741 protein-coding genes, 7 tRNA genes, 141 pseudogenes and 2 riboswitches (1 of these 891 only partly in view) are annotated in these 922,746 nt (G+C 72.0%); of the genes and pseudogenes, 438 read left to right on the top strand and 451 right to left on the bottom strand.

Features of this window, described 5'->3' with window-relative positions; translation table 11 throughout:
- The 7 genes and pseudogenes from leuC to DA06_RS04415 form a co-directional block, all read left to right on the top strand.
- Positions 1 to 923: pseudogene (leuC, locus tag DA06_RS04445) on the top strand (3-isopropylmalate dehydratase large subunit) (it extends 506 nt beyond the left edge of the window).
- A 13-nt stretch (positions 924 to 936) separates the two neighbouring features.
- Positions 937 to 1,531: pseudogene (gene leuD, locus DA06_RS04440) on the top strand (3-isopropylmalate dehydratase small subunit); the annotation flags it as partial.
- 316 nt (positions 1,532 to 1,847) lie between these two features.
- Positions 1,848 to 3,189 (top strand): annotated as a pseudogene (gene murA, locus DA06_RS04435) (UDP-N-acetylglucosamine 1-carboxyvinyltransferase).
- A 110-nt stretch (positions 3,190 to 3,299) separates the two neighbouring features.
- Entirely contained in the window at positions 3,300 to 3,806 is a 507-nt protein-coding gene (locus tag DA06_RS04430; RefSeq protein ID WP_043497662.1) for a mycothiol transferase, read from the top strand.
- A gap of 110 nt (positions 3,807 to 3,916) precedes the next feature.
- Positions 3,917 to 4,132: a hypothetical protein gene (locus tag DA06_RS04425; protein ID WP_418606946.1), complete on the top strand. Its 216-nt coding sequence runs from the start codon at positions 3,917 to 3,919 to the stop codon at positions 4,130 to 4,132.
- A gap of 89 nt (positions 4,133 to 4,221) precedes the next feature.
- Positions 4,222 to 5,190: an ABC transporter ATP-binding protein gene (locus tag DA06_RS04420; protein ID WP_418606944.1), complete on the top strand. Its 969-nt coding sequence runs from the start codon at positions 4,222 to 4,224 to the stop codon at positions 5,188 to 5,190.
- 41 nt (positions 5,191 to 5,231) lie between these two features.
- A pseudogene (locus DA06_RS04415) lies at positions 5,232 to 5,828 on the top strand (ABC transporter permease); the annotation flags it as partial.
- Here the strand turns inward: DA06_RS04415 and DA06_RS04410 are convergent.
- The gene (locus DA06_RS04410) at positions 5,794 to 6,846 is read right to left on the bottom strand and encodes a glycosyltransferase family 2 protein (RefSeq protein WP_418606942.1); all 1,053 of its coding nucleotides are present in this window, start codon (positions 6,844 to 6,846) and stop codon (positions 5,794 to 5,796) included. The pseudogene DA06_RS04415 and the gene DA06_RS04410 sit on opposite strands and share 35 nt — an antisense overlap.
- Positions 6,847 to 7,076: 230 nt before the next feature.
- Entirely contained in the window at positions 7,077 to 7,535 is a 459-nt protein-coding gene (locus tag DA06_RS04405; RefSeq protein ID WP_052436363.1) for a DUF1440 domain-containing protein, read from the bottom strand.
- Between the two features lie 141 nt (positions 7,536 to 7,676).
- Between DA06_RS04405 and DA06_RS04400 the strand changes: the two genes are divergently transcribed.
- The 4 genes from DA06_RS04400 to DA06_RS04385 all read left to right on the top strand — a co-directional run bounded on the left by DA06_RS04400 (position 7,677) and on the right by DA06_RS04385 (position 11,460).
- On the top strand, positions 7,677 to 8,147 hold the full coding sequence (locus tag DA06_RS04400; protein WP_418606940.1) for an SDR family oxidoreductase: 471 nt from the start codon (positions 7,677 to 7,679) through the stop codon (positions 8,145 to 8,147).
- 109 nt (positions 8,148 to 8,256) lie between these two features.
- A complete protein-coding gene (locus tag DA06_RS04395) occupies positions 8,257 to 8,406 on the top strand; it encodes a hypothetical protein (RefSeq protein ID WP_418606939.1) in 150 nt (49 codons plus the stop codon).
- An 87-nt stretch (positions 8,407 to 8,493) separates the two neighbouring features.
- Positions 8,494 to 9,726, top strand: coding sequence for a zinc-dependent alcohol dehydrogenase (locus DA06_RS04390; protein ID WP_043497651.1), 1,233 nt, complete (start codon positions 8,494 to 8,496; stop codon positions 9,724 to 9,726).
- A gap of 54 nt (positions 9,727 to 9,780) precedes the next feature.
- Complete coding sequence (locus DA06_RS04385) at positions 9,781 to 11,460, top strand: NAD-dependent epimerase/dehydratase family protein (protein ID WP_043497647.1); 1,680 nt, start codon at positions 9,781 to 9,783, stop codon at positions 11,458 to 11,460.
- Positions 11,461 to 11,513: 53 nt separating this feature from the next.
- On the opposite strand, the gene DA06_RS04380 is transcribed toward DA06_RS04385, so the two are convergent.
- Both DA06_RS04380 and aztD read right to left on the bottom strand, forming a co-directional pair.
- The gene (locus tag DA06_RS04380) at positions 11,514 to 12,389 is read right to left on the bottom strand and encodes a metal ABC transporter substrate-binding protein (RefSeq protein WP_043497645.1); all 876 of its coding nucleotides are present in this window, start codon (positions 12,387 to 12,389) and stop codon (positions 11,514 to 11,516) included.
- A complete protein-coding gene (aztD, locus tag DA06_RS04375) occupies positions 12,386 to 13,783 on the bottom strand; it encodes a zinc metallochaperone AztD (protein WP_043497642.1) in 1,398 nt (465 codons plus the stop codon). Before aztD ends, DA06_RS04380 begins: the two co-directional genes overlap by 4 nt.
- A gap of 94 nt (positions 13,784 to 13,877) precedes the next feature.
- On the opposite strand from aztD, the gene DA06_RS04370 reads away from it, so the two are divergent.
- From DA06_RS04370 to DA06_RS04355, 4 genes and pseudogenes are all read left to right on the top strand, one after another.
- Complete coding sequence (locus DA06_RS04370; protein ID WP_043497640.1) at positions 13,878 to 14,060, top strand: hypothetical protein; 183 nt, start codon at positions 13,878 to 13,880, stop codon at positions 14,058 to 14,060.
- A 10-nt stretch (positions 14,061 to 14,070) separates the two neighbouring features.
- Positions 14,071 to 15,121: pseudogene (locus DA06_RS04365) on the top strand (zinc-dependent alcohol dehydrogenase family protein).
- A 130-nt stretch (positions 15,122 to 15,251) separates the two neighbouring features.
- Entirely contained in the window at positions 15,252 to 15,548 is a 297-nt protein-coding gene (locus DA06_RS04360) for a DUF5655 domain-containing protein (RefSeq protein WP_043497657.1), read from the top strand.
- Between the two features lie 143 nt (positions 15,549 to 15,691).
- Positions 15,692 to 16,987: a carboxylate-amine ligase gene (locus tag DA06_RS04355; protein WP_418606936.1), complete on the top strand. Its 1,296-nt coding sequence runs from the start codon at positions 15,692 to 15,694 to the stop codon at positions 16,985 to 16,987.
- A gap of 574 nt (positions 16,988 to 17,561) precedes the next feature.
- Here the strand turns inward: DA06_RS04355 and DA06_RS04350 are convergent.
- From DA06_RS04350 to DA06_RS04335, 4 genes are all read right to left on the bottom strand, one after another.
- The gene (locus DA06_RS04350; protein ID WP_043497625.1) at positions 17,562 to 18,209 is read right to left on the bottom strand and encodes a LutC/YkgG family protein; all 648 of its coding nucleotides are present in this window, start codon (positions 18,207 to 18,209) and stop codon (positions 17,562 to 17,564) included.
- A complete protein-coding gene (locus tag DA06_RS04345; RefSeq protein ID WP_418606933.1) occupies positions 18,209 to 19,831 on the bottom strand; it encodes a LutB/LldF family L-lactate oxidation iron-sulfur protein in 1,623 nt (540 codons plus the stop codon). Before DA06_RS04345 ends, DA06_RS04350 begins: the two co-directional genes overlap by 1 nt.
- Positions 19,828 to 21,612 carry a metallophosphoesterase gene (locus DA06_RS04340; RefSeq protein WP_418606931.1) on the bottom strand — a complete coding sequence of 595 codons (1,785 nt, stop codon included), beginning with the start codon at positions 21,610 to 21,612 and terminating at the stop codon, positions 19,828 to 19,830. The genes DA06_RS04345 and DA06_RS04340 overlap by 4 nt, the downstream gene beginning before the upstream one ends.
- A gap of 252 nt (positions 21,613 to 21,864) precedes the next feature.
- Positions 21,865 to 22,050, bottom strand: coding sequence for a hypothetical protein (locus tag DA06_RS04335; protein WP_418606930.1), 186 nt, complete (start codon positions 22,048 to 22,050; stop codon positions 21,865 to 21,867).
- A 239-nt stretch (positions 22,051 to 22,289) separates the two neighbouring features.
- On the opposite strand from DA06_RS04335, the gene DA06_RS04330 reads away from it, so the two are divergent.
- From DA06_RS04330 to larC, 6 genes and pseudogenes are all read left to right on the top strand, one after another.
- The gene (locus DA06_RS04330; protein WP_418606929.1) at positions 22,290 to 23,315 is read left to right on the top strand and encodes a hypothetical protein; all 1,026 of its coding nucleotides are present in this window, start codon (positions 22,290 to 22,292) and stop codon (positions 23,313 to 23,315) included.
- Positions 23,316 to 23,399: 84 nt separating this feature from the next.
- The gene (locus tag DA06_RS04325) at positions 23,400 to 23,819 is read left to right on the top strand and encodes a hypothetical protein (protein WP_043497615.1); all 420 of its coding nucleotides are present in this window, start codon (positions 23,400 to 23,402) and stop codon (positions 23,817 to 23,819) included.
- A 113-nt stretch (positions 23,820 to 23,932) separates the two neighbouring features.
- On the top strand, positions 23,933 to 25,165 hold the full coding sequence (locus DA06_RS04320) for an amidohydrolase family protein (protein WP_052436360.1): 1,233 nt from the start codon (positions 23,933 to 23,935) through the stop codon (positions 25,163 to 25,165).
- A 78-nt stretch (positions 25,166 to 25,243) separates the two neighbouring features.
- Positions 25,244 to 26,548 carry a lactate racemase domain-containing protein gene (locus DA06_RS04315; RefSeq protein ID WP_043497613.1) on the top strand — a complete coding sequence of 435 codons (1,305 nt, stop codon included), beginning with the start codon at positions 25,244 to 25,246 and terminating at the stop codon, positions 26,546 to 26,548.
- A gap of 50 nt (positions 26,549 to 26,598) precedes the next feature.
- Positions 26,599 to 27,615: pseudogene (locus DA06_RS04310) on the top strand (LarC family nickel insertion protein); the annotation flags it as partial.
- Between the two features lie 88 nt (positions 27,616 to 27,703).
- Positions 27,704 to 27,952, top strand: a complete 249-nt coding sequence (gene larC / locus DA06_RS04305; RefSeq protein WP_418607869.1) for a nickel insertion protein — start codon at positions 27,704 to 27,706, stop codon at positions 27,950 to 27,952.
- Positions 27,953 to 28,140: 188 nt separating this feature from the next.
- Here the strand turns inward: larC and DA06_RS04300 are convergent.
- A pseudogene (locus DA06_RS04300) lies at positions 28,141 to 28,320 on the bottom strand (general stress protein); the annotation flags it as partial.
- Between the two features lie 168 nt (positions 28,321 to 28,488).
- Between DA06_RS04300 and DA06_RS04295 the strand changes: the two are divergent.
- The 5 genes and pseudogenes from DA06_RS04295 (at position 28,489) to DA06_RS04275 (ending at position 32,962) form a co-directional block, all read left to right on the top strand.
- The gene (locus tag DA06_RS04295) at positions 28,489 to 29,742 is read left to right on the top strand and encodes a magnesium transporter (RefSeq protein WP_052436358.1); all 1,254 of its coding nucleotides are present in this window, start codon (positions 28,489 to 28,491) and stop codon (positions 29,740 to 29,742) included.
- Positions 29,735 to 30,313 carry a DUF1003 domain-containing protein gene (locus DA06_RS04290; RefSeq protein WP_052436357.1) on the top strand — a complete coding sequence of 193 codons (579 nt, stop codon included), beginning with the start codon at positions 29,735 to 29,737 and terminating at the stop codon, positions 30,311 to 30,313. Before DA06_RS04295 ends, DA06_RS04290 begins: the two co-directional genes overlap by 8 nt.
- Positions 30,314 to 30,360: 47 nt before the next feature.
- Positions 30,361 to 31,413, top strand: a pseudogene (locus DA06_RS04285) (P-loop NTPase); the annotation flags it as partial.
- Positions 31,414 to 31,949: 536 nt separating this feature from the next.
- Entirely contained in the window at positions 31,950 to 32,348 is a 399-nt protein-coding gene (gene rsfS, locus DA06_RS04280; protein WP_043497589.1) for a ribosome silencing factor, read from the top strand.
- Complete coding sequence (locus DA06_RS04275) at positions 32,345 to 32,962, top strand: histidine phosphatase family protein (protein WP_043497586.1); 618 nt, start codon at positions 32,345 to 32,347, stop codon at positions 32,960 to 32,962. Before rsfS ends, DA06_RS04275 begins: the two co-directional genes overlap by 4 nt.
- Positions 32,963 to 32,989: 27 nt before the next feature.
- On the opposite strand, the gene DA06_RS04270 is transcribed toward DA06_RS04275, so the two are convergent.
- A complete protein-coding gene (locus DA06_RS04270) occupies positions 32,990 to 33,379 on the bottom strand; it encodes an ankyrin repeat domain-containing protein (protein ID WP_043497583.1) in 390 nt (129 codons plus the stop codon).
- A gap of 123 nt (positions 33,380 to 33,502) precedes the next feature.
- Between DA06_RS04270 and DA06_RS04265 the strand changes: the two genes are divergently transcribed.
- The 9 genes from DA06_RS04265 (at position 33,503) to DA06_RS04225 (ending at position 42,714) form a co-directional block, all read left to right on the top strand.
- A complete protein-coding gene (locus tag DA06_RS04265) occupies positions 33,503 to 34,222 on the top strand; it encodes a GAF and ANTAR domain-containing protein (protein WP_043497581.1) in 720 nt (239 codons plus the stop codon).
- A complete protein-coding gene (locus DA06_RS04260) occupies positions 34,219 to 35,676 on the top strand; it encodes a PP2C family protein-serine/threonine phosphatase (protein ID WP_043497578.1) in 1,458 nt (485 codons plus the stop codon). Before DA06_RS04265 ends, DA06_RS04260 begins: the two co-directional genes overlap by 4 nt.
- Positions 35,677 to 35,754: 78 nt before the next feature.
- Complete coding sequence (locus DA06_RS04255) at positions 35,755 to 36,234, top strand: transporter substrate-binding domain-containing protein (RefSeq protein WP_043497576.1); 480 nt, start codon at positions 35,755 to 35,757, stop codon at positions 36,232 to 36,234.
- Positions 36,231 to 37,235, top strand: a complete 1,005-nt coding sequence (locus DA06_RS04250; protein ID WP_043497572.1) for a cation diffusion facilitator family transporter — start codon at positions 36,231 to 36,233, stop codon at positions 37,233 to 37,235. The genes DA06_RS04255 and DA06_RS04250 overlap by 4 nt, the downstream gene beginning before the upstream one ends.
- A 308-nt stretch (positions 37,236 to 37,543) precedes the next feature.
- Positions 37,544 to 38,425 (top strand): manganese catalase family protein, encoded by an 882-nt coding sequence (locus DA06_RS04245; protein WP_043497570.1) that lies wholly within the window; start codon positions 37,544 to 37,546, stop codon positions 38,423 to 38,425.
- Between the two features lie 25 nt (positions 38,426 to 38,450).
- Complete coding sequence (locus tag DA06_RS04240) at positions 38,451 to 39,197, top strand: MBL fold metallo-hydrolase (RefSeq protein WP_043497568.1); 747 nt, start codon at positions 38,451 to 38,453, stop codon at positions 39,195 to 39,197.
- A gap of 82 nt (positions 39,198 to 39,279) precedes the next feature.
- Positions 39,280 to 39,528 (top strand): hypothetical protein, encoded by a 249-nt coding sequence (locus tag DA06_RS04235; RefSeq protein WP_043497566.1) that lies wholly within the window; start codon positions 39,280 to 39,282, stop codon positions 39,526 to 39,528.
- A gap of 247 nt (positions 39,529 to 39,775) precedes the next feature.
- Complete coding sequence (locus DA06_RS04230) at positions 39,776 to 42,235, top strand: molybdopterin oxidoreductase family protein (protein ID WP_043497564.1); 2,460 nt, start codon at positions 39,776 to 39,778, stop codon at positions 42,233 to 42,235.
- Positions 42,232 to 42,714, top strand: coding sequence for a hypothetical protein (locus DA06_RS04225; RefSeq protein WP_043497562.1), 483 nt, complete (start codon positions 42,232 to 42,234; stop codon positions 42,712 to 42,714). The genes DA06_RS04230 and DA06_RS04225 overlap by 4 nt, the downstream gene beginning before the upstream one ends.
- A 62-nt stretch (positions 42,715 to 42,776) precedes the next feature.
- Here the strand turns inward: DA06_RS04225 and DA06_RS04220 are convergent, their stop codons facing one another.
- Positions 42,777 to 43,490 carry an SOS response-associated peptidase gene (locus tag DA06_RS04220; protein WP_043497560.1) on the bottom strand — a complete coding sequence of 238 codons (714 nt, stop codon included), beginning with the start codon at positions 43,488 to 43,490 and terminating at the stop codon, positions 42,777 to 42,779.
- A gap of 186 nt (positions 43,491 to 43,676) precedes the next feature.
- Here DA06_RS04220 and DA06_RS04215 point away from each other — a divergent pair.
- Positions 43,677 to 43,752, top strand: a tRNA-Ala gene (locus tag DA06_RS04215).
- A 55-nt stretch (positions 43,753 to 43,807) separates the two neighbouring features.
- Here DA06_RS04215 and DA06_RS04210 read toward each other — a convergent pair.
- Positions 43,808 to 44,014 carry a DUF3072 domain-containing protein gene (locus DA06_RS04210; RefSeq protein ID WP_043497559.1) on the bottom strand — a complete coding sequence of 69 codons (207 nt, stop codon included), beginning with the start codon at positions 44,012 to 44,014 and terminating at the stop codon, positions 43,808 to 43,810.
- 239 nt (positions 44,015 to 44,253) lie between these two features.
- Between DA06_RS04210 and DA06_RS04205 the strand changes: the two genes are divergently transcribed.
- Positions 44,254 to 45,222 (top strand): SDR family oxidoreductase, encoded by a 969-nt coding sequence (locus tag DA06_RS04205; protein ID WP_043497557.1) that lies wholly within the window; start codon positions 44,254 to 44,256, stop codon positions 45,220 to 45,222.
- A 331-nt stretch (positions 45,223 to 45,553) separates the two neighbouring features.
- Complete coding sequence (gene thiD / locus DA06_RS04200; protein WP_043497555.1) at positions 45,554 to 46,354, top strand: bifunctional hydroxymethylpyrimidine kinase/phosphomethylpyrimidine kinase; 801 nt, start codon at positions 45,554 to 45,556, stop codon at positions 46,352 to 46,354.
- 172 nt (positions 46,355 to 46,526) lie between these two features.
- Here the strand turns inward: thiD and DA06_RS04195 are convergent, their stop codons facing one another.
- On the bottom strand, positions 46,527 to 46,898 hold the full coding sequence (locus DA06_RS04195; protein WP_043497553.1) for a cupin domain-containing protein: 372 nt from the start codon (positions 46,896 to 46,898) through the stop codon (positions 46,527 to 46,529).
- Positions 46,899 to 47,086: 188 nt separating this feature from the next.
- Positions 47,087 to 47,452: a nucleotide pyrophosphohydrolase gene (locus tag DA06_RS04190; RefSeq protein ID WP_043497597.1), complete on the bottom strand. Its 366-nt coding sequence runs from the start codon at positions 47,450 to 47,452 to the stop codon at positions 47,087 to 47,089.
- 199 nt (positions 47,453 to 47,651) lie between these two features.
- Here DA06_RS04190 and DA06_RS04185 point away from each other — a divergent pair, with 199 nt between their 5' ends.
- The 4 genes and pseudogenes from DA06_RS04185 to DA06_RS04170 form a co-directional block, all read left to right on the top strand.
- Positions 47,652 to 48,776: an alpha/beta hydrolase gene (locus DA06_RS04185; protein ID WP_418607867.1), complete on the top strand. Its 1,125-nt coding sequence runs from the start codon at positions 47,652 to 47,654 to the stop codon at positions 48,774 to 48,776.
- A 125-nt stretch (positions 48,777 to 48,901) separates the two neighbouring features.
- On the top strand, positions 48,902 to 49,408 hold the full coding sequence (locus tag DA06_RS04180; RefSeq protein WP_418606924.1) for a hypothetical protein: 507 nt from the start codon (positions 48,902 to 48,904) through the stop codon (positions 49,406 to 49,408).
- A pseudogene (locus DA06_RS04175) lies at positions 49,302 to 49,682 on the top strand (thiamine pyrophosphate-binding protein); the annotation flags it as partial. The gene DA06_RS04180 and the pseudogene DA06_RS04175, both read left to right, overlap by 107 nt.
- Positions 49,683 to 49,783: 101 nt before the next feature.
- Positions 49,784 to 50,332 (top strand): annotated as a pseudogene (locus DA06_RS04170) (thiamine pyrophosphate-dependent enzyme); the annotation flags it as partial.
- On the opposite strand, the gene DA06_RS04165 reads toward DA06_RS04170, so the two are convergent.
- Positions 50,248 to 50,490, bottom strand: a complete 243-nt coding sequence (locus DA06_RS04165) for a hypothetical protein (RefSeq protein ID WP_043497545.1) — start codon at positions 50,488 to 50,490, stop codon at positions 50,248 to 50,250. The pseudogene DA06_RS04170 and the gene DA06_RS04165 overlap by 85 nt on opposite strands.
- A 17-nt stretch (positions 50,491 to 50,507) precedes the next feature.
- Between DA06_RS04165 and DA06_RS04160 the strand changes: the two genes are divergently transcribed.
- Positions 50,508 to 50,933: a DUF1810 domain-containing protein gene (locus tag DA06_RS04160; protein ID WP_043497544.1), complete on the top strand. Its 426-nt coding sequence runs from the start codon at positions 50,508 to 50,510 to the stop codon at positions 50,931 to 50,933.
- 103 nt (positions 50,934 to 51,036) lie between these two features.
- On the opposite strand, the gene DA06_RS04155 is transcribed toward DA06_RS04160, so the two are convergent.
- Entirely contained in the window at positions 51,037 to 52,194 is a 1,158-nt protein-coding gene (locus DA06_RS04155; RefSeq protein WP_418606923.1) for an AI-2E family transporter, read from the bottom strand.
- 149 nt (positions 52,195 to 52,343) lie between these two features.
- Here DA06_RS04155 and rlmC point away from each other — a divergent pair, with 149 nt between their 5' ends.
- From rlmC to DA06_RS04130, 5 genes are all read left to right on the top strand, one after another.
- Positions 52,344 to 53,483 carry a 23S rRNA (uracil(747)-C(5))-methyltransferase RlmC gene (rlmC, locus tag DA06_RS04150; protein ID WP_043497541.1) on the top strand — a complete coding sequence of 380 codons (1,140 nt, stop codon included), beginning with the start codon at positions 52,344 to 52,346 and terminating at the stop codon, positions 53,481 to 53,483.
- A gap of 617 nt (positions 53,484 to 54,100) precedes the next feature.
- Positions 54,101 to 54,532, top strand: a complete 432-nt coding sequence (mraZ, locus tag DA06_RS04145; RefSeq protein WP_043497531.1) for a division/cell wall cluster transcriptional repressor MraZ — start codon at positions 54,101 to 54,103, stop codon at positions 54,530 to 54,532.
- A gap of 183 nt (positions 54,533 to 54,715) precedes the next feature.
- Positions 54,716 to 56,116 carry a 16S rRNA (cytosine(1402)-N(4))-methyltransferase RsmH gene (gene rsmH, locus DA06_RS04140; protein ID WP_418606920.1) on the top strand — a complete coding sequence of 467 codons (1,401 nt, stop codon included), beginning with the start codon at positions 54,716 to 54,718 and terminating at the stop codon, positions 56,114 to 56,116.
- A complete protein-coding gene (locus tag DA06_RS04135) occupies positions 56,113 to 57,891 on the top strand; it encodes a peptidoglycan D,D-transpeptidase FtsI family protein (protein ID WP_043497528.1) in 1,779 nt (592 codons plus the stop codon). The genes rsmH and DA06_RS04135 overlap by 4 nt, the downstream gene beginning before the upstream one ends.
- Before the next feature lie 44 nt (positions 57,892 to 57,935).
- Positions 57,936 to 59,834, top strand: a complete 1,899-nt coding sequence (locus DA06_RS04130) for a PASTA domain-containing protein (protein WP_418606917.1) — start codon at positions 57,936 to 57,938, stop codon at positions 59,832 to 59,834.
- A 119-nt stretch (positions 59,835 to 59,953) separates the two neighbouring features.
- Here DA06_RS04130 and DA06_RS04125 read toward each other — a convergent pair whose 3' ends face one another.
- From DA06_RS04125 to DA06_RS04105, 5 genes are all read right to left on the bottom strand, one after another.
- Positions 59,954 to 60,262, bottom strand: coding sequence for a DUF6510 family protein (locus DA06_RS04125; RefSeq protein WP_043497519.1), 309 nt, complete (start codon positions 60,260 to 60,262; stop codon positions 59,954 to 59,956).
- On the bottom strand, positions 60,262 to 61,008 hold the full coding sequence (locus tag DA06_RS04120; RefSeq protein ID WP_043497518.1) for a ferredoxin reductase: 747 nt from the start codon (positions 61,006 to 61,008) through the stop codon (positions 60,262 to 60,264). The genes DA06_RS04125 and DA06_RS04120 overlap by 1 nt, the downstream gene beginning before the upstream one ends.
- Complete coding sequence (locus DA06_RS04115; protein WP_043497516.1) at positions 60,978 to 61,583, bottom strand: sulfite oxidase-like oxidoreductase; 606 nt, start codon at positions 61,581 to 61,583, stop codon at positions 60,978 to 60,980. Before DA06_RS04115 ends, DA06_RS04120 begins: the two co-directional genes overlap by 31 nt.
- A gap of 189 nt (positions 61,584 to 61,772) precedes the next feature.
- Complete coding sequence (locus tag DA06_RS04110; RefSeq protein ID WP_043497514.1) at positions 61,773 to 62,393, bottom strand: aminodeoxychorismate/anthranilate synthase component II; 621 nt, start codon at positions 62,391 to 62,393, stop codon at positions 61,773 to 61,775.
- A 100-nt stretch (positions 62,394 to 62,493) separates the two neighbouring features.
- Positions 62,494 to 63,264, bottom strand: coding sequence for a DUF881 domain-containing protein (locus DA06_RS04105; protein ID WP_418606914.1), 771 nt, complete (start codon positions 63,262 to 63,264; stop codon positions 62,494 to 62,496).
- A 173-nt stretch (positions 63,265 to 63,437) separates the two neighbouring features.
- On the opposite strand from DA06_RS04105, the gene DA06_RS04100 reads away from it, so the two are divergent.
- Positions 63,438 to 63,689 carry a cell division protein CrgA gene (locus DA06_RS04100; protein WP_043497511.1) on the top strand — a complete coding sequence of 84 codons (252 nt, stop codon included), beginning with the start codon at positions 63,438 to 63,440 and terminating at the stop codon, positions 63,687 to 63,689.
- A 1,394-nt stretch (positions 63,690 to 65,083) separates the two neighbouring features.
- On the opposite strand, the gene DA06_RS04095 is transcribed toward DA06_RS04100, so the two are convergent.
- Entirely contained in the window at positions 65,084 to 65,935 is an 852-nt protein-coding gene (locus tag DA06_RS04095) for a rhomboid family intramembrane serine protease (RefSeq protein WP_043497509.1), read from the bottom strand.
- 4 nt (positions 65,936 to 65,939) lie between these two features.
- Entirely contained in the window at positions 65,940 to 66,461 is a 522-nt protein-coding gene (locus DA06_RS04090; RefSeq protein ID WP_043497508.1) for a peptidylprolyl isomerase, read from the bottom strand.
- A gap of 241 nt (positions 66,462 to 66,702) precedes the next feature.
- Here DA06_RS04090 and DA06_RS04085 point away from each other — a divergent pair, with 241 nt between their 5' ends.
- Both DA06_RS04085 and DA06_RS04080 read left to right on the top strand, forming a co-directional pair.
- A complete protein-coding gene (locus DA06_RS04085; protein WP_052436355.1) occupies positions 66,703 to 67,605 on the top strand; it encodes a hypothetical protein in 903 nt (300 codons plus the stop codon).
- A gap of 196 nt (positions 67,606 to 67,801) precedes the next feature.
- On the top strand, positions 67,802 to 68,251 hold the full coding sequence (locus DA06_RS04080; protein ID WP_043497505.1) for an iron chaperone: 450 nt from the start codon (positions 67,802 to 67,804) through the stop codon (positions 68,249 to 68,251).
- A 176-nt stretch (positions 68,252 to 68,427) separates the two neighbouring features.
- On the opposite strand, the gene DA06_RS04075 is transcribed toward DA06_RS04080, so the two are convergent.
- The 4 genes from DA06_RS04075 to DA06_RS04060 all read right to left on the bottom strand — a co-directional run bounded on the left by DA06_RS04075 (position 68,428) and on the right by DA06_RS04060 (position 69,318).
- Positions 68,428 to 68,500: transfer RNA gene (locus tag DA06_RS04075), tRNA-Ala, on the bottom strand.
- Between the two features lie 35 nt (positions 68,501 to 68,535).
- Positions 68,536 to 68,670 carry a DLW-39 family protein gene (locus DA06_RS04070; RefSeq protein ID WP_418606600.1) on the bottom strand — a complete coding sequence of 45 codons (135 nt, stop codon included), beginning with the start codon at positions 68,668 to 68,670 and terminating at the stop codon, positions 68,536 to 68,538.
- A 49-nt stretch (positions 68,671 to 68,719) separates the two neighbouring features.
- Positions 68,720 to 68,793 (bottom strand) — tRNA-Ile (locus DA06_RS04065).
- Between the two features lie 129 nt (positions 68,794 to 68,922).
- A complete protein-coding gene (locus tag DA06_RS04060; protein ID WP_043497521.1) occupies positions 68,923 to 69,318 on the bottom strand; it encodes a DUF3566 domain-containing protein in 396 nt (131 codons plus the stop codon).
- Between the two features lie 109 nt (positions 69,319 to 69,427).
- Between DA06_RS04060 and DA06_RS04055 the strand changes: the two are divergent.
- From DA06_RS04055 to DA06_RS04035, 5 genes and pseudogenes are all read left to right on the top strand, one after another.
- Positions 69,428 to 69,877: pseudogene (locus DA06_RS04055) on the top strand (ABC transporter ATP-binding protein); the annotation flags it as partial.
- A gap of 628 nt (positions 69,878 to 70,505) precedes the next feature.
- A complete protein-coding gene (locus DA06_RS04050) occupies positions 70,506 to 70,754 on the top strand; it encodes an ABC transporter ATP-binding protein (protein ID WP_418607866.1) in 249 nt (82 codons plus the stop codon).
- Positions 70,693 to 72,249: an AAA family ATPase gene (locus tag DA06_RS04045; protein WP_418606911.1), complete on the top strand. Its 1,557-nt coding sequence runs from the start codon at positions 70,693 to 70,695 to the stop codon at positions 72,247 to 72,249. The genes DA06_RS04050 and DA06_RS04045 overlap by 62 nt, the downstream gene beginning before the upstream one ends.
- 83 nt (positions 72,250 to 72,332) lie before the next feature.
- Positions 72,333 to 75,272 (top strand): vitamin B12-dependent ribonucleotide reductase, encoded by a 2,940-nt coding sequence (locus tag DA06_RS04040; protein ID WP_043497477.1) that lies wholly within the window; start codon positions 72,333 to 72,335, stop codon positions 75,270 to 75,272.
- A gap of 106 nt (positions 75,273 to 75,378) precedes the next feature.
- A complete protein-coding gene (locus DA06_RS04035; RefSeq protein ID WP_052436353.1) occupies positions 75,379 to 75,789 on the top strand; it encodes a pyridoxamine 5'-phosphate oxidase family protein in 411 nt (136 codons plus the stop codon).
- Between the two features lie 216 nt (positions 75,790 to 76,005).
- On the opposite strand, the gene DA06_RS04030 is transcribed toward DA06_RS04035, so the two are convergent.
- Together DA06_RS04030 and DA06_RS04025 are read right to left on the bottom strand one after the other, a co-directional pair.
- Positions 76,006 to 76,368, bottom strand: a complete 363-nt coding sequence (locus DA06_RS04030) for an FGGY-family carbohydrate kinase (protein WP_418606910.1) — start codon at positions 76,366 to 76,368, stop codon at positions 76,006 to 76,008.
- Complete coding sequence (locus tag DA06_RS04025; RefSeq protein ID WP_418606908.1) at positions 76,257 to 77,477, bottom strand: FGGY family carbohydrate kinase; 1,221 nt, start codon at positions 77,475 to 77,477, stop codon at positions 76,257 to 76,259. Before DA06_RS04025 ends, DA06_RS04030 begins: the two co-directional genes overlap by 112 nt.
- A 370-nt stretch (positions 77,478 to 77,847) precedes the next feature.
- Between DA06_RS04025 and DA06_RS04020 the strand changes: the two are divergent.
- The 3 genes and pseudogenes from DA06_RS04020 to DA06_RS04010 all read left to right on the top strand — a co-directional run.
- Positions 77,848 to 78,150, top strand: a pseudogene (locus DA06_RS04020) (TerC family protein); the annotation flags it as partial.
- 85 nt (positions 78,151 to 78,235) lie between these two features.
- The gene (locus DA06_RS04015; RefSeq protein WP_418606906.1) at positions 78,236 to 78,754 is read left to right on the top strand and encodes a TerC family protein; all 519 of its coding nucleotides are present in this window, start codon (positions 78,236 to 78,238) and stop codon (positions 78,752 to 78,754) included.
- Between the two features lie 207 nt (positions 78,755 to 78,961).
- On the top strand, positions 78,962 to 79,165 hold the full coding sequence (locus DA06_RS04010; protein WP_043497473.1) for a cold-shock protein: 204 nt from the start codon (positions 78,962 to 78,964) through the stop codon (positions 79,163 to 79,165).
- Between the two features lie 241 nt (positions 79,166 to 79,406).
- Here the strand turns inward: DA06_RS04010 and DA06_RS04005 are convergent, their stop codons facing one another.
- Entirely contained in the window at positions 79,407 to 80,000 is a 594-nt protein-coding gene (locus DA06_RS04005; RefSeq protein ID WP_418606905.1) for a 1-acyl-sn-glycerol-3-phosphate acyltransferase, read from the bottom strand.
- A 309-nt stretch (positions 80,001 to 80,309) separates the two neighbouring features.
- On the opposite strand from DA06_RS04005, the gene DA06_RS04000 reads away from it, so the two are divergent.
- Complete coding sequence (locus DA06_RS04000) at positions 80,310 to 80,945, top strand: hypothetical protein (protein ID WP_043497470.1); 636 nt, start codon at positions 80,310 to 80,312, stop codon at positions 80,943 to 80,945.
- Between the two features lie 190 nt (positions 80,946 to 81,135).
- Here DA06_RS04000 and DA06_RS03995 read toward each other — a convergent pair whose 3' ends face one another.
- Positions 81,136 to 81,627 (bottom strand): antibiotic biosynthesis monooxygenase family protein, encoded by a 492-nt coding sequence (locus tag DA06_RS03995; protein WP_418606903.1) that lies wholly within the window; start codon positions 81,625 to 81,627, stop codon positions 81,136 to 81,138.
- Here DA06_RS03995 and DA06_RS03990 point away from each other — a divergent pair.
- Both DA06_RS03990 and DA06_RS03985 read left to right on the top strand, forming a co-directional pair.
- The gene (locus DA06_RS03990; RefSeq protein WP_418606902.1) at positions 81,602 to 82,072 is read left to right on the top strand and encodes a nuclear transport factor 2 family protein; all 471 of its coding nucleotides are present in this window, start codon (positions 81,602 to 81,604) and stop codon (positions 82,070 to 82,072) included. The two genes, DA06_RS03995 and DA06_RS03990, sit on opposite strands and share 26 nt — an antisense overlap.
- Before the next feature lie 15 nt (positions 82,073 to 82,087).
- Complete coding sequence (locus tag DA06_RS03985) at positions 82,088 to 82,588, top strand: GNAT family N-acetyltransferase (RefSeq protein WP_418606900.1); 501 nt, start codon at positions 82,088 to 82,090, stop codon at positions 82,586 to 82,588.
- A 94-nt stretch (positions 82,589 to 82,682) separates the two neighbouring features.
- On the opposite strand, the gene DA06_RS03980 is transcribed toward DA06_RS03985, so the two are convergent.
- The 6 genes from DA06_RS03980 to DA06_RS03955 form a co-directional block, all read right to left on the bottom strand.
- Positions 82,683 to 83,525, bottom strand: coding sequence for a DUF4097 family beta strand repeat-containing protein (locus DA06_RS03980; RefSeq protein ID WP_043497465.1), 843 nt, complete (start codon positions 83,523 to 83,525; stop codon positions 82,683 to 82,685).
- Positions 83,526 to 83,581: 56 nt separating this feature from the next.
- The gene (locus DA06_RS03975; protein ID WP_418606898.1) at positions 83,582 to 83,728 is read right to left on the bottom strand and encodes a hypothetical protein; all 147 of its coding nucleotides are present in this window, start codon (positions 83,726 to 83,728) and stop codon (positions 83,582 to 83,584) included.
- Positions 83,728 to 83,856: a hypothetical protein gene (locus DA06_RS03970; RefSeq protein WP_418606897.1), complete on the bottom strand. Its 129-nt coding sequence runs from the start codon at positions 83,854 to 83,856 to the stop codon at positions 83,728 to 83,730. The genes DA06_RS03975 and DA06_RS03970 overlap by 1 nt, the downstream gene beginning before the upstream one ends.
- A gap of 14 nt (positions 83,857 to 83,870) precedes the next feature.
- Positions 83,871 to 84,368, bottom strand: a complete 498-nt coding sequence (locus DA06_RS03965; RefSeq protein WP_043497463.1) for a hypothetical protein — start codon at positions 84,366 to 84,368, stop codon at positions 83,871 to 83,873.
- Between the two features lie 65 nt (positions 84,369 to 84,433).
- Positions 84,434 to 84,589 carry a hypothetical protein gene (locus DA06_RS03960; protein ID WP_418606896.1) on the bottom strand — a complete coding sequence of 52 codons (156 nt, stop codon included), beginning with the start codon at positions 84,587 to 84,589 and terminating at the stop codon, positions 84,434 to 84,436.
- A 207-nt stretch (positions 84,590 to 84,796) separates the two neighbouring features.
- A complete protein-coding gene (locus DA06_RS03955; protein ID WP_418606895.1) occupies positions 84,797 to 84,919 on the bottom strand; it encodes a hypothetical protein in 123 nt (40 codons plus the stop codon).
- A 136-nt stretch (positions 84,920 to 85,055) separates the two neighbouring features.
- Between DA06_RS03955 and DA06_RS03950 the strand changes: the two genes are divergently transcribed.
- A complete protein-coding gene (locus tag DA06_RS03950; RefSeq protein WP_052436354.1) occupies positions 85,056 to 85,304 on the top strand; it encodes a hypothetical protein in 249 nt (82 codons plus the stop codon).
- A 103-nt stretch (positions 85,305 to 85,407) separates the two neighbouring features.
- On the opposite strand, the gene DA06_RS03945 is transcribed toward DA06_RS03950, so the two are convergent.
- From DA06_RS03945 to DA06_RS03930, 4 genes and pseudogenes are all read right to left on the bottom strand, one after another.
- The gene (locus tag DA06_RS03945) at positions 85,408 to 85,713 is read right to left on the bottom strand and encodes a hypothetical protein (RefSeq protein ID WP_052436352.1); all 306 of its coding nucleotides are present in this window, start codon (positions 85,711 to 85,713) and stop codon (positions 85,408 to 85,410) included.
- Entirely contained in the window at positions 85,710 to 86,084 is a 375-nt protein-coding gene (locus DA06_RS03940; protein WP_418606894.1) for a DUF1622 domain-containing protein, read from the bottom strand. Before DA06_RS03940 ends, DA06_RS03945 begins: the two co-directional genes overlap by 4 nt.
- Before the next feature lie 87 nt (positions 86,085 to 86,171).
- Positions 86,172 to 88,520, bottom strand: coding sequence for a sodium/proton-translocating pyrophosphatase (locus tag DA06_RS03935; RefSeq protein ID WP_418606893.1), 2,349 nt, complete (start codon positions 88,518 to 88,520; stop codon positions 86,172 to 86,174).
- Between the two features lie 88 nt (positions 88,521 to 88,608).
- Positions 88,609 to 89,739: pseudogene (locus DA06_RS03930) on the bottom strand (sodium/proton-translocating pyrophosphatase); the annotation flags it as partial.
- Between DA06_RS03930 and DA06_RS03925 the strand changes: the two are divergent.
- Both DA06_RS03925 and DA06_RS03920 read left to right on the top strand, forming a co-directional pair.
- On the top strand, positions 89,717 to 90,175 hold the full coding sequence (locus DA06_RS03925) for a hypothetical protein (RefSeq protein WP_418606892.1): 459 nt from the start codon (positions 89,717 to 89,719) through the stop codon (positions 90,173 to 90,175). The pseudogene DA06_RS03930 and the gene DA06_RS03925 sit on opposite strands and share 23 nt — an antisense overlap.
- A 61-nt stretch (positions 90,176 to 90,236) precedes the next feature.
- Positions 90,237 to 91,658: an HAD-IC family P-type ATPase gene (locus DA06_RS03920; RefSeq protein WP_418606891.1), complete on the top strand. Its 1,422-nt coding sequence runs from the start codon at positions 90,237 to 90,239 to the stop codon at positions 91,656 to 91,658.
- Here DA06_RS03920 and DA06_RS03915 read toward each other — a convergent pair.
- The 3 genes from DA06_RS03915 to DA06_RS03905 are packed head-to-tail and all read right to left on the bottom strand — an operon-like array spanning position 91,555 to position 93,571.
- Positions 91,555 to 91,863 (bottom strand): hypothetical protein, encoded by a 309-nt coding sequence (locus DA06_RS03915; RefSeq protein ID WP_418606890.1) that lies wholly within the window; start codon positions 91,861 to 91,863, stop codon positions 91,555 to 91,557. The two genes, DA06_RS03920 and DA06_RS03915, sit on opposite strands and share 104 nt — an antisense overlap.
- Positions 91,824 to 92,774, bottom strand: coding sequence for a hypothetical protein (locus DA06_RS03910; protein WP_418606889.1), 951 nt, complete (start codon positions 92,772 to 92,774; stop codon positions 91,824 to 91,826). The genes DA06_RS03915 and DA06_RS03910 overlap by 40 nt, the downstream gene beginning before the upstream one ends.
- A gap of 2 nt (positions 92,775 to 92,776) precedes the next feature.
- Positions 92,777 to 93,571: a helix-turn-helix transcriptional regulator gene (locus tag DA06_RS03905; RefSeq protein WP_418606888.1), complete on the bottom strand. Its 795-nt coding sequence runs from the start codon at positions 93,569 to 93,571 to the stop codon at positions 92,777 to 92,779.
- A gap of 156 nt (positions 93,572 to 93,727) precedes the next feature.
- Between DA06_RS03905 and DA06_RS03900 the strand changes: the two genes are divergently transcribed.
- From DA06_RS03900 to DA06_RS03845, 12 genes are all read left to right on the top strand, one after another.
- Positions 93,728 to 95,053, top strand: coding sequence for an extracellular solute-binding protein (locus DA06_RS03900; protein WP_043497453.1), 1,326 nt, complete (start codon positions 93,728 to 93,730; stop codon positions 95,051 to 95,053).
- On the top strand, positions 95,050 to 96,048 hold the full coding sequence (locus tag DA06_RS03895) for a carbohydrate ABC transporter permease (protein WP_043497449.1): 999 nt from the start codon (positions 95,050 to 95,052) through the stop codon (positions 96,046 to 96,048). The genes DA06_RS03900 and DA06_RS03895 overlap by 4 nt, the downstream gene beginning before the upstream one ends.
- Complete coding sequence (locus DA06_RS03890; protein WP_043497447.1) at positions 96,045 to 96,935, top strand: carbohydrate ABC transporter permease; 891 nt, start codon at positions 96,045 to 96,047, stop codon at positions 96,933 to 96,935. Before DA06_RS03895 ends, DA06_RS03890 begins: the two co-directional genes overlap by 4 nt.
- Positions 96,932 to 97,882, top strand: a complete 951-nt coding sequence (locus DA06_RS03885) for a glycoside hydrolase family 43 protein (protein ID WP_043497446.1) — start codon at positions 96,932 to 96,934, stop codon at positions 97,880 to 97,882. The genes DA06_RS03890 and DA06_RS03885 overlap by 4 nt, the downstream gene beginning before the upstream one ends.
- Before the next feature lie 324 nt (positions 97,883 to 98,206).
- Positions 98,207 to 99,481, top strand: a complete 1,275-nt coding sequence (locus DA06_RS03880) for a quaternary amine ABC transporter ATP-binding protein (RefSeq protein ID WP_418606887.1) — start codon at positions 98,207 to 98,209, stop codon at positions 99,479 to 99,481.
- Positions 99,463 to 99,672 carry a hypothetical protein gene (locus tag DA06_RS03875; RefSeq protein ID WP_418606886.1) on the top strand — a complete coding sequence of 70 codons (210 nt, stop codon included), beginning with the start codon at positions 99,463 to 99,465 and terminating at the stop codon, positions 99,670 to 99,672. The genes DA06_RS03880 and DA06_RS03875 overlap by 19 nt, the downstream gene beginning before the upstream one ends.
- 161 nt (positions 99,673 to 99,833) lie before the next feature.
- Positions 99,834 to 100,415, top strand: a complete 582-nt coding sequence (locus tag DA06_RS03870; RefSeq protein ID WP_043497431.1) for a DUF6318 family protein — start codon at positions 99,834 to 99,836, stop codon at positions 100,413 to 100,415.
- A gap of 95 nt (positions 100,416 to 100,510) precedes the next feature.
- Positions 100,511 to 101,263 carry a hypothetical protein gene (locus DA06_RS03865; RefSeq protein WP_418606885.1) on the top strand — a complete coding sequence of 251 codons (753 nt, stop codon included), beginning with the start codon at positions 100,511 to 100,513 and terminating at the stop codon, positions 101,261 to 101,263.
- Between the two features lie 108 nt (positions 101,264 to 101,371).
- Complete coding sequence (locus DA06_RS03860) at positions 101,372 to 102,760, top strand: extracellular solute-binding protein (RefSeq protein WP_043497430.1); 1,389 nt, start codon at positions 101,372 to 101,374, stop codon at positions 102,758 to 102,760.
- A 7-nt stretch (positions 102,761 to 102,767) separates the two neighbouring features.
- Positions 102,768 to 103,730, top strand: a complete 963-nt coding sequence (locus DA06_RS03855) for a carbohydrate ABC transporter permease (protein WP_418606884.1) — start codon at positions 102,768 to 102,770, stop codon at positions 103,728 to 103,730.
- Positions 103,727 to 104,545 carry a carbohydrate ABC transporter permease gene (locus DA06_RS03850; protein WP_043497427.1) on the top strand — a complete coding sequence of 273 codons (819 nt, stop codon included), beginning with the start codon at positions 103,727 to 103,729 and terminating at the stop codon, positions 104,543 to 104,545. Before DA06_RS03855 ends, DA06_RS03850 begins: the two co-directional genes overlap by 4 nt.
- A 111-nt stretch (positions 104,546 to 104,656) precedes the next feature.
- Positions 104,657 to 105,313: an SDR family oxidoreductase gene (locus DA06_RS03845; RefSeq protein ID WP_043497424.1), complete on the top strand. Its 657-nt coding sequence runs from the start codon at positions 104,657 to 104,659 to the stop codon at positions 105,311 to 105,313.
- Between the two features lie 526 nt (positions 105,314 to 105,839).
- Here DA06_RS03845 and DA06_RS03840 read toward each other — a convergent pair.
- Positions 105,840 to 106,418 (bottom strand): annotated as a pseudogene (locus DA06_RS03840) (Type 1 glutamine amidotransferase-like domain-containing protein); the annotation flags it as partial.
- 256 nt (positions 106,419 to 106,674) lie between these two features.
- Here DA06_RS03840 and rplU point away from each other — a divergent pair.
- The 3 genes and pseudogenes from rplU to obgE all read left to right on the top strand — a co-directional run bounded on the left by rplU (position 106,675) and on the right by obgE (position 108,943).
- Positions 106,675 to 106,986, top strand: coding sequence for a 50S ribosomal protein L21 (rplU, locus tag DA06_RS03835; RefSeq protein WP_043497421.1), 312 nt, complete (start codon positions 106,675 to 106,677; stop codon positions 106,984 to 106,986).
- Between the two features lie 57 nt (positions 106,987 to 107,043).
- Positions 107,044 to 107,301, top strand: a complete 258-nt coding sequence (gene rpmA / locus DA06_RS03830) for a 50S ribosomal protein L27 (RefSeq protein ID WP_043497418.1) — start codon at positions 107,044 to 107,046, stop codon at positions 107,299 to 107,301.
- A gap of 90 nt (positions 107,302 to 107,391) precedes the next feature.
- A pseudogene (gene obgE, locus DA06_RS03825) lies at positions 107,392 to 108,943 on the top strand (GTPase ObgE).
- 10 nt (positions 108,944 to 108,953) lie between these two features.
- On the opposite strand, the gene DA06_RS03820 reads toward obgE, so the two are convergent.
- Positions 108,954 to 110,135 carry a transglutaminase-like domain-containing protein gene (locus DA06_RS03820; protein WP_418606883.1) on the bottom strand — a complete coding sequence of 394 codons (1,182 nt, stop codon included), beginning with the start codon at positions 110,133 to 110,135 and terminating at the stop codon, positions 108,954 to 108,956.
- Positions 110,136 to 110,254: 119 nt separating this feature from the next.
- Between DA06_RS03820 and DA06_RS03815 the strand changes: the two genes are divergently transcribed.
- Positions 110,255 to 110,806 carry a hypothetical protein gene (locus DA06_RS03815; protein ID WP_418606882.1) on the top strand — a complete coding sequence of 184 codons (552 nt, stop codon included), beginning with the start codon at positions 110,255 to 110,257 and terminating at the stop codon, positions 110,804 to 110,806.
- Between the two features lie 3 nt (positions 110,807 to 110,809).
- On the opposite strand, the gene DA06_RS03810 is transcribed toward DA06_RS03815, so the two are convergent.
- From DA06_RS03810 to DA06_RS03750, 13 genes and pseudogenes are all read right to left on the bottom strand, one after another.
- Positions 110,810 to 111,292 (bottom strand): DUF58 domain-containing protein, encoded by a 483-nt coding sequence (locus DA06_RS03810; RefSeq protein WP_052436344.1) that lies wholly within the window; start codon positions 111,290 to 111,292, stop codon positions 110,810 to 110,812.
- A gap of 13 nt (positions 111,293 to 111,305) precedes the next feature.
- Positions 111,306 to 111,956 (bottom strand): hypothetical protein, encoded by a 651-nt coding sequence (locus DA06_RS03805; protein WP_052436343.1) that lies wholly within the window; start codon positions 111,954 to 111,956, stop codon positions 111,306 to 111,308.
- Between the two features lie 105 nt (positions 111,957 to 112,061).
- A pseudogene (locus tag DA06_RS03800) lies at positions 112,062 to 113,052 on the bottom strand (AAA family ATPase).
- A 103-nt stretch (positions 113,053 to 113,155) separates the two neighbouring features.
- Positions 113,156 to 119,347 (bottom strand): Ig-like domain-containing protein, encoded by a 6,192-nt coding sequence (locus DA06_RS03795; protein WP_418606881.1) that lies wholly within the window; start codon positions 119,345 to 119,347, stop codon positions 113,156 to 113,158.
- A gap of 141 nt (positions 119,348 to 119,488) precedes the next feature.
- Complete coding sequence (locus tag DA06_RS03790; RefSeq protein ID WP_418607864.1) at positions 119,489 to 120,187, bottom strand: hypothetical protein; 699 nt, start codon at positions 120,185 to 120,187, stop codon at positions 119,489 to 119,491.
- Positions 120,188 to 120,235: 48 nt separating this feature from the next.
- The gene (locus DA06_RS03785) at positions 120,236 to 121,948 is read right to left on the bottom strand and encodes a DUF2397 domain-containing protein (protein WP_418606880.1); all 1,713 of its coding nucleotides are present in this window, start codon (positions 121,946 to 121,948) and stop codon (positions 120,236 to 120,238) included.
- A 116-nt stretch (positions 121,949 to 122,064) separates the two neighbouring features.
- A complete protein-coding gene (locus DA06_RS03780) occupies positions 122,065 to 122,823 on the bottom strand; it encodes an ABC transporter ATP-binding protein (RefSeq protein ID WP_043497398.1) in 759 nt (252 codons plus the stop codon).
- A complete protein-coding gene (locus DA06_RS03775) occupies positions 122,820 to 123,818 on the bottom strand; it encodes an iron chelate uptake ABC transporter family permease subunit (protein WP_418606879.1) in 999 nt (332 codons plus the stop codon). Before DA06_RS03775 ends, DA06_RS03780 begins: the two co-directional genes overlap by 4 nt.
- Positions 123,808 to 124,953 (bottom strand): ABC transporter permease, encoded by a 1,146-nt coding sequence (locus DA06_RS03770; protein WP_418606878.1) that lies wholly within the window; start codon positions 124,951 to 124,953, stop codon positions 123,808 to 123,810. The genes DA06_RS03775 and DA06_RS03770 overlap by 11 nt, the downstream gene beginning before the upstream one ends.
- 113 nt (positions 124,954 to 125,066) lie before the next feature.
- Positions 125,067 to 125,234, bottom strand: a complete 168-nt coding sequence (locus tag DA06_RS03765) for a DUF3117 domain-containing protein (protein WP_098484468.1) — start codon at positions 125,232 to 125,234, stop codon at positions 125,067 to 125,069.
- Positions 125,235 to 125,326: 92 nt separating this feature from the next.
- Positions 125,327 to 126,148: a TIGR00730 family Rossman fold protein gene (locus DA06_RS03760; RefSeq protein WP_052436341.1), complete on the bottom strand. Its 822-nt coding sequence runs from the start codon at positions 126,146 to 126,148 to the stop codon at positions 125,327 to 125,329.
- Positions 126,149 to 126,163: 15 nt separating this feature from the next.
- The gene (gene dapE / locus DA06_RS03755) at positions 126,164 to 127,270 is read right to left on the bottom strand and encodes a succinyl-diaminopimelate desuccinylase (RefSeq protein WP_052436340.1); all 1,107 of its coding nucleotides are present in this window, start codon (positions 127,268 to 127,270) and stop codon (positions 126,164 to 126,166) included.
- 9 nt (positions 127,271 to 127,279) lie between these two features.
- Positions 127,280 to 128,672, bottom strand: a pseudogene (locus tag DA06_RS03750) (NAD(P)H-quinone dehydrogenase).
- Positions 128,673 to 128,911: 239 nt separating this feature from the next.
- Between DA06_RS03750 and DA06_RS03745 the strand changes: the two are divergent.
- Positions 128,912 to 129,763 (top strand): purine-nucleoside phosphorylase, encoded by an 852-nt coding sequence (locus DA06_RS03745; protein WP_043497387.1) that lies wholly within the window; start codon positions 128,912 to 128,914, stop codon positions 129,761 to 129,763.
- Between the two features lie 28 nt (positions 129,764 to 129,791).
- Positions 129,792 to 131,486 carry a phospho-sugar mutase gene (locus DA06_RS03740; protein WP_043497385.1) on the top strand — a complete coding sequence of 565 codons (1,695 nt, stop codon included), beginning with the start codon at positions 129,792 to 129,794 and terminating at the stop codon, positions 131,484 to 131,486.
- Between the two features lie 473 nt (positions 131,487 to 131,959).
- On the opposite strand, the gene DA06_RS03735 is transcribed toward DA06_RS03740, so the two are convergent.
- Positions 131,960 to 132,298 carry an STAS domain-containing protein gene (locus DA06_RS03735; protein WP_043497380.1) on the bottom strand — a complete coding sequence of 113 codons (339 nt, stop codon included), beginning with the start codon at positions 132,296 to 132,298 and terminating at the stop codon, positions 131,960 to 131,962.
- 180 nt (positions 132,299 to 132,478) lie between these two features.
- Between DA06_RS03735 and DA06_RS03730 the strand changes: the two are divergent.
- A pseudogene (locus DA06_RS03730) lies at positions 132,479 to 133,766 on the top strand (adenylosuccinate synthase).
- A 296-nt stretch (positions 133,767 to 134,062) separates the two neighbouring features.
- On the opposite strand, the gene DA06_RS03725 reads toward DA06_RS03730, so the two are convergent.
- Positions 134,063 to 134,434: an STAS domain-containing protein gene (locus tag DA06_RS03725; protein ID WP_043497378.1), complete on the bottom strand. Its 372-nt coding sequence runs from the start codon at positions 134,432 to 134,434 to the stop codon at positions 134,063 to 134,065.
- 228 nt (positions 134,435 to 134,662) lie between these two features.
- Between DA06_RS03725 and DA06_RS03720 the strand changes: the two genes are divergently transcribed.
- Positions 134,663 to 135,364 (top strand): TetR/AcrR family transcriptional regulator, encoded by a 702-nt coding sequence (locus DA06_RS03720; RefSeq protein WP_043497375.1) that lies wholly within the window; start codon positions 134,663 to 134,665, stop codon positions 135,362 to 135,364.
- A 7-nt stretch (positions 135,365 to 135,371) separates the two neighbouring features.
- Here the strand turns inward: DA06_RS03720 and DA06_RS03715 are convergent.
- Positions 135,372 to 136,851 (bottom strand): annotated as a pseudogene (locus DA06_RS03715) (helix-turn-helix domain-containing protein).
- 126 nt (positions 136,852 to 136,977) lie between these two features.
- Between DA06_RS03715 and DA06_RS03710 the strand changes: the two are divergent.
- A complete protein-coding gene (locus DA06_RS03710; RefSeq protein WP_043497372.1) occupies positions 136,978 to 138,822 on the top strand; it encodes a phosphoenolpyruvate carboxykinase (GTP) in 1,845 nt (614 codons plus the stop codon).
- A gap of 144 nt (positions 138,823 to 138,966) precedes the next feature.
- On the opposite strand, the gene DA06_RS03705 is transcribed toward DA06_RS03710, so the two are convergent.
- Positions 138,967 to 139,089, bottom strand: coding sequence for a DUF2249 domain-containing protein (locus DA06_RS03705; RefSeq protein ID WP_418606877.1), 123 nt, complete (start codon positions 139,087 to 139,089; stop codon positions 138,967 to 138,969).
- A gap of 287 nt (positions 139,090 to 139,376) precedes the next feature.
- On the opposite strand from DA06_RS03705, the gene DA06_RS03700 reads away from it, so the two are divergent.
- A complete protein-coding gene (locus DA06_RS03700) occupies positions 139,377 to 139,619 on the top strand; it encodes a hypothetical protein (protein ID WP_418607863.1) in 243 nt (80 codons plus the stop codon).
- Here the strand turns inward: DA06_RS03700 and DA06_RS03695 are convergent.
- The 4 genes and pseudogenes from DA06_RS03695 to DA06_RS03680 all read right to left on the bottom strand — a co-directional run.
- Positions 139,564 to 139,905: pseudogene (locus DA06_RS03695) on the bottom strand (molybdopterin molybdenumtransferase MoeA); the annotation flags it as partial. The gene DA06_RS03700 and the pseudogene DA06_RS03695 overlap by 56 nt on opposite strands.
- A 76-nt stretch (positions 139,906 to 139,981) precedes the next feature.
- Positions 139,982 to 140,260, bottom strand: coding sequence for a rhodanese-like domain-containing protein (locus DA06_RS03690; protein ID WP_418607861.1), 279 nt, complete (start codon positions 140,258 to 140,260; stop codon positions 139,982 to 139,984).
- A pseudogene (locus DA06_RS03685) lies at positions 140,236 to 140,559 on the bottom strand (adenylyltransferase/sulfurtransferase MoeZ); the annotation flags it as partial. The gene DA06_RS03690 and the pseudogene DA06_RS03685, both read right to left, overlap by 25 nt.
- Positions 140,560 to 140,722: 163 nt before the next feature.
- Positions 140,723 to 141,186, bottom strand: a pseudogene (locus DA06_RS03680) (HesA/MoeB/ThiF family protein); the annotation flags it as partial.
- Positions 141,187 to 141,261: 75 nt separating this feature from the next.
- On the opposite strand from DA06_RS03680, the pseudogene DA06_RS03675 reads away from it, so the two are divergent.
- From DA06_RS03675 to DA06_RS03660, 4 genes and pseudogenes are all read left to right on the top strand, one after another.
- A pseudogene (locus tag DA06_RS03675) lies at positions 141,262 to 141,782 on the top strand (DinB family protein).
- 95 nt (positions 141,783 to 141,877) lie between these two features.
- Positions 141,878 to 142,402: a MarR family winged helix-turn-helix transcriptional regulator gene (locus tag DA06_RS03670; RefSeq protein WP_418606876.1), complete on the top strand. Its 525-nt coding sequence runs from the start codon at positions 141,878 to 141,880 to the stop codon at positions 142,400 to 142,402.
- Complete coding sequence (locus DA06_RS03665; protein ID WP_418606875.1) at positions 142,399 to 143,994, top strand: MDR family MFS transporter; 1,596 nt, start codon at positions 142,399 to 142,401, stop codon at positions 143,992 to 143,994. The genes DA06_RS03670 and DA06_RS03665 overlap by 4 nt, the downstream gene beginning before the upstream one ends.
- Entirely contained in the window at positions 143,987 to 144,109 is a 123-nt protein-coding gene (locus DA06_RS03660) for a hypothetical protein (RefSeq protein ID WP_418606874.1), read from the top strand. Before DA06_RS03665 ends, DA06_RS03660 begins: the two co-directional genes overlap by 8 nt.
- A gap of 15 nt (positions 144,110 to 144,124) precedes the next feature.
- Here DA06_RS03660 and DA06_RS03655 read toward each other — a convergent pair whose 3' ends face one another.
- Complete coding sequence (locus tag DA06_RS03655) at positions 144,125 to 145,120, bottom strand: alpha/beta hydrolase (RefSeq protein ID WP_043497364.1); 996 nt, start codon at positions 145,118 to 145,120, stop codon at positions 144,125 to 144,127.
- Between the two features lie 268 nt (positions 145,121 to 145,388).
- Between DA06_RS03655 and DA06_RS03650 the strand changes: the two genes are divergently transcribed.
- Complete coding sequence (locus DA06_RS03650) at positions 145,389 to 146,753, top strand: O-succinylhomoserine sulfhydrylase (protein WP_418606873.1); 1,365 nt, start codon at positions 145,389 to 145,391, stop codon at positions 146,751 to 146,753.
- A 58-nt stretch (positions 146,754 to 146,811) separates the two neighbouring features.
- On the opposite strand, the gene upp is transcribed toward DA06_RS03650, so the two are convergent.
- Positions 146,812 to 147,450, bottom strand: a complete 639-nt coding sequence (upp, locus tag DA06_RS03645) for a uracil phosphoribosyltransferase (protein ID WP_043497357.1) — start codon at positions 147,448 to 147,450, stop codon at positions 146,812 to 146,814.
- Between the two features lie 69 nt (positions 147,451 to 147,519).
- Between upp and tadA the strand changes: the two are divergent.
- Together tadA and DA06_RS03635 are read left to right on the top strand one after the other, a co-directional pair.
- Positions 147,520 to 147,970 (top strand): annotated as a pseudogene (gene tadA, locus DA06_RS03640) (tRNA adenosine(34) deaminase TadA).
- A 349-nt stretch (positions 147,971 to 148,319) separates the two neighbouring features.
- The gene (locus DA06_RS03635; RefSeq protein ID WP_418606872.1) at positions 148,320 to 148,604 is read left to right on the top strand and encodes a hypothetical protein; all 285 of its coding nucleotides are present in this window, start codon (positions 148,320 to 148,322) and stop codon (positions 148,602 to 148,604) included.
- 77 nt (positions 148,605 to 148,681) lie between these two features.
- Here the strand turns inward: DA06_RS03635 and DA06_RS03630 are convergent, their stop codons facing one another.
- From DA06_RS03630 to DA06_RS03615, 4 genes are all read right to left on the bottom strand, one after another.
- Positions 148,682 to 149,359 (bottom strand): TetR/AcrR family transcriptional regulator, encoded by a 678-nt coding sequence (locus DA06_RS03630; RefSeq protein WP_052436336.1) that lies wholly within the window; start codon positions 149,357 to 149,359, stop codon positions 148,682 to 148,684.
- 133 nt (positions 149,360 to 149,492) lie between these two features.
- A complete protein-coding gene (locus DA06_RS03625; RefSeq protein WP_052436335.1) occupies positions 149,493 to 150,197 on the bottom strand; it encodes a hypothetical protein in 705 nt (234 codons plus the stop codon).
- A gap of 299 nt (positions 150,198 to 150,496) precedes the next feature.
- A complete protein-coding gene (deoD, locus tag DA06_RS03620) occupies positions 150,497 to 151,204 on the bottom strand; it encodes a purine-nucleoside phosphorylase (protein ID WP_043497339.1) in 708 nt (235 codons plus the stop codon).
- 189 nt (positions 151,205 to 151,393) lie between these two features.
- Complete coding sequence (locus DA06_RS03615) at positions 151,394 to 152,368, bottom strand: AraC family transcriptional regulator (protein ID WP_052436337.1); 975 nt, start codon at positions 152,366 to 152,368, stop codon at positions 151,394 to 151,396.
- A 167-nt stretch (positions 152,369 to 152,535) separates the two neighbouring features.
- Here DA06_RS03615 and DA06_RS03610 point away from each other — a divergent pair, with 167 nt between their 5' ends.
- Positions 152,536 to 153,177 carry an NAD(P)-dependent oxidoreductase gene (locus DA06_RS03610; RefSeq protein WP_043497336.1) on the top strand — a complete coding sequence of 214 codons (642 nt, stop codon included), beginning with the start codon at positions 152,536 to 152,538 and terminating at the stop codon, positions 153,175 to 153,177.
- Between the two features lie 103 nt (positions 153,178 to 153,280).
- Here DA06_RS03610 and DA06_RS03605 read toward each other — a convergent pair whose 3' ends face one another.
- On the bottom strand, positions 153,281 to 154,486 hold the full coding sequence (locus DA06_RS03605; RefSeq protein WP_043497334.1) for a cobalamin-independent methionine synthase II family protein: 1,206 nt from the start codon (positions 154,484 to 154,486) through the stop codon (positions 153,281 to 153,283).
- Between DA06_RS03605 and DA06_RS03600 the strand changes: the two genes are divergently transcribed.
- The 5 genes and pseudogenes from DA06_RS03600 to DA06_RS03580 all read left to right on the top strand — a co-directional run bounded on the left by DA06_RS03600 (position 154,473) and on the right by DA06_RS03580 (position 157,700).
- Positions 154,473 to 154,655 (top strand): hypothetical protein, encoded by a 183-nt coding sequence (locus DA06_RS03600; protein ID WP_418606871.1) that lies wholly within the window; start codon positions 154,473 to 154,475, stop codon positions 154,653 to 154,655. The genes DA06_RS03605 and DA06_RS03600 overlap by 14 nt on opposite strands.
- Before the next feature lie 85 nt (positions 154,656 to 154,740).
- A pseudogene (locus DA06_RS03595) lies at positions 154,741 to 155,646 on the top strand (sodium-dependent transporter); the annotation flags it as partial.
- A gap of 70 nt (positions 155,647 to 155,716) precedes the next feature.
- The gene (locus tag DA06_RS03590; RefSeq protein WP_418607860.1) at positions 155,717 to 156,325 is read left to right on the top strand and encodes a hypothetical protein; all 609 of its coding nucleotides are present in this window, start codon (positions 155,717 to 155,719) and stop codon (positions 156,323 to 156,325) included.
- Positions 156,322 to 156,471: a methionine/alanine import family NSS transporter small subunit gene (locus tag DA06_RS03585; RefSeq protein WP_418606870.1), complete on the top strand. Its 150-nt coding sequence runs from the start codon at positions 156,322 to 156,324 to the stop codon at positions 156,469 to 156,471. The genes DA06_RS03590 and DA06_RS03585 overlap by 4 nt, the downstream gene beginning before the upstream one ends.
- A gap of 167 nt (positions 156,472 to 156,638) precedes the next feature.
- On the top strand, positions 156,639 to 157,700 hold the full coding sequence (locus DA06_RS03580) for an ATP-dependent DNA ligase (protein WP_418606869.1): 1,062 nt from the start codon (positions 156,639 to 156,641) through the stop codon (positions 157,698 to 157,700).
- Between the two features lie 7 nt (positions 157,701 to 157,707).
- Here the strand turns inward: DA06_RS03580 and ligD are convergent, their stop codons facing one another.
- Positions 157,708 to 158,730 carry a non-homologous end-joining DNA ligase gene (ligD, locus tag DA06_RS03575; RefSeq protein WP_043497331.1) on the bottom strand — a complete coding sequence of 341 codons (1,023 nt, stop codon included), beginning with the start codon at positions 158,728 to 158,730 and terminating at the stop codon, positions 157,708 to 157,710.
- 282 nt (positions 158,731 to 159,012) lie between these two features.
- Between ligD and DA06_RS03570 the strand changes: the two are divergent.
- The 3 genes and pseudogenes from DA06_RS03570 (at position 159,013) to DA06_RS03560 (ending at position 162,445) form a co-directional block, all read left to right on the top strand.
- Positions 159,013 to 160,045: pseudogene (locus DA06_RS03570) on the top strand (3-oxoacyl-ACP synthase III).
- Complete coding sequence (locus DA06_RS03565) at positions 160,042 to 161,070, top strand: alpha/beta fold hydrolase (RefSeq protein ID WP_418606868.1); 1,029 nt, start codon at positions 160,042 to 160,044, stop codon at positions 161,068 to 161,070. The pseudogene DA06_RS03570 and the gene DA06_RS03565 overlap by 4 nt, the downstream one beginning before the upstream one ends.
- The gene (locus DA06_RS03560; RefSeq protein WP_052436334.1) at positions 161,054 to 162,445 is read left to right on the top strand and encodes an alpha/beta hydrolase family protein; all 1,392 of its coding nucleotides are present in this window, start codon (positions 161,054 to 161,056) and stop codon (positions 162,443 to 162,445) included. Before DA06_RS03565 ends, DA06_RS03560 begins: the two co-directional genes overlap by 17 nt.
- Positions 162,446 to 162,503: 58 nt before the next feature.
- Here DA06_RS03560 and DA06_RS03555 read toward each other — a convergent pair whose 3' ends face one another.
- The 5 genes and pseudogenes from DA06_RS03555 to DA06_RS03535 all read right to left on the bottom strand — a co-directional run bounded on the left by DA06_RS03555 (position 162,504) and on the right by DA06_RS03535 (position 167,691).
- Positions 162,504 to 162,683: a serpin family protein gene (locus DA06_RS03555; RefSeq protein WP_052436333.1), complete on the bottom strand. Its 180-nt coding sequence runs from the start codon at positions 162,681 to 162,683 to the stop codon at positions 162,504 to 162,506.
- Between the two features lie 2 nt (positions 162,684 to 162,685).
- Positions 162,686 to 163,795, bottom strand: coding sequence for a serpin family protein (locus tag DA06_RS03550; protein ID WP_418606867.1), 1,110 nt, complete (start codon positions 163,793 to 163,795; stop codon positions 162,686 to 162,688).
- A gap of 204 nt (positions 163,796 to 163,999) precedes the next feature.
- Complete coding sequence (locus DA06_RS03545; protein WP_418606866.1) at positions 164,000 to 166,114, bottom strand: aconitate hydratase; 2,115 nt, start codon at positions 166,112 to 166,114, stop codon at positions 164,000 to 164,002.
- Between the two features lie 103 nt (positions 166,115 to 166,217).
- Positions 166,218 to 166,445: pseudogene (locus DA06_RS03540) on the bottom strand (aconitase family protein); the annotation flags it as partial.
- A 655-nt stretch (positions 166,446 to 167,100) separates the two neighbouring features.
- Positions 167,101 to 167,691: a methyltransferase gene (locus tag DA06_RS03535; protein ID WP_418606865.1), complete on the bottom strand. Its 591-nt coding sequence runs from the start codon at positions 167,689 to 167,691 to the stop codon at positions 167,101 to 167,103.
- Between the two features lie 106 nt (positions 167,692 to 167,797).
- On the opposite strand from DA06_RS03535, the gene DA06_RS03530 reads away from it, so the two are divergent.
- A complete protein-coding gene (locus tag DA06_RS03530) occupies positions 167,798 to 168,109 on the top strand; it encodes a hypothetical protein (protein ID WP_052437061.1) in 312 nt (103 codons plus the stop codon).
- The gene (locus DA06_RS03525; RefSeq protein WP_418606864.1) at positions 168,106 to 168,645 is read left to right on the top strand and encodes a hypothetical protein; all 540 of its coding nucleotides are present in this window, start codon (positions 168,106 to 168,108) and stop codon (positions 168,643 to 168,645) included. The genes DA06_RS03530 and DA06_RS03525 overlap by 4 nt, the downstream gene beginning before the upstream one ends.
- Before the next feature lie 1,296 nt (positions 168,646 to 169,941).
- On the opposite strand, the gene DA06_RS03520 is transcribed toward DA06_RS03525, so the two are convergent.
- Both DA06_RS03520 and DA06_RS03515 read right to left on the bottom strand, forming a co-directional pair.
- On the bottom strand, positions 169,942 to 170,610 hold the full coding sequence (locus tag DA06_RS03520; protein ID WP_043497299.1) for a flavodoxin: 669 nt from the start codon (positions 170,608 to 170,610) through the stop codon (positions 169,942 to 169,944).
- A 196-nt stretch (positions 170,611 to 170,806) separates the two neighbouring features.
- Complete coding sequence (locus DA06_RS03515; protein WP_043497296.1) at positions 170,807 to 171,229, bottom strand: cupin domain-containing protein; 423 nt, start codon at positions 171,227 to 171,229, stop codon at positions 170,807 to 170,809.
- Positions 171,230 to 171,401: 172 nt separating this feature from the next.
- Here DA06_RS03515 and DA06_RS03510 point away from each other — a divergent pair.
- From DA06_RS03510 to DA06_RS03500, 3 genes and pseudogenes are all read left to right on the top strand, one after another.
- Positions 171,402 to 172,248 (top strand): annotated as a pseudogene (locus DA06_RS03510) (aldo/keto reductase).
- A gap of 66 nt (positions 172,249 to 172,314) precedes the next feature.
- Positions 172,315 to 173,352, top strand: coding sequence for an alcohol dehydrogenase catalytic domain-containing protein (locus tag DA06_RS03505; RefSeq protein ID WP_418606863.1), 1,038 nt, complete (start codon positions 172,315 to 172,317; stop codon positions 173,350 to 173,352).
- Positions 173,353 to 173,478: 126 nt separating this feature from the next.
- Positions 173,479 to 173,856, top strand: coding sequence for a DUF2255 family protein (locus DA06_RS03500; RefSeq protein WP_043497316.1), 378 nt, complete (start codon positions 173,479 to 173,481; stop codon positions 173,854 to 173,856).
- A 65-nt stretch (positions 173,857 to 173,921) separates the two neighbouring features.
- Here the strand turns inward: DA06_RS03500 and DA06_RS03495 are convergent, their stop codons facing one another.
- The 6 genes from DA06_RS03495 to DA06_RS03470 all read right to left on the bottom strand — a co-directional run bounded on the left by DA06_RS03495 (position 173,922) and on the right by DA06_RS03470 (position 180,425).
- The gene (locus tag DA06_RS03495) at positions 173,922 to 174,920 is read right to left on the bottom strand and encodes a TIGR03557 family F420-dependent LLM class oxidoreductase (RefSeq protein WP_043497292.1); all 999 of its coding nucleotides are present in this window, start codon (positions 174,918 to 174,920) and stop codon (positions 173,922 to 173,924) included.
- Between the two features lie 394 nt (positions 174,921 to 175,314).
- Positions 175,315 to 176,754 (bottom strand): Na+/H+ antiporter, encoded by a 1,440-nt coding sequence (locus DA06_RS03490; protein ID WP_418606862.1) that lies wholly within the window; start codon positions 176,752 to 176,754, stop codon positions 175,315 to 175,317.
- Between the two features lie 27 nt (positions 176,755 to 176,781).
- Entirely contained in the window at positions 176,782 to 177,159 is a 378-nt protein-coding gene (locus tag DA06_RS03485; protein WP_043497290.1) for a DUF2255 family protein, read from the bottom strand.
- A gap of 33 nt (positions 177,160 to 177,192) precedes the next feature.
- Positions 177,193 to 177,609, bottom strand: coding sequence for a nuclear transport factor 2 family protein (locus tag DA06_RS03480; RefSeq protein WP_418606861.1), 417 nt, complete (start codon positions 177,607 to 177,609; stop codon positions 177,193 to 177,195).
- 2 nt (positions 177,610 to 177,611) lie between these two features.
- Positions 177,612 to 178,661, bottom strand: coding sequence for an NAD(P)-dependent alcohol dehydrogenase (locus DA06_RS03475; protein ID WP_043497288.1), 1,050 nt, complete (start codon positions 178,659 to 178,661; stop codon positions 177,612 to 177,614).
- A 300-nt stretch (positions 178,662 to 178,961) separates the two neighbouring features.
- On the bottom strand, positions 178,962 to 180,425 hold the full coding sequence (locus DA06_RS03470; protein ID WP_052436326.1) for an MFS transporter: 1,464 nt from the start codon (positions 180,423 to 180,425) through the stop codon (positions 178,962 to 178,964).
- 158 nt (positions 180,426 to 180,583) lie between these two features.
- On the opposite strand from DA06_RS03470, the gene DA06_RS03465 reads away from it, so the two are divergent.
- The 4 genes from DA06_RS03465 (at position 180,584) to DA06_RS03450 (ending at position 185,483) form a co-directional block, all read left to right on the top strand.
- Positions 180,584 to 181,486, top strand: coding sequence for a helix-turn-helix transcriptional regulator (locus DA06_RS03465; protein WP_043497286.1), 903 nt, complete (start codon positions 180,584 to 180,586; stop codon positions 181,484 to 181,486).
- A 218-nt stretch (positions 181,487 to 181,704) separates the two neighbouring features.
- Complete coding sequence (locus DA06_RS03460; RefSeq protein ID WP_418606860.1) at positions 181,705 to 183,150, top strand: MFS transporter; 1,446 nt, start codon at positions 181,705 to 181,707, stop codon at positions 183,148 to 183,150.
- Positions 183,151 to 183,445: 295 nt separating this feature from the next.
- Positions 183,446 to 184,486, top strand: coding sequence for a zinc-dependent alcohol dehydrogenase family protein (locus DA06_RS03455; RefSeq protein WP_043497282.1), 1,041 nt, complete (start codon positions 183,446 to 183,448; stop codon positions 184,484 to 184,486).
- Between the two features lie 160 nt (positions 184,487 to 184,646).
- On the top strand, positions 184,647 to 185,483 hold the full coding sequence (locus tag DA06_RS03450) for an SDR family oxidoreductase (protein WP_043497278.1): 837 nt from the start codon (positions 184,647 to 184,649) through the stop codon (positions 185,481 to 185,483).
- 425 nt (positions 185,484 to 185,908) lie between these two features.
- On the opposite strand, the gene DA06_RS03445 is transcribed toward DA06_RS03450, so the two are convergent.
- Positions 185,909 to 186,691, bottom strand: coding sequence for a metallophosphoesterase family protein (locus DA06_RS03445; RefSeq protein WP_043497276.1), 783 nt, complete (start codon positions 186,689 to 186,691; stop codon positions 185,909 to 185,911).
- 137 nt (positions 186,692 to 186,828) lie between these two features.
- Here DA06_RS03445 and DA06_RS03440 point away from each other — a divergent pair, with 137 nt between their 5' ends.
- The 4 genes from DA06_RS03440 (at position 186,829) to DA06_RS03425 (ending at position 189,141) form a co-directional block, all read left to right on the top strand.
- Positions 186,829 to 187,041: a hypothetical protein gene (locus tag DA06_RS03440; RefSeq protein WP_418606859.1), complete on the top strand. Its 213-nt coding sequence runs from the start codon at positions 186,829 to 186,831 to the stop codon at positions 187,039 to 187,041.
- A 297-nt stretch (positions 187,042 to 187,338) separates the two neighbouring features.
- Positions 187,339 to 188,169, top strand: coding sequence for an HAD domain-containing protein (locus tag DA06_RS03435; RefSeq protein ID WP_052436325.1), 831 nt, complete (start codon positions 187,339 to 187,341; stop codon positions 188,167 to 188,169).
- A gap of 220 nt (positions 188,170 to 188,389) precedes the next feature.
- A complete protein-coding gene (locus DA06_RS03430) occupies positions 188,390 to 188,665 on the top strand; it encodes a helix-turn-helix domain-containing protein (protein WP_043497274.1) in 276 nt (91 codons plus the stop codon).
- A gap of 254 nt (positions 188,666 to 188,919) precedes the next feature.
- Positions 188,920 to 189,141: a hypothetical protein gene (locus DA06_RS03425; RefSeq protein WP_043497270.1), complete on the top strand. Its 222-nt coding sequence runs from the start codon at positions 188,920 to 188,922 to the stop codon at positions 189,139 to 189,141.
- A 165-nt stretch (positions 189,142 to 189,306) separates the two neighbouring features.
- On the opposite strand, the gene DA06_RS03420 is transcribed toward DA06_RS03425, so the two are convergent.
- Positions 189,307 to 189,600, bottom strand: a complete 294-nt coding sequence (locus DA06_RS03420) for a hypothetical protein (RefSeq protein WP_418606163.1) — start codon at positions 189,598 to 189,600, stop codon at positions 189,307 to 189,309.
- Between the two features lie 235 nt (positions 189,601 to 189,835).
- Here DA06_RS03420 and DA06_RS03415 point away from each other — a divergent pair, with 235 nt between their 5' ends.
- The 4 genes and pseudogenes from DA06_RS03415 to DA06_RS03400 form a co-directional block, all read left to right on the top strand.
- On the top strand, positions 189,836 to 190,579 hold the full coding sequence (locus DA06_RS03415; protein ID WP_418606858.1) for a TnsA-like heteromeric transposase endonuclease subunit: 744 nt from the start codon (positions 189,836 to 189,838) through the stop codon (positions 190,577 to 190,579).
- On the top strand, positions 190,572 to 192,575 hold the full coding sequence (locus tag DA06_RS03410) for a Mu transposase C-terminal domain-containing protein (RefSeq protein WP_043497267.1): 2,004 nt from the start codon (positions 190,572 to 190,574) through the stop codon (positions 192,573 to 192,575). The genes DA06_RS03415 and DA06_RS03410 overlap by 8 nt, the downstream gene beginning before the upstream one ends.
- The gene (locus DA06_RS03405; protein WP_043497265.1) at positions 192,576 to 193,130 is read left to right on the top strand and encodes an ATP-binding protein; all 555 of its coding nucleotides are present in this window, start codon (positions 192,576 to 192,578) and stop codon (positions 193,128 to 193,130) included.
- Positions 193,093 to 193,251: pseudogene (locus DA06_RS03400) on the top strand (hypothetical protein); the annotation flags it as partial. The gene DA06_RS03405 and the pseudogene DA06_RS03400, both read left to right, overlap by 38 nt.
- Positions 193,252 to 194,274: 1,023 nt before the next feature.
- On the opposite strand, the gene DA06_RS03395 reads toward DA06_RS03400, so the two are convergent.
- Complete coding sequence (locus DA06_RS03395) at positions 194,275 to 194,673, bottom strand: hypothetical protein (protein ID WP_043497264.1); 399 nt, start codon at positions 194,671 to 194,673, stop codon at positions 194,275 to 194,277.
- 68 nt (positions 194,674 to 194,741) lie between these two features.
- Here DA06_RS03395 and DA06_RS03390 point away from each other — a divergent pair.
- The 3 genes and pseudogenes from DA06_RS03390 to DA06_RS03380 all read left to right on the top strand — a co-directional run.
- Positions 194,742 to 195,164 (top strand): annotated as a pseudogene (locus DA06_RS03390) (zinc-ribbon domain-containing protein); the annotation flags it as partial.
- Between the two features lie 18 nt (positions 195,165 to 195,182).
- Positions 195,183 to 195,830 carry a zinc-ribbon domain-containing protein gene (locus DA06_RS03385; protein WP_418607858.1) on the top strand — a complete coding sequence of 216 codons (648 nt, stop codon included), beginning with the start codon at positions 195,183 to 195,185 and terminating at the stop codon, positions 195,828 to 195,830.
- A gap of 114 nt (positions 195,831 to 195,944) precedes the next feature.
- Positions 195,945 to 196,397 carry a DUF488 family protein gene (locus DA06_RS03380; RefSeq protein ID WP_043497262.1) on the top strand — a complete coding sequence of 151 codons (453 nt, stop codon included), beginning with the start codon at positions 195,945 to 195,947 and terminating at the stop codon, positions 196,395 to 196,397.
- Here the strand turns inward: DA06_RS03380 and DA06_RS03375 are convergent.
- The 3 genes from DA06_RS03375 to DA06_RS03365 all read right to left on the bottom strand — a co-directional run bounded on the left by DA06_RS03375 (position 196,394) and on the right by DA06_RS03365 (position 198,570).
- Positions 196,394 to 197,311 (bottom strand): hypothetical protein, encoded by a 918-nt coding sequence (locus DA06_RS03375; protein WP_418606857.1) that lies wholly within the window; start codon positions 197,309 to 197,311, stop codon positions 196,394 to 196,396. The two genes, DA06_RS03380 and DA06_RS03375, sit on opposite strands and share 4 nt — an antisense overlap.
- Before the next feature lie 307 nt (positions 197,312 to 197,618).
- The gene (locus DA06_RS03370; RefSeq protein ID WP_052436323.1) at positions 197,619 to 198,050 is read right to left on the bottom strand and encodes a hypothetical protein; all 432 of its coding nucleotides are present in this window, start codon (positions 198,048 to 198,050) and stop codon (positions 197,619 to 197,621) included.
- 52 nt (positions 198,051 to 198,102) lie between these two features.
- Positions 198,103 to 198,570, bottom strand: a complete 468-nt coding sequence (locus DA06_RS03365; protein WP_418606160.1) for a hypothetical protein — start codon at positions 198,568 to 198,570, stop codon at positions 198,103 to 198,105.
- A gap of 368 nt (positions 198,571 to 198,938) precedes the next feature.
- On the opposite strand from DA06_RS03365, the gene DA06_RS03360 reads away from it, so the two are divergent.
- Positions 198,939 to 200,039 (top strand): hypothetical protein, encoded by a 1,101-nt coding sequence (locus tag DA06_RS03360; protein ID WP_418606856.1) that lies wholly within the window; start codon positions 198,939 to 198,941, stop codon positions 200,037 to 200,039.
- Positions 200,040 to 200,226: 187 nt separating this feature from the next.
- On the opposite strand, the gene DA06_RS03355 is transcribed toward DA06_RS03360, so the two are convergent.
- On the bottom strand, positions 200,227 to 200,442 hold the full coding sequence (locus tag DA06_RS03355; RefSeq protein ID WP_043497259.1) for a hypothetical protein: 216 nt from the start codon (positions 200,440 to 200,442) through the stop codon (positions 200,227 to 200,229).
- A 292-nt stretch (positions 200,443 to 200,734) separates the two neighbouring features.
- Here DA06_RS03355 and DA06_RS03350 point away from each other — a divergent pair, with 292 nt between their 5' ends.
- The 3 genes from DA06_RS03350 to DA06_RS03340 all read left to right on the top strand — a co-directional run bounded on the left by DA06_RS03350 (position 200,735) and on the right by DA06_RS03340 (position 202,783).
- Positions 200,735 to 200,965, top strand: a complete 231-nt coding sequence (locus DA06_RS03350; RefSeq protein ID WP_043497257.1) for a hypothetical protein — start codon at positions 200,735 to 200,737, stop codon at positions 200,963 to 200,965.
- Positions 200,966 to 201,019: 54 nt separating this feature from the next.
- Positions 201,020 to 201,772 (top strand): hypothetical protein, encoded by a 753-nt coding sequence (locus DA06_RS03345; RefSeq protein WP_418606855.1) that lies wholly within the window; start codon positions 201,020 to 201,022, stop codon positions 201,770 to 201,772.
- Between the two features lie 120 nt (positions 201,773 to 201,892).
- Positions 201,893 to 202,783, top strand: coding sequence for a Gmad2 immunoglobulin-like domain-containing protein (locus DA06_RS03340; protein ID WP_043497255.1), 891 nt, complete (start codon positions 201,893 to 201,895; stop codon positions 202,781 to 202,783).
- Positions 202,784 to 202,786: 3 nt separating this feature from the next.
- Here the strand turns inward: DA06_RS03340 and DA06_RS03335 are convergent, their stop codons facing one another.
- The gene (locus DA06_RS03335) at positions 202,787 to 204,202 is read right to left on the bottom strand and encodes a sugar porter family MFS transporter (protein WP_043497252.1); all 1,416 of its coding nucleotides are present in this window, start codon (positions 204,200 to 204,202) and stop codon (positions 202,787 to 202,789) included.
- Positions 204,203 to 204,357: 155 nt separating this feature from the next.
- On the opposite strand from DA06_RS03335, the gene DA06_RS03330 reads away from it, so the two are divergent.
- The 5 genes and pseudogenes from DA06_RS03330 (at position 204,358) to purM (ending at position 208,885) form a co-directional block, all read left to right on the top strand.
- Complete coding sequence (locus tag DA06_RS03330; RefSeq protein ID WP_418606854.1) at positions 204,358 to 204,912, top strand: hypothetical protein; 555 nt, start codon at positions 204,358 to 204,360, stop codon at positions 204,910 to 204,912.
- Positions 204,807 to 205,259 (top strand): annotated as a pseudogene (locus tag DA06_RS03325) (DUF222 domain-containing protein); the annotation flags it as partial. The gene DA06_RS03330 and the pseudogene DA06_RS03325, both read left to right, overlap by 106 nt.
- Positions 205,260 to 205,341: 82 nt before the next feature.
- A complete protein-coding gene (locus tag DA06_RS03320; RefSeq protein ID WP_052436320.1) occupies positions 205,342 to 205,941 on the top strand; it encodes an HNH endonuclease signature motif containing protein in 600 nt (199 codons plus the stop codon).
- A 188-nt stretch (positions 205,942 to 206,129) separates the two neighbouring features.
- Positions 206,130 to 207,763: pseudogene (gene purF, locus DA06_RS03315) on the top strand (amidophosphoribosyltransferase).
- Positions 207,760 to 208,885: pseudogene (gene purM / locus DA06_RS03310) on the top strand (phosphoribosylformylglycinamidine cyclo-ligase). Before purF ends, purM begins: the two co-directional pseudogenes overlap by 4 nt.
- 262 nt (positions 208,886 to 209,147) lie before the next feature.
- Here purM and DA06_RS03305 read toward each other — a convergent pair.
- Positions 209,148 to 209,405 (bottom strand): DUF3073 domain-containing protein, encoded by a 258-nt coding sequence (locus DA06_RS03305; protein WP_418606272.1) that lies wholly within the window; start codon positions 209,403 to 209,405, stop codon positions 209,148 to 209,150.
- A 226-nt stretch (positions 209,406 to 209,631) separates the two neighbouring features.
- Here DA06_RS03305 and DA06_RS03300 point away from each other — a divergent pair, with 226 nt between their 5' ends.
- Positions 209,632 to 209,856, top strand: coding sequence for a MerR family transcriptional regulator (locus tag DA06_RS03300; protein WP_052436322.1), 225 nt, complete (start codon positions 209,632 to 209,634; stop codon positions 209,854 to 209,856).
- Between the two features lie 151 nt (positions 209,857 to 210,007).
- Here DA06_RS03300 and DA06_RS03295 read toward each other — a convergent pair whose 3' ends face one another.
- Together DA06_RS03295 and DA06_RS03290 are read right to left on the bottom strand one after the other, a co-directional pair.
- Positions 210,008 to 210,316 (bottom strand): DUF3618 domain-containing protein, encoded by a 309-nt coding sequence (locus tag DA06_RS03295; RefSeq protein ID WP_043497232.1) that lies wholly within the window; start codon positions 210,314 to 210,316, stop codon positions 210,008 to 210,010.
- Entirely contained in the window at positions 210,313 to 210,777 is a 465-nt protein-coding gene (locus DA06_RS03290; RefSeq protein ID WP_418606853.1) for a phage holin family protein, read from the bottom strand. Before DA06_RS03290 ends, DA06_RS03295 begins: the two co-directional genes overlap by 4 nt.
- A gap of 356 nt (positions 210,778 to 211,133) precedes the next feature.
- On the opposite strand from DA06_RS03290, the gene DA06_RS03285 reads away from it, so the two are divergent.
- Complete coding sequence (locus DA06_RS03285; protein WP_052436319.1) at positions 211,134 to 213,509, top strand: ExeM/NucH family extracellular endonuclease; 2,376 nt, start codon at positions 211,134 to 211,136, stop codon at positions 213,507 to 213,509.
- Positions 213,510 to 213,619: 110 nt separating this feature from the next.
- Here DA06_RS03285 and DA06_RS03280 read toward each other — a convergent pair whose 3' ends face one another.
- Positions 213,620 to 215,965, bottom strand: coding sequence for an ABC transporter permease (locus DA06_RS03280; RefSeq protein WP_418606852.1), 2,346 nt, complete (start codon positions 215,963 to 215,965; stop codon positions 213,620 to 213,622).
- 86 nt (positions 215,966 to 216,051) lie between these two features.
- Between DA06_RS03280 and DA06_RS03275 the strand changes: the two genes are divergently transcribed.
- The gene (locus DA06_RS03275; protein WP_418606851.1) at positions 216,052 to 216,228 is read left to right on the top strand and encodes a hypothetical protein; all 177 of its coding nucleotides are present in this window, start codon (positions 216,052 to 216,054) and stop codon (positions 216,226 to 216,228) included.
- A gap of 38 nt (positions 216,229 to 216,266) precedes the next feature.
- Here the strand turns inward: DA06_RS03275 and DA06_RS03270 are convergent, their stop codons facing one another.
- From DA06_RS03270 to DA06_RS03220, 11 genes and pseudogenes are all read right to left on the bottom strand, one after another.
- Positions 216,267 to 216,527, bottom strand: a complete 261-nt coding sequence (locus DA06_RS03270; RefSeq protein WP_043497209.1) for a hypothetical protein — start codon at positions 216,525 to 216,527, stop codon at positions 216,267 to 216,269.
- Positions 216,528 to 216,581: 54 nt separating this feature from the next.
- Positions 216,582 to 217,593 (bottom strand): annotated as a pseudogene (locus DA06_RS03265) (cation diffusion facilitator family transporter).
- Between the two features lie 56 nt (positions 217,594 to 217,649).
- Positions 217,650 to 219,122 carry an aldehyde dehydrogenase family protein gene (locus DA06_RS03260; protein ID WP_043497207.1) on the bottom strand — a complete coding sequence of 491 codons (1,473 nt, stop codon included), beginning with the start codon at positions 219,120 to 219,122 and terminating at the stop codon, positions 217,650 to 217,652.
- Positions 219,119 to 220,168: an ABC transporter ATP-binding protein gene (locus DA06_RS03255; RefSeq protein ID WP_052436317.1), complete on the bottom strand. Its 1,050-nt coding sequence runs from the start codon at positions 220,166 to 220,168 to the stop codon at positions 219,119 to 219,121. The genes DA06_RS03260 and DA06_RS03255 overlap by 4 nt, the downstream gene beginning before the upstream one ends.
- Positions 220,165 to 221,157 carry an ABC transporter ATP-binding protein gene (locus tag DA06_RS03250; protein WP_052436316.1) on the bottom strand — a complete coding sequence of 331 codons (993 nt, stop codon included), beginning with the start codon at positions 221,155 to 221,157 and terminating at the stop codon, positions 220,165 to 220,167. Before DA06_RS03250 ends, DA06_RS03255 begins: the two co-directional genes overlap by 4 nt.
- A gap of 19 nt (positions 221,158 to 221,176) precedes the next feature.
- Positions 221,177 to 221,947 carry a GntR family transcriptional regulator gene (locus DA06_RS03245; RefSeq protein WP_418606850.1) on the bottom strand — a complete coding sequence of 257 codons (771 nt, stop codon included), beginning with the start codon at positions 221,945 to 221,947 and terminating at the stop codon, positions 221,177 to 221,179.
- The gene (locus DA06_RS03240) at positions 221,944 to 222,828 is read right to left on the bottom strand and encodes an ABC transporter permease (RefSeq protein WP_418606848.1); all 885 of its coding nucleotides are present in this window, start codon (positions 222,826 to 222,828) and stop codon (positions 221,944 to 221,946) included. The genes DA06_RS03245 and DA06_RS03240 overlap by 4 nt, the downstream gene beginning before the upstream one ends.
- A gap of 7 nt (positions 222,829 to 222,835) precedes the next feature.
- The gene (locus DA06_RS03235) at positions 222,836 to 223,669 is read right to left on the bottom strand and encodes an ABC transporter permease (protein ID WP_418606847.1); all 834 of its coding nucleotides are present in this window, start codon (positions 223,667 to 223,669) and stop codon (positions 222,836 to 222,838) included.
- 144 nt (positions 223,670 to 223,813) lie between these two features.
- Entirely contained in the window at positions 223,814 to 225,088 is a 1,275-nt protein-coding gene (locus DA06_RS03230) for an NAD(P)/FAD-dependent oxidoreductase (protein ID WP_043497205.1), read from the bottom strand.
- 8 nt (positions 225,089 to 225,096) lie between these two features.
- A complete protein-coding gene (locus DA06_RS03225; protein WP_043497203.1) occupies positions 225,097 to 225,771 on the bottom strand; it encodes a haloacid dehalogenase type II in 675 nt (224 codons plus the stop codon).
- Between the two features lie 18 nt (positions 225,772 to 225,789).
- Positions 225,790 to 227,340, bottom strand: a complete 1,551-nt coding sequence (locus tag DA06_RS03220) for an ABC transporter substrate-binding protein (protein WP_418606846.1) — start codon at positions 227,338 to 227,340, stop codon at positions 225,790 to 225,792.
- A gap of 418 nt (positions 227,341 to 227,758) precedes the next feature.
- On the opposite strand from DA06_RS03220, the gene DA06_RS03215 reads away from it, so the two are divergent.
- The 7 genes and pseudogenes from DA06_RS03215 to solA all read left to right on the top strand — a co-directional run bounded on the left by DA06_RS03215 (position 227,759) and on the right by solA (position 235,331).
- Entirely contained in the window at positions 227,759 to 229,084 is a 1,326-nt protein-coding gene (locus DA06_RS03215) for a cation diffusion facilitator family transporter (protein WP_418606845.1), read from the top strand.
- A 58-nt stretch (positions 229,085 to 229,142) separates the two neighbouring features.
- Positions 229,143 to 229,724: a GNAT family N-acetyltransferase gene (locus DA06_RS03210; protein ID WP_043497200.1), complete on the top strand. Its 582-nt coding sequence runs from the start codon at positions 229,143 to 229,145 to the stop codon at positions 229,722 to 229,724.
- 23 nt (positions 229,725 to 229,747) lie between these two features.
- Positions 229,748 to 230,170 carry a hypothetical protein gene (locus DA06_RS03205; protein WP_043497198.1) on the top strand — a complete coding sequence of 141 codons (423 nt, stop codon included), beginning with the start codon at positions 229,748 to 229,750 and terminating at the stop codon, positions 230,168 to 230,170.
- Entirely contained in the window at positions 230,148 to 231,455 is a 1,308-nt protein-coding gene (locus DA06_RS03200) for an aspartate aminotransferase family protein (RefSeq protein WP_418606844.1), read from the top strand. The genes DA06_RS03205 and DA06_RS03200 overlap by 23 nt, the downstream gene beginning before the upstream one ends.
- A 32-nt stretch (positions 231,456 to 231,487) precedes the next feature.
- A pseudogene (locus DA06_RS03195) lies at positions 231,488 to 232,995 on the top strand (NAD-dependent succinate-semialdehyde dehydrogenase).
- 94 nt (positions 232,996 to 233,089) lie between these two features.
- The gene (locus DA06_RS03190; protein WP_043497196.1) at positions 233,090 to 234,157 is read left to right on the top strand and encodes an isocitrate/isopropylmalate dehydrogenase family protein; all 1,068 of its coding nucleotides are present in this window, start codon (positions 233,090 to 233,092) and stop codon (positions 234,155 to 234,157) included.
- Between the two features lie 25 nt (positions 234,158 to 234,182).
- Positions 234,183 to 235,331 carry an N-methyl-L-tryptophan oxidase gene (gene solA, locus DA06_RS03185; RefSeq protein WP_043497194.1) on the top strand — a complete coding sequence of 383 codons (1,149 nt, stop codon included), beginning with the start codon at positions 234,183 to 234,185 and terminating at the stop codon, positions 235,329 to 235,331.
- A gap of 59 nt (positions 235,332 to 235,390) precedes the next feature.
- Here the strand turns inward: solA and DA06_RS03180 are convergent, their stop codons facing one another.
- The 3 genes and pseudogenes from DA06_RS03180 to DA06_RS03170 form a co-directional block, all read right to left on the bottom strand.
- Positions 235,391 to 236,119, bottom strand: coding sequence for a GntR family transcriptional regulator (locus DA06_RS03180; RefSeq protein ID WP_052436315.1), 729 nt, complete (start codon positions 236,117 to 236,119; stop codon positions 235,391 to 235,393).
- Positions 236,120 to 236,144: 25 nt separating this feature from the next.
- Complete coding sequence (locus DA06_RS03175; protein ID WP_418608486.1) at positions 236,145 to 236,330, bottom strand: hypothetical protein; 186 nt, start codon at positions 236,328 to 236,330, stop codon at positions 236,145 to 236,147.
- 118 nt (positions 236,331 to 236,448) lie between these two features.
- Positions 236,449 to 237,396: pseudogene (locus tag DA06_RS03170) on the bottom strand (amidohydrolase); the annotation flags it as partial.
- Positions 237,397 to 237,498: 102 nt separating this feature from the next.
- On the opposite strand from DA06_RS03170, the gene DA06_RS03165 reads away from it, so the two are divergent.
- The 3 genes from DA06_RS03165 to DA06_RS03155 all read left to right on the top strand — a co-directional run bounded on the left by DA06_RS03165 (position 237,499) and on the right by DA06_RS03155 (position 241,522).
- Positions 237,499 to 238,704, top strand: coding sequence for a helix-turn-helix domain-containing protein (locus tag DA06_RS03165; protein ID WP_052436314.1), 1,206 nt, complete (start codon positions 237,499 to 237,501; stop codon positions 238,702 to 238,704).
- Between the two features lie 84 nt (positions 238,705 to 238,788).
- Positions 238,789 to 240,105, top strand: coding sequence for an NAD(P)/FAD-dependent oxidoreductase (locus DA06_RS03160; RefSeq protein ID WP_418606843.1), 1,317 nt, complete (start codon positions 238,789 to 238,791; stop codon positions 240,103 to 240,105).
- Positions 240,098 to 241,522 (top strand): aspartate ammonia-lyase, encoded by a 1,425-nt coding sequence (locus DA06_RS03155; RefSeq protein ID WP_043497192.1) that lies wholly within the window; start codon positions 240,098 to 240,100, stop codon positions 241,520 to 241,522. The genes DA06_RS03160 and DA06_RS03155 overlap by 8 nt, the downstream gene beginning before the upstream one ends.
- A gap of 67 nt (positions 241,523 to 241,589) precedes the next feature.
- Here DA06_RS03155 and DA06_RS03150 read toward each other — a convergent pair.
- The 3 genes and pseudogenes from DA06_RS03150 to DA06_RS03140 form a co-directional block, all read right to left on the bottom strand.
- Positions 241,590 to 243,888 (bottom strand): annotated as a pseudogene (locus DA06_RS03150) (heavy metal translocating P-type ATPase).
- Positions 243,889 to 244,110: 222 nt separating this feature from the next.
- Positions 244,111 to 244,512: a four-helix bundle copper-binding protein gene (locus DA06_RS03145; protein WP_043497190.1), complete on the bottom strand. Its 402-nt coding sequence runs from the start codon at positions 244,510 to 244,512 to the stop codon at positions 244,111 to 244,113.
- A 291-nt stretch (positions 244,513 to 244,803) separates the two neighbouring features.
- Positions 244,804 to 245,223, bottom strand: a complete 420-nt coding sequence (locus DA06_RS03140; protein ID WP_418606842.1) for a hypothetical protein — start codon at positions 245,221 to 245,223, stop codon at positions 244,804 to 244,806.
- A gap of 130 nt (positions 245,224 to 245,353) precedes the next feature.
- Between DA06_RS03140 and DA06_RS03135 the strand changes: the two genes are divergently transcribed.
- From DA06_RS03135 to DA06_RS03125, 3 genes are all read left to right on the top strand, one after another.
- The gene (locus DA06_RS03135; RefSeq protein WP_043497181.1) at positions 245,354 to 246,103 is read left to right on the top strand and encodes a DsbA family protein; all 750 of its coding nucleotides are present in this window, start codon (positions 245,354 to 245,356) and stop codon (positions 246,101 to 246,103) included.
- A 297-nt stretch (positions 246,104 to 246,400) separates the two neighbouring features.
- The gene (locus tag DA06_RS03130; protein ID WP_418606841.1) at positions 246,401 to 247,000 is read left to right on the top strand and encodes a cytochrome c biogenesis CcdA family protein; all 600 of its coding nucleotides are present in this window, start codon (positions 246,401 to 246,403) and stop codon (positions 246,998 to 247,000) included.
- Positions 246,997 to 248,172 carry a PQQ-binding-like beta-propeller repeat protein gene (locus DA06_RS03125; protein WP_052436312.1) on the top strand — a complete coding sequence of 392 codons (1,176 nt, stop codon included), beginning with the start codon at positions 246,997 to 246,999 and terminating at the stop codon, positions 248,170 to 248,172. The genes DA06_RS03130 and DA06_RS03125 overlap by 4 nt, the downstream gene beginning before the upstream one ends.
- Positions 248,173 to 248,426: 254 nt before the next feature.
- Here DA06_RS03125 and DA06_RS03120 read toward each other — a convergent pair whose 3' ends face one another.
- Positions 248,427 to 248,903, bottom strand: a complete 477-nt coding sequence (locus DA06_RS03120) for a hemerythrin domain-containing protein (RefSeq protein WP_052436311.1) — start codon at positions 248,901 to 248,903, stop codon at positions 248,427 to 248,429.
- A gap of 240 nt (positions 248,904 to 249,143) precedes the next feature.
- Here DA06_RS03120 and DA06_RS03115 point away from each other — a divergent pair, with 240 nt between their 5' ends.
- Positions 249,144 to 250,079: a cation diffusion facilitator family transporter gene (locus DA06_RS03115; protein ID WP_043497180.1), complete on the top strand. Its 936-nt coding sequence runs from the start codon at positions 249,144 to 249,146 to the stop codon at positions 250,077 to 250,079.
- 88 nt (positions 250,080 to 250,167) lie between these two features.
- Here DA06_RS03115 and DA06_RS03110 read toward each other — a convergent pair whose 3' ends face one another.
- Both DA06_RS03110 and DA06_RS03105 read right to left on the bottom strand, forming a co-directional pair.
- A complete protein-coding gene (locus DA06_RS03110) occupies positions 250,168 to 250,794 on the bottom strand; it encodes an MBL fold metallo-hydrolase (RefSeq protein WP_043497179.1) in 627 nt (208 codons plus the stop codon).
- 29 nt (positions 250,795 to 250,823) lie between these two features.
- A pseudogene (locus DA06_RS03105) lies at positions 250,824 to 251,919 on the bottom strand (S-(hydroxymethyl)mycothiol dehydrogenase).
- 204 nt (positions 251,920 to 252,123) lie between these two features.
- Between DA06_RS03105 and DA06_RS03100 the strand changes: the two are divergent.
- Positions 252,124 to 253,350, top strand: a complete 1,227-nt coding sequence (locus tag DA06_RS03100) for an Nramp family divalent metal transporter (RefSeq protein ID WP_043497178.1) — start codon at positions 252,124 to 252,126, stop codon at positions 253,348 to 253,350.
- Between the two features lie 181 nt (positions 253,351 to 253,531).
- A pseudogene (locus DA06_RS03095) lies at positions 253,532 to 254,236 on the top strand (SDR family NAD(P)-dependent oxidoreductase); the annotation flags it as partial.
- Between the two features lie 112 nt (positions 254,237 to 254,348).
- On the opposite strand, the gene DA06_RS03090 reads toward DA06_RS03095, so the two are convergent.
- The 9 genes and pseudogenes from DA06_RS03090 to ileS form a co-directional block, all read right to left on the bottom strand.
- The gene (locus DA06_RS03090; protein WP_418606840.1) at positions 254,349 to 255,743 is read right to left on the bottom strand and encodes an ABC transporter permease; all 1,395 of its coding nucleotides are present in this window, start codon (positions 255,741 to 255,743) and stop codon (positions 254,349 to 254,351) included.
- On the bottom strand, positions 255,715 to 256,035 hold the full coding sequence (locus tag DA06_RS03085; protein WP_052436307.1) for a hypothetical protein: 321 nt from the start codon (positions 256,033 to 256,035) through the stop codon (positions 255,715 to 255,717). The genes DA06_RS03090 and DA06_RS03085 overlap by 29 nt, the downstream gene beginning before the upstream one ends.
- Positions 256,035 to 256,964, bottom strand: coding sequence for an ABC transporter ATP-binding protein (locus DA06_RS03080; RefSeq protein WP_418606839.1), 930 nt, complete (start codon positions 256,962 to 256,964; stop codon positions 256,035 to 256,037). The genes DA06_RS03085 and DA06_RS03080 overlap by 1 nt, the downstream gene beginning before the upstream one ends.
- A gap of 361 nt (positions 256,965 to 257,325) precedes the next feature.
- Positions 257,326 to 257,886: a DUF3418 domain-containing protein gene (locus tag DA06_RS03075; protein ID WP_418606838.1), complete on the bottom strand. Its 561-nt coding sequence runs from the start codon at positions 257,884 to 257,886 to the stop codon at positions 257,326 to 257,328.
- A 70-nt stretch (positions 257,887 to 257,956) separates the two neighbouring features.
- Positions 257,957 to 261,796, bottom strand: a pseudogene (locus DA06_RS03070) (DUF3418 domain-containing protein); the annotation flags it as partial.
- Positions 261,797 to 261,866: 70 nt separating this feature from the next.
- Positions 261,867 to 261,962 (bottom strand): annotated as a pseudogene (locus DA06_RS03065) (dihydroxyacetone kinase subunit L); the annotation flags it as partial.
- Between the two features lie 222 nt (positions 261,963 to 262,184).
- Positions 262,185 to 263,207, bottom strand: a complete 1,023-nt coding sequence (gene dhaK, locus DA06_RS03060; protein WP_043497169.1) for a dihydroxyacetone kinase subunit DhaK — start codon at positions 263,205 to 263,207, stop codon at positions 262,185 to 262,187.
- 100 nt (positions 263,208 to 263,307) lie between these two features.
- Positions 263,308 to 264,972 carry a bifunctional folylpolyglutamate synthase/dihydrofolate synthase gene (locus DA06_RS03055; RefSeq protein WP_418606837.1) on the bottom strand — a complete coding sequence of 555 codons (1,665 nt, stop codon included), beginning with the start codon at positions 264,970 to 264,972 and terminating at the stop codon, positions 263,308 to 263,310.
- A pseudogene (gene ileS / locus DA06_RS03050) lies at positions 264,972 to 268,247 on the bottom strand (isoleucine--tRNA ligase). The gene DA06_RS03055 and the pseudogene ileS overlap by 1 nt, the downstream one beginning before the upstream one ends.
- Before the next feature lie 454 nt (positions 268,248 to 268,701).
- Here ileS and proC point away from each other — a divergent pair.
- Complete coding sequence (gene proC / locus DA06_RS03045; protein ID WP_043497168.1) at positions 268,702 to 269,517, top strand: pyrroline-5-carboxylate reductase; 816 nt, start codon at positions 268,702 to 268,704, stop codon at positions 269,515 to 269,517.
- A gap of 107 nt (positions 269,518 to 269,624) precedes the next feature.
- Complete coding sequence (locus DA06_RS03040; RefSeq protein ID WP_043497167.1) at positions 269,625 to 270,884, top strand: endonuclease/exonuclease/phosphatase family protein; 1,260 nt, start codon at positions 269,625 to 269,627, stop codon at positions 270,882 to 270,884.
- A 90-nt stretch (positions 270,885 to 270,974) separates the two neighbouring features.
- Here DA06_RS03040 and DA06_RS03035 read toward each other — a convergent pair.
- The 10 genes and pseudogenes from DA06_RS03035 to DA06_RS02990 all read right to left on the bottom strand — a co-directional run.
- Positions 270,975 to 272,282 (bottom strand): annotated as a pseudogene (locus DA06_RS03035) (aspartate aminotransferase family protein); the annotation flags it as partial.
- Positions 272,283 to 272,321: 39 nt separating this feature from the next.
- The gene (locus DA06_RS03030) at positions 272,322 to 273,743 is read right to left on the bottom strand and encodes a CoA-acylating methylmalonate-semialdehyde dehydrogenase (RefSeq protein WP_418606836.1); all 1,422 of its coding nucleotides are present in this window, start codon (positions 273,741 to 273,743) and stop codon (positions 272,322 to 272,324) included.
- Complete coding sequence (locus DA06_RS03025; protein ID WP_043497156.1) at positions 273,721 to 274,185, bottom strand: PH domain-containing protein; 465 nt, start codon at positions 274,183 to 274,185, stop codon at positions 273,721 to 273,723. Before DA06_RS03025 ends, DA06_RS03030 begins: the two co-directional genes overlap by 23 nt.
- A 4-nt stretch (positions 274,186 to 274,189) precedes the next feature.
- A pseudogene (hisG, locus tag DA06_RS03020) lies at positions 274,190 to 275,033 on the bottom strand (ATP phosphoribosyltransferase).
- A gap of 55 nt (positions 275,034 to 275,088) precedes the next feature.
- A complete protein-coding gene (locus tag DA06_RS03015; protein WP_043497158.1) occupies positions 275,089 to 275,352 on the bottom strand; it encodes a phosphoribosyl-ATP diphosphatase in 264 nt (87 codons plus the stop codon).
- Positions 275,353 to 275,362: 10 nt separating this feature from the next.
- Positions 275,363 to 276,415: an ABC transporter substrate-binding protein gene (locus tag DA06_RS03010; protein ID WP_043497155.1), complete on the bottom strand. Its 1,053-nt coding sequence runs from the start codon at positions 276,413 to 276,415 to the stop codon at positions 275,363 to 275,365.
- 47 nt (positions 276,416 to 276,462) lie between these two features.
- Positions 276,463 to 277,350, bottom strand: a complete 888-nt coding sequence (locus DA06_RS03005) for an ABC transporter permease (protein WP_418606835.1) — start codon at positions 277,348 to 277,350, stop codon at positions 276,463 to 276,465.
- Between the two features lie 95 nt (positions 277,351 to 277,445).
- A riboswitch (FMN riboswitch) is annotated at positions 277,446 to 277,569 on the bottom strand.
- A gap of 417 nt (positions 277,570 to 277,986) precedes the next feature.
- Positions 277,987 to 279,642: pseudogene (gene narH / locus DA06_RS03000) on the bottom strand (nitrate reductase subunit beta); the annotation flags it as partial.
- Positions 279,643 to 279,698: 56 nt separating this feature from the next.
- Positions 279,699 to 283,476: pseudogene (locus DA06_RS02995) on the bottom strand (nitrate reductase subunit alpha).
- A gap of 89 nt (positions 283,477 to 283,565) precedes the next feature.
- On the bottom strand, positions 283,566 to 284,783 hold the full coding sequence (locus DA06_RS02990; RefSeq protein ID WP_043497153.1) for an MFS transporter: 1,218 nt from the start codon (positions 284,781 to 284,783) through the stop codon (positions 283,566 to 283,568).
- A gap of 503 nt (positions 284,784 to 285,286) precedes the next feature.
- Between DA06_RS02990 and DA06_RS02985 the strand changes: the two genes are divergently transcribed.
- From DA06_RS02985 to DA06_RS02970, 4 genes are all read left to right on the top strand, one after another.
- Entirely contained in the window at positions 285,287 to 287,059 is a 1,773-nt protein-coding gene (locus DA06_RS02985; protein WP_418606834.1) for an aldehyde dehydrogenase family protein, read from the top strand.
- 3 nt (positions 287,060 to 287,062) lie between these two features.
- Positions 287,063 to 288,097: a proline racemase family protein gene (locus DA06_RS02980; RefSeq protein ID WP_043497141.1), complete on the top strand. Its 1,035-nt coding sequence runs from the start codon at positions 287,063 to 287,065 to the stop codon at positions 288,095 to 288,097.
- A 217-nt stretch (positions 288,098 to 288,314) separates the two neighbouring features.
- The gene (locus tag DA06_RS02975; RefSeq protein ID WP_043497152.1) at positions 288,315 to 289,382 is read left to right on the top strand and encodes an LLM class flavin-dependent oxidoreductase; all 1,068 of its coding nucleotides are present in this window, start codon (positions 288,315 to 288,317) and stop codon (positions 289,380 to 289,382) included.
- 350 nt (positions 289,383 to 289,732) lie between these two features.
- Positions 289,733 to 290,341 carry an ABATE domain-containing protein gene (locus DA06_RS02970; RefSeq protein ID WP_043497151.1) on the top strand — a complete coding sequence of 203 codons (609 nt, stop codon included), beginning with the start codon at positions 289,733 to 289,735 and terminating at the stop codon, positions 290,339 to 290,341.
- A gap of 279 nt (positions 290,342 to 290,620) precedes the next feature.
- Here DA06_RS02970 and DA06_RS02965 read toward each other — a convergent pair whose 3' ends face one another.
- Complete coding sequence (locus tag DA06_RS02965; protein WP_043497140.1) at positions 290,621 to 291,262, bottom strand: isochorismatase family protein; 642 nt, start codon at positions 291,260 to 291,262, stop codon at positions 290,621 to 290,623.
- Between DA06_RS02965 and DA06_RS02960 the strand changes: the two are divergent.
- Positions 291,231 to 291,839 (top strand): annotated as a pseudogene (locus DA06_RS02960) (hypothetical protein); the annotation flags it as partial. The gene DA06_RS02965 and the pseudogene DA06_RS02960 sit on opposite strands and share 32 nt — an antisense overlap.
- 193 nt (positions 291,840 to 292,032) lie before the next feature.
- Positions 292,033 to 292,350, top strand: a complete 318-nt coding sequence (locus DA06_RS02955; protein ID WP_418606833.1) for a helix-turn-helix domain-containing protein — start codon at positions 292,033 to 292,035, stop codon at positions 292,348 to 292,350.
- A gap of 29 nt (positions 292,351 to 292,379) precedes the next feature.
- Here DA06_RS02955 and DA06_RS02950 read toward each other — a convergent pair whose 3' ends face one another.
- Positions 292,380 to 293,852 carry an MFS transporter gene (locus tag DA06_RS02950; protein ID WP_418606832.1) on the bottom strand — a complete coding sequence of 491 codons (1,473 nt, stop codon included), beginning with the start codon at positions 293,850 to 293,852 and terminating at the stop codon, positions 292,380 to 292,382.
- A gap of 318 nt (positions 293,853 to 294,170) precedes the next feature.
- Between DA06_RS02950 and DA06_RS02945 the strand changes: the two genes are divergently transcribed.
- The 5 genes and pseudogenes from DA06_RS02945 to DA06_RS02925 all read left to right on the top strand — a co-directional run bounded on the left by DA06_RS02945 (position 294,171) and on the right by DA06_RS02925 (position 298,388).
- Positions 294,171 to 294,350: a heavy-metal-associated domain-containing protein gene (locus DA06_RS02945; protein WP_043497149.1), complete on the top strand. Its 180-nt coding sequence runs from the start codon at positions 294,171 to 294,173 to the stop codon at positions 294,348 to 294,350.
- Complete coding sequence (locus DA06_RS02940; protein WP_043497139.1) at positions 294,350 to 295,309, top strand: hypothetical protein; 960 nt, start codon at positions 294,350 to 294,352, stop codon at positions 295,307 to 295,309. Before DA06_RS02945 ends, DA06_RS02940 begins: the two co-directional genes overlap by 1 nt.
- A gap of 50 nt (positions 295,310 to 295,359) precedes the next feature.
- A complete protein-coding gene (locus DA06_RS02935; protein ID WP_052436301.1) occupies positions 295,360 to 297,684 on the top strand; it encodes a heavy metal translocating P-type ATPase in 2,325 nt (774 codons plus the stop codon).
- A 105-nt stretch (positions 297,685 to 297,789) separates the two neighbouring features.
- A pseudogene (locus DA06_RS02930) lies at positions 297,790 to 297,957 on the top strand (YHS domain-containing protein); the annotation flags it as partial.
- Between the two features lie 161 nt (positions 297,958 to 298,118).
- Positions 298,119 to 298,388 (top strand): metal-sensitive transcriptional regulator, encoded by a 270-nt coding sequence (locus DA06_RS02925; RefSeq protein WP_052436300.1) that lies wholly within the window; start codon positions 298,119 to 298,121, stop codon positions 298,386 to 298,388.
- A gap of 27 nt (positions 298,389 to 298,415) precedes the next feature.
- Here DA06_RS02925 and DA06_RS02920 read toward each other — a convergent pair whose 3' ends face one another.
- The 7 genes and pseudogenes from DA06_RS02920 to DA06_RS02890 form a co-directional block, all read right to left on the bottom strand.
- Positions 298,416 to 299,468, bottom strand: a complete 1,053-nt coding sequence (locus DA06_RS02920) for a zinc-binding dehydrogenase (RefSeq protein WP_043497146.1) — start codon at positions 299,466 to 299,468, stop codon at positions 298,416 to 298,418.
- Positions 299,469 to 299,491: 23 nt separating this feature from the next.
- On the bottom strand, positions 299,492 to 299,950 hold the full coding sequence (locus tag DA06_RS02915) for a toxin-antitoxin system YwqK family antitoxin (protein ID WP_418606831.1): 459 nt from the start codon (positions 299,948 to 299,950) through the stop codon (positions 299,492 to 299,494).
- Entirely contained in the window at positions 299,947 to 300,321 is a 375-nt protein-coding gene (locus tag DA06_RS02910) for a VOC family protein (protein WP_043497144.1), read from the bottom strand. Before DA06_RS02910 ends, DA06_RS02915 begins: the two co-directional genes overlap by 4 nt.
- Positions 300,322 to 300,340: 19 nt before the next feature.
- Positions 300,341 to 300,622 carry an ArsR/SmtB family transcription factor gene (locus DA06_RS02905; RefSeq protein ID WP_043497138.1) on the bottom strand — a complete coding sequence of 94 codons (282 nt, stop codon included), beginning with the start codon at positions 300,620 to 300,622 and terminating at the stop codon, positions 300,341 to 300,343.
- 102 nt (positions 300,623 to 300,724) lie between these two features.
- Positions 300,725 to 301,408: a LysE family translocator gene (locus DA06_RS02900; protein WP_043497137.1), complete on the bottom strand. Its 684-nt coding sequence runs from the start codon at positions 301,406 to 301,408 to the stop codon at positions 300,725 to 300,727.
- 87 nt (positions 301,409 to 301,495) lie between these two features.
- Entirely contained in the window at positions 301,496 to 302,947 is a 1,452-nt protein-coding gene (locus DA06_RS02895; RefSeq protein WP_418607855.1) for a serine hydrolase, read from the bottom strand.
- Between the two features lie 72 nt (positions 302,948 to 303,019).
- A pseudogene (locus tag DA06_RS02890) lies at positions 303,020 to 303,524 on the bottom strand (aldo/keto reductase); the annotation flags it as partial.
- A 242-nt stretch (positions 303,525 to 303,766) separates the two neighbouring features.
- Here DA06_RS02890 and DA06_RS02885 point away from each other — a divergent pair.
- The 7 genes and pseudogenes from DA06_RS02885 to gdhA all read left to right on the top strand — a co-directional run bounded on the left by DA06_RS02885 (position 303,767) and on the right by gdhA (position 309,432).
- Complete coding sequence (locus tag DA06_RS02885; protein WP_043497136.1) at positions 303,767 to 304,051, top strand: HU family DNA-binding protein; 285 nt, start codon at positions 303,767 to 303,769, stop codon at positions 304,049 to 304,051.
- Positions 304,052 to 304,209: 158 nt separating this feature from the next.
- The gene (nagB, locus tag DA06_RS02880) at positions 304,210 to 304,995 is read left to right on the top strand and encodes a glucosamine-6-phosphate deaminase (protein WP_043497135.1); all 786 of its coding nucleotides are present in this window, start codon (positions 304,210 to 304,212) and stop codon (positions 304,993 to 304,995) included.
- Between the two features lie 46 nt (positions 304,996 to 305,041).
- Entirely contained in the window at positions 305,042 to 305,407 is a 366-nt protein-coding gene (locus tag DA06_RS02875) for a DUF3039 domain-containing protein (protein WP_043497134.1), read from the top strand.
- Entirely contained in the window at positions 305,404 to 307,236 is a 1,833-nt protein-coding gene (locus DA06_RS02870) for a DEAD/DEAH box helicase (RefSeq protein ID WP_043497132.1), read from the top strand. The genes DA06_RS02875 and DA06_RS02870 overlap by 4 nt, the downstream gene beginning before the upstream one ends.
- A 109-nt stretch (positions 307,237 to 307,345) precedes the next feature.
- Entirely contained in the window at positions 307,346 to 307,501 is a 156-nt protein-coding gene (locus DA06_RS02865; protein WP_170037128.1) for a hypothetical protein, read from the top strand.
- Positions 307,502 to 307,709: 208 nt separating this feature from the next.
- Positions 307,710 to 308,066: pseudogene (locus tag DA06_RS02860) on the top strand (AIR synthase-related protein); the annotation flags it as partial.
- Positions 308,067 to 308,094: 28 nt separating this feature from the next.
- On the top strand, positions 308,095 to 309,432 hold the full coding sequence (gene gdhA / locus DA06_RS02855) for an NADP-specific glutamate dehydrogenase (protein ID WP_043497126.1): 1,338 nt from the start codon (positions 308,095 to 308,097) through the stop codon (positions 309,430 to 309,432).
- A 4-nt stretch (positions 309,433 to 309,436) separates the two neighbouring features.
- Here gdhA and DA06_RS02850 read toward each other — a convergent pair whose 3' ends face one another.
- On the bottom strand, positions 309,437 to 309,607 hold the full coding sequence (locus tag DA06_RS02850; RefSeq protein WP_418606830.1) for a hypothetical protein: 171 nt from the start codon (positions 309,605 to 309,607) through the stop codon (positions 309,437 to 309,439).
- 184 nt (positions 309,608 to 309,791) lie between these two features.
- Between DA06_RS02850 and DA06_RS02845 the strand changes: the two genes are divergently transcribed.
- The 5 genes and pseudogenes from DA06_RS02845 to DA06_RS02825 all read left to right on the top strand — a co-directional run bounded on the left by DA06_RS02845 (position 309,792) and on the right by DA06_RS02825 (position 312,451).
- On the top strand, positions 309,792 to 311,291 hold the full coding sequence (locus DA06_RS02845) for a S8 family peptidase (RefSeq protein WP_043497124.1): 1,500 nt from the start codon (positions 309,792 to 309,794) through the stop codon (positions 311,289 to 311,291).
- Positions 311,292 to 311,386: 95 nt separating this feature from the next.
- Positions 311,387 to 311,458: pseudogene (locus tag DA06_RS02840) on the top strand (hypothetical protein); the annotation flags it as partial.
- 58 nt (positions 311,459 to 311,516) lie between these two features.
- On the top strand, positions 311,517 to 311,684 hold the full coding sequence (locus tag DA06_RS02835) for a copper homeostasis protein CutC (RefSeq protein WP_418606829.1): 168 nt from the start codon (positions 311,517 to 311,519) through the stop codon (positions 311,682 to 311,684).
- A gap of 25 nt (positions 311,685 to 311,709) precedes the next feature.
- Complete coding sequence (locus tag DA06_RS02830; protein ID WP_418606828.1) at positions 311,710 to 312,129, top strand: copper homeostasis protein CutC; 420 nt, start codon at positions 311,710 to 311,712, stop codon at positions 312,127 to 312,129.
- Between the two features lie 22 nt (positions 312,130 to 312,151).
- A complete protein-coding gene (locus tag DA06_RS02825; protein WP_043497122.1) occupies positions 312,152 to 312,451 on the top strand; it encodes a thiamine-binding protein in 300 nt (99 codons plus the stop codon).
- Here DA06_RS02825 and DA06_RS02820 read toward each other — a convergent pair.
- Complete coding sequence (locus tag DA06_RS02820; protein WP_418606827.1) at positions 312,399 to 313,895, bottom strand: MFS transporter; 1,497 nt, start codon at positions 313,893 to 313,895, stop codon at positions 312,399 to 312,401. The two genes, DA06_RS02825 and DA06_RS02820, sit on opposite strands and share 53 nt — an antisense overlap.
- 175 nt (positions 313,896 to 314,070) lie before the next feature.
- On the opposite strand from DA06_RS02820, the gene DA06_RS02815 reads away from it, so the two are divergent.
- The 6 genes and pseudogenes from DA06_RS02815 (at position 314,071) to DA06_RS02790 (ending at position 321,090) form a co-directional block, all read left to right on the top strand.
- The gene (locus DA06_RS02815; RefSeq protein WP_052436298.1) at positions 314,071 to 315,792 is read left to right on the top strand and encodes a bifunctional metallophosphatase/5'-nucleotidase; all 1,722 of its coding nucleotides are present in this window, start codon (positions 314,071 to 314,073) and stop codon (positions 315,790 to 315,792) included.
- A gap of 263 nt (positions 315,793 to 316,055) precedes the next feature.
- Positions 316,056 to 317,858: pseudogene (locus tag DA06_RS02810) on the top strand (5'-nucleotidase C-terminal domain-containing protein); the annotation flags it as partial.
- 575 nt (positions 317,859 to 318,433) lie between these two features.
- Complete coding sequence (locus DA06_RS02805) at positions 318,434 to 318,514, top strand: hypothetical protein (RefSeq protein WP_418607853.1); 81 nt, start codon at positions 318,434 to 318,436, stop codon at positions 318,512 to 318,514.
- A gap of 191 nt (positions 318,515 to 318,705) precedes the next feature.
- Positions 318,706 to 319,068 (top strand): sterol carrier family protein, encoded by a 363-nt coding sequence (locus tag DA06_RS02800; protein WP_052436296.1) that lies wholly within the window; start codon positions 318,706 to 318,708, stop codon positions 319,066 to 319,068.
- A 94-nt stretch (positions 319,069 to 319,162) separates the two neighbouring features.
- The gene (locus DA06_RS02795) at positions 319,163 to 319,546 is read left to right on the top strand and encodes a hypothetical protein (RefSeq protein ID WP_052436295.1); all 384 of its coding nucleotides are present in this window, start codon (positions 319,163 to 319,165) and stop codon (positions 319,544 to 319,546) included.
- Positions 319,547 to 319,617: 71 nt separating this feature from the next.
- A complete protein-coding gene (locus DA06_RS02790; RefSeq protein WP_043497118.1) occupies positions 319,618 to 321,090 on the top strand; it encodes an RNB domain-containing ribonuclease in 1,473 nt (490 codons plus the stop codon).
- Positions 321,091 to 321,229: 139 nt separating this feature from the next.
- Here DA06_RS02790 and DA06_RS02785 read toward each other — a convergent pair whose 3' ends face one another.
- Positions 321,230 to 322,732, bottom strand: a complete 1,503-nt coding sequence (locus DA06_RS02785) for a serine/threonine-protein kinase (protein ID WP_418606826.1) — start codon at positions 322,730 to 322,732, stop codon at positions 321,230 to 321,232.
- Positions 322,733 to 322,863: 131 nt separating this feature from the next.
- On the opposite strand from DA06_RS02785, the gene DA06_RS02780 reads away from it, so the two are divergent.
- From DA06_RS02780 to DA06_RS02755, 6 genes and pseudogenes are all read left to right on the top strand, one after another.
- Positions 322,864 to 324,333 (top strand): alpha,alpha-trehalose-phosphate synthase (UDP-forming), encoded by a 1,470-nt coding sequence (locus DA06_RS02780; RefSeq protein WP_043497110.1) that lies wholly within the window; start codon positions 322,864 to 322,866, stop codon positions 324,331 to 324,333.
- Positions 324,330 to 325,265 carry a trehalose-phosphatase gene (gene otsB / locus DA06_RS02775; RefSeq protein ID WP_052436294.1) on the top strand — a complete coding sequence of 312 codons (936 nt, stop codon included), beginning with the start codon at positions 324,330 to 324,332 and terminating at the stop codon, positions 325,263 to 325,265. Before DA06_RS02780 ends, otsB begins: the two co-directional genes overlap by 4 nt.
- A 142-nt stretch (positions 325,266 to 325,407) precedes the next feature.
- A complete protein-coding gene (locus tag DA06_RS02770; RefSeq protein ID WP_043497111.1) occupies positions 325,408 to 326,532 on the top strand; it encodes an ABC transporter ATP-binding protein in 1,125 nt (374 codons plus the stop codon).
- A gap of 188 nt (positions 326,533 to 326,720) precedes the next feature.
- A pseudogene (locus DA06_RS02765) lies at positions 326,721 to 327,966 on the top strand (DUF4032 domain-containing protein).
- 336 nt (positions 327,967 to 328,302) lie between these two features.
- Positions 328,303 to 328,755 carry a lycopene cyclase domain-containing protein gene (locus tag DA06_RS02760; protein ID WP_418606825.1) on the top strand — a complete coding sequence of 151 codons (453 nt, stop codon included), beginning with the start codon at positions 328,303 to 328,305 and terminating at the stop codon, positions 328,753 to 328,755.
- The gene (locus DA06_RS02755; RefSeq protein WP_043497096.1) at positions 328,752 to 330,026 is read left to right on the top strand and encodes a prenyltransferase; all 1,275 of its coding nucleotides are present in this window, start codon (positions 328,752 to 328,754) and stop codon (positions 330,024 to 330,026) included. The genes DA06_RS02760 and DA06_RS02755 overlap by 4 nt, the downstream gene beginning before the upstream one ends.
- Positions 330,027 to 330,188: 162 nt before the next feature.
- On the opposite strand, the gene DA06_RS02750 is transcribed toward DA06_RS02755, so the two are convergent.
- A complete protein-coding gene (locus DA06_RS02750) occupies positions 330,189 to 330,536 on the bottom strand; it encodes a Rieske (2Fe-2S) protein (RefSeq protein WP_418606824.1) in 348 nt (115 codons plus the stop codon).
- 48 nt (positions 330,537 to 330,584) lie between these two features.
- Positions 330,585 to 330,752, bottom strand: a pseudogene (locus tag DA06_RS02745) ((2Fe-2S)-binding protein); the annotation flags it as partial.
- A 633-nt stretch (positions 330,753 to 331,385) separates the two neighbouring features.
- On the opposite strand from DA06_RS02745, the pseudogene DA06_RS02740 reads away from it, so the two are divergent.
- Both DA06_RS02740 and DA06_RS02735 read left to right on the top strand, forming a co-directional pair.
- A pseudogene (locus DA06_RS02740) lies at positions 331,386 to 332,402 on the top strand (TerC family protein); the annotation flags it as partial.
- A 617-nt stretch (positions 332,403 to 333,019) separates the two neighbouring features.
- Positions 333,020 to 334,229: pseudogene (locus DA06_RS02735) on the top strand (aminotransferase class I/II-fold pyridoxal phosphate-dependent enzyme).
- A gap of 118 nt (positions 334,230 to 334,347) precedes the next feature.
- Here the strand turns inward: DA06_RS02735 and DA06_RS02730 are convergent.
- A complete protein-coding gene (locus tag DA06_RS02730; protein ID WP_418606823.1) occupies positions 334,348 to 335,061 on the bottom strand; it encodes a DUF4386 family protein in 714 nt (237 codons plus the stop codon).
- A gap of 314 nt (positions 335,062 to 335,375) precedes the next feature.
- Between DA06_RS02730 and DA06_RS02725 the strand changes: the two genes are divergently transcribed.
- Genes DA06_RS02725 through DA06_RS02715 form a run of 3 tightly spaced genes read left to right on the top strand, consistent with a single transcriptional unit; the run spans position 335,376 to position 337,236 of the window.
- Positions 335,376 to 335,669: a glutaredoxin gene (locus DA06_RS02725; protein ID WP_043497094.1), complete on the top strand. Its 294-nt coding sequence runs from the start codon at positions 335,376 to 335,378 to the stop codon at positions 335,667 to 335,669.
- The gene (locus DA06_RS02720; protein ID WP_052436290.1) at positions 335,669 to 336,619 is read left to right on the top strand and encodes a cytochrome c biogenesis CcdA family protein; all 951 of its coding nucleotides are present in this window, start codon (positions 335,669 to 335,671) and stop codon (positions 336,617 to 336,619) included. The genes DA06_RS02725 and DA06_RS02720 overlap by 1 nt, the downstream gene beginning before the upstream one ends.
- Positions 336,616 to 337,236: a peroxiredoxin family protein gene (locus DA06_RS02715; protein WP_043497092.1), complete on the top strand. Its 621-nt coding sequence runs from the start codon at positions 336,616 to 336,618 to the stop codon at positions 337,234 to 337,236. The genes DA06_RS02720 and DA06_RS02715 overlap by 4 nt, the downstream gene beginning before the upstream one ends.
- Before the next feature lie 183 nt (positions 337,237 to 337,419).
- Here the strand turns inward: DA06_RS02715 and DA06_RS02710 are convergent, their stop codons facing one another.
- The 3 genes from DA06_RS02710 to DA06_RS02700 form a co-directional block, all read right to left on the bottom strand.
- Positions 337,420 to 338,064 (bottom strand): DUF305 domain-containing protein, encoded by a 645-nt coding sequence (locus tag DA06_RS02710; protein ID WP_418606822.1) that lies wholly within the window; start codon positions 338,062 to 338,064, stop codon positions 337,420 to 337,422.
- Positions 338,065 to 338,372: 308 nt separating this feature from the next.
- On the bottom strand, positions 338,373 to 339,488 hold the full coding sequence (locus DA06_RS02705) for a sensor histidine kinase (RefSeq protein ID WP_043497090.1): 1,116 nt from the start codon (positions 339,486 to 339,488) through the stop codon (positions 338,373 to 338,375).
- Positions 339,485 to 340,195: a response regulator transcription factor gene (locus DA06_RS02700; RefSeq protein WP_043497088.1), complete on the bottom strand. Its 711-nt coding sequence runs from the start codon at positions 340,193 to 340,195 to the stop codon at positions 339,485 to 339,487. Before DA06_RS02700 ends, DA06_RS02705 begins: the two co-directional genes overlap by 4 nt.
- 213 nt (positions 340,196 to 340,408) lie before the next feature.
- On the opposite strand from DA06_RS02700, the gene DA06_RS02695 reads away from it, so the two are divergent.
- Positions 340,409 to 340,810, top strand: coding sequence for a four-helix bundle copper-binding protein (locus tag DA06_RS02695; RefSeq protein ID WP_043497087.1), 402 nt, complete (start codon positions 340,409 to 340,411; stop codon positions 340,808 to 340,810).
- Between the two features lie 66 nt (positions 340,811 to 340,876).
- Here the strand turns inward: DA06_RS02695 and DA06_RS02690 are convergent, their stop codons facing one another.
- The 4 genes and pseudogenes from DA06_RS02690 to DA06_RS02675 all read right to left on the bottom strand — a co-directional run bounded on the left by DA06_RS02690 (position 340,877) and on the right by DA06_RS02675 (position 342,113).
- Positions 340,877 to 341,032 (bottom strand): HIT family protein, encoded by a 156-nt coding sequence (locus DA06_RS02690; RefSeq protein WP_418608484.1) that lies wholly within the window; start codon positions 341,030 to 341,032, stop codon positions 340,877 to 340,879.
- A gap of 103 nt (positions 341,033 to 341,135) precedes the next feature.
- Positions 341,136 to 341,243 (bottom strand): annotated as a pseudogene (locus DA06_RS02685) (HIT family protein); the annotation flags it as partial.
- A gap of 74 nt (positions 341,244 to 341,317) precedes the next feature.
- Positions 341,318 to 341,707 carry a DUF2237 family protein gene (locus tag DA06_RS02680; RefSeq protein WP_043497085.1) on the bottom strand — a complete coding sequence of 130 codons (390 nt, stop codon included), beginning with the start codon at positions 341,705 to 341,707 and terminating at the stop codon, positions 341,318 to 341,320.
- 58 nt (positions 341,708 to 341,765) lie between these two features.
- Positions 341,766 to 342,113 carry a hypothetical protein gene (locus DA06_RS02675; protein WP_418606819.1) on the bottom strand — a complete coding sequence of 116 codons (348 nt, stop codon included), beginning with the start codon at positions 342,111 to 342,113 and terminating at the stop codon, positions 341,766 to 341,768.
- Positions 342,114 to 342,139: 26 nt separating this feature from the next.
- On the opposite strand from DA06_RS02675, the gene DA06_RS02670 reads away from it, so the two are divergent.
- The gene (locus tag DA06_RS02670) at positions 342,140 to 342,895 is read left to right on the top strand and encodes an alpha/beta fold hydrolase (protein ID WP_418606818.1); all 756 of its coding nucleotides are present in this window, start codon (positions 342,140 to 342,142) and stop codon (positions 342,893 to 342,895) included.
- Here DA06_RS02670 and DA06_RS02665 read toward each other — a convergent pair.
- Genes DA06_RS02665 through topA form a run of 3 tightly spaced genes read right to left on the bottom strand, consistent with a single transcriptional unit; the run spans position 342,823 to position 347,019 of the window.
- Positions 342,823 to 343,920, bottom strand: a complete 1,098-nt coding sequence (locus DA06_RS02665) for a Gfo/Idh/MocA family protein (RefSeq protein WP_052436286.1) — start codon at positions 343,918 to 343,920, stop codon at positions 342,823 to 342,825. The two genes, DA06_RS02670 and DA06_RS02665, sit on opposite strands and share 73 nt — an antisense overlap.
- A 21-nt stretch (positions 343,921 to 343,941) precedes the next feature.
- Positions 343,942 to 344,265 (bottom strand): hypothetical protein, encoded by a 324-nt coding sequence (locus tag DA06_RS02660; protein WP_043497077.1) that lies wholly within the window; start codon positions 344,263 to 344,265, stop codon positions 343,942 to 343,944.
- Between the two features lie 6 nt (positions 344,266 to 344,271).
- Positions 344,272 to 347,019 (bottom strand): type I DNA topoisomerase, encoded by a 2,748-nt coding sequence (topA, locus tag DA06_RS02655; RefSeq protein ID WP_043497076.1) that lies wholly within the window; start codon positions 347,017 to 347,019, stop codon positions 344,272 to 344,274.
- Between the two features lie 461 nt (positions 347,020 to 347,480).
- Between topA and DA06_RS02650 the strand changes: the two genes are divergently transcribed.
- The 7 genes and pseudogenes from DA06_RS02650 (at position 347,481) to DA06_RS02620 (ending at position 354,900) form a co-directional block, all read left to right on the top strand.
- On the top strand, positions 347,481 to 350,006 hold the full coding sequence (locus DA06_RS02650) for a TIM-barrel domain-containing protein (protein ID WP_043497069.1): 2,526 nt from the start codon (positions 347,481 to 347,483) through the stop codon (positions 350,004 to 350,006).
- Positions 350,007 to 350,019: 13 nt separating this feature from the next.
- A complete protein-coding gene (locus DA06_RS02645) occupies positions 350,020 to 351,045 on the top strand; it encodes a TRAP transporter substrate-binding protein (protein ID WP_043497068.1) in 1,026 nt (341 codons plus the stop codon).
- A gap of 8 nt (positions 351,046 to 351,053) precedes the next feature.
- A complete protein-coding gene (locus tag DA06_RS02640; protein WP_043497075.1) occupies positions 351,054 to 351,566 on the top strand; it encodes a TRAP transporter small permease in 513 nt (170 codons plus the stop codon).
- Positions 351,566 to 352,870: a TRAP transporter large permease gene (locus tag DA06_RS02635; protein ID WP_043497067.1), complete on the top strand. Its 1,305-nt coding sequence runs from the start codon at positions 351,566 to 351,568 to the stop codon at positions 352,868 to 352,870. Before DA06_RS02640 ends, DA06_RS02635 begins: the two co-directional genes overlap by 1 nt.
- 109 nt (positions 352,871 to 352,979) lie before the next feature.
- Positions 352,980 to 353,213: pseudogene (locus DA06_RS02630) on the top strand (AraC family ligand binding domain-containing protein); the annotation flags it as partial.
- Positions 353,214 to 353,281: 68 nt separating this feature from the next.
- On the top strand, positions 353,282 to 353,773 hold the full coding sequence (locus tag DA06_RS02625; protein WP_418606816.1) for a helix-turn-helix domain-containing protein: 492 nt from the start codon (positions 353,282 to 353,284) through the stop codon (positions 353,771 to 353,773).
- A gap of 20 nt (positions 353,774 to 353,793) precedes the next feature.
- Entirely contained in the window at positions 353,794 to 354,900 is a 1,107-nt protein-coding gene (locus DA06_RS02620) for an ABC transporter ATP-binding protein (protein WP_418606815.1), read from the top strand.
- A 34-nt stretch (positions 354,901 to 354,934) separates the two neighbouring features.
- On the opposite strand, the gene DA06_RS02615 is transcribed toward DA06_RS02620, so the two are convergent.
- The 9 genes and pseudogenes from DA06_RS02615 to DA06_RS02575 form a co-directional block, all read right to left on the bottom strand.
- A complete protein-coding gene (locus tag DA06_RS02615) occupies positions 354,935 to 355,339 on the bottom strand; it encodes a hypothetical protein (RefSeq protein WP_052436284.1) in 405 nt (134 codons plus the stop codon).
- Positions 355,340 to 355,412: 73 nt separating this feature from the next.
- Positions 355,413 to 356,683 (bottom strand): annotated as a pseudogene (locus tag DA06_RS02610) (pyridoxal phosphate-dependent aminotransferase).
- Positions 356,684 to 356,794: 111 nt separating this feature from the next.
- Positions 356,795 to 357,523, bottom strand: a complete 729-nt coding sequence (locus tag DA06_RS02605) for a DUF2071 domain-containing protein (protein WP_052436283.1) — start codon at positions 357,521 to 357,523, stop codon at positions 356,795 to 356,797.
- Positions 357,524 to 357,538: 15 nt separating this feature from the next.
- Positions 357,539 to 358,255 carry a DUF3618 domain-containing protein gene (locus DA06_RS02600; RefSeq protein WP_043497066.1) on the bottom strand — a complete coding sequence of 239 codons (717 nt, stop codon included), beginning with the start codon at positions 358,253 to 358,255 and terminating at the stop codon, positions 357,539 to 357,541.
- On the bottom strand, positions 358,252 to 358,686 hold the full coding sequence (locus tag DA06_RS02595; RefSeq protein ID WP_043497065.1) for a phage holin family protein: 435 nt from the start codon (positions 358,684 to 358,686) through the stop codon (positions 358,252 to 358,254). The genes DA06_RS02600 and DA06_RS02595 overlap by 4 nt, the downstream gene beginning before the upstream one ends.
- Positions 358,683 to 359,576: a hypothetical protein gene (locus DA06_RS02590; RefSeq protein ID WP_418606814.1), complete on the bottom strand. Its 894-nt coding sequence runs from the start codon at positions 359,574 to 359,576 to the stop codon at positions 358,683 to 358,685. Before DA06_RS02590 ends, DA06_RS02595 begins: the two co-directional genes overlap by 4 nt.
- A gap of 232 nt (positions 359,577 to 359,808) precedes the next feature.
- Positions 359,809 to 360,609 carry a carbohydrate ABC transporter permease gene (locus DA06_RS02585; RefSeq protein WP_418606813.1) on the bottom strand — a complete coding sequence of 267 codons (801 nt, stop codon included), beginning with the start codon at positions 360,607 to 360,609 and terminating at the stop codon, positions 359,809 to 359,811.
- A 247-nt stretch (positions 360,610 to 360,856) separates the two neighbouring features.
- Positions 360,857 to 361,297: pseudogene (locus DA06_RS02580) on the bottom strand (carbohydrate ABC transporter permease); the annotation flags it as partial.
- A gap of 433 nt (positions 361,298 to 361,730) precedes the next feature.
- Complete coding sequence (locus tag DA06_RS02575; protein ID WP_043497063.1) at positions 361,731 to 363,128, bottom strand: ABC transporter substrate-binding protein; 1,398 nt, start codon at positions 363,126 to 363,128, stop codon at positions 361,731 to 361,733.
- A 157-nt stretch (positions 363,129 to 363,285) separates the two neighbouring features.
- Between DA06_RS02575 and DA06_RS02570 the strand changes: the two genes are divergently transcribed.
- Positions 363,286 to 365,508 carry a copper-translocating P-type ATPase gene (locus tag DA06_RS02570; RefSeq protein ID WP_418606812.1) on the top strand — a complete coding sequence of 741 codons (2,223 nt, stop codon included), beginning with the start codon at positions 363,286 to 363,288 and terminating at the stop codon, positions 365,506 to 365,508.
- A gap of 118 nt (positions 365,509 to 365,626) precedes the next feature.
- On the opposite strand, the gene DA06_RS02565 is transcribed toward DA06_RS02570, so the two are convergent.
- Positions 365,627 to 366,301 (bottom strand): HAD family hydrolase, encoded by a 675-nt coding sequence (locus tag DA06_RS02565; RefSeq protein ID WP_043497052.1) that lies wholly within the window; start codon positions 366,299 to 366,301, stop codon positions 365,627 to 365,629.
- Between the two features lie 83 nt (positions 366,302 to 366,384).
- Between DA06_RS02565 and DA06_RS02560 the strand changes: the two genes are divergently transcribed.
- Entirely contained in the window at positions 366,385 to 367,239 is an 855-nt protein-coding gene (locus tag DA06_RS02560; protein ID WP_418606811.1) for a CPBP family intramembrane glutamic endopeptidase, read from the top strand.
- A 333-nt stretch (positions 367,240 to 367,572) separates the two neighbouring features.
- Here DA06_RS02560 and DA06_RS02555 read toward each other — a convergent pair whose 3' ends face one another.
- From DA06_RS02555 to DA06_RS02545, 3 genes are read right to left on the bottom strand one after another with little or no spacing between them, the layout of a single operon-like run.
- Positions 367,573 to 368,334: a hypothetical protein gene (locus DA06_RS02555; protein WP_418606810.1), complete on the bottom strand. Its 762-nt coding sequence runs from the start codon at positions 368,332 to 368,334 to the stop codon at positions 367,573 to 367,575.
- Complete coding sequence (locus DA06_RS02550) at positions 368,312 to 369,061, bottom strand: hypothetical protein (protein ID WP_418606809.1); 750 nt, start codon at positions 369,059 to 369,061, stop codon at positions 368,312 to 368,314. The genes DA06_RS02555 and DA06_RS02550 overlap by 23 nt, the downstream gene beginning before the upstream one ends.
- Positions 369,062 to 369,102: 41 nt before the next feature.
- A complete protein-coding gene (locus DA06_RS02545) occupies positions 369,103 to 369,777 on the bottom strand; it encodes a nucleoside/nucleotide kinase family protein (RefSeq protein WP_418606808.1) in 675 nt (224 codons plus the stop codon).
- 188 nt (positions 369,778 to 369,965) lie between these two features.
- Here DA06_RS02545 and DA06_RS02540 point away from each other — a divergent pair, with 188 nt between their 5' ends.
- Positions 369,966 to 370,694: an SDR family oxidoreductase gene (locus DA06_RS02540; RefSeq protein ID WP_043497050.1), complete on the top strand. Its 729-nt coding sequence runs from the start codon at positions 369,966 to 369,968 to the stop codon at positions 370,692 to 370,694.
- A gap of 24 nt (positions 370,695 to 370,718) precedes the next feature.
- A complete protein-coding gene (locus tag DA06_RS02535) occupies positions 370,719 to 371,795 on the top strand; it encodes a LacI family DNA-binding transcriptional regulator (RefSeq protein ID WP_052436280.1) in 1,077 nt (358 codons plus the stop codon).
- Between the two features lie 103 nt (positions 371,796 to 371,898).
- Here DA06_RS02535 and DA06_RS02530 read toward each other — a convergent pair whose 3' ends face one another.
- The 8 genes and pseudogenes from DA06_RS02530 to DA06_RS02495 all read right to left on the bottom strand — a co-directional run bounded on the left by DA06_RS02530 (position 371,899) and on the right by DA06_RS02495 (position 380,477).
- Positions 371,899 to 373,125 carry an AGE family epimerase/isomerase gene (locus DA06_RS02530; protein WP_043497059.1) on the bottom strand — a complete coding sequence of 409 codons (1,227 nt, stop codon included), beginning with the start codon at positions 373,123 to 373,125 and terminating at the stop codon, positions 371,899 to 371,901.
- 119 nt (positions 373,126 to 373,244) lie between these two features.
- On the bottom strand, positions 373,245 to 374,138 hold the full coding sequence (locus DA06_RS02525) for a tagatose-bisphosphate aldolase (RefSeq protein ID WP_043497049.1): 894 nt from the start codon (positions 374,136 to 374,138) through the stop codon (positions 373,245 to 373,247).
- Between the two features lie 96 nt (positions 374,139 to 374,234).
- Positions 374,235 to 375,599 (bottom strand): FGGY family carbohydrate kinase, encoded by a 1,365-nt coding sequence (locus tag DA06_RS02520; RefSeq protein WP_043497046.1) that lies wholly within the window; start codon positions 375,597 to 375,599, stop codon positions 374,235 to 374,237.
- Positions 375,600 to 375,711: 112 nt separating this feature from the next.
- Entirely contained in the window at positions 375,712 to 376,530 is an 819-nt protein-coding gene (locus DA06_RS02515) for an ABC transporter substrate-binding protein (RefSeq protein WP_418606807.1), read from the bottom strand.
- A complete protein-coding gene (locus tag DA06_RS02510) occupies positions 376,488 to 377,801 on the bottom strand; it encodes an ABC transporter permease (protein WP_418606806.1) in 1,314 nt (437 codons plus the stop codon). The genes DA06_RS02515 and DA06_RS02510 overlap by 43 nt, the downstream gene beginning before the upstream one ends.
- A pseudogene (locus tag DA06_RS02505) lies at positions 377,798 to 378,566 on the bottom strand (ATP-binding cassette domain-containing protein). The gene DA06_RS02510 and the pseudogene DA06_RS02505 overlap by 4 nt, the downstream one beginning before the upstream one ends.
- Before the next feature lie 161 nt (positions 378,567 to 378,727).
- Entirely contained in the window at positions 378,728 to 379,711 is a 984-nt protein-coding gene (locus tag DA06_RS02500) for a LacI family DNA-binding transcriptional regulator (protein ID WP_052436278.1), read from the bottom strand.
- Between the two features lie 208 nt (positions 379,712 to 379,919).
- Positions 379,920 to 380,477, bottom strand: coding sequence for an AAA family ATPase (locus DA06_RS02495; protein ID WP_418606805.1), 558 nt, complete (start codon positions 380,475 to 380,477; stop codon positions 379,920 to 379,922).
- A 175-nt stretch (positions 380,478 to 380,652) separates the two neighbouring features.
- Between DA06_RS02495 and DA06_RS02490 the strand changes: the two are divergent.
- From DA06_RS02490 to DA06_RS02465, 6 genes and pseudogenes are all read left to right on the top strand, one after another.
- A pseudogene (locus DA06_RS02490) lies at positions 380,653 to 380,889 on the top strand (enolase C-terminal domain-like protein); the annotation flags it as partial.
- 255 nt (positions 380,890 to 381,144) lie between these two features.
- Positions 381,145 to 382,080, top strand: coding sequence for a 5,10-methylenetetrahydrofolate reductase (locus DA06_RS02485; protein WP_052436276.1), 936 nt, complete (start codon positions 381,145 to 381,147; stop codon positions 382,078 to 382,080).
- A pseudogene (locus tag DA06_RS02480) lies at positions 382,081 to 382,389 on the top strand (homocysteine S-methyltransferase family protein); the annotation flags it as partial.
- Between the two features lie 92 nt (positions 382,390 to 382,481).
- Positions 382,482 to 385,478: pseudogene (gene metH, locus DA06_RS02475) on the top strand (methionine synthase); the annotation flags it as partial.
- A 97-nt stretch (positions 385,479 to 385,575) separates the two neighbouring features.
- Entirely contained in the window at positions 385,576 to 385,752 is a 177-nt protein-coding gene (locus DA06_RS02470) for a vitamin B12 dependent-methionine synthase activation domain-containing protein (RefSeq protein WP_418607851.1), read from the top strand.
- A 126-nt stretch (positions 385,753 to 385,878) separates the two neighbouring features.
- Positions 385,879 to 388,590 carry a lysylphosphatidylglycerol synthase domain-containing protein gene (locus DA06_RS02465; protein ID WP_043497039.1) on the top strand — a complete coding sequence of 904 codons (2,712 nt, stop codon included), beginning with the start codon at positions 385,879 to 385,881 and terminating at the stop codon, positions 388,588 to 388,590.
- Here the strand turns inward: DA06_RS02465 and DA06_RS02460 are convergent.
- Entirely contained in the window at positions 388,563 to 389,393 is an 831-nt protein-coding gene (locus DA06_RS02460) for a hypothetical protein (protein WP_418606804.1), read from the bottom strand. The genes DA06_RS02465 and DA06_RS02460 overlap by 28 nt on opposite strands.
- 253 nt (positions 389,394 to 389,646) lie before the next feature.
- On the opposite strand from DA06_RS02460, the gene DA06_RS02455 reads away from it, so the two are divergent.
- Positions 389,647 to 390,645: an adenosine deaminase gene (locus DA06_RS02455; RefSeq protein ID WP_043497032.1), complete on the top strand. Its 999-nt coding sequence runs from the start codon at positions 389,647 to 389,649 to the stop codon at positions 390,643 to 390,645.
- A 201-nt stretch (positions 390,646 to 390,846) separates the two neighbouring features.
- Here DA06_RS02455 and DA06_RS02450 read toward each other — a convergent pair whose 3' ends face one another.
- Complete coding sequence (locus DA06_RS02450) at positions 390,847 to 391,245, bottom strand: hypothetical protein (protein ID WP_418606803.1); 399 nt, start codon at positions 391,243 to 391,245, stop codon at positions 390,847 to 390,849.
- A gap of 209 nt (positions 391,246 to 391,454) precedes the next feature.
- Between DA06_RS02450 and DA06_RS02445 the strand changes: the two genes are divergently transcribed.
- From DA06_RS02445 to DA06_RS02415, 7 genes and pseudogenes are all read left to right on the top strand, one after another.
- Positions 391,455 to 391,763: a cyclic nucleotide-binding domain-containing protein gene (locus DA06_RS02445; RefSeq protein ID WP_052436275.1), complete on the top strand. Its 309-nt coding sequence runs from the start codon at positions 391,455 to 391,457 to the stop codon at positions 391,761 to 391,763.
- A gap of 146 nt (positions 391,764 to 391,909) precedes the next feature.
- Positions 391,910 to 392,554, top strand: a complete 645-nt coding sequence (locus tag DA06_RS02440; protein ID WP_043497028.1) for a vitamin K epoxide reductase family protein — start codon at positions 391,910 to 391,912, stop codon at positions 392,552 to 392,554.
- Between the two features lie 134 nt (positions 392,555 to 392,688).
- Positions 392,689 to 393,270 (top strand): MarR family winged helix-turn-helix transcriptional regulator, encoded by a 582-nt coding sequence (locus DA06_RS02435; RefSeq protein WP_418606802.1) that lies wholly within the window; start codon positions 392,689 to 392,691, stop codon positions 393,268 to 393,270.
- A 252-nt stretch (positions 393,271 to 393,522) separates the two neighbouring features.
- Positions 393,523 to 393,984 (top strand): RNA polymerase sigma factor, encoded by a 462-nt coding sequence (locus tag DA06_RS02430; RefSeq protein WP_043497026.1) that lies wholly within the window; start codon positions 393,523 to 393,525, stop codon positions 393,982 to 393,984.
- Positions 393,981 to 394,589 (top strand): annotated as a pseudogene (locus tag DA06_RS02425) (methylated-DNA--[protein]-cysteine S-methyltransferase); the annotation flags it as partial. The gene DA06_RS02430 and the pseudogene DA06_RS02425, both read left to right, overlap by 4 nt.
- 157 nt (positions 394,590 to 394,746) lie before the next feature.
- The gene (locus tag DA06_RS02420) at positions 394,747 to 395,403 is read left to right on the top strand and encodes a DNA-3-methyladenine glycosylase I (protein WP_418606801.1); all 657 of its coding nucleotides are present in this window, start codon (positions 394,747 to 394,749) and stop codon (positions 395,401 to 395,403) included.
- Positions 395,400 to 395,753 (top strand): annotated as a pseudogene (locus tag DA06_RS02415) (AlkA N-terminal domain-containing protein); the annotation flags it as partial. The gene DA06_RS02420 and the pseudogene DA06_RS02415, both read left to right, overlap by 4 nt.
- Positions 395,754 to 396,011: 258 nt before the next feature.
- Here the strand turns inward: DA06_RS02415 and argH are convergent.
- Positions 396,012 to 397,439, bottom strand: a pseudogene (gene argH, locus DA06_RS02410) (argininosuccinate lyase); the annotation flags it as partial.
- Positions 397,440 to 397,870: 431 nt separating this feature from the next.
- Positions 397,871 to 398,818 (bottom strand): hypothetical protein, encoded by a 948-nt coding sequence (locus DA06_RS02405; RefSeq protein ID WP_418606800.1) that lies wholly within the window; start codon positions 398,816 to 398,818, stop codon positions 397,871 to 397,873.
- 112 nt (positions 398,819 to 398,930) lie between these two features.
- On the opposite strand from DA06_RS02405, the gene DA06_RS02400 reads away from it, so the two are divergent.
- The 3 genes from DA06_RS02400 (at position 398,931) to argF (ending at position 404,613) form a co-directional block, all read left to right on the top strand.
- The gene (locus tag DA06_RS02400) at positions 398,931 to 402,104 is read left to right on the top strand and encodes a multicopper oxidase domain-containing protein (RefSeq protein WP_052436272.1); all 3,174 of its coding nucleotides are present in this window, start codon (positions 398,931 to 398,933) and stop codon (positions 402,102 to 402,104) included.
- 167 nt (positions 402,105 to 402,271) lie between these two features.
- A complete protein-coding gene (locus tag DA06_RS02395; protein WP_052436271.1) occupies positions 402,272 to 403,537 on the top strand; it encodes an arginine deiminase in 1,266 nt (421 codons plus the stop codon).
- Positions 403,538 to 403,596: 59 nt separating this feature from the next.
- Positions 403,597 to 404,613, top strand: a complete 1,017-nt coding sequence (gene argF, locus DA06_RS02390; RefSeq protein WP_043497017.1) for an ornithine carbamoyltransferase — start codon at positions 403,597 to 403,599, stop codon at positions 404,611 to 404,613.
- 85 nt (positions 404,614 to 404,698) lie between these two features.
- On the opposite strand, the gene DA06_RS02385 is transcribed toward argF, so the two are convergent.
- The 7 genes from DA06_RS02385 to DA06_RS02355 all read right to left on the bottom strand — a co-directional run bounded on the left by DA06_RS02385 (position 404,699) and on the right by DA06_RS02355 (position 409,084).
- On the bottom strand, positions 404,699 to 405,964 hold the full coding sequence (locus tag DA06_RS02385; RefSeq protein WP_043497016.1) for an argininosuccinate synthase: 1,266 nt from the start codon (positions 405,962 to 405,964) through the stop codon (positions 404,699 to 404,701).
- Between the two features lie 91 nt (positions 405,965 to 406,055).
- Positions 406,056 to 406,655 carry an arginine repressor gene (locus DA06_RS02380; protein ID WP_418606799.1) on the bottom strand — a complete coding sequence of 200 codons (600 nt, stop codon included), beginning with the start codon at positions 406,653 to 406,655 and terminating at the stop codon, positions 406,056 to 406,058.
- Complete coding sequence (locus tag DA06_RS02375) at positions 406,652 to 406,774, bottom strand: hypothetical protein (protein ID WP_418606798.1); 123 nt, start codon at positions 406,772 to 406,774, stop codon at positions 406,652 to 406,654. Before DA06_RS02375 ends, DA06_RS02380 begins: the two co-directional genes overlap by 4 nt.
- A gap of 99 nt (positions 406,775 to 406,873) precedes the next feature.
- Positions 406,874 to 407,122 carry a heavy-metal-associated domain-containing protein gene (locus DA06_RS02370; protein WP_043497007.1) on the bottom strand — a complete coding sequence of 83 codons (249 nt, stop codon included), beginning with the start codon at positions 407,120 to 407,122 and terminating at the stop codon, positions 406,874 to 406,876.
- 32 nt (positions 407,123 to 407,154) lie between these two features.
- A complete protein-coding gene (locus tag DA06_RS02365) occupies positions 407,155 to 407,436 on the bottom strand; it encodes a metal-sensitive transcriptional regulator (RefSeq protein WP_043497005.1) in 282 nt (93 codons plus the stop codon).
- Between the two features lie 129 nt (positions 407,437 to 407,565).
- A complete protein-coding gene (locus DA06_RS02360) occupies positions 407,566 to 408,219 on the bottom strand; it encodes a hypothetical protein (RefSeq protein WP_418606797.1) in 654 nt (217 codons plus the stop codon).
- Positions 408,155 to 409,084, bottom strand: a complete 930-nt coding sequence (locus DA06_RS02355) for a hypothetical protein (RefSeq protein ID WP_043497002.1) — start codon at positions 409,082 to 409,084, stop codon at positions 408,155 to 408,157. Before DA06_RS02355 ends, DA06_RS02360 begins: the two co-directional genes overlap by 65 nt.
- Positions 409,085 to 409,229: 145 nt before the next feature.
- Between DA06_RS02355 and DA06_RS02350 the strand changes: the two genes are divergently transcribed.
- Positions 409,230 to 410,165 (top strand): Ppx/GppA phosphatase family protein, encoded by a 936-nt coding sequence (locus DA06_RS02350; RefSeq protein WP_043497001.1) that lies wholly within the window; start codon positions 409,230 to 409,232, stop codon positions 410,163 to 410,165.
- 4 nt (positions 410,166 to 410,169) lie between these two features.
- On the opposite strand, the gene DA06_RS02345 is transcribed toward DA06_RS02350, so the two are convergent.
- The 6 genes from DA06_RS02345 to DA06_RS02320 all read right to left on the bottom strand — a co-directional run bounded on the left by DA06_RS02345 (position 410,170) and on the right by DA06_RS02320 (position 414,557).
- Positions 410,170 to 411,774 carry a Na+/H+ antiporter NhaC family protein gene (locus DA06_RS02345; protein ID WP_043496999.1) on the bottom strand — a complete coding sequence of 535 codons (1,605 nt, stop codon included), beginning with the start codon at positions 411,772 to 411,774 and terminating at the stop codon, positions 410,170 to 410,172.
- A 161-nt stretch (positions 411,775 to 411,935) separates the two neighbouring features.
- Positions 411,936 to 412,208: a hypothetical protein gene (locus DA06_RS02340; protein WP_418606796.1), complete on the bottom strand. Its 273-nt coding sequence runs from the start codon at positions 412,206 to 412,208 to the stop codon at positions 411,936 to 411,938.
- Complete coding sequence (locus DA06_RS02335; RefSeq protein ID WP_418606795.1) at positions 412,205 to 413,206, bottom strand: RNA polymerase sigma factor; 1,002 nt, start codon at positions 413,204 to 413,206, stop codon at positions 412,205 to 412,207. The genes DA06_RS02340 and DA06_RS02335 overlap by 4 nt, the downstream gene beginning before the upstream one ends.
- A gap of 37 nt (positions 413,207 to 413,243) precedes the next feature.
- Positions 413,244 to 413,672: a YciI family protein gene (locus tag DA06_RS02330; protein ID WP_418606794.1), complete on the bottom strand. Its 429-nt coding sequence runs from the start codon at positions 413,670 to 413,672 to the stop codon at positions 413,244 to 413,246.
- A 184-nt stretch (positions 413,673 to 413,856) separates the two neighbouring features.
- Positions 413,857 to 414,336 (bottom strand): DedA family protein, encoded by a 480-nt coding sequence (locus tag DA06_RS02325; RefSeq protein WP_418606793.1) that lies wholly within the window; start codon positions 414,334 to 414,336, stop codon positions 413,857 to 413,859.
- Positions 414,252 to 414,557: a DedA family protein gene (locus tag DA06_RS02320; protein WP_418606792.1), complete on the bottom strand. Its 306-nt coding sequence runs from the start codon at positions 414,555 to 414,557 to the stop codon at positions 414,252 to 414,254. The genes DA06_RS02325 and DA06_RS02320 overlap by 85 nt, the downstream gene beginning before the upstream one ends.
- Before the next feature lie 142 nt (positions 414,558 to 414,699).
- On the opposite strand from DA06_RS02320, the gene DA06_RS02315 reads away from it, so the two are divergent.
- Positions 414,700 to 415,500, top strand: a complete 801-nt coding sequence (locus tag DA06_RS02315) for an alpha/beta fold hydrolase (protein WP_043496997.1) — start codon at positions 414,700 to 414,702, stop codon at positions 415,498 to 415,500.
- A 321-nt stretch (positions 415,501 to 415,821) separates the two neighbouring features.
- On the opposite strand, the gene DA06_RS02310 is transcribed toward DA06_RS02315, so the two are convergent.
- Together DA06_RS02310 and DA06_RS02305 are read right to left on the bottom strand one after the other, a co-directional pair.
- On the bottom strand, positions 415,822 to 417,558 hold the full coding sequence (locus tag DA06_RS02310) for a DHA2 family efflux MFS transporter permease subunit (protein ID WP_052436267.1): 1,737 nt from the start codon (positions 417,556 to 417,558) through the stop codon (positions 415,822 to 415,824).
- Positions 417,559 to 417,779: 221 nt separating this feature from the next.
- Complete coding sequence (locus tag DA06_RS02305) at positions 417,780 to 418,280, bottom strand: hypothetical protein (protein WP_043496986.1); 501 nt, start codon at positions 418,278 to 418,280, stop codon at positions 417,780 to 417,782.
- A gap of 182 nt (positions 418,281 to 418,462) precedes the next feature.
- On the opposite strand from DA06_RS02305, the gene DA06_RS02300 reads away from it, so the two are divergent.
- Complete coding sequence (locus DA06_RS02300) at positions 418,463 to 418,951, top strand: SRPBCC domain-containing protein (protein WP_418606791.1); 489 nt, start codon at positions 418,463 to 418,465, stop codon at positions 418,949 to 418,951.
- Positions 418,952 to 418,981: 30 nt separating this feature from the next.
- Here DA06_RS02300 and DA06_RS02295 read toward each other — a convergent pair whose 3' ends face one another.
- The 5 genes and pseudogenes from DA06_RS02295 to DA06_RS02275 form a co-directional block, all read right to left on the bottom strand.
- A complete protein-coding gene (locus tag DA06_RS02295) occupies positions 418,982 to 419,818 on the bottom strand; it encodes a siderophore-interacting protein (RefSeq protein ID WP_043496980.1) in 837 nt (278 codons plus the stop codon).
- A gap of 76 nt (positions 419,819 to 419,894) precedes the next feature.
- On the bottom strand, positions 419,895 to 420,689 hold the full coding sequence (locus DA06_RS02290) for a hypothetical protein (RefSeq protein ID WP_418608483.1): 795 nt from the start codon (positions 420,687 to 420,689) through the stop codon (positions 419,895 to 419,897).
- 188 nt (positions 420,690 to 420,877) lie between these two features.
- On the bottom strand, positions 420,878 to 421,225 hold the full coding sequence (locus tag DA06_RS02285; protein WP_418607849.1) for a TetR-like C-terminal domain-containing protein: 348 nt from the start codon (positions 421,223 to 421,225) through the stop codon (positions 420,878 to 420,880).
- Positions 421,226 to 421,331: 106 nt separating this feature from the next.
- Positions 421,332 to 421,808: pseudogene (locus DA06_RS02280) on the bottom strand (SRPBCC family protein); the annotation flags it as partial.
- A gap of 141 nt (positions 421,809 to 421,949) precedes the next feature.
- Positions 421,950 to 423,143, bottom strand: coding sequence for an NAD(P)/FAD-dependent oxidoreductase (locus DA06_RS02275; RefSeq protein WP_043496976.1), 1,194 nt, complete (start codon positions 423,141 to 423,143; stop codon positions 421,950 to 421,952).
- Between the two features lie 278 nt (positions 423,144 to 423,421).
- Between DA06_RS02275 and DA06_RS02270 the strand changes: the two are divergent.
- From DA06_RS02270 to DA06_RS02260, 3 genes and pseudogenes are all read left to right on the top strand, one after another.
- A pseudogene (locus DA06_RS02270) lies at positions 423,422 to 423,682 on the top strand (DNA-formamidopyrimidine glycosylase family protein); the annotation flags it as partial.
- Positions 423,570 to 424,193, top strand: coding sequence for a zinc finger domain-containing protein (locus DA06_RS02265; RefSeq protein WP_418607847.1), 624 nt, complete (start codon positions 423,570 to 423,572; stop codon positions 424,191 to 424,193). The pseudogene DA06_RS02270 and the gene DA06_RS02265, both read left to right, overlap by 113 nt.
- A complete protein-coding gene (locus DA06_RS02260) occupies positions 424,193 to 424,717 on the top strand; it encodes an MSMEG_6728 family protein (RefSeq protein ID WP_052436268.1) in 525 nt (174 codons plus the stop codon). Before DA06_RS02265 ends, DA06_RS02260 begins: the two co-directional genes overlap by 1 nt.
- On the opposite strand, the gene DA06_RS02255 is transcribed toward DA06_RS02260, so the two are convergent.
- The gene (locus tag DA06_RS02255) at positions 424,624 to 426,171 is read right to left on the bottom strand and encodes an ABC transporter transmembrane domain-containing protein (protein WP_418606790.1); all 1,548 of its coding nucleotides are present in this window, start codon (positions 426,169 to 426,171) and stop codon (positions 424,624 to 424,626) included. The genes DA06_RS02260 and DA06_RS02255 overlap by 94 nt on opposite strands.
- A 242-nt stretch (positions 426,172 to 426,413) precedes the next feature.
- Here DA06_RS02255 and DA06_RS02250 point away from each other — a divergent pair, with 242 nt between their 5' ends.
- From DA06_RS02250 to DA06_RS02240, 3 genes are all read left to right on the top strand, one after another.
- Entirely contained in the window at positions 426,414 to 426,725 is a 312-nt protein-coding gene (locus tag DA06_RS02250) for a DUF3817 domain-containing protein (protein ID WP_418606789.1), read from the top strand.
- Between the two features lie 122 nt (positions 426,726 to 426,847).
- Positions 426,848 to 428,389 carry a glutamine-hydrolyzing GMP synthase gene (gene guaA, locus DA06_RS02245; protein ID WP_418607845.1) on the top strand — a complete coding sequence of 514 codons (1,542 nt, stop codon included), beginning with the start codon at positions 426,848 to 426,850 and terminating at the stop codon, positions 428,387 to 428,389.
- Entirely contained in the window at positions 428,386 to 428,925 is a 540-nt protein-coding gene (locus DA06_RS02240) for a glycosyltransferase (protein ID WP_418606788.1), read from the top strand. Before guaA ends, DA06_RS02240 begins: the two co-directional genes overlap by 4 nt.
- Here the strand turns inward: DA06_RS02240 and DA06_RS02235 are convergent.
- Genes DA06_RS02235 through DA06_RS02225 form a run of 3 tightly spaced genes read right to left on the bottom strand, consistent with a single transcriptional unit; the run spans position 428,840 to position 430,811 of the window.
- Entirely contained in the window at positions 428,840 to 429,775 is a 936-nt protein-coding gene (locus DA06_RS02235) for a DUF1648 domain-containing protein (protein ID WP_043496953.1), read from the bottom strand. The two genes, DA06_RS02240 and DA06_RS02235, sit on opposite strands and share 86 nt — an antisense overlap.
- Positions 429,772 to 430,131, bottom strand: coding sequence for a GntR family transcriptional regulator (locus tag DA06_RS02230; RefSeq protein WP_043496951.1), 360 nt, complete (start codon positions 430,129 to 430,131; stop codon positions 429,772 to 429,774). The genes DA06_RS02235 and DA06_RS02230 overlap by 4 nt, the downstream gene beginning before the upstream one ends.
- A gap of 32 nt (positions 430,132 to 430,163) precedes the next feature.
- The gene (locus DA06_RS02225) at positions 430,164 to 430,811 is read right to left on the bottom strand and encodes a YigZ family protein (protein WP_043496949.1); all 648 of its coding nucleotides are present in this window, start codon (positions 430,809 to 430,811) and stop codon (positions 430,164 to 430,166) included.
- 180 nt (positions 430,812 to 430,991) lie between these two features.
- Here DA06_RS02225 and rpmF point away from each other — a divergent pair, with 180 nt between their 5' ends.
- A complete protein-coding gene (rpmF, locus tag DA06_RS02220) occupies positions 430,992 to 431,159 on the top strand; it encodes a 50S ribosomal protein L32 (protein ID WP_043496948.1) in 168 nt (55 codons plus the stop codon).
- Positions 431,160 to 431,313: 154 nt separating this feature from the next.
- On the opposite strand, the gene DA06_RS02215 is transcribed toward rpmF, so the two are convergent.
- A tRNA-Gly gene (locus tag DA06_RS02215) sits at positions 431,314 to 431,387 on the bottom strand.
- 139 nt (positions 431,388 to 431,526) lie between these two features.
- Between DA06_RS02215 and DA06_RS02210 the strand changes: the two genes are divergently transcribed.
- From DA06_RS02210 to DA06_RS02175, 8 genes are all read left to right on the top strand, one after another.
- Positions 431,527 to 431,600 (top strand) — tRNA-Pro (locus DA06_RS02210).
- A 284-nt stretch (positions 431,601 to 431,884) separates the two neighbouring features.
- On the top strand, positions 431,885 to 432,214 hold the full coding sequence (locus tag DA06_RS02205) for a WhiB family transcriptional regulator (protein WP_043496945.1): 330 nt from the start codon (positions 431,885 to 431,887) through the stop codon (positions 432,212 to 432,214).
- 155 nt (positions 432,215 to 432,369) lie between these two features.
- Positions 432,370 to 434,022 carry a trigger factor gene (tig, locus tag DA06_RS02200; RefSeq protein WP_418607843.1) on the top strand — a complete coding sequence of 551 codons (1,653 nt, stop codon included), beginning with the start codon at positions 432,370 to 432,372 and terminating at the stop codon, positions 434,020 to 434,022.
- Positions 434,023 to 434,240: 218 nt separating this feature from the next.
- Positions 434,241 to 434,867, top strand: a complete 627-nt coding sequence (locus DA06_RS02195) for an ATP-dependent Clp protease proteolytic subunit (protein ID WP_418607841.1) — start codon at positions 434,241 to 434,243, stop codon at positions 434,865 to 434,867.
- Between the two features lie 71 nt (positions 434,868 to 434,938).
- Entirely contained in the window at positions 434,939 to 435,586 is a 648-nt protein-coding gene (locus DA06_RS02190; RefSeq protein ID WP_052436265.1) for an ATP-dependent Clp protease proteolytic subunit, read from the top strand.
- Between the two features lie 188 nt (positions 435,587 to 435,774).
- The gene (gene clpX, locus DA06_RS02185) at positions 435,775 to 437,052 is read left to right on the top strand and encodes an ATP-dependent Clp protease ATP-binding subunit ClpX (RefSeq protein ID WP_043496941.1); all 1,278 of its coding nucleotides are present in this window, start codon (positions 435,775 to 435,777) and stop codon (positions 437,050 to 437,052) included.
- A 193-nt stretch (positions 437,053 to 437,245) separates the two neighbouring features.
- Positions 437,246 to 438,475 (top strand): Vms1/Ankzf1 family peptidyl-tRNA hydrolase, encoded by a 1,230-nt coding sequence (locus DA06_RS02180; RefSeq protein WP_043496939.1) that lies wholly within the window; start codon positions 437,246 to 437,248, stop codon positions 438,473 to 438,475.
- Between the two features lie 91 nt (positions 438,476 to 438,566).
- A complete protein-coding gene (locus tag DA06_RS02175) occupies positions 438,567 to 438,920 on the top strand; it encodes a chorismate mutase (RefSeq protein WP_052436262.1) in 354 nt (117 codons plus the stop codon).
- A gap of 18 nt (positions 438,921 to 438,938) precedes the next feature.
- Here DA06_RS02175 and DA06_RS02170 read toward each other — a convergent pair whose 3' ends face one another.
- The 3 genes from DA06_RS02170 to DA06_RS02160 all read right to left on the bottom strand — a co-directional run bounded on the left by DA06_RS02170 (position 438,939) and on the right by DA06_RS02160 (position 444,607).
- Positions 438,939 to 440,759, bottom strand: coding sequence for an AMP-dependent synthetase/ligase (locus DA06_RS02170; protein ID WP_418606787.1), 1,821 nt, complete (start codon positions 440,757 to 440,759; stop codon positions 438,939 to 438,941).
- A 37-nt stretch (positions 440,760 to 440,796) separates the two neighbouring features.
- The gene (valS, locus tag DA06_RS02165) at positions 440,797 to 443,466 is read right to left on the bottom strand and encodes a valine--tRNA ligase (protein WP_043496938.1); all 2,670 of its coding nucleotides are present in this window, start codon (positions 443,464 to 443,466) and stop codon (positions 440,797 to 440,799) included.
- Between the two features lie 70 nt (positions 443,467 to 443,536).
- Entirely contained in the window at positions 443,537 to 444,607 is a 1,071-nt protein-coding gene (locus DA06_RS02160) for a PfkB family carbohydrate kinase (protein WP_418606786.1), read from the bottom strand.
- Positions 444,608 to 444,694: 87 nt separating this feature from the next.
- Between DA06_RS02160 and DA06_RS02155 the strand changes: the two genes are divergently transcribed.
- From DA06_RS02155 to DA06_RS02125, 7 genes and pseudogenes are all read left to right on the top strand, one after another.
- Complete coding sequence (locus DA06_RS02155; RefSeq protein ID WP_418606785.1) at positions 444,695 to 445,483, top strand: hypothetical protein; 789 nt, start codon at positions 444,695 to 444,697, stop codon at positions 445,481 to 445,483.
- Positions 445,443 to 446,051 (top strand): hypothetical protein, encoded by a 609-nt coding sequence (locus tag DA06_RS02150; RefSeq protein WP_418606784.1) that lies wholly within the window; start codon positions 445,443 to 445,445, stop codon positions 446,049 to 446,051. Before DA06_RS02155 ends, DA06_RS02150 begins: the two co-directional genes overlap by 41 nt.
- Before the next feature lie 197 nt (positions 446,052 to 446,248).
- Positions 446,249 to 446,737, top strand: coding sequence for a flavodoxin family protein (locus DA06_RS02145; RefSeq protein ID WP_043496936.1), 489 nt, complete (start codon positions 446,249 to 446,251; stop codon positions 446,735 to 446,737).
- Positions 446,738 to 447,143: 406 nt separating this feature from the next.
- On the top strand, positions 447,144 to 447,377 hold the full coding sequence (locus tag DA06_RS02140; RefSeq protein WP_418606783.1) for a cupin domain-containing protein: 234 nt from the start codon (positions 447,144 to 447,146) through the stop codon (positions 447,375 to 447,377).
- A gap of 42 nt (positions 447,378 to 447,419) precedes the next feature.
- Positions 447,420 to 448,419, top strand: a pseudogene (locus DA06_RS02135) (TIGR03557 family F420-dependent LLM class oxidoreductase).
- Positions 448,416 to 448,835 (top strand): annotated as a pseudogene (locus DA06_RS02130) (coenzyme F420-0:L-glutamate ligase); the annotation flags it as partial. The pseudogenes DA06_RS02135 and DA06_RS02130, both read left to right, overlap by 4 nt.
- Before the next feature lie 79 nt (positions 448,836 to 448,914).
- On the top strand, positions 448,915 to 449,184 hold the full coding sequence (locus DA06_RS02125) for a coenzyme F420-0:L-glutamate ligase (protein ID WP_418607840.1): 270 nt from the start codon (positions 448,915 to 448,917) through the stop codon (positions 449,182 to 449,184).
- Positions 449,185 to 449,515: 331 nt separating this feature from the next.
- Here DA06_RS02125 and DA06_RS02120 read toward each other — a convergent pair whose 3' ends face one another.
- On the bottom strand, positions 449,516 to 450,067 hold the full coding sequence (locus tag DA06_RS02120; protein WP_418606782.1) for an HNH endonuclease signature motif containing protein: 552 nt from the start codon (positions 450,065 to 450,067) through the stop codon (positions 449,516 to 449,518).
- Positions 450,068 to 450,096: 29 nt separating this feature from the next.
- Here DA06_RS02120 and DA06_RS02115 point away from each other — a divergent pair, with 29 nt between their 5' ends.
- Both DA06_RS02115 and DA06_RS02110 read left to right on the top strand, forming a co-directional pair.
- A complete protein-coding gene (locus DA06_RS02115; protein ID WP_043496920.1) occupies positions 450,097 to 450,783 on the top strand; it encodes a galactokinase in 687 nt (228 codons plus the stop codon).
- A 41-nt stretch (positions 450,784 to 450,824) separates the two neighbouring features.
- Positions 450,825 to 451,193 (top strand): TraR/DksA family transcriptional regulator, encoded by a 369-nt coding sequence (locus DA06_RS02110; RefSeq protein ID WP_043496918.1) that lies wholly within the window; start codon positions 450,825 to 450,827, stop codon positions 451,191 to 451,193.
- 5 nt (positions 451,194 to 451,198) lie between these two features.
- On the opposite strand, the gene DA06_RS02105 is transcribed toward DA06_RS02110, so the two are convergent.
- The 5 genes and pseudogenes from DA06_RS02105 to DA06_RS02085 all read right to left on the bottom strand — a co-directional run bounded on the left by DA06_RS02105 (position 451,199) and on the right by DA06_RS02085 (position 455,660).
- Entirely contained in the window at positions 451,199 to 451,606 is a 408-nt protein-coding gene (locus DA06_RS02105; RefSeq protein ID WP_043496915.1) for a ClpX C4-type zinc finger protein, read from the bottom strand.
- A gap of 152 nt (positions 451,607 to 451,758) precedes the next feature.
- On the bottom strand, positions 451,759 to 452,574 hold the full coding sequence (locus tag DA06_RS02100; RefSeq protein WP_043496929.1) for an exodeoxyribonuclease III: 816 nt from the start codon (positions 452,572 to 452,574) through the stop codon (positions 451,759 to 451,761).
- A 177-nt stretch (positions 452,575 to 452,751) separates the two neighbouring features.
- Positions 452,752 to 453,639 carry a bifunctional methylenetetrahydrofolate dehydrogenase/methenyltetrahydrofolate cyclohydrolase gene (locus tag DA06_RS02095; RefSeq protein WP_043496927.1) on the bottom strand — a complete coding sequence of 296 codons (888 nt, stop codon included), beginning with the start codon at positions 453,637 to 453,639 and terminating at the stop codon, positions 452,752 to 452,754.
- Positions 453,640 to 453,651: 12 nt separating this feature from the next.
- Positions 453,652 to 454,934, bottom strand: a pseudogene (glyA, locus tag DA06_RS02090) (serine hydroxymethyltransferase); the annotation flags it as partial.
- Between the two features lie 56 nt (positions 454,935 to 454,990).
- Positions 454,991 to 455,081: riboswitch (ZMP/ZTP riboswitch) on the bottom strand.
- 42 nt (positions 455,082 to 455,123) lie between these two features.
- Entirely contained in the window at positions 455,124 to 455,660 is a 537-nt protein-coding gene (locus DA06_RS02085; protein WP_052436260.1) for a GNAT family N-acetyltransferase, read from the bottom strand.
- Positions 455,661 to 455,747: 87 nt separating this feature from the next.
- On the opposite strand from DA06_RS02085, the gene purU reads away from it, so the two are divergent.
- Together purU and DA06_RS02075 are read left to right on the top strand one after the other, a co-directional pair.
- Positions 455,748 to 456,611, top strand: coding sequence for a formyltetrahydrofolate deformylase (purU, locus tag DA06_RS02080; protein ID WP_043496923.1), 864 nt, complete (start codon positions 455,748 to 455,750; stop codon positions 456,609 to 456,611).
- Positions 456,612 to 456,976: 365 nt separating this feature from the next.
- Positions 456,977 to 457,510: pseudogene (locus DA06_RS02075) on the top strand (ROK family protein); the annotation flags it as partial.
- A gap of 213 nt (positions 457,511 to 457,723) precedes the next feature.
- On the opposite strand, the pseudogene DA06_RS02070 reads toward DA06_RS02075, so the two are convergent.
- The 5 genes and pseudogenes from DA06_RS02070 to DA06_RS02050 form a co-directional block, all read right to left on the bottom strand.
- Positions 457,724 to 459,014: pseudogene (locus tag DA06_RS02070) on the bottom strand (thymidine phosphorylase).
- Positions 459,007 to 459,423, bottom strand: a complete 417-nt coding sequence (locus DA06_RS02065) for a cytidine deaminase (RefSeq protein ID WP_043496910.1) — start codon at positions 459,421 to 459,423, stop codon at positions 459,007 to 459,009. Before DA06_RS02065 ends, DA06_RS02070 begins: the two are co-directional and overlap by 8 nt.
- Before the next feature lie 12 nt (positions 459,424 to 459,435).
- A complete protein-coding gene (locus DA06_RS02060; protein WP_043496909.1) occupies positions 459,436 to 460,728 on the bottom strand; it encodes an ABC transporter permease in 1,293 nt (430 codons plus the stop codon).
- The gene (locus DA06_RS02055) at positions 460,725 to 462,071 is read right to left on the bottom strand and encodes an ABC transporter permease (protein WP_418606781.1); all 1,347 of its coding nucleotides are present in this window, start codon (positions 462,069 to 462,071) and stop codon (positions 460,725 to 460,727) included. Before DA06_RS02055 ends, DA06_RS02060 begins: the two co-directional genes overlap by 4 nt.
- A 23-nt stretch (positions 462,072 to 462,094) precedes the next feature.
- Positions 462,095 to 462,722, bottom strand: a pseudogene (locus DA06_RS02050) (ATP-binding cassette domain-containing protein); the annotation flags it as partial.
- Between the two features lie 167 nt (positions 462,723 to 462,889).
- Between DA06_RS02050 and DA06_RS02045 the strand changes: the two are divergent.
- The 5 genes from DA06_RS02045 to DA06_RS02025 all read left to right on the top strand — a co-directional run bounded on the left by DA06_RS02045 (position 462,890) and on the right by DA06_RS02025 (position 469,562).
- Positions 462,890 to 464,539: a TIGR04028 family ABC transporter substrate-binding protein gene (locus DA06_RS02045; protein ID WP_043496900.1), complete on the top strand. Its 1,650-nt coding sequence runs from the start codon at positions 462,890 to 462,892 to the stop codon at positions 464,537 to 464,539.
- Positions 464,540 to 464,635: 96 nt separating this feature from the next.
- Positions 464,636 to 465,577 (top strand): ABC transporter permease, encoded by a 942-nt coding sequence (locus DA06_RS02040; RefSeq protein WP_043496899.1) that lies wholly within the window; start codon positions 464,636 to 464,638, stop codon positions 465,575 to 465,577.
- Entirely contained in the window at positions 465,574 to 466,515 is a 942-nt protein-coding gene (locus tag DA06_RS02035) for an ABC transporter permease (protein WP_418606780.1), read from the top strand. Before DA06_RS02040 ends, DA06_RS02035 begins: the two co-directional genes overlap by 4 nt.
- A 3-nt stretch (positions 466,516 to 466,518) precedes the next feature.
- A complete protein-coding gene (locus tag DA06_RS02030; protein ID WP_418606779.1) occupies positions 466,519 to 468,414 on the top strand; it encodes a dipeptide ABC transporter ATP-binding protein in 1,896 nt (631 codons plus the stop codon).
- Positions 468,411 to 469,562, top strand: coding sequence for a putative FMN-dependent luciferase-like monooxygenase (locus DA06_RS02025; protein ID WP_418606778.1), 1,152 nt, complete (start codon positions 468,411 to 468,413; stop codon positions 469,560 to 469,562). The genes DA06_RS02030 and DA06_RS02025 overlap by 4 nt, the downstream gene beginning before the upstream one ends.
- A gap of 94 nt (positions 469,563 to 469,656) precedes the next feature.
- Here DA06_RS02025 and DA06_RS02020 read toward each other — a convergent pair.
- Positions 469,657 to 470,371 (bottom strand): annotated as a pseudogene (locus tag DA06_RS02020) (DnaJ domain-containing protein); the annotation flags it as partial.
- Positions 470,372 to 470,426: 55 nt separating this feature from the next.
- On the bottom strand, positions 470,427 to 471,446 hold the full coding sequence (gene hrcA, locus DA06_RS02015) for a heat-inducible transcriptional repressor HrcA (protein WP_043496898.1): 1,020 nt from the start codon (positions 471,444 to 471,446) through the stop codon (positions 470,427 to 470,429).
- Here hrcA and DA06_RS02010 point away from each other — a divergent pair.
- Positions 471,348 to 471,761: pseudogene (locus DA06_RS02010) on the top strand (DUF3097 family protein); the annotation flags it as partial. The gene hrcA and the pseudogene DA06_RS02010 overlap by 99 nt on opposite strands.
- Here DA06_RS02010 and DA06_RS02005 read toward each other — a convergent pair.
- Positions 471,746 to 472,204 carry a DNA glycosylase AlkZ-like family protein gene (locus DA06_RS02005; protein ID WP_418608323.1) on the bottom strand — a complete coding sequence of 153 codons (459 nt, stop codon included), beginning with the start codon at positions 472,202 to 472,204 and terminating at the stop codon, positions 471,746 to 471,748. The pseudogene DA06_RS02010 and the gene DA06_RS02005 sit on opposite strands and share 16 nt — an antisense overlap.
- Before the next feature lie 234 nt (positions 472,205 to 472,438).
- On the opposite strand from DA06_RS02005, the gene DA06_RS02000 reads away from it, so the two are divergent.
- Complete coding sequence (locus DA06_RS02000; RefSeq protein WP_043496886.1) at positions 472,439 to 472,957, top strand: pyridoxamine 5'-phosphate oxidase family protein; 519 nt, start codon at positions 472,439 to 472,441, stop codon at positions 472,955 to 472,957.
- On the opposite strand, the gene DA06_RS01995 is transcribed toward DA06_RS02000, so the two are convergent.
- The gene (locus tag DA06_RS01995; RefSeq protein ID WP_052436258.1) at positions 472,937 to 473,317 is read right to left on the bottom strand and encodes a DUF1801 domain-containing protein; all 381 of its coding nucleotides are present in this window, start codon (positions 473,315 to 473,317) and stop codon (positions 472,937 to 472,939) included. The two genes, DA06_RS02000 and DA06_RS01995, sit on opposite strands and share 21 nt — an antisense overlap.
- A gap of 83 nt (positions 473,318 to 473,400) precedes the next feature.
- On the opposite strand from DA06_RS01995, the gene DA06_RS01990 reads away from it, so the two are divergent.
- The gene (locus DA06_RS01990) at positions 473,401 to 474,000 is read left to right on the top strand and encodes a DUF6058 family natural product biosynthesis protein (protein ID WP_043496884.1); all 600 of its coding nucleotides are present in this window, start codon (positions 473,401 to 473,403) and stop codon (positions 473,998 to 474,000) included.
- A gap of 117 nt (positions 474,001 to 474,117) precedes the next feature.
- Here the strand turns inward: DA06_RS01990 and DA06_RS01985 are convergent, their stop codons facing one another.
- The 3 genes from DA06_RS01985 to DA06_RS01975 form a co-directional block, all read right to left on the bottom strand.
- A complete protein-coding gene (locus tag DA06_RS01985; RefSeq protein WP_043496883.1) occupies positions 474,118 to 474,702 on the bottom strand; it encodes a hypothetical protein in 585 nt (194 codons plus the stop codon).
- 98 nt (positions 474,703 to 474,800) lie between these two features.
- Positions 474,801 to 475,337, bottom strand: a complete 537-nt coding sequence (locus DA06_RS01980) for a pyridoxamine 5'-phosphate oxidase family protein (protein ID WP_052436257.1) — start codon at positions 475,335 to 475,337, stop codon at positions 474,801 to 474,803.
- A complete protein-coding gene (locus DA06_RS01975; RefSeq protein WP_043496882.1) occupies positions 475,334 to 475,531 on the bottom strand; it encodes a hypothetical protein in 198 nt (65 codons plus the stop codon). The genes DA06_RS01980 and DA06_RS01975 overlap by 4 nt, the downstream gene beginning before the upstream one ends.
- Before the next feature lie 185 nt (positions 475,532 to 475,716).
- On the opposite strand from DA06_RS01975, the gene DA06_RS01970 reads away from it, so the two are divergent.
- The gene (locus DA06_RS01970; protein ID WP_418606777.1) at positions 475,717 to 476,808 is read left to right on the top strand and encodes a GlxA family transcriptional regulator; all 1,092 of its coding nucleotides are present in this window, start codon (positions 475,717 to 475,719) and stop codon (positions 476,806 to 476,808) included.
- Here the strand turns inward: DA06_RS01970 and DA06_RS01965 are convergent.
- The 10 genes and pseudogenes from DA06_RS01965 to DA06_RS01920 all read right to left on the bottom strand — a co-directional run.
- Positions 476,754 to 479,669, bottom strand: a complete 2,916-nt coding sequence (locus tag DA06_RS01965; RefSeq protein ID WP_043496881.1) for a glycoside hydrolase family 3 protein — start codon at positions 479,667 to 479,669, stop codon at positions 476,754 to 476,756. The two genes, DA06_RS01970 and DA06_RS01965, sit on opposite strands and share 55 nt — an antisense overlap.
- A 327-nt stretch (positions 479,670 to 479,996) precedes the next feature.
- A pseudogene (locus DA06_RS01960) lies at positions 479,997 to 481,470 on the bottom strand (GH1 family beta-glucosidase).
- Between the two features lie 234 nt (positions 481,471 to 481,704).
- A pseudogene (yicI, locus tag DA06_RS01955) lies at positions 481,705 to 483,819 on the bottom strand (alpha-xylosidase); the annotation flags it as partial.
- Positions 483,820 to 484,602 (bottom strand): carbohydrate ABC transporter permease, encoded by a 783-nt coding sequence (locus DA06_RS01950; protein WP_418606776.1) that lies wholly within the window; start codon positions 484,600 to 484,602, stop codon positions 483,820 to 483,822.
- 120 nt (positions 484,603 to 484,722) lie between these two features.
- Entirely contained in the window at positions 484,723 to 485,682 is a 960-nt protein-coding gene (locus DA06_RS01945) for a carbohydrate ABC transporter permease (RefSeq protein ID WP_418606775.1), read from the bottom strand.
- A gap of 78 nt (positions 485,683 to 485,760) precedes the next feature.
- On the bottom strand, positions 485,761 to 486,102 hold the full coding sequence (locus tag DA06_RS01940) for a hypothetical protein (protein WP_418606774.1): 342 nt from the start codon (positions 486,100 to 486,102) through the stop codon (positions 485,761 to 485,763).
- 112 nt (positions 486,103 to 486,214) lie between these two features.
- Positions 486,215 to 486,916, bottom strand: a pseudogene (locus DA06_RS01935) (ABC transporter substrate-binding protein); the annotation flags it as partial.
- Positions 486,917 to 487,208: 292 nt separating this feature from the next.
- The gene (locus DA06_RS01930) at positions 487,209 to 488,213 is read right to left on the bottom strand and encodes a LacI family DNA-binding transcriptional regulator (RefSeq protein ID WP_043496880.1); all 1,005 of its coding nucleotides are present in this window, start codon (positions 488,211 to 488,213) and stop codon (positions 487,209 to 487,211) included.
- A 287-nt stretch (positions 488,214 to 488,500) separates the two neighbouring features.
- The gene (locus DA06_RS01925; RefSeq protein ID WP_052436255.1) at positions 488,501 to 489,625 is read right to left on the bottom strand and encodes an amidase family protein; all 1,125 of its coding nucleotides are present in this window, start codon (positions 489,623 to 489,625) and stop codon (positions 488,501 to 488,503) included.
- 55 nt (positions 489,626 to 489,680) lie between these two features.
- Positions 489,681 to 490,046 (bottom strand): annotated as a pseudogene (locus DA06_RS01920) (amidase family protein); the annotation flags it as partial.
- Positions 490,047 to 490,362: 316 nt separating this feature from the next.
- Between DA06_RS01920 and DA06_RS01915 the strand changes: the two are divergent.
- A pseudogene (locus DA06_RS01915) lies at positions 490,363 to 490,431 on the top strand (hypothetical protein); the annotation flags it as partial.
- On the opposite strand, the gene DA06_RS01910 reads toward DA06_RS01915, so the two are convergent.
- The 4 genes and pseudogenes from DA06_RS01910 to DA06_RS01895 form a co-directional block, all read right to left on the bottom strand.
- Positions 490,424 to 491,590: an FAD/NAD(P)-binding protein gene (locus DA06_RS01910; protein WP_418608321.1), complete on the bottom strand. Its 1,167-nt coding sequence runs from the start codon at positions 491,588 to 491,590 to the stop codon at positions 490,424 to 490,426. The pseudogene DA06_RS01915 and the gene DA06_RS01910 sit on opposite strands and share 8 nt — an antisense overlap.
- A gap of 46 nt (positions 491,591 to 491,636) precedes the next feature.
- Positions 491,637 to 491,906, bottom strand: a pseudogene (locus DA06_RS01905) (FAD/NAD(P)-binding protein); the annotation flags it as partial.
- Positions 491,907 to 492,215: 309 nt separating this feature from the next.
- Complete coding sequence (locus tag DA06_RS01900; RefSeq protein WP_418606773.1) at positions 492,216 to 493,412, bottom strand: MMPL family transporter; 1,197 nt, start codon at positions 493,410 to 493,412, stop codon at positions 492,216 to 492,218.
- A gap of 280 nt (positions 493,413 to 493,692) precedes the next feature.
- A pseudogene (locus DA06_RS01895) lies at positions 493,693 to 494,730 on the bottom strand (MMPL family transporter); the annotation flags it as partial.
- Here DA06_RS01895 and DA06_RS01890 point away from each other — a divergent pair.
- From DA06_RS01890 to DA06_RS01875, 4 genes are all read left to right on the top strand, one after another.
- On the top strand, positions 494,611 to 495,966 hold the full coding sequence (locus DA06_RS01890; RefSeq protein WP_043496878.1) for a replication-associated recombination protein A: 1,356 nt from the start codon (positions 494,611 to 494,613) through the stop codon (positions 495,964 to 495,966). The pseudogene DA06_RS01895 and the gene DA06_RS01890 sit on opposite strands and share 120 nt — an antisense overlap.
- A 134-nt stretch (positions 495,967 to 496,100) precedes the next feature.
- Positions 496,101 to 496,724, top strand: a complete 624-nt coding sequence (gene rpsD / locus DA06_RS01885; protein WP_043496877.1) for a 30S ribosomal protein S4 — start codon at positions 496,101 to 496,103, stop codon at positions 496,722 to 496,724.
- Between the two features lie 143 nt (positions 496,725 to 496,867).
- On the top strand, positions 496,868 to 497,224 hold the full coding sequence (locus DA06_RS01880) for a DUF948 domain-containing protein (RefSeq protein ID WP_043496876.1): 357 nt from the start codon (positions 496,868 to 496,870) through the stop codon (positions 497,222 to 497,224).
- Positions 497,225 to 497,233: 9 nt separating this feature from the next.
- Positions 497,234 to 497,614 carry a hypothetical protein gene (locus tag DA06_RS01875; RefSeq protein WP_418606772.1) on the top strand — a complete coding sequence of 127 codons (381 nt, stop codon included), beginning with the start codon at positions 497,234 to 497,236 and terminating at the stop codon, positions 497,612 to 497,614.
- Here the strand turns inward: DA06_RS01875 and DA06_RS01870 are convergent.
- The 4 genes from DA06_RS01870 to DA06_RS01855 all read right to left on the bottom strand — a co-directional run bounded on the left by DA06_RS01870 (position 497,556) and on the right by DA06_RS01855 (position 499,565).
- Positions 497,556 to 498,389 (bottom strand): SDR family oxidoreductase, encoded by an 834-nt coding sequence (locus tag DA06_RS01870; protein WP_052436252.1) that lies wholly within the window; start codon positions 498,387 to 498,389, stop codon positions 497,556 to 497,558. The genes DA06_RS01875 and DA06_RS01870 overlap by 59 nt on opposite strands.
- The gene (locus DA06_RS01865) at positions 498,386 to 498,664 is read right to left on the bottom strand and encodes a hypothetical protein (protein WP_043496872.1); all 279 of its coding nucleotides are present in this window, start codon (positions 498,662 to 498,664) and stop codon (positions 498,386 to 498,388) included. The genes DA06_RS01870 and DA06_RS01865 overlap by 4 nt, the downstream gene beginning before the upstream one ends.
- A gap of 29 nt (positions 498,665 to 498,693) precedes the next feature.
- Positions 498,694 to 499,029, bottom strand: a complete 336-nt coding sequence (locus DA06_RS01860; RefSeq protein WP_043496871.1) for a DUF3140 domain-containing protein — start codon at positions 499,027 to 499,029, stop codon at positions 498,694 to 498,696.
- A gap of 101 nt (positions 499,030 to 499,130) precedes the next feature.
- Positions 499,131 to 499,565, bottom strand: coding sequence for a VOC family protein (locus DA06_RS01855; RefSeq protein WP_043496870.1), 435 nt, complete (start codon positions 499,563 to 499,565; stop codon positions 499,131 to 499,133).
- 154 nt (positions 499,566 to 499,719) lie between these two features.
- On the opposite strand from DA06_RS01855, the gene DA06_RS01850 reads away from it, so the two are divergent.
- On the top strand, positions 499,720 to 500,121 hold the full coding sequence (locus DA06_RS01850; protein ID WP_043496869.1) for a VOC family protein: 402 nt from the start codon (positions 499,720 to 499,722) through the stop codon (positions 500,119 to 500,121).
- 9 nt (positions 500,122 to 500,130) lie between these two features.
- Here the strand turns inward: DA06_RS01850 and DA06_RS01845 are convergent, their stop codons facing one another.
- Positions 500,131 to 501,117 carry an LCP family protein gene (locus DA06_RS01845; protein ID WP_418606770.1) on the bottom strand — a complete coding sequence of 329 codons (987 nt, stop codon included), beginning with the start codon at positions 501,115 to 501,117 and terminating at the stop codon, positions 500,131 to 500,133.
- 53 nt (positions 501,118 to 501,170) lie between these two features.
- Here DA06_RS01845 and DA06_RS01840 point away from each other — a divergent pair, with 53 nt between their 5' ends.
- Complete coding sequence (locus DA06_RS01840) at positions 501,171 to 502,052, top strand: alpha/beta hydrolase family protein (protein WP_052436251.1); 882 nt, start codon at positions 501,171 to 501,173, stop codon at positions 502,050 to 502,052.
- Here DA06_RS01840 and DA06_RS01835 read toward each other — a convergent pair.
- The 11 genes and pseudogenes from DA06_RS01835 to DA06_RS01785 form a co-directional block, all read right to left on the bottom strand.
- Positions 502,013 to 502,351 carry a hypothetical protein gene (locus DA06_RS01835; RefSeq protein ID WP_418606769.1) on the bottom strand — a complete coding sequence of 113 codons (339 nt, stop codon included), beginning with the start codon at positions 502,349 to 502,351 and terminating at the stop codon, positions 502,013 to 502,015. The two genes, DA06_RS01840 and DA06_RS01835, sit on opposite strands and share 40 nt — an antisense overlap.
- A complete protein-coding gene (locus DA06_RS01830; RefSeq protein ID WP_418606768.1) occupies positions 502,339 to 503,760 on the bottom strand; it encodes an alkaline phosphatase family protein in 1,422 nt (473 codons plus the stop codon). The genes DA06_RS01835 and DA06_RS01830 overlap by 13 nt, the downstream gene beginning before the upstream one ends.
- 159 nt (positions 503,761 to 503,919) lie before the next feature.
- Positions 503,920 to 504,981 carry an aspartate-semialdehyde dehydrogenase gene (locus DA06_RS01825; RefSeq protein WP_043496862.1) on the bottom strand — a complete coding sequence of 354 codons (1,062 nt, stop codon included), beginning with the start codon at positions 504,979 to 504,981 and terminating at the stop codon, positions 503,920 to 503,922.
- Complete coding sequence (locus tag DA06_RS01820) at positions 504,978 to 506,258, bottom strand: aspartate kinase (RefSeq protein ID WP_043496861.1); 1,281 nt, start codon at positions 506,256 to 506,258, stop codon at positions 504,978 to 504,980. Before DA06_RS01820 ends, DA06_RS01825 begins: the two co-directional genes overlap by 4 nt.
- Positions 506,259 to 506,499: 241 nt before the next feature.
- Positions 506,500 to 507,291 (bottom strand): sulfite exporter TauE/SafE family protein, encoded by a 792-nt coding sequence (locus tag DA06_RS01815; protein WP_043496860.1) that lies wholly within the window; start codon positions 507,289 to 507,291, stop codon positions 506,500 to 506,502.
- A gap of 66 nt (positions 507,292 to 507,357) precedes the next feature.
- The gene (gene recR / locus DA06_RS01810; protein WP_043496859.1) at positions 507,358 to 507,957 is read right to left on the bottom strand and encodes a recombination mediator RecR; all 600 of its coding nucleotides are present in this window, start codon (positions 507,955 to 507,957) and stop codon (positions 507,358 to 507,360) included.
- Positions 507,958 to 507,967: 10 nt separating this feature from the next.
- Positions 507,968 to 508,231 (bottom strand): hypothetical protein, encoded by a 264-nt coding sequence (locus DA06_RS01805; RefSeq protein ID WP_418606767.1) that lies wholly within the window; start codon positions 508,229 to 508,231, stop codon positions 507,968 to 507,970.
- Between the two features lie 176 nt (positions 508,232 to 508,407).
- Positions 508,408 to 509,590 (bottom strand): annotated as a pseudogene (locus DA06_RS01800) (IS30 family transposase).
- Positions 509,591 to 509,952: 362 nt separating this feature from the next.
- Positions 509,953 to 511,140 (bottom strand): annotated as a pseudogene (locus tag DA06_RS01795) (acetate kinase).
- Entirely contained in the window at positions 511,137 to 513,239 is a 2,103-nt protein-coding gene (gene pta, locus DA06_RS01790; protein WP_043496855.1) for a phosphate acetyltransferase, read from the bottom strand. The pseudogene DA06_RS01795 and the gene pta overlap by 4 nt, the downstream one beginning before the upstream one ends.
- A gap of 130 nt (positions 513,240 to 513,369) precedes the next feature.
- Complete coding sequence (locus DA06_RS01785; RefSeq protein ID WP_043496854.1) at positions 513,370 to 515,868, bottom strand: phosphoketolase; 2,499 nt, start codon at positions 515,866 to 515,868, stop codon at positions 513,370 to 513,372.
- A gap of 471 nt (positions 515,869 to 516,339) precedes the next feature.
- Between DA06_RS01785 and DA06_RS01780 the strand changes: the two are divergent.
- Positions 516,340 to 517,416 (top strand): annotated as a pseudogene (locus DA06_RS01780) (SURF1 family cytochrome oxidase biogenesis protein); the annotation flags it as partial.
- An 83-nt stretch (positions 517,417 to 517,499) separates the two neighbouring features.
- Here DA06_RS01780 and DA06_RS01775 read toward each other — a convergent pair.
- From DA06_RS01775 to DA06_RS01765, 3 genes and pseudogenes are all read right to left on the bottom strand, one after another.
- Positions 517,500 to 517,721 (bottom strand): annotated as a pseudogene (locus tag DA06_RS01775) (DUF1697 domain-containing protein); the annotation flags it as partial.
- A gap of 56 nt (positions 517,722 to 517,777) precedes the next feature.
- Positions 517,778 to 519,265 (bottom strand): alanine/glycine:cation symporter family protein, encoded by a 1,488-nt coding sequence (locus tag DA06_RS01770; RefSeq protein WP_418606766.1) that lies wholly within the window; start codon positions 519,263 to 519,265, stop codon positions 517,778 to 517,780.
- Positions 519,266 to 519,397: 132 nt separating this feature from the next.
- A complete protein-coding gene (locus tag DA06_RS01765; protein ID WP_052436247.1) occupies positions 519,398 to 520,852 on the bottom strand; it encodes an alanine/glycine:cation symporter family protein in 1,455 nt (484 codons plus the stop codon).
- 151 nt (positions 520,853 to 521,003) lie between these two features.
- On the opposite strand from DA06_RS01765, the pseudogene DA06_RS01760 reads away from it, so the two are divergent.
- The 9 genes and pseudogenes from DA06_RS01760 to DA06_RS01720 form a co-directional block, all read left to right on the top strand.
- Positions 521,004 to 523,636 (top strand): annotated as a pseudogene (locus DA06_RS01760) (DEAD/DEAH box helicase).
- Positions 523,637 to 523,703: 67 nt separating this feature from the next.
- A pseudogene (locus DA06_RS01755) lies at positions 523,704 to 524,130 on the top strand (aminoacyl-tRNA deacylase); the annotation flags it as partial.
- Between the two features lie 551 nt (positions 524,131 to 524,681).
- Positions 524,682 to 524,867 (top strand): hypothetical protein, encoded by a 186-nt coding sequence (locus DA06_RS01750; protein ID WP_418606765.1) that lies wholly within the window; start codon positions 524,682 to 524,684, stop codon positions 524,865 to 524,867.
- Positions 524,867 to 525,094, top strand: coding sequence for a hypothetical protein (locus tag DA06_RS01745; RefSeq protein ID WP_418606764.1), 228 nt, complete (start codon positions 524,867 to 524,869; stop codon positions 525,092 to 525,094). Before DA06_RS01750 ends, DA06_RS01745 begins: the two co-directional genes overlap by 1 nt.
- 144 nt (positions 525,095 to 525,238) lie before the next feature.
- Positions 525,239 to 527,503, top strand: a complete 2,265-nt coding sequence (locus DA06_RS01740) for an HAD-IB family hydrolase (RefSeq protein ID WP_418606763.1) — start codon at positions 525,239 to 525,241, stop codon at positions 527,501 to 527,503.
- Entirely contained in the window at positions 527,500 to 528,309 is an 810-nt protein-coding gene (locus DA06_RS01735) for an SDR family NAD(P)-dependent oxidoreductase (protein ID WP_052436245.1), read from the top strand. Before DA06_RS01740 ends, DA06_RS01735 begins: the two co-directional genes overlap by 4 nt.
- Entirely contained in the window at positions 528,306 to 529,097 is a 792-nt protein-coding gene (locus tag DA06_RS01730) for a lysophospholipid acyltransferase family protein (RefSeq protein WP_418606761.1), read from the top strand. The genes DA06_RS01735 and DA06_RS01730 overlap by 4 nt, the downstream gene beginning before the upstream one ends.
- Positions 529,094 to 529,762 (top strand): annotated as a pseudogene (locus DA06_RS01725) (FAD-binding oxidoreductase); the annotation flags it as partial. The gene DA06_RS01730 and the pseudogene DA06_RS01725, both read left to right, overlap by 4 nt.
- A 334-nt stretch (positions 529,763 to 530,096) precedes the next feature.
- Positions 530,097 to 530,783, top strand: a pseudogene (locus tag DA06_RS01720) (FAD-linked oxidase C-terminal domain-containing protein); the annotation flags it as partial.
- A gap of 570 nt (positions 530,784 to 531,353) precedes the next feature.
- Here the strand turns inward: DA06_RS01720 and DA06_RS01715 are convergent.
- From DA06_RS01715 to DA06_RS01700, 4 genes and pseudogenes are all read right to left on the bottom strand, one after another.
- Positions 531,354 to 532,280 (bottom strand): CPBP family intramembrane glutamic endopeptidase, encoded by a 927-nt coding sequence (locus DA06_RS01715; protein WP_418606760.1) that lies wholly within the window; start codon positions 532,278 to 532,280, stop codon positions 531,354 to 531,356.
- Positions 532,281 to 532,325: 45 nt separating this feature from the next.
- Positions 532,326 to 533,018, bottom strand: coding sequence for a hypothetical protein (locus DA06_RS01710; protein ID WP_052436241.1), 693 nt, complete (start codon positions 533,016 to 533,018; stop codon positions 532,326 to 532,328).
- A gap of 53 nt (positions 533,019 to 533,071) precedes the next feature.
- Entirely contained in the window at positions 533,072 to 534,649 is a 1,578-nt protein-coding gene (locus DA06_RS01705) for a sensor histidine kinase (RefSeq protein ID WP_043496838.1), read from the bottom strand.
- Positions 534,649 to 535,406: pseudogene (locus tag DA06_RS01700) on the bottom strand (response regulator transcription factor). The gene DA06_RS01705 and the pseudogene DA06_RS01700 overlap by 1 nt, the downstream one beginning before the upstream one ends.
- A gap of 207 nt (positions 535,407 to 535,613) precedes the next feature.
- On the opposite strand from DA06_RS01700, the gene DA06_RS01695 reads away from it, so the two are divergent.
- A complete protein-coding gene (locus tag DA06_RS01695; RefSeq protein ID WP_043496839.1) occupies positions 535,614 to 535,916 on the top strand; it encodes an urease subunit gamma in 303 nt (100 codons plus the stop codon).
- 9 nt (positions 535,917 to 535,925) lie between these two features.
- Positions 535,926 to 536,261: an urease subunit beta gene (locus DA06_RS01690; protein ID WP_418606759.1), complete on the top strand. Its 336-nt coding sequence runs from the start codon at positions 535,926 to 535,928 to the stop codon at positions 536,259 to 536,261.
- Between the two features lie 26 nt (positions 536,262 to 536,287).
- Here DA06_RS01690 and DA06_RS01685 read toward each other — a convergent pair whose 3' ends face one another.
- The 3 genes from DA06_RS01685 to DA06_RS01675 all read right to left on the bottom strand — a co-directional run bounded on the left by DA06_RS01685 (position 536,288) and on the right by DA06_RS01675 (position 538,859).
- Positions 536,288 to 536,707: a DUF2695 domain-containing protein gene (locus tag DA06_RS01685; protein WP_418606758.1), complete on the bottom strand. Its 420-nt coding sequence runs from the start codon at positions 536,705 to 536,707 to the stop codon at positions 536,288 to 536,290.
- Between the two features lie 84 nt (positions 536,708 to 536,791).
- Complete coding sequence (locus tag DA06_RS01680; RefSeq protein ID WP_052436239.1) at positions 536,792 to 537,694, bottom strand: hypothetical protein; 903 nt, start codon at positions 537,692 to 537,694, stop codon at positions 536,792 to 536,794.
- A gap of 241 nt (positions 537,695 to 537,935) precedes the next feature.
- Positions 537,936 to 538,859, bottom strand: a complete 924-nt coding sequence (locus DA06_RS01675) for a S1C family serine protease (RefSeq protein ID WP_043496831.1) — start codon at positions 538,857 to 538,859, stop codon at positions 537,936 to 537,938.
- Between the two features lie 203 nt (positions 538,860 to 539,062).
- Here DA06_RS01675 and DA06_RS01670 point away from each other — a divergent pair, with 203 nt between their 5' ends.
- On the top strand, positions 539,063 to 540,172 hold the full coding sequence (locus tag DA06_RS01670) for a hypothetical protein (protein ID WP_418606757.1): 1,110 nt from the start codon (positions 539,063 to 539,065) through the stop codon (positions 540,170 to 540,172).
- A gap of 104 nt (positions 540,173 to 540,276) precedes the next feature.
- On the opposite strand, the gene DA06_RS01665 is transcribed toward DA06_RS01670, so the two are convergent.
- The 7 genes and pseudogenes from DA06_RS01665 to DA06_RS01635 all read right to left on the bottom strand — a co-directional run bounded on the left by DA06_RS01665 (position 540,277) and on the right by DA06_RS01635 (position 546,611).
- The gene (locus DA06_RS01665) at positions 540,277 to 540,798 is read right to left on the bottom strand and encodes a MerR family transcriptional regulator (protein WP_043496827.1); all 522 of its coding nucleotides are present in this window, start codon (positions 540,796 to 540,798) and stop codon (positions 540,277 to 540,279) included.
- Between the two features lie 356 nt (positions 540,799 to 541,154).
- Positions 541,155 to 541,718, bottom strand: coding sequence for a bifunctional nuclease family protein (locus DA06_RS01660; RefSeq protein WP_418606756.1), 564 nt, complete (start codon positions 541,716 to 541,718; stop codon positions 541,155 to 541,157).
- A 73-nt stretch (positions 541,719 to 541,791) separates the two neighbouring features.
- Positions 541,792 to 542,574, bottom strand: a complete 783-nt coding sequence (locus DA06_RS01655) for a MerR family transcriptional regulator (protein ID WP_052436238.1) — start codon at positions 542,572 to 542,574, stop codon at positions 541,792 to 541,794.
- Positions 542,571 to 543,062, bottom strand: a complete 492-nt coding sequence (locus tag DA06_RS01650) for an FHA domain-containing protein (RefSeq protein ID WP_052436237.1) — start codon at positions 543,060 to 543,062, stop codon at positions 542,571 to 542,573. The genes DA06_RS01655 and DA06_RS01650 overlap by 4 nt, the downstream gene beginning before the upstream one ends.
- 200 nt (positions 543,063 to 543,262) lie before the next feature.
- Positions 543,263 to 543,847: a DUF881 domain-containing protein gene (locus DA06_RS01645; protein WP_418608318.1), complete on the bottom strand. Its 585-nt coding sequence runs from the start codon at positions 543,845 to 543,847 to the stop codon at positions 543,263 to 543,265.
- Between the two features lie 414 nt (positions 543,848 to 544,261).
- Positions 544,262 to 545,411: pseudogene (locus DA06_RS01640) on the bottom strand (Gfo/Idh/MocA family protein); the annotation flags it as partial.
- A 138-nt stretch (positions 545,412 to 545,549) separates the two neighbouring features.
- Entirely contained in the window at positions 545,550 to 546,611 is a 1,062-nt protein-coding gene (locus tag DA06_RS01635) for a LacI family DNA-binding transcriptional regulator (protein WP_052436233.1), read from the bottom strand.
- A gap of 233 nt (positions 546,612 to 546,844) precedes the next feature.
- Between DA06_RS01635 and DA06_RS01630 the strand changes: the two genes are divergently transcribed.
- From DA06_RS01630 to DA06_RS01610, 5 genes are all read left to right on the top strand, one after another.
- Positions 546,845 to 548,080, top strand: a complete 1,236-nt coding sequence (locus DA06_RS01630; RefSeq protein WP_043496814.1) for an amino acid ABC transporter substrate-binding protein — start codon at positions 546,845 to 546,847, stop codon at positions 548,078 to 548,080.
- Positions 548,081 to 548,087: 7 nt separating this feature from the next.
- Positions 548,088 to 548,972, top strand: a complete 885-nt coding sequence (locus DA06_RS01625; protein ID WP_043496812.1) for a branched-chain amino acid ABC transporter permease — start codon at positions 548,088 to 548,090, stop codon at positions 548,970 to 548,972.
- Positions 548,956 to 550,065, top strand: a complete 1,110-nt coding sequence (locus DA06_RS01620; protein ID WP_418606755.1) for a branched-chain amino acid ABC transporter permease — start codon at positions 548,956 to 548,958, stop codon at positions 550,063 to 550,065. Before DA06_RS01625 ends, DA06_RS01620 begins: the two co-directional genes overlap by 17 nt.
- Positions 550,066 to 550,136: 71 nt before the next feature.
- The gene (locus DA06_RS01615; protein WP_418606754.1) at positions 550,137 to 550,823 is read left to right on the top strand and encodes an ABC transporter ATP-binding protein; all 687 of its coding nucleotides are present in this window, start codon (positions 550,137 to 550,139) and stop codon (positions 550,821 to 550,823) included.
- Complete coding sequence (locus tag DA06_RS01610) at positions 550,813 to 551,550, top strand: ABC transporter ATP-binding protein (RefSeq protein ID WP_052436232.1); 738 nt, start codon at positions 550,813 to 550,815, stop codon at positions 551,548 to 551,550. Before DA06_RS01615 ends, DA06_RS01610 begins: the two co-directional genes overlap by 11 nt.
- A gap of 52 nt (positions 551,551 to 551,602) precedes the next feature.
- Here the strand turns inward: DA06_RS01610 and DA06_RS01605 are convergent, their stop codons facing one another.
- Complete coding sequence (locus tag DA06_RS01605; RefSeq protein ID WP_043496809.1) at positions 551,603 to 552,175, bottom strand: hypothetical protein; 573 nt, start codon at positions 552,173 to 552,175, stop codon at positions 551,603 to 551,605.
- A 180-nt stretch (positions 552,176 to 552,355) separates the two neighbouring features.
- Between DA06_RS01605 and DA06_RS01600 the strand changes: the two genes are divergently transcribed.
- Both DA06_RS01600 and DA06_RS01595 read left to right on the top strand, forming a co-directional pair.
- Positions 552,356 to 552,835, top strand: a complete 480-nt coding sequence (locus DA06_RS01600) for an Hsp20/alpha crystallin family protein (RefSeq protein WP_052436231.1) — start codon at positions 552,356 to 552,358, stop codon at positions 552,833 to 552,835.
- Positions 552,836 to 553,102: 267 nt separating this feature from the next.
- Positions 553,103 to 553,786 (top strand): class E sortase, encoded by a 684-nt coding sequence (locus DA06_RS01595; protein WP_052436230.1) that lies wholly within the window; start codon positions 553,103 to 553,105, stop codon positions 553,784 to 553,786.
- Positions 553,787 to 553,849: 63 nt separating this feature from the next.
- Here DA06_RS01595 and DA06_RS01590 read toward each other — a convergent pair whose 3' ends face one another.
- The 3 genes from DA06_RS01590 to DA06_RS01580 form a co-directional block, all read right to left on the bottom strand.
- On the bottom strand, positions 553,850 to 554,269 hold the full coding sequence (locus DA06_RS01590) for a pyridoxamine 5'-phosphate oxidase family protein (RefSeq protein WP_043496808.1): 420 nt from the start codon (positions 554,267 to 554,269) through the stop codon (positions 553,850 to 553,852).
- A 200-nt stretch (positions 554,270 to 554,469) separates the two neighbouring features.
- Positions 554,470 to 554,709 (bottom strand): hypothetical protein, encoded by a 240-nt coding sequence (locus DA06_RS01585; RefSeq protein ID WP_418606753.1) that lies wholly within the window; start codon positions 554,707 to 554,709, stop codon positions 554,470 to 554,472.
- Positions 554,706 to 555,980: an ATP-dependent DNA ligase gene (locus tag DA06_RS01580; RefSeq protein ID WP_418606752.1), complete on the bottom strand. Its 1,275-nt coding sequence runs from the start codon at positions 555,978 to 555,980 to the stop codon at positions 554,706 to 554,708. The genes DA06_RS01585 and DA06_RS01580 overlap by 4 nt, the downstream gene beginning before the upstream one ends.
- Before the next feature lie 616 nt (positions 555,981 to 556,596).
- On the opposite strand from DA06_RS01580, the gene DA06_RS01575 reads away from it, so the two are divergent.
- The 6 genes and pseudogenes from DA06_RS01575 to xdhC all read left to right on the top strand — a co-directional run bounded on the left by DA06_RS01575 (position 556,597) and on the right by xdhC (position 564,829).
- Positions 556,597 to 558,138, top strand: coding sequence for a DUF222 domain-containing protein (locus tag DA06_RS01575; RefSeq protein WP_418606751.1), 1,542 nt, complete (start codon positions 556,597 to 556,599; stop codon positions 558,136 to 558,138).
- 292 nt (positions 558,139 to 558,430) lie between these two features.
- Positions 558,431 to 559,024 carry a hypothetical protein gene (locus DA06_RS01570; protein ID WP_418606750.1) on the top strand — a complete coding sequence of 198 codons (594 nt, stop codon included), beginning with the start codon at positions 558,431 to 558,433 and terminating at the stop codon, positions 559,022 to 559,024.
- Positions 559,021 to 559,341 (top strand): hypothetical protein, encoded by a 321-nt coding sequence (locus DA06_RS01565; protein WP_418606749.1) that lies wholly within the window; start codon positions 559,021 to 559,023, stop codon positions 559,339 to 559,341. Before DA06_RS01570 ends, DA06_RS01565 begins: the two co-directional genes overlap by 4 nt.
- Before the next feature lie 232 nt (positions 559,342 to 559,573).
- The gene (locus DA06_RS01560) at positions 559,574 to 561,085 is read left to right on the top strand and encodes a xanthine dehydrogenase small subunit (protein WP_043496806.1); all 1,512 of its coding nucleotides are present in this window, start codon (positions 559,574 to 559,576) and stop codon (positions 561,083 to 561,085) included.
- Positions 561,082 to 563,412: pseudogene (gene xdhB / locus DA06_RS01555) on the top strand (xanthine dehydrogenase molybdopterin binding subunit); the annotation flags it as partial. The gene DA06_RS01560 and the pseudogene xdhB, both read left to right, overlap by 4 nt.
- A 418-nt stretch (positions 563,413 to 563,830) precedes the next feature.
- Positions 563,831 to 564,829 (top strand): xanthine dehydrogenase accessory protein XdhC, encoded by a 999-nt coding sequence (xdhC, locus tag DA06_RS01550; RefSeq protein ID WP_418606748.1) that lies wholly within the window; start codon positions 563,831 to 563,833, stop codon positions 564,827 to 564,829.
- An 8-nt stretch (positions 564,830 to 564,837) separates the two neighbouring features.
- Here xdhC and DA06_RS01545 read toward each other — a convergent pair whose 3' ends face one another.
- Positions 564,838 to 565,827: an MsnO8 family LLM class oxidoreductase gene (locus DA06_RS01545; protein WP_043496815.1), complete on the bottom strand. Its 990-nt coding sequence runs from the start codon at positions 565,825 to 565,827 to the stop codon at positions 564,838 to 564,840.
- Positions 565,828 to 565,998: 171 nt separating this feature from the next.
- Here DA06_RS01545 and DA06_RS01540 point away from each other — a divergent pair, with 171 nt between their 5' ends.
- A complete protein-coding gene (locus DA06_RS01540) occupies positions 565,999 to 566,436 on the top strand; it encodes a hypothetical protein (RefSeq protein ID WP_043496805.1) in 438 nt (145 codons plus the stop codon).
- Between the two features lie 66 nt (positions 566,437 to 566,502).
- On the opposite strand, the gene DA06_RS01535 is transcribed toward DA06_RS01540, so the two are convergent.
- Positions 566,503 to 566,790, bottom strand: a complete 288-nt coding sequence (locus DA06_RS01535) for a hypothetical protein (RefSeq protein ID WP_418606747.1) — start codon at positions 566,788 to 566,790, stop codon at positions 566,503 to 566,505.
- Between the two features lie 621 nt (positions 566,791 to 567,411).
- On the opposite strand from DA06_RS01535, the gene DA06_RS01530 reads away from it, so the two are divergent.
- A complete protein-coding gene (locus tag DA06_RS01530; protein ID WP_043496803.1) occupies positions 567,412 to 568,041 on the top strand; it encodes a dihydrofolate reductase family protein in 630 nt (209 codons plus the stop codon).
- On the opposite strand, the gene DA06_RS01525 is transcribed toward DA06_RS01530, so the two are convergent.
- From DA06_RS01525 to DA06_RS01505, 5 genes are all read right to left on the bottom strand, one after another.
- Positions 567,981 to 568,940 carry a branched-chain amino acid ABC transporter permease gene (locus DA06_RS01525; RefSeq protein ID WP_418606746.1) on the bottom strand — a complete coding sequence of 320 codons (960 nt, stop codon included), beginning with the start codon at positions 568,938 to 568,940 and terminating at the stop codon, positions 567,981 to 567,983. The genes DA06_RS01530 and DA06_RS01525 overlap by 61 nt on opposite strands.
- Positions 568,937 to 569,662 (bottom strand): ABC transporter ATP-binding protein, encoded by a 726-nt coding sequence (locus DA06_RS01520; RefSeq protein WP_043496795.1) that lies wholly within the window; start codon positions 569,660 to 569,662, stop codon positions 568,937 to 568,939. The genes DA06_RS01525 and DA06_RS01520 overlap by 4 nt, the downstream gene beginning before the upstream one ends.
- Positions 569,659 to 570,420: an ABC transporter ATP-binding protein gene (locus DA06_RS01515; protein ID WP_043496794.1), complete on the bottom strand. Its 762-nt coding sequence runs from the start codon at positions 570,418 to 570,420 to the stop codon at positions 569,659 to 569,661. Before DA06_RS01515 ends, DA06_RS01520 begins: the two co-directional genes overlap by 4 nt.
- A gap of 109 nt (positions 570,421 to 570,529) precedes the next feature.
- Positions 570,530 to 571,762, bottom strand: coding sequence for a substrate-binding domain-containing protein (locus DA06_RS01510; RefSeq protein ID WP_418606745.1), 1,233 nt, complete (start codon positions 571,760 to 571,762; stop codon positions 570,530 to 570,532).
- 194 nt (positions 571,763 to 571,956) lie between these two features.
- Positions 571,957 to 572,139 carry an antitoxin gene (locus tag DA06_RS01505; RefSeq protein WP_043496793.1) on the bottom strand — a complete coding sequence of 61 codons (183 nt, stop codon included), beginning with the start codon at positions 572,137 to 572,139 and terminating at the stop codon, positions 571,957 to 571,959.
- Between the two features lie 161 nt (positions 572,140 to 572,300).
- Here DA06_RS01505 and DA06_RS01500 point away from each other — a divergent pair, with 161 nt between their 5' ends.
- The 4 genes from DA06_RS01500 (at position 572,301) to DA06_RS01485 (ending at position 576,238) form a co-directional block, all read left to right on the top strand.
- Positions 572,301 to 573,710 (top strand): TrkH family potassium uptake protein, encoded by a 1,410-nt coding sequence (locus tag DA06_RS01500; protein ID WP_418606744.1) that lies wholly within the window; start codon positions 572,301 to 572,303, stop codon positions 573,708 to 573,710.
- On the top strand, positions 573,703 to 574,398 hold the full coding sequence (locus tag DA06_RS01495; RefSeq protein ID WP_418606743.1) for a potassium channel family protein: 696 nt from the start codon (positions 573,703 to 573,705) through the stop codon (positions 574,396 to 574,398). The genes DA06_RS01500 and DA06_RS01495 overlap by 8 nt, the downstream gene beginning before the upstream one ends.
- A 194-nt stretch (positions 574,399 to 574,592) precedes the next feature.
- Positions 574,593 to 575,555, top strand: coding sequence for an alpha/beta fold hydrolase (locus tag DA06_RS01490; protein WP_043496792.1), 963 nt, complete (start codon positions 574,593 to 574,595; stop codon positions 575,553 to 575,555).
- Positions 575,552 to 576,238, top strand: a complete 687-nt coding sequence (locus DA06_RS01485; RefSeq protein ID WP_418606742.1) for an alpha/beta hydrolase — start codon at positions 575,552 to 575,554, stop codon at positions 576,236 to 576,238. The genes DA06_RS01490 and DA06_RS01485 overlap by 4 nt, the downstream gene beginning before the upstream one ends.
- A 122-nt stretch (positions 576,239 to 576,360) precedes the next feature.
- On the opposite strand, the pseudogene DA06_RS01480 reads toward DA06_RS01485, so the two are convergent.
- Together DA06_RS01480 and DA06_RS01475 are read right to left on the bottom strand one after the other, a co-directional pair.
- Positions 576,361 to 577,037: pseudogene (locus tag DA06_RS01480) on the bottom strand (thiamine pyrophosphate-binding protein); the annotation flags it as partial.
- A gap of 153 nt (positions 577,038 to 577,190) precedes the next feature.
- Positions 577,191 to 578,177: an o-succinylbenzoate synthase gene (locus DA06_RS01475; protein WP_052436227.1), complete on the bottom strand. Its 987-nt coding sequence runs from the start codon at positions 578,175 to 578,177 to the stop codon at positions 577,191 to 577,193.
- A gap of 459 nt (positions 578,178 to 578,636) precedes the next feature.
- Here DA06_RS01475 and DA06_RS01470 point away from each other — a divergent pair, with 459 nt between their 5' ends.
- Together DA06_RS01470 and DA06_RS01465 are read left to right on the top strand one after the other, a co-directional pair.
- Complete coding sequence (locus tag DA06_RS01470; RefSeq protein WP_052436226.1) at positions 578,637 to 580,415, top strand: HNH endonuclease signature motif containing protein; 1,779 nt, start codon at positions 578,637 to 578,639, stop codon at positions 580,413 to 580,415.
- Positions 580,416 to 580,684: 269 nt separating this feature from the next.
- A pseudogene (locus DA06_RS01465) lies at positions 580,685 to 581,658 on the top strand (1,4-dihydroxy-2-naphthoyl-CoA synthase).
- A 95-nt stretch (positions 581,659 to 581,753) separates the two neighbouring features.
- On the opposite strand, the gene DA06_RS01460 reads toward DA06_RS01465, so the two are convergent.
- Positions 581,754 to 582,746, bottom strand: coding sequence for a DUF3048 domain-containing protein (locus tag DA06_RS01460; protein WP_418606740.1), 993 nt, complete (start codon positions 582,744 to 582,746; stop codon positions 581,754 to 581,756).
- A 172-nt stretch (positions 582,747 to 582,918) separates the two neighbouring features.
- Between DA06_RS01460 and DA06_RS01455 the strand changes: the two genes are divergently transcribed.
- Together DA06_RS01455 and DA06_RS01450 are read left to right on the top strand one after the other, a co-directional pair.
- A complete protein-coding gene (locus tag DA06_RS01455) occupies positions 582,919 to 584,571 on the top strand; it encodes an AMP-binding protein (RefSeq protein ID WP_052436225.1) in 1,653 nt (550 codons plus the stop codon).
- 111 nt (positions 584,572 to 584,682) lie between these two features.
- The gene (locus tag DA06_RS01450) at positions 584,683 to 585,552 is read left to right on the top strand and encodes a 1,4-dihydroxy-2-naphthoate polyprenyltransferase (protein ID WP_043496779.1); all 870 of its coding nucleotides are present in this window, start codon (positions 584,683 to 584,685) and stop codon (positions 585,550 to 585,552) included.
- Between the two features lie 3 nt (positions 585,553 to 585,555).
- Here the strand turns inward: DA06_RS01450 and DA06_RS01445 are convergent, their stop codons facing one another.
- On the bottom strand, positions 585,556 to 586,128 hold the full coding sequence (locus tag DA06_RS01445; RefSeq protein WP_418606739.1) for a DUF4229 domain-containing protein: 573 nt from the start codon (positions 586,126 to 586,128) through the stop codon (positions 585,556 to 585,558).
- Between the two features lie 99 nt (positions 586,129 to 586,227).
- On the opposite strand from DA06_RS01445, the gene DA06_RS01440 reads away from it, so the two are divergent.
- Positions 586,228 to 586,830, top strand: coding sequence for a PLDc N-terminal domain-containing protein (locus DA06_RS01440; protein WP_052436224.1), 603 nt, complete (start codon positions 586,228 to 586,230; stop codon positions 586,828 to 586,830).
- A 168-nt stretch (positions 586,831 to 586,998) separates the two neighbouring features.
- Here the strand turns inward: DA06_RS01440 and ccsB are convergent, their stop codons facing one another.
- The 21 genes and pseudogenes from ccsB to DA06_RS01335 form a co-directional block, all read right to left on the bottom strand.
- On the bottom strand, positions 586,999 to 587,964 hold the full coding sequence (ccsB, locus tag DA06_RS01435) for a c-type cytochrome biogenesis protein CcsB (RefSeq protein ID WP_043496778.1): 966 nt from the start codon (positions 587,962 to 587,964) through the stop codon (positions 586,999 to 587,001).
- Between the two features lie 24 nt (positions 587,965 to 587,988).
- The gene (gene resB / locus DA06_RS01430) at positions 587,989 to 589,761 is read right to left on the bottom strand and encodes a cytochrome c biogenesis protein ResB (RefSeq protein ID WP_052436223.1); all 1,773 of its coding nucleotides are present in this window, start codon (positions 589,759 to 589,761) and stop codon (positions 587,989 to 587,991) included.
- A gap of 2 nt (positions 589,762 to 589,763) precedes the next feature.
- Positions 589,764 to 590,099 carry a cytochrome c biogenesis protein CcdA gene (locus tag DA06_RS01425; protein WP_052436222.1) on the bottom strand — a complete coding sequence of 112 codons (336 nt, stop codon included), beginning with the start codon at positions 590,097 to 590,099 and terminating at the stop codon, positions 589,764 to 589,766.
- A gap of 91 nt (positions 590,100 to 590,190) precedes the next feature.
- Positions 590,191 to 590,283 (bottom strand): annotated as a pseudogene (locus DA06_RS01420) (cytochrome c biogenesis protein CcdA); the annotation flags it as partial.
- A gap of 127 nt (positions 590,284 to 590,410) precedes the next feature.
- Positions 590,411 to 593,746: a carbamoyl-phosphate synthase large subunit gene (carB, locus tag DA06_RS01415; RefSeq protein ID WP_043496768.1), complete on the bottom strand. Its 3,336-nt coding sequence runs from the start codon at positions 593,744 to 593,746 to the stop codon at positions 590,411 to 590,413.
- A complete protein-coding gene (gene carA / locus DA06_RS01410; protein WP_043496773.1) occupies positions 593,746 to 594,942 on the bottom strand; it encodes a glutamine-hydrolyzing carbamoyl-phosphate synthase small subunit in 1,197 nt (398 codons plus the stop codon). The genes carB and carA overlap by 1 nt, the downstream gene beginning before the upstream one ends.
- 137 nt (positions 594,943 to 595,079) lie before the next feature.
- Positions 595,080 to 596,394 (bottom strand): annotated as a pseudogene (locus tag DA06_RS01405) (dihydroorotase).
- Positions 596,391 to 597,377, bottom strand: a complete 987-nt coding sequence (locus DA06_RS01400; protein WP_043496767.1) for an aspartate carbamoyltransferase catalytic subunit — start codon at positions 597,375 to 597,377, stop codon at positions 596,391 to 596,393. Before DA06_RS01400 ends, DA06_RS01405 begins: the two are co-directional and overlap by 4 nt.
- Entirely contained in the window at positions 597,374 to 597,958 is a 585-nt protein-coding gene (gene pyrR, locus DA06_RS01395) for a bifunctional pyr operon transcriptional regulator/uracil phosphoribosyltransferase PyrR (protein ID WP_043496765.1), read from the bottom strand. The genes DA06_RS01400 and pyrR overlap by 4 nt, the downstream gene beginning before the upstream one ends.
- A 147-nt stretch (positions 597,959 to 598,105) precedes the next feature.
- Positions 598,106 to 598,756, bottom strand: coding sequence for a CinA family protein (locus DA06_RS01390; RefSeq protein ID WP_418606738.1), 651 nt, complete (start codon positions 598,754 to 598,756; stop codon positions 598,106 to 598,108).
- A 182-nt stretch (positions 598,757 to 598,938) separates the two neighbouring features.
- Positions 598,939 to 599,361, bottom strand: coding sequence for a transcription antitermination factor NusB (gene nusB / locus DA06_RS01385; RefSeq protein ID WP_043496764.1), 423 nt, complete (start codon positions 599,359 to 599,361; stop codon positions 598,939 to 598,941).
- 218 nt (positions 599,362 to 599,579) lie between these two features.
- Positions 599,580 to 600,140 (bottom strand): elongation factor P, encoded by a 561-nt coding sequence (gene efp / locus DA06_RS01380; RefSeq protein WP_043496763.1) that lies wholly within the window; start codon positions 600,138 to 600,140, stop codon positions 599,580 to 599,582.
- An 80-nt stretch (positions 600,141 to 600,220) separates the two neighbouring features.
- On the bottom strand, positions 600,221 to 600,598 hold the full coding sequence (locus tag DA06_RS01375; RefSeq protein WP_043496762.1) for a hypothetical protein: 378 nt from the start codon (positions 600,596 to 600,598) through the stop codon (positions 600,221 to 600,223).
- Positions 600,595 to 601,215 (bottom strand): hypothetical protein, encoded by a 621-nt coding sequence (locus DA06_RS01370; protein WP_043496761.1) that lies wholly within the window; start codon positions 601,213 to 601,215, stop codon positions 600,595 to 600,597. Before DA06_RS01370 ends, DA06_RS01375 begins: the two co-directional genes overlap by 4 nt.
- A gap of 197 nt (positions 601,216 to 601,412) precedes the next feature.
- Entirely contained in the window at positions 601,413 to 601,787 is a 375-nt protein-coding gene (locus DA06_RS01365; protein ID WP_418606737.1) for a shikimate kinase, read from the bottom strand.
- Positions 601,747 to 601,977, bottom strand: a complete 231-nt coding sequence (locus DA06_RS01360) for a shikimate kinase (protein ID WP_418606736.1) — start codon at positions 601,975 to 601,977, stop codon at positions 601,747 to 601,749. Before DA06_RS01360 ends, DA06_RS01365 begins: the two co-directional genes overlap by 41 nt.
- A 128-nt stretch (positions 601,978 to 602,105) precedes the next feature.
- Positions 602,106 to 603,098: a 3-dehydroquinate synthase gene (gene aroB, locus DA06_RS01355; protein ID WP_418608315.1), complete on the bottom strand. Its 993-nt coding sequence runs from the start codon at positions 603,096 to 603,098 to the stop codon at positions 602,106 to 602,108.
- On the bottom strand, positions 603,002 to 603,769 hold the full coding sequence (locus DA06_RS01350; RefSeq protein ID WP_418606735.1) for a shikimate kinase: 768 nt from the start codon (positions 603,767 to 603,769) through the stop codon (positions 603,002 to 603,004). Before DA06_RS01350 ends, aroB begins: the two co-directional genes overlap by 97 nt.
- On the bottom strand, positions 603,766 to 604,983 hold the full coding sequence (gene aroC, locus DA06_RS01345) for a chorismate synthase (protein WP_043496760.1): 1,218 nt from the start codon (positions 604,981 to 604,983) through the stop codon (positions 603,766 to 603,768). The genes DA06_RS01350 and aroC overlap by 4 nt, the downstream gene beginning before the upstream one ends.
- A 148-nt stretch (positions 604,984 to 605,131) precedes the next feature.
- The gene (locus DA06_RS01340; protein ID WP_418606734.1) at positions 605,132 to 605,776 is read right to left on the bottom strand and encodes a hypothetical protein; all 645 of its coding nucleotides are present in this window, start codon (positions 605,774 to 605,776) and stop codon (positions 605,132 to 605,134) included.
- Positions 605,769 to 606,161: a hypothetical protein gene (locus DA06_RS01335; RefSeq protein ID WP_418608313.1), complete on the bottom strand. Its 393-nt coding sequence runs from the start codon at positions 606,159 to 606,161 to the stop codon at positions 605,769 to 605,771. The genes DA06_RS01340 and DA06_RS01335 overlap by 8 nt, the downstream gene beginning before the upstream one ends.
- A 324-nt stretch (positions 606,162 to 606,485) precedes the next feature.
- Between DA06_RS01335 and DA06_RS01330 the strand changes: the two are divergent.
- Positions 606,486 to 607,664, top strand: a pseudogene (locus tag DA06_RS01330) (GTP-binding protein); the annotation flags it as partial.
- A 285-nt stretch (positions 607,665 to 607,949) separates the two neighbouring features.
- Here DA06_RS01330 and DA06_RS01325 read toward each other — a convergent pair.
- From DA06_RS01325 to mfd, 4 genes and pseudogenes are all read right to left on the bottom strand, one after another.
- Positions 607,950 to 608,291, bottom strand: a pseudogene (locus DA06_RS01325) (ATP-binding cassette domain-containing protein); the annotation flags it as partial.
- A 119-nt stretch (positions 608,292 to 608,410) separates the two neighbouring features.
- On the bottom strand, positions 608,411 to 608,866 hold the full coding sequence (locus tag DA06_RS01320) for an energy-coupling factor transporter transmembrane component T (RefSeq protein ID WP_052436218.1): 456 nt from the start codon (positions 608,864 to 608,866) through the stop codon (positions 608,411 to 608,413).
- Positions 608,867 to 609,214: 348 nt separating this feature from the next.
- Positions 609,215 to 609,340 carry a hypothetical protein gene (locus tag DA06_RS01315; protein ID WP_418606733.1) on the bottom strand — a complete coding sequence of 42 codons (126 nt, stop codon included), beginning with the start codon at positions 609,338 to 609,340 and terminating at the stop codon, positions 609,215 to 609,217.
- 660 nt (positions 609,341 to 610,000) lie between these two features.
- Positions 610,001 to 612,441, bottom strand: a pseudogene (gene mfd, locus DA06_RS01310) (transcription-repair coupling factor); the annotation flags it as partial.
- Positions 612,442 to 612,679: 238 nt separating this feature from the next.
- Here mfd and DA06_RS01305 point away from each other — a divergent pair.
- From DA06_RS01305 to DA06_RS01285, 5 genes and pseudogenes are all read left to right on the top strand, one after another.
- On the top strand, positions 612,680 to 613,210 hold the full coding sequence (locus tag DA06_RS01305) for an OB-fold nucleic acid binding domain-containing protein (protein ID WP_418606732.1): 531 nt from the start codon (positions 612,680 to 612,682) through the stop codon (positions 613,208 to 613,210).
- 290 nt (positions 613,211 to 613,500) lie between these two features.
- Positions 613,501 to 613,815, top strand: a complete 315-nt coding sequence (locus DA06_RS01300; protein ID WP_043496754.1) for a WhiB family transcriptional regulator — start codon at positions 613,501 to 613,503, stop codon at positions 613,813 to 613,815.
- A gap of 60 nt (positions 613,816 to 613,875) precedes the next feature.
- Positions 613,876 to 614,589: pseudogene (locus DA06_RS01295) on the top strand (amidase); the annotation flags it as partial.
- The gene (locus DA06_RS01290; RefSeq protein ID WP_418606731.1) at positions 614,564 to 615,292 is read left to right on the top strand and encodes an amidase family protein; all 729 of its coding nucleotides are present in this window, start codon (positions 614,564 to 614,566) and stop codon (positions 615,290 to 615,292) included. The pseudogene DA06_RS01295 and the gene DA06_RS01290, both read left to right, overlap by 26 nt.
- 12 nt (positions 615,293 to 615,304) lie before the next feature.
- Positions 615,305 to 616,711, top strand: coding sequence for a wax ester/triacylglycerol synthase domain-containing protein (locus DA06_RS01285; protein WP_052436217.1), 1,407 nt, complete (start codon positions 615,305 to 615,307; stop codon positions 616,709 to 616,711).
- A 199-nt stretch (positions 616,712 to 616,910) separates the two neighbouring features.
- Here DA06_RS01285 and DA06_RS01280 read toward each other — a convergent pair whose 3' ends face one another.
- A complete protein-coding gene (locus tag DA06_RS01280) occupies positions 616,911 to 618,650 on the bottom strand; it encodes an HNH endonuclease signature motif containing protein (protein WP_052436216.1) in 1,740 nt (579 codons plus the stop codon).
- Between the two features lie 416 nt (positions 618,651 to 619,066).
- Here DA06_RS01280 and DA06_RS01275 point away from each other — a divergent pair, with 416 nt between their 5' ends.
- On the top strand, positions 619,067 to 619,192 hold the full coding sequence (locus DA06_RS01275) for a hypothetical protein (RefSeq protein WP_418606730.1): 126 nt from the start codon (positions 619,067 to 619,069) through the stop codon (positions 619,190 to 619,192).
- A gap of 27 nt (positions 619,193 to 619,219) precedes the next feature.
- Here the strand turns inward: DA06_RS01275 and DA06_RS01270 are convergent, their stop codons facing one another.
- The 10 genes and pseudogenes from DA06_RS01270 to DA06_RS01225 all read right to left on the bottom strand — a co-directional run bounded on the left by DA06_RS01270 (position 619,220) and on the right by DA06_RS01225 (position 629,029).
- The gene (locus DA06_RS01270) at positions 619,220 to 620,689 is read right to left on the bottom strand and encodes an AI-2E family transporter (RefSeq protein ID WP_418606729.1); all 1,470 of its coding nucleotides are present in this window, start codon (positions 620,687 to 620,689) and stop codon (positions 619,220 to 619,222) included.
- 255 nt (positions 620,690 to 620,944) lie between these two features.
- On the bottom strand, positions 620,945 to 621,844 hold the full coding sequence (locus tag DA06_RS01265) for a phosphotransferase (RefSeq protein WP_418608311.1): 900 nt from the start codon (positions 621,842 to 621,844) through the stop codon (positions 620,945 to 620,947).
- A pseudogene (locus tag DA06_RS01260) lies at positions 621,793 to 622,104 on the bottom strand (NAD(P)-binding domain-containing protein); the annotation flags it as partial. The gene DA06_RS01265 and the pseudogene DA06_RS01260, both read right to left, overlap by 52 nt.
- A complete protein-coding gene (locus DA06_RS01255; RefSeq protein ID WP_418606728.1) occupies positions 622,101 to 623,117 on the bottom strand; it encodes a DctP family TRAP transporter solute-binding subunit in 1,017 nt (338 codons plus the stop codon). The gene DA06_RS01255 and the pseudogene DA06_RS01260, both read right to left, overlap by 4 nt.
- 97 nt (positions 623,118 to 623,214) lie before the next feature.
- Positions 623,215 to 624,528: a TRAP transporter large permease gene (locus tag DA06_RS01250; protein ID WP_043496740.1), complete on the bottom strand. Its 1,314-nt coding sequence runs from the start codon at positions 624,526 to 624,528 to the stop codon at positions 623,215 to 623,217.
- 18 nt (positions 624,529 to 624,546) lie between these two features.
- Positions 624,547 to 625,137 (bottom strand): TRAP transporter small permease, encoded by a 591-nt coding sequence (locus DA06_RS01245; protein WP_043496739.1) that lies wholly within the window; start codon positions 625,135 to 625,137, stop codon positions 624,547 to 624,549.
- Positions 625,138 to 625,180: 43 nt separating this feature from the next.
- Positions 625,181 to 625,645, bottom strand: coding sequence for a ribose-5-phosphate isomerase (locus DA06_RS01240; RefSeq protein WP_043496738.1), 465 nt, complete (start codon positions 625,643 to 625,645; stop codon positions 625,181 to 625,183).
- Between the two features lie 6 nt (positions 625,646 to 625,651).
- Positions 625,652 to 627,365, bottom strand: a pseudogene (locus tag DA06_RS01235) (dihydroxyacetone kinase family protein).
- A gap of 29 nt (positions 627,366 to 627,394) precedes the next feature.
- On the bottom strand, positions 627,395 to 628,168 hold the full coding sequence (locus DA06_RS01230) for an SDR family NAD(P)-dependent oxidoreductase (protein WP_043496737.1): 774 nt from the start codon (positions 628,166 to 628,168) through the stop codon (positions 627,395 to 627,397).
- A gap of 33 nt (positions 628,169 to 628,201) precedes the next feature.
- A complete protein-coding gene (locus DA06_RS01225; protein WP_043496736.1) occupies positions 628,202 to 629,029 on the bottom strand; it encodes a sugar phosphate isomerase/epimerase family protein in 828 nt (275 codons plus the stop codon).
- Between the two features lie 123 nt (positions 629,030 to 629,152).
- Here DA06_RS01225 and DA06_RS01220 point away from each other — a divergent pair, with 123 nt between their 5' ends.
- The 5 genes from DA06_RS01220 (at position 629,153) to DA06_RS01200 (ending at position 634,990) form a co-directional block, all read left to right on the top strand.
- Positions 629,153 to 629,827, top strand: a complete 675-nt coding sequence (locus DA06_RS01220; RefSeq protein WP_418606727.1) for a GntR family transcriptional regulator — start codon at positions 629,153 to 629,155, stop codon at positions 629,825 to 629,827.
- A gap of 443 nt (positions 629,828 to 630,270) precedes the next feature.
- Complete coding sequence (locus tag DA06_RS01215; protein WP_043496735.1) at positions 630,271 to 631,512, top strand: glycosyltransferase family 4 protein; 1,242 nt, start codon at positions 630,271 to 630,273, stop codon at positions 631,510 to 631,512.
- Positions 631,505 to 633,280 carry a glycosyltransferase family 4 protein gene (locus DA06_RS01210; RefSeq protein ID WP_043496734.1) on the top strand — a complete coding sequence of 592 codons (1,776 nt, stop codon included), beginning with the start codon at positions 631,505 to 631,507 and terminating at the stop codon, positions 633,278 to 633,280. The genes DA06_RS01215 and DA06_RS01210 overlap by 8 nt, the downstream gene beginning before the upstream one ends.
- Positions 633,273 to 634,148 carry an ABC transporter permease gene (locus DA06_RS01205; protein WP_043496733.1) on the top strand — a complete coding sequence of 292 codons (876 nt, stop codon included), beginning with the start codon at positions 633,273 to 633,275 and terminating at the stop codon, positions 634,146 to 634,148. Before DA06_RS01210 ends, DA06_RS01205 begins: the two co-directional genes overlap by 8 nt.
- Positions 634,149 to 634,168: 20 nt before the next feature.
- Positions 634,169 to 634,990: an ABC transporter ATP-binding protein gene (locus DA06_RS01200; protein WP_418606726.1), complete on the top strand. Its 822-nt coding sequence runs from the start codon at positions 634,169 to 634,171 to the stop codon at positions 634,988 to 634,990.
- 3 nt (positions 634,991 to 634,993) lie between these two features.
- Here DA06_RS01200 and wecC read toward each other — a convergent pair whose 3' ends face one another.
- From wecC to wecB, 3 genes are all read right to left on the bottom strand, one after another.
- Complete coding sequence (gene wecC, locus DA06_RS01195; RefSeq protein WP_043496731.1) at positions 634,994 to 636,271, bottom strand: UDP-N-acetyl-D-mannosamine dehydrogenase; 1,278 nt, start codon at positions 636,269 to 636,271, stop codon at positions 634,994 to 634,996.
- Complete coding sequence (locus DA06_RS01190; protein WP_418606725.1) at positions 636,261 to 638,009, bottom strand: glycosyltransferase family protein; 1,749 nt, start codon at positions 638,007 to 638,009, stop codon at positions 636,261 to 636,263. Before DA06_RS01190 ends, wecC begins: the two co-directional genes overlap by 11 nt.
- 175 nt (positions 638,010 to 638,184) lie before the next feature.
- Positions 638,185 to 639,399, bottom strand: a complete 1,215-nt coding sequence (gene wecB / locus DA06_RS01185; protein WP_052436211.1) for a non-hydrolyzing UDP-N-acetylglucosamine 2-epimerase — start codon at positions 639,397 to 639,399, stop codon at positions 638,185 to 638,187.
- Positions 639,400 to 639,620: 221 nt separating this feature from the next.
- Here wecB and DA06_RS01180 point away from each other — a divergent pair, with 221 nt between their 5' ends.
- A complete protein-coding gene (locus DA06_RS01180) occupies positions 639,621 to 642,302 on the top strand; it encodes a DUF6270 domain-containing protein (protein ID WP_418606724.1) in 2,682 nt (893 codons plus the stop codon).
- Positions 642,303 to 642,392: 90 nt separating this feature from the next.
- On the opposite strand, the gene DA06_RS01175 is transcribed toward DA06_RS01180, so the two are convergent.
- The 4 genes from DA06_RS01175 to DA06_RS01160 all read right to left on the bottom strand — a co-directional run bounded on the left by DA06_RS01175 (position 642,393) and on the right by DA06_RS01160 (position 657,333).
- Positions 642,393 to 643,358 (bottom strand): glycosyltransferase family 4 protein, encoded by a 966-nt coding sequence (locus DA06_RS01175; protein WP_043496727.1) that lies wholly within the window; start codon positions 643,356 to 643,358, stop codon positions 642,393 to 642,395.
- A 46-nt stretch (positions 643,359 to 643,404) separates the two neighbouring features.
- A complete protein-coding gene (locus DA06_RS01170; RefSeq protein WP_052436209.1) occupies positions 643,405 to 644,859 on the bottom strand; it encodes a hypothetical protein in 1,455 nt (484 codons plus the stop codon).
- 548 nt (positions 644,860 to 645,407) lie between these two features.
- Positions 645,408 to 654,782, bottom strand: coding sequence for a PA14 domain-containing protein (locus DA06_RS01165; protein WP_418608309.1), 9,375 nt, complete (start codon positions 654,780 to 654,782; stop codon positions 645,408 to 645,410).
- A gap of 178 nt (positions 654,783 to 654,960) precedes the next feature.
- A complete protein-coding gene (locus DA06_RS01160) occupies positions 654,961 to 657,333 on the bottom strand; it encodes a hypothetical protein (RefSeq protein ID WP_418606723.1) in 2,373 nt (790 codons plus the stop codon).
- A 314-nt stretch (positions 657,334 to 657,647) separates the two neighbouring features.
- On the opposite strand from DA06_RS01160, the gene DA06_RS01155 reads away from it, so the two are divergent.
- Positions 657,648 to 659,819: a S8 family serine peptidase gene (locus tag DA06_RS01155; protein ID WP_052436208.1), complete on the top strand. Its 2,172-nt coding sequence runs from the start codon at positions 657,648 to 657,650 to the stop codon at positions 659,817 to 659,819.
- Positions 659,820 to 660,260: 441 nt separating this feature from the next.
- On the opposite strand, the gene DA06_RS01150 is transcribed toward DA06_RS01155, so the two are convergent.
- Entirely contained in the window at positions 660,261 to 660,725 is a 465-nt protein-coding gene (locus DA06_RS01150; protein ID WP_418606722.1) for a hypothetical protein, read from the bottom strand.
- Positions 660,726 to 660,916: 191 nt separating this feature from the next.
- On the opposite strand from DA06_RS01150, the gene DA06_RS01145 reads away from it, so the two are divergent.
- Both DA06_RS01145 and rfbA read left to right on the top strand, forming a co-directional pair.
- Positions 660,917 to 663,739, top strand: coding sequence for a BNR-4 repeat-containing protein (locus tag DA06_RS01145; protein ID WP_418606721.1), 2,823 nt, complete (start codon positions 660,917 to 660,919; stop codon positions 663,737 to 663,739).
- A 93-nt stretch (positions 663,740 to 663,832) separates the two neighbouring features.
- Positions 663,833 to 664,702, top strand: a complete 870-nt coding sequence (gene rfbA / locus DA06_RS01140) for a glucose-1-phosphate thymidylyltransferase RfbA (RefSeq protein ID WP_043496718.1) — start codon at positions 663,833 to 663,835, stop codon at positions 664,700 to 664,702.
- Between the two features lie 61 nt (positions 664,703 to 664,763).
- Here rfbA and rfbD read toward each other — a convergent pair whose 3' ends face one another.
- Positions 664,764 to 665,612 carry a dTDP-4-dehydrorhamnose reductase gene (gene rfbD / locus DA06_RS01135; protein WP_043496717.1) on the bottom strand — a complete coding sequence of 283 codons (849 nt, stop codon included), beginning with the start codon at positions 665,610 to 665,612 and terminating at the stop codon, positions 664,764 to 664,766.
- 393 nt (positions 665,613 to 666,005) lie between these two features.
- Here rfbD and DA06_RS01130 point away from each other — a divergent pair, with 393 nt between their 5' ends.
- The 4 genes from DA06_RS01130 to DA06_RS01115 all read left to right on the top strand — a co-directional run bounded on the left by DA06_RS01130 (position 666,006) and on the right by DA06_RS01115 (position 669,490).
- Positions 666,006 to 666,713, top strand: a complete 708-nt coding sequence (locus DA06_RS01130) for a SpoIID/LytB domain-containing protein (RefSeq protein ID WP_043496716.1) — start codon at positions 666,006 to 666,008, stop codon at positions 666,711 to 666,713.
- Positions 666,714 to 666,848: 135 nt separating this feature from the next.
- The gene (locus tag DA06_RS01125; protein WP_418606720.1) at positions 666,849 to 667,811 is read left to right on the top strand and encodes a hypothetical protein; all 963 of its coding nucleotides are present in this window, start codon (positions 666,849 to 666,851) and stop codon (positions 667,809 to 667,811) included.
- A gap of 78 nt (positions 667,812 to 667,889) precedes the next feature.
- Entirely contained in the window at positions 667,890 to 668,507 is a 618-nt protein-coding gene (locus DA06_RS01120) for a dTDP-4-dehydrorhamnose 3,5-epimerase family protein (RefSeq protein WP_043496713.1), read from the top strand.
- Positions 668,508 to 668,599: 92 nt separating this feature from the next.
- The gene (locus tag DA06_RS01115; protein WP_418606719.1) at positions 668,600 to 669,490 is read left to right on the top strand and encodes a glycosyltransferase family 2 protein; all 891 of its coding nucleotides are present in this window, start codon (positions 668,600 to 668,602) and stop codon (positions 669,488 to 669,490) included.
- 8 nt (positions 669,491 to 669,498) lie between these two features.
- Here DA06_RS01115 and DA06_RS01110 read toward each other — a convergent pair whose 3' ends face one another.
- The 8 genes from DA06_RS01110 to DA06_RS01075 form a co-directional block, all read right to left on the bottom strand.
- Positions 669,499 to 670,440 (bottom strand): lysylphosphatidylglycerol synthase domain-containing protein, encoded by a 942-nt coding sequence (locus tag DA06_RS01110; protein WP_043496710.1) that lies wholly within the window; start codon positions 670,438 to 670,440, stop codon positions 669,499 to 669,501.
- A complete protein-coding gene (locus tag DA06_RS01105; RefSeq protein ID WP_052436206.1) occupies positions 670,437 to 670,664 on the bottom strand; it encodes a glycosyltransferase in 228 nt (75 codons plus the stop codon). Before DA06_RS01105 ends, DA06_RS01110 begins: the two co-directional genes overlap by 4 nt.
- A gap of 28 nt (positions 670,665 to 670,692) precedes the next feature.
- Entirely contained in the window at positions 670,693 to 671,109 is a 417-nt protein-coding gene (locus DA06_RS01100; protein ID WP_052436205.1) for a hypothetical protein, read from the bottom strand.
- 79 nt (positions 671,110 to 671,188) lie between these two features.
- Entirely contained in the window at positions 671,189 to 671,578 is a 390-nt protein-coding gene (locus DA06_RS01095; protein WP_052436204.1) for a hypothetical protein, read from the bottom strand.
- The gene (locus tag DA06_RS01090; RefSeq protein WP_418606718.1) at positions 671,575 to 672,708 is read right to left on the bottom strand and encodes a glycosyltransferase family 2 protein; all 1,134 of its coding nucleotides are present in this window, start codon (positions 672,706 to 672,708) and stop codon (positions 671,575 to 671,577) included. The genes DA06_RS01095 and DA06_RS01090 overlap by 4 nt, the downstream gene beginning before the upstream one ends.
- A 197-nt stretch (positions 672,709 to 672,905) precedes the next feature.
- On the bottom strand, positions 672,906 to 675,572 hold the full coding sequence (locus tag DA06_RS01085; RefSeq protein WP_043496709.1) for a glycosyltransferase: 2,667 nt from the start codon (positions 675,570 to 675,572) through the stop codon (positions 672,906 to 672,908).
- A gap of 70 nt (positions 675,573 to 675,642) precedes the next feature.
- A complete protein-coding gene (locus tag DA06_RS01080; RefSeq protein WP_043496707.1) occupies positions 675,643 to 676,077 on the bottom strand; it encodes a hypothetical protein in 435 nt (144 codons plus the stop codon).
- Complete coding sequence (locus DA06_RS01075; RefSeq protein WP_418606717.1) at positions 675,999 to 677,831, bottom strand: N-acetylmuramoyl-L-alanine amidase; 1,833 nt, start codon at positions 677,829 to 677,831, stop codon at positions 675,999 to 676,001. The genes DA06_RS01080 and DA06_RS01075 overlap by 79 nt, the downstream gene beginning before the upstream one ends.
- 90 nt (positions 677,832 to 677,921) lie before the next feature.
- Between DA06_RS01075 and DA06_RS01070 the strand changes: the two are divergent.
- Together DA06_RS01070 and rfbB are read left to right on the top strand one after the other, a co-directional pair.
- A pseudogene (locus DA06_RS01070) lies at positions 677,922 to 679,248 on the top strand (UDP-glucose dehydrogenase family protein).
- Positions 679,249 to 679,316: 68 nt separating this feature from the next.
- Positions 679,317 to 680,313 (top strand): annotated as a pseudogene (gene rfbB, locus DA06_RS01065) (dTDP-glucose 4,6-dehydratase).
- Positions 680,314 to 680,425: 112 nt separating this feature from the next.
- Here the strand turns inward: rfbB and DA06_RS01060 are convergent.
- The 3 genes from DA06_RS01060 to DA06_RS01050 all read right to left on the bottom strand — a co-directional run bounded on the left by DA06_RS01060 (position 680,426) and on the right by DA06_RS01050 (position 687,135).
- Positions 680,426 to 680,695, bottom strand: coding sequence for a YfhO family protein (locus DA06_RS01060; protein WP_418608307.1), 270 nt, complete (start codon positions 680,693 to 680,695; stop codon positions 680,426 to 680,428).
- A gap of 2,538 nt (positions 680,696 to 683,233) precedes the next feature.
- Entirely contained in the window at positions 683,234 to 686,188 is a 2,955-nt protein-coding gene (locus DA06_RS01055) for a glycosyltransferase (protein WP_418606716.1), read from the bottom strand.
- Positions 686,185 to 687,135 carry a class I SAM-dependent methyltransferase gene (locus tag DA06_RS01050; protein WP_043496705.1) on the bottom strand — a complete coding sequence of 317 codons (951 nt, stop codon included), beginning with the start codon at positions 687,133 to 687,135 and terminating at the stop codon, positions 686,185 to 686,187. Before DA06_RS01050 ends, DA06_RS01055 begins: the two co-directional genes overlap by 4 nt.
- 175 nt (positions 687,136 to 687,310) lie before the next feature.
- Between DA06_RS01050 and DA06_RS01045 the strand changes: the two genes are divergently transcribed.
- The 4 genes and pseudogenes from DA06_RS01045 to DA06_RS01030 all read left to right on the top strand — a co-directional run bounded on the left by DA06_RS01045 (position 687,311) and on the right by DA06_RS01030 (position 690,770).
- On the top strand, positions 687,311 to 688,609 hold the full coding sequence (locus tag DA06_RS01045; protein WP_043496704.1) for a polysaccharide pyruvyl transferase family protein: 1,299 nt from the start codon (positions 687,311 to 687,313) through the stop codon (positions 688,607 to 688,609).
- Between the two features lie 65 nt (positions 688,610 to 688,674).
- Positions 688,675 to 689,553 carry an ABC transporter permease gene (locus DA06_RS01040; RefSeq protein ID WP_418606715.1) on the top strand — a complete coding sequence of 293 codons (879 nt, stop codon included), beginning with the start codon at positions 688,675 to 688,677 and terminating at the stop codon, positions 689,551 to 689,553.
- Position 689,554: 1 nt separating this feature from the next.
- Positions 689,555 to 689,992: pseudogene (locus tag DA06_RS01035) on the top strand (ABC transporter ATP-binding protein); the annotation flags it as partial.
- A gap of 64 nt (positions 689,993 to 690,056) precedes the next feature.
- A complete protein-coding gene (locus DA06_RS01030; protein WP_418606714.1) occupies positions 690,057 to 690,770 on the top strand; it encodes a Wzt carbohydrate-binding domain-containing protein in 714 nt (237 codons plus the stop codon).
- Positions 690,771 to 690,882: 112 nt separating this feature from the next.
- Here DA06_RS01030 and DA06_RS01025 read toward each other — a convergent pair whose 3' ends face one another.
- The 9 genes and pseudogenes from DA06_RS01025 to DA06_RS00985 form a co-directional block, all read right to left on the bottom strand.
- The gene (locus tag DA06_RS01025) at positions 690,883 to 692,889 is read right to left on the bottom strand and encodes a DUF6541 family protein (RefSeq protein WP_418606713.1); all 2,007 of its coding nucleotides are present in this window, start codon (positions 692,887 to 692,889) and stop codon (positions 690,883 to 690,885) included.
- The gene (locus DA06_RS01020) at positions 692,886 to 693,770 is read right to left on the bottom strand and encodes a glycosyltransferase family 2 protein (RefSeq protein WP_052436201.1); all 885 of its coding nucleotides are present in this window, start codon (positions 693,768 to 693,770) and stop codon (positions 692,886 to 692,888) included. Before DA06_RS01020 ends, DA06_RS01025 begins: the two co-directional genes overlap by 4 nt.
- Positions 693,771 to 693,813: 43 nt before the next feature.
- Entirely contained in the window at positions 693,814 to 695,211 is a 1,398-nt protein-coding gene (locus DA06_RS01015) for a DUF6541 family protein (RefSeq protein WP_418606712.1), read from the bottom strand.
- Positions 695,198 to 695,590: pseudogene (locus DA06_RS01010) on the bottom strand (DUF6541 family protein); the annotation flags it as partial. The pseudogene DA06_RS01010 and the gene DA06_RS01015, both read right to left, overlap by 14 nt.
- A 13-nt stretch (positions 695,591 to 695,603) precedes the next feature.
- A pseudogene (locus tag DA06_RS01005) lies at positions 695,604 to 695,828 on the bottom strand (DUF6541 family protein); the annotation flags it as partial.
- Between the two features lie 28 nt (positions 695,829 to 695,856).
- On the bottom strand, positions 695,857 to 697,152 hold the full coding sequence (locus tag DA06_RS01000) for a nucleotide sugar dehydrogenase (protein ID WP_043496700.1): 1,296 nt from the start codon (positions 697,150 to 697,152) through the stop codon (positions 695,857 to 695,859).
- A gap of 84 nt (positions 697,153 to 697,236) precedes the next feature.
- On the bottom strand, positions 697,237 to 697,593 hold the full coding sequence (locus tag DA06_RS00995) for a DUF6541 family protein (protein WP_418608305.1): 357 nt from the start codon (positions 697,591 to 697,593) through the stop codon (positions 697,237 to 697,239).
- Positions 697,590 to 698,126, bottom strand: a complete 537-nt coding sequence (locus DA06_RS00990; RefSeq protein WP_043496697.1) for a DUF6541 family protein — start codon at positions 698,124 to 698,126, stop codon at positions 697,590 to 697,592. The genes DA06_RS00995 and DA06_RS00990 overlap by 4 nt, the downstream gene beginning before the upstream one ends.
- Positions 698,127 to 698,166: 40 nt before the next feature.
- Positions 698,167 to 699,174, bottom strand: a pseudogene (locus tag DA06_RS00985) (DUF6541 family protein); the annotation flags it as partial.
- Between the two features lie 269 nt (positions 699,175 to 699,443).
- On the opposite strand from DA06_RS00985, the gene DA06_RS00980 reads away from it, so the two are divergent.
- Positions 699,444 to 700,874, top strand: coding sequence for a lipopolysaccharide biosynthesis protein (locus DA06_RS00980; RefSeq protein ID WP_043496696.1), 1,431 nt, complete (start codon positions 699,444 to 699,446; stop codon positions 700,872 to 700,874).
- A 97-nt stretch (positions 700,875 to 700,971) separates the two neighbouring features.
- Here DA06_RS00980 and DA06_RS00975 read toward each other — a convergent pair whose 3' ends face one another.
- Positions 700,972 to 701,193, bottom strand: coding sequence for a hypothetical protein (locus DA06_RS00975; RefSeq protein WP_418608481.1), 222 nt, complete (start codon positions 701,191 to 701,193; stop codon positions 700,972 to 700,974).
- Between DA06_RS00975 and DA06_RS00970 the strand changes: the two are divergent.
- The 4 genes and pseudogenes from DA06_RS00970 to DA06_RS00955 form a co-directional block, all read left to right on the top strand.
- A pseudogene (locus DA06_RS00970) lies at positions 701,092 to 701,394 on the top strand (hypothetical protein); the annotation flags it as partial. The gene DA06_RS00975 and the pseudogene DA06_RS00970 overlap by 102 nt on opposite strands.
- Positions 701,395 to 701,704: 310 nt before the next feature.
- Positions 701,705 to 702,064 carry a hypothetical protein gene (locus DA06_RS00965; protein ID WP_418608479.1) on the top strand — a complete coding sequence of 120 codons (360 nt, stop codon included), beginning with the start codon at positions 701,705 to 701,707 and terminating at the stop codon, positions 702,062 to 702,064.
- A 232-nt stretch (positions 702,065 to 702,296) separates the two neighbouring features.
- Complete coding sequence (locus DA06_RS00960; RefSeq protein WP_418606711.1) at positions 702,297 to 703,031, top strand: UDP-N-acetyl glucosamine 2-epimerase; 735 nt, start codon at positions 702,297 to 702,299, stop codon at positions 703,029 to 703,031.
- On the top strand, positions 702,940 to 703,146 hold the full coding sequence (locus tag DA06_RS00955; protein ID WP_418608303.1) for a UDP-N-acetylglucosamine 2-epimerase: 207 nt from the start codon (positions 702,940 to 702,942) through the stop codon (positions 703,144 to 703,146). The genes DA06_RS00960 and DA06_RS00955 overlap by 92 nt, the downstream gene beginning before the upstream one ends.
- Here DA06_RS00955 and DA06_RS00950 read toward each other — a convergent pair.
- The 5 genes and pseudogenes from DA06_RS00950 to DA06_RS00930 form a co-directional block, all read right to left on the bottom strand.
- The gene (locus DA06_RS00950) at positions 703,130 to 703,654 is read right to left on the bottom strand and encodes a glycosyltransferase (protein ID WP_418606710.1); all 525 of its coding nucleotides are present in this window, start codon (positions 703,652 to 703,654) and stop codon (positions 703,130 to 703,132) included. The two genes, DA06_RS00955 and DA06_RS00950, sit on opposite strands and share 17 nt — an antisense overlap.
- 131 nt (positions 703,655 to 703,785) lie before the next feature.
- Positions 703,786 to 704,277 (bottom strand): annotated as a pseudogene (locus DA06_RS00945) (glycosyltransferase); the annotation flags it as partial.
- A 116-nt stretch (positions 704,278 to 704,393) separates the two neighbouring features.
- The gene (locus DA06_RS00940) at positions 704,394 to 705,386 is read right to left on the bottom strand and encodes a Gfo/Idh/MocA family protein (RefSeq protein WP_418608302.1); all 993 of its coding nucleotides are present in this window, start codon (positions 705,384 to 705,386) and stop codon (positions 704,394 to 704,396) included.
- 75 nt (positions 705,387 to 705,461) lie between these two features.
- The gene (locus DA06_RS00935) at positions 705,462 to 706,577 is read right to left on the bottom strand and encodes a DegT/DnrJ/EryC1/StrS family aminotransferase (RefSeq protein WP_043496694.1); all 1,116 of its coding nucleotides are present in this window, start codon (positions 706,575 to 706,577) and stop codon (positions 705,462 to 705,464) included.
- Positions 706,577 to 707,173: an acyltransferase gene (locus DA06_RS00930; RefSeq protein WP_043496692.1), complete on the bottom strand. Its 597-nt coding sequence runs from the start codon at positions 707,171 to 707,173 to the stop codon at positions 706,577 to 706,579. The genes DA06_RS00935 and DA06_RS00930 overlap by 1 nt, the downstream gene beginning before the upstream one ends.
- Positions 707,174 to 707,345: 172 nt before the next feature.
- Here DA06_RS00930 and DA06_RS00925 point away from each other — a divergent pair, with 172 nt between their 5' ends.
- From DA06_RS00925 to DA06_RS00915, 3 genes are read left to right on the top strand one after another with little or no spacing between them, the layout of a single operon-like run.
- Positions 707,346 to 708,029, top strand: a complete 684-nt coding sequence (locus tag DA06_RS00925) for a glycosyltransferase family 2 protein (RefSeq protein ID WP_418606709.1) — start codon at positions 707,346 to 707,348, stop codon at positions 708,027 to 708,029.
- A gap of 12 nt (positions 708,030 to 708,041) precedes the next feature.
- The gene (locus DA06_RS00920; RefSeq protein ID WP_418606708.1) at positions 708,042 to 708,536 is read left to right on the top strand and encodes a DUF2304 domain-containing protein; all 495 of its coding nucleotides are present in this window, start codon (positions 708,042 to 708,044) and stop codon (positions 708,534 to 708,536) included.
- 34 nt (positions 708,537 to 708,570) lie between these two features.
- On the top strand, positions 708,571 to 709,845 hold the full coding sequence (locus DA06_RS00915; protein WP_418606707.1) for an LCP family protein: 1,275 nt from the start codon (positions 708,571 to 708,573) through the stop codon (positions 709,843 to 709,845).
- Here the strand turns inward: DA06_RS00915 and DA06_RS00910 are convergent.
- The 9 genes and pseudogenes from DA06_RS00910 to DA06_RS00870 all read right to left on the bottom strand — a co-directional run bounded on the left by DA06_RS00910 (position 709,796) and on the right by DA06_RS00870 (position 719,265).
- A complete protein-coding gene (locus tag DA06_RS00910) occupies positions 709,796 to 711,115 on the bottom strand; it encodes a branched-chain amino acid ABC transporter permease (RefSeq protein ID WP_418606706.1) in 1,320 nt (439 codons plus the stop codon). The two genes, DA06_RS00915 and DA06_RS00910, sit on opposite strands and share 50 nt — an antisense overlap.
- A pseudogene (locus DA06_RS00905) lies at positions 711,112 to 711,453 on the bottom strand (ABC transporter permease subunit); the annotation flags it as partial. The pseudogene DA06_RS00905 and the gene DA06_RS00910, both read right to left, overlap by 4 nt.
- Before the next feature lie 1,086 nt (positions 711,454 to 712,539).
- Positions 712,540 to 713,449 (bottom strand): annotated as a pseudogene (gene era, locus DA06_RS00900) (GTPase Era).
- Between the two features lie 144 nt (positions 713,450 to 713,593).
- Positions 713,594 to 714,805, bottom strand: a pseudogene (locus tag DA06_RS00895) (hemolysin family protein); the annotation flags it as partial.
- Between the two features lie 17 nt (positions 714,806 to 714,822).
- Positions 714,823 to 715,275 carry an rRNA maturation RNase YbeY gene (gene ybeY / locus DA06_RS00890; protein WP_043496679.1) on the bottom strand — a complete coding sequence of 151 codons (453 nt, stop codon included), beginning with the start codon at positions 715,273 to 715,275 and terminating at the stop codon, positions 714,823 to 714,825.
- On the bottom strand, positions 715,272 to 716,336 hold the full coding sequence (locus DA06_RS00885; RefSeq protein ID WP_043496680.1) for a PhoH family protein: 1,065 nt from the start codon (positions 716,334 to 716,336) through the stop codon (positions 715,272 to 715,274). The genes ybeY and DA06_RS00885 overlap by 4 nt, the downstream gene beginning before the upstream one ends.
- A gap of 113 nt (positions 716,337 to 716,449) precedes the next feature.
- A pseudogene (locus DA06_RS00880) lies at positions 716,450 to 716,623 on the bottom strand (RsmE family RNA methyltransferase); the annotation flags it as partial.
- 114 nt (positions 716,624 to 716,737) lie between these two features.
- Positions 716,738 to 717,958 (bottom strand): annotated as a pseudogene (locus tag DA06_RS00875) (glycosyltransferase family 4 protein); the annotation flags it as partial.
- Positions 717,952 to 719,265 (bottom strand): nucleotide sugar dehydrogenase, encoded by a 1,314-nt coding sequence (locus DA06_RS00870; RefSeq protein WP_043496657.1) that lies wholly within the window; start codon positions 719,263 to 719,265, stop codon positions 717,952 to 717,954. The gene DA06_RS00870 and the pseudogene DA06_RS00875, both read right to left, overlap by 7 nt.
- A 444-nt stretch (positions 719,266 to 719,709) precedes the next feature.
- Here DA06_RS00870 and DA06_RS00865 point away from each other — a divergent pair, with 444 nt between their 5' ends.
- From DA06_RS00865 to DA06_RS00830, 8 genes and pseudogenes are all read left to right on the top strand, one after another.
- Positions 719,710 to 720,330 carry a 50S ribosomal protein L25/general stress protein Ctc gene (locus DA06_RS00865; protein ID WP_043496651.1) on the top strand — a complete coding sequence of 207 codons (621 nt, stop codon included), beginning with the start codon at positions 719,710 to 719,712 and terminating at the stop codon, positions 720,328 to 720,330.
- A gap of 96 nt (positions 720,331 to 720,426) precedes the next feature.
- Positions 720,427 to 721,017: an aminoacyl-tRNA hydrolase gene (pth, locus tag DA06_RS00860; RefSeq protein WP_043496650.1), complete on the top strand. Its 591-nt coding sequence runs from the start codon at positions 720,427 to 720,429 to the stop codon at positions 721,015 to 721,017.
- Between the two features lie 155 nt (positions 721,018 to 721,172).
- Entirely contained in the window at positions 721,173 to 723,638 is a 2,466-nt protein-coding gene (locus DA06_RS00855) for a LamG domain-containing protein (RefSeq protein ID WP_052436196.1), read from the top strand.
- A gap of 225 nt (positions 723,639 to 723,863) precedes the next feature.
- Positions 723,864 to 725,840 (top strand): ABC transporter ATP-binding protein, encoded by a 1,977-nt coding sequence (locus DA06_RS00850; RefSeq protein WP_418608300.1) that lies wholly within the window; start codon positions 723,864 to 723,866, stop codon positions 725,838 to 725,840.
- A gap of 179 nt (positions 725,841 to 726,019) precedes the next feature.
- Positions 726,020 to 726,469 carry a glycosyltransferase gene (locus DA06_RS00845; RefSeq protein ID WP_043496649.1) on the top strand — a complete coding sequence of 150 codons (450 nt, stop codon included), beginning with the start codon at positions 726,020 to 726,022 and terminating at the stop codon, positions 726,467 to 726,469.
- Positions 726,470 to 726,515: 46 nt separating this feature from the next.
- Entirely contained in the window at positions 726,516 to 727,199 is a 684-nt protein-coding gene (locus tag DA06_RS00840; RefSeq protein WP_052436195.1) for a glycosyltransferase, read from the top strand.
- Positions 727,190 to 728,443 (top strand): AAA family ATPase, encoded by a 1,254-nt coding sequence (locus DA06_RS00835; RefSeq protein WP_418606705.1) that lies wholly within the window; start codon positions 727,190 to 727,192, stop codon positions 728,441 to 728,443. The genes DA06_RS00840 and DA06_RS00835 overlap by 10 nt, the downstream gene beginning before the upstream one ends.
- A gap of 370 nt (positions 728,444 to 728,813) precedes the next feature.
- A pseudogene (locus tag DA06_RS00830) lies at positions 728,814 to 728,924 on the top strand (IS481 family transposase); the annotation flags it as partial.
- A gap of 4 nt (positions 728,925 to 728,928) precedes the next feature.
- Here DA06_RS00830 and DA06_RS00825 read toward each other — a convergent pair.
- Entirely contained in the window at positions 728,929 to 729,228 is a 300-nt protein-coding gene (locus DA06_RS00825) for a glycosyltransferase family 4 protein (RefSeq protein ID WP_418606704.1), read from the bottom strand.
- Positions 729,228 to 731,192 carry a glycosyltransferase gene (locus DA06_RS00820; RefSeq protein ID WP_052436192.1) on the bottom strand — a complete coding sequence of 655 codons (1,965 nt, stop codon included), beginning with the start codon at positions 731,190 to 731,192 and terminating at the stop codon, positions 729,228 to 729,230. The genes DA06_RS00825 and DA06_RS00820 overlap by 1 nt, the downstream gene beginning before the upstream one ends.
- Positions 731,193 to 731,476: 284 nt before the next feature.
- Here DA06_RS00820 and DA06_RS00815 point away from each other — a divergent pair.
- The 8 genes and pseudogenes from DA06_RS00815 to DA06_RS00780 all read left to right on the top strand — a co-directional run bounded on the left by DA06_RS00815 (position 731,477) and on the right by DA06_RS00780 (position 739,781).
- Positions 731,477 to 732,531: pseudogene (locus tag DA06_RS00815) on the top strand (Gfo/Idh/MocA family protein).
- Positions 732,528 to 733,526, top strand: coding sequence for an NAD-dependent epimerase/dehydratase family protein (locus DA06_RS00810; protein WP_043496645.1), 999 nt, complete (start codon positions 732,528 to 732,530; stop codon positions 733,524 to 733,526). Before DA06_RS00815 ends, DA06_RS00810 begins: the two are co-directional and overlap by 4 nt.
- Before the next feature lie 14 nt (positions 733,527 to 733,540).
- On the top strand, positions 733,541 to 734,659 hold the full coding sequence (locus tag DA06_RS00805; protein WP_052436198.1) for a DegT/DnrJ/EryC1/StrS family aminotransferase: 1,119 nt from the start codon (positions 733,541 to 733,543) through the stop codon (positions 734,657 to 734,659).
- 26 nt (positions 734,660 to 734,685) lie between these two features.
- Positions 734,686 to 735,378 (top strand): NeuD/PglB/VioB family sugar acetyltransferase, encoded by a 693-nt coding sequence (locus tag DA06_RS00800; RefSeq protein ID WP_418606703.1) that lies wholly within the window; start codon positions 734,686 to 734,688, stop codon positions 735,376 to 735,378.
- A complete protein-coding gene (locus DA06_RS00795) occupies positions 735,375 to 736,760 on the top strand; it encodes a DegT/DnrJ/EryC1/StrS family aminotransferase (protein WP_418606702.1) in 1,386 nt (461 codons plus the stop codon). Before DA06_RS00800 ends, DA06_RS00795 begins: the two co-directional genes overlap by 4 nt.
- On the top strand, positions 736,742 to 738,094 hold the full coding sequence (locus DA06_RS00790) for an oligosaccharide flippase family protein (RefSeq protein WP_052436190.1): 1,353 nt from the start codon (positions 736,742 to 736,744) through the stop codon (positions 738,092 to 738,094). Before DA06_RS00795 ends, DA06_RS00790 begins: the two co-directional genes overlap by 19 nt.
- On the top strand, positions 738,091 to 739,203 hold the full coding sequence (locus DA06_RS00785) for a glycosyltransferase (RefSeq protein ID WP_052436189.1): 1,113 nt from the start codon (positions 738,091 to 738,093) through the stop codon (positions 739,201 to 739,203). The genes DA06_RS00790 and DA06_RS00785 overlap by 4 nt, the downstream gene beginning before the upstream one ends.
- 170 nt (positions 739,204 to 739,373) lie before the next feature.
- Positions 739,374 to 739,781 carry a DUF2231 domain-containing protein gene (locus tag DA06_RS00780; RefSeq protein WP_418606701.1) on the top strand — a complete coding sequence of 136 codons (408 nt, stop codon included), beginning with the start codon at positions 739,374 to 739,376 and terminating at the stop codon, positions 739,779 to 739,781.
- Between the two features lie 71 nt (positions 739,782 to 739,852).
- On the opposite strand, the gene DA06_RS00775 is transcribed toward DA06_RS00780, so the two are convergent.
- The 3 genes from DA06_RS00775 to DA06_RS00765 all read right to left on the bottom strand — a co-directional run bounded on the left by DA06_RS00775 (position 739,853) and on the right by DA06_RS00765 (position 746,673).
- Positions 739,853 to 743,824, bottom strand: coding sequence for a ThuA domain-containing protein (locus DA06_RS00775; RefSeq protein ID WP_052436188.1), 3,972 nt, complete (start codon positions 743,822 to 743,824; stop codon positions 739,853 to 739,855).
- Between the two features lie 29 nt (positions 743,825 to 743,853).
- The gene (locus tag DA06_RS00770) at positions 743,854 to 744,909 is read right to left on the bottom strand and encodes a multicopper oxidase domain-containing protein (RefSeq protein ID WP_418606700.1); all 1,056 of its coding nucleotides are present in this window, start codon (positions 744,907 to 744,909) and stop codon (positions 743,854 to 743,856) included.
- 543 nt (positions 744,910 to 745,452) lie between these two features.
- Complete coding sequence (locus DA06_RS00765) at positions 745,453 to 746,673, bottom strand: ROK family protein (RefSeq protein ID WP_418606699.1); 1,221 nt, start codon at positions 746,671 to 746,673, stop codon at positions 745,453 to 745,455.
- Positions 746,674 to 746,767: 94 nt separating this feature from the next.
- Between DA06_RS00765 and DA06_RS00760 the strand changes: the two genes are divergently transcribed.
- The 10 genes and pseudogenes from DA06_RS00760 to DA06_RS00715 all read left to right on the top strand — a co-directional run bounded on the left by DA06_RS00760 (position 746,768) and on the right by DA06_RS00715 (position 760,488).
- Positions 746,768 to 748,288, top strand: a complete 1,521-nt coding sequence (locus DA06_RS00760) for a sugar ABC transporter ATP-binding protein (protein ID WP_043496629.1) — start codon at positions 746,768 to 746,770, stop codon at positions 748,286 to 748,288.
- On the top strand, positions 748,285 to 749,358 hold the full coding sequence (locus tag DA06_RS00755) for an ABC transporter permease (protein WP_043496627.1): 1,074 nt from the start codon (positions 748,285 to 748,287) through the stop codon (positions 749,356 to 749,358). Before DA06_RS00760 ends, DA06_RS00755 begins: the two co-directional genes overlap by 4 nt.
- Positions 749,359 to 749,477: 119 nt before the next feature.
- Positions 749,478 to 750,524, top strand: coding sequence for a substrate-binding domain-containing protein (locus tag DA06_RS00750; protein ID WP_043496625.1), 1,047 nt, complete (start codon positions 749,478 to 749,480; stop codon positions 750,522 to 750,524).
- A 79-nt stretch (positions 750,525 to 750,603) separates the two neighbouring features.
- Positions 750,604 to 751,857: a Gfo/Idh/MocA family protein gene (locus tag DA06_RS00745; protein WP_052436187.1), complete on the top strand. Its 1,254-nt coding sequence runs from the start codon at positions 750,604 to 750,606 to the stop codon at positions 751,855 to 751,857.
- A gap of 10 nt (positions 751,858 to 751,867) precedes the next feature.
- On the top strand, positions 751,868 to 752,872 hold the full coding sequence (locus DA06_RS00740) for a sugar phosphate isomerase/epimerase family protein (protein WP_043496622.1): 1,005 nt from the start codon (positions 751,868 to 751,870) through the stop codon (positions 752,870 to 752,872).
- Between the two features lie 469 nt (positions 752,873 to 753,341).
- Positions 753,342 to 756,422, top strand: a complete 3,081-nt coding sequence (locus tag DA06_RS00735; RefSeq protein ID WP_418608298.1) for a PQQ-dependent sugar dehydrogenase — start codon at positions 753,342 to 753,344, stop codon at positions 756,420 to 756,422.
- Between the two features lie 156 nt (positions 756,423 to 756,578).
- Positions 756,579 to 757,802: a branched-chain amino acid ABC transporter permease gene (locus DA06_RS00730; protein ID WP_418606698.1), complete on the top strand. Its 1,224-nt coding sequence runs from the start codon at positions 756,579 to 756,581 to the stop codon at positions 757,800 to 757,802.
- 14 nt (positions 757,803 to 757,816) lie between these two features.
- Positions 757,817 to 758,803: a branched-chain amino acid ABC transporter permease gene (locus tag DA06_RS00725; protein WP_043496605.1), complete on the top strand. Its 987-nt coding sequence runs from the start codon at positions 757,817 to 757,819 to the stop codon at positions 758,801 to 758,803.
- A pseudogene (locus DA06_RS00720) lies at positions 758,793 to 759,667 on the top strand (ABC transporter ATP-binding protein). The gene DA06_RS00725 and the pseudogene DA06_RS00720 overlap by 11 nt, the downstream one beginning before the upstream one ends.
- A 5-nt stretch (positions 759,668 to 759,672) precedes the next feature.
- Positions 759,673 to 760,488 (top strand): ABC transporter ATP-binding protein, encoded by an 816-nt coding sequence (locus DA06_RS00715; protein ID WP_052436185.1) that lies wholly within the window; start codon positions 759,673 to 759,675, stop codon positions 760,486 to 760,488.
- A 66-nt stretch (positions 760,489 to 760,554) separates the two neighbouring features.
- Here DA06_RS00715 and DA06_RS00710 read toward each other — a convergent pair whose 3' ends face one another.
- The 6 genes and pseudogenes from DA06_RS00710 to gltB form a co-directional block, all read right to left on the bottom strand.
- On the bottom strand, positions 760,555 to 761,826 hold the full coding sequence (locus DA06_RS00710; RefSeq protein WP_043496601.1) for an ABC transporter substrate-binding protein: 1,272 nt from the start codon (positions 761,824 to 761,826) through the stop codon (positions 760,555 to 760,557).
- A 225-nt stretch (positions 761,827 to 762,051) separates the two neighbouring features.
- Positions 762,052 to 762,744: a response regulator gene (locus tag DA06_RS00705; RefSeq protein WP_043496598.1), complete on the bottom strand. Its 693-nt coding sequence runs from the start codon at positions 762,742 to 762,744 to the stop codon at positions 762,052 to 762,054.
- Between the two features lie 72 nt (positions 762,745 to 762,816).
- Positions 762,817 to 762,898, bottom strand: a tRNA-Leu gene (locus DA06_RS00700).
- A gap of 92 nt (positions 762,899 to 762,990) precedes the next feature.
- On the bottom strand, positions 762,991 to 764,424 hold the full coding sequence (gene pyk, locus DA06_RS00695; protein WP_043496595.1) for a pyruvate kinase: 1,434 nt from the start codon (positions 764,422 to 764,424) through the stop codon (positions 762,991 to 762,993).
- A gap of 222 nt (positions 764,425 to 764,646) precedes the next feature.
- Entirely contained in the window at positions 764,647 to 766,158 is a 1,512-nt protein-coding gene (locus DA06_RS00690; RefSeq protein ID WP_418606697.1) for a glutamate synthase subunit beta, read from the bottom strand.
- Positions 766,125 to 770,703: pseudogene (gltB, locus tag DA06_RS00685) on the bottom strand (glutamate synthase large subunit). Before gltB ends, DA06_RS00690 begins: the two are co-directional and overlap by 34 nt.
- Positions 770,704 to 771,140: 437 nt before the next feature.
- Between gltB and DA06_RS00680 the strand changes: the two are divergent.
- Positions 771,141 to 772,078, top strand: a pseudogene (locus DA06_RS00680) (A/G-specific adenine glycosylase).
- Positions 772,079 to 772,082: 4 nt separating this feature from the next.
- Here DA06_RS00680 and DA06_RS00675 read toward each other — a convergent pair.
- From DA06_RS00675 to DA06_RS00665, 3 genes are all read right to left on the bottom strand, one after another.
- Positions 772,083 to 772,442, bottom strand: a complete 360-nt coding sequence (locus DA06_RS00675) for a hypothetical protein (RefSeq protein WP_418606696.1) — start codon at positions 772,440 to 772,442, stop codon at positions 772,083 to 772,085.
- A gap of 100 nt (positions 772,443 to 772,542) precedes the next feature.
- Positions 772,543 to 773,181 carry an amino-acid N-acetyltransferase gene (locus tag DA06_RS00670; RefSeq protein WP_043496587.1) on the bottom strand — a complete coding sequence of 213 codons (639 nt, stop codon included), beginning with the start codon at positions 773,179 to 773,181 and terminating at the stop codon, positions 772,543 to 772,545.
- Positions 773,178 to 774,158 (bottom strand): sugar-binding transcriptional regulator, encoded by a 981-nt coding sequence (locus DA06_RS00665; protein ID WP_043496582.1) that lies wholly within the window; start codon positions 774,156 to 774,158, stop codon positions 773,178 to 773,180. Before DA06_RS00665 ends, DA06_RS00670 begins: the two co-directional genes overlap by 4 nt.
- Before the next feature lie 96 nt (positions 774,159 to 774,254).
- Between DA06_RS00665 and DA06_RS00660 the strand changes: the two genes are divergently transcribed.
- The 10 genes and pseudogenes from DA06_RS00660 (at position 774,255) to DA06_RS00615 (ending at position 783,942) form a co-directional block, all read left to right on the top strand.
- Complete coding sequence (locus tag DA06_RS00660; RefSeq protein WP_418606694.1) at positions 774,255 to 776,006, top strand: FAD-dependent oxidoreductase; 1,752 nt, start codon at positions 774,255 to 774,257, stop codon at positions 776,004 to 776,006.
- A gap of 246 nt (positions 776,007 to 776,252) precedes the next feature.
- Positions 776,253 to 777,152: an MIP/aquaporin family protein gene (locus DA06_RS00655; RefSeq protein WP_418608296.1), complete on the top strand. Its 900-nt coding sequence runs from the start codon at positions 776,253 to 776,255 to the stop codon at positions 777,150 to 777,152.
- 10 nt (positions 777,153 to 777,162) lie between these two features.
- Positions 777,163 to 778,683, top strand: coding sequence for a glycerol kinase GlpK (glpK, locus tag DA06_RS00650; protein WP_043496580.1), 1,521 nt, complete (start codon positions 777,163 to 777,165; stop codon positions 778,681 to 778,683).
- A 150-nt stretch (positions 778,684 to 778,833) separates the two neighbouring features.
- Positions 778,834 to 779,286, top strand: a pseudogene (locus DA06_RS00645) (SMP-30/gluconolactonase/LRE family protein); the annotation flags it as partial.
- 106 nt (positions 779,287 to 779,392) lie between these two features.
- The gene (locus DA06_RS00640) at positions 779,393 to 779,734 is read left to right on the top strand and encodes an SMP-30/gluconolactonase/LRE family protein (RefSeq protein WP_418606693.1); all 342 of its coding nucleotides are present in this window, start codon (positions 779,393 to 779,395) and stop codon (positions 779,732 to 779,734) included.
- Positions 779,735 to 779,886: 152 nt separating this feature from the next.
- Positions 779,887 to 780,721: pseudogene (locus tag DA06_RS00635) on the top strand ((Fe-S)-binding protein).
- Positions 780,718 to 780,861 (top strand): hypothetical protein, encoded by a 144-nt coding sequence (locus DA06_RS00630; RefSeq protein ID WP_418606692.1) that lies wholly within the window; start codon positions 780,718 to 780,720, stop codon positions 780,859 to 780,861. The pseudogene DA06_RS00635 and the gene DA06_RS00630 overlap by 4 nt, the downstream one beginning before the upstream one ends.
- A 145-nt stretch (positions 780,862 to 781,006) precedes the next feature.
- A complete protein-coding gene (locus tag DA06_RS00625) occupies positions 781,007 to 782,530 on the top strand; it encodes a serine hydrolase domain-containing protein (RefSeq protein WP_418606691.1) in 1,524 nt (507 codons plus the stop codon).
- Positions 782,508 to 783,368: pseudogene (locus DA06_RS00620) on the top strand (serine hydrolase domain-containing protein); the annotation flags it as partial. The gene DA06_RS00625 and the pseudogene DA06_RS00620, both read left to right, overlap by 23 nt.
- A 115-nt stretch (positions 783,369 to 783,483) precedes the next feature.
- Complete coding sequence (locus tag DA06_RS00615) at positions 783,484 to 783,942, top strand: hypothetical protein (protein ID WP_418608477.1); 459 nt, start codon at positions 783,484 to 783,486, stop codon at positions 783,940 to 783,942.
- A gap of 3 nt (positions 783,943 to 783,945) precedes the next feature.
- On the opposite strand, the gene DA06_RS00610 is transcribed toward DA06_RS00615, so the two are convergent.
- A complete protein-coding gene (locus tag DA06_RS00610) occupies positions 783,946 to 784,215 on the bottom strand; it encodes a hypothetical protein (protein WP_043496556.1) in 270 nt (89 codons plus the stop codon).
- Positions 784,216 to 784,319: 104 nt separating this feature from the next.
- Between DA06_RS00610 and DA06_RS00605 the strand changes: the two genes are divergently transcribed.
- Positions 784,320 to 784,559, top strand: coding sequence for a DUF5703 family protein (locus tag DA06_RS00605; protein ID WP_418606690.1), 240 nt, complete (start codon positions 784,320 to 784,322; stop codon positions 784,557 to 784,559).
- A gap of 48 nt (positions 784,560 to 784,607) precedes the next feature.
- On the opposite strand, the gene DA06_RS00600 is transcribed toward DA06_RS00605, so the two are convergent.
- Positions 784,608 to 785,951, bottom strand: a complete 1,344-nt coding sequence (locus DA06_RS00600) for a M20/M25/M40 family metallo-hydrolase (protein WP_043496554.1) — start codon at positions 785,949 to 785,951, stop codon at positions 784,608 to 784,610.
- Between the two features lie 195 nt (positions 785,952 to 786,146).
- Here DA06_RS00600 and DA06_RS00595 point away from each other — a divergent pair, with 195 nt between their 5' ends.
- On the top strand, positions 786,147 to 787,667 hold the full coding sequence (locus DA06_RS00595; protein WP_043496552.1) for an MFS transporter: 1,521 nt from the start codon (positions 786,147 to 786,149) through the stop codon (positions 787,665 to 787,667).
- A gap of 72 nt (positions 787,668 to 787,739) precedes the next feature.
- On the opposite strand, the gene DA06_RS00590 is transcribed toward DA06_RS00595, so the two are convergent.
- Together DA06_RS00590 and DA06_RS00585 are read right to left on the bottom strand one after the other, a co-directional pair.
- Positions 787,740 to 788,066 carry a substrate-binding domain-containing protein gene (locus DA06_RS00590; RefSeq protein ID WP_418606689.1) on the bottom strand — a complete coding sequence of 109 codons (327 nt, stop codon included), beginning with the start codon at positions 788,064 to 788,066 and terminating at the stop codon, positions 787,740 to 787,742.
- Between the two features lie 103 nt (positions 788,067 to 788,169).
- Positions 788,170 to 788,700: pseudogene (locus DA06_RS00585) on the bottom strand (LacI family DNA-binding transcriptional regulator); the annotation flags it as partial.
- Here DA06_RS00585 and DA06_RS00580 point away from each other — a divergent pair.
- The 5 genes and pseudogenes from DA06_RS00580 to DA06_RS00560 form a co-directional block, all read left to right on the top strand.
- A pseudogene (locus DA06_RS00580) lies at positions 788,609 to 789,427 on the top strand (ABC transporter substrate-binding protein); the annotation flags it as partial. The pseudogenes DA06_RS00585 and DA06_RS00580 sit on opposite strands and share 92 nt — an antisense overlap.
- A 74-nt stretch (positions 789,428 to 789,501) precedes the next feature.
- Positions 789,502 to 790,296: pseudogene (locus DA06_RS00575) on the top strand (sugar ABC transporter substrate-binding protein); the annotation flags it as partial.
- Positions 790,297 to 790,338: 42 nt separating this feature from the next.
- Entirely contained in the window at positions 790,339 to 791,295 is a 957-nt protein-coding gene (locus DA06_RS00570; protein WP_043496545.1) for a carbohydrate ABC transporter permease, read from the top strand.
- Positions 791,292 to 792,107 (top strand): carbohydrate ABC transporter permease, encoded by an 816-nt coding sequence (locus DA06_RS00565; protein ID WP_043496542.1) that lies wholly within the window; start codon positions 791,292 to 791,294, stop codon positions 792,105 to 792,107. Before DA06_RS00570 ends, DA06_RS00565 begins: the two co-directional genes overlap by 4 nt.
- A gap of 13 nt (positions 792,108 to 792,120) precedes the next feature.
- Complete coding sequence (locus DA06_RS00560; RefSeq protein WP_052436180.1) at positions 792,121 to 794,067, top strand: beta-L-arabinofuranosidase domain-containing protein; 1,947 nt, start codon at positions 792,121 to 792,123, stop codon at positions 794,065 to 794,067.
- A gap of 133 nt (positions 794,068 to 794,200) precedes the next feature.
- On the opposite strand, the gene DA06_RS00555 is transcribed toward DA06_RS00560, so the two are convergent.
- The 4 genes and pseudogenes from DA06_RS00555 to DA06_RS00540 form a co-directional block, all read right to left on the bottom strand.
- Entirely contained in the window at positions 794,201 to 795,223 is a 1,023-nt protein-coding gene (locus DA06_RS00555; RefSeq protein WP_418608294.1) for a M3 family metallopeptidase, read from the bottom strand.
- A 142-nt stretch (positions 795,224 to 795,365) separates the two neighbouring features.
- A pseudogene (locus DA06_RS00550) lies at positions 795,366 to 795,749 on the bottom strand (M3 family metallopeptidase); the annotation flags it as partial.
- Between the two features lie 611 nt (positions 795,750 to 796,360).
- Complete coding sequence (locus DA06_RS00545; protein ID WP_418606688.1) at positions 796,361 to 796,720, bottom strand: hypothetical protein; 360 nt, start codon at positions 796,718 to 796,720, stop codon at positions 796,361 to 796,363.
- On the bottom strand, positions 796,602 to 797,519 hold the full coding sequence (locus DA06_RS00540; protein WP_418606687.1) for a GNAT family N-acetyltransferase: 918 nt from the start codon (positions 797,517 to 797,519) through the stop codon (positions 796,602 to 796,604). Before DA06_RS00540 ends, DA06_RS00545 begins: the two co-directional genes overlap by 119 nt.
- 76 nt (positions 797,520 to 797,595) lie before the next feature.
- Between DA06_RS00540 and DA06_RS00535 the strand changes: the two genes are divergently transcribed.
- Together DA06_RS00535 and DA06_RS00530 are read left to right on the top strand one after the other, a co-directional pair.
- Complete coding sequence (locus DA06_RS00535) at positions 797,596 to 798,456, top strand: SDR family oxidoreductase (protein WP_043496538.1); 861 nt, start codon at positions 797,596 to 797,598, stop codon at positions 798,454 to 798,456.
- Positions 798,457 to 798,595: 139 nt separating this feature from the next.
- Positions 798,596 to 798,681 (top strand) — tRNA-Leu (locus DA06_RS00530).
- A gap of 81 nt (positions 798,682 to 798,762) precedes the next feature.
- On the opposite strand, the gene DA06_RS00525 is transcribed toward DA06_RS00530, so the two are convergent.
- On the bottom strand, positions 798,763 to 799,401 hold the full coding sequence (locus DA06_RS00525; protein WP_043496536.1) for a TetR family transcriptional regulator: 639 nt from the start codon (positions 799,399 to 799,401) through the stop codon (positions 798,763 to 798,765).
- A gap of 415 nt (positions 799,402 to 799,816) precedes the next feature.
- On the opposite strand from DA06_RS00525, the gene DA06_RS00520 reads away from it, so the two are divergent.
- From DA06_RS00520 to DA06_RS00475, 10 genes and pseudogenes are all read left to right on the top strand, one after another.
- Positions 799,817 to 800,044: a Flp family type IVb pilin gene (locus tag DA06_RS00520; RefSeq protein WP_418606585.1), complete on the top strand. Its 228-nt coding sequence runs from the start codon at positions 799,817 to 799,819 to the stop codon at positions 800,042 to 800,044.
- A 78-nt stretch (positions 800,045 to 800,122) separates the two neighbouring features.
- A complete protein-coding gene (locus tag DA06_RS00515; protein WP_043496534.1) occupies positions 800,123 to 800,500 on the top strand; it encodes a TadE/TadG family type IV pilus assembly protein in 378 nt (125 codons plus the stop codon).
- A pseudogene (locus DA06_RS00510) lies at positions 800,493 to 800,639 on the top strand (pilus assembly protein TadG-related protein); the annotation flags it as partial. The gene DA06_RS00515 and the pseudogene DA06_RS00510, both read left to right, overlap by 8 nt.
- A 138-nt stretch (positions 800,640 to 800,777) precedes the next feature.
- Positions 800,778 to 801,521, top strand: coding sequence for a hypothetical protein (locus DA06_RS00505; RefSeq protein WP_418608475.1), 744 nt, complete (start codon positions 800,778 to 800,780; stop codon positions 801,519 to 801,521).
- A gap of 4 nt (positions 801,522 to 801,525) precedes the next feature.
- Complete coding sequence (gene cpaB, locus DA06_RS00500; RefSeq protein ID WP_043496530.1) at positions 801,526 to 802,317, top strand: Flp pilus assembly protein CpaB; 792 nt, start codon at positions 801,526 to 801,528, stop codon at positions 802,315 to 802,317.
- Between the two features lie 151 nt (positions 802,318 to 802,468).
- A complete protein-coding gene (locus DA06_RS00495; RefSeq protein WP_418606686.1) occupies positions 802,469 to 803,527 on the top strand; it encodes an AAA family ATPase in 1,059 nt (352 codons plus the stop codon).
- Positions 803,524 to 805,011, top strand: a complete 1,488-nt coding sequence (locus tag DA06_RS00490) for a CpaF family protein (RefSeq protein ID WP_043496527.1) — start codon at positions 803,524 to 803,526, stop codon at positions 805,009 to 805,011. The genes DA06_RS00495 and DA06_RS00490 overlap by 4 nt, the downstream gene beginning before the upstream one ends.
- A complete protein-coding gene (locus DA06_RS00485; RefSeq protein WP_043496525.1) occupies positions 805,008 to 805,955 on the top strand; it encodes a type II secretion system F family protein in 948 nt (315 codons plus the stop codon). The genes DA06_RS00490 and DA06_RS00485 overlap by 4 nt, the downstream gene beginning before the upstream one ends.
- 10 nt (positions 805,956 to 805,965) lie before the next feature.
- Positions 805,966 to 806,853: a type II secretion system F family protein gene (locus DA06_RS00480; protein ID WP_043496524.1), complete on the top strand. Its 888-nt coding sequence runs from the start codon at positions 805,966 to 805,968 to the stop codon at positions 806,851 to 806,853.
- A gap of 402 nt (positions 806,854 to 807,255) precedes the next feature.
- The gene (locus DA06_RS00475; RefSeq protein ID WP_418606684.1) at positions 807,256 to 807,495 is read left to right on the top strand and encodes a hypothetical protein; all 240 of its coding nucleotides are present in this window, start codon (positions 807,256 to 807,258) and stop codon (positions 807,493 to 807,495) included.
- Here DA06_RS00475 and DA06_RS00470 read toward each other — a convergent pair.
- The 4 genes from DA06_RS00470 to DA06_RS00455 are packed head-to-tail and all read right to left on the bottom strand — an operon-like array spanning position 807,488 to position 813,276.
- Positions 807,488 to 808,651 (bottom strand): NAD(P)H-dependent flavin oxidoreductase, encoded by a 1,164-nt coding sequence (locus DA06_RS00470; RefSeq protein WP_043496518.1) that lies wholly within the window; start codon positions 808,649 to 808,651, stop codon positions 807,488 to 807,490. The two genes, DA06_RS00475 and DA06_RS00470, sit on opposite strands and share 8 nt — an antisense overlap.
- 9 nt (positions 808,652 to 808,660) lie before the next feature.
- Complete coding sequence (locus DA06_RS00465; protein ID WP_418608292.1) at positions 808,661 to 809,617, bottom strand: hydroxymethylglutaryl-CoA lyase; 957 nt, start codon at positions 809,615 to 809,617, stop codon at positions 808,661 to 808,663.
- Between the two features lie 50 nt (positions 809,618 to 809,667).
- Positions 809,668 to 811,695: a biotin carboxylase N-terminal domain-containing protein gene (locus DA06_RS00460; protein ID WP_043496515.1), complete on the bottom strand. Its 2,028-nt coding sequence runs from the start codon at positions 811,693 to 811,695 to the stop codon at positions 809,668 to 809,670.
- A 3-nt stretch (positions 811,696 to 811,698) separates the two neighbouring features.
- Complete coding sequence (locus DA06_RS00455; protein WP_043496513.1) at positions 811,699 to 813,276, bottom strand: carboxyl transferase domain-containing protein; 1,578 nt, start codon at positions 813,274 to 813,276, stop codon at positions 811,699 to 811,701.
- A 66-nt stretch (positions 813,277 to 813,342) separates the two neighbouring features.
- Between DA06_RS00455 and DA06_RS00450 the strand changes: the two genes are divergently transcribed.
- Entirely contained in the window at positions 813,343 to 813,945 is a 603-nt protein-coding gene (locus DA06_RS00450; protein WP_043496562.1) for a TetR/AcrR family transcriptional regulator, read from the top strand.
- On the opposite strand, the gene DA06_RS00445 is transcribed toward DA06_RS00450, so the two are convergent.
- The 8 genes and pseudogenes from DA06_RS00445 to DA06_RS00410 all read right to left on the bottom strand — a co-directional run bounded on the left by DA06_RS00445 (position 813,930) and on the right by DA06_RS00410 (position 821,891).
- Positions 813,930 to 814,259, bottom strand: a complete 330-nt coding sequence (locus tag DA06_RS00445) for a hypothetical protein (RefSeq protein ID WP_043496511.1) — start codon at positions 814,257 to 814,259, stop codon at positions 813,930 to 813,932. The genes DA06_RS00450 and DA06_RS00445 overlap by 16 nt on opposite strands.
- A complete protein-coding gene (locus DA06_RS00440; protein ID WP_052436177.1) occupies positions 814,246 to 816,327 on the bottom strand; it encodes a SpoIIE family protein phosphatase in 2,082 nt (693 codons plus the stop codon). The genes DA06_RS00445 and DA06_RS00440 overlap by 14 nt, the downstream gene beginning before the upstream one ends.
- A 139-nt stretch (positions 816,328 to 816,466) precedes the next feature.
- A complete protein-coding gene (locus DA06_RS00435) occupies positions 816,467 to 817,234 on the bottom strand; it encodes an enoyl-CoA hydratase-related protein (RefSeq protein WP_043496509.1) in 768 nt (255 codons plus the stop codon).
- Between the two features lie 71 nt (positions 817,235 to 817,305).
- Entirely contained in the window at positions 817,306 to 818,454 is a 1,149-nt protein-coding gene (locus DA06_RS00430; protein WP_043496506.1) for a cation:proton antiporter, read from the bottom strand.
- A 10-nt stretch (positions 818,455 to 818,464) separates the two neighbouring features.
- The gene (locus DA06_RS00425; protein WP_043496505.1) at positions 818,465 to 818,950 is read right to left on the bottom strand and encodes a cation:proton antiporter regulatory subunit; all 486 of its coding nucleotides are present in this window, start codon (positions 818,948 to 818,950) and stop codon (positions 818,465 to 818,467) included.
- 187 nt (positions 818,951 to 819,137) lie between these two features.
- A pseudogene (locus tag DA06_RS00420) lies at positions 819,138 to 820,628 on the bottom strand (catalase); the annotation flags it as partial.
- A 27-nt stretch (positions 820,629 to 820,655) separates the two neighbouring features.
- The gene (locus tag DA06_RS00415) at positions 820,656 to 821,096 is read right to left on the bottom strand and encodes a Fur family transcriptional regulator (protein WP_043496502.1); all 441 of its coding nucleotides are present in this window, start codon (positions 821,094 to 821,096) and stop codon (positions 820,656 to 820,658) included.
- 120 nt (positions 821,097 to 821,216) lie between these two features.
- Positions 821,217 to 821,891 (bottom strand): SWIM zinc finger family protein, encoded by a 675-nt coding sequence (locus DA06_RS00410; protein ID WP_052436176.1) that lies wholly within the window; start codon positions 821,889 to 821,891, stop codon positions 821,217 to 821,219.
- A 112-nt stretch (positions 821,892 to 822,003) separates the two neighbouring features.
- On the opposite strand from DA06_RS00410, the gene DA06_RS00405 reads away from it, so the two are divergent.
- Positions 822,004 to 822,435, top strand: coding sequence for a hypothetical protein (locus DA06_RS00405; protein ID WP_043496497.1), 432 nt, complete (start codon positions 822,004 to 822,006; stop codon positions 822,433 to 822,435).
- 470 nt (positions 822,436 to 822,905) lie between these two features.
- Here DA06_RS00405 and treS read toward each other — a convergent pair.
- Both treS and DA06_RS00395 read right to left on the bottom strand, forming a co-directional pair.
- Positions 822,906 to 824,579: pseudogene (gene treS, locus DA06_RS00400) on the bottom strand (maltose alpha-D-glucosyltransferase); the annotation flags it as partial.
- Between the two features lie 110 nt (positions 824,580 to 824,689).
- Positions 824,690 to 826,704 (bottom strand): annotated as a pseudogene (locus DA06_RS00395) (maltotransferase domain-containing protein).
- Positions 826,705 to 826,884: 180 nt separating this feature from the next.
- On the opposite strand from DA06_RS00395, the pseudogene glgP reads away from it, so the two are divergent.
- Positions 826,885 to 829,474: pseudogene (gene glgP, locus DA06_RS00390) on the top strand (alpha-glucan family phosphorylase).
- Positions 829,475 to 829,600: 126 nt separating this feature from the next.
- On the opposite strand, the gene trpS reads toward glgP, so the two are convergent.
- The 3 genes from trpS to DA06_RS00375 all read right to left on the bottom strand — a co-directional run bounded on the left by trpS (position 829,601) and on the right by DA06_RS00375 (position 833,170).
- The gene (gene trpS, locus DA06_RS00385; RefSeq protein WP_043496485.1) at positions 829,601 to 830,710 is read right to left on the bottom strand and encodes a tryptophan--tRNA ligase; all 1,110 of its coding nucleotides are present in this window, start codon (positions 830,708 to 830,710) and stop codon (positions 829,601 to 829,603) included.
- Positions 830,711 to 830,907: 197 nt separating this feature from the next.
- The gene (locus DA06_RS00380) at positions 830,908 to 831,498 is read right to left on the bottom strand and encodes a hypothetical protein (RefSeq protein ID WP_052436175.1); all 591 of its coding nucleotides are present in this window, start codon (positions 831,496 to 831,498) and stop codon (positions 830,908 to 830,910) included.
- Positions 831,437 to 833,170, bottom strand: coding sequence for a glycogen debranching protein (locus tag DA06_RS00375; protein ID WP_418606683.1), 1,734 nt, complete (start codon positions 833,168 to 833,170; stop codon positions 831,437 to 831,439). The genes DA06_RS00380 and DA06_RS00375 overlap by 62 nt, the downstream gene beginning before the upstream one ends.
- Positions 833,171 to 833,351: 181 nt before the next feature.
- On the opposite strand from DA06_RS00375, the pseudogene DA06_RS00370 reads away from it, so the two are divergent.
- The 7 genes and pseudogenes from DA06_RS00370 (at position 833,352) to DA06_RS00340 (ending at position 840,819) form a co-directional block, all read left to right on the top strand.
- A pseudogene (locus DA06_RS00370) lies at positions 833,352 to 834,157 on the top strand (electron transfer flavoprotein subunit beta/FixA family protein).
- 13 nt (positions 834,158 to 834,170) lie between these two features.
- Positions 834,171 to 834,830 (top strand): hypothetical protein, encoded by a 660-nt coding sequence (locus DA06_RS00365; RefSeq protein ID WP_418606682.1) that lies wholly within the window; start codon positions 834,171 to 834,173, stop codon positions 834,828 to 834,830.
- Positions 834,827 to 835,135: an electron transfer flavoprotein subunit alpha/FixB family protein gene (locus tag DA06_RS00360; protein ID WP_418606681.1), complete on the top strand. Its 309-nt coding sequence runs from the start codon at positions 834,827 to 834,829 to the stop codon at positions 835,133 to 835,135. Before DA06_RS00365 ends, DA06_RS00360 begins: the two co-directional genes overlap by 4 nt.
- Positions 835,136 to 835,476: 341 nt before the next feature.
- Positions 835,477 to 837,543, top strand: coding sequence for a transketolase (gene tkt, locus DA06_RS00355; protein WP_052436173.1), 2,067 nt, complete (start codon positions 835,477 to 835,479; stop codon positions 837,541 to 837,543).
- Positions 837,544 to 837,743: 200 nt separating this feature from the next.
- Positions 837,744 to 838,787 carry a hypothetical protein gene (locus tag DA06_RS00350; protein WP_052436172.1) on the top strand — a complete coding sequence of 348 codons (1,044 nt, stop codon included), beginning with the start codon at positions 837,744 to 837,746 and terminating at the stop codon, positions 838,785 to 838,787.
- A gap of 142 nt (positions 838,788 to 838,929) precedes the next feature.
- Positions 838,930 to 840,087 (top strand): sensor histidine kinase, encoded by a 1,158-nt coding sequence (locus DA06_RS00345; RefSeq protein ID WP_043496472.1) that lies wholly within the window; start codon positions 838,930 to 838,932, stop codon positions 840,085 to 840,087.
- Positions 840,088 to 840,150: 63 nt separating this feature from the next.
- Positions 840,151 to 840,819 carry a response regulator transcription factor gene (locus DA06_RS00340; RefSeq protein WP_043496471.1) on the top strand — a complete coding sequence of 223 codons (669 nt, stop codon included), beginning with the start codon at positions 840,151 to 840,153 and terminating at the stop codon, positions 840,817 to 840,819.
- A 62-nt stretch (positions 840,820 to 840,881) separates the two neighbouring features.
- On the opposite strand, the gene DA06_RS00335 is transcribed toward DA06_RS00340, so the two are convergent.
- Together DA06_RS00335 and DA06_RS00330 are read right to left on the bottom strand one after the other, a co-directional pair.
- Positions 840,882 to 841,508 (bottom strand): hypothetical protein, encoded by a 627-nt coding sequence (locus tag DA06_RS00335; RefSeq protein ID WP_418606680.1) that lies wholly within the window; start codon positions 841,506 to 841,508, stop codon positions 840,882 to 840,884.
- 227 nt (positions 841,509 to 841,735) lie between these two features.
- Positions 841,736 to 844,090, bottom strand: coding sequence for a sigma-70 family RNA polymerase sigma factor (locus tag DA06_RS00330; protein ID WP_418606679.1), 2,355 nt, complete (start codon positions 844,088 to 844,090; stop codon positions 841,736 to 841,738).
- A gap of 149 nt (positions 844,091 to 844,239) precedes the next feature.
- Between DA06_RS00330 and DA06_RS00325 the strand changes: the two genes are divergently transcribed.
- Entirely contained in the window at positions 844,240 to 848,868 is a 4,629-nt protein-coding gene (locus DA06_RS00325) for a DEAD/DEAH box helicase family protein (RefSeq protein ID WP_418606678.1), read from the top strand.
- 54 nt (positions 848,869 to 848,922) lie between these two features.
- On the opposite strand, the gene DA06_RS00320 is transcribed toward DA06_RS00325, so the two are convergent.
- From DA06_RS00320 to DA06_RS00310, 3 genes are read right to left on the bottom strand one after another with little or no spacing between them, the layout of a single operon-like run.
- Entirely contained in the window at positions 848,923 to 849,264 is a 342-nt protein-coding gene (locus DA06_RS00320; RefSeq protein ID WP_418606677.1) for a hypothetical protein, read from the bottom strand.
- 46 nt (positions 849,265 to 849,310) lie between these two features.
- Entirely contained in the window at positions 849,311 to 850,540 is a 1,230-nt protein-coding gene (locus DA06_RS00315) for a GTPase domain-containing protein (protein ID WP_418606676.1), read from the bottom strand.
- Positions 850,533 to 852,197 (bottom strand): GTPase domain-containing protein, encoded by a 1,665-nt coding sequence (locus DA06_RS00310; protein WP_418606675.1) that lies wholly within the window; start codon positions 852,195 to 852,197, stop codon positions 850,533 to 850,535. Before DA06_RS00310 ends, DA06_RS00315 begins: the two co-directional genes overlap by 8 nt.
- Positions 852,198 to 852,427: 230 nt before the next feature.
- On the opposite strand from DA06_RS00310, the gene DA06_RS00305 reads away from it, so the two are divergent.
- The 13 genes from DA06_RS00305 (at position 852,428) to DA06_RS00245 (ending at position 872,519) form a co-directional block, all read left to right on the top strand.
- Entirely contained in the window at positions 852,428 to 855,298 is a 2,871-nt protein-coding gene (locus DA06_RS00305; protein ID WP_043496466.1) for a helicase-related protein, read from the top strand.
- A gap of 603 nt (positions 855,299 to 855,901) precedes the next feature.
- Positions 855,902 to 857,341 carry a hypothetical protein gene (locus DA06_RS00300; RefSeq protein WP_043496462.1) on the top strand — a complete coding sequence of 480 codons (1,440 nt, stop codon included), beginning with the start codon at positions 855,902 to 855,904 and terminating at the stop codon, positions 857,339 to 857,341.
- A gap of 7 nt (positions 857,342 to 857,348) precedes the next feature.
- Positions 857,349 to 858,299, top strand: coding sequence for a hypothetical protein (locus tag DA06_RS00295; RefSeq protein WP_418606674.1), 951 nt, complete (start codon positions 857,349 to 857,351; stop codon positions 858,297 to 858,299).
- Positions 858,293 to 860,002, top strand: a complete 1,710-nt coding sequence (locus DA06_RS00290) for a hypothetical protein (protein WP_418606673.1) — start codon at positions 858,293 to 858,295, stop codon at positions 860,000 to 860,002. The genes DA06_RS00295 and DA06_RS00290 overlap by 7 nt, the downstream gene beginning before the upstream one ends.
- Positions 859,999 to 864,363 (top strand): DEAD/DEAH box helicase, encoded by a 4,365-nt coding sequence (locus tag DA06_RS00285; protein WP_418606672.1) that lies wholly within the window; start codon positions 859,999 to 860,001, stop codon positions 864,361 to 864,363. The genes DA06_RS00290 and DA06_RS00285 overlap by 4 nt, the downstream gene beginning before the upstream one ends.
- The gene (locus DA06_RS00280) at positions 864,296 to 866,383 is read left to right on the top strand and encodes a DUF1998 domain-containing protein (RefSeq protein ID WP_418606671.1); all 2,088 of its coding nucleotides are present in this window, start codon (positions 864,296 to 864,298) and stop codon (positions 866,381 to 866,383) included. Before DA06_RS00285 ends, DA06_RS00280 begins: the two co-directional genes overlap by 68 nt.
- Complete coding sequence (locus DA06_RS00275) at positions 866,383 to 867,522, top strand: UvrD-helicase domain-containing protein (RefSeq protein WP_052436171.1); 1,140 nt, start codon at positions 866,383 to 866,385, stop codon at positions 867,520 to 867,522. The genes DA06_RS00280 and DA06_RS00275 overlap by 1 nt, the downstream gene beginning before the upstream one ends.
- A gap of 118 nt (positions 867,523 to 867,640) precedes the next feature.
- Positions 867,641 to 868,669, top strand: a complete 1,029-nt coding sequence (locus tag DA06_RS00270; RefSeq protein ID WP_418606670.1) for a 3'-5' exonuclease — start codon at positions 867,641 to 867,643, stop codon at positions 868,667 to 868,669.
- 81 nt (positions 868,670 to 868,750) lie between these two features.
- Positions 868,751 to 870,343 (top strand): hypothetical protein, encoded by a 1,593-nt coding sequence (locus tag DA06_RS00265; protein ID WP_418606669.1) that lies wholly within the window; start codon positions 868,751 to 868,753, stop codon positions 870,341 to 870,343.
- 2 nt (positions 870,344 to 870,345) lie between these two features.
- Complete coding sequence (locus DA06_RS00260) at positions 870,346 to 870,684, top strand: hypothetical protein (protein ID WP_418606668.1); 339 nt, start codon at positions 870,346 to 870,348, stop codon at positions 870,682 to 870,684.
- On the top strand, positions 870,681 to 871,634 hold the full coding sequence (locus DA06_RS00255; protein ID WP_043496454.1) for a hypothetical protein: 954 nt from the start codon (positions 870,681 to 870,683) through the stop codon (positions 871,632 to 871,634). The genes DA06_RS00260 and DA06_RS00255 overlap by 4 nt, the downstream gene beginning before the upstream one ends.
- Positions 871,627 to 871,944, top strand: coding sequence for a hypothetical protein (locus DA06_RS00250; RefSeq protein WP_052436169.1), 318 nt, complete (start codon positions 871,627 to 871,629; stop codon positions 871,942 to 871,944). The genes DA06_RS00255 and DA06_RS00250 overlap by 8 nt, the downstream gene beginning before the upstream one ends.
- Positions 871,908 to 872,519, top strand: a complete 612-nt coding sequence (locus DA06_RS00245; RefSeq protein WP_418606666.1) for a DUF6339 family protein — start codon at positions 871,908 to 871,910, stop codon at positions 872,517 to 872,519. The genes DA06_RS00250 and DA06_RS00245 overlap by 37 nt, the downstream gene beginning before the upstream one ends.
- Before the next feature lie 78 nt (positions 872,520 to 872,597).
- On the opposite strand, the gene DA06_RS00240 is transcribed toward DA06_RS00245, so the two are convergent.
- Entirely contained in the window at positions 872,598 to 873,707 is a 1,110-nt protein-coding gene (locus DA06_RS00240) for a DNA cytosine methyltransferase (RefSeq protein ID WP_052436168.1), read from the bottom strand.
- Positions 873,708 to 874,121: 414 nt separating this feature from the next.
- Between DA06_RS00240 and DA06_RS00235 the strand changes: the two genes are divergently transcribed.
- From DA06_RS00235 to DA06_RS00225, 3 genes are all read left to right on the top strand, one after another.
- Positions 874,122 to 876,401 (top strand): hypothetical protein, encoded by a 2,280-nt coding sequence (locus DA06_RS00235; protein ID WP_043496452.1) that lies wholly within the window; start codon positions 874,122 to 874,124, stop codon positions 876,399 to 876,401.
- Positions 876,402 to 876,481: 80 nt separating this feature from the next.
- Entirely contained in the window at positions 876,482 to 878,536 is a 2,055-nt protein-coding gene (locus DA06_RS00230; RefSeq protein WP_043496451.1) for a DEAD/DEAH box helicase, read from the top strand.
- Positions 878,533 to 878,868 (top strand): UvrD-helicase domain-containing protein, encoded by a 336-nt coding sequence (locus tag DA06_RS00225; protein ID WP_418608290.1) that lies wholly within the window; start codon positions 878,533 to 878,535, stop codon positions 878,866 to 878,868. Before DA06_RS00230 ends, DA06_RS00225 begins: the two co-directional genes overlap by 4 nt.
- 39 nt (positions 878,869 to 878,907) lie before the next feature.
- On the opposite strand, the pseudogene DA06_RS00220 reads toward DA06_RS00225, so the two are convergent.
- Positions 878,908 to 879,381, bottom strand: a pseudogene (locus DA06_RS00220) (histidine kinase); the annotation flags it as partial.
- Positions 879,382 to 879,832: 451 nt separating this feature from the next.
- Between DA06_RS00220 and DA06_RS00215 the strand changes: the two are divergent.
- Both DA06_RS00215 and DA06_RS00210 read left to right on the top strand, forming a co-directional pair.
- Positions 879,833 to 880,729, top strand: a complete 897-nt coding sequence (locus DA06_RS00215) for an ABC transporter ATP-binding protein (RefSeq protein WP_043496433.1) — start codon at positions 879,833 to 879,835, stop codon at positions 880,727 to 880,729.
- Positions 880,726 to 881,535, top strand: a complete 810-nt coding sequence (locus DA06_RS00210) for an ABC transporter permease (RefSeq protein ID WP_043496431.1) — start codon at positions 880,726 to 880,728, stop codon at positions 881,533 to 881,535. The genes DA06_RS00215 and DA06_RS00210 overlap by 4 nt, the downstream gene beginning before the upstream one ends.
- A gap of 36 nt (positions 881,536 to 881,571) precedes the next feature.
- Here the strand turns inward: DA06_RS00210 and DA06_RS00205 are convergent, their stop codons facing one another.
- From DA06_RS00205 to DA06_RS00165, 9 genes are all read right to left on the bottom strand, one after another.
- Positions 881,572 to 882,504: a sugar-binding domain-containing protein gene (locus DA06_RS00205; protein ID WP_052436165.1), complete on the bottom strand. Its 933-nt coding sequence runs from the start codon at positions 882,502 to 882,504 to the stop codon at positions 881,572 to 881,574.
- Positions 882,505 to 882,649: 145 nt separating this feature from the next.
- Positions 882,650 to 883,609, bottom strand: coding sequence for a transketolase family protein (locus DA06_RS00200; RefSeq protein WP_043496429.1), 960 nt, complete (start codon positions 883,607 to 883,609; stop codon positions 882,650 to 882,652).
- Positions 883,606 to 884,415 (bottom strand): transketolase, encoded by an 810-nt coding sequence (locus tag DA06_RS00195; protein ID WP_418606665.1) that lies wholly within the window; start codon positions 884,413 to 884,415, stop codon positions 883,606 to 883,608. The genes DA06_RS00200 and DA06_RS00195 overlap by 4 nt, the downstream gene beginning before the upstream one ends.
- A gap of 77 nt (positions 884,416 to 884,492) precedes the next feature.
- Entirely contained in the window at positions 884,493 to 885,491 is a 999-nt protein-coding gene (locus DA06_RS00190) for a sugar phosphate isomerase/epimerase family protein (RefSeq protein ID WP_043496425.1), read from the bottom strand.
- 81 nt (positions 885,492 to 885,572) lie between these two features.
- Positions 885,573 to 886,577: a D-ribose ABC transporter substrate-binding protein gene (locus tag DA06_RS00185; protein ID WP_043496423.1), complete on the bottom strand. Its 1,005-nt coding sequence runs from the start codon at positions 886,575 to 886,577 to the stop codon at positions 885,573 to 885,575.
- A gap of 40 nt (positions 886,578 to 886,617) precedes the next feature.
- Positions 886,618 to 887,730, bottom strand: a complete 1,113-nt coding sequence (locus DA06_RS00180; RefSeq protein ID WP_043496421.1) for an ABC transporter permease subunit — start codon at positions 887,728 to 887,730, stop codon at positions 886,618 to 886,620.
- A gap of 2 nt (positions 887,731 to 887,732) precedes the next feature.
- On the bottom strand, positions 887,733 to 889,301 hold the full coding sequence (locus DA06_RS00175; RefSeq protein WP_043496417.1) for a sugar ABC transporter ATP-binding protein: 1,569 nt from the start codon (positions 889,299 to 889,301) through the stop codon (positions 887,733 to 887,735).
- Positions 889,294 to 889,965, bottom strand: coding sequence for a DUF2291 domain-containing protein (locus DA06_RS00170; protein WP_052436164.1), 672 nt, complete (start codon positions 889,963 to 889,965; stop codon positions 889,294 to 889,296). The genes DA06_RS00175 and DA06_RS00170 overlap by 8 nt, the downstream gene beginning before the upstream one ends.
- A complete protein-coding gene (locus DA06_RS00165) occupies positions 889,962 to 891,464 on the bottom strand; it encodes an FGGY family carbohydrate kinase (protein WP_052436163.1) in 1,503 nt (500 codons plus the stop codon). The genes DA06_RS00170 and DA06_RS00165 overlap by 4 nt, the downstream gene beginning before the upstream one ends.
- Before the next feature lie 141 nt (positions 891,465 to 891,605).
- Between DA06_RS00165 and rbsD the strand changes: the two genes are divergently transcribed.
- On the top strand, positions 891,606 to 891,995 hold the full coding sequence (gene rbsD, locus DA06_RS00160; RefSeq protein ID WP_043496416.1) for a D-ribose pyranase: 390 nt from the start codon (positions 891,606 to 891,608) through the stop codon (positions 891,993 to 891,995).
- Position 891,996: 1 nt separating this feature from the next.
- Here rbsD and DA06_RS00155 read toward each other — a convergent pair whose 3' ends face one another.
- Positions 891,997 to 892,605: a DNA glycosylase AlkZ-like family protein gene (locus tag DA06_RS00155; RefSeq protein ID WP_418606664.1), complete on the bottom strand. Its 609-nt coding sequence runs from the start codon at positions 892,603 to 892,605 to the stop codon at positions 891,997 to 891,999.
- A 22-nt stretch (positions 892,606 to 892,627) separates the two neighbouring features.
- Positions 892,628 to 893,059 (bottom strand): annotated as a pseudogene (locus DA06_RS00150) (DNA glycosylase AlkZ-like family protein); the annotation flags it as partial.
- A 66-nt stretch (positions 893,060 to 893,125) separates the two neighbouring features.
- On the opposite strand from DA06_RS00150, the gene DA06_RS00145 reads away from it, so the two are divergent.
- The 3 genes and pseudogenes from DA06_RS00145 (at position 893,126) to DA06_RS00135 (ending at position 896,706) form a co-directional block, all read left to right on the top strand.
- Positions 893,126 to 894,049: an LLM class F420-dependent oxidoreductase gene (locus DA06_RS00145; RefSeq protein WP_043496413.1), complete on the top strand. Its 924-nt coding sequence runs from the start codon at positions 893,126 to 893,128 to the stop codon at positions 894,047 to 894,049.
- A gap of 134 nt (positions 894,050 to 894,183) precedes the next feature.
- Positions 894,184 to 895,091 (top strand): annotated as a pseudogene (locus DA06_RS00140) (ATP-binding cassette domain-containing protein).
- Between the two features lie 16 nt (positions 895,092 to 895,107).
- A complete protein-coding gene (locus DA06_RS00135; RefSeq protein WP_043496411.1) occupies positions 895,108 to 896,706 on the top strand; it encodes an ABC transporter permease in 1,599 nt (532 codons plus the stop codon).
- Positions 896,707 to 896,767: 61 nt separating this feature from the next.
- Here DA06_RS00135 and DA06_RS00130 read toward each other — a convergent pair whose 3' ends face one another.
- The 3 genes from DA06_RS00130 to DA06_RS00120 all read right to left on the bottom strand — a co-directional run bounded on the left by DA06_RS00130 (position 896,768) and on the right by DA06_RS00120 (position 899,928).
- Positions 896,768 to 898,228, bottom strand: coding sequence for a PP2C family protein-serine/threonine phosphatase (locus tag DA06_RS00130; RefSeq protein ID WP_052436162.1), 1,461 nt, complete (start codon positions 898,226 to 898,228; stop codon positions 896,768 to 896,770).
- 13 nt (positions 898,229 to 898,241) lie between these two features.
- A complete protein-coding gene (locus tag DA06_RS00125) occupies positions 898,242 to 898,976 on the bottom strand; it encodes a GAF and ANTAR domain-containing protein (protein WP_052436161.1) in 735 nt (244 codons plus the stop codon).
- A 364-nt stretch (positions 898,977 to 899,340) separates the two neighbouring features.
- A complete protein-coding gene (locus tag DA06_RS00120; protein ID WP_043496408.1) occupies positions 899,341 to 899,928 on the bottom strand; it encodes a YdeI/OmpD-associated family protein in 588 nt (195 codons plus the stop codon).
- 43 nt (positions 899,929 to 899,971) lie between these two features.
- On the opposite strand from DA06_RS00120, the pseudogene DA06_RS00115 reads away from it, so the two are divergent.
- A pseudogene (locus DA06_RS00115) lies at positions 899,972 to 901,090 on the top strand (LLM class F420-dependent oxidoreductase).
- Positions 901,091 to 901,251: 161 nt separating this feature from the next.
- Positions 901,252 to 901,728 carry a GyrI-like domain-containing protein gene (locus tag DA06_RS00110; protein ID WP_043496435.1) on the top strand — a complete coding sequence of 159 codons (477 nt, stop codon included), beginning with the start codon at positions 901,252 to 901,254 and terminating at the stop codon, positions 901,726 to 901,728.
- A 24-nt stretch (positions 901,729 to 901,752) separates the two neighbouring features.
- Here DA06_RS00110 and DA06_RS00105 read toward each other — a convergent pair whose 3' ends face one another.
- From DA06_RS00105 to kdgD, 4 genes are all read right to left on the bottom strand, one after another.
- Positions 901,753 to 902,343, bottom strand: coding sequence for a dienelactone hydrolase family protein (locus DA06_RS00105; protein WP_418606663.1), 591 nt, complete (start codon positions 902,341 to 902,343; stop codon positions 901,753 to 901,755).
- A gap of 194 nt (positions 902,344 to 902,537) precedes the next feature.
- A complete protein-coding gene (locus DA06_RS00100) occupies positions 902,538 to 903,710 on the bottom strand; it encodes an L-talarate/galactarate dehydratase (RefSeq protein ID WP_043496390.1) in 1,173 nt (390 codons plus the stop codon).
- 23 nt (positions 903,711 to 903,733) lie between these two features.
- The gene (locus tag DA06_RS00095; RefSeq protein WP_043496387.1) at positions 903,734 to 905,065 is read right to left on the bottom strand and encodes an enolase C-terminal domain-like protein; all 1,332 of its coding nucleotides are present in this window, start codon (positions 905,063 to 905,065) and stop codon (positions 903,734 to 903,736) included.
- Positions 905,062 to 906,003: a 5-dehydro-4-deoxyglucarate dehydratase gene (gene kdgD, locus DA06_RS00090; protein WP_418606662.1), complete on the bottom strand. Its 942-nt coding sequence runs from the start codon at positions 906,001 to 906,003 to the stop codon at positions 905,062 to 905,064. Before kdgD ends, DA06_RS00095 begins: the two co-directional genes overlap by 4 nt.
- A 373-nt stretch (positions 906,004 to 906,376) precedes the next feature.
- Here kdgD and DA06_RS00085 point away from each other — a divergent pair, with 373 nt between their 5' ends.
- The 3 genes from DA06_RS00085 to DA06_RS00075 are packed head-to-tail and all read left to right on the top strand — an operon-like array spanning position 906,377 to position 909,510.
- Positions 906,377 to 907,399 (top strand): Bug family tripartite tricarboxylate transporter substrate binding protein, encoded by a 1,023-nt coding sequence (locus DA06_RS00085; RefSeq protein ID WP_043496383.1) that lies wholly within the window; start codon positions 906,377 to 906,379, stop codon positions 907,397 to 907,399.
- Positions 907,396 to 907,989: a tripartite tricarboxylate transporter TctB family protein gene (locus DA06_RS00080; protein ID WP_052436159.1), complete on the top strand. Its 594-nt coding sequence runs from the start codon at positions 907,396 to 907,398 to the stop codon at positions 907,987 to 907,989. Before DA06_RS00085 ends, DA06_RS00080 begins: the two co-directional genes overlap by 4 nt.
- 9 nt (positions 907,990 to 907,998) lie before the next feature.
- Complete coding sequence (locus tag DA06_RS00075; protein ID WP_043496381.1) at positions 907,999 to 909,510, top strand: tripartite tricarboxylate transporter permease; 1,512 nt, start codon at positions 907,999 to 908,001, stop codon at positions 909,508 to 909,510.
- A 101-nt stretch (positions 909,511 to 909,611) separates the two neighbouring features.
- On the opposite strand, the gene DA06_RS00070 is transcribed toward DA06_RS00075, so the two are convergent.
- The 4 genes from DA06_RS00070 to DA06_RS00055 all read right to left on the bottom strand — a co-directional run bounded on the left by DA06_RS00070 (position 909,612) and on the right by DA06_RS00055 (position 913,658).
- Entirely contained in the window at positions 909,612 to 910,508 is an 897-nt protein-coding gene (locus DA06_RS00070; protein ID WP_418606661.1) for a LysR family transcriptional regulator, read from the bottom strand.
- Between the two features lie 171 nt (positions 910,509 to 910,679).
- Positions 910,680 to 911,684 (bottom strand): sugar phosphate isomerase/epimerase family protein, encoded by a 1,005-nt coding sequence (locus DA06_RS00065; RefSeq protein WP_418606660.1) that lies wholly within the window; start codon positions 911,682 to 911,684, stop codon positions 910,680 to 910,682.
- A 356-nt stretch (positions 911,685 to 912,040) separates the two neighbouring features.
- Positions 912,041 to 913,288 (bottom strand): RNA polymerase sigma factor, encoded by a 1,248-nt coding sequence (locus DA06_RS00060; RefSeq protein ID WP_418608289.1) that lies wholly within the window; start codon positions 913,286 to 913,288, stop codon positions 912,041 to 912,043.
- A gap of 13 nt (positions 913,289 to 913,301) precedes the next feature.
- Positions 913,302 to 913,658 (bottom strand): YciI family protein, encoded by a 357-nt coding sequence (locus DA06_RS00055; RefSeq protein WP_043496375.1) that lies wholly within the window; start codon positions 913,656 to 913,658, stop codon positions 913,302 to 913,304.
- A gap of 440 nt (positions 913,659 to 914,098) precedes the next feature.
- Here DA06_RS00055 and DA06_RS00050 point away from each other — a divergent pair, with 440 nt between their 5' ends.
- Both DA06_RS00050 and DA06_RS00045 read left to right on the top strand, forming a co-directional pair.
- The gene (locus DA06_RS00050; RefSeq protein ID WP_052436158.1) at positions 914,099 to 914,614 is read left to right on the top strand and encodes an ATP-binding protein; all 516 of its coding nucleotides are present in this window, start codon (positions 914,099 to 914,101) and stop codon (positions 914,612 to 914,614) included.
- A 113-nt stretch (positions 914,615 to 914,727) separates the two neighbouring features.
- Positions 914,728 to 916,137 carry an MFS transporter gene (locus DA06_RS00045; protein WP_043496373.1) on the top strand — a complete coding sequence of 470 codons (1,410 nt, stop codon included), beginning with the start codon at positions 914,728 to 914,730 and terminating at the stop codon, positions 916,135 to 916,137.
- A gap of 195 nt (positions 916,138 to 916,332) precedes the next feature.
- Here DA06_RS00045 and DA06_RS00040 read toward each other — a convergent pair whose 3' ends face one another.
- Both DA06_RS00040 and DA06_RS00035 read right to left on the bottom strand, forming a co-directional pair.
- Complete coding sequence (locus DA06_RS00040) at positions 916,333 to 916,830, bottom strand: metallophosphoesterase family protein (protein WP_043496369.1); 498 nt, start codon at positions 916,828 to 916,830, stop codon at positions 916,333 to 916,335.
- Positions 916,827 to 917,669 (bottom strand): TetR/AcrR family transcriptional regulator, encoded by an 843-nt coding sequence (locus DA06_RS00035; RefSeq protein ID WP_052436157.1) that lies wholly within the window; start codon positions 917,667 to 917,669, stop codon positions 916,827 to 916,829. Before DA06_RS00035 ends, DA06_RS00040 begins: the two co-directional genes overlap by 4 nt.
- A 107-nt stretch (positions 917,670 to 917,776) precedes the next feature.
- On the opposite strand from DA06_RS00035, the gene DA06_RS00030 reads away from it, so the two are divergent.
- Positions 917,777 to 918,574, top strand: coding sequence for an ABC transporter ATP-binding protein (locus DA06_RS00030; protein WP_418606659.1), 798 nt, complete (start codon positions 917,777 to 917,779; stop codon positions 918,572 to 918,574).
- A gap of 257 nt (positions 918,575 to 918,831) precedes the next feature.
- Positions 918,832 to 919,554, top strand: coding sequence for an ABC transporter permease (locus DA06_RS00025; protein WP_418606658.1), 723 nt, complete (start codon positions 918,832 to 918,834; stop codon positions 919,552 to 919,554).
- Between the two features lie 37 nt (positions 919,555 to 919,591).
- Here DA06_RS00025 and DA06_RS00020 read toward each other — a convergent pair whose 3' ends face one another.
- Positions 919,592 to 920,059 carry a hypothetical protein gene (locus DA06_RS00020; protein ID WP_418606657.1) on the bottom strand — a complete coding sequence of 156 codons (468 nt, stop codon included), beginning with the start codon at positions 920,057 to 920,059 and terminating at the stop codon, positions 919,592 to 919,594.
- Positions 920,060 to 920,250: 191 nt separating this feature from the next.
- On the opposite strand from DA06_RS00020, the gene DA06_RS00015 reads away from it, so the two are divergent.
- Positions 920,251 to 920,646, top strand: a complete 396-nt coding sequence (locus DA06_RS00015) for a MerR family transcriptional regulator (protein ID WP_043496366.1) — start codon at positions 920,251 to 920,253, stop codon at positions 920,644 to 920,646.
- A gap of 43 nt (positions 920,647 to 920,689) precedes the next feature.
- Here DA06_RS00015 and DA06_RS00010 read toward each other — a convergent pair.
- Together DA06_RS00010 and DA06_RS00005 are read right to left on the bottom strand one after the other, a co-directional pair.
- Positions 920,690 to 922,212: pseudogene (locus tag DA06_RS00010) on the bottom strand (SulP family inorganic anion transporter).
- Between the two features lie 253 nt (positions 922,213 to 922,465).
- On the bottom strand, positions 922,466 to 922,732 hold the full coding sequence (locus tag DA06_RS00005) for a Mut7-C RNAse domain-containing protein (protein WP_418608287.1): 267 nt from the start codon (positions 922,730 to 922,732) through the stop codon (positions 922,466 to 922,468).
- Positions 922,733 to 922,746 lie beyond the last annotated feature (14 nt).

Here is a 922,746-nt window from a genome sequence, read left to right as displayed (position 1 = left end):
TCAACGTCGAGGGTGAGTTGCGCGAGGGCACCACGGCCAAGGACATCATTCTCGCGATCATCGCGAAGATCGGTACCGGCGGCGGCCAGGGCTACGTGCTGGAGTACCGCGGCGAGGCCATCCGCAACCTCTCCATGGAGGCGCGGATGACGATCTGCAACATGTCGATCGAGGCGGGTGCGCGCGCCGGCATGATCGCGCCGGACGAGACCACGTTCGAGTACATCAAGGGCCGCCCGCACGCCCCGCAGGGCGCGGACTGGGACGCCGCGGTGGAGTACTGGAGGACCCTGCGCAGCGACGACGACGCGGTCTTCGACGCCGAGATCACCCTGCGTGCCGACGAGCTCGAGCCGTTCGTCACCTGGGGCACCAACCCGGGCCAGGGGCTGCCGCTCTCCGCTCGCGTGCCGGACCCGGTCGACATCGCGGACGAGTCAGCCCGCAAGGCGGCCGAGCGCGCCCTCGAGTACATGGCGCTCACGCCCGGCACGCCGCTGCGCGACATCGCCGTGGACACCGTCTTCATCGGCTCGTGCACGAACGGGCGTATCGAGGACCTCCGCGCCGTCGCCGAGATCGTCAAGGGCCGGAGGAAGCACGACGACGTCCGCGTGCTCGTCGTGCCCGGCTCCGCCCGCGTCCGGCTGCAGGCCGAGGCCGAGGGGCTGGACAAGGTGTTCCTCGACTTCGGCGCCGAGTGGCGCAACGCCGGGTGCTCGATGTGCCTCGGCATGAACCCCGACCAGCTCGCGCCGGGGGAGCGGGCCGCCTCGACGTCGAACCGCAACTTCGAGGGCCGGCAGGGCAAGGGCGGGCGCACCCACCTCGTCTCCCCGCTGGTCGCGGCCGCCACCGCCGTCCGGGGCACGCTGTCCGCCCCGGCCGACCTCGTCCCCGCCGCCGAGCCCGTCCACGCCTGAGGAGCGAAGAACCATGGAGAAGTTCACCCAGCACACCGGCGTCGGCGTCCCCCCTGCGGCGCAGCAACGTCGACACCGACCAGATCATCCCCGCCGTCTACCTCAAGCGCGTCACCCGCACCGGCTTCGAGGACGCCTTGTTCGCCGCGTGGCGCGGCGATGCGGACTTCGTCCTCAACCAGCCCGCGTACGCCGCCGGCTCCGTGCTCGTCGCCGGGCCGGACTTCGGCACCGGCTCCTCCCGCGAGCACGCGGTGTGGGCGCTGAAGGACTACGGCTTCCGCGTGGTCCTCTCCCCGAAGTTCGCGGACATCTTCCGTGGCAACGCCGGCAAGCAGGGCCTCGTGGCCGGTGTCATCAGCCAGGAGGACGCCGAGATGATCTGGAAGGTGCTCGAGAACGAGCCGGGCACCGAGGTGACCGTCGACCTGGTGGAGCGGACCGTCGCCGTCGGCGACGTGCACACCACCTTCCAGATCGACGACTACACGCGCTGGCGTCTGCTCGAGGGGCTCGACGACATCGGCCTGACCCTGCAGAACGAGGGCGACATCACCGCCTACGAGGAGACCCGCGCGGCCTGGCGGCCGAAGACCCTGCCCGCGAGGACGCTTCCCCCCCGTGCACGTCATGGCCGCCCGCCCCGTGGGCGGCGACGGCGCCGGACTGCCCGCCCACGCGGACGCCCCGCTGGCCTGAGCCCGGGCCGCCGTCCGGGACACGCCCGGACGCGTTCCCACGTGGGGCGACGAGCCCGACGACGCGCCCCGCGGACCCGTGCGGTCCGCGGGGCGCGTGTGTCCGAGTCGACACGCACCGCCCCTCCACGCGCCCGTGGTGCCGCACGTATCCTGATCCGACCGCGGACCACACGGGTCCGCTAGAACTGGTGCCCCAGCAGATCCGGGGGCGGGTGAGGTGTTTATGAGCGGGCTCCTGACTGTCGAGGGTGGCACGCCGCTGACCGGTGAGATCACCGTGCGCGGCGCGAAGAACTTCGTCTCCAAGGCGATGGTTGCCTCCCTCCTGGGCGAGGGGCCGTCGGAGCTGGCGAACGTGCCCGTGATCCGCGACGTCGACGTGGTCGCCGACCTGCTGCGCCTGCACGGGGTGACGGTGGACCACGACCGTGACGCGGGCGTGCTCTACCTCGACCCCACCGACGTCGAGTCGGCGCACGTGGCGGACATCGACGCCTACGCCGGCTCCTCCCGCATCCCGATCCTCTTCTGCGGCCCGCTGCTGCACCGGCTCGGCGAGGCGTTCATCCCCGACCTGGGCGGCTGCCGGATCGGCGACCGGCCGATCGACTACCACCTGGACATCCTGCGCAGCTTCGGCGCCGTCGTCGACAAGCGGGTCCAGGGCATCCACATCTCCGCCCCCCCGGGGTCTGCAGGGGACCAAGATCCACCTGCCCTACCCCTCCGTCGGGGCGACCGAGCAGACCCTGCTGACCGCGGTGCGCGCCCAGGGCCTGACCGAGCTGCGCAACGCCGCGATCGAGCCGGAGATCACCGACCTGATCGCCGTGCTGCAGAAGATGGGCGCGATCATCTCGGTCGACACCGACCGCACCATCCGGATCGAGGGCGTCGAGCGCCTGAGCGGCTACCGCCACACCGCGCTCGCCGACCGCATCGAGGCCGGCTCCTGGGCCTCGGCCGCGCTGGCCACGCACGGCGACGTCTTCGTCCGCGGCGCCACCCAGCCCGACATGATGACCTTCCTCAACACCTTCCGGAAGGTCGGCGGCGCATTCGACGTGCGCGACGACGGCATCCGCTTCTGGCACCCCGGCGGCGACCTGCACTCGATCGTGCTGGAGACCGACGTCCACCCCGGCTTCATGACCGACTGGCAGCAGCCGCTCGTCGTCGCGCTCACGCAGGCCAAGGGCCTGTCGATCGTGCACGAGACCGTGTACGAGAACCGGTTCGGCTTCACCGACGCCCTGCGCGGCATGGGCGCCACCATCCAGATCTACCGCGAGTGCCTCGGCGGGCTGCAGTGCCGCTTCGGCCAGCGGAACTTCTACCACTCCGCCGTCGTCTCGGGCCCGACGCCCCTGAAGGCGGCGGACATCGAGGTCCCGGACCTGCGCGGCGGGTTCTCCCACCTCATCGCCGCCCTCGCCGCGAACGGCACCTCCCGGGTGCGCGGCATCAGCATCATCAACCGCGGCTACGAGAACTTCATGGGCAAGCTCGAGGCGCTCGACGCCAAGGTGACGCTGGCGGAGTCCGAGGTGGCCCCCGCCCTCTGACGGGGAACGCTCCGAGGGGCGGGGACGACGGCGCGACGCCGGGTCCCCGCCCCTCGCCGTCGGCGGGCCGTCCGCCTGTGAGCCGGCCGGCTCTTCGGCACACTGGCCGCATGAACGTCGCCGAGCTGCTCATCGAGGCCTACTCCCGCATCCCCGACGAGGCCGACCGGATCCTGCGCGGCCTGGACGAGGCGGCCCTGACCTATCGGCCCGACCCGGACGCGAACTCGATCGCCTGGCTGGTCTGGCACCTCGCCCGCGGCCAGGACGCCCAGGTGGCCGCGTGCTCCGGCGACGAGCAGGCCTGGACCGCCGACGGGTGGGCCGCCCGCATGGGGCTGCCGTTCGACCCGGCGGCCACCGGCTACGGCCAGTCCAGCGCCGAGGTCGCGCAGGTGCGCGTCGGCGCAGAGGACCTGCTCGGCTACCTCGCCGACGTGCACCGGCGCACGGTCGCGTTCCTCGCGACGCTGGCGGAGGAGGACCTCGAACGGGTCGTGGACGAGTCCTGGGACCCGCCCGTCACCCTGGGCGTGCGCCTCGTCAGCATCGTGGGCGACGACCTCCAGCACCTCGGGCAGGCGGCCTACGTGCGTGGCCTGCTCCAGCGCGCCTGACGTCCCCGGGCCGCCGTCCTCCCCGCCGCGAGACGTCCCGGCTCCCACGGACGTCATCTTCTCCGCGGGGCGCCGTGCCACCATCTGGCATGGACGCCGGCGAGGGACGCATGCCCTCCCTCGTCGCCGTGCCGGTGATCGTCCTCGCCGTGCTGCTGGGCGTCGCCCTCTCCGTCCTCGGGCTCTTCGGCTGGCTGCTGGGGCCGTCGCTGCTCGTGCTCGGCGTGGTCGGCCGGCGGACAGCCGCCCGCTGGGCCGGCTGGGCGCTCCTGGTCGGTGCCGGCCTGCTCCTCGGCACGGTGGGGTACCTGCTGCTCGTCCGATGACGGATGTCATGGCCCGTCCGTGAGCCGGTCACCGGGACCGGTGACGGGGCGCACGGCCGGCGGCCTCCGTCCGGGCAGAGGCTGTAGCCATGAACAGCAATCCCATCATCACCGTCGAGGGTCTGCGCCGTACCTACGGCTCCGGACGCCACTCCTACGAGGCCGTGCGCGGCGTCGATCTGCACGTGCGCCGGGGCGAGATCTTCGCCCTGCTCGGCACCAACGGTGCCGGCAAGACGTCGCTGCTCGAGGTCGTCGAGGGCCTCGCGCCGGCGACGGGCGGCCGGGTGCGTGTGTTCGGGAAGGACCCCCACCGGGAGCGTCACGCGGTGCGTCCGCGCACCGGCATCATGCTGCAGGAGGCCGGTTTCCCCTCCGACCTGACCACCGCGGAGACCGCGCGCATGTGGCACGGCACGCTCGCCCGCCCGCGCCCGGTGCGCGAGGCGCTGGAGATGGTCGGCCTCGCCGGCCGCGCCGACGTGCGGGTCGCCTCGCTCTCCGGCGGGGAGCGCCGCCGCCTCGACCTCGCGCTCGCAGTCATGGGACGGCCCGAGATCCTCTTCCTCGACGAGCCGACCACGGGGCTGGACCCGCAGTCGCGACGCGACGCCTGGCAGCTGGTGCGAACGCTCCTCGACCAGGGCGCCACCGTGGTCCTCACCACCCACTACCTGCAGGAGGCCGAGGAGCTGGCCGACCGGCTCGCGATCATGCACGGCGGCCGCATCGCCCGCGAGGGCACCGTCGCCGAGATCGTGGGTGCCGAACCGGCCCGGATCCGGTACCGCACCGACGACGCCGCGCTCGCCGACATCGACCTCCTCTCGGCGCTGCCGGCCCTGGCGGGGTGGCCACGGGCGGACGCCACGGGTGTCGAGCTCCAGACCACCGACCTGCAGGCGACCCTCACCGCGCTGCTCACGAGGGCCCGGCAGTCCGGTGCCGCGCTCACCCAGCTCGACGCCAGCCCGGCCTCGCTGGAGCGCGCCTTCCTCGCCGTCGCCGAGCAGGACGCCGGTGCGAGCCGGCCGACCGCCGAGGCGGTCGCCGCGTGACCACGTCGACGACCCGGGGCACCACCACGAAAGGCAGCCCGATGACCACCACCTCCGTGCCCGCAGCGGTCCGCGCCCCGCAGAGCCGCCGGATCCTCTCGCTCGTCCGCGCCGAGCTCCTGCTGCTGTTCCGTAACCGGACGACCCTCTTCAACGCCGTGGCCCTGGCACCGCTCACCGTGGCGTTCGTGGCCTGGACCGGCGGCGAGGCCCTGGCGGGCGGCGCCGCGGCGACCACCGTGGCCGGCATGCTGCTGGCGGCGCTCCTCGCCATGGCCCTCGTGGTGGTCGTGTACTACAACCTCACGACCACCTTCGTGGCCCGCCGCGAGGAGCTCGTCCTCAAGCGGCTGCTGACGGGCGACGTCTCGCAGGGTGAGGTCGTTCTCGCCTACGCCGTGCCGGCCGTGGTCATCACCGTGGCCCAGCTGGTCCTCGGCGTGGCCGCGATGGTCGTCCTCCTCGAGGCTCCCCGGGTGCAGAACCCGCTGTGGCTCCTGGCCGCCGTCGTGGGCGGCACGGTCGTGTTCGTCCTGCTCGCCGTGGCCAGCTCCGGCCTGACCCGGACGGTGGAGACCGCGCAGCTCACCACCCTCCCGGTCCTCATCGTGGCGACGGCGCTCTCCGGTGCCGTCGTCCCGCTCCACAACATGCCCGACGTCGTCGGGACCGTGGCGTCCTGGACACCGATGTATCCCCGTGGTGACGCTCGTCCAGCACGGGCTCGGCGCGGTGGCGCTCGACGGGACGGTCGCCTCGGGCGCGTGGGCCGACGTGGTCCAGCCGCTCGCGTGCGTGGCCGTGTGGGGCGCGCTGGGGGGCGGCGGCCGCCAGGCGCTGGGGGGGCGCGGGCCGACGCGTTCGCACGGCGGCGGGAAGGTCGCCCAGCGCGTCCCGCACGCCGGCCCGGTGGGGCCTGCCTGCCTGCCACGCCTCTCGCGCCCGGCCGACGACGTCGCGCCAGGGCAGCCGCATCGCGGCGGTCAGCACGGCCGAGCGGGTGATGGCTCGCGTGCGGTCGTCCGGCGAGTGCCGCACCGGCGAGGGGTGATGGTGGACGACGACGTCGTCGAGGTAGCTCAGCGCCCAGCCTGCGGCGGTGAGGTCGAGCGCGACGCGCTCCTCCTCACCGGGGAACCGGACGACAGGGTCGAAGCCGCCGACAGCGAGGAACGCTTCCCGGCGCACCATCGCCGCGCACGCGACGAACCCGAGGATCGGCACACCCGGCAGGCCCGGCGCGGCGGGCAGCGGCGAGCGCGCCATCAGCTCGCACACGGGATCCGTCCGCTCCTGCGGTCCAACGAGGATGCGGGCGTTGACCAGGCCGAGGTGCGGGTACCCGGCGAGCGCGTCGGCGCCGGCGGCGAGCGACCCGGGCGCCCACCAGGAGTCGTCGTCGGCGAACGCCACGAACGGGGTGCGTGCGCGGCGCACACCGATGGTGCGGGCGAACGCGCCGGCGTTGCGGCGCAGCCGGACGATCTCCACGCGCGGGTGCGCCTCGCGCACTGCGTCGGCACTGCCGTCGGTGGAGGCGTTGTCGACGTAGATCACCGGGGCGCGGTGGCGGGCCAGGGAGGCGAGCAGCTCCTCGCGGCGGTCCCGGCTGGCGACCACCACCGTCACGCGCGGATCCTCCACGGCCGTGCTCATGCGTCAGCTCCCGCCACATCGCCTCCTCGACCCGTGCCGGGCACGCCGCCCGGCCCGCGGGACTGTGTGCGCCAGCTCCCCGGCCGGCGGGCCCGCTGCCAGTCACCGTGGCACGCACCACCGGGGCACGCATCCGGAGTGACGGACCGCACGCCGTCGTCGGAAATGCCCCGTCCCACCGGTCGGTTGTACCGGTCGACCGGCCCGGTCCTTGCCCCCGGGCCTCACCATCAGCCGCTACGAGCGGCCTTCCGCCGAGAGGCGGCAGCCGGGCCGGTCATCAGCTCGAAGAGCCCCGCCGTCGTCAGCCCGAAGACCACGTGCCCGACGACCCCACGCAGATGGGTCACGAGCGGGTAGGCCCGGGGCGGCGCCGTGAAGCCCAGCAGCGGGTTGGCCACCTCGTCGACGACGACGGAGACGGACAGCCCGAACGCCAGGCCCGCCGTCACGGGCCGCAGCCCGAACCCGCGCCGGAGCACGACGTAGCCCGGCGCGAGCACCGCTCCCATCGCGTAGTGGAAGGCCTCGCCGAGACGCTCGGCACGGTCGGGCTCGACCTCCCGTCCGACGAGCGACGCCGCTCTCCGGACGACGACGGCGTAGGCCACGCCCTCGCCGGCCTCCTCCTCGCGCCGGCGTGACGCCTCCGACTGCCGCTCGTAGAAGGCCGTGGTCGCCCGGTTCATCACCCAGGCCGCCCCCGACCCCGGCGACGACCGTCGCCACCGAGTCCCACGTCGGCCGCTTTCTCGTCCGGCTGTCACCGGCCACGGTTCCGCCCTCCGTCCCGACCGCTCCCCGCTGCTCCCTGCCGCTCCCTGGCCAGGATGCGGGCACCACCCGGCGGCCGCATCGTGGGAGGAAGTCCCCCGGCCACCGAGGAGCGAAAATGTCCGCCCCACGGTCCGCCCGGCACCGACCAGCTCACCTTCCAGGACCCGGTCAGGCGCTACCCGGCGATCGAGCCCCCCGAGCAGCACCAGCCCGAGCCCGGCCTCGACGCCGAGCTCGAGCCGAAGGCCGACCTGGGCGAGTTCTCCTACCGCGGCGCCGGCCGCCTCGAGGGCCGCAAGGCCCTGGTCACCGGCGGCGACTCGGGGATCGGCGCCGCCGTCGCCGTCGCGCTCGGGAGCGGGCAGCCGACCGAGAAGCTGCCGGAGTTCGGCCGGTCCACCGCGCTCGGGCGCGCGGGTCAGCCCACCGAGATGGCACCGGCGTTCGTGTTCCTGGCGTCCCCGGAGTCGAGCTACGTCGTGGGCGAGACGCTCAACGCCGACGGCGGGATGCCGACGCCGTGACCACCGTCCGCCGTCGCCGCCCCGGGCGGGACGCCCCGCCGGGGTGCGCGGGACCCGCTGGTTCGCCGCCCGGATGCGTGGCGCCGGTCACGGTGCCACGGTTGGACGCATGAGCGAGACAACGACACCTTCCGAGCAGCCGTACGACGCGTCGCAGGACCCGGACGCCGATCCCGAAGAGCTCGAGTCGCGGGAGCCGGCCGACCAGCCCGACCAAGCCGAGGGCGAGAACGACTCGGCCGAGGACGGCGGCGCCTGAGACCAGGGTCCTCGGCCGCCCCGGCCGGGCACCGCCCGCCCGGGGCGACCGCACCTGACCGCACCACCGAAGAGAGAAGGAGACCGCGTGCGCGCACTGACGTGGCAGGGCAAGGAAGACGTCCGGGTCGAGACCGTCCCCGATCCCACGCTGAAGGACCCGACCGACGCCATCGTGCGCATCACCTCCACCGCCATCTGCGGCTCGGACCTGCACCTGTACTCCGTGCTCGGTCCGTTCCTCGAGCCGGGTGACGTGCTCGGGCACGAGCCGATGGGCATCGTCGAGGAGGTCGGCTCCGAGGTCACCCACATCAGGCCGGGCGACCGCGTGGTCATCCCCTTCGTCATCGCGTGCGGCTCGTGCTGGATGTGCACCCAGGGCCTCCAGACACAGTGCGAGACCACCCAGAACCGCGAGCACGAGAAGGGCGCCTCGCTCTTCGGATACACCAAGCTCTACGGCCAGGTCCCGGGTGGCCAGGCCGAGTACCTGCGCGTCCCGATGGCGCACTACGGCCCCGTTCCGGTCCCCGACGACGGCGAGCCCGACGAGCGCTACCTCTACCTCTCCGACGTCGTCCCCACGGCCTGGCAGGCCGTGAGGTACGCGGACATCCCGCCCGGCGGCACGGTCACCGTGCTCGGGCTCGGACCGGTCGGGCAGATGTCGGCACGCATCGCACGCCACCTCGGCGCCTCCCAGGTCATCGGCGTGGACATGGTCCCCGAGCGGCTGGCGATGGCCCGCCGGCACGGCATCTCGACGCTGGACCTGAACGACGCCGGGGAGGACTTCGCCGAGTCCGTCCGCGACCTCACCGGCGGGCGCGGCACCGACTCCGTCATCGACGCGGTCGGCATGGAGGCGCACGGCTCCCCCGTGGCGAAGGGCGTCCAGGCGGGCGCCGGGATGCTGCCGGACTTCCTCGCCCGTCCGCTCTTCACCAAGGCGGGCGTGGACCGCCTCGCCGCCCTGCACGCGGCGATCGGCGTGGTGCGCCGCGGCGGCACGGTGTCCCTCTCCGGCGTCTACGGCGGCATGGTCGACCCGATGCCGCTGATGGAGATGTTCGACAAGCAGCTCAACCTGCGGATGGGCCAGGCGAACGTGCGCCGCTGGATCGACGACGTGCTGCCGCTCGTCAGCGACCCCGCCGACCCGCTCGGCGTCCTCGACCTGCGCACGCACCGCATGTCGCTGGAGGACGCCCCGCACGGGTACGAGATCTTCCAGAAGAAGGACGACGGCGCCATCAAGGTGGTCCTCGACCCCTCCCTCCCCGCCACGACGGCGGCCGGCGAGGCGCAGCAGCAGTAGCGGCGCTGGCCGCGCCGCCCGGAGCTCGGGCGACGACGACGGAAGGACTTCACGATGAGGGTCGCAGTGGTGGGGGCGTCGGGGAACGTCGGCTCCGCCGTGCTCGACGCGCTCGTCGCCGCCCCCGAGGTGGACTCCGTCGTCGGCCTGGCCCGGCGGCTGCCGGACCGGACCGTCGAGCCGTACCGGTCCGCGGAGTGGCTCACTCTCGACGTCGCGGCGGAGGCGGCCGACGACGCCGAGGAGGAGGCGATCGTCTCCCGTCTCGCGCGCGCGTTCGAGGGCGCGACCGCCGTCGTCCATCTGGTCTGGCTGATCCAGCCCAACCACGACCGTGAGCTGCTGCGGCGCGCGAACGTCGAGGGCACGCGCCGCGTGGCCGAGGCGTGCGCGCGGGCCGGGGTGGGGCAGCTGGTCTGCGCGTCGTCCTGGGCGGCCTACTCGCCGGTGGACGACGACGTCCCGCGCGACGAGTCCTGGCCGACCGGTGGCATCCCGTCCTCGCACTACGGCGTCGACAAGGCCGCCCAGGAACGGGTGCTCGACGAGTTCGAGGTCGCGCACCCGGAGGTGGTGGTGACCCGGATGCGCATGGCGCTCGTCTTCACCGCCGACGCCGGGGCGGAGATCGGCCGGTACTTCCTCGGCCCGCTGGTCCCCCGCACGCTTCTGCGCCCGGGGACGCTGCCGTTCCTGCCGCTCCCGAAGGGGTTGCGCGTGCAGGTCGTGCACGCCGAGGACGTCGGGCGGGCGTACCTGCTGGCGATCCTCCAGCGCGCCGGCGGGGCGTTCAACGTCGCCGCCGACGAGGTGCTGCTGCCCGAGCACCTCGCCCGCGTCCTCGACCACGGCCGCTTCTTCGAGGTGCCCCCGAGCCTCATCCGCCCGTTCCTCCACTATGCGTGGAAGTTCCGCCTCTTCGCGTCGGACGCCGGGTGGCTCGACATGGCGATGGGCGTGCCGGTGATGGACGGGGCCCGGGTCCGCCGGGTCCTCGGCTGGCGGCCGCGGCACGACGCGGAGTCGACCCTGCGCGAGCTGCTGGAGGGGATGGTCGAGCTGCGCGGCCGGCCGAGCGTGCCGATGGCCCCGGACGCCAGGCAGTACAAGAGCCCGCCGGCGGACAACGCCAGCGGCAGACGGAAGAGCGACGGCAGGCGTCCGGCCAGGAGGAAGGGGACAGCGATGGCAGACCAGCTGACGGGCGGGTCCGGCGCCGGCTCCCGCACGCAGGACGGGATCGACCGCGAGCTGCTCGGGATCTATCTCGCCGACCACCTCACCGGCGCCACCGGAGGGGCGAGCCGCATCGAGCGGATGGCCCGGGCCTACGCGGACACCGAGCTCGGGCCGGAGCTCTCGGCCCTCGCCACCGAGATCGCGGGTGCCCGTCAGGAGCTCGCGGCGCTCATCGAGCGGCTGGGTCTGCCCAGCAAGCCGCACCGGCAGGCGGCCGCGTGGGTCGCGGAGCACGTCGGACGGCTGAAGCTGAACGGCCGGCTGCTCAGCCGCTCCCCGATGAGCGTGGTGCTCGAGCTGGAGATCATGCGCTCCGCCGTCGCCGGGCAGCTCGGGCTGTGGCAGCTCATGGCGGACCTCGCCCCGGACCTCGGCCTCGACCGCTCGCCCTTCCAGGAGCTCGCCGAGCGCAGCCGCGGCTTCCAGACCAGGCTCGAGCGGCTGCACGAGCAGGCCCGCGTCAGCGCGTTCCGCGCCGACGAGAAGATCGGCTGACCTCCGTCATCCGCTTCCGGACCTCTCTGGTGCAGCCGCTCGAGCGGCGGGCCTCATGAACAGCTCAGGCCGGCCTCCAGGGCGTCGAGGTTGGCGCGCATGACCGTGAGGTAGTCGGCATCCGGGTCGGTGAGGGCCTCGAGCGGGTCGAGCACGGCGGTGCCGACGCCGAGATCCTCGGCCAGGGTCTGAGTGACCTTCGGGCTTGTGGAGGTCTCGAAGAACAGGGTCCGCACCCCCTCGGCGGTCACCGTCTCCCCGACGTCGCGAAGTCGCGCCGGGGAGGGCTCGACCTCCGGGTCGATGCCGGCGATCCCCACCTGGTGGAGCCCGTACCGGTCGGCGAGGTAGCCGAAGGCCTGGTGCGCGGTGACGAGCGTCGCACCCGTGCAGCCGGAGAGGCCCTCGCGGTACCGGGCGTCGAGCTCCTGCAGCGCCGCGGTGAGATCCTCGGCGCGGTCGGCGTACCCGGCCGCGTTGTCCGGGTCCACGCGCGACAACGCGTCGACCACCTCCCCCGCGGCCTTGCCCAGGAGCGTCGGGTCCAGCCAGAAGTGGGGGTCCCCGGGAGTGGTCGCGAGGTCGGCGAGATCGACCACGTGCTCCGGCGCGGTGACGGAGACGGCCTCGTCGACCGTCGGCTGGAAGCCGGACTGGTAGACGACCAGGTCCGCGCGGCCGATCGCCCGGACCTCCGCCGGCGCGAGCTCGAGGGTGTGGGCGTCGCCTCCGGGTGGGGTCATGCTCGACACGCTCACGTCCTCGCCGCCCACCTCCTCGGCGACGAACTGGAGCGGGTAGAACGACGCCAGCACCGCGACGCGCCCGTCCTCGCCGTCGTCCGAGGCGCTGGCAGCGCAGCCGGCGAGGACGAGGGCGCCGGCGAGAGCGACGGCGACGGCGACCGTTCGTGGCGGCCTCGCGCTCATCGCCCGTCCGTGTGGTCGGCGTGCCCGTGGTCGTCGTGCGCGTGGTCCTCGTGCGCGTGGTCCTCGTGCGCGTGGTCCTCGTGCGCGTGCTCGTCGTCAGGGTCGCCGGCGAGGGCGGGCACGTCGCCGGAGACACCGGTGAGCTCGTTCGGCGTCACCGTCAGCTCGGTGGTGTTCCAGATCTCGCCCGTGTGCACGTCGACCGCGTGGAGCGTGTCCGTGGCGGGGTCGGTGACGTAGGCGGTGCCGTCGAGGACGTGGAGCGTCGGGCGCGGCTCCTGCCACTCCACCGGCTCCTCCCAGGGCTCGATCACCGGGACGGAGCGCACCAGGTCGCCCGTCTCGGCGTCGATGACGTGCAGCGCACCGTCGGTGCCGAGCACCAGGGCCTCGCCGTCCTCACCGCGGCCGAGGGAGCGGAAGGTGTACGAGGCCGGCAGCTGGACGAGGCGGAGGTCGTCCGTCCGGGTGTCGATGAGCGAGACGCGGGTGGGCCGCTCCAGCTCGGCGTCGGGGTCGCTCTTGTAGTCGCCCAGCACGATCGGCGAGCTCTCGCTGCCCGCCTGGTTGCCGATCCGCCCGTACGGGTCCGGGCTGTCGACCTTGGTGACGGCGCCGTCGCGGTAGACGAGCACGCCGTCCTCGCAGCCGACCACGACGGCCTCGCCGGCCGCCACTGCCTCGCCGTGGACCCCCGGGCACTCGTCGGAGGCGGCGATCTCCTGCCCCTCCCCGTCGAGGACGCGGATCCCCGTGCGTCGCTCCTCGTCGCCCTCCGTCAGGACCAGCGAGCCGTCGCCGAGCTCGAGCGCGACGCCGTGGTGCACCTCCGGCGTCGAGAGCCGGCGCTCCTCCCGCTCGCCGTCCACGACCGCGTCGGAGTCGAACACCGTCACCTCGCCCGTGCCGTCGTCGAACAGTGCGGTCCGCCCTCCGTGCGTCACGACGTGGCCCGGCATCTCGGCGTCGAAGGCGACGCTCGTCAGCACCGGCTCGGCGGTGTAGTAGTGCGCGTGGTCGCCGTGGGCCCGCGCCCACGTCCCGGTGTCCAGGGCGCGGAACTCTCCGGCGGTGGAGATCAGCACGTGCCGCCCGTCGCCGGCACCGTTGAGGCGGTTGAACCCCGCGAGCTCGACCTCCCCGACGACCTCCAGCGTGGTGGCGTCCAGAACCTGGATACCGCCGTCGTGGGTCAGCACCAGGCGAGGGCTGGCGGCGGCCACCTCCTGCGGCTCGGGCGGCGCGGAGGGCTGCGCGTCCGGCGCCGAGCTCGCGGTACCGGCCGGCGCGGCGTCCGTCGTCGGCGCCGCGCAGCCGACGAGTGCCAGCAGCGGCAGGGCGATCCCGAGACAGAGCGCTCCGAACGGGCGGCGGGTTGTGGTGGCTCTCGACATTTCGATGACGGGCGCGCCGGGACGGCGCGCCCACTCCTTTCCGGTTCCTGACATGACCCGTCGGACACTACTGCATATGAGTATCGTTCTCGATATGCCGTCCGGGATCGTGGAGCCGGAGCTGCCGCCGGGGGCCACCCGGCTCGCCCGGCCCAGCCTGCGAGGCCTCGGTCCAGTGACGGCCGAGGCCGGCTCGTGGAGCGACAGCCCGCCGGGAGGCACCGGCGTCCCGGCGGGCACGCACGGCGCGGGGGCGGGCACCGCGTTCCGCCCGTAGCATCACGACCGTGCTCGCGACGACGATCCATGCCCCCGGCGACATCCGCCTCGAGGAGGTCCCCGACCCCCACGTCCTGCGCCCGACCGACGCCGTGGTGCGCGTCAGCGCCGCCTGCGTGTGCGGCTCGGACCTGTGGCGCTACCGCGGCGTCGTCCCGGTGAACCGGCCCGGCCGGATCGGGCACGAGTTCGTCGGCGTGGTCACCGACGTCGGCGACGAGGTCCGCACCGTCGCGCCCGGCGACTTCGTCATCGCCCCGTTCTCCTACAGCTGCGGCACCTGCGTGAACTGCCGCAACGGGGTCCAGACGTCGTGCCTGCGCGGCGGCTTCTGGGCGGGGCGGGACCGGGAGGACCTTCCCGTCGACGGCGGTCAGGGCGAGCAGGTCCGCGTCCCGCTGGCGGACGGGACGCTGGTGCGCACGCCCGAGGTGCCGGACGATGCCCGCCTGCCGGGCCTGCTGGCGCTCACCGACGTCATGGGCACCGGCCACCACGCCGCGGTGCGGGGCGGGGTCGGGCCGGGAAGCGTCGTCGCGGTCGTCGGCGACGGCGCGGTGGGTCTCTGCGCCGTCCTCGCCGCCCGCCGTCTGGGCGCCGAGCGCGTCGTGATCTTCTCGCGGCACCCGGACCGGCAGGACATCGCCCGCGGCTTCGGGGTCGACGACGTCGTCACCACCCGTGGTGAGGAGGGCGTCGAGGAGCTGCAGACCCTGCTGGACGGCCCGGGCGCCGACGTCGTCCTCGAGGCCGTGGGCAACCAGGACTCCCTGGAGCAAGCCGTCGCCGCCGCCCGCCCGGGCGGCAGGGTCGGCTACGTCGGTGTGCCCAACGGCGTCAGCGAGCTGCCGATGCGGTCGCTGTTCAACCGCAACGTCGGCCTGGCCGGCGGGGTCGCCCCGGTGCGGGCGTACCTCGAGGAGCTGCTCCCCGAGGTGCTCGACGGCAGCCTCTCCCCCCGGCGCCGTCTTCGACCGGACGCTCCCGCTCGCCGACGTCGCCGAGGCCTACGCGGCGATGGACCGGCGCGACGCCGTCAAGGTGATGCTCCGGCCCTGACGGGCCCGGGATCCGGGAGGCGGTCATGCGCGGGACGACGGCGGACGACGACGTCCCGCGCGACGCGGTCCCGCGGCGGCCGGAGGAGTTCTTCGCCGGCTCCGCGGCCGGCCTGCGTCTCTACGAGGCCGTGGCCTCCGCCGTCGCCGGTCTCGGTCCGCACGAGGTCCGGGTGAGCCGGAGCCAGATCGCCTTCCGCCGTCGTCGTGGCTTCGCGTTCCTCTGGCGGCCGGCGCAGTACGTGCGCAGCGACTTTCCCGCCGTGCTCTCGATCGCACTTCCCCAGGCGGAGACGTCCCACCGCTTCAAGGAGGTCGTCCATCCGTCCGGCCGGGTGTGGATGCACCACCTGGAGCTCGACGACGTCGCCCAGGTGGACGACGAGGTCGCCGGCTGGCTGGCGCGCGCGTACGACGCGGCAGGCTGAGGTCTCGCGCCGTGAACGACGGCTGCTGCACGGCACCGGCTGCGGGACCGGCGCGCCCGCGGGAACGTTCCGGACACAGACCGTCGCAACGTCACCCGCCGTTGACCCCACCGCGCACGGGCAGCGACTGCCACACTGACCAGGTGCGCACCGTCGGCGTCGAGGAGGAGCTGCTCCTCGTCAAGAGTGCGACCGGACGGGCGATGTCCGTGGCCGGCCGGGTGCTGGCGCGCGCGGCGGCGAGCGCGGCGGCACGTGCCGCCACGACGGACGACGGCGGGGCGGACCCGCCGCCGAACGGCCCCGGCGGGCTGCTCGAGCGCGAGCTCCAGAAGCAGCAGATCGAGACCGACACACGCCCCCACACCGACCTCGACGACCTCGAGAAGGAGCTGCGCTCGTGGCGGCGCACGGCGATCGAGGCGGCGCTGCAGGTGGGTGCCGACGTGGCGGCGGTGGGCCTGTGCCCCACGCCGGTGGTCCCGCGCACCGCGGACAGCCAGCGCTACCGCACCATGGTGGACCGGTTCGGCGTCCTGGCCACCGACCACCTGACCTGCGGCTGCCACGTGCACGTCGCCGTCGGGTCCCGGGAGGAGGCCGTCGGGGTGCTGGACCGCATGCGGGTGTGGCTGCCCCTCCTCCTCGCGCTGAGCGCCAACTCCCCGTACTGGCAGGGCAAGGACACCTCGTACGCGAGCTACCGCTACATGGTGCAGACGCGCTGGCCCTCGGCGGGTCCGACGGAGGTGCTCGGCTCGGCCCGGGCCTACGACGAGCTGGTCGCCCGGATGATCCGCACCGGCGCGATCATGGACACCGGGATGGTGTACTTCGACGCCCGCGCCTCCGTCCGCTATCCCACGGTCGAGGTCCGGATCGCCGACGTCTGCCTGGACCCGGCCGACGCCGTCCTCGTCGCCGCGCTCGTCCGGGCGCTCGTGGACACCACGGCCGCCGAGTGGGCCGCGGGCGAACCCCCGCCCGAGGTGCCCGGGCTCCCCGCCGGGCTCGGCGCTGTCGGCGCCGCCCACCGAGCCGGAGGTGCACCCGGCGAGCAGCAGCGCGGCGAGGAGCAGGGCCAGGAACCAGCGCAGTCGTCTCATGGCCAGACCGTACGAGCGGCCGGTGCCCCGCCGGGTGACGGTGGCCGATCCGTGACCGGACCGTGGCCGGACCGTGACCCGGGCGGACCCTGCGGACCGGCGGTGCAGCTGCGCGGCCAGCGCCGTCAGCGAGCGGTCAGCAGGGTGCGGATGTCGCGCTCGGCGTCGTCGACCCGGACCTTCCGGCAGCCCCTGCTCTCCAGGTCGGCGATCATGGCCGGCTCGTTCCGGGCGAGGTTCAGCCCGCGGCGCAGCAGCGTCATCGGTGGCTTGCGCGCCTCCCCGAGGTCGCGCATGAGCCGGAACCAGAAGGTCTGGGCACGGGGCCGGTAGATGCACAGCGCGTCGGCGAGGATGTCCTCCTCACGGCACGCCTCGACGATCTCGGCGGCGAAGATGCCCTCGGCGATGAAGACCGGGAAGCCGTCGAGCGAGAGCTTGGTGGTGCCGGTCCGGGCGTTCGTCGGGATGTCGTAGACGGGCAGCTCGGCCTCGCCGGTGGTGGCCAGCTCGACGAGCGCGGCGACGGCGGCGGCCCTGTCCCAGGTGCGCGGGGAGTCCCAGTCCACGACGCCGTAACGGCGAGGGAGCCCGGGGTGGTCACGTCGAGGTAGAAGTCGTCGAGGGAGACCACCGGCAGCCCGACGCGGCGCGTCAGCGACGTCTTCCCCGAGCCCGAGGGCCCGGTCAGCAGCACGACGCGCGCCGCCGCGTGCCGGGAGCCGGGCGGAAGGTCGAACAGACCCTCCTGGGGGTCGTCGACCAGCTGGGGGTCGTCGGCGAGCTCGTCCGCCCGAAGATCGCCCAGGGGCATGCCACGTCCTCCGTACGCTCCGCGGCCCCGGACGGGGCCCCGGCCAAGTCTAGGCGGCGGGCCACTCCCGGGCCCGGGTGCCGCCGCGCGTGCTCAGGTGATGATGACGACGTCCAGCGTCCGCGGACCGTGGACGCCCTCAACGCGGATGAGCTCGATGTCGCTCGTGGCGCTCGGCCCGGCGATCCACGTCGTGGGCCGCTGCGGGTGCTGGCCGAGGACGGCCACCGCCTCGGGCACGGTCGCGACCACCTGCCGGGCGTGGAGCACGCAGACGTGACGGTCGGGGACGAGAGTGATCGCGCGACGCCCCTGGTCCGCCTCGGCGTCGAGGACGATCGTGCCCGTCTCGGCGATCGCGACCCGCGCACCCGTGAGCACCGCGCCGGCCGTGTCCAGGGCGGCGCTGGGGAGCGGGTCGTCGACGGTGTCGAGGAGTGCCCGCGCACCCCCGGAGGTCGCGGCCTCCACCCACTCCGGCGGGAGCCCCGGCGGGACGACGACGGAGCCGGCGTCGGCGAGCAGCTCACCGAGGGCGGCGGGAAGTTCCGCGGGTGCGCAGCGGCGGACGTTCGCGCGGTAGTCGACCAGCCGGTCGACGAGGAGGTCGACCGCCTCGACGGACCCGGGGACGACGTCGGAGTGGGCGCGGTACCCGCGCGGCACCGGCGGCGCCGGTTCGGTCTGGGAGCGGCCGACGGCGTCGCGCACGCGGGCCAGGATCGCCTCGCGGGCCTCCATCACGCCTCACCCCCACCCGGGCGGTCGGCGCCGGACGGCCTCGCCTGCCGGCCGCCGGGCGGGACGACGCCCCCCGGCATGCTTCCGCCGTCGGGCCGGGCTCCGCCGTCGGGCCGGGCTCCGTCCTTCTCGTGCTCCTTCCACCAGGACCGGAACGACTGGGCCGGTGGTGCGGGAAGGTCACGCACCACCGTCCACAACGACCCCGGGAACGGCAGCTTCGCGATGCGGCCCTCGCGCGAGACGATCCGCCCGAGCCCGGCGGCCCTGGCCGCTACGGCGAACCGCGAGCCCGACGACATGACCGCCGACGCGGCGCGCATGCCCGCCTCCCAGCCGGTGGGCAGGAGACGACGCTGCTGGGACTCCACCGCCCGGTTGCGCAGGTGCACCAGGGCGCTCGGGATGTCGATCTTGACCGGGCACGCCTCGAAGCACGCCCCGCACAGCGACGAGGCGAAGGGCAGGGACGCCGTCGGGTCGTGCGGGTCGGTGGCCCCGCGGGTGCCCATGCCGGTCAGCTGCGGGGTGAGGATGGCCCCGATGGGGCCGGGGTAGACCGACCCGTAGGCGTGCCCGCCGGTCTGCTCGTAGACCGGGCAGACGTTCATGCACGCCGAGCAGCGGATGCAGTGCAGCGCCTGGCGTCCCACCTCGTCCGCCAGCGCCTTGGTGCGCCCGTTGTCCAGCAGCACCAGGTGGAACGCCTGCGGGCCGTCGCCCGGGGTGACCCCGGTCCACATGGTGGTGTACGGGTTCATCCGCTCGCCGGTGGAGGAGCGAGGCAGGAGCTGGGTGAACACCTCCAGGTCACGGAACGCCGGCACGACCTTCTCGATGCCCATCACGGTGACGAGCGTCTCGGGCAGCGTCAGGCACATGCGCCCGTTGCCCTCGGACTCGAACACGGAGACCGTCCCCGTCTCCGCGACGGCGAGGTTGGCCCCGGAGACCGCCACCTTGGCGGTGAGGAACTTCGCGCGCAGGTGCGCCCGGGCGGCCATCGCCAGGGCTCGCGGCTCGGACGTGAGGTCGTCCGGGACGTCCCCCATGCGTTCGGTGAAGATGGCGCGGATCTCGTCGCGGTTGCGGTGGATCGCGGGCACGAGCACGTGGGACGGCATGTCGCCGGCGAGCTGGACGATCAGCTCGGCCAGGTCGGTCTCGGTGACGCCGATGCCCTCGGCCTCGAGGTGCTCGTTCAGGCCGATCTCCTGCGTGGCCATCGACTTGACCTTGACCACCTCGGACTCGCCGGTGGCCCGCACCAGCTCGGTGACGATCCGGTTCGCCTCGGCGGCGTCGCGTGCCCAGTGCACCACGCCTCCCCGGGCGGTGACCTGTTGCTCGAGCTGGACGAGCAGCTCCGGCAGGTGCGACATGGTCCAGTGCTTGATCGCGGCCCCCGCGTCGCGCAGCTCCTCCCAGTCCGGCAGCTCGGAGACCATCCGCAGCCGCTTGTCGCGGATGGTGCGGGTGGCGTGGCGCAGGTTGGTGCGCAGCTGGGTGTTGCGGAGGGTGTCGTGCGCCGCCGACGGGAAGTCCGGCCCCCACCGCAACGGGTCCTGGGGTGCCGCGGCGGGCTGGGGCGCGACGCGGGGCATGCCGAGGAACGTCGTCATCGCCAGGCCTCCGCCCCCGTGCCCGCCCGGGGCGACGGCGGAGCTGCGTCGGCGTCCGGCAGCGTCCCGGCGGCGGGACGCGGAAACTCCTGCCAGGGCTGCAGCCGGACCGAGGCGTCCGTGCCGATCTGGATGCGCCGGTAGTCCATCGGCTCGCCCGTCGCGCGGTCGAGCCGGAGCACGGTCAGCTCGGCCTCACCGGTCAGCGGGCCCACCGTGGCGCCACCGCCGGCGCCGCCGCCGCTGGAGGTGCTCACGTAGCGCACGCCCTTCCCGGTCACCTCCGGGCCCACCGTGCGGTGCCAGTGCCCGGAGAGCTGCAGGGCGACGCAGCCCGCGTCGAGCGTCGGGGTGCCCGCACGCGGGTTGTGGATCAGGAGGATGTCGACCGGATCGCCGTCGTCCGCGGCGGCGCACGCAGTCTCCGAGAGGCGCTCGGCCATCTCCGGCACCGTCTCCGCCCGCTCGGGCCGCGTGCCGGCCCCGACGGCCGTCAGCGTGGGGTCGGTGTCGCCGAGGATCCGCACGCCCGCGACCTCCACGACCTCTCCGCCGAGCACCGTCCAGCCAGCCTGCCGCTCCTGCTCGGCCGTCGTGACGGAGTCGTGGTTGCCGGTGGAGACCACCACGGGCACGCCGGCGGGCACGGCACGGGCGAACGCGTTGACGCAGTACGACTCGACGGACGTGCCGCTCATGACCGTGTCGCCCGCGTCGAGGAGGACCTCGGCCCCGGTCTGCTCGACGGCGGTGGCGACCACGGCCGCCATCCCTACGTTGCAGTGCAGGTCAGAGACGAGCAGGAACGTGACGGGGTCGGGCTCCGGGCCCTCCTCGGAGGGCGGGGCGCTGCCGGTCTCCGGGGCCGAGGCGGCGCCCGTCGTCGGGTCCGGGTCCGCCGTCGGGCCTGCGTCCGCCGCCGGGTCCGGGTCCGCCGTCGGGCCTGCGTCCGCCGCCGGGTCCGGGGCCGCCGCCGGGTCCGAGCTGGCGGTCTCCGCCTCCGACTCGTGGGCGGCGACGAGATTGTCCGAGGCGAGGGCGTAGAACGCCTCGTTCTCCTCGAACGCGTCACGCGCCCTCTGGCCGTACACGGCGACGACGTCGGCCAGGCGTCCCGTGATCCGTGCCCCCTCCAGCGGCGTGCCGTCCAGCACCGCCGGGCTGTAGCCGACGGGCGCCGTCTGCCGCGTCTCCGGAACCACGACGGCGGTCAGGCCGCAGAGGACGAAAGCACCCGTCAGCACGGCGACCGCTGGCCGCGACAGGGCCGCCTTCAGCTCGTCGCGCAGGCGCCCGTGCGAGGCAAGGCGCCCGGCGGCGAGCAGGACGAGGATGAGCGACCAGGCGACGGCGGTGCGCCCCAGCGCGTCCGTGACCAGGCCGCGCACGGCGTCGGCGACCGCCGCCTCCGGCTGGCCGAAGAGCTGGCCGTAGGCCTCGAGGTCGGCCAGCAGGCCGGGCAGCGGCGACCCCGTCGTCTCCAGGTCGGTCGGTATCTCGCGGACCACGATCTCGGCGCCGAGCGGCCACGGCAGCGGGGAGTCGATGATGACGTCGCCCAGCGGTCCCATCCGCAGGGACACCTGACGGTCGAGCGTCACGCGGTAGTCGGCCTCGTGCGGGCCGAGCGAGGAGTGGGTGCCCGCGGTGGTCACCCCGAGCGCCGCCGCGAGCAGACCGGTGAGCAGGAAGGCGAGGAGGCCCCGGACGGTCTGCCGGGTCGCGGGCGCCTGCCGGTGCCACCACTCCCACCTGTGCCGGGTCCCGTCCGCGCTGCTCATCGCGGTCATTCTCTCCTGACACCCCCCGCCGGCGCCCGGGAGTCGCGCGCCGGGACCGGCGTCGCCACTCCGTCGTCGTGACCGCGCGCGTCGGCACCCCGCCCCACCACGCCGGCCGTCGTCGGCCCGACGGCGACCGATCCCCGGCGTGCGTGGCCAGGTCACCCCCACCATGCTGGAAGTGCCCGCGGCACGCCGGGAGGGACGAGCACGAACAGGAGGCCCGATGGGCAAGGACGTCAGCGCCAAGGCCTACACCCGTGCGGACCACACGCGGTACCGGCAGGCGGTCCGGCGCTGCCTCGACGCCCTCGAGGAGATGCTCGACCGCGGGTCCTTCGAGGAGGACGAGTGGCGCACCGGCCTGGAGATCGAGCTGAACCTCGTCGACTCGGACTTCATGCCGTCCATGAAGAACGCGGAGGTCCTGGAGCACATCGACGACTGGCGCTACCAGACCGAGCTCGGCCGCTTCAACATCGAGCTCAACGTCGAACCGCGCCGCATCGACGGCCAGTCGCTGCTCCAGCTCGAGTCGGCCATGCGGAAGAACCTCAACCGCGCCCGCGACCGCGCCGGCGACCTGGGCGCCGGCATCGTCATGGTCGGGATCCTGCCCACCCTCCCCCCGTCCCGAGCCGGGCCGGTCCTGGTTCTCGACCAACGACCGCTACCGCATGCTCGACGAGGCGGTCCTGACGTCCCGGCGCGAGGACGTCATCATCGACATACGTGGCGCGGAACGGCTGCAGATGACCGCCGACACCATCGCGGTGGAGGCCGCCTGCACCTCCACGCAGTTCCATCTCCAGGTGCGCCCGAACTCCTTCGCCCGCTACTGGAACGCCGCGCAGGTGCTGGCCGGTCCCCAGCTCGCCCTCGGCGCCAACTCGCCCTACGTCTTCGGCCACCAGCTCCACGCGGAGTCGCGGATCGAGCTGTTCCTGCAGTCCACGGACACGCGGCCGCCCGAGCTGCGCAACCAGGGCGTGCGCCCGCTCGTGCCGTTCGGGGACCGGTGGATCAACTCCATCTTCGACCTCTTCGAGGAGAACGTGCGGTACTACCCGGCGCTGCTGCCGGAGACCTCCGACGAGGACCCGTTCGAGGTCCTGGCCGCGGGAGGCACGCCGCAGCTGGCCGAGCTGCGGCTGCACAACGGCACGATCTACCGCTGGAACCGCCCCATCTACGACGTCAGCGACGGGCGCCCGCACCTCCGCGTGGAGAACCGTGTCCTGCCCTCCGGCCCGACGGTCCTGGACGTGCTGGCGAACGCGGCATTCTTCTACGGCGCCTCGGTCGACATGGTCCTCGACGAGCGGCCCATCTGGTCCCGCATGAGCTTCGAGGCGGCCCGGGAGAACTTCCACACGGCCGCCCGGCACGGTGCCGAGTCCCGGCTCTACTGGCCGGGCGTCGGCTCCGTCGACTGGGACGAGCTCGTGCTCCGGGCCCTGCTGCCGGCGGCGCAGCGGGGGCTCGAGCGCCTGGGGGTCGCGTCCGAGGCGTCGGACCGATACCTCCAGGTCATCGAGGGACGGGCGAAGCAGCGGGCCAACGGCGCGTCGTGGCAGGTGGCCGCCACCCAGGCCTTCGAGGCCCGCGGGATGGACCGCCCGTCCGCGCTGCAGGCGATGCTCAAGGAGTACGTCCTGCTCATGCACAGCAACGAGCCGGTGCACACCTGGCCGGTGCCCTGAGCCGGAGTCCACAGGCCGTCGGCCCGTCCCCAGCGTTCCCGTCCGGGCCCGCGCCGCGGCGCTGGCCGAGGGAACGCTCGGGCCATGAGCCGTCACACACATGCACGCCCGGACACGCCGCTCGGGACCGACGACGAGCTGGCGGAGGGGGTGCACGAGCTTCTCGGTCCCGCGCTTCGCCGGCAGGTCTGGCTGCTGTTCCTCGACGAGGAGTCGTACCTGAGGCCGCTGGTCATGCCCTGCGACGACCTGCCGGAGCCGATGACTCCGGCGGACTCGCACGCCCTGGGCAGGTTCGCCGGCCTCGCCCTGGAGCACGCCGCCGCGAGCACCGCGGTGCTCGTCGTGGAACGCCCGTCGGGCCCGTGGCTGACCGAGTCCGACCGCGCCCTCATGCGGGCGCTGCACGACGGCTGCATCGCCGCCGGGACGCCGGTCCGCGCGGTGCTGCTCAGCCACCGGGTCGGCACGCGCTGGGTCGCACGCGACGACTACGGATTCTGAGGCAACATGTCCTCCCGCGCCGCGCGTAGGCGCGGCGTCGCCTTCTCGTGCCGCGCCACCCCGTCGCGCGCGGCACGTCCCTGGCGCACCTCCCCATCGGGAAGGATGGCGCCATGAGCCGTCCCGCCGCTGCCCACGTCCGCAACCCCGGAAGCGTCGCCGTCGTGGGAGGGCGCGTCGTCCCGGTCGACGGCGACCCCGTCGAGAGCGGCACCGTGCTCGTCCTCGACGGCGTGATCGCCGCCGTCGGCCGGGACGTTGAGGTGCCGGCCGGGGTTCCGGTGGTCGATGCGACGGGCCGCTGGGTGCTGCCTGGCTTCGTGGAGGCGCACGCGCACCTCGGCGTCGTCGAGGAGGGGGTCGGCTGGGCCGGCGACGACGTCAACGAGCTGACCGGCCCGAACATGGCGGCCGTGCGCGCCCTCGACGCGATCGACATCGAGGACGCAGGCTTCCGCGACGCCCTGGTGGGCGGCGTGACCTCCGCCGTCGTCAAGCCCGGCTCGGGCAACCCGATCGGCGGGCAGAGCGTCGCGATCAAGACGTGGGGCGGCCGCACCGTCGACGAGCAGGTCGTCCGCGCGGCCGTGTCCGTCAAGTCCGCCCTGGGCGAGAACCCGAAGCGCGTCTACTCGGAGCGCAAGCAGACCCCGTCCACGCGGCTCGGGGTGGCGAAGGTGATCCGTGAGGCCTTCATGGCAGCGCAGGACTATGCCGCCGCACGGGCGCACGCCGTGGCCGAGCGCAAGCCGCACCAGCGCGACCTCGCGCTCGAGACGCTGGTGCGGGTGCTCGACCGAGAGCTCGTGTGGGACCAGCACACCCACCGGCACGACGACATCGCCACCGCGATCCGGCTGGCGGAGGAGTTCGGCTACCGGCTCGTCGTCAACCACGGCACCGAGGGCGCCAAGATCGCCGACGTCCTCGCCGAGAAGGACGTCCCCGTCATCTTCGGCCCGATGCTCACCAACCGGTCCAAGGTCGAGCTGCGGGACCGGGCGATCGCCAACCTCGCCCGGCTCGCCGAGGCCGGCGTGCGGGTCGCGATCACCACGGACCACCCCGTGGTGCCGATCAACTTTCTCGTCCACCAGGCCTCCCTGGCGGTCAAGGAGGGCCTCGACCGCGACGTGGCCCTGCGCGCCCTCACGCTCAACCCCGCCGCCATGCTCGGGCTCGACGACCGGGTCGGCGCGCTGCGCCCGGGCCTCGACGGCGACGTCGTCGTCTGGTCGGGCGACCCGCTGGACGTCTTCGCCCGCGCCGAGCGTGTGTTCATCGGCGGCACGGAGGTGTACTCGTACGAGGGCGGCGTCGTCGAGCGCGACCAACGCTTCGCCTGACCCCTCCGGTTGCCACCGGTTGCCTCGAGGCGGCGTCGCGATTGCCGAGCGGGCGCCGCGTGGAGGAAGGTCTACCCCATGACCTCGACGACGGCGGTACCCCCGGAGCTGGTGGAGAAGGCAAGCACGGTCGGCGACGCCGAGAGCGTGCTCGCCGACGAGCAGGTGCGCGAGCACATCGTCGGCACCCTGGCCCGCATGGACCTCGACGGCCGCAGCGTCGCGCTCGTCGTCCCCGACGGCACCCGCTCCGTGTCCATGCCTCTGCTCCTTCGGTCCGTCCACGAGGCGCTCCGGGGCCGCGCCCGTGAGGTCACCGTGCTCGTGGCGCTGGGCACCCACGCCGCCATGAGCGAGGAGGCGCTCGCGGCGCACCTCGGCTACCGGCCCGGCCTGCTGGAGGACACCTACCCGGGGTGGCGGGTGCTGAACCACGAGTGGTGGAAGCCGGAGACCTTCGCCGACCTCGGCACGATCCCCGCCGAGGAGGTCGCCCGGTACTCCGGCGGGCGGTTGACCGACCGGCCGATGCACGTCATCGTCAACCGCGCCGTCGTGGAGCACGACGTCTCCCTTGTCGTCGGCCCGGTCCTGCCGCACGAGGTCGTCGGCATGTCCGGCGGGAACAAGTACTTCTTCCCCGGGCTGTCGGGTCACGACGTCATCGACATGTCGCACTGGGTCGGGGCGCTCATCTCGTCGTTCGACATCATCGGCACCCGTGGCATCACGCCGGTGCGGGCCCTGATCAACGCGGCCGTCGACCGCATCCCCGGCGAGAAGCTGTGCGTCGCCGTCGTGACCGAGGCCGGCACGGACCGCCTGCACTCGGTCAGCGTGGGGACCACGGAGTCGGCGTGGGAGGCGGCGTCCGAGATCGCGGCCGCCAGCCACATCACCTACCTCGACGAGCCGGCGAGGACCGTGGTCTCCGTCCTGCCCACCATGTACGACGACATCTGGACCGGGGCCAAGGGGTTCTACAAGCTCGAGCCCGTGGTCGCCGACGGCGGCGAGGTGATCATCTACGCCCCGCACATCACCCAGGTCTCGGCCATGCACCCCGGCCTGATGAAGATCGGGTACCACAACCGCGACTACTTCGTGAAGCAGTGGGACAGGTTCAAGGACCACCCCTGGGGCGAGCTCGCCCACTCCACGCACCTGCGCGGTCAGGGCACCTACGACGCCGAGACCGGCGAGGAGCGGAACCGGGTCACAGTCACCCTCGCCACCTCGATCCCGCGCGATCAGGTCGAGGCCGTGAACCTGCGGTGGATGGACCCCGCCGACGTCGACCTCGACGCGCTCGAGGCCGACCCGGAGGTCATGGTCGTGCACAACGCTGGCGAGGTGCTCTTCCGGCTGCGGGAGGGGTCCTGAACGCCGGGCGACCGGTCTGGCTGGACGTGAGCGCGGGCGTGGCCGGGGACATGCTCCTCGGCGCGCTCGTCGACGCCGGCGCGGACCTGGGCGCGCTCCAGGCAGCCGTCGACGCCGTGGTGCCGGGCTCGGTCCGGCTCGCCCGCACGCAGGTGGTCCGGGCCGGGCAGCGGGCCACCAAGGTCGACGTCGAGCCCCTCGTCGACGACCCGCCGCACCGCCGGTGGACGGTCATCCGGGGCATGCTCGAGCAGGCCGAGATCGCCGAGCAGACCAGGCGCCTTGCGCTGGCCACCTTCGCGCGGCTCGCCGAGGCCGAGGGGCACGTCCACGGCACCAGCCCGGAGGACGTGCACTTCCACGAGGTCGGTGCGCTCGACTCGATCGCCGACGTCGTCGGCGTGTGCGAAGGCCTGCGGCTGCTCGGGGCAGGCACCGTCACCGCCACCGCGATCGCGCTCGGCGAGGGCCGGATCCGCGCCGCGCACGGCGACATCCCGGTCCCGGTGCCCGCCGTGGCGCAGCTCGCCGTCGGCTGGCCCGTCGTCTCGGGGGCGGCCTCCGCGCCCGCGCACGAGAACGACCACCCGCGCGACCACGAGCATCCGCACGACCACGACCACGACCACGACCACGACCACGACCGCGACGGTGGTTACGCGCACCACCACGACGACGGCGGTGCGCACCACCACGAGCACGGCCCCGCCGACCACCATCCGCACGCGCCGGGCGGACCCGTCGGCTCGGTGGGCGAGCTCGCCACCCCCACCGGCGTCGCCCTGGTACGGGCCCTGGCCTCCGCCGCCGGCCCGATGCCAGCGATGACCCTCGCAGCGGTCGGTGTCGGGGCGGGCAGCAAGGACCTGCCGGGGCGGCCCAACGTCGTGCGGGTGCTGGTCGGCGAGGCGTCGCCCGTGTCCGAGCCCGGGACGCCGGAGGGGGACGTCGGCACGCCCAGCCAGGTGGTGCAGCTCGAGGCGAACGTCGACGACCTCGACCCGCGCCTGTGGCCCGGCGTCCTCACCCGTGTGCTCGAGGCCGGGGCGCTCGATGCGTGGCTCTCCCCCATCCTCATGAAGAAGGGCCGGCCCGCGCACACCCTCCACGCGCTGTGCCCCCCCGGGCCCCGCCGCCGACGCGGTCGCCGCGGCCGTGCTCGCGCACACCACCACGCTCGGGGTGCGCCAGCACGCCCCTCTGCACCGCCGGGTCCTCGAACGCACCTGGCTGGACGTGGACGTGGACGGGCAGCCGGTGCGCATCAAGGTCGCCCACGACGGCGCGGCCGTCCGCCAGGCCACCCCAGAGTCCGGCGCAGGGCGCGTCCGGCCGGCGAACCCGCCCTCCGCGAGCAGCTGCCGGGCCTGGCCGGCCTGCTCCGCCTCGCAGAGCACCGCGTAGCGCGAGGCGACCACCTGGCTGGCGGAGGTGAAGTCGCGCTTCCCGCCGGTGAAGGCGTAGGAGACGATCGCGAACAGGATGCCGAACGCCGCACCGATGAGGACGCCCGCCAGGAGCGGGAACTCCCCGGACGGCGTGAAGACCCAGTACAGCAGCGAGATCATGAGGCCGAACCACGCGCCGCTCATCGCCCCGGCACCGGCCACGCGGGCGTAGGTCAGCCGGCCGGTGATGCGCTCGACCAGGCGCAGGTCGGTCCCGACGATGGTGACGTGCTGGACGGGGAAGGCCTTGTCCGAGAGGTGGTCGACCGCCTTCTGGGCCTCGAGGTACGTCGCGTAGGACGCGACCTCCACGCCGGTGGGCATGGTGGGCACGGACGCGCCGGGGGGCTTTCCGGTCAGTGACATACCTTGATCTTCCTCTCTGGCGGTCGGTGGCGCCAGGCGCGCTCACGTGCGGCGGGCCGCCGCTGTCCTAGGCTGACAGGCGTGAACCAGCCCACCGCCCGCCCCAGCACGAGCAGCCGTGTGTACATGGCACGGCTCAAGGGCACGGCCGTCTTCGACCCCCTGGGCGACCAGGTCGGGCGGGTCCACGACGTCGTCGTCGTCATGCGCCTGAAGGGGGCGCCCCGCGCGGTCGGGCTCGTGGTCGAGGTGAGCTCGAAACGGCGGGTCTTCGTGCCGCTGACGCGCGTGACGAGCATCGACGCCGGCGCCGTGATCACCACGGGCCTGCTCAACATCCGCCGCTTCTCCCAGCGGGCCACCGAGACGCTCGTGGTGGGCGAGCTGCTCGACCGGCAGGTGACGTTCCGCGACGGCTCCGGCACGGGCACGGTCGAGGACGTCGCCATGGAGCAGCAGCGGAACCGCGACTGGTACGTGACGAAGCTCTTCGTGCGCCGCAACGCGGGCCGCGGCCTGGTGGGCCGGCGGGGCGAGGCGCTGGTGGTCGACGTCGACGACGTCACCGGCCTGGCCGGCAACCGCGCCCAGCAGGGGGCGACGGCGCTGCTCGCCACGCTCGAGGACCTCAAGCCCGCCGACCTCGCCGACGTCCTCCACGACCTGCCGGACAACCGCCGGCTCGAGGTGGCCGCGGAGCTCGACGACGAGCGTCTCGCCGACGTGCTCGAGGAACTCGGCGAGGAGGACCGGGTCGCGATCGTCTCCGGTCTCGACCTCGACCGCGCCGCCGACGTCCTGGACGTGATGCAGCCCGACGACGCCGCCGACCTGGTCTCCGAGCTGCCCGTCGAGCGGGCCAGCGAGCTGCTCGAGCGCATGGAGCCCGAGGAGGCGGAGGACGTTCGCCGCCTCCTGGCGTACGAGGAGCACACCGCCGGTGGTCTGATGACGACCGAACCCCTGATCCTGGCCCCGGAGGCCACGGTGGCTACCGCGCTGGCGCACGCCCGCCGCCAGGACGTCACCCCGGCGCTGGCCGCGATGATCTTCGTGGTGCGCCCTCCGCTGGAGACGCCTACGGGGCGGCTGCTCGGCGTCGTCCATCTCCAGCGGGCGCTGCGCGAGCCGCCCCACCAGCTCATCGGCTCGCTGCTGGACAAGGACGTCGACGCCCTCCGGCCCACCGACGACATCGGCAAGGTCACGCGCCTGCTGGCGACCTACAACCTCACCGCCCTGCCCGTCGTGGACGAGAGCCGCCGCCTGCTCGGCGCCGTCTCCGTCGACGACGTCCTCGACCACCTCCTGCCCGACGACTGGCGCGAGGCCGACGAGGAGGTCACCGACCGGGCGATGACGAGGACGGCCCATGGCTGAGCGCCTCGACACCCCGCTGGAGGCGAGGCGGCGCTGGCGCCCCCAGCTGGACCCGGAGTTCTTCGGCCGCTTCTCCGAGGGCATCGCCCGCTTCATGGGCACCCCGCGCTTCCTGCTGTACCTGACGATCTTCTGCACCGCGTGGCTGCTGTGGAACACGTTCGGGCCGAAGCACCTGCAGTTCGACTCCGCCGCCCTCGGCTTCACGGCGCTGACGCTCATGCTGTCCCTGCAGGCCTCCTACTCCTCGCCCCTGATCCTGCTCGCGCAGAACCGGCAGACGGACCGCGACCGCGTCAGCGCGGAGCAGGACCGTCAGCGCGCCGAGCGGAACCTCGCCGACACGGAGTACCTGGCCCGCGAGATGGCCGCCGTGCGCCTCGCCCTGGGCGAGGTCGCGACGCGCGACTTCGTGCGCTCGGAGCTGCGCGGGCTGCTGGAGGACATCGTCGAGGAGCGCGAGGCCCGCATCCGCGAGCTCGAGGCCGAGCTCGCCCAGATGGAGCGCGACCTCCAGCGGGCGGGCGTGGAACCGCACGACCGGCGTGAGGACGACGGCGCGGGCGGCTGAGCGCCAGGGACCGACGGCGGTCCGGGCGCTCCGGAGCGCCGCCTACGATGGGATGCATGAGTGCACCTACCGTCGAGGCCGTCCGGGCCGAGCTGGTCAACGTCATCGACCCGGAGATCCGCCGCCCCATCACCGAGCTGAACATGGTCCGGTCCGTCGAGGTCGAACCGGGCGGGCTCGTGGTGGTCGGCGTCGACCTGACGACCGCGGGCTGCCCCCTCAAGGACACCATCACCCGGGACGTGACGAACGTCGTCGGCGCCCTCGACGGGGTCTCGGGCGTCCGCGTCGACATGGGGGTCATGACCGAGGAGCAGCGCAAGGAGCTGCGCACCATGCTCCGCGGCGGCGTCGCGGAGCCGGAGATCCCCTTCGCCAAGCCCGGCTCCCTCACGCGGGTCTACGCGGTGACCTCCGGCAAGGGCGGCGTCGGGAAGTCGTCGGTGACGGCGAACCTCGCCGCCGCGATGGCCGCCGACGGCCTCAAGGTCGGCGTGGTCGACGCCGACATCTACGGCTTCTCCATCCCCCGCATGCTCGGGGTGGAGCACCCGCCGACCAAGGTCGACGACATGATCCTGCCGCCGGTGGCCCACGACGTGAAGGTCATCTCGATCGGCATGTTCACGCAGAACGGCCGGCCGGTGGTCTGGCGCGGGCCGATGCTCCACCGGGCCCTGCAGCAGTTCCTCTCCGACGTCTTCTGGGGCGACCTCGACGTCCTCCTCCTCGACCTGCCGCCCGGCACCGGCGACATCGCCATCTCCGTGGCGCAGATGCTGCCGAACTCGGAGATCCTCGTCGTCACGACGCCGCAGGTGGCCGCCGCCGAGGTGGCCCAGCGCGCCGGCATCATCGCCGAGCAGACGCGGCAGCACGTGGTCGGCGTCGTGGAGAACATGTCGTGGCTCGAGCAGCCGGACGGCACCCGCGTGGACCTCTTCGGCTCCGGCGGCGGCGACCGCGTCGCCAGCGAGCTCGGCGACGCCCTCGGCTACGAGGTGCCGCTGCTGGCCCAGGTCCCGATCGAGCTGGCGCTGCGCGAGGGCGGCGACTCCGGCGTTCCGCTCGTGCTGCGCGAGAGCTCCAGCCCGGCGGCGGCAGGCCCTGCTTCGGCCGCGTCTCCCGCCCGCTTCCCGTCCGCCGGGAGCGGGCCCGAGGCGGTCGCGGCCGCGGCGCTGGAGGACGACGAGGAGAGGGACGAGGACGAGTACCCGGAGGCGCGGCCGCAGTGGGCGTCCTCGCCGAGTTCTCCGCCGCCACCACCGACTCGCCGGAGGAGACGGACGATGGGGCGCCCGGCCGCGCGGACCGGCGCGAGCCGGAACGCCGGTCGCTGCGCGACCGCCTGGGGGAGGGCGGCGTCGCCGCCGGTGCACGAAGCGGCGAGGAGTACCCGGAGGAGCCCGGGTACGTCGACGAGATCGAGACCCGCAACCCCGCGGCGTCGCTCGTCAAGATCGTCGCTCTCGTGCTGGCCGCGGTGGTCATCGGGCTCCTCATCGGGCTGCTGGCCTTCAACCAGGGGGACGACGGCGCGTCCATGCGGATCCAGTCCATGGCCGCGGCCGCCTCGGCCCCGGGCGGCCACAACCCGTAGGATCACCCGAGACCCTTTCCCGTCCCGAGGAGACCTGTGGCTGCTGACGACCGATCCCGCCATCTCGCCGTCGTCGCCGCGCGCGCCGCGGCCGACAAGAAGGCGCAGGAGATCATCGCGCTCGACGTCTCGGAACGGCTCGTGCTGACCGACGTCTTCCTCGTCGTCTCCGGGGCGAACGAGCGCCAGGTGAAGGCGATCGTGGACGCCGTGGACGAGGCGCTGCACAAGGAGGGCGCCAAGGCCGTGCGCAAGGAGGGCGTCGGAGAGGCCCGCTGGGTCCTCATGGACTACGGCGACGTCGTCGTCCACGTCCAGCACGAGGAGGACCGCGAGTACTACGCGCTCGAGCGCCTCTGGAAAGACTGCCCGGTCGTCGACCTCCCGGCGGACCTGCACGCCCCGGTCGACGGCGACGGTGACAGCCACGCATGACCGCCGGAACCGTCATCCTGTGGCGTCACGGTCAGACCGACTACAACGCCGCGCGCCGCCTCCAGGGACAGTCGGACATCCCGCTCAACCACGCGGGCGTGCGGCAGGCCGACCTGGCCGCCACCGCGCTCGCGGCGCTGGAGCCCACCCGCATCATCACCTCGGACCTGGACCGCGCCGTGTCGACCGCGCAGGCTCTCGCCAACCGCACGGGACTGCAGCCCTCGGCCGACGCCCGGCTGCGGGAGCGCAGCTTCGGTGAGTGGGAGGGCCTGACGCAGGAGCAGATCAAGGCCTCGTGGCCCGAGGCCTTCGCCGCCTGGCGCCAGGGACGCGAGCCCGAGGGGGTCGGGGCCGAGACCCGGCGCGACTGCGCGACCCGTGTGGCCGCGGCCGTCCAGGAGGCCGCTGCCGAGCTCGACGACGGCGACGTCCTCGTCGTCGTCGGCCACGGCGCCGCGATCACGCTCGGCCAGACCGCCATGCTGGGGCTCGACCCGGGCAGCTGGTTCGGGCTGACCGGCCTGGAGAACAGCGGCTGGACGCTCATGCACCCCAACCCCGGCCGCGAGCCGGGGTGGCGGCTGAGCGCCTACAACCTCGGCCTCGACTGACCCGGGCCGAGACGTCCGGGCGGTCCGTCAGCCGCGCCGCTCGAGCAGCGCGGTCATGTCGGGGAGACCGAAGTACTGCGCCGTCGCCCGGGCGCTGGGCCGACCGTCGTCCGGGGGGGCGCCCGCGTCCAGCAGCATCCGAACGATCGACGCCTCCTGCCGGAAGACGGCGCACGTCAGCGCGTTCTGCGAGCGGTCGTTGAGCCGCCCGACGTCGGCGCCACGGTCCAGCAGCGCCCGCACGGTCCCCTCGTTCTGGTGGTACGCGGCGAGGATGAGCAGGGTGTCGCCCCCGGCGTTCGTGAGGTCCACCGGGGCGCCCGCGTCCAGCAGGGCGCTCAGCTCCTCCGTCCGCCCCTCCCGGGCCATGTCGAACATCTGGTGGGCGAGCGCGATCGCTGCGTCGTCGTCGGTCATCGTGGTCCACGATAGGCCTGGTTCGCCGAGCCCGGCCGCCTCGCCGCCGCTATCGTGACGGGATCCTAGCCTCGAGGGAGCGGCACGGCCGGGACCTCCCGGCCGCGGGAGGACGGAGGCGCCATGGCGGACGCTCTTCCGCTGGGTGAGGAGCTCGCCCGTGCCTACGCCCACGCCTCGGGCCTGCTCCTGACCCCGCAGACCGTGCACAACGGCCTCCGGCTCGTCACGTCCGTGGCCGCGGAGGCCCTCCGCGGGACGGCGGGTGCGGGCGTGACGGTCCGGGACGGCGACGCCGTCGTCACCGTCGCGGCCACGGACCCGGTGGTCGAGCTGGCCGACGCTGCCCAGTACGAGGCCGGCGACGGCCCCTGCTTCACGGCGTGGGAGACTCGCGGGACCGTCCGCGTCGAGGACGTCGAGCGGGAGCGGCGCTGGCCGAGCTGGTGCCGGGCGGTCCGCGGGAGCGACGTCCGTTCCGTCCTCACCACGGCGCTCGTGGCCGGGGACGCGGCGGTCGGCACCATCAAGGTCTACTCGACGCGACGCGGCGCCTACGACGGCGACAGCGAGCACCTCCTGCGGATGTTCGCGGCCCAGGCGGCCACGCTGGTGGTGCACGGCCGGACCGGAGAGGACGCCCAGCGCCTGAGCGAGGAGCTGCGGGCGGCCGTCCGGGCGCGCGACCTGGTCGCCACCGCCCGCGGCATCCTCATGGAGCGTGAGCACCTGGGCGAGGCCGACGCGCTCGCCCTGCTGATCGCCATCGCCCGGCGCGAGCGGCGCGAGCTCGAGGACGTCGCCGTCGGCCTGGTCCGATCGACGTCGCGCCGGCACCGATGAGCGAGCCGGCCGACGGGCGCGAGGACCGGCAACGGGCCGCGCTGCGGGTGGTCGCCGAGCGTGCGGGGATCGGCGCGGGAGCGTGGTGGCGCAGGTACTTCGCCATCGGCGGCACCGCCGGCCTCGCCGACCTCGAGGACTTCGTCGCGGGACGGGCGTCCCTGGCGCCGACGGACCGCGACCTGCTGGCCCAGGCGGTCAACGAGCTGCTGGAGGCGCGTGCCTCCGTCAGACGGGTGCCCTACAGCGGCCGGGTGAGGGACCCTCGCCCCTCGGAGGGGCCGCTGGCGGCGATGCTCGCCATGCTGCAGGGCATGCACGTGGCACCGCCGGACCGCATCGCCGCCGTCGCGGCGGAGGCCGGCGAGCTGCTCGGGGTCGGCGTCAGCGTGTACCTGGTGGACTACGACCACGTCGAGCTGCGTCCGCTGCGCGCGGGACGACGGCTCGGCGTGGACGGGTCGATGGCGGGCCGCGCCTTCCGCGACATCGAGATCAAGGCGGCGCGGTCGGACGGAGGGCACCGGCTCTGGGTGCCCGTGATCGACGGCGCCGAGCGCCTCGGGGTGCTGGAGGTCGTCCCGGGAGAGGTGGCGGACCTGGACGACGGGCTGCTGCACACCCAGCTGACGTGGCTCGCGACGTTGCTCGGCCACCTGGTGACCACCACGACGAAGTACGGTGACGCGCTCGACGTGGTCCGCCGCCGGCGCCCCCGCAGCGCCTCCGCGGAGCTCGTCTGGCAGCTCCTGCCCCCCGTGACGGCCGGTACGGAGAAGGTGGTCGTCACAGGCATCGTCTCCCCGAGCGAGGACGTCGGCGGTGACGCCTTCGACTACGCGCTGTCCGAGACGATGGCGCACCTCGCCGTCTTCGACGCGAACGGGGACTCCCTCAGCGCCGGCGCGGTCACCGCGATGGGGCTGTCGGCCTACCGCAGCACCCGCCGCAACGGCGGCTCCCTGTTCGACCAGGTGATGGCGGTCGACACGGTGATCGGCGAGGAGCTCGCCCGGCTGGGGCGCACGATCACCGCCGTGCTGGCCGAGCTGGACCTCGACCAGGGACGGCTCCGCTGGGTGAGTGCGGGCCACCCGGCGCCGCTGCTGATGCGGCACGGGAAGGTGGTCAAGGAGCTCCGCGGCGGCCGGCGCCCGGCGTTCGGTCTGCCGGCCCGCGAGGTCAGCGTGGCGGAGGAGATGCTCGAGCCGGGGGACTGGCTGGTTCTGCACACGGACGGCATCACCGAGGCCCGGGACGAGGCCGGCGCCACCTTCGGCCTCGACAGGCTGGAGGACTTCCTCGCCCGCGAGGCGGCGACCGAGCACCCGCCGCCCGAGCTGGTGCGCCGTCTGGTGCGCGACGTGCTCGAGCACCAGCGTGGTGTGCTCCAGGACGACGCGACGGTGCTGGTGGCCCGGTGGGGTGACTACCGGCGCTGGCTCACCCCCTGAACCCCTCGTTGCCGGACCCTTCCCGCAGCCGGCGCCCCTCCGAGTGGCGCCCTGCCGGAATCGCGGTTCACTAGGCCTGTGACCAGGAAGTTTGCACTTGCGGCCGCCGTGCTCACGGCACTGGGAGGGTGCACGGCAACCATCCCCACCGACCCCGACGGGATGCTCGACCGGGTGACCGGCGGTGCTCTGCGGGTCGGCGTGTCGCCCAACCCGCCGTGGACGGATCTGCCGGACGGGCCCGACGGCGATCCGGCCGGCACCGAGGTCGAGCTCGTCGAGGAGTTCGCGCGCGAGGTCGACGCGGAGGTCGTGTGGGTGCCGGGCGGCGAGGAGGACCTGGTCGGGCAGCTCGAGCACGACGAGCTGGACCTCGTGATCGGAGGGCTCACGGCACGGTCACCGTGGTCGAGCAAGGTGGCCCTGACCTACCGGTACACCGCCACCACGGACGCCCACGGGGAGAAGGAGCTGCACGTCATGGCCGTGCCCATGGGTGAGAACGCCTTCCTCGTCGAGCTCGAGCGGTTCCTCCTCGACCAGGACCTGCCGGTATGAGCGCGCGGTTCGGTCACACGGAGCTCCCCGAGGAGCAGGAGCAGGCGCTGCGCCGTGCCGTCCGGCTGGCGTGGCTGACGATCGCCTTCCTGGTCACCGCCGTCACCGGCGTCTACCTGGCGATGGGCAGCTCCCAGGCGATGAAGGCTGCATGGATGGAGGACATGCTGTCCTTCGTCCCACCGGTCGCCTTCCTGCTCGCGGTGCGCCGGACGCGGCGGACACCCAGTCCCGAGCACCCGTACGGGTACCACCGCGCCGTCGGCGTCGGGCACCTCGTCGCGGCCACCGCGCTGCTCGCCATGGGGGCGTTCCTGGTGTTCGACTCGGCGTCCGGCCTGCTGAAGGCGGAGCACCCGCCCGTCGGGCTGATGGAGGTCGGGGACCTCTCATTCTGGTCCGGGTGGCTGATGATCGCCGTCATGGCGTACACGGCCGTGCCGCCCGTGCTGCTCGGCCGCGCGAAGATGCCGCTCGCGGAGGCGCTGCACGACAGGGTGCTCTACGCCGACGCGGACATGAACAAGGCCGACTGGATGACGGCGGTCGGGGCGATCGTCGGCATCCTCGGCATCGGCCTCGGGCTGTGGTGGGCGGACGCCGTGGCAGCGCTGTTCATCTCCGGCAGCATCCTCAAGGACGGGGTCACCAACCTCAGGGTCGCCGTGCGCGCCCTGATGGACGCGCGCGCCGAGACCTATGACGGCCGTGACCCGCACCCGCTCGTGATCGCGATCGACGAGCAGCTCGCCGCCCTCGACTGGGTCGAGGAGGCCCGCTCCCGGGTGCGCGACCAGGGCCACGTCTTCCACGTCGAGTCGTTCGTCGTGCCACGGCACGGGTACAGCCCCACCCTGGAGGACCTCCGACTCGCGCGGGAGTATGTCGTCGACCTGGACTGGAAGGTCGACGACATGGTCGTCGTCCCTGTCGAGGTACTGCCCGAGAAGATGCTTCCCGGTGTCGCGGGGGAGTCCCGGCACCACGACGCCGGCGGGTGAGCCGGCACCACGACGCCGGCGGGTGAGCCGGCACGACGACGCCGGCGGGTGAGCCGGCCGCCACGGCGGAGTCCGCGGACCTGCCCGCAGCGCCACGAGACAGCCGCCGCCGAGCGCGGCCGCCGCGGCGAGCGGGAGCAGCGAGGCATCCGTCGCCCTCGTCTCTGCGGATGCGACGCGCGTCACTCCCGCTGATAGTGGAGAAGTGCCCCGGTCCTCGGGACACGGAAGCCGGCCGGCGCCCAGCCCGACGGAACCGGCCGGGAGAACCCGACGTAGACCGCCGTCCGGCGGAGAGGGAGCCACCCATGTTCTTCCACCGGCAGGAGCTGCAGTTCAAGGCAACACCCGAGAAGCCCGACGCGGTCTACGCCCGCAAGCTCCAGGAGGTGCTCGGCGGGCAGTACGGGGAGATCACCGTGGCGATGCAGTACATGTTCCAGGGCTGGAACATGCACATCCCGGGCAAGTACCGCGACCTGGTCTACGGCATCGGGGCCGAGGAGTTCGGCCACGTCGAGATGCTCGCGATCATGATCGCCCAGCTGCTGGAGAAGGCTCCCGTCGGCATCACCGAGGACGCGGTGCAGGACGACCCGACCGTCGCGGCCGTCGTCGGTGGCATGGACGTCCAGCACGCCATCGTCGCGGGTGCGGGTGCCCGCCCGGTGGACTCCAACGGCAACCCCTGGCAGGGCACCTACATCACCGGCAGCGGGAACCTGCTGGCCGACTTCACCGCCAACGCGAACGCCGAGATGCAGGGCCGCGTGCAGGTGGCCCGGCTCTACCACATGACCGACGATCCCGGTGTGCGGGACATGCTCTCCTTCCTGCTGGCCCGGGACACCATGCACCAGAACCAGTGGCTGCGGGCCATCGAGGAGCTGAAGGAGGACGGCCTGGAGCAGCTTCCCGCCCCGAGCAACTTCCCCCAGCGCAAGGAGCACACCGAGGTCTCCTACCAGTACCTCAACTTCTCCGACGGCGAGCACGCCGGGGACGGCGGGTGGGCCAAGGGCCCCTCCGTCGACGGCAACGGGGAGTTCTCGTACCACGACGGCCCGACCACGAGCGCCCCGATGCCCCCGCCCACGCACCCCGACGCCCGGATGTACGGCACCACCGAGGTGCCCAACGTCGTGGAGAAGGCGGCCGGCACGATCCAGGACAGGCTCCACCGCGAGTAGCGGCACCACGGCAGAAGGAGGACGGATGCTCGAGCGGGACGTGGGCAAGGGTGTGCACCGGCTGGAGCACGCGTACGTCAACTGCTACCTCATCGAGGACGACGACGGCCGGCTCACGGTCGTGGACGCCGGCCTGCCGGCGTTCTGGCCGCTTCTCGGCGCGGCGCTGCGAGAGCTGGGCCGCCGACCGAGGGACATCGCGGCGCTGGTGCTCACCCACGCGCACTTCGACCATGTCGGGGTGGCACGCCGGCTCCAGGAGCGCCTCGGCGTGCCGGTGTGGGCGCACGAGAAGGAGAAGTACCTGGCGGCGCACCCGTACCGCTACGCGCACGAGAACATGCGCGGGATCTACCCGCTGCGCCATCCGCGCGCGGCCATGATCCTGGGGGCGATGGCCAGGGCGGGCGCACTGACGGTCAAGGGTGTGAGCACGACGTCGTCGCTGGAGGACGGCGTGCGGCTCGACGTGCCCGGCCGCCCCCAGGTGGTGCTCAGCCCGGGGCACACCTACGGGCACTGCGCCCTGCACCTGCCCGACCGCGACGTCCTCCTCACCGGGGACGCGCTCGTCACGCTCGACCCCTACACCGCCCGCACCGGGCCGCGGATCATCGCCGGGGCGGCCACCGCCGACTCGGCGACGGCCCTGGAGTCCCTCGACCTGCTCGCCGCCACCGGCGCCGGGACCGTCCTGCCCGGGCACGGCGAACCGTGGAACGAGGGCATCGGCGCGGCCGTCGCCGCTGCGAGGGCCGCGGGAGCGTCCTGACCGCGCCGCGGTCGGGAGGGCGGGCGCCGCCCGGCGCCCGTCACGGAAGAACACGAGGATCACACCTGAAGGAGTGAGCAGCATGGCCACCGGAGAGACCGGCTTCGACGACGTCACCTACGACCTCATCTCGGTGCAGTACCACTCGCTCAAGGCCGGGCACGACTACGGGCAGTACGTCCGAGACGCCCGCAACGCCGGCAAGGACGACATCGCGGCGTTCTTCGAGAAGGTCATGGCGGAGGACTCCGAACGGGCCCAGCAGTGCCACGAGTTCCTGCGGCAGCTGGGACCGGGCACCGACAACACCGCGCCGCAGCAGGGCGGCTGACGGAGGGGTGCACCTTCCCCGACCCGCAGACCGAGAGGTCGTGCCGCCCACGGGCAGCACGAGCCGACGAGACCGGCCCCCGCCCCCTTCCCGGGTCGGGGGCCGTCCCGTCCCTGCCGGCCGATCGGGGGCCTCGCGGGGACCGCACCGGTTGCGGTCGGCCAGGCCCGACGGTTCCCTGACCTCGTAGGGCGGAGCGCTGCGAGACGGTGCCGACCGCTCGGCCGGGTGACGACAGGAGGTAGCCATGGGACGGGTCGACCGGATCGCAGACGTATGGGGCACGCGGACGCCCTACGGGCCGGGCGAGACGTGGCCCACGCGCGTGGACACCCACCTGGAGGAGGGACTGACCCCCGACGACGTCGACCGGTGGGTGCAGACGGCCTCGATCCTGCACTCCAACGGTGACGCCCTGGACATCGCGGTCAAGGACGACCGCATCGTCGGCGTCCGGGGGCGCGCCGGCGACAGGGTCAACCACGGCCGGCTCGGGCCGAAGGACCTCTTCGGGTGGCAGGCGAACGCCTCGCCCGACCGGCTCACCCGGCCGCTGGTCCGCAAGGGCGGCGAGCTCGTGGAGTCGTCGTGGGACGAGGCGATGGACCTGGTCGTCGGTCGTACCAAGGAGCTGCTCGAGGAGCAGGGCCCGAGCGCCGTCGCGTTCTACACCACGGGCCAGCTCTTCCTCGAGGAGTACTACACGCTCGGCCTCATCGCCCACGGGGGCATCGGCACCAACCACGTCGACGGCAACACCCGGCTGTGCACGGCGACGGCCGCGGCGGCGCTGAAGGAGTCCTTCGCCTCCGACGGCCAGCCCGGCTCGTACGCGGACATCGACCACGCGGACGTCATCGCCCTGTACGGCCACAACATGGCCGAGACGCAGGTGGTGCTGTGGACCCGGATCCTCGACCGCCTCGCCGGTCCGAACCCGCCCGCGATCGTCTGCGTGGACCCACGTCCCACCCCCGTCGCACAGGCCGCGACCGTGCACCTGGCGCCCCGGCCCGGCACGAACGTCGCACTCATGAACGGGCTCCTGCACGAGATACTCGCGAACGACTGGGTGGACCACGACTACGTCGAGGCCCACGCCGTCGGCTTCGAGGAGCTGGCCGGGCGCGTGAAGGACTACCCGCCCGAGCGGGTCGCCCAGGTCTGCGACGTCCCGGTTTCGGACCTGCGTGAGGCCGCCCGGCTCATCGGGACCGCCGACCGGCTGATGTCCACGGTGCTCCAGGGGTTCTACCAGTCGCACCAGGCCACGGCGGCCGCGGTGCAGGTGAACAACATCCACATCGTCCGCGGCATGCTCGGCAGGCCCGGCTGCGGCCTGCTGCAGATGAACGGCCAGCCGACCGCCGAGAACACCCGTGAGGCCGGCGCCGACGGCGACCTGGCGGGCTTCCGGAACTGGTCCAACGACGCCCATGTCAAGGATCTGGCGCGGGTCTGGAACGTCGACCCGATGGAGATCCCGCACTACTCGCCGCCGACGCACGCCATGCAGATGATGCGCTACGTCGAGGAGGGGTCGATCCGCATGATGTGGGTCCAGGCCACCAACCCCGTGGTCTCGATGCCGGAGCTGGACCGGATGCGCTCGATCCTCAGCCAGGACCGCCTGTTCCTCGTGGTCCAGGACATCTTCCTCTCCGAGACGGCGCAGCTCGCCGACGTCGTCCTGCCCGCCGCGACCTGGGGCGAGAAGGCGGGCACGTTCACGAACGCCGACCGCACGGTGCACCTGTCGGAGAAGGCCGTCGACCCGCCCGGAGAGGCGCGGCCGGACCTCGACATCTTCATCGACTTCGCCCACCGCCTGGGGCTGGAGGACAAGGACGGCGCCCCGCTGGTGAAGTGGTCCACCCCGGAGGAGGCCTTCGAGGCGTGGAAGGAGTGCAGCCGCGGGCGGCCGTGCGACTACTCGGGCATGACGTACCAGAAGCTGCGCGGCGCCAGCGGGATCCAGTGGCCGTGCACCGACGACGCGCCCGACGGCACCGAGCGCCTGTACGCCGACGGGAAGTTCTTCGCCGACCCGCAGTACTGCGAGAGCTACGGCCGCGACCTCATCACCGGTGCTCCGCTGGAGCCGGACGAGTACAAGGCGATGAACCCGTCGGGCAAGGCCGTGATCAAGTTCGCCGAGTACCTTCCGCCCCACGAGCTGCCGAGCGAGGACTTCCCCCTCCAGCTGATCACCGGGCGCACCGTCTACCACTTCCACACCCGCACCAAGACCGGGCGCGCGCCGCAGCTGCAGGCGGCGGCGCCGGAGGTCTGGGTCGAGGTCTCGCCCACCGACGCCGAGCTGCTCGGACTGGCCGAGGGCGACCTCACCGAGATCAGCACGCCGCGCGGCAGCGTCCGCGCGAGGGCGCGGATCAGTGGCATCCGTGAGGGTGTCGTCTTCCTCCCCTTCCACTACGGCTACTGGGACGTGGGTGGCCACGGGCCTGACGGCGAGGGACGGGCCGCCAACGAGCTCACCCTCACCGACTGGGACCCGGCGTCCAAGCAACCCATCTTCAAGACGGCTGCCTGCCGGGTGAGGAAGGTGGAGGCAGGGGGCGGGGCCCCGTCGCCCGCGCCGACGACGACGGCGTCCGCACCCGTCTCCGCGGACGTCCCGCCCACACGCGGCGAGGCGGGCTCCGACGTCGACGAGGACCTCGCCGCGACGGGAGGTGCACGATGAAGATCGGGCTCGTGCTCAGGGAGCTGCACCGCTCCGAGAACGACCTGGCCCACGAGCTGCTGCAGGTCTCGGACCGGCACAAGGTGGACCACGAGATCTACCACGTGGCAAGAGACCTCGCGCAGTGGTCGCAGCGGCACGTGCGGGAAATCGCCGAGATCGCGCAGCGGTACGGCGAGAAGCTCGACCCGGAGCCCGAGGGCGAGTCGAACGTCGCCGAGCGGCTCATCGACAAGGGGTCGGAGCTGATGGGCCGCGCGAAAACGCCAGGGCTCCTCATGCTCCGCGACCTGCGCGAGCTCTACATGAAGGCGTCCGGGGTCTCCGTCGACTGGGAGATGCTCGCCCAGGCGGCGCAGGGCATCAAGCACACCGACCTGCTCGAGGTGTGCCAGCGCTGCCACCCGGACACGCTGCGTCAGATGCGGTGGGCGAACGGCAAGCTCAAGGAGGCCTCGACGCAGGCCATCGTCAGCTGAGCGCCGCCGCGGCGGCCGCCCCGGACGCTCGGCGGGCACCGCCCCGTCGGCCCCGGCGGGAGTCAGAGCTCGACGGCCTCGACGAGCTCCGGCCCGTCGTTGTTGACGTTGCCCACCGCCCTGCCCACCGGGCGCGGCACGAGCGACGCCTCCGGAATGGCGTCGATCATCGCCCGCACCTCCGCGGGGTCCTGGGTGCGCGGGTCGAGCCAGTGGTCCACCATGTCCGGCGGCAGGACCACGGGCGTGCGGTCGTGGATGTGCCCGAGGCTGTCGGCGGCCGTCCTCGTCATGATGGTGACGGTCCAGAGCCACTTGCCCGGGTGGTCCTCCGGCAGGCGGGGGTCCTTCCAGAACTCGTACAGGCCCGCGAAGGCGAGCAGGCCGTCACCGTGGAGGAAGTACGGCTGCTTGCCGCCGTCGGGCATCTTCTGCCACTCGTAGTAGCCGTCCGCCGCGAGGATGCAGCGGCGGAGCGAGGCAGCCCGCTTGAACGACGGCTTCTCCGTCACCGACTCCGAACGTGCGTTGATCAGCCTCGCGCCGGACCGCGGGTCCTTCGCCCAGGACGGGACGAGGCCCCAGCGCACCGTGCGCAGCTGGCGCACCGGCGGGGTCTCCGGCTCGTGCCGCGGGGCGCGCTCGAGCACCGCCCGCACGTCCTGCATCGGGGCGACGTTCCACGACGGCGGCAGCTCCTCGCCGACCACCTGCTCGATGTCGAAGGCGTTGACGAGGTCAGAGTCGCGCCGGGCGTTTGCGTAGCGTCCGCACATGGCGCCAGTCTCGCACCGTAGACCGACATGCCGGCGACGGGGGCGGGCGGACCGCGGCGGCCGTCCGACCCGGGTCCGCACTTGGGCCCGGGGAGCGTGTCGAGGGTCACTCGCCGGCGAGGGTCCACGGATTGGCCCCGGCGGCGACCGATGCCCTAAAGTAGTCCACGCCCCGCACGGGGCAGCGGGGCTATGGCGCAGTTGGTAGCGCGCTTCCATGGCATGGAAGAGGTCGAGGGTTCGAATCCCTCTAGCTCCACCAGAGAATGCACGAAGCCCCGGGCGTCAGCCCGGGGTTCTTTCGCGTGCGGAGGCGGTCAGCTGTCGCCCACCCGCCCGCTCTGCCCCTGAAGCTCGTCGATCAGCTTCGACGCGTCCGCCTTGCTGAGCCTCTCGGGCAGCTCCCTGCCCGCCTCGCGCGCGAGCGTGCTCAGGTAGCTCATCTGCGCCCCTGTCGCCGGCTCGTCGCCGGTGGTCCAGTCCTCGGGGTCCTTGACGGTGTCGTCGCCGGTGCTCTCGCTCATGGGAACACGTTAGGTCGACACCTACGGTGGCCGCGCGCCGGCACGGTCCTCGTCGCCGACGCCCCCGAGCTCCGCGACTGGACGGCGCCTCGTCGTGGCCACCGCTCGGCGCCGGGCGGCGGCTCGGTGCTGCGGCCCGGTCGCGTCGCGGTCGCCGCGCGTCCGCTACGGGACGGCTCTAGGGTCGGTCGTGCGCGGCATAGGGGAGGGGTCCGTCCTGTACGCCGAGGGAGGTCAGCGTGCGTATCGATGGAGCGGTTGTCGTCGTCACCGGTGCGTCCGGCGGGATCGGCCGGGCCACCGCACGGCGGTTCGCCAGGGAAGGGGCCGCCGTCGTCCTGGCGGCCCGGCGCCGCGACGCGCTCGAGGAAGCCCTGGAGGAGTGCCGGCGTGAGGGCGCGGAGGCGCTCGCGGTGCCCACCGACGTCGCCGACCCCGCCGCCGTCGCGGAACTGGCGGGGCGCGCGGTCGCCGAGTTCGGCCGGATCGACGTCTGGGTGAACAACGCCGCGGTCGGGATCGTCGCGCCGTTCATGGAGATCCCGGAGGAGGACTTCCGGCGGCTGCTCGACGTCAACGTCATGGGTGTCGTGCAGGGCACCCGGGCGGCGCTCGAGCAGATGCTGCACCAGGGGTCGGGGGTGGTCGTCAACGTCTCGTCGCTGCTCGGTGAGATCCCGGTCCCGTACGCGTCGGCGTACTCGATGTCGAAGTCCGCGCTCCGCGCCCTCGGCGTGAGCCTGCGCGCGGAGCTGCGGCTGGCGGGGGAGTTGGACGTCCACGTGTGCTCGGTGCTGCCGCCCAGCATCGACACCCCGTACTACCGGCAGGTGGCCAACTACACAGGACGGCAGGCGAAGCCCATCCCGCCGCTCTACACGGCGGAGCGGACGGCCCGCACGATCGCCTCGGTCGTCCGCCGGCCCCGCGCCGAGGCGGTGGTCGGGCCAGCCGGCCGGGCGATGCTCGTGCAGCACCGGCTGCTCCCGGGCGTGACGGAGCGGATGATGGGCGCCTACGTCGCTCGCACGCACCTGTCGCGGCGCCGGATCCCGCCGACGACGGGGAACCTGCACGGTGATCCGGGGGTTCCCGCGACGGTCGGCGGAGGCTTCCACGGCCGGCGCCGGACTATCCAGCGCCAGGCGGCGGCCGCGCTCGTCGCCGCGGCCGGCATCGCCGGGCTGCTTCGTCGTCCCCGTTCCTGAACGCGCGTCGGCGCCCACTCGCGACGACACCATCTCCGACAAGGGCCTGAGCGCCGCCGGACGCGCTCGTCTGTCAATGGTGAGGATCCGACGCGCCTGAGGCATCGAATCCTCACCCTTCGTGCGGGCGGTGCGGGCGGCCGACGTCGGTACGCCCGCTCGTCGGCCGACGTCAGCAGGACGGGTTCGCCGGCCGGCGTCGGACGCCGCGCGCGGGCCGGCGTCGGCCGCCGCCTACCGGGTGCCGGCGGCAAGGGAGGCCCGCGGGGGGCGCTAGGGGTAGTTTGAGTGGTCGTTCTGCCTTCTCTCCTCGTCGAACGGAGCCACGCGCGTGGTCAAGCTCGCCTATGTCATCGCCGGATCAGAGGCCACCGGGGGCGCCGGCATCCAGGTGGACCTCAAGACGTTCCAGCAGCTGGGCGTGTACGGCGTGGGCACCACCACGTGCATCGTCTCGTTCGACCCGAGGAACGACTGGGCGCACCGGTTCGTGCCGGTCCCGCCGGACGTCATCTCCGAGCAGATCGAGGCCGCGACCGCCGCGCACGACCTCGACGTCGTCAAGATCGGCATGCTCGGCACGACGGAGACCATCGAGGTCGTCGCAGGGACGCTCCGCAACCAGGCGTGGCGCCACGTGGTGCTCGACCCGGTGCTGATCTGCAAGGGCCAGGAGCCCGGCGCCGCACTGGACACGGACAACGCCCTGCGCGAGGCGGTGCTGCCGCACGCCACGGTCGTCACCCCGAACATGTTCGAGGCGAAGACCCTCTCAGGCATGGACGAGATCACGTCCGTCGAGGACCTGACCGAGGCAGCCCGCCGCATCCATGACCTCGGCCCGCGGTACGTGCTTGCCAAGGGCGGCGTCGAGCTTCCGGGCGAGAACGCGGTGGACGTGCTCTTCGACGGTGAGGAGGTGCACGTCTTCTCCGCGCCGAAGGTCGGCGAGGAGCGCGTCTCGGGGGCCGGCTGCACCCTCGCCGCGGCTGTGACCGCCGAGCTCGCCAAGGGCGCCGACGTTCGCGACGCCGTCGCCGTCGCGAAGGACATGGTGACGGCGGGGATCCGGGCCCGGGTCTCGGCGAGAACCCCGTTCGACACCGTGTGGCAGGGCGCCTACCACAGCTGAGCCTGCCGCCAGCTCCGAGAACGCCGGGTAAGGGTCGACGGGCCCGGGTCCGCCAGGAACGACCGTTCGCCCGGCTGTCCGGACACGTGCCGCGGTACCAAGCCGTGGGACAGCGCGCCACGGGTGCCGCACGCGCCGACGGGGACGTGCCGCCCCGGCGCCGCCCCTCACATCACTCGCTCTGCTCCTTCGCCCACACGGACGCGCCCTGCCAGTCGACCGCGACGACCTCCTCGTCGCCGACCACCCAGGCGTCGTGGCCGGGCGGGATCGAGGTGATCTCCCCGGGCCCGCTCTCGAACTCGCTGCCGTCCTGCATCCTCACGCGGATGCGGCCGGAGATCTGGTACTGCTGGTGCGGAGCCATGCACAGATCCGTGCCGGCCACCGGTCTGACGTTCTCGGACCACCTCCAGCCCGGCTGCAGCGTGATCCTGCCGACCTCCGCGCCGCCGGCCAGCCTCACCAGCTCCATCCGCCAGTTGTCACCCTTCCGAACCTCGTCCGGCTTCTCGAACGACGCCTGCTCCAGCGGCTGCTCCACCGCAGCGCCTCCTTAGGTGCTGGCCCGCCACCCCGGTGGGCCGACATCAGGACACCTCCGCCGCACCGAGATGTCAACGGCGCGAGCCACGTCGCCGGTCGACGGTTCTCGTGCCGGGCCGGCCGCGGCCGACGGTTCTCGTGCCGGGCCTGCCGCGGCCGACGGTTCTCGTGCCGGGCCTGCCGCGGTCAACGGTTCTCGGCACCGAGCTCGGTGTACTTCGCGTTCGACCCGCGTGAGAGCTCCGGCGGGTACTTGGCCGCGTTCTTGGTGATCTTGGCGTGCACGGCCGCGTCGAGGTCGATACCGACCGCCTCCGCGACGCTGACGAGGTACGTGAAGACGTCGGCGAGCTCGTCCGACATCGCCGCCCGGCCCTCGTCGGTGCGGGCGAACGCGAGGACCTCGTCGTCGGTGCGCCACTGGACGAGCTCGGCCAGCTCGCCGACCTCCCCGACGAGGGCGAGGACGAGGTTGCGAGGCGTGTGGAACTGCGCCCAGTCGCGCTCGTCCGTGAAGTCGCGGAGCCTGGCGAGCACGTCGGAGATGTCCATGTCACTGGTGTACCGCACCGAGCGCCGACGCCGGCGCGGCGTGCGACGGCGGGAGGGGCGGACCGCACCCGACAGGTCCCGTCCGCACGTGACCGCGCGGACCACCGGGGCGTGATGCCGGCGCCGATCAGGTTGTGCCGACCGCGCGGAGCGCGCATGCTGGCAGAGGGCCGGGGGAACGCTCGAGAGGGTGACCGGCATGGTGGCCGCGCAGGCAGACGAGGCGGGCAGGTCTGCGCGCGTGCGGGGGCTGCGCAAGCACGACCTGGGCCGCCCACCGGGTCGGCGGGCCGAGCTGGCGGTCGTCATGCTCGCCGTCGGCGTGCTGCTGGTCTCGTTCGGGCTGGGCATCGGCATCCCGCGCCTGGGCTCCTTCACCCTCACCGCTTTCCTGGCGCTGGCCCTGGCCGGGATCGGTCTCGTGACCCTGGTAGCCGCCGCGGTCCGCCTGTTCCGGCTGACCCCGACCTGGTGGCGGCTTGTGGTTGTGCCCGCGACGGTGCTCGCAGTGGTGCTCGGCCTCTACGTCACGGTCGTCCCGGTGGTCGCGGCCCTGCCCCCGCACAACGCCCTGAGCGCGGAATCCCCGCCCGCGGGGGCTGAGCACGTCAGCTTCCCGACGACGGACGGCGAGCTCCTCGCCGGCTGGTACGTCCCCTCCAGGAACGGTGCCGCCGTCGTCCTCCTGCACGGTTCGGGTGCGACCCGCGCCTCCGTCGTCGACCACGCCGACGTGCTCGCGGCCGCGGGCTACGGCGTGCTGGCGTTCGACGCCCGCGGGCACGGCGACAGCACCGGGCGCGGGATGCGCTGGGGCTGGTACGGCGACACCGACGTGGACGCCGCCGTCGCGTACCTCGCCGAACGCGCCGACGTGGACGCCGGACACATCGCCGCCGTCGGTCTCTCGATGGGCGGGGAGGAGGCACTCGGCGCGGCGGGGGCCGGGCTCAGCGCCGTCGTCGCCGAGGGCGTGACCGGCCGCAGCGTCGACGACCTCGGCTGGCTCGCCAGGTACGGGTGGCGCGGCCGGGGGCAGCTCGTGCTCGAGCAGGCCAGGACGACGGTCGCCGACGTCCTCAGCGCCGCCTCCCGGCCCACGCCGCTGCGTCGGGCCGTGGCGGGGACGCCCTCCCGGCCCGTCCTGCTGATCGTCGCCGGGAACGTGCCGGACGAGGCGTTCGCTGCGCGCGCCCTCGGTGCGGGCCTGGACAACGTGACGGTCTGGACGGTCGGCGAGGCCGACCACACGGGCGGTCTGCGCGCGGACCCGGACGGGTGGACGCGCGAGGTCGTCGGGTTCCTCGACGACACCACCCGGTAGCACCGGCGGTCACGTGCGTCGGCACAGCCGTCCCGTGAAGTCGCGGGGGCTGTGCGCCCCGTCGCGGGGAGCGGGATGGTGACCCGTGCAGCGAGGACAATGGGGCTCATGACTGACGGCGGCACGTGGATCGGCATGCCCGGCCGGGCGGCGAGGGAGCCCGGCGGTGCTCCCGCGACGCGCGCGAGCGCCTGCGCGCGGACTGCGCAAGCTGCTTCGCCCTGTGCTGCGTCGCGCTGCCGTTCACCGCGTCGGCCGACTTCGCGACCGACAAGCCCGCCGGTACACCCTGCGCGAACCTGCGCGACGACCTCCGGTGCGGCATCCACCCCCGTCTGCGCCAGGAGGGCTTTCCCGGCTGCACCGTCTACGACTGCTTCGGCGCCGGCCAGCGCGTGTCCCAGGAGACCTTCGGCGGCCGCGGCTGGCGGAGCGAGCCGGCCACCGCGCGGCAGATGTTCGCCGTGTTCCCGGTGGTGCGGCACCTCCACGAGATGCTGCGCCACCTCGCCGAGGCCGCCCACCGTGCCCCGACGGATCAGCTCCGCGCCGAGGCCTCGGCACTCTTCGACCGCGTCGACGCGCTGGCGCGGACGCGGAGACCCTGGCCGGGCTCGACGTCGACGCGCTGAGGCCGGCGGTCGGTGCGGGGCGCGGGACGCCGTCGCGGCCCTGGCCGGGCGGTGCGGGGCACTCCTGGCGACGTCCGCCGTCGCCAAGGGGCTCTTCCGCGACGAGGCGTGGTCGCTCGACGTCTCCGGCGGGTTCTCCACGCCCGTGGCGGCCGAGCTGATCCGTGGCGCCGACCTCGTCGTCGGGTGGGGGTGCGCCCTGAACATGTGGACCCTGCGGCACGGGCGGCTCGTCGGCGAGGGTGCCGTCGTGGTGCAGGTCGACGACACCCCGGAAGCGCTGGGCCGGCACCGCGCCGTCGACCTCGGGGTGCTCGGCGACGTCGCCCTGACGGCCGGGTCGGTGCTGGCCGCGCTCGGGGAGCGCCGCCACCCATGCCGGACGGGGGCGCCGCCGGCTACCGCACGGAGGAGGTCCGGGCGCGCCTGGCCGCGGAGGGCAGGTGGCGCGACGTCCCGGTCGACCGGACCGAGGGCACGGGAAGCACCGGTGCGGCGGACCCAGTACCGGGGGAGGCGCGCATCGACCCGCGCGTGCTCACGGCCGCGCTCGACGACCTGCTGCCCGCCGAACGGGTCGTGGCCGTCGACTCGGGAAACTTCATGGGCTACCCCAGCATGTACCTGTCCGTCCCGGACGAGCAGGGCTTCTGCTTCACCCAGGCGTTCCAGTCGATCGGCCTGGGTCTGGCCACCGCGGTCGGGGCGGCGCTCGCACGCCCGGACCGACTCCCCGTCGCCGCGCTCGGCGACGGCGGGGCGCTCATGGGCGCCGCCGAGCTGGACACCGTCCGGCGTCTGGGGCTGCCCATGGTGGTGCTGGTCTACAACGACGACGCCTACGGCGCGGAGGTCCACCACTTCGCCGGCTCCGGCGAGCCGATGGACACGGTGACGTTCCCGCCCACCGACATCGCCGCCGTCGGCCGCGGGTACGGGTTCACGGCCCTGACCGTGCGCCGCCTCGCCGACCTCGACGGCGTGCGAGCCTGGCTCGACGGGCCGCGCAGCCGGCCGCTGCTGATCGACGCCAAGGTCCGCGGCGACCAGCCGTCCTGGTGGCTGGCGGAGGCCTCGGGCACTGAGGAGGGAGGGGCCGGTGACAGACCGGTTCGACCTGGGACGGTTCGTCTCCGCGCAGGACGGCGGCGGTGCCTACGAGGCCGCGCTGGCCGAGCTGCGCCGGGGCCGGAAGTCGAGCCACTGGATGTGGTTCGTCTTCCCGCAGATCGCGGGCCTCGGGCGCAGCCCGATGTCGCGGCGGTACGCCATCTCGTCCCTGGAGGAGGCGCGCGCCTACCTCGCGCACCCGGTTCTCGGCCCACGGCTGCGCGAGTGCGCGGAGGTCGTCGCCGCGTCCGGCACGGGCGGTGCGGTGGAGCTGCTCGGCGGGACCGACGCGACGAAGCTCCGGTCCTCGATGACCTTGTTCGGGCGCGCCGCACCCGAGGAGCCGGTCTTCCGCCGGGTGCTCGACCGGTACTTCGGCGGCGGCGAGGATCCCGAGACCCTCGCGCGGATCTGACCGCCTGCCTGTTGCCCCGCGGACCTCGCACGCGGCGCGTGCCGGTCCGCGGGTGCGCGCCGGCTGGAGGAGCCGTTCCCGCCCGGCAGCCGACAGGGTGGGGTCACGGCGGGTCGGTCGCCGGCGTCTCGGCGCGGCCGGGGCTCGTCGCCCACCACTCCTTCGCCGCCGCCCAGACGACGGCTGTGATGGGCACGGCCAGCAGGGCGCCGACGATGCCCGAGAGGATCGTGCCGGCGGTGAGCGCGAAGAGGATGACCAGCGGGTGCAGGGAGAGCGTGCGCCCGATGACGACCGGTGCCAGCAGGTCGCCCTCCAGCTGGTTCACCCCCACCACCACCGCCACCACGATCAGCGCCGCCACGGGCCCGTTGGCCACCAGCGCGATCAGCGCCGCGAGCGCCCCGGCGATCGTCGCGCCGACGAGCGGGATGAAGGCGCCGAGAAAGACGATGGTCGCGAGCGGGAGGGCCAGCGGAACCCCGAGGATCACCAGCGCGATACCGATGACGACCGCGTCCACGAAGGCCACGACGGCCGTCCCGCGCACGTACCCCCCGAGGACGTCGACCGACTTCCGACCCATCCGCCACGCCCTGCGCTGCGTCGGGGCGTCGAGCGGCCGGACGAGGAACTCGAAGATCGGCCGTCCGTCCTTGAGCAGGAAGAAGAGCACCACGACACCGAGGAGCAGCCCGGCGATCACCTCGATCGCGGCCGTGGCGCCGGCGACCGCCCCGCCCTGGACCTGCTCGCTGGTGAGGAACTCCGTGACCGACTCCCGCGCGGACGTCAGCTGCTCGTCGGTGATGCCCAGCGGCCCCTCGGTCAGGTAGCGCTGCAGCTCGTCGAGCCCGCTCGTGGCGCCCTCGACCAGCTGGTCCGACTCGTCACGGATCTCACGGCCCACGAGCCACAGCACCACGCCGAGGCCGCCGAGGCCTGCGACGAGCGTGGTCCAGGTGGCCAGCATCTTGGGCCACCCCTTGCGGCGGAGGAAACGGACGACCGGGCTCAGCGCGGCGGCCAGGACGATCGCGATCAGCACCGGGATCACGAGGAGCTTCAGAGCCCTCAGCCCGACCACCGCGCACGTGAGGAGGGCGAGGATCAGCAGCACCTGAGCGCTGCGCACCGCCGTGCGTCCGAGGCTGTCGGCCCACGGGCTCTGGCGGTGCTGCCGGGCACCGGTCGGGGGAAGCGAGGACGACGGCGGAAGCACGGCTCCGGCCTCGGCGGGCCGGGCCGCACCGGCGGGCATCCGTCGCTCCTGCTGCCGCAGACGGTCATTTCCAGTGCGCCACTTCACGCCGCAAACACTCGCACGGGCGCCGGCATTCGGCACGGCGGGCGTGCACCGGGCCGCCGCGCCGGAAGTGGGCGCGGATCCCCGCCTAGACTCGACGCGTTATGCAGTGCTCCTACTTCGACGCGGCCGCCTGCCGCTCCTGCACCCTGATGGGGCAGGCGTACACCGACCAGCTCGCCGCCAAGCAGCAGCACTGCGCCCACCTGCTCGCCGGGCACCCGGAGCTGCGCTGGCTGCCGGCCGTGCCCAGCCGCGAGTCGGGGTACCGGAACAAGGCGAAGATGGTGGTCTCCGGCACCGTGGCGCAACCGACGCTGGGCATCCTCGACGCCGAGGGACGCGGCGTGGACCTCAGCGGCTGCGGCATCACCGCACAGGAGCTGCGTGACGCCTTCCCGGTGCTCGCGGCGTTCGTGACCCGCGCGATGCTCACCCCCTACGACGTGCCGAGCCGCCGCGGCGAGCTGAAGTACCTCCTGCTCACCGCCTCGCCGGACGGCGAGCTCATGCTGCGTCTCGTGCTGCGCTCCACCGAGCCGGTGGTCCGCATCCGCAAGCACCTCGCCTGGCTCCTCCAGGCGCTGCCCCGCGTCGCGGTCGTGTCGGTCAACCTGCAGCCCCAGCACAAGGCCGTGCTCGAGGGCGAGGAGGAGATCGTGCTCACCGAGCGTGCCACCCTGCGCATGCCGGTCGGCGACGCGGTGCTGCACCTGCGCCCGCAGAGCTTCTTCCAGACGAACACCGACATCGCCTCCGCCCTCTACCGGCAGGGCCGGGAATGGGTGGACGAGGTGGCCCCGGCCTCCGTGTGGGACCTCTACTGCGGCGTCGGCGGCTTCGCCCTGCACACCGCCGGACCGGACCGGGAGGTCACCGGCATCGAGATCAGCCGCGAGGCGATCGCGAGCGCGGAGGCCAGCCGCGACGAGGCCGGCCTGGAGGGGCTGACGTTCCGGGCCGGAGACGCCACCGCCTTCGCCCTCGCAGCGTCGGAGCCGCCCGAGCTGGTCATCGTCAACCCGCCCCGTCGCGGGATCGGGCCCGAGCTCGCGGCCTGGCTCGAGACCTCCGGCGTGCGACGGGTGATCTACTCCAGCTGCAACGCCCGGTCGCTGGCCAAGGACCTCGCGTGGATGCCGTCGCTGCGCCCGACCCGCGCCCGGGTGCTCGACATGTTCCCGCAGACCACCCACTACGAGGTGATCGCGTTGCTCGAGCGTCCCGGCAGGCCGACGGCGTAGCGGCGCCCGCGGGTGCGCCGTCGTCGCTGCCCGGACGATGGTGCGGGCCACCAGAGCCGGGTCCGCCGCTCGCCCCGGCCGCGCTCCACCTTGCTCCCCGGGGCCGCCTCCACCTCGCTCCCCGGGGCTCGCTCCACCTTGCTCCCCGGGGCCGCTTCCACCTCGCTCCCCGGGGCTGGCTCCACCCCGCTCCCGCCTTGCGAGGTGCATTCGGGTGCCGCCGGACGAGGTCGAGGTTCTGGTTCGTCCGGCACCCGATATGCGCCAGAAACTCAATCTCGTCGCGGGGCACCGCGGCCCCCGGTCCAGTCCACTCCGGTACGCCGGGCCACATGCACGACGGACGTCGTACGGCGACCGCACGGTTTCTCCGTAGCCGTAGCCGTAGCCGTAGCCGTAGCCGCAGCCGTAGCTGAGGACCGCAGGCACCGCTCGCCCCGACTCGGCGGGGCGGGGCAGACGCGCGACGTTTCCCTCCACCCGGCTCTGCCCTGCAATCACCTGGAAATTGGTCTGCCGAGTCGGCAAGAAACACCGCCGAACCACTGCGCGGGGGAGGGAAGTGGAGTAATGTGGGGTGCACTGGTGGCGAGCGGAGAAGGAGGGGAGGTGCCGATGTGTTCCTGGGGACCCACGCGCCTCGCCTCGACGACAAGGGCCGGCTCATCCTTCCCGCCAAGTTCCGGGAGCAGCTCGCGCCCGGCATCGTCCTCACCCGCGGCCAGGAACGGTGCCTCTATGCCTTCCCCATGCGGGAGTTCGAGGAGATGCACGCCCGGCTGCGCCAGGCGCCAGTCACCAGCAAGCAGGCCCGCGACTACCTGCGCGTCTTCCTCTCCGGCGCCGCCGACGAGGTCCCGGACAAGCAGGGTCGCGTCACGATCCCCCCGGCGCTGCGCAAGTACGCCGGCCTCACCAGGGACCTGGCCGTGATCGGCGCCGGGACCCGGATCGAGATCTGGGACGCCGCGGCCTGGGAGACGTACCTGACCGAGCAGGAGCAGGCCTTCGCCGAGACCGCGGAGGAGGTGGTTCCCGGACTCTTCTGAGGTTCCACCCGCTCCCGTCCGGACCGACCCGGCACCACCCCCGCACGACGAGGTCTCTCACCGCGACTCTGACGCACTTCCCCGGCGTCAGAGCAGGCGGAGGGAGTCCTGGTCGGGCGGTGGAGGGCCCCCGACCAGCGACAACCAGCACCACACCCCACCCGAACGGACCAGGAGCACCGCATGAGCCAGGCGGACGCCGACGCGCTGCACGTCCCCGTGCTGCTCGAGCGCTGCCTCGACCTCCTGGCTCCCGCCGTCGGCGGCGCCGGAGCGGTCCTGATCGACGCGACGCTCGGCATGGGCGGGCACACCGAGGCCGCGCTCCGTCGCTTCCCCGACCTGCGCGTCGTCGGCATCGACCGCGACCCCCAGGCCCTGGAGCTCGCCACCGCGCGCCTCGCCCCGTTCGCCGGCCGCTTCGTCCCCGTGCGCGCCACCTACGACCACATCGACGACGTCGCGGCCGAGCACGGGCGCGACGGCCGCGTCCAGGGCGTGCTCATGGACCTCGGCGTCTCCTCGCTCCAGCTGGACGAGCCCACCCGCGGGTTCTCCTACGCCCATGACGCCCCGCTCGACATGCGCATGGACCAGTCCGCCGGGATCTCGGCCGCGGAGCTGCTCGCCACCGCCGACGAGGCGGAGCTGCGCCGCATCCTGCGCGTCTACGGCGAGGAGAAGTTCGCCGGCCGTATCGCCGCCGCCATCGTCCGCCGTCGGCAGACCGCCCCGCTCGAGCGGACCGGCGAGCTGGTCGAGATCGTCAGGGAGAACATCCCCCAGGCCGCCCGCCGCAGGGGCGGCAACCCCGCCAAGCGCACCTTCCAGGCCCTCCGCATCGCCGTCAACGGTGAGCTCGAGGTCCTGGAACGGGCTCTTCCCCGGGCGGTGGAGGCCCTCGCCGTCGGAGGGCGCATCGTCGTCGAGTCGTACCACTCCCTCGAGGACCGCGCCGTCAAGACGGTGCTCGCCGCCGGCGCCCGCAGCTCGGCGCCGGCGGACCTGCCCGTCGAGCCCGAGACGCACCGCCCCTACCTCGAGCTGCTCACGCGCGGCGCCGAGGAGGCCGACGACGAGGAGCGGGCCCGCAACCCCCGCGCGGCCTCCGTCCGCCTGCGCGCCGCACAACGCGTCCCGTCCCACCCCCCGACCACCTGCTCCCACCCCCTGACCGGAGCCACAGGAGGAATGCCGCATGAGCGCTGCAACCGCAGGCGCGACCAGAGCGACCGCGCCACGCCCGTCGTGGCGGCCACGCCTGGAGGTGGTGCCGAGTCCCGCCCCGGCGCGCAGCGTCGTCCCGTTCCTCCTGCTGTGCGCCGCCATCCTCGGCGGCGCCTGCTCGGGGTCCTCCTGCTCAACACCCAGATGGCGGCCACCTCCTACGAGATCCACGACAAGCAGGTGGCCCTGAACCAGCTCGACGAGACCGAGGCGTCCCTGCGGGCCCAGGTCGAGCAGGCCGGGTCGCCGACCGCGCTCGAGGGCCGGGCCAAGGAGCTGGGCATGGTCCCGGCCGAGGGCACCCGCTTCGTGCTCCTGGCCGACGGCAGCATCCTGGGGGCGGAGGAGCAGGGATGATCGCGCGCACCCTCGCGCAGGCGGGCCCGAGGCTGCGCCGGCAGGCCGTCCTCGTCCTCGTCCTCACCGTCCTACTCGTCTTCGGCGGCCGGCTGGTCTACGTCCAGGCCTTCCAGGGCCAGGACCTGGCCGACCAGGCGCGTGAGGACCGCACCCGCACGTCGCCGATCCGCGCGCCCCGCGGCGACATCGTCGACAGCGACGGCGAGATCCTCGCCACCTCGGTCGAGCGGTACAACGTCGGCGTCAACCAGCTCCGGGTGCGCAACTACGAGCTCACCGACGAGGAGACGGGCGAGGTCGTCTCGACCGGCGCCGCGGCCGCCGCCGAGGTGCTCGCGCCCCTGCTGGACCGCGACAAGGCCGAGCTCGGCGCCCAGATGGTGGGGGAGTCGACCTTCGTCTACCTCGCCAAGGGCCTGACTCCCGAGCAGTGGCGCGAGATCGACGCCCTGAACATCCCCGGCATCGAGCCGGAGGAGACGACGGAGCGGATCTACCCCAACGGCAGCACGGCCGGCAACGTCATCGGCTACGTCGGGCGAGACCGGCACGGCCTCGCCGGTCTCGAGCTGACCATGGACGACGTGCTCACCGGCAAGGACGGCTCGCTCACCGTCGAGATCGGCGGCACCGGCCAGGTCATCCCCACCGGCCACCGCGAGGAGGTGCCCGCCGTCCAGGGCCACACCGTCCACACCACGATCGACCGTGACCTCCAGCACGTCGCCCAGCGCAGCATCGACGAGGCCGTCGAGAAGCACGGTGGCGCCTGGGGCGCCGTCGTCGTCGAGGAGATCGGGACCGGCCGCATCCTCGCGCTGGCCGACTCGGGCACCGTCGACCCCGGCAGCTACCAGGACTGGGCACCCGAGGACCGCGGCTCGCGAGCCGTCTCGAGCCCCTACGAGCCCGGCTCCACCGGCAAGCTGCCCACCTTCGCGCTCGCGCTGGAGCAGGGCAGGATCGACCCCCGCACCGCGTTCACCGTGCCCGACACGCTGACCATGCCCAACGGGCAGACGTTCCACGACAACAGCCCGCACGAGATCCTGCACCTCACCACCACCGGCGCCCTGCAGATGTCGTCGAACACGGCGACCGTGCAGATCGGCGACATGGTCGACGACAGGGAGCGGTTCAACCTGCTGCGCGGACTCGGCTTCGGCCGGACCACCGGCATCGAGCTGCCCGGGGAGGCGGCCGGCGTCGTCCGGGACCCGGACGACTGGGACGGCCGCACCCGGTACACCACGATGTTCGGGCAGGGCATGTCCGTGACGCTCCTGCAGAACACCTCGATGGTGGCGACCCTCGGCAACGGCGGCGTCCGCGTCGACCCGCACATCGTCGACGGCACCACCGACGGCGACGACCAGTTCACCCCCACCGAGGTGGGTCCCGGCGAGCAGGTGCTCAGCGAGGAGACGGCGGACGCCATGCTGGCCATGATGGAGTCGGTCGTGCAGAAGGGCGGCACCGGCCCCCAGGGGGCGGTCGACGGCTACCGCGTCGCCGCGAAGACCGGTACCGCCGAGATCCTCGACGACGCGGGCGGGCTGTCCAACCGGCTCGGCTCCTACGTCGGCGTGGCGCCGGCCGAGAACCCGCGGGTGGCGGTCGGCGTCGTCGTCTACCGCGGTGCCGGCACCTCCTACGGCGGTACTGTCGCCGGCCCGACCTTCAGCGAGGTGATGGGCTTCGCCCTGCGCGACATGGGCGTCCCGCCGTCCACCGAGCCCACGCCGGACCTGCCGCTCGAGACGGGGCAGTGACCGCCCCGGATGGACGCGGCGCCCGGAGCGACAACAATGGGGCGGTGACCTCCTCCCGACCGACGCTGCGCACAGCCGTGCCTCCGCCCCGCCGCCTCGCCGAGCTCGTGGGCGCCTACCCGCTCACCGTCGTGGGGGAGGGCGGAGGGGGCTGGGAGAACGTGACCGTCCGGGGGGTCCGCGCGGACAACCGTGAGATCACCGGCGGGGAGCTCTTCGCGGCCCACACCGGCGGCCACGTCCACGGTGCCCGGTTCGCCCGCGCGGCCGTCGACGCCGGCGCCGCCGCCGTCCTGACCGACCCCGAGGGCCGTGAGCTGCTCTCCGCCGGCGACCCGCTGGGTGTCCCCGTGCTCGTGGCCGACGACGTTCCCGCCCTGCTCGGCGAGCTCGCCGCCGCCCTGTACGGCCGCCCCGCGGACCGGCTGGGCACCTTCGCGGTGACGGGCACGAACGGCAAGACCACCACCGTCTTCATGGTCGAGCACGCCCTGCGCGCCCTGGGGCGACGCACCGGCCTCATCGGCACCGTGGAGCTGCGGGTCGGTGACCGTGCGGTGCCGGCCACCCTGACGACGCCGCAGCCGGCCGACCTGCAGGCCCTCCTGGCCACGATGGTCGCCGAGGACGTCGACGACCTCGTCATGGAGGTCTCCTCCCACGCCCTCGCCCTGCACCGGGTGGACCCGGTGGTGTTCGACGTCGCGGGCTTCACCAACCTCACGCAGGACCACCTCGACTTCCACGAGACCCTCGAGGACTACTTCGACGCGAAGGCGGACCTGTTCACCCCTGCCCGGTCGCGCCGCGGCGTGGTGCTCGTGGACGACGAGTGGGGCCGGCGCCTCGCGGAGCGCTCCGCGACCGTCCACCCCGGGCGCCGTCGTCACCCTTGCCGTCCACGCCGGCACGGGCACCGGCCCGGACCCCGACTGGCGGGTGCGCGACGCGGCCGCGGACGGCACCGGCACCACCTTCACCCTCGCCCACCGCGACGGGCGCACGCTGCGCGCGCCGCCACCGCGGTCACGACGCCGCTGGCGGCCGCCGAGGCCACCCGGATGATGAGCCCGACGGCGACCGCGACCCGGGCGGGCACGCAACGGCCCGTCCCGGCCGAGGAGGACGAGGGCCGGAAGAAGTCCCGCTGGTGGGTCTGGCTGCTCGCGCTGCTCGGGTTGGCCGCCGCCGCCGGCATCGTCGCTCTCATCGTGACGAACGAGGAGGAGCCGCCGCCGCCCGAGATGGTCGCGGTCCCCGACATGACGGGGATGGACCAGGTAGAGGCGCGCCAGGAGCTCGAGGAGGCCGGGCTCGAACCCAGCATCGTCGACGACGTCCCCTCCGACACCGTCGAGGAGGGTCTGTTCGTGGAGTCGAGGCCGGCCGTGGGGACCGAGATCGAGGTCGGCGAGACCGTCGAGATCGCCTTCTCCTCCGGACCCGAGGCCGTGGAGGTGCCGAACGTCGTCGGCATGAGCCAGGACCAGGCGGCGAGCGCGCTCGAGTCCGCGGGCCTGGCGTCGGGGTCCGTGCAGGAGGTCAACGACCCCTCGGCCGCGCCGGGCGACGTCGTCGCCACGGACCCGGCCGCCGGCGAGTCCGCCGCCCCCGGTTCGCGGGTGAACCTGACGGTGGCCAGCAACTTCGCCGACCTGCCCGACCTGACCGGCCAGACCGAGGAGGAGGCCTCCGCGACGCTGGCGGGCCTGGACCTCAACGTGCGCATCACCCAGCAGGAGACCGCCGACGCCGAGCCGGGCACGGTCATCCAGCAGTCCCACCCGGCGGGCGCGGTCGAGCGAGGCACCACCGTCGCGCTCACCGTCGCGGTGGCGCCGCCGGAGCCGAGCCCCGAGCCGTCGGAGACCAGCGAGCCGCCGCCCGACGAGCCGTCGGACACCGCGCCGCCCGACGGCGACAACGGCAGCGGGAACGACTGACCGCGCCGGCGGTGCGACCCCGCCCGTGTCGTGCGCGTCTGCCGCGCGCGCGGGTGGCCGTCACGCCGCCGGGGTCCGGGCGCTGCCCCGTCAGGTCCTCGAAGCCCGGAACCTGACCGTCACGTCCTCGAGCCCGGAACCTGACCGTCGGGCGGGCGGGCGACCAGAAGCCGGGTGCCGGTGAGGTCCAGCCGGACCGTCCCGTCGGCGGACGAGAAGCGCAGGACCACGCCGGAACAGTCCGGGCAGCGGAGCACGAGCGCCGGTGCGTCGGCGTAGGCGGTGTACGTGGCGAGGGCGGCGGTGCGCGCGCAGCCCGCGCAGACGACCGTGGCGGCGGCCAGGTCGACCGTGAAGAGGTCCCGGAGCGGTCCGGCGGCGGCGTTCCCGTCCAGGCGGCGGGACGTGGTCTCGTCGTCGGCAGTCATCACTGACCTCCTGTCGCCCCGAACCGTTCGGTCCTGATCCGGTCGCTGTGGTGCCCGAGGGCCACCAGGCTGCGGGTGACGGCCTCCACGAAGCCGGTCGGCCCGCACACCAGGACGCGGGGGCGCTGCGCCGGCGGGACGGTGTGCGCGGCCAGGACCTCGGCACCCACCCGCCCGGTCAGGCCGGTCCACCCGGCCGGAGCGCCGCGGGTCAGGGTGACCAGGACGCTCACGCCCGGCGGCGGGTTCGCGAGGTCGCCACGTCCGATGACGTCGTCGTCGGTGCGGGCCGAGTAGAGCAGGCGCACCGGCACCGGGCTGGCGACCGCACGATGGTGGCCGATCATGGCGAGGAAGGGCACGACGCCGGAGCCGCCGGCGACGAGCTGGACCGCGCCGTCGGCCCCGTCCGGCCAGAGGAAGTAGCCCCCGATCGGCCCCCGCAGCTCGAGCAGGTCCCCGGCCCGCAGCACGTCCGTGAGGTACGGGGAGACCTCGCCGTCCGCGAGGCGCTCGACCACGAGCTCCAGCCGCGGATCCGTCGGGGCGGAGGCGATGGAGTAGCTGCGTTGCGCGGTGTAGCCGTCCTCCGCGGTCAGGCGCACGTCGAGGTGCTGGCCGGCCGCGTGCCCGGGCCAGTCCGGCGGGTCGAGGACGAGCCGCCAGGCCCGTGGTGTCTCCCGCCGGACGGCGAGCACCTCGGCGCGCTGCCAGCTCAGTCGCCGGCGTAGCGCTGCTCCTGCCACGGGTCACCTCGCTGGTGGTAGCCGAAGGTCTCCCAGAACCCGGGCTCGTCCTGCAGGACGAGCCTCAGGCCGCGGACCCATTTCGCGGACTTCCAGAGGTAGAGGTGCGGGACGAGAAGACGGGCGGGCCCGCCGTGCTCCGCGGGGAGCGGCTCGCCGTCGTACGTGTCGACGACCCACGCCATGCCGTCCCCGACGTCGTCGAGCGGCAGGTTGGTGGTGTACCCGCCGTCGCAGAACGCGACGACGTACCCGGCCTCGGTCTCCACGTCCTCGAGCAGGGTGCGCACCGCGACGCCCTCCCAGCTCGTCCCGAGCTTCGACCAGCTGGTCACGCAGTGGATGTCGGCCGTCACCGGCTCGCGCGGCAGCCGCCGGAACTCGTCCCAGGTCCAGCGGCGGACCCGGTCGACACTGCCCCCGACGGTGAAGTCCCACTGCTCCAGGGGCACGTGCGGCGTGGGCCCGGCGGAGAGCACCGGGAAGTCCTCGCCCACGTCGTGCTGTCCCGGCGGCAGCCTGCCGGGCTCGGCCGTGCGACGGCGGCCGGTGAACCCACGAGACACGAAGGACATGTGGTCCACCCCCTTGGGGACCGTTCCAGTGTGGCTCCGTGGCGGCGGTCTGCCTAGACCTCGCGCTCCGATGCGTGCGCCCGCCGCCGCGGAGACCCGCCGCACCGCGGACCTGCCGCACCGCGGACCTGCCGCTCCGGGGAATCGCACACCGGGGGACCGCCGGAGCGGTTCAGCCGCAGCGGCCGTTCAGCGACGCACGAGCGGGGCGAGGCCCTCGGAGCGGTCGACCGCGCCGTCGTCCCCGGTGACCGCGAGCCAGTTGGCCAGCAGCCGGTGTCCGCCCTGCGTGAGGACGGCCTCGGGGTGGAACTGCACGCCGTGCAGCGGCAGGGAACGGTGCTGCAGGCCCATGACGATCCCGTTCGCCGTCTCCGCGGTGACCTCGAGCTCGTCCGGCACGGTGTCGCGGACGACGGCGAGGGAGTGGTAGCGGGTCGCCGTGAACGGGCTCGCGAGCCCGGTGAAGACGCCGGACCCGTGGTGCGTGACGTCGGAGGTCTTGCCGTGCATGAGCTCGGGGGCATGGGTCACGACTCCGCCGAAGACCTCGCCGAGGGCCTGGTGCCCGAGACAGACCCCCAGCATCGGGAGGCCGCGCGCGGCGCACGTCTCGATGATCTCCATGGAGGCGCCCGCCTCCTTGGGGGTGCCGGGGCCGGGGGAGACCAGCACGCCGTCGTAGTCCTCGACGGATGCGGGCACGGCGTCGTTGCGCACGACGTCCGTCTCAGCCCCCAGCTGCTGGAGGTAGCCGACGATCGTGTAGACGAAGCTGTCGTAGTTGTCGACGACGAGGATCCGGGACATCAGTGCGCTCCCACGGTTCTGGCTGCTGGTTCACGGCCCTCGGAGGGGCGAAGAAGATACGTACCACGACCGTACGGCCGGCTCCTGCTGCGTCCGGCTCTCACGCGTCCTCCAGCACCTCGGCGTGCTGGAGCTGCATCGTCCCGGAGTACGCGGGCAGGTCCAGCTCCGACTGCGTGGTCATCGACCAGCCGAGACCGACGGCGTCGACGTACTGGAGGTAGACGGCCACGCCCGGCGAGGACCGGAGCGCGGCCTCGAGGCCGTCCGGGTCCCCGACGGCCTCGATGACGTAGGGCGGGGAGTAGGTCCGCCCGGCGATGTGCAGCACGTTGCCCACGCAGCGGACGCCCGTCGTGGAGACCACGCGGTGGCCCTGCACGGCCATGGCCTCGGCGCCGCCGGACCACAGGGCATTCATGACGGCCTCGAGATCCTGCTGGTGCACCACGAGGTCGTCGGGGGCGAATCCCGCTGGATCGCTCGCGCCTCCGTGCGGGGCGTCCCACAGCTGCACCTCGACGCCGGGGCCGCGAACGTCCTCCAGCCCGACGGCGGCAGAACCTTGCCCTTCGGTCCCCGGATCCGTGTCCGTCGGGTCCGTCTCCCCCTCGACGTACGGGGCGATGTCCGCCCGCAGCCGGGCGTTCTCCTGCTCGAGCCGCTCCAGGCGTTCGGCCTCGGCCCGTGCCAGCCCCTGGAGGTCCTGCGGCTGGCGTGTCCCGTCATCGGCGAAGACAGAGGCGTTCGCCGCGAAGAGCAGGCCGGCGACGAGGCCGACGACGCCCGTTCCTATGGAGATGCGGGGCCACGGGCGGCGCGGACGGCCTCCGACCTCACGGCCGGGCACCGGTGCGGCGGAAGCCCCCACAGTTCTCCTCCCGGGCGACGCGGCGCCGTGGATGAGCCGCGTGACGTGCATGCGACACTACGGTAGGTGATCGGCACGGCCCTCAGGGTCGCGCCTGGTGAAGTGTGCCCGGGAGCCCCCCCGGGCACAGACACGTGGGCCCCCTTCGGGGAGCGTCCGTGAGGAGAAGCAGGATGCCGGAGTCCAAGAAGCGCAAGAAGGCCACCCCGAACGGCGACCAGCCGCGTCCGGCGGCGACACCCGCCGCCAGCCCGCGGTGGTGGGCGCCCACCATGGTGACCCTCATGGTGCTCGGACTCGTCTCCGTCGTGCTCACCTATCTGACCAAGGGCAGCCTGCCCGTCCCCAGCCTCGGCAACTGGAACCTCGCGATCGGTTTCGGTGTGATGGTCGTGGGCTTCTTCATGACGCTGCGCTGGCGCTGAGGCCCCCAACCCGCTGTCCTAGCTCTAATGCCCAGGCACGTTGACGGCCGTCGATGACGGACCGTGCACCCCTCGGACGTCCCTGACCCGTCTCCCGGGACAGCTCGCGGTCGGCGCCGGAACGCTGTCGATCCCGCCGACCGCCCCGCTGCGGTCAGCGGACATCGTGATGCTCTCCAGGCGGACTATCGCCGCTCCGACGACCTGCCGAGGCCCCCATGCCGCACGGCGGCCGGGCCCGGCCAGGCCCGCGCCGTGCCAGCTCCCTGCTGGAGAGCTCGGATCGCCGCCCGCGCCGTCGCCCGGCGGTCCAGGGTGATCTTCCGTTGCGCACCTGAGGGACGCCGCCTGCTCGGTGAGGACGCCGGTCGCCTCGCGCCTCCTAGTGATCTCGCGGCGTCGCCCTGCTGCTGACGTCACGACTCGTCCGGGGCCCCTGGTGGTCACCGCACTTCCCGTTCCTGCCGTGGTCGCCACCCGCTCCCGGCCTCCACCCGCTCCCGGTGGGCGCCCGGTTAGCCCGCCGCATCCATCGCGGGCTTCGCCCCCGTCCGAGTCCCATCGGCGTCGCTCTCCGGCCGTCCACACCCTGTGACCCAGGCATCCACATCGGGTAACCGCGGAGTGTCCCCAACGCCACCCTGCCGTCCACACAGCCTCCTGTGGACATGTGGGTACCGGTGCCCGGCACCTGCCGCTCCACCTGTTGACGACCGCACGGCGCCGGCGGCGACGACAGCCTGTCAGGACTGGTATTCCGCCGGTCGGATCCTTTGAGCCAGTCAAACCACATGGGTGTAGTTCTCCACAGGGATCTGCACAGCTGTGGACCGACGCCGAGGGCGTTATCCACAGTTGTTCACACAGCGGTGGAAACTTACATCCGTGTAGTTGTCCCCAGCTGGGGACATACCTGTGGGTAACCAGCAAGAGCGCGTGGATGGTGGCCCTGCGGGCGCGGTGTGAGGGACCTACATCCGGGCCAGTGGCGGGGCCGTCGTCCGCAGCCCCCATGGTGGTCGTCCGCCGCCCCGCAGGGCGGATGTCTCCCACCCACGGTCCGGCGAACCCGCTGGCTTGGCGGCCGTCTCAGGCGGCACCGCCTCAGTGGCAGAGCGGGTCCAGGCCGCAATGCGTCGCAGAGCGGGCCCAGGCGAAGCCGCACGCGGGCACACCGCGGGCGACGACTCGGGTGAACATCCAGTCGCCAGCCCAGAGGGCCAGGCGGTCACGTCGGCGCTGCGGCGGAGCCCCGGGCAGGCGAGGCGGTCCGTGGCATCACGGGGCACAGGCACCCGCACCGGCACCCCGCCGCCCTCGGGGCCGACGGATATTGCGCGCCGTCGGTTGCCGCGCGTCGTCGGTTGCCGCGCTCGTACCGTGCCGTACTGCGCTCAGGCGCTGGCGTACCGCATGACGGTGAGAAGGATCAGAAGCAGCGCCAAGCCGGCCGTGGCGCTGACGCCGACGAGCGTGCGCTGCCGGCGCGGGGCGTAGACGTACGCCGCGGCGAGCACGGCACCGGTGATCGCGCCGCCCAGGTGGGACTGCCAGGAGATGCCGGCGAAGACGAAGCCGATCACGAAGTTCAGGACGATGAGCACGAGGATCTGGGTCGCGTCCCGGCCGAACCGGCGCAGCACGATAAATATCGCGGAGAAGAGCCCGAACACCGCTCCGGAGGCGCCGACGACTGGCGTGCTCCAGGAGACCCCGGCCGGGTCGGCCAGCAGCAGCACCGCCACCGAGCCGCCGATCGCGGAGAGGAGGTACAGCGAGATGAACCGCCATCGTCCGAGCGCCGGCTCGAGGACTGATCCGACCACCCACAGGGCGTACATGTTCAGCGCGAGGTGCAGCGTGCCGCCGTGGAGGAAGGCGGAGGTGAGGAACCGGTAGGGCTGCTGGTCGCCCAGCGCCGGCATGAAGATAAAGCTGTGGGCGACCATGAGGCCGGGCACCCGCTGGGCGAGGTAGATCACCACGCACATCGCGATGATCGTGATCGTGACGACGGGCCGACCCGCCCGCGCACGCCCGCCCAGGACCGTGCGTGGTGCAGGCACCCTAGCCCGCGCCTCGTTCACGCAGTCGACACACTGGATCCCGACGGCGGCCGGACGCTGGCACTCCGGGCAGGCGGGCCGTCCGCAGCGCTGGCACCGCACGTAGGAGACGCGGTCGGGGTGACGCGGGCAGACCGGCACCTGCGGGGTGCCGGTCAGCCCGGGTGCCTGCTCGGTCATCCGGCTACTCGGAGACGGTCACCGAGTTGATGGTGATGTCCTCGACGGGTCGGTCCATGGCACCGGTCGCGGTGCTGCCGATCTTGTCGACGACGGCGCGGGAGGCGGGGTCGACGACCTTGCCGAAGATCGTGTGCTTGCCCTGCAGCCAGGTGGTGGCCGCGGTCGTGATGAAGAACTGTGAGCCGTTGGTGCCGCGGCCCATGCGCTTGCCGGCGTTGGCCATGGCCAGGACGTAGGGCTCGGTGAAGTTGAGCTCGGGGTGGATCTCGTCGTCGAACTGGTAGCCGGGGCCACCGGTGCCGTTACCGAGGGGGTCCCCGCCCTGGATCATGAAGTTGGGGATGACGCGGTGGAAGATCACCCCGTCGTAGAGCGGACGGTTGGTCTGCTCGCCGGTCGCGGGGTCCGTCCAGGCCCGCTTCCCGGTGGCGAGCTCGGTGAAGTTCGCGACCGTCTTCGGTGCGTGGTTGGGGTAGAGCTCGACGGTGATGTCGCCTGCGGAGGTGTGCAGAGTGGCTTCCATGCCCCGATCCTCGCACGCCCGGACACGCTGCGGCACGGCGGGGTCACGGTCTCCGCCGTCGCCGGGGACCTCCGTCCCGGCACCGCGCCGCCGGCGGCCGCGAGGGCGGGCACCGGACGCGGGAACGATCCAAGAGCGGGCACGTTGGTCTCAGAGAGTGCAAGATGGGTCACAGGAGCGGGGGCCGCCGGGTGGCCCGCGCCGCCGCAGAACCTGTTTTCGAGACGATCAGGGAGAGCACATGTCGCGCAAGCGCAAGACCATCGAGGCGGAGCACGTCCGCAAGATCGACGTGGAGCGGATGCGCAAGCAGGCCGCCGAGCTCGGTGCGATCGCACAGGAGCAGGCCGCGCTGGCCGCCAAGCAGGCGACGCTCGCCGGACACCAGGCCGCCCACCTCGCCGAGCAGGGCAAGGAGTGGGCGACCCCGCGTGTCGAGGCCGCCGCGGCGTGGGCCGCGCCGAAGGTCGACAAGGCGTGGCGCGAGACGGTGAAGGCGACGGCCCCGAAGGTGGAGCACGCCACGGAGGCGGTCCGGCCCGTCGTCGACAACGCGTACGGACGGATCGTGGACGACTACCTGCCCCGGGTGCAGAAGGCGATGCACGACGCCGCCGACGCCGCCGCCTCGGCGAACGGCAAGGCGGGCAAGGCCGTCAAGGGCGCCAAGGCTGCAGCGGTGGCGAAGGGCGGCGCCAAGGCGGCCAAGGGCGGCGCCAAGGCCGCCGCCGCGGCGAAGGCCGGCAAGGCAGCCCGCAAGGCGCTGGCCGAGCAGCCTCCGAAGAGCCACGGGTTCGGCCGGACGCTCGGGTGGGTGCTCGTCGGTACGGCGGCCGCCGGCACCGGCTACCTGCTGTGGCGCCGGAGCCAGCCGGTCGACGACCCGTGGGCGGAGGAGTACTGGGAGGACACCACGGTGACCTCTCCGGCCGCCTCCACCGAGCCCGGCACCGCCGACAAGGCGAAGTCCGCGGCCGGCGGCGTGGCCTCGACGGCCAAGCAGAAGGCCAGCGAGATCAAGGACAAGCTGACCGAGGCGAAGGACACCGCCAAGCCCGGCCAGACCTGGGAGTCGGACCAGTCCAAGCCCGGCCAGGAGCATCGGGCCGAGGGTGAGGGCACGAGCGGCACGCCCGCCCCCTGATCCTCAGCGCACCGGACGCGGCTCCCCAGCGGGGGCCGCGTTCGTCGTTCCCGGGGCGTGCGGTTCCGTCGGACGCGCGGGCGGAGCAGAGTGCAGTGCGGTCAGGAATCGAGAAGCACGCTCGTGCGGCCGGGCCCTACCTTCGTGGACAGGCCCGGCACGACGCCGCGCCCCTGAGTCCCACGAGGAGCCGAAGATGCCCACGAACAACGCACCTGCCACGTCCGGAGGTTTTAGCGCCGAGGAACGCGCGGCGATGAAGGAACGCGCCGCCGAGCTGCGCGCCGAGGGCAGGGCGGGCGCGAAGAAGGCCGACGGCCTGCAGGCGGTGCTCGACGCCATCGCGAAGATGGCGCCGGAGGACCGCGCTCTCGCCGAGCGGGTGCACGTGACCGTGACCGGGAACGCTCCCGGCCTCTCGCCGAAGACCTGGTACGGGATGCCGGCCTACGCGAACGGAGACGGCAAGGTCGTCGTCTTCTTCCAGGAGTCGGGGAAGTTCAGCTACCGGTACTCGACCCTCGGCTTCCAGGACGTGGCGAACATCGACGACGGCGACATGTGGCCCGTCTCGTTCGCAGTCCTGCGCTGGAGCCCCGCCGTGGAGAAGCGGGTCGCCGAGCTGGTGAGGGCCGCGGTCTCGTAACAGTGCCGCCACGTCGGCACGCGGCAAGGACTGGCTGGCGATGGGCTCGGTCCACCTCGCCTCCCCGGGCGTGAGACGGCGGCGGTGCCGAGCCTGCGCCTGGCCCGGAAGGGCGTCGGGCGTCGACGCGTCCCGGGTTCTGCCGTCTCCTATGTCCTGCGGTGGATGTCCTGCGGTGGAGCCAACGGGACTCGAACCCGTAACCCCCTGCTTGCAAAGCAGGTGCGCTACCAATTGCGCCATGGCCCCTTGCGGCCCCGAGGGGCGCAGGTGGAACTACGCGGTCAGCGAGCGGGCTGCTCGCCGAAGCTGTCGGTGACCTCCGCCCACAGGTCCCGCTCCTCGCGGTCCTGCCGAACCTTGACCCAGGCGACGTAGCCCGCGATCGCGGCCGCGGTCAGCATCAGTGCCTTCTTCACGTCGGTACCTCCTGTGATGCCCCTCGGGGCCCGCAGGGGCGGTACGGGGTGGGCCTAGCTGGACTCGAACCAGCGACCTCTTCCTTATCAGGGAAGCGCTCTAACCGACTGAGCTATAGGCCCCCGCCGACCCGTCGGGACCGGAGGATCTCCTCGGGGGGGCGTGCGCTGTGCGCGCCAGCAAGACTATCCCAGAGGCCGCGCTCGTCCCAAACCGGTACGGCGCAGGGTGACGAGGTTCACGGCTCCGGGTCAGTCGTCCGTCAGGGTCATGTGCAGCCCGCCGACGAGGGCCGCCACGATGTTGTACAGGAACGCTCCGATGGTGCCGAGCGCGGTCAGCAGCAGGATGTCCACGACGCCGACGATCGTCGCGAAGGACATCACGCGGTCGAACGCGAGGTAGTCCATGAGCTGCAGGAAGCTCTCCGAGCCGATGGAGACCAGCAGGTCCTCGATGTCGGCGAAGACCTGCATGGAGTCCAGCACGAACCACACCAGCGCCGCCGCGACGACGATCATGATGCCGAGCGCCACGGAGAGCAGGAAGGACAGCTTCATCGCCGACCACGGGTCGATCCTCGAGACCGACAGCCGGACCCGGCGGGGCCCTCCGGCGACGGCGGTCGGCCGGGCGGCGCCGGTCACGGGCGCCTCGCCGGCGAGCCCGCCCGCCTGGCCCGACCTTCCCCCGCTGGGAGCCCGTGGCCGCGCTCGCGGCCGCCGCGCCCGCCGTCGTGCGACCGAGGAGCGTGCGGTGATCCGGTTCGAGAACCTCTCCGTCACCTACGCCGGCGCGGCGGCCCCGGTGCTGCGCGACGTCGACGCCCACGTCGAGGAGGGCGAGCTGTGCCTCGTCGTGGGCGCGACGGGGTCCGGGAAGTCGACCCTGCTGGGCGCCGCGGCCGGGCGGGTCCCCCACTTCTCGGGCGGCGAGCTCGCCGGCCGGGTGCTGGTCGAGGGTCGCGACACCCGGGACCACCTGCCGCGGGACCTCGCCGACGTCGTCGGGATCGTCGCGCAGGACCCGCTGGCCGGGTTCGTCACCGACACCGTCGAGGAGGAGCTCGCCTTCGGCATGGAGCAGATCGGGGTGGCCCCGGCGCTCATGCGCAAGCGGGTGGAGGAGGTCCTGGACCTTCTCGGCCTCGCCGGTCTTCGCGACCGTGCCCTTGCGGACCTGTCCGGGGGCGAGCAGCAGCGCGTGGCCATCGGGGCGGTCCTCACCGCGCAGCCGCGCGTGCTCGTGCTCGACGAGCCCACCTCCGCGCTCGACCCCGCCGCCGCGGAGGACGTGCTCGCCGCGCTCGCCCGCCTGGTCCACGACGTCGGCATCACCGTGCTGCTGGCCGAGCACCGCCTGGAGCGGGTGGTCCAGTTCGCCGACCGGGTGGTCTCGCTGACCCCCGGCGGGACGGCGGTGTCCGGGCCGCCGGAGCAGGTGCTGGCCGGCTCCGCCGTCGTGCCGCCCGTGGTGGAGCTGGGCCGGCTGGCCGGCTGGGACCCGCTGCCGCTGTCGGTGCGCGACGCCCGGCGGCGCGCCGCACCCCTGCGGGAGCAGCTGCTGGCGACGGCGCAGATCGCCCCGTCCGGGGATCTCCCGGCGACGGCGCAGCGGCCCCTGCCGGAGCGCGGGAAAGCCTGGGTCGCGATCGGGGCGGCAGACGAGTACCTGGGGCATCCTCGGCGAGCGACTGGTGGGCGTTCCCGGACGGGCTCGGCGGGGGAGGGCCGGGCCACGCTCACCGCGGCGCGGGGTGGCGGTGCGGCACGGCGGGGTCGAGGCCGTGCGCGGCGTCGACGTGACGCTCCGTGCGGGCGAGATCGTCGCGCTCATGGGCCGCAACGGCTCGGGCAAGTCCTCCCTGCTGTGGGCGCTGCAGGGGCAGGGCCCGCGCAGCGCGGGGGCCGTCCACCTGACCGGCGCGGACGCCGACCCCGGCCACGCTCGTGCCGGCCGTCGCGCGGCGGCACGTCGCCCTGGTTCCCCAGTCGCCCTCGGACCTGCTCTACCTGTCCGCGGTGCAGGAGGAGTGCGCCGCCGCGGACGAGCAGGCCGCCGCACCGGCTGGCACGGCCCGTGAGGTCCTCCGCGCCCTCGCCCCCGACGTCCGTGACGACGCGCACCCGCGGGACCTGTCCGAGGGGCAGCGCCTGGCGCTCGCCCTGGCGGTGCAGCTCGCCGGCCGCCCCGGGGTGCTCCTGCTCGACGAGCCCACCCGCGGGCTCGACTACACGGGCAAGACGCGCCTCAGCGATCTCCTGCGGACGCTGCGCGCGGGTGGGCGAACGGTCCTGCTGGCCACCCACGACGTCGAGTTCGTCGCGGGTTGCGCCGATCGCGTGATCCTCCTTGCCGGGGGCGAGGTCGTGGCCGACGCCCCGGCCCGTGCGCTCCTCCATGACTCCGCCACCTTCTCCCCGCAGGTCGCCAAGATCCTGCGCCCGGTCGACGTGCTCACGGTCGACGACGTGCGCGACCTTCTCCACGGGAGTGCGCTCGACCACGGGCGCGTCCCGCGGTACCGGCGCGAGCAGCTCGGCGGGGGGCGCGCAGTGAAGGACCCGGAGCTGCAGGCGGTCCCGGCGGGGCCCGGCCGCGGAGCCGGCCCGGCGTCCGCCGTGCCCCTGAGCCGGCGCATGGTCCTGGCGCTGGCCCTCGCGTCGGTGCTCGGCCTGCTGGCGTTCGGCTGGCCGCTCGTCGTCGAGCCGGGCGCCGCGCTCGCCGACGGCACCAGCGCGCCGCTGGTCCTCGCGGTCGTTCTCGCGGCCGCGCTCGGCGTGCTGTTCGTCGGTCTCGGCGACGGGGGGGATCGACGTCAAGGCGGTCGCGGTCCTGGGGCTCCTCTCCGCCGTCGGCGCGGTGCTCCGGCCCGTGGCCGGAGGGACCGGCGGCATCGAGACCGTCTTCCTCGTCATCGTCCTCGGTGCGCGGGTGTTCGGGCCGGGCTTCGGGTTCGTCCTCGGCTCGACCACCATGCTCGCGTCGGCCCTGCTGACGGGCGGCGTCGGGCCCTGGCTACCGTTCCAGATGGTCGGGGCCGCGTGGGTCGGCCTCGGCGCGGGCGCGCTGCCCGGACGGCTGCGCGGGTGGGGAGAGGTCGCGGCGCTCGCGGGGTACGGCGCCCTCGCGTCGCTGGCCTACGGCTGGGCGATGAACCTCTCCTTCTGGCCCTTCCAGCTCGGTGCGGGCACCGCGATCTCGTTCGTGCCGGGCGACCCGGTGGGGGAGAACCTGCGCCGGTTCGTCCTCTACTCGCTCACCACGTCGCTCGCTTGGGACCTGGGCCGTGCGCTGACGACGGTGGTCGGCGTGGTCGTCCTCGGCCGCCCGGTGCTCGCCGCGCTGCGAGCGGGCGGCCGTCCGGGCCTCGTTCCGCTGACAGTGCCGGGGCTGGGCGGCTCGGCCGGTCTGCGGCCCGGACCCCGCCCGGTGGGTCCCCGGCCCGGGCCTCCCCGAACGTGTCGGGCCGGGTTGCACAGGCGCTGCCGCCACGCCCGGGCCGTAGGTCCCGACAGAGGCTCGAACCACTACATATGGTGGCGTCTGGAAATTACAAGCACCACATCTTGTGGTGACAGATCGTCATTACAGGTCCACAATGGGTGTGGGCACATCGCCTCGCACCCGGACAGCGCCCGCAGTGTCCGAAGGAGCAACCATGACCGTCACCCCGGCCGGCAGGAAGGGTGGACCCGCCCGCAGCAAGCGGCGCGGACTGTCGATCCCTCGCGTGTTCTCCACCGACGGCGTCCATCCCTACGACGAGGTGGAGTGGGAGCGCCGCGACGTCGTGCAGACGAACTGGCGCACCGGGGAGACCGTCTTCGAGCAGAGGGGCGTGGAGTTCCCCTCCGCCTGGTCGGTCAACGCGGCCACCATCGTCACCACCAAGTACTTCCGGGGCGCGCTCGGCACCGAGGCCCGGGAGCGGAGCCTCAAGCAGGTCATCGACCGCGTCGTGCGCACCTACACCGCGTCCGGGACGGCGAACGGGTACTTCGCCACCGACGCCGATGCCGGGGTCTTCTCCGACGAGCTCACCTGGCTCCTGCTCCACCAGGTCTTCGCGTTCAACTCGCCGGTGTGGTTCAACGTCGGAACCGAGTCGCCGCAGCAGGTCTCCGCCTGCTTCATCCTCTCGGTCGACGACACGATGGACTCGATCCTGAACTGGTACCGCGAGGAGGGCCTCATCTTCAAGGGCGGGTCCGGCGCAGGCCTGAACCTCTCCCGCATCCGCTCCTCCAAGGAGCTGCTCTCCTCCGGCGGCAACGCCTCCGGGCCCGTGTCGTTCATGCGCGGCGCCGACGCGTCCGCCGGGACCATCAAGTCCGGCGGGGCGACACGGCGTGCCGCCAAAATGGTCGTCCTCGACGTCGACCACCCCGACATCGAGGAGTTCGTCGAGACGAAGGCACGGGAGGAGGACAAGATCCGGGCCCTCCGCGCGGCCGGGTTCGACATGGACCTGGGCGGCAGGGACATCACCTCGGTCCAGTACCAGAACGCCAACAACTCGGTGCGCGTGAGCGACAGGTTCATGCGGGCCGTCGAGTCCGGCGGCTCGTTCGACCTCACGGCCCGCCAGGACGGGCACGTCGTCGAGACGGTCGACGCCAGGGCCCTCTTCCGGAAGATCTCCCGGGCCGCCTGGGAGTGCGCCGACCCCGGCCTGCAGTACGACGACACCATCAACGACTGGCACACATCCCCGGAGTCCGGGCGCATCACCGCCTCCAACCCGTGCAGCGAGTACCTCCACCTGGACAACTCCTCGTGCAACCTCGCGTCGCTGAACCTCATGAAGTTCCTCCGCGACGACGACACCTTCGACGTCGAGCGGTTCGTCGCCGCCGTCGAGCTCGTCATCACGGCGATGGACATCTCCATCTGCTTCGCCGACTTCCCGACCGAGGCGATCACCGAGACCACCCGGGCCTACCGTCAGCTGGGCATCGGCTACGCCAACCTCGGCGCTCTCCTCATGGCCACGGGCCACGGCTACGACTCCGACGGCGGACGCGCCCTCGCCGCGGCCGTCACGTCGCTCATGACGGCCACGGCGTACCGCCGCTCCGCCGAGCTGGCGGGGGCGCTCGGCGCCTACGACGGGTACGCCCGCAACGCCAGCGCGCACCAGCGGGTCATGCGCAAGCACGCCGCCGCCAACGACGACCTGCGCACGGTCAACGCCATGGACGCCGCCGTCCACGCCGCCGCGACGAGGGAGTGGCAGGCGGGCAACGCGCTCGGCGCCGAGCACGGGTGGCGCAACGCCCAGGCGTCGCTGCTGGCCCCCACCGGGACCATCGGCTTCATGATGGACTGCGACACCACCGGCATCGAGCCCGACTTCTCGCTCGTGAAGTTCAAGAAACTCGTGGGCGGCGGGTCGATGCAGATCGTCAACAACACCGTCCCGCGGGCGCTGCGCCGCTTGGGCTACGCCGAGGAGACGATCGAGGCGATCGTCGAGCACATCGCCGAGCACGGGCACGTCGTCGACGCCCCCGGTCTGCGGCCCGAGCACTACGAGGTCTTCGACACCGCCATGGGGCTCCGCTCGATCGCCCCCATGGGGCACGTGAACATGATGGCGGCCGTCCAGCCCTTCCTCTCGGGCGCGATCTCGAAGACGGTGAACCTGCCCGAGTCCGCGACCGTGGAGGACATCGAGCAGGTCTACCTCGAGGGGTGGAAGCTCGGCCTGAAGGCGCTCGCCGTCTACCGCGACAACTGCAAGGTCGGACAGCCGCTGTCGACCGGGAAGTCCGCCCCGAGCGCGGCCGACGCCGGAGCCGCATCCGCGTCGTCGGCGCAGGCGGCGTCGGGCACGGCAGCCCCGGCCCAGCCCGCAGCCCCGGTCCGGCACGCCAGCGACGGGCCGCCGCGCGCGGCGCGCAAGCGGCTGCCGAAGCAGCGGCCGTCCGTCACCACGTCCTTCACGGTAGGTGGCGCGGAGGGCTACCTCACGGCCGGGTCCTACCCCGACGACGGCCTCGGGGAGATCTTCCTGCGCCTGGGCAAGCAGGGCTCCACCCTCGCCGGGGTCATGGACGCGTTCTCGATCGCGATCTCGATCGGCCTCCAGCACGGGGTGCCGCTGGAGATCTTCGTCCAGAAGTTCACCAACCTCCGCTTCGAGCCGGCCGGCATGACGGACGACCCGGAGATCCGGATGGCGCAGTCGATCATGGACTACGTCTTCCGGCGCCTGGCGCTGGACCACCTGGCGTTCGAGACGCGCTCGGAGATGGGCATCTTCACCACGGCCGAGCGGGCGCGGTACGCCGAGACCGGCTCCTACACGCCCGCCGAGCCGGACCTGGCGGACCTCAACGAGCCCGTGGACGACGACGCCGCCTCCCCGGCCGACAGCTCCGCGGGCGGCGCGTCCGCGCAGGCGTCCACGGCGGCCCTGCCCCTCGGGCCGGCCCCGTCGGCGCCGGCACGGCCGCACTCCTCGGCCGAGCTGCTCGAGCTGCAGCAGGGCCAGCGCGCGGACGCCCCGCTGTGCATGTCCTGCGGCATCAAGATGCGTCCGTCGGGCTCGTGCTACGTGTGCGAGGGCTGCGGGTCGACCAGCGGCTGCAGCTGAGCAGGGTGGGCCCGGGCCGCTGCGGTCGCAGCGACCCGGGCCGATCGGCCCCTGTTCCCGGACGCCGGGGGTGCCACACTCGGACGTGGGCGGCAGGAGGTGCCACGTGAACGCGTACCAGTTCGAGCAGCTCTCCCGGGACGAGTGCCTGAGCCTGCTTCGCGCCGGCGTCGTCGGCTGGGTCGCCTTCCCGGACGACGACGGAGCCTCCCTCGTCCCGGTCAACTACGTGCTGCACCGCGACGAGATGGTCGTCGTGACGTCCTACGGCACCAAGCTCGCGGCCGCCGCCCACGACCGCGTCATGTCCTTCGGCCTCGGGGAGTTCGACGTGCCGTCCCGCTCCGGCTGGTCCGTCGTCGTCCGCGGCCGCTCGCACCTGGTGGGTGACGACCTGGTCAACCCGGACCTGCCCCCGGGCAACTCCTGGGCACTGACCGGGACGGGCATCCGCATCGCGATCGAGCTCGACCAGGTCTCCGGCCGGCGCGTTCCCGACGCTCCCGTACCGGAGTGACCACCGACGTCTGAGGGCGCCCTCGCCCGGGGGCGGCCGCCGAGGTCTGAGGTGGCCCTCGCCCGCGGGCTGACCGACGAGGTCTGACGAGAGCCGGGAGGTCTGACACCGGAACGTCGGGCGGGAGCCGATCGGCAGACCTTGGGTGGCGGACGTCAGACTTCGACGCGTCCGAACGGAACGGGACCGCGGGCCCTGCGGACGGTTGGCGGGCCGTCAGCTCCCTGCGATGACCGACCGGTAGAGCTCCTCGTACCGGGCCGCCCGGTCCGCGTAGTACTGCGCGCGGGCGGGGACCGGCTCGTACGTGGGGCCGACGTCGACGGGCCGGCGCTCGACGCCGGGCGCGAGCGTGTCGAGCGCGAGCAGGGCGGTGCCGTGCAGCGTCGACCGCTTGATCGTCACCGGGACGACGGGAGCGCCGAGGGAGTCGGCGAGCACCTGCAGCCAGGCCGGCAGGTCCTGCGTCACGCGGCCGCTCGCCAGGATCCGCCGGGTCTGGCCGGCGACCTGCTGCAGCTGGGCGGCCACACGCGCGTACGACAGCGCGACGCCCTCCATCGTGCCGCGGTACAGCATGGAGCCGGTGGTGGCGGCGGAGACGTCGGCGAGCAGGGCCCGCGCGTCGCCGCCCAGCCGGTGGCCCGCTCGCCCGAGAAGTAGGGCAGGACGGTCGGGGTGGCGGGGTCCGGCTCGGCGGCCAGGGCGGCGTGGACGTCGGCGTCGCCGAGACGGACGTTCGCCTCCAGCCACGAGGCGGCCCGTCCGACGTCGTTCAGCGCACCGCCGAGCAGCGAGCGGGTCGCGTCCACCCGGTAGCACCACAGGCCCGGGGGCAGCTCGTCGGGAAGATCGGAGACGAGGACGCGTATGGCGCCGCTGGTGGCTGCGGCCGCGGCGATGGTCGACGGGTTGTCGGCGCCCGTGCCGAGGTTCGAGGCGAGGCCGTCCGTGATGACCGGGAACCAGCGGGCGCCCTGGAGGGCGGGCCACCGCGAGTCGGCCTCGAGCGGCCGGTCGGGGTCGCGGATCTCGGACAGCTGCTCGACGGCGACGCCGCTGACCTCCAGCATGCGGGGGTCCCACTTGCCGGTGTGCCGGTCGAGAAGCCCGGTCCACGCAGCGGTCGACGTGCCGGCGGCGGTCGTGCCCAGCATCCGCAGGTACACGTACTCGCCGAGGGACATCCATCGCTCGACGGACGCGAACGTCGACGGTGCCGTCTCACGCAGCCAGCGGAACCGCGCGGGCAGGTAGCTCGAGTGCAGACGCGTCCCGGTCCGCCACCGGACCTCCTGCTCGTCCAGCTCGGCGCGCAGGGCCGTCACCTGGGCGGCGCAGCGGGAGTCGGCGTAGGTGACGCAGGGAGTGGCGGCGCGCCCGTCCGCCCGCACGCCGACGAGCGAGGAGGCGAAGGTGTCGAGCGAGACCCCGGCGATCCGTCCCCCGAGCTCCGGCCGGGCCAGCGCGGTGACGATCTCCTCCACCTCGGCGAGGACCTGGTCGGCGTCGATCGTGGAGGTGCCGTCCGTGCCGGTGGTGAACTGGTGCGGGACCTTGTGGCGCTCGTGCAGCACGGGCCGGCCGGCGGCGTCGTAGAGGCCGCCACGGCTGGCGGTGGAGCCGACGTCGAGGGCGAGGACGAGCGGGTCGAGGGCGTCGGCGAGGGGAACGCGGAAGTCGGACATCGCACCCCTTTCTCTGCGCGGGTGGTCCGATGCTACTGGCGCGCCGCGCCGGCGCAGCCGGGGGCGACCCGCCGCCCCCGGCGCGGCGTCCGCGGCGGTGGTGCTGTCCCCGCGGTGGTGCAGTCGCCGGCATACGGCGCGAGCGCGCCCGCGGCCGAGTTCCGGGATATTGTCCGATACTGCTCCGCAATTCCTCGCTGGACCCAGAGAGCCCCCGGAGGCCAATTTGCTGCCCCTCGAGAGCACTGCGCCCGCTGACCCCGCGCTGACGACGATCGGAACGCCCACGCTGTGGGCGGTGACCATCGGCTTCGTCCTCGCCCTGCTCGTCCTCGACTTCCTCGTGACGCGCAGGCCCCACGAGGTCTCCATGAAGGAGGCCGTGGGCTGGAGCGTCTTCTACATCGCACTGCCGCTGGCCTTCGGTGGGTGGATCTGGGCCCGCTACGGATCCACCACGGGTGTGGAGTACCTGACCGGGTACCTCGTGGAGAAGTCCCTCTCGGTCGACAACCTGTTCGTGTTCATGCTGCTTCTCTCCGCGTTCGCGGTCCCGGCCGTCCTGCAGCAGCGCGTGCTGCTGTTCGGAATCGTGGGCGCGCTGGTGCTGCGCGGGATCTTCATCGCGCTGGGGGCGGCGGTCCTGGCCAACTTCAGCTGGGCCTTCCTGCTCTTCGGGGCGATCCTCCTGGTGACCGCCGCCAAGATCCTTCGTGACCAGCTCACGGGGGAGCGGGCACGACGTCGACGTGTCGTCGATGCGTTCGGTTCGCGTGCTGCGGCGGTTCATGCCGGTGACCGAGGACTACCGGGGGCCCCGGATGAGTGTCGTCGAGGGCGGGCGCCGCATGCTCACGCCCCTCGCCGTCGTCGTCGCGGCGGTCTTCGCCACGGACGTCGTGTTCGCCGTCGACTCGGTGCCCGCCGTGTACGGCATCACCGGCGATCCCTACCTCGTCTTCGCGACCAACGCGTTCGCGCTGCTCGGCCTCCGCGCGCTGTACTTCGTGCTCCAGGGGGCCCTGAGCAAGCTCGTGCACCTCGGCTACGGGCTGGCGGCCATCCTCGGCTTCATCGGCGTCAAGCTGGTCCTGCACTGGGCGCACGGCGAGTGGGCGGGCGTCCCGGAGATTCCCACGATCCTGTCGCTGGTGGTGATCCTGGTGATCCTGGCCGTGGTCACCGCCACCAGCCTCGTGGCAACACGCCGCGGCGGTGATCGCGAAGGCTCGGCGCACGTCGCCCAGCCCGGCGGCCACCACGGTCCTCAGCACTGAGGTCCCGCCCCAGACATTCCGATGTGCCGGGAAACACTTGCCTTCGACCAGCCGATATGCCGTAGGCTCGTGCCCAAGTTGCAGTGCATCAAGTTTGTTAGGCCCCGGCCGCCTGTCGGGTTGCTTGTCCTTCATGGAGCAGACGACGAACACCGTGACACACGGCCCCCAACCGGGGGGCCGTCTCACTGCTCGGAAGGAGCAACCATGGCTACCGGAACCGTTAAGTGGTTCAACGCTGAGAAGGGCTACGGCTTCATTGCGCCGGACGACGGCTCGGCCGACGTCTTCGCCCACTACTCGGCGATCCAGTCCTCGGGCTACCGCTCGCTGGAGGAGAACCAGAAGGTCGAGTTCGACGTGACCCAGGGCCCCAAGGGCCCGCAGGCGGAGAACATCCGCCCGCTCTGATCTCAGGTCGAGACGGCCGGGTCCGCCCGGCCAGCTCTTCGGGGTGCCTCCGGGCGTCCTGACGTAAGGCCCCGGCACCTTCACGGTGCCGGGGCCTTCGTGCGTGGTGCGTGCCGGGGCCTTGGTGCGTGCCGGTGCCTTGGTGCGTGCCGGGCCTTGGTGCGTGGGTCCAGTGCCGGAGCATCCGTGCGGGGCGCCCGGACTCCCTGCCGCCCGGGCACGGCGGGGTTGCGGCGTGGGTTCAGCGGCCGTCTGCCGGACCGTCCGACGACTCCTCGTGCAGGCGCGGAGTGGTGGTCCGACCCGTGACACCGGTCTTGTCCCGGTAGAACGCTCGGATCCGGTCCATGTCCGCCGTCACGTCGCCCGTGAGCGCCAGAGTGGGTCCGAGGCCGGCCGTCATCGTGGTGCGGTCGACGTATCCCAGCGTGACGGGCAGCCCGGTGGCCCGTGCGATGCGGTAGAAGCCCGACTTCCAGTACGGCGACGCGCTGCGCGTCCCCTCCGGGGTGACCACGAGGTAGAACCGTTCGCCCGCCTTCACCCGGGAGACGAGCTCGTCGACGAGCCCTGCAGGGTTGGCGCGGTCCACCGGGATGCCGCCCAGCGCCCGCATCAACGGTCCGAACGGCTTCCTGAACAACGTGTGCTTGCCGAGGTACCTCACCGGCGCGCCCGCCCGCCAGCTGATCGCCAGCATGAGCGCGAAGTCCCAGTTCGAGGTGTGCGGCGCGCCCACGAGGATGCCGGCTCCGCCCTTCACGAGCGGCTCGGAGCGGAAGTTCCAGCGGCTCAGGGCCCAGTAGGCGCCCGCGGCGGCGCGGCGGATGATCACGAGCGAAGGCTACGGCAGCGTAGGTGCGCCTGCGCGCAACGGCGGGCGGAACTCGTCCGCAAGCCGTCGCCGTCCCACGTCCGTCCGCCCGCCCGCTGCCACCCGCTCTCAGCGCGTCAGCAGGCCGCCGCCCGGCCCGCCTGCCGGCCGGAGAAGGACATCTCGGAGCAGAAAGCCGGACGGGACCTTCTGTCACCGCGACGGCGACCTGCGCCGGGTCGACCGCTCCGTGGGGAGTTGACGCCTCGCGGCCATCAGGCCCCGGCGGGTGGCCGCCTCCCCGCGGGCCGGCGGCGATAGGTTCTGGTCATGAGTGACACCGGCTACGGCGACTTCGAGTTCGAGCGCAAGTTCCTCGTCCGCGCGCTGCCGGACTCCGTCCTGCGGGAGCCCGATCCCGTCCTCATCGTCCAGAGCTACTACCTCGCCGCCGAGGGGTACGCCCTGCGCATCCGGCTGCAGGCGCCGGCGCCCCGGGTGCCGGTGCACGCCGTCGTCGACGAGGCGGCGCTCCTGGACGAGCTGGCGGGCACGTTCAACTTCTGCGCGCTCACCGCCAAGGGGCCCTACGTCGGCGGGACCCGTTACGAGGCGGAGCGGGAGCTCGACGTCTCCGTGGGGCTGGGCATGGTGCGCCTCGGGGGCGCCAAGGTCATCAAGTACCGCCACTCGGTGTGGCTCGGCACCGACGGGTGGGTGCTCGACTCCTTCCTCGGGCGCAACGCTCCGCTCATCGTCGCGGAGTGCGAGCGCGGCGGGCCGGTCACGGACCTGGTGATCCCCGCGTTCTGCGTCACCGAGCTGACCGGCGACCCCCGCTTCACCAACGACAGCCTCGCCCAGGACCCGTACAGCACCTGGGCGGACACGTTCCAGCGCGAGCTCGCCGAGCACGGGCCCCGGTTCCTCCAGGAGTTCGGCCGGAACGAGCTCGGGACCCCCTGACCGGTCGGCGGAAGACTGGAACGGTTACCGTCGCGACCCCAGCTTCTGGCGCGGAGTCGGGTACGGAGGACCGGAACGAGCCAGGCCGCGAGGCTCGGGAGGAGGATCCCCGCGAACACGGCGGCGCCGGTCGCGGGGTCGGTCGCCGTGACGCCCACGATCGTCCGAGCGCGGAGCGAGGCCGCCGCGGTCAGTCGACCCCGCTGCCGCCGCGGTCAGTCGACCCCGCTGCCGCCCGCGATCTCGAAGCTCCACAGCTCCGACGACGTGCCGACCGGCCGGCGGCCCCCGTGGCCGTGGGTGCCGGGTGCACCACCCTCACCGCCGTTCCCCGCATGCCCCTCGCCCGCGCTGCCGCGACGGCCGCCGTGCGCGCCCCCCCGTCATCGCCGTGGTGGCCCTCGGCCTCTCCGCCGCGGTGGCCGCCGTGCGCGCCCGCGTCGCCGCCGTGGCCGTGGCCGACGGCGAACGCGTCGGATCCGCGCCACGCCTCGTAGGAGAACTCGTCTCGCCAGTGCGTGACCACGAGCCAGGTGGTGCGCTCGTCCGTCGGCCTGAGCAGCTCGAAACCGAGGAACCCGTCGACGCCCTCCATCGCGCCGGCGCGGGCGGCGAAGCGGCGGGCGAGCTCGTCCCCGCTGTCGGCGGGAACGGTGATGGCGTTGATCTTGACGATGCTCATGGCTCCATCCTGCCCGCGCCGGGTCACCGCCGCCGGGCGTGCGGCGGCGCGTCCGGCGCCGCGCCGCTACCGTCGGTGCATGCTGAGCCTCGCGACTCTTCTGGCCAGCGAGCGAGAGCTCGCCACCGGCGACGGCGAGACCTACCGCCGGACGATGCGTGCGGACGCGCTCTTCGTGCTGCCCGGCATGGTCCTCGACGCGGAGGGATGCGCCAGGGCGATGGACGTCAGCCCCGGCTGGGACGGCGTGGCCCTGACCGACGCGCAGCTGCTGCCGGTGGGCGAGGACGCCGCTTCGGTCGTGTACACCTTCGAGGGCCGTCGTGGCCAGGAGGTCTACCGCGCCACCATGGCGAGCACGTACGTGGAGGAGGACGGCCGGGCCGTGCTCGTGCTCCACCAGCAGACGCCGCTCGGGGCGGCGGGGCGAAGGTCGCAGGAGTGAGAACGGGGAAGACCGGTGGAACTGACCGACCAGGAGATCACCGTCGGGCGGGTGACGCTGCAGGAGTGGCGCACGCTCCGCGACGTCCGGCTGCGGGCCCTCACGGAGGCGCCGCACGCCTTCGGCTCGACCCTTGAGCGTGAGCTCGCGTTCGACGAGAGCACCTGGCGGGAGAGGGCCGCGGCCGGGCGCACGTTCCTGGCCCGGCGGGCGGGCCAGGTCGTCGGCCTCGTGGGCTACTACCCCGAGCCGGGGCGCGAGGGCGAGCGGCAGCTGGTCTCCATGTGGGTGGACCCGTACGCGCGCGGCTGCGGTGCGGCTGAGCTCCTCGTCGCGGCGGTGCGCGAGGCGGCGGCGGCGGAAGGGGCCCGGACGCTGACGCTGTTCGTGGCCGACGGCAACGACCAGGCCCGGCGCGTCTACGAGCGCCTCGGGTTCCGGTCCACCGGGGAGCGGCAGGCGTTGCCCTCGGACCCTGCGCGCGGCGAGGAGCGCTACGCCCTGCCGTTGCGCTGATCCACGGGCGGCCTCGCGAGGGCGGTGCCCTGAACCGTTGGCGTCCGCGTGGGCTCGACGCCCGGCCTCGTGCCGACGCCCGACCCGGGGGCCCTCAGGTGGTGCGCTGAACCGTCACGTCGCCGCTGACGGTGCGCGCGCGCAGCACGAGCGCCGGCTCGTCCGGGCCGGGCTCGGCGCCCGGCTCGAGGCTCGAGCGCAGACCCCCGGAGACGGTCGAGCAGTCCAGCAGGACCGCCGTGCCCTCGGCCACCCGCACGTGCACGTCGCCCGACGCGGTCTTCGCCTCGAGCTGGCCGCGAACGGCGCGTCTGACGGTCAGGTCTCCGGAGGCGGTGCGTACGACGGCGCGACCGGTGAGCTCCTTGACGAGGAGGTCGCCCGAGCCGGTGGCCCCCTCGAGCTCCGTGACGGACCCGACGACGAGGTCCCCCGACCCGGACCGGGCGCGGAGGAACCGGCGGACCGTCCCGACCGACGCGTCGCCCGAGCCGGTGAGCACCTGCCCGGTACCGAGTGATGCCACGGTGACGTCACCGGACCCGGTGGTGATGTCGACGTCGTCCGTGTCGCCGAGGGCGACGTCGCCGGACCCGACCCGGACGACGACCGCGGAGAGGCGGCCGACGGTCGTCACGTCGCCGGAGCCCGAGGTGGCGTCGACGGAGGACCCGGTGGGCACCGTCACCGTGATCCGCAGGCGCGCGCTCGGCCCGAACAGCCGTGTGCGCCACTGCGGCACCTCGACGCGCAGCGTGTCCCCGGTGAGCTCCACGAGGGTGGACTCGGCCAGTGCCTGGCCGTCGCCGTCGGGCCTGGTCGGGTCCAGCCTGACGGTGGCCCGCGCGACGTCGTCCGCCACGACGGTGAGGTCGCTCGCCCGGGTGGCGGCCTGGACGCGGACCGGTCCCGGGACGGGGAAGTCGTGCTGCGGCATCGGGTCTCCTCGGAGAAGGGTTGGCCGCCCCGCCGCGCGCGCGGCGGGGCACGGGACTAGAACGCGCCGTCGGCGAGGCGCCGGCGCGCGGGAGCGAAGGTCGTGGTGCGCCGCGGCGCCAGGGTGCGACGGCGGTGCACGGCCTCGGCCTCGCGGACGAGGTCGCGGGCGCGCGCCTCGTGCACGTCGAGCCACTGGTCCATCAGTGCTCCCTCCTCTCGGGGTTTCGGCGGGCGCGCCGCAGACGGTGCGAACGGCGCTCGGTCAGGAGTTCCTCCATCGGCACGCGCAGGGAGCGCGCGGCGAACGCGTCGAGGACGCTGGGATCCATGGCGGGTGGCCTTTCTACCGGACCCAGCCGCTCATCCGGCGGCCGGTCCTGCTGCTGTTCTCGGAAGGTGCGGCCGGGCCGGCCAGCGCCTGCTGGGCGGCCCGGACGAGCCAGGTGTTGACGGAGACGCCCTCGCGGACGGCGGCCTGGTCGACCAGGCCCTTGAGGGTCTCCGGGAGGCGGAGCGAGATGCGGGCGGTGCCGCCGTCGTCCTCCGGCGCGGGCGGTGCCGGGGGCGCGGGCGGTGCGGGCACCTCCTCTGCCGGGCGGGGACGCTGCTGGACGACGACCTCGGGGTTGCCGCCGCGCAGCCGTAGCTCGACGACGTCGCCGTCCAGCTGGACGGTGACCTCCGCGGCGACGTCGGACGCCAGCTCCATGAGGGTCAGGCGCAGGGCGGGCTCGAGGCTCTGGGCGAGTCGCTCCGCCGCGTCCTGCACCCGCTCGTCGGAGCCGCGTGCGGCCGTGGCCAACGACTGCTGGAGCGACGCGAGGTACGGGCTGAGATCCATGACATCAGAATGGCGTCACGATGACGTCAAGTCAAGAGGTCAAGGAGTCAGCGGCGTTCCGGTCCTCAGCGATGCGACGCAGCCGGGCGGTGGCCGGTGCTCGGCCGGCGCCCGGAGTGCCTGTCGAGACCGGTGCGGCCAGGCCGTCCGGCGGCTTGCAGGTACTCGTCCGCGGGCGCGCCCAGGTAGCGGGCCGTGAAGGTGTCGATGATCGGATCCATGGTGGCCTCCTTGCGGGACGGCTCCTTCGGGCGCGCGGACGCGCGCCTGGAGCATGGTGTTCGTCGGTTCGTGCGGTGCGGGCCCGGGCGGGCCGGGCCGTGGAGTGCGCCGGGAGCCGGGCTGTGAGGCACCGGCGAACCGGGCGGTGCGGGCAGGCGATGCGCGGGCCGGGCGCCGTCGTCGGTGGGACGGCCCGGCCTGCCGCGTCAGCTCTGCCGCACGCCGCGTCGGGCGGCCGGGGCAGGCACGAGGGGCAGGGAGGTCCCACTGACCACAGGCGCCCGGCCGTCGGCGATCACCGGCGTGGCCATGTCCTTCGTCGTGGTCATGGCCACATCACAGCAGGGCCGCCGTGAGCCGCGCAACGGAATTAACCGGCAGGGGTGCGGCCGCCGCGGGCGGATCGAGCCGGCGTCACCACGCAGCGCGGGATCGTCCGCACAGTGGTAGGCAAGAGGCATGTCCATGTCAGAGCCTTTCGAGCCGAACCTTCGTCCCGACGCCGAGGACGGCATCCCGGCTGCCGACCCCGGACCCGGTGCGCCGCCCACGGCCCCCGGTTTCGGGATCGAGGGCGAGGAGCCCGACACCACCCAGGACGGCGCGGCAGGCGGGGACGACGACGGACCCGCCGACAGCGCCGCCAGGGACGAGCGGGCCGGCACGGACGAGGACACCCCGAGCGACTCGTTCTTCCGGGGGCTGACGGAGTGAGCTCCCCGGCCCTCGCGGTCACGGGATCGACCGGCCGGCTCGGTGGCCGGGTGGCTCGGCGCCTGGCCGCGGCGGGTGTGCCGCAGCAGCTGGCGGTGCGCGGTCAGCCCGAAGGGCGCGTGCTGTGCTTCCACGCCCGCGGCGTCATCGCGGCGAGCCAGGCCCTCGCCGGCGGTGTACCGACGGAGAGGCCGGCGGTGATGACATGCCGTATCGCCACGATGAGGGCGGTGCCGGCAATGCGGTCCCACTCGAGTCCCGAGGTGAGACGGAGCAGGCCCGCGGCCAGGAGGAAGTCCAGCAGAACGGGCACGGCCGCACGTAGCCCCGCACGGGCGGCCACCCCGACCGAACAGATGACACCGGCAGCCGTGACGGCCAGAGCGAGGCCCGCGACGACCTGGCTCATGGCGGCGGCCGGTGCTCGGTCCTGGTGCCGGCGCGCTCGAGCTCTTCGCGTTCCTCCTTGATCTCGCGGGCGAGGAAGTAGTTCAGCGCGGTGCGAATGGCGGCGATCGCGGCGAGCTTGCCGATCTCCTGGAACGTCGGCGCAACGGCGGTGGTCAGGACGTCGGAGGCCAGCTGGAACTCCAGTCCCAGGGCCAGGAAGCGGCCCAGGAGGAGACGGACCCTCACGAACCCGGACGTGTCACGTCGGACGATGGCGACGAGGAAGAGGACGAAAGCCGTCATAGCGCCGATACCGATGACGACGGCACCGGCGGCCTCGACGAGTCTGACGAGCCAGTCAACGCCCTGCCGCAGCAGCTCTTCCGACACGATGCCTCCTCCGGGCGGACGGTGGCGTCCACGGTTCTCCGGCTGGCGAGACGCCGCAACCGCAGCGGGCTCTGGGCGTCGGGCCGGTCAGCGGCCCGTCCGGGCACGGGCAACGTCGTGGGCGGGAGCCGCCCAGTCCGGCACCACGTCGACCGCGAAGGCGTGCTCCTCGAAGCCGCGCCACCAGCTGCGGGCACCGGGAGGCAGATAGTCGAGCGGCATCCGGTCGACCAGGGCGCGCAGACTCCGCTTGAGGTCGACGAGCTCGGTGAGGTCCGGCGTCGCCCGCCCGGTGTCCCCGTCCGCGGAGGTGCCTGCTCCCCGGGAGCTGGTGCCACGGCCGGCCTCGCCGTCGGGCCGGCCGTCCGGCGCCTCGAGCCCGTCGGGCCCGGCGGGGCCGAGCAGATCGACCTCGAGCTGCCAGATCTCCTTGCGCAGGGCGGTGATGTCGCGGACCAGCCGGGACTCCGCCGGGCCGGCGCCCCGCACCGCCTCGGCGGCGCGCATGTACCCGTAGTCCATCGAGATGGCCGTGAGGCCCGGGTCCACGGTCAGCACGTCGTGCACGTCGAGCTCGGGACCGATGACGACTGCGCCGGCGCGCCGTGCCCACGCCACCTCGTCGTGCAGGCCCTCGTCCGACATGATCCCCGCGGTCGAGCGCAGGACGATCGAGAGCATGTCCCTGCCCGCGTAGCTCTCCTCGGGCGGCACCCCGGGCGGCGAGGCGACGACGGCGAAGCAGCGGGTGACCCCGAGCTGCTCGACGGCCACCTCCACCGGGAGCGCCTCGCGGACGCCGCCGTCGACGTAGTGGTCCTCGCCGAGGCGCACCGGCGGCAGCACCGCGGGGATGGCGCACGAGGCGCGGACGGCGTCGACCAGGTCGACCGGTCGCCCGCCGAGCGGTCGCCCCTCCCGGTCGAGGAGGTCTCCGGTCTCGGTGACGTACCGCAGCTCGCCGGACTCCAGGCTGACGACCGCGACGCGCAGGGTGATCCCGGAGCTCGCCACCCGCGCCGGGACGAAGACCTCGGGGTCGAGCAGCCGTTCCGCGATCGGTCCCAACCGGTACATCGACTGCTCGCGCTCGGCGCCACGCAGGATGACCTCGAGGTCCGGGCGGGCACGGCCCACCTCGCGCAGGGCGGTGAGGAGCTCGACCACGCCGAGCGAGCCCCACGCGCCCGGGTCCTCGCTCGTCGACCTCATCTCCGGCCGCACGGGACGGCTGCGGTTCCCGAGGGTACGCAGCCGCGTCCGCACGGCGTGCGACCCGGGCTGCCCGTCACGCTCAGGTGGCGTCGCGCCGTCCTCCTGCGGGTCGTCGACGGCGGGCACGCGCGGTGCGCCGGGTCCCGCCTCGCGGGGCCCCCGCCGGGGCTGCCACGCCGAGCCGTCCGGTGCCGGTGGCCGCGGGTCCGGCGGCGAGGGTGACGTCGTCGTGGAGTGCGCCCTCGCGGCGAGGTCGGCTCCGTCGCCGGCGAGGGAGGTGCGGATGCGCATGCCGTAGAAGGAGCGCAGGACGAAGACGACCATGACCGCGAAGAAGGTCGCCGCGAGCGCCAGCACGAGGGTGTGCCGGCCCTGCGCGGTGAGCGAGACGGCCAGCTCGACGGCGAGCAGCCCGAACAGCGTCGTGAACTTGATGACGGGGTTCAGCGCCACCGAGGAGGTGTCCTTGTACGGGTCGCCCACCGTGTCGCCGACGATGGTCGCGTCGTGCAGCGCGGTGCCCTTGGCGTGCAGGTCCACCTCGACGATCTTCTTGGCGTTGTCCCAGGCGCCGCCCGCGTTGGCCATGAAGATCGACTGGTACAGGCCGAAGACCGCGATGGAGACGAGGTAGCCGATGAAGAAGTAGGGCTCGACGAACGCGAAGGCCAGCGTGCCGAAGAAGACCCCGAGGAACATGTTGAGCATGCCCTTCTGGGCGTACTGGGTGCAGATCTCCACCACGCGGCGCGAGTCCTCCGTCGAGGCCCGGGCGGCGTCGTCGTCGATCCGGATCGTGCGGCGGATGAACTCCAGGGCGCGGTACGCGCCCGTCGTCACCGCCTGGATCGAGGCGCCGGTGAACCAGTAGATCACCGCGCCGCCGGTGACGATCCCCAGCAGGAACGGCGGGTGCATGATCGACAGGTTCTCCAGGTCCGTCGTCAGGCCGTCCGTGAGCGCCATGACGATGGAGAAGATCATCGTCGTGGCGCCGACGACGGCGGTGCCGATCAGGACGGGCTTGGCGGTGGCCTTGAAGGTGTTGCCCGCGCCGTCGTTCTCCTCGAGCATCTGCTTGCCGCGGTCCCAGCGGACCTCGAAGCCGTGCTCGCGGCGGATCTCGTCCTCGACGCCGGCGATCTCCTCGATCATGGACAGCTCGTAGACGCTCTGGGCGTTGTCGGTGACGGGGCCGTAGGAGTCGACGGCGATGGTCACCGGCCCCAGGCTCAGGAAGCCGAAGAGCGACCAGCCCGAACGCGAAGACGGTGGGCGCGAGCATGAGGGCGCCGAGCCCCTGCAGGCTCACCAGGTACGCGCCTCCGGTGAGGGCGACGACGACGATCCCCAGCCAGAAGGCGGAGAAGTTGCCGGCGACGAGACCGGAGAGGATGTTCAGCGACGCCCCGCCCTGGCGCGAGCTCTTGACGATCTCGCGCACGTGCCGGCTGCCCGTGGAGGTGAACGCCCGCACGAGGTCCGGGATCACCGCGCCGGCCACGGTGCCGAACGAGACGATCGTGGCCAGCTTCCACCACAGCCCGTCGGGGGTGCTCGGGGACAGCACCGCCCAGGCCACCGCGTAGGTCGCGAGGATCGACAGGACCGAGGTCAGCCGCACGAGCGCGGTGAGGGGCGTCTCGAAGTTGAGCCGGTCGGCGCGGAAGAACTTCGCCCGGGTGACCGCGTCGTTGACGAGGTAGGCGACGCCGGAGGTGACCACCATGGCGATCCGCACGGTGAAGATCCACACCAGAAGGACCGCCTGGACCGCCGGGTCCTCGACGGCCAGCAGCACGAACGTCACCAGGGCGACGCCCGTGACGCCGTAGGTCTCGAAGCCGTCGGCGCTCGGGCCCACGGAGTCGCCGGCGTTGTCCCCGGTGCAGTCGGCGATGACGCCCGGGTTGCGGGCGTCGTCCTCCTTGATCTTGAAGGCGATCTTCATGAGGTCCGAGCCGATGTCGGCGATCTTGGTGAAGATGCCGCCCGCGATGCGCAGCGCCGCCGCGCCCAGGGACTCCCCGATCGCGAACCCGATGAAGCAGGCCCCGGCGATGTCCGCCGGCAGGGCCAGCAGGATCACCAGCATCGTGCCGAGCTCGAGGCTGATGAGGACCATCCCGATCGACATGCCCGAGCGCATCGGGATGCGGTGCACCGGCAGCGGGCGGCCGGCGAGGGAGGCGAAGGCTGTGCGCGAGTTCGCCAGCGTGTTGACCCGGATGCCGAACCAGGCCACCGAGTAGGAGCCCGCCATCCCGACCAGGCTGAACGCGACGACGACCGCGACCCTGCCCCACGGCAGGGCGACCAGGACCCCGAAGTAGGTGACGATGACCGCGGCGATGAACGTCCACAGCAGGAGGAGGAAGCGGCCCTGCTGGACCAGGTAGGCCTTGCAGGTGGTGTAGATGAGCTCGGCGATCTCCCGCATCGAGGGGTGGTCCGGCAGGCGGCGCAGCTGGACGGAGGCGGCCAGGCCGGACGCCAGGCCGAGCGCGCACACCACGAGGCCCAGCCAGAGCACCGTGGTGCCGGCGACCCCGCCGACCACCGTCGTGGCGCCGAGGTCGGGCAGCACCAGGTCGATCTCGCCCCGGTGCTCCGTGGTGCCGTCCGCGGCCGCCCCGCCGGCGCAGCCGCCGAGGAGGAGGGCCGTCGCGGCGAGTGCGGCCACCGCTCCGGCGCGCCGTGGCCCGCCCGGCGCGGGGCCGCCGGGACGACCGCCGGTGGTCGGGACGGCCCGCACCGTCCCGCTGGCTCGTGGCTCTGCGCTCACGACAACCTCGCTGTCGGATCCTCGGCGTCGTCGCCGCTCGACGACGTCGTCCACGTCCGACGCTACGACCACCCGTGCGCCCCCCGACTGAGACCTTGGGCCCGAGGCCCGTACGGCTCCGCCGAGGAGATCACCGTCCCTACCATCGGCTCATGGGCACGCCCGACGACGTGCAGGGGCTCACCTCGCGGGAGGCCGCCGAGCGCCTCGCGGCGGACGGGCCCAACACGCTGCCGCGGCCCCGTCGTCGGTCCCTGGCACGCCGGGTCGTCGCCCAGCTGACCCACTTCTTCGCGCTCCTGCTGTGGTTCGCCGCCACGCTGTCCTGGCTCGCCGGGATGCCGCAGCTGACGGTCGCGATCGTCGCCGTCGTCGTCCTCAACGCCGTCTTCTCCGTGGTCCAGGAGAGCCGCGCAGGACGAGCGGCGGAACGGCTGAGGGCGCTGCTGCCCGCGAGGGTCGACGTCCGCCGGGACGGGCGCGCCGTCACCGTCGACGCCGCCGAGATCGTCCGCGGCGACGTGCTGCTCCTCGCCGCGGGCGCCCGCATCCCCGCGGACGCGCGCGTGGTGGTCGCCAGCGGCCTTCTCCTCGACACCTCCATGCTCAGCGGCGAGAGCGAGCCCGCCGCCGCCGACGACGGCGCGAGCCTGTTCGCCGGGACGTTCGTCGTCGAGGGGGAGGGCGACGCCGTCGTGACGGCCACCGGCGAGGGCACGAGGCTGGCCGCCATCGCCCGGCTCACCGCCGTCGGCGAGGAACCGGTCACCCCGCTCACCCGCGAGCTGCGCCGGGTGGTCCGCACGGTCAGCCTCGTGGCGCTCGGGGTGGGCGGCTCCTTCTACGTGGTCGCGCTGCTCCTCGGCATGCCGACCGGCGACAGCTTCGTCCTGGGCATCGGGGTCACCGTGGCCCTCGTGCCCGAGGGCCTCCTGCCCACGGTCACCCTCGCGCTGGCGCTGGGCGCCGAGCGGATGGCCCGTCGCAACGTCCTCGTCCGCAACCTCGAGGCCGTCGAGACGCTGGGGTCCGTCACGCACATCTGCACGGACAAGACGGGCACGCTCACGCAGAACCAGATGACGGTCGTCGAGGTGTGGACGCCGGGCGGCTCGGCGACCGTCGACCGGCCCGGCTACGACCCCGCCGGCCCGCTCCGGACCTCGTCCGCCACGGCGTGGGCGCCGGTGCTGCGTGCCGCCCGCGTCGAGCAGCCGCTGGTCGACGTCGAGGAAGTAGGACGGGCCCGGCGCGGTCGCGGTGACCCGCAGCCGGACGACGACGTACTCGCCCTCGGCCGTGGCCGTCGCCGTGGTGCCGGCGAGCTCGGTGAGTCCCGACGAGACGCCGAGGACCTCGACGTCGAACGGGCCGTCCGTGACCGTCGCACCGACGGCGACCTCGCCGTCCGGCGGGGCCACCGGGCGCCCCCGCCGTCAGGACGGGTGGTCGGGGGGCCGACGGGGACTGTCACGACTGCTCTCCTGCGGGACGTGCGGTCCGGGCCGCGCGCGGCGCGGCGAGGACCGACCACGCGGCGACGCCCACGAAGGCCAGCACCGCGACGATGTTGAGCACGCCGCCGACCTGGACGACCGCCTCGAGGTCGCGGACGTCGCCCACGGCCACCCGCACGAGCAACGAGACGTGCAGCAGCGCGACCGGGGCGTACATGACCGGGTGGTAGGGCAGCGGGCGGCGCAGCACGGCGGGGAAGATCACCGGGGCGTGCGCCATGATCATGGAGACGACGAACCCGAGCATGACGGCGTGGAGCACGGCGTCGTAGCCACGGCCCGAGGTGATCTCTCCGCCGAGCGCCCAGACCGCCCCGCCGACGGCGAGCCAGGCGTACCCGGCGAGCAGGCAGGCGGCGATGAACCGGGGCAGCCCGGTGGCACGCACGGTCCGGCGGGCGACGTCCTTCGCGGCGAGCCAGCCGGCGACGGCGAGCAGGCCGAGCCCCGTGAGCGTGAACCCCGCGTCGGGCGCAGGAGGGAGACGACGGCGGAGCCGAGGAGCGCGACCGCGATGCCGAGGGCCGCCCGGGAGGCGGCCGGGGAAAGGACCTCGGTGCGGGCCAGCTCGAGCCGCTCGCCGAAGATGGTCAGCACGAGGAAGGCCACGAGCCACGGCGTGAGCGCCGGCACGGGCACGCCACCGAGCCAGAGGACGGACGCCCCGAGGGCGGCGGTGGCGCCGAGAACCTGGACGGTCACCGCCACGGCCGGCTGCCGGGCGAGCAGCTGGCGGTAGACGAGCAGCGCGGTCACCTGCGCGAGCACCAGCAGGCCCTGCCCCACCGGGAGCGGCAGCGGCGAGACGATGGCCAGTGCGGCCAGACCCGAGACGGCCGGGGCGGTGTATCCCGGCGGCAGTCCCAGTGCCACGGCTCGCTCGAGGGAGATGACCGTGCCGACGAAGCCGAGCACCATGAGGGGCCCGTGCACGTCCGGCAGCCGCGCGAGGCCGAGGGCCGGGCCGAGCAGCTGCGGCAGGCCGAGCAGCCCGAGCGCGGCGTCGAGGCCGAGCACCAGGGCGAGCGCGCCCGGCACGAGGAAGGTCAGCCGAAAGCCGGTGCGCGCACGCAGCGGCCTGGCGCCGGGCGTGCGGGCTCCCGCGCGGGCGGCAGCCACGCGGGCCGGCGAGGCGGGTGCGGCGGGGCGCGGGTGCGCCGTCGGCGTGCTCACGATCACGCCCGGGCATGGCCGGACAGGTCACCGGGCCGGGCGGGTGCCGGCGCGTTCTCCACCGGGCCGACGACGAGCCCCTCCTCCCCGCCGCGCTCGGCGGACCACACGTGGAGCAGGCACGCGCCGGGCTCGGTGAAGGCCTCGAGGGTGACGCGGCCGGGCTCGACGCCGCCCGTGGTCGCGAGGATCTCGCGCGCCATCCCCAGGTGCGCGTTGCACACCAGCTCGGGCCGATCCTTGGCGAGCTCGAGCACCGGGCAGCGCGGCAGGCGGAGCGTCTGCCCCGCCCCCTCGCGCCGCATCTCGGGCGCGAACCCGGTGCGGTCGAGCATCCGGAGCAGGTAGGCCACCGCGGAACCGGTCGTCCGGGAGGCCGGAGCCGGCTCGGCCCCCGCGCGCTCGAGGATGGTGCGCCCCCAGTGGCGGCCCAGCTCCCGGGCGTGCCGGCGCAGTGCCGGCCCCTCCGGCAGGACCTCGGTGAGGTAGCCGACGATGACCTGTGCGAGGGCCGCGTACTCGGGGCTGGTGAAGGAGGCCTCCGGCGCGTAGGTGTACACCGAGGCGGGTCGTCCGCGGCCGGCCGGGGCGAGCTGCTCCCGCACCGCGAGGCCCGCACGCGCGAGGGCCTCGAGGTGCTCGCGCACGGTGTTCGGGTGCTGGTCCAGGGCCTGCGCCACCTGAGCCACCGTCATCGGCCCCTGCTCCTCGACGAGCAGGTCCAGGACGGCGCGGCGCGGCGCGGACAGCTGCGCACGGGCGTCGGCGCGGGAGGGGCGCGGACCAAGTTTTAACACATGACACACCGTAGTTATTGCGGTCCGGGCGCACCAGGCCCTTGGTCCCTTGCCCGACGGTCGGCTCCGGCGTCGGCGGCTCCGCGTGCGGTCGTCCACCCCTCGGCATAGCCTGCGCCTGTCAGGCTCGGCGACGACGGCGAGGCGGTGACGAACGTGGCACGGACGATCTCGCGGCGGGACTTCCTTGCCCTGGGCGCACTCGCCGGCGCGGGCACGGTGCTGTCAGCCTGCGGCAGCCCGACACCGCAGGTGGCTCTCGGCCCCGCGCTCGGCGACGGCTACGACGGCCCGCCCGTGACGATCGAGTACTGGAACGGCTTTACCGGCGGTGACGGGCCGGCGATGCGCCAGCTGGTCGAGGACTTCAACAACAGCCAGGAACTCATCACCGTCCGGATGAACGTGGTCCAGTGGGCGCAGTACTACCAGCGCGTCATCGCGGCGGTCCACGCCGGCCAGGGCCCGGACGTCGGCGCCATGCACGTCGAGCAGCTCGCGACACAGGCCGCGCGCCAGGCCATCAGCCCGCTCGACGACGTCGTCGCGGAGTTCGGGCTCTCCCAGGACGAGTACCCCGCGCAGGTGTGGGAGGCCGGGATCTACAACGGCCACCGCTACGGCATCCCCTTCGACGTCCACTCCCTCGGCTCCTACACGAACCTGGACCTCGTCGAGCAGGCCGGCCTCACCGCCACCGCCGCCACGGGTGAGGAGTTCGAGTCCAACCTCCAGGCGATGCTCGACGCCGGTGTCGCCACGCCGTTCTGGATGCCCAACCGGTGGCCCGCCCACCTCATCTTCCTCTCGCTGCTGTGGCAGTTCGGCGGCGAGCCCTACGCGGCGGACGGCTCCGCGGCCACGTTCGACTCCGACGCCGGCGTCCAGGCGCTGACCTGGATGGCCGAGCAGGTCGGCAAGGGCTTCAGCCCCGGCAACGTCGCCCAGGACTCGCAGTACACCGCGTTCAAGAACGGCGAGGGAGCGGTCACCTGGGACGGGATCTGGCAGATCAACGACCTCGCCTCCACCGCCCCGGACCTGCGGTGGAGCCTCGCCCCGCTCCCCACGATCGGCACGGAGCCCGCGGTGTGGGCGAACTCGCACCACCTCGTCATGTTCCGCACCAGGCGCCCGGACGACGACCGGCTCGCCGCGACGAAGACGTTCGTGAAGTACCTCGTCGACAACTCCGACTCCTGGTCGGCGGCCGGCATGATCCCGGCGCGGTCCGCCGCACGTCAGTCGCCCGAGTTCACCGGGAGCCCGCAGGCGGCCCTCTCCGACGCCATCGGGACCATGCGGTTCCTGCCGCCGATCGCCGCCGTCGGCGAGGTGCAGGTGCAGACTCTCGAGACCGCCGTCTCCAACGCCGTGCTCGGCCGCGACGACCCCCGGTCCGCCCTCCGCGCAGCCGCCGACCAGGCCACCGCGATCATGGAGGGCAACCTCCGCAAGTTCGAACGGGGTGAGGCAGCATGAGCGGGGTGGTCCAGCGCACGGACGCCGCCGCCGTCGGCACTGCGGGCGCCGCGGCGCGCCCGGGCGAGGCGCGGGGACGCACCCGCACCGCCCAGGCCGCGAGGGACAACCGTGACGGCTGGCTGTTCATGGCGCCGTACCTGGTGCTCTTCTCCGTCTTCGTGATCCTGCCGACCGCGCTCGGCGTCTGGATCAGCCTGCACGACTACGACTACACCCTCCCCGAGAAGCCGTGGGTCGGCCTCGACAACTACACCGGCCTCCTGGGCGGAGACTCACCCTTCGCCGCACCTTTCTGGAACGGCATGCAGGCGACGGCGATCTTCACCGTCGCCACGGTGCCGCTCCTCCTCGTGCTGCCGCTCGTCGTGGCACTGGCGATGAACGTCAGGTTCCGGGGCCGCAACTTCTTCCGCGCGATGTACTTCGCGCCCTACGTCCTCGGCGTCGCCGTCGTCGCGGTGCTGTGGCGGTACCTGCTCGACACCAACATCGGGCTCGTCAACCACTACCTCGAGGCCGTCGGGCTGACGTCGGCGATCCCCTGGCTCACGCAGCTGCCGTGGGCGTGGGTCGCCCTCGTCGGGGTGACGGTGTGGTGGACGCTCGGGTTCAACACCGTCATCTACCTCGCGGCGCTGCAGGACATCTCCCCGGAGCTGTACGAGGCGGCGAAGATGGACGGCGCCAACGCCTGGCAGCGCTTCCTCCACATCACGCTCCCGGGGCTCCGGCCCGTGCTGCTCTTCGTCACGTCGGTGACGATCATCGCCTCGGTCAACATGTTCGGGCAGTCCTACCTCATGACCATCGGCGGGCCCGGGCAGGAGACCCGCACCGCGATCTACCAGATCGCCGAGACCGGGCTGACCAGCTTCAACTCCGGCGTCGCCTCCGCGATGTCGATGATCTTCACCGTGTTCCTGGCGGTGGTCTCCGTCGCCGTGTTCCTCGTCTTCCGGGAACGTGACTCGAAGGGGGCGGGGCGCCGATGAGCACCACCCGGGAACCCCGCACGCCCGAGCTGGCCGGGCGGGCGCCGGCGGACGACCGCGGGGGCGCCAGCCCTCGGCGGTGGCTGCTCTACGCCCTGCTCGTCGTCCTCACCCTCATCTTCGTCTCGCCCCTGCTCTACATGGTGTCCACGTCGTTCAAGACGACGGCGGGCGCCGCCGCGCCCGCGCCGCAGTGGATCCCGCAGGAGCCGACCACGCAGGCCTACCGGTCGATCTTCGCGACGGAAGGCACACCGGTCGTGCGGTGGCTGCTCAACAGCGTCGTCGCCGCGACGGCGCAGACCCTCGTCATCCTCGTCACCGCCTCCATGGCGGCGTACGCGCTGGCCCGGGTGGATTTCCGCGGCAAGAAGATCGCCTTCGCCGTCATCATCGCCACGCTGTTCGTCCCCCCGGTCATCCTGCTCATCCCCAACTACCTCGTCGTAGGGCGGCTCGGCTGGCTGGACACCCTGCTCGCGGTCATCCTGCCGGGGGCGGCCGGTGCGTTCGGGGTGTTCTTCCTCCGGCAGTTCTTCATCTCCCTGCCCGTCGAGCTGGAGGAGGCCGCACTGATCGACGGCGCCTCCCGGTGGCGCACCTTCCGGCAGATCATCCTTCCCCTCTCGCGACCGGCGCTGGTCACACTCGCCCTGCTGTCCTTCCTCACGAACTGGAACGACTTCCTCTGGCCCGTGTACGTGCTGTTCTCGCCGGAGAACCAGACGCTGCCCGCGGGTCTGTCCACCCTCCAGAACGCCAACGCCGTCCGCTACGACCTGCTCATGGCGGGCGCCGTGATCGCCAGCGTGCCGGTCCTCGTCATGTTCTTCGCCGCGCAGCGCTACATCGTCGAGGGCGTCGGCCGCGCAGGGCTCAAGGGATGACCGGCGCGACCTACACCAACCCCGTCTGGCCCGGGTACTTCGCGGACCCGTTCGTCCTCGCCGCCGAGGGCCGCTACTGGGCCTTCGGCACCGGGCAGGGCGAGCGCGCGCAGTCGCTCGTCGGGCTGGTGTCCGACGACCTCGTCACCTGGCGGGACGTCGGCACGGTCCTCCGGGCCGAGGCCGTCGACGGGGCGACGAACCTCTGGGCGCCCGAGGTCGCGCCGACCGAGGGCGAGTACGTCCTCTACTACTCCGCCGGCGTGGGCGACAAGAACCACCGGCTGCGCGCGGCCTCCGCCTCCCGGCCGGAAGGTCCGTACCGCGACCTCGCCACCGATCTCGCCCCGGGTGAGCCGTTCGCGATCGACCCACATCCGTTCCGCGACGTCGACGGCAGCTGGTACCTCTTCTACGCCGTGGACCGGCTGGAGTCCGACAGGCCCGGCACCGCGATCGTCGCCGACCGGATGCTGGCCCCGGACCGCCTCGCCGGCGACCCCCGTCCGGTGATCGTCCCCTCGGCGGACTGGCAGCTGTTCCTCGCGCGGCGGCCGATGTACGACGCGGTGTACGACTGGCACACCTGCGAGGGGCCGTTCGTCGTCCACCGGCAGGGCCGGTACTGGTGCCTGTACTCCGGGGGGAACTGGCAGGAGCCGTCCTACGGCGTGTCGGCGGCCTCGGCCCCCACGCCGCTCGGTCCGTGGACCGAGGCGCCCGCCGACGGCCCGCAGGTCGTGCGGACCGTCCCGGGCAGCGTCCACGGCCCGGGCCACGCGAGCGTCGTGACGGACGCGGCCGGTGACGACTGGCTCGTCTACCACGCCTGGGACCCCGCCCGCACGGCCCGGCGCATGTGCATCGACAGGCTCGTGTGGAGTCCCGACGGCCCCGTCTGCGACGGTCCGACCACCGCGCCGCGGCCGGTGCCGACCACGCGATAGCCGCGGGATGCAACGCTTCTGGTCACAAGCGGGTAACGATTCAGTCAAGCCGGCGACCCGCACTTTTCCGCGCCGTGGCGCCCGAAACCCCGGTTCCGGGACGCCGGTCGCGGCCGGGTGCGGGCTGTCGCCTCCGGGACATCGGTGCCATGGTGACGTGTCCGAACCCACCCCCAGGGGCTGAGCGCGCGGGGCGACCCGCCCCATGCAGCGCACGGCTCCGCCGACGGCCACCGTCCCCCAGGCGCGGCCGGACGCGGCACGAGGACGGCCGCTCTCACCGAGCGCGCCGACCTTCGTGCCCCCGAGTACCCCGAGGTGATCGTGAGCGCCATCAGCGCACAGCATGTCTACAAAGTGTTCGGCCGCCGGTCGCAGGAGGCGGTCAGGCGGCTGGAGAGCGGCAGGAGCCGCGACGACGTCAGGCCCCTCGGCACCGCCGCCGTCATCGACGCCTCGTTCGAGGTGGAGAAGGGCGAGACGTTCGTCGTCATGGGCCTGTCCGGCTCCGGCAAGTCGACCCTCATCCGCATGCTCAACGGCCTCCTCCCGCCCACCGCAGGCCGGGTGCTGATCGACGGCGCGGACGTCTCCGACGTCTCCCCCGCCCAGCTGCGCGAGATCCGTCGGTCGAAGGTCTCGATGGTCTTCCAGCACTTCGCGCTGCTCCCCCACCGCACCGTGCTCGACAACGCCGCCTACCCGCTGGAGATCCAGGGTGTGGCGCGCGAGGAGCGGCGGGCGCGCGCGGCCGAGGCGCTGGGCATGACCGGGCTGGCCGGCTGGGAGGACCACCTGCCGTCCCAGCTCTCCGGCGGCATGCGTCAGCGCGTCGGCCTCGCCCGGGCGCTCGCCGCGGACACCGACATCCTGCTGATGGACGAGGCGTTCTCCGCGCTGGACCCGCTGATCCGCCGGGAGATGCAGGACCAGCTCGTCGAGCTGCAGGCCACCCTCGGCAAGACCATCGTCTTCATCACCCACGACCTCAACGAGGCGATGTACCTGGGCGACCGCATCGCCGTCATGCGCGACGGGCGGATCGTCCAGATCGGCACCGCGGAGAAGATCCTCTCCGAGCCCGCCGACGACTACGTGGCCCGCTTCGTCGCCGACGTCGACCGCTCGCGGGTGCTGACCGCCGGCTCCTTCATGAGCCGCCCCGTCGTCACCGTGCCGCGCGGCGCCGGCCCGGCGGTGGCACTCCGCGAGCTGCGGCAGGCCCAGGTCTCGGCCGCGTACGTCGTGGACAGGCGCCGCGTCCTGCAGGGCTCCGTGTACGACGACGAGCTCCTCGTGGCCCAGCGCCAGGGCGCCGACACCCTCGACGGACTCGTCCATCCCGACAGCACCGCCGTCGGCCCGGACACGCCGCTCTCCGAGATGTTCGCCCCCGCGGCCGAGGCACGCCTCCCGCTGGCGGTGGTCGACGACGGCGGCAGGCTGCTCGGCGTCGTCCCCCGGGTCGCGCTGCTCGAGGCCATGGTCCCGGCGAACGCGGAACCCACCCCGGCGGAGGCGGGCACCGCCGGAACCCTGCCCGGCGCGCGGACGGGCAGACGAGCCGCAAGCCCACCACCGTGGCCGCGTCCGCGGTGACGGGTGTCATCGGCGCCTCGCAGCCGGCACCGGCGGCTGAGGAGCCGGCGCCCGCCGCGCATGCCGACGAGCCCGTTGCGGCGCAGCCGGCGCGTCGACCGCGCCGCAGCCGGCGCGCCGTCTCCAGCGGGGTCGTCACTCCGGGCGAGACGAAGATCATCACTGTCGACCCGGGCTCCGGGACCGAGTGATCTCGGGCGGCCGCGTGCCGCCGACGACCGGGGGGCCGGCTCCGCGCGGGAGCCGGCCCCCGGCTGTTTCCACAGGGTGCGGACGCCTCTGGCCGAAACGGACGTCCCGCCAGTACGGTCGGCGCATGCCTCTGGGGGAGAGACGTCGTCGATCGTTGCCGGTGCTCGTCGCGGGAATGGTGCTCGCGGGTGGCCTGGCCGCCTGCACCAACGGTGAGGGGGCCGAGCCGGACCCGACGGAGGCTCCGAGCAGCGCGACCTCCACAGGAGACCCCGGCGGGGCGCCGACCGAGGACCGGCCGGAGGTCGAGAAGCCCGTACCGCCGGACGCGATGGCGCGTGACGACGTGGCCGGCGCTGAAGCTGCGGCGCAGTACTTCCTTGAGCTCTATCCGTACGTGTACGCCACTGGCGACCTGGCTGAGTGGAAGGCCATGTCGGATCCCGAGTGCGTGTTCTGTCAGAGCGTCGTTGACAACGTCGAAGAATTGTACTCGGGCGGCGGCTTTGGTGTAGGCCCGGAAATTGAGATACGCACTGTCGACGGGAGTCCCCCGCGCGAGGGTAATGAGTATTTTGCCGTGTGGATCGACGTCGGCGAGGGGAAGTCGTCGATATTCGATGCGCAGGGTGTACAGACGGCCAGTTCTGACGGCGGTCCGGCTGCATTCGATTTCGCCATCAAGCGATCCGAGGGGCGTTGGGTGATCGGTGAGGCCTCCTTTGAAAGGGAGGCCGGTTGATCCGGATGCGAATCCCAGTCAGGTGTGCATTGCCGCTGTCTCTGTTAGGAATGTTTGCGCTCCTGCCCGTCGCCGTCGCATCCGCAGGATCGGGCTTGTCCGGGGAAGCCGGTGGAGACACCGTCACCCTTCACGGGCAAAGAAGGCATCTGCCTGAAGGAGGTGGGTCAGGCGATATCGACACGAGCGAATCGTATGGCCAGCGACCCGGCCCAAGTGCGGGAGCGCCGAGCATCCGGCCGCCGCGATGTGATGACATCACGTACACGCCGGCAGGCGAGAACTCGTACTACATCGATCTGAACGGTTGCCTTCACCAGGGAGCAGTGCCGATCGGTCAAGAATTTCTCGTCACCACGCCGGCAGAACCCGGCGAACCCGCCGAGGAGGCGCCGCCGGCCGTCCCGATCGTCGTGACGGCCGAAGATCTGCAGCGACTGCCCATCTCGCCAGGCGGTCTGGTGGTCCAGCCGGACCGCGGCTGGGTACTCGTCAACCTGGACACGATCGTGTGGACCGATGCCGGCGAGCAGACGTTCTCGACCGCGGTGCTCGGGACTCCCGTCCAGGTCCGCGTCGAACCCATCGACTTCACGTGGGACTTCGGTGACGGTTCCGACCCGCTCGTGACCACCGACCCTGGTGCGCCCTTCCCGCACCACTCGGTCAGCCACGTCTACGGCGCGGCTGCGGACCAGCGGCAGGTCACGCTCACGACGCGCTGGGCGGGGGAGTTCCAGGTCGCCGGTTCAGGCGTGTGGCAACCCGTCGTCGGCGTCGCAACGACGTCGGAGACCTCCGAGCCGTTCGAGGTTCGCACTGCGGAAACGAGCCTTGTCAACGGGTGAGAACGGCAACAGGAGCGCGACGCACCCGTGTCGAGGAGTGTCACCTGGCCTCATCCGGTCGGACGCTCCTCCACAATGAGGGTCTCGGAACGAACAGGAGACCCAACGATGAGCACTTCCCCTCGCAGGAGGAACGTCGCCGCCGGCATCGGCGTCCTCGCGGCCACGGCGCTCGCGCTCGCCGCGTGCACGCCAGGCTCGAACACCGCCCAGGACGCCACCGAGGAGCCCACCGGCGCCGCACCCGCCGAGGTGCAGACCGACATCTCCGACGCGGAGGAGCAGACGCTCGTCGTCTGGGACCAGGAGGTGCGCGGCGGCCAGAACGAGCAGATGGAACGCCTGAACGACGCCTTCATGGAGCAGTACCCGAACATCACGATCGACCGCGTCACCCAGTCCAACGACGACCTGCAGGCCACCCTGCGCCTCGCGCTGACGGGCGAGGACGCCCCTGACGTCGCGCAGACCAACAACGCTCGCTCCCAGATGGGGCAGTTCGTCCAGGCCGGGCAGATCCGTCCGCTGGACGACTACGCCGAGGCGTACGGCTGGTCGGACCGGTTCCCCGACAGCGTCCTCCAGAACACCCGGTACAGCACGGACGGGAAGACCTTCGGCGAGGGCACGCTCTACGGCCTGCCGCAGGTCGGTGAGGTCGTCGGGGTGTACTACTCCAAGGCGAAGCTCGACGAGCTCGGCCTCGAGGTCCCCGAGACCTGGGCCGACTTCGAGAGCCAGCTCGGCACGATCGCCGAGGCGGGGGAGACGCCGATCATGCTCGGCAACCTCGACCAGTGGCCCGCGCTCCACGTCTTCGGCCCGGTGCAGGGCGCGTACGCCGAGCCCGGCACCATCCGCGACCTCGGCTTCGGCAACGAGGGCGCCACCTGGACCGACGACGCGAACCTCGAGGCCGCCGGCGCACTGCAGGACTGGGCGCAGTCCGGCTACTTCAACGACGGCTTCAACGGTGCGGACTACGACGCCACGTGGCAGGCCTTCACCGAGGGGGAGGGCGTCTACCTCATCGGCGGCTCCTGGCTCACCGCTGACATCGGCGCCGCGATGGGCGAGGACGTCGGCTTCTTCGCCCCGCCGCCCACCGACGCCGGCGCCGGCCCCGTCACCACAGGCGCCACCGGCATCCCGTTCTCGATCACCTCGCAGGCCGAGAACCCCGACGTCGCCGCCGCCTACATCGACTTCGTCACCAGCGAGGACGCCATGGCGATCCTCGCGGAGACCGGCAACATGCCGGTGGTGGAGACCGCCGAGCACATGCCCGACTCCGGCCTCCAGCGTGACGTCTTCGCCGCCTACGACGACGTCGTCACCAACGGCAGCCTCCTGCCCTACCTCGACTGGGCGACGCCCACCATGGGCACCACCCTCGGGCAGGCTCTCCAGGGTCTGATGGCGGGCGAGCTCACGCCGGAAGAGTTCGCCGACACCGTCGAGCAGGACTATGCCGAGTTCGTCGCGTCCAACCAGTGACGACCCGGTGCGGGGCGGCGAGGCTCGTCCCGCACCGGTGAGCCCGGCCGGCGCCGTCGTCACCCGCCCGGACGCGGGCGGACCGCGTCCGGCGTCGCCGCGCCGGCGGAGCAAGTACGGGCTTACGCCCTACTGGTTCCTCCTGCCGGCGTTCGTCGTCTACGCCTGCTTCCTGCTCTACCCGCTCGGCCGGGCCGTGCAGATCTCCCTGTACGACTGGGACGGGCTGAGCCTGGCGACGTTCGTCGGGGCGGCCAACTACGTCGACGTCGTCACCGACCCGAAGCTGCGTGCGGCTTTCGGCCACGCGCTCGTGCTGATCTTCTACTTCGCCGTCCTCCCGCTCGGCATCGGGCTCGTGCTCGCCGCCCTCCTCACCCGGGCACGGGTGCGCGGCCTGGGGTTCTTCCGCACGGTCGTGTTCCTGCCGCAGGTCATCGCGATGGTCGTCGTGGCGGTCGCCTGGCGGCAGATCTACGCGCCCGGCGGCCAGCTCAACACGCTGCTGCGCGCCGTCGGCCTGGACTCCCTGACCCGTACGTGGCTCGGGGACTTCACCCTCACGCTGCACGCCGTCGGCCTCATCGGCACCTGGGTCTCCACCGGCCTGGTCACGGTGCTCCTCATGGCCGGCATGAGCCGGATCCCCGGCGAGCTCTACGAGGCGGCGACCCTCGACGGCGCCGGGCCCGTCCGCACGTTCCTCTCCATCACCGTGCCGTCGGTGCGCGCCGAGGTCGTGGTCTCGCTGACCCTGACGATCATCGCCGCCCTGAAGACCTTCGACCTCATCTACGTCACCACCGCCGGCGGTCCCGGCAGCACGACGACGGTGCCCAGCTTCGAGGTCTACCGGCGCGCGTTCCAGCTCGGCGAGGTCGGCTCCGCCGCCGCGGTCGCCGTCGTCCTGACGGTCCTGATCTTCCTGATCAACCTGGCCGTCAACCGCATCGGGGAGCGTGAGAGATGAGGGTCTCCGCGCCCGAACGTGCCGCCAACTACGTCATCCTGATCCTCTTCGCCCTCGTGGCGCTCGCGCCGGTCGTGACGATCCTCGGCACCGCCCTGTCCCCGGAGACCCCTGCGGACGCGACCGCGGGCGGCACGCTGCACTGGGAGAACTTCGGCCGGGCGTGGGAGCAGGGCCGCTTCGGCGAGTACATGCGCAACTCGGTGGTCGTGGCGCTGATCGTGGTCTCGCTCGCCACGGTGCTCTCGCTCATGGCGGGCTACGCCTTCGGCGCGTTCGAGTTCCGCGGGTCGCAGGTGCTGTTCTACCTGTTCCTCGTCGGGATCATGGTGCCGTCCGAGGCGATCGTCGTCCCGCTGTTCTTCGACCTGCAGCTCCTCGGCCTGACCAACACCGTCTGGGCCATCGCGCTGCCGCAGGTGGCCCAGTCGGTCGCGTTCGGGACGTACTGGATGCGCGCCTACTTCCGCGGCGCGAACCGCTCGATCATCGAGGCCGCGCGGCTCGACGGCGCCGGTCACCACCGCGTGCTGTGGCAGGTGCTGGTCCCGGTCGCCCGCCCCGCGCTGGTGACCATGGTGCTGCTCATGTTCATGTGGACGTGGAACGAGTTCCTCATCCCGCTCGTCATGTCGCCCAACGCGCAGCTGCGCACCGCACCCCTCGGGCTCGCCCTGTTCCAGGGCCAGTACGTCCAGGGCACCACGCTGCTGGCGGCCGGTGCGGTGCTGGTAGCGCTGCCGGTGGTGGTGCTCTACCTCTTCCTCCAGCGCCACTTCATCCAGGGGATGCTCGAGGGCGCGGTGCGCGAGTAGGGCCGCCGCGCCCGCGCGGTGCGCGAGCAGGCCGCCGGGCCCCCGCGTGGAGCGCGGCCCGGCCGACCGCTGGATCGCGCGCCGCGCCGGAGAGCACGTACCGTCGGGACCATGCGCATCGTCATCGCCGGTGGCCACGGCAAGATCGCCCTGATCCTCTCCCGTCAGCTCGCCGACCGCGGCGACGAGGTCCTCGGGCTCATCCGCAACCCGGATCACGAGGCGGACCTGCGTGCCGCCGGGGCCGAGCCCGTGGTCTTCGATCTCGAGCAGGGCACCGCGGACGAGCTGGCCACGATCGTGAGGGGTGCCGACGCCGTGGTCTTCGCGGCGGGTGCCGGGCCGGGCAGCGGCGCGGCGCGCAAGGACACGGTCGACCGCGGCGGTGCCGTGCTCCTCGCCGACGCCGCGGAGGCGGCCGCGGTGCGCAGGTACGTCATGGTCTCGTCCATGGGAGCCGCCAAGGGCGGGGCGGGCATCGAGGACGAGGTCTTCGCCGCCTACCAGGAGGCCAAGAAGGCCGCCGACGAGGACCTGATGGCGCGCGACCTCAGCTGGACGATCATCCGTCCCGGCGGTCTCACCGACGACCCCGGGACCGGGCTGGTGACGATGGCGCCGGAGACGGGGCGCGGCTCGATCCCCCGGGAGGACGTCGCCCGGGTGGTCTGCGCCGTCCTCGACGACCCTGCCACGGACGGCGTCGTCACCGAGGTCATCTCCGGCGACGAGCGCATCGCCGTCGCGCTCGCCGAGCTCACGGACTGAGCGCCGAGGCGGCACGCGCGTCGACCCGCCGCCAGGCGAGCTCGAGCCGGGCCCGGACCTCCAGCAGGGAGCACGACATCTCGGCCGGGTCCACCAGCCCGGCCTCCGCGAGCCATCGCGCGAGGGACGTGACGACGACGAGCTGCGCCCTTGCCTGGTGGACGCCGGGCATCATCCACTCCGGGTCGACGAAGCCGGGCAGGGCGGCGAGCAGCGCCTCCGGCCCCGTCACCCGGGCCACGGCGCCGGCAGGATCGATCTGACGTTCGGCCTCGACCAGCGTGCGCTCGCCGTCGGTGAGCCAGTGCTCGGCCTCCGTGTCCAGGTACGTCTCCAGGTGCGCGCGCACGCGCCGCCCACGCACGAACATCGACGGGTGCCGCAGGATCGGCGTGCGTGCGTAGAAGACGTCGAGCACCTGCTCGGCCGAGACCGGCACTGCCTGGTTGTCCATGGCCGAAGGCTCCCACCGGCCACCGACATCGCCGGCGACGCCGGAGTCGCGTGCCGCCGCAAGGGCCGCCGAGGTGTCTGCGGGCGTCGACCTCGCCGCGAGCTCGTGCACCAGCGGCCGCCGTCCTCCCTCGGAGCCGTAGTGCACCCCGTTGGCGTACGGGACGAGGCCCAGGCCGCCGTGGACGGGGCGCAGCTCGGGCCCGAACGAGTCGGTGGTGCCGGAGGTGTGCCAGCAGATCGACCCCGCGCTGATGCCCGCGAGCACGACCCCTGCCTCCCAGACGCGCCGGAAGATCGCGTCCAGGCCGTGGGCGCGCCACACCGCGAGGAGGTTCACCACCGACCCGCCGTCGACCCAGACCACGTCCTGGTCCAGCAGGAACCCCTCGACGTCGTCGACGTTCAGCATCGTGAACAGCCGCAGGGGGTCCAGCTCGTACCCGGCCACCCGGGCCGCCTCGTGGCGCTCCGCGACGGCCCACCGCTGGTCGCCGGCCGCGGTCCCGAGGTAGCCGAGCCGTGGCGCCCGGCCGCTCACCGCGGCCAGGTCGACGGCGTGGTGCACGATCGGCCCGAACTCCACGGCGGTGCGCCGGCCGGGCACGTAACCGCCGGAGGTGGCGACGATGGTGGGGGCGTCGGCGGGCACGGTTATCCTCCGGGAGAGCGACGGGACAGGAGCGGCGGACCGGGCGGGACGACGCGAGGCTACTGTGCCGGATCTCTCACCGCGTGCGCCGCCCTCGCGGGTGCAAGGCGTTTGCCCCGGACGCGCGCTCCACGTAACCTAGAGCGTCGGTGCGCCTCGTGGTGCACCTGTTCCGTGGGTCCAGTGCGTCCGGCGGGGACCGGTTGGTTCCCCGGGCGACCCCTGGACCACCCGCAACGACAGAATCGAGCAGCAAGTGGTGTACGCGATCGTCAAGGCCGGCGGCCGTCAGGAGAAGGTGTCCGTCGGCGACGTCGTCGTCGTCGACCAGCTGACCGGGCGGCAGGTCGGCGACTCCGTCGAGCTCGAGCCCATCATGCTCGTCGACGGTGACAAGGTCACCACGGGCACCGACGGCCTGGCCAAGGTCACGGTGACGGCCGAGATCGTGCGGGCCGAGAAGGGCCCGAAGATCTCGATCATCAAGTCGAAGAACAAGACCGGCTACCGCAAGCGCATGGGGCACCGCAGCAAGCTGACCCGCCTCAAGGTCACCGGCATCAAGTAAGTCCGCGGCCCTCCCGGGCCCGTTCCCAGTACGAACGAACACGAAAGCAGGTTCGAGATGGCACACAAGAAGGGCGCCAGCTCCTCCCGGAACGGCCGCGACTCCAACGCCCAGCGCCTGGGCGTGAAGCGCTTCGGCGGCCAGGTCGTCAAGGCCGGCGAGATCATCGTCCGCCAGCGCGGCACCCACTTCCACCCCGGCCTCAACGTCGGCCGCGGCAAGGACGACACCCTGTTCGCCCTCGAGGCCGGCGCGGTCGCCTTCGGCAACCGCCGTGGCCGCAAGGTGGTCGACATCGTCCTGGCCGACGCCTGAGTCGATACTGAACGCCTGGCAGGGGCGGACGGCGCGAGCCGTCCGCCCCTGCTGCATGCTTGACCGAGAACGGACGAGAGGACGACGGCCATGGCCACCTTCGTGGACCGCGTGGTGATCCACGTCGCGGCGGGCGACGGCGGGAACGGCTGCGCCTCCATCCGGCGGGAGAAGTTCAAGCCCCTCGCGGGGCCGGACGGCGCCAACGGCGGCCGGGGCGGCGACGTCGTCCTCGTCGTCGACCCCCAGACGACGACGCTGCTCGGCTACCACCACCAGCCCCACCGTCGTGCGACGTCGGGCACCCAGGGGGCGGGCGACATGCGCGCGGGGAAGACGGGCGAGGACCTGCTCCTGCCCGTGCCCGACGGCACCGTCGTCAAGACGCTCGACGGCGAGGTGCTCGCCGACCTCGTCGGCGAGGGGACCAGGTTCGTCGCCGCGACGGGCGGGCACGGCGGCCTCGGCAACGCCGCGCTGGCCTCCCCGCGGCGGAAGGCCCCCGGGTTCGCGCTGCTCGGCGAGGAGGGCGAGCAGGTCGACCTCGTCCTGGAGCTGAAGTCGGTCGCCGACGTCGCCCTGGTGGGCTTCCCCAGCGCCGGGAAGTCCTCGCTCATCGCGGCGATGTCCGCCGCGCGGCCGAAGATCGCCGAGTACCCGTTCACCACCCTCGTGCCCAACCTGGGCGTCGTCCAGGCGGGCGAGGAGCGGTACACCGTCGCCGACGTCCCCGGTCTCATCCCCGGCGCGTCCGAGGGACGCGGGCTGGGACTGGAGTTCCTCCGGCACATCGAGCGCTGCGCGGTGATCGTGCACGTGCTGGACTGCGCCACGCTCGAGCCCGGCCGGGACCCGGTCAGCGACCTCGACACGATCGAGTCCGAGCTCGCCGCGTACGCCGGTGACCTCGACATCGCGGGCGGCCGTGTGCCGCTGATGGAGCGCCCCCGCGTCGTCGTCCTGAACAAGATCGACGTGCCCGAGGCGCGCGATCTGGCCGAGCTGGTCCGTCCCGACCTAGAGGCCCGCGGCCTGCGGGTCTTCGAGGTCTCGACGGCGTCCCACGAGGGGCTGCGACCGCTGTCCTTCGCCCTCGCGGAGATCGTCGCGCGCGCCCGCGCCGAGGCGCCCGCCCTGGAGAAGACCCGGGTCGTGCTGCGGCCCAGGGCGGTCGACGACGCCGGGTTCACCGTCACGGCGCGCAAGGGCGCCGACGGGCCGTACTTCCAGGTCCGCGGGTCCAAGCCCGAGCGGTGGGTGCGCCAGACCGACTTCAACAACGACGAGGCCGTCGGCTACCTCGCCGACCGGCTCGCCCGGCTCGGCGTGGAGGACGAGCTGTACAAGGTCGGTGCCGTCGCCGGGGACACGGTGGTCATCGGCCCCGCCGAGGGCGGCGTCGTCTTCGACTGGGAACCCACGCTGCAGACCGGCGCCGAGCTGCTGGGCCCGCGGGGCACGACCTGCGTCTGGAGGAGGGCGCACGGCCGACGCGCGCGGAGAAGCGCCGCGGCTACCACGACCTGATGGACGCCAAGCCGCCGCGCGCGACGAGCTGTGGACCGAGCGGCAGTCCGGCGTGTGGGTCGACCCGGAGGACGAGCAGTCGTCGTCGGCCGACGCCGAGGGCGAGCCGCGCTGACCGGCGACGGCTAGGCCGGCGCGGCGGCGGCCGCGACGATCAGCGCCACCGGCAGCTCGGCGTCCTCCTGCTGCTCGTCGTCGTCGATCTCGACGTCCTGGCGGTCCGACGGCGGCGCGTCCGGCGGCTCCTGGGCGGGCGGCGGCGGCTGCAGCACCTGCGGCTGGGGCCGGTTCTGCGGGACGGGCGACTCCTCCTGCCAGATCCGGTCCTCGTCCGGCGTCGGGTAGAACGGCACCCAGCCGTGACCCTCGAACGGCACCTCGACCCAGGCGGTGACGTCGTCGCCGGTGAGCTCGACCGCGCCGTCGGTCTCCGCCGGGGTCTCGAAGCCCATGACGACACGGGCGGGGATCGACATGGAGCGCAGGATCAGCCCCATCGCGGCGGCGTACTGCTCCTCGTCGCCGACCATGGGGTCCTCGCCGCCGAGGAGGGAGTCCAGCCGTGCCGCGCCGTGGCCGGGCAGCGACGGCGTCTCGCCCTCCAGGCCGTGGGAGAAGTACCCGGCCTGCAGTCCCTGCTCGACCGCCTGGATGCGCGCGATGGAGGTCGACGCGTCGGCGGTCATCGCCGCCGCGACGGTGGTGACGACGTCCGGGTAGGTCACCTCGGGCAGCGGGACGTCGGCGAGCGGGGCGCCCTCGAGCTCGGTGTTCGTGGGCCGCTCCGGCACCTGTGCGAGCACCTCGAGGGTGTCGCCCTCGCGGAGCCCGGACGTGGTCAGGCCGGTGCCGGTGGAGCGGTTGAAGTAGAAGGAGCGCGAGAGGTCCTCGGCGCGCTCGCCGGCGAAGTCGACGTCGAAGGTCGTGCCCAGCACGGGCACCCACACCCCGGCGTACTGCCCCACGGTGACCTGCACGTCGTGGAGCCCGTCGACCAGCTCCGGCTCGACGCGCTCGCCGATGCGCATGTACTCGCCCGAGCCGGACAGCTGCGGGTCCGAGACGGCCCAGGCCGTGCCGTCGTAGGCGTCCAGGGTCGCCAGGCGCACGTGGGCGTCGGCGGGCAGGCCCTCGACGGTCAGGACCGGGTCCTCGCGGTGGTCCTTGACGTACTCGCGGAACCCGGCGAGCGGGCTGGAGTAGTCGTGGATGTCCGGCGGCGGCTCGACGTGCTCGCGCAGGACGAACCGGTCCGGCGGCGGGGCGAGCACACCCACGCCCGCACCGACGAGCGCGCCGACGAGCACGAGCGCCCCCCACGCCCGCCCAGCGGTTGGCGTGCATGCGCCCGGTGCGCCAGCTCGCCCAGACGAGGGCGCCCGCCCCGAGCGCGAGGCCGAGCGGGACCGAGGTGGTCACGTCGGTCGTGCCCAGCAGGATCGCGAGGGCCAGCACGACAGCCGGCGGGACGAGCGCCCAGACCGGCCGGGAGGTGCGCAGCGCGACCGTCACCGAGACGAGGGGCGCGACGACGGCGAGCAGGAAGGGGGCGGTGAGGAGGTTCTCGCCGGCGCCGAGCGGCGGCAGGACGGTGACGACGTCCTTCCAGGACGTCACCATGCCGCGGCCGAGCGCGGCGATGGTCTCCGGCGTCGGGACGACACCGCCCAGCGCCGTCGTCGGCGCGGCGAGGGCGGAGAAGACCAGAAGGACGACGGCGAGGGCGGCGAGGACGGTGAGCGCGCCCCAGCGCAGCGCGGCACCGACGACGGCGACCGCGGTCCCCAGCAGGACTCCGCCGACCACAGCCACCACCAGGTGTGCCGTGCCGAAGACGGGGACGAACGGCACGAGGGCGAGCAGGACGAGCCCGGACAGGACGGCGACGTCGACCCAGCGGCGAGCCAGGACCTCTCTGACGGCGGGGATCATCGCATCGCCTTCCGCAGCGTGCGCGGGAGCTCGTCCAGCTGGTTGACGGTCAGCACGGTGACGACGCCGACGGTGGACAGCCCTGCCTCGGCGTCCCGGTCCACCCGCACCGCCAGGGCGCGGACGCGACGGGCAGCACGGCGCCGGCGGCCCGCAGGTCCCGGGCGGAGACCGTGGAGCCGCACACGAGGATCGCCATGGAGGCGTGCTCGACGTCGCGGGAGATCACCCGGGCCATGCTGACCACGCCCAGGGGGCCGGCAGCGGTCCCGAGCCTGGTCAGGCCGTCGAGCAGCTGGCGGCGCGAGAGCGCCGGCAGCACCTCGTGGCTGGTCAGGACCGTGAGGTCCTTCTCCTCCTCGAGCGCCTGCAGGCCCAGCGACGCGGCGCTGGAGACGGCGATCTCGAGCTCCTCGTCGTCGTAGTAGTCGGCCTCGTTGCGGCTCAGCGCCACCACGACGTGCGAGCGCCGGGTCTCCTCGAACTGGCGGACCATGAGCTTGCCGGTGCGCGCGGTGGAGCGCCAGTGCACGTGGCGGCGGTCGTCACCGGGGGATGTACTCGCGCAGCGCGTGGAAGGCGAGGTCGGAGCTGGTGATGTCCCGGGTGGTGGCGCCCTCCAGGTCGTGGAGGAAGCCAGCGGCCGTGGAGGCCAGCCGCACGGTGCGGGGGTGGACGTACAGCTCCACCACGTCGGTCCAGGTCATCGAGCGGCGGACCAGCCCGAGGGGGTCGCCGCGCACGGAACGCACGGGGCCGACGGCGATGACGGCCCGCCGGGCGGTGGGGATGGCGAAGAGCTCCTCGTGCTCCCCGCCCCTGGGCAGCGCCGGGAGGGCGAAGGCGACCTCGGCCTGGCCGACCGGCATCTCGATCCGGGCGGGCAGGACCGGGTGGGCCGCGGTGTTGCGCACCACCACCCCGGCCATCGCCCGCTCCCCCACGACGACGCGCGACTCGGACAGGCGCAGGCTCACCGCGTACGGCTGCCTGCCGAGGGTGAAGGCGAGGGCGGCGAGGAAGATCGTGACGAGCACGGCGCCGGCGGCCACGAGCTCCACCCACCCGAGGCGACGCCCCGCAGCCAGGGCGACGACGCCCACGGCGAGGGTCACCCAGCCGATAGCGCCGACCCAGCGCAGGACCCTGGCGGTGGCCAGGCGCTGGGCGCGGGTACGCGCCAGCGCCCCCTGCACGCCGGGGATGGTGCTCAGCCGCTGGGTGAGGGAGGTGCGTGCCGCGGTGCCGACGGTCCGGGCGGTGGTCGAGCTGCCCGCCGTCCGGGTGCTGCGCTGCGGTGCTCACTGCCGCGGGGCCTGCTCCTGCGCCTGGGCGCGCACGGCCGGGGGCACGACGTCGGAGAGCACGGCGGCGAGGGCGTCGGCGGCCGTGGCGCCCTCGAACTCCGCCTCGGCCTCGAGGACGAGGCGGTGGGCGAGGACCGGCTCGGCGAGCTCCTTGACGTCGTCGGGGGACGACGTAGTTGCGTCCGTGCGCGGCGGCCCAGGTCTTCGCGGCGCGAACCAGGGCGAGCGCCCCGCGGACCGACACGCCGACGACGACACCGGGGGGCGCGCCGGGTCTCCTCGACGATCCGGGAGACGTACTCGAGCACGGCCGCGTCGACGTGCACGGTGTCGGCGAGGGCCACCATGTCGGAGACCGCCTGGCCGGTGATGACGGGGGGCCAGGGCCCCCCGCCCGGTCGCGCTGCGCCGCGCCGTGCAGGATCTGGACGGTGGCGGAGTGGTCCGGGTAGCCGACCGACGTCTTCATGAGGAAGCGGTCGAGCTGCGCCTCGGGCAGGCGGTAGGTGCCGGCCTGCTCGATGGGGTTCTGCGTGGCGAGCACGATGAACGGCCGGCCGACCTCGTAGGGCACGCCGTCGACGGTGACGCGCCCCTCCTCCATGACCTCCAGGAGCGCGGACTGGGTCTTCGGCGAGGCGCGGTTGATCTCGTCCGCGAGCACGACGTTGGCGAAGATCGGGCCCTCGTGGAACTCGAAGGTCTGCGTCTTCGGGTCGAAGATCGACACGCCCGTGACGTCCGAGGGCAGCAGGTCCGGGGTGAACTGGACACGGCTGCTCTTCGCCTGCAGCGTCTGACCCAGCGCCCGGGCGAGCTGGGTCTTGCCGGTGCCCGGGTAGTCCTCGAGGAGGACGTGCCCGCCGGAGAGCAGCGTGGTGACGACCAGGCGCACCACGTTCTGCTTGCCGATCACCGCCTGGGACACGTTCTCGACGATGCGGTCGAACGTGCCGGCGAACCAGGTGGCCTGCTCCTGGGTCATCACGGGCGTGGACGTGCTGGTGGCGGTCACAGGGGGATCCTTCGGTGTGGGGGTCAGGTGGGGGGGGGAGGGCGGGACGGAGGGGCGGCCGGCCCGGGGAACCTCAGCCGGCCGGGGCGTTCGGCCAGACGAGTGTGCTCTCGGCCCTGACGGGACCGTCGAACACGACCCGGATGGTCTCGCCCGGATACCCGCGGAACATCCCGGTCTGCACGAGCCCGTCGCCGCTCAGCCGACGCACGAGCCCGTTGGAGCTGCCGCTGACACGCGTGCCGTTGGCGTAGAACGTCACGGTGTAGTTGCCGGCAGGCAGTTCCCAGTACCTCGCGTCGAGGTACGCGCAGGACGAGTGCCAGCAGTCGCCGTAGGGGGCACCGATCGCCGAGCGGGTCCGGCTCACGGCGACGCGCGGGTTCGTCACCGGCGGCGGCTCCTGGGCGGTCCTCTCCCGGGCGGTGGCACGGGTCTCGGCACCGTCCTCGCGGACCACGCGGAACTCGGCCTCGTAGACCCTGTCCCAGGCCCCGCCGCGGGTCGTCGAGCCGGAGGCCGCGACGTTCTGCCAGCTGCCTCCGTCGAAGCGGATCTGGGTGGCGGTGATCGCCCGCCCGTTGCCGTCCGGGCTGGACCAACGGAAGGTGATCTCGCGGTCGGCGGTCCGGGTGGCGGTGATGGACGGGTCGGCCAGCGGGCCGTAGGGCACCGCGGCGTTGGAGGCACCGGAGACCTCTCCGGCGTAGGTGTTGACCGCCCTGACCCGGAAGGAGTAGCTGCTGCCGTCGTTCAGACCCCGGACGGTCCGGTCGGCGCGCAGACCCTGCCACCCGCCGCCGTTCACGGACACCTGGTACCCGGTGATCGGGTCGCCGTTCGGCTGGGCATTGGTGAACTCCAGCTGCACCACGCCGTCGGAGCCTGTCGCGGTCGCCGTGGGGGTGCCGGGCGCGGACGGCCGGGCGAAGGACCGCACGGACTGGGACCGCGCGGAGTACCCGGACCAGCCGGCCTTGTTCTCCGCCCGCACGCTCGCGGTGTAGTCGGAGCCCGCCGGGGCGTCCTCCTGGAACGAGGTGCCCGACGTCGTGAACTCCCGGAACAGTCCGCCGTCGCGGAAGATCTGCACCTGGTACTGCGAGACGGCGTCGCCGTTGGCGTACGGGGCGTCCCAGGCGGCAGTGATCTGCTGGGCCACCGGGTCGTCGACGCGCTGGACGCGCGGGGCCGCGGGCGCGTCGGGGACGCCGGCCGGCACCTCGCCGGCGGACCAGCCGGACCACTCCGACGGGTCCGGCGCCTGGTTCCGGGCGCGCACCTGGACGCGATACTCCTGGCCGTTCGTCAACCCGGTCCACGTGTGGCTGGTGCCCGAGACGTTGACCTGGCCGCTGCCCACGGCCGGAGAGATCATCAGGTCGTAGGACTCCACCGGCGACCCGGCGGTCGGCGGGGCGGTCCACTCGATCGACAGCTCGCCGTCGCCGAACGTCAGCTGCGGCGGCATCGGCCGCTCGGGCTTGACGTCGGGCCGGGCGACGGCGGAGGGCCCCGACGGCTCCGAGTCCCCGACCGCGTTGGTGGCCGTCACCGTGAAGGTGTACTCGACGTTGTTGGTGAGCCCGGAGATGGTGCACGTGGTGGTCGCGCACTGCGTGGTCGAGCCGGAGGTCTCCACGGTGTAGCCGGTGATCGGCGAGCCGTTGTTGGCGGGGGCCGTCCAGGAGAGCACCACGGTCCGGTCGCGCACGTCCTCCACCCGCGGCGGCGTCGGCCGCTCCGGGACCCCGATGACGTTCATCGTCACCCGGCCCTCGACGTGACGCCGGGGGTCCTCCGTGGCGTCCTCCACCCGGAAGCCCACGACGACGCGTCCGACGAAGTCGGCGTCCGGGGTCACCGTGACGGTGCCGCCGCCCGACTGCGGGCTCGCGTCCCCCGCCTCCACCCAGGCGTCGACGACAGTCAGCGGCTCGCCGGGGAAGGGGTTGTACGCGCCCGCCAGCACGTCGACCGACTGGGTGTCGCCCTGCTCGACGGTGCCGAGGTCGTGGTCCTGCACGCCGGCCAGCGGCCGGGTGGACGGCACCACGGTGGCGGTGACCGTGCCGACGACCGGTTCGTTGACGGGGTCCGCCACCGAGATGACGATGTCGTGCTCGCTGCCCGCGGGGGTGTCGGCCGGCGCCGAGACGGAGAGGATCGTCCCGTCGATGCTCGCGTCGACGCCTGCCGGGGCCTCGACGACGCGGTAGGCGAGCTGGTTGAAGTCGGCGGTGTCGGGGTCCTGCACGAGGTTGCGCAGGTTCAGGGTCACCGGCTGCTCGGCCGGCGAGACCTCCACGGAGCCGCCCGCGAAGGTCGGCGGCGTGTTGCCGCCGTCCGGCAGGACGGTGATCGGCAGCGTCAGGACCGATCGCAGCCCGTCCTCGGCGCTGGCGCCGTCGGTGACCTCGAAGGTGACGGCCGCGGGGCCCGCGTACCCCTGCGCCGAGGTGTAGCTCAGGGTCGTGGCGTCCACGACCGGCTCGGCGCCGTTGGAGTTCGTGGCCGTCACGGACGCGCCGTCGGTCAGGCGCACGGCCTTCCCGCTCGGGGAGATGACGTAGTCCTCGATCGCGATCTCGCGGGTCTCGCCGGTAAGGACCTCGATGGGCTCGGCGTCGGTGCGCAGGACGGGGCCGGTGTCCTCGACGCCGGGGATGTCGACGAAGGCGTAGCCGACGTTCCCGTCGACGTCCTGCACCTGGTACGTGATGACCTGTCGGGTCGGCAGCACCGGTGCCTGGACCTGGTTGTCGACGACGGTGACGCCGTCCGGCGCGTCGGCGACGGAGACCCGCAGCGCCTCGGCGGTGCCGTCGGGGTCCTCGTCGTTCTCCAGCACGGGGACGGTGACGGTGTCGTGGTCGATGATGTCCGCGGCCTGGACCAGGTCGTCCCGGGCGAGCGGGGGCAGCAGCGGGGCGTCCGGGGACACCCTGACCTCGAGCAGTCCCGTGTCCTGCCCGCCGCGGTTGTCCGTGGCGCGGTAGGCGACGGTGAAGGTGGTCGTCTCCTCCGGGCTGAGGATCTTCAGCATGCCGTTCTCGACCGAGATGTCGACGCCCTCGACGGGGTCGAAGGGCACGCCGAGATCGCCCGTGGGCAGGTAGAGCGGGTCGCCGTCGGGGTCCGTGTCGTTCGCCAGGACGTCGACGGTGATCTCGCGGCCGGGCCGCACCTCGATCACGTCGTCCTGGGCGTCCGGAGAACGGTTGGACTGCGGCGGCGGCACGACGCCGATCCGCACCGGGGCGGAGGCGACCATGCCGAGCCGGTCGCGGACCGTGTAGGTGAACTCGTCGGTGCCGTCCAGGTGTCCGTAGGCCTCGTAGTCGAGGTAGCCGGGGCCCACCTCGACCACGCGCCCGAGCTGAGGTGCCTCGCCCGCTCCGAGGAGCTGGACGGAGTCGCCGTCGGGGTCGATGCCGAACAGCGGCACCTGGATGCGGATGCGCTCGCCGCTGAAGGCGCGGGTCTCGATGGGATCGGGCAGCGGCGCGGAGTTGCGGTCGGCGTCCGCCTGGACGTGCACCGTCACCTGGGCGGAGGCCTCGTTGCCGGCGGAGTCGACGACGCGGTAGACGGCGTTGACCGTCTGCGGCTGCGCCGGCGCCCTGAACCGCAGGGTCTCGCCGGACACGAAGAAGTGGCCCTTGCCCTGCTCCGGCGCCTCGGCGAGCTCGGGATCGAGCTCGAACTCCAGGCCGGCGGGGTGGGAGTCGTTCTGCAGCACGGGAATCGTCACGAAGTCGCCCGCGCGCACGGTGGCCGTGTCCGCCTCCGCGACGGGCGGCTGGAGCGCGGAGTCCGTGGCCACCGGCATGACGACGACCTCACCCTCGGCCGAGGAGTCGCCGTTGGAGACGGTGTAGCCGAAGCGCACCGGGCCGGTGGGCACCTGGCGGGCGCTGATCTTGACGATGCGGTGCTCGAGGACGGAGACCACGAGACCGGACTCCGGCGGGACGGTGACCTGCTGGACGGCGAGGAGCCGGCCCGAGGGGTCCTCGTCGTTGGCGAGGACGTCGACGAGCACGGAGCCGCCGGCGGGCAGCAGCGCGGTGTCCTGCACGGCCACCGGCGCCGCGTCCGCCGGCTCGGTGACCTCCACGCGGACCAGGCCGGTGGCGTCCTTGCCGGAGTCGTCGACGACGACGTACGTCAGGTAGTGGGCGCCGACCGTCTCGGCGGTGAAGCGGAACGACCCGGCGTCGTAGTCGGGCACGATGGTGGCGTCGCCCTGGGTCCGCACGTCCGCCAGGCGCAGCGGCTCGCCGTCGGGGTCGGTGTCGTTCGCGATCGGCTCGATCACCACCTCCTCGCCGGCGGTGGCCCGGAAGTAGTCGAAGACCGGCACCGGGGGCAGGTTGCCCTCCTCCCGGACGTCGACCTCGACGGTCACCTCGGTCTCCTCGCGCCCGTCGGAGACCTTCACCGGCACGGCCTTGGCGCCGGTGGTGACACCGGAGTCGACGAACTCGAGGGCGCCGTCGGGGGTGAACCGCACGACGTCGTCGGCGGGGGCGGTGGCGGAGGTCAGCAGCATCTCGTCACCGTCGGCGTCGCGCATGTGCGTGAGCACGTTGACCTTGCCTGTCGCGCCGGAGGTGACCGTCAGCCGGATGGGCCGCAGCTGCTCCGGGGCGGTGTTCTCCGAGTCGGGCACGATCCGCAGGGCCACCGTGGCGGTGGCCTCGCCGCCCCGGCCGTCGTCGACCGTGTAGCTGAAGGTGCCGCTGCCACTGGCGCCGTCGGGTGCGGAGACCTGGAGCGCCCGGCCGCCGAGCACCTCGCGGACCTCCCCGAGCGCGGCCGGGAAGCCCTCGACCCCGGCGACGGCGAGCAGGTCGCCGTCGGGGTCGGTGTCGTTGGCGAGCACCTCGATGATCGTCGTGGAGCCGGCGCGGACGCCGAAGCTGTCGTCCTCGGCGATCGGCGGCCGGTTCTCCGCGTCGCGGTCCAGCGGGATCTCGTCGGTGATGTCCTGCTGGGACTCCTCCTCGAGCTCGTCCGTGGCGTCGGGCGGCGTGACGTCGTCCCAGTTCTCGACGATCGTCATCGACTCGTTGACGAGGTAGACGGTCCCGGCGAGGGTGTCGTTGAGCACGACGAGGCCGCGGTTGGTGCGGAACTCGAGCTGGGCCTCGTCGGCCGTGGTGGGCACGGCCGCCTCGACGGCCTCGTTGTCGCCGCACTGCTGGAGGTAGTTGCTCTCGGCGCCCGCCCAGGCCGCGTGCACGCAGCCGTTCACGACGACGGGGGCGGCAGGCCGCCCGGCCGCGGGCGCGCGCAGCGTCACCGGCTCGCCGCCGTCGAGCGGGACCCGGACGAGCGCGTCCGCGCTGGCGACGACGACGTCGTCCCCGGCCGTGCCGGGGTGCTGGAGGCGGACCTGGCTGGTGTCGAGCCCGAGGTCCGTGAGGTCGACGACGTCGGCACCGGGCCGGGCGAGCAGCAGCCGCTCGTCCACCGTGCGCGTCAGGACGACCGGCTGGTCGCCGACGACCGTGAGCTGGGTGTCGGCGTCCTCGAAGTCCGCGGGGTCGATGCCGACCTCGGCCTCGTCGAGCTCGACGGGCTCGGCGCCCTCCGCCGCCTCCGCCTGTAGCCGCTCGGTGCCCTTCGGCACGGTGACGACGGCGGAGTCGGCCGTGGAGAGGCCGTAGGCGGTGCCGTCCTTGCCGACGGCCATCTCGGCGTTCGCGCCGAGGGACGCCTGGGGCGGCGCCTCGTCGTCGGCGAGGACGCCGGTCTGCTCGACCGCGGCGGTGCGCAGGTTGCCGGAGCCGAGGTCGAGCACGCCGACCACGCCGCCCCCCAGCCCGACCTGATGGTCGGCGGGCAGGGTGACGCCGCCGGCGTCCGTCGAGACCGTGGCCGGGTCGAGGGTGGTCAGCAGGTCCACGCCGGAGTCGGCCACCAGGACGGTGGAGCCCTCCTGCAGGACGTCGATCTCGTTGCTCGCGGAGGTGACGGAGCCGTCGAGCTGCTCCACGGGGTAGTTCACGCGGCCGACGAGCAGCTCGGAGCCGTTGGTGACCCAGACTCCACCGTCGTTGAGCTCGACGTCGGCGGTGGCGACGCCGTCGTGCAGGAGGCTGGCGGCGACGACCGTGCCGGCGACCAGGCTGAGGACGGTGCCGGAGGCGATGCGACGTCGGGTGCGCCTCTTCCGTTCGGCGGCCCTGGTGGTGCGGGCGGTCGAAGTCGCGCCCGCCGTCGTCCCGCCGTGGCCCGGCACCCTGTTACGCGGCACGCAGTCCTCCCCCCGGAGCAGTCTCAACAGGTCTTTGGTCCCGACAACGGACCCGGAAGGATGCTAACCCAGGGCGGCACCATCTCCGCCTCACCATTTCGGGGAGAACTCCCCCGCCGCGGACGTGGGGAGAACTCCCCGTCAGTCGGCGTCGGCGAGCGCCTGGGCGTCGTCGAGCAGCGGGAGCTGCTCGGGGACCACGAGGCGGGAGGCGACGGCGTGCTCGACCAGCCGGGCCCGTCGGTTGACGGCGAGCTTGCCGGGACCGCCCCTCAGGCCGCGCACGCCGTGTCGGTGCAGCTTCTCGCACACGTTGTCGAGCTTGCGGTTGAACCGGGTCAGCGCCCAGCCCAGCCGGCCGGCCGCCTCCGCGGAGGTGGGGATGCTCGCCGTGGAGCCGCGGCCGTTGAGCACCGGCTCCGCAAGCGCCAGCACCAGGAGGTGCTGGCTCTCGGTCAAGGTCACCGGGCCGATGGTCGTCTCGCCGAGCTCGAGCTCCTCCGCGGGGCGGGTGGGCAGGAAGGTCGGCTCGTCGTTCTCGAGCGTGAGCTCGTACGTGGTGGGGCCGGCGGTGAAGAGCACGGTGGTCCGTGCGTAGACGACGGGCAGGCGGGCACCGGGCGCGAGCCACGCCTGGGTGTTCCCCTCGGGGTCGGCGATGGTGGCGGACAGGCGCGTCCCGACGTTGTCGAGCCACCACAGCCCCTCGTGCCGGGTCACCTGGAGGAACCGGCGGTGGAGGTAGGGGTTGTCGTCGATCTCGAGGGGTCCCTCGCGACCGATCACGAAGGGGTCCGCGGGGTCGACCGTGAACCACTCTCCGCAGAACTCCACCTGCATCGCCATGTCATCTCCTCGCTTCTGCGCCGTCGCGGCCCGTGCCCGTGCTCACGGCACGCAGGACTGGGCCGCCTGGCTCGACGTCGTTCCGTTGGGCAGGCGCACCTTCACCGAGAGGCACACCTGGCCGGGGGCCTCCTCGACGACCGCCTGCGGCTCCTCCGCGGGGTGGACCTGCGGGTCGGCGCCCGGCTCCGTGCGCTGCCAGGTGAAGGTGACGCCCTCCTCGCCCTCGAGCTCCTCGGGCACCCCCCAGGTGAAGGTCACGGTGGCCCCGTCCCGGGTGCCGGCGAGGTCCACCGGCGACGGCACCTGCTCGGGGATCGGGATGCCGTTGCCCGCGGTCGCGGTCGGCTCGACCTCGGGCTCGCCGCGCAGCGCGCCGGCGCCGAGGACGCCTCCGACCGCCACCAGGACGACGGCGAGCGCGGCACCCGCCATCATCACCCTGCGCCGTGCCGGTGAGGCGGGCCGTTCCTCCTCCTGCGCGGCGTCCGGCTCCGCGGGGCGCGCCCCCCTCAGCTGGGTGGCGCCCTCCGTGCCCTCGTCCCAGCCTCCCGCGGCGACGGGGTCCGGGACGGAGGACGTGCGGCCCCGGGCCCCACGGTCGCCACGCTCGCGCAGGCTCATCGGGACCTCCACGGGCGTCGCGGCCCACCAGGAGGTCGTGGCGCCGTCGCGCGGGTCCGGCTCCTCGGGTCCGCCGAGCAGGTGGCGGGCGGGGTAGGTGCCGAACGCCGCGGCGTACAGGGCGTGCGCCTGGTCGGGGTCGGCGGCGTCGAACCACGAGGCGAGCTTGAGCAGGTCGCCGCGCCGGCTCACCCCGGTGCCGGCGGACGCCAGCATCCGCTTGGTGTTGGCGAGCAACTGCCCCAGGGCCTGGTCGGCGGCCAGGCGCAACGTCTCCGGGCCGGAGCGGCCGTCGGCCCCGGTGTACCAGCCGCGCACGTTCTCCCAGTCCTCCCGGGTGCGCCCGGGCAGCCGCTCGGCGTTCCCGTCCGCGAGCGTGGGCAGCTCCGCCATGGCCGCGAGGACGTCGTCGAGCAGCGGCTCCAGCGCGGCGAAGCGGCGGGCGACGACGGGGGCGTGACGGGCGACGTCGGCCGTGAGCAGGTCGATGTAGTCGAGCAGCAGCCGCTTGAACTGCTGGTACTCCTCCCCCGCGAGGTCGTACCGGGTGAGGACGGTGTTCACGTACGCGTAGAAGTCGCGGACGCTGTCGGAGAAGAGCCGCTGGTTGTTGAAGACCGTGGTCACGTCGCCGGAGAGCGCCTCCGCGTTCACGGGGCGGGCGTCGGAGGCCGCCGTCATGCGGGCGACGATGCGGTCGAGGGTCTCGGCGGTGGCGCCGAGCAGCTCGCGAGCGACCTCGCGAGCACCGTCCCCGGCGGCGAGGAGGGCCTCGGCCTCGCGGTGCACCCGCACGCCGAGCTTGGAGGCCTGGTACCGGGCGCGCGAGCGCACGTAGTCCTGGACGGTCGCCACCCTCGCGTCGCGGATGCCGCGGACGAGGTTGCCCCACCTCTCGAGCTGCTCGCACCGGGTGGTGACGTCGTCGACGGAGAGGACGGTCCCGCGCGCGGCGAGCCCGTCGCTCACCTCGGACGCGGACAGGTCGGCCAGCAACGTGGAGGTGAACAGCGTCATGATGGCGCGGTACTCCGCGCCCAGGTCGGCGGTGAGGTAGCGGAAGAGATCCAGCCGGGCCGTCACCCCGGCCTCTTCGTCGCCCGCCACGACGCCGTCTGCCCCAGCACTCACCTGCACGTCCCTTCCCTCGCCGCAGCGACGGTCCACCTTAGTCGCCGTACCCGGTCCGGATCGGTGGGAGGCGTGCGTGGCGGAGGTGACGTGGGCCGCGTGGGGGCCGACGCCGGTCAGCCGTAGTAGACGCCGATGCGGCGCCCGCCCACGACCTCCACGGCGACGTCCATGTCGTAGATGGCGCGCAGCCTCTCGGTGGTGATGACCTCGTCGGCGCCGCCCTGGCAGAGCACGCGACCGTCCTTCATCGCGACGATGTGGTCGGAGTAGCAGGACGCGAAGTTGATGTCGTGGACCACCACCACGACCGTCTTGCCGAGCTCGTCGGCGGTGCGCCGCAGCAGCTTCATCATGGACACGGAGTGCTTCATGTCGAGGTTGTTCAGCGGCTCGTCGAGCAGGACGTAGTCGGTGTCCTGGCACAGCACCATCGCCACGAAGGCGCGCTGGCGCTGCCCGCCGGAGAGCTCGTCGAGGTAGCGCGAGGCGAAGGGCCCGAGCTCGAGGTAGTCCATGGCCGCGGCGATGTGGCGGCGGTCCTCGATGGTGAGCCGGCCCCGGGAGTGCGGGTACCGGCCGAACGCCACGAGGTCCTGGACGGTCAGCCGGACGGCGAGATGGTTGTCCTGGCGCAGGATCGACATGCGCCTGGCGAGCTCGGCCCCGGGCGTGCGGGAGACGTCGAGCCCGTCGATGCTCACCGTGCCGCCGTCCATCTCGAGCAGGCGGGAGATCATCGACAGGACGGTCGACTTCCCGGCGCCGTTGGCGCCGATGATCGAGGTGACCCCGCCCGGGGTGAGGGTGAGGTCCACGCCGTCGACGACGACGGTGGAGCCGTAGCGCTTGGTCAGGTTCTCGGTGACAATCATCGGCGGCCTCCCCGCACGAGCAGCATGATGAACACGATCCCTCCGACGAACTCGATGATGACGCTGAGCACGGTGTCCAGGCCGAACACGTGCTCGAGGATGGTCTGGCCGCCGACGAGCGTGATGACGGCGAGCAGCGCCGCCACAGGCAGCACGTACGCGTGGCGGTGGGTCCCGGCGGCGAGATAGGCGAGGTTCGCCACGAGCAGCCCGAAGAAGGTGATGGGGCCGACCAGCGCCGTCGACACCGAGACGAGCAGCGCGCACACCAGCAGCACCGCCATGGTGCTGCGGTGGTGGTCCAGCCCGAGGGTGACGGCGTTCGCGCGGCCCAGCGCGAGCACGTCGAGCTCACGCCGGCGGCTCCACACCCACGCGGACGCGGACGCGACGACCGCCGCGCACACGGCGAGCAGCGCAGGGTCGACGGCGTTGAAGGAGGCGAAGAGCCTGTCCTGGACGATGAGATACTCGTTCGGGTCGATCACCCGCTGCATGAACGTCGCGAGCGAGCGGAAGAGGACGCCGAAGACGATTCCGACGAGCACCACCAGGTACAGGCTGCGGCGGGACCCGCCGAAGACCCAGCGGAAGATCAGGAACGAGAACACCAGCATGGCCGCCGACTCCACCGCGAACCGCAGCGGCGGCGCCAGGCCGTTGACCGCCCCGGCCCCGAGGAAGTACACCGCGGCGGTCTGGATGAGGGCGTAGAGCGCGTCGAAGCCCATGATCGAGGGCGTGAGGATCCGGTTCTCGGTGACCGTCTGGAACAGGACCGTGGAGATGGCGACGGCAACCCCGACGAGCACCATGGCCGCCACCCGTTCGGCCCGCATCGGCACGAGAAGGGCGAGCGCGTCGAACGCGCCGACCACGAGGAACCCCGCGACGACGACGGCGGCCGCGGCACCCAGCAGGGCGACGCGCACCCCCGGGCGGGGAGCCGTTCGCTCCGTGGGGGCGGACAGCGTGGCGGATGCGTCACCGGGCACCGGAGGGCCTCCGCAGCAGCAGGTAGAGGAAGAGCGCCGCGCCGACGATGCCGACCACGATCCCGATGGGGATCTCCGCGGGGTGGATGACCAGCCGGCCGACGATGTCGCACACGAGCACGAAGCCCGCGCCGAGCAGGGCGACCCATGGCAGCGACCGGCGCAGGTAGTCGCCCATCGCGAGGGAGACGATGTTGGGGACCACGAGTCCCAGGAAGGGCAGCCCGCCCACCACGACCACGACGACGGCGCTCGTCACCGCCACGACCGCGAGCCCCAGGGCGAGGACGCGGCGGTAGCTCAGCCCGAGGTTGGTCGTGAACTCCTCCCCCAGCCCCGCCACGGTGAACCGGTTCGCGGCGAGGTAGGCCACGACGGCGCAGCCCGCGACGATCCAGAGCATCTCGTAGCGTCCGCGCACCACGCCGGAGAAGTCGCCCGTCATCCAGCTCGACAGCGTGTGCAGCAGGTCGTTGCCGTAGGCGAGGAAGGTCGAGACCGCCCCGACCACGCCGGCGAGCATCATGCCGACGAGAGGGACGACGACGACGGAGCGCAGCTGGATGCGCCGGAGAATGGTCAGGAACAGGACCGTGCCGGCGAGGGCGAACACGGCGGCGACGGCCATCTTGCCCACCAGCGGCATGCCCGGGGCGAGCAGGGTCACCACGAGCAGCCCGAGGCCGGCGGACTCGGTCGTCCCGGCCGTGGAGGGCTCGACGAACTTGTTGCGCACCAGCAGCTGCATGACGAGCCCCACGACGGCCATCGCGGAGCCCGCCAGCAGGATCGAGACGGTGCGGGGCACGCGCGAGGCGAGCAGGGTCTGACGCTGCGCGTCGTCGAGGTTCCCGCTGAGGACGTCGCCCACCGCCAGCTCCGAGACGCCGACGAACAGCGAGACGGCGGCGAGGAGGAGGACGACGGCCAGTCCGCCAAGCAGCGCCAGGCGCTGGCGCTGGACGCCGGGGCGGCGCAGCGGGTCCGGCGCGGGCCCCTCGCCGGGCGGCGCGGGCGCCACGGGGACGGCGAGCGCGTCCGGCACCGGGTCCGCCCACCGGCCACCCTCGCGCGGGTGCACCGGTCGCTCGTCCGCGAGGACGATCTCGGGCAGGGCTATCTCCGGCAGGGACACGGTCAGGCTCCGGTGGTCGAGGAACGGCGGTGGTGAGGAACGGCGTTGGTGCAGGGACGACGACGGCCGGCCAGCGTGCCTGGCCGGCCGTTGCGTCTGTGCGGTTCTGTCTGTCAGCTCGCGACGGCGCCGAGCGCCTCGCTCAGCTCTCCGGCCTCGGCCGGGGTGAGCTCGACGACGAGTCGGCCACCACCCTCCAGCGGGACGCGCATGACGATGCCACGCCCCTCCTTGGTGACCTCGAGCGGCCCGTCTCCGGTCCTCGGCTTCATCGCGGCCATGTGGTGTACCCCTCTTCTCCGTGGATCCTCGACCGCCCCGGAACGGGCGGACCCTGCCGACCGGGCAGAGTGATCGCTGCGTCCAGTTTAGATCACTCGGCCGCGCCACCAGCCTCTTCCAGGGCCGCTGCCTGCGCCTTGACCTCCTGCGCGAGGTGCTCCATGCCGGTGAGCACGGCGTCGACGGCGGCCTCCGCGGTGTCGACGAGAGGGACCAGGTCGAGGTCGGCGGGGCTGATCGTGCCGCGCTCGACCATCGTGTCGCGGAGCCAGTCGACCAGGCCGCCCCAGTAGGAGGTCCCGACGAGCACGATCGGGAAGGAGGAGACCTTCTGCGTCTGGACGAGGGTGAGGGCCTCGAAGAGCTCGTCCATGGTGCCGAACCCGCCCGGCAGCACCACGAAGCCCTGGGAGTACTTCACGAACATGGTCTTGCGGGCGAAGAAGTAGCGGAAGTTGACGCCGAGGTCGACCCACTGGTTCATGCCCTGCTCGAAGGGCAGCTCGATGCCGAGCCCGACCGACGTGCCGTCCGCCTCGCAGGCGCCCTTGTTGGCCGCCTCCATCACGCCCGGGCCGCCACCGGTGACGACGGCGAAGCCCGCCTCGACGAGGCGCCGGCCGACGTCCTCGGCCAGCTCGTACTCCGCCTCGCCCGGGCGCACGCGCGCGGAGCCGAAGACGGAGATCGCCGGCCCGAGGTCGGCGAGCGCGCCGAAGCCCTCCACGAACTCCGCCTGGATGCGCATCACCCGCCACGGGTCCTGGTGCAGCCAGCTGATGTCCTGCTCGGGGGCGAGCAGCCGGGCGTCGGTGGTCTCCCGCGGGATCTGGTCCCGGCGCAGGAGGACGGGGCCGCGCCGGTAGCTCCGGCTGCCGTCGTGGTCGTGGTTGTTGCGGACCTCGCGTGTCATGTGCGGAATTGTCCTCTAACCGAGCCAGGCGCGCAGGGCTGCCGCGCAGGTGCGGATCTGCTCCACCTCGCACCGTTCGTCGTCGGCGTGGGCGAGCATCGGGTCGCCCGGGCCGAAGTTCACCGCCGGGATGCCGAGCTCGGCGAACCGCGCGACGTCGGTCCAGCCGTACTTCGGTCCCGGCACCCCGCCGGTGACCGAGGTGACCGCCTCGACGAACCCCTGCACGAGCGGGTCGTCGAGGCCCGGGCGCGCGCCGCCCGCAAGGTCGGTGATCCGCACGTCGAACCCGGCGAACACCTCGCGCACGTGGGCCTCCGCCCCGGCCGGGTCGAGCGAGGGCGCGAACCGGTAGTTGACCGTGACGACGCACGCGTCCGGGATCATGTTCGCCGCGATGCCCCCGGTGATGCCTACGGCGTTGAGGCCCTCGCGGTAGACCAGGCCGTCGACGTCGACGTCGCGCGCCTCGTAGCGGCGAAGCCGGTCGAGGATCTCGCCGGCCGCATGGACGGCGTTGACGCCTCGCCACCCGCGGGCGGAGTGCGCGGTGCGGCCGGTGGTGCGGACCTCGGCGCGCAGGGTGCCGTTGCAGCCCCCCTCGATGCCCCCGGCCGTGGGCTCGCCGAGCACGGCGAGGTCCCCGGCGAGCCAGTCGGGGTGGTTGCGCACGAGGCGGCCGAGGCCGTTGAGCGCCGCCTCGACCTCCTCGTGGTCGTAGAACACCCACGTGACGTCCCAGCGGGGCTCGCGAAGGACGGCCGCGAGGTGGAGGGCGACGGCGACGCCGCCCTTCATGTCGACGGTGCCGCGGCCCCACAGCTCCTCGGCGCCGTCGTCGGCCGTGGCGCGGCGGGTGGGCAGGTTGGACTGGACGGGCACGGTGTCGATGTGGCCCGCGACGACGACGCGGCGCTCCCGGCCCAGGTTCGTCCGGGCCACGACGGCGTCCCCGTCGCGCAGGACCTCGAGGTGGGGCAGCGTGCGCAGGGCCGACTCGATGGCGTCGGCCAGCGCGCGCTCGTCCCCGGAGACGGACGGGATGTCGCAGACGGCCGCCGTCAGGTCGGCGACGTCGCCGGTGAGGTCCGGCAGGGCGGGGGCGGAGGTCGGTGCGGTCAATGCGGTTCCTCAGGCTCGGTGGAGCGTCCGGGCCGCCTCCGCGATGGAGCCGGTCAGCGACGGGTAGATGGTGAATACGTTCGCGAGCTCGTCGACGGTGAGCCGGTGCGCGACGGCGATCGTGACCGGGAAGATCAGCTCGCTCGCACGCGGGGCGACGATGACGCCGCCGATCACGGCACCGGAGGACCGGTCGGAGAAGAGCTTGATGAAGCCCTCCTTGATGCCGAGCATCTTGGCGCGGGGGTTCCGGGCGATCGGCAGCCGCGTGATGGCGCCGTCGACCTCGCCCGCCTCGATCTGCTTCTGGGTGACGCCGATCGTGGCGATCTCCGGTGCGGTGAAGATGTTCGCCGCGACGGTGCTCAGGTCCAGCGGGGCGACGGCGTCGCCGAGGGCGTGCCACATGGCGATCCGGCCCTGCATGGCGGCCACCGAGGCGAGGGGCAGGACCCCGGTGCAGTCGCCGGCCGCGTAGATGCGGAACGCACGGGTGCGCGAGACGCGGTCGACCTTGATGTGGCCGGACTCCGAGAACTCCACCCCGGCCTCCTCCAGCCCGATGCCGGACGTGGCCGGGACGCCGCCGACGGCCACCAGGCAGTGCGAGGCCTCGACCACGCGTCCGTCGGTCAGCTCGACCTCGACGCCGGTCTCCGTGCGCCGCACGGCGGCCGCGCGGGAGCGGGAGAGCACCTCCATCCCCCCGGCGGCGGAAGACCCCCTCGATCAGCTCGGCGGCGTGCTCGTCCTCGCCCGGGAGCACGCGGTCGCGGGATGAGACCAGCGTGACCCGGGGCGCGAGCGCGTTGTAGGCGCCGGCGAACTCGGCGCCGGTGACGCCGGAGCCGACGACCACGAGGTGCTCGGGGATCTCGGTGAGGTTGTACATCTGCGCCCACGTGAGGATGCGCTCGCCGTCGGGCTGGGCGCTGGGCAGCACGCGCGGGGTGGCACCGGTCGCCACGAGAATGATCTCGGCCTCGAGCTCGCGCTCGCCGCCGTCGTTCAGGCTGACGGTGACGAGTCGCGTGCCCTCGGAGCTGATGGTGGGGCCCACGCGCCCGGTGCCGAGGAGGATCTCGATGCCCTCGCGCTCGAGACGGGTGCGGATGTCCCTGGACTGCTTCTGCGCGAGGCGCACCACGCGCTGGTCGACCACGTCCATGTCGGCCCGCAGGGCACCAGGGTCGCCGTCCGCTCCGCCGTCGGCGCCGATGCCGAGCTCCCCGGCCTGCTCCGTGACCGTGAGCCACTCGGCCGTGGCGATCAGAGTCTTGGAGGGGACGACGTCGGTGAGCACCGCGGAGCCGCCCATGCCCTGCCGCTCGACGACCTGGACGCGCGCACCGAGCTGCCGGGCCACCAGCGCGGCCTCGTAACCGCCGGGTCCGCCGCCGATGATGACCACCCGCGACCCCTCGCGCACCGGCGACGCGCCGGCGCCGTGGTCACGGCGGTGCTCCTCGGTGTGGGCGGCGCCGGTCTGCTCGACGGCTGGGGGCGGAACTGGTCCGGAAGGGGTGCTCACCCCAGGCATTGTGCCGAACCTGCTCGTCCGGCGCCGCACGCGGACAGGTCACGAGCCGGCGCGGCCCGTCGTCCCCGGTCGGAGCGCGGCTCTCGCGATAACGTCGGACCATGAGCCACGCCGCGTACGACGCCACCGCCGCGACCGACCTGGACGACCCCGCGACCGACCCCTTCGTCGTCGCCCGCGAGGCGGCGGCAGCCCTGGCGCGCAGGACCGGCGTCGAGCGCCACGACGTCGCGCTCGTCCTCGGATCCGGATGGGGCGGGGCGGCCGACCTGCTCGGCGAGAAGGTCGCCGAGATCCCGGCGACGGAGCTTCCGGGCTTCAGCGCGTCCGTCGTCGTCGGCCACGGGGGGACGCTCAGCTCGGTGCGCATCGATGGCACCGACCGTCACGCCCTGGTGCTGGGCGCCCGCACGCACTTCTACGAGGGGCGCGGCGTGCGGCGCGTGGCCCACGGCGTGCGCGTGGCGGCTGCGGCCGGCGCGTCGACGGTCGTGCTCACCAACGGCTGCGGCGGCCTGGAGCCGGAGTGGGCGCCCGGCACCCCTGTCCTCATCAGCGACCACATCAACCTCACCGGCGCCTCGCCCCTCGAGGGTGCGACGTTCGTGGACCTGACAGACCTGTACTCCTCGCGGCTGCGCGCGATCGCGCACGGGGTCGACCCCTCGCTGGCCGAGGGTGTCTACGTCCAGTTCCGTGGGCCGCACTACGAGACCCCGGCCGAGGTGCAGATGGCCCGGCGGATCGGCGGCCACCTCGTGGGGATGTCCACGGCGCTGGAGGCGATCGCCGCCCGGCACGCCGGGCTCGAGGTCCTCGGCATCTCGCTGGTCACGAACGCCGCGGCGGGGATCTCGCCCGCGCCGCTCTCGCACGAGGAGGTCCTCGAGGCCGGCCGCGCCGCCGGACCTCGCATCTCCCGCCTGCTCGCGGACATCGTCCGCGGCCTGTGAAGCACCACGCCCTGAGGAGCACCCCGACATGAACGTCACCGCAGACGAGGTCAACGCCTGGATCGCCGCCGACCCAGACGAGCGCACCCGGGCCGACCTCACCGCGCTTCTCGAGCGCGCCTCCGGCACGGACGAGGACGCCCTCGCCGCGCAGGCCGAGCTCGACTCGCGGTTCTCCGGCCCCCTGGAGTTCGGCACGGCGGGCCTCCGGGGCGAGCTCGGCGCAGGGCCGCACCGGATGAACCGGGCGGTCGTCATCCGCGCCGCCGCCGGGCTCAGCGAGTTCCTCGCCGGCGAGGTGGGGCGCGGCTTCAGCGTCGTCGTCGGCTACGACGCGCGCTACGGCTCGAGGAGGTTCGCCCTCGACACCGCCGGCGTCGTCACCGCGGCGGGTGGCCGTGCCCTGCTCCTGCCGGGACCACTCCCGACGCCGGTGCTCGCCTTCGCGGTCCGGCACCTCGGCGCCGACGCCGGAGTGATGGTGACCGCCTCGCACAACCCGCCCCAGGACAACGGCTACAAGGTCTACCTCGGCGGCCGGGCGGTGACCGGCGCAGGTCAGGGTGCGCAGATCGTGCCGCCCTACGACGCCCGGATCGCCGAGCGCATCGCGGCCGCTCCCCCGGCGGTCGACGTGCCGCTCGCCACGGCCGGCTGGGAGGTGCTCGGGCCGGAGGTCCACGAGGCGTACCTGCAGCGGGTGGCTTCCCTCGTCCCGCCCCGGCACACCCGCGAGGTGCGGATCGTGTACACGCCGATGCACGGCGTCGGCGGCGCGACGGCGGTGGAGGCGCTGCGGCGGGCAGGCTTCAGCGACGTCCACGTCGTCCCCAAGCAGGCGGACCCCGACCCGGACTTCCCTACCGTCGCCTTCCCCAACCCCGAGGAGCCCGGCGCCCTCGACCTGGCGTTCGACCTCGCGCGGTCCGTGGACGCCGACCTCGTCCTGGCCAACGACCCCGACGCCGACCGGTGCACCATGGCGGTGCCCGACCGCAACGTCATCGGAGGGTGGCGTCAGCTCACCGGTGACGAGATCGGCGCGCTGCTCGGCGAGCAGACCGCCGCAGCGGCCGCGTTCGCCGGACGGGGGGTCCTCGCCTGCTCGGTGGTGTCGTCGCGGCTGCTCGGCCGGATCGCGCAGGCGCACGGCCTGCAGCACCGGACCACGCTGACGGGGTTCAAGTGGATCGCACGCACCGAGGGCCTCGTCTTCGGGTACGAGGAGGCCATCGGGTACTGCGTCGATCCGGCGGCCGTGCGGGACAAGGACGGCATCTCCGCCGCCGTGCGCATCGCCTACCTCGCGGCGCAGCTGAACGACCACGGGGACAGCTTCGTCGGGGAGCTCGACCATCTCGCGCAGCGCCACGGCGTGCACGAGACGAGCCAGGTCTCTGTCCGGGTCTCCGACCTCTCCCTCATCGCCGCGACCATGGCGCAGCTGCGCGCGGGCGGTCCGACGACGCTCGCCGGCTCGCCCGTCGTGACGACGACCGACCTCGCGACCGGCTCCGACGATCTGCCGCCCACGGACGGGCTGATGTATCTGACGGCAGCGGGCGACCGGGTGATCATCCGGCCTTCCGGCACCGAGCCGAAGCTGAAGTGCTACCTCGAGGTCATCGTCCCGTCGGTTCCCGACGTGAGCACCGCCCGGCACACCGCTGCTCTGCGGATGGAGGCCCTGAGGACCGACGTGGCGGCCGCCGTCGAGATGTAGCGCCGCAACGCTTCGTCGCACCAGAGCTTCTTCGCCGGAGGCGTTCCCGAGGGTCGCCGACCGCACTGGCCGCCCCGGCGTCGGCACGCGGACACTCGCACGGAGTTCCGCTCCGTCCACAGTTCCGGGCCGGTCCGGCGCCGATGTCGGTGGATCGGCCTAGTGTTGTACTCATGTTCGAGAGCGGGGGGCGGGCCGGGGTCGCCGGCGGTGGTGCGGGCGTGTCGGTGCTCGAGCGCCGGTTCTCGGATTCCCTCACGGCTTGCGGCGCGGCTCCGGTGCCGCGGGTGGACCTCTCCGGCCGGGGGCCCGTCGTCGTGGTCGATCCGGCGCTGCCGACGTCGTGGCGTCGCCGCCGGCCGTCGACGGCGGCCCCCGCCCGTGAGGAGGCCGGCTCGACCGCCGGCCCCGGGTGCCGGCGCGGGCGGAGGTGCCGGCGCTGCGGGGCGCTCAGGCGCGCGCCGGGGAGGCGCTCAGGCGGAGAGCTCCTCGACGTCGTCGCAGCGGTGCTGGTCGTCGATCCGGAACATGTCCAGCGCCCCGCAGACCTCGAGGACGAACAGCTCGCGCTCGCTGGCGCCCCGGAGCACCGTGGCCCCGCCGCGCTTGCCGGAGGCATCGGCCAGCGCCATGAGGAACGCGGCGCCCGTGGAGTCCATGAACGTCACCCGGCACAGGTCGAGGACGAGGAGCTGGCGACGTAGGCCGCTCACGCGGGCGGTCACCTCCGGGAACCGTTCCCGCTCCGCGAGGTCGAGGTCTCCGGCGATCGTCACGGCCGCCGAGGTGGCGGATGCCGAGATCTCGATCATGCTTGTCTGTCACCTTCCGGACGTGCGCCACGGGGTCCCCCGCGGCAACGGACGCACCCGACGGTAACCCCTGGTGGAAGCGGATGCACCTCGGCCTCTGAACGTCACCTTCCGGAGGCGGGCTGTAACCTCGGGGGGGGCGCCGACCGGCGCCGGGAGCAGCTGAGAGGAATCCAACAGATGCCAGCCGTGGTGGTCGTCGGTGCGCAGTGGGGCGACGAGGGCAAGGGCAAGGCGACCGACCAGCTCGGCTCGAGGGTCGACTACGTCGTGAAGTTCAACGGCGGCAACAACGCCGGCCACACCGTGGTGGTGGGTGACGAGAAGTACGCGCTGCACCTGCTGCCCTCCGGCATCCTCTCTCCCGGGTGCGTCCCCGTGATCGGCAACGGCGTCGTCGTCGACCTGGAGGTGCTCTTCCAGGAGATCGAGGGGCTCGAGGCCCGTGGCGTGGACACCTCGGGACTGATGCTCTCCGCCAACGCGCACATCATCCCGTCCTACAACCGCACGCTCGACAAGGTCACGGAGCGCTTCCTCGGCAAGCGACAGATCGGGACCACCGGCCGCGGGATCGGGCCGACGTACGCCGACAAGATGAGCCGCGTGGGGCTGCGGGTCCAGGACCTCTTCGACGCCTCCATCCTGCGCCAGAAGGTCGAGGGGGGCGCTGGCGCAGAAGAACCAGATGCTCGTGAAGGTCTTCAACCGGCGAGCCTTCGACGTCGACGAGATCACCGAGGGCCTGCTCGCCTACGCCGAGCGGGTGCGGCCGATGGTCGCCGACACCTCCCTGGTGCTCAACCGGGCCCTCGACGAGGGCAGGACGATCGTCTTCGAGGCCGGCCAGGCCACGATGCTCGACGTCGACCACGGCACCTACCCGTTCGTCACCTCCTCCTCGGCGACGGCGGCAGGGGCGTGCACCGGCTCCGGGATCGGTCCCACGCGCATCGACCGGGTGGTCGGGGTCGTCAAGGCCTACACCACCCGGGTCGGCGAGGGGCCGTTCCCCACGGAGCTCGACGACGACATGGGGGAGCGGCTCCGCAGGGTCGGCGGGGAGTACGGCACGACCACGGGACGGCCCCGCCGCACGGGCTGGTACGACGCCGTCGTCGCGCGGTACGCCTCCCGGGTCAACGGGCTCACCGACCTGGTGCTGACCAAGCTCGACGTGCTGACCGGGCTGGAGAGGATCCCGGTCTGCGTGGCCTACGAGGTCGACGGCGTGCGCCACGACGAGATGCCGGCGGACCAGTCCTCGTTCCACCACGCCGTGCCCGTGTACGAGGAGCTGGAGGGCTGGGCCGAGGACATCTCCGGCGCCCGCACCTTCGAGGACCTGCCGGACGCGGCGCAGCGGTACGTCGTCGCCCTCGAGGAGATGAGCGGGACCCGGATCTCCTCGATCGGGGTCGGGCCCGACCGTGACGCCACGATCGTGCGGCACGACCTGCTCGACTGACCCGGGGCGGCTGGCTCCCGCCGCCGCCCGCCTCCGCTCGCGAGACGTCATCTTCTCAACGAGATGTCATCTCTTCCGCGAGGTGTCATCTCTTCGGCGAGGTGTCATCTCTTCGGCGAGATGTCATCTCTTCCGCGAGATGTCATCTGCGGCGAAGGTGGTACCGGCGGGAAGACCCCGCTCGCATGCTGGTGAGGACGTGAGTTCTCGCGGAGATCTCGACCTCTCGCGGAGAAGTTGACCTCTCGCGGAGAAGTTGACGGCTCGCGGAGAGTGGGGGGGTGCGGCGTGGGCGGTCAGGCGGACGGGTCCTCGTCGAGGATCTCGACGACGTCGGCGAGGTGCGTGAGCTCGAGGAGGAAGCGCACGGAGTCCGACGGGCGGATCACCCGCAGGGGCCCGGTCAGTCGCTGGCTGAGCCGCGCGATGACCGACAGCACGGACGAGTCCATGAAGGTGACGTTGCGGACGTCGATGTCGAGCGGCTGACCCAGGCGCGTGATCTCGGTGGTGCAGGTGGCGAGCTCTTCGTTCATGCTCGCGTCGACCTCGCCCGCGAGGACGAGCCGGGTCCGCTCACCGGTGGTGAGAACAGCGGCGGAGCCGGTCCAGCCGCCGGCCGGAGCGGCCGCGGAAGCCGCGGCGCCGCCGTGGGGCTCGCTGGTCATGGAGCCCGTGCTCAAGGTTCGGTCCAAAGGGTTTCTCCCTGTGTCAGTCACACCGAATCTCGTCGATGCACCGCGGCGAGATGCCGCTTTTACAGTGTAAGCGCGGACCTCGCCGGCCGGTGCGAGGTCTTCCTCACGAGGCGCGCCCCGCTTCCGCTGCCTAGACTGACGGCCCGGTGCCACCTCGCGCGCCGCCTTCCGTGCAGTCGACGTCTCAAGGACGTGGCAATGACCCCCGTGTCCGCCCAGGAGAACGAACGTCGCGCCCCACTGAGCCGGGCGCGCATCCTCCAGGAGGCCCTGGCGGTCGTCGACGAGGAGGGCCTCCAGGCCCTCAGCATGCGGCGGCTCGGCGCCCAGCTCGGCGTCGAGGCCATGTCCCTGTACCGCTACGTCTCGGGCCGTGAGGATCTGCTCGAGGCGCTCGTCAGCCACCTCACCGACGGGCTGCGCCGCACGACGGAGACCCCGGTCCGGGTCGAGGACGGGTGGCAGGCCTACATCCAGTGGCTCGCCCACGAGGTGCGCGGGGTCGCGCACGCGCATCCGCAGCTCTTCCCCCTGGTCGCCACGCGTCACCCCGCCGCACCGTGGCTGCGGCCGCCCCTGCGCAGCCTCGAGGTGGTGGAGGACTTCCTCTCTGCGCTCACGAGCTACGGATTCGGCGACGAGGCGGCCGCGGCCACCTACCGCACGTTCTGCAGCTTCCTCGTCGGCCACCTCCTCCTCGAGGCCAGCCAGATGGGTGCCTCGACCGTCCCCGGCGAGCCGCTGGACGAGGGTGACGCGGACTCGCGACCGGCTCTCCCGCTCGACGGGTTCCCGACCATCACGCGCCTCGAGCCGCTGCTGTCCGAGGACCGCTCGGACGAGGAGTTCGAGAGCTCGCTGGAAGAGCTGGTCGACCGGATCGAACGGCAGCTGCGCTGACACGGGCTCACTCCGCGTTCGGTGCGTGGCGCTCCAGGAAGTCGTAGAGCTCGACGTCGTCCACGCCCGGGAACGTCCCGGTGGGCAACGGGCTCAGGACGTGGTTGTGCATGGCGGCGCTCGGCCACGAGGCGTCCCGCCACCGCTCGGCCGCCGCCTGCGCGGGCCGTCGGCAGCACGACGCGTCGGGGCAGGTGGACATCGCCCGGCGTGTCGTCTCCCGCCCCCGGAACCACTTGGCGTGCGCGAACGGCACGCCGAGCGTGATCGAGAACTGAGCCTCCCGGCCGGTGCCGGTCTGGGTGCTGCACCAGTACGTGCCGGCCGGGGTGTCCGTGTACTGGAAGTACTCGGTCGTCCTGTTGCGTCGGGCGAACGCGGAGCGGGCCGCCCAGCGCCGGCACAGCGGCTGGCCCTCGATGGCGCCGCTGGGGTCGGCGGGCAGCGGCACGCCGTCGTTGGCGTACCCGCGGTACATGGCGCCGTCGTCGTTTGCCCGGATGAAGTGGGTGGGGATGCCCAGCCGGGCGGTGGCAAGGTTGGTGAAGCGCTGGGCCGCCGAGTGGTGCGTGATCCCGAACGCGTCGCGGAAGTCCTCCATGGCCAGGTCCTTCTGCGCCTTCTTGTCCTCGAGGAAGCGCTGGGCGGCGAAGCGGGGAATCAGGCAGCAGGCGGTGAAGTAGGCGATCTGCTGACGTTGGCGCAGGAAGTCGCCGTACGAGGCCGGGCGCTCGTGGCCGAAGAGACGGTGCGCCATGGCCTGCAGCGCGAGCGAGCGCAGGCCGTAACCGCCCGGGATCGACGCCGGCGGCAGGTAGATCCGGCCGTTCTCCAGGTCGGTGACGGTGCGGGTGGAGTGCGGGAGGTCCTCGACGTGGATGATCGTGAAGCCGAGCCGCTGCACCATGCGGTCCACCATGTGGTGGGTCAGGGCGCCGCCGGTGTAGCCCACGGCCCGGACCTGCTCCTCGGCGAGCGCCTCGATGTCCGGGAGGTAGTTGTCGTGCGCCTGCATCTCCAGGCGCAGCTCGGTGTTGATGCGACGGGCCTCCTCCGGAGTCGCGATGGTGGCGCGGGCGCGCCGCTCGAGCTCCGCGTGGAGGGCGACCAAGGACTCCAGGGCGTCGAGGGGCAGCCGCCGGCCGGGGCGTACCGACGGCGCCCCCAGCGAGGCGAACAGCGGGCCGCGCTGCGCCTGCTCGAGGGCGATCTCGAGGGCGGCGCGGCGGTCCGGGGGGAGGGGCCGCGGTGAGCAGGTCGCCCGCCGTCGTGCCGAGGGTCTCGGCGATCGCCGTCAGGAGGGACAGGCGCGGCTCGCGCCGGCCGTTCTCCACGAGCGAGAGCTGGCTCGTCGTCGAGCCGACGGCGGAGGCCAGCTCGCGCAGCGTCATGCCGCGGCTGGTGCGTGCGTGCCGGATGCGGCGGCCGAGGACGAGCGGATCGGCCGAAGCTCTGGTTGTCTTGTCAGACGGGCTTTCGACAGACATGGGTTGACGGTAGCGAAACTTTCGCCGTTTTTACACCTAGTGTGGCTTGAAAGGAGTCCTCCGATGAGCGGACAGTGGAAACAGGGCGTCGAACAGCGCTCGGAAGACACATCGGAGGACAGCAGGATGACGATGACGGACTCTGCACCCCGTACCGCCGTGGAGATGAGCGGCCTGGAGATCAAGGACCCCACCCTGTACAGCTGGGTGCAGGAGATCGCGGCGCTCACCAGGCCGGACCGCATCTACGTCTGCGACGGGTCGCAGGAGGAGTACGACCGCTTCGCGGCCGAGCTGGTGGAGGCGGGAACCTTCGTCAGGCTGAACGAGCAGAAGCGGCCGAACAGCTACCTGGCCCGCTCCGAGCCCTCCGACGTCGCCCGGGTGGAGTCGCGCACGTTCATCTGCTCGGAGAACGAGGCCGACGCCGGTCCCACGAACAACTGGGCCGAGCCGGGTGCCATGCGCGAGGAGCTGCGGGGCGTCTTCGCCGGCTCCATGCGTGGCCGCACCATGTACGTGGTGCCCTTCTCCATGGGGCCGGTCGGCGGTCCGATCTCCCGCGTCGGCGTCGAGCTGACCGACTCGCCGTACGTCGTCACCTCGATGCGCATCATGACGCGCATGGGTGCGGAGGCGCTCGCCCAGATCGACGCCGGCGCCGACTGGGTGCCCGCCGTGCACTCCGTGGGCTATCCGCTCGCCGACGCCGAGGGCAGCACCCGTGACGACGTCGCCTGGCCGTGCAACGACACGAAGTACATCGTGCACTTCCCCGAGACCCGTGAGATCTGGTCCTACGGCTCCGGCTACGGCGGCAACGCGCTGCTGGGCAAGAAGTGCTACGCCCTGCGCATCGCCTCCGTCCTCGGGCGCGACGAGGGCTGGATGGCCGAGCACATGCTCGTCCTGAAGATCACCGGTCCGGACGGGCGGGTCTACCACCTCGCCGCCGCTTTCCCGTCCGCCTGCGGCAAGACGAACCTCGCCATGCTGCAGCCCACGATCCCGGGCTGGAAGGTCGAGACCATCGGCGACGACATCGCCTGGATGCGCCCCGGTCCGGACGGGCGCCTCTACGCGATCAACCCCGAGGCCGGCTTCTTCGGGGTGGCCCCGGGCACCGGCGAGACCACCAACCCGACGGCGGTCGCAGCCCTGGGCCACGACGTCATCTTCACCAACGTCGCCCTGACCGACGACGGCGACGTCTGGTGGGAGGGCCTGACCGAGGAAGTGCCCGAGCACCTCGTCGACTGGCGCGGCAACGACTGGACGCCCGGCAGCGGGACCCCCGCGGCCCACCCGAACTCGCGCTTCACGGTCCGGGCCGACCAGGCGCCGTCGATCGCCCCGGAGTGGGAGGCGCCGGGCGGCGTGCCGATCGACGTCATCCTGTTCGGCGGCCGCCGGGCCTCCAACGTGCCGCTGGTGTCCGAGGCCTACGACTGGGAGCACGGCGTCTTCATCGGCGCGACCGTCTCCTCCGAGCAGACCGCCGCCGCCGAGGGAGCGGTCGGGGAGCTGCGCCGGGACCCGTTCGCCATGCTGCCCTTCTGCGGCTACAACATGGCCGACTACTGGGGGCACTGGCTGGAGATGGGCGAGAAGCTGGGGGACAGGGCGCCGCGGATCTTCCAGGTGAACTGGTTCCGCAAGGGCGCTGACGGCAAGTTCCTCTGGCCCGGGTTCGGGGAGAACTCCCGCGTGCTCGAGTGGGCGCTGCGCCGCGTCAACGGCGAGGTCGGGGCTGTCGACGCCGCGACCGGCCGCCTGCCCCGGCCCGAGGACCTCAACCTCGACGGGATCGACGTGGCCGACGACGAGCTGCGCGAGCTGTTCGCCGTCGACCCACGGAGCTGGGCGGCGGAGGCCGACCTCACGGAGGAGTACTTCTCGCAGTTCGGCTCGCGGCTGCCCGACGCGATGACCGACCAGCTCGCCAACCTCCGGGAACGCCTCGGCCGGTAGCCGCTCCGTGCGGCTGCACGGCAGCCGGCCGACGTGGGTGACGAGATCGAGGAAATGGTTCGTCGGTGAACCGTTTCCTCGATCTCGTCCGGGGGATCGTGGGCCCGTGCCTCGCCCGGCACGGTGGCCCCGCGGGGTTTCCGGTCAGCGGCGGGTGAGCCGCAAGGTCCACGCCTCGGGCCCGTTCTCGAGGTACCGGACGTCGAAGGCGCCGGGCTCGCGCTGCTCGATCTGGGCGAGCAGCGGCTTCGGGTCGTGCGGCGCCACGAGGTCGAGCGCGAAGCCGGGGGGCGATCGCGCCGAGCGCGCCGAGGACGGTGGCGTGACGGATCGCGTGCGGGACGGTGCGCACGTCGAGGGCCGGGACGGAGTCGTCGTGGCCGCACCCGCAGGCGCAGCCGCCCGCGCGCTCGTCCTTGGTCGTGATCGTGACGTCCTCGATGGCCATGGTGGTTGTCCCTCGCTCGCTGGTAGACGGTCCGCGACCAGAATAGAGCAGGACTATTCCGTGAAAAAGGAGACCGCCGGGGCCGGCACGACGACCCGCCCGCCCGGTGAGCGGCGCGGCGGTGGCGGCCGCCCCGGCGGTTACCCTCGTCCGCGTGAGGATCCTGCTGATCGGGTCGGGCGCGCGCGAGCACGCCCTGGCCCGCGCCCTGGCCCTGGACCCGACGACGGAGCTGACGCTCGCCCCCGGCAACCCGGGTGCCTGCCCGCTCCCGGCCCCGCGGGCTGGTCGGTCCGCTCCACGGGGACCACGGCGTCGGCGCCGGGCGGCATGGGGGCGCCGGTCATGATCCGCACCGCGGTGCCGGGGAGCACCTCCGGCCGCTCGCCCGAGCCTGCGGGCAGGTCGGCGGTCACGCGCAGGTGCACCGGCTCGGTCTCCGTCGCGGACCCGACGTCGGCGGAGCGCACGGCGTAGCCGTCCATCGCGGAGTTGTCGAAGGGTGGGACGGACAGCACGGCGGTGACGTCGTCGGCGAGGACGCAGCCGAGCGCCTCGGCCAGCGGGACGCGACGGGCGGGCAGCCGCGAGACGGCGGCCAGCACCGCGTCGCGGTGCTCCTCGACAGTGATCATGCGGGCTCCGGGAGCTAGTAGGTCGGCAGGGTCGGGTCGACGTCGGCGACCCAGGCCAGGACGCCGCCCTCGAGGTTCACGCGCGCGCACCGGCGTCGGTGAGGGCACGGACCGCCTGGGCGGAGCGCTGCCCGCTGCGGCAGTGCACGACGAGCTCGCGCGCAACACCGCCCGGGTGGGCGAGGTCGAGGCGGTGCACCACGTCCTCGGGGTCGGCCAGCACCTCCGCGAGCGGCACGCCGACCGCGCCCGGGATGGCGACGATGCCGCGCTCGGGCACCTCACGGACGTCGAGGAGGACGAAGTCGTCGAAGCCGTGCTCGCGGTCCGTCAGCCGGCGGGCCAGGGTGCGCACGCTGATCGCGGGGAGGCCGGCGTCCGCTCCGGTGGGGGCACCGGCAGCCGCACGGTCGGGGGTCGTCGCGTCGTCGCCCCCCGGGAGCGGGGTCGTACCCGAGCGCCTCGACCGTGCGCGGCACCTCGCGGCCGCCCGGCGCGGCCGGACGGGGAGCTCGCTCCACCGGGCGGCCAGCACGTCGAGGACGAGACGCGGCCCAGCAGCGGGTCGCCGGTGCCGGTGATCAGCTTGACCGCCTCCGCGGCCATGACGGAGCCGACCTGGCCGCACATCGCGCCGAGGACGCCGGCCTGCCCGCACGAGGGCGTCGTGCCCTCGGGCGGCGGGGTGGGGAAGAGGTCGCGGAGCGTGACGCCGCGGTCTGCCCCCGCCGCCGGTGCCCGCGGCCGGCGCGGGGCGGGACCAGAACACCGAGACCTGGGCGTCGAAGCGGAGGATCGAGCCCCAGACGAGCGGGACGCCGAGCTCGGCGCACACGTCGTTGACGAGGTAGCGGGTGGGGAAGTTGTCCGTGCCGTCGACGACGAGGTCGTGGCCGGCCAGGAGGTCGCGGGCGTGGTGGCGTCCAGGCGCAGATGGTGGACGGTGACCTGCACGTCGGGGTTGAGCGCACGGACGTGGTCCGCCGCGGAATCGACCTTGGGGCGGCCGACGTCCGCGGTGGAGTGGATGACCTGGCGCTGCAGGTTCGAGGACTCGACGACGTCGTCGTCCACGACGGTCAGGTGCCCGACGCCCGCCGCGGCGAGGTACTGCAGCACGGGAGCGCCCAGGCCGCCGGCCCCCATGACCAGCACGCGGGCGGCGAGCAGGCGCCGCTGGCCCGCCTCGCCGAGCTGCCCGAGCAGGAGATGGCGGGAGTACCGCTGGACCTGCTCCCGGGTCAGCGGCGGCCCCGGCTCCACGAGTGCGGACGTGCGCATGGCCCCACTGTAGGGTCCCTGGCAGGACGGGCCGTCGGGACGAACGCCCCCGGGACCGCGTGTCAGGAGGGGGACATGGCGATCGAGCCGGACACCAAGGACTGGACGTGGGTGCTGCGGCGCCGCTGCGACGAGTGCGGCACGGAGGTCGCGGGGCTGGCGCCGGTGGACGTCGCCGGCGTGGTGCGCGACGCCGTCCGGCGCTGGCAGGCGGTGCTCGCCCCGCCCCCGCGCGGGGGGAGCGGCCCGACGCCTCGACCTGGTCGCCGCTCGAGTACGCCGCCCACGTGCGCGACGTCTTCAGGGTGTTCCGGGGGCGGCTGGAGCTCATGCTCGTGCGTGACAGGCCGACGTTCGCCGACTGGGACCAGGACGCCGCCGCGGTCGCCGGGCGCTACGGCGAGCAGGACCCCGCCGCGGTGGCGGCCGAGCTCGCCGACGCGGGTGCCGCCGTCGCCGACGCGTTCGACGCGGTCCTCGAGCGGGACTGGGAGCGCCCCGGCCTGCGGTCCAACGGGTCGGCCTTCACCGTGCGCACCCTCGGGCAGTACTTCGCCCACGACGTGCTCCACCACCTGCGCGACGTCCGCGGGTGAGCGGCTCGCTGACGCCCGTGGCGATGCGTTCCGGGTGAGCGAGAACACGCGGTCCCACATAGATGCATGGTGCATGTAAGCGTATGGTGAGACGCGTGCCCGAATCCTCCCCTTTCAGCGTCGCCGGTCCCGAGGCCCGCGCCCGGGCTCTCGCCTCCGAGAGGGTCCTCGAGCAGCTGACCTCCCTGGTGCGCCGCAGCCGCGGCCTGTCGGCGTACGTCGCGCAGGCCTGCGGGCTGCAGGCGGCCCAGGTGGAGCTGCTCGGCGCCCTCCGGCGGGCGGAGGAGTGCCGCGTGGCCAGCCTCGCGACGCACCAGCTGGTCGACCCGTCCGTCGTCAGCCGCCAGATCGCCACGCTGGAGAAGCGCGGACTGGTCGCCCGCCGTCCCGACCCCGACGACGGCCGTGCCTCCCTCGTGTCGCTCACCGACGCGGGGCGGGAGAAGGTCGCGGAGGTGCGTCGCCTGCACCTGGAGGCGGTCACCGAGTCGATGCGGGACTGGCCGGTCGAGCGCGTCAGCCGCCTCGCCGGCGACCTCGCCGACCTTGGGGCCGCGGCCGCCGTCGTCTACACCAACCTCTCCGGCGCGCTGCCGGCAACCGAGAAGGACCACGCGTGAAGAAGAAGGACCTGACCTCGCGGCGGGCCTACGCCGGGATGACGGCGAAGCAGGCCGCGGTCGCCCACGAGGAGCACCGGCAGATCCTGCGGGTGCTCACCGGCCTGCTCCTGGGGATGTTCGTCGCCAACCTGTCCGGCACGATCGTGGGCAACGCGCTCCCGGTGATCGTCGGCGAGATCGGCGGGACGCAGCAGCAGTACACCTGGATCGTCACCTCGTCGATCCTGGCGTCGACGGCCCTGACCCCGATCGCCGGCAAGCTGGCGGACCTCTTCGACAAGAAGAAGCTGCTGCTCGGCTCGATCGCGATCTTCGCCCTCGGGTCCCTGCTGGCGGGGCTGTCGACCTCGGCCGGCATGCTCATCGCCGTCCGCGTGCTCCAGGGCGTCGGGATGGGCGCCAACATGGTGCTCACCCAGATCATCATCGCCACGATCATCCCGCCGCGGCAGCGCGGCCGGTACAACGGCTACATGGGCGCCGTGATCGCGGTCGCGACGGTGTCCGGGCCGCTCATCGGCGGACTCATCGTGGACGTGCCGTGGCTGGGCTGGCGCTGGTGCTTCTGGGTGGCGATCCCGTTCGTGGCCGCGGCCTTCGCGGTGCTGGTCAAGAACCTGCACGTGCCCGGCGAGGGCCGCCCGGGCGCCAAGGTCGACTGGGCGGGGGCGGCGCTCATCTCCCTCGCCGCCACCCTGCTGCTGATCTGGGTGTCCTTCGCGAACCACGAGTTCGACTGGGTCTCGTGGCAGACCTTCGCGATGGTGGGCGCCGCGCTCGTCGCGGCGGTCGTCTTCGTCCTCGTCGAGCGGCGGGTGAGCGAGCCGGTCGTGCCGCTGCACATCCTCACCGAGCGGACCACGGCGCTCGCGATCGTCGCCAGCCTGGCGGTCGGCACGGTGCTGTTCGGGACTAACATCTTCCTCGGCCAGTACTTCCAGATCGGGCGCGGCTACTCGCCGACGATCGCCGGCTGGCTCGGGCTGCCCGTCATGCTCGGCCTGCTGATCTCCTCCACCGTCGCGGGCAACCTCGTCACGCGCAGCGGCCGGTGGAAGCCGTACGTCGTGGGCGGTCTCGCGCTGCTCACCGTGGGGATCGGGCTCATGGCCACGGTCGACGCCGACACGTCGCTGTGGATCATCAGCGTCTACCTGCTGATCGCCGGCCTGGGCCTGGGCGCGTCCATGCAGAACCTCGTGCTCGCCGTGCAGAACACCGTCCAGCTCGGCAACGTCGGCGCGGCCACGTCCACGGTGACGTTCTTCCGGAGCCTCGGCGGCGCCGTCGGCATCCAGGTGCTGGGGGCGGTCTACGTCGCCCGCGTCACCTCCCTCTCCCTGGCCGGCTACGCCGAGCAGGGGGTCGGACGTCGGAGAGCTCGACGCCTCGACGTCCTCCCTCGACCTCGGCGCGCTCCCGGCGCAGATGGCGCGCGTGGTCCACGAGGCGTACGGCGACGGCATCGGCAGCGTCTTCGCGGTGGCCGCGGTCATCTCGGCCCTCGGGCTCGTGGCGGTGCTGCTCATGCGGGGCACCGAGCTGCGCAGCTCGTGGGAGGTCCCCTCCGACGTCCGGGAGGTGCTTGACACCGACGCCGGCCCCGGGACGACGGCGGCGCCCGGTGACGTCACGCCGGCGACGACCGCGATGGTCGACCAGAGCGAGGTCGCCCAGCCGGAAGGGTCGCGCAGCCGGGCCTGAGGCGCGCCGGGACGGTCAGACCCCCAGGCGGCCGCCGGCCCACTCGATCGCGCTGCGGGTGTAGTACTCGCGGCTCGTCGGCGCCGAGAGCGCGAGGTCGTGGACGCCGCCGGGCACCTGGAGGATCGTGACGTCCTCGCCGACCATCGGGGCGCGGGCGAGCATCTGCCGCACGTCGAGCACGACGTCGGAGGTCGACAGGTCCGCCGGCCCGGGGTGGCGGTCGTCGCCCGAGCGGGTGGAGCAGCACAGCAGCACCGGCACCGTCACCTCGAGCCCCCGGCCGACCTCCGCGTGGGCGCGGCGGACGGTGCGGACGAACCCCGCGCGTGCGGGGAAGCCCTCGTGCGGCTTGAGCGTGAGGTCGTACTCCCAGTCCCCGCCGGTGCTGGTGTGGAGGTAGCGGCCGTACGCCTGGTTGAGCTTCCCCATCGGCAGGCTGGGCAGCCAGGCCCCGAGCCGGTCGACGACGGCGGTCAGCGGCACCCGCTGGAACCAGCCCGCGTTGAGATCGAGCCAGGGCGAGTTGAGGACGACGGCGTCCACGCTGCCCGGGTGGTCCGCCGCCCAGAGCACCGCCTGCAGGCCGCCGGTCGAGTGCCCGAGCAGCACCACGGGCCGCGGCCCGCCCTCCTGGACGAGCGCCAGCGCCTTGCCGATCTCCTCGTCGTGGACCCGGAGGTCGCGGACGTCGTCCGGGCGGGGGTGCCCGTTGGTCGAGCGGCCGGAGCGGCGCATGTCGAGGCCGTAGAAGTCGTAGCCGGCGTCGATCCAGGCCTGGGCGTGCCCGGTCTGGAAGAAGTAGTCGACGAAGCCGGGCAGGTACAGCACCGCGCGTGGCGCGGAGCCCGCGTCCGCGTGGTGCACGAGGGTGGCGACGTCGGGAGCGCCGGGTTCTTCCCCGCCGTCGGTCAGGTCTCCCAGCGGGATCGTGCGGGCAGTCCAGGGTGCACCGAGCAGGTCCTCGACGACCGCGGGGGCTGGGGCCGCGTGGCGGCCGGAGGTGCTCATGCCACCGATCATGGCAGGCGGTCCGCCGCCCGGCCCGGCGGGCCGACGCGCCTGAACTGCGCCGGCGGCGGGCAGAGCGCGCCCGGCAACCCGGTCCATCTGGTGGACGCGGGCCCTCCGGAGTCTCAGGATCCGGCCCTGCGCGTGGGCGGTCCGACCGGGGGCGCCGGTGGCCCGTTAGCGTCGGGCCAACGATCCACGGCAGCCGAGGGACCTGGCTCGAACGAGGCTGCGGCGACCGCCACGGGACGGCGGCGCCAACCGCCAGATGGAGGAGCTCGACATGTCCGACCTGCCGCACTGTTCGTCCGACCCTCTCTGTCCGCCGACCTCACCCGGACTGCCGCAGGCCGTGCCCCAGCCCCCGCTGCCGCGGCCGGCCGTCGACCCGGCCGGGCTGCGTGCGGCCACTCTCGCGGTGCGGGGCGGTCAGTACCGCAGCGCGTTCCAGGAGACCTCCGAGTCGCTGTTCCTCACGCAGGGCTTCGTCTACGACCGCGCCGCCGAGGCCGAGGCCGCGTTCGCCGAGGAGATCGAGCGGTACACGTACTCGCGCTACACCAACCCCACGGTCACCACGTTCGAGGAGCGGCTCGCCCTGGTCGAGGGGGCCGAGGACTGCTACGCGACGTCGACGGGCATGTCCGCCGTCTTCACCGCTCTCGCCGCGCTGGTCGGCAGCGGCTCGCGGATCGTGGCGGCCCGTGAGCTCTTCGGCTCCACCGTCTGCGTCTTCGACGACATCCTGGCGCGCTGGGGCGTGCGCACGGACTATGTCACCGGCACCGATCTCGCGCAGTGGGAGGCGGCCCTCGCCACGCCGGCCGACGTCGTCTTCCTCGAGTCTCCGTCCAACCCCATGCAGGACGTGCTCGACCTTCCCGCGATCGCGCGCCTGGCCCACGCCGCGGGGGCGACCGTCGTCGTCGACAACGTCTTCGCCACCCCGGTGCTGCAGCGCCCCCTCGAGCTCGGTGCCGACCTCGTCGTCTACTCCGCCACCAAGCACATCGACGGGCAGGGGCGCGTCATGGGCGGTGCCATCCTGGGACCCCGCGAGATCGTGCGCGGGCCCGTGCAGTCGCTGATCCGCAGCACCGGGCCGAACCTGTCGCCGTTCAACGCCTGGGTCCTCGCCAAGGGCCTGGAGACCCTGCCGCTGCGGGTGCGTGCCCAGACGGCCGCGGCGCTGGAGCTGGCCGGCTGGCTGGAGGTGCAGCCGGGGGTGGCGTCGGTGCGCTACCCGTTCCTCGCCTCCCACCCCCAGCACGACGTGGCGCGGGCGCAGATGAGCGGCGGCGGGACGGTCGTGACGTTCACGCTGGACGGCTCAGGCGTCCCGGGCGACGACCCTGCCGCCCGGGCCGACGTCGAGCGCACCTTCGCGTTCCTCGACGCGCTGCGCGTCGTGGACATCTCGAACAACCTCGGCGACGCCAAGTCGATGGTCACCCACCCGGCGACGACGACGCACCGGCGCATCGACCCCGCCACGCGCGACGCGCTGGGGATCGCGCCGACGACGGTGCGGTTCTCCGTGGGGCTCGAGGACGTCGAGGACCTCAAGGAGGACCTCGACGCCGCCCTCGCAGTCTTCCGGGGGGTCAGCGTGCGGGAGGGCGCGCGCACCTGAGGTCCGCCGGGCCTGAGGTCCGCCGGGCCCCGGTCGTCCCGGGGCCGCGGCGCCGTTCCTAGTCCACGACGCCGTAGAGCCGGTCCCCCGCGTCGCCCAGCCCGGGGACGATGTACTTGTGCTCGTTGAGGCGTTCGTCCACGGAGGCGGTGACGATCGTGACGTCGCCGCGCTCGCCGATCGCCTCGTCGAGGGTGCGCAGCCCCTCGGGGGCGGCGAGCAGGCAGATGGCGGTGACGTCCCGCGCGCCCTTCTCGAGCAGGTACTCGATGGCCGCGATGAGGGTGTGGCCGGTGGCGAGCATCGGGTCGAGCACGTAGCACTGGCGGCCGGAGAGGTCGTCGGGGAGGCGGTTGGCGTAGGTGATCGCCTCGTACGTCCGCTCGTCGCGCTGCAGGCCGAGGAACCCGACCTCCGCCGTCGGGAGCAGGCGGGTCATGCCCTCGAGCATGCCGAGCCCGGCGCGCAGGATCGGCACCACGATCGGCCGCGGCGAGGCGAGGTGCGTGCCGGTGGTGGTCGCCACGGGGGTGGTGACCTGCACCTGGGTCACCCGCACGTCGCGCGTCGCCTCGTACGCCAGCAGGGTGACGAGCTCGTCGACGAGGAGCCGGAACGTCGGGGACTCCGTGTTCTCGTCGCGCAGGACGGTGAGCTTGTGAGCGATGAGCGGGTGGTCCGCGACGTGCAGGCGCATGCGCCCAACGTACCGCCCGGCGCCGGAGGCACCACGTCGGCCTGCCCGGCCGTGCGCCATCATGACCCCATGACGTTCGAGGCCGCCATGGACGAGGCCCTCGCCCTCGCCCGCGAGGCCGTGCTCGACGGCGACGTCCCGGTGGGGGCGATCGTGCTCGGCCCTGACGGCTCCGTCGTCGGCCGCGGACGCAACCGGCGCGAGGCCGACGGCGACCCCACGGCGCACGCCGAGATCCTCGCCCTGCGGGAGGCGTCCGCGACCCTCGGGGCCTGGCGGCTCGACGGCTGCACCCTCGTGGTCACGCTCGAGCCCGTGCACCATGTGCGCGGGTGCGGTCGTGCTGGCGCGGGTGGACCGGGTGGTGCTCGGTGCCTGGGACCCCAAGGCGGGGGCCACCGGGTCGGTGCGCGACGTCGTGCGGGACTCGCGGCTCAACCACCGGGTCGAGGTGGTGGCCGGGGTGCGGGGCGACGAGAGCGCGGCGCTGCTCCGGGACTTCTTCGCGCGGCGGCGCTGACCCCCGCCTGTATGTATCAACATTGTCGTGATACGTTGAGGCGACGTTGATACGAAAAAGGAACTACTCATGGACCGTCACGCCTTTCTCGTCCTGCTCGCCGCCGTCATCCTCGCCTCCGCCGCGGTGCCGGGGCTCGTGATGCTGAGCGGCCGGGGGCGCGTGCGCCTGGCGCACCGGGTCGCGCGGAGGGTCGACCTCGCGATCGAGGAACCGGTGGGCGCCGTCGTGGTGCGGCGGCTCGCGAACCGGGAGCTCGTCGCGTCGGCCGTCGCCACGCTTGCCGGCCTGCTGACGCTCCTGGCCGTGGCGCCGCTCGAGGTCTCCGACGCTCCGCCCGAGCTACGACGTGCTGTGGCTGGCCGTCGCGGTGATGGGCGGGCGTGCTCTGGGCGGCGGCGACGACGGCGAGGTGCGACGTCGACTCCTGGCGCTGCCCGGGATCGGGCCGTGGACCGTCGACTACCTCGCGCTGCGGGTCCTCGGCGACCGTGACGCCCTGCCGGCCGGCGACCTCGTGCTGAGGCGGGCGCTGGGCGCGACGGCGCGCGAGGTCGTCACGGTCGCCGAGGCGTGGCGACCGTGGCGTGCCTACGCCGTGACGCACCTGTGGACCGCGTCCGCCTACCTCTGAGGTGCGTGCCCCGACCCCGACAGCGCCATCGGGGTCGCGCGCCCGCGCGCACCGGCGGGCGGACCGGGACGGCACGATCAGACGGCGGCGCCGACCCCGCGGAGCTGGATGTCCACGAGCGTCGCGACGTAGTCGTCGATCTTCGCCCGCATGTCCTCGATCGTGTCCGGCGAGCTGACCAGCACGTGGACCAGGATCGCGCCCTCGATCGCGTCGAGGAACTCCCGGGTCGGCGTGTCCGGGGGCAGCTCCCCGTCGCGCACGCCGCGCTGCACCCGGTCCTCCAGCGAGAGCACGCCCTTGCTGATCCGTTCCTGGCGGATCTCCTGGAACTCGTCGGGGTTCGCCAGGGCGGCGGAGTACAGGTGCGAGATCGCCGGGCCGTGCTCACCGAGGTAGAGGTTCGCCCGGGCGGTGGCGTGCGCGACGAGGTAGTCGCGCAGCGTCATCCCCTCGGTCTCCTCGGGAGTGACGTACCTACGCTCGAGGTCGCGCAGCGCGTCCAGCAGCAGGTCCCGCTTGTCCTTCCAGCGAAGGTAGATCGAGGACTTGCCGATGCCGGCGTGGGTCGCGACGCCGTCGAGACTCAGACCCGCCCAGCCGCGGTGCCCGAACAGCTCCAGCACGGCGCGGTAGGCCCGCTCCTCGGTGTCGGCGTGGCGGGGCCGTCCCGGACCGCGGCGCACCGGCGCCGGCGCCGGCTCCTCCGCGTTGGCCGTGGCGTGCGACTCGACGGGCGTCGACTGCTTTGTCATGTGCCTCGCCTCCCTCCGTCAGGATGTGGACACTACCTGCGGAGATTCAGCACACAGAGGCATTCGAGGGCGACGTGGGGGTGAAAACCGGACCACCCGGGCAGGATCGGAGGGTGAGGCCCGACGGCGCGGCTCAGCCGAGCTTTGCGGGGGCGACGACGCCGTGCCACTGCTCCGGCTGGAGCCGTGCGGGCGCCTCCGAGACGGTGTCCCAGCGAGAGCCCTTGCCGGCGAGCTCGCGGCAGATGGCGATCGCCTCGGTGAGCAGCCGGCGCAGACGCTCGTCCGCGTCGGGGATGCACGCGGTGGCGATGCCGGGGACCGCGAAGTCGAGGATCACCGGACCGGGGTGGAACCGCACGGGGCCCACCACGCCCTGACGGATGAAGCGTCGGGCCCACTCGGCCGCGAGCGGTGCGTCGGCCAGCGCCCATGCCGTGGAGGTGCGCAGCGTGTCTGGGTCGCGGCCGTCGGTGGCGGCGAGCATCCGGTCCACGCTCAGCGCGCCCACCGCGAGGGACCGCTGGGTCTCCTCGGCGACGACGGGCAGGGCGGTGGTCGCGGTCAGCAGCGCGATCTCGTGGTCCCAGCGCAGGTCCGTGCTGGTCAGGCCGATCACCGAGGGGATCAGCGGGGCCAGCTGCGGCCGCGCGGCGTCGGACGTGCAGTCGTTGACCAGCCTTGCGAGGTGGGCCAGCAGGCGGTGGGTGCAGGCCGGCCGGTCGCTCCACCGTTCGCCGGCGAGGTAGGAGGCCAGCTCCATGAAGCACGCACCTTTGCGCGGGTTGCGGTGCTTGCCCCGCCCGAGCATCGGCAGCATGTCGTGATCGTTGTCCATGACCGTGCTCCCACTCTGGAGTGATCGTCGTCTCACAAGCATGCGCCACCCCACGCGGGTGCGCAACGGGTTGCGCCGGCACCGCGGCGTGGCGGCTTGACGTGAGCGAACGCGGCGGTCGGTACGGCGAGCGGTGATCGGACGGTGCGGAGCGGTGGCCGGGCGGTGGGTAACGGTGGACGGCGGGCGGATGTGGCCGTCAGCAGTGCGGAGAGGTCGGCGACGGTGGATGGCCGGCGGCGGTGCCCGTCAGCACGGCGCCGCGGTGGGCAACGTTGGATTGCCGGCGGCTGTGCCCGTCAGCAGTGTGCCGCGGCGACCGCCAGCGTGAGCGCCCGCTGGAAGTTGCTCTCGCGCTCCTCGGCGCTCATGTCCCGCGAGCCGTCGAGCAGGTGGTCGGAGATGGTGAGCACGGCGAGCGCCTCACGGCCGTACTGGGCGGCGACGCCGTACAGGCCCGCCGCCTCCATCTCGACGCCGAGGGTGCCGTAGTCCGCCAGCGCCTGGACCTGCTCCGCCGGGTTGCCGTAGAAGTGGTCGCGGGAGACCACCGGCGCCACGTGGACGTCGTCGGCGCCCTCGGCGGCGGCGACGGCGGCGGCGACCAGCCGGTAGGAGGCGACGGCGGAGAAATGGATCCCGGGGATGCGGGTGGTGTTCATCGCCGAGTCGGTGTGGGCCCCGAGGGCGACGACGACGTCCCCCACCTTGACCTGGTGGGAGAGGCCTCCCGCGGTCCCGACCCGGATGATCCGCTGCACGTCGTACTGGCCGAAGAGCTCGTTGGCGTAGATGCCGAGCGACGGCATCCCCATCCCGGAGGCCATCACCGACAGCGGCTTCCCGTTCACCGTTCCCGTGTACGCGCCGATGCCGCGCACGTCCGAGACCTTCCGGGCGTCGGACATGAGCTGGGCGGCGATGCGCTCGGCCCGCCTGGGGTCCCCGGGCATGAGGACGGCGGGGGCGAAGTCACCCTTCTCGGCGGCGATGTGCGGGGTCGGCATGGTTCTCTCCTCGTTTCCGGGACGCGGCGTCCATGTTCCCACGGCTCGCGTGCCTCAGCGTCCCCGCAAACCGACGATCGTGGCCGGGGTGCCGCCCTTCCGCCGTTGGACGAGGTCACGGCTCGTCCGCTCACCGGGCGCCGTCGACCCGCGCGGCCGGGGTGCCGCCCCTTCCGCCGATGCGCACGGTCACGCTCGTCCGGTCACCGGGAGTCGTCCACCCGCGCGGGCGGACGGGCCGCGCCGGACGGCTCCCGGCGTGCGGCCGGTCAGGCGCTTGTAGGCGCGGTTGAACGCCGCCTCGGAGGCGTACCCGAGCTCGCGGGCCACCGCCCCGACCTCCCGGCCGTCCTCCAGCGCCACCGTCGCGGCCTCCATCCGCCAGCGCATCACGTACCTCATCGGCGCCTCCCCGACGAGCCCGGTGAACCTCGCGGCGAAGGACGAGCGCGACATGGCCACCTCGTGCGCGAGTCCGCCAAGCGTCCAGGGCCGTCCCGGGTCGGCGTGGACGAGGGCGAGCGCCCGTCCCACCTGCGGATCGCGGAGCGCCGCTAGCCAGCCCGCACGTGCGGCGTCGTCGTCCTCGATCCAGGACCGGATCGCCTCGATGACGACGACGTCGGCCAGGCGGGTGATGACGGCCTCCCCGCCCGGGCGGACCGCACAGGCCTCATCCGTGACCAGGGCGATCAGGTCCCCGATCCGGCCGGCCCGCCGGGTGTCCTCCCCGCGGACGTGCACGGTGGGCGGGAGAAGGTCGAGCAGCCGCCGGGCCGTCGGGTGCTCGAACTGGAGGATGCCGCACAGCAGTGAGGCCCCGTCACCTCCGCCGCCGACGCGGAGGACCGAGTAGTGGTCGCCCACCATCTGCTGCTCGAGCCGGTCCACCCGTCCGGCGACGCCCGCGCCGGGGAAGCTGCGGAGGACGTGGCCGCGGCCGTGCGGGACGAGCACCAGATCGCCGGTGCGGAGGTCGTGCGTGAGGCCACTCACCTCGAGCACGCAACTCCCGGCGGTCACCAGGTGGAAGCTCACGCACCCCTCGAAGGCGGGCATCTCCAGCCCCCACGGCTCGGTGAGCTCGGTACGGCAGTAGAACGCGCCGCTCATCCGCAGGACGTGCAGGACGTCGCCCAGCGGGTCCACCCGGGCCCACGGCATGTCGGTGCTCACCGGACCACCCTCTCCGGCCGGGCACCGGTCGTCCAGCACCGCCGGACGAACGGGCAACGATCCCGGCCGCAGGGGCATGGAGCGTCCGTGCCGCCGTTCCTACGTTGGACGACGAGGCACCGGGACGGCCGGTGCACGGGCGAGGAGGAACGATCATGAAGGTGCTTGTCGTCGGGGCGACGGGCGGCTCCGGACGTGCGGCGGTGGCAGCGCTGTCGGCCCGTGGTCACGAGGTGACGGTGCTGACCCGGAGGGAGGCCGCCGGCTGGGCCGGCGCGGTCCGGGTCGTCGTCGGGGACGCGACCAGGCAGGCGGACGTCAGCTCCGCCGTCGAGGGGCAGGACGCCGTCCTGGTGACCCTCGGCATCCGGGAGAACCCGGTGCGCGTGCGCCTGCGCGGGCCGGCCGGGACCGCGATCGACGTGCGTTCGCGCGGCACCCGCAACGTCGTCGCGGCGATGCGCGAGCACGGGGTCCGGCGGCTGGTCGTCCAGACCTCCTACGGCGTGGGGACGACCCGGGACGCACTGCCGCTCCGGTACCGGCTGATGTTCTTCCTGCTGCTCGGGCCGCAGATCCGCGACACCGAGCTCCAGGACCGGGACGTGCGGGAGTCGGGACTCGACTGGATCGTGGTCCAGCCGGTGAATCTCACGGACGCCGTCGAGGAGGGCGAGGCGTTCGCCTCCACCACCGGTGAGGTCCGCGGCTGGCACGTGTCGCGCTCCCGCGTGGGTCGCTCCCTGGCCGCGGCCGTGGAGTCGGGAAGCAGCAGGCTCGTCGTGGCCCTGTCCTGACGGGACCACGGGCCGGCGGGTCGACGGCGCTCGGAACCGGTGGGGATCCGGCACCGGGGCGCGCGCGATCGCGGCGCGCGCCCCCCCGACGACGTTCCCGCTGTCAGCCCCAGAGCCGCCTGGTGGCGATCTCCGCCCCCTGCGCGAGCGCCTCCAGCTTGGCGACCGCGATCTGCGGATGGATCCGCCCGCCCAGCCCGCAGTCGGTGGAGGCGACGACGTTCTCGCGGCCCACGCGGACCGCGAACCGCTCGATGCGGTCGGCGACCAGCTCGGGGTGCTCGACGACGTTCGTCGCGTGCGAGACGACGCCGGGCAGGACGAGCTTGCCCTCCGGCAGCGCGACGTCGTCCCACACCTTGTACTCGTGCTCGTGACGGACGTTGCCCGCCTCGAACGAGTAGGCGCCGGCATCGATGCGGAGCATGGTGCGGACGATGTCCTTCATCGGCAGGTCGGTGGTGTGCGGACCGTGCCAGGAGCCCCAGCACAGGTGGAACCGGATGCGGTCCTGCGGCAGGCCGCGCAGGGCGTGGTTGAGGGCCTCGACCCGCAGCTCGGTGAAGGCGACGTAGTCCTCGACGGAGGGCTCCGGCTCGATCTGGTCGAAGTTCTCGGCGACGGAGGGGTCGTCGATCTGCAGGACCAGACCGGCGTCGAGGACCGCCTGGTACTCCTCGCGCAGCACGTCGGCCCAGGCGTAGAGCAGCTCCTCGTCGGAGCCGTAGTGCTTGTTCGTGAGCCGTGAGGCGCTGCCGGGGGAGAGCGCGGTGATGAAGCCCTCCTGGGCTCCGGTGGCGTCCAGCGCCGCCCTCAGGTTCGCCGTGTCCTGGGCGATGGCGTCCTGGCCGGTGTAGGTCAGCGGTCCGGTGACGCTCGGGAAGGGCTTCGGCCCGCCCGTGAAGATGCCCGACCCGGGGTCGGCGTAGGCCTCCGCGAAGCGCGTGCGGTCGCGGCGGTGGCCGAACCCGGTCAGGCGCACGTTCCCGGGCGAGGAGAGCACCTGCTCGGTGATCCAGGAGTCGTCGCCGTCGATCTCCAGGCCGCCCGTCCGCTGGAACGAGTAGGACCACCAGGCGCCGTAGTCCACCGGCGAGCTCATGGACTTCCCGAACTCGCCGTCGCCGACCACCGTGATGCCGAGGTCGAGCTGGCGCTGCACGAGGTCGGTCACGGCTGCGCGCAGCAGGTCGGCGAAGCCCTCGGCCTCGCCGCCGGCCTCGCGCGCCGCGTTCGCAGCGATGAGCTCGGGCGTGCGCGGGAGGGAGCCCGCGTGCGTGGTCTGGATCCGGTCGGTGCTGCTCAGCATGGGTCCTCGTGTCCTGGTCTGGCGGGTGGTCCGTGGCCGGCTGCGGGCCGGCGTGGCCATGGTGCCGGAGGACGCCCGACCGGCGCGGCCGCCACCGCGGAGCGGGACGTCGCTGATCCGCACGCCCGCCGTGCGGCTACGGTGGGCGTCCGACGTGGCGGACCACTAGTATCGCCGCGACCTGAGCCTGCGCACGACCAGGACCAGCCGGACGGAGGCCGGCGGGTCCGGGCGAGCCCGACGGAGGGAAGACCATGGCGGGACAAGCATCGACCGACGTCGGAAGGGAGCAGTGGTCCGGCCAGCTCGGATTCCTGCTCTCGGCGATCGGCTCGGCCATCGGGCTGGGGAACATCTGGCGTTTCCCGGGCGTGGCGTACGACAACGGCGGCGGCGCCTTCCTCATCCCCTATCTCGTCGCGCTGCTGACGGCCGGCGTGCCGATCCTGCTGCTCGACTACTCCCTCGGGCACCGGTTCCGCGGGTCGGCGCCCACGGTGTTCCGTCGCCTGGGCAGGAAGTTCGAGCCGCTGGGCTGGTTCCAGGTGGCGATCGCGTTCATGATCGCGACCTACTACACGGTCATCATCGTCTGGGCGGCCCGCTACGCGTTCTTCTCGGTCTCCCTCGCCTGGGGCGACGATCCAGCCACGTTCTTCATCGGTGACTTCCTCAGGGACGCCGGGCCCACGGTCACGACCGACGTCGTCGGCGGGATCTTCTGGCCGATGCTCGCGCTGTGGGTCGTGACCCTGGTGATCCTCGCCCTGGGCGTCGCCAGGGGCATCGAGCGCGCCAACAAGATCTTCCTGCCGCTGCTGGTCGTGCTGTTCCTCGTCCTCGTCGTCCGCGCACTCTTCCTCGACGGTGCCATGGACGGTCTGAGCGCCTTCTTCACCCCGGACTGGGCGGCGCTGTCCGACCCGGGCGTGTGGATCGCGGCCTACAGCCAGATCTTCTTCTCGCTCTCGATCGCCTTCGGCATCATGCTCACCTACTCGAGCTACCTGCGGCGCCGCTCGAACCTCGTGCCGGTCTCCTACGTGGCCGCGTTCGCCAACTCGTCCTTCGAGCTGCTGGCCGGTATCGGCGTCTTCGCCACGCTCGGCTACATGGCGTTCCAGCAGGGCGTCGCCGTCGGTGAGCTCGAGGGCATCACCGGCGTGGTGCTCTCCTTCATCACCTTCCCGCAGATCATCTCGCTGATGCCGGGGGGGCCCGATCTTCGGGGTGCTGTTCTTCGTCTCCCTCACCCTGGCCGGGTTCACGTCGCTCATCTCCATCATGCAGGTGGTCTCCGCCGCGTTCCAGGAGAAGTTCGGCCTCAGCCGGGTGCAGGTCTCCGTCCTCATCGGCGGCCTGTGCGCGGTGATCTCGCTGGCGCTCTACTCGACCACCTCGTCGCTGGCCATGCTCGACACCGTGGACAAGTACACCAACGAGATCGGCGTGGTCACCTCCGCGATCCTGATGTGCCTCATCACGGGCCTCGGGCTGCGCAAGCTGCCCGAGCTGCAGGCGCACCTCAACGGGGTCTCCACCGCACGGGTCGGCGCGTGGTGGCGGGTCCTCGTCGGGGTCGTCGTCCCGATCGCCCTCCTCTACATGCTCGTCCGCACCGTGATGGAGCTGCTGAGCGAGCCGTACGGCGGTTATCCGTGGACGTTCGTCAACATCGTCGGCTGGGGCGCGGTCGGCCTGATGGTGATCGGCGCCCTCGCGTACACGGCTGTCCGCTGGCGCAGGCCGGTGGACGACTTCACCCCTGACCCCATCCCGGGATTCGCGGCGGGCTCCGCGCGACTGGGAGGACCGACCAACCCGGAGGCCACCCGATGAGTACCGTCGCGATCGTCATGATGCTCGTCGCCATGCTCGTGGTGTGGGGCGGCCTCGTCGCCGCCGTCGTCTTCCTGCTGCGCAACCCGCTCCAGGAGGACGCCGGCGGCGACTACCTCGACGAGCCGGAGGCCCACCACCTGTAGGCAGGCGGAGGCGCCGTGGCGCCGGCGACCCTGGCACGCCACGGCGCCGGGGCGCCCTGCCTCGGCCCCACGGGGCCGGCCGGTGCACGATGCGTGGCCGGTGCACGAGGCATTGCCCGGGCCGGCGCGCTGTGGCGGCGGGCCGCGGTCCCGGCCACGATGGGCCCGTGGACCTGCCCATCACCCTGCCCGTGACGCCCATGCTCGCCAAGGCCGTCCCCGCGGTTCCCGAGCCCGACGCCGTGGACGGCGGCTACTCCTACGAGCCCAAGTGGGACGGCTTCCGCTGCATCGTCCTGCGTGACGGCGACGACGTCGAGCTGGCCAGCCGCGGCAGCAAGCCGCTCACCCGGTACTTCCCGGAGATGGTCGAGGCGGCGCGCGAGCACCTGCCGGAACGCTGCGCCGTCGACGGCGAGATCGTCGTGCGACGCGGCGAGCCGGGCAGCCAGCGGCTGGACTGGGAGTCCCTCTCGCAGCGGATCCACCCGGCCGAGTCCCGGGTGCGCAGGCTCGCGGCCGAGACGCCCGCCGAGTTCGTCGCGTTCGACCTGCTGTGCCTGGGCGAGGAGAACCTCATGGGCGAACCGTTCGCCCGGCGCCGCGACCGGCTCGAGGACGCGCTGTCGACCCTGGCCCAGGGCGCGCCCGTCCATCTGACGCGCGTGACACGCGACCAGGAGGTCGCCCAGGCATGGTTCACCACCTTCGAGGGCGCGGGGCTCGACGGCGTCGTCGCCAAGGCCCTGCGGTCCACCTACCAGCCGGGGAAGCGGACGATGCTGAAGATCAAGCACGCCCGCACCGCCGAGGCGGTGCTCGTGGGCTACCGCGTCCACAAGTCCGGCTCGGGCGTCGGCTCCCTCCTGCTGGGCATGTACGACGACGCGGGGAACCTGTTCAACGTCGGCGGCATCTCGGCGTTCACGGACAGACGCCGCAAGGAGCTCGTGGACGAGCTCGACGAGCTCGTGGTGCGCGACTCCGGCGGCGAGGTCGTGCGCGGCGAGACAGACCGGTCCAGGTTCAGCGCGAACAAGGACGTCAGCTTCGTCCGGCTCCGCCCGGAGCGGGTGGTCGAGGTGAAGTTCGACCAGCTGGAGGGCGCCCGGTTCCGGCACTCGGCGCAGTTCCTGCGCTGGCGCCCCGACCGGGACGCGCGGTCCTGCACCCTCGAGCAGATCGAGCGTCCGCTGGCGTACGACCTCGACGACGTCCTCCAGCGCTGACGCCGCGCTACCCCTCCGTGCGCTTGCGGCTCGGCTGCACCCGGGGCGGCTCGCCCGGCATCTTGGGGTACTCCGGCGGGAACGGCAGCTCCCCGAGGCCGTCGGCGACGTCACGGTCCCACAGCTCGAGCGCCGGGCCGATCCGGCCGAGCGTGCTGTCCATGCCGGCCCAGGCGTCGCCGTCGGCCGCGACGATCCCGGGCACCGTGCGCACGGTGAAGTCCCGCGGCGAGACGTCCCGGAGCTTCTCCCAGGGCACCGGCATGGACACGGGCGCGCCGGGGAGGGGCCGGGGGCTGTAGGCGGAGGCGATCGTGCGGTCGCGGTTGGCCTGGTTGAAGTCCACGAAGACCTTCTGCCCGCGCTCCTCCTTCCACCACGCCGTCGTCACCAGGTCCGGCAGCCGGCGCTCGAGCTCCCGGGCGATGCCGATCACGCCGTGGCGCACGTCGAGGAACTCGTGCGTGGGCTCGACCCGCGCGTAGACGTGGACGCCGCGGTTGCCCGAGGTCTTCGCCCACGGGCTGAGCCCGAGCTCCTCCATCAGCTCCTTGAGGCCGAATGCCGCCTCGACCGCGTCCGGGAAGCCGAGCCCCGGCTGAGGGTCGAGGTCGATACGCAGCTCGTCGGGGTTGTCGTTGTCCGCGGTACGCACGGGCCAGGGGTGGAAGGTCACCGTGTTCATCTGCACCGCCCACACGGCCGTGGCGACCTCGTCGACCACCAGCTGCGGGTGCCGCGCGCCGGACGGGTACGTGCACATCACCGTGCGCGCCCACGCGGGCACACCCCGCGGCGGGTTCTTGGAGAAGAACTCCTCGCCCTGGACGCCCTCGGGGAAGCGCTGGAGCGTGACGGGGCGGTCGGCGACGGCGCGCAGCAGGCCCTCGCCGACGGCCACGTGATACTCCGCGAGCTCCCACTTGGTGACGCCGTCGTCGGGCCACATGAGACGGTCCGGGCTGGAGACCCGCACCTGCCGCGGGCCGTCGGGCCCGGGAACCTCCATCACCTTCGCGCTGGACGCCATGGGCCTGAGAGTAGCGCCGCGGCCCGCCTGCGCCGTGTTCCGACGCCGGGCCGGGCCGGCCGTCGCCTCCCGTGTGCCGGGCCGGGCCGGCCGCCACCTCCCTGTGCCGACGCCCGGTCGGGCCGGCCGGCGGGCTGGCATGATGGATCGGGCACCGACGACCGGGCGCACCACCCCGACGCCGTCGGCGGGGAAGTTCCCGCCGACGCGCGGTTGTGACTGATGTCCCAGGCCGCCGCCACCGGCGTGCGCCCGCGCGTCGCCCCTTCGTAATCTTGGACGGTGAGCCAACTGGGTAACGCGACGTTCCGGTACCGCGACAGCGCCATCGTGGGTCTGTCCCACATCGAGGCGCCCCGGGTGGTGACCTCCGCCGAGTTCGAGGACCGGCTCGCCGTCGCCCGCAAGGCTCTGCGCCTGCCGAGGAACCTGCTCGAACGCGTCTCCGGGGTGCGTGAACGGCGCTGGTGGGAGGAGGGCACCGCGTTCGAGGACATGGCCGCGGAGGCCGGCTCGAAGGCCCTGGCGGAGGCCGGGGTGGCCCCCCGGCGACGTCGGGCTGCTCATCAACACGTCAGTCTCCCGCAACCAGCTCGAGCCGTCGGTGGCGGTGCGCGTCCACGACCGCATGGGCCTGTCGAGCCGCGCCCTCAACTTCGACATCACCAACGCCTGCGTCGGCTTCGTCAACGGCGTGCAGATGGCGTCGGCGATGATCGACGCAGGCCAGATCGACTACGCCGTGATCGTCAACGCCGAGGACGTGCGCCGCACCCAGGAGGACACGCTCGCCCGGCTCTCCGCCGACGACGTCACGCGCGAGGACTACCAGAACCAGTTCGCCTCGCTCACCCTCGGCGACGGCGCCGCCGCCGCCGTCGTCGGCCGCGCCTCCGACCGCCCCGACGGGCACCGGATCCTCGGCGGCGTCGCGCGTGCCGGCACGGAGCACCACGAGCTGTGCGTGGGCTCCTTCGGCAAGATGACCACGGACACCAAGAACCTCCTCGACAAGGGCCTCAAGCTCGTCGTGGACGCCTGGCGCGAGGCCGAGGCGGACGGCTGGGACTGGTCGCGGCTGGACCGCTACGTCACCCACCAGATCTCCACGCCCTACACGCAGGCGATCATCGACGCCGTCGACCTCGACCCCGCGGCGGTGCCCATCACCTTCGACCGGTGGGGGAACGTCGGCCCGGCGGCGATCGCCATGACCCTCTCGGAGCAGGCGGACACGCTCAACCCCGGCGACCGGGTCATGTGCCTGGGCGTCGGCTCGGGCCTGAACACCGCGATGCTGGAGCTGGCCTGGTGAGTTGGCCCGGGGTCGACCCTGGCTGGTCCCGCCGGGCGGTCGTCGACGGGCACGCCTGGCACTATCTCGACAACGCCCCGTCACTGCCTGCCGGCGTCACGCCGCGCGGCACCGTCCTGTGCGTGCACGGCAACCCCACCTGGTCCTACCTCTGGCGCTCGGTCCTCGCCGCCGGAGCCGAGGCCGGCTGGCGCGTCGTCGCGGTCGACCAGCTCGAGACGGGCTTCTCCGAGCACACCGGCGCCCACCACCGGCTCGCCGACCGGGTCTCGCAGCTCGGCGCGCTCACCGACCACCTCGGCCTGTCCGGCCCCGGCTGGGACGGGCTGCCGGTGGTGACCCTCGGTCACGACTGGGGCGGCGTCGTCTCCATGGGCTGGGCCGTGGACCACCCGCGCGAGCTCGCCGCCCTCGTGCTCACCAACACCGCCGTGCACCAGCCCGCCGCGAAGCGCGTCCCGGCCCTGCTGCGCCTCGCCCGGCACCGGTACGTCCACGCCGGGGCGACGACGGTCACGCCGGCGTTCCTCGACGTCACCCTCTCCCTCGCGAACCCCGCCCTGCCGCCGGAGGTCCGGGAGGCGTACCGGGCCCCGTACCGCACCGCCGACGACCGGCGGGGCATCGGCACGTTCGTGGAGGACATCCCGGTCGACGCCGGCCACCCCAGCCACGCCGAGCTGACCCGGATCGCCGACGGCGTCGCCGCCCTCGACGTCCCCGCCCTGATCATGTGGGGCCCCAACGACCCGGTCTTCTACGAGCGGTTCCTGCGCGACCTGCGTGAGCGTCTCCCGCACGCCGACGTCCACCGCTTCGAGGGCGCGGGCCACCTCGTCGTGGAGGACGCCGACGTCGCGCGCACGGTCGTGACGTGGCTGCGCCGCCGGCTCGAGGGCCGCGCCCACCTCGCCTGGGTCGCGTGGGACCACCCGCACATGCCGTGGACGAGCTCGGTGCTGCACGTGGCCGCGCTCTCCCCCGGACGGCCTGCCGGCGTCGGAGGAGGTGCTCGCCGGCGGTGACGGCATCAGCGTCGCGCAGCCCGTGTGGACGCAGGCCGGGGACCTTGTCCACGTCGACGACCGCACCGGCTGGTGGAACCTGTACCGCACCGAGGGGCTGCGCGCCGGCGGCCGGCGCCGCACCCGGGCGCTGCACCCCGCGACGATGGAGTTCACCGGCCCGCAGTGGCGCTTCGGGCCGCGCACGGTCGCGGTGCTCGACGACGAGCACCTCGTCTGCGCGTGGACCCGCGAGGGCCGGTGGCACCTCGGCGCGGTGCGCCTCGCCAACGGCGAGCTCGAGGAGTGGGCCGCCAGCTGGGAGCCGCAGGAGGTCGCCGCCGGCGACGGACGCGTCGTCGTCGTGGCCGCCGGCGCGCTGCGTCCGACGGCGGTGCTCGAGATCGGCGGCGGGCCTTCGCGCGCCGGTTCCGACGGACGGGCGGACACAGCTGGCCCACCCGGCGCCACCAGCGGCACGCCCAACGCCGCCACCGGCACGCCCGCCGGTGCCACCGTCCTGCGCCGCAGCAGCGAGATGCCGCTGGCCGGCAGCGACATCGCCGTCGCGCGGGCGGTCTCCTGGGAGGCCCCGGACGGCCCCCAGGCGCATGGGTTCTTCTACGCTCCGACGTCGTCCCGGTTCCGGGGTCCGGCCGACGAGCGGCCGCCGCTGCTGGTGACGACCCACGGCGGCCCCACCTCCGCCACCCGCGCCGTGTTCTCGCTCGGCGTGCAGTTCTGGACGACCCGCGGCTTCGCCGTGCTCGACGTCAACTACGGCGGCTCGACGGGCTACGGACGCGCCTACCGGGAGCGTCTCGACGGCAGTTGGGGGATCGTCGACGTCGCGGACTGCGCCAGTGGGGCGCAGCACCTGGCGGACGCCGGGCTGGTCGACCGCGCCCGTCTGGGCATCCGCGGTGGGAGCGCAGGCGGTTTCACCACGCTGGCGGCGCTGACGTTCACGGACACGTTCACCGCCGGCGCGAGCCGCTACGGGGTCGGCGACCTCGAGGCGCTCGCCCGCGACACCCACAAGTTCGAGTCCCGTTATCCCGTCGGCCTCGTGGGTCCGTACCCGGAGGCGGCCGAGACGTACCGGGACCGCTCCCCCGTGCACCACACCGACCGCCTCTCCGCTCCGATGGTGCTGCTGCAGGGCGTCGAGGACAAGGTCGTGCCGCCGAACCAGGCCCTGATGATGGCCGACGCCGTGCGTGCCAAGGGCCTTCCGGTCGCCGTGGTGATGTTCGAGGGTGAGGGGCACGGTTTCCGCCGTGCGGAGAACATCGAGGCCGCCGCGCTGGCGGAGCTCAGCTTCTTCGCGCAGGTGTGGGGTTTCGAGCCCGCGGGCGAGGTGCCGCGCCTCGAGCTGGAGAACGCGCGCGTCTGACGGCCGCCGCGGGCTGCCGCCCGCCTCAGGCAGTCAGTCCCGGCTGGTGCCGGGCGCTTCACCGGCGGGGATCGGCGATCGCGCCCATGAACAGCGGCCAGCCGGTCTCCAGATGCACGATGCGCACGGCGAACGGCCGGTCGACGGACATCACCACCGGGTCCGTCGGGCCCGTGGCGGAGCCCGCCTCCGCACCGACCTCCGTCGCGGCCGCCGCCACGGTGCCGTCCTCGTCCACGGTCAGGGTCGTCTGGTGCGCGACGCGCCGACGAAGAGGTCGGGCGCGATGCCCGTCAGGTCGGCGCCCGGGTAGGAGAAGAGCACCCCGAGGCCGAGGTCCGTCAGCGGCGGCACGAGGTCCGCCGAGGTCTGGACGTCCACCTTCGGCAGGTGCAGCTGCACGTCGGTGGCGGCGGGGCCCGCGAGCTGGTCGTCGAGGGCCTGCCACTCCTCCGCGGACAGCGCCGGCTCCCGTCCCGGCGCGGGCAGGACCACGTCCAGGGCGAACGCCTCGGTGTACCGCAGACGCACCGCCTGTGCGCCACCGGCCTCCGTGTAGGTCGCGAGCACCTGCTGGGTCATCGTCTCGGCGGAGACCTCCTCGCCCGAGCCGAGCGTGAACGGCTGCTCGGTGGTCAGCTCGGCGACGAACGGGTCCTGCCAGCGGGCGGCGAGCAGGACGGCGTTCTGGAGCACGAGCACGAGCGCGGGGTCCGGCCGGACGGAGGAGGCGTCGATCCGGCCGCCCGTGTGCTCCCGCACCCAGGCGTCGAGCGCCTGCTTGCCCGAGGAGTCGGACAGCTCGGCCACACGGACCCCGGCACCGTAACCGCGTGCGAGGCTGTCGAGGTAGGCGGGCTCGACCTCCCGGCCCTCGTCGACGACGACGCCGTTCGCCACGTGGAGGAGCGGACGCTCCGGCAGGTCGGCGTCGTCGACGCTCCGGGGATCGCCGTCGTACTCCAGCACCGCGGACTGGAGGGCGTTGTAGGCGTCGGTGCGCGCCTCGCCGGCGACGCCCAGCGCACGGTCGAGGACGGTGGCGCTCTCGCCGCGCGCGCCCTCCGCCAGCATCGCGAGGGCCAGCGTCACGGAGGCGGGCGAGATCACCCGGTTCTGTCCCGCCTCGCCCGCCATGACGAGAGCGGCCCCGAGCTCCGTGGTGGCGACGACGGCGTCCGGCACCCCGACCGTCTCCTCGACGGCGACGGTCTCGTGCTCGACGTCGGAACGCAGCTCCACGCCGGCGTCGGCGGCGCCGCACGCGGTCAGCACGGCACCCGCCCCCAGGACGACCGCCACCGCCGCTCGCGCTGGTCCGACGGCCGGTCGACCGCGGTGTCGTGCCATGTGGTGACACTACGGGCGACGCCGGGGCCGGGGGGCGCGAGGAGGGATGTCACGATCCCGTATCGGTGCGGGGTCCGCCGCGGGTGCGGCGCCACACCCTCCGCTCCCTGGCCCTGACCGGGGCCGGAACGGGGGGCGGGCCCCGTCCCGGTGCGGGGACGGGGCCTGCCCGGCGGTGCGCCGCCGTCGCCGAGCCCAGGAGGGTCAGGCCGCCTTCACGAGCGAACGAAGGACGTACTGCAGGATGCCGCCGTTGCGGAAGTAGTCCGCCTCGCCGGGCGTGTCGATGCGGACGACCGCGTCGAACTCCACCTTCTCGCCGTTCTCCTTGGTCGCGACGACCTTGACGGTCCTCGGGGTGGCGCCCTCGTTCAGGGCCGTCACGCCGGAGATGTCGAACGTCTCGGTGCCGTCGAGGCCGAGCGACTCGGCGTTCTGGCCGGCGGGGAACTGCAGCGGCAGGACGCCCATGCCGATCAGGTTCGAGCGGTGGATGCGCTCGAAGCTCTCGGTGATGACCGCCTTGACGCCGAGGAGCGCGGTGCCCTTGGCGGCCCAGTCGCGCGAGGAGCCGGAGCCGTACTCCTTGCCGCCGAGGATGACCAGCGGCACGCCGGCCTCCTGGTACGCCATGGAGGCGTCGAAGATGGTCTCCTGCTCGCCCGTCAGGAGGTTCTTCGTGAACCCGCCCTCGACGCCGTCGAGGAGCTGGTTGCGCAGGCGGATGTTGGCGAAGGTGCCCCGGATCATGACCTCGTGGTTCCCGCGGCGCGAGCCGTAGGAGTTGAAGTCCTTCCGCGCCACGCCGTGCTCGGCGAGGTACTTGCCGGCGGGGCTGTCGGGCTTGATGGAGCCGGCCGGGGAGATGTGGTCCGTGGTGACGGAGTCGCCCAGCTTGGCCAGCACCCGCGCCCCCGAGATGTCCTCGACGGGCGCCGGCTCGGCGGCCATGCCCTCGAAGTACGGCGGCCTGCGGACGTAGGTGGAGTCGTCCTGCCAGTCGAAGGTGTCACCGGCCGGGGTCTCCAGGGACCGCCAGCGCTCGTCGCCGGCGAAGACGTCGGCGTAGTCCTCGGTGAACATGTCGCGGTCGATGGAGGAGGCGATCGTCTGCTCCACCTCGGCGGCCGAGGGCCAGATGTCCTTGAGGAAGACGTCCTGCCCGTCCCTGTCCTGGCCCAGGGGCTCGTTCTCGAAGTCGAAGTCCATGGTGCCGGCGAGGCCGTACGCGATGACGAGCGGCGGCGACGCGAGGTAGTTCATCTTCACGTCCGGGTTGATCCGGCCCTCGAAGTTGCGGTTGCCGGAGAGCACCGACGCGACCGCCAGGTCGTTCTCGTTGACGACGGCCGAGACCTCCTCCGGCAGCGGGCCGGAGTTGCCGATGCAGGTGGTGCACCCGTACCCGACCAGGTGGTACCCGAGCTCCTCGAGGTAGGGCCACAGCCCGGCCTTCTCGTAGTACCCGGTGACGACCTTCGAGCCCGGAGCCATCGACGTCTTGACCCAGGGCTTGACCTGCAGGCCCTTCTCGACGGCGTTCTTCGCCAGCAGCCCCGCGGCCATCATCACGGACGGGTTCGAGGTGTTGGTGCAGGACGTGATCGAGGAGATCACCACGGCGCCGTGGTCCAGCTCGGTCTGCGTGCCGTCCTCCATCGTCAGCGACACGCGCCTCGAGGCGCGGCGCGTGGCGTGCTCGTGGGGGGCAGGCGGGGTGCCGTCGTGGTCGCCGTTGGTGCCGGAGGCGATGGGGTCGGAGGCGGGGAAGGTCTCCTCGATCGACTCGTCGAGGCTGGACTCGGCGATCGCGTCCTCCTCACCGACGTAGTGCGGCAGCACGTCGGCGAAGGCGCCCTTGGCCTCGGACAGCGCGATGCGGTCCTGCGGACGCTTCGGGCCGGCGATGGAGGGCACGACGGTGGAGAGGTCGAGCTCGAGGTACTCGGAGAAGACGGGCTCCCGCGACGGGTCGTGCCACAGGCCCTGCTCCTTGGCGTAGGCCTCGACGAGCGCGACCTGCTCGTCGGAGCGGCCGGTGAGCCTCAGGTAGTCGACGGTGACGTCGTCGACCGGGAAGATCGCCGCGGTCGAGCCGAACTCCGGACTCATGTTGCCGATCGTGGCGCGGTTGGCCAGCGGCACCTCGGCCACGCCCTCGCCGTAGAACTCGACGAACTTCCCGACGACGCCGTGGCGGCGCAGCATCTCGGTGATCGTCAGCACGACGTCGGTCGCGGTGGCGCCGGACGGGATCGAGCCGGACAGCTTGAAGCCGACCACCCGCGGGATGAGCATCGAGACCGGCTGGCCGAGCATCGCGGCCTCGGCCTCGATGCCTCCGACCCCCCCAGCCCAGGACGCCCAGGCCGTTGACCATGGTGGTGTGCGAGTCGGTGCCCACGCACGTGTCGGGGTAGGCGCGGGTCACGCCGTCGAGCTCACGGGTCATGACGCCGCGGGCGAGGTACTCGATGTTGACCTGGTGGACGATGCCGGTGCCGGGCGGGACGACCTTGAAGTCGTCGAAGGCGGTCTGGCCCCAGCGCAGGAACTGGTAGCGCTCCTTGTTGCGGCCGTACTCGATCTCGACGTTGCGCTCGAACGCGTCCGCGCGGCCGAAGACGTCGATGACGACCGAGTGGTCGATGACCAGCTCGGCGGGGGGCGAGCGGGTTGATGCGGGCGGGGTCGCCGCCGAGCTCGGCGACGGCCTCGCGCATGGTCGCGAGGTCGACGACGCAGGGCACGCCGGTGAAGTCCTGCATCACCACGCGGGCCGGGGTGAACTGGATCTCGGTGCTCGGCTCGGCCTTGGGGTCCCAGCCGGCGAGGGCGCGGACGTGGTCGGCCGTGACGTTCTTGCCGTCCTCGGTCCGCAGGAGGTTCTCGGCGAGGACCTTCAGGCTGTACGGCAGGCGCTCCAGCCCCTCGACGGCCGAGAGCCGGAAGATCTCGTAGCTCTTCCCGCCGACGTCGAGCGTTCCCCTGGACTTGAAGCTGTCGGTACTCACTTGTGCTCCTCGGCTCGTGCTGGCGTGCGCGGCGGGGTGACGCTGGGCCACCGCGGTCGTCCACGGGACATGGTCCCACGGCGTCCGCACCGCGGATATCTCGACGTCAAGATAGTTGGTCGCGGTGCGCGTGTCCACCGACACGCCCGCCCCTCGGCGAGCAGGCGCGTGCCGGGCCGGCCGGTTCCGGCCGCCCGGCGCACGACCTCCTGCCCGGCAGCGGCGTTCAGGCCCGCTCGAGCGTGGCGACGACCTCGAAATGGTGGGTGTGCGGGAACAGGTCCAGGCCCGTCACCGCCCGTGACGACGTAGCCCCCCGTCCCGGGCCGCGGCGAGGTCCCTGGCGAGCGCCGCCGGGTCGCAGGCGACGTGGACGATCCGCGCGGGTGCCAGCTCGGTGATCGCGCGCATCACCTTCGTGCCCGCACCGGCCCGCGGCGGGTCGAGGACGACGACGTCGCAGCCCGCACCGCCCTCGCGGACCGTCTTCGGGCGCACGAGGCCCGTGCCGAGAGCGACGTTGGGATGGTCGTGGAGGTTGCGGCGGGCGTCCTTCACCGCCGTGGCGGAGCCCTCCAGCGTGACGACACGGCCGTCCTCCCCCACCGCGCGGGCGAGCGGGAGCGAGAGCAGCCCCGCCCCGGAGTACAGCTCGAGGACCGCCTGGCCGGGCTCGGGCCGGGCCGCGTCGAGCACGGCGCGGACGAGCGCCTCGGCGGCCGGACCTGCGCCCGGTGACCCGCCCGGCGGCGACCGGCCTGGCGGTGCGCTCATGGCGGCCGTGAGTGCCGGCTGCCCCCCGAGGTACGGCGTCCCCAGCACCTGGCCGCGCGGGCCGTGGTACGGGGTGGACCCGGGCTGGCGCCGACCCTTCGAGGTCATCGCGCTCCGCGAGCACGCTGGCCGGCTCACCGTCATCAGGGGCCACCGTCGGCTCACATACCTGCACGCCGGACTGCACATCCCCGGTCGGCCGGACCGGGTACCCGTGCGCATCGAGTTTCGAGCGGAACCGACATGGGAGACGTACGGCCTTCCGCCGGAGGACTATCCGGCGGTCTATGCCGACGACGGCGACTCCCCGCATCGCATGCCTGACGATGGCCTGTGCCTGTTCTATCCGGGTGACCTGCCGTGGCGTCGATGGCGCTCCCGCGTGGACTTCTTGGACGGGCTGTTGCGCATCGTCTACGACCACCTGTGCGCTGAGCACATCTGGCGGGAGACCGGCGGACATGACGGTGGGGTGTGGGTGTTGGACGAGGCCCCGCACGGGTTCCCAGCGAGGGAGGCGGCGTGATCGTTCGCGAGCCCTTAGTGGTGACCGTCGAGACGGCCTGGTTGTTCTGGGGGTTCGGACCGCTTGAGGTAGCCACAGTCGTGGCCGCGGTACTGGGCGCTCTGATCGCGGCCCTGGTCGTGGTGGCCGGCTACCGCCAGCAGAAGAACGCCACCAGGCGCGAGGAACGCGTCACGGTGTACGCCGAGGCGCTGCGCGCGGTCGAGGACTATCTCGAGTCGCCTTACCTCATCATGCGCCGCGACGGGGCCCACCAAGCCCGCATGGACCTGGTTCGGCACGTGAGCGACATCCAATCCCGCCTCGCCTTCCACCGTGCCTGGCTCCAGATCCACGCCGCCTCCGAGACGTCCACGGCGTACGAGGAGCTCGTGCTCTGCGCCAAGGCCGAGGCTGGTAAGCAGATGACCGACGCGTGGCGCTCTCGACCGACGCGCCGCGATCGGGATGTTCCGCTGGCTACGCCGCTGCCACAACCGCGATCGGCCGCGGCCAAGACCAAGGTGGTGGAGGCGATGCGCAAGGAAGTCGGCTAACACCCTGGCGGCCAGGCCGAGACGACAGTCCTCGCTGATCAGAAGTCCATGTTGACGACCTTAACGAGCGCGAATCCGTGGGAGCGGAGGGAAGCCCTCAAAGTTCTCCCTCTGCCAATGGCAGACCGCGCCTGCTGTCAGCAACACCGCCACATGCGTCACCGGCTGCACCACCAGGCCGACTAGCAGGCCGATCTGCACTCCGATCGACAAGCCGGCCATCCAGTTAGGACCACTGCGACCAGTGCGATGACCACCGCGGCTAACGTCGCACCGATCAGCGCGCCAACACAGATGCCGACGGCCAGGAGCCGCCCGAGCAAGCGGAAGTTCGCCATCGAAGCGAGCGCCTGGGCCGTCATGCGGTCACCGTATCCGCACCGGCTCTATGGATTGGTGCCGCGCGAAAGATTGGTCGAGAGGGGCGGGGGTACTTCAAGTGGCAGCGGATGCTGCAGTCAACCGTGTTGCATAAACGTTGGTTGCGACACCTTGCTCGTGCGCTTTGAGATGCACTGTCACGTCAACTGGCAGCGAGACGTGTTGAGTAAGGGGCGGTAGTAGCAGAGTCCGTTCTCAACACGCGCCCGTCGCGTCCTGCGGTCATGGCGCGCCCGTTCGACCATGCTTGGCGAATGACCCGTGATGTGTTGTGCGCCTTCTGCGGAAAGACAGTCGACGACGTCGCACTGGACCCGTGTGCGCTCATCGTTGTGAGCAAGTGGAGTTCGGAAGAGACGGAACAGCGGAGCAGCAGTTCTTCACACACGCACAATGTCTGCTCGACCGTTTGCACCCCGACGTCAGTAGCGACGCTTACGTCTTGGACCCACACAGCGATCTGTACAGACCTGCCCAGTGAGAACGGGCTGCTCTGCATCTGGGAAGATCTTGCTCTCGCGTGATCGATTCTCTGGCCTGCTAGCTACTTCCTGCGACTCCCCGCTCCTTGACTGGTCGAGCCGGATATTCATGAGGCGGTCACTAGCCTTCGGTGCCGAGACGCGATCCTGAGACGCTCAGCGCGCAACGGTCACGCAAAGGGCCCCGGCTGCCGTTGGTGTGCCGGGACCGTTTCGCGTCGAGCTCACGCGTTACGGCGTCACTTCCTGGCGTTGGGGTTGGCCTTTACCGCGGACGCGCAATGGGCCTGGGTTGGGATAGCCGAGGCGGCAGCCGGCCGCCCGGCTGGGTCTTTCCGACCAGGACGTTGGCGAGCCCCTCGGGGACCATCCGATTCGCCGGAGTCGAGCACGCCCATCCCTCGATGGAGTGGGCGTCGTAGGCAGGTGGAGGTCATCGCCCCGCCAACCCGGATTCGGTGAGCCACTGGGTTACTACTTTGCCTGCGTCTGTCGCCTCTTCGCCCTGGACTGCCAAGCCTTCGGCGACCGTCGCGCCTCGGTAGAGCTCGGCGTAGTCTGCGAAGACGCGGCCCCCGCCGAGGGCGTAGGTCACGAACGGATGGATCGTCTTTCCGGACAGGTCCGCACCGTCGAGGAAGGTACGGATGATCATCGGTGCGCGAGTGTTCCATACTGGACAGCCGAGGATGATCGAGCGATAACGACCGAGGTCGGGCAGGTTCCCAGCGATTTTCGGCCTCGCGTCCGCGTCCTGTTCTTGGCGGTTGCGCTCGACGGTCGCGGCGTAGTTGTGGGGGTACGGCTGCTCGGGCTCGATCTCGAAGATGTCGGCATCGACCTGCGCGGCGACCATCTCTGCGATCACCTTGCTGTTGCCGACCTCAAGGTCCTTGCGATCGCCGTACCAGTAGTTCTCCCCGGGGCGGGAGAAGTAGGCGAGCAGGACTGTGGTTGCGGGTCGGTCGGTGCTCGTCTCGGAGTTGCCGGTCCCTGGTTGCGGCGCGGAGCCGCGGGCGCAGGATGCCATCGCCGTGGTGGCAGCGCCGAGGCCGAAGGCTACCGCGCCGCGCAGTACGGTTCGGCGCTCGAGTGAACGCATGCCTGTGCTCTTCCCTTCTGAGGTGGTAGTGCCGCGGCCTATAGAGGTCCTCACCCCAAGGTGAGGGTGAGCACGACCTTGTCTGCTGGCGCCAGCACGTATGGAACTCGCGTCCTTCCAGGTCGCGCGGGAGCGGTCTGCGTGGTTGAGGCATCTCGACGCTGGACGGCGTTCAAGGGACCAATGAAGCGTGGCGTCACGACTGTCGATCGTGTGCTTTTCCGGTCTGGTACTCGTCGTCGGTGACGTGCTCGAGCCAGGTGGTCGTGGCGGCGGAATCGCCGGCGTTCTCCAGCATGGCAAGGTGCTCCATGAAACTGTCCGGAGCGGCACCGTGCCAGTGTTCTTCGCCAGCCGGGCAGTAGACGGTCTGGCCGGGGTGAAGCTCGACCTTCGCGCCGCCGCGTGACTGGACCCAGGCGATGCCCTGGGTGATGTGCAGCGTCTGGCCTCGGGCGTGGGAGTGCCAGGCGGTGCGGGCCCCAGGAGCAAACCTGACGAAGGCCACGACCATTCGTTGCCCCTCCTCACGGGGCAGGGCGATAGGGTCCACCCAAACATCTCCCGTGAACTGTTCCGGCGGGTTCTTCGTGGTCGGCGTGCGTGGGTCGATGTCCATCTCGAGTGCTGCTCCGGTCGTCGGGACGCGCTGGCCGTTTCACCGTAGGTCCGCACCGAGGAGCGTGGGGGGCACTGGTAGTACCCGGCTGAGCAGGGCCTCCCACACCTGCGACGGCGGTACCTAGCGTGGTGGCGTGACCCCCACACTGACACTGAACAACGGCATCGAGATGCCCGCTCTGGGCTTCGGCGTGTTCCAGACCGCGCCGGGGGGAGACCGTCGCTGCGGTCGAGACGGCGCTGCGTACCGGTTACCGGCACATCGACACCGCTGCCGCCTACGGCAACGAGCGCGAGGTCGGGGAGGCGATCCGTCGCTCGGGCGTGGACCGGTCGCAGCTGTTCGTCGAGACGAAGATCTGGATCAGCGACTACGGCTACGACGCCACGCTGCACGCGTTCGACAAGAGCGCGGGCAAGCTGGGTGTTGACCAGATCGACCTGCTGATCCTCCACCAGCCGCTCCCGACACGGTTCGACCTGACGATCGAGGCGTACCGCGCGCTCGAGACCCTCCTGGCCGCGGGCAAGGTCCGCGCGATCGGCGTCAGCAACTTCATGCCTGACCACCTCGGATACCTCCTGGGAGCCACCACCGTGGTGCCCGCGGTCAACCAGATCGAGTCCCACCCGTACTTCTCCCAGCGCGAGGTGCTCGCGGCGGACGAGCGGCACGGCATCCTCTCCCAGGCGTGGTCGCCCATCGGCGGCATCACGTTCTACTACGACGGCGAGGGCGGCAGCACCCTGGAGGACCCGACGATCGCCCGCATCGCACAGGAGCACGGCAGGACACCGGCCCAGGTGATGCTGCGCTGGCACCTGCAGCACGGGCGCTCGGCAATCCCGAAGTCGGTCAAGCCCCACCGGATCGCCGAGAACTTCGACGTGTTCGACTTCGAGCTGACCGACGCCGAGCTCGCCGAGATCGACGCCCTCGACACGGGCGTCCGACGCGGCCCGGAACCGGCCTCGCTCACCCTCGAGAACTTCGGCATGGACATCCCCGAGGCGTGAGCCGCTTCTGCGTTCACCCCGCGGGCGCAGCCCGCTGATCAACCCGATCGTGAGGAAACAGACTTAATGCGAGCAACACTGATGTACGGCGCCGGCGACGTCCGCGTCGAGAACGTGCCCGACCCGATCATCTCCGAGCCGACCGACGCGATCGTGCGCGTGGTGCGGGCCTGCGTGTGCGGGTCGGACCTGCACCCCTACCGCGGGATGCCGGCCGGGTCCGGCCCGGCCCCGATGGGCCATGAGTTCATTGGCGTGGTCGAGGAGACCGGCTCGGACGTCTCGACGGTGAAGAAGGGCGACTTCGTCCTCTCACCGTTCGCGTTCAGCGACAACTCCTGCCCTTTCTGCCAGGAGGGCTTCCACACCTCCTGCGTCAACGGCGGCTGGTACGGCGCCGGTGGCGTGGGCGGCGGCCAGGCGGAGGCGATCCGCGTCCCTCAGGCCGACGGCACCCTGGTGGTCGCACCGGCGGGCGCGGGCGAGGACCTGTACCCGTCGCTGCTCGCACTGACCGACGTCTATCTGACCGGTTACCACGCCGCCTACATGGGCCGGGTGCGCCCCGGTAGCACCGTCACCGTGATCGGCGACGGTGCGGTCGGTCTCTCGGCCGTCCAGGCCTCGCGCCGGCTGGGCGCCGAGCGCATCATCCTGATGGGCCGTCACACCGCGCGCACCGATCTCGGCCGGGAGTTCGGTGCGACCGACGTCGTCGCCGAGCGCGGCGAGGAGGGCGTTGCGAAGGTCCTCGAGCTCACCGGTGGCGAGGGCAGCCACATCGTGCTGGAGGCCGTCGGTCACCTGCCGGCGTACGAGCAGGCCTACGGCATCGTGCGCCCCGGCGGCGTGATCAGCCGCGTCGGCGTGCCGCAGTACGAGGAGGCTCCGATCGGGTTCGGCTCGCTCTTCGGCAAGAACGTCACCCTCAACGGTGGTCCGGCCCCGGTCCGGGCGTACATGGACCAGGGCATCGCCGACGTCCTGGACGGTCGGATCGATCCGGGCAGGGTCTTCGACCGCATCGTCGACCTCGACGACGTGGCCGACGCCTACCGCGCGATGGACGCGCGCGAGTCGCTCAAGGTGGCTGTCACGCCGTGACCTGAGATTGCGGGGGGCCGGGAGACGACGCGTCTCCCGGCCCCTTGGCCCGCCCTTTGGGTCGCCGTCCGCATGTTTTGCGACCGTGTACCCCGACCACCTCCAGAACCCAGAGGATCTTTCGTGATGACCGTGTGGACCGAGCAAGAACTCAACAGGATCGGGAACGCCGAGGAGCTCCAGATCGCCTCCCGACGCAAGGACGGCACGATGCGCAGGTACGTGACGATCTGGGTGGTCCGTGCGGGGCAGGACATCTACGTCCGTTCCGCCTACGGCAAGGACAACCCCTGGTTCGTCCGGGCGCTGGCCAGCGGAGAAGGGCGCATCCGTGCCGGCGGCGTCGAACGTGACGTCGCGTTCGAGCGGCCCGAGGAGGACGTGCACGCCGCGATCGACGCCGCCTACCACGCGAAGTACGACCGCTACGGTCCCGCGATCGTCGGCTCGGTCACCGGACCTGACGCGGTCGGCACCACTCTCCGCGTGGTGCCTCGCACGTAGAGGAAGATCCGAGGTCGAATCGCTGCGCCTGTCGGCCGGTGGAGACGACGTCACGCGAGCTCTGGTCAGGCGGTGAGCTTGGGCAGGACGTCGCGGCCGAAGACCTCGAGCCACTCGCGCTGGTTGCGCCCGACGTTGTGCAGGTAGATCCGGTCGAAGCCGAGGTCGACGTAGCGCTGGATCTCGGCCCGGTGCTCGTCGGGGTCGGCGGAGATCACCATGCGGCCGGCGAAGTCCTCCTCCCGCACGAGCTTGGCCATCGCGGCGAAGTCGAAGGGCGATCGGATGTCCGCCTTGGGGAACCTCATCCCGCCGTTGGGCCACTGGTCCATCGCGTTGGCGAGCGCCTCCTCGTCGGTGGGCGCCCAGGACAGGTGCAGCTGCAGCACCTTCGGCATGGCGTCGGCGTCCTTGCCCGCCTCCTTCGCCCCGGCGGCGAACTTCTCGAACAGCCCGCCGATCTTCTCCAGCGGCGCGCCCACCGTGATGAGCCCGTCGGCGTGCCGGCCGGCCCGCTTCGCGGTCACCGGGCCGCCGGTGGCGACCAGGATCGGCGGTGCCTCCTCGGGCATCGTCCACAGCCGGGTGGACTCGAGCTTGTAGAACGTGCCCGCGTGCTTGGTGTCCTTGCCGGCGAGGGAGTTGGTGAAGAGCTTGCGGATGATCTCGATCGCCTCGAACATCCGGTTGATCCGCTCGGGCGCCTCCGGCCAGTACCCGGCGACGACGTGCTCGTTCAGCGCCTCCCCGGACCCCAGGCCCAGCCAGTGCCGGCCCGGGTACATCGCCGCGAGCGTCGCGGACGCCTGGGCCACCATGGCCGGGTGCCACCGGAACGTCGGCGCCGTCACCCCGGGCCCGAGGTCCCCGCGGGTGCGCTCGGCCACCGCGGTCAGGACGTTCCACACGAAGCCGGCCTGCCCCTGCGTCGGCGTCCAGGGCTGGAAGTGGTCGGCCGCCATCACCCCCGAGAACCCGTGCTCCTCCGCGAGGGCCGAGTACTCCACGGCCTCCATGGGCGCGAACTGCTCGAGGGCTGCGGCGTAGCCGATCGTCGATGTCACGACGTGTGCCTTTCTCTCTGAAGCCGCCAGACGCCTGCTGTAGGGCGGGTCCTGACTTTCCGGGGAGTTCGGGCTGGCGGTGGCTGCATACGGAGCCCGTCCCTGCCCTCTGGGTAGTGCTGGGGTGGACGGCGGTCGTCCGGGTCGGGTGCGTTAGTCGAGTGGTTCGACACCGGTGAGACGGAGCTCCTCGATGTCGAGCTGTGTCTGGATCTGGCGAGCGACGGCGTCATCGATCGTGCCCTCGCGTCTCAGCCGTTGGAGGACCTCGCGTTTGTGGTCGAGAACGGCCAGGTGCAAGCGTGAGTACTGCTCGTTGCGGGTGAGCAGCGAGGGTTCCTGTCCTCTGGCCGGTCCGGGCTCCGGGGCGGCGGTATCGGTTGCGAGTCCGGTCTCAGGCTCTGGCGCGGGGGCGCCCGCGGCCGCAACGTCGTGGGCGGGGGGGAGTCGTCGGGGTGTCGACAAGGTGGAGATGATCTCGGTAGTGGTTCGCGAGTCGGTCGCGCACCTCATCGCTGACCTCGTGCTGCGCCGCGAGCTCGGGAAGCGCCGCGACGCCGGCCTCGGTAATGGCGCGTTCGGCGAGCCGCAGCTCTTCGGTCTGCGTGGTATCGGCCGGAAACCGCGCCCACCGTACGACAGCGGGCAGAAGTGGCCCTTGAAGGACCAGCGTCATGACGATGACCCCGGCGGCCACGAAGATGATGTCGTCCCGGCCCGGGAACGGTTGGCCGTCTGCCAGCGTCGTCGGCACGGACAGGGCGATGGCCAGGGAGACCGCGCCACGGAAGCCGGCGAACGCACTGACCACCCGCGCCCGGTAGCTCATCCGACGCGCCCGCTGGGACGGGCGCCGGTCGAGGAACCGGATGAGCGCGACGGTGACGGTCTGGAAGACGAACCGGACGATGGGCAGGGTGAGCCATACGGCCACGATCACCGCGAGGAGGCGCCAGGCTCGGGCGGCGGTGATCTCGTGGGCGATCGCCTGAACCTCGAGTCCGACGAGGACGAAGAGCGAGCCGTTGAGGAGGTAGGAGCCGAGCGGCCATGTCGACTCGGTCTGCCGCCGGGAGGCGGCCGTGCTGATGTGGGGTGCTGCGAAGGAGACGAGCAGGCCGGCGACGACGACCGCGAGCACGCCCGAGGCGCCGATCAGCTCGGCGAGAAGGTATGCGACGAAGGGGATGAGGAGCAGTGCGATGTTGATTGTGGTCGCGTCGCCGATACGGCGCAGGGCCAGATACGCCGCGCCCGCTACGACGGCTCCGGCGGCGATGCCACCGAGGTAGGAAAGCAGCACCATTCCGGTGATCTCGAGCGGCGTGAACGTGCCCCCGGTCGCGACCCCCACGGCGATGGCGTAGAGCACGAGCGCGGTGCCGTCGTTCGTCAGGCTCTCGGCCTTGAGGAGCATGAAGTTGCGGTGCGGCAGGGTGCGGCCCAGTGCCGCGACGGCGGTCGCGTCCGGCGGCGCGACGGCGGCACCGAGGATGAGTGCGGCGTTCCAGGGCATGCCGAACAGGGTGGCGATCCACGCCACCGCGAAGGCGGTCGCGACAACGAGCAGCGTGCTGAGGATGACGATGCCGCGGAGGTCGCGCTTGATCGAGCGCAACGACGTGGTCAGGCTCTCCCAGAACAGCATCACCGGCAGGAAGAGCAGCAGGACGGTCTCCGGTGGCAGCTTGATCTCGCGCAGGGCCGGGACGGCACCGAGCGCCAGTCCCAGCACGAGCAGCAGCAACGGCGCCGCGATCCGGAGCCGTGGTGCCAGCACCGCTCCGGCGAAGACGGCCAGGCCCAGCGTCACCGTGGTCTCGAGTCCGTCCATGATCGGTTCTCCTTCTGAGGCTGAGCGTCAGTCGCGTGGCATGACGCGGAGCGTGGTTTGGAGGACGTCCGGTCCGGTGACCGCGCCCACGGGAGCCGGGCCGTAGCGGTCGTACTTCGCGTGGTACGCGGCGTCGACGTCATGGCGCACGCCGGGGTCGGCGAGCTCGAAGGTGACGTCACGCTCGACGCCGCCGGAGCGGATGCGGCCGGTACCTGCTGCCATGGCGCGCCGGAACCAACCGTTGTCGGGTCCGTGGGCGGAGCGGATGTAGACGGCATCGCCCGAGCGGACGTGCCAGATGGTCACGTACCGCCGGAGCGTCCCGTCGGGACGTCGGGAAGCGACCTGAAGTTCGCGGGCGTCGCCGACCCGCTCGAGCTCGTCGTGCGTCCAGCTGGTCATGTCATTCCTCTTGTCGTCAGCAAACCTGGTGGCTCACCAGGTGGAGGCCACGGTGCGGGCCGCCAGCCAGTTCTCGCCGTCGTGGGTGAAGGTGATGCGCAGCTGCAGGCGCCAGGTGCCGTGAGCGCCCCAGATGGTTGCCTGGGTCAGCGTGCGGACCGTGAGCTCGGGGTGCTCGCCCCCGGGGGCGACGCTCACCTCGACGTCGCGGACGTCGTGGTAGGTCATCCAGCCAGAACGGACGTCGGTGAGCCACTCCGTCTTCGGCTGCACGTAGCCGGTCATGTGGGTCAGCGTGAAGTCGTCCTGCAGGAGGTCGCCGAGGGCGTCGGGATCGGCGGCGACCATGGCGCGGCGTTGTCCCTCGTAGTTGGCGCGGAGCGCGGCGGCGATGTCGTCGCGGCGATCCATGCCCTCCGGGTCCCTGCGACTGATTCCGGTGTCTGTCATGGTCACTCCAGGGTCGCGGCGTCGATCACGAAGCGGTAGCGCACGTCGGACCGGAGCACACGGTCGAACGCCTCGTTGATGCGGTCGGCGCTGATGAGCTCGACGTCGGCGGTCACGCCGTGCTCGGCGCAGAAGTCGAGCATCTCCTGCGTCTCGCGGATCCCGCCGAACTGTGAGCCGGCGAGCGTGCGCTCGTTGGTCAGGACCGAGAACACGTTCAGCGGCAGCGTCTCCGTCGTCACGCCGACACTCGCTAGCGTGCCGCGCAGGCGCAGCAGGCCGAGGTAGGCGTTGACGTCGATCGGTGCACTCACCGTGTTCAGGACGATGTCGAACGTGTTCGCCAGCGTCGAGAAGGTCGACTCGTCTCCCGTGGCGAGGTAGGCGTCCGCGCCCAGGTCGAGGGCGTCCTGACGCTTGGACTCCGACCGTGACAGCACGGTCACCTCTGCGCCCATGGCCTTGGCGATCTTGACGCCGAGGTGGCCCAGGCCGCCGAGGCCGACGACGGCCACCCGCTTACCGGGACCGGCGCCCCACCGCTTCAGCGGCGCGTACACGGTGATGCCGGCGCACAGCAGCGGCGCCGCGGCGGCCGCGTCGAGGGACTCGGGCACACGGACCACGAAGTCCTCGTTCGCCACGATCATCCGGGAGTACCCGCCCTGGGTGAAGGACCCGTCACGGTCCTCGTTGCCGAACACGAGGGTATGCCCGTTCAGGCAGTACTGCTCCTCGCCCCGTCGGCAGTTCTCGCACTCACGGCAGGAGTTCACCATGCACCCGATGCCGACACGGTCACCGATCTGGTGGCGGGTGACCTCGCTGCCCACCTCGGTGACGATGCCGACGATCTCGTGACCGGGCACCAGCGGACTGACGGGCAGCGGCCCGAAGTCTCCGCCGGCGAAGTGGATGTCTGAATGGCAGATGCCGCAGTAGAGGATGTCGAGCTTGACGTCGTGCGGGCCGACGTCGCGGCGCTCGATCTCGACGGGGCCGAGCGGCTGCCCGGCCTGCGGCGTTCCGTAGGCGTTGATGGTGGTGGGCATGTCTTCTCCTTCTGGGGATGCTGGCTGATCTGCTGGTGGGGTTGGCCGCCGCTCAGGCGGCTTTGGTGAAGTGGGCCGGCAGGAGCCTGTTGCGGGCGCTCCGGTGGTCCTGCCGGTACTGGCGTGCCCATCGCGCACCGACGCGTCCGCGGCCGTGGCAGGCCTGGCACTCCTCTGCGGGTGACTTGAAGTCGGGCAGGGAGGCGGGCCGTGGGGCCGGGCCGGTGTCTCGGACCAGGCCGAGCCCGGAGCAGGCGGGGCAGGTTACGGTGGTGTTGCGTCGCACGGAACTCCTACGGGTCAGCGAGTCGGGGTGAGGGCCGGCGCCTGTTCGACGGGGTGGTCCGCGTCGGGAACGGGGCGTCGACGGAGGTGCGTAGGGACGATGACCGTCACCACGACGAGGAGCGCGGCGGCCAGCAGGACAGAAGCGCCGGTCAGGGCGGTGCTGACGTGCGCGGTGATCTCAGCGCCATCGTCTGGGCCGTCGGTGCCGGCGTGCGCGGAGACGGCGACGAGGATGCCCAGCCCGAGGGCCGTTCCCATCTGGTGAGCAGTGTTGACCAGGCCGGACGCTGCCCCTGCGTCCTCGGCCCGGACGCCGACGATGCCTGAGCTGGTCAGCGGGGCGAACGCCAGGCCCTGACCGGCGCCGATGAGGAGCATCGGAAGGGCGACCGCCGTGGCGTAGGTGTCACCGACCTCGAGACGGCTCAGCCACGCCATCCCGACCAGGGTCAGCGTGACACCGGCAGCCATGAGGGCAGCACCGGGCATGCGGCTGCTCAGCCGCGGGACCGCCATCGCCACGATGAAGTTGACCACCGTCATCGGGAAGAAGCCGGCACCGGCCTGCAACGGGCTGAAACCGAGCACGTCCTGCAGGTACTGGGTGGTGAAGAAGAAGAAGCCGATCATCGCCCCCAGGTAGAGCATCCGGGCGACGTAGGCGCCGCTCCGCTCCCGGCTGCGGAAGAGCCGCAGCGGCATGATCGGGTGCTCGGCCCGCGACTCGTGCACGACCAGCACCGTCAGCAGGACCACGCCGACGGCGAGCCCGCTCACGGTCACCGGGGACACCCAGCCACGCGTGCCGGACTCGATGATCCCGAAGACCAGCGAACCCATGCCGAGGGTGGTGAGCAATGCGCCGGGGCTGTCGAAGCGGCCGTGGCGTCGCTCGGTCTCTGCGAGGACGCGGGAGGCGACGACGATCATGGCGACGGCGATCGGCACGTTGACGAGGAAGGCCGCCCGCCAGGACACCCACTCGGTGAGCGAGCCGCCGACCACGAGGCCGAGGCTGGCGCCGATGCCGGCCGTGGCGCTATACCACGCCACCGCCCGGGCGCGGGCCTGCCCCTCGAAGTGGGCGGTGATCAGAGCCAGGGACGTCGGGGCGACGATGGCCGCGCCGATTCCCTGCAGGGCGCGCGATGCCACCAACCACGATCCGGTCGGAGCCAGGCCGATGAGCAGCGAGGCAGCCCCGAAGATCGCCAGGCCGATCACGAACAGCCGGCGCCGGCCGACCAGGTCGCCGGCTCGGGCGCCGAGAAGGAGCAGCCCGCCGAAGACGAGGGTGTACGCGTCCTGCACCCAGGACAGGGCGGCCGTCGTCAGACCCAGATCGGTGCGAATGCTCGGCAACCCGGTGAACACGACGGAGTTGTCCAGCAGGATCATGAAATAGCTGACGAGGATGATGGCGAGGATGGTCTTGGGGCGGCCGGACCGCTCCGTGGCGTCCTTGGTCAGTCGCATGCGGGATTCCTTCGTGTGCTGGATGGCTGTCGAGCCGTGATGCCAGCAAACGCCTTCCGGAGCCGGGCTGGGAGTCCCTCTCCATCCGGGTACGGCCAGTACCTCCCTCGATGCCACTGCCCGCCCTACCGTTGAAGGGCAGAGACACGGAGGTAGGTATGGGAAAGGTCGATCACCGCGCCGAGGTACGCGAGTTCCTCGCCTCGCGACGGGCGCGCATCACTCCCGCGCAGGCCGGGCTGCCCGCGTACGGCGGGAACCGGCGCGTCGCCGGACTGCGTCGGGAGGAGGTGGCGATGCTCGCCGGTGTCTCCGTCGACTACTACGTGCGGATGGAACGCGGGAACCTCGCCGGCGCCTCCGAGAGCGTGCTGGATGCGGTGGCGGGCGCACTTCGCCTCGACGAGGCGGAGCGTGAGCACCTCTTCACCCTCGCCCGCGCGGCAGGACAGCCGAAGCGGCGGCGCCGCACCCCGGCCAGCGTGCGACCGGCGGTCCAGCAGGTGCTCGACGCGATCACGGATGCGCCCGCATGGGTGCGCAACGGCCGCCACGACATCGTCGCGATGAACCAGCTCGCCCGCGCCCTCTACGCCCCGGTCCTCGCCGACCCGCGTCGCCCCGCGAACACCACCCGGTTCGTCTACCTCGACCCCGCGGCACACGAGTTCTTCGTCGACTGGGAGCGGATCGCCAACGACGCCGCCGCGATGCTCCGCCTCGAGGCCGGCCGTAACCCCCACGACCCCGCGCTGATCGAGCTCGTGGGCGAGCTGTCGACCCGCAGCGAGCTCTTCCGGCAACGCTGGGCCTCCCACGACGTGCAGTACCACCGCAGCGGCCGCAAGCGCCTGCGCCACCCGGTCGTCGGCCAGCTCGACCTCGACTTCGAGTCCATGGAGCTGCCCTCCGAGCCCGGCTTGGTGCTCAACGTCTATACCGCTCAGGCCGGCTCGCCCACGGCGGACGCCCTCAAGCTCCTCGCCTCCTGGGCAGCCACGCAGGAGGCCGAGGAACTGACCGAGCAGCCCGGTGCGAGCCTCGAGGAGTACCGCGGCTGACCCGCTGGTAGTCCGCCATCCACCTCGGGCAGCAGGGCCCCCGAGATGGACGGCGACCTCGCGCCCGGAGCCGTGATTGGCGAACGCCTCGCGATCCGCGGTGAAAGCGCGGCCGACGCTGACACCGAATCGACCAGTGGCTCAGCGCGCGGGCCTTGACAGGAAGCTGGTCCTGCCCCCCCCCCCGGCTGAACGCCTTGCAACCGGAGGGGCGACGCATGGCGCGGAGCTGCGACGTCGCGGGCCGTCCATGCACCCTGCGCCGCCTCGAGGAGCTCATGACCCACCACTCGGACCATCCTCGACCTGGAGCCGCCGTGACCCGCACTCATCGCAGCCCCCGAGCGGCGCTCGGCGTCGCCATGCTCGGGTTCTTCGTGGTCGCCCTGGACTCCCAGGTCGTCAACGTCGCCCTGCCCACCATCCGGGAGAACCTGGGTGGCAACCTCTCCGGCCTGCAGTGGGTGGTCACCGGGTACACCCTCAGCTTCTCCGCACTGCTGCTGTTCGGCGGGACGTTCTCCGAGCGCATCGGTGCGAAGCGTGCCTACGGCGTCGGCATGGTGGTGTTCGTGGTCGCGTCCGCGATGTGCGGGCTGGCCCCGAACCTGCCGGTGCTGACCGCGGCACGCGTGCTGCAGGGCGTGGGGGCCGCGCTGGTCACCCCGACCTCATTGGCTCTGATCCGCCAGGAGTTCACCGATGCCGCAGCTCGCACCCGCGCGATCGCCTATTGGGCGATGGGCGGCTCGGTGGCCGCCGCGGCCGGACCAATTCTCGGCGGCGCGCTGGCCGAGCTGGACTGGCGGTGGATCTTCTACCTCAACCTGCCCGTCGGGTTGCTCGCACTGCTCGTGCTGGCCTTCGTGAGCGGCTCACCGCGGTTGGTCGTGCCGTTCGACGTCACGGGCCAGGTCTCGGCCGTGCTCGCCCTGGCCGCGTTCACGTTCGCTGTGATCCAGGGCGCCGACCTCGGTTACACGAGCAACCCGGTCCTGGTCGCTTACGTCTTGACCGTGATCGGCGCCGTGGTGTTCTGGCGGTCGCAGGCTCGTGGCGCATACCCGATGGTGCCCCTGGACCTGTTCCGGTCCCGGCAGGTCGCAGTGACCCTCGCCGCTGCGTTCATGGGCATGGTCGGGTTCTACGGCCTGGTGTTCGCCCAGAGCCTGTACTTCCAGACCGGTCGGGGAGCGGACGCGCTGACCACCGGCCTGCTCTTCCTGCCAATGACAGGGCTCGTCGCGGTCCTCAACCCGCTCGCTGCCAGGACCGCGCTGCGGTTCGGTCCGGTCGTGCCGATAGTCGGCGGGCAGCTCGTCATGGTCGCCGGCCTCGTCGCTCTCGCCCTGACGCCGTCCACGGCCAGGCTGTGGGTCGTGGCTCTGCTGATGGTGCCGGTCGGGGTCGGCGGGTCATTCACCGTGCCTCCGCTGACCTCGATGCTGCTGGACGCGGTGCCCGCCGAGCGCGCCGGCACCGCCTCTGGTGTTCTGAACACAGCCAGGCAGGTCGGCGGCTCCCTCGGCGTCGCGGCCGTCGGTGCCGTCTTGGCCTCCCAGGCCGACCTCATCACCGGTCAACGCATCGCGATGTTCGCCCTCGCCGCCGTCGTCACGGTGACCGCGGCGCTCAGCCTGACCTTGCGCCGACCCAACCTCTGACCAACCCGGCCCGAACGTCTTCGAGACGCAGACCAGACCCCTCGGTACGCGAATGGGGAAGACCGACGGTTCCCAATACGGGACACCACCAGACTGACCACCAAAATCCGCGTCCACGACGTCCTCCGCCCCGCTGACGTGGCAGACAGCCGCGCGGGTCTACCCGTGGTCAACCGCCGCAGTCGGCGGTGCGTGGGAGGTACTGGTGGTACCCCGAAGCGCAGGCACTCCCTGGTCCGGGCGACCGCGCGTTGACTGGTCCTCGTTCAACTCCAAGCGACGAAAAAGGGACGACATGCGAGCAGCCATCTTCAAGGGCAAGGGCACCATCGAGGTAGGACAGCGGCCCGACCCGCAGATCCAGGGCCCGACCGACGCCCTCGTGCGGGTCGTGCGCGGCTGCGTGTGCGGCTCGGACCTGTGGTACTACCGGGGCATCAACCCGCACCAGGTCGGCAGCATCGGCCACGAGTACATCGGTGTCGTCGAGGAGGTCGGGCAGCAGGTCACGAAGATCGCGGTCGGCGACCTCGTCATCGCGCCGTTCACGTTCAACTGCGGCACCTGCCCGGCCTGCCGCAACGGGTTCGAGTCCAACTGCGAGTACGGCGGCGCGTTCGGCGACGGCCACACCGACGGCGGCCAGGGTGAGCGCGTGCGCGCCCCGTACGCGGACGCGACCCTGGTCCCGGTGCCCGGGGCAGACTTCACCGACGAGCAGCTGGCCTCCTTCACCGCCCTGTCCGACGTGGCCTGCACCGGCTACCACGCTGCCGTCAGCGCCGGGGTCAAGCCCGGTGACACGGTGGCGGTCGTCGGTGACGGCGCCGTCGGCCTGTCCGGAGTGCTCGCCGCCAAGCTGCTGGGCGCGAGCCGGATCATCGCCCTGAGCCGTCACGCCGACCGGCAAGTGGTCGCGAAGGAGTTCGGCGCCACCGACATCGTCGAGGAGCGCGGCACGGACGCGGTCGACGCCGTCCTGGCCCTGACCGACGGCGTCGGCGTCGACGCCGCGCTGGAGTGCGTCGGCACCGACCAGTCCGTCGAGACCGCCGCCGGGATCGTCCGCGCCGGCGGCATGATCGGCGCCGTCGGCGTGCCGCTCTACGAGAAGTTCCAGTACCAGACCCTGTTCTGGAAGAACGTCGGCATCAAGGGCGGCGTCGCCCCCGCGCGCCGCTACATCCCCGAGCTCCTCGAGCACGTCCTGGCCGGCGACATCAACCCCGGGCGCGTCTTCACCCTCACCACCGACCTGGACCACGTCGCCGACGCCTACGCGGCCATGGACGAGCGCCGCGCGATCAAGTCCCTGCTCACCGTCAGCCAGCCCTGATCCCGCAGCGGAGACACCCCGAACGCAGCGCGATGGCCCCGCAGCCGAGGGGTCGCGAACGTCCGCCCCTGGCCTGGGGGGTCATCGCGCTGCGAGACGCACGGCAGCAAGACTGGATCGAACGTCCAACCGACCACCCGACAACGAAGGGAATCAAGTCATGAGCGACGTCGTCGTCATCATCGGGTCCGGCCAGATCGGGCAGGCCATCGGCCGCAGGGTCGCCGCGGGCAAGCACGTGGTGCTCGCCGACCTGCGGCGGGAGAACGCTGAAGTGGCCGTCCAGACCTTCCTCGACGCGGGCTTCGAGGCCGAGCCCGCCGTCGTCGACATCGCCTCACGCGAGTCGGTTCGGGCGCTGGTCGCGACCGCGACGGCGCGCGGGCAGGTGACCACCCTCATCCACGCAGCCGGGGTCTCCCCGTCGCAGGCGCCGGTAGAGGCCGTCCTGCGCGTGGATCTCTACGGCACCGCGGTGCTGCTGGAGGAGTTCGGGCGCGTGATCGCCCCCCGCGGCGCCGGCGTAGTCATCTCCTCCCAGTCCGGCTACCGGATGCCGGCCCTGACCCCGGAGGAGGATCGGCTCCTGGCGACCACACCGACGGAGGAGCTGCTCGGGCTGCCGATCGTGCAGGCCGTCGACGACACCCTGCACGCCTACCAGCTCGCCAAGCGGGGCAACGGTCTGCGCGTCCAGCACGAGGCCGTCCGCTGGGCCGAACGCGGCGCACGGGTCAACGCCATCAGCCCCGGCATCGTCATCACCCCGCTGGCCCGCGACGAGCTGACCGGACCACGCGGGGCGGGATACCGCCGCATGCTCGAAAAGTCCCCGGCGGGCCGCGCCGGGACCCCCGACGAGATCGGGCACCTGGGCGCCTACCTGCTCGGCCCGGACGCGGGCTACGTCTCGGGCAGCGACTTCCTCATCGACGGCGGCGTCACCGCCTCGTACAAGTACGGTCCCCTGCAGCCACAGTCGACCACCGACAACTGAGCCCCCCAACACGCCGTCGAATGCACCTCACGCATCGACAGCGCGGTACTGCCGAGAGCCGGGGCCCCTTGGGCGGCGGCATCGCTGACGAGGCACCCCAGTTCACCCCTTCGTGAAGTCCGGCTTGCTGTGGGTTGAGCAGCCAGGTCCTGAAGCGCGATCGTGCGCAGGCTGGCGTCGCTATACCGTTCGTTACTGCTGCCTGGCGCCGGAGGGCGGTCAGACGTTCCAACCCGGGGACGAAACCAGCGCGCGTCATGAAGTCGTCCAGCAGGGCCGTACCAGCCGTCCGACGGCTTGAGGAGCATGATGAGCGACAAGCTCCTTCCCTTATCGACGTGATGCTCGAGGAGGTGCGGGAGACGAGGCGAGAATCTCGTTCATCGGTGCTAGCCCGGTGGAGTCGCCTGCAGGGGGCGTTTGGGCTACCACATCTTCTTCGGCAGCGGGCCCACGTGCAGTGTCTTCAGGTCGAGCAGCACGGCGTCGCGCGGCATGTCATCGGCGGCCAAGGACTCCACTCGGGTCACTCCGCCGTCGGCGCGGATGAGTTCGCTGGTGAGACGCTGGTGCCAGTGGCCGTGGGCGAGCAGCGCCGGTCGGGTCCGCTCCACAGCCTGGCGCACGAGGTCCCGTGAGTTGTTCGCACGCGCGACGACATCGTCAGGGAGTTTGAGCTGGCTCCGGAGCTGGACGCCGGTTGGTGCTTCGTGGGTTAGGAGCACGTCCAGAGGATCATCGCCGAGCTGCTCGATGTCCTCCTGTGTGGGCTCCTCAAGGTCGGCCCAGAGCGTCATGCCCTCGCGTCGCCGGTCGCGGTCGACGGAGAAGGCCCCACCAAGCACGCCGACCTGGCGGCCGTTGGCCATGAAGCGTAGTCCGCGGGGCGCGTAGCGGTTGCGCTCCGACAGCGGAGCGAATCCGTCGTCGTCGCATTCGAGCTTCCGCAGACGGGTGTGACTGTCGTGGTTGCCGTCCAGCCAGATGAGTTCGACGTCGTTGTCCCCGAGGTACTTGTCCACCTTGCGATCGAATCGGCCGCCCTCGGCGGGCCAGCGGAACGCCGCGTCCCCGAGTTGCCAAATCATGTGCACGCCGGCGCGGGCGGCGCGTTCGACCACGCCGCGGGCCCACCAGATGTTGCCGTGCCAGTCGCCGGCGAGCACCACGTAACGACCGCGCGGGTCGACGACGGGGAGGCCAGCCATGGCCTGGAGGCTATCGGCGACGGCCGACGTCGCTGAACCGAGATCTGGCACTGAGTGAGAAATCCAAAGAGTCCAAAGAGATCCAAAGGAGTGGCATGAGCACGAGTGCGCTGTCGGCAACGCACTAGCGTGGTGCCATGGAGAGCCAGCGGCCCTTCCCGGTCACCCGCCGCGAGGTCTCGGCCGCGCGCGGGAAGGCCATCATCAATCACCGGCTGGGGCGGGGGACGCCCGAGTGGATCCTGCGTGTCGCGACCGCCGAGGGGTCGAGTCCGTGGACCCCGCCGGGAGAGCGTGTGGCCCCGATCCCGAGGAGGCGGCGCCTGCCGTGGTGGGGAAGAGGGCGATGATCGACGGCCTGCCGGAGGACGCGACCGGGCGCTACCTGCTGCGCACGCTCAACGACACCGTCTACGAGGTGGACCTGGACGCCATGACGGTGACCCGCGCGCCCGATCTGGGAAGCGCGTACGGCACGGTGCTTCGGCGTGACGGGGAGACGCTGCCGCTGCTGGAGCGACCGCGCATCGGCTGGGGGCGCCGGCCCGGTTCACCGTCGCTGGGCTTCGTGACGGGGTCTTCACCTTCCGATTCACGAGTGTCGTGGTGGCGCTCGCGCAGCTCTCGGCGGACACGAGAGTCGAGCCGTGAACGAGCGCACCCGCCCAGTACTGTTCCTCGACGTCGCCGGCGTGATCAACGCCGAAGACCCGAAGTCGCTGCCCAGCTACGAGAGGACCATCGCTGCCGGTTGGTCGATCCAGTACCGGCCCGCCGTAGTGGACAGGGTGAACCGGCTGTCCCGAACGGGCACAGCCGAAGTCGTGTGGCTGATGACGACCTTGGACAGCAAGCATCTTCAGGCATTGCGTGAGGCGCTGCGGTTCGAGCGGTTCCTCGCGCTGCCTCACGGCGAGGAAATGCTCTGGGCGGTCGTGGGGGCCCCGTGGTGGAAGGTCCAAACCATCCTCGGGCACCTGGCCGAGCACAGCACCAGCCGACCCTGGGCGTGGGTGGATGACGAGATCGACACCAACCTTCGTCAGTTCTCGTCTGACGGGCCGCACCTTCTCGTGCGAACTGACCCGCGCCGAGGCCTGACGGACAAGGAGATGGAGAGCATCGACGCTTGGCTCGGAGCCCACGACGGCCGCGAAGGGCACCGCGCGTGGATGACTGCCCGGTCCGCCGTTGAGGCCATCCACGACGAGCTCGCAGCCGGTGACGAGGTAATGGCGCTCCGCATGGCGGTGCAGGGGCTGGACCACCTGCGCGCGCTCGAGAGCCCGGAGGACGTCGCTGAGTGGACCGCTGATCGGGAGAGGTGGGGGCCCGGCGCTGGGACACCCTCTGGCGGGCCCTGGCGCGCCGGACGCTCCTCGAGCTCGGGCACCCGGTCCCGGCCTGGTGCGCGCACGTCGATCCGCTGCCGGAGCCGTGGGTCATCACGCGCCTGGCCTCACGGCGCGAGCGGGTGATTCGGGCGACGCCGGCCGACCTGGCGGCACTGAACATCTACATCAGGCCGGCCGATTTGCTAACCGCCCGCTCGACGGCCATCGAAGCGGCGTCCCGCGACTCGTAACCGCTACGCGCTACGGTGACGCCATGACGGGCAGAAAGCTGCCGAGGTGGTGGGTCGACGCGATGCTGCGGGCAGGGTTTACCGACCCGCGATACACGGACGATCGGCCCTCGATGGGACGCCTGGCAGAGGCGGCCGGCCTGCATACGACGACCGTCTCGCGCATCATCTTCGGGGTCGGCTCCCGAACCCCCTCCCCAGCCAACGTCCAGGCGATCGCCGACGCGCTCGGCGTCGACGTCGTGAAGGTCTCCGGATGGGTGAACCAGGCGCGCACCGTACGCGAGCCCTACCGGGTGCCCGACGAAGTGCATCTCCTGACCGACCGGCAGCAGAAAGCTGTCACGGAGCTCATCCGGTCGATGGCGGAGGCCAACAGAACGGCGTAGCAGGCGCGCGCAGCGACCCGATGGAGGTGGTGAGAGTGGCAGGGAGACACCTGGCGCCAGAGCATCAGCGGAGCACCGTCGCGCAGCGCGTCGCCGCGGCGGCTGAGGTTGCAGAATCGGGGGAGCCGATCGTGGTGCGGGTGACCAGCTTCGAGGTGGAGTGCGCAAAGCTGCGGCTCGTGACAGACCGCAGGGTCGGGCGGAAGACGCCGCTGTGGGTGCGCAAGCTCGCCGCGGCCAAGGAAAACTGAGGCGTGACGGACGACCGCGACGACGAGCGCGTCCGCGGGGCCCGCGAGCTCCTGGGCTGGATCAACAACATCCGCCCGACGGACATGACCCAGCTGTTCTACATGCACTGCCACAACGAGCTTGTCCTTGCGCTTGAGGATCTGCTCGACGTCATCGACGGACGTCCGAAACGCGACGGGGATGACTCGGATCCTGATTGCGGCGGCCCCGCTACGGCTCAATGACCGATCGCTAGTCAAGGGCGAAGGTCTTCGCGTTCCGCTGGAGCGTCGTGACATAGGACTACCGATTGAGATGTGCGAAGGAGCGGGGGCTTCGGGTCCATTCCTCCGTGGTCGGTGCCCGCTCAGCGGGGTTCCTGTCCCGGCTCCCTGGATCTCCGTGGCGCCTTAGTGCGGCCTTTCGGCTTTTTCGCACGTGATTCCCCCGAGCAGGCGCTCGGCGTCTGACACATCTTCCAGACGCATCAGCACATCACCCCTGAGGACCTTGAGCATGCGGTCGTATCCCACGCCCGCCAGGGCCGCATAGTCCTTCACGGTCAGACCCCTAGATCGCAATTTGGCCGCGATGCGAGCGGCAATCGTGTTCTGGAGTCGTGCGGTTTCGAGTCGTGCTGCGTGATCCTCACCTGAAACGCTGCGCCAAGCGATGTGCTCGTCTTTTCCGAACTGGCCCGGCACCTGTGCGTATGTCCTCGGCCTGAATCGGGGATCGCTCATGCTCGGGAACGACCTTCCTTCGCCTTCGTGGCGACTCTCGCCACGCCTCAGGTTAAGGCGGATACCGGTCGAGACTCGACCCTGGCGCAGGTTCCAACACGCCCAGTCGTAGAGGTAAAGGGTCTCCTAGACATGCTAGCGTGTCTACCAGACATGGTCGAACAGCGACCGTCGAGTGGAGGACCGCTGTACAGGAATGAAAAAGACCGAGCACGGCCGCGACGCAGGGGCAGTGGGGGAACTCATCAGCTGGGTTGACGCAGCTGGAGAAATCCACGGTTGTCGGCCCAGTCCCGAGTGTGTCGGGATCGAGCTGCACCTCGCACTACCAGCGCGTGAAGCGGCCCGGTACCAGGGGCAACGGAACTATCACGGCCATTACTGGTGCGCCGGGACGCGCAACCATGTGTGGTACGAGTCCATGACTGAGTACACCTCGCTGATGTACCTCGATCACACGGAAAAACTGTCCGCGCTGGCGGCTCAACCGGCCTGCCTCCAGTTCAATGACGGCAGTCGCCACTATCCAGATTTCTTCGCCCTGCTCGAGTCCGGCAAGAAGGTGATGTACGACGTCCGGCCATCCGAGCTCGTGGACGAGGCAGCTGCAGCACAGTTCGCCAAAACAGCCGAGCTATGCCAGCGAATCGGCTGGGGGTACGAAGTGCTTCACGGGTTGATGGGCATCCAGAGGCACAACCTGGAGTGGGTTGCCGGGTATCGACATCCGTGGAACTGCCCGGCGGAGGAGGACCGCTTAAGGCTCCTAGCCTTCCTGGACCAGCCACGGACCCTCGGCGACGCTGCACGGCTGCTCGACCTGAAACGGCCGTCTCGCCACATCCACGGCATCTACCACCTGATGTGGCAGCGGCAGATCACCTACAACGACGCACTACCGCTCGGCTGGAGCACGGCACTTAGGAGAAGCGATGTCTGAGGTCCGTCTCGGTGACACGTTGGCCTTCCCCGACGGAGACTGGATAGCTGAAGGCTTGCTGGGCGGATGCCTGCGGCTGCGCAACCTGCGCACGCAGGAGGTGCAGGTAGTCCATGTAACGGCGCTCCCTCAACTGCTGGCCGTTCCGCCGCGTATCGCCGCCGATGTGTCCGGGCCACGAGCGTTGGACATGGTTGACGACGAGCATGCGAGCGACGTCGCCGAGCTTGCTCGCCATGTCGAGGAGGTGATCTACGGCGCTTCCAGAGACGACGGCGAAGCCCTTCCTGACTACAGCTCGGAGCTTCCCAGTCTCAGCGAACGCGCGCGCCGCAAGGCTGCACAGCTCACGGACGCCGGGCGTCCCGTGTCTGAACGCACCGTCATGCGGTGGGTGACCTTGTACCGCCAGGGCGGTCCTTCCGCGTTGCTTGACCGTCGCCAGTTCAGGAAATCCGCTCCGCTGGGCACGCTAGACGAACGGCTCAGGGACTCACTCATCGCGGTCATCTCACGGGCGACGAATAGTTCCACGACTACCGTGAAGACCCTTATCGGTGACGCGAAGGCAGAACTGCTACGCCGTTACCCGGGCGAGGAGGTGCCCGTCCCCTCCGATCGCACCTTGCGCCGCCACATCCAGGTCCTGACCAAGGGGAAGTACACCAACGGGAACGCCAGCAACAGGCGATCGGCGGCGAATCGTCCAAGCCGCATGTTTTCAGCCCGGCCAGCAATCTCGCCCGGTCACGAGGTACAGGTCGACTCGTCACCGTTTGACGTTCTGGTCCTCGGCGACGACGGCAAGCCGGTGCGGGCGAAACTAACGATCATGCTCGACAAGGCGACACAGAGCATCATCGCAACCAGTATCAACCTCCATGGCACCAAGGGCGTCGACCTCGCCTTCATGCTCGCCCAGTGCCTCACTCCCCGGCCGGCGCGACCCAACGCCGGTCAGATCGTGAACGAGGGCGAGCTGCGCCAGATGCCGTGGGCGGCGTTTCTGATCGGCGACGAGCTCGAGCGGTGCGACCTCACCCGCCCGTTCATCAAGCCACAGCGGATCATGACCGACAACGGGATGGACTACATGTCAGACACCTTCCTCTCCGCGTGCGAAATGTTCGGCATCGACATCACCCGCGCAGCCAAGCGGACGCCAACCGACAAGCCGAACGTCGAGCGGGCTTTCAAGACCATCAAGACGAAGTTCGTCGAGCACCTCCCCGGCAGCACCGGCGGGAGTGTGGACCGCAGGGGCCTCAATCCGGAGCGCGAAGACCTTCTCGACATCTATACCCTCGCGGAACTCTTCGACCGATGGGTCAGCGTGGTCTGGCAGAACATGCGGCACGAGACTCTGCGAGATCCAATCCACGCGCATGTAGTGCACTCGCCGAACAGCATGTACATGGCCATGTTCGACATGACCGGATACGTGCCCGTGCCACTCACGGAGGATGACTACGTCGCGCTGCTCCCCGTCGTCGAGCGCACCATCCAGCCTGACGGCATCCAGGTCAACTACCGCCGTTATGACTCGATTCATCTGAACCCATACCGCGGGCAGCCCTCGAGTAGGTCCGAGATGGGTGGCAAATGGGGGATCCATTACAACCCGCACAATCCTGCCGCTGTGTGGGTGCGTGACCCAGAGACATCGGCGTGGATTGAGTGTGCCTGGATGAATAAGGACGCATTCGACCGACCCTTCTCCGCCGCGATCCGCCGCAAGGCACGAGAGATCACGGCGGCGAGCGGCGTTCTCGGGGACCCCGAGAGCACCCAAGCGACCATCGAGATGATCGGCCGGACCAAGGAAGCCCAGACCAAGAAGGCGCGCATGGACGCCGCCTTGGAGGCAGAACGCCGCCTCGCCGAGCAAGCGGCGAAGCCCATGCCAAAGCCCGCGACTGTCATGGCCGTCGTGCCCGAAGTCGACGACGACGAGTACGAGGAGTTCGAGATCTTCAACCCCAGGAAGGCCAACTAAATGGAGTTCTTCACAGACCCTCCGCCGTCCCTTGGCTCCTGGGAGTCGCTCACGCAAGTGATGGAGCTGCCTGCGGCGGCGTTCACCATGCCCACACTGGCGCAATACCGCGCTACCGCCGAGCTCGAACGACACCGTTTCAATGCGGCGCGCAAGGCGTTCGTCGCGGGCGGGATGACGGTCCAGACGCCGCAGGTGGCCGAGCTGATCAGAGCCACCGCGACTGTGATGAGCCAGAACAGAAGCGCGCTGACCGGCCGGCGCGGCATCCTGGTGACCGGCCCTTCCGCGGTCGGCAAGACCACGGCATGCCTGGCACTCATGCGCTACGTCTACTCCGCATTCGAGCGTCAATGCAGTGACCAGCTCACTAGGGGTGCCGTACCTGTCGCCTACGTCGAGGTCCCACCCAGCTCGACGCCCAAAGGCTTGATGCAGCGCTTCGCGGACTTCTACGCACTGCCCTATCAGCAGCGAACGCCGCTGAACGAGCTAAAAACGCTCCGTGGTCGACGCCATGCGGCACTCCATCACGCAGGTTGTCGTTGTGGATGAGCTCCACAACCTGGCAAGGCGCAGTAGCAGCAACGGAGAAAGCGTCGACACGCTCAAGGACCTCTCCAACGACTCGCCCGCGACCTTCGTATACGCGGGCATCAAACTCGAGGAGAACGGACTTCTCGCCGGGCCTCGCGGCGACCAGGTCGCGCGGCGTTTCACGCCCCTCCGCATGACGCTGTACGGCTACACGACAGCAAGTGAGCGCAAAGCCTGGCGCGGCGTCGTCATGGCCTTCTCTAGGGCGCTGCCGCTGTTCGTCCACGAACCCAAAGACCTCATTGCACACGCCGAATGGCTGCACGAACGCAGCGGTGGCAATATCGGCACACTCCAGAGCATCCTTGTCCAGGCCGTGCACCGACTCATCGACGCCGATGACCCGCAGGCAGAGGCGCTCACTCTCGATTTGATGGCCGAATCTCGCGCGACATCCGCGCCGAAAGCGCCGAACAGCTCGCTGCACGGACACAAGCGTCCGGCATCTCACGAAAGGGCCGGAGCGGCCGAAAGGCCAGCAGTGCCGCATAGGCCCCTTCCACCAATGCTGCGTCCAACCGTCCATCCAGCGGAAACTCTCGGAAGCTACGTCAACAGGATTGAGCACCGCATCGGAATGGGGCCTGGTGGCCTCTGGGGCATCGCGAGGACGGTCTCCGATAGCCAAGAGAGCAGCTCGGTCGAGGCCGCACTGGTCGCTCTCGCCGAGCAGCTCACCGCCCTTGCCCCGGGCACCCTCAAGGCGGGTCCCCGGGTGCAAGCTGAAGCGGCAGCGCCGAACCCGCGCCTGCTCTGTCTCGAGTGCGCCGCCGGCGAAGACATCGAACTCCTCCCGCACGAAGACTCGTTCTGCTGCCTTCAGCACGGACGGTGGACGGGTCCCGAACACGGTGGGCCTTCGCCCGGCGGCAACAGGTATCGAACACCCAGTCGAGCGCCCTGGTCATCGAGCCCCGTCGGCGTCGATGTCCTGGTAGCGGACGAAACATACCGACGGCTCCGCAGCGACAGCCGGATACCAGCCGGCCTTCTTCGAGAGCTCGTCGACGTCCTGGACCAAGTCGACGGTCGATCGACGAGGGGTTTACCGACCCCCGACAACTACGTACAAGTCGTAGCCCTGCTCGTAATGCTGTCCGACTCAGCATTCCTCAAGCGGATCTTCGATCCCGCAGGAACGTTCGCGAGCTCTCGTGCCCTCCTCGATGCCGAACTCCGAGAAGTAGTGCCCCACCGAGGCGGCGACCTCTTCGAACGCGTCTGGCTCCTCCTCCGTCCAGGCTTTCTCGCTGTCCGCGAGTACCTCGAGGGCAAGCCCCCTGGAGACACCGGAGTCATCGAGGTGAACGTGGAAGACGTTGTCGCCGGATGCAGCGTCAGCCGTCCTCTGGAACCGTTTCGGCGAGCCATGAGCCGGACAGAAACGTATGACTGGGAGGCATGGTGTGAAAGGCACCTCCTCGCCGGTCAGACCAGCACCGCTCGGCGCAACTGCGGGCATGGTGTACAGCGGCTGGAGTTCATCTGTGTCGACGGCCACCGCTACCAAGCGACCCCGAACGCGGTCTCCCACGGCCGTCCGACGCGGCCACTCCGGCTGCCCGTACTGTGCCGGAAGAAGCGCACTTCCCGGGTTCAACTCCATGGCCGAGACACATCCCGGCCTCGCCGCTCAATGGCACCCAGAGCTCAACGGCAACATCACCCCCCAGTCACATCACGGGTGCAGGAAACAGCCGAAAGTACTGGTGGCTGTGCCGACAAGATCACTCTTGGGAGGAGTCGCCGAACAACCGCGCCAAGGGCAGAGGATGCCCGTACTGCTCCGGGCGCAGTGCCATCAGCGGAGTGAACTCGCTGGACGCTACACACCCAACCATCGCATCAGAGTGGGACTTCACAGCGAACACCGGGACCTCACCGTCCACCGTCAGGCCTGGCAGTGGCCTGAAGGTGGGCTGGATCTGCGGTCTCGGGCATCGCTACAAGGCAACGGTCGACGCACGATCCGGTCGTGGTCAGGGTTGCCCCGTGTGCGCGAACCTCCGGGTGCTCCAGGGCTACAACGACCTCGGCACGACCCATCCGCAGATAGCCGCACAGTGGGACGCGGAACGAAACGGTGCACTTGGACCCGAGGGCATCGTCGCCGGTTCCAAGAAGAAACACCATTGGGTGTGCGCACGCGGCCACCGCTACACGGCGGCACCGTATAACCGGGTAGCTGGGAAAGGCTGCCCAGTCTGTGCGGGACAAAAAGTCATCGCCGGCGTGAATGATCTTGCCTCCACTCATGCCAGTGTCGCCGCAGAGTGGCACCCAACGCGCAACAGTGAACTGCTCCCGTCCATGGTCACCGCTGGAAGTGGGCGTAAGGCTTATTGGCAGTGCCCCCGGGAGCACGCGTTCGAGGCGGTAATCGTCAAGCGCGTGTCGGGCTCCGGCTGTCCCATCTGCGCAAACAGGAAGGTCCTTGCCGGTTTCAACGACCTCGCCACCAGGCATCCCGAAATCGCCGCAGACTGGCATCCGACGAAGAACGCTCCACTCGCACCGGTGGACGTGGTCGCCGGCAACACGGCACGTTGGTGGCTTTGCCGCAACGGCCATGTACAAAAGGGAACCGTGCCGAACCGGCTCAAAACCGGTGGGTGCACGCGGTGCGCGCCCGATCAACGCGCGACCCAAGGCAGATGAGTCCCGAAATCTCGCCCCTCGTGCCCGCTGCTTGAGCGCACTCTGACTCCCGTCGGCCGGGGCCGGTCCGGCAGGGGCGCAGGTGGCGATCTCCTCGTGTGGGACGATCGGGGCATGACCTGTGCCCCGGAGCGACTGATCGGCTGGGGCTACGAGGGGCGTTCGATCGACGACCTTCTCGCGCTCACCAAGGCCACCGGCGCGAAGACCGTTGCGGATGTGCGGCTCAACCCCATCTCTCGCAAGGCGGGATTCTCTAAGCGCGCTCTCAGCGCAGCTCTCGATGCTGCAGATGTTCGGTACGTGCATTTCCCCGGCCTCGGGAACCCCAAGGACAACAGGGCCGGTTTTGCCGCACCGCGGAGTTCAGAAGGAAGAGCGGCCCAGCAGCGATTTGACGCGGAGGTTCTAGGTACCGCGCGGGCACGCGACGCGCTCCGCGATCTCGTCGAGTTCTCCGCCCCAGGCCCAGTCATCGTCCTGTGTTTCGAGGCCGAGAATGAATGCTGCCACCGGAGCCTCGTAATCCGCGCCGCGATGGACCTCGAACAGCGGGCGTCTGCCTAGAACGCCAGTGCCGGATGCGGTCGCGTGTACCGTTTGGGCCAGAAGACACCCAGCACTAGGAATGATCGAGGATGCTGATGCTGGTTCCCGACAAAGAAGTATGTATCTTTGTTGGCGCCGCACATCTCATCAAGAAACTTTTCTCTGTGAAGTTTCTTGGCCTCGTCGGGCGAGTGCGACGCAAGGTTGCGACGTGCGAGCTGGCCAGACTCCCAGTCGACAATCTGCTGCTCGTGGCCACGGCATCCCGGCTCTGCGCAGAAGTATTTGTACCTCGCGATGAACGGGGTTGCCTCCAGGACCTCCCGCTCGGTGCCGAAGAGATCGACATCGATTTGCGTACTACCGCCGGGGATGTAGGCAGGATTGTCCTCGATGATCAGATCCTGGACGGAGGGCTTGATGAGCCCCAGTGACGGCGCGGCCTGACCAGCGCTCTTAGCAGCTCGGTGCAGTGCACAGGTTGTGGTTTCGCCAGCGAGGTCGCCGAGGACCTCCCACCGCCGTCGCCACGTGCCCGACTGCGAGTCAACTACCGGCCCAAGAACCATAGAGTCCAGGTTCGGCTTGAAACTCTCTTGGCGCCGATCCGTAGATCCGCGGTGGGCGAGCAACTGGACGACCTGGTACTTCTCGAACTGTCGGTGCTTCGGAAGTGCCCGGAAGCCGACTGGAAAGAACCTGACCCACTCAGGACGTGGCGTGTCGAGGCGTACGCCAGCAACACAGACCGATTCCCCGGACTTTCGCGAGATTGATGGATAGGCCTTCACAGTCACAAGCGCACTTATCACCTCCCAACCGGCTCGAGGGGTAACCGGCTGCGTGACGGCCGCCGTCAGTTTTGCTCGCTCGTCGAGCAGGGGGTAACCGAGGCCTGTGAGTGCAGTGTCCGACGCCTCGAAGGGGCTCATAGGCTGACTGTAATGCGTGGTAATCAGCAGAAGGCCAAAATCAGCGGTGCTTCCTGCACGTCGACCTGAACGCGAAGGCGTCCGCCGCCAGGCCGTTAGTTCGCCAAGTACTTCGGAAAACTCCGGCTCTTCCGTTTGTCGGGTCCTCGCCCGCATATTCACCGCAAGGGAAACTCGACCAGCAGGCCGTGAAGCCACCTACGCCTTGCGAGGCGACTTCTCGCACGAGCCGGCCGGTACGTTGGCATCTCTCGCCTAGGGAGGCGCTTGCTCGAAGAAAGTTCGTTGCGCGCGCGTGCCGCGCGGCCTACCGCGAGTACGGATGCTCGATGCTTGATGGGTCTTGCGGGCCTTCCAACCGGCCGCTGACCAGTAGCAGGTGCAGCAGCATGTTCCCCATGCGTCCGAACAGGTAGTCGTCGGTGCCCGGCGGCAAGGTCGCTACGCGAGTCTCGAAGTGGCGGATGTTGAACTGATTTCCGAGGTCTGTCAGGGCGACCATTTCAGCTTCGACGACCGCGCGCCAAGCCGGGTCGGTGATGTTGTCCAAGAGGGCCGCAACACTCGCCTTCTTGTTCGTCCGATTGTCCAGGGTCTTCAGTCTTTCGAACCCGTCCCAGAGCCGCTCGATGCCGATCTTGCGATCATTCGCGTGATGTGAAGAAAACTTTTCCATTGCTTCGGCGAGCAACTCGTCAAGTGCATCGTCACCTGTTGCCGGCGCCAGCGAGGTCATCACGCGTCGCACGACTGAGGACCCGAGCCTTCGAACCTGCCCATCTTCTCCCAACTCATACATCACTCCGCTTCGGCGCAGCATCTGGTTGACCTCGAAGCGGAACGTACGTCGTCCCCCTTTCCTGGTTGAAAGTCAGCTCATGATGGCGAAAGAACTCGTGCCACGAATCTTCCTGAGGCTCAGCCAATCGTTCGTGCGCGAACTCGAGTAAGTCAAAAATGACCTCATCTGAGACAGGCTGGTCTGGGTCCGATAGTGGCCATGGGGCACCCGGCACCATAACGCGCAAGTAAGCGGTGAACGCTTTGATATCCGTGCCGACGATCCCGTTACCGTCGTAGCACTGCTCCGGGAACGTGCGAGCGAACCAGTTCGCCGAGAGTTTGATGGAGACGAGCTGTAGCAGTCCCTGGGCGGCCACCGTGGGGAGTTGGCTTCGTTCGCGGGCAACGGGCCCATTCGCGCGTTCACTGTAGTAGAGATTTGGCACACGACCATCCTTGCGGAAAACGAGCAGCATTGAGACCAACTCGCTCGCTTCTCATGAGGGCAACCTGGTCAGCTACTGCTGCACACCGCTGGCTAACGCTGGGTGTCAACAGTGTGATCAGCGGGAAGTGACCTGGTGAACCGGCGCCTCGCAACGCCGCCGAGGAGACTGCTTGTGCAGCGGACACCGCTAGCGGGCTAGCTTGGGTGCCGAGGACGACGGCTTCGCCGGCGTCCCGACAATCTCAGGAACGTCCGACGCCCTTTATGTTGAGCACCCGAGCGCTACTCGGCGTCGACGCATTACCCCACACTTACCAGGTCACTCCGGCGCTACGCTGGTTTCGTACGAGCCCCGGGCCGACTATCGGCGCTACCGCAAGGAGGTCCTTCGGATATATGACCAAGAACCTTTCGCTGAAAGATTCATATGCCCGTTTGGAATGGGTGAATGCTCTGGTGGCTCGCCTCCGGCCAGTAGTCACTGCACTTGATTACCAAGGGCGGCGCGGTGCTCTGGTTCGCGAGCGTCGGCAGGCTCGCAACGGAGATATCCACGAGCGGTTCACGTTCGCTGAGCGAGTCGCAGTGCCGAAGGAGCTCGGTTTCATCGTCGCCGACATCGCCGTCAACGCGCGGTCGTGCCTCGACATGGCCTTCACCGAGGTGGTGGACGTTCACGAGCTCAAGATATCTCGCCCACAGTTTCCCATTTGGGATGACGTTCAGACAGTCAATCGCGATGTGCGGGCATTCTATAGAGCGCTTCCCGCCCCGTTCAGTGAGGTCATCAGGTCACTGCAGCCACAATATGAGGGGCCGTGGGGTAGGCAAGACATCCCTATCAACGAGACCGCTTTGATGGTTCGTGAGGTTGCGAACGCAAACAAGCACCGGAATCTCACCCCGATCCTACGCGTGAACCAGTCCTCAGGTTTCGTCCACGGCGACCGAGCGCTCCCAATCGAGATGGTCGACGAGTCTGACTCACTTTGGCCGCGAGACGACCACGCTGTTCTTGAGGTGCGCTACCGCGGTGATGCCGTGACACCTGAAGAGCTCGAGAACATCCGTCCCGTCTCCAACGTCAAACTGATGGTCACGGCGAGCGGCTACCGGTGGAACTGGCTTCCAAAATCCGTGGAGATCGAAGTTCCGTTGTCGGTGGCGACCTTCATTGACCGAGTGCCCCGGTTCGTCAGACATGCACTTCGTGTGCTGCAGCAGGCACACCGCCAGGTCAGCTCGCCCCGAAGAGGTCTTTTTTCTTCGACCGCGACGCAACTCTGTGATCAGCGGTTGTATTTACTCCCTCTGGCCGGAGGGACAGGCGCGAGGGGGAGCTTGCGTAGCAGCGACGGCTGTCGGCCTCCAGGGATCCTGAGGGGGCGCGCCCCAACATGCAGCGTGGGAAACGGTGCCAACTACGTTGACACTTTTCGCTTACATCAGGCGCAGGCCTCACACATCGGAGCGGCGGAATCAGAACGGTCGCGATGAGTGTCACCGAGCCACTTACGGTGGCGTCTCACAGGTCCGCTCTCGTGGGGCGGTGCACCGAGGCAAGGAGCCTCAGGCCGGCGACGACCCACCCGGAATCACCGGGCGGGGGAGTGCGGTCGACGACGCAGGCCCTCGGCGCGCCGGCGCCGAGGGCCTTGTGCGCTTCAGATGAGAGTCCCGGTGGTCAGAAGTCTCCCTTGTCCTTGTTCGGGTTCTTCGGATCCTCGGCGTTCGAGTCGTGGCCTGGCTTGTTCACGCATTGCCAGCCGTCGTCGGTCTTCTGCGCCGACTGCCCGGGCGGACAGTCGATCGGAGCGGCCGAGGCCGACGTGGCGCTGACCAGGCCCAGGGTCAGAAACGCCAGGAGCGAGGCGATGAGGGCAGAAATCTTCGTGCGCATGGGTCATGCCAATCTGCGACAGAGCGGAAATGTGGAGCGCCCATCGGTGGTGGGTTCGGTGGGCAGCCGCTGACGGCTGCTGCAGCCTTGGGCTGCCGCTGTGGCGCGCTTGCCGGGACTTCTGTGGCCCGGCGACCAGCGGTCCGACGCCGCTGATCGGAGAACCGTACAACCGGTCGCGAAGTTGGACAACGACGTCCGTTGCCCCTCTGCGGCACCGGTCGGACTCGTCGGCATCTCGCCGGTCGGGTTCCCGAGTGGCGATCACGACCATCCTGCTTGACGCTGAGGCATGGCTAAGCACACGTTGACGGTAGAGCTCGAGGCCGAGGTCACCGACGAGGCAGCTCTGGTGGACTTCGTCCGGTCGGAGACGCCGGAGGGATCCCTCTCGCCGGACGACATCCGGGAGGAGGACCGCGCGGCCTCGTCCGTTGTCGCGGGCGTGTCCAAGGTGCTCAAGGACCTGTCGGTCCCGGGGCTGACCATCCACGAGCCGAAGGTCACCGCCCGGGACGCCTGATCCCGGAAATCACGCGCCACGGGCCGCGACTCGCCCGGCGCTACGCTCAGGAGCGTGGAAGGCTTCTGGGAGTTCGTCGGCTCGTTCTGGTGGCTGATCTTTCCGCTGGGCGGCGTCATCGGCGGCGGCATCAAGGGTCTGCAGGAGTGGGACGAGCGGCGCCGTCGGGACAAGATCGAACTAGCCCGCATCAAGTACGGCCAGACGAACCAGGCCCAGCCGCCGGCTCCCCAGCCCACGCGTTTCGGCAAGGTCACCGACGCCGACGTGCAGCGCCTGCTCGCCGAGCACGACGAGGTGAAGCGTCGCTGGCTCTCGTACGAGCTCGACGTCGCCAAGCTGATCGACTACCCGATGATGAGCGACATGCGTGAGCCGCTGACGGTGGAGTTCCACCGGGCGAGGCGCAACGCTGACGGGCTGCGGCCCGCGAACCCGAAGGAGCTGAAGGACCCCGACCGGTTCGTCGGCTACCGCACCGCGGTGCAGGACCTCGCGGTCGCCTTCGACGTCGCGGAGCGCGAGGCCCGGCGTCGCCGCACGTCGGACTTCGCCGACAACGAGCGGGCGGTCCTGGCGCGGGCCAAGCAGCTGATCGCACTGGCCGAGGACCGCGGCGCGTCCCGCGAGGAGCGGCAGACCGCCTACCGCCGTGCCATGCACGAGCTCGAGGGCCTCATCGTCGTTCCCGACGAGGCGACCGACGCGCTCGAGCAGCGCATCGCCGGCCAGCTGCCCGAGGCGCCGCGGCCACGGCGTGACACCGAGAACGGGGATCCGGGCGGTCGGGATACGCAGCGCGCCTGACGCGCCGGCCGTGAGGCTCCCGCCCCTCGCGTGACCAGATAGAGACCCGGGAAGGATGCGCCTGGTGCGACACTCGGATCGACGGCGCAACGCGGCGTCGTCGGTGTCGAGGAGGCCGTCATGCAGCTGTCCCGCCCGCGGTCCGTGCTGGTCCTCTCGGCGGCAGGTGCCCTGCTGCTCGTGGCCGCCTGCGGCAGCGACGCCCGACCGACGCCGACGGCGGAGCCGGGCCCGACGACCTCCGCCCCGCCGGCCGTCGAGCCGGAGACCTCGACGGCCGCCCCACCGACCGAGGGTCCGTCCACCGACGGCTCCGAGGTCCCCGTCTACTACCTGGTCGACACGCGTGCGGGGGTCAGACTGGCCCGGGAGCTGCGCGACGTCGGCGGCGACCCGCTCGTCGGCGCCGTCGAGGCGATGATCGACGGACCCACGGACCCCGACTACACCACCACCTGGAACCCGGCGACGGACGTCCTGTCGGTCGAGCGGTCGGACGCCGCGATCACCGTCGACCTCTCCGAGGACGCGCGCACCGCGAACGCGGGCTCGGAGGCTGCGGCGATGATGGTCCAGCAGCTCGTGCACACCGTCACCGGCGCGGCGGACGAGGACACCCCGGTGCGGCTGCTCATCGAGGGGGAGCCCGCCGGAGAGCTGTGGGGCGTGCTGACCTGGGACGAGCCGGTCGCCCCTGGCGACCCCTCGGACGTCCGCGTGCTCGTGCAGATCGACACCCCGGCAGAGGGCGCCGAGGTCACCTCACCGGTCACCGTGCGGGGAGAGGCGAACGCCTTCGAGGCCAACGTCCCCTGGCGCGTCCTCACCCCCGACGGCGGCGAGGTGACGACCGGCTTCACCATGACGACCGAGGGCCAGGCCTTCGCGCCGTTCACCTTCGAGGTCGAGCTCGACCCGGGCACGTACGTCGTCGAGATCTCCGAGGACGATCCGTCCGGCGGGCAGGGCGGCATCCCTATGACGGACACGCGCACGTTCACCGTGCCGTGAGCCTCAGGCCATGTCCTCCAGCTGGCGCCCCTTCGTCTCCGGCACGAACCGCAGGACGAACAGGAACGAGAGCAGCGCGAACGTGGTGTAGAACCCGTACGCGAAGGACAGGCCGATCTCGGCCATCTTGGGGAACGTCGTCGAGATCGCGAAGTTCGCGAGCCACTGGGCGGCCGCGGCCAGCCCGAGCGCGGTCCCGCGGATGCGGTTGTTGAACATCTCGCCGAGCAGGACCCACACCGCCGGCCCCCACGACATGCCGAAGAAGACGACGAAGCCGTTGGCGGCGAGCAGGGCGATCACGCCCTGGGTGTCGCCGAGCACCGGTTCCAGCACGCCGTCGGCGTTCTCGACCAGGTCCGCAGTCCCGAACACGACGGCGAGCACCCCGAGGGTGAGAAACATGCCGGCGGAGCCGATGAGCAGCAGCTTGCGCCGGCCGATGCGGTCGATGAGCGCGATCGCGACGATGGTGACGACGATGTTGGTCACCGACGTGATGACTGTCTGCGTGAGCGCGTCGGCCTCCGTGAACCCCACCGACTGCCACAACGAGGAGGAGTAGTAGAAGATCACGTTGATGCCCACGAACTGCTGGAAGACGGACAGGGCGATCCCGATCCACACGATGGGCAGGAGACCGCCGCCCGGCTTCCGCAGGTCGGCGAACGTGGTGCGCCGCTCCTCCCTGAGGGTCTGCCGGATCTCGTGGATGCGCTCGCGGACGCCGGTGGTCAGGACCTGGCTGAGCACCGCGTGCGCCTCGTCGTGCCGCCCCTTCGCTACCAGGTAGCGCGGTGACTCCGGGATCTGCAGCGCCAGCACGCCGTACGCCACCGCGGGGATGAGCTCGGTCCAGAACATCCAGCGCCACGCCTCCTGGCCGAACCACAGCGGCTCCGCCGCCCCGCCGGCCACGCCGGCGAGGAACGCGTCGGAGAGCAGGGCGATGAAGATGCCCGTGACGATCGCGAGCTGCTGGAGCGACCCGAGCCTGCCCCGGATGCTCGCCGGCGAGATCTCCGCGATGTAGGCCGGTGCGATCACCGAGGCGGCTCCGACCCCCAGGCCACCCACCACCCGCCAGAGGATCAGGTCCCAGGGGCCGAACGCGAGCCCGGACCCGAGAGCGCTGACGGTGAACAGGACGGCGGCGAGCACCATCACCCGGATGCGTCCCCACCGGTCCGCCAGCCGCCCGGCGAGGTAAGCGCCCGCGATGCACCCGAGCAGGGCCGAGGAGACGACGAAGCCGGTCAGGCCCGCGCCCATCCCGAACTGCTCGCGGACGGCCACGACGGTTCCGTTGATCACCGCGGTGTCGAACCCGAAGAGGAAGCCGCCGAGCGCGGCGACGACGGCCAGCAGCACCACGCGGCCGGTGTTGAACTCCTCGCGGACGGTCGTCTGGTCGGTCACGGCAGGCCTCCTCGCTGCACGGACGATGATGTGGTCTATCACGGAAGCGCGCCGGTCGCGCGCCGAGAGCCCGCCGCGACGTCGCGCCCAGCGAGGTCGCACGGCGAGGCCGGCGCCGCCGCGCGGGCCGGGAAGCTGCTCGTTACCGTGGCCGGGTGCGCCGTCGAGAAGCCGAACCTCGCCGCGTCCGGCAGCGTTTCGCCGGCAGCATCACCGGCCTCGGCACCCGCGAGGGCACCCGCGCCGTCGTCGGGCACTGGCCCGTCTCGCCGTTCGGCCCTTTCGCGGACGTCATGGTCGAGCGCGCCGACGGCCACCGTCTGCTCCTCGCCCCGGACGACGACGTCGCCGAGTTCGTCTCCGCCACCTACGTCTTCGACGAGGTCGTCACCACGCCCGTCGACGTCGTGGTCGACGGCGACCGGCGGGCCGTCCGTGCCGGCCCGCTCGACCTGTGGTTCGTCGTCGGCGGGCGGACCGCGCTGGGGCACCTGCTGCGAGCGGTGCCCGGCCCGCTGGCCGAGAGCCCCGGCTGGGCCCGCCTGACCGACCCCGGCGCGGCGACGACGTCCGCGCAACGGCGCGTTCACGGCGCGCGGGGGCGGTGGTGGAGGTCGAGGCGCGTCTGGGCACGACGTTGCACGCGGCCGAACGGAAGGTGGCGCTGGCGGCGGCGCTGGCCGACTTCCCGGTGGTCGCGGACGCGCTGAACGTCGGGGCCGTGGACGTGCGCAAGGCTGAGGTCCTGTGCTTCGAGGAGCCGGGACTGAGCGGGGACGAACGGCGAACGGTGCTGGGCGGCCTGGTCCCGGAGGCGCAGTGGCTGACGGTGCCGCAGCTGCGCGAGCGGATGCGGGCCGCGGCCCAGCGTGCGAACGTCGCGGCGGCGCGACGCCGGCACGAGAAGGAGGTCGCCGCCCGGCGGGTGTGTTTCGAGGCGGGCTCGGAGTCGATGACGTGGGTCACCGCGTATCTGCGGGCCGACCACGCCGAGGCGGTGCGCGCGGTGGTCGACGCACTGGCGGACGGGGCGAAGGGCCCGGGGGACGCCCGCACGACGGATCAGCGGCGGGCCGACGCGTTCGCGGACGTGTTCACCGCGATGCTCGACCGGGGGCTCGGACCCGCACGGCAGGCCGTTGCCGCGCCGGCACGGGCGGCGGGCGGCGCTGCAGGTGACGGTGGCGGCCGGGACCCTGCTGGGGCTGGACGAGGAGCCGGCGGTGCTGGGTGGGTACGGCCCGGTCCCGGCCTGGCTGGCGCGCGAGCTCGCCCAGGACGCGACGTGGCGGGGGCTGTTCACCGACGCCGCGACGGGGGAGTTCGTCGCGCTGGGGACCCAGGCGTACCGGCCCGGGGCGGACCTGACGCGCACGGTGCTGGCCCGGGACGTCACGTGCACGTTCCCGGGGTGCCGGACGCCGGCGCCCCGCTGCGAGATCGACCACATTCCCGGGTACGACGCGGCGCTGGCCGAGGTGGTCGAGCAGACCCGGGCGCAGGACCTGCACACCGCGTGCCACACCCATCACGACGGCAAGTCGCACGGAATCTGGACGGTGGCCCGGGACCCGGGCACCGGGATCACGACCTGGACGGCGCCCACGGGGCACACCTACAGACGCCCGCCCGTACGGCCGCCCGGGCCGCCGCCCACAAGGAACACTCCCGCCGCCACGCCGGGGCCCGGAGGCCATCACTCCGGACCCGAGAACTGTGACGACCCGCCACCGTTCTGACCGCCGGACCGCAACTGGCGGTGGAGTGGTCGACGTCGCTCGGGCTGCTGAGGTCCGGACCGAGTGGAGGTGGATCGCGTGGTCTGCTGGACGGGCGCCGTTCAGCGGTCGTTCCTGGCGTCCCACCGCGCCTGCGCTCCCGCGGACGGCCGCGCCGAAGCCTCCGTCGGGTGTGCGACCATGGGCCGGTGGCACGCGGAGACGGACGGCTTTCCCACGAACTCCTGCCGGGCGAGAAGGGGCCGCAGGACGAGTGCGGCGTCTTCGGGGTCTGGGCCCCCGGCGAGGACGTCGCCCGCCTGACGTACTTCGGCATCTACGCCCTTCAGCACCGTGGCCAGGAGTCGGCGGGCATCGCCACCTCGAACGGTCAGCAGATCCTCGTCTACAAGGACATGGGCCTGGTCTCCCAGGTCTTCGACGACCAGGCTCTCGAGCCCCTCAAGGGCCACATCGCCGTCGGCCACACCCGCTACTCCACCACCGGCGCGTCCGCGTGGGAGAACGCCCAGCCGACCCTTGGGCCCACGGCCTCCGGCACCGTCGCGCTCGGGCACAACGGGAACCTCACGAACACCCGTGAGCTCATGGCGCTGGTCCAGGAGCGGTTCGGCAAGGACCTGCGCGGCGAGCTCGGGCGCGGCTCCTCGACCGACACCGCCGTCATCACCGCCCTGCTCGGCGGCACCAGCACGAACGGCAACCGCCTCGAGGACGTCGCCATGGACGTCCTGCCGCTCCTCGAGGGCGCCTTCTCCCTGGCGTTCATGGACGAGCACACGCTCTACGCCGCACGGGACGCCCACGGCGTGCGGCCCCTCGTCCTCGGGCGGCTGGAGCGCGGCTGGGCCGTCGCGTCCGAGACCGCCGCCCTCGACATCGTCGGCGCCTCCCTGGTGCGCGAGGTCGAACCGGGCGAGCTGATCATCATCGACGCGACGGGCTGCGCTCGCGCCACTTCGCCGAGCCGACGCCGCACGGCTGCGTCTTCGAGTACGTCTACCTCGCCCGCCCGGACACCAAGATTGCCGGCGTCCCGGTCAACGCGGCCCGCACCGAGATGGGCCGCGTGCTCGCGCGCGAGACGCCGGTCGAGGCCGACCTCGTCATCCCGACGCCGGAGTCGGGCACCCCTGCCGCCATCGGGTACGCCCAGGAGTCCGGCATCCCGTTCGCCCAGGGCCTGGTGAAGAACTCCTACGTGGGCCGGACGTTCATCCAGCCCACCGACACGATCCGGCAGCTCGGCATCCGTCTGAAGCTCAACCCGTTGCGCGAGGTCATCGCAGGCAAGCGCCTCGTGGTCGTCGACGACTCCATCGTCCGCGGCAACACCCAGCGCGCGCTCGTGCGGATGCTCCGCGAGGCCGGGGCCGCCGAGGTGCACGTGCGGATCTCCTCCCCGCCGGTGAAGTGGCCCTGCTTCTACGGCATCGACTTCGCCACCCGGGCGGAGCTGATCGCGAACGGCCTCACCACCGACGAGATCCGCGAGAACCTGGGCGCCGACTCCCTCGGCTACATCTCTCTGGACGGCATGGTCGCCGCCACCACGCTCCCGCAGCAGCGGCTGTGCACGGCGTGCTTCACCGGCGACTACCCGATCCGCATCCGTGGCGGGGCGACGGTGTCCGGAGCGGACGCCCCGAGCATCCCCGACGCCGGCGACGAGCCGGTCGCCGGGCCGGAGACGCCCGGCGTCCCGGTCGAGGCGACCACCGGGGCCGCGCCTGCCGGCGTCGCCGCCTCCGCGGCGGTGCCGTCCACCGCCGACCGACGCACCGCCCACCACTCCACGACCCCGACCGGAGCAGCACAGTGACCCAGACCCCCGACCAGTCGATCACCTACGCCGCGGCGGGTGTGGACGACCGAGGCCGGGGACCGTGCGGTCGAGCTGATGAAGGAGGCCGTGCGCGGGACGCACAGCTCCGCCGTCGTCGGTGGACTCGGCGGCTTCGCCGGCATGGTCGACGCCTCCGCCCTGAAGGACTACCGCCGGCCCCTGCTGGCCACCTCCACCGACGGCGTGGGCACCAAGGTCGCCATCGCGCAGGCCATGGACGTCCACGACACCATCGGGCACGACCTGGTCGGCATGGTCGTCGACGACATCGTCGTCGTGGGCGCCCGCCCGCTGCTGATGACGGACTACATCGCCACCGGCAAGGTCGTTCCCGAGCGCGTCGCCGACATCGTGCGAGGGATCGCCGAGGCGTGCTCCATCGTCGGAGCTCCGCTGCTGGGCGGCGAGACCGCCGAGCACCCCGGCCTCCTCGCGAAGGACGAGTACGACGTCGCCGGAGCCGCCACCGGCGTCGTCGAGGCCGACGCCGTCCTCGGGCCCGACCGCGTAGCTGCCGGCGACGTGCTGGTCGCCATGGCGGCCTCGGGGCTGCACTCCAACGGCTACTCGCTGGTCCGCCGTGTGCTGGAGGTGGCGGGCTGGTCCCTCGACCGCCACGTGGCCGAGCTGGGTCGCACGGTGGGGGAGGAGCTGCTCGAGCCGACCCGCCTGTACACGCCGGCCTGCCTGGACCTCGTCGACGACGACGCCGTCGACATCCACGCCTTCACCCACGTGACCGGCGGGGGGCTCGCCGCCAACCTGGCCCGGGTGCTGCCCAAGGGCCTCGTCGCCGACGTCGACCGCTCCAGCTGGACCGTGCCGCCGGTCTTCGAGATGGTCCGCACCCTCGGGCAGGTGCCGTGGTCGGACCTGCAGGGCACGCTCAACCTCGGCGTGGGCATGGTCGCCGTCGTCCCGGCGGACGCCGCGGACGCCACGCTCGCGGCCGTGCGGGCCCGCGGGATCGACTCCTGGGTGCTCGGCAGCGTGACCGAGGACGACGGCGCACCCGGCCCGGACGGCGAGGCCGTCCGCGGGACCAAGGGGGTCGACGGCGGAGCCGTCCGTCTGCTCGGTTCCTACCGGACGTCCTGACGCAGCGCCGCCGTGCCGACGCTGACGGCTGGCGGGTCGTGTGCCCGCCGACGGCCCGGACCGGAGACCCGGGCGCGCACGGGCGCCGCGTCAAGGAGCGCCGAGTGCCGTACGCACGTGAGTGGCGAGCCGACTGGGCGGCGCCCGGGTGTGCCGGCAGCGCTCCGCCGTGCCGTCAGGGCATGACGGCACGGCGGAAGATCGCACCCATCAGCGGAAATGACATGCACATCCCACCAGCCACCGTGGCCGGCGCGACGGATCAGCGGGTCGAACGAATGTCGTCCCAGTCATCCGTGGCAGGGGGGATCTGGTCGTCGTAGTCGTCTCCGTCTACGTCGTCAGTACGCGACGTGAGCTCTCGCTCGAGAGCCCGGTAGTCGGTCTCGGGGCTGAAGTACTTCAGCTTTCGAGCGACCTTCGTCTGCTTGGCCTTTTGACGGCCGCGCCCCATGGCGTCGACCCCCTCCAATAGAACCGGGGCAGGCACCGTGCGGTGCGGCCCCGTGTGTGTGGTCATCTGTTCGTGCGCCCACGGTACATGGTCGGGAGCCTTCACAGCCATTCCGTACCACGTACGACGCTGTGTCAAGCGTCTCCCCCGGTCGGCGCCTTAAGCCGCATACGTCCAGATTGTCGGGACCATCGGCCCGGGTTCCGCGGCCTTCCCGGTGGTTGTCTTGCAACAAGGACGTCGCAGGACGCGTAGCGCGGGTTGTGCCGCATCTCGAGGAGGACTCATGGCGATGACAGAGAGGGCCGCTGAACAGCTGTTGACGCCGTCGGAGGTGGCGGCCAAGTTCCGGGTCGACCCGAAGACGGTCACCCGGTGGGCGAACGCCGGCAAGCTCTCGTCGATCCGCACGCTCGGCGGGCACCGGCGCTTCCGCCGGGAGGAGGTCGACGAGCTCCTCGCGGCCAGCGGAAACCTCGAGCACGGCGACCACCACGGGCACGCGGCGGCCAGCTGAAGGTCGGGCACGGCGCGGTCCTCGCCCGGGACCCGGCCGCCTGGCGCTGGAAACGGAAGACGGCTCGGACGTCCGCAAACTGACCATGCGGACGGCCGAGCCGCTCCAGTGTCTGAACGGCCGCTCCACCGTCGTGAGCGCCGCCCCGGGGTCAGCGCCTTCGCAGCCTGAGCAGGATCGCGACGCCCGCCGTCGCGAGGCCCGCGGCGAGGACGCCGAGGGTCTTCGCGTCGCCGGCGACGACGTCGTCCTTGAAGCCCTTCGCACGCGCGGTGGCGGCGTTCGCCGCGGCGCGGGCGCTCTCCTTGGCGGCGTCGACCTGCGCCCGCGGGTCCAGGCGGTCGCTCAGCTCGTTGACGGTGTTCGTCAGGTCCAGCCGGGTCTTGGCGAGGTCCGCCTCGATCTCCGCCGGGGTGCGCTTCCGTGCGGCCCCGTTGTGCTCCCTCGCGCCCTCGCTCACTTCTGGATCCCCTTCTTCACCGCGTCCACGTCCTCCTTGAAGCCTTCCTGGGGTTTCGGCGCGAACTCCTTCGAGGCGTCGATCTTCTTCTTGCCCAGCATCGCGGCGATGCCGGCGATGATCATGAGGACCACGCCGACGATGAGCGCGGAGAGCCACGCGGGCAGGACGGTGGCGAGGCCGAGCACCGCCGCCGCGAGGAGCACCCCGCCGCCGTAGAACGCGACGAGCGCGGCGGCGCCCAGGAACCCGGCGCCGGCGCCCAGGCGCTTGCCCTTCTCGGCGAGCTGGGCCTGGGCGAGCTGGAGCTCGTCGCGCACGAGGGTCGAGAACTGCGTGGACAGCGAGGCCACGAGCTCGCCGAGGGTGCGGCCCTTGCCGGGGCCTGGGACCCGCGTCGTCTCGACGACGGGCGTGGTGGTGCTGACGGGCGTGGTGGTGCTGTCGGCGGCAGTGCTCACCGCGATCGCCTCCTCATGGCGCCTCTGCGCCTCGTACGACTGACGGGCAACGGCCCGGGTCCGGACCATGATCGCGGTCCTCACCCTGACGTGCACGTTCAGGCCCAAGAGTGCCACGTCCCGGAGCGGCTGGTGCGCAGGCGGGCCTGCAGGCGACCCGGGCGAGTGAACGGTGCGTGAACTTCGCGTGGTTTCGTCGCCCCATGTCGGTGGGACCTGTGATGATGACCCCGCCATGACGACGACGTCTGGCGGAAACTGCCGTCCGGGATCCAGACCTGGCCGGTGAAGCGGAACACCCAGGAGGTTCGGTCGTGAGTTCGTCACCCCGTCGTACGAGAGCCAGGAAGACGGAGGTGACGGCAGCGGCCGTCGGCGCCGTCGTGCTGGCCCCACTGGTCGGCGTCCTGCCGGCGCACGCCGTCACGAGCGACGTCCCCGTCGTCATCAGCGAGATCCACTACGACAACGACGGCACCGACGCGGGCGAGGCCGTCGAGATCCAGGCACCTGCCGGCACGGACCTGACGGGCTGGCAGGTCGTCCTCTACAACGGCAGCAACGGCGCGACCTACGGCACCACCACGCTCGCCGGCCCGGTGCCGGAGTCCGGCGTCGTCGTCCGGAGCTATCCGGCGAACGGCCTTCAGAACGGCTCGCCGGACGGCATCGCTCTCGTCGACCCCACGGGCGCCGTCGTCGAGTTCCTCTCCTACGAGGGCACCCTGGCCGCCGTCGGCGGGCCGGCGGACGGGATGACGAGCACCGACGTCGGCGTGGAGGAGACCTCGGGGACGCCGGTGGGCCACTCCCTGCAGCGGGTGGACGGCGCCTGGACCGGCCCGGCAGCCAGTTCCTTCGGCACGGTCAACGGCGGCGACCCCGGCGACCCGGGTGACCCCGGTGAGCCGGAGGACACCTGCGGCGACGGCGCGGATCCCGTCGCGCTCGTCTCCGACATCCAGGGCTCCGGCGCGACGTTCGACCCTTCCTGCGCCGGCGAGCAGACCGTCGAGGCGGTCGTCACCGCCGTGGCGCCCGGCCTGTCGGGCTTCTACGTCCAGGAGGAGGCCGCGGACAGCGACGGCGACGCCGCCACCTCCGAGGGCATCTTCGTCTACTCCCGCACGGTCCCGGCGGGCGTCGAGGTCGGGAAGGTCGTCCGCGTGACCGGGACGGTCGGTGAGTACACCACCTCGGGCAGCTCCCAGACCCAGCTCACCAGCCCGAGCGTGGAGGTGCTCGGCGACGCCGAGGCCATCGCGCCGGCCGCGGTCACGTTCCCCGTCGAGACGCCGGAGATGCTCGAGCAGTTCGAGGGCATGCTGGTCGAGCTGGCCGACACCCTGGTCATCAGCGAGTACTTCAACTACGACCGCTTCGGCGAGGTGGTGCTGGCCAAGCCGCTCGAGGGGCAGGACCGGCTGCACACCCCGACCGCCGTCGTCGAGCCCGGGGCGGCGGCCCAGGAGCTGCTCGCCGAGTACGACCGCCGCGTCATCACGCTGGACGACGCCGTGAGCGCCCAGAACCCCGAGACGGTGCCGCACCCCGGCAACGGCGAGCCCTTCAGCGCCGAGAACACCTTCCGCGGCGGTGACACGGTCACCGGCGTCCGGGGCGTCGTCGACAACAGCCACGGCGTCTACCGCATCCAGCCGACGGCCTACGGCGAGTACACCGCGGCGAACCCGCGGCCGGACGCGCCCGAGGTCGGCGGCCGGGTCCAGGTGGCCAGCTTCAACGTCCTCAACTACTTCCTCACCCTCGACGAGGGGCAGGCGGTGTGCGGCGCCGAGCAGAACATGGACTGCCGGGGCGCGAGCTCGGCGGAGGAGCTCGAGCGCCAGCGCGAGAAGACCGTCAGCGCCATCGCCGAGCTCGACGCCGACGTCGTCGGCCTCATGGAGATGGAGAACACGCCCGGTGTCGAGCCGGCCGCCGACCTCGCCGCAGGCCTGAACGACCTGCTCGGCAAGGGCACGTACGACTTCATCGACACGGGTGTGGTCGGGACCGACGCCATCCGGCTCGGCTTCCTGTACCAGCCGCGCGAGGTCCAGCCGGTCGGCGACTTCGCGGTGCTGGACTCGTCGGTCGACCCGGCGTTCGACGACACCAAGAACCGTCCGATGCTCACCCAGACGTTCCGGGAGATCGGCACCGGCGAGGTGTTCACCGTGTCGATCAACCACCTCAAGTCCAAGGGTTCCGCCTGCGCCGGCGACCCGGACACCGGCGACGGCCAGGGCAACTGCAACCTCACCCGGACGGCGGCCGCCGAGGCGATCGCCGACTTCCTCGCCGGTGACCCCACCGGGAGCGGGGACCCCGACCACCTGGTGATCGGTGACCTCAACTCCTACGACCTCGAGGACCCGATCGCTGCTCTCCAGGCCGCCGGCTACACCGACCTGGTGCGGCAGTTCGGTGGCGAGGAGGCCTACGGGTACGTCTTCGACGGCATGGTCGGCTACCTCGACCACGCTCTGTCGAACGAGTCGCTCACCTCGCAGGTGACGGGCACGGCGGAGTGGCACATCAACGCCGACGAGCCCGACATCCTCGACTACAACCTGGACTTCGGCCGGTCGGCGGACTACTGGACGGGCGACGCCTACCGCTCGTCCGACCACGACCCGGTTCTCATCGGGCTGGACCTGTCCGGCAAGCCGGGCAACCGCCCCGGCCAGTCCTACGAGCAGGGACGTCCCGCCCACGCCGGGCGCTGACACCGGCCTGCCCTGGCTGACCGGTTCGGCCACCCGTCAACGGTGAGGATTCGATCGCCCCAGGGCGGCGGATCCTCACCGTTGGCGTCTCTGACGGCGGGAGCGGCGCGCTACTCGTGGGTGACCGCGTCGAGGACCGGGAGGTACGCGGCCCGGGTCGCCGGCCACAGCGCGGCCAGCACCCCGACGACGCCGGAGAGCAGGACCATCGCGCCGAGCAGGTCCCAGGGGATCGCGAGCTCGGTCAGCCCCTGGTCGGCGAAGACGCTCGGGAGGGCGGACGCCAGGCCGACGCCGACCAGCACGCCCAGGATGGTGCCGAAGACGGCGGTGAGCACCGACTCGACCGTGATCGTCGCGGCCAGCTGCAGCCGCCCCAGCCCCACGGCGCGCATGAGGCCGATCTCCCGCGTCCGCTCGATGACCGCCAGCGCCAGGGTGTTGACGATGCCGAGCACCGCGATGATGACGCTCAGCCCCAGCAGGGCGTAGAGGATCACCATCGCCTGGTCCACCTGCTCGGCCAGTGCGCCGGTGAGCTCCTCGGCGTCCTGGACGGTCAGCACGACGTACGGCTTCACCGTCTCGTCGAGCGCCGCGCGCAGGTCGTCGACCGGCACCCCGGCGGCCGCGTCGACGAGGACGGCGAGCACGGACGTCTGCCCGTCGGGGACCGCGGTGGCGAACGTGCCCTCGTCCATGATCACCGGCGCGGCCAGCAGCTGGGAGGCGACGACCGCGGCGATCCGGGCCTCCCGTGGTCCGTCGGGGCCCGTGACCGTGAGCCGGTCGCCCACGACCCAGCCCTGCTCGACGGCGGACGTCCGGCTCACGGCGACGTCGCCGTCGGCCAGGGGGGCCAGGGAGCCGTCGACCACGTCGACCTCGATCGTCTCGCCGACCGCGTCGGACGGCAGGCCGACGACGCGGTAGGAGTCGTCGGTGCCGTCGGGGCCCGTCACCGGGGCGCGGCCGACGGTGACGGTGTCCACCCGGCCCACCTGGTCCAGCCCCTCGATCTGCGTGACGGCACCGGGTGGGACGGAGCGGGTGGCCGACTGCACCCAGAAGTCCGCACGGGACTCGGACCGGACGATGGAGGTGGTGGAGGCCTGCGCGGACTCGGCGAGCACCGCGCACGCCCCGACGAGGGCCATCCCGATCATGAGCGCCCCGGCGGTGCTGGCGGTGCGGCGCGGGTTGCGCATGACGTTGCCGCGGGCGAGGCGGCCCACCGGACGCAGCAGCAGGACGAACGGCCACGCCAGCACCCGCACCACGGCGCGCGCGATGACGGGCGAGACCGCCAGGGCCCCCAGGAGGACCGCACCGGCGCCGACCCCGAGCCAGGTGCCGGCCCGCTCCGTGCCCTCCTGCACGGAGTTCACGACGGCGGCGATCCCGCCGACCAGGAGGACCGCGCCGACGGCGGCCCGCAGGTGCAGCGTGCGCTCGACGACCACCACGTCGTCACGCATGGCCTCCACCGGCGGGGTGGTCGCCGCCCGGCGAGCCGGGATCGCGGCGGCCACGAGCGAGATCCCGGTGCCGAGCGCCACCGCTGCCACCGCCTGTGCCGGGGCGATGACCACCTGCCCGCCCAGCTCCATGCCCATGCGCGTCAGCCAGGCCCGGACGACGGCGATGAGGCCGATCCCGCCCGCGATGCCCGCCGCCGAGCCCACCAGCCCCACGACGGCGGCCTGGCCGAGCACCGTGACCATGACCTGGCCGGGCGAGGCCCCGACGGCCCGGAGCAGCGCGAACTCGCGCTGGCGCTGGCGCACCGACATGGCGAACGTGTTGCTGATGATGAACGCCCCGACGAACAGGGAGATGAGCGCGAAGACGAGGAGGAAGGTCCCCAGGAAGCCGAGCAGCTGGTTGATCGCCTCGTTGGCCTCCTGCCGCACCTCCTCGCCCGTGACGACTCCGGCTTCGTCCTGGCCGGCGAGGGCGTCCTCGATGTCGGCCGCCACGGCGTCGGGGTCGGCCCCGTCCTCGAGGAAGACCGCGATGGACGGCACCCGACCGTCGGGGGCGAAGGCGGCCTCGCCGGTGGCGGCGTCGACCAGCACGAGCGTGGTGCCGACCATCGGGTTGCCGTAGGTGACCTCGCCGACCACCGTCACGTCGGTCAGCTCCCCGGCGCCGATCACCACCTGCGTGCGGTCGCCGATGTCGAGACCGGAGGTCTCCATCGCCGTCGTCTCCAGGGCGATCTCCCCGGAGTTCCGCGGAGCGTGACCCCGCAGCAGGGTCCCCGAGGGATCGTTCTCACGCAGCGCGCTGCCCAGCGAGGGGGCCTGGCCGTTGACCACCGCCTGCCCGTCCGCGCCGATGAGCACCACGGTGCCGAGCAGGTCCGGCACGGCCTGGTCCACGCCGTCGACCGGGCGGATCTTCTCGACCAGGTCCAGCGGCACGGGGGCACGCTGGGGCCCGAGCGTCTCCACCCGCGAGCCCTCGGTCTGCCCCGGCGGCCGGGTCGGCTCGGCCGGCGGAGGAACGTCGGTCGGCACGCCCGGCGGCCCCGGCCGCGATGATGGCCGCCCGGACCGCGGCGACGCAGCTGGGCTACCTGCTGGGCGCCGTCGCGGGCGGGCTCCTCATCGCGGTGGCGGGCTACGCGTCGCTCGGCCTGGTGCTGGGTGGCGTCATGCTGATCTCGGGGGCGCTGGCGCTCGGCGTGCGCCAGACGCCCACGGCCACAGGGTGACCGCTGCCCGACCCGGGGCCCACGTGCGTCGTGCCACCTCAGGCTCGGGCGGCGTACCTGGCCGGGCTTGCGTCGAAGCGCGGACCGCAGCCGGCGCAGCACAGCCAGTACCGCCGGCCCTCGAAGTCGCGGAAGAGGCCGGCCGCCTCGGCGTCCCGCTTGACCACCATGCTTCCCGGCATCACAGGGCACTCGGCGACGTCGTCACCGATGGCCGCCGGAGCGGTGGCAAGAAGGTCCTCCCGGCCGTTCGGCGCCGGGGCGTGGCAGCAGCTGGAAGAGGTCGAGTCGTATGTCACGGTTCTGCTCCTTCTCGAGGTCCGCTCGTGGCGGCGTTGCGGTTGGGGGCGTGATCAGCTGTGGAAGACCGGTTCATGCTGCCGGTGTCCAAGGGGTTCGATCTGCAGCGTGCTGTGGTCGATGTCGAAGTGTCCGGTGAGGCAGCGGTTGAGCGCATCCAACGTCGCGCACTCCAGAGCCGGGTCGAGCTCGTCAGCATCGATCACGATGTGCGCCGAGAGCGCGGGCATTCCGCTGGTGATGGTCCAGGCGTGCAGGTCGTGGACGGCCACGACGCCCGGCACCTCGAGCAGGTGGGACCGAACGCCCGCGAGATCGACGTTCCTCGGAGTCGCTTCCATCAGTACCTCGATCACGTCCCGCAGCAGCGAGAATGCGCGAGGGAGGATCATGACCCCGATGGCGAAGGACGCCAACGCGTCGGCACGCCACCATCCCGTGGTCGCGATGAGGACGGCCGCGACGACGACCGCGACAGACCCGAGCAGATCACCGAGCACCTCGAGATACGCCCCCCCGCATGTTGAGGCTCTCTCCGCGACCTCGCGCGAGGATCAGCAACGAGACCGCGTTCGCGACCGCTCCGACGACCGCGACCCAGAGCATGACGCCGCTGTCCACCTCCGGCTCCTCGCCCCAGCGGACGAACGCCTCCTTGATGACCAGGGCACCCACGACCAGAAGGATCACCGCGTTCGCCAGCGCTGCGAGGATCTCCGCGCGCAGCCAGCCGAACGTGCGGGTCTCGGTCGTGGGCCGGTTCGCGAGGGTGGCCGCGATCAGCGCGACGGCGATCCCGCACGCGTCCGTCAGCATGTGCCCGGCGTCCGCGAGGAGGGCGAGCGAGCCTGAGATCCACGCGCCGACGGCCTGCGCCACCATGACGGACGCAGTGATCATGAGGACGAGAGCGAGCCGCTTCCTGTGACGTCCGGTCGCGGTCAACCCGTGACCGTGGCCGTGACCGTGGCCATGGCTGTGTCCCTTGCTCGAACTCGTGCCCGGTCTCTTCCGGTGGGGGTGAGGGTCGCCGAGGTTCTCGCGGCCGTGTGCGTGTGCGTGCATTGTCTGCTCCGGTGGTCCCTGTCGGCGGTTGTCGGTGTGTGCGCGCGTCCGCTCGGTCAGCCGTGCAGCCGGATCGCGACGACCTTCGGGGCGGTCAGCTCCCGAATGGCGGCTGCCACGCCCTCGCGCCCGATCCCCGAACGCTTGAACCCGCCGAACGGCATGGCGTCGATGCGGAAGTCCGAGCTCTCGTTGATCATGACGGCGCCGACCCTGAGTCCGCTCGCGACCCTGAGGGCCTCGGTGACGTCGGACGTGAAGACGCCGGCCTGCAGTCCGGTCTCCACCGCGTTCGCCGATGCCACGGCTGACGCGACGTCCGAGAACTCGTCCAGCAGAACGACGGGACCGAACACTTCCTGGGTGCGAACGCTCGCGCTCGCCGGCACGTCGGTCAGCACCGCGGGAGTGACGAACGAACCGGTGCGCACGCCCCCGGTATGGAGCGTCGCCCCGAGTGCCACCGCCTCTGCGACAGCTCCCTCGACGCGCCGGGCCGCGTCCTCCGAGATCAACGGCCCGACATCCGTCCGCGGATCCCTCTTGCCGCCCACCACCAGAGCCGCGGCACCGGCGACCACGCGAGCGAGAACGTCTTCGTAGAGGCCCTCGGCCACGAGGACACGCTGCACCGAGAGGCAGTTCTGGCCCGCGACCCCGAACGCACCGGAAACCACCGCACCGGCGACCTGATCGGGGTCGGCGTCCGCACAGACGATGAGGGCGTTGTTGCCACCCAGCTCCATGAGCAGCTTCCGCGCCGGCCCCCCTGCAGCGATCTTGTCCGCCGTCGTCGGACCTCCCGTGAACGAGAGAACGTCGATACGGCGGTCGGCGACGAGCGCTGGACCCGCCGCACCGCCCGCGACGACCGCGAGGTACTCGCCCGGCACACCGCACTCCAGCAGCAGCTCGACCAACGCGTAAGCCGTCAACGGCGTGGACTCGGCAGGCTTGAGGACGACGGCGTTGCCCGCCACGAGCGCCGGCCCCAGCTTGTGCGCGACGAGGTTGAGCGGATCGTTGAAGGGCGTGATCGCGGCAACTACCCCGAGTGGCTCCCGTGTGCACCAACCCTGCCATCCGTCGCCACGAGGGCTGTCGTCGAAGGCAACCGTCTGTCCGCTCAGCTCCGAGACGGACCGGGCGGAGAGCCTCAGAGTCTCCTCGGCGCGCGCAACCTCCCGGCGAGATTCCGCCACGGTCTTGCAGCCTTCCGCGGAGATGAGCTCGACGAAGCGCTCCGTCGACTCCCGAAGTCGGTCGGCAGCAGCCTCGAGCGCCTCACGACGCCGCCACAGCGGCCACGGCGTGCTCTGCCAGCGCTCTGCCACGTACCCCACGGCACGGTCGACCTCCGCGACGGTCGCGTCCATCACCGTCCCGACGAAGGAACCGTCCTCCGGGTCGGTGACGACGACGCTGCGCTCTCCCTCCTGCCACCGTCCTTCCCAGTACCCGCCACCCGGAGGGGACCAGACCGGGGTCAGAATGCCCTCCTGAGCTGTCCTGTCAGCGATCGTGGTCATCCCATCTCTCCTGCGTCGCACCGGAGGAGCTCTCGTGCCTCGGTCCAGCGATGGCAGCGGACCTCGTGCCCGTCGGCGACCTCGACCAGCTCAGGTTGCTCGGTGCGGCACCGTTGGTCGGCGAGCGGGCACCGTGTGCTGAAACGGCAACCGGAGGGTGGGTGGATCGGCGAGGGAGGCTCACCGGTCGCAACCACTGCGGGATCGTGGACGGAGCTGTCCGAGGCGGCGGCCTCGAGCAGCGCGATCGTGTAGGGGTGCATCGCGCCGGTGAAGAGGGCCTCGCTCTCGGCGACCTCGACGATCTGGCCCAGGTACATCACCGCGACGCGATCACAGAGGAACCGCACCACGCGCAGGTCGTGCGAGATCATGATCAGCGTCAGCTCTCGCTCCCTGCGGAGCTTGCTGATGAGGTTGAGCACCCTGGCCTGGACCGAGGCGTCCAGGGCGGAAGTAGGCTCGTCGCAGACGAGGATCTTCGGATCGAGCAGCAGAGCGCGCGCTATGCCGACACGCTGGAGCTGCCCACCGGAACACTCGCTGGGGTAGCGGTCGAGGTAGGTCGCGTCGAGCCCCACCTCGTCAAGTCTCTCGGCGACTCGCGCACGCCGGTCCTGGGGCTCGCAGATCCGGTGCTGCGCCAGGACCGCTGTGAGACTCTCCCCGATGGTCATCCGCGGATCCATTGCCGCGTGCGGATCCTGGAAGACGAGCTGGGCCGCGCGGCGCAGCCTGCGCCGCTCCGCCGCGTCCAGACGCGTGACGTCCCTGCCGTCGACCTCGACGGTGCCGCTGGTCGTGGCGAGAAGACGCAGGATGACCCGCGCCAGGGTGCTCTTGCCCGACCCGGACTCACCCACGAGGCCCAGGGCCTCGCCCGATCCGACGGTCAGCGTCACGCCGTCGACCGAGTGCACGTGCTCTGCCCGGCCGAGCAACGACCGCCGCGGGACCCGGAAGTACTTCACCGCGTTCTTGAGGACGACCATGTTGCGGGTGCGCCCTTCCTCGGGCGCCGTCACGGTGTGCTCGAGCGTGCTCATGCCGATCGCCTCGTCTCGAGCGTGACCCAGCACCGTGAGGCCCGACCGGGACCGCACGCATGAAGGCCTGGTTCCTCCGACTCGCACACGTGCTGCAGGTGCTCCTGCTCCGCGACGTGACATCGCGCGCGGAACCGGCACCCAGAGGTGACGGCGCGCGCCGAGCTGACGTCCCCCGGGATCACGAACAGGGAACCGTCAGCCTCCCGAGCCAGCCTCGAGCACCTGATGAGCGCCTGCGTGTACGGGTGCTGCGGGGCCCGGAGGATCTGCTCCGTCGTCCCTGTCTCCACGATGCGACCGGCGTACAGCACGGCGATCCTGTCAGCTATCGCCGACACCACTCCGAGGTCGTGAGAGATGAAGAGGACGGACATGCCGAGCTCGGCGCGTTTGGCCGCGATGAGGCGCAGGATCTGGACCTCGACGGTCACGTCCAGGGCGGTCGTGGGCTCGTCGGCGATCAGGAGCTCCGGCTGGCCGGCGAGCGCCATGGCGATCATGACCCGCTGAGCGATGCCACCGGAGAGCTGATGGGCGTACGAGCGCGCCCTCCGCTCGGGCTCCGCGATGCCGACGTCGTGCAGGAGCTCGACGACCCTGCTCTGCGCCTTGGAGCGGCTCATGCCGAGGTAGCGCTGCAGGGGCTCGGCCACCTGACTGGCAACCGTCGCCGTCGGGTCGAGCATGCGCTTGGGCTGCTGGAACAGCATGCTGATCCGGCCTCCTCGTACCCGGTTCATCTGCCTGTCCGACGCTCGAAGGACGTCGATGTCCTCGAACCGGACGGCGGACGCGCTCATCCGGGCACCGTGCGGCAGGAGACGCATGGTCGACATGGCCGTCATGCTCTTGCCCGAGCCGGACTCACCCACCAGTGCGAGCACCTCGCCCTGCACCATGCTCAACGAGATCGAGTCGAGGACCGGTGGCGCGTCCTTCGCCCCGAAAGCGACCGTCAGATCCTCGATCTCCAGCTGTGCGGTCATGATTCCTCCCTAGTGAGGACTAGTCCGTGACCACGGGATGAACTCCCCCTTTGTGGTCGTGCCAGTGGCCTTCGTCCGCGGGGTCACCGAGCTGCTTGTGCAGGGTGCGCAGACCTGAGCTCAGATGGTTGTCGAGCTCAGCGAGCAGACCCTCCTGATCGCCCGAGGCAAGGAGGTCGAAGATGCGCCGATGCTCCTCGAGGTAGTCCTCCTGCCCCTCGAGGCTCTTCACGAGGATGTTGAAGCCCAGGCGGGTCTCGCCGGACAGGGTGTTGTGCATCCTGGTCAGCCGGGGGCTGCCCGACGCCTCGACGATCAGCTCGTGGAAACGCAGGTCGGCCGCGACCACGCCCGACCACTCGTGCGCCTGGATCGCGAGCTCCATCTGCCCGAGCACCTGTTCGAGGGCGGCGATCGTCGCAGCTGGGACGCCATGAGCGAGCACCTCGACCATCGCGGCGCGTTCGACGGCACTTCGCGCCACGAAGAGGTCGTTGAGGTCGTCGTAGGCGAGGACCGGGACGAAGATGCCGCGGTGAGGATGGCTCACCAGCAGGCCCTCCTGCACGAGGCGCTGCAGGCCCTCCCGGACCGGTCCCCGGCTGGTGGAGTACTGTCTCGCCAGCTCCACCTCGTTGAGCTGAGCCCCAGGTGGGTAGCTTCCGTCGACGATGCGCCGACGCACCTGCGTGGTGATGACCGAGGACAGGGTCCGCTTGCGTACCTGTGGCGCGCCGCTCGCGCCGCGGGCCGCCTTCGGTCGACTCCTCGCCGGCTCAGTCGTGCTCATGTCCTCGTCCTTGCCTTCGTGTCTCGATGCCCTGCCCGATGAACGTGACCGCAAGTGCGGTGAGGAAGATCGCCAGGCCGGGGTAGATGACCAGACCGGCCGCACTGGTCATGTACGGCTGACCGTCGGCCAGCATCGCCCCCCCAGTCCGAAGCCGGCGGTTGCACGCCGAGGCCCAGGAAGGACAGGGCGCCCACGGTGATGAGTTTGTGCCCGAACCTCAGAGCCGCGTGAGCCAGCAGCGGACTCAGGGCGTTGGGCAGGACGTGACGGACGATGATGAATCGGCGAGTGAAGCCGAGGCTGTCGGCGGCCTCGATGAAATCACGCGAGTTGATCTCCAGCGCCAGGCCGCGCGCGAGCCGAGCGAACGGCGTCCAGCCACCGATGGCCAGCGCCAGGATGAGGGTGCCGTAGCCGGGGCCGACGATCGCCACGAGGAACATGGCGACGATCATCTCCGGAAAGGCCAGCATCACGTCGGACAGGCGCATCACGAACTCGTCCAGAGCCCCCTTGACGCGGGCGCACACTAGGCCCAGAAGGGTTCCGAGGACGGCGGATATGACGAGCGTGACCGCAGCGATCGAGACGGAGAAGCGCCCGCCCCACATCAGCCGGGAGAGGACGTCCCGACCCAGATGGTCCGTCCCGAGAAGGTGTCCCGCACCGGTAGGCGCCAACCGATTCGCAAGATCCTGCGCGGCAGGGTCGTGCGGCGCCAGCCAAGGGGTGAGCAGGAGCACCGCCACGACGAAGACCAGGGCGCTCAGACCGATCCGGAGGTTGAGCGGCCACGGCCTGCGGACCTTTCGCCGACGGACCGGAGCGGAGATGCGTGCAGTGTCAGCGGTGTCAGGAACCTCGACCTGTTCGGCCACGGGATAGTCAACGAGAGGCATTGGACGACCTCACTGTGGGATTGATGAGTGCGTAGAGAACGTCCGTCAGGGTCGTGATGAGGACCGTGAGCGCCACGATGCACACGATCGCTGCCTGCATGACGGGGAGGTCACCGTTGGTGACGGAGTCGTACACCAGTCTGCCCATCCCGGGCACGGCGAAGATGACCTCGACGACGACGGAGCCGCCGAGGAGACCGGCGAGCCAGACGGACACCAGTGTCACGACCGGAAGGATCGCGTTGCGGATCCCGTGCTTGAGCATCGTCTCGGCGAAGCTGAGCCCGCGGCTGCGGGCGGCGGTCACGTGGGGCGACTCGAGGACGTCGATCATCGAGGCGCGCGCGACCTGGGTGAAGTAGGCCAGGGGACGCAGCGCAAGCACAAGACAGGGCAGGACCATCGACGACGGTCCTTGCCACCCCGCGGACGGCAGCAGCCCGAGGCCGAGGGCGAACACCATCACCAGAACCGGCCCCAGCCAGTACTCAGGTATCGCCACGAAGGCCTGTGTCGTCGTCGTGATGAACGTGTCGGCGGACCTCCCCTTCCGGATCGCCGCGATGGAGCCGAGCGGAAGCGCGACGATCACCGCGAACCCGAGTGCGGCGACCGCCAGGGTGGCGGTGACACCGAGCGCACCACCGATCATCTCGGTGACGGACGTCCGGCTCGTGTAGGACAGACCGAAGTCGCCCTGGGCGACCCGGCTCAGCCAGCCCGCGTACTGCTCGACGATCGGCTGGTCCAACCCGTTCGCCGTGCGGAAACGCTCGACGGCTGCCGGGTCGATGTCGAGCGATCCCGTACGGGCCCGCATGAGCTTGCGTACCGGATCGCCGGGGGGTCATGTAGGGAACGAGAAAGACCAGGAATGAAGCGACGATGAGGGTACCGGCCAGGACGACCAGCCTTCTCAGGGCAAAAATCATGTGTTCCTCCTCGCTCCGCCCATGTCGGTTCTTCAGCTCACCTTGTCCAGGAACTTGAACAGTGGAGCCGCAGGCGGCAGGAACCACGGCGGACCGAAGTGGCCCGGCATGGGGAAGAAGGTGAGGGATCCCCAGGGATTGACGTCAGAAGCGCCACCGACCATCTGCGCCATCACCGAGCCCATGTGGGTCGCCATCTGGACCCCGTGGCCGCTGTAGCCCACCGAGTACAGGACTCCGTCACGCTCGCCGGCGTGGACCATCTGGTCCAGGGACATGTCCACGAGGCCGCCCCAGCAGTACTCGATCCGGGTACCTGTGAGCTGCGGGAATATCTCGGTCATCCCCCGGCGGAGAATGCGGCCACTTCTTGCGTCCGACTCCTTCACGGTCACGGCGAAGCGTGCACGTCCCCCGAAGAGCAGCCGGTTGTCCGGGGTGATGCGGAAGTAGTAGCAGACGCGGTTCGTGTCGGCCGCGACGCGACGGGTCGGCATGATGTCGTCGATCAGCTCGTCGCTGAGGGGCTCCGTGACGATGACGTAGCTCCCGATCGGCACGATCCTGCGCTGCAGCCACGGAGTCAGACGCCCGGTGTAGCCGCTGGTGGCGACGACTACCTGGTCTGCCCGAACCACACCGACCGAGGTGTGGACGTCGTGCGCACGGCCGGCCACGCGACGTAGCTCCGTGACCTCGCAGTCCTCGTGGATCGAGACACCGCGACGGGTGGCGGCCGCGGCCAGGCCGGCACAGAGCTTTCCGACGTGCACGCCGGCGCCGAGCGGGTCGACGATTCCGCCGGGGAAGTAGTCGGAACCGATCTCCTCACGGATACGGTCCGGGGGAACGAGGGTGGTCGTCTGCCCTATGTCGTCGAGCATGTCGACCGTCCGCCTGAAGGCGTCGTAGTGAGCCGGCTTGCTCGCGAGCGTCAGCTTTCCGACGCGCTCGAAGTCGCAGTCGATCCCCTCGTCGACGACGATGCTCTCCAGGGTGTCGATAGCATCGTTGTAGGCCAGGAACATCTTCGCGGCGGCCTCGCGGCCGTAGCGCCTGACCGCTTTGGGGTAGGAGATCGCGAGACCGGTGGTGGCCATTCCACCGTTTCTGCCGGACGCCCCCCAGCCGACGGTGCGAGCTTCGAGGAGCACGACGTTCGCCCCGTCACGCGCCAGATGCAGGGCCGTGGACAGCCCTGTCAGCCCTGCGCCGATCACCGCGACATCCGCCCGGCCAGGGAGCGGCCGACGTCGGAAGTCACCGGCGGAGGCGGCCGTGTCGAGCCAGTAGGATCGCAGCTTCATGGCTGGCCTCAGAGTCCGAGGAGCGCCGGCACACCAGCGAGGTCAGTGGTCTCCGCGTAGCCGTAGTACGGCACCGAGGGGTCGTAGCCCCGGTTGACGTAGACCTTGTTCTCGATGCGCAGCTCGTTGCAGGGGATGATGTCGTACCAGATGTGCGACGAGATGTGCAGGATCTCGTCACGGGTGCAGTTGAGCTGGTCGAGCATGTACTCGAACGACTGGTACCGCGGCTTGTAGGCTCGCGCCTGCTCGGCCGTGAAGACTCGGTGGAACGGGGCACCGAGCTGTGCGACGTTGTTCTGGAGCATCTCGTCCTCGGCGTTGGAGAGGATCACGAGCGGATACGCGTCGGCGAGCTTCGCCAGCGGCTCAGGCACGTCGTCGTGCGGGCCCCACGATCCCACTGCATGGACGATCGCCTCGACGTCGGACGTCTTGAATGGGATCCGCCACCGGTTGCAGACCCGCTGCCACGAGTCGCGCAGCACCTGGCGGTACAGCTTGTACTCGCCGAGGACCTCGTCGATCCGGTACGCGCGGAAGTCCTTCAGGAACGTCGCCGTGTCCTCGGGGGCGATCTCGCCGGCGATCAGCGGGCGTACCGCGTCCGCCATCTGAAAGTTCGTCAGTGTGCCGTAGCAGTCGAACGTGATGTACTTCGGTCGGTAGCCGGTGTCTTTCACGGAGCGTCTCCTGTTCGATCAGTCTTCGAGGGCCAGTTCTGCGGTGATGGCGTAGCGGTTCAGAGGGTCGTCCACGAAGCCGACGACGTTGTTGCGCACGGCGGTGACGGACTGCTCGTGCACGATGAAGGCGGTCACCGCCTCGTCCTGCAGCTTCTGCGCAGCTTCCGCATAGAGGTCGTAGCGCGCGTCCGGATCCGACTCCGACCCGGCGGCGCCGAGGATCGCGTCGAACTCCGGGTCGCAGTAGTGGCTGACGTTGAAGCTGCCCTCGCACGTGTAGTCCGACGTCAGGAACCCCATCGGATCGGCGATGTCGATCAGGTGGTTGCGGGAGAGGAGCGTCATGTCGTACGTGCCCTCGAGAAGCGCCGGCTCGATCGCGGCGTACTCGGCGATGTTCACCGTGACCCCGATGCCGATCTCGGCGAGGTTGGCCTGCACGACCGCGGCGAGATCCGCGAAGTCTGGCCGTTCGGTGTAGCCGAGCAGCTCGACGTTCAGTTCGCCGGGTGCGTAACCCGCCTGCGCGAGCAGCTCCCTGGCCAGCTCGAGGTCCTGCTCCACCGGGGCGCCGTTCGGCGCCCAGGGTTCCTCGGGCGCGAAGGGGCCGATGGCCGGCTCAGCGACTCCGTCGAAGACGTTCTGCGCGATGGAGTCCAGGTCGAGCGCTGCCTGGACAGCCCTTCTGACGTTCGGGTCGTCGAACGGCGGGCGTGAGGTGTTGAAGTGCAGTCCTGTGGTCCTCGGCGTGAAGGTCCGGGTCACCGTGACCTCGGAATCGGCCTCGACATCCGCGATGCTCGTGGCCGGCAGGAACCCGGCGATGTCCGCCTCGCCGGTCTGGATCTGCGTGGCCCGCGCGGTGCCCTCCGGAATGAACTGCACCTCCACCCGGTCGAGCGGCACGTCCCCACCCCAGTAGTCCGTGTTGGGCTCGAGACGGAGCGACTGCCCCGGCGCATAGTCGGTGATGGCGAACGGGCCGGTGCAGGTACCCATCGGGTCGGTGCCCGCGTCCGTGTATGCCTCGGGGGCGAGGATTCCTGTGTTCACGCTGGCCAGCCGGTACGGCAGGAGTGCGCTCTCCTCCGGGGTCACGACGCGGACGGTGTCCTCGTCGACGACCTCGACGGACGACACGACCGAAGGACTGAAGGCGCGCGGCGGCGCGTCCGTCCCCAGAACGTAGTTGAGGGCGGTCGCCACCGTCTCCGCAGTGAGCCGGGTGCCGTTCTGGAAGGTCACGTCGTCGCGCAGCGTGACGTCCCACGCGAGCGGCTCGGTCTGACTCCACTCGCTCGCCAGGAGGGGCTTGAGCTCCCCGGAGACCTCGTCGTACCGGATCAGCGTCTCGAGGCAACCGATCTGGCTCAGCATCACGGCATCGTCGGACTCGACGGCGAAGTTTGAGCTCGGCGCGAAGAGTGTGCTGAAGGTCAGCCCGCCGCCCGCCGACGTGGTCGAACCACCTGAGCCGTCGCCGCCGTTGGCGAAGCCGCATGAAGCCAGGGTGAGCCCGAGGGCCGCGGACAGAGCGAGAAATGGAACTGCTCGTGAAGAACGCATCTTCCACCACCTGATTGGAAAGGTGAGCAACCAGTAGTCGGCTGGCTGATCGAGATTGGACGGAACGGTAGGGAGGCCTGCTGGGATTGTCAACACCCTCCAGCCAGAAGGTTCGGCGTCAACAACGGGCCAGCACGGCCGCCAGTTCGGACACCGGACTCCCGGCCGGTCCGAGACCCGTTTCGCCGCGATCACCTCTGTGTTTCCGTTGAGTTTCCGCGCCCTGCCGTATCGGCGGTCGCATGGGCCAAGTTCTGGAGAACTTGCTCCGGAGCCAGCCGTGGCCCGGATCAGGCGCGCCACGGGGGGCGTCGACAGATTGTTGACAACCGTTGACCCGCGCTGGGTCCGTCTGTAATGTCCGCCGTGACATATCAGCGGCGTTCATACGTCGGCACACCAAGCGATGGTGGTACGCATGAATCAGAACTCCCGGCCTTCCAGGCACTCCTCCCGTCCGGCTGTCATCGACGCTCCCGACGTTCACGGCGGCGGGCACGGCCACGACCACGATTACGACCACGGCCACGACCACGACCACGACCACGACCACGGCCACGGCCACGGCCTCGACGAGGGGCACCGGCACGACCACGCCAAGGCGCACGGCCACGGCAAGTCGCACGGTCACGGCCACGGCGAGGGGCACGGTCACGACGAGGGGCACGGCCACGACCACGACCACGACCACGACCACGACCACGGTCACGGTCTGTGGGCGAAGATCAAGCACATGGTCGTGCCGCACTCGCACGACTCGAACGAAGCGATCCAGTCGGCGGCCGAGTCGAGCAAGGAAGGGATCCGTGCAGCGTGGATCGGGCTCGCCGGGATGGGGGCCACCGCGATCATGCAGATCGCCATCGTGGCGATCTCGGGTTCGATCGCGCTTCTCGCCGACACGCTGCACAACGTGGGCCATGCCGTCACGACGATTCCGCTCGTGATCGCCTTCAAGATCGGCCAGCGGGCAGCGAGCAGCCGGTACAGCTACGGGTACCGCCGCGCGGAGGACCTCGTCGGACTCTTCATCTCCCTGATCATCGCCGTCTCCGCCGGGGTCATCATCTGGGAGTCGGTGGACGCCCTGATCAACCCCCGCGAGATCACCAACCTCTGGTGGGTCTTCGCGGCCGGTCTCGTCGGCGCTGCCGGCAACGAGCTCGTCGCCATCTACCGGATCCGAAGCGGCAGGAGGATCGGCAGCGCAGCACTGATCGCCGAAGGTCAGCACGCCCGCGCCGACGGCCTGACCTCGGTGGCCGTGGTCATCGGGGTGCTGGGCGTGTGGATGGGCTTCCCGCAGGCTGACGCGATCATCGGTTTCTTCATCGCCGCGGCGATCCTGTGGATCCTGGTCAGCTCGCTGCGCACCACGCTGCGCCGGCTGATGGACGGCGTCGACGACGGGACGATCGACAAGATGACCGCGGTCATCGCCTCCGTGCCCGGCGTGGAGACCGTGACACGGGTACGTGCCCGCTGGAGCGGTCACCGGCTCGAGGCGGACGCCAACGTCGGCGTGAGCTCGAAGCTCTCGATGATCGATGCGCACGCCGTCGCCGAGGCCGTGGAGCACGAGATCCTGCACCGGGTCGCCCACGTCGAGAACGTCGTGGTGCACGTCAATCCCGTGGTCGGCAACGTCGAACCGCCCGAGCTGCACGAGCTGACGGGACACCACGTCAGCGCCGAGGCCAGGGCGGCGTACCGGGCCGCCAAGGGCCTCCCCACGAAGGCCTGACCTCGCGGCCTGCCGTTCCCGTTCCGAGCACCTGCCACCTTCTTACGAGGAGCCAGACATGACCGACGTACCGGGCATCACCATCCGCGAACTCACGAGCTCTGACCTCGACGGCGCCCGAGCGGTCATGTTCCGCTCCGTGGCCGAGGACTTCGGCTCCGAGTACGACCCGGCGATCCACTCTGACATCGACGACCTCATCGGCTGGTACGTCACGCCAGACGGACCGTTCATGCTCGTCGTGGTCGACGACGCCACGGGCCAAATCGTCGCTACCGGCGGGATGCGCGGCGGCGCCCTCAAGGAGGGGCTGAGCCCCGAGCATCTCGTCAGTCGGTACCGCGACGGACGCACCGGCCAGATCGTCCGGGTCTACACCTTGCGGGAGCACCGGCGCCGGGGAATTGCGAGGGCCCTGGTCCGAGCCATTCTCGATCGCGCCCGGGCGGACGGGCACTACGACCGGATCGCCCTGCACACGTTCCTCCACTCGCCCGGCGCCGTTGCCTTCTGGGAGTCGATGGGTGCCGAGCTGGTGCACGACGACACCAGCGGCTCGTCCGCCGCGATGTTCTACGAGTTCCCGACCCTCGCGGCAGCGGCGAGCGCCGCGACCCGCGCCACATCCCAATCGCTCTGACCACTCGAGAGAACAGGAAGATCATGACCAAGCGCCGCGACCTTTTCATCTTCGTCGCCGACCCTCAGCGCGCCGACGAAGCCCGGGACTACCTCAGCAACTGGCTGCGCGAGCTGGACGGACATCCCGGCTACCTCGGTGGTGCCGTGCTTCAGGAGTCGGCGGGGGAGCTTCTGGACAACACTCTCGTGCTGGCGCTCGACTTCGAGTCGACAGCGGCCGCCCGGGCCCTCTGGCCGAAGATCGAGAACACCGTCAACCCGGTCTACCCGGACGACAAGTCGGACAAGAGCCCGGACCAGGGGTCGTTCTTCTACGACGGCACGAAGCAGGCGGTGAAGGACGGCGCCGAACTTCCGCTGAAGTTCACCCGGGGAGACGGTCTGCTCGCCCGCATGCTCCACATCCACGCGGAGGCCATCGATGAGTACTCTTCGCGATCCTGAGACGGTCGAAGACCTGGCTCCGATCACGTCCGCCGACCTCGGACCGGCGCGGCCCAGATCCACTTCGGCGCTCGGCACGCTGTGGCATCCGCAGACCCACATGCCTGGTGCCGCGGAAGATCGTCTCGTCATCGCCTCGGGCGACGGCGCCTGGGTGGTCACCGAGGACGGCCGTCGTCTCCTCGACCTCCCGGCAGGCCTGTGGCACGCCAACGTCGGGCACGGCCGTGAGCGGCTGGCACGTGCCGCTGCGCGGCAGATGTCGACCCTGGAGACCTACCACCTCTTCGGTGCGCACGCCACGCGGCCAGCGCTCGAGCTCGCCGAGCGGCTCTCGGAGATGGTGCCGATCGAGGACGCGACCGTGTTCTTCACCTCGGGCGGTTCCGACTCCGTCGACACGGCGTGCAAGCTGGCACGGCGGTACTGGCAGGCGGTCGGGCTGCACACGAAGCGGGTCGTCCTCAGTCGTGAGAGCGGCTATCACGGGCTCCACGGCTTCGGCACCAGCATCGCCGGACTGGAGTTCAACCGTGAGGGGTACGGATCGGACTCTCTCGTGCCGGAGACGGCTCGCGTGCCGCGCGACGACCTGGCCGAGACCGAGCGGATCATCCAGCAGATCGGACCGGAGAACATCGCGGCGCTGGTGGCCGAGCCCGTCATCGGCACGGGTGGCGTCTTCCCACCACCTGACGGCTACCTGCGAGGGCTGCGGGAACTGACCCGACGGCACGGCATCCTGCTGGTCGCCGACGAGGTCATCACCGGCTTCGGCCGCACCGGAGACTGGTTCGCGTGCCAGCGCTGGGGCATCGAGCCCGATCTCATCACGATGGCGAAAGGCATCACCTCCGGCTATCTGCCGCTCGGGGCGGTAGCGATCTCTCCCCGTGTCGCGGAGCCGTTCTTCATCGGCCGGGACGCGCCGATCTTCCGTCACGGTCTGACGTACTCCGGACACGCCACCGCTTGCGTCGTCGCGATGGAGAATCTCGACATCATCGAGGAGGAGGGACTCGTCGAGCACGTCCGCGAGCTCGAGCCCGTGCTCCAGAATGCCGTGCACGAGCTCGCCTCCTCCTCCCTGGTACGCGACGTCCGGTCGGCAGGGCTGATGGCGGGGGTGCAGCTCGTGGCCGACATCGACGGCGCAGCCGTCGTCCGCGCTGTCCGCGACGACGGCGTTCTCACCCGGCTCATCACGGACAACACCCTCCACATATCCCCCGCCGTTCGTCGTCACCGGCGCCGAGCTCACGGACGCGATCAGCAGGATCGGTGAGCACCTCGCCTCTATCGAGAGGATCGTCTGACATGTCGCAGAGCGTCTCGGTGCAGCCGGCCACCGGTGCTGCAGTGCACGCGGCACGAGCCACACTCGCGAAAATTCCCAGGGGATACCTGGCGGACGGATGGCGAGAGTCTCGCGGGGGTCGGACGTTCCCGGTCGCCGACCCGGCCACCAACCGCACGATCGCGAGGTGGTCGACTGCACCGTGAACGACGGGCTGGAGGCGCTCGGGGCGGCCGACGCGGCAGCGCGGGCCTGGGCTCGAACCGCCCCCCGGCGCCGGGCCGACGTCCTGCACCGCGTCTTCGCGCTGATGAAGGAGCGGCGGGAGGAGCTGGCGACCCTCATCACCCTGGAGGTGGGCAAGACCCTTGCCGAGGCTCGGGGTGAGGTCGACTACGCCGCCGACTACGTGCGCTGGTACGCCGAGGAGGCGGTCCGGGCGGGGGGCCGCAGCACCGCTACGCCCGAGGGCACGTCACACATCGTGACAGTGACAGAGCCCGTCGGCCCCTGTCTGCTGATCACGCCCTGGAACGTCCCGCTCGCGATGGCGACTCGCAAGGTCGCTCCCGCCGTCGCCGCAGGCTGCACGGTCGTGGTCAAGCCGGCGGACCTGACACCGCTGGTCACCCTTGCCTTCGGACAGATCGTCCTGGACGCGGGCGCACCACCGGGCGTGGTCTGCGTCGTGCCCACGACCAACGCCGCCGACGTGTGTGCGGCGATCATGGCCGACCCCCGGTTGCGTAAGGTCTCGTTCACCGGGTCGACGCCGGTCGGGCGCCTCCTGCTGGCCCAGGCGGCCCCTCGTGTGCTGCGCACCTCGATGGAGCTCGGGGGCAACGCCCCGTTCGTCGTCTTCGACGATGCCCACCTCGACGTCGCGGTCGAGCAGGCGGTGATCGCGAAGATGCGGCTCGGGGGGCAGTCGTGCGTCGCCGCGAACCGGTTCCTCGTGCAGGAAGGCATCGCCGACGCCTTCGTCCACCGGCTCGGAGAACGGCTGGCGGCCGTCCGCGTAGGCCCCGGACTCGACGACGAGAGTGATCTCGGTCCGCTGATCGACCAGCGTGCCGTTGCGAAGGCCACGCGACTGGTGGAGGACGCGGTCTCCCGGGGTGCCGTCGTCGTCGCCCGTGCGCAGCAGCCGTCCGGACCGGCTGACGGCCACTACTTCGCGCCGGTCGTGCTCGACCACGTCCCCGTCGGTGCGGCGATCATGGAGGAGGAGGTGTTCGCCCCCGTCGCCGCTGTCCATCGCTTCGCCGACGAGGAGGAGGCGATCGAGCTGGCGAACGCCACAGAGCACGGCCTCGCCGCCTACGTGGTCACCCGCGACCTGGGACGCGCCCAGAGGGTCGCATCGAGGCTCGAGGCCGGCATGGTCGGTGTCAACCGGGGCCTGATATCCAACGTGGCTGCGCCCTTCGGCGGCATCAAGCAGTCCGGTCTCGGGCGTGAAGGGGGTGCCGAGGGGCTGGCGGAGTACCAGCAGCTCAAGTACCTCTCCGTCCCCGCGTTCTCGTAAGCCCCGGTATCGGCACGGACATGGCGATGCTGCTTCGCCCGTGCGCCCGCATCCCTCATGAGGTGCCCGCAGCACCTCGGACCTGGAGTGCTCCATGAGCAAGGCGAACGTCGCGCAGATCGCCGGAGACGGCATCGGCGTCGAGGTGATGGACTCGGCCAGAGCTGTGCTGGACGTGCTCCTCCCGCTGACGGGCGACACGATCGTCTGGACCGAGCTCGACTGGTCGTGCGAGCGCTACAGGAAGCGTGGCGCGATGATGCCGGCGGACGGCCTGGACGTCCTCGGCCGCCATGACGCTGTGCTGCTCGGCGCAGTGGGGTCCCCCGACGTACCGGACCACATCTCGCTCTGGCAGCTGCTGATCCCGATCCGGCGCACCTTCAACCAGTACGTGAACCTGCGTCCCGTGCGCGCGCTGGAGGGGGTGCCCTCCCCGTTGCGGCCCGAGCTCGCGGCCGACGTCGACATCGTCATCGTCCGTGAGAACACCGAGGGCGAGTACTCGGAGGTCGGGGGACGTTTCGGGACCGGCACTCCGCTCGAATCAGCGTTCCAGCAGTCGGTGTTCACCCGCGTCGGCGTGCAGCGCGTGGCGCACTACGCCCTGGAGAAGGCGGTCGCCAGGAGCGGCCGCGTCACCGTTGCCACCAAGTCGAACGGCATCGTCCACACCATGCCGTTCTGGGACGAGACAGTTCGAGAGGTGGCGTCGGCGTACCCGGTGACCGCGACCTTCGAACATGTGGACGCTCTCGCCGCCAAGCTGGTCATGCGCGCCAGCTCGTTCGACGTCGTGCTGGCGAGCAACCTGTTCGGCGACATTCTCAGCGACCTCGCCGCGGGACTCTGCGGCAGTATCGGGATCGCACCGTCGGCCAACATCGATCCGACCGGCCAGTTCCCCTCGATGTTCGAGCCGGTTCACGGGTCGGCTCCCGACATCGCCGGCCAGGGGCGGGCGAACCCCGTCGGGATGCTCTGGTCCGTCGTCATGATGCTGGAGCACCTCGGCATGCTCCGCGCGTCCGCGCTGCTGATGGCGGCGGTGGAGCAGACGCTCCGTGACCCGGGGACACGGACAGCCGACGTAGGCGGCCACGCCGATACACGAACCGTCACAGCAGCGGTGATCGAGCACCTCACGAAGGAGCAGTCATGAGCAAGCACCTCACGAAGGAGCAGTCATGAGCACAGACGCCGACGTCGCCGTGATCGGCCTGGGCTCGATCGGCAGCATGGCGTTGTGGCGCCTCGCCCGTCGAGGCGTGCGGGTGCATGGGTACGAGCGCTTCGGCATCGGTCACACCCGCGGGGCGTCCGGCGGGCAGACTCGTCGTTTCGCCGCTCTCAGCCAGTCCGACCCTCGCAACACACCTCTCGCCCTCTCGGCGCTCCAGCTCTGGCGGGAGCTCGAGGACGAGACTGGTCAGGACCTCCTCACCCTGACCGGAGGGGTCATCATCGGACCGGAGGGCACGACGGCACTGACCAGTGCCGCGAGCTCGGCGGCCGAGCACGGTCTGGCTCACGAGGTCCTCGACGCTCCTGCGCTGCGAAGGAGGTTTCCGCAGCATCTGGTACGGCCCACCGACGTCGGTGTGGTCGACCAGCTGACCGGGTTCGTCAGACCCGAGCGCAGCATCGTCTGCGCGGTGGGTGCTGCGACCGGGTCGGGGGCGGTGGTGCACGACTACACCAGGGTGCTGGCCGTCGAGCCGGACGACGACGGCGTCACCGTCCGGACGAACCAGGGCACCCGCCGTTATCTGTCGGCAGTCGTCGCTCCGGGCGCATGGGCCGGCCAGCTGATTCCGGATGTCGGCACCACGGTGGTGCCACGCCGGCTGACCCAGGCCTGGTACCTCCCTCGCGACCTGTCGCTGTACGTGCCCGCGGCATTCCCGGTCTTCGAACGGGTGGGCGACGTACGGGCCTACGGATTCCCCTCTGTCGACGGAGCCACCATCAAGATCGGTGTGTACACCGACGTGCACCCGGAGGTGCCTGATGTCGAAGACGTCGACCTCCACGTGACCGAAGGATGGGTCCGTGAGGTCCGTGAGGTCATCGCCACCTACTTCCCGGGCGTCCACGCCGATCCTGTTGCGTTCTCGACCCACATCGAGGGCTACAGCCCCGACGGTCGGCCGATCGTGGGCCCCGTTCCGGGTGCGGAACGTCTTGTCGCGGGGTGCGGATTCTCCGGCGCCGGCTTCAAGTTTGCGCCGATGATGGGCGAGATCCTGGCTGAGTACGCCAGCGGAGGCGGCGAGGCGGGAGAACTCGCTCACCTCCGTCCCGACCGGTTCGGGCACCCCGCGGCCGCTCTGTAGGAACGAGCAGCTCCGGTAGCTGGTCCCAGAAGGTCAGCCACCGGCTCGCTGGACGATCGTCACCGCTCCGGGCCGAGCAGGACGGCGCTTCCCGAGTAGCCGGACGAAGGCCCGAACGCACTGTCCACGAGTGCCGCCATCACCTTCTCCCGGCTCGACTCGATCTGGTCCACGACAATGCCTCGGGCGCGGCCGACGTCACGCTCGATCATCGCGTCGAAGAGGTCGTGGTGCTCGTGGAGCTGCTCGCCGACGGCAGCCTGCGACCCGAAAGAGACGAAGTACAGGCGCTGCATCTCCTCCAGCAGGTTGCGCAGGGATCCTGCCAGGCGCTCGTTCCCGGAGACCTGCGCGATCCGGACGTGCAGCTCACGGTTGTCGATCAGGAACTTCTCATAGCTCCGCTGGTCCCCGGGCGTGTAGGTGGTCCGGGCCAGCGCTCCGAGGTTGCGAAGGTCGTCCGCCGAGCCGCGCTCGATCGCGAGCTGAACGGCCGCCGGCTCGAGGATCAGCCGCATCTCGAACAGATCCCTGACGCTGCCGAGCGTCAGCTGGCGGACGCGGTACCCCACTCGCGGCCGCACCTCGACGAAGCCCTCGTGCACCAGTCGCTGGAGCGCCTGACGGATGGGCGTTCGGCCGAGCCCGATCTGTTCGGCGAGGCTCACCTCCCGCAGTTCTGCACCTGGCGGCAGGCGGTTCGTGACGACGAGCTCCTTGAGCCGCTCGTACGCCTCGACCGTGGCGCTGGAGCTGGGCGACGTGATCGCACTCTCGGAGGGTGACATATCACCGAATGATATACCTGAAGTATCAGACCCCGCGCCTGATCGCGCGCTCGAGCCAGTCCACCGCCATGGTGAGCGCTCGCTCGTCCACGTCGAAACACGGGTGGTGGTGCGGCGCCGGGCTCGAAGCCCCCACGACCGCGAACGTCGCCCGCCCACCCCGTTCCTGCACGTGCTGCATCATCGCGGTGGCGTCGTCGCTCGCTGTCATGGCGGTGGTGCGGAGGACACGCTCGGCGACGCCCTCCCCCCGCCACCGCCAGGGCGTCCGCGACGTCGTCGTCGCACCGCGCCACCGGTGCCGCACCCGTCACCGCGACGCGGCACTCCAACGCGTGCATCGCAGCGGCTCCCGCCACGACGGTCCTGCCACGAGCGGCCACCCGCTCGAGGACGGCACCGTCGTCAGCGCGGATCTCGCACTCCATCAGCGCTCGTTCCGGGATGATGTTGGACGCCGTGCCGGCGACGAGCCGACCCACGTTGACGCGCGTCACCGAGCCGGACTCCGGCGGCAGGGCGTGCAGCGCCGTCGCGGCCGCCGCGGCGCCCAGGAGCGCGTTACGTCCCTCCGCGGGGGCGAGCGAGGCGTGTGCGCCCCGCCCGACCAGCTCCACCTTCCACTTCTCCGTCGCCATCATGCCGTGCACCGCGGTGGCGACCGTGCCGAGCGGGAGTCCGATCCCGAGATGGACCCCCAGGACGACGTCCACGTCGTCGAGCGCCCCGGCCGCCACCATCGTCGCGGCGCCTCGCACACCCTCTTCGGCCGGCTGGAAGACGACGCGGACCTCGCCGGCGAACCGACGGTCCCCGGCGAGCCTCTTGAGGAGGTCGATGCCGATCGCCACGTGGCCGTCGTGCCCGCACGCGTGCATCACGCCGTGGTGTCGCGAGGCGAAGCCTTCGCGGGAGGGTAGATGGTCGCGGTCGGCCGACTCGGTCACCGGGAGCGCGTCCATGTCGCACCTGATCGCGATGACCGGACCGGGGCGGTCGCCGCTCACTCGCGCCACGACGCCGGTCGCCCCCGACCCCAGCGCCTCGACGAGCTCAGGGGGCACACCGCTGCCCAGCGCGCGTTCACGAGCCGCCCGGAACTCCTCGTCGCCCGGAAGTCCACGGGCGTCGCTCAGGTCGCAGACCGCCTGCCCGAAACTCACATCGTCAACAATTCCGGCGAGCTCGGAGATGACGAGAGCCGCAGTCTCGATCTCCAGGAATCCGAGCTCGGGCCGGGCGTGGAGGCGACGGCGGAGCTGCGCAACTTCAGACATGCCTCTCCTGTCAGAGTCGAGCCTGAGAACGTGAAGCGGAATTGTCGACAATATTAGTCGTGGTGACCGCCCGGAAGCACGTCCTGGCCGTAGGGTCCACGTATGGAAGCGCTCGGCGATGACCTTTTCGACGCCGCCGCCGCCCTTGCGGAATCTCTCGGGGCGCCGGTGACCATCGAGGACGAGACCTCCGCCGTGCTCGCCTACTCCGCGGACGCGCAGGCGGTCGACGAGGTTCGGGTCGACACGATCCTCGGCAGGCAGGTTCCGAGCCGCTACCGGGCACTTCTCGCCCGGAGCGGCGTCTTCGACAGACTCCGCAGCGCGCACGGGGTCATCTACGTCGACCTCGGCCACGGCACCGTGCGGCGAGCCGTGATCGCGGTCCGCGACAAGGGCGTGCTGGTGGGATCGGTCTGGGCAGCGGTGCCGGAGCGGCTCTCCCCCACGGGCGAACGGATACTCCTCGGCGCAGCCCCCGCGCTGGCCCGCCTGATCGGAGTGCACCGGTCGCGCGCCGACCGCCGCAGTCTCGTCCGCGAACGTCAGGTCCGGGCCATTCTGGAAGGCGGACCGGAAGGCCACTCCGTGGCCGCTGAGCTCGAGCTCACCGGTCCTGTCAACGTCGCGATCGCAGCACCGGTTCGCGAGTCGTCCGACCTGCCGACCGGACTGGCGGGAGCTCTGGCGATGCATCTCGAGGCCGTGGGAGTCCGATCGTTGACCGCCGACATGGGCAACGAGGTGTGCTCGATCGTCGCCGCGCCCGAGCGCGACGCTCTTCGGGTCCTCCGCAACTTCGTCACCACCAGCCGGAACCAGGACCAGATGGCAGTCGTGCTGGGGCGCGAGGTCCCGACGCCCGGTGAGGCGCACCACTCCCACCAGGACGCCGTGCGGGTGCTGCGGGCGGTGCGTCGCCGCGGGCAGGGCGGAGTCGTGGCCACGGCGCGCGCGATGCTGGTGCACCTCGTCGCCCTGCAGGCGGAAGGCGTTCTCGACGACCTCGCCGAACTGACGCCGATGGCGCGTCTGGTGGCGCACGACGACGCGCACGGCAGCGCGCTGGTGGACTCGGTCCGGTCCTTCCTCGAGCACGACGGCGACGTGGCCAGGGCGGCGGACGAGCTGCACGTGCACCCGAACACCCTCCGCAACCGGCTTCGCCGAGCGGCCGACGCGTGCGACGTCGACGTCGCAGATCGGCAGACACGACTGGTGCTGATGGTGCAGTTCCTCCTGAGCACCTTCGACGTCCCGGCACAGGGACGAGCCACGCCTGTGCGGGCGCACAGCCAGGAGCGTTGAACGCTGGCCGGTCCTCCAGTGAATCGGGGCCGTCTCTCAGCCAGGTTTAGGGGCATCCATCCCGCACCCGAGGAGGAACTGGCCATGTCTCTTGACCGCCCCGACCACGTCCTGATCGTCGGTGCCGGCGCCGTCGGGCTGACGACGGCCTGGTTCCTCCAGCGCCACGGCGTCCACGTGACCGTTCTGGACCGGAAGGGTGTCGCAGGTGACTCGTCGTGGGGCAACGCCGGTTGGCTCGCCCCCTCGCTCACCCTGCCGCTTCCGGAACCTTCCGTCCTTCGGTACGGGATCCGAGCCGTCTTCGACAGCTCGTCCCCCGTCTATGTTCCTCCCGCCGCCGATCCCAGGCTCCTGCGGTTCCTCACGACCTTCGCCATGCACTGCACCCGCTCGAGGTGGGAAGCCGCCATGGCGGTGTTCGCAGAGGTCAACCGGATCGCGCTCGGCGCCTATGACGATCTCGTCGACGGCGGCATCTCAGAACCGGTGCGACCGGCGGAACCGTTCCTGGCGGGCTTCGCCACGGACGCAGATCGAGAGGTTCTGGCCGAAGAGTTCCGTTACGCCAACGCCCACGGGGCAGACATCGACTACACGTTGATCTCCGGGGACCAGGCGCGCGCCATGGAGCCGGTCCTCGGCGACGGCGTGCGCGCCGCCATCCGGATCGAGGGGCAGCGCTATATCGATCCTCCCCGGTTCATCAGCTCCGTGGCCGATGCCGTCCGGGCACGGGGAGGCGTGATCGTCGAGGACTTCGACGTCGACGACATCGTCGACCACGGTCGGCGCGGCGTGGAGGCCGTCGGAAGTGGCGGTGACACGCGTTCGGCGGACGTCGTCGTCATCGCCAACGGAGCGCGCCTGAACTCTCTCGCGCGCAAGTTCGGTGTCCGTACCATCGTGCAGGCCGGACGCGGGTACAGCTTCAGCGTCACTCCCGAACGACTCCCGAGAAGGCCGGTCTACCTTCCCGCCCAGCGCGTCGCCTGCACGCCGCTGAGCGACCGGTTCCGGGTCGCCGGGATGATGGAGTTCCGCAGGCCCGACGCACCGCGGGACCCGCGCCGCATCCGGGCGATCATCGAGGCGGCGAGACCCATGCTCACCGGCATCGACTGGGACGCCCGCAGCGAGGAGTGGGTCGGATCTCGACCCTGCACGGCAGACGGGCTCCCGCTGGTCGGCGGCACCCGGTCGGAGCGTGTGTACGTCGCCGGAGGCCACGGGATGTGGGGCATCGCCCTGGGTCCGCTGACCGGGCGGATGCTCGCCGACAAGATCACGGGACACCCGACACCGGCTGTGATGGCCGACCTCGATCCGCTCCGGTCCGGCGTCCGACGTGACCGTGCAGGGCACAGCGCGCCGACCCCACGGCAGACCGCCGATGTCTGAGCGGCTGGAGCAGCGGCCCGTGGCCGCACTGCGTCTGGAGCACGACCAGCTCGGCGCGGTCGAGGTGCCCGCCGGCGCCCTGTACGGAGCGCACACCGCACGGGCCGTGGCGAACTTTCCGATCTCCGGCGTCCCGGTCGGTCGTCTGCGAGAGCTCGTCGTGGCACTCGCGGAGGTCAAGCAGGCCGCCGCGCGCACCAACCGTGCTCTGGGCCTTCTGGAAGAGGAAGTCGCAGACGCGATATCGGCCGCGTGCGCCGAGATCGTCGGCGGCAGCTGGCACGACCACTTCGTCGTCGACTGCGTCCAGGGCGGCGCCGGGACGTCCACGAACATGAACGCCAACGAGGTCGTGGCGAACCGGGCGCTGGAGCTTCTCGGTCACCCGCGGGGGGCGTACTCGGTCGTCCACCCCCTCGACTCCGTCAACAAGAGCCAGTCCACCAACGATGTCTATCCCACGGCGCTGCGCCTGGCAGCTCATCGCGCCGTGGGCCGGCTGATCGAGGCTCTGCGCCACCTGCAGGGTGCCTTCACGGGGAAGGCGACCGAGTTCACGGACGTCGTGACGATCGGCCGCACCCAGCTCCAGGACGCCGTCCCGGTGAGCCTCGGGCACGTCTTCGCGGCCTACGCCGTGACGCTGGGGGAAGACTGCGACCGGCTGACCGAGGTCAGAGGACTGCTCGAGGAGATCAACCTCGGCGGCACCGCCGTCGGCACCGGACTCAACACCGATCCGCGCTACGCCTCCGTGGCCCGCGGACACCTCTCCGCGATCACCGGCATCCCCCTGCGCACGTCACCCGACCTGATCGAGGCCACGCAGGACACGGGCGTGTTCGTCCTCCTCTCCGGCACGGTCAAACGGACGGCGGTGAAGCTGTCGAAGATCAGCAACGATCTCCGCCTCCTTTCTTCCGGTCCGCGCGCCGGTATCGGCGACATCACCCTTCCCGCGGTGCAGGCCGGCTCGTCGATCATGCCGGGGAAGGTCAATCCGGTCATTCCGGAAGTGGTCAACCAGGTGGCCTACGGGGTCATCGGCAACGACCTGACCATCACGATGGCGGCCGAGGCGGGGCAGCTGCAGCTGAACGCGTTCGAGCCGGTCATCATCGTGCGGCTCCTGGAGTCGCTCTCCCAGCTGACAGCCGCGAGCCGCGTCCTCGCGGACCGGTGCGTCGCGGGCATCTCCGTGGATCGCGACGAGCTGGCCCGGAAGGTGCGGCACTCGATCGGACTCGCCACCGCGCTCGGTCCGCTCCTGGGGCACGGCGAGGCGGCAGCCGTGGCGAGAGAGGCGCTCGCCACGGGTCAGGACGTCCCGAGCGTGGCTCTCGCCCAGGGGCTCCTGTCCCCCGAGGTCCTGGACCGAGCCCTGGCACCGCAGAGACTGGCCCGGCCGCACGGCTGAAGCGCACTCACTGGCGACGGGCCCGGGCCGCGTTCCCACGGCCCGGGCCCGCGTGCCGGAGGGGCGTTCAGCGTCCGGCGACCACCAGCTCGCGCTCGCGCGCGCCCTGCACCTTCGGCGCGCCCACCGACGCCGCGACGGCGGCCTCGGGGCGGAGGTCGAGCCGCCGCAGCAGCTGGGCGTTCATCGCGACGACGACCGTCGACAGCGACATGAGCAGCGCCCCGACCGCCATCGGCATGACGAACCCGACCGGCGCGAGCACACCGGCGGCCAGCGGCACCGAGACCAGGTTGTACCCGGCGGCCCACCACAGGTTCTGCTTCATCTTCCGGTAGGCCGCCCGGGAGAGCTGGACGACCGAGAGCACCGAGCGCGGGTCGTCCGAGGCGAGGATGACGCCGGCCGAGGCGATGGCGACGTCCGTGCCGGCCCCGATGGCGATTCCGACGTCGGCCTGCGCCAGCGCCGGGGCGTCGTTGACGCCGTCCCCGACCATGGCGACCGTGCGTCCCTGCCTCTGCAGCTCGGCGACCTTCTCGCTCTTGTGCTCGGGGCGGACCTGCGCGAAGACCTGGTCGATGCCGAGCTCGTCCGCCACGGCGCGGGCCACCGGCTCGGCGTCGCCGGTGATCATCACGACGTGGACCCCGAGGCCGTGCAGCGCGTCCACCGCCTCGCGGGAGACCGGCCGGACCTCGTCGGCGAGGGCCAGCGCGCCGGCGATCTCGCCGTCGACGAGGACGTGAAGCACCGTCGCGCCCGCCGCGGACCACTCCGCGGTCGCCGCGAGCGGCTCGAGTCCGCGCTCCTGCAGGAGGGCCGGGCCCGCCGACGCCGACGGAGCGCCCGTCGACCGTCGCGCGCACGCCGACCGCGGTCGAGGCGGAGAAGTCCGACGCGGCCGGGACGTCGAGACCACGGTGGCCCGCGGCGTCGACGACGGCGCGGGCGAGCGGGTGCTCGCTGTCCGACTCGGTGGCCGCCGCCAGCGCGAGGAGCTCGTCCTCCCCCACGCCACCGACGGCGGAGACGCCGGTGACGACAGGCCGCCCGGCGGTCAGGGTGCCGGTCTTGTCGAAGAGGACGGCGTCGACCGTGCGCATCTGCTCGAGCGCCATCCGGTCCTTGACGAGCACACCGCCCTTCGCGGCGCGCTCGGTGGCGATCGAGACGACGAGCGGGATCGCCAGGCCCAGGGCGTGGGGGCAGGCGATGACCAGGACGGTGATCACGCGGATCCACGCCTGCTCCGGGGTGCCGAAGAGCAACCACGCCACCAGCGCCAGGGCAGCGGCGCCGAGCGCGAACCAGAACAGCCAGCCGGCGGCCCTGTCGGCCAGCCGCTGCGCGCGACTCGAGGAGGCCTGCGCCTCCGCGACCAGCCGCTGGATGCCGGCCAGGGCGGTGTCCTCCCCGACGGCGGAGATGCGGACCCGCAGGGCGTTGTCGGTGGCGACGGTGCCGGCGACGACGTGGTCGCCGACCTCGCGGCGCACCGGCCTCGACTCGCCGGTGATCATCGACTCGTCGACGTCGGCCCCGCCGTCGACGATCTCGCCGTCGGCCGGGATGCGGCCGCCCGGACGGACGACGACGACGTCACCGAGCTGCAGGTCGGCGGGGGCCACCTTGGTGACACGGTCGCCGTCGACCCGCTCGGCCTCGTCCGGGAGGAGGGCGGCGAGGGAGTCGAGCGCCGAGGACGTCTGCGCGAGCGAGCGCATCTCGATCCAGTGACCGAGCAGCATGATCGCGACCAGCAGGGCGAGCTCCCACCAGAACTCGAGCTCGTGGGAGAGCAGCCCGATCTGCGCGCCCCAGGACGCGAGGAAGGCGACCGTGATCGCCATGCCGATGAGGAGCATCATCCCGGGCTTGCGCGCCCGCAGCTCGCTGACGGCGCCGACGAGGAAGGGCCGACCGCCCCAGACGTAGACGACCGTGCCGAGCACGGGCGCGACCCACGTCAGGCCCGGCAGACCGGGCAGCTCGTAGCCCAGGAGCATGGCGAACGCCGGGCTGAGCAGCACTGTCGGGATCGCCAGCACGAGCACGATCCAGAACAGTCGCCGGAACTGGGCCACGTGGTCCCCGTGCCCGCCGTGGCCGGAGCCGTGGCCGCCGTGCCCGTGGTTCCCGGAGCCGTGCCCGCCCGGCCCGTGGCCCTGTGACCCATGGGCACCGTCACCGGTGGCCGGCATGTCGTGGCCGGCGTGCGACGAGTCACCGTGGGGCGTGTGCGCCGCGTGGATTGCGTCGGCGTCCACGCCTCCGTGACGGTCGTGCTCGGGCGCCGGTGCGGCGTGCTCCCGGTGCGGACCCCGAGGGGCCTCGCCGTCGTGCTCGGTGTGGTGGTGCGCCATCTCATCGCCCCTCTCGCCGGGCTGCCCGAGGACGGGCAGCGGTTCGTCTATACCCCGGTGGGGTATGGGAGACAACCGAGCGCCATGCGTGCTTGTTCCCGCACGGCCAGGGAACTGTCCGGGTCGTCCGCGCCGGCAGGATCCAGCCGATCCGTCATTCCCCGCGGACCGGCGGATCGGCTGGTCTGCCGCCCCGCGCCAACGGGCGGATCGGCTCTCCTGTCACGCGAGGGTCGCGAGGAGCTGCGTGCAGGCCTCCTCGCACTCGCGGCACGCCTCGGCACAGACGCGGCAGTGGTCGTGCATCTCGGCGTGGGACTCGCACTCGTCGCCGCACGTCCGGCACGCGACGACGCACGCCTGCAGCTGGGCCCGCACGACGGCAGCCTCGGCTGCGGTCTGGCGGGTGAGGACGCGCAGGGTCGTCGCGCAGATGTCGGCGCAGTCGAGATCGGTGCGGATGCACCGGCGCAGCTCCGCGACCATGTCCTCGGCCAGGCACGCGTCGGCGCACGCTGTACAGGCCTGGGCACAGGCGGCCAGCGCGTCGATCGCACGAGCGAGCAGGGCCGCGTCCGCGGTGGTCTCGCCCGGGTGCGTGCCCAGCATCTCGGTGGTCCTCATGACGTACTCCTTCAGTCGGTCTCGGCGGGCCTCCGGGCGGTCCCGCCTCCGGCCCTTCGACGCTAGGCATCCATGCCGGGTCGCGCACCCGCAGCCCCCGCGGCCTCGACGAGGAGCGGCCCGAACCGGCGGCACACCCGTGCCCGACGGCGTGATAATCGTCGGCACCAGCCACCGGCCGAGGCAAGGCCCTCGTCCCGCACCCGACGGCGCGTGACGGCGCACGCCCGCCTCGGCCAGCCGGTGACGCTGACAGGAAGTGACGGTGCCGTCATGAGCCACCTCGAGCCACTACCCCCCCGGCCCGGGCAAGGTCGTCGCCGACGGGGCCGCCGCCCGCGGGGCCACCGCCGACGGGGTGAGCCCGCCCGCCATCCCGGCCCGGCTCGCGCGCTCGCCGTCGGCCGGGGGCGGCCCGGCCGCCTCCGCCGTCCCGCGGGGGCGGACGTAGGTGGCCACCAGCAGCCCCGCGAGGACGGACGTGAGCACCCACACCGGGTAGCTCCACGGCTCCACCGGAATCTCGCGACCGAAGAGCGGGTTGGGGATCAGGACGGTCGGCACGCCGATCGTCACCGCCACCACCACGGTGGCGGCGACGGCGGCCAGCACCTGACGCGCGGACCACATCCGCAGGGCGGCGACGGCGTGCGTTCCGGTGCTGCGGGCGGAGGACGTGATCCGGCGCAGGCTGGAAGAGGGAGCAGGCATGTGTCTACTATGCCGCATAGACGACTACTACGTCACTTAGTAGATCGATACCCCGTTAGATCGTTCCCCGACGCGGGAGGCCCCGCGTGCCCGCGCCTCCGCGCCCCACCCTGACCCGAGAGGCCTGCTCATGTCTTCCTCCCCCTCCTCCGCACGCAAGCCCGCCTGGCTCGTCCCCGTCCTCGTGGCCCTCGTGGCCGCCGTGCTCGTCGCCGTCTCGCTCGTGGCGCGCGGCGGGGAGGACTCCGACGCCGGCGCCGCGGCGGAGCCGCGCGGGACGACGGCGGACGGTCCGGTCGCCGAGGTCGTGGAGCCCGAGCAGGAGGCGCTGCCCGACATGGCGCGCCGGGACCCCGCCGATCCCATGGCCGTCGGCCCGCTCGACGCCCCGGTGAGTCTCGTCGTGTACTCGGACTTCCAGTGCCCGTTCTGCGCGATGTGGAGCGAGCAGACGCAGCCGACGATGCTCGAGCGCGCCGAGGCCGGTGACCTGCGCATCGAGTGGCGGGACATCAACGTCTTCGGCCAGGAGTCCCTCACCTCCGCCCGGGCGGCGTACGCCGCCGGGCTGCAGGACCGGTACGTCGAGTACCACGACGCGCTGTTCGAGGGCGGCGAGAAGCGGCCGGCCGGCGAGCTCGACGAGGAGTCGCTCATCGAGCTGGCCGCCGAGCTCGGCCTCGACACCGAGCGGTTCACCGCCGACCTGCGCTCCGAGGAGGTCGCCGCGGCGGTGGCGCACAACCAGGACGAGGCGGCGTCGCTCGGCGTGTACTCCACCCCCGCCTTCCTCCTCGGCGGCACCCCCATCCTGGGCGCCCAGCCCACCGAGGTCTTCGTCGAGACCCTCGACGACGCCCTGGCCGAGTCCCAGGGCTGAGCGCCGTGGAGCTGACCCTCCTCGCCGCCTTCCTCGGCGGCACGCTCGCGCTCCTCAGCCCGTGCGGCGCGCTGCTGCTGCCCGCGTTCTTCGCCTCCACGGCCGGCGCCGGCGCGCGGCTGCTCGGCCACGGCACGGTCTTCTTCCTCGGCCTGGCCACCCTGCTCGTCCCGCTCGGTCTCGGCGCCTCCCTCGCCGGCTCCCTCGTCACCACGCACCGGGACCTCCTGGTCAACGGCGCGGGGCTGGCTCATCATCCTCTTCGGCGTCCTACAGATCTTCGGCATCGGCTTCGACGTGGCCAGGCTGCTGCCCGGCGTCCGTACCGTGCAGGCCACCGCTCCCCGGCGGTCCGGCCTGCTGCGGTCCTTCCTGCTCGGCGGCGTCTCCGGCGTCGCAGGTTTCTGCTCCGGCCCGATCCTCGGTGCCGTGCTCACCATGGCCGCGACCGAGGAGTCTCTGATGGTCGCCGGGACCATGCTCGCCGTCTACGGTGCCGGGATGGTGGTCCCGCTGCTCGGGCTCGCGGCGCTGTGGAACCGCCTCGGCGCCACCGCCCGGGCGCGACTGCGCGGGCGTGAGGTGCAGGTCGGCCGGCTCCGGCTCCACACGACGTCCGTGGTCACCGCCATGGTCCTGGTGGCCGTCGGCGTCGTCTTCGTCACCACCAACGGCATGGCCGCGCTGCCGGAGCTCCTGCCGCCCGTCGTGCTGGGCAGCCTCCAGACCACGGTGCTGTCCGTCTCCGCCGCCGTGCCGGAGCCGCTTCTCATCGTTCTCGCGGCCCTCGGCGTGATGGGCGTGTGGGCGTGGCGACGTCGGAGCGCCGCCTCCGCCGACGCCCCTGCGGGGGTGCCCGCCACCGGGCAGGACGTCACCGAGGAGGTCGCCCCGTGAGGATCCGTCGGACCGCCGCTGCCGCCGCTGTCCTCCTGACCGTGGTCGCCGGCTGCGCGACGGATCCGGAGCCGGTCCAGGTCGACCCGGCGCCGGTCGCGGTGGACGAGCCCGCGAAGCCCACGGACGTCAGCACGCAGAGCCTGCCGCACCCGCTCGCACCGTTCGAGGTCGTCGCCACCGGGTGGACCGAGCAGCCGCTGGAGCACGACGGGATCTTCCTCGGGATCCGCTCGCCGGAGGCGCCCGAGGAGCCGCTGCGGTTCGTCGCCGCGGACAGCGAGGGCACCGTCCTGTGGGAGGCCGAGCGTCCGCCGTCGTGCACGGGGTTCGCCCTCAGCCGGGCCGGTGACCGTCCCGTCGCCGTCCTGACCGACCTCGAGAGCACGGACGACGCCGTCGCCCAGACCACCGCCACCGCCTACGACCTCGCCACCGGCGAGCGGCTCTGGGGCCCGGTCGACGTCCCCGGTCCCCACCACGGCCCCGGTCTCGTCTTCTCCTCGTCCGCGCCGCGCGCGGCGGTCGGCGAGACCGGGCCACGTGTCGTTCTCGACCCGGCCACCGGCGTCACCGTCCGGGACGAGGCGGACCAGCCGGCTACCGCCGTCGTCGGGGAGTACGACGGCGTCGTCCTGACCGCCGCCGACGGAACGCTCACCGCCACCGGCACGGACGGCGGGACGAGGTGGACGCTGCCGCTCGCGGACGCGGGCCTCCCTGAGGGGAGCGTGGTGACCTCAGTGGCCGGCGCCGGCCCGCCGGACGGGACCGCCCTGATCGGACCGGCCGGCGGGGAGAGCGGGGCACTGGTCGACCTCGCCGACGGCACCGTCCTGGCCACCCACGTGGAGGATGCGCGCCGGGACCCGGCCACCGGCACGGTCGTCACGCGGGCCGGATCCGTCGTCACCGGGCGCACCTCCGCGGGCACTCCCTGGACGCGCGAGCTCGACGGCGAGGTCCGCCTCGCCGGTGTCGGCGGCGTCCTGGTCTACCTCCGCGTCCGCGACGCGGTCCAGGTGCTCAACGCCGCCACCGGAGAGGACGCCACCGTCTACGCCGAGGGCGCGTCCCCGCTCGGCGTACCCGCGCTCTTCTCCTCCGACGGCGCCGCCGTCCTCCCGCTCGACGAGCAGCTTCTCGTCACCACCCGCCCCGCCGACAGCTGACGAGGACCGGGCCCTGCCGGGTGAGCGGCAACACATCCTCCGGTGGTCGCGTCCGTAACACCGTCCCTACGGTCGTTCGCGCCCCACGGGCCCCGAACGGGACCCGGACCACCGAGAGGAGTGCGGCAGGTGGATCGCTGCCGGAGCTCTCGGCGCTCACGATCGTCGGCGGCGCTGGCGTGGCCGCGGCCGACCCTCCGGACCACGCACCCGCCCACGCCCCAGCTCTCGAGCCGGGACGCGGCCGTCATCGTTCAGTGGTGATGGCCGTGGGGGCCGGCCATGAGGTCGGTCAGGGACGCCGACGGGTCATCGACCAGCAGCGGCAGGATGTGGTCGTTCTCCTTGCGCTGATGGCCCGAGAACGTCTCGAACAGCGCCCGCGCGTACGCGCCGGCCGCCGCGGGGTTCTCCGTGCTGGCGACCTTCCCCGCGAAACCCCGGATCAGCTCGTGCTCGGCCACCATGGCGGCGATGAGCAGGCGCCCCTCGGCCAGACGGGCCGCCGCCGGGTAGGTCGACTCCTCCTCGTGGGCGGCGTGGGGGACCAACACGGCCGCGATCCACTCTGTCAGCGCCGTCCTCGCCGGTGCGGCGTCACCGCCTGTCTCCGCGGCGTCGACGAGCGCGGCGCTCAGCCGGTCGAGGTCGGCCACCATCACCGCGTGATGGCGCCGGATCTCCGCGGCGGTCTCGGCGTCGGCGTCATGCCGTGCCGTTGTCTCGCTCATGGCGCGCCTCCTCAGGCCCGGATCCACCTCCACGGTGATCCCGGAGGAGCCGCTCCCGCAAGGGCCGGAGGTCCCGGTGCCGTCCCTGGACGGCGGCCGTCCGCCGAGGCTGGACCGCCGGCTCAGGACGATCGCAGGTCCGACGGCACCAGGCAGCGGCTAGCGTGCAGGCATGTGTCCCGGTGAGGTCGCCGTCGTCGGGCGGTCCCGGCGTCACCGTGCCGTCGCGGGCGGTGAGTCGTGACGGGCCGGGGTCGGCCCGCAGACCGGCGCGAGCACGACCTGCTCTTCCGCTTCATGCTCCTCTCCGTCGCCGCGGCGGTCGTCACGATCGCGCTCAAGGTGGGAGCCGCCGTCGTCACCGGGTCCGTGGGGTTCCTGTCCGACGCCCTCGAGTCTGGTGTCAACCTCGTCGCCGCGGTCGTGGCACTCGTCGCTCTGCGCGTGGCTGCCCGCCCGGCGGACGCCAGTCACCACTTCGGGCACGGCAAGGCCGAGTACCTCTCCGCCCTCGTCGAGGGCGCCATGATCTTCGTCGCCGCGACGGTGATCGTGTGGACCTCCGTCGAGCGGCTCCGCGACCCCGCTCCGCTCACCCAGCCCGGCATCGGACTGGCGCTGTCGACGGCGGCCTCGGTGGTCAACCTGGCCGTGAGCCTGGTCCTCACCAGGGTCGGACGGGCGCGCCGCTCGCCGACGCTGATCGCGGACGGCAAGCACCTGATGACCGACGTGTGGACCTCCGCGGGGGTGCTCTTCGGCATCTTCCTGGTCGCCCTGACCGGGTGGCAGCCGCTGGACCCGATCGTCGCCCTCGCCGTCGGGCTCAACATCCTCGGGACCGGCTACAAGCTGGTCCGCGGCTCGGTGAGCGGGTTGCTCTCCGCCGCACTGCCGGCCGAGGAGATGCGCACGCTCGACGAGACGCTCTCGCGCTACCAGGAGCTGGGCGTCACCTTCGCGCCGCTCCGGACCGTCGAGTCCGGGCGGCAGCGCTACGTCTTCGTCGTCGCCACGGTCCCGGGTACGTGGACGGTGGCCGCCGCCCACGACCTGGCGGACCGGATCGAGTCCGGCGTCGACGACGCCCTGCCCGGCACGGAGACCTTCGTGCACATCGAGCCGGAGCAACGACGCGCGCCGCCGTCCGGAGACGTCCGAGACGCTCACGAGTGACGAAGCGGCCCCGCCCCCGGCTCGTGACGAGCCGGAGACGGGGCCGCTGTCGTACGCTCCGCCGTCGTCGGTCAGACTCGGGGCGAGGCTAGACCTTCGCCTCCCACTCGGGCAGCGACGGCTTCTCGGCCGCGATCGACGTGTCATCCCCGTGCCCGGTCTTGACGACCGTCTCCTCGGGCAGGGTGAGCAGCCGGTCGCGGATCGACGCGACGATCGTCGGGTAGTCCGAGTAGGACCGGCCCGTCGCCCCGGGGCCGCCGTTGAACAGCGTGTCCCCGGTGAACACCGCACCGAGCTCCTCGGCGTAGAAGCTCGTCGAGCCGGGGGAGTGGCCCGGGGTGTGGAGGGCGACGAGCGTCGTGCCCGCCACCTCGAAGCGGTCACCGTCGGCGATCTCGCGGTCCGGGGCGCCGTCGGGGTGGACGGCGTCCCACAGCATGCGGTCCTCGGGGTTGAGGTGGACCGGGGCCCCGACGAGGTCGCGGAACTCGGCGACCGCGCGGATGTGGTCGTCGTGGCCGTGGGTGAGCAGCACCGCCCTGACGGTGCGGCCGGCGACGGCGTCGGCGACCGCCTGCGCGTCGTGGGCCGGGTCGATGACGATCACGTCGGCGTCGTCACCGACGATCCACACGTTGTTGTCCACGTCCCACGTTCCGCCGTCGAGCGAGAACGTCCCGGACGTCACGAGGTTGTCGATGCGGGCGGCCATGGCGCCTCCTTCTTCTGCCGGAGCGGTCGTCAGTACTTCACCACGGAACGCAGCACGCTGCCGTCGTGGATCTTGCCGAAGGCGGCCTCGATCTGGTCGGCCGAGATCGTCTCGGTGACGAACTTGTCCAGCGGCAGGCGGCCCTGGAGGTAGAGGTCCACGAGCATGGGGAAGTCGCTCTCGGGCAGGCAGTCGCCGTACCAGGAGGACTTCAGCGACCCGCCGCGGCCGAAGACGTCGAGCAGCGGCAGGGTGAGCTCGGCCTTCGGGTGCGGGACGCCGACGAGCACCACCCGGCCCGCGAGGTCGCGCGCGTAGAAGGCCTGCCGGTAGGTCTCCGGGCGTCCGACGGCGTCGATGACCACGTCAGCGCCGAACCCTCCGGTGAGCTCCTGGACGGCGGCGACGACCTCGTCCTCGGAGAGGCCCCTGGTGTTGATCGTGTCGGTGGCGCCGAACTCCTTCGCGGTCTCGAGCTTGGCGTCGACGATGTCGAGGGCGATGATCCGCGTGGCCCCGGCGAGCTTGGCGCCGGCGATCGCGGCGTCGCCGACGCCGCCGCAGCCGATGACGGCGACCGACTCGCCGCGCTTGACCTCGCCGGTGTTGATCGCGGCTCCGATGCCGGCCATGACGCCGCAGCCGAGCAGGCCGGCGACCTCGGGTGCCGCCTGCGGGTCGACCTTGGTGCACTGGCGCTCGTGGACGATCGTCCTCTCGATGAACGCGCCGATGCCGAGCGCGGGGGGTGAGCTCGGTGCCGTCGGTCAGCGTCATCTTCCTGCTCGCGTTGTGCGTGGCGAAGCAGTACTTCGGCTCGCCGCGCCTGCAGGCGCGGCACTCCCCGCACACGGCGCGCCAGTTGAGGACCACGTAGTCGCCGACCGCGACGTGCGTGACGCCCTCGCCGACGGCGGAGACTCGCCCGGCGGCCTCGTGCCCGAGGAGGAAGGGGAACTCGTCGTTGATGCCGCCATCGCGGTAGGAGAGGTCCGTGTGGCAGACCCCGCACGCCTCGATGTCGACGATGACGTCGCCCGGGCCCGGGTCGGGCACCACGACGTCGACGATCTCGACCTCGGCGCCCTCGGCGCGGGCGATGGCTCCCTTGACGGTGTACGGCATCAACTCTCCTCGGCAGTCGTGAGCGGGCCGGAAGGTTCCGACCCTGGCCCGTCCCCAACCTATCTTCGTCCGGCGTGGTCGTCGCCGGGCTCCAGCCTCTGGACCAGCGGGTGCGCTCGGCGGATCCGCGCCCGTGTGCTGTACTGGTGCCACGAAAGTTCGGCTCACCGAAACTTTGTCTGGGGGTGCACCGTGGCCGCAGGGGTGCTGAGTGCGACGGGACGTCGGCGCCGAGTCGTGCCGCTGCTCGGCCCCGCCTTCGTCGCGGCGATCGCCTACGTCGACCCGGGCAACGTCGCTGCCAACCTCACCGCCGGCGCACGGTACGGGTTCCTGCTGGTGTGGGTGCTCGTCGTGGCCAACGCGATGGCCGTGCTCGTGCAGTACCAGTCCGCGAAGCTCGGCCTGGTCACCGGGCGTACGCTGCCGGAGCTCGTCGGCCAGCGGCTCCGCAGGCCGGCGCGCCTGGCCTTCTGGGGGCAGGCGGAGGTGGTGGCCGCGGCCACCGACCTTGCCGAGGTGATCGGCGGGGCGATCGCGCTGCACCTGCTGTTCGGCACCCCGCTGCTGCTCGGCGGGGTGATCGTCGGCTGCGTCTCGATGGTGCTCCTCGCGGTGCAGAACCGGTACGGGCAGCGTCATTTCGAGGCGGCGATCATCGCGCTGCTCGGCGTCATCACGATCGGGTTCGTCTCCGGGCTCGTGGTGAACCCGCCCGCCCCCGGCGAGGTGCTCTCCGGCCTGGTGCCGGGCTTCGCCGGCACGGACAGCCTGCTGCTGGCGACGAGCATGCTCGGGGCGACCGTGATGCCGCACGCGATCTACGTCCACTCCGCGCTCGCGCGGGACCGGCACGGGGAGGCCGTCGCGCGGGACGGGCACGTGCACCTCGTGCGCGCGACGCGGTGGGACGTGCTGGGCGCGCTCGGGCTCGCCGGTGCGGTCAACATCGCGATGCTGCTCCTGGCGGCGTCGAGCCTCCAGGGCGTGCCGGGCACGGACACCATCGAGGGGGCGCACGCCGCGGTGGTGTCGAACCTCGGGCCGGTGATCGGGCTCGTCTTCGCGGTCGGACTGCTGGCCTCCGGGCTCGCCTCGACGTCGGTGGGGTGCTACGCCGGCGCCGCCATCATGCAGGGCCTCGTCCACCGGCAGATCCCGCTGCTGCTGCGCCGGCTGATCACGATGATCCCCGCCCTGGTGCTGCTCGCGCTGGGGGCGGACCCGACGTGGGCGCTCGTGATCAGCCAGGTGGTCCTCAGCTTCGGCATCCCGTTCGCGCTGGTCCCGCTCCTGCGGCTGACGAGCGACCGGGAGCTGATGGGCAACGCCGCCAACCGCCGCGTCACCGGCTGGGCGATGACGGCGGTCGTGCTGCTGGTCTCCGCGCTCAACCTCGGGCTGATCGTCCTGACCGTCACCGGCGGCTGAGCCCGGACCGCACCGGCCCGGGACCCCGCCGGCGGGCGCGCGGCGTCAGCGGCGCGCGCGCACCACAGCGCCGCACCCACGACCGTGTCGACCGCCCCGATCGTCACCGCGAAGTACGAGAAGAAGGACGGGTCCGGGGTGCGCACCAGGAGCGGGACGCGCCCCGGCGCTCGCGGACACCGCGGCGCTGGTGCCCACCGCGGACCAGCGGCTCACCACCCACGTCGTCGACGTCACCGACCGGGCCGCCGTCGAGGCGCTGCCTGCGGCGGTCGTCGCGGCCCACGGGCAGGTGGACGGCGTCGTCAGCGTCGCCGGCATCATCCAGCGGTTCGTCCGCGTCGAGGAGCTGCCCTACGAGGACATCGAGAAGGTCATGGCGGTGAACTTCTGGGGCGTGGTCAACATGTCCAAGGCGTTCCTGCCGCACCTGAGCGCCCGCCCCGAGGCCTGCCTCGTCAACGTCTCCAGCATGGGTGCCCTGGCACCGGTCCCGGGGCAGTCCGCCTACGGGGCCAGCAAGGCCGCGGTCAAGCTCTTCACCGAGGGGCTCTACGCCGAGCTGCGCGGCACGCCGGTGGCCGTGACGATCGTCTTCCCCGGCGGCGTCGCGACCGACATCGCGGCCAACTCAGGCGCCATGGTGCCGGGCCAGGAGGCGTCGGCAGAGAGCTCGTCGATGTCGCTGACGACGGCGCCCGACGCCGCCCGGCAGATCCTCGCGGGCATCGAGAAGGGCTCCTTCCGTGTGGTGATCGGCAGGGACGCCCGCACGATCGACGTCATCTCCCGGCTGGCGCCGCGCAGGGCCGTCAACCTCATCGCCGACAAGATGAGGTCGCTGCTGGCGCCGTCGCCCGAGGGCGAGAAGGCCGCGGCTCGGTAACCGGCGCGCAGTACGCCGGAGCGCCGGCGGCGCCTCTCGATGACTTCGTCGACACCAGGACTGCCGCGGATTGAAGCCGACCGGACGTCGGTGCGTGCGGCGATGCCGAAGCTCAGTCGCGCGGGCTCCGGCGGAAGAGCCGTGCGGCGAGCAACCCGGTGACCAGGAGCCAGGCGGTCATCACGGCGACGGCCGCCCAGCTGACCGTCGGGCCGGCGGGGTCGAGGGCGTAGGCCATGGAGCTCGCCAGGTGCTTGAGCGGGAAGAACGAACCGACCGTGCTCATCCATTCCGGGAGCACCCCGATGACGAACACGTCGGAGAAGAACGCCAGGGGGATCGCCAGGCCGAGCCCTACGGCGGTGACCGCCTTGCTGCTGGGCAGCACCGAGGCGAGCAGCAGTCCGCAGGCGGCCAGGGTCGCCGTGCCGATGCCCAGCATGCCGACGGCCAGGGCGATCCCGTCCCAGGCGACCTCCAGGTCGAACCACAGCATCCCGGCCACGAGGATCAGCACGGCAGTGGCAAGGACCAGCAGGAGCGCGGAGACGAACCGGCCCGCGAAGTAGATGCCGATGTGCAGCGGGGTGCCGGCCAGGCGTTTGAGGATCTCCTGGTCGCGGGCCCGGGCGATGGCGTCGGGCATGAACACCATCGCGGTGACGATCGTGCCCCAGGCGATCATCCCGGTGGCGGCCTGCAGCCCGATCGGGGGTGTGACGTCGGTGCCGGCGGTGGCGTCGCCCGTGACCGCGGCGTTGAACAGGTACTGGGCCAGGGGGAAGGCGATGGCGAAGAAGACCCAGCCGGTGTCGTGCAGCGAGGACCGGGTGGCCCACCGTGCCTGGTCGCTCAGCAGCGCGAACCTGGTGGGCCGGCGGGCCGCCTCCGCCGCGACCCGGGGTGTTCGGCTCGACCCCGCGCCGGCCGTGGCCTGCACGGGGCCGGCGTGAATCTGGTGCCTTCTCGCGGGCACGGGCTCCCACCGGAAGGTCAGTGCGGCCACCGCGACCGCACCGGCGGTCCACGCGCCGATGACGGCCAGCGCGCCGGGGTCCCAGCCGTTGCCGGTGGCGAACGGGTCGAACTGCTCACCGAGCGCGTCGTTGAACGGTTTGAGGGGAAAGGCCTGCGCGATCCGGTCCGCCCAGGTCGGCATGTCGCCGTATCCCATCACCCCGGAGACCCAGGACAGCAGCACCGCCGTCGCGATCGAGGCGGCCTCCGCAACGGAGCCCGACCGTGCCAGACCGGCGACCGCGACGCCGACGGCGGCGAAGGAAGCCACCGCGGCCAGCACGGTCACCGCGGTGGCCGGCATCGTCTGCCACTGGATCTGCACGTCGTAGACGACGACACCGACGACCAGCATCAGCGTCAGCGAGCCGAGAGCGAGCAGCACCGCGGCGCCGATCCGCCCCGCGAGGTAGACCCAGCCGGGCACTGGTGTTCCGTGAACCCGCTTGAGGACCCCGCGCTCACGGGCGTCGGCCAACGAGGAGGCCACCGTCGGGTAGGCGCCGTACAGGGCCCCCCAGGACCGCGGCCGAGGGGGTCACGAACTGCATCACCGACACCGACGACTCGGCGCTGATCGTGCCGTTGCCGACGAGGGCACCGATCACGACCAGGAAGATGAGGGGGAACAGGAAGGTGAAGATGAACGCGATCCGGGCTCGCCACAGATCCCGCACGGCGTAACGGAACTGGTCCCCGAGCAGCCGGACCGAGGAGGGGTGCACCGGTGACGACGTCCGGACCGGGACGGACACGTGGAGCTGGGGGGCCCGCGCGGACATCACGACACCCCCACGTGCTCCGGCTCCGCAGCTCCGGCGCCGGCGTGCTCGATCAGCTCGAGGTAGACGTCCTCGAGCGAGGGACGTTCGACACTGAGTCCGGACAGCACGACGCCCCGGGCGCGAGCCCAGCCGATGAGGCGCTCGAGCACCGCCACGGGCTCGGCCGTCCGCAGCTGCCAGTCCTCGCCCTGGGTCCGCAACGCTGCACCCAGGTCGGGCACCTGCGAGATCGCCACCCCGGGAGGCAGCCGGAACGCGATCGTCGACGACGTCCGCGCCGCACCGCCGATCTCCGCCGGGGTACCCAGCGCCACCAGGCGGCCGGCGACCACCACCCCGACCCGGTCGGCGAGGTGTTCGGCCTCGTCCATGTAGTGGGTGGTCAGCAGCACCGTCTTGCCCAGCCCGCGCAGGCTCTCCACCAGCTCCCAGGCCCGGCGACGGGCGGAGGGGTCGAACCCCGTCGTCGGCTCGTCGAGGAACAGCAGCTCTGGGTCACCGACCAGCCCCAGGGCCAGGTCGAGCCGGCGCCGCTGCCCGCCCGAGAGGGTCTTGACCCTCGCGTCGGCCTTGTCGGCCAGCCCGACCAGGTCGATCACGCCGTCGACCGGCAACCGACGCGGATACATGCCGCGATAGAGCCTGATCAGCTCGCGCGGTGTGAAGTCCTCGTCGATCCCCGCCTCCTGCAGCACGATCCCGACTCGCTCCCGGTAGTCCCGGCCGCCGGTCTCGGGATCGAGCCCCAGCACCTCGACGTGGCCGGCGGTGCGCCGCCGGTGCCCCTCGAGGATCTCCACCGTCGTGGTCTTTCCTGCCCCGTTCGGGCCCAGGAGGGCGAACACCTCACCTCGGGCGATGGTGAATGACAGGTCGTCGACGGCGACGACGTCACCGTACGTCTTGCGAAGGCCCTCGATACTCACGGCATCCACCAGGGCCACCTCCACGTGAACCCCTGCGGCGGGGACGGGCCCGCCGGACCCGCAACCACGGCGTGCGCCGCAACCAGGACCCGGCCGACACCGGAACCCGGGATCGCATCTCTACCATCGCCCGAGGCCTGCCGACCGAGCCAGGAACTTTGGTCCTGATCGCGCGGGGTTCCCGCTGGCCTACCCACGGGACGTCCTCGACCGGATCCAGGCCCGGCCAAGACGCTTGTGGTGATCGACGCCGTGGAGCGCCCGACCGGTCCGTGGTGGCCGCCCGCCCGAACCGAACGACGACTGCGGCGCCAGCCAGGGACCGGCACCGAGCGCGGTGCTCTGTGCCCGCCGGCCAGGGTCACACCTGGGCGAGGGCCTTCCGGATCCGCTTCTCGGAGACTTTCACCGGGGTGCCGAGCTGCTGGGCGAAGAAGCTGACGCGCAGCTCCTCGATCAGCCAGCGCACCTCTTCGAGGGTGGCGTCCCTGGCCGGGTCCGGCGCGAGCCGGTCCGAGGCGTCGACGGCAGCCTCGTATGCGTCCTCCAGCTCACCGATCGTCCACGCCAGGTTCGCGTCCTGGTGCACGTTCTGCTGCGCCCGCTCGATGCGGCGCTGCGCGGCGCGCAGGTAGCGCGGCAGGTGCACGAGCCGCTCGGGCGGGGTGGCGGAGACGAACCCCGGCCGCACGAGCTTTGCCACCTGGTCGCGCACCTCGGTGAGCGTGTTGAGCAGGAACATCGACGTCGCGCCCTTGATGGTCGCCTCGAGGTCGCGGTGCGCGTCGAGGGTGGCGACGACCTGGCGGATCACCTGGTGCACGCGCTCCTCGAGGCGCGCGCGCACGTGGGCGAGGAGCTCGCCGTACGCGGCGGCGTCGCGGACCTGGCGGCCGCCGTGGCCCGCGGTCCACTCGTCCACCAGCGCCCCCGACGGCGGCCAGCTGGACGTCCGCCACGAGCGCCTCGGTGCTCGGGTACGGGCTGGCGGCGAGGGTGAGCGCCTCCTTCCCGGTCCACCGGGTGGTGACCCGCTGGACGTTCAGGGCGGTCTCGACCACCACGAGCCGGCGCAGCCCGGTGCGGTGGGCGCGGACCTGAGCGGTGGCGTCGGCCAGGACGCGCAGCGCGACGGTGTGGGTGGTGGGCGCGCCGCCGCTCCTCGTCCCGCCCTTGCCGCCGCCTGCGGTCCCGCGCGTGCCGGGGACCTCGACCAGCGCCGGGTACCCGCGCACCACGAGCCCGTGCGCCCCGACGGACTCCACCTGCTTCGGGATGACTCCGTCCGGGAGGTCGGGCCAGGTGGTGAGGTTCTCCCGCTCCGGGAGCACCGTCGTCGCGGCGGCGCGGCCGTCCTGGCCGCCCGGGACCGCCGGGACTGCGGGACCCGTCGAGGCGCCGCCCCCGCCGGCCGGACCGGTGGGCGAGCCCGGAGCGCGACCCGAACGTGCCGCGGCCTCCTCCATCGCGATCCGCACCGCCCCGCGCACCGCGGAGCTGACGGCGCGCTGGGTCTGCGGGGCCAGCTCGCGCTGCAGCGCCACGAGGCTCTTCCCCTCCGACAGCACGGCGCCGCGCTCCGAGAGCACCCGGAACGTCATGCGCAGGTGGTCGGGCAGCTTCTCGTCGTCCCACGCGTCCTCGGGGATCTCCACGTCGCGCAGGGTGCGCACCGCCGTCGCGAAGGCCTCGTGGTACGACGGCGCACCCGGCGGTGCGGGGGCGACCTCCGACCAGGCCGGCAGCAGCTGGACCACCTGGGCGGCGACGTCCGGCGCGGGGACGAGCTGCACGCGGGTCTTCTTGGGCAGCGCCCGGATCGTGGCGGTGGCCAGCTCGAGGGCGAGGCCGGGCACCATCCAGTCGAACCCGTCGGGACGCAGGCGTCCGAGCACCTCGACCGGGACGTGGACGGTGACGCCGTCGGCGTAGCTGCCCGGCTCGAACTGGTACGTCAGCGGCAGTGTGAGGTCGCCCTGGTGCCACGCGTCCGGGAAGTCCGCGCCCGAGACGGCTCCGGCGTCGGGGACGAGCAGGTCCAGGGTGAAGGTGAGCAGCTCCGGGTCCTCGCGGCCCGCCCCCTTCCACCAGGAGTCGAAGTGGCGCGCGGAGACGACGTGGTCGGCGACCCGCTCGTCGTAGAAGTCGAACAGTCCCTGCTCGTCGAGCACGAGGCCGCGGCGGCGCGCCCGGTTCTCGTACTCCGCCGCCTCCTCCAGCAGCTCGCGGTTGCGCGCGTAGAACCTGTGGTGCGTGCGCCACTCGCCGCCCACCAGCGCGTGCCGGATGAACATCTCCCGGGCCAGCTCGCGGGCGGTGACGTCACCGAGCGGGAGGTCGCCGAGCCGGCCCAGCAGCACGTTGCGGTCCGCCACCACGGTCATGCCGTACAGCAGGACCTTCTCCTTGACCATGGCCGCGCCCTGCTTGGTGGACCAGTACGGCTCGGAGTAGGACCGCTTGACCAGGTGCCCGGCCAGCGGCTCCACCCACTCCGGCTGGATCCGGGCCACCGTGCGGGCGAACAGGCGCGAGGTCTCGACGAGCTCCGCGGCCATCACCCAGGCGGGCGTCTTCTTCGCCAGCCCGGACCCCGGCCAGATCACGAACCGGGTCCCGCGCGCGCCGGCGTACTCGCGGCGCCGCTCGTCGTAGGCGCCGAGGTTCGACAGCAGCCCCACCAGCAGCGACTGGTGCAGGGCGTCCGCGCTCACGGCGTCGACCGAGCGCCCGACGGCGACCACCGCCCGGGCCGTGTCCGGCCGCCCGTCCGGGGTCTTCTCCGCCGTCGCCGCGATGTCGCCCTCGTGCGGCAGGGCGAGCGGCTTGAGCGTCAGCCCCAGCGGCTTGGCCAGCTGGCGCAGCTGGGCGACGACGTCCTGCCACTCCCGCACGCGCAGGTAGTTGAGGAACTCGGCGCGGCACAGGCGGCGGAACGCCGAGCCGGAGAGGTCGCGCTGCTGGGTCCGCAGGTAGCGCCACAGGTTGAGGTAGGCGAGGAAGTCGGACGTGGGGTCGGTGAAGCGGCGGTGCTTCTCGTCCGCCGCCTGCTGGTGCTCGGCCGGCCGCTCGCGCACGTCCTGGACGCTCAGCGCCGCCACGATGACCATGACCTCCGCGGCGCAGCCGTTCTTCTGCGCCTCGAGCAGCATCCGTCCCAGGCGCGGGTCGATCGGCAGCTGGGCGAGCTGGCGGCCGACGTCGGTGAGCCGCTCCCGGGGGTCCGCCGTGGGGTTCAGCGCCCCGATCTCGTGCAGGAGCTGAACGCCGTCGCGGACGGCGCGGGTGTCGGGCGGGTCGACGAACGGGAACCGCGCGACGTCGCCCAGGCCCAGCGCGGCCATCTGGAGGATGACCGAGGCGAGCGAGGTGCGCAGGATCTCCGGCTCGGTGAACTCGGGCCGGGAGGTGAAGTCGGCCTCGGAGTACAGGCGGATCGCGATGCCGTCGGCCACTCGCCCGCACCGGCCGGAGCGCTGGTTGGCGCTGGCCTGGGAGACCGGCTCGATCGGCAGGCGCTGGACCTTGGTGCGGTTGGAGTATCGCGAGATGCGGGCGGTGCCGGGGTCGATGACGTACCGGATGCCCGGCACCGTCAGCGACGTCTCCGCCACGTTGGTGGCCAGCACGATGCGCCGGGTGGTGTGGTGCTCGAAGACGCGGTGCTGCTCGGCGGAGGACAGCCGCGCGTACAGCGGCACGACCTCGACGGCGTCGGGCCGGTGCCCGGACCCCCGCGCCGTGCCCGGCGCCAGGTAGCGCGGGCCGAGGTGCTCGGCGAGGGCGACGTGGGTGTCGCGGATCTCCCGCTCGCCGGAGAGGAACACCAGGATGTCGCCGGGCCCCTCGGCCATGAGCTCGTCGGCGGCCATGGTGATGCCGGTGACTTGGTCGATCGGCTCCTCGCGGGCACCGCCACGCTGGCCGGCGCCGCGCCGGCGGCCGCCGGGCAAGACCTTGCTGCCCGTCTCGCGCACCGGACCGCCACCTGCGGCGTTCTCGTCGTCACCGTCCCCGGCGGTGTCGTCGTCCCCCTCGTCCGCGTCGGGGACGAGGGGCCGGTAGCGGATCTCGACCGGGTAGGTGCGTCCGGAGACCTCCACCACCGGTGCCGGCCGGAGCAGCTCGCCGTCGGGCCGACCGCCCTCGTGCTCGCCGAAGTGGGCGGCGAAGCGCTCGGAGTCGATCGTGGCGGAGGTGATGACCAGCCTGAGGTCGGGGCGCCGCGGGAGGAGCTGGGCGAGGTAGCCGAGCAGGAAGTCGATGTTGAGGCTGCGCTCGTGGGCCTCGTCGATGATGAGAGTGTCGTAGCGGCGCAGCAGCGGGTCCTGCTGGATCTCGGCGAGCAGGATGCCGTCGGTCATGAGCTTGACGAGCGTGGTGGCGGAGACCTGGTCGGTGAACCGGACCTGGTAGCCGACGGCGCCGCCCAGCTCCACGCCGAGCTCCTCGGCGATGCGCTCCGCGACCGTGCGCGCGGCGATCCGGCGCGGCTGCGTGTGCCCGACGGTGCCGGTGATGCCGCGGCCCAGCTCGAGGCAGATCTTCGGGATCTGGGTGGTCTTCCCCGAGCCGGTCTCGCCCGCCACGATGACGACCTGGTGGTCGCGGATGGCCTCGGCGATCTCCTCCCGGCGCGCCGAGACCGGCAGCTGCTCGGGGTAGGTGATGCGCGGGAGCGCCGCGCGCCGGGCGGCGAGCTGCTCCTCGGTGTAGGGGCGGAAGCCGCCGCGGCGCCGGTCCGCGGCCGCCCGCAGCGCCTCGACGGGCCCGGCGCCGCCGTCCGCCGCGGAGCGGGCGGCCTGCGCGGCGGGCAGCCACGCGTCCACCATCGTCTTCTCCCCCCGGCTCGGCCTTGCCCCGCGCCTGGATGCCCTCCACGGCGGCCTCGAGCACGTCAGCGACCCCCGCCGCGTCCAGGGCGCCGTCGGCGAGCTTGGACCCGCGCAGGAACGCGGTGCCGTACAGCGGCCCGGCGGCGCCGCCCACCGTCGACATCAGGGTGGTGGCCACCGTCTTGAGCACCTCCCCCCGGCGCCGAGGGCGTGGCGCCGGCCAGCTTCGCGCCGACGGCGGTGAAGCCCCGGTCCATGTTCTCGCCGTGGTCGCCGTCGCCGATCGCCCGGTCGAGCTCGATGAGCCCGATGCGGTTCGCGGAGACGACGGCGCGGGCACGCTCGATCCAGTCCAGGGCCCAGTCGGCGCCGAGGGTGGTGGCAGTCATGCGGTTCTTCCTCCTCCTACACGCCGCGCCGCAGCGCGGGGGGTGTTGACGGGCGCGTCCCACAGCTCGGTGAGCGCGTCGTCCAGACGCAGCACCGTGACGGACGCGCCCTGCATCTCCAGGGACGTGATGTAGTTGCCGACGAGCGAGCGCGTGACCTCCACGCCCCTGCCGTCGAGCACCTCACGGGCGTGGTTGTACATCAGGTACAGCTCGGACAGCGGGGTGCCGCCCATGCCGTTGACGAACAGCAGGACCTTCTCGCCCGGGCCGATCTTGAGGTCCTCGAGCACGGGGTTGAGCAGCCGCTCGGTGATCTCGTTCGCCCCGGCCATGGGGATCTTGTGCCGGCCCGGCTCGCCGTGGATGCCGATGCCGATCTCGATCTCGTCCTCCTCGAGGTCGAAGGACGGCTTGCCGGCGTGCGGCACGGTGCAGGCCGTCAGCGCCACCCCCATGGACCGGACGTTGTCGATGACCTGCTGCGCGACCGCGACCACGGCGTCGAGGTCGTCGCCGCGCTCGGCGGCGGCGCCGGCGATCTTCTCGACCAGCACGGTGCCCGCCACGCCCCGGCGGCCGGCGGTGTAGAGCGAGTCCTCCACGGCGACGTCGTCGTTGACGACCACGGAGCGGACCTGGATGTCCTCCGCCTCGGCGAGCTCGGCGGCCGTCTCGAAGTTGAGGACGTCGCCGGTGTAGTTCTTGACGATGTGCAGGACGCCGGCCCCGCCGTCGGCGGCCTTGGTGGCCTCGAAGATCGGGTCCGGGGTGGGCGACGTGAACACGGCGCCCGGGACGGCGGCGTCGAGCATCCCCGTGCCGACGTAGCCCGCGTGCAGGGGCTCGTGGCCGCTGCCGCCGCCCGAGACGAGCCCCACCTTGCCCTGGACCGCACCCCCGGCGCGGCTGACGAACAGCGGGTCCTCGTTGACGCGGACGAGGTCGGGGTGGGCGAGCCCGAAGCCGCGGACCGACTCGATGACGACGTTCTGCGGGTCGTTGATGAGCTTCTTCACCGACGTGCTCCTTCGAATAGCCGGGGACGGTCCGTGCCGGACCACGAGCCCCATCTTGCCGCTCGCGGTGCGGCCGGGTCACGGATTGACGACGGCCGCGTCACGACCTGCCCAGGAGCGCGCGGGCGTCCGCGGCGAGGATCACGGACCCGACGACGAGCACGCCGGTGGTGGTCACCGCCTCCTCCGTGTCCGCCTCCGCGAGGCCGGCCGCGGTGTCGATGGCGTCGTCGAGGCGCTCCGCGACGTGGACGCGGTCCTCGCCGAAGACGTCGCGGGCGATCTCGGCGAGGTCGTCGACGTCCATGGCCCGGTCCGTGCGCGCGCGGGTGACGACGACCTCGGCGAGCAGCGGCTCGAGGCCGGCGAGGATGCCCTCGGCGTCCTTGTCCGCCATGACGCCGACGACGCCGACCAGGTGGCTGAAGCTGAAGGCCTCCTCCACGGCGGCCCGCAGCGCGTCGATCCCGGCGGGGTTGTGGGCCGCGTCGACGAGCACCGTGGGGCTGCGGCGGACGAGCTCGAGACGGCCGGGCGACTCGACGTTCGCGAAACCCTGCTCGACGACGTCGGCCTCGAGCGCGCCGCCCCCGAAGAACGCCTCGACGGCCGTCAGCGCCAGGGCGGCGTTGTCGGCCTGGTACGCGCCGTGCAGGGGGACGAACACGTCCGTGTACACCCCGCCCGGGGTCCGCAGCGTGACCATCTGCCCGCCGACGCCCACCTGCCGGTCGACGACGCCGAGATCGCCGTCGGCGCGCAGGAGCCGGGCGCCGTGCGCGGCGGCGGCGTGGAGGACGACGCTCTCGACGTCCTCGTGCTGCTCCGCGACGACGACCGTGGCGCCGTCCTTGACGATGCCGACCTTCTCCTCGGCGATCTCGGTGAGCTCGTGGCCCAGCCAGCGCTCGTGGTCCCGCTCCACGCGCGTGAGGACCGCGACGGTCCCGTCGGCGACGTTGGTGGCGTCCCACCGCCCGCCCATGCCGACCTCGACGACCGCGACGTCCACCGGGGCGTCCGCGAACGCGGCGTAGGCCATGACGGTGAACACCTCGAAGAAGCTCAGGCGGGGCCCGCCCGCGGCCTGCGAGCGCTCGTCCACCATCCCGACGTAGGGCGCGACGTCCTCCCAGGTGGCGACGAACCGCTCCGCGCTGATCGGCCGCCCGTCCAGGGCGATGCGTTCGCGCACCGAGTGCAGGTGCGGGGAGGTGAAGCGGCCGGTGCGCAGCCCCTTCTCGCGCAGGAGCCGTTCGATCATGCGCGCGGTGGAGGTCTTGCCGTTGGTGCCCGTCAGGTGGATGACCGGGTACGCGCGCTGGGGGTCGCCGAGCAGCTCGAGGACGTCCCGGACGCGGTCGAGGCTGGGCTGGACGTCGTGCTCGGGTGCGCGGGTGAGGATCTCCTCGTAGATGTGCCGGACCTGCTCCTCCGCGCGGGCGTCGGCCAGCGCGGCGGCGTCGGCGCTCTCGCGGGAGGCGTCCTCGCCCTCCGCGACGATCTCGTCGGCGACCTCGGGGTCGGGGCCGGCGATGAGGGAGGACCCGAGCAGGGTGCGCAGCCCTGCGTCGTGCTCGTCCTCCTCCTCGCCGTCGGGCGAGCCGGCACCCGTTCGGCCGCCGTCCTCCGGCTCGTCGGCGGCGGCCATGAAGGCCTCGATCCGCTCGCGGGCCTCCCGCTCGGCGTCCTCGGGGCTGCGTCCGGGGCCCGGCCGCCCGCCCTCGCTCTCCCGCCCGGCGTCGTCGGGGCTGCGCTCGGTCATCAGGCCTCCAGCTTCGTGACGGCGACCCGCGGGTCCTGTCCGTCGCCGGCGACGACGGCGACCTCCAGGGCGAGGGTCTCGCGGGCGACGAGGTCGCGGTGGGTCTCGACCCAGGCGACGCGGTCGGCGGGGACGGTGACCTCCAGGCGGATCCGGTCGGCGACGTACAGGCCGGACGCCTTGCGCTCGTCCTGGACCTGCCGCACCAGGTCGCGGGCGTAGCCCTCGGCGGCGAGCTCGTCGTCGACCGCGAGGTCGAGGACGACGAAGCCGCCGCCCGGCAGCACGTCGGCGGCGCCCTCGGCCTGGGCGCCCAGGTCGATGACGGTGGCCAGCTCGTACTCGCCCGGCACGAGGGTGAGCGGCGCGCCGTCGAGCGCGAGGCCCTCGACGGCGACCGCGCCGTCCGCGTCGGGCCCGTGCCAGCGGCCCTCGCGGGCGGCGGCGAAGATCTGCTGGGTCTGCCGGCGCTTGGCGGGGTCGAGCTCACGGGGCAGGACCTTGAGCTCGTGCACCACGGACAGGTCGGACTGCGCGGGGCTGAGGAGCTCGACCTCCTTGACGTTGACCTCGGACGCCACGAGGCCGGTGAAGGGCGCGAGCGCGGCAGGGTCCTCGACGACGACGGTCAGGCGCCGAAGCGGCTGGCGCACCCGGATCTTCGCGGCCTTGCGCAGCGCGTGCGTCACCGAGACGACGTCGCGGACGGCGTCCATGGCCTCCACGATCCGCCGGTCCTCCTGCGCCGTGCCCTCCGCCGTCGGCAGCTCGGGCCAGTCGGTCAGGTGCACGCTGCGGCCGCCGGTCAGGCCGCGCCACACCTCCTCGGTGACGAGCGGTGCCAGCGGCGCCATGACGCGGGTGAGGGCCTCGAGGGCGGTCCAGAGCGTGTCGAACGCGCCGTGGTCCTCGGACCAGAACCGGTCGCGGGAGGTGCGCACGTACCAGTTGGTCAGCACGTCGAGGTGCTCGCGCACGGTCTGCGCGGCGCCGGGGATGTCGTACGCCTCCAGCTGCTCCCGCACGCTCGTCGCGAGGTCGCGGGTGCGGGCGAGGAGGTAGCGGTCCATCACGTGCAGCGACCGGACGGCGTCCGGGTCGGTCAGGTCGACCGGCCTCGCGAGGTAGCCGGCGCCGCCGTCGAGCGTGCCGGCGTACAGCGCGAAGAAGTACCACGTGTTCCACAGCGGCAGGAGCACCTGGCGGACGTTCTCGCGGATGCCCTCCTCGGTGACGACGAGGTTGCCGCCGCGCACGACCGGGGGAGGCCATGAGGAACCAGCGCATGGCGTCCGAGCCGTCGCGGTCGAGGACCTCGGTGACGTCGGGGGTAGTTGCGCAGGGACTTGCTCATCTTGCGCCCGTCGGAGCCGAGCACGATGCCGTGGGAGACGCAGTTGAGGAACGCCGGCCGGTCGAACAGGGCGGTGGCGAGGACGTGGAGGGTGTAGAACCATCCGCGCGTCTGGCCGATGTACTCGACGATGAAGTCGCCCGGGTAGTGGTGCTCGAACCAGTCGCGGTTCTCGAACGGGTAGTGCACCTGGGCGAACGGCATCGACCCGGAGTCGAACCACACGTCGAGGACGTCGGGGATGCGGCGCATCGTCGACCGGCCCGTCGGGTCGTCGGGGTTGGGCCGGGTGAGGTCGTCGATGAAGGGCCGGTGGAGGTTGGGCTGGCCGTCCCGGTCGAGCGGGAGGCGGCCGAAGTCGGCCTCGAGCTCGGCCAGCGAGCCGTAGACGTCGATGCGCGGGTGGGCGGGGTCGTCCGAGACCCACACGGGGATGGGGGTGCCCCAGTACCGGTTGCGCGAGATCGACCAGTCGCGGGCGCCGGCGAGCCAGTGTCCGAACTGCCCGTCCTTGATGTGCTCGGGCACCCAGGAGATCTGCTGGTTCAGGCCCACCATGCGGTCGCGGAACTCGGTGACGCGGATGAACCAGGAGGTGACCGCCTTGTAGATGAGCGGCTGCCGGCAGCGCCAGCAGTGGGGGTAGGAGTGGTCGTAGGTCTCCTGGCGCACCAGGACGGCGCGGTCGGCCTCGGTGCGGCGGGCGAGCGGACCGGTGCCGTGCTTGAGGTCGGCGATGATCGCCCTGTTCGCCTCGAAGACCTGCTGGCCGGCGTACTCGGGGACCTCGGAGGTGAACCTCCCACCGTCGTCCACCGGGACGACGGTGCCGATGCCGGCGGCCGCGCAGACAGCCATGTCGTCCTCGCCGAAGGCGGGCGCTGGTGGACCAGGCCGGTGCCGTCCTCCGTGCTGACGTACTCGGCGGGCAGCACGGTCCAGGCGTTCGGGCCCGGGGCCTCGTGGTCGACGTAGTAGTCGAAGATCGGGGCGTAGCGCCGGCCGGCGAGCTGGGCGCCTTCGCGGTGGCGACGATCTCCGGCTCCTCCCCCAGCTCACGGGCGTAGGCGGCGAGCCGTGCCTGGGCGAGGAGCACCTTCTCGCCCGCGAGCGGGCCGTCCGCGGGACGGACGACGACGTAGTCGATGTCGGGCCCGACGGCGACGGCGAGGTTGGACGGCAGGGTCCAGGGCGTCGTCGTCCAGATGAGGGCGAGCTCGCCGGTCTCCAGCCGCACGCCGACCGTGACCGAGGGGTCCTGACGGTTCTGGTAGACGTCGTCGTCCATGCGCAGCTCGTGGTTGGACAGCGGCGTCTGGTCGTTCCAGCAGTACGGCAGGACGCGGTAGCCCTCGTAGGCCAGGCCCTTGTCGTAGAGCCGCTTGAACGCCCAGATGACCGACTCCATGAAGGTCACGTCGAGCGTCTTGTAGTCGTGCTCGAAGTCCACCCAGCGCGCCTGGCGGGTGACGTACTCCCGCCACTCGTCGGTGTAGCGGAGCACGGAGTCGCGGCAGGCCTTGTTGAAGGCCTCGATGCCCATGGCCTCGATCTCGGACTTGTCCTTGATCCCCAGCTGACGCTCCGCCTCGAGCTCGGCGGGCAGGCCGTGGGTGTCCCACCCGAAGCGCCGCTCGACCCGGCGCCCGAGCTGGGTCTGGAAGCGCCCGACGACGTCCTTGACGTAGCCCGTGAGCAGGTGCCCGTAGTGGGGCAGGCCGTTGGCGAAGGGCGGGCCGTCGTAGAAGACGAACTCGTTCTCGCCGTCCACGCCCGCGGGGCGGTTCTCGACGGACGCGACGAACGTGTCGTCCTGCTTCCAGTGGTCGAGGATCTCCCGCTCGAGGGCGGGGAAGCTCGGGGAGGCGGTCACGTCGGTGCCCGGGCGGTGCAGCGGGTAGCGCTTCGGCTGGTCGGCCAATGGTGCTCCTCGGTCAAGCGGTGGACAACAGCTGCGAGGACGACGGCGACGCTCCCCGGCTCCCTGCCGGGCCGCCCGCTGCCGCGGTACCACCTCGCTTGCCCCACCCTCCGCCGTGGCGGCGGGCGCGACCGCTCGAGCAGGCTGTCACGGGCCCTCCCGTCCGGTTCTACTCGGGGCCCGCGCCGACCGCACGTGCACGGCGGCAGGGACCCTGTTCTTCCGGAGGCTCGCCGGTGATGGCCGGGTCGACGCCTGTGGTCCGCAGTCTAGCGCGCACCGGCGCGCGGCCCAGATCCTCGCGGAACCCGCGAGGAACGCGTGGACCTCGACCGTGCCGGCGCCCAGCAGTCGGGCCTTGTCCTCCCGTCTCCGGGTGGCGCGGCGTGCCGCCGGGCACCGCCCGTGCGTGGCGGGCGACATACTGGCCCTTTCGGCGAGCGGAGGAGCGGACATGCGGGTCGGGTTCATCGGGGCGGGCAACATGGCCGGGGCCATCGTGCGCGGGATCGTGACGGAGGGGACGGTGCCACCCGAGGACCTGGCGGTGACCAGCGCGCACGGCCGGTCGGCACAGGCGCTCGCGCGGGAGACCGGGGTCGACGCCCTGACCGACAACCTCGAGCTCGTCGAGCGCACCGGCCCCGGCGGGGTGGTGGTGGTCGCCGTCAAGCCGTACCTGTTCGCCGAGGTCCTGGAGCCGCTGGCCGACGCCCTCGCCGACCTGGACTCTCTGGTGGTCTCCCTCGCCGCGGGGCTGACGCTGGACACGCTCGGCTCAATGCTCGCGCCGGGGCAGAGCATCGTGCGGGTGATGCCCAACGTCAACGCGACCGTGGGCGCCGGCATGGCGGCGGTGTGCGGCAACGCCTCCGCGACCGAGGAGCAGGTGGACGCCGTCGTCGGCCTCTTCGAGACGGTCGGGTCGGCGCTCGTGCTGCCGGAGCGCCTGTTCCCCGCCTACGCGGCCATCGCCGGCTCCGGCCCCGCGTACGCGGCGTACTTCGTCGAGGCGCTGGCCCGGGCGGCGGTCCGCAACGGCATGCCGAAGGCGCAGGCCACCCGCATCGCCGCGCAGACGATGCTCGGCACGGCACGCACGCTCCTGGAGAAGGGCGTCGCCCCGACGCAGCTGGCGGACATGGTGTCCTCCCCCGGCGGGACCACGATCGCCGGGACGGTGGCGCTCGAGGAGGCGGGATTCTCCGCGGCCGTCGTGCGTGGCATCCAGGCCGCGGTGGACCGCGACGCCGAGATCGCGGCCGGCTGACCACGGCCGCCCGGACGCGGCCGGCCGACCACGTCGGGGGCGTCACAACTGTCCACAGCGGTCCGCAACTCTTCCCGCCCGGCGGCGCGCCTTGTTACCGTGGTCGCATGCGCGCAGGAGGCCGGTTCGTCGGTGGACTCGCCGCCGCGGCGACCGCCGCGGCGGGCATGCTCGTGCTCGGCGCACCCGCCTCCGCCGGCGCCGATCCTTCGGCCACCACGCGCGCCGAACGGTCCCCGCTGCGGGTCGCCACGTACAACGTCTCGCTGAACCGCCCCGCTCCGGGCGGCCTGGTCGCGGACCTCGCCGGCGGCGACGACGCCCAGGCGCGCGCGATCGCGCAGGTGCTGCAGACCACGCGGCCGGACGTCGTCCTGCTCAACGAGTTCGACTTCGACGCCGGCAGCGAGGCGGTCGACCTCTTCCGCGAGCAGTACCTCCAGGTCTCCCAGCACGGCGAGTCGCCGATCCGGTACCCGTACGCGTTCGTCGCGCCGGTGAACACCGGCGTGGGCTCCGGGCACGACCTGAACAACGACGGCGAGGTCGGCGGCCCCGACGACGCGCTCGGCTTCGGGCAGTTCCCGGGCCAGTACGGGATGGTCGTGCTCTCGCGCCACCCGATCGACACCGACAACGTGCGCACCTTCCAGAACTTCCGGTGGCAGGACATGCCGGGCGCGCTGCTCCCGGACGACCCGGGCACCGACGAGCCTGCCGACTGGTACGGCCCCGAGGAGCTGGACGACCTGCCGCTGTCCAGCAAGTCGCACTGGGACGTTCCGGTGGAGACGCGCCGCGGGACGGTGCACGTGCTCGCGTCCCACCCGACGCCCCCGACGTTCGACGGTCCGGAGGACCGCAACGGGCAGCGCAACCACGACGAGATCCGTTTCTGGGCGGACTACGTCGGCAGCCGCCGGGACAGCGCCTACATCTACGACGACGCGGGCGACGAGGGCGGGCTGCGGCCCGGCAGCCGCTTCGTGATCCTGGGCGACCAGAACGCCGACCCGCTCGACGGCGACTCGGTCCCCGGCGCGATCGACCAGCTGGTCGACCACCCGCGGGTGCGCGACCCGCGCCCCACCTCCGAGGGGGCGGTCGAGGCGGCGGCGGTACAGGGCGGCTCGAACGCCCACCACGAGGGCGACGCAGCGCTGGACACGGCGGACTTCACCGACGACGCGCCCGGCAACCTCCGGGTGGACTACGCGCTCCCGTCGAAGAATCTGCCCGTGCAGGGCGCGGGCGTGTTCTGGCCGATGGCCGACCAGGCGGGCTCCGAGCTCACCGGCGTGTACCCGTTCCCGACGTCGGACCACCGGCTCGTGTGGGTCGACCTCCGGATGCCCGGCGGGCGCTGAGCGGGTCCACGCGCGGCTCTCACCGCGGCGGACGCCCCTCCGCCGTCGCCGCGGCAGACACTCCCTCCCCCTGCCCGAGCAGCCGTTGCTCGCGTCCGTGAGGACGGCGTCGTAGACCTCCAGCGCCCGCGCGACCTCTCCGTCGGTGACCACGCACGGCGGGACCACATGGATCCGGTTGTCGGCCACGAACGCCAGCAGCCCCCGGTCCGCGAGCGCGGCCCGCATGGCCACGACCTCGGCCGGCGGCACCGGCTCGCGGGTGGACCGGTCGAGCACGAGGTCCAGCGCCCAGAACACCCCGGTGCCCCGGACCTCGCCGACCAGGGGGTGGCGCTCCGACAGGGCGCGCAGCCCCGGGCCGAGGACGTCGGCGCCGATCCGGGCGGCGTTCTCGACGATGTTCTCCTCGGCCATGGCGTCGAGGGTTGCGACGATGGAGGCCATGGCGAGCGGGTGCCCGGAGTAGGTGAGCCCGCCGGGGAAGACGCGGTCGTCGAAGGTGGCCGCGATCTCGGCGCTGAGGATGACGCCGCCCGCGGGCACGTACCCCGAGTTCACGCCCTTGGCGAAGGTGATCAGGTGCGGGACGACGTCGTGCTGGTCGAGGGCGAACCAGGACCCCGTCCGCCCGAAGCCCGCCATCACCTCGTCGAGGATCAGCACGACCCCGTACCGGTCCGCGATCTCGCGCACGCCCGCGAGGTAGCCCGTCGGCGGGACGAGCACGCCGCCGGTGCCGACGACGGTCTCGATCAGGATGGCGGCGACCGAGCCCGGCCCCTCCGCCTGGACCACCCGTTCGAGGTGGTGGAGCGCCCGCTCGCACTCCTCGGTCTCGGTGGTGGCCCAGAACTCGGACCGGTACAGGAAGGGTCCGAAGACGTGCACGTGGCCGCGCGCGTACTCGTTGGGGACGCGCCGCCAGTCACCTGTCGCGACGATCGCCGCGCCGGTGTTGCCGTGGTAGGAGCGGTAGAAGGAGATCACCTTGTCCCGGCCCGTGTGCAGGCGGGCCATGCGGATGGCGTTCTCGTTCGCGTCGGCGCCGCCGTTGGTGAAGAAGACCTTGCTGAAGCCCTCGGGGGCGTGGGAGAGGATCCGTTCGGCCGCCTCGCCCCGGGCGAGGTTGGCGTACCCCGGCGCCACGGTGGCCAGCAGCTCTGCCTGCTCCTTGATCGCGGCGACCACCCGCGGGTGCCCGTGGCCGATGTTGAGGTTCACGAGCTGGGACGAGAAGTCGAGGTAGGTGCGTCCGTCCGGGTCCATAACCTCGCAGCCGTGGCCGGTGACGACGGTCATCGGGTCCAGCCCCGCCTGCGCCGACCAGGAGTGGAAGATGTGGGCGCGGTCGAGCTCGCGGGCTCGTCCGGCCCGGACCTCCTGCGGTGCAGTCACGGTTCGCTCCTCCTCGGTGCGGCGAAAGTCCAGGTCGGGTCAGGTGTGCTCGGGGAAGCCGAGGTTGAGGCCGCCGTGGCTGGGATCGAGCCACCGGGTGGTGATCGCCTTGGTGCGGGTGAAGAAGTGGACGCCGTCAGGGCCGTAGGCGTGGGTGTCTCCGAACAGGGAGTTCTTCCACCCGCCGAAGGAGTGGTAGCCCACCGGGACGGGGATCGGCACGTTGATGCCGACCATGCCCACCTCCACCTCGTCGCCGAAACGCCGGGCGGCTCCGCCGTCGTTCGTGAAGATCGCCGTGCCGTTGCCGTAGGGGTTGGCGTTCACCAGGTCGACCGCCTCCTCGTAGCTGCCGACGCGCAGCACCGACAGGACCGGGCCGAAGATCTCGTCGGTGTAGACGCTCATCTCCGGGGTGACCCGGTCCAGCAGGGTGGGGCCGAGCCAGAACCCGTCCGCACCGCCGTCGGGCTCGACGCCGCGCCCGTCGACGACCACGTCGGCGCCCGCCTCCCGTCCGGCGTCGACGTAGGCGGCCACGCGGTCGCGGTGGGCCCGGGTGATCAGCGGCCCCATGTCGCAGCCGCGTCGCCCGTCACCCACCCTCAGGGTGCCCGAGCGCTCGGCGATCTTCGCGACGAGCTCGTCGGCCACGGGCTCGACGACGACGAGGGCGGAGACCGCCATGCACCGCTCCCCGGCCGAGCCGTACCCGGCGTTGACGGCGGCGTCCGCGGCGAGGTCGAGGTCGGCGTCGGGCAGGACGACCATGTGGTTCTTGGCGCCGCCGAGAGCCTGGACACGCTTGCCGTGGGACGTCGCGGTCTCGTAGACGTATCGCGCCACGGGGGTCGAGCCGACGAACGAGACCGCCTTGACGTCGGGGTGGGTCAGCAGGGCGTCGACCGCGGTCTTCTCGCCCTGCACCACGTTGAACACCCCGGCGGGGAGCCCGGCCTCGGAGAGGCGCTGGGCCATCCACAGGGAGGCCGAGGGGTCCTTCTCGGACGGCTTCAGCACCACCGTGTTCCCGGCGGCGATCGCGATCGGGAAGAACCACATGGGGACCATGGCCGGGAAGTTGAACGGGGAGATGATCGCCACCGGCCCCAGCGGCTGGCGCACGGAGGTGACGTCGACCCCGGTGGAGACGTTCTGCGACGCAGCCCCCTTGAGCAGGTGCGGGATGCCGCAGGCGAACTCCACCACCTCGAGACCGCGGGCGACCTCGCCCATGGCGTCGGCGAGCACCTTGCCGTGCTCCGCCGTGAGGATCTCCGCGAGCTCCTGGCGCCGGGCGGCGAGCAGCTCCCGGAAGGCGAAGAGGACCCGGGTGCGGGCGGCGAGCGAGGTCGCGCGCCAGGCCGGGAACGCCGCCCGCGCCGACGCGACGGCGGCGTCCCGCCGGCCGGGACGGGAAGGACCGCCCGCCGCGGGCTCAGCCGGTGGGCGTGCCCCCACCCTCCTCGTGCAGCGCGACCAGGGTCGCTAGGCGGCGGGCCTCGGCCCGCCCGTGCTCGCCGTCGGCCCGCTGGATCGCCATGACGGCGAGGGTGCCGCCGTCGGAGAGGTCGAGCTGGACCCACGGTGCGCCGTCGCCGAAGTTGACCGAGAGGATCTCTGCCCACTCGAGCTCACGGGTGTGGATGATGTTGCGCACCACCATGCCGCGCTCGCCGGGGACTGCCGCCACCGAGCCCTGCCGGTACAGGAACCAGCAGATGCCCAGCGCCAGCACCGCCGTCCCCGCCTGGTCCGCCGGGCCGAAGACGACGCCCTCCATCCGCGGCAGCGACACGATGATGATGATCGCCCCCGCCACGGTCAGCAGGCCCAGCACCACCGTCACCGCGCGGGCGGACCGCGGCCGGAACGGTGCGTGAAGGTCCTCGTAGGTGCTCAACGCATCAGATGCGGCAGGCGTGGATGGACGTCACGAGGATCGCGCGCGCGCCCACCTCGTAGAGCTGGTCCATGACCCGGTTCGTTGCCTCACGGCGGACCATCGAGCGCACGGCCACCCACTCGCCGTTGTGCAGCGGCGAGACGGTCGGCGACTCCAGCCCCGGTGTGATGGCGACCGCCGCCTCGACGTGCTCCACCGGCACGTCGTAGTCCATGAGGACGTACTGGCGGGCCACGAGGACGCCCTGCAGGCGGCGGTCGAGCACGGTGATGCCGTTGCTGACCTCGCGCCCGGGAGGGTGGATGAGCACGGCCTCCGACTGCAGGATCGGCTCACCAAACACCTCCAGCCCCGCCGCGCGCAGCGTGGAGCCGGTCTCGACGACGTCGGCGACGACGTCCGCGATGCCGAGCTGGACCGCGGACTCCACGGCGCCGTCGAGGTGGACGACGGTCGCCTCCACCCCGCGCTCGGCGAGGTAGTCGCCCACGAGGACGTCGTAGCTCGTCGCCACCCGCTTGCCGGCCACCTCCTCGAGCGAGCCGACCTTCCCCGCCGGGGCCGCGAAGCGGAACGTGGAGCGGGCGAAGCCCAGCGCCCGGTGCTCGACGGCGTCGACCCCGGAGTCCAGCAGCAGGTCGCGACCGGTGATGCCGACGTCCACCGTCCCGGAGCCCACGTAGACGGCGATGTCGCGGGGCCGGAGGAAGAAGAACTCGACGTCGTTGGCCGGGTCCGGCAGGACGAGCTCGCGCCCCCCGGCGCTCCCGGTAGCCCGCCTCCGCGAGCATCTCGGTGGCGGGTTCGGACAGCGAGCCCTTGTTGGGCACGGCGATACGCAGCACGGCTGGCTCCTGTGGTGCGGTCAGGGGCGGACGGGTGGAGTGGTGGGGCGGGCGGTCAGAGATGACGGTAGACGTCCTCGAGCGTGAGTCCGCGCGCGATCATCATCACCTGGAGGTGGTACAGCAGCTGGGAGATCTCCTCCGCCGCGGCGGCGTCGCTCTCGTGCTCGGCGGCCATCCAGACCTCGGCGGCCTCCTCGACGATCTTCTTGCCGACCGCATGGATCCCCGCGTCGAGCTCCGCGACGGTCCCGGACCCCTCGGGTCTGGTGGCGGCCTTGTGCTGCAGCTCGGCGAAGAGCTCCTCGAACGACTTCACGGCGCCCACCCTAGTTGCTCGCCGAGGGCAGAAACTCGTCGGTCCAGGCCTCGGCGGGGTCGACGGCGGAGGCGAGCAGGCCGTTGTCCTCCATGAGCGTCACCATCGCCTCCCAGGCCGCCGCGTCCTGCGACCCGACCGCGTCGCCCGTGCCGTAGAGCGGCACGGTGGCCTCGAGGGTGGCGAGCGCCGCCGCCTGCTGGTCCTGCCGGTTCAGGTCCGGCACGTACTCGGCGGAGAGGTCCACGGCCTCCTGCGGATCGGCGACGACGTCACGCACGCCGCGCAGCGTCGCCTCGACGACGGCGGCCACGTCATCGGGCCGCTCGTCCGCCGTCGCGTCCAGCACGCCCAGGCCGATCCCGACCAGGGGCACCTCCCCCTCGGTCACCGGGATGGTGCGGACGTCCTGGCCGGCCTGTGCGAACCGCACGGCATCGTTGTTCACGAAGCCCATGACCGCGTCGACGTGGCCGGCCGTCAGGGCGGCCTGCTGGGTGAAACCGATGTGCTCGACCGTGACGTCGTCCTCGGTCAGGCCGGCGCCGTGCAGCAGCGCGAGGAGCCCGAAGTAGGTCTCGCCGAAGGGCCCCGGGACGCCGACCGTGCGCCCCTCGAGGTCCGCGGCGGTGCGGACGGGCGAGTCCGCCGGGACGATCAGCGCGACGGGGTACTCCTGGTAGAGGGTCGCCACGTCGACGAGCGGGACGTCCTGGGACCTGGCCTGCAGCATCTCGTCGCCACCCGCGACGACGACGTCCTCCTGCCCGCCGCCGACCGCGGTGAACAGACCCTCGTTCGCGCCGTGGTGGCGCAGGGTGACGTCGAGCCCGGCGTCCTCGTAGTACCCCTTCTCGGCGGCCAGGTAGAACGGCGCGAACTGGATGTCCGGGGTGTAGGTGAGCCCGACCGTCAGCGCGGCGGTGGTGCCGGCCGTGCCCGTCCCCGTGCCTGGCGCCGTCGTCGTGGTGGCGTCCGGGCCGGCGGGCTGCCCGGCGCAGGCGGCGAGGGCGAGGACGCCGGAGGCGACGGCGGCGACGGCGAGGTGACGGCGAGAGGACACGGATGCTCCAGAGATGGTCGGGCGGTGGGTGGGGCGGTGTGGGTGGTTCAGGGCTCGAGGCGGCGTTCGAGGGCGCCGAGCAGGCCGTAGACGGACATGGCGAGCACGCACAGGACGACGAGGGCGGCGAAGATCCCGACCGTGTCGGCGGAGTCGCCCCGGGCCGCGACCAGCATCCCGAGGCCCTGCCCGCCCATCACGAACTCGCCGACGACGGCACCCGTGACCGACAGGGTGAACCCGTTGCGAAGTCCGGTCAGCAGGGCCGGCAGCGCTAGCGGCAGCTCGATGTGCCGGAGCAGGTGCCACTCCCCCGCGCCGTCGAGCCGTGCGGCGTCGGCGACGTCGTGGTCGATGGTGCGCAGGCCGAGGACCGTCGCCAGGACGATCGGGAAGAAGACCGTCAGCGCGCACAGCACCACGATCGGCAGGAGCCCGTAGCCCAGCCAGAGCATCAGCAACGGCGCGAGCGCGACGGCGGGGACCGCCTGCGAAGCGGCGACGTACGGCTCGACGGCTGCCGCGGCGCGGGGGCTGCGGAAGACGAGGTATCCCAGCGGCAGGGCGACGGCAGCGCCCAGCAGGCATCCGAGAGCGGCCTCGACGAGGGTCGGGGCGACGTAGCTCGGCAGGCCGCCGGTCGTCAGGTCCTCCGCGAGGCGGACAGCGACGGCCGAGGGCGGCGGGAGGAAGAAGGCCGGGACGGCCCCGGAGCGGGAGACTGCCTCCCACACACCGAGGACGACGACGCCGAGCAGCAGCGGCGGGACGAGCCGTCGCCGGGCGGGAGCCGTGAGGGGGACGGGACGCGACGGTGTGGTGGAGGCGTTGGGAGTGAGGGCCGTCCCCGTGGTCGTCGGCGGGGTTTTCGGCACGGGCGTGGCCGTCGGCGCGGGCGGCGCCACGGCCACGCGCCGGATCTCCTGAGTGCTCACGTCTCGTCCCTTCGGTCCGGGCACGTGGACCGGGGACGGCGGGCGCGGCTCTGAAGCCGTCGCCCGCATCGGCACGCACCCGAACGGTGCGCGCCGCGTGCTTCCTCCCATCCGGACTTTCACCGTCGGTCCTGGAGTTCCACCAGGTCAACCGGCACCGAGGTGCCGGCTCGCGGACTGTCACCGCCGGTTCGGACTCTCACCGACCCCGGAGCACGTGCTTGCTACGTGGGGATCATATCGTGACCGGCACGTTCCGGGCCGTGCACCGGCTCACAGACCCGGTCGGACGCGCATCGTGTCCCATGGAGCTGGAGCCCGGTGCCTGCCTGCGGGGTCGCCTGCACCGACGGACGTCCCCGGGACAACCCAGTGCGGTGTCGGACGTCTCCCTGGAACCGCCGCGCCGTCGGGACGTCCCCCGTGGGCACCGCCGCGCCGTCGGGACGTCCCGCGTGGGCACCGCCGCGCCGTCGGGACGTCCCGCGTAGGCACCGCCACGCCGTCGGGACCTCCCGCGTGGATAGCCGCGTGCGCCGTCGGGACGTCTCCGGTCGAAGAGACCGCCGCGCGCGGGTCGTCGGCGAACGTGCCGGGCGCGGCGTCGGGGTCGGCCACCGCCAGGGACGCCGGCGGCGTCTCCAGCGGCTGCTCCGGCGGGAAGAGCCCGTCGGTGCTGCCGCCGCGGCCGTCCCAGTTGAGCAGGTTCACCCGAGCCGGGCCGCTGGGCACGTGCGGGCTGTCCGCCGTCTGCCGCTGCTTGAGGGCGTGGAAGGACTCCACGCTCGCCGGGGCCGGCTGCCCGGAGGAGGACCCGAACGGTCCCGCGCCACCCATGCCCGGGCCGCCCTCGAAGTCGAGCGAGCAGGCCATCTCCTCCAGGTCGCGCGCGGTCTCCGCGTGGGCGGTCGGGATGACGTAGCGCTCCTCGTACTTGGCGATGGCGAGGAGCCGGTACATCTCCCGCACCTGCGCCCCCGTCATGCCCACCGCGGTGGCGATCTCCTCCTGCGGCTCCTGGCCGAGGTTGATGTCCCGCATGTACGAGCGCATCGCGGCCAGCCGGCGCAGCACCTTCTCCACCGGCGCGGTGTCGCCGGCGGTGAACAGCCCCGCCAGGTACTCCAGCGGGATCCGCATGGTGGAGATGGCGGTGTAGAGGGTCCTGTGGTCCTCGCCGTCGTTGCCGGAGGAGGTCACCACGTCCACCACGGGGCTCAGGGGCGGGATGTACCAGACCATCGGCATGGTCCGGTACTCCGGGTGGAGCGGGAGCGCCACCTCGTAGTCGCTGATGAGCCGCCAGATCGGGCTCGCCTGCGCCGCCTCGATCCAGTCCTCGGCGATGCCGTCGCGGCGGGCGGCCGCGATCACCTCGGGGTCGTGCGGGTCGAGGAACACCGAGCGCTGCGCGGCGAGCAGCTCGTGCTCGTCCTCCACGGCGGCGGCCTCGCCCACCCGGTCGGCGTCGTAGAGCACCAGGCCCAGGTAGCGCAGCCGCCCCACGCAGGTCTCCGAGCACACCGTCGGCAGGCCGACCTCGATGCGGGGGTAGCACAGCGTGCACTTCTCGGCCTTGCCGGTCTTGTGGTTGAAGTAGACCTTCTTGTACGGGCAGCCCGTCACGCACATGCGCCAGCCGCGGCACTGCTCCTGGTCCACGAGCACGATGCCGTCCTCGGCGCGCTTGTACATCGCGCCGGAGGGGCAGGAGGCCACGCACGACGGGTTGAGGCAGTGCTCGCAGATTCGCGGCAGGTAGAACATGAAGGTCTTCTCGAACTCCATGGCCACGTGCTCGCTCATGTGCTTGAGGACCGGGTCCTCCACGGCGATCTCCTGCGAGCCGCCGAGGTCGTCGTCCCAGTTCGCCGACCACTCGATCTTGTGGTCCTCGCCGGTGAGCAGCGACTTGGGCCGCGCCACCGGGGTGTGCCGGGAGTCGGCGGGTGCCGAGAGAAGCATGTCGTACTCGTACGTCCACGGCTCGTAGTAGTCGTGGATCGTCGGCAGCTTGGGGTTGGAGAAGATCGTGGCGAGCTTCTTCAGCCGGCCGCCCGCACGGAGCTTGAGCTTGCCCCGCCGGTTGCGGACCCAGCCGCCCTCCCAGGTGTCCTGGTCCTCGTACGTGCGCGGGTAGCCGAGGCCGGGGCGGGTCTCGACGTTGTTGAACCAGACGTACTCCATGCCGGTGCGGTTCGTCCACGCCTGCTTGCACGTCACCGAGCAGGTGTGGCAGCCGATGCACTTGTCGAGGTTCATCACCATCGACATCTGCGCCATGACCTTCATAGAGTCACGCTCCCCCCTTCGCTCGCCCCTCGCTGCGGAGTTCGCCGTTCCGTCCATCAGTACTGCACCTCCTGGCTCCGGCGGCGGATGACCGTGACCTCGTCGCGCTGGTTGCCCGTCGGGCCGATGTAGTTGAACCCGTAGGACAGCTGCGCGTACCCGCCGATGAGGTGGCTGGGCTTGAGCAGCACCCGGGTCAGGGAGTTGTGGATGCCGCCGCGCAGTCCCGACGTCTCCGTCCGCGGCACGTCGATCACCCGGTCGGTCGCGTGGTACATGTACACCGTTCCCTCGGGCATCCGGTGGGAGACGATCGCCCGGGCGACGACGACGCCGTTGCGGTTGTACGCCTCGATCCACTCGTTGTCCTTCACGCCGATCTTCAGCGCGTCGGCCGGGGACATCCACACGTTCGGCCCGCCGCGGGAGAGCGAGAGCATGAAGAGGTTGTCCTGGTACTCGGAGTGGATGGACCACTTCGAGTGCGGGGTCAGGTAGCGCACCGCGACCTCCGCGTGGCCCTCGGAGCCCGGGGCGCCCGTGGGGCTCGTGTCGCCGGGCACGGCGTCGCCGAACAGCCGGTGCATGTCCAGCGGCGGGCGGAAGACCGGCAGCGTCTCTCCGATCTCGGTCATCCAGTCGTGGTCGAGGTAGAAGTGCATCCGGCCGGTGAGGGTGTGCCAGGGCTTGAGCCGCTCGACGTTGACGACGAACGCCGAGTAGCGCCGTCCGCCGTGCTCCGAGCCTGACCACTCCGGCGAGGTGACCACCGGTTGCGGCCGCGACTGGGTGTCGGCGAAGGTGATGCGCGTTCCGGCGTGGTCCTCGGACAGGTCCGCCATGCGGGTGCCGGTGCGCTTCTCCGCGTTCCGGAAGCCCTGGGTGGCCAGGCGGCCGTTCGTGGTGCCGGAGAAGGCGAGGATCATCTCGCAGGCCTTGACGTCCTTGTCCAGCAGCGGACGCCCGGCGGCGACGCCGGAGGTCGCCCGCCCGTTCTTCTCGCCGAGGGCGTGGACCTCTTCCGTCGGGTCGAGCGCGACGCCCTTGACCATCATGCCGACCTTGTCGGGCAGCGGGCCGAGCGCGTCGAACTTGTCCCCGATGGCGGCGTAGTCGCGCTCGATCACCGTCAGCCGCGGCATCGTCACGCCGGGGACGAGGGGCAGCTGGTCCAGCGCGGCGACCGAGCCGTGCGGGGTGGCGAGCTCGTCCGGGGTGTCGTGCTGCAGCGGGGTGGCGACGACGTCGCGCCGGACCCCCAGGTGCCGGGCCCCGAGCTCGGAGACCCTCTTGGCGAGGGACCGGAAGATCGCGTAGTCGGACCGCGTCTGCCACGGCGGGTTGATCGCGGGGGTGAACGCGTGGACGAAGGGGTGCATGTCCGTGCTGGACAGGTCGTACTTCTCGTACCAGGTGGCGGCCGGCAGCACGACGTCGGAGAACAGCGTCGTCGACGTCATGCGGAAGTCGATGCTCGTCAGCAGGTCGACCTTGCCGCGGGCGGCCTCCTCGCGCCACACCATGTCGCGCGGGCGGCGTTCGGGCGGCGACTCCTGCGCCCGCACCGACGCCTCGGTGCCGAGAAGGTGCTTGAGGAAGTACTCGTTGCCCTTGGAGGAGGACCCGAGCAGGTTCGAGCGCCAGACCGTCAGCACGCGGGGGAAGTTCGCCGGGTTGTCGGGGTCCTCGACGGCGTAGCGCAGCGTGCCCGCCTGCAGCTGCTCGACGACGTGGTCGGGGACCTCCTTGCCCGCGGCCGCGGCCTCGTCGGTGATCTCGAGGGGGTTGCGGTCGAAGGTGGGGAAGGACGGCATCCAGCCGCGCCGGGTGGCCTCGACGAGGGTGTCGGCGGTGGTGCGCCCCGAGAAGGCGCCGCGGGCGAGCGGGGACGCCAGGGAGTCGGCGGGCAGGCCGTCGTAGCGCCACTGGTCGGTGGCGAGGTACCAGAAGGCCGTCGCGATCATCTGCCGCGCCGGCCGCTGCCAGTCGAGCGCGAAGCCGTACTGCTGGAAGCCGGTGATCGGCCGCACCTTCTCCTGACCGACGTAGTGCGCCCAGCCGCCGCCGTTGACGCCCTGGCACCCGGTCATCGTCACGAGGGCCAGGAACGTGCGGTAGATCGTGTCGGAGTGGAACCAGTGGTTCGCGCCGGCCCCCATGACGATCATCGACCGGCCCTCGGAGACGACGGCGTTGTGCGCGAACTCGCGCCCGATGCGGATGGCCGCGGCCGCGGGGGTGCCCGTGAGCTCCTCCTGCCACGCCGGGGTGCCGGGGGAGGAGGCGTCGTCGTACCCCGTGGGCCAGTTGCCCGGCAGGCCCGGCCGGGCCACGCCGTACTGGGCGAGCAGCAGGTCGTAGACCGTGGTCACGAGGCGGCCGCCGACCTGGCGGACGGGGACGCCCCGGCGCACGACGCCGGTGCCGCCGGTGTGCACGCGCGTCTCGTCGGCCGCGGCGCCGGGGGCGAGGTCGAACCGGGGCAGGTCCACCTCGACGGCCCCGGCGTCCGGCAGGTCGAGGATGCTCAGCGCGGGGTCGACGTCGCCGAGGTCGAGGTTCCACCGGCCCTCGCCCTCGGGCCCGTACCGGTCGGCCAGGGTGCCGTTCGGGACCACCGGGGTCCCGGCGTCGTCGAGGAGGACGGTGCGGAAGGCGGGGTTCGCGCCCCTCGCGAGGTGGCCGTGGTCGGGGTCGCCCTCGAGGTCGGCGGCGGTGAGGAACTTGCCGGGCACCCAGGCGCCGTCGCGCTCCTCGAGCGCGACCAGGAACGGCGAGTCCGTGTAGCGCTTCATGTACTCGTGGAAGCGCGGCGTGCGGTCCCGGACGTGGAACTCGGTGAGGATCACGTGCCCCATCGCCATCGCGAGGGCGCCGTCGGTGCCGGGGTGCACCGCCAGCCACTCGTCGGCGAACTTGGTGTTGTCGGCGTAGTCGGGGGGAGACCGCCACGACCTTCTGCCCGTGGTAGCGCGCCTCGGCCATGAAGTGCGCGTCGGGGGTGCGGGTGACCGGGATGTTCGAGCCCCACATGACGAGGTAGCCGGCGTTGAACCAGTCGGCGGACTCGGGGACGTCGGTCTGGTCGCCGAACACCTGCGGGGAGGCGACCGGCAGGTCCGCGTACCAGTCGTAGAAGGACAGCATCTGCCCGCCCATGAGCGAGTAGAAGCGGGAGCCGGCGCCGTAGGACACCATCGACATCGCGGGGATCACGGAGAATCCGGCGAGGCGGTCAGGGCCGTACTGCTTGGTGGTGTAGACGTGCGCGGCGGCCACCATCTCCTCGGTCTCCGCCCAGGTGGCCCGCACCAGGCCGCCCTTCCCGCGGGCGGCCTTGTACCGCGCCGAACGCTCCGGGTCCTCCACGACGTCCGCCCAGGCGAGCACCGGGTCGCCGAGCCGCGCCTTCGCCTCCCGGTAGAGGTTGAGCAGCGTGGCGCGCACGTACGGGTAGCGGATCCGGGTGGGGGAGTACGTGTACCAGGAGAACGCCGCGCCGCGCGGGCAGCCGCGCGGTTCGTACTCGGGCGAGTTCGGCCCCACGGAGGGGTAGTCGGTCTGCTGGGTCTCCCACGTGATGATGCCGTCCTTGACGTAGACCTTCCACGAGCAGGACCCGGTGCAGTTCACGCCGTGGGTGGAGCGGACGACCTTGTCGTGCGACCAGCGGTCGCGGTAGAAGGCGTCACCCTCCCGCCCACCGGTGAGGAAGATCTGGCGCATGTCCGGCGACGCCTCGCCGCGGCGCAGGAACGTCCCGAGCTTGAGCAGGGCGTCCTCGGGGGCCCTCTCGCGGGTGGTGGGCGCTGGGTCGGGCCGGGTGGCCGTCATCGTCGGGTCCTTCCGTGGAGAGTCGGTCTTCGGGGCCGCGGTCGTGGATGCGGGAGGTCGTGGATGCGGGAGGTCGGGGCGCGCGGGGGTCAGGCGGCCGCGGCGCGGCGGACGGGCCACCAGCAGAACGCGGCGACCCCGAGCGCGGAGACGGCGAGGAGGATCAGGCCCAGGAAGTAGTTGCCGGTCTGGGTGTAGACGGCACCCATGACGAGCGGCGGGAAGAAGCCGCCCAGGCCGCCGGCCGCGCCGACGATGCCCGTTACGGAGCCCACCTTGTCGGGCGGGGCCAGCTTGGCCACGAGCGCGAAGCAGGCGCCGGACGCGGAGCCGAGCATGACGGCCATGGTGAGGAAGGCCACGGTGCCCGCGGGCAGCAGCTCGACCTCGAAGGCGGCGAGGACCGCCATGGCCGCGGTCACGACGAAGTTGACGACCAGGACGGGCACCGGGTGGAACCGGTCCGAGAGCCAGCCGCCGATCGGCCGGGCGATCACCGCGAGGACGACGAAGCCGGCGGTGCGCAGGGCCGCGTCACCTCGCTCCAGGCCGTAGGCGTTCACGAGGTAGGTGGGCAGGTAGACGCTGAACGCCACGAACCCGCCGAAGCCGAGCGCGTAGATGAGGGCGAGCTGGCCCGTGGCCCGCACCTTCAGCGTCGCGGCGGTCCGGGAGAGCAGCGAGCCGGCGGGCGGGGTCAGGCCCGGAGCGTCCCGGATGAGGGTGCGTGCCAGGAGGGCGTACGCGGCGAGCAGGACGGCGACCAGGATGAACGGCGCCGCACGGCCGAACGCCTCCGAGATGGCGACCGTGGTGAACGAGGCGACGGCGGTGCCGGCGGTCCCCATCCCGAAGATGCCGAGGGCGGTGCCGCGGTGCTCGGGGGCGAACCAGCGGTTGACGAACGGCACGCCGATCGCGAACGCCGTCCCGCCGAGGCCGAGGAAGAACCCGCCGAGGACGAGCATGGCGAAGTTGCTCGCCACGAGCCCGGTGAACAGGACCGGGACGATCGTCAGCAGGCTCACCGCGGGGAACATCACGCGGGCGCCGAACCGGTCGGTCAGTGCGCCCACGGGGATGCGGCCCAGCGAGCCGACGATGACGGGCACCGCCACGGCGACGGAGACCTGGAACGCGCTGAGCGAGAACTCCTCGCCGTAGGTGGCGCCGAGCGGCGCGACGAGCGACCACGCCCAGAAGCAGATGAGGAAGCCGAGGGTCGCCAGGGCCAGCATCACGTTCTGCTGCCCGCCCTGGTTCTCGCGCGTGGTCGCGGTGCGCTCGCGGGCTCTCTCGTCGGTCATCGGACTCCCCGTCGGACGGTACGGACGCTGCGGCTGGCAGGCCCCGGTGCGGCCGATTATGCACGTGGCCCACCATTGGCGACAGTGGGGAAAGAACGCACCGGAAATGGCCTCGCTATTACGCAAGACGCCCCTCGCGTAATTGAATCCGCGCCAGCGTGCCGTTTATCCGTTTTCACGGTATAGGCACGGTTCGTCGGGTGTGCGGCCGGCGTCGTGGAGCGCTCCGGTGCGGAGCATCCGTGCAGGTCAGTGCACCCGGACCTTGGTCCCAACCACCGGTGCGGCCACCGTGCGGTTCGTCACCGCCCGCAGCCGCGCTCCGCCGGACGGCGCGCCTCGGGGGCGACCGCACTTTCCGTCGTGGGCGTCGACCTCGGGCGTGCGTGCATTTCGGGAGGGGTGAGTCTCGTTCGCGCAAAAGTCTCGACATCGAATTACTCGCCTGGTTTCCTGATGGACCGTCCCGGCAGTGGGGCCGGCCCGGTCGCTACGGTGGCGGGGTGAGTCACTCCCACCACGCGCAGGACAGGAACGCCGAGGACCGCGGAGGCGAGCAGCTCAGAGCGGGCGCCTCTGCCCCGGTCGCCGGCACGGTCGTCACGGTGTCGGACCGCTGCGCCCGGGGTGAGGCGGAGGACCTGTCCGGACCGCTCGCCGCGCGGTTGCTCGCCGGGGCCGGCGTGCGCGCCGAGGTCGTCGTCGTGCCCGACGGTGCCGAGTCGGTGCGCCGCGCGCTCCGCGCCGCCCTCGCCGGTGGCGCCCGCGTGGTGCTGACGACCGGCGGCACCGGCGTCTCGCCGCGCGACCTCACGCCCGAGGGGACGCGCGACGTGCTCACCCGCGAGCTGCCCGGCCTCGCCGCGGCGATCCGGGCCCAGCGGCGCGCGGACGGTCCCGACGGCGGTGCTCTCGCGGGGTCTCGCGGGGATCGCGCCCGCGCCGACGAGCTCGTCCGGCTGGCCGGGCAGGAGACGCACCTGCCCGAGGGGCGGCTGACCGGTGAGCTGCGGCGCACCACCTTCCAGCTGCGGCTCTTCGCCGAGGTCGTCACGGAGGGCGCCCACCTCGACGCCCGCATCGACCACGCCGACCCGGACTGGCCGATGGGCGCGCCGCGCCCGGACCTGCGCCGGGTCAACGAGCCCCTCGGCCCCGTCCTGGTGTTCGCGGCGTCGAACTTCCCGTTCGCGTTCTCCGTGGCCGGCGGCGACACCGCCTCGGCGCTCGCGGCCGGGTGCCCTGTGCTGCTCAAGGTGCACCCGGGTCACCCGGTGCTGTCCGTCCGCACCGGCGAGATCGTCGCCGACGCGCTGCGCCGGGCGGGCGCCCCCGACGGCACCTTCGCGGTGCTCCACGGCGTCGAGGCCGGGACGGCCGCGCTGCGCCACCCGGCCGTGCGGGCGGCCGCGTTCACCGGCTCCCAGCACGCGGGCCGGGCGCTGTTCGACATCGCCAACGCACGCCCGGAGCCCATCCCGTTCTACGGCGAGCTCGGCAGCGTCAACCCGACGTTCGTGACGCCGGCCGCGGCCGCGGAGCGGCCGGAGGAGATCGCGTCCGGGTTCGTCGGCTCCGTCACCATGGGGGTCGGCCAGTTCTGCACCAAGCCCGGCATCCTGTTCGTGCCGCGCGGCTCCGGCTTCGCCGAGCGGCTCGCCGCCGCCGACCTGCCGGCCGGCGCCCCCATGCTCAACGACCGCCTGCGCAGCGGTTACGTCGAGCGCCTGGGCGAGCTTCGCGCGCACCCGGCCGTGCGGGTGCTCGCCGAGGGCGAGGACCCGCTGGGTGAGCTTCCCGGTGCCACCGTGCTGGCCACCTCTGCCGAGCAGTTCCGGGCGGCGACGGCGGAGCTCGCGGAGGAGTGCTTCGGCCCCGCCGCGCTCGTGGTCGAGTACGACGACGTCGCCGAGCTGGCCGGCCTGGCCGCGTCCCTCGAGGGTCAGCTGACCGCCACCGTGCAGGGCACCGCGGACGACGACGTCGCCGACCTCGTCGCGACGCTCGCCGCGCGGGCCGGCCGGGTGCTGTGGAACCAGTGGCCCACCGGCGTCTCGGTGACCTACGCCCAGCAGCACGGCGGCCCCTACCCGGCCACGACGGCCCCGGCCACCACCTCGGTCGGCACCGCGGCGATCTCCCGGTTCCTGCGGCCGGTCGCGTACCAGAACATGCCGGAACGCCTGCTCCCGGAGGCGCTGCAGGACGGCAACCCGCTCGGGATCCCGCGCCGCGTGGACGGGAACCTCGAGGGTCACGGAACGCTCGGGGGCTGAGAGATGGCCCCGGACACCGGCCGCCTGCACCTCCTCGTCCCGACCGTCGACTACCACACGGCGGGCGAGCCGTTCCGCATCGTCGCCGACGTGCTGCCCGACATCCCCGGCGAGACCGTGGCCGACCGCCGCGTCTACGCCCAGGGCAGCGAGGAGGTCGACCGCTACCGCCGGCTGCTGGTCCAGGAGCCGCGCGGGCACGCCGACATGTACGGCGGGTTCGTCGTGCCGCCCGACGACGCCGGGGCCGACTTCGGCGTGCTGTTCTGGCACAAGGACGGCTACTCCACCGCGTGCGGGCACGGCACCATCGCGCTCGGAGTGTGGGCGGTCGAGCACCGGGTGGTGATGGCCGAGCCGGACGGGCAGACCGACGTCGTCATCGACGTGCCGTCCGGCCGGGTGCGCGCGTCCGTGACGTGCCGGGAGGGTGCCGTCGTCGGTGCGACCTTCGTCAACGTCCCGTCCTGGGTGGTCGCCCGGGCGGTGCCCGTCGAGACGCCGTTCGGCACCGTCGAGGCCGACGTCAGCTACGGCGGCGCCATCTACGCCTCGGTGCCGGCGTCGGCGTTCGGGCTCGAGGTCACGCCGGAGCACTACGGGCAGCTCATCGCCGCCGGCCGCGCGGTGAAGTGGGCGCTCAACGACTCCCCCGCGGCCCAGCACCCCGACGACCCGCGCCTGTCCGGCATCTACGGCACGATCCTCTACGACGACCTGGGGCGCACCGCCGAGGGCCCGCACCAGCGCAACGTCACCGTCTTCGCCGACGGCGAGGTGGACCGCTCGCCGTGCGGGTCCGGCACGAGCGCCCGCCTGCCGCTGCTGGTCGAGGACGGACTCCTCGGCGCGGGCGAGACGCTGACGCACGACTCGATCGTGGGGACGCGGTTCACCGCCCGCGTCCGCGAGAGCGTCGACGTGGTCGGCCGCTCCGCCGTCGTCCCCGAGGTCACCGGGCGCGCCTCGATGACCGGGGAGCACCGGTTCGTGCTCCGGGACGACGACGAGGTCGGCACCGGGTTCGTCCTGCGCTGACGCTCGCGTCCCGGCGGACCTCAGTGCGGTCGCACCGGGGGGGGCGACGAGGCAGCGACTTTCCGGCCCGCCCGCACCGGCGGCTCGGCGGCCCGGGTGGTTCGGCGATGCCGGCGCGCGATCCGGCTCTCATGGGCGCAGCGGCACGTTTCCGTGAGATGGCTGTTATCGTATCTCACGCTCCTCTGCTGAGTTCTCCGTGAGAATGAAGGTCCGCATGCCCTCCGTACCGCCTTCGGGCAACGCTCCGTTCGCCCTGTCCGTCCTCGACAACGCGCACACCGGCGTCGGCCAGACCGCCGAGGAGGCGTTCGGCGAGATCGTCGCCCTGGCCCAGCTGGCGGAACGGCGGGGGTACCGGCGGTTCTGGATGTCCGAGCATCACGGCATGCCCGGGGCGTCGACGTCGTCGCCCCAGCTCATGCTCGCCCGGCTGACCGGTGAGACGGACAGGATCCGGCTCGGCGCGGGCGGGGTGATGCTGCCCAACCACGCTCCGCTGGTGGTTGCCGAGCAGTTCGGGATGCTCGACGCACTCGCCCCGGGACGGATCGATCTCGGACTCGGGCGCGCCCCCGGCACGGACCTGCCGACCGCGGCGGCGCTGAGGCGCCATCACGACGCCAACGACGGGTTCCCGCAGCAGGTGCTGGAGCTGATCGGCTTCCTCGGCGACGACTTCCCGGAAGGCCATCCGTACCGGAACGTCCATGCGGTGCCGGGCCCGTGGCAGGCCGACCAGAACCGAGTGCCCCGTCCCCGGACGGCGCCGGACGTCTGGATCCTGGGCTCGTCGCCGTACTCCGCGCGCCTCGCGGGACAGCTCGGCCGGCCGTACGCGTTCGCCCTGCAGTTCGGTGACGCCGACGCGGTCACGGCCGTGCGGCTGTACCGGGAGAGCTTCCGGCCGTCCGACGTCCTGGACGAGCCGTACACCCTCGTCAGCGTCGGTGTGGTTGCCGACGACGATCCCGACGAGGCCGGGCGCCAGGCCGCATCCTCGGCGATGGCCATGCTCCGGATGTTCCAGCGCAAGCCCTACGGCCTGCTCCCGCCGGAGGAGGTCGAGGCCTACCCCGCCACCCTGCAGGAGCGGCAGATCCTCGACAGCTACACCCGCCGCTTCGTCAACGGCACCGGGCCCGAGGTGGCCACCACCCTCGAAGAGCTCCACGCCAGGACAGGGGTCGACGAGGTGATGCTCGTGGTGATGGGTCACTCGCGCCGGGCACAGGCCCAGACCGTCGAGGTCGTCGCCGACCACTACTCCCTTTCCTCTTCGTGAGACCCGCCCGAGGCGAGACGACGGCGGCAACGCAGCGGCACTGACCGACGTCCTCCAGGGAGACGCACCCGGCCGCCGGGGCCTTCAGCCGCCAGCTGCACGGCGGTGATGGCCTTGCCCATGACGAGGGGCGTGGGAACGGCGGTCTCGAGCGGAACTCCCGCCCGGCCCAGCACCGTACTGTCCACCGATGCCCAGCACCGTACTGTCCACCGAGGCTCGATGCGGTGCACAGGCTCGCATCGTTTGACCGGTTCGACCTCACCTTGCGACGGACGAGCCGCCCGGTCGGGGAAGTCCCTGACGAACACACCCCTCTCACGGACGGCGGCGATCGCTACCATGAGGTCATGCTCACCGCGACCGGCAACCGCCCCGCACTACCGTTGCCTCCCGCTCCCGGCGCCGTGGACCACTCCTCGCTCGACCTTGCCAACAGCATCGTGACACTGCCCGGCGGGCGCACCGTAGATCTCTTGAGCACACCCGAGGACGCGACGCGGTGGCTGGTCGAGCACGGCCTTACCCCTGAGGACGCAGGCTTGCAGGAGTACTGCGCCGACCGCCTCTCGACGCTGCGTCGGCACATGCGCGCGCTGCTCGGCTCACTGGTCGACGGCAGGCCACCGGCGGACGCTGACGTCGAGGCGTTGAACAGGGCGCTCACGCTGACGCCCACGACCGCGCTGCTCGACTGGGCACCGGAGCGTGGGCTGCACCGAGCTACCGCACATCCCACCACGCAGATCGTCGAGCACGCCCTCGCCTCCCTGGCAGCCGACGCTGCCGACCTGCTCACGGGGCCCCACGTCGGACGCTTGGCCGCGTGCCAGGCACCGCCGTGCAACCGCTACCTCCTGCGCACCCACGCGCGCCGACACTGGTGCTCCACCCGGTGCGGGGACCGCGTCCGCGCCGCCCGCGCCTACGCCCGCCGCACAGAGTCGTCGACGGCTTAGCTGCCCGGACCCCGGCCGACCTCGAGGTCCCTGGCCGGGCAATGGCGTTGCCGACGACTCCGGCCCGCGGCGGTACGTAGGTAGGCATGCTCGCGCGCTACGGTCCGCGCGAGAGCAAGACGACAAGTCGGAGGGAGCCAGGTGCCACGTGTGACGCTGCAGACACTCGCCGACGACCTCGGCGTGTCGCGTAACCGTCTCGAACGCCTTCAACACCCACGGCGCCCGCCCGCGCGAGGAGGAGTCCTCGGCGCGGGCGGGCGTGGGGGTTTGCTGGCGTCAGACCAGAGAAGCGGCGAGCTGTGCACCCGTCACGGCAGAGGCGCCGAGGTCGCTCTTGGGCAGCGCCTCGCCGGCGGCCACCGCACCGGACCACGTCGCGGTGTCCGCGACGGCGGCGAAGTTCGAGTTCAGCAGCGCGAGCAGGGTGGTGTGCACCGTCCTGGCGTCGACGAAGCCTGCGTCGTTCGCGATGTTGATCGCGCCCGTGGCGTCGGCGAGCACCTCAGCTGAGATTCCGTGCGTCTCGGCCTCCGCCGCGGAGGCGATGACGCAGTTGTTGGTCATGTATCCGACGAGCGTGACGGTGTCGATCTCGCGTTCACGCAGCCAGCTGACGAGGTCGGTGCCCGCGAATACGGTGCCGTAGTCCTTGACGATCGTCTTCCACTCGTCGGTCTTGCGAGCGTCGACGTCAGGGTGCAGCCGGAAGCCGGGCCGGGTCGGGTCGAACACGGGCGCACCCTCGCCCATCGTGTGCTGGACGGCGACGACCGGGATCCCTGCGGCGGCCGCAACGTCGATCGCGTTCGTGATCTGGGGCAGGGAGTCGGCGTGGGGCGGGTACTGGATCTCCAGCGGTCCGTCGAAGTACTCCTGCTGGACGTCGATGAGGATCAGTGCGCGGCGGGGGCTGGTCATGGTTGAGGTTCTCCTCGGTTCGGTTCTTGCCGCCCTGTGGCGACATCACCAGTCTGGGCGGCCGGCACACCGCCGACCAGTGGCACGGATGCACCGCTACGATGCATCTGTGCCATCTGATCCGAGCCGCCTGCGCATCGCCGTCTACGCCTTCGACGGTGTCACCATGTTTCACCTAGCAGTCCCCCAGCTCGTCTTCGACGAGGTCGCACATCTGGGGCTCGGCGCGTGGGAGACGGTGCTGTTCTCCGACCGGCCCGGGTCGGTCCGCACCGCCGAGGGGTACCGCATCGCCGGGATAGGCGGCCCGCGTGAGACGGAGGATGCCGACGTCGTCGTCGTGCCGTCATGGTTCGAGGACGGCCGCGCAGCAGGACCGACCTTGCGTCGCATCCTGACCAGGGCCCACGGCAGCGGGGCGACTGTCGCCGGGCTGTGCCTCGGCGCCGTCGCGGTGGCCGACGCCGGCCTGCTCTCCGGCCGGGGGGCCGTCACGCACTGGATGGCCGCCGACATGCTCGCCGACCGCCATCCTGACGTCGCCATGAACGCCTCCGTCCTGTACGTGGACCACGGCGACGTGCTCACCTCCGCAGGAACGGCGTCGGCGATCGACGCCTGCCTGCATCTTGTCCGCAGCCGGCTCGGGGCCCAGGCGGCCAACCGGGTGGCACGCAGGCTGGTGGTCGCCCCCCCACCGCGAGGGCGGGCAGGCTCAGTACATCGAACGGCCTCTTCCCGCACGCTCCACCGACGACCCGGTCTCGCGAGTGCTCGAGTGGGCGTTGCAGCACCTCGACGAGTCGCTGACGGTCGATCGGCTGGCCGCCGTCGCCCACATGAGCAGGCGGAACTTCATCCGCGCCTTCCGTGGCGCTACGGGTGCCACGCCGGCGGCGTGGGTTCGGTCGCGGCGCCTGGACGAGGCGCGACGCCTGCTGGAGTCGACGGACCTGCCCGTCGAGCAGGTCGCGGTCAGGTGCGGCCTGGGCAACCCCGTCACGCTCCGGCAGAACTTCGCCGCCGCCTTCGGCACCTCGCCGTCGGAGTACCGGCGCCGCTTCGACGTCAGGTCCACCTCTGTCTGAACTCGTCAGTGCAAGGCAACGGGCTCGTGTCACCTCTCTGCTGTCTGGATCAGATCTGGATCCGGTCGGCCAGCCTCGGCGGACGCGGCAGGATCGGGCTCTGCCGGTACGCGGTTCGTGAGCGTTACGAGCGCGAGAGCTGCAGCGACCAGCAGCAGGCCGGCGGCAGCGGTGAGTGCAGTGCCGTACCCGGCGACCAGGGCCTGCGCCGCACCCAGATCGGCATTCTCGGGCCGTGCGCTGACAGTGGTGGCTATGCCGGCAAGGATCGCCAGGCCCAGCGCGACACCGATCTGCTGGGCGGAGTTGAGCAGCGCCGAGGCGATTCCGGCCTGGCCCGGGTCGACGCGGTAGACCGCGGCCTGGGTCAGGGCGATGGCGTCGAGCCCGAAGCCGAGCGCGAGGACGAACATCGCCGGTGCCAGGTGGGACCAGTAGCTGGTGTCGACGGAGAGCATGGAGAGCCAGAACGCGGCCGCGGCGCTGAGCAGAGCCCCGGACGCGGCGACGTAGCGCGGCGGGAAGAGGAGCAGCAGCTTCGGGGCAAGCCCGGCACCGACCACGATGCCGACGGCGAACGGCAGCCACGCCGCCCCGGTCTGGAGCGGGCTGAGCTGCTGCACCTGCTGGAGGTGGAGGGTCAGGACGTAGAAGGTCCCCATCGGGCCGATGGCCACCAGCAGCATGGTCAGGTACGCGCCGGAGCGGTTCCGGTCCCGGAACAGGCTCAGGGGCACCAGCGGGTTGCTGCTGCGGGCCTGCGTGGCCGTGAAGGTCACCAGGAGCACCGCCGCGGCCGCCACGAGCGAGAGCGCGACCGGGTCGGCGAACCCCTCCTCGGCGAACCGGGTGATCGCGTAGACGAGCGCGACCATCCCGCCGGTGCCGAGGATCGCGCCGAGAGCGCCGAGGCGGCCCGAGTGCCGCTCGGCGGTGACCAGCCGCCGGCTCCCGAGCAGGACGAGCAGGCCGATCGGCACGTTGACGAAGAACACCCAGCGCCAGCCCAGGGTGCTGGTGAGCAGACCACCGAGGAGCAGCCCGATGACGATGCCCAGGCCGGACATCGCGCCGTAGAGCGAGAGCGCGGCGTCGCGGGTCCTGCGGTCGGAGAACGTCGTCGCGATCAGAGCCAGTGCGTTCGGCGCGGTCAGGGCCGCACCGACGCCCTGGACGGCGCGGGCGACGATGAGCATGGCCGCGTCCTGCCCCAGCCCGCCGGCCAGGGACGCGACGACGAAGAGAGCGATACCGACCTGAAGGGTGCGACGTCGCCCCCACAGGTCACCCACCCGCCCGCCGAGCAGGAGCAGCGCCCCGAAGGCGAGGATGTAGGCGTTGACCAGCCACGGCAGGTGCACCGCCGCGACCCCGAGCTCACGTTGGATGCTCGGCAGGGCGATGTTCACGATCGAGTCGTCCAGCACCAGCATCAGCTGTGCCGTGGCAATCACGAGCAGCGGCACGATCGCGCCACGCCGCCCCGTCCCTGCAGTAGTCAAGCTCTCGTCTCCTTCACGCATGGCCGGCAGAAGCCGCCCTGGCCCTCATCCAGGTTCTGACGCGCCAGGAGGCGCTGAGAACAGGGACACTGACGCATACCCCCGGCGGGGTACGCCTTCGCGACCGTATACCCAGTAGGGGTATCTAGAGAAGCGGGCCGGCTGTGTCGTGCCCCACGTCCGTCCGCACTGCACCGGGGGGGTTGACGGGAATACGGCGGAGGCGTGTACGTTGCACACACAGGTACCCCCAGGGGGTACCTCCAAGGAGAGGGAGAAGCTGTGAGCATCAACGAGCTCGAGTACCAGGTGACCGGCATGACGTGCGGCCACTGCGAGATGGCCGTCCGCGAGGAGGTCGGCCAGATCGCGGGAGTGGAGCGCATCGACGTCAGCGCCCAGACCGGCAGGCTGGTCGTGACCAGCAGCGGGCCCGTGGACGACGCGGCCGTGCTTGCTGCGGTGGACGAGGCCGGGTACGCCGCGGTGCGCGTCTGATGAACGCGCCCGCACGGATCGGCGTGTACGCGGCCGGCCTGGCGGTGGTCTTCGGGGCCTCCGCCGCGGTCGCGGGCGCGGTCGTCCCGGAGCAGACGGTGACAGCGTGGACGCAGTCGACACAGAGCGGGGTCACGGAGGAGGGCGGGATGGAACACAGCCAGGACGGCGAAGCCGGCACCGAGCCGGTTCGTGGCCTGTCGGCGGGGCAGGACGGCTACCTGCTCAGCGAGGTATCGGCGCCGGACGCGGTCGGCTCCAGCGGCGAGCTCTCGTTCCGCATCACCGACGACGAGGGTGCCCCGCTCACCGACTACGCGGCCTCCCACGAGAAGGAGCTGCACCTGATCGTCGTCCGCTCGGACGGCACCGGGTTCCGTCACGTGCACCCGCAGATGGACGACGACGGCGTGTGGTCCCTGCCGTGGACCTGGGACGCCGCCGGGACCTACCGGGTCTACGCCGACTTCGTGCCCGCCGACGTCAGCGACGGGCCGGACGTCACCCTGTCCCGCACGGTGCAGGTTGCCGGCGACTACGAGCCGGCCCCCGCGACCGGCACCTCGACGACCTCCTCGGTGGACGGCTTCGACGTCACCCTCGACGGTGACCTTCGGGCCGGGGCGACGTCGGAGCTCACCGTCAACGTCACCCGCGACGGGGAGCCGGTGACCACCCTGCAGCCCTACCTCGGCGCCTTCGGGCACCTGGTCGCGCTACGTGACGGCGACCTGGCCTACCTGCACGTCCACCCCGAGGGCGCGGAGCCGACCCCTGGGGCCCTCTCCGGTCCGGCCGTGACGTTCATGACCCAGGCCCCCACCCCGGGGCGCTACCTGCTGTACCTGGACTTCCAGGTCGACGGCCACGTCCACACCGCGACCTTCGCCGTCAACACGACCGAGGGGGCCGGCTCCGCCGGCGCGGGAGACCACGGCCGCGACGACCACGGTCACTGATCTCCCCCGAAGAGCCGCACCCGTACCGGACACCACGAGAGAAGTTTTCAATGTCTGCATCCTCGAACCAGCCACAGGCGCTGGGCACGCTCATCGAGCTCGAGATCGGCGGGATGACCTGCGCCTCGTGCGCGATGCGCATCGAGAAGAAGCTCAACAGGCTCGACGGGGTCACCGCGACGGTCAACTACGCCACCGAGAAGGCACGGGTCAGTGTCCCGGAGGGGATCGACGCGGCCGCGGTGATCGCGGAGGTGGAGAAGACCGGCTACACCGCCGCCGTGCCCCGCACCGAGCACTCTGACGTCGGTGACCAGGACGGGGCCGAGGAGCCGGACGCGGAGCTGACCGCGCTGCGCCACCGGCTGATCGGCGCGGTGGTCCTCGCGGTCCCGGTCATCGCGATGGCAATGATCCCGGCGCTGCAGTTCACCTACTGGCAGTGGGCCTCCCTGGCCCTGGCCGCCCCGGTCATCGTCTGGGCCGCGTGGCCGTTCCACAGGGCGGCGTGGACGAACCTGCGCCACGGCGCGGCGACGATGGACACCCTCATCTCCGTCGGCACGAGCGCGGCGTTCCTGTGGTCGCTCTACGCGCTGTTCCTCGGCACCGCCGGCACCCCCGGCATGACCCACCCCTTCGAGCTGACCGTCGAACCGACCGACGGCGCGGCGAACATCTACCTCGAGGTCGCCGCCGGGGTCACCATGTTCATCCTGGCCGGCCGCTACTTCGAGAAGCGTTCCAAGCGTCAGGCCGGGGCCGCGCTGCGCGCCCTGCTCGAGCTCGGCGCGAAGGACGTCGCGGTCATCCGCGACGGGGCGGAGACGCGCATCCCGGTCGGCGAGCTCGCCGTGGGTGACGAGTTCGTGGTGCGCCCGGGCGAGAAGATCGCCACCGACGGCGTCATCGTCTCCGGCACCTCCGCCGTGGACGCCTCGATGCTGACCGGCGAGTCGGTGCCGGTCGAGGTCGGCGAGGGCGACCCGGTCACGGGCGCCACCGTCAACGCCGGCGGCCGCCTCGTCGTGCGGGCCGCGCGTGTCGGCTCGGACACCCAGCTGGCGCAGATGGCCAAGATGGTCGAGGACGCCCAGTCCGGCAAGGCCGAGGTCCAGCGCCTCGCCGACAAGGTCTCAGGCATCTTCGTCCCGATCGCGATCGCGATCGCCGTCGGCGCCCTGGGCGCCTGGGTCGGCGCCGGGTTCCCCCTCGACGCGGCCTTCACCGCCGCCGTGGCGGTCCTCATCATCGCGTGCCCCTGCGCGCTCGGGCTCGCCACCCCTACGGCGCTGCTCGTCGGCACCGGCCGCGGCGCCCAGCTGGGCATCCTCATCAAGGGCCCGGAGGTCCTCGAGTCAACCCGCAAGGTCGACACCGTGGTGCTGGACAAGACCGGCACCGTGACCACCGGAAGGATGACGCTGACCGACGTCGTCACCGCGAGCGGCGTCGACCGCGCGCAGCTGCTGCGCCTGGCCGGAGCGCTCGAGCACGCCTCCGAGCACCCCATCGCCCAGGCCATCGCCAAGGGCGCGGCCCAGGAGGTCGGCACGCTGCCGGTCCCCGAGGACTTCGCGGGCGTCGAGGGCAAGGGCGTCCAGGGCGTCGTCGACGGCCACGCGGTCCTCGTCGGCCGCGAGTCCCTGCTCGCCGACTGGGCCCAGCACCTCCCCGCCGACCTGGCCCGGGCCAAGGCCGACGCCGAGGCACGGGGCAGGACCGCCGTCGCGGTCGGCTGGGACGGCCAGGCCCGTGGCGTGCTCGTCGTGGCCGACACCGTCAAGCCCACCAGCCTCGAGGCGATCCGCCAGCTCAGGACGCTCGGGCTGACCCCGGTCCTGCTCACCGGTGACAACCGCGCTGTGGCCGAGCAGATCGCCGCCGAGGTCGGCATCGACCAGGTCATCGCCGAGGTCATGCCCAAGGACAAGGTCGACGTCGTCGCCCGCCTCCAGGGCGAGGGCAAGGTCGTCGCCATGGTCGGTGACGGCGTGAACGACGCCGCCGCTCTCGCTCAGGCCGACCTCGGCCTCGCCATGGGGACCGGCACCGACGTCGCGATCGAGGCGGCCGACATCACCCTGGTCCGCGGCGACCTGCGCAGCGCGGCAGACGCCATCCGCCTCTCCCGCAGGACCCTCGGCACCATCAGGACCAACCTGTTCTGGGCGTTCGCCTACAACACGGCCGCGATCCCCCTCGCCGCGCTCGGTCTGCTCAACCCCATGCTCGCCGGCGCCGCGATGGCGTTCTCCAGCGTCTTCGTCGTCGGCAACAGCCTGCGCCTGCGCTCCTTCCGGAGCCAGGCGTCGGACCCCCAGCCGTCCCCGGTCACGTCGCGCACCCGCGCGGCCCAGCCGGTCGGCGCCTGACCCTTCCAACAACCCGAAAGGACCACACCATGTCCTCCAGCTGCTGCCACACCCCCGCCCCCGCCGGTCACACCGACCTCCTGACGACGAACACCCCCCGGCGGTGACGACGTCGCCGAGTGCCCCGTCATGAAGGGCACGATCGTCGTCAAGGCCGACGCGGAGGCCGCCGGACTCTTCCGCGACCACGAGGGCCAGCGGTACTGGTTCTGCTGCGCCGGCTGCGCCCCGCGCTTCGACGCCGACCCGGCCAGGTACACCGCCGCGGCCTGAACCTCCTCACCGCCGGTGCTGCCCGCCGTGGTGCACGATATTCACAGCGGGCAGCACCGGCACCACGGCACATCCCCTGCCGTCGACCAAGAAGGAACGCACCATGACGACCGTCGAGTCCTCCCCCCGGCCCTGCGACCGAGGCCCACACGCACGGCTACATCAGCGACAAGAAGCGGTACCTCGCCCGGCTCAAGCGCATCGAGGGCCAGGCACGCGGCATCCACCGCATGGTCGAGGAGGAGCAGTACTGCATCGACATCCTCACCCAGGTCAGCGCGCTGACCAGCGCACTGCAGGGCGTCGCCCTCGGCCTGCTCGACGACCACCTCAGGCACTGCGTCGTCGACGCCGCCAAGCTCGGCGGTGAGGCGGCCGACGTCAAGATCGAGGAAGCCTCCGACGCCATCGCGCGCCTCGTCCGTTCCTGACCGCGATCACCTCCGGGTGCGTGCGGGTCAGTCGTTGACCAGCACCAGCTTGCCGACGTGCTGCCGCGACGCCAGGTCCTCCTGCGCCCGGCGGACGTCGGCGAGGTCGTAGGTGGCGGCAACCACGGGGCGGACCCGCCCCTGTCTCGCGACGTCCACGAGCGCCCTGAAGTGGGCGGGGGTGTGCATGCTCGAACCGAGGAGCGTGAGGTTGTGCAGGTACAGCCGCCGGACGTCGAGATCGATCCGGTAGCCGCCGAGCGCTCCGGCCACGACCCAGCGGCCCCCCTCTCGCAGCGACGGCAGGCCCGCCGCGATTCCGCTGCCGGCGACGACATCCAGCACGGCGTCCACACCGCCCGGCGCCGCCGACGCGATCTGTTCCCACGGGTCCGTCGCGCGGTCGATCACGGCGCCGGCGCCGGCCTGCCGTACGGCACTCAGCTTGCCGGCGCTGCTCACCGCGATCACTCTGGCGTCCCGGGCGGCCGCCAGTTGCACGAGGGCGAGGCCCACACCGCCGGAGGCGCCGGTGACGACGACCGTCTCGCCTGGCCGCACGCCTCCTCGCTCGAGCATGCCGAGCGCGGTGCCGTAGGCGGTCGGCAGGCAGGCGAGCTCGACGTCGCTCAGGGGCGAGTCCCCGACGTCGTGGACCCGGTCGGCGCGAACGGCCACGTACCTGGCGTAGCCGCCGTCCTTCTCGCTGCCCAGCAGGCCCACCGGGTTCGCGTCGTCGTCGTCCCGGTCGTAGATGGCGGGGTCGACGAGCACCCGGGTGCCGCTGAGCCCGGCGTCCGAGCCGGATCCGACCTGGACGACGACGCCGGCGATGTCCGCCCCCTGGATGCGCGGGAACCGGATCGGCCCGCGCCAGCCGGCTCGGGCATCAGGGTCACCGGGCAGGCCGTACGCCCCCTCCCTCGTCCAGAGATCGGTGTTGTTCAGCGCCGCCGCGCCGACCCGGACCAGAACCTCACCCTCGGCCGGTGCCGGCACAGGCACCTCGGCCAGCTCCAGCGCCTCGGGACCGCCGTGCCCGACGAGTCGTGCGGCGAGCATCGTGCCGGGAGCTGCCATGTGATCCTCCGCGCCGATCAGCGTCATGCCCCCGCGGGCCGGTGGTTCGTCGTCCGCCGGACGCTCCCGTCGGGGTTGTAGGCGGTCCACTCGCCGATCTTCCGGCCGTGGTCGAAGTCGCCGCTGTCGACGAGCGCGCCCTGGGGACTCCAGCGCTCCCACCGCCCGTGCTTCTGCCCCCGCGCGAATCCCCCGCGCTGCATCAGCGCCCCGGACGCGCGGTACCAGACCCACGGGCCTTCGAGCTCCCCGGCCGTGTAGCCACCCTCCGACCGCAGCCGCCCGTCGGCGGCGAGGTGCCGCCACGTCCCGTGCCGCTCACCGTCGAGGTACCGGCCGACCATGACGCCGCCGTGCGGGTCGGCCTCGGTCCACCCGCCGACCTTGCGGCCCTGCCCGTCCAGCAGGTTCGGGCTCTCCGGCGGCCCGCCGGCCGGGCTCTCGAGCGGCGCAGGGCCGTGGCCGGGGCCGGCGTCGCTCACGCGGGGCTCGACAGCATGATGAGGTTGCCGCAGGTGTCGTCGAGCACGGCGGTCTTCAGCTCGGGCCCCATCGGTGCCGGCTCCTGCGTGAAGCGAACCCCCTTGGCCGCCAGCTCCCGGTAGGCGGCGTCGACGTCGTCGACGGCGAAGGAGGCCGCCGGGATCCCGTCCTCCATCAGCGCGCTCGTGTACGCCTTGGCCGCGGGATGGTCGTCGGGCTCGAGGAGCAGCTCGACGCCGTCGGGCTCCTCCGCGCTGACCACCGTGAGCCACCGGAACGCCCCCGCGGGAACGTCGTTCTTGGCCACGAAGCCGAGCTTGCCGGTGTAGAACTCGAGCGCCTTCTGCTGGTCGTCGACGAAGACGCTCATCACGTGGATCCTGGGCACGTCATTCTCCTGGTCGGTCGAGGGGCCAGCGCTCGATGATCGCGCGCAGCGGCTCCGTGTCGAGGTGGTGGATCTTCGTGCGGCCGTCACGGTGCGCGCGCACCAGCCCGGCCTCCTCCAGCACCGAGAGGTGCTGCGAGACCGCCTGGCGCGTCGAGGTGCTGCCGTGGCGCATGGCGAGACGCCCGCAGATCTCGAAGAGCGTCTGCCCGTCGCGGACCAGAAGCTCGTCGAGGATCAGGCGTCGCGTCGGGTCCGCGAGCGCCTTGTAGACGTCGGCCACGGCGCCACCATATGCAAGCGTGCACTTGCCTGTCAATGGGACGGGCAGGCGGCACGCGTCGCCGTTCCCAGCCCCCGTCGGGTCAGCACCGACTGCGAGGTGCTACGCCCGGGACGGCAGCACGGCCGACGGCGGCAGGGCGTCACCGACCAGCCGGGCCCCGAAGGGCACCAGGACCAGCCCGGTCACCCGGTCGATCGCCACCAGCCATCTGGGATCGCCAAGCCGGCGGCGGGCGTAGCCGCCACCCACGATGAGGACGGCGAACCACGCCAGGGACAGCGCGCAGTGCACGCCCGCCAGGAGTGCGCCCATCAGCAGCGGGGAGGCCCCGGCGGGCAGGAACTGCGGGATCGTGGCGATGTAGAAGACCCCGACCTTCGGGTTGAGGAGGTTGGTGCCGACGCCGATCAGCCAGCCCTGGCGCGCCGACGCCGCGCCCGCCGGCGCCGCGTCCGTCGGCGCCGGGCCCTCGCCAGCGCGCCCGACCCCACGCCGGAACGACTTCCAGATCATCGACCCGCCGAGCCAGAGCATGTAGGCGGCGCCGGCCAGGGTGAGCACCCGGTACGCCGTCTTGGACGTCTCCAGCAGGGCCGAGAGCCCGACGGCGGCCGCGACGCCCCACACCATCGCGCCGGTGGCGACACCCAGGGCCGTCGCCCACGCGTAGGGCCGCGTGCGCGTCAGGGAGGAGCGCAGCACCAGCGCGGTGTCGAGCCCCGGTACGAGGGTCAGCAGGCCCGCCACCACCGCGAAGCCCAGGAGCGCGTCGAGTACCGTCACCCGCCCAGACTAGGAGGAGCCGCCGCCGGGCGACCGCGCCGGAGCCGCCGCGCCGCACGACCGGCACGGCGACCCCGCCGCATCACCTCACTCGCCGGGCGACCACCCGTCCACGACCATGCGCTCCCGGTCCGCCGGCCGCCGGTCGTCGAACAACGGGCCGCGCGCGGAGTCGACCCGTACCCGGTCCAGGTACACGCCCTGCCCGCTGTACAGCGAGTCGGTGACGTAGCTGAGCCGGACGGTGACGTTGCCCGTCAGGCCGTCGAGCGGGAAGGTGGCGTCCCACCACCGGTGCTCCCCGAAGCCGGAGACGACGCCGTCGCTCGCCCGCTCCTCCGGCCCGGCCACGAGCGTGCCGGGCAGGCGGCGCCAGGTGGCTCCGTCGTCGTCGGAGGCCTCGACGACGAATCGGTCGGTCTCCTCGGTGTGGAACCACAGGTCCAGGGCCAGCTCGGCCCCGCCGTCGGGGACCGGCACGTCGAAGGTGAGCGTGCTGTCGAGCCGGTCGCCGGAGCCGGAGTGCCAGGTCTCCCCCTGCGTGAACCGGTGGTCGGCGGCGGCGAGGCCCGCGGCGCGGGCGACGGCGCGGCGCTGCGGGTTGGGGCTGCCCCAGTCGCGGCTGGGGTGGACCCGGTTGGTCAGGAGGATCGCGATCGTGTCGGTCCACGGGTCGATGACGAGCGAGGTGCCCGTGTAGCCGGTGTGGCCGGCGCTGCCGGGGCTCGTCAGGGCGTCGTGGTAGAACCACGCCTCCAGCTCCGGCCCCAGCCCACGATGGTTCGAGCTGATGCCGCCGGTGCGGTCCCGCATCATCTCCTGGACGGTGGCGGGCTCCAGGATCCGGGCCTGGCCGTAGCGGCCGCCGTTGAGCAGCATCTGGGCGAAGACGGCGAGGTCGTCGGCGGTGGAGAAGACACCGGCGTGGCCGGCGACGCCGCCGAGGGACCAGGCGTTCTCGTCGTGGACCTCCCCGTGGACGAGGCCGCGGCCGATCGCCGGCTGGTACTCGGTGGCGGCGATGCGCGGCAGCAGCTCCGCGGGCGGGTTGTACATGGTGTCGGTCATGCCGAGCGGGCCGGTGATGTGCGCCCCCACGTACTCGTCCAGCGGCTGCCCCGACACGGACTCCACGATCTTGCCGAGCGTGATGAGCCCCAGGTCGCTGTAGAGGTAACGGGTGCCGGGCTCGTAGGCCGGTGCGACGTCGTAGACGGCGGCGAGCCGCGCGTCGAGGTCCGGCCGGGCGTACAGCGGGACCCAGGCGGGCAGCCCGCCGGTGTGGGTGAGCAGCTGCTCGACCGTGACGCCGGCCTTGCCGTTCGCGGCGAAGGCGGGGAGGTGCTCGGCGACCGGGTCCTCGAGCGCGATCTCGCCCGACTCGACGAGCTGCATGACGGCGACGGCGGTGAACAGCTTCGAGATGGACGCGAGGTCGAACATCGTGTCGGTGCGCACGGCGACCTGCTCGGACGCGGGCAGCTCCGTGCCCGGGTCGGCCCAGCGCAGCGAGTGCCCGACGGCGGTCCGCTCGGCCACCACGCCCTTCGAGGCGACCAGCGCCACCGCGCCGGGGTAGACCGGGGTTCGGCCGCGCCGCCAGCCCGGCCGGGTCGAGCGCCGCTCGATCGCGGCCAGCGCCTCGTCGCAGGTCTCCACGCTCACGCCGTAGCCCGCGATGCGCTCCTCGGCGACCAGGGCCTCGAGCGCGTCGAACACCGCCGCGGAGGTGAGGACCTCGCTGGGCGGGCAGTGCAGCTGCACCAGGTCGAGCCTGTCGACACCGAGGTTCGTGCGCGAGCGGTCGGTCCACTCCCGGAACGCCTCGAGGTGGTAGGACCCGGGCACCTGCTCGGCCCGCCTGCCCATCTTGGTCGCCACCGTGAGGTCGACGCCGGGGTTCTCCCGCAGGAAGGACCCGATCAGGCGCTCGCTGCGCCCGTCGCCGTAGACGTCGGCGGTGTCCAGGAAGGTGACCCCGGCGTCGACCGCGGCGGCCAGGACCCCCGTGGGCCTGCGCCTCGTCGACGTCCCCCCACTCGGTCCCGAGCTGCCACGTGCCTAGCCCCACCACCGAGACCTCGCGGCCCGATCCGCCCAACGTGCGCTGCTCCATGCGTTGCTCCTCCTCGTGTCGACGGGTCCATCCTGCCGTGAACAGAGCCCCCGCATCACCGTGGGTGACCAGTGTGACGGATGTGACCACTGAGATGGACGACCAGCCTCCAGATCGCCCGGGAACGGCGTGGACACGCGAAAAATCGGCGCGTTAGAAGCGACAACGACGCCGACGTGTGCGTAGTGTCGGCGCAGCGGCACCAGCAACGGGTGCCCGATCCGAACGATGAGAGGGATTTTATGTCCGTCAACCGCACCGAACTCGTCGCCGCCGTCGCCGAGCGTTCCTCGCTGACCAAGACCCAGGCCGACGCCGCGCTGTCCGCGCTGCAGGAGGTTCTCGTGGACTCCCTCGGCAAGGGCGAGGCCGTCAAGGTCACCGGTCTGCTGAGCGTGGAGCGCGTCGAGCGCGCCGCCCGCACGGGCCGCAACCCGCGCACGGGCGAGGAGATCCAGATCCCCGCCGGCTACGGCGTGAAGATCTCCGCCGGCTCGGCGCTGAAGAAGGCCGTCGCCGCCAAGTGACCTCGCGCTGAGAGCGCAGGGGGCGGGCAGGACCGAGGGCGGTCCTGCCCGCCTCTGCATGCCCACCCGGGCCGCGCCGCGGCGCCGTCCTCCGCCCTGAGGTGCCTGGCCGGTAGCGTGACCGGCGGAACAGTCGCGACGAGGAGAAGAGGTCCTTCGTGCAGGTCGTCATCCAGCCGGACGCCGAGGCGATCGCCTCGCTCGTCGCAGACGAGATCGAGCGGCTGCTGAGGGAGAGGCCCGACGCCGTCCTCGGCCTCGCCACCGGGTCGAGCCCGCTGGCGATCTACGACGAGCTCGTCCGCCGTCACGAGGCGGGACGCGTCTCCTTCGCCCGTGCCCGTGCGTTCATGCTCGACGAGTACGTCGGCCTGGAGGAGGACCACCCCGAGCGCTACCGCAACGTCATCGAGAGAGAGATCGCCGGCCGCGTCGACTTCGCGCCCGGCGCCGTCCAGGGCCCGGACGGCAACGCCGAGGACATCCCGGCCGCGTGCGCCGCGTACGAGGCGGCCATCGCCGAGGCAGGCGGGGTCGACCTGCAGATCCTGGGGATCGGGACCGACGGGCACATCGCGTTCAACGAGCCGGGCTCCTCCCTCGCCTCGCGCACCCGCATCAAGACCCTCACCTCGCAGACGCGACGTGACAACGCCCGCTTCTTCGACGACGACATCGACGCCGTGCCCCGGCACTGCCTCACCCAGGGCCTCGCCACGATCATGTCCGCCCGGCATCTCGTGCTCGTGGCGACCGGCGCGGGGAAGGCCGAGGCGGTCCACCACCTCGTCGAGGGAGCGGTCAGCGCCATGTGGCCGGCCACGGTGATGCAGCACCACCCGCGCGCCACCGTGCTGCTGGACCCAGCCGCCGCGTCACGCCTCCAGCTCGGCGACTACTACCGCGAGGTCTTCCGGAGCAAGCCGGCGTGGCAGGGGCTGTGACGCGGGTGCCCCGCGTCTGCCGTCGGAGCGTGCTTAGACTGTCCGCATGAGCTCGACGACCCCCTCCTCACCGTCCGGCCCGCAGCAACCCGCAGCGCCGTCCTCGCCGGCCGGCGGCACCGGGGTGCTCGAGCGCGAGGAGCTTCGCGAGCAGGTCTCGCCCGGTGACGACGAGCGCTACGCGCACTACGTCCGCAAGGACAAGATCACCGCCTCCGCGGTCTCCGGGCAGCCCGTGGTCGCGCTGTGCGGGAAGGTGTGGACGCCCGGCCGTGACCCGCGCAAGTACCCCGTGTGCCCGACGTGCAAGGCCATCTACGAGGGTATGAACGGCGGTGAGGGCTCCGGCTCGGGCAAGGGCCGTGGCTGGCCGTTCGGCCGCAAGGGCGGCTCGTCGGGAAGCGGGGAGTGACCGCCCCGCACCAGCGCAGGCCGACGCCGAACCCCCCAGCCGGACCCGCCGCCGTCTCGACGGCCGCGGCCGAGCACCTGCCGCCCGCCTACCCGGCGCGCGCGGCCTGGGGGACGGCGTCACGCCTGCGCGCGTGGCAGGCCGAGGCGCTCCAGCTCTATCTCGAGAGGCAGCCGCAGGACTTCCTCGCGGTCGCCACGCCCGGCGCCGGCAAGACGACCTTCGCGCTGCGGATCGCCACCGAGCTGCTCTCCGGCGGCGTCGTGCGGCGCATCACCGTGGTGTGCCCCACCGAGCACCTCAAGACCCAGTGGGCCGACGCCGCCGCCCGCGTGGGCGTGCAGCTCGATCCGAGCTTCAGGAACGCGCAGGGGCGGCACGGTGCCAGCTTCGACGGCGTGGCCCTGACCTACGCGCAGGTCGCGGCCAACGCCGCGCTGCACCGGGCGCGCACCAGCGCCGAGCCGACGCTGGTGATCCTCGACGAGATCCACCACGGCGGTGACGCCCTGAGCTGGGGCGACGCCGTGCGGGAGGCGTTCGAGCCCGCCCGGCGCCGTCTTGCGCTGACGGGGACGCCGTTCCGCTCCGACACGTCCGCCATCCCGTTCGTCGAGTACGTGCCCGACCGGGACGGCATCCGCCGCTCGAAGGCCGACTACTCCTACAACTACGGCGACGCCCTGCGGGACGGCGTCGTCCGCCCGGTCATCTTCCTGAGCTACTCCGGGCAGATGCGCTGGCGCACCAAGGCCGGCGACGAGGTCTCCGCCACCCTGGGCGAGCCGCTCACCAAGGACATGACCGCCCAGGCCTGGCGCACCGCGCTGGACCCCAGGGGCGAGTGGGTCCCCGCGGTGCTGCAGGCCGCCGACCAGCGGCTGACCGAGGTCCGGCGCAGCGTCCCCGACGCCGGCGGCCTCGTCATCGCGACCGACCAGACGGCCGCCCGCGCCTACGCCAAGATCCTGCACTCGATCACCGGCGACCCGGCCGTCACCGTGCTCTCCGACGACGACGGCGCCAACCAGCGCATCGAGGACTTCGCGGCCGGGGACCAGCGGTGGATGGTCGCCGTCCGCATGGTGTCGGAGGGGGTCGACGTGCCTCGGCTCGCAGTGGGGGTCTACGCCACGGCCACCTCGACCCCGCTGTTCTTCGCCCAGGCGGTGGGGCGGTTCGTGCGCGCCCGGCGCCGGGGGGAGACGGCGTCGGTCTTCCTCCCGTCCGTGCAGCACCTGCTGGGGCTGGCGAACGAGCTCGAGATCGAGCGCGACCACGCGCTGGACCGGGTGCTCACCGACGAGGAGAAGGGGGCGTTCTACAACCCCGAGGACGCGCTCGTGGCCGCGGCCAACCGGACCGAGCAGGCCAGCGACGGCCTCCTGCCGGGCTTCGAGGCCCTCGAGGCGCAGGCCTCGTTCGACAAGGTGCTCTTCGACGGCGGCGAGTTCGGCACGGGCGCGGAGGTGGGCTCCGTCGAGGAGCAGGAGTACCTCGGACTGCCGGGCCTGCTCGAGCCCGAGCAGGTGGCCACGCTCCTGCGCGCCCGCCAGGCCGAGCAGATCAGGGCGCAGAAGCGCCAGGCCGGCGCCGAGGCCGCACGCCGGGCGAACGCGGGCGTGGACGACCACCGGCGCCGGCAGGCGGCCCGCAAGGAGCTGTCCAGCCTGGTCTCGGCCTGGTCGCGCCGCTCCGGCAAGCCGCACGGCGTCGTGCACACCGAGCTGCGCAGCCGCTGCGGCGGCCCGGAGGTGGCGCTGGCGCGGACGGACGAGATCGAGGCGCGCATCGCGATGCTGAGGAAGTGGTTCGTCGGCCGCGGGTGAAATCGCGTCAGAACCGTTTCAAGATGCGGTCAGCCCGCGGTGCTGGAACGCTTGGCGCATCGTGAAGGCAGGACCTCCCGTTCTGCCCCTGAACAGAAAGGGTCGTGCCGTGAACATCTGGCTCATCCTCATCATCGTCGGCGTCGTCATGCTCATCCTCGGTGTCGCCGTCGAGGCCGCGAAGGTACTCCTGTGGATCGGTATCGCCGTCCTCGTGATCTCGCTGATCATGTCCTTCGTCTCCCGGGGCAGGACCAGGGTCTGACCGACCCCGTGCGGCGCCGCGGGAGCAGGCCCGCCCCGCCGTCCGCGCACGAAGGAGGCCGTCCCCCGTCGGGGACGGCCTCCTTGCGTCCGGCGGCGTCGTCGGACCGACGCGGCCGCCGTCGTGGCGCGGTCCGCCGTCGTGGCGCGGTCCGCGGTCGGGTCGCGCGGTCCGCGGTCGGGTCGCGCGGTCCGCGGTCGCCGGCGCCGCGGACGGTACCGCCCGCGCCGCGCACGACCTCTCCGCAGGGGGCCTGGCCCAGGCGCTCGTCGACGCCGTCACGCGGTTCGGCGTCGGCGCCGAGGTGGAGCTGACGGACGTCGCCGCGCGCGACGGCGTCGACCTCGCCACCCTGCTCTTCGCCGAGTCCGGGGCCCGGGCTCTCGTCGCCGTCGCCCCGGAGGACGCGCCGCGGCTCGAGGCGCTCGCCGCCGAGCACGGCGTGCCCGCCGCGCGGATCGGCACCACCGGTTCCGCCGCGCTCGCGGTCGACGGCGCCTTCACCCTTCCCGTGGACGAGCTCCGGCAGGCCTCGTCCGCCACCATGCCCAGGTACTTCGGCTGACCGCCGGCCACCCACGAGAGAGACCACGATGCTGCCCGAGCTTCAGGACGTGTACGACCAGGTCATCCGCCGCAACCACGGCGAGGCGGAGTTCCACCAGGCCGTCCGCGAGGTCCTCGAGTCTCTCGACCCGGTCGTCGAGAAGCACCCCGAGTACCGCGAGCACGCCGTCATCAGCCGGATCGTCGAGCCGGAGCGCCAGATCATGTTCCGGGTGCCCTGGGTCGACGACGCCGGCCGCATCCAGGTCAACCGCGGCTTCCGGGTGCAGTTCAACTCCGCGCTCGGCCCGTACAAGGGCGGGCTGCGCTTCCACCCCAGCGTGAACCTGGGAATCATCAAGTTCCTCGGCTTCGAGCAGATCTTCAAGAACTCCCTGACCGGCCGGGGGATCGGCGGCGGCAAGGGCGGCTCGGACTTCGACCCGCACGGGCGCAGCGACGGCGAGATCATGCGGTTCTGCCAGTCGTTCATGACCGAGCTGCACCGCCACATCGGCGAGCACACCGACGTCCCTGCCGGGGACATCGGGGTGGGCGGGCGCGAGATCGGCTACCTGTACGGCCAGTACAAGCGTCTGACCAACCGGGCCGAGATGGGCGTGCTTACCGGCAAGGGCGTGCCGTGGGGCGGCTCGCGTGGTCGTACGGAGGCCACCGGCTACGGCGTCGTGATCTTCGCCGACCGGATGCTGCAGACGGCGGGGAAGGCGATGGAGGGGCAGCGGGTCGTCGTCTCCGGCAGCGGCAACGTCGCCATCTACGCCGTCGAGAAGGCGCAGGAGCTCGGCGCGCAGGTGCTGACGGTCTCCGACTCCTCCGGCTACGTCGTCGACGAGGCCGGCATCGACCTCGGGCTGCTCAAGCAGGTCAAGGAGGTCGAGCGCGGCCGGGTCGCCGACTACGTCGCGCGCCGGCCGGGCTCCCGCCTGGTGCAGGGCGGGCGCGTGTGGGACGTGCCGTGCACGGTCGCGCTGCCGTGCGCGACGCAGAACGAGCTCGACCACCACGCCGCCGAGACGCTCGTGAAGAACGGCGTGGTCGTGGTGGCGGAGGGCGCGAACATGCCCAGCACCCCGGACGCGGTGGAGGTGTTCCAGGACTCGCACGTGCTGTTCGGCCCCGGCAAGGCCGCGAACGCCGGCGGTGTGGCGACGTCGGCCCTGGAGATGGCGCAGAACGCCTCCCGCGAGCCGCTGACCTTCTCCGAGGTGACCAGCAAGCTCGAGGGCATCATGGAGCGCATCCACTTCAAGTGCGCCACGACGGCGGAGGAGTTCGGCCGCCCGGGCGACTACGTGCTCGGCGCGAACATCGCGGGCTTCCGCAAGGTCGCCGACGCGATGCTCGAGCAGGGCGTGGTCTGACCCCTCAGGCCTCCGGGTCCTCCTCGGGCTCGAAGGTGTTCGGCTCGCCGGCGCCCAGCCCCACACCCGTCTCCGGGTTCGGGGCGCCGCCCGCCTCGTCGTTCGCGCCTGCGGTGCCCTGCGCCTGCTCCGGCTCGTCCGCCTGGCCCACGGCCTCGTCAGGGTTCGTGCTCATGCCGATCGATCCTCCCAGGTGGCTCGGACATGTCGAGTGTCCGGCGAGCGGGCGGTGGCGGCAAGGCATCTACGGGAGAGGCCGTCTCCGGTCACGGCCTGTGCGGCTCCGGTGTCGGCGGCCGGCGTTAGAGTCGCGCACCGGGTCGGGACAGGGGGTCCCGACCGGATTCAAAGGGGGATCCATGCGCTTCACCGCACCGTCCCGTCTCGGCGTGACGCTGGCCGCCTCGGCCGCGCTGCTCGCCTCGACCGTGGGACCTGCGTACGCGGCACCCGCCGCGGACGAACCGGCCTCGACGCCCGTCCCGATCGACATCGTGGACGGCACGCTCATGAGCTACGTCGTCAACCTCGACGTGGCGAACCCGGGGCAGACCCGGCTCGCCGAGCGAGCCGTCGAGAACGCGGGCGGCGTCGTCGTCCAGTCCTGGCCGCAGATCGGCGTGGTCGTCGCGCACTCGACCAGCGCCAAGTTCCTGGACGAGCTGCCCACCGGCCCCGGCACGCCCGTCGAGTCGGCCGGGCCCACCCGCACGGCCGCGGTGTCCGAGGGGACGCCCGACCTCGGGCGCGAGACGACGCCGGGCGACCGTGGGGCCGCGCCCTACAAGCGCCAGCTCCGGGTGGACGGCCTCGACGCGGGCGACGTCACCAGCGCCGCCGACGCCGCCGAGGTCCGCGAGGGCGGTCTCTGGAGCCTCGACATGGTGCACGCCTACGAGGCGCACGAGGTCAGCGAGGGCAGCGACGGCGTGCTGGTGGGCGTGCTCGACTCCGGCATCGACGCCGCCCACCCGGACCTCGCCCCGTCGGTCGACGCCTCGACGTCGGTCGGGTGCACGGCCGCGGGTCGGCCCGACACCTCCCCGGAGGCGTGGGGCGTGACCACGAGCGGCCACGGCACGCACGTGGCCGGGACGATCGCCGCCGCACGTGACGGCGCGGGCGTCGTCGGTGTCGCGCCGAACGTGCGGATGGCCTCCGTCAAGGTGGTCAACGACGACGGCTACATCTACCCGGAGTACGCGATCTGCGGCTTCGTCTGGGCCGCCGAGCACGGCATGGACGTGACCAACAACAGCTACTACGTCGACCCGTTCGAGTTCTGGTGCGGCGACCAGCCGTTCCAGGCCCCGGCCATGGAGGCCGTGCGCCGCGCGGTCGACTACGCCACCGGGCGGGGTGTCGTCCACGCGGCCGCGGCCGGCAACTCGGCGTACGACCTCGCGAACAAGTCGACCAACGCCTCCAGCCCCAACGACGGCACGGCGGTCGAGCGTCAGATCAACAGCACCTGCAAGGATATCCCGACCGAGCTCGACGGTGTCGTGACCGTCTCCGCGCTCGGGCAGGACGGCAACAAGGCGGGGTTCTCGAACTTCGGCGAGGGCGTCGTCGACGTCTCCGCGCCGGGTGCGGGCATCGTCTCCACCTGGCCCGGGGGCGGCTACGCCCGCCTCAGCGGCACCTCGATGGCCTCGCCGCACGTCGCGGGGGTGCTTGCCCTGCTGAAGTCCACCCACCCGGACGCGGGTCCTGACGAGCTCGTCGCCCTGCTCGAGGAGCAGGCCGACGACACCGGCTGCCCCGCGGACGCGGGCCTGTGCGGCGGCGACGCGACGGACAACGGGTTCTACGGCGAGGGCATCGTCAACGCCCTCGACGCGGTCACCGCGGGCTGACCGGCGCGCGGCACCGAGGGGCGGTCCGTGACGCGGGCCGCCCCTCGCGTCTCCCCGGGCGCGCCGGGGCGCCTGCTGCCGTCACCTGCGCGACGATGGCCTCGATGAGACTCGAGATCACGGCGCAGGACGTCGAGGGCGTGCGCGTCGCTCACGCGGGCGGCGCGCACCGGGTGGAGCTCTGCCAGGCGCTGAGCGTGGGCGGCCTGACGCCCAGCGTCGGGGGTGACGGAGCTGGCGACGGCGGTCGGTCCGGAGGTTCACGCGCTGGTGCGGCCGCGGGAGGGCGGCTTCTTCTACTCCGCGACCGAGGTCTCGGTGATGGTCCGGGACGTGGAGGCGCTGGTCGACGCCGGCGCGGCCGGCGTCGTCGTGGGGGGCGCTCGCCGCTGACGGCGAGACGCTGGACCGCCACGCGATGAAGGCCCTCGTGCGTGCGGCGGAAGGGCGCCCGGTCACTGTGCACCGGTGCGTCGACGTCCTGCTCGGCGTGTACCGCCGGGACCCTGCGGCGCTGGTGGAGGAGCTCGGAAGCCTGGGCGTCGGCCGGATCCTCACCTCCGGCGGCGCCCCGCGGGCGCTCGAGGGCCTCGACGTGCTGGCCGCCCTCGCGCGGGCGGCTGACGGCCGGATCGAGATCACCGCCGGGGGCGGGGTGCGGCCGGAGCACGTTCCCGCCCTCGCCGCCGCCGGGGTCGACGCCGTCCACCTCTCGGCGCGGACCGTGGTCTCCGACGCCGGGCCGGCAGGTCCGGGCGGCGGCCCGGACGGCTACGCCGCGACGGACGCCGCCCTGGTGGAGGCGGCACGCTCCGCCGTCGCCGCCCTGACGGGCTGAGTCGGCGTCCTAGTCTGGGCCCATGCTCTTCGCCTTCTCAGTAGCCCCCACCACCGCCGAGACCCCGGACGGCTCGGTGAGCGCCGCCGTCGCCGAGGCGGTGCGCATCGTGCGCGAGTCGGGTCTGCCGAACGAGACCACCGCCATGTTCACCACGATCGAGGGCGAGTGGGACGAGTGCATGGACGTCATCAGGCGCGCCACCGAGGCCGTCGCGGCCACGAGCCCGAGGGTGAGCCTCGTGATCAAGGCGGACATCCGGCCCGGTTTCACCGGTCAGCTGACCGAGAAGGTGAGGCGGGTGGAGGAGCACCTTCGCTGACGGCGTCCTGACGCCGTCGGAGGGCGTCGACGACGGAGACGACGAACGCCACCGCCAGGAGCGCGAGCGTCACCCGGAGCCCGACGCTGAGCGCCGGCCCGTAGCCGTCGGCGAGACCTCCGCGGCCGCCCGCCAGGGTGGCGAAGAAGACCGACGTGACGACGGCGACCCCCACCGAGGCGCCGATGCGCTGGGTGGTCTGCAGCAGCCCGCCGGCGGTGCCGCCCTGGGACACCGGGACGTCGGCGAGCGTGAGGGTCTGGTTGGGCGAGATGACGACGCCGTTGCCGAGCCCGGCCAGCGCCATCCAGGCGGCCATGGCGACGGCGGCGCGCGGCCCCTCCACGGAGGCGACCGTCACGTCGACGCCGACGATCCCGACGGCCATCACCACGACCCCGGCCACGACGGTCCAGCGGCCGAACCGCTGCATGAGGCTCCCGCTGCGGGCGGCGGACAGGGCGCCGAGCAGGGCGAACGGCGTCTGCACGAGCCCCGCGTGGAGCGCGGTGAGCCCCAGGCCCGCCTGCAGGTACAGCGTCCCGGCCAGGAAGATGCCGGTGAACCCGGCGAAGTACGAGGTGCCCACCACCGCGCCGAAGCTGAACGACGGCGTCCGGATCAGTGCGGAGGGGATCACCGGCGAGCCGCCGGCACGTTCCGTCCTGCGTTCCCACAGCACCAGGAGAACGACGCTCAGCAGCCCTCCGGCGAACAGCCACCACGGCGTCCGGTCCGGGCCTCCGGCGGTGCTGACGAAGGGGAGCATGACGCACAGCACGCTCGCCCCGATGAGCCCGAGACCGACGACGTCGATCCCCAGCCGGCCGCCACGGCCGCGCTCCTCGCGGGGCAGGTACCGCAGGGCGAGCGGCACCAGCGCGGCGCCGATGGGGACGTTGACGAGGAAGACCGAGCGCCAGCCCTCACCCGGCCCGAACAGCGCGATGAGGATCCCGCCGAGCAGCGGGCCCGTGGCCGTGGAGATGCCGACGGTGGCTCCGTAGAGGCCGAAGGCGCGACCCCGCTCGGGCCCGCGGAACAGCTGCTGGATCAGCGCGATCACCTGGGGGTTCAGCACGCCGGCGCTGACTCCCTGCAGGAGGCGCATCACCGCGAGCATCCCGGCCGACGTCGCCAGGCCGCACGCGGCGGAGAAGACGACGAACCCGACCAGGCCGGCGACGAACGCCCCGCGCCGGCCCAGGACGTCGCCCACGCGGCCCGCCGGGACGAGCGCGAGCCCGAACGCGAGGGTGTAGCCGGCGACGATCCACTGCAGGTCGCTGGGGCGCGCGCCGAGCGACGCCTCGATGGACGGCAGGGCGACGTTGACGATCGAGACGTCCAGCAGGGTCATGAAGCCCGCGCCCAGACACACGGCGAAGGCGCGCCACCGGGCGCGGTCGGCGTCCGGATCCGGTGCACCCACGGACGAGGTCACCGCACAGGTCTAGCAGGCGGGGGCGCGCTGCGACATCGGTGGCCGGTCCGGTCCGTCCGGCGGGAAAAGCCGACACCATCGTTCAGACGGCACCGGTCCGCAGCGCTAGGTTCGGCGCTACCGAGCACGACTGACCCGAAGGAGTGTCATGTCAGCAAGAAGCAGCACGGGCACGGTGAGGAGAACCGTCGTCCTGACCGGTACGGCTCTCGCCGGTCTCGCCCTGTTGGCCTCGTCGGCGACGGCCGCTCCGCCGGTGAGCGGGTCCCGACCGGGCGACGTCGAGGTCCAGCTCCTGGCCATCAACGACTACCACGGCCACCTCGAGCCGGGCCTTCCCGGCAGCGTGGGCAGCAGCCCGGCGGGCGGCAGCGAGTACCTCGCCACGCACCTCCAGCGGCTCCGCGAGGGCCACCGCAACAGCGTGACGGTGGCGGCGGGTGACCTCATCGGCGGCAGCCCGTTCCTCTCGGGGCTCTTCCACGACGAGCCGTCGGTCGAGTCCCTCAACGCCATGGACCTCGACATCGCCGGCGTCGGCAACCATGAGTTCGACGAGGGGGTCAGCGAGCTGCTCCGCATGCAGTACGGAGGCTGCCACGCCGACGGCTGCTACTTCGAGGACCAGCCTTACCCTGGCGCCGACTTCCAGTGGCTGGCCGCCAACGTCAAGAACGCCCAGGATGAGACGCCCCTGCCGCCGTACGAGATCCGGAAGTTCCAGGGCGCGAGCGTCGCCTTCATCGGCATGACGCTCGAGGGCACCGCACCCCTGGTCGCCCAGTCCGGTATCGAGGGGTGGCGCTTCGACGACGAGGTCGAGACCGCCAACGCGCTCGTGCCGGAGCTGAGGAGCCAGGGGGTCGAGGCGATGGTGGTCCTCCTGCACGAGGGCGGAGCGCAGACCGGCACCTTCGACCAGTGCGTGGGCATCTCGGGCCCGGTCGTCGAGATCGCCGAGGCGCTCGACCCGGCCATCGACGCCGTCATCACCGGCCACACGCACCAGGCCTACAACTGCGAGATCGACGACCCGGCCGGCCAGCCGCGCCGCGTCACCAGCGCCTACTCGTTCGGACGGGTCATCTCCGAGATCAACCTGACCATCGACCGGACGACCAAGGACGTGCGGCGGGACGCGGTCACCGCCATCAACCACGTCGTCACCCAGGACGTCGCCAGGGACGCCGAGCAGACCGCCATCCTCGACAGGTGGAGCGAGCTCGCGGACGTGGTCGGTGACCGTGAGGTCGGCACCATCGCGGCCGACATCGCCCGGCAGTACGAGGCGGGCGGCTCCGACAACCGGGGCGCCGAGTCCGACGCCTACAACATGGTCGCCGACGCCCAGCTGTGGGCCACCCGGGACAACGGCGCGCAGATCGCCCTGATGAACCCCGGCGGCGTGCGCTCGGACCTGCTGTACGCCTCCTCCGCGCGGGGCGAGGGCGACGGTGTGGTGACCTACCGGGAGGCTTTCACCATGCAGCCCTTCGGGAACCTGCTGAGCACGATCCCGATGACGGGTGACCAGGTGCGACGGGTCCTGGAGCAGCAGTGTCAGTCGCGGTACCTGCACCTCGGGGTGTCCGAGGGCTTCACCTACGACGTCTCCCGTGAGCTCGACGGCCGCATCTGCACGCCGGGCAGCATCGAGGTGACCAACATGCGGCTCGGCGGCGTCCCGATCGACACGGACGCGACCTACATGGTGACCGTGAACAACTTCCTCGCCGACGGAGGGGACAGCTTCACAGTGTTCCGGGAGATCCCGGCGAGCGAGCGTATCGGCGCCGGCGAGGATCTCGACGCCCTTATCGCCTACCTGGGCGCGCACCCGGACCTCGCGCCTCCGGGGACGGACCGGGTGAACGAGCTGGTCCCGGTCGCCGGCTGACACCGGACCGCGTCGAGGATTCCCCAACGGCGGGAGGGCCCGGCCGGCAGCCGTGCCGGCCGGGCCCCCCCGTGCCCCCAGCCTGGCCCGCTCGCGTGCCCGCGGCCCGGACCGAGCACGCCGCCGGTGCCGACGACGGTCCCGATCCGTCAGGGCGCCGTCGACGTGGTGGCCGCCGCTCGCGTGCCCCCGGCCCGGCGACAGCGGGACAGAGTTTCGGACGCGAGAACGGTTCGTGAACTTCTGGGGCGTGTCGGTCCGCTATGGCTTTCCAGGATGAAATCGGCCGCTACGCTTCGGCTGTTCCGTCCCTCCGGAAGCAAGAGGATCCGATGTCTCACGATCGAGCGCGTCGCCGCGCGTCCAGACTCACCCGTCCAGCCGCAGCGCTGGGCGTTCTTTCGTTGTCGGCCCTGGGCCTGACCGCCGTCCCGGCCTCCGCCGAGGTCGCTCCGCCCGCCGACGACGAGACCGCCACGACGGCGCCGGCAGAGCCGGCCGCCGAGGCGAGCGCTCCCGTCGCAGACGCGCCCGAGGCGCCGGCCGACGTGCCCGCCGAGGTTCCGCCGGTCGAGGACGCTCCGGCGCCCGGGACCGCCGACGTGCCGGCGGAGGAGCCGCCGGCCGCCGAGGAGACCGAGCCCTCCCCGCAGCCCGCCGAGGGCGCCGAGGCACCCGCCGAGGTGGTCGCCCCGCAGAGCGTCGACCCGGCAACGGGCGTCGTCACCCTCGACATCATGGCCATCACCGACTTCCACGGCGCGCTGGAGCAGGCCCCGGAGATCGCGGGCCGGGTCGAGGCGCAGCGCGTCGCCAACCCGGACTCGGTGTTCGTCTCGGTCGGCGACAACATCGGAGGCTCGGCCTTCGAGTCGGCCATCGCCGAGGACGTGCCGACCATCGAGGTCCTGAACGAGATGGGGCTGGTCGCCTCCGCGGTCGGCAACCACGAGTTCGACCAGGGCTACGACGACCTGTCCGGCCGGGTCGCAGGCCTCGCCGACTGGAAGTACCTCGGTGCGAACGTCCAGGGCGAGAGCCCCGACCTCGCCTCGTACCACGTCTGGGAGTCCCCGTCCGGCGTCACCGTCGGATTCGTCGGCGCCGTGACCACCTCGACCAGCACGAAGGTCTCCCCGGCGGGGATCGAGGGCATCACCTTCACGGCCGAGGCGGCCGCGGTCAATGAGGCCGCCGCCGAGCTCTCGGACGGAGTCGACGACGACACGAACGAAGAGGCCGACGTCGTCGTCGCGCTCGTCCACGCCGGAGCCGGAGCCTCCCTCACGGGCGGACTCGACACGGACGTCGTCGACGCGCTCTTCACCGGTGACAGCCACGCCGAGGTGAACACCACGGTCAACGGCATCCCGGTCCTGCAGACCGTCAACGGCGGCGAGCAGATCGCCCACCTCACCCTCGAGTACAACCCCGAGACGGACGAGGTCGCCGTCGCCCGGCAGGGCATCGTGGCCGTCGACGGCACCGGGCCGATCGACGCCGAGGTGGCGCAGACGGTCGACACCGCCCTCGCCGACGCCGAGGAGCTCGGCTCCGTGGAGGTCGGCACCGTCTCCGGCGCGTTCGACCGCGGCACGAACAACGGCGAGGACACGGGCGCCAACCGCGGCACGGAGTCCACGCTGGGCAACCTGGTCGCCGAGGCGCTGAGGTGGAAGGCCGAGGACCTCGGGCAGGCCGTGGACCTGGGAGTCGTCAACCCGGGCGGGCTCCGGGCCGACCTGGACCAGGACGGCGACGGGGTGGTCACCTACTCGGAGGTCGCCACGCTCGCGCCGTTCGGCAACACCGTCGCGCTCGTCGACCTCACCGGCGAGCAGATCGTCACGATGCTGGAGCAGCAGTGGCGGATCCCCGAGGAGGACGGCGACCGCTCGCTCCTGCGGCTCGGCCTGAGCGGCGACGTGACCTACTACTACGAGCCGTCGGCGGAGATCGGCGAGCACATCCTCCACGTCGAGATCAACGGCGAGCCGATCGACCTGGCGGGCACCTACACGGTCGCCACGCTCAACTTCCTCGCCGCGGGTGGAGACGCGTTCTCCGTCTTCACCGAGGGCACGAACCTGAACGACACCGGCTACATCGACCGGGACGCCATCGCCGACTACATCTCGGCGGCCGAGGTGCTGTCTCCCGACTACACGCAGCGGTCCATCGGTGTCACCTTCGTCACCGACGTGTCGGGCGAGGTCACGAGCGGCGAGGAGGTCGTCGTCGAGCTCTCCTCGCTGGCCTTCACGTCCGGCGAGCCCAAGCCCGAGTTCGTCACCCTGTACTTCGACGGGGCAGAGCTGGGCCAGTTCCCCGTCGACCTCACGGTGACCCCGAACTCGGACGAGACGGGCAGGGCTCGCGTGGCCTTCACCGTCCCCGACCTCGCGGAGTACGAGGTGGGCGACGTGGTGCTCCTCGAGATGGTCTTCGGGGCTACCGAGGACAGCATGCAGTCCGTCTCGCTGGGCCTGGAGGTGACCGAGTCCGGCGCCGTCGTGCCGCCGGCGGGTGGCGACGACGAGCCGGGTGAGACGGTGCCGGACGAGACGAGGCGGTCGTCACTCCTGTCGACGACTCGACCCGGGGCACGCTCCCCGACACGGGTGCCGACGCTCGCGCGGGGATCATCGGCGCCGCGGCGCTCACGCTGCTCGGCGGCCTGATGCTCGCGCTGGCGCGTCAGCGCCGCTCGACGGTCGGCTGACGTCGGCGCACCGCACCTGACTGCCAAGGGCCCCGTCCACCACCCGGTGGGCGGGGCCCTTCGCCTGGTGCCGCGCCCCTCGCCTGGTGCCGCGCCCTTCGCCTGGTGCTGGGCCCTTCGCCTGGTGCCGCGTTCATCGGAGCTACCGTGTGTCCGTGCCACCCCGCCGACGAATCGACCCCACGAAGGGCATGGCCGCCCTCACCAGCTGGTTGCGGTCCCAGGAGGAGGCCGGAGCGGAGCCGACGTCCGCCGTCGTCCGTGCTGCCGTGCGGTTCACGCTCGAGGAGCTCGCCGTGAGCTCGCCCGGAAACTCGGTCGAGGTCCGTGTGCCGCCCGCGGGCGCGGTCCAGGCCATCACCGGGCCCCGGCACACCCGGGGCACCCCTCCGAACGTCGTCGAGACCGACGCGACGACGTGGCTCGCCCTGGCCACGGGACGCCTCGCCTGGGAGGACGCCGTCGCCTCCGGCAAGGTCTCGGCGTCGGGCACCCGGGCGGACCTGGGCCCTGTTCTCCCGCTCATCACCCGGGCAGGTAGGTTCTCTTCGTGACCGGCTCTCCCCGACGACCCCCAGGCCGCCCGTACGCCCGACGAACCGCCGACGGCGGAGCCCGCGTCCCCTGCTGCCGGAGGCGGCGAGCCCGATGCCCCCCCAGGCGGACGCTCCTGCCGAGCCAGCGGACGCCCCTGCCGAGCCAGCGGACGCCCCTGCCGAGCCAGCGGACGCCCCTGCCGAGCCAGAGGTCCGCGTCGCCGACGTCGTCGACCGGAGCACCGTCCGCCGCGCACCCCGCTACGGCCGGTTCGTCCTCGCGGGCGTGGCCCTGGCCGCCGTCGTCTCGGGACTCCTCGCCCTGCTGACCCCGCCGAGCCAGTACTCGCCGTCCGACCTCTTCTGGATCCTCTTCCTCCTCCTGGGGTTCGTGCTCGGTCTCGCCGCGGCGGGGCTTGCCGTCGTGCTCGACAGGCGCTCCGTCAGGCGACGCGACGCTCGCACGGCGGGACGTCGCACGCCTCCCGAGGCCTGACGCCGCTGCCGGAGAGCGCTGCCGTTCAGCGACCGGGGGCGGCGGTCAGCCACCCGCAATAGGGTGCAACCGTGCCCAGCCGACACCTCGCGCTCGACACCGCCGCGCCCGACGAGTTCTACGTCGCTCTGAGAAGCCTGCGGGACGAGCTGGACCTCGAGCCAGAGTTCTCGTCCGCGGCGCTCGCCGAGGCCGAGGCCGCCGCCGACGTGCCGCTGCCCGGGACCGACGCCACGGACGTCCCGTTCGTCACCATCGACCCGCCCGGCTCGCGCGACCTCGACCAGGCCCTGCACATCGAACGGGACGGTGAGGGTTTCCTGGTGCGCTACGCCATCGCGTCGCTCGCCACGTTCGTCGAGCCCGGCGGGGCGCTCGACCAGGAGGTCCACGAGCGCGGGGTGACGGTCTACGGACCCACCGGATCCATCCCGCTGCACCCGACCGTGCTCAGCGCGGGCGTGGCGAGCCTCCTCCCCGACCAGGACCGGCCCGCCTGCCTGTGGCACCTGCGCCTCGACGCGTCGGGCGAGCTCAGCGAAGCCCGCGTCGAGCGGGCGGTCGTGCGCTCGCGCGCCCAGCTCACCTACGAGCAGGTCCAGGCCGCGGCCGACGGCGAACGGGAGCTTCCCGGCAGCAGTCCGACGAACCTGCCGGAACTGCTGCGCGCGGTCGGCGAGCTGCGCCAGCAGCTGGAGCGCGACCGCGGCGGTGTCTCCCTCGACATCCCCGAGCAGCACGTCGAGCGCAACGCTCACGGTTACGCGCTGTCGTACCGCGCGACGCTGCCGGTCGAGGGATGGAACGCGCAGATCTCCCTGCTGACGGGCATCGCGGCCGCCGGTCTCATGCGCGAGGCGGGCGTCGGGATCCTCCGCACCCTTCCGGACGCGGACCCCCGGGACGTCCGGCGCCTCCGCCGGGCCGGCGCGGCGCTGGGTGTCGACTGGCCTCGGGGGACGTCCTACGCGGAGCTCGTCCGGACGCTCGACTCGGCCGTGCCCGCCCACGCCGCGTTCCTCAACGAGGCGACCAGGCTGTTCCGAGGCGCCGGCTACCTGGCCCTCGGCGTCGGCGACGACACCGGCGGCGACCAGGCCACCACCCGGCACGCCGCCATCGCGGCCGAGTACGCGCACGTCACCGCTCCCTTGCGTCGGCTGGTCGACCGGTACGGGCTCGAGATCTGCCTCGCCCACTGCGCGGGTGAGGACGTGCCGGCCTGGGTCTTCGAGGCCCTGCCGGGGCTGCCGGCGACCATGGCACGCAGCGCCAGGCGGGCGAACGCGTACGAGCGCGGCGCCGTCGACGCCCTCGAGGCGCTCGTGCTGCAGCACCGTGTCGGGGAGACGTTCGCCGGGGTGATCGTCGAGAGCGACGACGGCGGAAAGGACGGCGCAGCCGAGCGCGGCACGGTGGTCCTGAGCTCGCCCGCGGTCGAGGGGCGTGTGGACGGCAAGAACCTCCCGGTGGGGGAGGCGGTGCAGGTCCGTCTCGTCGACGTGGACGTCCCCGAGCGGCGGGTGCGGTTCGAGGTCGCCTGAGCCGCCGGCGGGTGTGGTTCGAGGTCGCCTGCGCCGGAGTCATACGCGTCACCGCACGGCTCGTTACGGGCGGTCGGACGCTCTCCACAGCCCTGACCTGCGAGGACGTTGGTGCAGCACTCGATGTCGTAGGCCGCCGCTAACGTTGTACGCATGTTCGACGACGAGGCTGCAGCGGCTGCTCAGGGACCGGATCCGGATCCGGTGCCGGGGGGCGTGGCGTGCGGCGGAGCCGGCGCCGGTGGCGATCGAGGTGCTGCCGGTCGGGCGGTCGGTAGCGCTGCAGGCGCGGATGTCCTGGCGGGGCATGCTGGCGGAGCTCGCGCTGCATGCGGACCCGTCCGAGGTGGACGTCGATGCCAGGTGCGGGTCGACCATCGCCGGTTCGCGGTCGGGCCCAGAAGGAGCGGACGCGCCCGCAGCGGGAAGCTTGTCGGCGGTGGCGGCCGCGGCGGAGCTGGTGCGGGTCGCCCGGGGGCTGCCGTGGTGGGACGAGGCGCCGGGTCTGTCGGTGCGGGCGCCGGAGCATCCGTGGGTGCGTGCGGCACAGGCCGCGGCGGAGTCGGGTCTGACGTCGCTGCGGCGCAGGTCCTGGAGTCCTCGCCGGCCGGGCCCGGCGCTGGTGGGCCGGCTGGCGCGGGCCTCGGTCGCGGGCGCCGTCATGGAACGCCCGCGTGCCGTCACCGAACGGGGTGGTGGCGAGGCCCGGCGCGGCCGTGGGAACGTCGGCGGCCCCGGCTCCCGCCGGCGGTGCGGCCGTCGCTGGTCCGGACGACGCCGCCACCCCGGCGGGCCCGGCTACCGCGGCCGTCGCTCCGATCACCTGGGTGAGCTGGTCGTCGCCCCAGGTGCGGTCGAGCACCGCGAGCACGCCGTCGGGGTCGAGACGCCGGGCCGGGTCGGGGTCCAGCGCCGCCCGCAGCGCCCGCGCGGTCAGCTCGGGCAGCCCGTCGACGTCCACCTGCCCGGTGGCGACCCGGGCGAGCACCACCCCGGTGGGACCCCGACCGAACGGCGGCCGGCCCGTGGCGGCGAAGACGAGAACGGCGGCCCACCCCCACCAGTCGCACTCCGGGCCCGGCTCCGCGCCGGCGATGACCTCCGGGTCGAGGTAGCCCGGGGTGCCGGTGACCATGCCCGTCTGGGTGAGCCGGGCGTCGTCGGCCACCTGGGCGATGCCGAAGTCGATGACCACCGGGCCCTGCTCGGACATCATGACGTTGCCCGGTTTGAGGTCGCGGTGGACGACGCCGACCGCGTGGATGGCACGCAGCGCCTCGGACAGCCCGTGGGCGAGGTTCGACAGCTCGTCCGGGGAGAAGGGTCCGTCGGCCGCCACGTCCTCCTCGAGGGTGGGGCCGTCGACCAGCTCGGTGACGACGAACGCCTCCGCGTCCTCCACCTCGGCGTCGAGCACCCGGGCGACGCCCGCGTCGCGCACCCGGTGCAGCAGGGACACCTCCCGCGCGAGCCTGCGGCGGGCCTGGGGATCGGTGCCGATGTGGGGGTGGAGCAGCTTGAGCGCCACGCGGCGCCCGTCGGCGTCGACGGCCTCGTGGACCGTGCCCATGCCGCCGGCCCCGAGGCGGCGCAGCAGCCGGTAGCCACCGACCTCGTGCACGTGCTGCCCCGGCTCCGTCATGCCTCAACGCTACCTACCGCGAGCGCCGGCGGACCCCCGGCTCCGGCGCGTCCCCGCCGGTCTCCCACCGGGCGTGGCGACCACCACGCCGGTACGGTGGCGGTAAACCCCGAGAAGGAGCAGAGATCGCCGTGCCTGCCGGAGAACACGAGTTCGTCGTCGTGGCCAACCGCCTCCCCGTCGACATCACCGTCGCGACGGACGGGTCGTTGAGCTGGGAACGGTCGCCGGGGGGCCTCGTCACGGCGCTCGCGCCGATCATGCAGAAGAACGACGGCGCCTGGGTGGGCTGGTCCGGCCAGGCCGGGTTCGAGCACGAGCCGTTCGACGGCGAGGGCATGCGGCTGTGGCCGGTCGCCCTCAGCGAGGACGAGATCGCCGCCTACTACGAGGGCTTCTCCAACGGCACCCTGTGGCCGCTGTACCACGACGTCATCGTCCCGCCCGAGTTCCACCGGACCTGGTGGAACACCTACGTCTCGGTCAACCGCCGCTTCGCCGCGGCCGCCGCCGAGGCCACCGCGCCGGGCGGCACCGTGTGGGTGCACGACTACCAGCTCCAGCTGGTCCCCTCGGTGCTGCGGCTGCTGCGCCCGGACGTGAAGATCGGCTTCTTCAACCACATCCCGTTCCCGCCGGTGGAGATCTTCACCCAGCTCCCCTGGCGCCGGCAGGTGGTCGAGGGGCTGCTCGGCGCGGACCTCGTCGGCTTCCAGCGCCCCGGCGACGCGTCGAACTTCCTGCGGGCGGTGCGCCGCCTGACCGACCTGAAGGTGCAGGGCCCACAGGTGACGGTGCCGGGCCGCTGGTCGCGCCCGGACCGCACCGTGCGCGCGCAGGCGTTCCCCATCTCCATCGACGCGGCCTCCTTCGACGCCCTCGCCCGGACCCCGGCCGTGCTGGCCCGTGCCAGGGAGATCCGCAAGGAGCTGGGCAGCCCGGACGTGCTGCTCCTGGGCGTCGACCGCCTGGACTACACCAAGGGCATCCGTCACCGGCTCAAGGCGTTCGGCGAGCTGCTGGAGGACGGCCAGCTGCGCGTGCCCGAGGCGTGCATGATCCAGGTGGCCAGCCCCTCGCGCGAGCGTGTGGAGCAGTACCGCCAGCTCCGCGACGAGGTGGAGGTGACCGTCGGCCGCATCAACGGCGACTTCGGCACGCTCGGCCGTGCGGCGGTGCACTACCTGCACCACTCCTACCCGATGGAGGAGATGGCGGCCCTGTACCGGGCCGCGGACGTCATGCTCGTGACCTCGCTGCGCGACGGCATGAACCTCGTGGCCAAGGAGTACGTGGCGGCGCGGTCCGACCTCGGCGGCGCGCTCGTGCTCTCGGAGTTCACCGGCGCCGCGGACGAGCTGGGCCAGGCGCTGCAGATCAACCCCCACGACATCGACGGGACCAAGGCGACCGTCATGCGTGCCATCGGGATGGAGGCCCGGGAGGGACGCCGCCGGATGCGCAGCATGCGCCGTCGGGTCCTCGAGCACGACGTGCAGCGCTGGGCGGACGACTTCCTCGGCTACCTCGCGATGTCCGTCCCCAGTCCCATGGCCGCCGCCCCCGTGTCCGTCCCCAGCCCGCAGGAGGCCGCCCGGTGACTCTCCGACCCGCCGACGACCCGCGCGCGTCCCGCCCCGGCTCCCCCGGGGACGACGGCGCAGCCGCCACCCACGACGCCGGGGTCCCCGGCCCCGGCGTCGCCGCGCCGCTGTTCACCGCGCACCTCGAGGAGTCCCTCGACCTGGCCCTGCGCGAGCTCGCGGCCCAAGGCAGGATCCTCGTCGCCCTCGACTTCGACGGCGTCCTCGCGCCCATCGTGCTGGACCCGACGACCTCACGGATGCTGCCGGTGTCCGCGCAGGCCGTCGCTGGGCTCACCCAGCTGCCGGGGGTCGAGGTCGTCCTCGTCTCCGGTCGCGAGGCGGGCGACCTGGTGGCCCTGGCGGGCGTGCCCGCGGGCACCCGCGTCATCGGTTCCCACGGCGCCCAGTGGGGCCGGGTGGCCGACTCCCCCGACGGCGGCACCACCCTCGAGGCCGAGCCGGTCGAGCTGACGGACGAGCAGACCCGGCTCAAGGCCGAGGTGCTGCGCGAGACCGAGGCCCTGGCCGCGCAGGTCGAGGGCGCGTGGGTGCAGGTCAAGCCGGCCGCCGTCGTCCTCCACACCCGGCCGGCCGAGCGAGAGGCCGGTGAGCGCCTCACCGAGCGCACTCTCGCCGGTCCGGCGTCCCGGGCGGGCGTGCACGTCGTCGTCGGCAAGGAGGTCGTGGAGATAGCCGTCCTCGAGGTGACGAAGGGCGACGCGCTGGTGCAGCTGCGCTCCGCGCTCGGCGCCGACGCGGTCCTCTACGCCGGTGACGACACCACGGACGAGGACGCGTTCGTCGTGCTCGGCGAGGGCGACGTCTCCGTCAAGGTGGGCGACGGCGACACGGCGGCGGCGTACCGGGTGGCCGACCCGGACGAGTTCTCCGCCGTCCTGGTGCGCCTCGTCGAGCTGCGTCAAGGGACCCACGACTCACATCCGTAACATTCGTGTGCCACTATGGGTCCGGCAGCTGTCGCGGACCACGGTGTCCGCGGCGGTTCGCTGTGTCAGAGCGGACACCTCTCGGCACTCTTCACTACGGATCGTCCGGCACGTACCTGCCGGTGAAGGGATGTACATCACCATGGCCTCCGTCACCTTCGACAAAGCCACCAGGATCTACCCGGGCTCCGAGCGCCCGGCGGTCGACGCCCTGGACCTCGAGGTCGCCGACGGCGAGTTCCTCGTCCTCGTCGGCCCCTCCGGCTGCGGCAAGTCCACCTCGTTGCGCATGCTGGCCGGCCTCGAGGACGTCAACTCCGGCCGGATCTTCATCGGCGACCGCGACGTCACCGACGTCCAGCCGAAGGACCGTGACATCGCCATGGTCTTCCAGAACTACGCGCTCTACCCGCACATGTCCGTCGCGGACAACATGGGTTTCGCGCTGAAGATCGCCGGCACCCCGAAGGCCGAGATCGAGCAGCGCGTCAAGGAGGCCGCGAAGATCCTCGACCTGACCGAGTACCTCCAGCGCAAGCCGAAGGCGCTCTCCGGCGGTCAGCGTCAGCGCGTGGCCATGGGCCGCGCGATCGTGCGCCAGCCGCGCGTGTTCCTCATGGACGAGCCTCTGTCCAACCTCGACGCCAAGCTGCGCGTGCAGACCCGCACCCAGATCGCCTCGCTGCAGCGGCGTCTCGGCGTCACCACGGTGTACGTCACCCACGACCAGACCGAGGCCCTGACCATGGGCGACCGCATCGCGGTCCTCAAGGACGGGCTCCTCCAGCAGGTCGGCACCCCGCGGGAGATGTACGACACGCCGGCCAACGTCTTCGTCGCCGGCTTCATCGGCTCCCCGGCCATGAACCTCGGCGACTTCCGCGTCGACAATGGCCAGGCGGTGCTCGGCGAGGCGCACGTGCCGCTCTCGCGCGCCACGATCGACGCCCTGACCGACGCCGACAACGGCAAGGTCATCCTCGGGTTCCGCCCCGAGTCCCTCGACCGGGTCCCCGAGCACGACGGCGGCATCCCGGTGACGGTCAACCTCGTCGAGGAGCTCGGTTCGGACGCGTTCGTCTACGGCGAGCTCGCCGGCTCGCGCGAGCTCAGCGAGCACCTGGGCTCCGGCGAGGACGCGGACCAGATCATCGTGCGCATCGACCCGCGCGACGTGCCGATGAAGGGCGACAAGATCCACGTCCGGATCCGCCAGGGCGAGCAGCACGTGTTCTCCTCGGCGACCGGCCGGCGCCTGCCGCAGTAGCACGGCCGCCCGCCGCTCCGGCGGGCACCCGTACGACGTCGTCGTGAGGGGGGCGGGTCCTCGGACCCGCCCCCCTCTCGTGCAGGCGGTAGATTGGCCGTACCGGCCGCCGCGATCCGGGCGAACCTCACACCTCGAGCAGCCCGGAGCCCGCCTGCGGCGGTGGAGCGACCGGGGAGAATGGCCTCATGGCACAGCAGCTGCAGATCACCGCCGCACGGGTGGATCCTGCGCTGCTCGACCTGCCGTGGGAGGTGCCCCTCGAGGAGTGGCCCGAGGACGTCCTCGCCGCCCTGCCCCGCGGCATCTCCCGCCACATCGTGCGCTTCGTGCGGCTCTCCGGCCGGGTCATCGCCGTGAAGGAGATCGGCGAGTCCGTCGCCTACCACGAGTACGAGCTGCTGCGGTCGCTGGGCCGCCTCGAGGCCCCCGCGGTCAAGCCGCTCGCGGTGATCACCGGGCGCACCTCGCCGGACGGCGAGGAGCTGAACTCGGTGCTGGTCACCGAGCACCTGCAGTACTCCCTGCCCTACCGCGCCCTGTTCAGCCAGTACATGCGCCCGGAGACCGCGGGTCGCCTCATCGACGCCCTCAGCGTGCTGCTCGTCCGGCTGCACCTGCTCGGCTTCTACTGGGGCGACGTCTCGCTGTCGAACACGCTGTTCCGCCGGGACGCCGGTGCCCTCGCCGCCTACCTGGTCGACGCGGAGACCGGGGGAGCTCCACCCGTCCCTCACGCCCGGCCAGCGCGGGTACGACCTGGACCTCGCGCGCACGAACATCATCGGCGAGCTCATGGACCTCCAGGCCGGCGAGATGCTGGACGAGGACGTCGACGTGGTCGAGGTCGGCAACCAGATCGTCGACCGCTACGAGTCGCTGTGGGCGGAGCTGACGCGCGAGGAGTCCTTCGGCTCCACCGAGCGCCAGCGGGTGACCGAGCGCATCAACCGCCTCAACGACCTCGGCTTCGACGTCGGCGAGCTCACCATCACCACCGACGTGGACGGCACCACCGTCTCGATCCAGCCCAAGGTCGTCGACGCCGGGCACTACCACCGGCAGATCATGCGGCTGACCGGCCTGGACGTGCAGGAGAACCAGGCGCGGCGCATGCTCAACGACCTCGAGAGCTACCGCGCAGAGACGGACCGGCAGAACGACGACCTGACCATCGTGGCGCACGACTGGCTCGACGAGGTCTTCAACCCCACCGTCCACGCCGTTCCGCGGGACCTGCGCCGCAAGCTCGAGCCCGCCGAGATCTTCCACGAGGTGTTGGAGCACCGCTGGTTCGTCTCGGAGCAGCAGGCCCGGGACGTGCCCATGCACGAGGCCGTGGGGTCCTACGTCGAGAAGGTGCTGCGGCACCGCCCGGACGAGCGGGCGTTCCTCGACCGCGACACGGTCGAGATGCCCGCCGTCGACCTCTAGGCCGGCAGGACACCCACCGGCGTGCGCAGAAGCCGGGCCCGGCGGCCTGCGGCCCGGTCAGCCGCGCCGGCTCCGCCGCGCCATCACCAGGGCGGCGACGGGCGACTTCGCCGCGGACCTCAACGCCTGGTCCGGCGGGGCGCTCGGCCCGGCGCACACGCTGCGGCAGAGCGCGTTCCTGCGCGGGCGCAACGCCTCCCGGCGCGTCGCCGGGCTCCTCTACGCCGGGTCCAGCACCATCCCGGGTGTGGGCCTGCCGATGTGCCTGATCAGCGCGGAGATCCTCCTCAAGCGGCTGCGCGGGGACCGCACCACCGAGCCGACGGCGGTGCCGCGATGAACTGGTTCTACCTCGTCTGCCTCCTCGTCCCGCTCGGGTGCATGGTTCTGCTCGACCACCGGTTCCGGCTGTTCCTCTTCGCCGACGCCCGCCGCGGCGCGCTGGTGCTTGGCGTCGGCGTCGCGGTGTTCCTGCTCTGGGACCTCGTCGCGATCGGCCTCGGCTTCTACGGCCGCGGCCAGGGCGAGGCGCTCAGCGGGGTGGAGCTGCTGCCCCACCTGCCGGTCGAGGAGCTCGTCTTCATCACGTTCCTCTGCTACCTCACGATGGTGCTGCACGGGCTCGTGGGCCGGTTCGTGGTGCGCTCGCCCGAGGCCACCGTCGTGCGCGAGCCCGGGCCGACCGCCCTGGGCGCGTCCGAGGCTGTCTCCGGGCCCCCTCGCGACCATGTGCCGCCCCGCTCCGCCGGGACGCCCCGGACCACCGAGCGGCCGGGGGGTGCGTCATGACCTACGCCGACCTCGCCCTGACGTTCCTGCTCGGCTGCACGGTGGTCGCGGCGGTCTGCCAGCTGGTCGTGCGGCCGTCCCGCCGCTGGCGGCTCGGCGTCGTGGTCGTGGGCCTCGCCCTGGTGATCCTCACCGCCGTCTTCGACTCGGTCATGATCGCCGCCGACCTCTTCCGCTACGACGAATCCATGCTCTCTGGTGTGCGGGTCGGGCTGACGCCGGTCGAGGACTTCGCCTGGCCGCTCGCCGCCGTGCTTCTGCTGCCCGCGCTGTGGGAGGTTCTCGGACGACGGCGCACCCGCCGGGCGCCGGACCCGGCCGCCCCGGTGGGGGGAGCCGTCCTCCGCGGACCGGTTCAGCGAGGGCCGCCGGTGAGCGCCGTGGCCACCTCCCGCCCGGCGCCCGGCGGCGCCGTGCGCCAGCTGCTCGGTGCTTCCCGGCCGATCAGCTGGATCAACACCGCGTACCCGTTCGCCGCCGCCTACGTCATGACCACCGGCAGGGTCGACCTGCCGCTCGTCGTCGGCACGCTGTACTTCCTGGTGCCGTACAACCTGGCGATGTACGGCATCAACGACGTCTTCGACTACGAGTCCGACCTGCGCAACCCTCGCAAGGGCGGCGTGGAGGGCGTGGTGCTCGACCGGCGCTGGCACCGCACGGTGCTCGTCGCCGCCGCCCTCACGAACCTGCCGTTCCTGGCGTACCTCGTGGCCGTCGGGTCGGCGGCGTCGACGGCTGTGCTGGCGGTGTCCGTCTTCGCCGTCGTCGCGTACTCGGCCAAGGGTCTGCGGTTCAAGGAGAAGCCGGTTCTGGACTCGGCGACGTCGGCGACCCACTTCGTCAGCCCCGCCGTCTTCGGGCTCGCGCTGGCGGGGGCGGAGCCCAGCCGGCCGGTGGTGGCCGCGATGGCGGCGTTCTTCCTCTGGGGCATGGCGTCGCAGGCGTTCGGGGCGGTGCAGGACATCGTGGCCGACCGGGAGGGCGGCATCGCCTCGGTCGCCACCTGGCTCGGCGCCCGGCGGACCGTGCGCGCCGCGATGGCCGGCTACGCGCTGTCCGCCGTCGTCATGCTCCTGGCGGGCTGGCCGGGCGCGCTCGCCGCCGTGGTCCCGCTGCTGTACGTGGTGAGCATCGCACCGTTCCGGAACCTCGACGACGCCGAGTGCGAGCGGGCCCGGCCCGGGTGGCGGCGCTTTCTCTGGCTCAACCTCGTCAGCGGGTTCCTCGTCACTCAGCTGCTGATCGTCATCGCGCTCGGCTGGGTCTGACGCGCCGCTGACCCGCCGGCACCGCGCCCAGCTGGTCCTGATGGCACGGCCGCACCATCGGGTCGCGCTCCGTAAGTGCTCCTGCGCAGGTGAAGTCGGTCTAGGCGGACTTCACCTGCGCAGGACCACTTACCGGTCGGGCGTTCTTGCCCACGGGCTCGCTCAGCCGCGGGCGCGCACCTCGACCCGGTCGCCGCTGACCCGCACGTCGTACGAGAGGATCCCGACCGTCGCCGGGCCGCGCTCCACCTCGCCGTCGGCCAGTCGGAAGTGGCTGCCGTGCCACGGGCAGACGACGCAGCCGTCCTCGATCTCGCCCTCCTCGAGCGGGCCGCCCATGTGTGAGCACACCGCGCCGGTGGCGTAGAGCTCGCCGTCGTGGCGCGTGAGCAGGACCGGCTGGCCGGAGACCTCCACGCGGAGCGTCCCGCCGTCGAGGTCCGACACCGCCGCGGCGTCCTTCCACTCCCGGGGTCTGGGCGTGCGGTCGGCGTTACGGTTCACGGCCACGCCCTGCGCGTAGGCGAGGTGCCCGCCGAGGTAGCCGCCGACGGCGAGGCCGGTCATCCCGAGCATCGACAGCGCCTGCCCGGCCGTGTGCCTGCCGGCCCGGCGCGCGAACCAGCTGGCGGTGAAGAGCCCCGACGCGACGACGTTGGACCCGGCGTGGACCAGCCCGACCCTCTTGGGCCGCTTCGCCGTCCCTAGCTCGGACCAGTCCGCCAGGCCGGCGGCCGCCGTCGGGGGCGATGCTGAGCAGCGCCGCGCCCAGCAGGCGCTGCGCGGCGGGCCGGGCCGTGCGGCCGCCGACGAGGTCGAGGATCGAGACGCCGACGTTCAGCCCGATGGGCAGCGTCACCAGCATGGGGTGAAGGGCGTGGCCGAGCGGCTTGCCGTGCAGGGCGTCCTTCACCTCGCCCGGCGGAAGGACGGCGTTCACGGCACCGGCCACCGCCTCGACCGCCGGATCCAGGGCCTTGGCCTTCTCGAGCGAGCGCATCGCCTTGGTGAGGAACACGGGACCTCCAACGCGGGTGTGCGGATCTCGCGAGCGTATCCAGGAGCGCACCGGCCCGCCCGCCGAGCGTCGTCCGTCCGTCCGTCCGTCCGTCCGTCCGGTCGCTCGCCCCGTGCGCCCGGCGACGCCGGGCACGCCGTGCTGGGACCGGTGACCCGGGGAGAGTCGCGACGCCGGACTCGCCCCTTGCGCACGATACGTGAACTCTGCTTCACTGGTTGAGCAGGTGGAGGGGAGTATCCCGCCAGCGTCCCGTCGTCAGTACGGCCCCGTGGGGCCCGGCGGGCGGGCCCCACGGGGCCGGGAGAGACCTCCGGTCGATCGGATCGGAGGACTTTGCCATGGATGTGCCGTTCTGGATGTGGGCCGCGGTGCTCGGCCTCGTCGTTGCGATGCTCGTCGTCGACCTGGTCGCCCACCGCCACGCGCACGTGATCGGCGTGCGTGAGGCCGCGGCGTGGTCGGCGGTGTGGGTGGCGCTGGGCGTCGGCTTCGGCGCGCTGGTGTGGTGGCTGTGGGGCGCCGAGCCCGGGCAGCAGTACTTCGCCGGGTACCTGATCGAGAAGTCGCTGGCCGTGGACAACGTCTTCGTCTGGGCGATCATCTTCAGCCACTTCGCGGTGCCCCGCGAGTTCCAGCACCGGGTGCTCTTCCTCGGCGTGCTGGGGGCGCTGGTGTTCCGGGGCGTCCTCATCGCCGCCGGCGCGGTGCTGATCCAGAACTTCTCCTGGGTGCTCTACCTCTTCGCCGCCTTCCTGCTGCTCACCGGGTACCGGATGATCCGGCAGCGCAACGAGCACCTGGACCCGGGAAGGTCGACCGTGCTGCGCACCTTCCGCCGCTTGGTCCCCATGACCGACGCCTTCCACGGCCAGAAGCTGCTGGTGCGCAGTGGCGGGGTGCTCCTGGCCACACCGCTCCTGGCCGTCCTCGTGCTCGTGGAGGTGACCGACGTCGTCTTCGCCGTCGACTCGATCCCCGCGATCTTCGCGGTCACGGAGGAAGTGTTCCTCGTCTTCACGGCCAACGCCTTCGCCATCCTGGGCCTGCGGGCGATGTACTTCCTGCTCGCCGACCTCATCCACCGATTCGTCTACCTCAAGATCGGGCTGGCCCTGGTGCTGATCTGGGTGGGGCTGAAGATGCTGGTCAAGATCGACCTGTACTACGTCCCGACCACGATCTCCCTCGCCGTGGTCGCGACGATCATCACGGTCTCGATCGTGCTCAGCCTGCGGGCCACCCGCGGCCAGGAAGCCCACGCCCTGCCCGCCCCGGCGACCCCGCCGTTCAGGGTGGCGAGCCCGGAGGAGAACGACGCCCTGGAGCCGGTGCGGGGGCGACGTCGCCGCGGACGGCGCGGCCCGCGCCCGTCGGCCCCAGATCCAGGTGCCGGAGGTGCCGGACCGACGGGTTCCGGTAGCGCCGGGGCCGGAGGCTCGGACGAAGGAGTCCCCGAGGGTCGAGCGAGGCGCCGGCCGACGCGGCGAAGGAGCCGGCGGGTGACCGGGCCCCGGTCCTCGCCGGAGCCGCCCGAGGCGCCGGCCGACGGCCACCACCACCGCCCCGCGTGGACGTTCCTCACCAACCACGGGCACGTCCTGCTGGCCGTGGCCGGCGCGGCCGACGCCCGGGTGAGCGACATCGCAGCCCGGGTCGGCATCTCCGCACGGGCGACGCTCGCCATCCTCCACGACCTGGAGGAGGCGGGCTACGTCCAGCGCCGCCGCGTGGGCCGGCGCACGAACTACACGGTCGACTCCCACCGGCCCTTCCGGCACCCCGCCACCGCCTCCCACGAGGTCGGTGAGCTGCTGGCGATCTTCGTCGCCGAGGACGCGCGGAAGGGGTCGTAGCGACCGGCGGCTACCGCCGGGTGCCCCCGGGCGTGGCGGGACGGACGACCCGGACGCCGGCCCCGGGTGGTCGCAGGGATGTGGAAGCCTGGTCCGGATCCGAGCAGAGGAGCTGAGCCATGACGCTGAAGGTCGCCGCCCGCGCCGCCGTCCCCGCCTTCGAGGTGATGCGGATCCTCGACCGGGTGGCGGAGCTGCGTGCCGCCGGGCGGGACGTCGTCTCGCTCTGCGCGGGAGAGCCCTCCGGCGGGGCGCCCCGCCGCCGTGCACGCCCGCGCCGCCCGCATCCACGCCGAGCGGGCCGAGCTCGGCTACACCTCGGCGCTCGGCGTGCGCCCGCTGCGCGAGGCGATCGCGGCGCACTACGACCGCTGGTACGGACTCACCGTCGACCCGTCCGAGGTCGCGGTGACCACCGGCTCCTCCGGCGCCTTCGTGCTCAGCTTCCTCGCCGCGTTCGACGTCGGCGACCGCGTCGCCCTCGCGCGCCCGGGCTACCCGGCGTACCGCAACATCCTCGCCTCCCTCGGCTGCGAGGTGGTCGAGGTGGACTGCGGCCCCGCCGAGCGCTTCCAGCCCACCCCGGCGACCCTCGACGCCGTCGTCGCCGCCTCCGGCCCGATCGCCGGGCTCGTGCTCGCCTCGCCGGCCAACCCGACCGGCACGATGGTCTCGCGCGACGAGCTCGCCGCGCTCACCGCCTGGTGCGCGGCGAACGGCGTACGCCTGGTCAGCGACGAGATCTACCACGGCATCACCTACCCGCAGGACCCGGCGGCGCCCGGTGCCAAGGGCGTCTGCGCGTGGGAGAACGACCGCTCCGCCGTCGTCGTCTCCTCCTTCTCCAAGTACTGGGGCATGACGGGGTGGCGGCTCGGCTGGGCGCTCGTCCCGGCCGACCTGCGCCGGGCCGTCGACGCCCTCGCGGGCAACGTGGCCCTGTGCCCGCCCACCCCGGCCCAGCACGCCGCCGTGGACGCCTTCACCGCGGAGGCCTACGCCGAGGCGGAGGCGCGGGTCGCGGACTTCGCCGCCACCCGCGCGCTGCTGCTGGGCCGGCTCGGCCGGCTGGGGTGGGGCACGGTCGCCCCGGCCGACGGCGCCTTCTATCTCTACGCCGACGTCGCCCCGAAGCTCGGCCCCTTCCCGGACTCCGCCGCCTGGTGCGCCGCGCTGCTCGAGGAGGAGGGCGTCGCCGTCGTCCCCGGCGCCGACTTCGACGCCGTCAAGGGCACGACGTTCGTGCGGCTCTCGCTCGCGGCCGGGCGGGCGGCGGTGGCGGAGGCCGTCGCGCGGATCGTGCGGTTCCAGGAGCGCTACGCCGGGTGAGCAGACGGTCCAGGGTCGAGGGTCCGGCCCCGACGTTCCCGGGCTCGGCGCACCATCGCGTCCGGCTCCTCCTGGCGCGCGGGCCGGCGCGGATGTCCGGCCGGACCGTCATGGTCCCCTAGCGAGCCACCCGGGTCCGGTCTCCCACGCCTCGTGAGGCGACCGCGACACCGACGGCGAAGGCCGCGACCGTGGCGTTGAACACCGGCGATGCGATCTGCTGGAACGAACTCTCGAGGCCGCTGTAGCCGACGTCGACGCCCCAGGCCGTCGAGAGTGCACCGGCGAGCACGGCCACCCAGCCTGTCCAGCCGGAGAAGGCCCGCGCGACGAGGATCGCCGCCCCGTAGACCAGTAGGGCGAGACCGAAGGCCACTCGGACGTAGCTCTGGACGCCCCACTCCGTCCAGCGGACCGTCTCGGCGTCGGCCAGGCGGATGGCCCGCTCGGCCCCCGTGGCGTCGGTCCATGCGTCGACGGCCTGCTTCAGAGCGATTCCGTCGACAGCCTGCAGGACGGACCATCCGGCGGCGGTGGCGATCGTGAGGCCGGCTGCGCACAAGGCCAGGTTGTGGGACCGCGGACGCAGAACCGGGTAGAGAAGCAGCAGACCGGCGAGTGCCAGGAGCACACCGACGAACTGGGCGAGGTGCACCCACTCCCAGGACGCGCTGTGCGCGTACCTCGTGAAGATCACCTCGTGGTTGTCCTCGTCTCCCGAGGGGTGGAACAGCATCGTCACGGCGGCGTTGAGCACGAACCCACCGATGAGCAGTGCCGCGCTCCACCGCAACGACCGGCGTTGCGCATCTGTGCCGGATGACGACGCCATGGCTGCTCCCTCGCTCACCGGTCGTCGAGGACGAATCCTACTCCCCGCCGCGGGGACAGAGGGTGCCCGGAGCCGCGGGGGCAGGGGTGCCCGGACCCCTCGTCGCCGCCGAGCGGGCGGGTCCACCGGATGCCAGGACGCCCCGGCTCTGCGGCCGCCCACGTCCCCGGCGTCGGTCGCATGCTCCTTCCTGCGCCCGTCCGGCCCGCACGCCGGAGCCTTCGTCGTTTCTTCACGGGTCCGTCGCAGAACGGACGGGACCGGTCGGCCACGCTTCGCTGGTGAACGCCGCAACCTCGGTGGAAGGAGTCGACGTGGACGTCGACAGGGAACGGATCCCGGTCGTGGTGGTGACCGCACCGGCGTGCCACTTCTGCGACGACGCAGAGCGGGTGCTCGCCGAGCGGGCAGATCCTCTTGGCCTGCAGGTCCGGCTGGTGCCGATCGACTCCGTGGAGGGGGCGCGGCTGGTGACGGAGCACCGACCGGCGCTGAGCCCGCTGGTGCTGGTGGACGGGGCGTTCTTCAGCTCCGGGCGGCTGCCGAGGCGCAAGCTGGAGAAACTCGTCGCCGCCCGGCGGGCAGCTGCCGTCGTCGGGGGCCGGTGATGGGCGGCGAGCTCCTGGCAGGCGGGTCCGTCCTGGCGGCGTTCTTCGCCGGCGGGGTGGCCCTCTTCGCCCCTTGCTGCATCGTCTTCCTGGCCCCGAGCTACCTGGCCGGTGCGGTGAAGAACCGGCGGTGGCGGCTGCTGCCGTTGACGTGCGTCTTCACCGCCGGCCTGGCCCTGGTGCTGGTGCCGATCACCGTCGGGGTGAGCCTGGTGGCCGGGGCGATCGCGAGGTACCACGCTCCGCTGTACGTCGCCGGGGGCCTGCTCATGCTCGTCCTGGCGGCGCTCTCGCTGTCAGGCCGCATGTGGTCGCTCCCCAGCTTCGTGCGTGCGCCGGACACCGCCCGCGGCGATACCGCCAGCTTCTTCGCCCTGGGGGTGTTCTCCGGCGTCGCCTCCAGCTGCTGCGCCCCGGTGCTGGCCGGGGTCATGACGCTGTCCGCCCTTTCCGGGTCCGTGGCGGGCGGTGCCGTGCTGGGGCTGGCGTACGTGTTCGGGATGGTGTTCCCGCTGTTCGTCATGGGCCTGCTGTGGGACACGTTCCGGCTCGACCGGCGCCGGCGGCTGAGGGCCCGGCCGCTCACCCTCCGGCTGGCCGGGCGGACGCTTGTGACGAACTCCGTCAATCTCGCCGTCGCGGTCGCGTTCACCGTCATGGGGATCTTCGTCATGGCCCTGTCGGGCAGCCCGGACATGACCGGTGGCACGGCCGCGCAGGAGGCCGTCGGCACGTGGCTGGCGGAGGTCTTCGCGGGCGTGCAGAACTGGCTCGCGCCGGTGCCCGAACCGGTTCTCGGTGCCGGGCTCCTCGGCCTGGCCGCGATCTTCGTCGTCGCCGCGCTGCGCGACCGGCGCACCCCGGTCACCCGGACCACCCAGGAGGACGGCGCCGGCGGCGCCGAACCGTCCTGCCACGACACCCACGCACCAGAAGGGCTTCACCGATGAGCACCACCACCGCCAGGGCACGCCGGCAGCGAGAGGCCGTCCTGTCCCGGGCCGCCGAGGAGCGTAGAGCCGCCGCCGCGAGGGCCCGCAGGACCCGGATCGCCTGGCTGGTCGGCCTGTTCCTCGCGATCGTCGTCGTCACCGCCGGACTCCTCTCGGCCCGGCCGGAGGCGGGCGAGCAGGACCGCCTCGCGCCGGACTTCACCCTGGCCACCACGGCCGGGGAGGAGGTGACCCTGTCCGACCTGCGCGGCGGCCCTGTGGTGATCTACTTCAACGAGGGCGCCGGCTGCGCCTCGTGCACGGTGCAGATGGCCGAGATCGAGAAGGAGCCCGGTTTCGCCGAGGCCGGCATCACGGTCCTGCCGGTCGTGATGAACACCGCCGCGCAGATCCGGCCCGACCTGGTCCGCTACGGGGTCACCACCCCCTACCTGCTCGACGACGGCACGGTGTCCGAGGCCTACGGGGTGCTCGGGACCGGGATGCACGCCGGGCTGCCCGGGCACGGCTTCGTCCTCGTCGACGCCGACGGGGTCCAGCGGTGGCAGGGCGAGTACCCGTCGATGTGGCTGGATCCGGCCAAGCTCCTGCAGGAAGTCACCTCCCGGCTGTGACGGCCCTGCGGCGGGACCTGGAGACGGTCTGCCCGGGGCCGCCCCTGCTGGTCCCGGGCGGCCCGAGGCCCTCGACCGGAGCGGGGGGCCGGCGGCGCACGCCCAGGAGGGTTGGAGTGCGCCGCCGGCAGTCGGGGCAGGAGCGGCGGACCCGGGTGCTGCGGATCGTCCGTCCCGCGGGCGTCACAGGCCCTGGAGCAGCTGCTCCATCTCGGCGATCTCCGCCTGCTGGTCGTCGATGATCTTCTGCGCGAGCTCGAGCGCCTGGGGGTTCTCGCCGTCGGCGAGCTGGTCCTCCGCCATGGTGACCGCTCCCTCGTGGTGGGCGGTCATCAGCTCGAGGAACCGGCGGTCGAAGTTGGGGCCGGACAGTCCCTCGAGCTCGGCCATCGCCTCCTCCTGGCTCATCCCCTCCATGTCCATGCCGCCGTGGTCCATGCCACCGTGGTCCATGGGCGTGGTCTCCTCGCCCCAGGCCTCCAGCCAGGAGGTCATCGTCTCGATCTCCGGGCCCTGCGCGGCGGAGATGCCCTCGGCCAGGGCTCGCACCTTCTCGGAGTCGGCCTTCTCCACAGCCAGGTCCGACATCTCGATGGCGCCCTCGTGATGGACGATCATCATCTGCGCGAACATCGTGTCGGCGTCGTTGTGGGCCTCGTCGACGGCCGCGTCGCCGGGCGCGCCCGTGGTGGCCGTCGCAGCCGGCTCCTGGGTGGCCGCGCCCGTCGCTCCGGTGTCGGCGGCCTCCTCCGGGCCGCCGCACGCGGCCAGGGCCAGGGAAAGGACGAGCGCGCCGGTACCGGCGGCAACGCGGGAAGCGATCTTCACGGGAACTGCTCCAACGGTCGATGACATGTCTGCCCTGGGAGTGGACCAAGGGACCTGGTGGCGGGTCCACCCCGGGGGCGGGTCTTCATCAAACCTTCATCGAACTCATCCGGGATCTTCGTCGCGGCTGCACGGGCAGCCCCCGTCGTCAGGCGCAGACTTGTCGCTGTCCGCGGAGGAGGTTGACATGCCTGTTCAGCTCTGGGTCGTGCCTCTCCTGGTGTGCGTTCTCTACGGGGGCCTGGCCGTGTGGCTGCTGGCGGCGATCTTCCCGGCGCGTCCTCAGCGGCACCGACCGGAGGCTCGGACTAGGCGGCGTCGGCGGCAGGAAGCTCGACGGTGAAGGTTGCTCCCTGACCCTTTCCGGGGCTGGCGGCGGTGACCTCACCGCCGTGGGCCCGCACGATCGACCGGGTGACCGCCAGACCGATCCCCGAGCCGCCGTGGGCGCGGTCGCGGGCGGTGTCGGCGCGGTAGAACCGTTCGAAGACGTGCGGCAGGTGCTCGGCGGCGATGCCCTCGCCGTCGTCGGCCACCTGGATACGCACCGCCCCGCCCTCCTCCGCGACGCGTACGACCACGTGCCCGCCCCGAGGGGTGTACCGCAGGGCGTTGTCGAGCAGGTTCGTCAGCACCTGACCCATCCGGTCCACGTCAGCCGAGACCACTGTGGCGCCGGCGTCCTGCGGCGCGGCGACGCCCAGGCTGATCGTCCGGGCGGCGTACCGCGCAGCGGCCTGCGCCACCGCCGCGTCGACGAGCGTGCCGACCCGCACGGGCCGCCGGTCCATCGTCAGCCTGCCCTCCTCCGCAGTGGTGACCAGGGAGATGTCCTGGGCCAGCCGCGCCAGACGGGAGACCTGGTCGCGCAGCATCCCGAGGGTCTCCTCGTCGGCGGGGACGACGCCGTCCTGGATGCCCTCGAGGTAACCGTCCAGCGTCGCCACCGGGGTCCGCATCTCGTGGGCGAGGTCGCCGAGCAGACGGGTGCGGGTCTGCTCGATCCGGCCCAGATCGGCGGCCATGGTGTTGAACGAGCGTGCCAGGTCGTCGAACTCTGCCCCCATGCCGACGTCGGGTACGCGGACGGTGTAGTCGCCGTCCGCGACCTGGGCCGCGGCCTGGCGCACCCGGTCCAGCGAGTGCGCGATCCGCCTCGTGAGGAACACGCTGACCACCACCGACGTGGTGAGCGCCGCGGCCAGGGCGAGAGCGAGCGAGTAGGCCGAGGCGGTGGCGAACGCCTCCTCGGAGTGGCGCACCACCGCCGGGTCGGAGGTGCCCGACCGTTCGATGTGGACGTGGAAGACGGCCGGGCCGATCGCCGAGGCGACCGCCCACGCCGTCGCAGACCCGGCCAGGACGACGACGACGATCGCGGCCAGCAACCGTGCCGCCAGGCTCCACCGTCCTCCCACCGTCACCGTCCCGACCCCATGCGGTAGCCGACCCCGCGCACCGTGCGGATGAACACCGGGTCGCTCGGGTCGTCCCCGAGCTTGCGGCGTACGTGGCCGATGTGGACGTCGACCAGGTGCTCGTCCCCGACCCAGCCCGGACCCCACACGGCCTCGATGAGCTGTTCCCGGGAGAAGACCATCCGCGGGCGGGCAGCCAGAGCCGTCAGCACGTCGAACTCCGTGCGGGTGAGCTCCACCGGCTCGCCCGTCAGCCGCACCTCCCGGCCGGCGACGTCGATCTCGAGGGCGCCGAACGTCAACGGCGCGTCCGGCTCGCCGTTCCCGGAGGGACGGCGGGGGCGACGCAGCAGCACGCGGACCCGCGCCACCAGCTCGCGCGGGCTGAAGGGCTTGGTCAGGTAGTCGTCGGCGCCCACCGACAGGCCGACCAGCTTGTCGACCTCCTCGGCCCGGGCGGTGAGCATGATGAGGTAGCAGTCCGAGAACGTGCGGACCTGACGGCACACCTCAACCCCGTCCATCCCGGGGAGGCCGAGGTCGAGCACCACGACGTCCGGGTTCCAGCGCCGGGTGAGCGCGACGGCGTCGGCGCCGTCCCCCGTGCTCCGCACCTCGAAGGTCTCCCGTTCCAGGTAGCTCACGACGAGTCTTGCGAGCGGCGCCTCGTCCTCGACGACGAGCACCCGGGTACCACGGTCGGTCGAACTCATGCCGCACATCCTGCCGAACGGGCGCAGCAGCCCGCGCCGTCACCACCTCCGGCCGGCACGTCGGCCGGCCGTAGACGGACGAAACCTTCATCGAATCTTCATCGCCGGGCACGCGAGCCCGGAGTGCGGGCGCGCAGACACCGCCCTAGCGTCGAAGAGCCGGGCGGTCGCCGACCGGAGAGCGCCCGCCCGCACCGGAAGGAAGGAAGAGCGATGAAGGCCGCCGAGATGATGCAGACGTACCCGGCCGAGATCAACCTCGACCGCGACCTCCTGGCCAGGACCGTGGAGGCGCTCGTCACGTGCTCCCAGACCTGTACCGCCTGCGCGGACGCCTGCCTCAGCGAGGACATGGTCGCCGAGCTGCGCAAGTGCATCCGGACGAACCTGGACTGTGCCGACATCTGCGACACGACCGCCCGGGTGCTGTCCCGGCACACCGGCTACGACGCCAACATCACGCGCTCGCTGCTCCAGGCCTGCGTGCAGGCGTGCCGGTCGTGCGGGGACGAGTGCGAGGCCCACGCCGAGCACCACGAGCACTGCCGGTTCTGCGCCGAGGCTTGCCGCGCCTGCGAGAAGGCCTGCGACGAGCTCCTCGCCGCCATCGGCTGACAACGGCGGCGCGGCCCCGGCTGCGACGCCACGCGCACTGCCGGCGCCCGGGGTGGGGGCCGGCCGTCAGGCCCCGTCGAGAGCCTGCCGCAGCCGGGCGGCGTAGTCCCTCGCCTCGCCGTCGTCCGCGTACCTGGTCCGCGGCCAGAAGAACCCGCGCAGCCCGTCGCCCTTGGTGCGCGGGACGACGTGGGTGTGCAGGTGCGCCACGGACTGGCTCACCACGTTGTTGACCGCGACGAACGACCCCTGCGCCCCCCAGGCCCTCCACCATCGCGGCGGCCAGCCGCTGGGTGGCGGTGAGGTAGGGCGCCAGCAGGTCCGCGGGCAGGTCGGGCAGCGTGACGACGTGGCGGCGCGGGACCAGCAGCGTGTGTCCCTTGAAGACGGGCCGGACGTCGAGGAAGGCGACGGCGTGCTCGGTCTCGAGCACCACCTGCGCGGGGTTCTCGCCGCTGACGATGGTGCAGAACGGGCACCCGGCGGGCGGTGCGCCGCGGGCGGGGGTCACTGCAGCGAGCCGACGTCGTCGGGGACGTCGACCGCGTACTTGCGCAGCAGCTCGAGCGGCACCACCTCGAGCGCGCGCTCGTGGGTGCACGCGAGCACCACGGGCGCCGGGACGCCGGCGGCGTGGGCCTGCAGCCAGCGTGCCGCCACCACGCACCAGCGGTCCCCGGGCCTGAGCCCCGGGAACTGCCACTCCGGCCGCGGTGTCACCAGGTCGTTGCCGACCCGGCGCTGCTGCTCGAGGAACTCCTTCGTCATCACGGCGCAGATGCTGTGGTTGCCGACGTCCGTCTCGTCGGCGGTGCACCGGCCGGTGCGGTAGTACCCGGTCACCGGGTCGACGCCGCACTCACCCAGCTCGCCGCCCAGGACGTTGCGCTCGGCCATGACGTCATCCTTCCAGGAGGCGTCACCGGAGGCACCACAGACGGCTTGCTCGAGGCGGTCAGCCGGCGGAGACCGCGGCGACGGCGGAGATGCGGTGGATCGCCAGCGTCAGCTCGGTCTCGCGGGCGACATCGGCGACCCGCACGCGGCCCCCGTCCACGCTCAGCGGCCGCACCCGGCGCCGCTCCGGCGTCCCGCGCGGCCCGACCACGACGATCTCGACCTGCTCGCCAGCCGCGGGCGCGCGCGCCCGGCCGCTCCCCCGGTTCCGCCCGCCAGCCGCGGGCGCACGTGCCAGAGTGAGAACCCGGACGTGAAGGGGCGGACGATGGGCAGGGTGGACGTCGAGGGGCTCTCGATCGCCTACGAGCGCGCCGGCGAGGGGCCGCCGCTCGTGCTGCTCCACGGGTTCGTGGGTGACGCGCGCAGCACGTGGCACCGCCAGCTCGAGGCGCTGGCGGACGAGTTCACCGTGATCGCGTGGGACGCCCCGGGCGCGGTAGGTCGGACGACCCGCCGGAGGGGTTCGGGATGGCGGGGTACGCCGACACCCTGGCCGGCTTCCTCGACCGGCTCGGCGTGCACCACCCGCACGTCGCCGGCCTCTCGTTCGGCGGGACCCTCGCCCTGGCCCTGTACGGGCGGCACCCCACGACGCCGGCGACGCTCGTCCTGGCGGGCGCGTACGCGGGCTGGGTGGGCTCCTTCCCGGCCGAGGTGGCCCGGCAGCGGCTGGAGGACTCCCTCGCCCTCGCGGACCTCGCCGGCGAGGAGCTGGCCGCGGTGCTGGTGCCGACGATGTTCGCGCCGGACGCGCCCCGCACGCTGGTCAAGGCGTTCGCCCGCACGGTCGCCGCCCACCACCCGGACGGTTTCCGGGCGATGGCACGTGCCTCCGCGACCGACCTGCGCGAGGTCCTGCCCCGCGTGGCCGTGCCGACTCTCGTCCTCCACGGGCAGCGGGACGAGCGCGCACCCCGCCCCGTCGCCGACCAGCTGCACGCCGGCATCGCGGGCTCCACGCTCACCGTCCTGCCCGGGGCGGGGCACCTCAGCCCGCTCGACGCGCCGCTGGCCTTCAACCGCGCGGTGCGGTCGTTCCTGCGTTCCGCCGCTCAGCGGGGCGTGGCGTCCGGCTCGGGGACCGCGTCCACCGCGGGGTCGACGCCCACGAGCTCGCCGGGGTAGACCACCCCGAGCTGGCGCCGCACCTCGTCCATCGTCTCCATCACCTCGACGGTGGCGCGCCAGGGCAGAACGGTGGACTCCTGCAGCCCCGCGGCCACGCACCGCGCGACCTCGGCCGCCTGGTGCTGGAAGCCGCCGAGGTCGGCGCCCTCCGCCGGCCAGCTCCAGGCCGGTCCTTCGAAGGGCGTGACCGTGAACCGGGTGGTCCCGTAGAACGGCGCCGCGACGTCGATCCTGGCCTCTGTCCCGACGACGGACGCCGTCGTGGCGGTGCGCGCCCACATGTTCGCGGTGCACACCGCGACGGTGCGGGCGCGGTCGCCGTAGGTGAGGGTGATCGCCTCGTGGATGTCCACGCCGAGGTCGGTGAGGGCGCCGGCCGCGTGCACCCCCGACGGCGCCCCGAGGATGCTGTGGACGAAGGAGACCGGGTAGACGCCGAGGTCCAGCAGCGCCCCGCCCGCGAGCTCGGGGGCGTAGAGGCGCTCGACGAGGTCGAGGCGCTGCCCGTGGTCGGCGTGGACGGCCAGCACCTCCCCGAGCGCCCCGGACGCCACGACGTGGCGCAGGGCGACCATGTGCGGCAGGAACCGGGTCCACATCGCCTCCATCGCGAACAGGCCGAGCTCGCGCGCCGCGTCGAAGACCTGGCGGGCCTCCGCGGCGTTGCGGGTGAACGCCTTCTCCACGAGGACGTGCTTGCCGGAGTTGAGGGCCAGCAGGGCGTGCGCGTGGTGGTGGCTGTGCGGGGTGGCGACGTAGACGACGTCCACGTCCGGATCCGCCAGCAGGCCCGCATAGCTGCCGTAGGCCCGGTCGACGCCGTGCTCGGCGGCGAACGTGGCGGCCTTGAGCGCGTCGCGCGAGCCGACGGCGACCACCCGCTGCGACGACCGTGCCGGCACCTCACGGGCGAAGCGGCCGGCGATGCCGCCGGCACCGAGGATCCCCCAGCGCAGCGGGGGCGCCTCGCGCGGGTCGGGCGGTCCGGGCAGCTGGGGCGGCGTCGTCGCCGTGGTCGTCATGGGAGCAATCTACGGCCGGGCTCAGTCCGGGCGCCGCCTGAACCTCTCCATCGGGTCGTACCCGACCCCGTCGACGCCCGGCTCGTGCACGGTGGAGGCGCCGTGGACCTCTGCACCGGCGGGCCCGGGCGGGGCGGACACGGGGCGCCCGGACGCCGCCCGACCCGCCTTCCGGACGGCGGAGAGGACCACGAGAGACTCGACCACGAACATCACGACGACGACGCCGAGGAACACCGCCAGCGGGATCACCTCGAGCACCCACAGGAGCGCGGCCGCGCCGATCACGAGTCCGGAGACCACCGCGACCACGAGGAAGGTCCGGCCGAGGGCCGAGGGAGGCATGCCAGGTCAGCCCTTCGCCGTGGTCCTGCGAGTGGTCGTCTTCTTCGTCGTCGTCGCCTTCCGCGCCGCCGGCTTGCGGGCCGGCTTCTTGGCGGGGCCCTTGGCCCGCTTCTCGGCGAGGAGCTCGTAGGCGCGCTCGGGGCTGATCGACTCGACGGCGTCGTCCTTGCGCAGGGTGGCGTTCGTGGTGCCGTCGGTGACGTACGGGCCGAACCGCCCGTCCTTGACGACCACCGGCTTCTCGCTGACCGGGTCGGTGCCGAGCTCGCGCAGCGGCGGCTTCGCGGTGGCGCCGCGCCGGGTCTTGGGCTGAGCGTAGATCGCCAGCGCCTCCTCGAGCGTGATGTCGAAGATCTGGTCCTCGCTCTCGAGGGAGCGCGAGTCCGTGCCCTTCTTCAGGTACGGCCCGTAGCGGCCGTTCTGCGCGGTGATCTCCACGCCCTCGGCGTCGGCGCCGACCACGCGCGGCAGCGACAGCAGCTTCAGCGCCTCCTCGAGGCCGACCGTCTCGAGCTGCATGGACTTCAGCAGCGACGCGGTCCGCGGCTTCGCCTTCACCTTCTTCCGGGCCGGCTTCTTCCCGGACGGCGCAGCCTCGGCGGCGGCGTCGTCCTCGGGCAGGACCTCGGTGACGTAGGGGCCGAAGCGGCCGTTCTTCGCGATGATCGTGTGCCCGGTGGCCGGGTCCACGCCGAGCTCGCGGCCGTCGTCGGCCTGGCGCTCGAGCAGCTCGCGGGCCTTCGCGACGGTCAGCTCGTCGGGGGCGACGTCGTCGGGGACGGAGGCGCGCCGGCCCTCCTCGCCGTCGGCGCCGGCGGTCTCCAGGTACGGCCCGTAACGCCCCACGCGCAGCGTGATGCCGTCGCCGACGTCGATGCTGTTGACCGCGCGGGCGTCGATGTCGCCCAGGCCCTCCACGAGGTTCTTCAGGCCCGGGCGTTCGGCGGCGGTGTCGCCGCGGTAGAACCTGGCGAGCCAGCCGACCCGGTCCTCGGACCCGGACGCGATGCGGTCGAGGTCGGACTCCATCTCGGCGGTGAAGTCGTAGTCGACGAGGCGCGGGAGGTTGTCCTCGAGCAGGCGCACCACGGAGAACGCCAGCCACGTGGGCACGAGGGCCTGGCCGCGGCGGTCGACGTAGCCGCGGTCGGTGATGGTGGAGATGGTCGCGGCGTAGGTGGAGGGCCGGCCGATGCCGCGCTCCTCGAGCGCCTTGACCAGGCTCGCCTCGGTGTAGCGGGGCGGCGGGGTGGTCTCGTGGCCCTCGGCCACCACCTGCTCGGTGTCGACGACGTCCCCCTCGGCCACCACGGGCAGCCGCGCGTCCTTCTCGTCCTTCTCGTACCGGTCGGCGTCGCGGCCCTCCTCGTAGGCGGCGAGGAAGCCGCGGAAGGTGATGACCGTGCCGGAGGCGGTCAGCTCGGCGGGCACGGTGCGCCCGTCGGAGAGCTGGGGGTCGGCACCGAGGCGCACGGTGGCGGTCGAGCCGCGGGCGTCGGCCATCTGGGAGGCGACGGTGCGCTTCCAGATCAGCTCGTAGAGCTTGAACTGGGCCCCGCTGAGCTGGCCCGCCACCTGGGCGGGGGTGCGGAACGAGTCGCCGGCGGGCCGGATCGCCTCGTGGGCCTCCTGCGCCCCCTTGGCCTTGGTGCCGTAGACGCGCGGCTTCTCGGGCACGTACTCGGCGCCGTAGAGCTCCGCGGCCTGGCGGCGGGCGGCGGAGATCGCCTGGCCCGACAGCGCCGAGGAGTCGGTACGCATGTAGGTGATGAAGCCGTTCTCGTACAGCCCCTGCGCGGTGCGCATGGTCTCCCGGGCGCTCATGCGCAGCTTGCGGGAGGCCTCCTGCTGGAGGGTGGAGGTGGTGAACGGGGCGGCCGGGCGGCGCGTGTAGGGCTTCGTCTCCATCGAGACGACCCGCGCCCGGACCGTCTCCAGCGCGGCGGCGACGTCGGTCGCGAGCGCCTGCTCGAGGTGCACGGTCCCGGCCTTGACGGCGGCCGCCCTGAGCTGGCCGTCGTCGCCGAAGTCGCGGCCGGTGGCCACGCGGCGGCCGTCGAGGGAGACCAGGCGGGCCTCGAAGCTGCGGCGGCCGTCGCCCGCGTCCGCGTCGCCGCCGGTGAACGTGCCCTTGACGTCCCAGTAGGACGCGGCGCGGAACGCCATGCGCTCGCGCTCGCGCTCGACCACCATGCGCGTGGCCACGGACTGCACGCGCCCGGCGGAGATGCCGGGCTTGATCTTGCGCCACAGCAGCGGGGAGACCTCGTACCCGACGAGCCGGTCGAGGATGCGGCGGGTCTCCTGCGCGTCGACGAGCCGGGTGTCGAGCTCCCGCGTGTTCTCCAGCGCCCGGTTGATGGCCTCCCGCGTGATCTCGTGGAAGACCATCCGCTTGACGGGGACCTTGGGCTTGAGGACGTCCAGGAGGTGCCACGCGATGGCCTCACCCTCGCGGTCCTCGTCCGTGGCGAGGTAGAGCTCGTCGGAGTCCTTCAGCGCCCGCTTGAGTTCTGAGACCTTCTTCTTCTTGTCCGAGTCGACGACGTAGTAGGGGTCGAAGTCGCCCTCGACGTCGACGGCGAACTTCCCGTACGGCCCCTTCTTCATCTCCGGCGGCAGCTCGGAGGGCTGCGGGAGGTCGCGGATGTGCCCCACGCTGGCCTCGACCTCGAAGTCGGGGCCCAGGTAACCGCCGATGGTGCGGGCCTTGGCGGGCGACTCGACGATCACGAGCTTGCGGCTGCTGGTCACGCGGACCTTCCTTACTGATGGTGCTGAAGAGCCTCGCGGGCGGCGGGCTTCGCGGCTGACGGTACATCGTCGGTCGGACGGGGCGCAGGCCGCGCCGGGACCACAGGCAGTGAGGGGGTGACGCCGCCCGTCCGTCCCGGGCGGACCTCGGGAGGGGTGCGGCGCGTCCAAGACGGTACCCGACGGCACCGGCGAGGGCGAGCCAGCAAGATCGGACTACACCCCGCGCGCGCGGCCCCGGACGGGCCGCGGCCGGCGGGTGGCCGGCGGCGGTGCCTCAGGACGCGAAGGCGACGCTTACCAGCAGAGCAAGATCCGTCAAGCACGGGCGCCCAGACGGCAATTTCCGTCAAGTGGGGGCCTCTCCACGGTCCCTACGCTCTTTCGAGCCGATCACGGGCGACGGGGACGTCGTCAACGATGACCGGCCCCAGAGTGAATGCCGATGGAGGAGTGCGCCCGTGCGTGTGACCACGCGAGTTGAGGATGTCGAGCAGGTCGACGGCTGGGTCCGCGTCCGGACGGACGGTGTCGAGGTGCGGCTGCTCCTCATGACCGAGGACGTCCTGCGCATCCGTGCCGGTTTCGACGGCGACTTCGCCGAGGAGTCGTACAGCCTGGTCACGACAGCCTGGCCGGACCGGCTCGACGAGTTCATGGGCGACGAGCGCACGCGCGTCACTCCGCCCGGGATCACCCTGGAGGACCGGGGCGCCACCGTCTGCGTGAGCGGCGGCAACCTGCGGGTCGAGATCGAGAAGGAGCCGTTCCGGATCTGCGTCTACGACGGCGACGGGACCCTGCTCCACGCGGACATCGTCGGCCTCGGCTACCTGGAGGACTCCAACCAGCGCCGGATCCACACGAGCGAGATCTCCCCCGACGACGCGTTCTACGGCTTCGGGGAGACCACCGGGTCGCTGAACAAGGCCCAGAAGCTCATCACGATGAGCCCGAAGGACGCCCTCGGCTACGACCCCCGAGAGACCGACCCGCTGTACAAGCACATCCCGTTCTACCTCAAGCTCGACCGGGTCACCCGCAAGGCGGTCGGGTACTTCTACCACAACACCTTCGACTGCGACTTCGACCTCGGCCGTGGGCGGAGCAACTACTGGGCCCGGCACAGCCGGTACCGCGCCGACGGCGGGGACATCGACCTGTTCCTCATCGCCGGCCCGGCGATCCGGGACGTCGTCCGGCGCTACACGATGCTGACGGGCCGGCCGGCGCTGCTCCCCAAGCACGCGCTCGGTTACCTCGCGTCGTCGATGTACTACGCCGAACTGGACGCCGACAGCGACCGGGCGATCACCGATTTCATCGACATCGCACGGGCCGAGGACATCCCCGTCGACGGCTTCCAGCTGTCCTCTGGCTACAGCACGCAGGAGACCGCGGCGGGCGCGAAGCGCTGCGTCTTCACGTGGAACGACCGCCGCTTCCCCGAGCCCGAGCGGTTCTTCGCCGGGATGACGGAACGTGGCATCGCGGTGGCGCCCAACGTCAAGCCCGCGGTTCTCGACGTCCATCCGCGGCTCGAGGAGTTCGCCGCCGCCGACGTCTTCGTGACCCGGAGCGCCGACGCCGCTGCGAGCGCCGGCGAGGGGCCCGCTGTGGGCACGTGGTGGGGCGGTCCCGGCCGCTTCGTCGACTTCACGAGGCCCGCCGCGCGGGAGGCGTGGAAGCGCTGGCTCACCGAGGCCGTCCTGGACAAGGGCACGACGTCGGTCTGGAACGACAACTGCGAGTACGACGGGATCATCGACAAGGACTCCCGCTGCGACTTCGACGGCGCCGGCGCCGGCGCGACGATCGCCCGGCTCCGCACAGTCATGGCGAACCTGATGTGCCGGGTGACGCGAGACGCCATCGCCGAGAAGAACCGGACCGTCCGTCCCTACATCGTCTGCCGTGCCGGGCACGCCGGCATCCAGCGCTACGCGCAGACGTGGGCGGGGGACAACTCGACGTCGTGGGAGTCGCTGCGGCACAACGTCGCCACGATCCTCGGCATGAGCCTGTCCGGCGTCCCCAACCAGGGCTGCGACATCGGCGGCTTCCACGGGCCCGCACCCGACCCCGAGCTCCTCGTCCGGTGGGTCCAGAACGGCATCTTCCAGCCTCGCTTCTCGATCCACTCGGTGAACTCGGACAACACCGTCACCGAGCCGTGGATGTACGGCGAGCACACGAGCTACGTCCGGGACGCGATCAAGCTCCGCTACCGGCTCTTCCCGTACCTGTACTCCCTCACGGCGCGCGCGCACCGCACCGGTCTGCCCATCATGGAGCCGCTCGTCAGCGCGTTCCAGGACGACCCGGCCGGTGACGAGACCTCGGAGGAGTTCATGGTCGGAGACTCGCTGCTCGTCGCGAACGTCCTCACCGCGGGGGCGACCACGCGTACGGTCCGCCTCCCGGGGGGCGAGGTCTTCTACGACGTGTGGACCCGGCAGCGGTACGAGGGCGGGCAGACGGTCGACCTACCGGTCGACCTCGGGTCGATCCCGCTGTTCCTCCGCGGCGGGGGCATCGTCCCGCTCGCGGTCAACCAGCTGGACAGCCTCACCCGCGACGAGGTCACCGACCTGCACCTCCTCTGCGCCCCGGACCGCGACGGGCACTTCGTGCTCTACGAGGACGACGGGCTCACCCGCGCCCACGAGGACGGGGCGTTCCTGGAGACTGAGATCACCATGACCGCGGGTGAGCGGGTGGTCATCGCCCTCGCCCGCCGTGGCGACTACGACAGCGCCGTCCGGAGGCTCCTCCTGGACGTGGTCCACCCGGGGCGCGCCCCGCACTGGGTCGCCGTCGACGGCGACCGGATCCCGCAGTTCCTCTACCGCGAGCGCTTCGACGCCGCGGACACCGGCTGGCACTACGACCCGCAGCTCGGGTCCGTGCTCGTCAAGACCCCCAACCCCGACGGCGACCTCGTCGTCACGATCTCGTTCGAGCCCGTCGACATGCTCGGCATGTGAGGGAGACAGAAACATGAGGAAACGACTGCTCAGCACCGTCGCCGCCGTGGTGGTGACGGCATCGCTCGGGGCCTGCGCCCCGGGCTCCGGGCCGGTCACGAGCGCACAGGCCACGCCTGACAACCCGCTCGTGCTGCGCCTGGCCCACAACCTCGGCGACACCCACGTCACCTCGCAGGCGCTCACCGCCTTCGCCGAGGAGGTCGAGGAGGCCAGCGACGGCCGCATCGTCGTCAGGATGTACGGGAACGGTCAGCTCGGCGCCGAGACCCACGTCCTGGGCCAGCTCAGCCAGGGGGTCGTCGACATGACCCGCGTGAGCGCGCCGGGCCTGGCGAACTACGACCCCGGCTACCACGCCTTCGGCCTGCCGTACGTCTTCGAGTCCGAGGAGGAGTACTACGAGGTCATGGACTCGCCCGAGATGGCCGAGTACTTCCGCTCGACCGCCGAGGACGGCTTCGTCGGCCTGACCTACTACAGCTCGGGTGCGCGGTCCTTCTACACCGGAGACACGCCGATCCGCACCCCCGAGGACCTGCGTGGGCTCAAGATCCGCGTCCAGGACATGCGGTCCCAGACCGACTTCCTCCGCGAGCTCGGAGCGGCACCGATCGTCATGGCGTTCGGCGACACCTACACCTCGCTGCAGACAGGCCTCATCGACGGCGCGGAGAGCAACGAGACCGTGCTCACCCAGAGCGCCCACGGCGAGGTCGCGAAGTCGTTCTCCATGACCGAGCACACGCGCATCCCGGACATGCTCGTCATGAGCAGCGACGCGTGGGAGCGGCTCGACGCGGCGGACCAGGAGCTCGTCTCCGAGGCCGCCCGGGCGTCCACCGAGGAGCACAAGACCATGTGGGCGGAGAGCATCGAGCAGTCGGTGGCCGACGCGGAGGAGATGGGCGTCGAGTTCGTCACCGACGTCGACACCGACGCGTTCCGCGAGGCAACCCGGCCGGTCGTCGACCGGTACGCGGAGGAGTACCCCGAGGTCGCGGAGCTCCTCTCGGTCATCGAGTCGGCCAGGGAGTGAGGAACGACATGACCACCCAAGACCGTGTCGACAGGATGAGAGGAGTGCTCGGCGCGATCCTCGTCTGGTTCGCCGGCACCCTCCTCGTCCTCATGACCTTCCTGGTCCTCTACCAGGTCTTCACCCGCTACGCGCTCGGCAGCCCGGCGGCCTTCACCGAGGAGCTCGTGCGCTACGCGCTCATCTGGACCTCGTTCATCAGCGCGGCATACGGGTTCCTCCACCGCAAGCACATGGCGCTCTTCGTGGTCCGGGACAAGTTCGGGCCGGCCGCGAGGCGGGCCCTGATCATCGGCTCGGACGTGCTGGTGCTCCTCTTCGCCGTCCTCGTCATGGTGGTGGGCGGCACGATGCTCGCGGTCAGCGCGCGCAACGACTACTCGGCGCTGCTCGGGATCTCGCGCGGTCTCGTCTACGCCATCGCGCCCGTCGCCGGGCTCGCGATCACCGCCGCACAGGCGCTCAACATCTGGGAGGACCTCACCGGGGTCCCCACGGTGGAGCCGGAGGGAACTGACTGATGGAAGCTCTCACAGCCGTCGCCGTTCTGTTCGGCGCGTTCTTCGTCCTGCTGGCCGTCGGAGTCCCGATCTCGGTCGGGCTCGGTGTCGCCTCGTTCCTCACCGCCCTGGTGTTCCTGCCGTGGGAGGACGCCACGTACGTCATAGGGCAGCAGATGAACGTGGGGATCGAGAGCTTCTCGCTGCTCGCCGTCCCGCTGTTCATCTTCGCCGGCAACATCATGAACAACGGCGGCATCGCGCGCCGGCTCATCGATCTCGCGCTCGTGCTCGCCGGCAGGATCCCCGGTGCGCTGGCGCACACGAACGTCGTCGGCAACATGCTGTTCGGGGCGCTGTCCGGCTCGGCCGTCGCAGCGGCCGCGGCGATCGGCGGCACGCTTCACCAGCGGCAGAAGGAGGAGGGGTACGACCCCGCCTTCGGCGCCTCGGTGAACATCGCCTCCGCGTCGACCGGTCTGCTCATCCCGCCGACGACGGCGGCGATCGTCTACTCCACCGTGGCCGGAGGCGTGTCCGTCTCGGCCCTGTTCATGGCCGGGTACGTGCCGGGCATCCTCATGGGGCTCGTCGTCATGGTCGTGGCGTACCTCTTCACCCGCAAGAACCGGTACCCCGCCACCCGCCCCATGGCCCCGGGCGGTGCGTTCAAGGTGTTCCTCCAGGCGATCCCCAGCCTGCTGCTCATCGTCGTCGTCGTCGGCGGCATCGTCGCCGGCGTCTTCACGGCGACCGAGGGGGCGGGCGCCGCAGTGCTCTACTGCCTCGTCCTGTCGCTCGTCTACCGCAGCATGACGTGGCGGGACTTCAAGGAGGTCGTGACCCGCACGGTCGTCGCGACCGGCGTCGTCATGTTCCTCATCGCCGCGTCCTCGGGGATGTCCTGGATCATGGCCTACACCGGGATCCCGGCGGCGATCACGGACGCGCTGCTGTCGGTGGCCGACTCGAAGGCGCTGATCCTGCTGCTGATGGTGGTGGTCCTGCTGGTCGTCGGGACGTTCATGGACATCACACCGGCCATCCTGATCTTCACCCCGATCTTCCTGCCCATCGCCACCGAGCTGGGCATGCACCCGGTCCACTTCGGCATGGTGCTCATCCTCGCGATGTGCATCGGCACGATGACCCCGCCGGTGGGATCCGTGCTGTTCGTCGCGACCGGCGTGAGCGAGGTGACGATCGAGCAGGTGGTGCCCAAGCTGATCCCGTACTTCGTCGGACTCATCATCCTGCTCCTCGCCATCACGTACATCCCCGTCCTCTCGCTCGGGATCCCGGGCGTGATGGGGCTGCTCGGCTGACGATGCCCGGTGCCGTCCACGCGATGACGGGCCGCGACGCGGCGCGTAGCGTGGGCGGCCCGGGCCGGGCAGGAGAGGAGGCGACGTGCTCGACTTTGCCGGCGATCTCATGGCGAGCGGCCGCGACGTCGCCCTCGCGCGGATCAGCGGGGTCGACGAGAACATGGTCCGGCCGCACCGCCACGACTACTTCGAGATCTACCTCCTGGAGGCCGGCAGCCGCTACCAGTGGGCCGACCACGCCCTGTACCGGCTCGCGCCCTCCGAGCTCATCGTCCTCCCGCCCGGCGTCGAGCACTTCTCCTACGCCGACGCCGGGGTCCGGTTCCGCCGGGTCGTCCTCTACTTCACCCCCCGAGGCGGTGCTGTACCCCCCACGTTCTCGACGCGGTCGGGGCCGAGGTCGCGGTCGTGCGGCCGGGGCGAGGCGTGCAGCAGCTGGTCGAGGAGCTGCTCTGCGCGCAGGACCTGCTGGGTGGGGGGTCCCAGGAGGAGATGCGGCTGCTCGTCACGCAGCTGCTGGTCAGGCTCCTGCGGGGCGAGCGGCGTGACGCCCGCATGGCCCCGCGCGAGGGACGGATCGCCGACGTCGTCCACTACCTTCACGACCACTACGCCGAGCCGATCGACCTTGCGACCCTGTCGGAGAGGTTCTTCATCAGCCCGTTCTACCTCTCGCGCGAGTTCAAGAAGCACACCGGCACGACGATCATCGGCTACGTCAACGGCCTGCGCGTCGGCCGCGCCGAACGGCTGCTCCAGGAGACCGGGGCCTCGGTCAGCGAGATCAGCGCCACGGTCGGGTTCGCGAACGTCACGCACTTCAACCGGGTCTTCCGCGCCCGCACGTCGATGACCCCCTCGCAGTGCCGGGCCCGGGACGGGGCGGGCGAGCTGGCCTAGGCGACCGGTACCGTTCGAGGGTGCCGCAGACCGAGCCCCCCAGCGAGGCGCTGATCCGCTTCGACGGCGTGGGGATGACCTACGCCGACGGCACGGTCGCCGTCGGCCGTCTCGACCTCGACGTCGCCGCGCACGAGCTGCTGACCCTCGTCGGGCCCTCGGGCTCCGGCAAGTCGACCCTGCTGCGGATGGTCAACCGCCTGGTCGAGCCGACCAGCGGTCGTGTCCTGCTCGAGGGCGAGGACGTCTCACGCATGGACGCGGCGAGGCTGCGGCGCGGCATCGGCTACGTCATCCAGGACGTCGGCCTGTTCCCGCACCGCACGGTCGCCCAGAACGTCGCCACGGTGCCGGGCCTGCTCGGGTGGGACCGGCGACGCACCCGGGAGCGGGTGGAGGAGCTGCTGACGCTGGTCCGCCTCGACCCCGCCGTCCACGGCCCCCGCTACCCGCACGAGCTCTCCGGCGGGCAGCGTCAGCGGGTCGGCGTCGCGCGGGCGCTCGCCACCCACCCGAAGGTGATGCTGATGGACGAGCCGTTCGGCGCCGTGGATCCGGAGGGGCGGCGCTCGCTGCAGTCCGAGCTCCGCCGCATCCACGACGAGCTGGGCACCACCGTCCTGCTCGTCACCCACGACATCGACGAGGCGGTCATGCTCGGCGACCGCGTCGCCGTCCTGAGCCAGGGCGGCCGCCTCGAGCAGCTCGCCCCGCCCTCGACGCTGCTCTCCCGCCCCGCCAACGCCTTCGTCGAGGGCTTCATCGGCGACGCCCGTGCGGTCAAGCTCCTCGGGCTCACCGAGCTGCTCCGTGCGGACGTGGAGCCCTCGTCCGCTCTGTCGCGCGCGGACGCCGCCCGCCGTCGGGGGGCGCGTCCGTCCCGGGCAGCACCCCCGGCCGCGCCGACCGTCCGCCTCGGCGACACGCTCGGCACCGCCTTCTCCGCCCTGGCCACCGCCGAGCAGGGCATGGTGACCGTCGTGGACGACGTCGGATCCGCCGTCGCACCCTCACCCCGGCCGGGTTGCACGCCGCCCTCCGCCGGGCGGTCGGGACCGACGCGCGCTGAGGACTGCCGGGTGCGCCCGCGCGCTCGTGCCGGACCGTGTCGAGGTGCCGCGGGGTGACGGCCGGCTCCTGCTCCGGGCGTCCAGACGCGCGTCAGGTCTGCGACTGCTCGACGACGTTGAGCCGCCGCACGGTGAGGTCGTCGACCTCGAGCTCGCTGATCCGCAGCTGGCGGATGACCGCCTTGCCGACCGTCAGCCGCCACACCGCGACGAAGGCGAGGGCTGACGCGCCCACCGCCATGGCGAGCAGGTTGGCGACGACGATGCTGCGCGCGCCCGTGGCGAACCCGCCGATGGCCAGCGCCGGCATGGCGTGGGGGCCGCTCACCGTCGGGCGCATCTGCCCCGGCCCGTGCGACTTCGCCGTCTTCGCCGTCCTGGCCTTCCGGCCGCGCGACTTCGCCGTGTGCGCCTCGGACCCGTTCGAGCCGGGCATCCGGGTCATGGGCGAGGCCTTCAACATCTCCCGCATCGACGCCTGCTTGTCCTGCCGCATCGCACACCTCCGTGTGTACCGGGCGGTCTCGGTGCCGGGAGGCCACGCTGCGCACCCGGCCGGGACTCCATGTCTACTCCGGTGCCGCCGATCGGTCCAGGGCCGGCTCGCCGTCGTCGTCGGCCGCGACCCGGAGCCGCCGCAGCCCTGCGGCCGCGCGCGCCAGCACCTCCGGCGACTTCACGAACGTGAAGCGCACCCACGACCGCAGCTCCCGCGCGACCGGCCCGCCGGGCGTGCAGAAGGCCGAGACGGGGATGGCCACCACGCCGGCGCGGGCGGGCAGCTCCCGGCACAGCTCGACGGCGTCGGCGTACCCCAGCCCGGCGCCGTCGGCGACGACGAAGTACGTGCCGCGCGGCACCACGGGGGGCGAACCCGGCCCCCGCCAACGCGTCGACCAGGGTGTCGCGGCGCTCGCGCAGCGAGTCGGCCAGGCCCGTCACGTACGCACCGGTGCGTCCGTCCGTGTCCGCGAGCGCGGTGGCGACGGCGTGCTGGAACGGACCCGAGGCGACGTAGGTGAGGAACTGCTTGACCGTACGGACGGCGGTGACCAGCTCGGCCGGCCCGTGGATCCACCCGACCTTCCACCCGGTGAACGACAGGGTCTTGCCGGCCGAGGAGATCGTCAGCGTGCGTCCCGCCATCCCGGGCAGCGTGGCCATGGGGACGTGCTCCGCGCCGTAGGTGAGGTGCTCGTAGACCTCGTCGGTCACGACGACGGCGTCGCGCGCCCGGGCGTGCTCCCCCAGCAGCGCGAGCTCCTCACGGGTGAGGACGGTGCCGGTGGGGTTGTGCGGGGGAGTTCACGAGGACCAGGCGGGTGCGGTCGGTGAACGCGGCGGCGACGTCGGCGGGGTCGAGGTGGAAGCCGGCCGGGGTCGGCCGTAGCGGGACGGTGCGGTGGGTGGCGCCGGCGAGGGCGATGGTGGCGGCGTAGGAGTCGTAGTACGGCTCGAGGGTGACCACCTCGTCACCGGGTCCGGCTAGGGCCAGCACCGCGGCGGCGATCGCCTCGGTGGCGCCGGCGGTGACGAGGACCTCCGTCTCGGGGTCGACGTCGAGGCCGTAGTGGCGGTGCTGGTGGGCGGCGACGGCCCGGCGCAGCTCGGGGATGCCGGGGCCGGGCGGGTACTGGTTGTGGCCCGCGAGCACGGCGGCGACGGCCGCGTCCCTGACGTGGGCTGGACCGTCGACGTCGGGGAAGCCCTGACCGAGGTTGACCGCGCCGGTGCGGGCGGCGAGCGCCGACATCTCGGCGAAGATCGTGGCGGCGACGGCGCCGTCGGGTCTGATCAGCCCGGTCGCCCGGGCGACGTCCTGCCAGCGTCGTTCTCGCATCGGCCCATTGTGCCGGGGCGGTGCGGCCGGTGCCGAGCGCCGGGGGCCGGGAACCTGCTCCCGGACGAGGCGACCGTGGTGCACTCCGGCGGCCCCTGGAACCTCGAGGTCTCACCTTCGGCCCGCCGGCCGGGTCGAGCCCCCGCCCACCGGCACGGGGGCGGCGATCCGCGCGCGGACGCCGGGCGAGAAGTGGACGAGGGGCTCGCCCGTCAACGGCGGGAGACCGGCGGCCGCCACGAGCTGGCCGACGGCGGCGCCCGCCCGGGCGGTGAGAAGCGGCCACGGCTCGTGCTCGACGTCGATCCGCCACAGCCGTCCGAGCCGCCGGACGTACGCGGACCATCGGCCCGTGAGGAAGTCCGTCAGCGCGTCGGGCTCGACGGGCTCACCCGGCCGGACGCCGGCGTGCATCGCGACGCCGCTGCGCCGTCGGGAGCGGTAGTGGACGTGGCCGGGGTCGGCCCTCATGCCGGCGTCGGCCCAGACGTACGGAACGCCGGCGGCACGCAGGGCCAGCACCACCGGAAGCCGGGGGCACTCGAGGGAGAAGAACCAGATGCCGTCCGAGCCGTCGGGACCGCGGACGTAGGTGCGGAGGTTGATCTCGGTGAACGTGGACAGGTGCGGCACCGCCGGCCCGAGGGAGGGCCGGGCGTGCATGCGGAAAGGCGTGACACCGACCCAGGCCTGGCCGTCGAACGTGTCGACGGCCAGGCCTGGTGGGAGCCGGTCCTGGACGGTGGCGGCCGGCAGCGGCCAGTGCAGGAAGGTGAGGTCCTCCCAGCGCTGGAGGCTCAGCGGGCGCCGGACGCTCCGGTCCGGCCACCGTCCGGACACCGCAGGACCGTCGGGTCAGTAGCCGGTGCCGGACGGGTAGTCGGTCCCGGAGCCGGAGGATCCCTGGATGCGGTCCTTCGAGCTCTGGGCCTCGCCCCTGACGTCGTCCGCGGCGTACTGCGCCTCGGCCTTGACGTCCTGGGCTCCGCTCGTCGCGGTCTCCTTGACCTGCTGCGCACCCTCGGTGGCCGTGTCCTTCACCTGCTGCGCCGCCTCCTGGGCGGGCTCGCGCAGGTTCTGTGCCATCTCCTGGCCCAGACCCTTGGCGCCCTCGGTCACGTCCTGCAGCGCCTGGCTGTCCTTGGCCTGGCTCACCACCTCGCGCTCCTTGCGGGAGGAGGGGATGAGCGAGGACGCCAGCAGGCCCACGCCGAAGGCGACGAGGCCTGCGGCGAGCGGGTTGCCCTGGGCCTTGGCCTTCACCTGGTGGGGGGCGTGCCGGGCGCTGTCCTTGACCGACCCGGCGCCCTCCCGGACGGACTCGGCGCCGCCGTGGACGGAACCTCGGACGGACTCCGCCCCCTCCGAGACCCGGTCCTTGGCGTCCTCGGCCACGCCGAAGACCTTGTCCTTGACGCCGGAGACGGCGTTCTTCACCTTCTCGGTCTGCCGCTCCGCCACGCGGGAGGGGCTGACCTTCTCGGCGAGCGCGTCGACGTCCCCGCTGAGCTCGCTGCGGGTCCGCTCGATGTCGGCGCGGATCTGGTCGGGGTCGTTGTTGCTCGTGGTCATGGCCTGTCCTCTCCCTTGAGAGCGTCGGGAATCTTCTTGACGGTCTCCGCGGTCTGGGGCACGCCGCGGACCTGCTTCATCTTCTTCTTGCCCTGGGCGGCGAGCACGGCCGCCACGATCGCCCAGATGATCGCCACGATGAGCCCGGACCAGCCCAGTGCGGGCCAGTCCTCGCCGCCGAGCAGCCAGCCGAGCCCCCACCACACGGCCAGGGAGAGGAAGAGGAGCACGAAGTGGCCTGCCACCCCGGCGCCTCCGTACATCCCGGCACCGGCGCCGGCCTTCTTGGCAGACTCCGTGGTCTCCGCCTTCGCGAGGGCGATCTCCTGACGGACGAGCGTGGAGAGGTCTCGCGAGATCTCGCCGAAGAGCTCACCGACCGACGCCTCCGGCGGCGGCTGCGCCCGCCCGGGCTCGATCGGGGCCGTCATCGCTGCTCACCCGTGCCGTACGTCCCGGCGCCGTACGTCCCGCCGGTCGTGCCGGGGTCGGTGCCGTAGACACCACCCTGCGTGCCGGTGCCCGAGGTTCCGGGCTGGGCGCCGTAGGCGCCGCCGGCGACACCGGTCGTGCCGGTGGTGGGCGTGCCGTACCTCTGGTACTCCGTGGTGGTGCCGTAGTCGGGGACCGGCGGGGGCGGCGGGTAGGCGGCGGCAGGCGGGTACGACGGCGGAACGTACGCACCCTGTGCCGTCCCGACGGCGGAGGGCCCGCCCTGGTCGGCGGACTCGTCCTTCAGGCTGCGGGCCACGCGGCCCACGAGCAGGCCGAGACCCGCGGCGATCGCGATGAACGTGCCGGGGTGGCGTCGCGCGTAGCGGCTGACCTCGTCCAGCACGTCGGCCGGCTCACGCTCGTCGAGCCACTGGCCGACCCTGTCGGCGTAGGAGCCCGCCTGGCGGGCGAGGTCGGCGGCCAGCCCCTCCTGCGGGTTGCCCGAGGCCAGCGACTGCAGCTCGCCGGAGAACGACCGGATGCCCCCGGCCAGTCGGCGCTGCTGCTGGCTGGACTGCGAGGACACCTCGCGCCTGGTCTGCTCGTACAGGTCGCGTGCCTGGTACTTCGCCTCGGCCACCGCCTGCTGGGCCTGCCCCTTCGCCTCGGCGACGGTGTCCTTCGCCGTCTCCTTGGCGGTCTCCTTGACCTGCTGGGCGTCCTGCCCGGCGGTCTGGGCGAGGTGCGAGGCCTCCTGCTTTGCGGCGTCCTTGGTGCTGGAGCTGTCCGCGGTTCCGGAGTAGCCCGCGGTGCCCGAGGTGGTGGGAACTGGCTCGCCCAACGGGTTCCCGACGGAACCGGTCGGTGGGGTCGGTCCTTGCGTCATGGCCTGTCCTTGTCTCGAGGTGGTGGTCACTTGAGCGCTCGTTGCTCATCGTGTGCCAGTTCCGGCCACCTCGCCTCCTGAGAGGAAAATCGCGGGGTTCAGGGTCTTGTGGTAGGCGCACCGGCTCTGATAACGCCTACGGCCCACCGCACCGCCCATCGCGAACGCGGACGGCCGGGCCACCGTGTCGGCGGCCCGGCCGTGGGTCGTGAGCTCGGTCTCTCCCGGCGGCTCAGCCCTTCGCCCCGGTGGTGGCGATCCCCTCGACGAAGTGCCGCTGGCCGAGGAAGAAGAGGACGATCATCGGGATGGTGGTGATGACGCTGGCCGTCACGATGATCTCCCAGTGCCACTCGCCGCCGAACCCGAACTGGTCGAGCAACGCCTTCAGGCCGCGCGGGATCGTGAACTTGTCCGAGTCCCGCAGGTAGATGAGCGGGCGCATGAGGTCCGTCCACGCCGCCTGGAACTCGAAGATGAGCGTCACGATCATCGCCGGCTTCGTCAGCGGCAGCGCGATGCGGGTGAAGAGGGTCCAGTTGTTCGCGCCGTCGATCTTCGCGGCCTCGAACGTCTCCCGCGGCAGGCCGAGGAAGAACTGCCGCAGCAGGAAGATGTAGAAGGCGCTGCCGAACAGGTTTCCCGCCCACAGCGGCGTGAGCGTGTTGACCATGCCGAGCGAGTTCCAGATGAGGAAGACGGGCACCATCGTCACCGCGCCGGGCAGCATCATCGTGGCGAGCACCAGGCCGAAGAGCGCGTCGCGCCCCCGGAACCGGAAGTAGGCGAACCCCCACGCCACCAGCGCGCTCGAGAGCGTCACCGTCACGGCCGCGAGCACCGTCACGAGCAGCGTGTTGCCGAACCACAGGAGCATCGGGGCGTCGGCCCAGACGTCGAGGTAGTTCTGGAACGTGAAGGTCTCGGGGATCAGCCGGTTGTCGAAGACCTCGCCCCGAGGCTTGAACGAGGCGCTCACGAGCCAGACGAAGGGGTAGATGAAGACGACCGTCAGCCCCACGAGCGCCAGCACCACGAGGACCCGGCCCAGGGTCCAGCGACCCGGCCGGCGGTCGCCGTTGCGGCCCGGTCCCGGCGAACGGGCCCCCCGGCGTGCCTGCTGGGCCGCCGGCCGCGACGGGCACCAGCCGGCCCGGGTCCTGCGCCTGTCCGACGTCGAGCGACTGGGCGCTCATCGCTGCTCCCCCCTCGTAGTAGACGAGTCGTCTGGAGAACCTGAGCTGGACCAGCGTGATGACCAGGATGATCGCGAACAGCACCCACGCCATGGCGGAGGCGTAGCCCATGTTGAGGAACTCGAAGGCCTGCTGGAACAGGTAGATCACGTAGAACAGCGCCGCCTCGTTGCCGTAGGTGGTGTTCCCCGATCCGAAGAAGGCCGTGTAGGCCTCGGTGAAGCTCTGGAACGCCGCGATCGTGTTGATCACGACGACGAAGAAGAGCGCGCCGGAGATCATCGGGACCGTGATGCGCACCGTGCGGTGCCACGCGTTCGCGCCGTCGACGCGGGCCGCGTCGTAGAGCTCCTGCGGGACGTTCCGCAGCGCCGCGAGCAGGATGATCATCGACGACCCGACCGACCACAGGCTGGTGAGGATGATCGCCGGCTTGACCCAGTCCGGGTCGGTCGTCCAGTTGGGCCCGTCGATGCCGAAGAAGCCCAGAACCTCGTTGATGAGGCCGTTCTGGCCGTTGAACACCAGCAGCAGGAGCACCCCGACCGCCACCGGGGGGGGTCATGTGCGGCAGGTAGAAGGCGGTGCGGAAGAACCCGGCCGCCCGGCCCGCCCTGTTGAGCAGCATGGCCAGCGCGAGCGAGACGAGGACGTACAGCGGCACCTGGATCGCGACGTAGAAGAGCGTGTTCCCGAGGGACGTCGCGATCTTCGGGTCCTCGAAGAGCTGGCGGTAGTTGTCCAGCCCGACGAAGTTCGGGTCGTTGATGACGTCGTAGTCGGTCAGGGACAGGTAGGCGCTGTTGAGCAGCGGCCAGGCGGTGAAGACGAGGAACCCGACGATCCAGGGGCTGATGAAGAGCAGGGCGGCGCGCGTCTCGCGCCGCCCCCTCCTCCGTCGCGCCACCGTCCGCGAGCGCTCCTCGGCGGTCAAGGAGTCGACCACGGTGGCCATGGCCTAGCCCTCCTGCTCCCACTTCTGCCACGCCTCGTCGAGCGCGGCCTGTGCGGTCTCCTGGGCGGCGTCGAGCGCCTCCTGGGGCTGGGCCTGCCCGTTGAGGACGCTGTTGACGGCGTCCTGCCAGGCGGTCTCGAACTCGGCGTCGGCCGGGTTCGCCGGAAGGGAGAACGTGTTGTCGTTGGCCTCGTACATGGCCGTCACGCCGGCGTCCCACACCTCGTCGCCGCTCGGCTCGACCAGCTCGCGCACCGCCTCGTCGGCGGCCTCGTTGCCGGTGAGCACGCCGGTGAACGGCTTGCCCTCCTCGGCGCGCAGGCTCTTGCGCGCCTCGGCGGCGGCGACCCAGCTGTCGACCTCGGTCATGACGCGCGCCCAGCGGCAGGCGGCGGCCGGGTTGTCGGTGCCCTCCGGGATGGCCCAGGCGGATCCGCTGGCGTAGGCGATCGGGTCGCCGTTGCGGTCGTGGACCGTGTCGAAGGCCAGCGGGGCGTCCGGCGAGACGTCGTTGAGGACGTTGATGTACCACTGCTCCATCGGCATCGCCCCGAGCACGCCGGTGGCGAACTGGTTGCCCGACCCGAAGAAGTCCGCGGAGTCGCGGAACGCCTTCACGGCCGGGAACCCGCCCTGCGCGTCGTAGATCGAGATCGCCCACTCCAGCGCCTCGACCACCTTCGGGTCGTTCAGCTGGGCGGTCCGCCCGTCCTCGGAGATGAGGTCCGCGCCGTTGGCGTGGGCCCACAGCGGCAGGAACTCGGGCAGCTTGGAGTCGTAGCCGATGACGCTCAGCGAGCCGCCGTCGACCTTCTTCAGTGCCTCGTTGGCGGCGCTCAGCGCCTCCCAGTCCGAGCCGTTGACGTCCTCGACGGTCAGGCCGGCGGCGTCCAGCAGCTCGGAGTTCGCCATCGTGACCTGGATGGAGTTGAACTCCGGGATGCCGTAGACCTCGCCGTCGAACGTCACCTGCTCGAGCGCGGGGTCACGGAAGTCGTCCGTGACGATGCCCTCTCCCTCGATGCACCGGGTCAGCGGGATGATGGCGCCGCGGGAGGCGAACGTGCCGATCTGGTCCCGGTTGGCGTAGATGAGCTCGGGCGGCTGCCCCGAGGCGACGGCGGAGAGGAACTGCTGGATGTCGAGGTCGCCCTCGATCAGCTCGACCTCGACGTCCTCGCCGAGGGCCTCCTTCGTCCGGTCGACGCGGGTGGTGGCGATCTCGTCGCCGGCGCCGAAACCCATGACGTCGAGGGAGCCGCTCAGCTCGGCCTCGGGGTCGAAGTCGCCCCCCGCGCCCGTCCCGTCGTCGGAACCTCCACCGGTCCCCTGCGCACACGCTCCGAGAGCCAGAGCGACGGCGGTTGCTCCGACCGCCAGACGAGCGACCGTTCTCCTCATCGACCCACACCTTCCAGGTCCGTGGGGCATCGCTGCCCGTTCCACCCGGCGCTCCGTCCGGGCGCCGGCCTTTTCCGACGGGTCCGTCGGAAGCCTCACAGTGACATAGAAGCGCCTCACCTGCACCAGAACCACCAGTTCCCGATTCGGCGTGTTGATGCGGATATGTGCCACTTCTCACCCGTCGGTACGGGCTGCGCGCCCGACCCGTGCCGTGGCGCGGCGCCTGGTCGGGGCCGTGGCGCGGTGCCCGGTCGGGGCGTGGCCCGCCGCGGGCGAGCCCGACGACACCTCCTCCCCCGCCGAGCGCCGCGCCGAGGACCTCCGGCGACGGCTGAAGGTCTCCGCCGTCCTCACCCTGCCGGTGGTGCTGCTGTCGATGATCCCGGCGCTGCAGTTCCCGGGCTGGCAGTGGGTGGTCCTCGTGCTGGCGCTGCCGGTGGTCACGTGGGGCGCCTGGCCGTTCCACCTCTCCGCGTTCCGCGCCGCGCGGCACGGCGCCTCGACCATGGACACGCTCGTCTCCCTGGGCGTCACGGCGGCGACGCTGTGGTCCGTGTGGGCGATCACGCTCGGCGGCACGGGCGAGATCGGCGTGCGGATGGAGTTCACGCTCTTCCCCGCCCAGGGCGGGCACGGCATGACGCCGGAGCTGTACTTCGAGGTGGCGGCCGTCGTGACCACCTTCCTGCTCGCGGGCCGCTACGCCGAGTCCCGCTCCCGCCGCCGCGCCGGTGACGCCCTGCGCTCGCTGCTCTCCCTCGGCGCGAAGGACGTCGCGCGGGTCACGCTCGACGCGGCCGGGAACCGCACCGAGGAGCGAGTGCCGATCGCGGCCCTCGCCGTCGGTGACCTCTTCGTGGTGCGGCCCGGCGAGAAGGTGGCCACCGACGGCGTCGTCGTCGAGGGCACGTCCGCCCTGGACACCTCCCTGCTGACGGGCGAGCCGGTCCCGGTCGACGCCGGGCCGGGCGACGAGGTGGTCGGCGCCACCGTCAACACCTCGGGCAACCTGCTGGTGCGCGCCACGCGCGTGGGCGAGGAGACCACGCTGGCCCAGATCGGCCGGCTGGTCACCCAGGCGCAGACGGGCAAGGCGCCGGTGCAGCGGCTCGCGGACCGCATCTCCGCCGTCTTCGTGCCGATCGTGATCTCGCTGGCGGTCCTGACGTTCGCCGTCTGGCTGCTGCTCGACAACCCGCTGCAGTCCGCGTTCACGGCCGCGGTCGCGGTGCTGATCATCGCCTGCCCCTGCGCGCTGGGGCTCGCCACCCCGACGGCGCTGCTCGTCGGCACCGGCCGGGCCGCCCAGCTCGGCATCCTCATCAAGGGTCCGGAGATCCTCGAGTCCACCCGGCAGGTGGACACGATGGTGCTGGACAAGACCGGCACCGTCACCGAGGGCCGGATGCAGCTGGCCGACGTGCTGGCCCCCTCCGCCCCGGTCCGGCGCCACGTGGTCGGCGTGGCCGCGGACACCGGCGTCGACGACCTGCGCGCCCAGGTCCTGCACCTGGCCGGCGCCGTCGAGTCCGGCAGCGAGCACCCCATCGCCCGCGCCATCACCGAGGCCGCGACCGCGGGCGGCGGCCCCCTGCCCCGCATCACCGACTTCTCCAACCACGCCGGCCGCGGCGTCTCCGCCACGGTGGACGACGGCGGAACCTCCCGGGAGGTCCTCGTCGGCCGCCCGTCCTGGCTCGCCGAGCAGGGCGTGGCCGGCGTCGGGGACGACGACGAGGTGGCCCGGGCGCACCGCCACGCCGAGACCGACGGCGCGACCGCCGTCGTCGTCGCGTGGGACGGCGAGGCGCGCGGGATCCTCGCGCTGCGGGACGAGGTCAAGCCGACCTCCGCCGAGGCGGTGGCGCAGCTGAAGGAGCTCGGCATCACCCCGCACCTGCTGACCGGTGACAACCGTGCCGCGGCCGAGCGGGTCGCCGCCGAGGTCGGCATCGCCCCGGAGAACGTCATCGCGGAGGTGCTTCCGGACCAGAAGCTCGACGTCGTCAAGGAGCTGCAGGACCGCGGCCGGGTGGTCGGCGTGGTGGGCGACGGCGTGAACGACGCCGCGGCCCTCGCCCAGGCCGGTCAGCGCGGGCTCGGGCTCGCCATGGGCACCGGCACCGACGTCGCGATCGAGGCGTCCGACATCACGCTCGTGCGCGGGGACCTGCGGTCCGCCCCGACGGCGATCCGCGTCTCGCGCGGGACGCTGCGGATCATCAAGCAGAACCTGTTCTGGGCGTTCGCCTACAACGTCGCCGCGATCCCGCTGGCCGCACTGGGGCTGCTCAACCCGATGATCGCGGGGGCCGCGATGGCCGCCAGCTCGGTGATCGTCGTCGGCAACTCGCTGCGGCTGCGCCGCGCCGGCTGAGTCCCCCGTCAGACCCGCGAGACGTCATCTTCTCCACGACACGTCATGTCCTCCGCACGCAGCCCTGCGCATCTGCGTGCGGGGGGCCCGCCGAGGCTGGCGTCCGGGGTTACCGCCGTCAGGGCCGTGCGACGAGCCGCTCGACCAACTCGGTCGTGACCTCGTCGAGGCTGCGGACGACGGCCGCGGTGAGCGCGAGAGCGTCGGCGGCCGGCGGGAACGCGTCGTGAGGCACGGCGATCACCTTCATCCCGGCCGCTGCCGCCGAGCGGATGCCGTTGCTCGAGTCCTCGATCGCCACGGCGCGCGAAGGGTCGACGCCGAGCAGCTCGCAGGCCCGCACGTAGCCGTCCGGCGAGGGCTTGCCCGCCGCGACCTCCTCCGTCGACACCGTCGCGGCGAACCGCTCGGCGAGGCCGAGCTCGGCCAGCACGGCGTCGATGAGGCGCCGGGGCGAGGAGGACGCGAGGCCGAGGGGCCAGCGCTGCGAGAGCCGCTCGACGGCGGCCACGGCGCCCGGCAGGGTCGGCAGGTGCTGGTGGTAGCGCGCGGCCATCTCGTCGATGGTGCGCTCGGCGACGGCGGCCGCGTCGCCCCCGACCCCGACCGTGGTCGCCATGTACTGCGACCACTCGGGCGTGGACATGCCCATCATCGCGTGGGTGGCCTGCTCGGGCCACGGCACGTCCTCCTGCGCGGCGAGGGCCTGGCGGACCTCGTCCCAGATGGTCTCGGTGTCGGTCAGGACCCCGTCCATGTCGAAGACGACGGCGGAGACGGCGGATTCGTTCATGCCCCCATCGTGCCCGACCCGCCGGGCGGGCCCCGGCCGCGCCCGGTCGCGACCGGCACCCGCCGCTGAGGGAGACTGTGCCGGTGGACGACAGGACCAGACCCCTCGCCGCCGACGCCGTGGTCGCCGAGGCAGCGGCCGGCAGCACCGTCACCGACCGTCCGGCGGCCCGCGCCGTAGGCCCGGCCCGGCGCCGGCTGCGCGCCGAGGTGCTCATCGTCCTGGGGCTCTCGCTGGGCCAGTCGGCGGTCTACGCCATCGTCAACATCCTCGCCCGCCTCACGCTCGAGACGCCCCTGGGTGAGCAGAGCACCGCGATGAACCCCTCGCGGTCGCCCCGCCCGTACCTGGACCTGACGTACCAGCTGCTCTCGATCGGCTTCGCGCTGATGCCGGTCGCGCTCGCCCTGTACCTGCTGTCCGAACCGGGCCGGCGCGCGACGGCCCGCATCGGGCTGGACGGGCGACGGCCCTGGCGCGACCTCGGCGCCGGCGTCGGCCTCGCCGCGCTCATCGGGATCCCGGGGCTGGGCCTGTACCTCGCCGGGCGGACCCTGGGCATCACGGTCGAGGTGCACGCCTCCACGCTCAACGACCACTGGTGGACCGTCCCGGTGCTCATCCTCGCGGCGCTGCAGAACTCGCTGCTCGAGGAGGTCATCGTCGCCGGGTACCTCATCGAGCGGCTCGAGCAGCTGGGCTGGCGGCCGGCCGCGGTCCTCGCCACCAGCGCCGTCGTCCGCGGCGGCTACCACCTCTACCAGGGGTTCGGCCCGTTCGTCGGCAACGTGGTCATGGGCTTGATCTTCGGCGAGTACTACCGGAGACGACGGCGGACCATGCCGCTGGTGGTCGCCCACACCCTCATCGATGTGGTCGCCTTTGTCGGCTACGCACTCCTTCCGGCCAGCGTGCTCGCCGCGCTGGGCCTTGCATGAGGAGCACCTCAGAGCGACGAAGCGACGCTAGCCCCGGGCACCAGTGCGCGCAGCTCAACGCGGTCGCCAGCGAAGCGTCGTGGGTACGCCCCTCCGGCAGAGCTTTCTCGGCCTCCTCTCCGCCCGATCCACGACCGAGGATCGAAGAACGCACGAGATATTCGCAGGGGCACCCCGCAACTCGACATCCCCGCGCCGGCGGCGTCGGGTGCGGCAGGAAGACGGCGCTCCAGGCGTGGACGTTCAGCCCGCTGAGAGAGCTGACACGCCTTCCCATCTCCTGCGCCCGTCTGGTGGCCATCCGTGTCCGTCAGCGACACTGCTTGAACCGGGTCAGCCGCCAACCTTCATAGCGGCGACCATCGCCCCGCGGGCGCCGAGCTCATCCAGGCTGCGCCGTGCGGCCGCAAACTGTTCCCGCAACGTGCCGTTGCCGTTCAGGTCACCAAACACAGGCTCGTAGTCGAGGAACGCGCCCGGCGTGGATGCCTCTGCGACGACAGCGGCATTGAGGTCAGCGGAACGCTTGTCCACCAGGACCGGTCCGTGGTGCGCGCTCCTCGTGCGCTCGATGAAGCGGCTCCACGCCGCTACTACCAGGATCGCGCGCGAGACATTCCCGCCTGCGCTCAGCCGGTCGCGGATGACTGGCAGGAGGAACTTGGGGATACGGTCGGAGGCGTCGACGACCTGCCGGACCAGCGTGTCTTTGATCGCCTCGCTTCTGAATCTTCTCATCAGTTCGGCGCAGTACTCGTCGAGATCAACTCCAGGTACAGGCCTGAGCGTCGGCTTAGCCTCCTCGTGCATGTATCCGAGAAGGAACTCAGCGAAGAGCGGGTCACGGCAGACCTCGTGCACGTAGGTCGCTCCATCAAGGAGCCCGAGGTAGCTCATGACCTGGTGAGAGGCGTTGAGCAGGCGCAGCTTCATCAGTTCGTAGGGCTCGACGTCATCGACGAGCTGAACCCCCGCGCGAGTGAAGTCGGGGCGGCCCGCGGGGAAAGTGTCCTCGAGCACCCACTGTTCGAACGCTTCGGAGACTACGGGCCAGCGGTCCTCTATCCCGAACTCACGAGTGATCTGCTGACGCATCTCCGCAGTCGTAACCGGCGTGATCCGGTCGACCATGGAGTTGGGGGAAACTCACTTCTTGCGCGATCCACCGGGCGAGCGTCGGATCCACTCGTTCAGCGAAGGACAGCAGGGCCTTCTTCGCGTGGGCGCCGTTGCTCTGGATGTTGTCGCACGACAAGACGGTGAACGGCACCTGTCCCGCGTCGCGCCGGGCACGCAGCCCCGCGAACAGGAAGCCGAGGGCGCTGCGCGGAACCGCTCCCAAGGGCAGCCGCACCAAGTCCGCGACGGTGGCCTCGTCCTGCGGGTCGAACGCTCCGGTTGCGTCGTTGATGCCGTACCCACCCTCGGTGATCGTGAGGGAGACGATTCGGACGGAGGGATCGGCGAGGCGGTCCAAGACCGCCTCTGCCTCGTCCGGGGCGTAGAGGTACTCGACGATGGAGCCGATGATTCGGGCCGACGTTGAGCCGTCTGGCGCCGTGGTCCGCAAGGTGTACATCATGTCCTGGGCGGTCAACGCGTCTCGCATCGCACGGTCGGTGGGCAACGTGCCCACCCCGACAATTCCCCACTGACACTCGCCCGTGGCAAGCACGCGGTCGATGTACATCGCCTGGTGGGCGCGGTGGAAGCCGCCCACTCCGATGTGCAGGATGCCGGGCCGGACGGCTGCGCGGTCGTATCGCGGTCTCTGCACGTCCGGGTCGACGTGCTTCAGGGTGCGCGCGTTGAGCTGGGTCATTGCTTGTTCCTCCAATCCCGCACGTCGCTCGACGCCGCGGGTCATCCCAATGCCGTCGTTACATGCACGATTAAGTCGGCGCGGTCGCGCGACGGTTCGACTGCGGCCGCGTTTCGCTCGTCAACGCCATCGACCCATGTCACCGAGTCAAGCTCGGAGTGGCCGTACGAGATCCGCCGGTTGATGAGGCGTTCGCGTCGGACGTCAGGGGCGACGTCGATGAACCATGCCTCGTCGAGGTACTGCCGTACGGCTCCCCATCCGTGGTCGTCGTTAAGGAGGTAGTTGCCCTCGGTGATGACGAGCGGCACGTCGGGGAACACCGGTACAGCGCTGCCGATCGACTCCTCGAGGGCCCGGTCGAAGTACGGCGCGTAGACGACGCCGTCTCCCTGGTCAGACAGGCGGGACAGCAGAGCGACGTACCCGTCGACGTCGAAGGTGTCCGGTGCGCCTTTGCGGTGCGCTCGCCCGAGGCGCCGCAACTCCATGTTGGCGTAGTGGAACCCGTCCATGCCGATCAGCACAGCGGTGTCACCGAGGGCGGCGGCCAGCGCGGCACTGACTGTGGTCTTGCCGGCCCCTGGGGTGCCCGTCACACCGAGGATCCGGCGCGAGCCTGCAGCGACAAGGTCCTGACATCGGGCCACCAAGTCGTCCATGGACGCAACCGTGGCGGTGCGTCCGACAGCCGACGCGCGGTCGTGCTCGTTCACCGTCATCCCTCCTGGTCGTCATCGACGTCTCCGGTCACCCGCGGGGTCACCACCCAATCGAAGAAGTATTGCATGTCACCGGTGACATCCGCGCACATGTCACGGGTGTCATTCGCGAGAACTCGGGATAGTGTGACCGCACGGTGGCTGCTACGGCAGCCGCGCCCAACGGTGATTGGAAGAGACCTATGACCGATTTCAACGGCCGCACGATCCTCGTGACGGGGGCAAGCGGCGGCATCGGCGGCGCGACAGTACGCCAGCTTGTCGGAGCGGGCGCAAACGTACTTGCTGCGGGCCGCAACGTCGCGCAGCTCGAGGCCATCGCGTCCGAGACGGGCGCCGAGCCTCTCCCGTTCGACCTGACCTCAGAAGACAGCGTGCGGGAAGCGGTCGAGGGCCGAGACATCTGGGGTGTGGTGAATTCCGGCGGCTGGGGCGGTGAGATTGCCACGCCGCAGGACACGGACATCACCGTGTTCGACAAGGTCATGAGTATCAACGCCCGAGGGTCTCTCCTCGTGACCAAGTACGCCGCGCGCGAGATGATCCGGCAGGGCCGCGGTGGTGCGATCGTGAACGTGTCCAGCCAGGCGGGGCTTGTCGCCCTTGCTGGCCACATCTCCTATGGCTCCTCGAAGGCCGCCCTGGACAACATCACCCGCGTCTCGGCGCTTGAGCTGGGTCAGTACAACATCAGGGTCAATAGCGTGAACCCAACCGTCGTCATGACTCCGATGTCTGCGTGGTACTGGGGGCGCCCGGAGATCGAGAGGCCTTTCCTGGACCAGATGCCGCTCGGTCGATGGGCCACCGAGGAGGAGATCGCCGGCCCCATCGTGTTCCTGCTCAGTGATGCCGCAAGCATGGTCACGGGTGTCTCGCTGCCCGTCGACGGAGGCTTCACCTCTCGCTGACGAGTCTGTGGGAGAGTGGAAGTGATGGCGACGATGCGTGACGTCGCGGCGCTGGCAGGGGTCAGCGCCAAGACGGTGTCCAGAGTGCTCAACCAAGACCCGCACGTGCGCTCGAGCACCCGTGAGGTGGTTGAGACGGCGATGCGGCAGCTCGACTATGTGCCGAACACCCTCGCAACCACCTTCCGGTCGGGCAGGTCACCCGTCATCGGGGTGGCCGTGCCCGACATCGTCGATCCCTTCTTCGCCGCGATCGTTCGCGCGGTCGAGCGGATTGCGCTCGCGCGTGACATGTCGACCCTTGTCACCACGTTGGGCGACGATCCCACACGGGAGCGTTCAGTCCTGGAGTCCCTGCTGCGCCGGCAGCTCGGAGGCCTCATCGTGGCCCCGATCGGTACGGACTACAGCTACCTGAAGCCGTGGGGCTCGCGGACCCCCTTGGTTTTCGTGGACCGATCGCCCGGACGACTGCCGTTCGACTCCTTCGTGGAAGACGACTACCGGGGAGCGTTTGACGGAGCGAACCACCTGCTTCACCACGGGCATCGCCGCGTGGCATTCCTTGGTGACAGCCCAACTTTGACAACCACGTCAGCACGGTTCGCAGGCTATGCGGCCGCACTCTCCGAGGCGGGGATTCCGGCTGACGAGGCGCTTTACGCCTTTGGCGCCGACTCCAGAGGCGGAGCCGAGGAAGCCCTGGAGCGGCTGCTCGGCCTGCCGGAGCCACCGACGGCGGTTTTCTCATCCAATGCGCGTTGCACCATCTCGGTGCTTCCATGTCTGCCCCGGACTCGCCTGGCGCTCGTCGGGTTCGGTGATTTCCCCCTCGCCGACCTGGTGTGCCCGCCGATCACCGTCGTCGCACAGGATCCTGAACAGCTGGGCACGCTCGCCGCCGGGCGGGTTTTCGATCGTCTTGGTCACCCACACCGCCGATTCCGGCGTCGAACCGTGCTGCCGGTACACCTCATTGAGCGGCTCTCGTGCGTCGGATCAGCCGAGCCAGAGACGCTGGAGTCCGAGCCTGCAGCCACAAGCCCTTCCGACTTCCGAACCTCCAGCACGACGGCGTTCGAACGCAAGGCAGCCGGGTAGCAGCTGCGGACGGATCGTTCCGGTGCCTGCACTCATTCTTGCCATCGGTGAGAACCGGCCTCGGCTCCGCAACTGACCCACGAAGCGGTTCCACCGGCCGTGTTCAGTCGGTGCGGGCAGCGAGAGCAGAGGCGAAAGATGGCGTCGTGGGAATCGTCGGCAGCAGTGCGGCCTGGTAGGCGTGGTAGATGTCCGGCTTGCCCTGCCAGGTGCTGCCGGCCGGAGTGTTGGACGCGTCCAGTTCGTGGTGCCAGGACCCACGTTCGCGGTCCACCATGTGTCTGTCGGCATAGACCCACCAGCGAGCGACATCTTCGGCATAGCGCTGGTCTCCGGTGACGCGGTGCAGAACCGTCGCAGTACTTACCGCTTCCGTGAGAACCCAGTGCATGCGGGCTCGAACGACAGGCCGGCCCGACCAGTCGGTTGTGTAGATGAAGCCTTCTGATCCGTCGGTCGCCCAGCCGTCGGCGACCGCACGGTCGTAAAGCGAGACGGCGGCCGCCACGAGCCCCGGCGGAGCCGCGTCGCCTAGCGTGGCGTCAGTTGCCACAAGGAGCCTTGCCCATTCGAGTCCATGACCGACGGTGGCGCCGTAGGGCCGGAAGGGGTCTGCCGGCTTGTCCTTGTGATGCTCGAGCATCGGAGCCCAGTCGGCGTCGAAGTGCTCGGGGATCCGCCATGCGTTGCCGGCTGCCCATGCGGCTACCTTCGCGGCGATCCGTCCAGCTCGGTGGTGCCAGGTGCGCTCGCCTGTCACGTCGCCCGCTGCCAGGTAGGCCTCCACCGTGTGCATGTTCGAGTTGACGCCACGATATGGGTCAAGCGCGTTCCACGTACGGTCCCACTCCTCTACGACTAGTCCGGCCGCCTCGTCCCAGAAGTACCGGTCCTGGACGTCGAGCGCCTCGGTGAGCAGCTCCGTGGCCGCCTCGATACCTGCTGCGCGCGCGGAACTCGCGGCGAGCACGACGAATGCGTGCCCGTATGCCTGCTTGGTGGGGGAGACCGCTCCGTCGTCCACGGCGGCGTACCAGCCACGGTACTCGCCATCGTGGAGGGGGCCGAGCAGTGCACGGATCCCATGCGTGGTCAGTTCACGCAAGCTCTCCCGGTCCGGACCGCCGGCACTAGGTTGTTCGTCGGCCAGCAACCCGAGGCTGAACACGTGGGTCATCCGGCAGGTGATGTAGAGCTCGACCGGTTTGGTCCGGACTAGTCTGCCGCTCTCATCCAGATAGCCGAACCCGAGGTCATGGCGCGATCCCGCGCCGAACCGCAGGAGGTCGGCGCGCTGGCCTGCTAGGTAGTCGAGACTTCCGGGCTTCATCAGGGTCCTGTCCGTGTGAGTCCTTGCGAGGGAAGGTCTGTCTGTGGTCCGCGCCCGCGTGCTCAACTGCCCAGCGAAGTCGGCGGTGCGCGCCGCGCGCACCGCCGACTCCTGAGACGTCAGACGGTTCGGCCCCCATCGATCGCTGCCGCGAGCTCGCGCAGCCGGGGCAACGCTCGATCGGTGAGAAGCTCGCTGCGTTCTTCACTGGTCATCGCGAGACTGTCCTTCCAGAGCGACCTACCTGCCATAGCACCGCTGGCGCCGTTCGCGACCGCGGTGGCTACCTGCTCGATGAAGGTCGAGTGGTCGACGCCGGCGGACAGCACCGCCCACGGCACACCCTCGGCCGCCTCAGTCACAGCGGCGCACGCCTCCGCGGAGCCCGGGTAGGGAAGCTTGAGCACCTTCGCGCCACATTCGACCGACACTGCTGCCGCGTCCGCGACAAGAGATGGGAATACCCTCTCGTACTCTTCGGGAGTTTCGTCCTCGAGACGGTACGTCAGGATCTCGACGATCAGAAGGAGGCCCTCGTCGGCACAGTCCCGGACGAGCTGACGGATCTCCTGCGCCACGCGGGAGTTCGTGTCCTGACGATCCGGCCGCATGTAGAACAGCATCTTGGCCACGTCGCCACCCAACTCACGCACCGTCCGGGGGGTTACGCCCTCGACGAACTTCGTGTAGCGCAATCCGTCGACAGTGACGTATCCAGAAGCGTCCATGCCGACCACAAGTGCGGTGTCGCGGCTGAGGGTCCCATCGTCAACCAGGCGGGGAAGCGCCACCTCGGGATCCAGGAGAATCGCGGGAGCATGGTTACCGAGGTACCGGACCAGGTCACCCTTCGCTTCCGCGAGCTCATCCTTGCTGATTGTCGCCGGGCCACCGGGCGCGTTCATGACGGCCTTCATTCCGTTTCGCTGGTCGGCCGCCACGATCAGCATGTTGCCGGCTGACGTGCAGATCGCGGCCATACCGCGGCGCTCGAGAGTGTTGAGCTCGTTCACTCTGTATCTTCTCCTTCTCGTGGTGCTCTGAGGGGGGCACGGCGCAGTTCTGCGCGTGCTGTCCGCCTAGGGACGTCCCCGGGCGTCAGATCGTGATCAGTTCGTGGTCTCTGCGGCGTCGGTAAGGGTAAGAAGCCGGGCCGCGAAGAGGGCCGCCCCGTACGCGGTGTCCTGGCTGCGATGGGAGACCGCCACCGCAGGAAGCACGCCGGAGCGCATCTTGAGCACGGACTCCATGCCAGCCCACCCCCCGGTGAGCAGCGTGGACCGGGCGGGCGGAAGTTCCCGATCCATCACCTCGATAAGCCGGTCAATCTCGTCGTTGCCGTGCTGAAGGACGGCGCGAAACGCCTCCGCGGGAGTGACACCGTCTGCGCGAATGGTCAGCGAGAGCACTCCGTCGTCGTTGCGCGCGCCGCGGACCTCGATCCCGCCGTGAGCGACGGCGGATGTCTCGAGCGCGTTAACCTGGGCGTCCAGCCGCGCACGCCCGGCTGCGTCCGTGATCCCGAACAGCTGAAGGGCTCGCCGCATCAAGAGTCCAGTCTTGACACCGGCCACGAGGACGTACTGGCCGGGCACGACGTGGCGGACGCAGTTGATCAGTGCGTCGCCGAGCCGGCGGCGGGCGTCGAAGGATAATGGTGTCTCGACCACCCGTAGCAGGACCTCAGCCGTTCCCATGGAGACGTGGTACCGGTCGCCTGGGATCGCGCCCCCTGATACTGCGGAGACGAGGTGATCGTGACCAGCCACCGTCAGCGCCGAGCCGGCGAAAGCCTCTGGGAGCCACTGGGCCGAGGCGTGGCCGAGTGGTGCACCGGCGTCGACGAGGTCCGGCAGGAACGACTCTGAAACACCAATGTGCTGGAGCATCTGCGTCCACGGCTGCCCGGTCTCTTGGTCGAGAAGCCCCGTCCGGGAGGCGAGTGATGACTCGCAGACCCGCGCCCCGCCGAGGGCCGCAACGATGAACTCGGGCAGGTTGCACCACTGCTTCCGAGCGAGGTCGACTCCCTTGTCGCGCATGTACAGGATCTTCGCCGCTGACACTTGGACGCCCCATGGAAGCCCGGTCCGACCCGCGAACTCCTCGCGGAGCTGCTGCGGCAGGGCCGCCACCTGGTCAGCACCGCGCGGGTCGAACCACGCGTAGGCCGGGCCGGCCGCAACGCCGTGCTGGTCCACGACGAACCCGGTTTCACCCATCCCGGACACGGCGATGGATTCGATCCGGGCTCCTTGGTTTCCCGTAATCTCTGGCAGCAGGCCGGCAACATCGGTGAGCAACTCGCGCACGGTACTCAAGAGGTGATCGGCGTAGAGGTCGGTGGTCCCTTCGGACCCACCCTTCCAAGGGGTGGGTCGCTGGCGTATCGCCAGCTCGGTGCCGTGTTCGTCAGCCACGAGGAGCTTGATGCCCGTGCTCCCGAGGTCCAGCCCGGCGACAAGTCTCGTCACGGTTGCGACTCCCTGCTTCTCAAGTTCGTTGGCCAGGTGTTCCGGCCGTTGTTGACCTCGGTGCGGCAGCCCCGTCGGCGGGCGGCGGGGCTGCCGCGGTGGTGCGACTTGGTCAGCACTCCGACGCGTAAAGCGCTGCCTGACCTTCCTCGCTCTCGAGGTTCTCCTTGGTCACGATGCTGAAGCCGGTCTGGATCTTGGACTCCGTCGGCTCGCCGTTGGCGGCCGCGACGGCCTGCTGCACACCCTGGTAGCCGATGTCGTACGGCTGCTGAGCGATGATCGCCTGGAGTGTCCCGTCCTGCAGCGCCTCCACCTGGGCGGGGCCGGCATCGAACCCGACAACCTGCACCTCGCCGGTCGCACCGGCCTGCTCGATGCCCGTCGCGGCACCCTCGGCGCTAAAGATGTTCGTCGCGAAGATGGCCTTCAGGTCTGGGTACCGCTGAAGCGTCGAGGTCACGATGTTTGCGGCCTCAGCCGGCTGGTTCTTCGCGTACTGCACACCGACGTACTCGAAGTTCGGGTCCTCGGCGATGGCCTCCTCGAACCCCTTCACGCGGGCATCTGACGTGGAGATGCCGGGCTGGTTGTCGATAACGAGAACTTGACCGCCGTCCGGAACCAGTTCCTTGATGGCCTCGAAGGCGGCGGCGCCGCCGCCCTCGTTGTCGGAGGCGATCTCCGAGACAGCGATCGAGGGATCCTCGATCGTGGTGTCCACGAGGACGATGTCGCTATTCTGAGCCGCCTCCTCGAGGGGCCGCTGCAGCGCGCTGACGTCGTTCGGAGCGATGAGGATTGCGTCCGGCTGGTTCGCGGAGACTGAGGACAGAATCGGCTGCTGCAGGGCCGGATCCCACTTCTGGGGACCCTGGACGCTGACGTCTACGCCGAGCTCCTCGGCGGCGGCTCGGACGCCGCACTCCATGGAGATGTAGAAGTTGTCGCCGATGACGCCCTGGATGAACGCGACGCTGAGCTCACCTCCGTCCGTGCCGCCGGCCGCGCCGGTCGAAGAGTCGGAGGGTGCTCCGGTCGAGCAGGCGGCAACGCTGCCGACCATGAGCATGGCGGTTCCAAGCAGCAGTGCTCGATTACGTCGCATGTCAGATTTCCTTTCGGTTGCGGGGGGGCGATGCGGGAGATGAGAGAGACTTTCTTCTGGCCGCGAGAAGCGGCGGCACGGCGAACCTGATCGAAGTAGACCGCCGTGACAAGGAAGGCGCCCACGACGACCTGCTGCCAGTACGGTTCGACCCCGAGAATCACGAAGCCGTTGCGCAGGGTCGCCGGGATGAGAAGGCCGATGACGGTGCCGAAGACGGTGCCGACGCCGCCGAACAGGCTGGTTCCGCCGATGACGACGCCCGCAATGACATCGAGGTTGGTAAGGCTGTGGCCGGCGATCGTTGTCGAGCGGAAGAAGGTCAGGTTCAACAGGCCCGCAAGGCCGGCGAGCAGGCCTGCGAACGCGTAGACCTTGATCAGTTGACGGTCTACGTTGATGCCGACGCGTCGGCAGGCCTCGGCGTTGGACCCGACCGCGGCGGTGTGAAGGCCGAAGCGCGTGCGGTGAAGCATGACGATGCCGAGCACCACCACCACCGCCGCGATGATGACCAGGAACGGGATGCCCGCCAGGCGGCCGAAGCCGATGGTGTCCACGAGGACGTCCGGTGCGGCGCGGAGGTCGATGCCGCCGGTGAGCACCTGGGAGAGCCCAAGTGCTGCTCCGAAGGTTCCCAGGGTGACGATCATCGGGGGCACCTTCGCCTTGGCGACGAGGAATCCGTTGAGCAGTCCCCATCCCAGGCCGGACGCCAGGGCGACCGCGATCCCCATGACGGCAACTCCCCAGCCCTGCCCGTCGCCGAGCCGCTCCATCACCATGGACGAGACGACGCCGCTGAACACCAGCACCGAGCCCATCGACAGGTCGATCCCGCCGGTGATGATGATGAATGTCGTACCGACGCCAAGCACTGCGAGGATCGAGACGCTGATCGCGATGTTCCGGAAGTTCACCGGGTCAAGGAATGCCTCTGGGCTCAGGGCGCTGAAGATGATGATTATCGCGAGCCACACGAGGACGATCTGCATCGCCTGGGCGCGGACGCCGTCGCGCACGCGTTCGGCGATGGATTTCCGGGCGTTGACCCCGGCCATCGGTGCAGCCGGCTGCTGCGTCTGCACGCTCATGCCGCTTCCTTTCCATCCAGCGCGCCGGTCATGGCACCGACGAGTTCCTCGACGTTGGTCTGTTTCGCCTCGTAGACGGCGACGCGCTTCCCTTGTCGCAGCACGTGTACCCGGTCGGAGACCTCAAGCACGTGAGGCATCGAATGGCTGATGAGCACCACGCCGATCCCGGTGTCACGGATGCGTCGGACGAGATCGAGAACGCCCTTCGTCTGCACGACGCCGAGCGCGGCGGTGGGTTCGTCAAGGAAGATGACCTTGCTCGCCCAAGCAGCGGCCCGGGCGACGGCGATCGCCTGGCGCTGGCCGCCTGACATTCCTCCTACGGGGCCGCTGAAGTTGCGGACAGTGGCACCGAGGCTGGAAAAAGCCTCGGCGCCGTGGGAACGCATCTCTGACCGTTGCATAAAGCCAAGTCGCCCGAGGAGGCCGGGCTTCATGATCTCGCGGCCCAGGTACATGTTTTGGATGGGGTCGAGGTGGTTTGCCAGTGCAAGGTCCTGGAAGACCGTTTCGATGCCGAGACGGCGGGCGTCGGTGGGATTAGCGAGCGTCAGGGGCTTGCCCTCGAACAGGATCTGGCCCTCGTTCGCGGTGTCGGCACCGGCGAGGATGCGCACGAGCGTGGACTTGCCGGCGCCCGTTGTCCCCGATGAGGGCCGAGACTTCACCGGGGCGGACGTCGAAATCCGCCCCCTGCAATGCCTGGACGGAACCGAAGTTGCGGACGATGCCTCGGGCTTCGTAGACGGGCGTGGAACTCATGCCAGCACCTCGTGTCCGTGGTGCGACCGGCTGCCCACGCCAGCGGTGGTGCACCCCTTCGTTGCGGTGAACATGCTTCCTCCTTTGTCGGGTCGTGCGGCAGGACCACACAGGTCGTCCATGGACGATTCAGGGCGTTAGCTCTCCTGACCCTCGTGCAACTAGCTGTGCTGGCACGGGGGATGACGGGGGGCGTCGGAGAGGGCTTTGTCGCCCGGCTGTAGCCGGGCGAGAAGGGCCTTGGCCGCCATGTCTCCGATTGCCTCGGGTGAGTGATCGATAACGGTGACGGCGGGCGACAGGGTCTCGGCCATCGCGAAGTCGCCGTACGAGACCAGCGCTATATCGGTTCTGCCGAACTGGTGCAGCGCGGGGACCACGCCCAGCGAGAGTCGTGAGTTGGTGGAGAGGATCGCGGTGGGCGGCTCATCGAGTGCCAGAAGAGCTGTGATCGCCCGCATAACGTCGGACGCGTCCGGGCAGTCCGGCCGGATGAGGCGCTCGTCAACCGGCAGGTCCGCGGCGGCCATCGCTGCGCGAAAGCCCTCGTGTCGGTTCCGGGTCGTCTCGATGCCCGGCACGTCGCTCAGCAGTGCGATGCGCTTGTGCCCGTGAGCAATGAGGTGCTCGGTCGCGAGCCGCGCGAGGCCGAAGTCGTCCGCGACGACGGACTGGGCGGCAGGCAGATCTCCGACCCGGTCGACGAAGACAACCGGCACGTCTCGCAGCCGCATTCCTGCGAGGGAGTCCCGGCTCGTCGGTGCGACGATTATGCCCGCGCACCGACGCTGGACCAGGTTTTGAACGGTGTCGCGCTCACGCTGCTGGATGCGGTTGCTCGAGGCGATGAGCACCCGGTATCCGGCGTCCTCGAGTACCGCTTCGACCTTTGCCACCAGCTGCGCGAAGAAGACATCGCCGATGCTGTCAACGACGACACCGACGGTGCGGTCCGTGCCCGCACGCAGCGAACGGGCTGCAGGGTCGGGCAGATAGTCGAGCGACTCTACTGCCTCTAGCACGGCCGCCCGAGTAGTGGCGGCCACGTTGGCGTCGTCATTGATCACCCGCGAGGCCGTCTTGATACTTACGTTCGCGAGCTGCGCGACGTCCTTAAGTGTCGGGCCCCCGTTGTGTGAGCTCATGCTCGACTGCCGAAGGTCGAAGCTGAGACGTCGCCGACAGCGCGCCGCTGGTGGAAGCAGGTGGAACTCATGCTGCGCAACCTCCTCAGCGAGGTGATGTCAACGTTGTCATGCAGGGCAGGGCATGAACTATGACGCGCCTATGACAAGGTTGTCAACAGCGGGTTGGCGCACGTTGTCTTCGTGTGAGGTGGACGAGTTCGTCTCGTCAGCGAAGAGCGCCGAGGATGAGCGTGGCTTGGCCCGCGGGAGGCAGGGACGCCGGAACCTCGAGGTGCGGGACGACAGGGGCGCCTAGGTCGAGACTCTTCACGAAGGCGGTTATGTCTTTCAATTTGCCTTCGTCCCTCTCGGCGGCACGCGCCTGCAGCCGTGCGGAGAGTTCGTTCGCGGTGATTCGGAGCCACACCATGCAGGCCCGTCCCCCGAAGTCGGCTATGGCCGTGGACAGGTCGGCCCAGGCATCACTGTCTCGCCGCTCCGTGGTGAACGGGGCTACGAGGACCGCCGGTACGCCGGCTGCCACACAGTCGCCAGCCACGCTCAGGAGACTGGCGTAGCGAGCCGTTCGTACGAGACCAGCAAGTCGGACGTCGTCGTAGTCACGCACACCGATCAGCTCGCCGACGATGTCGACGAGCGGGTTAGTCATCGAATCCTGGTCCAGCAACGCTGCACCTAGAAGCCTTGCCAGCTCCCTGGCTGTTGACGACTTGCCCGATCCAGGGGCACCGGTCAGAACGACGACCCAAGGGGGAGAATCCACGCCCGTGAGCGTAGTTGGATTTAACCACTTCCAGCGCGCCCCGTTTGACCTCTCAATCTCTGTGGACGGGCGAGGGCGCTCCTCGAGTCAGATCATGGATGCACGGAGCTTCCGCGCACAGGCGAGCAACGCGATGACGTGAGCGGATACGTGATCACTCCGCGCCCTCGCGACGGCGCACAACGTGCACTTCGCAGCGGCGACCACCAACTTCGCCTACCTCGAGTACAAGCCCGACACGACCACGTGGTGCCGAGACCCGTACCTGCCTGTCGACGGTCACCTCGATCTGCGTCCGGACCGTCCCGGATGGGGCATCGAGATCGACGAGAACGCCCTGGAGCGGGAGGACTACGTGCATTGGGAGCGCCGTCTGCCCGTCCGGCGCGACGGGTCGGTCGCGTTCGTCTGAGGCAGTGGGAGGTTCGCGCTGCCTTACAACTCTTGACCGCGCCGCTGGGACCTACCCCCTCCCGGCGTTCCGGGGAAACGCCGGCGTCACCGAATCTCGCATCGTGGGCTCCTTGCGTCGCCACGTCCGGCAGCCGGTTCACCGCCCGGTCAGCGATGCACGCTGGCGGCGGGCACGGGAACATGAGGATATGCACCGACCTCCACGACGGCGCCAGCCCGGCCCGCGACCGACCGGACGCTGTCGCGTGACCCCATGTCGACGTCGAGCCTGATCGACCTCGCGCCCCAGCTGCCGACGGTCTCCTTCGAGCTGTTCCCGCCCCGCGGGACGGAGTCGGACGAGGCCGTCTGGGCGCGGATCCTGCGGATGGCCGAGGCGGGGCCGGACTTCTTCACGGTGACCTACGGCGCGTCCGGCTCGGCCCGCGAGTCCTCGGACGGCATCGTCCATCGCCTGCTCACGGAGACCGCCGTCCCCGTCGTCGCCCACCTCACCTGCGCGGGCGCGACCCGCGAGGAGCTGGCCGCGCGCGTCCGGTCACTGCTGGACGCGGGCGTCCGGGACTTCCTCGCCCTGCGCGGCGACCCGCCCGCGGGGCAGACCGCGTGGGTACCGGCCCCGGGCGGCGTGGCCGGTTCCGCCGACCTGGTCCGGCTCATCCGCGAGGTGCAGTCCGGCCACCCGGCGGCGCCGGACGTCACCGTCGCCGTCGCCGCCTACCCCTCCGGCCACAACAGCGGCGTCGGCGAGATCGCGGCGCTGCTCGCGAAGCAGGCGGTCGGCGCCGACTATGCAATCACCCAGGTCTTCTACGACGCCGAGGCCTACGCCACCCTGGTGCGAGACGCCCGCGCCGCCGGGGTCACGCTCCCCATCGTCCCCGGCATCCTGCCGCTGACCGAGCGGCGCCGTCTGGCCCGGCTGGAGGAGCTCACGGGCGTGCCCGTGCCCGTCAGCCTCGACGCGCTCCTCGACGTCCAGGACGACGCCGTCCGCCTCCGTCGCGGGCTCGACGCCACCCTCGCGCTGATCGACCGGGTGCTGGCGGTCGGTGCGCCGGGGCTGCACCTGTACACCTTCAACCGGGACCGTCCGGCCCTGGACGTGCTCGACCACCTGCGCGCCCGCGGCGTCGTCAACCCGGCCCTCGTGGGCTCGGGCACGACGTCGGCACCGCCTCTGCCCTAGATGTCATTCTCAGGAGACCGTATGGCCCCCGACCTGCGCGAGGCGGCCCGCGCCCGCATCCTCGTCCTCGACGGGGCGTGGGGCACGCTGCTGCAGCAGGCGGGCCTCGAGGAGGCGGACTTCCGGTTCGACGGCGCGGACCCCGCCCGCGCCTACACGGGCGACTTCGACCTCCTGGCGCTGACCCGGCCGGACGTGCTGCGCGAGGTGCACCGCTCCTACTTCGCCGCGGGCGCGGACATCGCCACCACGAACACCTTCACCGCCACGACCATCGCCCAGGCCGACTACGGCACCGAGCACCTGGTGCCCGAGATCAACCGCCGGGCCGCCGCGCTGGCCCGCGAGGTCGCCGACGAGGCGGCCGCGGCCGACGGCGCCCGCGCTGGGTGGCCGGCGCGATGGGCCCGACCAACCGCACGGCGTCCCTCTCCCCCGACGTCGACCGCCCCGAGTACCGCGCCGTCACCTACGAGGAGCTGCGCGCCGCGTACGCCGGGCAGGCCCGCGCGCTGCTCGACGGCGGAGCGGACCTCATCCTCGTCGAGACGGTCTTCGACACCCTCAACGCCAAGGCCGCGCTGCACGCGGTGGACGACGTCGGAGCGGAGCTGGGCCGCACCGTCCCGGTCATGCTCTCGGGCACCATCACCGACGCCTCCGGGCGCACCCTCTCCGGCCAGACGCCCGAGGCGTTCGTCGTCTCCACCGAGCACGCCGACCTCCTCTCGGTGGGCCTCAACTGCGCGCTCGGCCCGGAGGCCATGCGTCCGCACCTGCGCGAGATCGCCGGCGCCTCGGACCGGCTCGTCTCCGTCCACCCCAACGCCGGGCTGCCCAACGCCTTCGGCGGCTACGACGAGTCCCCGGAGGAGATGGCCGACACCCTCGGCGACTTCGCCCGCGAGGGCCTGGTCAACATCGTCGGCGGCTGCTGCGGCACCACCCCGGAGCACATCCGCGCGATCGCCGACGCCGTCGCCCGCCACCGCCCGCGCACGCCCGCCGGGCGGCCGCACCACCTGCGCCTGTCCGGGCTCGAGCCGTTCACGCTCACGCCGGAGCTCAACTTCGTCAACGTCGGCGAACGCACCAACGTCACCGGCTCGCCCCGGTTCAGCCGCGCCGTGCTGGCCGGGGACTGGAACGCGGCGGTGCAGATCGCCCGGCAGCAGGTCGAGGCCGGCGCCCAGCTCATCGACGTCAACCTCGACGAGGGCATGCTCGACGGCGTCGCGGCCATGACGCACTTCCTCAACCTGCTCGCCGGCGAGCCCGACATCTCCCGCGTGCCGGTCATGGTCGACTCCTCCCGGTGGGACGTCATCGAGGCGGGCCTGCGATGCCTGCAGGGCCGCGGCGTCGTCAACTCCATCTCCCTGAAGGACGGCGAGGAGGAGTTCCTGCGCCGGGCCGCCGTCGTCCGCCGCCACGGCGCCGCGATGGTGGTCATGGCCTTCGACGAGCAGGGGCAGGCGGACACCTACCAGCGCCGCATCGAGGTGTGCGAGCGCGCCTACCGCCTCCTCACCGAACGCGCGGGCGTGGCGCCGCAGGACATCATCTTCGACCCCAACGTGCTCACGGTCGCGACGGGCATGAGCGAGCACGACCGCTACGCCCTCGACTTCATCGAGGCCACCCGCTGGATCAAGGCCAACCTGCCCGGCGCGCTGGTCAGCGGCGGCATCTCCAACGTCTCGTTCAGCTTCCGCGGCAACAACCCCGTGCGCGAGGCGATGCACGCCGTGTTCCTGTTCCACGCGATCCGCGCGGGCCTGGACATGGGCATCGTCAACGCCGGGATGCTCGCGGTCTACGAGGACATCGACCCCGGCCTGCGCGAGGCCGTCGAGGACGTCATCCTGGCCCGCCGCGACGACGCCACCGACCGGCTCATCGCCCTCGCCGAGTCCTACCGGGACGCCCGGAGGGAGGGCGGCGACGGCGCGGCCGCCCGGAACGCCTGGCGGGACGCCGGCGTCCAGGACCGGATCCGTCACGCCCTCGTGCACGGAATCTCCGACCACGTGGTCGAGGACGCCGAGGAGGCCTACCGGGAGCTCGGCTCCGCGCTGGCGGTCATCGAGGGCCCGCTCATGGACGGCATGGACGTCGTCGGGGACCTCTTCGGGGCCGGGAAGATGTTCCTGCCGCAGGTGGTCAAGTCCGCCCGCGTGATGAAGAGGGCGGTGGCGCACCTGACGCCGTACCTCGAGGCGGCGGCCGTGGAGACCGGCGGGCGCTCGAAGGGGCGGGTGGTCCTGGCCACCGTCAAGGGCGACGTGCACGACATCGGCAAGAACATCGTCGGGGTGGTCCTCGCCTGCAACGGGTACGAGATCACCGACCTCGGCGTCATGGTCCCCGCCGAGAGGATCCTCGACACCGCCGCGGAGCTCGGGGCCGACGTCGTCGGGCTCTCGGGGCTGATCACCCCGAGCCTGGACGAGATGGTCTCGGTGGCCGGGGAGATGACGCGCCGCGGGATGACCACGCCGCTGCTCATCGGCGGGGCCACCACCTCCGCCGCGCACACCGCGGTGAAGATCGACCCCGCCTACGCCGGCACCGTGGTGCACGTCGCGGACGCCAGCCGGGCGGTCGGGGTCGCGGCGGACGTCATCGGCCGTGAGGAGGAGATCGCCGAGCGCATCCGGGGCGAGTACGCCGAGCTGCGCGAGCGCCACGGCGCCAGGAAGGTCACCCTGGTGGACCTGGAGACCGCCCGCGCCGACTCGCGCGCCGTCGACGCCCCGGGCCAGCCGGCCCCGCGCACGCTCGGCCGTGAGCTGCTCGAGCCGGACCTCGCCGAGCTCGCGGAGATCATCGACTGGACCCCGTTCTTCTCCGCGTGGGAGCTGCGCGGGACCTACCCGAAGATCCTCGAGGACCCACGCCAGGGCGAGCAGGCCCGCCAGCTGCTCGGGGACGGCCGCGCCCTGCTCGACCGGATCGTCGCCGAGGGGCTGTACTCGGCGCGCGGCGTCGTCGCCCTGTGGCCGGCCCACCGGGAGGGGGACGACATCGTCGTCGAGCCCGTCGGAGCCCCGGACGACGGCGGAGCGGGCGAGACGCGCTTCTTCACCCTGCGCCAGCAGAAGGAGCGCGCGGGCCGCTACGCGGCCCTGGCCGACTTCGTCGCCCCGGCGGGCGACCACCTGGGCGGCTTCGCCGTCGCCGTCCACGGCGCCGACGAGCTGGCGCACCGGTTCAAGGCGGACCACGACGACTACACCGCGATCCTCGCCCAGTCCCTCGCCGACCGGCTGGCCGAGGCGTTCGCCGAGTGGACCCACCGGTACGTGCGCACGACTCTGTGGGGCTACGCCCCGGACGAGGCGCTGCCCGTCGCCGACCTCGTCCGCGAGCGCTACGCCGGCATCCGGCCCGCGCCGGGCTACCCGGCGCAGCCGGACCACACCGAGAAGCGCACGCTCTTCGCCCTGCTGGGTGCCGGGGGAGGCAGGGCTGGAGCTGACGGAGTCGTGCGCGATGACGCCGACGTCGGCGGTGTCGGGGCTGATCCTCGGCCACCCCGAGGCGAGCTACTTCGCCGTCGGGAAGCTCGGCCGCGACCAGGTGGCGGACTACGCGCGGCGCAAGGGCTGGACGCTGGACGAGGCCGAGACGTGGCTGGCGCCAAACCTGGGATACGTGCCGGGCCGGTAGGCACCTCCGTCGCTGCCGCGCCGGCCGGGCGGAGCCTGGAGCGGGCCGGGCCGCCCCGCGAACGGCACTTCACCGCGCCCGGGCGGTGCGCCGTCGGCCCGGGGTCCCCGCCGTAGACTCGCGAGCATGAGCCTGCAACCGGGGGACGGCGGCGCCACCATGCCCGCGACGGCCCCGGTGGAGGATGCACCACCGAGGCGCGAGGTGCTGCTCGTGGACGCCCCGGAGACGCGCGTGCGCCGGCCGGGCGACCTCCTGGCGCTCGTCGCGTCGCTGCTCGGCATCGGGTTCGTGCTCGTGCTCGCCGTCTACGCCCACGCCACCACGCAGGGCGTGACGGAGGACGTGCAGTCCGCGGTGGCCAACGTGCTGCGCCAGGTGCTGCTGCTGCCGGTCACCGTCCTCGAGGGCCTGGTGTCCTTCTTCGTCCCGCTGATCGTGCTGGTCGACCGGGTCGTGCGGCGCAGCTGGCGCTCCGCCCTCGAGGCGCTCGCCACCGGCGTGTTCGCCGTGCTGCTGGCGGTCGGGGCGCTGTGGCTGCTCGACAACGTGGCCCCGGACGCGCTCACGCGCGGCCTGACCATCACCTCCGAGGGCGACACCGTCATCGGCCTGAACGTCTACGCCGCCGGCATCGCCGGGGTGCTCACCGCCGTCGGGGACCGCTCCCACAACCGGCTCCTCCGGTGGTCGTGGAACCTGCTGTGGATCGTGCTGGCGCTCTCGGTGGTGCAGGGCGACCAGACGCTGCCGGGCGCGATCGTCGCCGTGCTGCTGGGCCGCTCCGCCGGCCTGGGGATGCGCTACGCGTCCGGCGTGCTGCACGAGCGCGCCACCGGCGTGCACCTCGTGCGCGGGCTGCGCCGCGCGGGCCTGGACCCCGTCACGGTCGTGCGCATGGACCCCGTGCTCACCGGCACCCACGCGCAGGCCTGGACCGTCACAACCTCCTCCCCCATCGGCTACACCGAACGGCTCCGCGAGCCGGCGGCCTCCGCCGCGGACGACGACGCCGCCCGGCACCTCGCGGAGGACGTGGCCGCCGGGGTGGCCTCGCCGGCGGACCTGCTCGCGGCCGTCGACCAGGAGGGCGCCACCGGCGCCGACACCGTGGCCCCCGACCCGCTGACCGACCCGGACCGGGTCCTCAAGGAGGTCTCCTCCTCGGCCGTGCGGACCCTCGACGTCGAGTCCGCCCACCGGCTCTACGCCATCTGGGACGTCGAGGGACGCCGGCACGACGTCACCGTGCTCGACGGCGACCGCCACGTGGTCGGGGTCCTGTCCTCGATGTGGGACAGCATGCGGCTGCGCGGCATCGACCGGCGCCCCGCCCGCAGCCTGCGCGAGGCCGCGAACCGGGCGGCCCTCATGGCCCTGGCCACCCGCGCCGCGGGGGTGCGGGCGCCGGAGCTCGTCGGGATCACCGAGTCCCGCGACTCCGTCCTCATCGTCTCCGAGCACCTCCCCGGGGCGCGCCGCCTGGACGAGCTGGACCCGGCGGAGCTGGACGACGACCTGCTCGACCAGGTCTGGACCCAGGTGCGCGCCGCCCACGCCAAGGGTCTGGCGCACCGCGAGCTCAGCGCCGAAGCGGTGCTCGTGGACCGGGCGGGCCAGGTGCGGATCATCTCCTGGGAGAACGGGGAGATCGTCTCCTCCGAGCTCTCCCGCCGCCTCGACCTCGCCCAGCTGCTCGCGATGCTCGCGACGCTGGTGGGTGCCGAACGCGCGCTGACCTCCGCGGCCCGCGTCCTGACCCGTGACCAGCTGGCCTCCATGGCGCCGCTGCTGCAGCCGGTGGCCATGCCCACCACCACGCGCTCCGCGACGGCGAACCTCAAGGACCTGCTCGCCACCCTGCGCGAGGAGCTTGTCGAGCTCATCCCGCGGGCCGACGTGGCCCCGCTCCAGCTCAACCGGTTCTCCCCGCGGACGGTCGTCACCCTCACCGTCGCGGTCGTGGCGGTGTGGGCGCTGCTGTCCTGGATGAACATCGAGGAGGTCACCTCCGCCGTCAGCAGCGCCAACCCGGTGTGGATCGTCGTGGCGTTCGGCATGGGGCTGCTCACCTACGTCGGCTCGGCCATGGGGCTGGTGGCGTTCTCGCCGGAACGCCTGGGCGTGTGGCGCACGATGCTCGTGCAGGTGGCGGCGTCCGTCATCTCGCTCGTGGCCCCCGCAGGCATCGGCCCGGCCGCGCTGAACCTGCGCTTCCTCAACAAGGCCCGGATCTCCACGCCGATGGCCGTCGCCACGGTGGGGCTGGTGCAGCTCTCGCAGTTCATCACCACGGTGCTCCTGCTGGTGGCGGTCGCGCTGGTGACCGGGTCGGCCGGCTCGCTGAGCGCGCCGTCGGGCTCGGTGATCCTCGCCGTCGCCCTGGTGCTGGCGATCATCGGCGTCGTCCTCCTCGTCCCGACGGTGCGGGCGTGGGTGTGGGAGAAGGTCGCCCCGACCATGCAGCAGGTGTGGCCGCGCGTGGTGTGGGTGGTCTCGGACCCGCGCCGTCTCGCCACGGGAATAGCCGGGAACCTCGTCATGACGGCCGGGTACGTCGCCGCCTTCGGCGCCTCCCTCGCGGCGTTCGGGTACCAGCTGCCGCTGACCAACCTCGCGATCACCTACCTCGCGTCGAACTCGATCGGCGCGGTCGTGCCCTCCCCCGGCGGTATCGGCCCGGTGGAGGCGGCGCTGACGGCCGGGCTCACCCTCGCCGGGATCCCGGCCGCGACGGCCGTGTCCGTGGCGATCCTGTTCCGCGTGCTGACGTTCTGGGGCCGGGTGCCGCTCGGCTGGGCGGCGCTGCGCTACCTCCAGCGCAAGGACGCTCTGTGACACCGCAGGATCCTGCGTGGTTCCCCGGGCAGTTCGGCCGGCCCGACGGCGCCCCGCAGGACTTCACCGGCGACCCGTACACCGACGGACCGACCGACGCCGAGCCGTACGCGCCGGCGACCCTGAACGAGCGGGGCACGAATCCCTACGGCGACCTCCGCGTCCCGCCGGCGGCCACCGGCAGCCCGGACGGGTACGAGGATTTCTACGAGCCCGGCACCCTCGACCGGGCGGACCTCCGGCCGCCGCGCGGACGACGGCGTCGGGGTTCGGTACGGCGTCGGGGCGGGCGGGCGAACGCGCACCGGCACGGCCGGCGTCCGTGGTGGCCGGGAGGCGGTGCGGTGCGCCGTCGACGTCTGGACGCCCGGGGCGAGGTCGGACGCCCCGTCGGCGGTGAGCGAGGGAAGCAGGAGCGCGTCCTCGGCGTCGGCGACGGCGATGAAGAGGGCGACCACGGCGCTCGCGGCACGGACGGCGTCGATGCCCGTCCGGGCGGCGCCCACCTCGGCGACCAGGTCCGTCAGCCTGCCGTGCTGGGCGGTGACGGCACGGGCGAGCAGCGCCGTGGGTGCCCCGGCCGGGGAGCCGTGCAGGATTTCCTCCTCGGCCTCCATGTGAGGGAGCACCTCCTGGTGCAGGAAAGTCACCAGGTCCTCCAGAGGAGGCTCGTGCGGCTCCTGGGCGGCCACGGCGGCGAGGAGGGCGTCGGTGCGGCGGATCAGCTCGCACTCGAGGGTGCTGTGGTCGAACACCGGCGTCGAGGTCGTCGCGGGCGGCGTGGTCGAGGTGGTCGTGGACATCGCGGGCCTCCGTCGGCGCTGCGGGATGGGACCCATTAATTACCGCATCGGCCGTGGTTAAGTGCAAGAGACCTTGGTCACACCCAGGCCCGGGACCGCATGTGGGCTTGCATTTCGGGCAACACTGTGCGCAAACCGTCCGGAAGCGGGCGAGGGGCGGACGGCCTTCCGGCCGTCCGCCCCTCCGGTGCCCCGCCCGCTCGAGGCGGCGAAACCCTGACCCTTTCCGCAGCCGCGCCGACATACTGTGCGGATGCAGATGCCTGCCGTCGAGCTCCACGTCCACCTCGAGGGGACGCTGGAGCCGGAGCTGATCCTGGCCCTCGCCGAGCGCAACCGGGTCGTGCTGCCGTACGCGGACATGGACGACCTGCGTTCGCGGTACTCCTTCACCGGCCTGCAGAGCTTCCTCGACCTCTACTACGCCAACATGGCCGTGCTGCGCACCGCCGAGGACTTCTACGACCTGACGACGGCGTACCTCGTCCGCGCCCGCGAGGCCGGTGTGCGGCACGCCGAGGTCTTCCTCGACATCCAGGCACACACCGGGCGCGGGATCCGGGCGGCGGAGGTGCTCGACGGCGTGAAGGCGGCGCTGGCGACCAGCCGGGACCACGGGCTCACCACCGGCCTCATCGTCACCTTCCTGCGCCACCTGCCCGGCGCGGAGGCGCTCGCCGCGCTGCAGGAGCTGCTGGCCCTCGACGCGCCGCTGCTCGGGGTCGGGCTGTGCTCGACGGAGCTGACGAGCCACGCGTCGGAGTTCGCGCCCGCCTTCGACCTTGCCCGCGACCACGGCCTGCACACCGTCGCGCACGCCGGCGAGGAGGGGCCGGCGCAGAACGTCTGGGACGTGCTGGACATCCTCCACGCCGAGCGCGTCGACCACGGGGTGCGGGCCATGGAGGACCCGGTGCTCGTCCGGCGCCTGGCCGGTGAGCGCGTGCCCCTGACGGTCTGCCCGCTCTCGAACGTCCGCCTGCGCGTGGTGGACACCCTGGCGGACCACCCGCTGCGCAGGATGCTGGAGGCGGGGCTGGTCGTGACGGTCAACTCGGACGACCCGGCCTACTTCGGCGGGTACGTCGACGAGAACCTCCGGCAGGTCGCGGAGGTGCTCTCGCTCGGTCCCGACGAGCTGCTCACCCTGGCGCGCAACGGCGTGGAGGCGGCTTTCGTCGACGGCGCCCGCCGCGCGGAGCTCGACGCCGAGGTCACCACCTGGCACCAGCGCCTCGTGGCGCAGGGCTGAGCGCGCCGGCGTCACCGGACGGGTGCTGACCCAAGTCCCTTCACCGCCGGCTGCCGGTCGTGTTGAATGACGAGGGCTGGCACTGGCGCTGACCACGGAGGTCCCGATGCGGGTCGAGTCGAGCATGCTGTCGCTGTCCTGGATTCCGTCAGACTCCGTCAGCGGGTGGCTCAGGGCGGGCTTCGACGTCGGGCTCGCGCACTACGACAACCCGCCGGTGGACACCCTCACCACCCTCGACCAGGTCCACCGCCTCCGTGCGGACGACCGGTTCCGCTTCGCCAACCACCTCGGTGCGTGGGCGGAGTTCGACGAGCTCGGCACCCCGCTGGAGTGGGGCTTCACGCCGGAGTCGGGCATCGTCATGGGCTCGACCACCGTGCGGGTCGCCAGCGTGGGGGCCACGTTCGGCGGGTACTCCCTGCCGGTGCTGCGGCAGGAGCCCGTGGTCGAGCAGGGCAGCGTCCACTTCACCCAGACCGTCGGCGGACGCACCGGCGTCCCGCTGCCCCGCCCCGTGCCGCACGCGCCGTTCGTGCTCTGGCAGGCGCCCATCGTCTGGACCACGCTGGCACTGACCCTGCGCGCCGACGGCAGCACCGAGATCGCGATGCCCGGCGCCAGCGCCTTCCCGCGCCACTGGGTCTACGGACCGGACGGCGCGCTGACGCTCAAGAGCGGTCTGACGGACCTCGACAGCTGGATGGCGCACTCCTTCGGACCCCGCACGCCGTGGGGGGGAGCAGGACTCCGAGGCGCTCGTCGTCGAGGCCGAGACCGCCCTGGAGCGCCAGCTGTCCGAGGGCATCATGCGGGGGAACGGACGCCCGGAGATCCGCCGGGCCCCGGCCGGCACCACGATCACCGTCCAGGGCGAGCCGGGCGAGGAGATCTATCTGGTGCTCGACGGCGTTCTCGACGTCGTGGTCGACGGCCGGCAGGTGGCCCAGGTCGGTCCCGGGGCGGTGCTGGGGGAGCGGGCCGTGCTCGAGGGGGGCCTGCGCACCTCGACGCTGACCGCGGTCACCCCGGTACGGCTGGCCGTGGCCGGCGCGGACCGCCTCGACGTCGAGAAGCTCCGCGCCGTCGCCGAGCTGCACCGGCGCGAGGACGGCTGACCCAGGCTGCCCACGGCCCGGGGACCTACGTCCCTCCGTCGCCGCCGGCCGGCACGGGACTATTCGTACAAGGTGGACGCGGCAGCCCGGGTCCGCCCGCCGGGAGCGTCCCGGTCACCAGCACCTCCGACCCCCGGGACACCGCCATGAACCCATCGGCACCGGCCTCCGTGCCCGACCTGCTCGACGACAGCCTCGAGCGGGCGGAGCGGTCCCGCCGCAACGCCTTCGTCGTCATGCTGGCCTCCTCGCTGCTCAGCCTGGTCGCGTCCCTCGTCCTCTCGATCGACGCCGTGCGCCTGGCCGCGGACCCCGACGTGGCGCTCGCCTGCAACATCAACTCCGCGATCTCCTGCGGGACCGTCGCCCAGGCGTGGCAGGCGAGCGTCCTCGGCTTCCCGAACGCCTTCCTCGGCCTCGTCGCCGAGCCCGTGGTGATCACGCTCGCCGTGGCGTCCCTGGGGGGCGTGCGGTTCCCGCGCTGGTTCATGAACTCCGCCCAGGTGGTCTACCTCATCGGGTTCGGCTTCGCGTACTGGCTCTTCGCGCAGTCCTACTTCGTCATCGGTTCGCTGTGCCCCTGGTGCCTCCTGGTCACGGTGTCCACGACCACCGTCTTCACCTCGCTGCTGCGGGTGAACATTCTGGACAACACCCTCGGTCTGAGCCCCACGGTGCACGAGCGGCTGTGCACGTGGCTGCGCATGGGTGCCGACTACGCCCTCGAGGTGGTCTGGTTCGTCCTCCTCGCCGCCGCGATCCTGCTGAAGTACCAGGCCGCCCTGTTCTGATCCGCTGACCACCGACCGTGCTCTGCTCCGCCGCCGGGTCCGGGACCTCCAGCCTGCGCCGGGCCGCCGACCACGGCACGGGCGGTATCCGGTCGCGTCGGAACACGGAGCCGCGGGCCCCCGTTGGACAGGATGTGACGCACGCAGCAACGGACCCCGGCCCCCACGTCGACGTCGACCTGGCCGCCCGCCGCGCACGATCCGCCGTCAGGCGTGCCGAGCCCGGCAACGATCTCGTCGAGACGCTCGCGCTCGCCGACCAGATGACCGCGATGGTGCGGTCCCAGGAGCAGATCTCCAGGGCGATCGAGCGACTCACCGGACTGCGCCTCGGCGAGATGCAGGCGCTGGAGGCCGTGGCGCGGGGCGCCGACCACCCGCGCGCCGTCGCCCGCCGCACCGGCCAGGCCGACGCGGCGGCGGAGGCCACCTGCCAGGGGCTGCTGGCCCGCGGGCTGCTCGCCCGCCACCACCATCCGCTCTCCCGCGGCGGTCGGCCCCGGCTGATCCACGTGACCGAGGCGGGACGGGTGGCGCTCGAGCAGGTGGAGGCGCTTCACCTGAGGCTCTTCGACGTCGTCGTCGACAGCCTCGAGGAGATCGACCCGGACCAGATGCGGGCCACGGTGCGCCGCATCGCGGACGCCCTGGACCCGGCGCAGGTCGGCGCCCGCCGGCCCGAGCTCGCGCCCGCGGTCCTCACCGACGGCTCCTAGCCGGCGGCCCGTCCCGGCGGCCGGCTCGGAGCCGCAGCCTCGGCGCCACAGCCTCGGCACCGTCGCCTCCGGTCGTAGCAAGGCCGTCCCATCGGCAACCGTCGCGGCCGGCACGCCGCGAGGGTCGTCCTGGCGCGGCGTCCTGGAGCCTGTGGTGCGCCGGACCTGTGGAGGAACGCGGCGCCACGTCAGCGATGCGTGTGATCATTCGGGCACACCTCACAGACCCGCGACCCGGAGCGTCTACCCATCGTGAAGCCCTTCGAGCACGTCGTCCGCGACCACGGACCTGCTGTGCTGCGGTTCTGCCGCGCCGTGGTGGGTCCCGTGGAGGCGGACGACATCTGGTCGGAGACCTTCCTCGCCGCGCTGCGGGCGTACCCGGACCTCGACGACGGCGCGAACGTCGAGGCGTGGCTCGTCACGATCGCGCGACGCAAGGCCGTCGACAACCACCGGGCCCGTGCGCGCCGCGCCCTGCCCGTGGCGGAGCTGCCGGAGACGGCGTCGGAACCGCCGGAGCCACAGGAGGACCTGTGGCGCGCCATGCGGGCGCTGACCGAGCGCCAGCGTGAGGCGATCGCGTTCCACCACCTGGTGGGGCTGCCGTACACCGAGGTAGCCGCCGTGGTCGGCGGCTCCGCACCCGCCGTGCGCCGCGCCGCCGCGGACGGCATCAGACACCTGCGCAAGAACCTGGAGGCGCGACCATGACCACCACCGACGCAGCACCCGTCGTGCCCGTCGCAACGGGCGGGCGCACCACAGCCGACGGGCCCGCCACCGCCCGCGGATCTCTGCCCGCCCGCGGATCTCTACCCTCCCGCGGGGACGAGTCGGCCGGCGTGCTCTCGGGCCTGCACGACGTCGCGCCGGAGCACCTCGGGCACCTGCAGGAGCGGCTCGCCGCCCGGGCAGAGGAGGAAGGACTCCTGGACGTGGCCTACCGCACGGTCGACTCGCCGGTCGGCGAGCTCCTGCTGGCCGCCACCCGGGCCGGGCTGCTGCGGGTCGCCTTCGCCCTCGAGGACCGCGACGCCGTGCTGGACAGCATCGCCAGGTCGGTGAGTCCTCGGATCCTGCTCGCACCGCACCGGCTCGACGTCGTCGCACGGCAGCTCGACGAGTACTTCGCGGGTCGCAGGCGCGTGTTCGACGTCCCGGTCGACCTGCGGCTGGCCGCCGGCTTCAGGCGGGAGGTGCTCGGCCACCTCACCGACGTGCCCTACGGCCGGACCGTCAGCTACACCGAGCTCGCCACCGCGTCCGGCCGTCCGCGGGCGGTGCGGGCCGCGGCGTCGGCCTGCGCCACCAACCCGGTCCCGCTGGTCGTGCCGTGCCACCGCGTGCTCCGCTCGGACGGCTCCCTCGGGGGGGTACCTCGGCGGCCTCGAGGCCAAGCGCACCCTGCTCGACCTGGAGCGTGCGGCGTGATCGTCGAGGGCGCGAGCGCGGGGGGACGTGCAGGCGGACGACGTGAGCGCCGGGGACGTGAAGGCGGAAGGGGCGAGCGCGGCCGGCGCAGGTGGGAGCGTGGTGGTCGGCCCCGACGGCCTGGCGCGCCCGGCCTGGGCCGCCACCGACCCGCTGATGCGGGACTACTACGACACCGAGTGGGGCGTCCCCGTCCGGGGCGAGCGGGCCGTGTTCGAGCGCCTGAGCCTGGAGGCGTTCCAGGCGGGACTGTCGTGGGCGACGGTCCTGCGCAAGCGCCCGGCCTTCCGGGAGGTGTTCCGCTCCTTCGACCCCGACGCGGTCGCCGCGCTGACCGACGAGGACGTCGAACGCCTGATGGGGGAGCCGCGCATCATCCGGAACCGCGCGAAGATCCTCGCCACCCGGTCGAACGCGCGCGCGACGGTCGAGCTGCGCTCGGACGGCGGTCTGGAGGCGCTGGTCTGGTCCTACCGTCCGGAACGCACGCCGGTACCCCGCACGATCGAGGAGGTCCCGAGCACGACGCCGGAGTCCGTCGCGCTGTCGAAGGATCTGCGTCGCAGGGGATTCCGGTTCGTCGGGCCGACCACGATGCACGCCCTGATGGAGGCGATCGGGATCGTCGACACCCATCTCGCCGGTTCCCACCGCCGCGGTGTCTCTGGGCTCTGGAAGCCGGACGGCACGCGCGCGTGACCGGGACGGGTGCGCGGGCAGGCGTGACGGCGGCGTCGGGGCGGCGAGTGCTCCGGCGCGCACGGCTCTCCCTCGCCCCGCCCTACGCCGTCGGTCCCGCTCTCGCGTCCCTCGCCGCCCACGCGGTGCCCGGGATCGAGTCCGTCGACGTCGCCGGCGCCACGGTCACCCGGACCGTGCCGGCACGCGGCGGCCCCGCCGTCATGAACGTCCGCCTCACCGGGACGCACGTGGACGTCGAGCTCGACATGGCGCACCCGGGCGACGAGGCGGATCTCGTCTCGCTGCTGCGTCGCTGGCTGGATCTCGACGCCGACCCCGCCGCCGTGGCCGACCACCTGCGGCGTGACCGACGGCTCGCGCCGCTCGTGGACGCCAGGCCGGGTCTGCGCGTGCTCGGCCACGTGGACGGCTTCGAGGCGGCGGTGACAACCGTGCTCGGGCAGCAGGTCTCCCTCGCCGCCGCCAGGACCTTCGCGGGCAGGCTCGTCGCCGCCTTCGGCGTCCCGGCGCGCGAGGACCTCCGGGCGTTCCCGGGTCCGGACGTCCTGGCCGAGGCGGGTCCCGAGGCCGTGCGCGCGGCCGTCGGGCTCACGGCGCGCGGGCCCGGACCGCAGCTCGGCCGAGAGCGCGCCGGCACGGGCCAGCTGCTCGACGACCCGGACGGGGGCGGTGCCGCCGTGGCCGTCGCGCGAGGCGATGGACCCCTCCACGCTGAGCACCTCGCGCACCGCAGGCGTGAGGTGCTCGCTGATGCCGGCGAGCTCGTCGTCGGTCAGGTCCCACAGCTCCTTGCCCTGCTCCTCGCACACGCGCACGCAGGAGCCGGCGACCTCGTGGGCCACGCGGAACGGCACGCCCTGCCGGACCAGCCACTCGGCGATGTCGGTCGCGAGCGAGAAGCCCTGCGGGGCGAGGTCGGCCATGCGACCGGTGTCGAACGTGAGCGTGGCGACCATCCCCGCCACCGCGGGCAGCAGCAGCTCGAGGGTGTCCACCCCGTCGAACACGGGCTCCTTGTCCTCCTGGAGGTCGCGGTTGTAGGCCAGCGGGAGCCCCTTGAGGGTGGCGAGCAGACCCGCGAGGTCGCCGACGAGCCGCCCGGCCTTGCCGCGGGCGAGCTCGGCGACGTCGGGGTTCTTCTTCTGCGGCATGATCGACGACCCGGTGGAGTAGGCGTCGTCGAGCCGGACGAAGCCGAACTCCTTCGTGGCCCAGAGGATGACCTCCTCGCTCAGGCGCGAGAGGTCGACCCCGGTCATGGCCGCGACGAAGGAGAACTCCGCGACGACGTCGCGGGAGGCGGTGCCGTCGATCGAGTTCTCCACGCTCGAGGCGAACCCGAGGTCGGCGGCGACGGCGTCGGGGTCGAGCCCGAGGGACGAGCCCGCCAGCGCGCCCGAGCCGTACGGGGACACTGCGGCGCGCCGGTCCCAGTCGACCCACCGCTGGACGTCGCGCATGAGCGGCCAGGCGTGGGCCAGCAGGTGGTGCGCCAGCAGCACGGGCTGGGCGTGCTGGAGGTGGGTGCGCCCCGGCATGACCGCGTCCGGGTGGGCGGCGGCCTGGCCGACGAGAGCGTCGACGACGTCGAGCACCCCGGCCGCCAGCTCGCGGGCGGAGTCGCGCAGGTACATGCGCACGAGCGTCGCGATCTGGTCGTTGCGCGAGCGCCCGGCGCGGAGCTTCCCGCCGAGGTGCGCGCCGGCCCGCTCGATCAGGCCGCGTTCGAGCGCAGTGTGGACGTCCTCGTCGTCCTCGCCGGGTGCGAAGGCGCCGGACGCGACGTCGGCGTCGAGCCTGTCGAGGGCGGTGAGCATGCCTGCGAGCTCGTCGTCGTCGAGGAGCCCGGCCCGGTGCAGCACGCGGCTGTGCGCCCGGGAGCCGGCGATGTCGTACCTGGCCAGACGCCAGTCGAAGTGGGTGGACCGGCTCAGGGCCGCCAGCGCGTCGGCCGGTCCGCCCGCGAAACGGCCGCCCCACAGGCTGAGGTGGGACTCGGGCGTGGCGTCGTCGGGGGCCGCGGTGGTGTCCATGGGACACGATCTTGCCCTGTGCCGTGGGCACGTCGCACACCCCGTCCACCGACTGTCCGGGCTCCCTCCGGACGCGACGGCCCGGCCACGGGAACGTAGGTGTCGGAACGCTCCGGCCGACGTCCCACGTCCGGACCGGCACGAGGGCGTGACGGAAACGCCCGGACGCCGTTATCGGGGCGGTTCGACCCATTTCGGGACCAGGGTCCCTGTCGTTCCGGCCGTCACCCCGGGAATTTTGACCTGACGGGCCGCCGGCCCGTACCGGGGGCGTTCGACGCGTTCGCCAGGAGGATGCAATGAAGCATCGACCGGGCGTGGCCGTGCTCGCGGCCATCGCCCTGCTCCCGCTCGGTGCGGGAACCATTCCTGCCGTCGCCGGTACCGGCGACGGCTCACCGCCCGCGGCTGCGGGCGGAGGCGCCAGAGCGTCAAGCAGCGACCCTGCCGAGGACGACCCTGGCAGGTACGAGGACAAGGCCGCGAACGTCAGGGAGAAGCAGGAGAAGAAGGTCACCCAGACGGAGCGTGAGGCCGCCGCGGCCGAGGCGCTCCAGGACGGCGCGCTCAACCCGCTCATGGTCGACGTCGGCACCGCGGCGGTCGGCCCCGGTGACGTGCCGCGCTACTTCAGCCATCCCAACTACGCCAACAGCCCGCTGCCGACCGTCGAGGCGGACACCGTCCAGGTCGGCAACGACCTCGTCGACCGCGCCTACGCCTCGGACCATCCCGTCGGTGTGGGCGAGCTCGCACCCGTGCTCGTCATGGTTCCCGGCGAGCTGCCGGACGGCATGGTCCAGTCCTTCGAGACGTGGAACCAGGCGACGACGGGTGGCAGTCCGTTCGCATCCGCAGGCAACGTCTTCCACGCCTACGTGCTCAGACCGACGGGTGAGCCGAACCAGTACACCGTCGTCTTCGACAGCGGCCTGCTGACGGTGCCCGACCTCGCCGACCCGGCCGCGGGCGCCGTCGCCAGCTTCGGCGTCGCCAACCTCGCGGTGCAGGCAGGCGACCGGCTTGCCTTCTACGGGCAGGGCATTCCCGTCGACACCGGCGCCGGCGACGACATCCTGCACCACCCCGCTCCGGTGGCACCGCTGCAGGACTCGACCATCACGCTCGGCTCCGACGACTACCCGACCTACCCCGAGCAGCGCACGTACTCCTTCCGTGCCCAGGTGCTGGACCTGTCCGGTCAGAACGTGGTGGTCAAGGGCGGCATCCGCAAGTTCGTCGACACCCTGCCGATGGTGGGCGGGACGACGACGAACAACCTCGGCCAGGTCATCCCGGTGGCCGTCCCCGACACCACCACCTACCCGGGAACCGACTACTACGTCATCGAGCTCGGGGAGTACACCGAGCAGATGCACTCGGACCTGCCCGGGACGACGCTGCGCGGCTACCGGCAGGTCAACGCCCCCCGACGGCCCGACCCCGTACCACTACCTCGGCCCGGCCGTCGTGGCGCAGAAGGACAGGCCGGTGCGGATCCTGTTCCGCAACAGCCTGCCCACCGGGGCCGAGGGCAACCTCTTCCTGCCCGTCGACACCACCGTGATGGGTTCCGGGATGACCCCCGCCGGACACGAGGCGATGGAGCAGGACCCCACCGCCATCGACCCGCAGCGGCCCATGTGCAGCGAGCCCGGCAAGGAGACGATGGTGGCCCATGGCCACTGCTACCCCGAGAATCGGGCGACCCTGCATCTGCACGGCGGCATCACGCCGTGGATCTCCGACGGCACGCCGCACCAGTGGATCACCCCGGCCGGCGAGGACACCCCGTACCCGGAGGGCGTCAGCGTCGAGGACGTCCCCGACATGCCGGCGCCGGCCGAGGGCGAGCAGACATTCTTCTACACCAACGCCCAGAGCGCGCGGCTGATGTTCTACCACGACCACGCGTGGGGCATCACCCGTCTCAACGTCTACGCGGGCGAGGCTGCCCCGTACGTCATCACCGACGACACCGAGCAGGCACTGGTCGACTCCGGCGTCCTTCCCGGCGCCGACGACACCATCCCGCTGGTCATCCAGGACAAGACGTTCGTGCCCGGCCCCGAGCAGCTCGCGCAGCAGGACGAGACCTGGGACACCGCCCGGTGGGGCGGCGAGGGCAGCCTCTGGCTCCCCCACGTCTACTCCCCGGCGCAGAACCCCGGCGACCCCACGGGCGTCAACGCCTACGGCCGCTGGGCCTACGGCCCCTGGTTCTGGCCGCCGACGAACGATGTCACGCACGGGCCGATCGCCAACCCGTACCACGACCCGGAGGCCGACCCGGACGCCGGGTGGACCGAGCCGCCACTCATGCCCGGCGTGCCGTTCAACTCGATGGGGATGGAGTCCTTCATGGACACCCCGGTGGTCAACGGCACCGCGTACCCGACGCTCACCCTCGAGCCGAAGGCGTACCGGTTCCGCGTGCTCAACGCCGCCAACGACAGGTTCTTCAACCTCTCGCTCTACCAGGCCGTCGATGCCACCGGCGCGGTCTGCGACGCCGCCAACCTGGACCCGGTGCCCGAGAGCACCGGTGTGGCATGCACCGAGGTAGCGCTCAACCCGGACGAGGTTGCCGCTGCCGTGAGGGACACGACGGTCTTCCCGACGCCGGTCGCGGGCACCGAGGGACCGTCGTGGATCGACGTCGCGACGGAGGGCGGCTTCCTTCCTGCTCCCGTCGTCGTCCCCGCGCACCCGATCACGTGGGTGAACGACCCGACCGTCTTCAACGCCGGCAACGTCGACCAGCACTCGCTGCTGATCGCGCCGGCGGAGCGCCACGACGCCGTCGTCGACCTCTCGGCCTACGCCGGCCAGACGCTCATTCTCTACAACGACGCGCCCGCGGCCTTCCCGGCCCGCGACCCGCGGTACGACTACTACACGGGCAACGCCGACCTGCGTGACAGCGGCGGCGCTCCCTCGACCCTGCCGGGCTACGGGCCCAACACCCGCACCGTCATGCAGATCAAGGTCGAGGGCACCCCGGCTCCGGCGTTCGACCTCGACGCGCTCAATGCCGCCTTCGCCCACCGGGCGGACGGCACCGGCGTCTTCGAGTCCGGTCAGAAGCCGGTGATCGTCGGCCAGGGCGAGTACAACACCGCCTACGGCACCACGTTCGGGACGAACGGCCCGACCAACGGCACGGTGCAGATCTTCGACACCACGCTGACGTTCGACCGGCTCGCCGAAGACGACGCCGCCACGTCACCCGGCGCGCCGTTCCGCACGTCGACGGAGAGCGAGCGCATCACCGTTCCGCTGAAGCCGAAGATGATCCAGGACGAGATGGGTGAGGCCTTCGAGCACGACTACGGCCGCATGAGCGGCTACCTCGGGGTCGAGACCCCCAACGCGCAGGCCGGGCTGCAGAACATGATCCTGAGCCCGTACGTCTACCCGCCCACCGAGATCCTCGACGGAGTCGAGCTTCCCCAGGGCATGGAGGCCACCCCGCTGACGACGGCGGACGACGGCACGCAGATCTGGAAGTTCACGCACAACGGGGTGGACACCCACCCCATCCACTTCCACCTCTACGACGTCCAGCTCCTCAACCGCGTCGGCTGGGACGGCATCATCCGCAAGCCGGACCCGACCGAGCTGGGCTGGAAGGACACGGTGAGGATCAGCCCGCTGGAGGACACGATCGTCGCGCTGCGGCCGATCACCCCGCCGCTGCCGGACGAGAGCAGCGGGATCCCGACATGGGCCGAGTGGGCCGGCGGCCTGCCCAACAGCATCCGCCTGCTCGACCCCTCGATGCCGGAGGGCGCGATGCTCGCCGACACCACGGCACAGGAGGCGGCCGGGCTGCCGATCTTCGCCTTCAACCCCGACGGCGAGCCGGTCGACGTGGTCAACCACTACGTCAACTTCGGCTGGGAGTACGTGTACCACTGCCACATCCTCAGCCACGAGGAGATGGACATGATGCACGCGCAGGCGGTCGGCGTCGCCCCGCAGGCGCCCACCTTCGGCTCCGCCCCGACCGGGACCACCGGGAGCGGCAGGAACCGCGCGAACGTCGTCACGTGGGTGGACGAGTCACGCAACGAGACCGCCTTCGTCGTCCAACGCCGCGTGGCAGGTTCCGGGTCCGCGTGGACGACCATCGCAACGGTGCCCTCGGAGAAGCTGGACGCCGTGGGCTACACGCCGGGCACGGGCGCCGCGACCGGGACCCGGACGTACAACGACGTCATCGGCACCACCCGGATGGTGTACGAGTACAACGTGTACGCCGTCAACACGGTCGGCGACGTGTGGGACTACGCGGACCCGGCGCTCAACAACATCACGCCGGGTGGCGGGTTCCCGACCCTGGTCCTGGACAGCCGGGGCGAGTCCGCGACCTCCATCCCCGCCCCGACGGGGCTGACGGCCACCGCCGTCGTGAAGAACAAGAAGACCGCCTCCGCCACGCTGCGGTGGACCGACACGTCCACCACGGAGTCGGGCTTCCTGGTCCAGCGCGCAGACAACGCCGCGTTCTCGCTCGGCGTGCAGAACGCGACCGTGGCCGCCGGCACCACGACGTTCGTCCAGAGCGTCACGCCGGGCAGGACGTACTACTACCGCGTCCTGGCTTTCAACGACACCCACCAGTCGGCCTGGTCCAGCACCGCCTCGGTGACGACGCCGTGACGCGGCCGCGCTGAGGCACCCGCGGTCCCGGGGAACCAGCCGGTTCCCCGGGACCATTCCTCCGCGCGGACCGGCCCTGGTCCGCCGTCCCTCCGGACGCCGACGGCGCCTCCTCCCGCAGCATCCACCGGTTTCGTGAGACCGTTTGCCGCGGAGGGGAGCCACTCATGGACGAGACAACCGCGGTCGGGCCGCGCACGGCGGCGCCGGCCCGGCCCTACGTCGGCTCAGAGGTGGGACGCCTGCGGGAGGTGATCGTCCACCGCCCCGGCATCGAGCTGCTGCGCCTGACGCCGGAGAACATGGACGATCTGCTCTTCGACGACCTGGTCTGGGTCCGGCGCGCCCAGGAGGAGCACGACGAGCTGTGCGCGCTCCTCACCGGAGCCGGTGCCGACGTCCTCCAGCTGGCGGACCTGCTCCGCGAGACCGTCGCCGTGCCCGAGGCCCGCGCGTACGTGCTGGACCACGCGTTCGACGAGCGGCTGCACGGCCCCGCCGCCGCTCCCCTGCTGCGGGCCGCCGCGGAGGCGCTGGACGCGGCCGACCTCTCCGAGCTCCTGATCGGCGGACTCACCAAGCGCGAGCTGCTCGAGCGGACGGACGAGCCGCACTCGCTCGTGATGCACACGCTGGGGGCGGACGACCTGGTGCTCGCCCCGCTCCCCAACCACCTGTTCACCCGCGACACGTCCTGCTGGATCTACGACGGCGTGGCGGTGAACTCCATGCGCATGCCGGTGCGCATGCGCGAGTCGGTCACCTACGAGGCGATCTACCGGTGGCACCCGCGGTTCGCCGCCGGCAGCCACCACCGCTGGTCGGACGGCCAGGACGACGGCGCAGCCTCCGTCGAGGGCGGCGACGTCCTGGTCCTGGGAGGCGGCGCCGTCCTGGTGGGCATGTCCGAACGGACCACCCCGCAGGGCGTCGAGCGCCTCGCGACGCGCCTGTTCGCCACCGGCTCTGCCGACCGCGTGCTCGCGCTCGCCATGCCGAAGGCGCGCGTCTTCATGCACCTCGACACGGTCATGACGATGGTCGACGAGCGTTCCTTCATCAAGTACGCCGGACTCGGAATGCTCCCCTCCTACACGATCACCCCGGGGTCGGACCCCGTCGACCTGCAGGTCGCCGACCACCCGGCCGAGCGGATGCACGACGCCCTCGCCGACACGCTCGGCCTCGGAGACGTCCGGATCCTCACCGCCGAGCAGGACGTCCACTCCGCCGCCCGCGAGCAGTGGGACGACGGCTGCAACGCCCTTGCGGTGGCCCCGGGCGTCGTCGTCACGTACGACCGCACGACGACCTCCAACGCCTACCTGCGAGAGTCCGGGATCGAGGTGCTCACCATGCCGGGCGCCGAGCTGGGCCGCGGACGCGGCGGCCCGCGCTGCCTCACCTGCCCTACGATCCGGGACGGGATCTGAGCGCGTTCCGCGGAGGGAGTCGGGGCGGGAGGCGGTCCCGGAGACGAAAGGGTGAGTGCGTGACCATCGACCTGCGCGGACGCAGTTTTCTCAAGGAGCTGGACTTCACCAGCGAGGAGTGGCGTCATCTGCTCGACCTCGCCGCGCAGCTCAAGGCGGAGAAGAAGGCCCGCACGGAGACCGCGCGCCTGGCCGGCCGCAACATCGCCCTGATCTTCGAGAAGACCTCCACCCGTACCCGGACCGCCTTCGAGGTGGCGGCGTACGACCAGGGCGCGCACGTGACCTACCTGGACCCGGCGGGTTCGCAGATCGGGCACAAGGAGTCGTTCAAGGACACCGCACGGGTGCTGGGCCGGTTCTTCGACGGCATCGAGTACCGGGGCGCCCGGCAGGCCGACGTGGAGACCCTCGCCGAGTACGCCGGCGTGCCGGTCTTCAACGGGCTGACCGACGAGTGGCACCCCACCCAGATGCTCGCCGACGGTCTGACCATGCGCGAGCACGCGCCGGTCGTGGACGGGCGCCCCAAGCCGGAGCCCGAGATCGTCCACGCCTACGTGGGTGACGCCCGCAACAACACCGCCCACTCGACCCTCGTGGCCGGGGCGCTGCTGGGCATGGACGTGCGGCTCGTCGCGCCGGCCGGGCTGCAGCCGGCGCCGGAGGTCGTGGCCGAGGCGGAGAAGGTCGCGAGCCGTACCGGGGCCCGCATCCTCGTGACCGACGACGTCGCCACCGGGGTCAGCGGCGCGGACTTCGTCTCCACGGACGTGTGGGTCTCCATGGGCGAGAAGAAGGAGGCCTGGGACGAGCGGATCGCGCTGCTGCGCGACTACCAGGTGAACGCCGACCTCATGGCGGCCACCGGCAACCCCGACGTGCGCTTCATGCACTGCCTGCCGGCGTTCCACGACCTCGGCACCACGGTGGGCCGCGAGATCTACGAGCGCACCGGCATGGACGCCCTCGAGGTCACCGACGAGGTCTTCGAGTCGCCCGCGTCCGTGGTCTTCGACCAGGCCGAGAACCGGATGCACACCATCAAGGCGGTGCTGGTCGCGGCCCTGGGCTGACCACGGAGCAGCAGGCCGCTCACCGACACGTGAACGGGGCAGCGGCACCCGCAGGTGCCGCCGCCCCCGTTCGGTCGTCGGAGGCTCAGGCGCTGAGGTTCGCCGGCGCGCTGAGGTCCACGCCGTTGCCGAAGGACACGTCCCGGGCGGCCGCCAGCTTCGACGTCATGCCGTAGATCTCGATGAAGCCGCGCGAGTGCGACTGGTCGAACGCGTCGCCGGTGTCGTAGGTGGCGAGGTTGAAGTCGTACAGGCTCTGCTCCGAGCGCCGTCCGGTGACCGTCGCGCGGCCGCCGTGCAGCACCATGCGGATGTCGCCGGAGACGTAGCGCTGGGTGTCGTCGACGAAGACGTCGAGGGAGTGCTTGAGCGGCGAGAACCACTGGCCGTCGTAGACCAGCTCGGTCCAGCGCTGGCCGACGCCCCGCTTGAACCGGGCCTGCTCGCGCTCGACGGTCACGTTCTCCAGCTCCTTGTGCGCGGCGATCAGCGCCATGGCGCCGGGAGCCTCGTAGACCTCACGGGACTTGATGCCCACCAGCCGGTCCTCGACGATGTCGATGCGGCCCACGCCCTGTGCGCCGGCGCGGCGGTTCATCTCCTGGATCGCCTGCAGCGGGGTGACGGCGTGGCCGTCGATCGCCACCGGCACGCCCTCCTTGAAGGTGATGACCACCTCGTCCGGAAGCGGCGGGTAGGTCGGGTCGTCCGAGTAGCTGTAGACGTCCTTGGTGGGCTCGTTCCAGATGTCCTCGAGGAAGCCTGTCTCGATCGCGCGGCCCCAGACGTTCTGGTCGATGGAGAACGGGTTGTTCTTCGTCGTCTCGATGGGCAGGTTGTGGGTCTCGGCGTACTCGATGGCGACGTCGCGGGTCAGGGCGAGGTCGCGAACCGGCGCGAGGCACTTCAGGTCCGGCGCGAGGGAGGTGATGCCCACCTCGAAGCGGACCTGGTCGTTGCCCTTGCCCGTGCAGCCGTGGGCCACGGTGGTGGCGCCGAACTGGCGGGCGGCCCGCACGAGGTGCTTGACGATGACCGGGCGGGAGAGCGCGGAGACCAGCGGGTAGGCGTCCATGTACAGCGCGTTCGCCTTCAGCGCCGGCATGCAGTACTCGGTGGCGAACTCCTCGCGGGCGTCGGCCACGTACGCCTCCACGGCGCCGCAGTCGAGGGCACGCTGGCGGATGACCTCGAGGTCCTCCCCGCCCTGGCCGACGTCGACCGCGACGGCGATGACCTCGGCCCCGGTTCGCTCGCCGATCCAGCCGATCGCGACCGAGGTGTCCAGACCGCCCGAGTAGGCCAGGACGATCCGCTCCTTGCCGGACGTGGTGGTGGTGTTCTCGCTCATGGTCTCTCCTGGTTCTGTCGCGGGGTACCGCGGGGCTGGTCGTGCGGCGCGGGGAAAGCGCCTGTGGTGGTGCGGGGCCGGGCCCCGCCGGTCAGGTCTGGTCTGGGTAGCCCGGTCCGGTTCCGGGCCGGCTTCGCCCGCGGGTGGCGAGGTCGAGGAGCCGTGCGGTGAGGGCCTGGGCGCCGGCGGTGTCGCGGACGATCACCAGGACGGTGTCGTCCCCGGCGATGCAGCCGAGGACGCCGGGCAGCACGGAGTGGTCGATCGCGGACGCCAGCAGCTGGGCCGCGCCCGGCGGCGTGCGCAGCACCACCTGGTTCGCGGTGGTGTCGGCGCTGACGAGCACCTCTGCGCACCAGCGCTGCAGCCGGGCGGCGATCTGCTCGGCGTCCTCCGCCACGACGGGTGAGCGGGACCCGCCCTCGAGCGGCAGCGCGTAGACCTGCTCGCCGCCCTGGCCCCGGACCTTCTGGGCACGCAGCTCGTCGAGGTCGCGGGACAGCGTGGCCTGTGTCGTCTGCACGCCCCGTGCCGCGAGCGCGTCGCGGAGCTCCGACTGGGACCGCACCGCGTGGCGGGTGAGGATCTGGGCGATCATCGCGTGCCGCGCCGCCTTGGTCGGGGCGACGGCGGAGCCCGCCTCGGCCGGGGACGCGACAGCCGGCGTGCCGACCCCCTCGGCGCTGCTCACGCCGACACCGCCGGCCGTGCCGCGGCGAGCGCCGCCGGCAGCGCGTCGACGAACGTGGAAGCCTGCTCGGTCGTCGGTCGACGGCGCCCGGCCGGCCTGTCGCCGGCCGGGGCCGTCACGGGTGGGCGCCGGCGGCGCCTGCGGGTTGTGGGGGGCCGAGCAGCCGCAGGAGCGCGGTGCGCGGTGCGTCGTCGGGGACGCGCCAGGAAGCGGGTGTCTCAGGCGTCGCGGCGAATACCGGTCACGGCGTAGCCGGCCTCGTCCACGGCCGCCCGGATCGCGTCGTCCTCGAGCACGACGTCGGAGACGACCGTGACGGGGGAGACGCCGCCGGCGTTGAGCTGGACGGAGACGTTCTTGACGGCCGGCAGGGCCTCGAGCTCGTTGGTCACGTGCTGCACGCAGTGGCCGCACGTCATGCCCTGGACGTCGACGACGGTGGTGCGGTCGATCTCGGTGGTGCTCATGGGGTTCTCCTCAAGTTCGTTCGGCAGGCCGGTCAGGATCGGACGAGTCGGGCGATGGCCGCGCTGGCCTCCGCGACCTTCTCCTGGCCCTCCTCGTCGGAGGACCTGGCCGCCTCGACGACGCAGTGGCCGAGGTGGTCCTCGACCAGGCCGATGCCGACCGCCTGCAGCGCCTTGGTGACCGCGGAGATCTGGGTGAGCACGTCGATGCAGTACGTGTCCTCGTCGACCATGCGCGCGATGCCGCGGACCTGGCCCTCGATGCGACGCAGCCGCCGGGCGTAGTCGTCCTTGGTGCCGCTGTAGCCGGCCATGGCGCCCTCCCGTCACTGTGCGCCGGCCCGGTGGCCGACGCCCACGGGAAACCGTACCCCCAGGGGGTATGGCTGTCGACGTGACCTTGGTCCCTGTGCTGGTGCGGCGCGGGTCACGCCGCCGGTGGGTCACTCCCCCGAACGGTCGCCTTCGCCGGACGCCGCGTCCTCCGCCAGCCGCTCGCGCAGCCATTCAGGGGTGTGCTCGTCGTCGCGCGGGTAGCGGCGCAGGTCGGCGGCGTACTGGCCCGGCTCGAGCGGCTTGGACCACTTCTGCTCGTGCGTGTAGTCGAGGTTCAGGCTCAGCTTCCCGCTCGGCTCGAGCGTGACCAGAGCGGCGAACCACGTGCCCTTGCCGGGCTGGAAGCTGGACTGCCGCATCTCCGCGAGGGCCCTGCCGACGTCGTTCGGCAGCCCCGGCAGCCCGGTCTCCTTGCCGTCCTCGTCGGTCGCGGCGGCGAGCAGCTCACCGCGGGTGCCGACCATCCGGCACAGCACCCGCGCCCGGGTCCAGCCCGTCGGGGCCACGGAGACCAGTCCCTGGGCGATCCGCTGCAGGTGCGCGGCGTGCCTGCCCAACGGGTTGGCCGCGGCGTCCGCGCCCGCCGCACCGGCGGAGACCACCGGCCGGCCCACGGTCGGGACCCCCCCCGACGCCCGGCGGGCGGGCGCCGTCGTCGTGGCGGACTCCTGCGACCTCATCTTCTCGAGCTGCCCCTCACGTGCCCACCCGCGCGGCACCCGCTGCGCGTAGACCACGTCGGTCAGGGCGGACAGCGCCACGGTCGTCTCGTACACGCCGGGGGTCGAGCTTGTCCATGTGGAGGCGCTCGGCGACGTCGGCGTCGTGGGCCAGGGAGGCGATGCGGCAGAACTGCTCGCCCTCCTTGTTCGGTCCCTGGTCGACGATGCGCACGGGAATGCCGTGCCAGCGGGCGCTGGCGTGGATCTCGAAGAGCTCGGTGGCCTCCGCGGCGGGGATCTTGCGCGCGAACATGCCCGCCTCGGTCCGGGTGAACCCCTGCTGCTCGGCGTCCGGTGAGGGGCTCACGAGGGTCAGCACCGTCGGGTTGCCGGACTCGTCGGTGGTGACGTCCGCCGCGAACGTGCCGACGTCGATCTTCGCCACGTGGCCCACGTACTTCGAGGGCAGGATCGCGTGGAAGCTGTCGCCGTCGAGGTGGTTCTGCCACCCGAACGCCACGCCGTGGTAGGTGCCGACCAGCTCCGGCTCGTCCGCGCCCGGCGTGAACCGCCACAGCCGGGCGCCCGGCGTCAGGCGGGTGTGCTCCACCCAGGAGAGGGGGACCACGATATCGCCCGTGCTGGTGAAGCCGGTGCCGGCGAACGGCGGCCGCTCGAGGAAGTGACCACCGGTCCGGCGACGGTCCTCCTCGTCCTGCCCGCCCGTCGCAGGGAGGACCACCGCGGTCGGGGAGACCGGCAGGTGGAGGACGTCGATGGGGGCGTCGGGCGAGAACGGGGTGCCGGCGAAGCCCAGCCCGTGGAGCTCGAAGAGCCCGGCCGTCGAGGTCACGGAGGCGGCGTCCGCCGCCGGCACCACGTAGCCGGCGACCCGGTCGAGGCCGCGCTCGAGGTACGCGGCGGACATCTGTGGGGTGATCGCCTTCTGCAGGATGGTGGCCATGAGGTCTCCGGTCGGGTGTGGTGCTCACCACGACAATAGGTGCTGCCACCGCCGGGGGGCGGAACCGCTCCGGGAGCCGGACCGACTCCGGACGCCGGGACACCTCGCCAGGGCGTTCCCGTCCCGGCGCCGTACCGTAGGCGCCATGCGACTGGGCGTCCTGGACATCGGCTCGAACACCGTCCACCTCCTCGTCGTCGACGCCGTGCCCGACGCCCGGCCCGATCCCGCCGCCGACGAGGGCAGCACCGTGCGGCTCATGCGCTACCTCGACGACGACGGCGCCATCACCGAGGAGGGCGTCGCGACCCTGGGGGCCGCCGTCGGGAAGGCCGTGAAGGCCGCCGGCAGGTTCGGGGTCGACGAGGTGGTCGGGATCGCCACCTCCGCGATCCGCGAGGCGGCCAACGGCCCGGAGGTCCTCGCCCACCTCTCGGACCTGGCCGGGGTGGAGCTGCAGGTCCTCAGCGGCCGGGAGGAGGCGGAGCTGACCTTCCTCGCCGCCAGGCGCTGGCACGGGTGGGCGGCAGGACGGCTGCTCCTCCTCGACATCGGCGGCGGCTCCCTCGAGATCGCCACCGGCCTCGACGAGCGGCCGGACTACGCGGTGTCGGTCCCGCTCGGGGCCGGCCGCCTCACCCGCCAGTTCCTGCGCTCCGACCCGCCCACGGAGCATGAGGTCCGCGAGGCCAAGAGCTACGCCAAGAAGGTGCTCGCCGCGGTCGCGAAGGACCTCGCGAAGCTGCCGGCGCCGGACCACGTGGTGGCGACGTCGAAGACCTTCCGCTCCCTCGCGCGCCTGGCGGGCCAGCAGGTCGCCGTCGTCGGCCCGGAGGAACGACGGCGGATGCGGCTCGCCGACCTGGCCGACTGGACGCCCCGGCTCGCCAAGATCCCCGCCGAGCAGCGCATGGAGCTGCCGGGGATCACCCCCGAGCGCACGTACCAGATCGTCGGCGGGGCGATCGTGGCGCAGCGGGCGATGAAGTCGCTCGGGATCGACGAGCTCGAGATCTGCCCCTGGGCGCTGCGCGAGGGCGTCATCCTGCGCCGGCTGGACCAGCTGGCGCCGACCGCGTAGGCCCTCAGACGGCCGCGACCTCGTACGCCGGCACCTCCTCCTCGGCGGGGCGACGGCGGCTCCGCGCCCAGGCCAGGACGCCGGCGAGCACGAGCATGGTCACCGCCAGCCCGCCCCAGGCGCTCGACGTCAGCGCCAGCGTCACGTAGCCCGCCAGGGAGGCGCCGGCACCGAGCAGCGCGTAGGGCAGCTGCGTCATCACGTGGTCGATGTGGTTCGCGCCCGCCCCGGTGGAGGACAGGATCGTCGTGTCCGAGATCGGTGAGCAGTGGTCGCCGAACACCGAGCCGGCGAGCACCGCCGCGAGCGCCGGGACGACGAGCGCGGGTTCGTCGACGCCGGTCATGACCTGGCCCGCGATGGGCAGCAGGATGCCGAACGAGCCCCACGAGGTTCCGGTCGCGAACGCCATGGCGCCGGCGACGACGAACATGATGGGCACGAGCCAGTGCGGGGCGAGGGACGTCGCCTGTACGAGGTCCGCGAGGTACCGTCCGGTGCCGAGCTGGTCGATGAGGCCCACCAGCATCCAGGCGAGCACGAGGATGTAGATCGCGGGGAGCATCGAGCGCATGCCCTGGGTCCAGCCGTCGCGGAACGTGCCGAACCCGAACCGCTCGTTGCGGCGCGTGTCCTTGAGGTACAGCGCCAGCGTGACGACGAGGCCGAGCAGTCCGCCGGCCACCAGCGACTCGGTCACCAGCGTGGCGGCGAAGATGTCCATGAGGTTCCAGGAGCCGGACTCGGTGTGCCCCGTCCACACGATCGCGCCCACCACGCCGACGACGAGCGCGAGGAACGGCAGCACCAGGGCGCTGATCGAGCCCGGCCGGTGCTCCGGCAGCTCCTTGGCCAGCTCGCCCGCCACCTTCTTCCCGGGGGCGTACGGCGCGCCGTCGGTGAGCGTGCGCAGCTCCTCCTTGCGCATGGGGCCGAGGTCGACGCGCAGCAGGACGGTCGCGAGCACCAGCGCGAGGGCGGCCCAGGCGTAGTAGTTCATGGGGATGGTCGCGAGGAAGGCCTCGAAGGCCGTCACGTCCACCAGCCCGGCGGCGGCGACGATCGGCGCCATGATCCCGATGATGCTCGCGCCCCAGCTGGAGAACGGGGCGACCACGCACACCGGGGCGGACGTGGAGTCGATGATGTAGCTCAGCTTCGCCCGCGAGACCCGGTGCCGGTCCGTGAGCGGCTTGGCGATCTGCCCGACGGCGAGCGCGTTGAAGTAGTCGTCGATGAAGATCACGACGCCGAGCACCGCGGCGAGCAGCTGAGACCCGCGCCGGCTGCCGACCCGCTCCGCCGCCCACCGGCCGAAGGCGCGGCTGCCGCCGGACATCATGATGAACGCCGCGATGACGCCGAGCATCAGCAGGAACAGCACGATGTAGAGGTTGGAGGTGTTCGGGGCGCCGTCGGACCAGACGATCCCGGCGAACGCCTGCCACACCAGCCGCGCGGCGGCGAGCGGGTTCCCGCCCGCGACCACCAGCGCCGCGCTGACCACCCCGACGCCGAGGCTGAGCAGCACCTTCTTGGTGAGGACCACCATGAGGATCGCGAGCAGCGGCGGGACGAGCGACAGGAACGTCGGGTCGGTCTGCGGCATGGGCTTCGGTCCCCCGTGGGTCGGGCGCGCGAGCGCGCTGCGCGGAATGGCGACAGGCCAGGGTAGGCAAGCCGTCCGCGGTGAGGGGAGGGCCGACGGCGAAAGGCGCCAGATCTCACATGCGGCGCCGGAAACCCTGGGGGAGTGGCGGCGTCCCGCTCCTACGTGCTCTCCGCGTCCCGCTCGGACGTGGCGCTCGCGGCGTCCCGCCGGGCGACGATGTGCCGCCGCTCGGCGTCGTTGGCGCACCGGGCGGCGGCATCGTCCAGCGCCCTGACCGCCTCCCCCGCCCGTCCCAGCCGCAGCAGCAGCTCGCCCCGCACCAGAGCCACCCGGTGGTTCGCGGGCAGAGCGTCCTCGAGGCCGTCGAGCAGTGCGAGCCCTGCCGCCGGGCCCTCCGCCTCCGCCACGGCGACCGCCCGGTTGAGTCTCACCACCGGAGAGCCGGTGAGCGCCTCGAGGTCGGCGTAGGTGCGGGCGATCGACTCCCAGTCGGTGTCCGACACCCGCGCCGCCCGCGCGTGCTCCGCAGCGACGAGCGCCTGCAGCCGGTACTCCTCCGCGCGGCCGGACGACGGCGGAACGCTCGCCAGCAGCCGGAGCCCCGCCCGGATCTCGTTGCCGTGCCAGCGCCGGCGGTCCTGTTCGGGCAGGACCACCAGCGTCCGCCGTCGTCCGTGCGGGCGTCGCGGCGGGCGTGCTGGAGCACCATCAGCGCGAGCAGGGCCCGGACCACGGGCCGCCCGGGCAGCAGCTCGTCCAGCAGCCGGCCCAGCCGGACCGCCTCCCCGGCGAGAGCGACCCGCACCGCGTCCGGTCCCTCCCCGGGCGCGTACCCCGCCGTGAAGACCAGGTAGAGGACGGCGGCGACGACGTCGAGCCGTTCGTCCAGCCGGTCCGGGGCCGGCACGGCGAACGGGACGCGGGCGCCGACGATCTTCTTCTTCGCCCGGGTCAGGCGGGCCGCCATGGTGGCCTCCGGGACGAGGAGCAGCCGGGCGATCTCCCGGGTCGGCACACCGAGGACGAACCGGAGCGTGAGCGCCGCCCGGACGTCCGGCGCGAGGGAAGGGTGGCAGCACGTGAAGATCAGACGCAGGCGTTCGTCGGGGATGTGCCCCTCGTCGTCGGGGCCGGCCACGGGAACCTCCTCGCCCATCGCGAGCAGCGGCGCCTTGCGCGCGGCGACCGCCTCGGTGCGCAGGCGGTCGAGGCACCGGCGCCGGGCCGTGATGCGGAGCCAGGCGGCCGGGTCGGTGGGGGCGCCGTCGGTCGGCCACCGGCGGGCCGCCTCCGCGAAGGCGTCGGCCACGGCGTCCTCGACGAGGTCCATCCGGCGGAACTGTGCGAGCAGCACGGCCACCAGGCGGCCCCAGTGCTCGAGCCAGGCTCGCTCGAGGACCTCCTCGGTCACGTCCGGGCGGGGAGCCACCGGACCAGCTCGCCCCGCCCGCGGTGCGCTGCCGACCTCATCCGGCAGCCTCCTGCGGGGCGTGCTCCGGCGCGACCGCGCCTCCCGCGGCGGGAGCATAGGTGGCGCCCAGGTCCTCCGTCGCGGTGACCGTCGGGCGGACCTCCACCGGCTCGCCGTCGGAGATGATCCCGAGGAGCCGGAGCAGGTCTGGCAGGTCGTCGCTCTCGACGAGGTAGTAGCCGCCGAGCTGCTCCACCGTCTCGGCGTACGGGCCCTCGCTGATGCTCACGCCGTCCCGGGTCCCGCGCACGACGGTCGCCTTGGCGGCGACGTCCAGCTCCGCACCTCCGGTGATGCGGTGGCCGCGCTCGGCCGCGAGCCGGGAGAACTCCTCGTGCAGGTCGTACGCCCGGCGTCGGGTGGCCTCGTCCGCCTCCGCCCACCGCCGCTCGTCACCGTGCAGCAGCACCATGTACTCGGTCATCGTTCCGCTCCTTCGTCGTGCGGCCGCCGCGGCCGGGAGGAAGTTCCTCCGTCAGCATGACGGGCGAGGGGGCTCGGAATCGACACCAGGGGGCGGAGAGTTTCGAGGAGATCCGCGGCCACGCCCCGGCCGGCGGGGGAGGCGCCGGTCCCGGACGGCAGACGCCTGCCGGGCCTCGCCCGCCTCAGGCGGGGTCGGTCTCGTCCGCCGGCGTGGAACCCTGCCCGGCGCGGTGCTCCACGCGCATGGCGCGCACCCGGGAGACGACGAACCAGGCGAGGAGGAGGATGACGGCGACGATGACGATCTTGGAGAAGACGCCGACGTACTGCTCGACGATGTGCCAGTTCTCGCCGAGGGCGTAGCCGGCGACGATGAGCACGGTGTTCCAGATCAGCGACCCCGCCAGCGTGAGCACCGTGAACAGCCAGACCGGCATGCGGGTGACGCCGGCGGGGATCGAGATGAGTGACCGGAAGATCGGGATCATCCGGCCCAGGAACACGGTGCCCTTGCCGTGCTTGTGGAACCACGCCTCGGTCTTGTCGACGTCCTCGATCTTGATCAGCGGCAGCCAGTTCATGATGGCGCGGGTGCGCTCGCGGCCGAGCAGCGCGCCGATGCCGTAGAGCACCCAGGCGCGACGACGGAGCCGCCGGTGCACCACGCGATCACCTCGATCAGGCCGAGGCTTCCCTGTGAGGCGGTGAACCCGGCAAGGGGCAGGATCACCTCGCTGGGCAGCGGCGGGAAGAGGTTCTCCAGCCCGATGAGGAGCGCCGCGCCGAAGCCGCCGAGGGTCTCCATGACGCTCACCGCCCACGCGGCGATGCCGGTCAGGGGGGCGTCCGAGGCGGTCTGGGCGGACAGCAGCACAGGGTTCACGGGAGACCACGGTACGGGGACCCTCCGCCGGGCGCGTCCGACGGTGGTGTGAGCCCGCACATCCCGGGGGTTGACCTCGGAGCAGGCACCGCTCAACCTGGAGGGCGACGGACGCCGTGGTCCTGCCGCTCGTGGAGACGTGATGACACGCATCGGAGACATCTGGGTCGAGCACCACGGGGAAGGTCCCGCCGTCCTGCTCCTCGGCGGCCTCGGGGACACGGTCGAGTCCTGGCAGCTCCAGCTCGACGCCCTCGCGGACCGCTACCACCTCATCGCGCCGGACAACCGCGGGGCCGGCCGGTCCGGGCCCCTGGACGACGGCATGACGATGGCCACGATGGCCGACGACGCCGCCGAGGTGCTCCGGGCGCTGGACGTCCCGGCCGCTCACGTCGCCGGGTTCTCCGGGGGCAGTCTCGTCGCCCAGGAGCTCGCGATCCGGCACCCGGACGTGGTCCGCAGCCTCGTCCTGCTGAGCACGTGGGCGCGCGCCGACGCGTACCTCCGTGCCGTGTTCGGCTCCTGGCGCCTGTTCGTCGCGGGCGCGCCGGACGAGCGCACCTTCCTCGAGGCGTTCTACGTCTGGGTCTACACGCCACGCGCCCACGCGGACGGGACGGTCGCGCGCTTCGTCGAGGAGGTCATGGCCTTCCCGCACAAGCAGTCGGACGAGCAGTTCCTCCGGCAGCTCCACGCCCTCGTGACGTTCGACAGCACCGACCGGCTGGCCGCCATCTCCGCGCCGACGCTGGTGCTGGCCGGAGGCAGCGACATCATGGTCCGCGCCGACCACGGAAGGGCCGTCGCCGAGGCCATCCCCGCAGCATCCTTCGAACTTCTGCCGGGGGAGGCCCATCAGCCGTTCCAGGAGGTCCCCGACCTGTTCAACGCGCGCGTGGACGCCTTCTGGCGAGGTGTGCCAGACTCCTCGCCCACCTGACCGGAGGAGGCCCATGGCGCGGATGCCGACGGCCGAGGTCGACGTGGACGAGGCGCTCGTCCGCCACCTCCTGGCCGGGCAGCACGCCGACCTCGCCGCGCTGCCCCTGCGGCTCGTCGCCAACGGCTGGGACAACGCGCTGTGGCGGCTGGGGGAGGACCTCGCCGTGCGCGTCCCCCCGACGGCGTCAGGCCGCCGTCCTCGTCGAGCACGAGCAGCGCTGGCTGCCCGGGCTGGCCGCCCGCCTCCCGGTGCCCGTCCCCGTCCCCGTCCGCACCGGTGGCCCGACCGTGGCCTACCCCTGGCGCTGGTCCGCAGCTGTCAGCGCGCCGACGGCGCCTGGGCGAGCTCCCCGTCGTCCCCGGACGGGGCGGTGGCGGCCTCGGAGTCGGCCACGACGTCGGAGCTGACGTCCGTCGTCGTCCCCGCGTCCGCCGTCGTGCCCGCGACCGACGGGCCGCCGACCGACGCCGCGGTGACGGCCTCCCCGCGGGCGACCATCCCGGCAACGTTCGACAGGGCGATCTCCCGCACGAAGAAGGTCAGGACGAAGCCCAGCGCCAGGAGCGGCACGAGGTACCAGAACGCCGGGGCGAGGGCCTCGGCGTAGGCGTCGACCACACCGTCCTTCAGCGGCTCGGGCAGCGTCTGCACCGCCTCGGGCGTGAGCGACGACGGCGCGGCGGTCGCCCCGGTCTGCGGGACACCGGCAAAGACGTCCTCGAGGTTGTCGACGAGCCGCGAGGTGAAGATCGAGCTGAACAGCGCGGTCCCGAGGGCGGCGCCGATCTCGCGGAAGTAGTTGTTCGCACTGGTAGCGGTGCCGAGCTCGTGCGGGTCGACGGCGTTCTGGACCGCCAGCACGATCGTCTGCATCACCAGGCCGAGGCCGGCGCCGAGCACGAAGACCATCGCCGAGTACTGCAGCATGGAGATCTCGGCGGTGATGGTGGTCATCCACACCAGGGTCGCGGTGGCGATGCCCATCCCGGAGATCGTGTAGAGCCGGTACTTCCCGGTCTTGGTGATGGCGACGCCGGAGGCGATGGACGTGGCCATGATGCCGACCATCATCGGGATCATCAGAAAGCCGGACTGGGTCACGCCCACGCCGGTGGCCATCTGCAGGAACGTGGGCAGGAAGCCCAGCGCCGCGAACATGCCCATGCCGATGACCAGGCCGATCACGGTGGACAGGGTGAAGACGGAGTTGCGGAACAGCCGCAGCGGCAGGATCGGGTTCTCCGCGCGCAGCTCGACCGCGACGAACGCGACCCAGGCCACGACGGTGCCGACCACGAGGCCGACGAGCCGGCCGTCGCCGAGGTCGTACTCCCCGACGAGGCTCTCCCAGCTGGCGACGACGACGAGGCCCGAGGTGGCGAGCGTCATGAGCATGGCGCCCAAGACGTCCACGCGCTGCTCGGAGCGGTGGCTCGGCAGCTTGAGGGTCACCCAGGCGACCGCGAGCGCCAGCACGCCGACCGGGATGTTGATCCAGAACGCCCAGCGCCAGTCGTGGGAGTCGGTGAACCAGCCGCCGAGCAGCGGCCCGGCGACCGCGGCGATGCCGAACAGCGCACCCATCGGCCCCATGTACTTCCCGCGCTCCCGGGCGGGCACGATGTCCGCGACGATCGCCTGGGACAGGATCATCAGGCCGCCGCCGCCGAGACCCTGGATGCCGCGCCACGCCACCAGCTCCGTGAAGCTGCCCGCGAACCCGGCCCCGGCCGAGGCCGCGGTGAAGAGCGTGACGGCGACGAGGAAGGGCCAGCGCCGGCCCCAGCTGTCTCCGGCCTTGCCGTACATCGGCATGGCGACGGCGACGGCGAGGATGTAGATGGTGATCAGCCAGCCCTGGTGCTCGACGCCGTCGAGCTCGCCGACGACGGTCGGCATCGCGGTGCTGATGATCGACTGGTCCAGCGAGGACAGGAACATGCTCGCCATGAGCGCGGCGAAGATCAGCCAGACCGTGCGGCGGTCGAGGACGATGGGGGCGCGGTCGTCGGGGGTCGTGCGCTGGTCGGGGGTCGTCTGGGCTGCGGCGGTCACAGTTCTCCTACGCGGGAGCGTCGTCGGGGGATGTCGCGCCGGGGACCTTCGTCCCACGGGGCGAGACGCCGCAACGCTATCCCCGTAACGGTCGACGTCCCCAGGTATTTATGGATGACGTCCGCCACAGCACCTGGTCCCGGCCGGCCGCGGCTCAGCGGATCCGGGCCGTCCTCGTCCAGCCCGCCGTCCGGCGGGCCGCCGCCGGCGGGCTCGCGGCGTCACTCCCTCCAGGCGGCGACGGCACGGGACGCGGCCTCACGGAGCGGCCCGACGTCCACGGTCGTCGTGACCATACTGAGGTCACGGTCCGGCCAGGCGCACTCGACGGTGAGGGGCCCCTCAGCCGGCAGGGGCCACAGCCAGAAGCCGAGGTCCAGCGTGGTGTCGGTGCCGTACCCGGCGAGCGGGACGATCGTGGGACCGGGCGGCCGACCGACCGAGAGGTAGTCGGGCCTTGCGACGGACCCGTCGGCATGGCGGACGGACCAGTCGAGACGGCCGGGGTTGTCGATGTTGACCGCCCGGTCGAGGGCGTCCGCGCGGTGGCGTGTTCGGACGGTCAGGAGCATCTCGACACCGTCCGGGTAGCAGCGCAGGCAGGTGAGGGCGACGAGCGTCTCCGGATTGCGACCCATGATCACCGCGGTCGGCGCGACGCCGGGCAGCACACCGACGGGTGGCGCCTCCCAGACCGGCACGCCCAGGTCGTCGTCGTCCATGGACGAAACCTAGCGGGCCGGCGGCCGCCGGCCGGACGATCTCGCGTGGTCGGCGTCGGCGCCTCCGGTTCGTGCGGCCGTCAACGCAGGGGCTGGGCCTGGAGGCGGGCGAGGTAGGGCTCGAGCACGTGACCGGACCACTCGTAGGCCTGCCGGTAGGCCTACGTAGACGGAGGGAATGAATGCTGGGCCTCTCGATGTCCACGAACAGGTCGCCGTCGAAGCAGTCGGGCAGCGCGGCCAGGACCTTGTCGAACCGGACGACGCCGAAGCCCGGCTCTGCCCAGACCCGCTGGGTGGCGACGACCTTGGCGGTACCGATCGCCGAGACCGTCTTCGAGCCGTTCGTAGGCGGGCACATCCTTGACCGCGGCGTCGACGGCAGCGAGTGCCGATGGGCCTGCATCCTCGCCTGCGAACCGCCCACACGAGTGGTCTTCAGCTGGGACAGCGGGCCGACGTTGGAGGTCGAGACGGACCTGGCGCGCACGAGCGAGGTCGAGGTCCGGCTCACCGCGGACACGCCGGGCCGCACCCGTGTCCTGCTCGAGCACCGCCACCTCGACCGGCACGGCACCGGGCGGGAGTCCGTGGCCGCCGGCGTCGGCACTGACGGGGGCTGGCCCCTGTTCCTGGCCCGCTACGTGCCCCTGGTCGAAGAAGCGAGCTGACGGCGCCGTCGGCCGCAGGCTGTGCCAGCCTCAGGCCTCGGGGTCGTCGGGGTCGACCGGGGCGTGGTGGTCATGGTTGGCCTCGCCGCGTTTCCAGTAGCCGCTGCACTCGACGGTCGAGGCGTCGAGCCCGAGCTCGCGGCGCAGGTACCGCCGGATCGGCCGCAGCGTGCCGGCCTCCCCGCCGAACCACCAGAAGCCGACGCCCTCCGGGCGCGGGAGCGCGCGCACGGCCTCCTCGAGCAGCGCCGTCGTGCCCGGCAGGGCGTCGCCGCGGTGGAGCCAGGTGATCCGCCGGTCCGGTGCGAGGCCGGCGAGGTAGGCCTCGTCGTCGGCGTCGTGGGCCTCGACGAGCACCGTGACGTCGGCGGAGTCGGGCAGGATGCGCAGCCAGCGCGACAGAGCGGGCAGGGCGGTCTCGTCGCCGCCGAGGACGAACCAGTCGGCGCCGGCCGGAACCAGCCTGGACCCGCGCGGGCCGGCGACGACGATCTCGTCGCCCTCGCTCACGCGCGCGGCCCAGCCGGCGGCGGGTCCACCGTCGCCGTGCAGGAAGAAGTCCAGCTCCAGCTCGCCGCGGTCGTTGACCAGCGGCGTGTAATCCCGGCTGACGAGCTCGACGCCCTGCGGCCGTTCCATCCCGTGCGGCGTGACGCGCGGGGCAATGAGCTCGCCGGTGACGGGGTGCGGGAAGAACACCTTGACGTGGTCGGCGGGGCCGCTGCTGACGAACCCGTCCATCGGGCCGGCCAGGGTCACGCGGCGCATGCGCGGGGTGAGGTCGCGCCAGCCGGTGACGGTCATCGGGCGGACGGCGAGCTCGTGGCGGACGCGCTCCCGGGCGAGCGTGGGTGAGGTGAGGTTCATCGGCAGTCAGGGGCGCGTCGCCGCGGTCGGCCGTCCCCTTCCCCTTTCGGTCGGTGCGTGCTCGGCACACATCTTCTCAACGTCGGGAGGGATGGGACGAACTCGTCTCGGCCTGAGCCCGGGAGGCCAGCTGCACCGAGACGGCCGCCTGCAGGTCGAGAAGGAGGTGCACGACCACGAAGTACGGCAGCAGGGCCGGTCGGCGGCGGATCGCCTCGGAGACGAGGAGCGCGAACGGCAGGAACATCAGCGCACGCCAGGTGACGAACCGCGCGTCGGCCCGCACCGGGAGCGTGGCGTGCTGGAGGGAATGGGCCACGGCGGGCAGGAGCACGACGGTGGCGGGCGCGTGGCCCGCGGCGGCAAGCCGGGGCTGGGCGTAGCCGTAGTAGGTGGGCAGCTCGGCGAGCGCCGTCGACAACGGGAACGCGGCGACCGCGGTGCGCGCGGCCCACGCGGGCAGTGGTCGCACGAACAGGTCGAGAGCCTTCTGCGGATCGCCCCACAGCGCCTTCGCGAGCCCCAGGTTCGGACCCGCCGCGAGCGCACCACCGAGGACGGTGAGCCCGAGCGCGACGGGAAGGTTCCGCCGCACGTCGGTCGGGACGTAGTAGTCACGCACCGAACCACCGACCTCGCGCGTCCGCCGCCCCAGCAGCACGAGGTTCACGAGGTTCGTGGCGGTGGCGGTCAGCGGCCACCACGCGGCGGACTCGTGGCCGGGCCGTGGCTTGCCGCTCCCGGCCAGGACACCGGCGGCGGCGCCCTGGAAGAGCCCGAAGAGAACGCCGCGCAGGGGAAGCATCGTGCCGGCCCGGCCGGTCACGGCCGTCGGCCGGGCACTCCTGGCGCGGACGCGGGGGATATGCATGGAGACTCCTCCTTCGGCACGGCAACCTGCCGCGCACGGTGGTGACTGGCCGCCTGTCGGCGGGGTGAGACGCTGCGACTGTGCACCTTTCCGGGAGGTGCTGTCCCGAAAAGCGACGGACCGGCGGCCCGACCGGACCGTGGAGCGGACGAACGGGACGCACCGCCCCGCGACCGTCAGCCGAGCGGCTAGGGCGAGCCGTGCTGTCCGGCACGCGCCCGCGGATCCCCCAGCTGCTGCAGGGCCGTCCGCCAGGTGGCGTCCAGGTCGGCGCCCGGGGGGAACCGGTGCCTCAGCTCCAGGTCGACGAGACCGTGGGCGAGCGCCCAGAGCGCCCGCGCGAGGTGCTCGTCCCCGCCGGCCGCGCGGACGATGGGCGCGGCGGCGGCCTCCTCCACCCCCGGCCGGATCCGGTCGCGGTGCAGGGGGCGTCGGGTCGCCACCTCGTACAGGCCAGGGTTGCCCTGGGCCCACCGCCGGTAGGCGAAGCCGAGCTGCTCGAGGCCGTCCCCGGCGGCGGCGAGGGCGTCGGTCATTCCCTCGAGCGCCCGTTCCTGCAGGGCGGCCTCGATGTCCTCCTTGCCCCCCCACGTGCTTGTACAGCGAGGGCGCCTGGATGCCGAGCTCGGTGGCGATGCGGCGCATGCTCACCGCGTCCGGCCCGTCGGACTCGACGACGGCCGCCGCAACCTCGACGATCTCGTCGCGACGACTCACGAGCCGAGCCGCTCCCCCCGCCGCCGCCTCCGCACGTTCGCGCAACGCCTCGTTCATCAGCGCGAACCCGGCGCGCGTGCGGTCGAACGTCGCGCTCATGAAGGGCACGAGCACGCCGCTGAAGGTCTCCGCCTGCACGAGGCGGGTGCCGCCGTCGGGCAGCGCGGTCAGCTCGAACGAGTGGCGGCCGTCGAAGAGCCCGGGGACGCCGAGGCGACCGAGCCACTCCAGCCGGCAGCCCTCCTCTAGGGCCGTGACCGCAGGGCGGAACGTCATCGCGCGTCCGCCCGGGGGCTGGATACGGATGGTCAGCCGGGAGCCCACCTCCAGATCGCCGGCGGCGCTGGTGATGAACGGGTTCCAGCCGGGGAAGGCGGCGAAATCCGTCAACGCGGCCCACACGGCGCGGGGCGGGGCGGCGATCTCGGTGGTGACGCTGAGCTGCTTCACGACAGGCTCCTCAACTCGGGCTAATGGCGTTAGCCAGTATGGCTAACGCCATTAGCCGCCGTCAAGGGGCATCCCCGTCCCCGGGTCGGTCAGCTAGCTCACGTGACCCTTGAGCAGGCGGTGCCAGTAGATCTGCGGCTCGAGGTAGCGGTCGAAGACGAAGGTGCTCCGCCGCGGCCTCGCGAGGTCGGGCGTGCTCACCGACGGCTGGGGCTGCCCGTCGCGGTCGAACTCGGCGAGCAGCAGCTCGCGCCGGCTGGTGGTGACGGGAGCGACCGAGTAGCCGTCGTAGTGGCGCAGGTTCCGCCCGGCTCGCTGCGCCGCGATGTTGTGGGCGACCACGGGGACCTGCTTGCGCAGCGCTCCCCCGGACGGGAGCGTGCCGACGGTCGCGACGTCGCCCAGGGCCCACACCCGCGGGTGCGTCACGTGCCGGAGCGTGCGGGGGTCCACCGTGACGAACCCGCCGCTTTCCTCGGTGCTGAGCTGGCTGTCGGCGATCCAGTCCGGGGCTCGGTGCGCGGGCGCGAGGTAGAGGACGTCGTAGGTCAGCTCGTCGGTGCCCTCCGGCGTCCGCACGCGGAGCGTGCGGGAGACGGCGAAGACGGCCTCGACGGTGGCCCGCGTCCTCACGCGGACGCCGTAGCTGTCGGCGGCCGCGCGGAGCTCGCGGTCGGCCTCGTCGTGGTTGACCAGCCGGCCGCCCTCGACGAGGAGCTCGATGTCGATGTCGCCGAGCGTGCCGGACCGGCGCCAGTGGTCCGCGGCCATGAAGAGCGGCTTGAGGCCGACCGGCGCGCACGGCACGTGCCGGTCGGAGATGACGAAGACGGCTCGGCCCGACGTCAGGGACGACAGCATGGTCCAGGTCTTCTCGGCCATGTCGGGCAGGTAGTTGGTGGCGGCGGTGGGCGTGTTGACGGCCTCCTCGGCGCCGGTGACGGCGTCCCAGTCGATGCGCGAGCCGGGGCAGACGGCGACGTCGTTGTAGTGCAGCTGCCGGCCGTCGGCGAGCGTCACGACGGAGCGGTCGGGGTCGATCGCCGTCGCCTCGTCCGCGTACCAGGTGCACCCCTCGGGCATGCACTTCTCCTGCGGACGGGTCAGGTCGTCGATCGTGGCCATCCCCCCGCCGACGAAGCTGAGCAGGGGCCGGTAGTGGTGGGTCTTCTTGGGTTCGACGACGGCGACGTCGCGGCAACCCATCCGCCGCAGCTTGGCGGCCAGCGAGATGCCGGCGTTGCCGCCGCCGACGATGACGACGTCGTGGTGACGAGGGGCGTTCATGACCGCATCACGCTCCGGGCGGTGGAGGACCAGGTCTTGTCACGGTAGGGGGCCGCGCCGAGTCGCGCCCGCCGGCGACGAGGTCCGCCACTCGCGCCGGCCAGCGCGTGCCGGATGCTCCCGCACCGCCTACCGTCGAGCGAGACGTCAACTCCTCCGTGAGACGTCAAGTCCTCCGTGAGACGTCGAGTCCTCCGTGAGACGTCGAACTCCGCCGAACCGTCGCGTTCGGGAGAGCGATGTGAGCGGTGCAGGGGCAGCCGCCGGAAGGAGCGCTGATGCCCGAGGGACACACGATCCACCGGCTCGCCCGGGACATGTCCGAGCTCGTCGGCACCCGCGTCAGCGCGACATCCCCGCAGGGCCGGTTCCCCGCGGAGGAGGTGGACGGGGACACGGTCGTGGACGTCGACGCCGTCGGGAAGCATCTCCTCGTCGACACCGCGGGCGGCCGCACCGTGCACGTCCATCTCGGGATGCGCGGCAAGTGGCTGCGGTTCTCGCCCGTCACCGGGGAGCCGATGCGGCAGGTGCGCCTGCGGCTGGCTGCCGACGGCGTGGCGTGGGACCTCATCGCCCCGAGCACGTGCGAGATCCTCCGCCCCGCCGGGCGGGACGCCCTCGTGGCCCGCCTGGGCCCGGACCCGTTGCGCCGCGACGCCGACCCGGCGGAGGCCCGACGGCGCATCGCGGAGTTCCGGGGACCGATCGGCGCCGCGCTGCTCGACCAGGGGGTCGTCGCGGGGGTCGGGCAACGTCTTCCGCGCCGAGGCTCTGCACGCCTGCCGCATCGCCCCGGACCGACCGGCCCGCGACGTGCCCGAGGCCGAGCTCGAGGCGCTGTGGTCGACCCTGACGCGAATGATGCAGACTGCCGTCGAGGACGGGCGGATCGTCACCGTGGACGCCGAGGACCGCCAGGCGGTGCCGGAGGAACGGGCCCGGCGCGTGTACAAGCAGCAGACCTGCTACGACTGCGGCACGCCCGTCGAGGTGACGGAGATCGGTGGCCGCACCTCGTACTCGTGCCCACGCTGCCAGGCGCGCTGATGCAGACCTTCGTGCCGTACAGCGACTTCACGGCCAGCGCGCGGGTGCTCGACGACAAGCGGCTGGGCAAGCAGCGCGTCGAGGTCATCCAGATCGTCCGCGCGCTGACGTGGCCGGGGTACGCCTGGAAATCGCACCCCGCCGTGCTGATGTGGAAGGGGTACGAGGAGGCGCTGGGTCGGTACGGGCTGACGATGTGCGACGTCTGGACCGCGCGCGGCTACGGCGACACGTGCGCGGAGACGATCGCCACCGACCTCACCACCGCCGGCGTGCCCACCGTCAGAAGCTACGGGGAGCTGCTCGACGACGGCGCCCTGCCCGGCTGGCTCTTCGACCCTGCGCTGCTCCGCAGCCACCGGTCCAACCTGATCCGCAAGGACCCCGCGCACTACCGTCCGCTCTTTCCCGACGTCCCCGACGACCTGCCCTACGTCTGGCCGGTACGGTCCCCCGCGGTGCTGGAGCGGGAGCGCAGGAAGCTGGAGAACGCCGAGCGCCGCCACCGGCGGGCGGAGGCCTGACCGCCCTCGGCCGCCGGGCGGGCACGCCGGGCCGCCGGCCCGTCGAGGCCCTCCGGCATCGAGTCCAGGACGTCGTGGGCGTCCGCGACCTCGAGGGCCCGGTAGAGCGCGGCCTCGTCGCCGCGGTCGCGGACGTCGAGCTCCTCGCGCAGGCGCCCCGTGAAGAGCTGCGGCGTGGCCCCGGCGACGACGACGCGGCGCCGGACCTCCGCGAGCGGCAGCTTTGTCAGGGGAGTGCCGTCGAGCGTGACGACGCCGGCGGCGTCGTCGAACCGGCCGAGCCGGGTGGCGAGGGCGGCGGAGTCGTCCGGGCGCGGCGAGACGATCGCCGTCGTCCGGCCCGGACGGATGCGCACGCCCGAGGCGAGGTCGACGAGGTCGCCCGCAGGCCGCGCGGGGGCGGCGACCGCGGCGGCGTCGGCCTCGCCGTCGGCGGCCTCGGACTCGGCGACGCTCCCGGCGGCCGGCTGCACCCTGAGCACGGCGACCACCTTGCGGGCGCCGACGCGGGCGCGCGTGAACATCTGCACGAACTGGGTGGCGGCGCGCAGCGGCTCCGCGAGGAACGCCGTGTACCCGTAGAAGGCCACGAGCTGCCCGGCGGTGATCTGCCCGCGCAGGGCGAGGTGGGCGCCGAACCAGACGACGCCGGCGACGAAGAGCCCGGGCAGCAGCACCTGGAGCGCCTGCAGGATCGCCGAGGTGCTCGCGACCCCGACGCCGGCGGCCCGGACCCGCTGGGACTGCTCGGCGTACCGGGCGGCGAAGACGTCCTCGCCGCCGATGCCGCGCAGCACCCGCAGCCCGGAGACGGTGTCCGAGCCCAGCGTCGTCAGGCGGCCCGAGGCCTCGCGGTGCGCGGCCTGCCGGGTGTGCAGCGGGCGCACCATGACGGCGAGCACGGTGGTGGTCAGCGGCAGACCGACCAGGATCACGAGGCCGAGCGGCACCGACTGCTGCAGCACGACGGCGGCGACCACCACGTACGCCACCACGGAGCCGACGAACCGGGGGAAGACCTCCATCATGTTGCCGATGTGGAAGGCGTCCGTCGCGACTGTGGAGACCACCTCGCCGGTGGGCAGCTCGTCGGAGATGGCGTCGCCGGTTCGGGTGACGTGGTGCCCGACCAGGCGGGAGGTGCGGAACGCGCCGTGCAGCCACGCGCCGATCTCGCCGACGTGGCCCAGCGCGGAGGCCCCCGCACCGACGAGCCCGACCAGCAGCAGCAGGGCGCAGGTGCGCAGCAGGTCGGGGGAGAGGCCGTTCGCGAGCCCGGCGTCCAGGGCGACGCCGAGCAGGTAGGGCACGGCCGCGAGGGAGACGGACTCGACGATGCCGAGCGCGACGGCGAACGCGAGGACCCCGGCCTCGCGGCGCGCCAGCCACCCGAGCAGGGCGACGGGGCGGGTCAGCGGGGGATGTCCGGGATGCCCCCGGGGGACGTCGAGCACGAAGGAGCAGGCTACGCGTCCGGCGGCACGGCGAGCGACCGAATTACCGGGCGGGCGGACGGCCGCCCGGACCGGCCGGGCTCTGCCCGACCGGTCCGGAAGGCCGCCCCCGCACCTGAGAGACTGGGAGGGCACCATCACCCGAGAGGACCCCATGAGCACCGACCGCACGACCCCCCGCAGCCCCGCCCGCCGTCGTCGAGCGTGAGCGGAAGGCCCGCAGCGCGTTCCGCAGCTACAAGGTGATGGCGTTCGTCACCGGCGGGATGCTGCTCCTGCTGACCCTCGAGATGGTCCTCAAGTACGGGTTCAACGGCGGCGAGCCGGTGCTGGGCACCTGGATCGCGATCGTGCACGGGTGGATCTACGTGGTCTACGCGGTCACCGTCTTCAACCTGTGGTCCACGATGCGGTGGAGCTTCGGCCGGGTGGTCCTCCTCGTCGCGGGCGGCGTGGTCCCGGTCCTGTCCTTCGTCATGGAGCGCCGCGCGCAGCGCTGGTTCGACGCGGACCTCCCGGCCGTCCTCCAGCGGCTGGCCGCCCGCACGCGCTGACGCGCCCGGCGTCTATCCTGGCGGGCGTGAGCACCCCAGAGCAGCCCAGTCCGGCGCCCACCGAGACCGCCCCAGAAGCTCGACCGGGGGAGACCTCGCCGGCCGCGCCGCGACCCGTCCTGGTGGTGGACTACGGGGCCCAGTACGCCCAGCTCATCGCCCGCCGCGTGCGTGAGGCGAACGTGTACTCCGAGATCGTCCCGCACACGACGCCGGTGCACGACATCCTCGCCAAGGACCCGGCCGCCATCATCCTCTCCGGCGGCCCCTCCTCGGTGTACGAGGAGGGGGCCCCGGCCACCGACCCCGAGCTGTTCGACGCCGGGGTGCCGGTGCTCGGCATCTGCTACGGCTTCCAGTCCATGGCCCGCGCCCTCGGCGGCAAGGTCGCGAAGACCGGCACGCGCGAGTACGGCGGCACGGTCGTGCAGGTCGAGGGCAACGGCGAGCTGCTCGCCGGCTCGCCCACCCAGCAGACCGTCTGGATGAGCCACGGCGACTCCGTCCAGGAGGCCCCGGAGGGCTTCGACGTGCTCGCTACGTCCGACGGCTCCCCGGTCGCGGCCTTCGAGGACCGGCGCCGCCGGCTCTTCGGGATGCAGTGGCACCCGGAGGTCAAGCACTCCGTGCTCGGTCAGGAGGCCCTCGAGCGCTTCCTCTACGACGGCGCCGGCCTGGCGCCCGAGTGGACCGCCGGCAACGTCATCGCCGAGCAGGTCGAGGCCATCCGCGCCACGGTCGGCACCGACCGCGTCATCTGCGGCCTGTCCGGCGGGGTGGACTCCTCCGTGGCGGCCGCCCTGGTGCAGAAGGCCGTGGGCGACCAGCTCACGTGCGTCTTCGTCGACCACGGTCTGCTGCGCGCCGGCGAGGCCGAGCAGGTGGAGAAGGACTTCGTCGCCGCGACCGGCGTGAACCTCAAGGTCGTCGACGCCTCGCAGACCTTCCTCGACGCGCTGAAGGGCGTCACCGACCCCGAGACGAAGCGGAAGATCATCGGCCGCGAGTTCATCCGCGCCTTCGAGAAGGCCGCCCGCGAGATCGTCGCCGAGGCCGGGCACGGCGAGGGCGAGGTGAAGTACCTCGTCCAGGGCACCCTGTACCCCGACGTCGTCGAGTCCGGCGGCGGCGAGGGGACCGCGAACATCAAGAGCCACCACAACGTGGGTGGTCTGCCCGAGGACCTGCAGTTCGAGCTTATCGAGCCGCTGCGCACCCTGTTCAAGGACGAGGTCCGCGCCGTCGGCCTCGAGCTGGGCGTGCCCGAGTCGATCGTGTGGCGCCAGCCCTTCCCCGGCCCGGGCCTGGGCATCCGGATCATCGGCGAGGTCACCGAGCACCGCCTGGAGATCCTCCGCGCCGCCGACGCCGTGGCCCGCGAGGAGCTGACGAAGGCCGGTCTCGACCGCGACATCTGGCAGTGCCCCGTGGTGCTGCTCGCGGACGTGCGCTCCGTGGGCGTCCAGGGCGACGGCCGGACCTACGGCCACCCGATCGTGCTGCGCCCCGTCTCCTCCGAGGACGCCATGACGGCGGACTGGTCCCGCCTGCCCTACGAGGTGCTCGCGACCATCTCCAACCGCATCACCAACACCGTGCCGGAGGTCAACCGGGTGGTCCTCGACGTCACGTCCAAGCCCCCGGGCACCATCGAGTGGGAGTGAGCGGGCTGCGGGTCGTCCACGTCTCCGACTGCTTCCCGCCCCGGGTCGGCGGCATCGAGACCCAGGTCCACGACCTGGCCGCCCGCCAGGCGGCGGCGGGGGACGACGTCCACGTCCTGACGGCGACGGCGGACCCCGCCCTGCCGGGCGGCGGGCGGCGCGGCAGCTCGCTCGTCGACGGCGTGCGGGTGCACCGCTTCGCGAGCCGCGCCACTCTCGGGGCGCCGTTCCACCCGCTCGAGGACGTGCTCGTGCCGCGCGCCCTGCGGCAGCTGCGCCCCGACGTGGTGCACGTCCACGCCGGCGTGGTCTCCCCGTTCGCGTTCGCCGGCGCGACCGCCGCCCGGCGGCTGGGCCTGCCGCTCGCGGATCACCTGGCACTGCATGCTCGACGGGATCGTCCCCGCCCTGCGCGTCGGCGCCCGGCCCCCGTCGAGGCGTCGTCCACGGTCACCACGAACCGCCGGCCGCCGGTGCGCTCGACCGCGAGGGCGCTGCCGCGCGGACGACGACGCCGACCGTGCCGTCCGGCGTGACGCGCAGCCCCCAGCCGCCGAACTCGCCGAAGGGGGAGACCTGCCGCGTCCCGGCTAGCACGACCTCGGTGGCCGGCACGTGGTGCCGCGGCCAGCCGAGGGACCCGCGGGCGGTGAGCCCGCCGGAGTCCACGCGCACCTGCCACACCAGCATGGTGAGCATCACCGGCAGCACGGCGAGCATGACCGCCGCCACGAACCAGCTCTGCGCGACGACGGCCAGCCAGGCGGAGAACCCGATGTACACGGCGAGGAGCACCCCGCCCCGGCGCACCAGGGTGCTGCTCGGGCCGACGGTCCGGACCCACACGGCGCGCTCGGTCGCGGTGAGCGGCGTGTGCGGCGCGGAGGCGGGAAGCGGGTCGGTCGCGGGCAGGTCCGGGTCCGGCCCCGCCAGAGCGCCGGCGGCGACGCCGACGAGCACCGCTGCCGCCACGGTGAGCGTCAGGCCCAGGTCGGGAGAGGCGGCCGCCGTCGCGTCAGGGGCGTCGACCTGGATCCCGACCATGGTGACGAGCATGCCGGCGAAGAGCACGGCCGAGCCCGAGGCCAGGCCGAGCACCATGCGCCGGGTGAGCGCCGTCCGCCCGACCACGAGGGAGAGGACCCCGAGGACGACCACGCCGGCCCCGCCGAGGACACCGGTCGTCGTGACGAGCTCGGCCACGGATCCGACGCGGTCGACGACGCCGCCGGGCCCCCAGTGCAGGGCGACGAACTCCGGCAGGCGCGGGCTCCAGGCCGCCACCAGGCCCCAGGCGGCGGCACTCACGAGCACCGGGAACCCCACGCCCAGGAGCCACGCCCTCCGGCGGTACGGGAGCGGCGGGCGTGCGGCGTCGGTGCTCATCGGGTCTCCTCGGGTCGGTCGATCATGGCGGCGACGGCGCTGAGCGGCAGGCCCAGGTGCGCCGCCTCGCGGCGGACGTCCTCGATCGCCCTGCCGAGCCTGTCGTAGTGGTGCGTCGCGCGGGCCGTGACCACGGCGCCGCGGCCCCGTCGCAGCTCGACGAGGCCCTCGTCGCGCAGCAGCTGGTACGCGTGGAGCACGGTGTGCTGGTTGACCTCGAGAGACTCGGCGAGCTCCCGGGCGGCGGGCAGTCGTTCGCCGGTGCGCAGGTCGCCCTCCACGACGGCGAGCCGGACCTGTGCCGCCAGCTGCTCGAACAGCGGCCGGGCCGACGTGGGGTCGATGCGGAGGAGCATGACCTGAGCGTACTTGTTCTAGTGAAACTAGATCAAGACGCGGGCGTGAGCCGGTGCTCGACCACCGCCGTGCCGGTGGGCGCGGGGATGGCCCTGCCGGCCGTGAGCGAGGCCACGACGCCGACGAGACGATCGCCGTCGGCCGCGGCGAGCGTGAGCCGGACCGTGCGCGCCCCGTACGCGACATCGGTGACCGTCATGCCCCGCGCATGCAGCTCCGCCTCCACCCGGCCGGCGTCCGCGTGGCCCACGTCGACCGTCCAGAGCCCCACGATCTCCACCCGGACGCGAGGCGTGACGGCGAGGGCTCCCTGCACCGCCTCCGAGTACGCGCGCACGAGACCGCCGGTGCCGAGCCTGGTCCCGCCGAAGTAGCGCACGACGACGGCGGCGACGTTCGTCAGGCCCGAGCCGCGGAGCACCTCGAGCATCGGCATGCCCGCGGTGCCGGCGGGTTCGCCGTCGTCCGAGGAGCGTTCGACGCGGTTGGAGCCGGGAACGTCGACGCGGAAGGCGGAGCAGTGGTGCCGCGCGTCCGGGAAGGCCGCCCGGGCGTCGGCGACGAGCGCCCGGGCCTCGTCCTCGTCGTCCGCCCGGCGGAGCAGGGCGACGAACCGTGAGCGGCGCACCTCGGTCTCGGCGCGCACGTCGGTCCCGCGGGCGGGTCTGAGGTCGCTCACCGGTGCAGTATCCCGCCGGAGGCGACCGATCTCACACGCGCTCCGCGGCCGCAGCCCCGCCCGGAGCGGGTGGACGACCTCGCACCTGGGTTAGACTGCTCCGGTTGGTCTGACGCCCCTTCCGCGTGGGAGGGTATACGTCGGCAATATCCCTCTACGTACGGAAGGAGCGGCAAGGGCATGGCAGTTCCCAAGCGCAAGATGTCCCGCAGCAACACCCGCTCTCGCCGGTCCCAGTGGAAGGCCGAGCTCACGGAGCTCGTCGCCGTCCGCGTGCAGGGCCGCGAGGTCAAGGTGCCGCGGCGGCTCGCCAAGGCTTACCAGAAGGGCATGCTGGTCGAGGACTGATCCTCGCCACCGACCCTGACGCCCCCTCACCGAACGGTGAGGGGGCCGTTCGCGTACGCGGGCCGAGGCTGCACGGCGCGACCGCGGTGGGCTGGTCGAGGGTGACGCCCGCAGGCAGAGCGGGGCGGGCGGGCGTGGGGACACGAGGGGGGACTGGAGCGGGTGACCAGAATCGAACTGGCACCATCTGCTTGGAAGGCAGAGGCTCTACCATTGAGCTACACCCGCGCGGGCTCGGAGCCGCACGAGGATTCTAACCAGATCCTGTCCGCAGGTGTGCCACATGGCGGTGTGACGCGCCTCCCGCAGGTGCGGGGCCACCGTCGGCGGGCCCGTAGAATGCCCACTGGCGCCGACGGTGGCGCGACGGGATGTGGCGCAGGTTGGTAGCGCGTCCGCTTTGGGAGCGGAAGGTCGTGGGTTCGAATCCCGCCATCCCGACATTCTCCGGCGCTGTCCCGGCGGTCGGCAGGTCCGGGGCCGGCGAGGTCCGGGCCGTGCCCCGGCGGGCAGGGTCGCGCGGTGGAGAAACGGAGCGGCGACGGCGGCGCATTCTTCTTCAGGACGTTCCGGATCGTTGCAGTTCCGGTTCGGAAGCCCTCGAAACCCCGTCTCAGTTGCGCATTTACGGTTCAAGTATTCCGTGAATGCTGTCACAGCGTTAGCGTCACCTGTCGACGGGCAGGCGCCCCCCTCGCCAGCCCCCTGGTAACAGGAGACCCCCGATGTCCGAAGACCGTACGTGGACCAACCGCGCGGCCTGCGCCCAGCAGGCCCCCGACGCCCTCTTCGTCCGTGGAGCCGCGCAGCGCACCGCGCGAGAGCTGTGCTTCAGCTGCCCGGTGCGCGAGGCCTGCCTCGTCGAGGCGCTCGAGACCGCCACCGAGTTCGGTGTGTGGGGCGGCATGACGGAGCGGGAGAGGCGCGCGCTGCTGCGCCGTCACCCCGACGTCACCGACTGGGCGGCCTGGCTCGCCGAGTGCGGCGAGGAGCTCGAGAACCCCTCGGTCCGCGCCGCCCGCCGCCGGGCCCGCCGGGCGCTCGTCAACGCCTGAGGGTGCGTTCGGGGCAGGTGTGCCTCGCCGGCGCAGCGTGCCCTAGGATTGGTCGGTCTGTGCGCCCCGGCTCGTGTCGGGAGCACGCAAGAACTTCGCGCCGCCTCACGGGGCGGGGCCTGACCGAACAGTCACGATGAGTGGAGAGCACCGCAGTGAAGAGCGCCGTCGAGAACCTTGAGCCCACCCGGGTCAAGCTGACCGTGGAGGTGTCGTACGACGAGCTCAAGCCGAGCCTCGACCACGCCTACTCCCACATCGCCGAGCAGGTCAACGTGCCCGGCTTCCGCAAGGGCAAGGTGCCGCCGCGCGTGCTCGAGCAGCGCGTCGGCCGCGCCGCCGTCATCGAGCATGCCGTCAACGACGCCGTCCCCGGTTTCTACAACCAGGCGGTCGCCGAGACCGAGGTGCGCCCGATGGGCCAGCCGAGCATCAACGTCACCGAGATCCCCGCGGTGACGGGCACCCCCGGCGGACAGCTCGTCTTCGAGGCCGAGGTCGACGTGCGCCCGGAGATCACCCTGCCCGGGCTGGACGGCATCGAGCTCAGCGTCGACCAGGCCGCGGTGAGCGACGACGACGTGACCGCGAAGCTCGACGAGCTGCGGGAGCGCTTCGGGAGCCTCGTGGGCGTCGAGCGTCCGGCCCAGGACGGTGACTTCGTCGTCATCGACCTGTCCGCCAAGATCGGTGACGAGGAGGTCGACTCGGTCTCCGGCGTCTCCTACCAGATCGGTGAGGGGAACATGCTCGAGGGGCTCGACGAGGCCCTCGTCGGGCTGAGCGCGGGGGAGACCACCACCTTCACGGCCTCCCTGGCCGGCGGCGAGCACGCGGGCGAGGAGGCCGAGGTCACCGTGACCCCGACCGCCGTCAAGGAGCGCGACCTGCCCGAGGCGGACGACGAGTTCGCCCAGCTCGCCTCCGAGTTCGACACCATCGACGAGCTGCGCGAGGACCTCCGCGGCCAGGCCACGAAGGACAAGGGCGCCGACCAGGCCGTCCAGGCGCGCGACCTCCTCCTCGAGCGGCTGCGCGGCGACGTGGAGATCCCCGTCCCCGCCGGCGTCGTCGAGGCCGAGATCGAGCGCCACCTCCAGGCCGAGGGCAAGGAGGCCGGCGACGCCCACGGCGAGGAGGTCCGCGAGGAGATCACCGACCTCCTGCGGGACCAGATGCTGCTGGACGCCCTGGTGGACCAGTTCAAGGTCGGCGTCACGCAGAACGAGCTGCTCGAGTTCCTGGTCTCCAGCGCCCAGCAGTACGGCATGGAGCCCAACCAGTTCATCCAGGCCGCCTCCCAGACGGGTCAGATCCAGGCGTTCATGGGCGAGATCGCGCGCAACAAGGCGCTGGCCGTGGCGCTGCGCCAGGTGAGCGTGAAGGACTCCGAGGGCAACGAGATCGACCTCAGCGAGTACATCGGCTCCGACGAGCTCGACGCCGCGGGCCCGGAGGGTGCCGAGACGGAGAGCGCCGAGTCCGGCGAGTCGGCCGAGAGCGCCGAGTCCGGCGAGTCGGCCGAGAGCGCCGAGTCCGGCGAGTCGGCCGAGTCGGCCGCCTCCCCCGAGGAGGCCGGGGCTGACCAGCCCGCGTCGGACGAGCAGGCCGCGACGGACGAGGCCGCCGGCGACGCCACCGCCACCGCCGACGAGGCAGAGAAGAAGCCGGCGAAGAAGCCCGCGACGACGAAGAAGGCCGGGACCACGAAGAAGGCCGAGCCGGCGAAGAAGACCGCGCCGGCGAAGAAGGCCGCGACGAAGAAGGCCGCGAAGGCCGAGGACGCTGCGGAGGGGGCGGCCGAGTAGATCCGCACTCCCGTCACGGGCCGGCACCGCGAGGTGCCGGGCCCGTGGTGCACCCGCGGAACCACGCGGCGGCCGCCGCCGTGCGCCGTGAGCGAAAAGGGCCGCCTGGGCAAAGGATCTGTCGGCGGGCGGCGTTAGTGTCGACGGACCGGACCAGCACAGGTCGAGACCGCCGTGCCGCGGGCGCGGCGAGAAGGAGCATGCACGTGAGCGAGAAGATGCCGCAGGCGAGGACCGAGGGCGCCGGCATGGGCCTGACCGACAACATCTACAACCGGCTCCTGAAGGAGCGCATCATCTGGCTCGGCTCGGAGGTGCGCGACGACAACGCCAACGCCATCTGCGCGCAGATGATGCTGCTCGCCGCCGAGGACCCGGAGAAGGACATCTTCCTGTACATCAACTCCCCGGGCGGATCCATCACCGCGGGGATGGCGATCTACGACACCATGCAGTTCGTCCAGCCGGACGTCGCCACGGTGGCGATGGGCATGGCGGCGTCGATGGGGCAGTTCCTGCTCTCGTCCGGGGCCAGGGGCAAGCGGTTCGCCACCCCGCACGCCCGCGTGATGATGCACCAGCCGTCCGGCGGCATCGGCGGCACCGCCACAGACATCCGCATCAACGCCGAGCTCATCCTCCACATGAAGCGCGTGCTGGCCGAGCTGACGGCCGAGCAGACCGGCAAGAGCGTGGAGCAGATCAACAAGGACGCGGACCGGGACCGCTGGTTCACGGCGCCCGAGGCCCTCGAGTACGGCTTCGTCGACCACGTCGTCGAGCACTCGCGCTCGGTGCCCGGCGGCGGGGGCACCGACAGCAACAGCGGGTCCGAGACCAAGTGACGCCGCACCCTGCCGACCCGACGACACCAGGAGCACCCGTGAGCACCAACTTCTTCGCCCAGGCCGGCCGGATGCCGGCCTCCACCGCGCCGGCCATGCCGTCCGCGCGGTACGTCCTGCCCCAGTTCGAGGAGCGCACCGCCTACGGCTACAAGCGTCAGGACCCGTACACCAAGCTGTTCGAGGACCGCATCATCTTCCTCGGCGTGCAGGTCGACGACGCCTCCGCGGACGACGTCATGGCCCAGCTGCTGGTCCTGGAGAGTCAGGACCCGGACGGTCTGATCACCATGTACATCAACTCGCCCGGCGGCTCGTTCACCGCCATGACGGCGATCTACGACACCATGCAGTACATCAAGCCGCAGATCCAGACCGTGTGCCTGGGTCAGGCGGCCTCGGCCGCCGCGGTCCTTCTCGCGGCCGGCTCGCCCGGCAAGCGCCTCGCGCTGCCCAACGCCCGCGTGATGATCCACCAGCCCGCGATGGAGGGCGGCGGCTACGCGCAGGCGTCGGACATCGAGATCCACGCCAACGAGGTGCTGCGGATGCGCGAGTGGCTCGAGGAGACCCTCGCCCGTCACTCCGGCACCCCGGTGGACCAGGTCCGCAACGACATCGAGCGCGACAAGATGCTCACGGCCGAGCAGGCACGCGAGTACGGCCTCGTGGACCAGGTCCTCGAGTCGCGCAAGACTCCCGTGCTGACCGAGGCCTGACGGACCGACGGAAGCCGCCGGGCGTGACCGTCCCTCGGGGCGTCGCGCCCGGCGTCGCCGTATCCGGGGTACCGTGAACCGCCCGCGCGGCGAGCAGGACAGGACCGCACCTCGTGGTGTGGAATGGTGCTGCCGGGCCGATACTCCGGCGGGCACGAGAAGAGACGACGAGACGGTGGTGGAGCGCGGTGGTTCGCACAGGTGAGGGAGCGGACCTGCTCAAGTGCTCGTTCTGCGGGAAGAGCCAGAAGCAGGTCAAGAAGCTCATCGCAGGTCCTGGCGTGTACATCTGCGACGAGTGCATCGACCTGTGCAACGAGATCATCGACGAGGAGCTGGCGGAGGCCAGCGAGCTCGGCCTGGTGGACCTGCCCAAGCCGCGCGAGATCTACGACTTCCTCGAGGAGTACATCATCGGCCAGGACCGCGCGAAGCGGTCGCTGGCGGTGGCGGTCTACAACCACTACAAGCGCGTCCAGGCCCGCGAGTCCGCCGGGCAGGACGACACGGCCGTCGAGATCGCCAAGTCCAACATCCTCCTCATCGGCCCGACCGGCACCGGCAAGACCTACCTCGCGCAGACGCTCGCGAAGATGCTCAACGTCCCGTTCGCGATCGCGGACGCCACCGCGCTGACGGAGGCCGGCTACGTCGGCGAGGACGTCGAGAACATTCTCCTCAAGCTCATCCAGGCCGCCGACTTCGACGTCAAGAAGGCCGAGAAGGGCATCATCTACATCGACGAGATCGACAAGATCGCCCGCAAGAGCGAGAACCCGTCGATCACACGGGACGTGTCCGGCGAGGGCGTCCAGCAGGCGCTCCTGAAGATCATCGAGGGCACCCAGGCCTCGGTGCCGCCGCAGGGTGGACGCAAGCACCCGCACCAGGAGTTCCTCCAGATCGACACGACGAACGTGCTGTTCATCGTCGCGGGGGCCTTCGCGGGGCTCGAGGAGATCATCTCGGCCCGCGCCGGGCGGCGAGGCATCGGGTTCGGCGCGCCTCTGCGTTCCGCCGACCAGGAGGTCGACCTCTTCTCCGAGGTCCGGCCCGAGGATCTGCACAAGTTCGGCCTCATCCCCGAGTTCGTGGGACGGCTGCCGATCGTGGCGACGGTGGGCAAGCTCGACCAGGACGCGCTCGTGCGCATCCTGACCGAGCCGCGCAACGCCCTGGTCAAGCAGTACCAGCGCATGTTCGAGATCGACGGCGTGGAGCTGGAGTTCACCGACGACGCGCTCGAGGCGATCGCGGACCAGGCGCTCCTGCGCGGCACGGGCGCCCGCGGCCTGCGCGCGATCATGGAGGAGGTCCTGCGTGAGGTGATGTTCGAGGTCCCGTCGCGTGACGACGTGGCCCGCGTCGTCGTCACCCGCGAGGTGGTCCTCGAGAACGTCAACCCGACGCTCGTGCCGCGCGAGAAGGCGAGCAAGCGGCGGACGCCCCGCGAGAAGTCCGCCTGACGGGCGGGCGGACCCGTCGTCCGAGAGGCCGGTACCGGTACAGGTGCCGGCCTTTCGTGCGCCTGTGGGGCTCCGCGGGGGTTCCTGCGTGCGGCTGCCGGGTCCCTGCGCCGGCCCCGGGTGCCCCTGTGGCGTCCGGGCGCCGGGTGCGCGAGAGTGGACGGACCAACGATCCCGAACAGCGAGGTGCCCGATGCGACTTGACCGGATCACCGCCGACCTTCCCCAGAACGTCCCTCTCGTGACCGTGGTGATGGACGCGACGCGGGAGAGCGAGACCGGGAACCAGGCGGTGCTCACACGGTGGAAGGACCTCCGGCGGAGCCTGGAGGAGCAGGGTGCCGACGGACCCACCCTGGAGGCGCTCGGTGAGCGTATCCGGACCATCAGCAACGCGGCCGGCAAGCATGGACGGGTCCTCGTCGCAGCCCGCGAGGAGGTGCTCCTGGACTGCACGCTCGCCACGCCGCCCGGTTCCGACGAGGCTCTCGTCGACGCCGGCGTGAACGCCCTCGCGCTGGCGCGCGTGGCGGACGAGCACGTGCGGTACCTGCTGGTCACGGTGGACCGCTCGGGCGCCGACGTCACTCTCTTCGAGTCCGCGTCCGCGAGCGAGGTCGCCACGGACCTCATGAGCGTCGAGGGTGGGCACGACGAGCTGACCAAGGCCAACGCAGGCGGTTGGTCCCACCGCCGCTTCGAGAAGCGCGTGGAGGACTCCTGGGAGCGCAACGCCGAGGTGGTCGCCGCAGAGCTCGACCGCATCGTCGCCGAGCGCCGGCCCGAGCTGCTCCTTCTCACCGGCGACGTCCGCGCCCGCGCGCTCGTGGCCGACTCGCTCGGGCAGGCCGCCCGGGAGATTCTGACCACCCTCGACGGTGGTTCCCGGGCCGACGGCGTCAAGGCGGACGCGTTCAACGCGCACGTCTCGCAGGCGCTCACGCAGTACCGTCTCCGCCGTCGTGAGGCGGTCGTCGACCGCTTCCGTGAGGCGCACGGCCAGGACGGTGCGGCGGTCTCGGGGCGCGACGGCGTCCTCGACGTGCTCCGGCGCGGCCAGGTGGCCGAGCTCCTGGTGACCGAGGCGGTGGCGGGTCCGCCGTCGTCCCTCGCGCGCAAGAAGCTGTGGTGCGGTGACGACCCGCTCCAGATCGGGAACCACACCGACGTCGTGGAGATGGGCGCGCGTGCCCCGCACGAGGTCCGATCGGACCTCGCCCTCGGGCGCGCCGCCCTCGCGCAGGGGGCGGGCATCACGGTGGTGGACGAGGCGAGCGTCCAGCTCGCCGACGGCGTCGGCGCCCTGCTGCGCTGGAACGACGCGGGCACGCCCAACGACCACCTGTTCTCGCAGAGCGCCGATCCGCACCGGGAGGGTCGCAGCCGGGTCGGGCGGCGCCAGGAGATCACCGAGCCCCGCTGAGCCACGGGAGGACGGTGCCCCGGCGGGCGCCGTCCTCCCGCCCCGTGGGCGGGGCGGGAGCGGGGCGCACCGTTGTCCGTAGGATCACGCCATGACGACGACCCCGGGGATCCACCGCAGCAACGAGCCCGAGGACGTGCCGGCCGCGCTGCGGTCCGCTCGCGCGACGATCGACAACATCGACGCCGCCCTCGTGCACCTGCTCGCCGAACGGTTCCGCTGCACCCAGCAGGTCGGCGTCATGAAGGCCGAGCTCGACCTCCCGCCGTCGGACCCGGGACGGGAGGAACGCCAGGTCGCACGCCTGCGCGCGCTGGCCGAGGAGGCGGGCCTCGACCCGGTCTTCGCCGAGAAGTTCCTGAAGTTCATCGTGGAGGAGGTCATCCGCCACCACGAGGACATCGCCGAGGCGCGCGCCGCCGGCACGGACCGGCGGAACGCCTGACCTCTCGCCCGGGTGGGGTCAGGAGTAGATCTTCTCGACCTCGCCGGCGAAGTCGGCGAGCACTTTGGCGCGCTTCACCTTCTGCGACGGCGTCAGGTAGTCGTTCTCGATCGTGAAGTCCGTGGTCAGGACCCGGACCTTGCGGATGGACTCCGCCCGGGAGACCGCCTCGTTCGCGCGGGTGACGGCCCGGTCGAGCGCGGCGAGCACCTGCGGGTTCTCGGCCGCCTCCGCCACGCTCATCGCGGGCAGGTCGTGGTTGGCCAGCCACTGGGGCAGCATGTCGCCGTCGAGGGTGACGAGGGCGCCGATGAAGGGCCTGCCGTCGCCGACCACGACCACCTGGGAGACGAGCGGGTGTCCGCGGAGCCGGTCCTCCAGCACCGCCGGGGCCACGTTCTTGCCGCCCGCCGTGACGATCAGCTCCTTCTGGCGGCCGGTGATGCGCAGGTAGCCGTCCTCGTCGAGCGTGCCGATGTCCCCGGTGACGAACCAGCCGTCGTCGAACGCCGCCGCGGTCGCCTCGGGGTTGTTGCGGTATCCGCGGAAGACGTTCGGGCCCTTGACCTGAACCTGGCCGTCGGGGCCGATGCGCACCGAGCTGCCGGGGTAGGGCGGGCCGACCGTGCCGATCTTGACGAGGCCGGGCCGGTTGACCGTGGTCGGCGCACCGACCTCGGTCAGGCCGTACCCCTCGAGGACGACGACGCCGATCCCGCGGAAGAAGTGCCCGAGCCGCTCGCCGAGCGGGGCGCCGCCGGAGACGGCGTAGACGAGGTCCCCGCCCATCGCCGCGAGGATCTTGCCGTAGACCAGCCTCGCGGCGATCGCACGCTGCGCCTTCAGGGCCGCCGACGGGCCGCCGGGGCGGTCCTGGGCGCGCGAGTACTCGATGGCCACCTTGGCGCCCCACCGGAAGATCCGCTGCTTCGCGCCCGACCCGGCCTTGGCGTCCGCCGAGTTGTAGACCTTCTCGAAGACGCGCGGGACCGCGAGCAGGAAGGTCGGCCGGAACGCGTCGAGGTCGGCCACCAGGTTCCGTGCGTCGGGCACGTGGGCCATCACGGCACCCGAGTAGATGCAGAGCACCTCCACGAACCGGGCGAACACGTGCGCCAGCGGCATGAAGAGCAGCGTGCGCTTGCCCGAGCCCCGCACGACGTCGGAGAAGTTCGGGTCGTCGGTGCCGTTGACCACCAGGGAGACGAAGTTGCCGTGGGTCAGTTCGACACCCTTGGGCCGCCCGGTGGTCCCCGAGGTGTAGATGATCGTCGCGAGGGAGTCCATCACGACGGCGTCGGTGCGCTCGTCGACCACCTGCTCCGCGACGCCCTCGCCCTCGGCCGAGACCTGGGAGAGCGCGAACTCGTCGATGCCCCAGACCTTCTCCAGGCCCTCGACCTTGCCGACCAACGGCTCCACGAGCGCGGCCATCGCGCGGTTCTGCACGAAGACGACCTTCGCGCCCGCGTCGGAGACGATCCACTCCACCTGCTCCGCCGAGGAGGTCTCGTAGATCGGCACCGGTACCGCGCCGGCGCTCCAGATGCCGAGGTCGAGCACCGTCCACTCGTAGCTCGTCGGGCTCATGATGGCGACCCGGTCGCCCTGCCCGACCCCGAGGGCCACCAGGCCCCTGGCGAGCGCGCGCACCTCGTCGAAGAAGACCTTCGTGGTCACCGGCACGAAGCTGGACCCGAGGGCGGACTGGCGCTCGAAGATCGTCCCCTCCGGGTCGCGGGCCGCACGGTCCCGCAGGATCTTGGGCACCGACATCTCCGGGGTCAGCCGGCCGCGGCCGGCCGTGGAGGCCTCGGGCAGCGTGGTGGTCTGAGCCATCGTGCTCCTTCCGTGCGTACGTGACGCGTTCGTGGCGTCAGCGACGCGGTTCGGGCTCGTCGAGCTCGTGGTCGACGACGGCGGCAGCGTCCCCGGCGGGCGCCCCGAGGATCTCCAGGTCGCCGCGCACCCGGCCGGCCGCGCGCAGGTCGGCGAGGGCCTGCTGGACCAGTGCGACCGACTCCGCGGGCAGCTGCAGGCGCACCCGCGCGAACGTGGTGCGCTGGGAGACCTTCGCCTCCGACTTGACCTTGCGCAGAGCCGCCAGCGCGGTGCCGGTCGCACCGATCAGGGCGGGGTCGCCGTCGGCCGCGGCGGCGCGCAGCGGGGCCGACGTCGGCCACGGCGCCCGGTGCACCGAGCCGGTGCGGTACCAGCTCCACACCTCCTCGGTGGCGAACGGCAGCACAGGGGCGAACAGGCGCAGCATCGTGTCGACGGCGATCGCGAGCGCGGCGCGGGCCGAGGCCGCCTCCGCCGCGCCCACGGCGCCGTCGCGGTTGTACGCGCGGTCCTTGACGAGCTCGAGGTAGTCGTCGCAGAACGTCCAGAAGAACGTCTCGGTGGTCTCCAGGGCGCGGGTGTGGTCGTACGCCTCGAGGGCCGCGGTGGCCGTGTCGACGACGTCGGCCAGGCCGGCGAGCATCGCGCGGTCGACGGGCGCGGTGACGGCCGCCGGGTCGAGGACCAGGTCGGCCTCACCGCCCATCGTCAGCGCGAACCGGGAGGCGTTGAGGACCTTGATGGCCAGCCGGCGGCCGATCTTCATCTGCCCGATCTCGAAGGCCGCGTCCGTGCCCAGGCGGGCCGAGGCCGCCCAGTAGCGCACGGCGTCGGAGCCGTGCTCCTCGAGCAGGCCCATGGGCGTGACCACGTTGCCCTTGGACTTGGACATCTTCTTGCGGTCCGGGTCGAGGATCCAGCCCGAGATGGCGGCGTGACGCCACGGCAGCTCCCCGAACTCGAGGTGCGCGCGCACCACGGTGGAGAACAGCCACGTGCGGATGATGTCCTGGCCCTGCGGGCGCAGGTCCATCGGGTAGACACGCTCGAACAGGTCCTGGTCGCGCAGCCACCCGCCGGCGATCTGCGGGGAGAGCGACGACGTCGCCCAGGTGTCCATGATGTCCACCTCGCCGACGAACCCGCCGGCGGCGCCGCGCTGGTCCTCGGTGTAGCCGGCGGGGACGTCGATGCTCGGGTCGACGGGGAGCTGGGCCTCGTCGGGGGTGAGCACGCGGTCGTGGTCGGGCTCGCCGTCGGCCCCGACGGCGTACCAGACGGGGATCGGGACGCCGAAGAAGCGCTGGCGGGAGATGAGCCAGTCGCTGTTGAGACCGTTCACCCAGTTTTCGTAGCGCACCCGCATGAAGTCGGGGTGGAAGTCGAGCTCCTTGCCGCGCGCGATCAGGTTCTCGCGCAGCTCCCTGCCGTCGGCCTCGGTGTGCGGGCGCCCGCCGTTGCGGATGTACCACTGCCGCGAGGTGACGATCTCGAGGGGCTTGTCGCCCTTCTCGAAGAAGTTGGTCTTGCGCTGGGTGGGGACCGGGTCGCCGACGAGGTCGCCGGAGGTCCGGAGCGCGTCCACGACGGCGGTGCGCGCCGAGAACGTCGTCTTCCCGGCCATCTCGGCGTAGGCGGCGCGTCCGCCGTCGTCCGTGATCCACTCCGGGGTCTCGGCGAGGATGCGGCCGTTGCGGCCCAGGACGGGGCGCGTGGGCAGGTCGAGCTCGCGCCACCACTGCACGTCGGTGAGGTCGCCGAAGGTGCAGCACATCGCGATGCCGGCGCCCTTGTCCATCTCCGCGGCCGGGTGGGCGAGGACGGGCAGCTCGACCCCGAAGATCGGCGAGGTGACCGTGGTGCCGAAGAGGTCCTGGTAGCGCTCGTCGTCAGGGTGGGCGATCAGCGCGACGCACGCGGGCAGCAGCTCGGGCCGGGTGGTCTCGATGTGGACCGGGGAGCCGTCCGGCCGGTGGAAGGCGACCTTGTGGTAGTGCCCCGGGTAGTCGCGGGCCTCGAGCTCGGCCTGCGCGACGGCGGTCTGGAACGTGACGTCCCACAGCCCCGGGGCCTGGGCCTGGTAGGCCTCGCCGCGGGCGAGGTTGCGCAGGAAGGCGGCCTGGGCCACGAGCCGGGCGTCGCTGCCGATGGTCTGGTAGTGCTGCTTCCAGTCGACGGAGAGGCCGAGGTGGCGCCACAGCGCCTCGAACTGCTGCTCGTCCTCGGCGGTGAGCCGCTCGCACAGCTCGACGAAGTTGCGGCGGCTGACGGGCACCTGGTCCGCGGCCTTGACCGACTTGCCCTCCCCGCCGGTGTGCGGCGGGGTGAAGCCGGGCTCGTAGGGCAGCGACGGGTCGCAGCGCACGCCGAAGTAGTTCTGCACGCGGCGTTCCGTGGGCAGGCCGTTGTCGTCCCAGCCCATGGGGTAGAAGACGGCCTTGCCGCGCATGCGCTGGTAGCGCGCGACGACGTCGGTGTGGGTGTAGCTGAAGACGTGCCCGACGTGGAGCGAGCCGGAGACGGTGGGTGGCGGGGTGTCGATGGAGTACACCTGCTCGCGGGTGGCGCTGCGGTCGAAGGCGTAGGTGCCCTCGCGCGTCCACGCCTCGTTCCAGCGGTCCTCGATCCCGTCGAGGCTGACCTTCTCCGGTACCGACGGCGGGGGGGAAGGTCTCGACGTCGACGGAGGGGGCCAGGGATGCATCGCTCATGGTGACCGATTCTTCCACGACGGCGGACGTGGCCGTCGTCACGCTCCGCCTACCCGGTCCCGCTCAGCCGGCCGGCCTCACCGTCGGGGCGGGGGCGGGGGCGGCGGTGTCGGGCATCGCGTCGGAGAAGCGGGCGATGGTCGCCTCGGCACGCCGGACCCGGGCGAGGGCGTGCCCGGGCAGGACGTCCTCGAGGAACTCGTAGCTGTCGGCGGTCTCCCGGGCGGCTCGGTCGCCGGTGCGGGCGGCCGCGACCGTGGCGTCCCACCAGTCGGCGATGTCGCCCCACCCGGGAGCGGCGAGCGACCCGCCGAAGTGCTGCACCGCCAGGGCCGAGCACAGGACGGCGAAGCGGAGTCGCCGCTCGAGCTCCCAGCCCTGCAGGGTGGCACCGATGAGCGCGGCGGCGAACACGTCACCGGCGCCCGTGGCGTCGAGGGCCCGGACCCGCAGCGGTGGGACCTCGACCTGCGCGCCGGTCGCGGAGTCGACGGCGAGCGCGCCCTCCGCCCCGCGCGTGACCACCACGAGGGGGACGTGCTCCGCGAGGCGCGCGCGGCGCCGGGCGGGGGTGTCCGTCCGCGTGTACGCCATGGCCTCGACCGCGTTGGGCGTGAACGCGTGACAGCCGTCCAGCGTGGCGAGGCGCGCCGGGTCCCAGTTCTGCGTCGGGTCCCACCCGCCGTCGGCGAAGACCAGCGAGCCCGAGGCGGCGGGGGCACGCCACCAGGGCGCATCGCCGTCCCCGGGCTGCGTGATGTCGGCGACCACGGCGCGGGCCGGGGGAGCGGCGGCGGCGAGGGTGCCGGCGGGCTCGGGGTCGGGATGGCCGTGGCTGACCATGGCGCGATCTCCGTCGAGCGCGAGCGAGACGGTGACCGAGGTGTGCCAGTGCCGGTACCGGCGTGCGGCCGTGAGGTCCACACCCTCCTGCTGCGACAGCACGGTCCAGAGCCAGTCGGCGTACGCGTCGTCGCCGAAGCCGGAGGCGAGGCCCGTGCGCAGACCGAGCCGGGCGGCGGCGATGGCGAGGTTCGCGATGCCTCCGGGCGCGCTGCCCATGCCCTCGGCCCAGACCTCGGTGCCCGGGACCGGGCCGCCCGGCATGCCGGTGAAGATGAGGTCGAAGAACACCGGGCCGGTGACCAGCAGGTCGAGGGGATCTGAGGCGTCGGGGGGTCATGGTGCCTACGATCCTGCCATCCCGCTAGCGTGGGCCAGGTGATTCTGACGATCCTCGGCGGCGGCGGGTTCCGCGTACCGCTGGTGTACGAGGCGGTCGCGGCCGCGCGGGACCGGGTCCGGGTGGACGAGGTCGTCCTGCTCGACGACGACCCAGGCAGGCTCGCGGTCATGGCGGAGGTCCTGGCGCAGGCCGGCCGGGACAGCTCGGCCCCGGCGGGGCGGCAGGTTCCGCGGGTGCGGGCGACGACGGACCTCGACGAGGCCCTCACCGGCGCCGACGTCATCTTCTCCGCGGTACGTGTCGGAGGGACCGCCGGGCGCACGAGGGACGAGCGCGTGGCGCTCGGCGAGGGGCTGCTCGGTCAGGAGACCGTGGGGCCCGGCGGGCTCGCCTACGCGCTCCGCACGGTCCCCGAGGTGGACCGGATCGCCGCCCGGATCGCCGAGCTCGCGCCCCGGGCGTGGACGATCAGCTTCACGAACCCGGCGTCGATCGTCACCGAGGCGATGCGGGCAAGGCTGGGGGACAGGGTGGTCGGCATCTGCGACACCCCGATCTCGCTGGTGCGGCGTGCCCTGCGGGCCGTCGGGCTCGACGCTCGGGCCTTCGACCGCGGCGAGGCGGAGATCGACTACGCCGGACTGAACCACCTCGGCTGGCTGCGCGGCATCCGGGTGGGCGGCGAGGACCTGCTGCCGGGCCTGCTCGCCGACGACGCCGCGCTCGCGGGCCTGGAGGAGGCCAGGCTCATGGGGGGCCGGCTGGCTGCGGGCGCTCGGCGCCGTGCCCAACGAGTACCTGTACTACTACGACTTCACGCGTGAGGCCGTCGCTGGGATCGCGGCGCAGGAGTCCACGCGCGGGGAGTTCCTGCTGGCCCAGCAGGCGCGGTTCTACGAGGCGGCCGCCGCCGAGCCGGGGCGGGCGGGCGAGCTGTGGCGGGCCACGCTCGCCGAGCGGGAGGCCACCTACATGGCTACCGAGCGCGAGACCCAGCAGGCGGGGGAGCGGACGGAGGAGGACCTCGGCGGCGGGTACCACGAGGTGGCCGTCGACCTCATGGCCGCCCTGCTCGGCGGCGAGGAGCACCGCATGATCCTCGACGTCGCCAACACCGGCGCCGACGGCGCACCGCTCGTCGTGGGGCTGCCGGCCGACGCGGTGGTCGAGGTGCCGGTGCGCGTCGACGGCGAGGGCGTGCACCCGTTGCCGGTCGTACGCCCCCTGGAGCCGGCGATGCACGCCCGCGTCCAGGCGGTGAAGGCGTGCGAGCGGCTCGTCATCGAGGCGGCGCGGACGCGCTCGCCGGAGACCGCGTGGCTGGCGTTCGGCATGCACCCGCTGGTGGACTCCGCGAACGTGGCCCGGCGGCTCGTCGACGCCTACCTCTGACCGGCCGCTCGGCTCCTACGCGGCGCCCGGGACGCCCTGCCGGCCGCCCGCCGCTGGTGGATCCGGACCACCGGCCCGGCCCGGCCCGGGACCCTGGTCCCTTCCGCTCGTCCTCGCGGCGCGTTCTGCTGGTAGGGAAGGTCGCGGAGCGCGCTCCGCCCCTGGAGCGCCACGCGCGAGGTCAGGGAGGACCTGCCATGAACGTCGTCTACTACCACGCGTCCCGGTTCGGCAACGGCGCCGCGGTCGCGGCCAGGTTCGCGGACATCATGGCCGCGAGGGGCATCACGGTCGACGTCCGCCGCATGCGCGACTCCGACCCGAAGAACGTGCCCGCGGCCGACGTGTACGTCTTCAGCGCGCCCGGGTTCATGGGCAAGCCCCGCCGCACCGCGCGCAGCTTCGTCAGGCGCGTGCGGCTCCAGCCGGGAGCCCGGTACGCGATCCTCACCACCGAGGCGGCCGTGAAGCCGGACAAGAACGGGCAGATGCCCGATCCGGAGAAGCTCGAGCGATGGCAGCAGGTGATGCCGATCATGCGGAAGCTGCTCGAGGGCAAGGGCGTGGAGGTCGCGGAGGGCACCGTCAAGGTCACCGACCTGAAGGGTCCGCTCGAGGACGGCTGGGAGGAGAAGGTGCGAGCCTTCGCCGACGAGGTCTCCTCGGCCCAGGCGTCCGCAGCCTGAACGTCTTCTTCACGACGACCGCAACCGGGTCGCTCGACGACGCCGACAGGTCGGCCGCCGTCCCGGCGTGAGCTCGCCGTCGCCTCTCTCGACGTCGGGCTCCGCCGTCGTCCCGGTGCTTGCTACCACCTGCCTCCCGGCGAGCTCCGCCGTCGTCCCTGCTGCTCCGGCTGCGGCCGAGGCGGCCCTGCGAGAAGGTGGGACGACGCCGCACAGCACCACGATCGAGGAGGAGACGCATGACGATCCACCACTGGTCCCGCGAGGTCGAGCCTGAGGTGTCCCAGGACTTCCGGCGCGTGCTCTGGACGGGGGGAGCACAGCCAGCTCGTCATCATGACCATCCAGCCCGGGGGGTGAGATCGGCGAGGAGACGCACCCGGACAACGACCAGATCCTCAGCTTCGTGTCCGGGTCCGGCAAGGCAGTGATCGAGGGCGAGGAGCAGTTCGTCGCCGCCGGGGACATCGTCGCGGTGCCGGCCGGCACGAGGCACAACTTCGTGAACGTGGGCCCGAGCCCCCTCGTCCTGTACACGATCTACGGCCCGGCGCACCACGCGGAGGGGGCCGTGCACGCCACCAAGGAGGAGGCGGACGCCAAGGAGGAGGCCGGCGAGGACGAGCCGCCCCAGGGCTGACCGCCGGCAGGTGAGCACGAGCCGGCCTGCCAAGATGGCCCCATGAGTCTGACGATCGGTTACGCAGCAGCCCTCGAGCAGTTCGCGCCCATGGAGGCCGTGGAGTACTCGGCCCTCGCCGAGGAGCACGGGTTCTCGGGGGTGATGGCGGCCGACCACTTCCAGCCGTGGACGCCCACGCAGGGGCAGGCCGGCTTCGTGTGGAACGTGCTGACCGCGGTGGCAGAGCGCACACGGGGGGGACGTCGGACCCGGGGTGACGGCGCCGACGTTCAGGTGGCACCCGGCCATGGTCGCCCAGGCGTCCGCGACGCTCGCGGCGATGTACCCGGGCCGGCACTGGCTCGGGCTGGGTTCCGGTGAGGCGCTGAACGAGCACATCGTCGCCGGGTACTGGCCGGAGGCGCCCGAGCGGATCAACCGGATGTTCGAGGCGATCGAGATCATCCGCAAGCTGTTCACCAACTCGCTCGCCGGGAAGGACACCAAGCACTCGGGCACGTTCTACAAGCTCGAGTCCACGCGGCTGTGGTCGATGCCCGAGGAGGCACCGCCCATCCTGGTGGCCACCGGAGGCCCGGTGACGGCGAAGCGGGCCGGGAAGCACGCCGACGGACTGATCACCGTGGGTGCACCGCTGGAGAAGATCGGCGGGCTGTTCGAGAAGTTCGCTGCGGGAGCGAAGGAGGCGGGCAAGGACGCCGACGCGATGCCGAGGGTTCTGCAGCTGCACCTGTCTTGGGCCCCGACGGACGAGGAGGCGCTCGCGAACGCGATGGACCAGTGGCCCAACGGGGGGATGAAGTTCCCGAAGGCGGACATCCGCTCACCCTTCGACTTCGCCGCGATGGCCAAGCTCGTGCGCGAGGAGGACTTCGCCGGCCGCATGGTGATCTCCGCCGACCCGGACGCCCACCGGGCAGAGATCCAGCGCTACGTCGACCTCGGCTTCGACCGTATCTACCTGCACAACGTCGGCCGGAACCAGCGCGAGTGGCTCGAGGTCTTCGGCCGCGACGTGCTGCCGAAGCTTGCCCGATGAGCGCCGGCCACATGCTGCTGGCCCAGGCGCCCGACGGCGTTCCGACCATCACCCGGGGCGACGACCTCGCCGCGATCCTCGTTCCCGTGCTCGAGCGGCTCTCGTGGCCGGACGGGTCGACCGGGCTCTCGGAGGGCGACATCGTCGTCGTCTCCTCGAAGATCGTGTCGAAGTCCGAGGGGCGGCTGGTCGCCGCGCGTGACGACGCCGCGCGGGAGGCGGTGATCGCGGGCGAGACGGTCCGCGTCGTCGCCGAACGCGCGCGGCCCGACGGAACGACGTTGCGCATCGTCGAGAACAAGCTCGGCCTCGTGATGGCTGCCGCCGGCGTCGACAGCTCCGACGTCCCGCAGGGGACAGCCCTCCTGCTGCCCGAGGACCCCGACGCCTCCGCGCGCCGGCTCCGCCGCGGGCTCCACGCGCGCACCGGTGTCCGCCCCGGCGTCGTGGTGACCGACACGGCGGGGGCGCCCGTGGCGGCGTGGTGTGGTCGACATGGCGATCGGGGCCGCGGGCGTCGACGTCCTCTCGGACATGCGCGGCAGTTCCGACGCCTACGGCCGCGAGCTCCGCACCACAGTCATCGGGGTGGCCGACGAGATTGCCTCAGCCGCCGAGCTGGTGAAGGGGAAAGTGTCCGGCCGGCCCGTGGCCGTCGTGCGCGGGATGAGCCATCTGGTGACCCTGGACGACGGCGACGGTGCGGCCTCGTTGATCCGCCCACCGGAGGAGGACATGTTCCGACACGGAGCGGCGAAGGACTGAGCTCGCCACAGCGTGTCGCCGCGAATCGTTGCAGTTAGCCGAAGGGCCCCGGGGATCCGGGGGCCCTTCGCCTTTTTCGTCGTGTGTCGTGCATTTGCCCGGCCGGTGGGCCTGTTCCGGCTGGTCGTCGTTGCTCGGTCGGTCGTCGTTGCTCGGTCGGTCGCCGCTGCTCGGTCGGTCGCCGCTGTACGGACTCGGGCTCGCGGGGCTCGGGCTGCGGACCCGTGGACTGGCGGAGGAGGAGCTGCGGGCCGCGGGCACCTGGTGCGTGAGCCGCGGGCCGCGGGCACCTGGCGGGTGGGCTGCGGGCCGCCGCGCCTGGCGCGGGGGGTCAGAAGGGCGGCGGGTCGTCGTCGTGGAGGGGTTCGGGTGTGCCGTGCTGCGGCGGGCGGATGGCGAGGAGCGTGGTGGTGCCGTTGCGTTCGCGGCGGTAGGTGTGTCCGGAGGGGGTGGTCCAGACGAAGATGCCGGGCTCGGGCTGGGTGACGGCGAAGGCGCCGACGGTCTTGGTGGTGTGGTCGCGCTTGCACATCGAGCCGAGCTGGTCGATGTCGGTGGTCCCGCCGGCGGACCAGGCCTTGGTGTGGTCGATCTGGGCGCGGCGGGCGGGGTGGGTGCAGGCGGGGCGCACGCAGGTGACGTCGCGGGCGCGGACGAGGTCCTGGAGGGCGGCGGGGGGGTCGGTAGAGGCTGCGGCCGAGGTGGGTGACGACGCCCGTGACCGGGTCGGTGACGAGCCGGCGCCAGGTCCCGCCGGCGGCCAGCGCCCGCGCGAGGTCGGGGGTGATCGGCCCGTACCCTTCCAGATACGCCGCCTCGACACGCTCGCCGTCGCCGTCGCCGTCGCCGTCGCCGTCGCCGTCGTCGTCGTCGTCGTCGGCACCGCCGTCGCCGTCGTCGTGGCCGGCGGGGATGGACCAGGCGGCCGCCCTGCGCTCCCGGGCGGGGCACGCGCTGCTGCTCGACTGCCGCGACGGACAGGTCGAGCACGTGCCGCTGGACCTGGCGGCCTCCGGCCTGGAGCTCCTCGTCACGGACACCCGCGCGGAGCACCGGCTGGTGGACGGCCAGTACGCGCGGCGGCGCGAGGTGTGCGAGCAGGCGGCGCGCCGGCTCGGCGTGCCCGACCTGCGCGCGGTCGCGGACGCCGTCATGGGCGGCGGCAGCGCGCTCGACGAGATCCTGGCGGGGCTCCCGGACGGCGAGGAGCGCGCCCGGGTGCGGCACGTGGTCACCGAGATCGAGCGCGTCCGGTTCCTGGTCGCGCGGCTGCGCGACGACCCCGACGGCCCGCTGCGCGGCGGGTCCCTGAACCGGGTGGCGGAGGCGCTCGACGCCTCCCACGAGTCGCTGCGCGACGACTACGAGGTCTCCAGCCCCGAGCTCGACCTGGCCGTGGCCGCCGCGCGGGGCGCCGGGGCGCACGGGGCCCGGATGACCGGCGGCGGCTTCGGCGGGTCGTCGATCGCCCTCGTGGACGGCGACCTGTCGGGGACCGTCATGTCCGCCGTCGCCACCGCGTTCGAGGAGGCCGGCCTGGCCGCACCGGGGTTCCTCCGCGCGACCGCGTCGCCCGCCGCGGGCCGGGTCTCGGGCTGAGTCCGGCCCCGCGGCGTGGCCGCCCGGAGTACGGTGCCCCCATGACCGGCGGAGCGGAGGCCGACGGGTCGGCCCGGGAGCGCCTCCTCGCGCTGCGCGCCACCACCGAGGCGCGCCTGGCGGCGCTGGGCGGGACGTTCGAGGAGGTCGTCGCGGCGAGCGAGGACACCAACGCCGACGACGAGCACGACCCGGAGGGCGCCACCATCGGGTTCGAGCGGGCGCAGGTCGTGGCGCTGACCGTCAGCGCGCAGCGCACGCTGGACGACGTCGACGCCGCCCTCGAGCGGCTGGCGGACGGCACGTACGGCACGTGCCAGAGCTGCGGCCGGCCGATCGCCCCGGCGCGGCTCGCCGCCCGGCCCACCGCGACGCTGTGCGTGGACTGCGCGCAGCGGGCGCGCCGCTGACCTGGTCAGTCCTCGCCCGAGAAGCGGCCCCACGCGGACTGCCTGGTGATCCCCAGCGCCTCGCCGATCCGCGACCAGGTGACGCCGAGGTCCCGGAGCCGGGCCACGCACTCGTGCAGGCCGCTCTCCACCTGGCCCGACGCCGTGGACATGCGGGGCAGCAGCGCCAGCAGCTCGTCCTCGCCGAGGTCGTCCCACACCCTCAGGCGTGGCGCGCCACCCTCGTCCGCAGCAAGGGGCTCGTCCCCCGCCGCGGCCTGCGCGGACCTCGACGCTCCCGCAAGAATGTCCTGGCACAGGGCGACGCAGACGTCGCAGATGTAGACGCCCGGGCCGGCGATGATCTTCGCGACCTCCCGCTCGGGCTTCCCGCAGAACGAGCAGTGCAGCGTCTGCTCCCCGGTCTGTGCCATGCCGGCTCCCTCCAGCGCGCGACGTCAGGCCACCCCTGACGCACTGTCAGGGGCGACCTTACACGCAAGGGTGCCTTCGTCCCGTCAGGCCCGGTTCGAGGACGGGGCCGCTGTGCCGGGCCGCCGGCGACGTCGAGCCGCGGCGGCGGCGCTCAGAAGTCGTACGTGGCGACCATCGGCGCGTGGTCGGAGAAGCGCCGGTCGTAGGACGGCGCCCGGTCCACGACGGCGTCGGCCACCCTTCCGGCGAGCTCGGGGGTGGCGAGCTGGTAGTCGATCCGCCACCCGGAGTCGTTGTCGAAGGCCTTGCCGCGCCAGGACCACCACGTGTAAGGCCCGGGCTGCTCGCCCGCGACCTTCCGGGCGACGTCGACCCAGCCGTCGGCGAACCACTTGTCGAGGTAGGCGATCTCCTCGTCCAGCACGCCGGAGACCTTGTTGTGGTTGCTCTTCCAGTTCTTCAGGTCGAGCTCCGTGTGGACGATGTTGAGGTCGCCGCCGACGACGACGTCGCGCTCGCCGTCGCGGGCCTGGGCGGCGAGCTCGCCCAGCCGCTTCGTCACCTTCTCGAGGTGCGCGTACTTCAGGTCCATCTTCGGGGTCCTGGCGGTGCCGGAGTGGATGTAGACGGACACCGCGGTCAGCGGCCGGCCGGCCCCCGGGACGTCGAGGTCCATCTCGACCCAGCGCCCGGTGTCCACGGGCTCCTCACCGGCACCGTCCCCGAGGCCCACCCGCACGGCGGTGGCGGGCAGACGCGACGCGACCGCCACGCCGGCGCGGCCCTTGATGTCGCTGGCCTGGTGCGCGGTGGTCCACCCGTGGCCGAGGTGCTCCTCGAGCACGTCGTCCGTGGCGCGTACCTCCTGCAGGAGCATGACGTCCGGCCGGCGTTCCTCGACCCAGTCGCCCATGCCTCGGCGGTAGGCCGCACGGATGCCGTTGACGTTGACGGTGGCGATCTTCATGCCGACCATCCTCACCGATCCCGCGGACACTCCCGGACGCGTCCTGTCCGCCGGACACCGGCCGCCGGGGCGGGCATGGCCGGAACTGCGGGGAGGACCGGCGCCTGCGGCGGGCACCGGTCCTCCCCGCCCGTGCACGGGATCACACTGCGACCCCGGCGCGCGGCGGTTCCCGCCTCAGGCCTGCGACGCCTGCCGCTCCGCCGTCTCGACCACGTTCGCCAGCAGCATCGCCCGCGTCATCGGGCCGACCCCGCCCGGGTTGGGCGAGAGCCAGGACGCGACCTCGGAGACGCCGTCGGCCACGTCTCCGCGCAGCCTCGCCTTTCCGGAGACCGGGTCGACGGTCCGGGAGACGCCGACGTCGAGCACGACGGCCCCCGGCTTCACCATCTCGGCGGTGATGATCCCCGCCTGGCCGGCGGCCGCCACGACGACGTCCGCCTCCCGCACGTGCCTGGCGAGGTCGCGCGTGCCGGTGTGCGTGAGGGTGACGGTGGCGTTGACGTCCTTGCGGGTGAGCAGGAGCCCGATGGAGCGGCCCACCGTCGTGCCCCGGCCGACGACGCACACCTCCTTGCCGGCGAGCTCGACGCCGTGGCGGTCGAGGAGCTCGAGCACCGCCCGCGGCGTGCAGGGAAGCGGCGAGGTGACCTCCTCCTTCACGCGCAGCACCAGCCGGCCGAGGTTCGTCGGGTGCAGGCCGTCGGCGTCCTTGGCCGGGTCGATGAGCTCGAGCACCGCGTTCGTGTCCACGCCCCTCGGCAGCGGCAGCTGGACGATGTAGCCGGTGCACGCCGGGTCGGCGTTGAGGCGCTCGACGGCGGCCTCGACCTCGGCCTGCGTCGCGTCGGCCGGCAGGTCCTCGCGGATCGAGGCGATCCCGACCTCGGCGCAGTCGCGGTGCTTGCCGGCCACGTACGCCTTGGAGCCGGGGTCCTCCCCCACCAGCACGGTGCCGAGCCCGGGCGTGACGCCCCGCTCCCTCAGCGCGGCGACGCGTTCCGCCAGCTCGGCCTTGATGGTCGCCGCGGTGGCCCTGCCGTCCAGGACCTGCGCGGTCACTGCTCGAGGCCGGGGGTAGAGCGGGAACGCCTCGGTGAGCGCACGCACCCGGGCCCTCGCGGCCTCGACGTCCGTGCCGGCGCCGCCGACGAGGGTGGAGGCGATGATGTCGGCGACCTCGGTGAACTCGGCGGCGCCGAAGCCACGGGTGGCCAGTGCCGGCGTTCCGATGCGCAGGCCGGACGTCACGCGCGGCGGGCGGGGGTCGAACGGCACGGCGTTGCGGTTGACGGTGATGCCGGCGTCGTGGAGGAGGTCCTCGGCCTGCTGGCCGTCGAGGGCGGAGTTCCGCAGGTCGACGAGGACGAGGTGGACGTCCGTACCGCCGGTGAGCACGGAGACGCCGGCGTCGCGCACGTCCTGCGCGGAGAGCCGCTCGGCGATGATGCGGGCGCCTCGAGGGTGCGGCGCTGGCGGTCCTGGAACTCCTCGCCGGCCGCGATCCTGAACGCCACGGCCTTGGCGGCGACGACGTGCATGAGCGGCCCGCCCTGCTGGCCGGGGAAGACGGCGGAGTCGAGCTTCTTGCCGAACGTCTCCTTGTCCCGGGACAGGATGAAGCCGGACCGGGGGCCGCCGATGGTCTTGTGGACAGTGGAGGAGACGACGTCGGAGTGCGGCACCGGGGACGGGTGCAGGCCCGCGGCCACCAGACCCGCGAAGTGCGCCATGTCGGTCCACAGGTAGGCGCCGACCTCGTCGGCGATCTCGCGGAAGGCCGCGAAGTCGAGCTGGCGGGGGTAGGCGGACCAGCCGGCGATGATGACCTTGGGCCGGGCCTCGAGGGCCGCCTGGCGCACGGCCTCCATCTCGATCCGGTGGCTCTGCTCGTCGACGCCGTAGGCGGCGATGTCGTAGAGCTTGCCGGAGAAGTTGATCTTCATGCCGTGCGTGAGGTGCCCGCCGTGCGCCAGCGAGAGGCCGAGCACCTTGTCGCCCGGCGACGCGATCGCGTGCAGCACGGCAGCGTTCGCCTGCGCACCCGAGTGCGGCTGGACGTTGGCGTACTCCGCGCCGAACAGGGACGTCGCACGCTGGATCGCAAGGTTCTCGGCGATGTCCACCTGCTCGCAGCCGCCGTAGTAGCGGCGGCCCGGGTAGCCCTCGGCGTACTTGTTCGTCAGCACCGAGCCCTGCGCCTGCAGGACGGCGCGCGGGACGAAGTTCTCGCTGGCGATCATCTCGAGCGTCTCGCGCTGGCGCGCGAGCTCACCGTCGAGGACGGCCGCGATCTCGGGGTCCAGCTCGGCGAGCGACTGGTTCGCCACGGACGTCTCGGGCTTGGTCTGGCTCATGCTTCCTCCGCTGTCGGTCACGCACGGCGCGTGCGTGGATGCACTTCCGTTCGGTGACCCTCGGCCCAGGCGGACGACCTCGGGGGTTCCTGCTCGTGCCGCTCCCCGGTGGTGACCCACCTGCTGGCGCCAGTCGCGACCGGACGAGACTACCAACTCGCCGGCGAGGGGACGGGCGGCGGGGCAGGCTCAGGCGTTCACGTCGCGTCCGGGCAGGTCGGCCAGGCCGCCGTCGTCGTCGGCGTCGGGTCCGTCCTCACCGAGGATGCGGCGGAGGTACGCGTAGGTCAGGTCGCCGGTGTGCTGGTCGTACTGGTGCTCGTAGCCCGCCTTGTTGTACATGGCGAGGTTGTGCTTCGAGTCCTGCCCCGTGAAGACCCAGACCTCCTGGGTCTGCTCGGGCAGGTACTGCAGGACGGCCATGAGGAGGCGCGTACCGATCCCACGTCCCTGCAGGTCCGGGACGACGGCGAGGCGTCCGAGCGTCGCCTTCTCCGCCTCCAGCTCCACCCGGACCGACCCGACGAGACGGTGACCGATCCACGCGCCGAGCGTGACGACGTCGGCCCTCCGGATGTCCGCGACCAGCTCCGTGAGCGACTGCGTGAGCGCCGGAAGGTTGGGGTCCCCGTAGAGCTGAGCCTCGGTGACGAAGGCGGCGCGGCGCACGGTGAGCAGCTCACCGGCCACGTCCTCCGTGATGAGGTCGATCGTGACGTCGTCCATGCCCCCAGTCTGGCATCCACGGGCCGCGCCGGTGGCCCGTACCCGCAGACCGGAACGCGCCCCGCCGTCGGCGACCGGGCGGCTACCCTGCCGCCGGTGAGCACCCAGAAGGAGCACCTCGTCCTCGCGCTGTCCTGCCCGGACCGGCCGGGCATCGTCCACGCCGTCTCCGGCGCGCTCGCCGAGCACGGCGGCAACATCACGGAGTCGCAGCAGTTCGGCGACCCCTCCACCGGGCTGTTCTTCATGCGGGTGCAGGTCGAGACGACGGCGCCGCGCCGCGAGGTCGAGGACGCGCTCACCGCCATCGCGCACGAGTTCTCGATGACGTTCACGCTCGACGTGGTCGGCCGGCCGGTGCGGACGCTGGTCATGGCGTCCAAGGAGGCCCACTGCCTCTCGGACCTGCTGTTCCGCCAGCGCTCGCAGCGGCTTCCGATCGACCCGGTCGCCGTGGTCGCCAACCACCCCGACCTCGAGCCGATCGCCGCCTTCTACGGGGTGCCCTTCCACCACGTGCCCGTGACGAAGGAGACGAAGGATGCGGCGGAGGCCGAGCTGCTGCGGCTGGTGCGCGAGCTGGACGTCGAGCTCGTGGTGCTCGCGCGGTACATGCAGATCCTCTCCGACGACCTCTGCACCGAGCTGGCCGGCAACGTCATCAACATCCACCACTCGTTCCTGCCGAGCTTCAAGGGAGCGCGCCCCTACGCGCAGGCCCACGGCCGCGGGGTGAAGCTGATCGGGGCGACGGCGCACTACGTCACCGCCGACCTCGACGAGGGCCCGATCATCGAGCAGGACGTCGAGCGCGTGACCCATGCCGACGACGTCGCCGAGCTCGTCGCGCGCGGGCAGGACGTCGAGCGGCGCGTGCTGGCACGGGCCGTGCGCTGGCACGCCGAGCACCGGGTGCTGGTCGACGGCCGGCGGACAGTCGTCTTCTCCTAGGCGGCGCTCGCGTTGTCCCGGGCACCGCACGCTCCGGGGGTGCCCCGTCCTCCCGGCACGGCGCGCATCTCGCGGGGCCCCGTCCCCGTGAGACGTCGCCCGCCGGCGGTCGCCGACCCGCCGCGCCGCCGCCGGCGCCCACGCCTCTCGACAGCCCGCACGTGCCTCACGTAGTTTTTCTCCATCTCGGCACCTAATTGCTGGTGAACCAGCAGTTTTGGTCCAACGTCGGACTTAAGAGGGGGCACAGGTGAGTCGCACAGAGACGACCACCTCACGCGCGCGTGAGCGCACCAGGCGTGCAGTGATCTCGTTGCTCGCGGACGGTCCCCGCCTCGCGCGCCGAGATCGCGCGCGAGCTCGGGATGTCGCCGACGACGGTCTCCGGCCTCGTGGCAGACCTGCTCGCCGCCGGGGCGGCGGCCGAGCAGACGTCGACGGGCGGCCGGCGGGGCCGGCCCTCCCGCACCGTCTCGCTGGCCCCCGCGCCGGGGCTCGTCGCAGGCGTCGACATCGGGCGCTCGCACCTCGCCGCGGTGGTCGCCACGCGGGCGGGCGACGGCGTCGGCGAGCGGGACGTCGTCGCGGAGGGGATGGTCGCGCTGCCCGTGGGGCACACCGGTGAGCACACCGTCGCGGCGGTGCTGGACCTCCTCCGGAGCCTCCTGCGGGAGGCGAGCCGTACCGCCTCCGACGTCGTCGCCGTCGGCGTCGGCCTGCCCGGGCCCGTCGACGGCCCGGACGGCACCGTCGGCGCCGGGACGATCCTGAACGGCTGGGCGGGCTTCGACGTCGCCGGCCGCCTGACGGAGGCGCTGGGGGTCCCGGTGGTCGCGGACAACGACGCGACCCTCGGCATGCTGGCGGAGAGCCGCTGGGGCGCCGCCCGGGGCGTGGCCGACGCCGCCTACGTCAAGATCTCCACCGGCCTCGGGGCGGGCCTGCTGCTCGGCGGCCGCGGGGCGGACGAGAGCTGCGAGGAGGGCGGCGAGGTGCAGGCGACGCCAGTCAGGGGTCATACGGCTCAGGCTGCCGGACCCGCCCGCCCTCGGCGACCGGGGCTCACGCCGTGGGTGGCTCGCCCGGCTGCCTGGGGGTCGACGAGCAGAACGTCAGTCGGCGACGACCCGGTCGAGGACGATGCCGCGTCCCTGGGCCGCGCCGTCGGGCTCGACGACGACGGCGCCGGCGAGGGCCTCCCTGGCCCGCTCGAAGCGCTCCGGCGTGGCGGTGTGCAACGTCATGAGCTTCTGCCCTGCCCGCACCCGCTCGCCCGGCTTGGCGTGGAGCTCGATCCCCGCGACAGCCTGCACCGGGTCCTCCTTGCGGGCGCGGCCGGCGCCCAGGCGCCACGAGGCGACGCCGACGTCGTAGGCGTCGAGCGTGGTGAGCACGCCGTCGGCCTCGGCGAGGACCTCCTCGGTGTGCTCGGCGACGGGCAGCGCGGCGTCCGGATCGCCGCCCTGGGCGGCGATCATCCTGCGCCACACGTCCATTGCCCGGCCGTCCTCGAGCGCCTCGGCGGGGTCGACGTCCTCCCGGCCGGCCGCGGCGAGCATCTCCCGGGCGAGGGCGACCGTGAGCTCGACGACGTCGGAGGGCCCACCGCCCGCGAGGACCTCCACGGACTCGCGGACCTCGAGGGCGTTGCCGACCGTGAGGCCGAGCGGGGTGGACATGTCCGTGAGCAGGGCGACGGTCCGCACGCCGGCGTCGGAGCCCAGCGCGACCATCGTCTCGGCGAGCTCGCGCGCCCTGTCGAGCTCCTTCATGAAGCGCCGGAGCCGACCTTGACGTCCAGCACCAGCGAGCCGGTGCCCTCCGCGATCTTCTTGCTCATGATCGACGAGGCGATGAGCGGGATCGACTCCACGGTCGAGGTGGTGTCGCGCAGCGCGTAGAGCTTCTTGTCCGCCGGCGCGAGCCCCGACCCCGCGGCGCAGATCACCGCGCGACGTCCTCGAGCTGGGCGAGGACCTCGGCGTTGGACAGCGCGGCGTTCCATCCGGGGATCGCCTCGAGCTTGTCGAGAGTGCCGCCGGTGTGGCCGAGACCGCGCCCCGACAGCTGCGGCACCGCCACGCCGAAGACGGCGACGAGCGGGGCGAGCGGCAGGGTGATCTTGTCGCCGACGCCACCGGTGGAGTGCTTGTCCGAGGTCGGGCGGGACAGGGCCGAGAAGTCCATCCGCTCGCCGGAGCGGATCATCGCGTCCGTCCAGCGCGCGATCTCCGCCCGCTCCATGCCGTTGAGGAAGACCGCCATGGCGAGGGCGCTCATCTGCTCCTCGGCCACGACCCCACGGGTGTAGGCGTCGATCACCCAGTCGATCTGCTCGTCGGTCAGCCGCTGGTGGTCGCGCTTGGCGCGGATGACGTCGACGGCGTCGAAGGGCTCACTCATGCGTTCTCTCCAGGTGTGCGGGGCCGAAGGCTTCGGGCAGGAGGTCGGCGAGCGTGCACAGCCCGGAGGGCATGAGCATCTCCAGGCGGGGGCCGCCGTGCTCCCAGAGCAGCTGGCGGCACCGCCCGCACGGGACGAGGAGCTCGCCGTCGCCGTCCACGCAGGTGAACGCCACCAGCCGCCCGCCGCCGGAGCGCACGAGCTCGGAGACGAGGCCGCACTCCGCGCACAGCGTCACGCCGTAGGCGGCGTTCTCGACGTTGCAGCCCGAGACCGTGCGCCCGTCCTCCACCAGCGCGGCGGCGCCGACGGGGTAGGTGGAGTAGGGCACGTAGGCACGGGTCATCGCCTCGGTGGCGAGGTCGCGCAGCAGCGCCCAGGTGGCGTCGTCAGCGGGGGTGGTGCCCATCGCGGCCTCCGGTCACTTGATGTAGGGGATGTTCTCCGCGGCGGGCGCACGCACCCGGCCGACGAAGCCCGCGACCGCGAAGATCGTCACGGCGTAGGGCAGCATGAGCAGGAACTCGGACGGCACGGTCGAGCCGATGGTCGACAGCACGTTCCCGAGGTTCTTGGAGAAGCCGAACAGCAGCGCCGCGGCCAGCGCCCCCGTGGGGTTCCACTTGCCGAGGATCATCGCCGCCAGGGCGATGAAGCCCTGCCCGGCGGACATCTCCTTGCCGAACGCGAGCCCGGACCCGACGGTGAAGAACGCGCCGCCCAGACCGGCGATGGCGCCGCCGAAGATGGTGTTGACGACACGGGTGCGGTTGACCTTGATGCCGACGGTGTCGGCCGCCTTGGGGTGCTCGCCGACCGCGCGCATGCGCAGGCCCCAGCGGCTGCGGAAGACGAAGATCTGCAGCAGGATCACCGCCGCGTACATGATGTAGACGAGCAGCGTCTGCCGGAACAGCACCGGCCCGATCACGGGGATCTCGGACAGCAGGGGGACGGGCAGCTCGGGCAGGCGCTGGTTGGCGTTCCAGGTGGCCTTGTCCTCGGTGAGGACCGTGGAGAAGAGGAAGCTCGTCACGCCGACCACCAGCACGTTGAGCACCACGCCGACGATGATCTGGTCCACCCAGTAGCGGACCGCGAAGAAGACCAGCAGCACGCCGACGAGGGCGCCGGCGACCGGGGCGGCGATCATCCCGAGGTAGGCGCTGGAGGTCAGGGAGCCGACGACGGCGGCCAGGAAGGCGCCGCCGAGCAGCTGGCCCTCGATGGCGATGTTGACGATGCCGGAACGTTCGCAGACCACGCCGCACAGGGCGCCGAAGACGAGCGGGACGGAGAGCGCCAGCGCGCCGGAGAGCAGCGTCGTCACCGGGATCACCGTCGCGCGGCCGGCACCGACGTAGGTGAGGAACGTCAGGACGAACGCGATGCCGAAGACGACGTGCATCCACCGGCCCACGTCCCGCCGGCGGCTCGTCAGCCAGGTGACCAGCCCGGTCAGCACGGCCATCACCGCGACGAGGAGCCAGTTCGTCAGCGCCGCGGGCACCGCGATGTTCGGGATCTGGAAGAAGTCGCCCCCCCGGGACAGCTGGTAGACGGTGTCGCCCTCGAGGCCCGGCAGGAGGGTGAAGAACAGCATCGCCGCGACGGTCAGCACGCCGTACACCACGGGCCAGCGCCAGCTGATGGGCCTGAGGACGGTGTCCTCGCGCTCCTGCGGCCGGGCCTGCTCGGTCATCACGGCGCTCATGCCGCCGCCTCCTTCGCGACCGGGGTGCGCGCACCCCGCGGACGGGCCCCCGGGGCCGGGAGCCGGAAGATCGCCCGCACCAGCGGCGGCGCGGCGATCAGCAGCACGATGATCGACTGCACCACGAGAATGATGTCGATCGGGGTCTGCGTGGTGGACTGCATGAGCACGCCGCCGGCCCGCAGGGCGCCGAAGAGCAGCCCGGCGAGGAACGTCCCGAGGGGCCGGGACCGGCCCAGCAGGGCCACGGTGATCGCGTCGAACCCGTAGCTCGCGGCCACGCCGGCGGTGAGCGCGCGCTCTGTGCCGAGCACCTGGGCGGAGCCCGCGAGCCCGCACAGCGCGCCCGAGATGACCATGGTGAGCACCACGACGCGGTTGACGGAGATCCCCGCGGTGCGCGCGGCGCTGGGGTTGGAGCCGGCCGCACGGATCTCGAAGCCGATCGTGGAACGCTCGAGCAGCCACCACACGAAGACTGTCGCCGCGATCGCGAGCAGGAACCCGGCGTGAAGCCGGAACGAGGACCCGAGCAGGAGCGGGTAGGCGGCGGACTCGGCCGGGACGTCAGGGGACTTCGGGAACGGCGAGTTCGGGAGCGTGAACGCGGGCGTCGTCAGCAGGTACGCGACGAGGTAGACCGCGATGTTGTTGAGCATGATCGTCACGATCACCTCGTTGGCCCCCGTCCGGGCCTTCAGCACACCGGCGATGCCGGCCCAGATGGCGCCGCCGAGCGCGGCGCCGAGCGCGGCCAGGGTCACGTGCACCACGACGGGCAGGTCGAACGTGAACCCGATGAACGCGCCGAAGATGCCGCCGAGGACGATCTGGCCCTGGGCACCGATGTTGAACAGGGCGGCCCGGAAGCCGACGGCGAGGCCCAGACCGGCGAGGATCAGCGGCACGGAGAACACCAGGGTCTCCGTCAGCGGGCGGACCCCGCGGCTGACCGTCTCGGACTGGAAGTCGTACACGGAGCCCCGGAACATCGCCCGGTACGCGCCGTAGACGGTGTCCCAGACGGCCCCGAAGAAGTCGCTCGGCCGGGCGAACAGGTAGCCGGCGGTCTCCTGGACCCGCGGGTCGGCCAGCGCGATGAGGACACCGCCGACGAACAGCGCGACGACGATCGCGAGGACCGACACCAGCCAGCTGCCGGAGAGCAGCTCGCGGAAGAATTGCTGGGTGCGGGTCTCCGGCGCTGCGCCGTCGTCGCCTGCCCGTCCCCCAGCCACGGCCGTCCCCGGCGCGTCCTGGGGTGCGGGGACCTGCTCGCCCTGCGCGACCACGTCACCGGGCTGGGCGGCGGTCTGCGGGGTCTCGTTGACGGGGTCGGTCACGACGTTCCCTCCTGCTCGGCCGCGGCGTCGGCCGCTGCCAGGGTGGTCCTGTGCTCCGCGGCCTGCGCCTGCGCCTCCTCGAGGGGGACGCCCGCCATCATGAGGCCGAGCACGTCCCGGTCAGTGCCGCCGTCGACGATGCCGACGATCTGGCCGCGGTACATCACGGCGATGCGGTCGGCGAGGGCGAGAACCTCGTCCAGCTCGGTGGAGACGATGATGACGGGGGGTGCCCCGGTCGCGTTCCTCGACGATGCGCCGGTGCATGAACTCGATGGAGCCGACGTCCAGGCCGCGGGTGGGCTGGGACGCGATGAGGATCCGCAGCGGACGGGACATCTCGCGGGCGATGACGACCTTCTGCTGGTTGCCGCCGGAGAGCGTGGAGATCGGGTCCGCCGTGGAGGTGAGCCGGATGTCGAACTCGTCGGCCCGCCGGGTCGCGTTCTCGCGGACCACGGCCGGGCTCATCGCCAGGCCCGAGGCGTAGGGCTCGGTGTCGTACAGGTCGAGCACGAGGTTCTCGGCCACCGAGAAGGACGAGATGATGCCGTCCGTGGACCGGTCCTCGGGGACGAACCCGATGCCCGCACGCAGCCGGTCCTTGACCGACCGTCCGGTGAGCTCCTCGCCGTCGAGCGTGACGGACCCGTGAGGGCCGGTGCGCGCCTCCGCACACGACTTCTGCGCAGCCTTCTCGGCCCTTCGTGCGTCCGACCGCGCACCGGCTGCGCGTGCCTGCGGCACCCGTCGGGCGCCGCCGGCCGCACCACGACGACCCAACCTCTTCACAGTCACACATCCCCGTAGGAGCACCCATGTCACCGGCGTCCCGCCGCACCCCGACCCGCCGCCAGGCGCTCACCGCCGTCGCCGTCGTCTCGTCCGCCGGCATGCTCGCCGCCTGCGGCGCCCAGCAGGGCGCGACGGCCGCCGACGCCCCGGCCGGCGGGCCCGTGACCGGCGGCGAGCTCGTGTACCTGGAGTACCAGCCGCACACCAACCTCTACCCGCCGCAGGCCGGCTTCTACCCCAACGGCGGGCTGGTCAACAACATCGCCGACCGGCTGACGTACCAGAACCCCGAGACGCTCGAGATCGAGCCGTGGATCGCCAGCGACTGGGAGGTCAACGCCGACGCCACGGAGTACACCTTCAACCTCCGGGACGGCGTGACGTTCTCCGACGGCACGCCGCTGGACGCCGACGCCGTCGCGCAGAACTTCGACACCTTCGGACTCGGCGACGGCGAGCTCGGGCTGACGGTCTCGGAGGCGATCAACAACTACGCGGGCAGCGAGGTCGTCGACGAGGACACGGTGACCTTCCGGTTCGACGCCCCGGCGCCCGGGTTCCTCCAGGCGACGTCGACGATCAACTCCGGCCTGGTCTCCCCGGACACGCTCGACCGCAGTCTCGAGGAGTTCGGCGCCGGCAGCTCCACGGAGATCGTCGGCTCCGGCCCGTTCGTCGTCGCGGACGAGGAGATCGGCACCCGCATCAGGCTGGAGGCGCGCGAGGACTACGACTGGGCGCCGCCGTCGCTGGAGCACCAGGGCCGCGCCTACCTCGACGCGATCGAGATCGTGGTCACACCGGAGGACAGCGTGCGCATCGGCTCGCTCACCTCGGGCCAGGCCGACTACGTCCGCTACGTCCAGGCCTACGACGAGGAGCAGGTCACCGCGGCCGGCTTCGACCTCTACGCGCCACAGACCCGGGGCGTGAACAACGGACTGGCCCTCCGGCCCGCGAACCCCCTCCTCGGCGACGTCCGCGTGCGCCAGGCGCTCCTGCACGGCGTGGACGCCCAGGAGGTGGTCGACACCGTCTACACCGAGAACTACCCGGTGGCGACGTCGCAGCTGAGCAGGAGCGCGCTGGGGTACAAGGACGAGTCCGCGGGAATCGCCTACGACCCGGAGCTCTCCGGGCAGCTCCTCGACGAGGCCGGGTGGGTGCCGGGCGCCCACGGCATCCGCGAGAAGGACGGTCAGCGGCTCTCGCTCGACGTCTACGCCTCGAACGCCCAGCCGCTGTCCAAGCCCAACCTCGAGCTCGTCTCGCAGCAGCTCGCCCGGATCGGGGTCGAGCTGAACGTGAGGACGGCGGACACGGCCACCGTGACCGCGGCGGCCGGCGACCCGATCGGCTCGCCGCTGTACCACTCGATGGTCGGGCGTGCGGACCACGACGTCATCAAGAGCCAGTTCCACTCCGAGAACCGCGACGTGCTCGCCTCCGCGGACAAGGAGCTCGACGCCCTGCTCGACGCCGTCGCCTCCGAGCCGGACCCGGCGAAGCGGGACGCCGCCTCCGGCGCGGTGCAGGACTACCTCACCGAGCAGGCCCTCTACATCCCGCTCTTCGAGGAGCCGCAGGTCTACGGCGCAGCCCCGCATGTCCAGGGCGTCGGCTTCGAGTCCGTCGGGCGTCCGGCGTTCTACGACACCTGGCTCAACCGCTGACCGACACGCGGGCGGCGGCCCTGCCGCCGCCCGCGCCGATCCGCCGGCCGAAGCCGGAGGAAGTTTTCGGCCACGGCCGGAGAGAGGAGGGGCGACGTGCGTTACGTCGTCGGCCGCGTGGGCCAGGCAGCACTGGTCCTGCTCGCGGCGTTCACCCTGAGCTTCGTGCTGCTGCAGGCGCTGCCGGGTGACGCGCTGCTCATCAAGTTCGAGAATCCCGAGCTCGGTCTCACGCCCGAGCAGATCTCCGACGTCCGCCAGGCCTACGGCGCCGACGTGCCGCTGCCCCAGCAGTACCTCGACGCCCTCGGCGGATTCCTGAGGGGCGACCTCGGGTACTCGGTCCAGTACGGAACCCCGGTCGCCACGCTCCTCGCTGATGCACTGCCCTCGACGGCGACGCTCGCCGCGGCGTCGTTCGCGCTCGCGGTGGTGCTCGCGGTGGGCATCGCGGCCCTGTCCTACCTCACCCCGTTCGCCCGGCTGCGCGGCCTGCTGCGCTCCCTGCCGTCGCTCTTCGCCGCGGTGCCGGTGTTCTGGCTCGCGATCGTCCTGGTGCAGGTCTTCTCCTTCCAGCTCGGTCTCGTCCCGGTGATCGCGCCGAGCCCCGCACAGGCGCTGATCCTGCCGGTCCTGGCGCTCGCGGTGCCGATCGCCGCCCCGCTCGCGCAGGTCCTCGTCCGCAGCATCGACGACGTCAGCGTCCAGCCGTTCGTCGCCGTCGCGACGGCGAAGGGCGCCGGGCCGCGCTGGCTGCTGGTCCGCACCATCGCCCGGAACGCCGTCCTGCCGTCGCTGACCATCGCCGGCGTGCTGCTCGGTGAGCTGATCGGTGGGGCGGTGGTGACGGAGACGGTGTTCGGCCGCGCCGGCATCGGGCGCATCACCGAGCAGGCCGTCTCCCAGCAGGACATCCCGGTCCTGCAGGGGGTGGTGCTGCTGGCGGCCACCACGTTCGTCGTCGTCAATCTCGTCGTGGACCTGCTGTACCCGGTCCTCGACCCCCGGACCAAGCAGAAGGTGGGGCTGGCCGCATGAGCACCGCGGATCTTGCCGGACGCGCCGGAACCACGGACACCGCGACGTCGGACGTCGCGACGCCGGGCGTCGGTCGCGTCGTGACCCGGACCCGGCAGGCGGGAGGCCATCCACCGACAGGACGCCTTCGCGGCGCCTGGGCCCGCCTGCGCCGGACGGACGCCACCCTCGTCCTCGCGGTGGGCGTCGTCGCCGTAGTCCTCGCCTGGGCCCTCGTCCCGGCGTTGTTCACCAGCCACGACCCGGTGGTCGGCGTGCCGGCGGACAAGCTGCAGGCGCCCAGCGCCGCGCACCCGTTCGGCACCGACGCCCTCGGCCGCGATCTGCTCGCCCGCGTCGTCCACGGGGCGGGGGAGTCGCTGACCGGCGCAGTGGTCGCCGTCGGCGTGGGCCTGGTGGTCGGCACGGCGCTGGGCGTCCTCGCCGGCTCGGCCGGCCGGATCGCCGACGACGTCGTCATGCGGGTCGTCGACGTCCTGCTCGCCGTCCCCGCGCTGCTGCTCATGCTCAGCGTCCTCATCCTGCTCGGGTTCGGGACCACGAACGCCGCCATCGCGGTCGGCGTGAGCTCGGTCGCCTCCTTCGCGCGGCTGTCCCGCTCGGAGGTGGTCCGGGTGCGGCGCAGCGACTACGTCGAGGCCGCGTTCGCCGGCGGCGCACGGTTCCTGCCCGTGCTCTGGCGGCACGTCCTGCCCAACTCCGTGGGTGCCGTCGTCTCCCTCGCCGCCCTGCAGGTCGGCACCGCGGTCATCGCGATCTCGACCCTCGGCTTCCTCGGGTACGGGGCACCGCCGCCGACGCCGGAGTGGGGCCTGCTCATCGCCGAGGGCCGCAACTACATCGCCACCTCCTGGTGGCTCACCACCCTGCCCGGCCTCGTCCTGGTGGCCGTGGTCCTCTCCGCCAACCGCATCAGCATCGCCCTGAGGAGGAGCTGACCCATGACCGGCACCACCACCACCCTCGCCTCCGCCGCGCCTCACGCTGAGGCACGCCCGGCCGGTGCGGCTCCGCCGCCGTCGGCCGAGCGCGGAACGGCGGCACCCGCCGGGGCGTCGGCGCGGGCCGGTGCCGCATCCGCGCCCGGGCGCCTCGCCGTCCTGTCCGTCCGCGACCTCGTCGTCTCCTACCGCACCCGCTCCGAGACGCGCACCGTCGTCCACGGGGTCTCCCTCGACGTCGGGCCGGGCGAGGTGGTCGCCGTCGTCGGCGAGTCCGGCTCCGGCAAGACGACGACGGCGCAGGCCGTGATCGGTCTTCTCGCCGAGAACGGGCGGGTCGAGTCGGGCACCGTGGCGATCAACGGCACGGACATCAGCGGCTGGGACGCGCGGCGCCTCGGGTCCGTGCGCGGCCGGCGCGTCGGCCTCGTGCCCCAGGACCCGAACAACTCGCTCAACCCGGTCAAGACCATCGGCGACAACCTCGCCGAGGTGCTGCGCATCCACCGGTACGGCTCGGCGGCCGAGATCCGCGCCCGCGTGCTCGAGCTGCTCGAGCGCGTCGGCATCCCGGAGCCCGAGGTCCGGGCGCGGCAGTACCCCCACGAGCTCTCCGGCGGGATGAAGCAGCGTGTCCTCATCGCCGGCGCCATCGCGCTGGAGCCGGAGCTCGTCATCGCCGACGAGCCCACGTCCGCCCTGGACGTCACGGTCCAGCAGACGGTCCTGGACCTGCTCGGCGATCTCCAGCGCGAGCTCGGCACCGCCGTCCTGCTCATCACGCACGACCTCGCCGTCGCCGCCGACCGCGCTGACCGCGTCGTCGTGCTCAAGGACGGCAAGGTCGTCGAGGACGGCCCGACGGCGCAGCTTGTCGCCTCCCCGAAGGCCGCCTACACCCGCTCGCTGCTGGCGGACGCCCCGGCGTTCCACGCCCCGGCGGCGGACGAACGTGCTCGCACCGCCGCGCTCGTCGAACAGGCCGGCGACGCCCAGCACGCCGTCGTCGTCACGGGGCTGGTCCAGGAGTTCGCCCGCGACCGCCGGGCCGGCTCCTTCCGCGCCGTAGACAACGTCAGCTTCGCCGTCGTCCGGGGCACCACGCACGCCCTGGTGGGGGAGTCGGGCTCCGGGAAGACGACGACGGCGCGTGCGGTCGTCGGCCTCGGCCGGCCCACGGCCGGCTCTGTGGTCGTCGAGGGGGAGGAGGTGACCGGCCTGCGGGGCGAGGCGCTGCGGCGGTTCCGGCGTGGGACGCAGCTGGTCTACCAGAACCCGTTCTCGTCGCTGGACCCGCGCCAGAGCGTCGGGGAGATCGTCGCCGAGCCGCTGCGCAACGTTCCGCGGGGCGAGCGCCCCGGCCGGGCGCAGCGTGCGGCCCGGGCTGCGGAGACGGTCGCCCGGGTGGCGCTGCCGGCGGACGTCCTCCGCCGTCGGCCCGCCGAGCTCTCCGGGGGGCAACGGCAGCGGGTTGCGATCGCCAGGGCGCTGGTGCTCGAACCGCGGCTGCTCGTGCTGGACGAAGCCGTCTCCGCCCTGGACGTCAGCGTCCAGGCGCAAATCCTCGACCTCCTCGGCGAGCTGCAGGCCGACCTCGGCCTGACGTATCTGTTCATCTCGCACGACCTGGCGGTCGTGCGGCAGATCTCCGACACCGTCTCCGTCATGCGGGCCGGGAAGGTCGTGGAGCAGGGACGGACGGAGCAGGTCTTCGCGCACCCGGAGCACGAGTACACGGCGGCGTTGCTGGCCGCCATCCCGGGGCACGGGGCTCGCACCTCCTGGACCTTCCCGGCCATCGGGCGCATCGGGCAGCCCGTGACCGCGACCACGGGACAGCTCGCCACGGTGACCAACGACGCCACCCCGACCCCCAGGCAGGAGCAGTCACGATGACGACACGACTGGGCATCTTCACCCGCATCCTCGACGACGCGCCCCCGGCGGAGCGCTACCGCAACGCCGTCGAGCAGGTGCAGCTCGCGGAGCGCCTGGGCTTCGACGCCGCCTGGGTGGCGCAGCACCACTTCGACGGAGAGGAGGGCGGGCTCCCGTCGCCGCTCGTCCTGCTGGGCCATCTCGCGGCCGTGACGGAGCGGATCCGTCTGGGCACGGCGATCATCGCCCTGCCGCTGGAGAACCCCGTGCGGGTGGCCGAGGACGCCTCGGTGCTCGACGTTCTCTCGGGCGGGCGCGTCGAGCTGGGGGTGGGCTCCGGCGGGACGCCGAGGTCGTTCTCCGCGTTCGGGCTCGACGCGGCCGACAAGCACGCCGTGCACGCGGCGAAGCTCCACGTCCTGCGGGCCGCCCTCGTCGGCGAGGGCCTCGGCGACCCGCGCAACCGGCTCTACCCGGCGGCGCCCGGGCTCGCGCAGCGTCTGTGGCAGGCGACATTCTCCTCAGCCGGGGCCGAGCGGGCGGGCGCCGCGGGCGACGGGCTCATGCTCTCCCGCACGCAGCCGCGCCCTTCCGGGCAGCCCGACGCCACGCTCAGCGAGATCCAGCACCCGTTGATCGACGCCTACCAGGCCGCGCTTCCCGCCGGCGTCGAGCCGCGGATCCTCGCCTCCCGCACCCTGTTCGTCACGGAGGACCGGCAGCGGGCGCGCGTGCTTGCCGGTGCGGGTCTGTTTCGGGCGGTCGAGAAGTTGCGGGCGATCGGTCACGACCTGCCGGTCGACGATCTCGACACCGTCATCCGGCGCACGGACAGCTACGTCGGCACGCCCGAGGAGGTGATGGAGCTGCTGGCGCAGGACACCGCGCTCGCCCGTGCCACGGACGTCAGCTTCCAGGTGCACTCGGTCGACCCGCCGCACGAGGACGTCCTGCGCTCCATCCAGCTCATCGCCGCGGAGGTGGCACCGGCCCTCGGGTGGACCGCTGCTGCCCACGGCGCGGGCGACAGGCTCGACGCCGAGTCCTTCGCCACGGACTCGCTCGCCGCCGCCTCGCCGGCGACGGGCTCGCCGCGTGCCGGCGCCGACCCTCGCACCACTGTCCCGCTCGTCACGACTGACCCGCTCGCCACCACTGCTTCGTAAGGAGAGAGATGACCACCGCCATCAGCTCGGCCGACCGGACCGCGCCGGCCGACCGGACCGCGCCGGCCGACCGGACAGTCTCGGTCGCCGGCGTGCCCGCGCCGGGACCGACCTCGCCCTGCCCGCTCATGCGGATGCGGGTGCCGGAGTCCACGCCCGCGGGCACCTCGACCCGGAGGGTCTGGCGCGTGCGCACCCGGCCCTCGCCGGAGCAGTCCTGGCACGGGTCCGGGATGACCGTGCCGTGGCCCTGGCAGGCCGCGCAGGCGGAGGTGGCCATGACCTGGCCCAGGAAGGACCGCGTGACGCGCTGGACGGAGCCCCGCCCGTGGCAGACCTCGCAGGTCCGCGGCGAGGTGCCGGGCCGGCAGCAGGAGCCTTGGCAGGTGGGACAGATGACTGCGGTGTCCACCTGCAGCTCGCGGGTCGCGCCGAAGACCGCCTCGGACAGCTCGATGTCCAGCCGGACGAGCGCGTCCTGGCCGCGGCGGCCGCGCGGGACGGGGCCGCGCGGCGCCCCGCCCGCGGCCGCGCCGAAGAAGGTCTCGAAGATGTCCTGGAAGCCGCCGAACCCCGCGGCGCCGGCGCCCCCCGCCGCCGAGTGCCGACTCGCCGCCGAGGTCGTACATCTGGCGCTTCTCGGGGTTGGAGAGCACCTCGTAGGCTCGCGTGACGTCCTTGAACCGGTCGGCCGCGTCCGGGCCCGCCACGTCCGGGTGGAGCTTGCGGGCCAGCTTGCGGTAGGCCTTCTTGATCTCCTCCGCGCTCGCCTGGCGGGAGACACCGAGGATCTCGTAGTAGTCGTTCACCACGTCACTCTCTGCTGGGGTATGTCAGTGTGCATGCACCGGACGGTGCCGGGAGCTACCCGGCGAGGATCCGGGAGAGGTACCGGGCCACGGCGCGCACGGCCGCCATGGTTCCGGGGTAGTCCATCCTCGTGGGGCCGAGCACCCCCAGGCGGGCGACGCCGTCGGAGGGAACCTCCCCACCGTAGACGCTCGCGACGATCGACGCTTCCGCCAGCCCCTCGTGGTGGTTCTCGGCACCGATCCGCACCGCGACGGTCTCCTCCTCCATCTCGGAGAACAGCTTGAGCAGGACCACCTGCTCCTCGAGCGCCTCGAGGACCGGGCCGATCGTGCGGCTGAAGTCGACGTCGGACCGGGCGAGGTTCGCCGTGCCGGCCAGGACGATCCGCTCCTCGGCGTCCTGCCGCAGGGCGTCGAGCAGCTGCTCGCTGACCGCCCGGACCAGGCCGCGGTGCTCGGGGGCGAACTGCTGCGGGAGCGCCTCCAGCTCGGCGGTCATGGCCTGCAGCCGCCGGCCGGCGCCGATGACGTTGAGGCGGGCGCGCAGCTCCGCCGTGACGCCGGGGTCGATCTCCGCGGCGGTCTCGATGGTGCGCTGCTCGACGCGTCCGGTGTCGGTGATGATGACCACGAGCAGGCGCTTCGGGCTCAGCGGGACGAGCTCGAGGTGCCGCAGGGTGGAGCGCCGCAGCGACGGGTACTGCACGACGGCGACCTGGTGGGTGAGCTGGGCGAGGAGGCGGACGGTCCGCTCCACCACGTCGTCGAGGTCGACGGCGTCGTCGAGAAGCACCTGGATCGCGCGCTTCTCCGCGGCGGAGAGCGGTTTGATCGTGCCGATCTGGTCCACGAAGAGGCGGTAGCCCTTGTCCGTGGGCACCCGCCCGGCCGACGTGTGCGGCTGGGCGATCAGCCCGTGCTCCTCCAGGGCCGCCATGTCGTTGCGGATCGTGGCCGGCGAGACACCGAGGGCGTGGCGCTCGACCAGCATCCGGGAACCGACGGGCTCCCGGGTGGCGACGTAGTCCTGGACGATGGCCCGGAGCACGTCGAGGCGACGGTCCTCGCTCATTCCAACCTCCTCCCAGGCCAGCACTCTCGACCCCTGAGTGCTAATTCTACGCATCACGCGCGTCCCTGCCGCGGTGGCGGTGCCCACACTGCTTACCCTGCCCGCGTGAACGACCGCTACGGCTCCGACGTCCTCTCCGCCGACCCGCACCGCACCGGGTCCTACGCGCACCGGCCCGTCACGCGCGACCAGGCGGCCGAGCCCGGCCTGGTGGTCGAGGAGGTCACCTCCGGGTTCGTGGGCGCCGTCGTCCGGGTGGAGAAGTCCGGCGGGATGCACGTCGTCGTGCTCGAGGACCGTCACGGCGGGCGCCGCACCTTCCCGCTCGGCCCCGGTTTCTGGGTGGAGGGCAGGCCCGTCAGCCTCACCCCGCCGGCCGCGACGCCGCGCAGCCAGGGGCGGGGACGGCGTCGCGGAGCTCCGGCCAGGTCGCCCCCGGTGCCGTCGGAGAGGAGAGCGACGACGGCGGACGCGGCCTCCTCGAACCAGCGGGCGCCGTCGGGCGTCAGACCCGCCCGCTCGACGTCACGGACCAGCTGGCGCTCCTGGGTCGCGGCCACGCGGGCGCCGGGGCCGGCCACCACCGCGGGGAGGGAGTCGCGGGTGACCACGAACAGGGTGCGGCGCATCGCCATCTGCTTCACGAGCGTGCGCTCGGCGTACAGCGCCCGGTCGGTGTCCTCGCGCGTCAGGCCGTCCGTGCGGGCCCACGCCGAGAGGTGCACGGTCGAGTGGTCGGTGGCGTGCAGGGCCACCATCGCGTCCGTGGCGTCGACGACGTCCGCGGCGCGGTGCTCGGGGGCGAGCCGGTGACGGCGGGCGAGGCGGGCCCGCCGCTCGGCGTCGGTGATCGTGCGCACGGGTCCATCCTCGCAGCGCCAAAGTCCTGGAGATCGGCACGCGCCCGGTGTCGAATGGGCCGTGCTCGCTCCGTCCCAGGGGACGAGGGCCGGACGGCCGCCGGAACGACCCGTGACGAAGGAGGACCGACCGTGGAGCCGCACGAGATCACCGAGATCCTGAACCACCCGACCAGCCAGGAGCTCCTGGCCCGCGACATCACCCGGCTGGCCTACACCGGGAAGGACGGCACCCCGCGCGTCGTCCCGATCGGCTTCACCTGGAACGGTGCCGAGATCGTCATGTGCACCCCGACCAACGCGCCCAAGCTCGCGGCACTACGCCACAACCCGGCGGTGGCCCTGACGATCGACACCGAGGTGCATCCACCGCTGATCCTGCTGATCCGGGGACGGGCCGAGCTCGACTACGTCGACGGCATCCCGGAGGAGTACTTCGAGGCGAACGGCACCTACAGGATGACGCCCGAGCAGCGCGTCCATTGGGAGGCTGAGGTGCGTTCGCTCTACGAGAGCATGGTGCGCGTCGTCGTCACGCCCACGTGGGCGAAGCTGATCGACTTCGAGACGACCCTGCCGAGCGCCGTCGAGGAGCTGATCCGACGGCGGGAGGATCGCCGGCGCCAGCGGTCAGGTCGGGTGACCGGCTAGCACGTCCTCCTCGGGCGTTCCGTCGATCTCCGCGAGCCGGGCCTGGAGGAGCCGCTCGAGGACGTCGTCGGGAATCGGGTGCTCGGCGGTGAAGCGTACGGTGCCCTTGGAGAGGGAGTGGCCAGCCAGGTCGGCGCGCACGGCGTCGATCGCCGCCGGGGAGAACGGGAACAGGGAGAGGTGCTTCGCAGCGGCGACGACGCTGACGAACGGCTTGCCCCCCACCCGGAGCGCGGGCATCCCGTAGCTCATGCCGTCCTCGGCGTCGGGAGCGAGCCGCCGCGCGACATCGATGACGTGCTGCATCGCCTCGCGCGACGGCGAGGAGATCTTGGCGATGGCCGCGTCGACGGAGCTCATGGACCCATGATGGACCGGCGAGCGCCACGGTGGGCTCGGCTGCCCGGCAGTTCCTCCCGGCTCGGCGAACTAGGCTCGTCGTCGTGAGTCTTGAGCGAGTTCGCGAGCTGTACCTGCAGCTGAACGGGAACCACCCGATGACGCCGGAGGACGACGACTATGTGCGCCGGCACTTCGTGCCGGTCCCGGACACCGACGACCACCCGCGGGAGCAGGTCCTCCGGCTGATGGCCGAGCGGAGGCTCCCGCTGCCGGCCTACCTGCTCTCGGACGGGACGCCGATGGTGCACACGGACTTCCTCGGTCCCGTGCAGGAGGCCGGTTCGGAGACGGCGCTGCGGGACTGGTTCCTCGGGCAGTGGCCGGCCGAGGAACGTGACGTGGCCGAGGCGGAGTGGACGCACGGGTATCTGTCCGGGCAGTACGTCTGCCTGTGGTCGGTCTCCCCGACGACGATCCGGGCGAAGGACGAGGTGATCGAGGAGATCAAGAAGGAGATCGCTGCGCTCGAGGAGGGCGGGGGCTCGCGGGATCGCCTCGCTGCGGCGGTGGACCGGCTCGACGAGCTGGAGCCGCCGTTCACCGGCTACGACCGCAAGCGCTTCGGGGGGCCGACCTCACGGCAGGTGTGGATCGACGACGTGCGCACGACGCACCTTGCCCAGGAGCGTGCGCGCCGCTGATTCTCCGGGCGCCCAGAGGGCTGCGTCACGACGTCGGCACCCACGACGCCGCGCCGTGGGTGCCGCCGGCTGACGCCGGCTCCGCCCACGGCACGGACGTCGTGACTGGTGCATAGATCAGCGGGTGACAGCAAGGGCGATGCAGCCCAGGCCCAGGGCGACGTCCAGCACGAGGCAGGCCTCGGCGAGTGAGCGGGGCACCACCTCGTCGCGGTGGTAGTGGATGACGTCCCAAACCCCGTGGCCGGCCAGCGTGAGACCTGCCACCACCAGTCCGACGCCGGGGTCGAGGTTCAGGGCGATGACGGCGAGCGCGCCGAAACCGGCGAGCGCGCCGGCCTGCGCCAGCGTCGGTCGCCGCGTGCCGGACCGGAGTCCCACCGCGACCAGCGCCAGCCCGGTCAGGCCGAGGGTGGCCCAGCGCGGCAGCCCCACGAGCTCACCGGCCACCACCACCAGAGGGACGCCGACGATGCTCGCCCAGGCGACCCACGGCCTGCCCAGCGCGGCGGCAGCGAGGTAGCACAGGGCGGCCGCGGTGACACCGATCGCGAGGGTGTCGCGGTCGGCCAGGCCTGTCATCAGGGGCACGACGGCGACGCCCAGCCCGAGCGCGGCGGGCCAGCGTTGCACGAGGGTTCGCCGTCGGGTGCCGGCCGGCGCGTCGGTGCCGACCGTGTGCCTGGCATTCTCAACACTCATCTCATGCCTTTCTCGGTTGCGCGGTGACTTGGTGCAAGACGCGTTCGGGGGAGCCGGGGCGGCCGGACCACTGCGCGAGACACCTCGGCGGCCGTTCGTCATGCGCTGCCTCGCTCGGCGAAGACCTCGGGGGAGACAGCGCCCGGCAGCCTGGTCACGAAGTCGAGCACGCCCACCCAGGAGGGCCGCAGAGCGATCCGCGCCATGCGGACGCCCGGGCGGTCGACGGCAGCCACGTTGGCGTCGCCCTGCTGCCGGCCGGCGTAGCGGCGATGCGCCAGGACGTACTCCGGGACGATGCCGTCGACGTCCGTGACGACGGCGTCTCCGCGCAGCAGGAGGACCTGCGGAGGCGTGGCCGCGGCGTCGATCGTCACCGCGATGCCGGGGCGGGCTCTGATGGCTCGGATCTTGCGCGCGCCCGCGAACGTGCAGAGGACCAGCTCGGTGCCGCTCCAGTGGAACAGCATGGGAAACACGCGGGGCGTGCCGTCGTGGGCGACGTACGCCACCCGAGCCAGTTCGGTGGAGCGGAGGAGGGCCTGGGCGACCGGTGAGCGCAGCAGGCCCACGTCGCCCTGGGGCAGCGCCGTGACGTCCTGAGCGGTCCGACCGGCGGTGGGCTTCGCGCTCATGCGGTCACCCGCAGTCGCCTGTCGAGACGCCGAAGGACGTCTGCCAGGCCGTGGCGGAGCCGACGGGCACCGGCCGGCAGCGAGCGCCCGGCCACCTGGCCCTCGGGAAGGTGGCGGAGCTGCCGGAGGTGTTCCGCCTCCGCGAGGCGCTCCTCGTGGATCGTTCTGGCGAACTCTGGACTGATGTGGCTCATGGTCTTCCCGCCGTCGTGAGTGGGATGCGGTCCGCTTGTTCGCCGAGCGGCCGAGCGGGCGGCCGGATCCCACGTGGTTGGTGGACGGCACTAGCATTTCCCTCCAGCGTGATACCCCCTAGGGGTAGCGTGGGGGATGGCTGGGACGTTGGGACGGATGTCTCTCAGGCACGGGGCGGTGACCGATGAGTGAACGGCTCGTCGCGGTCGTGGGGTACGCCGGGGTGGAGCTGCTCGACATCTCCTGCGTGACCTCGGCCCTGTGCCTCGCCACGCGCCTGGGTGCCGTGCCCGGCTATCGCGTCGTCCTGCTCACGCCCGGCGGGGGACCCGTCGAGTGCGACTCGGGCCTGTCGCTCCAGGGCCAGGAGTCCCTGCAGCGCTGGACCGCGCCGGTGGACACCGTCGTCGTCTCCGGGGGACTCGGGCACGAGGAGGCGGGCGCCGACCCGCTGATCGTCACCCACGTGCGCCGCATCGCCGCACTGAGCAGGAGGGTGGCCTCGGTGTGCACGGGTGCCACCGTCCTGGCGGCGAGCGGCCTCCTGGACGGCCGCCGGGCCACCACCCACTGGCGGTACGCGGACCAGCTGGCCCGGGACTACGTAGCAGTGCGCGTCGACGCGGACCCGATCTACATCCGGGACGGGAACGTGTACACCTCCGCGGGCGTGACCAGCGCACTGGACCTGACGCTGGCGCTCATCGAGGAGGACAACGGGCCCGAGCTGGCGCGCCGGGTCGCACGCGGGCTCGTGACCTACCTGCAGCGTCCGGGGAACCAGGCCCAGATGAGCATGTTCACCGCTCGGCCGCAGTTCCGGCACGAGGCCGTACGGGCGGTGGCCGATCTGGTCTCGTCAAGGCTGGACGCGGACCTCTCGCCCGGAGCGCTGGCCGCTCACGCCGGCGTCAGCGCACGCCAGCTCACCCGCCTCTTCGTCGAGCACACCGGGCACACACCGGGACGCTACGTCCGCCGGGCCCGCACCGAGGCCGCCGCCCATCTCCTCACCTCGACGGACCTGACCATCGCCGCCGTCGCCCGCAGGTGCGGCCTGGGCACGGCCGAGTCCCTCCGTCTGGCCTTCACCGCCGAGTACGGGGTCGCTCCCTCGCGCTACCGCCTGAGCTCGCGATCGGCTGCTTCGAAGGCACCAGAGACGAGGCCGGGGGCGTCCTTCGTGAGGACGCCCCGGCCGTCGGGGGTGGGCAGGTCGGATCAGCGGGTCAGCTGGACGGTGTCCAGCCGCATGTCACCCCGCGCCACGAGATAGACGTCCTGAGGCCCGCCGGCCGCGTCGAGCGCGGCCTCGACGGTGACGTACTCGTAGCGGTCACCGGTGCTGGGAACCTCCAGCGTGCCGGCGAGCGTGCCGTCAGGGCTGCCGAGACGGACCTCGAGGGTGGCCACTCCTCCGTCCTCACGCGAGGCAACGACCTCGACCTTGGCGTCGCCGCCGCGCAGCCTGACGTCGTGGAAGGCGACCCAGTCACCCTCGGAGGCCCCGACGGCGGTGCCGTCCACCTTGGTGGTGTCGACCATCTCCACGCCGGAGTAGTCGTCGAAGTTCTTCACCGCTACCGGCTCGGAGGAGAGGTCCCGCGAACGGGTGCCCTGTGACCCCGGCACGCGGAGCTCGGCGGTGCCGCGGACGTCCTCGGACGACGCGCCGACCAGGACCTCGTAGCGGCCGGCTGCGACGACCTCGCTCTCCGACTCCACGTCCCAGTAGGCGAGGTCCTCGACGGCGACCTCGAGGTCGACGGTCACGGTCTCGCCCGCGGGGACGTGCACGCGCTCGAAGCTGCGGAGCTGCTTGAGCGGCTGGGGGACCGGTGCGTCGAGCGCGCGCGTGTACAGCTGGACCACCTCGTCACCGTCCACGCCGCTGGTGTTGGTGACGTCCACGCTCACCGTGACGGTGTCCCCGGCCTTCGCCGTCCGCGAGCTCACCGAGACCTCCCCGTACTCGAAGTCGGCGTACGACAGGCCGTGGCCGAACGGGTACAACGGGTCGCCCTCGTAGTACTGGTACGTCATCCCGCTCCTGGCGATGTCGTACTCGAGGATGTCGGGCAGCTCGTCGACGGAGCGGTACCACGTCTGGGTGAGGCGCCCGGCGGGGGAGACGTCGCCGAGCAGCACGTCCGCCAGCGCGTTCCCGGTCTCCTGACCGGCGTGCGAGGTCCACACGATCGCCGGGACGTTCTCCTGCGCCCACGGGATCGCGATCGGGTAGCTGGACATGACCACCAGGACGACGTCCTTGTTGGCCGCGGTCACCGCCCGCAGCAGCTCCTCCTGCGCCGCCGGGAGGGTGATGTCGGTGCGGTCCTGCGTCTCGCGGCCGTTGATGTACGGGTTGTTGCCCACCACCATGACGACGGTGTCGGCCGCGCCGGCGACCTCCACGGCCTCGGCCTGACCGTCGCGCACGGTGTCGATCTCGAAGCGGGCTGCGCCGGCCTCGTCCCTGGCCGTGGCCGCCAGGCGTCCCTGACCGTCGACGGTGACGAACCGGCCGTTGGCGACGTGGCGCAGGGCCGTCGTGCCGTCGTCGAGCTCGACGAGGTTGAAGGTCTGCTGCACCACCCACCCGTTGGGCTGGACCTGGTCGTTGACGAGCCGGTTGGACCCGCCGAGCGAGACGTACTTCCCGTTCGCCGTGGTGCGCAGGGCGACGACGCCCTCGCCCCAGTCGAAGACGTCGAGTCCCTCGGCAGCGCCCGCCGTCGGGGCGCTCGCGGTGAGCACCTCGCCGTCGTCGTCGGTACCGGCGGTGACGTACCGGCCGGTGCCGGCCTCGCGCAGCGCGATGCGGTCCACGCCCTCGCTCGTGGTCACGTTCTCCGCACCGAGCCGCTCGGCGAGACCGTCCGCGGCCGTCACCTTGTACGGCATCGTGCCCGCGTACCAGTCCTCGTAGAGCGTGTCACCGAGCGGCCCGACGACGGCGACCGTCCCGTCCCCGGCCATCGGCAGCGCCTCGCCGTCGTTCTTGAGCAGGGTCATCTGCTCGGCGGCCGCCTGCCGGGCCAGCGCCGCGTGCTCGGGGTCGTTGATGACGTCGGCGGTGATGTCCGCGTAGGGGTTGGCGCCCTCGGGGTCGAAGTCGCCGAGGCGGAAGCGGATGCTCAGCGTGTGGCCGAGCGCCTCGTCGAGGTCAGCCTCGGTGAGCAGACCCTGGTCGAGGGCGGCGGTGAGGTTCGCCGTCGTGAACGAGGGGTCCTCACCGCGGTCGGTGAAGCTGTCGACACCGGCCTTGACCAGCGCGGCGTGACTCTCGGCGTGCGTGTCGTAGTACCCCTGGGAGTCGACGACGTTGCCGGGCGCGTAGGCGTCGCTGACGACGAGCACCTCCTCCGGCGCCCACTCCCGCACCTTGTCGTTGATCTCGGGGAGCAGGTGCGCCGGGCGGCCGTTGACGAGGTTGTACGACGCCATGATGCCGTTGGCCGTTCCGGCGGCGAGCGCCGGCTCGAAGAACTTCAGGTAGTACTCGTTGAGCAGCCGCGGCGGGAGGCTCGAGCTGGTCCGGTCGCGGTCGACCTCGTTGTTGTAGCCGAGGAAGTGCTTGATCAGCGGTGCGCTGAGCAGGTAGTCCGGGTGGTCCCCCTGCAGGCCGTCGGTGTACCCGATCGACATGGCGCCGGTCAGGGTCGGGTCTTCCGAGTAGCCCTCCTCGTTGCGTCCCCACCGCGGGTCGCGCAGCGGGTCGACGACCGGCGCCCAGACGTTGAGCCCGTGGTACCAGCGATCGAGGGTGTGGAAGCCGCGGACCTCGGTGCCGACCGCCTCGCCGACGTCCTCCAGGAGCTCGGGGTCCCAGGTGCTGGCCAGACCGATGGCCTGCGGGAACACGGTGGCCTCGCCCAGCCAGGCGACGCCGTGCAGCGCCTCGGTCCCGGTGCGGAAGGCCGGGACGTCCAGGCGCTCGATCGCGGGCTGCCACTGGTGCATGAGCGAGACCTTCTCCTCCAGCGTCAGCCGGGAGAGCAGGTCCTCGACGCGCTCCTCGAGCGGCAGGTCGATGTCGCGGAACGGGTAGTCGGTCTCGGCGGCCGCGCCGGCGGGCAGGGCCAGCGCCGGGCCGAGGCACAGCGCGAGCACCGGGGCGAGCAGCCTTCTGCGCATCCCCCCGGCGCGGTGAGCGGCCAGGCGTGCCTGGCGCTGGGTCGTGCTCGGGCCGGTGCGGCGCCGTCGCCGCCGTGGCCCTCGTCGGTTCAGTCATCGGATCTGGAGCCTTTCTCGTCATCGAGTCCCCCCTGGCTCACGACTTCACGTCGGAGTTACCTGGTAGTCGTGCATGCGCGAGCTCGCCGCGACCCTCGCGGCGGGACGGGGCTGTGCTACCTCTCAGGTACCCGTGCCGGTGCACGGTTGCGTGGTGGTCGGGTGTCACCTCCGGTTGGTGGGGCGGTCTGGTTCCTCGCGTCGGCGGCGAGGTGTCGGGATGTCGACCTACACGGCGCGGGCGGGCACGCCGGGGACCGTGCGGGTCCGGGCCAGCTCGGCGAACCAGCGCGCGCTGTCCTTGGGGAGCCGCTCGAGAGTGTCGTAGTCGACCCGGACGATGCCGAAGCGCTTGGAGTACCCGTAGCCCCACTCGAAGTTGTCGAGCAGAGACCACACCAGGTAGCCACGCAGGTCCACCCCCCCGCTCGATCGCCCGGTGGCACGCGGTGAGGTGGCGCAAGAGGTAGTCGATCCGGTCGTCGTCGTGCACGGCGAGGCCACCGGGCCGGGTCGGGTCGGTGACGATCTCGTCGTCGAACGCCGCGCCGTTCTCGGTGACCATGAGCGGCAGCGAGGGGTAGCGCCGCGAGAGCGAGACCAGCAGCTCCTCGAGCCCGGCCGGCTCGATGTTCCACCCCATCGCCGTGTACGGGCCCGGCATGCGGAGGAACTCGACCTGGTCCGCGCCCGGCCACGGCGACCCGCCGACGTCCTTGTGGCCGTCGTTCATCTCCCGCGGCGACACCCCGTCCCACAGCCGCACCCCGGTGGTGGAGTAGTAGTTGACGCCGAGGACGTCGAGCGGCTGACGGATGGCTGCGGCGTCCCCGTCGCGGACGAAGGACCAGTCGGTGACCGAGGCGGTGTCGGCCAGCACGTCCGCGGGGTAGCCGCCCTCGAGCAGCGGCTGCAGGAAGACCCGGTTGGCCAGGCCGTCCACCTGGCGCACCGCCTCCTCGGCGCCGTCGCCGGAGCCCCGGAACACGTGCAGGTTCAGGGTGATCGAGTAGTCCGCCTCGCCCGTGACCACACTGCGCAGCGCCTGCACGCCCAGCCCGTGGGCGAGGTTCAGGTGGTGCACGGCCGCCAGCGCGGCAGCGGGCTCGGTGCGGCCGGGGGCGTGCGCGCCCGACCCGTAGCCGAGGTAGGCGGAGCACCACGGCTCGTTCAGCGTGGTCCACGTGGCCACGCGGTCACCGAGCGCGGCACCGACGATCCCGGCGTAGTCCGCGAACGCCTCGGAGGTCGCCCGGCTCGTCCAGCCGCCCGCGTCCTCGAGCGCCTGCGGGAGGTCCCAGTGGTAGAGCGTGGCGATCGGCCGGATGCCGCGTTCGAGCAGGCCGTCGACGAGCCGGGAGTAGAAGTCCAGGCCCGCCCGGTTGGCCGGGCCCGTGCCGGTGGGCTGGACGCGCGGCCAGGCGATCGAGAACCGGTAGGCGTGCAGGCCGAGGTCGGCCATGAGGTCGAGGTCCTCGTCGAGGCGGTGGTAGTGGTCGTCCGCCACATCCCCCGTGTCGCCGTTCCACACCTTGCCCGGGGTGTGGCTGAAGGTGTCCCAGATGCTCGGTCCGCGCCCGTCCTCCCGGGCCGCGCCCTCGATCTGGTAGGAGGCGGTGGCCGAGCCGAGCACGAAGTCGTCGGGGAACCTCAGGCCCGTGCCGCGGTAGTCGTCCGCGCCCGGGACCTCCGCGGCGCTCATGCCGACACCTCCGCGGCACCGTCGGCGGCCTCCACGGTCCCGCCGCCGGCGAGGCGTGCCCGGAACGGGACTGCCGGGGAGGAGGTGACCCGGGCCCCGGCGTCGGACCGGACGACGGTGAACGTCGTGACCTGGCCGGTCTCCGGGTGGGTGACGGCGACGGTGCGGTCGGCGGTGCCGGGGGTAGACGGTGACGAGCGGGTTCTCCGCGTAGTCGTAGTCGGGCCGGTCCGCGCCCGGGCGGGTGACGAGCACGGCGTTCTCGCGCACCCAGAGCGGCAGGGAGGAGAAGTCGTGCCGCTCGGTGCGCCACCCACCGCCGGCGGTCTCCCCGGTGAGCAGGTTCGTCCACGTCCCGGCGGGCAGGTAGTAGGTGACGTCGCCCTCCGCGGAGAACACCGGCGCGACCAGGAGGTCGCGACCGAGCAGGTACTGCCGGTCGAGGTACTCCACGGCCGGGTCGCCGGCGAACTCCAGCGGCATCGCCCGCATGACCGGGACCCCCCGCTCGTGAGCCTCGACGCCCGCCTGGTACAGGTAGGGCATCAGCTCCAGCTTGAGGGCGGTGAACCGGCGGGTGACCGAGACGGCGTCCTGGCCGTCGGCCTCCCGGGCGGAGTCGTCGTCGAACGCCCACGGCACGCGGTAGTTCTGCGACCCGTGCAGCCGGGAGTGGCTCGACATCAGGCCGAACGCGACCCAGCGCTTGAAGACGGCCGGGTCGGGCTTGCCCTCGAAGCCGCCGATGTCGTGGCTCCAGAAGGAGAACCCGCTCAGCGTCAGCGACAGCCCGCCGCGGAGGGACTCCGCCATGGACGCGAAGCTGGAGGAGTTGTCCCCGCCCCAGTGCACCGGCAGCCGGTGCCCGCCCACGGTGGCCGACCGGGCGAAGACGACGGCGTCGCCCTTCCCGCGGACCTCTTCGAGCACCTCGAAGACGGCTTCGTTGTAGAGCTGGGTGTACCAGTTGTGCATGACGCCGGGGTCGGAGCCGTCGTGCCAGACGACGTCGGTGGGGATCCGCTCGCCGAAGTCCGTCTTGATCGCGTCCACGCCCTGGGCGAGGAGCGCGCGGAGCTTGTCCTGGTACCAGGCGCGGGCGGCGGGGTTGGTGAAGTCGACCAGGCCCATGCCCGCCTGCCACATGTCCCACTGCCAGACGCTGCCGTCGGCCCGGCGCACGAGGTAGCCGGCCGCCGCGGCCTCGTCGAAGGGGGCGGCGCGCTGGGCGATGTAGGGGTTGAGCCAGACGCTCACCCTGAGCCCGCGCTCACGCAGCCGCGCGAGCATGGCCTCCGGGTCGGGGAAGACGCGCGGGTCCCACTCGAAGTCGGTCCAGGAGAAGTCCCGCATCCAGAACGTGTCGAAGTGGAAGACGCTCAGCGGCAGCTCGCGCTCGGCCATGCCGTCGATGAAGCGGTTGACCGTGGCCTCGTCGTAGTCGGTGGTGAACGACGTCGAGAGCCACAGGCCGTAGGACCACGCCGGCACCTGGGCGGGGCGCCCGGTCAGCGCCGTGTACCGCTCGAGCACCTGCGCCGGCGTGGGGCCGTAGATCACGAGGTACTCCAGGGCCTCGCCCGGCACGGAGAACTGGACCTGCTCGACGGCCTCGCTGCCCACCTCGAACGAGACGTGCTCGGGGTGGTTGACGAGCACGCCGTAGCCGCGGTTGGTCAGGTAGAACGGCACGTTCTTGTAGGCCTGCTCGCTCGAGGTGCCGCCGTCGGTGTTCCAGACGTCGACGCTCTGGCCGTTCTTCACCAGCGGGCCGAAGCGCTCGCCGAGGCCGTAGACGAGCTCGCCGACGCCGAGGGAGAGCTGGCTGTGCACGTACGTCGGCGACGGCGCGAGCCCCGTCGTCGTCACGCCCGCGATGCCCGTGGGCTCGGCCGCGACGGGCGCGTCGGGGGCGAGGGTGACGTACCCGACCGACTTGTGCCCGGAGCGGGTCAGGACCTTGCCGTCGGCCTCGAAGGTCAGGTCCCACGGCGCTCCCGGGGAGATGCGGGCGCGGAGCGGGCCCGCCTGCAGGGTCCCGCCCGCAGGGCCGGCCTCGGCGAGGCCGTGTCCCGGCTCGGCGCCGAGGAGGTCAAACCCGGGGCTGGGGCGGGTGCCGCGGTGGTGCTCGATGCGGACCTTCACGACTCCCTCGAGGGGGCTGGACAGCGTGACCGTGAGCAGGGCGCGGTTGAGCGTGTCGCCCCGGCCGGTGATGACGCGGGTGGGGGCCAGGACCACGAGGCGTCCGCCGTCGGCGTCGGCGTGCGCCGAGATGTCGTAGGCCTCGGCGGCGTACTGGGCGTCGACGCCCGGCCGCGTGTGCCAGAACCCGTCGGTGAACTTCATTTACTTCACGGCTCCTGCGGTGATGCCCCGGGTGAGGGTGCGTTGGAAGATGAGGAAGAAGATCAGGGTGGGGATGAGCCCGAGCAGGGCGGACGCGCTCGTGGTCGTCACGTCCATGAGGCGGTCGCCCTGGAGGACCGTGATCGCCACCGGCACCGTCTGGGTGGCGTTGGAGACGAGGAACGTCAGCGGGATGAGGAACTCGTTCCAGGTCCAGATGAAGAAGAAGATGAGCAGCACGGCCAGGGTGGGCCGCGAGATCGGGAAGACCACCCGCCACAGGATCTGCCGGCGGCTCGCGCCGTCGAGCGAGGCGGCCTCGAGCATCTCCTTGGGGAAGGTGCTGAAGACCGACGAGAGCAGGTAGGTGCCGAAGGCGCTCTGGACGACAGTGAAGATGATGATGACCGACCACACGTTGTCGTAGAGGCCGACCTCCTTGAACATGAAGTACAGGGGGTAGAGCAGCACCTCCTGGGGCAGCATGTTCGCCAGCAGGATGAGCACGACGATCCACGTGCGGCCCTTGACCCGGCCGATGCCGAGGGCGAAGGCGTTGAGGACCGAGAGGCCGACGGCGAGCACGGCGACCGTCCCGGAGATGAAGAAGCTGTTCCACAGCTTCTCGGGGAAGTTCACGCGCTCCCAGAACGCGACGATCCCGTCGGTGTAGACGCTCGTGGGCAGGCTCAACGGTCCGGAGGCGTTGTAGTCCGCCGGGGACTTGAACGAGTTGACCACGATCATCAGGAACGGCACGGCGACGACCAGGCCGAAGAGCACGGCGAGACCGAGGATGACCCAGTCGCCGGCCGAGCGGCGCGTGCGGTTGCCGCGCGCCTTGCGCGGCTCCCGACCGCCGCTGCGTGGTGGTCGGAGCGTCGAGGGTGTCGGTGGTGGCCATCAGCGCTGCTCCTCCCGGCGTTCGTACCGCGTCTGAACGATGATGAAGACGATCGCGACGACGGCGATGACGGCGGTCAGGGCCGTCGCGATGGTGGCGCCGTAGCCGACCCGCTGGGACTGGAAGAACTCCGAGTACGCGTAGTAGGCGGGCACGATCGTCGAGGTGCCGGGGCCGCCGCCGGTGAGGGCGTAGACCGGGCCGAACACCTTCAGGGCCGCGATGGTGCAGGTGAGGACGACGACGAAGATCTCGGGGCGGATGATGCCCACGGTGATGGCGCGGAAGCGCTGGAACCAGTTGGCGCCGTCGAGCTCGGCCGCCTCGTACAGCTCCGGGTCCACGCGCTGGAGGGCGGCCATGAAGATGACCACCGGGTAGCCGATCTGCACCCAGACGAGCACGACCATGATGGAGACCAGCGCGGTGTCCGGGCTGCCCAGCCAGTTGTGCTGCAGGGAGTCGAGGCCGACGGCGTCCAGCACCTGGTTCAGCGCGCCGTTCTCCGGACGCAGGATCCAGCCGATGACGATCGCGGCGATCACCGAGGGCAGGATCTGCGGCAGGTAGTAGGTGGCGCGCAGGAAGCTTGCCACCTTCCCGCCGAACTTGCGGCCGACCAGGTCGAACAGCATGGCGGCCAGCACAAGGCCGAGCAGCGTGGGGACGACCACCATGGCCAGGACCATCGCGACGGAGTTCTGGAACGACGTCCAGAACACCTCGTCGGAGAAGAGCTTCGACCAGTTCTCGAGGCCGATCCACTCCGGCGGCTTGATCCCGCGGTAGGAGGTGAAGGTCAGGTACACGTTCCAGACCAGCGGAACGATGATGATGAGGGTCAGCAGGATTAGGCCGGGGACCAGGTAGATCCAGTAGGTGTTCCTGCTCAGGCCCGGGATCAGGCCGTTGCGGTCGGGCCGGCGCTCCGGCAGGGCCGGCACCGTGGCGCTCGCCATGAGGTCTCCTCGCGTGGCGGTCGGGTGGGGGGAGGGGGTGCCGCGGGCGGGGTGTCCGCCCGCGGCACGGTGAGGGCGTCAGCCGGTGATGTCGGCGATGCCCGCCTCGTACTGCTGGCCGAGCTGCTCCTGGACCTCGGCCGGGGACTTCGTGCCGTTGAGGAGCTCCTGCAGGCCGGCGTTGAGCTCGTCGTAGAAGGTCGGGGTCGGCCAGTCGGGGTAGAAGGCGATGCCGTCGCGCTCGTTGAGGGTGTTGAAGTTCTCGATGAGCTGTGCGGACTTCTCGTCGGTGATGTCGGCCGGGTCGGCGGCGACGGGGACGCCGCCGTTGTTGCCGATGAGGGCCTGGATCTCCGGGCGCATCGTGATGTCGATGAACTCCTGGGCGAGCTCGGCGTTCTGCGCGCGCTCGGGGATCACCCACATGTTGCCCGCAGAGCCGGGGGGACATCTCGGCGCCGGGGAAGAGGAAGGTCCCGAACTCGAAGTCGGTGATCTCCGTGGTGAAGCGGTTGTGCCACCACGAGCCGGAGAAGAAGATCGGGTACTCGCCGCCGATGAACGCGGTGCCGGCGTCCTCCGCCTTGAGGCCGGTGGCGTTGGTGGAGATGTAGCCCTTGTCGGTCCAGTCCTTGACCGTCTCGGTGGCGAAGGTGATCTCCTCACCGGTCCAGTCGACGTCGTCCGTGTACAGCTGGTAGGCGTCGACGAAGTCGCGGTCGGCCTTCGTCAGCGCCAGCTGGTACCAGAGCTGGCCGAGCGGGTACTCGGCGGCGGCCTCGGCGAGCGGGGTCACGCCCTGGTCGGCGAAGGCGGCGAGGACCTGCTCGAACTCCTCGAGCGTGGTCGGGACCTCGAGGCCGGCCTCCTCGAACATGTCGACGTTGTAGTAGACCTCGACGAACTCGCCGTAGTTGGGGACGCCGTACCAGCTGCCCGAACCCATGACGCCGTTCTCGTCGTAGCGGGCCGTGGTCTGCAGGGCAGGTGCCAGCTGGTCGTCCCAGCCGTACTCCTCGACGACGTCGTCCAGCGGACTGAGGAGCCCCTGGCTCGCGAGGAGGCCGGCGGTGGCGTTGCCCTTGTTGTACTCGAGGATGTCCGGCGCCTCGTCGGAGTTGAGCACCTGGCTGGCGGTGGAGCGGATCTGCTCGAAGCTCTTCGCCTCGAACTCCACGGTCGCGCCGGTCTCCTCCTCGAAGACCTTGATCGCCTCGTCCCAGGCGATGCCCATGGCGGACGTCTCGGACTCGAAGTGCCACAGGCGGAGGACGTCGTCGCCCCCGCCCTCGGAGCCGGCGTCGTCGGAGGAGCCGCACCCGGCGAGCACCAGGGCGCTCGCGGCCAGGGCGGCCGCACCGATCGTCGTCGTCCTGCGGTTCATGTTCCTACCTCCTCGTAGGCCCGCGGCGGTCCGCGGGGGGTTGGGGGGTGTGCTGAGAGATGTTCGGATGCCGGTAGTGCGAAATGGTCGAAACGCTTCGATGATGGGTGGAGAGGTCCTCCCTCGGCGGTGCGGGCTGGGGCTAGCGGTGGGAGACGGAGCCGTGCGAGACGTAGGTGGGCGGCAGGAGCTCGACACGGGGCTCGACCGGGGCGGACAGCTGCGCGACGGCGAGCTCGACGGCGCGTTCGGAGCTCGCCTCGGGAATGAGGGGGACGACGTCGAGCGGCGGGTCGAAGGTGGTGGTGTCGAAGGTGGATCCGGCCGAGATGACGGAGACGTCACCGGGCACCGTGAGGCCGCGGTCCGCCAGGTACGCGACGGCCTCGCGCTGGGTCTGCTCCTCCCCGTGCATCATCAGCGCGGTCATGTCGCCCTCGGGACCGAGCAGGGAGTCGACGGCGGAGCCGACCTTGGCCGGGTCGTGCTCGCCGGTCGCGAAGCGGGCCTCGAGCCCCCGCCGCTCCGCGTGCTCGAGGAAGGCGTCGCGGAAGCGCGGCGGGAAGTTCGAGCCGCGCTCGTACACCGAGGCCGGGTGGCCGAGCAGGCCGACTGTGCGGTGACCGGCGTCGGCGAGGGTGTCGACGGCGAGGCGGGCGGCCGCGGCGAAGTCGAGGTCGACGCACACCAGGCCGTCGCTGTTGTCCGGCACGCCGATGAGCACGGCGGGCAGGTCGAGGGAGCGGACGAGATCGGCCCGCTCGTCGTCGCGGAGGACGTCCAGGACGATGATGCCGTCGACGAGCCGGCTCGAGGTGACGCGCCGGAGGCCGGCGTCGGCCTCCTCCTGGGTCAGGAGGAGCACGTCGTAGTCGTACCGCCGGGCCGCGGTGGCGACGGCGAGGACGAACGCCATGTGGGCGGGGGTGTAGGTGTCGGGCCGGAGCGGCTCGGTCACGGCGAGGATGTAGGTGCGCCGCCCGGCGAGCATGCGTGCCCCGGCGTTGGGCCGGTAGTCGAGGTCGCGCACGGCGTCCTCGATCCGGCGGCGCGTGGACTCGGCGATGGCGCGCTTGCCGCTGAGAGCGTAGGAGACGGTGCTGATCGAGACGCCCGCGGCGCGTGCCACGTCCTTGATGGTCGCCATCGATCCTCCTTCCGTCCTCGCTGCGGCGCGGGACTGTCTAAACGCTTCGACTGTGAAGCTGAACGGGACACTAGAGGACAGAGCGCGTCCGGCGCAAGCGTTTCCGGGAAACGTTTCGACGAACGATCTCGCGGCTCCGCCCGCGTGGCCTGCTGACCTCGGCATTACAGGGGATCGTGGACCTCAGTTGCCGCAACGGGTCGGGCCCGTGGGAGATGCCACGCGATGCCCCGCCGCAGAAACCGCGGCGGGGCACCGGAGGTTCCGGGCGTCGTGCCCGGACCGCGTCAGCTCAGACCGCGCGGCGCGCCCAGCGGCGGCCGGTACTCGAGGGCCGGGGCGTACGCCGGGGTGACCCGGTGCTCCGTGGCCTGCTCGTAGGCGTACGCGTAGCCGAGGAGCGGACCCTCGGTGAACGGCCGGCCGAGGAAGGACAGGCTGCGTGAGACGCCGTCGGCCGCGGTGCCCATCGGGACCATGACGGACGGGTAGCCCGAGAGGCTCGCCATCGCCGAGCCGCTGCCGGAGGAGTGGATGAGGACGTCGACGTCGTGCTGCTCGAGCAGCTGGTCGATCTCGGCCTGCATGGCGGCCGGGCCGCTCGCGACCGCCTCCAGGTAGGCGGGAGCGGTCATGCTGCCCCGGGCGGACTCGCTGCGCAGGCGGTTCAGGACGGCGCCGGCGATCGGGAAGCCCTCCTGCTCGCTGGCGGCCAGGACGTCGGCGTGGGACTGGACGGGAGCGTCCGGGCGGCGGGTCTGCAGGTACTCGCCGAGCTGGGTCTTGAACTCGGTCTCGGAGATGAACGTGTAGTACTGCCCCTGCAGCCGCTGCATGGACGTGGGCGCCTGGATGCCGTCGACGACCTCGGCGCCGAGGGCCTCCATGTCCGCGACGGCCTGGTCGACGACCGCGCTCTCGGTGCCCGGCACGTACGTGCGCAGCACCCCGACACGGACGCCTTCCAGCGCGCCGGCGTCGAGGAAGTCGGTGTAGTCCGCCGGGACCTGGCCCTCGGCGGCGAGCGTGCGCGGATCCTCCGCGTCGACGCCGGCGATGACGTTGAGCAGCTCGGCGCTGTCCGTCACGGTCCGGGTCATCGGCCCGGCGACGTCGAAGGTCAGCGAGAAGGGGATGATGCCCGCACCGCTGACCAGGCCCATGGTCGGCTTGACGGCGGCGAGGGAGTTCTGGTTCGCCGGGCCGCGGATCGAGCCAAGGGTGTCGGACCCGACGCCGATCACGCCGAGGTTCGCGGCGACGGCGACGGCGGGGCCGCCGCTGGAGCCGCCGGGGGAGAGGGCGGGGTCGTAGGGGTTGAGGGTCTGGCCGTTGGCCGAGCTGTACCCGGCCTTCCCGCCGTGGGCCCACTCGTCGAGGTTGCCCTTGCCGAGGACGATCGCCCCCGGCATCCCGCAGCCGGGCGGTGATCGTCGCGTCCTGGTCGGGGTTGTCGCCGGCGAGGGCGAGGGAGCCGCCGGTCGTCGGCATGTCGGCGGTCTCGATGTTGTCCTTGAGGACGACGGGGATGCAGTGGAGGTCGCCGACGTCGCCGCCGGAGCGGCGGTACTCGGCGTCCAGGGCGCGGGCCTCGGCCATCGCGTCCTCGTTGACGGTGATGAACGCGTTGAGGTCGTCCTCGTAGGCCTCGATGCGCTGCAGGTAGCCGTCGACGAGCGTCTTGCAGGTGAGGGATCCGTCGGCGAAGGCCTCGCGAATCTGCTCGACCGTCGTCTCCTCGATCGTGAAGCCGTTGGCGCCGGCGGCGCGGTCCGACGGCGCGTGCTCGGGCGGTGCGGCGAGTGCGGCCGAGGCGAAGACGCCCGTGGCCATGAGCGAGGCTGCGGTGGCAGCCGCGGCACGGCGAAGTCTCATGTGACCCTCCAGGTCGGTTGGGAACTGCCTGTGAAAAGTCCCAGAGGCCCGTTTCCCGGCCGTGTCCCGGACGTAAGGGTCGCGTTTCGGCCGCAACGCCTCGGCGTGCTGCTGCGTGGTCGGGCCGTGCCGTCGCGCATATGGTGCACAGGCATACCGAGAACGAGCGGACGGACGGCTGGTGCCTCGCGACCTCACCCTGAAGGCGCTGAACGCCGCGCACCGCGCGTGGATCGCCCTCGCGCGCGGCCACGGCGGCTGGCGCGTGGCACGCATGCCGGTGCTGGAGCTCACCACCACCGGGCGGCGCACCGGCAGGCCTCACCGGGTGCTCCTCACCGCCCCGGTGCAGCTGGGGGAGGCGTTCGTCGTCGTCGCCTCGCGCGGGCCACCACGCCGGCGGCCACCAGCGCGAGCAGCTGCGCCGTGCGCCCCGGCGGCGGACCTGACGCGAGAGCGAGCCCGAGCGGGTCGAACCAGCCGTGGACGTCGGCGACGACGGAACGGGCGGCGATCGCGCCCGCGCCGACGAGCCTTCCCACGTGGCCGCGGACGGCGCCGAACGCCCGGTTCACGGCCGCCCGCGGGCTGCGCAGCGGCTGGGCCACCGACACCAGCTCGGCGGTCCGCCACCGTTCCACCCAGGCGTCCCACGCCGCTCCGTCGGGCCGGACGATCTCGGGCCGGTCGAGGCGCGTGACGTCGATCCACCAGGCGGGGTCTGCGACCAGCTCGCGCACGCTCGGCCCGAGGCCCTCGGGCGGCACGGCCGCGAGGCGGGCGACGACCTCCTCGAGGCCGCCGGCCCGGACCACGCCGGGACTGATGTCGAGCACGGTGCGCAGGTGCGCGAGGACGAGCTCGCGGGCCACCTGCGGCCAGACGTCCCTGGCGAAGTCCTGGTCCGGCACCCGGGCCACGGCGTCGAACCACTCCGGGGTCGCGAGCAGCGGGACGTACCGCGGCGGCAGCCCCCCGTAGTAGGACTTGCTGCGGTACGGCAGGCCCCGCCGGGAGCCGACGAGCAGGCGCGGCTCACGCCCGGAAGGCACGTAGGTCAGCTCGAACGGCGATCCGCCGGGGACGAAACGTCCGCCGCGCCCGGCGGTCACCTGGGCGACGACGTCGAAGAAGTTCGCGCCCAGGCCGGCCACGATCACGTCCTCGCCGGCGGGCAGGACGGACCAGTCGCGCTCGGCCGGCATGCCGGGCTCGACGTAGGTGAGCCCGTGCCGGGCGGCTGCCGCCACGAACGCCTCGGTGGCGGCGGTCCGCCGGGACTGGACCATGCCCTGGGCGAGCACCACCGCACGGGCCGCCAGCGAGGTGCCGTCGGCGAGGTGCACGACGCGGGTCCCACCGTCGGCCGTGAGGTCGACGACCGACCCGACGACCTCGTCCACGACGACGCCGTCCCGTGCCGCCACCGCGGCGAGCTGCTCGCGGTAGTAGACGCCCTGCAGGCGGCGCGTGGGGTAGGACCAGGGCCGCAGCCCGGCGATCTCCCCCGGCCGCCCACGCGGGCCGCTCCGGCGGCGCGTCGGACGACGTCGCCCAGGCCACGAGGTCCGGACCCGGCGTGACCGGGCCGTCCATCGGCGTGGAGCCGTCGGGGGTAGATCGTGGTGTGGGCGGCGTACGTGTTGTTGAGGAAGTGCGGCGTCTGGTCGGTGCGCCAGGTCGCCCCGGCGCGACCTCGACGGCGTCGACGACGGCGACGCTCACCGGCCCGGGACCCCCGTGGCGGGCCGTGAGCCGCTCGACGACGGCGACCGCGCGCGGCCCCCCGCCCACCACCACGAGGTCGTAGGTGCTCATGCGCGCGACCTGGCTCTCGTCCCCGCCCGGATACCGGTGAGGTCGGTGGCGCTCGGGGTCATGCGGCTTCCTCCGGTTCGGCGTCGCACGGACGGGGCGATCTCGCGATGGGGGACACGCTCTCGCGCCCCGTCGCTCTCCCGCCGGGCGTCCCGGCGCTCACGATCCGGGGGTGTCCGGGGCGCCGCCAAGACGGGGGCGGCGAAATCTCAGGATGCGGTCCGGCCGGGCGGAACGAGGCAAGTGGGGCGGGACGAGACAGGCGGGACGGGACCGGCAGCCTGCGGCGACCGTCGGTCACCCGCCACGTCAGTGGACGATCCCGAACCTCTCGTACAGACGCCGCATCGGGGCCGGGGCCCACCAGTTCCACCTGCCGAGCAGGGTCATCGTGGCGGGGACGAGCAGCATGCGCACGAGCGTGGCGTCCACCAGCACGATCACGGCCAGGGCGACGCCGGCCTGCTTGATGACGATGAGCTCGCCGGTGACGAAGCCGGCGAAGACGGCCACCATGATCAGCGCCGCGGAGGTGATGATCCGCCCGGAGCGCTGCAGGCCGCGCTCGACCGCGGCGTCGTTGTCGTGCCCGGCGTCCCAGTACTCCTTGATCCTGGCGAGCAGGAAGACCTCGTAGTCCATGGCGAGCCCGAAGCCGAACGCGACCGCGATGGCCACCACGTAGGCCTCGAGGCCGGCCACCGGCGTGAAGTCGAGCAGGCCGGTGAGGTGCCCCTGCTGGAAGATCCACACCGTCACGCCGAGAGACGCCGCCAGCGAGAGCAGGTTCACCACCAGCGCCTTGAGCGGGACGAGCACCGACCCCGTCATGAGGAACAGCAGCACGAAGATCGCCAGGACGACGACGGCGCCCGCCAGGGGGAGCCCGGCGACGAGGGAGTCGTTGAAGTCGAGCTGCACGGCGGCCTGGCCGGTCACCCAGGTCTCGTAGCCGGGGTCGATGGCCCGGACCTGCTCGACGGCGTCGGTCGCCTCCTCGCCGGCGGCGTCCGTCACGTCGAGGAACACGGGCAGGACGGTGTGCTCCCCGGACGCGCCCGGTTCGCCGACCATCTCCACGCCGTCGACGGCGGAGATCTCCTCGGCGAGCCCGCCCACCTCGGCCGGGCCCGCGTCGGCGACCACCGTCAGCTCGGGCGTGCGGGAGCCGGGATAGTTCTCGGCCAGGACGGAGATGTAGTCCCGCTGGTCGGAGTCGCGGGGGAGCAGGTCGGTGGTCGAGCTGCGCATCGCCAGCCCGGTGACGGGCGAGGCGAGCAGCACGAGCACCGCCAGCGAACCCAGGAGGACGAGCCAGGGGTGGGCGTGGACGCGGCGGGCCAGGCGGGAGAAGACGCCCTCGGCGGGGGCGACGTCGCCGAGGCCGCGGACCAGCACGCGCAGGCCGGGGACGCGGGAGAGCACCGACGGCCTGCGCATGCGGTCGCCGAGGAGCACGAGGGTCGCCGGCACCAGCGTGACGGCGCAGGCGACGGCGAGGAGCACCGAGGCGATGCCGGCCGCCCGCGATGGCGCGGAGCACCTCCGGGCGCATGAGCAGGAGGCCGGCGATGGCGAAGGCGACGGTCAGCGCCGAGAACACGACCGTCCGGCCGGCCGTCGCCACCGTCGTGCGCACGGCCTCGAGGAGGGCCGGGTCACGGTGACCGCGTCGGCGCCGGAGAGCCGGGCGCGGGGGCACGTCGGCCCCTCCCGCGGCGTCGACCCGGTGCAGCTCCTCCCGGTAGCGCGAGACGACGAGCAGGCCGTAGTCGATGGACAGCGCCATGGACATCACCGTGATGACGTTGACCACGAAGGAGTCGACGTCGACCGTGTACGTCAGTGCCAGCAGGATGCCCAGCCCGCCCACGATGGACACGAGCGCGCCGACGATCGGCAGGCCGGCGGCGAGGAAACCGCCGAACACGACGACCATGATCAGCAGCGCCAGCGGGAGCGCGAACACCTCGCCGCTGACCAGGTCCTCCTCGACCTGACCGACGATGGCGTCGGCGAACAGCGTGATCGAGCTGACGGTCCCCTCCGCGCCGGGGGCGACGTCCGCCAGCTCCCCGGGCACCTCGCCGAGCCGCTCCACCACGGCCTCGTGCGCGGTGTCCGCGGCGCCGTCGTCCAGGCCCTCCTCCAGCACGACGGCCATGAGGAACCCGTCCCGGTCGGTCGGGACAAGACCGGCGGCGGCGGGGTTCGCGAGCCCCTCCGGCAGGGCGAACGGGTCGACGACGGAGGCGACGCCGTCGATCTCGGCGAGGTCCGCGCGGGCGGGTCCGAGCGCCGCGGCGACCCCCGAGGCGACCTGCTCGTCGTCCACGTCGGCGCCCTGGACGACGAGCGAGATCTGGTCGCCGCCCCTGCCCTCCTCGTCGAGGATCTCCTGCGCGGCCTGGCTCTCCGAGCCGGGGACGACCGGTGCGCCGGTCTGGAGGCGGTCGAACAGGCCCTGGCCGGCGAGTCCGGTCGTGGCCGCGAGGCCGGCGAAGAGGGCGACCACGGCCCAGACGGCGATCACGGTGCGCGGGTGCCGGGCGACGAGCCGGCCGATCAGGGCGAACACGCGGGCCAGTTTCCCACCCCCGCGCGCCCGCCCGCGCACATGGTCCAGCCTCCCGCGGCCGGCGTGCCCCGCGCGGTCGCGTCCGCCGTCGGCGGAACCGCTCCGACGCCCGGATAGCCTGGGGCGGTGGATCTCTTCGAGGCTGCCGGCGCGGACGACGCCGGTGTGCCCGCCGTCGGGCGGGGCGCACCCCTGGCGGTGCGCATGCGTCCGGCCACCCTCGACGAGGTCCTCGGTCAGGCCCATTTGCTCGAGCCGGGGTCGCCGCTGCGCCGCCTGGTCGAGCCCGCCCCCGAGGGACGACGGCGGATCGCGCCGTCGTCCGTGGTGCTGTGGGGGCCGCCCGGGACGGGCAAGACCACCCTGGCCTACCTGGTCGCGCACGGGTCGGGCCGTCGCTTCACCGAGCTCTCCGCCGTCACGGCGGGCGTGAAGGACGTCCGCGCCGTCGTCGAGGACGCCCGCCGGCGCCTCGTCACCTCCGGGGAGGAGACGGTCCTCTTCATCGACGAGGTCCACCGCTTCTCCAAGACCCAGCAGGACGCGCTCCTGCCGTCCGTGGAGAACCGGTGGGTCACCCTCGTCGCCGCCACCACGGAGAACCCGAGCTTCTCCGTCATCTCGCCGCTGCTCTCCCGCTCGCTGCTGCTCACGCTGCGCCCGCTCGCCGAGGAGCACGTGCGCGCCCTGGTTGACCGGGCGCTCACCGACGACCGCGGGCTCGGCGGCGCCCTCACCCTGGACGACGACGCCGCCGACCACCTGATCCGCCTCGCCGGCGCCGACGCCCGCAAGGCGCTGACGATCCTGGAGGCCGCGGCCGGCTCCGCCGAGGCCGCCGGGGAGGGCACCATCACCCTCGGCTCCGTGGAGCGGGCCATCGACGTCGCCGCGGTGCGCTACGACCGCGCCGGCGACCAGCACTACGACGTCATCTCCGCCTTCATCAAGTCCATGCGGGGCTCCGACGTCGACGCCGCCCTGCACTACCTCGGCCGCATGGTCGTGGCGGGGGAGGACCCGCGGTTCATCGCCCGCCGGATCGTCATCGCTGCGGCCGAGGACGTCGGGATGGCCGACCCCTCCGCCCTGCAGACGGCCGTCGCCGCCGCGCAGGCCGTCCAGCTCATCGGCATGCCGGAGGCACGGATCATCCTGGCCGAGGCCGTGGTCCACGTGGCCACGGCGCCGAAGTCCAACGCCGCCTACAAGGCGGTCGACGCGGCGATCGCCGACGTCCGGGCCGGCCGGATCGGCCCCGTCCCGGCGCACCTGCGCGACGCGCACTACGCCGGTGCCAAGGACCACGGCCACGGCGTCGGGTACGTGTACTCGCACGACGAGCCGCACGGCATCGCCGCCCAGCAGTACGCCCCGGACGACCTCGTCGACGTGCGCTACTACCGCCCCACCGCCCACGGTCACGAGCGGGAGATCACAGCACGCCTCGACCGGATCAGGCAGCTGCTCGCCGGCCGGTGATGCTAGGCTTTTCCGGTTGCCCGCGCCGAACGCGCAGGTGACCACCCTGGGGTCATGGCCATCGGGTCGACCCCGCGCCGAACGGCATCCGCCGTCGCCGGTGTGACGTCAACAACGACAGGAAGTTCAACCACATGGCAGTGAGCCGCACGCGCCGTCAGGTGCGCCTTTCCCGGTCCCTGGGCATCGCGCTGACCCCCAAGGCCGTCAAGTACTTCGAGAAGCGCCCGTACGGTCCGGGCGAGCACGGGCGCGCCCGTCGCCGCACCGAGTCCGACTACGCGGTGCGTCTGAAGGAGAAGCAGCGTCTGCGCGCCCAGTACGGCATCCGCGAGGCGCAGCTGCAGCGCGTCTTCGAGGAGGCCCGCCGCGAGCAGTTCCTGACCGGTGAGTCCCTCGTCGAGCTGCTCGAGATGCGCCTCGACGCCCTCGTGCTGCGCTCCGGATTCGCGCGCACCATCGCCCAGGCCCGCCAGGCCGTCGTGCACCGCCACATCCTCGTGGACGGCAAGCTCGTCGACCGTCCGTCCTTCCGCGTGAAGCCGGGCCAGGTCATCCAGGTCAAGCCGCGCTCCCAGACGATGGTGCCCTTCCAGGTCGCCGCCGCCGGCGCCCACCGCGACGTGCTGCCCAACGTCCCGGCGTACCTCGACGTCCAGGTCGAGAAGCTGCGCGCCGAGCTGGTCCGCCGCCCGAAGCGCGTCGAGGTCCCCGTGACCTGCAACGAGCAGCTGGTCGTCGAGTACTACTCGCGCTGATCCGTCTCCTCGCACGCTGCGCCCCGGGCAGCCGGCCCACCACGCCGGTTCCCGGGGCGCTGCCGTCGGAGGGTAGATTCCTCCCGGCGGCGTCGGCTCAGGACCGGACGCCGGGCCTGACCTCTCGTTCCCAAGGAGCCCACATGTCCGTCGGTGACATCGCCGGTCTGATCGCCGCGATCGCGTTCGTGGCGCTGGTGATCTTCCTCGCCGTGCCCCTGCTCAAGCTCGGCAAGGTTCTCGACGAGACCCGCGGCACCGTCCGGCAGCTCACCGAGCACACCCTCCCGGCGATCGACGAGGCCGCCCAGACCATCCGCGCCACCAACGGCCAGCTCGAGAAGGTCGACACGATCACCACCTCGGCCGCTCAGGTGACGGAGGACGTCTCCGCGCTGACCACGCTGGTCTCCGCCACCGTCGGCGGGCCGCTCATCAAGCTGTCCGCCTTCTCCTACGCCGTCCGCAGCGTGCTCGGCGGGAACGGGCGGCAGCGATGAACCCCCCGCGTGCTCGTGGGCGTGGGGCTCCTCGGCGTCACGATCGCCGGAACCGCGATCCTCCTGGCCGCCGGTCGTGCGCCGTCGGTCCTGGACCGCCTGCGCGCCCTGCCGCAGGACTTCGCCGCCGCGTACCGGGAGCGCGAGGCGGAGCTGCGCGCGGCGCTCCTGCCCGACGACGACGCCGTCGCGGCCGCCCGAGCCGACGTCGCCGCACGCCGTGCCTCGGGCCGCAGCCTCGGCGCGGTCCCCCCGCCTGGGCTCTCGCCACGACGCGTTCCCGCGCAGCCGCAGGCGCGCCTGGTGGCGGCGTCTCACCACGTGGCGAGTCTCAGGGGCGCCGCCAGTCGTCGCTGGTCAGGTGCGAGCCCGCCATCGGGCCCATGGTGAGCATGCCGCCGTCGACGGCCCACGACGCGCCGTTGACGTATCCGGCGTCCGGCCCGCACAGGAACGCCACCGTCGCGGCGATCTCCCGCGCGTCCCCGGGGCGCGCGACCGGGATTCCTGGGCGGTACTTGTCCTCGAGAACCGACTCGTCCTCCTGCCCCGTCATGGGGGTGGCGATCTCCCCCGGTGCCACTGCGTTGACGGTGATGCCGTGCTCGGCAAGCTCGATCGCCGCGACCTTGACCAGCAGGCCCAGCCCGCCCTTGGCGGCGCAGTACGGGCCTGCGCCCACGCGCGGAGCGCGCTCGTGCACCGAGGTGATGGCCACGATCCTGCCGCCGTTGCCGGCCGCGACCATGTGCCGTGCCGCAGCCTGGAGGCAGCAGAACGCTCCGTCGAGGTCCACCGAGAGGACGTCCCGCCAGGTCGACCAGTCCATCTCGAGCAGCAGGGTCGAGCTGCCGGTGCCTGAGCTCATCACGAGCGTGTCGACACCGCCCATCGCCTCCGCGAGCTCGTCCACGACGGCCGTGCCGTTGCGCGGCTCGGTCAGGTCGAGGCGACGCATGTGCGCCGTGGCCCCGGCCGCCCGCACCTCCTCCGCCGTCGCCTCCGCGCCGGCCTCGTCCTCGTGCCAGGTGACGGCGACCTGCCGGCCGGGCGCGGCGAGCGCGACGGCCGTGGCCTTCCCGATGCCCGAGTCGCCTCCCGTGACGATGATCCGGGTGGGTTCGAACGCTGCCGGCGCCTCGGTGGCTGCGGGCGTGGCGCTCACCGCGACACCAGCTTGAAGAAGGTGGAGTCGCTGCCGTCCGCCTTCTTCTGCTGGTACAGGAAGGCGAGCTTCTCGTCCTCGAACTTGGCGAACCAGTCGTCCCAGCTGATGTGCTCGAGCTGGTCCTCGCCGGCACCGCCCGGGAAGTCGATCCGGAGGACGCCCGCCTCGCCCGACTCCTCGGTGCCCCGCACGCTGGCGGGCCTGCCGTCGTGCTCCTCCACCCAGCGGCGGATCTCGTCGTGGTCGGTCGTCGTGCTGCTTTCCGAGGCCATGCCTTTCCTCCTCCTGTCGGTGCGGTCGGTCAGAGCGGCTTGAGAGGGTCGTGTCCGAGAGACATCAGACGACGGCGCCACGCGGCGTCGCCGGCGGTGGGCTCGGGCTCCGCGCCGCGCGCGGTCCTGATCTCCGCGACGACGTTCCGCATGGTCGTCGCGTCGTCCTCGGTGAGGTCGGTGCGGCGCTTGCCCAGCACGCCCAGCACGGTGCGGGACGCGGGCGTGCCGGCCTGGTCCGGGTAGACCTCGGCGGTCTCGCCGGACTCCTCGGTCGCCAGCCAGTCGCGAAGCTCGGCGGACGTCATGTTGACGAGCCGGTGGAACTCCTCCCACAGCTCGTCGTCGACGACGGACTCGGCCATCTCTCCTCCGGGTGCGGTCGGGGTGGTTGCTCCTCGGTCCTCGACGGTAGGCGGACCTCCGTGGCCCCGCACGCCGGGACCGTACGCCCGGGCCGGGGCGATCAGTCCAGGCAGAACTCGTTGCCCTCCGGGTCCTGCATGACGATCCAGCCCGCGTCCATGCCGCCGGGCTCGAAGCGACGCACGCGCACGGCACCGAGGGCGACCAGCTGGTCGCACCGCTCCTCGAGCGCCGCCATCCGCTCCTCACCCTGCAGCCCGGGAGCTGCGCGGACGTCCAGGTGCACGCGATTCTTCGCGGTCTTGCTCTCCGGCACGCGCTGGAAGAACAGGCGCGGTCCTGTGCCTCCGGGGTCGCTGACGGCGGACCGGTCGTTGCGGCGCTCCTCGGGGACGCCCCAGGCGTCGAGCGCGTCCGTCCAGGAGGCGAACCCGGGCGGTGGCGGGTCGAGCTGGTAGCCGAGCACGTCGGCCCAGAAGCGCGCGAGCGCGCCGGGGTCGGCCGCGTCGAAGGTGATCTGCACTGTCGCTGCCATGACGTCTCCTCGTTCGGTGGCGCGGATCCGGTCGGCTAGAGGCAACCACGTCCCGCCGACATCCCGCCACGTCCGCGGGCGGGTGCCGGGAGCGTCCCATGGCCGGCGCTCCGGACCCGTAGCAGCCAGGGAGGCGTCTGGGTAGTCTCGCGGGATGGGCGTCCACCAGCTGCGCGTCGTCGTCGAGGCCGAGGACTACGAGGCCGCCGTCGCCTTCTTCCGTGACGTGGTGGGCCTGCCGGTCGAGGAGACCTACTCCAGCGAGGGCGGCGCCGAGGTGACGATCATGGGCGCCGGCCGGGCGACCCTGGAGATCGCGAACCCCGCCCAGAAGGATCTCATCGACGACGTCGAGGTCGGCCGGCACGTCGCCCCGAAGATCAGGCTCGCCCTCGAGGTGGACGACACCGCGGCGATGACCGACAAGCTGGTCGAGGCCGGGGCGGAACTCGTCGCACCGCCGACGGTCACGCCGTGGCACTCGCTCAACTCGCGCCTCGACGTGGCCGCCGGCCTGCACGTGACGCTCTTCGCCGAGGGCGCCGACGCGTACTGACAGGCCGGCTCAGTCGACGTGGTCCCCGAGGGCGGGTGCGGCGTCCGGGTGAGCCGTCAGGTAGTCCCCGATCCTGTCCTCCGCGAACGCCGCGCTGACCTCCTTCATCCTCGCGTCGTCGAGCAGCACGATCGACTGCGTCCCGTCCGGGCTGCGGCCGGTCCCGACGTACGGCGCCGTGATGAAGTGGACAGAGTCCGGACGGAGGGCTCGGGCGCCGATCGCCAGGTCCCGCATCTTCGACACGGTCAGGCCGTCGTCGAGGGAGAGCGACCGGGTGACCGCCTCGAGGGTCGACATCAGCCGGCCGGGGTCGGTCAGGAGCTCCCGGTCGAACATGGAGCGCATGATCGCGCGCATCCAGTTCTGCTGGCGCTGGACACGACCGAAGTCGCCGCCGTCGACGTTGTACCGCTCGCGGGCGTAGGCGAGCGCCTGCTCGCCGTCGAGCACGTGGGTTCCCTCCTCGAGGGTCGCACCGCCGGCGGTGAGCGGCTGCGCGAGCGTGAGCTCCACACCGCCCAGCTCGTCGGTGAGCTCGGCGAACGACTCGAAGTCGGCGACGGCGAAGTGGTCGACCCGCACCCCGGTCAGCTGCTCCACGGTCTCGATCATCAGCGTGGGGCCGCCCCAGGAGAACGCGGCGTTGATCTTCGCGGTGCCGTGGCCCGGAACCTCCACCCACGAGTCGCGCGGGATCGACATCATCGTCAGGCTCTCCCGGTCACCCGAGATCTGCGCCAGCATGATGGCGTCGGTGCGCTGGGCACCTGCGGTCCACCGGTCCGGGTCGCCCGCCGAGATCCGGCTGTCTGAGCCGAGCACCAGGATGTTGACGGGCGGGCGGGCCGCCGCCCCGGCTCCGTCCGCCACCACGGTCCGCGGCGCGTTGACGGGCCGCTCCGGCAGCGGGGCGAACGGGTCGCCGATGCGTTCGATCCCCGCCTCGAGCCGCCCCTGGAGGTAGGACACCCCGGCGACGCCGGCGACCGCCACGGTCAGGAGGATGCTGAGCGCGACGAGGACAGCGACCCGCCCCGCGCGCCGACGTGTGGCTGCGCTGGTCCTCGGCGGCCCAGCCCCGCCAGGTCCTCTCCGTGCGCACCGGGCGCGAGGTGGTCAGTGCGGGCGGGCACCGCCCGGCGCCGTCGGTCCCGGTCCGTGACGTCTGGGCCGACGGGCCCGGTGGCCGCGTGCACGGCCTGCTGCGCGTGCCGGAGACCGGTGAGGGCCCATACCCCACCGTCGTCGACCTCCACGGCGGGCCGGCCTGGCACCGCTCGGACTCCTTCTCCCCCTACCTCGCGGCCTGGGTCGACCACGGCTTCGCCGTCGTCTCGGTCAACTACCGCGGGTCCACCGGCTACGGCACCGGGTGGCGCGACGCGCTCGAGGGCCGGGTCGGGCTGACGGAGCTGGAGGACGTCGCCGCCGTGCACGACGCGCTCGTGGCCGAGGGGGTGGTGGACCCGGCGCGCTCGGTGCTCGTCGGGGCGTCCTGGGGCGGGTTCCTGACGCTCCTCGGGCTGGGCACCCAGCCCGAACGGTGGGCGCTGGGGCTCGCGGACGTGCCGGTGGCGGACTACGTGACCGCGTACCACGAGGAGATGCCGGACCTGCAGGCCTTCGACCGGTCGCTCTTCGGCGGTTCCCCCGAGGAGGTGCCGGACCGGTACCGCGAGGCGAGCCCGCTGACCTACGTCGAGAAGGTGCGGGCGCCCGTGCTGATCACCGCGGGCCGCAACGACCCGCGGTGCCCGCTGGGGCAGATCGACTCCTTCGTGGGTGCGCTGCGGGCCCGGGCGGACCACGCCGCTCCGGTGGAGCTGTACACCTACGGCGCCGGCCACGGCTCTGTGGTCGACGACGAGGAGGTCTCGCAGCTGCGGCGTCAGCTCGACTTCGTGTCCAGCCACCTTCCGGCGGGCTGAGGCTCGCGGGCGGTGAGGTCGATGGTGCGGGTGCGGTTCAGCCACGACCGCCCGTCCCGCACGTCCGCCTCGCCGACCTCGACGCGTGCCTCGCGCCCGGAGACGACGAGGGTCATGACGCCGTTGACGAACCACGGCCCGTGGTCCACGTCCCACGTGAGGCCGACGTCGCGCACGCCCGCGCCGCGGGCCATCCGGTGCCACAGGCGGCGCAGCGTGGGCAGCTCCACGGCGGTGTAGGCGAGCTTGAGCGGGGTCTCCATCGGGTTGCGGAACGGCGACTGGGTCAGCTGGTGCACCGCCGTCGCCGGGGTGGGGGGGAGGGCAGGCGTGCGCGGGCGGTGTACGAGCAGTGGATGTCCCCGGACAGGATCAGCACGCTGGCCGGCGGGTCGGTGGTGCCGGCGACGTCCGTGAGAAGGCCGGCCATCCGGTCGAGGGAGTCGCGGAACGCCGCCCAGTGCTCGAGGTCCATGACGCGGCGGAGCCACTCTCCCGCCCGCGCGACGAGCGGGCCCCAGGCGCGGCGGGAGGTCACCGCCTCGTTCCAGCCCTGGACGTCGTGGATGCCGTGCGGGAGCAGGACCGGCAGCGTGGTGCCGAGGAGGAGATGGTCGAGGTTCGCCACGCGTGCCTGGTCGAGGACCCAGCGCCACTCCACGTCGTCGACCATGGCCCGCCGGGCGGGGTCCAGCCGCCGGGAGCACCGGCAGTCGACCACGACCAGGCGGATGCGGTGGTCCTGGGTGCCGAAGTCGCGGTAGTAGCTCCAGCGGGCGCTCGTGGGCTCGGCGTCGGAGCGCCGGGCGAAGGTGTCGAGCAGCTCGGTGCGTGCGTCGTCGTCCGGTGCCGCGCGGACGGCGGCGAAGACCGCGTCCTCGGCGAGCTCGGCCGGAGAGAGGTTCCCGAGGTGCTGGTAGACCCAGTACGAGGCGAAGGCACCGGTGACGCGCCCCGGCCACCACTCCTGGAGCGTGGCCCACTCGCGCCAGGACAGCGAGGAGTTCCAGTCGTCGCGGAGGTCGTGGTCGTCCAGGATCATGGCGCTCGGCACCGTGGAGAGCAGCCAGCGCACCGGCTCCGGCGTCCAGGACTCGAGGTAGAGCCAGGTGTACTCCTCGTAGTTGCGCACCTCGCCCCGTACCGCTCGGGCGCCGCCGCGGTGCACCTGCCTCAGCCGCTTCCGCAGCTCGGGCGAGGGGTCGTCGGCGTAGATCTGGTCGCCGGCCAGGAAGAGCGCGTCCGGCCACTCCCCGTGCGGGGTCACGGCCATCCGCTCGGCCAGGCCGGCCAGGGCGTCGACGCCGAAGGTGCGGCGCCCCCGCCCGTCGTCGGGCGCGCAACGGCGGCAGGATCCGAACGCCAGACGTAGCGAGGCGTCCGGGCGGACGGTGCGGATCACGCTCGGCGGGAACCTGGTGCCTGGCTCCGGCCAGGCGACGTCGCCGTCGAGGAGTACCTCGTACCCGTGCTCCGACGCCGGCGGCAGACCCGTGAGCACCAGCAGGGCGTAGTGATGGCCGTGGACGCCCCACGTCACCTCGCGCACCTCGCGCCCGGCGGCCCGGAGCTCGACGGCGCACGGACGGTCGGTCTCGACCCAGACGGTCGCGCTGGTCTCGTCGACGTGGCGCAGCACGGGGCCGAGCAGGAGGCGTGGGGCAGCACCCGCCACAGGTGGTCTGTCAGCGGCGGCATCGGTGCCCATGCCCGCACGCTAGCCGTGCCGACCGGGGTCTCGTGGCCGGTCGGCGCTGCAGCCTTCCGCGAACCACCGTGGTCGACGATGCCCTGACTGCTCGTTCCATGACGGAAACGTGCAGTCAGGGCATTCTCGCGACGTGCGGCCCGCTTACGGGTCAACCGATCAGGCGGCGACGAGCTCCTTGGCGAGCAGCTCGGCGATCTGGACCGCGTTGAGCGCGGCACCCTTGCGCAGGTTGTCGCCGACGACGAACATCGCCAGGCCCCTGCCGTCCGGCACCGACTGGTCGGTGCGGATCCGGCCGACGAACGTGTCGTCGGCGCCGGCGGCCTGGAGCGGCGTCGGGACGTCGACGAGCTCGACGCCCGCGGCGCCGGCGAGCAGCTCACGGGCGCGCTCCGGGCTGATCGGCCGGGCGAACTCGGCGTTGACCGACAGGGCGTGGCCGGTGAAGACCGGCACCCGCACGCAGGTGCCGGCCACGGCGAGGTCGGGCAGCTCGAGGATCTTGCGGGACTCGTTGCGGAGCTTCTGCTCCTCGTCGGTCTCCTCGGACCCGTCGTCGACGATCGAACCGGCCAGGGCGACGACGTCGAAGGCGATCGGTGCGACGTACTTCTCCGGCTGCGGGAACGTCACCGACGAGCCGTCGAGCGCGAGGGCCGTGAGATCCTGGTCGACGGCGGCGCGGACCTGACCCTCGAGCTCGCTGACGCCCGCGACGCCGGAGCCTGAGACGGCCTGGTAGGTGGAGACGACCAGCCGCTGCAGCCCGGCCTCGGCGTCGAGGACCTTCAGGGTCGGCATCGCGGCCATCGTGGTGCAGTTCGGGTTGGCGATGATGCCCTTGGGGCGGTCCGCCATCGCGTGCGGGTTGACCTCGGAGACCACCAGGGGCACCTCCGGGTCCTTCCGCCACGCCGAGGAGTTGTCGACGACGACGGCACCGGCCGCCGCGAAGCGCGGGGCGTGCTCGCGGGAGGCGGTGGCCCCGGCGGAGAAGATGGCGATGTCGATCCCGGCGAGGTCCGCCGTCGCCACGTCCTCGACGACGACGTCCTGACCGCGGAAGGGCAGAGTGGTGCCGGCCGAGCGGGCGGAGGCGAAGAACCGCACGGCGGCGGCCGGGAAGTCGCGCTCCTCGAGCAGCTGGCGCATGACGCGACCCACCTGCCCGGTGGCCCCGACCACCGCGACGGTGACGCCGTTGCTGACCTGGCTCATCGGCCCGTCCCTCCGTAGACGACGGCCTCGGACTCCTCGGAGTCGAGGTCGAAGGCGGTGTGGACCGCGCGCACGGCGGCGTCGAGGTCCTCGATCCTGGTGACGACGGAGATGCGGATCTCCGACGTCGAGATCATCTCGATGTTGATGCCCGCCTTCGACAGGGCGCCGAAGAGCTTGGCGGAGACGCCCGGGTGCGAGCGCATCCCGGCGCCCACGAGCGAGAGCTTGCCGATCTGGTCGTCGTAGCGGACCTCGGTGAACTGCAGGGTGTCCTCGGCCTCCTCGATCGCGCGCATCGTGGCGCGCCCGTCGGCCTCGGGCAGGGTGAAGGAGATGTCGGTGCGGCCGGTGCGCTGGGTCGAGATGTTCTGCACGATCATGTCGACGTTGGCCTCTGCGCCGGCGACGACCTCGAACAGCTTGGCGGCGATGCCGGGGACGTCGGGGACGCCGACCACGGTGATCTTGCCCTGGCTGCGGTCGTGGGCGACGCCGGAGATGATCGGGTCTTCCATGGCTTCCTCCTCGGCCTCGGTCCCGACGGGGGTGTCGGTGACCCAGGTGCCTTCCTTGGTCGAGAACGACGACCGCACGTGCAGCGGCACGCCGTAGCGGCGGGCGAACTCGACCGCCCGCAGGTGCAGGATCTTGGCGCCGTGCGCGGCCAGCTCGAGGGTCTCCTCGTAGGTGATGCGCTCGACGCGCCGGGCCGCGGGCACGATCCGCGGGTCGGCGGTGAACAGCCCGTCGACGTCGGTGTAGATCTCGCAGACGTCCGCCTTGAGGGCGGCGGCGAGGGCGACGGCGGTGGTGTCGGACCCGCCACGGCCCAGGGTGGTGACGTCGTTGAGCTCGTTGACCCCCTGGAAGCCGGCCACGATGGCGACCTGGCCGGCGTCGACCGCCTTGTGGATGCGCTCGGGGACGATCCCGATGATCGACGCCTTGCCGTAGCGGGCGTCCGTGCGCAGCCCGGCCTGCTGGCCGGTGTACGAGCGGGCCTTCACACCCAGCTCGTGGATCGCCATCGCCAGCAGCGCCATGGAGATGCGCTCGCCGGCCGTGAGCAGGATGTCCATCTCGCGCGCCGGGGCGTCGGCGGTGATCTGGCCGGCGAGGTCCAGCAGGTCGTCGGTGGTGTCACCCATGGCGGAGACGACCACGACAACGTCGTTGCCGGCCTGCTTGGTCTCGACGATCCGGCGGGCGACGCGCTGGATGCTGGCGGCGTCGGCGACGGACGAGCCGCCGAACTTCTGCACGACGAGGGCCACGGGTGGATCTCCGGTGAGAGGGGGTGCGCGTCGGCCGCTCCGCGCGGCCGAGAGGACTGGCTCAGTGTAGGGACGTCTCAGGTGGCGGGCACAGGCCCGCCCGCATGCCGGACCGGCCGCCGCCGGTGGGCCGGGGCGGGACCCGCAGGCCGGAGAACGGCACCGCCGCGCGGGAATCTGGCCGCCGCGGCGGCGACCGGGGTACGGGCGGCCGGGCCGGCGTGGCCCGGGATGACCAAGATCACCCCCAGTACTGCTGGACCGTCTGGTACCCCAGCCGGACCACCAGCGCGCCGACGACGACGATGAAGATGACCCGCACGAAGCCGCTGCCCTTCGCCACCGCCATCCGCGCGCCGATGTAGCCGCCGACGAGGTTGGCGGCGCCGACCGCGAGCCCGAGCGACCAGATCACCGCACCGTGGGGGACGAAGAAGACCAGCGCACCGGCGTTGGTGGCGAAGTTGACGATCTTCGCGATGGCCGAGGCCGGGAGGAACGCGTAGCCCAGGACCCCCACGAGCGAGATGACGAGGAAGCTCCCCGTGCCCGGGCCGAGCAGACCGTCGTAGGCGCCGATGAGCAGGCCGAGCCCCAGGGCCGCCCCGACGTGCCGGTTGCCCTCCCACCGCAGCGCCGTGGTGCGGCCGACGGACGGCCGCGCGAGGGTCCACGACGCCACGGCGACGCAGGCCACGAGGATGATCGGCGTGAACGCCTCGGCCGGGATCCGGCTGGCGACGGCGGCCCCGCCGATCGCTGCGACGAACGCGGCGACGGCCATCGGGGCCGCGGTGCGCAGGTCCGGACCGACGCGGCGGTAGTAGGTGATCGCACTGATCGAGGTGCCCATGATGGAGCCGACCTTGTTGGTGGCGAGCGCCTGGACCGGCGCGATGCCGGGGACGAGGAGCAGGGCGGGGAGCTGGATGAGGCCGCCGCCGCCGACCACCGCGTCCACCCAGCCGGCGGTGAGGCCGGCGAGAACCAGCAGGAGGATGGTGAGGGCGTCGATCTCGAGCACGTGGGTCATCCCACCACGACGGCGAGGTCGGCGAGGACGGCGTCCGCCGGAGGCCGGGACTACGTCCTCCGGAGGCTAGGCCTCCAGGCGCCGGCGCCCCTCGAACGCGCGGCCGAGCGTGACCTCGTCGGCGTACTCGAGGTCGCCGCCGACGGGCAGCCCGGAGGCGAGTCTTGAGACGGGGATCTCCATGCCGCGCAGCAGGCGGGCCAGGTAGGTGGCGGTCGCCTCGCCCTCGATGTTGGGATCCGTGGCAAGGATGACCTCCTCGACCGACCCGTCGGCGAGCCGGCTCATCAGCTCGCGGATGCGCAGGTCGTCGGGGCCCACCCCGTCGATCGGGTTGATGGCGCCGCCGAGCACGTGGTACTTCCCCCGGAACTCGCGGGTGCGCTCGATGGCGACGACGTCCTTGGCCTCCTCGACGACGCACAGCACGGCGGGGTTCCGGCGCGGGTCGGTGCAGATGCGGCACTGGGCGTGCTCGGAGACGTTGCCGCAGATCTCGCAGAAGCGGACCTTCGCCTTGACCTCGGTCAGCGCGTGGGCGAGCCGGGCGACGTCCTCGGTGTCGGACGAGAGGATGTGGAACGCGATGCGCTGAGCGCTCTTCGGGCCGACACCGGGCAGCCGGCCGAGCTCGTCGATCAGGTCCTGGACCGCACCTTCGTACACGCGTGCCAGCCTACGGCGCGGCCGGGCCGTCGGCGGACACGGTGATCTCCTCGATCACGGTGCCACCGAGGACCTGCGCGACGAGAGGTGCTCCGACCATGCCCGAGCCCTCGGCGTCGGGGTCGTCGCGGGACGGGGTGTCGTCGGCGGGCGCGACGGTCGGCCGACGGGCCGGCTCCGGCGCCGGCCGCACGGGCGGCTCGGCCGCGGACTGTGCGGACCGGACGGGCCGCGCGGGTGCGTCGTACCCCGGTTCGCCGGGGTCGTCGTCCACAGGCTCGGGCGGCCGAGGCGCGGCGCCACCTCGAGGCGCTCGCCACGGCGTCGGACACCGAGGGGGGCGGCGCGCGCGGTCGCCACGCTCGAGCCCGAGGTCACCGCGGCGGAGGCCGCCTCCAACGCCTGACCCCAACGCGCGAGACGTCATCTTCTCCGCGAGACGTGGCGGTCTCAAGGGGTGGTTGCAGCACCGGCTTGTTGGTGGGTGGAGAGTAGCGCCTCGAGAGCCTCGGCCGGGGGTGCGCCAGTCCAGGGTCATGCGGGGGCGGCCGTTGAGGAGGGCGGCGACCTCGTCGAGGCGTTCGGGGCCGTGGACCGACAGGTCGGTGCCCTTGGGGAAGTACTGGCGCAGCAGGCCGTTGGTGTTCTCGTTGGAGCCGCGCTGCCAGGGGCTGTGCGGGTCGCAGAAGTACACCGGCAGGTCGGTGGCGAAGGTGATCTCGGCGTGGCGGGCCATCTCCCGGCCCTGGTCCCAGGTCAGCGAGCGGCGCAGCTGCTCGGGCAGGGTGCGCATGGCCTTGACGATCGCGTCCCTGACCGCGACGGCGCCGTGCCCGTCGGGCAGGTGCAGCAGCATCACGAACCGGGTGGTGCGCTCGACCAGGGTCCCGATCGCCGAGCCGTTGGCGGTGCCGGTGATCAGGTCGCCCTCCCAGTGCCCGGGCACGGCCCGGTCGGCGGCCTCGGCGGGACGCTCGGAGATCAGCACCATGTCGGGGATCTGACCGCGCTGGGCGGTGGCCCGCCGCCCGCGGGGCCGGCGGGCCGCCCGGCCGGTGCGCAGGCAGGCGTGCAGCTCCTTGCGCAGCGCCCCGCGCCCCTGGACGAAGATGGCCTGGTAGATCGCCTCGTGGCTGACGCGCATGGACCCATCGTCGGGGAAGTCCGCGCGCAGGCGCCTGGTGATCTGCTGCGGGCTCCAGCCCAGGCCCAGCTTGGCCTCGACGTAGGCGCGCAGCCGGGGGTGGCTGGCGAGCTTGGCCGGCTTGGGGCGCCGGGCCCGCTCGTCGGCCTTGGCCTGGGCCAGGTGCGCCCGGTAGGGATGGGGGTGCCGGGCGGCCCGGTTACGGGCCAGCTCCCGGCTGACCGTGCTGGGGGCACGTCCCAGCGCGCGGGCGATCTGCCGCACCCCCTCGCCCGCGGCGCGCCGTACCGCGATCTCGTCCCGCTCCTGCACGCACAGACGGCGTCCCGTGGGCTCGCCGAGGATTAACGGACACACCCCGCCAGCCTCGGCCAGCCACGTGCGTGCCCCCTCGCGTGACACGCCGCCGGCCGCCGCCGCCGACTCGAACGTCCAGTCCCCGGCCCGGATCGCCCGCCAGAACGCCCTGCGCCCCGGGACCCACACCATCGGACGCGGCACCCGCACCACCTCTTCTCATCGAGGTGTTGCGTGGACCCCTTGAGACCGCCCGTCAAGTTCTCCGCGGGAGGTCAAGTTCTCCGCGAGACGTGATTGTTGCGACGGCGTCCTGCCTGGCTGGCGCCTGATCTCCACCGACGACGGCGCCCCTCTCCTTGAGAGGGGCGCCGTTCGCTCGCCGGAGTGAGGATGACGCGTCGCCGAGAGGCGACGTCTCGTGAAGGAGATGACAACGCGTCGAGGCGTTTCGCCGAGGAGTTGACATCTCACGGAGAAGTTGACGTCTCGCGCGGGGGGGATGAGAAGTGGACGTCTCGCGCGGGGGATGGTGGCGCGCGGGGGAGCGGCGGTCAGAGGAGGGCGACCGCCTGGCGGGCGATGGCGAGCTCCTCGTTCGTGGGCACGACGAGCACGGCCACGCGGGCGCGTCGGGGGAGATGAACCGCGCCTCGCGGCTGCGGACCTCGTTGCGTCCGGCGTCGATCTCGACACCCAGGAACTCCAGCCCCGCGACGGCGCTCGCCCGGACCTCGGGGTCGTTCTCGCCGACGCCCGCCGTGAAGCTCAGGACGTCGATCCCGCCCATGACGGCGGCGTAGGCGCCGATGTACTTGCGCAGCCGGTGGGCGTAGACCTCGACGGCCAGCGCCGCGGCCGCGTCCCCGCCGTCGGCGAGGCGGTGGACCTCGCGCATGTCGTTGTAGCCGGTCAGGCCCTTCAGGCCGGAGCGCTTGTTCAGCAGGTTGTCGATCTCGTCGATGCTCATGCCCGCGTTGCGGGCGAGGTGGAAGACCACCGCCGGGTCGATGTCACCCGTCCGGGTGCCCATGACCAGGCCCTCCAGCGGGGTCAGACCCATCGACGTGTCGACCGCACGCCCCCCCGTGGACGGCGGAGGCGGAGGCCCCGTTGCCCAGGTGGAGCACCACCTGACGCAGGTCCGCGGACGGCCGCCCGACCATCGCGGCGGCCCTGAGCGCGACGTACTGGTGCGACGTGCCGTGGGCGCCGTAGCGGCGCACGCTGTACTCCTCGGCCACCTCGCGGTCGAGCGCGTAGGTGGCGGCGGCCTCCGGCAGGTTCCGGAAGAACGCGGTGTCGAAGACGGCGACGTGGGGCACGTCCGGCAGGAGCTCGCGGGCCACCCGGATCCCGGTGAGGTTCGGCGGGTTGTGCAGCGGCGCGAGGGGGGAGAGGCGGTCGATGACGGACACCACGTCGTCGTCGATCAGCACGGCGCTGTCGTAGTACCGCCCTCCCTGCACGACGCGGTGCCCGACGGCCACGATGCCCGCGTCCGCCAGCGCTGGCCCGACCTCCTCGAAGAGCCTCAGGACCGTGCGCAGGCCCTCGGCGTGGTCCGGCACCGCGTCCCGCTGCTCCGTGGTCCGTCCGTCGGTGCGGTGCTCCACCCGCCCCTCGGGCTCCCCGATGCGCTCGACGAGGCCCGAGGCGAGGGACTCGCCCGAGGCCGGGTCGATCAGCTGGTACTTGATCGAGGAGGACCCCGAGTTGATGACCAGGACGGTAGAGCTCATGCGCGGTTCCCCTCGGTGCTGGCGGCGACGGCGGCCGCTGCGTTGTCGGCCTCGGCCTGGACGGCGGTGATGGCGACCGTGTTGACGATGTCCTGCACCAGCGCGCCGCGGGACAGGTCGTTGACCGGCTTGTTCAGGCCCTGCAGGACAGGCCCGACCGCGACGGCGCCCGCCGAGCGCTGGACAGCCTTGTAGGTGTTGTTCCCGGTGTTCAGGTCCGGGAAGATGAACACCGTCGCGCGGCCGGCGACGTCGGAGCCCGGGAGCTTCGTCGCGGCCACCGACGCGTCGACGGCGGCGTCGTACTGGATGGGACCCTCGACGAAGAGGTCGGGGCGACGCTCGCGCACCAGGGCGGTGGCGGTGCGGACCTTGTCCACCTCGGCGCCGGAGCCCGACTGGCCGGTGGAGTAGGACAGCATGGCCACCCGCGGCTCGATCCCGAACTGCACCGCCGTCTCCGCCGAGGAGATCGCGATGTCGGCGAGCTGCTCCGCCGTCGGGTCGGGGTTGACGGCGCAGTCGCCGTAGACCAGCACGCGGTCCGCCAGGCACATGAGGAAGACCGAGGAGACGATCGACGTGCCCGGCCGTGTGCGGATGATCTCGAACGAGGGGCGGATGGTGTGCGCGGTGGTGTGCCTGGCGCCGGAGACCATCCCGTCGGCCGCGGCGGTGTGCACCATCATCGTGCCGAAGTAGGAGACGTCCCGGACGATCTCGCGGGCCCGCTCCACCGTCATGCCCTTGTGGGCGCGCAGCCGCGCGTACTCCTGGGCGAAGGGCTCGAGGAGCTCCGACGTGGCCGGGTCGACGACGGCGGCCTCCTCGAGGTCCAGCCCGAGCTCGGAGGCGCGGGCGCGGACCTGCGGCTCGTTGCCGAGCAGAGTCAGGTCCGCCACCTTGCGGGAGAGCAGCGTGGAGGCGGCCCGCAGGATGCGGTCGTCGTCGCCCTCGGGCAGGACGATGTGCCTGCGGGCGGAGCGGGCGCGCTCGAGCAGGCGGGACTCGAACATCAGGGGCGTGACGACGTCGCTGGGCGGGACGTCCAGCAGGTGCAGGATCGGCTCCGGTGCGACGTGCTGCTCGAACAGGCCCAGGGCGATGTCGCGCTTGCGCTGGGTCCCGCGGGAGAACTGTCCCCGGGTGCGCGCCACGATCGAGGCGGCCTCGTAGGTGTCCTGCTTGGTGGTGATCACCGGCAGGCGCTGGCCGAGGCCCTCGACCATCTTCACCACCTGGTCCGAGGGCCGGTACCCGCCGTTGAGGACGATGCCCGCGAGCGAGGGGAAGCTGTCCGAGGCGTGCGCGGCCACGAGGGTGATGAGCACCTCGGGCCGGTCGCTGGCGGCCATGCAGAGCTGGCCCTCGCGCAGCCGCTCGAGGATGTGCTCGGTGTTCATGCCGGAGACCAGCATGTGCTCGGCCTCGCGGTCCAGGAGCGCCTCGTCGCCCATGAGGAGCTCGCCCCCGAGCGCCGCCATGAGGTCGCGCACCACCGGCGCGGAGAGCAGCGGGACCTCGGGCAGGGCCCAGGCCGGCAGCCCCTCCTGCGCCAGCCGCTCCCGGACGGCGTCGAGCTGCCCGGGGTCGCACCGGTTGGCGAGCACGCCGACGGTGGTGGCGTGCTCCTGCGCGATCTCGGCGATGGCGAGCTCGGCGACCTGGGCGACCTCGGCTGGGGTGCGCCCGAGCGCGGAGACGACGAGCAGCACCGGCGCGCCGAGGTTGGCGGCCACGCGGGCGTTGAACGCCAGCTCCGCGGGAGTCGCGACGTCGGTGTAGTCGGAGCCGACGACGATGACGACCTCGTTGTCCCGCTCGACCGGGCGGTACGCCTCGACGATCCGGCTCAGGGCCGCCTCCTGGTCGGAGTGCACCTCCTCGTAGGTCACGCCGATGGCGTCCTCGTAGCCGACGGCGACGCCCTGGCCCAGCAGGAGCTCGACGACGGTGTCGCGCTCGCTGCGGCTGCGGGTGACGGGGCGGAAGATCCCCACCCGCTCCACCCGCCGCGCGAACAGGTCGACGAGTCCCAGCCCGACGGCGGACTTCCCGGTGTGCCCCTCGGCGGAGGCGATGTAGATGCTGCGCGACACGCGCGGGTCCCTCTCTGCTCGTGCGCCGGCCGCGGCCGGCGGGTCGTCGGCGGCCCGGTCCCGGGCCGCCCGGCGCCGTCCTCCGGCACGGGCGTGGTCCGTCCGTGCCGGGGGGAGGCGGTGGTCGCCGTTACTCGTTGTCACCGCCGGTGGTGAGGGTGGCGCTGGGGCCGCCCTTCTCCGTGGCGGTCTCGCCGACGTCGGGCCACACCCAGTCCGCGACGGCCGGGATGTCGGTGCCGTGCTCGTACGCGTACATCCGGGCGTCGAGGCGGGCGTCGATCATCTTCTGCTTGAGGCGCCCGTACCGCTGGCCGAGGCCGGGGACGCGGTCGATCACGTCCATCACCAGGTGGTACCGGTCGAGGTCGTTGCGCATGACCATGTCGAACGGCGTGGTGGTGGTGCCCTCCTCCTTGAAGCCGCGCACGTGGATGTTGGGATGCCCGTTGCGGCGGTAGGTGAGGCGGTGGATCAGCCACGGGTAGCCGTGGTAGGCGAAGATGACCTGCTTGTCGGTGGTGAAGATGTTGTCGAAGCTGCGGTCGGAGAGCCCGTGCGGGTGCTCCTTCTCGTCCTGGAGCCGCATGAGATCGACGACGTTGACCACGCGCACCTTCAGGTCCGGGATGTGCCGGCGCAGCAGGTCCGCGGCGGCGAGCGTCTCCAGGGTCGGGACGTCGCCGGCGCACGCGAGGACGACGTCGGGCTCCTCGCCCTCGACCTCGGTGCCGGCCCAGTCCCAGATGCCCAGGCCGCGGGCGCAGTGCTTGATCGCCTCGTCCACGTCGAGGAAGTCGGGAGCGGGCTGCTTGCCGGCGACGACGACGTTGACGTACTGCTTCGTGCGCAGCACGTGGTCCCAGGTGGAGAGCAGGGTGTTCGTGTCCGGCGGCAGGTACACCCGGATGATGTCCGCCTTCTTGTTGACCACGTGGTCGATGAAGCCCGGGTCCTGGTGGGAGAAGCCGTTGTGGTCCTGGCGCCACACGTGCGAGGAGAGCAGGTAGTTCAGCGACGCGATCGGCTGGCGCCACGCGATGTCGTCGGTGACCTTCAGCCACTTCGCGTGCTGGTTGAACATCGAGTCGACGATGTGGATGAACGCCTCGTAGGAGCTCATCATCCCGTGCCGGCCCGTGAGGAGGTAGCCCTCCAGCCAGCCCTGGCACTGGTGCTCGCTGAGCACCTCCATGACCCGGCCGGCGCGGGCGAGGTGGTCGTCGACGTCGGTCGGCAGGTACTCGGCGTTCCACTGCTTGTCCGTCACGTCGTAGACGTCCTGCAGGCGGTTCGACGCCGTCTCGTCCGGGCCGAAGATCCGGAAGTTGTCCGGGTTGAGCCGGACGACCTCCCGCAGGAACGCGCCCAGCACCCGGGTGGCCTCCGTGACCGGCTCGCCGGGGGCCTGCACGTCGACGGCGAAGTCGCGCCAGTCCGGCAGGCGCAGGTCCCGCAGCAGGAGCCCGCCGTTCGTGCGAGGGTTGGCGCTCATGCGCAGGTGCCCGGTGGGGGCCACGGAGGCGATCTCGGGCCGCAGCTTCCCGGCCTCGTCGAACAGCTCGTCGGCGCGGTAGCTCTTCAGCCACGTCTCCAGATCGTGCAGGTGCTCGTCGGTGTCGCGGGCGCTGGCGAGGGGCACCTGGTGCGAGCGCCAGGAGTCCTCGGTCCGCCTGCCGTCGATCTCCTTCGGGCCCGTCCAGCCCTTCGGGGACCGGAACACGATCATCGGCCACAGGGGCCGCTCGAGCTCGTCCTCCGGGGTCTCCTCGGCGCGCGCCTTGATCTCGGCGATCTCGTCGAGGACGGTGTCGAGCAGCTCGGCGAAGCGGCGGTGGAACGCCGCCGGGTCCTCGCCGTCGAACCCGCCGGTGAAGAAGTGCGGCTTGTGCCCGTACCCGCGCATGAGGGCCGCGAGCTCCTCCTCGGGGATGCGGGCCAGCACCGTCGGGTTGGCGATCTTGTAGCCGTTGAGGTGCAGGACCGGCAGAACGACGCCGTCCTTCCTGGGGTTGACGAACTTGTTGGAGTGCCAGGAGGTCGCCAGCGGCCCGGTCTCGGCCTCGCCGTCGCCGACGACGGCGAGGACCAGCAGGTCGGGGTTGTCGAACGCCGCACCGTACGCGTGGGAGAGGGCGTACCCGAGCTCCCCGCCCTCGTGGATCGAACCGGGGGTCTCCGGCGCCACGTGCGAGGGGATGCCGCCGGGGAAGGAGAACTGCTTGAACAGCCGGCGCAACCCCTCCTCGTCCTCGGTGATGTGCGGGTAGGTCTCGGTGTACGTGCCCTCGAGGTAGGTGCTGGCGACCAGACCGGGGCCGCCGTGGCCGGGACCGGTGACGTACATGGCGGAGAGCTCGCGCTCGGCGACGGCGCGGTTCATGTGCGCGTAGAGGAAGGTCAGGCCGGGCGTGGTGCCCCAGTGCCCGAGCAGGCGCGGCTTGACGTCGTCCTTGCTCAGCGGCCGGCGCAGCAGCGGGTTGTCCAGCAGGTAGATCTGGCCCACCGACAGGTAGTTCGCCGCCCGCCACCATGCGTCCACCTGCTCCAGCGTGGCGTCGTCGAGCTCGTGGGAGGTGGCGGCGGCGCGCGTGCGCCAGGCAGTGGTCGCTGGGGACGTCGTGGTCATGCGGATCTCCTCAGTCTCATCGTCACCGACGGGCGCTCCCGCGTGCGCTCCGGGCCGATGCGGCCCGGAGCACGTGGGAAGGGCCGGGTCGAGGGCTGCTTTCCGACGGCCCCAGTGTCCTCCATCTGCCCGTTTTCCGCGTGTGATGCCTGCCCGCGGGCCGGCGCGGGCGGCCCCGTGTGCCCGAGGGCACAGGGTCTCGGCACAGGGCGCGGCACGTAACCTGGGACCGTGGACCTACGCCCCGCAGTCCAGCCCGACCCGGCCGGGGTCGGCCCGGCCCGCCGTGACGGCGGGACGCCGGACGTCGCCGCGGAGGAGCCGGTGGGCGCTGCCGCGCCCGGCCCGGACTCCGCGGAACTGGGTCAGGACGGCGCGGGTCGGGGCCCGGGCGAACCGGCAGACGGTCCGGACGGGCGCGGCCCGGACGGCACCTCCCGCGACTACTGGCGGGCCGTGCTCACCCCGCGCATGATCGGGCTGTTCGTCCTCCTGCTCGCCGCCGCCGTCGTGTGCGTGCGGCTGGGGGCCTGGCAGCTCGACCGCGCCAGCCTGCGCGGCGCCGAGAGGGTGGAGGACGCGCACGCCGAGGTGCTCGCCCGCGACGTCGTCCCGGTCGACGACGTCCTCGCCCCCCAGACGTCATTCCGCGCGGAGCAGCTCGGTGTCCCGGTCGAGGTGACCGGGACCTACCGGGCCGACCAGCAGGTCTACGTGCCCGGCCGCGCCGTCGACGGCGAGGACGCCGTCCTCGTGGTCACCGCCCTCAGGGTGACCCAGGGTCCCAGCGCGGGCGCGATGATGCCTGTCCTCCGCGGCTGGGTGCCGCCGGAGGACGTCACCACCGACCCGGTCGCGGGCCCGGCCGGCGCCGACGCCGCCGCGGAGCTCGCGGTGCCCGACGGCGAGGTCACCGTCACCGGGTACCTCAAGGACTCCGAGGCCGGCCGCGGGGGAGGACCTGCCCGCGGGGATGGTCGGCGCGGTGAGCTCCGCCGAGCTGGCGAACCTGTGGGGCGGACCTACCTGGAGCGGGTACCTCGTGGAGTTCACGCCGACGCCGGAGGGCCGGTCCGAGGTCTCGCCCGCCGGCCTGCGCCACGCCCCGCCGCCCGGGCCGGCCGCGGACACGAGCCTGAACATCCAGAACCTCGCCTACGCCGTCGAGTGGGTCATCTTCGGGGGCTTCGCGCTCGCCCTGTGGGTGCGCATGCTCCGCGACGACGTCCGCAACCGTCGCGAGGACGCCGGCCTCGTCTGAGAACCGCTGCGCTCGCGGTCGCGCGGTCCCCGCGGCACGCTGGCCCGGGCACGCCTGACCGGAGGGCCGAAGGGGGACGCATGCTCGACGTCGCGGTGGTGGGGCTGGTGACCCGTGACCTGGTCGTGGCCGTCGACGCGCTGCCGGAGGCCGGCGGGTCGGCCCCGGTGACCAGGCGCCGCGAACGGCTGGGCGGGGCCGCGAACCAGGCCGTGGGGTGCCGGCAGCTGGGGCTGGCGGCGGCGGTGGCGGGGGTCGTCGGGGACGACGACGTCGGTGCCGCGGTGCGCACGGCCGCGCGCGGTCTCGAGGGCGCCGGCGCGGGCGCCGCCCGGAGGAAGATAACGTGGACCTTCTTCGGGTCCGGCTCGTGCCGGAACGGGTTCGCGGCGACCACCTGCTCGAGCTCGTCGAGCGGGCGCACGAGCACCGCGGGTGCCGGGCCGAGTCTCTCGCGGACGGCGTCGGCGAGCTCCCGGCCCAGCTCCTCCTCGTCGGTGCGCGCCGAGGTGAGCACGACGTTGCCGCTGTTGACGTAGGTCGAGACGTCCCGGTGCCCGAGCTCGGTCACGAGGCTGCGCAGGTCCGCCATGGCGACGCGGTTGTGCCCGCCGACGTTGATGCCCCGCAGCAGGGCGACGTACGTGGTCACGGGCGGCACCGTCTCCTGGCCTGACCGCTCACGGCCGCTGCGACTGGCGGACCGGGCGCCGCTCCCCCTCCACCCAGACCTCGGTGGGCAGGTCGCCGGGCAGCTCGGGGTTGCCCACGCCGACGAAGACCGGCTCCGCCCCCCGCGGCGGCCTGCCGCTCGTAGTCGCGCAGGGCGCCCAGGGCCCACCTGCCAAGCAGGAACAGCGCCACGAGGTTCACCGTGGCCATCAGCCCCATGGCGACGTCCGCGAGCGCCCAGACGGTGCCCAGCTCGAGCAGGGCGCCGACGGCGACCGCCGCGACGACGAGCAGGCGGATCGCGAGGTTGGCGGCCCGGCCGGGCCGGATGAAGTCGGTGTTGACCTCGGCGTAGGTGAAGTTGCCCAGCACGGAGGAGAACGCGAAGACGAAGATCAGGACGGTCATCGGGACGGTGGTCCACGTCCCCAGCGAGTCCGCGACGGCCGTCTGCGTGAGCACGGCGCCCCGGTCGTCGCCCGTGACGCCCGGCGTGTACACCTCGGGCGCGGCGAGCAGGATCATGAACGCGGTGGCGGAGCAGACCAGGATGGTGTCGACGAAGACGCCCAGGGACTGGATGAAGCCCTGCTGCGCCGGGTGCGCGACGGTGGCGGTGGCCGCGGCGTTGGGCGCGGACCCCATGCCGGCCTCGTTGGAGAACAGACCGCGCTTGACCCCGTTGAGCAGCGCGGCGAGCATCCCGCCGGCGGTGCCCGCCAGCGCCTGGTCGAGGCCGAACGCGCCCCGGAGGATGTCGGCGACGACGCCGGGGATCTCCGGCAGGTTCGTCACGATGACGACCAGCGCGAGCAGCACGTAGAAGAACGCCATGACCGGCGCCATCCACTCGGTCACCCGGGCCACGGAGCGGATGCCGCCGAGAATCACCGGCGCCGCGAGCGCCACGAGGAACAGGGACGTCACCCAGGTGGGCCAGCCGTGCGAGCCCTCGAGCGTCCCGGCGATCGTGTTCGCCTGCACCATGTTGAAGGCGAGGCCGAAGGCGAAGATCAGGCAGACGGCGAACACGACGCCCCAGCCGCGCGAGCCCAGGCCGCGCTGGATGTAGAACGCCGGCCCGCCACGGAACGTGCCGTCGTGCCAGCGCACCTTGAACATCTGGGCGAGCGTCGCCTCCATGAACGCCGTGGCCATGCCCACGAGGGCCACCACCCACATCCAGAAGATCGCGCCGGGCCCGCCGAGCGTGAGGGCGATGGCGACGCCGGCGATGTTGCCCGTCCCCACCCGTGAGGCCAGCCCGATGGCGAAGGCCTGGAAGGAGCTGATCCCGCCCTCGGCGCCCTGCCGGGAGCCCAGGACCTTGCGCACCATCAGGCGGAAGTGGCGCACCTGCAGCGCCCGTGAGCGCACGGTGAAGTACAGGCCCGCCCCGACGAGCAGGAAGATCAGGACATAGCTGTACAGCACGTCGTTGACGGCACCGACGACGGCGTCCATCGGCATTCCCCTCGGCTCGGTGACACGCGCGTGCGCCTCCCGGACGGGCGACGCGGCGGACCGGGGAACGCTAACTCCCCCGACGCCGGAGCGCAGGTCGAGAGCTCCGTCCCGCCCTCGCCGGACCCAGCCTCAGCGGCGCACGGCGCCGGACGGACGCACCCAGACGTCGCCGGGCAGGGCGCCCGGGGCGTCGTGCAGCTCGGCGGCGACGAACACGGGCCCGGACGGCGCCCCGCCGGGGGCGGCGGCCACCTGGCGCTCGTAGTCGCTCAGGGCGGCCACCACCCACCGGGTGAGCAGCACGAGCGCGACGAGGTTGACCACGGTGATCAGGGCCATCGCGGTGTCCATGAGCGCCCACACCGTCGTCAGCGCGAGGACGGACCCGATCCCGGTGGTGGCCACGACCGTCCCTCGCAGCACCCGGTAGGCGCCCGCGCCCGCGCGCAGGAAGAGCAGGTTCACCTCGGCGTAGGCGAAGGCGCCGAGGATGGAGGAGAAGCCGAAGAAGAAGATCATGACCGTCATCGGCCAGGCCATCCACTCCCCGAGCTGGGAGGTGACCGCCGTCGTCGTCAGGTGGCCCGCGGCCTCGACGTCCGTGACCCCCGGGACGTACACCGCGGCGCCGCTGGCCAGGATGATGAAGGCCGTCGAGGTGCAGATGAACATCGTGTCCACGAAGACGCCGAGCGACTGGATGAGCCCCTGCTGCACCGGGTGCGCGACGGTGGCGGTCGCTGCGGCGTTGGGGCCCGTGCCCATGCCCGCCTCGTTGGAGAACAGGCCGCGCCGCACGCCGTTGAGGATCGCGGCGACCACCCCGCCGGCCACGCCCGCCAGGCCGGCGCGCAGGCCGAAGGCCCCGGCGAAGATGTCCGCGAAGAACTGCGGGACCGTCTCGAGGTTGAGGGCGATCACCGCGACCGCCGTCGCCACGTAGCCCAGCGCCATGAGCGGGGTCATCACCTCGGCGACCCGGGCCACCAGCTTCACGCCGCCGAAGACCACGAGGGCCGTGACGACGACGAGGACGAGCGCGGTGAGCCACGTGTCGACGCCGTGGGAGGACTCGACGGTCACGGCGATGGTGTTGGCCTGGACCATCGGCATGGCCACGACCATCGAGAGGACGAGCAGCCACGCGAACACGGTGCCCCAGCGGCGCGAGCCGAGGCCGCGGCTGATGTAGTACGCCGGGCCGCCCCGGAACGTGCCGTCCGTGGCCCGGACCTTGAACAGCTGGGCGAGCGTCGCCTCGGCGAACGAGGTCGCCATCCCGACGAGGGAGACCATCCACATCCAGAAGATCGCGCCCGGCCCGCCGAGGATCAGCGCGAGGGCGACGCCGGTGATGTTGCCGATGCCGATCCGCGTGGCCATGCCGATGGCGAACGCCTGGAACGAGGAGATCCCGCCGTCGGCCCCGCGGCGCGACCGCGCGACGTAGCGGAGCATCTGCCCGAAGAGCCGGACCTGGACGACCCTGGTGCGCCACGTCATCCACACGCCCACGGCGACCAGGAGGCCGACGAGGACGTAGAGGTACATCGCGTCGTTGACGGCGCTGAGCAGCTCGGTCATGTGCTTCCGTTCCGGTGGGTCGACAGACGCCGGGCGCGGCGCCGCCCAGCATCCTGGCACGCTCGGCGCCGGGGTGCTGGCCCCTGCTCCGGACCGCGCCCCGGGCATATCCGGTCGATGCCGGGGGCCGCCGCAGTGAGAGGATCGGAGGATGCCGCCCGCCGCCACGCTCAACCTCGCTCTCGACGACCTCGAGGACGCCGGCGTCAGCGACCCCGACGCCGTCTACGCCGCCTACGAGGAGTGGGCCACCGAGACCGGGATCACGCTCTACCCCCACCAGGAGGAGGCGGTGATGGAGCTGGTCTCCGGCTCGCACGTCGTCCTCGCCACCCCCACCGGGTCCGGGAAGTCCCTCGTCGCCGTCGGCGCCCTGTTCACCGCCCTGGCGACCGGCCGCACCGGCTACTACACCGCCCCGCTCAAGGCGCTCGTGTCCGAGAAGTTCTTCGACCTCGTCGACCTGTTCGGCTCCGCCAACGTCGGCATGGTCACGGGCGACTCGGCCATCAACCCCGACGCCCCGATCATCTGCTGCACCGCGGAGATTCTCGCCAACCAGGCCCTGCGCGACGGCGCGGCGACCGACGCCGGCGTGGTGGTCATGGACGAGTTCCACTTCTACGCCGACCCCCAGCGCGGCTGGGCCTGGCAGGTCCCGCTGCTCGAGCTGCCGCAGGCCCAGTTCCTGCTCATGAGCGCCACGCTCGGCGACGTCTCGTTCTTCGTCGAGGACCTCCGGCGGCGCACCGGCCGCGACGTCGCCGTGGTCGACGACGCCGAACGGCCCGTCCCGCTGACGTTCACCTACTCCGTGGAGCCGATCCAGGACCTCCTCCTCGAGCTGGTCCAGACACACCGCTCCCCCCGTGTACGTGGTGCACTTCGCGCAGAAGGACGCCGTCGAGCGGGCGCAGTCGCTCACCTCGGTGCAGGTCGCCACGCGCGAGCAGCGCGACCGGATCGCGGACGCCCTCGGCGACTTCCGGTTCGGCCCCGGCTTCGGGCAGATCCTCTCCCGACTGCTGCGCCACGGCGTCGGCGTGCACCACGCCGGCATGCTGCCGCGCTACCGCCGACTGGTCGAGCGCCTCACCCAGGGCGGCCTGCTCGGGGTCATCTGCGGCACCGACACCCTCGGGGTCGGGATCAACGTGCCGATCCGCACCGTGGTCATCACCTCCCTGACGAAGTTCGACGGCGAGCGGATGCGGCACCTGACCGCCCGCGAGTTCCACCAGATCGCCGGGCGCGCCGGCCGGGCCGGGTTCGACACCACCGGCGAGGTGATCGTGCAGGCCCCCGAGCACGTCATCGAGAACGCCAAGGCGCTGGCCAAGGCCGGCGACGACGAGCGCAAGCGCCGCAAGATCGTGCGGAAGAAGGCGCCGGCCGGGGCGGTGAACTGGACCGACAAGACCTTCGAGCGGCTGCGCGACGCGGACCCGGAACCGCTGACGAGCCAGTTCCACGTCACCCACACGATGGTGCTGTCCGTCCTCGCCCGCGAGGGCGACCCGGTGGCGGCCATGCACAAGCTGGTGACGGACAACCACGAGCCCCAGCGGGACCGCAACCCGCACCTGCGCCGTGCGATCGAGATCTACCGCTCCCTGCGCGCGGGCGGGGTGGTCGAGCACGCCGACGCCGGGTGGCGGCGCGCCCACCCCGGCGAGCCGTACGTCCGCCTGACGGTGGACCTGCCCCGCGACTTCGCGCTCAACGCACCGCTGTCCCCGTTCGCGCTGGCGGCCATCGAGCTGCTCGACCCCGAGCACCCGGACTTCGCCCTCGACGTCGTCTCCGTCATCGAGGCCACGCAGGAGGACCCCCCGGCCGGTGCTCTACGCCCAGCAGCGCGCCCTGCGCGGGGAGGCCGTGGGGGCGATGAAGGCCGAGGGCATCGAGTACGAGGAGCGCATGGCGCTGCTCGAGGACGTGACCTGGCCGCAGCCGCTGGCGGAGATGCTCCGGGCCGCACTGGCCACGTACCGGCAGACGAACCCGTGGGTGTCCGACTACGAGCTGCAGCCGAAGTCCGTGGTGCGCGAGATGGTCGAGCAGTCCATGACGTTCTCCGAGCTGGTCTCCCGGTACCAGCTCGCCCGCTCCGAGGGCGTGGTGCTGCGCTACCTCACGGACACCTACCGGGCGATGCGGCAGGTGGTGCCCGCCTCCGCGCGGACGGAGGAGGTCGTGGCGATCATCGACTGGCTCGGCGACCTCGTCCGCTCCGTCGACTCCTCGCTGCTGGACGAGTGGGAGGCGCTCTCCGCCGGGGCGGCCGCGTCCGAGGGCGTCCTGGTGGTGCCCGAGGAGGAGCCGCCGGGCGAACGCCGCTTCGGCGAGGGCCCCGACGGCGAGCTGCCGGTCACCCGCAACCGGCACGCCTTCCGGGTGGCCGTGCGCAACGTCCTGTTCCGCCGGGTGGACCTCCTGGCCCGCGAGGCGTACGGGGCCCTCGGCCAGATGGACGCCGACGCCGGCTGGGACGCCGCGCGCTGGGAGGAGGCGATGGCGCCGTACTGGACCGAGTACGACTGGCTGGGCACCGGCCCCGAGGCGCGGGCCGCGGCGCTCGTGCAGATCGTCGAGACGCCCACCGACGCGGACCTGCCCGCCGGCGTCGAGATCCCGCTGCCGCCCCGGGCATGGCTGGTGCGCCAGACCTTCGACGACCCCGCCGGCGACCACGACTGGGGCCTGACGGCCCTGGTGGACCTGGACGTGTCCGACGCGGCCGACGGCGCCGTGACGAGGGTGCTGACGGTCGGGCCTCGCTGATGGGAGGGTGTCGCTGACGGGAAGGTGGCGCCGACCGAAGAGTGGCGCCGACGGGAGGGCGACGCGGATGGCACGGAGGAAGGCCCCCGGGGGCACGCCGGCGCTGCGGGCGCTGGCCGAGGCGGGCGTCCCGCACGAGGTGCGCGCCTACGAGCACGACCCGCGTGCCGAGGAGTACGGCAAGGAGGCCGCGGAGGTCCTCGGCGTCGACCCCGCCCGGGTGCTGAAGACCCTCGTCGCGCTGGTCGACGGCGCCCTCACGGTCGCCGTCGTCCCCGTGGCGGGCCGGCTGGACCTCAAGGCCCTCGCGACGGCGGTCGGTGCGAAACGCGCGGATCTCGCCGAGCCGGCCGCGGCCGAGCGTGCCACCGGGTACGTCGTCGGCGGGATCTCGCCGCTCGGGCAGCGCACCCACCTCCGCACCGTCGTCGACGCCTCGGCGCTCGAGCACGGGGACGGTCCTCGTCAGCGCCGGCCGTCGCGGTCTCGACGTGTCGCGCGGGCAGGTCCCGGGAACCCCCACCGGCCGGCGGCGGCCGTGGGCACCGCGGCGGCGTCGTCGGAGGCGGCAGGCCGCTGCGGGCCGGCCGGCAGCGCGGAGTCGGCCGGGGCATCGGTGGCGGCACGGACCGGCGCTGTCACGAAGACGTGGGGGCCGCCGTCGTCGTCGTCGCGGCGGTGATGCTCCTCGACGACCTCGCCCTGCGCCGCCTCGGCCGCAGCGACCGACTCCTCGGGGGCCGCCTCGCCCATCGCGGCCAGCTCCGCCTCGAGCCGGGCGAGCTCCGCGGTGAGGTTCTCGCGGGCCGCGTCCTCCCACTGCGCACCCATCGGAGAGACGAAGAGGTTCCGCCTGGCGAGCAGCTTGGTCACGATGGCGTGCCGCGCCTCCACGTAGTGGCGTGCGGGCAGGTGGGCGTACTCCGCGCGGACCGCCTTGCGGTACGCCTGGTAGTGCTGCGGGTCCGAGGCCAGTACCGCCAGGTCCGCGTCCGAGAGGGCGAGGCAGTCGATGTCGCGGCTCTTGATCTCGTGCCGCTTGAGATTGACGATCAGCTCCGCGATCCGCTCCAGGGCGGGGCCCGGCACGCCGAGGGCGCCGAGCTCCTCGCGGGCGAGCTCGGCCGAGGCGACCTCGTCCTCGCCCCCGCTGCGCGAGTACGCCTTTCTGGGCGTGGAGCTGAACACCGCGCCGTGGTACCAGGCGGCGAGCCGGACGAGGTCCGGGTGATGGGTCTCCTCGGCGAGCTCGTCGACGCGCGCGAGCACGTCCACGAGGTGCTTGAGGTTGTGGAAGCGCCGGTCGGGCTCCCGCCACCGCTCGAGGAGACGGCGGCAGGTGGCCTCGATCTCCTCGCGCGGCGCGCTGGCGCCGGCGGCGAGAACGCTGCGGACGAACGCGGCGGGCAACCACTGAGGTGCGTCGATGACGCCCATGGTCAGATCCTTGCATGCTGATCGTGCGGTCGCCCGATGGTAGACCCGACCGGTCCGGCGGTGGGCCGGATGACGTTGTGGCGTGGCCAGACTCACCATCCGTGCCCCCGGCGGGACCCGGACGTCGGGCCGAGGCACGCCCCCGATCCCGGTAGAGTTCGCCGAATGTCACAACCGTTGGACCAGGCGCACGTTCTGCTCACGGGCGCCACCGGCTTCGTCGGGCAGGCCGTGCTCGAGAAGCTCCTCTCCGCCTATCCCGGCACGCGCGTCAGCGTGCTCGTCCGCCCCCGCGGCGAGATCTCGGCCGACCAGCGCATGGCCAGGCTGCTGCGCAAGCCCGTCTTCCGGGCGTGGCGCCAGCGGGTGGGTGAGGAGGCGGCGGAGAAGGCCTTCGCCGAGCGGGTGTCGGTGATCTCCGGCGACCTCGGTGACCTGCCGCCCCTGCCGGGCGACGTCGACGTCGTCATCCACTCCGCCTCGACGGTCTCCTTCGACCTGCCGGTCGACGAGGCCTTCGCGGCCAACGTCGGCGGCCCCATCTCGCTCTACGAGGCGCTGGCCGCCACGGGGGCCGACCCGCACGTCGTCCACGTCTCCACCTCCTACGTCGCAGGCCTGCGCAAGGGCGTGGCGGAGGAGCGGGCCCTGGACCACGAGACCGACCGCGAGGTCGAGCTGGCCTCCGCCGTCGCCGCCCGTGAGGCCGCCGAGAAGGAGTCCCGCAGCCCCGAGGTGCTGGGCCGCCTGCTGCGTGAGGCCCAGCGGGAGCACAGGCGCGCGGGCGCCCGGGCGGTCGCCGAGGCGGCCGAGACCGCGCGCGTCGGGTGGGTGCGCGAGCAGCTGATCGAGCACGGGCGCACCCGGGCGCTGTCGCTGGGCTGGCCGGACGTCTACACGTTCACCAAGGCGATGGGGGAGCGCGTCGCGGAGCAGCTGTGGGCAGGTGCGGGGCACCGCCTGTCGGTGGTGCGCCCCACGATCATCGAGTCCTCGCTCAAGCACCCGTACCCGGGCTGGATCGACGGCTTCAAGGTGGCGGACCCGCTCATCGCCGCCTACGGCCGCGGTCTCCTGCCCGAGTTCCCCGCCCTCGCCGACACCGTGCTCGACATCATCCCCGTCGACTTCGTCGTCAACGCGATCCTCGCCGCCGCCGCGGCCCCGCCCGCGCCGGGCGGCGCGAACTACTACCAGGTCAGCTCCGGCATCACGAACCCGCTGCGCCTCGGCTCCCTCGTCCAGATGGTGCGCGAGTACTTCTCCGCCAACCCGCTCAAGGACGCCGAGGGCGCCCACGTGGCCGTGCCGGCATGGTCCTTCCCGCACCGCGGCGCCGTGGAACGCGCGCTCGACAGGCGCGAGCTCGCCGTCGACCTGGCCGACCGGGCGGTCGGGCACCTGCCCGCCAACCGGCGCACCCGGCAGTGGATCTCCGCCCTGTACAAGGCACGCCGCGACCTCGGCACGCTGCGCAAGTTCACCTCGCTGTACCAGCCGTACACGCAGACCGAGGTGATCTTCGACGACGCGTGCACACGGGCGCTGCACGCCGCGCTGCCCGCCGAGCGGCAGGCCGAGCACGGCTTCGACGTGACCGAGATCGACTGGCGCCACTACCTCCTCGACGTCCACATCCCCGGCGTGCCCGGGCTGATGCGGGACCGCACCCCCAAGGAGGCCCCCGGCGCCCCGAAGGAGCTGCCGCGCCGCGGTGACGTGCTCGCCGTCTTCGACCTGCAGCGCACCGTCGCGGCGGCGACCCTCGTCGAGCAGTACCTGTGGGTCGAGCTCGCGGCCAAGCCGGCGTCGCGCTGGCCGGCGTCCCTGGCCAACCTCGTCGCCCTCGGCCCGCGCTACCTGCAGGCCGAACGACGCGACCGCGGTGACTTCATCCGGACCTTCATGCGCCGCTACGAGGGCGCGAGCGAGGAGGAGCTGCGCGCCGTCATCGCCCGGCGCGTCACGCCGTCCCTGCGCCGCGGCCTGCTGCTGGAGGCGGTCGAGCGGATCAGGGCCCACCGCGAGGCCGGGCACCGCACAGTGCTCGTGACCGGCGAGATCGACATCTTCGTCGAGCCGCTCGCGCCCCTCTTCGACGAGATCGTCGCCGGCCGGATGGAGACCGACGGCGACGGCTGCTGGACCGGCCACCTCGCCACCTCCCCGCTGGTCGGGGAGGCGCGCGCCGCGTGGCTGCGCCGCTACGCGCGTGAGCAGGGCATGGACCTGGAGGGGTCCTATGCTTACGGCGACAGCTACGCCGACCGGCCGTGGCTGGAGGTCGTCGGGCACCCCAACGCGGTCAACCCCGACGCAGGCCTCTACCGCTACGCCCGGGCCCGGCGCTGGCCCACCCACCAGTGGACCGCCACGGCCGAGGGACGGCTGACCCCCGTCCTGCGCAGCATCAAGGGAGAGCGGAAGTGACGCAGACAGGCGAGAGCACGACGGCGGAGTCGAAGCTCCGCGGCCGCGCGCTCGTCACCGGGGGCACCTCCGGCATCGGGCTGAGCTTCGCCCGGGCCCTCGCCTCCCGCGGCTGCGACCTCGTGCTCGTCGCCCGCGACGAGGCCCGGCTGGTGAAGACCGCCGAGCAGCTGCGCTGGCGCTACGGCGTCGAGGTGGAGACGATCGTCGCCGACCTGTCCAGGCGTGACGACGTCGCCGCCGTCGTCGCCCGGCTCACCGACCCCGTCTCGCCGGTGGAGGTCCTCGTCAACAACGCCGGCAAGGGCGTGCACGTCCCGCTGCTGGCCGAGGACACCGGCGAGCACGAGCAGGCGCTCGACCTCATGGTGCGAGCCGTTCTCGTCCTCGGCGGTGCCGCCGGCCGCGCCATGAAGGCCCGTGGCCACGGGGTCGTGGTCAACGTCGCCTCCGTCGCCGGCCTGATCCCGATGGGCGGCTACTCCGCGATCAAGTCGTGGGTGCGCACGTACTCGGAGTCCCTCTCCCTCGAGCTCCAGGGCTCCGGGGTGACCGTGACCGCACTGCTGCCGGGCTGGGTGCGCACGGAGTTCCACGAGCGGGCGGGGATCCGGGCCAGCTCCATCCCCGACGCGCTGTGGCTCGACGCCGACCGGGTCGTCGAGGACTGCCTCGCGGACGTCGAGAGGGGGCGGGTACGGTCGGTCCCGTCCAAGAGGTTCGCGACGCTGGCGTTCCTCGCCGAGCACGCGCCGCGTCCGCTGGTCCGTCGTGCGACGGCGATCATCAAGGGGAGCCGGAAATGACTGGTTCAGCGAGCCTGAGGCGCTACCACGCCGGCTGGCACCGCGCGGCGCGCCACGTCGCGCAGCGGATGGTCCTGCGGCCGGTGGTGCGGTCGGTGACGAAGACGTCGGTCGAGGGCCTGGACAACCTCGAGGGGCTGAGCCGCCCGTTCGTCGTCGTCGCCAACCACTCCAGCCACCTGGACACCGGCGTCCTGGTGAGCATGCTGCCCCCGCGAGGTGACCGAGCACCTCGCGGTCGGCGCGGCGGCCGACTACTTCTACTCGAAGTGGTGGACCAAGGCGGCGACGTCGCTGTTCTTCAACACCTACCCCATCCACCGCACGTCCGCGGGCAAGCGGGCCGGCAAGGGCCTGTCCCAGCGCCTGGTCGCGGAGGACGTGCCGGTACTGATCTTCCCCGAGGCACGCGCTCGCGCGACGGCGTCATGCGCGCGTTCAAGCCCGGGGCCGCGGCGCTGTGCGTGGCGAGGAACGTCCCCTGCGTGCCGGTGGCGCTGCTGGGCACCCACGAGGCCATGCCCGTCGGCCGGTCCTGGCCGGTGCCCGGACGTCCGCGGGTGCGCATGCTCGTCGGCCGCCCGATGCGCCCGCGACCCGGTGAGAAGGCGCGCGACTTCAACGACCGCGTGGCCGCCCGCGTGCGCACCATGCTCGAGATGCAGACCCCGTACGTCCTCGCGGACGGTCCCGTCGCCGGCTCCGCCGACGGCACCGGCCTGCGCGCCGACGACGGGACGCACGGCCGGATCACCGGTCGCGACCACAAGCAGGAGGAGGCTTCATGAAGGGTGTCGCGCACCAGAAATGGTGGGGCTGGGGCGTCGAGGGCATCGCCTTCGAGCACCGCAACAAGCCGAAGATGGCACCCTTCGTGATGGACAAGGTCGGCATCGACCTCTCCGCCCCCGGCACGCCGCCGCCGGCGTTCGAGGAGCTCGAGGTCCCGGCATCCCGCCTCGGCGAGGACCTCGCCGCGACCCTCCGCTCCGCCGTCGGGGTGGACCACGTGGTCACGGAGGACCTCGACCGGGTGGTGCACACCTACGGCAAGGGCCTCGCCGACCTCGTGCGCGTGCGCGCCGGCGACCTGCCCCGGGTGCCCGACGTCGTGGTCTACCCGGCCGACGAGGACGAGGTGCGGTCCGTCGTCGACGCCGTGGTCGCGGCCGACGCCGTCCTCATCCCGTTCGGCGGCGGGTCGAACATCTCGGGCTCCCTCACCCCGCCGCCGGCGGAGGAGCGCACCGTCGTCTCGCTCGACCTCGGCCGCCTCAACCGTGTGCTCGAGGTGGACGAGCACGCCGGGCTCGCGCGGATCCAGGCCGGTGCCCTCGGACCCGACCTCGAGGAGCAGCTGAACGCCCGCGGCTGGACCATGGGGCACCAGCCCGACAGCTTCCGGCACTCCACGCTCGGCGGCTGGATCGCCACCCGGTCCTCCGGCATGCAGTCCGACAAGTACGGCGACATCGCCGACATCACCCGGGGCATGCGCGTGGTCCAGCCCGGCAAGGTCGTCGTGCTGCGGCCCCTGCCCTCGACGTCGTCGGGGCCGTCCGTGCGCGAGATGATCCTCGGGTCCGAGGGCCGCCTCGGCGTCGTCACCGAGGCCTGGGTGCACGTGCACCGCGTCCCGGAGAACCGCGACATCATCGCCTACCTGTACCCCTCGTGGAACGCGGCGCTGGCCGCGATGCAGGAGATCTCCACGTCCGACGCGCACCCCCTCCGTCACCCGCGTCTCCGACGCCAACGAGACGGCGTTCTCCTTCTCCACGCAGAAGGCGAGCAAGGGCGTGTCCGGCAAGGTCCAGAAGGTGCTTTTCGACGTCCTCGAGAAGCGTGGCTGGGACCTCGACGCCGTGTGCCTGTCCTACGTCGGCTACGAGGGCGGCGATGCGCGCGTCAAGGCCGAGAAGAGCATCGTCGGCAAGATCGTGAGGAAGCACGGCGGTATCAAGCTCGGCCGCGGACCGGGCGCGCTGTACGACCAGAAGAAGTTCGACACCCCGTACATCCGCGACTTCCTCCTCGACATCGGCGCGATGGGTGACGTCTCGGAGACCGCGGCCCCGTGGTCTCGGCTCATGGACGTCTACACCGGCACGCTCCGCTCCGCGCGCGAGGCGTTCGACCAGCTGGGCGTCAAGGGCTTCATCATGTGCCACCTCTCGCACAGCTACCACTCCGGCGCCTGCCTGTACTTCACGTTCGCCTTCGCGCCGGGCGTGGAGTCGGCGGACGGCCAGCTCGAGAAGTACTGGGTGGTCAAGAGGGCGATCCAGCAGTCCTTCGTCGACACCGGCGCCACGATCTCGCACCACCACGGGGTGGGCACCGACCACGCGCACTGGCTCGAGGAGGACATCTCCTCCGCGGGCACCGACGTGATGGTCTCGCTGCTGCGCGGGGTGGACCCGGGGCGCAACCTCAACCCGGGTACCCTGCTGCCCGCGCACCGCGAGTGGTGAGGGCCTAGAGGTTCCGCCGGAGGTCTCCGGCGGAGCCTCGCGTGGCGGATACTTGGCGCATGCCAGGTTGCTGCGACCCCGGCGTCTACGACGAGGCCTTCAACGACGCGTCCGTGCGCAGGCGGGCCAGGTCGTACCGCCGCCGGGGCCTGGACGGTGTGTCGTCCGACGTCGTCGACAAGGTGGTCTCGCACGGCGTCGAGGGCCGGACCGTCCTCGAGATCGGCGCCGGGCTCGGCGACCTCTCGATCGAGCTGCTGCGCCGGGGCGCCGCCTCGGCCACCTGCGTCGAGCTCGCGACGACGTACGACACCGAGGCGGCCGCCCTCGCGGCCGAGGCGGGCGTGGGGGAGCGGGTGGTCCGGCGGCGCGTGGACGTCGCGGCCGACCCCGGGGCGGTGGGCCCGGCCGACGTGGTCGTCCTCAACCGGGTCGTGTGCTGCTACCCCGACGACGTCGCGCTCCTCGGCGCGGCCGCCGCCCTCGCGCGCGAGCTCGTGGTGCTCAGCTACCCACGCTCCGACGCCCTCAGCCGTGGCCTCGTCGCGCTGTTCAACGCCGCGCTCGGCCTCACCGGGACGTCCTACCGCGGGTACGCGCACCCGCAGGCCCGGCTGTTCTCGACGCTCGAACGCCATGGCCTCGAGGCCGGGACGGTGCGACGGGGCCTCGTGTGGCAGGTCGCGGCGGGCGTGCGCCGGCGAGACCGAGCCGACCTCGCGTGAGCAGGACCAGCCCGGCGGCGGCCGTGACGTAGACACCGAGGAGCACGAGGTCGGTGGTGCCGACGAGGCCCTGGTGCGCCAGCTCGTCCTCCGGGAGGAGGAGCAGGAAGTCCTGTGCCGGGGTGAAGCTGGCGTGCAGAAGGAGGCACAGGAGGATGCTGCCGGTCCGGTTGTACAGCCAGGTGTAGAAGAACGCGAGCACCGCCGGCACGACGACGGCGGCCGGTGTGCCGTAGAGCGGCACGTGCCACAGGCCCCACGCCAGGCCCACCAGCAGCGTGGCCGCCACCGGCGACCGCACCGCCTCGGACCGTGGCAGGGCGAAGCCGCGCCAGCCGATCTCCTCCAGCCCGCCGCCCACGGTGGCCACCAGCAGGAAGGTGCCCAGCATGCCCGGGACCCTCTCGGGCAGCAGCGACAGCTCGAGGTCGTGCCCGAGGAGGGCCAGCACGAGGTTCGTGGTCGCGAAGAGCGCCGCCGGGAGGCCCAGGGCGAAGAGGTAGTACCGGCCGGGCACCCGCCACCGGGTCAGGCCGCGCAGCAGCCCCCGCACGCTGCCGCCGCTCAGCCCGGTCACGACCGCCGCGGCCACGGGCGGGCCGAGGCCGCCCACGACGATCGCCGCGAAGCCGCCGCCGAGGCGGGCGAGGAGCCAGAACGGGAACGAGAGGGCGTAGGTCAGAAGGACGAAGGCGCCCACGGGGTGGGTGCGGGCCCACACCCCCAGCCGGCTAGGTCGGGAGGTTCGCGTCCGGTCCGTCGCGGTGGCCATGTCGGCCACCTCCTCGTCGTCGTGGCTGTGTCCTCCCAGACCACCTCAGGCGGCCGCCCGCTCCAAGGGCACTTCGTCCCGGGGCCGCTCGCCCCGCTCCTTCAGGCCGAGCATCATCCTGCGCTCCATGACGAAGTGCAGGGGGTCGCCGACGACGTAGTCGACCACGCCCAGCGCGGCGCGGGCCAGCGCGAAGCGGCGGGGCACCATGGGACGCAGGTAGCCGCCGTCGCGCTCGCGCACGAGCAGCCGCGTGCGTCCGCCGGGCAGCGGGCGCAGGACGAACGCCCAGGTGCCGACGACGAGCGCCCGGTTCGGCTCGAGGACCGTGACGGGGTTGCCGAAGCTGAACCGCCCGAACGAGCCGGTGTCGATGTGGTCGCCGAGGTGGACGTCCTGGAGCTCGGCATGGATGCGCGTGGCCGAGTGCGTGCCCTCGACGTAGTGCACGGTGCCCGGGAACACGAACCGCTCGACCCGGTCGTGGCTGTAGAAGCCGGCGCGCCGGTCGCCGATCTGGACCAGCCACGGCCACACCCGCTCGGGCGGCGCGTCGATGGTGACCGCCTTGGTGCAGTGTGTCATGACCTCGGCGGCGATCTCGTCGCCGGGGAGTGTCTCCCGCCGCTCCTCGGGCGTGCTGCCCCAGAAGCTCATCCACGGCCGCAGCGTGAGGTCGTAGGCGACGAGCAGGGGCAGCAGCGCGGCGGCACGGCGGGCGGAGGTGCGGAGGGGCATCAGCGCCTCCCACGTCGGAGGGGACCTGACCCGGCCAGTGGAGCACGACGTCGTCAGGGGGTTCGCGGGACCTTCGTCCCCGACCCGGCCGGGGGCGCCGGTTCCGTGGCGGCGGGAGGGACGCTCTCCGCGCCGGCGTGCGGCGGTGCGCCGGTCGGCGGCGGCTCACCCACCGGGAGGGCCACCTGCACGGTGGTCCCGCCGCCCGGTGTCGGCACCACCCGCACGGCACCGCCGTGGGCGCCGACGATGCTCGCCACGATCGCGAGCCCAAGGCCCGAGCCGCCGGAGCTGCGGGTGCGCGAGGGATCGACCCGGTAGAAGCGCTCGAAGACCCGCCGGGCGTCCTCCGCGGCGATGCCCGGGCCGTGGTCGCGCACCTCGAGCTGCGCCCAGCCCGGCTCCAGCGTGCCGACGCCGATCTCGACGGGCGTGCCCACCGGGGTGTGCTGGAGCACGTTGCCGACGAGGTTCGCGACCACCTGGCTGATCCGGTCCCGGTCGGCGCGCACCACCACCGGACCGGGCCGGCCCCCGCCGTCGAGGGGGACGACGGTGACCATCCGGTCGGGCGCCTGGGCGTGGAGGTCGGCTGCGGAGTCGCGGGCGACGGTGGTGAGGTCGACGTCGGACAGGACCAGGGGGCGGCCCTCGTCCAGCCGGGCCAGCTGGAGCAGGTCCTCGACGAGGTTGCCCATGCGGGTGGCCTCGGACTCGATGCGGCCCATGGCCTGCGGCAGCCGCTCCGGCGGCACACCGCCCATCCGGTACAGCTCCCCGTAGCCGCGGATGGTCGACAGCGGGGTGCGCAGCTCGTGCGAGGCGTCCGAGACGAAGCGGCGCATGCGCTGCTCGGAGGCCGTGCGCGCGGCGAACGACTCCTCGATCTGGGCGAGCATGACGTTGAGCGAGCGCGCCACCGAGCCGACCTCCGTCGTCGCCGGCAGGGCCGGGACGCGGCGGGAGAGGTCGCCGTCGGCGATGGCGCCGGCGGTGGCCTCGATCTCGCGCAGCGGCGCGAGGGACCGGCGCACCGCCACCCAGGCGGCGAGGCCGCCGCCGCCGACGATCACCAGCGCCGAGAGCGTGATGAGCTTGCTGGTGCGCGCCAGCGTCTCGTCGACCCCGACCATGGGCAGGGCGACCGTGACCGCGCCGAGCGCCTGGCTGCCGCCGGGGGCCCGCAACGGCATGGTGGTGGCCCGCCACCGGACGTGGCCCTCCTCGCCGCCGTCACCGGGGACGCTGACCGGCTCGGCGTCGGCGGCGGAGAGCTTCCCGAGGTCGACGTCGCCGAGGCGGGGGCGGCCGACCTCCTCGGCCGTGCGCGGGCTCATGAGCTCCTCGACGCCCACCCCGGTGACCTGGACGCGCACGTAGTACTCCGAGGGCAGCACGCTGGTGTCGGAGAGGGGGCGGCTCCCGGTGAGCTGGTCGACGGTGCGCTGGGCCAGGTCGTGCGCCGAGGCCTCGAGCTGGCGGTCCACCTGGCCGACGAGGTTCGCGCGCAGCACGGTGACCGTCACCAGGGCCGCGGCCGTCAGCCCCACGAGCAGGAGGGTCGTGATGATGGCGACGAGGCGGGCGCTGAGCGAGACGGCGCGCCAGCGGCCGTGGAGCCGCGAGACCATCAGGTCTGGACCCGGCGCAGCACGTACCCCACGCCGCGCCGGGTGTGGATCAGGGGGGGCGAGCGCGCCGTCGTCGCCGGCAAGGCCGAGGTTCTCCGGCGAGTCGATCTTGCGGCGCAGGTAGGAGATGTAGGACTCGACGATGGCGGGGTCCCCGGCGAAGTCGTAGTCCCACACGTGGTCGAGGATCTGGGCCTTCGAGACGACGCGCTCGGCGTTGACCATGAGGTAGCGCAGCAGCTTGAACTCGGTGGGGGAGAGCTCCACGGGCCGGCCCGCGCGGCGCACCTCGTGGGCGTCCTCGTCGAGCTCGAGGTCGGCGTAGGTCAGGCGCGCGCCGTCGTCCTCGGAGGGCGGCTGGGTGCGGCGCAGCACGGCCCGGATACGGGCCACGACCTCCTCGAGGCTGAACGGCTTGGTCACGTAGTCGTCGCCGCCGACGGTGAGGCCCTGGACCTTGTCCGACATGTCGTCGCGGGCGGTGAGGAAGAGGACCGGGATGCTGTCACCGTGCGCACGCAGCCGCCGCAGGACGGTGAAGCCGTCCATGTCGGGCAGCATCACGTCGAGCACCACGAGGTCGGGGGGGCTGCTGCGAGGCGGCCCGCAGGGCGGCGTTGCCGTCCTCGGCGGTGACGACGTCGAAGCCGGCGAAACGCAGGGACGCCGAGAGGAGCTCGCGGATGCTCGGCTCGTCGTCGACGACCAGCAGGCGGGCCTCGGCCGAGCGGGCGGCGTCGGCGCGGCCGGTGGGCATGGCGTTCATGCGCCCAGTCTCGCGCGGCGGCCTGAGGATTGCCTGGGAGCCGTCTGGGGGCGGGCCGGACGACGGCGGACCCGCCGCGCACCCGGACCCGCCGTGCGCCCGGGACCGTAACGGCCAGGAAACACGCCCGTCCGAGCCACGAAACACGGGTGCCCGAGCATGGTCGACGACCACCACGCCGGCGACCAGGAGGCAACCGTGCACCTGTCACCCTCCGAGCAGGAGAAGCTGCTTCTCGCAGTCGCCGGCATGGTGGCTCGCGACCGCCACGACCGGGGCGTGCGCCTGAACTTCCCCGAGGCCGCCGCGCTGCTGACCACGTGGGTGGTGGAGCGCGCCCGGGAGGGCCGGTCGGTCGCCGACCTCATGGTCGAGGGCCGTGCCGTGCTCACCCGCGAAGACGTCATGGACGGGGTGCCGGAGATGCTGCCGGACATCCAGGTGGAGGCCACCTTCCCCGACGGCCGCAAGCTCGTGACCATCCACCAGCCGATCGCCTAGGAGCACGTGATGGCAGGCATCAGCACCACCGGGCCGGGAGCCGTCCGCGTGCGGCCCGGCACCGTCGAGCTCAACGCCGACCGCACGCCGGAGGAGCGCCGCGAGTTCGTGGTCCTCAACACCGGCGACCGGCCCGTGCAGATCGGGTCGCACCTGCACCTGCCCGACGCCAACCCCGCGCTGGACCTCGACCGCGCCGGTGCCCGCGGCTTCCGTCTCGACATCCCCTCCGGGACGTCGCGCCGGTTCGAGCCGGGGGGCCTCCGCCGTCGTCCGGGCGGTCGCGCTGCGCGGCGCCCGCGGGCGTCGCTCGCGGGCCAGGGGTCCGTCCGACGGAGGGACTGACGGGTGCCGGAGGGGCGGACCGGCGATCAGTCCCAGTCGCTGCGGCGCCGCGCGGGCCAGCGCTGCGGCGGGCGGCGGGCCCAGAGCGTGCACGGCTGGACGGTGCCGGTGCGCACCCCGCGGCACCCCTTCACGTCGTCCGGCCACCGGTCCTGCCCTGTCTGCGGGTCGTGCACCACGGCCACGGTCACGTCCCAGCCGTTCGTGAACAGCTCGCAGTCGCAGAACGCACCGTCACGACCGACGCGCCGCTCGAGCCGGGTGGCCCGCGGCGCCCGGAGCTCGCGCCATCGCCTCGTCCACCGCAGCGTCGTGTCGCAGCCGAACTGCACGAGCATCCGGTTGACGTAGCAGAGGACGCACTCGTACGGCCCGGGCGCGGTCAGGTCCTGCGCCAGGCTCGCGAGCTCGATCTCCAGCGTGCGTACGCCGTCGTCCACGGACATGGGCCACTCCCCCGCTCCTGCGGTCCGAACCCTGTGTTCGAACATCTGTGCAGGATCGTTCCAGCGGGGACTGACACCGGCGGCTCAGCCGCCGAGGACCCACTCCACGATCGCGGCGTGCGTGGGCGCGAGGTTGCGCTTGGCGGTGAAGGTGATCGAGCGAGGGTCGTCGAACGCGTCGGCACTCACCTCGTCGCCCCGGTGGACGGGCATGACGTGCATCAGCATGACGTCCGGCCCCGCCTCGTCGAGCACCTCCGTCGTGATGCGGTACGGCTCGAACGCGGTGCGGCGACGCCCGGGGGTCCGGGCGGAGGTCGGCCAGACGTCGGTGTAGACGACGTCCGCCCCGCTCACGGCGTCGGCGAGGTCGTGCCAGACGGTGACGCTCCCCCGCTGGCGGTGCTTCGCAAGCTCGGCGAGGAAGTCCTCGTGCAGGCCGTGACCCGGCGGGCACACCTGGCGGACCTGGAGCCCGAACGGCACCGTCAGCTCGCACCAGGAACGCAGGACGTTGGAGTCCTCGCCGACGAAGGTGACGGTGAGGTCGTTGAGCGGTCCGCGCCGCTCGAAGATCGTGTACGCCTCGGAGAAGACCTCCACCGGGTGACCGGCGTCAGTCATGGCGTTGATCACGGGCACCTCGCACACCCTGGCCAGCTCGGACACCGCGGCATGGTCGCGTGCCCGGACCACCACGGCGTCGACGGCGCCCGAGAGGATCGCGGCCGTGTCGCTCACCGGCTCGCGCTGGCCGAGGACGAGGGGAAGGTCGACGCGGTGCGCGCCGACGGCGTCGATGGCGGTGTCGTACGCCAGCCTGGTCCGGAAGCTGGTCCCGTCGAAGATGGTGGCGACGCGCCTGTCCGCGAAGCGTGAGCGACGCCTCGCGCGCTGGTCCTTCCAGCCGGCGGACGCGAGCCACAGCGACTCCAGGTCGGGACGCGAGAGGTCAAGCAGCGTCAGCAGACTCCGGGGGTGGGACACCCGGCCAACCTATCGCAGCCGGGTCGGCACGCCCGAACGGAGGAGTCGCCGTGAGCACCTCGCGACAGGTCGCACCGGCCGCCGTCGTCCGCACCCGCAGGAGGCCGTCCTGCCGGTCGGTCGGTCGCCCGGAGGATGGCGCCCGGGAACCGAAGCAGGTCTGCGCGGGACTCGCCGGCGTGCATGCAGACCGGCGACGGCGGCCCGGTCACCCACCGTGTGCCGGCCACCTCGAGCCCGCTCAGGCGATCAGCTCGCCCAACGTCGCGACGACGTCGACCAGCGCTCCTCGCCGGTACACCGTGACGGGAAACGCGCGGTCCACCGCGGTGCCGAGCATCAGCCGCTGGAGGTCCTGGGCGGTGGTGACGGGATGGTCTCCGGACGCGATGACGACGTCGCCGAGGTAGATGCCGGCGCGCGCGGCCGGACTTCCCGGGACAACCTCCGCGACGTGCAGGCCCGTGCGCCGTCCGAGCCGTTCGGCCAGCGCCGGTGGGACGGCCATGGTCACCCCGCCGATTCCGAGCCACGCCCGCCGGACCTTCCCGGTGCTGATGAGCTCGCCGAGGATTCGCCGGGTGGTGGCGTTGACCGGCACGGCGAGCCCCAACCCGACACCGGCCACGGCGGTGTTCACGCCGATGACGGTGGCCGTGGAGTCCGCCAGCGCCCCGCCGCTGTTGCCTGGGTTGAGCGCGGCGTCGGTCTGGATGACGTCGTCGATCGAGTGGGCGCCGCGGGCCGTGCGCACGGGGATGGAGCGTCCCAGGGCGCTGACGACACCGGCCGTCACCGAGCCGGCGAAGCCGAGCGGGTTCCCGACGGCCACCACCAGCTGGCCCACCCGGAGGCCGTCGGCGTCGCCGAGCTCGACGGGGCTCGCGAGGCCCCCGCGCGTGCGCAGGACCGCCAGCTCCGAGAGCCGGTCGGCGCCGAGGACGTCGAAGGGCGCCTCCTCGCCGTCGGCCGCCACCACGCCTCCGCCCGTCACGCCCTCGACGACGTGCGCGCTCGTCAGCAGAAGGCCGTCGTCGGTGAAGGCGAACGCGGAGCCCGTGGCGCTCCCCCGCCGGCTCCGGACCAGGACGGACAGCACGCGAGGCTGCAGCGCCGCGGCCACCGAGGTCACCACCTGGGAGTAGGCGTCGAGCGGATCTGTCATGCTCGTGCAACGTCCGCGGCCCCGCCGGAATGCCGCAGGCGCGTCCGCCGTGAGTGATCACGGAGCCGGACGGGACACCGGGGCCTGCGGACGACACCGGGCGCCTGCGGACGACATCGGGGCCTGCGGACGACGGCGGCGCGGCGGACCACGGGGCGCGGCGGATGACGGGAGCGCCGACGGGCCGCCGATACGCTGACCCGGTGCCACAGCGTCCCGGCCCGGTGGGCCTGCTCCTCGCCGCTCTGGGCGCGACCCTGACGCTGACGGCGTGCGAATCAGGCTCGTCCCCCGTGGAGGACGCGACCACGCAGGCACTTCAGGACTCCCTGGCCGCCGTGCCGGGCGTCGCCGACTCGCGGGTCCGCCACTACCCGGGCGACAACGAGTACGTGAGCATCAGCCTCGACCTCCTGCCCGGCACGCACGCCCTCGCCACGGCTCCCGTGATCGACGCCACGAGGGACGCCGTGGAAGGGTCCGAGTACCGCGACGTCGAGCTCATGCTCACCCTCCGCTGGCGCGACGACGACCACGACCTCGACATGACCTCGCACGGGACGGCCCCCGTCCTCGGCGCACTGGCGAACGAGGTGCACGCGATGGCGGTGCTCGAGCAGCACGGCTTCGAGCGGACCGTGCTGACCGTCTCCGACACCGCGGTCGACGCCAGGTATCGCAGGACGATCGACGTGACGCTGCCGGCCGGTGCGCCGGGGCGGGCACTGAACCGCGTCCGGGAGGCACTCGTCACGCAGCTGCCGGACACGCAGCAGGAGACGACGCTGGACGTGCGGTACTACGGCGAGTACGACGACGACGGCCCGACCGACAGCCGTAGCCTGAGCGTCCCGGCCGACGCGCCCGCGGAGCTGGTGGAGCTGGCCGACGCGTACCTGCGCGACCCTGTTCCGCCGGGCTGGCCAGGGGCGACCGACGTCTACGTCAACGTGGACGGGTACGGCACCGAGCTCGACGACTGGTACGTCTCGGTCGACACCACCCTCGCGCCGCTGGCGCTCTGGGACGTGGCGGAGGCGGACCTGGAGGACCATCTCGGCTCCGACGTCGTGATGGACGCGGGGCACCACGCAGCCCGGGCCGCCGCGCTCCCCGGCGTCGGCGCGTTCGTCGACGTCCGCCTCGAGAGCCGGGACGGGTACGCCGACGTCGCCGGCTTCTACTCGGGCGACTGCCGCGAGGCGTGGGACGATCGCAGCGGCCGTTCACGCGAGCTCTGGCGCACATGGGTCGAGTCGGGCGGCGAGCCGACGGAGGACGGAGCCACGGCCACCGAGTGCCCCGGCACGTAGCCGTGCCTGCTGCGCCGTGCCGCCGGCATCCGCAACGTTCGGGGCACGTCAGAGCCCCCGGCCGCAGCCGGGGGCCGTTGTCCCTCTGGCGAGCGACGTCCGGGTCAGCTGACGTTGCGCGCGGCGCGGCGCCGGGCGAGCTCGTCCTCGACCTCGGGCTCCTCCTCGACGTGGGCGCGCTCCGTCGGGAGCTGGGCCAGGTCACCCTCCACCTCGCGCCAGACGCGACCGACGGCGATCCCGAAGACCCCCTGCCCGCCCTGGACCAGGTCGATCACCTCGTCGGCGGAGGTGCACTCGTACACGGAGGCGCCGTCGCTCATGAGCGTGATCTGGGCGAGGTCCTCGACCCCGCGCTCGTGCAGGGCCTGGATCGCGGTGCGGATCTGCTGGAGGGAGACGCCGGTGTCGAGCAGCCGCTTGACGACCTTGAGCACCAGGATGTCGCGGAAGCTGTAGAGGCGCTGGCTGCCCGACCCCTTCGCGCCGCGGATGCTGGGCTCCACGAGGCCGGTGCGCGCCCAGTAGTCGAGCTGACGGTAGGTGATGCCGGCCGCCCGGCAGGCGGTGGGGCCGCGGTAACCGGTGTCCTGGTCCAGATCGGGCAGCGTGTCACCGAAGAGCATGCCCTGGGCTCGCTGGGGGACGCCGGGGACGGCGTCCGCCGTCGCATCAGTGCCGCTCACAGGGTTCTCCGTTCGTCCGCGATCCCTCGACCCGCCGCTTCTGCTGCCGCACCCGAGGATACCGCTCGTTCGCTCATGATGGCCCCACGCTATGGCCGCCCCGGTACCCGGTCAACGAGGCGCACCGGTAAACCGTCCGGCATGTCGGAGCGGTGTGTCTCACCCTCGACAACAGGTTGAGGGTCGGCCCTGGCACGACGGCCGCCGCCGCTCACCGGGCGACTGCGCACCGGACGTCACGTCGGCACCGTGGACGCACGCGCGTCCTGCGGGCCCGGGGCAACCCGAGACAGAAGTCAGCGGTCCTCGGGCTCGTCCGGAGACCCTGCCGCGTTGCCCTCCTGGGGCTTGATGGCGAAGTCGTCCGGCTCGACACCCTCCAGGAATGTGCGGAACTCCTCCATCACCTCCGGCGCGGGCGCGGCGGGCGCCTGGACCGCCTCCTCGTCCGCCTGGTCGAGCCCCGCCTCCTCCATCGGCACGCCGGCCAGCGTGAGCAGCGTCTCGTCGCAGAGGACCGGGCAGTGGGCGCGGAGCGCGATCGCGATCGCGTCGGACGGACGGGCGTCGATGACCTGGCCCCCGCTGAGGACGAGCTCGGCGTGGAAGATGCCGTGCACCACCTGCGTCACGCGCACCTCCTTCACCCCGACCCCGAGGTGCTCGAGGACGGAGACGAGCAGATCGTGCGTCAGCGGGCGGGGAGGTACGAGGCCGGCCTGGGCGGACGCGATCGCGGCACCCTCCCTGGGGCCGATGACGATCGGCAGGACCCGGGTGCCGCCCGGCTCACCCAGCACGACGACGACCTCGTTGCCGGGCACGCTCACCCGCACGCCGAGCACCACCATCTCCCGCATGCGGCAACCGTACGTCGCGCCGGGGCGCACCGCGCCCGGAACACACCCGAATCGGGTGATCGCCCCGGCTGTTTCAGCCGAGCTGGTCGACGGCGGAGCGGAGCAGCTCCGCGTGCAGGGTCGCGTAGAGCTCTGCGAGCTCGGCCGCCTGCGCGGCGCTACGCTCGCGGGCGGCACCGGAGCGCTGGGCGCGGGTGGGGGCGACCACCTGGTCGATGATGTCCGCCTCCCGTTCGGCGCTCGTGCGCACCGTGCGCAGATGGCGGGCGCTGATGCCGTGCCGGCCGAGCGCGAGCACCGCCTGAACCACCTGCACCGAGCGGCCGGGGAAGCGTCCGCGCGTGTCGGCGAGCACCAGGCCTGCGTGGGCCATCTCGTCCAGCTCGGCCTCGGTCGCGCCGGTCAGCTCGCAGATCTCCTTGGCGCTCACCCGCGCCCCGGGGGCGGGCCGGACCAGCTCGCCGTCGCGGCTGACCACGCGGGCCAGCGAGGGCTGCTCCACCTGGCGCCCCGCGTCCAGGTCCGCGAGCTGCTCGCGGATCACGCGCAGAGGCAGGTAGCTGTCACGCTGCGCCGTCAGGGCGAAGCGGATGCGCTCGGCGTCCGCCCGGGAGTACATGCGGTACCCGGAGCCCGTGCGGCGCGGCTTGACGAGCCCCTGCTCCTCGAGGAAACGCAGCTTGGAGATCGTGACCGCCGGGAACTCCGGCTTCAGGAGCGCCAGGACGGCGCCGATGCTCATGGAGGGCTCGTGGGAGACCTCCTGCGGCCACGTCACCGCCGGCTCCGCCTGCGGCCGGGTGGCCGGTGCGGCTTCGTGCGCGGCGTCGTGCCGACGTCGTGCTGCGGGGCTCACCGCTGATCCGCACCTGCCGCGGAGGCGCCACGGTGGGGGCTGGGGTGGTACGTCAGCCGGTACTTGCCGATCTGGACCTCGTCGCCCGCGCGGAGCAGCGCGGTGTCGATGCGCTCCCGGTTGACGTACGTGCCGTTCAGGCTGCCGACGTCGCGGACGGAGAAGCCGACGCCCTCCGTGAGGAACTCGGCGTGCTTGCGCGAGACGGTCACGTCGTCGAGGAAGATGTCGGAGCTGGGGTGACGCCCCGCGGTGGTGCGATCGGCGTCGAGCAGGAACCTGGCCCCCGCGTTGGGCCCGCGCTGGACGATGAGGAGCGCGGAACCCGGCGGCAGCGCCTCGACGGCGGCCGCGTCGTCGGCGCTGAGCCCCTGGTAGACCAGCTCGCTCTCGGGCTCCGCGCCGATGGCTCCGAACCGGGCAGTGCTGGTGACGTCGTTGCGCTCGCCGTCCTCGCCCGGGCGCCCCGGCTGCTGCGGGGTGGTCATAGGGCTACCTCCTGGGTCGTCTCAGTCCTCCGGCCCTCGGCCGACGTGCTGTGGTCAACAATAGGGGTCAAGTCGCCGACGATGCCGGACGAGCGGGCCGAGCGTGGTCGTCCGACCAGGACCTTCGCCGGCGACACCGGTGCGGCGGACACCCGTCCAACGGTCACCGGCTCCCCCGGCACCCGGGCCGCCGTCATCCGTCATCTCCCTCGGGAGTCACCGGCGTGGCGTGCTCCGGCTGCTCGAGCTCGCGGATCGCGGTGATCCGGAGGTCGTCCTCCTCCGTCACCGTGACCTCTCCCCCCGGCGTTGCGGACGGACGCCAGCGCCCCGCCCGGGATGTCGAGGGCGACGGAGAGGGTCTTCGGGTCCCCGATGGCGAGCCACTCGTAGGGCGGGGCGACGGCGGCCCCGTCCACCACGACGCCGCCGTCCGGGTCGTCGAGGATCCAGCTGCTGGCGGTCAGGCGCTGGCCGGAGAGCTCGACCGACTCGACGCCGGCGTTGCGCAGCTCCTCGAGGATCGTCACCATCACCTGGGCGCGCACGCCGCCGGAGGGGTCGTCGATCGTCACCCGGACGCCCGGGCCGTGGACGGGCAGCGTGCCCGCAAGGATGCCCCTGGCGCGCGCCTGCACCTCCGCCGCCTCCTGGGCGGCCTGCCGCGACGTCGTGCTCGAGCGGAGCTCGGCGAGGTCCTGACGCAGCTCCTCCTGCTCGTCGGTGAGGTCGGCGTTGCGCTGCGTGAGCTCGTCGAGGAGCCGCACCAGGTCGTCCTGGCGCATGCCGGAGAGGACGTCGTCCTGCGCCTGGCGGACCTGCGTGACGACGGCGAACCCCAGTCCCGCGCACAGCAGCGCGACGGCGACGTGCCCGAGGGTGAACCGCGGCGCCAGGAGGGAGCTCCACACGCCCCTCCTGCCGTCGCTCCCCGGCTCGGCCGCGCCGCGCGTGCCGGAGGCCCCCTCCGCACCGGGCTCCGCCGGAGCCTCGCCGACCGCGCCGGTCGGCCGGGACCACGTCCCGGGCGCCCGCAGACGGTGCGCGGTGAGCTCGCCGTCGGGCCCGGGCAGCGTGACGGAGGTGGAGGTGACCGGCGTCGTCGTCATCGGGCCGGCTCCGAGACGCGCCCGGCCGGCTCGCCCACGACGTCCGCGCGGGCAGCCTCTGCGGTACCACCGCCGCCCAGGGTGATCGGGGGGGATCTCGATACGCCGTCCCTCGGCGGAGGAGCGTAGACCGAGCTCGGCGAGCTGGACGCCGCGGGCGGCGGAGAGCAGGCCGTAGCGGTGCGGGCGGCCGGCGACGACGTCGCGGAGGAACTCCTCCCACTGGAGCTTGAAACCGTTGTCCAGGTCCGCGTTCGCGGGGACCTCGAGCCACTGGTCGCGGAACGGCTCGGTGACCGGAAGGTCCGGGTTCCACACCGGCTTGGGCGTGTGGGCCCGCTGCTGCGCGACGCACCGCCGCAGGCCCGCCACCGCGGAGCCGTGCGTGCCGTCCACCTGGAACTCGACGAGCTCGTCGCGGAAGACTCGCACCGCCCATGAGGAGTTGATCTGGGCGACCACGGGGGTCGCCCCCGGGGGTGGTGACCTCGAAGATGCCGTACGCGGCGTCGTCGGCCGTGGCCGTGTAGGGCCGGCCGCGCTCGTCCCAGCGGGTGGGGATGTGGGTGACGGCCTTCGCGGTCACCGCGTCCACCCGGCCGAGGATGCCCTCGAGGACGTAGTTCCAGTGGCAGAACATGTCCGTGGTGATGCCGCCGCCGTCCTCCTTGCGGTAGTTCCACGACGGGCGCTGCGCCGGCTGGGAGTCGCCCTCGAACACCCAGTACCCGAACTCTCCGCGCAGAGACAGGATGCGACCGAAGAAGCCCTCGTCGACCAGCCGGCGCAGCTTCACCAGGCCGGGGAGGTACAGCTTGTCGTGGACGACGCCGGCCGTCACCCCGGTCTCCTCGCCGAGGAGCGCCAGTGCCACCGCCTCCTCCAGGGTCTCCGCCGTGGGCTTCTCGGTGAAGATGTGCTTTCCGGCGCGCATCGCCGCGGTGAGCGCCGCTACCCGCCGGGAGGTGACCTGGGCGTCGAAGTAGATGTCGACGGACGGGTCCGCGATCACCGCTTCGGGGTCGGTCGACCACGACGCCACGTCGTGCCGTCCGGCGAGCTCGCGCAGCTTCTCCTCGTTGCGGCCCACCAGGACCGGCTCGACCTGCACGCGGCCGCCGTCCTCCAGCTCCGCCCCGCCCGCGTCCCGGATCGCCAGGACCGACCGCACCAGGTGCTGGCGGTACCCCATCCGGCCGGTCACGCCGTTCATCGCGATACGCAGGACTCGGGTGCTCATAGGGACTCTCCATCGAGGCTCAGAGTGGGGAATGCGCTTTCCGTGAAACTAGGCTGGCCCGGGACCCGGTGTCAAGGGAACTGTCACGATCATGGGGGTGGAAGCGGTTTCCGCCGGGGGGCGCTGGGCGTCCGGGCGTCAGCGCGGGGGCGTCGACGCCCGGACGACCACCTCGCCGGTGACGTGGACCTCGAGCGGGCCCTCCTCGGCCGGGGCGAGAGCGAGCCGGGTCACCTGCCGTCCCATGTCGCGCAGCGGGATGCGGACCGTGGTGAGTGCGGGGGTGACGTCCTGGAGGGTCGCGATGTCGTCGAAACCCGCCAGGGCGACGTCGTCCGGCACGACGGTCCCGCTCTCGCGGGCGGCGGTGAGTGCCCCGAGCGCCATGACGTCGGTGACCGCGAACACGAGGTCCGCCCCGGTGTCACGACCCAGGAGCTCCCGCATCGCCGCGTAGCCGCCGTCGCGGGTCAGGGGGCTCGCGACGAGCCGCTCTCCCGGCACGGGGACGCCGAGCTCCTCGGCGGCGCGCCGGAACCCCCGGGTGCGTTCGTCCGCGGTGAGGTTGTCCGTCGGGCCGGTCAGCAGCGCGAACCGCCGGTAGCCGAGCCCGTGGAGGGCCCGGGCGAGGTCTGCGCCGGCGCGTTCGTTGTCCACCCGGAGGACGTTCACGCCGAGGATGGCCTGGCTCACCGTGGCCACCGTTCCGCCCCGGGCCTGGTAGGCGTCGAGGGCCCGCCGGAGCCTGAGGTTCGCCTCGCCGTCGTTCTGGCGGGCGCCGACGAGGATGATCGCCCGGGCGCGCTGGTTCTGCAGCGTGCGGACGTACTGCAGCTCACGCTCGGCGTCGTGGTGGGTGTTGGCGAGGGTCACGATGAGCTCGGCCTCGTCCGCGGCCTCCGTCACGCCGGCCGCGATCGCCGAGAAGTACGGGTCGGCGATGTCGTGCACGATCAGCCCGAGCGTGGCGGTCTGGCCGCGCGCCATCGCCTGGGCATGGGCGTTGGGGGAGTAGCCGAGCCGCTCGGCCGTGGCAAGCACGCGCTGGCGCAGCTCGTTGCCGACGGCGCGGTTGGCGCTGCCGTTGATCGCGCGCGACGCCGTCGCGAGGGAGACGCCTGCCGCGCGGGCGACGTCGGAGAGCGTCACCGCCCCGCCGGCGGCCTGGCGACGGCGTGTCCCGTTCCGGTCCGAGGTCACCGCTGCTCCAATCTGCCTGCTGCAGGAGCGAGTGGCGCAGCACGTGGTCCCCACGGGCCAGCTTTCCGCCACCAGGTCGCTCTCTCCGGGAGCGTACAGCCGGAGGCCGCGGAAGGCGCTATCCGTGAACACGATGAATTTTCTGTTCCACAACCCCTTGTGTCGGCCGCGTCACACCCGTTAGCGTGCGGAAAGCGCTTTCGTGCTGCGCCCGTTCGAACAAGGAGGCTCGGATGTCGACGACGAGGTTGACGAAGATGGTGGCGGTGGGTGCTGGTGCCCTCCTGCTGGCCGCGTGCGGTGGTTCCGGCTCGTCCGGCGGCTCGGCCACCGGCGGCGGGGGCGGTGAGGAGGACCCGATCGTCATCGGCATCTCCCTGCCGCTCACCGGCGACTTCGCCGAGCCGGGCAAGGGCGTGCAGCGCGGCTACGAGACCTGGGCGAAGGTGGTCAACGACAACGGCGGCCTGCTCGGGCGCCAGGTCGAGCTCAAGATTCTCGACGACGCCTCCGACGCCTCCCGCGTGGTGTCCGACTACGAGTCGCTGATCGCGCAGGACGGTGTCGACCTCGTGTTCGGCCCGTTCTCCACGCGGCTGGTGGTCCCGGCGTCCCGGGTCGCGTCGGAGTACGGGATGCTCTTCGTCGAACCTGCCGCTGCTGCGGCCGAGGTGTTCGAGAACGGCTTCGAGAACATCTTCTACGCCGCGCCGGCCATCGCGCCCGACCACTACAACCACCTGGTCGAGCACATCGCGGCGATGCCGGAGGACCAGCGGCCGAAGACGGCGGCGGTCGCGGCGATGGACGACCCGTTCGCGCAGGGCACCGCCTACGGCCTGCGTGACGGGCTCGAGGAGCTCGGCGTCGAGATCGTCGTCGACGAGGTCTACCCGCCGAACGCCACCGACATGAGCGGCGTGGCGGCCCAGATCGCGGACGCGGACGCGGACATCGTCATCGGCGGCACGCAGTACCAGGACGCCGTGAACCTGATCGTCGCGCTGCAGCAGCTGAACTACCAGCCGCGCATGGCGGCGTTCACCACGGCGCCGACGAACCCCGAGTTCGTCGAGGCGATCGGTGGCGCCGTCGACGGGATCCTCTCGCCCACCGGCTACACGCCCGACGCGCCCTACCCCACGAACGAGGAGTTCGTCGCGGCCAACACCGAGCTGCACGGCACGCCGCCGGGCGAGGACGAGGCCAACGCGTACACGACCGGTCAGGTGGTCGCCGCGGCGGTCGAGGCCGTCGGGTGCGCGGAGCAGGGGGAGTGCCAGCAGCAGCTGATCGACTGGCTGCACGAGAACGAGGTCGACACGGTCGTCGGCACCCTGGGCTGGGACGAGGCCGGCCGCCCGAACGGCGCCCACCTGATCCAGCAGTACATCGACGGCGAGATCAAGATCGTTCTCCCCGAGGACGCCGCCGAGGCCGAGCTCGTCCACCCCAAGCCGGAGTGGTGACCTTCCGGTGTCCGGGACCCTTCTCTTCCAGGCCCTCGTCCTCGGGGTGCTGCTCGGCGGGCTGTACGCGCTGCTCGCGGCCGGGCTGACGCTCTACTTCGGCATCATGCGGGTGGTGATGCTGGCGCACGCCGCCTTCATCGTCCTGTCCGCGTACATCTCCTGGCGCTTCGCGCAGGTGACCGGGCTGGACCCGATGCTCTCGTTGATCGCCACCGTGCCGGCCTTCTTCGCGCTCGGCTACGCCATCCAGCGCTTCCTGCTCACGCGGCTGAAGCCGGCGACGATGACGATGATGTCGGTGCTCCTCACCTTCGCAATCGCGCTGGTGATCGAGGGCGTCCTAGGCATGGTGTACTCGGGCACCCAGCGGCGCATCAACCTGCCGTACGGCGCGGACAGCATCGGATTCCTCGGTGCGCGGATCCCGGTGGTGCAGATCATCTCCTTCGCGCTGGCCGCCGTCTCCCTGGTCGTCCTCTACCTCGTGCTGAAGAAGACCAGGTTCGGGCGGGCTCTGCGAGCGACCATCCAGCACCCGCAGGCCGCGCAGCTGGTCGGGATCGACACCAACCGGACGGCCGGGTTCGGCTTCGGGCTCGGGCTCGCCACCGCGGCCGTGGGAGGCGCCGCGCTGTCGCTGCAGGCGACGATCTACCCGTCCCTGCACTGGCACTGGATCGGGCCGCTCATGGCGATCATCGTCGTCGGAGGGCTCGGTTCCATCCCGGGCGCCGCGATCGCAGCGCTGCTGCTGGGCGTGCTGCGGATGGTGCTCGAGGTCCCGGTCGGCCCGACCTGGGCGCAGACCATCTTCTACCTCGCGCTCTTCCTCACCCTGATGGTCCGGCCGCAAGGATTCTTCGGAGGTCGCCTTGCTCAGCGTTTCTGACACCCGGAAGGCCCAGCGGGCGTCGTCGTCGACCGGCAAGGACCGTGCCGCGGGCCCGCGACGGCGCCGGAACCTGCTGGCGATCGTCGTGGTCGTGGCCGTCCTTGCGCTCTGGCCGTCCGTCGCACCGAACCCGTACATGCTCAGCGCGGGCGTGATCGTGCTGAACTTCGCGGTCTTCGCCACCGGCTGGAACATCATGGGCGGCTTCACCGGCTACATCTCGCTCGGGCACGTGGCGTTCTTCGGCCTCGGTGCCTACGGCACGGCGTTGCTGATCGTCGACGGCGGACTTCCGAGCTTCGTGGCGCTGTTCGTCGCCGCCGCGGGCACGCTGCTCCTGGCCCTGCCCGTCGGCTTCGCGGCGCTGCGGGTCCGCGGCGCGTCCTTCGTCATCGTCACCATCGCCCTGGTCCTCGTGCTGCAGCTGGTCTTCCAGAGCTGGCACACCGTCACCGGCGGCTCGGACGGGCTCGTGGTGCCGCGTCCGTTCCCCGACATGCTGCGCCCGCAGCACCACCAGACCTTCTACTTCATCTTCCTCGCACTGCTCGCTCTCACGCTGGCGGTGTGGGCGGTGATCGACCACTCTCGGTTCGGCGCCGGGCTGAAGGCCGTGCGCGAGGACGAGGACAAGGCCGAGTCGCTCGGCATACCGACCGGGTCCCTCAAGCTGGTGGCGTTCGCCGTCTCTGCCTTCGTGGTCGCCCTCGCCGGCGGGCTCTACGGCCTGTGGTTCGGTGACCTCGACCCGATCTTCCAGTTCGACGTCGTGCTCAGCTCGCAGATCGTGCTCATGGCGCTCCTCGGCGGCAGCCGGTTCCTCTTCGGCCCGCTGATCGGGGCCGTGGTGGTCGGTGTCGCGCTCGAGTACTTCGTCCTCAACTACGGCGAGACGCAGTTCCACCTGGTCGCCACGGGGATCCTGCTCGGCGCGGTGGTCCTGTTCCTGCCCGACGGCGTGCTCACCGGGGTCCAGCAGGTCGTTCACCGGTTCACCAGGCGGGAGGCGACGTCCATCCGCGAGATGACGGCCGAGGAGCTCCGCACGCAGCAGGAGCGGAAGGAGAGCGTGGGCGATGACCGTGGCTGAGGACCTCCGCGAGACGGCGGTGACCACGAGCGTGCTGCGCACCGAGGGGGCTGACGAAGTCCTTCGGCGGCGTGCACGCGGTCCGGGAGGCGAGCGTCGACTTCCTCGACGGGAAGATCAACGGTCTGATCGGGCCGAACGGATCGGGCAAGACGACGTTCTTCAACTGCGTCACCGGCATGATCAAGCCGGACTCGGGAAAGGTGTTCCTGCGCGAGCAGGACATCACCCGGTGGGCGCCGCACCGGATCGCGCGTGCGGGTCTGGGGCGCAGCTTCCAGCTGTGCCGGACCTTCCCGCGCATGACCGTGCTGGAGAACATGCTCGTCGCGGTGCAGCCGCGCACGCTCGGGGAGTACCTGGGCGGCAGCCGCTCGCCGAGCACGGTGCGCCGCGCACGGGAGATGCTGGCCCGGGTGGGCATCGACCACCTGGAGAACTCCGAGGCCCGGGACATCTCCTACGGGCAGCAGAAGCTTCTCGAGCTGGGCTCCACCCTCATGTCGGACCCGCCGTTCGTCATGCTCGACGAGCCGGCGGGAGGGGTGAACCCCTCGCTCATCGAGCGGATCGCCGTGCTGATCCGCGAGCTGAACGAGGAGGGCACCACCTTCCTGATCGTCGAGCACAACATGGACCTGATCATGCAGCTGTGCGACCACATCGTCGTGTTCGACCGTGGCGGCCCGATCGCCACCGGGACGCCGGACGTCATCCAGTCCGACCCGCGAGTGCTGGAGGCCTACCTTGGCGTCTGACGTGATCCTCGAGCTCAACCAGATCGAGGCAGGCTACGGGAAGGCGGCGCTGGTTCTGCGCGGGCTGTCCGTGCAGGTGCCGCGAGGGACGGTGGTGTGCCTGGTCGGGCCGAACGGCGCGGGCAAGTCCACGGTGCTGAAGGTGGCCAGCGGGCTGCTGCGGCCGCGCGCGGGATCCATCGTCCTCAACGGCGCCGACGTGACCGGCCAGGGTCCGCAGGCGCTGCTGCGGGCAGGCCTGTCGCACGTGCTGCAGGGGCACAGCGTGTTCCCGGAGATGACGGTGGAGGAGAACGTCATGCTCGGCGGGTACTCCGTCGCGGACCAGTCCACGCTGGGCGAGCGCGCGGAGTTCGTGCGGGAGATCTTCCCGGTGGTGGCGGACAAGTGGCGGGCCGCAGCCGGTCTCCTCTCCGGCGGGCAGCAGAAGCAGGTGGAGTTCGCCCGGGCGCTGATGGTCTCGCCGGACGTGGTCCTGCTCGACGAGCCGTCCATGGGCCTGGACCCCAAGCGCACCACCGTCGTCTTCGAGCAGGTGGCCCGGATGCGCGACGCGGGCGTGGCGGTGCTGCTCGTGGAGCAGAATGCGCGGCGGGCGCTGGAGATGGCGGACATCGGCTGCGTCCTCGACCTCGGCACCGTCTTCGCCACGGGCCCTGCGCGGGAGCTCCTCGCCGACCCCAAGCTCAGCGACCTCTACCTCGGAGGCCGGCCCGCCACCACCTGAGGGGACGGAACCCGTCCGGTCCGCCGCGACGGCGGTCCGGGGCGCCAGGGCATCACCCGGACGGTGTGATGCCCATCGCCGCCAGTGTCTCCGCAACGGGTCGGGCGGCGTCGTAGGGCTTCGCCGCGGTGAGCACCACCCGCGTGCGCTCAGGGGTGAGCACCGCGAGCTCGACCGCGTTCCACGGGGTGTCGTGCGGCCCCGTCGTCGAGCCGGGAAGCAGCGCCTCGCACCGGTCCCTCGCGGGGGCGATCTCGCTCAGCACGCACGAGAACGACACGGACGTGGACGGCGAGGTGCCGACGGCTCCGGACGGTGCGGCGTCGACGGATCCGGACGGTGCGGCGTCGACAGCTCCCGACGGCACGGCGTCGGCAGCCGCGGACGGCACGACCAGGACGTCCTGGAAGGCCCAGCGGCGCAGGTGCGTGAGCCGGCCCGGGACGCTGAACAGGTCGAAGAAGCCCAGCCCCTCCGTCCAGAACAGGACCGTGGCGGCCAGGTCGTCCGTGGGCACGGTGACGAACATGGGCATGCCGTAGATGCCGTGGAACGGGCCGGGCGACTGCGCGTCCGCGGCCGGAGCGGGAACCGGGCTCATCGATGCGGCGTCGAAGGTGGTCATGCGACGAGCGTCCCAGTTGACGCGGCGTCAGGCGCAAGCCCTTCGGGACCGCTTCCCTCGTCCTGGCCGGGCCGGTCTGCGCGGGGTGGACGCCGGTCCCTGGTACGCCCCGCGGCGCGGGCGCACCATGGGATCGGGCGCCGGGCCGCCCGGTCCGGCCTGATCAAGGAGGATCACGAGATGACCACGCAGCCCAACGACTCGGGCCAGCAGCACGCACCCGTTCCGGCACGCCGCTCCCCGCGCGACATCGCCGAGCACCTCTGGGACGCCTTTCCCTTCGGGGACATGCCGTGGCCCCTGCGCGAGGTCGGCCGGGCCGGGGGCACCCCGATGCGGGTGGAGGAGTTTCGCGAAGGCGGCGAGCTGGTGGTGCGGGCCGAGCTTCCGGGCGTCGACCCCGACAAGGACGTCGACGTCACCGTCGACGAGGGCGTCCTGACCATCAGCGCGCACCGGGAGGAGCGCACCGAGGAGAAGCAGGCCCAGGGTTATCGCTCCGAGTTCCGCTACGGGCGGCTCGAGCGGCAGATCCGGCTTCCGAAGGGCACCGGCGTCGACGAGATCACGGCCAGCTACCGCGACGGCGTACTCGAGGTCCGCCTCCCGGTGCCCGAGGAGGTCCCGCCTGCCCGGAAGATCTCGATCAAGCGGAGCTGACGGCGCAGGTGGCACGCGGTCCGAAGGGGCGAGTCCCGCAGCGGGGAGGCCGTCCGCGACCCGGGCGCGGTCCCCGCTCCGGCTGGGTGACGGCGAAGGGCGTCGACTGATGGGCCGAACGCGTCCTGTGCGGCGTGAAACCTCCCGCGGCGGAGGCCGGTGCACGAGGCCGGCTCCGCCGTCGTCGTCGCGTGCCGCACAGGTGGTGGTCCGGGACGTCGGGCGTCATAGTGGAGGAGAGACGCCCGAAACGTCCCTTGGGGAGACATGCCCGCCACGCAGACGCCTCGTCACGGCCTCAGAGCCCTGCTCGTCGTTCTCGCCGCCGCCGTAGTGGGCCTGGCCGCAGTGGGGATCGCCTCCTCCGTCGAACGCGGTGACGTCGCGCGGGTACCGGCGGCCGTCGAGCGGCCCGGCCCCCAGGTCGACACCGCCGAGGTGCCGTACGACGCGGAGCCGCAACCTGCCGAGGTGGCGGATCCGCTCGCCGGCCTCGTCGTGCCGGCAACACCCGCGGAGGGCACCACGTTCGCTTCGATGCGGGTGCCTCGCTGGGGCGACTACGAGGAGCCCGTGAGCGAGGGCGTGACGGACCCGGTCCTGGACGAGCTCGGGCTGGGCCGGTTCCCGGAGAGCCAGCTGCCGGGGGAGGAGGGCAACTTCGCCCTCGCCGGTCACCGGACGCTGCACTCGCGTCCGCTCTACGGCGTCGAGGAGCTGCAGGTCGGTGACGAGATCGTCGTAACCACCGCGGAGGGTGCGTACACCTACGCCGTGAGCGGGCACGAGATCGTCGAACCGGACCAGGTGCGCGTGGTCGGGCCGGACCCGCAGAACCCGGGCGGCCCCGCCGTCGGCCGGCTCATGACGCTGGTGGCCTGCCACCCGCTCGGGTCTGTGGCGCAGCGCTACGTGGTCTACGCAGAGTTCGCCGCGTTCGAACCAGCCTGAGACGCCCGCAGCTAGGCGACGCCCGCAGCTAGGCGACGCCCGCAGCTAGGCGACGTCCGGCAGCTAGGCGACGTCCGGCAGCAGGTGGAACCTCCGGCCCTCCACGTTGACCGGGGTGATCTCCACGAAGACGGGCTTGTCCGGGCCGACCCGCGGGTGCACGTGCAGCCGCTCGGCAGCCTCCGTCTCCGCCTCGGTCTCGAGCTGGCGGGCCGCGCCCTGCACGACGACGGAGACGGCGGAGTCTGTGCCCATCTCGTCGATCTCGAGAGCCACGTGGCTGTTGATCGTCAGTTCGAGCAGCTTGCTGCCCTGCCCGGTGCGCAGGTACAGCCGGCGGCCGGAGGCCACGTAGTTGATCGGAAAGATGTCTGGCTGGTCGTGCACGCTCACGGCCAGGCGGCCGAGGTTCTTGGCCTCGAGCAGCCGCCAGCTCTCGTCCTCGTCGAGGATGGTCACCTGACGTTCAGCATCGAATCCCATGTCTCATTGTCCGTACGTTCGGGCGGTCCGCGTGGGCCGTTGGTCGCACTGCGGCACGTGTGCCCGGGTGCCGGCGACGGCCGCCGGGGATCACGGCGCCGTACGCCGGGGCGACGGAGACCTGGGTGGACGCCGGGGCGACGGAGACCTGGGTGGACGCCGGGGCCGAGGGCCCCGGACGCCGGGTCTGACAGTGCCGGTCAGGCGAGCGAGCGCACGGTCTCCACGGTGTCCGCGTCGGCGGCCGTCTTGTCGTCGCGGTAGCGCAGGACTCGCGCGAAGCGCAGCGCCATGCCGCCGGGGTAGCGCGAGGAACGCTGGATACCGTCGAACGCCACCTCGACCACCTGCTCCGGACGGACGTGGACCACGTGGCCGTCGCGACCTGTCTCGAGCTCGAGGAACCTTCGCGTCTGCCATGCCAGCATCTCGTCAGTCATGCCCTTGAAGGTCTTGCCGAGCATGACGAAGCCGTCGCCGTCGCGGGCGCGAGGTGGATGTTTGACAGGGTGCCCTGTCGCCGCCCGCTGCCCCACTCGACCCCGAGCACCACCAGGTCGAGCGTGTGCCTCGGCTTGACCTTCACCCACGCCGAGCCGCGTCGCCCGGCGTCGTAAGGTGCATCCAGGTTCTTGACGACGACACCCTCGTGGCCGCGCGCGATCATCTCCCGGAAGAACGTCTCGATCTGCTCAGCGTCCGGGCTGAAGCACCGGGGAACCGTTGCCTCGTCGGGGACGAGCGCGCCGAGCGCGCGAAACCGTTCGGAGGCGGGGGAGTCGATGAGGTCGCGTCCGTCGAGGTGCAGCACGTCGAAGAAGTAGACGGTGAGCGGAACCTGCTCGCGCAGGGTGGCGCCGTCGCGACTCATCGTGCGAGACCCGGTCTCCTGGAACGGCCGGGGCCGCCCGTCGGGTCCCAGCGCGATCGCCTCACCGTCGAGGACGACGGCGTCCGTGGGCAACGTGCGGGCGACCCCGACGACCTCTGGCAGCCGGTCCGTGATGTCGTCGAGCGAGCGGGTGAAGATGGTGACGTCGTCCCCGGCCCGGTGGACCTGCACCCGGATGCCGTCGATCTTGCCGTCCGCGACGAAGGCGGTCCCGGTCTTCTCCAGGGCGGCCGCCACGTCGGCGGCGGAGGCCGCGAGCATGGGGCGCACGGGCCGGCCGACCTCCAGCTGGAACCGCTCCAGCGCCTCGGACCCGCCCGCCAGTGCGGCGCTCGCGATGGGGCCCGAGAAGGCGGAGAACATCGCCGCTCGGCGCACCAGAGACACCGGGACGTCGGCGGCTTCTGCGATGGCGTCGAGGAGAACGGAGTCCAGCGCGCCCTGTCTCAGCTCGCCGAGCATGAGCGCGCGGAGGAAGTGCTGCTCCGCCGTCGTCGCCTGCGAGAACAGTCCTCGGACGGCTCGGGCACGTGCCGCCTGTGAGCCGGTCCCGGCGAGCGTGGAGAGTTCCTCGAGTGCCAGGTCGACGTCGGTCGGCGTCAGAGAGGGGGCCGGGGTCGGTTCCGGGAGCTCGGCCAGGCTTCTCCAGCCGACACCGGTGCGGCGCTGACGTGGGCGTCCGGACAGGAAGGAGGCGACGATCTCCGCCTCGTCCTCCCCGGCGCTTCTCAGAGCGGCGGCGAGAAGTGCGCGCTTCTGAAGGCGCGAGCGTGTGCCGGCGACGGCGGCATGGGTCTCGACGAGCTCGGCGAGCAGCACGCCACGATGATGGCAGGTCCGGGCCTCCAGGGCGCCTGGAGCGACCAGGGTCGCGTCAGCTGAAGTCGAACGTCACCAAGCAGGTTTCGGTGCCTGGGCCTTCACGCCCGCGGTCTGCCGACCGCCCTCGCCCAGTGCCACGGTCCCCAGCTTCGCGGCCTGCGGGCCTTTTCTCTGGATGTCGGCGACGTGCGTCCGGTGGTCACCGAGAAGAGGCTCGCCGGCGAAGACGGGTCCTGCCGACCCTCACTTGTGGGCCTCCGCGCCCCAACGCCTCCGACGAGGACGGGTTGGAGAACGGGAGTGTCAGCGACGGCTGGAAAGTAGGCCAGTTCCGCCCCGTCGTCCCTGACCTACTTTTCGACCGTCGGCGACACGGGAGATCGCGAGCTGGCTCGTCCTCCGGCGTGCAGTCTGCACGTCACTACGTGGCGCGCCGCTGATTCGACTTACCTGAAACGCCATCGTTTCCACAGGGACTCACAATTCCACAATGAGCGCGGTGTCCACAGGGCGTTGAAATGCCAGTGTTTCCACAATTTTGCCGGTGTTCTCTCACGGGTATTGCAGTTCGAACGGGCGTTCGATACTTTATTGAGGGAGATCTAGACGGGGATTGGGGGGTGGGGCGGGGTGCCGGAAAAATCTGCGACGATTCCCCGCGCAGACGCTCGCCGTCCGCCTCGCGCAGATGAAAGAAGCGCTCGACGTGCTGGTGGAGGTTGACCTGCACGAGCTGGAGGGTGCGGCTCTTATCGGTGCCCTGGACGGCGTCGAGCGGATCCGCCGGCGGTGCGACGCGCTCGCTGCCAAAGTGCTCGCCACCGTCGAGGCAGACGGTCGTTGGGCGGTGGACGGAGCGCGTTCGATGGCGGCGTGGTACCGCGCGCGGACCGGACGGCACCGTTCGACCGCCGCACGGGAGGTTCGGCAGGCAAGGGCTCTCCGGGACCATCTCCCCGAGACGGCGAAGGCGCTCGCCGCCGGTGAGATCAGCGCGGACCACGTCGCTGCGATCGTCAGGCGGACCACCAACACCGAAGCCCGGCGCGAACGACTCCGTGATGAAGAGGTCGGCGAGGGCTTCCTCCTGACACACGCCAGAGAGCTCGACGCGTCCGCCTTCGACGTGGCACTGGGGCACTGGGGGCTGCGTGCGGACCCGGAAGCCGAGGACCGGGCCTATGCCGAGGCCAGCGATCGTGAGGAGTTCTACCTCTCCGAGACCACCGACGGTTACGTGCCCGGCGGATGGCTGTCCAAGCCCAGTGGGCAGATCCTCCTGGACGCGTTGAAGGCGCGGACCGGCACACCCTCCAAGGACGATCGGCGGTCTCCCGCGCAGCGGAGCGCGCAGTCTCTCGTCGGGCTGGCTCACCTAGGACTTGACTCCGGGGCGCTGCGTCCCGGGGCACGGATCCGGCCGCACCTCAGTGTGCACGTGCCGTTCGAGACACTTCAGCGGCTCGTCGCAGCCTCTGCGCCCCCGCGCCGGCACGCTGGCTGTCCCCTGTCCCGCGGCACCTCCGCCTCCGGTGGAAACCCCGGCGCTGCATTCGGCATCTCGGGTGGCCTGGCGGTCAGCAGGGACGGTCGCGGCGACACCGGTCCAGAACGTGCCGCGCGGCGTGCACCTGTCGACCCGCCCGCGTACGGCCGCAGCCAGGCGTGCGAGTGCGGTCAGGAGTTGCCGGAGGCGGTGATCGGGGCGGACCTGGACGCCGCCGCATTCGGCGACGTCCCACCCGCGACGTTCGAGGACGGTACGCCGTTGTCGCCGACCCTGCTGGCCAGGATCGCCTGCACCGGCGGGCTGCACCGGGTGGTCTTCGGCCCCGACTCCGAAGTCCTCGACGTCGGCCGCGAGCAGCGAATCTTCACCTCGGCCCAAACCAGGGCGATCATCGCCAGGGACAAGCACTGCCAGTATCCCGACTGCAACGCGCCGCCCGGGGAGGGCGAGGTCCACCACAGCGTGTGGTGGTGGGAGCAGCTCGGCCCGACAAGCGTCAAGCTGGGGGTTCTTCTGTGCTGGGGGCACCACGACCACGTGCATAAGCAGCGCATCAGCATCGAGCGACGCAAGCGTCGGTGGGTCTTCCTCCGCCGGGACGGCACAGAGATCGAGCGGACGACGCACAACCGCTTGCGTCGCTGAGAGACCCGCGCCTGGCCCCAGGCGCCGTGATTCTTCGCTGAGAGATTCGCGCCTGGCCCCAGGCGCCGTGCTCCTTCGCTGAGCGATCCACTCCTGAGCCCTGCGGGCCGCGATCCTTCGCTGAGCGTTCGGGCACTGGCAGTCCGGCCCGACGCAGAGTGCCGGTCGCGGACGCGGTTGCTCTTCGACACCGGGGTGCGCACCACGCCAGGGCCGGGGGCCGGTCAGGCGGGGGCCTCCATGGCCGATCCGCTCTTAGGCTGGTGGGGTGAAGGTGGCCGAACGGACTTGGGTGCCGGCCTGGCCGTGCGCCGTCGGCCAGGCGCTCGCGGTGCTCCGCCACGGTCCGGCCGACCCTACGGTGCGGTTCGGTGCCGGCGTCTACTGGCGCGGCCTGCGCACACCCGCGGGGCCGGCCACCCTGCGACTTGAGCTGAGTGCATCCGGCAGCGAGATCCGCGCCGCCGCCTGGGGCTCCGGCGCCGACTGGGCTGTCGAGTCGGTCCCGGCGATGCTCGGCGCGGAGGACGACCCCACCGGATTTCGCGCCGACAGGCACCCACGCGTCGCGCAGCTGGCCCATCGCTTCCCGCACCTGAGGCTCCCGCGCACGAACCTCGTGATGGAGTCGCTCGTCCCGGCGATCATCGAGCAGCGGGTCGCCGGCAACGAGGCCTTCGCCGGCTACCGTCGCCTCGTCCACTTCTACGGCGACCGGGCGCCCGGCCCGGGCGAGGATCTCCGCCTGTGGGTGCCGCCGCGCCCGACAAGCTCCTGTCGATCCCCTCGTGGCAGTGGCTGCGCCTCGGTATCGACCCTGCGCGTTCGCGCACCGTTGCCGGCGCCGCACGGGTGGCGCCGTCCCTCGAGCGGGCCGCCGGGGTGACGTCCGCCGAGGCCGACCGTCGACTCAGGTCCCTTCCTGGCATCGGGATCTGGACCAGTGCGGAGACGCGGGTACGCACCCACGGCGACGCGGACGCCGTCAGTTTTGGCGACTACAACGTCGCGCGCGACGTCGGATGGGCGATGACGGGCAAGGACGGCGTCGACGACGACGGCCTGGCCGAGCTGCTGGAACCATTCCGGCCGCATCGCTACCGGGTGCAGAGACTGGTGCAGGTCGCCGGGATCCGACGCCCGAGGCGCGGTGCACGAATGCCCGTCCGCACGCACCTTCCGGTCGGTGGGCGAGCTGGATAGCTCCGCGGTGGTGCCCCGCCGACGGTTCTCAGGAAACGGAGGCCCTGGGGCCCACGAAATTCGCATCACGGAACCGCGCTTCCGGATCGTTGTTCTCGGTGTCCGCAGGGACTAAAGTCCTGAGCACGCCGCGGCCGTTGTTCGGGCATGGATAACCTGCGACCGCGGGCTGAGAGTGGAACCATGCCATGACCCGCGCCTGCCAACGTCGGCGGGTCGAGGAGCGTGAGCGGTGGAGCCCATCGAGGTCATCGTCAACGGCCGGACAAGGAACGGTGCGACGGCCGGCCCGCACACCAGTCTCCTGGACTGGTTGCGCGACCAGGGGCTGACCGGCGCCAAGGAAGGCTGCGCCGAGGGCGAGTGCGGCGCGTGCGCGGTCCTCGTCGCCCGTCCGGACGGCGAGCAGGGCACCCGATGGACCGCCCTGAACGCGTGCCTGCCGCCGGCGCTGGCGTTCGACGGCCAGGAGATCGTCACCGCCGAAGGGCTCGGTACAGCCCGCGGTGCCTGTGCCGTCGAGGATCTCCACCCCGTCCAGCGGGAGATGGCCGACCGGGGAGGCTCGCAGTGCGGTTACTGCACGCCGGGGTTCGTCTGCGCCATGGCGGCCGAGTACTACCGTCCCGGACGCACCCCGAAGGAGGCGACGCCGCCCGAGGGGACCGGCACCTCCGCCACCGGTGAACGGCACGCCGCCGACCACGAGGTGGGGCCGAACGGCTTCGACCTGCATGCCTTGAGCGGCAACCTGTGCCGCTGCACCGGGTACCGCCCCATCCGCGACGCGGCCTACGCTCTGGGCGCACCCGACGAGGCGGATGCGCTCGCCCGCCGCCGCAGTGCCCCGGCCCCCGCTCCTCGCCACACCCGGGTGCACGACGACGCGGGCGACTTCGTCCGTCCCGGCAGTCTGGAGGAACTCTTCGACGAGCTCGAGCAGCATCCCGACGCCGTCCTGGTCGCCGGCGCCACCGACACCGGCGTGGAGCGGAACATCCGGCACACGCGTCCTCGGCTCGTCCTCGCGATCGACCGACTGGCCCCGCTGCGCACGTTGCACACGAATGAGACCAGCATCGAGATCGGCGCAGCGCTGACCCTGTCAGAGCTCGAGTCCGCGCTCGACGGGCGCGTGCCCCTGCTGGCGGAGCTGTTCCCGCAGTTCGCCTCCCGGCTGATCCGCAACTCCGCGACGCTGGGCGGCAACCTCGGCACCGGCTCCCCGATCGGCGACGCGGCCCCGGTCCTGCTCGCTCTGGACGCCTCGCTCGTGCTCGCCTCCCGCGACGGCGAGCGGGAGGTGCCGCTCGCCGAGTACTTCACGGGGTACCGCACCTCCGTCCGGCAGCCGGGCGAGATCATCCGGGCGGTGCGCATCCCCCTCCCGCTGGCCGGGTCGAGCGCGTTCTTCAAGATCGCCAAGCGCCGGTTCGACGACATCTCCTCGGTCGCGGTGGCCGTCGCCGCGCGGATCGAGAACGGGACTGTGGACGACGTGCGCGTGGGCCTCGGCGGCGTCGCCGCCACGCCGATCCGCGCCCGCGCCACCGAGGACGCGTTGCGCGGTCGGCCGTGGACGTACGAGACCGCCGTCGCCGCCGCGGCCCTGATGGGGAACGAGGGCACACCGCTGGACGACCATCGCGCCAGCGCCCGGTACCGCCGCGCGATGCTCGAACAGTCGCTCGTGCGCTTCTTCACCCAGGCCCAGCCGCAGCCGGTCCTGGAGGTGGCTCGATGACCTCGCTCGCCGAACGCCCCGTGAACCCCAAGGTCGGGGAGTCCGTCTCCCACGAGAGCGCCGCCCTGCACGTCACGGGCACCGCCCTGTACACCGACGACCTCGCGCAGCGCGCCGCCGGGGTCCTGCACGCCTGGCCGGTCCAGGCCCCGCACGCCCACGCCCGCGTCACCGCGGTGCGCACCGCCCCGGCGCTGCGGGTGCCGGGCGTGGTCCGGGTGCTGACCGCCGACGACGTCCCCGGCGTGAACGACGCCGGCACCAAGCACGACGAGCCGCTCTTCCCCACCGAGGTCATGTACTACGGCCACGCCGTGTGCTGGGTGCTCGGCGAGACCCTCGAGGCCGCGCGGCTCGGCGCGGAGGCCGTCGAGATCGAGTACGAGCCGATCCCCTCGATCCTCACCCTGACCGAGGCGATGGAGGCGAACAGCTTCCAGGGGAACCAGCCCACCGTCTCCCGCGGTGACGCCTCAGCAGCCCTCGCCACGGCCCCGCAGCGCCTGAGCGGGGAGCTCGAGCTCGGCGGGCAGGAACACTTCTACCTCGAGACCCACGCCTCGCTGGCGCGCGTGGACGAGTCCGGGCAGGTGTTCGTCCAGTCCTCCACCCAGCATCCCACCGAGACGCAGGAGATCGTCGCCCACGTCCTCGGTCTCCGCGCCCACGACGTCACCGTCCAGTGCCTGCGCATGGGCGGCGGCTTCGGCGGCAAGGAGATGCAGCCGCACGGACTCGCCGCCGTCGCCGCCCTCGGGGCGGTCCTCACCGGCCGCCCGGTGCGCATGCGCCTGAACCGCACCCAGGACATGACGATGACCGGCAAGCGGCACCCGTTCCACGCCCGGTGGGAGGTCGGCCTCGACGACGACGGTCGCCTCCTCGCCCTGCGCGCCACCATCACGGCCGACGGCGGATGGAGCCTCGACCTTTCCGAGCCCGTCCTCGCCCGGGCGTTGTGCCACATCGACAACTCTTACTACATCCCGAACGTCGAGGTTCACGGCCGGATCGCGAAGACGAACAAGACCTCTCAGACCGCGTTCCGCGGGTTCGGCGGACCGCAGGGCATGCTGGTGATCGAGGACATCCTCGGCCGGTGCGCTCCGGCGCTGGGTATCGACCCGGGCGAGCTGCGCCGTCGGAACCTCTACGAGCCGGGCCAGACGACCCCGTACGGTCAGCCGGTCAGGCACGCCGAGAGGCTTCAGGACGTGTGGGCCCAGCTCGTCGAGAGGTCGGACTACGAGCGCCGCCGCCGGCAGGTCGCCGCGTTCAACGCCGGCCACCGCCACCTCAAGCGCGGCATCGCGATCACGCCGGTGAAGTTCGGCATCTCGTTCAACTTCACCGCCTTCAACCAGGCCGGCGCACTGGTGCACGTGTACAAGGACGGTTCCGTCCTCATCAACCACGGCGGCACCGAGATGGGCCAGGGGCTGCACACCAAGATGCGCCAGGTCGCCGCCACCGCCCTCGGCGTGACGCTCGACCACGTGCGCCTCGCCCCGACCCGCACGGACAAGGTGCCCAACACCTCCGCGACCGCCGCGAGCTCGGGAGCGGACCTCAACGGCGGCGCGATCAAGAACGCCTGCGACCAGATCCGCGCCCGCCTCGCAGCGGTGGCCGCGAGAAAGCTGGACATCCACCCCGACGACGTCCGCTTCGTCGACGGCCGCATCACCGGCATCGGTTTCCACGACCGCGACCTGTCCTTCGAGGAGGTCGTCAGCGCGGCGTACTTCCAGCGGATCCCGCTGTTCGCGGCGGGGTACTACCGCACCGAGGGCATCCACTGGGACTCGGCCCGCATGCAGGGCGAGCCGTTCAAGTACTTCGCCTACGGCGCGTCCGTGTCCGAGGTGGAGGTCGACGGCTTCACCGGCGCCTACCGGTTCCTGCGCACGGACATCGTCCACGACGTCGGCGACTCGCTCTCCCCGCTGATCGACCTCGGTCAGATCGAGGGCGGATTCGTCCAGGGCACCGGCTGGCTCACGCTCGAGGAGCTGCGGTGGGACACCTCCGACGGCGCCGGTCGCGGCCGGCTCGCCACCCAGGCCGCGAGCACGTACAAGCTGCCCAGCTTCTCCGAGATGCCCGAGGAGCTCAACGTCCACCTGTACGAGCGCGCGACCGAGAGCGGTGTCGTCTACGGCTCCAAGGCGGTGGGGGAGCCGCCGCTCATGCTCGCCTTCAGCGTGCGGGAGGCCCTGCGCGCAGCCGCGGCCGCCTTCGGGCCAGAGGGCACTGTCGTCGAGCTGCCCAGCCCCGCCACCCCGGAGGCGGTGTTCTGGGCGCTCGACGCCGCGCGGTCGGCTGTCACACCGACTACGGGTGACGGGCGGGTCTCCGCGCTCGGGCGGGGTTCCGACGGGCGGTACCCCGCCGTCGGGCAGGGATCTGACGACGGGCGGTACCCCGCCGTCGGGCAGGGATCTGACGACGGGCGGTACCCCGCCGTCGGGCAGGGATCTGACGACGGGCGGTACCCCGCGTCGGGCACGGCGCTGCGACGGGCGGTACCCCGCCGTCGGGCAGGGCGCTGCCGACGAGCACGTCCGCGCGGCGGGGGCAGGCGCCGGCAGCGGGGCACGCGGTCCCGGACGACGACGGACGCGATTTTGCGTCCGGGCCGGCCGGCGAGAAGGCGGAGGCGGGGGAGACCGAACAGGCGGGGGAGACCGAGCAGGCGGGGGAGACGGAGCAGGCGGGGGAGACCGGGCAGACGGTGGGCTCCTGATGGACTGGCTCGGCGCACTGATGCACCTCCGGGCGGGAGGCCTCCCCGGCGTCCTCGTCACGCTCACCGAGGTCCGGGGCCACGCCCCCCGCGAGGCGGGCGCCAAGATGGTCGTCGGCGCGGACACCACCTGGGACAGCATCGGTGGCGGCAACCTGGAGGCCACCGCCGTCGAGCGTGCCCGCGAGCTTCTCGCATCGGGCGCGCACGCCCCCGAGCGGTTGACCTTCGCGCTCAACGAGCACGTCCCCAACCGTCACGGCAACCAGTGCTGCGGGGGTGAGGTAGCGGTGCTCCTCGAGCCGCTGCGCACGCGTTCCACCATCGCCGTGTTCGGCGTCGGGCATGTCGGCTTCGAGCTCGGCCGCATCCTCGCTCGCCTGCCGGTCGTGCTCCACCTGGTCGACAGCCGGGCGGACCAGGTCTCGCCCGAGCGCCTGGCCGAGCTCACCGGACCGGCCGAGGTGCAGGTCCACCACGCCCCGGCACCCGAGGTGGTGCTGCGTACCCTGCCCTCCGGTGCGTACGTGCTCGTCATGACGCACGACCACGCCGAGGATCTCATCCTCTGCGACGCCGCCCTCAACCGCGGTGACCTCGCCTACACGGGGCTCATCGGCTCGCGGGCCAAGTGGGCGCGGTTCCGCAGGCGCCTGCACGAGGCGGGGCACGACGACGCCGCGATCGCTACGATCACGTGCCCGATCGGCGTGGAAGGCATCACCGGCAAGGCGCCGGCCGTGATCGCGGTGAGCGTCGCCGCCGAGCTCGTGCAGCTGCTCGAGCGGGCGCACAGCTCGGTGGGAGCGAGCGGTACGGCGCGGGTGGGCGACGCGGCGCAGACCGGTGGCACACCTCACGCGGGCGGTACGGCCCGCGGCCACGTCGGACCATCCGCAAGCGCCGTTCCCTTCTGCGGAGAACACCACCCTCCGCCGCTCGCCGCTGCACGCGCGCGGTCGCGTCACGCCAGTGGCCCGGCCGCCCCGCAGACATGAGACGGAGCTCAGGCCTCCGGTGGCCAAGCGCCGAAGAGGGCGGCAAGCTCCGCGTCGCTACGCGCCTGCTCGGCGCGGTCGAACGTCGAGGTCGTCACCATGATCTCGTCGGCACCGGTGCGCCGCACGAGCTCGGCCAGCCGCTCGCCCACCTGTTCGGCGGTGCCGTACACGGCGCCCCGGAGGAACTGCTCGACGCCCGCGCTCTGCTTGGGCGTCAGGCTCCTCGCCCGGACCGGTCGGACAGCCTCGAGCGGCGGGAAGGCGCCGGTGGAGCGTGAGGCAACCATCGCCCACGCCTCCGGCAGCAGCAGGTCCCGCGCCTCCTCCTCGGAGTCCGCGATCATCACCATGACGCTCGCGATCACGTGCGGCTCGCCCCCGGCCGCCCGGACGTCCCGGCGGTAGGACTCGAGCGGGCCGGGCTCGTCGAGCGCAGGACCGCCGACGGCGACAGGAAGTCCCGCCCGTGCCGCGAGCGAGAGTCCTCGACCGCCGGCGAGCAGGAACACCGGCGGAGGAGTGGTCACCCGCGGCATCGCCGTGACCTTCCCCCGGCCATCGAGGAAGTCGCGCACGGCCGCGACGTCGTCGAGAAATCGCTCGGCGTCGGCGTCGTGTGCCCGAAGCTCCGCGCGCACGGGCGCACTGAAGCCGAGCGAGCGCCCGACCCCCAGATCGATCCGGCCCGGGTGCAGGCTCTCGAGGACCGCGAACTGCTCGGCGACGACGATCGGGGCGTGGTTGGGCAGCATGACGCCACCGGAGCCGACCCGGATCCGGGAGGTTCGTGCCGCCACGGCCGCGGCAAGGACGGCGGGGCTCCCGCCGGCGATGCCCGGCACGCCGTGGTGCTCCGCGACCCAGAACCGGTGGTAGCCCAGCTCCTCGGCGAGGCGCGCCCTCTCGATCGTGGACAGCAGCGCGAGGGCGTCCGGCTCGCCCGCGCGGGTGCGCGACCGGTCCAGGAGCGACAGGGGAACGTCGAGCAGCGGCATCACCAGAGGGCAACGGCGCGGGCGCGGCCGATATTTCGGCTGCGCGGCCCAGGTGCCGGCGCGCCATCCGGTGTGCTGGGGCAGGGAGAGGTCGGCGCTCGACCGAGCACGAGAGCCTGGCCCCTCCCGAAAGCCTGGCGCGGTGGTACCCGGAGCGGCCACCATGCTCGGATGGGCGGGCTGACGGGGGAGTCGCGGGACCGGGTGCGTGCCATGAGCCTGTGGCTGGTGACGGGGATCGTGCTGGCGGGCGTCGCCGTCGGGCTCTACGCGCTCGTCGTCGGCTTCGACAGTGCGAGACCGGCGCCGGTCTCCCGGGTGGCCGAGATCGGCCAGCACGACCTGCTCGTGCAGTACGTCGGCGGCAGTCCCGGGTGCGGCGACCCGCTCCAGGTCAAGGTCGACGAGACGGAGGACGAGGTGCTGATCGCCGCGTCCGTCGTCGTGCGGCGCGGCACGCGGCTGGGCGCCTCGTGCGACGGCGAGAACGTGACGATGCTCCAGACAGTCCGCCTCGCCGCACCGCTGGGGGACCGTGCCGTCCGCGACGCCTCCAGACCGGAGCTCACCGTCCCCGTCGCCGACGAGGCCGCCGACCTTGTCGGGTGACTACGCCGGGTCCCGTCGGCCGGCCGGCGAGGAGACGCGTAGAACCTCGACGGGCCTCTCCGCTGCTCAGGCGCCGACGCGCTCGCGCGCGGGCTGCGCGATCTCGTGGTGCTCGATGGCGGCGTCGATCCACGGCAAGGTGTCCAGGCTGTCCTCGTGGACCCACCAGTGCCACCCGTCCCGCTCACGCGGGAGGAGGAGAGCGAGGTGCTGGTCGTGGGCATTTGTCACGAGCGGCACCACACCGCGACCGCGGATCCCGACGATCGCGGTCCGTGGCGTGTCGGTGAGCAGGGTGGCCATGGCCACGAGGTCCACGCCCAGCGCCCGGGCGGCGGGTGTCGTCCGGAACAACCTCCCAAGCACCGGGGTCGGCACCCGGATGCCGTCGGGGGAGCCGTAGCGGGCCGCCGAACTGCACGATCGTGGCGCCGGGGGGCCACGACGTCGGCGACCGCGGGGCAGGTCGTGACGACGACGTCGGCATCCTCGGGCACCGAGGTGAGGGCGTGGCCGTCGGCCTCGACAAGGTCCCCGACGTCGTCGGACTCGGGGCCGGGCAGGCGGTTGAGGTGCAGGAGCACGGTGGAAGGACCTTCTCACCAGGGGCAGGGATGAGCGTCTTCAGTGTGACTGGCATGTCCGAATTGCGCCACCGAACGGGATGTCATGGCAGGTTCTCCCGACGGCCTCCGGGGCCGGGGTGAACGGACGTTCGGGTGAAGGTGCGGAGGAGGCGGCGTCCGGGTGAAGGTGCGGAGGAGGCGGCGTCCGGGTGAAGGTGCGTCCGCGCCAGGAGGTGGGCCTTCGAGGTGAAGGGTGCGTCCGCGCCAGGAGGTTGGCCCTCGGGTGAAGAGTCGTCGTTCCTCCGAGGAGACGTCGTTCAGGTCGCGACGGTGTCGATCCCGCCTGCCCGTGGTCGTGGAATGGGTGTGAGGCGCGGCGACGTCGCGCCCCGATGCTGGAGGAGGACTCATGCGCAAGCTCGTGATGGCCGGATTCGTCTCGCTCGACGGCGTGATGCAGGCGCCGGGCGGTCCCGACGAGGACCCCGAGGGCGACTTCCCGTACGGAGGATGGCAGTTCCCGTTCGCCGACGCAGAGCTGGGGGAGATCGTCGACGCCGTGTTCACGCGTACCGGCGCCTTCCTCCTCGGCCGGCGCACGTACGACATCTTCGCCGGTTACTGGCCCCACCACGACGACCCGGACAGCCCGGTGGCGGGTGGGCTCAACCGGCTGCCGAAGTACGTCGTGTCGACCACGCTGACCGACCCTGCCTGGGGGCCGACGACGGTCATCAGCGACCGGGTGCCCGAGCGGATAGCGGAGCTGAAGGAGCAGGACGGCGGTGACGTCCTGGTCCAGGGCAGCAGCCGGCTCCTGCAGACCCTGTTCGCGCACGACCTCGTCGACCAGCTCGTCGTGGGGATCTACCCGGTCGTCCTCGGGCGCGGCAAGCGGCTCTTCGAGACGGGCGTCCCCGGCCGCACGCTGCGGCTGACCGACTCCCGGCGCACCAGCTCGGGCGCGATCTTCAGCACCTACGAGAGGGCGGGGGGAGGTCCGGGGTGGGCTCCTTCTAGAAGGCGGGCCTCCGTCTGAGGGGGCGGGGCTCCGTCTGAGGGGCGGGCGTCCGTCGTGAGGATCAGGCCGGTCGGGCGGACGAGCAGGACGACGGCGAGCGCGAGGACCGCGATGAGGTCGCCGTAGCCCCAGTAGTAGTTGGCGAGCTGCTGCGGGACCGCGACCACCACCGCGGCGACGGCGGCGCCCCCGAGGGAACCGAGGCCGCCGATGACGGTGACGATGAAGGCGAAGATCAGCAGGGTCTGGCCCAGGTGCGCGGAGACGTAGCCGTTGTACTGGGAGGCGAGCACGCCGCCCAGGCCGGCGGCCGCACCGCCGATGGAGAAGACGAGCGTGAACGACCGGCGCACGTCGATGCCCAGCGCCGTGACCATCGACCGGTTCTCCACCCCGGCCCGGATGACGAGGCCGTAGCGCGTGTGCCGGAGGAACAGCACCAGGGCGACGAGAACGGCGACCGCGACGGCGATCGCGAGGAAGTTGGTGTTGGAGACCCGCGCCCCGGCGATCGACGTCGTCCGGTCCAGCCAGGCGGGCCCCGAGATGAAGACGGCGTCCGTGCCCCACACGCCCTCGAACAGGGCCACCCCGACCAGGCCGAGCCCGACGGTGACGAGCACCTGCTCGATGTGCCGGTTGTACAGGGGCCGGATGAGCAGCAGCTCGGTCAGGGCCGCCAGCGCCGCGCCGGCCAGCGCCCCGACGACCATGGCGAGGACGAACCCCGTCCACGAGCCCGGGTCGAGCCGGCGCGCCACCTCCCAGCCGACGAAGGCGCCGAGGGAGAGGAAGACGCCGTGGGCGAAGTTCAGCACGCCCATGAGGCCGTAGATGAGCGAGAGGCCCGAGGCCACGAGGAAGTACAGGGCCCCCAGGCCGAGGCCGGTGACCAGCAGCAGGACGACGGTGCTCACTTGGCTCCCTCCGGGGCCTGGACGGTCTCGGCGTGCACCCCGAGCAGGCGGTGGACGGCCTCCTCGTCGGCGAGGAGGGACCGGGCGTCGCCGGTGTGGACCACGGTGCCGGCGTCGATGACGACGACGTCGCGCGCGAGGCGCTCGATGACGGGCAGGTTCTGCTCCACGAGGAGGATCGGCACCGTCCGGGCCGCCTCCTCCAGGGCCTCGGCCACCTCGGCGACGATCTTCGGGGCCAGGCCCTTGGTGGGCTCGTCCACCAGCAGCAGCCGGTTGGTGTTGAGCAGCGCGCGGGCGAGGGACAGCATCTGCTGCTGGCCGCCGGAGAGCGTGCCGGCCCGCTGGCCGGAGCGGCGCACGAGGTCGGGGAAGAGCTGCTCGACGAGCTCGCGGCGCGGCCGCGCGTCCCGTTCCGCCAGGCGCAGGTTCTCGGCGACCGTCAGCCCGGCGAAGACCTCGCGGTCCTCGGGGACGTAGCCGATGCCCCGCCGGACGATTCGGTGCGTGTCCTCGCGGTCGATGCGGTGCCCGTCGAACTCGACGCGTCCCGCCCGGCCGATCAGACCCATGACGGCCTTGATCGTGGAGGTCTTGCCCACGCCGTTGCGCCCCAGGATCGCCGTCACGCCGGAGGCCGGCACGGAGAAGGTGACGTCCTCGACGACCAGCTGGCCGTCGATGGTGGCGGAGAGGTGCTCGACCTCGAGGATCGCGCTCACGCGGCGGCTCCCAGGTACGCACTCTGGACGAGCGGGTCGGCCATGATCTCCCCGGGCTCGTCGAGCGCGAGGATCGTGCCCTGGTGCAGGACCGCGACCCGGTCGACCAGCCCCATGACCACGTCGATGTGGTGCTCGACCATCAGGACGGTGCAGCCGTGGTCGCGGTGCATGCGGCCGATGACGTCGCACAGCCCGGGCACGTCGGCGCGGGCGACGCCCGCCATGGGCTCGTCGAGGAGGATCACGCTGGGGTCCATGGCGAGCAGGACGGCGATCTCCAGCTTGCGCTTGTCACCGTGGCTCAGGCCGCCGGCGAGGACGTCCGCCCGGTCGGTGAGTCCCACCTCGGCGAGGTGGTCGAGCGCGAGCGCGGAGGCGTCGTCGTCCCGGCGCGGGAAGCGGAGCACCGAGAGGTTGCCGCCGAGGCGGCGCTGGGCCGCGAGACGGACGTTCTCGAGGACGCTCAGCCCCGGGAAGAGGTTGGAGGTCTGGAACGTGCGGCCCAGCCCCGCGCGCGCCCGGCGGTGGATCTGCTCGTGGGTGATGTCCCGGCCGTCGAGGAGGATCCGCCCCGCGGTGGGCGCGTGGATGCCGGAGATCATGTTGAACAGCGTCGTCTTGCCGGCGCCGTTGGGGCCGATGACGCCGATGATCTCGCCGGACGGAACCTCGAGGTTCACGTCGGTGAGGATCTTCGCGCCGCCGACGGCGAAGCTGAGGTGCTCCACCGCGAGCGCGGCTGAGGTGGGGGGCATGGTGGCCTCTTCCTGGGGGCGACAGGCCCCGGCCCGGACCGGTGCGGCCGGGGCTGTCGCGGGTGGTGCGGTGTACGTTCCCGTCCGGCTGGACGGTTGGTCCGGACGGTCAGCCGGCCTCGGGCGGGGCGACGTCCTCGGCGGCCACGGTGCCGACGAGCTCGGGCTTCCAGCCGCCGTTGCCGTCCGAGACGAGCCTCGCCTGGAACATCGGCTGGATCAGCGCGTGGTCGGACTCGCGGATCGTGTAGCTGCCCTTGGGACCGTCGAAGGTCCAGCCCTCGAGCGCGGAGACCATCGCGTCGACGTCGTCGTCGCCGCCCGCCTCCTCGATCGCGCGGACGATCATCTGCGCGGCGGTGAAACCGTCCGGGGTGAACAGGTCGGGGGTGCCTCCGGCGGCCTCGACGTGCTCGATCATCGCGGCCTCGACGTCGTTCCCCGCCGCGCCGGCGAAGTAGTGGTTGAGGAAGTCGATCTTCTCCGACGCCGCCCCGTACGCGCCGTACGTGGACGTGTCGCCCAGGCCGGTGACCACGGTGATGTCGTCGAGGACGCCCTGCTGGTCGAGCGCCTGCCACATCGCGCCCGACGTCGCGCCGGCCCACGCCACGAAGACCATCTCGGGGTCGGCGTCGAGCACCTGGGCGGCGAACGGCGTGAACTCGGTGACGTCCTCGGGAACCATCACCGAGGTGACCTCCGCGCCCTGCGCGCCGAGGAGGCTCTCGACGGCGGCGAGGTTGCCCTGGCCGAACGCGTTGTCCTGGGCGAGGACGAGGACCTTCTGGCCGTCGGCGTCGATGAAGGAGCCTGCGGTGGCGACGTCCTGGAGGGACTGACGGCCCGAGCGGAAGGTGTAGTCGTTGATGCCCGTGACCGCGTCGGCGGCGGCCGGGCCGGAGATGTAGAGGACCTGGTTCTGCTCGGCCTGCTCGGCGAGGGAGAGCGCGATGCCGGAGGACGCGGTGCCGGTGAGGATCTTGTTGCCCTGCCCGATGGCGTCACGGGCGGCCGCCACGGCCTTGTCGGTGTCCCCGCCGTCGTCGATGATCTCGACGTCGATCTCGCTGCCGTTCACCTCGCCGGTTCCGCCGGTGGCGTGGTCGAGACCCGCCTCGAAACCCTCGACGAAGGTCTTGCCGTACGCGGCCAGCGGGCCTGTGGTGGAGGTGATGAGGGCGACGTCGACCGGGTCGCCGGAGGCTCCGGCACCGGCCGACGCGCTCGGCCCGCCGGCGGGCTCGGCCCCGCCGTCACCGGTCGAGGGGGCGCACGCGGCGACGGCCATCATGGTCGCGACGCCGAAGGTCAGCGCGAGGGACTTCTTCGTGGCTCGCACGGGACCGCCTTTCCTGGAGTTCTGGCACCTCTCGACCTGAGAGGTGATTCAGGTACAGGCTTTACGGCCGCGAGCGTCCCGTCGATGGGGACCGGGACCATAGTCCCTGGTCAAGGTGTGTGTGGCGGACACACCCGGACGTGCAGGAGGGCGCGGCCGGTCCGTGCCGGCCGCGCCCTCCCAGGTCCGGTGCGCTACTCGTTCCCGATGCGCCGGTCGGCAGCGTCGCTGCCCTTCTCGATCTTGTCGTCGTACTTGCCGCCGGTCCTGTCGCCGGCGAGGTCCGAGCCCTTCTCCAGGGCGTCGTCGCTGGCCTGCTCGCCCTTGTCGCTGCCGAGGAAGTCCTTGCCCTTGTCTGCCAGGTCACCGATACCCATCGGTTCTCTCCTCTCTCCGCGGCGGCCGCACCGGCCGGTGCGACCGGATTCGAGTCTCTGGCGGACCGCCGGCGCCCGCAACCGGTGCGCAGCGCGGAAAGTGACGAGCGTCGCGCCCCGGGAGCGTGCGCTGCCGCGACCGGCGGGTCTAGTTTTCAGCGGTGCGCCCGATCGCGCGTGCAGGCCTGCCCCGCCTCGGGGCGCGCCCACGGTTCACCCACCCCGCCCAGGTCGTCGTGACGAGCTTCGCCCTCGCCCTGACGATCGGGACGGTGCTGCTCATGCTCCCGGTCTCCGTGGTGGACAACCCGCCGGCGGACCTGCTGCCCGCCCCCACCGGCCGGGCCGGCGGTGCGCCGTTCGTCGACGCCCTCTTCACGGCCGGCTCCGCCGTGTTCGTGACCGGGCTGGTCGTCGTCGACACGGCCACGTACTGGAGCGGTCTCGGGCAGGCGGTGATCCTGGGTCTGATCGAGGTCGGCGGTCTGGGCATCATGACGTTCGCGTCCCTGCTGGGTGTGCTGCTCTTCCGGCGGCTCGGCCTCCACCAGCGGATGGTGACGAGCGCGTCGCTCGGCACGCTCAGCATGGCGGACCTGCGGGGGGTGCTGCTCGGGGTCGCGAAGGTGGCGCTGAGCGTCCAGGCGGCGACCGCGCTGGTGCTCGCCCTCCGGCTCGCGACCGCCTACGACTACCCGCCCGGACGGGCCCTGTGGCACGGGGTGTTCCACGCCGTCTCCGCGTTCAACAACGCCGGCTTCGCGCTGTACCCCGACAACCTCATGGGCTTCGTCGAGGACCCGTGGGTGTGTCTGCCGCTCGCCGCCGCGGTCATCCTGGGCGGCCTGGGGTTCCCCGTCCTCCTGGAGCTGCGGCGCCACTACCGGCTGCCCCGGACGTGGAGCATGAACACCAAGGTCGTGCTGGCGGGGACCGCGGTGCTTCTCCTCGTCGGCTTCGTGACGGTCACCGCGCTGGAGTGGGGCAACCCGGAGACGCTGGGACCGCTGGCCTGGCCGGGCAAGCTCCTCGCCGGGTTCTTCACCGCGGTGGCCGCCCGGACCGCGGGGTTCAACACGGTGGACGTGGCGGAGATGCACACGCAGACGTGGTTCGCCCACGACGTCCTCATGTTCGTCGGCGCCGGTCCGGCCGGCACCGGCGGCGGCATCAAGATCACCACGTTCGCGGTCCTGCTGTTCATCATCGTCACCGAGATCCGCGGCGAGACCGCCGTGAACGTCTTCGGCAAGCGGCTGGCGCGATCGGTGCACCGGGAGGCCGTCACCGTCGCGCTGCTGGCCGTGGCCGTGGTGATGACCGGCACGTGGACCCTGATGATCATGACCGAGTTCAGCCTGGACCAGCTGCTGTTCGAGGTGGTCTCCGCCTTCGCCACGGTCGGGCTGACCACGGGCATCACCCACCTGCTCCCCGACGCCGGGCAGGTGCTCCTCGTCGTGATCATGTTCGTGGGGCGCGTCGGACCCATCACGCTCGCCACCGCCCTGGCCGTGCGGACCCGCCGGCTGATGTACGAGCTACCCAAGGAGCGACCCATCATTGGCTAGCCACAGCCCCTCACGGCGGCGCGTCACCGCGCTGAACGAGACCGACTCCGTCGTCGTCGTCGGCCTGGGCAGGTTCGGCCGGTCCCTGGCGATCGAGCTCGCCGGTGCCGGCGTCGAGGTCCTGGGGATCGACACCGACGAGGAGATCGTCCAGGACCTCAACGGGCGCCTCACGCGGGTGGTCCGCGCCGACGCCACCAGAGAGGAGGTCCTCAGGCAGCTGGGCGTGCCGGACTTCAGCCACGCGGTGGTCGCCATCGGCTCCAGCGTCGAGGCCTCCATCCTGTCCAGCTCCTGGCTCCTGCGCTTCGAGGTCCCGAACGTCTGGGCCAAGGCCATCACCGAGCCGCACGGCCAGATCCTCACCCAGCTCGGCGTGCCGCACGTCGTCTACCCCGAGGCCGACATGGGCAGGCGTGTCGCCCACCTGCTCCGCGGCGCGATCGCCGACTACCAGGACATCGGCGGGGGTTTCGCCATCGTGACCGCCAAGGCCCCGCCCTCGATGGTCGGCAGGCCGCTGGACAAGGTCGGGTTCCGCAAGCGGTACAACCTCAACGTCGTGGCCGTCCGCCAGCCCGACGGCAGCTGGGGCCACGCCACCGGCGAGACGGTGCTGAGCTGGGACGACACGGTCGTCGTGATGGGACCCTCCGCCGTCGCGGAGCGCTTCATCGACATGGCGTGACCGGGTGGCCTCGCGGCCCTCGGGAACCCTGTGGTCACGCCCGGGTGACGGCAGGGGTGCGAGACTCGCAGCGCACCGCGTGAGTCAGGGGCCGCCGCGCGAGGACGCGCGCCCGGCTCCTTCGGTCCGGGCCCGGCGAGGGCCGACGACGTAGCTACCCGGGCGCGCGCCCGGGCCCGTGACGGAGAACCGCGATGAAGACCTCACGACGACGACCTTCCGCACCGCCGCTCCTGGCCGCCGCGCTCACGCTGCTCCTGGGCGCCGCGTCCGCCGCAGGTGCCCGCACGGTCGAGGACCCCGGCGACGTGCCCGTCCCGGAGCTGGCGTGGGCCGCGTGCGGCACCACGCCCGAGGGGACGGCGGCCGGGGTGCAGTGCGCCACCGCGCGCCTGCCCATGGACTACGACGAGCCGGACGGCGAGCAGGTGGAGCTCGCGGTCGCCCGCGTCCCCGCGCGGGACGCCGCGAACCGGATCGGCTCCCTCTTCGTCAACCTGGGCGGTCCGGGCGGCACCATCGTGGACGTCCTGCAGCGGAACGGCGGATCGACCTGGGCGGCGCTGAACCAGCGGTTCGACCTCGTCGGTTTCGACCCGCGCGGCGTGGGCCAGAGCGCCCCTGCCGTCGACTGCCAGGTCAACCCCGAGGAGCTCGGCCTCTCCGCGCAGCCGTTCCCCACGCCCCTCGACATCGACCGCGACGCCTGGGTGGCCAGGGCGCAGGAGTACGTCGACAGCTGCCTGGCCAGGAACGGCGACATCCTCGAGCACCTCTCCACCGCCAACGTCGCGAGGGACATGGAGGTACTGCGTGACGCCGTCGGCGACGAGGAGCTGACGTACCTCGGGTACTCCTACGGCACGTTCCTCGGTGCCACCTACGCCGCGCTCTTCCCGGAGGCTACCGCGCGATCGTGCTCGACTCCCCGGTGGACCTGCAGGAGTACGTCAGCGACCCGTTGTCGAGCAGCACCGCGCAGACCGCCGCCTTCGAGCGCGCGCTGCAGCGCTTCTTCGAGGCGTGCGCCGAGGACCAGGCGGCGTGCTCCGGGTTCGGCGGGACCCAGCCCTCCTCCGCCTACGACGGCCTCCTCGCCCTCGCCGAGCGTGCCCCCATCGCGGCCCCGCGCTACGAGGTGGACCCGAGGCCCGTGACGGCCGACGACATCCGCGTCGCGACCACGACGCTCCTCTACTCGAAGTCGTTCTGGGGCATCCTCGGTGCGGCCCTCGCCCAGGCCGCCGCCGGCGACGCCTCCGTCCTCCGGCTCGTCGCCGACCTCGCGTACGACCGGCAGGACGACGGCTCGTACCTGCCGGGCTCGGACCAGTTCTTCACGATCAGCGGTGCGGAGCGGGACTGGCCGCGCGACATCGACCTGTACCTCGACAAGGGGGCGGAGTCGTGGGCCGCCTTCCCGCACTTCTGGGCGAACACCGGCTACTCGGAGGTCCCGTGGGGCCTGTGGCCCGTGCGCGACGAGGACGCGTACGAGGGGCCCTTCACCGTCCCCGCCTCCGCCCCGGCGCCCCTGGTCGTCGCCACCACCTACGACCCGGCGACGCCGTACCAGGGCGGGCTGCGGGCGGTCCGCGAGCTCGGCAACGCCCGGCTCGTCACGATGGTGGGGGACGGGCACGGCGCGTACCCGTCCGGGTCCCCGTGCGTCAGTGCCGCCGTCGACGCCTACCTCGTCGACCTGACGCTGCCCGCCGAGGGGCTCGTCTGCGCCCAGACGGTGCCGTTCGCCGCTCCGCAGCCCGCCCCCGCCGCGGTTGCGCCCGGTGCGGAGCAGCTCCGGGACGACCTGGCTGCCCTCCTGGCCGGCATCCGGTAACACCCGCCCCGGCCGGCCCGCGCCGGCCGGGGCGCGCCGGGAGAACCTGCGGCGCCGCTACGGTCGGGGCATGACCGGAGATCCACGAGCTGTCCGCCCTCGAGCTCGCCGCCGCCGTCCGTGAGGTGGACCGGGCCCGGGTCGTTCGTGCGCAGCCCCCGCGCGGCCGCGAGCGCCCGGGTGACGACCTGGTCCAGCGCGGGCCCCGGCGCGGCCCCTGCCGGGAGGTCGACGGCGAAGCGTGGTGCCGAGGCGAAGATGCCCACCTGGTCCGTGGTCTGGTTGGCACCGGTCCCCCGCATCTCGTGGGGCCGGTCCGCGCTGACGACCAGGAGGGGCAGGCCGGAGTGCGCGGCCTCCAGCACCGCGGGGTGCAGGTTGGCGACGGCGGTGCCGGAGGTCGTCACCACGGCGACCGGCGCCGTCGTGGGTTCCGCGTCCGTCGTGGGCGCCGCGGCTGCCGTGGGCGCCATGCCCGTCGTAGGCGCCCCGTCCCTCAGGAGTACCGCCTCACTCGTCGGCGCCGCGCCCGCCGTGGGCGCGTCTCCCCCGTCGGCACCCGCTCCGCCCGCCGAGCTGCCGCCGAGCCGGCCCGCGAGAGCCCCAGGGCCACGAAGCCGGCGGCACGCTCGTCGACCCGCACGTGCAGCCTGAGCCAGCCTGCCCGCTCAGCCTCCTGAAGCGCGTACGCGAAGGGGGCGCTGCGTGATCCGGGTGCCAGCACGAAGTCGTGGACCCCGTGGGCGACGAGCGCGGTGACGAGAGCCCGCGCGGTCGCGGTCGCCGGCTCGACGGTCACCGGCTCAAGAGTCGCCTGCTCGGTCGTCACCTGCTCGGCGTCCGTCGTCGCCCGACCGGTCCCGTTCGCCGCCTGACCGGTCCCGTTCGCCGGCCCCGTCTCGACCGTCGGCTCTGACCGCCCCCCCTGCTCCGTCGGCGCTCGGGTGCCCGCTCATCGAGCGAGCTCCAGCTGCGCGACCATCTCGGTGAGACGGTCGGCCCAGCGGGCCGTGACGCCGTCGTCCGCGCGCGACGCGGCGAGGCTGTCCGGGGTGGGCTCGGGTCGGCGCACAGGCAGCACACCCTCGACGGGGAGCAGCGGGTCGGCGACGGTGTCGCGCTCGAAGAGGTGGACCGTAGCGAGCCCGCAGGCGTACGGCAGCTCCGGCAGCGCAGCGGCGAGCGCCACCCCCGCCGCGATGCCGACCGAGCTCTCGAGCGCCGAGCTGACCACCACCGGCAGCCCGACCTCCTCCGCGAGGCGCAGGCAGGCGCGGACGCCCCCGAGCGGCTGGACCTTGAGAACGACGACGTCGGCCGCCTCGGCCCGCCGCACGGCCAGCGGGTCGGACGCGCGACGGATCGACTCGTCGGCCGCGATCGGGACGTGGGTCCGCCGCCTGAGTGCGGCCAGGTCCTCGACCGAGGCGCAGGGCTGCTCGGCGTACTCCAGGCCACCGGCCGCTCTGTCCAGCAGAGACATCCGGTCGACCGCAGTCTCGAGGTCCCAGGCAGCGTTCGCGTCCACCCTGATGCGACCGCGGGGACCGAGCGCGTCACGAACGGCCTCGAGCCGTTCCTGCTCCCGGGCCACCGACTGCCCGGGCTCGGCGACCTTGACCTTCGCCGTCGTGCATCCGCCGGAGGCTCGGACGATGCGGTGCGCCTGCTCGGGCCCGACCGCCGGCACGGTGACGTTGACCGGAACCGCTGACCGCACCGGCTCCGGCCACCCCTCCTCGGCCGCCTCCAGCCCCGCTCGCAGCCAGGCCGCCGACTCAGCGGCGCCATAGTCCCAGAACGGCGACACCTCGCCCCAACCGGCGTCACCGCGCAGGAGCACGCCGTCGCGCACCGTGATGCCCCGGAACCGCGTACGCAACGGGACGGAGTACGTGGCACGGACCGCTGGCAGCCGGTCGGCGGCGGAGGCAGGCATGGTGGTCAGGATAGGGAGTGCCGCCTCGCGCGCCCACGCGGGCGCTCATGCCGACCGTGCTCGGCCCTCACTTCTTCACCGGGCCCGCTGCGCCATCGGTTGTCCTGATGTCCACAGACCGGTCGCCGCCGACGCGTGATGTCATGGGCGACCAATAGAGTCATACGCATGTTCGAAACAACCGGTCCACGGCACTACCGCACACAACCGGGCAGGCCTCGTCGAGCACTGGACCTGGTCCACGCAGGCGGACCACAGCCGGGGGTACGTTGCACTGTGCCGGTCATGGCGTCCAGCCCGGACGTTCGCCCCCGGCAGTCCGGAGAGGCCGGCGACCGCCCCCGGCGGTCCGGAGAGGCCAGCGACCGCCCAAGGCCGCCCCACCGACCACTGCGCGGCCAGCCGGGCCGCCGCCGCGGACGCAACGACCGGACTGAGCAACCTCTCCCCACCCCCGAGGTGCTCGACGTCGAGGGCGTCCTGGAGTGGTTGACGGAGGGCGCCCTTGACGACGTGATGGACGCCCGGGACGAGGCCGCCCTCGAGAAGTTCCGAGCCGGGTCCGACGGTGACGGCAGCACCTCCCGTACTCGTGGGGACGGGCGGTCGGACGCGCCCCTCACGGCGAAGGAGGTCAGGACGATTCTCGACGACGCAGCAGGTCTGGACGGCATCGATCTCGCGCTGGCCCTCGCTCCTGTCGACCTTGAGACGCTCGACGAGGGTGAGGCGGTCGACGCGGTCGCAGCGTGGTCGCGGGTCGCGTCGTGGGCCCACGCGCGGCGGGGTGAGGCTGCGGCGACGCTGGAGACGGGACTGATCTCCAGCTACGGCCTGACCGGCCGCTCGCCGTCCGCCCGCACAGGGTCCTCCCTGCCTCACGCGTCGACCGAGCTCGCGATGCGCCTCGGCGTCACGCGACACGCGGCCGGCAAGATCGTGCGCACGGGTGTGCTGCTGAGCGGCCCGCTCGCCGCCACGGCGGACGCCCTGGAGCGCGGCGAGATCGACCAGAACAAGGCGCAGATCATCGCCTCCGCGCTCGAGGGCAAGGCGCTGCCGGTCACCGCGGCGGTCGAGGACATCGTGCTGCCCCGCGCACCCGGCAGGACACCGCCCCAGCTGACGCAGGACCTCACGCAAGCGTTGCTGGAGGTCGATCCCGACGGTGCGGCGGACCGGCACCGCAGCGCACGGAGCAAGCGGCGGGTCACACACGCGCGGGCGCTGCCGGACGGAATGGCCTCGTTCACGGCGGTGCTTCCCGCCGCCGACGCCGTCGCCTACGACCTCGCTCTCGACGGCGCCGCCCGAACGGCCCGCGCAGCAGGCGATCCACGCACCATCGACCAGCTTCGCGCCGACATCTTCGCCAGCGTCGGGCACGACGCCCTCAGGCGCGGCTGGATCGGGCCGGCGCCCGAGCAGCTCGCGCTCCCGGGGATCACGGGCGCTGGCGACGCCGGAAAGGCGGACAGGTCAGGACAGGGGAACGACTCGGGGCAGGAGAACCACTCAGGGCAGGCGGACGCCGAGGCCACACCCACACGGCGCTCGACAGCCGCAGAAGCGTCTGGAGCCGGCACGCCGTCGCCTCCGTCCGCTCCAGCGCCGGAGGGCGGCTACCCCATCGGTCTGGTCGGGGGCGCGCCGGTCCAGATCAACGTCGCCGTCCCGCTCTCCACGCTGCTCGGCGGAGGTGAGCCGGGCACCCTGCAGGGTTACGGACCGATCGACGCCGCAACTGCACGTGCGCTCGCCGCGGGCGGCACGTGGCGCCGCCTGGTGACCGAGCCGCTGAGCGGGACGGTGCTTGACGTCGGACGAAAGAAGTACCGACCACCCGCCGACCTCGCCCGGATCATCCGCGAGCGCGACCGCACGTGCGTCCGGCCGGGCTGCTCCACCCGAGCGACCGGCTGCGAGCTCGACCACATCGTCCCTGCGAGCCAGGGCGGCTCGACCTCCAGCCACAACAACGCCGCGATGTGCACGTTCGATCACCGGCACAAGACCCTGGGTGACTTCCGGGTCCGACGAAATCCCGACGGAACGTTCGACTGGACCTCGCGCACGGGCCACCAGTACCGGCGGGAGCTCGATGGCGGCATCACCTACCTCGGGCGTACGGACGTCGACCCTGCGCACTTCCTCCCTGAGGCGGTCCGCCCGGTCGGCATCCCTGATCCCTGGACGCCGTCGGGACCCACCTCCGACGACGACCCGCCTCCGTTCTAGCCCGGTTGGCGCGGCACGTCGGGGCGACGCCCCGACCCGCCCCATGCGGCATTGGTGCGCGAGGGCGGCGGCGGGCCTCCGTCAGAGAGGTAGGCGCCCCGGCACGCGGGGGGACGTCACTCCCTCGCTCGCAGGTCGCCCCCGGCACGCGGGGGAGGTGACGCCCTCCCTCGCTCGCAGGTCGACGCGGCGCGGGAGGGCGACGTCCCGCGCCGTTCAGGCCGGTCGTCGGAGGGTGCACTAAGCGAATCTGGGTCGTGGCTAGGGTGATGCGGGTGAGCGATCTTCCGACCCGTGTCTCCGAGACCTTCGACCCGCAGGTGTGGCGGGAGGTCGAAGGCTTCGACTTCACCGATCTGACCTACCACCGTGGTGTGGACCGCAGCGGAGGCACGGAACGGGACCTCCCCGTCGTGCGCATCGCGTTCGACCGGCCGGAGGTGCGCAACGCGTTCCGCCCGCACACCGTCGACGAGCTCTACCGTGCGCTCGACCACGCCCGGATGACGTCCGACGTCGCCGCCGTGATCCTCACCGGCAACGGCCCCAGCCCGAAGGACGGCGGTTGGGCCTTCTGCTCCGGCGGCGACCAGCGGATCCGCGGGCGCGACGGGTACCGCTACGAGACCGAGGCTCGGACGACGAGGCCCCCGTCGCACAGCGCCGTGAGCAGATCGATCCCGCCAGGGCGGGCCGCCTCCACATCCTCGAGGTGCAGCGCCTCGTCCGGACGATGCCGAAGGTCGTCATCGCGGCTGTCCCGGGCTGGGCCGCAGGTGGCGGTCACAGCCTCAACGTCGTCTGCGACCTCTCGATCGCCTCGCGCCAGCACGCCCGGTTCATGCAGACCGACGCGAACGTCGGCTCGTTCGACGCCGGCTACGGCTCCGCGCTGCTCGCCCGCCAGGTCGGCGACCGACGGGCCCGGGAGATCTTCTTCCTCGCCCGCGAGTACGACGCGGAGACCGCGGAGCGGTGGGGGGTCGTCAACGAGGTCGCCGACCACGACCAGCTCGAGCCCCTCGCGCTCGAGTACGCCCGCATCATCGCCACGAAGTCGCCGCAGGCCGTCCGGATGCTGAAGTTCGCGTTCAACCTCGTCGACGACGGCATGGCCGGCCAGCAGGTCTTCGCCGGCGAGGCCACCCGCCTCGCCTACATGACGGACGAGGCGGTCGAGGGCCGGGACGCCTTCCTCGAGCGCCGCGACCCCGACTGGTCCGGCTTCCCCTACTACTACTGAGCGGTCACCCGCCCAGCTGCCGCCCCGGGGCGACCACTGACCGCGAGGCAGCCGATCCCCGGACCGGATCAGCCCAGACGCCGAGCGTGCAACCGCTACCCGATCGAGACCGACCCGTCGGCTGCGGGAACCAGCTCGATCCAGGTCGACCCGGGAGCGAGCTCCACCGCCCGGCCGCTGCTGTCGGTGAGCACCAGGGGTTCGCGCTCGCCGGCCTTGGACCACGTGGCCTCGACGACATGCCCGCCCGTGCCCACGTGCGCGGCTCCCTTGCCCTCGAGGATCGTCTCCGGCACACGGGTGCCGCTCGCGTCGCGCGCCTCGGTGAGCACCACCTGCACACGGAGGACGACGACGTTCGTCGCCACGAGCGCGTCGCCGTCGGCGGAGTGCTGGGCGACCCCCGACTCGTCGCGCGCCCACACGCCCGGCCCCCAGCCGCGGCCCGCGTCGCCGGCCGCCTGCCAGGTCCAGCCGGGATTGGTGCGCGGGAAGCCGATGTCGATCCCGGCTGCCGGGCGACCGTGCAGCACCGCGGAAGCGGAGGCGGCGTCGTCGGCGTACTCCAGCTGCTCCTCGGGAGGGGCACGGTGCGCGTCGTCGGCCGCCGCGAGGAAGGTTGCCCCGTCGCCGTAGAGGTTGTGCGGGGCCCGACGGCTGGAGACTCGGTAGAAGCCGGGGCTTCCGGCGTCCTCCGACAGGTCCTGCAGCCCGGCGTCGCGCGCGGCCTGGATGTACGGCGGCACGCCGCCGGAGAACACCAGCAGGCCTCCGAGCGGGCCGGAGATGTCGGCGTCCATCGGCCGGACGGAGCGGATCGGACCGAGCTCGCCGGGGACGGTGGAGTGGTAGACGGCGTTGAACCGGGTGATCCCGCCCTCCACCATCTCCTCCCACACGAGGTCCGCCTCCTCCAGGCCGGACTGCGGGCGGGCGGGGGCGCTGTTCTCGATCTTGACGGACATCGCGGGCCGCTCTGCGGCGTCGTCACCGACGACCACGCCGGTCAGCGGCCAGCGCTCGGGCTCGGGCGGCGGCGTCGGCGAGGGGGTGGGCGACGGCGTCGGCTTGGCGACCGGTTCACCCATCGACGACCCCGGCACGGACGAGGTGCAGGCGCCGAGCGCGAGGGCCACTGTGGCGAGCAGTACGGCCGGGACGGCGCGCCGGTGTGCCGTTCTGGTCCCGCGACAACGCATCTCGTCCTGCCAATCCCCACCGGTGATCCGCACAGAGTAGTGCCGCACCTACGCTAGATCGGTGACCTTCGACCCCGTGCCGCCCGCGTCGGCCCGGTTACCGTCCGGCGGCACGGACGTCCGGCTGCGTCCCCTGCCGGGAGGCACCCGCCCGGACCACGTCGCCGCCCTGCTCGACACCCTCCGGGCGAGCCTGGCGACGGACCAGGAACCGCCACGGTCCGTCCTCGTCCCGCACTCGCCGGACGCCGACGGCGCAGCGGTCGTCGCGGCGGTCGGGCGTCGCCTCCGTCAGGATGTCCCGGCGGGAACCGCCGTCGTCCTGCAGACCTCGGGCTCGACGACGGGAACCGGGCACCTCGTCGCGCTGACCGCGCGGTCGCTGGCGGCCTCGGCACGAGCGACGGAGGAGCGCCTCGCGGGCCCCGGTCAGTGGCTGCTCGCCGTCCCGGCCCACCACGTCGCCGGGCTGCAGATCCTTGTCCGATCCGTCGTCGCCGGCACGACGCCGGCCCTGCTGGACACGTCCGCCGGCTTCGACCCCCGCGACCTCGCGACCGCCGTCGCCGCGATGCGCACCGACATGCCCGCCTACCTCTCGCTGGTCCCGACGCAGCTCGTCCGGGTGCTCGAGTCCGGCGAGGACGCGATAGGGCCGCTGCGCCGGCTCGCCGCGATCCTGGTCGGCGGCGCGGCGACGGCACCGCACACCCTAGAGCGGGCCCGTGGGCTGGGGCTCCAGATCGTGACCACCTACGGCATGACAGAGACAGGTGGCGGCTGCGTCTACGACGGCCGGCCCCTCCCCGGGGTCCGGCTGCGCCTGACCGACGACGACCGTGTCGAGATCTCGGGACCGGTGGTCGCGGCCGGCTACCTCGACGACGCGGCAGCCGACGCCGACGCCTTCCGCAGCGAAAATGGCGTGCGGTGGCTGCGGACGTCCGACCGGGCCGAGATCCTGACGTGCCCGGCGGCGGAACGGGCGGACGACGTCGCGGCCGACGAGCTCGGCGCAGAGAGCGGTTCCCGGAACGCCGGCGAGTCCCACGGCACCCGCGAGCACGACGACAGCGAACCCCGCCGGTCCCACGAGCTCCGCCGGTCCCGCGAACCCCGCCGGTCCCGCGAACCCCGCCGGTCCCACGAGCTCCGCGGCGCCCGCAAGCTGACGGCCGACGACGCCACCCTGTGCCTGCGTGTGCTCGGCCGCGTCGACGACCTCATCAACACCGGAGGGATCAAGGTCTCCCCCGGCGCCGTCGAGCACATCGTGGACGAGCACCCGGCGGTCTCGGAGGTTGTGGTGGTCGCGGTCCCGGACGGCGAGTGGGGCGAGCTCGTCACCGCCGTCGTCGTGGCGGTGGCGGGCCGCGAGGCGCCCTCCCTGGCCGAGCTCCGCACGCTCGTCTCGGCCGGGCTCGACGGCGCCCACGCCCCGCGGGCACTCGTCGAACTGACGTCGCTCCCCCTGCGAGGACCCGGCAAGGTGGACCGCCGGGCCGCGGCGCACCACGCCGCCCGGGCGCTCCGGAGGACCGAAGCGCTGACGGACGCCGAGTCGCAGACGGACGCCGAGTCGCAGACGGACGCCGAGTCGCAGACGGACGCCGAGTCGCAGACGGACGGTGGCTCCCAGGACGGAAACGGCAGCCCGCCAGGCGTCGTCGTCGTCCGGGCCGAACGGTACGGCAGCACGGCCCCGATATCCTGAACCGTCCTACCGCCAGACCCAGCCCTACAGCCAGCCCAGTCCTCCCGCGAGACCCAGTTCTGCCGCCAGATCCGCCGGCCGCCCGAACGCGGCCCCAGACCCCGGAGCTCCATGGCCACCCTGTCCGACTGGCTCGAGGGCGCGCGTGTGCGCACCCTGCCCGCCGCAGTCTCCCCGGTCCTCATCGGCACCGGCGCCGCCGCCGGCCTCGGGCAGGCCTCCGTCTCGCGAGCCCTGCTGGCGGCCGGTGTCGCCCTCGCGCTCCAGGTCGGCGTGAACTTCGCCAACGACTACTCCGACGGCGTCCGCGGCACCGACGACGTCCGTACCGGCCCGCCACGCCTGACCGGCGGCGGCAAGGCGAGCCCCGCCGTCGTGAAGCGGGCGGCCCTCCTCGCGCTCGGCGTCGGCGCCCTTCTCGGACTCATGCTCGTGGCGGTGTCGGGTACGTGGTGGCTCCTCGTGGTCGGCGCGGTCGCGATCGTGGCGGCGTGGGGCTACACCGGCGGCTCGCGCCCCTACGGCTACCGGGGACTCGGCGAGGTCGGGGTCCTCCTCTTCTTCGGACTGTTCGCCACGCTCGGCACCACCTGGACACAGGCGCTCGAGCTGTCCTGGCCGGCGTGGGCGGGGGCGGTCGGGGTCGGGCTCATCGCGTGCGCGCTGCTCATGGTCAACAACATCCGCGACATCCCCACCGACTCGCTAGTCGGGAAGATGACTCTGGCCGTCCGGCTCGGCGACCGCCGCGCGCGCCTGACCTACGTCGCCATGATCACCGCGCCGCTCCTCCTGGCGGTCGCCTGCGCCCTGGTGGCCCCATGGTCGCTGCTGACGCTGCTGGTCGTGCCGTGGGTCGTCCGTCTCGCGCGCACCGTCCTGGGCGGGGCCCAGGGACGCGACCTCATCGCCGTGCTCCGCGACACAGGGCTCCTGGAGCTCGGCTACAGCATCCTGCTGGGCGTCGGCCTGGCGCTGTAGAGCTCATCGCGCGAGGTGCTGGGCGTCGGTCTGGCGCTGTCGAACGCCCCGCGCACCGTCTCCTTCCCGGCGCCGGACTGCGGTGCCGCGAGGACGAGCCTCAGCCCGTAGCGGGTCGGGGCCCGTGTTCCGTCTCGTCCGTCGGCTTCTGTGCTGTGGGCCTTTCCCCGTGATCGGCGACGACCGGGCGGCCCGCGGGGTCATCGGCGACGACCGGGCGGCCCGCGCGGTCATCGGCGACGCGGGGCGGCCCGCGCGGTCATCGGCGACGGGCTCGCCGCCCTCCGCGGGGTGCTCTCTGCGCTCCGCCGCGGCGTCCACGACGGCGTCCTCGTACGCCGCATCGGCCTCGACGTCCGCGGAGAAAGTCGGCCGCTCCTCCCGCAGGGGGTCGAACTGCGCCAGGACGTGGGCTGCCTCCTCGCGCTGCCGCCTGAGCACGAGGAAGGACACGAGCGCCCCCACCACCACGGCCGCCATCCACAGGAACCAGGACCGCAGACCGAGCAGGTAGAGCAGCCCGGCGGAGGCAAGCACGAGGCCCAGACGGAGCAGGGTGTACACGAGCAGACGCATCCCACCAGCGTAGGCGGCCCCGCGGTCCGGCCCCGCGCACCCCGAGATCTGGGGATATCGCTGACCACGGGCGTGCACTTCCCGGCCTACTCTGGGATTATGCTCCGCATCCTGCCCGCTGTGATCCTCATCGCCCTGGTCGTCTACGCGCTCATCGACTGCGTACGGACGCCGGACGACGACATGCCCGCAGGCATGCCGAAGGTCCTCTGGATCGTGCTCATCATCGTCTTCCCCGGGATCGCGGCCGTCGCCTGGATCGTCGTGAGCCGCGTCGCGCGCGCCACCTCCGGCGAGACGACCCGCTCCCGTCCGGGCGTGTGGAGCTCCCCGTCGCCGCGGAAGCCTGTCCGCCGCAGCGGCCCAGTCGCGCCCGACGACGACCCCGAGTTCCTCGCACGCCTCGAGGCGGAAAGGCGCAGGGCCGCGCGGGACCGCCGTCGGCAGATCGGCCGCGACGACGCTCGTCCCGAGCTCGAGTCCGGGGACGACGGCGGAGCGACCAGCGCACGTCCCGGCGGGAACGTCCCGCGAGGCTCCGGCTCGACGCCGGGTACGGCGGTTCCCGGCACGCCTTCGCCGACCGCCGGGCCGGCCGACAGGCCCGTGGAGGGGGGCCGCGAGGACTCCACGCCACGCAGCCCCGACGAGGGCACGTCGGAGGACGGCACGTCGCCGTCGTCCGGGGCGTCGCAGGGCTGACTCAGATCCCGGCAGCGCTCACTCGAATCCCAGCAGCGCTCACTCAGGTCCCGCCGGTGTCGGGCCTGCCGCCGTGACGGCGGCCGACACGACCGACTTCTGGGAACAGCCCCGGGCTCTCCGCGACGCCGGCGGCCCTGAGACACAGGGACCGGGCGGACGACGTTCTCAGCCGATGCCGCTGTAGGAGTGCAGGCTGTTGAAGACGAGATTCACCACGAAGTAGTTCGCCAGCACGCAGACGAAGCCGAAGATCGAGAGGTAGGCGGCGCGTCGCCCCTCCCACCCGCGGGTGGACCGTGCGTGCAGGTAGGCCGCGTACACGACCCAGATCACGAAGGACCAGGTCTCCTTGGGGTCCCAGCCCCACGGGCGGCCCCAGGCGTGCTCCGCCCAGATGGCGCCCGCGATGATCGTGAAGGTCCAGAGCATGAAGCCGACGGCGTTGAGCCGGAACGCCAGGCGCTCGAACTCGGCGGAGGTCGGCGCGGACTCCATGAGCTTCGACCACCGGCCGGTCATCGCCCCGGCCGCGGGGCTGCCGCCGCCCGTCGCGCCGCCCGTGGCTCCGACGAGAGCCGGCTCGGACACCTCCGTGCTCGCCCTGACGCGGCGCAGCTCGGAACGTTCCTGGACCAGCTGGACCACCGACAGCACGGCGCCGATGGCGAGCACCCCGGTCGCGATGGTCGCGATGGAGACGTGGATGATCAGCCAGTAGCTGTCCAGGGCGGGCTGCACGCCGTCGGCCCGGACGTACAGCACCGACACGGCGATGCCCAGCATGAGCAGGGTCAGGCCGACCACGAAGGTGCCGAGGAACCGCAGGTCCCTGGTCCGGGTCAGGCCGAGGAACACGAGGATCGCGACGAGGCTGAACAGGGTCGAGAACTCGTACATGTTCGCCCACGGCACGCGGCCGGCGGCGATCGCCCGGGTGACGACGCCCGCGAGGTGCAGCGCGGCACCGACCCAGGTGGTGGACATGGCGATCCCGACGGCCTTGCGCCGCCGGCCCTCGGGGCCGCCGTCGCGCAGGCCGGACAGGTCCACGGCGAAGGACACGAGCGCCACCGCGTAGGCGGCCATCGCGCCGTAGATCAGCAGCGTGCTGAGCTGACCGATGTCGGTCATCGGGAGGTTCCTTCCTTGGCCGGGTCACCGGCCGTGGTGCCCGGGCGGGGGTGCGCTCGGGAGGGGGCCGCCTCGGGTCGTGCGACGGCGCCGGTCTGGTCGGCCGCACCGGGATCCTGGACGAGGCTCTCGGCAGGCGACGCGACTGTCCGCGGCTCCGCCGCCGGACCATTGTGCACCGCGGTGCCGGCGGCCTCGAGCACGCGCTGCAGGTCGCGGGCCAGGCCGGGGGTCGTCCCCGCGGGCCAGGGCGGCCGCGCTGAGCGCGGTCCCGCCGTCGGACCCGGGCGCGAGACGCACCCACAGCCGGCGGCGGGGCACGAACAGGGATCCGAAGAGCCCGAGCATCGCGGTGACGGAGAAGGTGAGCAGGTACGGCAGCGACGGGTCGTAGCGCAGGTCGAGCGCGGCGAAACGGGGCAGGTCGTCGAACGTGACACTGCCGAGGCCCTCGGGCAGCTCCACCGTGGCGCCGGGTTCGAGGAAGATCGTGACCGGGCGCTGCCCGCCCTCGGCGGAACCGGGCGTGCCGTCGGGGGCGTCCTCGTAGACCTGACGCATGTCGTCGGAGTCGAGGACGTAGACGTTCTGCGGCACGCCGTCGTCCAGCCCGAGATCCCCCGCCCAGAGGGTCAGCACCAGCAGCGGCGCGGTCGGCTGGGGATGGACGGAGTAGGCGCCGGAGCCGTCCGGCTCGACGACGGCGGTGGGCAGGAACGCGCCGGTGAGGCCGAGCTGCTCCTGGCCGGGACTGACGTCCGGGACCTTGATCACCCCGCGCGAGGTGTACACGGCGTCGTCGGGGAGGAACGGCACGGGGCCCGAGAACGCCACCTCGCCCGCGCCGTCGCGGACGGTCAGGCGCGGGGCGTAGCCGTTGCCGGAGAGGTAGACGTTCGCACCGCCCGCCTTCATGGGGTGGTTGACCTTGATGGTGTCCTCGCGCGGCGAGCCGTCCGGCTCGGTCACGTTCACCCGGGCGGCGAAGTCGCGGGCCTGGGCGTCGAGGGTGAACTCGGAGGTGAACTCCTCGAGCGTGAAGGTGAACGGCTCCAGCTCGCCGGGGTCGAACAGCGTGCCGGGGTCGAAGGAGTCGTAGTCGACAACGGAGTTCGCGAACGCCTCGCCCTCCACGACGAGCGCCTGGCCGCGGTAGCTGAACAGCTGCCCGGCGGCCATCGCCAGCAGGACGCCGACGAGGGAGAGGTGGAAGACGATGTTGCCGGTCTCGCGCAGGTACCCGCGCTCGGCGGTGATCCCGTCGGGGGTGACGGCGGTGCGGTACCGCCCCCGAAGCGAGCGCAGCACCGCGGTCTCGACGGCGTCGGGCGCCTCGGTCACCGCGCGCTCCCCGCGCACGGGGAACCGCGCGAAGCTGCGCGGCACCCGCGGCGGCTGCGAGCGCAGCGCCCGCCAGTGCACGGCGACGCGCGGGACGATGCAGCCGATCAACGAGGTGAACAGCAGCAGGTACACCGCGGCGAACCACGGCGAGCCGTAGACGTCGAAGAAGCCGAGCCGGTCCAGCCAGGGCGCGAGGACGGCGTGCTCCTCGTGGTACTCGGCCACGCGGGCCGGGTCCTGCGGGGTCTGCGGGAAGAACGAGCCCGGCAGGGCCGCGACGGCGAGCAGCAGCAGGAGCATGAGCGCCACCCGCATGCTGGTCAGCTGCCGCCACGTCCACCGCAGCCAGCCGCGCAGCCCGAGCGACGGCTGCGACGGGGCGGGACCGTCCTGGCCCAGCTCCGCCTTGGTGCTGAGGTTCGTCGGGTCCGCCGTCCCGGCCTTGCGCACCATCGTCAAACCACCGTCTCGAAGTTGGCCACCATGCCCTGCAGGGACGCCGAGAACTGCGCCCACAGCCCGGTGACGAGCGCCAGGCCCAGCAGCACCAGCAGGCTGCCCCCGAGCACCTGGATGGTGCGGCGGTGCCGGCGCAGGAAGCCGAGCACCCGGGCGGAGCGGGAGAAGAGCATCGCGATCAGCACGAACGGGACGCCGAGCCCCAGGCAGTAGGCGACCGCCAGGGTGACGCCGCGCGCCGGGTCGGCGCCGCCGAGCGAGAGCGTGAGGACCGCGGCGAGCGTCGGGCCGATGCACGGGGCCCAGCCGAGGCCGAAGACGACGCCGAGCACCGGCGCCCCCCCACAGCCCGGCGCGCGGCGCGAGGTGCGGGCGACGCTCTGTCTGGAGGAACGGCACGAGGCCCATGAACGCCAGCCCCATGAGGATCACGACCACGCCCATCACGCGCAGGATGACGTCCATCCACTGCTGCAGCGCGACCCCGGCGAGCGAGAACACGATGCTGAACAGCACGAACACGGCGGAGAACCCGGCCACGAACAGCAGCACCCCGGCGAGCAGACGCCCGCGCCCGGCGAGGTGGCACCGGACGAGGCTGCGCCCAGCGAGGCTGCGCCGCTCGAGCTTGCGCCGTGGTCCTTCATCCGACCCCCACGACCGAGACGGCCTCGCGGCGGGCGGCACGGTCGGCGTCGTGCCCCTGGAGGCTGCGGACGGCGAACGGCCCCGTCCTGACGACCTCGATCGCCTGCACCGCCGCGCCGAACTCCTGCACCGTCGTGATGATCGGCTTGTCCGCGGCGGTCGTCGCGGCCCGGATCTCGTAACCGTCCGCACGGGCGCCCTGCCCGCTGGGGGTGTTGACGACCATGTCGATCGCGCCGTCGGTGATGAGGTCGATGACGGTCGGCTCCCCCGCCGGCCCGCGTCCCTGGGAGGCCTTGCGCACGACCGTCGGCCGGATGCCGTAGCGGCGCAGCACCCCGGCGGTGCCCTCGGTCGCGAGGACCTCGAAGCCCATCTCGACGAGCCGGGTCACGGGGAAGATGATCGAGCGCTTGTCACGGTCGGCGACCGAGACGAACACGCGGCCGGTGGTGGGCAGGCCCCCGTAGGCGGCGGACTGGGACTTGGCGAACGCCGTCGGGAAGTCGACGTCGAAGCCCATCACCTCGCCGGTCGAGCGCATCTCGGGCCCGAGCAGCGTGTCGACGACGGACCCGCTCCCCGTGGCGAAGCGCTTGAACGGGAGCACCGCCTCCTTGACGGCCATCGGCGCGTCGAGGTCGAGGACGCCGCCGTCCCGCTCGGGCAGGACGCCGCGCTCCCGCAGCGACGCGATGGACTCCCCCGCCATGACGAGGGACGCCGCCTTGGCCAGCGGCACCCCGGTGGCCTTCGCGACGAACGGCACCGTCCGGGACGCGCGCGGGTTCGCCTCGATGACGTACAGGACGTCCGAGACGAGCGCGTACTGGATGTTGAGCAGCCCGCGCACGCCCACGCCCTTGGCGATGGCCAGGGTGGAGCGGCGGATCCGGTCCAGCTCGGCGGCCGAGAGGGTGACCGGCGGCAGCACGCACGCCGAGTCGCCGGAGTGGATCCCGGCCTCCTCGATGTGCTCCATGACGCCGCCGAGGAAGAGCTCGGTCCCGTCGTAGACAGCGTCGACGTCGATCTCGATGGCGTCGTCGAGGAACCGGTCGAGCAGCAGCGGCGCGCTGCGGCGCGAGGCCTCCCACCCGTTGCCCTCCGCCGTCCGGGAGAGGTAGTCGCGCAGGCCGGGCTCGTCGTAGACGATCTCCATGCCCCGCCCGCCGAGCACGTAGCTCGGCCGGACGAGCACGGGGTAGCCGATGGAGGCGGCCACCTCGAGCGCCTGCTCGTCCGACGTCGCGGTCCCGAAGGCGGGCGCCGGCAGGCCAGCACGGCCCAGGACGGCGCCGAAGGCGCCGCGGTCCTCGGCCAGGTCGATGGAGGCGGGCGAGGTGCCGAGGATCGGCACGCCGGCGTCGGCCAGGCGCTGGGCCAGCGACAGCGGGGTCTGCCCGCCCAGCTGGACCACCATGCCCGCCACCGGACCCGCCGCGAGCTCGGCGTGGTACACCTCGAGGACGTCCTCGAAGGTCAGCGGCTCGAAGTACAGGCGGTCGGAGATGTCGTAGTCCGTGGAGACCGTCTCCGGGTTGCAGTTGACCATGACGGTCTCGTACTTCTCCGCCAGCGCCATGGTGGCGTGCACGCAGGAGTAGTCGAACTCGATCCCCTGGCCGATCCGGTTCGGGCCAGAACCCAGGATGATCACGGCCTCGCGCTCGCGGGGCGCGACCTCGGTCTCCAGGTCGTAGGCGGAGTAGTGGTACGGCGTGCGCGCGGCGAACTCCGCGGCGCAGGTGTCGACGGTCTTGTACACCGGGCGCAGGCCGTACGCGTGGCGGACCTCGCGCACCGCCTCCTCGCCGAGATCGCGCAGGCGCCCGATCTGCAGGTCGGAGAAGCCGTGCCGCTTGGCCAGGCGCAGCACCTCCGGGGTCAGCGCCGCGGCGGTGCGGACCTCGCCGGCGACCTCCTCGACGAGGAGGAGCTGGTCGAGGAACCACGGGTCGATCGCGGTGGCCTCGTAGAGCTCCTCCACGGTGGCCCCGCCGCGCAGCGCCTGCTGGACCTGGACGAGGCGGTCCTCGGTCGGCGTGCGCGCGGCCTCGACGAGCGCCTTCGTGGCCGTCGCGTCGGGCGCCGGGCCGTCCCAGTGGAACGTCAGGCCCTTCTTGTCGATCGAGCGCATGGCCTTCTGCAGGGCCTCGGTGAAGTTGCGGCCGAGCGCCATGGCCTCGCCCACGGACTTCATCGTGGTCGTCAGAGTGGGGTCGGCGGCCGGGAACTTCTCGAACGCGAACCGCGGGACCTTGACGACGACGTAGTCGAGCGTCGGCTCGAAGCTCGCCGGGGTGGAGCCGGTGATGTCGTTGGGGATCTCGTCGAGGGTGTAGCCGACCGCGAGGCGGGCGGCGATCTTCGCGATCGGGAAGCCGGTCGCCTTGGAGGCCAGCGCCGAGGAGCGCGAGACGCGCGGGTTCATCTCGATGACGACGACGCGCCCCGTGGCCGGGTCGACGGCGAACTGGACGTTGCAGCCGCCGGTGTCCACGCCGACCTCGCGGATGATCGCGATGCCGACGTCGCGCAGCTTCTGGTACTCGCGGTCGGTGAGCGTGAGGGCCGGGGCGACGGTGATCGAGTCGCCCGTGTGGACGCCGACCGGGTCGACGTTCTCGATCGAGCAGACCACGACGACGTTGTCCGCCTTGTCGCGCATGAGCTCGAGCTCGTACTCCTTCCACCCGAGGATGGACTCCTCCAGGAGCACCTCGGTGGTGGGCGAGTAGTGCAGCCCCGCCCCGGCGATGCGGTCGAGGTCCTCGGGGGTGTGGGCGAAGCCCGAGCCGAGCCCGCCCATGGTGAAGGAGGGACGCACGACGAGCGGGTAGCCGAGCTCGGCCGCGATCTGGTGGCACTCCTCGAGCGAGTGCGCGATGGCGGACCGGGCCGACTCGGCGCCGCAGCGTTCGACGACGCCCTTGAACTTCTCGCGGTCCTCGGCCAGGTGGATGGCGTCGATGGAGGCGCCGATGAGCTCGACGCCGTACTCCTCGAGCACGCCGTTCTCCGCCAGCGCGATCGCGGTGTTCAGCGCGGTCTGCCCGCCCAGCGTCGGCAGGAGGGCGTCGGGGCGCTCCTTGGCGATGATGGTGGCGACCGCCTCCGGGGTGATCGGCTCGACGTACGTGGCGTCGGCCAGCTCGGGGTCCGTCATGATCGTCGCCGGGTTGGAGTTGACGAGGATGACGCGCATGCCCTCCTCGCGCAGGACGCGCACGGCCTGGGTGCCGGAGTAGTCGAACTCGGCCGCCTGGCCGATGACGATCGGCCCGGAGCCGATGACCATGACGGATGAGATGTCTGTGCGCCGCGGCATCAGCGGGCCTCGCCTTCCGTGGTGGTGGTGCGTTCCTGCATGAGCTGCACGAACCGGTCGAACAGGTGCTCGGCGTCGTGCGGCCCGGAGGCGGCCTCGGGGTGGTACTGGACGGAGAAGGCGGGGATGTCGAGCGCCCGGAGCCCCTCGACGACCTGGTCGTTGAGATTGACGTGGGAGACCTCCACGCGGCCGTAGCGTCCGCCGTCGAACGGGGCGACGGAGGGCTCCTCGACCGGGGCGTCGACGGCGAAGCCGTGGTTGTGCGCGGTGATCTCGACCCTGCCGGTGGTCCGGTCGAGGATGGGCTGGTTGACCCCGCGGTGGCCGTAGGCCAGCTTGTAGGTGCCGTACCCGAGCGCCCGGCCGAGCAGCTGGTTGCCGAAGCAGATCCCGAAGAACGGCAGCTCGGCGTCGAGGACGCCGCGCAGCAGCTCCACCTCGTGGGTGGCGGCGCCGGGGTCGCCCGGACCGTTCGAGAAGAACACCCCGTCCGGCTCGTGGGCGAGGACGTCGGCGAGAGTGGAGGACTGCGGGACGACGTGCACGCGCACGCCGCGGGCGGCGAGCTGCTCGGGGGTGCGCGACTTGATGCCGAGGTCGACGGCCACGACCGTCGCGACCGGCTCCTTCCCTGCGTACTCCCCCGCCGGCTCGACGACGTACGCCTCGGGCGTGCTGACCTCGCGGGCGAGGTCGGCGCCCTTCATGTGGGGAGACTCGCGGACGACGTCGAGCAGCACCTCGACCGCCTGGTCGCCCAGGCTGGCGGCCCCGGCGGGCAGCGCGTCGCCGGAGAAGATGCCGGCCCGCATGACGCCGCGCTCGCGCAGGTGGCGCGTGAGGGCGCGGGTGTCGACGTCGCAGATGCCGACGACGCCCTGCTCGGCGAGCTCGTCCTCCAGCTCCCGCTCGGAGCGCCAGTTCGAGGCGCGGCGGGCGGCGTCGCGCACGACGTACCCGGCCACCCAGATCCGGGAGGACTCGGGGTCCTCGTCGTTGACGCCGGTGTTGCCGACGTGCGGGGCAGTCATGACGACGATCTGCCGGTGGTACGAGGGGTCCGTCAGGGTCTCCTGGTACCCGGTCATGCCGGTCGAGAAGACGATCTCGCCGACCGTGCGGCCCGTCGCCGCGTAGGCGCTCCCGCGCAGGACGAAGCCGTCCTCGAGCACGATGAGCGCCGGCTCGCGCACCGCGCCGCGGGGAGCCGCGGGCCGGCGGGCCGGGGCGTCGTCCTTCGGCAGGTTCGCGGCGGCGCCCGCCGGGGAGGTCGTGCTCCCGCCCGCGGCGACCGACGTGGCGGGCAGGTGCTGGTCGTTGGTGGAGGCGCTCACGCGCCCACCTCCTCTCGCGCCACGGGGGCGCCGTCGAGCACGGTGGCCCGTCCCCGCAGGAACGTGGCCATGACACGGCCGGGCAGCTCGGTGCCGGCGAAGGGGGCTGTTGGTGCTGCGGGTCGCCTGCGCGGCCGGGTCGACGACCCGTCGCACGGCGGGGTCCACGAGGACGAGGTTGGCCGGCTCGCCGACGGCGATCGGGCGACCGTGGCCGCCGACCCGCCCGATCGTGGCGGGCGCCGTCGACATGACCCGTGCGACGTCGGCCCAGCTGAGCCGGCCGGTCTCGACCATCGTCTCGACGACCACCGGCAGCGCCGTCTCCAGCCCGGTCATGCCGAAGGCCCCGGCGGGCCACTCGCAGTCCTTGTCCTCGACGGGGTGCGGCGCGTGGTCGGTGGCGACGATGTCGATCGTCCCGTCCTCGAGGCCCGCGCGCACCGCCTCGACGTCCTCGGCCGTGCGCAGCGGCGGGTTCACCTTGTAGCGCGGGTCGTAGGAGCGGGCGAGCTCGTCGGTGAGGATGAGGTGGTGCGGGGTCACCTCGGCGGTGACGTCGATCCCCCGGGCCTTGGCCCACCGGACGATGTCGACGCTGCCGGCGGTGGACAGGTGGCAGACGTGCAGCCGGGACCCGACGTGCTCGGCGAGCAGCACGTCGCGGGCGATGATCGACTCCTCCGCGACGGCGGGCCAGCCCGTCAGGCCGAGCTCGGCGGAGACGACGCCCTCGTGCATCTGGGCGCCCTCCGTGAGGCGAGGCTCCTGGGCGTGCTGGGCGATGACGCCGTCGAAGGCCTTGACGTACTCCAGGGCGCGGCGCATGAGGACCGGGTCCGCGACGCACCTGCCGTCGTCGGAGAAGACCCGCACACGGGCGGCCGAGGAGGCCATGGCGCCGAGCTCGGCGAGCATCTCGCCCTGCAGCCCGACCGACACGGCCCCCACGGGGTGGACGTCCACCCAGCCCGCCTCGCGGCCGAGGTTCCACACCTGCTCGACGACGCCGGCGGTGTCCGCGACAGGCGTGGTGTTGGCCATCGCGTGGACGGCGGTGAAGCCGCCGGCCGCGGCCGCCCGGGTGCCGGTGAGCACCGTCTCGGCGTCCTCCCGGCCCGGCTCGCGCAGGTGGGTGTGCAGGTCCACCAGACCGGGCAGAACGACGAGCCCGTCCGCGTCGACGACGACGGCGGAGCCGGCCTGGCGGGCCGCCTCGGCGCCCGTGGCGGCGATGACGCCGTCGCGCAGCAGCAGGTTGGTCGCCTCTCCCCCGAGAGGGCGGGCCGAGCGGACGAGGTAGTCGGTCATGAGATCCCTCCGGTGGTCTCCTCGCCGCCGGCGAGGAGAAGGTAGAGCACGGCCATGCGCACGGACACGCCGTTGGCGACCTGCTGGACGATGGTGGAGCGTGAGGAGTCGGCGGCCTCCGCGCTGATCTCCAGCCCGCGGTTCATGGGGCCCGGGTGCATGACGATCGCGCGTGCCGGGAGCCGGCCGAGCCGGGCGCCGTCGAGACCGTAGCGGCGGTGGTACTCCTGCGGCGACGGGAAGAACCCGCCGCCCGCGGAGGACATCCGCTCGCGCTGGACCCGCAGCATCATCACCGCGTCCGGGCGTGCCTCCTCGATGGCGGCGTCGAGGTCGTAGCTCACCGTGCAGGGCCAGGACTCCATGCCGACGGGCAGCAGGGTCGGGGGCGCGACGAGTGTGACCTTCGCGCCGAGCGTGTGCAGCAGCTGCACGTCGGAGCGGGCGACCCGGGAGTGCAGGACGTCGCCGACGATGATCACGGACGCCCCCTCCAGCGACGAGCCCTCGGGGGCGGGCGAGTCGCCGCCCGTGGTGAGGTGGCGGCGCAAGGTGAAGGCGTCGAGCAGAGCCTGGGTCGGGTGCTGGTGGGTGCCGTCGCCCGCGTTGAGGACGGGCACGTCGATCCAGCCGGCGTGGGCCAGCCGGTGGGGCGCGCCGGAGTCGTGGTGGCGGATCACCACCCCGTCGATGCCCATCGCCTGCAGCGTCAGCGCGGTGTCCTTGAGCGACTCGCCCTTGGAGACCGACGAGCCCTTGGCGGAGAAGTTGATCACGTCGGCGCTCAGGCGTTTGGCCGCCGCCTCGAACGAGATCCGGGTGCGGGTGGAGTCCTCGAAGAAGAGGTTCACCACGGTACGGCCGCGCAGCGTGGGCAGCTTCTTGATCGTGCGGCGCTGGGTGGCCGCCATGGCCTCGGCGGTGTCGAGCACGCCGACGGCCTCGGCCAGGGTCAGGTCGGCGGCGGAGAGCAGGTGCCTCACCGGGCGGCCCCCTCGGCGGCCGGGGTGGAGATCATGACGGCGTCGGGCTGCCCGTCGTCCGTCTCGGCGAGCTGGACGCGCACCCGCTCGGACCGTGCGGTCGGCAGGTTCTTGCCGACGAAGTCGGCGCGGATCGGCAGCTGGCGGTGCCCCCGGTCCACGAGCACGGCGAGCTGGACGGCGGCGGGGCGCCCGATGTCGTTGAGCGCGTCCAGGGCAGCGCGGATGGTGCGTCCCGAGTACAGGACGTCGTCGACCAGGACCACGACCTTGTCGTCGATGCCGCCGTCGGGCACGGTGGTGCGCCCGAGGGTGCGGGTGGGCTGGCCGCGCAGGTCGTCGCGGTACATCGTGATGTCGAGAGAGCCGACGGGGACGTCCCGTCCCTCCGTCTCGCCGAGGCGGCGGGCGATGCGCTCGGCGAGCGGCACACCGCGGGTCGGGACTCCCAGCAGGACGACGTCGTCGCCGCCCTGGTTCCGCTCCAGGATCTCGTGCGCGATGCGGACGAGGGAGCGTGAGATGTCGGATTCGGTGAGCACCGCGCGCTCTGCGCCGGCGCTCGTGGGCGTGCTGGCCACGAGGACCTCCTTCCCCGCCTCACGGGACGGGCCTTAAAGGATGTCGGACGCGGTGATGCTACCGCGCGCCGTCACCGGCTCCGGTGGCCGCCCCACCTCGTGGGACGGGGGTGTGACGCTTGCCTCAGGGCGGCCTACGGCGCCGTCTCAGTCGCTCTCGCGGAGCAGGGCGACGAGCATGCGCAGGGCGTGGAGCGTCGTCGCCTCGATCACCTCGGTCGGGTCACCCTCGAGGTCGAGCCGCTCGCTCACCCTGCGGCTGCCCGCCCGGCCGCTGAGGTACACCGTGCCGGCGTCCTCGCCCTCCTCCGAACCCGGTCCTCCCACGCCGGTGACGGCGACGGCGAGATCGGCGGTCAGCAGCTGCGCGACGCCGTCGGCCATCTGCTCCGCGCACGCGGCGGTGACGACCGGCCCGCGCTCGACGCCCAGGACGGAGAACTTCGTCTCGCTGGTGTAGGCGACGACGCCGCCCGCGAACCACGAGGAGGAGTCCTTGGCCGCGCCCAGGTGCGAGGCGATCTTGCCGGCCGTGAGCGACTCGGCCACCGCCACCGTGACGCCGTTCCCGTCGAGCCGGGAGGCGATCTCGTCGAGGAGGGGCTGGGTGCCGTCGATGATGCCGTCAGTCATGGGGAGGATCTTCACCCGTCCTGCGCCCAGCGGCACCTCGACGTGGCGCTCGGCACGTGCGAACTGGCCTCTCCTCGATAGCAGAGGTCGCGGCGTGACTCCGGAGCGGCCTGCGGGCCTGGCGACGGCGCGCACCCGGGCGAGCTCGGCGTCACGACGGTTCACGTACCGCGGCGAGCTCGGTCTCGACGAGGGCTCGCACGTAGGCGAGCTCGGTGCCGCGACGGGCCGCACGCGGGCGAGGTCGGCGTCGCGACGGCACGCATGCGCGGGCGAGGAGTGCCCCGGCACCGTGCTGGGCGGGCCGCTACCGGTCCGCTGTTCAGAGGGTCGGCTTGAGGTGCAGTTCAGAGGGTCGGCTTGAGGTCCAGGAGCCGGCCGAGCAGGCCGTTGACGAAGGCCGGGGACTCGTCGGTGGAGAGCTCGGCGGCGAGGTGGACGGCCTCGTCGACGGCGACGGCGTCGGGCACGTCGTCGTTGTGGAGCAGCTCCCACGCCCCGAGGCGGAGGATGCAGCGGTCGACGGTCGGCATCCGGTCCAGGGTCCACCCCTGGGAGTAGGTGCTCAGGAGCTCGTCGATCTGGTCGCGGTGGGCGACCACGCCCTCGACGATCTCGACCGCGTACTGCGGGAACGCGCCCTGTGCGACGGTGACGTGCATCCGCTGCTCGAGCAGGGCGAGCATCTCGTCCGGCGACGTGATGCCCTTCTGGTCAGCCTCGAACAGGACGTCCAGCGCCCGCCGGCGGGCCTTGGTGCGTGCGGCCACGGAGGTCCTCTTCTCTGTGCTCTGTCTCGCGATGTTCGGGTGGTCGCTCTGTCGCGATGTTCGGGTGGTCGCTCTGTCGCGAGGTGCGGAGCGCCGGCGGCGGTACCCGCGTCAGCCTGCGCCGCGTCCGCGGCGCGGCGCAGACGTCGGCCGGGAACCCGGCCGTGCCGCCCCGGGGGCGGCACGGCCTACCGGCTGGCCGAGCTGTCAGGGGCAGATCAGTTCACGCGGCCGAGGTAGTCCCCGGTCCGGGTGTCCACCTTGACCTTGGTGCCGGTCTCGAGGAACAGCGGAACCTGGATCTCGTAGCCGGTCGAGATGGTGGCGGGCTTGGTCCCGGCCGAGGAACGGTCGCCCTGGAGGCCCGGCTCCGTGTACGTGATCTCCATGACGACGGACGTCGGCAGCTCGACGAAGAGCACCTGGCCGTCGTGCATGGCGACGACCGTGTCCTGGTTCTCGACGAGGAAGTTGGCCACGCCGCCCACGGTCTCTGCCGAGATCGGGATCTGCTCGTACGTGTCGGAATCCATGAAGACGAAGTCGTCGCCGTCCCGGTACAGGTACTGCATGTCGCGACGGTCGACGGTCGCGGTCTCGACCTTCACGCCCGCGTTGAACGTCTTGTCGACCGTCTTGCCGGAGAGCACGTTCTTGATCTTCGTCCGGACGAAGGCGGGACCCTTCCCCGGCTTGACGTGCTGGAACTCGACGACGGACCACAGCTGCCCGTCGATCACGAGCACCATGCCGTTCTTGAGGTCGTTGGTCGAAGCCATGCTTGGGCCGTCCTAATGTCGGTTTCGTGTCGGGAACGGCGGCCGGTGACGCGTCTGGTCACCCGGCCGCTCAGCGCCCGTCAGGATACCTTGCCGAGCAGCAGCGTGCCGACGACGCCGCACAGCCCCGCCCACGAGTAGCTCGCCAGCGTGCCGATGATGAACCGCTCGGCCGCCGGGCTGCGGCGGTCCGGGTGCGCCTCCCGCAGCTCCGGATACCGGCCGAGGCCCTTGACCGCCAGGACGACCGCGACCGCCTCGGGGAAGCTCACCAGCACCGAGCCGGTGATGGCGAGGCGCTCGAGCATGCCGATCCACGCACCGCCGCGCAGGACGCCGGGCACGGCGGGACCCGGCTCCACGCGTCGCAGCACGCCCCACACGAGAATGCGTCCGACCAGGACCGACACGGCCAGGACGGCGAGCACGATCAGCACCGTCGCGGTGGTGGAACTCACACGTCCTCCTTCTCCCCAGCAGCCCGTCGCAGGAGGCTGGCTGCCAGGGGGCGGACCTTCCGTTCCTCCTCCAGCACGGCAGACCGTACCCGTTGACTGACCGCCTGCTCGGATATCCCCAGCGTGGCGGCCACCTCCTTCTGACGGACCCCGGGGCGCAGCAGGTCGGCGACCTCCCAGCCCGCCGGCGAGCGACGGCGCACGACGGCGGCGAGGAGCTGGACGAGGCCCGTCGCGTCCGTGGCAGCCGCGGCGTCGTCCCCGGCGACGACGACCGGCATCGGTTCCGCTCGTCCGCGGGCCCGTTCGACGGCGGAGCGCGCGAGCACGAAGGCCGGGCCCGAGCTGGCCCGCGAGGAGGTGGCGAGCGGCTCGTGCACAGAACCTGCCCCGATCCCGACCGCCCAGTCCTGGAGCCGGATCAGGCGGAGCGCGAGGTCGAGAGCGGCCTCGGCCGAGCTCAGGACGATCTGGACCTCGTCCCCGACCGTCCGCTCGAGCGGGAGGACGACGTCGTCACGGTGGTCGTGCTGCCATGGGCCGAGGTGCTCGAGAAGGTCCTCAACCTTGTCGCCGCGCCGCTTGCTCGCGTGCTGGTCAGCCGTGAGGACGAACATGGGTCAAGGCTAGAGTCTTGACATGGCAATATCAAGGCTCAGTGCTTAATCGGGCGCAGGTCGCGCGTCCGGAACACCGGATCATCGCGGCCGGCTGCCGTGGTCGGGCCGCAGCGGGCTGGTTCCCGCAACATCAAACTCGCACGCTTGACCTTGTCAGATCAAGGGACGCTGATCCGGCGTCCCACGCCGCGCCCTCACCGCACGAGGCTCCCGACGACCGCCTCGGCAACCTCCTCGACCGTGAGCGAGGAAGTGTCGACGACCGTGCCCGCGACCCGCTCGTAGACGGGCCGCCGCGCGGCCGCCATCGCTGCGAACTGGGCACGGGCGCTACCCAGAGCCACGGACCGAGGGGCGTTGAGCCCGACCCGGGGCACGCCCGCGGCCATGGAGACGTCGAGCAGGACGACCGTGCCGCCGTCGGCGCGGTAGCGCTCGAGAGCCTCGACGGCCTGCTCCACCGCGCCGCTGCCGAGGGCAAGGACGCCGTCGGACTCGAGCGCCTCGGCGACAACCTCCCGCTCGAGGTCACGGAAGCCATCCTCCCCCCAGGTCGACGATGAGCTCACCCACAGGTGCGCCTCCGCGATGGGCGACCATCCGGTCCGTGTCGAGAAGAGCCGCACCGAGCCGCTCCGCCACGACCGCGCCGACGGTCGACTTGCCGCCTCCCGGCGGTCCTACCAGCACGACGCGCGGCCTGCCGGCGCCGCTCACGGACTCGTGCGGCGGGAGGTCGGGGCTCGATGGGCTGCTCACGCGATCACCGTACTGGCTCGTCGGGCTCGCGTTCCGCTCCGGTCGGTCATCCGTGAGCAGGCACCGCCTGCGCTAGCTGCCCGTCGGCCGGGCACCGCCCTGGGTGCCGGGTGGCTCGACGGCGCCGCTCAGCCCACCACAGCCGCGTACGCCGCCTCGAGATGCTCCAGAGCCGGGCGCCGCAGAACGGTCGGCCGCGCGACGCCCTCGAGCAGGACGAACCGCAGCACGTTGCCACGGACCTTCTTGTCGTGAGCCATCGCCTCGTGCAGCTCCGACCACCGCCCGGCGCGGTAGGTCGTCGGAAGGCTGAGCAGGCCAAGGACGCTACGGTGCCGCTCCACGACGTCGTCGGCCAGGAGCCCCGCTGCCCTGGCGAGCTCGGCGGCGAAGACCATGCCGACGGCGACCGCGTCGCCGTGGCGCCAGCGGTACCCCTCCGTCCTCTCGATCGCGTGCCCGAAGGTGTGCCCGTAGTTGAGGATCTCCCGCAGCCCGGCCTCGCGCAGGTCCGCCCCCACCACGCGCGACTTGACCGCGACCGCCCGCTCCACAAGCTCGCGGAGGACGGCCGAGCGCGGGTCCTGCGCCTCCAGACCGCCGTCGGCCTCGACGAGGCGGAGGATCCGCTCGTCGGCGATGAACCCTGCCTTGACGACCTCCGCCAGTCCGGCCCGCAGGTCCTCCACGGGCAGCGTGGTCAGCGCGTCGAGGTCGCACACGACGCCGGCGGGCGGGTGGAACGCCCCGACGAGGTTCTTCCCGTGGGCGGTGTTGATGCCCGTCTTGCCACCGACCGCCGCGTCGACCATGCCGAGCAGCGTCGTCGGGACGTTGACGAGGCGGATACCGCGCAGCCAGCTCGCGGCGACGAAGCCCGCGACGTCGGTCGTCGCCCCTCCTCCGACGGCGACGACCGCGTCCTCCCGGCCGAAACGTTCGTCGCCGAGCAGAGCCCAGCACCGGGCGACCACCTCGAGGGTCTTCGCCTCCTCGGCGTCGGGGAGGGCGTGGAGCACCGCGGTCACGCCCGCCGCCTCGAGCGCAGCCGCATGGCGGCGGGCCAGCGGCTCGGTGGCCCGGGCGTGGAGAACGAGCGCCCGCGAGGCGTCACCGCCCACGAGACGGACGACCTCGTCGTCCAGGCCGCGCCCCACGACGACGTCGTAGCCGGCCGCCCCCCGTGACGGGGATGCGGGGTCGGGGACGACGGCCGCCCGGGACCCGCGGCGGCCGAGCCGAGCCGGGCGAGAACGCTATCCGGCACGGCAGAGTCGTCCCGGGCGGTCACGGCGCGCAGCACCTCCGCGGCCACGTCCTGCGGCCGCCGGTCGCTCGTGCTCACGGTCAGCGTGGCCACGCGTTCGTACACGGGCAGCCGTTCCTTCCGGAGGGTCGCGAACCGGCCGGAGCGGTCACCGGCCAGGAGCGGTCGCTCGCCGGAGAGGGCCACCCGGGCCAGGGCCCGTTCGGCGACGACGTCGAGCAGCACGACCGTGTGGCCGCGCAGCGCCTCCTGGGTGCCCGGGTGGAGGACGGCACCGCCGCCGAGGGCGAGGACGCCACCGTGCTCGGTCAGCATCCGGACGACGACGTCGTGCTCGAGCTCGCGGAAGCTCGCCTCGCCGTGGGCACGGAAGTACTCAGGGACGCTCGTGCCGGCGACGCGCTCCACCTCGATGTCGGTGTCGACGAAGCCGACGCCGAGGGCGTCGGCGAGGAGGCGGCCGACCGTGGTCTTGCCCGCTCCGGGAAGCCCGACGAGGACGACGCGTGGACGGGTGGTGCTCACCGAAGATGCTCCGGGATGGCCTCGAGGTAGCCGCGGAGGTTGCGCGAGGACTCGGTGACCGAGTCACCGCCCACCTTCTCCAGCAGGGCCTGCGCGAGCACGAGGGCCACCATCGCCTCGGCGACGACGGCCGCCGGCGGAACCGCGCACACGTCGGAGCGCTGGTGGATCGCGCGGGCGGGCTCACCGGTGAGGACGTCCACCGTGGCCAGAGCACGCGGCACGGTCGAGATGGGCTTCATCGCCGCACGCACGCGCACGACCTCGCCGTTGCTCATGCCGCCCTCGGTGCCGCCGGCACGGTTCGTGGCACGCCGCAGACGGTCGTCCGGGCCGGGGACGATCTCGTCGTGGGCGGCGGTGCCGCGGCGGGCGGCGGTGCGGAAGCCGTCGCCGATCTCGACGCCCTTGACGGCCTGGATCCCCATGACGGCGCCGGCGAGCCGGGAGTCCAGCCGCCGGTCCCCCGAGACGTGGGAGCCGAGTCCCGGTGGCACGTCGTACGCCAGGACCTCAACGACGCCCCCGAGCGTGTCGCCGTCCTTCTGGCACTGGTCGATCTCGGCGACCATGGCGGCGGAGGAGGCGGCGTCGAAGCAGCGCACCGGGTCCGCGTCGAGCGCGGCGACGTCGTCGGGGCCGGGAACCGGTGCGTCGTCGGGCACGGCGACCGGTCCGACGGCGACGACGTGGGAGACGAGCCGGATCCCGGCGACCTGCTCGAGCAGCGCCGCCGCGACCGTGCCGAGCGCCACGCGCGCGGCGGTCTCGCGTGCGCTGGCGCGTTCGAGGACGGGCCGCGCGTCACGCAGGTCGTACTTCTGCATGCCGACGAGGTCGGCGTGGCCGGGCCGGGGCCGGGTCAGGGGCCGGTTGCGGGCGATCTCGCGCTCGTCGCCCGTGCCGGCGTCGATCAGCAGTGACTCCGGCGGCACAGGGTCGGCCGACATGACGGTCTCCCACTTCGGCCACTCCGTGTTGCCGATCTCGATGGCGACAGGGCCACCCATGCTCTCGCCGTGCCGGACCCCGCCCAGGATGCGGACCTCGTCCTTCTCGAACTTCATGCGGGACCCGCGACCGTGTCCCAGGCGCCGCCGGGCGAGGGCGGCCTGGATCTCGTCGGTGGTCACCTGTACGCCGGCCGGAAGCCCCTCGAGCACGCCGACGAGTGCCGGGCCGTGGGACTCCCCCGCCGTCAACCATCTGAGCATGAGGCGATCCTGCCACGACCGGGCGGTCGGGCCGCCAGGGCGTCCAGCCGGAGCGACCCGGTGTGAGCCGACGGTCGTCAGGGCGTCCAGCAGGTGCGACCCGGTGTGGGCCGGCGGCCGTCAGGGCAGCAGTGTGCCGGTGAGCACGTCACTGACCGCCGCGGCCGTGGCCAGTGCCGCGCCGAGGATCATCCAGGGCCCGAAGGCGAACGCGGACTCCCGCCCCGCGCGGCGGACGAGCAGGAGCACGCATGCGAAGAGCCCGCCCAGGACGAACGCGAGCACGGGGCCGGCGAGCACCGTCGACCATCCGAACCATCCGAGCCACAGCCCGAGCACCCCTGCCAGCTTCACGTCGCCGAGACCGAGGCCCCCCGGCGCGGATCAGACCGAGGACGAGGTACCCGAGTGCGGACGCGACCCCCGCGAGCACCACCCGGCCGAACGCCGCGAGGTCACCGTCGAGCACGGCGGCGAGAGCGAGCATGACGAGCAGCCAGACGGCGCCCGGACCGACGAGCTTGTCCGGCAGACGGTGGGTCTGCACGTCGATGACGGTGAGGAGCAGTCCGAGGGCGGCCAGCCCTGCCCCGGCGACCACGACAGGCCAGGGCTGCCCCCAGAGGCCGGCGGCGGCGAGCACCCCCACGACACCCGCAGTGGCGAGCCGGACGGGCGCGAAAGCCCCGGCAGGAAGACCGGTGGGCTCCGCCGCGGTGTCGGCACACTCCACCCCGGCGTCGGCGCGCTCCCCGCCGCCGCCCTCGAGTCCTGCTCGGGCGCGGTCAGTCACGGCGCGGGAGGTCGAAGACGGACGGCGACTGCGGCGCGTCGTGCCCGGCGTGCCGACGGTCGAGCTCGGCGAGGAGCGAGGCCCGCATGACGGAGACGTCCGGTGCGTGACCGGTGAACAGCCGCACCTGGGCCTCGGCCTGGTGGAGGAGCATCGCCCAGCCCGGCGCGATCAGCCCGCCGGCCGCCCGCCAGGCGCGCGCGAGCGGGGTCGGCCACGGGTCGTAGACGACGTCGAGCAGAACCGCTCCGGCCAGCGCATCGCTGCTGCCGCCCAGACGTTCCGCGAGGCCGCGGCGACGTCGTCGGCCACCCCCGAGGGCACGGTGGACACGACGACGTCCGCCGTTAGCAGCGCGTCCACGGCCGCGTCGGCGGAGGTCCACGGCCGGTGCACGGTCGCGAGCCCCATCCGGTGCGCGGCCGCAGCGGCCGACCCGGGACCGGCGACGCTCCGCGCGACCAGCGTTCACCGCCCCGGGTGCGGGAGTCGCCGCGGTCCGCCCGCCGCGTGACCGCGTGCACAGCCGTCCGGGGTGACGCGATCCACGCGCTCCCGCGTAGAATCGACGGTCGGCACCCGTGACCGGATGCCTGCCCTCCGCCGTCGGACGTCCTGAGCTGACGACGGCCGGCGTCCTGCGGACCGCCGCGAGCCCCCCCGGGCCGCGCGGCGGGGCACATCCCTTCGATGAAATGGAAACCCGCGTATGCCTTTGCGCTCGGACCTGCGCAACGTCGCGATCGTCGCCCACGTCGACCACGGCAAGACCACGCTCGTCGACGCCATGCTGTGGCAGTCCGGTGCCTTCGGCGAGCACCAGCACGTCGACGAGCGGGCCATGGACTCCGGCGACCTCGAGCGCGAGAAGGGCATCACGATCCTCGCGAAGAACACCGCGGTGCACTACCGCGGTCCCGCCGCGCAGCGCGCGGGCCTCGAGGACGGCCTCGTCATCAACGTCATCGACACGCCCGGCCACGCCGACTTCGGCGGCGAGGTCGAGCGCGGCCTGAGCATGGTCGACGGCGTCGTCCTGCTCGTCGACGCGTCCGAGGGCCCGCTCCCGCAGACCCGGTTCGTCCTTCGCAAGGCCCTGGCCGCGAAGCTGCCCGTCGTGCTGGTGGTCAACAAGGTCGACCGCCCCGACTCCCGCATCTCCGAGGTCGTGTCCGAGGCCCAGGACCTCCTGCTGGGGCTCGCCTCCGACCTCGCCGACGAGGTGGACGACCTCGACCTCGACGCGATCCTCGACGTGCCGGTGGTCTACGCCTCGGCCAAGGCCCGGCGGGCCAGCCTCACCCAGCCCGCCGACGGCGCCCTGCCGGAGGACGAGGACCTCGAGCCGCTGTTCGAGACCATCGTCGAGAAGATCCCGGCGCCCTCCTACGACGAGGGTGCGCCGCTGCAGGCCCACGTGACCAACCTCGACGCCTCCCCGTTCCTCGGCCGCCTCGCGCTGCTGCGCGTCCACAACGGGGAGCTGCGCAAGGGGCAGTCCGTGCTGTGGGCGCGCGCCGACGGCACCACGAAGAATGTGCGCATCTCCGAGCTGCTGCGCACCGTGGCGCTGGACCGCGTGCCCGCGGAGAAGGCCTTCGCCGGCGACATCGTCGCCGTGGCCGGCATCGAGGACATCACCATCGGTGAGTCCCTCGTCGACCCCGACGACCCCCGGCCGCTGCCGCTCATCACGGTCGACGACCCCGCCATCTCCATGACGATCGGGATCAACACCTCCCCGCTCGCCGGCCGCGTGAAGGGCGCCAAGGTCACCGCGCGCCAGGTCAAGGACCGCCTCGACCGGGAGCTGATCGGCAACGTCTCGCTCAAGGTCCTGCCCACCGAGCGGCCCGACGCCTGGGAGGTCCAGGGCCGCGGCGAGCTCGACCGCCTCGGGCAGCGACGTGCCGTGCCCGGCGGTGCGCGGGTCGGTGAAGACCTCGCCCGGCGTGCCGCCCGCCACCACGGCTCCGGCGTCGAGGACGACCACCTGGTCGGCGTGCTCGGCCACGAGGGACATCTTGTGCTCGACCAGCACCACCGTCCGCCCGGCCTCCTTCATCGCGGCCACGAGCTCGAAGACGTCCTCGGTGGAGCGGGGGTCGAGCTGGCTCGTGGGCTCGTCGATGACCAGCACCGGCTGCTCCATGACGAGGACGGACGCCAGCGCCACCCGCTGCTGCTGCCCGCCCGAGAGCTGGAACGGGTGACGGTCGCGCAGGTCCCCGATCCGGGCGCGCTCGAGCGCGTCCTCCACCCGTGCCCGGATCTGGACCGGCGGGACCCCGAGGTTGCCCAGCCCGAAGGCCAGCTCGTTGTAGACGTTGTCGGTGATGCCGCTCATCTGGGTGAACGGGTTCTGGAAGACGTACCCGACGGTGCGGGCGAGCTCGTCCTCGTCCGCGGTGGGCACGTCCTGGCCGGCCACGCGGACGCTCCCGGACAGCTCGCCCTTGTAGAAGTGCGGGACGAATCCGCGGATCGCGTGGCACAGCGTCGTCTTGCCGGCGCCGTTGGGGCCGATCACCGCGCACAGGGTGCCGCGCGGCACCGTGAGCGAGACCCCGCGCAGCGTCGGCTCGTCCGTGCCCGGATAGGTGTACGTGAGGTCCGTGACCTCGACGGCGGCGCTCACAGCACCCACAGCAGGATCCTTCCGGCGACGGCGATCGCGAGCAGCGCCCACAGCAGCGCCCGCAGGGTCCGGTCCCCGCGCGTGTCGGCGACGGCGTAGAGGGAGGTCCGCGCGCCCGGCAGGGTGAACCCGCGCGACTGGAGCGCGAGCGCCTTCTCCTCCACGGACAGGATGGAGCTGAGCATGAGCGGCACGAGCGTGGGCAGGAAGGCGCGCGTGCGCACGAACCAGTTGGCGTCCGTCTCCACGCCGCGGGCGCGCTGGGCGTCCAGGATGGCGTGCATCTGCTTGCGCATCTCGGGGATGAGGTTGAGCGCGGCGACGACGACGTAGGTCGCCTTCGGCGGCACCCGCCGTCGCTCCAGCTCGAGCATGACCCGTCGACGGGTGCTGAGCTGGACGGCCAGCACCAGCGGCGTGCCGGCCCCGAGGATGCGGGCGGCGAAGGTCACCCCCCCGCTCGACGCCCTCGAGGGTGACGTCGAGGATCCAGGCGCTCGCCAGCACCGTGGGGCCGCCGATGAAGAGGCCCTGCAGCGCGACGATGACGACGCTGAGCAGCAGCACCGTGGAGGCCCAGGCCTGGAGGAACTGCCCGAGCCGGCCGGCCGCCGCGGCGATGGCGAAGGAGGCGAGCACGACTGCCGCGACCGACCACCACCCGAAGAGCTGGGAGCCGACCGCGAGGACGAGCCCGAGCACGGCGATCGTCGTCGGGTTGAGGTTCCGGACCCGGTTCGGCTCGGTGACGAGGTCGACGCCCGGCGGGAGGGCGGCGGGCGCCGGGGGGCTGCCCGCCGTCACGACACGGTGCTCGCGGCGCCGCGGGTCTTCCTCTTGCGGGCCTCGACGAAGATCTCGCCGTTCGGGAAGCGCAGCAGCGCGCGGTTCGAGAGCGAGCGCACCACGAGGGTGGCGATGCCCACGGAGAGGAACTTGTCGACGAGCTCCGCGGGGGGTGTGCGAGGCGACGATCGCCCAGAAGAGCGGCAGGTCGGAGTAGTCGTTGATGGCGCCGGTCAGGATCGAGACTCCCGAGGTGGTGAAGCCGCCGTACAGGTAGTAGCTCAGGAGCACGGAGACCGTCACGGAGATGACCGTGACGATGAGCGCGCTGACGGCGGCACGCCCCCACGTGACGAACATGCGCCGGCGGGCGAGCCACCCGACGAGGAAGCCCATCGCGGCGGCGAGGACCGACCACGGCGCCATCGTCGGGTCGCCGAGGGAGAGCAGCAGGACGCTCAGCGCTCCGGTGACCAGGCCGATCCACGGGCCCGCGAGCATGGCGACGAGGAACGTGCCGATCGAGTCGAGGAAGATCCACAGCTGGAGGGTCTTGGCCAGCTGGCCGCCGACGACGTTGATGGCCACCGCCACCGGGATCAGCAGGATGGCCATGAGCGTGAAGTCACGCCTGATCGATGCCATGTCCGAGCTCCTTCGTCCGGCCCGCGGACGAGCCCGCGGGCAACCCCCGGCTCTCGCACCTGAGGGTGCCACAGGGTCCCGCGGGACGGGCCCGGTTCGCAAGCAGGCGCGGCGGCCCGTCACCGGATCGAGACCGGTGACGGACCGGAGGTCGGCTACGCCGTCGTCCCCACCTTCGCCGCGGCGGCGACGGACGCCCTGAGCACGGACTCGATGAGCTCGTCCACCCACTGCAGCAGGGCGGCGTCGCGCAGCGGCTTCCCGCCCAGCTTCGCCGTCATCGGGAAGGGCACGAGGATCGCGCGCACCGCCGGCTTGAGCACGGTGCCCGGGTACAGCCGCTTGAGCCGCAGCTCGGCGGACTCGGGCAGCTCGACCGGGGCGAAGCGCACGTACCTCCCCTGCGCGGTGATGTCGGCGAGCCCCACCGAGCGGGCCTTCTCCCGCAGGGCGGAGACCGCGAAGAGGCGCTCGACCGGCTCGGGCACCGGCCCGTAGCGATCCACCAGCTCCTCGCGCACCGCCTGGATCGACGCCTCGTCGCCCGCCGCGGCGATCTTGGCGTAGGCCTCCAGCCGCAGGCGCTCGTGGGCGATGTAGTCGTGCGGGACGTGCGCGTCGATCGGGAGCTCGACCTTGACGTCGGCCTTCTCGGTCTCCTTCTCGCCGCGGAACTCGGCGACGGCGTCGGACACCATGCGGACGTACAGGTCGAAGCCCACCCCGGCGATGTGCCCGGACTGCTCCCCGCCCAGCAGGTTGCCGGCGCCGCGGATCTCCAGGTCCTTCATGGCCACCTGGATGCCGGCACCGAGGTCGGTGTGCGCCGCGATGGTGGCGAGCCGGTCGTGCGCGGTCTCGGTGAGCGGCTTCTCGGAGGGGTAGAAGAAGTACGCGTAGGCCCGCTCGCGCCCGCGGCCCACGCGCCCGCGCAGCTGGTGGAGCTGCGAGAGGCCGAGCTGGTCGGCCCGCTCCACCACGAGGGTGTTGGCGTTGGAGATGTCCAGGCCGGTCTCGACGATCGTGGTGCACACGAGGACGTCGAACTCCTTGTTCCAGAAGTCCTGGATGACCTTCTCCAGCTGGTGCTCGCCCATCTTCCCGTGGGCGACGGCGACGCGGGCCTCCGGCACGAGCTCGGACAGGTGCGCCGCGGCCTTGTTGATGGAGGAGACGCGGTTGTGCACGTAGAAGACCTGCCCCTCGCGCAGCAGCTCGCGCCGGATGGCCGCGGCCACCTGCTTCTCCTCGTAGGCGCCCACGAAGGTCAGGACGGGGGTGCCGCTCCTCGGGCGGGGTGGCGAGGGTAGACATCTCGCGGATGCCGGTGATCGCCATCTCGAGGGTGCGCGGGATCGGGGTGGCCGACATCGCCAGGACGTCGACGTTGGTGCGCAGCTGCTTGAGCGTCTCCTTGTGCTCGACGCCGAAGCGCTGCTCCTCGTCGATGATGACCAGGCCGAGGTCCTTGAACTTCACCTCGCCGGTCAGCAGGCGGTGGGTGCCGATCACGACGTCGATCGTGCCCGCGCGCACGCCCTCCTTGACCGCGGTCGCCTCGGCGTCGGACTGGAAGCGCGAGAGCGCCCGGACGGTGACCGGGAAGCCGGCGTAGCGCTCGGAGAAGGTGTCGAGGTGCTGCTGGACGAGCAGCGTCGTCGGGACGAGCACGGCGACCTGCTTGCCGTCCTGGACGGCCTTGAACGCCGCGCGCACCGCGATCTCGGTCTTGCCGTAGCCGACGTCGCCGCTGACGAGGCGGTCCATCGGGTACGGCTTCTGCATGTCCGCCTTGACCTCCTCGATCGTGACCACCTGGTCGGGGGGTCTCGATGTAGGGGAAGGCGTCCTCGAGCTCGCGCTGCCAGGGGGTGTCCTGCCCGAACGCGTGACCCTGGGTGGACATGCGGGCGGCGTAGAGGCGGATGAGCTCGGCGGCGATCTTCTTGACCGCCTTCTTCGCCGAGGCCTTCGTCTTCGCCCAGTCCGCGCCGCCCATCTTGCTCAGGGTCGGGGCCTCGCCGCCGGTGTACTTCGTGACCTGGTCGAGGGAGTCGGTGGGCACGAACAGCCGGTCCCCGGGCTGGCCGCGCTTGGAGGAGGCGTACTCGATGACGAGGTACTCGCGGGTGGTCGCGTCGGCGCCGGCGCGACCGTGCGCTGGACGAGCTCGACGAACCGCCCCACGCCGTGCTGCTCGTGGACCACGTGGTCGCCGGCGCGCAGCGCGAGGGGGTCGACGACGTTGCGCCGCTTGGACGGCATGCGCCGCATGTCCCGGGTCGAGGTGCCGGCGCGGCCGGTGATGTCGGCCTCGGCGACGAGGGCGAGCTTGAGGCCGGGGGGCGACGAAGCTGCGTCCCGACGCGGCGGTGGTCACGAGGACCACGGACGCCGGCGGTTCCTCGGGGACGTTCTCGACGAGGCGGGCGGGCACGTCGCCGGCGGCGAGCTGCTCGCTCATGCGGCGGGCGGGGCCGGGCCCCTCCGTGGTGAGGACGAGGTGCCAGCCCTGGTGGACGAGGTCGGCGAGGTCCTTGAGCGCGCGCTCGACGTCGCCGTTGTAGCGCTCGACGTCGCGGGCCCCGACGGCGAGCGCGGAGCGCTTCGGCCTCGAGCGGCGCGAGGCGCTGTGGTCCGCGGGCGTGCTGGCCGGGGAGCACGGCCGCCGGCACACCGGGGGACGACGGCGGAGCGGCAGGGTGGCCGCCGGCGGTGCTCCCGGGGGTGGCGCCAGCCTGGCGGGTGGGCGAGGCCCGGCGGCAGCCGGCCGGGGCCCCTCGACAGCCGGCCGGGGCCCGGCGGCGGGGCGCCCGGCCCTGGGGGCGTGGCCGGTGTCCGGCGGTACCCGGAAGGTCGCGGTGCGCGAGGAGGTGCCGGCCGAGGACGTCTGGTTCCAGCCGCCGCTTCCGTTCACCGCCGTCGGGGTCGAGGCGCCGGCACTGCCTGAGATGGGCAGGGTGGAGACCGCCGTCGCCGACGTGTGGGCCACCGGTGTCTCGCCGGACTCCTTCCCCACCCAGTTCCGCCGGGCCGACCTCGCGGCGGGCGGAGTGCTCACCGTGGCCGAGCTGGCGGACCGGGAGCCGGGGGAGCGGCTGCGGGTCGGCGGGGTGGTCACGCACCGCCAGCGCCCGGGCACCGCCGCGGGGGTGACGTTCCTGTCGCTGGAGGACGAGACCGGCCTGCTCAACGTGGTGTGCTCGGCTGGCCTGTGGGCGCGGTACCGCCTGGTGGCCCGCACCAGCGCCGCGCTCGTGGTGCGCGGGACCCTCGAGCGGGCCGACGGCGTGACGAACCTCGTCGCCGACAGGATCGAGCCGCTGAGCCTGATGGTGCCCTCCACCTCGCGGGACTTCCGGTAGTGGCGCGCGCGTCGGGCGCCGGCGTCGTCGGGCGCCGGCGTCGTCGAGCGCTGGCCGCCGGCACAGGCGTCGGTGCGGCGACGGGCGGTACCTGGGCCCGGCGAAGCCGGCAGGTCTCGGCCAGCGAAACCTGACAGGTCTCGGCCACGCAGATCGGCATCTCGGGCGATTCGCGCGTCTCGGACAGATCGGATCCGGCCGGGTCTTCCCCAGAGCGGTATCGGGTGGCTAACGTCCTGCCACCGGCAACGATGCCGTACCCCCTGAGGAGGTCCCCCGTGACCGAGCCGATGCCGTGGGCCGCCGACGCGGCCTGCGCCACCACCCCGCCCGACACCCTCTTCGTGCGTGGCGCCGCCCAGCGCAGCGCCCGCGAGCTCTGCTTCACGTGCCCCGTCCGCACGGCCTGCCTCGTCGAGGCGCTGGAGACCCGGACGGAGTTCGGCGTGTGGGGCGGAATGACCGAGCGCGAACGTCGCGCCCTGCACCGTCGCCATCCCGAGGTCACCGACTGGGCGGCCTGGCTCGCCGAGCACGGCCATGAGATCGAGACGCCGTCCCTCAGATCGGCGAGAACGCGGGCGGCCCGCGCGGTCGCCGGCTGACGAGCCCGCCCGGGAGACCGGCCCGACAGCCGACGTCTGGTGCACGGGGAAAGCCGCGAGATGGCCGCCACCACCGAGCTGTGGCGAACAGGAGCCACCGACCTGGCCGGGCTCATCCGGTCCGGCCAGGTCTCGGTCGTGGACGTCGTCGAGGCTCACCTCCGCCGGATCGAGCAGGTCAACCCGGCGGTCAACGCCGTCGTCCACGTCATGGCCGAGGAGGCGCTCGACAGCGCCAGGGAGGCCGACCGTGCCGTGGCCGCAGGTGCAGAGCTGCCGCCGCTCCATGGTGTCCCGTTCACCGTCAAGGAGATGATCGACGTCGTCGGCACGCCCACGACGCAGGGTCTGAGGGCGCTGACGCACGCGTACCCCACCCGCGACGCGCCCGCTGTCGAGCGGCTGCGGGCCGCCGGCGCCATCCCGATCGCCCGCACCAACATGCCGAGCGGCGCGGTGCGGTGGCACTGCGAGAGCGAGCTGTGGGGCGCCACCCTCAACCCCTGGGACCGCACCCGGACGCCGGGTGCGTCCAGCGCCGGCGAGGCGGTCGCCGTCGCGACGGGCATGAGCCCGTTGGGGCTGGGCACCGACGGCCTGGGGTCGCTGCGCCACCCCGCGCAGTGCTGCGGGGTCGCCGCCCTGAAACCGACGCTGGGCCGAGTCCCCATGGCCAGCTCCGTCCAGGGCGGCGAGATGACGACGATCGGCACGCAACTCGTCGGCGTGACCGGCCCGCTGGCGCGGCATGTCGCCGACGTGCGGGCAGCGTTCGAGGTCGTGGCCGGACCGACGTGGCGGGACCCGTGGAGCGTCCCCGTCCCGCTCGTGGGGCCGGCGCCCCCGCAGGCCGCTGCGCGCCGCCTTGGTCGTCGACCCGGGAGCCCGGGGCACCGCAGAGCAGGTGCAGGCCGGCGTGCTGAGGGCGGCGGAGGCGCTGCGCGACGCCGGCTACGTCCTCGACGAGGTCGAGCCGCCGGGGATCGAGGATGCGGCGAACGCGCTGCTGGTCATGCTGAGCACTCCGGGCACCCGCATCGGGTACCAGCAGCTGATGGCGCCGTTGGCCCCCGCGCCGGTGCGCCGGTTCATGGCGGACTTCTTCGAGGCGGCCGGCACCCCGGACGCGGTCGCGGCCGAGCAGGCCTTCATGACCCGGGACGCGGTCCTGCGGCGGTGGGGAGACTTCCAGGAGACCCGTCCGCTGATCCTCGCGCCGGTCGCCACGGAGCCTCCGGGGCTCGCCGGGACCGACCTCGACGACGGCCAGGTGGCCGAGACCATCCGCACGATGCGCATGACCATGGCCGTCAACGCCCTCGGCCTGCCAGCCGTCGCGCTGCCGGTCGGGGTCGAGAACGGACTGCCGCAGGCGGTGCAGGTGATCGGACCGCGCTACCGGGAGGACCTGTGCCTCGACGCGGCGGCAGCGATCGAGGACCGGCTCGGTGTCCTCACCCCGATCGACCCCAGGTAGGGGTGTGCCGCCATGCCGGTCAGACGGTTGAGCGCCGAGGACGAGCTGATGCTGCGGCTGGATGCGCTGTGGCCGCAGGACATCGGGGTGATCGGGATCCTCGACGGCGAGGCGCTGCTGGATCCCGACGGGTCCTTGCGCATCGAGGCGCTCCGCGAGGAGATCGGCGCCAGGCTCGAGCGTGCTCCCCGGTTCCGTCAGGTCGTGCGCAGCCCAGGCCGGCTGCGCGGCGGACCCATCTGGGTCGACGCCCCGGCGGTCGACCTGGGCCACCACGTCGGCGTCCGCCCGCTCCCGGAAGGCAGCGGCGACACTCAGCTCCTCGACGCGGTGCAGACCCTGCGCCGTCGCCGTCTCGACCCGTCGCGGCCGCTGTGGGAGATGTGGTTCCTCCCAGGCCTGGACGGGGGCCGCGTCGGATACTTCGTCAGGTGGCAGCATGCCGTCGCCGACGGCCGGGCCGCGACGACCCTGCTGGCTGCCTTCCTCGAGCCGGAGCCGGACGCGGTCCGTGCTGAGCCTGCTCAGTGGGCACCGGCACCGTGGCCGAGTGACCACGAGCTCGTGCTGGACCACCTGCGGCACCGCGCGCGGCGGCTGGCCGCGATGCTGCACGTCCTCGCTCGTCCCTGCACCACTGTCCGCCGTGTCCGCGACGCCGTCCCCATGCTGCGCGAGACGCTGACACAGAAGCCAGGACCGGAGACGAGCCTGAACCGGCTGGTCGGCCTCGACAGGCGCTTCGCGCTGATCCGGACCCGCCTCCGAGATGTCGGCCAGATCGCCGACCACCACGGTGCGACCGTCAATGACGTGCTCCTGGCGCTCACGGCCGCCGGCTTACGAGCGCTTCTCTCGTCCCGGGGCGAGTTGGTCCCGGGCGTCAGCGTTCCGGTCTACGTCCCGGTCTCGCTGCGGTCCGCTGCACGTGGGCCGGTCGAGGGGAATCTCATCAGCCAGATGGTCGTCAACGTCCCTCTCGACGTGGATCCGGCAGGCCGGCTGAGGCGAATCGCCGCTGGCGCGGCGCGCCGGAAGCGGGTGAGCAGGCCCTCGCTCGGAGCCCTGTTCCGCAGCCGGACCGTCAGCCGGCTGATGCTGCGCGCGATCAACGGTCAGCGGGTCAACGTGGAGACCGGGAACGTTCGCGGCCCGAGCAGCTCGCAGTACCTCGTCGGCGCGCAACTGCTGGAGGTCTTCCCGGTTCTCAACCTGGTCGGGCGGGTGGGGCTGGGCGTCGGCGCGGTGTCGTACGCCGGAGCGTTCGACGTCGCCATCACCGCCGACCGGGACACCTATCCCGACCTCGACGTCTTCATCGCCGGCGCTCGCAACGAGCTGGACGCCCTCGCCGCGTCGCTTCACCAGCGGCGTGAACCGCCGGATGTGGACGGTTCCGCGGCGTCAGAGTCCGGTTGAGTCCGTGGTGACCGACCTCAGCTGGGCGCTGCCGGTGCAGGACGTCGACCGTCGCCCTGCAGCGTTTCGTCGAGATGCGCGCGCGGATCGGGAATACCTCGCCCGCGGTCGGGGGAGGCCTCGCCCGCCGGTCGGGGGAGGCTCGCACGCAGGTCGGGCACGTCTCGCCCGAGGGTCACAAGTGAACTCGGATCGCGGATCAGAAGGGAATCTCCTCCGGGTCCGGCCACGAATGCGGCGCCAGCTGCACGAGAGTCCCGTCCGCCTCCCTGACGTACCGGTGCCCGGACGGTGCCGTCCAGACGTACACGCCCTCCAGCCGGGTCTCGATACGGAACCCGCCTGCGGTCTTCACGTCGTGGTCCGGGTCGCACAGCGGCTCCAGGTTCCAGGAGGCGGTGGCTCCGCCCAGCGCCCAGGCGAGCCCGTGATCGAGCTGGCAGCTGGCCGCGGGCACGGAGCAACCGGGACGGATGCACGTGCGGTCCCGCTCGCGGACGTACCGGGCCATCTCGGCGGGCGGACGGTACGACGTTCGGCCGACATCGTGGACGACGCCGGTGATCGGGTCGGTGACGATGCGCCTCCACGTGCCGCCGAGGGCGAACAGCCGGGCAACGGCAGGTGTCACTGGTCCGATGCCGCCGAGCTCGGCGACCTCCGCGGTGGATTCCTCCAGAGCTGCGTACAGGTCCGGCGCTTCCGAGGGTGGTGGCGGAGCCGGCGGTGGATGGGACGGCCCAGGGCCGGCGGGCCGATCGGGTGGCCGGGAGTGCTCGTGCCCGTCGGGCGGCCGGGTATCTGGACGACCTTCGGGCGGCCTGGAGCTCCGGTCACCTTCGTGCGTCCCGCGACCGGGTGCCGGCTTGAGCGAGCACCCGACTTCCTCCAGGTCGTCCACCGGGACGAGTGAGGCCAGGTCCTCGTCGGCGATGCGCGGCTCGAGGTTGTCGTCCGGGATGAGCAGCGATGCCGGAACGGTGACGTTGATCTTGATCCGGTCCGACAGGCGGAACGGATACAGCGTTTGACCGGTGCGGGTGTCCGGGTGGCCGCCCTGCGTCACCGTCCTCGGGATCGACTTCGTGAACGCTGACCCCTCCGTCGGAGGTTGGCCGATCCAGCCGGTGCCCAGCGCGTGGTGCGCCATGGCGGCCGAGGCGTCGAACCTTAGCTGGTCGGTCGTCCGCCCGTCGCCGCCGGCCCGGGCGGCGGTCGCGGCCGCCTGCAGGGCGACGTCGAACGCCACGACGTCCTGGGCCGGACCGACGATCGTCATGGACGCCTGCCCCTCCGGAAGCGGTCGCGGGCGGGTGACGTGCCGCTTCTCGCTCGCGCGTCGGTGCCGGAGCTCGGCATCGTGCGAGTCGACGCCTATCAGCGCCCGGCTGAGGTCCTGCACCAGCTGCCGGTGGGTGCGCTGCCCCGCCTTCGGCAGCACCTCGGCCTGGACCTGCCACGCGACCGCGTCCGGGTACCCGGACAGAGTCGTGACGATGGTCGTGGCCTTGCGAAGGTCGATCTCTCCACGCTCGAGGGCCTCGGCTGTCTCGGCGAGCGCCCCCGTGAAGGCGTCACCGACGGCGATCAGGTTGGACGCCTCACCCCTCGTGATGGTCAGCCGCATGGCGAGCTCGGCGGCCGCGAACGGGACGGTGCGCCTGCCCACCGGCAACTCGATCGTGCCGCTCATCGACACCTTGCCGGCGAGCATGGCCGCCGTGCGGGCCGCACCTGCGGCGGCGTAAGCCTCGAGACGCTTGAAAGCAGCGACGACTTCCACGGCCGTGAACTCGTCGACCTCGATGGCGGGGAGCTCCTCGAGCAGCTGGCTCAAGGCGCTGCTCGGCCGGAGGCTGCGAAGGAGCCAGGCGGGGAGGTGCCGCGCGTCGTCGTCCTCGTCCTCCGCCTCGGGTCCGAGAAGCGCGGCGCGGAGCACGGCTGTCAGGGCACCGTCATGCCTGGAGCCGTCACGCTGCCCGTTCTCTCCGTAGAGCTCGTCCTCGGTGGCCCCGTCGGGCCAGTCAAGATCCTCCGGGCACTGGGCGACAGCGATGCGCTCCGCATGCTTCCGCAGTTTCGTGACCAGTTCTTGGGCGTGCCGCTCGCACCGGAAGCCGGTCGCACAGGTGGGACACGACGTCTCTTCGCGGCTGGTGTCCGGCGGTCTCTCCGTCATGATCCAAACATACGTTCGACCACTGACATCGGGCGTGGGAGTAGAGAAACGCCCCGGCAGATGGGGAAGACCAGCGAAGAGCTGGGCGGGGCCAGCGAAGAGCCGGGGAGACGAGCGAAGAGCCGGGCAGGGCCAGCGAAGAGCCGGGCAGGGCGGGCCGCTGCTACCGTGCGGCCATGAGCCGACCGCCTGGTGACGCCAAGCAGGGTGACGGAAAGCCACGCGACGAGGACATGAGGGTCGTGGTGATGTGCATCCTCGCGCTCGCGGCCACCGCGTTCCTTCTGTACGTCACGCGCTGACGGTCCACGCACCCGGGCGGTCGTCGGCTACGGGGTCGGTCCCTCGGAGTCTCCGGTCGACGTGCTCGTCGGGCGCCTCGGTGACTGGACGGGTGGTCGCCTGACGAACGGACGGTGCACCGGCACGGGCTGAACCCGCGCCGGGTGAGCCGGCACCCGTAGGGCAGTGGATCGTTCGCCGGGCGCCTTCTGAGCCGGCACTTCGGACACCGCGTCACCGGACACCGCGTCACCGGACACCGCGTCCCCGGACGCCGCACCCTCGGACGCGAGCCCCCCGGACCGCTCGCCCGCGGCGCGTCCATCTGCGACGGGGCGCTCGTCGTCCGAGCCACGACCGCCCCCACCGATTCCCACGCCGCCTCGGGCCGGCACCGTCGGCATCTCCTCCATGGGCGGCTCGACGGTCCGTATCGCCGAGTACACGGCCCAGGTCACTGCGAGGACAGGGATCGCGATGATGGCGCCGAGCAGGCCGCCGAGGAACGTACCGGCGGTCACGCCGAGGGCGACGACCACCGGGTGCAGCGACACCTGCTTGCCCATCACCAGCGGCTCGAGGATGTGGCCCTCGATCTGCCCGATGAGCGCGACGCCGATGGTCACGATGATCGCGTCGATGAACCCGTTCGCGGCCAGGGCCACCACGGCGGCGATGATCATGGCGGCCGGGGCGCCGATGAGCGGGATGAAGGCACCGATGAAGACGAGCACCGACAGAGGAGCGGCGAGAGGCACGCCCACGATCGACAGCAGGATGAACGCCATGACGCCGTCGGCCAGGGCCACGATCATCGTGCCCCGCGCGTAGCCGGAGAACGTGTACCAGCCGGCCGTCGCGGCCACATGGGTGCGCTCGCGGTTCCTGGCGGGCAGCTGGTTGAGGAACCAGCGCCACATGTAGCCGCCGCGGGCGAGGAAGAAGATCGTCAGGAACAGGCTCAGCGCCAGCACGGTGAAGACCAGCGCCACGGCGCCGGCGTTGCTGAGCACCTGGCCGGCGAGGTCTCCGGCGTTCTGCTGCACGTAGGTCGTCGCCTGCGCGACCGCCCGGTTGATGGCGTCGTTGATCTCGGCCTGGGTGAAGTGGAACGGCAGCGGGCCGGTCTCGAAGAACTGCAGGATCGTGTCGATGCCGTCGGAGAACCGGTTCGCCAGGCTCTCCCACTGCCCGGCCACCGACGAGATCACGTACGTGAACAGGCCTGCGACGACGAGGAACGAGCCGAGCAGCGCCAGCACCGTCGCCAGCCCCCGGGGCACGTACCTCGCCAGCCAGGTGACCATCGGGTCCAGCACCGAGGTCACCACGAGCGAGATGAATACGGCGATGAAGACGATCTGGATCCGGCTCGTCGCGAAGACCGCCATGCCCACGACGATGACGATGCCGATGAACAGCCACGCGATCGTGCCGTACTTGCGGATCCAGCGGGGAACGCCGTCGGCCGGGGCATCTGCGTGCGCCGCACGCTCCGGCATCCGCCGCACGCTCACGCGGGCGGCGTGCGAGGGCCGGAAGGCGCGGGCGGGGGGTGCCGTCGCCGACGGGCCCGGACGGTACGCCGGCGCCCGCACCGGGGGGCCGCGGGCCCGAGCGCCGCCTGGGAGATCACCTGGTCGACCGAGGTCGGGGACGTGGTCCGGACGCGACGCTGCACGCGCCTGCCCACCTGCCGGCTCACCTGACCCAGCAGCTTCCGCGGACCGCGCCTGTCGTTCATCGACTTCAGTCTGCCCCAATGAGGCAGGTCACACCGCCAGGCGCGACCACATCCTGGCCTGCGCGAGCTCCTCCGCAGCGGCTGCGCGGTCGCCCTGCTCGGCGGCGCGCCACAGCGCCGACTCCACCGTGCGTGCCAGCGCCCACGCCGCGACGCGTGACGGGTCCAGCCCGGCGGCCGCGCACACGATCCGCGACCGCGCCCGCAGGGCCCCGGTGACGCTCTCCTCCCGGAACGGCTCGCCCACCTGCGACAGCAGCGGCCCACGGGTCGAACGCCGGGTCGCCGACCATCGGCTTCGGGTCGATCGCGACCCACGTGCGGGGCCCCCGGTCGAGTCGTCGGCCAGCAGGTTGCCGGGATTGAAGTCGCCATGAAGGACGACGGCGGAGCCGGCCGTGGCGGGCAGCTCCTCCAGCAGGGCGGCCGCCTCGGCGACCAGGCCGGGGTCGGCGTCCAGGGCCCGGCCGAAGCGCTGGGCGCGCTCGCGCACGAGGTTCGCGAGCCGCTCGGCGGACGCCGTGAGAGGGGCGAGGCCGTCGGCCGACGGCGGACCATCGTCTCCCGGCACCGTGCCCGCGCGCGCAGACGCGGTGCCCGGCGCCGACGGCGCAGCCGCGTGCAGCAGCCCGAGCAGTTCTCCGGCGACGGCGAGCCGGTCCTCGACGCGGCGCTCGAGCAGGTCCCGGTCCTCCTCCAGCCCGTGCCCGGGCCGGACCCGGCGCAGCAGGAGCGTCCAGGTGCCGGGGTCGTGGTCGAGCAGCTCCGGCCCGCCGCGCCCGGACCAGAGCCGCAGCGCCGTCGCCTCCCCGGCGGCCTCCTCGTGCGGGAAGACGATCCTGACCACGGCGTCGTCCCCGTCCCGGCGCTCAGCCGCCGGGCCTGCTCCTGCACCACGACGGGGCCGACGGTCCCGGACACGACCCAGGTGCGGCCGCTGAGGTCGCGGTCCGCGACGGCGTCGACCACTCCCGCGAGCTGCTCACCGGTGGCCACCATGACGAGGACGACGGCGGCATCGGGTGCTCGGTCGATCCGGTCGACGACGTCGAGCCCGGTGACCACCGCCCGCCGGGCCGGGGCCGGCTCGACGCCGACCACCTCCAGCCCGGCGGCGCGGATGTTGCGTGCCATCGGCAGGCCCATCGCACCCAGCCCGACGACGACCGCGTCAACTGCGAAGGTCACGCGGCGCCCCGGATCTCGGTGACCCACTCGGAGACCTGCTCGGGGAGCCCGTCGATGATCGGCTGGACCTGCTCGACCCACTCCTCGCGGTTCTCCAGCTCGACGAAGGTCATGCCCTCCTCCTCGAGCGTCGCGCGGTACTCCTCCAGGTTGGTGACGGTGCGCTCGGTGTACGTCTTGCCGACCTCGTCCGCCGCCGAGCGGATGATCTCCTGGTCCTCCTCGGAGAACTCGGCCAGGGCGTCGCCCCACGCGAGGAAGTGGTAGTTGGCGTACATGTGCTCCGTGAGGGTGACGTGCGACTGCACCTCGTACAGGGCGTTGAACGCCGCCACGTCGAGCGGGTTCTCCTGGCCGTCGATGACGCCCTGCTCGAGCGCGGAGTAGACCTCGTCCCACGGCATGGCCTCGGCGCGCGCGCCGAGCGTCTGCCACGTCTCGACCATCGTCTGGGTCGAGGGGGTCCGGATGGTCAGACCCTCGAGGTCCTCCAGCGACGTGACCTCGCTGTTGGTCGTGAGGTTCCGGGAGCCGCGGAACATGTTCCCCAGGAGCTCGAAGCCGGTCTCCTCGGTGATGGCGCCCTTGATCTCCTCGCCGAGCTCGCCGTCCCACACCTCGAAGAACTGCTCGTCGGACTCGTACAGGAACGGGGCCGTCTCGACGGAGGCGAGCTCGGTGTAGGACTCGAGGGAGAGGATCGACTCGATCACGAGGTCGGTGGTGCCGAGCTGGAGGCCCTCGATCATCTGCTCCCAGGAGCCGAGGGTGGAGTTTGCGTGGATCTCCACGGTGATCCGGCCGTCCGTCTCCTCCTCGATGATCTTCTTGATCTCCTCGGAGGCGAGCTGGCGCGGGTCGGTCTCCGAGCCGGCGTGGCCGAGCACGAGGGTGCGCTCGCCGCCCGTCTCGTCACCTCCCGCCTCGCTGTTGGCGGAGGAGCAGGCGGCGAGGGTGAGCGCGGCGGTACCGAGCATGGCGACGCTGGCAAGGGACTTCCGGGACATTCTCATGTTGGACACTCCATCGTGGGTTTCGGGACGGTGCCGGGGCGGACAGCCCCGGCGAGGGGGGGAGGTGCCGGGGCGGACAGCCCCGGCGAGGGGGGAGCTAGAACGCCACGCTCGGCAGCCAGGTGCTGAGGGCCGGGACGAACGTGAGCAGCAGCAGGACCAGGACTCCGGCGAGCAGGAACGGGGCGATGCCCCTGACGGCCTTGAAGATGTCGACCTTCGCGATCTCGGCCGCCAGCATGAGGTTGAGGCCGACCGGCGGGGTCACCAGGCCGAGGCCCATGTTGACGACGATGACCACGCCGAGGTGCAGCGGGTCGATCCCGAGCGCCGTCGCCACCGGGTAGAGGATCGGGACGAGGATGATGATCGCGGCGTTCGCCTCGATGAACATGCCGACGACCAGCAGCAGCACGTTGATGAGCAGCAGGATGACGACGGGGTTCTCGGAGAGCCCGAGAAGGCCGTCGGCGATCGCCTGCGGCACGCGGCCCGACGTCAGGGCCCACGAGTAGAGCTGCGCGGCGGACATCACGAGCAGGATCAGCCCGATCAGGCCGACCGAGTCCTTCATCGCCTCGAGCACCTTCTTCGGCGTGAGCTCGCGGTACACGAACGCGCCGACCAGCACCGAGTACGCGACCGCCATGGCCGCCGCCTCGGTCGGGGTGAAGATGCCGCCGCGGATCCCGACCAGGATGAGGACCGGCAGCATGAGGGCGGGAACGGCAGAGACCACCGCCGGCCAGAACGCGGGGATCTGGTCCCTGGGGGTCCGGCCGATCTCCTTGGGGTCCGTCACCGCCGCGGCCTCGGCGTCGAAGCCGCTGCGCCGCACCGTCACGTACACGGTGATCATCAGGGCCGCCATGTAGATGGCCGCCGGGATGATGCCCGCGAAGAAGAGCTGCCCGATGGACGTCCCCGTGACGACGCCGTACAGGATCAGCGTGATCGACGGCGGGAGGATGGGCGCGATGATGGCCGAGGCGGCGGTCACGCCCGCCGCGTAGGCCGCGGTGTAGTTCCGCTCCTTCATCGCCGGGATGAGGATGCGGCCGAGGGAGGAGACGTCGGCGACGGAGGAGCCGGACAGTCCGCCGAAGAAGACGGAGGCCAGGATGTTGGTCTGCGCGAGCCCGCCGGTGAGGCGCCCGACGATGGCGTCCGCCAGCCCGAGGAGGCGCTTGGAGATGCCGCCGACGTTCATGATCCCGCCCGCGAGGACGAACAGCGGCACCGCGAGCAAGGGGTACGGCGTGATGCCGGCGACCACGCGCTGGGCACCGATGGAGAGGTTGTTGTCGGTGATGAGCGCGAGCGTCAGCATGGACGCGGCGGCGAGGGCAAAACCGATCGGTATCCGGGACAGGACGCCGGCGCCGAACGAGCCCAGGAGCAATCCACCCATGTCGTTCTCCTTCCTGGGTCAGACGGTCTGCAAGGCCGGGTCGACCTCGACGGAGGCCGGGGCGACGAAACGCCGCACGGTGACCTCGAGCTGGAACACAAAACTCAGTGCGAAACTCACGGGCACGGCGACCATCTGCCAGCCGGACGAGATGCCGAGGCTGGGCAGCTGACGCCGGAACGAGGTCTCGAGCATCTCGATGCCGAACACGACGAGGGCGCCGCAGACCGCCAGGACCGCTGCCGAGGCGACGACGAACACGACCTTCTGCACCGTCTCGTTACGACCCCGCCAGATGTCGACGAGCATGTGCCGGCCACCTCGCACACCGACGGGGATGGCGAGGAGGGCGGTCCAGACGAACGCCGTCTGGGCGAGCTCGGGCGCCCACGCCGTCGACGACGAGGTCACGTAGCGCGCGAACACCTGCCACACGACCGTCAGGACGACGACGCTCAGCGCGAGGACGGCACCGGCCATGACGACCTTCTCCAGCCCGTCCAGGGCCACCTTCACGGCGCGCCACGGCGCTGCGATCTCGTCCTTGGCGGGCTCGCGCGGCTCGTCCCGCTCGAGCGGAGCCACCGCCTCGTTCTTCTGGTGGGTCACTATTTCATCCATTCCTGGCCGCACGGACTGGCCGACCGGGCGGTCAGCAGCCCTCGTAGTCGTTGAGGACGGCCACCTTCTGGGCGGACGCGGAGGCGGTGTCGAAGGTGTAGCCGACCCACTCGGCGACCAGCCGCCTGGCGAGCTCGAGCCCGACGACGCGCTGCCCCATCGTCAGCACGTGCGCGTCGTTGGAGAGGATGGAGCGCTCGACCGAGAAGGAGTCGTGGGCGGTGACGGCGCGGATGCCCTTGACCTTGTTGGCGGCGATCGCGACGCCGAGGCCGGTCCCGCAGAACAGCACGGCACGGTCCGCCTCACCGGCGGCGATCTTCTCGCCCGCCGCGGTCCCGACCAGCGGGTACGGGCGGTCGAAGTCGTCCGATCCGCGGTTCACGCCGATGTCGATGACCTCGTCGACACGGGGGTCGGCCTCGAGATCGGCCTTGACGGTCTCCTTGTAGTCGACGCCGGCCTCGTCGGCCCCGACGATGATGCGCAGTCCCATATCAGTTCATCCCTTCTTCCGGGCGGCGTCGCCCAGGGTCTCGACAATCAGCGCGAACGACGTCGCGCCCGGGTCGGGCGTACCGACACTCTTCTCGGCGAGCGGTCGCGCCCGCCCCTTGCGCGGGCGCAGCTCGGCCGTGGCCGCGGCCGCACGAGCGGCCTCCGCGGAGGCGTCCGCCCAGGCCCGGCCGGGATCTCCGTCCATCTCGGCGAGGGTCTCCACGAACGGCACGAGCGCGTCCACGATCGTCTTGTCGCCGACGGCGGCACCGCCGAGCGTCTGGATCCTGTCGGCGAAGGCACGGACCGCCGCCAGGACGGTCGCGCCGTCGGGGGCGGACTCGTCGCCGAGGGCCTCGCCCGCGGCACGCAGCGCCGCGCCCCAGAGGACCCCGGAGGTCCCGCCGGCGTTGTCGGCCCACGCGTCACCGGCCAGCGCGACGGTGGAGCCCAGGCCTGCGCCGTCGTCCGCCGCCTCGCGCGCCGCCTCAAGGGCCGCCGTGACGCCCTTGACCATGCCCGCGCCCCGTCGGTCGCCGTCGCCCGCCACGGCGTCGATGCGCCCCCAGCTCGGCCTCCGCTCCGGCGACCGCGGTGTGGACGGCGGCGAGGACGGTGAGCGCCTGCGCGGCCGCGGCCCGCGACTCCGGTGTGCCGGTGACGACGGAGGACGCGTCCTCCAGGTCATCGGCGCTGTCCTCGCCGGCACCTGCCTCGGCCACGACGTTGCCACGGCGGTAGGCGGGGGTGACGGCGGGCGCGAGCCAGAGCTCCTCGAGCTCGTCGTCGAGGTACATGACGGTGAGCGAGACCCCGGCCATGTCCAGGCTCGTGACGAGCTCGCCCACCTCGGGAGCGACGATCTCCAGACCGGCCTCCCGCAGCGCGGGGGCGACGGAGCCCCACAGGACGAAGAGCTCTTCGTTCTTGGTGCTGCCCAGCCCGTTGAGGATGACCGCCACGCGACTCCCGGCGCCGTCCGGCCGCTCGGCGAGCACCTTGTCCACGAGGAGGCGCCCCAGCTCCGACGCGCGCGGGAGCGGCACGTCGGCGATCCCCGGCTCGCCGTGGATCCCCAGACCGAGGCCCATCTTGCCCGCCGGGACGGTGAACAGCGGCGCGTCTGCGCCGGGGAAGGTGCAGCCCGCGAACGCGGTGCCCATGGTCCTCGTCATGGCGTTGGCCTTGCGGCCGAGCCGGACGACCTCGGCGAAGGAGTCGCCGCGTTCGGCGGACGCACCGAGCACCTTGTACACGGTGAAGTCGCCCGCGATCCCCCGCCGGCGGTCCTCCTCGCCGGGAGGGGCGGACGCGATGTCGTCCGTGACGACGACGTTCTCGACCTCGAGCCCCTCGGCACGCAGCTGCTCCGTGGCGATGCCGAAGTTCATGACGTCGCCGGCGTAGTTGCCGTAGGAGAACACCACTCCCCCGCCGGAGCTCGCGGCCCGCGCGACGGTGACCGCACGCTGCGACGACGGCGAGGTGAAGATGTTGCCGACCACGGCGCCGTCACCCATGCCGGTTCCGACGACTCCGGCGAACGCCGGGTAGTGGCCTGATCCGCCCCCGAAGATGACTGCCACCTTGGGCCGTGCGCTCCGGCGGCGTCGGACCACGCCGCCGGGAACCGGCCGGACGAGGTCGGCGTGCGCGTCGCAGAATCCGGCGAGCGCGTCGTCCGCGAATCGCGCCGGCTCGTCGTACAGATAGGTCATGAGATGCCTCCCGGCTGCGTCACCGCCATCTAGGCGATGTACGCGCCACCGTTGATGTTCTGAGTGGTCCCGGTGATGTAGCCCGCGTCCTCGCTGGAGAGGAAGACGATCAGGGCGGCGATGTCGTCCGGCGTGGCCTGGCGGCCCAGGGGGATCGACGCGGAGAGGGCGGCCTCGCGCTCGTCGTCCGTCGCACCCGCACGGATGTCGGTGTCGGCGGCGCCGGGCGAGATCGCGTTGCACGTGATCCCGTAGGGCGCCATCTCCCGCGCGAGCGACCTCGTGAAGCCGAGGATCGCCGCCTTGGCCGCGGAGTAGGGCGTCTTGGAGAAGACGCCGCCGCCCTGCTGCGCGGAGACCGAGGACATGGTCACGACCCGGCCGTACCCGCCGGCGATCATGTCCGGCAGGAACGCCTTGACGGCGAGGAAGGTACCGGTCGAGTTGACCGCGAAGACCCGGTCCCACAGCTCCGGCGTGACCTCGAGGATCGGCACCGGCGAGGGGATCCCGGCGATCGCCGCAACAGCCCCGACCGGGGGCAGGTCCGCGGCGCCGACCGCCGCGTGAAGGGCGTCGACGGACTCGACCGAGGCGACGTCGACCTGCTGGGCCAGCACGGGGACCTGGTACTCGGCGTGGATGGACCGCGCCGCGTCCTGCGCCGCCGCACCGTCGAGGTCTGCCACGACGACGGCCCAGCCCTCACGCGCGTAGCGGCGGGCGGTTGCCCGCCCGATCCCGCGGGCCGACCCGGCACCGGTGACGACAGCGGTGCGCTGCGTGGCGAGCGACAGTTCCATGAATTGCCTTTCCTGAGAGTTGAGCAGCAGATGTCAGAGCAGGGAGGAGATGAGCTCGCCGGCCCGCAGGGCGGCGTCCGGACGGTCCTCGTTGGACACGTCGTCGGTCTCGAGCTCGAGGGAGAACGCACCGTCGTAGCCGGCCGTCCCGAGCCGGGAGAGCGCCGCGGCGAAGTCCACGTCGCCGTTGCCGGGAGTCACGTGGATGTTGCCGGGACGAGCATCCCGGATGTGGACGTGGGCGATCTCGTCGGCGAAGCGGTGGATCCACTCGACCGGCTCGTCGCCGGAGGCGACGACGTGGCTCAGGTCGAGAACCACGCGCACCCCACTTCCTTCGAGCCGTTCGGTGAGCTGACCGGCGCGGTCCATGTCGTAGCAGAGGCGGCCCGAGTGCTGGGACTCCACCCAGACCTCAAGACCACGGGCCGCTGCGAGGGACGCCGCGTGCCGGAGGAATCCCGCGACGCGGTCGAGGTCCGTCCCGAGGTCGGAGATCGTCTCGTGCCCCTGCGACCCGCACGGGAGGACGATCGCCGGGGCCTCCACCTGCTCGGCCAGGTCGAACAGCTGGTCGAGGTGCGCGTCGCGCGCCGCCGCACCGGCGGCGTCGACGTCCTCGTTGAGGTCGCCGACGTCCGCGTTGATCGAGCGCACGCCCAGCCCCGACTCGCGGATGGTCGTAGCCACCTCGCGCACGGCGTCGTCCGTCAGCTCGTACGGCACGTGGTCGCAGACGCCGGGCAGCGCACCTAGGTCGATCTCGCCGAAGCCGAGGCTCCGGATCGTGCCCAGGGCCTCTGCGAGGGGGAGCCTGCGAAACGTGATGCTCGAGCAGACCACTCGGGGGTGAACGGCCATTCGTTCTCCTTAAGAACTCCGTCGTTCGTGTGACCAACGTCCTAACGGGCCGGAACGTTAAGCGTTCTACTGTTCGACTGTCAACACTTGCCAGATCCGCAAGATCCCGGTTCAATTTGACGAGTGAGCACCGAACCCGTGGCGCTGCCGCCATTGCGCGCCCTCAACCTGCGCGACCAGGCGCTCGCCGCCGTGCGGGAAGCGATCGTCATGGGGAACATGCCGCCCGGCACCCACCTCGCGGAGACGCGACTCGCCCAGGACCTGGGCATCAGCCGCGGGACGCTGCGCGAGGCGATGCGGCAGCTGCAGCAGGAGGGGCTCGCCGTCACGGACGGCCGCGGCCGGCTCTACGTCCGGTCGCTCGACGGTCGCACCATCCGGGACACGTTCATCGTCCGCGCGGCCCTGGAGTCTCTCGCGGCGCGGACCGTCGCCGGCCTGCCGGAGCCGGAGCGGACGGAAGCCCTGTCACGGCTGAACGACGCCCTGGCAGAGCTCCGCTCGGCGGAGAGCGAGTCGCTGCCGGCGAGCATCGAGGCGGACCTGACGTTCCACCGGACGCTGTGCGAGGTCTCCGGCAACGTCCCGCTGCTCCAGACGTGGACGCATCTCGAGAACGTTCTGCGAATGTCGATCATGAACGCCGGCGCGGAGCGGGCAAGAACGAACATGTCGGCGGACCGGCACACCGAGGTCATCGAGCTCATCGCGGCGAACTCGCCGGACCTCGAGGCGCGCATGCGGTCGCACATCCTCGCGGTGCTGGGCGATTTCGACCTGCAGGTCGCGGAGTAACTTCCTCCCCCTCCTCGCCATCAGAGGCCCGGTCTCCCGTCGCGGTCGGGACCTGACCCGACGGCAACCGCGCCGACGTGGTGGAGGCGCACCGCGTTGACGGTCCAGCGGCTCCGTCGTCGAGGACGCTGGCCAGGACTGCGCATCCATGGGCATCACTGGGCCGATCTCGTTGCCGTCAACGGGAGGTCTCACTGTTCCTGAACATCCGCCAAGCTCTTCAACCCTCGGGCCCGCGCGTCCTGCGACGGCTTTCTGCGTCGAATCCCCTCCCCTACGGCAGTCGCGAAAGTAACCTGACAGAACCGTCCGCCCGCCGTAGCCGGCGTGCGATCCCGTCGCGAACGGACCATGACCGTGCCACTGCCTGCCGCTCTGTGCCAGCGTCCGCCGACCGCGCCGGACAGTCGCGAGCCCGCACCTGCAGGGGCGGGAGCCGCACGGTGAGGATTCTGCTGGTCACCCACCACTACACGCCCGAGGCGAGTGCACCTCAGCAACGCTGGGAGGCTCTCGTGGCGCGGTTCGTGGCGGCCGGGCACGAGGTGGCAGTTCTCGCGCCGCCGCCCCACTACCCCGGCGGCCGGCTGCACACGCGAGACCCACGGGTCCGCCCGGGCGCCGTCTCGCGGGGGCGGCACGGCGAGATGGTCCACCGTGTGGCCTTCCGGGAGCACGGCCAGGGTCTGTCGTCCCGCGCCTTCGACCAGCTGGTCAGCGCAACCGACGCCGTAAGGGTGGCTCTCACGCGGTTCAGGGGCCGCCACCGGCCCGATCTCGTGGTCGCGACCGCCCCCGCGATTCCCGCGGTCCCGTCAGGGCTGGTGATCGGCGCAGCTCTGAAGGTCCCGGTCGTTCTGGAGATGCGCGACGCCTGGCCGGATCTGCTGCGGTTCCGTCAGGAGTGGGACACGACCACACCGGGGCTCGGAGGGCTCCCGCTCACCCGTGCCGGCGCCTGGATGCTCTCGTTCGCGCTGACCGGGCTGCAGCGCCATGCCGCTGCCGTGGTCACCACGACCGAATCGTTCGCCGACGTCCTCTCTGCCAGGGGCGTCCAGCACGTCCGGACGATCCGCAACGGCGCGCACGGGTGCTCGCTACCGCGTGCCCGCGTCGTCGACCGACCTGGCGAGCTCCGCGTGCTCTACCTCGGCACGGTCGGCCGTCTGCAGGGTCTCGGCACCGCCGTCGCCGCAGCCGCCCGTGCCCGTGCCGCCGGGACACCGGTCCGGTTGCGGATCATCGGCGAGGGGGCCGGCGCAAACGGGCTGCGCGCGCAGGCGCGCCATGCCGGCGCGTCCGTGGAGGTGCTGCCGTCCGTGCCGGCCGCGGAGGTGGCGGCCCATCACGACTGGGCGGACACCGTGCTGGTGAGCCTGCGAGACCTGGAACCTCTCCGCTGGTGCGTGCCGTCGAAGCTCTATGAGCTGCTGGCCGCCGGGCGCCACGTCACCGGTGTCGTCGACGGCGAGTCGGCCGACATCATCCGCTCGACCGGCGCAGGGCACGTGGTCCCGCCAGGTGACGCGGACGCGCTGGCACAGCTCTGGGCACGCCTCCACGCCGACCGCAGTCTGCTCGACGTCGGCCCGGAGGGACGCCGCTGGGCCGCCGTGCACGCGAGCGACGACCAGCTGGCCAAGGACTACCTCGAAGTCCTCCAGGAGGTGGTCCGTGCGTAGAGCGCTCGAGGTCGGGCGACACCTGGTGCTGCTCTGTCGCGCGGCGGCCCGCAACGCGGGCGAGGACCCGCTGCTCCTCGCCGTCCAGGCCGCCCGGCGCTTGCCCCGTCGGTTGGCGGAGCCCGCGGCCCGGGTGATCGGTGCCGGCACCGGCGGGGCCGGGGTCCGCGATGCCCTCGCGGCGTTCGTCGCCGACCGGCCGGACGCCGCGGTCGCGCGGCTGAGCGCGACACCGCGGCCGCGGACGAGGCTGGGGCGACGGCTCGCGTGGGAGCTGGCCGTCCAACTGGGGCTGACCGAGTCCGTCGAGTGCATCGGCGACGAGCGACGGATCGCCGGCGCACGTGGCGGGGAGGACGTTCCCGCGCTGACCCGCGCGCGCGCGGCCTGGCAGCGGGGCGACGTCACCGGGGCAGCGGTCCTCGCGGGACGCGCGCCTGCCGGTGTGCGCTACCGGGAGCGGCTCGAGTCCGAACGGGCAACGATGTTGCCGGGCTTCCGCCTCTCCGCACCGGAGCGGCCCTCCCGTCCACCCAGCAGGTCCGACGAGCCACGGGCGTTGCACCTCCTGACCAACTCGCTGCCGCACACGCGCAGCGGGTACTCCGTCCTCTCCCACTCTGTCCTGCGCTCGCAGCGGCAGGCCGGTATCGCTGTCGAAGCCGTCACCCGGATCGGATACCCGGTCACCGTGGGACTCCCGTTGGCGCGTGGCGCCGACCGGGTCGACGGTGTCACCTACCGGCGCGTCACCCCGGCGTCGCTGGCCGCTGCCCCGGCCGAGCGGCTCGCCCAGATGGTCCGCCACGTCGTGCGCCTGGCCGAGACCTTCCAGCCCACCGTCGTGCACACGACGACCAACTACACCAACGCACTCGTCGCCGAGGCCGTCGCCCGCGCCACCGGGCTGCCGTGGGTGTACGAGGTGCGCGGCCAGCTGGAGAAGACCTGGCTCGCTTCCCGCCCGCCGGCGGAGCGCGACGCGGCGGAAAGGAGCGAGCGATACGGCCTGCTGCGAGCGAAGGAGACCGAGATGGTCCTGGCCGCGGACCACGTCGTCACGCTCAGCGAGACGATGCGCGCCGACCTGCTCGCCCGCGGCGCCGATCCAGCACGGGTCACGGTGGTCCCGCACGCGATCGACTCCCGGCACCTCGCCGCCCCGCTCAGCCCGCCCGAGGCACGCGCCCGCCTGGGGCTGCCCGTCGAGGGGTTCTGGGTCGGATCAGTCAGCTCGCTCGTCGACTACGAGGGCCTCGACATCCTGCTCGACGCCGTCGCCCGCCTCCGCCGGCGCGGGCTCGACGTGCGCGCCGCGATAGTCGGTGACGGCGTCTCTCGCCCCTCGCTCCTCGCGGCGACGCGGCGACTCGGGATCGAGGACGCCTCAGTGCTGCCCGGCCGTGTCCGCCTCGAGAAGGCCGCGCTCTGGCACCGGGCGCTCGACGTCTTCGCCGTCCCACGCCGCGACCTCCCGGTGTGCCGGGCGGTCACTCCCTTGAAGCCGATCGAGGCCATGGCCGCCGGCCGCGCTGTCGTGGCCAGCGACCTGCCCGCCCTCGCCGAGATCATCACGGGCCCCGGCGCGGGCCTCCTGGTCCCGCCCGAGGACGCGAAGGCGTTGGCGGATACCCTCGCCCGGCTCGTGTCCGACCCGCAGCTGCTTACGGAGCTGGCGGAAGCCGGGCGGTCGTACGCGTCCGACCGCACCTGGCACGTCACCGGCAGCGCCTACCGGACCCTCTACGAGAGGTTGAGCGGTGAGTGACCACGAGACCCGACGCGTGACGGAGCTGCCCTCCGCCGATCTCTCAGGGCTGCGGCCCGTCGGCCGCCGCCCACCGTTCGTCTCCTACGTGCGCGGGTTGCTGCAGCGACGCCACTTCATCGTCGCCGACGCGCGCGCCCGCGCCCTCACACGCCACCGCGGCACCCTCCTGAACAATGGCTGGCTGGTGCTGCAGCCGCTTCTCAACGGCGTGACGTTCTACGTCATCTTCGGTCTGCTGCTGCAGACTTCTCGGGGCATCGACAACTTCGTCGGGTACCTGCTCGTCGGGGTGTTCCTGTTCGAGTTCACCTCCCGGTGCCTCAACCAGGGCGCGACCGCGGTGGCCGGCGGGCGCAACCTCGTTCGCGCCTTCACCTTCCCTCGGGCCTCCCTCCCGGTGGCTGTGGTGGTCCGCGAGGCGTTCGGCATGGCGCCGGTGCTCGTCACCATGGCGGTACTCATCCTGGCGGTGCCGCCGCACGCGCCGGTCACGTGGCTGTGGCTCCTGTTTCCCGCGGTACTGGCCCTGCAGACGGTGTTCAACCTCGGCCTCGCCCTCGCCGCGGCACGCGTGACCGCCCAGCTGCCGGACGTGCGCGTGCTGCTGGGATTCGTCACCCGATTCTGGATGTACGGCTCAGCGGTCATGTTCAGCTACGAGCAGTTCGTCGAGGACCCGACCCTGCTCGCCGTCCTCGAGCTCAACCCCGCCTACCTGGTGCTCGACATGTCCCGCGACCTCCTCCTCTACGCCGCGGCACCGACGGCCGACTCGTGGCTCGTGCTGGCGGCCTGGGCCGTGGGCACGTGCGCGTTCGGCCTGTGGTTCTTCTGGCGGGCCGAGGAACGGTACGGCCGTGAGTGACGCACAAGGCACCCCCCACCGTGGCGGTCTCCGACGTGCACGTGCGTTACCGTGCAGCATCGCTGGAGAAAGACGTCTACCCGGGACGCACCGCCACCGCCCGCACCGTCGACCGGCTGCTCGGCCGTCCACCGACCGTCAGTGTCCGCGCACTCGGCGGAGTCTCGTTCGTCGCCCGCTCGGGCGAGTCGATCGGGGTCATCGGCCGCAACGGCTCAGGCAAGAGCACGCTGCTGCGCATCCTCGCCGGACTTGAGCCACCTTCTCGCGGCACGGTCCTGGCGGAGTCCACGCCCGTGCTCCTCGGCGTCAACCCCGCCCTCGTGCCCGACCTGTCGGGGGAGCAGAACGTCCGGCTGGGACTGCTGGCGATGGGCAGGTCCCCCGCCGAGGTTGACCGACTCCTGCCGGACGTCGTCGCACTCGCGGGCCTCGGCAAGGCGATCTACCTGCCCATGCGCACCTACTCGTCCGGCATGGGCTCCCGCCTCCGGTTCGCCGTCGCCGCCGCGGCAGAACCGCGCATCCTCCTCATCGACGAGGCCCTCGCCACCGGGGACGCCTCCTTCCGCGAGCGCAGCGAGCGGCGCATGGACGAGCTGCGAGCCCAGGCCGGCACGGTCTTCCTCGTATCGCACGCCGCGCAGACCGTCGAGGAGACGTGCACCCGGGCCATCTGGCTCGAGGGGGGCAAGGTGGTCGCCGACGGACCGGCGGCCGAGACGGCGCGGCGCTACCGGGTCTGGACCTGGCGGCTGGCGCACGGCCGGCAGGAGGAGGCCGACGCCATCCTGGCCGCCACCAGGGCGACGTACGCCCCGCCGCTCGTTCCGGTGACCTGAGGACTACGCCGGGAGTGTCACCACGGACTCTTCGCCCCACAGACCGCGGGTGTCGACGACGTTTTTCCCCATCAGGTCGGGCCGCGGAAGCGTCCGGAACGCAGAATGGTCCACGAGTACCACCACCACGTCGGCCGCCTCGACGGCGGCCACGACGTCGGACATGACGACGTTCGGCCTTCCGAGCAGGGACGCCGGCAGGACGTCGATGTGCGGCTCGACGGCCAGGATCCGCGCCTGGCGCAACTCGTCGGCGAGCCGCTCGACGATCCGCAGAGCGGGCGACTCACGCAGGTCGTCGACGTCGGCCTTGAAGGACAGGCCCAGCACCGCGACGGTCGGCCGGGCGTGCTGCCCGGCGAGGGCCACGACCTGCGTCACCACGTGGTCCGACTTCGCGTCGTTGACCTCGCGTGCGGTGCGGATGAGCCGTGCCTGCTCCGGGGCCGCGGAGACGATGAACCAGGGATCGACCGCGATGCAGTGCCCGCCGACGCCTGGGCCCGGCTGGAGGATGTTGACGCGCGGGTGCCGGTTGGCGAGCGCGATCACCTCCCAGACGTCCACGCCGAGGCGCTCAGCCACGAGGGAGAGCTCGTTCGCGAAAGCGATGTTGACGTCGCGGAAGGAGTTCTCCGCGAGCTTGGCCAGCTCGGCCGTGCGGGCGTCCGTGAGCAGCAGCTCAGCGTCGCAGAACGTGGCATACAGGTCCCGGGCACGCGCCGCGGCGTCGGGGGTGATACCACCGATGATGCGGTCATTGGTGACGAGCTCGACCATGATCCGGCCCGGCAGCACACGCTCGGGGCAGTGCGCGAATCCCACGACGGGGCGTCCCCCCTCGCCGTGCAGCGACAGGTCCGGGCGCGCCCCCAGGATCCGGTCGGCGATCCGCTGCGTCGTCCCCGGCGGTGACGTGGACTCGAGGATGACGAGCTCGCCTCCGCGCAGGACGCCGGCGATAGCGTCCGTGGCCGCGTCGATCCAGGACAGGTCGGCATGGTGGTCGTCGTCGAACGGAGTCGGTACGGCGACGATGTAGACGTCCGCCTGCGGCGTCTGGCGCTGGGCGGTGAGCAGCCCCTTGCTCACGGCACCGGCCACGTGGGTGGCGAGGTCCGGCTCGACGAAAGGCACCTCACCACGGCTGACTGCCTCGACATGCCTGGCGTTGATGTCCACGCCGATCACACGCATGCCCTGCCGCGCGAGCATCGCAGCGGTGGGCAGACCGATGTAGCCGAGCCCGACGACCGCGACGGTCCGGTCCTCAGTACGCATGGGTCTTCTCCTCGATCATCACGTGCGTCAGGCTCAGGCCGTAGTGGTGGACGTGCGCGCCGGCCAGGAGCTCGGCGTCGCTCACGTCCCACGTGTGGCCGGCGGCAGAGCGGACCTGGACGAAGCTGAACCGGTCGGCCGAGTACACGCGGGCACCGGCGCGGACGGCCCCCCGGAGGAACCCGGTGTCCTCCCCGCGCCCGACGACGGGAAACGGGTGCGCGGCCGCCACCTCGCGCCGGGTCACGATGGTCGGCCCCGTCACCAGATCGGTGAAGCGGTGCTCGCGCTCGGGGTACCGCACGATCGTCACGTCGCGGGAAGCCAGGTGGAGGTAATGGGCCTGCTTGCCGACGACGTCGGCGCCCGAGAAGTCGAGGGCGTGCAGCTGGTCGGAGAGGTAGTGGCGGCCGTAGCGGTCGTCGTCGTCCATCTTGGCGACGACGTCACCGGAGGCCGCCCGGACCAGCCGGTTCAGGCACTCGCCCAGGAGAACGTCGCGGCCCGCGGTGAGAATCTCGACGTCCGTGAGCCCGAGGTCGGCGGCACGTGCCCGGACCTCGGCGGCGCGGACGTCGTACCCGTGCGTGAGGAGCACCAGCTCAGGCGTGACGTCGACCTGGGCGGCGGCCGTGGCGAGCAGGTCTCCGAGCCGGCTCGGCCGTGCGGTGGCGGCGAGGATGGAGACGCTCGGGCGCCTCAGGCGATGTCCCTCGATACCGACGATGTCGAGGACGTGGTCAGCGCGGTGGGCATAGGTGTGCCGGGACCAGATCCGGCGCTGGCCGAGGTGGGTCATGCGATCGCGCAGCTCGGGGCTGCGCACGAGCGCCCGCACCGTGTTGGCCGCCTCGGCCTGCTCGCTGACGACGGCGACCGCATCCTCGGGAAGGAAGGTGACCACCGCCCGGGCGGGCGTCGTGACCACCGGGGTGCCGGAGGCGGTGACCTCGAGGATGCGGCGGGCGCACATGCTCGGCGATTCGGTCACGGTGTTGACGTTCAGGAAGACCTTGTAGGCGCGGTAGGCGCTGAGCATCCGGGAGTAGTCGAGCGAGCCGACCACCCGCCGGCTCAGCGGGCGAGGGAACTGGTATCGGTCCTCGCCGCCGAGGAAGCGGGAGAAGATCTCGAGCCCGTGCTCCATCCGGTCGCCGGCCGCGGCAGCAGCACCGAGGAGCAGGTCCAGGTGAGCGCGCCGCTCGGGGAACTTGTCGGCGAAATAGGTGCCCGCGAAGGCGACGTCACGCTCCTGGTGCCCGCGCCCCGGGCGGACCGGGTTGTGGATCGCGGGCTGGGCGGCGAAGGGCAGGACACCGACGCGCTCGTGCCCGAGGTCGCGCACGTAGTCGGGCAGACGGGTGACGTCCGTGGTCAGGACGTGGTCGAAGAGCCGGGCTGCGGGCAGGAAGTCGGCGTAGTGCACCGGGTCTTCCTTGTTCCAGAACACCGTGGGGACGCCCTGCGCGCGGCACCACGCGACCAGCTCTCGAAGGGGCTCCCTCGGCGCGGTAGGCCCGGTGAGGTGGTACTGCCAGGCGCCGTCGGTGCCGTGCCAGGCGGACTCCACGAAGAGGAGGTCGACGCCGTCGGCGAGCTGCTCGCGCCAGCCGTCCGGCGTGACTTCGATCTGCTGCCACTCGAAGCGGAAGGCAAGACGGGAGAAGTCGTCGAGGACGACGGCTGCGCGCACCGGCCGCCGGGGCGTGCGCTCCGGCACGGTCCACGGAGCGAACATCGGAAGCTCGCTGTCGCTGTCGCTCGACGTGCAGGGCGCTGTCGTGACGTGCCTCCCCCGCAGGACGTCGGAGAACTGGGCAGCACGAACGCGGTCCAGGTGGGTGCGCAGCTGCGTCGGGCCGCCACGTCGGAGATGCCACAGCGCCCGACGCAAGGTCGTTCCACGGGGCATTTCAGCCTGCCAGCACGTCGGCCGGGGCGATCGCACTGGACGCGGGCGCAGCGGGCGCTGGAGCCGGAACGGGAGCGGCGAAGTCGGGCAGACGGGCCCCGACGCCGAGGTGCGCCTCGAGGGCGGCGCGGACGCGTCTCGCGGCCCGCCCGTCGCCGTAGGGATTCTCGGCGCCGACCATGCGGGCGTACGCCGAGCCGTCGGTGACGAGACGGCTGGTCTCCTCGACGATCCGCTCCTCGTCGGTCCCCACCAGCCTGACGGTCCCGGCCTGGACGGCCTCTGGGCGTTCGGTGGTGTCCCGCAGCACGAGCACGGGCTTGCCAAGTCCGGGGGCCTCCTCCTGGATGCCGCCCGAGTCGGTCAGGACTATCCGGCACGCGGCGAGCAGGCGGGTGAACTCCCCGTACGGCAGCGGCTCGGTGACCAGGACGTTGGGCAGGTCGGCCAGTTGCGGCAGGACAGCTCCGCGGACCACGGGATTGCGGTGCAGCGGCAGGACGACGGACCAGTCGCCGAACTGCTTCGCCAGGCGGCGCACGGCTCTGGCGACGGCGGCCAGGCCCGAGTCCCACGACTCACGGCGGTGCATCGTGACGAGGAGAAGGGGGCGGCCGGTGCCGAGCACCTCGTTCAGCGCCGGATCTGTCATGGCCACGTTCTGGGAGGCGGTGTGAACCAGCGCATCGATGACGGTGTTCCCGGTGACGGCGATCGAGGCCGCCGCGATGCCCTCGAGCAGGAGGTTGGCCTTCGCGGAACTGGTTGGCGCCAGGTGCAGACCGGCGACCTGGCTGACGAGGCGCCTGTTGGCCTCCTCGGGAAAGGGTGAGCCGATGTCACCCGTTCGCAACCCGGCCTCCAGGTGGACCACGGGCACCTGGCGGTTGAACGCGACGATGGCGGCCGCCGCCGCCGTGGACGTGTCGCCCTGCACGAGTACGGCGTCAGGACGCTCGGCAGCGACCACGGGGTCGAGCCTGGTGAAGATCTTCGACATCAGGGCGTTGAGCGTCTGTCCGGCCGCGAAGACGTCGAGATCGTGGTCGGGCACGATGCCGAAGACGTGCTGGACCTGGCCGAGCATCTCGCGGTGCTGACCGGTGGAGACGGTGACGGTGGTCAGCACCGGGGACTCTTCGAGCGCACGGACGACCGGGGCCACCTTGATGGCCTCGGGACGCGTGCCGTAGACGGTCATCACCTTGTGCGGCATGGCCTGCTCCAACCGGGTCGAGCCAGCCCGACTGCTCCGCCAGGGGGTGCGCCGGATCGACGCGGCGGACGGGGTTGGTCTCGGACATTAGCGGGGCGGCAATTCCGGTATGAGGGTTTTCGGAACGGCAGTTCCGGCCAGCTGAAAAGCCAAAATAGAGCCGCCCCGCGTGCGACACTCCAGCGGTGAAGGACGGGCCGGGAACCTCGGGGAGGATGCCCGTGACCCAGCGCGTCCGCGCCCTGCTGTACGGCAGCTGCGTCTCACGCGACGCTTTTCAGCATCTCGGCGGCGGCTACGAACTCCTGCAGTACGTCGCCCGACAGTCGCTGATCAGCGCCATGTCCCCCGCTGCTGTGCTGCCCGCCCAGCCGTCCCTCGTCTCCCCGTTCCAGGAGCGCATGGTGCGCGACGACGTGGCGTCGACGGCGCCATCGGTGCTGCTGGACCGAGCCGACGACATCGACCTTCTCGTTCTCGACCTCGTCGACGAGCGTCTCGGGGTGGTCGTGCTCCCGGAAGGCGGCTACGCGACCCGGTCCCAGGAACTTCTCGACTCCGGTGTGCTGGAGGCACTGTCCGCCCCGCCCCGACGGATCGACTTCGGCGAGGCGCAGCACCTCGCGCTCTTCACGGAGGCGGCGTCCCGCTTCGTCGACCTGCTTCGCGACACCGGGCTGCTCGCCCGCACGCTCCTGGTCGACGCGACGTTCGCCGCCGTGACCGAGTCCGGCGTCCGTGCTCCGCTCTGGCGCGGTCAGCCGGCCGAGGCGTGGAACCGCCGCTACCGCGCGTACGTCGAGGTGCTGCGCGACGCCGGAATCCGCACTCACACCGTCGAGCACGCGGTCGCCGGCGACGCGCACCGATGGGGCCCGGCCGCCTTCCACTACGCGCCGACCGTGTACACGGAGATCGTCCGTGCCATCGGCACGGTGATTTCGGAGCGGTCTGATGTCCAACAGGACCCGCCGGTGGGCCCGGCGCCCTACCATCCATCTGGTCGGCACACCGACACCGCCGACGCCCGACCGGCGCAGCGGGCCAGGGGCGAAGGAGCTGGGATGTCGTCGGTGACCAGGACGGGTGAGCACCGCGAACTGCACTTCGCCGTGCTCGCCGACGCCCTGGTGCACCCCCACGTGCCGGGCATCCCGCGCCTCGGTGTCGCGGAGTTCCCGGGGGCGCCGTCCTTTCTGCCAGACCTGCGTCACTCCCCCGAGCGCCAGGCACCGATTCCGGGCAGCCAGCCGGAGGCGAAGGCTGACCACGAACCGGACTCGTCCCGCGCCACCTATCTTCCCGGCCGGTACTACTACCTCGGTACCGCGGACCGGCACTTCGGCCACTTCGCTGTCGAGTCCACGAGCCGGCTGTGGCATCTGCTCGCCTTCGGCCTCGACGGGCGGACGCCCCTCCTCGTGCCGCACCGCCTGCTCAGCCAGGTTGACTCCTTCGGCTGGGAAGACCTCAAGGGCTGGCAGCGTGACCTGCTCGCCGAGTTCGGCGTACCCGAACCGGTCGTGGTCTCGGACCCGGTGGTGGTCGAGGACCTTCTCGTGCCTCAGCAGGGCGCGCTGCTCTTCTCGGACTACCACGCTCCTGCGCACCAGGACCTCTTCTACCGGCACGACACGGACCGGCGCGGGATCCGCCGCAGCGATCGCAAGTTCTTTCTCCGCCGGCCGGTGACGCGGGGCAAGGGTCGGGTGGCGGGTGAGGACTATCTCGCGGGCTACCTGGGCGGTTTCGGATACGAGACCGTGGCACCCGAAGAATTTCCCGTCGCGGATCAGCTCGCCATGGTTCGCGATGCAAGCCATGTGGTCGGCGCGCAAGGTTCGGCCTTCCACCTGTTCAACCTGCTCGGGCGCTCCCGCACCGACGTACTGCTGCTCCAGAGGCTGAGCGACTTCTCGTCCGCCGCCTTCGTCAAGACCCTCAAGCCGTACGTCGGCCGGCTCGAGCTGTGCCCGCCGAGCACTCGACTGGCGAGCACGTTCAGCTCCGCCCAGGACCTCACCTTCCTCGACACGCGGGAGACGCTGCAGCGGCTGGCCGGCTTCGACCCTGCTGTCGCCCCCAGATCAGTTCGACCACGGGGCCTTCTACGAGGCCGTTGTCGCCGATCTCGACGGCTGGGCGAGAGCCGCCTGATGGACCACACGGTTGTCACGCCTCCGGAGCGGGACCTAAGGCACGGCGCAGCCGTCCACCGCTGGGACGCCGTCGATTCCGTCCGGGTGAGCGACGAGGACCGGCAGCGGCACGTCGTCGCTTCCGGGGGATCCGGCCACCTCCCGCTCGACGGGCTGCTCGTTCGGCGGAACTCGGACGCTCTCGTCGTCTCCCTGCACGGTGCGCTCGAGCGTTCGCTCTACGAGCTGCCCCGCTTCGAAAGGCTCACCACCCTCGCGGCCGGCCGGGCAGAGAACCTGCTGTTCCTCGCCGACACCACCCTTGGACTTCGCAGCGATCTCAACCTCGCTTGGTACGTCGGCACCGAGTCCGACAACCTCACGGCGCGTTATGCCAAGTACATCGCCAGCCTCGCCGAGCAGACCGGCGTTCGCCGGCTGGTGCTCGTCGGCATCTCGGGCGGCGGGTTCGCCGCCCTGGCGCTCAGCCACATGCTCCCGGGCTCGGTAGCGCTCGCGATCTCGCCGCAGACGCGGATCGGGGTCTACGAGGAATGGGCGTACGAACGGTTCATCGAGACGGCGTTCCCCGCCGCGGCCTCCTACGAAGAGGTCGAGGCGTCGTTCCCCCGAGCGCCTCGACCTCCGGTACTCGTACGTGCTTCGCCCGCTGCGCAGCTCGTTCTGGTACGTCCAGAACTCTGGCGACGTCACGCACGTCGAGCGGCATTTCCGGCCGTTCGCCCGGGCGCTGGGCGTCGATGACAGCGGCGGAGCGACGCCGTGCGGGCGGGGCCGGTTCCTGCTGGAGGACCATGGGTCCGGGCATTGCTCGCCCGGCCAGGAGCGATTCCGTCAGCTGCTCGACGAGGCGGTCGCCAGCGCGTAGGGCAGGTGCCCAGCGCCATCGGTGACGGACCGGATCGCGTCCGCCAGCGCGTCAAGGTCGCCGACGTCGACGAGCTTGAGCTCGCCGCCGGCCGTCCTGTGCTCGCTCAGCGCCCCCACCGCGTAGGCGACTGCCGGCAGGCCGCAGTGCATCGCCTCGAGCACGCCGTAGCCGAAGGACTCGGCCAGCGACGTGCTGCAGAAGGTGCCGCCGGCCCGCGCAGCCGCCCTGTAGACAGCGGCCATGCGCGCCTGGTCAAGGTTCATGTGCAGAGACACGCGGTCCTCGAGGCGGAAGTACGCGACCTCGGAGAGGAACTGCGCCATGCGGTCCGGGTCATGCTCGAGGCTGACCACGACGACCCCCACGAACTCTGTCGGCAGCAGCGACATCAGCCGCAGGAAGTCGCGGAAGTTCTTCCCCTTGTCGAACCGGCCCACCCACACGAGCGGTCGCTGCCCCGGGCCACACACCGGCATCGCGGCACCGTCCGGGCGGAACGTGGCTGTGTCGACGAGGTTGGGCACCACCATCACCGCACCGCGGTGACGGTGCGGGAGCTGGCCGCGCACCATGTCGGCGAGATACTCACTCGGCACGCGCACGCCGGCCAGGCGATCAATGTCGAGCGCAGCGAGCTCGGTGCTGATGATCTCGCGCGTGGAGGTGTGGAACTCGTAGAAGACGGGCACATCGGTGCGTCCCGCGACCGTGCTGGCCAGGTCGGGCAGAGAGGTGACAGAGACGTCGGCATAGGGCACGTTGGTCAGGGCGTACTGGACGAAGGCGGCTATACGGCCCTTGTGAACGACGCGGAGGTCCACGTTGGGCAGGCCGGCGAAAGTGGCGCGCCCGCCGCGATCCTGCGTGAAGACGAGGTCGTGCCGGACGCCGGGCTCGTGAGCGGCGCGAGCCTTGAGTACCGTGCTCATACCGCCGGCGCTGCAGTTCGTGTACACGCTCAGGCGTCGGACCGGCTCAGCCACGGCTCCCCCAGGTCTGGATCATGGTGGCGGCGCGCGCCTGCCACGTGGCGGTCGCGAGATACGCCTCGACGGTGGCGCTCTTGTCGGCGGTGTCCGCGAGCGCCGCTGCCACGCAGCCGTCGAACTCCTCTGCGCCGCGGTAGACCCACGTGGCGGGCGCCGAGCGCACGGCTCCCATCTCGGCGGTGACCGTACGCAGCCCGAGCGCCAGGTACTCGTACAGCTTGTTGGGGTCGACGGCGGAGGTCAGCGGCGAGGGCAGGAACGGGATCAGTCCAACCTTCCACTCCCCCACGACGTCCAGCAGCTCCGCGTGGCTGCGGGGTCCGAGGTAGGCCACGTTGTCCGGCAGAGCCAGGTCCTCCGGGATGCCGTGCCCGACGATCTCGACCTCGACGCCGGGGTTGCGCTCGGCCCATCGGGTCAGAAGTGGCCAGTCGAACCACGACGCCGTCAGGTGGCCGACGTAGCCGACCTTGCGGGTACTTTCGCGCCTCGCCATGGCCTCCGGCGTGCGCAGGGCGGCTGCGCGCACCACGAGCTCGCTCGCGACTGCGTTGGGGACGACCACGGCACGCCGGTCCTGGGAGCGCGTGAGGACATCCATCTTGCGGGCGAGCCGCGGGCTGACGGTCACCACATGGTCTGCTCGTCCCGCGACGCGCGCCTCAAGTTCAGGCCGGTACCACGACGAGTACCCGACTCGGTTGAACTCCTCCATGTCGTCCCGCACCTCGTACACAGCGGTCCAGCCGGCCGCGCGGAGTGTGTCCACGGCGGCGACGGCGTGGAGGCCGGGAAAGGAGGAACACACGTAGACGTTGTGGTGGCCGCGGCGCTCCACCGCTGCGTCGAGGAATGCCGTGAACTCAGACCGCGGGAACTGCCGCACACGCTCGGAGACATGGCTGTCGTTGTCCTGCAGGGAGCCGAACGGGAAGAAAATCACCCACCACCCGGCCGCCGCGTACTCGAGGGCCAGGCGGTTAGGCCGCAGCGACAGGGTCTTGTGGCCGAGTGCGGGTGCCGTGGTGTCGAGGACGACGACGGACGCGTCCGCCGGGATGCTGCGAACGTACTCGGCGACCGCGCTGGCGGCCGGAGCCGCCGCGGGTCCGACCGCCAGATCGGGTTCACCCGCGAGGTGGACGGGCTCGGCCTTCTTCCACTGGACACCCTCGACGGTCAGCGCGCAGGCCTCCGGCGGGACGTCGAGCTGGACGTCCGTGACCGCAGGCGCACCAACCCCCTGCTCCAGGTAGTGATAGGCGCCGAGGACCGGATGCATCGGCAGATCGCCCGCTGGCAGGACGACGCCGCCGGCGGCGTCGCGGAAGGTGAACGTCACGAGCGCGGCGCGCTCCGAACCGGCGCGGCCCTCGGCCCGAAAGGTCGCGTGGATCCTCGCGGCGTGGGTGACGGCGAGCGTGCGGCTCCACCGAGCCACCGGGGTACCGTCCAGCGGGTCGACCTCCGTGGCGTCGGCGTGACTCCCGTGGTCGAGCTGTGCGGCGGGGGGGCGCGGCGCTCACCTGGGCCGGATCGTTCGTCACCGGGGCGGGCGCGTCCGCACCGTGTCCGAGTCGTGCACCGGGACGCTCCCGGAAGCGGCCGGTCCGGCGTCTCGCCCGTGGGTAGCCGCAGAGAGGCGCGTAGGTGCGCGACGGATCAGGCGCAGCGGGGCAAGGACCGCCCGTCCGGTGCGCATGGTGCGGGAGGAGCGAAGTGCCTGGAGCTGGCGGCGAAGCTCACGGAGCTCGGCCTCTGGCCCGTCGTTGTGGGGCAGTGGCGGTGGAGCGGAAGGGGGCCGCTCGCCGTTCGACACCATGGTGAAGGTCTCTCTGGTGCTCGGGGGCGGAAATGGGGCGGATCGCTCCGCCGTCGTCCCGCCGATCGTATGGGGACCTGGCGGACGGCGGACCGTTTCGGAACGCGAAGGTCCCGGCCCGGCCTGATCGGGGGTGGACCAGGCCGGGCCGGGAGCGAGGACGGGCATCAGCCCGCGGGGATGACCTCGATCGCGCTGACCTTCGGCTGGTCGACCGTGGCCGTGAAGTCGATGTCGAGGTTGCCGTCGGTGACGGTGATCGGAACGTCACGCACGTAGGCGGTCATCGGCGGGACGACGGCGTTGAGGTCGAGGTTGGCGATCTCGGTCCCGCCGCCCTCGAGGTTGACGCTGAAGACCCGCTTGCCGGTGCCGCCGGCACCGCCGCCGGTGGCGCCGTGGTAGATCTCGGCGAAGTGCAGCCGGACCACGTAGTTGCCGCCGTTGACGGGGATGTTGTAGCCGAAGCTGCCCAGGTTCGTCGTCGCCGACCGCTCGCTCTGGTACAGCACGTCGTCCGTCGTCCCCGCGATCTGGGTGACCTGGGAGTTCGAGTACGACTTGCCGCCGGCGAAGAACTGGTCCGCCGCCCACTGGACGCCGCCGATAGTGACGGCACCGCCGCCGGCGTTGATGCGGACCGGGGCCTCGTCGACCTCGGGGAGCGCCACCTCGACCGGGGTGGCCGTGGCGGAGACGGTGCCCGAGAGGTCCACCGCGAGCACCCGGTAGTACCCGGTGCCCGCCGCCGGGACGGCGTTGTCGGTGAAGCTCGTACCGGTCACCGGGGTGCCGCCGGTCAGACGGGTCCAGGGACCGGTCGAGGTAAGGGACCGCTCCACGTGATAGCCGACGACGTCGGCCTCGGTCGAGGCGTCCCAGTCGAGGACCACGCTCTGGCCGTCCACCTCGGCCGCCAGTCCGCCCGGGGCCGCCGGCGCCGTGGCGTCGTGCGGGGTGACCGGGAGGATGTTGGTGACGAGGTAGACGTTGTCCTGGAAGTCGCAGTTCGTCGCCCCGATGCCGCACTGGTTCGGGGAGGTGATGTAGTCGTGCCCCACGATCCAGGAGCCGGCGACCGGGTTTCCGTCCTTGTCGATGACGGGCCAGGTCTTGACCGCCATGTAGTTCGGGTTGGCGGTGTTCTGGCCGGAGACCGTCAGGTTGAAGTTGCCGGTCGGGCTGGTGGTCAGCTGCGTCGGCCCGGACAGGGCGTTGTTCAGCGGGTAGATCGACTGGCCGTAGTCACCGTGGTGGGTGGCCGTGGCACCGTTGACGTTGATCGTCTCCGTCTGGCCGCAGCAGCCGTGGAACGCGGCGATCTGCCGTGCGGTCACCGGCTTGGAGGAGTCCATCCGCTTCCACTGGAAGGACCGCACCTCGTCGCCCTTGAGCGCCGACGTGCGCATCTCGTCGCCGTTGACCAGGGTGCCGATGTCCGTGGTCCAGCCGTACAGCGCCGAGACCTGGTTGAGCGTGAGCTCGTTGTTGCCCTCCGGCGCGGTCATGAACCCGCCGCGTACCTCGAACGTGCTGATCGGTGAGGCCGCGTCGGAGGAGGTGATCCGGACCTGGGCGGCGCGGATGCCCCTGCCGCCGGTGGTGGAGGTGAAGTTCACCGGGATCGGGACGGACTGCCCGGGGGCCACGGTGAAGGGGGTGGCCGGCAGGGTGCCCAGCGTGAAGCTGGACGCCGCGGAACCGGTCAGGGCGACGTCGGTGACCCGAAGTCCCTTCGTGCCCGTGTTGGTGACGTTGACCGTGCCGGTGCTCGGGAACTTGTGGACGCCGAGGCCGGAGTTGATCTTGTGGAGCACGAGCCAGTCCTCGTACAGGCCGGGGACGGGTTCGCCGGCCTGCCGGCTGACCTGGGTGTTGGTCAGGTCCACCGTGCCGCCGACGTCGAGGATCTCCAGGGCGACCTCCCGCACGGTGGTGCGCCCGTCGCTGTCGACGGCCGTCACCTCGAGCGTGTGGTTGCCGACGCCGAGGTTGAACGGGCCGACGTACGCCGTGGCCGGCCCGCCGTTGACGCTGTACGTCAGCGTCTCGAGCGTGGCCCCGGCGGCGACCGACGCGGCGACGGCCACCTCCACCGGACCGCCGGAGTAGGACGAGCCCACGCTGACACCGTTGAGGGTGACGTCCACGGACGGCGCGCCCAGGCTCTCACCGGTGATCCGGATGTAGTTGACCTTGGTGTTCGTGCCCGTGTTGGTCAGCGACAGGCGGCCGTCGCTCACCTCCACCGTGGCGGAGGCGGCGGCGAACGGGGCGGTGCCCGTGGGCGCGAAGCCGTCGATCAGCTCGACGCCCTCGACGGCGAGGCCGTGCGTGGAGTCGAGGAACCCGGCGTCGCCGACGGAGACCTCGACGCTGTAGGTGCCGTTGCCGAGCGCGTGCTCCCAGGTGCCGTTGGTGTAGCTCTGGGTGGCGTTGTCCAGGAAGGCGAACGACTTCAGCCTGTCGTCGCTCGGGTAGGCGATGCCTCCGGTGGCGGTGGCGCGGTAGCGGGTGGCCACGGTGCGGTCCACCGGCTGCCCGGTGTCGGCGTCGATCCAGCCGAACCCGCGCGCGTCGGAGAAGGCCTGCCCGGCCTCCCGGGTCCACCCAGCGGTGAGCGGGGCGGACTCGGGGCCGAACGCGATCTGGACCTCCTCGCCGGCCGGCGGCGGGTCGACCGGGTCGAGGCCGTCGCCGGTGATGGAGACCCAGTTGACCTTCGTGTTCGTCCCGGTGTTGGTGACGGACAGCTTGCCGTCGGTGACGGTCACCGTCCGCACCCCCGTCTGGAACGGCACCGCCCCGGTGGGCACGAAGCTGGCGATCACCGGCTGCCCCTCGGCGGCCACGCCGTGCGTGGAGTCGAGGAAACCGGCGTCACCCACGGACACCGCGACCTCGTAGGTGCCGTTCGGCACCTCGTACTCCCAGACGCCGTCGGTGTACGCCGGCTGGGAGGCGTTGTCGAGGAACGCGAACGACTTGAGCCGGTTGTCGCTCGGGTACTCGATTCCCGTGGTGGCCGTGGCGCGGTAGCGGGTGGCCACCGTGCGGTCCACCGGCTGCCCGGTGCCGGCGTCCAGCCAGCCGAAGCCACGCTCGTCGGAGTAGGCCAGGCCGGACTCGCGGACCCAGCCGTCGCTCAGCGGCGCCGACGACGGACCGAAGGCCACCTTCACCTGGGCGCCGTCGGACGGGTCGTCGCCCTCGACGTCGAGCGGGACGATGTCGACGTAGTTGATCTTCGTGTTCGTCCCCCCGTTCGCGTCGATCGTGAGGAACCCGTCGGTCAGGGTGACCTCGGTGGTGGCGGTCCGGTGCCGGGTGTCTGAACCGGCCACCCCGGTGGGCAGGAACGGCGCGATCAGCTGGTCGTTCTCGACGTTGATCGCGTGCTCCTCCGGGTCGGAGTTGACCGTGGGGTCACCGGCGGCGACCGTCACCTCGTAGGTGCCGTCCGGGAGGGCGATCTCCCAGAAGGCGTACGCGGAGACGCCGTTGAAGGTGTTGCCGTTGGCGGTGACGTCGGCCGCCTGCATGTGCATGAGCGTGTCGAGCCGCTGGTCCGGCTGGGAGGTGTTGCGGTCACGGCCGTTGCCGGGCCCGGTGGTGCCGCCGACGGACAGGTCGATCGGGTTCTCCGTGCCCTGGTCCTTCCAGCCGAAGGTCAGGCCATCGCCCTGGTCGCTGCGGGTGCGCTGCCCGAAGGCCTGCCCGAAGTCGCGCAGGTAGCCGGCGGGCAGCGCGGCCGCCTCGTTGGAGAAGTTGATCCTGACGGCGTCCTCGACCGGTCCCGGGGCGTCACCGGCCGGCTTCACGCCGGTGACGAGGAAGACGTAGTCCTGGTAGTCGCCGTTGCTGGCGTCCTCGAAGGCCACGACGTAGGCGTTGGCCGTCGGGGCACCGGACCGGTCCTTCGCCGGGTAGATCCGGGCCCGGTGGGCGTTCGAGGCCGGGGAGTTGAGCCGGTCCTCGGTGTAGCCGAGGCGGCCGAACGTGTTCGAGAAGTAGTAGAACCCGAACTCGGCGTCGCCGGGGTCGAAGCTGGTCTGCGAGCCGGAGCTCACGGGCGGCAGCAGGGACTGGTAGCCGGTGATGTCGATCGAGCCCACCTGGTGGCGCTCCGCCGTCGTGCCGTCGCCGGTGTACCAGCCGAACGGCAGGTCCTCCCGCGGGGCGTACTGGGCCAGCGGCGTCATCGTCACGGCGGCGTTGCCGGCCTTGACGAAGAGCGGCTCGAGCACCTCGTCGCCCTTCGCGGCGGGGTCCATCCCGCCGGCCAGGGTGGTCCAGCCGACGTCGACCGCGTGGCCGAGGGTGCCCATGACGTCGTGCAGCGTGGGCTCGTTGCCGCCCTCGATGCCGTTCATGGTCAGGCCGTACAGGCCCACGTCGACCGTCTGGTCCCCGCCGGTCAGCCGCAGGATCGCCGAGCGCTGGCCGACGGTGGTGCCGGGCCTGAACTGGACCTGGTAGGTGGCGCTGGCCCCGGGGGCCAGCTGGCCCCCCGTGCCGGTGAGCGAGAACTCGCCGGCGTTCGCGCCCGTGAGGGACGCGCCCAGCGTCACGGTGTCCGTGGAGAAGTTCGTGACGGTCACGGACTTCTGCCCGGAGGTCGTGGACTTCACCGCGGAGAACACCAGCTCGTCGACCGAGGTCTCCAGGGCGGGTGCCCGGTGCTCCTCGGGGACGCGCAGCAGGAACATCTTCTGGTCGCTGCCGCCGCGGTTGTACTGGTTGACGTAGAGGTTGCCGGTGCTCGGGTCCTCGACCACCTCGAGGGGGTCGTTGAAGCCGTCGACGCCGGTCATGGTCGAGTTGGCCACGCCGGTCAGGCCCTCGGACGTCTGGGCGCCCAGGATCTCACCGGTGCCCGAGTCCGCCTGCAGGAAGATCAGGTCGTTGTTGTTGGAGAACCTGGTGACGATCAGGCGGCCCTTGAGCTGGCCGTCGAACGTCTCCGACTGGTACTCGAGCGCACCGTTGGGCGACTTGTTGAAGCCCAGGTTGTAGGCGATGCCCCGGTAGTTCGGGTCGGGCAGGGTGCCCGAGGGGTACTTCGAGCCCCCCTGCCCCGCCGCGGTCGGCGGGTTGGCCGGGTCGTTGCCCTCGTGCAGCACCCACTCGCAGCGCTCGGGGTTGGGGTGGCCGTAGTAGCCGTGCTCCTCGACCCGGTACAGGTGGTCCTGCTGGGTGGGGTGGTTGGCGATCGCCGGCACGGACCCGCCGGTGTAGGGCTCTCCGTCGATGCGCCGGCTGAGGCAGGCGTTGGTGACGTCGAGGCCGTTGACCGTGGAGTAGCCGGGGATGCCGGCCGCCGCCACCCGGGTGTACGTGCCGTTCGCGTTGGCCGTCACGCCGGGGCTGTTCGCGCCGCCCGCCGTGCCGTTGGTCGGCACGTACAGGCTGCCGTTGGAGTGCCACACCAGGTCGTACGCGTTGCGGATGCCCGTGGCGTGGATCTTCAGCGGGGCGCCGGCCGCGAACGGGTCGTAGGTGCCGCCGTCGGCCGTCTTGACGTCGATCGGCGCGTTCCCGGCCATGGCGGCCTGCACCTGCGGGTGGTCCTGGTCGAAGACCAGGGCCGCCGCCGTCAGCAGCTTCTCACCGCGCTGGCCCCAGCTGTTGTCCAGGTCGCCGGCGGCCTGGTTCGAGCCCTGCAGGAAGTACAGGCGCCCGTCCGGGCCGTAGGCGATGGAGTTCGTCAGGTGGTCGGTGAGCGAGCGGGGCAGGCTCGTGAACACCTTGTGCTCGGTCTGCAGGTTGGGCCCCTCGAGGAGGCTGACCCCGCTGATCCACTCCTGGGTCTCGCCGCCGATGTTGGCGCTGGTGGAGGTGACCCAGAGCCTGAGGTCGCCCGCGGTGGCGTCCCGGTCGAAGACCAGGCCGATCATCGCCCGGCCCTGGTAGCCGAGGTCCTCGAGGTTGGACAGGGTCCCGTCCTCGTTGACCGTCATGCGGAACAGGCCCTGGCCGATGGTGGTGCCGTACAGCTTGCCGTCCGGGCCGAAGGCGAAGGACGCCCAGTACTTGTTGGCCGCGACCGGCAGCTCGACCTTCTCGAACCCGATGCCGGTGAGCGGGGTGAACTCGTCCTCGCCGATGATCTCCCCGGACCCGGTGGTGAACACCGAGGTGAACGGGACGAACGCGGCGCCGAAGTTGTCCTTCACCTGGTCGGTGACGACGAACCGGTAGGCCTTGTTGCCGTCCAGCGCCTCGTCCGGCGAGAGCGAGATGACGTCGTTGCCGCCGGAGGTGCCGACCGTGACCGGGACCGGGGTGCCCGTGGCGGCCTCGAAAAGATGCACGTTGCCCTGGAGGGTGGTCGGGTCGACGCCCACGCCCGCGTACGGGATGCGGATGGTGGCGGACACGCCCGCGGTGACGTCGTGGTCGGTGCCGCGGTTGTCCGGGAGCACCGTGTCCACGTGCGGGGCCATCTCGAGGCCGGTGACCTCGACGTAGGCGATCTTGGTGTTCGTGCCGCCCACCGGGGAGAGGGTCAGGCGACCGTCCCACACACCGATCGTCGTCGTCGCGGTGAGGTACTCGTTGGCCGTGGTGGCCTGGAAGCCCTCGATGCCGACGCCTGCCTCGGCGTTGATCACGTGGAAGGAGTCGTACCCGTTGGTCCCGCCCTCGTCGCCGACGGCGATGGTGACCTCGTAGAGGCCGTCCGGGACGGCCATCTCCCAGGTGCCCTCGGTGTCGACGCCGTTCGTGCCGACAATGTCCCCGTACTGCATGTGGAGGATCGAGTCGAGCCGCTCGTCGATGCCGGCCCGCCCGCGGTCACGCCCGTTGCCGACGAGGGAGAGCTCGTGCCCGTCCGCGTCGACCCAGCCGTAGGTGAGGCCGGTGCCCTGGTTCGCGCCGGTGCGCGAGCCGTAGGCCTGGCCGTAGTCGAGGACGTAGCCGGCGGCCGGGGTCATCGCCGCGGCGCCGAAGTCGACCTTGACGTCGAGGTCGTTCGGCACGCGCGGCACACCGTAGGCCTCGTTGGAGAGGAGCGACTCGTTGCCGGCCCCGTCCACCGCGCGCACCGCGTAGAAGTACGTGGTGCCGTTGGTGACGGTGGTGTCGGCGTAGGTGGTCCCGGTCACCGGCGCGTCGCCGGAGACGAGCTCGCCCGTGAGGACGACGTTCGGCTCGAGCGACCGGAAGACCCGGTAGCCGACGACGTCGGTGGACGGCGAGGCGGTCCACGCGAGGTCGACGACGCCGTCGCCGGCCGTGGCGGCCAGCTCGGTCGGGGCCTGGGGGGCCTCGGTGTCGTCCTCCTCCGTGAGAAGCCCGGTCGCCTCGTTGGAGACGGCGGACTCGTTGCCGGCCGCGTCGACCGCGGTGACCACGTAGTAGTAGGTCACCCCGGGCTCGGCGGTGCCGTCGGAGTACGCGGTCCCGGTGAGCGGCGTCGCGTTCAGCGGGGTGCCGTCGGCCGTGACGCCGGGCCCGGTGCCGCGGTAGACGTGGTAGCCGACCGTGCTGGTCGCGGCCGAGCCTGTCCAGGACAGGTCGATCGCGGTGGTGCCGGAGACGGCGACCAGGTCCGCCGGGGCGACGATCGCCTCGACGGCGACCTCCGCCTCGTTCGAGACCACGGACTCGTTGCCGGCCGCGTCGACCGCGGTGACCACGTAGTAGTAGGTCTCGCCCGGGGTCACGTTAGGGTCGGAGAAGACCGTCACGCCCAGGGCCGTGGCCCCAGAGTACGGCTCGCCGTCCGCCGTTACCCCCGGCTCGGTGCCGCGGTAGACGTGGTAGCCGACCGTGTCGGTGGAGACGCTGGCCTGCCAGGACAGGTCCACCACGGAGTCGGTCGCCGTCGCCGCGAGCGCGGTCGGTGCCTCCGGCGCGACGGTGTCGGCCGGGCCGTCGATCTTGGCGTACGAGATCCGGGCCATCGCGTGCCAGACGTTCTCGTAGTACTCGACGACAACCTCGTGCGGTCCGTCCGTCAGCTCGACACCGACGACGGTGGCGTCCTTGCCGTCGTTGTCGTGCCACTCGTCCAGGACCGTCTCACCGTCGACCATGATCCGGATGCCGTCGTCCGCCCGGGCGGCGAAGTGGTACAGGCCGGCGCCCTCGTTGATGGTCCTGCTCCAGCGGGCGGAGAAGCCGTTGGCGTTCACGCCCGGAGCCGGCGAGCCGGCGTCCCAGTCGAAGTCGACCGCGGGGACGCAGCCGACGACCACGGGGTCGCCGTCGAGCGTCTTGCCGTTGTAGTACTCGGCGGCCCACTGACCCACCGGGCACTCGGGCGCACCGTCGTCGATCTTGACCCAGTCGACGTGCACCTCGGCGTGGTAGACGCCGTCGTAGTGCTCCACCACGACGTCGTGCGATCCGGCGGTGAGAACGAGCTCACCGGTGTAGGTCGCCTTGCCGTCGCCGGCGTGCCATTCGTCGATGACGGTCTCGCCGTCCACCTTCACCCGGATGCCGTCGTCGGCCCGGGCGGTGAACTTGTAGGTGCCGGCTCCCTCGTTGAGGGTGGTGCTCCAGCGCGACGAGAAGTTGTTCGCGTTGACCCCGGCGGCGGGTGCGTCGGCGTTCCAGTCGAGGTCCAGCTCGTCGATGCACTCGACCGCGACGACGTCACCGGCGAGGTCCTTGTTGTTGAAGTACTGGCCGGACCACTGCCCCGGCTCGCAGACGGGGGTGCCGTCGTCGATCTTCAGCCAGGAGGCATGCACCTCGGCGTGGTAGACGCCGTCGTAGTGCTCCACGACGACCTCGTGCGCACCGTCGGCGAGGACGACGTCAGCCGCGTAGGTGGTCTTGCCGTCTCCTGCGTGCCACTCGTCGATGACGGTCTCGCCGTCGACGATCACGCGGACGCCGTCGTCGGCCCGCACCGAGAACTGGAAGGTGCCGGGGCCCTCGTCGAGCGTGGTGACCCAGCGGGACGAGAAGTTGTTCGCGTTGACACCGGCCGCCGGTGCGTCGGCGTTCCAGTCGACGTCGACGGCGGTGGCGCAGTCGATCGCCGCCGGGTCACCGGCGAGCTCCTTGTTGTTGAAGTACTCCACCGACCACTGGCCGGGCTCGCAGACCGGCGACTCGTCCTCGACCTGGATCCAGCTGACCTGTGCCTCGGCGTGCCAGACGTTGTCGTAGTACTCGACGACGACGTCGTGGGTGCCGGCGGCGAGGGTGACGGTGCCGGCGTACGGGGTCTTGCCGTCGCCGTCGTGCCACTCGTCGATGACCGACTCGCCGTCGACGAAGACGCGGATGCCGTCGTCGGCCCGGGCGGAGAACTCATAGGTGCCGGCGCCCTCGAAGGAGGTTGTCCAGCGGGCCGAGAACCGGTTGGCGTTCACACCGGTCGCGGGAGAGCCCGCGTTCCAGTCGAAGTTCATGCTGTCGACGCACTCGACGATGACGGCGTCGCCGGAGAGCGAAGTGCCGTTGAAGTACTCCGCCGACCATTGACCCGCGGCACAGACCCCGGGCTCGGTGGTGACGGGGATCTCGACCGAGACGGCGTTCGACGGCGCCGAGGCGCCCTCGTCGTTCGTGGCGACCACGAGGTAGTGGTAGGTCGTGCCGGCCTGAAGGTCGGTCGTGTCGAGGTACTCGGTGGACGCGACGGTGGCGTGCGGCTCGCCCTCGGCGGTGGCGGGGACGCCGACGCCGCGGTAGACCGCGTAGGAGGTGGCGCCGTCGGCGGCGGACCAGGTGAGGGTGACGCCCTCGTCCGTCGCCTCACCGACGAGAGCCGTGGGGGCGGCCGGGACGGCCGGCGGCTCGGGCACGACGACCTCGACGGCCGTCGAGGCCTCCGAGACGCCCGCCTCGTTGGCGGCGACGACGACGTAGTAGTAGGTCTGCCCCGCCTCGGCGGTGGTGTCGAGGTAGTTCGCGTTCGCCAGCGGTTCGGCGTTGAGCGGGGTGCCGGCGGTGGGCACGGACGCCTCGGTCGAGCGGAAGACGTCGTAGGACTCGGCGCCCTCGACGGCGGACCAGGCCAGCTGGACGCCGGTCGAGGTGACCTCGCCGGTCAGGTCGACCGGCGCGGCGGGGGCGATCTGCTCCGCGGGGACGACGACCTCGACGGCCGCGGAGGCCGGTGAGGCGCCGCCGTCGTTGGTGGCGACGACCGCGTAGTGATAGGTCTGGCCGGGCTCGGCGGTGGTGTCGAGGAAGGTCGCCTCGGTGAGCGGCTCGGCGTTGAGCGGGGCACCGTCGGTGGGCACGGACGCCTCGGTGGCGCGGAAGACGTCGTAACCGGTGGCGCGTCGACGGCGGTCCAGTCGAGCTGCACGCCGCCGGCGCGGCGGTCCCGGTCAGGCCGGTGGGCGCCGCCGGCGCGACGGGGGCGTCCGCCTCGGCGTAGATCCCGACGTAGGCGAGCTTGGTGTTGGAGCCGCCGACGGCGTCGATGGTCAGCGAGCCGTCGGTGACCTCGACGGTGGCGACGCCCTCGTCGTACTCGCGGGCGGAACTCGGGTTGAACGGGGAGACGACCGCGACGCCCTCGGCGTTGACGGCGTGCACGCTGTCGTAGCCGCCGCCGCCGGCGGAACCGGTGTCACCGACCGCGGCGACGACCGTGTAGCTGCCGTTCGGCAGGTCGTACTCCCACTCGCCGTCCACCGACATGCTCGAGTGCTGCATGTGGATGATCGTCGCCAGGCGCTGGTCGCTGGTGACCCCGGTGCCGGTGCGCAGGCGCGTCAGGGTGCTGAGGTCGAGCGGGGCACCGGTGGCGTCGCTGCGCCAGCCGGATCCGGCGCCGTCGGAGTAGGCGGCTCCGGTGTCCGCGGTGTATCCGTCCGGGGTGGTGGCGGCGGCGGTCTGGAAATTGATCTGAGCGACGGTCTCGCCCTCGACGGCCGGGACGGTCGCCTGCGTCTCCGCGGCGACGGACCGGTTGCCGGCGGCGTCCTCGGCCACGACGGCGTAGTGGTAGCTCTGCCCGATGAAGACCCCCCGGTCGGTGAGGTCGGGCGTGGTCAGCAGCGTGGCCCCGCCGATGCCGTTGCCCGACGTGGGCACCGGGCTCGAGGCGCTGCGGTAGACGCGGTAGCCGACGACGTCGGAGGAGACGTCCGCAGGGGTCCACGACAGCTGAACGTCGCCCGGGGTCGGGGAGGCGGTCAGGCCCTGCGGCGCGGCGGGAGGCTCGGCGTCGAGCTCGGCCACCGCGAAGTCCTCGAAGGTGTAGCTCAGCGGCGCCGAGTCCAGCATGTTCCGCTTGGTCGCGAAGATGCCGCCGAAGGAGGTGACGTCCTCGATCGGGCGGACCAGGCGCGATCCGTCGGTGTAGTTCGCCGGCAGGGCGAGCGATCCCAGGGCCTGCTCCGGGTTGTCCCCGATCTGGTACCGGCCCGTGATCACGTCGTTGACGGTGTTGACGGTCATCGTCAGCGTGACCGGCTGGCTGCCGATCGTGGTCTGGCTCAGGTCGACCATGACCTGGTCCGCCGACGGGGCGGCGGCGCTGCCGTTCGCGGTGAGGCCGTTGATCTCACGGGAGAGCTGGATCTGGCGGCCGGTCGAGCTCGAGCCGATGAGGGCGAGCTTGACGTAGTTCTGGTCGTCCGGGCCGAACCACAGTCCCGCCTGGGCCGAGCTCGTGGCCGCGGTCGGGCTGTTGAGCGTGGTGGTGAACTCCAGGTTCGACGCCGCGGCGTCCACGCCGACGCCGAGAGTGTTGTCCTGCTGGTTGATCAGCCCGGTGGCGCCCGTGTTGGAGTACGCGATGCCCTTGGTCGTCGTGATGGTCAGCTTGCCGTCCGCCACGTCGAGGAGCTCGGGGAGGTAGTAGTCGTTGTTGGCGCTCGACGGCTGCACCATCGTGAAGCCGGTGTCCTGGTCCTGGGCGTCGTGCAGTCCGCCGTCGGCGCCGTCGAAGGTGATCTCGCGCGTGTTGCCCGCTGCGGAGATTTCCGCGGCGGGCAGTGGCGAGTACGGCGACGTCGCCCACGTGGCCGGATCCTCCGGTACCTCGGCGATCGGCATCGAGGTGGCCGGCGAGGCCCCCAGAGCCAGGGTGGCGACGACGGCAAGGGTCGCCGCGGAGGCGACCCCTGCTCGTCTCCTGTGTGGTGCGCGCGGTGCTGAACGACGAGACATGAAGGTCCTCTCCCGGAAGTCCTGCGTGGTGCTGTCGTGCGACTGATTGCCGGTGCCGCCTGCGTCACGGACCGACGGCTTTGCGCGCCTACACCACCAGCGACCCGCGTCCGGAAGGCCCGGATTAGGGAGTCGAACGGGACGAATCGAGGGGGTGAGTCCAGGGTGAGTGCGGGAGGAGGAGGGCGCTGCGAGGGGGCGAGTCCCCCGCGTCCGGAAAGTTCCGGGCCCGTTCCCCGGGCGAGACGGTCGAGTCCTGGGAGACTTTTCGGACGGGCGACCCCGCCCCGAAGCCGTACACGGAAGGACGCCGCATGCGTCTGGTAGGCCCACTGCTCACCGCCGCGGTCTCCACCGCCCTGGCCGGCACCGTCCTGGCCGCGCCGGCGGCCGCGGCGCCGCCTCCCGGCGAGGAGAGCTGGATCGTCGAGGTCGCGCCCGGCGCCCACGACGACGTCCGCGGCGTCCTGGGCGGCATGGACGCAGAGCCCGAGGCGGAGTTCGAGGAGGTCCTGGACGGCTTCGCGGTCCAGCTCGACGACGCGGCGGCGGAGGAGCTCGCCGACGTCCCGGGCGTCCGGGCCGTCCTGCCCAACAACCCGGTCAGCGTCGCCGAGCCGGTCAGGATCCAGGGGGAGGTCCAGATCGCCGGCGAGACGGGGGTCTGGGGGCTCGACCGGATCGACCAGCGGACGCTGCCGCTCGACGGCAGGTACAACGAGTCCTCGTCCGCGGGGGCCGGTGTGCGGGTGTACGTCGTCGACACCGGCGTCGCGCCCGGCCTCTCCGACATGCCCGGGACGGCAGAGGGGTACTCGGCCTTCGGAGAGGACACCTCGGACTGCCAGGGGCACGGCACGCACGTGGCCGGCACGGTCGCCAGCGACACCTTCGGCGTCGCGGAGGGCGCCACCATCGTCCCCGTCCGGGTGCTCGACTGCGCCGGCTTCGGCGACACCCGCGCCGTCCTCGCCGGGCTGGACTGGGTGCTGTCCACGCACCCGGCCGGCACGCCCGGAGTGGTCAACCTGAGCATGGCTTCCGAGGTGCCGGACGGCGCCATCGACGCGGCCGTGGCCCGCGTCGTCGAGGCGGGACTGTTCGTCACCGCCGCGGCCGGCAACGAGGGCGTCGACGCCTGTACGTCCTCCCCCGCCCGGTCCCCGTACGCCTACACGGTCGGCGCGACGGACACCGGCGACGAGCGCTCCTGGTTCTCCAACTGGGGGCCGTGCCTCGACGTCTTCGCCCCGGGCGAGGAGATCCCGTCGCTGGACATGGACGACGGCTACTACAACGTCCAGTCCGGGACGTCGATGGCGAGCCCGCACGTGGCCGGTGCCGCGGCGATCTACCTCGGCCAGCACCCGGACGCCACCCCCGCCCAGGTCCGCGCGGCGCTGGACGGAGCGGCGGCCGGCCAGGTCGCCGACGCCGGTTCTCTGAGCCCCACCAAGGTGGTGACCCTGGGGGCCTCGCTCACGCCTGGGGCGCCGAGGGGCGTGGCGGTCACCAACCTCGCATCGTCGGCGGTGACGCTGTCCTGGTCCGCGCCGTCGGCCTCGCTGGTCGCACCGACCGGCTACGCCGTCGAGGTCCGGCGGCCGGGCGGCGCCTGGCAGGTCGGAGCCACCACCTCCAGGACCAGCGCGACGGTGACCGGCGGCGTGCCGGCCACCGGGCCGTACGAGGTGCGGGTCGTCGCGAGGGTGGGGCAGTTCGCCGGGGCGCCCTCGAACGCCGTGAGCCTGACGTCCCCGGCCACTGCGCCCGGGCCGGCTCCCGTCCCGCAGCCGGGCACCGACGGCTCGGTGACCTTCTACCTCAACGACTCCTGGACCTCGACGGCGAACCACGTCTTCCGGTACGGCCGGGCCACCGACGGCGCCTACGTCGGTGACTGGGACGGTGACGGCGTGGACACCGTGGCCGTGCGCCGGGGAAGCACCTTCTACGTCACCGGCGGCCAGCGCGGGACCGCCACCAAGGTGTTCACCTACGGCCGCCCGGGCGACGTCGTGCTGGTCGGTGACTGGGACGGCGACGGCGTCGACACCCTCGCGGTGCGTCGCGGCGCGGAGTACCACCTCAAGAACACGGTCACCGGCGGGCCGGCGGACCGGGTCATCGTCTACGGCCGAGCGGGCGACGAGGTCCTGGTCGGCGACTGGGACGGCGACGACGACGACACCTTCGCCGTGCGGCGCGGCCGCGAGTACCACATCAAGAACACGGTCACCGCCGGGCGGGCCGACACGATCGTTCACTACGGCCGTCCGGGCGACGTCGTCCTCTCCGGGGACTGGGACGGCGACGGCGACAGCTCCCTCGCCGTGCGCCGCGGGAACGTCTACCACGTCAAGAACACGATCGCCGGCGGCAGCGCCGACCTGGCGCTCGCGTACGGCCGACCGGCTGACTCGGTTCTGGTCGGCGACTGGAACGGCGACGGCACCTCGACGCTGGGAGTGCGCCGCACGAGCTGACCCACCGTCGAACCCGCGCTGGCCCTCCGGTCCGCCGCCGGGCAGCGAGTAGTATCGGGCGCAGAATTCCCCATTCCTGCGTCGGTGCAGGCCCTGGACACGACCCCCGCCACACCTGCGCGGGCAGGGCCAGGGCCGAGCCGCCGAGACGCACCGAGCAACAGGACCAGCTGAGCCGAGATGCCCGCCCTGCAGCGACCGGACGTGAGCGCGGTGAGTGCCGCGTCCTCACCGACCGCAGACGCAGAGGTCCGGACGCCGCCGGCGGGCACGGCCCTGCCGCCGCCGGACCCGGGCACCATCCTCCCGCCGCCGGACCCGGGCACCATCCTCCCGCTGCCGGACCCGGACAGGACCCCTACCTCGCCCGGTGCCGGCACCGCCCCTCCCCCGCGCGCCGGGGATATGTCACGCCAGGTGTCCCTGCCGTCACCGTCCCAGTCACCCACCAGCACCACGTCCCCGGCAGCGCCCGTACCCCATTACCCGGTCCGCCTCACCGCCCGACAGGTCGTTCTTGAAGAAGTACGTGCTGCCCCGGCGCACCGCCAGGGTGTCCCTGCCGTCACCGTCCCAGTCACCCACCAGCACCACGTCCCCGGCACGCCCGTACGCCACCACCCGATCTGCGTCGCCGCCGCTCAGGCTGTTCTTGAAGTGGTACTCCCTGTCCCGGCGCACCGCCAGGGTGTCCCTGCCGTCCCCGTCCCAGTCACCCGCCACCACTCGGTCGAGCACCGTGCCGTAGACCAGCTGGCGGCTCGCCACCGTGCCGAGGTCGTCGGAGAAGAGGTAGAGCTGGCCGGAACCACCGATCTCGCCTCCCTTGGCGGTGGCCGGAGCTCCGGCGGCCAGACCGACGAGGAGAGCGCCCGCGATCAACGCGCGGGCGAGTCGCCCGAACACCACCGCACGGCCCCCCGATCGCCCCCGTCGACGAACATCGTCGTCCGCAATCACTGTACGAGGATCCGGTTGCGGCCGGTACAGAATTGGATGGGGCCCTCCGAGGGTGACATCTGCCACGTGGCTTCGAACCGCCACCCGGGCTCTGCCGGCCGGGTTACCGTGCTTCGGTGATTCGGAACGGCGGCGGCGTGAACTCAGTCCTGGCACGGACCGGCAGTGCGGTCCGTCGGACGGCGGTGCTCGTGCTCGCCGCTCCGCTGCTCCTCTCGCCCGCCCCCGCGGCGGCGGGTTCGGAGGAGCCCGAGCCGGTGGGGCCGCTCGAGACCTGGGTGTGGAACAACGGCACGGACGACCTCGGGCCGGCAACGTCGGGCCAGTACCAGGTGGGGAACAACGCCTTCGCGCGGGACCACCTCTACGGCCGGCTCTACGTCAGCCCGGGCGGTCGGCATCCGGTGGTCGGGAAGATGTTCCGGGCCTTCGTCGCCAACGGCGGCCACGGCCGGCTCGGCTACCCGGTGGGCGAGGTGACGACGACGGCGTCCGGGGTCGCGTACCAGGAGTTCCAGCTCGGCAACGTCTACGTCTCCGCGCACGGTGCGTTCGCGGTGAACTACCCGATGTTCCGCGTGTTCGACTCCCGGGGCGGGGTCGAGTCCCTGGGCGCGCCCGTGAGTCGTGAGCGCGTCCAGGGCGACCGCTGGGTGCAGGACTTCGAGGGGACAACGCTCAGCGTGCGCCGTGACTGGGGGCAGGACTCCCTCGGGGTCCGTCGTGGGTCGACGTACTTCCTCAAGAACGAGATCTCGCCGGGCGAGGCCCACGACACCATCGCCTACGGCCGGCCGGCGGACGTGGTCCTGGTCGGCGACTGGAACGGCGACGGTGCGGACACGCTCGCCGTGCGCCGCGGCGCCGAGTACCACGTCAAGAACAGCATCTCCGGCGGCCGGGCCGACCAGGTGATCGTCTACGGACGCCCCGACGACAGCGTGCTGGTCGGCGACTGGGACGGCGACGGCAAGGACACCCTCGCCGTGCGCCGCGGCGCCGAGTACCACATCAAGAACAGCATCTCCGGCGGCAGGGCGGACCAGATCGTCACCTACGGGCGTGCCGGGGACGCGGTGCTCGTCGGGGACTGGAACGGCGACGGCAAGGACTCGTTGACCGTGCGTCGAGGCAACGAGTACCACATCAAGAACTCCATGCGGGACGGGGCGGCCGACCAGGTCACGAACTACGGCCGTGCCGACGACGTCGTGCTGGTCGGCGACTGGGACGGGCGGAGCCGGAACTACTCGCGCATGAGCCAGGCGGTAGGCGAGACGGCGGCGGTGGAGGAGGCCTCGACCCTGTCCCGGCTGACACCGGGCTGGGCGAACAACTCCGTCAACGCCACCGCCTTCCGGAAGAACTCGCTCACGACTGCCGAGATCGACGGGCGGACGATGCAGTTCGCGGCCTACTACAACCCGTCCGGCGAGCTGGTGCTCGCCCGGCGGGACCGCGACGCGGGTACGTGGGAGTACGAGTGGACGCCCTACCGCGGGAACGTGGTCGACGCGCACAACTCGATCAGCATCGCTGTCGACGGCGACGGCTATCTGCACGTCGCGTGGAGCCACCACAACAGCCCGCTGCGCTACGCACGCTCGGTGGCGCCCGGCTCTCTGGAGCTGGGCCGCGAACGGTCCATGATCAGTCCGTACGACCAGGAGAGCGTGGTGACCTACCCGGAGTTCTTCCGTCTCCCGGACGGTGACCTGTTCTTCCTCTACCGTGACGGTGCCTCCGGGAACGGCAACGTGGTGCTCAACCGCTACGACCACGAGGAGGCGCGGTGGGCACGGGTTCACGACAACCTCATCGACGGACAGGACACGCGCTCCGCGTACTGGCAGGCCGCCGTGGACTCCCAGGGCCGCCTGCACCTGAGCTGGACGTGGCGCGAGACCCCCGACGTCAGGACGAACCACAACATTCTCTACGCCCGGTCCGTCGACTCGTCCGGCGAGACCTTCGAGAGGTCCGACGGCTCGTCGTACCAGCTGCCGATCACGTACCACACCCCGGAGAACAGCCGCAGCGCCGAGGTCGCCGCCGTGGTGCCACAGGGCAGCTCGCTGATGAACCAGACGTCGATGACGGTCGACGACGACGACAAGCCGTACATCGCGTCCTACTGGCGCGAGGGCGACGGTCCCGTGCAGTACCGGGTCGTCCGCCCGGACTTCGTCGATCCCCAGCCGGAACCCACGCCGGAGGACGAGCCGACGGAGGCGTCGACGGACGAGCCGGACGACACCTCGGGGGCTGGACCGACCGCCGCACCCACCACCACGCCGACGCCGCAGGACACCACCACGCCGACGCCGGAGGCTGCCACCCCCACGGCGGACGCTGCCACGCCGGCGACGGAAACCGACTCCGGCGCCCTGCCGGCGGCCGGCGGCTCCATGTCAGAGGACACCGGACCGGCACCGGAAGGGCCCTCCGCGGGGGCTACCGAGTCCCCGGCGCCGCCGTCGTCCGAAGGTGCCGCCGCGGACCCGACGGCGCAGGGCGCCGCCACGTCGGTGTCGTCACCCCCGGACCCCCCTGGCCCCGCGGCGTCCGGCTGGGAGGTCATCGACACGGGGATCCGTAGCAGCACCTTCTTCCTCGGCGGTGGCGGCACCAAGTCGGTGCCGATCGCGCGGCCGCAGATCCTCGTCAGCGGCATGGGCGACGACGCCACGGTCCACCTGCTGATCCGCGACGCGGAACGCGGGAGCAGGGCGTCGCTCGTCTCCAGGCGAGGCGACGACGACGAGTGGGAGGTCGTGGACCTCACGGCGGGCTCGCTCGGCGAGTGGGAGCCGAGCTACGACCTGGACCTGTGGCGCTCGCACCGCGAGCTCGAGGTGTTCGTCCAGAACGTCACGCAGGTCGACGGCGAGGGTCTCGAGGAGTATCCGCCGCAGTTCGTCTACGTCCTCGCCGTGGAGGGCCACCTGCTCGGGGTGTGACGCCCGTGGTCCCTCCACGGCGGGCCGGACAGGCCCCGCGGGGCCGGGAGCTGGGTCGGCCGGGCCCGGTCCGATGCGGCACACTAGGGGCCCATGCGAGGAATCATTCTTGCCGGCGGGTCCGGCACCCGGCTCCACCCGATCACCCAGGGCGTGAGCAAGCAGCTCGTGCCGGTGTACGACAAGCCGATGGTGTACTACCCGCTCACCACGCTCATGCTGGCGGGCATCCGGGACGTGCTGGTGATCACCACCCCGCACGACGCGCCGTCCTTCCAGCGCCTGCTCGGTGACGGGTCGCAGTTCGGCATCTCGATCACCTACACGGTGCAGGAGGTCCCGAACGGGCTCGCCCAGGCTTTCGTCCTCGGCGAGGAGTTCGTCGGTCAGGAGTCCGCCGCCCTCGTGCTCGGCGACAACATCTTCTACGGGCCCGGCATGGGGACCACGCTGAACCGGTTCGGCGACATCGACGGCGGCGCCGTGTTCGCCTACCACGTCTCCGACCCCACCGCCTACGGCGTCGTGGAGTTCGACGAGAACTTCCGCGCCCTGTCCCTGGAGGAGAAGCCCGCCGAGCCCAAGTCCTCCTACGCGGTGCCCGGCCTGTACTTCTACGACAACGACGTCGTGGAGATCGCCAAGAACCTCCGGCCGTCCGCGCGCGGCGAGTACGAGATCACGGACGTCAACCGCGCCTACCTCGAGCAGGGCAAGCTCCAGGTGGAGGTCCTGCCGCGGGGCACCGCCTGGCTGGACACCGGGACGTTCGACTCGCTGGCGGACGCCACCGCGTTCGTGCGCACGGTCGAGGCACGCCAGGGTCTCAAGGTCGGCTGCCCGGAGGAGGTCGCCTGGCGTCGCGGGTTCCTCGACGACGACGAGCTGCGTGAGCGGGCCGAGCCGCTCCGAAAGTCCGGCTACGGGGAGTACCTCATCGCCCTGCTGGAGCACCGCCTCTGACGCGTCGCGGTCCCCGGGCGTCGCCGTACCGCAGCGCCCGGGAACCCGCGTCAGCTCGGCGTCACCGCGCGCCGAGAACCTGAGGAGCCGCGGCGTCCCACCGCTCGGCCCAGTCGCCGATCGGGCTGACACCGGCACGCCCGAGCGCCTCGTGGCCCAGCACGCTGAAGGCCGGTCGGGGCGCAGGACGCACGAAGGCGTCCGACGTCGTCTCGCCGACCATGCCCGGGTCCTTGCCGAGAGCCGCGACGATGCGCTGCGTGAATCCGTGCCACGAGACCTGGCCGCCGGAGGTGGCGTGGTAGGTGCCCGGGTCCACCTCCGCCTCCACCAGCCGCACGACGAGGTCCGCCACGTCCGCGGTCCACGTGGGCTGCCCGACCTGGTCGGCGACCACCTGCAGCGCGTCCCGCTCCGCAGCCAACCTCGCCATGGTCTTCGGGAAGCAGCCGCCGTGCGCGCCGTACAGCCACGCCGTCCGCACGATCAGATGGTCGGACGTTTCCGCGCGCACCGCCCACTCCCCTGCTGCCTTCGTCCGCCCGTAGGCGGAAGCGGGGCCGAGCGGTGCGTCCTCCTCGTAAGGCTCGGTGGCGCTGCCGTCGAAGACGTAGTCGGTCGAGACCTGAACCATCCGTGCACCCGCGCGGCGCGCGGCACGGGCGAGAAGCTGCGGGCCGACGGCGTTGAGGGTGAACGCCTCGGCCTCCTGGGTCTCTGCGTCGTCCACCGCCGTCCACGCGGCGCAGTTGACGACGACGTCCACGTCACGCACCGCGGCGGCGACCGAGCTCTCGTCCGTGATGTCGACGTCGGCGCGCCCGGCGGCGCGAACCTCGTGCTCCGTGGTGAGCCGCTGAACCAGGTCGGTGCCCAGCATCCCCGCCGCACCCGTGACCAACCAACGCATCTTCCGCCCTCTCCTCGTGAATCTCCCGGGCAGCCTAACGACCGACGGCCCGGCGCGGCGCCCCGGCCCGAGGGACCGGTCGGTCGCCTCGCGCGACTCTGTCCGTATTGGCTCGACCCGCGTTACTGTGGGCGCCGGGAGTCGGGGGACCGAACGGGCCCCCGTGCCGCACGGCAGGTGGCACCGCGCACCACGTCCCCGCTCCCGCGGACAACCGAAGGACTTCCATGCGCACGTTCCGTCTGCTCACCTCGTTCGCCCTGGCCGGTGCTCTGGCGCTCGTCGGCACCGTGACCGGCGCTCGTCCCGCTGCCGCGGCGGAGGAGGTCTACCCCCGCGCCGTCCAGCGGCTACTGGGACGTCGACGGTCGCGGCTGGGGCCACGGTCGCGGGATGTCCCAGTGGGGTGCGCAAGGAGCGGCGCAGCAGGGTCTCGGCTACGAGGCGATCCTGGACTTCTACTATCCCGGCACCACGATGAACTCGGTGCTCAACTCGAACATCCGCGTGGGCCTCACCGCTTACACGCCGACGACCACGGTCACCGTCGGCGTTCCGGCCGGCCAGAAGATGACCGTCACGGACTCGGTCACGGGAGCACGCATCGTCAGCGAGGCGACCGGCCGGTTCACGGTCACGCGAGACGCCTCTGGTTACAGGATCGAGCGGCGCGACAGGATCGACGTCAACGAGGCGGACACCGACACCGGCATCCGCAACACCTACAGGTCGAGCGCCCGAGAGATCACGTTCTCCACCGCCGACGGCGTGGCTCTCTTTCCTGCCCAGAAGGCGACGGACGGCACGTGGTACCGCGGCAGCATGCGGTTGGTCGGGGCTTCGTCGCAGGCAGACGCGTTCGATGTCGTGAACCACCTGCCTCTCGAGGACTACCTCCGTGGTGTGGTCCCGCGCGAGTCCCCTTCAGGCTGGCACCTGGAGGCACTGAAGGCACAAGCCGTCGCAGCCCGGAGCTACGTGCTCGCCACGCGCCAGACCGGTCATATAGACACCTGCGACACCACAAGGTGCCAGGTGTACGGCGGGCGCGCCCAGGTGGTCGCACGGGATCGACTTCCTGCCGAGATCCAGCGAGGCTGACTCGACCGACAGGGCGATCAAGGAGACTGCGGCCAGGTTCGCTGGTACGGCGGGCGGGTCGCGTTCACCGAGTTCTCCTCCACCAACGGCGGCTACTCCCGGCAAGGACGTGCATACGGCGCCGATGTGCCCTACATGCCCGCGAGACCCGACCCGTACACCGGCACCGCTACCGGCGACACTCGCACCCGCTGGACCAACCGGCTCCAGGTGAGCACCGTCGCCTCGAAGTGCCCGGACGGCGGCAGCCTCCGCAACCTCGTTGTCGTCTCCCGTGACGGCAACGGTGAGCTCGGCGGCCGCATCCAGAAGGTTCGGCTGGAGTGCTCGACCGGAGACCGCGAGCTGACGTCGACCGGGGACATCGCCTTCGGGATGTACTCGCACTGGTGGCGCCCCACGGCGCCGCCCCAGCTGCGCTACGGCTTCTTCCTCAACGACGCCTGGACGTCGGAGGCCAACCACGTGTTCCAGTACGGCCGCTACACCGACGAGGTGTTCGTCGGCGACTGGGACGGCAACGGGACGGACACCCTCGCCGTGCGGCGCGGGAGCACGTTCTACGTGACCAACAGCCTGCGCGGCGGACGTGCCGACGTGACCTTCGCGTACGGCCGGCCCGGCGACACCGTCCTCGTGGGTGACTGGGACGGTGACGGCAAGGACACGTTCGCTGTGCGCCGCGGCAAGGAGTACCACGTGAAGAACTCGGTCACGGGCGGACCGGCGGACCGGGTGATCGCCTACGGGCACGCCACGGACGCCGTCCTCGTCGGCGACTGGGACGGCAACGGGACCGACACGTTCACCGTGCGGCGCGGCAACCTCTACCACGTCAAGAACTCGATCGCCGGTGGCGCCGCCGACACGGTCGTGCCGTACGGCCGCGCGAGCGACGACGTGTACGCGGGCGACTGGGACGGCGACGGCGAGGACACGTTCACCGTTCGCCGCGGCAACCAGTTCTTCGTCAAGAACACCATCAGCGGCGGCGACGCCGACCGCGTCCTGACCTACGGCCGTGCGACGGACATCGTCCTGGTCGGCGACTGGGACGGGGACGGCACCGACACGCTCGGCGTGCGGCGACTGCCCTGACCCTGGGTACGCTGAGCGACGTCGTCGGGCGGACGGGAGCCGACCGTGCTGCCGCCCCGGTGACGATGAGGAGGAGATGTGGAGTTCCGTCAGCTGAAGGTCCCGGGCTCGTGGGAGATCACCCCGAAACTGTTCGGCGACCCGCGAGGCGTGTTCCTCGAGGCGTTCAAGGAGCAGGCTTTCGCCGAGGCCGTCGGGCACCCGCTGAACCTCCGGCAGGCGAACTCCTCCGTCTCGGCCGCCGGCGTGGTCCGCGGCATCCACTTCGCCGACGTCCCTCCGTCGCAGGCCAAGTACGTCATGTGCCCGCGGGGTGCCGTTCTCGACATCGTCGTGGACATCCGCGTGGGCTCGCCGACCTTCGGCCGGTGGGACTCGGTCCTTCTCGACGACGTCGACCGCCGCGCGATCTACATCTCCGAGGGCCTCGGCCACGCGTTCTGCGCCCTGGAGGACGACTCCACCGTCGTGTACCTCTGCTCGGCCCCCTACGCGCCCGGCCGTGAGCACGGCGTCAACCCGCTGTGCCCCACGGTCGGGATCGAGTGGCCGACCACCGGACGTGACGGCGCGCCGCTGGAGCTGCTGCTCTCCGACAAGGACACCGCCGCACCGGATCTCCTCGACGCGAAGGAGCAGGGTCTGCTCCCCCGCTACGACGAGGTCCAGGAGTACGTCGCGTCCCTGCGCGACTGATGGGCGGCACGGGCACGCCAGGCCCCGCGCACGGTCTTCCGCAGGAACGACGTGACAGTTCCGCCGGGGCACCGGACCACGTGGTGGCGGTCGTGGTCACGCACGAGCCGGATCTCGCGCTGACGCAGCCTCTGCTGCGCGAGCTCGTCCGGCAGTGCGCGGGCGTGGTCGTCGTCGACAACGCCTCGTCCGACAGCTCGACGCTCTCGGCGGCGTGCGCCGCCACGGGCGCGGAGCTGCTGCGGCTGGGGACGAACACGGGGATCGCCCACGCCCAGAACGTCGGCATCGCGCGTGCCCGGGAACAGGGTGCGGACGCCGTGCTGCTGTCCGACCAGGACTCGTTGCCCGCGGCGGACATGGTCGAGGCTCTTCTCGCCGGCCTGCGTCGCGCCCAGGGACTCGGCGAGCGGGTCGGCGCGGTCGGGCCCGTGTCCAGCGACACCAGGTCCGCGACGGAGCAGATGGTGTACGTCGCGCGCAGGTGGGGGCCGCGTCGGGCACGCCCGGACGAGGCACGCGACGGTCTCGTGCGGGCCGCCTTCCTCATCGCCTCCGGTTGCCTGATCACCGCGGAGGCGCTCGACGCCGTGGGGCCGATGAACGACGCGTGGTTCATCGACCACATCGACCTGGAGTGGGGCCTGCGGGCGACCCGCGCGGGGTTCTCGCTGTACGCGGTGACCGACGCGCGGCTCGACCACGAGCTGGGCGACCGCCTGACCAAGCTCCCGGGGCGCGCCCAGGAGGTGCACGTCCACTCCCCCGTACGGACCTACTTCCTCGCCCGGAACACCGTCCTGCTGGTCCGCTCCGGTCTCATGAGTACGTGGTGGCGGGTCGGGTACGTGGTCTGGCTGTCCAAGTACGTGGCGTTCAACGCTCTCCTGGCTTCCCCGCGCCGTCGCCGTGCGGCACTCATGGCACGGGGGCTCGCCGACGGTCTCCGCGGTCGGACGGGGCCGCTCGCTCAGCGCACCTAGGCCTGTCCCTACGACGACGGAGTCAGGCTCCCGGTGCCGCTGCGGCGGCCCACGGCCAGCCCCGCCAGGCCGAGAACGACGTCCGCGACCGTGAGCAGCACACGGCTGAGCAGCACCACCACGACCACGGCCCCCGGCTCCAGGTGCGTCGCCAGCACCGCGGCCAGCACCGCCTCACGGACACCCACGCCGGCGGGGACCACGACCACCAGGAAACCGACCGTCCAGGCCAGCGCGTAGCCGCCGACCGCGAGCGCGAGCGTCGCCACGGTGAGCTCCAGCCCGAGCGCCGCTGAGAGCAGCCACACCTGCACACCCGCGACGATCCACGCCGCGGTCGACCACAGGCTCGCGCGGACGACGCCGCCGAGCGTGAGCGGCCGCTCGAGCGGGGGTCGGCGGGCGAGCCGCAGGGCGAGCCCGAGGAGGCGGTTGAGCACCGGCGGAGCGAGCACGAGCAGGAGGACGGGCAGGAACCATCCCACCCAGCCGAAGTCGGCAGCCACCCCGGCGGGCGCGAGCACGATGGCGAGGACGGCCAGGGCGAGCCCGGTGAGGATCGACACGAGGATCGAGACCACCATGACCGAGATCGACCGGCGGCGGGGGATGGCGTGGTCCGCCCCCATCTCGGCGGCGGCGAGAACGTTCCAGACCCCGCCCGGGATGTACTTGCCGACCTGGGAGACGAAGAACACCCGCGAGGCGGCGCCCACGCGGAGGGGTGAGCCGAGATCCATGAGCAGCACCCGCCAGGCCGCCATCGTCAGGACGACGTACGCCACGCTCAGCGCCAGGGCGCCGACGACGACGCCGCCCGGGATCGAGGTGAGCGCCGTCCTGACGTCGTCCCACTGCGACGCGACGGCCCAGACTCCCGCGGCCAGGGCGGCCAGCAGGAAGCCGATGCGGACCCACCGGGAACGCAGAGCCGTCAGGACACGGCTCATCGCTTCGCGCCGTCGACCAGCACCCGGTCCAGGGGTTCGGTGACCGCCGCCGGTGTGAACGCCGCGGACGCGTGGGTGGCGGCGGCGCGGCGCAGCTCGACCACCCGGCGGGGCCGCGCGGCCAGGTCCGCGAGCACGTCGGCGAGCCGCTCGGCGTCGCCCGGCGGCACCAGCACGGCAGCCTCTCCCAGGAGGCGGCGCTGAGGCTCGGTGTCCGAGGTCACGACGGCGGTTCCGGCGGCCGCCCCCTGGTCAGACCTTGTTGGGTACGACGCGGAGCGCCTTCTCGGTGGTCCCGAAGATCCCGAGGCAGACGTCGTGACCGGCGACGACGGCGGGCAGCTCGTCGGCGTCCACCCAGTCGACCCACGTGACCGAGGGAAGCCCATCGACGTCCTGGTGGACGGCCTCGGCGTCCTGACCGGAGCCGATGAGGGTCGCGCGCACCGCCGTGCCGCGCTCGTGGAGCAGGCGCAGGGCGCGGCCGATGACCGTGCTGCCCTGCAGCGGCGTGAAGAGCCCGAAGAAGACGACCGAGAGAGGACCGCCGGCCGTCGGGGCGTCGACCTCCGCGGCCGCCCGGACGATGGGCGCCGCAGCTTCGAACCAGTTCGCGGTCGCGCCGACGGCGACGACGACGGCGCGGTTCCGCAGCCGGGCCGGGACCATGGCTCGGTGCTCCTCCGTGTCGACGACGACGACGTCGGCCGCGCTCAGGGCGAGGCGGTCCAGGAGCCCGAGAGCGCGTTCACGCAGCCCTCCTGCCGCCCCCCCGGTCGGCCGCGGTGCTGGCCGCGAAGATGAGGTGGTCGAGCACCAGGGTCGTGCGGGGGAACAGCACACGGGCGAGAATCACGTCGAAGTGGCCGAGGTAGCCGACCAGCACGGCGTCGGGGCGCGCGGCGCCGCGGAACGCGCGGCTCCTGCGGACGAGCGACGCCCAGCGGGCGGCGAGCCGACCGATCAGCACGGGAAGACGCCAGGGCTCGCGAAGGATGCGGACCCGCTCTGCGGTCGACAGGCCCAGCCTGGCGTTGTCCTCGGTCACCTCGTGGCCGTGGGCACGCAGCCCGTCCATGAGGACCTGGACCCGGGGATGTGAGCGGACGTCGTACGTGCCGAAGGTCAGGACCCTCACCGACGCGGCACCGTCTCGACCGTGGCCGTCGTCGCCGGCCGGGCACCAGGCACGGCGTCGGCGGGGACGCCGCGGCCGTCGCCGGGACGAGCCTCGTCGCCCGGCACGCGCGGGCGGGTGAGCCGCCCCTTCGTCGGCACCGCCGGAGCGTCCTGCGAGACGCCGTCGTGCCGGATGGTCACCTCGGCCGGCGGCCGGTACTGCAGCTCCTTGAGCCGCTCGAGCGACTCCTCGAGCAGCACCCGGTTGGTCCGCAGCAGGTCGGCGATCACCAGGAGCGCGAAGCAGAGGAGGGCACCGACCAGCATGGCCGTCCCGAAGATGAGGGACTGCACGTGCCCGCCGGCGTCACCCATGAGCCAGAACACGAAGAACCGCACGAACGGCACCAGCGCGACCACGAGCATGATCGCGCCGAGCCACCCCAGGATCATGTGGGGCTTGAACATCAGGTAGGAGCGGGTGATCGCGGTTCCCGACTTGAACATGTGCTGCCAGATGTTCTTGAACAGCCGCGACTCGCGGGTCTTGGGGTTCGTCGTGATGGGCAGCGACTCGATGCGCAGCCGCTTGTTGCCCGCCTGGATGATCGTCTCCATGCAGTAGCTGAACTGCGTGACGACGTTCAGGCGCAGCAGGGACGCCTTGGAGTAGGCACGGAACCCGCTGGCGGCATCGGGCAGGTCCGTGCCGGCGGCCTTGTTGACGACCTCCGACCCGACCTTCTGCATCGCCTTCTTGAACGGCGAGAAGTGCGCGATCTTCGCGGTCTGCCGGTCGGCGATGACGACGTCGGCGTCACCGCGGACGATCGGCTGGACGAGATCGGTGATGCGTTCCTGCGGGTACTGGTTGTCGCCGTCGGTGTTGACGACGATGTCGGCACCGTGGGCGAGGGCGTAGTCGATGCCGTCGCGGAAGGACCGGGCCAGCCCCATGTTCCGGGCGTGCTGGACGATGTGCTTCACACCGTGCGCGCGGGCGACCTCGACGGTGCGGTCGCTCGAACCGTCGTCCACGACGAGGATCTCGACGGTGTCGACGCCCGGGATCTCGCGCGGGATCGAGCGCAGCACGAGAGGAAGCGTCTCCTCCTCGTTGAGGCACGGTATCTGGACGAACAGCTTCATGAGTTCCCTCGACGACGGCTCCGGCGCCCCGCAACGCGACCAGGGCACAGATCAACCTCAGATTGTACGTATACACCTGCGTCGGGCCACGGGAAGGTCCCGTAAGCCGCGTCACGTCGCCGACGGCGCGCCGGACGGGTCCTTCGGCCGTGGCCGCGGAAGACGCCGGGAGCCGCCGCCGCGAGAGACGGCGCCGGTCAACGCCGCAGGGCGGCGGCGACCTTGGCCAGGACGGCGCGCCCACCGGCCGTGCGGTACACCCGGCGCGCCGCACCGAGGCGGCGTACCCAGGGATGGCGCCGCACGGCCGAAGGGACGGGCAGGCGGCGGCGGGACGGGACGGCGTAGGGCTCCACCCAGGCGTCCCCCGCGGAGTACGGCTCGTCGTCGTAGACCGGGTCCCAGCCGGTCGGGTGCCGCGGGCCGCTGGTGCGCACCTGCTCGATCGCGGCCTCGAGGACCCGCAGGTAGGCCGGCCCCTGCAGGTGGGGCGACCACCGGAGCAGGGCCTCCCGCCGGGCCTGCGTCCCGATCCGGCGCCGCAGGGCGACGTCGTCGAGCAGCTTCTCGATCCCGTCGCGCCACTCCGCCTCGCCGTCGGCCAGCAGCCCCGTCGTGCCATGGTCGATCGCCTCCCTGAAGGGCTGGGTCGGCGAGGCCACCACGGGCGTCTCCACGAGGGCCGACTCCAGCCACTTGATGGCCGACTTCGCCTCGTTGAACCTGCTGCCGTCGGTCAGCGGGGCGAGGCAGACGTCCACGTCGCGCAGGGTGGACGGGAGCTCGTGCCACGGCACGAACGGCAGGCGCCGCACGCGGTCGGCCACCGCATCCAGGGCCTCCGTGGGGCGCAGGTGACCACCCAGCCAGAGCTCGACGTCGGGCCGTGCGGTCATCACGGCCAGCACGGCCGGCTCGACCGCGGCCCAGTCCGCGTCGTGCGTCGTCGTTCCGGAGAAGTAGCCGATGCGCAGCGGCCCCGGCCTGCGCGGCCGCTCCAGCGCGGCGTCGGAGGCGCGCGCGAGCAGCACACCGACCCCGTTGTCGAAGCGGTACGCGGGCAGCCCCGTCACCGCCGTCGCGTGGCGGCAGAGCTGCTCGGTCGATCCGACGAAGACGTCGGCCGTCTCCATCGTGGTGCGGTAGCGGGCCACACCCCGCCACCACAGCTGCAGCTCGTCCGGGTCGAGCCCGGCCAGTCCGTGGACCTCGTTCTCGAGCTCGGGGTCGAAGATCAGGTCGTCCACGTCGAAGAGGACGGGGACGGGCCGGTCGCCTGCCCGGGCGGTCGCCACGAGGTCGAGGATCTGGCGCGTCGCGGGCACCCGGTAGAGCACGACGGCGTCGGCGCGCTCGACCAGGCGGGGCAGCTCCGGGTCGCGGTAGTGGCGGACCTGGGCCCTGACCCCGAGCATGCGGAGCGCCTCGGCGGGCAGGTGGGCGCGGTAGCGCAGCGGTGCGCCCTGGATGCCGACGACGAACAGCACCCGGCGCACGTCGTCCGGGGCGAGGCTCTCACCGGTCCGTCCGGCCGGCTCCGCCCCGTCGGGTCCTGCCGTCCCGCTCCCCACGTCCGGCGCCCGGCGCGCCGTCGCGCCGTCGGTGTCAGCGACGAAGGTCGCGGACCCCGTGAGCTCGTCGTACAGGGCGACCAGACCGCGGAACTGGTCGTCGAAGCTGCGGATGGGCGAGGCGGACCCCTGCTCCGTCATCGCCCTCGCCGCGCCAGGGTCGGTGATCAACCGACGAAGTGACGCCTCGAGCGCGTCGACGTCACCATCGGGGAAGACGAGCCCGTTCACGCCGTGGGTGACCGCCTCCTCCGGCCCGAGCGTGTCAGAGCAGACGACCGCCAGACCCGCGGCGAGCGCCTCCCGCGTGAGGATCGAGTGGGACTCCCGCATGATCGACGGCAGCACGAGGACGTCGTGCGCGGCCAGGACCGCCCCCAGGTGCCCGGGGGCGTACGCACCGAGGAACCGCACCTGTGACGGCGCCTCGGACCGTGCGGCGACCCCGTACATGTCCAGCGACCATCCGTCGAGATGCGCCAGCCGTCCGGCGGCGGACAGAAGGAGGTCGGCACCCTTCATCGGGTCGTCACCGCCCGCGAACATCAGGCGCAGGCTGTTCCCCGCCCCGGCGCCTCCCGCACTCGCGGCCTCCGCGGACAGGCCTCCGGCCCGCGCGGCTGCCCCGTCCGCGACACCGGCCGCCGCCACCGGACCGGCCGGCAGCCCGTTCTCGTCCACCCGCAGCCGCTCGGACGGCACGCCGTTCGCTGCCAGCACACGGGCTGCGCTCCTCGACGGTGCGAGCACGACGTCGGCGTGCACCAGGTGCTTCCGGAGGTCCTCGTTCCGGGCGAGCAGCCAGCCGTGGTCCACCTCGCACGGGCAGTTCCCGCAGCTCACGACGAGGGAGCAGGGGCGCAGCTCCTTGGTGGCCAGGAACTGACGGGCGCAGAACCACCAGAAGTCGTGCATGGTGACGACGACCCGCGCGCCCGACTCCTTCGCCGCGCGTACCAGCGACCCTCCGAGCGTCTGGAGCGAGTGAAGATGGACGACGTCGGGGCGGACCTCGTCGAGCCAGGCCCGGAAGTCCCTGTCCACGTCCGGGTTCGCGCTGTTCCGCGGGTCCGCCCAGCCCGTCCAGGGGGTGGTGACGACCCAGCGGACCGCGACGTCGCCGTCGTGCTCCGTCCACGTCTCCAGCGGCGGGCGGGCGGGGTCGAGAAAGCCCGCGTAGACCAGGCTCTCGTGCCCCGCGTCCGCGAGGGCGCGCGCGATCCGCTGGGGCACCAGCGTTCCGCCGGACACGAAGTTGGGCGGGTAGTGGGCCGAGACCTGGACGACGCGCATCGCAGCATCGTATGGGGCTACCTGGGGGCCGGCCCCCGACCCGCGGTGCGCACGGCGCGCACGGGCGCCCTCACGGACGCACGACGCCGAGGGTGTCCTCCCCGTCGCCGTCCCAGTCGCCGACGACCACGTGATCCGTCGGCCGGCCGTAGACCAGCTCGAAGTCGGCGTCCCCGGCCGCGATCGTGTTCTTGATGTAGTAGCGAGCCTCCCGCTTGACGGCGAAGGTGTCGTTGCCGTCACCGTCCCAGTCACCGACGAGGACGTCGTCGGCCGCGCGGCCGTAGCCGACGACCGTGTCCGCCTCGCCACCGGCGATGCGGTTCTTGACGTAGTACAGGTGGCCGCGGCGCACCGCGAACGTGTCCTGCCCGTCCCCGTTCCAGTCCCCGACGAGAACCTGGTCGGTGTCACGGCCGTAGGCGATCACCACGTCCGCCGGGCCGGAGCTGAGGGAGTTCTTGACGTGGTACTCCTTGCCACGCCGCACCGCGAAGGTGTCCACCCCGTCACCGTTCCAGTCCCCGACCAGCACGGTGTCGCCGACCCGGCCGTAGGGGACGACCCGGTCCGCCGGGCCGTAGGAGTTGGAGTTCCTGATGTGGAAGGTGTTTCCGACGCGGGTGGCGACGGTGTCCACGCCGTCGCCGTCCCAGTCCCCGACGAAGACGTCGCGCCGCGGTCGCCGTAGCGGAAGGTGACGTCGGCCACCGGGCCCCACGCGTTGTTGAGGTGGAAGAGCTGGGGCATCCGAGCGTTCACGCTGGCCGAGAGCTGGCCGAGGTCGCCGTAGAAAAGGCCGGGGCAGCTCGTCGTGCTGACATCTTTGTGGCCGAAGATGCGCGGCAGGTTCTGACCTGCGGGACGCGTCGGCGTCCCGTTCGAGACGAGGCCGCTCGGCGACGTCATGTCGATGCTCGCGCGGGCGAAGTGCCAGGCGACGACGTCGGCCATGGAGTCGAGGATGGAGCCGCGAGCCGGGATGTCCGTGGCGGTCCTGGGGTCGAAGTTGCCCATGGCGGAGATGCCCAGCGTCCCGCTGTTGAACGGCTGGGCGTGCCCGCCCACCACCATCTGCCCGTCCGGTGAGGCGAGAGAGCCCGAGCGGCCCTCGAAGACCCGACCCCACTTGTCGACGAGGTAGTTGTAGCCGATGTCCCCCCATCCCCTGGTCACGGAGTGGTAGTGTAGATCCCCTGGACCACCGACGCCGACTGGTTCCATGTGTAGGAGTTCGACCCGGCGGTGTGGTGCACGACCGTCGCCCTGAGGGGCGCGTACTCCCGGTCCCAGTTCATCAGGCTCTCGTCCGCACCCCAGCCGGCGCGGCTGACGACGGCCGGGCGCGGGGGTGGTCACTGCTGCGGGGACGACGGTCCCTGAGCTGGTGGCCGTCGGCGTCGACGCCACGGTGCCGGCCGGCTGAGCCGCCGGTGTGACCGACGGGGTGGTGAGCGACGCGGAGGAGGCGGTCGGGACGGGGCCGGCGACGGCGTCGGGCCGCGGGCTCGCGAGCGACGTGAAGGCAGAGGTGAAGGCGGCGGGTTCAGTGCTGGCGGCGGGCTCCTCCGCCGGGAGCTTCGCGGGCTCGTCGGTGGGTTCCGTGATGACCGTTCCGGGTGCGTCATCGTCCGGTTCCGCCGGGATCAGGCTGACGTCCAGACCCGCCGGAAGGTCGTCGGCCGAGCCCGTCACCTGGATCTGGACCGCCTCGGCGCCACCTGTGACGAACGGGTCCGTGCCGGCCCGTCCGCCCTGGCCCCGGTCCGCCCCGTCCTCCTCCTCGACCTCCAGCCACTCCGTCCAGGAGCCGTGCTCGAGGACGCGGAGGAACACCCGGCCGCCGGCGGGCAGCGTGTCCCCTGCCTGCCACGTGAGGCCCGCCACCAGGAACTGGTCGGTGGCGACGGGCGGAGTGAGAACGGCGATGTTCCCCAGCTCGGGAGCGGTCCCGGACGAGGCCGGCCGCACGGTCGGAGCCCCCCGCCCGAGGGCCGTCGCTCCGGCGCCGGCGAGTGCGGTCGTCCAGCCGGACGGTGCGCCGTCGGTGCCGCCTGTCCCAGCCTCCTCCGCCAGCTCCTCGAGGCCCGCGACGGCGACGTCCGTGCGGGCGCCCGCCGAGTTCGTGAGGGAGACGACGGTCAGCGGCTCACGAATCCTCGGGGCACCGTCAGCTGTGCCGCTCTGCGCGGGAAGAGCCGTTCCGACGACGAGCGCACCGGCTGCGAGGGCTGTGGCTAGGACGTTAGGTCCAGACATGCAGTACTCCCCGGTCGACTCGGTGAAGAAGGAGGCGCATATGTCGACCAACACATTTGTCGCGCCCGTTCTCGACGGTACCGTGCCCTTATGCAGATCTCGGTGATTGGTTGCGGCTATCTGGGCGCGGTGCACGCGGCGTGCATGGCGGAGCTGGGTCACGACGTGGTCGGTATCGACGTCGACGCCGCGAAGGTGGAGTCGCTCTCCCGGGGGGTGGCGCCGTTCCACGAGCCGGGCTTCGACGAGATCCTCTCCCGCAACGTCGAGGCGGGCCGGCTGCGCTTCTCCACCGACTTCGCCGACCTCGCCGACGCCCAGGTCCACTTCATCGGGGTCGGCACCCCCCCAGGTCCAGGGCGGCTACGCCGCGGACCTGACCTACGTCCACGCCGCGGTCGAGTCCCTGCTCCCGCACCTGAACCACCACACCGCCGGCCCGACCCTGGTGGTGGGCAAGTCCACCGTGCCGGTGGGCACCGCCGCCGAGATCGCCGCGAAGGTCGCGCCCACCGGGGCGCTGCTGGTGTGGAACCCCGAGTTCCTCCGCGAGGGCTTCGCCGTCCAGGACACCATCTCCCCCCGACCGCATCGTCTACGGCCTCCCCAGGGACGACGAGGCCGCAGAGGCCGGCCGGGCGGTGCTCGACGACGTCTACAAGCAGCTCCTCGCCGACCAGATCCCCCCGGCTGACCACCGACTACGCCACCGCCGAGCTCGTCAAGGTGGCCGCGAACTCCTTCCTGGCCACGAAGATCTCCTTCATCAACGCCATGGCCGAGCTGTGCGAGGCCACCGGCGCCGACGTCACCCAGCTCGCCGAGGCCATCGGCCACGACGACCGCATCGGGAAGAAGTTCCTGCGCGCCGGGATCGGGTTCGGCGGCGGCTGCCTGCCCAAGGACATCCGCGCCTTCATGGCCCGGGCCGGCGAGCTCGGCGTGGACCAGGCCCTGACCTTCCTGCGCGAGGTCGACTCCATCAACGACCGCCGCCGCGACCACGCCATCCACCTCGCCCGCGTCGCCGTCGGCGGCACCTTCACCGGCCGGCGCGTCGCCGTCCTCGGCGCCGCGTTCAAGCCCGACAGCGACGACATGCGCAACTCCCCCGCCCTCGACATCGCCAACAGCATCGCCGGCGAGGGCGCCGAGGTCGTCATCACCGACCCCGCCGCCGGGCCCGTCCTCGCCCGCCGGCGCCCCCGACATGAACGTCGCCGCCGACGCCTACGCCGCCGCCGCCGGCGCCGACGTCGTCCTCCTCCTCACCGAGTGGAAGCAGTTCCGCGAGCTCGACCCCGCCCGGCTCAGGGACCTCGTGCGCAACCCCTGGATCATCGACGGCCGCAACGCCCTCGACCCCACCACCTGGCGCGCCGCCGGCTGGACCTACAACGGGATCGGCCGCCCGTAGTCGATCATCGGTCCCCGATCATCCATACTGGCGATCTCCAGACACCCATCCAGGCCGAGGAGGCCCCCTTGCGCGTGCTCATCACCGGTGGCGCCGGTTTCATCGGCGCCAACTTCGTCCACCAGACCGTCGAGGACCACCCCGGCGCCCAGGTGACCGTCCTGGACAAGCTGACCTACGCTGGCAACCCCGCCTCCCTGGCGGACGTGGCGGACCGGATCACGCTGGTCGAGGGCGACATCGCCGACGCCGAGGTCGTGGACCCGCTGGTCAAGGACGCGGACGTGGTGGTCCACTTCGCGGCCGAGTCCCACAACGACAACTCGCTCAACGACCCGTCCCCGTTCGTCACGACGAACCTCATCGGGACGTTCACGCTGCTCGAGGCCGTCCGCCGGCACGGCGTGCGGTTCCACCACATCTCCACCGACGAGGTCTACGGCGACCTCGAGCTCGACGACCCGGCGAAGTTCAACGAGAACACGCCGTACAACCCCTCCTCGCCGTACTCGTCCACGAAGGCGGGCTCCGACCTTCTCGTGCGGGCGTGGGTGCGCTCGTTCGGCGTCGCTGCGACCCTCTCGAACTGCTCGAACAACTACGGGCCCTACCAGCACATCGAGAAGTTCATCCCCCCGCCAGATCACCAACCTCATCGACGGCGTGAGGCCCAAGCTGTACGGCGCCGGTCAGAACGTCCGCGACTGGATCCACGTCCGCGACCACAACACCGCGGTGTGGCGGATCATCGAGCAGGGCAAGATCGGCGAGACGTACCTCATCGGGGCCGACGGCGAGAAGAACAACAAGGACGTCGTCGAGCTGATCCTCGAGCTCATGGGACACGACGCGCAGGACTACGAGCACGTCGCCGACCGCCCCGGCCACGATCTGCGCTACGCCATCGACAACACGCGCCTGCGCGAGGAGCTCGGCTGGGAGCCGGAGTTCAAGGACTTCCGCTCCGGGCTCGAGGACACCATCGCCTGGTACCGCGACAACGAGGACTGGTGGCGGCCGCAGAAGGCGGCGGTCGAGGCGAAGTACGCCGCCCAGGGGCAGTAGCAGCCGTGAACGTCACGGGCGGGGCCGAGCCGGCCCCGCCCGTGAACTGTTCCTGGTCCTCGGCTGCGGCGTCGTCCCGGAGCCGGCCGCCGGATCTGCGCCCGACCCACCTCTAGGCGGTCGAGCTGACCGCCCGGCGTCGTCGGTCGCGGCGGTCGCGCCAGGCGAGGGCGCCCCACAGGCCGACGACGGCGACACCGGTGGCGGCCGCCACCTTCGACAGGGGGCCCCAGCCGACCGGCCGGTACGCGAGCTCCACGACGTGGTCGCCCGCGGGCACCGGCACTCCCCTCATCGCGTAGTCCGCACGGACGATGTCGACCGGCTCCCCGTCGACAGAGGCCTCCCAGCCGTCGTGCAGACCGTCGGCGACGACGAGCATGCCGTCCCCCCTGAGCGTTGACGCGGACCCGTTGCAGATCGTCGTCGTCCACCTCGACGCGCACCTCCGCCGGCTCGCCGTCGAACGCCGTCGCGGCGTCGGCGGCGTCCAGCAGCACGGTGGCGGACGAGATCTCCCCCATGGCTTCGACGCACTCCGCCGCCGTCTCGCACGTCGCAGACTCCCCTGCCCACCGGAAGCGGGGCAGGACTCCGGCGCGCTCGACCACCTGCGCGTCGCTGGTGTGCACGAGATCGAGGCCGCTGTCGTCCGCGGTGAGCACACCCACCCAGGCTCCCGGGCCCTGCCCCGGCGCGGTGGAGCCCACCACCCGCAGCGACGGCTGGCCCTCGGCGCTGACGCGGACCTGGTAGGACTCGTCGAGCTGCGCCAGCTCCTCACCGTCGACGGGGATCATCTGGACGCCTGCGGCGCCGTCGCGAACGCGCCGCTCGCCGGTGGCGAGAACCTTGCCGGTGCCGTCGAGCACCTCGGCGACGAGGCGCGTGGGGTCTGCGTCCTCGTCGACGTCGCCCACCGGCTCCGTCAGCTCCACCACGACTCCCCTGAGCGCCGTCCCCGCCGGCACGTCGCGCTGCCCGGGCGTGTCCTGCAGCGTCACGGGGGCGGCCCGGTCCTGGTCCTCCACGCCGAGGATCTGCCCCGGCGGGACCATCGTCGTGTCCATGACCGCGTAGCGCACCGCGAGGCGGTCCAGCGCGGGGCTGTCGAGGGCGGAGAGGTCGTTGAGCGTGTGGTTGGTCGGGGTGAGGAACATCGTCGGATCCACCTGGTCCAGCAGCTCCTTCCACTCCGCGGGGACGAAGGTGTGGCCGGACAGCGAGCGCACGCCGGCCACCTTGTTCGCCCCGTTCCAGTACGCGTAGCCCACGCCCACCATGCGGTCGGTGCCGAGGTTGTCCGTGAGGAACTGACCCGTGGTGGTCTCCCGGTAGAAGGTCTCCGGCTCGCTGCGAGGCCAGTAGGCCGTGGTGAAGGCGAGGGCGTCGACGAGCAGGGCGAGCGGGATCAGGGCGGCCGCCACCCGCCGTCCCGGGGCGCCGGCCATGATCCATGCCCACGCCACGGCGACGCCGGCACCGCAGGCGAGGCCCACGACCAGCGGGGTGCGAGCCTGCGCCCAGGCTTCCGGGGTGGGGGCGAGGCGGTACACCGCGAGAGCGGCGAGGACCAGTGCGGCGACGGCGGCGACGACACCCGTCCACGGGAGCCAGCGCCGTTCGCCGGCGGAACGCCGCACCGCGTCGAACCCGGCTGCCGCGAGCATGGCGAACATCAGGATCCCGACGGAGCGCATCCGGTGCATCGGCGACGTCGCCATCAGGGGCAGGAGGTGCAGGACGTAGTTGAGCGTGCCGCCGACGAACGTGACCGCGAGCGTCAGGAGGCCACCGAGGAGGAAGACGGGCCGTGCGCCGGCCATGCGTCCGCCCGCCGCCGGGAGGACGAGCGCGGCGACGACGAGCACGAGCGCGCCGGCCCCGACGAAGGAGACACCCTCGACGGGGATGACCGAGCCCCAGCGCAGCGCGTCCGAGGCGCAGGTGCCGAGCGCCTGCGGGTAGGCGACCGTGAGGAACTCGCCCCAGCTGAAGGTGCCGGCCCACATGTTCTCGCGGTAGCTGAGGTCCGTCGCCGTGAGCTGGTTGAACCACGGCACCAGCTGGAAGGCGACAAGCAGGGCGCCCAGCGCCCCGCCGCCCGCGGCGAGCACCGGCGGCTTGACATAGTCGCGCCAGGCGCTCCGGGTGTCGGCGCCCGGGCCCTCCGGCAGGCGCGCGCGACGCCGGTTCTCCGCCACGAGGCGCACCACGGCGTAGACGGCGGCGAAGTAGACGCCGTACACGACCACGGTGGGGAACCCGCCGAGCACCAGCGCCGCCACCACGAGCGGCAGGGGCAGGGCCGATCTGAGGGTGCGGTCCTGGACGATGCGCTCAAGCGCCCAGAACAGCAGCGGCAGGAAGGCCGCGGTGCGGGACTGGGGCCAGTTGGTCCACATGACCATGAAGCCGCCGAACGCGTAGACGAGACCGCCGACCGCGCCCGCGGCGGCGCCCAGGCCGAGGCGGCGGGCCCACAGCACGGTGCCGGCCAGGACGACGGCGGTCTCCAGCACCTTCATCCAGGCCGTGAAGGAGGTGTCGGAGAACGGCAGCGTGGCGAGGAAGATGGGCGAGGACGTGCCCTGCGGCGGCGCCGCGCCGAGCAACGCCCCGGCCGACGCGGTGTTGTCCCAGAGCGGCGCGAGGTCCCCGTCCGCCACCCTGTCGCGGAACACGAGCGCCGACGGGAGCGTGGAGTCGACGGTGTCGGACACGCAGACGTTGGTGATCTCCTCGACCGTGGAGGACTCCGTCCAGGGCGCGGCGTTGCGGTCGATGAGGTCGCCCGCGGCGAACACCTGCTGCCCGACCAGGGCCGGCCCGACCAGGACCAGCAGCAGAAGCACGGGCGCGAGCCACGCCGTGAGAGCGCTGAGCGGACGGGCAGGCTTCGGGCGGTCGTTCCGCCGACTCACGAGGAGCGCCCCAGTCGCCAGGCGATCCGGCCGACGACGGCGCGCGGCCCGCCCGTGCGAAGGTGCCGCACGGTGGCTGCCACGTCCGAGCGCGCCCGGCGGAGGAGGGCACCGGTCCGGGTCCCGCTCCCCGGGGCGAGCGACGGCTGACCTGCGTCCCTCGCCCTGCGCGGCGACCGGCAGAACTCGACGAGCGGCGCCAGCGCCGCGGGCCACGTGTAGTTCCCGGCGATCCGCCCCGCGTTCCCGTGGGCACGCTCCCACTCCGCACGGTCGGTGAGGAGACGTTCGAGGGCGTCGGCGAACCCTGCGACGTCGCCGGGCTCGACCGAGGCTCCGAGACCTTCGGCGTCGACCAGGTGACCGAACGTGTCACCGGCGGTGCACACGATCGGCCGTGCCGTCCACAGGTAGTCCAGCATCCGCGTGCGGAAGCTGAAGGCGGTCTCGATCTGGTCGAAGTGGGCGCTCACGGCGACGTCGGCGTCCAGCAGGTAGTCCGCACGCCGTTCGTACGGCACCCACTCCTCGTTGAAGAAGACGTGCGTGCCGGTCAGTCCCAGCTCGTCCGCACGCCTTCTTGCGGCGACCGCCATGGCCATCTCGGGGACGTCCGGGTTCGGGTGCTTCATCCCCAGGAAGTACAGACGGACGTTCGGGACGCTTGCGCTCACGCGCTCGACGGCGTCGATCACGGTCAGGGGGTCGAACCAGTTGTACACGCCGCCGCCCCACAGCACGACGGGGTCCTCCGGGCCGATCCCCGGGACCACGCCCTTGATGGCGTGCGCCCTCCGGGCAGGCGGCTGCGGGTCGAGCCCGAACGGGACCACGGTGACGAGCTCACGCAGCGACGGGTCGGCGTCGTACGTCGCCGGGGTGATCCGGCCCGCGGCCGCAAGGTGCCCGAGCCACAGGTCCCGCTGCTTCTCCGACGCGCAGAGGAACAGGTCCCCTCTCCGCAGCTGCGCATGGAGCTCTGCCAACGCCCCGGCCATCGCTCCCCGCCGTTCCTCCTCGGGGTGGTTGCGCAGGACCTCGAGACTCTCGAGGTGGAACGGGTCGTAGAGGTCGACGACGATCACCTTGTCCGACCCGCTGAGCCACGGGAAGTTGCGGAGCAGGTATCCCTGAAGGACGACGACGTCGGTGCCCGCGACCTCCGCGCGGAACTCGGGCACGGACACGTGCCGGGCGGTGAAGCGGTCGGAACGGCGTGCGCACCCCGCGAACGTCACGAGGCGGACGTCGTTCTCGGCGGAAAGGGCCGTGGCCATCTCCCAGGCACGGATGGCGGGACCCGCCATCCGGTCCCCGATGGTGTCCAGCGTGGCGACCAGGACGCGTGCCACTACCGCCCGACCTTCTCGCGGAACGCCTTGGTCAGCGACACGGGCATGTACCGGTCGTCGCCCGTGAAGTCCCATCGCGCGAGGAGGTTGTCGTACTCCCACTTCTGCACGCTCGGCTCCCGCGTGCGGGACTCGAAGTGGTACGCGCCCGCGCCGGCGACCCACACCATGCGGTAGCCGGCGCTGCCGACCTTGCGGGAGAGGTCGACGTCGTTGAAGTTCCCCGGAAGGGCCTCGCAGAAGCCCCCCCACCTCCTCGAAGACCTCCCGCCTCATGGCGGCTGCGGCAGCGGTCAGCCCGGAGCACTCCCGGTTGATGGTGAGCTCCGAGAAGGGACCGCCCCACGTGCCGTCGGCTCCGAGGAACACGTGCGTGATGTCGCCGCGGGAGTACTGGTGGCCTCCGTGCTGGAGCGTCCCGTCCGCGAAGAGCAGCCTCGCCCCCGTCATGCCGACGTCCGGCTCGCTCAGCGGCGCCACGAGCTGCTCGAGGAAGTCGTCCGTCACGATCTGGAGGTCGTCGTTGAGGAACACGACGACGTCGCCGGTCGCGGCCAGGTAACCGACGTTGCACTTCTGCGAGAAGTTGAACGGCCGGCGGTAGGGCACCAGCACGAGCGCCGCGCCGGCGATCTCCTCGAGCTCCTCGAGCACGTCGGCCGGCGTGCTCGGCTCGTCGTAGACGACGACCACCTCGACCGGCACCCCACCGGTGCGGCCCAGCAGCGAGCGGACGCACTCGACGACGAAGACGCGCTCCTCGCCCCACACCATCCCGGCCGAGCCGTTCGTCGGGATGACGACGCTGACGCCCAGCCCCGACGGGGCGCGCCGGTCGAGCCGGTACGTGCCGGGAAGCTCCCCGAGCTCGACGGTCGCGCGCAGTCCCAGACGGTCGACGTGGTCCTGGACGGCCCGCTGCCCGGCGAGCCAGGCGTACGACTTCTCCTGGTAGCTCGCCGCGGTCGACCCCGGATGGGCGCGCCAGTGGTAGAGCACCTCGGGCACGTGCGAGACCCGTCGTGCCCGCTCCGTCACCCGCAGCACCAGGTCGTGGTCCTGGGACCCCTCGAAGCCGGGCCGGAAGCCGCCCACGGCGCGGACGAGCTCGGCCCGCAGCACGGACAGGTGAGACGTGTACATCTGGCCGCGCAGCCGCTCGGGCGACCAGTCGGGCTTGGGGAACACGTCGTACCGTCGTCCGGTGTCGTCGACCTTGTCCTCGTCGGTGTAGAGGTAGTCGGTCTCGGGCTCGGCGACGAGCTCCTCGTGGACCCGGGCCAACGCGTGGGGCTCGAGCACGTCGTCGTGGTCCACCAGGACCACGAACTCGCCGCGCGCCCGCTCCAGGGCGGTGTTCGACGCGGCGACGATGCCACCGTTCGTCTCCCGCTCGACGAGCACGACCCGGCGGTCGGAGGCGGCGAGCTCGCGCAGCACCGTCCGGACCTCCTCCTCGGGCGACCGGTCGTCCACCAGGATGAGCTCGAGGGAGCCGAACGTCTGCGCGAGGACGGAGGCGACCATCTCGCGAAGGGCGCCGACCGGCGGGTTGTACACGGGGGTGACGACCGAGAACGTCGGCGCCGACGCCGTCACGGGCGACCCCCCAGAACACTTCGCACCTTCGCGACCGGGGCGACGGCCAGCCGCCCCGCCCGCCAGGTGGCGGTGGCCCGGAGCTCGGCGATCTCCTCCTCGGCCTCGCGCCGCACCCTGGCAAGCTCCGCGGTCGCCCTTGCCGCGGTCGCCTCGAGGCCGATGATGTGGTCGCGCTGCGTCAGCACGCGATGGCGCAGGTCGTCCGTGCGAGCCTCGGCCCGCGCCACCGCCTCGGCGTGGTGGTCCCGGACCGGCTCCGGTGCACCGTCGGCGATCACCTCCGGAACCTCCGTCCGAGGTGCGCGGCCGGATGCCGGGCGCCGGGCCGAGAGGACGTACTGGAAGTACCCCGCGTCGGGCTGGCTGCGCACCCACTGCACGCTGGCGGACGGGATGTCGTCGGGCACGTCGTGGGACGTCCCCAGCGCGTCGGCGACGGTGGCCCGGACGGCCTCAACCTCGAGCCCCACCTCATGGGCCAGCCGCGCGAGCGCGGCGAGGCTGAAGTGGTGCCGGACCGGACCCCGGGCGGGTTCCCACCGACCGGCCAGCATCGCCAGGCGCACCGATCCGTGCGTGAGGTTCGGCGCGGTCAAAATCAGAACGCCGTCGGAACTCAGGTGCTCGAGCGTCGCCCGGACCAACGCGGCAGGGTCCTCCGACCGAGCCAGCTCCTCGCCGACGACGACGGCGTCGAACGACTCGTCCTCGGCGAGGACGGTGGCGAGGTCCAGCGGCCTCTCCTCCGCGACGACAGTCCGGACCCGCTCGGACCCCGGGTCATCCGTACCGGCACCTGTGCTGATCACCGTGACTCCGGAGCCCCGCTCGGCCAGCACACCCGCGTCCGGCCCGAGTGCGCACCCCACGTCGAGGACGGTGCGCCGTTCCCCCACGGCCTCGAGGATCTGCGCCCGACCCGCGGCGGACAGAGCATTCCGCACTGGAGTTCCTCTCCTCAGCATGGGCACATCATCGCATCGGACGGCAGGTGCTCGCCGCGAGGCACCCCGCCGGAGGGCCACCGGCCCCTTCCGAGAGAGGCGGAATCACGTCGGTGTCCTAGCATTCCACCGTCAGGCCCGCGCGCGGACGTCGAAGAAGGAGACCTGTTCACCCATGCCTCTCAGGAGCGGCGCCGGCGTCGGTGCACTGTACGACTCGGTCAGCCCCAACACGGGCGACCGTGCCATCGGCATCGCCGTCGGCCAGGAGCTCGCCCGGCACGGCGTCGGCCCGACGCAGGTGCTCTCCCCGTTCGAGGAGGTCGACACCCACGGCCGGCTGGTCGTCGTCGGCGGCGGGGACCTCATCCGACCGGTGGGTGACAACTTCTACGACCGGTTCCGGCCGAGCGGCCCGGCCGTCCTCAACTCCGTCGGCGTGTGGGACGACGCCGACCGGCTGGAGTACCTGCGGGACTACGAGCTCGTCAGTGCCCGCACCTCCCGCGAGGTGGACGTGCTCCGTTCGGCCGTCCCGGACGCGCAGCTGCTGCCGTGCACGACCACCACGCTCGAATCGCCCGACATCAGGATCGACGGACTGCCGGAGGACGAGCCCGTGGTGGGCATCCACGTCGTCCCGCACACCCTGCGCCTGGTGCCGGAACTGGTGGAGATCGTCGACGCGATCGACCGTCCGAAGGTCTTCATCCCGTTCACGCACTACAACTACGACGACAGCTTCATGGAGTCGCTCCCCTTCGACCGCTCTCGCGCGGTGGTGCTCCCACGGCTGGAGCCGCTCGAGCTGCACGCCGTCATGCGGCAGATGTCGTACGTCATCGTCTCGACCCTGCACGGCACGATCTTCTCGTACTCGCAGAACGTGCCGTTCATCACGGTGGACCAGCGCAAGGTGCGCAACTACCTCGACGACCGTGGCCTGTCCGACCGCATCTTCCACGACGGTCCGTCCCTGAAGGATCTCGTGCGCCAGACCGAGGCGGAGCCGCCGGACTTCTCCGCGCAGATCTCGGCCGACAAGGACGCGGTGCACGAGGCGTTCACCCGTATCGCGGCCATGGTCGGCCAGCCGGCCGGGGACGCGGGAGGTGGCGTGCCTCGCCCCGACGGTGATGGTGCTGACGTTCCGCCTCTCCTGCCCGCGGCGGAGGATCCCCTCACGGTGACGACGTTCCTCATGGAGCAGCAGGGTGCGGTGGTCCGTGACCGCGACGTCGCGCTCGCGGACGCGCACCGCAGGGCCGGGGACCTCACGGCCCAGGTCCGGGCTCTTGCCGCCGAGCAGCGCGTGCTGTCCGCCGAGCTGGCGGCGAGGGCCGAGTACGCGTCCCGGCTCCGGACAGACCTGGACACCGCGCTGGCCCTGCTCGAAGGGACGGTGGACCGCCGGCTCAGAGCCACGGCACGAAAGGTGGTCGACAGGATCCGATCTATCCTGGTCCGTCAGTAGGCGGTCGGTTCCCGTCCGCCCGTAACCACTCAGGGAGATCGATGAGTCCCGAAGCAGAGGCACGGATGCGAGAGCTCGCGACGCAACCGTTGCGTCGCGCGAGCCCGCCGAGCGGCTTCATCATCGGCGCCCGGGACTCTGTCGTCGCGATCTGGGACCGTCGCGAGCTGCTCGGCATGCTGGTGCGCCGGGAGCTGCGGGCCCGCTACAAGGACAGCGCGCTCGGGTTCCTGTGGACGCTGGCCCGACCGCTGGTCTCGTTGCTCATCTACTACGTCGCCATCGGTCGCTTCCTCGGCGCGGAACGGGCGATCCCGGACTTCGCCATCTACGTCTTCACCGGACTGACCGTCTGGCAGCTGTTCAACGAGATCGTGGCGAACGGAACGGCCTCCATCCTCGCCAACGACGGGATCGTCAAGAAGATCTACCTGCCCCGCGAGATCTTCCCCCTCGCCACCGTCGGATCGGCCCTGTTCAACTTCGTGATCCAGCTGGCCATCCTCATCGTCGCCGCGCTGACGATACGCGGGCTGGTCCTCGACAGCCGCCTGCTCTACCTGCCGGCCGCCCTCGCCGTGACCCTGGTGTGGGCGACCGCCGCCGCTCTGGTGCTCTCCGCGGCGAACGTCTACCTCCGTGACGTCCAGTACCTGGTGGAGGTGGCACTCATGCTCGGCTTCTGGGCCTCGCCGATCGTCTACTCCTGGCAGATGGTCGACGGCGCCGTCAGCTCCACGATCTCCCAGCTCTACCTCGACAACCCGGTCACGATCGCCGTCCTCGGGTTCCAGCGCGCCGTGTGGACGGCGGCGCCGGAGGGCGCGTTCCCGGAGGACCTCGCCCTGCGCCTGCTGGTGGCGCTCGCCGTCGGCCTCGTGGCGCTGGTGGTCTCCCAACGTCTGTTCGCCACCATGCAGGGCAACTTCGCCCAGGAGCTCTGAGATGGACCGCACCGTCATCGACATCCGCGACGTGTCCAAGCGGTTCGTCATCCGCAAGGAGAAGTCACTCAAGGAACGCATCGTCAACGCAGGCCGGTCGGCGAGGTTCAAGGAGGACTTCTGGGCCCTCGACCACGTCAGCCTCGCGATCGAGGCGGGCACCTCGGTCGGTCTCGTCGGCCCGAACGGCTCGGGGAAGTCGACCCTGCTCAAGACGATCGGCGGGATCATCCAGCCCACGTCCGGAGAGGTGCTCCTCCGTGGGCGGCTGGCGGCCCTTCTCGAGCTCGGCGCCGGGTTCCACCCCGATCTCACCGGGCGCGAGAACGTGTACCTGAACGCGGCGATCCTCGGCCTCAACCAGACCGAGACGGACCGGCACTTCGACGCCATCGTCGACTTCTCCGGCATCGAGGACTTCATCGACACCCAGGTGAAGTTCTACTCCTCCGGCATGTACGTCCGTCTGGCCTTCGCCGTGGCCGTGCACGTCGACCCCCGACGTGCTCCTCGTCGACGAGGTGCTGGCCGTGGGCGACGAGCCGTTCCAGCGCAAGTGCATGGAGAAGATCCGCGAGTTCCAGCACGACGGCCGCACGATCGTCCTGGTGAGCCACTCGGCCGAGCAGGTGGCCGAGGTCTGCGACCGCGCCGTCGTCCTCGAGAAGGGGAAGATCCTCGCCGACGGAACGCCGCGCGAGGCACTGCGCCGGCTGCGGAGGGACTACGAGGCGCAGATCCAGGAGGACATCCAGCAGCGCGAGGCGTCGCGGGCGGCGACGGTCAGCGGGCCGGCCGCTGCCCGCCGGGGGCGGATCAGCGGGGTGGCGCTGTCCTCCCCCGGCCAGGACGGGGAGTCGCTCACCATCGTGCCCGGTGACGACCTGACCGTCAGCGGCGTGCTCGAGGTGCGCGAGCCGTTGGAGGCCTGGACCCTTGCGACCAGCATCGAGACGCCGCTGGGGCAGGTCATCTTCGGCACCGACACCACGCTCCTCGACGTGTCCCTGCCGCCGGTCGACGACTCCGTCAACTTCTCGGTGACCCTGCCCGCGCTCGAGATCGGCCAGGGCGACTACGCCGTCAACGTCGCCGTGCGCGACGCCGCCGGCAAGGACATCGACCGCGCCGCTCGCGCCGCGAGCTTCACCGTCACGTCCTCCGGTCAGACGGTCGGGTACCTGCACAGCCGGCCGACGGTCACCGTCACCCGCTGACCCCGCCCGGGCCCTCCGGTCCCGCCCTCTCAGGGCAGGGTGTTCCCGGCGACCACGGGAGCGCTGCTACGACCATGGACCGGCGCGCACCGCTCGCGTAGCGACCCGGCCGTCAGCCGCAGGCGGTGATCCGGTACAGGGCCGCGGTTCCGTGCCGGGCCAGCAGGTCGAACCCCTCGGCGGTGTCGACGTCGTAGAGTCCCGGCCGGAAGTCCGCCAGCGTGCGCGCCCCGTAGGGGACCGACGCGTCCTCGTAGAAGTAGCCGATGCCCTCCGCGTCCAGCACGTCGCACACCTCCGGGTCCGTGTGGATGTCCCGGAAGCTCTGCATGAGGAAGTCCTCGGCGTCGCTCGGCACCGAGTCGCCCAGCGCCGGCACGGCCACCTGGCGGCCCGCCAGGGCCGGGATGAAGCCCGCCCCGTTCATCGGGTCCCCGAGCACGAGAGCGTCCGCGGGCAGGACGGCGTCGAGCCCCCGGACGAACTCCAGCTCGGGCTCGTCCGCCCAGGCGGGATGGATCATCTGCTCCGGGTCGTAGGCACGGGCGGTCCACAGCACCCGGTCGTCGTGACGGAAACCGCCCGACGTCACGAAGGCGACCAGCAGCAGGACCAGCACCACCGCCGCCACGGCGACCTGCGTGGCACGGTCCTTCGCCACGTCAGCCGGCGTGTCGCGGTCGTCCGTCGCGGCGCCGTCGGCGGCCCGCGGCACGACCCTTCGGAAGACCCTCACGGCCACCGATCCCGCCGCGGCGAGGCCGACCGCGCCGACCACGGCCGACATCGTCACGAGGAGGGAGTCGACGCGGTCCGGAGACTTGTACCAGAAGCCCGCCAGCACCCGGAGCCGTCCCTCGGGGCCAGCGGTCACGACGTACGCGGCCAGAGCGAGAAGCCAGGAGGCGGCGAGCCAGCGCGTCCGACCTCGCGCGGCGGCCGCGACGACACCGACGACGACGAGGACGGCCACCACCACGTTCACCCACGGGGACGCCTCACCGGTGCGCTCGGACAGCAGCCCCTCGACGAGCGCCGTCACCCTGCTCTGCTCCGGGCTGGCGAAGTTCGCCATCGCCTGCAGCCGCGGGACGGTGTAGACGGCGACCACGAAGGCAAGACCGAGCACCCATGGAGCCGCGACGACCGCAGTCCCGAGCACGGCTCTGCGGCCGCGCACCAGGCGGGCGCCGTGCCGCCAGCACTCCTGGACGAGCACGGGCGAGAGGAGGAGTGCCAGCGCGGCCGCACCTGAGGGATGCGCAAGAACCACGCCGGCGAAGGCCAGGGCAGCTGCGAGGACCCCGCGCACGCGGCCCTCCCGGAGGCGTTGCACCACCGCCATGGCCAGCGCGAGCGCACCCGGTGTCAGCGCCACCGCGAACCCGAACGGATACATCCCCTTGAAGACCGCGGCGACGGTCGGGAAGGTGAGGAACGAGCACGCGACGACGGGGGCGGCCGCCGCGACGAGCGGGCGCCCCGGCACCGCCACCGCCCCGAGCACCGAGATCCCGAGCAGCCAGGCCAGCACGATCGCGACGTAGACCGCGGCGTTGGTCGCCACCTCGATCGGCGCCACCGCGGAGACCAGCGCGACGACCGCGTGCCAGGCACTCGGGTAGAACCCCGTCCCGCCGTCCCCGTACATCCCGGCCAGTCCACCGAACGGCGAGGCGTTGCCGGTACGGCCGACCAGCTCCGCACCGTTGAGGTGGAACAGCGAGTCGTGCATCTGCGGCACGGCGCCCACGCCGCCCGTGCCCCGGCCGTACGCGACCATCTGAAGCAGGACCGCGGCCACGAGGCCCGCCACGGTGACGGCCCGCCAGCGCCCGTCCATCGCCGGCGGGCGGACCGAGCCGGCGGCGAGCCGCCCGGCGAGGCCGACGACGACGCAGGTCAGCATCAGCCACAGGCCGGCCGACCACCATCGCCACGGGACGCCGAGCTGGTCCAGCACCACCGTGCCCGCGCCGACAGCGGCGACGCTGACGGCCGGGGCGGCCCCGGCGGCGAGGAAGCCACGTACGCCGAGCAGACGCAGGCAGACCGCGCCCGGGAGGAACAGCAGCAGCGTGAGGACCGCCACGGAGGCGACGCCGTCGAACATCGTCATGCGGCGCGGTGCGTCGTCCCGCGCGTCTCCCACCATGCGCGTACGCGAAGTCCTGCCGAGATGGCCCCCCGCAGCGGAGCGAGGTACCAGGCGGCGTACCGCCGGTGCAGGTACTGCTCCGCGCTACGGTGGTGCGCACGGATCATCGAGGAGGGCCGTTCCCGCCAGCTCGCTCCCTGGTCGTGGACGACCACCGCGGACGGCACGTAGATGTTGTGCCAGCCCGCCCGGCCGAGCCGCTCGCCCAGGTCGAGGTCCTCGAAGAACATGAAGTAGCTCTCGTCGAAGCCACCAGCCGGAGCCAGCGCGGCGCGCCGCAGCAGCAGGCAGGCGCCGGAGAGCCAGCCCACGGTGTGCTCCGCCGGCTCGACGAACTCGTGCTCGCGCCGGTAGGCACGCGTCCACGGGTTGTCCGCCCACAAACGTGACAGGAGCGCATGGCCGGCGCCCTGCCGCAGCGACGGCACCGCACGGGCCGACGGGTAGACCGTGCCGTCGGTGTTCAGGATCTGCGGTCCGAGGGCGCCCGCGGCGGGAAGCCTCTCCCCCGCCTCCACGAGCGCGTCGAGCGAGCCGCGACGCCAGATCACGTCCGGGTTGGCGACGACCACCCACGGCTCGGTGCCCCCGCGGGCACCGAGGTTGGCGGCTGCGCCGTACCCGAGGTTGGCGCCCGGCCGCAGGACCTCGGCACCGTACCGGGCCGCGACGTCGTCGACGACCTCGTGCTCCGCTCCGTTGTCGACGAGCACGAACGTGTAGGGGGACGCGGTCGCCTCGGTCAACGAGCGCGCGAACTGCTCGAGCTCGGGTCCGGGGTTGAACGTCACGCTCACTACCCGTACGCGGGGCACGCCGACACCCTCCCCGTCTCGAACCATCCGCCCAGGCTAGTACGTCGTGCGAACCCGCCCGCCCGCGGCGTCAGGACGTGCCGCACGACGTGATCCTCCACACTGCCGCGGTTCCTCCGGCGTCGACCGGCTCGAACTCCGCCGTGTCGACGCCGTACATGCCCGGGTTGGTCCGGGCGAGGTCCCACCCGTAGATGGTGATCGGCTCGTCGAGGTAGACGTGCGTGATACCCGCCCGGTCGATCGCGGCGCACACCTCCGGGTCCGCCCCGATGTCGCGGAAGTGCTGGAGAAGGTACTGGGCGTCGGCCGACCGGGCGCTGCCGCCGGAGACGTGCGGCGGCACGGCCCTGCGGCCGGTGACCGCCGGCACGAACACCGCTCCGTTGAACGGGTCGCCCAGGACCACCGCATCCACCGGCAGCTCGTCCGCGAGCCTCCAGAGCATGGCGACCTCCTCGTCCGACGCGTAGGCGCCGCGGGCCATCGCGTCCGGGACGAAGTAGGGAGCGACCCAGAACTGCGACTTCTCCTCGGCACGGAAGTTCCCGGAGAGCAGGAAGCAGCCGGCCGCGAGCACGAGGGCCAGCCCGGCGGCCCCGGCGGGCCGCCACCGTCCCGGAGCGGTCCGCGCACGTCTCGATCGCTCGCGTACCGGCACGAGCCGGACGAGCGTGCTCCCGACGGCACACACACCGGCCGCCGCGAGTGGTGCCCACAGGGTGTCGGCGACCGCCTGGATGCGCGAGCCTTCGTTGTACCAGAACGCGCTGAGCAGCTTCCAGGGCCCCGGGGGCAGGTAAGCCACCACGTACACGGCAAGAAAGAGCGCCCACGCGAGAGCCAGCCAGCGACTGCTGCGGCGTGCGAGCGCCACGACCAGGCCGATGCCGCCGGCGATCGCCAGCGGCAGGTTCATCATGGGCTCGGCGGGTCCGAACGAGTCGAGGAGCAGGGCGTTGCGCACGCTGTCGACGGCGGGCGTGACGTCGCGCTCGAAGGCCATCATCGAGCGGATCTGCTCGGAGCCGAGCACGGTATGCACGCCCAGCGCCACCACGGCGACGAAGCCGGCGGCGAGGATCGCGGCTGCCACGCCCCGGCCACCGCGCGCCAGGCTGCGGACGCCGCTGACCACCTGGAGCAGCACCAGCGGCGCGAGTGCGATGGCGGCGGCCACCAGGGCCGACGAGTGGACCACGAACAATCCGAGGGCGGCGAGGGCCGGCAGCAACAGGCGGAGCACGAACCCGAGGAGGCTCTCTCCCCCACCGCTCCGCCGTCGGAGCACGAGGTGCGCGACGAGCGCGAGCACGCCGGGAACCATGGCGACACCCAGGGTCAACGGGTACTGCGACATCCGGATCATGACCGCCGGGTAGGCCGTCGAGGCCCCGGCCACGAGCGGGGCGAGCACCGCGACCGCCGGCCACCGGGGGGAAGCAGACCCGGGCGAGCGCGGCCACACCGAGCAGCCAGGTGCCCAGCGCGACGAAGAGCATGACGTTCGCGAGCATCACCGCCGGCCCGGGGAGCAGACCGGCGACGGCGTGCCAGAGGGACGGGTAGAACACGTTCTGCGCCGCGCCGTAGAGAGGGTCGAGACCTCCGAAGGGAGAGGCGTCGCCGAAGTCTCTGACGACCTCGATGGCGCTGTAGTGGAACGGCGCGTCCCACGCCTGCAGCAGTGCCCCGGGCTGGAACATCCCCCGCTTGAGCGGCAGCGACTGCACCAGGAACCCTGCCGCCACCGCCGCCGCGACGGCCGCCGCCCACCATCGGCTGCGCGCACGTGCCGGCGGCTCCGCCCCGTCCGGGGCCGCCGCGGGCCGGACCTTCCGCCCCAGGCAGGAGGCCCGCGACGACGAGAGCGGCCAGCACGAGGCCGACCGAGGCTCGCGACCACGGCACTCCCGCCGCAGACAGGCCGATCGCCAGAGCGCCGAGCGCGCCGAGGGTCACCGCGGGCGCGGCGGCGACAGCGACGAGACCGCGGGCAGAGACTGCCCGGAGCACGAGGGTTCCGGGGACGTACAGCAACGCGGCGGCGGCCAGCGCCACCGGCAGCGCCTGCGACCAGGTCATCAGCCCGCCGACGTCGGACGCACCGATCTCATTCGCCGCCGCCGATCACCAGGCGCGGGGTGCCGTTCCAGGCCGCGGGGTCGGTGACGCGGCGGCCGTCGAAGAGCAGCCGCACGCCGGGCAGGTCGGCCGGGGCCAGGTCCGCGTACTCGGGGTGGTCGGCCTGCACGATGGCCAGGTCGACGTCCTCACCGAGGTGGTAGGGGTCCCACCCGAAGCCGGTCAGCTCCTCGTCGGTGTACATCGGGTCGTGCACCGCCACGACCGCCCCCCTGGCGCGCAGGGCGTCGACGGTGGCGAAGACCCCGGAGAACGCGGTCTCCTTGACCCTCCCCCGGTAGGAGGCCCCGAGCACCACGGCGCGCAGCCCGGCCAGGTCCCCGAGGACCTCCGCCGCCCGCGCCACCACGTGCTCGGGCATGGCCGCGTTGGACTGCCGCGCGGTGCGCACGATGGTCGCGTCGGGGTCGGTGGACAGGTACAGGCGCGGATAGACCGGGATGCAGTGCCCGCCCACCGCGATGCCGGGGCGGTGGATGTGGGAGTACGGCTGGGAGTTGCAGGCCTCGATGACCTTGTACACGTCGATGCCGGCCTTGTCCGCGAACAGCGCGAACTGGTTCGCCAGGCCGATGTTGACGTCCCGGTAGGTGGTCTCGGCGAGCTTGGCCATCTCCGCCGCCTCGGCGGTTCCCATGTCCCACACCCCGTTCGGACGGGCGAGGTCCGGGCGCTCGTCGAAGGACAGCACCGCCTCGTAGAACTCCACCGCCCGCCTGGTCCCCTCCGGCGAGAGGCCGCCGACGAGCTTGGGGTAGCGGCGCAGGTCGGCGAAGACCCGCCCGGTCAGCACCCGCTCCGGGGAGAACACCAGGTGGAAGTCCTCACCCTCGCTCAGGCCGGAGAGCTCCTCGATCAGCGGCTTCCACCGGTGACGGGTGGTCCCGACCGGCAGCGTGGTTTCGTAGGAGATCAGCGTCCCGGGCGTGAGGTGCTCGGCCAGCGACCGCGTCGCGGCGTCCATCCACGCGAAGTCCGGCGCCCACGTCTCGTCGTCCACGAACAGCGGCACCACCACGACCACCGCGTCCGCCCCCGGGATCGCGTCGGCATACTCGGTCGTCGCCCGCAGCCGCCCGGCCGGGACCAGCTCGGAGAGCTTCTCCTGCAGGTGCGCCTCCCCCGGGAACGGCTCCGTCCCCGCGTTGACGAGATCGACCACCGATCGCTGCACGTCCACCCCGACCACCTCGTGGCCGGCGTCGGCGAACTGCACGGCAAGCGGAAGACCGATCTTTCCCAGGGCGACTACCGCAATACGCATGCTTCTCCTCAATATCTGGCGGACAACCCGGCCACGATATCGCCCGACCCGCCGCCGGGCCGAAAAGAGGGTCGACGGCGGGGCTCAGGACCTCGGGTCGGCGCCGTCGCGGCACGCGTCGACACGCCAGACGGTCAGATCACCGGAGCGGGCGAGCAGCGTGAAGCCCTTGGAGGTGTCGACACCGTACAGACCTGGTCGCGGAGCGCTGCGCGTGCTGCCGTCGAAGTACGGTCCGTCAGGAACCTGCACGAAATGCGTCACGCCGAGGCGGTTCACCGCCTGGCACACCGCCGGGTCCTCGTGCAGGCGGTTGAACTCGTTGAGCAGCAGCCGGTAGTCGCCCGTGAAGGTGCCCCGGAGCACGTAGTGCGGATACAGCAGCTCGACCCCGAAGAAGGCGGGCAGATGTATCGCCGGGGTCCACGGGTCAGCGATCACCACCGCGTCGTGCGGAAGCGCCGCGCCCCACTGCCGCATCGCCGCAAGGCTCGGGCCGACCTGATGGGTGAACGCGATGTCGGCCCGTCGCTGGTCCCCCACGGAAGCCCCCCCGAGCTCGACCAGCCCGCGACCACGACAGCCAGCGACAGGACAGCCGCGACCGGTACGGTCCACTTCTTTCCGCGTCCGACAGCTCGCAGGACCATGCTCACGCTGATGCCCGCGAGCAGCGCCGCGAACACGTCGACAAGAGCCTGGATGCGGCGCGCTTCGCCGTACCAGGGACCCACCAGACCGTGCATCGGCGCGTGGGGGCCGCCGTACGCGATCACGAAGAGCACGAGGAACACGACCCACGACATCGTCAGCCATCTCGTGGGTCGCCAGAGCACGCCGGCCAACGCACCCGCCACTACCGCGATCACCACGACGCGAGTCTCGGCAGTCACGGACTCGGCGCCTGTGACGCTTGTCAGACCCAGCCGCAGCCCCTCTCGCATGCTTCGGTCCGGCCTCGGGTACTCCGCCATCCCCCCGGACCTTGTCCCCGCCGAGCGCAAGGAGGAAGACGACCGCCGCCATGGACGCCACGGCGAGTCCGCGCCCCGCGGCTCGACGGTCGCCCTGACGCCACGACCGGCGGGCCCACACCGCGCCGAAACCGATCACCAGCGGCGTGCCGATGAAGAGGACGACGAATCCCATGGTCATGTGGGCGAAGCAAAGGCCTGCTACCGCAGCAACGCTGCCGGCCGTGAGACCGACGACCTGGGCGGCGCTGGCGGTCCCTGTCCGAACCGCCCGGCTGAGCACTGCACCCTGCTGGGCGACGAGCAGAAGGGCTCCCGGCAGGAGGGCGATCCCCAGGAGGTACGGATACTGGCCGAACCGCACAAGAACCGGGGGAAAGAGAACGAAGCCGGCGGCGAAGAGCGGCGTCGTCGCGGCCGCCACCCACGACCCACGGGTGCACCAGCTCGCCAGGCCGGCCAGTCCCGTCACATAGACCAGCGACACCACGAGCACCATCAGGTTGAAGTTCGGCACGACCTCGGCGCCGGCGAGCGCCGTCACTGCGTGGAACAGCGTGGGATACAGCGGTCGTCCTCCGGTGCCGTACATCGAGGCAAGTCCACCCACGGGCGACGCGTCGCCCTCCCTCACGACCGTCGCGACAGCATTGAGGTGGAAGACGCCGTCCCAACCCTGCGTCGGGGTGTCCGGGAAGCCGATCCCCTCTGTGACGGGCCTGACGAGCAGCCACCACGCCGCAAGAACTGCAGCACCCACGACTGCCGAGGACCATCGTGGCGCGGTGTCGGCGATGGCCGGCAGTCCCTTTCCGCGCCGCTCCGCGAGCAGACCTAGAGCGGCAAGCAGGATCAGGGCGGGGAAGACTGTGTACCAAGCCCAGCGGACGCCGACCGCCGAGTAGAGGACCGAGCCGGCGCCCAGGAGGGCCGCCGAGACGGCCGGTGCGGAAGCAACGGCCGGCAACCCCCGGGCGCCGAGAACTCGAACCCACGGCCAGCCCGGGACAAACAGGACAGCGACCAGCAAGGCCGCGGTCGGCCACATCGACCACCAGGTCATGGCGTACTGCCCCGTCTCACTCTCCGGTTGCTGACGCTCCCGGGCGATTCGGCCGCGGGAGTCGGCGAACAGTGTCCCATTGCTGCGGGCACCACTCGGAACCGCGGCGTCCCCATGGTCGGCGCCGCGTGAGAGGATCGCCCGGTGTCCACGGCCGTCGAGTCCCGGGCCCGGTGCTGCCGTGCCTCGAACCGCCCTGCTGGCGTCCGCCCGGTGTCACATGCCCTTCACGGAACGTCGGCGTCGAGTCCCGCATGACTCGCACCACACCCACGCTCGTCCGCGACTCCTTCTTCAGCAGCATCGGCGTCCTGGTCCAGGGTGGCGCGCGTTTTGCCTTCAACGTCGTGGTCGGTCGCGTCGCGGGCCCCGCGGTGCTCTCGTCGGTCAGTGCCGGCGTGGCGCTCGCCACCTTGGTCAGTCTGCTGACTCCTTCGGCCGCGGGCCAGGCCGCATCGAGGTACCTGGCCATGGAGATGGGCGCAGGACGGCAGGAGATGGTGGGAGGGATCGTCCGCCACATAGGCGGACGCGTTGCGCTCGCCCTTGCGGTCCTCGCTCCCGCCGCGGCCGTCATAGCGGTACCGGCGTTCGACGTCGGATGGTGGGACGCGCTGTGGATCTGCCTGCTCTCGTTGGCGTTCTCCGCCTACAACCTCGTACGGGGCATGCAGTTCGGTCTCGGCAAGGTTCTCGCCGCGACCCGGTGGGAGATCCTCAGCGCGCTGGTCACCTTCGGGTCCCTGGCGGCGGTCGTGCTGGCGGACCAGCCGGCCCACTTCCTCGCGCCCCTGACGATCGGCTACAGCGTCTACGCGGTGGCCGGATGGCCACGCAGAAGTTCCGCCGACAGGCCGGCACGGATCCCCGCGGCGATGAGGCGGGAGATCGACGCCTTCATCGCCTGGGCGGTCGTCGGCACTGTCATGTCCTCGGGTCTGCTGCAGTTCTCCATGCTGCTCGCGAAGGGCGCCGAGACCGCGCATGCCGCCGGGCTCTATGCCGCCGCAGTCTCCCTCGCCACCCCCGCGACCATGGCCGCGCGCGCGTTCTCCATGGCGCTCATGCCGGCCATGGCCCGAGCGACCGGTCGCGGCGACACCGAGGGGCGCCGTCGCCACACCGACCTCGGAACCCGCTCCCTCGTCGCCACGATGGTCGGCCTGTTCGGAGCTCTGGCCATCCTGTCGGACCACATCCTCGTCCTGTTCTACGGTGCGGAGTTTCGCGAGGGCGCCACGTCGTTGCGCATCCTGGTCGTGGCAGTGATGTTCGGCACCCTCTCGATCGCCGCCGTGAACGATCTGACGACCAAGAGCCGTCACGGCATCCGGACGAGCGCGTTGCTCAACGCGTGCGGTTTCGTGACCGGCGCGGTCGGGATGCTGCTCCTCATACCTCGGTTCGGGATCGTCGGAGTCGCGGTGGGGTGCCTGGCGGGCTCGGTGATGACGGCCGCCCTCCCGCTGCTCCTGGTCTGGCGGACCGAGAGGCAGCAGTGGACCGGGCTGGCGGTCCTGACCGTCTCTGGAGTCGCCCTGATCGCGGTGTGCGCCACCGTCTCGGCGCAGCTCGAGAGCCTCGGCTGGTCGGTGTGCCTCGCCATGGTGTTCCTCGCCGCGTGGGCGGCTCTCGACTGGCGGGACTGGAAGCCACTTCTGACGGCGCTGCTCCCGACGCGATAGCGGTGCGCACAGGGCGAGCCGGGGGGCAAGCTACCGTGAGGCTGTGCTCAGCAAACCGCGCGTCCTCGTCGTCTCGTTCTCCCCCATCGCGCGCGACTCACGCGTCCTTCGGCAGATCTCCGTCGTGGCCCGCCACGCCCGCGTGACCACCATCGGGTACGGCGACCGGCCGGAAGGTGCGGACGAGCACCTGCGCGTTCCCGACTCGGCCCCGTCCCTGCCACAGACCCCGTCCGGCGTCGCCCGGCTGGCGGCCCGGCGGTACCGGTCCGCCGAGCTCGCCGCCCCGGCCGCGGCCGCGGCGCTCCGTCTGCTGCACGGGCGCTCCTTCGACCTCGTCGTCGCCAACGACGCCAGGGCGCTGCCGGTAGCCCATCGCGCGGCCGCCGGCTCACCGGTCTGGGCGGACCTGCACGAATGGGCGCCCGAGGAGCGCAGCCACGTCACGTCGTGGCGCCTGCTCGTGGGCCCGTTCATGGACCACCTCTGCCGTGTCTATCTTCCTCGTAGCGCGGCGGTGACCACCGTAGGCGGCAGCATCGCCGACCTGTACGCGCAGCGGTACGGAGTCCGTCCCCAGGTCATGCGCAACGCGGCTCCCTTCGCGGACCTCTCGCCGACGCCGGTCGACGGAAGTGCGATCCGCCTCGTGCACTCGGGAGGGGCGGTCCCGGGAAGGCACCTCGAGACGATCATCGACGCCGCGATCGCTCTGGGGCCGGAATACAGCCTCGACCTGTTCCTCGTACCGGCCAACGACGGCGGCAAGTACTTGGCCAAGCTGACCGAGCGCGCGTCGGGGCATGAGCGCGTCCGGATCAATCCCCCCGGTGACCCCGGATGTCCTTCCCCACACCCTCAACAGGTTCGACCTGGGCGTGTACTGGATGCCGCCGGTCAACACCAACGCCCGGCTGGCGCTGCCGAACAAGTTCTTCGACTTCATCCAGGCACGGCTCGCCATCGCTGTCGGGCCGACGCTGGAGATGCAGCGCGTCGTCGAGCAGTACGGTCTCGGCCGGGTGAGCGACGGCTTCGACGTCGAGGCCTGCGTCCGTTCCGTGCGGGCGATGTCCCGCGAGGACATCGCCCGTTTCAAGAAGGCTTCGCACGAGGCGGCCCGGGATCTCAGCTTCGAGACGGACGCCGCGATCGGGTCGGCGATCGTCGAGAACTCGCTGCGTCGGTAGAGTTCGTCCACGTGAAGATCCTCAGCGTGGTCGGCGCCCGACCGCAGTTCGTCAAGCTCGCCCCGATCGCCCACGAGCTGAACCGGCGGAGCCTGGACCACACGATCGTTCACACGGGGCAGCACTACGACCCCATGCTCTCCGAGGTGTTCTTCGAGGACCTCGAGATCCCGGCCCCCCGACGTGCATCTCGGCGTGGGAAGCGCACCCCACGGTCAGCAGACCGGGGGCGATGCTCGCAGCGCTCGAGCGCACGTTCGCCGACGAGCGCCCCGACTGGGTCCTCGTCTACGGCGACACCAACTCCACCCTCGCCGCCGCACTTGCCGCGGTGAAGATGCACCTGCCGGTGGCGCATCTCGAAGCGGGACTCCGGTCCTTCAACCGAGCCATGCCGGAGGAGCACAACCGCGTGCTGACCGACCACGCCGCGGACCTCCTCCTCGCTCCGACGGACGTGGCGGTGGGTCACCTCACGAACGAGGGGCTCGCCTCGCGCACCGTCATGGTCGGAGACGTGATGACCGACGTTCTTCTCAACGTGCGCGCCAGTGCGGGGAACGGTCTTCCTGAGGAGCTCTCCCAGGAGAACGTCGAAGCGGGCGAGTTCTACCTCGCCACCATCCACCGCGCGGAGAACACCGATGATCCGGAGCGCCTTCGCTCGGTGATCCGCTCCCTCGGCTCCCTCGACCGCCCTGTCGTCCTGCTCGCGCACCCTCGGCTGGTGGCCAAGGTGAAGGACGCGGGTGTGAGCCTCGACCACGGTTCGCTGCGCGCGCGGCAGCCGCTCCCCTACCCGCAGCTCGTCGCCGCGGCGGCGAACGCCCGGGGGGTGGATCACGGACTCGGGCGGGCTCCAGAAGGAGGCCTTCCTGCTCCGCGTCCCCTGCACCACCATCCGCCCGGAGACCGAGTGGACCGAGACGGTCGATCTGGGATGGAACGTCCTGGTGGAGCCAGGTGACGCGCTCCGTACCGCGGCGAGCCGGCCACGCCCAGCAGAGACGGACGCGACGCCCTACGGCGACGGCCACGCCGCCGCCCGCACCGCGGACACGCTGCTCAGCTGGGCGCGGTGACCACCGAGATCACCTCCTGAGCCGCCGCACGGCCCGACCTCTCGCTCGACACGTGTGACCTGGCCCAGCCGGCGAGCCGGGCAGCGTCGAGATGCCCGCCCGTCCCGGACAGGAACGACAGCATCGCTCCTGCGATCTCCTCGGCGTCGTACCCGACGGCCCGGCCCAGCCGGTGCTCCTCGATATCGTCCGGCGCCGCGCCGCCCGGGCCGGCGTAGAGCACCGGCGTGCCGCTCGCGAGAGCGGCGTAGATCTTGGTGGGGTAGGCGAAGTCGTACCCCTGGTCCGGTTTGATGCTGACCAGCGACGCCACCGCGCCGCGCTGCCACTGCGCCGCCACCTCCGGCGGGACGGTGGGGACCATCTCGACCGCCCCCTCGGGCAGCGAACGGGCCCGACGGCTGATCTCCTCCCACGCGCTGCCCTGGCCGACGTAGACGACCCGGGCACCGGGAACCTGCCGGTGGACGATTGCCAGGCGTCGATGAACACCTCCGCGCCCTGCCACTCGGACATGGTTCCCGAGTACAGGAAGAAGGGCCCCCGCCCGCGTTCGGGCCCGTCCGGGGAGAAGGTGCGCGTGTCGATGCCGTTGCGGACCACGACGGCGTGGTGGATCCCCAGCTGCTCGAGCCGCTCGGCGACCGGCTGCGAGACGGCGATGACCCGCGCCGCCCCGCGCATCACCCAGCGTTCGACCACCCCGAGGGCGCTGACCACCGGCGCAGGCGCACCGGTGGACGCGGCGGCGTCCGCCCAGATGTCGGCCGCGTAGTAGACGTACGGGACTCTGCGCAGGATCGAGGTGAGCCGGACCACGGCCCCCGTGGTCGGCGGCGGCTCGGAGACCACCGCATCCGCCCGGCGCCTGGCCAGCAGCCGGACCACCAGCGGAACGTCGAAGCTGAGGTACTGCAGGTACCCGCGGACGTAGCCGGAGCGGTCTCTCAGCACCGGCCACCGCCGCACGGCCGGGCCTTCACCGTCGCCGTCGTCCCCGCAGGCGCCACGGTAACGAGTGGTGAGGACCTCGACCTCCGCGCCCTCTGCCCGGAGCCCGTCCGCGAGGGCGCGGAGGCGGAAGGACGCGGCCGCCGGCTCCGGGTGGTAGATCCGCGTCGCGATGACCACACGAAGCGGGCGACCGCCGTCGTTCTTCTTCGTCACCGCGGGAAGCCTTCGTCGGCCGAGCTCGCCCAGCGCCTTGCTGAACCTGCCCCGTGAGCCCCGGCGAGGCGACCCCACCCTCACCCCAGACCGACCAGTTCGCTGCTCGCCCGGTTGCCCGCCGAGCCGAGGATTGCTTCGACGACGGTGAGGGTGTGGACGCCCTCGGCCATGGACACCGCGGTGGTGGCCGGGGTGGCGGTGCCGTGGACCGTGTCGCGGAAGTTCTCCTGCTCCACGCGCAGGGGTTCGCGCTTGTCGATGGCGTAGCGGACGGCGTCGCCCTCGGACACCCCGCGGAACGTCGCGACGGCGTCCCACCGGGTGGCCACGGTGCCGTTGGCGTAGAAGGTCAGGTCCCCGGCGATGGTGTCGGCGACCAGGGCGCCCTTCTCGCCGGTGACGACGGTCTGGCGCTCCTTGCGCGGGGAGAGCCAGTTGACCATGTGGTTGACGATGATCCCGTTGGCCAGGCGGCCCACGGCGATGACCATGTCCTCGTGCTCGCGTCCGGAGCGGTGGGTCACCTGCGCCGAGACGGTCTCGTACGGGGACTGGGCCAGCCACGCGGTCAGGTCCACGTCGTGGGTGGCGAGGTCCTTGACCACCCCGACGTCGGAGATACGGCCCGGGAAGGGACCCTGGCGCGAGGTCGCGATCTGGTAGACCTCGCCGAGCTGGCCGTCCGCGATCCTCCTGCGCATCTCCAGCAGGGCCGGGTTGCACCGCTCGACGTACCCCACCGCTCCGACCAGGCCCGCCTCGTCGAACGCGTCGGCGACGCGCCGGCCGGCCTCGGCAGTGTGCGCGATGGGCTTCTCCACCATCGTGTGCACCCCCGCCGCGGCCAGCGCCAGGGCGACGTCCTCGTGGTAGATCGTCGGGACCGCGACCATGGCCGCGTCGATCCCTGCGCCGATCAGGGCCTGGACGTCGGGCAGCACCGGCAGGTCGCCGGCCACGCCGAACTTGTCCCCACCCGGGTCCGCGACCGCGACGAGCTCCAGGCCCGGGGTCTCGCGGATCACCCGGGCGTGGTGGCGGCCCATCGACCCCAGCCCGATCAGCCCCATCCGCAGCACCGGCGGCTCCCCCTCACCGGCGGCCGCGGCGGCGTCCGTGGTCCGCGTGTTCTGCTGGGTCATGGGTCAGGCTCCTGCCTTCACGACGACGGTGTTCACGGCGGTGACGATCCGCTCCAGGTGCTCGGCGGTCAGGGACGGGTGGACGGGCAGGGAGACGACCTCCGCCGCGGCCCTCTCCGTCTCCGGCAGCTCCAGGCCCGGCGCGTAGCCCTTGAGGGACTCGAGCCGGTGGTTCGGGATCGGGTAGTACACCCCCGACCCGACCTGGTGCTCCTCGCGCAGCGCGGTCACCACCCGGTCGCGCTCCGCGCCCGAGGCGCCGGGGATGCGGATCGTGTACTGGTGGTACACGTGCACCGCCCCCTGCGCCACCGGCGGGGTCGTCACCCCCTGCAGGTTCGCGTCCAGGAAGGCGGCGTTGTCCTGGCGGGTCCGCGTCCAGGCGTCGACCTTGCCCAGCTGGACCCGGCCGATCGCCGCGTGGATGTCCGTCATCCGGTTGTTCAGCCCCACCAGCTCGTTGGCGTACTGACGCTCCATGCCCTGGTTGCGCAGCAGCCGCACCCGGCGGGCGACCTCGCCGGTGGCGCAGGAGACCATCCCGCCCTCCCCCGAGGTCATGTTCTTGGTCGGGTACAGCGAGAACATCCCGAAGGTCCCGAATGTCCCGACCTTCCGCCCGCCCAGCGAGGCGCCGTGGGCCTGGGCGGCGTCCTCGAACACCATGAGCCCGAACTCGTCCGCGATCTGCTGCAGGGCATCCATGTTCGCCGGGTGCCCGTACAGGTGCACCGGCATGATCGCCCGCGTCCGCTCCGTCACCGCCGCCCGCACCGCGGCCGGGTCCAGGCAGAAGAAGTCCGGCTCGATGTCCGCGAACACCGGCGTCGCCCCGGTCAGCGCCACCGAGTTCCCGGTCGCGGCGAAGGTGAACGAGGGCACGATGACCTCGTCGCCCGGGCCGATCCCGGCCGCCAGCAGCCCCAGGTGCAGACCCGAGGTCCCCGAGTTCACCGCCACGCACTCCCGGCCCTGCACCAGGTGCTGCGCGAACTCGGCCTCGAACGCCGCCACCTCCGGGCCCTGCGCCACCATCCCCGAGGCGAGCACCCGGTCCACCGCGACCCGCTCGTCCTCGCCGATGATCGGCCTCGCCGCAGGAATCATCTCCAGGCTCATCAGGCCCCCCGTACCTCTCTGATCGTGTCCTCGAACTCCTCGTACACGACGCCCGTCCGAGGGCACCGCCACACCTCATCCTCGCGCACGAGCGGCACCCCGGCAGAACCGACCCAGCCGATCCGCCGGGCGGGCACGCCCGCCACCAGGGCGTGCGCGGGCACGTCCTTGGTCACGACCGCCCCGGCCGCGACCGTGGCCCACGCGCCGATCCGCACCGGCGCGATGCACACCGCCCGGGCGCCGATCGACGCGCCCTCCTCGATCGTGACCCCCACCGGCTCCCAGTCGTGCGCGGACTTCAGCGACCCGTCGGGGTTCACCGCCCGCGGGAACGTGTCGTTGGTCAGCACCACCGCCGGGCCGACGAAGACCCCGTCACCCAGCACCGCCGGCTCGTACACCAGGGCGTAGTTCTGCACCTTGCAGTTCCGCCCCATCCGCACGCCGGTGCCGATGTAGGCTCCACGGCCCACGACGCACCCCTCCCCCAGCACCGCACCCTCGCGAACCTGCGCCAGGTGCCACACGGAGGACCCCTCACCGATCACCGCGTCGGGTGACACGTCCGCACTGTCAACGATGCGTGGCACCATCGAGCCCTCCTGTCCTCGGGCCGCGTCGGGTGCTGCGGCCGGTCGGGGGAACGGTATCCCAGCGTGCACAGAGCCTCTCGGGACGATCGGCTCGGAAGACCCGGCGAGCCAGAGATGCGAACGGCCGAGCCGTGTGGCCGGAGCGAGCTCATCTCCTGAGAGAATGGCGCCCATGTCAACCGAGTCCCCCGTGACGGATGCGTGGCTCGTCATCCCTCTCTACAACGAGGCCGCGGTGATCGGAGACGTGGTCACCGGCGCCCGCAAGCGTTTCCCGAACGTCGTCTGCGTCGACGACGGCTCGGCCGACGCCTCGGCGGCAGTTGCCGAGCGGGCGGGCGCCATGGTCGTCCGCCATCCCTTCAACCTCGGACAGGGCGCTGCCCTGCAGACGGGGATGCGGTACGTCCTCGAACAGACGGACGCCAACTTCATCGTCACCTTCGACGCCGACGGTCAGCACCAGGTGGACGACGCCGAGGCGATGGTCTCGCTCGCCAGGCGCGACGACCTGGCCATCGTCTTCGGCTCGCGGTTCCTCGACGAGCGCACCCGTCCGGGCTGGGCGAAGCGCCTCGTACTGCGCACCGCGGTCTGGGTCACCAATCAGTCCACGGGACTGCGGCTGACCGACGCCCACAACGGGCTCCGGGTCATCCGACGGGACGCGGCCTCCTCGCTCGACCTCAGGCAGAACCGGATGGCGCACGCCACGGAGATCGTGCTCAACCTGGGTCGGACCCGGCTGCCGTGGGCGGAGTATCCCGTGCACGTGCTCTACACGGACTACTCCAGGGGCAAGGGCCAGTCGTTGCTGAACTCGGTCAACATCCTTGTCGACCTGGTGTTCAACTAGTTGGGGGCGCTCGTGCTGATCCAGATCATCCTCCTGGTGGCCATCGCCATCATCACCGTGCTGCTGACACGGTCGACGGCGGGAGCGCGCCATCAGGCGGTCCGCCGGCTGCTGCTCGCCGGCTTCGTCGTCCTCGCGGTGCTGTCGGTCCTCTTCCCGAGCTGGCTCACCGTGCTGGCACGTTTCCTCGGTGTCGGCCGCGGTGCGGATCTCCTGCTCTACGCGCTGGTGATCGCCTTCCTCAGCTCCCTGGCCACCACCTACAGGACGACCAGTCTCCTCAACCGCCGCATCACCGTCCTCGCTCGCAAGGTCGCCCTCGCGGAGGCGGCCCTGTCGGCCCAGGAGGCCCGGTCGGAGCTCCAGGAACAGCTCACGGTGGAGCGGCCCCAGGAGAAGTCGTTCCAGGTCGCTCCGACGAGCGACGGTCCCGACGTCAGGAAGCCGCCAACCAGGGAGCAGGCTGTGCCGTCGGACACGCCCGCCTCGGACGAGACTTTGCGCTGAAAGCGGGGAGCCGTCACCCGTAAGATGGAGGATCGTGCCTAGACATGCCAAGGGGTCCGGAGGTCGGGCCGAGCTGTCGCGCGGGATCGGCGGAGAGCCGCCCGCGCACCCGAGGCATGCCCACGCGCTGCGGCGGCGCACCGGTCTACGCCGTGCGGGTGTCGCCGGGCTGGCCGCCGTGCTGTTCGTCGGGTCCGGGGCGGCCTTCGCGTACAGCGAGATCCAGGGCAACGTCGACCGTCACGACATCTCTCATCTGCTCGGCGACTCCGCCACTGCCGGCGGCGAGCCCGAACCGATCGACCAGAAGGCCGGCCAGCCGATCAACCTGCTCGTCATGGGGTCCGACGTCCGGGCGGGCGACAGTGACGTCGACGGCGCGGGCGCAGCGGGCGAGGTTCAAGGCATGCGGTCGGACACGACGATGATCGCCCACATCTCCGCCGACCGCTCCCGGGTGGAGGTCCTGTCGATCCCGCGCGACACGCTGGTCGACGTGCCCGCCTGCACGCTTCCCGACGGCAGCACGACCACGCCGCACGAGGACGCCATGTTCAACTCCGCGTTCCAGACGGGTGGGCAGACCGGTGACGTCGGCGCGGCGGCGGCCTGCACCATCCGGACGGTCCAGGACCTGACCGGCATCGTCATCGACGACTTCGTCGTCGTGGACTTCGCCGGGTTCAAGAACGTCGTCGACGCTCTCGACGGCGTGCCGCTCTACTTCGACAAGCCGATCGACGACCCCTACGCGCAGCTGCGGGTGGCCGCCGGCTGCCAGGTGCTCGACGGCACGGAGGCGCTCGGGGTCGCCCGCGCGCGCAAGACCGTCGGCGACGGCTCGGACATCTCCCGCATCGGACGTCAGCAGGAGCTCGTGGCCGCGATCGCCCGGGAGGCGCTCGGCAAGAACCTGCTGACGGACCTGCCGGCGCTTTACCAGTTCCTCGACGCCGCGACCTCCACCCTGACGACGGGGCCGTACATCGGCGGCCTGCCGACCATGGCGGGCCTCGCCAACTCGCTGCGCGGCCTCGAGCCGGGCGCGATCAGCTTCGCGACCATGCCGTTCGACTGGGCAGGTCCGCGAGTGGTCCCGTCCGCCGACGCCGAGGCGATGTGGGAGAACATCAAGGCCGACCGCCCCATCGACGCCGCGATCACCGGCACCGGCGAGGCGCCCGCCCCCGAGCCGACCGAGACGGCCACCGAGACGCCGTCCGAGCAACCCACGGAGGACACCACCGACGACGGCGTCGTCACCGCGGCTCCCTCCCCCGAGCCGACCGTCCCGGTGTGCACCAAGTGAAGGAAGCTCTCGGATGAGCGACGACGAGCCGAGGAAGCTGCCACCGAGTTTCCGCCCGGTCTCCGGCGGCAGCCGGCCCGATCCTCGCACCGCACGCCCCGTCGGCGCCGGCGACCGCGCCGCGCCGGCCCATCCACGACGCAGTGGCCGGGCCGGCAGGGCCGCGGCGACGCCCGGTGAGGCGCCGGGTCCCGCCGGCGATGCCGCCCGGCATGAACAGCACCACCAGGATGAACAGCACGCCGAGGATGAACGCGGGCTCGCTGAGGGGGACGTGCAGGATCGTGGGGAGCGACTCGACCAGGTCGGAGCCGGCGAGGACGCTGAGCCGCTGGTCGAGGAGGGTGTAGACGACGGCGCCGACCACCGCTCCCCAGCGCGACCCGACCCCGCCGAGCACCACCATGATGAGCGCCTGGATCGTGAAGTCGGCGGAGGTGATGGTGGGCACCGCCTGGGACTGCAGCAGCAGGTAGACCATGCCGACGACCGCCGCGAGCGTGCCGGCGATGACGAACGTGAGCAGGCGGATGAGGTACGGCGGCTGCCCGATGACCCGCACGCGCATCTCGTTCTCGCGGGTCGCCTCGACCACGTGCCCGGCCCGGGAGCGCTGGACCCACGTGACGACGACGTAGACCACCACGAGACTCGCCAGCGCGACCCAGAACATGTTGCGGGTGTTGACCACGCCGACCAGCGCGCCGGGGACGTTCGCCGTCGCCAGGCCGATGCCCTCCTCGCCGCCGGTGACGCCCTGGGGGTTGCGGCGGGCCAGCACGTTGCCGGCCTGCGCGAACGCGAGGGTCACCATCGCGAAGGAGACGCCGGAGACCCGCAGCGACACGGCGCCCACCACGGTGGCCAGCAGGATCGCGGCGCCCAGCGCGACGGCAGCGGCCACCAGCAGCGGCATGTCGGTGCGGTCCAGCAGGACAGCGAGCCCGTAGGCGCCGGCCGCGAAGTACAGGGCGTGGCCGAAGCTGAGCATGCCGGCGACGCCGTAGAGCAGGTGGTAGCTCAGCGCGAGGGCCGCGAAGACCATGCACAGCGCCATCAGGTGCAGGCTGCCCGGCATGTACGTCGGCCCGGGCAGGACCCCCGGCAGAGGCAGGTTCAGCAGCGGCAGGCACGCCACCACGGCGACGGCGACGGCGCCGATCAGCCAGCCGGGCACGCGCCGGCGCCCGCGGACGGGCGCCGGGGACGCCTCGGGAACCGTGGCGGCCCGCTCGGCCGCGGGGCGCTCGGTGGAGGTGGGGGAGGTCATGCTGCTTTCGCTCCCATCAGGCCGGTCGGGCGGACGAGCAGGACGACGGCGAGCGCGAGGACCGCGATGAGGTCGCCGTAGCCCCAGTAGTAGTTGGCGAGCTGCTGCGGGACCGCGACCACCACCGCGGCGACGGCGGCGCCCCCGAGGGAACCGAGGCCGCCGATGACGGTGACGATGAAGGCGAAGATCAGCAGGGTCTGGCCCAGGTGCGCGGAGACGTAGCCGTTGTACTGGGAGGCGAGCACGCCGCCCAGGCCGGCGGCCGCACCGCCGATGGAGAAGACGAGCGTGAACGACCGGCGCACGTCGATGCCCAGCGCCGTGACCGGTCGACGTCGTCGGCCCGGAAGGCCTGGACCGGTTCGGCGCCCGCGACCCGCGGAGGCGCCCCCGCCGTCCCGGGGAGGCCCAGCGTCCACCGGGCCAGGTCGTGCACGAAGGCCGGCACCAGGGCGCCGTCGACCCTGATGCCGTGGTTCGCGCCCTCGTAGTAGCGGAGGGTGAGGTCCTCGTTCCCCGCGAGCTCGAGGTCCTCCATGAGCGCCTCGGCGCCCTGCACGATCGGCATGGACGCGTCCCCGGTGCCGTAGACCATCAGGACGGGCTGGGTCATCCGCTGCTGGTACGGACGCACGTCGAAGTCGAAGTACTCGAAGCCGCCGCCGGGGAACGCACCCCCGACCAGGCGCGGGATCGCGCGGAGCAGCCGGCCCGGCACGCCGACCTCGCGCAGGTAGGAGTCCGCGGCGAGCGCCCCCTGCTGCCGGATCGGCAGCACGGGCGCGGAGACGAGCACCACGAAGGCGACGTCGTCGTCGAGCACGGCGGCGATGGGCGCGGACATCGCGCCCTCGCTCTCCCCGTACACGCCCACCCTGGCCGGGTCGACGCCGGGCCGGTCCCGCAGCACCGCGAAGGAGTCCAGGTAGTCCTCGGCCATGCCGGCGTAGTCGCGGGAGCGGGTGGAGTAGGTGTCGGCGCGTTTGTCCGGGACCATCGTGACGACCCCGGCGCTGGCCAGGGCCGTGGTGATCTCGCCGAAGTTCTCGTGGGTCGCGGTTCCCGCGCCGTGCATGAACAGCATGCCCGGCCGGCCCTCGGGTGCGCCGACCGGCGAGGCGATGGTCGCCCGCACCGTGACGCCGTCCTCGACCCGGACGTCGACGACCTCGCGCGCGACGTCGTACGTGCCGACGGGGGCCGTGAGCGCGTCGGAGCCGATGGTCGTGTCCGGCGACTCGGGGACGAGGGTGTGCTCGAGCGGCTGGGGGTTCCATCCCGGTCCCGCCACCGAGCCGATCAGACCGAGGAGGAGCACCAGCACGATGCTGGCGGCCAGCCTGCGGTATCTCACCGGGTCAGGTTAGTTCCTCGCCCGTGCGCGGCCCGTGCGCATCGTGGTGGCACGGCGCACACGGGGGTCAGAACCCGAGTCGCTGGAGCAGCTTGGGGTCACGCTGCCAGTCCTTGGCCACCCGCACGTGCAGGTCGAGGTAGACCCGCGCGCCGAGGAGCGCCTCGATGCCCTTGCGGGCGCGGGTGCCGACGTCCCGGAGCCGGGAGCCGCCCCTGCCGATGACGATGGCCTTCTGCGAGGAGCGCTCCACGTACAGGTTGACGTGGACGTCGAGCATCGGGGGGCGCTGGTCGCCCTCCTCCCGTGGGCGTTCGGTGATCTCCTCGACCACCACCGCGAGGGAGTGCGGCAGTTCGTCGCGCACGCCCTCCAGGGCCGCCTCGCGCACGAGCTCGGCGATCATGACGTTCTCCGGCTCGTCCGTGAGCTCGCCCTCGGGGTACAGCGGCGGGCCGACCGGCATGTGCTCGAGGAGAACGTCCGTGAGCACGTCGACCTGCTCGTCCTTCACCGCCGAGACCGGCACGATCGCCGACCACTCGCCCAGCTTGTCGACGGCGAGCAGGTGCTCGGCGAGCCGCTCCCGCGAGACCTTGTCCGCCTTGGTGGCGACGGCGACCACGGGGGGTGCGCTGCTGCGAGAGCTCGCGGGCGATGAAGGTGTCCCCGGGGCCGATCTTCTCGTCCGCGGGCAGGCAGAAGACGATGGCGTCGACCTCCGCGAGCGTCTCGCGCACGAGGTCGTTGAGCCGCTGCCCGAGCAGCGTGCGCGGCCGGTGCAGACCCGGCGTGTCCACGAGCACGAGCTGGCCGTCGGCACGGTGGACGATCCCGCGGACCACGTGCCGGGTGGTCTGCGGCCGGCCGGAGGTGATGGCGATCTTCTCGCCGACCAGGGCGTTCGTCAGCGTGGACTTGCCCGCGTTGGGGCGGCCCACCAGGCAGGCGAAGCGGCCCGGAAGTCCTCGGGCCATCCGCCCGCGGGGATGAGGCCCTCCAGCGCGTTCGGGCCTGCGGTGAGCTCGTCGTCGGACGGGAACTTCATGGCTGCTCCTGGGTCTCGTCTTCCTCGGCGCCCGGGAGGCGAGCAGGGTCGAGACCCGGCGACGCCGGCCCTCGGACCGCTCGGCGACCAGGTGGATGCCGAGGACGTCCACGGCGGCCCCGGGCAGGGGAACCTTGCCCAGGGCCTTGGCGAGCAGGCCCCCGGCGGAGTCGACGTCGTCGTCGTCGATCTCCAGGCCGAAGAGGTCTCCGAGCTCGTCGATGGGGAAGCGGGCGGGAACCCGCACGGTGCCGTCGCCGAGGTGCTCGACCTCGGGCTCGGCGCGGTCGTGCTCGTCGACCATCTCGCCGACGAGCTCCTCCAGGAGGTCCTCGATCGTCACCAGGCCGGCGATGCCGCCGTACTCGTCCACCACCATGGCGATGTGCACGCTGCCGGCCTGCATCTCGCGCATCAGGTCGTCGACCAGCTTGGTCTCCGGCACGAAGGTCGGCTCCCGCATGACGTCCGCGACCGTCAGGCCCTCGGTGTCGTTGCGGCGGTGCACGCGGCGCATGACGTCCTTGAGGTACAGGACGCCGCGCAGGTCGTCGGTGGACTCGCCGACGACGGGGACGCGGGAGTACCCGGACCTGGTGAACAGGGTGATCGCCCGGCCGAGCGGCTCGTCGGCGTCGATCGTGACCATGTCGGTGCGCGGGACCATGACCTCGCGGGTGAGCGTGCGGCCGAGCTCGAACACCGACTGGAGCAGCTCGCGCTCGTCGTCCTCGATCTGCTCGGACTCGCTGACCCGGTCGACCATGTCGCGCAGGTCCCCCTCGCGTTCCTCACGCACCTCGGTCGCGGTCCGGGCGGGCCGCGGGGAGACCGCCTGCCACACGCGGGCGGCGACACCGCCGAACGCGGCGAGCACGTTCATCACCGGGGCGAGCGTCGACAGGACGCGGGCCGGGTTGCGCCGCCCCAGCCGGCGCGGGCTCACCCCCACGACGATGGCGACGACGAACGCCGTCACGGCGACGGCGACGAGGAGCACCTGCCACCACACGCCGAGGAGGTCGGCGACGGCGAGCGTGAGGCAGACCGCCGCGGTCATGTCGGCGAGCACCCGCACGAACGCGACCGCGCCGAGGGCGTCGTGGCGCCGGTCGAGGAGGCGGCCGACGGCGTCGGGACGTCCCCGCCCCTCGGCGGCCAGGTCCGCGACCGCGGCCCGGGTGACCCGGTGGAGGGCGGCCTCCCCCGCGCTGAGGGTCGCGCCGACGGTCAGGCTGAGCACGGCGAGGACCACCAGCCACCACTCGGGGACGTCGTCGATCATGCCCTCCACACGGCCCCCTAGCGCCCGGCGAGGAAGGTCAGGAGGAGCCGGCGCTGCAGGCCGAACATCTCCTTCTCCTCCTCGGGCTCGGCGTGGTCGTAGCCGAGCAGGTGCAGGATGCCGTGGGTCGTGAGCAGCAGCAGCTCCTCCACCGTGGAGTGGCCGGCGGCGCGGGCCTGCTCGGCGGCGACGTCGGGGCACAGCACGATGTCGCCGAGCGTGCCCTCGACCGGCTCCTCCCCGGCTCGGCCGGGGCGCAGCTCGTCCATCGGGAACGAGAGCACGTCCGTGGGGCCGGGCTCGTCCATCCAGCGCTCGTGCAGCTCGGACATCACGTCGGTGGTGACGAACAGGATGGAGAGCTCGGCCTGGGGGTGGACGCGCATCTCCTCGAGCACGTACCGGGCGAGCGCGGCGAACTCCTCGCCGTCGACCTCGTAGCCGGACTCGTTGGCGACCTCGGTGCTCATCGGCTCTCCCCCCGGTTCTCCCGCCGCCCGCCGGGGTGGCGGGGCCTGTTCTCGTGGGACCGCGCGGCAGCGTCCCAGCGCTCGTACGCGTCGATGATCTCGCCCACGAGGTGGTGGCGCACGACGTCGGCGCTGGTCAGGCGGCAGAACGTGACGTCGTCGATGTCGGTGAGGATCTCCTGCACCACGCGCAGCCCGGACCTGGTCCCGGTGGGCAGGTCGACCTGGGTCACGTCGCCGGTCACCACGACCTTGGAGTTGAAGCCGAGCCGGGTGAGGAACATCTTCATCTGCTCGGGCGAGGTGTTCTGGGCCTCGTCGAGGATGATGAAGGCGTCGTTGAGGGTTCGTCCGCGCATGTACGCCAGCGGGGCGACCTCGATGGTCCCCGCGGCCATGAGCTTGGGGATCGACTCCGGGTCCAGCATGTCGTGCAGCGCGTCGTAGAGCGGCCGCAGGTAGGGGTCGATCTTGTCGTTGAGGGTGCCGGGGAGGTAGCCGAGCCGCTCCCCCGCCTCCACGGCGGGGCGGGTCAGCACGATCCGGTTGACCTGCTTGGACTGCAGGGCGTTGACCGCCTTGGCCATGGCCAGGTAGGTCTTGCCGGTGCCGGCGGGTCCGATGCCGAAGACGATCGTGGAGCCGTCGATGGCGTCGACGTAACGCTTCTGCCCGACGGTCTTGGGCCGGATGGTCCTGCCGCGCGAGGACAGGATGTTGGTGGTCATCACCTCGGCGGGCCGCTCGACGGCCTGGCCGCGCAGCATGGTGATGGCGCGGCCGACGGCGTCGGCGGTCAGCGGCTGCCCGACGCCCGCGACGGTGGCCAGCTCCTCGACGAGCCGCTCCGCCAGGGTGACGTCTCCGGTGGGGCCGGTCAGGGTCACGACGTTGCCGCGCACGTGCACGTCCACGCCGGGGAAGCCGCCCTCGACGGCACGGAGAACCTCGTCGCGCTGGCCGAGCAGGACGACCATCGGCACGGACTCGGGGACGGTGACCTGGCGCTGGACCTGGCCGATGGGAAGCTCGGTGTCGTCCGGTTCAGGGATCTGCGACATGGTGGCGGGCGCGGGGCCCTCGTTCTCCTCGGTGGATCGGTCGCGGCACGGCACGGTCGTGCCGCACCGGCTTGCAGGATATCGGCACCCCGCGGTGCGCGCGCAGCCCGGGCTCAGCCCCAGCGGCCGAGCCGCTGGGACAGGACGGCGAGGGCGGCGGGCCCGGCGGTCGAGGTGCGCAGGACGTGGGGCCCGAGAAGGACCGGCTGCGCGCCGGCGGCCGCCAGGGCGGCGACCTCCTCGTCAGTGATGCCGCCCTCCGGCCCGACGACGACGGCCACGTCCGCGGGTCCGGCCAGTCCCGTCCCGTCGCCGGGACGGGCGGGCAACGGCGCCGGCGCGGGTGCGGGAACGGCAGCGGGCCGACCCAGCGCGCGGTCGTACGCGGCGAGCAGGTGCGGGACCGAGTGCTCCCACGAGAAGCGCGTGACGAACCGGGTACGACCGATCTCACCCATGAGGGCCCGGCGTCCGGGGGAGTCGAGCAGCTCCGCGATGCACGAGGCCAGGGAGCCCGCGTCGTTGGGCCGGGCGTACAGGCTCGCCTCCCCGGCGGAGACGCGCCCCTCGGCCAGGTCGAACTGCACCACGGCCTTCCCGAGCGCCATGTACTCCATGATCTTGTTCATCGTGGAGATGTCGTTCATGCTGTTGGCCTCGTCGGGGTTGACGCAGATGTCCGCCGTGGCCAGGAGGGCGCCGAGGTCCTCGTCGCTGATCCGTCCCAGGAACGTCACGTTCTCCTGCAGGCCCAGCTCCTCCACGCGCGCCACCAGGCGGTCGAACTCCGGCCCGGAGCCGGCCAGCGAGAACTGGATGTCACGCCGTCCACGTCCGTTGACGAGGAGGTCCGCGGCGTCCAGGAGGTAGTCGATGCCCTCCTGGATCCCCATCACACCGACGTAGGCCACCAGATGACGCTTGCCGCGGCGCAGGGCCACGTCCTCACGGGCTCCGGAGAACCGGGCCACCGTCGGCGCGGACCGGACGACGAAGACGTCCTCGGGCGCCATCCCGCCGCGCTCGACCGCGATCCGCCGGTAGCTCTCGTTCGTGGCGATCGACACGTCGGCCGTCGCGAACGTCCACCGCTCGAGGCGCTCCATCAGCCGGACCAGGAGGCTCCCCGGCTCCCTGCCCTTGGCCACCATGAGCTCCGGGCACGCGTCGTGGTGGTCGAACACGAACCTGGTTCGCCCGAACAGCCTGAAGGGCTGGGCGACCAGGAAGAGCAGGTCGGGCGGGTTGCAGGCCTGGATGACGTCGAGGCGCCCGGCCCGGTGCACCTTGAGCGCGAGAGCGAGCTGCGAGGCGAGCGCGAGCGGGTACTCCACCAGGTACCCGAGGGAACGCCGCGCCTCGAAGGAGCTCGCGTAGCGGTAGATGTTCACACCGTCGAGCACCTCGTGGGCCTGCGGGTGCTGCGCCGAGCGCGGGCAGATTACGTTGACGTCGTAGCCCGCGGCCTGCAGGGTCCGCGCCTCCTGCCACACCCGCTTGTCGAACGGCACGGCCAGGTTCTCCACGAGGATCAGCACGCGCGGGGCACGGTCCGGCTCACGCCGCCGTCCGCCCCAGGACCCGCCCGGCTCCGCCCGGTGACGGCGACGTGGCCTCACCATGTCAGTCCCACGTAGTTGGTGGCCCCGTTGTGGGGTCGGGCGACGCCGCACAGGTCCAGCACGGTCTGCTCCGTCCGTGACTCGTCGGCCACCCGCGAGTAGGCCGGGTTGTTCTGCGTGACCACGATCACGTCGGCGTCGTCCGTCACCCGCCCGAAGTCGTCGTCGAGGTGCTCGGCGATGTGCGGGAGGACGCTCAGCACGTACGCCCGGTTGGCGCCGATGAGCTTGCGCAGGTTGACGTGCTCGTCGTGGATCCGCACGTCGTAGCCCTTGCCGAGCAGGCGCTCGGCAAGCTCGAGGGAGGGGCTCTCGCGCAGGTCGTCCGTGCCTGCCTTGAAGGCGAGCCCCAGGATGGCCACGCTCTTGGCGCCGACGGCCTCGATCTTCCCGAGGGCCAGGTCGAGGTGGGCCCGGTTGCTCGGCAGGATCGACTCGAGGACGGGCACGCTGGCCCCGTTGCGCCGAGCGCGGTAGGTGAGGGTGCGCAGGTCCTTGGGCAGGCACGAACCGCCGAACGCGAACCCGGGGGTGAGGTAGCGGCTAGAGATGTTCAGCCTGGTGTCGGACTTGAAGATCGCCATCACCGCGTGGCTGTCCACCCCGTGCGCCTCCGCGACACGCCCGATCTCGTTGGCGAACGCCACCTTGAGCGCGTGCCAGGAGTTGTCGGTGAACTTCACCATCTCCGCGACGGCGATCGACGTCCGGGTGACCTCGCCGGCGAACGGCCGGTAGAGCGACGCCGCCACCTTGGCCGAGCGGTCGTCGTCGGCCCCGATCACCGTCTTCGGGGGCGAGAGGAAGTCGGCGACGGCGGTTCCCTCGCGCAGGAACTCGGGCGAGAACGCCACGCCGAAGTCCACGCCGGCGCGCCGGCCGGAGGTCCGCTCGAGCAGCGGCACGAGGTCGCCCTCGACCGTGCCCGGCGGGACCGTCGAGGTGATGAGGACGAGGCGCCAGGTGTCGTCCTCGGCGATCGCGGCACCGACGTTGCCGATGACCTTGAACACGTCGTCGAGGTGGACGTCACCGTTGCGGCCCGACGGCGTGCCGACCGTGACCAGCACCACGTCGGCCCACCGCACCGTGCCCGGGCCGTCGGTGGTGGCGCTGAGGCGGCCGCGCTCGACGTTGTTCTCGACGAGCTCGCTCAGGCCCAGCTCGCTGACGGGACTGACGCTGCTGTTGACCTGCTCCACCTTGATGGTGCTGACGTCCACCCCGACGACGGTGTGCCCGCTCTCCGCGAGGCAGGCGGCCGTCACCGTGCCGACGTAACCCAGGCCGACAATCGCGACTCTCATGGCATCTCCCCCAGGTCTTTCCGAGGTCGGGCTCCGTCGTCGGCGCCCGTGTGATGCGATCCATCAGACCGCCGGTGGCCCAATCTCCGATGGCCGTCCGGAGATGATCGTGGGGCGGCCGAGGGGGGTGGTTCGGGGTGAGGGGGCGTGCCTCAAGTCCCAACCGGGGGGCTAGGGAGCCCGTGGCGCAGGGTGGAGCGTCCGTCCGCTGCAGCACCGGGCCGGCTCGCTGCGACTTACGCGTGGTCGTCGATGTGGCTAAGATGTACAGGTTGCCTCGGCGAGGGACGCCGGACGGGCTTGCGGCCCACTCGGGCGCTGCACGGAAATGTGCGCGTTCCCCGGATCCGTGATCGACGCGGTGGTGCCTCGTCGCGCCGTCCGTACGGTGTCCCACGCTGAGGCCCACCGCCCACTGAGAAGCACCGTCCAAGGAGAACCCCCGTGGCCGACAACGCCAAGCTGACCGCAACCCCCCGCACCGAGTTCGGCAAGGGCGCGGCCCGCCGTACCCGCCGCGCTGGCCTCATCCCGGCCGTGCTCTACGGGCACGGCGCCGAGCCGCAGCACCTCGCGCTGCCCTCGCACGACACCTTCCTGGCCGTGAAGGACCATGCGAACGCGCTGGTCACCCTGGACATCGAGGGCACGGAGCAGACGGCGCTCGTCAAGGACATCCAGCGCGACCCGGTCAAGCGCCACATCGAGCACCTCGACCTGGTCCTCGTGCGCGCCGGCGAGAAGGTCACCGTCGAGGTCCCCGTCCACGTCGAGGGCGAGTCGGCCCCCGGCACCATCCACCAGGTCGAGCTCATGACCCTCACGGTCACCGTGCCCGCCACCCGGATCCCCGAGGCCGTCACGGTCCCGATCGAGGGCCTGGAGGACGGTGCGATCGTCCGCGTCGCGGACATCCCGCGCCCGAGCGACGCCGCCATCGAGGACGACCCCGAGTCCGTCGTCGTCGTCATCTCCGTCCCGCGCGTGAGCGCCGAGGACATCGAGGCCGACGAGGCCGCCGCGGAGGCCGGTGCCGCCGCGGGCGCCGAGCCGTCCGAGGCCTGATCCACCAGTCCGTACCACCGTCGCGCCAGGCCACGCCTGGGCGCGACGTGCATGTGGGGCCGTCGCTCTGCCGCGGGGGCCCGGAGGAGGAGCAGCATGGGGCCGTGGCTCGTCGTCGGGCTGGGCAACCCCGGTCCGCAGTACGCCGGCAACCGTCACAACGTGGGGCAGATGGTCCTCGACGTGCTCGCCGGCCGGATGAACGGGTCCTTCACCACCCACAAGGCCCGCGCCCAGGTGCTCGACGGCCGCGTCGGCTTCGCACCGGGCGGAGCGCCCGGCCCCCGGGCGATCCTCGCCAAGCCCGCCTCGTACATGAACGTCTCCGGCGGCCCGGTCGGAGCCCTGGCGAAGTTCTACGACGTGCCGGCCGAGCGGGTGCTCGTCGTCCACGACGAGCTCGACCTCCCGGCGGACACGCTGCGGCTCAAGCTCGGCGGCGGAGAGGGCGGCCACAACGGGCTGCGGTCCATCTCGTCCGCGCTCGGGACGAAGAACTACCTGCGCCTGCGCGTCGGCATCGGCCGCCCGCCGGGACGGACGGACCCCGCGGACTACGTGCTGCGGGACTTCTCCGCCGTCGAGCGCCCGGGCCTGGCCGTGACGCTCGAGGAGGCCGCCGACGCCGTCGAGGAGGTTCTCCAGCTCGGGCTCGAGAAGGCGCAGCTGCGGCTCCACACCGCCTGAGCGGGGGCCACCCCCGGCTCACCCCGGACCGTGGCGCGACTTCACCCCCGCCGTCCCCGCAGCGGGTGACCTCCGCACCGGACACTCGATCGCGCGGCACGAGGCCGCGTGCGCGTCCCGGGCCGGTTCCGGGGCCCCGGCGGGAGGAACGGTCCATGGTGCGACAAGGACGACGGTCGCCGCGGGGACGACGGCGGCACCGGCCGACCGTCATCGACGCGGCCGGCAGGCTCGCCCTGGCGGCGACGGCCACCCTGGCCCTCGCTCTGGGTGTGGCCCAGCCCGCGGGCGCGGACACGGCCGACCCGACGGTCGAGACCCCGACGTCGGCCCCGACGGTCGAGACCCCGACGGTCGAGACCCCGACGGCAGCAGCGCCTCCGGCCGTGGCCGGCTCGGAGCCCGCGGCCGCAGTCGCCGTCGAGGGCGGCTCCGGGACCGTCGTGGCGCCCAACTTCGCCGCCACGGCCGGTCCGGAGGCCCCCGAGGTCGTCGCCGCGAGCCTGTGGTGGCGCTGGACCGCGCCGTCCGCGGGCACGTACCGCTTCCACACCCACGGCAGCGAGCTGGACACCGTGCTCACCGTCTACACCGGGCAGGTGGGCGCCGCCGGAGAGTTTGACGGCCTCACGAAGCTCCGCACCGACGACGACGCCGGCAGCGTCGTCACCTCCGACCTCACCTTCCCGGCGAAGGCCGGCGAGACCTACGTGCTTCAGGTGGCGGCGAAGAACGGCGACGCCGGGCTCGTCACCCTCGGGTGGACCACGCAGACGCCCCCGGCTCCTCGCGGCCGCGCAGCCGGGCCCTCAGCCGGTCCGGCGCAGCACGCCCAGGAGCCCACCGACCCGGCGTCCGTCGTCGCCGGGCCGTCGGCGGCGGCGCTCGCCGCCGCGGACGGTCTCCCGATCTCCGTCAACACCGGCGAGAAGCCGCAGTCGAAGATCTGGAGCCACGACGGCACCTGGTGGGCGGTGCTGGCCTCGACCTCGGTGTCTCCGGCCGGGACCTGGCTGTGGCGCTACGACGCCGGCGGCTGGACGAACGTCCTGCGTCTCACCTCCGACGCGACCCTCCGCGCGGACACCAAGCGCGTCGGCGACGTCACGCACATCATGCTGCACGGCCCTTCGCCCGTCCTCGTCTCCGTCGAGTACGACGCCGCCACGAAGACGTACAAACCGTGGACCAGGCGGCCCACGGCCACGCCCGTGTCGCTGTCCGGCAGCGAGACCGCCACCATCGACGTCGACTCCAGGGGGCGGATGTGGCTGGCGTCCGACAGCCGGACGAGCGTGGAGGTCCGCTACGCCGACGCCCCCTACACCTCCTTCTCCTCCCGGGTCGTGCTCGCCTCCAACATCACGGAGGACGACATCGCCGTCGTCACTGCGATGCCGGGCGGGCGGATCGGGGTGCTCTGGTCCAACCAGGCGACCGAGCGTTTCGGCTTCCGCATCCACGCCGACGGTGCAGCGCCGTCGACGTGGGGGAGCGACGAGGTGCCGGCGAGCCAGTCCGCCCGGAACGTCGGCGACGGGATGGCCGACGACCACCTCAACGTCGCCGTCGCGTCGGACGGGACGCTGTACGCGGCCGTCAAGACGTCCTACAACCGGTCCGACCAGCCCGTCGTCGGTCTGCTCGTGCGGCGGCCGACCGGCACGTGGGACAACCTCCGGGAGGTCGACGACATCGGCACCCGCGGCATCGTCCAGCTCGACGAGTCCACCGGAACCCTCCGGGTGCTCTACACCGAGAGCACCAACTACGACGACATCCTCATGAAGGCGGCCTCCGTGCGGGACCTCGCGTTCCCCGACTCGGCCACGACCGTGATGGACGGCAACTTCAACAACGTCACCAGCACCAGGGAGAACGTCGGCGGCGGGCTCATGGTCATGGCGTCCTCCGTCACCGAGGCGCACTCCACCCTGCTCGGAGGAGCCCCGGTGCCCGATCCGGAGCCCGATCCCGACCCCGAACCGGGACCGGTTCCCTCGGGCGGGGTGCGCGGGCGGTGGCTGCTGGACGAGGGGGCGGGGACGACGGCGGCCGACTCTTCGGGCCTGGGCAACCACGGGAGGGCGCAGGGCACGGTGGCGTGGGGCCCGGGGCGCACGGGGTCCTCGCTGGTGCTCGACGGGTCGAGCGGATACGTCCAGGTCCCGGACTCCGGCTCTCTCGACGTCTCCGGCGCGATGACGGTCGCGGCATGGGTGCGTCCGCAGGCCCTGGCGACGCAGTACGTGGTGAAGAAGGCGACGAACGGGACGCGGGACGGGTTCGAGCTGTCGCTGTCGAGCTCGGGAGCCGGATTCTTCCGGCTGAACGAGGACACCGCGGGCGACCGGTACCGGGTGAACGCCACGTCGGCGCACACGCTGGGCGCCTGGGTGCATCTCGCCGGCACCTACGACGGGACGACCATGCGGTTCTACGTGAACGGCGTGCAGCAGGGATCGGTGGCCGGCCCGTCGTCGGTCGCGGTGAACTCCCTGCCTCTCGGCATCGGTGCGGAGCCGGGCGGGTACCGCAAGCTCCGCGGAGGGCTGGACGAGGTGCACCTGTACGACCGGGCGCTGACCGCGGAGGAGATCACCGCCCTCGCGGGCGGGTAGGGCGGGCAAGGATCGGAGCGCGACCGCTCGCCCGGGCGAGCGTCCGCAGACGGGCGGAACGGCAGGAGGGCGGGCCGGCGCGCGCGACGTCGGCCGTGCGGAGTGTCCTGTCGAGTAAGTTCTTCGGGTGGGGTGCAACTTCCTGGGCACGGCCAGGCCGACCGCCGGTCGTCGCCGGCGGACGTCGACGGGCTGTTCCGCGTCGGCGAGGTGCCTCCCGTGAGCATGGGTGGGATGCACGGAGGGATGGGGGGCCCGGGCGGCTACGGGCGCACGCTGCGGCAGGACTCCTCCGTCAAGGACCACCGCCTCACGCCCGGCACCACCCGGCGCGTGCTCGGCTACGCGCGGCCCTACCGGTTCCAGATCGCCTGGTTCCTGCTCCTGGTCGTGGTGGCGGCCCTGCTGGTCGTGGCCACCCCGCTTCTGCTCCAGCGCATCATCGACGACGGCGTGGCCCACGGTGACCGCCGCCTGGTCGTCGTCCTCGCCTCCCTGGTCGCGCTGGTCGCCGTCGGGGAGGCGGTGCTCACGCTGGTCCAGCGGTGGTTCTCCGCACGCATCGGCGAGGGGCTCATCTACGACCTGCGCACGGACGTCTTCGCGCACGTTCAGCGCCAGTCGGTCGCGTTCTTCACGCGCAGCCAGACGGGCTCGCTCGTCACGCGGCTGAACTCCGACGTCATCGGCGCCCAGCGTGCCTTCACCTCGACGCTGTCGGGCGTGGTCTCGAACGTCATCTCGGTGATCGTCGTCCTGGCGACGATGCTCGCCCTGTCGTGGGAGATCACCCTCATGGCACTGACGGTCGTGCCGCTGCTGCTGCTGCCCGCGCGGCGGGTGGGCCGCCGCCTCGCCGCGCTCAACCGGCGCGGCATGGAGCTGAACGCGGAGCTCGGCAACCGGATGACCGAGCGGTTCAACGTGGGAGGGGCGCTCCTCGTCAAGCTCTTCGGCACACCGGTTCGCGAGGACGCCGAGTTCGCCGAGCGGGCCGCCGCGGTCCGGGACATCGGCATCCGAACCGCGATGAGCAGCCGGGTCTTCTTCGCGGCACTCGGCGCGATGGCGTCGCTCGCCACCGCGCTGGTCTACGGCGTCGGAGGTCTGCTGGCGATCGACGGGGCCGTCACGGTGGGGACGCTCGTCGCGTTCGCCGGGCTGCTCGGCCGGCTGTACGGGCCGGTGACCGCGCTCAGCAACGTCCAGGTGGACGTGATGAGCGCCCTGGTGAGCTTCGAGCGTGTCTTCGAGGTGCTCGACCTCCGGCCGTTGATCAGCGACGCCCCCGACGCCGTCGACCTGCCCGAGGGGCCGCTCGCGGTCGAGCTGGAGGACGTGCACTTCTCCTACCCGGGCGCCGAGCAGGTGTCGCTCGCCTCCCTGGAGGGTCTGCCGACGACCGGCACCCAGACGGTCCGTGGCGGTCGGCCCGAGGGCGACGGCCGGTCGGACGGTGGACCGGGACCCGGAGGGACGCGCCCGGCCCTTCGCCGTCCCGACGAGGAGGTCCTCAGGGGCATCTCGCTGCGCGTCCCGCCCGGTTCCATGCTCGCCCTCGTCGGCCCGTCCGGAGCCGGCAAGACCACTCTGTCCACCATGGTGGCCCGGCTGTACGACCCCTCCTCCGGTGTCGTCCGCGTCGGCGGTCTGGACCTTCGCCGGGTCCGGCAGGCCAGCCTCCACGCGGCGGTGGGCGTGGTGACGCAGGACGCCCACCTCTTCCACGACACCGTGCGCGCGAACCTGCTCTACGCCCGGCCCGGCGCCACGGACGAGGAGCTGTTCGCCGCGTTGCGCGCCGCCCACGTCGAGCCGCTCGTGCGGCGCCTGCCGGACGGCCTGGAGACCGTGGTCGGCGACCGCGGTCACCGGCTCTCCGGCGGGGAGAAGCAGCGCGTCGCCATCGCCCGCCTCCTGCTGCGCTCGCCCCGCGTCGTCGTCCTCGACGAGGCGACGGCGCACCTGGACTCCGAGTCCGAGGCCGCCGTCCAGCTCGCCCTCGACACGGCGATGGAGGGCCGAACCTCCATCGTCATCGCGCACCGGCTCTCCACCGTGCGCAAGGCGGACTCGATCGCCGTCGTCGACTCCGGCCGGGTGGTCGAGCAGGGCACCCACGAGGAACTGATCGCCCTCGGCGGGCTCTACGCCGAGCTCTACACGACCCAGTTCCAGCCGCAGGACAGAGCCCGCACCTGACGGCCGGTTGTGGGCGCTGGCCCGCAGAAAGCCGCTGCGGCACCAGACGTGCCCCACCCGATTTTCCCCACCCTTCCCAGGCCGTCGCTTTCACCCGGGGTTCATCCAGGACGAGCTGCCACGCGCGTGGACGCCTTGCTGTGCTTCTTCCTCCCAACGGAGGTCACGAGGGAGTCCACATGACGAGGCACGCCCGCTTCCGGGTCCTGCACGTCGTCGAGAGCTACGGCGGCGGGGTCGCCAGCGCGATCGACGCGTATGTCGCCGCGACGCCCGAGCTGGAGCACCACATCCTGAGGAGGAGACGTGAGGGCTCGCTCGCCGGCGACGCGAGTGCCGCGACGTTCGCCTCGGTGACGGATCTGCCCGGCGGCCCTCAGGCGGTTCTCGCCGTGAGGCGCGCGCTGGCCGTGGTGAGGCCGGCGGTCCTGCACGCGCACTCGAGCCGTGCGGGTGTGTACGCACGCCTCGCCGTCCGGGACGGGCGGCACGTGAGGATCGTGTACACGCCTCACTGCTTCGCGTTCGAGCGGCGCAACATCTCGCTGCTCGTCCGAACGTGCTGCTATGTCGTCGAGCGTTCCCTCGCGCTCAACACGGGGGGTTGTCGCCGGCTGCTCACGTCATGAGGCCGCCATCGGCCGGAGATGGCTCGGAGAGGGCCGCGCGGTCTTCGTGCCGAACGTCGCGCAGGTCGGGCACGTCGACCGCCGCCGCACCCTGCAGCCGGCGCGGCCGCCGCTGGTGGTCGGGATGGGAAGGGTGTGCGCGCAGAAGGACCCGGCCTGGTTCGCCGACGCGGTGGGCAGCCTCCGCCCGTCGGCACCCGACCTGCGATTCCTGTGGATCGGCGGTGGGGCGCCCGGTGACGAGCGTGTGCTCCGCCGGACCGGCGTCGAGCTGACGGGCTGGTGCGATCGCACGGTCGGCCTGGAGACCCTGGCCCGCGCGGACTGCTACCTCCACTCCGCCGCCTGGGAGGGCTTCCCCATGACGGTGCTGGAGGCCGTGGGGCTGGGCGTCCCTGTGGTCGTCCGGAGGCTTCCGTCGGAGCCCGGCACTCCTGCCGTCGCGACGGCCGCGGACCCGGCGCACGCCGCCCGACTCGTCCACGGTGTTCTCACCGACGGCGACCGCCGGCGGGCGAACCTCGCCGCCTGGCGCGCGTTCCTCCAGGAGAACGAGAGAGGTACTCAGAGCGAGCGGCTGGCGCTCGCGTACGGAACAGGGCAGCGGGCCGGCCGGACGCAGGTGCGTCCACGGTCGCTCGCCGTTGCCGTCACCGAAGGACTCGAGCAGGGGCTTCGCGCGGTGTCGCTCCTGTCCGGGGGAGCAGGGAGCGGGAGACGATGGATCTGAACCGATATGTCGAGCTGCTGCGGAGGCGGCGGATCACGGTGGTGGTGCTCGCGCTGGCGGGCCTGCTGGCAGCAGCGGCGTTGACGCTGACGTCCGTGCCCGCGCAGACGGCCTCCACACGGCTGTACTTCTCCGTGGCGGAACCGGGCACGGTGGCGGAGCTGAACGAGGGGTCCGCCTACACGACCAGTCAGATGAGCTCGTACGCCGAGATCGCGACGTCGCCGATCGTGCTCGACCGGGTGGCCGAGGACATCGGCCCGCGCACCACCTCCGAGGAGCTCGCGGGAGCGGTGGCAGCGTCGATCCCCGAAGGCACTGCCATCGTGGAGATCACGGCGACCGCCGATGACGCTGCGACGGCGGCGAACATCGCCAACGCGGTGGCACGCCACCTCTCGGCCACCGTCTCGGAGCTCGGCTCGGACGGTACCGACGGCGCCGGCGCCATGCGGGCGACCGTGATCGCCGAGGCGGAGGCACCTGAGGGCGCCGCCTCACCGCCGCTGATCCGGAACATGGTGCTCGGTCTGCTCGTCGGTCTGGTGCTCGGCATCGGCGTCGCAGTGCTCCGGGAGGTGCTGGAGACGCGCATCCGTGACGGGGAGGACGTCTCCACCCTCACCGACCTGCCCGTGCTGGGCGTCCTGGAGCACGACAGGTCCGTGGCGACGCGCCCGGTCTTCGCGCAGGACGAGCGTCCGAGCGGGGTCACCGAGTCTGTCCGCCGGCTGCGGACGAACCTGCAGCTGGTCCATCGCGCCGACCCGCCGCGGTCGATCCTGCTGACCTCGGCGGTCGCGGGGGAGGGGAAGACCACGACGGCGGTCAACCTCGCGGTCTCGCTCGCCGAGACCGCAGATCGCGTGCTGCTGGTTGACGCGGACCTGCGCGAACCCGCTGTTGCCCGGCACCTGGGAATCCGGGGGGACGAGGGCCTGGCCGACGTGCTCGAGGGGCGGGCCGACCCGGACGAGGTCGTGAAGCGCTGCCCCGGCACGACGCTGGACGTCATGCCCGGCGGGCTGACCGACCGCCCGACCGAGCTCCTGGCGTCACCGGCGATGGTGGCGCTGATGGAAGCCATGAGCAGCCAGTACGACGTGGTGGTGCTCGACGGCCCCCCCGTTGCTCCCCGTCGCCGACGGCGTGCTGCTGAGCGAGGTCGCCGGAGGAACGTTGCTGGTCGTCGGCGCCGGTGTGGCGCGGCGGCGGCAGCTGCGTCGGGCGCTCGAGACGCTTAGGACCGTCGACGCACGTGTGCTCGGCATCACCCTTACCGGGGTGCGATGGAGGGATCTGCAGCTCGTGCACGCCACGCCGCGGTCCGGCGGTTCGGCGCGCGGCGGCGGACGGCGAAGGCACGTGCCGGCTGACGACGCGGTCAGCTAGAGTCCCCGGCCGGGACGTTGGTGACACGGGCCGTGTGGGACACACGGGCCAGGGTTGATTGAACGAGGGAGGGCCTCCGGGGTGGGGGTGTGGCTCGTCCAGAGTCCGCACCCACCGGAGGTCCTCGGATCCCCGTAACGCCCGTCTGACCTTCCACGGCCGAACGGCGGGCGCTCGAGCTGCGCCGGCACACCCGTTACGAGCGCGCCCGGCCCGGGGTGGCACTCCCTGCGCGAGGTCGTCGCCGAGCTCGGCGCCAGGCAGATCATCAAGCCGCAGTGCCCCTGGCAGACCGGGAAGGTCGAAAGACTCAACCACGCACTGCAGAGCGAGGGGCCTACCGGCAGGTCGCGATCTCGCGGTAGAGGTCGAGGTAGCTCTCGATCATCCGGTCCTGCTGGTAGACGGCCGACTCCTGTACCGCTGCGGCGCCGAGTCGCCGGGCCAGCTCCGGGTTCTCGAGCACCTGCCTGAGCGCCCCGACCAGGGCCGCGCCGTCCTCCGGCGGGACGAGCAGCCCGGTGCTGCCGTCCACCAGAAGCTCCGCGATGCCTCTGACCCGTGTGGCGACGATGGGTGTGCCCGACATCATGCTCTCCACCAGCGCCAGTGGCAGCCCCTCCTCGTCCGACGTCATCACCACGCGTCCGCAGCTCCTACGGCTCGACGGGCGTCAGGAACGTTGCCGGGCATGCGGACCCGGTCCTCGAGCGCCAGCTCGTGCACGAGCGCCTCGAGAGCCGGCCGGTCCTCGCCCTCCCCGAGGATGAGGAGATCCGTCCCGGGCAGCTGCGCCAGCGCCCGGACCGACCGGTCGTGCCGCTTCTGCGCCGTGAGCCGACCGACGCTCACCAGGAGGCGCCGCCCGGCGGTGAGCCCGAACCGGTCGCGCACCTCCTCCGCCGTCATGGGCGGCGGCGGGGGCGCGACCCCGTTCGGGATGGTGACCGTCACCTGACAGCCATGACGTGCAAGTGCGTCCGCGACGGCCGGCCCGCAGGCGACGACGGGAAGGCCCGCCAGCCGCAGGACCCTCCCGACCCTGGCGTAGTCGACGCCGAACACCCCGTGGTCCGTCACGACGGCCGGGGGACGGCGGGCCCGGCCCGTGGCGAGAGCGGTGATCACGGCCATCCCGGGGTTGTGCGCGTGCACGACGTCGGGCCGCCACGCCCGGATCGCCCGGCCCAAGGACCATGATGCGGCGGGCACGGCCCGCGCGCGCCGCTCGAGGATCGGCAGTTCGAAGACAGGCGAGCCGAACGGCTCGGACCAGTTTCCCGGGGCCGCGGCGACCGCGACCTCGTGACCGTGCGCCTCGCCGCCCTCCTTCAGCGCGAGGACGATGCTCTCGGCGCCGCCCCTGCTCAGCTGCTGGACAGCGTGGAGGACCCTCACGCCGGACCCCCTGTCACCTGCGCCGGCAGACCGGCGTCGGGGGAGCTGGCGGGCCTTGGCCGTCGCCGTCGTCCGGATCCGTTCCCACGCCACCGCCGCGAGCATCAGCGGGAGCAACGGCGTGAGGTGACGGATGTAGGAGCCATAGTCCGGTTCGAAGATGGACTGCACCAGCGCGAACGACAGGACCAGCGCAACGGCACGTCTGGCGCGCGGGTCCGCGTCAGGTGCGGACACGACGGTCGTCGCCGAGCGGAGAAAGGTCCACCACAGCAGCACGAAGAACATGGCGAGCAGCGCATGGATCGGTGACCCGGTGAGCAGCAGAGGGAACGGGACGGCCAAGCTGAGCAGCACAAGAGTGGTGTTCACCCAGTCGCCCACGCTACCCTCCAGCGGCACGGCGCCCGTGATCGCCGTCTGGGCGTCCACACTTCCCTCCCGGAACTCGTTGATGCCCTCCCTCGTGGAGGACATCTCCACGCCGACGAGCAGAGGGAAGAGGAACGCCAGGACGCCCAGGGCGAGGACCATCACCAGGAAGATCCGGCTCAGGCTGGTGGTGCGTCGCATCATGAGCCGCAGCACGACGTAGAGCGCGATGGCCAGGAACCAGTAGTTCCGGAACACGGCGGCGTACACCAGCATCGTGGTGACCAGAAGGAGCTCGAAGCGTCCGCTCCCTGCCCTGCGAAGAGCCAGCGCGGTGATGAGCAGAACCAGGACGTCCTTGGAGTACTGGCCGAGGTACACGGCACCGGGGACGAGCGAGACCACGACGAGCGCCGCCCCGGCCGCAGGGTAGGCGGGCGCGATGTCCCGGGTGGCGACCGCCTGGACCACGAGGACGAAGACGCCGAAGCCGAGAAGTCCCGCAAGAACGGGAGCGTCCGCGAGCCCGAGGAGCCGGTACAGGTTCCCGACGTTCTCGAACGACGGGTCGTTCTCGAGCTGTACGTGGCCGCGGGCGACCGAGGCGATCGTGTTGGAGTCGTACGAGTACTTCGCGGGCAGCAGGTCACGACCGAAGGCGATGAAGGTCAGGCACGCGGCGGCCAGCACCATGAGCAGCCCCTGGATCGCGCCCCATAGCAGGAAGTCCCTGTGCGCCCGGGCGTTGCCCGCGGGCGCCGCCGGGACGTGCTTGCCTGTCCCGGCCCTGGTGTCCGCGTCTGTCACGGCCTTCATGGAGAGAGTGCTCACTACGGACTCCTCGTGCCGTGAGCGACCGCCCGCCGGCCGTCGCTCGCCTGCGCTGCACGATATGCACCGTCCTCGGTGCGCGTCACCGTTTTGTCAGCGCTGTGCGAACCGGCGAGTGATACGACCGTTTCGCTCCGGTGCCGCGGCCGCCGGCGGCGTCGGGGTTCACCCTTGTCCACCCCCTCGTTTTCAACCGCGCTCATCCGCACCTCTCGTCGATGCCAGGTGCGGGCCGCTGATTACCTGACCGGGTGATTTCGGCGCCCCGTCCGAGGAGGGACCACATGGCATCGCAGCTTTCCGCCGCGGTCGTTGGAGCCGGCTACTGGGGGCCGAACCTCGCCCGCAACTTCCGGAGCAGCCCGGACTGGGATCTCGTGGCCGTGTGCGACCTCGACGTGGAGCGCGCCCGCTCCGTCGTAGGCGCGCGGAGCACGGTCGACGTGATGACCTCCTTCGAGCAGCTCCTCGCCCGGGACGACGTCGACGCCGTCGCCATCGCCACCCCCGCACGCACGCACGCGCCGCTCGCCACGGCCGCCCTCGAGGCGGGCAAGCACGTGCTGATAGAGAAGCCTCTGGCGGACAGCAGCGACCGTGCGCGCCAGCTCGTCGCCCGCGCTGCGGAGCTCGACCGGGTACTGATGGTGGACCACACGTTCTGCTACACGCCGGTCGTGCTGAAGATGCGCGAGCTCATCGAGGAGGGCACGCTCGGCGAGCTGCTCTTCGTGGACTCGGTGCGGATCAACCTCGGTCTGGTCCAGCCGGACGTCGACGTCTTCTGGGACCTCGCGCCCCACGATCTGTCCATCCTCGACTTCATCCTTCCTGGCGGCCTGGTCCCCACGTCGGTCGCGGCCCAGGGAGCCGATCCGATCGGAGCAGGACAGTCCTGCGTCGGGTACCTCACGCTGCCGTTGCCCGGTGGGGCGATCGCGCACGTGCACGTCAACTGGCTGAGCCCGACGAAGATCCGGCAGATGGTGGTGGGAGGAAGCCGGCGGACCCTGGTCTGGGACGACCTGAATCCCAACCAGCGGCTGACCGTCTACGACCGCGGTGTGGACCTGACCGCGATGTCGCCCGGTCGCAAGAAGGTCGCGGCGAACGTCTCCTACCGTCTGGGTGACGCCTGGGCACCGGCACTGCCGGAGCGTGAGGCGCTCGGCCAGATGGTCGCCGAGTTCGCGCCGGGATCCGGGAGCGGCGCCGTCCGCGCACCGACGGCGCCGCGGGCCTGCGGGTCCTCGAGGTGCTCGAGGCCACACGTCGGAGCCTCGCCGACGGCGGCGGTCTCGCCGCCGTGGGGCAGTCCCGGGCGGCGGTGCCGGCGTGAGCGCGCTCGCGGGAGCCACGGCACTCGTCACCGGAGGTGCCGGCACGATCGGCTCGACGCTCGTCGACCAGCTCCTCGCCGCCGGGGCCGCACGCGTGGAGGTGCTGGACAACCTCGTGCGCGGACGGCGGGCGAACCTCGCCGACGCGCTCGCGACCGGTCGCGCCACCCTGGTCGAGGGCGACATCCGCGACCGCGACCTCGTGCACGATCTGGTGCGGGGCGCAGATCTGGTCTTCCACCAGGCGGCCATCCGGATCACCCAGTGTGCGGAGGAGCCGCGGCTCGCCCTCGAGGTGCTGGTCGACGGCACGTTCAACGTCGTCGAGGCGGCCGCCGAGCACCGGGTGAGCAAGCTCGTCGCCGCCTCCAGCGCGTCGGTCTACGGGCTCGCCGAAGAGTTCCCGACGCCGGAGCGGCACCACCACCACAACAACGACACGCTCTACGGCGCGGCCAAGTCCTTCAACGAGGGCCTCGTGCGCAGCTTCCGCGCCATGCGCGGTCTCGATTACGTGATGCTCCGCTACTTCAACGTCTACGGACCCCGGATGGACGTCCACGGCCTCTACACCGAGGTCCTCGTGCGGTGGATGGAGAGGATCGCCGACGGCCTGCCGCCGCTGATCCACGGAGACGGACGCCAGACGATGGACTTCGTCTTCGTGCCCGACATCGCCCGGGCGAACGTCCTGGCGGCGGCGAGCGACGTCACCGAGGGGGTGTACAACGTCGCCAGCGGCCGGGAGACCTCGCTCCTGGAGCTCGCCGAGGCGCTCCTGCGCGCCATGGGCTCCGACCTTCCTGTCGAGCACGGTCCCGAACGGGCGGTCAACGGTGTCACCCGCAGGCTGGCGGACACGGAGGCGGCCCGGCGGGACCTGGGCTTCGAGGCCCGGGTCGGGCTCGAGGAGGGGCTGCGCTCACTCGTCGAGTGGTGGCGCCCGCAACGCGCCGCCGTCGCGGCGGGCCGGACGGCGGGGGTGGACCGGTGAACCGGATCAATGTCATGCAGCCCTGGCTCGGCCAGGAGGAGATCGACGCCGTGGCCGAGGTGCTGACCTCGGGCTGGGTGGCGCAGGGCCCGCGGGTGGCACGGTTCGAGGAGGCCTTCGCCGAGGCCCAGCAGGTGCAGCACGCCATCGCGACGTCCTCCTGCACGACGGCGCTCCACCTCGCGCTGGTCGTCGCCGGCGTCGGGCCCGGGGACGACGTCGTCGTTCCCTCGTTGTCGTTCGTCGCCACCGCCAACGCGCCCGTCTACGTCGGAGCCCGCCCCGTCTTCGCCGACGTCGACCCCGTCACCGGCAACATCACGGCGCGGACGGTGGAGGCGGTGCTCACCGACCGCACCCGGGCGGTCATCGCCGTCGACCAGGCGGGCGTGCCGGTGGACCTCGACCAGATCCGCGCCGTGTGCGATCCGCGGGACGTCGTCGTCATCGAGGACGCCGCGTGCGCCGTGGGCGCGCGATACAAGGGTCGGCCGGTCGGCGCGGCTGCCGAGCTGGCGGCCTGGTCCTTCCACCCCCGGAAGCTGCTCACCACCGGCGAGGGCGGCATGCTCACCACCTCGCGCGAGGACTGGGCGGCGCGCGCCCGGCGGCTGCGGGAGCACGCGATGAGCGTCTCCGCCGCGGACAGGCACGCCAGCGTGCTGGCACCCGCGGAGCAGTACGACGAGGTCGGCTTCAACTACCGCATGACGGACCTGCAGGCGGCGGTCGGGCTCGTCCAGCTCGGCCGGCTCCCGGAGATCGTCGAGCGCCGGCGCGCGCTCGCCGGGCGCTACACGGAGGCGCTCGCCGAGGCGCCCGGGCTGCGCCCCGTGGCAGACCCGCCCTTCGGCCGCTCCAACGTCCAGTCCTACTGGGTCGAGGTGCGGTCCGAGTACCCCCTGGACCGCGAGGGGCTCCTGGCGCACCTCGCCGCCGCCGACATCTCGGCACGACGCGGCATCATGGCCGCCCACCGGCAGCCCGCCCACAGCCACCGTCGACGAGGTCCGATGCCGGCCACCGAGCACCTCACGGACACCACGCTGATCCTGCCGCTGTTCCACCAGATGACGACGGACGTGCAGGACCGCGTCATCTCCGCCCTCACCTCTGTCCCGGCACGGGTCTGATGGCAGCGCCCCCGCCCTTGTTGCTCGTGGCTGCCAGCGGTCTCGCCCGGGAGGTGCTGGACGTCGTGCGCGCCACCGGCAGCCATGACGTCGTCGGACTGCTCGACGACGACGCCGCGCTGCACGGCGAGCATGTGCGGGACGTGCCGGTCCTCGGGGGACTCGAGGCCGTGACCGCGCACCCGGACGCGCAGCTTGTGCTGTGCGCCGGGAGAGGGCAGGCACGTGACTCCCTCGCGGAGCGCCTCGCCGGCCTCGGCGTGGCGGAGGACCGGTACGCCACGGTCCGGCACCCGAGTGTGGACGTCCCGGGCAGTTGCACCGTGGGCAGCGGCACCGTCCTGCTCGCCCACGTCGCCGTCACCGCCGATGTGCGGATCGGCCGGCACGTGGTCGTGATGCCGAACGCGACCCTCACCCACGACGACGTGCTCGAGGACTTCGTGACCGTCTGCGCCAACGTGGCCCTGGGCGGTTCTGTCCACGTCGGCGAGCGCGCCTACCTCGGGATGGGCGGCACAGTACGGGAGCGCCTGACGGTCGGCGCCGGCGCGACGCTCGGAATGGCGGCAGCACTCGTCACCGACCTGCCCCCGGGCCAGACGTGGTTGGGGGTGCCCGCGCGACCGCAGATGCCGAGCCACGTCGGCGAGCTCGAGTCGTCGGTCGCAGGGCGACGACGACGCGCCACCAGCACCGCGAGAGGGGCAGAATCGTGAGAGTTCCGTTGGTCGATCTCAAGGCTCAGCACGAGGAGATCGCCGAGGAGGTCGGCGCAGCCGTCGCTGACGTGTTCCGGAGCGCGGCATTTGTCGGCGGTCCGGCAGTCGCGGCGTTCGAGCAGGAGTATGCGAACTTCACCGGCGCCGGGCACTGCGTCGGCGTGGCGAACGGCACGGACGCGCTCGAGCTGGCCCTTCGTGCCGTCGGTGTCGCAGCGGGTGGTGAGGTCATTCTGCCGGCGAACACCTTCATCGCGACGGCGGAGGCCGTCTCACGCATCGGCGCGATCCCAGTTTTCGTCGACGTGGACGAGGAGCACCTGCTCATCGATCCCGACGCGGCGGAGGCCGCCGTCACGCCGAGGACGCAGGCGATCGTCCCGGTGCACCTGTTCGGTCAGACAGCTCCGGTCGAGCAGCTTCGACCGGTCGCGGCCAGGGCCGGCGTCCCGATCGTCGAGGACGCGGCACAGGCGCAGGGTGCCCGCCGGCACGGCATCGCTGCCGGAGCCCTCGGGTCGGCCGCCGGTACCAGCTTCTACCCCGGGAAGAACCTCGGCGCCGCCGGCGACGCGGGCGCCGTCACCACGGACGACGAGGCCGTGGCAGACCGGGTACGCACGCTCGCCGCGCACGGGTCCCGAACGAAGTACCACCACGAGATGATCGGCATGAACTCTCGCCTCGACACCTTGCAGGCCGTGGTCCTGCGGGCCAAGCTCGCAAGGCTGGCCGGCTGGAACGAGCGGCGGCGCGAAGCTGCGAGCCGCTACGCGGAGCTGCTCGCCGACGTCCCTGCGATCCGCCTTCCCCTGACTGCCGACGGCAACGAGCACGTCTGGCACCTGTACGTCGTTCGCGTACCGCGGCGGGACCAGGTACTCGCCGTGCTTCACGAGCACGGTGTGGGTGGAGCGATCCACTACCCGCAGCCGTTGCACCTGACGCCGGCATACGCGCACCTCGGGCACGACCAAGGCGCGTTCCCTGTGGCGGAGCGGGCTGCCGGGCACCTTCTGTCGCTCCCCATCTACCCCCACATCACCCCCGAGCACCAGGAGCATGTCGCCTCAGCGCTACGTACCGCCCTCGCGCCCGGGCCGTCGGGACGTCCGCGGGCCCGCCGCACCTGGGCGGGCCGCCGTGGCACGCCCGGCACATCGTGCCGCCACCGTGGGGGACGGAGGAGCCGTCAGCGGCGTCGGGCGCTCACGATGACTGGGACGAGCGCCGCGGCCGTGGGGGGAGAACGTCCGCCGTGGCCTCGCCTGGAGCGCGGTGAACAACATCGTCCTCAAGCTCGGGACGCTTGCGCTGGGCATCATTCTCGCCCGCCTGCTCACCCCCCGAGGAGTTCGGGGTGTACGCCGTCGCGCTGACGGTACAGACGATCCTCCTGACACTCGCAGATCTCGGGCTGAGCACCGAACTCATTCGTTGCGAGGACCCACGGAGCAGAGCGCCCACCCTTGCGGTGCTGGGCCTTCTCTCCGGGGGGTGCATCACGGCGGTGATCGCGCTGGCGGCCGAGCCGATCGCCACGGCGCTGGGCAGCTCCGAGGCCGGACCTGTCCTGCGAGTGCTTTCCCTGACACTGGTGCTCGCCAGCGCTGGAGTGGTGCCGTCGGCGATGCTGGCGCGGCGGTTCGACCAGAAGCGGCTGTTCCTTATCGCTGGCGCAGATCTGACCGTGAACGCCACGGTGACGATCTCCCTCGTCGTCGCCGGCTGGGGCCCCATGGCCCTGGCGCTGGGCCGTGTCTGCGGTCAGAGCACCACCTTGGTCCTGCAGTTCGTCCTCTCCGGAGAGCGACCACGCCTCGGCATCGACCGACAGCTCGTCCGGCCCATCCTCGCCTTCAGCCTTCCGGTCGCTGGCGCGAACCTGTTGTCCTGGGCGCTCCTGGGCATCGACAAGATCGTGCTCGCGCGCGTGGGGGGAGCGGAGGCGCTGGGTTACTACGTGCTCGCCTTCACCATGTCGACGTGGCCGATGATCGCAGTGGCTCAGACGGTCCGGTCGGTCGCCATGCCTGCCTTCGCGCAGGTCGGCGGCGGTACCCGGGACCGCACTCTGGCGGTCGCGATGGCGCCGACCTGGGCATTGGCGGTGCCCTGCGCCGGGTTGCTCGCCGTTCTCGCCGCCCCCCTGGTGGTCGTCGTCTACGGCCCCGTCTGGCAGCCGGCGGCAGCGCTGCTGGTACCGCTCGCCGCGTTCGGCGGGATCCGCGTGGGATTCGACCTTCTGGCCACCTATCTCCTTGCCCGGGGCGCTTCCGTCAGCGTGCTGGTCATCCAGGTGGGCTGGTTCGCGGCGCTGGTCGTCGCGATGTACCTCGGCGCGACCAGGTGGGGGGCGGCCGGAGCTGCGACGGCCCACGTCGTCGTCGCCGTCGTACTGGTTCTCCCGGCCTACCTCTGGACGCTTCGGCGGGTCGGGGCCGACCTCGGTGCGCTCGGTCGATCAGTCTGGCAGCCCGTCGCAGCCGCCGTCCCCGCCGGCGGAGCCGCCTTCCTCGTGGCCCGGGCGGTCGACGGGCCACTGCCGGCCCTCCTCCTCGGCGGGACGGTGGGCGGCGTCCTGTACCTCGTCATGATCCTCCGCTGGCTCCGGAGGCGCATCCGGCGGGTGGGAACGGAGCGCGACCGCCGAGCTCTCACCACCAACCCGGTCAGCCATCGGCGCCGGCACACGGAACGGAGCAGCCGATGATCTCGGTGACGTCGATGACGGCGACGACGGCGGTGCCCGCCTCACGCCTCCGGGAGATCCGCCGACGGCGCAGTCCGACCGTCTCTGTGGTGATCCCCTGCTACAACTACGGTGCGTTTCTTCCCGCCTGCGTCGAGAGCGTCGTGGCACAGCGCGGCGTGGAGGTACGCGTACTCATCATCGACGACGCGTCGCGCGACGACTCCGCAGCGGTTGCCGAGACGCTCGCCCAGCGGCACAGCGAGGTCACCGTCCGCAGGCACACGAGCAACCGCGGGCACATCGCCACCTACAACGAGGGTCTCCTCGAGTGGGCCGACGGTGACTACGTCGTCCTGCTGTCCGCGGACGACCGCCTAGCCGCCGGTTCCCTCGCTCGTTCTGTCGAGCTGATGGAGCAGCGCCCGGACGTCGGCATGGTCTACGGGAGGACGGTGAAGTTCGCCGACGACCGGGAGCTGCCACGGCGAGCGCGACCCGTCCGCGGGACGCGGGTGTGGACGGCGGGTCAGTGGTTCGCGGAGCACTGCAAGGACACCCGTAACGTCGTGCAGACTCCGTCGGTCGTCGTGCGCACGAGCGTGCAGCACGCCGTCGGCGGTTACCGTCCTGAGCTGCCCCACGCCGGTGACTTCGACATGTGGCTGCGGATCGCCGCGAAGTACGGCATCGGTCGCGTGTGGGGCCACACGCAGGCCTACTACCGCGTTCACCCGACGAGCATGAGCACCGCCGTCTACCACGAGGCTCTCTCGGACGTTCGCCAGCGCAAGATGGTTCTCGACCGCGTTCTCTCCGAGCACGCCGACGCGGTGAGGCGCCACCACGTGCGCCCTCAGACGGCCTACAGGATGCTCGCCAGCGAACTGCTGTGGAACGCGTGCCGGGCGTACGAGAACGGGACGGTCGACCAGGTGCCGTTGGACGAGTGGATCTCGTTCGCCCGCGAGACCTACCCGCCGGTGCAGCGGCTTCGTGCCTTCCGTGCGCTGCTCCGACGTCAGCGGATGGGCGAGGAGCTCTGCCGACGCACCCACCTGTTCGCCGGCACAGCAGCGGTCCTGTTCGTGCGCCACGCGCTGTGGTGGGCACGCTGGTACGGGCTCTGAACGACGCACGGGCTGCTGGTACGGGGCCCGCACCGGCTGAGGACCAGTGCAATCCACGGCGGCTGCTCACCCGTACCTCACGGCAGAAGCCCGCCCGGGACAGATCGTCACTGCACGTGGGCAACGTGCCTGTTCCGAGCGGGGACGGGAGCGCGACGAAGGAGCCCGGGATGTTCGACCTCATCGACGGCCTGCCCCTCCACCCTCTCGTCGTCCACGCCGTGGTCGTCCTGCTCCCCGCGGCCGCACTGGGGACGATCGCGATCGCCGTCGTACCCGCCTGGCGACGGCGCTACGGGCTGCTCGTCGGGCTCGTCACGCTCGCCGCGACCGCGATGGTGCCGGTTGCCACGCGCAGCGGCGAGGCCCTGGTGCGGCGGGTGGGGCCGCCCGCCGGGGACCACCAGGCCCTCGGCGGCCAGCTGCTGTGGTTCGCCCTGCCCCTGGTGCTGCTCGTCTGGCTCCTCGTCCTCGCCGACCGCCGGAGCGCCGAGCGCCGCGCCGCGCCGGCGACCGGCCGGTGTCGTTGGGTGGGACATGTGGGTTCTCGTACCTTCCGTGTGGGTGGGGCGCGCTGACGCGCGCCCTCGAGCGAGCCGGACCGGGGCACGAGCGGCGGGAGGCCGCCGCGCCCCGGCCCGGCGGTCCGTCAGAGGTCGCGGACCTGGATGTTGCGGAACTCGATGAGGTCGTTGTTGCCGTGGTTCTGCAGCCCCACGAACCCGCTGGCGAACTGGCGCAGGTCGGTCGGCGGGTCGCCCTGGCGGGACGAGCTGATCCCCGGCACGTTGTCGAACTCGTTGATCACCTCGCCGTTGCGGATGATCGTGTAGTGCTGGTCGACGACGCGGATCTCGTAGTCGTTCCACTCACCCTTGGGCGTGACGCCGGCGTCCTCGAGCCCGACCGGGTCGAAGTTGTACACCGACCCCGTCTTCTGCGGCTCACCGGTGGGTCCGTCGTAGATCTGGATCTCCTGGCCGCAGTAGATCGCAATCCACGCCTGGGAGTCCTGCCCCGTCGCGCACTCCGGCAGCTCGTCGGCCGGCGTGCGAGGGTCGGGGAAACGGATGAAGACGCCGCTGTTGGCGTAGGCGCTGCCCTCCGAGACGTCCCGGAACTGCAGCTTCAGCGAGAAGTCGTCGAACTCCTGCGCCGAGTACCAGAGCATGCCCAGGCCGCCGCGCGAGGCAAGGTTTCCCTCGTCCGTGAGCTCGAAGTGGCCACCGGGCGCCTGCGTCCAGCCCTCGAGAGACTCGGCGGTCCCGTCGAAGATGGTCTCGTAGCCCGAGTACCCCTTCTTCCCGACGTCGGACCGTGCCGCAGCGCTGGTGAGCCTGCCCTTGTCCTTGCCGGAGATCACGCCGTCCTTCTTGAGGTGGTCGACCACGTCGCCCACGTGGTCGACGAAGTCGCCGTGGTCCTCCCACTGGCCCTCGTCGTCGATCAGGTCGTTGATCGTGCAGCCGCCGAGGTCGTGGTTCTTCACGCCGGTGTCGGTGTCGCCGATCCACACGGTGTCCCGTGCGTCCGGGCTGACGCAGGCGATCTTCACCTCGGTGGTGGTCGTGGCCGTCTCGCCGTCGGCGTACGTCACCGTGAGGGTGGCGGTGTACGTGCCGACCTTGGCGTAGGTGTGACGCGGGTTGGCCTCGGAGGAGGTCGAGCCGTCGCCGAAGTCCCAGGCGTAGGAGACGCCGCCGGAACGCTCGCCGGTGAAGGCGACCGTGAGCGGCCGGTCGTGCAGGCTCGTGGCCGTGGCGGACGCCGTCGGCGTCGCCGGGCCACCCTGGTACGTCACCCGGAGGAGCTTCTGGTTCGGGTCCAGGCTGAAGAATCCGCCGGCGTAGTCGAGCAGGTAGAGGGCGCCGTCGGGACCGAACTTCGCGTCCATCCAGCTCTGGAGCTCGTCCTCGCCGTTTCCGGCGCGGACGATCGACCGCATGTCCTCGGCGAACGCCGGCGGACCCTGCTTCTCCACGTTGGCCGGGTCGACCGTCACCGCCACCCGGTTGTTGCCGTTGGACTGGTCACCGATGAACCACTTGCCCTCCCAGTACTCCGGCCAGGCGACGTCGCTGTCCGGGTCCACCTGGGACGTGCGGTACGTCGGGCCGGACATGACGGCCTGACCGCCGCCGCGGTACCACGGCTGCGTGTAGGTGGCCTCGGCGTCGTCGTACGTGGGGACGCCGTCCTCACCCAGCGGGAAGACGGGACCGCCGCCGCCGGGGGAGTACCAGATCATGTTGTCCCGCGCGGGCGGAAGGTCCACCAGGCCGGTGTTGCGCGGCGAGGTGTTCTTCAGGTTGTCGCAGTCGTACCAGCCCGTCAGCACGCTCGCGTCCTCGTTGCTGCGGTCGCGGTACGGCTGGCGGTTGCCCATGCAGTACGGCCACCCCTGGTTGCCCGCGGACGTGATGATCGTGGCCGTCTCGTACTTCGCGGGCCCGAGCTCCGGGTTCGGCGACCCGGCGTCCGGGCCGACCCAGCCGGCCGTGAGCCAGTCGGTGTCGGCGTCGATCTGCAGGCGCGAGATGTTGCGCACGCCCATCACGTAGATCTCCGGGCGCGTCTTGTCGCCGGGGTCCTCGGACTCCGGGAAGAGGTTGCCCTCGGGGACCGTGTACGTGCCGTCGTCCTCCGGGTGGATCCGCAGGATCTTGCCGTTGAGGTCGTTCGTGTTGCCGGAGGTCCGGCGGGCGTCCTGGAACGAGATGCCCGCGTACTCCTGCGTCCAGTTGTTCCCGGAGTAGCCCTGGGAGCCGCCGGAGGAGTTGCTGTCGCCGGAGCCGATGTAGAGGTTGCCCTCGTCGTCGAACGCCATGCCGCCGCCGGCGTGGCAGCAGCTGTGGACCTGGGTCTCCCACTGGAGCAGGTCCACGCGGGTGGACTGGTCGATGCTCGGCCCCGCGGGGTCGTAGGTGAAGCGCGAGACGGTGCGCTGACCGACGCGCTTGTCGCGGTCGACCGACTCGTGCGGCATCCAGTAGACGTAGATCCAGTTGTTCTCGGCGAAGTCCGGGTCGGGCACGATGCCGAGCAGGCCCTCCTCGTTCTTCACCAGCTCGCTGCCGCTGCCGCGGTTGCCCATGACGTCCAGCGTCGTCAGGAGGGTCACCTCGCCGGACTCGGGGTCCCACTGGTGGATCGTGCCGCAGCCGAGGCCGACCTCCGGGTCCTCCCACGACGCCACCGGCCCGGACGGGCAGGCGGCCTTGCCGACGTAGAAGACGGTGCCGTCCGGTGCGACCGTGAGGCCGTGCGGCTCGCCGATCTGGTCGAGCTGCCCCTGTGCGTTCCTGGCGGTGAGCCGCTCGATCTCGTAGTTCTCTCCGATGGTGGCCTGGCAGTCACCGCGGACGGTGCCCGCGGTCCACTGCAGGGCACCCGCGAGGTGCGTGCGGAAGGTCTCGTCCGAGTAGCTCTCCGCCGTGCCGCCCATGCCGGTGTAGAAGGACCGTCCGCCGTCGTAGTCGCGGCACCACGAGATCGGGTGGAAGGCGCCGTTCGCGCCCTCCCCGGCGTCGTAGAGGTTCTCCCGGATCTGGGCGACGGTGTGCACCGTGCCGACGGGGTTGGGCGCCCAGTTCAGCCAGCGGTCGGACCGGGTCCAGTTCAGCGGCAGGTCCTTGGTGGCCGGGTGCTGCCGGTCGGGGACGTCGACGATCGTCTCCTGCACCTCGATCTCCGGCTCGGGCTCGGTCGTCGCGTCGGCGGCGAAGAGGTCGAGGTCGGCGAGCTGGGTGAGGTCGTCACCGGCGTTCTTGGTGATGTCCAGCTGGAAGTACTCGTACGCCGTCGAGTTCTCGAACTCGAAGTCCCGGGTCTGGAACCGGTCCGGGAAGTCCTCGTCGGCTCGGGTGTCGAGGTCGGTCCAGGTCTCGCCGTCCGTGGAACCCTTCAGGGTCCAGTTCTGCGGGTCGCGCCCGGAGGCGTCGTTCGCGGACGTGAGCGCGTACCGGTTGACCGTCACCGGCTCGGTGAGCCGGTAGGTGATCGTCGCGGTCGGGTTGAAGGCGAGCCACTTCGTCCCCGGGTCGCCGTCGATGAGCTTCTCGGCGATCTCGTTCGGCGGGTTGTTCGCGCTCGCGGTGACCTCGGCGACCTCCGCCGCGTCCGGCAGGGCACCCACCGGGCGGGTGCCGATCAGCCCGGTGAACCAGTCCGACCGCTCCTGGACGCGTGCGGCGTCCCGGATGCCGAGGAACCCGCCGCCGTCGTTGACGAAGTCCTTGAGCGCACCCTCCTGCGATGCGCTCAGCTCCGTCTCGAGCGCGGAGAGGAACACCACGCTGCGGTAGTCGTCGAGGCTGCCGGCCGTGAAAACCGCCGGGTCGGCCGTGGCCTCGACCGTGAGGTCGTTCGCCGCTCCGATCTCGGTGAGCGCCTCGGCCGCGACGACGACCGGGTCGTCCTGGGCGTCGGGCTCGCCGTGGAACAGGAGCACCTTGGTCCCGGCGCCGTCCTCCTCGGCGGGCTCCGGCGCGGCTCCGGCCGGGGCGGTGGCCGCGGGTACTGCCAGCGTCACCGCCAGCGTGCCGCCGCTCAGCAGCGCGAGCGCGCGCCGGCGGCGGGTGAGGGCCAGGCGGTGCTCGCCCGGCCTCCGATCTCTAGACATCATCGTCTTTTCCCCCAGATTCTGATGGTTCAGTTGTTCTGCGTGCTGTGGCCTGTGTGGCCGCCACCGTGGCCGTGGTGCTGGAACCGGTCGATCGCCTCCTGTGCGCCGTCGGGCATGGATCCGTCGGCGTTGCGCACCAGGAAGATCCCGGCCATCCCGCCGTCGGAGTGGAACTGGACGTGGCAGTGGTACATCCACGCCCCGGCCCCGACCGAGTCCCCGGCGAGAACCTGGAAACCGAAGGAGTCGCCCGGGTTGAGGTCGCGGTTGTCGATCACCTGACTGGGGTCGTTCGGGCCCTCGAGGATGCCCGTGCGGTTGTTCGCCCAGCGGTGCGCGTGCAGATGGAACGTGTGGAAGGTGTTGCCGTGGCCGATCGCGATGAACTCCACCCGCTCGCCGAGGTTGGCCTCGAACATCGGGGTGTCGGGTGCGACGCGGTTGTTGACGGTCATGTCGTTGAAGACGACGGTGAACTGCCGGTCCGGCAGGACGTCGCCCTTGCGGCGCACGACGAGCGCGCCGTACAGCCCGGCCATGACGCCGCCCGTACCGTGGTCGGTGCCCATCGCGTGGTCGTGGTAGTGCCAGTAGCCGGCGCTCCCCGGCACCCACTGGCCGCCCGACCGGTACGGGGCGTGTGAGCGCCACACGTAGGTGCGCGTCTCGCCCGGCTCGTTGAAGGAGGCGTTGAACGGGCTGCCGTCGGAGTCGACGTCGTAGTCCACGCCGTGCGGGTGGATCGACAGCCGCTTGTCCGTGGTGTTGACGAGCTCGATCTCGAGGGTGTCACCCTCCCACATCTCGAGCACGGGCCCCGGAACGGTGGCCTCTCCGGGCGCCAGGCCGTAGCCGACCATGTTGCCCGGCAGGGTCTCGGCGTACATCGTGATCCGTCGGGTCTCGCCGCCCGGGCCGTTCCCGTTGCCGGGGTTCGGCCTGCCGCCAGGATCGGCCGCGGCCGGCGGACCGGCGAGGGACGCGGCGAGTGCCGGCACGAGACCGGCGGCGGCGCCGGCCATCATCGAGCGTCGGGAGAAGGCGCGCGCCGGTGTGCCGGTACGCGCTCCAGGTTCAGTCATCAGATCTCCGATCCGGGTGCTGCCCCTGCCGGGGCGTGATGGTGGCGGGAGGTCCGCCGGAGGCTGCACGGGGTCGCACCCCACGCGCGGCGGTGCGCGCCCAGCGGGAAACGGCGGGTCGCGGGCTCCCGTGGTGCTCCACGTCGCTGGGCGTCGCTCGGCTGCATGTCGAATCCCCCTCGAGTCGGACAGGCTTCGGCCGTGCGCGCGCTGTCGTTGCGCGCGACGGTCCGTGATGACCCGGCTGCCGACGGAGGGGGTCGGTCGTCCGTCGCGCTCGGCGCGGCGGCCCGGTTTGTGCTGGTGCGTCTGTGCAGCCGTGACTGTAGAGCGGGCTTGTGTCAAAGGTCAAGCAAAAGTTGAAGCAGCAAGTGGCAAACTGGGCCACTTGGGACGAGGAGGACGCGGACGTTCTGTTCGTGGGCAGGCAGATGCGTCCCGCGAGCGTGACGGCGCACCGGCTCCACGTCCTGGTGTGTGGACGACCGCCGAGGTGCGTCGGCCGGCGCGGTCAGTTCGTCCGGCCGGGAGGGCGTCAGTGCGTCAGCCCGCTGCCTCGGTGATCGCGTTGACGCCCTCGGCGGAGAGGGCGTGCTGGGTCACGAGCGCGGCGGCGCCCAGGATGCCCGCGCGCCCCTCGGTCCGGGAGCTGACGATCCGCAGGTGCTGCGTCGCCAGGGGGAGGGAGCGGCTGTAGACCGACTCGCGGATGCCGGCGAGCAGGTGCTCGCCGACGGCGGCCACGACGCCGCCGATGACGATGACGGAGGGGTTGAGCATGTTCACGCACCCCGCGAGCACCGCGCCGATGTCGCGGCCGGCCTGGCGCACCGCCTGGACCGCGCCGCGGTCGCCGGAGCGGACCAGGTCGACGAGCTGGGCGTTGCTCTCGACCGCGTAGCCCTCGTCGCGCAGCCGCCGGGCAACCGCCGGACCGGAGGCGACGGCCTCGAGGCAGCCGACGTTGCCGCACGTGCACGGCGTGCTGTTGCCGTCGGGCACGGCGATGTGGCCGAGGTCGCCCGCGGCGCCTGGGCCCCGCGCTGGAGGTGCCCGTCGCTGATGATGCCGGCGCCGATGCCCGAGGCGATCTTGACGAAGATCATGTTCGCGACGTCGGGGGTAGACGGCGTCGTGCTCGCCCAGGGCCATGATGTTGACGTCGTTGTCGACGAGGATCGGGACGGGGAACGCCTCACGCAGGTGGGTCGGCACGTCGAACCGGTCCCAGCCCGGCATGACGGGCGGGCTGGTGGGGCGGCCGGTGTCGTACTCGACGGGGCCCGGCAGGCCGATGCCGACACCCGCGAGGTCGGACAGGGGGCGGCCGACCTCGTCGACCAGGCGGAGTGCCACGTCGGTGACGGCGCTGAGCACCGCGGCCGGGCCGTCGGCGATCGAGCGTTCGAACGTCTCCTCGGCGAGGACCTGGTTGGCGAGGTCCGTCACCGCGACGCGCGCATGGCTGACTCCGAGGTCGACCGCGACGACGAAGCGCGCCGCCGGGTTGAAGGCGAAGGTGGCGGGCGGCCTTCCGCCGGTCGAGGCGGCCTCGCCGGTGGGCGTGACGAGCGAGGAGGCGAGCAGGTCGTCCACGCGCGAGGAGATGGTGGACCGGGCCAGCCCGGTCACCGCGGCGAGCTCGGCCCGGGTACGGGGGCTTCCGTCGCGAAGGAGCTGGAACAGGCTTCCGGCGCTGCTCGGCAGAGCAGGCTGGCTCCACTGGCGGGCGACGCCGTCGTCCGCAGTCTGCAAAATCGCCATGACCCTCAGTTAACCACCCACCTCATCGTTTGTCTCCACCTACTCCGGCACCTTTTGCTTGACGTGCGACGAAAGTCCGCTATACGTTGTGCCCATGGTCACAGCAGACCCCGCACCGCCGTTGTTGCAGATGCGCGGCATCGTCAAACATTTCCCGGGAGCCAAGGCGCTCGACGGCGTAGATCTCGAGATCCGTGCCGGCGAGGTGCACTGTCTCCTCGGGCAGAACGGCGCCGGCAAGTCCACCCTCATCAAGACGCTCGCCGGCGCGCACCGCCCCGACCGTGGAGAGATCCTCTGGCAGGGTCAGCCGGTCTCGATCGACTCGCCGCAGTCCGCGCTCGAGCTCGGTGTCGCGACCATGTACCAGGAGCTCGACGTCGTCGACGGCCTGAGCGTGGCCGAGAACATCTACCTCGGTCACGAGCTCGCCAACGGCGGCTTCCTCCGGCGCGCCGAGGCTCACCAGCGGACGCGCGAGCTGCTCCGCCGGCTCGGCCACCCGGAGATCCCGCCCTCGCGAGAGGTCGGGCGGCTCTCCGCCGCCGGCAAGCAGATCGTGTCCATGGCGCGCGCGCTCTCGCACGACGCCAAGGTCATCGTGATGGACGAGCCCTCCGCGGTGCTGGACCCCGAGGAGGTGTCCAACCTCTTCCGCGTCGTGCGGTCGCTGAGCGCCGAGGGCGTCGCCATCATCTACATCTCCCACCGGCTGGAGGAGATCCGCCAGATCGGGGACCGGATCACGGTTCTCAAGGACGGCCGGACGGTCGCCACCAGCCTCGCCGTGGCGGACACCCCGACGGCGAAGCTCATCCCGCTCATGACCGGTCGCGAGGTGGAGACGAACTTCGGTGGCGCACCGAGCGGAGCCATCTCGGACGAGCCTGTCCTCGAGGTCGACGGCCTCGCGCTCTCCGGGGTGTTCTCGGACGTCTCCTTCACCGTGCGTCCCGGGGAGATCGTGGGTCTGGCCGGACTCGTGGGTGCTGGCCGGTCCGAGATCCTCGAGACCCTCTACGGCGCACGGCACGCCGACGCCGGGACGGTCAAGGTCAACGGCAAGCCAATGCGGCGGGGCTCGGTGCCGGCCGCCGTCGCCGCCGGGGTCGGTCTGGCCCCCGAGGAGCGAAAGAGCCAGGGCCTCCTGCTCGACGAGCCCGTCTTCCGCAACATCACCCTGTCCACCTTCGGCCGGTTCGCCCGCGCCGGCTTCCTCGACGAACGGGGCGAACGCGCCGCCGCCGAGGAGCAGATCAAGGCGCTCCAGCTCGCTCCGGCCGACCCCCGCCGCGCCATCCGCACCCTCTCCGGCGGCAACCAGCAGAAGGCCATGCTCGCGCGCTGGCTCGTCCACGGCTGCGACGTGCTGCTGCTCGACGAGCCCACACGCGGCGTCGACGTCGGCGCCCGCGCCGAGATCTACACGCTCATCCGCCGGCTCGCCGCCCAGGGCGCCGCCATCGTCGTCGTCTCCAGCGAGATCGAGGAGGTGCTCGGCCTCGCCGACCACGTCCTGGTCGTCGCCGACGGCGCGGTCGTCCACTCCGGTCCGGCTGACCAGATCGACGAGCACCGCGTGCTCGACCTCGTCATGGAAGGAACCCACGTATGAGTGAGAACCAGTCGGCCACCGTGCCGGCGGGAAGCAGCCCCGAGGGGACGGGACTGCCACCGACCAACCGTGACGTCGGCGCGTCCGCGGTCCCGAGCAGGCGCGCACCGAAGTTCCAGCTCGGCGGTCTGGGTCACAGCCTCGGCCTCATCATCGCCCTCGTCCTGCTCGTCGTCATCGGCATCGTGACCTCCGGCCCGCGGTTCGTCGGCCTGAGCAACATCATGGTGATCCTCGAGCAGACCGCCGTCCTCGGCGTCATCAGCATCGGCGTCACCTTCGTCATCACGGCGGGCGGGATCGACCTCTCGGTCGGGTCCGTCATGGGTCTGGCGACCGTGTGGGCGTCGACGCTCGCGACGCAGACGATGGCGGAGAACACGCACTGGATCGTCATGGTGTTTACCGCGCTCGCCGTCGGCACCGCGGCAGGCCTGGTCAACGGGATCATCGTGGCCTACGGCAAGGTCGTCCCGTTCATCGCGACCCTGGCGATGCTCGTCGCGGCCCGCGGCCTCGCGGAGATCATCTCCAACCGGCGCACCCAGATCGTGGACGTCGACGGGTACCTCGAGTTCTTCCGGGCGGACATCCTCGGCGTCCCGGTCATCGTGTGGATCTTCGTCCTCGTCGCGGTCGGCGGATGGGTGCTCCTCGCCCGCACGACCTTCGGCCGGCGCACCATCGCCGTCGGCGGCAACCCCGAGGCGGCCCGCCTGGCAGGCATCAAGGTCCAGCGGCACACGATGTGGGTCTTCGCCATCGCCGGGCTCACCGCGGGAATCGGGGCCGTGATGATGCTGGCCCGGACCACGGCCGGAAGCTCGACGAACGGCTACCTCTACGAGCTGGACGCCATCGCCGCCGTCGTCGTCGGTGGCACGCTCCTCATCGGCGGCCGCGGCACGATCGTCGGAACCGTTCTCGGCGTCCTCCTCTTCGCCGTCCTGAGGAACATCTTCATCCAGAACAACCTGTCCACCTCGGCGCAGGCGCTGGCCATGGGCGCGATCATCGTCCTCGCCGTCCTGCTCCAGCAGCGCTTCGCCACCCGCGCCAGATCCAGCTGACCGAGCTGGACGCCGGTCCGGCCCGCGCTCCGGGCCCGGATCCCTGCGGCGACCTCCTACCGACCGAGCTCCAACCCCTACCCCCTACCCACAGTTCCTGAACGTCAAAGGAGACCACCATGTCTGTTTCCGTCCGGCGCCTCGCGGCCCCCGTCGCCCTGGTCGCCTCCGCGGCCCTGCTCGCGGCGTGCACGTCCAACACCCCGGAGCAGCCCGCCAACACCGGTGGCGGCAACGCCGCCGCCCCCGCGGGCAGCAACGACGAGACGGGAGAGACCGTCACCATCGGGTTCTCCGCCCCGGCCGCCGACCACGGCTGGATGGGCGCCATCACCTCCGCCGCCGAGGCCGAGGCCGCCAAGTACGAGGACATCGACCTCCAGGTCGCCGAGGGCACGAACGACGTCAACCTCCAGATCTCCCAGGTGGAGACGTTCATCAACGACGGCGTCGACGCCATCGTGCTGCTGCCGTTCGACGGCGCCGCGCTCACCGAGGTCGCCACCGAGGCGATGGAAGCGGGCATCCCCGTCATCAACGTCGACCGCGAGTTCTCCCGTCCCGAGGCCGCCCGTGTCACGGTCCTGGGCGACAACTACGGCATGGGCCGCAGCGCCGGCGAGTACATGTGCGAGCGGCTCGGCGACCAGGGCGACGCCGTCATCGCCGAGATCGCCGGCATCGACAACCTGCCGCTGACCCAGGACCGCAGCCAGGGCTTCGCCGACGCGCTCGGCGAGTGCGGCCTCGAGGTCTCCAACCGCGTGGCCGCCGACTTCACCGTCCAGGGCGGCGAGTCCGCGACGGCGAACCTGCTCCAGGCCGCCCCCGAGATCGACGCGATCTGGAACCACGACGACGACCAGGGCGTCGGCGTCCTCGCGGCCATCGAGAACGCTGGCCGTGACGAGTTCTTCCTCGTCGGCGGCGCCGGCTCGGCCAACATGATGGAGGAGATCAAGTCCGGCGACTCCGTCGTCGAGGCCACCGTCATCTACCCGGCCACCCAGGCCGCCGACGGCATCCGTCTCGCCCGCCTCCTCGCCCAGGGCAAGGCCATGAGCGACCTCGTCGAGATCGAGGTGCCCCGGCTCGTGCAGCTCTACGCCCCCGTGGTCACGGCGGACAACGTCGACGAGTACCTGCCGACCGCGTTCCAGTCCTGACGGAACCGACCAGGCCCGGGCCGAGCGAGGCCCGGGCCGGCCGGCGCGCGGCGCACGCGCCGGTGCGAGAGGAAGAGAAATGACTCAAGCAGCAGCACGCCCGCTCCGCGTGGCGATGGTGGGCTACGCCTTCATGGGCCGGGCGCACTCCCAGGGCTGGCGGGTGGCGCCGCGGTTCTTCGACCTTCCGTGCGACCCGGTCATGCAGGTCCTGGTGGGCCGCTCGCCGGAGCGTTCGGCGGAGGCCGCGCGGCAGCTCGGCTGGGCCGAGGTGGAGACGGACTGGCGCCGCGTCGTCGAGCGTGACGACATCGACCTGGTCGACATCTGCACACCCGGGGACACCCACGCCGAGATCGCCACGGCCGCGCTCGAGGCGGGCAAGCACGTCCTCGTCGAGAAGCCGATGGCGAACACCCTCGCCGAGGCGGAGCAGATGGCCGCGGCGGCCGCGGCCGCCGCGCAGCGCGGCGTGCTGTCGATGGTCGGCTTCACCTACCGCCGCGTCCCCGCGGTCAGCCTGGCCCGCCAGCTCGTGGCGGAGGGGCGCATCGGCGAGGTCAGGCAGGTCCGTTGCCAGTACCTGCAGGACTGGCTCGCGGACGAGAACACGCCGGGCTCCTGGCGCACCGACAAGGCGAAGGCCGGCTCCGGGGCGCTCGGCGACATCGGCGCCCACATCGTCGACCTCACCCACTTCATCACCGGGCAGCGGCTGGCCGGGGTCTCCGGCCGCCTCGACACGCTGGTCGGCGAGCGGCCGGTCGCCGAGAGCTTCGCCGGACTGAGCGGCAGGGGCGGGGCCGACCGCGTCCCTGTCACGGTCGACGACACCGCGATGTTCATCGGCGAGCTCGCCGGCGGCGCCCCGGCCATCTTCGAGGCCACCCGCTTCGCCTGGGGCCGCAAGAACGCGATCCGCATCGAGGTCAACGGGTCCGCGGGGTCGCTCGCGTTCGACTTCGAGGACATGAACGTCCTGAACTACTACGACGCCCGCGAGCCAGCCCGTACCGGTGGCTTCCGGCGCATCCTCGTCACCGAGGCGGACCACCCGTACGTGGAGGGCTGGTGGCCGCCCGGCCACGGCCTCGGCTACGAGCACGGGTTCGTCCACCAGGCCGTGGACCTCGTGCGCGCCGTCGCCGCCGGTGAGCAGCCCACGCCGTCGTTCGAGGAGGGCCTCGCCGTGCAGCGCGTCCTTGACGCAGTCGAGCGCTCGGCCGGGCGCCGCAGCGAGTACACCGAGATCCCCGAGCACGGCCGGGCCGACGAGGTCGCGGCGCCGGCAGCCACCGGGCAGGACGTCCCCGCCGCCGCGGGGCAGAACTGAGGAGAGTGAGATGGCACGACCGATCACGCTGTTCACCGGCCAGTGGGCCGACCTGCCCTTCGAGGAGGTCGCCCGCCTCGCCTCGGAGTGGGGCTACGACGGGCTGGAGATCGCCTGCTGGGGCGACCACCTCGACCCGTGGCGCGGCGCCGAGGACGACGCCTACATCCAGGACCGGCTCGACATCCTGGAGAGGTACGGCCTGAAGGTCTGGACGATCTCCAACCACCTCAAGGGCCAGGCCGTCTGCGACGACCCGATCGACCAGCGCCACCGTGACATGCTCTCCGACCGGGTGTGGGGCGACGGTGACCCCGAGGGGGTCCGGCAGCGCGCCGCCGAGGAGCTGAAGATGACGGCTCGCACCGCCGCGCGCCTCGGCGTCCGGACGGTCACCGGGTTCACCGGCTCCTCGATCTGGAAGTACGTCGCGATGTTCCCGCCGGCCTCGGCGGAGATGGTCGACGCCGGGTACCAGGACTTCGCCGACCGGTGGAACCCGATCCTCGACGTCTTCGACGAGGTGGGCGTGCGCTTCGCCCACGAGGTCCACCCCAGCGAGATCGCCTACGACTACTGGACGACCGTGCGCGCCCTGGAGGCGATCGGGCACCGGGAGGCCTTCGGGCTGAACTGGGACCCCAGCCACTTCGTGTGGCAGGACCTCGACCCGGTGACCTTCCTGTGGGACTTCAAGGACCGGATCTACCACGTGCACTGCAAGGACGCGAAGCGCCGGGTCGGGAACGGCCGCAACGGGCGGCTGGGCTCGCACCTGCCGTGGGCGGACCCGCGGCGCGGCTGGGACTTCATCAGCACCGGCCACGGTGACGTCCCGTGGGAGGACGCGATCCGGATGCTGAACACCATCGGCTACGACGGTCCGTTGTCGGTGGAATGGGAGGATGCCGGGATGGACCGCCTCGTCGGAGCACCGGAGGCCCTGGCCTTCGTCCGCAAGCTGTCCTTCGAGCCCTCCGCGGCAGCCTTCGACGCGGCGTTCAGCACCCGCTGACGCCGCGCGTGGCGCCCGGCGCCACTGCGGCCGAGGCGTCATACTGCCGTGGCGTCACCGGTGACGACTCGACTTCCGGCCGGCATAGACGCCGGCCGGACGGCACGGGAAGAAAGGAACCCGACACAACCTTCACGCGAAGCACCCCGCCACCCATGAGGTCCGTCGTTGCAGCGACGGGGGTGACGGGGGGCCCCACAGCACACCCATCGGTCAGAAGGAAAGTGCCACATGAAGCATAAGAGGATGCGCGTCGCCGCGCTGGCGATCGCGGCAACTGCCGCGCTCGCGGTCCCCCAGGCGGCGTACGCCCACGACGGGGTCGACCACTCCACGGAGGAGGGGGCCGCCGAGGCCCTCGACTGGTCCAACTACGAGAAGATCCTGCTCACCAAGAACGTAGGTGAGCCCATCGGGATGGCCGTGATGCCGGACGGGTCCGTCCTGCACACCGCCCCGCAACGGAGACATCCGGCTGACGGACCCGAGCACCGGCGTCACCGAGATCGTCAACACGATCGACGTCTACGCCAACTCCGAGGACGGTCTGCAGACCGCCACCCTCGACCCGAACTTCGAGGAGAACGGCTGGGTCTACCTCTACTACGCCCCGCGCGTGATGGAGGGCGAGGGCTACCCGACGACGACGCCGACCGGGTCCGCGCCCAACAGCCTGCCCGCAGGCGCCGACGATTCCTACTGGGACCAGTGGAAGGGCTACAACCAGCTCACCCGCGTCAAGTGGGACGCCGAGGCGCAGGCGCTCGACCTCAGCACCGAGCAGGTCATCCTCAAGGTCGAGGCCCAGCGTGGCCAGTGCTGCCACGTGGGTGGGGACGTCGACTTCGACTCGCAGGGGAACCTGTTCCTGTCCACCGGTGACAACACCCCGGCCGGGACGCCGGGCGCGAACGGCTTCGCCCCGAACAACGACGCGCCGGGCATGAACCCCGGGTTCGACGCCCGCCGCGGCGCCGGCAGCACCAACGACCTGCGCGGCGCGATCCTCCGGATCACGGTCCAGGAGGACGGCTCGTACACCATTCCCGAGGGCAACCTGTTCGAGCCTGGGACCGAGGGCACGCGGCCCGAGCTCTTCGTCATGGGGCTGCGCAACCCGTTCCGCATGACCGTCGACCCGGTGACCGACTCGGTGAGCTGGGGCGACTACGGGCCAGACTCCGGCACCGCAGCCGAGGACCGCGGACCCATGGGCTACGTGGAGTGGCAGCGCACCACCAAACCGCTCAACGGCGGCTGGCCGTACTGCCACGGCCCCAACGCCAACTACAACGAGTGGAACTTCGCCACCGCCGCGCCGGGCGAGTGGTTCGACTGCGAGGCCGGGGCGGAGAACAACTCGCGCTGGAACACCGGCCTCGACGTGCTGCCTCCCGCCACCGCGCCGCAGCTGTGGTACGGCGACAACGCCGGCGACCAGCCCTGGCCCGAGCTGACGGAGTTCGAGGCCCAGGGTGGTCAGGCGCCGATGGGCGGCCCCACCTACCGCTTCGACGCCGAGCTCGACAACCCGGGCAAGTTCCCCGAGTACTGGGACGGGAAGACGTTCCTCTACGAGTTCTCCCAGGACTACATCGCCGCCCTGACGCAGGAGGACCCGGACGGCGAGGTCACCCACATCGAGCACTTCCTGCCGAACAGCGCGCTCCGGGACAACGTCCAGGCGATCACCGACAGCCCGATCGACATGGAGTTCGGCCCTGACGGCTCGCTGTACGTCCTTGACTACGGCAACGGCTTCTTCCGCCAGAACCCCGAGGCGGGCCTGTACCGGATCGACTTCGCCGCGGGGAACAAGGCTCCCCAGGCGGTCATCGCCGCCGACGCGATCTCGAGCAGCGAGGCACCGCTGACCGTCACCTTCGACGGCTCCGGCTCCACCGACCCCGAGGGCGGCGAGCTCACCTACGAGTGGGACCTCGACGGTGACGGCACGTTCGACGCCACCGGCGCCAGCACGACGCACACCTACCCCGAGCTCGGTCAGTTCACCGCCCGCCTGCGGGTCACCGACCCCGAGGGCAAGACGGGCATCACCTCCCGGGTGATCACGGTCGGCAACCAGGCCCCGACGGTCTCGCTCGACTACCCGGCCGACGGGTCGTTCTTCAACTGGGGCGACGCGGTGCCCTACCGCTTTGCCACCTCCGACCCCGAGGACGGCAGCGAGACGACCTGCTCGCGCCTGTCCTGGACGTTCGGCCTCGGGCACGACACGCATGCCCACCCCGAGGTGCTGGGCTCCGGCTGCGCCGGCGCCTGGGCCACCCCGGGCGACGCCCCGGAGCACGGCGAGACCGAGAAGCTCTTCGGCGTCGTCGTCGCCACCTACACCGACAGCGGCAACGGTGACATCCCGCCCGCCCAGGGCGAGGTGTCGATCATCCTCAACCCCTTCGTGAAGGAGGCCGAGCACGCCGACGCCCTTGAGGGTGTCGAGGTGGTCGGGGACGAGACGGCCGGCGCCCTGTCCAAGGTGACCTCCCTCGACGCGGGTGACCACATCGCCTTCGACCCGGTCAACTTCACCGGCATCGACGGTGTGACGGTCCGCGGCGCCGGCGAGGGCACCATCGCCCTGCGCTGGGGCTCGCCCGACGCCGAGCCGTTCGCCACCGCGAACGTCGCCTCCGGCGACTGGTCCGACGTCGACGCCGCCGTGACCGCGTTCCCCGAGGGCTCGGGCACCGTCTACGTCACGTCCACCGGCGGGGTCGAGCTCGACCGCCTCACCTTCAACGGCGCGGGAGTCACCGACGTCACCGCCCCCGAGGTCTCCCACACGGTGACCCCGGAGGCCGACGGCGAGAACGGCTGGCACCTCACCGGTCCGGTGACCGTCCAGCTCGCCGCGTCCGACAACGGCCAGGTCGCGTCGGTGGAGTACTCCGCCGACGGCGGTGTGACCTGGACCAACGTCCGCAACGGCCGGACCGGGGCCATCGCCCCCGTGCGGCTGGAGGAGGACGGCGCGCACGAGCTGCTCTACCGGGCGACGGACTCGGGCGCGAACGTCTCCGAGGTCGGCAGCGTCACGGTGAGCATCGACACCGTCGCGCCCGAGCTCGCCGTCAGCGGGATCGAGGAGACCACCTACTCCTCGGCGGACGTCGTCGAGCTGGCGGTCGACGCCACCGACGCGACGTCCGGCGTCGCCGAGGTCGTCACGCAGATCGACGGCCAGGCCGTCGAGGCGGGCACCATCGACCTCGCGACGCTGGACCTCGGCGAGCACACGCTCGCCGTGACGGCCACCGACGCCGCGGGTCACGTCACCGCGCACGAGGTGACGTTCACCGTCGAGGCCACCCTCGAGTCCCTGGCCGCTCACCTGCAGCGGCTGGTCGACGAGGGTGACCTGAGCGACTCGGCGGCCAAGCGGCTGCAGGCGTTCGTCGACCAGGCCACCCGCCACGCGGACGCCGGACGCACAGCACAGGCCGCCGACGCCCTCCAGCGGTTCCTCGGCGCGACCGACCACGAGCTGCTCGTCCGCGACGCCGAGGCGATCATCGTCGCCCTCGGCTGATCACCCTCCTGGCGGGGTACGGAGGGTGCCCCGCCAGGAGCGTGCCCGGTCACGGCCGGGTGCGCTGCCCGGCTCTGAGCCGGGCGCACCGCCCGCTGCGTCGGCGGCACCATCCGCACCTCCGCCGGCGAGCCGGCGCCCGGCGTCGTCCTCGAGGTGGAGGGCGAGGGCCAGAGCGTGGAGGCGACGACGGACGGCACCGGCCGCTGGAGCGCCGCGGTCACCGCCGCCGGCGAGTACACCGTCACCCTCGACGAGGCGACGTTGCCGGCCGGCGAGACCCTGCGCGACCCGGGCTCGAACCCGCGCACCGTCACCGTGGACCTCGGGGGCACCACGGGGGCGCTGTTCCCCCTCGGCGAGCCTGCCGCCGGAGCCGGCGGACCGACGTCGGAAGCACCCACCACGGACGACGGCGGAGCCGCCGTCCCGCCCGACGGCCAGGGCGGCGACGAGGCCGACGTGGCGCCGGAGAGCGCGGCAGCCGAGCGCGCCGGGACGTCCGGCCGCGCCGTCCAGCTCGTCGCCTCCGGCCTCATCTTCGGCCTGCTGCTGGCGCTCGCGTCGGTCGGGCTCTCGCTCCTGTACGGCACGACGGGACTGAGCAACTTCGCCCACGGCGAGCAGGTCACACTCGGCGCGCTGCTGGCGTACTTCTTCGTCCAGGTGCAGGGGCTCTCGCTGCCGCTGGCCGGGGCGCTGGCCGTGCTCGGCGGGATGGTCTCCGGCTACCTCCAGGACCGCGGCATCTGGGGACCGCTGCGCCGCAGGGGCGTCGGGCTCGTCCAGCAGATCATCGTCACGATCGGCCTCTCGCTCAGCCTGCAGTACACCTTCAACCTGCTCGCCGGCGGCGGGGTGCTGCGCATCGTCACCTCGAGCCCCGGGATCGTCCGAGTCGGGCCGGTCCGCCTGACCGAGCAGTCGGCCGTGTCGGTGGCCATCGCCGTGCTCGTCCTCCTGGGGATCGGCTACTTCCTCACCGGCACCCGCACCGGGCGCGCGACGCGCGCGGTCGCCGACAACGCCGCGCTGGCCGCGGCGTCGGGGATCGCAGTCGACCGCATCGTGCGGCTCGTGTGGACCCTGGGCGCGGGGCTGGCGGCGCTCGGCGGCGTGCTCCTGGCCCTCTACCTCAACGCCACCCGCTGGAACATGGGCACGGCCCTGCTGCTGCTCATGTTCGCGGCGGTCACCCTCGGCGGGCTGGGCACAGCGTTCGGAGCGCTGGTCGGTTCCCTCGTCATCGGACTCGTCGTCGAGCTCTCGACGCTCGTCATCCCGAGCGACATGCGCTACGCCGCAGCCCTGCTGATCCTCATCCTCGTCCTGCTGCTGAGGCCGCAAGGCATCCTCGGCCGCGCCGAACGCATCGGCTGACCCGGAGGCTCGAAGTGGACTGGTCCAACCTCGTCACGAACGTCGCCGGCGAGCTGTTCGCGCCCACGACCGCCGCGTTCGCGCTCGCCGCCGTCGGCCTGAACGTCCACTTCGGGCTGACGGGCCTGCTCAACATGGGGCAGGCCGGCTTCATGCTCCTCGGCGCGTACGGCTTCGCGATCTCCACGATCGCCGGCCACCCCCTCTGGTTCGCGGTCGCGGTCGCGATCGCCTGCGCCGTCGTGTTCGCGCTGATCCTGGGCATCCCGACGCTGAAGCTGCGCGGCGACTACCTGGCGATCGTCACCATCGCGGCCGCCGAGATCGTCCGGCTCGTGGGGCGCTCCACCGCGCTGACCGAGCTGACCGGCGCGTCCAACGGCCTGCTCGGCAACGCCTTCAAGACCACCTTCCAGAGCGCCTCGCCGTTCCCCGACGGCAGCGTGAGCCTGGGCCCCTTCACCTACTCGACGAACGCCTCGAACAGCTGGTGGCTCCGCCTGGTCGCCTGGGTGGTCGTCATCCTCGGCGCCCTGCTGGTGTGGCGGCTGATGCGCAGCCCGTGGGGCCGCGTCCTCAAGGGCATCCGCGAGGACGAGGACGCCGTCCGCTCCCTGGGCAAGAACGTCTTCGCGTACAAGATGCAGGCGCTCGTCCTCGGCGGCGCGCTCGGCGCGCTGGCCGGCATCCTCTACGTCCTGCCCCGCGCCGTGCAGCCGGACGCGCTGGGCCGGCCCACGACGTTCTACATCTGGACGATCCTGCTCCTCGGCGGGGCCGCGACCGTGTTCGGCCCGATCCTGGGATCGATGCTGTTCTGGGCGACGCTCATGCTCATCAAGTCCTTCATGCGCGCCGCGATCCCGGAGGGCGCGATGACCGTCGGCGAGATCGAGAACTTCGGCTGGATCCTGGTCGGCATCACGCTGATGCTCCTGATCGTCTTCAGACCGCAGGGGCTGCTCGGGGACCGGAAGGAGCTGGCGATCGATGCACGATGAGAGCACCGCGACCGGTCCGCGCGCCGATCTCTCCGCCGTCGAGCGGGTCCCCGGATCGTCGAAACCGGACCCGATCCTGGTGGCCGACGACGTCAGCCGCACCTTCGGCGGGATCAAGGCGGTCGACGTCGGCCACCTCGAGATCGCCCGGCACGCCATCACCGCGCTCATCGGCCCCAACGGCGCCGGGAAGACGACGTTCTTCAACCTCGTCACCGGTTTCGACCGGGCGGACTCGGGACGCTGGACGTTCGACGGCCGGTCGGTCGAGCGCCACGGGGCCGCCCGGGTCGCGCGCGAGGGCATGGTGCGCACGTTCCAGCTGACCAAGGCACTCAGCCGGATGACGGTCCTCGACAACATGCGCCTGGCGCCCGCGACCAGCCCGGCGAGCGGCTCGGCGCCGCGCTGCTGCCCGGACTGTGGCGCGCGCGCGAGCAGGAGATCACCGACAAGGCGCTGGAACTGCTCGCCCGGTTCAGGCTGGACGGCAAGAGGGACGACTTCGCGGGCGGCCTCTCCGGCGGGCAGCGCAAGCTGCTCGAGATGGCCCGCGCGCTCATGAGCGACCCGGTGATGATCATGCTGGACGAGCCCATGGCCGGGGTGAACCCCGCACTGACCCAGTCGCTGCTGGGCCACATCACCCGGCTGCGCGAGGAGGGCATGACCGTCCTCTTCGTCGAGCACGACATGCACATGGTCCGGCACATCTCCGACTGGGTAGTCGTGATGGCCGAGGGCCGGATCGTGGCGGAGGGCCCCGCGGGCAGCGTGATGCACGACCAGGCCGTCGTCGACGCCTACCTGGGCTCGCACCAGGACCGCGACCTCGGCGACGACTCGCTTCTCGAGGAGGAGTGACCGGCATGACCGCGTCGACGACCGGGAGCGCCCTGCACGCCGGGGCGCCCGCCGGCGAGCCGATCCTCGCCGCGCGCGACGTCGTGGCGGGCTACCTGCCCGGGGTGAACATCCTCAACGGCTGCAACCTCGAGGTCCACCCCGGCGAGCTCGTCGGGATCATCGGACCGAACGGGGCCGGGAAGTCCACCCTGCTCAAGGCGCTGTTCGGCCTCGTCAGGGTCCGCTCCGGCACCGTCGTGCTCGGCGGGGAGGACATCACCAACGAACGCGCCGACACGCTCGTGCGCCGCGGCATCGGGTACGTGCCGCAGAACAACAACGTGTTCCCCTCGCTGACGATCGAGGAGAACCTCCAGATGGGGCTCTACCAGGACCCGAGGCGGTTCACCGAGCGCTTCGCCGCGATCGTGGACATCTTCCCCACGCTCGGCGACCGGCGCCGCCAGCGCGCGGGGTCGCTCTCCGGCGGCGAGCGGCAGATGGTCGCGATGGCGCGCGCGCTGATGATGGACCCGAAGGTGCTGCTCCTGGACGAGCCCTCCGCGGGCCTCTCCCCCGTACGGCAGGACGAGGCGTTCATCCGCACCCGCAAGATCAACCGGTCGGGCGTGTCCGTCGTCATCGTCGAGCAGAACGCGCGGCGCTGCCTGCAGATCTGCGACCGCGCCTACGTCCTCGACCAGGGGGCCAACGCGTACTCGGGGCCGGGCCGGACGCTGATGGACGACCCGAAGGTGGTCGAGCTGTACCTAGGCACGCTCGCCGCCGACGTCGAGCAGAGGGACGGGGGCGACGACGACCCACGCCACGGCGGGTGAGGGTCCGCCGTCGGGTGGGGCCCGCCGTCGGGTGGGGCCCGCCGTCGGGTGGGGCCCGCCGTCGGCTCAGGACTCGACGACCTCGCCGAACTCCGCCCGCTGGAACGCGTTGTTGTTCTTGTCGTCGAAGAGGTAGACGCCGATGTTCGCGGCCGAGGGGTCGTTCTGTTCGTTGAACGGTCCGACGCCGGAGACGGACTGGTAGACGATGTCCTCGCCGTCGGCGAGCAGGTCGGCACACTCCTTGAAGCCGGTGCACTCGGTGCCTCCGTCGGCTCCCGAGACGGCCGCCATGTTCTCCTGGACGGTCGGGCCGTCGGTGCCCCCGCCGCGCACGGCGGCCAGCGCCGCGAGCATCGTGGCGTCGTAGGACTCCGCCGCGTAGTTGTAGTCCTTCAGCTCCGGGTCCACCTCGAGCAGCCGCTCCCGGAACTCGTCGCTGGGGAACGCGCCCGGCTGGGTGCCCTGCGCCCCCTCTAGGGTCCCCGGGTCGAAGTCGGTGCCGAAGTTCTGCAGGTTGCCGTCCACGAAGTAGGTCCGGGGCATGTCCCAGCCCTGGTTGACCAGCTCCGCCACGATCAGCGGGGTCTGGGTGGTGAACGCGATGATCGCGATCGCGTCGGGCTGCGTCGCCAGGGCGTTGCCGACGATCGTGGAGAAGTTCTGCTCCGTGGGGTCGAACTCTTCGCCCGGGTTGCCGTAGGTGATCGTCCCGCCGGCCCCCTCCACCACCCTCTTGACCACGTCGCGCAGGCCGGTGCCGTAGTCCTCGTTGAACACGAGGATGCCGAGGTTCGCGTGCCCGTCGTTGACGATGAGGTTGCCGAGGACGTCACCCTGCACCGTGTCCGGCGGCGCGGTACGGAAGTAGAAGGGCGAGTACCCGGAGAGCGTCGCCGAGGTGTTGGCCGGGGAGATCTGCACGATCTCGGCACCGGTGATGTCGTCGACGACGTTGAGGGTCACCTGGGACGAGGCCGCACCGATGATCACGGAGACGTTCTCGCTGATCAGCTCGGTCACGGACTGCGTGGCCACCTGGGCGTTGTCGGCGTCCGAGGAGTCCTTGTGGGAGACCTCGACGTCCTGACCGAGCACCCCGCCGGCGTCGTTGATCTCGTCGACGGCCAGGTCGACGCCCGCGATCTCCGGCGGCCCCAGCTGCGAGAGGGAACCGGTCACCGGCAGGAGCGTGCCGATCCTCAGCGGCTCGCCCGAGCCCGTCTCGGCAGGCCCGGCCGTCCCCTCGTCGTCGCCCCCGCCTCCGGAGCAGGCGGCGAGCGTGATCGACAGCGCGGCGACAAGTGCCAAGGAACGAGCTGTGGTCTTGCGAGTCATGCCGTCTCCTCAGGAGCGTGCCACGCCGATCCCCGCGACCGCGCGCGTCTCGTGCGCGCCAACCTAGTGACGGGGACGCCCCGTGTCAGTGGGGTGCCGCCCCAGCTGTGTCACAGAACGGTCACGATTGTGGCGCACATCACATCGTCGACGGCGAGGCGGGACGAGAACGGCCCGGCCCCCGGAAGGGGCCGGGCCGTGACGGCGTCGGTACGCGCCGGGCGCCTACTTCTTGGCGCCGACCTGCTCGATGACCGCGTCGGCGACCTCGCGCATGGTGAGCCGGCGGTCCATGGACGTCTTCTGGATCCAGCGGAACGCCTCGGGCTCGGACAGCCCCATCTTCGTCATGAGGAGGCCCTTGGCGCGGTCCACCCGCTTGCGCGTCTCGAACTGCTCGGCGAGGTTCGCGACCTCGGACTCGAGCGAGATGATCTCCTGGTGGCGCGAGATCGCGATCTCGACGGCCGGCAGGAGGTCGGCGGGCGTGAACGGCTTGACGACGTAGGCCATCGCACCGGCGTCGCGGGCCCGCTCGACGAGCTCCTTCTGGGAGAACGCGGTGAGCATGACGACGGCGCAGGTGCGGTTGGAGATGATGCGCTCGGCCGCGGTGATGCCGTCCATCACCGGCATCTTGACGTCCATGACGACGACGTCCGGCTCGAGCTCGTCGGCCAGCGCGATCGCCTGCTCGCCGTTGGCGGCCTCGCCCACGACGTCGAAGCCGGCCTCGGTGAGGGACTCGACGATGTCGAGGCGGATCAGGGTCTCGTCCTCGGCGACGACGACACGGCGACGGGTGCCGGCCTCCTCGGCAGCGCCGGCCTCGGGGCCGGGCAGGTCGATGGGGGCGTCCGCCGTCGTGGTGTCGACCGCGTCGGCGCTGGTCGCGCCGTCGTTCTCGTTGTCTGTCACGCGGGCAAGCCTATATTGCCGCCCTGGCAGCGGCAGCATCGCCACGGCCGCACGTGACAGGCTTCACGACCGTGCTCCCGGCGGGACTCGAACCCGCACGCCTCTCGGCGCCGCATTTTGAGTGCGGTGTGTCTGCCAGTTCCACCACAGGAGCGTGACGGCGGCGCTCAGGCTACCGCGCCCGGCGACCGCCGTCGGGCAGGACGCGGCCCCGCCCGGTCGGGCCGGACGGGGCCGCACCTGGGATCAGGCCCGGGTGGCCTTGCTGTAGGTCTCCCCGATCTTGTGGACGCGGATCGAGTTGGTGGACCCCACCTGCCCGGGCGGCATGCCGGCGACGATGACGACGCGGTCGCCCTCGTCCGCGAGCCCGGAGGTCTGCAGGATCTGGTCGACCTGGTTGACCATGTCGTCGGTGTGGCTGACCTCGGGGACCGTGTAGGTCTGCACGCCCCAGCTCACGGCGAGGCGGTTGCGGGTGTCGGTGTCCGGGGTGAAGGCCAGCAGCGGGATCGCCGAACGCAGGCGGGACATCCGGCGCGCGGAGTCGCCCGATTGGGTGAAGGTGACGAGGTACTTGACCTCGAGCATCTCGCCGATCTCCATGGCGGCCTTGGTGATGACGCCGCCGCGGGTGTGCGGGCTCGAGCCGAGCGGGGCGATGCGCTCGCCGCCGTTCTCCTCGGTGTTCTCCACGATGCGGGCCATGGTGCGCACGGTCTCGATCGGGAAGTCGCCCACGGAGGTCTCGCCGGAGAGCATGACCGCGTCGGCGCCGTCCAGGATGGCGTTCGCGACGTCGGACGCCTCGGCGCGGGTGGGCCGGGGGTTCGTGACCATCGACTCCAGCATCTGCGTGGCGACGATGACGGGCTTGGCGCTCCGGCGGGCGAGCTCGATGGCGCGCTTCTGCACCAGCGGCACCTGCTCCAGCGGGAGCTCCACGCCGAGGTCGCCGCGGGCGACCATGATGGCGTCGAAGGCGTCGACGATCTCGACGAGGTTCTCCACGGCCTGCGGCTTCTCGACCTTGGCGACGACCGGCACGCGGCGGCCGACCTCGTCCATGATCGCGTGGACGTCCTCGATGTCCGCGGCGGAGCGGACGAAGGACAGGGCGATGAGGTCGGCGCCGACCTTCAGGCCCCAGCGCAGGTCGTCCTTGTCCTTCTCCGACAGGGCGGGCACGGAGACGGCGACGCCGGGCAGGTTCAGGCCCTTGTGGTCCGAGACGGGGCCCGGCACCTCGACGCGGGTGATGACGCGGGGGCCGTCGACCTCGAGGACGCGCACCGCGACCTTGCCGTCGTCGATGAGGATCCGGTCCCCGGGCGTGCAGTCGCCGGGCAGGCCCTCGTAGGTGGTGGAGACGAGCTCCTTGGTGCCGGGGACGTCCTCCGTGGTGATGGTGAAGGTGTCGCCCTCGCGGAGCTCCTCCTTGCCGTCGGCGAAGTTGCCCAGCCGGATCTTCGGACCCTGCAGGTCCACGAGGACGGCGACGGCGCGGCCGGAGGCCTGGGCCGCGGCGCGGACGTTGTTGTAGACCGCCTCGTGCTCCTCGACGGATCCGTGGGACCGGTTGATCCGGGCGACGTCCATCCCGGCGTCGACGAGTTCCTGGACCTTCTCGGCTGAGGCAGTGGCTGGGCCAATCGTGCACACGATCTTCGCTCTACGCATGGGCCCCAGCCTAGGGCCTGGGGGTGAGGGCGCACCCGCCGCGACCACGGGGTGCCCGGTGTTGCCTAGGCCACATCTGCGGCTCGGGGCGGAAGGCGGCGGACGAAGGTCCTCCGCTCCGGCCGCGCGGTCCGACGGCGCGGGCGGGCCCCCTGTCCCCGGAACGCACGAGGGCCCGGGCTCCCCGCGAGGGGAAGCTCCGGGCCGCGTCGTGCGCTCGGATCAGGCCGACACGGACACCGTGGAGGGCAGGATCGGCGCCGGGAGGTCGGTGTCGCCGCCGAGGTAGGTGTCGACCGCCGCGGCGGCGGCGCGCCCCTCGGCGATGGCCCACACGATGAGCGACTGGCCCCGTCCGGCGTCGCCCGCGACGAACACGCCCGGCACCGACGTGGCGAACGTCTCGTCGCGCACCACCCGTCCGCGCTCGTCCACCTCGACGCCGAGCTGCTCGGCGAGGCCGCCGCGCGGCACCCCGGAGAAGCCCAGGGCCAGCAGCACGAGCTGGGCCGGGACGATGCGCTCAGTGCCCTCGATCGGGATCGCGGTGCCCGAGGTGCGGTCGACGTCCACCAGGCGCAGGTGGGTCACCTGGCCCTCCCCCGCCGAGCCGTCGGAGAGGAGCTCGACCGTCGAGGTGGCGTAGACCCGCTCGCCGCCCTCCTCGTGGGAGGTGGAGACCCGGTAGATCTTCGGGTACGTCGGCCACGGCTGGTCGGCGGGACGATCGACGCTGGGCAGGGGGTTGATGTCGATCTGGGTGACCGATCGGGCGCCCTGCCGCAGGGCGGTGCCGAGGCAGTCCGAGCCGGTGTCACCGCCGCCGATGACGACGACGTCCTTCCCGGTCGCAAGGATCTGCCCGGGCACCTCCTGCCCGGCGACGACGCGGTTGTGCTGGACCAGGTAGTCCATGGCCGGGTGGATGCCGCCGAGGTCACGGCCGGGGACGGGCAGCTCGCGCGGGACGGTGGAGCCCACGGCGAGGACGACGGCGTCGTAGCGCTCGAGCAGGTCCTGGCCGCTGAGCGCGCCCTCACCGGTGCCGCCCACGTCCACGCCGGGCCGGAACCGGGTGCCCTCCGCCTCCATCTGCTCGATCCGGCGGTCCACCTGGGACTTCTCCATCTTGAAGTCGGGGATGCCGTAGGTGAGCAGGCCGCCGACGCGGTCGTCCTTCTCGTACACGGCCACGGTGTGGCCGGCCCGGGTGAGCTGCTGGGCCGCGGCGAGCCCGGCGGGCCCGGAGCCGACGACGGCGACGGTTGATCCCGTCAGCCGCTCGGGGATCTGCGGCTCGACCAGGTTGAGGTCCCACGCGTTGTCGGCGATGGACTGCTCGATCTGCTTGATCGTCACCGCCGGCTGGTTGATGCCCAGCACGCACGCCGTCTCGCACGGGGCGGGGCACAGCCGTCCCGTCCACTCGGGGAAGTTGTTCGTCGCGTGCAGGCGCTCGATCGCGCCGGCGAAGTCCTCGCGGCGGGTGAGCTCGTTCCACTCGGGGATGAGGTTCCCGAGCGGGCACCCGTTGTGGCAGAACGGCACGCCGCAGTCCATGCAGCGGCTCGCCTGGCGCGTCAGCGCCGGGGAGTCCTCGAGGCGGCGGGTGTAGACCTCGCGGTTGTCGAGGATGCGCACGGCCACCGGCCGGCGGGCCGGGAGCTCACGCTCGCGGTGCTTCAGGAAGCCCTGGGGGGTCAGCCACGGGTCGCCTCCATGATCGTGGCCCACACGTCGGGCGAGGCCGGGTCGAGGCCGTCCTCGGCCGCCCGGACGAGGGCGGCGGAGACGGCGGCGTACTGACGCGGGAGCACCTTGGTGATCCGCGCGGGAAGGTCGTCGAGGTTCTCGAGCAGCTGCTCGGCGACGGCGGAGCCGGTCAGCTCGACGTGGCGGCGCAGCAGGTCCGCGACGATGGAGACGTCCTCCGGGTCGAGCGGGGAGAGGAGGAGGTCGCCGTCGGCCAGCGCGGGAGCGTTGACGTTCGCGACGTCGAGGTCGAGCACGTAGGCGGTCCCGCCCGACATGCCGGCGCCGAGGTTGCGTCCGGTGCCGCCCAGGACGAGCAGGGTCCCGCCCGTCATGTACTCGGCGGCGTGGTCGCCCACCCCCTCGACGACGAGCGTGGCGCCGGAGTTGCGCACGGCGAACCGCTCGCCGGCGCGGCCCCGGAGGAAGATCTCGCCGGACGTGGCGCCGTAGCCCACGACGTTCCCGGCGATGACGTTGTCCTCCGCCGCGAAGACGCTCCGCGGGTCCGGGCGCACGACGATGCGTCCGCCGGAGAGGGACTTGCCCACGTAGTCGTTGGCGTCCCCGACCAGCCGCAGGGTGACGCCGCGGGGCAGGACCGACCCGAAGGACTGCCCGGCCGAGCCGGTCAGCGTGACGTCGATCGTGCCGTCGGGCAGGCCGTCCCCGCCGTACCTGCGGGTCACCTCGTGGCCGAGCATGGTCCCCACGGTGCGGTGCACGTTGCGCACGCCCAGGTCGATCCGCACCGGCTCGCCCCGCTCGAGCGCCGGGGCGCTGCGGGCGATCAGCTCGTTGTCCAGGGCCCTCTCCAGGCCGTGGTCCTGGGCGCGGGCGTGCCGCAGGGCGGAGCCGGCCTTCGGCTCGACCTTGACCAGGAGCGGCGAGAGGTCGAGGCCGGAGGCCTTCCAGTGGTCGACGGCGTCGCGGACGTCGAGCAGGTCGACCTGCCCGATCGCCTCCTCGACCGACCGGAGACCGAGCGAGGCGAGGTACTCGCGCACCTCCTGCGCGACGAACTCGAAGAACGCCACCACGTGCTCCGCCTTGCCGGTGAACCGCTGGCGCAGCTCGGGGTTCTGCGTGGCCACGCCCACCGGGCAGGTGTCCAGGTGGCACACGCGCATCATGATGCAGCCCTCGACCACCAGCGGGGCCGTGGAGAACCCGAACTCCTCGGCGCCCAGGAGCGCCGCGACGACGACGTCCCGCCCGGTCTTGAGCTGACCGTCGGTCTGTACGACGATCCGGTCCCGCAGGTCGTTGAGGACGAGGGTCTGCTGGGTCTCGGCGAGCCCGATCTCCCACGGCCCGCCCGCGTGCTTGAGCGAGGTCAGCGGGGAGGCCCCGGTTCCGCCGTCGTGCCCGGAGACGAGGACGACGTCGGCGTGCGCCTTGGCCACCCCTGCCGCCACGGTGCCCACGCCGATCTCGGAGACGAGCTTGACGTGGATGCGCGCGGAGGGGTTGGCGTTCTTCAGGTCGTGGATGAGCTGGGCGAGATCCTCGATGGAGTAGATGTCGTGGTGCGGCGGCGGGGAGATCAGCCCGACGCCCGGGGTGGAGTGCCGGGTCTTGGCCACCCACGGGTAGACCTTGTGCGCGGGCAGCTGACCGCCCTCGCCGGGCTTGGCGCCCTGGGCCACCTTGATCTGGATGTCGTCGGCGTTGGTGAGGTACTCGGCGGTGACGCCGAAGCGCCCCGACGCGACCTGCTTGATCGCGGAGCGGCGCCGCGGGTCGTGCAGGCGCTCCGGGTCCTCCCCGCCCTCGCCGGTGTTGGACTTCGCGCCGAGCATGTTCATCGCGATCGCGAGGGTCTCGTGCGCCTCGGCGGAGATGGAGCCGTAGCTCATCGCGCCGGTGGAGAACCGCTTGACGATCTCGCTGACGGGCTCGACCTCGTCCACCGGGATCGGCTCGCGCACCCCGGTCCGCAGCTTCATGAGCCCGCGCAGCGTCATCAGGCGGCGGGACTGCTCGTCGACGCCGTGGCTGTACTTCCGGAAGATGTCGTAGCGGCGGGTCCGGGTCGAGTGCTGGAGGCGGAAGATCGTCTCCGGGTCGAACAGGTGCGGCTCGCCCTCGCGGCGCCACTGGTACTCCCCGCCCATGCGCAGCGTGCGGTGCGCCGGGGAGATGCCCGACGGCGGGTAGGCGGTGGCGTGACGGGCGGCCACCTCGGCGGCGATGACGTCGAGGCCGACGCCGCCGAGCGGGGTGGGCGTGCCCGTGAAGTACTCCTCGACGAGGTCCTCGGACAGCCCGATGGCCTCGAAGACCTGGGCGCCGCGGTAGGACATCACGGTGGAGATGCCCATCTTGGACATCACCTTCAGCACGCCCTTGCCGAGCGCCTTGATGACGTTCTTCACGGCCTGCTCCGGCGTCACGCCCTCGAGGACGCCCTCGCGCACGAGGTGCTCGACCGACTCCATCGCCAGGTAGGGGTTCACGCAGGCGGCGCCGTACCCGACCAGGAGGGCGACGTGGTGGACCTCGCGCACGTCCCCCCGCCTCGACGATCAGGGAGATCTTCGTGCGGGTCTGCCGGCGCAGCGTGTGGTGGTGGACCGCGGAGGTGAGGAGCAGCGACGGGATCGGGGCCAGCTCCGCCGTCGACTCCCGGTCGGAGAGGACGATGAAGCTCGCGCCGGCGTCGATGGCGTTGTCGACCTCGTCGAAGATCTCCTCGAGCCGCGCCTGCAGCGCCGCTCCCCCGCCGGAGACGCGGTAGAGACCCTCGACGACGACGGCGGAGAAGCCCTTGCCCTGGCGCGGGGTGCGGCCGATCTTCTTGATCTTGGCGAGCTGGTCGTTGTCGATCGTCGGGAACGGCACCACGACCTTGCGGGCGTGGCTGGGCGAGTCCACGAGCATGTTGGGCTCGGGCCCGATCGCACCTGCCAGCGAGGTGACGAGCTCCTCGCGGATGGAGTCCAGCGGCGGGTTGGTCACCTGCGCGAAGAGCTGGGTGAAGTAGTCGAACAGCAGCCGCGGACGCGCGGACAGCACCGCCAGCGGCGTGTCGGTGCCCATGGAGCCGATGGCCTCGGCCCCGTTCGCGGCCATCGGGGCGAGCAGCAGGCGCAGCTCCTCCTCCGTGTAGCCGAAGGTCTGCTGGCGGCGCACCACCGACAGCCGCGAGTGGTCGACGTGGTCGCGGTCGGGCAGGTCCTCGAGGTGGATGAGGCCCTCGTCGAGCCACTCCCGGTAGGGGTGCGCCTCGGCGAGGCTGCGCTTGATCTCCTCGTCCTCGACGATGCGGCCCGTCCCGGTGTCGACCAGGAACATCCGGCCGGGCTCGAGGCGGCCCTTGCCGACGATCCGCTCGGGGTCGAGGTCGAGCACGCCGGACTCGGAGGCGAGGACCACCAGGCCGTCGTCGGTGACCCAGTAGCGGCCGGGGCGCAGACCGTTGCGGTCCAGGACCGCGCCGATGACGCGGCCGTCGGTGAACGTGAGGGCGGCGGGCCCGTCCCAGGGCTCCATGATCGTCGAGGCGTACTCGTAGAACGCCCGCAGACCCGGGTCCATGGAGGTGTGGTTCTCCCACGCCTCGGGGACCATCATGAGCATCGCGTGGGGCAGCGACCGGCCCGCGAGGTGGAGCAGCTCCAGGACCTCGTCGAAGGTCGCCGAGTCCGACCCGCCCGGGGTGCACACCGGCAGGAGGTCCTCGAGGTCGCCGAGGACGTCGGAGGCGAGCATGCCCTGCCGGGCGGACATCCAGTTCCGGTTGCCGCGCACAGTGTTGATCTCGCCGTTGTGGGCGAGCATGCGGAACGGCTGGGCCAGCGGCCAGGACGGGAACGTGTTGGTGGAGAAGCGCGAGTGGACGAGCGCGAGCTCGGAGGCGAACCGGGGGTCGGACAGGTCCGGGAAGAACGGCTGCAGCTGCGTCGTCGTGAGCATGCCCTTGTAGACGAGGGTGCGGGACGAGAGGGAAGCGAAGTAGATGCCGGTCTCGTGCTCGGCGCGCTTGCGCAGCCGGAAGGTCATCCGGTCCAGCTCGAGCTCCGCGGCCGCGCCGTCGGCCGCCGCGACGAAGAGCTGACGGAACGTGGGCATGGACTCCAGCGCGCTGGGGCCGATCATCGACGGGTCGGTGGGCACGTCGCGCCAGCCCAGGACGGTGAGGCTCTCCTCCGCGGCGAGGGCCTCGATCCGCTCGACGGCACCCGTCAGTGCGGCGTCGTCCTCGTCGGCACCGGGAAGGAAGACCAGGCCGACGGCGTAGCGGCCGGCGGGCGGCAGCGCGAAGCCGACGACCTCGCGCAGGAAGGCGTCGGGGACCTGGGTGAGCAGTCCCGCGCCGTCACCGGTGTTCTCCTCGGCGCCGACGGCGCCGCGGTGGTCCAGGTTGAGCAGTGCGGTCAGCCCGGCGTCCACGATGTCGCGGCCCGGGGTGCCGCGGAGCGTCGCGACGAAGGCGACCCCGCAGGCGTCGTGCTCCCGGTCGGGCGAGTACAGACCCGTGCGCGGGCGCGCGGGGAAAGGCCCGGAGACCTGAGGTGACTCCATCCGCGTGCTGTCCTCACTGCGGAGGCCCGGTCGGACGGCTCCGCATCGTCGTGGTGCTGATGTGGTGGGTCGTCGTCGTCCCGTGGAGGGCAGATATTACTCGCCGATGACGTTGGGTTAACGGTATGTGTCCACATACTTGACACTCGCACCGGAGCCCGCCGCCCGAGACCCCAGCGAACGGCCCGTGGCGGCCCCGTGTCAAGCCCCGGCGCCCCGGGTGCCCGGCCTCCCGGCCCGGCTCGGGGGTGAGGCGAGTCACGATCTCCGGTCGGCGTCGTCGGTCGCGGCGCCCGGACCGCGAGGGGCCCGGCGGCCGGCGCGTGGCTGGCCGTCGGTGCCGCGGCGGTGGTGCCGGCAGGTTGACCGGTTGGGTGGGCGGGCTGGGCGCCGGGCACACTGCACGAGTGGGACGACAGCTGACCGGCACCCGGCCGGTGACCCGGACGGCGGAGGCCGCGGAGGACCTCGCGGACCTCCACGCCGAGGTGCTCGCCTGGTTCGAGGCCAACGCCCGCGACCTTCCCTGGCGGCGACCAGGAACGAGTCCCTGGGCCGTGCTGGTCAGCGAGGTCATGCTTCAGCAGACCCCCGTGGTCCGGGTCGGACCGGCCTGGACGGCCTGGATGGAGCGCTGGCCCACGCCGGCCGATCTCGCGGCCGCCCCGGCCGCCGACGTCCTGCGCGCCTGGGACCGCCTCGGCTACCCCCGGCGCGCTCTGCGCCTGCAGGAGTGCGCCCGCACCGTCGTCGCCGACCACGGCGGGGCGGTGCCGACGACCGAGGAGGAGCTGCTCGCCCTGCCGGGCATCGGCCCCTACACCGCGGCCGCGGTGGCGGCCTTCGCCCACGGACACCGCGCCGTCGTCCCTGGACACGAACGTCCGGCGCGTGCTGGGCCGGGTGATCGAGGGCCGGGCCCTTCCGTCGCCCGCGCCGGGTCGGGCCGAGCGCGAGCGCGCCGCCGGCTACCTGCCCGCCGCCACGGAAGCGTCGGTCCGCTGGAACGTCGGCGTCATGGAGCTCGGGGCCCTGGTGTGCACGGCACGCGCGCCCCGGTGCGCCGGGTGCCCCTTGCTGGAGCGGTGCGCCTGGGTGGCCGCGGGGCGCCCGGAGGACGAGCACGCCCACCGACGTCGTACCCAGGCCTGGCACGGCACCGACCGTCAGGTCCGCGGCCGCATCATGGCGCACCTGCGGCGACTGCCGGACGGGCTCGCCGCCGGGCGGCAGGACCTGCTCGCCGCGGGCGCCCACGGGGCGGACCCGGCGGCCCTCGCCGACCCGGAGCAGCCGGCCCCGTGCGCTCGCGTCCCTGGTGGCCGACGGCCTCGTCGTCGCCTGCCCCGACGCGTCCGGCTACCGGCTGCCGTGACGCACTACCCTGCTCCGGTGAGCACCGCACCGCCCGAGGACGTCGCCGTCGCCCGGGCGGTCCGGGCGCTGCGCGTCACGCTCCTGGTCTGCGCCGGCGCCTGCGTCGCCCTCGGGCTGATGGGCGCGGCCCTCGTCCTGCTCACGACGACGCCGCATCCCTGTGGCCGGGACTCACCTTGCTGGCGGCCGGCCAGGTCGCCGGGCTGCTCGCGGCCGCGAGCGCCGGGCTGGGACTTCGCCGGGTGCTCGCGGGGGAGGGAGCCGCGCCAGGTGACCCCGCGCGTGCGCGCCGCGCTCGGTCGCCTCGCCGCGGTGCTGGCCGCGGTGCTGGCCGTGGGGGGCGACGGCGTGGATCCTCGCACGCCCCTCGGCGTGGGTCGCCGTGCTCGCGTGCGCGCTGGTCAGCGCGCAGGTGGTCGCCGTCCTGCGCTTCCTGCGCCGGTGACCGGCCCGCTCCGGGAGTCAGAGCTCCAGGAGCATCCGGGAGTTGCCGAGGGTGTTGGGCTTGACCCGGGCGAGGTCGAGGAACTCGGCGACGCCGTCGTCGTGCGAGCGGAGCATCTGGGCGTAGACGTCGGTGCCGACCGGCGTCCCGGCGATCACCTCGAAGCCGTGCCGGCGGAAGAAGTCGACCTCGAAGGTCAGGCAGAAGACGCGCCGCAGACCCAGGTTCCTGGCCCGGTTGACGAGGGTTCCCAGGAGCCGGCGCCCGATGCCGCGCCCGGCCGCCTCGGGGGCGACGGCGAGGGTGCGGACCTCGGCGATGTCGTCCCAGAGCACGTGCAGGGCGCCGCAGCCGAGGATGCTCGCTCCGTTGCCGGAGCCGGCAGCCTCGCTACCGGTACCGCCGGCGTCGGACGCCCGCCCGCCGGGAGCGGCACCGCGCGCGTCGGTGCCGCCAACGTCGGACGCCCGCCCGCCCGAGCCGGCAGCCCCGCCGGCTCCCGGCTCCTCGGCGACGACGAACTCCTGGACCGCCTCGAAGTAGTCGATGAGCTCCTTGGCCACCAGGATGCGCCGTTCCGCGTACGGCTGGACCAGCTCGTAGATCGCCCGCACGTCGGCGGGGCGCGCCTGCCGGACGACCACCTGCTCGCTCACGGGCCGATCCTAGGGCCGCGGTGGTTGCGCACCCGTTCGACGACGGCGCGGGCGGTGGTCTCGTCGACCACCAGGTCCGTCATCACGCCGGCGCGCAGGGCGCCGAGCAGCGGGGACACCTTCGCCGTGCCCGCGACGACGCACATGCGCCGGGCGATCCGGCTCAGCTCCCGCGGGGTGGGCCCGGTGGCGCGCTGGTTGAGGGCGATGTCCTCGTAGGAGCCGTCCTCGCGCAGCAGCACCGTGCAGACGTCGCCGACCACGCCCGTGGCGCGCAGCTGCTCGAGGTCCTCGCGGTCGAGGTACCCGGCCGCGTAGACGTGGGAGGCGAGCGTGCCGGTGAGCGCGCCGACGCCGAAGAGCGCGATGTCGGCCCGCTCCTGCACGGCCAGGACCCGCCGGATGGACCGCTCGCGCCACATCGCCGCCCTCGTCTCGGCGAAGTCGAAGAACGCCGGCACGGGGAAGTGGTGCACCCGCGCGTCGAACGCCTCGGCGGCAGCCGTCATGATCGAGCCCGCGTACGGGATCCCGGACGTGACCGGGTTGGCCGCACCGTTGAGCTGGACGACCGCGCTGCCCGGGGCGCGCCGCGGGGTGAGATGGCCGACGACGGCGGAGACCGTGGTCCCCCAGGCCAGCCCGAGCACCGTCCCGGGCTCCACCCACGCCGAGACGGTCCGGCCGGCGACCTGCGCGACCTGGTCGAGGCGCTGGACGTCGGTCGCGCCCTCCCGCACCGGCACCACGTGGGCCTCGATGCCGAACATGTCGCGCAGCGTGCGGGAGACGACGTCGGAGCCGGCGGTGCGCGGCTCGATCGAGATGTGGACGAGGCCGGAGTCGCGCGCCCTCTTGATCAGGCGGGAGACCGTGGAGCGCGAGACGCCCAGCCTCCGGGCGATCGCGTCCATCGTCTCGTCCTGGAGGTAGTACATCGCCGCGGCGACGTACACGTCGTCCTCACGACCGCTCACGCCACCTCCCCGGGCCTGCACGTTCGTGCAATCGGATTGCGCGCTTGTGCGAGCACGGACAGCATAGGTCGCACCCGTCGGTCCGAGGAGGAGCACGTGAGGACGACCACGCTGAACGAGCAGACCCGGTCGGCGGCGCTCGCCGCCATGAGCGACGACGAGGGCGTGGACGTCCTGGTCATCGGCGGCGGGGTGACGGGCGCGGGCATCGCGCTGGACGCCGCCACCCGGGGCCTGCGCACCGCCGTCGTCGAGATGCAGGACTGGGCGAGCGGGACCTCGTCCCGGTCGAGCAAGCTCGTCCACGGCGGGCTCCGGTACCTCTACCAGCTGGACTTCAAGCTGGTCCACGAGGCCCTCACCGAGCGCGCCCGGCTGCTGCAGACCCTCGCCCCCCACCTGGTCTCCGCCCAGCCGTTCCTGTGGCCGCTGAAGACGCCGGTCATCGAGCGGGCCTACAGCGCCGTCGGCGTCGGCATGTACGACGCCCTCGCCATCCTCGGCGCCAAGGGCCTGTCCGTGCCGGTCCAGAAGCACTACTCCAAGGCCGGCGCGCTCAACCTGTTCCCGCAGATGAACCCCAAGAGCCTCGTCGGCGCGATCCGGTTCTACGACGCCCGGGTCGACGACGCGCGCCTGGTGCTCGCCCTGATCCGCACCGCCGTCGGCTACGGGGCGCTCGCAGCCTCCCGGACCCAGGTCGTCGAGATGACCAAGAACGCGAGCGGCCGCGTGACCGGCGCCGTGGTGGTGGACCTCGAGACCGGGGAGTCCCGCACCGTGCGCGCCCGCCACATCATCAACGCCACGGGCGTGTGGACGGAGCAGACCGAGGCGCTGGGCGGGACGGGCGAGGGCCTCGAGGTGCTCGCCTCCAAGGGCGTGCACATCGTCGTGCCCCGGGAGCGGATCAACGGCCAGACCGGGCTGTTCCTCCGCACGGAGAAGTCGGTGCTCTTCGTCATCCCGTGGGACCGGTACTGGATCATCGGGACCACCGACACGCCCTGGCACGAGGCGCGGCAGCACCCCGTCGCCACCAGCGAGGACGTCGACTACATCCTCGACCACGCCAACGCGGTCCTGGACCCGCCCATCGGGCGCGACGACATCATCGGCGTCTACGCCGGCCTCCGCCCGCTCCTCCAGCCGGGCACCAAGGGCGACGACTCCGCCTCGACCAAGGTCTCCCGCGAGCACACGGTCACCGAGGCCGCGCCCGGGCTGACCGTGATCGCCGGCGGCAAGCTGACCACGTACCGGCAGATGGCCGAGGACGCCGTCGACTTCGCGCTCGGCCCCCGCGCCAAGGCGATGCCGTCGGTCACCGCCCGCACCCCGCTCGTCGGGGCGGAGGGCTTCACCGCCACCAAGCGACGCCGGGCCCAGATCGCGGCCCGCTACGGGTGGACCTCCGAACGGGTGGAGCACCTGCTCCACCGCTACGGCTCCGAGATCGCCACGGTGCTGGAGCTGATCGACGCCGACCCGAGCCTGGGCCGCCCGCTCCAGAACGCGGACGCCTACCTGGCCGCAGAGGTCGTGTTCGCGGCCACGCACGAGGGCGTCCTGCACCTCGAGGACATCCTGCTGCACCGCATCCGGCTCAGCTTCGAGACCCGTGACCGCGGCCTGTCCGCGCTCGAGGAGATCGCCGGCATCGCGGGCCCGCTCCTCGGCTGGGACGCCGCACGCACCGAGCGGGAGATCGCCGGCTACCGCCGGCAGGCGGAGGCCGAGATCGCCGCGGAGCACGAGCCCTCGGACGACGCCGCCGCAGGGACCCGGCTGAGAGTGGAGGACGTGGTCCCGGTGCGTGACCTGGGACCCATCGACCCCGACGACTGACCCCTCCTGCGCCGGACCCACCGTCCGGGCGCAGGGCTGTGGGGGGCGACACGCCCCTGATCTGCCCACGAAAAACGCCCCTACGGACCTTGACAACGAGGATCATCCTGATCAACCGCCCCAGGCGGCCAGGACCGACACCGCGCCATGCGCGCCCGACTGGACACGCGGACGTGACCAGAAAGTGAGTTCACAGTGGAACTTTCGATGATGGACATCTTCTTCTCGGAGGTGATGGGCACCGCGATGCTGACCCTGCTGGGTTGCGGCGTCGTCGCGAACGTCATCCTTCCGAAGACGAAGGGTTTCAACTCCGGCTGGGTCGTCATCACGTTCGGGTGGGGACTTGCCGTCTTCGCCGGCGTGTACGTGGCGTACAAGTCCGGCGCCCACCTGAACCCGGCCGTCACGCTCGGCCTCGCCGCGAGCGGCAGCGACCTCTTCGGCGGCAACCCGGATCTCGACATCGCCGCCGTTCCCTCGACCTTCGGCAACATCATCACCTACCTCGCCGGCGAGTTCGTCGGCGCCTTCATCGGTGCCGTCCTGGCGTTCCTGGCCTTCAAGACGCACTTCGACCAGGAGGCGCCGGGCGCCACCAAGCTGGCCGTCTTCTCCACCGGGCCGGAGATCCGCAGCTACGGCTGGAACTTCGTCACCGAGGTCATCGGCACCTTCGTCCTCGTCTTCGTCATCATCCTGTTCGGCCCCAGCCCCTCCGGACTCGGTCCGCTCGCGGTCGCCCTGCTCGTGGTCAGCATCGGCATGAGCCTCGGTGGCCCGACCGGGTACGCCATCAACCCCGCCCGTGACCTCGGCCCCCCGTGTCGCCCACGCCGTCCTGCCGATCCGCGGCAAGGGGCACAGCGACTGGGGCTACTCCTGGGTCCCGGTGGCCGGCCCGATCGTCGGTGGTGTGATCGGCGGTCTCCTCGGCGGCGCCGTCACGTGACGGTCCCGGTCGGGCGGCACCTCCGCGGCGTGAGCTCCGGCGTCGTCCGCCCGGCCCTCCGCCGCCCGCCCGCGCCATGGCGCCCCACGGCACGGAACCCGCTCGACCGCACAACCCGCTCCATCACGCTCCATCACGCAACTACCCGCTCGACCCTCCCGGGCACCCGACCGCGGTGCCCCACGATGATGTGAAAGGAACACCATGGCTGACGAGAAGTACGTCCTCGCCATCGACCAGGGCACCACGAGCAGCCGGGCGATCGTCTTCGACCACTCGGGTCAGATCGTCGAGACCGGCCAGCTCGAGCACGAGCAGATCTTCCCGCAGGCGGGCTGGGTCGAGCACGACCCGATGGAGATCTGGCGCAACGTGCGTGAGGCGGTGGGCCTCGCGCTCACCCGGGCGAACCTCACCCACCGCGACATCGCCGCGGTCGGCATCACCAACCAGCGCGAGACGACCGTCGTGTGGGACAGGAACACGGGCGAGCCCGTGTACAACGCCATCGTCTGGCAGGACACCCGCACCGCCAAGATCGTGGAGGAGCTCGGCGGGAAGAAGGGCCAGGACCGGTACAAGAAGAAGGTCGGCCTGCCCCTCGCCACCTACTTCTCGGGCCCCAAGATCAAGTGGATCCTCGACAACATCGAGGGCGTCCGCGCCCGCGCCGAGGCCGGGGAGCTGATGTTCGGCAACACCGACGCCTGGGTCCTGTGGAACATGACCGGCGGGCCCCAGGGCGGCGTCCACGCCACGGACGTCACGAACGCCTCCCGCACCATGCTGATGGACCTGGAGACCCTCAGCTGGGACGAGGAGATCGCGGCCGACATGGGCATCCCCATGTCCATGCTCCCCGAGATCCGCTCCTCCTCCGAGGTGTACGGCGAGGGCCGCGAGGGCGGCATGGTGCCCGGCGTTCCGATCGCCGGCATCCTCGGCGACCAGCAGGCGGCGACGTTCGGTCAGGCGTGCTTCGAGGTCGGCATGGCCAAGAACACGTACGGCACGGGCAACTTCATGCTCATCAACACCGGCACCGAGCAGGTGGAGTCCAAGAGCGGCCTGCTGACCACGGTGTGCTACAAGATCGGCGACCAGCCCGCGGTCTACGCGCTCGAGGGCTCGATCGCCGTGACCGGCTCGCTGGTGCAGTGGCTGCGCGACAACCTCGGCATCATCTCCTCCGCGCCGGAGATCGAGCAGCTGGCCGACACGGTCGAGGACAACGGCGGCGCCTACTTCGTCCCGGCGTTCTCCGGCCTGTTCGCGCCGTACTGGAAGTCCGACGCCCGCGGCGCCCTCGTCGGCCTGACCCGCTACGTCAACAAGGGTCACATCGCCCGGGCGGTGCTGGAGGCCACGGCCTTCCAGACCCGCGAGGTCAACGACGCGATGAAGATCGACTCCGGCGTCGAGCTGACCGAGCTGAAGGTCGACGGCGGCATGGTCGCCAACGAGACCCTCATGCAGTTCCAGGCCGACATCCTCGGCGTGCCGGTGGTGCGCCCGAAGGTCGCCGAGACGACGGCGCTGGGCGCCGCCTACGCGGCCGGCATCGCCGTCGGCTACTGGCAGGGCGAGCAGGACGTCATCGACAACTGGGCCGAGGACAAGCGGTGGGAGCCGTCCATGGACGAGGAGGAGCGCGAGCGCACCTACCGCCTGTGGAAGAAGGCCGTCACGCGGACGTTCGACTGGGTCGACGACGACGTTCGCTGACCGCGACGGCGACGCGCTGACGCGCTGAGACCGGCACACGTCACCGGCGCCGCCCGACGGCGGGGCCGGCCACGACGGGGAAGACCGGTGTCCGCCACGGACACCGGTCTTCCCCGTCCCACGTGGTCCGACCGGGGCACGGACGTTCGGATGCGCTGGCGGCGACGCACTGGTGCCCCCGCGCGCCACTTCGGCCAGACTGGGCCCATGACGACTCCCGAGCAGATCACCGACCCGCTGTGCTACCACGGAGAGGGCCCGGTGTGGTCCGGGAGCTGGGGCGGCCTGCGGTGGGTCGACATGCTCGCCGGCGACCTGCTGACCCTGCGCGGCGACGGCACCGTCGACCGCCTCCACGTCGGCGAGGTCGCCGCGTTCGTCCGTCCGCGCACGCGGGGCGGCTACGTCGTCGGCCTCGAGCGCGGCCTGGCGCTCGCGGACGGGCCGGACGAGCTGCCGGTCCCCCAGCCCGAGCTCTGGTCCGACCCGGGGATCCGCATGAACGAGGGCGGCTGCGACCCGGCGGGCAACGTGTACGCGGGCGGGATGGCGTACGACAGGACCGTCGGTGCGTCCTCGTTGTTCCGGATCACGCCGGCCGGCGAGGTGTCGGTGGTGCTGGACAGCGTCACCACCTCTAACGGCATCGACTTCTCCCCCCGACGGCACGCGCGCCTACTACAACGACACGCACACCGGCGGGACGGACGTGCTCGACGTCGTCGACGGCGCGCTGACGAACCGCCGGCGCTTCCACTCCGCCGACGACGGGCGCGCCGACGGCCTGTGCGTGGACTCGGCCGGCAACGTCTGGGTGGCGCTCAACCGCGTGGGGCGGGTGCGCCTGTACTCGCCCGACGCCGAGATCCTGACCGAGATCTCCCTGCCCGTCCGCCTGGTGACGGCGTGCACGCTCGGCGGCGAGGACGGGCGCGACCTCTTCGTCACCACGTCGCGCGAGAAGCTCGAGGACCCCGAGCCCGAGGCGGGCGCCGTCTTCCGGATCCGCGTGGACGTGCCCGGACGGCCGGTCCTGCCGTACGCCGGCTGACGGGCGGGCCCGGCCCGCGGGACAGGGCCGCCCGGCGGGCTCGACCCGCCTGCCTCACGTGGGACCTGCCGGGCTCACCGGGTGTGCGGCGTCGTCCCACTAGGGTGGATGGCGAACCCGGCGCGTCGTCGCCCGCTCGCCAAGGAGGTCACGTGCGGATCGCACTGTTCGCCACCTGCATCAACGAGGCCATGTTCCCGCAGGCGCCGGCCGCGACCGCGCGGCTGCTGGAGCGGCTGGGGCACGAGGTCGTCTTCCCGGAGTCCCAGGCCTGCTGCGGGCAGATGCACGTGAACACCGGGTACTTCCGCGAGGCGGTGCCGGTGATCCGGAACCACGTGCGGACCTTCGAGCCGGTGCTCGACGGCGAGTGGGACGCCGTCGTCGGACCCTCGGGGTCGTGCGTGGGATCGGTGCGCCACCAGCAGGCGATGGTCGCCCGCCGGGAGGGCGAGAACGGTCTGGCGCGCGACGCGGAGCTCGTGGCCGCCCGGACGTACGAGCTGTCCGAGCTGCTGGTCGACGTCCTGGGGGTGACCGACGTCGGGGCCTGGTTCCCGCACTCGGCCACCTACCACCCCACGTGCCACTCCCTGCGCATGATCAAGGTGGGCGACAAGCCGCTCCGGCTGCTGCGCGCGGTCGCGGGGATCGACCTCGTGGCGCTGCCGGAGGCGCAGGCCTGCTGCGGGTTCGGGGGCACGTTCTCGCTGAAGAACTCGGAGACGTCCGCGGCGATGGTGCACGAGAAGGTGCGCAACGTCGTCTCCACCGGCGCGAGGTGCTGGTGGCCGGTGACTACTCGTGCCTGATGAACATGGCCGGAAGCCTGTCCCGGCAGGCACGGGCGTCCACGCGGCGCACCTGGCGGAGGTCCTCGCCAGCACGCGCGAGGAGCCGTGGTCCCCCGCGGTGCTGCCCGTGGACCGCACCGCCGGGACCGCGGTCCCGGCCGGCCCCGGACCGGCAGCTCCGCCCCGGGCGTGAGCTGCGCGATCGCCGGCGCGCGCACCGCCGGGCAGCTGCGCGGCGTTCTCGCCGCGGTGGACCTGGAGCTGCCCGACCCGATCCGTTCCGTCCTCGACGAGGTCACCGCCCCGGAGATCGGTTACCCCGAGCGGTTCTGACCCGCCCGGGCCCTGACCCGCCCGCCCCGGGCCGTCTGGCGGTCCTCCCGGCCGTCCCGCCGGCGTCGTACGGCACACGCTCTTCACCGCACGTCCTCCTCGGCGCACCATGGAAGCAGCCCGGGGGCTGGATCGAGGAGGAACCATGCCCACCGTCGAGCAGGCCGACGTCGCCGCCGCGGGACGGGCCGTCGGAACGAGAGTCGACGAGATCCTCAACCGCCGGCCCGCGGTGGGCTTCGCGCTGGGCGTGGTCCGGGGCGGCGCGCTCGAGTCCTTCACCGCGCACGGGCTCGCCGACATCGCGACGCGCCGGCCTGTCACCCCCGACACCGTCTTCCGGGTCGGCTCGATCACCAAGACCTTCACCGCGATCGCCGTCATGCAGCTGGTGGAGCAGGGCCTGGTCGACCTCGACGCACCCGCCGACGACTACCTGCGGGCGTACCGGCTCGTGCCCGCCGACCCGGCCCACCGGCCGGCGACGCCGCGCCACCTGCTCACCCACACCGCCGGGGTCAGCGAGCAGGTGCCGCGCTCGGGCCTGATCCGTCCCAACTTCGGCGAGACGGTCCCGGCGGGCCGGCCGGTACCGTCCCTGGCCGAGTACTACCGCGGCGGGCTGCGCCTGGCGGCCGAGCCCGGCACGCGGTTCCGGTACACCGACCACGGGCCCGCGACGCTGGGCCAGCTCGTGGCCGACGTGACCGGTACGCCGCTCCACCGCTACCTCCGCGAGCACGTCTTCGCCCCCCTGGGCATGGCCGACACGACGATGCTGCGCTCCGACGTCGACCCGGCGCGCCTGGCCACCGGGTACCGGATCGGTCGCCGTGGCCCGCAGGAGGCACCCACCTTCGACTACGTCCCGGCGGGTGCCGGCGCGGCGTTCTCCACCCCGCGCGACATGGCGCGCTACGTCGCCGCCCTCCTGGCGGGTGGCGGCAACGAGCACGGGTCCGTGCTCCGCCGGGAGTCGCTCGAGGAGATGTTCGCCCCGCAGTACCGCTCCGACCCCCGGCTGCCGGGCCTGGGCCTCGCGTTCTGGCGGGTGCAGGCGGGCGGGCACCGCGCCGTCGAGCACCAGGGCGTGATCCCGCCGTACTTCGCCCAGCTGTACGCCGCCCCGGACGACGGCGTGGGCCTGGTCGCGTTCACCAACGGCACCCGGGGCGGGGCCACCTGGCTGGCCGCGGAGACCGGCAAGGTGCTCGACTCCCTCCTCGGCGTGGCCGAGGAGGGCATCCGCACGGACGTGCCCCAGCGCCCGGACGTGTGGGCGGAGCTGTGCGGGCGGTACGCCCTCCCGGGCCCGCCCACGCTGACCGACGTGCGGGTGCGTGGCGTCGTCGGCGCCGGCTTGGAGGTGCGGGTGCGCGGCGGCCGGCTGATGCTGCGCGCGCTGACACCCGTCCCCGCGCTGTACCGCGGTCTCGTCCTGCACCCCGACGACGGTGCCGACCCCTACGCCTTCCGCGTCGAGGTCCCCCAGCTCGGGAGCCTCCGGGTGGTGTTCGAACCGGGATCGTCGGGCGTGCCCGCGGCCCTCCACCTCGACGGCATGCCGATCACCGCCTACCGCCGGCCGCCGGTACGGAGGCTGCGCCGTCGGGGCGGCCGCGCAACGACCATCCTAGGAGGGAATCGTGCTGCAGCTCGACACGCGTGAGCTCACCACCGCCGTCGACTCGGTCCTGAACCGGTGGCCCACGGCGGGGCTCGCGGTCGCGGTGGTGCGGGACGGCGAGGTCGTGTGGTCGCACCATCACGGTCTCGCGGACGTCGCGACCGGGACCCCCGTCGACGAGGACACGGTCTTCCGGGTCGGCTCGGTGACCAAGACGCTCACGGCGGTCACCGTCATGCAGCTGTGGGCGCGTGGGCTCGTCGACCTCGACGCGCCCGCGGCCGACTACCTGCGCACCGTCGAGCTCGTCCCCTCCCACGACGGCCTCCACCCGCCGACGGTGCGGCACCTGCTCACCCACACCGGCGGGATCCGCGCGGTGCGGCACGTCGCCGACCTGCTCCGGCCCGCGCTCGGCTGGGGCGCGCCGGTGGGCCGGGCGCCGTCGCCGGCCGCGTACTACCGCGGCGGGCTGCGCTACGACGCGGAGCCGGGCACCAGGTGGGCCTACAGCAACCACGGCTTCACCGTGCTGGGCCAGCTGGTGGAGGACGTCGTGGGCGTGCCGTTCGCGGACCACGTGCGTGAGACCGTGCTCGACCCGCTCGGCATGGACCGCTCCGACCTCGTCCGGTCAGAACGCGTCCGACCCCGCCTGGCGACCGGCTACGAGCTCCGCCGTGGCGGTCTGCACCCGGTCGAGGACCTCGACGTCGTCACCGCCGGCGGCGGCGCGCTGTACTCCACGGCCCGGGACGTGGCCCGCTACGCCGCGGCGCTGCTCGGCGGGGGCGCCAACGACCACGGCCGGATCCTGCGCCCCGAGACCCTCGCCCTGATGTTCCAGCCGCACCACCGGCCCGATCCCCGCGTGCCCGGCGTGGGGCTCGGGTTCTATCCGGGCGACGCCGGCGGGCGCCGCACGGCGGGCCACGACGGGGATCTGGAAGGGCTTCCTGGCCGACCTCCTCCTCGCCCCGGACGACGGCGTGGGCGTGGTCACGCTCGGCAACACCGGCTCGTTCGACCCGCGCGGCGCGCCGGTGCCGGCGGCGGAGGCGCTCCTCCGCCTGCTGCTCGACGTCCCCGAGGAACGGATCCGGGCAGATGCGCCGCAGCGTCCCGGCACCTGGGGCGAGCTGTGCGGCAGGTACTCGCTCGGAGCGGGTCCGCTCCTGGACCCGCAGCCGCGGATGGTGCTGGGCTCCGCCGTCGAGGTCGTCGTCCGGCGGGGCCGCCTCACGGTGCGCGGGCGCCGGCCGATCCCGGCCGTGCGCAGGGGACTGCCGCTCCACCCCGACGGGAAGGACCCGGACCTCTTCCGCGTCGACCTTACGGAGATCGGCCCGGGCGTCGTCCCCGTCGCGTTCGGTCGCGGACCCGACGGCCGGGTGACGGCCATGCACACCGGCCTGCTCGGGACGTCGTACCCGCGGCTGCGCGACCGGCGGTGAGCCTCAGGCCTCCTCGTACTCCTCGTCGTCGTCCTCGTCGTAGTCGAGGTCGTCGTCCTCGTCCTCGTCGTCCTCGGAGTAGATGTCGAACGGCGTATCGACCCCGAAACCCGTGAACAACGCGTCGTCGTAGGTGTCGAATGCATCCATGAGCGTGTTCGCAGCCGCCACGACCGCCGGTGCGTCGCTGTCCTGCGCCGCGGCGACGGCGTCGTAGTGTGCTTCGAACGCAGCGATGAGTCGGTCGAGAGCAGCCCGCGGGTCGTTAGCCATGGCATGAGCCTAGCGGTCCCGTCGGAGCGGCACACCACCGGCTCTGACCTGCGGAGATGCGCCCAGTTTTGAGTTGGACCGCCGACGAGAGGGAGCATAAGGGGATGCCGGGCAAGAACCACGAGATCGCTGTCGGGAGGCGCCGCGCCGCCTCGTCCACCGCCTACTACGAGTACCGGACGGTCACGCTTCCCCGAGACCTCAGCCGTGGTGACGTGCGCCGGCTCCTCACCGAGGAGGCCGAGTACGGCCGCTGGGAGCTGGCCCGGACCCGCCTCTACATGGGCGGCACCCGGAAGATCTGGCTGCGCCGCAAGGCGATGCGGGTGCCGAGCACGCTCTGACGCCCGCACCGCCCCCGGCCGTCGGCCCCGACCGGCCGGCCGGTTCGCTCAGCAGGTGCGCAGCATCCGCTCGAGCACGCGGCAGCCGAAGCGTAGCGCGTCCGTGGGCACGCGCTCGTCGACGCCGTGGAACATGCCCGCGAAGTCGAGGTCGGCCGGCAGGCGCAGCGGGGCGAAGCCGTAGCCGGTGATGCCCAGCCGGGACAGCGCCTTGTTGTCCGTGCCGCCGGAGAGCATGTACGGCAGGACGGTCGCGCCGGGGTCCTCGGCGTCGATCGCGCCGATCATCGCGTCGACCAGGCCGCCCTCGAACGGCACCTCGAGCGCGGTGTCGCGGTGGATGTCCTCGAACCGCACGCCCGGTCCGGCGAGCCGGGCGAGGGTATCCATGACCTCCTGCTCCTCCCCCGGCAGGAACCGCACGTCGACGGCGGCGCTGGCCGAGCCGGGGATGACGTTCGCCTTGTACCCGGCGTCCAGCTGCGTGGGGTTGGCGCCGGTGCGCAGGGTGGCGCCGACGAACTTCCTCGCCGGGCCCAGCGCGGCGACGAGGCGGTCGATGCCCTCGGGGTCCTCGGGGTCGAACGGGGTGCCGGTGAGGTCGGCGACGCCGGAGAGGAGCTGGCGCACCGTGCCGGTCAGGTGCAGCGGCCACGCGTGCTCGCCGATGCGGTGGACCGCGCCGGCGAGGCGGGTGACGGCGTTGTCGCGGTTCACCTGGGAACCGTGGCCGGCCGTGCCGTCCGCGAGGAGGCGGAGCCAGGCGAGGCCCTTCTCGGCGGTCTGGAGGAGGTAGACCCGGCGGCCGTCGATCTCGACGGAGTAGCCGCCGACCTCGCTGACCGCCTCGCCGGCCCCCTCGAACAGGTCGGGACGGTTGGCGACGAGCCAGTGCGCGCCCATCTTGCTGCCCGCCTCCTCGTCGGCGAAGAGGCCGACGATCACGTCGCGCGGCGGGCGCCAGCCGGTGCGGGCCATGTCTCGCACCACCGCCAGGATCATGGCGTCCATGTCCTTCATGTCGACGGCGCCGCGACCCCAGATCATCCCGTCGCGCTCCTCGGCGGCGAACGGGTCGACGGACCAGTCGTCGGCGGCCGCGGGGACGACGTCGGTGTGGCCGTGGAGCACGAGCGCAGGCCGGGTCGGGTCGGTACCGGGGATGCGCAGCACGACGCTCGCACGGCCGGGGGCGGACTCGATCAGCTCCGGGTCCCAGCCGACCTCGGTGAGCAGCTCCATGACCAGCTCGGCCGCGGCCCGCTCCCCCGGCCCCGAGCCGTCGCCGTAGTTGGACGTGTCCAGGCGGATGAGGTCGCGGCAGATGCGGACCACCTCGTCCTCGGGACGTACGGCTGGGGTCTCGGCGGAGGCGATGGGCTGCGTCGTCATAGGCGCAGGCTACCCAGGTCCAATGCGGGGCGCGGCCCCCGCCCCGACGGCGGTCTGTCCCGGTCCGCAGATGGCCCCGCGACGGGCCGCCGCCTTGTCGACTCTCCCCCACGGTGGGTGACCCCCGCCCGGGCGCGTCCGCCTACCGTTGTACGGAGGTGGCCTCTTCCGGGGGTGGCGGAGAGGAAAGTAGGCATGGGTGAGGTCGCACAGCTGAGCACGAAGGCGGGCGGGGTTCTCGCCGCCACCTGTATCTCCACGCTCGTGGTGAACGCCAACACCTCGGCGGTCAGCATCCTGCTTCCCGCCATCTCGGAGGACACCGGGACCTCGGTGACGACGCTGCAGTGGGCGGTCACCGGCTACTCGCTGGTCGGTGCCGCCGTGATCGTCACGTCGGGCTCGCTGGGTGACGTCTTCGGCCGCAGGCGGGTCTTCCAGCTGGGCCTGCTGCTTTTCGTGGTGTCGTGCGTGATGATCGCGCTGGCGGGATCGGGCGGGATGGTGATCGCCGGGCGCGTCATCCAGGGCGCGGCCGGCGCGACGATCCTGGCGTGCGGTCTGAGCCTCCTGTCGGTCGCCAACGAGGGCGACGCGCAGCTGCGGGCGGTGTCCCTGTGGGGCGCGGCGGCCGCGGTCGGCGCGGCCGCCGGGCCCTTGCTGGGCGGCGTGCTCGTCGACATCACCGGGTGGCAGGGCCTGTTCTGGATCGACGCCGGCGTGGCGGTCCTGTGCATGGTGCTGACCGCGGCGATGGTCGGCGAGTCCCGGGACCCGGAGCGACCGAGGACCATCGACTACGCGGGCACGGTGCTGATCGCGCTGACGTTGACACCGCTGATCCTCGGTGTGTCCAAGAGCGGTGACTGGGGCTGGTTCTCGGTGGCCACCCTGGGCTGCTTCGCGGTCGCGGCCGCGGCCGGGTACGCGTTCATCCTGGTGGAGAAGCGCGTCGCCGTGCCGCTGCTGGACCTGGCGCTGCTGCGGAACCGCGTCCTGGTCGGCTCGACGGTCGCCATCCTCATCGGTGCGGGCACCATCAACGCCCTGATGTACCTGCTCAGCCTCTACTTCCAGGACCCGGCCGCTCTGGGCTTCAGCCCGTTCCAGGCGGGCCTGGCCACGCTGCCGGCGACCGTCGGGCTCGTCGTGATCGCTCCGGTGGTGCCGCGCCTGGCGAAGAAGTTCGGCGGCCGTCAGACGATCGGGCTCGGGTTCGCCCTCACCACCTCCGGCTTCGTCATCGTCGGCTTCGTCGACGCCCCGTGGAGGTACGGCGCGTTCCTGCTGCCACTGATCGCCATCGCGGTGGGCATGGGCCTGTCGAACGGCCCGGCGTCCTCGGCGGCGACGGCCTCGGTTCCCGAGGCACAGGTCGGCGGGGCCTCGGGCGTCTCCAACATGGCCAGGTACGTCGGCGCCTCGGTGGCGACCGCGCTGGCCGCGACGATCTACGGCACGGTGATCGGCAACCAGGCCGACGCCGGCGCCTCGGAGGCTGACGCCCTCGCCTCGGGCCTCGCCGCGGCCTCGTGGGTGATGGCGGTGTTCAGCTTTCTCGGGGTGCTGATGGCCGTCGTCATCCCCCGGCACCGCGCCGCAGCCGGCACGGTCGAGGACGCCGCCGCCGCAGCGGCCGCGCACACGCACACGCTGCCGACCTCGGCGACGGCCGGACGGTCACGTCGCGAGCGAGGCAGGGCCGCGCACACGTGACGCGGTGACCGCCGTGCGGCCCATCCGGAACGACGCTTGCCGTCGATGCCGCCCGACGCCTCGCGCGCGGGATCAGTAGCCGGAGATCGTCGAGCCTCGGGCGACGACGCGGACGGGCATCGTCTCCACGCCGCTCGCCGGGCGGCCGTTGATCGCCTCGACCAGGTGCTCGGCAGCGCGCCGACCGAGCATCTCGAAGTTCATGTCGACGCTCGTCAGCGCCGGACGCGCCCCGGAGGTCATGACCTCCCAGTTGTCGAACCCGATGACCGCCACGTCCTCCGGCACCCTCACGCCCCGGTCGCGCAGGGCGTCCAGGGCTCCGCGCGCGATCTGGTCGCTCGCGCACAGCAGCGCATCGACCTCCGGATCTGCGTCGAGAACGCTGTGCGCCGCCACGCGCCCCCCATGCCTCGGTCCAGCTGCCGTAGCGGACGGGCCCGCGAGCCTCCACCCCGGCCTCTGCGAGCGCCTGGGCCGCGCCGAGAGCACGGTCCTGGGCAGCGCTGTAGCCGACGTCGCCCGAGATGTGGGCGATTCGACGGCGCCCCAGGGACAGCAGGTGCTCGACCGCGATCGATCCCGCGCTGACGTTGTCGGGGATGACCGAGCAGTCCTCGGCGTCCTGCGACGGCGCGTAGGCGTAGACGACGGGAACCGGCAGGCTCCGCCCGAGGGAGGGGCGGGGGTCGGTGTTGCTGCCGACGACGATGAGGCCGTCGACCCGCCTGCCCAGCAGCGCCTTCAGGTGGTGCTGCTCGCGGATGGCGTCGTCGCGGGCGTCGCAGAGCAGCACCGACATCTGGCCGGCACCGAAGAAGTCCTCGGCGCCCATGAGGATCGGGAGCGAGAAACGGCCCTCGAGGTCGTTGGTGAGCAGGCCGACGGTGCCGGTGCGCCCCGCGAGGATGGACTGCGCCAGGGTGTTGGGCGTGAAGGAGATGCGGTCCGCCGCGTCGATGACACGGCGACGGGTGTCCGGATGGACGTTCGCCTTGCCGTTGATTGCCTTCGACGCCGTCGCGACCGACACCCCCGCAAGGCGTGCGACGTCCTTGAGCGTCGGCGCCTTAGCGCGCGTGTCCGTACCGTGCGTGCTGATGTCCTCTCCTCCCCCCCGGCGAACTGAGCCGAAACCATATCGTTACGGCAGGTCTTTGACGCCTCCGATTGGCCATGCTACGTTACGAAAACGGTTTCGGCGAGTTTCCGTACCAGCTGTTTTCCGGCCGGATCTCGACGGAACCGTGACGACGAAGATCGCCATCCATCGTCGAGGACACAACGTCGTGGCGGCCCCGCGGAGTAGTGCTCTCGGCCCACCTCGAGGAGAAGGCATGCGCAGCACCCCGACCGCACGGCAGCGACGCCGCGTGGTGGCTCTGACTTCGGCAACCCTCGTCGGCGCGCTCGCGCTCGCCGCGTGCGGCAGCACAGGTGAGGACTCACCTGCTGCAGGCGGCGACGGCGGCGGCACGGCCGGCGGCGACCAGACCGTCACGGTCTGGCACTACTTCAGTGCAGACAACCAGGTCCAGCTCATGGACGAGTACGCCAAGATGTTCGAGGACGCCAACTCCGGCGTCACGGTCGAGAACGTCTTCGTCCCCTACGACCAGATGAACTCCAAGGTCATCTCAGCCGCCGGCTCGAACACCGGACCGGACGTCGTCGTCTTCAACGGCGCCGAGGCTTCCACGTTGGCGCTCGGCGGTGCGCTCGCACCGATGGACGAGTACCTCGACGCCTACGACGACGCCGACCAGCTCCCCGACTCCGTCGTCCACACGATCGACGCACCCGCTACGCGGTCCAGGGCTACGTCAACCTCCTCGGCCTCTGGTACAACGCCGACATCCTCTCCGAGATCGGCGTCGAGCCGCCGACGACGCTCGACGAGCTCGAGGCCGCGATGGGCAAGGCCAAGGACGCCGGGTACGCCGGTATCACGCTCTCCGGGCTTCCCAACAGCCAGGGCGAGTGGCAGGGCTACCCGTGGATCACCGCCGAGGGCTTCACGTACGAGAACCTCGACGCGGACGCGATGGCCGCGGGCCTGGCCCGGGTGCGCGGCTGGGTCGAGAACGGCTGGCTCTCGCAGGAGGCCGTGAACTGGGACCAGACCGTCCCCTTCCAGACGTTCTCGGCAGGCGGGGTCGCCTTCGCGGAGAACGGCAACTGGCAGATGGGCTCTGCCGAGGCCGACGCCGACTTCGAGTACGGCGTCGTCCCTCTCCCGCTCGGTGACGACGCGGGCGTGTACCTCGGTGGGGAGGGCCAGGCGATCGGTGCCTTCTCCGAGAACCCCGACCTCGCCTGGAAGTACCTCACCGAGACGTACCTGTCCCGGGACGGCGGGGTGCTCGCGGCCGATCTCGTCGGGTCCATCCCCTCGCGTGCCGACGCGGCCGAGGACGAGGTGGTGACGGGCAACGAGCTCCTCAAGCCGTTCGCCGCGACCATCCAGCAGTACGGCTCCAACTACCCGGCGCCGAACATCCCGCCGGAGGCCGTGGCCGACCTCCAGCTCACCGTCGGTCAGGCGTGGAGCGCGGCGATCGGCGGCCAGAGCACGCCGGAGCAGGCGGCCCAGACGGCCGTCGACTCCCTCCAGGGCCTGATCAAGTAACGCTCGGCGGCGGCACGGTCCGCCACGACCAGGGACTGAGAGATGACCACGACAACGGCACCTCCGGGGGCCGCCCGGACCGGCGGGGGCGACCGCACCACCGCCGGTCCGGGCAACCGGCTCCACGGCATCACCCGCTCCCGCCGGATCTTCCTGCTACCCGCAGGCGTGTTCCTCGGGCTGTTCAGCCTCTACCCACTCTGGACGCTCGTCAGGATGGCCGTCAGCGCCGTCACCTCCGCGACGCTCAACGCGGAGTGGGCGTGGGTGGGCCTCGACAACTTCGCCCGCGGGTTCGACAGCGGTGACACGCAGGACGCGATCGCGCGGACCCTGGTCTTCGTCGTCATCGTCACCGTGCTCGGCATGGGGCTGGGCCTCGCCGCCGCGATCGCGCTGCGGACCCGCGGGCGGTGGTCGGACCTGGTCCTCGCGCTGATGGTGTTCGTGTGGGCGCTTCCCCCGGTGGTCAACGGGTCGGTGTGGAAGTTCCTGCTGGCGGACAACGGACTCGTGAACATGCTCCTGGTGCAGTCCGGTCTGCGCGATCTCCCCGTTCCGTTCCTCTACGACGGCGCCTGGGCGCTGGCCGCCGTGGCGTTCGTGAACTCCTTCGCCGTCATCCCGTTCAACGCGCTCGTCTACCGGGCGGCGCTGCTCAACATCGAGCCGGAGGTCTTCGAGGCCGCCGCGCTCGACGGCGCCAGCAAGTGGCAGGAGGTCCGCCACATCATGGCCCCGGCGGTGCGGCCCACGACCCTCGTCCTGCTCGTCCTCACGATCGTCTACGGATTCCGCAGCTTCGACTTCATCTACGTCATGACCTACGGCGGTCCGGGCACGGCCACCAACACGCTGCCGTTCCTCGGGTACCTGCAGGCATTCGTCCGCTACGACTTCGGGCTCGGCGCCGCCACCTCGCTCCTCACGGTGGCCGGCGTGCTGGTCCTCGCGTTCGTCTACGCACGCAGCATCCGGAAGGAGGAGAAGGAGGGATGAGCCCCAAGGCAGGCCCCGTCGCGGTCCTCGTCAAGATCTTGCTGACGCTGATGTACGGCGTCCCCATCCTCTGGATCGTCCTGACGTCGTTCAAGAGCTCCGCGGACGTCATCGGGACGTCGAGCTCGTTGCTGTTCCGCCCGACCACCGAGGCGTACGTCAAGGCGTTCAACGGCGAGCTGTTCGCCGCCCTCGGACAGTCGGCCACCATCGCGATCGGTACCACCGCGATCGTGCTGCTGGTCGCAGTTCCCGCCGCCTACGGGCTCGCACGCACCAAGGGATGGCTGACGAGCGTGGGGCTCGGCCTGCTGATCGTGCTCCAGATGACGCCGCAGACGGCCACCGTCATCCCACTTTTCGAGGTTCTCGGTAACTGGGTGCTTCTCGACTCGGTCGCCGGGGTCATCCTCGCCGACGCGGCCCTTCTCACCCCGTTCGCGACCCTTCTCCTGCGCCCGTTCTTCAGGGCGGTGCCGCCACAGCTCGAGGAGGCTGGTGCGATCGACGGCGCCGGCATGTTCCGCACCTTCTGGTCGATAGCCCTGCCCGTCGCCCGCAACGGCGTCTTCACCGTCGGCACGCTCACGTTCCTGCTGGCGTGGGGCGAGTTCCTCTACGCGGTGAACTTCTTCCTCTCGCCGGGCCAGTACCCGTTGAGCGCGCTGCTCGCGATGCAGGTCTCCGCGTTCGGTATCGACTGGCCGGGCCTGATGGCCCTCGCCGTCCTGACCTCGATCCCCATCCTCGTCGTCTTCCTCTCCACCTACCGACTGCTGCGCGACGGGCTTACCGTCGGCGCCGTGAAGTAAGGGAACTCTCGACATGTCTGCCGACACCGCCCGATCCAGCCTGCCCGCCGACGCCGTGGACGCGCACGGCCTTCCCTTCGCCCCCTCCCGGAGCGTGCTCCGCCCGCTCGGCATCGCAGATCTCACGATCGACGGCGGGGTCTGGGCGGACATGCAGAACCTCAACGCCTCCACGATGATCGAGCACGCCCAGTCGTGGATGGAGCGGCTCGGGTGGATCGGCAACTTCGACGCCGCCGTCGAGGGTCGGCTGCCGCAGGACCGAACCGGGCGGGAGTTCTCGGACTCGGAGATCTACAAGCTGCTCGAGGCGATCGCCTGGGAGTACGGCCGCACCGGTGACGCGGCGATGGACGAGCGGTTCAGGGCGCTCGCCACACGCGTCGCGGCGGCTCAGGAGGCCGACGGCTACCTGAACACCATGTTCGGGCGGCCCGGTCAGCAGCCGAGGTACAGCGACCTGGAGTGGGGCCACGAGCTGTACTGCTTCGGCCACCTCATCCAGGCGGGCGTCGCCCGCGCCCGGACCGTCGGCGCCGACGACGCCTTCGTCCAGGTCGTGCGGCGCGCCGCCGATCATGTGTGCCGGGAGTTCGGGCCGGACGGCAACCAGGGCGTGTGCGGGCACCCGGAGATCGAGCCGGCGCTCGTCGAGCTGTACCGCGCCACCGGGGACCGGCGCTACCTGGACCAGGCGCGGCTGTTCGTGGAACGGCGCGGGCACGGGGTGCTCGGCGAGATCTGGTTCGGTCCGCAGTACTTCCAGGACGACGTCCCTGTCCGCGAGGCCACCGTCATGAACGGGCACGCCGTGCGGGCGAACTACCTCGCCGCCGGTGCCGCGGATCTGGCGGTCGAGACGGACGACGGCGAGCTGCTGGGCGCCGTGACGAGGCAGATGGTGAACACGCTCGCACGCCGGACGTACATCACCGGCGGCATGGGGGCTCACCACGAGGGTGAGTCCTTCGGGCAGGACTTCGAGCTTCCGCCCGACCGGGCCTACTCGGAGACCTGCGCGGGCATCGGCTCGATCATGGTCAACCAGCGCCTGCTCCTCGCCACGGGCGAGGCGCGCTTCGCGGACGCCGTGGAGCGCGCTCTCTACAACGTCGTCCTGACGGCGCCCGCGGAGGACGGGCGAGGGTTCTACTACACGAACACCCTTCACCAGCGCACACCGGGCCACGTCCCGGCCGCGGACGAGCTGAGCCCGCGCGCCGCATCGAGCCTTCGCGCACCGTGGTACGCCGTGTCCTGCTGCCCGTCGAACCTCACACGCACGTTCGCCTCGCTCGGGGCTTACCTGGCCACGCACGACGACGACGGTGTCCAGATCCACCAGTTCGCGGAGTCCACCGTCCGGGCGCGCCTCCGGCAGGGCGACGTCGTGCTGAAGCTGCGCACGCGGTACCCGGCGGACGGGCGTATCGAGGTCGAGGTGCTCGACACGCCGTCGGCCCCGTGGACGCTGAAGCTGCGCGTCCCGTCATGGGCTCACGGTGCGACGCTCACGTCCGAGGGGAGGCGGAACGACGTCGAGGCGGGCACGTACGCCGCCGCCCGGCGCGGGTTCACCGCGGGCGACGTCGTCGTCCTGGACCTGCCCCTGCACGCCCGGTGGTCGTACGCCGATCCCCGCGTGGATGCGGTGCGTGGACAGGTCGCGGTCGAGCGCGGACCCGTCGTGATGTGCGCGGAGTCGGTGGACCTCGGCACCGACGTCTCCGGCCTGCAGGTGTACACGTCCGAACCACCCGTCGAGGAGGACGGAGACGTGTACGTGAGGGCCCGGGTCATCGATCTCGCTGAGCCGAAGGAGTGGCCGTTCGGTCGGGAGCCGGGGACCGGCGTGGTCACCGGCGTCGAGGAGCGTGGACTCGTGCGGCTCGTGCCGTACCACTCCTGGGCCAACCGCGGCCCGTCGACCATGCGGGTGTGGATGCCTGTGGTGGGCTGACGCGTCGCGGTCTGGCGACGTCCCACCGACAGTCGGTCGGGCGCGGCGATGCGGCTCGTCGTCGTCACCCGGGCCGAGGGGTCGGCGGCCGGCCCGGTCAGCTACCGGACCGGCCGCCTGCGCGCCGGAAAGGTCAGTCCGTCAGGCCCCGCCGCTTCAGCAGGGGGTCGATCCGCGCGTCCCGGCCACGCAGGTCCCGGAAGGACTGCAGCGCGTCCTGGGAGTACCCGCGCGAGAGCAGCGTCTCGCGGAAGCGCTGCCCGGCGGTGCGGTTCAGGCCGCCGTCGCCGTCGATGTCGCCCTCGGTGGTGAACCACTCGACGGTGTCCGCGTCGAGCACCTCGGACCAGATGTAGGAGTAGTAGCCGGCGTCGTACCCGCCGCCGAAGGTGTGGTTGAAGTACGTGGACCGGTAGCGCGGCGGCACGAGCTCCAGCCCCACACCTGCCCGCTCGAGCGCCTCGCGCTCGAAGGCGGCGACGTCGTCCACGTCCGTGGGCACCTGCTCGGGCGTGACCTGGTGCCAGGCCTGGTCGAGCAGGGCGGCGCCGAGGTACTCGGTGGTGGCGAAGCCCTCGCCGTACTCGGCGACGGCGAGCACCTTCTCGAGCAGCTCCGCCGGCAGCGGCTCGCCGGTCTCGTGGTGGCGCGCGAACCGGCCGACGACGTCGGGGTTCGACATCCACATCTCGTTGACCTGCGAGGGGAACTCGACGAAGTCGCGCGGCACGTTGGTGCCCGAGAGGGTCGGGTACCGCACGTCGGAGAACAGGCCGTGCAGGGCGTGCCCGAACTCGTGGAAGCAGGTGCGCACCTCGTCCCACGTGAGCAGGGTCGGTTCGCCGGCCGGCGGCGGGGTCAGGTTGAGGTTGTTGACCACCACCGGCCTGCGGCCGAGCAGGTCCGACTGGTCGACGAGGTGGTGCATCCACGCCCCGCCGCGCTTGCCGGCGCGGGCGTAGTAGTCGCCGACGAACAGCCCGAGGCCGCTGCCGTCCTCCTCCTTGACCTCCCACACGCGCACGCCGTCGGCGTAGCCGGCGAGGTCGGTCCGTTCGTGGAAAGTGAGCCCGAAGAGGCGGTTCGCGGCGTAGAAGACGCCGTCGGTCAGGACCCGATCCAGCTCGAGGTAGGGCGCGAGCACGGAGTCGTCGATGCTGTAGCGCTCCTTGCGCAGGCGCTCGGCGTAGTAGAACCAGTCCGCGGCCCGCAGCGTTGCGCCGTCGGGGACGTCGGGGGTCGGCGTCGAGCATCTCCTGCAGCTCGGCGGCCTCCTTGCCGGCGTTCCTCGCGGCGGGGGCGGCGAGGCGGGCGAGCATCTCGTTGACGGCCGGGGTGGTGGCCGCGGTGCCGTCCTCGGCCACGTAGGCGGCGTGGTGCTCGTACCCGAGCAGCCGGGCGCGCTCGGCGCGCAGGCGGGCGACCTCGAGGAGGACGGCGCGGGTGTCCGAGTCGGCGTCGACGCCGGTCCCCCGCTGCTCCGACGCGGCGAGGAGCTGGGTGCGCAGCTCGCGGTCGGTCAGCCGGGCGAGCAGGGGCTGCTGGGTGGGGAGCCCGAGGGTGATGAGGTGGTTGACGGCCACGCCGCGGTCGACGGCGTTGCGGGCCAGCCCCGCGAGGGTGCCCTCGTCGAGCCCGGCGAGCCTGGCCGGGTCCTCGACCTCGACCGCGCCGGACTCCATCCCCTTGACCACGCGCTGGGAGAACTCGGTCTCCAGGGTGACCAGGCGGGCGTTGAGCTCGCGGAGCTGCTCCATCTCGGCGTCGTCCAGGCGGATGCCGGCCCGGACGAAGTCCTTGCGGTAGTTCTCCAGCAGCCAGGTGGTCTCCTCGTCGAGGTCGAGCAGCGGGGTGGCGCTGGCCAGGGACTCGAGCCGCTGGTAGATGCGCCGGTCGAGCCAGAAGGCATCGCGGTGCGCGGCGAGCTGCGGGGCGATCTCGGACTCGATGGCGTGGATCTCGTCCCCGCCCACCGAGGAGGCCAGGGTGTGGAAGACGACCAGCACCCGGCGCAGCAGCTCGCCCGAGCGCTCGAGCGCGTCGAGGGTGTTGACGACGTCGGGCACGGTCGGGTCCGTCGCGACGGCCTCCCACTCGGCGCGTTGCGCGGCGATCCCGGCCGCGACGGCCGGCCGGAAGTGCTCGAGGCGCACGGCCGCGAAGTCGGGCAGACCGTAGGGCAGCGACGACGGCGCGGCGAAGGGGTTGGACGGGTCGAGCTGGGGTGCGGCCGTGGTGGCCGTGACGTCTGACATGCCGGCCATTGTGCCGTGGGTCTCCTCCACCGTCGTCGTCAGGACCGCGCCTTGTACCCGTGCCGCGCCAGCACGCCCGCGATGTCGGGCGGGAAGAAGCCCGGTCCCTTGAGGACCTTGCCGTCCTCGCGGTAGATCGGTCTGCCGTCCGCGCCGAGCTTGGACAGGTTGGAGGCCTGGATCTCGGCGAGGACGTCCTCGAGCGGGATGCCGCACTCGAGCGCCATGCCGTAGACGACGTACGTGAGGTCCCCGAGGGCGTCGGCGGCCTCGACGGTGTCACGGGTGCCGTCGTCGGCGGCCATGGCGCGGGTGAACGCGGCCGACATCTCCGCGCCTGCCGCCTCGCCGTAGACGGCCTCGACGAGCTCGGCGAGCTCCTCGGCCACCAGCGCCATGCGCATGTGCACGCGGTCGCGGTCCACGCTCGGCGGGTCGGCGACCACGGGGGAGTGCGTAGGTGTCGTGGAACTGGCGCACCAGGGCCTCGGGGTCCCGGGGCGAGGGCGACGCCGCGGCGGCCGCCGGCTCCGCCGTCGTGCCGGGAACGTCCGCGGTCAGGGAGGTCTCCGGCTCCGCCGTGGTGCCGGGAACATCCGAGGCCGGGGATGTCTCCGGCTCCGCCGTCGTCCCGGGGCCGTCCCACGGCGCGACGGGCGTGCGCGGGTCGTCCTTGTGCAGGGAGCCGATCCAGCCGTCCTTGATCTTCCCGCGCTGGACGTTGAGCCCGCGGACGGTGCCCTCCCTGCGGAAGCCGTGGCGCCAGACCGCCCGCCAGGACGGCCAGTTCCCGACGTCGGCACGCCAGTGGACCAGCTCCAGCCCCATCCGGCCGAAGGCGGCGTCGAGGACGAGCTCGATCGCTCGGGTGAGGTAGCCGTTGCCGCGGGCGTCGGGCGCTATCCAGTAGCCGATCTCACCGCGGCCGTGCGCCACCTCGTGCAGGCCCACCATGCCGACGAGCCGGTCGTCGGCTGCGGTGCGGATGGTCCACGTCGGAGCACCCTGCTCCCACCCCGCCGGCACCACCTCGGTGAGGAAGGTGACGGCGTCGTCGCGGGTGTAGGGGCTGGGGACCGTGGTCCACCGCTGGATGTCGGGGTCCACGCAGATCTCGGTGACGCGGTCGATGTCGTCGGGCGTGGGCGGCGACAGCACGAGGGTGCCGTCGGCCGAGCGGAGGTCGAAACGGTCCATGGGGACGACCGTAGTGCGTGCCGCCCACAGCCCCGCTCGGGGTGCGCGGTCGGCGGGTTGCCCGGAGGCTGGGGTCATGAACGTGGACACCGAGTCGATCAAGAACCTGCCCGAGCAGAGCCAGGAGTGGCCCGGCCGGACGGACGAGATGAACCCCGTCCCCGACCACGGCGAGACGTCGTACCGGGGCCGCGACCGGCTGGAGGGCAAGAAGGCGCTCATCACCGGCGGCGACTCCGGCATCGGCCGCGCCACGGCGATCGCGTTCGCCAAGGAGGGGGCCGACGTCGCCATCGCGTACCTGCCCGAGGAGCAGGACGACGCCGAGGAGACGAGGAAGCAGGTGGAGGCCGCCGGGCGGAAGTGCGTGCTGTGCCCCACCGACCAGCGCACCGAGCAGGCCAACGTCGAGCTGGCCCAGAAGGCGGTCGAGGGGCTCGGCGGCATCGACGTCCTCGTCAACAACGCCGGCTACCAGATGGCGCAGGACGGGCTCGAGAAGATCAGCGACGAGCAGCTGCGCCGCACGTACGAGACGAACATCTTCTCCATCTTCTTCCTCACCAAGGCGCTGCTCCCCCACCTGAAGGAGGGCGCGAGCGTCATCAACTGCGCGTCGATCCAGGCGTTCCAGCCGTCGGAGACGCTGCTGGACTACGCCTCGACGAAGGCGGCGATCAACAACGCGACCGTCAACCTGGCCGCCGAGCTCGGCCCGCGCGGGATCCGGGTCAACGCGGTGGCGCCAGGACCGATCTGGACGCCGCTGCAGCCCTCGACCAAGCCCAGCGTGCAGGACTTCGGCATGAGCACCCCGCTCGGGCGGCCCGGGCAGCCGGTCGAGGTGGCGACGGCGTTCGTGTACCTGGCGAGCGACGAGGCCAGCTACGTCTCCGGCACCGTCCTCGGCGTGACCGGGGGCAAGCCTGTCTTCTAGGTTGTGGCTTCCCTCACGAACGACGCCGGAGCGGCCCTCGGTGGTCGAGGAGGCCTCCTCCACCGTGCTATCTTTTTCGTCGTTGCCCAGCCGGGTGGACGACGCCGGAAGGCCGAGTTCACGAGGCGAAGCACCACCTGTCCGGGTGGCGGAATAGGCAGACGCGCTAGCTTGAGGTGCTAGTGCCCTTTATCGGGCGTGGGGGTTCAAGTCCCCCTCCGGACACTCGTCGAGACAGCGACGGCGAAGCCCCCGGTCCGCGAAATCGCGGCCGGGGGCTTCGCCGTTGTCCAGGTACGCGCCCGCCTAGGTAGCCCCTTCCTTGCCAGGAGCAGCCGGTACCGGCAGGCCCGCCGCCACCTGGTCGAACGCATCCTCGATCTTCTCGATCAGCCGGACGCGGGGCGCACGGGGCTTCGACCACAGGCGCGTGGTCGTCTTCACGATGCTGACCGCCGCGGCGGCGACCAGCCAGGGGTACAGGTCTGTTGCGACCGTGGTGCCCGTGCGCTCGGCGACCGCGTCCCGCAGGACCTCCTCCAGATGGTCGTACTGCGCCATCCGGAAGGGACGGAGCGTCGGGAACTGCTCCTCGAGTTCGACCCTCTCGACGTAGCCGCGGAGCTGCTGGCGGGACTGAGACCGAGCCAGGTCGACCAACACGTGCCGGAGCGACTCGAGCGGTGGCTCGTCCACCGGCCGGCGCTCCAGCGCGGCCACCACGTCGTCGGTGTAGTGATCGTCGGCCGCGACGACGGCTTCCTCCTTGCAGGAGAAGTAGTTCGAGAACGTCCGGGGCGACACGAAGGCCTGCCGGGCGATCTCGTCAATGGTGACGTGGTCGAGGCCCTTCTCGATGGTCAGTTTCAGCGCGGCCTCTGCGATGGCCTCATGGGTCATCTGCTTCTTCAGCGCGCGGAGTCCCATCTCGCCGGAGTCGCTCATGACGTTCCTCCCGGGTGGAAGTTTCAGTGTCGGCACTTCTCCGTGACACCCAGAAAGCGGTGCCTCCCCCGGGGCTAGCAGGCCTTAGGTCCTACTAGACGCGCTGTTGCGTTCGTTACACCCGAACTACGCGATAGACCTTGATAGCAGAGCGTAGTCGGCCCTGTCCTGCGAGTGAGCCGCAGGTTTCCGCGGGTTACGAGCACCCGACGAAGGGTGACAGAGGGTGAGGCGAGGGTGAGGTCCATAGCAGATGTTGCATCGTCCGCAAGTTCACACTCCCAAAGTGCTTGCAGGAACCGAAAAGTTCTGCGAATCTCGCATCGTCACGCCGGTTCACCCCCTGCTTCCGGCGTACATCCCCCGGCTCTGGACCCACTCCTGAGCTGACCAACCTCACATAGGGAGTTCAGAAATGAACCGTGCAGCCGCATTCTTCACCACCCTGTTCACCGTCATCGGCGACCGCTTCGAGGGCCGCAAGGACCGTGGCGCCACCGCCGTGGAGTACGGCCTGCTCGTGGGCCTGATCGCCGTGGCCATCATCACCATTGTCGCCACTCTTGGCGACCAGATGCTCGCCGCTTTCACCTCTGTCAGCACCACGCTGACCGGTGAGGGAATCACGGACGCCACTCCGTGACGATCTGGCACAGCTAGCGTGGCGCCCCGCAATGGGGCGCCACGTCGTTTAGGCGCCACGTCGTTTAGTGGAGACCATATGAAAAAGCCGCGATCCGAGCGCGGAGCGGCCGCGGTCGAGTTTGCGCTCGTGCTCCCTATCCTCCTGCTGCTCGTCTTCGGCATAACCGAGTTCGGGCGCGCCTACTACGCCCAGACGACCCTCTCTAACGCAGCGCGGGACGCCGTTCGAGAGATGGCAATCCACAACGCCCAGCAGAATGCCATTGATAGGGCTGTTGCGTCAGCCTCTGCACTCGGCATCACAGCGGCCGCAGTCGCAATCACTCCCAGCGACTGCTCTCCGCCGACAGGAGCACTTCCCACCGCAGAGGCAGTGATCACCCACGATCTGGACCTCATCTTCTTTGGTGAAGTGACGCTCACCGGAAAGGGCACCATGCGATGCGGTGGTTAGACAAGGAGCGCGGCGCAACTGCCGTCGTAGTCGCTCTTCTCATGGTCCCACTTATAGCTTCGCCGCGATTTCGGTCGACGTGGCGGCTAGTTACGCCGAAAGGCAGCAACTTCAGAACGGCGCCGACGCTGCTGCCCTCGCCGTCGCCCAGGAGTGCGCCCTCGACGGTTGCCCCGCTGACCCCGAGGCGCTAGCTGATGCAATGGTCCTTGGAAATGTCAACGACGGGACGGTCGACAACGTCGACGTCGACATGTCTCAGCCTGGCCGTGTCGCGGTGACCGCCACGGAGGACCAAACGCACTGGTTCGCGCCCATCTTGTCATCCGACTTCGAGGCAACCACCGTAACAGCGGACGCCACCGCGGTCTGGGGCGGCATCGGCTCAACCACCAGCATTCCACTCATCTTCTCAGCATGTGTCATCCAGAACTCAATCCAAGCCGGTGGCAGTTCATTCGTATTTCAGAATGGCAGGTACGAGCTTACGACGTCACCTAGCGCGGTCGTTACGATCAACGCGGTAACTAACGGGAACGGCAACGTCGACGCCATTTCTCAAGAGTGCGCACTCCAGGGCTCGGGACATTTCGACCCGACGCCACCGGGCGGCTTCGGGGTCATCACGGATAGCGGCGTTTCGACGTGCGATGTGCCCACGACCGTTGACCAGCCGGTATCCGGTGATCAGGGTGCGAATCTTTCGCAGACATGCACTTACGAGCAACTGGTCGCGGTGGTTGACGCAGCGGAGCCGATCCCGATACCCGTTCACAACGGTTTCGCAGGCACCGGTAGCAATGCGACATATCACGTCTACGGCCACGTCGGCTTTCGCCTCACGGGTTTCGGTCTGAATCTCGGGGGGTCGGCCCGCACGTACGGGAATGCCACCTGTAGCGGCGCCGGTAACAACAATCAGTGCCTCACTGGCCAGTTCATGAATCTGGTGGATGCAGACGCAGAACTGGATCCCTCCGCCCCGGACCTGGGGTCGTTCACCTTCAAACTGATTGATTGATGACATGAATCGACGCACAATCGCCGTTCTTGGCGCCGTTCTCGTCGCGCTCGTTGGCGCCGGCCTTGTTTTCGTCTACGTGAGCGGTGCCGAGCAGCGCGCCATGGCGAACCAAGCACCCGTTGAAGTGATCGTAACCACGACGCCTATTCCCGAGGGCACCCCGGCCGAGCAATTATCGGACTTTGTGAGCGTCGAAGAGGTGCCATCCTCGGCGGTCGTCCCAGGAAGTGTCATGAGCCTCGAAGAACTGAGTGGTCGCGTGGCGAATACGGACCTCCAGGTCGGCGAGCAACTGCTCTCAGCTCGCTTCTCCGCACCTGAGGCGATCGCAGCCGCCGCTGAGGTCGACGTTCCGGCAAACCTTCACCAGGTGACCGTTCCCCTCACCGCCGAGCGTGTCCTCGGTGGTCACCTGTCCCCAGGTGACACTGTGGGCGTGTTCGTCTCTCTTGAGGCGAGCGAGGGCTCGCAGGACGCCGCACAAGTCTCGCTGGAGGCAACGACAGACCGCTCCCACCTGGTGCTGCACAAGGTGCTTGTCACACGCGTGCAGGGCGGGATCCAGCCGGCTCCAGAGGCTCAGGAACCGACGGAAGGTGAGTCGGAAGAATCCGGAGCTTCCGCAGAACCGCAGCCCGCAGCGCAACTCCTGGTGACTCTTGCGGTCACGCCTCACGACGCCGAGCGCATCGTCTTCGCGGCGGAGTATGCCAGGATCTGGCTCTCGTTGGAGGGCGCTGAGGCTACGCAAGATGGCACTGGAATTGTGACCGAGGAGAACGTGTTCGAATGACGCGCATCGTCCTGACTTCCTCAACGCCCACCTTTGAAGAGCGGTTCCACGCGGCTACCTCCGGCGCTATCTCTCCCTTCCAGGAGCGCTGCCGGGGGCCCCCGCCGATCTTGTCGCCCGTCTTAACGGGGCCCCGTTGCCCGATGTCCTTGTGATCGGCCCGAACACACCGGTCGATCGAGCTCTCGACTTCGTGCAACAGTTCGGACAGCACTTCCCGACCATCGTTGTCGTGCTGGTGTCCGACGGTGGACACGAGGTCGGCCTCGCCGCACTGCGAGCCGGAGTCCGCGACATCCTCCCCACCGGCGCCGACCGGTCCGAGATTCGAGGAGTGCTGGACCGGGCAAGCCTGGTCGCCCAAACCGTGCAAGTGCAGGCAAGTGGGGCGCAGGCACCCCCGGAGCCCGGCCTGACCGGCCGCATTATCAGTGTCGTCTCACCCAAGGGCGGCGTCGGCAAAACAACAACGGCGACCAATCTCGCCGTGGGACTCGCACGAGCGGAACCCCATTCGACCGTGATTGTCGATCTTGACGTCCAGTTCGGTGACGTCGCCACGGCTCTCAATCTCGCTCCGGAATATTCGCTGCTCGACGCTGTCCACGGGCCCGCTGCGCGCGACACGATGGCGCTCAAGACTTTCCTCAGCCTCCATCCCACAGGTTTGTACGCGATCTGCGCGCCAGATTCACCGGCCGCTGCAGACGGCATTACTGCCGAGGAGGTGGGTCATCTCCTCAGGATGCTCGCGTCGCAGTTCCGTTACGTCGTGGTCGACACAGCGCCGGGCTTGTCCGAGCACACGCTGGCAGCCCTGGATCATGCGAGCGACCTTGTGCTCATCACGAGCATGGACGTCGCTGGCGTACGTGGGTTGCGCAAGGAGCTCGACATCCTCGGCGAACTCGGTATGGGGGCTGAGAACAGAGTCGTCGTGCTGAACTTCTGCACGCCGCGCGGTGGCCTCTCCGTCGCCGACGTCAAGGCCACGATCGGCCGCCCCGTGGACATCGAGCTGCCCGTCTCGTCTGCCGTGCTTCCCTCATTGAACCAGGGCGTTCCCTTGCTGCAGACCGGCGGCAAGGACCCGATTGTGAAGCAGTTCCACAATCTCGTGTCGTCGTTCGCGCCCGTCGCGACTCCGAATGAACCGGCGGGCCGCCGAGCTGCTCGCTCCCGCCGCAAGGCCACGGTGGCAGCCCGATGAAACTCTCCGAACGACTCAAGACTCCAACTCCAGGGGGCCCGGCCGTCCAGCCAGCGTTACAGCCCAGTTCCCCAACGCCGGCGGCGCCTGTTCCGACACCGTCGGCTCCTCTCGGCCCTAACGTGAGACCCTCGACCGACCAAGGTGGCCTCCACGCAGCGACAACGGCGCAGGCGGACCCCACCCGACCGCAGAACGACGCGGTCGCTAAGCTCAAGGACCGCGCCGCAAACGCGCTCTTCGAACGCATCGGTTCCCGCCTGACCGATTCGAGCCTCAGCGAGGAGCAGCTGCACAAGCTGGTGCGCACCGAGCTCAATCATGTCGTCGAGGAGGAGCAGGTTCCGCTCTCGACCGAGGAGCGCAAGCGGCTGATCCGCGATGTTCAGGACGACGTCCTAGGCCACGGGCCCCTCCAGCTGCTCCTCGACGACCCTACCGTCACCGAGATCATGGTCAACGGTCCCAACAAAATCTACGTCGAGCAGAGGGGCAAGCTGACCCGTACGGAGGTGCACTTCGCCTCCGAGGACCACCTGCGCCGGATTATTGAGCGCATCGTCTCGCGCGTCGGACGTCGCATCGACGAGTCTTCGCCGCTCGTCGACGCACGTCTCCCCGATGGCTCACGTGTCAACGCGGTCATCCCACCGCTAGCGTTCAGCGGGTCGTCGTTGACGATCCGGAAATTCTCGAAGGACCCGTTCAAGGTGGCCGACCTCATCAACTTCGGCACCCTCACTCCGGAGATGGCAGAGCTGCTGCATGCCTGCGTCGAGGCGCGCCTCAATATCATCGTCTCCGGAGGTACGGGCACCGGAAAGACGACGCTGCTCAACGTGTTGTCGTCTTTCATCCCAGAGGGCGAGCGAATCGTCACCATCGAGGACGCGGTCGAACTGCAACTGCAGCAGGAGCATGTCGTGCGCCTCGAGAGTCGACCCGCGAATATCGAAGGGAAGGGCGAGATCAGTATCCGGGACCTCGTCAAGAACTCATTACGAATGCGCCCCGACCGCATCGTCGTCGGAGAGGTTCGCGGCGGCGAGAGTCTCGACATGCTCCAGGCAATGAACACAGGTCACGACGGCTCACTGTCCACTGTTCACGCCAACTCGCCCCGCGACGCAATCGCAAGGCTCGAGACCCTCGTCCTCATGGCCGGAATGGACCTTCCCCTGCGCGCTATCCGGGAACAAATCGCCTCCGCGGTCGACCTGGTCGTGCAGCTCAGCCGACTGCGCGACGGCACCCGTCGAGTCACCGCCGTCACCGAGGTCCAGGGGATGGAAGGTCAGACGGTCACGCTCCAGGACGCGTTCGTGTTCGACTACTCCGCAGGCGTCGACGTTAACGGGAGGTTCCTCGGCCGCCCTATTCCCACAGGGATCCGTCCGCGGTTCACGGACAAGTTCGACGAACTCGGCATCAAGGTGTCGCCGCACATCTTCGGTGTACCTGGCCCCCAAGGCGGCTTCCGATGATCCAATACCTCATGACGCCCGCCGGCGTCGGTACCTGTTTGATTGCCCTCGCGCTCGCCACACTGGTCTATGCGGCGATCTCTCCCGGACAGGTCCGCCTTTCACTCGAACGTCGCCGCCTGAACGTGGGACATGGCAGCGGCGCCCTCGCAAGGGGAGCTACGGCGGCTACTGGGGCGATCGGCAGAGTTCTCGAGCGCAGAGCCGACGTCGGAGCGGACACGATCCTGCAGCGGGCAGGAGTGAAGACTCGACCCCAGGATTTCGTCTTTCTCGTCGGCATAGGGGCTCTCGTCGCGGCCACGCTCGGCCTCCTGGCCGGAGGGCCGTTGCTGGCCGTGCTGCTGGCGGCCTTCGGCCCGATCCTTGTGCGGTTGGTTCTCGCCCTTATGGTCGATCGCCGGAAAGCCGCCTTCGCGGATCAACTGGACGACTCGCTGCAGTTGATGGCCGGTGCACTGCGTGCCGGCCACAGCATCCTCCAGGCATTGGACTCAGTCGCAGCCGAGTCCGAGGAGCCCACGTCCGAGGAGTTTGCCCGAATCATTAACGAGACTCGCATGGGCCGTGAGCTCAACGCCTCGCTGAGAGACACGGCCCGACGCATGGGCAGCGAGGACTTCTCGTGGGTCACACAGGCCATCGCCATCAACCGCGAAGTCGGCGGCAACCTCGCGGAGGTGCTTGACGGCGTCGGGCACACGATCCGAGAGCGCAACGAGATTCGCCGGCAGGTCAAGACGCTGGCGGCCGAAGGGAAGCTCTCGGCCATTGTTCTGATGCTGTTGCCCGTGGGGATCGTCGGCTTTCTCACTGTCGCCAACCCGGAGTACATCGGCAGATTCACCGAGAGCATTCTTGGCTACGGCCTGATCATCGTCGCAATCGTGCTGCTCCTCGTGGGCGGGATCTGGCTGCGAAAGACCGTCAACATCAAGTTCTGAGGAGAACACCATGCCTGTGACCGTTCTCGTCGGGATGGCTGCCTTCGGACTTGCGCTGGGGATGGCGACTTGGGCCTTGCTCGCCGGACCGAACGCCGTTCGCACCCGAGCCCTGGCGAATCTCAAGCGAGGTTTGCCAGCGCCCGCCCGAGTTGCTGATGCCGCGCCTCAGAGTTCGAGCCTCGCAGCGGCCGCTCGGCGACTTACGCCAGGCGCCTCCATCCGGCTGTTGGAGAAGCTACATCTACGGGCCGGGCGGCCTGCCGACTGGACCATCGACAAACTTCTTGTGGCCAAGCCCGCCCTCGCCGCCGCGTCCGCTCTAGTCGCCTATCTTCTGATTTCTGCGGGTGCTGCACCGCTCTTCCTGCTTATCGCCACGGTCACGGTCGCCGTCGCGTACTTTGTGCCAGAACTCCTGCTCTACAGCCGGGGCATTGAACGCAGCGAGAAGATCACCCTCGAACTCGCCGACACCTTGGACCAAATGACGATCGCCGTCGAAGCTGGCCTAGGATTCGACTCTGCCATGGCTCGCGCCGGCCAGAACGGCAAGGGCCCGCTCGCCGAAGAGTTGGTTCGAACACTGCAGGACGTCCAGATGGGCCGATCGCGGCGCCAGGCGTTTGAGGAGCTGGCCAAACGATCGGACGTCCCGGACCTGCGCCGGTTCGTCCGCGCGATCATCCAAGCGGACAAGCACGGCATCGCGATCGCCGACGTGCTGCGGACCCAGGCGGGCGAGATGCGGCTTAAGCGCCGCCAACGAGCCGAGGAGAAGGCGATGCAGATCCCGGTCAAGGTGATCTTCCCGCTCATGGTCTGCATCCTGCCCGTGTTGTTTATTGTTCTCTTGGGTCCTGCCGCGATGGACATCGTGGCAGCCTTTAGTTCGTGACACACGTCGTCACTACAGCAGCCCTAACTGCCCTTGGTGCATTCTCGCTCTGCCGTTGGGTGCACACCGTCACCAATAGGCGTTCACGGCTGCACTCGCACCATGCGTACGTTCCGCTGGCCGCAATTGGTGGCGTTGGCGCGGCGGCCCTGGGCGAAACTTGGGCAGAAGTCCTCGCCTTTTCGGTGCTCGCCGTAGCGTGCGCGGTGCTCATTGTTGCCGACCTCGCAGAATTTCGGCTTCCGGACATCATCGTTCTTCCGATGTACCCGGCGCTACTGGCGCTGCTAACGATTGCTGCAACCGCTGCCGGAACATGGAGTTCCCTTGTCCGAGCAGGGACGGCAAGCGTTGTTCTGCTTTTGAGCTACTTCGTAGTCGCATGGGTTTACCCCCGCCGGCTTGGGTCTGGGCGACGTCAAACTGTCGGGTGTCCTCGGCATGTTCCTCGGCTGGTGTGGCTGGTCGCAGGTTCTTCTCGGCACCTTCGCTGCCTTCGCGATCAACGCGCTAGCCGCCCTGGTCCTGCTCGCCCTTCGTCGGGTAACGCTGAAGTCGGACGTGCCGTTCGGGCCATCGATGATCCTTGGCGCAGCGGTCGGCGCGGCGTGGGGTCCCGCCGTGTTCCCGTCTCTCAGCTGACTTCTTCGGCAACCCTCGCACCGGTGAGCGCGCTCAGCTCGCGAAGCCGTGCTTCGCATCCTTCGACGATGGCCCGCACAATCTCCGCCGTCGGGCGCAGCTGACTCAAGCTGCCGACCACTTGGCCAACGAAGAAGGACTCAAGGTTCCGTGCGCGGTCACTTCCTTTCTCGGCGGCGACGTCGATGCGTTCCCAGGCCTCACGAACAAGCATCGGCTGAAGCGGCATCGGCAGAGGCTCGGGGGCTCCTGCCGCATGCCACTCGTCGATCCACGCGCTGCGCAGTTGCCGCGCGGCCTTGCCGGTTCGCGTCGGGGAGACGACGGTGTCGGAACTGGTTGCGGCGAGGAGCTTCTCCTTGATCACCCGACTCGCCGCGTCCTCGTGACTGGAGAGCCACACCGATCCGGCCCAACCGCCGGCGGCACCAAGCGCGAGCGCCGCCGCGAGCTGGGGTCCCGTCGCGATACCGCCGGCTGCCAGCACCGGCACGTCACCGGCGATCCCTACCACCTCGGGCGTGAGAACCATCGTTGCCACGTTTCCCGTGTGGCCACCCGCCTCCGTGCCCTGCGCCACGATGAGGTCGACTCCGGCGGCGAGCTGCTTCTCGGCGTGCTCGCCCTTGCCGACGAGCGCCGCAACGGGCACCCCCTGCGCCTTGGCCCGCTCCAGCATCGCCGGCGGCGGGGTTCCGAGTGCGCTTGCGACCAGGGCCACCCGGTGGGAGAAGGTGACGTCGAGCAGCTCGGCCACCAGCGCGGCGTCGGTGTTCGTCTCGAGGCTGGCGTCGATCCTCCCGAGCCGTTCGAGTTGGTCGTGCTCGCTCAGTGGCGGGATGCCGTACTTCTCGAGCAGGCCGTCGACGAACTGCCGGTGCTCCTCGGGTATCTGGCTCCGAAGGTCCGCCACCAGCTCGCCGAGGTCACCGTTCGTTGTCCTGGCGGGAACGAGGAGATCGACGCCGTAGGGTCGACCGCCGAGCTGCTCCTCGATCAAGGTGAGCTGCTCGTCCAGCTCCTCCGGCGAGTACATGGTCGCACCCAGGACACCGAGCGCCCCCGCACGGGAAACCTCGACGACCACAGCTGGAGTGCGGTTGAAGCCGGCCAACGGGTGCTCGACGCCGACCAACTCGGTGAACGCTGTTCGCATGGTCTCTCCTCAGGACGCGCGGCTGGGGTGGGGCCGCTCGGTGGTCGGCAGCTGGGTTGCCAGGGCCTGGACGGTGCGGGACGGGCTGGGGCGGCCGAGCTGCTCGGCGAGCCAGAGCGACGTTCTCGCGAGTGCTACGAGATCGACGCCGGTCTCGATGCCAAGACCGTGGAGCTGCCAGACCAGATCTTCCGTCGCGAGATTGCCGGTCGCGCTCTTCGCGAACGGGCATCCGCCGAGCCCGCCCGCCGCCGCGTCGACGGTCGTGACTCCGTACTGGAGAGCGGCGAGGGTGTTGGCGAGCGCCTGGCCGTAGGTGTCGTGGAAGTGCACGGCGAGCCGGTCCGATCCCAGGCCCGCCTCGGCGAGTGCGTCGAGCAGCGCGATTACATGACCGGGGGTGGCGACGCCGATGGTGTCGCCGAGCGAGAGCTCGGAGCAGCCGAGTCCCATGAGCCGCGTGGCGGCTGTGACAACCTGTGGGATCGGCACATGGCCCTCCCAGGGGTCACCGAAGCACATCGAGAGGTAGGCACGAACCGGCAGGCCTTCGGCGAGGGCACGGTCGACGACCGGCGCGAACATCGCGAGCGACTCCTCCACGGACCCGCCCAGGTTTCGCTGGGCGAAGGACTCGGTGGCGGAGCCGAAGATCGCGATCTCCGTGACGCCGCTCGCGAGCGCCCGATCTAGGCCGCGCTCGTTGGGAACGAGAACCGGGAACCGCGCGCCGTCGGTCCGGTCGACTGCGGCGAGCAGTTCCTCTGCGTCCGCGAGCTGAGGCACCAGCCCGGGCCGGACGAAGCTCGTGAGTTCCACAGTGCGCAGGCCTGCCGCGACCAGGCGTCGGACGAATTCCGCCTTGACGTCGACCGGCAGGATCGTCGCCTCGTTCTGCAGCCCGTCTCGTGGACCGACCTCATAGATCTCGACGCGCGCGGGCAGCCCTTCGAGAGCGACGGGCATCGGTGCGGGTCGGGCGCCCGGCTCGGCGGCGACAGGCGCGGCAGGTACCGTCATGGCTCCTCCCCCACGGCGAAGAGGGTCTGCCCGAGCGTCACCTGGTCGCCGGCGCGGACCTGAACCTCGACGGCGCCCGCGTGCGGGGCGGTCAGCGCGGTTTCCATCTTCATCGCCTCGAGGACCCCGAGGACGTCACCTGCCTCGACGTGCTGCCCCTCACGCACACTGACGTCCCGGACGAGGCCCGGCATCGGCGCCGTCACGAGGCCGTCGGAGTGGTGCGCCGCCGCCGCGGCCAGCCGGTCCGGCACCGTGAACCGACGGGACTGCCCCTCGTGGGCGACCCAGACGCCGAGATCATCGGCCACGACGATGACGTCACTGGTGACACCATCGACGTCCAGCCTCAGAGCCCGCGCGGCACCGGCCTGGCCGTGGCTCCCCGCGGGCAACTCCGATGGCGGCGAGTCAGCAGGGGGCAAATCTGACGCAGGTCCACTGGTGACGTGGCTCGTCCCGACCAGCCGCACGGACCACGACCTCTCCCCCGCCGTGACGCGGCCGCCGGTGAGGTCGACCCGCAGCTCATGGTGTCCACCGTCGTGCTCGAGCTCGGCGAACACGGGCGCAGCAGGGCCCGCGAGGCGCCAGCCGTCGCCGGCACCGAACGGGATTGTTGGCTCCGCCCGGCGCGACCGGTCCGCGAAGGCCCACGCCGCCGCGCACAGGGCGACGTCGTCGGCCGGCCTCGGGAACGCACCGGTGGTGCGGTCGAGCCAGGCGGTGTCGATGGCGGCGTCGCGGAGCTCGTCGGAGGCGACGAGGCGGCGGAGGAAGCCGGTGTTGGTGGTGAGCCCGAGAACCGCGGTGTCGTCGAGCGCGGCGACGAGCGCACGTCGGGCGGCTTCACGCGTCGGGCCGTGGGCGATGACCTTGCCGAGCAGGGGGTCGTACCAGGTGGTGACCTCCTGACCGCTCTCGAGGGCGGCGTCGACCCGCGCCCGTGCGGGCCACCGCACCGCGACCGCCGTGCCGGCCTGCGGGAGGAACCCGGCGGCCGGGTCCTCGGCGTAGACGCGGGCCTCGATGGCGTGCCCGCGAACCAGAACATCGTCCTGCGTCAGCGGCAACGGCTCCCCCTGGGCGACCGAAAGCTGCAGGGCGACCAAATCCAGCCCGGTGACCAGCTCGGTGACCGGGTGCTCCACCTGGAGGCGGGTGTTCATCTCGAGGAAGTACGCCTGCTCCCCGGCTACCAGGAACTCCACCGTTCCGGCGCCGACGTAGCCCACCTCCCGCGCCAGGTGCACGGCCCCTCGGGTCACCGAGTCGCGCACGGCGTCGGAGATCGTCGGTGCGGGTGCCTCCTCGACGACCTTCTGGTGGCGGCGCTGCACGGAGCAGTCGCGCTCGCCGAGGTGCAGGACGTTGCCGTGGGTGTCGGCGAGCACCTGGACCTCGATGTGCCGGCCGTGCTCGACGTACCGCTCCACCAGCAGGGTGTCGTCGCCGAACGCGGCGCGGGCCTCGCGACGGGCGGTTGCCAGCGCGCCGGGCAGGGCGTCGGCGTCGCGCACCACGCGCATACCCTTCCCGCCGCCGCCCGCGGCGGCCTTGACGAGGACGGGGAACGGCAGGTCCGCCGTCGCCGCGAGGAGGGCGGCGTCGTCGTCCCCCTCCACCGCGGGGAGCACCGGCACGGCGGCGGCGACGGCGAGGCGCCGGGCCACATCCTTCCGCCCCATGCGGGCGACGACCTCGGCGGGAGGCCCGATCCACACGAGCCCGGCGTCCACCACGGCAGCGGCGAGGTCGGCGTTCTCGGAGAGGAACCCGTAGCCGGGGTGCACGGCCTCGGCGCCGGTGCGGCGGGCGGCGTCGAGCAGGGCGGGGATCGCGAGGTAGGACTCCTCCGCGGGGGCGGGGCCGATCCGCACCGCGACGTCGGCGGCACGCGCGTGCGGGGCGCCCGCGTCGGCGTCGGAGTAGACGGCGACGGTGCGCAGGCCGGCGGCGCGGGCGGAGCGGATGATCCGCAGCGCGATCTCGCCGCGGTTGGCGATGAGGACGGAGGCGAACACGGGTCACATCCGGTACATCGCGGCGGCGGGCCGGGGCACGGGCGCGTTCGCCGCGGCGGCGAGAGCGAGGCCGAGGACGCGGCGGGTATCGACGGGGTCGATGATGCCGTCGTCCCACAGGCGGGCGGTGGAGTAGTACGGCGAGCCCTGCCGCTCGTACTGCTCGCGGATCGGGGCCTTGAACGCCTCCTCGTCGTCGATGGACCACTCCTGCCCGGCCCGCTCGAGCCCGTCTCGTCGGACGGTGGCCAGAACGGACGCGGCCTGTTCCCCGCCCATGACGGAGATGCGGGCGTTGGGCCACATCCACAGGAACCGCGGATCGTAGGCCCGGCCGGCCATGCCGTAGTTGCCGGCGCCGAAGGAGCCGCCGATCACGATCGTGAGCTTGGGGACCACCGAGGTGGCGACCGCGGTGACGAGCTTGGCGCCGTCCTTGGCGATGCCGCCGGCCTCGTAGTCCCGGCCGACCATGAAACCGGCAATGTTCTGCAGGAACACCAGCGGGACGCCGCGCTGGTTGCACAGCTCGACGAAGTGCGCACCCTTGAGGGCGGACTCGCTGAACAGGATCCCGTTGTTCGCGACGATCCCCACCGGATAGCCCCAGACGCGGGCGAACCCGCACACCAGGGTCTCGCCGTAGAGGGCCTTGAACTCGTGCAGCCGCGAACCGTCGACGACGCGGCGGACCACCTCGCGCACGTCGTACGGGGTGCGGGTGTCGGTCGGGACGACGTCGTAGAGCCCGGCGGGGTCCTCGAGGGGTTCCTCGGGCGGTTCCTGCCGGAGCGACGGCTCGGCGGGGCGCTCGAGGGTCCCGACGGCGGAGCGCAGGATCGCGAGGGCGTGGGCGTCGTCGTCGGCGAGGTGGTCGACGACGCCGGAGCGGCGGGCGTGGACCTCTCCTCCGCCGAGCTCCTCGGCGCTGACGACCTCGCCGGTGGCGGCCCTCACCAGGGGCGGCCCGCCGAGGAAGATCGTGCCCTGGTCGCGGACGATGACGGTCTCGTCGGACATGGCGGGCACGTAGGCGCCGCCGGCGGTGCACGAGCCCATGACGGCGGCGAGCTGCGGGACGCCGCGGGCGGAGAGATGGGCCTGGTTGTAGAAGATGCGGCCGAAGTGGTGGCGATCGGGGAAGACCTCGTCCTGCATGGGCAGGTAGGCGCCACCGGAGTCGACCAGGTACAGGCACGGCAGCCGGTTCTCCGCGGCGATGTCCTGGGCGCGCAGGTGCTTCTTGACCGTCATCGGGTAGTAGGTGCCGCCCTTGACGGTCGCGTCGTTGGCGACGACGACGCACTCGCGCCCGGCCACCCGCCCGATCCCGGTGACGATGCCGGCGGCCGGGACGTCGTCGTCGTACATCCCGTACGCGGCGAGGGGCGAGAGCTCGAGGAAGGGCGAGCCGGGGTCGAGGAGGCGGTCGACCCGGTCGCGCACGAGCAGCTTGCCGCGCCCGACATGGCGCTCGCGGGCGCTCGCGCTGCCACCCAGGCGCACGGCGGCGAGCCGCTCGCGCAGCTCGTCGGTGAGGTCGGCGAGCCCGGCGGACGTGGGCGTCGTCGCTGTCGGCATCGGCGTCCTTCCCCGGCGAAGAACATGTGTTAACGATCGTTAACCGCTGTGGGTACCATCGTGCCCATGTCGGAGCCGGACGGCAAGCCTTCGAGGCGCGAGCAGATCCTCGCCGCGGCGGCGGACCTGTTCGCCGGCGCCGGCTTCGGCGGCGTCTCGGTCGGGGACATCGGCTCCGCCGTCGGGATCTCCGGCCCGGCGCTGTACAAGCACTTCGCGGGCAAGGACGCGATCCTCGCCGAGCTGCTCGTCGGGATCTCGGAGGAGCTGCTCCGCGAAGGGCGGGCGCGCGTCGCATTGGCCGACGGCGACCCGGTGACGGCGCTGCAGGCTCTCGTGGACTGGCACGTCTCCTTCGCGCTCGACCATCCGGCGCTCATCACCATCCAGTCGCGGGACCTCGACCGGCTGACGGAGCCCGAGCGGCGACGCGTGCGCGGGCTCCAGCACGACTACGTCGAGACGTGGGTGGACGTTCTGCGCCGCCGCTCCCCCGGCCTCGACGCGCAGCGCGCCCGGGCCGCGGCGCACGCCGCGTTCGGGCTCATCAACTCCACCCCGCACAGCGCACGCCTCGGCCGTTCCGAGATGATGCGCCTGCTCGGCGACATGGCGGTCGCCGCGCTGGACGCGGCGACCGACCGCGCCCCAGCTCAGCGGGCGTTGTAGTACCCCCAGCTGAGCGCGTCGCGCACGTGCTCGGCGGTGAAGCCGGGATGGCGCGCCGCCAGCTCGCGCAGGTGCTGGTCGGCGTGCCACTCGCCGAAGGCCACGTCCTTCGCGTCGCCGATCAGAGTGTCGGACCGGGCCAGGGCGTCGTCGATCTCGCCGGGCGGGAAAGCGTCGTCCAGCGCCCTGTGCACGTCGATCTTGCCCTGCTCCGGCGACCGCCACGCGTCGCGCGCGTTGTAGAGCTGCAGGGCGAAGACTGCGTTGAGGACGTCCTGCTCCCGCGCGGACGCGATGAGTTCAGCCGGCTGCACGGCGCGGCCGCACGGCCACGAGGGCCATGTCGTCGTCGGGTGCGGCGGGCAGGAGCCGCCGGACCAGCTGGTCGCACAGCCGCTCGGTCTCGGGCTCGTCGCGCAGCTGCCGCAGGGTCTCCTGCAGCCGGTCCAGCCCTGCGCGCAGCCCGCCGGCGTCACGTCGCTCGACGAGCCCGTCGGTGTAGAGCACCAGCGTGCTGCCGGGCGGGACGGTGAGCCTGTGCTCGTCGCGCGCCGTCCCCGGGCGCAGGCCGAGGAGGAAGTTCGTCCCGGCGAGGAGCGCGGCGCTCCCGTTGCCGTCCAGAAGCATCGGCGGCGGGTGGCCCGCGTTGGACCAGCGCACCAGTGCGTCGCCGCGGTCCCCCGTCGGTTCGACGACCATGACGACGGCGGTCGCGACGGTCCCGGGGGCGACGGCGTCGATGGCCCGGTCGAGCTGGGTGAGGAGCGTGGCGGGATCCGGCTCCGTCGTCGTCGCGATCCCCCTGAGCATGGAGCGCAGCTGCCCCATCGTGGCGGCGGCGTGCAGGTCGTGGCCGGTGACGTCCCCGATCACCACGACGGTCTGGCCCTCGGGGTGCTGGAAGACGTCGAACCAGTCGCCGCCCACCTTCGCCGCCTGGGCCGCCGGCACGTAGCGCACCGCGACGTCCAGGTGCTCGAGCTGCGGCGGGTCGGTGAGGATGGAACGCTGCAGCTCCTCGGCGACGCCGCGCTGGCTGGCGTAGAGGTAGGCGTTGTCGAGCACCAGGCCGGCGCGGCCTGCGATGTCCCGGGCCGTGAGCAGATCTGCGCCGGCGAGCGGCGGTCGCCCCGGCCCGTTGAAGAGGCTGATGGCACCGAGGGTGCGGCCGCGGCCGCGGAGCGGGAGCACGGTCACGGACTCGGGAGCGAGCTGCTCGAGGAGCTCCTGGGCCCGGCCGGGGTGGAGCACCTCCCGGATGCGCGCGGTCGCGTCGGAAGGCACGCGCACGACGTCGGTCGTGCGGAGCGTGCGCAGCAGGAACGACTCGCCCCGGAGCGCGCTCATGCGGTGGCGGGAGTACTCCTCTACCAGCGGCCGCTCGGCGGCCTCGACATGCCACCAGCCCACGTCGCGCATCGTGTCGGGAGTGCCGGGGCCCTCGAGGTCGGCCATGGTCACGACGCACCAGTCGGCGAGGTCGGGAACGAGAGCCCGTGCGAGCGCCGCGACGGCCTCCTCCGCGTCCAGGGTCTGCGCGAGCGAGGTGGTGACGGCCGCGGTGAGCTCCGCACGGCGCGCGACGTGCTCGGTCTCCTCCTGGAGCCGGCGCCGCTCGGTCACGTCGAAGAAGTACACCGAGAGGCCCTCGGCCGTCGGCATCGCCCGCACCTCGTACCAGGCGTTGAGCGGCTCCGGGTAGTACGCGTCGAAGTTCTCCGGTTCGCCGGAGTCCATGGCGCGGCGGTAGTAGGTCTCGAAGGTGTTGTCGACGGCGGCCGGGTAGAGCTCCCAGATGTCGCCGCCGAGAAGCTCCTCGCGCGAGCGTCCGAGGACACGCTCGGCCTCCGCGTTGACGTACGAGAACCGCCAGTCGCGGCTGAGCGAGAAGAACGCCGTCGGCAGGTCCTCGACCAGCTCGGCGGCGTGGTGGAGGCTCGTGCGCACGCTCGGAAAGACCACGCCGGCGAGGCGGGTCACGTGGCCGCGGGTCTCGTCCCGGGTGGCCGTGCCCCGGGTGGCGATCCAGCGGTCGGGCGATCCGGCCGTGCGGAACTCGGCCTCGAAGGTGTCGGCACCCGTCCTGCTGGCCGTGACCACCTGCGCCAGCGTCGGGCGGTCGTCCGGGTGGATCCGTCCGGCGAGTGCCGCGGCCAGGACCGGGCCTGGTTCCTGAGGCACGCCGAGGAGCTCGGCCGCCCGACCGTCGAGCCAGATCAGCGACGAGGTGAGGTCGAAGTGGTAGGCGCCCATGCCTGCCATCGCGAGCGCTTCCTGCGCGTAGCTGTCCGCCGGGCCGGAGGGTGGACCGGTGACGCCGTGCGTCCGGCAGGCGACGTTGCCGCCGGACGCGTGATCTTCGGTGTACAGGGTGTCCTCCACTCAGTGCGGTCGCGTCGGGAGAACGACCCAAGTTCGGTGCTGCAAGCGTAAGCCACGCAAGGCCCGCCGACCGACGGCGCACGCACGGAATCCGGTGAACCGCACCTCGTGCGTCCCTTATGTCCTGGTTCGGCAGGTCCTAGTTCGACGGCGCCCACGAGGGCGGCCGTTTCTGGGCGAAGGCCGCCAGGCCCTCCTGGCCCTCCGCCGAGGCGAAGTGGGCGGCCGAGAGCCGGCCGAGCACCTCGAGCTCGCGCGCGTCTTCGTCCGGCGGGTCGGCGAGCACGGCCTTGGTGGCGGCGAGGGCGCGCGGGGCGCCCCTGAGCAGCGCGTCGGTGTACCGCGCGAGCTCCTCCCCGAGGCCGTCGCGGGCGACCGAGGCGTCGAGCAGGCCGATGCGTACCGCCGCTGCGGCGTCGAAGACCTCCCCGGTGAGGAAGAGCCGGCGCAGCGCCTGGGGGTGGACCCGACGGCGGAGCGGGACCGAGATCACGGCCGGCACGAGACCGAGCCGCACCTCGGGGAAGGCGAAGGTGACGTCGTCGGCCGCGACGGCGAGGTCGCACGCGGCCACGAGGCCGATGCCCCCGGCGCGCGCGGTGCCGGTCACCTTGGCGACCACGGGCTTGGGGGCGCTCATGAGGGAGACGAGCAGGTCGGGCAGCTCACCGACACCCTGGGTGTCGGCGTCGGCACCTCTGGCTTCCTTCAGGTCGGCACCGGCGCAGAAGACGTCTCCGGTGTGGGTGAGCACGATGACCCGGACGGCGTCGTCGTCGATCGCCGTCGCCAGGTGCGCGGCGAGGTCGCGGCGCAGCGCCGCGGACAGGGCGTTGCGGTTCGTCGGGGAGTCGAGGGTGATGGTGCCGACGCCGCCGGCGACGTCGAGGTGGACGAGCTCGGCCATGCCGGATCCCTTCGTCGGTGCCGCCACCGACCGTACCGCCGTCGGGAGGCCGGGGGCGTCCGGCCCGACTCTCAGTGCCCTCTCTGAAGCGGTCGGGCGCCCACGCGGGCCAGCAGCGGTCCCGCGACGGCGAGGACGAGGACGTACCCGGTGGCGAGCGGGCCGATACCCGCCACGCCCGCCGCGACGGCCAGCCCGGCGATGACGATGGAGAACTCGCCCCGTGCCACCAGCGCCGCACCCGCGCGGCGACGACCACGCCGTCCCACGCCGTCTCTCCTGGCGGCGAACCATCCCGTGGCAAGCTTCGTGCCGGCGCTGACGAGCGCCAGCGCCAGAACCGCGGGCATGACCGGCCACACCGCGCCCGGGTCGATGGAGAGACCGAACGCGAAGAAGAAGATCGCGGCGAAGAGGTCTCGCAGGGGACGGAGAATCGTGCGGGCCCGGTCCGCGAAGGAGGCGGGGACGGCGATTCCCACGAGGAACGCGCCGACGGCAGCCGATGCCCCCACGGCCTGCGCGAGCCCAGCCACCAGCATGGTCAGCGCGAAGAGCCGCAGCAGCACCTGCTCGTCGTCGGTGTGGCTCAGCAGCCTGCCGAGCCGGTGCCCGTGCCGGTGGGCCGCCGCGAGCACGAGGAGCACCGCACCGACCGCCAGGGTGGTCGCGCTCAGGGCCCGTAACGGGCCGCCGCCCGCGAGCACGACCGTGAGCAGCGGCAGGAACATCGCCATCGCCATGTCCTCGAGGACGAGCAGCGACAGCACGGCCGGCGTCTCACGGTTCGCGAGCCGGCCGAGGTCGTCCAGCAGCTGGGCGACGATGCCCGACGACGAGATCCACGTCACGCCGGCCAGCGCCATGGCCCCCTGCCACGGCAGTCCGAGGAGGAATCCCGCCACCAGCCCGGGCGTCGCGTTCAGCGCGAGATCGACGAACCCGGACGGCGTATGCCGACGCAACGACTCCACGAGCTCGGCGGACGAGAACTCCAGGCCGAGCGCGAGCAGCAGGAGCACGAGGCCGATCTGCGCCGCGGCGTCGACGAACGGTCCGGCCTCCGTGAGGGCCGCGATCCCGCCCTCGCCCAGCGCCAGCCCGGCGACGAGGGTGAGCGGGATCGACGAGAGGCCGACGCCGCGGGCGAGCATGCCCAGCAGCGACAGCAGCAGGAACACCGCACCGAGCTCCAGGAGGAGCACGGCGGCGCCCTCCATGGCATGCTCCTCAGCCTTCGACGCTCAGCAGCGCACCGAGCTTCTCCAGCCCGGCCTCCGAGCCGACCACCACGAGGACGTCACCCTGGTGGAGCACCTCCTCGGGTCCCGGCCCGGGCACGACGTCCGAGCCCCTGACGACGGCGACGATCGAGCAGCCGGTCATGGTGCGCGCCCGCGTCTCCCCCAGCGGCTTGCCGTCGTAGGGGGAGCCCGGCCGGATCGTCACCCGGGCCGAGCTCAGGCCCGGCACCTCGCGTGAGAGGTCGGCGAAGCGGTGCGCCATCCGTGGCGCGCCGAGCACGTCGGCCACGGCGTCGGCCTCCTCGGCGTCGAGCTGCAGCACGCTCGTCGCCCGGTCCGGATCGTCCGAGTCGTAGACGGCGAGCTCGACGGTGCCCTCCCGCTTCATGACGATCGCGATCAGCGTGCCGGACCTCGTCGTCAGGTCGTAGCGGATGCCCACACCCGGCAGCAGGGTCTCGACCACGTCCATCTGCTCATGGTTACACCGGGCGGTCGCTGGAACCGGGCTAACGGTGGCTACGAGCGAAACTGCAGGGGGAGACGACGCCGAGGGCCCGGTGACCGCCGGAGCGGTCACCGGGCCTGCTGCGGGCGCGAGGGTGACTTCTCGAGGAGAAGTTGACGTCTCGCGCCTTGGATCGGGCGAGCGAAGAGGGTCAGCGGACGCCGACGGGCTCCTCGACAGCCTCGTTGTCGAGGCCGACCTGCGGGTCGCCCTTGCCGGCGAGCACCGCGGCCTGGATGCGGTCGCCGATCTGCTTGTCGACGTTCTTCCAGTACTGGAACGCGTTCTGGAGGACGACGTCGTGCGTGATGCCGGACAGGGCGCCGGCGACGGTCTCGACGAACTGATCGCGCTGGGCGTCGTCGAAGACCTCGCGGACGAGGGTGCCGGGCTGGCCGAAGTCGTCGTCCTCGGCGTGCAGGGCATAGGCGCTGCGGACCATCTCGCCGTCGGCCTCCCAGCCCTCGTCCACGGGGCCGCGCTCGTCCGACCACGGGCGGCCGAAGGAGTTCGGGGCATAGACCGGCGCGTCGCCGGAGTGCTCGAACGTCATGTTGCCGTCGAACGTCCAGTCGTTCGTCCGCACGATCGGCTTGTTGACCGGGAGCTGCTGGTAGTTGGTGCCGATGCGGGCGCGCTGGGCGTCGGCGTAGCCGAAGACGCGGCCGAGCAGCATCTTGTCCGGGGAGACGCCGATGCCCGGGACGGTGTTCGACGGGGCGAACGCGGCCTGCTCGATCTCGGCGAAGAAGTTCTTCGGGTTCCGGTTCAGCGTCATCGTGCCGACCTTGATGAGCGGGTAGTCCGCGTGCGGCCAGACCTTGGTCAGGTCGAACGGGTTGAACCGGTAGGTCTTGGCGTCCTCGTACGGCATGGCCTGGACCGAGAGCGTCCAGCTGGGGTTCTCTCCGCGCTCGATGGCGTCGAAGAGGTCGCGGCGGTGGTACTCGGCGTCCGAGCCGGCGAGCGCCTCGGCCTCCTCGTTGCTCAGGAACTCCATGCCCTGGTCGGTGTGGAAGTGGTACTTGACCCAGAACTTCTCGCCGGCGGCGTTGACCCACAGGTAGGTGTGCGAGCCGTAGCCGTTCATGTGGCGCCACGTCTTCGGCAGGCCGCGCTGGCCCATGACGTACGTGACCTGGTGGGCGGACTCGGGGTTCTGCGTCCAGAAGTCCCACTGCATGTCGGCGCTGCGCAGGCCGGAGGCGGGAGTGCGCTTCTGGGAGCGGATGAAGTGCGGGAACTTCATCGGGTCGCGCAGGAAGAACACCGGGGTGTTGTTGCCGACGAGGTCGTAGTTGCCCTCGGAGGTGTAGAACTTCAGCGCGAAGCCGCGGACGTCGCGCCAGGTGTCGGGCGAGCCCTGCTCGCCGGCGACCGTGGAGAAGCGGGCGAGCATGTCCGTCCTCGCGCCCTGCTGGAACAGGGCGGCCTTGGTGTAGCGCGAGACGTCCCCGGTGGTCTCGAAGACGCCGAACGCGCCGGCTCCCTTGGCGTGCGGGTTGCGCTCCGGCACACGCTCGCGGTTGAAGCTGGCGAGGGTCTCGACCAGGCGGACGTCGTGAAGCAGCAGCGGCCCGTCGGAGCCGACGCTGAGGGAGTTGCGGTCCGAGACGGCGGGAGCGCCGAACTGCGTGGTCGAGGGCGGCTGGTAGCCGGGGGGTCTCGCTCAAGAGATCTCCTTCGATGGTGCGTGTGCGGAAAGGCAGGAGGGGCAGGTGCCCCAGTAGATGACCTCGGCGGTGTCGATGACGAAGCCGTGGTCCTCGCTCGCGGTGAGGCACGGAGCGTGCCCGACGGCGCAGTCCACGTCCGCCACGGCGCCGCACGCGCGGCAGACGACGTGGTGGTGGTTGTCGCCGCGGCGCAGCTCGTAGCGCCCGGGCGAGCCGTCCGGCTCGATGCGGCGCAGGATCCCGGCGCCCGTGAGGGCGTGCAGGACGTCGTAGACCGCCTGCGTGGAGACGGTCCCGAGCCGCTCGTGCACGCCGGCCCGGACGGTCTCGGCGTCGGCGTGCGGGTGCTCGGCGACCTCCGCCAGCACGGCCAGCCGGGGCGCCGTCACCCGCAGCCGCGCCTCGCGCAGCAGCTCGGTGTGGGTAACGGACATGTCGTTACTTAATCACGTTGTCTGGAACCGTTCAAGTTTCGGAGTCGGTTCAGGTGACGTTCACCGTCCGATTGTTCAGCGTTGGCCGGCAAGCCCCGAACACGCAGCCGAAGGACGACGTCAGGGCCGCGACGCCCGCGCGACCTGCACCGCGAGCACGTGCGTGCACGGTCCGCGGTTCCCGGCGTACCTGGCCCACCACGTGCACGTGCAGGTCGGACGCGAGACGTCGCCGCGGACCCAGTGCACGCTGCCCGGCCCGCTCACCCGCCAGCCGCCCTCGGTGGCGACGACGGCGCCCGCGGCCACCAGCTTCCGTGCCGCCCTGAGCCGGGGGTTGTCCCTCTCCACCCGCCCCGCGTCGAGGGGAAGCTCCCGGTGGAAGTACGTGCCCGTCGTGAGGTCGAGGCCGAGCCGTCCCGACGCGGCGACGACGCCGAGGCCGTGACTGACCGCGGCGACCGACACGCCGGCGCAGGGCGCGAGCTCGCCGGGGTCGAGCCGCTGCTGCCAGGCGAGGAGCGGGAGCAGCTCGCCTGCGACGTCGTCCTCGTCCGTGGCACTGCCCGACCGGGCGAGGTCCAGGAGCAGCCCGCCCTCGCCGGAGAAGCCGCGGTGCGGCTCGGGCGAGAGCATGAGGGTGAAGGCGGCGCCCGGGAGCGTGAAGACCCAGGCGCTCGCTCCGCCGTCGTGCGCGTGGACGTCGAGGCGGGAGAAGAACCGGAGCAGGCGCCGGTAGGCCGTCAGCCGCCCGGTCCCGGCGAGCCGGACGGCACCGCCGGTGGAGCGTGGCACCGGCCGCAGTCCCCCCGGGCGCCGGTGCGAGGTGGAGCGTCGGTCCGGGTGCTGAGCCGCCCGGCAGACCGACGAGCAGGTTCGTCGCCTGGGGCCGCGTCAGCGTGGCGACGTGACGCATGGCCGCGCCGACCACCGGCGTCTCGGCGAAGCCGCGGACCCACCGGTCCGGCAGCTCCACCTTGCGCTCGTGGTGCGCCCGGTCGGGGGTCGCCACGCTCATCCCGTCGGTGCCCACCTCGAGGTGCACCAGCTCGGTGCGGCGCAGGGACGCGAGGGCCGTACGCAGCGGGTCGTTCAGATCGACGTTCGTGGTGCCGAAGCCGATGTCGCCACCGTCGAAGGACTCCGCGCCGAGATCGAGGCGGGCGTAGACGCCGTTGCACGCGGAGAACGACTCCGCGCGGAGCATGGTGCCGCCGGCGGTGATCACGGGATCGAGCGCGAGCAGGCTGAAGCTGGGGTCGAAGTACCGGGCGGCCGCCACGTCGGCGAGCGCGAGCAGGCCGGCCGCGACCACGTCCGGACGGGCCAGGAACCCTGAGAAGAACCGGGGATGGTCGACGACGCCGTCCGGGGTGACACCGAGCGCGGTCGCGAGCGCGAGCTCACGGTCGGCACCCCGGTCGACGAGCCGCGACGGGCCCAGGTAGCCCGTCACGATGCCGCACCGGAGGGGACACCCGCCGCCGGCGGACCGGCACTGACGAGCCCGTCGGTGCCGCCGAGCCCGTCGGTGCCGGCGAGCTCCGCGAGCACAGCGTGGAGCGCCCGGGCCTCGGTCAGCGCCTTGCTGCTCCCGCGGCGACCGGCGAACTCCGCCAGGCCTTCGACGCGACGCTCGTGCGCGGACGTGGACGTCGGCACGACGTACGTCTCGGGCCGCGCGGCGGGCGACTCGGCCGAGGGCTTGGCAGGGGTGACCGCCTCCTCCTGCTCCGCCGTGGTCCCGGTGGGCTCCGCGGGCCGCACGGACGCCGGCAGCCCGCCGAGCGGGGCGGCCGCCTCGCCGTCGTCGGGACGGGAGACCAGCAGCCAGAAGAAGTCCCGCGAACCGAGGGTGATGGACATCGTGCCGTCGGGGTCGACGGAGGGGAAGCGGGCCCCGCCGAAGACGTCGGTCAGGCTCGCCCCGGAGTGCCCGGGCATGCGGACCTTCGCCGCGCGCGGCGTGTTCGCGAGGTTCATGACGCACAGCATCGTCTCGTGCTCGTCGCTGCGGGTGAACGCGAGCACGGCGTCGTTGTCCACGTGCAGCGGCACGAAGTCGCCCGTGCCGAAGACGGGGTGGCGACGACGGACCTCGAGGATCCCGCGCACCCAGTGCAGCAGGGACGTGGGCTGCGCGAGCTGCGCCTCGACGTTGACCGCGGCGTAGTGGTTGACCAGGGACTGCACCACCGGCAGGTAGAGCTTGCCGGGGTCGGCCGTGGAGAAGCCGGCGTTGCGGTCGGGGGTCCACTGCATCGGCGTGCGGACCGCGTCCCGGTCCGGCAGCCAGATGTTGTCGCCCATCCCGATCTCGTCGCCGTAGTACAGCGTCGGCGACCCGGGCAGCGAGAGCAGCAGCGCGTGCGCCAGCTCGATCTCGGCGCGGGAGTTGCCCAGCAGCGGCGCGAGCCGGCGCCGGATGCCGACGTTGGCGCGCATCCGGGGGTCCTCCGCGTACCAGCCGTACATGGCGGCACGCTCCTCGGTGGAGACCATCTCGAGGGTCAGCTCGTCGTGGTTGCGCAGGAACGTGCCCCACTGCGCGCCCCCCGGGATCGGCGGGGTGTCGGCGAGGATGTCCCGGATCGCGCTCGCCCGCTGCTCCCGCAGCGCGTAGTAGAGCCGCGGCATCACCGGGAAGTGGAAGCACATGTGGCACTCGGGCCGCTCGTCGGTGCCGTAGTACTGCACCACGTCCTCGGGCCACTGGTTCGCCTCGGCCAGCATGATCGTGCCGGGGAACTCGGCGTCGACCATCGCGCGCAGGTCCGCGAGGAACTCGTGCGTGCGGGGGAGGTTCTCGCAGTTGGTGCCCTCCTCCTCGTAGAGGTAGGGCACCGCGTCGAGGCGGAAGCCGTCGACGCCGAGGCGGCACCAGAACCGCACGACGTCGAACATCGCCTCCTTCACGGCCGGGTTCTCGAAGTTCAGGTCCGGCTGGTGGGAGAAGAAGCGGTGCCAGAAGTACTGCCGGCGCACCGGGTCGAACGTCCAGTTGGACGTCTCGGTGTCGACGAAGATGATGCGCGCGTCCTGGTAGCGCTCGGTCGTGTCCGACCAGACGTAGAAGTCGCCGTACGGGCCGTCCGGGTTGGAGCGGGAGGACTGGAACCACGGGTGCTGGTCGCTGGTGTGGTTCATCACCAGGTCGACGATGATGCGCATGCCGCGCGCGTGGGCCTCGTCCATCAGCTCGGTGAAGTCCTCGACGGTGCCGTACTGGCCGTCCACCGAGGTGTAGTCCGAGACGTCGTAGCCGCCGTCGCGAAGCGGCGAGGGGTAGAACGGCGGCAGCCACAGGCAGTCGACCCCGAGCCACTGGAGGTAGTCCAGGCGGTCGATCAGGCCGCGCAGGTCTCCGGTGCCCGAGCCCTCGGAGTCGTGGAAGGCGCGCAGCAGCACCTCGTAGAAGACGGCCTTGCGGTACCAGTCGGCGTCGGGCGTGAGCCCCGGCCGGTCGGCACCGAGGTGACGCACCGGGTGCGTCGGGGCCGGCAGGGTCCCCGCCGGGGGAGCGGTCCGGGTCGCCACGGGTGCCGAGTGTGCGGCGTCCGCCCCGTGCGGGCCGGCGCCGGTCGCGGGGGCGCTCACAGGGCCCTCACGCTCAGGATGTGCGCGCAGCGGCCGTGCGGGTCGAGCCGGACGTACGGGTGGGCGTTCCAGTGGTACGTCTCGCCGCCGAGCTCGTCGGTCACCTCCATGACGGGGGCGTCGCTGCCCGGGTGGTGCAGGCCTAGGGCCTCCAGATCCAGGTGGACCAGGCCGTCCCGGGTGGCGTACGGGTCGAGGTTCACCACCACGACGACGGTGTCCTCCTGGCCGGTCGGGGAGTGCTCGGCGGGCACACGCTTCGAGAAGCAGAGCGTCGCGTCGTCGGTGGTCGGGTGGACGTGGACGTCGCGCAGACGCTGCAGCGCCGGGTGCGCGCGGCGGATCCGGTTGAGCGTACGCAGCAGGTCCGCGATGCCCAGGCTGTCGGCCAGCGACCAGTCGCGCTGCTTGAACTCGTACTTCTCGTTGTCGATCTGCTCCTCGGCGCCGGGGCGGGCGACGTTCTCCACCAGCTCGTAGCCGGAGTAGATGCCCCAGGTCGGCGAGCCCGTGGCGGCAAGGACGGCCCGGATGGCGAAGGCGGCCGTGCCGCCCTGCTGCATGTACGGCGTGAGGATGTCGTGGGTGGTCGGCCAGAAGCTCGGCCGCATCCGGGAGTCGGTCTGCGTGGCGAGCTCGGTGAGGTAGTCGCCGATCTCGCCCTTGGAGGTGCGCCACGTGAAGTACGTGTACGACTGGTGGAACCCGATCGCCCCGAGCGTGCGCATCATGGCCGGCCTGGTGAACGCCTCCGCGAGGAAGATGACCTCGGGGTGACGCTCGTGGAACTCGGCGAGCAGGCGCTGCCAGAAGTTCAGCGGCTTGGTGTGCGGGTTGTCGACCCGGAACGCGGTGACGCCGTGGTCCACCCACGTCTGCAGCACGTCGCGGACGGCCGTGTAGATGCCCTCCGGGTCGTTGTCGAAGTTCAGGGGGTAGATGTCCTGGTACTTCTTCGGCGGGTTCTCCGCGTACGCGATCGACCCGTCCGCCCGCGTGGTGAACCACTCGGGGTGCTCGGTGACCCACGGGTGGTCCGGGGAGGCCTGCAGGGCGACGTCGAGGGCGACCTCCATCCCGAGCTCGCGGGCGCGGGCGACGAAGTGGTCGAAGTCCGCGAAGGTGCCGAGGTCGGGGTGGATCGCGTCGTGCCCGCCGTCGGGGCTCCCGATGCCGTAGGGCGAGCCGGGGTCCTCGGGCGTGGACTCGAGGGTGTTGTTGCGGCCCTTCTTGTTCGTGGAGCCGATCGGATGGACCGGGGTCAGGTAGACGACGTCGAAGCCCATGTCGGCGATCGCGGGCAGCCGCTCCGCGGCGGTCCGCAGCGTGCCGGAGACCCACCGGCCGGTCTCCGGGTCGCGCCGGGCGCCCTCCGAGCGGGGGAACATCTCGTACCACGACCCGTACAGGGCGCGTTCGCGGTGGACCACGAGCGGGTACGTGGCAGACGGGGAGACGAGGTCCCGCAGCGGATGCGCCTCCAGCACGGCGCGGACCTCCTCGCCGGTGCCCGCGGCGAGGCGGGCCTGCGCCGGCCGGCCGGTGTCGCGCAGGCCGCCACGGCGTCGTTCAGGACGGCGGCGGCGTCGGCCGGCAGGCCGCGGTCCGCGGCGCGCCCGAGCACGAGCGCGCCCTCGGTGAGCATGAGCTCGACGTCGACACCGGCGTCGATCTTGAGCCTGGCGTCGTGGGCCCAGGTGCCGTAGGGGTCCGACCACCCCTCGACGCGGTAGCCCCAGCTGCCTGGGGCGTCGGGGACCAGCCACGCCTCGTAGCGGTCCAGACCGGGCGCGACGTCGCGCATGCGCGCCCGCGAGTGGTCCGTGCCGTCCGGGGCGACGAGCACGGCCGTGGCGGCGACGGCGTCGTGGCCCTCGCGGAAGACGGTCGCACGCACCGGGAAGGCCTCGCCCTCGGTCGCCTTGGCGGGCCATCGCCCGTCCTCGAGCACGGGAGAGACCTCGACGACCGGGATCCGGCCGATCGGTGCGAACGGAGCGGGTCGGGGCACGGACGGGCTCGTGCCGGTCGTGCGGGCACGGTCCTGGGGCTGGGTGGTGCTCACAGCGAAGAACCTATCGAGGTCCGGCCCACATGGCAGTTTGGACCCACGGGGCGGTGCCCCGCCGGCTTGCAAATGGCCCTGAAAGTCCTTGCAACGTTTTCACGTTTGATGTCTAGACTCGTGCGGGTGAGAGCCATCCGTCGTTTCACCGTCCGCAACGTCCTCCCCGAGGCGCTCGCCCCGCTCGACCGCCTGGCGCAGAACCTGCGCTGGTCGTGGCACACGCCGACCCGCGACGTCTTCGCCTCGCTCGACCCGGAGCTGTGGGAGCGGGTCCACGGCGACCCCGTCGCGCTGCTGGGCTCCCTGAGCCCCAGGCGCCTCGAGGCTCTCGCGGCCGACCCCACCCTGATCGCCGAGGTCCGCCGGCTGGACGAGGACATCGCCACCTACCTCTCCGAGCCGCGGTGGTACCAGGAGGAGCTGACCGACCCGGACAAGCCCGACGCGATCGCCTACTTCTCTGCCGAGTACGGCATCACCGCCGCGCTGCCGCAGTACTCCGGCGGTCTCGGCATCCTGGCGGGCGACCACCTCAAGTCGGCGTCGGACCTCGGGGTGCCGATCGTGGGCGTCGGCCTCCTCTACGGCGCGGGCTACTTCAAGCAGTCCCTCACGCGCGACGGATGGCAGCACGAGACCTACCCGCTCCTCGATCCCGACAACCTGCCGCTGAGGCTCCTGCGCGAGGACGACGGCACACCCGCGCGCGTGACGCTGCCCCTTCCCGGCGGCAGCTCCCTCCACGCGCAGATCTGGGTGGCCCAGGTGGGCCGGGTGCCGCTGCTGCTGCTGGACTCCAACATCGCCGAGAACGACGACTCCGCGCGCCGGGTCACCGACCGCCTCTACGGCGGCTCGGCCGAGCACCGGCTGCGCCAGGAGCTCCTGCTCGGCATGGGCGGCGTCAAGGCCGTCCGCACCTACTCGCGGCTGACCGGTGCGCCGGAGCCGCAGGTGTACCACTGCAACGAGGGCCACGCGGGCTTCCTCTCCGTCGAGCGCGTCCGCGAGCTCGTCCAGGGCGAGGGGCTCACCTTCGAGGAGGCGCTGGAGGCCGTCAAGGCGGGCACCGTCTTCACCACCCACACCCCCCGTGCCGGCCGGCATCAGCCGGTACGGCACGGACCTCGTCTCCGCGTACTTCGGCGGCGGCGCCGAGATCCAGGGCATCCCGCTGGAGAAGGTGCTCGCGCTGGGTGCCGAGGACTTCGAGGGGGGCAACCCGGCCGTGTTCAACATGGCCATCATGGGCCTGCGCACCGCCCGCCGGGCCAACGGTGTCGCGAAGCTGCACGGCAAGGTCTCGCGCGGCATGTTCCACCAGCTCTGGCCCGGGTTCGACACCACCGAGGTGCCCATCACCTCCATCACCAACGGCGTCCACGGCGCGACCTGGCGGGACCCGGCGTTCGCCGACCTCGTCAGCAGCAAGCTCGAGCCGGAGCAGATCGAGTCCGGGGAGGGCTTCCTCCTTCCGGCCGAGCAGGGCGGGCTGTCCGACTCCGAGCTGTGGCAGATGCGTGCGACGCTGCGGCGGAAGCTTGTCGTGGAGGCGCGCCGGCGGGTGCGCAAGTCGTGGCTCGACCGCGGTGCCTCGCCGGCGGAGCTGGGGTGGACCGATGACGTGCTGGACCCGGACGTCCTGACGATCGGGTTCGCGCGCCGGGTGCCCACCTACAAGCGGCTCACGCTCATGCTCTCGGACCCGGAGCGTCTCACCCGGCTGCTGACCGACCCCGAGCGGCCGATCCAGATCGTGGTGGCCGGCAAGTCGCACCCGGACGACGAGCAGGGCGTCGGGCTGATCCAGAAGCTCGTGCAGTTCGCCGACGGCGTCGGCGTGCGCGAGCGCATCGTGTTCCTGCCGAACTACGACATTGCGATGGCGCAGCGCCTGATGCCGGGCTGCGACGTGTGGCTGAACAACCCGCTGCGGCCGCTGGAGGCCTCGGGGACCTCGGGGATGAAGTGCGCCCTCAACGGCGCCCTCAACCTCTCGATCCTCGACGGGTGGTGGGACGAGTGGTACGACGGCCGCAACGGCTGGGCCATCCCGACCGCCGACGGCGTGCAGGACCAGGCAGAGCGTGACCGGCTCGAGGCCGCGGCCCTGTACGAGCTGCTCGAGGACACCGTCGTGCCCCGGTTCTACGACCGGGACGCCGACGGCGTCCCGCGCCACTGGATGGAGATGGTGCGCCACACGCTCGCCACCCTGGGGCCGAAGGTCCAGGCAACGCGCATGGTCCGGGAGTACGTCACCACCCTGTACACGCCGGTCGCCCGCAGCTCGCGGCAGATCGCGGGCGACGGCCTGGCCGGCGCGCGCGAGCTCGCCGGCTGGAAGGCCAGGGTCCGCTCCGGCTGGCAGGGCGTCCGCGTCGACCACGTCGAGTCCGAGGGCGTCTCGGACGTCGTCAACGTCGGTGACCGGATCCGCGTGACGGCCTACGTGGACCTCGGCGAGCTGCGGCCCGAGGACGTGCAGGTCCAGGCCGTCGGCGGGCTGGTGGACGACAACGACTCGATCACGGTCATGGGCGTCTTCCCGCTCCAGCACACCGAGAGCTTCGAGGGTGGACGCCACGCGTTCGCCGCGTCCCACGTCCTCGACGCGACCGGCCCGTTCGGCTACACCGTCCGCGTGGTGCCGGACAACCCGATGCTGGCCGCGCCCACCGAGCTCGGACTGGCGACGTCGGCGGAGCACTGAGCCGGCCTCCACGGCCGACGAGGAAGGCCCCTGCGCCACCGGCGCAGGGGCCTTCCTCTCTGTCCCGGCCGCTGCCCGCCGCTCCCGGCCGCGCGCGACCGCGGGTATACGGGCGGTCGCGGGACGTCAGTAGACCATCTGCATGGCCTCGCGGACCTCGGCGAGCGTCGCCTCCGCGACCGCGTTCGCGCGCTCGTTGCCCTCGCGCAGCACCTGCAGCAGGTAGGCGGGGTCCGCCGTCAGCTCGGCACGCCTGGCACGGATCGGTGCGAGCATCTCGTTGACCGCCTCGATGGTGGCCTTCTTGAGGGTGGCGGCTCCGCCGTCGCCGATCTCCGTGGCGACCTCGTACGGGTCCCGCCCGCCTGCCAGAGCCGTCAGGAGCACCAGGTTCGAGACCTCGGGGCGGTTCTCGGGGTCGTAGGTGATGTGGCGGTCGGAGTCCGTGACCGCCCGCTTGAGCACCTTCGCGGTGGTGTCCGCGTCCATGCCGAGCTCGATCGTGTTCCCGCGCGACTTGCTCATCTTCTGCCCGTCCGTGCCGAGCACGCTGGCGGCGCTCGACAGCAGCGCCTCGGGTCCGGGGAAGACCGGCTCCGAGCCGGCCCCCGCGCGGCCGTAGCGCTCGTCGAAGCGCCGGGCGATCACGCGTGCCTGCTCCAGGTGCGGGAGCTGGTCCTTGCCGACGGGGACGAGGTTCGCCTTGCAGAAGAGGATGTCGGCGGACTGGTGCACCGGGTAGGTGAGCATGAGGCCCGACATCGGCCGGTCGCCGGTGGCCTCGAGCTCGGACTTCACGGTCGGGTTGCGGCGCAGCTCGGAGTCGGTGACCAGCGACAGGAACGGCAGCATCAGCTGGTTGAGGGCCGGCACGGCGGAGTGGGTGAAGATCGTGCCCGCGTCCGGGTCGATGCCCACCGCCAGGTAGTCCGCGACCAGTGACAGCACACGGTCGCGGACGGGACCCACGCCGTCGCGGTCGGTGATGACCTGGTAGTCGGCGATCAGCACCCACGTCTCGACGCCGGCGTGCTGCAGACGTACCCGGTTCTGCAGGCTGCCGAAGTAGTGGCCGATGTGCAGGTTGCCGGTAGGGCGGTCGCCCGTGAGCACGCGGAAGCCGCTCGGGTCCTCGGCGATCTGCGCCTCGATCTCGTCGCTGCGGCGCCGGGTGCGCTCGAGGGAGGCGTCGGTGGTGGACTCCGCCAGGTCGGTGGCGACATTCTGCTCGGTCATGAGGTCCTCAGGTCTCGGGCCGCCGCCGCGGGGCGCGCCGAGGCCGCCTCGCGGGACGGCCGGTGGAAGGGTGCTTCGAGGGAGCCGTCCGTCAGGACGGCCACCAGAGACGCACACGGGTCGGCACGGGGGACAGCCTAGCGCCGCCGAGCGCGTGGCTGCCGAGCCGTCCGGGACCGTGGGCCTCGTGCGCCGGGTCAGCGGGCGAGGTAGATCCGCATGCTGAGCGACTCGAGGTCGACCGACTCGCCGGGCGAGGCGAGCAGGTCGAGCGGGTCCGTCTCGGCGTGCTGCACGCCGTCGGGCCGCTCCCACGACGAGTCCCACACGAGCTCGTAGTCCCGCCCGCGCCCCCCGGGCAGGGTGACGACCTGCTGGTCCAGGGATCCGTTGAGGACGACCAGCGCGTCGGCGTCGCCGTCGGGCAGGCCGGAACGGAGCATCTGCAGGACCCGCTGGTGCGGGTCGTGCCAGCCGTCCGGCGTCATGGCCCTGCCGTCGCCGTCGAACCACGACAGGTCGGGAAGGACGTCCCCAGGGGTGCCGGGCCGGCCGATCGCGAAGCGGGCCGGGCGCAGCACCGGGTGCTCCGCGCGCAGCCGCAGCAGGTAGGCGGTGGTCTCGAGCAGGTCGCTGTGCCAGTCGTCGCGCCGCCACCCGATCCAGGAGATCTCGTTGTCCTGGCAGTACGGGTTGTTGTTGCCGCCCTGGCTGCGGCCGATCTCGTCACCGGCCGTGATCATCGGCGTGCCCGCCGAGACGAGGAGCGTGCCGAGGAGGTTCCGCATCGAACGACGGCGCAGCGGCAGGATCTGGGCGGCCGGCGAGTCGGACGGGAGCGGCCCCTCGACGCCGTGGTGCCAGGAGCGGTTGTCGTCCGTGCCGTCGCGGTTGCCCTCGAGGTTGGCCTCGTTGTGCTTGTGCTCGTAGGAGACCAGGTCGGCGAGGGTGAAGCCGTCGTGGGCGGTGATGAAGTTCACCGAGGCCAGCGGCCCCCGCCCCCCCGGGCACCTCGCCGGTCCCGAACAGGTCGGCCGAGCCGGACAGTCGCGTGGCGAGGTCGCGCAGGTCGTGCCCGGTGTGCCCCTTGGCGGCCGCGGCCGGGTCGGCGAGCCAGAAGGAGCGCACGGTGTTGCGGAACCGGTCGTTCCAGTCGGCCATCGGCGCGGGGAACTGGCCCGTGCGCCAGCCGCCCGGGCCCAGGTCCCACGGCTCGCTGATCAGCTTGGTGCGGGAGAGCAGCGGGTCCGTCGCAAGGGCGACGAGGAAGGGGTGGTCCGGCGTGAAGTCGGGGCCGTTGCGCCCGAGAGTGACCGCGAGGTCGAACCGGAAGCCGTCGACGCCGACCTCGCCCGCCCAGTACCGCAGGGAGTCGAGCGCGAGCTGCACCACGCGGGTCCGGCCGAAGTCGAGGGTGTTTCCGCAGCCGGTCATGTCGACGAGGTGGGTCGGCGCCGCGGAGTCGTGGAGGTAGTAGCCGGTGCTGTCCAGGCCGCGCAGGTTCAGGGTCGGACCGTGTGCACCGCCCTCGCACGTGTGGTTGTAGACGACGTCCAGCACGACCTCCAGGCCGGCGGCATGGAGGAGGGAGACCATGCCCTTGACCTCGGCCAGCACGGCCTCGGGCCCGGCCTCCTGCGCGGCGCGGGTGGCGTACGTCGGCTCGGGCGCGAAGAACGCCAGGGTGTTGTAGCCCCAGTAGTTCGTCAGCCCCTTCCTCGTCAGGAACGGCTCGGGGAACTTGGCGTGGATGGGCAGCAGCTCCACCGTGGTCACGCCGAGCCTCTTGAGATGGGCGATGGTGGCCGGGTGCGCGAGGCCGGCGTAGGTGCCGCGCAGCTCGGGCGGGACCTCCGGCAGCCGCATCGTCAGCCCGCGCACGTGCGCCTCGTAGAGGACCGTCCTGGCCCACGGCACGCGGGGGCCGTCGACCGCCCCGTCGAAGGTGTCGTCGACGATCACCCCGTGCGCCACGAACGGCGCCGAGTCGTGCGGGTCCGGGAGCATCTGTGCGTCGACGGGCGCGAGGTCCGCGCCGACGGTGTGCGCGTGGATCGCCGGCACCAGCTCCACGCCCCCGGCGAGAGCGCGGGCGTAGGGGTCCAGCAGCAGCTTGGCGGGGTTGTGCAGCAGCCCGGAGGCCGGGTCCCAGGGGCCGTGGACCCGGAACCCGTAGCGTGCACCGGCCCGCACCCCGGGGACGTGACCGTGCCAGATGCCGTCCACCGGCCCGCGCAGCTGCACCCGCCGTTCGCTCAGGCGTCCGTCCGGTGCGACGTCGATCAGGCACAGATCGACCCGGGTGGCGCGCGAGGCGTGGACGGCGACGTCGATGCCGTCGCCGACCAGGTGCGCGCCGAGCCGCCGGGGGCTGTCCGCGGGGCCGGGCACCGGGTCCGAGCCGGTGTCGGTGTACGCCTCCGTGCGCCCGGAGCCGGACAGGGACATCGTGATACTCACCGTGCCATTCAACCTCACCGGGGAGTGCTGCCCGTGTCGTTCGGGTGTTCTCCGACGCGGTCGGCGGACCGGCTGCCCGAACCGGGGCGCCGGGTGGGCTCCCCGACGCACCGGGCTGTCGCTCACCCGGACGAACCGGGCGATTCCGCTCCCGGGCGGGCCAGGTGGCAGTCTTGGTCCCATGAGGATCGTCGTGTGCGTCAAGCACGTCCCGGACCTGCAGTCCGACCGTTCCCTGGACGAGGACGGCCACCTCGTGCGCGGCGAGGACGACGTCCTCAACGAGCTCGACGAGAACGCCGTGGAGGCCGCGGTCGCCCTCGGCGAGGAGCACGGGGCGGAGGTGGTCGCGCTGACCGTCGGCCCCGACGACGCCGTCGACGCCGTCCGTCGGGCGCTGCAGATGGGGGCCGACTCCGGCGTCCACGTGGCCGACGACCGGATCGCGGGCTCCGACGTCGTCGCCACCGCCAAGGTCCTGGCCGCCGCGGTGCGCGCCCTCGGCGCGCAGACGCCCGTCGACCTCGTCGTGACCGGGATGGCGACCATGGACGGCCTGACGTCGATGGTGCCGGCCGCGCTCGCGGCCGCGCTCGACCTGCCGGCGCTGACGCTCGCCAGCGAGATGTCTCTCGAGGGCTCCACCGTCACGATCACCCGCAGCATCGGCGACGCCGACGAGCGGCAGGCCGCCGAGCTGCCCCTCGTGCTGTCGGTCACCGACCAGGCCAACGAACCGCGCTACCCCAACTTCAAGGCGATCATGGCGGCCAAGAAGAAGCAGGTGACCACCTGGTCGCTGGACGACCTCCCCGACGCCGGCGCCGCCGGGTCCGACGGCGCACCCGCCGTCGGGCGCCCGGCGCCGGCACCACCGTGCGGAGCGCCGCCGCGCGGCCGCCGCGCGAGGCCGGGCGCATCCTCACCGACACCGGGGACGCCGGCGCCCAGCTCGCCGCGTACCTCGTCGAGAACAAGCTTGTCTGAGGCAGGAGAGAACATGCCCGAGCTCGACCGTCCCCTGCTCGTCGTCGTCGACCACGTCGACGGCGCCCTGACCGCGCCCTCCGCGGAGGTCCTCACCCTCGCCCGGTCGCTGACCACGGGGCCGGTCTCCGCCGTCGCCCTCGAGACCCCGGACACCGGGGCGCTGGGTCGCTACGGGGCCGGGACCGTCTACGTCCCCGAGCTTGGCGACCTCTCGCCCACGGTCTCGGCGGTCGCCGCCGAGGCCGTGCTCGCCGCCGTCCGGCAGGCCGGCCCGGCCGCCGTGCTGCTCGTGTCGAGCTTCGCGGGCAAGGAGCTGGCCGCGCGGCTCGCCGTCGCCCTCGACTCGGGCGCGGTCGTGGACGCGACCGGCGTCACCGTGGACGGCGGCGCGCTGGTGGCGTCCAAGGTGGTCCTGCAGGGCACGTGGGAGACCACCTGCGAGGTCACGCGAGGCGTGCCCGTCATCGCCGTCAAGCCGACCGTCGTCGAGGCCACCGCGGTGGACGGGGCCGAGGCGGAGGTCGTCGCCGTCCCGGTCGAGTTCTCCGCCTCGGCCCGCGCGGTGCGCGTGCTGTCCCGCACGGAGCATCCCCGCGGGCGCGCGCCCCTGGGCGAGGCGCGCGCGTCGTCGTCGGCGGGCGGGGTCTGGAGGGCGACTTCTCCCTCGTGACCGAGCTGGCCGACGAGCTCGGGGCCGCCGTCGGCGCCACCCGCGTGGCCACCGACGAGGGGTGGATCGAGCACGCCGCCCAGGTCGGGCAGACCGGCGTGACGATCTCGCCGCGGCTCTACATCGGCGTCGGGGTCTCCGGCGCGATCCACCACACCGCCGGCATGCAGGCGGCACAGACGGTCGTCGCGGTGAACTCCGACCCCGAGGCGCCCATCTTCGAGATGGCGGACCTGGGCATCGTCGGCGACCTCCACGACGTGCTGCCGCAGGCCATCGCCGAGCTGCGCCGGCTGAAGGGCTAGGGCGGACCGGCTGCGGAGCGCCCGGCCGAGCGGCCGGGGTGGCGGGCTCGCTGGCTTCCGGCGGCCCGCTGAGTCGCGCCGTCAGCCCCGGCGGGCCCAGGCCCCGCCGCCCTGCTGGCGGTGGCCGCGGTGCGCCGTGGTCGCGCTGCTGCGGCTACCGGTCCGGTCGCAGGGGACGAGACTGCCGGCCGGCGCCCTGGCCGACCGCGAAGCGAGCTGACCCGGCGAGCCGGACCTGCTCCGAACGGCGCATCGCGGCCGTCGGTCCTAACCTGTTGGTCTCGGGAGCTCCACGCCGACGACCTCCGATCTGGGACGACAAGACATGCGAGGGCACGAGCATGGCCGAGCAGAGCACCGCGGACACGCAGACCTGGCGGTCGATCAACACGATCCGCACCCTGGCGATCGACGCGGTCGAGGCCGCCAGTTCCGGCCATCCGGGCACGGCGATGGCGCTCGCGCCCGTCGGCTACACCCTGTGGCAGCGCTACCTGCGCTACGACCCGGACCTGCCGGTGTGGGCGAACCGTGACCGGTTCGTGCTCTCCGTCGGGCACGCCTCGACCCTGCTGTACAGCCTCCTGCACCTGTCGGGGGTCAAGGCCGTCAACGCCGACTACGAGACGGTCGGGGACCTGGCCGTGCCGCTGGAGGACCTCAAGGCGTTCCGCCAGCTCGACTCCAAGTGCCCGGGTCACCCCGAGTACCGGTGGACCTCCGGCGTCGAGACGACGAGCGGCCCGCTCGGCACCGGCATCGCCACCTCGGTGGGGATGGCGATCGCCGGCCGCTGGTACGCCGCGACGTACAACCGGCCCGGCTACGACCTGTTCGACTACGACGTGTACGCCCTCTGCGGGGACGGCGACCTCATGGAGGGCGTCGGGGCCGAGGCGGCGTCCCTGGCCGGGCACCTGCGCCTGTCGAACCTGTGCTGGATCTACGACTCCAACCGGATCACCATCGAGGGCTCGACCGACCTCGCCTTCAGCGAGGACGTCCCCGGGCGGTTCGAGGCGCTCGGCTGGGCCGTGGAGGAGGTCGACGACGCCAACGACCTCGACGCCCTGGCCGCGGCTTTCGACGCGTTCAGGTCCCGGACCGACCGGCCGACGTTGATCGTCGTGCGGACCGTCATCGGGATCGGCGCCCCGGGCAAGCAGGGCACCGCGGCGGCCCACGGCGAGCCGCTGGGAGCCGAGGAGGCCCGGGCCGCCAAGGCGTCCTACGGCTGGCCCGAGGACGCCCAGTTCCTCGTCCCGGACGAGACCTACGACGACTTCGCCCGGGGCGTGCGTGCCCGCGGGGGAGCGGCCCGGACCGAGTGGGAGACGCTCTTCGCGCGGTACGCCGAGGAGTACCCGGACGAGGCCGAGCAGCTCAACCACATGCAGCGGCGCACCCTCCCCGACGGCTGGGACGCCGACCTGCCGACGTTCGAGGCGGACCCCAAGGGGATCGCGGGCCGCGCCGCCTCCGGCACGGTCCTCAACGCCGTCGCCAAGAACGTGCCGTGGCTGCTCGGCGGGTCCTCCGACCTCGCCCCGTCGAACAAGTCCCGGCTCACCTTCGACGGCGCGGGGGACCTCTCCGCCGACGACCCGGGCGGGCGCAACCTCCACTTCGGGGTGCGCGAGCACGCCGCCGCCGCCGTCGCGAACGGCCTGGCCCTCTCGAAGATCCGCGCCTACCAGGCCGGGTTCCTCATCTTCTCCGACTTCCAGCGTGGCGCCGTGCGCCTCTCGGCCCTCATGGAGATCCCGGTCATCCACCTCTACACCCACGACTCCATCGGGGTGGGAGAGGACGGCCCCACCCACCAGCCGGTCGAGCACCTCGCCTCCCTGCGGGCCATGCCGGGCCTCATCGACATGCGTCCGGCCGACGCCAACGAGGTGGTCGAGGCGTGGCGGACGATCATGCCGATCAGGCACGAGCCGGTGGCACTCATCCTGTCCCGACAGAACCTGCCGACCATCGACCGGGAGAGGTACGCCAGCGCCTCCGGCGTCGCCCGCGGCGCCTACGTCCTCGCCGGCGACCCGGACCGGACCCCGGAGGTCATCATCATCGCCACCGGCAGCGAGGTCTCTCTCGCGCTGTCCGCGCACGAGGAGCTGGTCGCCGACGGGATCGCCTGCCGCGTGGTGTCGATGCCGTCGGTCGCCCTGTTCGACCAGCAGGACCAGGCGTACCGCGACGAGGTGCTGCCCCCGCAGGTGACCGCCCGGGTCGCCGTGGAGCAGGCGTCCTCGTTCGGGTGGCACCGGTGGGTCGGTCCGGAGGGCCGGATCATCGCCATGGACACCTTCGGCTCGTCCGCGCCGCTGAAGGACCTCCAGACCAGGTTCGGGTTCACCCCGAGCGCCGCAGTCGCCGCCGCCCGCGAGCTTGTCGGTCGCTGACCGGGGCCACTCGGCCCCCGTGGCCGGGCGGTGCCGCAGCGGTAGACCGGGTGCGACCTTGCCGCGACGTTGCATAGTGCCCAGAGTTCGGGCGTCCGGGACCACCCTGACGGCGGGTTCCCTCGGGCGGGGGAGCGGATCCGGTCCGGACCACCGTGACGGGTGATCCGCCCGCGCCCGCGCCAGACAAGTGTGGAGGCATGAAATACGCAACCATTGCCACCACGTACTGGACCCTCGCCGCCGGCGCCGGCCTGCTGCTCGCCGCGACCGGCACCGACCTCGCGCTCGCCGAGCGTCTGCCCACCCCGACGGCGGCGCTCGCCGGGCTCCTGCCGCTGCCCGTCTTCCTCGTCCTGGCCGCGGCGCTGGCCGCCGTGCTCGCCGGCACGGCCGGGCGGTTCGTCGCCGAGAGTCGCATGGACGGCGGCGCAGGCCGGACCCTGTCCGGCCTGCGCCTGGTGTTCGCCGGAGCCGTCGCGAGCGGGATTCTCGGCCTGCTCACCCTGACCGCCGGTCTCCTGGCGTTCATCGGGTACCTGCCCCTCGCGCTGGTCATGGCACCGTTCCACGAGGGCATGCGCGACTCGCTCGTGAACACGGTCGACGCCAGCCTCGTCGTCCAGCTCATCGTGGTCGTCGGCGTCCTGCTGTGGGGCGCGGCCGCCCGGGAGCATCTGCGGCGTCACCCGGTCCCTGTGCCGGCGTGGGCGCGACCCGACGCCGCGGCCCGATGGGGCAGGTGGGCCGTGGTGGTCGCCGTCGTGCCGCCGCTGGCGTACGCGCTCACCCGCTTCGTCTGGATGTTCTACCCGCTCGGGTTCGACCGGGAATTCTGGGAGGTGGCGCAGGCGGAGGGGTCGCTGCTCGCCGGCGTCTGGCTGGGCGCGTTCGCCGTCGTCGGAGCCGTCCTCACGGTCGGACTCGTCCAGCGCTGGGGCGAGAACGTGCCCGGGTGGGTGCCGGTCATCGGTGGCCGCCGGGTGCCGCCCGCGGCCGCCATCGTCCCCGCGACGTTCGTCTCCATCGTCGTCACCCCGGCAGGCATCTCCATGCTGCGGCAGGCGGCGGAAGGCGGCGGCCTGGCCACCGAGATCGTCGAGAACTGGGCCGCCGCAGGGCCGACCTTCCTGTGGCCGGTGTGGGGCCTCGCCCTCGGCGCGGCGACGCTGGCGTACGCGCTGCGACGCGCGGGCGAGCGGCGGGCGTCGGTGGATGCCGAAACCCGAGTGCCGGCCCTCTGACGGATGAGCGCCCGTCCGCCGTCGTCCTGCTCCTACCGACGACGGCGGACGGTGCCGTGTCCTACGCGGTAGAGAAAGCGGTAGGGGCATCCCAGAGAAAGGGTTGGTCGAGGAGATGGGTGGTTCGGGCAGACTTGCCGCCATGGCCGTCCCAAAGGTGCTCCAGCCGCTGACCAGCGCGGCGACGCCGCGCCGCGGGGTGCTCCTCGTCATCGGGGGCGTGGTCGCGGCGGCCTACGGGCTGCTCGCCGCCGGGTTCGGGCAGATGTACGGGCAGCCGGACGTTCCTCGCGCGGTGATCACCGCGCTCGTCGTCGTCACTGCAGCCATCGTCCTCACTCCGCCGTTCCTGCACTCGGTCCGCGTCCTCGACGCTCTCGCGGCCCGAACCTTCCTCGACGCCGACCTGCCCGTCCTGCCCGGACGCGGCACCAGCGCGAGCCTGCGCGGGGCGGCGTGGTACCTCGCCCTGCTCGCTGCCGGAGCGGTCGCCGTCCTCTCCCTGCTGGTCTGCGTGCCGGTCGCCGTCACGCTCGTGGCCCGGCAGTCGGGCGTCACCGTCCTGGACCGGACGCTCGGCGCGCTCGGTGGACTGCCGGTGGTGCCCGCCGTCGTTCTCGCGGTCGTCCTTCTGGTGGTGCCCGCTTACGTCTTCTGGTGGCTCGGCGAACTTCTCCGCCTCCTCGCGCCGGTGCTGCTCGGGCCGTCCGCGCAGGAGCGGATCACACAGCTCGAGGACGAGAAGCGTCAGCTCGCCGCACGCAACGCCCTCGCCCGCGACCTCCACGACAGCGTCGGTCACGCCCTGACAGTCACCTCGCTTCAGGCCGCAGCCGCCGAGCGGGCACTCGACCGCGATCCCGAGTTTGTCCGCTCCGCGCTCACCGCTATCGCCAGCACCGGTAGGGATGCGGCTGCCGAGCTCGACCGTGCGCTGGGACTGCTCCGCCAGGGCGAGGCGCCGACGGCCGCGGAGGCCGCCGCGGGGGATCGGACCCTTGCCGACCTGCCCACTCTCGCCGATGAGCTGGGCACCGCCGGGGCCGAGGTCGCGCTTGCGCTGCCCACCACCGATCAGGTGCCACCGCTCGTCTCTCGCGCGAGCTACGCCGTCGTCCGTGAGGCGACGACGAACGCTCTGCGCCACGGTGACGGCAGCATCGTCATCACCATCGGGGTCACCGGCTCCGCAGTCGAGATCGAGGTGGTCAACGGTCTGTCCGGCGGGGGGAGCGGGGAACCCCGGGACAGGGCGGGGATTGGCCGGCATGCGGGAGAGGGCTGTAGCCCTCGGTGGTGAGATGACCTGGGGCGTCGAGGAGGGCCGGTGGGCGGTCCGCGCCCGGTTGCCGTGGGAGGAATCGTGACGGTCAAGGTCCTGCTCGTCGACGACGAGGCGCTCGTGCGCGGCGGCCTGCGGTACATCATCGACGCTGAGCCCGACCTTGAGGTGGTCGGTGAGGTCGCCGACGGCGCCGACGTGCCCGACGCCGTTGCCCGGACGCACCCCGACGTCGTGCTCATGGACGTGCGCATGCCGGGCCTCGACGGCATCTCGGCCACGCGGGCGCTGCTCACGCACGCCGACCGCTCCGGTGCCGCCGCCCCGCACGTGCTCGTCCTGACGACCTTCGAGAACGACGACTACGTCCTCGATGCCCTGCGCGCCGGCGCGAGCGGGTTCCTCCTGAAACGTGCCCTACCGGAGCAGGTGCTCGAGGGCATCCGGGTGGTCGCGCGCGGCGAGGCGCTACTTTTCCCGACGGCGCTGCGCCGGCTCGTCGCCGCATCCGGCGCCGTGGACGACGGCGAGCGGCTCGCCCGCGTCCGGCTGTCTGAGCGGGAACAGGAGGTGCTTCGCCTCCTCGCGTCGGGGCTGTCGAACCAGGAGATGGCCGCCGAACTCTTCGTTGGGACCGAGACCGTCAAGACGCACGTCGGGTCGATCCTGACCAAGCTCGGGGTCCGCGACCGCACCCAGGCCGTAGTCCGAGCCTACGAGTCTGGGTTCGTCCGTCCCGGAAGCATCTGAAGGGAACACGCTCGCTGGGGACAACACGCGGGCAAGTTATCGAACACAGAATTATCGTAACCTCAGCGTTGGTCGAGTAGTTCGACTGAGTTGGCGGTCCATTGTTGGATCTGTGGGACGCCTTCGAACAATGTGATGTCCCCTTCGGTGCAGAGGGTCGTGCCGGGTGAGATTGGCTCTACGCCGCCGATGTCCCACAGTACGATGGTGAATCTCCCGGGGTCGGGGTAGTTGCGGCCAATATTGAGGAAGACATCGTCGTTCGAGTAGCCAACATCGGCTAGCGGTCCGCACACACGCTGGTTGGTACCTACGAAGCTGGCCGCATCGCTCCAGGGAATCCCACCGTCGGGGGGCTCTTCCACTGCAGTTTCGCCAGCAGGCGCTGGTGAGGGCCCGATGATGCACAGACCTTCCTCGCTGAGCAGGTCGATCGCTTCCCTACGGATTAGTTCGTTCCATGAGTCGCAGGATTCAGCGCCGTACTGCTCGGCGAATCCACGTGCCGACATGTAGTCGGGCCAGACACCAGATTCTGTCGGGCAGTTGTCCCCGAGCCAGTCGAGTTCCGAGTTGATGGCTTCCGACGTATCGTCGGTCCTAACTCGCTCCACGATGGTGTTGAACAAATCGCTGCACGAGACGTTTTGTGGTGGATTGGGTGGACCAATCGACGTTCCCTCCAGCACCGCAACTGGCGAGCAGCATCACTGTTAGTGATGTAGCCCCAACCCGAACAGGAACCCACTTCAACCTCGTACTCACCTCGGCGCCAGCCAATCGGACATCGACGAATGGAACTGAAGGCAAACCTATCGGTCCACGTCTGAAACTGTCCGACGTATGCCTTCTCGAAGTTTTGTCGGCGGTGTCTATCGTGAGAAGTGGACAGCTGTTGGGTTCCTCAAGCGAAGCTCTACTGCGCGATTTTGGAAATCTCCATGACCGCAGCGAACCTCCAGCTTGCCTTCAGCGGCAAGTCCCCAGGCCCCTCCATCGCCTGCCAGGCGGCCTTGAAGAGTGTGGCCCTCTCGTCCCCGCTATGGGTCGTTCGGGCGATCCGAAGGGTCTCCGCAAGCTCGGTCGGAGGCACGTGTTCGAAGTCTCGGCTGCCGAGCCGTCGGGGTCTTACGGCCTCTTGGCCTGGCAGGCGGTAGGTGTGCGGTTTGACCCCAGGCTCGGAGAGCGGGTCCTCCTCTACGAGAACCCCGCGGCTGGCAGCTTGGGCAATCACCGAGTTCAGCGTCTGGGACACCTCTTTCCCGAGTTTTCGCTCGCCCCTCGCAGCCGCTACCACGGCGTGTATGCGAAAGCCCGTCGTGGGTCCCTCAGTGGCGAGGATCTGAATGACATCGGCCAGCAGAGTCTGGCGGGACTCTGAACCGGTCGATTGGAGCTGCCCCCGGAACTCGGTATGTGGAGGCAAGGTCGTCCCTTCTGGACGGGGATTCCGACTGGCGGATCCCCTGAGCGGTTCCGGCCGGTCGTGTCGCTGCTGCACGTCCGCAACCGGCGAGCTTCCGTTGAGTGCCGCTTCGACGTAAAGGGAGACTGGGGTTCCTACGGAGGTTTCCTTCGTCGCCTTCAGCGGACGGTTCCTTTGCATCGCCGCACTTGTCCCGGCTTCGTGGTCGCTGGCCGTCGCAAACGTCGGACGTCGAGGTACGCCCGGGCGGGCTGCCTCCGCATCTGCGTACTCCCCGGAGGAGTCAGGGAGCGAGTCGCCGGATTGAACGTCGGGTGCGGTTCCTGACGCAGGCTGGCGTTCTTCGCGGTCTGTCGATGGTGACGTGTCAGCTGTCGAAGACGGGCGGGACCTGTGTGACCCTCGGCCAAACACCGCATCAGCCGCCTTGTGCACGGCTTGCGTGGACTCCGTGCTTCCCGAGCTGTCGGGCTGCTTCCTCGGAGGATGCGGCTTCGAGCTTTCCTCCGCCGAATCGTCATCGTCCAGCTCTGTGAGCCGGGGTAGATCGAGATACTCGGCCAGAACCTGCGAGCGGCTCGGATGGCGAAGCTTGTCCATCGTCTTCTTCTCGATCTGACGGATCCGCTCCCGCGTCACGCCGTAGACCCGACCGATCTCGTCCAGAGTCATCGGCTCTCCGGTCGTTAAACCGAAACGCATCGAAATGACGCCCGCTTCGCGTTCGGAGAGTGTGTCAAAGACTGCGTGGAGCTGTTCCCGAAGCAGAACGTCAACTACGGCATCGAACGGGTCGACCGTGTCGTTGTCGACGATGAGGTCGGCCATCGGCACGAACCACGTGCCCTCGTAGTACTCCGCTCGGGCTGAGGCCTCTTCGCGGTCGACTGCGAGAGGCACATCGAGCGAGAGGACCGGACTGCTGTAACGGTCCAGCTCTGCAATCTTGTCCGCCGTGCTGTCGATCTCCTTTGCGACCTCTTCGAGGCCGGGCTCGCGCTCTAGGCGCAGCGCGAGCCGGCGCCTTGCTTGACGCAACTGGTTGACTTGCTCTACCAGATGCACGGGCAGGCGGATCGTGCGGGCCTGGTCCGCCATCGCACGGGTGATGGCCTGACGGATCCACCAGGTCGCGTAGGTCGAGAACTTGTAGCCCTTGGTGTAGTCGAACTTCTCCACGGCGCGGATCAGGCCGAGGTTTCCCTCCTGGATCAGGTCCAGGAAGAGCATGCCGCGGCCAGTGTACCGCTTGGCCAGGGAGACGACCAGGCGCAGGTTGGCCTCGAGTAGATGGTTCTTGGCCAGGTGACCGTCGTTGGCGATCCACTGCAGCTCGCGGCGCAGCTTTGGCGCGAGGTTCTCGCTCTCGGTCGCCAGCTTCTCCTCGGCGAACAGGCCGGCCTCGATGCGCTTGGCGAGCTCGATCTCCTGCTCGGCGTTCAGGAGCGCGACCTTGCCGATCTGCTTGAGGTAGTCCTTCACCTGGTCCGCGGTGGCCCCGGCGGTGACGACCTGCTGGACGGGCGCGTCGTCATCGCTCGTGTATGAGATGACGAGGGCGCCCGGGTCCGGAATCTTCTTGTCGACGATCAGGGGGGAACTCGCTCTGCCGTCGTTGCCCTCCCGTCCGGACCACGAATCGGAACCCGTCGCGGGTGCCCCTGGCGCGAGCTTGAGGCTCGACTTCTTGGTTCTTCCCGCTTGTAGGGACTTCTTCGTCGCCGGCGCTTTCTTGGCGCCGAGCCGGAGAACGCCGCCCAGCTTTTTCTTAGGCAGCCATGCCTTGCTCGCGGGCGTGGCCGGACGATCCAGTTCTTCGGATCGCTCGGGCTGACCGTCTTCCACTGCCTACCGTCCCATCGTTGCGCTGGTCCTTCGATCGTAAGTCGGACCACTGACATCTGGCTGCGCGTTTCGGCAGATGATGTTCCGAATCGATAACGGCGTCGGTCAACGGTGATAAGAAGGTCCGACGGGACATGGCGGAGGTAGGCGTGGAATCGATCGTTGACATGCGGTGGGCCGAGGTTGAAGAGGGGCTCGCTCCGTTGGTCGCCGCCAGGGCTGATCAGTGTCTCGCCGCCTACGTCGAGGACCCCACGCGCATCGAGGAGGACGCTCGCAAGGAGATTGCCTCGGCGGAGGGCGGGTACGGGCGCAAGCAGATCCACGAGCTCGTCCAGAACGCCGCCGACGCGATGCGGCGCGCACCCGGGACCATCGAGGTCCGCCTGACCGACGATGTCCTCTACGTGGCCAACGAGGGAGAGCCATTCAGCGAGGCTGGGGTCGTCGCGTTGCTGTACTCCCACTTGTCCCGCAAGGCGGATGACCAGATCGGCCGCTTCGGTCTTGGGTTCAAGTCGGTCACGGCCATCTCGAGCTCGCCTCAGATCTTCAGTAGATCGGGGTCGTTCGGTTTCGACAAGGCACGCTCCGAGGCGGTGATCCGCTCCAAGGTGCCAGCTGCACCGATGATCCCGGCCCTCCGCGTGGCTTGGGCGCTGTCGCCCTCGGAGTGGGCCGCGCGCGACGCGATCCTTGCCGACCTCATGCAGTGGGCAACGACAGTGGTCCGCATCCCGCTGGAGCGAGGGCAGAACCACCTTCTTGAAGACCTGACGTCTTTCCCCACCCAGCTGCTGCTCTTTGCCGACCATGTTCGCCGGCTGAGGCTCGTCGCCCCGGACCGTTCCGTGCGTGAAGCCACCGTCGTCATGGCGTCCGACGACGAACGGGTGCTGCAGGAAGGACGGTCCAAGACCAGATGGCGGGTCTTCTCGCGCGAGCACCGTCCGAGCCCCCGCGCACTGACGGATGCAGGCTCGGTCCGAGCGAGGGAGTCCATCGAGCTGAGCTGGGCCGTCCCCCTGGAGGGCAGGATCGGCCTGGGCGACTTCTGGTCCTACTTTCCCGTCGACGAGCACACGACCCTCTCGGGTCTGATCAACTCTCAGTGGAAACTGACCGACGATCGTGTGTCTCTGCTCAAGGGGCCGTTCAACGAGGAGATCCTCACCCAGGTCCTTCCCGAGCTCGTGGCGGACGCACTTCCGACCCTTCACGAGCAGGTCGGTGCGGCGTATCTCGACCTGCTTCCTGCCCGTGGCCGCGAGATCCAGGGTTGGTCCGACACGGTCCTCAACGAGCCGGTCTACGCGCGCCTCCGGCAGGTGCCCTCGCTCCCCGACGTCGACGGCGTCCTCCGGCCGCCCGCCGAGGTGTCCCTGCACCCGCCGGAGCTGCCCACAGAATGGAAGGAGCGGTGGGTGCGCCGGCCGCCGGTGTCCGGCACGTGGGTGAGTCACGAGGTGGACGCGTCCACGACGAGGCGCTCCCGGGCCGAGCGCCTCCTGACCGAAGGAAGTCGAGAGCCGGGCCTTCGGGCATGGATCGAGGCGCTCGCTGCGGACGGTACGGCGGCCGGGAGCGTGCACGCACTCGGTCTGGTCGGCGCCATCCTCCTAGAGGGAACACCTGAACAGGCGGAGGAGGCGCGCCAGGCCGTCGTCGCGCTCCTGGAGAACGGACAGGTCGTCCCTCCCCGTCCCGGTCACGTCTTCCTCCGGACCACCCTGGGCGAGGACGGTGTCTTCGTCCACCCGGAGGTCGCAGCCGACCCGGAGGCCGTCGAGACGCTGCGCCGCCTCGGCGTCGGACCCCTCGACCCCGTAGGTCTCCTGCGTCGCGAGCTCGCCGCCTCCGAGGACTGGGAGCGGATCTGGCAGCACACCCGGTCGCTCGATGCCAAGGTGGCCGTCCAGGCCCTGCGGGACGCGCTGCCGGGTCTCCCGGAGGAGACCGTCCAGGTCCGCGTCGAGTCCGGGGCGTGGAAGCCGCTTGGCTCGGTCCTGAGGAGAGGGGCAGTTTTCCCCGGCGACCAGACGCAGGACCGCGACTTCGTCGTCGACGAACGCTTCCACCGCCAGGACTTCGAGTGCCTGGAGGCGTTAGGCCTGTCGGACAGGCCGAAGCCACGGAGCAATGCGCCCGTCGAGGCCTGGTTCCGGGCGTACGAGCACCACGCCCGCACCGGCTTCATCAACTCGCTCAAGGGCCCCCGTCCGCAACCGGAGAAGGTGGTCGTCAACGGCCCTACCCCGCCGCTCTACCCTTTGGAGTTCTTGCCCGAGCTGAGCCCTGAGGGACGCGCGAGGCTGACCGCGACTGCCCTACGGTCTGCGAGTCCGATCGAGTGGACGGTCGCCCACCAGACGAACAAGAACTATGGCCGCAAGTCCCTCGTCCCTCCGGACTACTGGTGGCTCCAGCGTCACGGCAGACTCCGGACCGTGCTCGGGCCGTGGCCTCTGACCAAGTGCCTTGCACCCGAGCCTTCCGACGGCGACCCGCGTCTTGCTTCGTTCCTCCCGGTGCCTCTCGACACGGTCCACGGCAACGCCCAGTACCTGGGTATGGTCACTGCGCTCGAGGACATCGACGCAGAGGACTGGGCCAGCATCGTCCAGGCAGCCGAGGAGCGCCTCGACGACGCCGCCCTCTCCGCGGCTTACGCGTGGGCGAGCCAGTTCGTCTCGGCTCCTCCGACCGTGTTGGCACACGTCGGGAACAGGCGCCAACGGTGCACGCCGGCCGACGTGGCCGTCACAGAGGATCGCAGCACCTTCGCGGCCCTGAGGCAGGGAAGGATCCCCGTCCTGCTGGTCGACGGCGATGACTATGCAGACGTGCTGGTCGACGAGTGGGGCATGCGGGAGGCGTCCGACCTCGTCGGGTTCGAGTACGTGGCCGAACCACGCGGTGAGAGCGAGCTTCTGGTCGACCGGTTCCCCTCGATGCGTATGTGGCTCGATCCAGAGCAGTGGCCCTCGATCGTGATCCAGGAATGCGCGTCGATCGAGCTGGCCATCACCACGCCGGCGGGACGCGACACCTCGGTGCGCACATCCGCACGAGACTCTGACGGGAAGGTCTTCTTCACGGCTGAGGAGCCCGGAGAGGCCCTCGCGCAGATTGCCGAGGAACTGGGCATCGAGCTGTCGGACGAGGACCTCCGCGCCATCCTGGACCAGGAGCAGCAACGCCGCACCAGCACTCTCGCGACGGAAATCCGAGAGGCGGGCGACGATCTGGATCGTCTCGTCCTGGCGGTGGGGGAGGAGGCGCTTCGGCGCGAGGTCCCGGCAACCACGCTGGCCGCCGTTCATGACCAGGGAAAGCCGGTCCTCCCGCGCGACCTCGCAACGTTCGCGATGGCGATCCACGGCTACGGCCTCCTCGGGCACCTCCGTGCGGTCCTGGCGGAACGGGGGCTGAATCCCCCTGAGCGGTGGAACGGCACCGCTCGCGCGCGCCAGTTCGTCGCTGACCTCGGCTTCGGGCTCGAATGGGCGGGCTTTCCTGACGACGGCGAACGCGGGGCGACACTCTCCGTCGAGGGGCCGGCGCGCCCGTTCCCGCTGCACGACTACCAGCAGTACGTGGCGGGCAACATCCGCAAGATGGTCCGCGGCGAGGGGCAGGGGCGCGGACTGGTGGCGCTGCCCACGGGAGCCGGCAAGACGAGGGTGGCTGTTCAGGCGCTGACGGAGGCCCTTGCCGCCGGGGAGCTCAAGGGACCGGTCATCTGGATAGCGCAGACGGATGAGCTGTGCGAGCAGGCGGTCCAGAGCTGGGCCTCAATCTGGCGAGCCTTCGGCAGCCCGGACATGACCCTGAGCATCAGCCGGTTCTGGGGAAGCAACACCATCGCCGAGCACCCGGAGGCGGCCGAGGTCGTCGTCTCGACACCGCAGACGCTGATGAACGCGCAGTCGTCACCGTCCTACCAGTGGCTCACGGGCGCCGACATGGTCGTCGTGGACGAGGCGCACACTTCAGTGGCGCCCATGTACACCGCCGTCCTCGACTGGCTCGGCCGAGGTAGGTCCCGGCGGGAGCGCCGCCTCCTCCTTGGGCTCACCGCAACGCCCTTCCGTGGCACGAACGAGGCGGAGACGCACCGCCTGGTGCGGCGCTACGACGACAACCGTCTTGAGAAGGGGGCGTTCGACGGCGACATGTACCGCGCCCTGCAGGACAAGGGCATCCTTGCGCGGGTGAACCAGCGCGTCCTCGACGGAAGCGAGCTCAGCCTGAACTATCAGGAACTGACCGAGCTCCAGGATCGCCGGCTTCTTCCGAAGGGGGTCGAGCAGCGACTCGGGCAGGACCTGGCCAGGAACCAGCGGATCGTCCAGTCGATCGTGGATCTGCCCGAGGACTGGACCGTGCTCCTGTTCGCAACGTCGGTGGAGAACGCCGAGTCGCTGGCGGCGCAGCTCGCATATGCCGGTGTACCGGCCGCCGCTGTCTCGGGAGCCACCAAGGCGGCGTACCGGAGGGATGTGGTCCGGCGATTCCGTGCGCGTGAACTACGAGTCCTGACGAACTACAGCGTGCTCACCCAGGGCTTCGATGCCCCGGAGGTCAGGGCCGTCTACGTAACTAGGCCGACGTGGAGTCCCAACCTGTATCAGCAGATGATCGGGCGCGGATTGCGTGGCCCCAAAAACGGCGGCTCAGAGCTGGTGGACATCATCAACGTCGCGGACAACGTCAACGAGTACGGAGAGCAACTCGCCTTCAGCCACTTCGACTACCTGTGGTCGACCAGCCGATGAATTTAGGGCGAAGTATTAGGGATGACTAGCGACCACTTCCCAACGCCGTTGCACTCACTCGACGGGCGCTGGAGTGTGTTCGCTAAGCCCTTCGATCTGTGGCGTTAGTTGGAGATTTTCGAGTCGACTCAGCAGATCGGTGAGTTCGCTGACGATCAACTCGAGGGCTGTGGTGATGTGACGCGGGCCGTTGAGGTCGGTCAGAACCTCGGTTCTGTTCATCTCCAGCGGCGCAATCTGTTCGGCCTCGGTCGTATCAATGCGTGAGTTCCAGTCCTTCGCCACCACACTGCAGATTTCGGACGCGATTCGCCGAGCCTCCGCGGGCCAGCGCCGCTCCTGCTGCACATCTCGAAGCTGCTCGACGCCATCAAGAGCCAGATCGATGAAGACCATCGACTTCTCGACGATTGGCAGGAAGTTCCCGGCAGAGTCCAGTGCCTTACTTACCTTCGTTAGTCTTCCGACCACGTACCACGGCTTCTTCTCTACGCCGACTCGGTCGAGCACTGACTTCATTGCAGAATATAGGGGCGTTCCTGGCTTGATCTGATCCCGGGCGAACATCGAACGAGCCTCGTCGAGCGCCGCCTGGAGGTTTCTGACCGCCGGTCCGCCGGGAGAGTTCGGGAGCGCGCCTCGGGGGCCTGCCATCCAGGAAAACACCGCCGTCGGTGTGCGCTGGTAGAGCCAGCGGGGGAGCACTCCGACCGAAGAGCTCCTCTGGAGACGTCAGCTTCGCGATTGCATCGTTGAGGGCTTCTGCTCCGGCGGCATGGCCGAGTCGGGTCAGCTCCGCGGCCATCCGTCCTTCAGCGCGCTTGCAGGCGCGTCCGACATGTTGACGCAGATAGCTAGCCTGCTCTCGAAACGCTGCTATGGCGTCGTCAGTCTCAGAGAGCAGTGCGACCAGGTCGGGGTCGTCGGCTGTCTGGCCCAACAACGAGCGAGCGAAGTCAAACAGGGGCTGGAGGCGGCGACGCATGTGGAGTGCCGCCTCGTTCTGCACCGCCAGATCCGTCAGAAGGGCTGCCAAACGTCCGACGTTGGACTGGTCGCGCAGCCATTGCTTATTCGTGGCGGCTGCCTCTGCCCACTGGTGCGCATCGGTCCACACGAGCGGGAAGTCTGCGATGTCCGGCACCACCCGCCGAAGGTTGGTGAGCACGCCCGGGCGGTTCTCTGCCAGTTCGCTCCCGGACTTGTTCACGGCGATCACCACGGACCCGTAGGGTGCGAGGTCCCGTACGGTGTCGAAGAGGTCAGCCGTCACATCGTCGAATCCCTCGACGGTCAGCGTGAAGACCACGACGTCGGCACTTCTGACAGCTTCCTCGGCCGCTCTGTCGCGCTCCATGTCGGTCCCGGCGCGCGCGCCCGGGGTGTCGACGATGTAATGACCGTGCCAGGGATAACTGGACGTCGCAACGGTCGTCTCGGCAACCCCGGTCGGAATGTTGAGACCAGTCAAGCAGTTGATAAGTGACGACTTGCCGGAACTGTGCTGGCCCACGAAGACTATGCGGATTTCGTTGGCACCCATGTCCAGCGATGGCACATTATCGTGAGCGATCAGATCGCCGTTGCTCTCTACGAGGGCGACCAGTGCGCTCCTGATCTCGGTCGCCCGTTGATATACGTCCGCAAGGGGAAGCGCCTGCGACTCACCCATGAGCGACCGGGACCGCAAGCGCTGACGGCTGGATGATGTGCGAGCGCAGCCTCATATTTTCTCCATGCCTGGAAAAGGATGCGAGAGCCGCATCGTGATAGGAAGCGAGCGAGCGCTCTATGTCCCTGGTGAGCTGATGGCTCGCCGTTTCCCGGTAGTTGGCGACCGCTCGCGAAATGGCATCCCGCAAGGCGTCCTCGCTCTCCATCCGCTTGTCTGTCTCCCGCCGATGAGAGGGCAGCTTCCTCGTCGCGACTCCGCGAGCAGCGCTCCTTACACCGATCTTGACCAGTTTGACGCCTGCCTTCTTGGCGAACGCCCGACCGCCAGCAGCCGCCATGCCGGCGGCGGGAGCGGCTCCGCCGCCGGTAGGGAGGAAGGCAGCGACAAGAATGGCGAGTTCTACGCCGTACTTCGCTATGTCCAGCCCTCGGCCGAGCGACGGATTCCCCTTGAGTTCCACACTAAGTCCCGGAGCTGGCGGCATTGACTCCAGGTGCAGGGTGGTGCCCGGCAACTGCCTCCTGGCGTGCTTTCGCACAGTTGCTGGAATATCCCTTAGATCTGCGAACCTCTGGATCCACGAGGTCAAGAAGCTCTCAGCTGCCTTCTTCGGCGACCCCACATTTCGAGCCGCGGTGAGCGCTGCTTCCAGGTCCGTCTCGAGCCGATCGCACTTCTCACTCACCCGCTGCTGAGCGAAGTCGCTGATGGAGCGAGCCGCGTCAGTGTAAGCGCGGTCAACGCGGGCAGAAAGCAACTCCGTCAGTCGGGCATGGGCGTCGAGATACTCGAGCGTCGAGCGTCGCGTCTCTCCGAGGAGGTCTGCGACCCTGCGCGACCTCGCATCCATGAGATCGGCATCATCGAGGCAGCGGTGCGCTTCGAGTTCGAGCGCTGCGGCCACCGCACCGAGATTCGAGGCATCGGCCCACACGTTGCTGGCGTCCTGGCCTCCCCACCGCAGCCTCGCCGCATCGAAGTGCGCGTGGAGCACGGCGCGAGGGGTGACGCCGCGAGCCGCCAGCTTCTCGGTCAGATGTGCCACATGCTCGTCGCGATGAGTGAGCAGTTGGGGCGGCGCGTCTGCGCTGAGGTCCTCGGGAAGCAGGGCGCGCTTGTGGTTGACGACCACGAGCATCGGAGCGCCGTCACGCGCAATGGTCGCGACGTCATCGAGCGTCTGCGGTTGTGGTGGGTCGTTCGACACCACCCAGACGAGCAGGTCCGCGGTCGAGGCCGCGAGCCTAGTCAGAGCGGTGTCGTCTGACCCGCGGAATGCGCCGACGCCGGGAGTGTCGATGTAGTCGACCTGCCCCGCGCACCACTCGATGATCCGTCTCGTGGTTCGTTGGTCGCCTCGGCCTATCTCCTCCTCCCCCGTCCCGGTAAGGGCATGTCTGAAGGTGCTCTTCCCGGCCTTGGTTCTGCCGACAAGCGCGACGAGAGGGGTTCCCATGACTGAGCGTTCGACTGCCCGCTTGGCCAAAGCGAGTTGATCGCGTAAGTCTCGTACAGCACGGTGCGCGGATGGGAGCTCCTCGAGGAGTCGTTCAAGTACGAGCATCTCGTCGAAGATCTCGGGAGCGCAGCGCCCTCCCTCGGCGAGATCGATGGCTGACGGCAATGAGTCCAACAACGCACCTGTCCTGTCCACGGAGATCTCTGCGTCAGGATGGCACGGTCCGATACTCGACGGCTCGCGTTCTGGCGTCGGAGTTTGACGATTACGCGCGCGGAGGACGACCCACTGGTAGTTCGGACGATCGTGGCAGCAAATAGGCGGTGTATCGCTTCCGTCCGCGGACGCAGCCGATACGATCGAACGGTTGTCACCACCGCTGAACCGAGGTCGATCCAGACGTGAATACCGCCGTAGCTGCCGCAGTGCATGAGGACACCTTCGCGGCGGCGCCTGGCTCCGTCGTCGTCGTCCGCGACCAGGAGTGGCTCGTCACCGGGGTCGAGCGAGCGACGGACGGTTGGTTCGTCCACGTCCAAGGCCTCTCCGAGCTGGTAAGGGACACCGAGGCCACCTTCTCCACCGCCCTGGACCATGTCGTCGAGTCCGACCCGCGAAAGACCAACGTGGTCGCCGACGACTCGCCCGGCTACCGCAAGAGCCGGCTCTGGCTCGAGGCGATGCTCCGCAAGACCGCCATCCCGGTCACGGACCCGCGCCTGACGGTCGCCCACCGCGGGCTGGCCGACCCGCTGCCGTACCAGGTCGCCGCCGTGCGTCAGGCGCTCGATCCCGAGAACCTCCGCCCGCGCATCCTGCTCGCCGACGCCGTCGGCCTGGGCAAGACGATCGAGATCGGCATGATCCTCGCCGAGCTCGTCCGCCGCGGTCGCGGCGAGCGGATCCTCGTCGTAACCCCGCGTCACGTCCTCGAGCAGATGCAGCGTGAGCTCTGGACCCGCTTCGCGCTGCCGTTCGTCCGCCTCGATTCGGTCGGCATCCAGCGCATCCGGCAGAAGCTGCCCGCCAACCGCAACCCGTTCGCCTTCTACAAGCGCGTCATCGTCTCCATCGACACCCTCAAGTCGGACCGGTACCTCGCCCACCTCGAGAAGCAGCGCTGGGACGCGGTCGTTATCGACGAGTCCCACAACGTCACGAACTACGGCAACCAGAACAACCGCCTCGCTCGCCTGCTCTCCACCCGGACCGACGCGCTGATCCTCGCCTCGGCCACGCCGCACAACGGCCGGGCCGAGTCGTTCGCCGAGCTCGTGCGCATGCTCGAGCCGAGCGCCGTGCGGCCGGACGGCTCCCTGGACGAGGAGCTCGTCACGCGGCTCATCATCCGCCGCCACCGGCACTCGCCCGACGTCGCGAGCACCGTCGGCGCGGACTGGGCGGAGCGTCTCGCGCCGCGCAACATCCCCGTCGCCGCGGCTCCGGGCGAGGACGAGATCGCCGAGGAGCTCGAGCGAGTCTGGCTCTACCCCGAGGGCGGGGCGAGCCCGGCCTCCGGCCGCAGCAACCGGCTCTTCCCGTGGACGCTCGCCAAGGCGTTCCTCTCCTCGCCGGCTGCCCTGCTCGAGACCGTCAAGGAACGACGACGGCGCATCGCGGCCAACCCGGGCGCGGACCAGAGGCGGGAGGACGAGGCGCTCGACCGCCTCGAGCAGCTCGCCCTGCGAGCCCGCGACGAACGGTCGGCCAAGTACGACAAGCTCGTTGAGGTGCTCAGGGAGATCGGCGTCGGCGCACGGTCCGCCGAGCGCGCCGTCGTCTTCGCCGAACGCGTGCCCACCCTCAAGTGGCTGCAGCAGCGCCTCGTGACCGACCTCGGCCTCAAGGACGAGAACGTCGCCGTCCTCCACGGAGGCCTCGACGACGTGACCCAGCAGGAGATCGTCGAGTCCTTCAAGCAGACGTCCTCGCCCATCCGCGTCCTTGTGACCGGCGACGTCGCCTCCGAGGGTGTCAACCTCCACACCCAGTGCCACCAACTCATCCACTTCGACATCCCGTGGAGCCTCATCCGGATCGAGCAGCGCAACGGCCGCATCGACCGGTACGGGCAACGTCACCGCCCCCAGATCACCACCCTCCTCCTGCAGCCCTCGAGCGAACGGTTCAAGGGCGACATCCGCGTCCTGACCAGACTCATCGAGAAGGAGCACGAGGCCCACAAGGCCCTCGGGGACTCCGCCTCCCTGATGGGGGAGTACGACGTCAAGGCGGAGGAGGACGCGATCGCGGCCGTCCTCGCCGGCCAGCGCGAGCTCGACCACGTCGTCAAGGAGGTCGACGACGTCGTTGCCGGAGACACCATCGCTGCCCTGTTCGCCCGCCTTACCCAGCAGCCGACCACCCCGGCGGCGGAGGCGGCGCCGGAGACGCTCGGCGACGCCCTCTTCGAGACCGACCTCGCTTTTCTCGACGACGCGCTCGAGCAGGTGCTTGAGACGCCAGCCTCTCCGCCGCCGAACGGTGTCTCCTGGCGCAACCACCGCAACCACCACGTCGCCGAGCTCGTGCCCCAGGCAGACCTCCGCCAGCGGCTCGAGATCCTGCCCCAGCCGTACCTCGCCGCCCGCCACGTCACGCAGAAGCTCATGCTCGCGACCACCCGGCAGCGGGGTCAGCAGGAGCTCGAGCGCGCCCTGAATGACGAGACACAGTCGGCCTGGCCCGAGGCGTCCTTCCTTGCTCCGCTGCACCCCGTCCTGGACTGGGTCTCCGACCGTGCGCTGGCGAACCTCGGGCGCGACCAGGTCTTCGCCGTCCGCGGCGACGGCGATGACCTCACCGTCGTCCTCCAGGGCACGCTTACCAACAAGCGAGGTCAGGTCGTCGCAACGGGCTATCTCACCGCAGCGTTCCCCAACCCGGACAATCCCCGGTTCTGCCTCCCCGAGGCGCACGCCTCGGCCACCGAGGCTCTTGCCGCCGCCGGCTTCACGGCGCAGGCCGTCAACACGGGTGCCGTGCCGGACGCCGCAGTGCTCCAGCGGTACGTCGGCGCCGCCGTCGACTCCGCCACGCCCCTGATGGCGGACGTGACCGTCGCGGCCTCCACGGCGACCGAGGAACGGGTGCGCCGGTGGCTCGACCGCACCCAACGATGGGACGCGGAGTCCGCCGACCTCGTTAAACGCGCCCAGCTCCTCGACCGCAAGGCCCGCGTCGACGCCGAACGGGCACTCGCCGAGACCATGCTGCCGAGCCGCACGCTCGTGCGCCCGCTTCTCGTCGTCGTCCCGAAAGAGTTCGATCAGAGCATGACCGAAGGACAAATCTGATGGCCTCCAGCGACGCCCTCATCGTCGGCGAGGGGTGGATCAGCGAGCACTACTTCACCACCGATGCCACCAAGCAGTCCTTCCAGGCCCGTGTGCTCGAGCGGCGCAAGGCGTGGGAGGAGATCAAGGACATCGGCTCCGTCCGGACCCGGTTCACCCAGCACCGGCGCTGGCTCCTCGACCAGTTCGCCACCCTGGGCGAGTCGCAGAACCCGGCCGGCACGCTGCGCGAGGTGTACGACCGCCTCCTCGACGTCCTCGGCTACCGCGGCGTCGGCCTACGGATGGAGAACCCCGACCCCACCTCGCCCGTGCTCCGCGCCAGCGTGCCCGGCATCGAGGCCGAGTCGCCCCTCGCCGTCGTCCAGGGAACCGCCGTGGAGTCCGTCGACGACCTCCTCGCCAAGGACGCCCCCGACCCTGCTGACGGAGTACTGGTTCGACGAGAAGACGAAGCTCGTATCAGTCGCCAGAACCGTCTCGACCCTCTTCGTCTCCGACGACGCACCCGAGTTCGTCCTCGTCCTCGCCGGCCGCTTCGCGATTGTCGCGGAGCGCGAGCGCTGGGCCGAGGGGCGGTACCTCGCCATCGACCTCCAGCTGGTGTGCGAGCGCAACGACGACCGGCGGGGCGGCGAGGTCGACAAGGCACTCACCTGCCTGAGCGCCGAGTCCGTGGCTCCCGACGCCGAGGGCACGATCTGGTGGCACGACGTTCTCGAGGAGTCGGTCAGGCACACCGTCGGCGTCTCGCAGGACCTCCGCGAAGGCGTCCGACTTTCCATCGAGATCATCGGCAACGAGGTGGTCCGCCGCCGGAGGCTCCGAGGGCTTCAGCCTCTGCCCGCCGACCAGGCCCAGCCACTGGCGAAGCAGGCGCTGCGGTTCCTGTACCGCATCCTCTTCCTGCTCTACGCCGAGGCGTCCCCGGAGATGGGCGTCCTCCCCAATGGGGCGTCCGAGTACGAACGCGGCTACAGCCTCGACCGCCTTCGCGACCTCACGCTCGTCGAGCTCACCTCCCCGCGCGCCAAGGAGAGCACCCACCTTTATCAGTCCCTGGCCGTGCTTTTCCGGCTCGTCAACGAGGGGCACAACGGCGCGCCTTCCGCCGACGACGCAGGCGCGGCCCTCGAGGGGCTCACCTTCCGCAACCTCAAGGCCGACCTTTTCGACTCGGAGGCGACGGCCCTCATCGACGAGGTCGGCCTCGGGGACGAGGCCATGCAGCAGGTGCTCCGACACCTCCTGCTCAGCAAGGAGGCCCGCGGCAAGGACCGTGGCTTCATCTCGTACGCCGAGCTCGGAATTAACCAGCTCGGCGCCGTCTACGAGGGCCTCATGTCCTACACCGGCTTCTTCGCCGAGGAGGACCTCTACGAGGTCGCCAAGAACGGCGACGCCTCCAAGGGCTCCTGGGTGGTTCCCGTCCACCGGGCGGACCACCTCTCGCAGCAGGACTTCGTTAAGACGGAGGACCCGGACACCGGGGAGCGGAGAGCCGTCCTGCACCAGAGGGGCACGTTCGTCTTCCGTCTCTCCGGCCGGGCCCGCCAGCAGTCCGCGTCCTACTACACCCCCGAGGTGCTGACCCGATTCGCTGTCTCTCAGGCGCTCGCCGAGCTCCTCGACCAGGACGGCCGCACGACGTCCGCGCGCGAGGTCCTCGACCTCACCGTGTGCGAGCCCGCGCTCGGCTCCGGTGCGTTCGCCATCGAGGCCGTCCGGCAGCTTGCCGAGGAGTACCTCCGACGCCGGCAGGACGAGCTCGACCTGCGGATCGACCCCGACGAGTACCCCCCGAGCCCTCCAGAGGGTCAAGGCGTACCTCGCGCTCCACCAAGTCTACGGCGTCGACCTCAACGCCACCGCCGTCGAGCTCGCCGAGATCTCGCTGTGGCTCGACACCATGGTCGCCGGGCTCGACGCGCCCTGGTTCGGGCTCCACTTGCGCCGTGGCAACTCCCTCATCGGAGCCCGGCGGGCCGTGTACGGACGCAGCCAAGTCTCCGACAAGTCCTGGCTCCGGGCCGTACCGCGTGACGTCCCCATGACTTCGCTCGCCGAAGACGCCGAGAATGACCGCCTGGCCACCGGCCTCAACGGTGGCATCCACCACTTCCTCCTACCAGCATTCGGGTGGGGATCGGGTATCGCACTCAACGAGGCCAAGGAGATCGGGGACCTCGCCGCCGAAGTGCGAACGGCATTGCGCGGGTGGCAGCGGTCCATGCGCTCGAAGCCGACTAAGAAGCAGAGCGACGCGCTCATTGACCTGTCTTATCGGGTCGAGCGGGTCTGGCAGATTGCCCTGCGCCGCCTGCAAGTCGCCGAGCAGGAGATCCGGCGCTCGATCGACGTCTGGGGCGCCGACGACCTCCCGGTGGGCGGGCGCGTGCAGCGGCAGCAGATCGAGGACGCGCTCAACGATGTCGGTAGTGGCTACCGGCGGCTACGCCGCGTCATGGACGCCTGGTGCGCCCTGTGGTTCTGGCCCCTCACCGAGAGCCGGACCACGATCGTGGTGGACGGCGAGCGGAGGCGGGTCTACCCGCCCACGCTCGACCAGTGGATCGAGGCCCTCCAGCTCCTGCTCGGCCGGCACTCAGGGAACGCCCGCACCGCACGTGGCGGCGACCAGACCCTCGGCTCCGTGACGACCTGGGAGGACTTAGGCACCTACGAGAAGCTTGACCTCGCTTCGCCAGCGCCGCCCGCGTCGATGACGTGCTCCGGCGCCACCCGTGGCTGCTGGTGTGCGAGGCAGTCGCCGAAGAGCAGGGGTTCTTCCACTGGGAGCTGGACTTCGCAGCACCTATGGCGCGTGGTGGTTTCGACCTGCAGTTGGGGAACCCGCCGTGGGTGCGGCCACGCACCGACTTGTCTGCGCTCCTCGCCGAAGGCGACCCCTGGTGGCAGTTGTCGTCGCGACCGACCCAGGCCGAGCGAAATGAGCGCCAGCGCGAATCTCTCGCACTACCAGGCATCTCAGACTTGGTGATCGAAGGTATTGCCGACACGTCTTCGGTGCTTGCATTCGCTGGTGACACCGCCAACTTCCCACACCTCGCTGGCCTCCAGCCGGACCTCTATCGCTGCTTCATGGAGCAGACGTGGCGGCACGCGTCTGGCCGCGGCACCGTTGGGCTTGTCCACCCCGAGACCCATTTCACGGACGAGAAGGCCGGAATCCTGCGTCGAGCCACGTACCAGCGGCTGCGCCGGCACTGGCAGTTCCTCAACGAGCTAATGCTCTTCGATATCGACCACCACGTGAGCTACGGCGTGCACGTGTATGGCGCCGCCCGGGAGCCGGCTTTCCTTCACGCGACGTCGCTGTACCACCCGGACACCGTAGAGCGGTCCTTCAGGCATGACGGCACCGGACTGGAGCCGGGCCTCAAGGACCCCGGCGGCAACTGGGATCTACGCCCCCACTCCAACCGGATTATCGAGGTCACACCCGAGGTGCTGAGAACCTGGCATGACGTACTTGAAAACGACGACCTGCCAGTTGGAAATACCCGCATGGTTTATACGGTGAGCCGCTCCTCGGCTGATGTGCTCGGCAAGCTCGTGGCTGCCCCGCGGGTTGGTTCACTCGGCTTGAAGTTCTCTCGAGGTTGGGACGAAAGCCGAGATCGAAAGGCGGGGCGATTCTCGCCCAGCTGGGGCCGCGCGCAATCTTGGGACGACGTAATCCTTCAGGGCCCGCACCTGCACGTCGTGACGCCGTTCTACAAGTCGCCCAACCCGACGATGCGCCACAACCTCGATTGGTCACCCGTCGACCTCGAACGGCTGCCGGCGGATGCCGTCCCCGTGACGTCGTACAAGCCAGCCGGCGACCGGTATCGGTATGACTGCGCCTATACCGACTGGGGCACAGAGGCGAGACCCATGCCCGCGCGCGACTTCTACCGGATCGCCTGGCGCCGCATGGCGGCCACCACCGGAGAACGGACCCTCATCTCTGCCATAGTTCCCCCGGGCGCGACTCATGTGCACCCCGTACACACCCTCGCGCTGCCGACCGAAGATCTGGAAACCCTCGCAGTGCTCGAGGGATTCATGTCGGCACTACTTCTCGACTTCACGATCCGGTCGGTTCCTAAGTCCGAGATCCTTTTCAGCTCAGTCGCCCGACTGCCGTTCGCTGCGACAGAACCGATACGAGCAGCGCTGGCCCTGCGTTCCGCTCGCCTCAATTGCCTCACGGCCGGTTTCGCGCCCCTGTGGGAGGCGTTGAACCGTGAGAGTTTCCTCGGCGACCGGTGGACCGGCGGTATTGAGTACGAGGACCGCCCCGGCTTGGCCCCCGAGTCAATGGTGTGGTCCGTAGACACACCGCTGCGTCGCTCCGCCGACCGTCGGCAGGCACTCGTGGAGATCGACGCCCTTGTGGCCCTCGCGCTTGGTGTCACGGCCGATGAGCTGTGCAGCATCTACCGCACGCAGTTCCCGGTGCTGTACGGCTACGACCGCAACCGCGACCACTACGACGCCAACGGGCGCCTCGTCCCCGGCGAGGTGATCCGCACCTGGCGGGCCAGGGGTGATCGGATATCGGTCGAGGAGCGCACGGCCACGAATGCGGCCGGCTACACGTACACGTACGAACTCCCGTTTCGCACGCTCGACCGCGAGCACGACATGCGCGTCGCGTACGCGGAGTTCGAGCGGCGTCAGAAGGAGCGGTCATGACCGAGCTCCTGCCCACGGTCGAGGCGGAGACCATCCGCGAGTCGCTCCTCGACTACCTCACGACGACCTTCGCGCTCGCCGACGAGGATGCCCGCGCCGCCCTGGCGGAGTTCCTCGCCGACCCGGACGACGGCATCTTCAAGGGACCGTACGTCCGCCTCCGCCTTCCGTTCCGGTCGGCCGACGAAGGCTGGCGGGACAGTCTCGACTGGTACTCGGGGCCGACCCCGTATGGCCATCAGGCTGCCGCCTTCCGCCGCCTCGGCAGCACACATCTAGGCCCCGGGGAACGGCCAAAGCCGACTCTCGTCACTACCGGCACTGGGTCCGGCAAGACCGAGGCGTTCCTGTACCCGATCCTCGACCACGTGCTGCGCGCGAAGCGTGACGGTGTGACGGGGACGAAGGCGATCATCCTCTACCCGATGAACGCCCTGGCCAACGACCAGGCAGGTCGACTGGCGCGGCTGATCACCGACAACGGTGAGCTCGAGGGGGTGACCGCCGCGCTCTACACCGGTCAGGAGGGGAGCGAGCGCACCCTAGTTTCCACGGACGGCCTCATCACGAGCCGCCGCGAGATCCGGGACAACCCGCCCGACATCCTGCTCACCAACTACAAGATGCTCGACCAGCTGCTCCTGCGCGCGGACGACGCCCCGATCTGGGAGCGCAGCGCCCGGAGCCTGCAGTACCTCGTCCTGGACGAGTTCCACACCTACGACGGCGCCCAGGGCACCGACGTCTCGATGCTGCTGCGCCGACTCGGCCTCGCGCTCAAGAACTACTGGCCCGACGACGACCCGGCGTTCAGCGACGAGGACCGTGTCAGGCCGCTGGGACGCATCACACCGGTGGCCACGTCCGCCACGCTCGGTGACAAGGGCGACCCCGCCGCGATGCTCGCGTTCGCCCGTACCGTCTTCGGTGAGGAGTTCGGCGAGGACGCCGTCGTCACCGAGTCCCGCGTCTCCTTCGACGAGTGGACAGACGGAGCAGCCTCCCGGCTCCAGCAGCGTGGAATCGCGACCCCGGACCCGGTCGACGGGTGGCAAGCGGACGCGGAGCTCGTGAACCGCGTAGGCGAAGCCGTTGAACGGCTCGGCGATGAGGCGGTCGGTGCGACGCTAGCCCGAACCGTCCTTGCGGAGCTCTGGGCCGCGGACGGAGAACGGCCGTCCATCGACCCGACGGATACGGATCTGCTGCTCGACCTCGTCAAGGCGCATCCGATCACCGCCGAGCTGGTCCGCGTCGCGGAGCACGCGGTCTCGGTCCGCGACCTGGCGTGCGCCGTCGTCGTCGATAGGGCGCTTCCGAGCGCCGAGGCGGAGGAGTGGCAGGAGGCGAGCGAACGCTGCGTCGTAGCCGTCCTCGGCGCCGTCAGCCACGTCCGCGCCGTTGCCGGCCGCCAGGCCCTCACCGTCGATCTCCATCTGTGGGTTCGCGAGCTGACCCGCATCGACCGGACCGCGACGGTCAACCCGCAGTACCTGTGGAGCGACGACGGAGAGGTGACGTCGGCCAGTGGCGACGGTGTCGCCGGAACCCCGCTGCCCGCGCTGTACTGCCGGCACTGCGGCCGCTCGGGGTGGGGCGTGGTGCTCGCGCCCACCGGCACCGACCTCGACACCGACGACACCCGTATCCGCGCCCGTCACCTCCAGGGGGACGACCGGTTCCGCGCACTTATCTACGCACCCGCCGAGGGCCGCGACGCCGAGACGAATCCATCGGACCCGGGCGGAGGGAACCTCCGCTGGCTCCACGAGCACGAGCGCCGCCTGGTCGGTGCGCTGCCCGCCGACGAGGAGGACCTGCGCACAGGGCGGCTTCTCCCGGTCCTCGTCCACACCGGCGACGACGCCGGCGAGCTCGCCAAGAAGGACACGTGCCCGTCCTGCCTGCAGGACGACGGCATCCGGTTCCTCGGTTCCGCCATCGCCACGCTCCTGTCGGTCACGCTCTCCACCCTTTTCGGTCAGCGGCGGCTGGACCAGCAGGAGAAGAAGGCCCTCGTCTTCACCGACTCCGTCCAGGACGCTGCGCACCGCGCCGGGTTCGTCCAGAGCCGTTCCCACGCCCTCACACTCCGCGCCCTCATCCGGGCTGCGGTCGGCGAGGAACCGGTCAGCCTCGACGACCTCGTCGAGCGCATCATCGCGGACGCCGGCGACGACGAGTACCGCCGCTACCGCATCCTCCCGCCAGACCTCGCCGACCGGGACGCCTTCGTCGACTTCTGGCAGGCCCCCACCCTCCGGCGGGTGCCGGCCAGTGTCCTACGTCGCGTCCGCCGTCGCCTCCTCCTCGACATCCAGCTCGAGTTCGGCCTCCAGTCCGGCGTCGGCCGCACCCTGGAGCGGACGGGCTCGCTCGTGGCCGAGGTCGACGTGGCTGAGGCTCTTCTCCTCCGGTGCGCGGAGCAGGTGCTCGAGGACGCCAGCGGGATGCTCGACGGTCTGGGCCCCGACCACGACCGCCTGATCGCCTGGGGCCGCGGGCTCCTCACCCGGATGCGGAAGCAGGGTGCCATCGACCACGAGTGGTTCGTCAGGTACCGCCAGGAGGACGGGAACCGGTACTCCATCTGGGGCGGTCGACGCCGCAGCGACGGCATGCCGGCCTTCCCCAAGGGACGGCCCGCGCCCGGCTACCCCCGGATCGGCGGAGGGACTGGTAGCGACACCGACCTCGAACCGGTGGGCAGCGCCCGCGGCTGGTACGCCCGCTGGACCGCCCAGGCGCTCCAGGTCGCACCCAACGATGGCGCTACGCTCGCCCGGCTCCTCGTCCAGCAGCTCGCCAGGAACGACGTCCTCCACGCGACGGCGTCGAAGAGCAACGGCACCGTCTTCGCCGTCCCGGCCTCCGCCGTCGTCGTCCACCCGGTCCTTCTGGAGGACCTGCGGGCGGGAAGACACATGCTGCAGTGCTCGCTGTGCGAGTCGCTCACGCCCGGCACCGCCACCGTCGTCCGGCAGCTTGCCGGGGCGCCCTGCCTCGTGGCGCGCTGCGCCGGCGTGCTGCAGCCCGTCAGCCGCGACGACAACTTCTACCGGAGGCTCTACTCGAGCACGGAGGCCAGCCGCGTCGTCGCCCGCGAGCACACCTCGCTGCTGCCCGACGAGGTCCGTCTCGCGTACGAGCAGGCGTTCAAGGAGGTCGACGCCGGACCTCAGGCGCCGAACGTCCTCGTCGCCACGCCTACCCTGGAGATGGGCATCGACATCGGTGACCTCTCCACCGTCATGCTCTCCTCGCTGCCGCGCAGCGTCTCCTCCTACCTCCAGCGGGTGGGGCGTGCCGGTCGACTCACCGGCAACGCTCTCGTCCTCACCTACGTCACCGGCCGCGGTGAGCACCTGCCCCGACTCGGCGATCCCCTCTCGGTCATCAACGGCAAGGTCAGGCCTCCGGCCACCTACCTCGACGCCGAGGAGATCCTCCGACGGCAGCTCATCGCGTCGATCGCCGACACGGTCGCGCGCGACAGCACCGCACCGCATCCCCGCCGCGCCTCCGAGGCACTCGGTAGCGCCGAACCCGGCAGCTACCTCCACGCGCTCGCCCACGCCGCCGAGAGCGACCCGAACCTGACCGAACGGTTCCTCGCCGGCTTCCCCAGCCTCTCCGACGCCTCTCGCGAGGCGCTCCATGACTGGGCGCGTCCCCGGGGCGGCGTCCCCCGGCACGAGCCCGCTCGCACAGCGGCTCGCGGAGGCGTCACACCGCTGGAACCACACGGTCGAAACGCTGCAGCACCGTCGTCAGGAGATCCAGACGAGCATTCCGGAGCTGCGGCAGCGGGCCGACTCGCCCGCGGCGTCCGACGAGGACAAGGCCGCCCTGCGTGCCGCGGAGGCCGGGTACAAACTCACGGGCAAGCAGCTCGCCGAGCTGATGGGCGAGTACTGGATCGGGGTGCTCGAGGAGCACGGTCTGCTGCCCAACTACACCCTCCTCGACGACACCGTGACGCTCGACGTCTCGATCAGCTGGATCGACCCGGACACCGGCGACTTCCAGACCGAGCCCCGGGACTTCTCGCGCGGCTCCGCGCTGGCGCTGCGCGACTTCGCACCAGGCGCGACCTTCTACGCGAGCGGGTACGCCATCACGATCGACGCCGTCGATCTCGGCCACGACGCCGAGGCCGTCCGCACCCACGCCTTCTGCGCGGCCTGCGGGTACTCGCAGGACGTGACCGAGTCCGCGCAGCAAGGGACTCTTGCCGCCTGCCCGCGGTGCGGCGACCAGAGTTTCGCCGACCTCAAGCAGCGCATCGAGGTCGTGGAGCTCGAGAAGGTGTCCTCGGCCACCAGGCGCGACCGCGCCACCATCGACGACTCCCGCGATGACCGCGTCCGCGAGCAGTACACCGTGGTCACCGCCGCAGACGTCGACCCGGCGAAGGTCGCGCGACGCTGGTTCGTCGAGGACTACGGGTTCGGCGCCCGCTACCTGCGCGACATGACCATCCGCTGGATCAACCTGGGGCGTGCCTCCGGGCGCGGCACCGGCCGTTCGGTGGCGGGCGAAGAGATCAACGCACCGCTCTTCCGCGTCTGCGCCGCCTGCGGCCACCAGGACACCAGCACGCACAAGAACAACGTCACCGAGCACCGGCCCTGGTGCCCCAACCGGCGCGCCGCCGCCGAGACCACCCGCTCGGTCGCGCTGTCCCGGACCCTGCGGACCGAGGGTCTCGTGCTGCGCCTGCCGACCTCGGTCACGCTCGGTGACCGGTACGCCGTCCCGAGCCTGGCGGCCGCCCTGCTGCTGGGACTGCGGGAGCGTATCGGCGGCGACCCGGACCACCTCGCCGTCGCCACGATCGTCGACCCCACGCCCGACCCGTCCGACACCAACGAGCAGGCCCTCCTGCTGCACGACGTCGTCCCCGGCGGCACCGGCTACCTCGCCGAGCTCGCCGCCCCGGGAATCGTCTGGGAGATCCTGCACCGCGCCTGGCAGATCGTCCGCGACTGCGAGTGCCGGCACGAGGAACGGCTCGCCTGCCACCGCTGCCTTCTGCCCTTCGCCCAGCCGTACGGCGAGAAGTGGGTGTCCCGCGCGACGGCGGAGAGGCACCTGCGCGAGATTCTCCTCAGTGGTGACCGCTCCGGTTCCCAGGAGGTGCCCGCCACCATGTCTTGGACCTGCACCGAGGAGGACGCCCGCTCCTTCGACCCCGAGTCGCACCTCGAGCAGCGCTTCCGGGCGGTCCTCGCCGAGCGTCTCGAGGCGGTGGGAGCCTCCGTCGCCGAGCAGCCCACGAGCGCCGGCAACCGGTGGATCATCCGGGTAGCCGGCCGTGTCTGGACGCTCGAGCCGCAGGAGCTCGCGCTCGGGTCGAAGCCCGACTTCATCCTGAGGTGCGAGCAACCGGGCATCCCGGAGGTCGTGATCTTCACGGACGGCTGGCGCTTCCACGCGTCGCCCACCGTCAACCGGCTCGCGGACGACGCGCAGAAGCGCGAGGTCCTTCGCCTCGACGACCGCATCGTCCTCGGCGTCACCTGGCAGGACCTCGAGCTGCCCGCGGGCAGCATCACGGCGCCGCTGTGGTACAACGAATCCGGTCGCGGCGCCGTCGTCCAGGCCGCGGGCGGGGCGCTCAAGCCCGCACTCGTCGACCTCATCTCACGCGGACCGATCGACTTCCTCCTTCACTGGCTCCAGCAGCCGGACCCCGACGGCCTTGCGAGGGTCGCCGACTGGTTGCCGATGCTCGCCGTCGGTCCGACCACCTCCACGTTCGCCCTGCCCGAGGGGAGGTCGCTCGTGCAGGCCGCCGCCGACCTGCTCGACGGGAAGTCGTTCACCCCGACGGCGGGCGGATTCTCCGGCGCATGGGCCCACCGCATCGACACCCTCGTGCTGGCCGCCCGCATCACCGACCCGGCGACGATGACGACCGAGATCGTGGCCCTCCTCGACGACCGCGACACCGGGGTGGGGGAGGAGCACGCCGAGGCCTGGCGCGAGTGGCTGCGCCTCAGCAACCTCCTCGCGCTCCGCCAGAGCCCCACCACCATCTCGGTGCACAGCCTCGCGGCGACGACCGCCGCCCCGGCGCCGCCGACCGCGCCCTCCGCCGCCGCGGAGGAGTGGAGCGACATCTACGAGGACGCGACCGACAACGAACGCTTGGTCATCGACATCGTGTGGTGGGCCCAGGCCCCGGAACCCGTCATCGGCTTCGAGACCCAGGACGGTGTACCGCTGTCGATCTCGTGGCCCGACCGGCGCGTCGTTCTCGACCTGAATCTCGAGGCGGCAGAGCTGACCGAGCTGACCGAGTCGGGCTGGACGGTCGTCCCGGCCGACACCGACACCATCCGCGAGACGTTCTCGACCGCCAAGGAGCGCGCCTGATGCCCCAGATCGTCATGGGACCCAACCAGACCGGCAAGGTCGACCCGTCGGTGAAGAAGGCCGCGTACACGTTCCTCGAGAAGCTCGCCGAGAACGACGCTGTGCCGGGCCTTCACATCGAGCCGATCAACGGGTCCGTCGACCGGCGGGTGCGCACCGGCCGCGTGAACGACTTCTGGCGGGCGGTGCTCTTCAAGATCCAGGGGCAGGCCGACGAGGCCCACTACGTCTACGTGGGCGTTCTGCCCCACGACGACGCCATCACCTTCGCCAAGAAGACCCGGCTCAAGGTCAACCCGGTCAACGGCATCGCCGAGCTCGTCATGGCGACGGAGCCTCAGCAGCCGGCTGGCTACTCGCCGACTCTGTCGGCTCAGAACCAGGCCGGCAAGCAGGTGTCAGAGACTCACGCGGAAATCGCTGCGGACACGCCACTCGCCGAAGCGCAGCCTACGAATGGCCAGCCCGCGCCGGCAGAGCTGTTGCTCGCGCAGCACGGGGTCACCCTGGACGACCTCCTTGACCTCGGCGTCGACAAGGAGCTCGCCGAGGCTGCGGTGGGCATGACCACCGACGACGAGCTCCTCGCCCACGTCGAACGCGCCCCGGAGTGGCAGGCTCTTGCCCTCATCGACCTCGCGGGCGGCAAGCCCCTCGAGGACGTGCGCGCCACGCTCGGCATCGGCAAGGTCGAACTCCAGGGCGAGACGGAGACCGACGACGAGTTGCTGCGTGCGCTCCGGCACGAGGCGTCCCGGCTCGAGTTCGCGTTCATCGAGAGCGACGAGGAGCTGCGCAAGGCCATCGAGGAGGACGACTTCGCCGCCTGGCGCGTCTTCCTGCACCCAGAGCAGCGCCGCTACGCCACCGCGTCGTACAAGGGCCCTTTCCGTCTGTCGGGCGGCGCCGGCACCGGCAAGACCGTCGTTCTCCTGCACCGTGCCCGGCACCTCACCCGCCAGAACCCCGGCGCCAGCATCCTCCTCACTACGTTCAACAAGGTCCTCGCCGAGTCGTTGCAGATCGACCTCCGCCGTCTGGACCCGACACTCCGCATCGCCGAGAAGCTGGGGGGATCCGGGAATCTACGTCGCGGGCGTCGACTCAGCGGTCAGCTCGGTGATCCGGCGCGCGGGTGACGCCGTCGGCACAAGCGGTGCACTTCGAAGTGTCCTTGGCGAACGAAGTGCGGTCATCAGGGACCGCACGTCCGAGGACAGCGCCTGGCGCGACGCGATCAGCGCGGCCGGCGGAGACGTGCCTTCCGAGCTGCGGAGCGTCGCGTTTCTCCAGGCCGAGTACACCATGGTCGTCCTTCCCCAGCGGGTCACCGACCAGGCGGGCTACCTCAAGGCGCGACGGCCCGGCCGCGGTGTGGCTCTCGACCGCAAGAAGCGGCAGGCCGTGTGGAAGGTCGTGGCGGCGTACCGGTCGCGCGCAGCGGTCGAGGGGAGCGTCGACTACGACGAGCTCGCCTCGATCGCGGCCGCCTACCTCGAGTCACTGCCGGGCGGAACGGTCGACCACGTCCTCGTCGACGAGGGGCAGGACCTCACGCCCAGCAAGTGGCAGTTCCTCCGGGCCGTGGCGGCCGAGGGCGAGAACGACCTCTTCATCGCCGAGGACTCGCACCAGCGGATCTACGGCCAGCGGGTCGTCCTCGGTCAGTACGGGATCCGGATCGTCGGCCGCTCGCGCCGCCTCACGCTCAACTACCGGACCACCGAGCAGAACCTCCGCTACGCCATCAGGGTCCTCGAGGGCGCCGACTACGTCGACATGGAGAGCGCCGAGGAGAACTCATCGCTGTACCGGTCCGCGCGCCGGGGACCGGAGCCTGATCTCGTTGCCGCCGGCTCGCTGTCCGACGGGCTCGACCGCGTCGCCGCCACCGTCAGCGGGTGGATCGACGAGGACGTGGCTCCGGAGACGATCGGGATCCTCGTCCGGGACAGGCAGAGCGCCCAGGAGCTCGTGCACGGCCTCGACGAACGTGGCGTCGACGTCCGTCTCGTGGACGGGAACAAGGCGCCCCGCAAGGGAAACCCGCTCGCGATGACGATGCACCGCGCCAAGGGCATGGAGTTCGCGAGGCTGGTGCTCTTCGACATCAGCAAGGACCGCGTGCCGGCCCACTACGCCGTCGACAAGCTCAGCGACGGCGACCGTGACGACGCCCTCCTGAGGGAACGCTCGCTGCTGTACGTGGCGGCCACCCGGGCGCGGGACAAGCTCGTCGTCGTCTGGCGCGGGATGCCGAGCGAGCTGCTGCCCGCGCACGTCTGAAGGTTCGAATCTCCGCCCGGCGTCGTCCGGTAGCGACGTATCCTGCTGGTCGGACAACCGTCGGCGGAGGACCTTGTGCAGATGCAGTGGCAGTGGCAGCGGCAGAGCCCTGCCTACGCCAACTTCGGCAACGCGAACCAGTGGACCGTCAACGCGGGGATGGCGTCGCTCGCCCGCGAGGCGACCCAGAACTCGAACGACGCAAGCCTGCGGGACGGGCCAGCGGACCTCGTGTTCACGTTCATCCGTCTCACGGGGGAGCGTCGACGCGCCTTCGAGGAGGCGGTCGGCTGGCACACCCAGCTGGAGCCCCACGTGGACGCCATGCGAGGAGCCGCCGGAGGTGCCGTCTCGGCAGGTCAGCTCGGCGCCGGTCTCGACGCTCTGCGTCAGGCGTCGAGCCTTGTTCTCCTCCGGATCTCCGACTACGGGTGCCGCGGGCTGACCGGGGATGAGTTCGCCGACGGCGACGAGTCCACGTTCGGCAACTTCGTCAAGCTCTGCAGGCTCGACCTCTACAGCGGCAAGAGCGCCGCCTCGGGCGGCTCGTTCGGTCTCGGCAAGGCCGTGTACTGGCGGTTCTCCCGCATGCAGACCGTGCTCTTCAACTCCACGGTCCGGCCCGAGGACGCGGTCGACGGTCAGACGCACAACCGGCTGTTCGGCGTACAGCAGGGCGTGGCGCACCGGTACAACGGCGGCTCCTACGACGGCCGCGGACACTTCGGGCTCGCCACGAACCAGGACGATCCGGTCCGGTCCTCGTGGGGTGACACCGAGCTCGTCGACGCCCTGCATCTCCGCAGGGAGGACGCCCGCCCGGGCACATCGGCGCTCGTGGTCGGCTTCTACGACCCCGACGACCCGCAGTCCGGGCTCTCTGCGCACGAGAACCTCACGACCTCGTTCGTGCGCGACCTCAGGGCAAGCATCGAGGAGAACTTCTGGCCTGCCCTGACGCGCGGACGTATCCGCGTGCGCGTCGACGTCGAGGACGACGGCAAGCTCGTCCACTCCGAGCAGCTGACCGCTGAGGACACCTTCACCGAGCTGGTGCACGCCCTCCGGTCCTTCGACGTCGGTGAACTTTCGGAAAGCCTCGACGAACCCGGCTCGGTCGTTGTCCGTGACGTGCCCATCAGCATCCCGAAGCGGCGGCCCCCCCGAGGAGCACCAGTCCTTCGTCCACCAGGCGAAGCTCGTCGTCACGCTCTCCGACGACAACGCCGACTCGCTCGAGAACCGCGTCTGCCTGTTCCGTCAGCCCGAGATGATCGTGGAGACCGTCGACCACACCCTCGAGGGACGCAAGTACCACGCCTTCCTCCTCGCCGGCGCGTCGATCAACCCGGACGCACCCCACCCCGAAGGATCTCCACGCCGACGACTTCCTCCGGTTCTCCGAACCGCCCGCCCACGACCGTTGGATCCCGGGCTCCGGCCGCAAGCAGGCGAGCCAGGCGAACCTCACCGCACGGTACGTCGCCCCGTGGAAGAAGAACCTCCAGGAGATCGACCGCAACGTCAGGGCGGCGCTCAACGACCTGTTCGGGGCAACCATCACCCCGCCGGACACCCCGCCGCAGGCGGTCCTCAAGCACCTGCGCTTCCTCCGCTCCGAGCCCGGCTCAGGCGGTGGCCGGGGGAGCGTGGCCGCACGCAAGCCGACCGTGACGATGGACGGGGGACGCGTGGAGGACGGCCGGTGGGTCGTCGAGTTCACGGTCCGCGCCCAGAACCGGGAGTCGGGATGGGCATTCGAACCCCGCCTCACACTGGTCGGACTCGACGGGACGCACGTGGCGGTGGACTGGGAGGGGGAGCTGGAGCTGCTCGACGGTGACGGGGAGCTCCACGGCGACACCGTCGTGATCCGCACCAAGCCCAGGTCCCGGGTCCTCAAGGCCCGCCTCCGTGGGGTCAGCGAGTCCGCCCTTCCTGTCCCGGCCACCGAGGCGGCCGTCGACGTCGTGCTCCGCCACCTCGGAGCCGCGCTCGAGGAGGCCACCGCATGAGTCCACTCTTCGCCTGGCCCACGTACCGCGAGCCCTGGTCCCTCGACGTCGACGGACTGATGGTCGACGGCGTCTTCCGCGAGGACCTCGTCGCTGAGGACGCCCGGCGCATCCGGATCGACGAGGCCGGCGACTGGCAGCGGGCCGCGATCTCCCTCACGGCGACGCCGGAGGACAAGGCAGACGGCATCGAGGCGACGGGGGTACACATCCTCGTCGAGTCGCCTAGGAGCAACACCCGCATCCCGGTGCCGCTCCGGGCGGACGACGACGGCGCATGGGTGGGCGACGTCGAGCTTGCCCGAGAGATGCTCGGCGGCACGGTCACCATCGTCGCCGTGGTCACGGCGCAGATCGACGACCGCGTGCGGCTCGTCGGCCGGTCCGACGACTGGAAGCTCGTCGTCGAGCCGGGGGAGGCGCCCGTGCCGCCCGGGGCACCGCCGTTCGCGATGGTGTGGAAGAACTTCTCGGACACTGACGCACCTCCGATCGCCCGGCGTGACCCGGACGCCCACGCGGTGATGGACCTGTCCATCCAGCCGACCCTCTACCTGAACGACGGCATCGAGGGCTTCCGGGCCGTTCTCAACGCGGACACCGCGCGTGGCGAACGGCGGCGCGCCCGCGACCTTCTCGGCGCCGACGTCGCACGGACGGCCCTGACCACCCTCGTGCGCGCGGCTGTCGAAGAGGTGGAGCAGAACGCCACGGACGACGACGCCTCGCCGCCCGAGGACCACATGCTCCGCCAGACCCTGGAGGCCGTCGCGCGGGTGGGGCGCACGACGGCTGATCTCGAGGAGCTGTGCGGCCGGATCGCCGCGGCGCGGCAGGGGACGCTGTCCGAACGTCTCGCGCTGTGGACCGAGATCGACGCGGCGATCGCACGACTCTCGGGACTCCCGGACGCCGTGGCCAGCCTGGCGAAGGAGTCACGCAATGTCTGAGGTGCTGCACACCTTCTCCGCCGGCCTGGAGCCGCAGGACCGCGCCCACATGCTCGAGAACCAGGCGTGGCAGCCGTCCTACGCCGTCCCGGTCGTGCGCCACGACGGTTCCCACATCTCGCTCGAGGCGTTGGACGACCTCCTGCGGGAGTTTCGCGAGCGGGTGGAGAGGGGCGAGTGGTCGGACGACCGTGCTGCGAGTGATCGCTGGATGGCGCCACGCGTGCACTGGGCGCTGCGCCTGACCCGGGCCGAGGCCAGTGACCGACGGATGTGGCTGTGGCTCGCGTCCGGTATCGCGACTACGTGACCTGGCGCTGGGACGGCGAGAACGGGGTGGCCGAGCACCGCTGGACCGGCCCCGACAACAAGCACGCGCTCGCTCGTCTGTGGTGGGGCGGCGAGCTCTTTCGGGACCGCGCCAACTACGAGTCAGTGGTTCGTGCGTTCGTGCTCCAGGATCTTCCGAATTCCTATCTCCATCGTCGCCTCGTACGCTGCAGACCGCTTGCATTAGCCCTCGTCGACCTTGCTACGCAGAACACCGATAGCTTCGGGGCAGCGGCGAGCTGGGTCAACGACCTTGCGCGGGTCTTCAATCTCGCTACGGCTGCCTCGCCACCAGAGGCCGAACTCGGATACCCCACGGACGACATTGGCGGATATCTCGCCTGGGCGGCTACGGCGCCGACTGGCCCTTACCGGTGGGATGACCTACCGGTAGGACCGCCTTCGCCTACCGCATCTGCTCCCGAAGCGGCTGCCGCAATTGCTCGTCGGATTGCCTCGTATGCGCCTTTGGTCGCCGCGGCCCGAGGATCCCGCTCGGCACGCCAGAAGGGCCGGACCACCAAGCAGGCTCAAGAAGTCTCCGTCGGCGTCTGAAGGAGAACGCCTCTGTCTGGTCGACCACCAGCAGCGATACGCACCGCCGACCCGCGGCCACGGCAGACTGCGCCGGCGTCAGGCGTGCTGGTCCAGCCGCTGCAAGATATGTCGACCAATCTCCTTGCCGAGCGCGATGGGCACGGCGTTCCCGATCTGACGCGCGATCGCGGTTCTGGAGCCCACCCACCTGTAGTCGTCAGGGAAGCCCTGGAGGCGCGCAGCTTCGAGGTGGGTGAGCGCGCGTGGCGCCGTCGGGTGGAGGTAGCGGCCCTTCTCGGGCTTGAAGAACTCGGTCCTGATGGTGACGGACGGCTTCTCCCACACGAGACGGCCCATGACGTCCGCGGAGCCGCTCTTGTGCGACCGCCAGCACCGAGCAAGAAGGTGATCCGGCAGGTCGAAACGATTGCCGCCGTACGGGATGTGGGCGAAGCGCTCGAGCGAGAGCGGACGATACGTCCGTGCGATGTGAAGCTCGGACGTCAGGTACGTCCCGGGCAGCTCCCTCGAGGCGAAGGTCGTCCGACGCTCGGGAAGCGCAGAGTGCGGAGCAACGTCGGCGAGGTCGCCGATCCTGTCCCGTACGGTCTGCCACTCCGTTCGGAGCGTCGTCGGCTCAGGAAAGCCGGGCGATGGCAGATCACGGTGGTGGCCGATGAGCACCGCACGACGGCGTGCCTGCCCGGCACCGAAGTCCGCCGCGTTGAGCTCGCGCGCCTCGAACGTGTAGTCGCGGAGGCGACCATCGTCCGACACAGCTTCTCTGAACTGGGCGAGTTGCGGTGAGACCAAGAACCTCGCGACGTTCTCCACCACGAAGTACTTTGGTCGAACGCGTTCGATCGTCGCGGCGTACGACCGCCACAGCCCGTTACGCTCGTCCTCGGCATCCTGCTTGCCCAGGGTGGAGAAACCTTGGCAGGGGGGACCCCCGACGATGACGTCGGCTGCGACGCCATCCACCTGCTCGAGCCACGTCTCGATGGGGCCGACGAAGAGCCCGCTGTCCCCGTGGTTGGCCGCGTAGGAGGCCGCCGCGGACAGGTCGAGCTCCACCGCACCGATCGACCGGAAACGTGCCGACGCCTGGCGGAACCCCTCCGTGAGGCCTCCGGCCCCGGCGAAGAGGTCGAGGACCCGCACCTCGTCGGTCTTCGAGGAGGGAGCGTCCGTTACCTGCGGCATGCCGTGACGATATCCCGCGCCGCCGACAACCTGGGGAAGGCGCGCATGTGATGCAAGGGCGCGGTGGTGGATCGAGCAGGAGAGACGAAAGTTGCGGTTCTGAGACAACCGGAAACTCCGAAAATCGAGCAATGGTCGTTCGTATTTGGTATTGATGGCGGAGCCGGCCTCCAGCCGGGAATACCGTCATGGGAGACGCAATGGCCAGTTGGGCCCGGCCGGGCGAGGGCCTTGGATGGCTCGTCGAGGACATGGCAGAACGCTGCCTGAACGTCTACCGCGAGGCTCCGTTGCGTGTCGAGGAGGACGCTCAGCAGGAGATTGCGGCGGCCGAGGGCGGGTACGGGCGCAAGCAGATCAACGAGCTCGTCCAGAACGGTGCCGACATGATGCTCGGCACGGGGGGGACGGGTCATGGTCGTCCTCTCGGAGGACTGTCTCTACGTCGCCAACGAGGGCGAGCCGTTCCGCGAGAGCGGCGTCGAGACCTTGCTCTCGGCCCACATCTCCCGCAAGAGAGGCGAAGAGATCGGGAGGTTCGGACTCGGCTTCAAGTCGGTCACCGCAATCTCCGGCGCCCCGCAGATCTTCAGCCGAACGGTCTCGTTCGGATTCGAACGCGCCACCGCCGCCGGCAGGATCCGCGCCGTCGTCCCTGAAGCACCGAGGATTCCGCTCCTGCGGCTTGCCTCGGTCCTGGACCCGTGCGAGTGGGCGGAGTCGGACCCCGTGCTGGACGAGCTCATGGGGTGGGCAGCGACCGTGGTGCGACTTCCGCTCGACGGGTCGCGTGCGTCGGTGCGGGAGGACATGCGTTCGTTCCCGGCGTCGTTCCTCCTGTTCGCCTCCCACGTGCACGAGCTGACGCTCGAGGACCGCACCTCGAGCTGGCACCGGAAGGTCTCGACAACATCGATGGGTGACGAGGTGCTGCTCGAGCAGGACGGCAAGGTGAGCCGCTGGAAGGTCTTCTCCCAGCGGCACACTCCGAGCGACGCGGCGCTCGACGACGCAGGTGAGCGTGCCCGACGGGAGGAGGTCCATGTCACCTGGGCGGTTCCGACCGCCGGCGAGCAGCGGGGTGTCGGGGAGTTCGCGTCCTTCTTCCCGATCGGTGAGTACACGACGCTGGGCGGAATCGTGAACGCTCCGTGGAAGCTGAGCGACGACCGCCGCACGCTTCTCGAGGGGCGCTTCAACGAGGAGATGCTGACCGAGGTGCTCCCGGAGCTCGTTGCTTCTTCACTGCAGGCTCTGGTGGACCCGAGCCGCCCGGAGGACATCCTGGAGGTCCTTCCAGCACGCGGGAAGGAGCCGAGAGGGTGGGCGGACGACGTCCTCAACAGACCGGTGTACGAGCGGCTCACCAGGTCCGCGAGCCTGCCGGGAACGGACGGACGCCTGCACGTGCCGTCAACGATGAAAGTCCATCCGTCCGGTGTCCGGTCCGAATGGCTGGAACGGTGGCAGGAGGTCATGGGGTCTCGGCCGGACTGGGTGCACCACGGTGTCGGGAGAAACAACACCTACCGGTCCAAGGCGGAACGCCTGATGCAGGGGGGAGGAAGGACCGCTCCCCTCCGCGAATGGTTCGAGGCCCCAGCCCTCGAAGCAGGTTCCGAGGGCAGCGCGGTGGCGATGCTGATCGTGGCCGAGGCGCGGGAGTCCGCCGAGCCGCTGATCGCCGAGGCAGCTCGTCACGCTGCGGTGGCTCGTCGGGAGGACGGGACGCTCGTCGAGCTGACCGCCGGCCGGGTCTTCCTCCGCTCGGACCCGCACGACAGCCGGACAGTCTTCCTCGATGACGCCGTGCGTCGCTACCCCGGCGTCGAGGAGACACTTGCGCGGCTGGGAATCGGTCACCTCGATGCCAGCGGCATCATGCGCAAAGTTCTCCTCGAACAGGTGTCGAGAGGGTCGATCAACTGGCCCAGCATCTGGATCCTGGCAAAACCGCTGCCTCCGGAAGAAGTCGTGCAGATCATCAGGGACTGCGTTCCAGCTCCCCTCGAACGTAACGTCAAGGTGCGCACCGGGGTCGGCGATTGGAAGGCCCTGGAAGAGGTCTTCCTGCCAGGACCGATCGTGCCCGCATCGGGCCGCGATGCGGCTCATGTGGTCAGTGGTGCGCACCTTCAGGATCGTGACGTCCTGGAGCAGCTCGGCGCGCAGGACCAGCCGCGCTCCCTCCCACACAAACCGGAGGAACCCTGGTTCAAGCGGTATCAGGAGACGATCAAGGCGGACTTTGTCGCGAACCAGCTCGGAGCACGTCCTCAGCCGGACAAGCTCGTCGTCAACCGGGGTGACCCCATGTGGCCCATGGAGATGCTCCCGCGGCTCTCCACGCTAGGCCGCGTAGCGATCACCGAGGCTGTGCTCAACTTCGGGAGGACTCAGCCCTGGACCGTGCAGCACCGCTCGAATGTCAGCTACGGCCGGAACGCATACAACCCGCCGGAGTACTGGTGGGTGAGTCAGCACGGCATGCTCCTGACACCGCTCGGGCCATGGCCGGTGGCCTCCTGCCTCTCGCCCGATGCCGATCCGGTTCCGCCGGGCTTCCCGGTCCCGGACGTGACGACGGCGCAGGCGCGCCGGCTCGGAATGGTCGAGTCGCTGGACGACCTCTCCTACGACGCTGGGTCACAATTCTCGAAGCCGTCGAGAAGACCGACGACATCGCGCGAATAGCCTCGGCCTACAGCTGGGCCTGCCGCTACATCACCGCCCCGGAGCAGCTCAGGGTCGCAGTAGGGCAGGAGCTTCGACACGTGCCGACCAAGAACGTCTGCGTGGTGTCGAGCCACGAGGCGTCCCGCTCCATGCGAGAACTCGGCCAGCCTGTGCTGGTCGTGACGGACCGGGAGGCGTTCACCGATCTGGTCGAGGAGTGGGGAATCACCGACGGTGATGATGCTGTCCGCTACACCATGGAGGCGGCGCCCGTGGGAGAGCCGGTTCGCATCCTCGACAAATATCCGCCGCTTCGAAACTTCCTCAGCAAGGACCAGGCGCGCCTCGAGCTCCAACTGTGCTCGTCGATAGCGCTGATCGTCTCGACACCCAACGGCCAGGTGACCCAGGCCAGATCTCAAGCCGTTCGGGACGGGCAGGTCCTGGTCACCGAGCCCGAGGCGCGGGGCATGCTCCGGCAGGTCGCAGCCGCCCTCAACCTGGCAGAGCTCGACGAGGACGGCATTCGCGAGATTCTCCAGCGGATGCGGGAACAGGCGAGCAACGCCTTCCGGTTGCGCCTTCGCGAAGCCCCCGACGACCTCCAGCGGCTCGTGCTCGCCGTCGGCGAGACGGCGTTGCGGAGCGAGATTCCCGGAATGGCGATCCGCACCCTCGAGGAGCAGAACGATCGCCCACTGACCCCGACCGAGATCGCGGAGCTGGCCGTTGCCGTGCACGGTTACGGAATCCTCCAGCGGTGCGCCACACAGCTGGCGCAGAAGGGCATCCTCGCCCCAACCCAGTGGGCGGGAAGAACCCCGGCCAAGACCTTCGTGACCGACCTCGGATTTGCACCGGAGTGGGCGGGCTATCCGTCCGACAGTGCGCGGGACGCGACGCTGCGCATAGACGGCGCCGCGCATCCGGGTCCGCTGCACCCGTACCAGGTCGTCGTCACGGAGCGCATCAAGGCCATGATCCGTGGCGAGGGTCCCGCGCGTGGGTTCGTGGCCCTCCCCACCGGCGCGGGGAAGACCAGGGTGGCCGTCCAGGCCGTGATCGAGGCGGTCCTGGACGAGAGTATCGAGGGGCCGGTGGTATGGATCGCCCAGTCGGACGAGCTGTGCGAGCAGGCCGTCCAGACCTGGGCGTACCTCTGGCGCGCACTCGGTCCTGATCGCCCGCTCGTCGTGAGCCGGTTCTGGGCGGGGAACGGAGCGGTTGAGGAGGGGGCTGACTTCCAGGTCGTCGTAGCCACGCCCGAGAAGCTGACGTCCGCCAAGGACAGGCACGAGTACGCGTGGCTTCAAGGTTCCGAGCTCGTGATCGTCGACGAGGCGCACACCTCCGTAGCACCTGAGTACACAGGCGTCCTCGAGTGGTTGGGCCGACGCTCCCGGACACGAGCGGACCGGCGGCTGCTGATCGGCCTCTCGGCCACGCCGTTCCGGAACACCAACGAGGAAGAGACCCACCGCCTCGCGCGCCGCTACGACCTCAACCGGCTCGACGAGGAGGCCTTCGGTCCTGACCCGCACAGGGAGCTGCAGGACATGGGTGTGCTGGCGCGCGTCAAGCACCGGCTCATCACCGGTGCCGACATCTCGATGTCCGAGGCAGAGCTGGCCAGCCTGGACAGGTTCAAGGTGCTTCCGGCGCAGGTGGAGCAGAGGCTCGGCGACGACTTGGTGCGGAACCAGCGGATCGTCGATCACGTCGTCGGGCTGCCCGACGACTGGACGGCCCTCCTCTTCGCAACGTCGGTGGAGAACGCCAAGGCGCTCGCGGCCCTGCTGACCTTCCGAGGTGTGCCGGCGCGGTCGGTCAGCGCAGGAACGCCTCCGAGCCAGCGACGCGCTTACGTCGAGCGGTTCCGCGGCGGTGAGATCAGGGTCCTGACCAACTACAACGTTCTGGCCCAAGGGTTCGACGCACCGGCGGTGCGCGCCGTCTATGTCACCCGTCCCACCTACAGTCGGAACCTGTACCAGCAGATGATCGGGCGCGGACTGCGCGGCCCGCTGAACGGTGGCTCGGAGGAGGTCATGGTGGTCAACGTGGCCGACAACGTCCGCCAGTACGGGGCGAAACTAGCCTTCTACGACTTCGACCACCTCTGGACGGACGAGCGTGTCGAGGTGCGTCCGTGACGCCGGACAGCGAACAGGCCGCGGTCATCGAGGCGGCGCCCGAGGAGCGACTCGTCATCGTCGCAGGACCCGGAGCGGGCAAGACCGCCGTCATTGTCGAACGGGTCCGCGCGCTGATCGAGGACGGCGGCCTCGACCGCCCGGGCGACATCCTGGTGGTGAGCTTCTCGCGGGCCGCAGTCGGCGTGGTGGCCGACCGTCTGGCCGGGCGAGGACGCGGACAGCGTCGAGGTGGTGTCCGCGACCAGCGCGTCGAGCTGGGCGAGCGTGGGCTGGGGCGGCTCGACGACGCATTCGTCCCGCTGCTCCGGCCCGCCCGAGCGCCGAGGTGAGCCGTCCGGGCCGAGGGCTGCGCCGTCGTCCGAGCGCAGCACGCCGAGGACCTGCCGCAGCTCGGTGAGGGCGAGGTGGGCGTTGTCCCGGATGACTCCTGCCACTCCCGCCGTTTCCTCCCGGCTCAGATCGGTGCGGTAGGCAAGGGCGCCGGCGTGCATCGCGACGAGGGAGATGCGGTGGGCGAGCACGTCGTGCATCTCGCGGGCGATCCGGGTGCGCTCGGCCTCCCGGGCCGCCTCCGCCCGGAGCACCTGCTCACGCTCCGCGGTCACGGCGCGCTCGCGCAGGTTCGCGACCAGCTCGCGCCGCGCGCCGACGTAGAAGCCCGTGGCCACGCAGACCCCGTACACGGCGAGCACCAGGCCGCCCGCGACCCAGGAGTACGTGGCCGGGTAGTCCGCTCCGGTGGACTCGAAGGTCCGGCGGTAGAGCGCCTCGTAGAAGAGCGTCGCCGCCAGCCAGAAGGCCCCCACCACGACCACGCCGCGCACGCGCCGCCGGGTGGCCATGGAGACCGCGGCCAGCACGCTCGGGCCGAACGCCGCCGCGGAGGCCGAGGACAGCGCGACCGTTCCCGAGGCGACGAGCACGGGGTGACGCCGGCGCAGCGGGAGCAGGCCGAGCGCGGCGAGGCCGAGGAAGAGGTCGAGGGCGATGACGCCGTTGACGAGGTCCGGGACGGCCGCGGCCGGCTCGTCGGGCAGGAGGTCGTCGACGACCGTGATCCACGCGACGAGGGCGAGGCTGCCCGTCACCAGGTAGCGCCAGACGCGCGACCACGGCCGCAGGGGCGGGGGTGGCGGCAGCGGCCCGCCCGTCGGTGTGGTCACGGTCCCCCAGCCTACGGACGACGACGCAGCCCACCCTCCGCCGTCGGGCTCGGGCCCCTCCGACCAAAGGTGGACCGGGGCGAGACCGAGTGCCGATCCTCCGCCGCGGCGGCGCGGGGAGGGTCGGAGCATGATCACCGCAGAGAGACTGACGAAACGCTACGGCGGCCGTACGGTCGTCGACGGCGTCTCCCTCACCGCCCGCCCCGGGCGGGTGACCGGATTCCTCGGCCCCAACGGGGCCGGCAAGTCGACGACCATGCGCATGCTGTGCGGGCTGACCGTCCCGACCTCCGGCACCGCCACCGTGCTGGGGCTCCCGTACCGCGAGCTGCCGAACCCCGGCCGGCGCGTGGGCGTGCTGCTCGACGCCTCGGCGCAGCACGCCGGGCGCAGCGGCCGCGAGACCCTGCTGCTCTCGGCACGGCTGATGGACGTCGGCCGCCGCCGGGTGGACGAGGTGCTGCGCCTCGTCGGCCTGACGCCCCGCGAGGCGGCGGCCCGGACCCGCACGTACTCCCTCGGCATGCGTCAGCGGCTCGGGCTGGCGCACGCGCTGCTCGGGGACCCGGAGGTGCTCGTCCTCGACGAGCCCGTGAACGGGCTGGACCCCGCCGGCATCCGGTGGATGCGGGACCTGCTGCGCTCCTTCGCCGACGGCGGCGGCACCGTGCTGCTGTCCTCCCACCTGCTCCGGGAGGTCGAGGCCGTGGCCGACGACCTCGTCATCATCGGCGGCGGGCGCATCCTCGCCCAGGGCAGCACCTCAGATCTCCTCGCCACCCCGGGGACCGAGGTGCGCAGCACCGACGACGACGCCCTCGCCCGCGCACTCACGGCCGCCGGCCACCACGTGGCACCGGCGCCGGGGGGCCTGTCCACGTCCGCGACCACCGAGGAGGTGGGCCGGGCGGCGCTGGCTGCCGGCGTCGCCCTCACCGACCTGCGGCCGGCGGCCGCCACCGGACTGGAAGAGCTGTTCTTCGGCATGACCGCCCAGCACGGGCGAGAGGAGATCCCCGCATGAGCACCACCGCACCGAGCCCGCGTCCGTCCACCGCCGCACCTCGTCCTCCGGCCCCGGCCGACGCCGCCCGCCCGGTCCCGTTCCTGCGGCTGGCCCGGGTGGAGCTTCGCAAGCAGGTGGACACCCGGGCGGGGGCCTGGCTGCTCACGGTCATCGTCGTCATCAACGCCGGGTTCATCGCCCTGATGCTCCTCACCGCGGAGCCGGAGGTGCTGACCTGGCGGGAGCTCACGCTGGCCTCGACCTGGGGCCAGATGATCCTCCTGCCGCTCCTCGGCATCCTCGCGGCCACGGGCGAGTGGTCGCAACGGACCGCGCTGACGACGTTCGCGCTCGAGCCCCGGCGCGCCCGCGTCAACGCGGCGAAGCTGGTCTCCGCCGTCGGGCTCGGGCTCGCGGTGATGGCCTTCGCGCTGGCGTCCGGCGCGGTCCTCAACGTCGTCGGCATCTTCTGGCGCGACGGCGACGGGTCCTGGGCGATGGAGTGGTCGCTCCTGGGCGGGCTCGTCCTGTCGCTCGTCCTGCTCGTCACCCAGGGTGTGGCGTTCGGGCTGGCCCTGCTCAGCACGCCGGTGGCGATCGTCGCCTACCTGGGCCTGCCCACCGTCTGGTCGATTCTGGGGATGACGGTGGCCGCGCTGCGCGAGCCCGCACGGTGGCTCGACATCAACTCCGCGATGCTGCCCCTGATGGGCGGCCAGATGGACGCGACCCGGTGGGCGCAGCTCGCGACCTCGACCGCCGTCTGGGTGCTGCTGCCCCTCACGCTGGGTCTGTGGCGCACCGCGCGGAGGGACGTCGCGTGAGGGAGGGCTGCCGCGGCCGCAGCCCCCCTGCGGCGCTCAGCCGTTGCGCCTCTGCAGCAGCAGCTCGGCGGTGCGCGAGTCGGTGACCAGGACATTGACCCAGCCCCCGAGGATCGCGCCGCGGACGGCGTCGACCTTGCCCTCCCCGCCGGCGACCCCCACCCGGCGCGGGACGGCGCGGAGCAGATCGGGGGTGATGCCGGCGACGCGATCGTCGAACCCGGAGGCGACGAGCTGGCCCTCGCCGTCGAAGTAGCGCAGGCACACGTCCCCGACGGCACCGAGCTCGCTCAGCCTCCTCCGGTCTGCTTCGGCGAGGGTGTTGCCGCTCTCGCGCAGCAGCGGGGAAGGCTCCAGCGCACCGATGCCGACGAGGGCCACGGTGAGGTTGCGCCAGTGGTCCATCACGTCGGAGAGCGTCGGGTCCGCCAGGAGGCTCTCGCGGGCCTCGGCGGTGCCGAGAACCGCGGGGGTGAGCATGAAGACCGCCTCCGCGCCCACGAGCATGGCGAGCCGCTCGAGCAGGCGGGTGGCCTGGACCTGGACGGTCTGGGTGCCGAGGCCGCCGACGAGCTGGACGACGGCGTCGGCGGCGCGGGTCTTGCTGGGACGCATGACCTCGATCGCGGACAGCAGCGACGCGCTCCAGGAGGAGATCCCGACGCGGTCGTGCCCGGTCAGCGTGGTCTCGAGGTAAGTGGCGGCCGCGGCTCCGATGGCACCGGCGGAGTCGCCCAGGAGGCCCTCGACGTCGGCGACGACCGCCTCCGAGAGGCCGTAGGTCTCCTCGAGCGCCTCCTCGAGGTCGGTGTGGACGCCCGCCGGAAGGCTGACGACCGTGCGGACGACGCCGAGCTCGACGGCCTGCTTGAGAAGCCGAGAGACCCGGGGCTGGGAGATGTGCAGCTCGGCGGCGATCTCCGACTGGCGCATCCCTCGCTCGTGGTAGAGCCGCGCCACGCGGGCCATCAGCCGCAGGTGTTCGTTGCGAACGAGATTCGCAGGCTGCCGGCTGCGCCTGACGGTCGTCGTTTCCGAGGTCACCCTTCACCCATCTCTTCCGAGGCTGCACGGCCGCGCGCGGCGTGGGCGCGGCCGTGCCGGCCATCTTCCATCATCGGTCCCGGCGGGCGACGGTCTCTCTCGCCGCCTGGGCGATGCCAGCGGCGCTGATGCCGAAGTGGTCCATCAACCAGCCGGCCGAGCCCGTGGGGGCGAAGGTGTCGGGCACCCCGACGCGGCGGACCGGCACGGGATGGTGCTCGACGACGACCTCGGCGACCGCGCCGCCCAGACCGCCGTTCACCGTCGCCTCCTCCGCCGTGACGATGGCACCGGTCTCCCGCGCCGCGGCGACGATCGCGTCGACGTCGAGCGGCTTGATCGACGGGACCGACAGCACCCGGGCACCGATCCCCTCCTCGGCCAGCAGATCCGCCGCCCGCAGCGCACGGCTCACGACGGTGCCGTTGGCCATGAGAGTGACGTCCGCACCCTCCCGGAGCAGGACCGCCTTGCCGGGCTCGAACCGGTAGCCGGACGGGTTGACGTCGGGCACGCCCATCCGGCTCACCCGGACGAACACCGGCCCCTGGTGGCGCGCCGCCCAGGCGATCGCCTGGGCCGTCTCCACCGAGTCGGCGGGGACGACGACGGCGAGGTCCGGGATCGCCCGGAGCCACGCGAGGTCCTCGATGGAGTGGTGGGTGGGCCCGAGCTGGCCGTAGGCCATGCCCGGGCTCATCCCGCAGAGCTTGATGTTGTTCTGCGCGTAGGCGGCGTCGACCTTGACCTGCTCCATGGCGCGCGCCGTCAGGAAGCACGCGGCTCCGGAGACGAACGGGATCTTGCCGCCGTTGGCGAGGCCCGCGGCGATCCCGACCATGTCCTGCTCGGCGATGCCGACGTTGACCATCCGGTCGGGGAACCGCTCGGCGAAGGGGGCGAGCTTGCTCGACCCCACGGAGTCGTTGACGACGACGACGATCCGCTCGTCGTACTCCGCCGCCTCCAGCAGGGCCTCGACGTAGGCGTCGCGGCAGTCGTGCAGCGTCTCCTGGGCGACGGCGCTCATGCTTCCTCCAGCTCGGTCGTGGCCACGGCGACCTGCTCGTCGCTCGGGACCTTGTGGTGCCAGGCCGCCTGGTCGCTCATGAACGAGATCGGGTGGCCCTTGTGGGTGTGGGCGATGACGAAGGTCGGCCGGCCGGACGGGGCGGGGACCGTGGCGAAGGCGTCGAGCAGCTGGGCGTGGTCGTGCCCGTCGACCTCCACGACCTCCCAGCCGAACGCCCGGGCCTTGTCCGCCAGAGGCTCCAGCTCGTTGGTGTCGGCGACCTTGGCGCCCTGCTGCAGCCCGTTGCGGTCGACGACGGCGACGAGGTTGCCGAGCCTGCGGTTGCCGGCCGTCATCATCGCCTCCCAGTTCGAGCCCTCCTGGAGCTCGCCGTCACCGAGCACCACGTACGTCTTGCGGTCCGAGCCGTCCATCTGGGCGGCGATCGCCGTGCCCACCGCGATCGGCAGCCCGTGCCCGAGCGGGCCCGTGTTCGCCTCGACGGCCGCAACCTTCTTGCGGTCGGGGTGGCCGTTGAGCTTCGACAGCGGGTGCAGGAAGGTGCCCAGCTCCTCCGGGTCGAGCAGACCCGCCGCGGCCAGCGTCGTGTAGAGCGCGGCCGCCACGTGGCCCTTGGACAGGATCAGCCGGTCCCGCTCGGGGTCGTCGACCCGTGCCGGGTCGATGTTGAGCACGTGCAGGTACAGGGTCGCGAGGACGTCGGTGATGGACATCTCCCCGCCGATGTGGCCCTGTCCGGCCTCGTGCACCATCCGCAGGTCCCGCAGCCGGATCTGCCGTGCCCCCTCCGCGAGGTGCGCCACGACCGCCTCCCTGCCCGCGTCCGCAGAGATACGGCCGATCCACGGCGTGCGTTCCCGAGGCGGCACCAGCGCCGTCATCACTTCACCTCCGACGGCACCATCGACTGCAGGAGCGCGTCCTGGACGAGGCGCTGGGCGGCCATGGCGTCGTGACGCTCCTGCGCCGCGGCGAGGCCGTCCATGTCGAGGTTCTCGAGCGCACGGTAGAGCGCCTTCAGGAACCGGATCGCGGTACGGGCGGCATCGACGCTGTCCTCACGGAAGGGGAACTGGTCGAGCTGCCAGACCCCCTCCCAGCTGTTGACCTTGAGCGTGTAGAAGAACTCGAAGATCTCGGTCATGTGGACGGTGCCGACGACCAGGTCGTCGTCCCAGCCGCGCAGGTTGTCGTTGACGTCCATCGCCCAGAGCTTGCCGTGGTCGATGAGCAGCTGGGCGGCTGCCGCCGGTGACTCCCCGCCGAAGAGCGAGTGGCCGAAGTCCATGAGCACGCCGATGTTGTCCCGGCCGGTCTCCTGGATGCCGAGCAGCGTGGTGGCGGCCGAGTCCCAGAGCATCTTCACGCGCGGCTCGCGCGGCTTGTACTCGATGACGAACTTCAGGTCCGGGTGGGCCCCGGCGAGCTCGCGCAGCCCGTCGACGGAGCGCTTCCACTGCTGGCGGTGGTCGACCTGGAACGGGTAGTCGAACCCGTCCTGCCCCGGCCACAGCTTGACGTAGTTGGCGCCCAGGGCACGGACCATCTCGGCCGCGCCGTGCATGATGTCCATCGCCCGCGCCCGGGATCCGGCGTCGGGGTTGGTGAAGGCTCCCTTGACGTGGTCGCGGAGGTAGATCTCGGGGGTGATGCCGACGGCGGCCAGACCTTGCGCGGCGAGCGCGTCCTTGACCTCGTCGACGCCCACGCCCGGCGTGAAGGGGTAGGGCAGGTCCACGTAGGACAGGTCGCCGACCTGGCCGGCCAGCTCGATCATGTCGAGCGTGGACCTCGGCTCTCCGTAGCCGTCGGTGGCGTACCGGTCGACGTAGGTGGCGAAGTGCCACAGGCCGGCACCGAACTTGGGGTAAGTGGTCATCTCAAACTCTCTCTTGGTGGTGGTGCGCGCCGCGGGGCCCCGGGGGGGAGGAGGCGGCGGTGCCGCCTCCTCCGGGGAGGGTCAGCCCTCCATGGCGAAGAGCGTGTACTGGTCGGCGTTGTCGGCGTTGATGAGGATGCAGTCCACGGACTGCTTCTCCGGCTGGCCGGTCTCGCCTTCCCGGATGAAGGCGTCGGCCTGCTCCACCGCCATCTCGGAGATCTGGACGGCGGGCTGCAGCCCGGTGGCGAGCAGGGTGCCGGCCTTGATGGCCTCCACGGCGTCGGGGCTGCCGTCGAAGCCGGCGACCGTGACCTTGCCGGTCAGCCCGGCCGCGTCGACGGCGGCCACGGCGCCGAGGGCCATCGTGTCGTTGCCCGCGATGACGCCGGTGACGTCGGGGTGCTGCTGCAGCAGGGTCTCCATCTTGGTGAAGGCCTCCTGCTGGTCCCAGTTGGCGGTCTCCTGGGCCACCATCTCCAGCCCCTCGAACTGGTCGAGGACGGAGTGGAAGGCCTCCGACCTGACCTGGGCGTTCGTGTCGGTCTCGCGGCCCGTGAGCTCGATGTAGGTGCCCTGGCCCTCGAGCGCGGTGGCGAACGCCTCCGCCACCAGGCCGGCGCCCTGGGAGTTGTTGGCGACGATCTGGGACGTGGCGATGCCGGTCTCGTTGATCTCGCGGTCGATGAGGAACACCGGGATGCCGGCGTCCACGGCCTTCTGCACCGGGCCGATCGTGGAGTCCGCGCCGGCGTTGTCGAGGATGATGGCGGCCGCCTCGCGCGAGATCGCCGAGTCGATCAGCTCGCTCTGCTTGTTGGGGTCGTCGTCGTGGGAGTCGCTCGTCGTCTCGTAGCCGAGCTCCTCGGCCTTGGCGACGGCGGCGTCGGCCTCCGCCTTGAAGAACGGGTTCGAGTGGGACGGCGTGATGACGGCGATGAGACCGCCGGCCTCGCCGCCGCCGCCGGCGGCCGCGGTCGTCTCCGGGGCGGTTCCGCCGTCGGACCCTCCGCCGCAGGCGGCGAGGAACAGGCTGGCCGAGGCCGCGAGCGCGGCGGCCGCAGTACGGGTGAATCGACGGGACATGGGGATGACCTCCGTTGGTCGATGGGTGGGGACGTTGCTTTCAGACACTTGCGGGTTGGGGGCGGGCCGCCGCCTCGCGCTTGACGCTCTGCGCGGCCATGGCGGCCGCGCGCGCCTTCTTCAGCCTCTCCTGGCCCTGGTCGAGCATGACCGCGAGCACGATGACGAGGCCCTTGATGAGGATCTGCCAGAAGGACGAGACTCCGACGAGGACGAGGCCGTCGGAGAGGAAGCCGATGACGAAGGCGCCGATGAGGGCCCCCTTGACCGTGCCGCGGCCGCCGGCGAGCGAGGCACCGCCGATGACGACGGCGGCGATGGCGTTGAGCTCGAACGCGTTGCCGGCCTGCGGCGCGGCGGAGGTGAGCTCGGAGGCGATGATCAGGCCCGCCATCGCGGCGCAGACGCCGGAGATGATGTACACGCGCGACGTCACCTTGCGCACGGGCACGCCGGCCAGGGCGGCGGCGCGGGCGTTCCCGCCGGTGGCGTAGAGCCAGCGGCCGAACGGGGTCTTGGTCACGACGAACCAGATGACGGCCGCGAAGGCGATCATGATCCAGATCGCAGTGGGGATCCCGAGCGGCCGTCCGGTCCCGAGGAAGGCGAAGCCGGTGTTGCCCAGCTCGGGGTTGCCGCGGAGGTTCGGGAAGGTCGAGCCGTCGGAGATCAGGAGCGCCGCACCGCGCGCCATGTACAGCGTGCCCAGGGTGGCGATGAACGGCGCCACCCCGAATCTTGTGATGAGCAGCCCGTTCAGCCAGCCGACGCCGCCGCCGACGATGAGCGCCGTCACGATGACGACCCAGACGGCCGGGTAGGCCGTGACGTCGAACAGCGAGAGCTCCATGCCCCGGAGCATCACCCCCGCCACGATCCCCGAGAGCCCGACGATGGAACCCACCGAGAGGTCGATGCCGCCCGTGAGGATGACGAGCAGCATGCCCAGGGCGAGGATCGCGTTGTAGGCCACGTGCCGGGTCATCGTGATGAGGTTGCTGGGGTTGAGGAAGGCGTCGGTCAGCAGCGAGAAGACGATGACGAGGACGATCAGGGCGATGAACGCGCGCTGGTCGAGGAGGAACTCCCCCACGCTCCGTCCGCCGAGGATGTCGATGCCCCGCGCGGGGGTGCCGGTGCGCTTTCCGGCCATGGTCAGGCTCCTACTCTCTGGCTCGGTCCGACGGACTCGTCGGAGGCGGCGAGGATCTGCTCGCGGTTGGTCGTGGCGGGGTCCAGCTCGGCGACGACGCGCCCGCGGGACATGACGAGGATGCGGGTGGAGGCGTGGAGCACCTCGCCCACCTCCGAGGTGGCGAACAGGACACCGATACCGGCGGCGGCCTGGTCTGCCATCAGCTTGAAGATGTCGGCCTTGGCGCCGACGTCGATACCGCGGGTCGGCTCGTCCAGGAGCAGGAGGTCGGGGGTGGTCATGAGGGCCCGTCCGATGACGACCTTCTGCTGGTTGCCGCCGGACAACGACCCGATGGGGGCGGCGGGTCCGGAGGTCTTCACCCGGACGTCGCGGACGACGTCGTCGACGGCGCGGCGCTCGAGGCGGCTGTTGAGGAACGGCCCGCGCAGGTAGCCCTTCAGCGCGGACAGGGAGAGGTTGCCTCCCACGGACATCGACTGGACGAGGCCGTCGCGCTGACGGTCCTCGGGGACGAGGATGACCCCGCCGTCGATGCGGCCGGCGACGCTCCGGCCGGTGATGTCGCGGCCTCGGTGACGGATGGTGCCGCCCATGGGCCTGTTGCGCCCGGCGAGGGTCTCGAGCAGCTCAGTCCGTCCGGCACCCATCAGTCCGTAGATGCCGACGACCTCGCCGCGCCTGACGGTCAGCGAGAGGTCGCGGACCGCGATCCGGTCGGGACTGCTCGGGTCGGCGACGATGAGGTCCTGCACCTCGAGGACGGGCTCCCCGGGTTCGGAGAGGATCGGCGCGTACAGGTCTCCCTCCTCGCGGCCGACCATCTGGGTGACGATCCAGCCGAGGTCGACGCTCTTCATCGGCGCGCGGGCGACGACGGAGCCGTCCCGCAGGACGACGGCCTCGTCGCCGATCTCCAGGCACTCGTCGAGGTGGTGGGAGATGTAGACGATGGACACGCCGGCGGCGGTGAGCTCGCGGATGAGCCGGAAGAGGACCGCGACCTCGTTGGCCGAGAGCGCGGAGGTGGGCTCGTCCATGATGAGGATCCGCGCGTCCTCGACCAGCGCCCGGGCGATCTCGACGACCTGCTGCTGCCCGAGACGGAGGTCTCCCACGAGGGTCCTGGGGTTGATGGGCTCCTCGAGACGCTGGAGCAGCTGCTGGGCGAGCCTGCGCTGGCCGGACTGGTCGACCAGCACGCCGCGGCGGGTGCGTTCACGACCGATGAAGATGTTGTCCGCCACCGAGAGGTTCGGGCAGAGGTTGAGCTCCTGGTGGATGATCGCCACACCTCGGGCGACCGCGTCCGTCGGGGAGCCGAAGTGCACCTCCTCGCCGTGGAGCCGGAGGTGGCCCGAGGTGGGGCGCTCCACCCCCGACATGATCTTCATGAGCGTGGACTTGCCGGCGCCGTTCTCGCCGAAGAGCACCGTGACCTTCCCGCGGCGGACCTCGAAGTCCACCCCTCTCAGGGCGTGGGTCGCGCCGTAGGCCTTGGTGATGCTCTCGGCGCTCATGATGACGTCGGACCCGCTCGTCGCCGGGCGCCCGTCGGACTCACTCATTGCCGGTTCCGATCTCGACAGGGGTGATCGTCACGTGCGCCGGATCGTCGTAGGTGAACGCGCCGACGACGGTGATCTGCTTGCCGAGCAGCGAGGCGAAGTCGGTCTTGGACAGCACCGACTCCTTGACCTGGTTGTTCAGCTCGGTGGCGATGTTCGAGAACTCGATCTGGTTCCGCGCCTGGTCGAAGGTGATGAAGCCGACCGAGTCGCGGATCGCGGTCCCGGTGACGACCGGGCCGGTCTGCACGCCCACCGTGGCGTCGGACCCGAGGTCGGGCACCTCGAGCCCGGCCTCGCCGAACTCACCCTCGACGACCGTGCCGGTCACCTTCACCGGGTAGCTGTAGGGCGAGGACCCGTTCCGGTTGCCGAGCTCCTCCCCCGTCCCGTCGGGGTCGGCCTCGATCCTGGGCAGCAGCTCCGTGAGCTCGACGGCGTTGTCCTCGATGTAGGGCACCACCTCGGGCTCGTAGACCTCCGCGGCGAACGCGGCGGGGTCGAGCACCTCGTCACCGCCGGCCACCGGCTCCTCGCCCGGCCTGACGAACGTCGTTCCGGCGATCATCGCGCCGACCAGCAGCACCCAGAAGACCGTCAGCAGCACGGGTTTGCGCCGCCACAGCGGGGTGGGGGTCTCGGTGGTGACCGAGTCGTTGCTCATGCGTGTTCCTCTCCGTCGTGCCCGGCAGTGCGCACAGCCCGCCCGCTCGACCGGTCGACCGCCTCGCGCCACTGCGCGCGGGCCTCCTCCCGGCTCGCGGTGGAGAGCCCGGGTTCGTAGACGGTGTAGGTCGTCGGGGTGCCTTCGGGGTGGGAGTCGGAGCCGTCCGCGTGCATCGCGAGCCTGGCGACACCGACGGCGGAGAGCTCGGCGGTCGCGGCCACGTGGACGGGCCTGCCGATCAGGTCCGCCTGGACCTGCATGACGAAGGGGTTGACGCTCGCCCCGCCGTCGGCGCGCAGCAGGTCCACCGGATCCCCGCCGCGCTCGATCTCCTCGACGATGTCGGCGATCTGGTGCGCCGTGCTCTCCACCGTCGCGCGGGCCACGTGCGCCGCGGTGGTGTCCCGACGCACGCCGCTCACCAGGCCGACGGCCGACCGGTCCCAGTGAGGTGCGGCCAGCCCGCTGAAGGCCGGAACGACCTGCACCCCGCCGTTGTCCCGCGCGGTCTCGGCGAGCGCGCTGAGTGCGGGACCGGCGGGACGGAGGCCCAGGATCGCCCCGAAGGTCTCCAGTGCCGCACCGGTGGCGAGGATGTTGCCCTCCCGTGCGTACAACGGGCCGTCGGTGAGCCACGCGAGGGTGGTGTCGACGCGCGTCCCGTCGGCGGGCGCGGACTCGGACGTGGGCACCATGACCGAGGAGCCCGTTCCGTACGTGACCTTTCCCAGCCCCGGGCGGTCGCACGCCTGCCCGTAGAGCGCGGCGTGGGAGTCCCCGAGCACCGCGGCGATCGGAACACCCGCGGGGACGGCACTGCCGGGCGCCGTCGTCCCGAAGTCCCCGTCCGAGTGTTCCACCTCCGGCAGAGTCTCCATCGGGACGCCGAAGAGCTCGCACAGCTCCGCGTCCCACGCGAGGTCGTGGATGTTGTACAGCAGCGTCCGCGAGGCGTTGCTCGCGTCGCACCGCACGGTCGCGCCGCCGGTCAGGCGCGCGACCAGGAACGCGTCGAGAGTCCCGACGACGACGTCGCCGGGGCGGTGGCCGTTCGAGACGACGAGGTCGTGGAGCCACGCCATCTTGGTGGCGGAGTACATCGGGTCCAGGTGCAGCCCGGTGCGGCCGGCGACCAGAGCGGCGGTCTGCGGCGTCGCGATGTGCGCGCACCGCTCCGCCGTGCGCCCGTCCTGCCACCCGATCACCGGGCCGAGCACCTCGCCGGTGGACCGGCTCCACGCGACGACGGACTCGCGCTGGTTGGAGATGGCGAGCGCTGCGGGTGCGACGTCGGGCAGCTTGGCGAGGCACTCCGCCACGGCGGCCTGGGTCGCCGCCCAGATCTGCTCGCCGTCCTGCTCGAAGTGCGAGGGCGCAGGGTTCCTCAGCCCGACGGCCGCGCTGCCGGAGGCAAGCACGCGACCGGAGGCGTCGACAAGCAGCGCCTTGCTGTTGGTCGTGCCCTCGTCGATCGCGAGGTAGGCGGACGTCGTCATCTCTTCCTTTGCATCTTCATTCAACACTGAATGCGATACCGGAAGTGTGCACGCACGGATAGGCTCTGTCAACGAGTTCGACGCACCGGCCGGGTCAGAAACACCCGGACGAGACCGACCGGAAGGAGGGCGGTCCCTGCGATGAAGAAGCGCGGGATCCTCAACGACTCGCTTGCGGGCGCGGTCGCGTCGCTCGGGCACACCGACCTCGTCGTGGTCGGAGACTGCGGACTGCCCCGGCCACCGTCGGTCCCGGTGGTAGACCTCGCGGTCACCTTCGGCGTACCGAGCTTCGCCCAGGTGCTCGGTGCCCTCGCCGGGGAGCTGGAGGTCGAGGTCGCGGCGCTCGCCGAGGAGACCCGTGCGCGGAACCGGGCGGCGCAGGACCTCGTCGAGCGCCACTTCGGGGAGCCCGCCTGGACGACGCACGAGGAGCTGAAGTCGATGTCCCACCGAGCCCGGCTGTTCGTGCGCACGGGCGAGGCGACGCCCTACGCCAACGTGATCCTGCGCTGCGGCGTCCCGTTCTGAGTCAGCGGCCGGCCGCGCCGGCGCGCGCCACGGCGGCCTCGACGGTCCGCGTGAACATCGTGAACGGCTCGGCCTCGATCTTCCTCCGCGCGCCCGTGCCGACCCTCCTCCACGTGCCGACCGCCCGGCCGTCGGCCACCACGGTCGGCCGGAAGATGCCGTTCCCGCCCGGGACGATCCGGTCGGCGTGCTCGGGCGGCAACGTGGCCGACCGGTCCCGGTAGCCCAGGATCATCTCGTCGAAGGCGGGCAGCAGGTGCACCCCGCGGGCAGCGCGGCGGTGCTCGGCGAGCAGGTCCGGCGTGGCGGGGTCCATGAGGTGCTCGACGCCGTCGACCTCGACGCTCTCGAGGTGCGGCCTGGCGAGCCCCAGACCGGCCCGGGCGTCGGCGACCGTGAGCTTGGTCCACCAGGCGAAGTCCTTGAGCGTCGCGGGACCGTGCCCGCGGAAGTACCGCAGAACCCACTCCCCCCAGGGCCTCCTCGCGCTCGAGGCGGCGTGGCGCCGGGACCCACTCGTCCAGCAGGACGATGCGCTGCTCACCGTCCGCCGTCGGGCCGAGGCAGAGGAACCCCCGCTGGGCCAGGTTCCACAGCAGGTGGTAGCCACGCTGCCTGACGCCGAGGAGGCCCGCCTCGTCCCAGAGCGTCATCAGTTCCGTCCGGCCGAGGGACCGGCCACCGCTCAGCGCCGAGACCGCGACGGCGAGGGCTTGGTCGAGCATCACCTCGTCGATGCCCAGCTGGGCACGGCGCCGGGCGGCGCCCGCGAGAAGCCGGTCGGTGGTCAGGCTCAGCATCCAGGGCAGGTCCTCGGCCACGACGAGGTGGAGGGTGCCGCGCATGGGCCAGGACCGGACCACCTCGCCCCGGTCCAGGGAGCCGACGACGCCGTCGTCGTCCGCCGGGTCGGTGCGGAGCGTGACGGCCGCGAGGGCGGCCGGAAGGTCCTGAGCCTGGAGCGCGCACAGGTGACGGACGGTCTCGGTCGCGGCGGCGGGCCTGGGCCCGACGACCCGCTGGGCGACGAGCCGCAGCAGCGCGACCTCGGTCCGGGACAGCATGGTGCCGATCGTTCCACCGACCGGCCGGCTCGGCGAAGCGTCCGGGGTGCTGGCAGGGTTGTGCGCATGGACCTCCGCATCTTCACCGAGCCCCAGCAGGGCGCCTCCTACGACGACCAGCTCGCCATGGCCCAGCGGGCCGAGGAGCTCGGCTTCGACGCCTTCTTCCGCTCGGACCACTACCTGCGCATGGGCGACGGCGACCCGCTGCCCGGCCCCACGGACGCCTGGACCACGCTGGCCGGTCTCGCCCGCGAGACCTCCCGGATCCGGCTCGGGACCCTCGTTTCCTCGGCGACGTTCCGCCACCCCGGCGTCCTCGCCGTGCAGGTGGCACAGGTGGACCAGATGTCCGGCGGCCGCGTCGAGCTCGGTCTGGGTACCGGCTGGTTCGCCGAGGAGCACGCCATGCTCGGCGTCCCGTTCCCGGAGAAGCGGTTCGGGATGCTCGAGGAGCAGCTCGAGATCCTCACCGGCCTGTGGTCCACGCCGGTCGGCGAGCGCTACAGCTTCGACGGCGCGCACTACCAGCTCGCCCACAACCCGGCCCTGCCCAAGCCCGCGCAGTCACCGGTCCCCGTCATCGTCGGCGGCAACGGCCCCCGCCGCACCCCGCGCCTGGCCGCCCGTTTCGCCTCGGAGTACAACCAGTCGTTCCCGGAGAAGGAGGCGATCGCGCCGCAGATCGCCCGCGTGCGCGCCGCCTGCGAGGAGGCCGGCCGCGATCCGGGGTCGATCACCTACTCCATCGCGTTCGTCGCCTGCGTCGGCTCCGACGAGGCCGAGGTGCAGCGCCGGGCCGACGCGATCGGCCGCGAGCCCGCGGAGCTGCGCGAGCACGGCCTCGCCGGCAGCCCCGCGGAGGTCCTCGACGGCATCGCCGCCCTCGCCGAGATCGGCGTGACCCGCGTGTACCTGCAGTGCCTCGACATCACCGACCTCGAGCACCTGGACCTCATCGCCTCGGAGGTCATGGCGAAGCTCGGGTAGGTGATCGGCGTCCGGCCCGGACGCCCGGCCCGGACGCCGGTCCGGACGTCCGGTCCGGCGTCCGGGGCTGCGGTCCCGAAGTGGTGAGAACGAAGTCCCGGTAGCGGCGGTGCGCCCGGAGTAGCGTCGGCGACATGGGCGCCGTCGCCGTGCGGGACGTGGTCAAGCGGTTCGGGTCGACCGTCGCGCTCGACGGTCTGGACCTCGACGTGGCCGAGGGGGAGGTGCACGGCCTGCTCGGCCCGAACGGTGCCGGCAAGTCGACCACCATCCGCATCCTCCTCGGGCTGCTGCGCGCCGACTCGGGCTCGGCCCGGCTGCTCGGCGGCGACCCCTGGACGCAGCGCCCGAGCTGCACCGGCGCCTGGCCTACGTGCCGGGCGACGTGGCGCTGTGGCCGAACCTCACCGGCGGCGAGGTCATCGACCTGCTCGGCCGGCTGCGCGGCGGCCTGGACCGGGCTCGGCGCGACGCGCTGGTCGAGCGCTTCGAGCTCGACCCGACCAAGCGGGGCTCCGCCTACTCCAAGGGCAACCGGCAGAAGGTGGCGCTCGTGGCCGCGCTGGCGTCCGACGTCGAGCTGCTGCTGCTCGACGAGCCCACCGCCGGCCTCGACCCGCTCATGGAGGCCGAGTTCCGCCAGGTGGTCGACGAGCGCCGCGGCAGGTGCACCGTGCTGCTGAGCAGCCACATCCTCTCCGAGGTGGAGCACCTGTGCGACCGCGTCAGCATCGTGCGCTCCGGCCGGGTGGTGGAGAGCGGCACGCTGACCCAGCTGCGTCACCTCACGCGCACCCAGGTCGTCGCCGACCTGCCCGGCCCCGTCCCGGACGAGCTCGTTCGGCTCCCGGGCGTGCACGACGCCGTCGTCGACGGTCACCGGCTCGCGTGCCAGGTCGACGACGCCGCGCTGGCCGGGCTGGTCGCCCGGCTCGGCGCCCTCGGGGTGCTCACCCTCTCGTCCAGCCCGCCGACGCTGGAGGAGCTGTTCCTGCGCCACTACCAGGACGCACCCGCGCGGCGGGACGCGGTGGCGCGATGAGGCACCGGGAACCCCGATGAACGGCCTCGGCACCCTGCTGCGCCTCGGCGCCCGGCGCAACCGCCTGTACCTGGCCGTATGGCTGCTCGGGCTGTTCGTCGTCGTGCCCGCGACGGCCGCCGCGTACGAGCAGGTGATCCCGGACCCGGCGCAGGCCGGCCTGGTCATCGAGGGGCTGTCCAGGAACCCGACGATGCGCGCGATGCTCGGCCCGCCGTTCTCGCTGGTGGAACCGGGCGGGTTCACGGTGTGGCGCGTGGGCACCTTCGTCGCCACCGTCGCCGGGCTGATGGCGATCCTCGCGACGATCCGGCTGACCCGCGGCGACGAGGAGGCGGGCCGCACGGAGCTGGTCCGCTCCGGCGTCGTGGGCCGTCACGTCCCCCTGGCCGCGGCGGTCCTGCTCGGGCTGGCGGCGTGCGCACTGCTCGGGGTGCTGGTCGCGGTGGGCATGGTCGGCGTCGGGACCGACGCGGCGGGGTCGGTCGCGTTCGGGCTGGGGATGGCGCTGACCGCGGCGGTGTTCGTGGGTGTCGGCGCGCTCAGCGCGCAGCTGACGAGCTCGGCGCGCGCCGCACGGGGGATCGCACTGGCCGTGCTCGGTGCGGCCTACCTGCTTCGCGCGCTGGCCGACGGCGTGGCGAGCGACAGCCCGCTGCGGGCGCTGCAGTGGGTCTCGCCGGTCGAGTGGATGGCACTCGCCCGGCCGTACGCCGGGGAGCGTTGGTGGGTCCTCCTCCTGCCCGCCGCGCTCACCGCCGTGCTCGTGGCGTCGGCGGCGTGGCTGGAGGCGCACCGCGACCACGGCTCCGGCCCCTGGCCGGCGAGGCCCGGGCGGGGCCGGGCGGGGGCGCTGCTGTCCTCCCCCGCGGGGCTGGCGTGGCGGCTGCAGCGCGGCACCGTCCTCGGCTGGACGGTGGGGCTGGTGGTGTTCTCGGTGGCCATCGGGTCCCTGACCACGAGCTTCTCCTCGATGTTCCGGGACGTGCCGCGGCTGGAGCTGGTCCTGCGCCGCATGGGGGCCGGCGCCGAGCAGCTCACCCAGGGGTTCTACGTGGCGATGCTCAGCATCGTGGTGCTGGTGGTCGCGGCGCTCGGCCTGCAGCTGCTGGGCCGGCTGCACCAGGAGGAGACCGCCGGCCACGCGGAGGTGCTGCTCTCCGCCGCCGTGCGGCGCACCGGGTTCGCGGGCTCGCACCTGCTGCTCGCGGTCGTGGTTCCCACCGTGCTGCTGCTGGTGGGCGGGGCCCTGATGGCGCTGCCGCAGGCGGTCTCGGACAGCGACCTCGGCGTGGTGGGCGACGTCGTCGCGGGAGCCGCGGCCCTGCTCCCGGGAGTCTGGCTGGTGGTCGGTCTCGGGATGCTGCTGCTCGGCCTGGCACCGCACCTCGGTTGGCTGGCCTGGCTGGTGGTCGGCTGGTCGCTGGTCGTCACGTGGATCGGCGCGTTGCTGAGTCTGCCTGACTGGCTCCTCGAGCTGACACCCTTCGCGCAGCTTCCGCAACTACCCGTCGAGGCGATGCGCTGGACCCCGGTCCTGGTCACCACGGTCATCGCCGCCGGCCTCGTGGTGCTCGGTCTGGCGCGCTACCGACGGCGCGACCTGGACGTCTGACCCGGCCTGCTGCCCTGGCCGACCGGTGACCACGAGCACGGCGGCGTCCGGGCCGACCGGCTCACGGCGTGAGCTGTGCGGTGAGGTCGCTCCACCTGGCGACCAGGACGGTGGCGTCGTCCTGAAGGACCCCCTGCTGGTGGTCCATGACCCGGTGGACCAGGCGCCGCACCATCTCCGGCGGCGGGTGACCGGCGCCGGTCTCTCGTTCGAGGAAGCCCTCCAGCCGGTCGGCTCCGAAGAACGAGCCGTCCTCTCCGCGGGCCTCCGTGATTCCGTCCGTGTAGAGCACCAGCCAGTCGTCCGGCTCGAGGACCTCCTCCGCCACCGCGAGGTCCCGCGTGGGCAGCCCGAAGATGGGGCGCCTGCCCTTGTCGAGCATCTTCACCACCTTCCCGCGGCGGACCACCAGCGGGTAGGGGTGGCCGGCGCTGATGTAGCGGAGCCGCCCCGTCGCCAGGTCGAGCTCGGCGAGCACCGAGGTGACCAGGCGGCCGGTCTGCACGTCGGTGCCGATCACGTCGTCGACCGCCATGGCCTGGTCGAAGAGAGATCTGCCGTCGCGGCGCGCCGCCCGGTACGCGGACAGAGCCGTGGCCGTGATCAGTCCTGAGTCGAGGGAGTGCCCGGTGGCGTCGAAGATCGCCAGGTGCGCTGTCGTCTCGGACAGGGCGTAGTCGAAGGCGTCACCGCCGACCGTGTAGCAGGGCTCGATCATGCCCGTGACCGTGACCTTGTCCGTGCCCGCCGTCGTGGGCGGGAGCAACTGCCACACGAGCTCCGCGGCCGCGTTCCGCGACTGCTGACGCCGGACCTGGTCCAGGCCGTCGCCGTACTGGGTCGTGACCGTGACGAGGTGCCCCAGCAGCGCCGCCAACCACGTCAGGTGCGAGCGGAAAGCCGGGTCGTCGGCGTCCTGCGGATCGCCCAGGACGACCTCCAGCGCGCCCAGCCGCTCGACGCCGTCCAGGAGCGGCACCCACAGCCTCGCCTCGCCGTCGGTCCTCGCGGAGAAGGTCTCGAGGGTCCGGAACGCCCGGCCGGCCAGGGAGGTGTCGACGCCGAGCGCTTCCCGCGACCCGGTGAAGGGGCCGGGCACCGGGTGCAGCCTGCGTTGCTCGTAGTCCACCAGATAGGTCACGACCTGGACGCCCAGCGCCTCGCCGGCCATGGCGGTGACTGTCGTGAGCCGCTCCGGCGGCGCCAGGTGCATGCCGGCCAGGGCCGAGACGAGTGCGCCCAGGGGGCCGCTCTGCGGGGTCGGCTGCCGCACCTTCCTGCTGTACGGCACCCTCTCCGGCGGTGCCTGCTCGTCCAGAAGCTCGTTGAAGGCGGCGGCGAGGACGTCCCGGTCCAGGGCCGGGAGCGAGCCCAGACCTGCGACGTAGGCCTCCACCTCGACCGGTCCGGCCGTCCCGCCGAGCTGGAAGTACCGCATCCAGAGGGCCTCGACCGCCGTCCCCGACCGGGCCAGCAGCCGCTGCAGCGTCTGCAGCTGCTCGTCACCGCCCTGCGCGCTCATGACGTCCCTCTGGTCACCGACGCCGGCGCGGCGTCGACCGGACGATGGCCTCGGCCGCCTCGTGCACGCTCACGCGCCTGTCCTGCGCCGAGGCGATCAGCATGACGAACGCGTCCTCCTCGCCGACCCGCTCACGGTCCATCAGGATGCCCTTGGCCAGGGAGACGACGTCCCGCTGGCGCACCATGGCCCGAAGGTCGTCCGAGACCTCCCGTGCCCGCTCGGCGCCCCGTGCCTCGCCGACGAGCGTCGCGGCCTGAGCGGCGAACATCTGCATCACGTACTCGCTGCCCGGCCCGAAGTTCTCCGGCTCCGCCGAGTAGACCTTGATGGCGCCCAGACCGGTGTCACCGGCGACGAGGGCGGTGCTCACGCAGGACGTCAGGCCCGTGCCGGCCACCGCGGCGGTCCACCGCGGCCACCGGTCCTCCAGGGCGACGTCGTCCATCCGGACCGTGCTGTGCTGCTCCCACGCCGTCAGGCACGGCCCCTCTCCCAGGTCGTACTGCAAGGCGTCGGCGCGCTCCACCACCACGTCCGTGGCCGCGGCCGTCGCGCGCCTGCCGCGCGCGTCCATCAGCGAGATCCCTGCCCCAGCGGTGCCGGGGAGCACCTCCGCGGCGAGCGAGGTGACCAGCTCCATGGCTGTGCGCAAGGTGTGGACCGTGGGCAGGAGCCCAGACATGCGGGCGAAAACCGCGGCAAGCTCGTTCGCGAGCGGCAGCTGGCCGGTCAGGTGAGTGTCCACCTCAGAGCCACCGCACCTTGCGGACGACGGACCTCGCCGTGGTCGTGCACCTGTCGGCAGTGCCGTGCGCCCCGGCGCCACGCCGTCCGGCTGCCCGGTCACGCGACCCCCGGCCCGGGCGGTCGGCGAACGGGTCTGGGTGAGACATCTGTGGACCTCTTCCGCTTACATCGACGAGCGGCGACTGACCCGAGGGACAACCCGGAGGTAGAGCACCAAGGCTCCTTCCAGGGTAGCCGCGGACCCCGCCCCCCGCCTCTGGCGCGGAGGCCCTGGGTCGCCGTCCGGAGCGTGCGGGCGTGGCATCCTCGGCACGGGAGAACCGCACGTCAGGCGCCCTGGCACCGACCGACCGCGGTCACGGTCACTCCGGCCGGCGCTTCTGCGGCATCGGGGTCTCTCCGCGCGCGAGCATCCCGACGTACTTCTCGATCCGCCGCGCCCGGGTCTCGGGCCGCCTGGCGTCGAGCACCTGGTGGACGACGGCGTTCCGGTTCGAGCGGGTGAGCACCTCGAACATCGCGTGCGCGCGGGGCTCGGCCGCGAGCGCGTCGAGGAGGTCGGGCGGCGGCGCCACGTCGTGGACCCCGCCCGCGGGCCGCTCCCACCGCCCGTCGGCCTGCGCGGCCCTGACCGCCGCCCGGCCGGCCTCCGTCATCCGGCCTTCCTGCTCGAGGCGGCCGACACGTGCGATGTTGCTCTCGGACCACGGGCTCCGGGGCCGTCGCGGAGTCATCCGCTGCGAGTAGGTGTCGTCGTCCCTCCGCCGCGCCTGCCCGTCGATCCAGCCGAAGCAGAGCGCCTCGAGGACGGCCGGCTCGTAGGTCAGCGCCGTCGTCGTCCCGTTCTTCTTTCCGACGACGAGCCAGACGCCGTCGCTGGAGGCGTGGTTCTCCTGCAGCCAGGCGCGCCAGGCGGCGGCGTCGGGCAGGAGCAACTCGTCCTCTGCCATCCGCACTCCCCACGAGACGTCGGTTCATCGATGCTCAGAGATCATGACGTCTGGCGGAGAAGATGACATCTCGCGGGGGCGGGAGGGGGTGTCCGGCATGATGCTCGCCATGGACGACGACGCCCCGCCCGTGCGCCTCGGGTTCTCCACCGGCTACTGGTCGGCCGGGCCGCCAGCGGGCGCGGCGGAGGCGGTCGCCGCCGCGGACGGCCTGGGGCTCGACTCCGTGTGGACCGCCGAGGCGTACGGCTCGGACGCGCTGACCCCGCTGGCCTGGTGGGGCGCGAGCACCCGTCGGGTCCGGCTCGGCACGGCGGTGGCGCAGATGTCGGCCCGCACCCCCACGGCGACGGCGATGGCCGCCATGACCCTCGACCACCTCTCCGGCGGACGGTTCGTCCTCGGCCTGGGCGCCTCGGGGCCGCAGGTGGTCGAGGCTGGTACGGCCAGCCCTATCCTCGCCCGCTCGAACGGACGCGCGAGTACGTCGACATCGTCCGCCAGGTGCTGCGCCGCGAGGAGCCCGTCCGGCTCGACGGCGCCCACTACCAGCTGCCCCTGCGCGGCGGCACCGGGCAGGGCAAGGCGCTGCGACCGACGATCCACCCGCTGCGCGCCGACCTCCCGATCCACCTCGCGGCGCAGGGGCCGAGGAACACCGCCCTGGCCGCGGAGATCGCCGACGGGTGGCTGCCGTTCCTGTTCTCCCCCCCGCCTGTCCGGCACCTACGCCGAGCACCTCACGGCCGGGTTCGCCCGCCGGCCGCCGGAGCGTTCGCCGTCGTCCGCGTTCGAGGTCTCGGCCGCGGTTCCGGTGTCGCTCGGAGGGGACGTCGAGGAGGCCGCCGACGCCCTGCGCCCGCACTTCGCCCTCTACATCGGCGGGATGGGCTCGGAGTCGACGAACTTCCACCGTGAGGCCGTCGAACGTCTGGGGTACGAGGCGGCGTGCGCGGAGATCGCGCGGCGCTGGTCCGACGGCGACCGGCGGGGCGCCGCGGCCGCCGTCCCCACGGAGCTCGTGCTCGACGTCGCCCTCGCCGGCAACCCGGTGCAGCTGCGTGACCAGCTCGCCGCGTGGGAGGCCAGCGTCGTCACCACGCTCATCATCCAGACCGACCCGCGGATCCTGCCCGCCGTCGTCAGGGCGCTCCGGGACTGAGGCCTCCTCGCCGTCGCCGCGGGCCGCGACGCCGGCGAGCAAGCTGCGCCCGCGCCCCGTCCACACAGGACTGCCTGCCCTGCCGGACCGGTGCGGGACCATCCGCACTGGACCGGACGTCCGGGGCACGGCACGATCGGGGCACGACGAAGGAGATGATCATGGGCGACATCCACCTCATCGAGCTCCAGGAGCAGTCCGTGGCCGGCGTGCGCCAGCGGATCCGCATGGACGAGATCACCACCATCTTCGACACCCGCTTCCAGGAGGTGCTCCAGGCGCTGCAGTCGGCGGGCGTCGCGCCCGCCGGCGCGCCGTACGCGCGCTACCACGGCGACATCGGCGAGACGGTCGACGTCGAGATCGGCTTCCCGGTCAGCGAGCCGTTCCCCGGGTCGGGGGACGTGCAGGGCGAGACCCTGCCGGCGGCCCGCGCCGTCGAGACCGTCCACGAGGGCGCGTACGACAGTCTCCCGGAGACCTACGTGGCGGTGGAGCGCTGGATGGCCGAGCACGAGCTCCAGCGGCTGGACCAGTCGTGGGAGATCTACGAGGCCGGCCCCGAGTCCGACCCGGACCCCGGGACCTGGCGCACCCGCGTGGTCTTCCCCGTCTCGGGGCCGCAGGTCGAGCCGTAGCCACCGCGCGGGGCACCGGCGGCGTCAGGCGGACCGCGGCCCCACCCACCGGTCCAGTGCGGCGACGGTCAGCCGGACCACCTCGTCGAGCGTGCCGGGCTCCTCGAACAGGTGCGTGGCCCCCGGGACGACGGCGATCTCGACCGGTCCGCGGATCGCCCCGGCGGCCTGCCGGTTCAGCTCGAGCACCTGGTGGTCGAGACCGCCGACGACGAGGAGGACGGGCACGTCCACCCGCGCCAGCGCGCTGCCCGCCAGGTCCGGCCGCCCGCCGCGGGCGACCACCCCGACGATGGCGGAGCGTTCCGCCGCGGTGACCAGCGCGGCGGCCGCACCTGTGCTGGCGCCGAAGGTGACGACGGGCAGCTCGGTGCCGTGCTCCGCCGTCCACCAGTCCACCGCGCCGGTCAGGCGGGTGGCGAGAAGGCCGATGTCGAAGCGGAGCTCGCGGGTGCGCAGGTCGACGCGCTCCTCCTCCGCGGTGAGCAGGTCCATCAGCAGCGTCGCGTGCCCGGCCCGGGCGAGCGCCGCCGCGACGTGCCGGTTCCGCGGGCTGCGGCGGCTGCCGCCCGAGCCGTGCGCGAAGACGACGACGGAGCGTGCCCCGACCGGCACGATGAGGTCGGCGTCCAGGGTCGCCCGGCCGACGGGGCGGCCAGCGCGGGCGCGGCGGCCAGGGCGGCCCGGCAGGCCCGGTCGACCTCGGCCGTGGTGGTCTCCTCGGCGACCTCCTCGACGACGGTCCCCGTGCGGGGGTCGGTGCTCGAGACTGCGGACATGCGGTGCTCCTGTGCTGGTGTCGGTCAGGGTCAGCGGGTCGGGCCGACGTGGGCGGTGTCCACGGTCCAGGCCCGCGCCTGGTCGCTGAGCGTGATGCCCAGGCCGGGCCGGTCGGACAGGTGCATGCGGCCGTCCCGGATCTCCAGGCGCTCGTAGAAGAGGGGGTGGAGCCAGTCGAAGTGCTCCACCCAGGGCTCGTGCGGGTAGGCGGCCGCCAGGTGGAGGTGGATCTCCATCGCGAAGTGCGGCGCCAGCTGGAGGTTGCGGTGCTCCGCCAGGGTGGCCAGCCGCAAAAACTGCGTGATGCCGCCGATGCGCGGGGCGTCGGGCTGGATGATGTCGACGGCGCCCTGGCGGATCAGCTCGTAGTGCTCGGCGACGCTGGTGAGCATCTCGCCGGTGGCGATCGCGGTGTCGAGCGAGCGGGCGAGCTGCGCGTGCCCCTCGGCGTCGTAGGCGTCGAGGGGTTCCTCGATCCACACGAGGCCGAACTCCTCCAGCGCCCGGCCGACGCGCTGGGCGGTGGGCCGGTCCCACTGCTGGTTGGCGTCGACCATGAGCGGGACGTCGCCGATGTGCTCCCGCACCGCCCGCACGCGGCGCAGGTCCTCGGCCGAGTCGGGCTGCCCGACCTTGATCTTGATGCCGCCGATCCCCTCGGCGAGCGTGCGGGTCGCGTTGTCGAGGACCTGCTCGAGCGGTTCGTGCAGGAACCCGCCGGAGGTGTTGTAGCAGCGCACGGAGTCCCGGTGGGCCCCGAGCAGCTTGGCGAGGGGCAGTCCGGCCCGCTTGGCCTTGAGGTCCCACAGAGCGACGTCGATCGCCGCGATCGCCTGGGTGGCGGCGCCGCTGCGTCCCACGGAGGCGCCGGACCACACGAGCTTCGTCCACAGCCTGGCGATGTCGCTGGGGTCCTCCCCGAGGAGGTCGGGTGCCACCTCGCGGGCGTGGGCGAACTGGGCCGGTCCGCCCGCCCGCTTGGAGTAGCTGAACCCGACACCTTCGTGACCGGCCTCGGTGCGGATCTCGGCGAAGAGGAACGCCACCTCGGTCATCGGCCGCTGGCGCCCGGTGAGCACCTTGGCGTCGCTGATGGCCGCGGTGAGCGGCAGGGTGACCGAGGACAGGGTCACCGACTCGATCCGGTCGAGCACGGGCGAGCCGGCGGCCGGGTGGGACGGCGCGGGGGCTGCGGCGGTCATGGCACTCCTTCGTGACGTGGGGCTCAACGGACCAGGCACGGACGCTTCGGGTCGAACGTCCAGCCCTCGACGAGGTACTGCATCGCGACGGAGTCGTCGCGGGTGCCGAGACCGTGCTGCAGGTAGAGCTCGTGCGCGGCGGCGAGGGCGTCGCGGTCGAGCTCGACGCCGAGGCCGGGCCGGTCCGGTACGGCGATGCGGCCGTCCCGGATTTGCAGGGGCTCGCGGGTGAGCGCCTGGCCGTCCTGCCAGATCCAGTGGGTGTCCAGCGCGGTGATCTCACCCGGCGCGGCCGCGCCGACGTGGGTGAACATCGCCAGGGAGATGTCGAAGTGGTTGTTGGAGTGGGAGCCCCAGGTGAGCCCGAAGTCGCGGCAGAGCTGGGCGACACGGACGGATCCGCGCATCGTCCAGAAGTGCGGGTCCGCCAGGGGGATGTCGACGGCGCCCGAGCGCACGGCGTGGGCCATCTGCCGCCAGTCGGTGGCGATCATGTTGGTCGCAGTCGGCAGTCCCGTGGCCCGGCGGAACTCGGCCATGGTCTCGCGCCCGGAGAACCCGGCCTCCGGGCCCACCGGGTCCTCGGCGTAGGCGAGCACGCCGCGCAACGGGCGGCACAGCTCCACGGCCTCCGAGAGCAGCCAGCCACCGTTGGGGTCGAGCGTGATGCGCGCCCCGGGGAAGCGTTCGGCGAGGGCGCGGACCGCCTCGACCTCCTCGGCGCCGGCCAGGACACCGCCCTTGAGCTTGAAGTCCTGGAAGCCGTAGCGGGCCTGAGCGGCCTCGGCGAGGGCGACGATCGCGTCCGGGGTCAGGGCGGGCTCGCGCCGCAGCCGCTCCCACTCGTCGGCCGGGTCCTGCTCCTTGACGTACGGCAGGTCGGTGCGTCCGCTGTCCCCGATGTAGAAGAGGTAGCCGAGCATGGGCACGCTGTCGCGCTGCTGCCCCTCTCCGAGCACCTCCGCCACGGGGACCTCGAGGTGCTGGGCGAAGAGGTCGAGGAGGGCAGACTCGAGCGCGGTGACGGCGTGGATCGTGGTGCGCAGGTCGAAGGTCTGCAGCCCGCGGCCGGCGACGTCGCGGTCCGCGAACGTCTCGGACACGGTGCGGAGCAGCCGTCCCAGCCGGGTCACGGGCTGGCCCAGGAGCGTCTCGCCCGCCTCGGCGATCGTGGCCCGGATCGGCTCGCCGCCGGGGACCTCGCCGAGCCCGGTGCGACCCTCGCTGTCCGTGACGATGGTGATGTTCCGGGTGAAGAAGGGCCCGTGGGCGCCGCTGAGGTTGAGGAGCATGCTGTCGTGCCCGGCCACGGGCACGACCTCCACCTTCTCGACCGTGGGCGTGCGGCTGGTCATGCGATCCTCGCCAGGGCGTCGGCGTCGCCGACCCGGGAGACGAGCGCGGCGAGCTCCTCCTTCTCCTCGGCCGTGAGGTTCGTCAGGGGCGGGCGGACGCGGCCGCCGTCGCGGCCGACGACGTCGAGCCCGGCCTTGACGATGGAGACCGCGTAGCCCTTCCTGCGGTCGCGGATGTCGAGGTACGGCAGCACGAACTCGCCGAGCAGGCCGTAGACGGCAGCGCGGTCCTTGGCGCGCACGGCGGAGAAGAACCTCAGCGCGAACTCGGGGACGAAGTTGAACATCGCCGACGAGTATGTCGTCACCCCGAGCTCGAGCAGGGGAAGGGCGAAGGTCTCGGCCGTGGGCAGCCCGCCCACGTACATCAGGCGGTCCCCGACGCGGGCGTAGGTGCGCGTCATCTGCTCGATGTCGCCCACGCCGTCCTTGAGCCCGACGAAGTTGGGGCTGCGGTCGGCGGCCGCGGCGACGGCGCGGTCGCCCAGCACCGCGTTCCCCCGGCTGTAGACGATGACGCCGAGGTCGGTGGCGGAGCAGACGGCGGTCACGTGCTCGACGAGGCCGGCCTGGTCCGCCTCGGTGAGGTAGGGCGGCATGAGCAGGATCCCGGCCGCGCCGGCCTCCTGCGCCGCGCGCGCCTGCTCGGTGGCCTGGGCCGTGGAGCCCATCGCGGGAGCGATCACGGGCAGCCGCTCACCCACCTCGTCCACCGCCACCCGCACGACCCGGTCCACCTCGGCGGCGCTGAGGGAGAAGCCCTCGCCCGTCCCGCCGGCGGCGAAGAGACCGGCGACGTCGAAGCCGGCCTGCCACGAGAGGTGCTCGCGGTACCGCCGCTCGTCGAACGCGAGGGCGCCGTCGAAGTGGGTGACTGGGAAGGAGAGCAGGCCGGAGCTCAGCCGGGTCGCAAGCTCGTCGGGAGACATGAGAGTCACGGGTCATCGTCCTTGAGTCCGCTGGGTCCGAGCCGCCGAGCGGCAGCGCGGAGGGAGACACCAACCACCATAGGAACGCGGGGCTATGCCTGTCCAAGAGCATTGCCGCATTAAGTGATACCGGAAAGGTATGTGCCGAGCACTTCTGCGCGTGCCGGCCGAGGATCGGAGAGGCTGGCGCGGCCGCACCGCCGTCGTCGGCCCGGAAACTGAGGACTGCCGACATTGGGTATACCCAACGGGTATCGGATAATGCGAAATCGCTTTTGGACATGCATCACAGGCCCTGCGTAGGCTCGCCACGGTTCCAGTGCCGACTGTCGGTGCTCCCTGGATTCACCCGGGTCCCGGTCTCTCGAAGAGGAGAAGCTCAATGAACCGTTCACATCGCTCCCGTCGCGTCCTCGTGGTCGGCGCCGGGCTGTTCACCGCACTCACCCTCGCCGCGTGCGGCGGCAACGTCACGGCCGGCGGCGGCAACGAGGGCGAGACGTCGGCGGAGTCGTTCCCCGACGGCCCTGTCACGATCCTCGTCGGCCAGGACGCCGGCGGCAGCACGGACCTCATCGGGCGAGCGCTCGCCGACCACGCCTCCGACGACCTCGGCGTCGCCGTGACCGTCGAGAACAAGCCGGGGGCCAACGGGGCGCTCGCCGCGCAGGAGCTGGCGGGGGCGGAGCCGGACGGGCAGACCCTCATGATCTTCAACGGCTCGCTCGCCTACATCACCCCGCTGGCGGTGTCCGAGGACGAGGCCGTCGACGTCAACGACTACGAGGTGGTCACCGGTATCTCCCAGGACGACTACGTCCTGGTGACGAGCCCCGACTCCGGCTTCACCACCGTCGAGGACCTGGCCGCCGCGGGCCGTCCGGTCACCTTCGGCACCACCGGTGTCGGCACCGGCAGCCAGCTGAGCCAGGAGCTGCTGTTCAAGGACGCGGGCATCGAGGCCTCGGCCGTCCCGTTCGACGGCGGCTCGCCCACGGTCACCGCGGTCCTCGGCGGTCAGGTGGACGTCGGTTCCGTCCAGCTCGGCGAGGCCATCGAGCAGATCGAGGCCGGCGACCTCGTCCCGATCGTGACCTTCGCGGAGGAGCGGCCGGAGTACCTGCCCGACACTCCCACCGCCGTCGAGGAGGGCTACGACGTCCCGGTCCAGCAGTCCCGCGCGGTCGTGGCCCCGAAGGGCACCCCGCAGGAGGTCGTGGACCGGTTGGCGGAGGCGTTCGGCACCGCCTTCGAGTCCGAGGAGTACCAGACGTTCAACGAGGAGCGCCTGCTGACCCCCAACGAGGTCAGCGGCGACGAGCTCCTGGAGCAGTGGAACGCCAGCCTCGAGGACTACAAGGCGCTCGTCGAGGAGTACGGCATCAACCTCGGCGGGGAGCAGTGACCTCTTCCCCCGGCGCGGGGCAGGCCGTGCCGTCCGGCGACCGCTCGGTCGCCGGACGGCACGCCGCGGGCGACGCCGCGGCCCACGTCTCGCTGCACGACCTGGAGGAGGCCGTCCACGAGATCGAGGCCGAGGCGGAGGAGCGCCCGCCGGCGGCCGGCACGGTCACCAACGTCGTCGTGGCGGCCGCCGTGACCGCCCTGGGGGTCGCCACCGTCGTCGGTGCGACCGCACTCGGCGTCGGTTCCGTGACAGCTCCGGGACCGGGCATGTGGCCGCTGCTGATCGGCATCGTCCTCGCCGCCCTCGGAGTCGCCCTCGCGCTGCTCGCCCGCGTGACGCGCGACGCCGAGCGGTTCACCCGGGCCAGCCTCGGTGTGCTCGCCGGCCTCGCGACCATGGTCGTCTTCGCCGCGGTCGTCGGCAGCATCGGCTTCGAGATCCCCGCGCTCCTGCTGACGTTCTTCTGGCTCCGGTTCCTCGGCCGCGAGGGCTGGCGGACCTCCGTCCTCGTCAGCGTGGGCGTCGTCGCGGCCTTCTACGCCATCTTCGTCGGGGCGCTCGGCGTCCCCATCCCGCACCTGTTCTAGGAGGTCCCGATGGACCTGTCCGCCGTGATCGACGGCTTCGGCGTCGTGCTCGAACCCGTCAACCTGGTCTACTGCCTGGTCGGCGTGATCGTCGGCATGCTCGTGGGCGTGCTGCCCGGGCTCGGCCCCGCCGCCACGATCGCCATCCTGCTGCCGATCACCTTCGGCATCGAACCCGTGACCGCCATCATCATGCTCGCCGGCATCTTCTACGGCGCGCAGTACGGCGGGACCATCACCTCGGTCCTGCTGCGGTTGCCGGGCGAGGCTTCCTCCGTGGTCACCGTCTTCGACGGCTACGCCCTGGCGCGGCAGGGGCGGGCGGGCACCGCCCTGGGCATCGCGGCCGTGGGGTCCTTCATCGGCGGCACGGTCTCCATCATCGCGCTCAGCCTCGTGGCGCCGCTGGTCGCCGGTTTCGCCCTCGACTTCGGGCCCCCCGAGTACACGGCTCTGGCGCTCCTGGGCATCCTGCTCGTCGCCACCGTCAGCGGCGGCGGCCGGGTCAAGGCCCTGGTGGCCGCGGCCGTCGGCCTGCTGCTGGCCACCGTCGGCCGCGACGGGTTCACCGGTGGCCAGCGGTTCACCTTCGACAACCTCTCTCTCGCCGACGGCATCGACTTCGTGCCGATCGCGATGGGCCTGTTCGGGCTGGGCGAGATCCTCTACAACCTCGAGGAGCGCCACCGCGCGGTCCAGGCGCCGGCCACGGTCGCCAACGCCTGGCCCTCCCGCAAGGACCTGCGCCAGTCCCGCGGCGCCATCGGCCGCGGCTCGGTGCTCGGCTTCCTGCTCGGCATCCTGCCCGGCGGGGGGGCCACGCTCTCGTCACTCGCCGCGTACGCCGTCGAGAAGCGCCGCTCGAGGACGCCGGAGCGTTTCGGCCGCGGCGCCGTCGAGGGCGTCGCGGGGCCGGAGACGGCGAACAACGCTGCTGCGACGTCGTCGTTCATCCCCCTCCTCACGCTCGGCATCCCCGCCAACGCGACCATGGCGGTGATCTTCGGAGCACTGCTCATCCAGGGTGTGACGCCGGGTCCGCAGCTGGTCGAGGAGGAGCCGGAGCTGTTCTGGGGCGTCGTCAACTCCATGTACATCGGCAACATCCTGCTGCTGATCATGAGCATCCCGCTGGTGGGCGTGTTCGTCCGGATCCTGCGGGTGCGTCCGGCGATCCTCGCCCCGATCACCGTGCTGGTGACCCTGATCGGCGTCTACACGGTCAACAACAGCATCTTCGACATCGCGCTGGTGATCGCGTTCGGGCTGCTCGGCTACGTCATGAAGAAGCTCGGCTTCGACCCGGGCCCGCTCGTGCTGGCCTTCGTCCTCGGTGCGCTGCTCGAGGAGAACCTGCGCCGTTCCCTGATCATCTTCGACGGCGACCCGACCGGCTTCGTCGGGCGGCCGATCTCCGGCACGCTCCTCGTCATCTTCCTCGCCGTGGCCCTGCTGCCCGCGATGCAGGCGCTGCGCGCCCGTCGACGCGAGAAGGCCGGCGAGTCGCTCGAGCGGGTCTGACCGCACGTCGTTGACCGGTGCGAGCCCGCGTCGCCCGGTCGGACGTGAGCGCACCTCGTTCGACCGGTCCGAGCCCGCGTCGACGGCCCCCGCCCGCCGGGTCAGGCGGGCGGGCGGGACGGCAGCACCAGCCGCAGGAGCGCCGACACGGCCGGGTTCGCGTTGTCGAGACGCCAGACGGCGTGCGCCTGCACCGTCCGCGGCGTGATGTCCGCGACGGGGGAGGTACACCACGCCCGGACGCTGGAAGACGGCCGCGGACTCGGGCACGAGCGCGGCTCCCACACCGGCGTCGACCAACGACAGCACGCTGGTGACCTGGTTGACCTGCTGGACGTAGTGGGCCGCGACGCCTGGTGCTGGAAGACGGCGACCACGAGCTCGTGGAGGTAGCGCGCCTCGACGGGGGAGTAAGTGATGAGGTCGTGCTCCGCGATCTCCGCGATCTCCGGCTCACGTCCCGACGTCGCCAGCGGGTGGTCGCTGCGGACCGCGAGCACGAGGGACTCCGCGTGGACGAGGCGGACGCCGAGGAGGTCCGACCGTGGCACGCCGCGCGCGACGCCGATGTCGAGATCGCCGGCGAGGAGGGCGGCCACCTGCTCGCGGCTCACGGCCTCGCTGAGCACCAGGTCCACGTCCGGCAGGTGCTGCCCGGCCGCGCGGATCCAGCCCCCCAGCACCGAGATCGCGGTCATCGCGGTGAACCCGATCCGGACGGCGCCGGCCGCGCCGCGCGACACGCTGCGAGCACGCAGCGGCGCCGCCTCGGCCAGGCCCAGGAGGCGCCGCGCCTCGTCCAGGAAGACGCGGCCACCTGCGGTCAGGTCGACACCCCGGTGCGTGCGCTCGAACAGTTCCACGCCGATCTCGCGCTCGAGCTTCTGGATCTGGCGGCTGAGCGGCGGCTGGGTCATCCGGAGCCGCTCGGCGGCACGGCCGAAGTTGCCCTCCTCCGCCACCGCTACGAAGCCGCGAAGCTGCTCCAGCGTGTACATGCCTATCCTCCGGGCTCGTGACCGCGCCGCGACCGACCCTGGCCACGGGCGGCACGAGGCCGTGGCGTCGCCCCACCGTAGCGGGGCCGCGGCAGCGCTACGGAGACGGAGAGATGCCCCCGGGGAGGCCCGGGGCATCTCTGGTTCCCGACTGCGACAGCGTCGGTCGCGTCAGCGCCTGACGTCCAGCTCGGCCAGGAACTTCCGCCCGGTCCAGACGGTGTTGGGCGAGCCAGCCGGGTTTCGGTCCGCGGCGCCGGCGTCGTCGTGCTCGATGAAGTACCGGTGGTCGCGCAGGTCGTCGAGCCCCGAGAAGATGTGCGACCAGTCCAGGTCGCCCTTCCCGACGTCCGCGAAGCGGAACCGTCGCCCGCCGTTGACCGTGCCCGCGGCTGCGGTGCGGGGGCCCTCGGGGTCCCACACGACGTCCTTGACGTGGAACTTCGGGAACCGGTCGGCGTGCTCGACGAGGTAGTCGCGCGGGTCGGGACCGGCCACGGCGAGCCAGCCGAGGTCCAGCTCGAACTTGACGTACCGCGGGTCAGTCTCCTCGAGCAGGATGTCGTAGAGCGGACGGCCGCCGGCGAGCGTGAACTCCATGTCGTGGTTGTGGAAGAAGAAGTGGTCGAACCCGTTGGCGACCGCGTCCTCTCCCCAGACGTTGAAGGCGGCAGCCATCTCCTTGTATCCGTCGACCGTCAGGGGTGCCACGTAGGAGTGGCCGGTGCCGACGTCGGGCAGTCCCAGCGCGTGCGCCTCCTCGAAGATGCGGGCGCGTTCGCCGGCGTCGTACCAGATGTTCTGGATCATCGAGCGGGGCCCGAAGTGGTTGCTCGTCACCCGCATCCCGAACGACTCGACCAGCGCGCGCACCTGGGCGGGCGTGCGACCGTAGTAGTCGCCAGCAAGCTCGATCTGCGCGATGCCGGCGTCCGCCGCGATCTCGAGCGTCTGCTCCAGGCCCAGGACGTCCTCGGGGAGAAGGTTCCGCATGGTGTAGATCTGCAGGCCGACGTTGGCTTCGGGAATGACGCTCGGCCCGCCCCGGCGGCGCCTGGGGGTGGCGGCCGGTGCTGTCGCCGCACCGGCGGGCGCCGCGAGACCTGCGACGACGGCCGCTCCCACAGCTCCTACCCCCAGCAGACCGCGTCGGCTCAGTGCCGTCGATTGCTTCACTCTGTGCTCCTTTGCTCAGTGACTTGCTTGCGGGCGACCGCCCAGCAGATGGGCGGCACCCCGGTACGGGGCTGCGCAGCCCAACGAACCGCGCCGCCCCCACACGACCGGCCGAGATGCATGACGCACCGGACGGCGTTCGCACAGTACTTCGCCTCCGGCGCTTTCGACAAGGAACACGCACAAGTTAGCGCGCGGTCGTCATAACGGTCGCACAGAAGTTCGAGGTGTCGAGGTGCTGCGGGGAGTCCGGAGCTGGCCTGGCAATCCCTGCGCACCCGCCGGCCGCGGGGTGGAGGTGCGACGGGTGGGCGCAGCGTGCGTGAGGTGCCCGGAGGGGCTGGCACGCCGGTGCGTCAGCCGGGCGTCGTGGCGGCGTCCGGCCCGGTCAGCGCGGCCAGCCGGCGGCGGAGCAGGTCCCTCTCCGTCTCGTTCGCCGTCAGCTCGATCGACCTCTCGAGCGCCGCGGCAGCCTCCGCCGACCGACCGAGCCTCGTGAGCAGGTCGGCGCGGACGGCGTGGTACAGGTGGTACCCGTCCAGGTCCAGCCCGTCGACCGCCTCCAGCGCCGGTGCCGGGCCGGCCACCTCGGCGAGAGCCACCGCCCGGTTGAGCCGCACCACCGGAGTCGGAGCGATGCGCACGAGCTGGTCGTAGAGCGCCAGCACCTGGGGCCAGTCGGTCTCGGCGGCGCTCGCCGCGTCGCTGTGCACCGCGGCGATGGCGGCCTGCACCTGGTACGGGCCCGGTGCGCCCCGGCGCAGGCACTGCCGCACCAGCTCCTGCCCCTCGGCGACCAGGAGCCGGTCCCACCGGGAGCGGTCCTGACCAGGAAGGGGCACCAGTGCGCCGTCGTCCGTGGTCCGGGCCGGCCGGCGGGACTCGGTGAGCAGCATCAGGGCCAGCAGCCCGCGGACCTCGGGCTCGTCGGGCATGAGGTCCAGCAGCACGCGCCCGAGCCGGACCGCCTCGGCGGACAGGTCCGGGCGTGTCAGGTCGGTGCCGGCGGAGGCGACGTAGCCCTCGTTGAAGACCAGGTAGATCACGGCGAGCACGGACCGCAGCCGGTCGGGCAGGTCGTGGTCGTCCGGCACCCGGTACGGGATACGGGCGGCCGCGATCTTCCGCTTCGCCCGGACGAGGCGCTGGGCCATCGTGGGCTCGGGCACGAGGAACGCGCGGGCTATCTCGGCCGTCGTCAGCCCGCCCAGGGTGCGCAGCGTGAGTGCCACGCGGCTCGCCGGTGCCAGCGCGGGGTGGCAGCACGTGAAGAGCATGCGGAGCTGGTCGTCGCTCACGGGCCCCACCGGTTCCGGGTCGTCGTGCACCAGCAGGAGCGCCGCCTGGGCGTGCTTGTCGTCGCGCTTGGCCTCCCGGCGCAGGCGGTCGACCGCCCGGCGGCGGGCGGTGACGACGATCCAGGCGCCGGGGCTCGGGGGGACGCCGTCGGCCGGCCACCGCTCGACGGCCCTGGTGAAGGCCTCCTGGACCGCGTCCTCGGCGAGCGAGAGGTCGCCGAGGACGCGGGTCAGGGTGGCCACGCACCGCCCGTACTCCTCGCGGAAGACCCGGCCGACGGCGTCCGTCGCCGCCGCCGTCACGATGCCCCCGCCGTCGTCACTCGGCCTGGAAGGGCCGGACCTCCACCTTCCCCATGCAGGCCGCCGAGGCCTCGCGGGCCAGGGCGAGGGCGGCGTCGAGGTCCGGCGCCTCGAGAACCCAGAACCCGCCGAGCTGCTCCTTGGTCTCCAGGAACGGCCCGTCGGTGACGACGGCGTCCGCGCCGTTCGACGCGTCGACGGTCGTGGCGGTGCTGGGCGCTTCCAGGCCACCGGCGAACACCCAGGCGCCGGACTCCTGCATCCGCTTGTTGAACGCCTCCACCTGCGCGTAGGCCTTCTCCATCACCTGCGGGTCGGGGCTCTCGTAGGACTCTTCCTCGGTGCCCCACACGGAGATCAGGTACTGGGTCATGTCCGCTCCTTCGTCGTGGGCCGGGCCCCGTGCCCGTCCCTCACCTGCTCAACGAACGAGGGTGCCGTGGATCGACACGCGACGGAAGCGAAATGTCCGCCGACACGCAGGGGCCGCCGCGCGGGCGTGGCTCGGGCGGATCGCCGGCGTCCGGATCAGCCGTGGCCCTGGTTGCCTGCGGCGGCCCCGGCCCGCTCCGCCTCCCTCCGGCGGCGTTCGAGCTCAAGCCTCCGCTCGAATGCGCGCCGCGCGCGGGCGACGGCGGGGGGTGGGGGAGTTGTAGGAGCCGAGACGGGACGTGCTCACGTCATCGATCCTCGTCCTCCGCCGAGTCGCGCGCCCGGGACTTTCGGACCGGCGAGGGGCCGACGTGACCGAGATGTGCCTCACCCGCACCTCCGACCGTCGTGCGGATGCCGGAACGAGCCGGTCTGCATACGGTGGGAGGAGCAGCCGGCCCGGACCCCCCACGCGCCGGCCGGGAGAGGACGTCATGTCGCAGAACGGAGCGCGAGACCGGACGGCAACGCCGCCCGCGCCCGTGCGACCCCCGACCGGGCGCGGCGGGGGCGGTCGGCCGCTGGCAGATCCGCAGCGCCGACGACCTGCCGCTCCTCCGTCAGGCCACCCTCGCCGTCGCCCTCCGGGCGGGCGTGGGCGGGAGCGGCCTGGATCCGGTCCACAGCCGCCTGGCGCTCGTCGCGACGGAGCTGGCCACGAATGCCCTGAAGTACGGCACGGGACCGTGCGTGGTGAGCATCTTCAGGGCGGGCAGCGGCTGGCTGCTCGACGTCGGCGACGGGAGCCCGGACAGCCCGCCCGTCCGGTACCCGCCCGAGCCGGGCCGTCCGGGCCGCAACGGGCTGCTCATCATCGAGCAGCTCTCGACCCGGTGGGGCTGGTACCCGGCGCAGGACGGCGCGCGCAAGCACGTCTGGGCGGAGCTGGCCGACTGACGGCGGCGCCCCGACGTCCGTCGCCCGCACGTCTCACTACCTGACCGTCGGTGTCCACACTGCGGGAGCCCTGCGTATCGTCTCCTGGTCATTTCTGGAACAGGAGACCCCTCGTGAGCGCGACCAGCACGAACATCGGCACGGCCAGTCCGGCTGCGACCGGAGCCGCACCCGTCCCACGCGGACGGGTCATCTTCGCCAGCCTCGTCGGCACGTCGATCGAGTTCTACGACTTCTACATCTACGCCACCGCGGCGATCTCGGTCTTCCCGCTGCTCTTCTTCCCGTCCACGAGCGCGACCGGCGCCCTCCTCGCCTCCCTGGCGACCTTCGGCGTGGCGTTCATCGCCCGCCCCGTCGGCTCCGTCCTCTTCGGCCACTACGGCGACCGCATCGGCCGCAAGGCCACCCTGCTCGGCTCCCTGCTCGTCATGGGGATCGCCACCGTCCTCATCGGCCTCCTGCCCACCTACGCGCAGATCGGCCTGTGGGCGCCGGCGATGCTCGCCATCATGCGCTTCTGCCAGGGCCTCGGCCTCGGCGGCGAGTGGAGCGGTGCCGCGCTGCTCGCCACCGAGTACGCCGAGAAGGGCAAGCGCGCCCGCGCCGCCATGTGGCCGCAGCTCGGCGCGCCGATCGGGTTCCTCTTCGCCAACGGCTTCTTCCTGCTGCTGACCGTCTGGATGGGGCACGACAGCACCGACCCCGCCCACGACGGCGCGTTCCTGACCTGGGGCTGGCGCGTGCCCTTCCTGGCCTCCGCCGTCATCGTCGCGCTCGGCGTGTACGTCCGGGTGAAGCTGGAGGAGACCCCGGTCTTCGCCCGCGCCGTCGCCCGCGGCGAGAAGGTCAAGACCCCGCTGAAGACCGTGTTCCGCACCAGCTGGCGCCAGCTGATCCAGGGCACGTTCATCATGCTGGCGACCTACACGCTCTTCTACCTGTTCACCACCTGGATCCTCAGCTACTCCATCGGGGCGGTCGCCGACGGCTTCCTCGGGATCCCGTACCGGGACTTCCTCGTCCTGCAGCTCGTCGCCATCCTGTTCTTCGCGGCGTTCGTCCCCGTCTCGGGCTCGCTGGCCGACCGGTTCGGGCGCAAGCCGTTCCTCATCGTCGTCACCGCGCTGATCCTGATCTTCGGCCTGACGTTCAACGCCTTCCTCAGCCCCGACGTCATGGGCACCGGCGAGAGCGCCAACATGGGCCTGATGCTGGTCTTCCTCAGCATCGGCATGATCCTGATGGGGCTGACCTTCGGCGTGCAGAGCGCGATCCTGCCCGAGCTGTTCCCCACCAACGTGCGCTACACGGGCTCCGCGATCGCCTACAACTTCTCCTCGATCCTGGGTGCCGCCGTCGCCCCCTTCATCGCGGCCTGGCTGGCCAGCACCTTCGGTGTGGGCTGGGTGGGCGTCTACCTCGGCGCCATGGCCCTGCTGACCCTCCTGGCGCTGTTCTCCACCCGTGAGACGCGGGACCTCGACCTCGACAGCGTGGAGGACGCGGCGGTCTCCGCCTGAGGTCTCTGCCGGAAGGCGGTCCTCCCCCGACGGTCCGGAACGGTCAGGCCCCGTACCCCTCAGCGGGTACGGGGCCTGACGCGTCCCGACGGTCCGCGGCTCGTCCTCGGTGGCCCACATGTCGGCGTCGTCCTCGGCGCCCTCGTCGTACGGAGCGCGATGCCGTGCTGCGGTGATCCTGCGGCACAGGCCGCCTCAGAGCCGGTGGAGCGTCACCTCGAGCGCCTCGGGCCCGTCGAGCACCGCGGTCATGTAGGTGCGGTGGGGCTGGCGCCGCCGGTCCGTGGGCGAGCCCGGGTTGAGCAGCCGCAGCCCCGCGGGCGTCGTCGTGTCCCACGGGATGTGGCTGTGCCCGAAGACGAGGACGTCGGTGCTGGGGAACGCCGAGTCCATGCGGCGCTCGCGACCCTGCGCCTGGCCGGTCTCGTGGACGACGGCGATCCGCGTCCCCTCGAGGTTCACCCGGGCCACCTCGGGGAGGCGACGGCGGATCTCCGGCCCGTCGTTGTTGCCCCAGCAGGCGACGAGCCGGCGGGCCCGGGCGTCGAGCTCGTCGACGAGCCGCTCGTCCACCCAGTCGCCGGCGTGGACGACGACGTCGGCCGCGCCGACGGCCTCCCACACCGGCGCGGGCAGCTCCCGGGCCCGCTTCGGCCAGTGCGTGTCGGCGAGCAACACCAGGCTGGTGGTCACCGGCCGCTCTCCGGCAGCTCCGGCGAGAGCGGCTTGCCCGAGACGAGGGCGGCGACGCCGTCGAGCACCAGGGTGAGACCGAAGGAGAAGTCGTCGAGCAGGCCCACGTCCCCCGGGGTGGTCGGCATCGCGAAGACCCCGGCGTCGAGGAGCTCGGTGAGCGCCGGGAACGACAGGGGATCGGTGAGGGTGCGGAGCGCGTCGTCGTAACGGGGCACCTCGGCACCGCCGGCCTGCTCGGCCCCGTGCCGCATCCCGCTGATGAGGCGCACGTAGCTCGTGGTGAGGTTGTTCAGCACGAGCACGACGTTGATCTTCGCCCCGGGTCCGAGGGGTGTGCCGTCGAGCGCGGCGAGGCCCTGCTCCATCCACCGCACCGCCGTCGGCGAGACCGGTGGGCCCGGCACCGGGACCTGGACCACCCACGGGTGCTCGAGCGCGCGGTGCAGGTAGGTGGTGGCCCAGGCGGCGAGGCCCGCGCGCCAGCCCTCCGGCACGGTGGGCGGGGGCGGGCCCACCGCGACGTCCTGCATCCTGGTCAGCAGCTCGTCCTTGCCGGAGAGGTACCGGTAGAGCGACATCGGGGTGAAACCGAGCCGACGTGCCACCGCGGCCATCGAGACGGCCTCCAGGCCCTCGGCGTCGGCGATCTCGATGCCGGTCCGCACGATCTGCTCGACGTCCATCGAGGGTCGCGGACCCGGCCGGCGGCGCGAGGTGTGCGGCGCACGCTCCGGGGACGCGGTGCCCGCCGCACGGTCCGGGGGCGGGGTCGTGCCGGCACCGGAGCCCGGGCCGTGGGCCGCCCCCCGCGCGTCGTCGCTACCTGTGGTGCTCATGTCCCTTCCCTGTCGGTGCTGCACACCATAGAGGTGTTTACGTCATACACAGATCGCGCTACGGTACGGCACGTGATCTGTTTATGGCGTACACAACGGGAGTGACGATGGACAGACCCTCGATCGAGGTCGAAGGACTCAGCAAGGCGTACGGCGCCCGGCAGGTTCTCCGCGGGATCACCTTCTCGGTCGCCCCCGGCCGGCTGCTCGCGCTGCTCGGCCCGAACGGCTCGGGCAAGACGACGACCGTGCGTATCCTCACCACGCTCCTCGCGCCGGGGGCGGGCACCGCCCGGGTGGCGGGGCACGACGTCGTCGCCGACGCCTCCGCCGTCCGGCGGACGATCGGGCTGACGGCCCAGCAGGCCACCGTGGACGGCCTGCTGACCGGGCGCGAGAACCTTGAGCTCTTCGGACGGCTCCACCGCCTCGGCGCCGTCAGGGCACGCAGACGGGCGGCCGAGCTCCTGGACCGCTTCGACCTCCTCGAGGCCGCGGGGCGACGCGTCTCGACCTACTCCGGAGGCATGCGACGGCGGATCGACCTCGCGGCCTCGCTCGTCGCCGAACCGACCGTGCTGTTCCTCGACGAGCCCACCACCGGCCTGGACCCGAGGAGCCGGCACGCGCTGTGGGACGCCGTCCGCGAGCGGCTCGCGGGCGGCACCACGGTGCTGCTCACCACCCAGTACCTCGAGGAGGCCGACGCGCTGGCCGACGACATCGCCGTCCTGCGGGACGGGTGCATCGTGGCCGGCGGCTCGCCGGAGTCGCTCAAGCGGCGGGTCGGGGAGGAGAGACTCGCCGTGCGGGTCCCGGGCGCGGACGCCGCGGCGGCGGCGGCGGCTGCTGGGTGGCGCGCAGCACCACCGGACCGGGCTCCACGGACGCGCCGAGCCCGTTGACGGTCTCGCGACCGTCACCCTGGCGCTGCAGGACCCCGACCACCTGCGCCGCTCGCTCACCGACCTGCACGACGCCGGCATCGCCGTCCAGGACGTCGACCTGCGCCGCCCCACCCTCGACGACGTGTTCCTCTCCCTCACGGACCAGGAGGTCCCGGCATGACCGCCGCCCCCGCCACTCCCACGACCGCGCCCCCGGCCCGCCACGGGCGTCCCCCGGCGCAACCACCGACCTCGCGCTGCTGACCCGCCGCGCCGTGCACCACCAGCTCCGCAGCCTGGACACGCTGCTCGTCGGTGTCCTGCTGCCCGTGATGCTGATGCTGCTGTTCGTGTACGTCTTCGGCGGGGCCCTGTCCACCGGCAGCTCGGGCCTGAGCTACGTCGACTACGTGGTGCCCGGAGTCGTCCTCCTCACCGCGGGGTACGGGGCGGCGAACACGGCGCAGGCCGTGACGGCGGACATCTCCGGCGGCGTCGTCGACCGCCTCCGCTCCCTGCCCGTGGCCTCCTGGGCCGTCCCGGGCGGACACGTCCTCGCCTCGCTGGTGAAGAACCTCGGCACGACGGCGATCGTCATCGGGGTCGCGGTCCTCGTGGGTTTCCGGCCCCACGCCTCGACCGCCGACTGGCTGGCCGCCGTCGGCCTCGTTGCTCTCTACGTGCTGGCGATGACGTGGGTGGCCGCCGCGGTCGGGATGGTGGCGCGGTCGGTCGAGGCCGCCAGCGCCTTCTCCTTCTTCGTGCTCTTCCTGCCCTACCTCTCGAGCTCCTTCGTGCCGGTGGAGACGATGCCGCGCGTGCTGCGGGCGGTCGCGGAGCACCAGCCGATCACCCCCACCACCGACGCCCTGCGAGCTCTCCTGCTCGGCGCGCCCGTCGGGAACCACGCGGGGGTGGCGATCGCGTGGTGGGCCGGCGCCCTCCTGCTCGCGGCGCCCGTGGCGGCCGTGCTCTTCCGCCGCCGTACGAGCCGGTAGCCCGACGGTGCCCGCACGCACCTGGCCGCGGGAGGCGTCAGGGCCGCCACCCCGGTGGGACGGCGGCCCTGACGACGGGCTCAGGTGAGCGGACGGTCCTCGGTGCGGGTCGGGCCGCCGACCTCACCCTCGTGACGGCCGCGCGGGCGCTCGTCGGTGAAGTCGTCGGCATCGGGGTCCAGGGCGGAGGCGTCCCGCTGGTGCCGCTCCGCCTCGTGCCTGACCTGCTCGGCCTCCTCCGCCCGCATCCGGGCCTCGTGCTCGAGGCGGTCTGCCTCGACGCGCGCCGCTGGGCCTGGGCGTCGGTGGCTGCGGCCTCGGCGGCGCGCTCGCGGGCGGCGAGGTCCTGCTCCTGGCCGCGTGCACGGAGGTCGCGGGCCTGCTGACGCCGCTCCTCCTGCAGGGCGAGCTCACGCTCCTTGCGCTTCCTGCTCGCCATCATGACGGCCGCGATGACGAGCGCCACGACGACGACCGCGATGACGATCCACATCCACGTTTCCATGGGACCCTGCCTCCTTAGGTTCGGTCCTGCGTGTCCCCATGGAACCGGAGGTGAGGGCTTCCGGCCACCGGAGAGCCGCTCCCACCTGGGCCGATACTCGCGGGCGTGGGCGACGCCGGGGGGTCGCCCGCTCCCAGAGGGCGGGCCGGTGGGCTCGGACACGGTCGTCCGCGGCAGGGCAGACTTGGCGCATGAGCAAGCCGGAGCAGGGCCCGATGATGCAGATCGGGAAGTTTGCCGATCGCAGCGGGGTGTCGATCCACACCATCCGGCACTACGACGAGGTAGGGCTCCTCCGGCCGTCCGGACGCAGCGACGGAGGCTTCCGGCTCTACACCGAGGAGGACCTGGAGCGCTTCCTGGTGATCCGGCGGATGAAGCCGCTGGGGTTCTCCCTGGAGGAGATGCGACAGGTGCTCGACGTCGTCGACGCCCTGCCCGCGGCGACCGCCCCGGAGCACGAGGCGCTCCGCTCCCGGCTGGACGGGTTCATCGAGGCGGCCCGGAAGCGTCGGGCGAAGGTGCTCGAGCAGGTGGCCATGGCCGACGAGTTCATCGGCCTGCTGGAGGAACGTCGCAGGCTGTAGGGGGAAGCGGGCCCTCCCCTGTCGGGAAGGCCCGCTGCCGCGGTCAGTGCGCGCCCGCGAGGTGGCCCGCGAGCCGCCCGTGACGCTCGGCGCTGGCCTCGTTCAGGCCGACGATGGTGGCCGTCTTGCCCTTGGCCGCGTACTTCGTGGTGATCGCGTCCAGGGTGGCCACGGTGGAGGCGTCCCAGATGTGCGACTCGGACAGGTCGATGACGACGTTTCCGGGGTCGCCGGCGTAGTCGAACTGGTAGACGAGATCGTTGCTGGAGGCCCAGAGCAGCTCGCCGCGGACGGCGTAGACGCGGGTGTTCTCGTCCGGGTGGGCGACGTCGACGACCTCGGTCAGGTGCGCGACGCGGCGGACGAACATCAGGGCCGCGACGATCACGCCGGTGATGACGCCGTAGGCGAGGTTGTGGGTGGCCACGGTGACGACGACGGTGGAGAGCATCACGAGGGTCTCGGACCTCGGCATGCGCCGCAGCGTGGCGGGCCGGACGGAGTGCCAGTCGAAGGTGCCGACCGAGACCATGATCATCACCGCGACGAGGGCGGCCATCGGGATGGTGGCCACGAGGTCACCGAGGCCGACGACCAGGACGAGCAGGAAGAGCCCGGCGAGGAAGGTCGACAGGCGCGTGCGGGCGCGGGAGGCCTTCACGTTGATCATGGTCTGGCCGATCATCGCGCAGCCGCCCATGCCGCCGAAGAAGCCGGTGACGACGTTCGCCACGCCCTGCCCCCAGGACTCGCGGGTCTTGTCGGAGTGGGTGTCGGTGACGTCGTCGACGAGCTTGGCCGTCATGAGGGACTCCATCAGCCCGACCAGGGCCATGGCGACGGCGTAGGGGGCGATGATCTGCAGGGTCTCGAGGGTCAGCGGCACGTCCGGGACGACCAGCGAGGGCAGCGACTCGGGCAGGTCGCCCTGGTCGCCCACGTCGGGGACGGTGATCGCGAACGCCACGGTGATCACGGTGAGCACGACGATCGCGACCAGCGGCGCGGGCACCACCTCGGTGACCTTCGGCAGGAGCACGATGACCGCGATGCCGGCGGCGACCATCGCGTACACGACCCAGGAGACCCCGGTCAGGTGGGGCAGCTGGGCGAGGAAGATCAGGATCGCCAGCGCGTTGACGAAGCCGACCATCACGCTGCGCGGGATGAACCGCATCAGCCGTGCCACGCCGAGGACGGCGAAGAGGACCTGGACGACGCCGGCCAGGATCACGGTGGCGATGAAGTAGTCCATGCCGTGCTCGCGCACCACGGGCGCGATCACGAGCGCGATCGCGCCCGTGGCGGCGGAGATCATCGCCGGGCGGCCCCCGAGGAAGGCGATCGAGACCGCATGGTGAAGGAGGCGAACAGGCCGACCCGCGGGTCCACGCCGGCGATGATCGAGAAGGAGATCGCCTCGGGGATCAGTGCCAGCGCGACGACGAGACCGGCAAGGACCTCGGTGCGCAGGCGCTTCGGGGACCGTAGCGCCCCGATCACGGAGGTCACGTCCTCGGTGCGGGCGAGCGTACGCTCGCGGGGGGTGGTGCGCCGGGCGCGCAGGGCGGCAAAGGGTGAGGTCACGCAGACTCCCGGGTGGCTGTGGGCGCACGGTGACGCCCGACGTCAGGTCAGGGGCGGCGCGCCGTCGCACCAGGAGAGGAGTGCAGGCCGGACGCGTTGACGCCCGGGCCGGCACGGCAACTCTAACCTAACCCGAGAGTAGGAACGCTGTGACGTCCGCCCCACGGACCAGGTCGACCGTGGGAAGTGCGGGGGCGTCCGCGCCGGCCCGCGTGCGCGGGGCCGCGGTCGTTCAGCCGTGACGGCCGAGCACGTCCTCGACGAGAGCGTCGAGGCGTCGCCCGTGGGCCCCGTGCCAGTACGGCCGCCCGCACCGCGCGCACCGGACGAAGTCGCGGTAGGTGCGTAGGGTGCCGGGCTGGAGGAGGTGCGCCACGTCGTCGACGTCGACCGGTTCCAGCTGCCCGCCGCACGTCACGCACCGGGTGTACGGCGCAAGCGGGGGAGCGAACCGGTCCAGGACGTCGTCGAGCTGGTCAGTCGCCGCGCTGCCCCGCACGTGCGCCGCGCGGG

This window comes from Georgenia sp. SUBG003, from assembly GCF_000715355.2.
Taxonomy (GTDB): domain Bacteria; phylum Actinomycetota; class Actinomycetes; order Actinomycetales; family Actinomycetaceae; genus Georgenia.
The sequence above is the reverse complement of the archived record's forward strand: the minus strand, read 5'-3'. Positions and strand labels throughout refer to the sequence as shown.

Bases quoted from the DNA above. Each gene is read 5' to 3' on its own strand.
- DA06_RS04430 (WP_043497662.1), top strand. From the start codon at position 3,300: ATGAACGTCGCCGAGCTGCTCATCGAGGCCTACTCCCGCATCCCCGAC.
- DA06_RS04425 (WP_418606946.1), top strand. From the start codon at position 3,917: ATGCCCTCCCTCGTCGCCGTGCCGGTGATCGTCCTCGCCGTGCTGCTG.
- DA06_RS04420 (WP_418606944.1), top strand. From the start codon at position 4,222: ATGAACAGCAATCCCATCATCACCGTCGAGGGTCTGCGCCGTACCTAC.
- DA06_RS04410 (WP_418606942.1), bottom strand. From the start codon at position 6,846: ATGAGCACGGCCGTGGAGGATCCGCGCGTGACGGTGGTGGTCGCCAGC.
- DA06_RS04405 (WP_052436363.1), bottom strand. From the start codon at position 7,535: ATGAACCGGGCGACCACGGCCTTCTACGAGCGGCAGTCGGAGGCGTCA.
- DA06_RS04400 (WP_418606940.1), top strand. From the start codon at position 7,677: ATGCGGGCACCACCCGGCGGCCGCATCGTGGGAGGAAGTCCCCCGGCC.
- DA06_RS04395 (WP_418606939.1), top strand. From the start codon at position 8,257: ATGAGCGAGACAACGACACCTTCCGAGCAGCCGTACGACGCGTCGCAG.
- DA06_RS04385 (WP_043497647.1), top strand. From the start codon at position 9,781: ATGAGGGTCGCAGTGGTGGGGGCGTCGGGGAACGTCGGCTCCGCCGTG.
- DA06_RS04380 (WP_043497645.1), bottom strand. From the start codon at position 12,389: ATGAGCGCGAGGCCGCCACGAACGGTCGCCGTCGCCGTCGCTCTCGCC.
- aztD (WP_043497642.1), bottom strand. From the start codon at position 13,783: ATGTCGAGAGCCACCACAACCCGCCGCCCGTTCGGAGCGCTCTGTCTC.
- DA06_RS04370 (WP_043497640.1), top strand. From the start codon at position 13,878: ATGCCGTCCGGGATCGTGGAGCCGGAGCTGCCGCCGGGGGCCACCCGG.
- DA06_RS04350 (WP_043497625.1), bottom strand. From the start codon at position 18,209: ATGGAGGCCCGCGAGGCGATCCTGGCCCGCGTGCGCGACGCCGTCGGC.
- DA06_RS04345 (WP_418606933.1), bottom strand. From the start codon at position 19,831: ATGACGACGTTCCTCGGCATGCCCCGCGTCGCGCCCCAGCCCGCCGCG.
- DA06_RS04340 (WP_418606931.1), bottom strand. From the start codon at position 21,612: ATGAGCAGCGCGGACGGGACCCGGCACAGGTGGGAGTGGTGGCACCGG.
- DA06_RS04335 (WP_418606930.1), bottom strand. From the start codon at position 22,050: ATGTGCTCCAGGACCTCCGCGTTCTTCATGGACGGCATGAAGTCCGAG.
- DA06_RS04330 (WP_418606929.1), top strand. From the start codon at position 22,290: ATGCTCGACGAGGCGGTCCTGACGTCCCGGCGCGAGGACGTCATCATC.
- DA06_RS04325 (WP_043497615.1), top strand. From the start codon at position 23,400: ATGAGCCGTCACACACATGCACGCCCGGACACGCCGCTCGGGACCGAC.
- DA06_RS04320 (WP_052436360.1), top strand. From the start codon at position 23,933: ATGAGCCGTCCCGCCGCTGCCCACGTCCGCAACCCCGGAAGCGTCGCC.
- DA06_RS04315 (WP_043497613.1), top strand. From the start codon at position 25,244: ATGACCTCGACGACGGCGGTACCCCCGGAGCTGGTGGAGAAGGCAAGC.
- DA06_RS04295 (WP_052436358.1), top strand. From the start codon at position 28,489: ATGGCACGGCTCAAGGGCACGGCCGTCTTCGACCCCCTGGGCGACCAG.
- DA06_RS04290 (WP_052436357.1), top strand. From the start codon at position 29,735: ATGGCTGAGCGCCTCGACACCCCGCTGGAGGCGAGGCGGCGCTGGCGC.
- DA06_RS04275 (WP_043497586.1), top strand. From the start codon at position 32,345: ATGACCGCCGGAACCGTCATCCTGTGGCGTCACGGTCAGACCGACTAC.
- DA06_RS04270 (WP_043497583.1), bottom strand. From the start codon at position 33,379: ATGACCGACGACGACGCAGCGATCGCGCTCGCCCACCAGATGTTCGAC.
- DA06_RS04265 (WP_043497581.1), top strand. From the start codon at position 33,503: ATGGCGGACGCTCTTCCGCTGGGTGAGGAGCTCGCCCGTGCCTACGCC.
- DA06_RS04260 (WP_043497578.1), top strand. From the start codon at position 34,219: ATGAGCGAGCCGGCCGACGGGCGCGAGGACCGGCAACGGGCCGCGCTG.
- DA06_RS04250 (WP_043497572.1), top strand. From the start codon at position 36,231: ATGAGCGCGCGGTTCGGTCACACGGAGCTCCCCGAGGAGCAGGAGCAG.
- DA06_RS04245 (WP_043497570.1), top strand. From the start codon at position 37,544: ATGTTCTTCCACCGGCAGGAGCTGCAGTTCAAGGCAACACCCGAGAAG.
- DA06_RS04240 (WP_043497568.1), top strand. From the start codon at position 38,451: ATGCTCGAGCGGGACGTGGGCAAGGGTGTGCACCGGCTGGAGCACGCG.
- DA06_RS04235 (WP_043497566.1), top strand. From the start codon at position 39,280: ATGGCCACCGGAGAGACCGGCTTCGACGACGTCACCTACGACCTCATC.
- DA06_RS04230 (WP_043497564.1), top strand. From the start codon at position 39,776: ATGGGACGGGTCGACCGGATCGCAGACGTATGGGGCACGCGGACGCCC.
- DA06_RS04225 (WP_043497562.1), top strand. From the start codon at position 42,232: ATGAAGATCGGGCTCGTGCTCAGGGAGCTGCACCGCTCCGAGAACGAC.
- DA06_RS04220 (WP_043497560.1), bottom strand. From the start codon at position 43,490: ATGTGCGGACGCTACGCAAACGCCCGGCGCGACTCTGACCTCGTCAAC.
- DA06_RS04210 (WP_043497559.1), bottom strand. From the start codon at position 44,014: ATGAGCGAGAGCACCGGCGACGACACCGTCAAGGACCCCGAGGACTGG.
- DA06_RS04190 (WP_043497597.1), bottom strand. From the start codon at position 47,452: ATGGACATCTCCGACGTGCTCGCCAGGCTCCGCGACTTCACGGACGAG.
- DA06_RS04185 (WP_418607867.1), top strand. From the start codon at position 47,652: ATGGTGGCCGCGCAGGCAGACGAGGCGGGCAGGTCTGCGCGCGTGCGG.
- DA06_RS04155 (WP_418606923.1), bottom strand. From the start codon at position 52,194: ATGCCCGCCGGTGCGGCCCGGCCCGCCGAGGCCGGAGCCGTGCTTCCG.
- rlmC (WP_043497541.1), top strand. From the start codon at position 52,344: ATGCAGTGCTCCTACTTCGACGCGGCCGCCTGCCGCTCCTGCACCCTG.
- rsmH (WP_418606920.1), top strand. From the start codon at position 54,716: ATGAGCCAGGCGGACGCCGACGCGCTGCACGTCCCCGTGCTGCTCGAG.
- DA06_RS04135 (WP_043497528.1), top strand. From the start codon at position 56,113: ATGATCGCGCGCACCCTCGCGCAGGCGGGCCCGAGGCTGCGCCGGCAG.
- DA06_RS04125 (WP_043497519.1), bottom strand. From the start codon at position 60,262: ATGACTGCCGACGACGAGACCACGTCCCGCCGCCTGGACGGGAACGCC.
- DA06_RS04115 (WP_043497516.1), bottom strand. From the start codon at position 61,583: ATGTCCTTCGTGTCTCGTGGGTTCACCGGCCGCCGTCGCACGGCCGAG.
- DA06_RS04110 (WP_043497514.1), bottom strand. From the start codon at position 62,393: ATGTCCCGGATCCTCGTCGTCGACAACTACGACAGCTTCGTCTACACG.
- DA06_RS04100 (WP_043497511.1), top strand. From the start codon at position 63,438: ATGCCGGAGTCCAAGAAGCGCAAGAAGGCCACCCCGAACGGCGACCAG.
- DA06_RS04095 (WP_043497509.1), bottom strand. From the start codon at position 65,935: ATGACCGAGCAGGCACCCGGGCTGACCGGCACCCCGCAGGTGCCGGTC.
- DA06_RS04090 (WP_043497508.1), bottom strand. From the start codon at position 66,461: ATGGAAGCCACTCTGCACACCTCCGCAGGCGACATCACCGTCGAGCTC.
- DA06_RS04085 (WP_052436355.1), top strand. From the start codon at position 66,703: ATGTCGCGCAAGCGCAAGACCATCGAGGCGGAGCACGTCCGCAAGATC.
- DA06_RS04080 (WP_043497505.1), top strand. From the start codon at position 67,802: ATGCCCACGAACAACGCACCTGCCACGTCCGGAGGTTTTAGCGCCGAG.
- DA06_RS04050 (WP_418607866.1), top strand. From the start codon at position 70,506: ATGGGCCGCAACGGCTCGGGCAAGTCCTCCCTGCTGTGGGCGCTGCAG.
- DA06_RS04040 (WP_043497477.1), top strand. From the start codon at position 72,333: ATGACCGTCACCCCGGCCGGCAGGAAGGGTGGACCCGCCCGCAGCAAG.
- DA06_RS04030 (WP_418606910.1), bottom strand. From the start codon at position 76,368: ATGCTGTACCGCGGCACGATGGAGGGCGTCGCGCTGTCGTACGCGCGT.
- DA06_RS04025 (WP_418606908.1), bottom strand. From the start codon at position 77,477: ATGTCCGACTTCCGCGTTCCCCTCGCCGACGCCCTCGACCCGCTCGTC.
- DA06_RS04015 (WP_418606906.1), top strand. From the start codon at position 78,236: ATGCGTTCGGTTCGCGTGCTGCGGCGGTTCATGCCGGTGACCGAGGAC.
- DA06_RS04010 (WP_043497473.1), top strand. From the start codon at position 78,962: ATGGCTACCGGAACCGTTAAGTGGTTCAACGCTGAGAAGGGCTACGGC.
- DA06_RS04000 (WP_043497470.1), top strand. From the start codon at position 80,310: ATGAGTGACACCGGCTACGGCGACTTCGAGTTCGAGCGCAAGTTCCTC.
- DA06_RS03990 (WP_418606902.1), top strand. From the start codon at position 81,602: ATGGCGTTGATCTTGACGATGCTCATGGCTCCATCCTGCCCGCGCCGG.
- DA06_RS03995 (WP_418606903.1), bottom strand. From the start codon at position 81,627: ATGAGCATCGTCAAGATCAACGCCATCACCGTTCCCGCCGACAGCGGG.
- DA06_RS03980 (WP_043497465.1), bottom strand. From the start codon at position 83,525: ATGCCGCAGCACGACTTCCCCGTCCCGGGACCGGTCCGCGTCCAGGCC.
- DA06_RS03975 (WP_418606898.1), bottom strand. From the start codon at position 83,728: ATGGACCAGTGGCTCGACGTGCACGAGGCGCGCGCCCGCGACCTCGTC.
- DA06_RS03970 (WP_418606897.1), bottom strand. From the start codon at position 83,856: ATGGATCCCAGCGTCCTCGACGCGTTCGCCGCGCGCTCCCTGCGCGTG.
- DA06_RS03965 (WP_043497463.1), bottom strand. From the start codon at position 84,368: ATGGATCTCAGCCCGTACCTCGCGTCGCTCCAGCAGTCGTTGGCCACG.
- DA06_RS03960 (WP_418606896.1), bottom strand. From the start codon at position 84,589: ATGGATCCGATCATCGACACCTTCACGGCCCGCTACCTGGGCGCGCCC.
- DA06_RS03955 (WP_418606895.1), bottom strand. From the start codon at position 84,919: ATGACCACGACGAAGGACATGGCCACGCCGGTGATCGCCGACGGCCGG.
- DA06_RS03950 (WP_052436354.1), top strand. From the start codon at position 85,056: ATGTCAGAGCCTTTCGAGCCGAACCTTCGTCCCGACGCCGAGGACGGC.
- DA06_RS03945 (WP_052436352.1), bottom strand. From the start codon at position 85,713: ATGAGCCAGGTCGTCGCGGGCCTCGCTCTGGCCGTCACGGCTGCCGGT.
- DA06_RS03925 (WP_418606892.1), top strand. From the start codon at position 89,717: ATGAGCTCGGCGATCTCCCGCATCGAGGGGTGGTCCGGCAGGCGGCGC.
- DA06_RS03920 (WP_418606891.1), top strand. From the start codon at position 90,237: ATGGGCACGCCCGACGACGTGCAGGGGCTCACCTCGCGGGAGGCCGCC.
- DA06_RS03895 (WP_043497449.1), top strand. From the start codon at position 95,050: ATGAGCGGGGTGGTCCAGCGCACGGACGCCGCCGCCGTCGGCACTGCG.
- DA06_RS03890 (WP_043497447.1), top strand. From the start codon at position 96,045: ATGAGCACCACCCGGGAACCCCGCACGCCCGAGCTGGCCGGGCGGGCG.
- DA06_RS03885 (WP_043497446.1), top strand. From the start codon at position 96,932: ATGACCGGCGCGACCTACACCAACCCCGTCTGGCCCGGGTACTTCGCG.
- DA06_RS03860 (WP_043497430.1), top strand. From the start codon at position 101,372: ATGAGCACTTCCCCTCGCAGGAGGAACGTCGCCGCCGGCATCGGCGTC.
- DA06_RS03850 (WP_043497427.1), top strand. From the start codon at position 103,727: ATGAGGGTCTCCGCGCCCGAACGTGCCGCCAACTACGTCATCCTGATC.
- DA06_RS03845 (WP_043497424.1), top strand. From the start codon at position 104,657: ATGCGCATCGTCATCGCCGGTGGCCACGGCAAGATCGCCCTGATCCTC.
- rpmA (WP_043497418.1), top strand. From the start codon at position 107,044: ATGGCACACAAGAAGGGCGCCAGCTCCTCCCGGAACGGCCGCGACTCC.
- DA06_RS03790 (WP_418607864.1), bottom strand. From the start codon at position 120,187: ATGCAGGTGGAGTTCTGCGGAGAGTGGTTCACGGTCGACCCCGCGGAC.
- DA06_RS03780 (WP_043497398.1), bottom strand. From the start codon at position 122,823: ATGATTGTCACCGAGAACCTGACCAAGCGCTACGGCTCCACCGTCGTC.
- DA06_RS03765 (WP_098484468.1), bottom strand. From the start codon at position 125,234: ATGGCCGCGATGAAGCCGAGGACCGGAGACGGGCCGCTCGAGGTCACC.
- DA06_RS03760 (WP_052436341.1), bottom strand. From the start codon at position 126,148: ATGACACGCGAGGTCCGCAACAACCACGACCACGACGGCAGCCGGAGC.
- DA06_RS03745 (WP_043497387.1), top strand. From the start codon at position 128,912: ATGAGCCACGCCGCGTACGACGCCACCGCCGCGACCGACCTGGACGAC.
- DA06_RS03740 (WP_043497385.1), top strand. From the start codon at position 129,792: ATGAACGTCACCGCAGACGAGGTCAACGCCTGGATCGCCGCCGACCCA.
- DA06_RS03735 (WP_043497380.1), bottom strand. From the start codon at position 132,298: ATGATCGAGATCTCGGCATCCGCCACCTCGGCGGCCGTGACGATCGCC.
- DA06_RS03725 (WP_043497378.1), bottom strand. From the start codon at position 134,434: ATGACCAGCGAGCCCCACGGCGGCGCCGCGGCTTCCGCGGCCGCTCCG.
- DA06_RS03720 (WP_043497375.1), top strand. From the start codon at position 134,663: ATGACCCCCGTGTCCGCCCAGGAGAACGAACGTCGCGCCCCACTGAGC.
- DA06_RS03710 (WP_043497372.1), top strand. From the start codon at position 136,978: ATGACGATGACGGACTCTGCACCCCGTACCGCCGTGGAGATGAGCGGC.
- DA06_RS03655 (WP_043497364.1), bottom strand. From the start codon at position 145,120: ATGAGCACCTCCGGCCGCCACGCGGCCCCAGCCCCCGCGGTCGTCGAG.
- DA06_RS03650 (WP_418606873.1), top strand. From the start codon at position 145,389: ATGGAGGAGCTCGACATGTCCGACCTGCCGCACTGTTCGTCCGACCCT.
- upp (WP_043497357.1), bottom strand. From the start codon at position 147,450: ATGCGCCTGCACGTCGCGGACCACCCGCTCATCGCTCACAAGCTCACC.
- DA06_RS03630 (WP_052436336.1), bottom strand. From the start codon at position 149,359: ATGACAAAGCAGTCGACGCCCGTCGAGTCGCACGCCACGGCCAACGCG.
- DA06_RS03625 (WP_052436335.1), bottom strand. From the start codon at position 150,197: ATGGACAACGATCACGACATGCTGCCGATGCTCGGGCGGGGCAAGCAC.
- deoD (WP_043497339.1), bottom strand. From the start codon at position 151,204: ATGCCGACCCCGCACATCGCCGCCGAGAAGGGTGACTTCGCCCCCGCC.
- DA06_RS03615 (WP_052436337.1), bottom strand. From the start codon at position 152,368: ATGCCGTGGGCCCGGGTGGACCCGCTGGGCGACGTCCTGCACGTCCTG.
- DA06_RS03610 (WP_043497336.1), top strand. From the start codon at position 152,536: ATGAAGGTGCTTGTCGTCGGGGCGACGGGCGGCTCCGGACGTGCGGCG.
- DA06_RS03605 (WP_043497334.1), bottom strand. From the start codon at position 154,486: ATGCTGAGCAGCACCGACCGGATCCAGACCACGCACGCGGGCTCCCTC.
- DA06_RS03585 (WP_418606870.1), top strand. From the start codon at position 156,322: ATGAGTACCGTCGCGATCGTCATGATGCTCGTCGCCATGCTCGTGGTG.
- ligD (WP_043497331.1), bottom strand. From the start codon at position 158,730: ATGGCGTCCAGCGCGAAGGTGATGGAGGTTCCCGGGCCCGACGGCCCG.
- DA06_RS03550 (WP_418606867.1), bottom strand. From the start codon at position 163,795: ATGGCACGACACCGCGGTCGACCGGCCGTCGGACCAGCGCGAGCGGCG.
- DA06_RS03545 (WP_418606866.1), bottom strand. From the start codon at position 166,114: ATGCTCGGCCAGCCGGTCTCGATGCTCATCCCGCGGGTGGTCGGCTTC.
- DA06_RS03535 (WP_418606865.1), bottom strand. From the start codon at position 167,691: ATGACCTCGAAGGGTCGGCGCCAGCCCGGGTCCACCCCGTACCACGGC.
- DA06_RS03520 (WP_043497299.1), bottom strand. From the start codon at position 170,610: ATGCGTTCACTCGAGCGCCGAACCGTACTGCGCGGCGCGGTAGCCTTC.
- DA06_RS03515 (WP_043497296.1), bottom strand. From the start codon at position 171,229: ATGGACATCGACCCACGCACGCCGACCACGAAGAACCCGCCGGAACAG.
- DA06_RS03505 (WP_418606863.1), top strand. From the start codon at position 172,315: ATGCGAGCAACACTGATGTACGGCGCCGGCGACGTCCGCGTCGAGAAC.
- DA06_RS03500 (WP_043497316.1), top strand. From the start codon at position 173,479: ATGACCGTGTGGACCGAGCAAGAACTCAACAGGATCGGGAACGCCGAG.
- DA06_RS03490 (WP_418606862.1), bottom strand. From the start codon at position 176,754: ATGGACGGACTCGAGACCACGGTGACGCTGGGCCTGGCCGTCTTCGCC.
- DA06_RS03485 (WP_043497290.1), bottom strand. From the start codon at position 177,159: ATGACCAGCTGGACGCACGACGAGCTCGAGCGGGTCGGCGACGCCCGC.
- DA06_RS03480 (WP_418606861.1), bottom strand. From the start codon at position 177,609: ATGACAGACACCGGAATCAGTCGCAGGGACCCGGAGGGCATGGATCGC.
- DA06_RS03475 (WP_043497288.1), bottom strand. From the start codon at position 178,661: ATGCCCACCACCATCAACGCCTACGGAACGCCGCAGGCCGGGCAGCCG.
- DA06_RS03470 (WP_052436326.1), bottom strand. From the start codon at position 180,425: ATGCGACTGACCAAGGACGCCACGGAGCGGTCCGGCCGCCCCAAGACC.
- DA06_RS03465 (WP_043497286.1), top strand. From the start codon at position 180,584: ATGGGAAAGGTCGATCACCGCGCCGAGGTACGCGAGTTCCTCGCCTCG.
- DA06_RS03460 (WP_418606860.1), top strand. From the start codon at position 181,705: ATGGCGCGGAGCTGCGACGTCGCGGGCCGTCCATGCACCCTGCGCCGC.
- DA06_RS03455 (WP_043497282.1), top strand. From the start codon at position 183,446: ATGCGAGCAGCCATCTTCAAGGGCAAGGGCACCATCGAGGTAGGACAG.
- DA06_RS03450 (WP_043497278.1), top strand. From the start codon at position 184,647: ATGAGCGACGTCGTCGTCATCATCGGGTCCGGCCAGATCGGGCAGGCC.
- DA06_RS03445 (WP_043497276.1), bottom strand. From the start codon at position 186,691: ATGGCTGGCCTCCCCGTCGTCGACCCGCGCGGTCGTTACGTGGTGCTC.
- DA06_RS03440 (WP_418606859.1), top strand. From the start codon at position 186,829: ATGGAGAGCCAGCGGCCCTTCCCGGTCACCCGCCGCGAGGTCTCGGCC.
- DA06_RS03430 (WP_043497274.1), top strand. From the start codon at position 188,390: ATGGGACGCCTGGCAGAGGCGGCCGGCCTGCATACGACGACCGTCTCG.
- DA06_RS03415 (WP_418606858.1), top strand. From the start codon at position 189,836: ATGAAAAAGACCGAGCACGGCCGCGACGCAGGGGCAGTGGGGGAACTC.
- DA06_RS03410 (WP_043497267.1), top strand. From the start codon at position 190,572: ATGTCTGAGGTCCGTCTCGGTGACACGTTGGCCTTCCCCGACGGAGAC.
- DA06_RS03405 (WP_043497265.1), top strand. From the start codon at position 192,576: ATGGAGTTCTTCACAGACCCTCCGCCGTCCCTTGGCTCCTGGGAGTCG.
- DA06_RS03380 (WP_043497262.1), top strand. From the start codon at position 195,945: ATGACCTGTGCCCCGGAGCGACTGATCGGCTGGGGCTACGAGGGGCGT.
- DA06_RS03375 (WP_418606857.1), bottom strand. From the start codon at position 197,311: ATGAGCCCCTTCGAGGCGTCGGACACTGCACTCACAGGCCTCGGTTAC.
- DA06_RS03365 (WP_418606160.1), bottom strand. From the start codon at position 198,570: ATGCTGCTCGTTTTCCGCAAGGATGGTCGTGTGCCAAATCTCTACTAC.
- DA06_RS03360 (WP_418606856.1), top strand. From the start codon at position 198,939: ATGACCAAGAACCTTTCGCTGAAAGATTCATATGCCCGTTTGGAATGG.
- DA06_RS03355 (WP_043497259.1), bottom strand. From the start codon at position 200,442: ATGCGCACGAAGATTTCTGCCCTCATCGCCTCGCTCCTGGCGTTTCTG.
- DA06_RS03350 (WP_043497257.1), top strand. From the start codon at position 200,735: ATGGCTAAGCACACGTTGACGGTAGAGCTCGAGGCCGAGGTCACCGAC.
- DA06_RS03340 (WP_043497255.1), top strand. From the start codon at position 201,893: ATGCAGCTGTCCCGCCCGCGGTCCGTGCTGGTCCTCTCGGCGGCAGGT.
- DA06_RS03305 (WP_418606272.1), bottom strand. From the start codon at position 209,405: ATGACCACACACACGGGGCCGCACCGCACGGTGCCTGCCCCGGTTCTA.
- DA06_RS03300 (WP_052436322.1), top strand. From the start codon at position 209,632: ATGACAGAGAGGGCCGCTGAACAGCTGTTGACGCCGTCGGAGGTGGCG.
- DA06_RS03275 (WP_418606851.1), top strand. From the start codon at position 216,052: ATGATGGCCGCCCGGACCGCGGCGACGCAGCTGGGCTACCTGCTGGGC.
- DA06_RS03260 (WP_043497207.1), bottom strand. From the start codon at position 219,122: ATGACCACGATCGCTGACAGGACAGCTCAGGAGGGCATTCTGACCCCG.
- DA06_RS03255 (WP_052436317.1), bottom strand. From the start codon at position 220,168: ATGAGCACGCTCGAGCACACCGTGACGGCGCCCGAGGAAGGGCGCACC.
- DA06_RS03250 (WP_052436316.1), bottom strand. From the start codon at position 221,157: ATGACCGCACAGCTGGAGATCGAGGATCTGACGGTCGCTTTCGGGGCG.
- DA06_RS03245 (WP_418606850.1), bottom strand. From the start codon at position 221,947: ATGAGCACGACTGAGCCGGCGAGGAGTCGACCGAAGGCGGCCCGCGGC.
- DA06_RS03235 (WP_418606847.1), bottom strand. From the start codon at position 223,669: ATGCGGGCCCGTACGGGATCGCTCGACATCGACCCGGCAGCCGTCGAG.
- DA06_RS03230 (WP_043497205.1), bottom strand. From the start codon at position 225,088: ATGAAGCTGCGATCCTACTGGCTCGACACGGCCGCCTCCGCCGGTGAC.
- DA06_RS03220 (WP_418606846.1), bottom strand. From the start codon at position 227,340: ATGCGTTCTTCACGAGCAGTTCCATTTCTCGCTCTGTCCGCGGCCCTC.
- DA06_RS03215 (WP_418606845.1), top strand. From the start codon at position 227,759: ATGAATCAGAACTCCCGGCCTTCCAGGCACTCCTCCCGTCCGGCTGTC.
- DA06_RS03210 (WP_043497200.1), top strand. From the start codon at position 229,143: ATGACCGACGTACCGGGCATCACCATCCGCGAACTCACGAGCTCTGAC.
- DA06_RS03205 (WP_043497198.1), top strand. From the start codon at position 229,748: ATGACCAAGCGCCGCGACCTTTTCATCTTCGTCGCCGACCCTCAGCGC.
- DA06_RS03200 (WP_418606844.1), top strand. From the start codon at position 230,148: ATGAGTACTCTTCGCGATCCTGAGACGGTCGAAGACCTGGCTCCGATC.
- DA06_RS03190 (WP_043497196.1), top strand. From the start codon at position 233,090: ATGAGCAAGGCGAACGTCGCGCAGATCGCCGGAGACGGCATCGGCGTC.
- solA (WP_043497194.1), top strand. From the start codon at position 234,183: ATGAGCACAGACGCCGACGTCGCCGTGATCGGCCTGGGCTCGATCGGC.
- DA06_RS03180 (WP_052436315.1), bottom strand. From the start codon at position 236,119: ATGTCACCCTCCGAGAGTGCGATCACGTCGCCCAGCTCCAGCGCCACG.
- DA06_RS03175 (WP_418608486.1), bottom strand. From the start codon at position 236,330: ATGACAGCGAGCGACGACGCCACCGCGATGATGCAGCACGTGCAGGAA.
- DA06_RS03165 (WP_052436314.1), top strand. From the start codon at position 237,499: ATGGAAGCGCTCGGCGATGACCTTTTCGACGCCGCCGCCGCCCTTGCG.
- DA06_RS03160 (WP_418606843.1), top strand. From the start codon at position 238,789: ATGTCTCTTGACCGCCCCGACCACGTCCTGATCGTCGGTGCCGGCGCC.
- DA06_RS03155 (WP_043497192.1), top strand. From the start codon at position 240,098: ATGTCTGAGCGGCTGGAGCAGCGGCCCGTGGCCGCACTGCGTCTGGAG.
- DA06_RS03145 (WP_043497190.1), bottom strand. From the start codon at position 244,512: ATGAGGACCACCGAGATGCTGGGCACGCACCCGGGCGAGACCACCGCG.
- DA06_RS03140 (WP_418606842.1), bottom strand. From the start codon at position 245,223: ATGCCTGCTCCCTCTTCCAGCCTGCGCCGGATCACGTCCTCCGCCCGC.
- DA06_RS03135 (WP_043497181.1), top strand. From the start codon at position 245,354: ATGTCTTCCTCCCCCTCCTCCGCACGCAAGCCCGCCTGGCTCGTCCCC.
- DA06_RS03120 (WP_052436311.1), bottom strand. From the start codon at position 248,903: ATGAGCGAGACAACGGCACGGCATGACGCCGACGCCGAGACCGCCGCG.
- DA06_RS03110 (WP_043497179.1), bottom strand. From the start codon at position 250,794: ATGGCCGCCCGCATCGACAACCTCGTGACGTCCGGGACGTTCTCGCTC.
- DA06_RS03085 (WP_052436307.1), bottom strand. From the start codon at position 256,035: ATGTCCGCGCGGGCCCCCCAGCTCCACGTGTCCGTCCCGGTCCGGACG.
- DA06_RS03055 (WP_418606837.1), bottom strand. From the start codon at position 264,972: ATGACCGAGCGCAGCCCCGACGACGCCGGGCGGGAGAGCGAGGGCGGG.
- proC (WP_043497168.1), top strand. From the start codon at position 268,702: ATGCGGGTCGGGTTCATCGGGGCGGGCAACATGGCCGGGGCCATCGTG.
- DA06_RS03040 (WP_043497167.1), top strand. From the start codon at position 269,625: ATGCGCGCAGGAGGCCGGTTCGTCGGTGGACTCGCCGCCGCGGCGACC.
- DA06_RS02990 (WP_043497153.1), bottom strand. From the start codon at position 284,783: ATGACCGACGAGAGAGCCCGCGAGCGCACCGCGACCACGCGCGAGAAC.
- DA06_RS02980 (WP_043497141.1), top strand. From the start codon at position 287,063: ATGGCCCCGGACACCGGCCGCCTGCACCTCCTCGTCCCGACCGTCGAC.
- DA06_RS02975 (WP_043497152.1), top strand. From the start codon at position 288,315: ATGCCCTCCGTACCGCCTTCGGGCAACGCTCCGTTCGCCCTGTCCGTC.
- DA06_RS02970 (WP_043497151.1), top strand. From the start codon at position 289,733: ATGCTCACCGCGACCGGCAACCGCCCCGCACTACCGTTGCCTCCCGCT.
- DA06_RS02965 (WP_043497140.1), bottom strand. From the start codon at position 291,262: ATGACCAGCCCCCGCCGCGCACTGATCCTCATCGACGTCCAGCAGGAG.
- DA06_RS02945 (WP_043497149.1), top strand. From the start codon at position 294,171: ATGACGTGCGGCCACTGCGAGATGGCCGTCCGCGAGGAGGTCGGCCAG.
- DA06_RS02940 (WP_043497139.1), top strand. From the start codon at position 294,350: ATGAACGCGCCCGCACGGATCGGCGTGTACGCGGCCGGCCTGGCGGTG.
- DA06_RS02935 (WP_052436301.1), top strand. From the start codon at position 295,360: ATGTCTGCATCCTCGAACCAGCCACAGGCGCTGGGCACGCTCATCGAG.
- DA06_RS02920 (WP_043497146.1), bottom strand. From the start codon at position 299,468: ATGGCAGCTCCCGGCACGATGCTCGCCGCACGACTCGTCGGGCACGGC.
- DA06_RS02910 (WP_043497144.1), bottom strand. From the start codon at position 300,321: ATGAGCGTCTTCGTCGACGACCAGCAGAAGGCGCTCGAGTTCTACACC.
- DA06_RS02885 (WP_043497136.1), top strand. From the start codon at position 303,767: ATGTCCGTCAACCGCACCGAACTCGTCGCCGCCGTCGCCGAGCGTTCC.
- DA06_RS02875 (WP_043497134.1), top strand. From the start codon at position 305,042: ATGAGCTCGACGACCCCCTCCTCACCGTCCGGCCCGCAGCAACCCGCA.
- gdhA (WP_043497126.1), top strand. From the start codon at position 308,095: ATGCTGCCCGAGCTTCAGGACGTGTACGACCAGGTCATCCGCCGCAAC.
- DA06_RS02850 (WP_418606830.1), bottom strand. From the start codon at position 309,607: ATGAGCACGAACCCTGACGAGGCCGTGGGCCAGGCGGACGAGCCGGAG.
- DA06_RS02845 (WP_043497124.1), top strand. From the start codon at position 309,792: ATGCGCTTCACCGCACCGTCCCGTCTCGGCGTGACGCTGGCCGCCTCG.
- DA06_RS02830 (WP_418606828.1), top strand. From the start codon at position 311,710: ATGAAGGCCCTCGTGCGTGCGGCGGAAGGGCGCCCGGTCACTGTGCAC.
- DA06_RS02825 (WP_043497122.1), top strand. From the start codon at position 312,152: ATGCTCTTCGCCTTCTCAGTAGCCCCCACCACCGCCGAGACCCCGGAC.
- DA06_RS02800 (WP_052436296.1), top strand. From the start codon at position 318,706: ATGGCCGCCCTCACCAGCTGGTTGCGGTCCCAGGAGGAGGCCGGAGCG.
- DA06_RS02795 (WP_052436295.1), top strand. From the start codon at position 319,163: ATGCCCCCCCAGGCGGACGCTCCTGCCGAGCCAGCGGACGCCCCTGCC.
- DA06_RS02785 (WP_418606826.1), bottom strand. From the start codon at position 322,732: ATGACGGAGCCGGGGCAGCACGTGCACGAGGTCGGTGGCTACCGGCTG.
- DA06_RS02770 (WP_043497111.1), top strand. From the start codon at position 325,408: ATGGCCTCCGTCACCTTCGACAAAGCCACCAGGATCTACCCGGGCTCC.
- DA06_RS02760 (WP_418606825.1), top strand. From the start codon at position 328,303: ATGAACTGGTTCTACCTCGTCTGCCTCCTCGTCCCGCTCGGGTGCATG.
- DA06_RS02755 (WP_043497096.1), top strand. From the start codon at position 328,752: ATGACCTACGCCGACCTCGCCCTGACGTTCCTGCTCGGCTGCACGGTG.
- DA06_RS02730 (WP_418606823.1), bottom strand. From the start codon at position 335,061: ATGGCGTCGTCATCCGGCACAGATGCGCAACGCCGGTCGTTGCGGTGG.
- DA06_RS02720 (WP_052436290.1), top strand. From the start codon at position 335,669: ATGGGCGGCGAGCTCCTGGCAGGCGGGTCCGTCCTGGCGGCGTTCTTC.
- DA06_RS02715 (WP_043497092.1), top strand. From the start codon at position 336,616: ATGAGCACCACCACCGCCAGGGCACGCCGGCAGCGAGAGGCCGTCCTG.
- DA06_RS02700 (WP_043497088.1), bottom strand. From the start codon at position 340,195: ATGAGTTCGACCGACCGTGGTACCCGGGTGCTCGTCGTCGAGGACGAG.
- DA06_RS02695 (WP_043497087.1), top strand. From the start codon at position 340,409: ATGAAGGCCGCCGAGATGATGCAGACGTACCCGGCCGAGATCAACCTC.
- DA06_RS02680 (WP_043497085.1), bottom strand. From the start codon at position 341,707: ATGGCCGAGCGCAACGTCCTGGGCGGCGAGCTGGGTGAGTGCGGCGTC.
- DA06_RS02665 (WP_052436286.1), bottom strand. From the start codon at position 343,920: ATGACGACCACGGCGACGACGCCGCCCCAGCTGCCCGGACCGCCCGAC.
- DA06_RS02660 (WP_043497077.1), bottom strand. From the start codon at position 344,265: ATGCCTCCCTCGGCCCTCGGCCGGACCTTCCTCGTGGTCGCGGTGGTC.
- DA06_RS02645 (WP_043497068.1), top strand. From the start codon at position 350,020: ATGAGGAAACGACTGCTCAGCACCGTCGCCGCCGTGGTGGTGACGGCA.
- DA06_RS02640 (WP_043497075.1), top strand. From the start codon at position 351,054: ATGACCACCCAAGACCGTGTCGACAGGATGAGAGGAGTGCTCGGCGCG.
- DA06_RS02635 (WP_043497067.1), top strand. From the start codon at position 351,566: ATGGAAGCTCTCACAGCCGTCGCCGTTCTGTTCGGCGCGTTCTTCGTC.
- DA06_RS02615 (WP_052436284.1), bottom strand. From the start codon at position 355,339: ATGCGGCAGGACAAGCAGGCGTCGATGCGGGAGATGTTGAAGGCCTCG.
- DA06_RS02600 (WP_043497066.1), bottom strand. From the start codon at position 358,255: ATGACCACGAGCAACAACGACCCCGACCAGATCCGCGCCGACATCGAG.
- DA06_RS02595 (WP_043497065.1), bottom strand. From the start codon at position 358,686: ATGACGGCCCCGATCGAGCCCGGGCGGGCGCAGCCGCCGCCGGAGGCG.
- DA06_RS02590 (WP_418606814.1), bottom strand. From the start codon at position 359,576: ATGACGCAAGGACCGACCCCACCGACCGGTTCCGTCGGGAACCCGTTG.
- DA06_RS02575 (WP_043497063.1), bottom strand. From the start codon at position 363,128: ATGAGGAGAACGGTCGCTCGTCTGGCGGTCGGAGCAACCGCCGTCGCT.
- DA06_RS02570 (WP_418606812.1), top strand. From the start codon at position 363,286: ATGCGGATATGTGCCACTTCTCACCCGTCGGTACGGGCTGCGCGCCCG.
- DA06_RS02565 (WP_043497052.1), bottom strand. From the start codon at position 366,301: ATGAACGAATCCGCCGTCTCCGCCGTCGTCTTCGACATGGACGGGGTC.
- DA06_RS02555 (WP_418606810.1), bottom strand. From the start codon at position 368,334: ATGCGTCAGCAGATCACTCGTGAGTTCGGGATAGAGGACCGCTGGCCC.
- DA06_RS02550 (WP_418606809.1), bottom strand. From the start codon at position 369,061: ATGACCCAGCTCAACGCGCGCACCCTGAAGCACGTCGACCCGGACGTG.
- DA06_RS02540 (WP_043497050.1), top strand. From the start codon at position 369,966: ATGACCGATTTCAACGGCCGCACGATCCTCGTGACGGGGGCAAGCGGC.
- DA06_RS02535 (WP_052436280.1), top strand. From the start codon at position 370,719: ATGGCGACGATGCGTGACGTCGCGGCGCTGGCAGGGGTCAGCGCCAAG.
- DA06_RS02530 (WP_043497059.1), bottom strand. From the start codon at position 373,125: ATGAAGCCCGGAAGTCTCGACTACCTAGCAGGCCAGCGCGCCGACCTC.
- DA06_RS02515 (WP_418606807.1), bottom strand. From the start codon at position 376,530: ATGGAGTGCGGCGTCCGAGCCGCCGCCGAGGAGCTCGGCGTAGACGTC.
- DA06_RS02510 (WP_418606806.1), bottom strand. From the start codon at position 377,801: ATGAGCGTGCAGACGCAGCAGCCGGCTGCACCGATGGCCGGGGTCAAC.
- DA06_RS02500 (WP_052436278.1), bottom strand. From the start codon at position 379,711: ATGAGCTCACACAACGGGGGCCCGACACTTAAGGACGTCGCGCAGCTC.
- DA06_RS02485 (WP_052436276.1), top strand. From the start codon at position 381,145: ATGTCGACGTCGAGCCTGATCGACCTCGCGCCCCAGCTGCCGACGGTC.
- DA06_RS02470 (WP_418607851.1), top strand. From the start codon at position 385,576: ATGACGCCGACGTCGGCGGTGTCGGGGCTGATCCTCGGCCACCCCGAG.
- DA06_RS02465 (WP_043497039.1), top strand. From the start codon at position 385,879: ATGAGCCTGCAACCGGGGGACGGCGGCGCCACCATGCCCGCGACGGCC.
- DA06_RS02460 (WP_418606804.1), bottom strand. From the start codon at position 389,393: ATGTCCACGACCACCTCGACCACGCCGCCCGCGACGACCTCGACGCCG.
- DA06_RS02455 (WP_043497032.1), top strand. From the start codon at position 389,647: ATGCAGATGCCTGCCGTCGAGCTCCACGTCCACCTCGAGGGGACGCTG.
- DA06_RS02445 (WP_052436275.1), top strand. From the start codon at position 391,455: ATGCGGGGGAACGGACGCCCGGAGATCCGCCGGGCCCCGGCCGGCACC.
- DA06_RS02440 (WP_043497028.1), top strand. From the start codon at position 391,910: ATGAACCCATCGGCACCGGCCTCCGTGCCCGACCTGCTCGACGACAGC.
- DA06_RS02395 (WP_052436271.1), top strand. From the start codon at position 402,272: ATGGACGAGACAACCGCGGTCGGGCCGCGCACGGCGGCGCCGGCCCGG.
- DA06_RS02385 (WP_043497016.1), bottom strand. From the start codon at position 405,964: ATGAGCGAGAACACCACCACCACGTCCGGCAAGGAGCGGATCGTCCTG.
- DA06_RS02370 (WP_043497007.1), bottom strand. From the start codon at position 407,122: ATGAGCACCACCGAGATCGACCGCACCACCGTCGTCGACGTCCAGGGC.
- DA06_RS02365 (WP_043497005.1), bottom strand. From the start codon at position 407,436: ATGGCCGGCTACAGCGGCACCAAGGACGACTACGCCCGGCGGCTGCGT.
- DA06_RS02355 (WP_043497002.1), bottom strand. From the start codon at position 409,084: ATGGCCACCATCCTGCAGAAGGCGATCACCCCACAGATGTCCGCCGCG.
- DA06_RS02350 (WP_043497001.1), top strand. From the start codon at position 409,230: ATGCGACTGGGCGTCCTGGACATCGGCTCGAACACCGTCCACCTCCTC.
- DA06_RS02345 (WP_043496999.1), bottom strand. From the start codon at position 411,774: ATGCCGCAGACCGACCCGACGTTCCTGTCGCTCGTCCCGCCGCTGCTC.
- DA06_RS02330 (WP_418606794.1), bottom strand. From the start codon at position 413,672: ATGACCGAGTACATGGTGCTGCTGCACGGTGACGAGCGGCGGTGGGCG.
- DA06_RS02315 (WP_043496997.1), top strand. From the start codon at position 414,700: ATGACACGCATCGGAGACATCTGGGTCGAGCACCACGGGGAAGGTCCC.
- DA06_RS02305 (WP_043496986.1), bottom strand. From the start codon at position 418,280: ATGGACGACGACGACCTGGGCGTGCCGGTCTGGGAGGCGCCACCCGTC.
- DA06_RS02300 (WP_418606791.1), top strand. From the start codon at position 418,463: ATGCTGGGCCTCTCGATGTCCACGAACAGGTCGCCGTCGAAGCAGTCG.
- DA06_RS02295 (WP_043496980.1), bottom strand. From the start codon at position 419,818: ATGAACCTCACCTCACCCACGCTCGCCCGGGAGCGCGTCCGCCACGAG.
- DA06_RS02290 (WP_418608483.1), bottom strand. From the start codon at position 420,689: ATGCATATCCCCCGCGTCCGCGCCAGGAGTGCCCGGCCGACGGCCGTG.
- DA06_RS02285 (WP_418607849.1), bottom strand. From the start codon at position 421,225: ATGACCGACGCCCTCGCCGCCGCCGGGGACGGCCTCGAGCAGCTCGGC.
- DA06_RS02275 (WP_043496976.1), bottom strand. From the start codon at position 423,143: ATGAACGCCCCTCGTCACCACGACGTCGTCATCGTCGGCGGCGGCAAC.
- DA06_RS02260 (WP_052436268.1), top strand. From the start codon at position 424,193: ATGCAGACCTTCGTGCCGTACAGCGACTTCACGGCCAGCGCGCGGGTG.
- DA06_RS02235 (WP_043496953.1), bottom strand. From the start codon at position 429,775: ATGAGCACCGACGCCGCACGCCCGCCGCTCCCGTACCGCCGGAGGGCG.
- DA06_RS02230 (WP_043496951.1), bottom strand. From the start codon at position 430,131: ATGCTCCTCCGCATCGACCCCACGTCGGCCCGGCCGCTGTTCGAGCAG.
- rpmF (WP_043496948.1), top strand. From the start codon at position 430,992: ATGGCAGTTCCCAAGCGCAAGATGTCCCGCAGCAACACCCGCTCTCGC.
- DA06_RS02205 (WP_043496945.1), top strand. From the start codon at position 431,885: ATGTCCGAAGACCGTACGTGGACCAACCGCGCGGCCTGCGCCCAGCAG.
- DA06_RS02195 (WP_418607841.1), top strand. From the start codon at position 434,241: ATGCCGCAGGCGAGGACCGAGGGCGCCGGCATGGGCCTGACCGACAAC.
- DA06_RS02190 (WP_052436265.1), top strand. From the start codon at position 434,939: ATGCCGGCCTCCACCGCGCCGGCCATGCCGTCCGCGCGGTACGTCCTG.
- DA06_RS02180 (WP_043496939.1), top strand. From the start codon at position 437,246: ATGCGACTTGACCGGATCACCGCCGACCTTCCCCAGAACGTCCCTCTC.
- DA06_RS02175 (WP_052436262.1), top strand. From the start codon at position 438,567: ATGACGACGACCCCGGGGATCCACCGCAGCAACGAGCCCGAGGACGTG.
- DA06_RS02170 (WP_418606787.1), bottom strand. From the start codon at position 440,759: ATGGCTCAGACCACCACGCTGCCCGAGGCCTCCACGGCCGGCCGCGGC.
- valS (WP_043496938.1), bottom strand. From the start codon at position 443,466: ATGCATCCCTGGCCCCCTCCGTCGACGTCGAGACCTTCCCCCCCGCCG.
- DA06_RS02145 (WP_043496936.1), top strand. From the start codon at position 446,249: ATGAACGTCGTCTACTACCACGCGTCCCGGTTCGGCAACGGCGCCGCG.
- DA06_RS02125 (WP_418607840.1), top strand. From the start codon at position 448,915: ATGGCGATCGGGGCCGCGGGCGTCGACGTCCTCTCGGACATGCGCGGC.
- DA06_RS02115 (WP_043496920.1), top strand. From the start codon at position 450,097: ATGGACCAGGCGGCCGCCCTGCGCTCCCGGGCGGGGCACGCGCTGCTG.
- DA06_RS02110 (WP_043496918.1), top strand. From the start codon at position 450,825: ATGACCGGCGGAGCGGAGGCCGACGGGTCGGCCCGGGAGCGCCTCCTC.
- DA06_RS02105 (WP_043496915.1), bottom strand. From the start codon at position 451,606: ATGGCACAGACCGGGGAGCAGACGCTGCACTGCTCGTTCTGCGGGAAG.
- DA06_RS02100 (WP_043496929.1), bottom strand. From the start codon at position 452,574: ATGAAGATCGCCACCGTCAACGTCAACGGCATCCGTGCGGCCTACCGC.
- DA06_RS02085 (WP_052436260.1), bottom strand. From the start codon at position 455,660: ATGGACGACGTCACGATCGACCTCATCACGGAGGACGTGGCCGGTGAG.
- DA06_RS02065 (WP_043496910.1), bottom strand. From the start codon at position 459,423: ATGGGCACCACCCCCGCTGACGACGCCACCTGGGCGCTGCTGCGCGAC.
- DA06_RS02060 (WP_043496909.1), bottom strand. From the start codon at position 460,728: ATGAGCGCCGTGATGACCGAGCAGGCCCGGCCGCAGGAGCGCGAGGAC.
- DA06_RS02045 (WP_043496900.1), top strand. From the start codon at position 462,890: ATGTCACCGGCGTCCCGCCGCACCCCGACCCGCCGCCAGGCGCTCACC.
- DA06_RS02035 (WP_418606780.1), top strand. From the start codon at position 465,574: ATGAGCACCGCGGATCTTGCCGGACGCGCCGGAACCACGGACACCGCG.
- DA06_RS02030 (WP_418606779.1), top strand. From the start codon at position 466,519: ATGACCGGCACCACCACCACCCTCGCCTCCGCCGCGCCTCACGCTGAG.
- DA06_RS02025 (WP_418606778.1), top strand. From the start codon at position 468,411: ATGACGACACGACTGGGCATCTTCACCCGCATCCTCGACGACGCGCCC.
- hrcA (WP_043496898.1), bottom strand. From the start codon at position 471,446: ATGAGCGAGGACCGTCGCCTCGACGTGCTCCGGGCCATCGTCCAGGAC.
- DA06_RS02005 (WP_418608323.1), bottom strand. From the start codon at position 472,204: ATGGTGGCCCTGCACGCCACCGACCACTCGACCGTGCACCTCTCGGCG.
- DA06_RS01995 (WP_052436258.1), bottom strand. From the start codon at position 473,317: ATGAGCTCCGTCGACGCGGCCATCGCCAAGATCTCCTCGCCGTCGCGC.
- DA06_RS01985 (WP_043496883.1), bottom strand. From the start codon at position 474,702: ATGAGTGTTGAGAATGCCAGGCACACGGTCGGCACCGACGCGCCGGCC.
- DA06_RS01980 (WP_052436257.1), bottom strand. From the start codon at position 475,337: ATGAGCGCGAAGCCCACCGCCGGTCGGACCGCTCAGGACGTCACGGCG.
- DA06_RS01975 (WP_043496882.1), bottom strand. From the start codon at position 475,531: ATGAGCCACATCAGTCCAGAGTTCGCCAGAACGATCCACGAGGAGCGC.
- DA06_RS01970 (WP_418606777.1), top strand. From the start codon at position 475,717: ATGAGTGAACGGCTCGTCGCGGTCGTGGGGTACGCCGGGGTGGAGCTG.
- DA06_RS01965 (WP_043496881.1), bottom strand. From the start codon at position 479,669: ATGCGCAGAAGGCTGCTCGCCCCGGTGCTCGCGCTGTGCCTCGGCCCG.
- DA06_RS01945 (WP_418606775.1), bottom strand. From the start codon at position 485,682: ATGGCGAGCGCCACGGTGCCGGCCCTGCCGGAGCGCCGGCCCGACCGC.
- DA06_RS01930 (WP_043496880.1), bottom strand. From the start codon at position 488,213: ATGGCGACCATCAAGGACGTGGCACGCGCCGCGGGCGTCTCGATCAGC.
- DA06_RS01925 (WP_052436255.1), bottom strand. From the start codon at position 489,625: ATGCCGGGGGCGATCGTCCTCGGCAAGGGCAACCTCGACGAGTGGGCC.
- rpsD (WP_043496877.1), top strand. From the start codon at position 496,101: ATGGCAGTGAGCCGCACGCGCCGTCAGGTGCGCCTTTCCCGGTCCCTG.
- DA06_RS01880 (WP_043496876.1), top strand. From the start codon at position 496,868: ATGTCCGTCGGTGACATCGCCGGTCTGATCGCCGCGATCGCGTTCGTG.
- DA06_RS01865 (WP_043496872.1), bottom strand. From the start codon at position 498,664: ATGGCCTCGGAAAGCAGCACGACGACCGACCACGACGAGATCCGCCGC.
- DA06_RS01860 (WP_043496871.1), bottom strand. From the start codon at position 499,029: ATGGCCGAGTCCGTCGTCGACGACGAGCTGTGGGAGGAGTTCCACCGG.
- DA06_RS01855 (WP_043496870.1), bottom strand. From the start codon at position 499,565: ATGGCAGCGACAGTGCAGATCACCTTCGACGCGGCCGACCCCGGCGCG.
- DA06_RS01850 (WP_043496869.1), top strand. From the start codon at position 499,720: ATGGGCGTCCACCAGCTGCGCGTCGTCGTCGAGGCCGAGGACTACGAG.
- DA06_RS01830 (WP_418606768.1), bottom strand. From the start codon at position 503,760: ATGGGCACCGATGCCGCCGCTGACAGACCACCTGTGGCGGGTGCTGCC.
- DA06_RS01825 (WP_043496862.1), bottom strand. From the start codon at position 504,981: ATGAGCCAGGTCAGCAACGGCGTCACCGTCGCGGTGGTCGGGGCCACC.
- DA06_RS01815 (WP_043496860.1), bottom strand. From the start codon at position 507,291: ATGACCCACGTGCTCGAGATCGACGCCCTCACCATCCTCCTGCTGGTT.
- DA06_RS01785 (WP_043496854.1), bottom strand. From the start codon at position 515,868: ATGACCACGACGTCCCCAGCGACCACTGCCTGGCGCACGCGCGCCGCC.
- DA06_RS01770 (WP_418606766.1), bottom strand. From the start codon at position 519,265: ATGGACGCCGTCGTCGGTGCCGTCAACGACGTGCTGTACAGCTATGTC.
- DA06_RS01765 (WP_052436247.1), bottom strand. From the start codon at position 520,852: ATGACCGAGCTGCTCAGCGCCGTCAACGACGCGATGTACCTCTACGTC.
- DA06_RS01745 (WP_418606764.1), top strand. From the start codon at position 524,867: ATGGGTCTCCTCGGCGAGCTCGTCGACGCGCGCGAGCACGTCCACGAG.
- DA06_RS01740 (WP_418606763.1), top strand. From the start codon at position 525,239: ATGTCACAACCGTTGGACCAGGCGCACGTTCTGCTCACGGGCGCCACC.
- DA06_RS01730 (WP_418606761.1), top strand. From the start codon at position 528,306: ATGACTGGTTCAGCGAGCCTGAGGCGCTACCACGCCGGCTGGCACCGC.
- DA06_RS01715 (WP_418606760.1), bottom strand. From the start codon at position 532,280: ATGGCCACCGCGACGGACCGGACGCGAACCTCCCGACCTAGCCGGCTG.
- DA06_RS01710 (WP_052436241.1), bottom strand. From the start codon at position 533,018: ATGCCCCTCCGCACCTCCGCCCGCCGTGCCGCCGCGCTGCTGCCCCTG.
- DA06_RS01705 (WP_043496838.1), bottom strand. From the start codon at position 534,649: ATGGTCTCGCGGCTCCACGGCCGCTGGCGCGCCGTCTCGCTCAGCGCC.
- DA06_RS01690 (WP_418606759.1), top strand. From the start codon at position 535,926: ATGGCAGGCATCAGCACCACCGGGCCGGGAGCCGTCCGCGTGCGGCCC.
- DA06_RS01685 (WP_418606758.1), bottom strand. From the start codon at position 536,707: ATGTCCGTGGACGACGGCGTACGCACGCTGGAGATCGAGCTCGCGAGC.
- DA06_RS01675 (WP_043496831.1), bottom strand. From the start codon at position 538,859: ATGACAGATCCGCTCGACGCCTACTCCCAGGTGGTGACCTCGGTGGCC.
- DA06_RS01665 (WP_043496827.1), bottom strand. From the start codon at position 540,798: ATGCTCTTCGGTGACACGCTGCCCGATCTGGACCAGGACACCGGTTAC.
- DA06_RS01660 (WP_418606756.1), bottom strand. From the start codon at position 541,718: ATGCGGGAGATGGTGGTGCTCGGCGTGCGGGTGAGCGTGCCCGGCAAC.
- DA06_RS01650 (WP_052436237.1), bottom strand. From the start codon at position 543,062: ATGACCACCCCGCAGCAGCCGGGGCGCCCGGGCGAGGACGGCGAGCGC.
- DA06_RS01645 (WP_418608318.1), bottom strand. From the start codon at position 543,847: ATGCGCCAGGACGACCTGGTGCGGCTCCTCGACGAGCTCACGCAGCGC.
- DA06_RS01630 (WP_043496814.1), top strand. From the start codon at position 546,845: ATGTCGACGACGAGGTTGACGAAGATGGTGGCGGTGGGTGCTGGTGCC.
- DA06_RS01605 (WP_043496809.1), bottom strand. From the start codon at position 552,175: ATGACCACCTTCGACGCCGCATCGATGAGCCCGGTTCCCGCTCCGGCC.
- DA06_RS01600 (WP_052436231.1), top strand. From the start codon at position 552,356: ATGACCACGCAGCCCAACGACTCGGGCCAGCAGCACGCACCCGTTCCG.
- DA06_RS01595 (WP_052436230.1), top strand. From the start codon at position 553,103: ATGCCCGCCACGCAGACGCCTCGTCACGGCCTCAGAGCCCTGCTCGTC.
- DA06_RS01590 (WP_043496808.1), bottom strand. From the start codon at position 554,269: ATGGGATTCGATGCTGAACGTCAGGTGACCATCCTCGACGAGGACGAG.
- DA06_RS01585 (WP_418606753.1), bottom strand. From the start codon at position 554,709: ATGACTGACGAGATGCTGGCATGGCAGACGCGAAGGTTCCTCGAGCTC.
- xdhC (WP_418606748.1), top strand. From the start codon at position 563,831: ATGGACTGGCTCGGCGCACTGATGCACCTCCGGGCGGGAGGCCTCCCC.
- DA06_RS01545 (WP_043496815.1), bottom strand. From the start codon at position 565,827: ATGCCGCTGCTCGACGTTCCCCTGTCGCTCCTGGACCGGTCGCGCACC.
- DA06_RS01540 (WP_043496805.1), top strand. From the start codon at position 565,999: ATGGGCGGGCTGACGGGGGAGTCGCGGGACCGGGTGCGTGCCATGAGC.
- DA06_RS01530 (WP_043496803.1), top strand. From the start codon at position 567,412: ATGCGCAAGCTCGTGATGGCCGGATTCGTCTCGCTCGACGGCGTGATG.
- DA06_RS01515 (WP_043496794.1), bottom strand. From the start codon at position 570,420: ATGCCCCCCACCTCAGCCGCGCTCGCGGTGGAGCACCTCAGCTTCGCC.
- DA06_RS01505 (WP_043496793.1), bottom strand. From the start codon at position 572,139: ATGGGTATCGGTGACCTGGCAGACAAGGGCAAGGACTTCCTCGGCAGC.
- DA06_RS01490 (WP_043496792.1), top strand. From the start codon at position 574,593: ATGAAGACCTCACGACGACGACCTTCCGCACCGCCGCTCCTGGCCGCC.
- DA06_RS01475 (WP_052436227.1), bottom strand. From the start codon at position 578,177: ATGCCTGCCTCCGCCGCCGACCGGCTGCCAGCGGTCCGTGCCACGTAC.
- DA06_RS01460 (WP_418606740.1), bottom strand. From the start codon at position 582,746: ATGGGTGAACCGGTCGCCAAGCCGACGCCGTCGCCCACCCCCTCGCCG.
- DA06_RS01450 (WP_043496779.1), top strand. From the start codon at position 584,683: ATGGCCACCCTGTCCGACTGGCTCGAGGGCGCGCGTGTGCGCACCCTG.
- DA06_RS01445 (WP_418606739.1), bottom strand. From the start codon at position 586,128: ATGCGTCTGCTCGTGTACACCCTGCTCCGTCTGGGCCTCGTGCTTGCC.
- DA06_RS01440 (WP_052436224.1), top strand. From the start codon at position 586,228: ATGCTCCGCATCCTGCCCGCTGTGATCCTCATCGCCCTGGTCGTCTAC.
- ccsB (WP_043496778.1), bottom strand. From the start codon at position 587,964: ATGACCGACATCGGTCAGCTCAGCACGCTGCTGATCTACGGCGCGATG.
- resB (WP_052436223.1), bottom strand. From the start codon at position 589,761: ATGGTGCGCAAGGCCGGGACGGCGGACCCGACGAACCTCAGCACCAAG.
- carB (WP_043496768.1), bottom strand. From the start codon at position 593,746: ATGCCGCGGCGCACAGACATCTCATCCGTCATGGTCATCGGCTCCGGG.
- efp (WP_043496763.1), bottom strand. From the start codon at position 600,140: ATGGCTTCGACCAACGACCTCAAGAACGGCATGGTGCTCGTGATCGAC.
- DA06_RS01370 (WP_043496761.1), bottom strand. From the start codon at position 601,215: ATGTTCGTCCTCACGGCTGACCAGCACGCGAGCAAGCGGCGCGGCGAC.
- aroC (WP_043496760.1), bottom strand. From the start codon at position 604,983: ATGCTCAGATGGTTGACGGCGGGGGAGTCCCACGGCCCGGCACTCGTC.
- DA06_RS01300 (WP_043496754.1), top strand. From the start codon at position 613,501: ATGCCGTGGGCCGCCGACGCGGCCTGCGCCACCACCCCGCCCGACACC.
- DA06_RS01290 (WP_418606731.1), top strand. From the start codon at position 614,564: ATGTCGCCGACGTGCGGGCAGCGTTCGAGGTCGTGGCCGGACCGACGT.
- DA06_RS01285 (WP_052436217.1), top strand. From the start codon at position 615,305: ATGCCGGTCAGACGGTTGAGCGCCGAGGACGAGCTGATGCTGCGGCTG.
- DA06_RS01275 (WP_418606730.1), top strand. From the start codon at position 619,067: ATGAGCCGACCGCCTGGTGACGCCAAGCAGGGTGACGGAAAGCCACGC.
- DA06_RS01255 (WP_418606728.1), bottom strand. From the start codon at position 623,117: ATGAGAATGTCCCGGAAGTCCCTTGCCAGCGTCGCCATGCTCGGTACC.
- DA06_RS01250 (WP_043496740.1), bottom strand. From the start codon at position 624,528: ATGGGTGGATTGCTCCTGGGCTCGTTCGGCGCCGGCGTCCTGTCCCGG.
- DA06_RS01240 (WP_043496738.1), bottom strand. From the start codon at position 625,645: ATGGGACTGCGCATCATCGTCGGGGCCGACGAGGCCGGCGTCGACTAC.
- DA06_RS01230 (WP_043496737.1), bottom strand. From the start codon at position 628,168: ATGGAACTGTCGCTCGCCACGCAGCGCACCGCTGTCGTCACCGGTGCC.
- DA06_RS01225 (WP_043496736.1), bottom strand. From the start codon at position 629,029: ATGGCCGTTCACCCCCGAGTGGTCTGCTCGAGCATCACGTTTCGCAGG.
- wecC (WP_043496731.1), bottom strand. From the start codon at position 636,271: ATGCGTACTGAGGACCGGACCGTCGCGGTCGTCGGGCTCGGCTACATC.
- DA06_RS01190 (WP_418606725.1), bottom strand. From the start codon at position 638,009: ATGTTCGCTCCGTGGACCGTGCCGGAGCGCACGCCCCGGCGGCCGGTG.
- wecB (WP_052436211.1), bottom strand. From the start codon at position 639,399: ATGCCGCACAAGGTGATGACCGTCTACGGCACGCGTCCCGAGGCCATC.
- DA06_RS01175 (WP_043496727.1), bottom strand. From the start codon at position 643,358: ATGAGCACGGTACTCAAGGCTCGCGCCGCTCACGAGCCCGGCGTCCGG.
- DA06_RS01160 (WP_418606723.1), bottom strand. From the start codon at position 657,333: ATGTCTCGTCGTTCAGCACCGCGCGCACCACACAGGAGACGAGCAGGG.
- DA06_RS01155 (WP_052436208.1), top strand. From the start codon at position 657,648: ATGCGTCTGGTAGGCCCACTGCTCACCGCCGCGGTCTCCACCGCCCTG.
- rfbA (WP_043496718.1), top strand. From the start codon at position 663,833: ATGCGAGGAATCATTCTTGCCGGCGGGTCCGGCACCCGGCTCCACCCG.
- rfbD (WP_043496717.1), bottom strand. From the start codon at position 665,612: ATGCGTTGGTTGGTCACGGGTGCGGCGGGGATGCTGGGCACCGACCTG.
- DA06_RS01130 (WP_043496716.1), top strand. From the start codon at position 666,006: ATGTCCCAGTGGGGTGCGCAAGGAGCGGCGCAGCAGGGTCTCGGCTAC.
- DA06_RS01125 (WP_418606720.1), top strand. From the start codon at position 666,849: ATGCCCGCGAGACCCGACCCGTACACCGGCACCGCTACCGGCGACACT.
- DA06_RS01110 (WP_043496710.1), bottom strand. From the start codon at position 670,440: ATGAGCCGTGTCCTGACGGCTCTGCGTTCCCGGTGGGTCCGCATCGGC.
- DA06_RS01100 (WP_052436205.1), bottom strand. From the start codon at position 671,109: ATGGTCCCGGCCCGGCTGCGGAACCGCGCCGTCGTCGTCGCCGTCGGC.
- DA06_RS01090 (WP_418606718.1), bottom strand. From the start codon at position 672,708: ATGAAGCTGTTCGTCCAGATACCGTGCCTCAACGAGGAGGAGACGCTT.
- DA06_RS01085 (WP_043496709.1), bottom strand. From the start codon at position 675,572: ATGCGCGTCGTCCAGGTCTCGGCCCACTACCCGCCCAACTTCGTGTCC.
- DA06_RS01075 (WP_418606717.1), bottom strand. From the start codon at position 677,831: ATGTCTGGACCTAACGTCCTAGCCACAGCCCTCGCAGCCGGTGCGCTC.
- DA06_RS01060 (WP_418608307.1), bottom strand. From the start codon at position 680,695: ATGCTCGTCGTCGCCGACGGTCTGCACGACGGCTGGGAGGCCTCTGTC.
- DA06_RS01045 (WP_043496704.1), top strand. From the start codon at position 687,311: ATGCCTCTCAGGAGCGGCGCCGGCGTCGGTGCACTGTACGACTCGGTC.
- DA06_RS01040 (WP_418606715.1), top strand. From the start codon at position 688,675: ATGCGAGAGCTCGCGACGCAACCGTTGCGTCGCGCGAGCCCGCCGAGC.
- DA06_RS01025 (WP_418606713.1), bottom strand. From the start codon at position 692,889: ATGACGATGTTCGACGGCGTCGCCTCCGTGGCGGTCCTCACGCTGCTG.
- DA06_RS01020 (WP_052436201.1), bottom strand. From the start codon at position 693,770: ATGGTTCGAGACGGGGAGGGTGTCGGCGTGCCCCGCGTACGGGTAGTG.
- DA06_RS01000 (WP_043496700.1), bottom strand. From the start codon at position 697,152: ATGCGTATTGCGGTAGTCGCCCTGGGAAAGATCGGTCTTCCGCTTGCC.
- DA06_RS00990 (WP_043496697.1), bottom strand. From the start codon at position 698,126: ATGGCGGAGTACCCGAGGCCGGACCGAAGCATGCGAGAGGGGCTGCGG.
- DA06_RS00980 (WP_043496696.1), top strand. From the start codon at position 699,444: ATGACTCGCACCACACCCACGCTCGTCCGCGACTCCTTCTTCAGCAGC.
- DA06_RS00960 (WP_418606711.1), top strand. From the start codon at position 702,297: ATGCTCGCAGCGCTCGAGCGCACGTTCGCCGACGAGCGCCCCGACTGG.
- DA06_RS00940 (WP_418608302.1), bottom strand. From the start codon at position 705,386: ATGGGGCTGATCGGGCTGGGGTCGATGGGCCGCCACCACGCCCGGGTG.
- DA06_RS00935 (WP_043496694.1), bottom strand. From the start codon at position 706,577: ATGAGCCTGGAGATGATTCCTGCGGCGAGGCCGATCATCGGCGAGGAC.
- DA06_RS00930 (WP_043496692.1), bottom strand. From the start codon at position 707,173: ATGGTGCCACGCATCGTTGACAGTGCGGACGTGTCACCCGACGCGGTG.
- DA06_RS00925 (WP_418606709.1), top strand. From the start codon at position 707,346: ATGTCAACCGAGTCCCCCGTGACGGATGCGTGGCTCGTCATCCCTCTC.
- DA06_RS00910 (WP_418606706.1), bottom strand. From the start codon at position 711,115: ATGACCTCCCCCACCTCCACCGAGCGCCCCGCGGCCGAGCGGGCCGCC.
- ybeY (WP_043496679.1), bottom strand. From the start codon at position 715,275: ATGAGCACCGAGGTCGCCAACGAGTCCGGCTACGAGGTCGACGGCGAG.
- DA06_RS00885 (WP_043496680.1), bottom strand. From the start codon at position 716,336: ATGTCGCAGATCCCTGAACCGGACGACACCGAGCTTCCCATCGGCCAG.
- DA06_RS00870 (WP_043496657.1), bottom strand. From the start codon at position 719,265: ATGAGAGTCGCGATTGTCGGCCTGGGTTACGTCGGCACGGTGACGGCC.
- pth (WP_043496650.1), top strand. From the start codon at position 720,427: ATGGGGCCGTGGCTCGTCGTCGGGCTGGGCAACCCCGGTCCGCAGTAC.
- DA06_RS00855 (WP_052436196.1), top strand. From the start codon at position 721,173: ATGGTGCGACAAGGACGACGGTCGCCGCGGGGACGACGGCGGCACCGG.
- DA06_RS00850 (WP_418608300.1), top strand. From the start codon at position 723,864: ATGGGTGGGATGCACGGAGGGATGGGGGGCCCGGGCGGCTACGGGCGC.
- DA06_RS00845 (WP_043496649.1), top strand. From the start codon at position 726,020: ATGACGAGGCACGCCCGCTTCCGGGTCCTGCACGTCGTCGAGAGCTAC.
- DA06_RS00835 (WP_418606705.1), top strand. From the start codon at position 727,190: ATGGATCTGAACCGATATGTCGAGCTGCTGCGGAGGCGGCGGATCACG.
- DA06_RS00825 (WP_418606704.1), bottom strand. From the start codon at position 729,228: ATGACGTCGGACGAGGAGGGGCTGCCACTGGCGCTGGTGGAGAGCATG.
- DA06_RS00805 (WP_052436198.1), top strand. From the start codon at position 733,541: ATGCAGCCCTGGCTCGGCCAGGAGGAGATCGACGCCGTGGCCGAGGTG.
- DA06_RS00785 (WP_052436189.1), top strand. From the start codon at position 738,091: ATGATCTCGGTGACGTCGATGACGGCGACGACGGCGGTGCCCGCCTCA.
- DA06_RS00780 (WP_418606701.1), top strand. From the start codon at position 739,374: ATGTTCGACCTCATCGACGGCCTGCCCCTCCACCCTCTCGTCGTCCAC.
- DA06_RS00775 (WP_052436188.1), bottom strand. From the start codon at position 743,824: ATGTCTAGAGATCGGAGGCCGGGCGAGCACCGCCTGGCCCTCACCCGC.
- DA06_RS00770 (WP_418606700.1), bottom strand. From the start codon at position 744,909: ATGACTGAACCTGGAGCGCGTACCGGCACACCGGCGCGCGCCTTCTCC.
- DA06_RS00765 (WP_418606699.1), bottom strand. From the start codon at position 746,673: ATGGCGATTTTGCAGACTGCGGACGACGGCGTCGCCCGCCAGTGGAGC.
- DA06_RS00760 (WP_043496629.1), top strand. From the start codon at position 746,768: ATGGTCACAGCAGACCCCGCACCGCCGTTGTTGCAGATGCGCGGCATC.
- DA06_RS00755 (WP_043496627.1), top strand. From the start codon at position 748,285: ATGAGTGAGAACCAGTCGGCCACCGTGCCGGCGGGAAGCAGCCCCGAG.
- DA06_RS00750 (WP_043496625.1), top strand. From the start codon at position 749,478: ATGTCTGTTTCCGTCCGGCGCCTCGCGGCCCCCGTCGCCCTGGTCGCC.
- DA06_RS00745 (WP_052436187.1), top strand. From the start codon at position 750,604: ATGACTCAAGCAGCAGCACGCCCGCTCCGCGTGGCGATGGTGGGCTAC.
- DA06_RS00740 (WP_043496622.1), top strand. From the start codon at position 751,868: ATGGCACGACCGATCACGCTGTTCACCGGCCAGTGGGCCGACCTGCCC.
- DA06_RS00715 (WP_052436185.1), top strand. From the start codon at position 759,673: ATGACCGCGTCGACGACCGGGAGCGCCCTGCACGCCGGGGCGCCCGCC.
- DA06_RS00710 (WP_043496601.1), bottom strand. From the start codon at position 761,826: ATGACTCGCAAGACCACAGCTCGTTCCTTGGCACTTGTCGCCGCGCTG.
- pyk (WP_043496595.1), bottom strand. From the start codon at position 764,424: ATGCGTAGAGCGAAGATCGTGTGCACGATTGGCCCAGCCACTGCCTCA.
- DA06_RS00655 (WP_418608296.1), top strand. From the start codon at position 776,253: ATGCTGACCCTGCTGGGTTGCGGCGTCGTCGCGAACGTCATCCTTCCG.
- glpK (WP_043496580.1), top strand. From the start codon at position 777,163: ATGGCTGACGAGAAGTACGTCCTCGCCATCGACCAGGGCACCACGAGC.
- DA06_RS00625 (WP_418606691.1), top strand. From the start codon at position 781,007: ATGCCCACCGTCGAGCAGGCCGACGTCGCCGCCGCGGGACGGGCCGTC.
- DA06_RS00610 (WP_043496556.1), bottom strand. From the start codon at position 784,215: ATGGCTAACGACCCGCGGGCTGCTCTCGACCGACTCATCGCTGCGTTC.
- DA06_RS00605 (WP_418606690.1), top strand. From the start codon at position 784,320: ATGCCGGGCAAGAACCACGAGATCGCTGTCGGGAGGCGCCGCGCCGCC.
- DA06_RS00600 (WP_043496554.1), bottom strand. From the start codon at position 785,951: ATGACGACGCAGCCCATCGCCTCCGCCGAGACCCCAGCCGTACGTCCC.
- DA06_RS00595 (WP_043496552.1), top strand. From the start codon at position 786,147: ATGGGTGAGGTCGCACAGCTGAGCACGAAGGCGGGCGGGGTTCTCGCC.
- DA06_RS00570 (WP_043496545.1), top strand. From the start codon at position 790,339: ATGACCACGACAACGGCACCTCCGGGGGCCGCCCGGACCGGCGGGGGC.
- DA06_RS00565 (WP_043496542.1), top strand. From the start codon at position 791,292: ATGAGCCCCAAGGCAGGCCCCGTCGCGGTCCTCGTCAAGATCTTGCTG.
- DA06_RS00560 (WP_052436180.1), top strand. From the start codon at position 792,121: ATGTCTGCCGACACCGCCCGATCCAGCCTGCCCGCCGACGCCGTGGAC.
- DA06_RS00545 (WP_418606688.1), bottom strand. From the start codon at position 796,720: ATGGCGCTGGTGGCCGAGGAGCTCGCCGAGCTCGTCGAGGCCGTCTAC.
- DA06_RS00540 (WP_418606687.1), bottom strand. From the start codon at position 797,519: ATGGACCGTTTCGACCTCCGCTCGGCCGACGGCACCCTCGTGCTGTCG.
- DA06_RS00535 (WP_043496538.1), top strand. From the start codon at position 797,596: ATGAACGTGGACACCGAGTCGATCAAGAACCTGCCCGAGCAGAGCCAG.
- DA06_RS00525 (WP_043496536.1), bottom strand. From the start codon at position 799,401: ATGAGCGACTCCGGCGAGATGGGACTCCGCGCGCTGAAGAAGCAGATG.
- DA06_RS00520 (WP_418606585.1), top strand. From the start codon at position 799,817: ATGAACCGTGCAGCCGCATTCTTCACCACCCTGTTCACCGTCATCGGC.
- DA06_RS00515 (WP_043496534.1), top strand. From the start codon at position 800,123: ATGAAAAAGCCGCGATCCGAGCGCGGAGCGGCCGCGGTCGAGTTTGCG.
- cpaB (WP_043496530.1), top strand. From the start codon at position 801,526: ATGAATCGACGCACAATCGCCGTTCTTGGCGCCGTTCTCGTCGCGCTC.
- DA06_RS00490 (WP_043496527.1), top strand. From the start codon at position 803,524: ATGAAACTCTCCGAACGACTCAAGACTCCAACTCCAGGGGGCCCGGCC.
- DA06_RS00485 (WP_043496525.1), top strand. From the start codon at position 805,008: ATGATCCAATACCTCATGACGCCCGCCGGCGTCGGTACCTGTTTGATT.
- DA06_RS00480 (WP_043496524.1), top strand. From the start codon at position 805,966: ATGCCTGTGACCGTTCTCGTCGGGATGGCTGCCTTCGGACTTGCGCTG.
- DA06_RS00470 (WP_043496518.1), bottom strand. From the start codon at position 808,651: ATGCGAACAGCGTTCACCGAGTTGGTCGGCGTCGAGCACCCGTTGGCC.
- DA06_RS00465 (WP_418608292.1), bottom strand. From the start codon at position 809,617: ATGCCCGTCGCTCTCGAAGGGCTGCCCGCGCGCGTCGAGATCTATGAG.
- DA06_RS00455 (WP_043496513.1), bottom strand. From the start codon at position 813,276: ATGCCGACAGCGACGACGCCCACGTCCGCCGGGCTCGCCGACCTCACC.
- DA06_RS00450 (WP_043496562.1), top strand. From the start codon at position 813,343: ATGTCGGAGCCGGACGGCAAGCCTTCGAGGCGCGAGCAGATCCTCGCC.
- DA06_RS00435 (WP_043496509.1), bottom strand. From the start codon at position 817,234: ATGGCCGAGCTCGTCCACCTCGACGTCGCCGGCGGCGTCGGCACCATC.
- DA06_RS00430 (WP_043496506.1), bottom strand. From the start codon at position 818,454: ATGGAGGGCGCCGCCGTGCTCCTCCTGGAGCTCGGTGCGGTGTTCCTG.
- DA06_RS00425 (WP_043496505.1), bottom strand. From the start codon at position 818,950: ATGGACGTGGTCGAGACCCTGCTGCCGGGTGTGGGCATCCGCTACGAC.
- DA06_RS00415 (WP_043496502.1), bottom strand. From the start codon at position 821,096: ATGTCCGTTACCCACACCGAGCTGCTGCGCGAGGCGCGGCTGCGGGTG.
- trpS (WP_043496485.1), bottom strand. From the start codon at position 830,710: ATGACCGAGCAGAATGTCGCCACCGACCTGGCGGAGTCCACCACCGAC.
- DA06_RS00380 (WP_052436175.1), bottom strand. From the start codon at position 831,498: ATGCGGAACCTCCTCGGCACGCTCCTCGTCTCGGCGGGCACGCCGATG.
- DA06_RS00365 (WP_418606682.1), top strand. From the start codon at position 834,171: ATGCCCGAGCTCGACCGTCCCCTGCTCGTCGTCGTCGACCACGTCGAC.
- tkt (WP_052436173.1), top strand. From the start codon at position 835,477: ATGGCCGAGCAGAGCACCGCGGACACGCAGACCTGGCGGTCGATCAAC.
- DA06_RS00350 (WP_052436172.1), top strand. From the start codon at position 837,744: ATGAAATACGCAACCATTGCCACCACGTACTGGACCCTCGCCGCCGGC.
- DA06_RS00345 (WP_043496472.1), top strand. From the start codon at position 838,930: ATGGCCGTCCCAAAGGTGCTCCAGCCGCTGACCAGCGCGGCGACGCCG.
- DA06_RS00320 (WP_418606677.1), bottom strand. From the start codon at position 849,264: ATGGTCTTCATCGATCTGGCTCTTGATGGCGTCGAGCAGCTTCGAGAT.
- DA06_RS00315 (WP_418606676.1), bottom strand. From the start codon at position 850,540: ATGGGTGAGTCGCAGGCGCTTCCCCTTGCGGACGTATATCAACGGGCG.
- DA06_RS00295 (WP_418606674.1), top strand. From the start codon at position 857,349: ATGACTTCGCTCGCCGAAGACGCCGAGAATGACCGCCTGGCCACCGGC.
- DA06_RS00285 (WP_418606672.1), top strand. From the start codon at position 859,999: ATGACCGAGCTCCTGCCCACGGTCGAGGCGGAGACCATCCGCGAGTCG.
- DA06_RS00275 (WP_052436171.1), top strand. From the start codon at position 866,383: ATGCCCCAGATCGTCATGGGACCCAACCAGACCGGCAAGGTCGACCCG.
- DA06_RS00265 (WP_418606669.1), top strand. From the start codon at position 868,751: ATGCAGTGGCAGTGGCAGCGGCAGAGCCCTGCCTACGCCAACTTCGGC.
- DA06_RS00260 (WP_418606668.1), top strand. From the start codon at position 870,346: ATGGACGGGGGACGCGTGGAGGACGGCCGGTGGGTCGTCGAGTTCACG.
- DA06_RS00255 (WP_043496454.1), top strand. From the start codon at position 870,681: ATGAGTCCACTCTTCGCCTGGCCCACGTACCGCGAGCCCTGGTCCCTC.
- DA06_RS00250 (WP_052436169.1), top strand. From the start codon at position 871,627: ATGTCTGAGGTGCTGCACACCTTCTCCGCCGGCCTGGAGCCGCAGGAC.
- DA06_RS00240 (WP_052436168.1), bottom strand. From the start codon at position 873,707: ATGCCGCAGGTAACGGACGCTCCCTCCTCGAAGACCGACGAGGTGCGG.
- DA06_RS00235 (WP_043496452.1), top strand. From the start codon at position 874,122: ATGGTCGTCCTCTCGGAGGACTGTCTCTACGTCGCCAACGAGGGCGAG.
- DA06_RS00215 (WP_043496433.1), top strand. From the start codon at position 879,833: ATGATCACCGCAGAGAGACTGACGAAACGCTACGGCGGCCGTACGGTC.
- DA06_RS00210 (WP_043496431.1), top strand. From the start codon at position 880,726: ATGAGCACCACCGCACCGAGCCCGCGTCCGTCCACCGCCGCACCTCGT.
- DA06_RS00205 (WP_052436165.1), bottom strand. From the start codon at position 882,504: ATGGCCCGCGTGGCGCGGCTCTACCACGAGCGAGGGATGCGCCAGTCG.
- DA06_RS00200 (WP_043496429.1), bottom strand. From the start codon at position 883,609: ATGAGCGCCGTCGCCCAGGAGACGCTGCACGACTGCCGCGACGCCTAC.
- DA06_RS00190 (WP_043496425.1), bottom strand. From the start codon at position 885,491: ATGACCACTTACCCCAAGTTCGGTGCCGGCCTGTGGCACTTCGCCACC.
- DA06_RS00185 (WP_043496423.1), bottom strand. From the start codon at position 886,577: ATGTCCCGTCGATTCACCCGTACTGCGGCCGCCGCGCTCGCGGCCTCG.
- DA06_RS00180 (WP_043496421.1), bottom strand. From the start codon at position 887,730: ATGGCCGGAAAGCGCACCGGCACCCCCGCGCGGGGCATCGACATCCTC.
- DA06_RS00175 (WP_043496417.1), bottom strand. From the start codon at position 889,301: ATGAGTGAGTCCGACGGGCGCCCGGCGACGAGCGGGTCCGACGTCATC.
- DA06_RS00170 (WP_052436164.1), bottom strand. From the start codon at position 889,965: ATGAGCAACGACTCGGTCACCACCGAGACCCCCACCCCGCTGTGGCGG.
- DA06_RS00165 (WP_052436163.1), bottom strand. From the start codon at position 891,464: ATGACGACGTCCGCCTACCTCGCGATCGACGAGGGCACGACCAACAGC.
- rbsD (WP_043496416.1), top strand. From the start codon at position 891,606: ATGAAGAAGCGCGGGATCCTCAACGACTCGCTTGCGGGCGCGGTCGCG.
- DA06_RS00145 (WP_043496413.1), top strand. From the start codon at position 893,126: ATGGACCTCCGCATCTTCACCGAGCCCCAGCAGGGCGCCTCCTACGAC.
- DA06_RS00135 (WP_043496411.1), top strand. From the start codon at position 895,108: ATGAACGGCCTCGGCACCCTGCTGCGCCTCGGCGCCCGGCGCAACCGC.
- DA06_RS00130 (WP_052436162.1), bottom strand. From the start codon at position 898,228: ATGAGCGCGCAGGGCGGTGACGAGCAGCTGCAGACGCTGCAGCGGCTG.
- DA06_RS00120 (WP_043496408.1), bottom strand. From the start codon at position 899,928: ATGGCAGAGGACGAGTTGCTCCTGCCCGACGCCGCCGCCTGGCGCGCC.
- DA06_RS00110 (WP_043496435.1), top strand. From the start codon at position 901,252: ATGGGCGACATCCACCTCATCGAGCTCCAGGAGCAGTCCGTGGCCGGC.
- DA06_RS00100 (WP_043496390.1), bottom strand. From the start codon at position 903,710: ATGACCGCCGCAGCCCCCGCGCCGTCCCACCCGGCCGCCGGCTCGCCC.
- DA06_RS00095 (WP_043496387.1), bottom strand. From the start codon at position 905,065: ATGACCAGCCGCACGCCCACGGTCGAGAAGGTGGAGGTCGTGCCCGTG.
- DA06_RS00085 (WP_043496383.1), top strand. From the start codon at position 906,377: ATGAACCGTTCACATCGCTCCCGTCGCGTCCTCGTGGTCGGCGCCGGG.
- DA06_RS00075 (WP_043496381.1), top strand. From the start codon at position 907,999: ATGGACCTGTCCGCCGTGATCGACGGCTTCGGCGTCGTGCTCGAACCC.
- DA06_RS00070 (WP_418606661.1), bottom strand. From the start codon at position 910,508: ATGTACACGCTGGAGCAGCTTCGCGGCTTCGTAGCGGTGGCGGAGGAG.
- DA06_RS00055 (WP_043496375.1), bottom strand. From the start codon at position 913,658: ATGACCCAGTACCTGATCTCCGTGTGGGGCACCGAGGAAGAGTCCTAC.
- DA06_RS00035 (WP_052436157.1), bottom strand. From the start codon at position 917,669: ATGAGCACCACAGGTAGCGACGACGCGCGGGGGGCGGCCCACGGCCCG.
- DA06_RS00030 (WP_418606659.1), top strand. From the start codon at position 917,777: ATGGACAGACCCTCGATCGAGGTCGAAGGACTCAGCAAGGCGTACGGC.
- DA06_RS00020 (WP_418606657.1), bottom strand. From the start codon at position 920,059: ATGGAAACGTGGATGTGGATCGTCATCGCGGTCGTCGTCGTGGCGCTC.
- DA06_RS00015 (WP_043496366.1), top strand. From the start codon at position 920,251: ATGAGCAAGCCGGAGCAGGGCCCGATGATGCAGATCGGGAAGTTTGCC.